Origin of the sequence: Paraburkholderia sabiae (assembly GCF_030412785.1) — a bacterium.
GTDB classification, from domain to species: domain Bacteria; phylum Pseudomonadota; class Gammaproteobacteria; order Burkholderiales; family Burkholderiaceae; genus Paraburkholderia; species Paraburkholderia sabiae.
In genome coordinates this window covers 1,610,350-2,309,677 of the sequence record NZ_CP125296.1, presented here as the reverse complement: position 1 = coordinate 2,309,677, position 699,328 = coordinate 1,610,350, and the positions used below count along the sequence as shown (strand labels likewise).

Annotated in this window: 611 protein-coding genes, 1 tRNA gene and 4 pseudogenes (1 of these 616 cut by a window edge); 360 read left to right on the top strand and 256 right to left on the bottom strand. The window is 62.4% G+C overall.

The window, feature by feature from the left end; genetic code table 11:
• The first annotated feature begins 100 nt into the window (after positions 1-100).
• Positions 101-1,006 (top strand): LysR family transcriptional regulator, encoded by a 906-nt coding sequence (locus tag QEN71_RS39745; protein WP_201649451.1) that lies wholly within the window; start codon positions 101-103, stop codon positions 1,004-1,006.
• 44 nt (positions 1,007-1,050) lie between these two features.
• On the opposite strand, the gene QEN71_RS39740 is transcribed toward QEN71_RS39745, so the two are convergent.
• The 3 genes from QEN71_RS39740 to QEN71_RS39730 all read right to left on the bottom strand — a co-directional run bounded on the left by QEN71_RS39740 (position 1,051) and on the right by QEN71_RS39730 (position 5,507).
• The gene (locus QEN71_RS39740) at positions 1,051-2,493 is read right to left on the bottom strand and encodes an MFS transporter (protein ID WP_201649452.1); all 1,443 of its coding nucleotides are present in this window, start codon (positions 2,491-2,493) and stop codon (positions 1,051-1,053) included.
• Positions 2,494-2,560: 67 nt separating this feature from the next.
• Positions 2,561-4,519 carry an aconitase family protein gene (locus QEN71_RS39735; protein ID WP_201649454.1) on the bottom strand — a complete coding sequence of 653 codons (1,959 nt, stop codon included), beginning with the start codon at positions 4,517-4,519 and terminating at the stop codon, positions 2,561-2,563.
• Positions 4,520-4,613: 94 nt separating this feature from the next.
• Positions 4,614-5,507 (bottom strand): LysR family transcriptional regulator, encoded by an 894-nt coding sequence (locus QEN71_RS39730; protein ID WP_201649456.1) that lies wholly within the window; start codon positions 5,505-5,507, stop codon positions 4,614-4,616.
• A gap of 148 nt (positions 5,508-5,655) precedes the next feature.
• On the opposite strand from QEN71_RS39730, the gene QEN71_RS39725 reads away from it, so the two are divergent.
• The 8 genes from QEN71_RS39725 (at position 5,656) to QEN71_RS39690 (ending at position 15,149) form a co-directional block, all read left to right on the top strand.
• Entirely contained in the window at positions 5,656-6,279 is a 624-nt protein-coding gene (locus tag QEN71_RS39725) for a glutathione S-transferase family protein (protein WP_201649458.1), read from the top strand.
• Between the two features lie 455 nt (positions 6,280-6,734).
• Positions 6,735-7,760 carry a porin gene (locus QEN71_RS39720; RefSeq protein ID WP_201649459.1) on the top strand — a complete coding sequence of 342 codons (1,026 nt, stop codon included), beginning with the start codon at positions 6,735-6,737 and terminating at the stop codon, positions 7,758-7,760.
• Between the two features lie 159 nt (positions 7,761-7,919).
• On the top strand, positions 7,920-8,906 hold the full coding sequence (locus tag QEN71_RS39715) for an ABC transporter substrate-binding protein (protein WP_201649461.1): 987 nt from the start codon (positions 7,920-7,922) through the stop codon (positions 8,904-8,906).
• A 140-nt stretch (positions 8,907-9,046) separates the two neighbouring features.
• The gene (locus tag QEN71_RS39710; RefSeq protein ID WP_377790555.1) at positions 9,047-10,327 is read left to right on the top strand and encodes an MFS transporter; all 1,281 of its coding nucleotides are present in this window, start codon (positions 9,047-9,049) and stop codon (positions 10,325-10,327) included.
• Positions 10,328-10,406: 79 nt separating this feature from the next.
• On the top strand, positions 10,407-11,393 hold the full coding sequence (locus QEN71_RS39705) for a DODA-type extradiol aromatic ring-opening family dioxygenase (RefSeq protein WP_201649464.1): 987 nt from the start codon (positions 10,407-10,409) through the stop codon (positions 11,391-11,393).
• 40 nt (positions 11,394-11,433) lie between these two features.
• Positions 11,434-12,291, top strand: a complete 858-nt coding sequence (locus tag QEN71_RS39700) for an HpcH/HpaI aldolase family protein (RefSeq protein ID WP_201649466.1) — start codon at positions 11,434-11,436, stop codon at positions 12,289-12,291.
• 3 nt (positions 12,292-12,294) lie between these two features.
• Positions 12,295-13,191, top strand: coding sequence for a type 2 periplasmic-binding domain-containing protein (locus tag QEN71_RS39695; RefSeq protein ID WP_201649468.1), 897 nt, complete (start codon positions 12,295-12,297; stop codon positions 13,189-13,191).
• A gap of 110 nt (positions 13,192-13,301) precedes the next feature.
• Positions 13,302-15,149 (top strand): hypothetical protein, encoded by a 1,848-nt coding sequence (locus QEN71_RS39690; RefSeq protein ID WP_233471749.1) that lies wholly within the window; start codon positions 13,302-13,304, stop codon positions 15,147-15,149.
• An 84-nt stretch (positions 15,150-15,233) separates the two neighbouring features.
• On the opposite strand, the gene QEN71_RS39685 is transcribed toward QEN71_RS39690, so the two are convergent.
• The gene (locus tag QEN71_RS39685; RefSeq protein ID WP_201649471.1) at positions 15,234-16,769 is read right to left on the bottom strand and encodes a methyl-accepting chemotaxis protein; all 1,536 of its coding nucleotides are present in this window, start codon (positions 16,767-16,769) and stop codon (positions 15,234-15,236) included.
• 289 nt (positions 16,770-17,058) lie between these two features.
• Complete coding sequence (locus QEN71_RS39680; RefSeq protein ID WP_201649473.1) at positions 17,059-18,036, bottom strand: hypothetical protein; 978 nt, start codon at positions 18,034-18,036, stop codon at positions 17,059-17,061.
• Positions 18,037-18,401: 365 nt separating this feature from the next.
• Between QEN71_RS39680 and QEN71_RS39675 the strand changes: the two genes are divergently transcribed.
• From QEN71_RS39675 to QEN71_RS39665, 3 genes are all read left to right on the top strand, one after another.
• A complete protein-coding gene (locus QEN71_RS39675; RefSeq protein WP_201649484.1) occupies positions 18,402-19,427 on the top strand; it encodes a porin in 1,026 nt (341 codons plus the stop codon).
• A gap of 260 nt (positions 19,428-19,687) precedes the next feature.
• Positions 19,688-20,605: a helix-turn-helix domain-containing protein gene (locus tag QEN71_RS39670; protein ID WP_201649486.1), complete on the top strand. Its 918-nt coding sequence runs from the start codon at positions 19,688-19,690 to the stop codon at positions 20,603-20,605.
• 122 nt (positions 20,606-20,727) lie between these two features.
• Positions 20,728-21,882, top strand: a complete 1,155-nt coding sequence (locus QEN71_RS39665; protein ID WP_201649709.1) for a lactonase family protein — start codon at positions 20,728-20,730, stop codon at positions 21,880-21,882.
• Between the two features lie 22 nt (positions 21,883-21,904).
• On the opposite strand, the gene QEN71_RS39660 is transcribed toward QEN71_RS39665, so the two are convergent.
• The 4 genes from QEN71_RS39660 to QEN71_RS39645 form a co-directional block, all read right to left on the bottom strand.
• Positions 21,905-23,095 (bottom strand): porin, encoded by a 1,191-nt coding sequence (locus QEN71_RS39660; RefSeq protein WP_201649488.1) that lies wholly within the window; start codon positions 23,093-23,095, stop codon positions 21,905-21,907.
• A 152-nt stretch (positions 23,096-23,247) separates the two neighbouring features.
• A complete protein-coding gene (locus QEN71_RS39655; protein ID WP_201649489.1) occupies positions 23,248-23,838 on the bottom strand; it encodes a dimethylsulfoniopropionate lyase in 591 nt (196 codons plus the stop codon).
• A gap of 58 nt (positions 23,839-23,896) precedes the next feature.
• Positions 23,897-25,126 (bottom strand): M24 family metallopeptidase, encoded by a 1,230-nt coding sequence (locus tag QEN71_RS39650; RefSeq protein WP_201649491.1) that lies wholly within the window; start codon positions 25,124-25,126, stop codon positions 23,897-23,899.
• 67 nt (positions 25,127-25,193) lie between these two features.
• Positions 25,194-26,324 (bottom strand): hybrid-cluster NAD(P)-dependent oxidoreductase, encoded by a 1,131-nt coding sequence (locus QEN71_RS39645; RefSeq protein ID WP_201649493.1) that lies wholly within the window; start codon positions 26,322-26,324, stop codon positions 25,194-25,196.
• 314 nt (positions 26,325-26,638) lie between these two features.
• Between QEN71_RS39645 and QEN71_RS39640 the strand changes: the two genes are divergently transcribed.
• The 12 genes from QEN71_RS39640 (at position 26,639) to QEN71_RS39585 (ending at position 41,302) form a co-directional block, all read left to right on the top strand.
• Positions 26,639-27,364 (top strand): GntR family transcriptional regulator, encoded by a 726-nt coding sequence (locus QEN71_RS39640; RefSeq protein ID WP_201649710.1) that lies wholly within the window; start codon positions 26,639-26,641, stop codon positions 27,362-27,364.
• 62 nt (positions 27,365-27,426) lie between these two features.
• Positions 27,427-28,926: an aldehyde dehydrogenase gene (locus QEN71_RS39635; RefSeq protein ID WP_201649495.1), complete on the top strand. Its 1,500-nt coding sequence runs from the start codon at positions 27,427-27,429 to the stop codon at positions 28,924-28,926.
• A 4-nt stretch (positions 28,927-28,930) separates the two neighbouring features.
• Complete coding sequence (locus tag QEN71_RS39630) at positions 28,931-29,824, top strand: dihydrodipicolinate synthase family protein (protein ID WP_201649497.1); 894 nt, start codon at positions 28,931-28,933, stop codon at positions 29,822-29,824.
• 72 nt (positions 29,825-29,896) lie between these two features.
• Positions 29,897-31,168, top strand: a complete 1,272-nt coding sequence (locus tag QEN71_RS39625) for an NAD(P)/FAD-dependent oxidoreductase (protein ID WP_223957242.1) — start codon at positions 29,897-29,899, stop codon at positions 31,166-31,168.
• 59 nt (positions 31,169-31,227) lie between these two features.
• Positions 31,228-32,115 (top strand): ABC transporter permease, encoded by an 888-nt coding sequence (locus QEN71_RS39620; protein WP_201649501.1) that lies wholly within the window; start codon positions 31,228-31,230, stop codon positions 32,113-32,115.
• Positions 32,108-33,235: a quaternary amine ABC transporter ATP-binding protein gene (locus QEN71_RS39615; RefSeq protein WP_201649503.1), complete on the top strand. Its 1,128-nt coding sequence runs from the start codon at positions 32,108-32,110 to the stop codon at positions 33,233-33,235. The genes QEN71_RS39620 and QEN71_RS39615 overlap by 8 nt, the downstream gene beginning before the upstream one ends.
• 206 nt (positions 33,236-33,441) lie before the next feature.
• Positions 33,442-34,446, top strand: a complete 1,005-nt coding sequence (locus tag QEN71_RS39610; protein ID WP_223957244.1) for a glycine betaine ABC transporter substrate-binding protein — start codon at positions 33,442-33,444, stop codon at positions 34,444-34,446.
• Positions 34,447-34,554: 108 nt separating this feature from the next.
• Entirely contained in the window at positions 34,555-35,472 is a 918-nt protein-coding gene (locus QEN71_RS39605) for a LysR substrate-binding domain-containing protein (RefSeq protein ID WP_233471750.1), read from the top strand.
• Positions 35,473-35,638: 166 nt separating this feature from the next.
• Positions 35,639-36,895 (top strand): aromatic ring-hydroxylating oxygenase subunit alpha, encoded by a 1,257-nt coding sequence (locus tag QEN71_RS39600; protein WP_201649509.1) that lies wholly within the window; start codon positions 35,639-35,641, stop codon positions 36,893-36,895.
• A gap of 136 nt (positions 36,896-37,031) precedes the next feature.
• Positions 37,032-37,940 (top strand): DMT family transporter, encoded by a 909-nt coding sequence (locus QEN71_RS39595; protein ID WP_201649511.1) that lies wholly within the window; start codon positions 37,032-37,034, stop codon positions 37,938-37,940.
• Between the two features lie 185 nt (positions 37,941-38,125).
• Entirely contained in the window at positions 38,126-40,363 is a 2,238-nt protein-coding gene (locus QEN71_RS39590) for a zinc metalloprotease (protein WP_201649513.1), read from the top strand.
• 123 nt (positions 40,364-40,486) lie between these two features.
• Positions 40,487-41,302, top strand: a complete 816-nt coding sequence (locus tag QEN71_RS39585) for a gamma-glutamylcyclotransferase family protein (RefSeq protein ID WP_201649515.1) — start codon at positions 40,487-40,489, stop codon at positions 41,300-41,302.
• A gap of 14 nt (positions 41,303-41,316) precedes the next feature.
• On the opposite strand, the gene QEN71_RS39580 is transcribed toward QEN71_RS39585, so the two are convergent.
• Complete coding sequence (locus QEN71_RS39580) at positions 41,317-42,816, bottom strand: argininosuccinate lyase (RefSeq protein WP_201649517.1); 1,500 nt, start codon at positions 42,814-42,816, stop codon at positions 41,317-41,319.
• A 226-nt stretch (positions 42,817-43,042) separates the two neighbouring features.
• On the opposite strand from QEN71_RS39580, the gene QEN71_RS39575 reads away from it, so the two are divergent.
• Positions 43,043-44,569 carry an FAD-dependent oxidoreductase gene (locus QEN71_RS39575; RefSeq protein ID WP_201649519.1) on the top strand — a complete coding sequence of 509 codons (1,527 nt, stop codon included), beginning with the start codon at positions 43,043-43,045 and terminating at the stop codon, positions 44,567-44,569.
• Between the two features lie 67 nt (positions 44,570-44,636).
• Here the strand turns inward: QEN71_RS39575 and QEN71_RS39570 are convergent, their stop codons facing one another.
• Complete coding sequence (locus QEN71_RS39570) at positions 44,637-45,650, bottom strand: catalase family peroxidase (protein ID WP_233471751.1); 1,014 nt, start codon at positions 45,648-45,650, stop codon at positions 44,637-44,639.
• Positions 45,651-45,824: 174 nt separating this feature from the next.
• Between QEN71_RS39570 and QEN71_RS39565 the strand changes: the two genes are divergently transcribed.
• From QEN71_RS39565 to QEN71_RS39545, 5 genes are all read left to right on the top strand, one after another.
• Complete coding sequence (locus tag QEN71_RS39565; protein WP_201649712.1) at positions 45,825-46,277, top strand: DUF2000 domain-containing protein; 453 nt, start codon at positions 45,825-45,827, stop codon at positions 46,275-46,277.
• On the top strand, positions 46,274-47,008 hold the full coding sequence (locus QEN71_RS39560) for an enoyl-CoA hydratase-related protein (RefSeq protein ID WP_201649521.1): 735 nt from the start codon (positions 46,274-46,276) through the stop codon (positions 47,006-47,008). Before QEN71_RS39565 ends, QEN71_RS39560 begins: the two co-directional genes overlap by 4 nt.
• Positions 47,001-47,723, top strand: a complete 723-nt coding sequence (locus tag QEN71_RS39555; protein WP_201649522.1) for an NAD(P)H-dependent oxidoreductase — start codon at positions 47,001-47,003, stop codon at positions 47,721-47,723. Before QEN71_RS39560 ends, QEN71_RS39555 begins: the two co-directional genes overlap by 8 nt.
• Positions 47,720-48,553, top strand: a complete 834-nt coding sequence (locus tag QEN71_RS39550; protein WP_201649524.1) for an AraC family transcriptional regulator — start codon at positions 47,720-47,722, stop codon at positions 48,551-48,553. The genes QEN71_RS39555 and QEN71_RS39550 overlap by 4 nt, the downstream gene beginning before the upstream one ends.
• A 153-nt stretch (positions 48,554-48,706) precedes the next feature.
• Entirely contained in the window at positions 48,707-49,000 is a 294-nt protein-coding gene (locus QEN71_RS39545; RefSeq protein WP_201649526.1) for a hypothetical protein, read from the top strand.
• A 142-nt stretch (positions 49,001-49,142) separates the two neighbouring features.
• Here QEN71_RS39545 and QEN71_RS39540 read toward each other — a convergent pair whose 3' ends face one another.
• A complete protein-coding gene (locus tag QEN71_RS39540) occupies positions 49,143-49,928 on the bottom strand; it encodes an IclR family transcriptional regulator (RefSeq protein WP_201649713.1) in 786 nt (261 codons plus the stop codon).
• Positions 49,929-50,135: 207 nt separating this feature from the next.
• Here QEN71_RS39540 and QEN71_RS39535 point away from each other — a divergent pair, with 207 nt between their 5' ends.
• The 4 genes from QEN71_RS39535 to QEN71_RS39520 all read left to right on the top strand — a co-directional run bounded on the left by QEN71_RS39535 (position 50,136) and on the right by QEN71_RS39520 (position 54,902).
• The gene (locus tag QEN71_RS39535) at positions 50,136-51,116 is read left to right on the top strand and encodes a hydroxymethylglutaryl-CoA lyase (RefSeq protein WP_201649528.1); all 981 of its coding nucleotides are present in this window, start codon (positions 50,136-50,138) and stop codon (positions 51,114-51,116) included.
• Positions 51,113-52,381 carry a CaiB/BaiF CoA transferase family protein gene (locus tag QEN71_RS39530; RefSeq protein WP_201649530.1) on the top strand — a complete coding sequence of 423 codons (1,269 nt, stop codon included), beginning with the start codon at positions 51,113-51,115 and terminating at the stop codon, positions 52,379-52,381. The genes QEN71_RS39535 and QEN71_RS39530 overlap by 4 nt, the downstream gene beginning before the upstream one ends.
• Positions 52,382-52,464: 83 nt before the next feature.
• The gene (locus tag QEN71_RS39525) at positions 52,465-53,772 is read left to right on the top strand and encodes an MFS transporter (protein ID WP_201649531.1); all 1,308 of its coding nucleotides are present in this window, start codon (positions 52,465-52,467) and stop codon (positions 53,770-53,772) included.
• On the top strand, positions 53,769-54,902 hold the full coding sequence (locus QEN71_RS39520; protein ID WP_233471753.1) for an amidohydrolase family protein: 1,134 nt from the start codon (positions 53,769-53,771) through the stop codon (positions 54,900-54,902). Before QEN71_RS39525 ends, QEN71_RS39520 begins: the two co-directional genes overlap by 4 nt.
• An 85-nt stretch (positions 54,903-54,987) precedes the next feature.
• Here QEN71_RS39520 and QEN71_RS39515 read toward each other — a convergent pair whose 3' ends face one another.
• Positions 54,988-56,340: an epoxide hydrolase family protein gene (locus tag QEN71_RS39515; protein WP_201649533.1), complete on the bottom strand. Its 1,353-nt coding sequence runs from the start codon at positions 56,338-56,340 to the stop codon at positions 54,988-54,990.
• Positions 56,341-57,145: 805 nt separating this feature from the next.
• Here QEN71_RS39515 and QEN71_RS39510 point away from each other — a divergent pair.
• On the top strand, positions 57,146-58,420 hold the full coding sequence (locus QEN71_RS39510) for a hypothetical protein (RefSeq protein ID WP_201649535.1): 1,275 nt from the start codon (positions 57,146-57,148) through the stop codon (positions 58,418-58,420).
• A 125-nt stretch (positions 58,421-58,545) separates the two neighbouring features.
• Positions 58,546-60,372, top strand: a complete 1,827-nt coding sequence (locus QEN71_RS39505; RefSeq protein WP_201649537.1) for an ABC transporter ATP-binding protein — start codon at positions 58,546-58,548, stop codon at positions 60,370-60,372.
• A gap of 40 nt (positions 60,373-60,412) precedes the next feature.
• Here the strand turns inward: QEN71_RS39505 and QEN71_RS39500 are convergent, their stop codons facing one another.
• The 6 genes from QEN71_RS39500 to QEN71_RS39475 all read right to left on the bottom strand — a co-directional run bounded on the left by QEN71_RS39500 (position 60,413) and on the right by QEN71_RS39475 (position 70,183).
• The gene (locus QEN71_RS39500) at positions 60,413-61,501 is read right to left on the bottom strand and encodes a hypothetical protein (protein WP_201649539.1); all 1,089 of its coding nucleotides are present in this window, start codon (positions 61,499-61,501) and stop codon (positions 60,413-60,415) included.
• 69 nt (positions 61,502-61,570) lie between these two features.
• A complete protein-coding gene (locus tag QEN71_RS39495; protein WP_201649541.1) occupies positions 61,571-62,533 on the bottom strand; it encodes a helix-turn-helix domain-containing protein in 963 nt (320 codons plus the stop codon).
• Between the two features lie 234 nt (positions 62,534-62,767).
• Positions 62,768-64,264 (bottom strand): hybrid sensor histidine kinase/response regulator, encoded by a 1,497-nt coding sequence (locus tag QEN71_RS39490; RefSeq protein WP_223957265.1) that lies wholly within the window; start codon positions 64,262-64,264, stop codon positions 62,768-62,770.
• Between the two features lie 121 nt (positions 64,265-64,385).
• Positions 64,386-65,900 carry an ATPase domain-containing protein gene (locus QEN71_RS39485; RefSeq protein ID WP_201649545.1) on the bottom strand — a complete coding sequence of 505 codons (1,515 nt, stop codon included), beginning with the start codon at positions 65,898-65,900 and terminating at the stop codon, positions 64,386-64,388.
• Positions 65,901-65,952: 52 nt separating this feature from the next.
• Positions 65,953-68,619 carry a hybrid sensor histidine kinase/response regulator gene (locus QEN71_RS39480; protein WP_201649554.1) on the bottom strand — a complete coding sequence of 889 codons (2,667 nt, stop codon included), beginning with the start codon at positions 68,617-68,619 and terminating at the stop codon, positions 65,953-65,955.
• A gap of 295 nt (positions 68,620-68,914) precedes the next feature.
• The gene (locus QEN71_RS39475) at positions 68,915-70,183 is read right to left on the bottom strand and encodes an MFS transporter (RefSeq protein ID WP_201649555.1); all 1,269 of its coding nucleotides are present in this window, start codon (positions 70,181-70,183) and stop codon (positions 68,915-68,917) included.
• Positions 70,184-70,277: 94 nt separating this feature from the next.
• On the opposite strand from QEN71_RS39475, the gene QEN71_RS39470 reads away from it, so the two are divergent.
• On the top strand, positions 70,278-71,195 hold the full coding sequence (locus tag QEN71_RS39470) for a LysR family transcriptional regulator (protein WP_201649556.1): 918 nt from the start codon (positions 70,278-70,280) through the stop codon (positions 71,193-71,195).
• Positions 71,196-71,256: 61 nt separating this feature from the next.
• Positions 71,257-72,489 (top strand): glycosyltransferase, encoded by a 1,233-nt coding sequence (locus tag QEN71_RS39465; RefSeq protein WP_201649557.1) that lies wholly within the window; start codon positions 71,257-71,259, stop codon positions 72,487-72,489.
• Positions 72,490-72,499: 10 nt separating this feature from the next.
• On the opposite strand, the gene QEN71_RS39460 is transcribed toward QEN71_RS39465, so the two are convergent.
• The 4 genes from QEN71_RS39460 to QEN71_RS39445 all read right to left on the bottom strand — a co-directional run bounded on the left by QEN71_RS39460 (position 72,500) and on the right by QEN71_RS39445 (position 76,396).
• Positions 72,500-73,378: a DMT family transporter gene (locus QEN71_RS39460; RefSeq protein WP_201649558.1), complete on the bottom strand. Its 879-nt coding sequence runs from the start codon at positions 73,376-73,378 to the stop codon at positions 72,500-72,502.
• Positions 73,379-73,579: 201 nt separating this feature from the next.
• Complete coding sequence (locus QEN71_RS39455; protein WP_201649715.1) at positions 73,580-74,257, bottom strand: glutathione S-transferase family protein; 678 nt, start codon at positions 74,255-74,257, stop codon at positions 73,580-73,582.
• A 54-nt stretch (positions 74,258-74,311) separates the two neighbouring features.
• Positions 74,312-75,307, bottom strand: coding sequence for an alpha/beta fold hydrolase (locus tag QEN71_RS39450; RefSeq protein ID WP_201649559.1), 996 nt, complete (start codon positions 75,305-75,307; stop codon positions 74,312-74,314).
• A 147-nt stretch (positions 75,308-75,454) separates the two neighbouring features.
• On the bottom strand, positions 75,455-76,396 hold the full coding sequence (locus tag QEN71_RS39445; RefSeq protein ID WP_201649560.1) for a LysR family transcriptional regulator: 942 nt from the start codon (positions 76,394-76,396) through the stop codon (positions 75,455-75,457).
• 308 nt (positions 76,397-76,704) lie between these two features.
• Here QEN71_RS39445 and QEN71_RS39440 point away from each other — a divergent pair, with 308 nt between their 5' ends.
• The 9 genes from QEN71_RS39440 (at position 76,705) to QEN71_RS39400 (ending at position 88,950) form a co-directional block, all read left to right on the top strand.
• Positions 76,705-78,252 carry a UbiD family decarboxylase gene (locus tag QEN71_RS39440; protein WP_377790477.1) on the top strand — a complete coding sequence of 516 codons (1,548 nt, stop codon included), beginning with the start codon at positions 76,705-76,707 and terminating at the stop codon, positions 78,250-78,252.
• Positions 78,245-78,877, top strand: a complete 633-nt coding sequence (locus QEN71_RS39435; RefSeq protein WP_201649563.1) for a UbiX family flavin prenyltransferase — start codon at positions 78,245-78,247, stop codon at positions 78,875-78,877. The genes QEN71_RS39440 and QEN71_RS39435 overlap by 8 nt, the downstream gene beginning before the upstream one ends.
• Entirely contained in the window at positions 78,874-81,945 is a 3,072-nt protein-coding gene (locus QEN71_RS39430) for a xanthine dehydrogenase family protein molybdopterin-binding subunit (protein ID WP_201649565.1), read from the top strand. Before QEN71_RS39435 ends, QEN71_RS39430 begins: the two co-directional genes overlap by 4 nt.
• Positions 81,942-82,763, top strand: coding sequence for an FAD binding domain-containing protein (locus QEN71_RS39425; RefSeq protein ID WP_201649566.1), 822 nt, complete (start codon positions 81,942-81,944; stop codon positions 82,761-82,763). Before QEN71_RS39430 ends, QEN71_RS39425 begins: the two co-directional genes overlap by 4 nt.
• Entirely contained in the window at positions 82,760-83,296 is a 537-nt protein-coding gene (locus QEN71_RS39420) for a (2Fe-2S)-binding protein (protein WP_201649567.1), read from the top strand. Before QEN71_RS39425 ends, QEN71_RS39420 begins: the two co-directional genes overlap by 4 nt.
• Entirely contained in the window at positions 83,289-84,878 is a 1,590-nt protein-coding gene (locus tag QEN71_RS39415) for an AMP-binding protein (RefSeq protein WP_201649568.1), read from the top strand. The genes QEN71_RS39420 and QEN71_RS39415 overlap by 8 nt, the downstream gene beginning before the upstream one ends.
• 5 nt (positions 84,879-84,883) lie before the next feature.
• Positions 84,884-85,690, top strand: coding sequence for an enoyl-CoA hydratase/isomerase family protein (locus QEN71_RS39410; protein WP_201649569.1), 807 nt, complete (start codon positions 84,884-84,886; stop codon positions 85,688-85,690).
• Between the two features lie 44 nt (positions 85,691-85,734).
• Entirely contained in the window at positions 85,735-87,465 is a 1,731-nt protein-coding gene (locus QEN71_RS39405; RefSeq protein ID WP_201649570.1) for a GMC family oxidoreductase, read from the top strand.
• A gap of 99 nt (positions 87,466-87,564) precedes the next feature.
• Positions 87,565-88,950 (top strand): MFS transporter, encoded by a 1,386-nt coding sequence (locus QEN71_RS39400; protein WP_201649716.1) that lies wholly within the window; start codon positions 87,565-87,567, stop codon positions 88,948-88,950.
• 12 nt (positions 88,951-88,962) lie between these two features.
• Here the strand turns inward: QEN71_RS39400 and QEN71_RS39395 are convergent, their stop codons facing one another.
• Entirely contained in the window at positions 88,963-89,877 is a 915-nt protein-coding gene (locus QEN71_RS39395) for a LysR family transcriptional regulator (protein ID WP_201649571.1), read from the bottom strand.
• A gap of 93 nt (positions 89,878-89,970) precedes the next feature.
• Complete coding sequence (locus QEN71_RS39390; protein WP_201649572.1) at positions 89,971-91,461, bottom strand: MmgE/PrpD family protein; 1,491 nt, start codon at positions 91,459-91,461, stop codon at positions 89,971-89,973.
• A gap of 308 nt (positions 91,462-91,769) precedes the next feature.
• Here QEN71_RS39390 and QEN71_RS39385 point away from each other — a divergent pair, with 308 nt between their 5' ends.
• Positions 91,770-92,504: a GntR family transcriptional regulator gene (locus QEN71_RS39385; protein ID WP_201649573.1), complete on the top strand. Its 735-nt coding sequence runs from the start codon at positions 91,770-91,772 to the stop codon at positions 92,502-92,504.
• 432 nt (positions 92,505-92,936) lie between these two features.
• Here the strand turns inward: QEN71_RS39385 and QEN71_RS39380 are convergent, their stop codons facing one another.
• From QEN71_RS39380 to QEN71_RS39360, 5 genes are all read right to left on the bottom strand, one after another.
• The gene (locus QEN71_RS39380) at positions 92,937-98,444 is read right to left on the bottom strand and encodes a trifunctional serine/threonine-protein kinase/ATP-binding protein/sensor histidine kinase (protein WP_201649574.1); all 5,508 of its coding nucleotides are present in this window, start codon (positions 98,442-98,444) and stop codon (positions 92,937-92,939) included.
• A 196-nt stretch (positions 98,445-98,640) separates the two neighbouring features.
• Complete coding sequence (locus tag QEN71_RS39375) at positions 98,641-99,945, bottom strand: HlyD family secretion protein (protein ID WP_201649575.1); 1,305 nt, start codon at positions 99,943-99,945, stop codon at positions 98,641-98,643.
• Positions 99,946-99,988: 43 nt separating this feature from the next.
• Positions 99,989-101,479, bottom strand: coding sequence for an efflux transporter outer membrane subunit (locus QEN71_RS39370; protein ID WP_201649576.1), 1,491 nt, complete (start codon positions 101,477-101,479; stop codon positions 99,989-99,991).
• A gap of 45 nt (positions 101,480-101,524) precedes the next feature.
• Positions 101,525-103,081, bottom strand: a complete 1,557-nt coding sequence (locus tag QEN71_RS39365; RefSeq protein ID WP_201649577.1) for a DHA2 family efflux MFS transporter permease subunit — start codon at positions 103,079-103,081, stop codon at positions 101,525-101,527.
• A gap of 61 nt (positions 103,082-103,142) precedes the next feature.
• A complete protein-coding gene (locus tag QEN71_RS39360) occupies positions 103,143-103,673 on the bottom strand; it encodes a lecithin retinol acyltransferase family protein (RefSeq protein ID WP_201649578.1) in 531 nt (176 codons plus the stop codon).
• A 277-nt stretch (positions 103,674-103,950) separates the two neighbouring features.
• Here QEN71_RS39360 and QEN71_RS39355 point away from each other — a divergent pair, with 277 nt between their 5' ends.
• Together QEN71_RS39355 and QEN71_RS39350 are read left to right on the top strand one after the other, a co-directional pair.
• Entirely contained in the window at positions 103,951-104,706 is a 756-nt protein-coding gene (locus QEN71_RS39355; RefSeq protein ID WP_201649579.1) for an SDR family oxidoreductase, read from the top strand.
• 257 nt (positions 104,707-104,963) lie between these two features.
• Positions 104,964-105,620, top strand: coding sequence for a response regulator transcription factor (locus QEN71_RS39350; protein ID WP_201649717.1), 657 nt, complete (start codon positions 104,964-104,966; stop codon positions 105,618-105,620).
• A gap of 42 nt (positions 105,621-105,662) precedes the next feature.
• Here the strand turns inward: QEN71_RS39350 and QEN71_RS39345 are convergent, their stop codons facing one another.
• Positions 105,663-106,010 (bottom strand): response regulator transcription factor, encoded by a 348-nt coding sequence (locus QEN71_RS39345; protein ID WP_322791188.1) that lies wholly within the window; start codon positions 106,008-106,010, stop codon positions 105,663-105,665.
• Between the two features lie 448 nt (positions 106,011-106,458).
• Here QEN71_RS39345 and QEN71_RS39340 point away from each other — a divergent pair, with 448 nt between their 5' ends.
• On the top strand, positions 106,459-107,496 hold the full coding sequence (locus QEN71_RS39340; protein ID WP_201649581.1) for a LysR family transcriptional regulator: 1,038 nt from the start codon (positions 106,459-106,461) through the stop codon (positions 107,494-107,496).
• A gap of 20 nt (positions 107,497-107,516) precedes the next feature.
• Here the strand turns inward: QEN71_RS39340 and QEN71_RS39335 are convergent, their stop codons facing one another.
• The 4 genes from QEN71_RS39335 to QEN71_RS39320 all read right to left on the bottom strand — a co-directional run bounded on the left by QEN71_RS39335 (position 107,517) and on the right by QEN71_RS39320 (position 111,010).
• A complete protein-coding gene (locus tag QEN71_RS39335; RefSeq protein WP_201649582.1) occupies positions 107,517-108,143 on the bottom strand; it encodes an EF-hand domain-containing protein in 627 nt (208 codons plus the stop codon).
• Positions 108,144-108,159: 16 nt separating this feature from the next.
• Positions 108,160-109,395: a flagellar hook protein FlgE gene (gene flgE / locus QEN71_RS39330; protein ID WP_201649583.1), complete on the bottom strand. Its 1,236-nt coding sequence runs from the start codon at positions 109,393-109,395 to the stop codon at positions 108,160-108,162.
• Positions 109,396-109,451: 56 nt separating this feature from the next.
• Positions 109,452-109,811, bottom strand: coding sequence for a hypothetical protein (locus tag QEN71_RS39325; protein WP_201649584.1), 360 nt, complete (start codon positions 109,809-109,811; stop codon positions 109,452-109,454).
• Between the two features lie 269 nt (positions 109,812-110,080).
• Complete coding sequence (locus tag QEN71_RS39320; protein ID WP_201649585.1) at positions 110,081-111,010, bottom strand: LysR family transcriptional regulator; 930 nt, start codon at positions 111,008-111,010, stop codon at positions 110,081-110,083.
• A 111-nt stretch (positions 111,011-111,121) separates the two neighbouring features.
• On the opposite strand from QEN71_RS39320, the gene QEN71_RS39315 reads away from it, so the two are divergent.
• The 5 genes from QEN71_RS39315 (at position 111,122) to QEN71_RS39295 (ending at position 116,527) form a co-directional block, all read left to right on the top strand.
• A complete protein-coding gene (locus QEN71_RS39315; RefSeq protein WP_201649586.1) occupies positions 111,122-112,294 on the top strand; it encodes an acyl-CoA dehydrogenase family protein in 1,173 nt (390 codons plus the stop codon).
• A gap of 15 nt (positions 112,295-112,309) precedes the next feature.
• The gene (locus tag QEN71_RS39310) at positions 112,310-113,164 is read left to right on the top strand and encodes an FAS1-like dehydratase domain-containing protein (RefSeq protein WP_201649587.1); all 855 of its coding nucleotides are present in this window, start codon (positions 112,310-112,312) and stop codon (positions 113,162-113,164) included.
• 45 nt (positions 113,165-113,209) lie between these two features.
• A complete protein-coding gene (locus tag QEN71_RS39305; protein WP_201649588.1) occupies positions 113,210-114,406 on the top strand; it encodes a CaiB/BaiF CoA transferase family protein in 1,197 nt (398 codons plus the stop codon).
• Between the two features lie 12 nt (positions 114,407-114,418).
• The gene (locus tag QEN71_RS39300) at positions 114,419-115,255 is read left to right on the top strand and encodes an HpcH/HpaI aldolase/citrate lyase family protein (protein WP_201649589.1); all 837 of its coding nucleotides are present in this window, start codon (positions 114,419-114,421) and stop codon (positions 115,253-115,255) included.
• Between the two features lie 72 nt (positions 115,256-115,327).
• Positions 115,328-116,527, top strand: a complete 1,200-nt coding sequence (locus tag QEN71_RS39295) for a mandelate racemase/muconate lactonizing enzyme family protein (RefSeq protein WP_201649590.1) — start codon at positions 115,328-115,330, stop codon at positions 116,525-116,527.
• A gap of 34 nt (positions 116,528-116,561) precedes the next feature.
• Here the strand turns inward: QEN71_RS39295 and QEN71_RS39290 are convergent, their stop codons facing one another.
• A complete protein-coding gene (locus QEN71_RS39290) occupies positions 116,562-117,296 on the bottom strand; it encodes an ABC transporter substrate-binding protein (protein ID WP_201649591.1) in 735 nt (244 codons plus the stop codon).
• A 261-nt stretch (positions 117,297-117,557) separates the two neighbouring features.
• Between QEN71_RS39290 and QEN71_RS39285 the strand changes: the two genes are divergently transcribed.
• Entirely contained in the window at positions 117,558-117,770 is a 213-nt protein-coding gene (locus QEN71_RS39285) for a hypothetical protein (protein WP_201649592.1), read from the top strand.
• Positions 117,771-117,952: 182 nt separating this feature from the next.
• Here QEN71_RS39285 and QEN71_RS39280 read toward each other — a convergent pair whose 3' ends face one another.
• Positions 117,953-118,180 (bottom strand): hypothetical protein, encoded by a 228-nt coding sequence (locus QEN71_RS39280; RefSeq protein WP_233471755.1) that lies wholly within the window; start codon positions 118,178-118,180, stop codon positions 117,953-117,955.
• Between the two features lie 403 nt (positions 118,181-118,583).
• Between QEN71_RS39280 and QEN71_RS39275 the strand changes: the two genes are divergently transcribed.
• Positions 118,584-120,236 carry an FAD-dependent oxidoreductase gene (locus QEN71_RS39275; protein ID WP_201649594.1) on the top strand — a complete coding sequence of 551 codons (1,653 nt, stop codon included), beginning with the start codon at positions 118,584-118,586 and terminating at the stop codon, positions 120,234-120,236.
• A 126-nt stretch (positions 120,237-120,362) separates the two neighbouring features.
• On the top strand, positions 120,363-121,490 hold the full coding sequence (locus tag QEN71_RS39270; RefSeq protein WP_201649595.1) for an aminotransferase class V-fold PLP-dependent enzyme: 1,128 nt from the start codon (positions 120,363-120,365) through the stop codon (positions 121,488-121,490).
• A gap of 50 nt (positions 121,491-121,540) precedes the next feature.
• Here QEN71_RS39270 and QEN71_RS39265 read toward each other — a convergent pair whose 3' ends face one another.
• Positions 121,541-122,413: a LysR family transcriptional regulator gene (locus tag QEN71_RS39265; protein ID WP_201649596.1), complete on the bottom strand. Its 873-nt coding sequence runs from the start codon at positions 122,411-122,413 to the stop codon at positions 121,541-121,543.
• Positions 122,414-122,546: 133 nt separating this feature from the next.
• Between QEN71_RS39265 and QEN71_RS39260 the strand changes: the two genes are divergently transcribed.
• The 11 genes and pseudogenes from QEN71_RS39260 (at position 122,547) to QEN71_RS39210 (ending at position 137,810) form a co-directional block, all read left to right on the top strand.
• Entirely contained in the window at positions 122,547-123,416 is an 870-nt protein-coding gene (locus QEN71_RS39260; RefSeq protein WP_201649597.1) for an NmrA/HSCARG family protein, read from the top strand.
• A 199-nt stretch (positions 123,417-123,615) separates the two neighbouring features.
• Positions 123,616-124,593 carry an ATP-grasp fold amidoligase family protein gene (locus QEN71_RS39255; protein WP_201649598.1) on the top strand — a complete coding sequence of 326 codons (978 nt, stop codon included), beginning with the start codon at positions 123,616-123,618 and terminating at the stop codon, positions 124,591-124,593.
• A gap of 196 nt (positions 124,594-124,789) precedes the next feature.
• Positions 124,790-125,551, top strand: coding sequence for an enoyl-CoA hydratase/isomerase family protein (locus QEN71_RS39250; RefSeq protein ID WP_201649599.1), 762 nt, complete (start codon positions 124,790-124,792; stop codon positions 125,549-125,551).
• 54 nt (positions 125,552-125,605) lie between these two features.
• The gene (locus QEN71_RS39245) at positions 125,606-126,667 is read left to right on the top strand and encodes an ABC transporter substrate-binding protein (protein WP_201649600.1); all 1,062 of its coding nucleotides are present in this window, start codon (positions 125,606-125,608) and stop codon (positions 126,665-126,667) included.
• Positions 126,668-126,677: 10 nt separating this feature from the next.
• Positions 126,678-127,739: an ABC transporter ATP-binding protein gene (locus tag QEN71_RS39240; protein ID WP_201649601.1), complete on the top strand. Its 1,062-nt coding sequence runs from the start codon at positions 126,678-126,680 to the stop codon at positions 127,737-127,739.
• A 9-nt stretch (positions 127,740-127,748) separates the two neighbouring features.
• The gene (locus QEN71_RS39235) at positions 127,749-129,530 is read left to right on the top strand and encodes an ABC transporter permease subunit (protein WP_201649602.1); all 1,782 of its coding nucleotides are present in this window, start codon (positions 127,749-127,751) and stop codon (positions 129,528-129,530) included.
• 27 nt (positions 129,531-129,557) lie between these two features.
• Positions 129,558-131,099, top strand: a complete 1,542-nt coding sequence (locus QEN71_RS39230) for an AMP-binding protein (RefSeq protein ID WP_201649603.1) — start codon at positions 129,558-129,560, stop codon at positions 131,097-131,099.
• Positions 131,100-131,166: 67 nt separating this feature from the next.
• Positions 131,167-132,009, top strand: coding sequence for an IclR family transcriptional regulator (locus QEN71_RS39225; protein ID WP_201649604.1), 843 nt, complete (start codon positions 131,167-131,169; stop codon positions 132,007-132,009).
• A gap of 194 nt (positions 132,010-132,203) precedes the next feature.
• Positions 132,204-134,684 (top strand): annotated as a pseudogene (locus QEN71_RS39220) (type VI secretion system Vgr family protein); the annotation flags it as partial.
• Positions 134,685-134,771: 87 nt separating this feature from the next.
• A complete protein-coding gene (locus QEN71_RS39215; protein WP_201649606.1) occupies positions 134,772-137,150 on the top strand; it encodes a hypothetical protein in 2,379 nt (792 codons plus the stop codon).
• A gap of 12 nt (positions 137,151-137,162) precedes the next feature.
• On the top strand, positions 137,163-137,810 hold the full coding sequence (locus QEN71_RS39210) for a hypothetical protein (protein WP_201649607.1): 648 nt from the start codon (positions 137,163-137,165) through the stop codon (positions 137,808-137,810).
• Between the two features lie 187 nt (positions 137,811-137,997).
• On the opposite strand, the gene QEN71_RS39205 is transcribed toward QEN71_RS39210, so the two are convergent.
• The 9 genes from QEN71_RS39205 to QEN71_RS39165 form a co-directional block, all read right to left on the bottom strand.
• The gene (locus QEN71_RS39205; RefSeq protein ID WP_201649608.1) at positions 137,998-138,453 is read right to left on the bottom strand and encodes a DUF3788 domain-containing protein; all 456 of its coding nucleotides are present in this window, start codon (positions 138,451-138,453) and stop codon (positions 137,998-138,000) included.
• 39 nt (positions 138,454-138,492) lie between these two features.
• The gene (locus QEN71_RS39200; protein WP_201649609.1) at positions 138,493-138,912 is read right to left on the bottom strand and encodes a cupin domain-containing protein; all 420 of its coding nucleotides are present in this window, start codon (positions 138,910-138,912) and stop codon (positions 138,493-138,495) included.
• A 61-nt stretch (positions 138,913-138,973) separates the two neighbouring features.
• Positions 138,974-139,669, bottom strand: a complete 696-nt coding sequence (locus tag QEN71_RS39195; RefSeq protein WP_201649610.1) for a glutathione S-transferase N-terminal domain-containing protein — start codon at positions 139,667-139,669, stop codon at positions 138,974-138,976.
• A gap of 123 nt (positions 139,670-139,792) precedes the next feature.
• Positions 139,793-140,338, bottom strand: a complete 546-nt coding sequence (locus QEN71_RS39190; protein WP_201649611.1) for a carboxymuconolactone decarboxylase family protein — start codon at positions 140,336-140,338, stop codon at positions 139,793-139,795.
• A 130-nt stretch (positions 140,339-140,468) separates the two neighbouring features.
• Entirely contained in the window at positions 140,469-141,104 is a 636-nt protein-coding gene (locus tag QEN71_RS39185) for a nitroreductase family protein (RefSeq protein WP_201649612.1), read from the bottom strand.
• Positions 141,105-141,290: 186 nt separating this feature from the next.
• A complete protein-coding gene (locus tag QEN71_RS39180; protein WP_201649613.1) occupies positions 141,291-142,247 on the bottom strand; it encodes an AraC family transcriptional regulator in 957 nt (318 codons plus the stop codon).
• Between the two features lie 65 nt (positions 142,248-142,312).
• Entirely contained in the window at positions 142,313-143,023 is a 711-nt protein-coding gene (locus QEN71_RS39175) for an SDR family NAD(P)-dependent oxidoreductase (RefSeq protein WP_201649614.1), read from the bottom strand.
• A gap of 13 nt (positions 143,024-143,036) precedes the next feature.
• Positions 143,037-143,321: a DUF3331 domain-containing protein gene (locus QEN71_RS39170; protein ID WP_201649615.1), complete on the bottom strand. Its 285-nt coding sequence runs from the start codon at positions 143,319-143,321 to the stop codon at positions 143,037-143,039.
• An 18-nt stretch (positions 143,322-143,339) separates the two neighbouring features.
• Positions 143,340-143,990 (bottom strand): FMN-dependent NADH-azoreductase, encoded by a 651-nt coding sequence (locus QEN71_RS39165; protein WP_201649616.1) that lies wholly within the window; start codon positions 143,988-143,990, stop codon positions 143,340-143,342.
• 178 nt (positions 143,991-144,168) lie between these two features.
• On the opposite strand from QEN71_RS39165, the gene pdxR (QEN71_RS39160) reads away from it, so the two are divergent.
• Positions 144,169-145,578, top strand: a complete 1,410-nt coding sequence (gene pdxR / locus QEN71_RS39160) for a MocR-like pyridoxine biosynthesis transcription factor PdxR (RefSeq protein WP_201649617.1) — start codon at positions 144,169-144,171, stop codon at positions 145,576-145,578.
• Between the two features lie 43 nt (positions 145,579-145,621).
• Here the strand turns inward: pdxR (QEN71_RS39160) and QEN71_RS39155 are convergent, their stop codons facing one another.
• Positions 145,622-146,464: an endo alpha-1,4 polygalactosaminidase gene (locus QEN71_RS39155; RefSeq protein ID WP_233471756.1), complete on the bottom strand. Its 843-nt coding sequence runs from the start codon at positions 146,462-146,464 to the stop codon at positions 145,622-145,624.
• A gap of 294 nt (positions 146,465-146,758) precedes the next feature.
• On the opposite strand from QEN71_RS39155, the gene QEN71_RS39150 reads away from it, so the two are divergent.
• The 4 genes from QEN71_RS39150 to rpsU all read left to right on the top strand — a co-directional run bounded on the left by QEN71_RS39150 (position 146,759) and on the right by rpsU (position 149,450).
• Positions 146,759-147,802, top strand: coding sequence for a YncE family protein (locus tag QEN71_RS39150; RefSeq protein ID WP_201649618.1), 1,044 nt, complete (start codon positions 146,759-146,761; stop codon positions 147,800-147,802).
• Between the two features lie 296 nt (positions 147,803-148,098).
• The gene (locus QEN71_RS39145) at positions 148,099-148,302 is read left to right on the top strand and encodes a cold-shock protein (RefSeq protein ID WP_027797648.1); all 204 of its coding nucleotides are present in this window, start codon (positions 148,099-148,101) and stop codon (positions 148,300-148,302) included.
• Between the two features lie 278 nt (positions 148,303-148,580).
• Positions 148,581-148,805, top strand: a complete 225-nt coding sequence (locus QEN71_RS39140) for a hypothetical protein (RefSeq protein ID WP_201649719.1) — start codon at positions 148,581-148,583, stop codon at positions 148,803-148,805.
• 432 nt (positions 148,806-149,237) lie between these two features.
• Positions 149,238-149,450: a 30S ribosomal protein S21 gene (rpsU, locus tag QEN71_RS39135; protein ID WP_201649619.1), complete on the top strand. Its 213-nt coding sequence runs from the start codon at positions 149,238-149,240 to the stop codon at positions 149,448-149,450.
• A gap of 111 nt (positions 149,451-149,561) precedes the next feature.
• Here the strand turns inward: rpsU and QEN71_RS39130 are convergent, their stop codons facing one another.
• The 5 genes from QEN71_RS39130 to QEN71_RS39110 all read right to left on the bottom strand — a co-directional run bounded on the left by QEN71_RS39130 (position 149,562) and on the right by QEN71_RS39110 (position 153,182).
• Positions 149,562-149,930, bottom strand: a complete 369-nt coding sequence (locus tag QEN71_RS39130; RefSeq protein ID WP_233471757.1) for a hypothetical protein — start codon at positions 149,928-149,930, stop codon at positions 149,562-149,564.
• Complete coding sequence (locus QEN71_RS39125) at positions 149,894-150,115, bottom strand: hypothetical protein (RefSeq protein WP_201649721.1); 222 nt, start codon at positions 150,113-150,115, stop codon at positions 149,894-149,896. Before QEN71_RS39125 ends, QEN71_RS39130 begins: the two co-directional genes overlap by 37 nt.
• A 551-nt stretch (positions 150,116-150,666) precedes the next feature.
• A complete protein-coding gene (locus QEN71_RS39120) occupies positions 150,667-150,951 on the bottom strand; it encodes a hypothetical protein (protein ID WP_201649620.1) in 285 nt (94 codons plus the stop codon).
• A 283-nt stretch (positions 150,952-151,234) separates the two neighbouring features.
• On the bottom strand, positions 151,235-152,371 hold the full coding sequence (locus QEN71_RS39115; protein ID WP_201649621.1) for an MFS transporter: 1,137 nt from the start codon (positions 152,369-152,371) through the stop codon (positions 151,235-151,237).
• 28 nt (positions 152,372-152,399) lie between these two features.
• Positions 152,400-153,182 (bottom strand): DeoR/GlpR family DNA-binding transcription regulator, encoded by a 783-nt coding sequence (locus tag QEN71_RS39110; protein WP_201649622.1) that lies wholly within the window; start codon positions 153,180-153,182, stop codon positions 152,400-152,402.
• A gap of 148 nt (positions 153,183-153,330) precedes the next feature.
• Between QEN71_RS39110 and QEN71_RS39105 the strand changes: the two genes are divergently transcribed.
• Positions 153,331-154,218: a LysR family transcriptional regulator gene (locus QEN71_RS39105; RefSeq protein ID WP_201649623.1), complete on the top strand. Its 888-nt coding sequence runs from the start codon at positions 153,331-153,333 to the stop codon at positions 154,216-154,218.
• 32 nt (positions 154,219-154,250) lie between these two features.
• On the opposite strand, the gene QEN71_RS39100 is transcribed toward QEN71_RS39105, so the two are convergent.
• Positions 154,251-155,564 carry an MFS transporter gene (locus QEN71_RS39100; protein ID WP_201649624.1) on the bottom strand — a complete coding sequence of 438 codons (1,314 nt, stop codon included), beginning with the start codon at positions 155,562-155,564 and terminating at the stop codon, positions 154,251-154,253.
• A gap of 234 nt (positions 155,565-155,798) precedes the next feature.
• On the opposite strand from QEN71_RS39100, the gene QEN71_RS39095 reads away from it, so the two are divergent.
• The gene (locus tag QEN71_RS39095) at positions 155,799-156,554 is read left to right on the top strand and encodes an aldolase (RefSeq protein ID WP_201649625.1); all 756 of its coding nucleotides are present in this window, start codon (positions 155,799-155,801) and stop codon (positions 156,552-156,554) included.
• Between the two features lie 117 nt (positions 156,555-156,671).
• Here QEN71_RS39095 and QEN71_RS39090 read toward each other — a convergent pair whose 3' ends face one another.
• Positions 156,672-157,382, bottom strand: coding sequence for an SDR family NAD(P)-dependent oxidoreductase (locus QEN71_RS39090; RefSeq protein WP_201649626.1), 711 nt, complete (start codon positions 157,380-157,382; stop codon positions 156,672-156,674).
• Positions 157,383-157,532: 150 nt separating this feature from the next.
• Between QEN71_RS39090 and QEN71_RS39085 the strand changes: the two genes are divergently transcribed.
• Positions 157,533-158,495, top strand: coding sequence for a LysR family transcriptional regulator (locus QEN71_RS39085; RefSeq protein ID WP_201649627.1), 963 nt, complete (start codon positions 157,533-157,535; stop codon positions 158,493-158,495).
• 732 nt (positions 158,496-159,227) lie between these two features.
• The gene (locus QEN71_RS39080) at positions 159,228-159,887 is read left to right on the top strand and encodes a TMEM175 family protein (protein WP_201649628.1); all 660 of its coding nucleotides are present in this window, start codon (positions 159,228-159,230) and stop codon (positions 159,885-159,887) included.
• Positions 159,888-160,009: 122 nt separating this feature from the next.
• On the opposite strand, the gene QEN71_RS39075 is transcribed toward QEN71_RS39080, so the two are convergent.
• The gene (locus tag QEN71_RS39075; protein ID WP_201649629.1) at positions 160,010-161,572 is read right to left on the bottom strand and encodes an FAD-dependent monooxygenase; all 1,563 of its coding nucleotides are present in this window, start codon (positions 161,570-161,572) and stop codon (positions 160,010-160,012) included.
• A 357-nt stretch (positions 161,573-161,929) separates the two neighbouring features.
• On the opposite strand from QEN71_RS39075, the gene QEN71_RS39070 reads away from it, so the two are divergent.
• The 3 genes from QEN71_RS39070 (at position 161,930) to QEN71_RS39060 (ending at position 166,480) form a co-directional block, all read left to right on the top strand.
• Positions 161,930-163,057: a YbdK family carboxylate-amine ligase gene (locus tag QEN71_RS39070; RefSeq protein WP_201649630.1), complete on the top strand. Its 1,128-nt coding sequence runs from the start codon at positions 161,930-161,932 to the stop codon at positions 163,055-163,057.
• A 250-nt stretch (positions 163,058-163,307) separates the two neighbouring features.
• Complete coding sequence (locus QEN71_RS39065; RefSeq protein ID WP_201649631.1) at positions 163,308-165,374, top strand: hybrid sensor histidine kinase/response regulator; 2,067 nt, start codon at positions 163,308-163,310, stop codon at positions 165,372-165,374.
• A 170-nt stretch (positions 165,375-165,544) separates the two neighbouring features.
• Positions 165,545-166,480 carry a helix-turn-helix domain-containing protein gene (locus QEN71_RS39060; protein WP_201649632.1) on the top strand — a complete coding sequence of 312 codons (936 nt, stop codon included), beginning with the start codon at positions 165,545-165,547 and terminating at the stop codon, positions 166,478-166,480.
• Positions 166,481-166,504: 24 nt separating this feature from the next.
• Here the strand turns inward: QEN71_RS39060 and benC are convergent, their stop codons facing one another.
• The 5 genes from benC to QEN71_RS39035 all read right to left on the bottom strand — a co-directional run bounded on the left by benC (position 166,505) and on the right by QEN71_RS39035 (position 172,737).
• On the bottom strand, positions 166,505-169,297 hold the full coding sequence (gene benC, locus QEN71_RS39055) for a benzoate 1,2-dioxygenase electron transfer component BenC (protein WP_201649633.1): 2,793 nt from the start codon (positions 169,295-169,297) through the stop codon (positions 166,505-166,507).
• A 509-nt stretch (positions 169,298-169,806) separates the two neighbouring features.
• Positions 169,807-169,891: transfer RNA gene (locus tag QEN71_RS39050), tRNA-Leu, on the bottom strand.
• Positions 169,892-170,004: 113 nt separating this feature from the next.
• Positions 170,005-170,277 carry a DUF2934 domain-containing protein gene (locus QEN71_RS39045; protein ID WP_201649634.1) on the bottom strand — a complete coding sequence of 91 codons (273 nt, stop codon included), beginning with the start codon at positions 170,275-170,277 and terminating at the stop codon, positions 170,005-170,007.
• Between the two features lie 81 nt (positions 170,278-170,358).
• Positions 170,359-171,351 carry a 2-hydroxyacid dehydrogenase gene (locus QEN71_RS39040; RefSeq protein ID WP_201649635.1) on the bottom strand — a complete coding sequence of 331 codons (993 nt, stop codon included), beginning with the start codon at positions 171,349-171,351 and terminating at the stop codon, positions 170,359-170,361.
• Positions 171,352-171,381: 30 nt separating this feature from the next.
• Positions 171,382-172,737 (bottom strand): MFS transporter, encoded by a 1,356-nt coding sequence (locus QEN71_RS39035; RefSeq protein ID WP_201649636.1) that lies wholly within the window; start codon positions 172,735-172,737, stop codon positions 171,382-171,384.
• A gap of 172 nt (positions 172,738-172,909) precedes the next feature.
• On the opposite strand from QEN71_RS39035, the gene QEN71_RS39030 reads away from it, so the two are divergent.
• The gene (locus tag QEN71_RS39030) at positions 172,910-174,043 is read left to right on the top strand and encodes a citrate synthase family protein (RefSeq protein ID WP_201649722.1); all 1,134 of its coding nucleotides are present in this window, start codon (positions 172,910-172,912) and stop codon (positions 174,041-174,043) included.
• Positions 174,044-174,061: 18 nt separating this feature from the next.
• Here QEN71_RS39030 and QEN71_RS39025 read toward each other — a convergent pair whose 3' ends face one another.
• Positions 174,062-176,458 carry a glucose/quinate/shikimate family membrane-bound PQQ-dependent dehydrogenase gene (locus tag QEN71_RS39025; protein ID WP_201649723.1) on the bottom strand — a complete coding sequence of 799 codons (2,397 nt, stop codon included), beginning with the start codon at positions 176,456-176,458 and terminating at the stop codon, positions 174,062-174,064.
• 378 nt (positions 176,459-176,836) lie between these two features.
• On the opposite strand from QEN71_RS39025, the gene QEN71_RS39020 reads away from it, so the two are divergent.
• The 4 genes from QEN71_RS39020 (at position 176,837) to QEN71_RS39005 (ending at position 181,369) form a co-directional block, all read left to right on the top strand.
• Complete coding sequence (locus tag QEN71_RS39020) at positions 176,837-177,682, top strand: DUF4118 domain-containing protein (protein ID WP_201649637.1); 846 nt, start codon at positions 176,837-176,839, stop codon at positions 177,680-177,682.
• 5 nt (positions 177,683-177,687) lie between these two features.
• Positions 177,688-178,578, top strand: a complete 891-nt coding sequence (locus QEN71_RS39015; RefSeq protein WP_201649638.1) for an alpha/beta hydrolase — start codon at positions 177,688-177,690, stop codon at positions 178,576-178,578.
• On the top strand, positions 178,578-179,420 hold the full coding sequence (locus tag QEN71_RS39010) for a MipA/OmpV family protein (RefSeq protein WP_201649639.1): 843 nt from the start codon (positions 178,578-178,580) through the stop codon (positions 179,418-179,420). Before QEN71_RS39015 ends, QEN71_RS39010 begins: the two co-directional genes overlap by 1 nt.
• Before the next feature lie 176 nt (positions 179,421-179,596).
• Positions 179,597-181,369: a hybrid sensor histidine kinase/response regulator gene (locus tag QEN71_RS39005; RefSeq protein WP_201649640.1), complete on the top strand. Its 1,773-nt coding sequence runs from the start codon at positions 179,597-179,599 to the stop codon at positions 181,367-181,369.
• Positions 181,370-181,375: 6 nt separating this feature from the next.
• Here QEN71_RS39005 and QEN71_RS39000 read toward each other — a convergent pair whose 3' ends face one another.
• The 4 genes from QEN71_RS39000 to QEN71_RS38985 form a co-directional block, all read right to left on the bottom strand.
• A complete protein-coding gene (locus QEN71_RS39000) occupies positions 181,376-182,281 on the bottom strand; it encodes a LysR family transcriptional regulator (RefSeq protein WP_201649641.1) in 906 nt (301 codons plus the stop codon).
• 68 nt (positions 182,282-182,349) lie between these two features.
• Positions 182,350-184,422: a 2Fe-2S iron-sulfur cluster-binding protein gene (locus QEN71_RS38995; RefSeq protein ID WP_201649642.1), complete on the bottom strand. Its 2,073-nt coding sequence runs from the start codon at positions 184,420-184,422 to the stop codon at positions 182,350-182,352.
• 70 nt (positions 184,423-184,492) lie between these two features.
• Complete coding sequence (locus QEN71_RS38990; protein ID WP_201649643.1) at positions 184,493-185,104, bottom strand: glutathione S-transferase family protein; 612 nt, start codon at positions 185,102-185,104, stop codon at positions 184,493-184,495.
• 146 nt (positions 185,105-185,250) lie between these two features.
• A complete protein-coding gene (locus QEN71_RS38985; RefSeq protein WP_201649724.1) occupies positions 185,251-187,143 on the bottom strand; it encodes a methyl-accepting chemotaxis protein in 1,893 nt (630 codons plus the stop codon).
• A gap of 1 nt (position 187,144) precedes the next feature.
• On the opposite strand from QEN71_RS38985, the gene QEN71_RS38980 reads away from it, so the two are divergent.
• Positions 187,145-187,270 (top strand): hypothetical protein, encoded by a 126-nt coding sequence (locus QEN71_RS38980; protein WP_267909481.1) that lies wholly within the window; start codon positions 187,145-187,147, stop codon positions 187,268-187,270.
• A 104-nt stretch (positions 187,271-187,374) separates the two neighbouring features.
• Here the strand turns inward: QEN71_RS38980 and QEN71_RS38975 are convergent, their stop codons facing one another.
• Positions 187,375-187,992 (bottom strand): DJ-1/PfpI family protein, encoded by a 618-nt coding sequence (locus tag QEN71_RS38975; protein WP_201649644.1) that lies wholly within the window; start codon positions 187,990-187,992, stop codon positions 187,375-187,377.
• A gap of 99 nt (positions 187,993-188,091) precedes the next feature.
• On the opposite strand from QEN71_RS38975, the gene QEN71_RS38970 reads away from it, so the two are divergent.
• Positions 188,092-189,426, top strand: a complete 1,335-nt coding sequence (locus QEN71_RS38970) for an aminotransferase-like domain-containing protein (RefSeq protein ID WP_201649645.1) — start codon at positions 188,092-188,094, stop codon at positions 189,424-189,426.
• Between the two features lie 8 nt (positions 189,427-189,434).
• On the opposite strand, the gene proP is transcribed toward QEN71_RS38970, so the two are convergent.
• Positions 189,435-190,901, bottom strand: a complete 1,467-nt coding sequence (gene proP / locus QEN71_RS38965) for a glycine betaine/L-proline transporter ProP (protein WP_201649646.1) — start codon at positions 190,899-190,901, stop codon at positions 189,435-189,437.
• Between the two features lie 407 nt (positions 190,902-191,308).
• Here proP and QEN71_RS38960 point away from each other — a divergent pair, with 407 nt between their 5' ends.
• The gene (locus QEN71_RS38960) at positions 191,309-191,983 is read left to right on the top strand and encodes a DUF4148 domain-containing protein (protein ID WP_201649647.1); all 675 of its coding nucleotides are present in this window, start codon (positions 191,309-191,311) and stop codon (positions 191,981-191,983) included.
• 18 nt (positions 191,984-192,001) lie between these two features.
• Here QEN71_RS38960 and QEN71_RS38955 read toward each other — a convergent pair whose 3' ends face one another.
• Genes QEN71_RS38955 through QEN71_RS38940 form a run of 4 tightly spaced genes read right to left on the bottom strand, consistent with a single transcriptional unit; the run spans position 192,002 to position 196,223 of the window.
• The gene (locus QEN71_RS38955) at positions 192,002-193,000 is read right to left on the bottom strand and encodes an aldo/keto reductase (RefSeq protein WP_201649648.1); all 999 of its coding nucleotides are present in this window, start codon (positions 192,998-193,000) and stop codon (positions 192,002-192,004) included.
• Positions 193,001-193,012: 12 nt separating this feature from the next.
• Positions 193,013-194,131, bottom strand: a complete 1,119-nt coding sequence (locus tag QEN71_RS38950) for an alkene reductase (RefSeq protein ID WP_201649649.1) — start codon at positions 194,129-194,131, stop codon at positions 193,013-193,015.
• A 41-nt stretch (positions 194,132-194,172) separates the two neighbouring features.
• Positions 194,173-194,979 carry a 2,5-didehydrogluconate reductase DkgB gene (dkgB, locus tag QEN71_RS38945; protein WP_201649650.1) on the bottom strand — a complete coding sequence of 269 codons (807 nt, stop codon included), beginning with the start codon at positions 194,977-194,979 and terminating at the stop codon, positions 194,173-194,175.
• A gap of 38 nt (positions 194,980-195,017) precedes the next feature.
• Entirely contained in the window at positions 195,018-196,223 is a 1,206-nt protein-coding gene (locus tag QEN71_RS38940) for an MFS transporter (protein WP_201649651.1), read from the bottom strand.
• Between the two features lie 113 nt (positions 196,224-196,336).
• Here QEN71_RS38940 and QEN71_RS38935 point away from each other — a divergent pair, with 113 nt between their 5' ends.
• The 3 genes from QEN71_RS38935 to QEN71_RS38925 all read left to right on the top strand — a co-directional run bounded on the left by QEN71_RS38935 (position 196,337) and on the right by QEN71_RS38925 (position 199,374).
• A complete protein-coding gene (locus tag QEN71_RS38935) occupies positions 196,337-197,239 on the top strand; it encodes a LysR family transcriptional regulator (protein WP_201649652.1) in 903 nt (300 codons plus the stop codon).
• A gap of 253 nt (positions 197,240-197,492) precedes the next feature.
• Complete coding sequence (locus tag QEN71_RS38930) at positions 197,493-198,698, top strand: NAD(P)/FAD-dependent oxidoreductase (protein ID WP_201649653.1); 1,206 nt, start codon at positions 197,493-197,495, stop codon at positions 198,696-198,698.
• Positions 198,699-198,801: 103 nt separating this feature from the next.
• Positions 198,802-199,374: a YbhB/YbcL family Raf kinase inhibitor-like protein gene (locus QEN71_RS38925; RefSeq protein ID WP_201649654.1), complete on the top strand. Its 573-nt coding sequence runs from the start codon at positions 198,802-198,804 to the stop codon at positions 199,372-199,374.
• A 22-nt stretch (positions 199,375-199,396) separates the two neighbouring features.
• Here QEN71_RS38925 and QEN71_RS38920 read toward each other — a convergent pair whose 3' ends face one another.
• A complete protein-coding gene (locus tag QEN71_RS38920) occupies positions 199,397-200,146 on the bottom strand; it encodes an SDR family NAD(P)-dependent oxidoreductase (protein WP_201649655.1) in 750 nt (249 codons plus the stop codon).
• A gap of 110 nt (positions 200,147-200,256) precedes the next feature.
• On the opposite strand from QEN71_RS38920, the gene QEN71_RS38915 reads away from it, so the two are divergent.
• Positions 200,257-201,141 carry a LysR family transcriptional regulator gene (locus tag QEN71_RS38915; RefSeq protein WP_201649656.1) on the top strand — a complete coding sequence of 295 codons (885 nt, stop codon included), beginning with the start codon at positions 200,257-200,259 and terminating at the stop codon, positions 201,139-201,141.
• Positions 201,142-201,345: 204 nt separating this feature from the next.
• Positions 201,346-202,089 (top strand): SDR family NAD(P)-dependent oxidoreductase, encoded by a 744-nt coding sequence (locus QEN71_RS38910; protein ID WP_201649657.1) that lies wholly within the window; start codon positions 201,346-201,348, stop codon positions 202,087-202,089.
• Positions 202,090-202,155: 66 nt separating this feature from the next.
• On the opposite strand, the gene QEN71_RS38905 is transcribed toward QEN71_RS38910, so the two are convergent.
• Entirely contained in the window at positions 202,156-202,419 is a 264-nt protein-coding gene (locus tag QEN71_RS38905; protein WP_201649658.1) for a sigma factor-like helix-turn-helix DNA-binding protein, read from the bottom strand.
• 4 nt (positions 202,420-202,423) lie between these two features.
• Complete coding sequence (gene pdxR, locus QEN71_RS38900; protein WP_233471758.1) at positions 202,424-203,887, bottom strand: MocR-like pyridoxine biosynthesis transcription factor PdxR; 1,464 nt, start codon at positions 203,885-203,887, stop codon at positions 202,424-202,426.
• A gap of 344 nt (positions 203,888-204,231) precedes the next feature.
• Here pdxR (QEN71_RS38900) and QEN71_RS38895 point away from each other — a divergent pair, with 344 nt between their 5' ends.
• The gene (locus QEN71_RS38895) at positions 204,232-204,891 is read left to right on the top strand and encodes a TetR/AcrR family transcriptional regulator (RefSeq protein WP_201649660.1); all 660 of its coding nucleotides are present in this window, start codon (positions 204,232-204,234) and stop codon (positions 204,889-204,891) included.
• Here the strand turns inward: QEN71_RS38895 and QEN71_RS38890 are convergent.
• Entirely contained in the window at positions 204,843-205,859 is a 1,017-nt protein-coding gene (locus tag QEN71_RS38890; protein ID WP_201649661.1) for a LysR family transcriptional regulator, read from the bottom strand. The two genes, QEN71_RS38895 and QEN71_RS38890, sit on opposite strands and share 49 nt — an antisense overlap.
• Positions 205,860-206,085: 226 nt before the next feature.
• On the opposite strand from QEN71_RS38890, the gene QEN71_RS38885 reads away from it, so the two are divergent.
• Together QEN71_RS38885 and QEN71_RS38880 are read left to right on the top strand one after the other, a co-directional pair.
• Entirely contained in the window at positions 206,086-206,460 is a 375-nt protein-coding gene (locus QEN71_RS38885; protein ID WP_233471760.1) for a nuclear transport factor 2 family protein, read from the top strand.
• Between the two features lie 141 nt (positions 206,461-206,601).
• The gene (locus QEN71_RS38880) at positions 206,602-209,349 is read left to right on the top strand and encodes an ATP-binding protein (protein WP_201649663.1); all 2,748 of its coding nucleotides are present in this window, start codon (positions 206,602-206,604) and stop codon (positions 209,347-209,349) included.
• A gap of 76 nt (positions 209,350-209,425) precedes the next feature.
• Here the strand turns inward: QEN71_RS38880 and QEN71_RS38875 are convergent, their stop codons facing one another.
• From QEN71_RS38875 to pdxR (QEN71_RS38860), 4 genes are all read right to left on the bottom strand, one after another.
• Positions 209,426-210,412 carry an alpha/beta fold hydrolase gene (locus QEN71_RS38875; RefSeq protein WP_201649664.1) on the bottom strand — a complete coding sequence of 329 codons (987 nt, stop codon included), beginning with the start codon at positions 210,410-210,412 and terminating at the stop codon, positions 209,426-209,428.
• A gap of 16 nt (positions 210,413-210,428) precedes the next feature.
• Entirely contained in the window at positions 210,429-210,839 is a 411-nt protein-coding gene (locus QEN71_RS38870) for a DUF3331 domain-containing protein (protein ID WP_201649665.1), read from the bottom strand.
• A gap of 31 nt (positions 210,840-210,870) precedes the next feature.
• The gene (locus QEN71_RS38865) at positions 210,871-211,386 is read right to left on the bottom strand and encodes an Ohr family peroxiredoxin (RefSeq protein ID WP_201649666.1); all 516 of its coding nucleotides are present in this window, start codon (positions 211,384-211,386) and stop codon (positions 210,871-210,873) included.
• Between the two features lie 264 nt (positions 211,387-211,650).
• Positions 211,651-213,105 carry a MocR-like pyridoxine biosynthesis transcription factor PdxR gene (gene pdxR / locus QEN71_RS38860; protein ID WP_201649667.1) on the bottom strand — a complete coding sequence of 485 codons (1,455 nt, stop codon included), beginning with the start codon at positions 213,103-213,105 and terminating at the stop codon, positions 211,651-211,653.
• 90 nt (positions 213,106-213,195) lie between these two features.
• Here pdxR (QEN71_RS38860) and QEN71_RS38855 point away from each other — a divergent pair, with 90 nt between their 5' ends.
• The 4 genes from QEN71_RS38855 (at position 213,196) to QEN71_RS38840 (ending at position 215,871) form a co-directional block, all read left to right on the top strand.
• Complete coding sequence (locus tag QEN71_RS38855; protein ID WP_201649668.1) at positions 213,196-213,633, top strand: GNAT family N-acetyltransferase; 438 nt, start codon at positions 213,196-213,198, stop codon at positions 213,631-213,633.
• Positions 213,630-214,286, top strand: a complete 657-nt coding sequence (locus QEN71_RS38850; RefSeq protein WP_201649669.1) for an FMN-dependent NADH-azoreductase — start codon at positions 213,630-213,632, stop codon at positions 214,284-214,286. Before QEN71_RS38855 ends, QEN71_RS38850 begins: the two co-directional genes overlap by 4 nt.
• Before the next feature lie 24 nt (positions 214,287-214,310).
• Complete coding sequence (locus tag QEN71_RS38845) at positions 214,311-214,769, top strand: carboxymuconolactone decarboxylase family protein (RefSeq protein ID WP_201649670.1); 459 nt, start codon at positions 214,311-214,313, stop codon at positions 214,767-214,769.
• A 358-nt stretch (positions 214,770-215,127) separates the two neighbouring features.
• Positions 215,128-215,871 carry an SDR family oxidoreductase gene (locus QEN71_RS38840; RefSeq protein WP_201649671.1) on the top strand — a complete coding sequence of 248 codons (744 nt, stop codon included), beginning with the start codon at positions 215,128-215,130 and terminating at the stop codon, positions 215,869-215,871.
• Here QEN71_RS38840 and QEN71_RS38835 read toward each other — a convergent pair.
• Entirely contained in the window at positions 215,868-216,785 is a 918-nt protein-coding gene (locus tag QEN71_RS38835) for a LysR family transcriptional regulator (protein WP_201649672.1), read from the bottom strand. The genes QEN71_RS38840 and QEN71_RS38835 overlap by 4 nt on opposite strands.
• Before the next feature lie 118 nt (positions 216,786-216,903).
• Here QEN71_RS38835 and QEN71_RS38830 point away from each other — a divergent pair, with 118 nt between their 5' ends.
• Positions 216,904-217,737 carry an amidohydrolase family protein gene (locus QEN71_RS38830; RefSeq protein WP_201649673.1) on the top strand — a complete coding sequence of 278 codons (834 nt, stop codon included), beginning with the start codon at positions 216,904-216,906 and terminating at the stop codon, positions 217,735-217,737.
• Between the two features lie 34 nt (positions 217,738-217,771).
• Positions 217,772-218,602, top strand: a complete 831-nt coding sequence (locus QEN71_RS38825) for an aldo/keto reductase (RefSeq protein WP_201649674.1) — start codon at positions 217,772-217,774, stop codon at positions 218,600-218,602.
• 23 nt (positions 218,603-218,625) lie between these two features.
• Here the strand turns inward: QEN71_RS38825 and QEN71_RS38820 are convergent, their stop codons facing one another.
• Entirely contained in the window at positions 218,626-219,408 is a 783-nt protein-coding gene (locus QEN71_RS38820; protein ID WP_201649675.1) for an IclR family transcriptional regulator, read from the bottom strand.
• 210 nt (positions 219,409-219,618) lie between these two features.
• On the opposite strand from QEN71_RS38820, the gene QEN71_RS38815 reads away from it, so the two are divergent.
• Positions 219,619-220,986: an MFS transporter gene (locus tag QEN71_RS38815; RefSeq protein ID WP_201649676.1), complete on the top strand. Its 1,368-nt coding sequence runs from the start codon at positions 219,619-219,621 to the stop codon at positions 220,984-220,986.
• Between the two features lie 16 nt (positions 220,987-221,002).
• Positions 221,003-221,449, top strand: a complete 447-nt coding sequence (locus QEN71_RS38810) for a type II 3-dehydroquinate dehydratase (RefSeq protein ID WP_201649677.1) — start codon at positions 221,003-221,005, stop codon at positions 221,447-221,449.
• On the opposite strand, the gene QEN71_RS38805 is transcribed toward QEN71_RS38810, so the two are convergent.
• Complete coding sequence (locus tag QEN71_RS38805; RefSeq protein ID WP_201649678.1) at positions 221,446-222,465, bottom strand: porin; 1,020 nt, start codon at positions 222,463-222,465, stop codon at positions 221,446-221,448. The genes QEN71_RS38810 and QEN71_RS38805 overlap by 4 nt on opposite strands.
• A gap of 97 nt (positions 222,466-222,562) precedes the next feature.
• Positions 222,563-224,983, bottom strand: coding sequence for a membrane-bound PQQ-dependent dehydrogenase, glucose/quinate/shikimate family (locus QEN71_RS38800; RefSeq protein ID WP_201649679.1), 2,421 nt, complete (start codon positions 224,981-224,983; stop codon positions 222,563-222,565).
• Between the two features lie 449 nt (positions 224,984-225,432).
• Between QEN71_RS38800 and QEN71_RS38795 the strand changes: the two genes are divergently transcribed.
• Positions 225,433-225,678, top strand: a complete 246-nt coding sequence (locus tag QEN71_RS38795) for a hypothetical protein (RefSeq protein WP_201649680.1) — start codon at positions 225,433-225,435, stop codon at positions 225,676-225,678.
• Here QEN71_RS38795 and QEN71_RS38790 read toward each other — a convergent pair.
• Complete coding sequence (locus tag QEN71_RS38790; RefSeq protein ID WP_201649681.1) at positions 225,666-226,733, bottom strand: LacI family DNA-binding transcriptional regulator; 1,068 nt, start codon at positions 226,731-226,733, stop codon at positions 225,666-225,668. The genes QEN71_RS38795 and QEN71_RS38790 overlap by 13 nt on opposite strands.
• A 178-nt stretch (positions 226,734-226,911) precedes the next feature.
• Here QEN71_RS38790 and QEN71_RS38785 point away from each other — a divergent pair, with 178 nt between their 5' ends.
• The 15 genes from QEN71_RS38785 (at position 226,912) to QEN71_RS38715 (ending at position 244,110) form a co-directional block, all read left to right on the top strand.
• The gene (locus QEN71_RS38785; protein WP_201649682.1) at positions 226,912-227,814 is read left to right on the top strand and encodes an SMP-30/gluconolactonase/LRE family protein; all 903 of its coding nucleotides are present in this window, start codon (positions 226,912-226,914) and stop codon (positions 227,812-227,814) included.
• Positions 227,815-227,837: 23 nt separating this feature from the next.
• The gene (locus tag QEN71_RS38780; RefSeq protein ID WP_201649683.1) at positions 227,838-229,304 is read left to right on the top strand and encodes an NAD-dependent succinate-semialdehyde dehydrogenase; all 1,467 of its coding nucleotides are present in this window, start codon (positions 227,838-227,840) and stop codon (positions 229,302-229,304) included.
• A gap of 137 nt (positions 229,305-229,441) precedes the next feature.
• Positions 229,442-231,190 carry a solute:sodium symporter family transporter gene (locus QEN71_RS38775; protein WP_201649684.1) on the top strand — a complete coding sequence of 583 codons (1,749 nt, stop codon included), beginning with the start codon at positions 229,442-229,444 and terminating at the stop codon, positions 231,188-231,190.
• 54 nt (positions 231,191-231,244) lie between these two features.
• Complete coding sequence (locus QEN71_RS38770; protein ID WP_201649685.1) at positions 231,245-233,275, top strand: alpha-glucosidase; 2,031 nt, start codon at positions 231,245-231,247, stop codon at positions 233,273-233,275.
• Positions 233,272-234,093, top strand: a complete 822-nt coding sequence (locus tag QEN71_RS38765; RefSeq protein WP_233471761.1) for a sulfite exporter TauE/SafE family protein — start codon at positions 233,272-233,274, stop codon at positions 234,091-234,093. The genes QEN71_RS38770 and QEN71_RS38765 overlap by 4 nt, the downstream gene beginning before the upstream one ends.
• On the top strand, positions 234,090-235,841 hold the full coding sequence (gene araD, locus QEN71_RS38760) for an L-arabinonate dehydratase (RefSeq protein WP_377790542.1): 1,752 nt from the start codon (positions 234,090-234,092) through the stop codon (positions 235,839-235,841). Before QEN71_RS38765 ends, araD begins: the two co-directional genes overlap by 4 nt.
• 17 nt (positions 235,842-235,858) lie before the next feature.
• Entirely contained in the window at positions 235,859-236,692 is an 834-nt protein-coding gene (locus QEN71_RS38755; protein WP_233471762.1) for an HpcH/HpaI aldolase family protein, read from the top strand.
• A 2-nt stretch (positions 236,693-236,694) separates the two neighbouring features.
• Complete coding sequence (locus tag QEN71_RS38750; RefSeq protein WP_201649687.1) at positions 236,695-237,573, top strand: aldose 1-epimerase; 879 nt, start codon at positions 236,695-236,697, stop codon at positions 237,571-237,573.
• Positions 237,570-238,379 (top strand): SDR family NAD(P)-dependent oxidoreductase, encoded by an 810-nt coding sequence (locus QEN71_RS38745; RefSeq protein ID WP_201649688.1) that lies wholly within the window; start codon positions 237,570-237,572, stop codon positions 238,377-238,379. Before QEN71_RS38750 ends, QEN71_RS38745 begins: the two co-directional genes overlap by 4 nt.
• A 72-nt stretch (positions 238,380-238,451) precedes the next feature.
• Positions 238,452-239,564 (top strand): porin, encoded by a 1,113-nt coding sequence (locus tag QEN71_RS38740; protein WP_201649689.1) that lies wholly within the window; start codon positions 238,452-238,454, stop codon positions 239,562-239,564.
• 60 nt (positions 239,565-239,624) lie between these two features.
• Positions 239,625-240,737 carry a Gfo/Idh/MocA family protein gene (locus QEN71_RS38735; protein ID WP_201649690.1) on the top strand — a complete coding sequence of 371 codons (1,113 nt, stop codon included), beginning with the start codon at positions 239,625-239,627 and terminating at the stop codon, positions 240,735-240,737.
• 541 nt (positions 240,738-241,278) lie between these two features.
• The gene (locus QEN71_RS38730; RefSeq protein WP_233471766.1) at positions 241,279-242,400 is read left to right on the top strand and encodes a SpoIIE family protein phosphatase; all 1,122 of its coding nucleotides are present in this window, start codon (positions 241,279-241,281) and stop codon (positions 242,398-242,400) included.
• A 5-nt stretch (positions 242,401-242,405) separates the two neighbouring features.
• Entirely contained in the window at positions 242,406-242,969 is a 564-nt protein-coding gene (locus QEN71_RS38725; RefSeq protein ID WP_201649692.1) for a SiaB family protein kinase, read from the top strand.
• Positions 242,970-242,987: 18 nt separating this feature from the next.
• Entirely contained in the window at positions 242,988-243,380 is a 393-nt protein-coding gene (locus QEN71_RS38720; RefSeq protein ID WP_201649693.1) for a DUF1987 domain-containing protein, read from the top strand.
• 4 nt (positions 243,381-243,384) lie between these two features.
• Positions 243,385-244,110: a GGDEF domain-containing protein gene (locus QEN71_RS38715; protein ID WP_201649694.1), complete on the top strand. Its 726-nt coding sequence runs from the start codon at positions 243,385-243,387 to the stop codon at positions 244,108-244,110.
• A gap of 19 nt (positions 244,111-244,129) precedes the next feature.
• On the opposite strand, the gene QEN71_RS38710 is transcribed toward QEN71_RS38715, so the two are convergent.
• Entirely contained in the window at positions 244,130-245,236 is a 1,107-nt protein-coding gene (locus QEN71_RS38710) for a nickel/cobalt transporter (protein ID WP_201649695.1), read from the bottom strand.
• Positions 245,230-245,832: a DUF1007 family protein gene (locus QEN71_RS38705; protein ID WP_201649696.1), complete on the bottom strand. Its 603-nt coding sequence runs from the start codon at positions 245,830-245,832 to the stop codon at positions 245,230-245,232. The genes QEN71_RS38710 and QEN71_RS38705 overlap by 7 nt, the downstream gene beginning before the upstream one ends.
• A gap of 218 nt (positions 245,833-246,050) precedes the next feature.
• Here QEN71_RS38705 and QEN71_RS38700 point away from each other — a divergent pair, with 218 nt between their 5' ends.
• Positions 246,051-246,629 carry an NnrU family protein gene (locus QEN71_RS38700; protein ID WP_201649697.1) on the top strand — a complete coding sequence of 193 codons (579 nt, stop codon included), beginning with the start codon at positions 246,051-246,053 and terminating at the stop codon, positions 246,627-246,629.
• A 10-nt stretch (positions 246,630-246,639) separates the two neighbouring features.
• Here the strand turns inward: QEN71_RS38700 and QEN71_RS38695 are convergent, their stop codons facing one another.
• On the bottom strand, positions 246,640-247,491 hold the full coding sequence (locus QEN71_RS38695; protein WP_201649698.1) for a LysR substrate-binding domain-containing protein: 852 nt from the start codon (positions 247,489-247,491) through the stop codon (positions 246,640-246,642).
• 116 nt (positions 247,492-247,607) lie between these two features.
• Here QEN71_RS38695 and QEN71_RS38690 point away from each other — a divergent pair, with 116 nt between their 5' ends.
• Positions 247,608-248,246: a LysE family translocator gene (locus QEN71_RS38690; RefSeq protein ID WP_201649699.1), complete on the top strand. Its 639-nt coding sequence runs from the start codon at positions 247,608-247,610 to the stop codon at positions 248,244-248,246.
• 28 nt (positions 248,247-248,274) lie between these two features.
• On the opposite strand, the gene QEN71_RS38685 is transcribed toward QEN71_RS38690, so the two are convergent.
• Positions 248,275-249,171, bottom strand: coding sequence for a LysR family transcriptional regulator (locus QEN71_RS38685; protein ID WP_201649700.1), 897 nt, complete (start codon positions 249,169-249,171; stop codon positions 248,275-248,277).
• A 199-nt stretch (positions 249,172-249,370) separates the two neighbouring features.
• Between QEN71_RS38685 and sdhC the strand changes: the two genes are divergently transcribed.
• The 8 genes from sdhC (at position 249,371) to QEN71_RS38645 (ending at position 257,960) form a co-directional block, all read left to right on the top strand.
• Positions 249,371-249,787 (top strand): succinate dehydrogenase, cytochrome b556 subunit, encoded by a 417-nt coding sequence (gene sdhC, locus QEN71_RS38680; RefSeq protein WP_290468265.1) that lies wholly within the window; start codon positions 249,371-249,373, stop codon positions 249,785-249,787.
• 3 nt (positions 249,788-249,790) lie between these two features.
• A complete protein-coding gene (sdhD, locus tag QEN71_RS38675; protein ID WP_201662969.1) occupies positions 249,791-250,159 on the top strand; it encodes a succinate dehydrogenase, hydrophobic membrane anchor protein in 369 nt (122 codons plus the stop codon).
• 4 nt (positions 250,160-250,163) lie between these two features.
• Positions 250,164-251,939 carry a succinate dehydrogenase flavoprotein subunit gene (gene sdhA, locus QEN71_RS38670; protein WP_290468211.1) on the top strand — a complete coding sequence of 592 codons (1,776 nt, stop codon included), beginning with the start codon at positions 250,164-250,166 and terminating at the stop codon, positions 251,937-251,939.
• 28 nt (positions 251,940-251,967) lie between these two features.
• Entirely contained in the window at positions 251,968-252,672 is a 705-nt protein-coding gene (locus tag QEN71_RS38665) for a succinate dehydrogenase iron-sulfur subunit (protein WP_201649727.1), read from the top strand.
• 86 nt (positions 252,673-252,758) lie between these two features.
• Positions 252,759-253,031: an FAD assembly factor SdhE gene (locus QEN71_RS38660; protein ID WP_201649995.1), complete on the top strand. Its 273-nt coding sequence runs from the start codon at positions 252,759-252,761 to the stop codon at positions 253,029-253,031.
• A 271-nt stretch (positions 253,032-253,302) separates the two neighbouring features.
• A complete protein-coding gene (locus QEN71_RS38655) occupies positions 253,303-254,862 on the top strand; it encodes a methyl-accepting chemotaxis protein (protein ID WP_201649728.1) in 1,560 nt (519 codons plus the stop codon).
• Between the two features lie 633 nt (positions 254,863-255,495).
• Positions 255,496-256,821 (top strand): epoxide hydrolase family protein, encoded by a 1,326-nt coding sequence (locus QEN71_RS38650; RefSeq protein WP_201649729.1) that lies wholly within the window; start codon positions 255,496-255,498, stop codon positions 256,819-256,821.
• Positions 256,822-256,940: 119 nt separating this feature from the next.
• The gene (locus QEN71_RS38645) at positions 256,941-257,960 is read left to right on the top strand and encodes a MerR family transcriptional regulator (RefSeq protein WP_201649996.1); all 1,020 of its coding nucleotides are present in this window, start codon (positions 256,941-256,943) and stop codon (positions 257,958-257,960) included.
• A gap of 9 nt (positions 257,961-257,969) precedes the next feature.
• On the opposite strand, the gene QEN71_RS38640 is transcribed toward QEN71_RS38645, so the two are convergent.
• On the bottom strand, positions 257,970-258,317 hold the full coding sequence (locus QEN71_RS38640) for a GFA family protein (protein WP_201649730.1): 348 nt from the start codon (positions 258,315-258,317) through the stop codon (positions 257,970-257,972).
• Between the two features lie 147 nt (positions 258,318-258,464).
• Between QEN71_RS38640 and QEN71_RS38635 the strand changes: the two genes are divergently transcribed.
• Together QEN71_RS38635 and QEN71_RS38630 are read left to right on the top strand one after the other, a co-directional pair.
• Complete coding sequence (locus QEN71_RS38635; RefSeq protein ID WP_201649731.1) at positions 258,465-260,168, top strand: methyl-accepting chemotaxis protein; 1,704 nt, start codon at positions 258,465-258,467, stop codon at positions 260,166-260,168.
• Between the two features lie 73 nt (positions 260,169-260,241).
• Positions 260,242-260,709: a nucleoside deaminase gene (locus QEN71_RS38630; protein ID WP_201649732.1), complete on the top strand. Its 468-nt coding sequence runs from the start codon at positions 260,242-260,244 to the stop codon at positions 260,707-260,709.
• 37 nt (positions 260,710-260,746) lie between these two features.
• On the opposite strand, the gene QEN71_RS38625 is transcribed toward QEN71_RS38630, so the two are convergent.
• Positions 260,747-261,385, bottom strand: a complete 639-nt coding sequence (locus tag QEN71_RS38625) for a GNAT family N-acetyltransferase (protein WP_201649733.1) — start codon at positions 261,383-261,385, stop codon at positions 260,747-260,749.
• A gap of 198 nt (positions 261,386-261,583) precedes the next feature.
• A complete protein-coding gene (locus tag QEN71_RS38620) occupies positions 261,584-261,877 on the bottom strand; it encodes a hypothetical protein (RefSeq protein WP_201649734.1) in 294 nt (97 codons plus the stop codon).
• A gap of 110 nt (positions 261,878-261,987) precedes the next feature.
• Here QEN71_RS38620 and QEN71_RS38615 point away from each other — a divergent pair, with 110 nt between their 5' ends.
• Positions 261,988-262,953 carry a GlxA family transcriptional regulator gene (locus tag QEN71_RS38615; protein WP_201649735.1) on the top strand — a complete coding sequence of 322 codons (966 nt, stop codon included), beginning with the start codon at positions 261,988-261,990 and terminating at the stop codon, positions 262,951-262,953.
• Positions 262,954-263,018: 65 nt separating this feature from the next.
• Here the strand turns inward: QEN71_RS38615 and QEN71_RS38610 are convergent, their stop codons facing one another.
• The 4 genes from QEN71_RS38610 to QEN71_RS38595 all read right to left on the bottom strand — a co-directional run bounded on the left by QEN71_RS38610 (position 263,019) and on the right by QEN71_RS38595 (position 267,437).
• Positions 263,019-263,960: an ABC transporter substrate-binding protein gene (locus QEN71_RS38610; RefSeq protein WP_201649736.1), complete on the bottom strand. Its 942-nt coding sequence runs from the start codon at positions 263,958-263,960 to the stop codon at positions 263,019-263,021.
• 97 nt (positions 263,961-264,057) lie between these two features.
• Positions 264,058-265,083, bottom strand: a complete 1,026-nt coding sequence (locus QEN71_RS38605) for an ABC transporter permease (protein ID WP_201649737.1) — start codon at positions 265,081-265,083, stop codon at positions 264,058-264,060.
• 19 nt (positions 265,084-265,102) lie between these two features.
• Positions 265,103-266,614, bottom strand: coding sequence for a sugar ABC transporter ATP-binding protein (locus QEN71_RS38600; RefSeq protein ID WP_201649738.1), 1,512 nt, complete (start codon positions 266,612-266,614; stop codon positions 265,103-265,105).
• A gap of 61 nt (positions 266,615-266,675) precedes the next feature.
• Entirely contained in the window at positions 266,676-267,437 is a 762-nt protein-coding gene (locus tag QEN71_RS38595) for a GntR family transcriptional regulator (RefSeq protein WP_201649739.1), read from the bottom strand.
• Between the two features lie 173 nt (positions 267,438-267,610).
• Here QEN71_RS38595 and QEN71_RS38590 point away from each other — a divergent pair, with 173 nt between their 5' ends.
• Both QEN71_RS38590 and QEN71_RS38585 read left to right on the top strand, forming a co-directional pair.
• Complete coding sequence (locus tag QEN71_RS38590) at positions 267,611-268,909, top strand: L-fuconate dehydratase (RefSeq protein ID WP_201649740.1); 1,299 nt, start codon at positions 267,611-267,613, stop codon at positions 268,907-268,909.
• Positions 268,910-268,936: 27 nt separating this feature from the next.
• Positions 268,937-269,659, top strand: coding sequence for a haloacid dehalogenase type II (locus QEN71_RS38585; protein ID WP_201649741.1), 723 nt, complete (start codon positions 268,937-268,939; stop codon positions 269,657-269,659).
• A gap of 54 nt (positions 269,660-269,713) precedes the next feature.
• On the opposite strand, the gene QEN71_RS38580 is transcribed toward QEN71_RS38585, so the two are convergent.
• From QEN71_RS38580 to QEN71_RS38565, 4 genes are all read right to left on the bottom strand, one after another.
• The gene (locus QEN71_RS38580; RefSeq protein WP_201649742.1) at positions 269,714-270,742 is read right to left on the bottom strand and encodes an alpha/beta hydrolase; all 1,029 of its coding nucleotides are present in this window, start codon (positions 270,740-270,742) and stop codon (positions 269,714-269,716) included.
• 49 nt (positions 270,743-270,791) lie between these two features.
• Entirely contained in the window at positions 270,792-271,217 is a 426-nt protein-coding gene (locus tag QEN71_RS38575; protein ID WP_028370174.1) for an organic hydroperoxide resistance protein, read from the bottom strand.
• Positions 271,218-271,399: 182 nt separating this feature from the next.
• Entirely contained in the window at positions 271,400-271,963 is a 564-nt protein-coding gene (locus QEN71_RS38570; RefSeq protein WP_201649743.1) for a TetR/AcrR family transcriptional regulator, read from the bottom strand.
• An 80-nt stretch (positions 271,964-272,043) separates the two neighbouring features.
• Positions 272,044-272,967, bottom strand: a complete 924-nt coding sequence (locus QEN71_RS38565; protein ID WP_201649744.1) for a LysR family transcriptional regulator — start codon at positions 272,965-272,967, stop codon at positions 272,044-272,046.
• A gap of 72 nt (positions 272,968-273,039) precedes the next feature.
• Here QEN71_RS38565 and QEN71_RS38560 point away from each other — a divergent pair, with 72 nt between their 5' ends.
• A complete protein-coding gene (locus QEN71_RS38560; RefSeq protein ID WP_201649745.1) occupies positions 273,040-273,780 on the top strand; it encodes an SDR family NAD(P)-dependent oxidoreductase in 741 nt (246 codons plus the stop codon).
• A 20-nt stretch (positions 273,781-273,800) separates the two neighbouring features.
• Here QEN71_RS38560 and QEN71_RS38555 read toward each other — a convergent pair whose 3' ends face one another.
• Positions 273,801-274,877: a LacI family DNA-binding transcriptional regulator gene (locus tag QEN71_RS38555; protein ID WP_201649746.1), complete on the bottom strand. Its 1,077-nt coding sequence runs from the start codon at positions 274,875-274,877 to the stop codon at positions 273,801-273,803.
• Positions 274,878-275,139: 262 nt separating this feature from the next.
• On the opposite strand from QEN71_RS38555, the gene QEN71_RS38550 reads away from it, so the two are divergent.
• The 13 genes from QEN71_RS38550 to QEN71_RS38490 all read left to right on the top strand — a co-directional run bounded on the left by QEN71_RS38550 (position 275,140) and on the right by QEN71_RS38490 (position 286,497).
• A complete protein-coding gene (locus tag QEN71_RS38550; protein ID WP_307791039.1) occupies positions 275,140-275,694 on the top strand; it encodes a RidA family protein in 555 nt (184 codons plus the stop codon).
• 116 nt (positions 275,695-275,810) lie between these two features.
• Entirely contained in the window at positions 275,811-277,118 is a 1,308-nt protein-coding gene (locus tag QEN71_RS38545) for an MFS transporter (protein WP_233471767.1), read from the top strand.
• A 42-nt stretch (positions 277,119-277,160) separates the two neighbouring features.
• The gene (locus QEN71_RS38540) at positions 277,161-277,811 is read left to right on the top strand and encodes a flavin reductase family protein (RefSeq protein WP_201649747.1); all 651 of its coding nucleotides are present in this window, start codon (positions 277,161-277,163) and stop codon (positions 277,809-277,811) included.
• 166 nt (positions 277,812-277,977) lie between these two features.
• Complete coding sequence (locus QEN71_RS38535) at positions 277,978-279,114, top strand: acyl-CoA dehydrogenase family protein (RefSeq protein WP_290468264.1); 1,137 nt, start codon at positions 277,978-277,980, stop codon at positions 279,112-279,114.
• Complete coding sequence (locus QEN71_RS38530) at positions 279,104-280,636, top strand: AMP-binding protein (RefSeq protein ID WP_201649749.1); 1,533 nt, start codon at positions 279,104-279,106, stop codon at positions 280,634-280,636. Before QEN71_RS38535 ends, QEN71_RS38530 begins: the two co-directional genes overlap by 11 nt.
• A gap of 15 nt (positions 280,637-280,651) precedes the next feature.
• A complete protein-coding gene (locus QEN71_RS38525) occupies positions 280,652-281,446 on the top strand; it encodes a citryl-CoA lyase (RefSeq protein WP_201649750.1) in 795 nt (264 codons plus the stop codon).
• On the top strand, positions 281,443-281,925 hold the full coding sequence (locus QEN71_RS38520; protein ID WP_201649751.1) for an acyl-CoA thioesterase: 483 nt from the start codon (positions 281,443-281,445) through the stop codon (positions 281,923-281,925). Before QEN71_RS38525 ends, QEN71_RS38520 begins: the two co-directional genes overlap by 4 nt.
• Positions 281,922-282,698, top strand: coding sequence for an enoyl-CoA hydratase/isomerase family protein (locus QEN71_RS38515; protein WP_201649752.1), 777 nt, complete (start codon positions 281,922-281,924; stop codon positions 282,696-282,698). The genes QEN71_RS38520 and QEN71_RS38515 overlap by 4 nt, the downstream gene beginning before the upstream one ends.
• Entirely contained in the window at positions 282,695-283,444 is a 750-nt protein-coding gene (locus QEN71_RS38510; protein ID WP_201649753.1) for an electron transfer flavoprotein subunit beta/FixA family protein, read from the top strand. The genes QEN71_RS38515 and QEN71_RS38510 overlap by 4 nt, the downstream gene beginning before the upstream one ends.
• Before the next feature lie 13 nt (positions 283,445-283,457).
• Complete coding sequence (locus QEN71_RS38505; RefSeq protein ID WP_201649754.1) at positions 283,458-284,402, top strand: electron transfer flavoprotein subunit alpha/FixB family protein; 945 nt, start codon at positions 283,458-283,460, stop codon at positions 284,400-284,402.
• The gene (locus tag QEN71_RS38500) at positions 284,399-284,638 is read left to right on the top strand and encodes a hypothetical protein (protein WP_201649755.1); all 240 of its coding nucleotides are present in this window, start codon (positions 284,399-284,401) and stop codon (positions 284,636-284,638) included. Before QEN71_RS38505 ends, QEN71_RS38500 begins: the two co-directional genes overlap by 4 nt.
• A 51-nt stretch (positions 284,639-284,689) precedes the next feature.
• Positions 284,690-286,060 (top strand): NAD-dependent succinate-semialdehyde dehydrogenase, encoded by a 1,371-nt coding sequence (locus QEN71_RS38495; RefSeq protein WP_201649756.1) that lies wholly within the window; start codon positions 284,690-284,692, stop codon positions 286,058-286,060.
• Between the two features lie 29 nt (positions 286,061-286,089).
• Positions 286,090-286,497: a GFA family protein gene (locus tag QEN71_RS38490; RefSeq protein WP_201649757.1), complete on the top strand. Its 408-nt coding sequence runs from the start codon at positions 286,090-286,092 to the stop codon at positions 286,495-286,497.
• 46 nt (positions 286,498-286,543) lie between these two features.
• On the opposite strand, the gene QEN71_RS38485 is transcribed toward QEN71_RS38490, so the two are convergent.
• The 3 genes from QEN71_RS38485 to QEN71_RS38475 all read right to left on the bottom strand — a co-directional run bounded on the left by QEN71_RS38485 (position 286,544) and on the right by QEN71_RS38475 (position 290,126).
• Positions 286,544-287,194, bottom strand: a complete 651-nt coding sequence (locus QEN71_RS38485) for an ureidoglycolate lyase (RefSeq protein ID WP_201649758.1) — start codon at positions 287,192-287,194, stop codon at positions 286,544-286,546.
• An 86-nt stretch (positions 287,195-287,280) separates the two neighbouring features.
• Positions 287,281-288,975 (bottom strand): Na/Pi cotransporter family protein, encoded by a 1,695-nt coding sequence (locus QEN71_RS38480; RefSeq protein ID WP_201649759.1) that lies wholly within the window; start codon positions 288,973-288,975, stop codon positions 287,281-287,283.
• Positions 288,976-289,100: 125 nt separating this feature from the next.
• Positions 289,101-290,126: an AraC family transcriptional regulator gene (locus QEN71_RS38475; protein WP_201649760.1), complete on the bottom strand. Its 1,026-nt coding sequence runs from the start codon at positions 290,124-290,126 to the stop codon at positions 289,101-289,103.
• 206 nt (positions 290,127-290,332) lie between these two features.
• Between QEN71_RS38475 and QEN71_RS38470 the strand changes: the two genes are divergently transcribed.
• From QEN71_RS38470 to QEN71_RS38445, 6 genes are all read left to right on the top strand, one after another.
• A complete protein-coding gene (locus QEN71_RS38470) occupies positions 290,333-291,271 on the top strand; it encodes a BKACE family enzyme (protein WP_201649761.1) in 939 nt (312 codons plus the stop codon).
• Positions 291,272-291,307: 36 nt separating this feature from the next.
• A complete protein-coding gene (locus QEN71_RS38465) occupies positions 291,308-292,642 on the top strand; it encodes an MFS transporter (protein ID WP_201649762.1) in 1,335 nt (444 codons plus the stop codon).
• Between the two features lie 31 nt (positions 292,643-292,673).
• Positions 292,674-293,465 carry an SDR family oxidoreductase gene (locus tag QEN71_RS38460; RefSeq protein ID WP_201649763.1) on the top strand — a complete coding sequence of 264 codons (792 nt, stop codon included), beginning with the start codon at positions 292,674-292,676 and terminating at the stop codon, positions 293,463-293,465.
• 239 nt (positions 293,466-293,704) lie between these two features.
• Positions 293,705-294,229 (top strand): VOC family protein, encoded by a 525-nt coding sequence (locus tag QEN71_RS38455; protein WP_201649764.1) that lies wholly within the window; start codon positions 293,705-293,707, stop codon positions 294,227-294,229.
• A 304-nt stretch (positions 294,230-294,533) separates the two neighbouring features.
• Positions 294,534-295,421 (top strand): hypothetical protein, encoded by an 888-nt coding sequence (locus QEN71_RS38450; RefSeq protein WP_201649765.1) that lies wholly within the window; start codon positions 294,534-294,536, stop codon positions 295,419-295,421.
• 26 nt (positions 295,422-295,447) lie between these two features.
• Positions 295,448-295,723, top strand: coding sequence for a hypothetical protein (locus QEN71_RS38445; RefSeq protein WP_201649766.1), 276 nt, complete (start codon positions 295,448-295,450; stop codon positions 295,721-295,723).
• Positions 295,724-295,738: 15 nt separating this feature from the next.
• Here QEN71_RS38445 and QEN71_RS38440 read toward each other — a convergent pair whose 3' ends face one another.
• On the bottom strand, positions 295,739-296,953 hold the full coding sequence (locus QEN71_RS38440; RefSeq protein WP_201649767.1) for a multidrug effflux MFS transporter: 1,215 nt from the start codon (positions 296,951-296,953) through the stop codon (positions 295,739-295,741).
• 1,060 nt (positions 296,954-298,013) lie between these two features.
• On the opposite strand from QEN71_RS38440, the gene QEN71_RS38435 reads away from it, so the two are divergent.
• Positions 298,014-300,290: a glycoside hydrolase family protein gene (locus tag QEN71_RS38435; RefSeq protein WP_201649768.1), complete on the top strand. Its 2,277-nt coding sequence runs from the start codon at positions 298,014-298,016 to the stop codon at positions 300,288-300,290.
• A 146-nt stretch (positions 300,291-300,436) separates the two neighbouring features.
• Here the strand turns inward: QEN71_RS38435 and QEN71_RS38430 are convergent, their stop codons facing one another.
• Positions 300,437-302,155, bottom strand: coding sequence for a hypothetical protein (locus QEN71_RS38430; protein ID WP_201649769.1), 1,719 nt, complete (start codon positions 302,153-302,155; stop codon positions 300,437-300,439).
• Between the two features lie 388 nt (positions 302,156-302,543).
• Between QEN71_RS38430 and QEN71_RS38425 the strand changes: the two genes are divergently transcribed.
• The 15 genes from QEN71_RS38425 (at position 302,544) to QEN71_RS38355 (ending at position 320,452) form a co-directional block, all read left to right on the top strand.
• On the top strand, positions 302,544-303,479 hold the full coding sequence (locus tag QEN71_RS38425; RefSeq protein WP_201649770.1) for a ketopantoate reductase family protein: 936 nt from the start codon (positions 302,544-302,546) through the stop codon (positions 303,477-303,479).
• 186 nt (positions 303,480-303,665) lie between these two features.
• Positions 303,666-304,604, top strand: coding sequence for a D-ribose ABC transporter substrate-binding protein (locus QEN71_RS38420; protein ID WP_201649771.1), 939 nt, complete (start codon positions 303,666-303,668; stop codon positions 304,602-304,604).
• A gap of 115 nt (positions 304,605-304,719) precedes the next feature.
• A complete protein-coding gene (locus QEN71_RS38415) occupies positions 304,720-305,367 on the top strand; it encodes a DUF2291 family protein (RefSeq protein WP_233471768.1) in 648 nt (215 codons plus the stop codon).
• The gene (locus QEN71_RS38410; protein ID WP_201649773.1) at positions 305,364-306,920 is read left to right on the top strand and encodes a sugar ABC transporter ATP-binding protein; all 1,557 of its coding nucleotides are present in this window, start codon (positions 305,364-305,366) and stop codon (positions 306,918-306,920) included. Before QEN71_RS38415 ends, QEN71_RS38410 begins: the two co-directional genes overlap by 4 nt.
• A gap of 46 nt (positions 306,921-306,966) precedes the next feature.
• Entirely contained in the window at positions 306,967-308,034 is a 1,068-nt protein-coding gene (locus QEN71_RS38405; RefSeq protein WP_201649774.1) for an ABC transporter permease, read from the top strand.
• A 3-nt stretch (positions 308,035-308,037) separates the two neighbouring features.
• A complete protein-coding gene (locus QEN71_RS38400) occupies positions 308,038-309,108 on the top strand; it encodes a Gfo/Idh/MocA family protein (RefSeq protein ID WP_201649775.1) in 1,071 nt (356 codons plus the stop codon).
• Entirely contained in the window at positions 309,101-311,050 is a 1,950-nt protein-coding gene (apnL, locus tag QEN71_RS38395; protein WP_201649776.1) for a D-apionate lactonase, read from the top strand. The genes QEN71_RS38400 and apnL overlap by 8 nt, the downstream gene beginning before the upstream one ends.
• Positions 311,051-311,180: 130 nt before the next feature.
• Positions 311,181-312,560: an MFS transporter gene (locus tag QEN71_RS38390; protein WP_201649777.1), complete on the top strand. Its 1,380-nt coding sequence runs from the start codon at positions 311,181-311,183 to the stop codon at positions 312,558-312,560.
• Positions 312,561-312,611: 51 nt separating this feature from the next.
• Positions 312,612-313,442, top strand: coding sequence for a phosphogluconate dehydrogenase C-terminal domain-containing protein (locus QEN71_RS38385; protein ID WP_201649778.1), 831 nt, complete (start codon positions 312,612-312,614; stop codon positions 313,440-313,442).
• Positions 313,443-313,485: 43 nt separating this feature from the next.
• Entirely contained in the window at positions 313,486-314,730 is a 1,245-nt protein-coding gene (locus QEN71_RS38380) for a ribulose-bisphosphate carboxylase large subunit family protein (RefSeq protein ID WP_201649779.1), read from the top strand.
• A 7-nt stretch (positions 314,731-314,737) separates the two neighbouring features.
• Complete coding sequence (gene oiaK, locus QEN71_RS38375; protein ID WP_201649780.1) at positions 314,738-316,120, top strand: 3-oxo-isoapionate kinase OiaK; 1,383 nt, start codon at positions 314,738-314,740, stop codon at positions 316,118-316,120.
• 103 nt (positions 316,121-316,223) lie between these two features.
• Positions 316,224-316,487: a helix-turn-helix domain-containing protein gene (locus QEN71_RS38370; protein ID WP_201649781.1), complete on the top strand. Its 264-nt coding sequence runs from the start codon at positions 316,224-316,226 to the stop codon at positions 316,485-316,487.
• A 2-nt stretch (positions 316,488-316,489) separates the two neighbouring features.
• Positions 316,490-317,839 carry a type II toxin-antitoxin system HipA family toxin gene (locus tag QEN71_RS38365; protein WP_201649782.1) on the top strand — a complete coding sequence of 450 codons (1,350 nt, stop codon included), beginning with the start codon at positions 316,490-316,492 and terminating at the stop codon, positions 317,837-317,839.
• A gap of 102 nt (positions 317,840-317,941) precedes the next feature.
• Positions 317,942-318,646, top strand: coding sequence for a transcriptional regulator NanR (locus QEN71_RS38360; RefSeq protein ID WP_201649783.1), 705 nt, complete (start codon positions 317,942-317,944; stop codon positions 318,644-318,646).
• Positions 318,647-318,994: 348 nt separating this feature from the next.
• Entirely contained in the window at positions 318,995-320,452 is a 1,458-nt protein-coding gene (locus QEN71_RS38355; protein WP_201649784.1) for a sensor histidine kinase, read from the top strand.
• On the opposite strand, the gene QEN71_RS38350 is transcribed toward QEN71_RS38355, so the two are convergent.
• The gene (locus tag QEN71_RS38350) at positions 320,449-320,946 is read right to left on the bottom strand and encodes an acyl-CoA thioesterase (RefSeq protein WP_201649999.1); all 498 of its coding nucleotides are present in this window, start codon (positions 320,944-320,946) and stop codon (positions 320,449-320,451) included. The genes QEN71_RS38355 and QEN71_RS38350 overlap by 4 nt on opposite strands.
• A 204-nt stretch (positions 320,947-321,150) precedes the next feature.
• Here QEN71_RS38350 and QEN71_RS38345 point away from each other — a divergent pair, with 204 nt between their 5' ends.
• Positions 321,151-321,606, top strand: a complete 456-nt coding sequence (locus tag QEN71_RS38345) for a CBS domain-containing protein (protein WP_201650000.1) — start codon at positions 321,151-321,153, stop codon at positions 321,604-321,606.
• Between the two features lie 18 nt (positions 321,607-321,624).
• Here QEN71_RS38345 and QEN71_RS38340 read toward each other — a convergent pair whose 3' ends face one another.
• A complete protein-coding gene (locus QEN71_RS38340; protein ID WP_233471769.1) occupies positions 321,625-322,056 on the bottom strand; it encodes a helix-turn-helix transcriptional regulator in 432 nt (143 codons plus the stop codon).
• 269 nt (positions 322,057-322,325) lie between these two features.
• On the opposite strand from QEN71_RS38340, the gene QEN71_RS38335 reads away from it, so the two are divergent.
• Positions 322,326-322,454 (top strand): hypothetical protein, encoded by a 129-nt coding sequence (locus QEN71_RS38335; RefSeq protein ID WP_267909483.1) that lies wholly within the window; start codon positions 322,326-322,328, stop codon positions 322,452-322,454.
• A gap of 294 nt (positions 322,455-322,748) precedes the next feature.
• Here QEN71_RS38335 and QEN71_RS38330 read toward each other — a convergent pair whose 3' ends face one another.
• The 3 genes from QEN71_RS38330 to QEN71_RS38320 are packed head-to-tail and all read right to left on the bottom strand — an operon-like array spanning position 322,749 to position 326,996.
• On the bottom strand, positions 322,749-323,474 hold the full coding sequence (locus tag QEN71_RS38330) for an aspartate/glutamate racemase family protein (RefSeq protein ID WP_201649786.1): 726 nt from the start codon (positions 323,472-323,474) through the stop codon (positions 322,749-322,751).
• A complete protein-coding gene (locus QEN71_RS38325) occupies positions 323,471-324,688 on the bottom strand; it encodes an S-methyl thiohydantoin desulfurase domain-containing protein (RefSeq protein ID WP_201649787.1) in 1,218 nt (405 codons plus the stop codon). Before QEN71_RS38325 ends, QEN71_RS38330 begins: the two co-directional genes overlap by 4 nt.
• Positions 324,678-326,996, bottom strand: coding sequence for a sigma 54-interacting transcriptional regulator (locus QEN71_RS38320; RefSeq protein ID WP_201649788.1), 2,319 nt, complete (start codon positions 326,994-326,996; stop codon positions 324,678-324,680). The genes QEN71_RS38325 and QEN71_RS38320 overlap by 11 nt, the downstream gene beginning before the upstream one ends.
• A gap of 381 nt (positions 326,997-327,377) precedes the next feature.
• On the opposite strand from QEN71_RS38320, the gene QEN71_RS38315 reads away from it, so the two are divergent.
• Positions 327,378-329,474, top strand: a complete 2,097-nt coding sequence (locus QEN71_RS38315) for a TonB-dependent receptor (RefSeq protein ID WP_201649789.1) — start codon at positions 327,378-327,380, stop codon at positions 329,472-329,474.
• A gap of 33 nt (positions 329,475-329,507) precedes the next feature.
• Here QEN71_RS38315 and QEN71_RS38310 read toward each other — a convergent pair whose 3' ends face one another.
• From QEN71_RS38310 to QEN71_RS38290, 5 genes are all read right to left on the bottom strand, one after another.
• Positions 329,508-330,791: a cystathionine gamma-synthase family protein gene (locus QEN71_RS38310; protein ID WP_201649790.1), complete on the bottom strand. Its 1,284-nt coding sequence runs from the start codon at positions 330,789-330,791 to the stop codon at positions 329,508-329,510.
• 139 nt (positions 330,792-330,930) lie between these two features.
• A complete protein-coding gene (locus QEN71_RS38305) occupies positions 330,931-331,191 on the bottom strand; it encodes a hypothetical protein (RefSeq protein WP_201649791.1) in 261 nt (86 codons plus the stop codon).
• A gap of 81 nt (positions 331,192-331,272) precedes the next feature.
• On the bottom strand, positions 331,273-332,814 hold the full coding sequence (locus tag QEN71_RS38300) for an efflux transporter outer membrane subunit (protein ID WP_201649792.1): 1,542 nt from the start codon (positions 332,812-332,814) through the stop codon (positions 331,273-331,275).
• Complete coding sequence (locus QEN71_RS38295; RefSeq protein ID WP_201649793.1) at positions 332,811-333,887, bottom strand: HlyD family secretion protein; 1,077 nt, start codon at positions 333,885-333,887, stop codon at positions 332,811-332,813. Before QEN71_RS38295 ends, QEN71_RS38300 begins: the two co-directional genes overlap by 4 nt.
• A gap of 12 nt (positions 333,888-333,899) precedes the next feature.
• On the bottom strand, positions 333,900-335,501 hold the full coding sequence (locus QEN71_RS38290) for an MFS transporter (protein WP_201649794.1): 1,602 nt from the start codon (positions 335,499-335,501) through the stop codon (positions 333,900-333,902).
• Positions 335,502-336,011: 510 nt separating this feature from the next.
• On the opposite strand from QEN71_RS38290, the gene QEN71_RS38285 reads away from it, so the two are divergent.
• Positions 336,012-336,212, top strand: a complete 201-nt coding sequence (locus tag QEN71_RS38285; protein WP_201649795.1) for a copper chaperone — start codon at positions 336,012-336,014, stop codon at positions 336,210-336,212.
• A 41-nt stretch (positions 336,213-336,253) separates the two neighbouring features.
• Here the strand turns inward: QEN71_RS38285 and QEN71_RS38280 are convergent, their stop codons facing one another.
• Positions 336,254-336,445 (bottom strand): DUF2964 family protein, encoded by a 192-nt coding sequence (locus QEN71_RS38280; RefSeq protein ID WP_201649796.1) that lies wholly within the window; start codon positions 336,443-336,445, stop codon positions 336,254-336,256.
• Between the two features lie 79 nt (positions 336,446-336,524).
• Positions 336,525-337,199 (bottom strand): antibiotic biosynthesis monooxygenase family protein, encoded by a 675-nt coding sequence (locus QEN71_RS38275; protein WP_201649797.1) that lies wholly within the window; start codon positions 337,197-337,199, stop codon positions 336,525-336,527.
• Between the two features lie 337 nt (positions 337,200-337,536).
• Here QEN71_RS38275 and QEN71_RS38270 point away from each other — a divergent pair, with 337 nt between their 5' ends.
• Positions 337,537-338,475 (top strand): LysR family transcriptional regulator, encoded by a 939-nt coding sequence (locus QEN71_RS38270; RefSeq protein ID WP_201649798.1) that lies wholly within the window; start codon positions 337,537-337,539, stop codon positions 338,473-338,475.
• Positions 338,476-338,479: 4 nt separating this feature from the next.
• Here the strand turns inward: QEN71_RS38270 and mug are convergent, their stop codons facing one another.
• Both mug and QEN71_RS38260 read right to left on the bottom strand, forming a co-directional pair.
• Positions 338,480-339,034 (bottom strand): G/U mismatch-specific DNA glycosylase, encoded by a 555-nt coding sequence (gene mug, locus QEN71_RS38265; protein ID WP_201649799.1) that lies wholly within the window; start codon positions 339,032-339,034, stop codon positions 338,480-338,482.
• A gap of 14 nt (positions 339,035-339,048) precedes the next feature.
• Positions 339,049-340,047, bottom strand: coding sequence for a GlxA family transcriptional regulator (locus QEN71_RS38260; protein ID WP_201649800.1), 999 nt, complete (start codon positions 340,045-340,047; stop codon positions 339,049-339,051).
• 301 nt (positions 340,048-340,348) lie between these two features.
• On the opposite strand from QEN71_RS38260, the gene ilvB reads away from it, so the two are divergent.
• The 3 genes from ilvB to QEN71_RS38245 all read left to right on the top strand — a co-directional run bounded on the left by ilvB (position 340,349) and on the right by QEN71_RS38245 (position 345,720).
• A complete protein-coding gene (gene ilvB / locus QEN71_RS38255) occupies positions 340,349-342,214 on the top strand; it encodes a biosynthetic-type acetolactate synthase large subunit (protein ID WP_201649801.1) in 1,866 nt (621 codons plus the stop codon).
• A gap of 16 nt (positions 342,215-342,230) precedes the next feature.
• Entirely contained in the window at positions 342,231-342,551 is a 321-nt protein-coding gene (locus QEN71_RS38250; protein WP_201649802.1) for an ArsR/SmtB family transcription factor, read from the top strand.
• 343 nt (positions 342,552-342,894) lie between these two features.
• On the top strand, positions 342,895-345,720 hold the full coding sequence (locus QEN71_RS38245) for a 2-oxoglutarate dehydrogenase E1 component (RefSeq protein WP_201649803.1): 2,826 nt from the start codon (positions 342,895-342,897) through the stop codon (positions 345,718-345,720).
• 52 nt (positions 345,721-345,772) lie between these two features.
• Here QEN71_RS38245 and QEN71_RS38240 read toward each other — a convergent pair whose 3' ends face one another.
• From QEN71_RS38240 to QEN71_RS38220, 5 genes are all read right to left on the bottom strand, one after another.
• The gene (locus tag QEN71_RS38240; RefSeq protein ID WP_201650001.1) at positions 345,773-346,465 is read right to left on the bottom strand and encodes a phosphatase PAP2 family protein; all 693 of its coding nucleotides are present in this window, start codon (positions 346,463-346,465) and stop codon (positions 345,773-345,775) included.
• Positions 346,466-346,699: 234 nt separating this feature from the next.
• On the bottom strand, positions 346,700-348,355 hold the full coding sequence (locus QEN71_RS38235; protein WP_201649804.1) for an alkaline phosphatase family protein: 1,656 nt from the start codon (positions 348,353-348,355) through the stop codon (positions 346,700-346,702).
• Between the two features lie 282 nt (positions 348,356-348,637).
• A complete protein-coding gene (locus QEN71_RS38230; RefSeq protein WP_201649805.1) occupies positions 348,638-349,588 on the bottom strand; it encodes a chemotaxis protein in 951 nt (316 codons plus the stop codon).
• 191 nt (positions 349,589-349,779) lie between these two features.
• Complete coding sequence (locus QEN71_RS38225) at positions 349,780-351,444, bottom strand: hypothetical protein (RefSeq protein WP_201649806.1); 1,665 nt, start codon at positions 351,442-351,444, stop codon at positions 349,780-349,782.
• A 171-nt stretch (positions 351,445-351,615) separates the two neighbouring features.
• Positions 351,616-352,473: a CPBP family intramembrane glutamic endopeptidase gene (locus QEN71_RS38220; protein WP_201649807.1), complete on the bottom strand. Its 858-nt coding sequence runs from the start codon at positions 352,471-352,473 to the stop codon at positions 351,616-351,618.
• 701 nt (positions 352,474-353,174) lie between these two features.
• On the opposite strand from QEN71_RS38220, the gene QEN71_RS38215 reads away from it, so the two are divergent.
• The 15 genes from QEN71_RS38215 to QEN71_RS38145 all read left to right on the top strand — a co-directional run bounded on the left by QEN71_RS38215 (position 353,175) and on the right by QEN71_RS38145 (position 368,860).
• Positions 353,175-353,429 carry a hypothetical protein gene (locus tag QEN71_RS38215; protein WP_201649808.1) on the top strand — a complete coding sequence of 85 codons (255 nt, stop codon included), beginning with the start codon at positions 353,175-353,177 and terminating at the stop codon, positions 353,427-353,429.
• 63 nt (positions 353,430-353,492) lie between these two features.
• The gene (flgE, locus tag QEN71_RS38210) at positions 353,493-354,731 is read left to right on the top strand and encodes a flagellar hook protein FlgE (RefSeq protein WP_201649809.1); all 1,239 of its coding nucleotides are present in this window, start codon (positions 353,493-353,495) and stop codon (positions 354,729-354,731) included.
• Between the two features lie 165 nt (positions 354,732-354,896).
• A complete protein-coding gene (locus QEN71_RS38205) occupies positions 354,897-356,669 on the top strand; it encodes a hypothetical protein (RefSeq protein WP_201649810.1) in 1,773 nt (590 codons plus the stop codon).
• Positions 356,670-356,856: 187 nt separating this feature from the next.
• Entirely contained in the window at positions 356,857-358,137 is a 1,281-nt protein-coding gene (locus QEN71_RS38200) for an MFS transporter (protein ID WP_201649811.1), read from the top strand.
• An 86-nt stretch (positions 358,138-358,223) separates the two neighbouring features.
• Complete coding sequence (locus tag QEN71_RS38195; protein ID WP_201649812.1) at positions 358,224-359,153, top strand: LysR family transcriptional regulator; 930 nt, start codon at positions 358,224-358,226, stop codon at positions 359,151-359,153.
• A 106-nt stretch (positions 359,154-359,259) separates the two neighbouring features.
• The gene (locus QEN71_RS38190) at positions 359,260-359,763 is read left to right on the top strand and encodes a cupin domain-containing protein (protein WP_201649813.1); all 504 of its coding nucleotides are present in this window, start codon (positions 359,260-359,262) and stop codon (positions 359,761-359,763) included.
• A gap of 32 nt (positions 359,764-359,795) precedes the next feature.
• Positions 359,796-360,815, top strand: coding sequence for a hydroxyquinol 1,2-dioxygenase (locus QEN71_RS38185; RefSeq protein WP_201649814.1), 1,020 nt, complete (start codon positions 359,796-359,798; stop codon positions 360,813-360,815).
• Between the two features lie 35 nt (positions 360,816-360,850).
• Positions 360,851-362,317: an aldehyde dehydrogenase family protein gene (locus QEN71_RS38180; protein ID WP_201649815.1), complete on the top strand. Its 1,467-nt coding sequence runs from the start codon at positions 360,851-360,853 to the stop codon at positions 362,315-362,317.
• Between the two features lie 14 nt (positions 362,318-362,331).
• A complete protein-coding gene (locus QEN71_RS38175; RefSeq protein ID WP_201649816.1) occupies positions 362,332-363,399 on the top strand; it encodes a maleylacetate reductase in 1,068 nt (355 codons plus the stop codon).
• A 29-nt stretch (positions 363,400-363,428) separates the two neighbouring features.
• Complete coding sequence (locus QEN71_RS38170; RefSeq protein ID WP_201649817.1) at positions 363,429-364,310, top strand: intradiol ring-cleavage dioxygenase; 882 nt, start codon at positions 363,429-363,431, stop codon at positions 364,308-364,310.
• The gene (locus QEN71_RS38165; RefSeq protein ID WP_201649818.1) at positions 364,307-364,618 is read left to right on the top strand and encodes a YciI family protein; all 312 of its coding nucleotides are present in this window, start codon (positions 364,307-364,309) and stop codon (positions 364,616-364,618) included. Before QEN71_RS38170 ends, QEN71_RS38165 begins: the two co-directional genes overlap by 4 nt.
• A complete protein-coding gene (locus tag QEN71_RS38160; RefSeq protein WP_201649819.1) occupies positions 364,615-364,950 on the top strand; it encodes a Rieske (2Fe-2S) protein in 336 nt (111 codons plus the stop codon). Before QEN71_RS38165 ends, QEN71_RS38160 begins: the two co-directional genes overlap by 4 nt.
• Positions 364,951-365,026: 76 nt before the next feature.
• Positions 365,027-365,485: a YaiI/YqxD family protein gene (locus tag QEN71_RS38155; protein ID WP_201649820.1), complete on the top strand. Its 459-nt coding sequence runs from the start codon at positions 365,027-365,029 to the stop codon at positions 365,483-365,485.
• A gap of 508 nt (positions 365,486-365,993) precedes the next feature.
• Complete coding sequence (locus QEN71_RS38150; RefSeq protein WP_201649821.1) at positions 365,994-366,185, top strand: hypothetical protein; 192 nt, start codon at positions 365,994-365,996, stop codon at positions 366,183-366,185.
• A gap of 212 nt (positions 366,186-366,397) precedes the next feature.
• Complete coding sequence (locus tag QEN71_RS38145) at positions 366,398-368,860, top strand: glycogen/starch/alpha-glucan phosphorylase (protein ID WP_201650002.1); 2,463 nt, start codon at positions 366,398-366,400, stop codon at positions 368,858-368,860.
• Positions 368,861-368,903: 43 nt separating this feature from the next.
• On the opposite strand, the gene QEN71_RS38140 is transcribed toward QEN71_RS38145, so the two are convergent.
• Both QEN71_RS38140 and QEN71_RS38135 read right to left on the bottom strand, forming a co-directional pair.
• Positions 368,904-369,710 (bottom strand): ATP-dependent Clp protease proteolytic subunit, encoded by an 807-nt coding sequence (locus QEN71_RS38140; protein ID WP_201649822.1) that lies wholly within the window; start codon positions 369,708-369,710, stop codon positions 368,904-368,906.
• A gap of 231 nt (positions 369,711-369,941) precedes the next feature.
• Complete coding sequence (locus QEN71_RS38135; RefSeq protein ID WP_201649823.1) at positions 369,942-370,838, bottom strand: helix-turn-helix transcriptional regulator; 897 nt, start codon at positions 370,836-370,838, stop codon at positions 369,942-369,944.
• A 288-nt stretch (positions 370,839-371,126) separates the two neighbouring features.
• Between QEN71_RS38135 and QEN71_RS38130 the strand changes: the two genes are divergently transcribed.
• The 14 genes and pseudogenes from QEN71_RS38130 (at position 371,127) to QEN71_RS38065 (ending at position 385,261) form a co-directional block, all read left to right on the top strand.
• Complete coding sequence (locus QEN71_RS38130; protein WP_201649824.1) at positions 371,127-371,975, top strand: helix-turn-helix transcriptional regulator; 849 nt, start codon at positions 371,127-371,129, stop codon at positions 371,973-371,975.
• 313 nt (positions 371,976-372,288) lie between these two features.
• Complete coding sequence (sctV, locus tag QEN71_RS38125; protein ID WP_201649825.1) at positions 372,289-374,484, top strand: type III secretion system export apparatus subunit SctV; 2,196 nt, start codon at positions 372,289-372,291, stop codon at positions 374,482-374,484.
• Positions 374,481-374,759 (top strand): type III secretion system export apparatus subunit SctS, encoded by a 279-nt coding sequence (sctS, locus tag QEN71_RS38120; protein ID WP_147237702.1) that lies wholly within the window; start codon positions 374,481-374,483, stop codon positions 374,757-374,759. The genes sctV (QEN71_RS38125) and sctS (QEN71_RS38120) overlap by 4 nt, the downstream gene beginning before the upstream one ends.
• Positions 374,759-376,846, top strand: a complete 2,088-nt coding sequence (sctC, locus tag QEN71_RS38115) for a type III secretion system outer membrane ring subunit SctC (protein ID WP_201649826.1) — start codon at positions 374,759-374,761, stop codon at positions 376,844-376,846. The genes sctS (QEN71_RS38120) and sctC (QEN71_RS38115) overlap by 1 nt, the downstream gene beginning before the upstream one ends.
• Positions 376,827-378,173 carry a type III secretion system inner membrane ring subunit SctD gene (sctD, locus tag QEN71_RS38110; RefSeq protein WP_201649827.1) on the top strand — a complete coding sequence of 449 codons (1,347 nt, stop codon included), beginning with the start codon at positions 376,827-376,829 and terminating at the stop codon, positions 378,171-378,173. Before sctC (QEN71_RS38115) ends, sctD begins: the two co-directional genes overlap by 20 nt.
• 179 nt (positions 378,174-378,352) lie before the next feature.
• Complete coding sequence (locus QEN71_RS38105) at positions 378,353-378,565, top strand: hypothetical protein (RefSeq protein ID WP_028366128.1); 213 nt, start codon at positions 378,353-378,355, stop codon at positions 378,563-378,565.
• A 139-nt stretch (positions 378,566-378,704) separates the two neighbouring features.
• The gene (locus QEN71_RS38100; protein ID WP_201649828.1) at positions 378,705-379,220 is read left to right on the top strand and encodes a hypothetical protein; all 516 of its coding nucleotides are present in this window, start codon (positions 378,705-378,707) and stop codon (positions 379,218-379,220) included.
• A gap of 36 nt (positions 379,221-379,256) precedes the next feature.
• Positions 379,257-380,111 (top strand): type III secretion system inner membrane ring lipoprotein SctJ, encoded by an 855-nt coding sequence (gene sctJ / locus QEN71_RS38095; RefSeq protein WP_201650003.1) that lies wholly within the window; start codon positions 379,257-379,259, stop codon positions 380,109-380,111.
• Between the two features lie 30 nt (positions 380,112-380,141).
• Positions 380,142-380,849 carry a SctK family type III secretion system sorting platform protein gene (locus tag QEN71_RS38090; protein ID WP_201649829.1) on the top strand — a complete coding sequence of 236 codons (708 nt, stop codon included), beginning with the start codon at positions 380,142-380,144 and terminating at the stop codon, positions 380,847-380,849.
• Positions 380,831-381,466 (top strand): type III secretion system stator protein SctL, encoded by a 636-nt coding sequence (sctL, locus tag QEN71_RS38085; RefSeq protein ID WP_201649830.1) that lies wholly within the window; start codon positions 380,831-380,833, stop codon positions 381,464-381,466. The genes QEN71_RS38090 and sctL (QEN71_RS38085) overlap by 19 nt, the downstream gene beginning before the upstream one ends.
• Entirely contained in the window at positions 381,463-382,833 is a 1,371-nt protein-coding gene (gene sctN, locus QEN71_RS38080; RefSeq protein ID WP_201649831.1) for a type III secretion system ATPase SctN, read from the top strand. Before sctL (QEN71_RS38085) ends, sctN (QEN71_RS38080) begins: the two co-directional genes overlap by 4 nt.
• Positions 382,826-383,380: pseudogene (locus QEN71_RS38075) on the top strand (hypothetical protein); the annotation flags it as partial. The gene sctN (QEN71_RS38080) and the pseudogene QEN71_RS38075, both read left to right, overlap by 8 nt.
• Positions 383,381-383,412: 32 nt before the next feature.
• Complete coding sequence (sctT, locus tag QEN71_RS38070) at positions 383,413-384,216, top strand: type III secretion system export apparatus subunit SctT (protein ID WP_201649832.1); 804 nt, start codon at positions 383,413-383,415, stop codon at positions 384,214-384,216.
• 13 nt (positions 384,217-384,229) lie between these two features.
• Complete coding sequence (locus QEN71_RS38065; protein ID WP_201649833.1) at positions 384,230-385,261, top strand: EscU/YscU/HrcU family type III secretion system export apparatus switch protein; 1,032 nt, start codon at positions 384,230-384,232, stop codon at positions 385,259-385,261.
• On the opposite strand, the gene QEN71_RS38060 is transcribed toward QEN71_RS38065, so the two are convergent.
• From QEN71_RS38060 to QEN71_RS38040, 5 genes are all read right to left on the bottom strand, one after another.
• Positions 385,262-397,486: an LWXIA domain-containing protein gene (locus tag QEN71_RS38060; RefSeq protein WP_201649834.1), complete on the bottom strand. Its 12,225-nt coding sequence runs from the start codon at positions 397,484-397,486 to the stop codon at positions 385,262-385,264.
• Between the two features lie 181 nt (positions 397,487-397,667).
• Positions 397,668-398,513, bottom strand: coding sequence for a lytic transglycosylase domain-containing protein (locus QEN71_RS38055; RefSeq protein ID WP_201649835.1), 846 nt, complete (start codon positions 398,511-398,513; stop codon positions 397,668-397,670).
• Positions 398,510-399,178 (bottom strand): type III secretion system export apparatus subunit SctR, encoded by a 669-nt coding sequence (gene sctR / locus QEN71_RS38050; protein ID WP_201649836.1) that lies wholly within the window; start codon positions 399,176-399,178, stop codon positions 398,510-398,512. Before sctR (QEN71_RS38050) ends, QEN71_RS38055 begins: the two co-directional genes overlap by 4 nt.
• Positions 399,171-400,388, bottom strand: a complete 1,218-nt coding sequence (gene sctQ, locus QEN71_RS38045; RefSeq protein ID WP_377790845.1) for a type III secretion system cytoplasmic ring protein SctQ — start codon at positions 400,386-400,388, stop codon at positions 399,171-399,173. The genes sctR (QEN71_RS38050) and sctQ (QEN71_RS38045) overlap by 8 nt, the downstream gene beginning before the upstream one ends.
• Positions 400,389-400,582: 194 nt before the next feature.
• Positions 400,583-401,509, bottom strand: coding sequence for a LysR family transcriptional regulator (locus QEN71_RS38040; protein WP_201649838.1), 927 nt, complete (start codon positions 401,507-401,509; stop codon positions 400,583-400,585).
• A gap of 167 nt (positions 401,510-401,676) precedes the next feature.
• On the opposite strand from QEN71_RS38040, the gene QEN71_RS38035 reads away from it, so the two are divergent.
• Both QEN71_RS38035 and QEN71_RS38030 read left to right on the top strand, forming a co-directional pair.
• On the top strand, positions 401,677-403,095 hold the full coding sequence (locus QEN71_RS38035; protein WP_201649839.1) for an MmgE/PrpD family protein: 1,419 nt from the start codon (positions 401,677-401,679) through the stop codon (positions 403,093-403,095).
• Positions 403,096-403,155: 60 nt separating this feature from the next.
• Positions 403,156-404,511 carry an MFS transporter gene (locus QEN71_RS38030; RefSeq protein WP_201649840.1) on the top strand — a complete coding sequence of 452 codons (1,356 nt, stop codon included), beginning with the start codon at positions 403,156-403,158 and terminating at the stop codon, positions 404,509-404,511.
• A gap of 29 nt (positions 404,512-404,540) precedes the next feature.
• Here QEN71_RS38030 and glcF read toward each other — a convergent pair whose 3' ends face one another.
• Genes glcF through glcD form a run of 3 tightly spaced genes read right to left on the bottom strand, consistent with a single transcriptional unit; the run spans position 404,541 to position 408,389 of the window.
• Positions 404,541-405,809: a glycolate oxidase subunit GlcF gene (gene glcF, locus QEN71_RS38025; RefSeq protein WP_201649841.1), complete on the bottom strand. Its 1,269-nt coding sequence runs from the start codon at positions 405,807-405,809 to the stop codon at positions 404,541-404,543.
• A gap of 13 nt (positions 405,810-405,822) precedes the next feature.
• The gene (glcE, locus tag QEN71_RS38020) at positions 405,823-406,890 is read right to left on the bottom strand and encodes a glycolate oxidase subunit GlcE (RefSeq protein ID WP_201649842.1); all 1,068 of its coding nucleotides are present in this window, start codon (positions 406,888-406,890) and stop codon (positions 405,823-405,825) included.
• Complete coding sequence (glcD, locus tag QEN71_RS38015; protein WP_201649843.1) at positions 406,890-408,389, bottom strand: glycolate oxidase subunit GlcD; 1,500 nt, start codon at positions 408,387-408,389, stop codon at positions 406,890-406,892. The genes glcE and glcD overlap by 1 nt, the downstream gene beginning before the upstream one ends.
• Before the next feature lie 222 nt (positions 408,390-408,611).
• Here glcD and glcC point away from each other — a divergent pair, with 222 nt between their 5' ends.
• On the top strand, positions 408,612-409,391 hold the full coding sequence (gene glcC / locus QEN71_RS38010; protein ID WP_233471772.1) for a transcriptional regulator GlcC: 780 nt from the start codon (positions 408,612-408,614) through the stop codon (positions 409,389-409,391).
• A gap of 156 nt (positions 409,392-409,547) precedes the next feature.
• The gene (locus QEN71_RS38005) at positions 409,548-410,003 is read left to right on the top strand and encodes a DUF2846 domain-containing protein (protein WP_201649845.1); all 456 of its coding nucleotides are present in this window, start codon (positions 409,548-409,550) and stop codon (positions 410,001-410,003) included.
• A gap of 1,000 nt (positions 410,004-411,003) precedes the next feature.
• On the opposite strand, the gene QEN71_RS38000 is transcribed toward QEN71_RS38005, so the two are convergent.
• From QEN71_RS38000 to QEN71_RS37990, 3 genes are all read right to left on the bottom strand, one after another.
• On the bottom strand, positions 411,004-411,279 hold the full coding sequence (locus QEN71_RS38000) for a hypothetical protein (protein WP_201649846.1): 276 nt from the start codon (positions 411,277-411,279) through the stop codon (positions 411,004-411,006).
• A 226-nt stretch (positions 411,280-411,505) separates the two neighbouring features.
• A complete protein-coding gene (locus QEN71_RS37995) occupies positions 411,506-412,927 on the bottom strand; it encodes an FAD-dependent oxidoreductase (protein ID WP_201649847.1) in 1,422 nt (473 codons plus the stop codon).
• A 68-nt stretch (positions 412,928-412,995) separates the two neighbouring features.
• On the bottom strand, positions 412,996-413,535 hold the full coding sequence (locus tag QEN71_RS37990; protein WP_201649848.1) for a carboxymuconolactone decarboxylase family protein: 540 nt from the start codon (positions 413,533-413,535) through the stop codon (positions 412,996-412,998).
• A gap of 111 nt (positions 413,536-413,646) precedes the next feature.
• Here QEN71_RS37990 and QEN71_RS37985 point away from each other — a divergent pair, with 111 nt between their 5' ends.
• Entirely contained in the window at positions 413,647-414,630 is a 984-nt protein-coding gene (locus QEN71_RS37985; protein WP_201649849.1) for an AraC family transcriptional regulator, read from the top strand.
• Between the two features lie 60 nt (positions 414,631-414,690).
• Here QEN71_RS37985 and QEN71_RS37980 read toward each other — a convergent pair whose 3' ends face one another.
• Positions 414,691-415,806, bottom strand: coding sequence for an NADH:flavin oxidoreductase (locus QEN71_RS37980; protein WP_201649850.1), 1,116 nt, complete (start codon positions 415,804-415,806; stop codon positions 414,691-414,693).
• Between the two features lie 105 nt (positions 415,807-415,911).
• Between QEN71_RS37980 and QEN71_RS37975 the strand changes: the two genes are divergently transcribed.
• Complete coding sequence (locus tag QEN71_RS37975) at positions 415,912-416,808, top strand: LysR family transcriptional regulator (protein WP_201649851.1); 897 nt, start codon at positions 415,912-415,914, stop codon at positions 416,806-416,808.
• 18 nt (positions 416,809-416,826) lie between these two features.
• On the opposite strand, the gene QEN71_RS37970 is transcribed toward QEN71_RS37975, so the two are convergent.
• Positions 416,827-418,038: a mechanosensitive ion channel family protein gene (locus tag QEN71_RS37970; protein ID WP_201649852.1), complete on the bottom strand. Its 1,212-nt coding sequence runs from the start codon at positions 418,036-418,038 to the stop codon at positions 416,827-416,829.
• Positions 418,039-418,582: 544 nt separating this feature from the next.
• On the opposite strand from QEN71_RS37970, the gene QEN71_RS44855 reads away from it, so the two are divergent.
• Positions 418,583-419,137, top strand: a complete 555-nt coding sequence (locus QEN71_RS44855) for a GFA family protein (protein ID WP_201649853.1) — start codon at positions 418,583-418,585, stop codon at positions 419,135-419,137.
• Between the two features lie 114 nt (positions 419,138-419,251).
• Here QEN71_RS44855 and QEN71_RS37965 read toward each other — a convergent pair whose 3' ends face one another.
• A complete protein-coding gene (locus QEN71_RS37965) occupies positions 419,252-420,169 on the bottom strand; it encodes a LysR substrate-binding domain-containing protein (RefSeq protein ID WP_201649854.1) in 918 nt (305 codons plus the stop codon).
• 348 nt (positions 420,170-420,517) lie between these two features.
• Here QEN71_RS37965 and QEN71_RS37960 point away from each other — a divergent pair, with 348 nt between their 5' ends.
• Both QEN71_RS37960 and QEN71_RS37955 read left to right on the top strand, forming a co-directional pair.
• Positions 420,518-421,336, top strand: a complete 819-nt coding sequence (locus QEN71_RS37960) for an alpha/beta fold hydrolase (RefSeq protein ID WP_201649855.1) — start codon at positions 420,518-420,520, stop codon at positions 421,334-421,336.
• A 420-nt stretch (positions 421,337-421,756) separates the two neighbouring features.
• Positions 421,757-424,129, top strand: coding sequence for a hypothetical protein (locus tag QEN71_RS37955; RefSeq protein WP_201649856.1), 2,373 nt, complete (start codon positions 421,757-421,759; stop codon positions 424,127-424,129).
• On the opposite strand, the gene QEN71_RS37950 is transcribed toward QEN71_RS37955, so the two are convergent.
• Both QEN71_RS37950 and QEN71_RS37945 read right to left on the bottom strand, forming a co-directional pair.
• Entirely contained in the window at positions 424,126-425,133 is a 1,008-nt protein-coding gene (locus QEN71_RS37950) for a transglutaminase family protein (RefSeq protein ID WP_201649857.1), read from the bottom strand. The genes QEN71_RS37955 and QEN71_RS37950 overlap by 4 nt on opposite strands.
• Before the next feature lie 56 nt (positions 425,134-425,189).
• On the bottom strand, positions 425,190-425,828 hold the full coding sequence (locus tag QEN71_RS37945) for a glutathione S-transferase family protein (protein WP_201649858.1): 639 nt from the start codon (positions 425,826-425,828) through the stop codon (positions 425,190-425,192).
• Positions 425,829-426,163: 335 nt separating this feature from the next.
• Between QEN71_RS37945 and QEN71_RS37940 the strand changes: the two genes are divergently transcribed.
• Entirely contained in the window at positions 426,164-427,075 is a 912-nt protein-coding gene (locus tag QEN71_RS37940) for a LysR family transcriptional regulator (protein WP_201649859.1), read from the top strand.
• Here QEN71_RS37940 and QEN71_RS37935 read toward each other — a convergent pair whose 3' ends face one another.
• From QEN71_RS37935 to QEN71_RS37910, 6 genes are all read right to left on the bottom strand, one after another.
• Complete coding sequence (locus tag QEN71_RS37935) at positions 427,076-428,581, bottom strand: efflux transporter outer membrane subunit (RefSeq protein WP_201649860.1); 1,506 nt, start codon at positions 428,579-428,581, stop codon at positions 427,076-427,078.
• 10 nt (positions 428,582-428,591) lie between these two features.
• Positions 428,592-431,828, bottom strand: coding sequence for an efflux RND transporter permease subunit (locus tag QEN71_RS37930; RefSeq protein WP_201649861.1), 3,237 nt, complete (start codon positions 431,826-431,828; stop codon positions 428,592-428,594).
• Between the two features lie 18 nt (positions 431,829-431,846).
• Complete coding sequence (locus QEN71_RS37925; protein ID WP_201649862.1) at positions 431,847-433,022, bottom strand: efflux RND transporter periplasmic adaptor subunit; 1,176 nt, start codon at positions 433,020-433,022, stop codon at positions 431,847-431,849.
• Between the two features lie 196 nt (positions 433,023-433,218).
• Positions 433,219-434,139, bottom strand: a complete 921-nt coding sequence (locus QEN71_RS37920) for a LysR family transcriptional regulator (RefSeq protein WP_201649863.1) — start codon at positions 434,137-434,139, stop codon at positions 433,219-433,221.
• A 25-nt stretch (positions 434,140-434,164) separates the two neighbouring features.
• Complete coding sequence (locus QEN71_RS37915) at positions 434,165-434,836, bottom strand: gamma-glutamylcyclotransferase (RefSeq protein WP_201649864.1); 672 nt, start codon at positions 434,834-434,836, stop codon at positions 434,165-434,167.
• 157 nt (positions 434,837-434,993) lie between these two features.
• Positions 434,994-435,653: a peroxiredoxin-like family protein gene (locus tag QEN71_RS37910; protein WP_201649865.1), complete on the bottom strand. Its 660-nt coding sequence runs from the start codon at positions 435,651-435,653 to the stop codon at positions 434,994-434,996.
• 105 nt (positions 435,654-435,758) lie between these two features.
• On the opposite strand from QEN71_RS37910, the gene QEN71_RS37905 reads away from it, so the two are divergent.
• A complete protein-coding gene (locus QEN71_RS37905; protein ID WP_201649866.1) occupies positions 435,759-436,661 on the top strand; it encodes a LysR family transcriptional regulator in 903 nt (300 codons plus the stop codon).
• A 20-nt stretch (positions 436,662-436,681) separates the two neighbouring features.
• On the opposite strand, the gene QEN71_RS37900 is transcribed toward QEN71_RS37905, so the two are convergent.
• Positions 436,682-437,029, bottom strand: a complete 348-nt coding sequence (locus QEN71_RS37900) for a BON domain-containing protein (protein WP_201649867.1) — start codon at positions 437,027-437,029, stop codon at positions 436,682-436,684.
• Between the two features lie 273 nt (positions 437,030-437,302).
• Between QEN71_RS37900 and QEN71_RS37895 the strand changes: the two genes are divergently transcribed.
• Genes QEN71_RS37895 through QEN71_RS37880 form a run of 4 tightly spaced genes read left to right on the top strand, consistent with a single transcriptional unit; the run spans position 437,303 to position 442,539 of the window.
• Positions 437,303-439,009 (top strand): ABC transporter substrate-binding protein, encoded by a 1,707-nt coding sequence (locus QEN71_RS37895; RefSeq protein WP_201649868.1) that lies wholly within the window; start codon positions 437,303-437,305, stop codon positions 439,007-439,009.
• A gap of 1 nt (position 439,010) precedes the next feature.
• Positions 439,011-439,940 (top strand): ABC transporter permease, encoded by a 930-nt coding sequence (locus QEN71_RS37890; RefSeq protein WP_201649869.1) that lies wholly within the window; start codon positions 439,011-439,013, stop codon positions 439,938-439,940.
• Complete coding sequence (locus QEN71_RS37885; protein WP_201649870.1) at positions 439,937-440,794, top strand: ABC transporter permease; 858 nt, start codon at positions 439,937-439,939, stop codon at positions 440,792-440,794. Before QEN71_RS37890 ends, QEN71_RS37885 begins: the two co-directional genes overlap by 4 nt.
• Positions 440,791-442,539, top strand: a complete 1,749-nt coding sequence (locus QEN71_RS37880; protein WP_201649871.1) for a dipeptide ABC transporter ATP-binding protein — start codon at positions 440,791-440,793, stop codon at positions 442,537-442,539. Before QEN71_RS37885 ends, QEN71_RS37880 begins: the two co-directional genes overlap by 4 nt.
• A 10-nt stretch (positions 442,540-442,549) precedes the next feature.
• Here the strand turns inward: QEN71_RS37880 and QEN71_RS37875 are convergent, their stop codons facing one another.
• On the bottom strand, positions 442,550-443,506 hold the full coding sequence (locus QEN71_RS37875; RefSeq protein ID WP_201649872.1) for a GlxA family transcriptional regulator: 957 nt from the start codon (positions 443,504-443,506) through the stop codon (positions 442,550-442,552).
• Between the two features lie 195 nt (positions 443,507-443,701).
• Here QEN71_RS37875 and QEN71_RS37870 point away from each other — a divergent pair, with 195 nt between their 5' ends.
• Positions 443,702-444,685, top strand: a complete 984-nt coding sequence (locus QEN71_RS37870; protein WP_201649873.1) for a nitrilase-related carbon-nitrogen hydrolase — start codon at positions 443,702-443,704, stop codon at positions 444,683-444,685.
• A gap of 103 nt (positions 444,686-444,788) precedes the next feature.
• A complete protein-coding gene (locus tag QEN71_RS37865; protein WP_201649874.1) occupies positions 444,789-445,331 on the top strand; it encodes a carbonic anhydrase in 543 nt (180 codons plus the stop codon).
• A 138-nt stretch (positions 445,332-445,469) separates the two neighbouring features.
• Here the strand turns inward: QEN71_RS37865 and QEN71_RS37860 are convergent, their stop codons facing one another.
• Positions 445,470-445,901 carry a hypothetical protein gene (locus tag QEN71_RS37860; RefSeq protein ID WP_201649875.1) on the bottom strand — a complete coding sequence of 144 codons (432 nt, stop codon included), beginning with the start codon at positions 445,899-445,901 and terminating at the stop codon, positions 445,470-445,472.
• A gap of 187 nt (positions 445,902-446,088) precedes the next feature.
• Here QEN71_RS37860 and QEN71_RS37855 point away from each other — a divergent pair, with 187 nt between their 5' ends.
• Complete coding sequence (locus QEN71_RS37855; protein WP_201649876.1) at positions 446,089-446,955, top strand: 3-hydroxybutyryl-CoA dehydrogenase; 867 nt, start codon at positions 446,089-446,091, stop codon at positions 446,953-446,955.
• 15 nt (positions 446,956-446,970) lie between these two features.
• Here QEN71_RS37855 and QEN71_RS37850 read toward each other — a convergent pair whose 3' ends face one another.
• Positions 446,971-447,834: a GNAT family N-acetyltransferase gene (locus tag QEN71_RS37850; protein ID WP_201649877.1), complete on the bottom strand. Its 864-nt coding sequence runs from the start codon at positions 447,832-447,834 to the stop codon at positions 446,971-446,973.
• Between the two features lie 344 nt (positions 447,835-448,178).
• Between QEN71_RS37850 and QEN71_RS37845 the strand changes: the two genes are divergently transcribed.
• Together QEN71_RS37845 and QEN71_RS37840 are read left to right on the top strand one after the other, a co-directional pair.
• Positions 448,179-448,595: a hypothetical protein gene (locus tag QEN71_RS37845; protein WP_201649878.1), complete on the top strand. Its 417-nt coding sequence runs from the start codon at positions 448,179-448,181 to the stop codon at positions 448,593-448,595.
• Between the two features lie 69 nt (positions 448,596-448,664).
• Positions 448,665-448,844, top strand: coding sequence for a CsbD family protein (locus QEN71_RS37840; protein WP_201649879.1), 180 nt, complete (start codon positions 448,665-448,667; stop codon positions 448,842-448,844).
• Between the two features lie 48 nt (positions 448,845-448,892).
• On the opposite strand, the gene QEN71_RS37835 is transcribed toward QEN71_RS37840, so the two are convergent.
• Positions 448,893-450,203, bottom strand: coding sequence for an MFS transporter (locus QEN71_RS37835; RefSeq protein WP_201649880.1), 1,311 nt, complete (start codon positions 450,201-450,203; stop codon positions 448,893-448,895).
• 111 nt (positions 450,204-450,314) lie between these two features.
• Positions 450,315-451,397, bottom strand: coding sequence for a tartrate dehydrogenase (locus QEN71_RS37830; RefSeq protein ID WP_201649881.1), 1,083 nt, complete (start codon positions 451,395-451,397; stop codon positions 450,315-450,317).
• Between the two features lie 111 nt (positions 451,398-451,508).
• Here QEN71_RS37830 and QEN71_RS37825 point away from each other — a divergent pair, with 111 nt between their 5' ends.
• The 9 genes from QEN71_RS37825 (at position 451,509) to QEN71_RS37785 (ending at position 464,569) form a co-directional block, all read left to right on the top strand.
• Positions 451,509-452,429 carry a LysR substrate-binding domain-containing protein gene (locus QEN71_RS37825; RefSeq protein ID WP_201649882.1) on the top strand — a complete coding sequence of 307 codons (921 nt, stop codon included), beginning with the start codon at positions 451,509-451,511 and terminating at the stop codon, positions 452,427-452,429.
• A 168-nt stretch (positions 452,430-452,597) separates the two neighbouring features.
• A complete protein-coding gene (locus QEN71_RS37820; RefSeq protein ID WP_201649883.1) occupies positions 452,598-453,758 on the top strand; it encodes a DUF6402 family protein in 1,161 nt (386 codons plus the stop codon).
• Between the two features lie 757 nt (positions 453,759-454,515).
• The gene (locus QEN71_RS37815; protein WP_201649884.1) at positions 454,516-455,835 is read left to right on the top strand and encodes an MFS transporter; all 1,320 of its coding nucleotides are present in this window, start codon (positions 454,516-454,518) and stop codon (positions 455,833-455,835) included.
• A gap of 34 nt (positions 455,836-455,869) precedes the next feature.
• Positions 455,870-458,434 (top strand): nitrite reductase large subunit NirB, encoded by a 2,565-nt coding sequence (gene nirB / locus QEN71_RS37810; RefSeq protein ID WP_201649885.1) that lies wholly within the window; start codon positions 455,870-455,872, stop codon positions 458,432-458,434.
• Positions 458,435-458,464: 30 nt separating this feature from the next.
• Positions 458,465-458,812 carry a nitrite reductase small subunit NirD gene (gene nirD, locus QEN71_RS37805; protein ID WP_201649886.1) on the top strand — a complete coding sequence of 116 codons (348 nt, stop codon included), beginning with the start codon at positions 458,465-458,467 and terminating at the stop codon, positions 458,810-458,812.
• A gap of 32 nt (positions 458,813-458,844) precedes the next feature.
• A complete protein-coding gene (locus QEN71_RS37800; RefSeq protein WP_201649887.1) occupies positions 458,845-463,008 on the top strand; it encodes a sulfite reductase subunit alpha in 4,164 nt (1,387 codons plus the stop codon).
• 127 nt (positions 463,009-463,135) lie between these two features.
• Entirely contained in the window at positions 463,136-463,597 is a 462-nt protein-coding gene (locus QEN71_RS37795) for a MarR family winged helix-turn-helix transcriptional regulator (protein WP_201649888.1), read from the top strand.
• A 259-nt stretch (positions 463,598-463,856) separates the two neighbouring features.
• Positions 463,857-464,126 (top strand): hypothetical protein, encoded by a 270-nt coding sequence (locus QEN71_RS37790; protein ID WP_201649889.1) that lies wholly within the window; start codon positions 463,857-463,859, stop codon positions 464,124-464,126.
• Positions 464,127-464,152: 26 nt separating this feature from the next.
• Positions 464,153-464,569, top strand: coding sequence for an organic hydroperoxide resistance protein (locus QEN71_RS37785; RefSeq protein WP_201649890.1), 417 nt, complete (start codon positions 464,153-464,155; stop codon positions 464,567-464,569).
• A 71-nt stretch (positions 464,570-464,640) separates the two neighbouring features.
• Here the strand turns inward: QEN71_RS37785 and QEN71_RS37780 are convergent, their stop codons facing one another.
• Positions 464,641-465,078, bottom strand: coding sequence for a hypothetical protein (locus QEN71_RS37780; RefSeq protein WP_201649891.1), 438 nt, complete (start codon positions 465,076-465,078; stop codon positions 464,641-464,643).
• A gap of 250 nt (positions 465,079-465,328) precedes the next feature.
• Between QEN71_RS37780 and QEN71_RS37775 the strand changes: the two genes are divergently transcribed.
• The 3 genes from QEN71_RS37775 to QEN71_RS37765 all read left to right on the top strand — a co-directional run bounded on the left by QEN71_RS37775 (position 465,329) and on the right by QEN71_RS37765 (position 470,034).
• Entirely contained in the window at positions 465,329-466,717 is a 1,389-nt protein-coding gene (locus QEN71_RS37775) for a 2-hydroxycarboxylate transporter family protein (RefSeq protein ID WP_201649892.1), read from the top strand.
• A gap of 73 nt (positions 466,718-466,790) precedes the next feature.
• Positions 466,791-468,674, top strand: coding sequence for a sensor histidine kinase (locus QEN71_RS37770; RefSeq protein WP_201650004.1), 1,884 nt, complete (start codon positions 466,791-466,793; stop codon positions 468,672-468,674).
• Positions 468,664-470,034 carry a sigma-54-dependent transcriptional regulator gene (locus QEN71_RS37765; RefSeq protein WP_201649893.1) on the top strand — a complete coding sequence of 457 codons (1,371 nt, stop codon included), beginning with the start codon at positions 468,664-468,666 and terminating at the stop codon, positions 470,032-470,034. The genes QEN71_RS37770 and QEN71_RS37765 overlap by 11 nt, the downstream gene beginning before the upstream one ends.
• Before the next feature lies 1 nt (position 470,035).
• Here the strand turns inward: QEN71_RS37765 and cynR are convergent, their stop codons facing one another.
• Positions 470,036-470,917 (bottom strand): transcriptional regulator CynR, encoded by an 882-nt coding sequence (gene cynR / locus QEN71_RS37760; protein WP_201649894.1) that lies wholly within the window; start codon positions 470,915-470,917, stop codon positions 470,036-470,038.
• A gap of 131 nt (positions 470,918-471,048) precedes the next feature.
• Between cynR and QEN71_RS37755 the strand changes: the two genes are divergently transcribed.
• The 3 genes from QEN71_RS37755 (at position 471,049) to QEN71_RS37745 (ending at position 472,762) form a co-directional block, all read left to right on the top strand.
• Positions 471,049-471,690, top strand: a complete 642-nt coding sequence (locus QEN71_RS37755) for a carbonic anhydrase (protein ID WP_201649895.1) — start codon at positions 471,049-471,051, stop codon at positions 471,688-471,690.
• A 48-nt stretch (positions 471,691-471,738) separates the two neighbouring features.
• Entirely contained in the window at positions 471,739-472,209 is a 471-nt protein-coding gene (gene cynS, locus QEN71_RS37750) for a cyanase (RefSeq protein ID WP_201649896.1), read from the top strand.
• 70 nt (positions 472,210-472,279) lie between these two features.
• The gene (locus QEN71_RS37745) at positions 472,280-472,762 is read left to right on the top strand and encodes a nuclear transport factor 2 family protein (protein ID WP_201649897.1); all 483 of its coding nucleotides are present in this window, start codon (positions 472,280-472,282) and stop codon (positions 472,760-472,762) included.
• Positions 472,763-472,792: 30 nt separating this feature from the next.
• Here QEN71_RS37745 and QEN71_RS37740 read toward each other — a convergent pair whose 3' ends face one another.
• The gene (locus QEN71_RS37740) at positions 472,793-474,331 is read right to left on the bottom strand and encodes an EAL domain-containing protein (RefSeq protein WP_201649898.1); all 1,539 of its coding nucleotides are present in this window, start codon (positions 474,329-474,331) and stop codon (positions 472,793-472,795) included.
• Positions 474,332-475,092: 761 nt separating this feature from the next.
• Between QEN71_RS37740 and QEN71_RS37735 the strand changes: the two genes are divergently transcribed.
• Positions 475,093-477,264, top strand: a complete 2,172-nt coding sequence (locus QEN71_RS37735; protein WP_201649899.1) for a M1 family metallopeptidase — start codon at positions 475,093-475,095, stop codon at positions 477,262-477,264.
• Positions 477,265-477,342: 78 nt separating this feature from the next.
• Here the strand turns inward: QEN71_RS37735 and QEN71_RS37730 are convergent, their stop codons facing one another.
• Positions 477,343-478,272 (bottom strand): LysR family transcriptional regulator, encoded by a 930-nt coding sequence (locus QEN71_RS37730; protein WP_201649900.1) that lies wholly within the window; start codon positions 478,270-478,272, stop codon positions 477,343-477,345.
• A 117-nt stretch (positions 478,273-478,389) separates the two neighbouring features.
• Here QEN71_RS37730 and QEN71_RS37725 point away from each other — a divergent pair, with 117 nt between their 5' ends.
• Complete coding sequence (locus QEN71_RS37725; protein ID WP_201649901.1) at positions 478,390-479,247, top strand: oxidoreductase; 858 nt, start codon at positions 478,390-478,392, stop codon at positions 479,245-479,247.
• A 94-nt stretch (positions 479,248-479,341) separates the two neighbouring features.
• Here QEN71_RS37725 and QEN71_RS37720 read toward each other — a convergent pair whose 3' ends face one another.
• The 3 genes from QEN71_RS37720 to QEN71_RS37710 form a co-directional block, all read right to left on the bottom strand.
• Entirely contained in the window at positions 479,342-480,286 is a 945-nt protein-coding gene (locus tag QEN71_RS37720; protein WP_201649902.1) for a hypothetical protein, read from the bottom strand.
• Positions 480,287-480,592: 306 nt separating this feature from the next.
• Positions 480,593-480,898: a hypothetical protein gene (locus tag QEN71_RS37715; protein ID WP_201649903.1), complete on the bottom strand. Its 306-nt coding sequence runs from the start codon at positions 480,896-480,898 to the stop codon at positions 480,593-480,595.
• Between the two features lie 198 nt (positions 480,899-481,096).
• Positions 481,097-481,930: an NAD-dependent epimerase/dehydratase family protein gene (locus QEN71_RS37710; protein ID WP_201649904.1), complete on the bottom strand. Its 834-nt coding sequence runs from the start codon at positions 481,928-481,930 to the stop codon at positions 481,097-481,099.
• Between the two features lie 104 nt (positions 481,931-482,034).
• Here QEN71_RS37710 and QEN71_RS37705 point away from each other — a divergent pair, with 104 nt between their 5' ends.
• Positions 482,035-483,078 (top strand): LacI family DNA-binding transcriptional regulator, encoded by a 1,044-nt coding sequence (locus QEN71_RS37705; RefSeq protein WP_201650005.1) that lies wholly within the window; start codon positions 482,035-482,037, stop codon positions 483,076-483,078.
• 67 nt (positions 483,079-483,145) lie between these two features.
• Here QEN71_RS37705 and QEN71_RS37700 read toward each other — a convergent pair whose 3' ends face one another.
• From QEN71_RS37700 to QEN71_RS37690, 3 genes are all read right to left on the bottom strand, one after another.
• Positions 483,146-484,435, bottom strand: a complete 1,290-nt coding sequence (locus tag QEN71_RS37700; RefSeq protein ID WP_201649905.1) for an MFS transporter — start codon at positions 484,433-484,435, stop codon at positions 483,146-483,148.
• Between the two features lie 399 nt (positions 484,436-484,834).
• Entirely contained in the window at positions 484,835-485,083 is a 249-nt protein-coding gene (locus QEN71_RS37695; protein WP_201649906.1) for a hypothetical protein, read from the bottom strand.
• A gap of 102 nt (positions 485,084-485,185) precedes the next feature.
• Complete coding sequence (locus QEN71_RS37690; RefSeq protein WP_201649907.1) at positions 485,186-487,723, bottom strand: PAS domain S-box protein; 2,538 nt, start codon at positions 487,721-487,723, stop codon at positions 485,186-485,188.
• Positions 487,724-488,140: 417 nt separating this feature from the next.
• Here QEN71_RS37690 and QEN71_RS37685 point away from each other — a divergent pair, with 417 nt between their 5' ends.
• Complete coding sequence (locus QEN71_RS37685) at positions 488,141-490,042, top strand: methyl-accepting chemotaxis protein (RefSeq protein ID WP_201649908.1); 1,902 nt, start codon at positions 488,141-488,143, stop codon at positions 490,040-490,042.
• Positions 490,043-490,088: 46 nt separating this feature from the next.
• On the opposite strand, the gene QEN71_RS37680 is transcribed toward QEN71_RS37685, so the two are convergent.
• Complete coding sequence (locus tag QEN71_RS37680) at positions 490,089-490,979, bottom strand: SDR family oxidoreductase (RefSeq protein ID WP_201649909.1); 891 nt, start codon at positions 490,977-490,979, stop codon at positions 490,089-490,091.
• A 99-nt stretch (positions 490,980-491,078) separates the two neighbouring features.
• Between QEN71_RS37680 and QEN71_RS37675 the strand changes: the two genes are divergently transcribed.
• From QEN71_RS37675 to QEN71_RS37665, 3 genes are all read left to right on the top strand, one after another.
• On the top strand, positions 491,079-491,918 hold the full coding sequence (locus QEN71_RS37675) for a helix-turn-helix transcriptional regulator (protein WP_201649910.1): 840 nt from the start codon (positions 491,079-491,081) through the stop codon (positions 491,916-491,918).
• A 157-nt stretch (positions 491,919-492,075) separates the two neighbouring features.
• Positions 492,076-492,873, top strand: coding sequence for a hypothetical protein (locus QEN71_RS37670; RefSeq protein WP_201649911.1), 798 nt, complete (start codon positions 492,076-492,078; stop codon positions 492,871-492,873).
• On the top strand, positions 492,870-493,142 hold the full coding sequence (locus tag QEN71_RS37665; RefSeq protein ID WP_201649912.1) for a hypothetical protein: 273 nt from the start codon (positions 492,870-492,872) through the stop codon (positions 493,140-493,142). The genes QEN71_RS37670 and QEN71_RS37665 overlap by 4 nt, the downstream gene beginning before the upstream one ends.
• 71 nt (positions 493,143-493,213) lie before the next feature.
• Here the strand turns inward: QEN71_RS37665 and QEN71_RS37660 are convergent, their stop codons facing one another.
• The gene (locus QEN71_RS37660; protein WP_201649913.1) at positions 493,214-494,155 is read right to left on the bottom strand and encodes a LysR family transcriptional regulator; all 942 of its coding nucleotides are present in this window, start codon (positions 494,153-494,155) and stop codon (positions 493,214-493,216) included.
• 107 nt (positions 494,156-494,262) lie between these two features.
• On the opposite strand from QEN71_RS37660, the gene QEN71_RS37655 reads away from it, so the two are divergent.
• Both QEN71_RS37655 and QEN71_RS37650 read left to right on the top strand, forming a co-directional pair.
• On the top strand, positions 494,263-495,774 hold the full coding sequence (locus tag QEN71_RS37655) for a CoA-acylating methylmalonate-semialdehyde dehydrogenase (protein WP_201649914.1): 1,512 nt from the start codon (positions 494,263-494,265) through the stop codon (positions 495,772-495,774).
• A 235-nt stretch (positions 495,775-496,009) separates the two neighbouring features.
• Positions 496,010-496,207: a hypothetical protein gene (locus QEN71_RS37650; RefSeq protein WP_201649915.1), complete on the top strand. Its 198-nt coding sequence runs from the start codon at positions 496,010-496,012 to the stop codon at positions 496,205-496,207.
• Positions 496,208-496,282: 75 nt separating this feature from the next.
• Here QEN71_RS37650 and QEN71_RS37645 read toward each other — a convergent pair whose 3' ends face one another.
• From QEN71_RS37645 to QEN71_RS37610, 7 genes are all read right to left on the bottom strand, one after another.
• The gene (locus QEN71_RS37645; RefSeq protein ID WP_028366248.1) at positions 496,283-496,708 is read right to left on the bottom strand and encodes an organic hydroperoxide resistance protein; all 426 of its coding nucleotides are present in this window, start codon (positions 496,706-496,708) and stop codon (positions 496,283-496,285) included.
• A 215-nt stretch (positions 496,709-496,923) separates the two neighbouring features.
• Positions 496,924-497,676, bottom strand: a complete 753-nt coding sequence (locus QEN71_RS37635; protein WP_201649916.1) for an HvfC/BufC N-terminal domain-containing protein — start codon at positions 497,674-497,676, stop codon at positions 496,924-496,926.
• Complete coding sequence (gene bufB, locus QEN71_RS37630) at positions 497,673-498,551, bottom strand: MNIO family bufferin maturase (protein ID WP_201649917.1); 879 nt, start codon at positions 498,549-498,551, stop codon at positions 497,673-497,675. The genes QEN71_RS37635 and bufB overlap by 4 nt, the downstream gene beginning before the upstream one ends.
• Before the next feature lie 74 nt (positions 498,552-498,625).
• Positions 498,626-498,895 (bottom strand): BufA2 family periplasmic bufferin-type metallophore, encoded by a 270-nt coding sequence (bufA2, locus tag QEN71_RS37625; protein WP_201649918.1) that lies wholly within the window; start codon positions 498,893-498,895, stop codon positions 498,626-498,628.
• A 56-nt stretch (positions 498,896-498,951) separates the two neighbouring features.
• Positions 498,952-499,716 (bottom strand): alpha/beta hydrolase, encoded by a 765-nt coding sequence (locus tag QEN71_RS37620; RefSeq protein ID WP_201649919.1) that lies wholly within the window; start codon positions 499,714-499,716, stop codon positions 498,952-498,954.
• Between the two features lie 75 nt (positions 499,717-499,791).
• Positions 499,792-500,289 (bottom strand): DoxX family protein, encoded by a 498-nt coding sequence (locus QEN71_RS37615; protein WP_201649920.1) that lies wholly within the window; start codon positions 500,287-500,289, stop codon positions 499,792-499,794.
• A complete protein-coding gene (locus QEN71_RS37610; protein WP_028366255.1) occupies positions 500,289-500,567 on the bottom strand; it encodes a BufA1 family periplasmic bufferin-type metallophore in 279 nt (92 codons plus the stop codon). The genes QEN71_RS37615 and QEN71_RS37610 overlap by 1 nt, the downstream gene beginning before the upstream one ends.
• 294 nt (positions 500,568-500,861) lie before the next feature.
• Between QEN71_RS37610 and QEN71_RS37605 the strand changes: the two genes are divergently transcribed.
• Positions 500,862-501,875, top strand: a complete 1,014-nt coding sequence (locus QEN71_RS37605; protein WP_201649921.1) for a D-cysteine desulfhydrase family protein — start codon at positions 500,862-500,864, stop codon at positions 501,873-501,875.
• A gap of 41 nt (positions 501,876-501,916) precedes the next feature.
• Here the strand turns inward: QEN71_RS37605 and QEN71_RS37600 are convergent, their stop codons facing one another.
• Positions 501,917-502,522, bottom strand: coding sequence for a thioredoxin family protein (locus QEN71_RS37600; RefSeq protein WP_201649922.1), 606 nt, complete (start codon positions 502,520-502,522; stop codon positions 501,917-501,919).
• A gap of 182 nt (positions 502,523-502,704) precedes the next feature.
• On the opposite strand from QEN71_RS37600, the gene QEN71_RS37595 reads away from it, so the two are divergent.
• Entirely contained in the window at positions 502,705-502,830 is a 126-nt protein-coding gene (locus QEN71_RS37595; RefSeq protein ID WP_267909484.1) for a hypothetical protein, read from the top strand.
• A gap of 203 nt (positions 502,831-503,033) precedes the next feature.
• A complete protein-coding gene (locus QEN71_RS37590; RefSeq protein WP_201649923.1) occupies positions 503,034-503,345 on the top strand; it encodes a DUF4148 domain-containing protein in 312 nt (103 codons plus the stop codon).
• Here QEN71_RS37590 and QEN71_RS37585 read toward each other — a convergent pair.
• On the bottom strand, positions 503,342-503,590 hold the full coding sequence (locus tag QEN71_RS37585) for a hypothetical protein (RefSeq protein ID WP_201650010.1): 249 nt from the start codon (positions 503,588-503,590) through the stop codon (positions 503,342-503,344). The two genes, QEN71_RS37590 and QEN71_RS37585, sit on opposite strands and share 4 nt — an antisense overlap.
• On the opposite strand from QEN71_RS37585, the gene QEN71_RS37580 reads away from it, so the two are divergent.
• Positions 503,513-504,400, top strand: a complete 888-nt coding sequence (locus tag QEN71_RS37580) for a LysR family transcriptional regulator (RefSeq protein WP_201649924.1) — start codon at positions 503,513-503,515, stop codon at positions 504,398-504,400. The two genes, QEN71_RS37585 and QEN71_RS37580, sit on opposite strands and share 78 nt — an antisense overlap.
• 8 nt (positions 504,401-504,408) lie before the next feature.
• On the opposite strand, the gene QEN71_RS37575 is transcribed toward QEN71_RS37580, so the two are convergent.
• Positions 504,409-505,356 carry a LysR family transcriptional regulator gene (locus QEN71_RS37575; RefSeq protein WP_201649925.1) on the bottom strand — a complete coding sequence of 316 codons (948 nt, stop codon included), beginning with the start codon at positions 505,354-505,356 and terminating at the stop codon, positions 504,409-504,411.
• 150 nt (positions 505,357-505,506) lie between these two features.
• Positions 505,507-505,932 (bottom strand): VOC family protein, encoded by a 426-nt coding sequence (locus QEN71_RS37570; protein WP_201649926.1) that lies wholly within the window; start codon positions 505,930-505,932, stop codon positions 505,507-505,509.
• A gap of 271 nt (positions 505,933-506,203) precedes the next feature.
• On the opposite strand from QEN71_RS37570, the gene QEN71_RS37565 reads away from it, so the two are divergent.
• Positions 506,204-507,130 carry a PilZ domain-containing protein gene (locus tag QEN71_RS37565; RefSeq protein WP_201649927.1) on the top strand — a complete coding sequence of 309 codons (927 nt, stop codon included), beginning with the start codon at positions 506,204-506,206 and terminating at the stop codon, positions 507,128-507,130.
• A gap of 187 nt (positions 507,131-507,317) precedes the next feature.
• Here QEN71_RS37565 and QEN71_RS44850 read toward each other — a convergent pair whose 3' ends face one another.
• Positions 507,318-507,572 carry an H-NS family nucleoid-associated regulatory protein gene (locus tag QEN71_RS44850; RefSeq protein WP_233471773.1) on the bottom strand — a complete coding sequence of 85 codons (255 nt, stop codon included), beginning with the start codon at positions 507,570-507,572 and terminating at the stop codon, positions 507,318-507,320.
• Positions 507,573-507,920: 348 nt separating this feature from the next.
• Between QEN71_RS44850 and QEN71_RS37555 the strand changes: the two genes are divergently transcribed.
• From QEN71_RS37555 to QEN71_RS37525, 7 genes are all read left to right on the top strand, one after another.
• Positions 507,921-508,304: a response regulator transcription factor gene (locus tag QEN71_RS37555; protein ID WP_201649928.1), complete on the top strand. Its 384-nt coding sequence runs from the start codon at positions 507,921-507,923 to the stop codon at positions 508,302-508,304.
• Between the two features lie 235 nt (positions 508,305-508,539).
• Positions 508,540-510,756, top strand: coding sequence for a PAS domain-containing sensor histidine kinase (locus QEN71_RS37550; protein ID WP_201649929.1), 2,217 nt, complete (start codon positions 508,540-508,542; stop codon positions 510,754-510,756).
• On the top strand, positions 510,743-511,417 hold the full coding sequence (locus QEN71_RS37545; protein ID WP_201649930.1) for a response regulator transcription factor: 675 nt from the start codon (positions 510,743-510,745) through the stop codon (positions 511,415-511,417). Before QEN71_RS37550 ends, QEN71_RS37545 begins: the two co-directional genes overlap by 14 nt.
• A 351-nt stretch (positions 511,418-511,768) precedes the next feature.
• Positions 511,769-512,728 (top strand): helix-turn-helix domain-containing protein, encoded by a 960-nt coding sequence (locus tag QEN71_RS37540; RefSeq protein ID WP_201649931.1) that lies wholly within the window; start codon positions 511,769-511,771, stop codon positions 512,726-512,728.
• A 67-nt stretch (positions 512,729-512,795) separates the two neighbouring features.
• Positions 512,796-513,188, top strand: a complete 393-nt coding sequence (locus tag QEN71_RS37535) for a DUF3331 domain-containing protein (RefSeq protein ID WP_201649932.1) — start codon at positions 512,796-512,798, stop codon at positions 513,186-513,188.
• Positions 513,189-513,334: 146 nt separating this feature from the next.
• Positions 513,335-514,312, top strand: a complete 978-nt coding sequence (locus QEN71_RS37530) for a LysR family transcriptional regulator (RefSeq protein ID WP_201649933.1) — start codon at positions 513,335-513,337, stop codon at positions 514,310-514,312.
• A gap of 147 nt (positions 514,313-514,459) precedes the next feature.
• The gene (locus tag QEN71_RS37525) at positions 514,460-515,332 is read left to right on the top strand and encodes an alpha/beta fold hydrolase (protein WP_201649934.1); all 873 of its coding nucleotides are present in this window, start codon (positions 514,460-514,462) and stop codon (positions 515,330-515,332) included.
• Between the two features lie 84 nt (positions 515,333-515,416).
• Here QEN71_RS37525 and QEN71_RS37520 read toward each other — a convergent pair whose 3' ends face one another.
• Genes QEN71_RS37520 through QEN71_RS37510 form a run of 3 tightly spaced genes read right to left on the bottom strand, consistent with a single transcriptional unit; the run spans position 515,417 to position 520,190 of the window.
• A complete protein-coding gene (locus QEN71_RS37520; protein ID WP_201649935.1) occupies positions 515,417-516,406 on the bottom strand; it encodes a cytochrome d ubiquinol oxidase subunit II in 990 nt (329 codons plus the stop codon).
• 30 nt (positions 516,407-516,436) lie between these two features.
• Positions 516,437-517,840 carry a cytochrome ubiquinol oxidase subunit I gene (locus tag QEN71_RS37515; RefSeq protein ID WP_201649936.1) on the bottom strand — a complete coding sequence of 468 codons (1,404 nt, stop codon included), beginning with the start codon at positions 517,838-517,840 and terminating at the stop codon, positions 516,437-516,439.
• On the bottom strand, positions 517,833-520,190 hold the full coding sequence (locus QEN71_RS37510; RefSeq protein ID WP_201649937.1) for an FdhF/YdeP family oxidoreductase: 2,358 nt from the start codon (positions 520,188-520,190) through the stop codon (positions 517,833-517,835). Before QEN71_RS37510 ends, QEN71_RS37515 begins: the two co-directional genes overlap by 8 nt.
• Positions 520,191-520,356: 166 nt before the next feature.
• Here QEN71_RS37510 and QEN71_RS37505 point away from each other — a divergent pair, with 166 nt between their 5' ends.
• Together QEN71_RS37505 and QEN71_RS37500 are read left to right on the top strand one after the other, a co-directional pair.
• On the top strand, positions 520,357-520,527 hold the full coding sequence (locus QEN71_RS37505) for a hypothetical protein (protein WP_201649938.1): 171 nt from the start codon (positions 520,357-520,359) through the stop codon (positions 520,525-520,527).
• A gap of 78 nt (positions 520,528-520,605) precedes the next feature.
• Positions 520,606-521,523, top strand: a complete 918-nt coding sequence (locus QEN71_RS37500) for a YihY/virulence factor BrkB family protein (protein ID WP_201649939.1) — start codon at positions 520,606-520,608, stop codon at positions 521,521-521,523.
• Positions 521,524-521,541: 18 nt separating this feature from the next.
• Here QEN71_RS37500 and QEN71_RS37495 read toward each other — a convergent pair whose 3' ends face one another.
• From QEN71_RS37495 to QEN71_RS37470, 6 genes are all read right to left on the bottom strand, one after another.
• Complete coding sequence (locus QEN71_RS37495; RefSeq protein WP_233471774.1) at positions 521,542-521,904, bottom strand: hypothetical protein; 363 nt, start codon at positions 521,902-521,904, stop codon at positions 521,542-521,544.
• The gene (locus QEN71_RS37490; protein WP_201649940.1) at positions 521,901-522,863 is read right to left on the bottom strand and encodes a LysR family transcriptional regulator; all 963 of its coding nucleotides are present in this window, start codon (positions 522,861-522,863) and stop codon (positions 521,901-521,903) included. The genes QEN71_RS37495 and QEN71_RS37490 overlap by 4 nt, the downstream gene beginning before the upstream one ends.
• A 214-nt stretch (positions 522,864-523,077) precedes the next feature.
• Positions 523,078-525,348: a xanthine dehydrogenase family protein molybdopterin-binding subunit gene (locus QEN71_RS37485; RefSeq protein ID WP_201649941.1), complete on the bottom strand. Its 2,271-nt coding sequence runs from the start codon at positions 525,346-525,348 to the stop codon at positions 523,078-523,080.
• Positions 525,345-525,833, bottom strand: a complete 489-nt coding sequence (locus QEN71_RS37480) for a (2Fe-2S)-binding protein (protein ID WP_201649942.1) — start codon at positions 525,831-525,833, stop codon at positions 525,345-525,347. The genes QEN71_RS37485 and QEN71_RS37480 overlap by 4 nt, the downstream gene beginning before the upstream one ends.
• A complete protein-coding gene (locus tag QEN71_RS37475; protein ID WP_201649943.1) occupies positions 525,830-527,119 on the bottom strand; it encodes a c-type cytochrome in 1,290 nt (429 codons plus the stop codon). Before QEN71_RS37475 ends, QEN71_RS37480 begins: the two co-directional genes overlap by 4 nt.
• Before the next feature lie 67 nt (positions 527,120-527,186).
• Positions 527,187-528,392, bottom strand: a complete 1,206-nt coding sequence (locus tag QEN71_RS37470) for an FAD binding domain-containing protein (RefSeq protein WP_201649944.1) — start codon at positions 528,390-528,392, stop codon at positions 527,187-527,189.
• Positions 528,393-528,863: 471 nt separating this feature from the next.
• Here QEN71_RS37470 and QEN71_RS37465 point away from each other — a divergent pair, with 471 nt between their 5' ends.
• From QEN71_RS37465 to QEN71_RS37450, 4 genes are all read left to right on the top strand, one after another.
• Positions 528,864-529,505, top strand: a complete 642-nt coding sequence (locus QEN71_RS37465) for an HD domain-containing protein (RefSeq protein WP_201649945.1) — start codon at positions 528,864-528,866, stop codon at positions 529,503-529,505.
• 42 nt (positions 529,506-529,547) lie between these two features.
• Positions 529,548-531,278, top strand: coding sequence for an FAD-dependent oxidoreductase (locus QEN71_RS37460; protein WP_201649946.1), 1,731 nt, complete (start codon positions 529,548-529,550; stop codon positions 531,276-531,278).
• A gap of 71 nt (positions 531,279-531,349) precedes the next feature.
• Entirely contained in the window at positions 531,350-532,339 is a 990-nt protein-coding gene (locus QEN71_RS37455; RefSeq protein ID WP_201649947.1) for an MBL fold metallo-hydrolase, read from the top strand.
• 250 nt (positions 532,340-532,589) lie between these two features.
• Entirely contained in the window at positions 532,590-535,520 is a 2,931-nt protein-coding gene (locus QEN71_RS37450; protein ID WP_201649948.1) for an ATP-binding protein, read from the top strand.
• A 17-nt stretch (positions 535,521-535,537) separates the two neighbouring features.
• Here the strand turns inward: QEN71_RS37450 and QEN71_RS37445 are convergent, their stop codons facing one another.
• Positions 535,538-536,458 carry a LysR family transcriptional regulator gene (locus QEN71_RS37445; RefSeq protein WP_201649949.1) on the bottom strand — a complete coding sequence of 307 codons (921 nt, stop codon included), beginning with the start codon at positions 536,456-536,458 and terminating at the stop codon, positions 535,538-535,540.
• A gap of 284 nt (positions 536,459-536,742) precedes the next feature.
• Here QEN71_RS37445 and QEN71_RS37440 point away from each other — a divergent pair, with 284 nt between their 5' ends.
• Genes QEN71_RS37440 through QEN71_RS37425 form a run of 4 tightly spaced genes read left to right on the top strand, consistent with a single transcriptional unit; the run spans position 536,743 to position 541,603 of the window.
• Positions 536,743-538,905 carry an FUSC family protein gene (locus QEN71_RS37440; RefSeq protein WP_201649950.1) on the top strand — a complete coding sequence of 721 codons (2,163 nt, stop codon included), beginning with the start codon at positions 536,743-536,745 and terminating at the stop codon, positions 538,903-538,905.
• Entirely contained in the window at positions 538,902-540,398 is a 1,497-nt protein-coding gene (locus QEN71_RS37435) for an efflux transporter outer membrane subunit (protein WP_201649951.1), read from the top strand. Before QEN71_RS37440 ends, QEN71_RS37435 begins: the two co-directional genes overlap by 4 nt.
• Positions 540,382-540,582: a DUF1656 domain-containing protein gene (locus tag QEN71_RS37430; RefSeq protein WP_201649952.1), complete on the top strand. Its 201-nt coding sequence runs from the start codon at positions 540,382-540,384 to the stop codon at positions 540,580-540,582. Before QEN71_RS37435 ends, QEN71_RS37430 begins: the two co-directional genes overlap by 17 nt.
• A gap of 55 nt (positions 540,583-540,637) precedes the next feature.
• Positions 540,638-541,603, top strand: a complete 966-nt coding sequence (locus tag QEN71_RS37425) for an HlyD family efflux transporter periplasmic adaptor subunit (RefSeq protein ID WP_201649953.1) — start codon at positions 540,638-540,640, stop codon at positions 541,601-541,603.
• A 9-nt stretch (positions 541,604-541,612) separates the two neighbouring features.
• Here QEN71_RS37425 and QEN71_RS37420 read toward each other — a convergent pair whose 3' ends face one another.
• Complete coding sequence (locus tag QEN71_RS37420; RefSeq protein ID WP_201649954.1) at positions 541,613-542,527, bottom strand: AraC family transcriptional regulator; 915 nt, start codon at positions 542,525-542,527, stop codon at positions 541,613-541,615.
• Positions 542,528-543,005: 478 nt separating this feature from the next.
• Here QEN71_RS37420 and QEN71_RS37415 point away from each other — a divergent pair, with 478 nt between their 5' ends.
• The 10 genes from QEN71_RS37415 to QEN71_RS37370 all read left to right on the top strand — a co-directional run bounded on the left by QEN71_RS37415 (position 543,006) and on the right by QEN71_RS37370 (position 556,898).
• Positions 543,006-545,927, top strand: coding sequence for an ATP-binding protein (locus tag QEN71_RS37415; RefSeq protein WP_201649955.1), 2,922 nt, complete (start codon positions 543,006-543,008; stop codon positions 545,925-545,927).
• A gap of 255 nt (positions 545,928-546,182) precedes the next feature.
• Positions 546,183-547,175 carry an alpha/beta fold hydrolase gene (locus tag QEN71_RS37410; protein WP_201649956.1) on the top strand — a complete coding sequence of 331 codons (993 nt, stop codon included), beginning with the start codon at positions 546,183-546,185 and terminating at the stop codon, positions 547,173-547,175.
• 160 nt (positions 547,176-547,335) lie between these two features.
• The gene (locus QEN71_RS37405; protein WP_201649957.1) at positions 547,336-550,104 is read left to right on the top strand and encodes a winged helix-turn-helix domain-containing protein; all 2,769 of its coding nucleotides are present in this window, start codon (positions 547,336-547,338) and stop codon (positions 550,102-550,104) included.
• Positions 550,105-550,334: 230 nt separating this feature from the next.
• Positions 550,335-550,970 (top strand): hydrolase, encoded by a 636-nt coding sequence (locus QEN71_RS37400; protein ID WP_201649958.1) that lies wholly within the window; start codon positions 550,335-550,337, stop codon positions 550,968-550,970.
• Positions 550,971-551,092: 122 nt separating this feature from the next.
• Positions 551,093-552,973: an amidohydrolase gene (locus QEN71_RS37395; RefSeq protein ID WP_201649959.1), complete on the top strand. Its 1,881-nt coding sequence runs from the start codon at positions 551,093-551,095 to the stop codon at positions 552,971-552,973.
• A gap of 14 nt (positions 552,974-552,987) precedes the next feature.
• On the top strand, positions 552,988-553,410 hold the full coding sequence (locus QEN71_RS37390; protein WP_201649960.1) for a DoxX family protein: 423 nt from the start codon (positions 552,988-552,990) through the stop codon (positions 553,408-553,410).
• A gap of 54 nt (positions 553,411-553,464) precedes the next feature.
• Positions 553,465-553,704, top strand: a complete 240-nt coding sequence (locus QEN71_RS37385; protein ID WP_201649961.1) for a DUF1427 family protein — start codon at positions 553,465-553,467, stop codon at positions 553,702-553,704.
• A complete protein-coding gene (locus tag QEN71_RS37380; protein ID WP_201649962.1) occupies positions 553,686-554,429 on the top strand; it encodes a YoaK family protein in 744 nt (247 codons plus the stop codon). The genes QEN71_RS37385 and QEN71_RS37380 overlap by 19 nt, the downstream gene beginning before the upstream one ends.
• 64 nt (positions 554,430-554,493) lie before the next feature.
• On the top strand, positions 554,494-555,429 hold the full coding sequence (locus QEN71_RS37375; protein WP_201649963.1) for a glyoxalase: 936 nt from the start codon (positions 554,494-554,496) through the stop codon (positions 555,427-555,429).
• Positions 555,426-556,898 carry an alginate export family protein gene (locus QEN71_RS37370; protein ID WP_377790787.1) on the top strand — a complete coding sequence of 491 codons (1,473 nt, stop codon included), beginning with the start codon at positions 555,426-555,428 and terminating at the stop codon, positions 556,896-556,898. The genes QEN71_RS37375 and QEN71_RS37370 overlap by 4 nt, the downstream gene beginning before the upstream one ends.
• Positions 556,899-557,483: 585 nt before the next feature.
• Here the strand turns inward: QEN71_RS37370 and QEN71_RS37365 are convergent.
• The 7 genes from QEN71_RS37365 to tssF form a co-directional block, all read right to left on the bottom strand.
• Positions 557,484-558,392 carry a hypothetical protein gene (locus tag QEN71_RS37365; RefSeq protein ID WP_201649965.1) on the bottom strand — a complete coding sequence of 303 codons (909 nt, stop codon included), beginning with the start codon at positions 558,390-558,392 and terminating at the stop codon, positions 557,484-557,486.
• 202 nt (positions 558,393-558,594) lie between these two features.
• Positions 558,595-558,852: a PAAR domain-containing protein gene (locus QEN71_RS37360; RefSeq protein ID WP_201649966.1), complete on the bottom strand. Its 258-nt coding sequence runs from the start codon at positions 558,850-558,852 to the stop codon at positions 558,595-558,597.
• A gap of 111 nt (positions 558,853-558,963) precedes the next feature.
• Positions 558,964-560,919 carry a T6SS phospholipase effector Tle1-like catalytic domain-containing protein gene (locus QEN71_RS37355; protein WP_201649967.1) on the bottom strand — a complete coding sequence of 652 codons (1,956 nt, stop codon included), beginning with the start codon at positions 560,917-560,919 and terminating at the stop codon, positions 558,964-558,966.
• Positions 560,909-561,391, bottom strand: coding sequence for a hypothetical protein (locus QEN71_RS37350; RefSeq protein WP_201649968.1), 483 nt, complete (start codon positions 561,389-561,391; stop codon positions 560,909-560,911). Before QEN71_RS37350 ends, QEN71_RS37355 begins: the two co-directional genes overlap by 11 nt.
• Positions 561,388-562,281 carry a DUF4123 domain-containing protein gene (locus QEN71_RS37345; protein ID WP_201649969.1) on the bottom strand — a complete coding sequence of 298 codons (894 nt, stop codon included), beginning with the start codon at positions 562,279-562,281 and terminating at the stop codon, positions 561,388-561,390. The genes QEN71_RS37350 and QEN71_RS37345 overlap by 4 nt, the downstream gene beginning before the upstream one ends.
• Before the next feature lie 2 nt (positions 562,282-562,283).
• On the bottom strand, positions 562,284-564,830 hold the full coding sequence (locus QEN71_RS37340; protein WP_201649970.1) for a type VI secretion system Vgr family protein: 2,547 nt from the start codon (positions 564,828-564,830) through the stop codon (positions 562,284-562,286).
• Positions 564,831-564,879: 49 nt separating this feature from the next.
• Positions 564,880-566,766, bottom strand: a complete 1,887-nt coding sequence (tssF, locus tag QEN71_RS37335; protein WP_201649971.1) for a type VI secretion system baseplate subunit TssF — start codon at positions 566,764-566,766, stop codon at positions 564,880-564,882.
• A 1,749-nt stretch (positions 566,767-568,515) separates the two neighbouring features.
• Between tssF and QEN71_RS37330 the strand changes: the two genes are divergently transcribed.
• Both QEN71_RS37330 and QEN71_RS37325 read left to right on the top strand, forming a co-directional pair.
• Complete coding sequence (locus QEN71_RS37330) at positions 568,516-568,860, top strand: hypothetical protein (RefSeq protein WP_201649972.1); 345 nt, start codon at positions 568,516-568,518, stop codon at positions 568,858-568,860.
• A gap of 220 nt (positions 568,861-569,080) precedes the next feature.
• Positions 569,081-569,206, top strand: a complete 126-nt coding sequence (locus QEN71_RS37325) for a hypothetical protein (RefSeq protein ID WP_267909486.1) — start codon at positions 569,081-569,083, stop codon at positions 569,204-569,206.
• Positions 569,207-569,251: 45 nt separating this feature from the next.
• Here QEN71_RS37325 and QEN71_RS37320 read toward each other — a convergent pair whose 3' ends face one another.
• The 8 genes from QEN71_RS37320 to kduI all read right to left on the bottom strand — a co-directional run bounded on the left by QEN71_RS37320 (position 569,252) and on the right by kduI (position 576,546).
• A complete protein-coding gene (locus tag QEN71_RS37320; protein WP_201649973.1) occupies positions 569,252-569,800 on the bottom strand; it encodes a hypothetical protein in 549 nt (182 codons plus the stop codon).
• 63 nt (positions 569,801-569,863) lie between these two features.
• Positions 569,864-570,397: a hypothetical protein gene (locus QEN71_RS37315; protein ID WP_201649974.1), complete on the bottom strand. Its 534-nt coding sequence runs from the start codon at positions 570,395-570,397 to the stop codon at positions 569,864-569,866.
• A gap of 305 nt (positions 570,398-570,702) precedes the next feature.
• On the bottom strand, positions 570,703-571,647 hold the full coding sequence (locus QEN71_RS37310; protein ID WP_201649975.1) for a S49 family peptidase: 945 nt from the start codon (positions 571,645-571,647) through the stop codon (positions 570,703-570,705).
• Positions 571,648-571,663: 16 nt separating this feature from the next.
• Complete coding sequence (locus tag QEN71_RS37305; protein WP_201649976.1) at positions 571,664-572,230, bottom strand: Arm DNA-binding domain-containing protein; 567 nt, start codon at positions 572,228-572,230, stop codon at positions 571,664-571,666.
• 652 nt (positions 572,231-572,882) lie between these two features.
• Positions 572,883-573,677: a hypothetical protein gene (locus QEN71_RS37300; RefSeq protein ID WP_233471775.1), complete on the bottom strand. Its 795-nt coding sequence runs from the start codon at positions 573,675-573,677 to the stop codon at positions 572,883-572,885.
• A gap of 274 nt (positions 573,678-573,951) precedes the next feature.
• Entirely contained in the window at positions 573,952-574,836 is an 885-nt protein-coding gene (kdgR, locus tag QEN71_RS37295) for a DNA-binding transcriptional regulator KdgR (RefSeq protein ID WP_201649977.1), read from the bottom strand.
• A gap of 86 nt (positions 574,837-574,922) precedes the next feature.
• Positions 574,923-575,684, bottom strand: coding sequence for a 2-dehydro-3-deoxy-D-gluconate 5-dehydrogenase KduD (kduD, locus tag QEN71_RS37290; protein ID WP_201649978.1), 762 nt, complete (start codon positions 575,682-575,684; stop codon positions 574,923-574,925).
• A gap of 25 nt (positions 575,685-575,709) precedes the next feature.
• Positions 575,710-576,546, bottom strand: coding sequence for a 5-dehydro-4-deoxy-D-glucuronate isomerase (kduI, locus tag QEN71_RS37285; protein ID WP_201649979.1), 837 nt, complete (start codon positions 576,544-576,546; stop codon positions 575,710-575,712).
• 280 nt (positions 576,547-576,826) lie between these two features.
• Between kduI and kdgT the strand changes: the two genes are divergently transcribed.
• Positions 576,827-577,852, top strand: coding sequence for a 2-keto-3-deoxygluconate transporter (kdgT, locus tag QEN71_RS37280; RefSeq protein ID WP_201649980.1), 1,026 nt, complete (start codon positions 576,827-576,829; stop codon positions 577,850-577,852).
• A gap of 83 nt (positions 577,853-577,935) precedes the next feature.
• On the opposite strand, the gene QEN71_RS37275 is transcribed toward kdgT, so the two are convergent.
• Positions 577,936-579,150: an MFS transporter gene (locus tag QEN71_RS37275; RefSeq protein WP_201649981.1), complete on the bottom strand. Its 1,215-nt coding sequence runs from the start codon at positions 579,148-579,150 to the stop codon at positions 577,936-577,938.
• A gap of 70 nt (positions 579,151-579,220) precedes the next feature.
• A complete protein-coding gene (locus QEN71_RS37270; RefSeq protein WP_201649982.1) occupies positions 579,221-579,862 on the bottom strand; it encodes a DsbA family oxidoreductase in 642 nt (213 codons plus the stop codon).
• A gap of 121 nt (positions 579,863-579,983) precedes the next feature.
• Between QEN71_RS37270 and QEN71_RS37265 the strand changes: the two genes are divergently transcribed.
• On the top strand, positions 579,984-580,910 hold the full coding sequence (locus tag QEN71_RS37265) for a LysR family transcriptional regulator (RefSeq protein WP_201650009.1): 927 nt from the start codon (positions 579,984-579,986) through the stop codon (positions 580,908-580,910).
• 13 nt (positions 580,911-580,923) lie between these two features.
• Here QEN71_RS37265 and QEN71_RS37260 read toward each other — a convergent pair whose 3' ends face one another.
• A complete protein-coding gene (locus QEN71_RS37260; RefSeq protein ID WP_201649983.1) occupies positions 580,924-581,880 on the bottom strand; it encodes a LysR family transcriptional regulator in 957 nt (318 codons plus the stop codon).
• Positions 581,881-581,967: 87 nt separating this feature from the next.
• On the opposite strand from QEN71_RS37260, the gene QEN71_RS37255 reads away from it, so the two are divergent.
• The 8 genes from QEN71_RS37255 (at position 581,968) to QEN71_RS37220 (ending at position 591,387) form a co-directional block, all read left to right on the top strand.
• Positions 581,968-583,029 carry a Gfo/Idh/MocA family protein gene (locus QEN71_RS37255; RefSeq protein ID WP_201649984.1) on the top strand — a complete coding sequence of 354 codons (1,062 nt, stop codon included), beginning with the start codon at positions 581,968-581,970 and terminating at the stop codon, positions 583,027-583,029.
• Positions 583,030-583,052: 23 nt separating this feature from the next.
• The gene (gene aroQ, locus QEN71_RS37250; RefSeq protein ID WP_201649985.1) at positions 583,053-583,490 is read left to right on the top strand and encodes a type II 3-dehydroquinate dehydratase; all 438 of its coding nucleotides are present in this window, start codon (positions 583,053-583,055) and stop codon (positions 583,488-583,490) included.
• 141 nt (positions 583,491-583,631) lie between these two features.
• Positions 583,632-583,793 (top strand): DUF1328 domain-containing protein, encoded by a 162-nt coding sequence (locus QEN71_RS37245; RefSeq protein WP_028366307.1) that lies wholly within the window; start codon positions 583,632-583,634, stop codon positions 583,791-583,793.
• 477 nt (positions 583,794-584,270) lie between these two features.
• Positions 584,271-586,184: an AAA family ATPase gene (locus QEN71_RS37240; RefSeq protein WP_201649986.1), complete on the top strand. Its 1,914-nt coding sequence runs from the start codon at positions 584,271-584,273 to the stop codon at positions 586,182-586,184.
• Positions 586,185-586,305: 121 nt separating this feature from the next.
• Positions 586,306-587,496 (top strand): acyltransferase family protein, encoded by a 1,191-nt coding sequence (locus tag QEN71_RS37235; protein ID WP_201649987.1) that lies wholly within the window; start codon positions 586,306-586,308, stop codon positions 587,494-587,496.
• Positions 587,497-587,620: 124 nt separating this feature from the next.
• Positions 587,621-588,301, top strand: coding sequence for a VIT1/CCC1 transporter family protein (locus QEN71_RS37230; protein WP_201649988.1), 681 nt, complete (start codon positions 587,621-587,623; stop codon positions 588,299-588,301).
• 377 nt (positions 588,302-588,678) lie between these two features.
• Positions 588,679-590,310, top strand: a complete 1,632-nt coding sequence (locus QEN71_RS37225) for an APC family permease (protein ID WP_201649989.1) — start codon at positions 588,679-588,681, stop codon at positions 590,308-590,310.
• A gap of 162 nt (positions 590,311-590,472) precedes the next feature.
• Positions 590,473-591,387, top strand: coding sequence for a glutaminase (locus QEN71_RS37220; RefSeq protein WP_201649990.1), 915 nt, complete (start codon positions 590,473-590,475; stop codon positions 591,385-591,387).
• Positions 591,388-591,394: 7 nt separating this feature from the next.
• Here the strand turns inward: QEN71_RS37220 and QEN71_RS37215 are convergent, their stop codons facing one another.
• Both QEN71_RS37215 and QEN71_RS37210 read right to left on the bottom strand, forming a co-directional pair.
• Positions 591,395-592,381, bottom strand: coding sequence for a zinc-dependent alcohol dehydrogenase family protein (locus QEN71_RS37215; protein WP_201649991.1), 987 nt, complete (start codon positions 592,379-592,381; stop codon positions 591,395-591,397).
• A gap of 36 nt (positions 592,382-592,417) precedes the next feature.
• Positions 592,418-592,726 (bottom strand): hypothetical protein, encoded by a 309-nt coding sequence (locus QEN71_RS37210; protein ID WP_201649992.1) that lies wholly within the window; start codon positions 592,724-592,726, stop codon positions 592,418-592,420.
• A gap of 526 nt (positions 592,727-593,252) precedes the next feature.
• Between QEN71_RS37210 and QEN71_RS37205 the strand changes: the two genes are divergently transcribed.
• Positions 593,253-594,824, top strand: coding sequence for a trypsin-like peptidase domain-containing protein (locus tag QEN71_RS37205; protein ID WP_201649993.1), 1,572 nt, complete (start codon positions 593,253-593,255; stop codon positions 594,822-594,824).
• A 38-nt stretch (positions 594,825-594,862) separates the two neighbouring features.
• Here the strand turns inward: QEN71_RS37205 and QEN71_RS37200 are convergent, their stop codons facing one another.
• Positions 594,863-596,191, bottom strand: a complete 1,329-nt coding sequence (locus tag QEN71_RS37200; protein WP_456093885.1) for an IS4 family transposase — start codon at positions 596,189-596,191, stop codon at positions 594,863-594,865.
• A 204-nt stretch (positions 596,192-596,395) separates the two neighbouring features.
• Here QEN71_RS37200 and chrA point away from each other — a divergent pair, with 204 nt between their 5' ends.
• Both chrA and QEN71_RS37190 read left to right on the top strand, forming a co-directional pair.
• Positions 596,396-597,634: a chromate efflux transporter gene (gene chrA, locus QEN71_RS37195; protein WP_201654817.1), complete on the top strand. Its 1,239-nt coding sequence runs from the start codon at positions 596,396-596,398 to the stop codon at positions 597,632-597,634.
• A 157-nt stretch (positions 597,635-597,791) separates the two neighbouring features.
• Positions 597,792-598,859, top strand: coding sequence for a LuxR C-terminal-related transcriptional regulator (locus QEN71_RS37190; protein WP_201654820.1), 1,068 nt, complete (start codon positions 597,792-597,794; stop codon positions 598,857-598,859).
• Between the two features lie 34 nt (positions 598,860-598,893).
• On the opposite strand, the gene QEN71_RS37185 is transcribed toward QEN71_RS37190, so the two are convergent.
• Positions 598,894-599,085 (bottom strand): hypothetical protein, encoded by a 192-nt coding sequence (locus QEN71_RS37185; protein ID WP_201654823.1) that lies wholly within the window; start codon positions 599,083-599,085, stop codon positions 598,894-598,896.
• A gap of 170 nt (positions 599,086-599,255) precedes the next feature.
• Here QEN71_RS37185 and QEN71_RS37180 point away from each other — a divergent pair, with 170 nt between their 5' ends.
• From QEN71_RS37180 to QEN71_RS37170, 3 genes are read left to right on the top strand one after another with little or no spacing between them, the layout of a single operon-like run.
• Entirely contained in the window at positions 599,256-600,977 is a 1,722-nt protein-coding gene (locus QEN71_RS37180) for an adenylate/guanylate cyclase domain-containing protein (RefSeq protein ID WP_233471991.1), read from the top strand.
• Positions 600,978-601,024: 47 nt separating this feature from the next.
• Positions 601,025-602,314, top strand: a complete 1,290-nt coding sequence (locus QEN71_RS37175) for a phosphatase PAP2 family protein (protein WP_201654829.1) — start codon at positions 601,025-601,027, stop codon at positions 602,312-602,314.
• 41 nt (positions 602,315-602,355) lie between these two features.
• On the top strand, positions 602,356-604,590 hold the full coding sequence (locus tag QEN71_RS37170; protein WP_201654832.1) for a S8 family serine peptidase: 2,235 nt from the start codon (positions 602,356-602,358) through the stop codon (positions 604,588-604,590).
• A gap of 121 nt (positions 604,591-604,711) precedes the next feature.
• Here the strand turns inward: QEN71_RS37170 and QEN71_RS37165 are convergent, their stop codons facing one another.
• Complete coding sequence (locus QEN71_RS37165; RefSeq protein ID WP_201654835.1) at positions 604,712-604,981, bottom strand: hypothetical protein; 270 nt, start codon at positions 604,979-604,981, stop codon at positions 604,712-604,714.
• 311 nt (positions 604,982-605,292) lie between these two features.
• On the opposite strand from QEN71_RS37165, the gene QEN71_RS37160 reads away from it, so the two are divergent.
• The 3 genes from QEN71_RS37160 to QEN71_RS37150 all read left to right on the top strand — a co-directional run bounded on the left by QEN71_RS37160 (position 605,293) and on the right by QEN71_RS37150 (position 607,593).
• The gene (locus QEN71_RS37160) at positions 605,293-606,666 is read left to right on the top strand and encodes a M14 family metallopeptidase (protein WP_201654838.1); all 1,374 of its coding nucleotides are present in this window, start codon (positions 605,293-605,295) and stop codon (positions 606,664-606,666) included.
• Complete coding sequence (locus QEN71_RS37155) at positions 606,663-607,073, top strand: LysR substrate-binding domain-containing protein (protein WP_233471992.1); 411 nt, start codon at positions 606,663-606,665, stop codon at positions 607,071-607,073. Before QEN71_RS37160 ends, QEN71_RS37155 begins: the two co-directional genes overlap by 4 nt.
• Positions 607,074-607,323: 250 nt before the next feature.
• Entirely contained in the window at positions 607,324-607,593 is a 270-nt protein-coding gene (locus QEN71_RS37150) for a hypothetical protein (protein WP_201654841.1), read from the top strand.
• Positions 607,594-607,608: 15 nt separating this feature from the next.
• On the opposite strand, the gene QEN71_RS37145 is transcribed toward QEN71_RS37150, so the two are convergent.
• Positions 607,609-608,268 (bottom strand): TetR/AcrR family transcriptional regulator, encoded by a 660-nt coding sequence (locus tag QEN71_RS37145; RefSeq protein ID WP_201654844.1) that lies wholly within the window; start codon positions 608,266-608,268, stop codon positions 607,609-607,611.
• A 132-nt stretch (positions 608,269-608,400) separates the two neighbouring features.
• Here QEN71_RS37145 and QEN71_RS37140 point away from each other — a divergent pair, with 132 nt between their 5' ends.
• Together QEN71_RS37140 and QEN71_RS37135 are read left to right on the top strand one after the other, a co-directional pair.
• On the top strand, positions 608,401-608,796 hold the full coding sequence (locus tag QEN71_RS37140) for a DUF3331 domain-containing protein (protein ID WP_201654847.1): 396 nt from the start codon (positions 608,401-608,403) through the stop codon (positions 608,794-608,796).
• Positions 608,797-608,980: 184 nt separating this feature from the next.
• On the top strand, positions 608,981-610,447 hold the full coding sequence (locus QEN71_RS37135; RefSeq protein WP_201655243.1) for an HDOD domain-containing protein: 1,467 nt from the start codon (positions 608,981-608,983) through the stop codon (positions 610,445-610,447).
• Between the two features lie 42 nt (positions 610,448-610,489).
• Here QEN71_RS37135 and QEN71_RS37130 read toward each other — a convergent pair whose 3' ends face one another.
• Together QEN71_RS37130 and QEN71_RS37125 are read right to left on the bottom strand one after the other, a co-directional pair.
• On the bottom strand, positions 610,490-611,173 hold the full coding sequence (locus tag QEN71_RS37130) for an HAD family hydrolase (protein WP_201654850.1): 684 nt from the start codon (positions 611,171-611,173) through the stop codon (positions 610,490-610,492).
• A 109-nt stretch (positions 611,174-611,282) separates the two neighbouring features.
• On the bottom strand, positions 611,283-612,446 hold the full coding sequence (locus tag QEN71_RS37125; RefSeq protein WP_201654853.1) for a porin: 1,164 nt from the start codon (positions 612,444-612,446) through the stop codon (positions 611,283-611,285).
• Positions 612,447-612,950: 504 nt separating this feature from the next.
• Here QEN71_RS37125 and QEN71_RS37120 point away from each other — a divergent pair.
• From QEN71_RS37120 to QEN71_RS37025, 20 genes are all read left to right on the top strand, one after another.
• Positions 612,951-614,366 carry an MFS transporter gene (locus tag QEN71_RS37120; protein ID WP_201654856.1) on the top strand — a complete coding sequence of 472 codons (1,416 nt, stop codon included), beginning with the start codon at positions 612,951-612,953 and terminating at the stop codon, positions 614,364-614,366.
• A gap of 66 nt (positions 614,367-614,432) precedes the next feature.
• Positions 614,433-615,233, top strand: a complete 801-nt coding sequence (locus QEN71_RS37115) for an N-acyl homoserine lactonase family protein (RefSeq protein WP_201654859.1) — start codon at positions 614,433-614,435, stop codon at positions 615,231-615,233.
• Between the two features lie 11 nt (positions 615,234-615,244).
• Positions 615,245-616,030: an SDR family oxidoreductase gene (locus QEN71_RS37110; protein WP_201654862.1), complete on the top strand. Its 786-nt coding sequence runs from the start codon at positions 615,245-615,247 to the stop codon at positions 616,028-616,030.
• On the top strand, positions 616,020-617,405 hold the full coding sequence (locus tag QEN71_RS37105; protein WP_201654865.1) for an MmgE/PrpD family protein: 1,386 nt from the start codon (positions 616,020-616,022) through the stop codon (positions 617,403-617,405). Before QEN71_RS37110 ends, QEN71_RS37105 begins: the two co-directional genes overlap by 11 nt.
• A gap of 28 nt (positions 617,406-617,433) precedes the next feature.
• Positions 617,434-618,405 (top strand): NAD(P)-dependent oxidoreductase, encoded by a 972-nt coding sequence (locus QEN71_RS37100; protein ID WP_201654869.1) that lies wholly within the window; start codon positions 617,434-617,436, stop codon positions 618,403-618,405.
• Between the two features lie 30 nt (positions 618,406-618,435).
• The gene (locus QEN71_RS37095) at positions 618,436-618,762 is read left to right on the top strand and encodes an NIPSNAP family protein (RefSeq protein ID WP_201654872.1); all 327 of its coding nucleotides are present in this window, start codon (positions 618,436-618,438) and stop codon (positions 618,760-618,762) included.
• Positions 618,763-618,781: 19 nt separating this feature from the next.
• On the top strand, positions 618,782-619,669 hold the full coding sequence (locus QEN71_RS37090; RefSeq protein ID WP_201654875.1) for an NAD(P)-dependent oxidoreductase: 888 nt from the start codon (positions 618,782-618,784) through the stop codon (positions 619,667-619,669).
• Positions 619,670-619,691: 22 nt separating this feature from the next.
• Entirely contained in the window at positions 619,692-620,876 is a 1,185-nt protein-coding gene (locus QEN71_RS37085; protein WP_201654878.1) for an aldehyde dehydrogenase family protein, read from the top strand.
• Positions 620,877-620,981: 105 nt separating this feature from the next.
• Complete coding sequence (locus QEN71_RS37080) at positions 620,982-621,377, top strand: carboxymuconolactone decarboxylase family protein (RefSeq protein WP_201654881.1); 396 nt, start codon at positions 620,982-620,984, stop codon at positions 621,375-621,377.
• Positions 621,378-621,452: 75 nt separating this feature from the next.
• Positions 621,453-622,802 (top strand): MFS transporter, encoded by a 1,350-nt coding sequence (locus QEN71_RS37075; RefSeq protein WP_201654884.1) that lies wholly within the window; start codon positions 621,453-621,455, stop codon positions 622,800-622,802.
• Positions 622,803-622,845: 43 nt separating this feature from the next.
• Complete coding sequence (locus QEN71_RS37070; protein ID WP_201654887.1) at positions 622,846-623,766, top strand: NAD(P)-dependent oxidoreductase; 921 nt, start codon at positions 622,846-622,848, stop codon at positions 623,764-623,766.
• A complete protein-coding gene (locus QEN71_RS37065) occupies positions 623,763-624,158 on the top strand; it encodes a cupin domain-containing protein (RefSeq protein WP_201654890.1) in 396 nt (131 codons plus the stop codon). Before QEN71_RS37070 ends, QEN71_RS37065 begins: the two co-directional genes overlap by 4 nt.
• Before the next feature lie 22 nt (positions 624,159-624,180).
• A complete protein-coding gene (locus QEN71_RS37060) occupies positions 624,181-624,966 on the top strand; it encodes a carboxymuconolactone decarboxylase family protein (protein WP_201654893.1) in 786 nt (261 codons plus the stop codon).
• Entirely contained in the window at positions 624,959-625,153 is a 195-nt protein-coding gene (locus QEN71_RS37055; protein WP_201654896.1) for a hypothetical protein, read from the top strand. The genes QEN71_RS37060 and QEN71_RS37055 overlap by 8 nt, the downstream gene beginning before the upstream one ends.
• Positions 625,154-625,273: 120 nt before the next feature.
• Complete coding sequence (locus QEN71_RS37050) at positions 625,274-625,963, top strand: GntR family transcriptional regulator (protein ID WP_201654900.1); 690 nt, start codon at positions 625,274-625,276, stop codon at positions 625,961-625,963.
• Between the two features lie 401 nt (positions 625,964-626,364).
• Positions 626,365-628,098, top strand: coding sequence for a pyrroloquinoline quinone-dependent dehydrogenase (locus QEN71_RS37045; protein ID WP_201654903.1), 1,734 nt, complete (start codon positions 626,365-626,367; stop codon positions 628,096-628,098).
• A complete protein-coding gene (locus QEN71_RS37040) occupies positions 628,098-628,730 on the top strand; it encodes a c-type cytochrome (RefSeq protein ID WP_201654906.1) in 633 nt (210 codons plus the stop codon). The genes QEN71_RS37045 and QEN71_RS37040 overlap by 1 nt, the downstream gene beginning before the upstream one ends.
• 15 nt (positions 628,731-628,745) lie before the next feature.
• On the top strand, positions 628,746-629,414 hold the full coding sequence (locus QEN71_RS37035) for an ankyrin repeat domain-containing protein (RefSeq protein WP_201654909.1): 669 nt from the start codon (positions 628,746-628,748) through the stop codon (positions 629,412-629,414).
• 494 nt (positions 629,415-629,908) lie between these two features.
• Positions 629,909-631,723 (top strand): S10 family serine carboxypeptidase-like protein, encoded by a 1,815-nt coding sequence (locus tag QEN71_RS37030; protein WP_201654912.1) that lies wholly within the window; start codon positions 629,909-629,911, stop codon positions 631,721-631,723.
• A 76-nt stretch (positions 631,724-631,799) separates the two neighbouring features.
• Positions 631,800-632,195 carry a 2-oxoglutarate dehydrogenase gene (locus QEN71_RS37025; protein ID WP_201654915.1) on the top strand — a complete coding sequence of 132 codons (396 nt, stop codon included), beginning with the start codon at positions 631,800-631,802 and terminating at the stop codon, positions 632,193-632,195.
• 71 nt (positions 632,196-632,266) lie between these two features.
• Here QEN71_RS37025 and QEN71_RS37020 read toward each other — a convergent pair whose 3' ends face one another.
• Together QEN71_RS37020 and QEN71_RS37015 are read right to left on the bottom strand one after the other, a co-directional pair.
• Positions 632,267-633,202, bottom strand: coding sequence for a histone deacetylase family protein (locus tag QEN71_RS37020; protein ID WP_201654918.1), 936 nt, complete (start codon positions 633,200-633,202; stop codon positions 632,267-632,269).
• 167 nt (positions 633,203-633,369) lie between these two features.
• On the bottom strand, positions 633,370-634,479 hold the full coding sequence (locus QEN71_RS37015) for an AraC family transcriptional regulator (protein WP_201654921.1): 1,110 nt from the start codon (positions 634,477-634,479) through the stop codon (positions 633,370-633,372).
• 308 nt (positions 634,480-634,787) lie between these two features.
• On the opposite strand from QEN71_RS37015, the gene QEN71_RS37010 reads away from it, so the two are divergent.
• From QEN71_RS37010 to QEN71_RS36995, 4 genes are all read left to right on the top strand, one after another.
• Positions 634,788-636,431: an AMP-binding protein gene (locus QEN71_RS37010; RefSeq protein WP_233472002.1), complete on the top strand. Its 1,644-nt coding sequence runs from the start codon at positions 634,788-634,790 to the stop codon at positions 636,429-636,431.
• A 90-nt stretch (positions 636,432-636,521) separates the two neighbouring features.
• A complete protein-coding gene (locus QEN71_RS37005; RefSeq protein ID WP_201654927.1) occupies positions 636,522-636,965 on the top strand; it encodes a YeeE/YedE family protein in 444 nt (147 codons plus the stop codon).
• Position 636,966: 1 nt separating this feature from the next.
• The gene (locus QEN71_RS37000) at positions 636,967-637,398 is read left to right on the top strand and encodes a DUF6691 family protein (RefSeq protein ID WP_201654931.1); all 432 of its coding nucleotides are present in this window, start codon (positions 636,967-636,969) and stop codon (positions 637,396-637,398) included.
• Between the two features lie 49 nt (positions 637,399-637,447).
• Positions 637,448-639,211, top strand: a complete 1,764-nt coding sequence (locus tag QEN71_RS36995) for a SulP family inorganic anion transporter (protein WP_201654934.1) — start codon at positions 637,448-637,450, stop codon at positions 639,209-639,211.
• 22 nt (positions 639,212-639,233) lie between these two features.
• Here QEN71_RS36995 and QEN71_RS36990 read toward each other — a convergent pair whose 3' ends face one another.
• Positions 639,234-640,334, bottom strand: coding sequence for a PAS domain-containing sensor histidine kinase (locus QEN71_RS36990; RefSeq protein ID WP_201654936.1), 1,101 nt, complete (start codon positions 640,332-640,334; stop codon positions 639,234-639,236).
• Between the two features lie 233 nt (positions 640,335-640,567).
• On the opposite strand from QEN71_RS36990, the gene QEN71_RS36985 reads away from it, so the two are divergent.
• Positions 640,568-640,885: a hypothetical protein gene (locus QEN71_RS36985; RefSeq protein WP_201655246.1), complete on the top strand. Its 318-nt coding sequence runs from the start codon at positions 640,568-640,570 to the stop codon at positions 640,883-640,885.
• Positions 640,886-640,928: 43 nt separating this feature from the next.
• Here QEN71_RS36985 and QEN71_RS36980 read toward each other — a convergent pair whose 3' ends face one another.
• From QEN71_RS36980 to QEN71_RS36945, 8 genes and pseudogenes are all read right to left on the bottom strand, one after another.
• Positions 640,929-641,309, bottom strand: coding sequence for a DUF3564 domain-containing protein (locus tag QEN71_RS36980; RefSeq protein WP_201654939.1), 381 nt, complete (start codon positions 641,307-641,309; stop codon positions 640,929-640,931).
• Between the two features lie 167 nt (positions 641,310-641,476).
• A complete protein-coding gene (locus tag QEN71_RS36975) occupies positions 641,477-642,397 on the bottom strand; it encodes an Acg family FMN-binding oxidoreductase (RefSeq protein ID WP_201654942.1) in 921 nt (306 codons plus the stop codon).
• Positions 642,398-642,436: 39 nt separating this feature from the next.
• The gene (fnr, locus tag QEN71_RS36970; RefSeq protein WP_201654945.1) at positions 642,437-643,240 is read right to left on the bottom strand and encodes a fumarate/nitrate reduction transcriptional regulator Fnr; all 804 of its coding nucleotides are present in this window, start codon (positions 643,238-643,240) and stop codon (positions 642,437-642,439) included.
• A 17-nt stretch (positions 643,241-643,257) separates the two neighbouring features.
• The gene (locus tag QEN71_RS36965) at positions 643,258-643,662 is read right to left on the bottom strand and encodes a response regulator (protein ID WP_201654948.1); all 405 of its coding nucleotides are present in this window, start codon (positions 643,660-643,662) and stop codon (positions 643,258-643,260) included.
• 98 nt (positions 643,663-643,760) lie between these two features.
• The gene (locus QEN71_RS36960; protein WP_201654951.1) at positions 643,761-644,408 is read right to left on the bottom strand and encodes a response regulator; all 648 of its coding nucleotides are present in this window, start codon (positions 644,406-644,408) and stop codon (positions 643,761-643,763) included.
• Positions 644,405-645,631, bottom strand: a pseudogene (locus QEN71_RS36955) (PAS domain-containing sensor histidine kinase); the annotation flags it as partial. The pseudogene QEN71_RS36955 and the gene QEN71_RS36960, both read right to left, overlap by 4 nt.
• 193 nt (positions 645,632-645,824) lie before the next feature.
• The gene (locus tag QEN71_RS36950) at positions 645,825-646,664 is read right to left on the bottom strand and encodes a universal stress protein (RefSeq protein WP_201654957.1); all 840 of its coding nucleotides are present in this window, start codon (positions 646,662-646,664) and stop codon (positions 645,825-645,827) included.
• A gap of 21 nt (positions 646,665-646,685) precedes the next feature.
• Positions 646,686-647,525 carry a universal stress protein gene (locus QEN71_RS36945; RefSeq protein ID WP_201654960.1) on the bottom strand — a complete coding sequence of 280 codons (840 nt, stop codon included), beginning with the start codon at positions 647,523-647,525 and terminating at the stop codon, positions 646,686-646,688.
• A gap of 232 nt (positions 647,526-647,757) precedes the next feature.
• Here QEN71_RS36945 and QEN71_RS36940 point away from each other — a divergent pair, with 232 nt between their 5' ends.
• The 3 genes from QEN71_RS36940 to QEN71_RS36930 all read left to right on the top strand — a co-directional run bounded on the left by QEN71_RS36940 (position 647,758) and on the right by QEN71_RS36930 (position 649,946).
• Complete coding sequence (locus QEN71_RS36940; protein ID WP_201654963.1) at positions 647,758-648,798, top strand: zinc-dependent alcohol dehydrogenase family protein; 1,041 nt, start codon at positions 647,758-647,760, stop codon at positions 648,796-648,798.
• An 86-nt stretch (positions 648,799-648,884) separates the two neighbouring features.
• Positions 648,885-649,412 carry a flavodoxin family protein gene (locus QEN71_RS36935; protein ID WP_201654966.1) on the top strand — a complete coding sequence of 176 codons (528 nt, stop codon included), beginning with the start codon at positions 648,885-648,887 and terminating at the stop codon, positions 649,410-649,412.
• Between the two features lie 69 nt (positions 649,413-649,481).
• Positions 649,482-649,946 (top strand): universal stress protein, encoded by a 465-nt coding sequence (locus QEN71_RS36930; protein WP_201654969.1) that lies wholly within the window; start codon positions 649,482-649,484, stop codon positions 649,944-649,946.
• 33 nt (positions 649,947-649,979) lie between these two features.
• On the opposite strand, the pseudogene QEN71_RS36925 reads toward QEN71_RS36930, so the two are convergent.
• A pseudogene (locus tag QEN71_RS36925) lies at positions 649,980-650,677 on the bottom strand (nitroreductase family protein).
• Between the two features lie 144 nt (positions 650,678-650,821).
• On the bottom strand, positions 650,822-651,778 hold the full coding sequence (locus tag QEN71_RS36920) for a universal stress protein (protein ID WP_201654972.1): 957 nt from the start codon (positions 651,776-651,778) through the stop codon (positions 650,822-650,824).
• A gap of 158 nt (positions 651,779-651,936) precedes the next feature.
• On the opposite strand from QEN71_RS36920, the gene QEN71_RS36915 reads away from it, so the two are divergent.
• Together QEN71_RS36915 and QEN71_RS36910 are read left to right on the top strand one after the other, a co-directional pair.
• Positions 651,937-652,632 (top strand): CBS domain-containing protein, encoded by a 696-nt coding sequence (locus QEN71_RS36915; RefSeq protein ID WP_201654975.1) that lies wholly within the window; start codon positions 651,937-651,939, stop codon positions 652,630-652,632.
• Between the two features lie 281 nt (positions 652,633-652,913).
• The gene (locus QEN71_RS36910; RefSeq protein WP_201654978.1) at positions 652,914-653,660 is read left to right on the top strand and encodes a glucose 1-dehydrogenase; all 747 of its coding nucleotides are present in this window, start codon (positions 652,914-652,916) and stop codon (positions 653,658-653,660) included.
• A gap of 283 nt (positions 653,661-653,943) precedes the next feature.
• On the opposite strand, the gene QEN71_RS36905 is transcribed toward QEN71_RS36910, so the two are convergent.
• Positions 653,944-655,353, bottom strand: a complete 1,410-nt coding sequence (locus tag QEN71_RS36905) for an aminotransferase-like domain-containing protein (RefSeq protein ID WP_233471994.1) — start codon at positions 655,351-655,353, stop codon at positions 653,944-653,946.
• A 308-nt stretch (positions 655,354-655,661) separates the two neighbouring features.
• Here QEN71_RS36905 and cyoA point away from each other — a divergent pair, with 308 nt between their 5' ends.
• From cyoA to cyoD, 4 genes are read left to right on the top strand one after another with little or no spacing between them, the layout of a single operon-like run.
• Positions 655,662-656,522 (top strand): ubiquinol oxidase subunit II, encoded by an 861-nt coding sequence (gene cyoA / locus QEN71_RS36900; protein ID WP_233471995.1) that lies wholly within the window; start codon positions 655,662-655,664, stop codon positions 656,520-656,522.
• Between the two features lie 5 nt (positions 656,523-656,527).
• Positions 656,528-658,528: a cytochrome o ubiquinol oxidase subunit I gene (cyoB, locus tag QEN71_RS36895; protein WP_201654981.1), complete on the top strand. Its 2,001-nt coding sequence runs from the start codon at positions 656,528-656,530 to the stop codon at positions 658,526-658,528.
• Between the two features lie 2 nt (positions 658,529-658,530).
• Complete coding sequence (gene cyoC, locus QEN71_RS36890; protein WP_201654984.1) at positions 658,531-659,145, top strand: cytochrome o ubiquinol oxidase subunit III; 615 nt, start codon at positions 658,531-658,533, stop codon at positions 659,143-659,145.
• Positions 659,142-659,525 carry a cytochrome o ubiquinol oxidase subunit IV gene (cyoD, locus tag QEN71_RS36885; protein WP_201654987.1) on the top strand — a complete coding sequence of 128 codons (384 nt, stop codon included), beginning with the start codon at positions 659,142-659,144 and terminating at the stop codon, positions 659,523-659,525. Before cyoC ends, cyoD begins: the two co-directional genes overlap by 4 nt.
• 102 nt (positions 659,526-659,627) lie before the next feature.
• Here the strand turns inward: cyoD and QEN71_RS36880 are convergent, their stop codons facing one another.
• The 14 genes from QEN71_RS36880 to sctU form a co-directional block, all read right to left on the bottom strand.
• The gene (locus QEN71_RS36880) at positions 659,628-660,029 is read right to left on the bottom strand and encodes a DUF934 domain-containing protein (RefSeq protein WP_201654990.1); all 402 of its coding nucleotides are present in this window, start codon (positions 660,027-660,029) and stop codon (positions 659,628-659,630) included.
• The gene (locus QEN71_RS36875; RefSeq protein ID WP_201655254.1) at positions 660,026-661,816 is read right to left on the bottom strand and encodes a nitrite/sulfite reductase; all 1,791 of its coding nucleotides are present in this window, start codon (positions 661,814-661,816) and stop codon (positions 660,026-660,028) included. The genes QEN71_RS36880 and QEN71_RS36875 overlap by 4 nt, the downstream gene beginning before the upstream one ends.
• 225 nt (positions 661,817-662,041) lie before the next feature.
• On the bottom strand, positions 662,042-662,500 hold the full coding sequence (locus tag QEN71_RS36870; protein ID WP_201654993.1) for an MEKHLA domain-containing protein: 459 nt from the start codon (positions 662,498-662,500) through the stop codon (positions 662,042-662,044).
• Positions 662,501-662,559: 59 nt separating this feature from the next.
• Positions 662,560-663,015: a CesT family type III secretion system chaperone gene (locus tag QEN71_RS36865; protein ID WP_201654996.1), complete on the bottom strand. Its 456-nt coding sequence runs from the start codon at positions 663,013-663,015 to the stop codon at positions 662,560-662,562.
• An 85-nt stretch (positions 663,016-663,100) separates the two neighbouring features.
• Positions 663,101-663,322, bottom strand: a complete 222-nt coding sequence (locus tag QEN71_RS36860; RefSeq protein WP_201654999.1) for a hypothetical protein — start codon at positions 663,320-663,322, stop codon at positions 663,101-663,103.
• An 82-nt stretch (positions 663,323-663,404) separates the two neighbouring features.
• On the bottom strand, positions 663,405-663,647 hold the full coding sequence (locus QEN71_RS36855) for a type III secretion protein (RefSeq protein ID WP_201655003.1): 243 nt from the start codon (positions 663,645-663,647) through the stop codon (positions 663,405-663,407).
• A gap of 2 nt (positions 663,648-663,649) precedes the next feature.
• Complete coding sequence (locus tag QEN71_RS36850; RefSeq protein ID WP_201655005.1) at positions 663,650-664,828, bottom strand: type III secretion protein; 1,179 nt, start codon at positions 664,826-664,828, stop codon at positions 663,650-663,652.
• A gap of 106 nt (positions 664,829-664,934) precedes the next feature.
• The gene (locus QEN71_RS36845; protein ID WP_201655008.1) at positions 664,935-665,870 is read right to left on the bottom strand and encodes a hypothetical protein; all 936 of its coding nucleotides are present in this window, start codon (positions 665,868-665,870) and stop codon (positions 664,935-664,937) included.
• Positions 665,867-666,130: a type III secretion system export apparatus subunit SctS gene (gene sctS, locus QEN71_RS36840; protein ID WP_028364189.1), complete on the bottom strand. Its 264-nt coding sequence runs from the start codon at positions 666,128-666,130 to the stop codon at positions 665,867-665,869. The genes QEN71_RS36845 and sctS (QEN71_RS36840) overlap by 4 nt, the downstream gene beginning before the upstream one ends.
• Positions 666,131-666,159: 29 nt before the next feature.
• Positions 666,160-666,816 carry a type III secretion system export apparatus subunit SctR gene (gene sctR, locus QEN71_RS36835; protein WP_201655011.1) on the bottom strand — a complete coding sequence of 219 codons (657 nt, stop codon included), beginning with the start codon at positions 666,814-666,816 and terminating at the stop codon, positions 666,160-666,162.
• A complete protein-coding gene (sctQ, locus tag QEN71_RS36830; RefSeq protein WP_201655014.1) occupies positions 666,794-668,002 on the bottom strand; it encodes a type III secretion system cytoplasmic ring protein SctQ in 1,209 nt (402 codons plus the stop codon). The genes sctR (QEN71_RS36835) and sctQ (QEN71_RS36830) overlap by 23 nt, the downstream gene beginning before the upstream one ends.
• A gap of 33 nt (positions 668,003-668,035) precedes the next feature.
• On the bottom strand, positions 668,036-668,599 hold the full coding sequence (gene sctP / locus QEN71_RS36825) for a type III secretion system protein SctP (RefSeq protein ID WP_201655017.1): 564 nt from the start codon (positions 668,597-668,599) through the stop codon (positions 668,036-668,038).
• Between the two features lie 8 nt (positions 668,600-668,607).
• A complete protein-coding gene (gene sctV, locus QEN71_RS36820; RefSeq protein ID WP_201655020.1) occupies positions 668,608-670,695 on the bottom strand; it encodes a type III secretion system export apparatus subunit SctV in 2,088 nt (695 codons plus the stop codon).
• Positions 670,696-670,727: 32 nt separating this feature from the next.
• Positions 670,728-671,816, bottom strand: a complete 1,089-nt coding sequence (gene sctU, locus QEN71_RS36815) for a type III secretion system export apparatus subunit SctU (protein WP_201655023.1) — start codon at positions 671,814-671,816, stop codon at positions 670,728-670,730.
• A 245-nt stretch (positions 671,817-672,061) separates the two neighbouring features.
• Here sctU and QEN71_RS36810 point away from each other — a divergent pair, with 245 nt between their 5' ends.
• The 10 genes from QEN71_RS36810 to sctC (QEN71_RS36765) all read left to right on the top strand — a co-directional run bounded on the left by QEN71_RS36810 (position 672,062) and on the right by sctC (QEN71_RS36765) (position 681,631).
• A complete protein-coding gene (locus tag QEN71_RS36810) occupies positions 672,062-672,655 on the top strand; it encodes an HrpB1 family type III secretion system apparatus protein (protein ID WP_201655026.1) in 594 nt (197 codons plus the stop codon).
• Positions 672,656-672,670: 15 nt separating this feature from the next.
• Entirely contained in the window at positions 672,671-673,063 is a 393-nt protein-coding gene (locus QEN71_RS36805; RefSeq protein ID WP_201655029.1) for a type III secretion protein, read from the top strand.
• Positions 673,063-673,863 (top strand): type III secretion system inner membrane ring lipoprotein SctJ, encoded by an 801-nt coding sequence (gene sctJ, locus QEN71_RS36800; RefSeq protein WP_377791404.1) that lies wholly within the window; start codon positions 673,063-673,065, stop codon positions 673,861-673,863. The genes QEN71_RS36805 and sctJ (QEN71_RS36800) overlap by 1 nt, the downstream gene beginning before the upstream one ends.
• Entirely contained in the window at positions 673,860-674,582 is a 723-nt protein-coding gene (locus QEN71_RS36795; protein WP_201655032.1) for a type III secretion protein HrpB4, read from the top strand. Before sctJ (QEN71_RS36800) ends, QEN71_RS36795 begins: the two co-directional genes overlap by 4 nt.
• Positions 674,567-675,322, top strand: a complete 756-nt coding sequence (gene sctL / locus QEN71_RS36790; RefSeq protein WP_201655035.1) for a type III secretion system stator protein SctL — start codon at positions 674,567-674,569, stop codon at positions 675,320-675,322. Before QEN71_RS36795 ends, sctL (QEN71_RS36790) begins: the two co-directional genes overlap by 16 nt.
• Positions 675,319-676,707, top strand: a complete 1,389-nt coding sequence (sctN, locus tag QEN71_RS36785; protein ID WP_233471996.1) for a type III secretion system ATPase SctN — start codon at positions 675,319-675,321, stop codon at positions 676,705-676,707. The genes sctL (QEN71_RS36790) and sctN (QEN71_RS36785) overlap by 4 nt, the downstream gene beginning before the upstream one ends.
• A complete protein-coding gene (locus QEN71_RS36780; RefSeq protein ID WP_201655038.1) occupies positions 676,704-677,201 on the top strand; it encodes a type III secretion protein in 498 nt (165 codons plus the stop codon). Before sctN (QEN71_RS36785) ends, QEN71_RS36780 begins: the two co-directional genes overlap by 4 nt.
• On the top strand, positions 677,198-678,058 hold the full coding sequence (gene sctT, locus QEN71_RS36775; RefSeq protein ID WP_201655041.1) for a type III secretion system export apparatus subunit SctT: 861 nt from the start codon (positions 677,198-677,200) through the stop codon (positions 678,056-678,058). The genes QEN71_RS36780 and sctT (QEN71_RS36775) overlap by 4 nt, the downstream gene beginning before the upstream one ends.
• Before the next feature lie 254 nt (positions 678,059-678,312).
• Positions 678,313-679,770, top strand: a complete 1,458-nt coding sequence (locus tag QEN71_RS36770; protein ID WP_201655044.1) for a helix-turn-helix transcriptional regulator — start codon at positions 678,313-678,315, stop codon at positions 679,768-679,770.
• 52 nt (positions 679,771-679,822) lie between these two features.
• Positions 679,823-681,631 carry a type III secretion system outer membrane ring subunit SctC gene (gene sctC, locus QEN71_RS36765; RefSeq protein WP_201655047.1) on the top strand — a complete coding sequence of 603 codons (1,809 nt, stop codon included), beginning with the start codon at positions 679,823-679,825 and terminating at the stop codon, positions 681,629-681,631.
• 12 nt (positions 681,632-681,643) lie between these two features.
• Here the strand turns inward: sctC (QEN71_RS36765) and QEN71_RS36760 are convergent, their stop codons facing one another.
• From QEN71_RS36760 to QEN71_RS36750, 3 genes are all read right to left on the bottom strand, one after another.
• Positions 681,644-682,891 (bottom strand): NAD(P)/FAD-dependent oxidoreductase, encoded by a 1,248-nt coding sequence (locus tag QEN71_RS36760; RefSeq protein ID WP_201655050.1) that lies wholly within the window; start codon positions 682,889-682,891, stop codon positions 681,644-681,646.
• 90 nt (positions 682,892-682,981) lie between these two features.
• Positions 682,982-683,608 (bottom strand): DUF3455 domain-containing protein, encoded by a 627-nt coding sequence (locus tag QEN71_RS36755; RefSeq protein ID WP_201655054.1) that lies wholly within the window; start codon positions 683,606-683,608, stop codon positions 682,982-682,984.
• Positions 683,609-683,613: 5 nt separating this feature from the next.
• Positions 683,614-684,072: an HrpB1 family type III secretion system apparatus protein gene (locus QEN71_RS36750; RefSeq protein WP_201655057.1), complete on the bottom strand. Its 459-nt coding sequence runs from the start codon at positions 684,070-684,072 to the stop codon at positions 683,614-683,616.
• 306 nt (positions 684,073-684,378) lie between these two features.
• Here QEN71_RS36750 and QEN71_RS36745 point away from each other — a divergent pair, with 306 nt between their 5' ends.
• Positions 684,379-685,086, top strand: coding sequence for a hypothetical protein (locus QEN71_RS36745; RefSeq protein ID WP_201655060.1), 708 nt, complete (start codon positions 684,379-684,381; stop codon positions 685,084-685,086).
• A gap of 88 nt (positions 685,087-685,174) precedes the next feature.
• Here the strand turns inward: QEN71_RS36745 and QEN71_RS36740 are convergent, their stop codons facing one another.
• On the bottom strand, positions 685,175-685,672 hold the full coding sequence (locus QEN71_RS36740; RefSeq protein ID WP_201655063.1) for a lytic transglycosylase domain-containing protein: 498 nt from the start codon (positions 685,670-685,672) through the stop codon (positions 685,175-685,177).
• Positions 685,669-685,968: a hypothetical protein gene (locus QEN71_RS36735; RefSeq protein WP_201655066.1), complete on the bottom strand. Its 300-nt coding sequence runs from the start codon at positions 685,966-685,968 to the stop codon at positions 685,669-685,671. Before QEN71_RS36735 ends, QEN71_RS36740 begins: the two co-directional genes overlap by 4 nt.
• 242 nt (positions 685,969-686,210) lie before the next feature.
• Here QEN71_RS36735 and QEN71_RS36730 point away from each other — a divergent pair, with 242 nt between their 5' ends.
• Positions 686,211-687,134, top strand: a complete 924-nt coding sequence (locus QEN71_RS36730; RefSeq protein ID WP_201655069.1) for a phage tail tip lysozyme — start codon at positions 686,211-686,213, stop codon at positions 687,132-687,134.
• 238 nt (positions 687,135-687,372) lie between these two features.
• Here the strand turns inward: QEN71_RS36730 and QEN71_RS36725 are convergent, their stop codons facing one another.
• From QEN71_RS36725 to QEN71_RS36705, 5 genes are all read right to left on the bottom strand, one after another.
• Positions 687,373-688,092 carry a response regulator transcription factor gene (locus QEN71_RS36725; protein WP_201655072.1) on the bottom strand — a complete coding sequence of 240 codons (720 nt, stop codon included), beginning with the start codon at positions 688,090-688,092 and terminating at the stop codon, positions 687,373-687,375.
• Positions 688,093-688,407: 315 nt separating this feature from the next.
• Positions 688,408-689,460, bottom strand: a complete 1,053-nt coding sequence (locus tag QEN71_RS36720) for a catalase family peroxidase (protein WP_201655075.1) — start codon at positions 689,458-689,460, stop codon at positions 688,408-688,410.
• A 42-nt stretch (positions 689,461-689,502) separates the two neighbouring features.
• Positions 689,503-690,423 carry an anti-sigma factor family protein gene (locus QEN71_RS36715; protein WP_201655078.1) on the bottom strand — a complete coding sequence of 307 codons (921 nt, stop codon included), beginning with the start codon at positions 690,421-690,423 and terminating at the stop codon, positions 689,503-689,505.
• A 171-nt stretch (positions 690,424-690,594) separates the two neighbouring features.
• Positions 690,595-691,527, bottom strand: a complete 933-nt coding sequence (locus tag QEN71_RS36710; RefSeq protein WP_201655081.1) for an anti-sigma factor — start codon at positions 691,525-691,527, stop codon at positions 690,595-690,597.
• Positions 691,524-692,072, bottom strand: a complete 549-nt coding sequence (locus tag QEN71_RS36705) for an RNA polymerase sigma factor (protein ID WP_201655084.1) — start codon at positions 692,070-692,072, stop codon at positions 691,524-691,526. Before QEN71_RS36705 ends, QEN71_RS36710 begins: the two co-directional genes overlap by 4 nt.
• Positions 692,073-692,352: 280 nt before the next feature.
• On the opposite strand from QEN71_RS36705, the gene QEN71_RS36700 reads away from it, so the two are divergent.
• Entirely contained in the window at positions 692,353-692,685 is a 333-nt protein-coding gene (locus QEN71_RS36700) for a DUF2322 family protein (protein ID WP_201655087.1), read from the top strand.
• Between the two features lie 5 nt (positions 692,686-692,690).
• On the opposite strand, the gene QEN71_RS36695 is transcribed toward QEN71_RS36700, so the two are convergent.
• The gene (locus QEN71_RS36695; RefSeq protein ID WP_201655090.1) at positions 692,691-694,163 is read right to left on the bottom strand and encodes an HD domain-containing phosphohydrolase; all 1,473 of its coding nucleotides are present in this window, start codon (positions 694,161-694,163) and stop codon (positions 692,691-692,693) included.
• 192 nt (positions 694,164-694,355) lie between these two features.
• Here QEN71_RS36695 and QEN71_RS36690 point away from each other — a divergent pair, with 192 nt between their 5' ends.
• Entirely contained in the window at positions 694,356-695,099 is a 744-nt protein-coding gene (locus tag QEN71_RS36690) for an alpha/beta fold hydrolase (RefSeq protein WP_377791422.1), read from the top strand.
• 64 nt (positions 695,100-695,163) lie between these two features.
• Here the strand turns inward: QEN71_RS36690 and QEN71_RS36685 are convergent, their stop codons facing one another.
• Entirely contained in the window at positions 695,164-696,054 is an 891-nt protein-coding gene (locus QEN71_RS36685) for a LysR family transcriptional regulator (RefSeq protein WP_201655096.1), read from the bottom strand.
• 261 nt (positions 696,055-696,315) lie between these two features.
• On the opposite strand from QEN71_RS36685, the gene QEN71_RS36680 reads away from it, so the two are divergent.
• The 3 genes from QEN71_RS36680 to QEN71_RS36670 form a co-directional block, all read left to right on the top strand.
• Positions 696,316-697,260, top strand: coding sequence for an aromatic alcohol reductase (locus tag QEN71_RS36680; protein WP_201655099.1), 945 nt, complete (start codon positions 696,316-696,318; stop codon positions 697,258-697,260).
• Between the two features lie 241 nt (positions 697,261-697,501).
• A complete protein-coding gene (locus tag QEN71_RS36675) occupies positions 697,502-698,500 on the top strand; it encodes a 2-keto-3-deoxygluconate permease (protein WP_201655102.1) in 999 nt (332 codons plus the stop codon).
• On the top strand, positions 698,497-699,328 hold the 5' portion of the coding sequence (locus tag QEN71_RS36670) for a four-carbon acid sugar kinase family protein (protein ID WP_201655105.1). Its footprint extends 428 nt past the window's final position; the window shows 832 of its 1,260 coding nt (coding positions 1-832); its start codon is at positions 698,497-698,499; the stop codon falls past the right edge of the window. The genes QEN71_RS36675 and QEN71_RS36670 overlap by 4 nt, the downstream gene beginning before the upstream one ends.

Genomic DNA, 699,328 nt, shown 5'->3' with positions numbered 1-699,328 from the left:
GGCGGGGCTGTCTCCGGGGAATCGTGATTTTTCGCGAGTATAGGAAGCCGAATTGCTATCGTAAAATCACAAATAGACAATTCTGGTATTCGAAAATCAGATGGCTTTCGATCTCACACTCCGGCAGTTGCGCTACTTCGCGGCGGCGGCGCAAACGGGCCAGTTTTCGATGGCAGCCGCCAACGAACACGTGTCGCAATCGGCGATCACCAATGCCGTGCTCGCGCTCGAAAACGGGCTCGGTACGCGGCTCTTCGAGCGGCTGCCGCAGGGCGTCACGCTCACGCCCGACGGCCAGGATTTCTACAATCACGCACGGCGCGTGCTCGACGCCGCGCGCGACGCCGTGCACAAGCCGCCGTTCCGTTCGCACGATATGCGCGGCACCGTGCGGATCGCCGCGTCTTATACGGTGCTTGGCTATTTCCTGCCCGAACTGCTGGCGCGTTTTCGCGCGACGTATCCGTTCATCGAATTCGATCTGCGTGATATGGAGCGCGTGGATATCGAGCGGGCTGTGCTCGACGGCGATGTCGATATCGGCGTGGTGCTGCTGTCGAATATCGAGAAGTTGAGCCGCTTCGGCAGCCAGGTGTTGATCCGTTCCAGGCGGCAGTTGTGGGTCGCGCCGACTCATCCGCTCGCGCAGGTCGACGCGCCGTCGCTGAAAGACATCGCGGCGCATCCGTACATCCTGATCACCGTCGATGAAGGCGAGCAGTCGACGCTGCGTTACTGGAAAAAGAAGGGACTCGAGCCGAACATCGCGTTTCGCACGAGTTCGATGGAAGCGCTGCGCGGGCTCGTCGCGCACGGTTTCGGCGTGACCGTGCTGTCGGATATGGTGTTTCGTCCGTGGTCGCTCGAAGGGAATCGCATCGAAGCGCGGCCTGTTCTCGACACCGTGCCGCAGATGGACGCCGGCATGATCTGGCAGAAGGGCGCGCAGCTGAACGGCCCGGCGACGGCGTTACAGCAGTTTCTGATTCACGCGTGCGGCACGTGAAAACAGCGGCCGGTCAAACCGGCCGCTGGCTCACACCGAATCGCTCAGTGCGAAATGCTTTCAAGCGATTTGCCGAGCGTTCTTGGCCCCATCAATCCGATCGCGACAATGACGAGCGCCATCGCTCCGGCGATAAAAACGAACACGCCCGTGACGCCGAATTCCTTCAGCGTGAACGCGATCACGAACGAACTGAACACCGCCGACATCCGGCTCCACGAATAAACGAAGCCCACCGCACGCGCGCGTATCGCCGTCGGATACAGCTCCTGCTGATACGCGTGATAGGTGAACGAGATGATGTTGCCCGCCAGCGTCAGCAGCACGCCGAGCGTCACGATCGCAACCGCCGATGCCGCCTGGCTGAACAGCAGCCCGCTGACGATATTGAGCGCCGCCATGCCGACGATCACGTGCTTGCGTTCGAATCGATCCGCGATCCAGTAGCCGAGGAGCGGCCCGAGCGGCGCGGCAAGCCCGATGATCGTCGTGTACAGCAGGCTCGACGTTACCGTGATGCCTTGCTTGACAAGCAGCGTCGGCACCCAGTTCGCGAAACCGTAAAAGCCGACCGTCTGGAAGATGTGGAAGGCGATCAGCATCAGCGTGCGCTTGCGATACGGCGGCTTCCACATGTCGGCGAAAGTGGCCTTGCGCGGAACGGGATCGGGCGCGCCCGGTTCGGGCAGCGGCTGTCCGTATTGCCGCTCGACCTGTTCTTCGAGACGCGCAAGCACTTCATTCGCTTCGCGGATACGCCCTTTGCTCGCGAGCCAGCGCGGACTTTCCGGAAGGTTGCGCCGGAAGTACCAGACGAACAGCGCGCTAATGCCGCCGAGCAGCACGACCCAGCGCCAGCCATCCATGCCGAACGGCATCGCGGGCACCAGCAGATACGAAAGAAACGCGACGACGGGCACGGCCGAAAAACCGATCGTCTGGCAGATCGCGAAAGCCCGCCCGCGCAGATGCTTCGGCGCGAGTTCGGACATATACGTGCCGATGGTGATCAGCTCGACGCCGATGCCCATTCCCGAGATGAAGCGCCACAGGTTCAGACCGCTCGCGGTGTCCTGAAACGCCATCACCGTGTTCGCCGCGACGTACCAGAGGAGCGACCACGTGAAGATCGCGCGTCGGCCGAAACGGTCGGCGAGAAAGCCGCACGCGATCGTGCCGATGAACAGTCCGCAGAAGAGCGCGGCGATGAAACTCGCGACGCCCGACGTGCCGAACAGGCCCGTCGTCGTCGGCGTGAGAATGCCGCTTTTGACGAGCCCCGGCGCGATGTAGCCCGTAAAGAGCAGATCGTAGAGTTCGAAGAAGAAGCCGAGACTCAGCAGCAGAATCAGCTTCCAGACCGCGCGAGTCCCGGGAAGCCGGTCGAGACGCGCCGAAATTTCGCCCGTGCCCGCCGCCTGCGATGCGTCGGCGCGTGCGAGGTGATCGGTGGCGCGTAGATGGGAGGCGCCCTCCAGAGTTGTCATGTCTGTCTCCAAATCTCGTAGTTTTGAATGTTCAACAACTTCGTGAAGCGGCCTGTCGACCGATGCTTCACGCGTACTGCGCCTGCAATTCCGCGAACGAAGCGATGCGGCCAGCCAGCGCGCTCGCGACGACAGTCGGCGGGCTCGCGAGCCACACCTGTCCTGGACCCGAGCGGCCCGGGAAATTTCGATTGATCGCGCTGATCGTCACTTCGCCAGCATCCGTCGACGATCCCGGTCCGCAGTTCGCGCATGCGCCGCACGACGGTTGCAGCAGGATCGCGCCAACCTTTTCGAACGCATCGAGGTAGCCGCGTTCTGCGCAATAGTCCCTGACGTCGGAAGTGCCGAACTGCAGATAGAGCTTTACGTCCGCCGGCACGCGCAGGTCGCGCGCCGCCGCCCACGCGAGCACTTCGTGATAGTGGTCGAAGTCCTCGCGCTTGCCCGCCGTGCACGAGCCGCCATAAGCGATATCGACGTGCGGACGCTCAGCCAAATCGCTCAGCGCGACGCCGTTGCCGGGATCGCCGGGCGCGGCGAGCATCGGCGTGATGCGCGTGCAGTCGATCTCGATGACGTCGGCGTAGGACGCGCCCGCGTCGCTGTGCATCCACGGTTCGATCACGAAGTCGATGCCCCGGCGTTCCTTGAGGAAGCGCACGGTCTCGGCATCGGGTGCGACGAGGCCCGTGAAGCCGCCGAGTTCCGCCGTCATGTTCGTGAGCGTCGTGCGTTCGTCGGTGGTCAGTTGCGACATCGCCGAGCCCGCGAACTCGAACACCTTGCCCACGCCCGCGCCTGAACGGATCGCCGGCTCGGCGAGCAGATGCAGCACGAGATCCTTTGCCGTCACGCCGGGCGGAATCGGACCGTTGAAATCGACGCGCAGCGATTGCGGCACGGTCATCCGCACGGCGCCCGTGACGAAGGCGTTCGCCATGTCCGTGGTGCCGACGCCGAACGCCACGCAGCCCAGCGCGCCGCTATGCGGCGTATGCGAATCCGTGCCGACGATCACCTGGCCAGGCAACGCGTAGCGCTCGGCCATCATCGCGTGCGAGATGCCTTCCGAGCCTTCGTCGATGCCGCTGCCCGATTCGGACAGATAGCCGTGGTTCGTTAGCGCATAGTCCTGCGCGAACTGCCGGTGTGCCGCCGACAATTCCCGCACGTCGGGCAGCAAGCCGTTCCTGATGTGCAGTTCGCTCTTGTGCGAATACGAAAGATGGTCTTCGAACGTGAGAATGCTGTCGGGCTGATGCAGCGACAGCGGCTTGCCGAACGTCGCGTGCAGCATGTGCGTCGCCATGCCCGTGTAGTACTCGTGGATGAAGCGCCAGTCGGCGCGCACGAAGACACCCGAGCCGGGCGCGAGCGATTCGCCCGTTCCTTCCGTGCGCAGCGCGTGACGTTCCAGGATTTTTTGCGCGAGCGTGCGCGGCGAATTATCGACGGCGCTTGCGGCGGGTTCGATCGTCCGCATGTACCGTGCGCCGTAGCGCAGCAACCCGCCGCTGCGCAGGATCGACGCGGACAGGTTGTCGCGCGACGCAACGAGTTCTTCGATGTCGACCGGCTCGCCGCGCCGGATGCGTTCGATCAGCCCGAAGTCCGTCGACGTGAAGAGACCGAGGTTGTCGGCGTTCTGCCGATAGATCCGCTCGAAGCTCTTCGCGATCACGAGCCGGATGCCCGCGCGATATTCCGCAAGCGGACTATGTTCGCGCGACGAACCCTTGCCGTAGCGATTGCCCGCTACCGTCACGCAGAAGCCGCCTGCACGGATCGCGTCGGCACCGATCGGATTGCGGCCGCCCGTGCGGAAGCCGAGATAAGGAAAGCGGCCGAGCCGTTCGTCGAAGCGCGTGAGTACGCTCATCGGCGTGATCTCATCCGTCGATACGTCGTCGCGCAACGTGCCCGCCGACGCTTGCGTCAGATCGACGCCGCCGAGTTGCCGCTCGACGCGTTCGGGATCGTCGCAAAGAAACAGGATCCGGCCCGTCAATTCCAGTGTCGCCATCTGATTTCTCCTTCAACGGAAATCTAGACGGCGACGACGGCGGCAATGAAGTGCTCGATTGGCAAAGGGGGCATCGCGAATCGCGATGTCCTCGTTAACCCTCGTTCGTGGCGAGCGCTTCGATCAATGCCTGCACGGCTTTCAGGCGCGACGACTTCCGCAGCGCGTGAACCCGCAGAGTGCGAGCGCGCGCCCACGGTTCATCGAGCGGCCGACGCACGAAACCATGCGATCCCGCGAACGCGGACGCCGCGCTGGTCGGCACGATGCCGATGCCGAGCCCCGCCTCGACCATCCGGCATTGCGCGTCGAAACTGTTGACCGTCACGGACAGATCGAGCGGCGTGCGGGCGGCATCGGCGCGTTCCTTCAGGATCTGATCGAGCGAACCGCCCGCCTGCAACGCGACGAGCGGAAAGCGGATCACGTCGTTGAACGACGGCGCTTCGAGCGCGGCGAGTTCGTGGCCGGGCGGCACGACGACCATCAGCGGATCGTCGGCGAAATGCCATGATTCGAGACCGCCCGGTATCTCGCCGCTCGCCGAAATGCCCACGTCTGCGCGATCGTCGACACAGGCACGGATCACCTCGTCGCTGATCTGTTCCGTCAACGCGATCTGCACGAGCGGATAGCGCGCCTGGAACGCCTTCAGTCGCTCGGGCAGGAAGCCGACGATCGCCGACGCGTTCGCATACAGACGCACGACGCCCGCGACCTGACCGCTGAGCGACTGAACCTCGCGCGCGAGAGACTGCAACTGATCGTGAACCGACACCGCGCGCGCGAACGCGTGACGGCCCGCTTCCGTCAACTCGACGCCGGACGGCGAACGGATCAGCAACGGAAGTCCCATCGCCGTTTCGAGATCGGCGAGTCGACGGCTCAATGCCGAAGGCGCGATGTGATTGCGGCTGGCCGCCCGCGCGATGGAGCCTTCCTGCACGACGGAAATGAACAGCTCCAGGCTGTACGGATCGATGCGCATGCTGCCGGAATCCTTGGGGGCTTGACGGGTCCGTCGCCGCCAGGATGCAACTGCACGCAACTGCAACGGCGCGGATTCACCGAACTGTACCTTGAACGGAAGATTCGACGAAGCCTAGACTCGCGCATCGACCTCACTTCTCTCCGTCATGCTCGAGATCCTGGGAAAAGCATCGTCCATCAACGTTCGCAAGGTGTTGTGGACGTGCGCTGAACTGAATCTGGCCTTCGAGCGGGAAGACTGGGGAAGCGGATTCCGGTCTACGCAGACGCCGGAGTTTCTTTCGTTGAACCCGAATGGTCTGGTGCCCGTCGTCAGAGACGGTGACGTCGTTCTCTGGGAGTCGAACACCATCATCCGCTACCTGGCCGCCCGCTACGATGGCGCGCACCTTTATCCGGCCGATCCGCTTTTGCGTGCGCGGGTCGATCAGTGGATCGACTGGCAGGCAGCCGATCTCAACCGGTCGTGGAGCTATGCGTTTCTCGGTCTGGTTCGTCAGTCGGCGGCGCATCAGGTGGCGAGCGAGATCGCGCTGTCGATCGATAACTGGACGCGCCACATGCGCATTCTCGACGAACAGTTGCGCGCAACCGGCGCATTCGTTGCTGGCAAGCAGTTTTCGCTCGCCGACATACCGATCGCACTGTCGGTCAACCGCTGGTTCGGCACGCCGTTCGAACACCCGCATTTTCCTGCAGTATCCGGGTACTTCGAGCGATTGCGCGAACGTCCCGGCTTCGGGGTGCATTGCGGAAACGGGCTGCCTTGATGGGCGGTGTAGCCTGGGCGGAATAGCGTTTACGCCAGCGCGTCGGCAACGAAGCCTGACGCCTTCATCTCTTCGACAAACGCGTGGAGTGCAGCCGAGGCTTCCGGCGCGAGCCAGCAGATGCAAATGTCGCTTCGCGTGTCCGGTGCAGTGTTCGCGATGCCGCGTTCAATAGTACGACGCGCGGCGGCGACGCGGTTCGACGCGCTTCATGCGCTTCGACTCACCTCACAAAAGTCCCACTGAACATCACTTTTATCTAGGGACGCGCGCGCCTTCCTCGCCTATCGTTCCTCTCGCGCTTCGCTTCCATCTTCGCTTTCTGCCGTCCGTCGCGCAGTTCTCATCGCCGCGCCAGCGCGCGTGTGTGCGTGCAATTCGCAACCCGTAGTTCGCACGCCGACTCGTCGAGCCAACCCGACGAGCATCAACCATTACATATCGATCCGGAGACAATGAAAAAACTCGCCATCTTTGCATCTGCCGTTATATCGGCATGCGCGCTCGGCACGGCTCACGCGCAATCGTCCGTCACGCTCTACGGCGTCATCGACAACGGCATCGAATATCAGGACGGCGGCGCGGGCGCAGTCGTTCGCGCATCATCCGGCGGACTCGCCGCAACGGTGTATGGGATGAAGGGCGAAGAAGACATCGGCGGCGGTCTTCACGTCAATTTCCAGCTGGAGCAAGGCTTTTCCGCGGTGAACGGCCAGGCATCGAATCCCGCCGACGCCTTCAATCGCCTCGCGTGGGTCGGATTGTCCGGCGACTTCGGCGAGTTGCGCTTCGGACGGCAGAAGAAGCCCGAGTATCTGTATCTCAATCGCGAAATGGATGCCGTCGGCGTGCAAAGCATCGCGTCGCCGCTGAACAATTTCAACGACGTCACGGTGCGCGCGAGCAACGCGATCACGTACTTCACGCCGGAAGCCTACGGCCTGACCGCGCAGTTCTCGGTTGCGATGCGCGACGACACGACCAAACCGACGAACGGCATCCAGTTCTACAACGCCGTCGCGCGCTGGGTAAGCGGGCACTTCCGTGTTGCCGCGGGTTACGAGCAGCAGGGCAACGCGTCGGGCACCGCACTGCAACGCGTGCTGCGAGCCGTCGCGTCGTACGGCACGAAGTCCGCGCGCGTCTATCTCGCGTACCAGTCGGAGCGCGAGTCCGACAACAGCGAGAAGCTCGACATCTACTCGCTATCGGGTTCGTACTCGTTCAGCCCGTTCGACCGGCTCTCGCTGATGTACGGCTACGCGCACGACCGCACCGGCCAGGGGAACAACGCGCAGCAGGTCGGCTTGACGTACGCCTACTTCCTGTCCAAGTCGACCACGCTGTACACGTCGGCGGGCTTTATCCAGAACCGCAACCAGGCGCAATTCACGCTGAACGGCACCGAGTATTCGGGTATCGACGTGACGCCGGGCGCCAACGTGAAGGGCGTGATCGTCGGCATGGTGCACCGGTTCTGACGCTGCGAGCCCGTCGACAAAAGTGCCATTGAATCTGCGTTTTGTGTAGGGACACGAGCGCGCCCGTCCAATATTCTGAACCCATCGAGACGCTACGCCAGGCGCTGATCCGCCGATCCTCGGATCGTGCCGCCGGCGACGACCTACCCCAAGGAGAGGATGTTGACCAGGAAAGTCCCGCTCAAGATTGCAATCGCCGAGCATCCGCATACGTCGGCGATCCGCAACGGTTCCATTCCCATCGAAGGCGTGGACGCCGAGTTCATCACCGTCCAGCCGCAAATCGGCGCGTTCCGCCGCATGGTGCGCGATGTCGAGTTCGACGTGTGCGAACTGGCGCCGACGACTTACATCATCGCGCGTGCCTATGGCGCGCCCTTCGTCGGATTGCCGGTTTTCGTGGTGCGGCGTTTCCATCACGGCGGATTGCTGGTGCGCCCGGACGCGGGCATTGCGACGCCGAAGGATCTCGAAGGCAAGAAGGTCGGCGTGCGCGCGTACTCGGTGACGACAGGCGTGTGGACGCGCCAGGTGTTGATCGACGAATTCGGCCTCGATTCGTCGAAGGTGACGTGGGTGGTCGATGACGAAGAACACGTGACGCAGCTCAAGCTGCCGCCGAACGTGATTCACGCACCGGCGGGCAGCTCGCTGGCGGAAATGATGGAGAAGGGCGAGTTGTCGGCGGGCTTCGCTGCGGCGGCGGGCATCGGCCGCACGGGCGCGCCGACGGGCGGCTGGAAAGAAGTCGAGGCGGACTATCCGGACCTGCTGCCCAACGCAGCCGAACTGGAAGCCGATTACTACCGGCGCACGGGCGTCTATCCGATGCACGGCACGATCGTCGTAAAGGATTCGGTGCTGGCCGAGCATCCGTGGATCGCGAAGTCGATCTACGACGCTTTCGCGCAGGCGAAGAAGGAATGGCTCGCGCGCCTCGATGCAGGCGAAGCGACCGCCGCCAGCGACAGGAAGTATCTGGAGTTGCGCAAGATCGTCGGACACGATCCGCTGCCGTACGGTCTTCAGGAAAACCTCAAGACGATCGAGACGCTCGAAGCCACCGCGTTCAGGCAAGGGCTGACGCCGCGCCGCATGTCGATCGGCGAATTGTTCGTGGACCCCAATGGCGCGCCGGCCCGCTGACCGGGGCGTACCCGGCGAGACTCTCGCGACGGCTCAGGCGGCTCTGGCATGCTTGAGCGACGAAGAGCGCGGACGGATCGTCGGCAGGACGGCGTGACGTTGCAGCACGCGGAATCAAACAAACGGAAAAGACAATGCAGATGGAGACAGACAAATCCGGGCAACCGGGCACCGTGAGCCGCTGGGCGATACTCGCGCTCCTCGCGATCGGCGTGCTGGTGTCGTTTATCGACCGCACCAGCATTTCTTCGACGCTGGCCGACACGGGCTTCGTCCGTCACTTTGCGCTGACGGATATCGATCGCGGCTGGATCAACTCGGCCTTCTTCTGGTCGTATGGTCTGTTCCAGGTGCCGATGGGCTGGGTCGCCGACCGCTACGGCGTGAAGTGGCCGTATGCCGTCAGCTTCGCGCTGTGGTGTATCGCGACGGCACTGATGGGCGCCGTGACGACGCTCGCGGGCCTCGTCGTGATGCGGCTGGTCGTCGGCATGGCGGAAGCGATCGTGATCCCGGCGAGCTATCGCTGGATCCGCAACCACTTCGATGAAAGCCAGAACGGGCTGGCCGTCGGCATCCTGGCGATGGGCAACAAGTTCGGTCCCGCGCTCGGCGCGCCCGTCGCGGCCTGGTTCATCGTCAACTATTCGTGGCAGGTGATGTTCATCGCGACGGGTCTGGTCGGGCTGCTCTGGCTCGCGCCGTGGCTGCTGCTGGTGCGCAACGATCTTCCTTCGAAGGCCGAATTCGCGCTGAAGAACCGCAGCGCGCGCTCGGTGAGTCTCGCCAGCATCCTGTCGAGCCCGGTGGTGTGGGGCGGCATGGTGACCAACTTCTGCTACGGCTACTTCACGTTCTTCTGCATGACGTGGATGCCCGCGTATCTGGTCGAGCAACGCAACCTGTCGATTTCGCGCTCCGGGCTGTTCACCTTCTTCAGCTTCGCAGGCATCGCGATCGTCGCGGCCGTGGCGGGATGGGCCGCCGACCGCGTCATCGCGCGAGGACACGATCCGATCCGCGTGCGCAAGGCGTTCACGGTGACGGGCTTCGTCGGCGGATGCACGGTGCTGCTCGGCGCGTATGCGCAATCCGTCGAGATGGCGCTGTTCTGGAACGTGCTGTCGCTGTCGCTGCTCGGTTTCGTCACGGCGAACAACCTGGTGCTGTCGCGTCTCACGCTGATTCCGAAGCAGGCCATCGGCCTCGTGACGGGCGTGCAGCAGGTGGCGACGAGTCTCGCGGGCGGCGTGGCCGCGAGTCTCTCCGGCTGGCTGCTGCACGTGAGCGGAAGTTACGACCTGCCGATGATGGTGATTCTCGGCTTTCTGCTGGTCGGCGCAACGGCCACGCTGATTCTGTACCGGCCCGAATGGGCGCCCAAAGTCACGGAAGCGCACGGTTCGCTGCGCGAGGCCTGAGCCCGCACATCGCTGGACACCACACCATGGCCGGCGCATCCGGCCTTGCGAAACACGTTAATTCACTGAGAAACACTACATGGCGAAGATCGTATTCGGGATGGCAGTGCCGCATAGCGGCATGCTCGGCCAGGCACCGGAAGACTGGCTCAAGAACGGCGAGCGCGACCGCAACAATCCGGAACTGTGGTATCGCAATCGGACGTGGACGTATCCCGAACTGGAAGCGCATCGCGAAGCAGCGTTCGAGAAATACCTGACGCTGGAAGAGCGCACCGCGCGTGCCGCGCGCTGCCGCGCCGCGCTCGACAAAATGGCGGCTGCGTATCGCGACGCGAACATCGATGTCGCAATCATTCTGGGCAAGGACCAGAAGGAAATCTTCACCGACTTCTCGCCGTCGATCGCCATTTACAGCGGGGAGGACGTGCACAACGGTCCGCCGCAGCGTCCCGTTTATGCGCCCGACCGCCATGTCACGCACAAGTGTCATCCGCAGCTCGCGACGTATCTGATCCAGCATTTTCAGAACGAAGGCTTCGATCTGACGGATCTGTTCGCGTGGCCCGACAACGTGTGGATGAAGCCGCTGCCCGAGTATCCCGTCGTGCCGCATGCGTACAGCTTCGTCTATCACCAGATCATGAGCGACGATCCGCCGCCGCATGTGCCCGTCATCATGAACTGCTTCTATCCGCCGACGCAGCCGTCGATGTCGCGCTGCATCGAGTTCGGCCGCGTGCTGCGCGATGCGATCACCGCGTGGCCCGAGGACGTGCGCGTGGGCATCTTCGCGTCGGGCGGCCTGTCGCACTTCGTCAACGACGAGGAGTTCGATCATCGCATCATGAAGATGCTGGGCGAGTACGACTACGACGGTCTCGCTGCCGTGGATGACCGCTCGTATCAGTCGGGCACGTCGGAGATCAAGCTCTACGTGAGTGTGATGAAGGCCGTGCAGGAAACGGGCGCCGAGATGACGCTGGTCGATTACGTGCCGTGCTGGCGCACGCCGGCAGGCACGGGCGAAGGCATGGGCTTCATGTACTGGCAAGCCGCCGACTGATTTTCGCCGCCGCGATTTCATTCACGAGAGAGCAACGATCATGAGCGACACGCGCCTGAACAGCATCATTCGCGCTTTCGAATCCGGCAAGCCCACGTTTGCCGCGTTCTCCAAGCTGGACAAGCAGTCGGCCATCGAGATGAGCGACGCGCCATACGACGGCATCGTCTTCGAGATGGAGCACAACCCGTACGACGTGTCGGCGCTCGGCGATGCGTTGCAGTACATGCTCAACCGCAAGGCGATCGCGGAGTCCGCTTCGGTGGCGGCGCGCGTGACGCCGATCGCCCGCATTCCCGCGAATGGCGCGGAAATGAATCAGGCGTTCGCGAAGCAGGTGCTCGATCGCGGCGTGTATGGCGTGGTGTGGCCGCATATCTCGACCGTCGAGCAGGCGTATAACGCGGTCGCATCGTGCCGCTATGCACGCCCTAAACACGCGCCGTTGTACGAGCCGAAAGGCGTGCGCGGCGATGGTCCCGCGAATGCTGCGCGCTACTGGGGCTTGAGCACCGATGAGTACTACAGGAAAGCCGACGTGTGGCCGCTCGCGCCGCACGGCGAAATTCTCGTCGGCCTGATGTGCGAGAGCACGGAAGCGATCGAGAACCTCGACGATATTCTTTCGAACGTGCCAGGCATCGGCTTCATTCTGATCGGCGAAGGCGATCTCAGCCAGCAACTCGGCTATCCGCGCGATTACGAACATCCCGTCGTGGCCGACGCGATGCGGCAGATCGTCGAGACCTGTCGCAAGCACAACGTCGTGGTCGGCAATCCGCATGTCAACGCAAAGAATCACAAGCGGTTGCTCGAAGAAGGTTATCGCTTCCTGATGTCGGCGCCCGTGAAGAGCTATGGCGTCGTCGGCGCGGCGCGCGAAATGGCGGGGTACTGAACCATGACAACGACGCTCACCGAAGTGCCGACGCTGCGCACCAACCTGGCGACGTATCCCGTGACGAAAGCGCTGAAGGAAGGGCGCGTCGCCTCGGATATCGTCGATCTCGACTTTTGCGGACCCACGCCCGCGCACAACGGCTTCAAGGCGATGGTGCGCGAGAGCAAATTCGACGCGGGCGAACTGGCGATCGTCACGTTCCTGCAGGCGAAGGCGTACGGCAAGCCCTACGTGCTGTTGCCGACACCGATCTCGGGCCGCTTCCAGCATCACTGCGCGGGCTTCAACATCGACTTCGGTCATCTCGATCCGAAAGATATCGAAGGCAAGCCGGTCGGCGTGTGCACCTACACGCAGACGACGGCGCTCTGGATTCGCGGCATTCTGCGCCACGAATACGGCGTCGATCTCGACAAGGTCACGTGGATGACGCTCGGCGACGGGCATCTCGCCGAGTATCGCGATCCGAACAACTGCGTGCGCCTGCCAGCAGGATCGTCGATTCCGCAGATGATGCTCGACGGCGAACTGAGCGCGGCGCTGCTCGGCGAAGACATGCCGAAGGACGAACGCGTGCGCACGCTCGTGCCCGATGCGAAGGCCGCCGCGAAAGACTGGTTCGCGCGCGAAGGGGTGGTGCCCATCAATCACATGTTCGTCGTGCACGAAGATCTGCCGAAGAAACATCCCGAGATCGTGCGCGAGCTGTACCGGATGATCGTCGAAAGCCGCGCGCTGACGGAAGGCGGCGTGCCTGCCGTGTTTCCGCCCATCGGACTCGAAGCGAACCGCAAGGGCATTCAGCTGGCGATCGACTGGGCGCTCGATCAGAAGATCATTCCGCACCGGCTGAGCGTCGACGAACTGTTCGACGACGTGACGGGCAGCCTGGGCTAAGGCGACCGCTCTTTAAAAACACAATCAACTGGAGACATTTCGCTGTGTATTCGACCTGGCGTTTAAAGAACAGGCGGCTGGCAGGCAGTGCTGCAATCGCAATCTGCATCGTGATTCCAGCCGCAGCGGCTGCAGCGCAGAACGGGGATCTGCTGCTCAATCGCATTGGACCCGTGACGTCCGAGTTGTATGTCGCGAATGCGGACGGTACGGGCGAGCATCGCCTGATTGCATCCGATGGCTTCGACTATCACGCGTCGTTTTCAAAGGACGGCCAGTGGGTCGTGTTCACGTCGGAACGCGACGGACTCGGCGAGTCGAACCTGTATCGCGTGAAGATCGACGGCTCGGGGCTGCAGCGGCTCACGGATCACATTGCCGTCGACGATGCCGCTGTCATTTCGCCCACCGATCCGAACGTCATTGCCTTCGTGTCGTCGCGCAAGGGCGACGCCGGCTTCGGCACGACCAACGTGTGGACGCTGAACATCGCGACGGGCGCGCTGAAGAACGTCACGGGCGCGATCCCGTTCGACGCGAGCAAACCGCATAGCTACTTCCGGCCGTCGTGGTCGCCGGATGGCAAGTGGCTCGCGCTGTCGTCCGATATCGGTTCGGACTGGCGCGGCCATAATCTGCCCGTCGGCTGGGAGCGTACGCAGGAAAGCAGCATCTATCTGATCCGGCCCGATGGTTCGGGGTGGAAGAAGATCGCGAGCAATGCTGGTTTCGACGAAGGCTCGCCGTCGTGGTCGCCGGATGGCAAGCACGTCGTCTTCTACGAAACGCCCGTCGAGTCGACGTGGGGCGTGCACCGTCCCGAAGGAATCAACTCCGTCAGCTCGCAACTGGTTTCCGTGGACGTCGCGAGCCTCGCGCGTTCGGCTCTGACGTCGACGCCCGGTTTCAAGGTGTTCCCGCAATATCTGAACGCGACGAACATCGCGTATCACGTCAAGGGCGGCGACACGGAAGGCATCTATACGACGGCAGGCACGTTCCGTTCGACGGCCAATACGGGCATACGCTCGCCGCGCTATTCGGCGGACGGCAGCAAGATGATCTACGAGAAAGTGACGTTCCGCCCGGCCCGCGCGAACGGCGCGCCGCTCTACAGTTTCGATCGCGCGTGGAATTACCGGTACATCGATGTGTTCCCGCAACTCTCGGCGGATCGCAAGAAGCTGGTGTACACGGAAAAGGCGATCAATTCGTCGATCGCGATCATCAACCCCGACTTCTCCGGCTACACGCGCATCTACGATCCGTCGACGAGCGGACTCGATCCCGACATGGTGAAGAAGGGGCTCGCGGGCGCGTTTCAGCCGACGTGGTCGCCGGACCGGCAATGGGTCGCGTTCGGCGTGGGCGACTGGTTCTTCACGCGCGGCGCTGGTCCGGGCCGTATCGCGCGGATCAAGTCGGACGGCAGCATGGACGGCCATCCGGAATTTCTCACGGATGGTTCGATCAATGCGGGTTTTCCGAGCTATTCGCCGGATGGGAAGAAGATCGTGTATCGCGTGTGGAGCCAGAAGGTGCAGGGACTGCGCATTCTCGATCTCGATACGCACACCACGACGGTCCTGACCACGGAAACGGACAATCTGCCGGGCTGGTCGCCGGATGGCACGAAGATCGTCTTCACGCGCAAGCAGATCAACCCGGGCGATCCGAACAAATTCAACTATGACGTGTTCACGATCAAGCCGGACGGCACGGGCCTGAGCCGTCTGACCGACGACGGCTCGAATCAGGGGCATGCCGTGTGGACGTGGGACGGCCGCATCGCGTATAGCTCGGGCACGTATGGTTTCCGCGACGAACTCGCGCTGTACGACAACAGCTTCCAGCCCGACGGTCAGAACTGGGTGATGAACGCCGACGGTACCGATCAGCACGCCATCACGGATACGCTGTGGGAAGAAGCGATGCCGATGTACATACCCAATCCCTGATGCCGCTTTACGCTTGAGATGGAAAGAAAAAGGGCGCTGCGTCTGGACACAGCGCCCTTTTCACGTTCAGCGGAAATCGAACGATCAGCTCAGTCTGAACTGCGAAACGGAAGCACGCAGACGCGCGGCCTGATCGTCGAGTGAACCTGCCGCAGCGGCGGCCTGTTCGACAAGCGCCGCGTTCTGCTGGGTCACTTCGTCCATCTGCGAGACGGCGCGGTTCACCTGCTCGATGCCCGTGCTTTGTTCCGTCGATGCCGCCGCGATTTCGCCCATGATGTCGCTCACGCGCGCGATCGATTGCAGGATCTCGCGCATCCGTTCGCCCGCGTCGGCGACCTGACTCGTGCCTTGATCGACGCGCGCAACCGACGTTTCGATCAGCCCCTTGATGTCCTTGGCAGCGGACGCGCTGCGTTGCGCGAGCGAGCGCACTTCGCTCGCGACGACGGCGAAGCCGCGGCCTTCTTCGCCTGCACGCGCCGCTTCCACGGCTGCGTTCAACGCGAGAATGTTCGTCTGGAATGCAATGCCTTCGATCACGCCGATGATGTCGCCGATCTTGTGCGACTGCTCGACGATGCCCTGCATCGTGCCGACGACCTGATCGACGGCGTCGCCGCCGCTCCTGCTCGCCGCCGACGCCTGCAATGCAAGCTGGCTCGCCTGACGCGCATTGTCGGCGTTGTGCTGCACGGTCGTCGTCAGTTGCTCCATGCTGGCGGCCGTTTCCTGCAGCGATGCCGCCTGTTCCTCGGTGCGTTGCGACAGGTCCGTGTTGCCTTGCGAGATTTCGCTCGAGCCGGTCGCGATGGATTCGCTGGTCTGCTGGATGTCGTGCACGAGTTCGCGGAGCTTCAGCTTCATCTCGTGCAGCGCGTACATCAGGCTATGCCGGTCCGTCGTGGCGAGCTTGATGTCGGCCGCGAGATTGCCCGACGCGATCTGCGCGGCGAAGGCCGCTGCGTCCGCCGGCTCGCCGCCGAGCGTCTTGCGAATGCTCTTCGTCATGTACCAGGCCATCAGGCACACGGCAACGAGAATCGCCGCCGAAATCGCGATCAGGCGCGTGGCGGCGCGCCAGAACGCGGCCTCGATGTTGTCGTAGAAGAAGCCCGTCCCGATCCACCAGTTCCACTCGGGAACCGCGACGATACCCTGCAATTTCGCTTCGTACGGGCCGTTCGGCGAGCGCTGGATCAGTACGTCGACGAGCGCATAGTGATTCGCCGACAAACCGCGCGCGTAGGCGTCCAGGTCTGTTTCGCCCGGCAATGCGCCTTTGCCGACCATGCGCCTGCCGACGAGTTCGGCAACGGGATGCACGAGCATCAGGCCGTTCGGGTTCATCACCCAGTAGTAGCTCTTCTTGTCGGCGTTGAGCGCGTCCAGCGTGCGTTTCGCGGCGGCCTGGGCTTCGTCGCGTGTCATCTTGCCGCTCGCTTCCAGCTCGCGGTACGACTGCACCATGTGCTCGGCCTTGGTGAGCAGATTGACGGCTTCGGCCTGACGGTTCGCGATCAGCGCATCGTTGAGTTCGTGCAGCGACAGGGCGACGACGCACGCTATCCCCAATAGCGCGGTGGTGACCAGGACAATCAGTCGGGTAGAAAGTCTCATTGTGTTCCGGGTGGGATAGTTCGGGCTCTGCAAGGTTTATCGGCGGAATGCGGGAGAAATTGAGTGGCGCATGGGATCGAAATTCGCCATATCGCGCCCAGTTCTTCTTATGACCCCGGATGGACAAAGCGCGGCGTTTGCCGCGCTTCGAATGGTCAGACGATTGATGCGGGAGCGGAGACATCCGCCCCTTGTTTCGAGGACTATTCTGCGGCGCGCCGAACGCTCAAACGACGAATGGCGACCCATCTTGCTGGCCGCCTTTCGTCGTGTCTGCAACGGTGTGAAATCAGAAATGGATTTCGGCCATGAGCATCGGCGCGGAAGTGATCGTGCCGACTGTTTCGCTGGTCGGTGAGCCATACATGTGATGCCAATACTCGTAGCCGACGCCCGCATACACGGCGCGAGGATGTCCCGCGAATGAACCGAGATCGGCGAGCAGCGAAACGCGCGTGAGGAATTCCGTTTGCGTCTCGACGCCGAAACCGTCTTTGCCCTTTGGCCCCGTCACGCTCGCGAATCCACGGAAAATGAGCGGCACCGGACCGGCACGGAACGGAAAGAGCCACGAGCTTTCGATATGCCACGCGGTGTTGAAATGCACGTCGACGCCTGTAATGCCGTTATGGTTGCTTTCCGTTCGAAGGCCCGCGGTCAGATTCAGGAATCCTCGCGGCAGTGCGAATTCGATCGTCGGACCGAATACGAGCATCCGCGCGCGCTCCGCATAGGCGTCGTTCTTCGAGCCGAACTCGAAGCCGCTCGTGAAACCCACATCGCGAACGATGCCGAAGCCGACCGGCCGCCCGAGGATCTTGCCGGCGCTCAACTCGACGCGGCCGACGCTGTACACCTCCTGTGCTCCTCCCGTCGACGGGCCGCCTGCTTCCGGGTTCGCCGCGTTGGAGACGAGGTAATCGACATTGAACGCATAACTGCCGAAGCGGAAGCCGCCTGTGGTCGTGAGGTAGCCGATGTTCTGCACGACCTTGTCATGCATGCCCGGATAGTGGAAGTCGTTGCCGTAGCGGTAGCCGATATACGTATCGTTCCACGACACGGGCGGCTCGCCGGGTTCTTCGCCTGATTTCAGACTGGGTGCGGTGAGCGGCGCGACGGCATTCGACGGTGTCGTCTGCTGTGCTGGCGATGGCGGCGAGGCCGCGGGCGCGGTGTAGACCTCCGCGTAGCCGGGTTTGCTCAGGCAACAGAAGATCGCCGCGCCAGCAAGCGAGGCGCGCAAAGCTACCGATATGTTTTTCATGTCTCCGTCCGAAATGGATTTGTTATCAACCCCGCGGTGAAGAAATCCTATTGGATGCGTCGACGTCTGCCTTTACACAAAAATCAGATTCGCTGGCACTTTTGTGCGGCGTGATGCCCGTCGTTCAAAAGCGATTCATCGATCGAAAAAAATCCCAGCGAATCTGACTTTTGTGTAGGGACGCGCAGCCGAAGCGAACCTATTCTTGCCTTCACGCGCGCAACCGCAGCTCGCCAGGCGGCTCCGCCATCGCGTGGCGCATGCGCCGAAATCAGCTCTACGAAATGAATCAACGGACGACACGCATCGGCCTTTGCGTCTGCGTGCGGACCGGATCTAAAAACCAGAAGCTGTACGGAGACAAAATGAAGAAGCTCATTGTTCTGCTATCCGGCGTCGCGTGCGTATGCGCAGTAGACGTTGCTCACGCTCAATCGTCCGTCACGCTGTATGGCGTGATCGACAATGGACTCGAATATCAGAACCCGGGCACGGCGGCGGTGACGCGCGCGGTATCGGGCGGATTGTTCGCAAGCCGGTATGGCTTCAAGGGAAGCGAAGATATCGGCGGCGGCCTGCATGTGAATTTTCAACTGGAGCAGGGCTTTTCGAGCATCACTGGCGCGGCGTCGAATTCCGCCGCTGCGTTCAACCGGCAGGCGTGGGTCGGCATGTCGGGCGGTTTCGGCGAAATGCGTTTCGGGCTTCAGAACACGCCGCAATACATCTTCATGAACCCCGAACTCGATCCGCTCGCGGTGATGAGCATCGCGTCGCCGATGAACAACTTCAACAGCCTCACGGTGCGCGTCAACAACGCGATCTCGTACTTCACGCCGACCGTCTACGGGCTGACTGCGCAGTTCATGGTCGCGATGCGCGATTCGACGACGAAGCCGAGCAACGGCCTGCAGTTCTACAACGCGGCTGTCCGCTATGTGAACGGTCCGTTTCATCTGGCCGCAGGCTACGAGCAGGCCGCGAACGCGGCGGGCACGTCGATCCTGAAGATATTCAATGCGGGCGCATCCGTGAAGGTCGGTGCGGCGCGCTTCTTTCTCGCGTATCACACGGAACGTCAGACCGACGACAGCGTGAAGCGCGACGTCTACGAAGCATCGGGTTCGTATCTGTTCGGCCCTGCGGATCAGGTCGCCGTGCTGTACGGCTATGCGCACGATCGAACGGGTCAGGGAAACAATGCGCAGCAGATCGGTCTTTCTTACGAACACTATCTTTCGAAAGTGACGACGCTGTACGCGTCGGCCGGCTTCATCCAGAACCGCAATCAGGCGCACTTCACGCTGAACGGCACCGCGTATATAGGCGTGACGGTCGCGCCGGGCGCCAATACGCGCGGCATTACGCTCGGCATCGTGCATACGTTCTGATGCGTGAAGCAGCGCGCCGCGGCAGTTCGGGTAAATCGCAGGTCGCATTCTCCTGCATCGGTGTGGGAATATGTCGCGTGTATCCGTGCACGCGATGCAGTGGCATTCGAGTGCGAAGCAGAGGTTCGCATCGCAGCGTTCGTGGACAAACCTGGAGACGGTGAATCAGCAGGGCAATGCCGTTTGTGCCGTTTGGCCCCGTCATGCTGACATGATAAAGATGGCCGATACCCGTCCGGCTCGGCCGTCAGAGAGACTTTATGACGTACAGTGCCATGACGAAGGTTCAACCCAAGTGGAACGGCAAGGAGAAGCATGCGACCGTTCCGAAGGTCCGTTTGTACGTCGAGCGCCCGGAGGAGAAGAACTGGCTGGTACACGTCGGGCATGTCACGGACCGGGGCCGCTGGCGGACGGAACCTCACGCGCATCCCGCTTATGGCCAGGTGATCTACGTTCGTAGCGGACGCGGCGTCATGAATCTGGAAGGCAGCAGCGTGCCGTTCGAAGGGCCTTGCGCGTTGCTGTTGCCGACCGAATGCGTGCATGGTCTCGATTACGAAGTCGACGCCGACCGCTGGGTCGTGACGATCGAAGTCGCCTATCTGACCCAGATCAACGCCAAACTTCACGAATTCATCGGGCTGTGGGCGGCGCCTCGCATGATCCCGCTTGCGGATTCCACCGATACAGGAGTGGCGTTTTACAGCCTGATTCAACGTCTCAAGCAGGAAGTCGAGTCCGACTCGGTCGGTCACGTAGTCGGCACGGAAGCATTGCTGACCACGCTTCTGCTCATGCTGCTGCGTGAGGCGAGCCTGGATCAGACGGGCAGCGAAAGCGCGACGCGCAACGATATCCGCCTCGTCGACCGGTTCCGCAAACTGATCGACCAGCACTACCGCGAGAATCTGCCGTTGCAGGACTATGCATCGATGATGGCGGTGTCTCTCGTGCAACTGCGGGCCGCGTGTGCGTCCGCCACGGAGCAGAGCCCGACCAAGATGATTCATGCGCGCATCATCACCGAGGCGAAGCGTGATCTCATCTTCGGCAATATGTCGGTGGAGCAGATCGCATTTGGATTGGGCTTCGCCGATGCCGCCTATTTCACGCGCTTTTTCCGCAGGGAAGTGGGTCAAGCGCCGAGTCAGTTCCGCGCGGCGGCAAGGCAATAAGCGCGCTTGGACACAACGGATCGCAGCGGATATAAAAATACAAGCGAATCCGCGTTTTGTGCAGGGACGTCCACATCCGGATCCAGTACGCTTGGCCAATTTCTTCTCGAAGCTAACCGGTGATGATTCGGTCCCTCCAGAGAGACAGGCTGACGCGTTATGGTTTCGCACTCTTCTTCGTCGTGTTGATGAGCGGGTGCAAGAGCATCGCAACGCAAGCGACAGGCGCGCAAACCGACCTCGTGTATGTCGGTACGCAAGATAGCCGGATTCATGCGCTGCGCCTCGATACATCGACGGGCAAGCTCGACACAATCGGTGTCGTCGCCAGCGGCACGCGATCGACGTGGGTGACGTCGCATCCTCAACTACCCGTTCTCTACGCCGTCGACGACGACAATTCGCGCGAAGGAAGCGTCACGGCCTACGCAGTGAATCGCGCGACGGGCGCACTGACGAAAATGAATGCGGTGCTGGCGGGCGGCACGGGCACGACGAATCTTCTGCTGGACACGCCTGCGACGACCTTGCTCGCCGCGAACTACGGCAGCGGTTCTGTGTCGAGCATCGTGGTTCAACCGGACGGCAGTCTCGGCCCGCTCGTATCGACGGTCAAGGAAACAGGTTCGGGACCGAACCGGCGGCAGGCGAGCGCGCATGCGCATAGTGCCGTGGTCGATCCTTCGGGACGATACGTGCTCGTTCCCGACTTCGGCGCGGATCGCGTGTTCGTGTATGGCTTCGATCGGACGACGCATGCGTTGTCGGCCGATGACAACGTGCACGCCTTTGCCGTGCCACCCGGCAGCGGGCCGCGTCATCTCGCGTTCGGATCGAGCGGCCAGTTCGTTTATCTGCTCACGGAGTTGTCGGCGGAGATCATGGTGCTGCGCTGGGACGCTTCAAAAGGGCGGTTAAGCCCCGTGCAGACATTGCCTGTGACCAGCGAATCATTCAAAGGCGTGAAAAGCGGCGCCGAAATCGCAGTGAGCCGCGATGGGCGTTTCGTTTATGTCGAGAATCGCGCGGAGAATGAACTGGTTGTTTATCGTGTGGACGGCGAATCGGGCATGCTCTCGCTGATTCAACGCACATCGTCGGGTGGTGAAAAACCGTGGGGTTTTGCCATCGGTCCTTCGGGAAAGTGGATGCTGGTTGCCAACCAGCAGAACGGCAAAGTCAATGTATTCGCCATCGACTCCTCATCCGGCAAGCTGTCCAATACGGGAGAGTCGGCGGACATGCCGACTCCCGTCGCTATCGACTTCGTGCAGTGACGATCGCTATCGTCGCGTGACCTTAGAACTTCACGCGCAGGCCCGAGAAAACGGCCACTTGCCGGTTTGTCGATGAAGCCGTGCCTGCGTCGGCGATCGTTGCGATCTTCTGATATCCGCTGCCGACGCGTGTCGAAGCATCGCCCGCCGCGAGTTGATAGGCCGCCGACAGATACACGTCGGTGCGCTTCGACAACGCATAGTCGACGCCGAGCGTGAACTGATGCCAGCGCGGCTTCAGATTCGCGCCATTCGTGCCGGGCAGATTCGTCGCGCGTCCGTCGGTGTAGGTGTAGACGCCGATCAGCGTGAAAGCAGGCGTGAACAGATAGCGCGCATTCAGATCGTAGTTGTTGAACTTGCGCGACGAGCCGTCGCTATAGTCGAGTTGCGTGTGGCTCCACGCGAACCCGAGCGTGGCCGCGCCGATCGTATAGTTCGTGCCCGCCGCCGCAATCTGCTGACGCACGACGCCGCCGTTCAAGCCGTAAAAGAACGCGCCGCTGTAGTCGTCGCCGGATGTCGTCGATGCACCGCCGATTGCGCCGCTCGTGTTCGATGCCGCATTCGGATGATTCAGCACGTTATATCCGCCGCCAATCGAGAACGGTCCGTTCACATAGTTCGCGGCCACGCCCCACGCGCGATTGTTACTGAAGCCCGTTCCGCTGCCGCTATTCGCCTGATTGCTGAACGCATAGAGGCCGTCGACGGTCAGCCCTGCAATCGTGTCGCTGCGGAACTTGACCGCGTTGTTCACGCGGAACGTCTGGTTCAGATTGTCGTTGTCGCCGATGTGCGTCGAAGGCGACCAGAAGCCGGGACCGGCGTACTGCGAGACGAGGTCCGTCACGGGTTCGTATTGCCGGCCGAGCGTGAGCGTGCCGATGCCCGTCTTCTGCACGCCGACGAACGCCTGACGCCCGAACAGACGGCCGCCTTGCGCCGACGTGCCGTCGTTGGGACGGAAGCCGCTTTCGAGCGTGAAGATCGCATTCAACCCGCCGCCGAGATCTTCGACGCCGCGCAGTCCCCAGCGGCTGCCGCTCAGCTTGCCGCTCGTCTGCTGGATGTTGCTCGCGCCTTTCTGATTGTTCGTATAGGTGATGCCCGCATCGACGAGGCCATACAGCGTGACGGCGCTTTGTGCATTCACGAGTGCGGGCGTCAGCGCGACCAGGCCAGCGGCGCTGGCAAGAACAACATGTTTCATCGGACTCCCTTTTTATCTATCGAATGGAAAAGGAACCCGATGCTATGAGTGCAAACGGTAAAAACGAAGGAACGATTTCTACTTTGTTATTTGCCTGAAAACTGATTTGCAACGCAGCTGCATCGGCTAATGTATTGTGTCGTTCGGCATGGTCAAGTCAGGAGACACCACATCGCAAGAAAAGGATTCGAGCCGGATCGCATTGCATGCTGGCTTCCCGGCGCGTTATGTATGCCGCCGCCGATTCCCGGATTCACCCAGTCGCCGTCTTTCTGACGAAATTCCCCGGCTGTAAAGAGCACATACGCCTCTTCCGGAGGATGGCTGTGGTCCGGGTATCGGACGTTGGGTGCCATGACGGAAAAGCCCAGTTGCACGTCATAGCGGCTTTCGGCGCCGCCGGGTCCGCAAATCATGCCGTGCACGTGGCCTTCGATGTAGTTGTCGCTACCGTGCGATCCCGTCGTGCGACGCGTCCAGCCCAACGCAGGCTCGAGCAATTTGATGGTTCGTGCCGCTGCGCCGATTTGCGTCGGCAGGTCGATGACGGGTGCCAATGCCGCATCGATAAATTCGCATGCGGGATAGCGGGTGGTGTGTCGCTTGCCGTCATCCGATGGAATGCGTAACCGTTCGAAGATGCGAGACGCAACGGCTCTTCCCGCCTCAGGCAGCTTGTCTGACTGAAAGAGGTCCTCGGCTATTCGAACGAACGTTTCGATGTGTTCCGGTCGGTTGCTCATGTTGCTCGCTGAATGAGGATGAGGTCTTCGATTGTCACGTATAACGTCATGTATGACGTCAAAGCCAGTCGGTCTCGAAGCTGCAATCCGTCAGCGAGACGCAACCGTTGTCCGTGAGCACGACCTGTTGTTCGAGCTTGACGCCCTGCGTCCCGCCTTCCGCGCCGATGTAACTCTCGACGCACACCGTCATTCCGACTTCGAACACGCCGTCGTAACCCGAGCTTTCCCAATCGACCTGGTGCGCAATCGACGGATATTCGTCGACCATGCCGATGCCGTGCGCGAGACAGCAATATCGGTTCTTGATGTACTCGTCGGGGATCTTCCATGCCTTTTCCGAGAACTCACGGAATGTCATGCCCGCTTGCAGGACGTCCATATTGAAGTGGACCTGTGTATACGCGAGATCGTACAGCTTGCGTTGCTGATCGGAAGGACGGCCGTCGCCGACGAGCCATGTGCGCGAAATATCCGAGCAGTAGCCGTTCGGACCGACCATGTCGGTATCGAACGCGAGCAGATCGCCGGCCTGCAAAACACGGCTGGAGCATTCGTGCATCCAGGGATTGGTGCGGTCGCCGGATGCGAGCAGTCGTGTTTCGATCCACTCGCCACCGTTTCGAATGTTCTCGTAGTGGAGGTTGGCCCAGATGTCGTTTTCGGTGAGTCCCGGACGAAGCTCACGACGCATACGCGCGATTCCTTTTTCGGCCGTACGCAAAGACTCGCCGATCAGAACGAGTTCGCCGGGTGACTTGATCAGGCGCGCCGTTTCCATCAAAGCTTGCCCGTCGAGCAGCGTAAGTCCGTGCTTCTCCAGACAGGCCGTGCCGAACGGGTCGAGTCGATCCACTGCCAATACACTGTCGCCCGGCGCGTTTTTTCGGAACACGTCGACTATTTCGGCGCCCCAGGTTTCAGCGCGACGCTCCGCTTCATGACCCGCATTGAAAAACGTCCAGCTCAGTGCGCCGCGTAATTCGACGTTCAGATCGAGACCATCCCATACGTGCTCACTGCTGTGAAATTCCCACGCGACGATGCGGCCGTCCGCGAAGACCATCACGTATCGCGCGGGATTGCGGCCCGCCCATACCTGCATGTTCGATGTATCGGTCGCATACCGGATGTTGACCGGATCGTAGAGCAGGATTGCGGGGCATTTGTGCTTGCGTAGCTGCTCCTGCACGCGAGCGAGCCGATAAGCCCGGACGTCGCGCAGTACGCTTTGCTTCGAATCGCTTGTTGCGGCTGTACCTGCATCCAGCAGAGGATCATCCGTCATTCTTTGTTGCTCCAGACATTGTTTTGAGTGTGGGGCTGCGCGTTCGATGCCGGGATGCTTGCGCCAATCAAAGCTCGAGTACGAGGTCCGAGGTCGGACGGCTGCAGCAAAGCAGTCGAAATCCTTTTTGCACTTCCCGCTCGCGAATGCCGCCGTTGTGATTCATGTCGACGGTGCCTTCGAGCACTTTCGTCTTGCACGTACCGCAGATGCCCTGACTGCACGACGATGGAATGGCCACACCGGCTTTCCTCGCGGCAGAGAGCACCGTATCGGCGGCGTTCACCGTGAACGTCCGCGATGAGCGCGAGAGCTTGACGCTGAAAGTAGCTTGAGGTGCATCGTTTGCCGGTGCAGCGGGCTCCGGTGCGACGCCGGCGCTGATGTCGAAGCTTTCCTGGTGGTAGCGCGCCGGGTTGTGCCCGCCTTCGCGAAGCAACCCGCGCGCGGCGTTCATGTAGCCGGCGGGACCGCACGTGAATACTTCGCGCTCGATGTAATCGGGCACCCACTCCGACAGAAGCCGGAGACTGAGTCGGCCTGTCGGTCCTGACCAGCCGCCTTCATCTCCGACGCCTTCGCATACGAAGAACGTCCGCAGGCGCGGAGAAAGCTCGGTGAGCCGCTGCAATTCCTTTCGAAAGACGATGTCGGCAGGCGTCCGCGCGCTATGCACGAACACGATGTCGCGGTCCAGACCGAGGTCGATGCTCGCGCGTGTCATCGACATCAACGGCGTGACGCCCGACCCAGCCGACAGATACAACGACTTCGCAGCAGGCGCGGCGGTCGGCGTGAAGCTGCCGGACGGACCGTATGCGCGCAACTCGCTGCCGGGCTTCATGTTGTCGTGAAGCCAGTTCGACATGGTGCCGCCCGGTACGCGCTTGACGGTGATCGACAGCAGATAGGGGCGCGTCGGAGGAGAAGAAATCGTGTAGCAGCGTTCGACCGATTGTCCCTGCACCTGAGCCGATACCGTCATGAACTGGCCAGGCTCGAACCGCACGGGCGAACCATCGCCGACGCGAAATTCGAAGCTCTTCACGTCGTGGGTCTCGTCCACGACGCGGCAACACGTCAGCGTCTTCTGTTCGCCACTGGCCCAGAGCGCGCCGCCGCTTTCCCAGGTGCTTGCGTTCGAGAGTCTGTCGTCAGCTTCGGGGGCGGGGTCGAACATTCTTTCTACCGAGTTCATCGCATCAAACCTGTTGTCTAAATCGCGGATTCAGCGTGAATGTGGACGCGTTGCCGGGCTCGTTCTTCTGATATCGCCGTCGTGCGATGCGGCCACCGTTGCTGTGACTTGAGTATTGGTGGCGGGTAAATCAGCGTCAATGCGCTTTATTTTCGTGGCGCTATTACATTAGGTTATGCGTCGCGCGAGCACTGGCGACACACGCGTATTCGACGCCGTCGAACCCGTCCGTCTAAGTGACTTCCCTGATTAGACGTATTGTCGGCTTGACGAATACAATTTGTAGACACACGATAGTTGCAACAGGAGAGCGCATGAAGACGAACATCGTCGAACTCGAGCGGGAGGATGGCCAGGCTTCGTCCCCCGATCGCAAATCAGTTCTGGGACAGGCGCTGCGCCACCGCATTCTGAGCATGGAACTGGCGCCGGGCGCGTCGCTTGACGAAGTGGCACTGGCCGAGGAGTTCGGGCTCTCGCGACCGCCCGTGCGCGAACTGATGCGGCAGATGGCTGCCGAGGGCTACATCGAACTGGAAGCGAATCGCGCGGCGCGCGTGGCGTCGATGAATTACGACTCGCTGCGTAATTATTTTCTGGCGGCGCCGCTGATATACGTCGCGACGACCAAGCTGGCGGCCGTTCACGCAACGCAAGCCGAGATCGATGGTTTGAAGCGAATCCAGGAACGGTTTCGCGCGGCAGTGGAAGGGGTCGATGTCGACGAGCGGGTTTTGCAGAATGACGGGTTTCACCTCGCGATCGGAAAGATGGCGCACAACCCGTATTTGTTGCCGAGCCTGTGCCGGCTGCTGATCGATCATGCGCGGCTAGGCAAGACGTTTTATCAGCCGCGAGACGAGCGCATGGACGCCGACCTCGCGGAAGCGGTGCAGCAGCACGAGGACATCATCGATGCGATTCAGCGACGTGATGCCGATACCGCCGGCGAAATCGTGCGTGCGCATGTGTATCTCGCGCGACGAAACATGGCGTCGTATGTCGCGCCGGATGGTGTCGACGTGCCGATCAATTTTTAGCCTTGCGAACCGGGAGTGGCTGCTCGGTTCCTCATGCAACCCTGCATCACTGAGAGACTGATATGACTGATTTGCTGTCCGGGAGCGAATATCACAACATCGCTCGTGAATTGAAGTTGCCGAGCCGGGTCATCATCGATGGCAAGGCTTGCGCCGCGGCATCCGGCGAGACGTTTGCGACGTTCAATCCGGCGACGGGCGAGCAACTCGCCGACGTGCCCGCTTGCGCCAGGGCCGACGTGGATGCGGCGGTCGTGAGCGCTCGCACGGCATTCGAGGACGGACGCTGGTCGAAGCTGCATCCCGCCGCGCGCAAACAGGCGATGCTTCGGCTCGCCGATCTCATCGAAGAGAACGCGCTGGAACTCTCGGTCATGGAGAGTCTCGATGCAGGCAAGACGATCTTCGATTGTCAGACCGTCGACGTTCCCGAAACGATCAATGTGCTGCGTTGGCACGCGGAAGCCATCGACAAGATCTACGACCAGGTTTCGCCGGCCTCGGACAGTCACATTTCGATGATCGTGCGCGAGCCGGTGGGTGTCGTCGGCCTCGTACTGCCGTGGAATTTTCCGCTGCTGATGCTTGCGTGGAAAATCGGTCCGTCACTGGCGGCAGGGTGTTCGCTCGTCGTGAAGCCAGCCGAAGAAACATCGCTTACGACGATGCGGGTCGCCGAACTCGCGCTCGAAGCGGGCATTCCCGCCGGTGTGTTCAATGTCGTGACGGGCACAGGTCCCGCAGTGGGCGAGCCGATCGGGCGTCATCGCGACATCGATATGGTGTCGTTTACGGGTTCCACCGATACGGGTCGCCGCTTCCTTTCCTATTCCGCCGAAAGCAACCTCAAAGAGATCGTGCTCGAGATGGGCGGGAAAAACCCCTGCATCGTGATGTCCGACGCGACCGACCTCGACGCAGTGGCAGGCCACATCGTCAATGGTGCGCTCTGGAACATGGGCGAGAACTGTTCGGCGATTTCGCGGCTCATCGTCCATCGCGACATCAAGGGACCACTGCTGGACCGGATCATGAAGCTCGCCGGGGAATGGCGCGTCGGCGATCCTTTGGACCCGGCCAACCGGATCGGACCGCTCGTTTCGCCGCAGCACTACGAGAAAGTGCAGTCGTATCTGTCGGGCGATATCAACGTCCTCTGCGGCGGACAGACGAGCGAAGGGCGCTACGTGCATCCGACCATCATCGACGTCGAAAGCAATGACGCAAAGCACGCTCGCGAAGAAATCTTCGGGCCGATTCTGTCGGTCATCACGGTAAGCAGCTTGCAGGAAGCCATCGACATCGCGAACGACACTGACTACGGTCTTGCAGCGTCCGTGTTCGCGGGCAATGGAAAGCGCGCATTGCGTGCGGCGCGTGCACTGCGAGCGGGCACCGTGACAGTGAACTCATTCGGTGAAGGCGATATCACGACCCCATTCGGCGGATTCAAGCAGTCGGGTTTCGGCGGACGTGACAACTCGCTCCATGCGCATGACCAGTACACGCAGTTGAAGACTATCTGGCTCGACCTGAACGACAACGAAGCGGACGACGAGTAACGACATGAAAGATTTCTCCTTTACTGGCATCAATCTGGCGATTAGTACTCCTTTTAATAACGATGGAAAACCGGATCACGCGCGACTCGAACAGCTCATCGAACGATATCTCGCGGCGGGCATACGCGGTTTCGTGCTCAGCTCGGGCACGGGCATGCACGTGTATCTGTCGCAGGAAGAATCGAAAGCGCTGGTCGCGTTCGGCGCGAAGGTGATCGACGGGCGGGCACGCATCATCGCGCAGACCTCCGCGCTGCTCGTCGATGACGTGGTGGAGCGCACGCGTCATGCAGCCGATTGCGGTGCTGGCGCGGTGATGGTGCTGCCGCCGTTCTTCGAAGGACCGACGGACGACGACGGTGTATTCGATTTCTATGCCGCCGTCGCGCGTGCCGGCCTGCCTGTCATCGGCTACAACGTGCCGCAGGCCGTTGGCGTGGAAATCACGCCGTTGCTCCTGCGCCGTCTCTGCGAGATTCCCGAATTCCTCGCGGTGAAGGACAGCAGCGGAGATTTGAGCAAACAGGCAGCGCTCGTTCGCACAGGGCTTCCGGTGATGAACGGCGCGGACCCGCTCATGCCGTACGCAATGTATGCGGGCGTGCGCGGGCTCATCTGGGGCGGCGCGAACTTTGCCCCGAAGACGTGCACGCAGTTCGTCACGGCAGCCCAGGAACATCGCTGGGACGATGCGAGAGAACTCTGGCGACTCCTGGAGCCTGCCATGTCGCTGATCTGGGAAGGCGACTACGTGCAGTCCGTCTATGCCGCCGCGGAAATGACGGGTTATGGAGCGGGAAATCCGCGTCGTCCGCTCGCACGGCTTTCCGCAAGGAAGGCCGACGCCCTGCGCAGCGCGCTCGGCGAACTGGTCGAGCGCGAAAAGCTTGCCGTTTAAGGACCTGGGCTAACTATCATGTTCGTAGCGAGCAAACTTCCGCAGCATCTCGGCCAGTCAGGGTGGGTGTCCATGCTGCCGCCCAGGATGCCGCGCCCGCCGCTCAATCGCGCAGTGAATGCCGACATCGTGGTGATTGGCGGAGGCTTTGCGGGGCTGTCGGCGGCAAGGCGTCTCTCGCAACTCGACCCGCGTCTCAAAGTCGTCATTCTGGAAGCGGGAGAAATCGCGGAGGGCGCGACAGGGCGCAATTCCGGTTTCATCATCGACCTGCCTCACGAAGTTTCGTCCGAAGACTACGGCGGGTCCGATACCAACGAGCGACGCCACGATATCAAGGTCCATCGCATCGCAATTGCTCTCGCGCAGGATCTGGCCAACGAAAAGGGCTGGGGCAAAGACGTTTTCGATCCTTGCGGCAAATACAACGTCGCGTTGGGGCTGCAAGGCGACGAGCACGTCTCGTCTTACGCGAAGCAACTGGACAAGGTGAACGAACCGTACAGGCTTCTCGATGCGAACGAGATTGCCGCTGTGACGGGAACGAAGTCGTTCACGTCGGCGATTTTCACGCCAGGGACCGTCATCATTCAGCCCGCCGCTTACATCAGGGGACTGGCCGACTCGTTCGATGACCCTGTGAAGCTTTACGAGAACACACCTGCTCTGTCGTTCGAACGACAGGGCGCGTCGTGGCTGATCAAGACGCCCAAAGGGTCTGTCAATGCCGGGAAAATCATCCTCGCGAACAACGGACAGGCGCAGAGCTTCGGACTCTTCCTTGGACAGCTTCTGCACGTCTATACCTACGCGTCGATGACGGAAGCGTTCGATCCGAAACGGCTCGGTGGTCAGCGTTCATGGGCGGCCACGCCTGCATTCCCGATGGGAACGACTGTGCGTCGCGTCGAAGGCGACAAGGGCGACCGTATTCTGATTCGCTCGCGATACACCTACAACCCTCGCATGCAGGTGAGCAAAAGCGCAATTGCACGCGCCGGCCGCGTGCACGACCGCAAGTTCGAGACGCGTTTCCCCATGCTGAAAGGCATGCCGATGGAATACCGATGGGCGGGTGCGATGGCACTGACCTGGAACGGCGTCCCGGCTTTCGGCGAGATCGAGCCCGGTGTCTTTGCCGCAATCGCTTGCAATGGAGTGGGTGCGACGAAAGCGACCGCGTCGGGAATCGCTGCCGCCGAGGCCGCGTTCGGTCAGGATTCGTGGCTCGTTCAGGTCTTCCGGGGTTTTGCAGCACCGAAGCGGCTGCCGCCGCAACCTTTCCTGACGATAGGCGCAACGGCGAATCTCAGCATGAAGGAATGGTCGGCCGGAGCGGAGTAATCACGATTCGCGTCGCGAGACAGGTGGCGCCGACTGGCGATTGAATGATGGAGGAACACATGGACTGGATAAACAAATTCCCGCATATGCAGGACGAGGCGCTTCTGCATATGAAGCGTTCGATCGATGACGGCTTCCGTGCATTCACGGCGGCATACGGTGACCCCATCGACAGCTTCTTCCATCCGCTGCAGGAGTTCCTGATGGCGGCAGAGAGGTTCATGACGCAAACGCCGTGGCCCGTAATCATGCTGCTCGTGCTGGTCATCGCCTGGGGTGCCAGCAGAAACTGGAAGGTGGTGCTCGGCTGCTTCGTCACGCTCACGCTGATCGGCTACCTCGACATGTGGCAGGACACGATGCGCACTGTGTCGATGATTTTCGTGTGCACGTTCCTGTCGATTGTCATCGGCTTGCCGATCGGCATTCTGATGGCGAAGTCGGACCGCATACGCAAACTGGTGGACCCGATCCTCGACGTGATGCAAACCATGCCGAGCTTCGTTTATCTGATTCCCGTCGTGATGCTGCTCGGTATCGGACGTGTGCCTGGCCTGATTGCCGTCGTCATCTACGCGATTCCGCCGATGATCCGGCTCACCAGTCTCGGCATCCGGCTGGTCGACCGCGACATTCTCGAAGCCGCCGACGCATTCGGTTCGTCGGGCTGGCAACGGTTGCTGAAGGTTCAGTTGCCGCTGGCGCTGCCGACCATCATGGCGGGTGTCAATCAGACCATCATGATGGCGCTGGCGATGGTCGTCGTCGCAGCGATGATCGGCGTTCAGGGACTGGGGCAGCCGGTTCTGAAAGCCATCGCGAACCAGTACTTCACACTCGGTATCTTCAACGGACTTGCTATCGTGGGTATCGCGGTGATCTTCGACCGCGTGAGTCAGGCATATGGCAAGCGGCTCCAAAAGCATCAGGAGGTGGTCCATGGCTGACATTCAATCCGGCGGCATCCGCATCCAGCATCTGTACAAGATCTTCGGACCCAAGGCCGCATCCTATGTCGAAGCCGTCAAGAACGGTTTGTCGAAAGCCGAGTTGCTGAAAGAGACCGGTCATGTCCTTGGACTGCGAGACATCAACCTGGATATTCCGGCCGGCTCCATTCAGGTGATCATGGGCCTCTCGGGGTCGGGCAAGTCGACGCTCATCCGGCACATCAATCGCCTGATCGATCCGACTGCCGGGGAAGTGCTGATTGGCGGCGTCGATGTCTGCAAGATGGGCTTTCGCGGATTGCGCGAATTCCGCCGACGCCAGACCGCGATGGTATTCCAGAAGTTCGCGCTGCTCCCGCATCGCAATGTGCTCGACAACGTGATTTACGGCCTCGAAATCTGCGGCGTGAAGCGCCATGCCGCCGTTGAGACAGCGATGCGCTGGATCGAACGCGTCGGCCTCAAGGGCTTCGAGCAGCGCTTTCCGAATCAGCTGTCGGGCGGCATGCAGCAGCGCGTCGGTCTCGCGCGGGCACTTGCGATGGATGCGCCCGTTCTGCTGATGGACGAAGCGTATTCCGCGCTCGATCCGCTGATCCGCATGGACATGCAGACCGTGCTGCTGGATCTTCAGAAGGAAATCAGGAAGACGATCGTCTTCATCACGCACGACCTCGACGAAGCGCTCCGCCTTGGCGATCAGATCGCGATCCTGCGCGACGGCTGCATCGTGCAGCAAGGCACGAAGCAGGACATCGTACTGCGGCCCGCCGACGAGTACGTCACGAACTTCGTGAAGCAGGTGAATCGTGGGCGGGTCGTCTGTGTCGAGTCGGTGATGACGCCGTTGCGCGCAGGCGTGGCATCGGCAGGAAATCATGTTGTGGCCGGCACGACGATCGAGGAAGCGATTTCGATGCTGACGCACAACCCTGCAATCGAGCAACTCACTGTCGTCGGCGCGGAAAAGCAGCCGCTCGGCAGCGTGAGCCTACGTCAGCTGGCGTGTGCGCTGATTACCTCGGACGAGCGGTGTGACGCGATTCGTGTACCGGCCGAAGCACGCATCCGCACCGAAGCGCTTCCCGGTGTATCGCTAACGCCGCTCGAAAGATAAGCACGAAGGTTGCCGCAGTGATGCGGCAACCGGGGTTGAAAGGTCGCTTCCGGGGAACGGCCGGTGGTTGTTGTCAGGCAGGTGATTCGAGAACTGGCAGTTAATTATCGCAACGCGTTAGTTAGTGATCCGATATAAATGGAAACTGACTCACGCATCGACCAACGCATGCCGGCGAAGCTCCGGAAACTTTTTGGGAAACTGCAATGAAATCGACATTTCTAGGGGCGGCGCTCGTCGCTATCGGGATTTTCTGCGGAAGCTCACAAGCCAACGCTGCCGCTTGCGGAAACGTGACGATCGCAAGCATGAACTGGCAGAGCGCGGAACTCGAAGCGGCTGTCGACAAGGTCATTCTTCAGGAAGGCTACGGCTGTTCGGTGAATAGCGTCGTCGGCGATACCGTGCCGACCATCACGTCGATGGTCGACAAAGGCAAGCCGGATATCGTGCCGGAGGGCGCAATCGATTTGCTGCCTGCCGTTGCCAAGCAGGGCATCGATTCGAAGAAGATCGTTCTGGCGGGCCACGTCATTCAGGAAGGCGCCGTCTACGGCTGGTACATCCCGAAGTACGTCGCGGACGCGCATCCCGAGATCAAGACGATTTCCGATGCGCTGAAGCATCCCGAGCTTTTCCCGGATCCGGAAAATCCCGGCAAAGGCGCGGTCTACAACGGACCTCAGGGCTGGGGCATCACTGTCAATACAGCGCAGTTGTACAAGGCGTTTGGCGCAGAACAGAAAGGCTTCCGGCTCGTCGATACGGGTTCTGCCGCCGGTCTGGATGGCTCGCTCGTAAAAGCGTATGAACGCAAACAGGGCTGGCTCGGTGTGTACTGGGCGCCGACGTCGCTGCTCGGCAAATACAAAATGGTCAGGCTGAGCGAGGGTGTGCCCATCGATCAGGCCGAGTGGAAGCGTTGCACGACGGTGGCAAGCTGTCCCGACCCGAAACCGACCGGCTGGCCGGGAAGCCGTCTGCTCACGCTGGTCTCGAAGCCGTTCGCCGACAGGGCAAGTCCTGATGTCATGAAGTATCTGGATACGCGTACTTTTACGACAGCCGATGTTCAGCAAGTCATGGCATGGATGACCGATAATCAGGCGACGGGCGAGGACGCCGCGAAGCACTTTCTGAAAGAGAAGCCGCAAATCTGGACGAAGTGGGTGACGCCGGCCGCCGCGGAAAAGATCAAGGCGTCGCTATAAAAGCGCCAGCGCCTCGCTTCAAGACGCGAGTTTCCGGGGGGACGATTGCCGTCCCCTCGGCGTCATTTGCAGAAGAACTATTTCCCTGTGCTCACGATGAAAGCAGCTATGGACGGCGCAAAAGGTTATCGGCGGCTGATACCCTCGCTCACGGCGCTAGTCGAATTCGAAGCAGTCGCGCGGTTGCGAAGCTTCACACTTGCCGCCGCCGAGCTTGGCGTGACGCAGGCCGCCGTCAGCCGGCAGGTCAGGTTGCTCGAAGAGACGCTCGGCGTCCGGCTACTCGACCGGCTGCATCGCACGACCACGCTGACGGGCGAGGGCGACGCGCTGTACAAGGTCGTCGCGGAAGCAATGGGGAAAATTGCGGGCGTGTTCGACCGCCTGTCGACGGGAATCGAGGACGAAGAACTCGTGCTCGCAACGACGGCTGCGTTCTCGCATTTCCGCCTGATGTCGAGTCTCACGCGGCTCAAGCGTGTGCAGCCTGGCCTGCGTATTCGCCTCACGACGACGATGTTCATGGCGGACCTGCGTCACAACGAAGTCGATGCGGCGGTTCGCTGGGGCAACGGCCGGTGGAGCGATGGAACATCGCATCTGCTGTTCGGCGAGCAGGTGTTTCCCGTGTGTTCGCCGGGCTGGAAAGACGAGTACGGTGCGCCTGCATCGCTGGAAGAACTCGCGAACATGACGCTGATCGCGTACGACCCGACGTCGGAAGGCTGGCTGACCTGGGAAGAATGGTTCCGCGCCGTGGGCGCGCCTCCAACCCGGCTCAAATACGGTGTGCGTACGTGTCTCTATACGGATGCCGTCCAGGCGGCCCGGCTCGGACAGGGCGTTGCGCTGGGCTTTGGCAGTCTGCTGCACGAACACGTCGCATCGGGCGAACTCGTACGTCTGACGAGCGCGTCCATCACGCTGAACGACGCCTACTATCTGGTCGTGCCGCACGGCAAACCGATGTCGCCGACAATCGAAACGCTGATCGAAGCGTTAAGGAATTCAGTCGGGCTGTCCTGATATGTGCTTTCAGGAAGGCCGATCGCGCGGATACCTCGCACCTATAAATCAAAGTAATACGTCCGCGAAAATAAAGCGCATTGACGACCTTTCTGGGCACTCCAATACTCAAGGGTAACGCGGGAACATTCGAATTCCCGATACCCCTGAACGTTGGAGATAGACGATGTCTGAGTTCGTATTGAAGCCTCTTGGTGAGCTCGTTCGAAGCCGCGAACCCGGGTGCGGATTGCCCGGAGAGGTTTTCAGCCGGCAGGATGTGTTCGATACCGACGTCGATATCTTTTTCCACAAGCACTGGATCGTGGTCGGCGTGACGGCGGATGTGCCGGAACCGGGCGACGTCTCCGTCGTCGACATCGGCCGGGCGTCGGTGATCATCGTGCGCGATGACGACGAGAACATTCGCGCGTATCGCAATGTGTGCCGCCATCGCGGCGCGCGTCTGAAGGAAGCCGGGAAGTCGACGGTCGGCATGCTCGTGTGTCCGTATCACCAGTGGACGTACGATCTCGACGGCAGCTTGCGACACACCAGGCACATGGGGAAGGATTTCGATCCGACCTGTCGCAGTCTGCGGCCGGTGCATCTGAAGGTTGTCGGCACACATGTATTGGTGTGTTTCGCGGACGAGCCGCCGGCCGACATCGCGAAGCTCGAAGAAACGATGACGCCGCGTTTCGCCCCTTACGAGTTGCAGAACACGAAGATTGCCTTCGAGTCCGAAATCGTCGAAGACGGCAACTGGAAGCTCGTGATGGAGAACAACCGCGAGTGCTACCACTGCGAAGCGGGACATCCGGAGTTGACGATGTCGTTTCTGCCGGAATCCACAGGCGCCAGCGCCGACGACATGGACGATGAAGGACGAAAAGCGCTCGACGCCTATAACAGGCTCAACGCCGACACCCAGAAGAACTGGGAAAGCGACGGATGGGTATGCACAGCCGTCGAGGAACTCAGCGGAGACGTTGCCACGCATTTCCGCACCGAGCGGCTTCTCATCGCAGGCCACGGCGAGTCGCAGACGTTGGACACCAAGGTCGCGTGTCAGAAACTGCTGGGCAATCTCACCCGCCGCGATCTTGGCGACACGCATATGTGGACGCACAACTCGTGGACGCATGTGATGAGCGACCACGCGATGATTTCCTGGATCATCCCGCTCACTCCCGAGAAGACCCTTGTTCGCACGAAGTGGCTGGTCCACGCCGACGCGGTAGAAGGCGTGGACTACGACCTCACGAAGCTGACCGAGGTGTGGGTTGCGACGAACGCTCAAGACGCGAGCCTGGTCGCAATCAATCATCGTGGCGCGCAGGATCCCGGCTATATCCCGGGACCGTACTCTCCGTCCACTGAGACCTACGTCGATCAGTTCGTCGACTGGTATTCGGGGCGTCTGAAAGCGCACGGGATCTGACGTCGCCGATACATGTCCGTTGGGTCGACACGAGTCCAACGCGCATAGGTCGCTGCTTGCGCAGGAAAGCATCTGCTTCACGAAGGAAGGACGGGCCCGGCCCGTCCTTTGTCGTCTCATTGCCACCAGACGAGCCATGAAACTATCGACGGTTGCCTTCCTTCTCCTCGGCCTGCTCGGGGGCATGAATCTCGTCTACATGAAATGGGCCACGGATCTCATCAGTCCCGTTCAGGTGGCGTTCTTGCGGGTCTTGTTTGGCTTCCTGCCGCTCGCGCTCGCGGCGTGGCAGCAGCGAGCCATTACGCGGGCGCAGATGCGGCTGCTGCCGCATTTTCTGATCATGGCGGCAGGCGCAACGGCCTTTTACTTCATCGCGATCATCAAAGGCACGGCGCTGGTTCCGCTCGGCATTGCCGGCGTGCTAGGCGGATCGATTGCACTGTTCACAGCGGTTTTTTCTCTGGTTCTGCTGCGAACGGAGAAACTCACAGTCGTGATGGCGACTGCCGTGGTGCTCGGCTTCCTGGGTATCGTTCTGATCGCGCGTCCATGGGAGGACGGCGACGGCGCGATCAGTGCGGCGGGTGTCCTGTGGTTGCTGGCGAGTGCGAGCGTACTCGGACTTTCCTATATCTACGTCCGTGTATTCTTGTCGCCGGCCAATTTGCCGCCCATCGCTCTCGCTACATGGCAAATGGGCCTGGCGCTGCTCATTCTGTCGTTTTGCACGGACTTTACGGGCATGGGGCGTCTGCTTCAGGACTGGCGCGCGACGGCAGGTGTGATCGTCGGGCTCGGCGTTCTGGGCACAGGCGTGGCCTTCCTGATCTATTACTACTTGCTTGAGCAACTCGGTGCGGTTGCGTCGTCGAGTGCAAACTACCTGGCTCCCGCTGTGACTTTGCTGATCGGTTGGGCGCTCGGCGAGCGGTTCGGGATGCTGGAACTGATCGCCATCGCTCTCGTCTTTGCGAGCATTGCGCTCGTTCAGATCGCCCGGCAGCGAGCGGTGATTGCACCTGTGTCGGGTGGCGAAGTCTGAGCGAACTCGCGTGCTCGCGTCAGCGCGTCGCGCCGTTTCCGCGATGCCCGATCCCGACGACTTCCAAAACGGCACCCGACGTTCGTCTTACAGCACGGGGCCGGATTGAATCGGCAAGCCATACCTGGCACTCCGCCTGGCCTCTCCTCTCGTCGAACCCGCAGCGCGTATCGAAGGAGCGAGCCATGCCCGATCTGACGCATCTTCCCATCGACCTCATCAGCGAATTCATCAAGGACCGCGATATCTTCAAGCTGTCGCTGGTCTACGTCGCGGGTGTCGAAGTCACGCAGGCCATTCAGTGGTTCGAGGCCAGCCGCCACCTGACCGATCCGGCCGATCGCGGGCCCGACAACGGCGTCACGCTGGTCGCCAACAAGCCTGCCTGGGTGCGCATCTACGTCGGCGGTTTTATCGAGCATCACGGTATTGCCGGAACACTTTCGTTGCAACGCCGGAATGGCCTGGGCGTATGGGAGAACACGTTCACGCCCATCGGGCAATGGCCGGCAACGGTCAACTTCGATCCGGCGGATTCATACGCTACCGTCCGAGGATCGCTGGGCAACACGCTCAACTTCGTGATTCCCGCGGATCAGATGCACGGCAGTTTCCGGCTCGTCGCATCGATTCAACCGGCATCGGGAAACGCAGCAAGCCGCACGATCAACGTCGACGCCACGCTGCTTCAAACCCTGCAGATACGCGGCATCCCGATTCGCTACTGGGGGCAGGACGCCGCGGGCAATCAGGTGCAGCTCGGCCCGACGACGGCTGCCGACTTCGCGAACACGGCCACATGGACAATGCTGACTTATCCGGTCGAAAACGTGCCCAGTATTTCGCTCGCCGGCATATTCACGTGGTCAGAGACGCTGGCGGGCGCGCCCGCCGCCGCGGGTGGCTGCTCGACGGGCTGGAACGATCTGCTGTTCTGGCTGCATATCGCCAAGGTGGTCGACGGCATGATCGCCGGGGATCACCCGGACTTCATGTACTACGGCTTGCTTCCGGTAGGAACGCCGGATGGGCCTGTGATCGGATGCGATAGCGGCGACGTCAGCGCTGGCATCGCGGGAGACGGCGTCACGATGGCCCACGAACTCGGTCACTATCAGGGCTTTCCGCACGCGCCATGCGGGAACGTGGGCACGCCCGATCCGGGATATCCTGCGTACGAACCGTACGACACGCCGGGCGCACGCACTGCGAGCATCGGTGAATTCGGCCTCGACATCAGCAATGGGGCGCTTTACGATCCCGCGACCGCAAAGGACTACATGTCGTATTGCGGACCGCGTTGGACATCGCTCTATCACTATAAGGCGCAGATCGGCAGCAGCTGGTTCAATCCGCGCTACATATCGACAGGCGACCGGCCGCCGTGGTGGGATAGCTCGAAGCTGTATCGTCGATACTGGCTGCCGAGAGACTTGCCCTACCCGAATCCCGTCGAGGAATACCTGGTCCATGAAGCAAGCCGGGCCGAACTCAAACCTGCGATTGTCGTATCCGGTCTGTTGCAGGATGGCAAGCTGGAAGTGCGCTCGGTCCTTCGGCTCGATGCATTCGTGGGCGGCGGCATTGCCGGCGAAGAACGGCTCGAGATTCTCGATTCGAATGGCGAGGTCGTCAGTGCTGGCGCGCTACGTCATCAACCGCTCTCAGCCTGCGGCAACGGCTGCGGATGCGGGCACGGCGCAAGTTCGTGCGGATGCGGCTGTCATGACCCGCACGGGGCCTGTCCTCGCATTGTCACGGCGGTCGTGCCGGATTCGGCTCACGCCGCGACCATGCGTATCGTTCGCGGCGAAGAGAAGTTGTGGAGTCGCGACGCGCCCGACCAGGCGCCGGCAATCAAGGCGCTTCGCGCCGAAGTGACGGACGCCGGCCTTTCTCTCGAATGGCAGACGCCTCGCGGCCGGGATCTCGAAACGCATCTGCGCATTTCCAGCGACGAAGGCAAAACATGGCGCCTGCTCGAGTTGCGCGTACAGTCGACGAAAACCAGCGTGCCGCTCGCGGTTATCGCGCCGGGCCGCCATTGGGTAGCGGTACTTGCGTCCGACGGTTTTCATACGGCGACTTCGGAAAGCGTCGAGATTACTGTGCCGCAGCGCGCGCCGACGGCCGCGATTCACTGGCCGCTGCAAACCGCGACAGTGGCGGGTCATTCGCGAATGAGGCTGTGGGGAAGCGGCATGTCGGCGGGAACGAAGCCGCTCCCGGACGATACGCACATCTGGTCGATCGACGGTATCGAGGTCGGGCGCGGACGCGATCTCTGGGTCGCGCCTCCCGTAGCGGAGGGCGAGCATATCGCGACGCTGACGGTTTGCGACGAACACGGCACGAGCCGCGTGTCGAGCCGTTTCTGGGTGTCGTCGACGGGACTCGCGCCGAGGCGGTTGAGCCGTGATTAGCGGGTAGGCGGCGGGGACGCAGGCACAACCGGCAACCTTCGAATGTTGACGACTCTCCGGACAACAATGGAAGATCGACGGTTGAAACCTGTGGATGACTGTCCGCTACACGGAGACCTGACAATGTCGGCGATGGCGATGATTCGAGGATTTGTCGTAGCACTGGCGCTCGTTGTCCCGGAGGCGCATGCGCAGACCAGCGGCGACTTCTGGGGAACGCGTCTTCCCGATCAACCGACGCAGTTCATCTTCGGCTACGGCTCGCTCATCAACACGCCATCGCGCGACGCGACAGCGGGCAAGCCGGTTGCGGCGATTCCGGTGCGCGTGTCGGCGGCGTTCGGCTATGTGCGCAGCTGGAGCGACCGCGCGGGATCGGGGTTCACGGCGCTCGGGCTGCGGCGTCCCGTCGAGGGCGAAGCGCCGATGACGATCAATGGCGTGATCTATCCCGCTGCCGGCAACGACATGTCCGCATTCGATGAGCGCGAGAAGGGATACGTGCGTGTCGAAGTGCCTCGCGCGCTCATCGAGGCCGTGTCGTGGCAGCCGCTGCCCGCACAGGGGACCGTCTGGGTCTACGTGCCGAAGGCCGCAGGCAAGGCGCCCGGCGAAGGACTCCCCGTGCCGGATGCGCGGTTTCCACTCGTCGAGTCGTATATCGATGTGGTGATCGAAGGCGGGCTCGAATACGGACCCGAGTTCGCGCGCGAGATCATCGAGACCACGCGGGACTGGAGTCCGTACTGGCTCAACGATCGCACGCTCGCGCGGCGTCCGTGGGTGTTCGACAAGCAGTTCGCAAAGGTCGATGCACTGCTCGCGACATCCGCGCCGTGCTTCGGGCAGCGGACGTTTTCCGAGGACTATGCATCGACCGTCGCTGCGATCGCCAAACGCAAAGGCGATGTGTGTCCCCGGACGGAGCGGAGCCGGTAGGCAGTGCCCGAAGATCACTTACCCGTCAGAAGCTTGTCGAAGTCACGATCGAGCCCGGCCAACGATGAATCGATCTTGCCGCGCTTCTCTGTCACCCATTTGTCCTGTTGCGCGAGCTTCGCCTTCGCCTCAGTCAGCATGCGCTCCATCTCAGCCGGTTGAGGGCCGCCGACGGTACGTCGATTGTTGACGATAGCGACCGGATTGAGCGTCGAGCGAAATTCTTCCTCGCTCATCGGCAATACGCCATTGCCATAGCCGCTGGTCGTTTCGGCGTAGATTCGCTTCGCCTGATCGTAGGGGAAATCGCTTGGCTTGATATCGTGTGCTCTCGCGTATTCCACGACCTCCGACGCAAAGTGATGTCCCAGCCGGAACGGCAGTTTGTACTTCCGCATCAGCACGTCGGCGACTTCCTGCGATGCTGTCCAGTCGCTGTTCAGTTCGTCCAGTGCTCGACCCTGATCGATCACCAGCGCCTTGAGGATATCGTCCCACTTGCGCAAGACGGTAATGGCGCTGTTCACCATTTCCTTGTTGTCGCGGACTTCCTTTGCGTCGGGCATGCCGGGCGGCAGATTGTGTGCACGCATGATCGGCCCCATCGCCAGCGTGATCGCCGTCGATGCATCCGCGCGTGTCGAATTCAACAGGCCCGGATTGCGCTTTTGCGGCATCGCGCTCGACACGTACGTGTTGTTGCCGCCTTCCTGAAGAAGAATCCACGGACGCGGCTGCGCATATTGCGTCATGACGTCCTCGATGAAGCTGCCCGCATGAAGCGCGATGCTCGTGACGATCGAACCCACTTCCACCGGATGATCGACCGCGGCGATCTGATGGGCATCGTAGGCGTTATCGACGATGTCGGCGAAGCCCAGATATTGCGCCATGCGAGTGCGGTCCAACGGCCAGCTCGTGCCGTTCAGAACTGTCGTTCCCATCGGGCACAGATCGATGCGCGCATATGCTTCGCGAATGCGCTGAGCGTCACGATCGAGGCCTGCAGCGTAGCCAAGGAGATAGTGGCCGTAGCTATTCGGCTGCGCGGCAACGCCATTGGTGTAATTCGGCACGATGGTGTGTTCATGCTTCTGCGCGAGCGTCACGAGTGTCGTGGACGTCTTGTTCAGCTGGTCGGCGAGGCGGAGCATGTCGTCGCGCAAGATGGCGGCGCGATACGTGGCGTGCATGTCCTGACTCGAGCGTCCCGCGTGCAGCAGTGTGACGTCCATTCCTGCGGCCTGGATCAGCAGCGGCTCGAACGTGATGACGGTGGAAGGGCGCTTGCCGCCGGGTTGATTGCCGTCGTGAAGCACTTTGGCGAGCCCGGCCGCGATGCCCGGCGTCAATGTTTTGTCCAGCAGGCCTTCTTGCGTGTTGATGACGGCCGTAGCCTTGTTGATTTCGCCCAGCCAGTAAAACTCGTCACGGTTCGTCGTCTGCTGCGCGCTCGCTGGCAATGCGTGGAGAAGAATCGTGAAAGCGAGCGGGATTACCTTCTTTCTGAGCATTGTCTCGATCGTCCTTGTCGTTCCAGTGGGAACAACCTGTTTTGAATAGTTTTGCGGCTCTGGCCGAGCGAGCATTGTAATCGCTGATTTTCGCGTCAGGACTCGTCTCCCGAAGTCGAAGCCGTGCGTTGGTCTGAACCGGAGAGCCTGTGTCGCACCCTTCTGTGCGTTCGCGCCGCTTTTCGCCTAAGGTAATTTGACGCACATGAAAACGCGCGAGGTCGACATGAGCAGCGACGCAACAAACGAAAACGGTCCCGATCTGACGCAAGGCGTTGCCATCGAATCGTTCGGCGACTCGGGTCTGCAGGCGGGTCATGTCGGCGACGACAGGGTGATGATTGCGCGCGTCGGTGACGAATTCCTCGCCGTGGATGCCGCCTGTACGCACTATCACGGGCCGCTCGACGAAGGGCTGATTGTCGGCGACACGGTACGTTGCCCGTGGCATCACGCGTGTTTCAGCCTGCGAACAGGCGCGGCGCTGCGAGCGCCGGGGCTGAGTCCTGTCGGGTGCTGGTCCACCGCGGTTCGAGACGGAAAGGTCTTCGTGCTGCAGAGGCTTGCGCCATCTTCGGGTTCGATCGAAGTACCGGGTCAAGCGCCGCAGAAGATCGTCATCGTGGGCGGTGGGGCTGCCGGTTTTGCTGCCGCCGAGCGTCTCCGGCAACTCGGCTACGCGGGCAATCTCACGATGCTCAGTGACGACGACGCCGCGCCCGTCGACCGGCCGAATCTCTCCAAAGACTATCTCGCGGGCAGTGCGCCGGAGGACTGGCTGCCGCTGCGCGATAGCGCGTTTTATGCAGATCAACGCATCGATCTGCGGCTGAAGGTCAGCGTCGTACGCATTCACACTGCGACGCAGGAAGTGGAACTGTCGGATGGCAGCAAGGTGCCCTACGATCGCTTGCTGCTGGCGACGGGCGCCGAACCGGTTCGCTTGCCGATTCCCGGCATGGACCTGCCGCATGTGCATACGCTTCGCTCGCTGGCCGACAGTCGCGCGATCATCGCCGGCGCGGCGAATGCACGGCGCGTCGTCGTGGTCGGGGCCAGCTTCATCGGCCTGGAAGTGGCTGCGTCATTGCGCACGCGCGGACTCGAAGTCCATGTCGTGGCGCCGGACCGTCGTCCGATGGAACGTGTGCTAGGTCCGGAGATGGGTGATTTCGTGCGGCAATTGCACGAGGAACATGGCGTCGTTTTTCATCTGGAGAACACGATCAGTGCGATCGATGCGAACGGCGTGTCGCTGAAAGCAGGCGGCAGGGTGGACGCGGATCTCGTGGTGGTCGGCGCGGGCGTTCGACCACGGCTGGCGTTGGCCGAGCAGGCGGGACTCGCGATCGACCGGGGCGTGACGGTCGATGCGTACCTGCAAACCAGCGTGCCCGGCATTTTCGCTGCCGGCGATATCGCTCGCTGGCCCGATCCGCATAGTGGCGCGGCGATTCGCGCGGAGCATTGGGTGGTCGCGCAGCGTCAGGGGCAAACAGCGGCGATGAACATGATTGGCGGGCGAGAGAAGTTCGACGCCGTGCCCTTTTTCTGGAGCCAGCACTACGATGTGCCGATCAACTACGTCGGGCATGCGGAGAGTTGGGACGCGATTTCGGTGGACGGCAGTATCGAAGGGCGCGACTGTGTGCTGCGCTATCTGCGCGACGGACGCGTGCTCGCGGTAGCGTCGATCTATCGCGACATCGACAGTCTGCGGGCGGAAGTCGAGATGGAGAGCGATTCAGTTTGACTCAGTTTGATATATCGATGGCGAACCGGCATGCAACCGCTACGCCGGTTCATCGCCATGTGGGTAATCAGCGAGTGCGTCGTGCAAACGCGACCCCGTAAACCGCAGTGCGGATGAGGGGCATCCTGTCATCGGATAACTCGATTCCATCAGTGAGGTTGGTCGGCAGGAAGAGGAGATCTTTCTGCACCTCCCGGCTGTCGACCAGAACCTTGTCCACGGTCAGCACGCCCAGGTCTACCACCCGATGATCGCGGGACCACGGCTCGCTTGGGTCTTTGGTCTGATCGCCGGCTTCGGCGAGTTGCGCAGTGAGATGGAATAAAACCGGCTTCTTCGCGATGCGCTGCGGCAAGTCGTCGATAAGGAAATCGAGAGATTGCTGCGCGGCTTCTTCCGCACTCAGATAGACGATTTCTTCCGGGGCCATGATGTATCGCACCGCCTGCCTGCGCCCGTCCCCGTCGACGAAGATAAAGGCATTGAGGCCATAGTACTGTTCGTGCGCAAAGCTGTCCGGCGTACCCGCCGTATCGAACGATGCGGAAACGGTCGGATGGCTGGCGGCGAATTCATCCAGTGCGGTCGGTTTGGGTGCGCCTTCGGGACTCTCGCTGATCGCCCACAGCAGATCGCGAAAACCCTCTCCCGTTGCCATCGGAAATGTCTTGACGGCCAGCATCACGATGTCGACTTCGCGTCCGCCGGGCAGATGGAACTTGACGGCCATGCCCTTGATGTTGCCGGGCGCGCCGTCCGGGATGGCCGGAAAGCCGCCGTCGTTCGAAAACCGCACGGTGAAGGGAATGGTGCTGCCATCGAAAAGCGCGGCGCGGCTCAGTGCCGCCGCTGTGGGCGCGGCGACGAAATGGCCTTGCGCGACGAGCCCTTTCGCGTGATTGACGCGAAAGCCGGGATGGTTGCCGTAGATCTTGTAGAAGATGTCGACGATCTCGCTGGCAAGCGCGGAATAGTCTTCGTCGGGTGCTGCCGAGGGTGCCGGGTTTTCCGATGGTGCGAGTCTCATGTAGACGCTCCGGATGAATTGAGTGGGCTGCCGCCGATCAAACTCAGCATTCACTCTAGGCGGTTTGGAGTCGAATTCGAATTGACGGTTCGGACAAACACTTATGAATCGCAGGAAACGGTCTTCGGGGCGATCGGATGGCCAATGACAACCGCTGCAAAATCGTCCAATACTTTCCGCCGGATCTTCCCTAGCATCGTCTCCAGGGCTTTTCTCAGGAGATTGGAATTGTTATTGCAAACGGAAGCAGGTTCTTCAACCGAAGCGGAGACTCCGCAAAAGCCCGAGCGCTGTGTCATCGTCGTGGACGAAGCATTGTCGCCGGGCAAAGCGTCGAATGCCGCAGCCGTGGTCGCGTTCACGCTGGGGCAGCGGCACAGTCATCTTGTGGGCGCGCCGCTGCGGGAGCGCGACGGTACGGCACACCCCGGACTCATTCCTGTCGGCATTTCCGTGCTCAAGGCGACGGCGAAACAGTTGGGCGAGCTTCGCCGGAAATCGTTGGCACATTGCGATGTGGTGGACTTTCCCGTGCAAGGACAGGCCACGACGGATTACGCGGCGTTTCTCGATGCCGTTCAAGCGCTCCCCGGCGATTCGCTGCTGTACCTCGCAGTCGGTCTCGTCGGACCGAGGAACAGGATCAATAAGCTGGTCGGCGGCTTTTCGCTGTTCGCATGATGACCGCCAACATTTCAGCCGAACTCGACGGGCAGGTGTGGTCGATCGGCATTGATCGCCCGGCGAAGCGCAATGCGCTCAACGGCACGATGTTCGATGCGCTGGCGAATGCGCTGCAGCTCGCGCAGAGCGACGTACGCGTCCATTGTGTGCTGCTGCATGGCACCGACGATTGCTTCTGCTCGGGCCACGACACAGCCGAATTCGGCGCGCTCTGGCCGCAGGCTGCCGACGGTGCGGTTGCGCGCTGTATCAACGCGTTTGCCGATCAACACGTGCCACTCGTCGCCGCCGTCAACGGCGCAGCGGTGGGCTTCGGCGCGACGATGCTGCTGCACGCGGACTACGTGGTTGTCGGCGAGAGCGCGACGTTCCGCTTTCCATTCGCCGACCTCGGCATCGTCCCTGAAGCGGGCGCGACGGCGTTGCTGGCACGGCGTGTCGGCGATCTCGTCGCGCGTGACTGGTTGATGAGCGGTCGCCCTGTCGAGGCTGCGGAGGCCTTGCAACGTGGCTTCATTTCGAGCGTGGTGTGTGACGGGAAGGTTCAAGAAACCGCTCGCGATTACGCGAAGCGCCTCGCCGCGAAGCCGCCGAGTGCGCTTCAAGCGACACGGCGTCTGTTGCGGGAGGGCGCCATGCGATCGGCGCACGAAGCGATCGCGAGCGAGCTTTTTCATTTGAATGCGTGCATTCCAGCCGTTTCATGGAGATCGGTTCCTCATGCGTAAAGTTCACATCGTCCATGCTCATCCCGAGCCTCGTTCCTTCTGCACGGCAATGGCTCATGAAGCGCGTCGGCTGCTTGCATTGCGCGGCGACGACGTGAGCTTTTCGGACCTGTATGCGCTCGACTTCGATCCCGTCGTCCGCGCAAGCGATTTCGTCGAGCGCGCCGATCGCGACTATCTCGTGTATGCACTTGAGCAGCGTCATGCGCTCGAGCACAACGCCGTTGCGCCCGACATTCAGCGTGAAGTCGATGCGTTGATGTCCAGCGACATCCTGATGCTGGTGTTTCCGCTCTACTGGTTCTCGGTGCCCGCGCTCATCAAAGGGTGGATAGACCGCTGCTTTCTGTCGGGCGCACTGTATGGCGGCAAGCGGATCTACGGACGCGGTGGCATGGCCGGCAAGCGGGCCGTGATCGGCGTGACGCTCGGTGGACGGGAACACATGTTCGGCGCGCACGCGATTCATGGCGAACTCGCAGGCGGCATGTTGCGTCATCTGTTGCAGGGGACGCTCGGGTATGTCGGCTATGAAGTGCTCGATCCGTTCTTCGCGTGGCATGTTCCGTACTGTTCGCCTTCAGAGCGAGCGGATACGCTTGCGCATTGGCGCGATTTCGTCGAAACGCTCGACGCGCAGCCGTCGCTGACCATGCCGGGTCTCGAGGATTATGATGATGTTTTTCGTCCGCGCACTCAGGTCGCATCAAGATGAAAGCCACATCGCCGACACCCTCCGTCAAGCTTTGGCGCGCGCCCGACGTGATGGATGCCGTCATGCTGAAAGGCCAGTTCGTCGCGCACCGGTATCCGCCGCACACGCATGACACGCATTGCCTCGCGGTCATCACGGGCGGAACACTTGCAGTCGAGGTCCGGCAAGAACGCCGCTTGTGCCGTCGAGGCGATGTGATCGTCATCGATGCAGACGTGGTGCACTCTGGCGTTGCCGCTGGCGATGGTCACTGGAAGATGCGCGTCGAACATGTGCAGCCTGCAGCACTTGCTGCGTATTGCGAGCGGCTTGGCGTTCCCCGGCGCGAACGCTTCGAAGTGGCGAGCCCGTTTATCGTCGACCCGGAACTGTCGCGCTATCTCTACGGCGTGAACTGGTGCTCCGAAGTCGACGACGATCCGTTCAAGCGCAGTGAAGCGCTCGCGTGTGCTGTCGTCGGACTGCGTGCGCGGCACGCTGCACGCGCCGGCGATTTGCCTGTGGTGCGCAGGGAGCCCGCTCTGGTGCGCGCGGTCAAAAGCCGTCTATGTGAGGATTTCCTTGAACGCGTAACGCTATCGACGCTCGCGAGTGAGTTCGGCGTGACGCCTTTTGTACTGCTGCGTGCATTCGAGCGAGAAGCAGGGATGAGCCCGCATGCTTATCAGCAGCAGGAACGCGTGCGTCACGCGATGCCCATGCTGCGAACCGGCCGACCGATTGCGGAAGTCGGTGCGAGAACTGGCTTTGCCGATCAATCGCATTTCACGCGTGTGTTCAAGCAGCAGACGGGGGTGACGCCGAAGGTTTATCAGGCTGCGTTTTCCTGATAACTGCGGGAATAGCAATTATTCCTTGCGAACAATGCACTTAATTATCAATGACAGCTTTCCTAGACTTATCGTGAACTGCAAGAGGCCGACCGCGCTTTGCGTGTAGACCGCTTGCGTCCGAAATCCAGTCAAATAATGGAGGAGCGAATCGTGGATAAAGCAAGGGGCACATTGATCGCGGCTGTCGCCGCACTCGCACTGTCGAGCGGTGCTTATGCACAGAGCAACAATACGCTTGCGACGCCGAGCACGGTATCGCCGGCCGCGCATGCAACGAGCGGCTACGGCACACCTGGCGCTACGAACTCGGATAGTGGCACGGGCGCGGGGTCGTCGAATTCAAGTACGCAGAAGAGTACGAGCAGTAGTTCGACGCCTGGTACCAGCGCCTATGGCGTCAATAACACATTGGCGACTCCGAGCACAGCGTCGCCGGTCAAGTAGCAACTGCTAGAACCTACTCCGGGCACAACGAGCGCAAAGCGCTTTGGCCCGGAGTTTCACATTTCCCTAAAACCTTAGTTTGCCTAAGAAGATTATCAAAACCACCAACGCGTTATCGCGCCAGTGATAACTCGAAGCAAGCCTATTCACCCACCCGAAACCCATCCCGATTCATCGCCTCAATACTCGCATCGAAGCGCGTCCCCTGACCGCCTAACGTCAACGTCGCGCGCTTCGCCGCTGCGAGTAGCGCGGTCAACGCCGTAGTGAACGTCGATGCCATGTCGAATCGCGCTTTCGGTCCCGACAACGCCAACGCACCGACCAGTTCCCCCGTTGCCCCGAATACCGGCACCGAAACGGACGCGGTTTCAGGATCGCGCTCCCCGTGCGAGACCGCCCACAGCTGTGCGCGCACGGTATCCCAGCGTGCGTCATCCGTATCGGTGAAGGCCAGCAGCACTTTGCCGGAAGCGCCTTTGTCGATCGGAAACGCTTCGCCCACATGAATGGAAACGCGCACGGCACGCGCAGGTTCGACGCGGAACAGGACGAGCCGCTGGTCTCCTTGCCGCACGTAAAGCGAAGCGGTTTCGCCAAGATCGCGGCTCAGTTGCTGAAGGATCGGCTCGATGACCGGTCCGACATCGAACGAACGCTGATAGAGCGCGGCGAGACGCAACGGTTGAGGCCCGATTGCGTATTGCCCGTCGTTCAGCTTGCGGATGAATCCGCCATGCTCCAACGCACCCAGCAGACGCAAGATCGTGCTCTTGTACAGATCGGTCCGGCGCGAAAGCTCCGCGAGCGACAGGCGGCTGTCGCCCGGTCCGAACGCATTGAGGATCGCGAACGCGCGATCCAGCACCGCGACGCCGCTCGACGCCTCGCTAGCGGCTGAAGACTCCGAAGCCCCCGCTTCCTGCATCTCAGAGGACACGTCCGTTTTCCTTCCTGAATTTTCCATGCGGCTCACTTTAGCGTTCTGTTCCGCAGAACACAAGTTCTAAAAATCTGCAAAAACTCGGGTATACCCACCTTAAAACGCTGCCATATCGCGCCTATAGTTCCGTCAGCCAGAACGATATTCTTTCTAACAGAACGCCGAGCAGCCAAAACCTTGGAGTCACATGAAATGTCCTCAACGCCGAAGATTCTCGTAAGCGAAGTCGGCCCGCGCGATGGGTTGCAAAGCATCAAAAGCGTCATGCCGACGTCGACAAAGCTGCGCTGGATTTCCGCGCTCGCTGCGGCAGGGCTGAAGGAAATCGAAGTCGGTTCGTTCGTGCCCGCGCGGTTGTTGCCGCAAATGGCGGATATCCACGAAGTCGTCGCGCATGCACTGACGATCCCCGGTCTGCACGTTGCGGTTCTTGCGCCGAATCTGCGCGGATCGCAGAGCGCGTTCGAGGCGGGCGTGCACAAGGTCACGCTGCCGGTGTCGGTCACCGACGAGCACTCGATGGCGAACATCCGCAAAACGACGAGCCAGATGATCCAGGAAGTGCGCGAGATCGTCGCGTTGCGCGACGCGCAGTTCCCTGGCGTGCAGATCGAAGCGGGCGTGTCGGTCGCGTTCGGTTGCACGATCGCCGGCACGGTCAGCGACGATCAGACGATGCGCATGTGTCACGCGATGGCCGAATGCGGCGTCGATGAAGTGGGCCTGTCCGACACCAGCGGCTATGCGAATCCCACGCAGGTCCGTCGACTCTTTCGACGCTTGCAGGCGGAACTCGGCGGCAAGGCGGGCGGCGCGCACTTTCACAACACGCGTGGTCAGGGCCTGGCGAACGTCGTCGCCGCGCTGGACGCGGGCGTCACGACCATCGACGCGAGTCAGGCAGGCCTCGGCGGCTGCCCGTATGCGCCGGGCGCGACCGGCAACATCGTGACGGAAGACCTGGCGTTTCTGCTCGAAGCAATGGGCTATGACACGGGCATCGACATCGACGCTCTTGTCGCGGCACGCGCGATTCTCATTGAGGCATTACCGGATGAGGCACTGTACGGACATGTGCAGGACGCCGGATTGCCGAAGGGTTTCGCCTATGCCGACGGACGCGCGCCGAGCGCGCCGCAACCGGAAGGATGTTTGCTGGGAGTGCCGCAATGAGCGAGACGAATCAAACGCTGCCGTACAGCGGCGTACGCGTCGTCGAGATGACGCACATGGTGATGGGCCCGACTTGCGGCATGGTGCTGGCGGACCTGGGCGCTGAAGTGATCAAGATCGAGCCGATCGCAGGCGATAGCACGCGCTCTCTGCGCGGATCGGGGGCGGGGTTCTTCGGCACCTTCAACCGGAACAAGAAAAGCATTGCCGTCGACGTCAAGGATCCACGCGGCATCGAGGTCGTACATAAACTGCTCGCCGGTGCAGACATCTTTAGCGAGAACTTCAAGAGCGGCTCGATGGACAAGCTCGGGCTCGGCTATGCGGCGCTCTCGAAGATGAATCCGCGGCTGATCTATGTCTCGCACAAAGGGTTCCTGCCCGGTCCCTACGATCATCGGACCGCACTGGACGAAGTCGTGCAGATGATGGGCGGACTTGCCTATATGACGGGCCCCGAAGGACGGCCGCTGCGCGCGGGCACGAGCGTGAACGACATCATGGGCGGCATGTTCGGCGCGATCGGCGCAATGGCTGCGCTCGCACAGCGTGAGCGCACAGGCAAGGGCCAGGAAGTGCAGAGCGCGCTGTTCGAGAACAACGTGTTTCTGGTTGCGCAGCACATGATGCAGTTCGCGGTGACGGGCAAGGCTGCGGCTCCGATGCCGAGCCGCATCTCAGCCTGGGCCGTGTATGACGTCTTCTCCGTGAAAAACGGCGAACAGATTTTTCTGGCGGTGGTGTCGGACACGCAATGGGCCTTGTTCTGCGATGCATTCGATCTTTCCGAGCTGAAGTCGGACGAACGGATCGCCACCAACAATCAGCGCGTGCAGGCGCGCGACTGGCTGCTGCCGCAACTTCGCGAGCACATGTCGGCGTTCACTGCTGCGGAAATCAGCACGATTTTCGAACGCATCGGCTTGCCGTACGCGCCGATCACGAAGCCGCAGGATCTGTTCGACGATCCGCATCTGCTCGCTACGGGCGGTCTCGCCGATGTGACGTTGCCAGCCGATGCGAGCGGCGCAGGTGAAGCCGTATCGACGCGAACCGCGCTGCTGCCGCTCACGCTCGACGGCGAGCGCTTGCGGCTGCGCGCCGCGCCACCCGCGCTCGGGCAGGACACTCGCGCGCTGTTGACGCAACTCGGCTACACCGACGACGAACTGCGGCAACTCGTGTATGCGGGTGTCGTTCGATGTCAGAACCCGCAAACGGGCGACCATTCGAATCCTTCCGCCAACGAGCTGGCTAGCGCCTGACCACGCAACACACCACAAGGAAGCGTTGCGCAACACCGACTGCACGACAGTCGGCGATGGCAGCGCATTGTCTGGAGACGACAATGACATCCGTTTCTTCTTCGGGTATGACGGCCGAGACGCCGACCACCCTCGAACAGCAGGCAGTCAGAAAAGCGGCATGGCGCTTTATCCCGCTGCTTGCACTCGCGTATTTCTTCAACTATCTGGACCGCACCAGCGTCGGCTTCGCGGCGCTGACGATGAACCGCGACCTCGGCTTGACGGCAACGCAGTTCGGCTGGGGCGCGGGGATCATGTTCGCGGGCTACTGCATTTGCGAAGTGCCGAGCAATCTTGCGCTTTACCGATTCGGCGCGCGTCGCTGGCTTGCGCGCATCATGATCACGTGGGGCTTGATGGCCGCGGCCACCGCGCTCGCCGTGGGGCCGACCAGCTTCTACGTGATCCGTCTGCTGCTCGGGATTGGCGAAGCGGGCTTTTTCCCCGGCGTCATCTTCTTTCTCGCGGTGTGGTTTCCTGCCAGCTACCGGACGCGCGTCCTCGCGTGGTTCACGGTCTCGACGCCGTTGTCGTCGCTGGTCGGCGGTCCGTTGTCGTCGTGGCTTCTTCACCTCGACGGCATGCTTGGACTCGCGGGCTGGAAATGGATGTTCATCGTCGAAGGTCTTCCCGCGTGTCTGCTCGGGTACCTTGTTCTGAAGCTGCTTGCAGATAAACCTGCCGATGCGAAATGGCTGTCGACCGAAGAGCGCTACGCGCTGCAAGCTGCATTCGATCGCGAAGGATCGTCGGGACAAAAGAAGAAGGACTTTCGCGCGGCGATCAAGGATGTGCGCGTCTATGTGCTCGCCATGATCTCCTTCGGCTTCACGATGGGCTCGTACGGCATCGGCATCTGGTTGCCGCAGATGCTCAAGGCGCACGGCATGAGCGTCACGCAGACGGGCTGGTTTTCCGCCGTGCCGTACTTCTTCGCGACTATCGCACTGCTGTGGTGGGCTAAACGCGTCGATCGCAAAGGCGGCCACATTGCGAACCTCGCTGCAGGGCTTTTCATCGGTGCGATTGCGCTCGGTGTCTCGACGTACTTTCATCAACTGCTGCCCGCGATGGTCGGCATCACGTTGGCCCTGATCGGCACGATCGCGGGACGCACGATTTTCTACACGCTGCCTGCGCGCTTTCTTTCCGGTCAGGCGGCCGCTGGCGGACTGGCGCTGATCAATTCGATCGGTGCATTGGGCGGGTTTGCCGGTCCGTATCTCGTCGGCTACCTGAAGGACAGCTTCGGCACGTTCACCGCCGGGATGTTCGGTCTCGCGATCGTGCTCGGCATCACGACGCTGCTGACGCTTTCCCTTTACGCATTCAACCGGGGCGAACGATGACACGACACGCTCATTCGACGATGCGTCGCCAGCTTCTTCGCGCCGCCGCAGCGACGATCGCGATGCCCGCCGTCGCCGCCACGCAAGCACTCGCCAACGACACGACACGCACCATGAAGCCGACCAGCAACTATCTGCCTGTTCGATCCGAATGGCTCGCCGCCGGCACGGAGCCGGCGCTCGAACCGGCGATGCCGATCATCGACGCGCATCATCACTTCTACGACCGTCCGGGCTGGACGTATCTGCTAGACGAATATCTTCAGGATGCGCAATCCGGGCACAACATCACGGCTTCCGTGTACATGCAGGCGCTCACGCGTTATCGACAGTCGGGACCCGAGGAACTGCGGCCTGTTGGCGAGACGGAATATGTGATCGGTGCGACCGCGCCGACGCAGTCGCGCAAGCCGCAGGTCGCGAGAGGCATGGTCGGCCATGCGGATTTGCGGCGCGGCGCAGCGGTGCGTGAAGTTCTCGAAGCGCATCTTCAGGCCGCACAGGGGCGCTTTCGAGGCGTCCGTCACCTCGTCACGTGGGACGCGGACCAGACGCTCGTGAATCCGCTATCGGCCGTACCGCGTGGATTGCTGCTTGATCGCGACTATCGTGCGGGTGTCGCGCAGCTTGCGCCGCTCGGGCTGTCTTACGATGCGTGGCTCTTTTTCCCGCAGTTGCCAGAACTGTTCGATCTGGCGAAGGCTAATCCCGACACGCCGATCATCATCAATCACTGCGGTGGTGTCGTGCGGATCGCGAGCTATGAAGATAAACGCAAAGAGGTGTTCGAAAGCTGGTCGCGCTCGATGCGTGCACTGGCGCAACTGCCCAACGTGTATGTGAAGGTGGGCGGACTCGGCATGCGCATCAATGGATTCGACTTCGAGAAAGGCGAATTGCCGCCGTCGTCGACGCAACTTGCACAAGCATGGAAGCCGTGGATGCACACATGCATCGAAGCCTTCGGCGTCGACCGTTGCATGTTCGAGAGCAATTTCCCGGTAGACAAGGGCTCTTATCCGTATAGCAACGGCTGGAATGCGTTCAAGCGATTAACCGCGGATGCGAGTGCGAATGAACGGGAAGCGCTGTTTCGGGGAACGGTGTCGAAGGTTTATCGACTGGGATGAGTCGTTGAAGTGACTGCGGCGAAGGCCCGGCCTTTACCGCAGTCGGCAAGCGCTCCGACGCATGCGCGTCGGAGCGCTTCGCACGTCAGGTACGCAAAGGCCTCAACCCGTTGCGCACTTCATTCGCGAAGATCATCGGTTCTTCCCATGCCGCAAAGTGACCACCCGTTTCCGGTTTGTTGAAGTAAATCAGGTTGTGATAGGCCTTTTCGGTCCAGCTTTTCGGCGCCTGATAGTTTTCTCCGGGAAATGCACTGATAGCGGCCGGCACGTTGACGTCGGCGGCGAGGAAGAAGTTCGAGTGCGACTCCCAGTAGAAGCGTGACGCCGAGATGCCGGTGTTGGTCAGCCAGTAAAGCGTGATGTCATCGAGGATGTCGTCTCGCGTCAGCGCGCCTGCCGAGTGACCGTTGACGGGATGACCGAGTACGGCCGCGCTCAGCGCCGCTGCGGGCTGACCGTAGCCGTCGCCGTGGTCGAGCAGCCAGGACGCGAGTGCGATGGGCGAATCGGCGAGTCCGTACAGTGTCTGCGGGCGCGTGCCCATTTCGACAGCGTAGCCGCGCTTCTTCTTGAAGTTGGCGCTCAATTGCTCGTACGCGTGTTTTTCCTCATCCGACAGTCCGGCAGGCATCGCGTCGCCCGCGACCAGCGACTTCAGAATCTCAGCCGGAACGGTGGCAGGGAAGTTCACATGAATGCCGATCAGTTCGGGCGGCGCCTGCTTCGCCATAATGTTCGTGACGATGCCACCCAGATCACCGCCCTGCGACGCAAAGCGCTCATAGCCAAGGCGTTTCATCAACGTGACCCACGCGCGCGCGGTGCGCTCCGGTCCCCAGCCCGTTGTCGTTGGTCGCGCCGAAAAGCCGTAACCTGGCAATGACGGAATCACGAGATGAAACGCATCCGAAGCCGGTGCGCCATACGCAGTCGGATTGACGAGCGGGTCGATGATCTTGAACTGTTCGATGATCGAGCCCGGCCAGCCGTGCGTGACGATCAACGGCATCGCGTTCTCGTGCTTCGAGCGGACGTGGATGAAATGAATGTCAAGTCCGTCGACCTCAGTGATGAACTGCGGATAGGAGTTGAGCCGCGCCTCGCATTTGCGCCAGTCGTAGCCCGTTGCCCAGTATTGCGCGAGTCCCTGAATGGTCGCGAGCTGAATGCCTTGCGATTCGTCGGGCACCGTCTCGCGATCCGGCCAGCGCGTGGCCTTGATGCGACGTCGCATGTCGACGAGTTGCGAGTCGGGGACGTGCACGCGGAACGGCCGGATCGCGGTCTTGTCGCCGTTCGCGGGTTCGGTGATCTTGCCGATGGCCGGGCTCGTGTCCGCGAAAGCCAGCCTGCTCAGCGAGCCCGCAGCGAGCGCGGCAGCGGCCATGCCGACGAAATGGCGGCGCGATGAGGATGGGGGTGTGTCGTTAGACATGGATTCGTCTCCTGCCTTGATCTGCGCGTTGCGTTGCGCGTCTGCGATGCAATGCTCGCGATGGGCGTATTTGAGCGGGTGAACGTATCCCACTCGTGTCGGAAGGTGGGCGGTGTGTAAGCGCGCGTATCCGTATCTGTTTTGTCGATACGTCGGGATACAAAGGGAAGGGCGGCGTATCGGCGTGCGCGCCTGCATCGAGATCGCGTTCCGGGGTCGATTCCGAAAAGATATTCTCGTCGCGATCAAAATTTCATCGCTTTCTCGTCGCCGTGCGGTCGGTAATTGTGACTTCACGTAGCGAGCCGCACAGGCACGATTCTCCGCAGCCCGCGTCTTTGATGCAAAGTATGCTCTGCGTGCAGCGCAATAAGTCCAATAAATACCGGTTCGCGAAGCAAACCGACTGTGTACGACAAAAACGCCTTTTCTCAAATCTGTCATTAAGGCGGAATTTCCTTTCCAGAAATTAACATTGGAAAGAATCTCGCTAATTAGACGATTACCCGTCCGGAAGTATGTAAATCAAATCGTTAGACGGGTACTATTTACCCCGGTCGAACGGGCGAGTGCGAACGAGTTGCAGGCCCCCTTTTTTGCATACGCAAACAGGACTTGCGTATCGCATGGAGCGTCACATCGTAGAGCGGGCGATTTTCTAGCCGCCATTTCCCCGCATCGAAGAACGCGAGTCATTACGGTTATCAATAAGTACAACTTGATAATCGTGGAATGCTCACGTCCGTAGATCCGCTCGACCATCACACTTTTTTCTTCACAACTTTCTCGAGAGAACTCACTTGCGATGATTAAGCGACGTCAATTTCTTGGCAGCATGACGGCTCTGGGTGGCGGATACCTTCTGGGCACGTATGGACAAGCTTTCGGAGCCGTAGCCAGTGGAGCGTCGCCTGACGGCACGACGATTCCCTCGGCCTCCGTCATCATCGACAAGACGGGCTCGAGCTGGACAGTCAAGAAAGGCGTCGTGTATCGCAACGGCATGACCGTGGGCAACACGTATAACGTATCGCTGTTGCTCTGGTACGGCGGAAAGATGTGGCACATCGGCACGGGCGGGCAGTTCTATGTGTGTGCCGATCTCGACACCTGGCTGCCGTGCAGCGATCCGCGTGTCGATGTCGCAGCACCGGCGGGAATGTTCTACGGGATCAACGGACACTACGACTACACGTATTCGCCGACGAAGCTCGTATCGATCCTGAAGGGGATTGGCTGCACGACCTACCGCGTCGGATGTACCGACGATCCCGACCAGATCAAAGCCGTCTCCAAACTGGCGCAAGCGTTCCAGTCGAATGGAATTTCGATGCTGGTGCTGATCAACGTGGGCCTTTACGATTCGAACGGTGCTCTGTTCCCGAGCGAGTCTTCCGCATACAACCGCGGATTGCAGGCCGCCATGTCCGTTGCAAATGCACTCAAGCAATACGGCGTCACGATGTACGAATGCGGCAACGAATTGACGCGGCAAAAAGCGACGATTCTGGACTTCACCAACGCCGGCACCAAAGTACTCGACTTCAATAACCTGAACTGGCCCGTCATGCGCGGGATGCTGCGTGGAATGATCGACGGCGTGAAGGCCGTGCAGTCATCCGCGAAATGCGGCGTCAACTTCTGCGTGGCCGATATCGGCGCAGCGGACGCGTTGTGGGACGGCATGCAGCCGGACGGCTCGGGCGGGCACCCGAAAGTGCGCTGGGACATCACGACCTGGCACAACTACGAGGTGTACGGCAACATCTTCAACATCGGAATCGACGGCTCGGGTCCGGGCTTCGATCTTCCGACGTATTGCAAGGCCCGCTACGGCGTGCCGTTCATGATCACGGAATGGAACACGGGACCGGAGAAGGCGCAGGACTATCGCGCGGACTACATTACGAAAACGCTGGGCAATTTTTATCAGGGGCGGAAAACACGCAACATTCAGTCCGTGATGTATTACATCCTCGATAGCGGGAACAACACGTTCGGCATTATGAAAGATGGTGTCGCGCTGAATCCGCCGTACAGCGCGTTCGCGTCTTTCGTTAAAGCCAACCCCGACAAGTAATACCCACACGAATCGATCGGGAACGGCGTATGCGCGGCAATCGCCGCGCATAGGTACGGCGACGTCTCTCCTTTGCGCGCGATCGGACATTCGTCCGACCAGAGCTCAGCATCGGAGCGATTCCAATGGTTACGCCAGTTCCTCAGACGGCGCCCGCTGCGCGGTCCATACGGACGCGCGGCCGGCGCGCGAATGCGCTCGCCGCTTACGCGGGCAGTCCCGTGCGTCTGTTGTTCCGTTATGTCGGCCAGCATCCCGTCGAGCACGCGATGGTGACGCTCGCCATCGTTGCCGCCGTCGGCTGCACACTCGGCTCGCAATTTGCGATCCGCAATCTGATCGACGCGCTGCCCGGCGGCCGTGCGCATCCGGCGCAAGTCGTCAATGCGTTTCTCGTCATCGTAGGTCTGCTGTTCGCAGACAATCTGTTCTGGCGCGTCGCCGGATGGGCTAGCGTGCGAACCTTCGTCGCCGTAACGGGCGATGTGCGCCGCGAACTGTTCGGCTATCTGACGGGGCACTCGTCGGGGTATTTCTCGAACGTACAGCCGGGCACGCTCGCAAGCCGCATTTCGGCGACTGCCAATGCCGTGTTCACCATCGAAAACCTCACGGCGTGGAATGCATTGCCGCCGTTGTTGTCGGTAATCGGATCGGTCGTGCTGATCGGGTGGGTCAGCGTGTGGATGGCGCTCGCGCTCGTCGGCATTTCCGTGTGCATGACGTGCTTCCTGTTCTGGCTCGCGAGAAAAGGCGGGTCGCGGCATATGAATTTCGCTTCGCGCGCCGCTTCCGTCGACGGCGAACTGGTCGATGTGATCGGCAACATGCCGACAGTGCGCGCTTTCGTTGCGACGGCGCGCGAGTGTCTGCGTTTCGGCGGCATTCTCGAACAGGAAATGACGTCGCGCACGGCGAGCTTGCGGCACCTCGAAAAGCTCCGGTTGCTGCATGCCGTCGCGACCGTGCTGCTGTCGTGCGTGCTGTTGGGCTGGGTGCTGTGGCTATGGACAGAAGGACGTGCAACGACAGGCGACGTGGTGCTGGTCGGCTCGCTCGGCTTCGCGATTCTGCACGGCACGCGCGATCTTGCCGTTGCGCTCGTGGACATGGTGCAGCATGTCGCGCGTCTTGCCGATGCGGCGCAATCGCTGCTCGTGCCGCGCGAAATGGAAGAGAAAGTCGGCGTGCCGCCCTTGCAGATTCGCGACGCGAACATCGACTTCGAGAACGTGACGTTCTCGTATGCGGGCCGCCGCCGCGTGCTCGATCACTTCAGTCTTCACATTGATGCAGGCCAGCGCGTCGGGCTGGTCGGACCTTCGGGCGCGGGCAAGAGTACGGTGCTCGCGCTGTTGCAACGAGCGTTCGATCCGCCGTCGGGTTCGGGCGCCGTTTGCATCTCCGGGCAGCGTCTGTGCGATGTCAGTCTGGGGAGCCTGCGCGATGCCGTCGCTGTCGTGCCGCAAGACATTTCGCTCTTCAATCGCTCGCTGCTCGACAACCTGCGCTATGGCCGCCCCGATGCGACGGAAGCCGAGGTGCTACAGGCTTGCGAGCACGCCAATTGTGCCGATCTGATCCGCTCGCTGCCGGACGGGCTGCAGACCGTCGTCGGCGAGCGGGGCGCGCGGCTTTCGGGTGGGCAACGCCAGCGCATCGCGATCGCGCGAGCGTTCCTCAAGAATGCGCCGATCCTTCTGCTCGACGAAGCGACCTCCGCGCTCGACACCGAGTCGGAGGTGAAGATCCAGAAAGCACTCGACCGCTTGATGAAGGGGCGCACCGTGGTGGCGATCGCGCATCGTCTGTCGACATTGCAGAACTTCGACCGCATCGTGGTTATTCAACACGGCAGACTCGTCGACGACGGCGCGCCAAACGCCCTCGCCGACAGGCCCGGCATCTACCGCGATGTGCTGCTGCGGCGCGAGCGCCGCATGCAGGCGTGAGCGCCGCATGCAGGCGTGAGCGCTTGCTACGTCAGACGACTCAGACGTTGGGCGTTCCGCTCTGAGGATCGGCGGGCGTTGCGGGATCGGGGCTCGTCGCCGTGGGCGCGTAGTTGATCACGTTCGGCAGCCGCGGATTGCTCGTATTCGTGCTGTCCCGGACACGCCCCTGGATCGTACCGTTGTCCGTGATGCCCCAGAAATTGTTCGAGAAGTCCAGCGTGTGAACGGCGGACGCATCGTACGTGCCGTGCGATTCGATGACGGTCCGGTTCGGATTCGGCGAACCCTGCTTGAAGAGAAACGAGTTGTTTCGCGCGATGCCTGTCGGCTGCCCGCTCGGGAACGCATTGATCAGCACGAGCGGATCGACCATGTTGACGAACAGATTGTTCTGCATGATCACGGAAGGATCGAACGCAAAGGCCGCGGAGTCGACGAAGGTATTGAACTTGAGCGTCGCGTTGCTGAAGCTCGGATAGCCGTTCGTGCCCGCCTGATAAGTCGTCGAACCTGCGCGAACGATGGGCGTCACGTTCATGCGATAGGCCTGGCTATAGGTCATCGAGAAAGGCGCTGCATTGCTGATCTGGATGAACGCGTCTTCCAGATGCGTGTGCTGAATGTTGACGGTTCCGCCGCCGCTTTGACTGTCGATATTGCTGACGGTCACGCCAAGCAATTGCGCCTGATTGCTGCCGCCGACATTCATGCCTCCCGCCACGTTGACGATGCCTTTCGTCGGAATCTGGCCGATGCAGTCGGATGTGCAAGGCAAAGGCTTGAGTCCCTCGACGATGGTGTTGTCCGCGACCGTGAGCGTGACGCCTTTTGCGACCCGCACGGTGCCTGCGATGAAGTACGGCGAACCGCTCGCACTCCATGTCGTGTCCGCGGAAATGACCGTGCCGTCCGGAATGATCGTGACGGGCAGTGCATAGACGTATGCCGTCACGACTTTGCCGCTCGCATCGGTACAGGCTTGTGTGGCGTCCGTCGTGAACGGCCCGCCCGTACACGTGTGCGTAGCGGGCGCGGCGGACGCCGTGCCCGTGCTGCTATTGCCGCCTCCGCCGCCGCCACACGCTGCGAGAGAAATGGCGGCCAGTATGATCAGATTCGATTTCATTTTTTTTGTCCCTGAGTGATCGATTTTTTGTGTTTATGCGCTGGAGCCGGCTTGCGATGACTCCAGCGTTTATGTCGCTGAAGCCTCTACGGCAATGGCCTGTTGAGAACCTGCGTCACGGACGCAAACGTCTTGCAGATCGGCATTTCCCGACTGCATGAGAGCGGCCGCACGATATTCGGTCGGAGACATACCGGTGACGCGACGCAGGACCTTGCCCAGGCGATCGCCACTGTTGAACCCGACGCGCCGCGCGATCTTGTCGGCGGGCAGCGTCGTCGTGACGAGCAGGCGACACGCTGCTTCGAGTCGCACCTGCTGCAGGTATTCGGCGGGAGAGGTGCCCTTGTATGTCTGGAAGTAGCGCAGCAGAGTGCGCTCGCTGACGGCCGATGCTTCGGCAATGTCGGTAACGGTCAGCTCGCGCTGGCAGTTGTCCCTGATCCACCGTGTCGCGAAGTGCACTTTGTCGGCGGGGGTTCTTGCCGTATCGAGCAACGCGGGAAGATCGAGTTCGCCTGTCGAAAGACGCACTGCCTGCAGCGCGAGTTCATCGCCGAGATTCAGCCGGACGATATCGAACACCGCGCGAAGAACGGGTACGGTGCGGTTCTTTGTCGTCGTCGTGCTGCTGCCGTCCGCGAAAGCCGACAGAAACGCAATGGTCGCGCCGCGACTCTGCATCCGCTGGAGCCACGGCGCGTGCACGACTTCGAACGGCGGGTTGCTTTGCCGTGGTGTGCTTGCGATGAGTACGTGCTCGAACCGTTGATCGAGCGCGTCTTCAAGAGAACGTGTCGAAACGGAAATGGAAAAAGCGCATCGGACATATCCACCCGCTGCAGACAGATAATGCGTTTCATATAAAACGCTCTCCGCATGCTTCGAATTCGACAGACCGCCCGCATATTCGAGCGATTCGGCGAGTGTGCTCACGCCGAGCAGATCGCAGCCTTCCGACAGTACGATTGCTACGTGCTTCGTTGAAACGGAGCGGCCATTCGCTCCCTGATTCGCGCCAACGGTATTCATCGAAAGTCCCCGGCAGTTCGACCTTCCGCGCTATCTCAGCGCGGGGTTGGGGCGATATTGCCGCAGTGGAACAGGGCGCTATGTTAGGAAACGAACGTGGCTAAATAAATGGTTAATAATTACATCGCATAGCGAATCAAATGCAGAAGTAGTTACTTGTCGTGGGCAAAACCTAAAGGCGAATCTCGTGTGAGAAGCGATCTCATTGCTATGCAAGGCGTGTAATGAGGGCATTCAGGTCACACGCGGAGTCATATCGGGGAGCGATGAGTCATGCATCGACGAGCCGGCGTTTCGCAAGCCGTCGAGCAGTGCGATGAGCGTGTCGGGCTCGACGGGTTTGACGAAGTGATAATCGAAGCCCGCTTCTTTCGAGCGCGCGACATCGTCGGCCTGACCGTATCCTGTCGTCGCAATCAGAATGGCATCCGACAAAGACGGCATCGCCTTCAGACGGCGCGCGGTTTCATAGCCGTCCATGCCGGGCAGTCCGATATCCAGCAGCACGACATCGGGCGCTTCGCTCTGGCACTCCTTTAGCGCGCCGAGTCCGTCTACCGCTGTGCGCACATGATGCCCCGTCATTTCCAATAATGCCGCGAGCGACTCGGCTGCATCGATGTTGTCGTCGACAACCAGGACATGCAGTCCGCGCTGCGCAATCGGCGGCGCGTGAACGGGTGGATCGGTGACGGCTGATGGAGCCTGCACGACAGGCAACGTGACGATCATCTGCGTCCCGAGTCCGAGACCGCCGCTTTGCGCTTCGACTGAACCGCCGTGCATATCCACCAGCGATCTCACGACGGAGAGTCCGATACCCAAGCCGCCTTGCGCACGATCCAGCGCGCGATTGGACTGTGAAAACAATTCGAATATCTCAGGCAGTTCTTCCGGCGAAATACCCGTGCCGTTATCTTTGACCGACACGACGACCTGCTCCGAGTCGGCCGTCGCATTGATTTCTATCGCGCCGCCATCGGATGTGTATTTCGCGGCGTTGTCGAGAAGATTGCCGAATACCTGCGCCATACGCGTCGGGTCGGCATTCAGATAGACGACTTCCTGCGGCAGCATCATGTTCAGAGAATGATGTCGGGCCTCGATGGAAGGCGTGGCTGCGTCGACGGCTGCCGTCAGGATCGAACCGAGTTCGATCGGCACGCATTTCAGCGTGACTTTCCCCGTCGTGATGCGCGACACGTCGAGCAGATCTTCGAGCAATCCCGCCAGATGACGGCTCTGCCGTTCGATCATTTCGCGCGCCCAGCGCACGCGTGGCGGAAGCGTCTCGTCTGCCATGCGGATGGCTTCGGCAGCATTGCGGATCGGCGCGAGTGGATTGCGCAACTCATGCGCGAGCATCGCCAGAAACTCGTCTTTCTGACGAGCGGCGCTGAGCAGCCGGGCATTGGCTGCGGCGCGTTCGGCAATCATCGCGCGTGCCTGATACTGGCGTCGCCTCGCTCTCAACGCGCCGCGCGCTGCGCTCACCAGCGCCTCACCGCTCATCGGCCGCTCGATCAGGATGACGTTGCCGAGCACTTCCATGCGGCGGCCTTCCGTCGGCAGCGTGCCTTTTCTGCCGTTGCCGCCGAGCAGGATGAACGGGAAATCGGACCACGGCGGCTGCACGCTCAACCACTCGGCGACCCATTGCAACGCGCGTGAATCGAGCGCTTCATCCGCTATCAGCGCGCACGCCGCGCCCTGATTGAGCGACTCGACCATGCGCCCGACGTCCTGACAAACGATACACGCCATGCCTTCACAGGAAAGCACGTGCTCGACAACCTGTGCGTCTCGCCCGCGGGGCGCAACGATAAGAATCCGTTCCTCCAAACACGCCCCCTTATTCGTGCGGCCGTTCGCTCAGCAGCGCCTGGCGACCGCGGTAAGTCGGCAATCCGGCGAGCACGCCTTCGAAGTCCTTCAGCGGCGATCCGAGACGCAAGCCGCCAGGGCCGACGCGGAACTCGCGTATCGTGCGTTCGTGCGTACCCGTGCGGCTCTTCAGCACCGACAGCGCCGAGAGCACTTCGCCCGCGCTTTCGAAGAATCGGAATACGAGGAGCGCATCGCTCAGATAGCTGAGGTCGATATCCGACGCGACGTTGCCGATGAGCCCGTGCTGTCCGAGCACCATCAGCGTCGTGATGCCTTGCTGGTTGAGATACGCGAGGAGTTCATGCATTTGCAGCAGCAGGTAGCGATGGCCCGGCATCGCCTGCATGTACGCGTTGAGGCTGTCGATGACAACCATCGACACGCCCGCGTTCTCGACCCCGTCCCGCACGAGCGTCGAAAACTGGCCGGGCGACATCTCCGCAGGATCGATCTGCTGAAGCATCAACTGGCCGTTCTCGATGTAGCTGTCGAGAGCCATGTCCAGTTGCCTGCATCTCGACAGCAGAATGCCAAGCGTTTCATCGAACAACAGGTACTTGACGCTCTCGCCGCGCTCCAGCGCACTCAGCGCGCAACGTATCGCGGTCGTCGTCTTGCCGGCGCCGGCTGGCCCGACCAGCAACGTGTTGGTGCCGGGCGTCAGGCCGCCGCCCAGCAGCGCGTCCAGTTCGGGCACGCCCGTCGATTGCGCGGAAGGATTGAAATCCCGGCGATGGATCGCGGCAACGAGGCGCGGATAGACAGTGACGCCGCCCGTGTCGAGCCTGAAGTCGTGATAGCCCCCGGCGAACTTGATGCCGCGCATCTTGACGATGCGCAGCCTGCGCTGTTCGACGCCATACGCCGGCACGGTCTGATCGAGATCGATCACGCCGTGCGTGATGCTGTGAAGTTGCAGATCGCCGGGCTGCGACGTTTTATCGTCGAGCAACCACAACGTGCAGCCGAGCGTCGAAAAAAACTGCTTCAGGGCCAGCACCTGACGCCGGTATTTCAGCGCATCCTGGGCGAGCAGACGCAGTTCGGACAGGCTGTCGAACACCACGCGGCGCGGATTGATGCTGAGCACCACGCGCCGGACTTCGTCGATGGTCTCCCCGAGTTCCACTTCGGAGGGATGCAGGATCGACTGCCCGGCTTCGGCGGCCAGCCCTTCCGTGCTGACGAGCTCGTGGATGGGCAAGCCATCCAGCGACCAGTGGTGAGACGCGGCGACGGCGCGCAGTTCGGCGGCCGTTTCGGACAATGTGATGTACAGCCCCGGCTCGCCGCGCCGCATCCCTTCGAGAAGGAAATGCAGACCCAGAGTAGTTTTTCCGGCACCGGGCACGCCTTCTATCAGGTACACCCGGTTGGCAACGAGACCACCGTTCAACACATCGTCGAGGCCCGGCACGCCCGTCGATATGCGGGGAGGCGCGGCATCGTCGAGGTTACGTGTGAGATCGGCTTGCGACATGTTCCAGTTCATGTAAGTGATGGCGCGGTAGATGGAGCAAGCTTTATGCCAATCAGGTCATCGCGTCTGGATCAGCCGCTTGCGGCGCGACGTCGCCGGTTCGGCTGCCCGGTTCCTGCGCGGTCAATGACGACAGCAGCTTGAGCAGCCCTTCGGCGTTGACGGGCTTGACGAAGTGATAGTCGAAGCCCGCCGACTGCGCCCTGAGCCGGTCTTCGGCCTGTCCGTATCCTGTGATCGCGATCAGAAAGGGCAGCGTCTCGTCCTTCGGGCGAAGCCGCCGCGCCAGCTCGTAACCGTCGATGTCGGGCAAGCCGATGTCGAGCAGCGCGGCGTCCGGGCGCAATTGCGCCGCCGCTTCGATCGCTTCGACGGAGGAATACGCGGTGCGCGTCGAATGGCCTTCCAGTTCGCACAACATCGCGAGCGAATCGGCGGCGTCGCGATTGTCGTCGACGATCAGTAGCCGCAACGCGGTCGACTTCGCGCTCGCGGCGGGCTCGGACAACACCTGCGCCGAATGGCGTTCGTGATGATGCAGACGCGGCAGCCGGACCGTCACCGTCGTGCCACGGCCTTCGCCTTCGCTTTGCACGGTGATCGTGCCGTCGTGCAGCTCCACCAGCTTTTTCACTAGCGAGAGACCGATGCCGAGACCGCCGCTCGAACGATCGAGCGTGCGTTCGCCTTGCGAAAACAGTTCGAACACCTTGGGCAGAAGCTCGGCGGAAATGCCGGTGCCCGTGTCAGTCGTTACGATCTCGACGGATTGCTCGTCGGCGCGCGCGCTGATCGAAATGTTGCCTTTTTCAGGGGTGTATTTGCTCGCGTTGTTGAGGATGTTCACGAGGATCTGCGAAATGCGCGTGGCGTCGCCGCGCACCCATGCCGTCGCGTCGGACACGTCCACGTGCATGTGCTGTCCGCGTGCCTCGACGGATGCCGCCATTGCTTCGACCGCGTGATACACGGCCGTGCCGACCAGAAGCGGCTCGAGTTGAAGGGCGATCCGGCCTTGTGTAATACGCGACACTTCGAGCAGATCGTCGACGATGCGCGTCATGTGCTCCGTCTGTCTGCGCATCAGTTTGATGAGACCGGCGGAACGCTGGTCGATGCCGTCCTGCTTCTCGAACAGCGCGATCGCCGTGCGGATCGGCGCGAGCGGATTGCGCAGTTCGTGCGCGAGCATCGCGAGAAATTCGTCCTTGCGGCGATCGGTTTCGCGCAGCATCAGCTCCATGCGCTTGCGATCCGTGATGTCCACCACGCTTGCGATGAGCCGCAGCGGTTTGCCGTCGGCGGCGCGCTGGAGCAACGCGCTGCCTTCCATCCATTGCTCGCCGCCCGGGCTCTGCACGCGGAACTCGAAATGCGCGCCCGGATCGCCGCCCGCCGCAAGCTCGCGCACATAACGGTCGAGCACGGGACGATCATCGGGATGCACGCGCGACAGTGCGGCCTCGTAGGCGAGCGTCTCGCGTTCCTGCGGTTCGCCCGCCACTTCGAAGGACAATGTCCACGACGCGACATCGAGCGCGACGATATGAATTTCCGCTGCCTGCATCGCCACGTTAAGACGCAGACTGCGTGCTTCTATTGCGGCTTGCGCTTCGTGTTGCGCAGTGACGTCGGTGGTGGTGCCGAACCACTCCTGCAACGTGCCATGTTCGTCGTAGAGCGGCGCGGCATGCGCCTGAACCATCCGGTAGCGGCCGTCGTAGCGACGCATGCGAAACGTGATCGAGCCAGCCGTGCCCTTCTGCAGAACGTCGAGCCATGCTTCGCGCGCGACCTCGCGATCGTCGGGATGAACGAAATCGAGCCATCCCCAGTTTTCGAGCCGCACAGGATTCGCGCCCGTGAACTTTCCCCACGGCTCATCGGCAGGACGGATTTCTCCGTCGGGATGCGCGGACCAGACGAGCGCGCCCGTCGATTCGACGAGGGCACGGTAACGCCGCTCGCTCAGGATGAGGCTGTCTTCGGCGGCGCGCTGCCGGGAAATATCGAAGGTGACGCCGTGCACGCGGGCAAGCTCGCCCTGTCCGTCGAATTCCGCGTGGCCGCGCATGCGCAGCCAGCGCGCCGGGTGTGTGTCGTTGTCGAGCACGAAATCGAATTCGAAGGGACCGCCGCACTGCAGCGCCCGTTCGACCTTCTGCTGAAACGGCTCGCGGTACTCGGGCGCAACCCGGTTCCACAGATCGGATAGCGCGACTGCCTCGGTGCCCGGCGGAAACGAATAAAGCTCGGCGAGTTGCTCGGTCATGCGCACCTCGCGGTTCTTCATGTCCCATTCCCATGCGCCCATCCGCGCGCCGTGGAACGCGGCCTTCAGCCTGCGCTCGCTCGCTTCGTACATCGCCCACGCGTGACGGCAATGATGGATGTCCGTGGCCACGCCGACGGTGTCGCCGATGCGGCCGCTTTCGTCGCGCTGCGCCTGCAGATGCAGCGTGTGCCAATGGAACACGCGATCGCCGCGCAGAAGGCGCACGTCGACGTTGCGCAACAGGCTTCCATCGCCCATCGTGCGAACGGCGTCGAGCACGGAATTGATATCGTCGGGATGCACGAAATCCCGCCACGTGCGCCCGATGATCTGCTCGGCGGGGATGCCGAGGTAGCGCGACGCCCATGGGTTGACATAGCGCACGAGCCCATCGCGATCGGCGCGCCAGACAAACGAAGGCAGGAAATGAGCAGGATCGTACATATGCGCTCCTTCTCTGGGCACGCAGGCGTGCCGCCTTGCTCTTTTCAGCGATGCAACGAGCTTTTACTCATCGAGCCAATCCGGTCCGATGCGCGCCGATCACCGGTGGACGAACCGGCGATCGTTCGCGATGCGACGTCTGGCTAGGGGCTGAGCATATGGCGGACCTGTGGCGCCTCAGCGTCGGGCTGCTGTGGGTCCACGGCTGCAGGTCCACCGCTGTAGATCAACCGCTGTGGATCAACATTACGCCGTGTAGCGCGAAGCTGCGATTGAAAGGGCGCTTTGCTATGCGTCAAACGTGGTTCATCTGCGCCGCGCGGTCGACGAAGCCGAACAGAAACACGGCAACCGTGAATCCCAGCGCGACGATGCACACGCCGCTCCATCCCGCCCACGCCCACGCTGCACCCGAAAGCGCGGCGCCGATCGCACCGCCCACGAAAAAGATGCCGACGAAGAGCGCATTCAACCGGCCGCGCGCCGAGGGATTGATGAGATTGATCGCGCGTCGGCCGAGCGTCTGATCGGTGATCACGCCTGCGTCGAGCGCTGCGGCACCCGCGACCAGCAGCGCAAGCGCGAGCACGGGATGCGCCGCTGGGGAGAATCCGCCCCAGCCCGCGCCGGCGACAGCGAGCACGAGGACGGCGGCAATCATCAGCAGATGGGAGACGATCTGCGTGACGCGACCCGCGCCACGATCACCGAGATAACCGGCGAGCGGCGTGACGATCGCGCCCGTCGCGCCGGCCAGTGCGAACGCTGCAATGCCTTGCATGCCGAGCGAAAACGGCGGCTGTGCGAGCAGCAGCGCGATAGCCGTCCAGAACGCGCTGAATGCGCCTAGCGCGAGTGCGGCCAGCGTCGCGCGGCGTTGCAGGACGGGCTCGCTGCGCAGCAGCGTCCAGAGCGAACCAAGCAGTTCCGCGTAACGCGCGCTCGCGTGCGGCACGTGGTTCGGCAATCGTAGGTACAGCACGACGGCGAGCAGCGCGTCGGCCGCCGCCTCGATGCCGTAAAACGCGCGCCACCCGAACGACCCGGCGATCACGCTCGCAAGCGGACGCGACAGCAGAATGCCGAGCATCAGCCCGCTCATCACGTTGCCGACCGCGCGGCCGCGTCGACTTTCGGGCGCCATCGCAGCCGCCATCGGCACGAGCATCTGGATCACGCTCGACGTCGCGCCCGCCATGAACACCGACGCCAGAAACAGCCAGCCCGAACGCGCGAGCGACGACAGGGCAAGGAACGCGGCGCAGCACACGAGCGTCCTGACGATCAGACGCCGGTTCTCCAGCAGATCGCACAGCGGCACGAGCAGTAGCAGGCCCGCCGCGTAGCCGAGTTGCGGCAGCATCGCGATCAGGCCGGCCAGTTCGCGCGGCAGATTCAGCGCGCGGCTGACGGGCCCCGTCAAAGGCTGCGCCGCCGACAGATTCACGACGATCACGCCGACCGCGGCAGCGAAAAAGAGCGTCAAGGCTGCCGTCAGCGTTTCGTTCGCGGGTTTGGTGAAAGGCGCAGTCGCCAGTGGAGAGGTGTCGACAGGCTGGGTCATCGTTCGATTCCGGGAGTTTCGGTCCCGACTATCCTAGGGATGCCGACGTTATGCGACAATTGAATTATCTCGATAATGTTTATGCGAGGTTGTTTTGAACACGAGAGACTTGCAGGCTTTCGTCGCGGTGGTCGAAAGCGGATCGATGGTGCGGGCTTCGGAGCGGCTGTTTCTGACGCAGCCGGGCCTCACGCGCCGTGTGCAGAACCTGGAATCGACGCTCGGCATCGAACTGCTCGACCGGCAGAGCAAGCCGCTCAAGCCGACGGCGGCGGGCAACGAGGTGTACGGGCTCGCGCGCACGGTGCTGCGCGCTGTCGACGACCTGATGGCCGTCGCCTCGCCCGAGAGCGAACCGGCGGGCGAATTCAGGATCGGCGTGCCGCCGTTTCTGTCGGAACTGGCGCTGGAAGAACCCATCGACCGTCTGCGCAGCGCCTTTCCGAAGCTGACGCTGCGCGTGACGGCGGGCTGGTCGCCGGGCCTGCTGGAAGGCGTCGAGCGGGCGAAGGCGGATGCCGCCGTCGTGCTGTTGCCCGAAAGCGTGGCGTTGCCGGAAGGCCTGACCTCAACGCTTCTCGCGTACAAGCCGACCGTGGTCGTCGCATCGCGCTCGTTCGGTCTTGCCGATGAACCGACAACGCTCGCCGGACTGGCGGATCATCCGTGGGTGCTGAACCAGGACGGCTGCGGAATGCGTTCGGCGCTGAGCCGCGCGATGTCGGCGGCGGGATTGCCGTTCAACGTCGCCGTCGAAGCGTTCGGTTCGGAATTGCAGCTTTCGCTGGTGGCGCGCGGTCTGGGCGTCGGGCTCGCCGCGCCCGAAGTGTTCGCGCGCAACGCGCATCGCGACGCGTTGCAGATCGTCGACGTGCCGGATTTCCGAAGCGGTCTGAACGTGTGGCTCGTGCATGGCGCGCTGCCGGGGCGGCTCATGCGGCCCGTCGCGTTGATGCGCGATGCGCTGATCGAAAAGCTGGAAAAAGATGCGGTGTGTGTGCCGCTGATGTGACCGGCTCTGCATCAAGACCCGAAGCGGGCATTTGTCCATTTTCGACGAGGCGCAAGCAATCATGAGATTCGCCGTCGCAACGTATGGAACGGAAGGCGACACCCGGCCGATGGCGGCACTGTGCCGCGCGTTGATGGATGCGGGGCACGAGGCGCGCCTGCTCGCCGATCACGCGACGCTCGGCACGGCAAGCGCGCTGGGCGTCCCCTCGATCCCGCTGGCGGGCGACATCAAGGGCATGTTGCAACGCGAGCACGCGATTTCCAGCGTCGTCGCTGAAAGGCGCGGATTCTCCAGCATGGCGAGCGCGCTCGCGCACATCGCCAACATGCATGCGGAAGCGTGGCTGCGTGAGATCGTGCGCGCAGGCGAAGATTGCGACGCGATCATCGTCTCGGGGCTCGCTGCGTTTGTCGGCCTGTCCGCGGCCGAGCATCTAGGTGTGAAAGCGATCGGCACGGGGCTCATTCCCATCACCCCGACAAAGGCATTTGCTTCGCCCTTTCTGCCACCGAAATGGATACCGGCGTTTCTCAACTACGCGAGCCAGAGCCTCGTCAATCAGATGCTGTGGCGCGCGTTTCGCGAGAAGACCAATGCGGCGCGCGCTGCTGTTTGCGGCTTGCCACCGCGTCGCGAGTTATGGACTCGTCATCCGATGCTGTATGGCATTTCTCCCAGCCTGATCGCACGTCCGGACGACTGGCCCGACAACGCGCGGATGTGCGGTCAGTGGTTGCCGCCGACTGCCGATTGGGTCGCGCCACAAACGCTCACGGATTTTCTCGCAGCAGGCGATCCGCCGATTTATATCGGCTTCGGCAGCATGGCGGGCTTTGACCCGCAGAGCGTACTCGGTGAAATGATCGCCGCTGTAGCAGGGCGCAGGGCGCTGTTCTATCCGGGCTGGAGCGGCGCCGATATCTCGACGTTGCCGCCGAACTTCCATGTGATCGGCGATACGCCGCACGCCTGGCTGTTTCCGCAGACGTCGCTCGTCATTCATCACGGCGGTTCCGGCACGTCGCATTCCGCGGCGCGCGCGGGCGTGCCTTCCGTCGTGGTGCCATTCGCGGGCGATCAGTCCTTCTGGGCCGACAGGCTGCGGCGTGCGGGCGTCGCCGGTGCTGCATTGAATGGACGCAAGCTGCGAGCGTCAGTGCTGGCGGAAAGCATCGAGCACGCCGGGCGCGCGGAGATGAGATCGCGTGCGCGTGACCTTGGCCTCAAGATGCAATCTGAAAACGGACTGCGCAATGCCGTTATCGCGATCGAAACAATGATGAACGGATGAAGCAACGGGGTTACGGAACCCGGGTGCGCGCATGCATGAGCATCGTGCCGATTCCGCTGGCGGCGATGACCGCCATCCCGATGACGGTCCACCAATCCGGAACCTTCCCGAACAGCGCCCAGCTGAAGAATGTCGCGAAAGCCAGTTGCGCATAACCAAACGGAGTCAGCACGGCAAGCGGCGTTCTGCGCAACGCCTGCAACATCAGCAGATGCCCCGATGTGGCAAGCGAGGCCATGACGATCACCAGAAACCAGCTGCCAACCGTCACCTCGCGAATGGCAGGCAGAAGCGCAGCCTGGTCGACCCATAGCAGCGTCGCGAGTGCAATGCTCGCGATCAGGGCCGTGAAGAAATTGGTTGTGACCGGGTCGCCGGCTGTCGATAACTTGCTCGAAACCACCTGGAAGCACGCGAAGGTCGTTGCAGCGCCGATAGGAAAGGCCACCGCCCAACTGAATTCGCCGCTGCCCGGCCTGACGACGATCAGCATCCCGATGAAGCCCAGCATGACCATGCACCACTTCGCTCTGGACACTTCTTCGTTGAGCAGAGTCGCTGCCAGCAGCGTCGAAATGAGCGGGGCCATCATCGCAAGCGACGTGCTGACGGGCAATGGCAAATAGCGCAATCCGGCAAACGTGCAGGCCGAATTGAGAAGCAGAAGAAACGCGCGAAGTATCTGGAGCTTGAGCGTGCCGAAATGACGGAATCGACGGAAGCCGTCTCTCGCCTGCCACGTTCCGAGGGCGATGGCCTGGAAGATGTAGCGTCCAAGAAGAATGGCTGTCAAAGGGACCGCTGTACCGATGACCTTGACGACGGAATCGCTTGCAGCGAATGTCGCCGTCGTGACTATCATCAAGGCGACGCCGGCTTCGGCTGTCATCGGTATGTTGTTTAAGCGGGCGACAACCATACGGTCTTCAGTGCGTTCCCTGTCGGCAAGCGTCCAACATAAACGAACGCACAGAGTTGCGCAATGCAATGATTGCAATGAGCGTATTGCGTCGGGCAATGCGGGTCTCACATGTCACATGCGCGCCGCTGCACGCCGCGCTGAAACACGCGACGTGCAGTGCAAATCCGACTACACCGACGTGTTTTGCGGGAACAGCGCGCGGCGCGTTTCTTCGTCGAAATCAGCCTTCAACGTAAGACCCGTCTTCAATGCCTGCGCGCGAACGGCGGCGGGGCGTGCGGCAATCTCGTCGACCAGACGCTTGACGTGCGGATAGTCGGTCAAGCCTTTGTCGCCGAGGATGTAGCCCGCGAAGCTCGCCCAGCCCCACAGCGCCATGTCGGCGATCGTGTACTCGTTGCCCGCGAGATAAGGCGACACGGCGAGCCGTTCGTCGAGCACACGGTAGTGACGCTCGACTTCCTTCAGATAGCGATTGCGTGCATAGGTGATCGGTTCGGGCGCGTGGTGCAGGAAATGCACGGCCTGACCCGAGAACGGCGACAGCCCGGTGCCGATGAACATCAGCCAAGACAGCATCGCACCATGATCGGCAGACGAGCGCGCGATGAAGCGCTCGTGCCTCTTTGCGAGGTACAGAAGAATGGCGTGCGAGTCGAATACGGTCACGCCGTCGTCGGTGATGGAGGGAACCTTGGCGTTCGGGTTGATCGCACGAAAACCGGCGTGATGCTGCTCGCCCTTGAACGTGTCGACGGCGATGAGTTCATAAGGCAAACCCAGTTCTTCGATCAGCAGTGCAGCCTTGAGCGGGTTCGGTGACGGGTGAAAATAAAACTTCATGATGATCCTTTCGTGTTGGAGAAAGTGTGACGGGTTCGCCAGAGAATGAACGTCGGTTCACTGACCGGATTGCGAACGAGGCAGAAACTTGAGAAGCGCGTCTGTCACGACGGCAGGCTGTTCTTCGGCGACCCAGTGACCGGAGCCCGAAACGTTGAGGGCTTCGACATTCGTCGCAACGTGCCGAAGATGGTCGCCGATAACCGGACCGAAACTTCCTTCGCCGCCGATGCCGAGCACGGGCATCGTGAGCTTCGTTTTGGCGAATTCGCGGTTGGCTTTGACATCTGCGGGAAACGCGCGGTAGTACTCGAATCCTGCGCGCAGTGCGCCAGGCATCGCGTATTCGCGAGCGTAGATTTCTTCGGTTTCGCTGCTGAATGCGCGGGTGTTCACGGCCTCGGAATTGTGGAACCACTTCAGGTACTCGAGTTCGCGTCCCGCAATCAGCATTTCGGGCACGTCCTGCACCGAGTAGAAGCGGAAGTGCCACGTGCGCGGCGTCTGGATTAACTGATCCCACGGCTCGATGCCGGGCAGCGGCACGTCGAGGATCGCGAGCGTCCGCACTTCGTCGGGATGCTGCGCGGCATACGCGTAGGCGACCATGCCGCCCATGTCGTGGCCCACCAGATTGATATGCGGATCGAGATTCAGCTTCGCGACGAGCGCGCGGATGTCGTCGGCGATGTTGGCTTTTTCATAGCCGGTCGCGGGCTTCGACGTATCGCCCAGACCGCGCAGATCGGGGGCAAGCACGGTGTAGCCGCGTGCGACGAGTTGCGGCATCACATAGCGCCACATATAGGACGTCGAGGCCCAGCCGTGCAGCAGCACGACGACCGTCGCGCCCGGTTTGCCTTGCGCCAGCAGATAGTGGTAACGCACGCCGTTCACATCGACCTTGCCGTCCTGGACCTTCGCGATTGCCGATGCAATGGCGGGCGCGTTAGCGGGCAGGTAATTATCGGCGGGCGCCGCATGCGCGTAATGCGCTGCGCCCGCCACGAAAAGCGACGCGGCGATGAACGCCGATGCGACGATGTTCTTCATGATCTTCCTTGAGTATCGGATAAGTACCGTGAGCGCCGGACGTTAGAAGCAACGTTGGCTGACGGGACTGATACTAAGGACAGGCAGGCAGATTGACGTGCGGGTGACGCGATGAAGATGTTCGATTTGATCGAACATGTGAGAGCGTCACTCCGCCGATTCTCCGGACGCTACGGGGACGCCGATATCCGAAGCAGTCGAGACCTGCCGCAATTCGTCGGCGATGATCGCGATCAGCGCTTCGGCGGCAGCGCTCAGCGGGCGGCGTGGATGGCTCACGCGCACGATATGCCGCACAATGCGCGGCGCGAGAATAGGATGCGCGCGCAATGTTCCCTCGCGCACTGCACGTCCCACGACGATACGCGGCAGGATCGTCGCAAAGCGCGTCTTCTCCACGAGCGCGACGATCGTCGACAGCACGTCGATCTCGAAGCGAGGCGCGAGCATCACATCTTCATGCTGTGCCGCCGTATCGAGTACGCCGCGCAATCCGTGGCGCTTGGTGGGCAACACCAGTTCGAGTTCGGGCAACTGCGCAAGCTCGATCGAATGAGGCAGGTCGGGTCCGTGCGTCGCGCTCGTGGCAAGCACCATCTCTTCGTCGTGCAAAGGCTGCGAATCGAGCGACAGACGCGCACGCGGCTTGTTGATCAGCGCGGCATCGAGCTGCCCGCCCGCCACCCAGTCGATGAACGTCGCGCTGTAGCCGTCGGCCACCGTCACTTCGACATGCGGATAGCGCGCATGGAAGCGCGACAGCGAATCCGCGAGCACGCTCTCCGTCACCGATGCGATCAGTCCGATGGTCACGTGCCCGGTGATCACTTCGTCGCGCTGCACGAGCTGCTGCCGCGCGTGCGCGAGGTCGCGCATGATGGGCAGAAACAACCGGTACATCAGACGGCCCGCAGCTGTCGGCGCCATGCCGTGCGCGCCGCGTTCGAACAGTTGCTGATGCAGTTCCTCTTCCAGCTTGGCGATCTGCATGCTGAGCGCGGGCTGCACGATGTTGAGCCGCTTCGCTGCGCGCGTCACCGATCCGTCTTCGAACAACGCGATGAAATACTGGATTTGCTTGAGGTCCATGATGCGGCGATTCGGGAAAGCGGGTTATCACGGCGGCTAATGGCATGCGTCCGTTTCATCACGTCACGCCGGAAAGCCGGGCCGAAAGGCTTGCCCGGCCGTCATTGCGCAGAGGGCGGAGCCAGCGTGTGTAGTGATATCGCCCTGTAAGGCAAACGTCATCGGGGCTAACACGGATATCAGCAACGATGATCCAAAGCATCAAAAATCAGTATTAGAACTTATACCGCGATCTGGCTACGCTTGGCTGCATATCCTCTCGATCCGCATAAGCGGACCTCGAAGAGACGGCATAGATGGAGACGCAGATGAATACTCGCGACGCCGCAACGCGCGACGCCTTTTCGGATTCCCCGGATTCCCCGGCTTCCTCAGGTTCCGCTACCGATCCCGTTTTCCACGCAGTCCGCAAATGGGCCGAGCCCTCGGGCGCGCTGACGCTGCGCGGCTGGCTCGCGCATCTCGCCCGCACCGGCCGTCTCGCGACGATCGACAAGCCCGTTGCACTCGAACACGAACTTGCCGCTGTCGCAAAGCGGCTCGACGGCACGCAGGCGGCATTCTTCACACGAGCCGGCCAGCACGCGATGCCTGTTGTGAGCGGCTTCATGTCGAAGCGCGCGTGGATCGCGGAGGCGATGGGCGTCGCGGAATGCGATTTGCTCGCGCGCTTTCGCGACGCCGCCGACGCGCCCGTCGCGTCCCGACTCGTTGCAGCAGGTTCAGCCGTCTGCCAGCAGATCGTGCACACGCAAGAGATCGATCTGCACGCGCTGCTGCCCATCCCGACGCATAGCGAGCACGACAACGGCCCGTACATCACGGCGGGCCTCGTGATCGCGCGCAATCCGCGCACCGGCGTGCAGAACGTATCGATCAACCGCATTCAGGTGCATGGCCGCGACCGCATGGCGATCCTGCTGCTGCCGCGCCATCTGCACGCATTCCAGAAAGCCGCCGAAGACGCGGGCGATGCGCTCGACGTCGCCATTGCCATCGGCGTCGATCCGCTGACGATGCTCGCGTCGCAGGCCATCACGCCGATCGACAACGACGAACTCGAAATCGCGGGCGCATTGCAGGGCGCGCCCTTGCCCGTCGCGCAGTGCGTGACGAACGGCGTGCATGTGCCCGCGTTCGCGGAGATCGTGATCGAAGGGCGCATTCTGCCGAACGTGCGCGAACCCGAAGGCCCGTTCGGCGAATTCCCGAAGTACTACAGCGCGCGGGAAGCGCGCGAGGTGATCGAAGTGACGGCCGTTACGCATCGGCGCGATCCCATCTTTCATACGATCGTGCCCGCCGAAATGGAGCATCTGCTGCTTGGCGCGATTCCGCGTGAGGCGACCTTGCTCGCGCATCTGCAACGCAGTCATCCGGGCGTGAAGGACGTGCATCTGTCCGTCGGCGGCGTGTGCCGCTATCACCTGTGGATCCAGTTCGACAAGAAGCGCGAAGGCGAAGCGAAGAACGTGATTCTCTGCGCGTTCGGCGCGCACTACGACATCAAGCAGGTGGTCGTCGTCGATAGGGATGTGGACGTGCACGATCCCGCCGAAATCGAATGGGCGATTGCAACGCGCTTTCAGGCAGATCGCGATCTCGTCGTGATCGAAGGCGCGCAAGGCTCGCCGCTCGATCCGTCGACGACCATTGGCCAGCCCGACGATGCGCCGCCGCATCTGCAGGGCGTCAGCGCGAAGATGGGACTCGACGCGACGCGGCCCGTCGTGTATCCGGCGCATGTGTTCACGCGCGTGCGCATTCCCGGTGAAGAGCAGGTCGATCTCGACACGCTCGTCGCAACGGACAACGCCGCGTTCGACGCGTGGCTGGGCGGTGCGCGTCATGACTGAGGATGCCGTGCGCAAGCCGCGCATCGTCGTCGGGATTTCCGGCGCGAGCGGCGCGATGATCGGTGTGCGTTTGCTCGCCGCGCTGCGCCGCCTCGGCACGCACGAGACGCATCTGATCGTGTCGCAGTCGGGCGCGTTGACGGCGTCGCAGGAACTGGGACTGACGCGCAGCGATCTCGACGGCATGGCCGACATCGTGCACAACGTGCGCGATATCGGCGCGACCGTTGCGAGCGGCTCGTTTCTTACGGCAGGCATGGTGATCGCGCCGTGCTCGATGAAAACGCTGGCGGGCATCGCCAACGGCTTCGCGGACAACCTGCTGACGCGTGCCGCCGACGTGATGTTGAAGGAGCGCCGCCGCCTCGTACTCGTCGCACGCGAGACGCCGCTCAATCTCGCGCATCTGCGCAACATGACGCTGGCCACCGAAATGGGCGCAATCGTGATGCCGCCCGTGCCCGCGTTCTACGCGCATCCGAAAACGATCGAAGATGTCGTCGATCACACGGTCGGACGCATTCTGGATCTGTTCGCCATCGAGCATCGCGAGATCGCGAAGCGTTGGAGCGGTCTCGGCGACGCGATCGCCGAACGTCGCGCCGACGAAGGAGCGCAACGATGAACCAGCGCGAAACGAATCTGGCTGAAGCCGAAGCGCCGCGCGCTGCCGAGGCGGCCGCGCTCGCAAACGAAACGTCGGAGCCGCGAGCATCGAAACACGTCGGACGCCCGATGCAGCGTCTCGAAGACCCGGCGATTTTGACTGGGCGCGGTCGCTATGGTGACGACATCGGCGTCAAGCCCGGCACGCTGCACGCGGCCGTGCTGCGTTCGCCGCATGCGCATGCGGAACTCGTGTCGATCGATGCGAGCAGCGCATCGAAGCTGCGCGGCGTGCGCGCTGTGCTCACACGCGACGATTTGCGTCCGTGGTCGCGGCCCTTCGTCGTCGGTGTGAAGTCGCCGATGGAGCAGTGGGCGCTCGCGATGGACCGCGTGCGCTACGTCGGCGAGCCGGTGGCCGTGGTGATGGCGGAATCGCGCGCGCTCGCCGAAGACGCACTCGACCTCATCAAGGTCGACTACAGGATTCTCGATCCCGTCACGACGATCGAACAGTCGATGCAAGACGATGCGCCCGTTCTGCACGAACGCGTCGGCACGAATGTGATCAGCGACCGGCATTTCCGTTATGGCGAGCCGGAAGCCGCGTTCGAAAGCGCGTCGCATCGCGTGAAAATCGTCACGCACTATCCGCGCAACTCGTGTGCGCCGATCGAATGCGGCGTGGAGATCGCCGAGTATCTGTCGGGCGATGAAGGCTACGACGTTACGTCGAATTTCATGGGTCCGTTCTCGCTGCATGCCGTGATGGCGATGGCGCTGAACGTGCCCGCGAACCGGCTGCGTCACAAGGCGCCGCGCGATTCCGGTGGCAGCTTCGGCGTGAAGCAGGCGGTGTTTCCGTACGTGGTGATGATGTGCCTCGCGTCGCGCAAGGCGGGTGCGCCTGTGAAGTGGGTCGAAGACCGGCTCGAACATCTGAGCGCGGCGACCTCAGCGACGGCGCGTCTGTCGACGATCGAAGCGGCCGTCGACGACGACGGACGCATCACGGCGCTTGCCTACGATCAGCTCGAAGACTGCGGCGGCTACGTTCGCGCGCCGGAGCCCGCGACGTTTTACCGGATGCACGGCTGTCTCACAGGCGCGTATGCGATTCCGAACCTCGTCGTGCGAAACCGCGTGGTGCTGACGAACAAGACGCCGACGGGTCTCGTACGCGGCTTTGGCGGACCGCAGGTGTACTTCGCGCTCGAACGTCTGATGCAGCGCATCGCGATCGAACTGAAGCTCGACGTGCTCGATGTCTATCGTCGCAACTTCGTGCCTGCCGATGCGTTCCCTTATCGCGCGGTAGCGGGTGCGCTGCTCGATTCGGGCAACTATCAGGAGGCGTTGCGGCGCGGGCTTGCGGAAGGCGGTTACGACGAACTCGTGAAGCGTCGCGACGCGGCGCGCAGCGAAGGCCGTATCTACGGCATCGGCTTTGCGGCCATCGTCGAACCTTCCGTGTCGAACATGGGTTACATCACGACCGTGATGCCCGCCGAAGCGCGCAAGAAGGCCGGTCCGAAGAACGGCGCGATTGCCAGCGCGACCGTGAGCGTCGATCTGCTCGGCGGCGTGGTCGTAACGGTTGCATCGACGCCTGCAGGGCAAGGGCATATGACCGTCTGCGCGCAGGTCGTCGCCGATGTGCTAGGACTGGAGCCGAAAGATATCGTCGTGAACGTCGAGTTCGATACGCACAAGGATGCGTGGTCGGTGGCGTCGGGCAACTACTCGAGCCGCTTTGCGGGCGCGGTCGCCGGCACGGTTCATCTCGCCGCGACCCGTGTGCGCGACAAGCTCGCGCGCATCGTCGCGAAGCAGTTCGGCTGTGCCGCCGAAGACGTGTGCTTCGAAGGCGGCCGCGTCTATCCGAAGGTTGCACAGGACCGCGCGCTGCCGTTCGGCCGCGCGGCGAGCAACGCGCCGCATTGGGCGCCCGCGCTGCTGCCCGAAGGCGAAGAGCCGGGCCTGCGCGAGACCGTGTTCTGGTCGCCGCCGCACATGGATGCGCCGGACGAGAACGACCGCATCAACACGTCGGCGGCGTATGGCTTTGCGTTCGACATGTGCGCGATTGAAATCGATCGCGCGACGGGCCATGTGCGCATCGACCGCTATGTGACGACGCACGATGCCGGCACGCTGCTGAACCCCGCACTCGCCGATGGGCAGATTCGCGGCGCGTTCGCGCAAGGTCTCGGCGCGGCGCTGCTCGAAGAGTTTCGCTACGGCGCGGACGGCAGTTTTCAGTCAGGCACGCTCGCCGACTATCTGATGCCGACCACGTGCGAAGTGCCCGATCCGATGATCGTCCATCTGGAAACGCCGTCGCCATTCACGCCGCTCGGCGCAAAAGGGCTCGGCGAAGGCAACAACATGAGCACGCCCGTTTGCATCGCGAATGCGGTTGCCGACGCGTTGGGCGTCGACGATATCCGCTTGCCGCTCACGCCGTCGAAGGTGATGGCGTTGATCGGTATCGACGATCCCGAACCGTCGCGGCCCGAGTATCGCGACGCCGCGACGGAGAAAAAAGCGGCGCCGGGCGGCGGCCGTGCGCTCACGGCGCAAGGCACCGTCGATCTACCCGCGACGCCGGAAGCCGTGTTCGCCGTGCTGCTCGATCCGGCTGCGCTCGCGAAAGTGATCCCCGGTTGCCATGAACTCGAAGCGACGGGACAAAACCAGTATCGCGCCGATGTGACCGTCGGCGTCGGCATGATCAAGGCGCGTTTCGAAGCGCGCATCGGGTTGTCGGATATCGACGCGCCGCATCGTCTGCGGCTCGAAGGTGCGGGCATGTCGCCACTCGGCAGCGCGCGCGGTAACGGTCTCGTCGAACTGATGCCGACGGAAAAAGGCACGCGCCTCACCTACGACTATGAAGCGCAGGTGTCGGGCAAGGTCGCGGCTGTCGGCGGACGCATGCTCGAAGGCGCGGCGAAGGTCGTGTTGCGGCAACTGTTCGAATCGCTCGGACGCGTCGCAGCGGGCGGCGAGCCCGACGCGACAGGCGGCTCTGCGCCGATGCGTTTTCTTCAGCGGCTTTTCGCCCGTTTCAGGAGGCACGCATGAAGCCCGCACCGTTCGATTACATCCGCGCGATGACGACGCAAGACGCGCTCGACACGCTCGCGGAAACGGGCGAAGACGCACGCGTGCTGGCAGGCGGTCAATCGCTGATGGCCGTGCTGAACATGCGCCTCGCCCAGCCTCGCGTGCTGGTCGACATCTCGCGCACCGACGAGTTGAACGCGGTCCATGCCGATACCCAAACGGGGCGTCTCGTCGTGAGCGCGGCGGCGACGCAAGGCGGCGTCGAATGGCGGCCCACGCTGCACGACGAAGTGCCGTTGCTCGCGATGGCGTTTCCGCACATTTCGCACTTTCAGGTCCGCAATCGCGGCACCGTGTGCGGCTCGATTGCGCATGCCGATCCGAGCGCGGAACTGCCGCTCGTAATGACGGCGCTCGGCGGCGACATCGTGCTGCGGTCGAAGAAGAAGCGGCGCACGTTGTCCGCGAACGACTTCTTTCAAGGCATGTTGATGACGGCGCGCGAACCCGATGAGATCGTCGAAGCCGTGCGCTTTCCGCTGAAGCAACGCGGCGAGCGGTTCGGCTTCACGGAATGTTCGGCACGTCATGGCGATTTCGCGATGGTCGCATGTGCGGCCGTCGTGACGGACGACGCGATACGGATTGCAGTCGGCGGCGTCGCCGACCGGCCGAAGGTCGAAACATGGCCGCGTCTGCAAGGCGACGACCTGCGCGGCGCACTGAACGATTTGAGCTGGAAACTGGGCGCGCAGGACGATGCGCATATCAGCGCGAAGTACCGCCGTCATCTGGTCCGGGAACTCGGATGGCGCGTGATCGAGGAGGCGAAGTGAGCAAGTCCACACCCTACGTGATGCGGCAAGGCGAGCAGTGCGCCGTCACGCTGACACTAAACGGCCGCGAACGCAGCGGCTATTGCGAAACCCGCGAACTGCTGTCGGATTTTCTGCGCCATGAACTCGGCGCGACGGGCACGCACGTCGGCTGCGAGCATGGCGTGTGCGGCGCGTGCACCGTGCATCTGGATGGCGTCGCAGTGCGCTCGTGTCTGACGCTCGCCGTGCAGGCGGAGGGCCGCCGCGTCGATACCGTCGAAGGGCTCGCGCCCGCGCAGACGCTCGGCGATCTGCAACAGGCGTTCTCGCGTCATCATGCGTTGCAGTGCGGATTCTGCACGGCGGGCATTCTGATGTCGTGCGCGGATTTCCTGCAACGCGTGCCGGATCCGACGGAAGAACAGGTGCGCGACATGCTGTCGGGGCACATCTGCCGCTGTACGGGCTATACGCCGATCGTGGCCGCCGTGCTCGATTGCGCGGCGCGCCGCAAGCAGCAGTGCGAGAGCGCGGAGGCCGAGCATGCTTGATCTCGGCCGCACGTTTCTGCAAAGCGTGGAGCGCAGTCCGAATGCGCTTGCGCTCGTCGACGGCGAGTTCCGCGTCACCTACGCGGAGTGGCATCGCATCATTCTGGATGCGGCGCACGGCCTGCGCGAACTCGGTCTCGGGCACGGCGACCGCTTGCTGGTGGTGCTGCAAAACCGCTGGGAAATGGCGACGCTGCACTGGGCCTGTCAGTTCGCTGGCATCGTGATGGTGCCGCTCAACTGGCGCGCGAAACCCGACGAACTCGATTACTGCGTGACGAATGCGGGCGTGAAGGCAATCGTCTACGAGCCCGTCAGTGCGGACGCCGTGATGCAAAGCCCTGCTGCGCAGCACGTTCCGCGCGTCGGACTCGACGATGCGCAAGGACGCACGACGACGATCGATTCCCTGCTGGCTCCCGCACGCAACGCGGTCGCGACGCCAGCGGCCAATGCCGACGATTGCTCGCTGATCCTGTACACGTCCGGCACCACGGGCAAGGCGAAGGGCGTGCCGCGCCGTCACCGGCACGAACGCGCCGCGGCGCTCGCGCACGTCGCGCAGAACCTCTATCGACATGGCGAACGCACGCTCGGCGTGATGCCGCTCTATCACACGATGGGCGTGCGCTCGCTGCTTTCGATGGCGCTCGTCGACGGCCTGTTCGTTTGCGTGCGGCGCTGGAATGCGCGGCTCGCGCTCGATTCGATCGCGCAGTACAAGCTCACGTGCCTCTATCTCGTGCCGACGCTGTATCACGATCTGCTCGCAGATCCGGCGTTCGATCACACGGATACGACGTCGGTGACGAAGCTCGGATTTGCAGGCGCGCCGATGAGCGACGGCTTGCTCAAGCGGCTTGCGAAGGCGTTCGAGCCCGAACTGTTCGTCAACCACTACGGTTCGTCCGAGGTCTACACCTTCAGCATCGACCAGCACGCGACGCTCAAGCCGGGCAGCGCCGGGCGCGCGGGCATCAACACGCGGCTGCGCGTCGTGAAGCTCGATGCGCGTTCGCCGGATGAAGTCGCCGCCGTGCACGAAGAAGGCCAGATCGTCGCGGACCTGCTCGGCGACGAAGCCTTCGAAGGCTACTGGAACCGCCCCGACGCAAATGCGAAATCGCTGCGCGACGGCTGGTACTTCACGGGCGACACCGGCTATTTCGACGCGGACGGCGATCTCTATGTGACGGGCCGCGTCGACGACATGATCATCAGCGGCGGCGAAAACATTTCGCCCGTCGATATCGAGTCGGTGCTGTCGTTGCATCCGTGTGTCGATGAAGTGGCCGTGGCGGGCGTGAAGGACGAGCGCTGGGGACAACGCGTGGTCGCATTCGTCAAGCGGCGCGATTACGTCGATTGCGAAACCCTCGATGCGTGGTGCCGCGCATCCGATCTCGTCAACTTCAAGCGTCCGCGCGAGTACGTATTCGTCGATGACATTCCGAAGTCGCCCGTCGGCAAGATTCTGCGCCGCAAGCTGCAGGCGGGCGAATTCCAGCGCGACGAACGCGGCGCGATTGCGCGCACCGAATCGATTCAACAGCATCAACACATCGAAATCACGAAGGAGTAACACCCATGACTGACCTGACCCATCGCGGCCAGACGCTGCTTCAGGAACTCGACGGCTTTTCGGTCGAAATCGACGCACAGCGCGAGCGCGCCGACATCATCCTGGACCGTCCGCCGTTCAACGTGATTTCGATGCACGCGCGCGACCAGTTGCGCGCGGCGTTCGAAGCACTCGACGAAGACGAGCGCGTGCGCGTGATCGTCATTCGCGCGAAGGGCGAGCACTTTTCGAGCGGCGGCGATATCAAGGGCTTTCTGGAGGCATCGCCGGAACACGTGTCGAAGCTCGCGTGGAATATCGCTGCGCCCGCGCGCTGCTCGAAGCCGGTGATCGCCGCGAATCGCGGCTTCTGCTTCGGCGTCGGTTTCGAACTGTCGCTGGCGTGCGATTTCCGCATCGCCACGGAAACGACTTTTTACGCGCTGCCCGAACAGAAACTCGGCCAGATTCCGGGCTCGGGCGGTTCGGCGCGTCTGCAGCAGATGGTGGGCATCGGCCGCACGAAAGACATCGTGATGCGCTCGCGCCGCATTCCCGGCAAGCAGGCCTACGAGTGGGGCATCGCCGTCGAATGCGTCGCGGACGGCGAACTCGAAGCCGCGACGGATGCGCTCGTCGATGAACTGCGCGCGTTCTCGCCGCTCGCGCAACGTACCGCGAAAAAGCTGCTCAACGATACGGAAGACGCGCCGCTGTCGATCGCCATCGAACTGGAAGGACATTGCTATAGCCGCCTGCGCACGTCGGAAGATTTCCGCGAAGGTGTCGAAGCCTTCCACGGCAAGCGCAAGCCCGTATTTCGCGGGAAGTAAGCAGGCAAACAGAAGGGCCCTGATTTGGCCTTGGAGACGGATTGATGGAACGCTTCGATTACGTGATCGTTGGCGGTGGATCGGCAGGGTGCGTGCTGGCGCACCGCTTGTCGGCTGTGCCGTCGCTGCGCGTCGCGCTGATCGAAGCGGGCAGGGATACGCCGCCGGGCGCTGTGCCCGGCGAGATTCTCGACAGCTATCCGATGCCTGTCTTCTGCGGCGACACCTACATCTGGCCTGAACTGAAGGCGCAGGCGACGCGCGGTTCGGCGCTGCGCGTCTACGAGCAGGGCAAGGTGATGGGCGGCGGGTCGAGCATCAATGTGCAATCGGCCAATCGCGGTTTGCCGCGCGATTACGACGAATGGGCTGCGAATGGCGCAACGGGCTGGGGCTGGCGCGATGTGCTGCCGTACTTTCGCAAGCTCGAACGCGACGTGAATTTTCCGGACGACGAATTGCACGGACGCGATGGCCCGGTGCCGATTCGACGCATCATGCCGGAAGACTGGCCGCCGTTCTGTCATGCCTTCGAAAAAGGGCTGCGCGCGCGAGGCCTTGTGATGCTGCACGATCAGAATGCCGAATTCGATGACGGCTTCTTTCCGGGCGCATTTTCGAATCTCGACGACCGACGTGTGTCGACGGCGGCTGCGTATCTGGATGAAGCGACGCGCAAGCGCAGCAATCTGCGCATTTTCGCGGAGCTGCGCGTCGAACGTATCGTCATGGAAGGCGCGGTTGCGCGTGGCGTCGTCGCCGTTGCGCGCAACGGCGAGCGCGTGCAGTTCGACGCGGACGAAGTGATTCTGTGCGCGGGCGCTTTGCAATCGCCTGCGATGCTGCTGCGTGCGGGCATCGGGCCACGCGACGAACTCGGCGCGCTCGGTATCGAATGCCGTGTCGATCTGCCCGGCGTCGGGCGCAATTTGCAGGACCATCCGTCGCTGACGTTCTGCCATTTTCTCGCGCCGCGATTCCGCATGCCGTTGTCGCGGCGGCGCGCAAGCATGATGGCCGCGCGTCTGAGTTCCGGCGTGGATGGCAGCGAAGCGTCCGACCTCTATCTGTCGAGCGCGACGCGCGCTGCGTGGCATGCGCTCGGCAACCGGCTCGGTCTGTTCTTTCTCTGGTGCAACCGGCCTTATTCGCGCGGCCAGGTGCGGCTCGTTTCTGCCGATGCGTTCACCGCGCCTCGCGTCGAATTGAATCTGCTCGATGATCCTCGCGATCTCGAACGGCTTGCCGTGGGCGTGCGAATGCTGGCGCGCATCGTGAAGGCTTCCGGACTGGGCAGCGACGAACGCGATTTCTTTCCTGCCGCATTTTCGCCGCGCGTGAAAGCACTCAGCCGCGTCGGCTCGGGCAACGCATTGCTGACGTCGATGCTCGGCGTGCTGCTCGACACGCCCGCGCCTTTGCGGCGCGCATTGATCGAACGATTCTTCACACGCGGACAGCGCATGTCGGCACTGCTGGAAGACCGGCAGGCACTCGACGACTTCATCCGCGCGAACGTCTTCGGCGTGTGGCACGCGAGCGGTACGTGCCGGATGGGCGACGCGCGCCTCGCCGACAGCGTCACGGATACGGAAGGCCGCGTGCATCGCACGCAAGGTTTGCGCGTGGTGGATGCGTCGCTGATGCCGCGCCTGCCGTCGGCGAACACGAATATTCCGACCATCATGATCGCCGAGAAAATCGCCGACGCGATGGTCATGCAGCGAAGCAACACAGGCGCGACGCAATTCGCGCCCCTTGTCTCGACGCCGTAGCCATTTCATTAACGCCAACCAGAGCACGCAAATCCAAGGTGCCATCTTCATCGGATTCAACAAGAGAAACGGTCCGGTGACCATTCAAGGAGATGAATGATGTCCGTAGCAGCGCAAAATAGCGCCGCCGTGCCGGCTATCGACCAGCGGCAGGTAATGGGTGCAGTGTTCGCCTCGTGTCTGGGCTGGGCACTCGATCTGTTCGACCTGTTCGTGCTGTTGTATGTCGCGCCTGTCGTGGGGCGACTGTTCTTTCCATCCGAGCATGCGATGCTGTCGCTTGCAGCCGTCTATGCGTCGTTCGCAGTGACGCTGCTGATGCGTCCGCTGGGCTCCGCGCTGTTCGGCTCTTACGCCGACCGTCACGGACGCAAGGGCGCGATGATCATCGCCGTGGTCGGCGTCGGCGTGTCGACGGCACTGTTCGGCGCACTGCCGACGGTGCATCAGATCGGACTCGCCGCGCCCGTCGTCTTTCTGCTGCTGCGGCTCGTACAGGGCGTGTTCGTCGGCGGCGTGGTGGCGTCGACGCATACGATCGGCACGGAGTCCGTCGCGCCGAAATATCGCGGCGCCGTGTCGGGGCTGATCGGCGGCGGCGGTGCGGGGATGGGCGCGTTGCTCGCGTCGCTGACGTTCCTGCTGATGTCGTCGCTGTTTCCGGGCCATCAGTTCGAAGTGTGGGGCTGGCGCTGCATGTTCTTCACGGGGATCATCAGTTCGGTGCTCGGCCTCTTCGTGTTCAACAGCCTCGAAGAGTCGCCGCTGTGGCGCAAGCTCGCTGCCGAAAAGGCCGCGAAAGCCGCCGCGCAGCATCGCAACGCGCCCGTCGAAATCGCGCGCTCGCCGTTGCGCACGCTGTTCTCACGCGATTACCGTTCAATCCTCTTCGTCAATCTGCTGCTGACGATCGGCGGCGGCAGCGGCTACTACCTCACGTCGGGCTATCTGCCGACCTTCCTCAAAGTGGTCAGCCACACGCCGAACGGCGCGGCTGCCGCGATCCTGATGCTGTGCAGTATCGCGGTGGTGATCGCATCGGTCGCGGCAGGGCATCTGAGCACGTTCATCGGCCGCAAGACCGCGTTCGTGTGGATCGGGCTGATTCGACTCGTGGCGCTGCCGGGCCTCTATCTGTTGCTGCCGACTGCGAACGATATCGTCACGCTCGGCGTGTATGCGGTCATTCTGAGCGCGCTCGGTAGTGCCGGTTATGCGCCGATCCTGATCTTCCTCAACGAGCGCTTCCCGACCGCGATCCGTGCGACGGGAACGGGCCTGTCATGGAACATCGGCTTTGCGATCGGCGGCATGATGCCGACTGTTGTCTCACTGGTCGCGAAGGAAACGAGCGAACTGCCGCTGATGCTCGCGATCTTCGTCGGCGCAATCAGCGTGATCTTTCTGATCGGTGCGTTCATCGTGCCGGAGACGCGCGGCAGGCTCGATCAGGCGTCCGTGCCGCAACGCGAAGTGACAGGTTGAGGTTGAGGCACGTCACGATTCGTCCGCTGCGCTCTTCGTGACGCGGCGGATTTCGTCGGCGATGATGTCGATCAGCGCTTGCGCAGCAGGTCCGATGGGCCGCTTCGGATGCGAGACCTGAACGATGTGGCGGAGAATTGGCGGCGTGCCGATTCTGTGTGCGCGCAAGGTGCCTTCATCCACTTTGCGTTGCACGACGACGCGCGGCAGTATCGTCGCGACGGCACTCTGCTCGACGAACTGCACAATGGTGCTCAGCAGATCGATTTCGAACGTCGGCTTGATGACGATATTCGCGGCCATCAGCGCGGCATCGAGCGCGCCGCGCAAGCCGTTGCGGCGCGTCGGCAGTACGAGTTCGGCGGCGGGCGGATTTGACAGGTCGATGCGCTCGGGCAACTCGACACGGCACGCCAATCCCGTCACGTACACCATCTCTTCGACGAGCAGCGGTTGCATGTCGAGCGTGAGCCTTCCGCGCGGCTTGTTGATGATCGCGGCGTCGAGCCGTCCCGCTTCGACGCCGTCGATCAGTTGTGCGCTGAAGCCGTCCGCGACGGACACCTCGACTTGAGGAAACAGCGCGTTGAACTTCGCCAGCGATTCGGCCAGCACGCTTTCCGTTTCCGACGACACCATGCCGAGCGACACGCGGCCCGTGACGATCACATCCTGGCGGCTCAACTGCACGCGCGCGTGCTCGATGTCGCGCATGATCGGCGTGTAGAGGCGATACATCAGACGCGCGGCATCCGTCGGCGTCATGCCGTGCGGACCGCGCTCGAACAGCGTCTGGCCCAGCTCCGCTTCGAGCTTCGAAATCTGCATGCTGAGCGCGGGCTGGACGATGTTCAGCCGCTTGGCCGCGCGCGTCACGGAGCCGTCCTCGAACAGGGCGATGAAGTACTGGATTTGCTTGAGGTCCATGCCGCGCGGGCTCAGTCGAAGTGACCGGAATGCCTCAAGTTTAACGCCGTGGGTTGTGAATCCACGGCGTTCCTCGCGCGGTGCTGCCGAACGCTATTGCGGCAGTGCCGCCAACGCGATTTCAGCGGCGCTCTGCAACTGTTCGACATGCCAGCACTTGTCCATCAGCGCGCGCGTTTTCTCGGGTGACAGGATGCCGTCGGCGAGATCGGAGAACTTCTTCTCCAGCTGCTGATCCGTCATCGGCACTTCGGTGCTGCCGATCGCGTGCTGAATGAACTTGTGCAGCTTGCGGCCATCCTTGAGCGTGATCGTCATATCGACCTGCTCCGGCTTGATCGCGGAATCGACGATGGGATTCACCTTCTCGCGCAACGCGACGGTGACCGGGTCGCGCACCTTGGCGTCGCTGAACTGCTTCTCGCCCGCGGCGCCGTCGATGATCGCAATCGCCACCGCGTGATAGATGCTGAACTTGCCTTCGAGGCCGATCTGCGGCGTCTTCTTGCCCGTCAGTTCGAGCACGAGCGGATGCACGCGCAGATCGATACGTTCGATCTGATCCGGCTGCAGATGATTTTGATTGCGCAGCTGGATCGCCGCGTCGATCGCGGGATGAATGACGATGCCGCACGCGAACGGCTTGTACGTATTCAGCGTCGATTCGTAATGCTGGCCAAGGCCTTCGGTGATCTCCCGATAGTCCTGCTTCGTGCTGATGGTGTTGGCCCAGCCGCGCTTCGCTTCGATCATGCCGTCCGAACTCGTGTAGTTCTGCCCCGCGAGCAGTGCAGCAAAGATGCCGTTGGCCGCCGCGCGTCCGGGGTTGAAGCTCTTGTTCATCGAGCCGAACGATTCGCGCAGCCCGACCGGTTGCGATGCCGCGAGCCCTAACGCCCACACCATCTGTTCGACGCTCAGACCCATCAGCTTGCCCGTCGCCGCAGCCGAACCGAACACGCCGCACGTGCCCGTGATGTGCCAGCCGACATCGTAGTGATTCGGATACACGGCATTGCCGATGCGCAGTTCCGTTTCGACGCCCAGCACCAGCGCGTTCAGGAAGTCCTTGCCCGACACAGGGTGGTATTGCGAGTACGCGAGGATCGCCGATACGACGGGACCGGCGGGGTGAATGATCGTCTTCAGGTGCGTATCGTCGTAATCGAAGATATGGCTGCTGACGCCGTTGATGAACGCTGCGTTCATGATGTCGAAGCGCTCGCTGCGGCCGAGCAGATTCGCCTGCGGCGGCCCCGAGAAGGGCGTGAGGGCGGCGACCGCGCGATTCACCGTCTCGTCGTGCGAGCCGCCGACGGCGACGCCGACCCAGTTCATCAGCGTGCGCACGCCTTCTTTGCGCGCGGCCGCCGGCAGATCCTGATAGCCCGTCTTCACGATGTATTCCGCGAGGATGCGCGTGACCTTCGGCGGGCGCGCGTTGATGCTGCTCGCCGCGTTCGGTGCGGACGCCGCCTTCGCGGCATCGGACGATTGCGCGTACACGGTCGAGCCGCTGGCCGCCGCGGCAAACGCGCCGGCGGCCCCCGTTTTCAGGAAGCGGCGGCGATCGATGACGGACATGAATGTCTCCTTGTGGTCTGGTTGTGTGTGAATGGAACTTGGTGCGAATCGGACGGCATGCGTCCGCCCGCCTCGATTTCTTGTGTGCGATCGCGCGTCGATGGCACGCGAAGTCGATGAAGTGTCGACAGTTTAGGTTTAGTCTAACGAAAACTATGGTGCAGACGCAAGGTTTGGTTTGCAGGTGTGCACACTTTACGGAACTGTTTTGACGAGCGGCAAGCCTTACCGGAGGCGGCGGTGAAGGCGCTGTTTGGTAGAATCGGCCGGCGCCGGCCCGTTGGGCCGGGCCTTATCAGGACACTGCGATGACCGGGAATGTCGACAGAAGCGCACTCGATGCAGACGGCGAAGCGTCGTCCGGCGAAGCATCGGCCGTTGCCGAGATCGTCGACTGGGTTGCGCGCGGAATCATCGAAGGGCGCTTGCTGCCGGGCCACGATCTGAATTCGGTCGATCTGGCGAAGCGGTTCAACGTCAGCCGGACGCCGGTACGTGAGGCGCTGTTCGTGCTGACGCGCGAAGGACTCGTCGACTGGTCGCCGCGCCGGCGTCCGCGCGTGTCGTCCGTCGAGTTGCCGGATGTGCGCGAGATTTATCAGTTGCGCGGGATCTTGTACGCGCAGGTTTCGATGGCGATCGTCGAGCGCGCGACGCAGGCCGATATCGAGTCGCTATGGAGCGCACATCGACGCCTGGCGGAAGTGGCCGCGCAAGGTGACGTCGACGGTTATTTCTGGGCGAACGTGGCCTTCCGCGACGAGGAACTGCGCGTGTGCGGCAACCGTATCTTCAAGGAAGTGCTCGATTCGATGCGTATGCGGACGAATCGGCTGCGACGGCTTAGTACTTCTTTGCCCGGAAGAATGCTGCGGTCTTGTGCGGATCATCAGCGCTTGTGTGAGGCTTATGAGGAGCGGGATGGGGTGCTGGCCGCGGCGTTGAATCGGTCGATTGTGATGAGTGCGTTGCAGGCGATTGAGCAGGCTTGGGAGAGGGGAAATAATTTCGCTTCGATTCACAACCCGGAAGAGCTGAAGTGATGCGTATAGCAGCGATTTCACGATTGCTTTGCTGTCGCTCGTGAAATATGACGTAGCGAACGGGCAGGCTCAGACGTCTCAGGATGAACAGACGCTTTGCAACGATGGGGAGGAGACTTATTTCAGTTGTCCGCTAGAGAATCAAAAGACTGTCACCGTATGTGCAAAGAACAACACGGCCCCCAATGAGGGCTATGTGCAATACCGGTACGGCACCAAGGACAATGCTTTCGCATTTCCAGGTGAGACTGTTGCACCTGCCAGCACAGTGAAGGTCACCGACGTCTCCGAAGGAGGTATTCGAGGCCTGCATTTGAAGTTCACGAAGGGACCGTACACGTATGTCGTTTCCTCGGTCTTGCCGGGTGAGATCTACGTATCCAGGAATGGAATTGGCCCCGTCAATTCGTTCGACGCCTGAGTCATCGGCGATCAGGCCGGCAATGCGGCGTGCGCGGGCACGGTAAATTGAACGGTCGCGCCTCGCGGCTCATTGGGACTCGCCCATAAGCGGCCGCCGTGCGCGTCGATGATCGAGCGGCAGATCGACAGTCCCATTCCCAGGCCCGTCGGCTTCGACGTGTAGAAGGGCGCGAAAATATGCTCGGTGTTCTGCACACTGAATCCCGGCCCCGAATCGCGCACGGTGACGAGCACGCAATTCGAATCGTCGTGTCGCGTGTCGATCTGCAGGTGCCGTGTGTCTTCGCTCACGCCGCTCATGGCTTCGAGCGCGTTGACGATCAGGTTGAGAAGCACCTGTTGCAGCTCGACGCGGTCTCCTTCGATCAACGGCAAACCGTCCGACAGCTGCGTCTCTACCGAGGCTCCGCTCTTCGCGACTTCCCCGCGCGTCAGCTCGATCACCTCGCGGATCGCTTCGTTGATATCGACGGGCTCCTTGCGCGGCGGCGCCTTTTTCACCATCTGTCGGATGCGGCCGAGCACATCGGCGGCCCGGGTCGAGTCCTTGACGATGCGGCTGAGCACCTGATCGACTTCGCCGATATTGGGCGGCTGGGCGCGCAGCCAGCGCAGCGCGGCCTGCGCGCTGGTCACGGTCGCGGCGATCGGCTGATTCACTTCGTGCGCAATCGAGGCGGTGAGCTGCCCCATCGTCGCGACCCGGTTCGCGTGTTCCAGCTCCGTTTGCACTTCGCGAAAACGGTGCTCGCTTTCTCGGACTTTTTTCTCCGCCTCCTTGCGCTCCGTGAGATCCAGCACGAACGCAACGCCTTCCTTGCGGCTTGCTTCGAAACTCGCCAGGCCGACGATAACGGGAACGAGGCGGCCGTCCTTGCTGACGTATTCCTTTTCGTATGGCTGCGCACGCCCGGTGCGGATCGCTTCCGCCAAAGCCTGCTCGCTGTCCTCGCGCGATTCCGGCGGCGTCAGATCGAGCCAGCGTACCCGGCCCGACACGAGATCTTCGCGCTCGTATCCCACCATGCGAAGAAACGCATCGTTGGCTTCCAGAATATCGCCGCGCGCATTCCAGACGATGATCCCGATGATGTTGGCTTCGACGAGGCGCCGTATCTTCACTTCGCGTTCGGTGACATCACGGTACAAGCGCGCATTCTCCAGCGAGATCGCCGCCTGCGACGCCACCAGTTTCAGCACGGCAATGCGCGCCGGGCTGAACGCGCGAGCGGTCAGGTTGTTCTCCAGATAGAGCGCGCCGATGAGCTTCGCCTGATTCATCAGCGGCATGCAGAGAATGGAGCGTGCGTGATGCTCGTGGATGTACGGATCGGCCGCAAACACAGAAGCGGCCGCGGCATCGTCGAGAAAAATGCTCTCGCGGGTTCGCAACGCATGATAGAGGATCGACTCAGGCAGCATCGCGGCACTCACGGGCGCATCGCACAGTTGCAGCTGCGTCGTGTCGCCGCCCGTCGTCACTTCGGCTGCAATGCGATGTTCGCCGCCCGCTGACAGGATCAGCAGACCGCGGTCGCCGCCCGCCTGCTCGATGGCGGTACGCATGATCATCTCGATCAGCTTTTCGAGCACGATCTCACCCGATGCGGCCTGTGAGACCTTGATGACGGTCGCCAGGTCGAGATGCTCGACGGGGGTTGCCATCGTCGTCGTCGGGCCGGGTGCGGACGCTTCCGTGTTGAGGAACGGATGCAGTTCTTCGAGATGCCGCACTTTGCCGTCTGCGCCCCAGCGCAGATAGCCGTAGCGGGCATCCTGCAGATAGACGCGGGCAATCTTGTCGAGTTCTCGGCGCGCATAGAAGCGTGCCGCGAGTTCGTTGGCGAGCGCCTCGATGTGGATGAAGCCGTTTTGCTGTGCCGACGAGATGGCCTGTTCGTAAAGCTGCTCGGCTTCGATCAGACGGCCTTCGATGCACGCGATCTCGGCGCCGAGCAACGCCGCGCGAGACGCGAAATTCTCCGGGCAGTTCGTGGCCCAGATCTGCAACTGCGCGTGGTGCGCGGCGAGCGCGTCCCGATGTTGCGTCCTTTCGTCGGCGGAAGCGGACAGGCAGATGGCGGCGATGGTCAGCGCGGCGTAAAAGTGATATTCGGCTTCCTCGATGAACGACGACGAACTCCACAGCAGCCGCTTCGCGTTCACGGCGGCTTCCGTCGCCGCCGCGTAGTCTCCCGCCAGATAACGCGCCTGCAACTTTCGGATCCAGTAGAAACACGCGGGGACGGCGAGCGCAGGATTGCTCGACAAGTGTTCCTCGACTTGCGGCTCGCTGAACTGCGCATGATCGAAACAGCCGAATCGTGCTGTCTGTCCGCGCAGCATGCGGATCAGCGCGAGTTGTGCACTGATGAAGTCGATGACGAGGCCGAAGCGCATCCTCTCGGCGTAAGCCAGGCCGTGCTCGGCCTCGTTTTGCACGTCCACCAGCGCTTCTCCGGCGAAGATCAGACCGGAATTGAGGTTCTTGGATGTATAGGCGCCATACGTGAGATCGCCGATCCGGTTCGCAGCTTTCAACGCGCGGCGCAGGACATCGGCGCTCACGCGGATATGCTTCATCCACGGCAGCACGAAGGACGCAAACACCGAATAGGCGCTGGCCTCGAAACGCCTGAAATCGCGCCGATCGACGAGTTCGTAGCCGAGCTGGCCGAACCGGAAACCGAACTGATAGTCGCCGAAACGCGGCCCGGCAATTCTGCCGACCATCGCGTAAGGCACACACGACGCATCGCAGTTACCGCGCTCCAGGCTGAGATTGACCGCCTTGCAGCTCATCAGCGAAGCCAGATTCGCATCCGTCTGCACGGCGGGCGCGAAGAGTTTGCTCAGCACTTCGGCCGTCGCGAGATGCGCCGGGTCTTGCATCAGCGGCAAATCGATCAGGGCTTCGATCGGACGATCGCCGAGCAGCAGACCGATCCGTTTGTATTCGCTGCGAACCTCGTCGTCCTGCGGATGCGGCGACCAGTCGATGCCGACATGCCGCAGATAGTCGAGGCATACGGCGACGGCGCGGCTGCTTTGATCGAGCGTCGAGCAGACATCGGTGTGCAGGCACGCGACGCTGGCTTTCTCCACGGTCGTCGTGGCGCGGTTCGACAGAGCAGTCAGGCGCTCGTCCGCCGCAGACGGCTGACCCGTCAGATATTCGCACGCGGCGCGGTTGAGTTCGAGCGCGAAGATCAGCTCATGCCGACGCTCCCAGCAATCGTCGTCCAGCAGTTCGACGCCTGCTACCAGATAGATGAGCGCCGACGCATAAGCTGTCGATACCTTCGCGCGCAGGCCCGCCAGCAGGTTGAATTCCGCGAGTTGTTCCCGTTCTTCGCGCGAACCGATCAAGGCGGTGGCACGATTGAGTTGACCCGCGATCTCGAAGATCCGCTCATTGCGTTTTTCGGGCGGCGTGTGCGCGGCGAGCAGCCGCCCTATGCGCAGATGCGCTTCGGCACGCGACGCCTGCGGGATCATCGAATAGGCGGCTTCATGGACGCGGTCGTGGACGAATTTGTACGTATCTTCCTGCCGCCCGATCAGCTCCTGCCTGATGGCTTCCCACAACACTGCGTGAAGCCGTTCGTGCGACATCGCGACGACAGTAGACAGCGTCGTGATATCGGCGACGTTGCCAAGGCAGGCGAGCTGCTGCAACGCATTCTGCGTCTCCGTCGGCAAGCGCGTCAGCTTGCCGATCATCAGATCCACGATGTTGTCGGTATAGCCCTTCGCATGAATGCGATGGGAATTCCACGACCATCGTCGGGCGTCGTGGTCGAACGCGAGCAGTTCCTCATCGGCGAGCGCGTGCAGGAACTGGATCACGAAAAAGGGATTCCCTGCCGTCTTGTCGTGCACCAGTTGCGCGAGCGGTTCGATCTGCTGCCGTTCAGTGTGTAGCGCTTCCGCGATCAGTTGCTGGATATGAGCGCTGGCGAGCGGCGTCAGCGTGATTTCCTCGATCCGCACGCCGGCGTTCCGGATGGCCTGAAGCCTGCCCGTCAGCGGATGCATCGCATCGACCTCGTTGTCGCGATACGCGCCGACCAGCATCAGATGCCGCAGATCGGAGCGCGTCAGCAGGTCTTCGAGCAGATCGAGCGTCGCCGCGTCGAGCCATTGGAGATCGTCGAAAAAGAGCGCAAGCGGATGTTCCGGCCGGGCGAATACGCCGATGAAGCGGCGGAACAGAACCATGAAGCGGCGCTGTGCGAGTTTGGGCGCGAGTTCCGCGACGGGCGGCGGGTCGCCGATGATCAGCTTCAGTTCGGGGATGAGGTCCGTCATCAGCCGGGCATTAGGCTCGAGCGCCTCCAGCAGCGCGGCGCGCCAGCTTGCCAGTTCTGTCTCGGGCTTGCCGAGCAGCGGCCGCACGAGTCCCTGGAACGCCTGCACGAGCGTCGAATAGGGAATGTCGCGCTTGTACTGATCGAACTTGCCGGACGCGAAGAGTCCGCGCGGCGGCACCAGCACCCGGTGCAGTTCGTTGACGACGGATGACTTGCCGATCCCCGAATAGCCCGATACCAGCGCCAGTTCCGGCGCACCGTTGCGGACCGTCCGGTCGAATGCCGCCACCAGCGTATTGACTTCGTGCTCCCGCCCGTAGAGCTTCTCGGGAATCATGAGGCGGTCGGGCGTATCGTGTTCGTCGAGCCGGAACTCCTGGACGCGACGTTCGCTCCGCCAGTCGGCGAGACAGTGCTTCAGGTCGTGTTCGACGCCCGCCGCTGTCTGATAGCGGTCCTCGGCGGTCTTGGCCAGCAACTTCATGACGATCAGCGAGACGGCGGCCGGGACGGACTCCTCGCGCGCGCTCGGCGGCACCGGCTTTCTGGCGATGTGGCAGTGCACCCATTCCATCGGCTCGGTTGCCGTGAACGGCAAGACGCCCGTGAGCATCTGGTAGAGCGTGACGCCGAACGCATAGAGGTCGCTGCGGGAATCGATCGAACGGTTCATCCGGCCCGTCTGTTCGGGCGCCATGTAGGCGAGCGTGCCGGCGATGGTCTCGGGCGGTTCCGGCGCCTGTCGCTCGCGCGGAAGCCGCGAGGCGAGGCCGAAGCCGGTGAGCCGTACGTTTCCGTCGGCGCAGTTCACGAGAATATGAGCGGGCTTGAGATCTTTATGAACGAGGCCTCGCTGATGCAGCTTGCCCAGCGCCGCGGCGATGCCGACCGCGAGCCGCAAAAATTCTCCCATCTCCATCGGCTTGCCGAGCAGCCCCGCGAGCGGCTCGCCGCCGGGATCGTCGAGGACCAGCAAGGGCCGCCGGCTTTCGCGCAACAGCGCGAGCGGCTGCACCGCCCATGCATCGCCGAGTTCGTCCTTCAGATCGAATTCGCGAGCGAGGCGGTCAAGGCTGGCGGGTAACGGATGTTCGGCGGCGGGCTGCACCAGCAGGACGTTGCGGCTGCTGTCCTCCGTCGGGTGCCGTCCACGGGAGAGGACGCGCTCGCCGTCGTCCCACAAGATCTGGAGTCTCTTACCCATAGGCGCCGAAACCGTCCGAAGGTCTGCATCTGCCGTGGCGGGCATAGGGCTGCTGCCCGTCGTATCGGATGCGTTGCGTTCGTCGGCATGGCAGCAGGGATCGCGTCAGCATACACCGCGGCGAGTATTTGATCGCGGATGGTCCCGGCCGGCAGGCGTGTGGCTCGCGACGAGCCGGAAGGCGGCGAGGCCGGCATCATGCGTCGCCGCCTTGTGCTGCCGCGAGCGGGCGTCGGCGAGCGGTTGCCCCATCGGTCGGCGTCCTGGATTCGGCGCTCTTCGGCGTGGGCTTCGCGGCAGTTGCGCGCGAAGCCATTTCGTTCTGCGCGACGAGCTTCGCAATCTCCCTGTCGGCCTGCGACCCATATTGTGCAAAGACATCCGTGCGATAGCTCGTGTTGCTGGCGGCCGCCAGCTGCGTCCCCGAGTCGTCGCGTGTGTCGACCTTGACCTGCATCGACAGGCCGATACGCAGTGGATGCGCGGCGAGTTCGCGCTGATCCAGCCGGATGCGCACGGGCAAACGCTGAACGATCTTGATCCAGTTGCCCGTCGCGTTTTGCGCCGGCAGCGTCGCGAATGCGCTGCCCGTTCCCGCCGAAAAGCCCTCGATCTGTCCGTGATACGTCATGCCCGAGCCGTACACGTCGGCGATCAGCACGACAGGCTGACCGATGCGCATGCGCTTCAACTGCACTTCCTTGAAATTCGCATCGACCCAGACGCCGTCGAGCGGCACGATCGCCATCAGCGGCGTGCCGGGAGACACGCGCTGCCCCACCTGAACCGAGCGTTTCGCGACATAGCCCGTGACGGGCGCGGGCAGCGTGTTGCGCGCGTAGGCAAGCCAGGCGTCCCGCACTTTCGACTCGGCGGCCTGCACATCGGGATGCTGCTCCACGGTCGTGCGGTCGGTCAGCGCGTGATTGGCTTCGTCCTGTTGACGTGCTGCATCGAGCGCGGCCTGTGCGGCATTCACGGCGTCGCGAGCGTGTGCGATATCTTCGGCAGAAACGGCGCCCGAGTCGGCGACGGCCTCGCGCCGACGCAGATCGTTCGTCACACGCGCGAGTTCCGAGCGCCGCTGCGCGACGTTCGCCGCGTAGAAGTCGTTGTTCACATAGAGGCTGCTCACGCGGCGCACGGTTTGCCCTAGCTCGGCTTCGGCTTTCGACAGCGCATTGCGCGCGTCGGCGGGATCGAGCGCGACGACCGGCTCGCCTGTCTTCACGATCTGCGTGTCGTCGGCGTTGACGGCGGTGACCGTGCCCGTGACCTGCGGCGTCAGCTCGACGAGATTGCCGCTGACATACGCGTCGTCGGTCGCCTCGTGATATCGGCCCCATTTGAAGTAATAGGTGCCGTAGGCCGCGCCGGCTGCGGCCACCGCGGCGGCGAGCAGCGCGATGAGGCGCTTGCGCCGGCTCTGGGCGGCGGCTTCCGTGCCTTTGCTGGCAGCGGAACGCGCAAGTTCATTGCCGGACGTGACGGAATCTCCCATTTCAGATCTCCCAAAGCGGTTGCGAATGACGTTGCAAGCTCAGTCAATGTGCGGCGGCGACGGCATCGGTGCTGCCCGCCGCCTCGGCCCGGTCGTCGACATAGCCGCCTCCGAGCGCCGAAGCGAGCGCGATCTGCTGATCGCGCCGGTTCATCTTCAGGTCGGCGACGGCCTGCTCGGTGTTCAGAGCCGTGACGTCGGCATTGAGCACGGTCAGCTGATTTGTGAGACCGGCCTTGTACTGCCGGATCGCAAGCTGATCGGCGCCGTCTGCTGCCTGCTGCGCCAGTTGCGCATCGACGAGTTGTGCATCGCTCGAACGAAGCGACGCAAGCTGCGTGGCAACTTCGGTGAGCGCGGTAACGAGTGCGAGGTTGTACGTCGCGACGGCATAGTCGAATTCCGCGTAGCGGCCTTTGAGCTGCGCGCGCAATGCGCCGGCGTCGAAAATCGGCAGATGGATGGCGGGACCGACGGAAGCCGTCCGGCTCGCGGCCGTCAGAAAGCGGCCGAAACCGAACGCGTCGAGGCCGATGGCCGCGCTCAGATTGATGTCGGGATAGAACTCGGCCTTCGCCTCTTTCACTTCGTGCATCAGCGCGTCGACGTGCCAGCGGGCCGCGACGATTTCAGGGCGACGGCTCACCAGATCGGCGGGCAGGTTGTCGGGCAGACGTACCTCGTCGCCGATGCCGAGCGCTGGCCGCTCGATCCGCAGACCGCGATCCGGGCCGGCGCCCATCAATGCCGCGAGCTGATAGCGCGTGGTCAGGATGTTGCCGTCGAGCGCGGTGACATTCGCGCGGCTCGTCGCGAGATTGGCCTGCGCGGTCTTGCGTTCGACCTGCGTATCGAGTCCCGTCGCAATGCGGCTCGCCGTGATGCGATCGATTTCCTCGCGCCGCGCGACTTCCGCCTGCGCGATGTCGCGCAGCGCGTAAAGGCGCGCGAGCTGGTTGTAGGTGCGTGCGATGGCGGTATCGAGCGTGAGCCGGACGGCTTCCTCGTCGGCCTTGCTCGCGGAAAGTTGCGACACGGCTGCCTTGAGTGCTTCGCGATTCTTGCCCCACAGATCGAGGTCGTACGAAGCCGTCAGGAGCCCCTTGTTCTCCGTCTGCCAGGAGCCTGCAACGGGCGGTGGAATCAGCGCGGTGCCGCTGTACTGCTGACGCGTGAGCGAGTAGTTCGCGTCGATGCGCGGCAGCGTGCCGGCCTTCGCGGTTTCGCTGTAGGCCTGCGCCGCGCTCACCCGCGAGCGGGCCTGTTCGAGCGTCGGGCTGTCTTTGCGCGCTTCTGCGATCAGCGTCATGAGCTGCGCGTCGCCGAACTGTTCGACCCAATCGGCGGCAGGCCAGTGACCGTGTTCGGCGGGCAGGCTCGCCGTCGTTTCGAACGTATTCGACGAGGCAATCTGCGCATCGCCGTGGATGCCCGCATAGTTCACGCATGCGCAGAGCGATGTCGCACAGACGGCGGACAAACCGGCCTTCAGCACGCGATCGACGATGCCCGATCCAGAAGTCAGCGAGTTCATTTCGAATAGGTTCCGTTAGAACGTGGAATGGATGCGCGGGATGCTTCAGTGCCCGCCTGCGCCTGGCGCGCTCGCGCCTCGGGTCGGTCTCGTCAACCAGATCAGCGGGACGATGACGATGAAGATCACCGCGGAGAGCCAGAAGACGTCGTTGAGCCCGAGCATGGATGCCTGTGCGTCGAGCGACGACTCGAAGAGCGCCGTCGCCTTCGCGGTGCTGAAGTTGAGCGTCGTCTGAAGATTGGCGATGGTGTTGATGAAGTTCGGATTGTTGACGCTCGTCTGATCGACGAGACGCGCGTGATGGAAGATCGTCCGGTCCGACCATTTCGTGGTCAGCAGCGACGTGCCGACAGCGCCCGCGAAAATCCGCACGAAGTTCGACAGGCCTGCTGCTGCCGGAATTTTCTCGGGCGGCAGTCCTGAGAGGATGATCGCGGTGAGGGGCGTGAAGAACAGAGCAGTCGGTATGCCTTGCAGTAACGTAGGCAACACGAGCGTGAAGGCATCGACATCCGTCGTGTAGCGGGAGCGCATGAAGAAGACACCGGCGAAGCCGACAAACGCGAGAGTGGCGAGCACACGGCTGTCGGAGCGCGGCATGATTTTCCCCAGCAGCGGCGCGAGCATCACCGAGAAGATGCCGAGCGGCGCGGTCACAAGTCCTGCATCGACCGCGCGATAGCCGAGAAAGCCCTGAATCCATTGCGGCAGGATTACCAGGTTCGCGAAGAAGAGCGCATAAGCGACGGAAATCGCCACCGTGCCACCGAGAAAATTGCGCCTGGCAAAGAGGCGCAGATCGATCACCGGCTTTTCTTCGGTGAATTCCCAGATCAGAAAGAACAGAAAGCTGATTGCGGCGACAACGGTGAGTGCCCAGATCACGGGCGAATTGAACCAGTCGAGGTCTTTGCCCTTGTCGAGCATGATCTGCAGCGTCGCGACCCACGCGACCAGCGAGATCAAACCGATGACATCGATCGGCAGCTTGCGCGCAGGCGTTTCGCGATCGCGATACACCATCCAGATCACGCCCGCGGCAAACAGACCGACAGGCACATTGATATAGAAGATCCACGACCAGTTGTAGCTGTCGGTGATCCAGCCGCCTAGCGCCGGGCCGGCGATCGGCCCGACCGTCGCGGTCATCGCCCACAACGACAGCGCGTTTGAGCTTTTATCTTCGGGAAACGATGCGAGCAGCAAGGCTTGCGAGAGCGGCACCAGCGGACCCGCGACGAGCCCTTGCACGACGCGCGCAGCGAGCAGCACCAGCAGATTCGGCGCAAGCCCGCACGCTGCCGACGACAGTACGAACAACAGGATCGCCCAGACAAACAGCTTGACCTGGCCGATGCGTTGCGTGAGCCAGCCGGTGAGCGGAATCGACACGGCGTTTGCAGCTGCGAACAGTGTAATGACCCATGTGCCTTCATCGACCGATACGCCCAGATTGCCGGAAAGCGTGGGAATCGCGACGTTGGCGATGGACGAATCGAGCACGTTCATGAAGGTGGCGAGCGCGACTGCGAATGTGCCGAGTACGAACTTGATGCCTGTCAATGGTGTTTTGGCGCTATGGTCAGATTCGTGGTTCATTTCCAATCCGTTAGACATCCAAAATAAAAAGGTTGTAGGCCGTATGAATTCATGGCTGCTTTCAGGCAGGTCTTACGCGGGGCGCTGTTGCGAGAGACAGAGCACGTGCATCGCGGCGAATCTCGCTGAAGTCACGCGAAGCAAACATCGCTCGTGCAATCGCCAGCAATGTCTTGACGCCGTTCCATGGATTCATCAGGCATCGGCGCACCTGTTCGCTGCGCGCGACGCCTCGCACGCACCATGTGCTGAAGTGCTCGCAGTTGTTCGTGAGAAGCTGATATCTGTCTTCGCCCAGACGCGATGTTGCCCTTCGCAACGCAACGATGCCGGTATAGACGGAATCCGATTCACTCGCGACCTTGACCTCTCTTCCCGCTGCAAAGTCATGCAGTGAAGCGTATTCGACCGGGCGCCGCTGCGTGGAGCGGTGAAATCCGCCATAGTGGATGACCCGTCCGTTGCCCGCGTAGATTCCGTGGTGCGCATAGCCGTCGCGCTCGCTGACAAGATGCGCGCCGATATCGAAGGCGGGCTGCGTGTCGGTCGATTTCCGCGAGGCCGCGGACCATTCGGTAAGTAGCGTTTCCATGGCGAGTCGTTGGCTGTCACACCTGCCAGTTGATCGTCGACCCGGTCGAGTCGATCGCATTCGGTTGTCAGCATGGTAGGTGGCGAGACTTCGCTCCGGTAGATATGCGGCAGAACACGCACCGTTGCCGGGTGAGCACCAATAGCCGGTGCGAGCCGTTTGCGATTGGTGTCATTAAGACAACACTGTGCGTCGCGTCACGTATCTCCCGCGACATGCGCCGACTATCTATGATGAGTTCATGCGGATCGTCCGCTATCGATATGGAGAACGCGTCATGAAGATTGTCGTCATCGGCGGTACGGGCCTGATCGGCTCGAAGACAGTCGCGATTCTGGCCCAGCACGGCCATGAAGCGATTGCTGCCTCGCCCAGAAACGGAATCAACAGCCTCACGGGCGAAGGACTGGCGGCCGTCATGACGGGCGCACAGGTGGTGGTCGATCTCTCCAATTCGCCTTCGTTCGAGGACAACGCGGTTCTCGAGTTCTTCAGGACATCGACGACCAATCTGCTCGCAGCGGAAGCGGCTGCCGGCGTTGCGCACCATGTTGCGCTTTCCATCGTGGGCATCGAACGCACACCGGAGAACGGTTATTTCCGTGCCAAGGTCGCGCAGGAGAAACTGATCGTGGCATCGGGCATCCCGTACACGATTGTCCGCGCAACGCAGTTCCTGGAGTTCCTCGGCGGTATTGCCGAGTCGTGCGCGACGGGCAACGAGATCCGTGTTTCGCCGGGTCTGTTTCAGCCGATCGCAGCCGACGACGTCGCCGCCAATGTCGCCGAAGCCGCGCTCGCGGCGCCGCGCAACGGCATCGTCGAAATTGCGGGCCCGCAGCGCGCGCCATTCAACGAGATCATTGCCCACTATCTGAAGGCGGTCGGCGATCCGCGCGAAGTCGTGCGCGATCCTGCCGCGAAGTACTTCGGCGGTCTCGTCGACGATCAGTCGCTGGTGCCGATGGGCGAGGCGCGGCTTGGCCGCGTGGGTCTCGATGAATGGCTCCGCCGGTCGAAGGAAAGCGCCTGATTCCTGTGTCTCCCGGATACGGTGTCCGCTGCTTTGCTGCACGCATGGCAAGTGTGTAGCATGCTTCAATCAGGTTCGATCGCAATGCGTGTTTCGGGATTTGCGGTTCCAGCCATTCTTATGACGAAAACGCGCGGGCGTTCGCTTCGCGCGTTCGGGCCGCGAGTAACGGAAAACAGCGCTTATTGCCTTCATTCATAGAGAAGGAATCCATCGTGGAAGCTGCCAGCAGCATGGCTCGTTGGCAAGGAACGCAAATGAGTGCGGAGTCGCATCCTCCTTCGACACAAGGCCTGCACGCGCGCACGGATCCGATCGTGTACGTGATCGACGACGACGAGGCGATGAGGCTCGCCGTCCGCGATCTGCTGCGCTCAGTGGGGCTGCGCGTCGAGATATTCGAATCGTCGCTGGATTTTCTTGCCTTTTCCAAGCCGGATACACCCAGTTGCCTTATCCTCGACATCCGGTTGCGCGGAGAAAGCGGACTGACGTTTCAGGAGCAGATTGCAAAAAGCGATCTGCGCATGCCGATCGTCTTCATGACGGGCCACGGCGACATTGCAATGACGGTCAAAGCAATGAAAGCCGGTGCGGTCGATTTTCTCGCCAAGCCTTTCCGCGACCAGGACATGCTCGATGCGGTCGCGAGTGCGCTGGCGCGCGACGGGGAGCGTCTTGCCGCGGAGCAATCCAGTGCGACGCTGCGCGCCGCGTATCACTCACTGACGCCACGCGAACGGGAAGTGATGGCTTTTGTGGTAGCCGGCATGATGAACAAGCAGATCGCGTCGGAGATGAACGTCAGCGAGATCACGGTCAAGATCCATCGCGGACAGGTGATGCGGAAAATGGCCGCACGATCTGTTGCGGCGCTCGTGAAGATGTCCGAGTCGCTGGGCGTCGGCAACTAGACTCGCTTCGAACGGTTTTACGCCGCGTGCGTTGGACGGCCGTTAGCGCGGCGAGTCCAGCACGACGCCGAGCCAGTACGCGATCGTGTCGGAATCGACGGGTTTGCTCAGCACGGCCAGCGCGCCATTTGTCTTGGCGCGCGTGATCAGGTCGTGCGTCGGGAATGACGTGAAAAAGAGCATCGGTGTGGTGTAGCCGAGTTCGAGCATCTTTTCATGCATCGCGATTCCCGACATGCCCTCCATCATGACGTCGGACAGCACGCATGCGCTGTCGGCGATGAGACCGGACGCCAGAAATTCCTCCGCAGAAGCAAACAGAAGCGTTTCCCTGCCGAACGAACGCACGAGTGTATCCATGGCGAAGCGGAGTGCCTCGTCGTCGTCCACAATCGATACGAACCGGGCGTTACACACGTGGCGACCTTCACTAAAAGTACTTGCACGCACTGCGTCATTGCATCATCGATGTTCTGGATGATGCACTTCACGACGCGATGAGCCGCGCGTGAAGAGGTGCATCAGTCCAGCATATTTCCCGCGATAACCGCCGAAAATCATACAAACGTAGCCGGCCGTCTCATACTTTCATATAGGGTGGGCGGCGGCGCGTCTTTCTGACGCCGCGATTGCGTGGCGCAACCTTTTCCCCTTTGCTTCGAGACAGGCGACGACGCCTTAAACCTTTGTATAAGCCTCCAACGCTTATGTATTGTGCCGCGTCCGCCATCCGTAGAATGGTTCGGTGAAAGTCCCGCGACTATATTTTCTTCATGGTCGATGAGATCGATCAGTCGCCAGGTGTACCGCGACTCATTGTTGTCAGCGGGAGCTATCAATGGACCAACGGGATACATCATGCCGCGCGTTTCGTGTCGGCGTGTCGAACAATGCCGACGGACTGTCTTCCTGTCTTTCGACGAGCTACGCCGGCATCATTGCATTCATGGCTGTCGCGACCGAAGGTAGTTTTGCTGCAGCGGGCGACCGCCTTGGCGTCGGACGTTCGTCCGTCTGCAGAAGCGTGCAGAAACTCGAAATGCAACTGGGCACACGTCTTTTCCAGAGAACGACGCGTTCGACGCGACTGACGCTGGAAGGCGAACGGTTCTTCCAGAACTGCAATCAAGGCGTGGCGCAAATCGTCGAGGCGATGAGCGATCTTCGGGACCTGCGCCAGGGACCGCCGCGCGGCCTGCTTCGAATCAGCTCGACGATCGGATTCGGCCGCAAGGTCGTGGCGCCTTTGCTCTCGCGCTTCTCTGAAAAGTACCCGGAAATCGCGCTGGAACTTCTCCTCGACGACAAGACGGCGGACTTCGCCGGACAGCAAATCGACGTCGCGTTCCGTGAAGGATTCATTCAGGATTCCAGCGTCATCGCCAGGCAACTCGTGCCCATGCAATTGATACTTTGCGCCTCGCGCAGCTATGCGCGCAGACACGGTCTGCCACAGACACTGGACGAGCTTGAGAATCACGATTGCATCAACCGGCGCTTATCGAATGGTCGTATTGCAGAGTGGGAATTCAAGGTCGACGGCCATTCACGAAAATTCCTGCCGACAGCGCATCTGACTTTCAACGATCCCGAACTGGTACTGAACGCTGTACTCGACGGAGATGGAATCGCGCAAATTCCCGCGTATCTGCTCAAAGCTCACAAGGCGGGCGACGAGATCATTGCGGCGTTGAGACAGCATGAACCCGACGACCAGGGCCACTACATCAGTTACCTTTGCCGGCAGCATCTGCCTTCACGGATTCGCGTGTTCGTCGATTTCATGACGGACAGCATCCGTTCGCTCGAACTGAACGACCTGACAGCATTCAATGAGAGCGAAACGGAAGTGCGAATCGAAAGGCTGGCGGCGTAGTGTTGTTCAGCGACATGTTCTTACTTTCCGCCGTAGTACAGTTCCATCGCCAGGCTGCCGAGAACCAGTCCGGTGTTCACCTGAACGGGCGTACTGTCGCCAGGTTCGACGACGATCTGTCCGTTCGGGTTCGCCTGCTTCTGAAATTGCTCGATACTGGTTTTCATCTGCTGCATGAACTCCGGAGTAGCAAAAGGATTGGGCAGGCTATCCTTGAACTCCTGTGCCGAAACGGAACCATCGCCGTTTTCATCCATCGCTGCGTACAGCAAGTTCGCCTGCGCATGGGTTCCGCCGCCGGCACGCACTTGCTGATCGAGTTCCGATAACGAGATCACGCCGTCGCTGTTCTGGTCCGTCGCGTTTTCGACCTCACTCTTGTACAACGATGCAAACGATCCCGACGTCATTGCGATGCCGAGTTTTGCGAAATGCTCGATTGCGGCTGCGTTCGCTTTCATCGCGTCGGCATCGGCTTTCGCGTCTCGCGCCGACGCGATCTGCGCGTCCTTGATGACGTTCGTGCGTGTTTCCGCAACGCTGCGTGGCTGCCCGCCGCTTTCCGCCAGATACTTCTGTTGAGCTTTCTTCGCTTCCTGATTGACGAAGTTGGTGAAAAGCGAACCCAACGGCGGAGTGACGTTCATCGCGTTGTCCTGGCAATCAGATATTGATGATGGTCTGATCGATCGATTGCTGCGTTTTGATCGTTTGCGCATTGGCCTGATAGTTGCGCTGCGCCGTGATCAGATTGACGAGTTGCGAGGTCAGATCGACATTCGAATTCTCGGTCTCGCCACCTTCCAGAACGCCGTGATTGGTCGCCCCCGGAGCGGACACTTGCGCCGTTCCCGATTCCGACGTCTGGCCATACAGGTTGTTGCCCAGATTCACGAGCCCATTCGGATTCGCAAACGTTGCAAGAACGATCTGCCCGAGAGCACGCGTGGCGCCATTCGAATACGCGCCCGTCAGCGTGCCGTCCTCGCCGACGGAGAACGATGTGAGTTGCCCTGAGCTGTTGCCATCGGGCAGCAGGCTGATGATGCCCGTCTTCCCGCCGTATTGGGTCGTGCCCGTCAAATCGAGCGACAGGGATTGCGTGGTGGCACCGTTGTCTGCGGCGTTCGGAATTGTGAAGCTCAGGTTGTTGGCGCCTGCTGACGTAAGCTGACCAGAGTTGTTGAACGTAATGGTTCCCAGATCGCCCGTTGCGTTCGGACCAACGGGCGTCGCATTCGGTCCCGACGTTCCATAGACCTCGTATTGGCCGGTGGCTTGCTTGACGAAGTAGACGGACACCATCTGGGTGCCGCCAAGCGAGTCGTAGATCGGGATAGGTTGGGAGTAACTGAAGGTTGTCGGATCGGCCGGATTGAATGGCGAGTTCGTCGGGATCGCGGTTTGAGAGTCGAGATTAAAGGAGGCGGCAATCGACTTTGTCGCGACGGGCGGCACGTCGGCCGTCGAGATGCGGATCGGACTCGGAGCACCGGTGTTCATCTGTCCGTTCGAACCGGGCAAGTAGCCCATGAGCTGTTGCCCCTGAGCGTTCGTGATGTAGCCGGTCTTGTCGAGGTGAAACACGCCGTTTCTCGAATACGCCAATGAACCGCCATTCGAGAGCTGGAAAAAGCCATTTCCGTTGATTGCGATATCGAGTGGCTGATCGGACTTCGTGAAAGTGCCGTTCGAAAAGTTCTGTTCGACCGTCGACAACTGCGTGCCGATGCCGATCTGGTGGTTCGTGGACGCGACGACCGCATTGGCGTACATGTCCGCGAATTGTGCCGTCGAGCTTTTGAACCCGACAGTATTCGCGTTCGCAATGTTGTTCCCGATCACATCGAGATCGGTAGACGCAGCGGATAGACCGCTAAGGCCAGTTTGATAGCTCATGAGTGTTTCCCTTCGCGAATGACGGTGGCAATGGACATTCACTGCCGTCTGTTGAATCAGCCTTCCTCAAGTACAAGGGTTACGCTGGTGATCGTGGGCGGCTTCGGCACGGACGGCGTTCCGCCGCCGTCGACTGCAAAGCGGATTTCTATCTGTGTCGAAATGGGGAAGCGGTGCTCTTTGAGATCGAACGTGAGCGTTCTCGGCATTCGCTTTCCGAAATATCGAAGATCGATCATTCCGAAGAACGCGCCTGAGACTGCGTCGTACAGGTACCCGCTCGTCTTGATGTTGTAGCTTGTCGGCCCGAGCGTCGTGACGGAAAGAGACAGCGTTTCGATGATGCCGTTATCGACGGATCTTTCCGCCTTGAAGCTGGGCCCCGGATAGTCGATGTTCCATTTGTGCGCGCTCACGAGGCAAGCTTCGAAACCGATCAGTCTGGTGCGGTTGTCTCCGCGTTCAAGTAGCGATGGCTGCGCGTCGGCTTCCCACGCGTGCACTGGCGCAATCTGGCAGTGATCGGCGGGAAAGAACGGTGTTCTTAACTTTTCAGAAGGTGCGTTTGAAACGGCTTCGCTCATACTCACTGACCTGTTTTCGTCCCCCCGAATACTGCAGTCAGTGTGGTCAGTTGTATTGAGCCGGTCCCCGTTTCGTTAGTTGATCCACTTGCGGATCGTGTTCAACCGAGCCAACGCGCGTCGGGCCAGCGGCCCTGATCGAACGTGGTCTTCACACAGTCCATCAGCGCACCGACCACACATCTCACAGGCGCGGTGGCCTGGCGGCTGCTCGGCGCGGCCAGCACTACGGTGCGTTGCAGTCCCGGCGATGCCAGCGGCGCGGCACACAACACGCCGCGTTCGACTTCGTCCTTTACGCACACGGCCGGGAGAATCGTCCAGCCATGACCTTGCGCGACCAGTTCTTTCTGTACGTTCACAGAATTGGTTTCGGCGAATACATTCAGCGTCACACCGGCTTCGGCCGCGGCGTGCTCGATCGCGGCGCGCAGACCATGCGGCGCGGCGGGCAGGACGAAAGGCTCGCGCGCGACGCGCGAGAACGCGAGCGGGCGCTTGTGGGACAGGCCTGCGGACGGCGTGGCGACGGCCCAGAGTCCTTCCTCCAGCAGCGCCTTTACGTGCAATGCGGGCGTTTCCTTCTGCTTGTAGAGCAGGGCGGCGTCGATGTCCCCGGCTTCGAGCCAATCTTGCAGGTGCCCCGCGTAACCGATGGTCAGCCGCAGGCGGATGTGCGGATAGCGCCGCGCGACTTCGCCCGCCAGCAGCGTGGCCAGCAGATCCGATGTGCTGGCGAGCAGACCGACGCTCACGATGCCCGCAACAGGCTCGTCCGTAGGCTGAATCTCGGCCTTGGCGCGCGCCACCTCATTGAGGATGCGGCGCGCATATTCGAGCATGGTCCTGCCCGAAGGCGTGAGCTGCATGCCGTGGCGACCGCGCTCGAACAGCTCCGTTCCCATGTCCTCTTCGAGCAGACGCAGCTGGCGCGACACGGCGGGCTGCACGAGGTTAAGCAGGCTCGCCGCGCGAGTGACGTTGCCGGTTTCGGCCACGGTGACGAAGGCGCGTAGTTGTTTGAGATCCATCGCAGGTACCTTGATGCCGAAAACTGATGCATCGATCAGAGAATTCTATTTTTCTGTCTATCCATCAAATATTAGTATGGAACAACGAAAGCAAACAGACGAGACGCCTCCATGAGCGCTGCCATCTTTTCTACGCCCGACCAGTACCAGGCGATCCGCGACGCGGTGCGTGCGCTGTGCAACCAGTTTCCGTCCGAGTATCACCGGCTGATCGACGAGAAGCGCGGCTATCCCGAGGAATTCGTCGACGCGCTCACCAGGGCTGGCTGGCTTGCTGCGCTGATCCCGCAGGAATACGGCGGTCCGGGGCTGTCGATGGCGGAGGCCTCCGTCATCATGGAAGAGATCAACCGCTCGGGCGGCAACTCGGGCGCGTGCCACGGCCAGATGTACGTGATGAACACGATCGTGTTCAGCGGCACGGAAGAACAGAAGCAGCGCTATCTGCCGCGCATCGCTGCGGGCGAACTGCGCGTGCAATCGATGGGCGTGACCGAACCCACCACGGGCAGCGACACGACGAAGCTCAAGACGACGGCGGTGAAAAAGGACGGCCGCTGGGTCATCAATGGACAGAAGGTGTGGATTTCGCGCGTCCAGCACAGCGATCTCCTGATTCTGCTCGCACGCACCACGCCGATCGATCAGGTGCAGAAGAAGAGCGACGGTCTGTCGTGTTTCATCGTCGAACTGGACAAGGCGATCGGTAATGGCCTCACGGTGCAGCCCATTCTCAACATGGTCAATCACGAGACCAACGAGCTGTTCTTCGACAACCTGGAGTTGCCCGAAGATGCGCTGCTGGGCACCGAAGGCAAAGGGCTGAAAGTGATCTTCGACGGCCTGAACGCCGAGCGCACGCTGATTGCCGCCGAGTGTATCGGCGACGGTTACTGGTTCCTCGAAAAAGCGCGCGACTATGCGAGCGAGCGCAAGGTCTTCGGACGTCCGATTGGCCAGAACCAGGGCATCCAGTTTCCGCTGGCCGAATGCTTCATCGAACTCGAGGCCGCCAACCTGATGCGCTGGCGCGCGTGCGAGAAGATCGATGCGCGCGAGAATGCGGGTGTCGAAGCGAATATGGCGAAGTACCTTGCCGCCAAGGCCAGTTGGGAAGCCGCCAACGCGTGTCTGCAGACGCATGGCGGCTTCGGATTTGCCTGCGAATACGATGTGGAGCGCAAGTTCCGCGAAACGCGTCTGTATCAGGTCGCGCCCATTTCCACCAACATGATTCTGGGGCACGTGGCCGAGCATGTATTGCAGCTTCCACGGTCCTACTGACGATCGGGGTTTTCAATGCAAAAGACTTCTGACAACGGCGAATCGTTCGATGCCTGGGTCGGCCGCAGCGTCGAAAGCACGGATCATGTCACCGAGGCGCCTGCTCGCCTCATGCAGGCGACGCTCGACGCAGCCGATGCCGGCGTGATGCCGTCAGAACTACCGCCGCTTTGGCATTGGCTGTACTTTCTGCCGGGCGAGCGCCAGTCGAACATCGGGCCGGACGGTCATCCGAAGCGCGGCGCTTTTCTGCCGCCGATCACGCTGCCGCGACGCATGTGGGCGGGCGGCAGGCTGGCGTTTCTGAAAGCGCTGACCGTGGGCGAGCCGATCCGGCGCGTCTCCACGATCAAGGGCATTCAAAGCAAGTCGGGGCGCAGCGGCCAGTTGGTGTTCGTCACCGTGCAGCACGAAATCAGCGGCGCGAGCGGCGTGGCCATTCGCGAAGAGCACGACATCGTCTATCGCGATGCACCGACGCCCGGCGCTGCCGCGCCCGAACCCGTGACCGCACCCACCGACGAGCAGTTCAGCCGCACCGTCACGCCGGACCCCGTGCTGCTGATGCGCTATTCGGCGCTGACCTTCAACGGCCACCGCATCCACTACGACCGCCCCTACGCGATGCAGGAAGAAGGCTATCCGGGCCTCGTCGTGCATGGGCCGCTAATCGCTACGCTGCTGATGGAAACGCTGCGCGCCGCGCATCCGGAAAGAGAGATCGGCAGTTTCGAATTCAAGGCTGTCAGCCCGTTGTTCGACATCGCGCCGTTTTCGGTCAACGGCAAGATCGAGGGCGACATTGCGAGACTTTGGGCGCGTGGTCCAAAAGGTCAACTGGCGATGCAAGCCAGCGCCGAGTTCAAATAGCCAAGCGCGAGTCAGCACGCGAACAACAGCGAGGCGAGACAAGCCATGCCAGAACCCAACCGCAAGGGCCCGCTAAACGGCCTCACCGTGATCACGCTGGAACACGCGATTGCCGCGCCGTTCTGCACGCGCCAGCTCGCCGATCTCGGCGCGCGCGTCATCAAGGTGGAGCGGCCCGGCGTCGGCGATTTCGCGCGCGCCTACGACCATCGCACGCGCGGACTGGCCTCGCACTTCGTCTGGACCAACCGCTCGAAGGAAAGCCTGACGCTGGATCTGAAGCAGCCCGCGGCGCAGGCGGTGCTGGGCGAACTGATCGCGCAGGCAGACGTTCTCGTGCAGAACCTTGCGCCTGGCGCGGCTGCACGCATGGGTTTGTCGTTCGAGGACTTGCATGTGAAACACGCGAAGCTCATCGTCTGCGACATCTCGGGCTATGGCGACGATGGTCCCTATCGCGACAAGAAGGCCTACGATCTGCTGATACAGAGCGAGGCCGGCTTTCTCTCTGTCACGGGCACGCCTGACGAGCCCGCGAAGGCCGGCGTCTCGATCGCCGATATCGCTGCCGGCATGTATGCGTACACGGGTATTCTGAGTGCGCTGCTGCAACGCGGAATCAGCGGAGAAGGTTCGCATGTCGAAGTGTCGATGCTCGAAGCGCTCAGCGAATGGATGGGCTTCCCGATGTACTACGCTTACGACGGCCAGCAGCCACCCGGACGAAGCGCCGCGGCGCACGCCACCATTTATCCGTATGGCCCGTTCAGGGCAGGCGATAACCGCGTCGTGATGCTCGGCCTCCAAAACGAACGCGAGTGGACACTGTTCTGCGATGTCGTGCTGCGCCGCCCCGAACTTGCCGCCGACGCGCGCTTCGATGCCAACGTGCGCCGCTCGGAAAATCGTGCAGCGTTGAAAGCGATCATCGAGGAGACGTTTGCGAGTCTCACGGCACAGGAGGTGATTGCGCGTCTCGACGAGGCGCAGATTGCGAACGCCGCCGTCAATCAGATCGGCGATTTGTGGGAGCATCCGCAACTGCATGCGCGCGAGCGATTCACCGCCGTCGGTTCGCCTGCGGGCGAGTTGCAGGCGCTGCGGCCGCCCGCCAACGTCGACAGCTTCGATGCCCGGATGGATCCCGTGCCTGCGCTGGGCGAGCACAGCGTGGCGATATTGCGCGAACTGGGCCGGTCGGAAGCTGAGATTCAGAAGCTGCAAGCCGATGGAGTGATCTGAGCGATGTCCGCAATGTGTGAGTCTCCTGTGCGGCATGCGCATAGCCTGCTGTTCGTTCCGGCCACGAGGCCCGAGCGCTTCGTCAAGGCGCTGGCGTCGGGCGCGGATTGCATCATCGTCGATCTGGAAGACGCCGTCGCCGAAGGCAGCAAGGACAGTGCGCGCGAGCAGCTTGCGCAGCACCTGCCGCAACTGACGCCCGGGCAACTGACGCGCACGGTGGTCCGCATCAACGCCGTGGGCACGCGTTGGCACGAAGCCGACCTTGCGCTGCTGCGCAACTGGACGATGCACGGCGCGACGGTGATGCTGCCGAAATGCGAGGATGCCGCGACGTTGCGTGGCGTAGCCCAAAAGCTCGGCGATGGCGCGCGCATCGTCGCATTGATCGAATCGCTGGCGGGCCTCGATGCGGCCGATGCGCTCGCGCGCGAGCCTCACGTCGTGCGCCTGGCATTCGGTCATCTGGATTTTCAGCTCGACGTGGGCATTCATGCCACAGCCGATGAGCCCGAACTGGCCTTTGCGCGCAGCGCGCTCGTCGCGGCATCGCGTCGCGCGCGGCTGCCTGCACCTGTCGACGGTGTGACCACCGACACCGGAAGCGCCGAACGTCTCGCGGTAGATGCGCGTCGTGCGCGTGCCTTCGGGTTCGGCGGCAAGCTGTGCATTCACCCGAACCAGGTGGCGGGCGTCAACGAGGCCTTCGGCCATACCGAGGCCGAGCGGGCCTGGGCGCGTCGCGTGCTCGAAGAAGCCGCACGGCACGGCGGCGAAGCGTTCAGCCTGGATGGCCGCATGATCGATCTGCCCGTCATTCGCGCGGCGGAGGCGATTCTCGGCGGCTAGCGTGAATCTTTGACCGTGACGTGGAAGGCGTGCGAGCATCGCTACAACTCCTCAACCGTCGCTCACAGTGCCATGTCGACTATCACGAAGCTACGCACGATACGTATCGCTGAAAGGCCAAACCTCATCTGGGTCGAAGTCGAAACCGACGAAGGACTGATCGGCCTCGGCGAAACGTTTCGCGGCGCGCAGGCGGTGGAAGCCGTCATTCACGAGCAGATCGCTGCACAGATCATCGGACACGACTCGCGCCGCATCGATGCGATTTCGCGGCAATTGCTCACGCCGTACGTGGGATTTCAAGGAGCGAGCGCCGAGATTCGCGCCGCGAGCGCGATCGACATCGCGTTGTGGGATATCAAGGGGAAACGTCACGGTATTCCTGTTCACGAGGCCATGGGTGGCGCGAACCGGCTCGAAATCCAGGCCTATAACACTTGTGCCGGCTACTCGTACAACAGCAACAACGCATCGCGCAGGGTGATCTCCGGGCAAGACGCGTCGCAAGGTCCGTACGACGATCAGATCGCGTTCAATCAGGACGCGGGCCGCCTGGCGATGAGCCTGCTGGAAGAGGGCTATCGCGCGATGAAGATCTGGCCATTCGATGTTTTCTCGGCGGCAACGGGCGGACAAACGCTGTCGCTTGCCGACCTCAAGAAAGGTCTCGAACCATTCAGGAAGATTCGCCAGGCAGTCGGCGACGATATCGAAGTGATGTGCGAACTGCACAGTCTGTGGGGCGCGTTGCCTGCCGAGCGCATCTGTCGCGCGCTCGAAGATTTTGGCGTTTTATGGGCGGAAGACCCGTTGAACAAGATGCACGACGTCGAGGCGCTGGCAGACCTGCGTTCACGCGTGCGCGTGCCCATTTGCGGCAGCGAAACGCTGTCCGGAACTACGCAGTTCCGGGAGTTGATGGCCGCCGATGCCGTCGACATCGTGATGGTCGATCTCGCCTGGTGCGGCGGTCTGACGGAAGCACGAAAGATCGCGGCCATTGCCGAATCGCATCGGCGCGCGCTGGCGCCTCATGACTGCACCGGCCCCGTCACGCTGATGGCGGGGCTGCATCTCGCGCTGCATGCTTCGACGGCGATTTACCAGGAGGTCGTTCGCGCGACGCTCGCGACGTGGTATCGCGAGCTGGTCAGCGAGCTTCCTGTCATCGAACGCGGCATGGTTCAGGCGCCTGTTCTTCCCGGGCTAGGGACTGCGCTTCGCCCTGAAATCAGGCTTCGTGCGGACGCGACGGTGCGTGAATCGGCTTGAGATGCGAGTAGTGCCGCAGCGATCCGCTCCGGCACTACGCCTTCGGCGCCACCGATGCTCCGGCGATACTATGCCGCGCCAGCGCATCGGCGACGAACCCGGACGCCTTCATCTCTTCGACGAACGCGTGTAGCGCAGCCGCGGCCGCTTCGCCACGGCTTTTCGCCGTACCCATCGCCTGCTGTATCACCATGAACCGCTCGTCGAGCAGCCGAAGTCCGCTGGTCTTCTGCGCGTCCGCTTCGAGCTGCTGCTTGACGCCCGCTGCGACTTCCAGGTTCTGTTCGAGAAACGTCTGCACGACAGCGGGCGAAGTCGGCGCGCGTACGATTTGGGCGGCCTTCAGTTCTCGCGTGAGAAAGAGGTCATACGCGCTGCCTTTGCCGACGGCAACGCGGTTATGCGGCTGATCGACATCGGCGTTGGTCCGCACGGGCGAGTCGTCGCGAACGAGATAGAAGCCTTCGATCAACACATACGGCGCCGTGAACGCGATCGTTTCGCCGCGCAACGGATCGACGGCGAAGAAGCCGAAGTCCGCGCGTTCCTCGCTGACGGCCTGAACCGACTTGCCTGCTGCATCGAAGACAACCAGCTCCAGTTCGACACCGAGCTTCGTGGCGAATGCGCGCGCGAGGTCGATGGATACGCCGAACGGCTCGCCCGTTTCAGCGTTTTTGTTGGCAAGAATCGGATTGCCGAGATTGATCGACGCGCGCAGTTTGCCCGTCGGTGTGAAGGCGGCGACAACGGATGGATCGATAGTCATGGATGAAGCTCTCGTTGTGACCGCGCTGTCAGATCGCGGTCCGGGTTTCAAGTGTCGATGAGAAGCAATTATGTCGGACACAGGTGCGCGAGTCATTACAGAATATTTCCCATCGAATCTTCCCGAAATGAAGAATCAGGACATCCGTAAGGATGATTAACCTTGCCGTTCATTTCCAGATCGTCTGCTGGACATTTGAGTCCCTAAGATGCGCAACAGGACGAGTGACATCCGTCTAACGCATCGATCTCCAGCCTGAAAATGAAATCCGCTTTGCTCGATCTGTGGTTGCTACTGGCGAGAAGTCGCTTTCATCGTCCGCAAGCGGGTCTCGGCGATTCACAGTGTCACGTGGTTCTCCCACTGACGGTCGACGGATGCAAAGTGCTGTACGAGGGCAAGATGATTCACGAAGCGCCGTCGTACGAAGAAGCAATCGATTTCCGCGACCGGCATATCGACGCATACATGTGACGCGCGCTGCCGCCCCGCTGCGCACCCATTCGAATCCGTCGAGATGCCGGCTCATCAGCGATTCCATCTTCTGTCGCCGTTCATCGTCGACAGACAGCAGTTCCATTAATCCGCGCCCGATTGCCGCAACGTCCGAAGGCTCGCCAGCACGGGTGTTCCGCACGCATCGCATTCCATCTGCGCTAATGGCGTTGGTGCTCCCGTTCGTCGTCGTGTGAACGCCGATCTCTTGCCTCGCCCAGTGTCCCGATGCGCGCGAGATTTTCCATCGGCAGCGTCGTGCCCGCGTCGATCACGTCGGCGTAGTCGAAGCGATAGTGGTCGTGCAGTACCTGCAGACCGCCCGCGCCGTAGCAGAAGTCGGCGAGCGCAATCGTGCGCAGACCGAGCGGATAATAAAGCCGTTCCATACAGGTGGTTGGCGCAACGAAGTCCGACGCTTCGCCGTCGACTGCATCATCGACGCTATCGTCACACGACGTCACTCCAAACCCGCATACGAAAATGGCAAAAACAACGCAGAAGATCGAAGCCCGCATGTTGAATGACTGAAGTTGTAGTGCGCTTCAGACAGACATCTCATCGCAAGGTTTTTCGTGCTGGCTTACCGTGTATTTCGTATCTTTCGCGCGGTGTGTTGCGCTGCGCAATATCGATCGCAGCGCCGCCCGCGATTGGGTAATTGGCCCTCAGCGCTGAACATTCGCAACTGAACCTCATATACTTGCTCTGTCTGCCGCGCCCCTCGATCACGCAGACGACCCGAAAGATCGCGCAACGATCTCGTGCTCACTTGCCTGCCTGGATGAAGCCATGCTGACAATCGACGACATCCGGGCAATTCCCCTCTTCTCGACACTCTCCGACAACCAGCTGGAGCAGCTCGCGCAGACCTCCGCGGACTTGCACCTTTGCGCGGGCGAATTCGCTGTCCATGAAGGCGGCGAGCGCGCGCTCTATGCCGTTCTGGCCGGCAAGATGGAAGTCATCAAGACGTTCGACGGTGTCGAGCGCACGCTGGGCTGGCGTCTGCCGGGAACGATCTTTGGCGAAGTGCCGCTCGCGCTCAGTTCGCCGTTTCCCGGCGCCTACCGGGCCGCGGAGCCGTCGCGTGTGATGCGCGTGGACGCCCAGCGCTATTACACGCTCGCTGCCGAGTCGCCGGAAGTGGCATTGAAGATGGGCGCGCTCGCGCGCGAGCGCATCGGCGGATTGCAGGGCCTTTCCGCCGAGCCGCCCAAGCCTCGCGTGATCATGGTGGGCAATCGCTGGGACGACGCCTGCACGGCGTTGCGCCAGTTCCTCGCCCGCAACCAGATCAGCTGCGACTGGATGACGCCCGATGCGCCCGAACTGGCGGCGCGCTGGCCTGGCTCCTGTCCGCCGGACGACGCGTGCCCGGCGTTGCGGCTGGTCGACGGCACGGTGCTGAGCCGGCCTGCGACACGCGAACTCGCAGGTTTGCTCGGTCTGCAAACGCAGCCGCGCCTTGCCGAATACGACACGTTGATTATCGGCGGCGGGCCCGCCGGTCTCGCTGCGGCCGTGTACGGCGCGTCGGAAGGCTTGCGCACGATGGTGGTGGAACGGGAAGCGCCGGGCGGCCAGGCCGGGACTTCTTCGCGCATCGAAAATTATCTGGGCTTTCCCAACGGCGTCTCGGGCGACGAACTCGCGAGTCGTGCACTGCAGCAAGCAAGACGGCTCGGCGCAGAGATTCTGGTCACGCGATCGGTTGCACGAATCGATGTCGATGAACGGAATGTGCATCTCGACGAAGGCGACGTGATCCGTGCGCGGACAATCATTCTGGCGACGGGCGTCGCGTGGCGCCGGCTTGCCATCGACGGGTTCGACCGGTTCATCGGCAAAGGCATTTACTACGGTGCGTCACGCAGCGAAGCGAACGCGACTCACGGGCTCGATGTTTATCTGATCGGCGGTGGAAACTCGGCTGGTCAGGCTGCGTTGTACTTTGCCAATCACGCGCGCATGGTGACGCTCGTGTTGCGAGGCGATTCGCTCGAGAAAAGCATGTCCCGCTATCTGATCGAGCAGCTTCACGGGAAGTCGAACGTGGCGGTCCAGTTGCGCTCCGAAGTGGTCGGCGCGCATGGCGATACTCATCTGACGGCGATCGACATACGCGATGGAACGAGCCTGGAGACGACGCGACACGACTGCGGTGGCCTGTTCGTGTTCATCGGCGCTGATGCGGAGACTGAGTGGTTGCCGCCGCAAATCGCACGCGATACGCGGGGATATGTTCTCACCGGAGAGGACGTGGTCAAGGCGGGACACTGGGCGCATAGCCGTGATCCGTACCTGCTCGAATCGAGCGTTCCCGGCGTGTTCGCGTGTGGAGATGTGAGACTGAGCCCGGTCAAGCGCGTCGCTTCGGCTGTCGGCGAAGGCAGCATGGCGATCGCGTTCGCCCACAAGTTTCTGCAGCACGGCGTCAGTTAGCGCAGAGCGCGATGAACATATTGAGCTTGCTCTGTACGCCTCCGCGCGTTCCGGCCGATGCCGTTATAGTGGGCTTTGGTTAGAATCTGTTTTCGATCCTTAATCCGTCAATTACCGGAGGCGAACGTGCCGGGCTTACTCCCCGATGTCGACCGCGAGGGACTCCTCGAGTATTCGGTCGTGTACACCGATCGATCGATCAATCATATGTCGCAGCTTTTTCAGGGCGTCATGCGAGATATTTCCGACGGCCTGAAAAAAGTCTACAACGCGAAGGCTGTGGTTGTCGTGCCGGGCAGCGGGACGTTCGGCATGGAAGCCGTCGCGCGGCAGTTCGCGACGAACAGGAAGTGTCTGGTCATCCGCAATGGCTGGTTCAGCTTCCGCTGGTCGCAGATCTTCGACATGGGCGGCATTCCGTCCGAATCGATCGTGTTGAAGGCGCGCCCTGTCGAAGAGGGAAGACAGGCTGCCTACGCACCGCCTCCTATCGATGAAGTGGTCGCCGCGATCAAGGAGAACAAGCCTGATCTGGTCTTTGCGCCGCATGTGGAAACCGCATCCGGGATGATGTTGCCGGACGCCTATCTGCGTGCGGTGGCGGACGCCGTTCATGCTGTCGGAGGCATGTTCGTGCTGGATTGCATCGCGTCGGGCACGGTCTGGGTGGATATGCAGGCGAGCGGTGTCGATATCCTGATCAGCGCGCCGCAAAAGGGATGGAGCGCATCGCCGTGCTGCGCGCTGGTCATGCTCAGCCCGCTCGCGCGCGAAAGAATCGACGGGACGACCAGCACGAGTTTCGCCTGCGATCTCCGCAAGTGGCTGCAGATCATGGAAGCCTACGAGAACGGCGGGTTCGCATATCACGCCACGATGCCCACGGACAGTCTCGCGACCCTGCGCGACGTGCTCAAGGAAACCGAGGCATATGGCTTCGACAAGGTGAAAGAGGAGCAGCTCGAACTCGGCAAACGCATCCGTTCGCTGCTGACTGGCGCAGGCTTCAGAAGCGTGGCGGCCGAAGGCTTTCAGGCTCCGGGCGTCGTGGTTAGCTACACGGACGACGACGGCATCCGGTCCGGCAAGAAATTCGCCGATGCCGGTTTGCAGATCGCGGCGGGTGTTCCGCTTCAATGCGACGAGCCTGACGACTTCAAGACTTTCCGCATTGGATTGTTCGGCCTCGACAAACTGCATGACGTCGAAGGCGCGGTCGCCAGATTCGCGAAGGCGCTGGACAGTATTCGCTAGGCGATGAGGTGATGACGTCAATCGCGCCTGAGCGTGGCGCGTTTGATGTCCTATCCCAGCACGAGCGACGCTTCCGGATACTGCGCGCACAAAAACTCGACGAAGGCGCGAACCTTCGGCGAAGGAAGACGACGCGACGTGTGCAACACCCACAGCGCGGCTTCGACACCCGAGACCGTGCCCCACTGCACCAGATCCCCGCGAGTCAGGTGATCCCACGCTATCGATTGTGGAAGAAGGGCGGCGCCAGCACCGGCGACGGCAGCATCGCGAATCATCAGAAACGAAGAAAGCCTGAGGCGTGGATCAGGGTCCAGAACCAGGCGCCCGTCGTCGAGGGTCCAGTTGGTGGGCTGGAAGCTCGAAAACACGATGGCAGGAACGGATCGGACCGCTCCCGAGGCTGGTTTACGGACGGAAGGCGCAGCTACGACCACGAGCCGGTCCTTCGCAAAGCATCGGCCGACGAGGCTGCTATCCGCGCTCGGATTGATCCGGATGGCGACGTCGAACTGCTCCTCGACGAGATCGACCATGCGGTCTTCTGCCATCACTTCGACCGTGACTTCCGGATAGGCCGCACAGAACCTCGCGCAAATCTTTCCCATCGCGAGTTGCGAGAACAGCGCGGGCGACGCGATACGCAAACGTCCGCGCGGCGCCGAGAGCCCTTCGCGCACGGCAGTCATCGCTTCAGTGACTTCGTGCATCGGTCCTTCGGTGCGAGCCATCAGCATCTCGCCGGCTTCGGTGAGCTTGAGCCCTCGCGCGCCGCGCTCGATGAGTCTTACGCCGAGTTGCTCTTCCAGATCGGCGATGCGTCGCGACAGCGTTGCCTTCGACTTGCCGCTTGCACGGCTGGCTTTTCCCAGTCCCCCGTTCGTTGCAACGAGTGCGAAGTCGGTCAGAGCGTTCAGATCCATGGTGTTCCATTTTTGAAACGACGTGTCTCCATTTTCGCGTCTTCGTTTTATCGGTGCAACGACTTATCTTTTCGTTACCGCAACGAATGCGTGGCTGGCTTCTTGCGCTAACACATCATTTCTGGAGATTCACATGAGCATTCTCGTAACCGGTGCTACGGGCACGATTGGTTCTCTCATCGTTCAACGCCTCGCCGACGCTGGCGCCGACGTCAGGGCGCTCGTTCGCAAGCAGGGCAAGGCAAGCTTGCCTGCGGGCGTCGCCGAGGTGGTTGGGGATATGACGGACGTGCCATCGATGCGCGCCGCGCTGTCGTCTGTGCGCACGCTGTTTCTGCTGAACGCCGTCACGCCCGACGAGGTGACGCAAGCACTCATCGCGTTGAACCTGGCACGCGAGGCAGGCGTCGAGCGCGTCGTGTATCTGTCCGTGATCCACGCTGACAAGTACACGAACGTGCCGCATTTCACCGGCAAGCACACGGTCGAACGGATGATAGAAAGCCTCGATATTCCCGCGACTATCCTGCGTCCCGCTTACTTCATGCAGAACGAGCGAATGGTGCAGCAAGTCATTCAGGAGCATGGCGTCTATCCGATGCCGATCGGCTCGGCCGGCATCGCGATGGTCGACGCGCGCGACATCGCGGATATCGCCGTTGCAGAGCTGCTGCGCCGCGACAGAGCGGACACGGCGCTGCCGCGAGTGACATTGGATCTGGTCGGCCCGGATGCGCTGACGGGCGCGTCGGTGGCGAAGATATGGGGCGCAGCGCTCGGTCGCGAGGTCGCTTACGGAGGCGACGACCTGGCAGCGTTCGAAGGACAGATGGCCACGTTCGGTCCCGGCTGGCTTGCCTACGACATGCGCCTGATGATGGGCGGCATCCAGAAGTTCGGCATGCACGGCGCAGAAGGTTCGATCGACCGCTTGCAGACGATATTGGGTCGGCCCCTGCGCACGTACGCGGACTTTGTCAGCGAAGCGACGGCCTCAGCCTGATCGCGACACGGCCATGAACGCATGCTGATTACAAATCGCATTGGCAGTCTGCGTTTGTGGCCAAAAACTCTCGACGCCGCGCCAAAAGCAGCGGCGTGCACAACGGTGGTTGGTATGCTCGGCGTGTGACGGACGCTGGGTTCAGCGGGGATAGCTGAATCTCAAAGCGCCGATGCATACACTCACCGATAACCGTTTTATGAGCGCTTCGAGAGGGTCGTTTGATAGAAAACCGGGTCTTCCTGATAAGGTCGAAAACGGGCACTTGCACACGACCGGGAATCACGTTTTGAGGCGGCAGCTCAAGGACGAACTCAAGGCGCTGCTACCGGACATTTTTTTCCTTTCGCTTCTGCATCGAAAGGAGATAGGGCGATTTCCGAATCTGTTGCGACCGCGTACCTACAACGAACACATTCTGAAACGAAACCTCAGGCCGGACCCTCGATACGCCCGCCTGAGCGACAAGCTCGCCGTGCGCGACTATGTCAGCAGCGTGCTCGGTGAAGCGTTTCTCGTGCCGTTGATCGCCGCACCGGTGGAATTCACGCCTGCCGTGTTCGATGGTCTTCCTGATTCGTTCGTCATGAAGGCGAATCACGGAAGCTCGTTCGTCAAGGTCGTTCACGACAAATCCGAAGTCAGCTTCGATGCATTGCAACATCTTGCTTCCCGTTGGCTGTCGACGAATTTCTATAGAAACGCGCGTGAGCGCCACTACAAGGATATCGAGCCGCGTCTCTTCTTCGAAACGCTGCTGCTCGACAGTCGCGGAAACATTCCTGCCGACTATAAGGTGCATTGCTTCCGCTGCAATCCGGAACGGCCGCTGATGTACATCCAGCACATCAGCGATCGATTCGGTCCGGACACGCGCGGCAATATCTATGACGTGAACTGGAATCATCTCGACCTGGCGATCGGCGAATACGTTCGCAGCGCGGTACCCGCACCGCCGCCTGCCAATCTGACCGCGCTGCTCGAGACAGCAGCGATGCTCTCCGAAGGTTTCGACTATGTCCGGGTCGATCTGTACGTTCCCGACGACGAAATTTATTTTGGAGAGTTGACGTTCACGCCGGGCGCGGGCGTCGCGCCGATGTTCCCTGACCAGATGGACTTCGAGTGGGGCGAATTCTTCGCGTCACCGGTACGTCATTCGACTACGCCTGAATAGCAGGTATCGCGCTTGCTCGCGCGTCCGCGCAAGCGTCATTCGACATCCCGATCTTCCCCGATCGTGCGACACATTCGCGTCGCGCGCGCACGCCTTTTTCCGCCGAGTTGCACTTATTCCGCGTAAACCCGCTTGCACCATATTTTTGATGGTCCTATATTGCATTTCACCATCAACTATTACGATGCGATAAATTATGGGTGACGACGTTCTGTTTTCGAATCACGGCCGCGTCGCGGTCATCACGCTGAATCGTCCCGAACGGCTGAACGCGTGGACCACGCCGATGCGCGAATCGATCATTGCGGCGCTCGAGCGCTTCAACGCCGACGACAATGTCGCCGCGATCATCATGACGGGCGCGGGCAATCGCGCGTTCTCGGCGGGGCAGGATCTGGCGGAAGCGCACGACTTCGACGGCGAACGCGCCGTCGCGTGGGTCAAGGAGTGGCAGCGCTACTACGCGACGCTGCGTGGCCTCTCCAAGCCGCTCGTGATGGCGCTCAACGGCACGGCGGCGGGCTCGGCGTTTCAGGTTGCCTTGCTCGGCGATATCCGCGTCGGTCACGCGGGCGTGCGCATGGGCCAGCCGGAGATCAATGCGGGCATCGCCAGCACGACGGGCCCGTGGATCATGAATTCGATGCTCGGCATGTCGCGCACCATCGAACTCACGCTCACCGGCCGTCTGATGGAAGCCGACGAGTGCTATCGCATCGGACTGATTCATCACATCGTCGATGAAGACAAGGTCTTCGAGAAAGCGCTGGAAATCGCTACGGAACTCGCGGCCAAGCCGCCCGTCGCGATGCGTCTCGACAAACAGCGTTTCCGCGAGATGACCGAGCCTGGTTTCGTCGACTGTATCGAAGCGGGCGAACGCATTCAGCGCGAGGCGTACGACTCGGGCGAGCCCGCTCGCATGATGGAAGAGTTCTTCAAGAAACGCGCCAAATAGAGCGGGCGGAAGCCGGGCAGTTCCTTCTCAACCCTAGTGCGAGAGACCTGAACCATGACACAAGACTTCAACCCGACGCGCCGCCGCATTCTGCACGGCGCGGGCGCGCTCGCCGTGGCCGGCATGATGCCGCTGGCCGCACGCGCGCAATCGAAGCAGATCGTCGTATCGGACCCGGGCGGCCCGTATACGACCGCCTATCGCGAAGCCTTCTATGACCCGTTCGAGAAAGCGACGGGCATCAAGGTCGTCAGCGTCGCGCGCGAATCGCAGCCGGTCGCGCAGTTCGCGGCGATGGTGCAAACGAAGAACTATGTGTGGGACGTCACGACGCTGACGCTGTCGGCGGACATTCCGTTTCTCGAAGCGAAAGGCCTGCTGGAACCGATCGGCCTGAAAGCGAGCGACTATCCGGACATCATGCCGGAGGCGATCACGCCGAACTGGCTCGGCGTCGACGTGTATTCGACCGTGCTCGCGTATCGCGCGGACAAGTTCAAGGACAACGGCCCGAAGTCGTGGGCGGACTTCTGGGACGTGAAGAAATTCCCCGGCCGCCGCTGCCTGCGTCGCAGTCCGCTCGACACGCTCGAACAGGCGCTACTCGCCGACGGCGTGCCGCTCGACAAGCTCTATCCGCTCGACGTGGACCGCGCATTCAAGAGTCTCGACAAGATCAAGCCGCACATCAACATCTGGTGGACTTCCGGCGCGCAGGCGATGCAGGCGATCCAGAGCGGCGACGTCGACATGATCTCGACATGGAACGGCCGCGCGCAGGCCGCGAAGGACAGCGGCGCGCCCGTGACGATCGTGTGGAATCAAGGCTTGTATTCGATCGAAGGCTGGGGCATTCCGAAGGGCACGCCGCACGCCGATGCCGCGAAGCAGTTCGTGCGCTTTTGCGCCGACGCGAAACGTCAGGCGATGCTCACGCGCACGCTCGCGTACGGCCCGACCAACAAGAAGTCCTTCGAGACCATCGGCAAGGAGCGCGCAACGCTTCTGCCGACCGCTCCCGACAATATCAAGGACATGAAGCTGCCGAGCCCGCAATGGTGGGAAGAGAGCCGCCAGAAGGTCACCGAGCGGTTCAATTCGTGGATCATTTCGTAAGGAGCGGACGATGAGCTCGAAACTCGAGGCAATCGGCATCGCGAAGCGTTATGGCGATTCGGTCGCGCTGGAACCGACGGACCTCGCCGTGCAAGCGGGCGAATTCCTGACGCTGCTCGGTCCCTCGGGTTCGGGCAAAACAACTTTGCTCCAGATGATCTCCGGGCTCGTCGCGCCGAGCGCGGGGCGCATCGAAATCGACGGGCGCGATGTCACGCATGTCGAACCGGGCAAGCGTGGCATCGGCATGGTGTTCCAGAGCTATGCGCTGTTTCCGCACATGAGTGTGTGGGACAACGTCGCATACGGTCTGCGCATGCGCCGCAAATCGCGCGATGAAGTGCGTGCCGCCGTGGACGACGCGCTCGCGATGGTGCGCATGACCGAGTTCGCGAAGCGCTTTCCGAAGGAGTTGTCGGGCGGGCAGCAGCAGCGCATCGCGCTCGCGCGCTGCTTCGCGTACCGGCCTTCCGTGATTCTGCTCGACGAGCCGCTCGGCGCGCTCGACAAGAAACTGCGCGAACACATGCAGACCGAAATCCGACGCCTGCACAAGGAACTCGGCGCGACCTTCGTCTACGTGACGCACGATCAGGACGAAGCGCTCACGCTTTCCGACCGTATCTGCCTGATGAACCAGGCGCGCATCGAGCAGGTGGGCACGCCAGCGGATCTTTACGATCGTCCCGCCACACGCTTTGCGGCGGGCTTCATCGGCCATTCGAATCTGCTCGAAGGCGAACTCGACGCTGAGCGCGGCGCCGCCGGCGAGCCGATCCTGCTTGCGGCGGGCGGCCGCATTCCCTTGCCGCTCGGCGCATCGGGCGCGCCTGCCACGCGTCACACGCTGCTTCTGCGTCCCGAAGCGCCGCGTCTCGTCGAACCGCAGAGCGGCTTCGTCGACGGCACGATCGCGGATGTCGTGTTCTTCGGCAGCGACACGCGCGTGTCGCTTTCGATGAGCGACGGCAGCGAGCTGACCGTACGCTGCGAGCGCGGCGTGACACCGCGCATCGGCGACAAGGTGGGGCTCACGTGGGACCCGCATCGCACGACGTTGCTGCACGCCTGAGGAACCGCCATGACCATCGCTCTTCATGCGCTACGCGAAAACGAAGCGTCGCGACGCGGCCGGTCCGTCGTGCTCGCGCGCTGCCTGCGCTTTCTGCCGATCGTGCCGACGCTGCTGTTCCTGCTGGTGTTCTTCATCGTGCCCGTCGGCGAGATACTGCAAGGCGGACTCGTCAGCGCCGATGGCCAGATCGGCTTCGCGCAATTCGAACGGATTGCGCGCACACCCGTTTATGCGAAGGTGCTGTGGATCACCTTCGCCATCTCGTTCCTGACGGCGGCGCTGTCCATTCTGCTCGGCTATCCCGTCGCGTACATGCTGAGCCGGCTGTCGGAGCGCGTGCGCGAACGCTGGCTGCTGTGGATCATGCTGCCGTTCTGGACCAGCTATCTCGTCAAGACGTACGCGTGGATGCTGCTGCTTTCGAAGACGGGCGTGCTGTCGACGATCGCGCTCTCGCTCGGCCTCGTGCACGAGACGAGCGGCACGATACCGTCGCTGACGGGCGTGCTGATCGGCATGGTGCATTCGATGCTGCCGCTCGCCGTCATGACGATGCTTCCCGTAATGCGCGGCATCGACGACCGGCTCGCGCAGGCGGCGGAAACGCTCGGCGCGGAACGCAGCACGAGCTTCTTCACGGTGTTTCTGCCGCTCTCTTCGCCGGGCGTGGCGGCGGCGGGGCTGCTCGTGTTCATCTCCAGCCTCGGCTTCTTTATCGTGCCGGCGCTGCTCGGCTCGCCGAAAGAAACGATGATCGCGCAGCTCGTGATCTCGTCCGTCCTCGAACTCTTCGACATGCGCTTCGCCGGCGCGCTATCGACAGTGCTGCTGGTCTGCTCGATCGTCATCTTCTTCGTCTATGACCGCATGGTCGGTCTCACGTCGCTGACGGGCGAAGTGACGGAGCGTTCGCGCGGCTCGCGCGCACAGGGATTCAGGCTCGCACTGCTGATGACGGCGGGCCGCGTCTTCGCGCCGTTCATGATGCGCCGCAACGCGCTCGCGGACACGGGCGCGCGCGCCGCGAGCCCGCTCGGACTCTATACGTGCGTCATCATGGCGCTGCTCGTGGTGCCGGTGCTGTCGGTGATTCCGTATGCGTTCACGTCGAGCGACTACATTGCGTTCCCGCCGAAGTTCTTCAGCATGCGCTGGTTCGGCACCTTCATGGATTCGCCCGTGTGGCGCAGCGCGATCATCCGCTCGTTCGAAGTCGGTCTGGGCACTGCATTGCTGTCGCTGCTGCTCGGCTTCGGCGCGACGCTTGCGATGACGCGCATGCCGCGCCGCGCGAGCAAGCCGATGTTCGCGCTGCTGGTCGCGCCGCTGATCGTGCCGCGCATCGTCGTCGCCGTGGGGCTGCTGTATCTGTTCGGCCGCCTGGGACTCACGGGCACGAATCTCGGCCTGATCGTCGGGCATACGGTGCTCGCGATTCCTTATGTGGTCGTCACGCTCGCGGCGGGCTTCCAGCGCTTCGACTGGCGGCTGGACGACGCAGCGCGCGTGATGGGCGCGTCGCCGTTGCGGCGGATTACGTCCGTCGTGCTGCCGCTGCTGATGGCAAGCGTCACGGCGGCGTTCCTGTTCGCGTTTCTCGTTTCCTTCGACGATCTGACGATCGCGATCTTCGTGAGCGGCGGCATCAATTCGACGCTGCCGAAGCAGATGTGGGACGACATCCAGCTCGCGATCACGCCGACGCTCGCCGCCGTGTCGACGACGCTGGTCATTCTCATCGCGCTCGTCGTGACGGTGTCTTCCTGGCTCAAGCGCCGCGCGCGCTGAATCCCGGGCTATTCAATCGGTACAGATATGCATCGCTATCCGGAATACTTCGCTCACCGACATGCAGACGACGAACTCGACTGCGTGCCACTGCTCGCGGCGGGATTGCGCCGTGCACCGTCGCGCACGGTTGCGCACTTCGACGATCAGGCGATCACCTGCCATGACATAGCGCGGCATGTCGCGCAGTTGCAGCGGTGGTTCGCGCAGGAAGGACTCGTGCCGGGCGACCGCGTCGCGGTGATGCTCGGCAACAGCGCAGACCATGTGCATCTGATCTACGCGCTCGTGCTCAGCGGGCTTGTCTGGGTGCCGGTGAACACGAAGCTGCGTGCGGCGGGCCTCGAGTACTTGCTGCAGCACGCGGAGCCGAAACTGCTCATCATCGACGACGAATTCGACGCTGTGACCGCGGCGATCGACTGCGCCGCGACGCGGCGCGTGCGCATCCCAGCGTTCGATGCGCGGGAAGCGCACGCCGCATTCACGAGCCCGGACATCGGCGTGCACGATCCGCTGTGCATCATCTATACGTCGGGCACGACGGGCGCGCCGAAGGGCGTCGTCTTCACGCACCGGATGATGCGCATCGCGGGCGAAGCCGCGCTGCGCGTCGCCGATGTACGCGAAGGCGACCGGCTGTTTCTGTGGGAGCCGCTGTGTCACATCGGCGGTGCGCAGATGTTGCTGCTGCCGTTCCTCGAAGCCGTGACCTTACATGCGGTGCCGCGCTTCTCCGCCTCGCAGTTCTGGCCGCAGATCCAGCGCGCCCGCGCGACGCAGTTGCATTATCTGGGCGGCGTGCTCGATATCCTGATGCAACTGCCGCCCGACGCGCAGCCCGACACGCACACGCTGCGCGTCGCATGGGGCGCGGGCGTGAGCGCCTCGGCGTGGATGGCGGTGCAGGCGCGGCTCAACGTGCGCCTGCGGGAATGCTATGGCATGACCGAATGTTCGAGCTTCGCGACGGCGAATGCGACGGGCAAGCCGGGGTCGATCGGTCGCGCGTTGCCGTGGATCGAGGTCGAACTGCTCGACGACGAAGGCCAGCCTGTGAACGACGGCGAAGCGGGCGAGATCGTGTTGTCGAGCAAGGTGGAGGGCACGTTTCTGCCGACGTACCTGAAGAATCCCGACGCGACGCGAGCTGCTTTGCGCAACGGCAAGTTACATACGGGCGACCGCGCGCGGCGCGATGCCGACGGCGATTTCTTTTTCATCGGCCGGCAGACGGACAGCATGCGGGTGCGCGGCGAGAACGTATCGGCGTGGGAGATCGAGCGCATTTTTGCGGAGCATCCGGCCGTACACGCCAGCGCGGCGATCGGCGTGGCATCGGCGATCGGCGAGCAGGATATCCTGCTCAACGTGCAGTTCAAGGGCGAGCCCGTGGACTGGGAAACCATGCATGCATGGGCGCGCGAGCGGCTCGCCAGTTTTCAGTTGCCGCGCTATTACCGCGCGGTGGAAAGGTTCGAACTGACGGCGAGCGAGCGCATCAAGAAGCATCTGCTGCCGCGCAGCGTGGATGACGCCTGGGACCGGATGGGCAAGGCTCGGGTGTGATATCGCTGTTCGATACCGCTTTAGGGTCATGCGATAATTCGCCAACAATCGACAAGATGAACATGTGATGACCGACGCGCCTAAAGTTCCGCGCAAGCGTAAGAGCCCAGCGACGAAGCCGCAGGCCGAGGCGGCGGATCCGACTGCCTCTTCGCTGTACGTGCAGTCCGTCGAAAAGGCGATGAAAGTGCTCACCGCGTTCGACGGCAGCAAGCGTCAGTTGTCGCTGTCCGAGATCTCGTCGCTCACGGGTTTCGACCTGAGCGCGACGCAGCGCTTCACATTCACGCTCGCGGCGCTCGGCTATCTGTTCAAGGATGCCGACAGCCGCAAGTACGAGCTGTCGCCCAGGCTGCTTGACTTCACCTATCACTATCTGACGTCCAACGAACTCGTGAGTCGTGCGACGCCTTATCTTCAGCAACTCGGCTCGGAGACGGAGGAGGCCACCAATCTCACCGTGCTCGACGACACGGACATCGTGTTCGTGCTGCGGATCGTGAGCCGCAACGTGTTCAACGCGCATGTGATTACGGGGTCGCGTCTGCCCGCGTATTGCACCGCGCCGGGGCTCGCCATCCTGGCGACACTGCCCGACGGAGAAATCGACGACATCCTGTCGCGCACGAATCTCGTGCCTTATACGCCGTCGACCGTGTATCAGCCGCGCAAGATCAAAGACCGCATCGCGCAGATCCGGAAGCAGGGGTATGCGCATACGGAAGACGAGTACTTCGTTAGCGATATTTCGACGGCGGCGGCGATCACCAATGCGCATGGCAGAGGGATTGGCGCGGTGAATATTGCTGTTGCGAGATCGCGTTGGCATGCTGACCGCGATGAGCGGCGTTTTGCGGATCTGGTTATTTCGACGGCTTCGGCTATTTCGACTCGGCGGCGGGTTGAATAGCGTTAGTCGTGTTTCGGTCGAAATTGCCGATTTAATCTGAAAAAGTAAAATTTCCTTTTATCGAAATGCCATTCGCATATTAAAGGCTTTTACATGAATTTTTCTATCGGCTTTTAAAATTCGCGGGATGGTTTATTCGTTTTATTCTTGTAGAATCGCGCGGGGTTAATTAGTAACGAACAAAAAGAGGCGTCATGGGGGCGCAGGATATTATCGCGGCCATTGCCGGTGGTCTTGCACAGTCCGACAGGCTGTTGAAGCTGGATACGCCGCTCGGCAGCGACGTACTCGTGCCGCAGCGCGTGGTGGGCAGTTCGCGCGTTGGGCGGCACTTCGAGTTCACATTGGACGTCGTATCGACGTCTTCGAATATCGAACTCAAGAAACTGATCGCGCAATCCGTTACGCTCTGGATCCAGCAATCCGATAAGTCCTGGCAGCCGCATAACGGCTTTGTCCATACAGCGCGTCGACTCGGTTCGGATAGCACGCTGACGAGTTATCAGATCGGCTTTGCATCGTGGATGCATTTTCTCAAGTTCCGGCGCGATCAGCGCATCTGGCAGGACGTGAGCGTCGAGGAAATCGTCAGTGACGTATTTAGTGCCCACCCTCAGGCTCAAGGGCGATTCCAGTTTGCACTGTCCGCGCCATTGCCGACACGTTCGTATTGCCGGCAGGATGAGTACGACTGGAGCTTCGTGCATCGGTTGCTGGAATCGGAAGGCCTTTATGGTTTCTGGCAACAGGCAGAGGACGGGAAATCGCACACGCTGGTGATCACGGACACGCTGTCGACATTCAAAACGATGTCGCCGCAAACGGTGAAGTTCTACCGTGCCGGAACGAACAGCGAGGCGGATGCGCTTACGCAATGGTCGGGCACACGCACGTTGCAAAGCGCGCTGCTGACCACGCGCACGTTCGACTACAAAAGCCCGTCCAGCACGTTCAACCCGAAGGGAACCAGCACCCCGACGATGCCCTCGCAGGGCGCGATACCCGCGCAGACTGAGGTCTATGAATACACGGGCGCTTATACGTTCGGAGAACAGGATCGCGGCGATCAGCTCTCGCGCGTCCGCATGGAGGAATGGGAGTCGCGGGCGAAGCGTTTTCACGGTGTGGGTGGCGTGCGTGGCATTGACGCCGGTCGGCGCTTCTCACTAAGCGGGCATCCCGATCACGACGGTGATGCAGCCGATCAGCGGGAGTTTGCCGTGATCGAGACTGCGTGGACGATTGAGAACAATCTGCCTGTCAGTAGCGATGCGCCCGTATTTCCTCATAGCCTTCAGGCGACGTTAGCGGCAGTGCGTGCCCGGCATGAAGGTGAGGCTTCGGCTGGCGAGGTTTCAGGCAATGGATCGGACGGGTTCTATCGCGTCGATATCGAGGCCCAGCGTACGACGGTGCCCTATCGCAGTCCGTTCGAACATGAGAAGCCGGACGTGCAACTCGAAACAGCGATTGTCGTCGGCCCACAGAATGAAGAGGTCTATACCGACGAGCTGAATCGCATCAAGGTGCGCTTCGTCTGGGATCGGCTCAATAGTGGAGACGAACGGGCTTCGTGCTGGCTGCGTGTTGCGCAGTCGGATGCGGGCGGCGGATATGGCGGCGTGCATCTTCCGCGTGTTGGCGAAGAAGTCCTTGTCGATTACGTCGATGGCGATTGTGATCGGCCGATCGTGGTTGCCCGGGTTTACAACGGCGCGACAAAGCCGCAGTGGCATTCGAACGGTTTGCTCTCGGGCTATCGGTCGAAGGAGTTCGCGGGTACTGGTTACAACCAACTGGTCATGGACGATGCGACCGGGCAGAACCGTGTGCAGCTATATAGCAGCAGCGCAAATTCGTATCTCCATCTGGGTTATCTGATTGCTCAGAATGGAAATGGAAGAGGCGGTTATCTGGGCAGCGGCTTTGATCTGAAGTCGGATGCGTTCGGTGCTGTGCGTGCGAGTCAAGGTATTTACGTCAGCACCCACGCGAAGAGCGCGGCGAGCCAGCAGCTCGACGTAAGCGAAGCTCACACGCAGCTCACCAATGCGACGAGCGTACTCGACGCGCTCTCACAGGCGAGCGAGACACATCAAGCCGAATCGCTCAGAGACGGCCAGAATGCCCTGAAAGACTTTGCGAGTGCGACGCAATCGAGTGCGCAGGGTGCGAATGCGAGCGGCGGCAACACGGCCGGCGGGGGCACGGGCAACGCGAATGCGTTTAGCGAACCCGTGATGCTGATGGCCAGCCCCTCGGGACTGGCAGTCTCGACGCAGCAATCAATCCATATTGCAGCCAACGAACAGATCAATCTCGTCAGTGGCCAAAGCACCTATGTTGCAACGGGTAAGTCGATGATCGCGAGCGTCGCGCAGAAGCTGAGTCTTTTCGTGCAGAACGCGGGTATGAAGCTGTTCGCAGGCAAGGGTAAGGTGGAGATTCAGGCGCACGACGACAATATTGAACTGACCGCGCAGAAGACCCTTAAGCTGATTGCTGCGACAGAGAACATCGAAGGCGCCGCAAAGCAGGAAATACTTCTGACTTCAGGCGGTGCCTATATTCGTATCAAGGGCGGCAACATCGAGATACACGCGCCTGGGAAAATCGACGTGAAGGGTGCGCAGCACGCGTTCAACGGTCCCACCCAGATGCCATACGCGTATCCCGACTTCCCGCGTTCGCAACTCACGGCGCACTGGCCTTTCTCCGAATAAGCCTGTCGTGCGCTCGACGTTCCACCACGATCCATCTGCATGCTGATCAGCTATCCATTCCTACCTGTCAGGCAGGCTTCCGAAAGCGATGATGCCTGGGAAACGCGTATCCTCAATCTCGAGATGCTTGACTCTGGCATCTATCCGGCCAGCTTGCAGTCCGCGTGGCACGGTGGCATTCACCTGATGGACCCTGGCGGCCGCGAGCCGGTACGGGCAATCGCGGACGGCACACTTGTCGCGTATCGGCTCGCGTCGGCGAAAGTCGCGCCCGAAGGCGTCGCTCCTGAAGCGGGTGTCGACAACAGCTTTGTGCTGCTACGCCACGAAACCGAAACGGCGGAGGCCGATTCGGGCGACGGCGGCAACAAAGTCGTGTTCTATTCGCTGTACATGCATTTGATGAACGACGCCGATGTGCAGGCCGAAGGCCGCAACGGCATTACGCGTCCCGAGCCCTTGAACAGTGCGAGCGGTAACGGCGCCAGTGCGCAGAGCATCAAGGTGGATGGCAAAACAAAGATCTATCGCAAGAGTGTGCTCGGGTTTCCGGGCATCAGTGCCGGGGGCAAGCGGATGATCCATTTCGAGATCTTCACGACGCCCGCCGATCTCGATGCTTTTTTTCCGGCCAACCAAAGCGGCAGCGCTGCATCGACAGGTACGACGGATGGCAAAGCGGGCGTTTGGGGCGACAGCTACTTTGTGATTCCCGCTGGCACGGCGGTTGTCGCGTCGGCACCGCACACCGACTCGCATCACAAGATCGCCGGGCATGTGTTTCCCACTGGTGTCGATGGGACGACTCCCGCACGCCTTTTCGTACGGATCGGCTGGCGGCGCGGCAGCAAACGCACGACAGTGTGGCGCGACAACGGTGAAGCGCTCGCGCCCACGCTGCTGACGGATGCACAGGGCGTCGTCGATGCGGACTTCGAATATGCGCTATTTCCGCTTGCGAAACAGCTGTATCGGAGTTGTCCGAGCGCCGGCTACGAGATTCTCCGCTTCGGTCGCGCAATTGGCCCGGACAAGGCCCATCTCGCTGCGACGGAGAAGCATCTACATGCGCTCATCACTTTCGATGCGGGCAGACGGGGCTACATCGATCTTGCATCCGATAGCATCAGCAAACTCTCGGATGCCGATTTCCCCTCCTGGTTAGGCTGGCAAAGAATCGAGGAGTCGGACAGCGCGTTCTCGACCGACGGTGTCTGCGATGTGCCTGCCCTGACTGCATTGCTCGGGTCCGCGGTCAAGTCCGGCGACACCGGTGATGCCGCGAAACAAGACTTTGCGACATTTATCGCGGCACCTGAAAACGCCGCGATACGTGAACGGTTGCGTCGTCTCGTGTGCCGCTTTCATACGGAATGGGATGGCGCCGACAACGAGCAGCGCTATGCGCGCCTGAAGCAGAAGGACGGACTTGGCCCCGGCATCGACGGCCCGTTCTACGGCAAGGATGACGATTACAATCGCCAGCTCGCGTTCTTCCGTCAGCTTCAGTTCTGGTCGCAGTCTGCTGACTGGTCGAATACCGGGCTCACCGATCCCAACGTGTGGCACTTCCATCCGTTCGGTTTCATTCAGCACATGCGCCGCTGCGGCTGGCGCTCGCTCGATGAAGTGGCGCAGTTGCTGCCGCGCGTCTCGTATGCGGGAATGCCTGCGCGTCACGACCGCGTGAACATCTCATGGAGCAACGCCGTGTCGCGCTGGACGCCACATGTCACGACGTTCAATCAGGCGTTTCGCAAGTACGGCGTCGTCACGCCGGTCCGGCAAACGCATTTCCTCGCACAAGTCTTCATCGAAACGGCGCGGATGGCGACGATGCAGGAACTCGGTCGTGGTCACAGAAACAGCAGGGGCAACTGGCCGACGCGGACGATGGAGTACTACCAGGCCTTTTACGGTCGCGGCGCGATGCAACTCACATGGGCGGGCAATTACGACGATTACAGGGATTTCCGCACGTCACACGCACTGCCCGACAATGTGTCGGGCACCTATGTGGACGAGCGCATCACACGCACGTCGCGGCACTATTGGGCCGATCCGGCCAATGGTGGCACTGAGAAGCAGTGGTACCCGCGCTACGACCCGGACATCGTCGCGACCAATCCGTACAATGCGGCAGACAGTGGCGGATTCTACTGGGTGTCAAAGCATCACGACCACGCGTACGACATCAACAGCGTCTGCGATCGCGGTATCTCGGAGCAATCGATCGGACGCGTATCCGTGCTCGTCAACGGCGGTGGATTCGGCTTCTTTGAGCGTCAGGGCTATGCGCACTACATCGCGCGTTTCCTCGGCGACGACGTGGACACTGCGCAAACCGCGACATTCAGTCCGCATCACGGTAACGTGACGACTGCCGTGACGGTAGACTACACACCTCAACGTCCTTAACGAAACCCGCGTATGAACTTTCGATTTGCGTTGCTTGCTGCTGCTTTTCTTGCGACAACCGTCACGGCAGCGTGGGCCGACGGGCCGCTTGTCAAACACGACAAGCTGGAAATTACGGACCTGATTGAACAGTCGATCAGCGTCCTGTACACCAATCGCGGTGGCGATCAAGCGTTCAATGTCGCCACGGGCGACATCGTTTCGTTCAGGTCCGGCACGGATACGGCATGGCTATTGCCCGTCCTCAACGGCAATGCGGACAAGCATCCGCTGCAGTCGGGCCAGTGCGATGTGCTGATTTACAAGGCTGATACCGACTACCTGACGCCGGTGCAGTTCTCTCACGTGCCGCTTGGTGAGACGCGGGACGATCAGTGTGTCGGATTCGGTCGTCCGCTCGTCATCACGCTCGACCAGGCCGCGTCCCCGCTGGTGGTCTATCCGACAATCTACGGAAGCAAGCCTAAGACCACGGCATGGCGCGTGCTCGCTTACGACGCTTCGAATAGATCGTTTTGTTTTGCACCTCAGGCGTCGCTGAGTCTGACGAAAGCGGCGAAGACGGCGCATATGGACGAAGCAAGCGCAGGCGAGGTCATCAAGCACTTGAACTTGCCCGCTGACGCGTTCAAATGCGTATCGCCGACGAAAATCGATTGAGCGAACTGCGGTTTGCCAGCGAAACGTACGTGAGATCCGGGGACTCGCCGAACAAGGACGGGGGCGATGATCCCTTCGATGGTGTATATCAACAAGAAAAGCGGCAAGAAAACTGCGTTCGGATTGAAATCAGGCGCTGTGACCGACACAGGCAGTTGCGACTGGCAATGACAGTGCGCTTCTACATTCAACCGCCTGAAAGCGCAGGGCGCTTCATGCTCATCAACTCCTTCACCTCAAGCCGATCATCCTCAGACAAGATCGGCACAGTCAGCCATTTCCCATCAGGATATGCGTGCGCTTCATCGTAGAGCTTGACCAACTGCGGACTCCAGGAATAGCGCCGCGCCTCGAACTTCTCTCGCTCGACTCGCCCCAAGACCACCAGAACCGAAAACAGCCTGTATGCCGGCAGCAGCGTGCAGAAGGCCTTGGTCTTCTTGTAGCGCAGCGACCAGCCGCGTTTCTTGCCGCCATATAGCCAATCTGGCTCGAAAACACCGGGGTAGGATGCGTCGATCCAGCTGCGCAATTCGACCCAATGTTCAAACGCCTCCGGCCCCATCCAGTCGCGGACGATGCGCTCATCAGGTTGAGAAGATTTGTCGGCGATTCTGTCGCCGATCTCGACGGACTGTGTCATGTTGCTTTCCTCTTCGTCTTAACGGCCAGCCGATTCCGGCTATTTGATCGGCGTGGTCAACGCTTTGTCATCGCTATCGACGACGAACACCGCAATCAGCTTCGCCGATTCGGTCTTGCTTGCGTTGCGGCTGATCGAATGGATAGCGCCCGGCGGTTCGGACCAACTCTCGCCTGCCCGATAGATGCGCGTCTCACCGTCATTCACCTTCGACTCGATCGCACCCTTGACCACATACGCGTAAATGAAGGCCGACTTCGCATGGGCATGGGGTGGAGAGGCCGCACCCGGCGCGTAATCGACTTCCACCGCAATCAGCGACTTGCCGGGGATATTGGGAATGACCGCATCGAAGTTCTTCGTGACAGTTTGCCCTTCGCCTTCGTGGGCTGAAGCGGAGCCGGTCGTCACGATGGCGAGTGCCACGTAACTGGCAGCGATGATGGTTCGGATCTTCATGGACTTCTCCTTCTGAGTGCCTGCTAGTCGTTGCTCATACGTGTTTGATGCCGGCCTGACTTCAGGCCGCCGTCACTGCCAATCCGCGCTGCACCGCCGGACGTGCGAGACCACGGTCGAACCAGCGCTGGACGTTCGCGAAGCGGTCGAAGCCGACGAGTTCGCGCGCTTCGTAAAAGCCGATCAGGTTGCGCACCCAGCCGAGCAGTGAGATATCGGCGATGCTGTAGTCGGCGCCCATCACCCAGTCGCGGCCCGCGAGCCGTTCGTCGAGCACACCGAGCAGCCGCGCCGATTCGCTTACGTAGCGGTCGAGCGGACGCTTGTCTTCATAAGCTTTGCCGGCGAACTTGTTGAAGAAGCCAACCTGACCGAACATCGGCCCGACACCGCCCATCTGCCACATCAGCCACTGGATCGTTTCGTATCGCGTGTTGGGTTCGGCGGAAAGCAGCCGCCCCGTCTTGTCCGCGAGATAGAGCAGGATCGCTCCCGATTCGAACAACGCAAGCGGCCGTCCGCCCGGACCGTCGGGATCGAAGATCGCTGGAATCTTGCCATTGGGGTTGAGCGCGAGAAACGCTGGGTCGTGGTTCTCGTTCGCCAGGATGTCGATACGGTGCGCCTCGTACGCCAGGCCCGTCTCCTCAAGCATGATGCCGACCTTCACGCCATTGGGCGTCGGCAAGGAAAAGAGCTGGAGCCGATCGGGATACTGCGCCGGCCAGCGCGTGAAGACTGGATGATCGAGTGTCATGGTGTTCCTGTTGAGCGGGCAGAGTCAGCCATGAACGGCGCATGGCCGACTCTTTCGCCTGGATCCGCGCCGGGGCCTTCGCGCCCAGGCAAACGGATCACATCGCTCCTGACTGAATAGCGTTCAGATCGATCCGGCCGGCGCAACAGCCGGAAAGTCCTTCTCGGGATCGAACACGTTGTTGAAGAAGTTCGTCAGGGAATACATGGCCACCAACGCGACGATCTCCATCACGTTGGCATCCGTGTAGCCCGCTTCGCGAACGGCGTTCAGATCGGCGTCACTGACCTGACCGCGTGTTTCGATGACTTTGCGCGCGAACTGGACGGCTGCGTCGCGCTTCGAATCGGTCGCGCGGCCCTTCCGGGCGAGAACGATTTCATCGGCCGGCAACTTCGCCATGTGCTCAGCCGTAAAGCTGTGAACCGTCAGGCAGTAGTTGCAACCGTTCACTTCGGAAACGACCAGGCCGATGCTGTCGCGCGTCTTCACGTCGAGAGCCTTGCTCAGCGAGCCGAGCAGGTTTGCCCATGCGTTGAACGCAATCGGGCTCTGCGCGAATGCGGCCATCATGTTCGGCGTGAATCCGATATTTTTGGTGAACGCATCGAGCGTCGGCTTCGAATCGTTCGGTACCTGGTCCTGCTTTAAGATAGTAGTCCTAGTCATTTCAGTCTCTATAAGTTACTCGTTTCACTGGTTGGGAGAGTTCATGTGTGAACCGTTCCCTCGACTTACTTCGTGCCTGGCCCCGGGTCGGAACTGGTCAGGTCTTCAAATCGGAGAGTGCGTGACGCACTTATACGAGCGCCAACACATCAGTCACGGGACGGCGCGGCTTCTGCGCCCAGTTTCCTGCTCGCTCCGCTCCGATGGACAGCAGCAGCACGGGCACTTCGTCGGCGGCCAGGCCGAACTCGCGGTGCACCGCGTCGGCATCGAAACCGATCATCGGCGTCGAACCCAGGCCGAGCGAGCGGGCTGCATAGATCATCGCGGCTGCGCCGAAGGTAGCGGTGCGGACAGCCTCGTCGCGACGGCGCTGCGGATATGCCATGTACAGATCGCGTGCGGGGTTTTCCCATTCCGCCACCATCGCGGCCGGCATGACGCCCGCTTTCACCAGCGGATCCAGGCGTTCCGGAATGACGCTCGTATCGACCAGCTGGCCGCATACGATGAAGGTAACTGCCGCATCGGTGACTGCGGGCTGGTTCCAGGCGATCGGGCTCAGCCGTGCCTTTGCTTCAGGCGTGCGAACGGCGATGAAGCGCCAGTTCTGCAAGTGGAAGGACGTGGGCGCGCTGGTGCCGATCCGCACCAGCTCGCGGATCTGATCGTCGCTCAGGGTCGCGGCGGGATCGTAATACTTGGCGGCGCTGCGGCTCAGGATACATTCGATGACTGCATTGGTCATGGTCGTTCCATTGTTCATGCTGATTCCTATGGGTGCGGAGAGAGATGGTGATGCACGGGTGCTTTCGGTGCGCGGTCTTCATCAGGTGATCGGGAGCCTCTAATTTAGGCTCACACGAAAGCAATTTCACGACTGCATTTGCTCAATAAACTATCCAAAAGGATCAAGTGAACGCAGACGATGCGACGCAGGAGTTCGCGGCTATCACTGGCCGTTGCGCGCCATACGGCGCCATTCACCGGGCGTCATGCCGATCCGGTCGAAAAACAGGCGTCGGAATGACGACACGGACTGGTAGCCGACCAATTCGGCGACCGCCTCGGTGCTCACCGTCGACTTCTTCAGCTCGTTTGCAGCGAGGCTCATGCGGATATCGGTCAGCAGGTCGATGGCCGAGCGCCCGAGCGTGTCCTGGAAGTGCCGCATGAAAGTGGCGCGCGACATGCTGCACAAGCCGGCCAGATCGGGCAGACTCCAGGACCGGGCCGGCTCGGAAAACATGGCTGAAATGGCGGGAGCGAGGCGTGGATGTCCGGCGAGCGCCAGCAAGCCAGCCGGGGCCCGTTCGGATTCGCTCGCCTCGCGCAGCACGAGGGTGAACAGCGCCGAACTGAGCGCGTTGAGGATCGCGTATCCGCCCATCCTGTCGCCCGTGGACTCGTCGCGCATCAGCCCCACAAAACTGGCGAGTCGATTCGAAGCGGACCTTATGCCGGCCTCACCATCGCCCTCCATCGTTCGTACGACCAGATTCGTGGGGAGGTAATGACGAATCAGCCGGTCATGAGGCGGCTCGATGAAAAATCGCCCGCACAACATGTCCAGATGTTCGCCCTTTCCATCGTTCTCGCTGAGCGTCAATCCAGCAGAACTCTCGCGTTCGTGAGTGGGTTTAGGGGCGCGTCCGCTGCCGTCGTGCAGAATGTGCGCCGATCCCTGTGGCATCAGCACGATGTCGCCGCCCACCAGTTCTCTCGCCGTCCCTGTCTCCGGACTCTCGACGATCGCCCGTCCCTTCAGCACGACGTGGTAGGGAATCTCGTTCGCTGCCGACTCCGCCCACGCCACACGCCATGGCGCGCCGTAGGTGCAACGGACCTCCAGCCGGCCAGTGACGGTGATCATTTGCAGCAGGTGACTCAGCCAGTCGACTTGTGACATAGCTCTCCGTTAGGCCTCGGCACAGGAAACATCGAAAATGTGATCAGGCTATTGCGCCAGCCCGCTCAGCGGCCGGCACTTTGCCCGCCGTCGACGTGCAGGATTTCTCCCGTGATGAACGGCGCGGAATCCAGAAAGAGAATCGCGTCCGCGATATCGCTCATCTCGCCGATGCGTCCCAGCGGATTAAATGCACCGAGTGCGTCATGAGTCTCCGGGGCGTGCATCGGTGATCTGATGATTCCGGGCGCAACAGCATTCACGCGAATGCCCTTTCGCGCGTACTCGATGGCGAGCGATTTTGTAGCGGCGTTCAGACCGCCCTTGGTCAACGCCGCCAGTACCGAATATACGCCGCTGTAAGCTGTGTCGGCGATGCTGGCGGTCACGCTGACCACGTGGCCGCTCGAATGCTTTTCCATTTCGGCGATGGCGAGTTGCGTGATGTAAAAGAAGCCGCTCATATTCACGTTCATCACGGCAGCGAAGTCTTCGGACGTGTGTTCGGTGAACGGCTTTCCGATGTAAATGCCCGCGTTGTTCACCAGCGTGTCGATCCGGCCGAATCGCGCGATGCCTTCGGCGATGACGCGCTGCGCAATAGCGGGATCGCCGATATCGCCCGGTACCGTCAGCACGTTCGCGTCGTCCGATGGTTCGATCAAACGTGATGTTGCGACGACGGCATAGTCGAGCTCGCGAAATGCGCGAACGATCGCTGCACCGATACCGCGCGACGCGCCCGTAACGGCGACAACCTTTCGTGACGTGCTCATACCTTAATACCTTTTAACGTGATGGTCGCGGGAGAAAGCCCGACACTGCGGAAGCGAGAATCATCCGATGACGATTGACGGGCACTTGCGATCGATAGACGCGCGGACGAAATACCGAATCCCCGCGACGTATCGGCTTGCCGGACAGCACGCAGACAGCATCCGCGCGCGCGAGACCGATGCCCCATAGCTGATTCGCGTAATGACCCAGACAGGGATCGCTCCAGCGGATGCTGATCGTCGTCGACGACAGCTTTTCCACGATCGAGATGTGCAAGGGCGAACGTTCGTTTTGCATGGTCGGGCATCGCTCGTATCAACTGGTTGGTATCGGATCCTTCTTTAAGGTAGTAGTCTTTATCATCGCCGGTTCGATCATCGCGATGAGCGAGCGACGAAGTTCGGCTGCACGAGCATCATCGATGAAGGCTGTGCCCTGCAACGGCAGATAATGGATCGTATCGAGACCGATGCAGCCGAGTGCAGCGCGAAGATAGGGCGTCAGAAAATCGGGCTGATTGGCTCGATCGCCCGTGAACACACCACCCGAAGCGATCCCGACGAACACAGGACGGTCCCGAAGCATGCCGACCTTGCCGCTCGGTGTCGACTGCATCGTGCGGCCGACACGGAGGATCTGATCGATCCATGCCTTCAGCACGGACGGGACCGTGAAGTTGTTCATCGGCGTTCCGATGACGATGACATCGGAGCGCTCGACCTCTTCTATGAGTTGCTCGGCCAGAAGCACCGCGTCGGCAGACCGCCCAGCCGCGGCGAGCGACGCGGGCGTCGACAGCGCGTCGGCATAGTCGGCTCCGGCATGAGGTATCGGTTCATATCCCAAGTCCCGGCGATGAATATGCGCGTCGGGGAGGATTGTGAGAAGCTTCGCGACGATCGCGGCCGACAGCTGTCGACTATGCGACTCGCGTCGCGGGCTGCAATCGATATGCAGGATATTCATTCCTCTTTCTCCGGCCGCATCACTTCACAGAGGCAGTGGCGGCATCGAGTTCGAACGATCATGGCCAGCCAGCTCAGCGTTGGCCTTACGTTTATATCAACGATGGTGCGATTATTCTGTACCATCGATGGTGCGAACAGAAGAACCAAGATCACCCACTTTTGTGTGTACCAAGAACATGAACTCGGACCTGCAGATTCAGCTCGACCGGACAGCGAAGCTTTCCCTGGCGGAGCAGATTCGCGAGAGCATCAGTCGGGCCATAGAGACAGGCGTGCTCGCTTCCGGCACCCGGTTGCCCTCGTGGCAGGACCTGGCCGCGCAACTCGGCGTGGCGCGCGGAACGGTTCAAGCGGCATATGAACGGTTGTCCGACGCACAGATGATCGAAACATTCGGCGCAGGGGGCACGCGTGTGGCCCCGCGGCTCCGCGTGGTGGCGACGCAACCCAAAGCGCCGCGGCTCGGAGCGTTCATGCGGGCGTATGAGGAGATGAACGCCGGGCCGGCGATCTTTCAGCTGGGCATTCCGGCGTTCGAAGGGCTACCGGAGAATCTCTTTTCACGGGCGCGCTCTTCCAATCTGCTGAAAACGGGAAGTTTATCGTCGCTGCTCTATCCCGATCCAAGGGGTGAGTTCGAATTGCGCCGAGAGATCGCGGGCAATCTCTCCATCGCCAGAAATTTCCACTGCCATCCTGAGCAGGTGTTCGTCACTGCGGGATACAGTTCCGGCTTGGGCCTGGCATTGCGAGTGTTAGGTCTGGACGGCAAGAAGGTCTGGATGGAAGAGCCCGGTTTCATGGTCACGCGGAAAGGACTGGAGCTCGCTCGTTTGAACATCGTGCCGATACCGGTGGATGCGGACGGTATCGATGTCGACTACGGTATCGAGAAGGCCCCGGACGCTGCGTTAGCTGTCCTGACGCCGGGTCAACAGGCGCCGCTGGGCTCGACTCTGTCGTTGAGGCGACGTCTTCAACTGCTCGAGTGGGCAGCTTCGAACGATGCCTGGATCATCGAAGACGATTACCTCGGCGAGCTACAACTGGAAGGCAGGCCGGCACCTGCCATGGCGTCGTTGGGTGAGGGCAAACGGGTCATCCACATTGGTTCTTTCAGCAAGACTGTTAGTCCGGCGCTGCGGCTTGGATTCGTCGTGGCGCCAACCGAACTGGCCAACGCATTCGCCGAGGTCGCCGCAACGCTTGCTCCCGCGCCATCGCCCGTCATTCAACTCGCCACGGCTCAATTCATGCGTGACGGCCATTTCATCCGGCGCGTGCGTCGGCTCAAGCGTATATATTCCGCCCAGCGTGACGCGCTCTGCGAGCAGTTGCGAATGCGCGACGCGGAGTGGGTGAACGCTGGCCTCGCTGTACTTCTCCGACTTCCCGACGCTGCACCCGACGTGCGGATCGTTCGTGAAGCGATGACCGTCGGCATAGCGCCATCGCCGTTGTCGGTGTGGTTCGCGAATCCGTCCTGGACTTTGAGTGGTCTTTTGCTCGGGGTTGCTACGGCGCCTGAACAGCACCTCGCCACATCGTGTCAGCGATTGTTCGAGATCATTGATCGGTATCGGTGATGACGCAGATTGGGCGTCAGTTGAGGATTGTCGCTGCTGCCAGTCAGTCGCAAGAGAATCGATAGCTGTCGTCGAGTCCGGCTGCGAGCACTAACGTGCGGAGGTTTGCGTTGCGCGACGCCTGACACAAAGCAGCTTGTGCCGCGGGGTCGTGATATTGACTCGCATACTCGGCATTCAGTACCGGCTTGTTATCGGACGTGAACATGAAATAGTCACCGCACTCGCTTTTCTCGTGACACTGTTCGTTGACTGCGAAATCGAATGAATGCTCAAGCGCGGCGATCTGGTCGACGTCGTTCTTGAGCGCGACGGCCAGGTTTCTGACATGCGCCTGTTGCGCGATGAATGTGTTGAAGTCGATCTGGTCTTGTGCAGTCAACGGAAAACCCGTCGAATTCACGTACCCGTCGACGTTGTCAGGTTCCACTCCGTCGCAACCCTTCGAAACAGCGAGGTCGAGTCGGTTGGACATCACCGCGCGGACATTTGAAGACCGCACGTCGAGCCACTTTTCGCCCGTCCATCCCGACAGCGCGTTACCCATATCCGCTGCACGAAACGTCGCGTAATCGGGGCGCCAGTCTTCCGAACTGCCCGCGGAAAAATAGCACACTACCTTATGTCCCGCGCGCTTCAGCGCTGCGATGGCGGACGCATCGACATCGAAAAGATCGATGTCGTAGATGGCCACAGCATACGATGTGTTGATCGTTCCACGAAGCTGCCATTGCCATGTGTCCGACGCGACCGGCTTCCATTGAGCCGCATTGGAAACCGTCGCGGGCGTGGTTGTTGCGGTCGTGCCCGTCGCCGATGCGCTTGCCTCTGTCGAGCCATCCGAACCTGAACCGCCGCAGCCCTGAATCAAAGCTGCAAAGGTCAACAACAACGCTGCCGATACAAACGACGACTGCTTCGCAGTCCAACCCGATTTCCTGATTAGCAAATGATTTCCTTTCTCACGGGCTGATTGATGTGTCGGCACATGGCGTGTCTTTTCGATGACACTGTGCGAGCTTCCGACGTCAAAGCGAGTGGCCGGGATGATCGCATTGGTTTGTTACGTTGCAAACGGATTTGCGAACGCATTGCATATAGAAGTGACATGCCGCTTCATTTCAGGCAGGAAGCTTGCTGTAGCAGAGGCGTATAGCGTGTTTTCATTCCACGACTCATCATGAACAAGCGCATCCGCATCGATCGGCGACACGTTGTGACGATGTTCGTCATGCACATGAGTCTTGCGATTGCCGCACTCGTCGTCCACCACGATACGAATGCGGCCCCCAAGTCCGCCGCCGCGGAATTGCCGTTGACGCACGTCGCCGACATTCCGTTACCCGGCCGCGCGACGCGGCTCGACTATGAAAGTTTTGATCCCGACCGGCATCTGCTGTTTATCGCGCATCTGGGCGACAGCGAAGTCATCGTGTACGACACGCAAGCGTCGCGCGTCGTTGGGCGCATCGGCAACGTCTCCGAAGTGCATGGTGTGCTCGTCGTGCCAGGACTCTCGCGTGTGTACGCGTCGGCGACAGGCACGAACGAAGTCGTCGCCATCGACGAGAACACGCTGAAAATCACCGCTCGCATGCCGGGCGGGGTGTATCCGGATGGCATGGCTTACGCACCCGAGACCAGAAAGCTCTATGTATCGGATGAGACGGGCGGGACCGTCACCGTGATCGACACGCAATCCAACCGTCGCACGGGCACGATCGAGGTGGGCGGCACGATCGGCAACACGCAGTACGACGCCGCGTCGCGGCATATCTTCGTCAACGCGCAGTCGCGAAGAAAGCTCGTCGAGATCGACCCTGCGAACGATGCGATCGTCGCGCAGATCGATTTGCCGGGCGCAAAGGGCAATCACGGTCTCTATGTCGTTCCGCAATACCACCTCGCATTCATCGCCTGCGAAGACAACGCGAAGCTTCTGGAAGTGAACCTGCTCAAGAGGCAGGTCGTTCAGTCGTTCGACGTCGGCGATGCCCCCGATGTGCTGGCATTCGATTCCGGATCGAACACGCTGTATGTCGCAGGGGAAGCAGGAATCGTCTCGATGTTCGAGATCGGCACGTCGAGCGTATCGAAGAGGGGTGAAGGCAGCGTCGGTCCCAACGCACATGTGGTTGCCGTCGACCCATCGACGCATCGTGCCTACTTTCCGCTCAAGAATGTCGATGGCCGTCCGGTGCTCCGGGTGATGGCGCCGAGGTGAGATTCGCGCCAGGCAACCATCGTGCATAGCGAGGCGTTGGATGGATGACAAGGGGCCACAGCAACGTAGGGCCGCATCGCCTTCGCATGCAGAGCGGGCGGCCTGGTGAAAAAGTTACAAGATAAGTGTTGACGCTGGTCCATCCGACGCGTACTGTTCGCTCCGAAGTTCAAGAAGTTCGATTGCTGTTCATCAATTGATCGCTCCTCCGCGGTATTCGTTGTCCACTCCCTCCTTGAAGCTTCACGCGCTCTTTCACCGAGCAAATTTTCGTATTTTTTCCTCAAGGATTCTTCATGGAAACCGGTACCGTTAAGTGGTTCAACGACAGCAAAGGCTTTGGCTTCATCACCCCGGACAAGGGCGGTGACGACCTGTTCGCTCACTTCTCCGAAATCAGGAGCGAAGGCTTCAAGACGCTGGCTGAAAACCAGAAGGTGAGCTTCGAAACGAAGCAGGGCCCGAAGGGACTGCAAGCGGCTAACATCAAGCCGCTGTAAAGTTGAAGAGCCCGGCCTCCTGCGATGGATGCCGGGTTGCAGCGACACCCTCGCGGAGCTTCGTCTCCCTCAGTTGGCGCGATCATTCCTGATTGGCATCTGTTTATTCAGCAGCGTGCCGGCGCCATACGCCTCGTTGCATCTCATTCTCCCCCTCAGGCTTCAACGCCCTTTTTCGCTTTTCGATTGCTGAAGAATTCGGCTCGAATGGCTTTGAATCAGCGCGCCCGTGCACTCTTCGCACGGCATGTGCGCGCCAAAATATCATTAAAATTAAAATGCACAACAAGCAAATTCAACATTACAACGGCTATGCCGTCCAATCCTCGGCGCATCGTTTGCCCGATGGCAGCTTTTCATCCAACCTGTTGCTCGAACTCATCGACGGTGAGCGCGCCGACGGCCGATACTGCTTCTATTCGCTCGATTACTTCAAGAGCGAAGAGCAAGCGTTGCAGCACTCGACCGAGTGGGCACGCAACTGGGTCGACACGCGCGGTTGAAGACATCGCTTCCTTCTCGTCCCGCCTATCGTGGCGGGTAGATAGCGGGCTTCGGTTACAATGCAGGAATAGTTCGCTTCGCACAGCACCGAAAAGACCCGTGTTGGTTAGTCGCGAATCTTCCTTTGATTGATAGTCCAGCGATAACAGTGTTCGCCGGACCGTTCGGTAATGCGAGCCGTCGCGTCCGACCAATTCCCTCGCGTAGCTAATCCGTCGCCCGTACCTGGCGATGTTCATGACTTCAGGGACGCGAGGGCGGCCCCGTACGCGAATCAATTCCGACATAAGGATGAGCAAAGCAGTGCCGCAACGCAGGGAGCCGCATTTCGCGGTCAATGACAGGGCGATACGCGACCACTGCGCCACGACGCTGCTTGCACATCCACATCACGATTCGCCATTGCTGGCGGATCTCAACCTGGGGAAATAGTGACTACTGTAATTCTGAAACCCGACGAGCCCGTAGAAGTTGCGTTGCGCCGTTTCCGTCGTGCGATCGAGCGCACAGGCCTGATTCCGGAACTTCGTTCCCGGACAGCCTATGAAAAACCGACCACAGAACGTAAGCGCAAAAAGGCGGCTGCAGTGGCACGCCTGCGCAAGCAGATCAAACGGTCGTTGCCGCCGAAGAAGCGCTACTGATCGGGGTCAGGGCGCCGGTTGAGTTCGCATATGTGCCGCTCGCGAACAAAAGACCGGCGTTCGCACATCATGATGCCGTGAGCGTCATGCTTGTTCTAGCCCGTTCGCCTTTTAGCGAGGAGAAAAGACGGTTGCTCCTCTGTCTTCGAAGTGGGTCGCGCTTCGAATGAATCGGTATTTATGCCCGTCAATTTCGACCCGATTCGGGCCCGACCGGGTCAAATCGAGAATATCGCCGGCGAGTGGCGACGAAATTGCACCATGGTAGTTCCAGTGTCCCTGGTCCTTTTTCGCATCCCCGATGTACACCGCGCACAGGTCATCGCATTTCTGCATCATGATGACGCTACCGCCCGTATCGAGCGAGAGTGCGAGATATCTGGCCAGCGTCACGAGCGCTTCGGTAGTTAGCATTTTGACAAGCCGCTGAAGGGCGGAAAGCGTTAGCTGGTCTTTACCGCGCAATGTCTGGTCAGCCATTCGTCTGCCCAGTCCGCGGCAAACTTCATGGCGTCCTCGCGCTCGTTGAAGCCGGCCAGATCGCCGCTCAGATGAACGTCATACTCGCGCCCATCGTCGTCGGTGCGACTGATCCTCGCGTGAGCGATATATTCCCCGTCAGCCCGACGCGGCGTGGAATCGATGTGAAATGCGCCAGCATGCATCTGCTTCTCCTTTCCCTTTCCGCGTGGGACGACGGATTTGCGTGTTGGACACGGGACTCGGCTCCGTGTCGTGGACAGCCGCGATTCGCTGCGGACGAAGCGCGTGGCTGCCTTGCGCACTATTGCCGCTTGCAGCCGCTCGCGGCGGTGCCGACACTCGCGCAACTGCGCTTCGAGGAAACTGAGCGAGTCATTTTTCGGCACGGTTTCTGTGCCCAGCGTCATCCGTTCGTCGATTAACAGTCGGCACGTGCTCAGTTCACGTTCCCGGGATGCTATCTCGGTCTCCAGATTGCGATGCTGCGAGATCAGATCTTCCAGTTCAGGCATGCAGCCTCAGGACATCAGTAGTTCGAAGGGAGCCTTTGGAAAACCGGCGTCAGGCCTTGATTTCCGGCCAGATAACGAATCGACCAAAGGTTTGCGCGAGGATGTGTCTAATCCCCGGGGCAAATACCGGTTGCAGCGCGCGGTTACGGGATACGTCCGCAGTCGCGCATGATGAAGTGCTTGTCCGGACAGCGAGGCTCGCAGCCGTTGACGACAAGCTGTTATTGAGCATCCCAGATGTTGCCGGACTCGTTGGCATCGATCAGCAGCTCCGCATAGGCCGTCGACGCACGTCTCGCCTCGCCTGTGCTCATGAACGGCCTTTCGCCGGGCAGCCGGAAGACACGGCTTCGAGCCTTGGCGCTGTCGCTATGGGGCTCCCTGATACGGACCGCCGCGTCGAAGCCCTGCCCATAGTCGTGAGCAAAACCGGGGCGCGTGGCCACGTGCGGGTACACAAGCGGATAGACTTCGAGTCCCTTGTACAGATGGAAACTGTCTGCCACAGATACCTCCGTGTCGCCGCGCGAATGCGGCAGGATGAAGGAGGCCGACGGCAACCGTATGCAGGACGCTAACGTCCCTGTGATGAACCCGGCTCGCCTCCGCAGCGCAACCAAGCCGAATGAATCGGGTGTTCCCAGGAACGCGCGAGCATCAGGCGATGGAATTCATACTACGCGCAATGTGGACTCGCGTGGCGAAAAACTTCGAGCGCTGACAATATCTCGCAGCCGCTGTTTCCACAGAATTCGGCCGCTGGCGATCCGCAGCCATGCGCACAAGCGTTCAAGCGCGCTGCGCGGTCACCAGACGCGCACAGCAGGGCACGAGACAGAGCAACAAAGCCAGCAGCCAGAACGCGCCCGGCAGGCCGACGCCCTTGGCGACAAAGCCCACGCCCGCCGGACCCACGAGATTGCCTGCATAACCCGTCGTCGTGATAGCCACGACGGCCAGCGCCGACGGCATCGCGCGTTGCGAACCTGCCTGGCGAAACAGCACGGGCACGACATTCGACGCGCCCAGCCCGATCAGCAGAAAGCCCGCCATCGCGATGACCGCGAGCGGCGCCGTCAACAGGACAACGAAACCCGCCGTCGCGACCACGCCGCCCCAGAACACCATCGCCCGATCGCCTACGCGCGCCGTCACTGCATCGCCGCCCAGGCGGCCCGCCGTCATCGCGATCGAGAAGAGCATGTAGCCGACTCCGCCCTGATTGGCCGCGACGAGTCCCGCGCCCGTGATGAGCAGCGCGCTCCAGTCGAGCAGCGCGCCTTCGACGAGAAACGTGATTGCCGTGAGCGCGGCCAGCAGGAGCACGATGCCGCGCGGCGCGACGAATAGCGGACCGTCGTTGGCTTCGGCTGTTTCGATCAGACGTGAGCGCGCGACGACGATTGCGCCGAGCATCAGCACCGCGCAAAGCAAGGTGCTTTCGAATGCGCCGAGTTGCATCGACAGCAGAAACGTCATCAACGTCGAGCCGGCGAATCCGCCGACGCTGAACAGCGCGTGAAAGCCCGACATCAACGGCTTGCCCGCCGCGCGTTCGACTTCGACGGCATGGATGTTCATCGCGACATCGAGCGAACCGAGCGACGCGCCGAACGCAAGCAACGCGGCGCCGAGCGTGATCGGCGTGCTGACCACCGACAGCAACGGCAGAATGACGGCCAGCCCGCAGCCTCCCGCGACGATGATCGGCTTGCTGCCGTATCGCGCGCTGAGCGCGCCCGTAATGACCATCGCGACGACCGACCCAAGGCCGATGCAAAGCAGCAGCATGCCGAGCACGCCGTCGTCGACGCCGAGTCGCTGCTTGGCAAAGGGCACGAGCGGCGCCCAGCCCGAAACGCCAAATCCGGCCACGAGGAAAGCAAGGCGCGTGGCAAGCCGGGCTGCCGGCTGGTCGGAAGTCATGACTGCACAGTTCGATGGAATCATGTATTTATCGTCCTGCGGGCGCCTCGGCCTTCAGAACCGACGTGCCCGCTTTCGTCAGAGCAGTGTGTTCCGCGCGCGGCAGGTCGTGCTCGACGATCACGCAATCGATCGATTTCATCGTGGCGACGCGATGCGGCGCGCGGGCGTTGAATTTGTCGGTGAGCGCGAGCACGACGCTGTGTGCGCTGGACGTCAAAACCGCGCGCTTGAACGTCGCGTCGGCGAGACCGAACGCGCTGATGCCGGTCTTCGGCGATATCGCGCAAGAACCGAGAAAACAACGGTCGATATTCAATTGCTCGACGCTCTGCACGGCGCTCGCATCGACGCTTCCGCCTACTGCGTGATCTACCGATCCGCCCATCATGATGAGTTGCAGGTCGGGCCGGCGAAGCACGGCGGCGGCGATATCGATGGAGTTGGTGGCGACCGTGAGTTCGAAGTCTTCGGGCAACAGATCGACGAGCGCGAGGTTGCTGCTGCCGCTATCGAGAAACAGGAGTTCGCCTTGCCCGACCAGCGACACGGCCGCGCGAGCCAGTGCCGACTTGCGTTCGCGCGCGACGTCCATGCGGCTCGCCATCGGCGCGGACGCGGGCGTGATGGGCAGCGCGCCGCCGTAGACCCTGCGGCAACGGCCTTCGGCAGCCAGTGCGCGGAGATCGCGGCGGATCGCATCTTCGGAAACGCTGAATTCGACAGCGAGCGTCGCCGCCACGACGGACTGACCGTCTGCGAGCCGCTGCGCGATCTCGTCGCGTCGGGCGAGGGGAATATCGTCGTTCATGTTCGACAGCATAACGTGCACAAACGAGAATGTAAACGTGCACAAACGTGCACAGTGCATCACCGGTCCGGCGTTTGAACGCTTGCCTGCCCGCAAGAGACCGCTCATCATTCGATACTTCACGCTTAGGGCCACCGGCAAAACCCGCATGAAAAGCCATCTCGATCACCAGCTGCGCCTGTTCGTCGAAATCGCGAAGTGCGGTTCGTTATCGGCAGCGGCCGAAGCGTTGTCGCTCACGCAGTCGGGTTTGAGCCGGCAACTCGCGAGTCTGGAAAGCGCGTTGGGCCAGGCGCTGTTCGTGCGCAACGGGCGCGGCGTTTCGCCGACGGAGGCCGGGCAAAAGCTGCTCGAAGCGGCGGGCTCCGCGTATCAGCTGATCGACAACACGCTCACGCAACTGCGCGACCAGCACGGCATCACGGCGGGCACGCTGAACGTCGCGACCATCCACACGCTGACGTATTACTTCATGGCCGAAGTGGTCGCGAAGTTCATGGCGCAGCGGCCTAGCGCGGGCGTCGCACTGCTTGGACGCAGTTCGGCCGGCGTCGTCGAACTGGTCGAAGCAGGGCGGGCGGAAGTCGGCTTCGTCTACGATTCAGCCGTCGCCAGCGACGAACTCGATATCACGCCGCTGTTCGAGGAAGAGATGAGCTTCGTCGTGCACGAAAGCTCGCAATTCGCGCAGCTTGCGGGGATTTCACTCGATGCGCAGACGCCGCCGCTCGTCGTGTTTCCCGCTGGTTATGCGCTACGCCGGATGCTGCATACGCGCAGCTTCAATGCGACCGTCGCGGCGGAAGTCGAGACCGTCGATGCGATGCTCAAGCTCGTGTCGCTGACCAACGGGCAGTGCATTCTGCCGAGCCTGATTCCCGAAAAGCTGCTGCGCGAATATCAGCTGACGCGCGTGCCGATCGACGCGCCGCTGATGCGGCGGCGTATCGTCGCGATCACGCGTCGCGGCCGGCCGTTATCGGCGCTGACATCGCTGATGCTCGACATCGCACGCGAGAGCACGGCGAAGGCGTGACGCGCGCCCGCATCGCGCAAGCAGCATGAAACTCAGGCTTCGTCCTTGCGCATGAACGCCGTGCTGACGAGCGCGACGATGCCGAGCGCAACCAGATACCATGAAAGATAGCCCGGTTGTCCGCCGTCGAGCTTGACGAGGTACGTCGCGATCACGGGCGCGAGGCCGCCGCCGATCGCTCCCGATGTCTGCACCGCGAGCGAAATGCCGCTGTAGCGCACGGACGGCGGGAACTGTGCGGAGAACAGATTCGCTTCGGGGCCGTACAGCAGCGCGTAGACGCCGGCCAGCGCGCCCAGCATCGCAATGTACACGGACGCCGCACCCGGCGCGCCGAGCAGTTCGAAGAAGCCGAACGCGAACGCGCAGATCGCGATGCAGCCGAGTCCGAACACGACGCGCGGCTTGAAACGGTCCGCGAGCCAGCCGGCAACCGGGATCGTCACGAGCGCGGCAGCGGCGCCCCACACGACGGCGTTCAGAATCCGCGGACCCGACATATGCAGATGCTGCGTCGCGTAAGACAGCGCGAACGTCGCGACCGTATAGAACCACGTCACTTCCGCGAGCCGTCCGCCCGCGACCGTCAGCAGTTCGCGCTTGTGCTTGCGGATCACTTCGACGACGGGCGCCTTCACCTGCGCGCCGTGCGCCTTGACGCGCTCGAAATCCGGCGACTCCGCGACGCGCAGCCGGATAAACCAGCCCACCGACAACAGCAGCACGCTCGCCCAGAACGGAATGCGCCAGCCGTACGATAGCATCGCGTCTTCGGGCAACCGCGCAACGGCCGACATCGCGAGCGACGACAGCACGAGCCCGAACGCGACGCCCGCTTGCGGCAGACTGCCGAAGAAGCCGCGTTTTCCTTTCGGCGCGTGCTCGACGGCCATCAGCACGGCGCCGCCGTATTCGCCGCCGATCGCGATGCCCTGAATCACGCGCATCACCACGAGGATCACGGCCGCCCAATAGCCGATCCTGTCGTAGGTCGGCACGAGGCCGATCAGCACGGTCGGCGTGCCCATCATCACGAGAGTGAGCAATAGCATCGACTTGCGCCCGACCTTGTCGCCGAAATGGCCGAACACGATCGCGCCGATCGGCCGAGCGAAAAAACCCACTGCGTACGTGCCGAACGCGGCGAGCGTGCCGGTGATGGGATCGAACGCCGGAAAGAAAATGCGGTTGAACACGAGCGCCGCCGCCGTGCCGTAGACGAAAAAGTCGTACCACTCGATGGTCGTGCCGATCAGGCTCGCGATTCCGACGATCGCATATTGACGCGGGGAACGGCCGGGCCGCGCGTGAGATACGCTTGCTCCGCTGCTGGTCGATGTCGACATGATCTCCTCCAACTTGAATCCGGCGCGAAGCCGGTATGAATTGACGACTGCGCCCGCTTCGTAGCATTGCCGACGCATGGACGCAGTATTCGGCGATCAATATTCACGAGCTATGCAGCGCATGTCATAGCTGCTATGTACCGGGCTGCATGGTTTGTCGCGCGCGAATCTTCAATACTGATTGCCAGACAAGCGCGTCCCGCGCGATCACGCATTCAGCACATGGAGGCAAGCATGCAATTGCGAGCAAAGGAATATTTCGACCAACGCGCAACCGAAGAGATGACGCAGAACCTGAAACCGCAGGAGCGCACGGTGCAGGAGAAACTGGCGTACGCCTGCCGGATTCTCGCGATGACGGGACAGGAAGCCGGCCTCGCGGGGCAGATCACCGCGCGTTCGGAGAAGCCGAGCTGTTACTGGACGCTGCGTTTCGGCCTCGGTTTCGACGAAGCAACGCCGGACGATTTCATCGAAGTCGATGCTGATCTGAACACGATCACAGGCACGGGCATGGCGAATCCGGCGACGCGTTTTCATCTGTGGGTCTACGAAGCGCGGCCGCAGACGAACTCGATCATTCACACGCATTCGCCGTACGTGTCGGCGCTGGTCGCCGCGCGTCAGCCGCTCGTGATCGCGCAGATGGACATGACGCCGCTGCACAACGACTGCGCATTTCTTGCCGACTGGCCCGGCGTGCCGATTGCGGATCAGGAAGGGCAGATCATCTCCGAGGCGCTCGGCGACAAGCGCTGCATCCTGCTCGCGCATCACGGTCAGCTGACGACGGGCGCTTATGTCGAAGAAGCGACGTACCTGGCGGTGTATCTGGAGCGCGCCGCGCGCATGCAGGTGCGGGCGCGCGCGTTCGGCCCGATCACGCCCGTCGCGGACGATCTTGCCGCCGAGGCGCATGACTATCTGTTGAAGCCGTCGATCGTGAAGGGTACGTTCGACTACTGGTGTCGTCAGGCCGATCGTCTTTGAGTAACTGCGTCGGCGCGTGTGACGTTGTCTGAATGTATTTGATGTGGGCACACGTTAAGAATGACGGCCTCGGCAGAGCCCTTCGCGGCAATCGCGAAGGGCTCTATTCAGCGTCGCTTAACGGCCGGCGCTCTGGCCACCATCGACGTGCATGATCTCGCCCGTGACAAACGGCGCGGATTCCAGATACAGGATCGCATTGACGATATCGCTCGTCTCGCCCATAAAGCCGAGAGGATGAAAGGCGCCGAGCGCCTCGTGAGTTTCCGGCGCATGCATCGGTGTCTTGATGATGCCTGGCGCGACGGCGTTGACGCGAATGCCTTGCTTCGCGTACTCGATAGCAAGCGACTTCGTCGCGGCATTCAACCCGCCCTTGGTCAATGCAGCGAGTACCGAATGTACGCCGCTGATTGCCTGATCGACAACACTCGCAGTCACGCTCACGACGTGACCTCCCGAGTGCTTTTCCATTTCGGCGATCGCGAGTTGCGTAACGTAATAAAAGCCTGCGAGATTCACATTCGTCACGGCGACGAAATCGTCTGCCGTGTGTTCGGTGAATGGCTTGCCGATATAGATGCCGGCGTTGTTGACCAGCGTGTCGATCCGGCCAAAACGTTTTACCCCTTCCGCGATGATGCGCTGCGCAGTCGCCGGATCACCGATATCGCCGGCAATCGTCAGAATGTTCGGATCGTCCGAAGGCTTGATGGAACGCGAGGTCGCAACCACACGATAATCGAGTTTTCTGAATGCCTGTACGACTGCAGCTCCGATGCCTTGCGATGCACCTGTAACGACAGCAACCTTTTGTGATGTGCTCATGTTTCACTCCAAAGAAATCAGCGGAGGCCATGGTAACGAGGGGAGTTGTCTGCAACAATTGCTCGACGCGGCAAATCTTTAATGCTGAATCAGCATTTTTGGGTTCGTTCGATACGCCTCGTGGGAACGGCCCGCAGCCAGAACGCAGCCATGAATCTTCAAGCTCTCCGCTATTTCCTGATGGTGTCGACGACGGGCAGTTTCCTCGCTACTGCACGGCACTTCGACGTTCCCGCGTCATCGGTTTCCCGATTCGTCGCGTCGCTGGAAAAGGAACTGGGACAGCAACTGTTTTATCGGAGCACACGCGCCGTGAGGCTCACGGAACAGGGGCAGCGCTACTATTCGCAGGTGCGTGAGGCCATTGATCTTCTCGATGGCGCAGCGGAGCAACTGGCCCATCGCGACGCGACTATTCGCGGACTCGTGAGAATCAATGCGCCCGAAGCGCTGGGAAGGCTCCATATCGCGCAGCTCATCAATCAGCTTCAGGCACGGTATCCAGAGCTATCGATCGATCTCACATTGACTGATGAGCTCATCGATCCCGTGCAGGAAGGTGCCGATATCACGATCCGTGTTGGGCCACTTGTCGATTCGGGCCTGATAGGCAAGGTGCTCAGTGTTCAGCGATACCGGCTAGTTGCGAGCCCGGAATACCTGGCGATACACGGCGCGCCGCAAACTCCGGACGATCTTCGCAAGCACAGTTGCCTGTTGTACAAGGGACATCAAGGCGCTCAGCGCTGGTATTTCCGACCGTCATCGAAAGAAAACTTTGAATCAGTCGATGTAAGTGGCCCACTGCGAAGCAACAATGCCGAGGTACTGGTTGCGGCCGCCATCGCGGGGCGCGGACTCGTGCTGCTGCCAAGCTGGATGTTCAATCCTGAGAGCTTCAGGGAGTGCAAGCTTTCGAATGTGCTGACGGACTGGGACAAGTCCGCTTCGCCTGACGATCGGCAGATCCAGATTTTGTCGCCGGAGAACAGGTTGCGGTCGCAAAAGGTACGTGAAGTGTCGGCTTTTCTGTCCGATGGGATTGGATCGCCGCCGTACTGGGATCGTTGTGACGAGAGCGGCACGTTGGAAAGTGATGGCGTCGATATTTGACTAATGGGTATCTGTTATTGCAGATACAAGGCACACCGTTTCTTGAGATCAGCATGGTCAGTGCACGTCGATGGCGATCTTCCAAACGGTGAGGTCTCGACCGTCGACTCTGGAGACTGGCTGACGCTCGAGTCGGAGCGACACTGGATCGGTTTCGCCCGTATCGCAAGCGTGAGGGCGCCGCTGTTTAATGCACCGCGTGCCGATGCACGGAGCAGTTACCGTCTCTTTTTGGGTCCTGTCGAGGCCTTGTCAACGTTCATTCGGAACTGCAGTTCCCAGCGTTTTCTTATCGGCGTATGGGTGACACGGTTGATCCGGTCGGCACTGACGTGCAGTACTTTTCCGTTGTGTCGGACCGGTATGTTCGGCTTTCAAAGCATCTGACCACTCGCTTTGTCGAGCCCGGAAACGTGTTCAAGTTCGAGGTCGAATGAGACCGTTCGACCTCGTCGCCTGGCTCATCGATCATCCGTAGAATCAGGTTTAAATTGAACAGGCAACGGAAGCAAAGCGAAATTGCTCTCAGCAGGATAGCCTTGCATATGAAGCGAGATCGTCTGCTGATTGTGCCTGGCGGTTTCCTGTCACCGACACCGAAACGCTCGTGGGATTGTTGGCACGAGCAGACCAGTTGAGGGTTTATCGCACCTCTCAACGCATCAACCGCCTTCAGGCGCATAATCTCGTCGTCGACGGTGGGTTGACACAGATCTGAGGACGTAGCGCGCCATGAACGATTCGGATGTGAACCTTGACCGTTTCAGCGCGCTCTCCGACGGCATCTTCGCCGTCATCATCACAATAATGGTTCTCGCGCTGAAAATTCCCTCACGCAACGATGGGCGCGCGTTGCTCGAACTCTGGCCAGACCTGGTCAGCTACGTTGTCAGTTACGCGTTCATCGCGGTCGTGTGGTTGAACCATCATCACGTGTTCAAGCACGCAGTCTCGCTCACCGGTTTGCTGGCCTGGTCCAACTTCGCCAATCTTTTCTGGATCTCGTTTATCCCTTTTACGACGGCGTGGCTCGCGTCGAGCCGAGTCGCGGCCGTGCCATTGACGGCATATGCAACCGTCTTCCTGCTTGTCGAGATGACGTACATGGTTCTTATGTATGAGAGCTTTCGCCAGTGTCCTTCCGATGATGCGGCGACTCTCGGCCGACGACGGATGCAATGGATCAGGGCCTGGATCATGGTGGCTGTGTTCGCTTTTGCGGCAATCGCCTTTTTCCTTCCAGCTCTTGTAAGAATGGTTCTGCTGGGCGCGTTTCTGGTGCTTCATACGCAACCAGAGCTACTCTCGAATCGAAAGGTCGCGAGTGACTTCGCTTCGAAGCATGGGGAAACGGAGAATCGCGCTCACCCCTCAAGCGAGAACCGTCACTGACCATTCGTCGAGTCTTCAGGTGCAACGTCCCGTTTCTGGCAACCCCGCCACTCATCAGATATGGCAGACCGTCACCTGAGCGACGCTTCCCGCCCACAAAACGGCCGTAACGCGGTTGGTATCTACCTCGCGGAACCACCCGCATCCTCAGGCTCCCCGAACCACCGCGATATAGCCTGTACGGCTTCCTCATCATCGGCAGCACTCTCACTTGTCCAGGCGACAACCCCGTCAGGACGCACCAGCACAGCGCGCAAGCCCAGCCGGTCCTTCGCATCGCCTGCCACATAAGTGACGCGCTTTCGCCATCCGCTCGAAAGCGCCTCAAGCGATGCGCTTCGATCGAAGTCCAGCAACAGCCCATTCCCTTCGCGCAACAGGCTGCCGACTTTCGTACCGTCGACCAGCTCGAAATCCGGAACGCTGCGGCCCACGAGCGGATGACTGCCGCCGAGATCGTAGCGGAGCGAAACGCCCCACACACGCTCGGCGAAATACGTCGCGCCATCGCGCGTCCCGATGAGATCGCGGATGACGGCTTCGAGCGCGCGGGTGCTTGGGGTGGGCCGCATGAGTGCGACTTGCGCGCGCGACCAGTCGAGAATGCCCATTCCCACCGGATGCCGCTCCGCCTGATAGCTGTCGAGTAGACCGGCCGGCGCGTCGCCACGGATCGTGGACGCCAGTTTCCAGCCCAGGTTCATGGCATCTCCTATCCCGAGATTGAGCCCTTGACCGCCCAACGGAGAATGGATGTGCGCGGCATCGCCGGCGAGCAGCACGCGCCCTTTGCGATAGGCCGTCACCTGGTAAGCGCGATCCGTCCAGGTGGTAGCGGACCGAAGGTGTGTCAGCGTGACGTCTGTGCCGGACACGCGGCGCAACACCGCTTGCACATGTTCCAGCGTGATCGGCTGGAGCCGGTGAAAAGCGCCGCCGTCGAATTCCACCATCGCGATCGTGCCGGGCCGTGCATAGGTATACATGCCGGTCGGCGTGTAGTGCCGGCCGGGACGGAGCGCGTCCGGACCGGTAATCTCGACTTCGACGGAATAGCCTGTGAACTCAGGATCGGTGCCGACGAATTCGAAGCCGCCCGCCTTGCGAATCGAGCTGCGGCCACCATCGCAACCGACAAGCCAGCGTCCACGAAATGTTTTCTCACCAGCGCGAACGCTCACGCCGTCGTCCGACGCGAGGAAATCTTCGACGCCGAAGCCACGCTGGATCTCGGCTCCCAGTGAGCAGGCTCTGCGGGCAAGGACGGTTTCAAGTGTCTCCAGCGCGACTGCCACGCTGGTGCCCGCCGGGCTCGGCAGGCGATACGGCCACTTCGTGATGTCGATGTCGTCGTGATAGAACTGGATGCCCGCGAAGTGGCCGGCTGGCCGGCGCGGCTGCTGGTTCCAGTGCGTGTGCGTTGCAGTCTTGCTTGCGGCATCCTCCGCACGCTGCGCGGCGACGAATTCCTCCAGCAACCCACGTCGATAAAAGGCCTCGAGCGTGGGCGCCGACAGGCCGCGCATTCCGAATGGAAGACGCTTCAAGGGGGAGTCGGGGTCTTCGGCTCGCTCCAGCACCAGAACCGAGAGGTTCGACAGGCGCAGCTCGCAGGCGAGAAACAGGCCGACGGGACCGGCACCCGCAATGATGACGTCGTAGATAGGGGGATGATGATCGTGCATGAACGGCTCCTTGGTCGATGTTCGACCGGAGCGTTCCTCAGGTTGAGAACCGCACGGACGAACGACTGGACGCTTCTGCAGCGTCCGATGTTCGTCGTGGGGATCTCATGCACGAGGCCAAAGACCAGAGCTTTCGTTACCGAAAGGACTTGGGCTTACCAAACCAAGTCTGCCTTTTCCGACACCGCTTTATAGCATCGTGGCGACCATGCCGCAACCAGCGGCGGTAGCGATCGGACGCAGCGTCGCTTATGCACGAAACATGTGCATACTGAGCGATGCGTTCGCTGTTTGTAATGTCTATCGGCAGATCCTATAACAACTCTAATCCGACCGACGCATCCAACAGGACAACGTATGCTCGATCCCTTCGCTTCATCAGATGCGTTCACGATTGGCGTCGAACTCGAGGTTCAGATCGTCAATACACACGACTACAACCTGACGAAGGCGGCAACGGAATTGCTGAGCGGCGTGAAAGAGCATGACTTCGTCGGCGCGATCAAGCCGGAGACGACCGAGGGCATGATCGAGTTAGCGACAGGCGTGTGCAGGGATTTTCATCAGGCGCGCGGCGAATTGCAGGTGCTTCGCGATACGCTGGTCGGGGCCGCCGATTTTCTGAACGTCGGCGTGTGCGGCGGCGGCACCAACTTTTTTCAGAACTGGTACGACCAGCGTTCAGATGGGCGCGAGCGTTCGGAATACCTGATGAAACTGTATGGCGCGATCTATCAGCAATTCACGATATTCGGCCAGCACGTTCATGTGGGTTGTCCGGACCCCGACTCGGCGCTCGTTCTGCTGCATTCGCTTTCGCGCTACGTGCCGCATTTCATCGCGCTGGCCGCTTCCTCGCCGTATGTGCAGGGGAGCGATACCCAGTTCCATTGTGCGCGCCTGAATTCGGTTGCGCCGTTTCCCTTGTCAGGGCACGCGCCTTTCGTGACGAAGTGGGTTGACCTGGAGCAGTACTTCGATCGTATGGCCAACACGGGGCTCGTCAACAGCCTGAAGGACTTCTACTGGGACATACGTCCAAGTCCGGGCTACGGCACGATCGAAGTACGCGTCATGGATACGCCGTTGCGCATCGAGTGGGCCGCTGCCATCGCGGCGTATATTCAATCGCTTTCGCGCTATCTGCTGATGGACAAACCGCTGCGCCTCAGTGAGCGCGATTACGAGGTCTATCGGACGAACCGGTTCATGGCCTGCCGGTTCGGTTTGGACGGAACCTGCGTGAATCCTGAAACGGGCCAGCGGGATACCATACGAAACCAGGTTCTGGCCACGCTCGATACGATCGCCGATCACGCGCGATCTCTGGGCGCGGACGAAGGCCTGGATATGCTCAGGCGCACAGTAACCGAAGGCTTGAGCGATGCCGCCTGGTTGCGTCGCATTTATCGGAAACATAACTCGTTGCACGAAGTCGGACGCCAGCTATGTCAGATCTGGCGTGGCGCGCAGGAGCCGAACTAGGGAATCGATGTCGTTTTGGATAACTGATTCGATATGCAAAGTAGTGTGAGTAAACGAAGTGCCAAAATGCCACCATCGGTGGTGTTCGTCCACGTCGTGCAAACGCGGCACACGAATTGCTGCATGTGAATATTGTGCCTTGCACGGTGGCCTTTTTGAAACCGCACTTTGTCAAGAGCAAAGCTGCCTTTAAGAGCTCAGTCCGACGAGTACGGTCCTTCGATGGATTGTTCTTTGTTGGCTCTACGCCATGGACAGACAAAACGACCTGCCCGATGAGCACTGGCCGCTCATCCTGGAATCGACACCCACCCCAATGCTGGTTCTGAAGCCCGATGAGGCTTTCACGATTGCAGGCGTCAGCAATGCATATCTGAAGGAGACGCTGACAGTTCGGGAAGAAATCATAGGCAAAGGACTTTTTGACGTTTTTCCGGACAACCCGGCCGTGCCCGAAGCGGACGCAACGAACAATTTGCGCGCATCGCTCTTGTACGTGGCTGCCACGAAAAAGAGCCACACCATGGCTATCCAGCGATATGACGTCCCCGACAGGCAGAAGGGCGGCTTCGCGTTTCGCTACTGGAATCCGGTGAACGCCCCGGTTATCGGGCGCGACGGCCGGCTGCTCTACATTCTTCATCGTGTCGAAAATGTGACCGACTACATGTTGAGCCAGCAGGCAAATGAGACGCTTCGAGAGCAATCGCGGCTGCTCACTGCGGAATTGAGCAAAAGCGAGGCGAAAGTCTCCCGGCGCGACGCTGCCCTGACCGAAGCGACGAGTGCGTTTCAGCAACTGACGACAGACGCGCAGGCATGGCGACTCGGCGAAGAGAAATTCCGGCGGGTAACGGACGCGCTGCCGCAGATGGTCTGGACGGCGCGAGCAGACGGACAGCTGGACTACCACAATCAGCATTTTTACGATTTCACGGGCGCGCCGCACAGGGCAGCGGAGGGTCAGGAATGGAAGAAGTTCGTCCATCCGGATGACCTCGCGACGGCGGAACGGGCGTGGGCGCACAGTGTGGCGACAACGGAACCCTATGAAACGATGTTTCGCGTCAGGCATCGCTCCGGGGAGTATCGCTGGACACTCGCGCGCGCCATTGTCATTCGCGACAATCGGGCGGAAATTCTGAAGTGGGTCGGCTCGAACACGGATATCCACGAAAAGGTTCTTGCTGAACAGGAACTGCGGGACGTCAACCGACGCAAGGACGAGTTTCTGGCGATGCTCGCGCACGAGTTGCGCAATCCGCTCGCACCGATTCGCGCGGGGGCCGAGTTGCTTCCAGAAGTGAGCGCAGACCCGGCGCAAGTCAACCGTGTCGGCACGATGATTCGTCGACAGATCGTCCACGTGATGGGTCTCATCGATGACCTGCTCGAAGTGTCGCGCGTCACGAAAGGCGTCATTTCGCTCGACAGGCACAAGGTGGACTTCAGGCAGGTCGTGGACGAGTCGGTGGAGCAGGTGCGACCCCTCATCGAGGCGCGCAAACATCGCCTGTCCGTCGACGTGCCGGAGGAAGTCGTCTGCGTCTTCGGGGACCGCATGCGGCTGGTGCAAATCCTGAGCAACCTCTTGAACAATGCCGCGAAGTACTCGCCGGATGGCGGGCGTATCGAGGTGACCGTGAAATGTTTGTCGGGACAAGCGGTCACGATCGTCCGGGACAACGGCATCGGGATGGAACCGCAGTTGTTGCGCACAGCGTTCGATCTGTTCCAGCAAGGAGAACGGACCAGCGAACGCGCCGAAGGAGGGCTGGGGCTCGGTCTCGCGCTCGTCAAAAGTCTGGTCGAGCATCATGGAGGGAGTGTGATCGCCAGCAGTGCGGGGCGCGGAAAGGGTAGTCAACTCGAGGTCAGGCTACCGCTGGCGCAAGCCGATCCTGAGACCGTGCCGGCAAAGCACATGGCTGAACAAGCGCCCGTCGAACCGAAGCGGCTTCGCGTATTGCTCGTCGACGACAACGCGGAAGTCGCCGACGCACTGGGGATGGCGTTGGAGGTGATGGGCAACGCGGTTTCGATCGAGCACGACGGGCCTGGCGCTCTCGCGCGAGCCAAGACCGAGACATTCGATGTCTGCCTGATTGACATCGGCCTTCCGGGCATGGACGGATACGAGCTCGCGCGACACCTTCGGGCGTCGCCTGGTAGTCAGGGCGCGGTCTTCGTCGCTCACACCGGATATGGTCAGGAAGACGACCGAAAAAAGTCCGAGGCGGCGGGTTTCGCTCACCACCTTGTCAAGCCGGTGGGCATTCTTGATCTACAGAATGTTCTCAATCATAGCGGTCACTAGTGCAAGCGCATTGACTGAGTTGCGCGATCTGCAAGGCCCCATTCTGTGTAGTTAAGGTTCCTAAAGTTTCCAGGCGATCAGGTTTCCTGAATCGTTTATCGCGATTGAACGCTTCAACTGCCTATGGAACAATGGACATCGATCACACATAGCAGGACATAACGTGCATCATGGCCCATGACCAACCGCGCCGCCGGACCGTTCTGCATTTCGCGCTCTATGGCGCGGAAGCCGATCAACCTTGGGTCGACATGGTGCATTACGAACGCATTCCGTTGCGTGCCGGCCGTTTCGACTTCGACATCGAGCCGCACGTCCACGATGCGCTGATCCAGGTGCTCTACGTCACGGGCGGAGGCGGCGAGACCTTCATCGACGGCAGGACCTGGGCAGTCGAAGCGCCATGCCTCATCGTCGTGCCGGCGCGCTCGGTACACGGCTTTCGCTTCCGGAGCGATATCGACGGTCACGTCATCACCGCCGCGCAGTCTGCGCTGGAATCGCTGGCGATGACGGCCGCCCCCGATCTGCTGGAATTCATCCGCACACCGACGGTGCTGTCGATCGATCCCGACATCGAACGAGGCACATCCCTCGACGCCCTGTTTCAGTCGATCCGGCACGAGGCGGAGAGCCATGAGCGCTGGCAGTTCACGGCAGGCGCAGCACTGGCGATCACCCTGTTCGTCAAGATCGGGCGCCTCAGCGAGAGCGCCAGGCTGTCAGCCGGTTCCGAGCAACGGACAATGACCGCGCGAATCGAACGTTTCCGGGCACTGCTCGACCGCCACTGTCGCGAGCGGCGCCCGGTTGCCAGCTACGCCGACGAAATGGGCGTGACAACCGGCCAGCTCTCCCGCATCTGCCGCGCGACTTTCGGGGTCTCTGCGATCGAGGCAATCGATGCACGCTCGATCCACGAAGCCAAGCGGCTGCTTGGCTATTCGACGCTCAGCGTGAAGCAGATCGCCAGTGAACTGGGCTTTCAGGACGAAGCCTATTTCGGCCGCTTCTTCCGCAAGCAGACGGGACTCCGGCCAACCGAATATCGCTCTTCGGCGCACGATCGGTCCTTGCCTCCCGGAAAGGGGAGCGCCGCGGGCTGACTCCGCCTCGCTCCCTCATCCGGTTCAGGCCACGATCTCACCGAACTTCACAAACAGGTGTTCAGGCCCGGAGTTGGTGAGATTGTTGCCCCGCACGTACTGAATCGGTCGTGTCGGATCGAGCGCAATATTGCTGACTTTGCGGGCGAGAGCCTTCGCGGCGATCAGTGTCTCCAGCTTGGCGAGCGGTGCGCCAAGACATTTGTGCATGCCGTTGCCGAAACCCAGGTGGCCACTCGAATCGCGGTCGATGTCGAACGTTTCGCCCTCGGCAAACTTGCGGTTATCGCGGTTTGCAGCCGACAGCAGCAATCGCACTACCGCGCCCTTGGGCAGATCGATACCCGCGACAGTGGTCGCCTCGGTGGTGATGCGGCTCACGCGCTGGACGGTGCCACGATAGCGCGCGACCTCCTCGACGAAACGGTCAGCGTCGTCGGGTTGCTCGCGGATGCGTCCGAGCAGATGCGGCTGTTCGGCGAACATACGGAAAGCGTTCGCGACAAGGATAGTCGTCGTGTCGTGCCCGGCGATGAAGACGAATGCGCACAGTTCCTTTGCTTCCTTTTCCGACAGCAACCCGTCCTTCCACATGCGCGCGATATGCCCGCCGATCGACTGGCTGTCGGTGCGAGCGAGCCGCTCCATCGCATCCTTCAGGTAAGCGAAGAACGCCTGCGCACTCTGCTCGTCGGTGCCCGTCCCCGGCGCATTGCGCGCGAGGCGACCGAAGTAGCTGAAGGTCTCGTCCGACCAGAACTTCATCTTTTCCTCGTCCTCGTTCGGCACCTCGATCATCGCGGAGATGGTCGAGATGCTGAGCGGGATAGCGAAATCGTTGACGACGTCACCACCGCCTTTGGCGATCATCGCGTCGAGCAGGTCTTCGGCCCGTTGCGCGATCTGCTCGATAAACGGATCGAGCGCCAGCGGCAGGAAAGACGGCTGGACGACTTTGCGCAAGCGCGAATGGCCGGGCGCATCGAACAGCGTCAGGAACGTCAGCGGCGGCGGGCTGACGACCTCGGAGGAAAACAGCTTCGGGTTGCGGATTGCCTGATAGACGTCGTCGTAGCGCGAGAGGAACCACACGTCCGACGTCGCCGACTGGCAACGCAGCACGGGCGCGTGCTCGCGCATCCAGCGGTAGTGCTCGTAAGGGTCGCCTTGCGAGCCGTCATCGACGACCTTGAATGGCTCCAGCCCTTCAGGCCAGTCCAGTTCGTGTGAATAGGGAGGCAGCGTGCTCGCCGTGAATGGGCAGATCTGTGGCGCGCGATCCGGCGCAGCGGAAGGGAGCGCGCGGGGCGCTTCAGTCTTGGGTGCCGCCGCCTTGCCGTTCGTCATACACGCCAGCGCCCGGCCCATAGTGGACCTGGAATGGATCGCATGCCGTGCAATCACGTCCCGCGCCGCGTTCAGGTCGCCCAGTTCGAAGGCGGTCACAAGGTCGCGGTGCTGCTGAACGACATCGCCGACGATCTCGATCTGCCCGGTCAGTGCGCGAGCAATGTAGTCCTGCACGGCCAGTTGCCGGTAGAGCGCGATCAACTGACTATTCCCCGAAGCCTCGATCGTAAACATGTGGAAGGCGTGATTCGCCTCGATGTAGCGTGAAACTTCGGTGAAGCGCGGGCCGGACACGAACTGCGCCGTCGCCTCGGCGAGTTGTCGAAAGGCAATCAATTGCTCACTCGACAGCCGGCCCATGGTCAACTGAGCGGCCCCCAGTTCAAGGATCATCCGCAGATCGAAGGCTTCATCGACATCAACGGGAGCGATGCGCTCCTCGCCCGTCTGAACCACGAGGCCAGTGCCGGCGAACTTCTCGTAGTAGAAGTTGCGCGGTGTCAGCCCTTCGGACGAGAGAAAGCTGCGTACGGCATCGACCATCGGCGGCGGCCCGCAGAGGTAGACATCTGCATCGCCGCCGTTGAGCTGGGAGGCTCTGATGTGGTGGGTCACGTAGCCCTTGTTGGGATGAGCACTCTCGGGGCTGGCGACGGTGCAGGCGTAGGTGAAGTTTGGCAGGCGCTGCGCGTAGCGTTCGAGCCGGTCGATGCCAACCAGATCGTCATCGCTGTTCACGCCGAGAATCATATGGATCGGATACGGGCTGCCGCCGTCCTCGACGATCTTGTCCAGCATCGAGAGGAACGGCGCGAGGCCCGTGCCTCCCGCGAGAAACAGCAACGGCCGTTCAACAGGGCGAAGGTAGAAGCTTCCCATCGGACCGCGAAACTCGATGGGATCGCCTGCTTTGGCGGTTTCGCAGAGCCAGGTCGACATCATCCCTTGGCGCACATTGCGTACGAAGAAGGACAGGTGCGGCTCGGACGGCCCCGAGCTGAACGAGTAGGACCGTGTCTGATCGGTGCCGGGCACGCGGATGTTGACATACTGCCCAGGAAGGAAGGTGAGATCGGCGCGGTTCTCGATCTCGACCGAGAAGGCGATCGTGGTGTTGGACGCTCGCTGGCAGGCGACAACCCGTCCCTTGTGAGTGGCGGGACCCGTGCCCGAGACATCGGAGTTCGTAGCGATCTGGATCGCGCAGTCGGAACGAGGGCTCATCTGACAGGTGAGAACCTTGCGGGCGCTCGCTTCCTCCGGACTAAGCGCATCTTCCACGCAGTCGCCCAGAATGTACTCGCCGGACTCACAGACTGCCTTGCAGGTACCACACACGCCATCGCGGCAATCGAGTGGAATATTGATCCTGGCACGAATGGCGGCATCGGTGATGCGCTCGCCCTCCGCGCACTCGATGAAGCGGGTCACTCCGTCCTCAAAACGCAGGGTTATCTGATGGGGCATGGCGGTGTCTCCTCTGGAACCGCCCGAACACACCGCCCGACTGGCAGCATATTCGGACGGGTGGCGCGCGAGTCGGTCCTGCTTCTCGCGAACGACCGGTGGGTTTAATGACGCCAATTTAGAGCCCGAGCCGCGTTCCCCTCAATGGACAGAGACGACGTTCACCAGGACAAAACGTGCATTGCGAGGGTTGTCGAATGCTGTTGCAGATCGACTTCATACGAGAACGCGTTGGGACACGACAGCGATGCCGTTGCGCTTATACGGAGAAAGGATGGGGGAGGTTTCATCTGCCGCATCTGTGCGATTTGCAGAAGCGCACTGGCGGGTTTGCCGGGTTTGTACCGCTAGCTTTTGTTGCGGCGGAAACGCCAATTGATATGCGTGGCCAGTCGCGCTTTGGCCCCACGCGACGCGAGTCGGTATTGATGCGTGCGGTGGACCCGGCTGGTCCTCGCGCCATTCTGCGGGATGAGTTCGAATGAAACGGATACTGCCGGAACAAGCTTTGGTGCCCAGGGCGGGACTCGAACCCGCACGCCTTTCAGCGCTACCCCCTCAAGATAGTGCGTCTACCAATTCCGCCACCTGGGCAAGGGGACGCAATTGTAGCGACTAATCGAACAGTTTCAAAGGGGGAGGCACTGCGAGTCGCAAACCTGCAGGTTCTACGGCGACAACGGCTCGAGCGTAGAACCTGCATGGCCTCATCGCGACCGCTTCGCGCGCGGCTTGCCTGCCGCTTCGCCGCGCGGGCTGCTCACTTCCTGCGGGTCTTCGCTTTCTAACTGCCGCTTGTCCGACTGCTCGATGGGAGGCTCGACGGACGCACCGTCCATGCCCTCCGCCTCGATCTGCCGGCGGGCCGTATCCCAGTACTCGTCGGCGTGCTGCTTCGGATCGTCGTCACGTTCCCAAAGTTGATACGCACGTTCGCGAATGCGATCGTCGTTGCTGCGTTCGCTGCCAGCTTCAGCCATGTCGCTCTCCTCGGGTAATAGCGCGGGTGAATAGCGCATTGCCATTGAGCATTCGCGATGCCTGAAACGGACAGCGATATCTCACGCGTCAGCCACGGCCACACTCGCCGGATCGCGTTGCGCCTCGCGGCTTCGCGGGCCCGCGATGCCGAAGTGCCGCGCGAGCGTATCGACGACGTTCTCCGCCATGCTCCGGCGCGTTTCGTCCGTTGCGGAGCCGATGTGCGGCGTCAGCACGACTCTGCGGTCGCGGATCAGCGCGTCGGGAACGACGGGTTCGTGTTCGAACACATCGAGCGCGGCGCCTGCGATTTTGTCGTCAGCCAATGCCGCGATCAGCGCGGCTTCATCCACGACAGGACCGCGCGAAATATTCACGAGGAACCCGCGCGGGCCGAGCGCATCGAGCACGGCCGCATCGACGAGATGATGCGTGGCGGGCGACAGCGGACAGGTCAGAATCAGCATGTCGCTGTCGCGCGCGAGGCGGACGATGTCGTCGTAATAGGGCAGGTCGACGGCCTTGCGCGACGGGCCGAAATACGCGAGCGTCGAACCGAATGCCTGCAGGCGGCGCGCGATGGCCGAGCCGATCGTGCCCAGTCCGACGATGCCGATCTTCATGCGCGAGATCGAACGTCCAAGCGGGTACTGTCCGCGCGCAGGCCATTCGCCAGAGCGAACGAACGCGTCGGCGTTGATGAAGTCGCGCGTGACGGCGAGCGCGAGGCCGACGGCTGCATTCGCGACATCTTCGGCAAGAATGTGCGATGTGTTTTCGATCCGGATGCCGCGTGTCGTTGCAGCCTGCACGTCCAGGTTATCGAGTCCGGCGCTGTAGCTGGAAATGATCTCCAGAGCAGGCACGGCATCAAGGAACGCTGCATCGATCTTCGTCTTGCGCAACGCAATGCCGCGCACCGTATGTCCGTGTTCGGCGAGAAACGCGCGCGCGGCGTCGGGATCTTTCGGCAGATCGAGCACGTTGAAGAGCGCGTGGAGTTCCGCGTGGGTCCACTCCGGCAATTCCGCTGCGTTGAGGATGACTGGCTTGAACGTGTCTGCGTGTTGCATAACCTGGTTTCCGTAAATATGGTTTCAGCTTCAGCTCATCTTCACGCGCTGAATGTTGCCCATGAACAGCAGATAGACGACGGCTGCGACGAGGCAATGCGCGGCCACGAAGTAGAGGCCGACCGTATAGCCGCCCGTCGCCTGAACGATGTAGCCGAACGCGATCGGCGTGACGATGCCGCCGATGTTGCCCACGCAATTGAAGATCGCGCCCGCCAGTCCCACGGCTTCGCGCGGCGCCGTGTCGCTGACGATGGCCCACGTGCCCGCGCCCGCAGCCGCGCCCTTGCCGAAGAAGGCCAGCGTCATGAGCCCGACGATCACCGCATTGCTTTCGGTGAAGGCCGACAGCACGAGGCAGCAGCCCACCAGCATGCCGACGATATACGGCGTCTTGCGCGCCCACGACACGCTCCAGCCATGACGGATCAGCATGTCGGAGATTGCGCCGCCCGCGATGCCGCCGAGAAAGCCGGCCACGGCGGGAATCATCGTCGCGAAGCCCGCCTGCATCACGTTCATGCCGCGCGCCTGCACGAGATAGATCGGGAACCACGTGATGAAGAAGTAGCTCAGCGCGATCGTGCAGTACTGGCCGATATACGAGCACCACAGCATGCGGTTGCCGAGCAGCGTGCGCGCCATCGCCCACGACGCGGCAGGACGTGCCTGCAATTCATGCTTCGAGTCGATATCGATCATCGCGCCGCCCGCGACGATGTGATCGAGTTCCGCGCCCGAAACGCGCGGATGATTGCGCGGCTCGTGCATCACGACAGCCCACACTCCAGCCGACGCAATGCCGATGAGTCCGAGCGCAATGAACGGCGCGGGCCAGCCGAACTTTGCCGTGAGCCAGCCCGCGAACGGCGAGAAGATCGCGACGGCGAAGTACGACGCCGATGCGAACAGCGATGTTGCGAGTCCGCGCTCTTCCTTCGGAAACCACATGACCGCGACGCGTCCGTTCGCGGGAAAGCTCGGCGCTTCGATCAGGCCGAGCGCGAAGCGCAGCGCGAACAGCAGCGCGAGCGCAATGGACAGATCCGACGTGACGTTGCCGATGAAGCCGACGAGCATCGTCGCGATCGACCACAGAATCAGCGTTGCGCCATACATCTTCTTGGTGCCGAAGCGGTCGAGCAGCAGCCCGCCGGGAATCTGCCCGATCACATACGCCCAGCTGAACGCCGACAGCACGTAGCCCAACTGCACGTGATTGAGGCCGAACTGCTTTGAAATGCCGGGCCCGGCGATCGACAGGATCGCGCGGTCCGCATACGCGACCGTCGCGAGCAGCAGGATCGTCGCGAGGATCGAGTAGCGCGTGCGCGTCATGCGCTCCGACTCGGTCGATATATACTGGGTCGTTCGGTGTGAAGCCATCGATATCTCCTCCTTGGTGCCCCTGAACAGGTCGCAAGAATGGGAACGCGAACGACGCGCAAGCATGCGCTTATAAGAGGTCGTCCCGTTCTTCTATGTGTTTGTGTCTGCATTAAACCGGCGGCACCCAAGACCGTCAACCTTGATTGAGTCAATCAACGTGAAGAACTGGATGACGCAGGAGGAGGCGTGCGAAGCGCTCGGCGTGCGCAAGCAGACGCTGTACGCGTATGTCAGCCGCGGGCAGATCGAAGTGCGCTGGGATCCCGATCACACGAGTCGCAAGCTCTATCGCGCGTCGGATATTTCGATGCTGACGAAAAAGCGCGACCTCGGCCGCGCACGCAAGAACATCGCTGCGAGCACGATGGCGTGGGGCGAGCCGATCATCAATACGCACATATCGACGATCGTTCGCGGACGCCTGTATTACCGTGGAAAAGACGCGATTCATCTTGCGTCGACGGCGACGCTCGAAGAGGCTGCGCAACTGCTGTGGGACTCGGCTGAAGTGCCGTGCTTTCCCGCGTTCGAATCGTTGCACATTGACGCTTCTGCGAGAGCGCGCGTGTATGCGTCGATGGGCATGGCGGCGGCTTCCTGCAGTGATTCAGGCAATACGCACGACATTGCCGGCATGCACGCCGAAGCGGCTGAACTCGTAGGCCGTCTTGCCAGCGGCTTCGTCGAACTTGCTTCGGATAAAGGCCCGCTGCATCTGCGTATCGCACGCGCATGGCGCGCCGCGAAGCATGCTGAGTTATTGCGGCAGACGCTCGTGCTGCTCGCCGATCAGGAGTTGACCAGCTCGTCGTTTGCCGCGCGTGTGGCGGCATCGACGGGTGCGTCGCTCGGTGCGTGCATGCTCGCGGGCCTCGCGGCGTTTTCCGGGCCATTGCATGGCGATGCAATCACACGCGTGTATGGGCTGCTCGACGATGCGCATCGTCTCGGCGTCGAAGAGACAGTGCGTAGCAGACTGACCGGCAACGCGTCGTTGCCCGGCTTCGGACACGAACTCTATCCGCAGGGCGATCCGCGTGCAGCGCATCTTCTGTCGATGTTGACGCCGTCGGAAACGACGGGCGAACTGATCCGTTGCGTCGATCGGCTGACGGGCAAACAGCCCGCTATCGATATCGCGCTTGCCGCGCTTGTCGAGCATTGTCAGTTGCAACGAGACGCGGCGTTTGCGCTGTTCGCTATCGCGCGAAGCGTCGGTTGGGCCGCGCACTCGATCGAACAGACGATCAGCGGAACGTTGCTGCGGCCTCGCGCGCATTATGTCGGGCCCGCCGTGGACTGAAACCACGAAGGCCGCATGTCATTTGTTCGGCAGCGCATAAGCGATCACGTAGTCGCCGAGCTTCGTGCCGAACGAACCGTGTCCGCCCGCGGCGATCACCACGAACTGCTTGCCGTTCGCTTCATAGGTCATCGGCGTGGCCTGGCCGCCGGCGGGCAACCGCGCGCGCCATAGCTCTTCGCCCGTGTCGGTGCTATATGCACGCAGATAGTTGTCGGCCGTCGCGCCGATGAAGAACACGTGTCCCGCCGTCGTCGTCGGGCCGCCGAGCATCGGCATGCCCATCTTGAACGGCAGCGGAACGGGCGCGCTGTCGCGCACGGTGCCGATGCGCTTCTTCCACACGACCTGGTTCGTCTTCAGATCGAGCGCGGCGACGTAACCCCACGCGGGCTCCTTGCAAGGCAAGCCGACGGGCGACAGAAACGGATTCAGCGTCACGCCGAACGGCACGCCGTATTGCGGCTGAACACCCGCTTCCGTACCCGTGCCGCCTTTGTCGTTCGCCGGCGGCTCGATGGGATTGTGCGGGCCGCGCGCCACGAGCCTCGATACGAACGGCAGCGCAATCGGATTCGCTATAGCTAGCTGACGATCGGTGTCGACCGCGAGACCGCCCCATTCGAACATGCCGAGATTGCCGGGGAACACCAGCGTGCCCTGCTCGGACGGCGGCGTGAACGGGCCTTCGTAGCGCAGCCGGTGAAAGATCACGCGACACGCCAGCTGGTCGAACATCGTTGCGCCCCACATGTCCGCGCCCGTCAGGTTCTTCGCGGGTCGGAAGGTGAGTTGCGAGTACGGCTGCGTCGGCGATACGTGGTCGCCTTTCGCCGCGCCTTGCGGCACGGGCTGCTCGGGCGCGGGCACGATCGGCGTACCTGTGCGGCGGTCCAGCACGAAGATGTTGCCCGTCTTCGCGGGCGCGTAGATCGCGGGCACGACGTTGCCGTTGCGGTCGGTGATATCGGCGATGGTCGGTTGCGCGGGCAGGTCCATGTCCCACAGATCGTGATGGACGGTCTGATAGAACCACGCGAGTTTGCCTGTCGACGCATGCAGCGCGAGCAGACCGCTCGCGTAGCGCTCGTACTGCGGCGTGCGATCGCCGCCCCAGATGTCGGGCGTCTTCACGCCCATCGGCAGATAGACGAGATCGAGCTTCGCGTCATAAGCGGCGGGCGCCCACGAATTCGGCGAATTCGGCGTGAACGAATGCTGGTCGTCGGGAATCGTGTTCGGCGTGTCGGAGCCGGGATCGAAGGCCCACACGAGGCGCCCCGTTTCGACATCGAAACCGCGTATCACGCCCGACGGTTCGCGGTTCGAATAATTGTCGGTCACCGATCCCGCCATCACGATGATCTTGTCGGTGACAATGGGCGGCGATGTCGGTTCGTATTCGCCGGAAGTTTTCACCGGTTGTAGCGGCTGCAGATCGAGGTCGCCGTTGTTGCCGAAGCCGGCGCAACGCTGACCCGTCGCGGCATCCAGTTCGAACAGATGGCCGTTGTTGACGGGCAGGAGCACGCGGCGCGAACACGCGGGTAGCGCGCGTTGCGCGGCTGCGTCTTTCGCGGCGGCGGCCGCCGCTGTCTCGTGATACGACACGCCGCGGCAGGTCACGTGCTGGAAGGTCGAGTCTGCCTTCAGGCCCGGATCGAACCGCCACTTCTCTTTGCCCGTTGCTGCGTCGAGTGCGAATAGCAGTTGATGCGGCGAGCACAGATACAACATGTCGCCGACCTTGAGCGGCGTCACTTCGTCGGTGATTTCGACGGGATCGTTGGGGCCTTTCTTGTCGCCCGTCTGGAACGTCCACGCGACCTGCAGATTCTTCACGTTGTCCTGGTTGATCTGCGTGAGCGGCGAATAGCGCGTGCCCGCTTGCGTGCGACCGTAGGCCGTCCAGTCGCCGGGGCGCGAGTCCGGCTGCGTCAGCGATACGGAAGCGTTCTCCGCAACCTTGCCGTTGATTTCCTGTGGATCGTTGAACGCGGCATACGCGAGCGCAACGCCCGTGAGAACGAGGCTGACCACGAGCGCACTGGCGCCGCCGCGCCGCGCGGAAGGATCGAACAGCCGGTAGACGAACGGCAGCAGCAGCCAGATGCCGAACAGCACGAAGATGTCCGTGCGCGGCGCAAGCGCCCAGAAATCGTAGCCCGCTTCGAACACGGCCCAGATCAGCGTGCCGATCAGCAGCAGCGCATAGAGCAACAGCGCAAACCCATTACCGCGATGAATCATCCAGCCGACAGCGAGAAGAACGAGACCGGCAACGATGTAATAGGGCGATCCGCCGATCGTCACGAGCCACACGCCGCCGATCAGCAGATACAGCCCGGACAGCACGGCAAACAGAACACTGAGCCATCGCGCGATGCTCGAAGGCGCTCTATGCGATCTGTGCATTGACGTGCCCGCTTTGTTATCGTCGTTCATGCTGTAAGCCTCCTGTTTCCCGCTTCACTGCGAGCGTTATCGCGCGACGCCTTGTTCAAGATGCTCAAACCATCAAGGCAGTAGCAACGTACGAGCCCGGCCGCTGTGCAATCGAAGCCCGGTCCTTTTAATGATCGTTCACGCCCCTTCAATCCCGCAAACGTTAGCGCGCATAAAATGCAGGCCGCGCGTAGCTTTCATGCCGATAAACGGAAAAGTCCAAGTATTACAGCGTGTTACATGTGCTATCGTTCGGACCTCTTGCGCCCGATACTCGCGCACCATTCGTCACCCTGGCCCTAATGGGCACAGTTGAAAACGGCCGGCCGTCCGGCAACGTAAAGTCTCATGCAAGTCCAAAATGCCCGACGCTGGGCGCCCCGAGGGCCTCGGCGATGGATCGCCGCGATTGCCGCGCTATGCATAGCGAGTTTCGTGCGAATTCTTTTGCACCCGCTGCTCGGTCCCGTGATGCCGGGTACTGCATTCGCCATTGCGGCAGTCCTGATCGAATATTACTTTGGCCTTGCACCCGCGCTGACGGTAATGCTCGCGGGCCTCTGCATCGCCGATTACCTGTTCGTGCCGCCTTACGCCGTCGTGAGCGTCATCAATCGCTCGGATGTGCTGTTCGTCATCTCGTATCCGCTCGTCGCGCTCGTCGTCATTACGCTGGTCGAACGGTTGCGGCGCGCGCAGTTTCGCGCCGAACTGATCACGTCGGTTGCGCAGTCGCGCTACGAGATGCTGCTGCGCCACGACAACGACCGGATGCTGGCGCGCCGCGCCGTCGATGAAACCCATCGGCTGCTGCGTCATCTGTCCCAACACAGCAATTCGTTCGTGCTGATTCAGGCACTGGAGCGTACGCCCGCGTGGGCCGGAAACGACGATGCCGCAGGCTCGGCGACGGGCTCTTCAAGCGCCACGCATGCCGTCGCGCTTCCGCCTGCCGAGATCGCACCCGGTCCGCGTTTCGACGACGTCGAACCCGAAGATGCACGCCGCCTTTCGAATGCATTGTGGCCGGGGCGGCATCGCGTGCGGCTTCGCAGGTCGGCCGCGAGCGCGCACACAACAGCCGCGGGCGCGAACAGTGCAACGGACGACAGCGCGACGCAGCTCGTCGACTGCGTGTGCGAGCGCTTCACGACGCACGCCGGCGATTTCCTCGTGCTGCGCATCGGCGACTGATCCAGATGAAAACCTCCGTCCAGACGATCCTCAATGAAGGCGACGGCCACGCCGTGCTGATGCTGCATGGCCTTTCCAGCTCGCCGCTGGAATTGCGCTATCTCGCACGCTTTCTGAATGACGAAGGCTTCACCACCTGTGTGCCCGTGCTCGAAGGCTATACGGCCGGCTCGCAGGAACAGGCGATGGAGCAATGGCTCGACGCGGCGACGCGCGAATTCGACGCACTGGCCGCGCGCTACGAGCGGGTGTCGATCTGCGGGCTGTCGATAGGCGCAGCGCTCGCCCTCGCGCTCGTGCATCGCCGGCCGCAGGCGCAGGCCGTCGCGCTGCTGTCGCTGACGCTCGCCTACGATGGCTGGGCGATTCCGTGGTATCGCTTCCTGCTGAACTGGGCGTACTACTCGCCGTTGCGTTCGCGCTATCGGTATCGCGAGTCGGCGCCTTATGGACTGCGCAACGACGCACTGCGCGCCAAGATCGCCCGAGCGATGGAGCGCGACGACTTCAGCGAAGTCGGTCCGTCGACGATCTCGCTGCCCGCCCTGCACGAAGCGAGCCGTCTCGCGGCATGCGTGCGTTCGCAGGTGCGCGGCATCCGCAACGATTGCCTGATCGTTCACGCGATCGACGACGAAACGTCGAGCCCGCGCAATCCGCGTTATATCGCTTCGTCGATCGGTTCGACGTTCCTGCGCACGATCTGGCTCGACGATTCCTATCACATGATCACATCCGACAACGAGCGCGAAATCGTTGCGCGCGAAACGGCGCTCTTTCTGCGCGAAAGCGAACTCACGAGCCGAACGGGCGACGCGGGCGGCAAGCCCGTCGTATCGAAGGCGCTCGCGCGGCGGCTTCGGCAGCTTGCAGCAATGGGTAAAGGACGCGCCTGATGACGATGCCGGTTACTTTCAACGCGGTAAGGCGCGTGTGCGCGGCGGCGGCGTTCTCGCTGGCCATTCATCCCGTCGGCGCACTGGCGGGCGACATGCCCGAGGCGTCGTCTTCGCCCGATCTGCCCGATAGCAGCGCACCGGTGAAACCCGCCAGCAAGTGGAAGATCGCGTTCGGACCGGGCGTCGTGATTACGCCGCTGTATCCGGGCTCGCGCGAACTGCGCGCGTTTCCTTACCCTGCGCTCGACATCTCTTACGACGACCGCGTCTTCTCGCAAGGCCCCGATGTGCTGGGCCTGAACGTGATCCGCAGCGAGAACTACCACGTCGGCGCGGCGCTCAGCTTCGACTTTCAATCGCGCCACGAGAAGGACGATCCGCATCTGCATGGGCTGGGCAATGTCGACGGTGGCCCGAAGCTCAAGCTGTTCGCCGACTACACGGTCTGGGCGTTCACCGGCTCGGTCGCGATGTACCAGGATATCGCCGGGCACGGCCAGGGCAAGACGGTCGTCAGCGATCTCTACGCGTCGCTGCCGACGGGCGGCTGGCTGTTCTCCTTCGGCCCCGGCTTCACCTGGGCAGACGCGCTGTACACGCGCACGTTCTTCGGCGTGTCGGCCCAGCAAAGCGCGGCCTCGGGCCTGCCCGCGTACAACACGGGCGCGGGCATCCGCGACGTGCATCTGAACGGCTACGTGAGCTACGACTTTTCTAAACACTGGGTCGGCTCCGTCGCGGTGACGCTCGGGCGTTTGCAGCACTATGCGGCCGCCAGCCCCATCACCGAGCGCAGGACCGAACTGAACACGCTCGCATCCGTGAACTACCGCTTCTAGGCGCATGCACCGGGGTCGCCTTTCGCGACCTTTCGATTTCGATTGTCATTCTCAGCTTCGGCGACCGGCATGCCCGGTTCGTCGATGGATGCGCGCGCACCCATTTCGATCGACCGCGCAGCCGCGCTAGAATATGTCCGCCGCCATTGCAAAGATCCAGAAAGCGACGGAACGATATGAGCAACCGTGACGCAAAGCCGTTAGTCAATCAGCCTCTCGACGCAGCCGGAGATGCTGCGAGTCCCGCCAGCCTGATTGCGCTGTTGAATGAAGATCTCGCCGACAGCCGGGCCTTGCACGATCTTTCGCTGCACATGCTGGTCGAACACGAGCCGTCGGCGCTCTACGGCCGGATCGTGAAGGCCGCCATGCAGCTCCTGCATTCCGACTTCGCCAGTTTGCAGATGATTTCCACCGACGCAGCCGGTCAGCAGAAACTCGACCTGATCGCCCATTGCGGCTTCACGCTGGCGGCGGCGGAACACTGGCGCAACGTCGACGTCGACTCGACGACGAGCTGCGGATTCGCACTGGCAACGGGCCAGCGCGTGATCGTCCCGGATGTGGATACCTGTCCGGATTTCGCCGATACCATCGATCTCGAGGTGTACCACGAGACGGGCATCCGCGCGATGCAGACCACGCCGCTGCACTCGCGCGACGGCGCGCTGATCGGCATGCTGTCCACGCATTGGGCGCACGCATACGAGCCGAACGCAAGGCAACTCCGTTTGCTCGACATCCTTGCACGCGAAGCCGCGAGCCTGATCGAGCGCACGCGGGCCGAAGCGCTGCTGCGGGAAAGCGAGGCGCGGCTGCAGCACATGGATCGCATGAAAGACCAGTTTCTCGCGACGCTCGCGCACGAGTTGCGCAACCCCCTCGCGCCCATTCGCAACGGCTTGCAGATCCTGCGTCTGAACCAGACGCCGCCGGGCGCGACGCGGGTGTTCGAAATGCTCGATCGTCAGCTCGATCACATGGTCCGGCTGGTGGACGACCTGATGGAAGTGGCGCGGATCAACAACGGCGCGATCCAGTTGCATCGGCGGCACACGGATCTGTCGGCTGTCTTGCAGGCTGCCGTCGAACTGAGCCGTTCGGCCGTCGAGAAAGCCGGCCACACGTTGACCGTCGACGTCGCGCCCGGTCCCGTCCGCATAAATGGCGACGAAGTGCGGCTCGCGCAGGTCTTCTCGAACCTGATCAACAACGCCGCGAAATATACGCCGCCGGGCGGCGACATCCACGTCTCCGTCACGCTGCAAAACGATCGCGCGACCGTGCGCGTCAAGGACAGCGGGATCGGCTTCACGGCAGAAGAACAGTCGCTGCTGTTCACGCTCTTCGGCCGCTTGCAGCCGCAGACGCAAGGCGACGGCCTCGGCATCGGACTCGCGCTGGCGAAGAAGCTGGTCGAGTTGCACGGCGGGACGATCTCCGCAGCCAGCGACGGCCGGAACAAGGGCAGCTGTTTCTCCGTTTCGCTACCCGTCGACGAAGCGAGCGATGCGTCCGAACCCGTGGCGCCCGTCCAGGAACTCGCGAAATTCGACAGCCAGCGCGTGCTCGTCGTCGACGACAACCGCGATGCCGCGGACAGCCTCGCCGAACTGCTGCGTGTCCTCGGATGCGAGAGCGTGGTGTTCTACGACGGCGCGCAGGCGCTCGAAGCGCTCGATGGTTTCGCGCCGACTATCGCATTCATCGACCTCGGCATGCCGGGCATGGATGGCTATCAGTTCGCGCAGCAGATCCGCACGCGCGGTGGCTCCACCAACCTGCGGCTGATCGCCCTGACAGGATGGAGCCAGCCGGAAGACCGCGCGCGCAGCGACAGCGCGGGTTTCGATCAGCATCTGACCAAGCCCGTCAACCTCGTTCAACTGACGGATGTGCTGGCGGACGGACGCCGCTTCGACGCGGACGCCGCAAGCGCCGACGCATAACGCCACCTACCCGCGCCAGAGCGAAGCCTTGGCCCGGAGCGTTTCGATGGCGAGATCGAGGAACGCGCGAACTTTCTGATTCGCGTGCTTGCCCTCGCGATGCACGACATGAACGGGCAGCGTCGCGAGTTCGTAATCGGCGAGCACGACGCGCAACGTGCCGTTCGCCAGTTCCTGCGCGATCTGATACGACAGCACGCGCAAGATGCCGAGTCCCGCCAGCGCCGCCGAGATCGCCGAGTCGTTCGTGGTGGTCACGAGGCGCGGCTGGATCGGCACGGTCAGCGGCTTGCCGTCCACCTGAAAGCGCCATTCCGGCGCGGGCGTGAGGCCCGTCGCCTGAATCGCGACGTGCGACGCGAGATCGTCGGGATGCTGCGGAACGCCATGCGCCTGCAGATAAGCCGGCGACGCGCACAGCACGCGTCGCACATTACCCACGGCGATCGCCTGCAACGAAGAACTCGGTAACTCGCCGATGCGGATCGCCACGTCCGCGCCTTCATCGACGAGATTCACGATGCGGTCCATGAACCAGCAATTGAGGCTGACGGCGGGATAGCGCGTCAGATAGTCCTGCGCGATGGGCGTGATGTACATCTTGCCGAACAGGACGGGCGCCGTCACCGTCAGCTGGCCGCGCGGCGTCGCGTTGGCGCCGGCGGCGGAAAGCTCGGCGGCGTCGACCTCGGCGAGGATGCGCCGGCAATCTTCGAAGAACGATGCACCTGCATCCGTCATCCGCACGACGCGCGTGGTGCGCGTCAACAGACGCACGCCAAGATGTTCTTCGAGTTCCGTCATCACGCGGCTGATGACCGACGGCGACACGTTGAGCTTGCGTGCCGCCGACGCGAAGCCTTCCGTCTCGACCACGGTCACGAAAGTGGTCATTGCCTGAAGCCTGTCCATGGCTGAAGAGATGAACGCAGATGCCAAAAGCATAGCAGCGTTTCGCAGCGTGCCAGGCGCGACGGCGCTCACAGATCGAGCAGCAGACGATCGCCGCCGCCCGATTCGGTATTCGCGGGAACCGCACAGCAGATCAGCGCTTCGTCGTCCGGCACCTGAAATTCCGGCGCGACAGCGTAAGCGACGGTGCCTTCGACGATGCGCGTGCGGCACGTGCCGCAACTGCCGCCGCGGCAACCGAATTCGGGATTCAGTCCGCGCGCTTCCGCAAGTTCCAGCAGTGAGCCGCTCTCCGGACTCCAGCGCGCTTCCTTGCCCGACTTCACGAATGCAACGGGCACGGGCTTGTCGGCCGCGACGCGCACGGGGCCTGTCGCAGCGGCGGCATCTTTCCTGCGCTGCAATCCGGACGGACCGAACGCCTCGGCATGAATGCGGTTGTCCGCGACGTTGAGATCGCGCAAGCCGTCGTACATCGACTGCATGAATGCCGATGGTCCGCAGAGATAGAAGTCGTAGTCGTCGAAGGGCAGTGTGTCGCGCAGCAGCTGGATATCGATCCGGCCCGCCACGTCGAAGTCTTTCTCTTCGCGCGCGCCGTCGATATCGCTCAACGCGCGCACGACTTTCACCGCGCCCTTCGCGGACGCGGCAAGCTGTTCGATCTCGCGGCCGAATGCGCGCTCTTTCAGCGAGCGCGCCGAATGGAAGAACCATGTCGGACGCACACGCCGCGTGCGCAGCCCTTCGTAGACGATGTGCCGGAGCATCGCGAGCATCGGCGTCACGCCGACACCGGCCGCGAGCAGCACGGCGGGACGGCGCTCGTGGGCGTCGATCGTGAACTGTCCAGCGGGCGCGCGCGCTTCGACGATGCTGCCGATCCGCAGCGTATCGTGCAGATGCGACGACACGAGTCCGTCGCGCTTTACGCTGATCCGATAGAGTCCGTCGGCGGGCGCAGTGGACAGCGTATAGGTGCGAATGACAGGCTTGTCGTGACCCGGAAGCATCACGCGAATGGGCAGATGCTGACCGGCGACATGCGCGACGAGCCCCGCGCCGTCCGCCGGTTCGAGATGGAATGAACGGATAACCGAGCTTTCGTCGACCACGTTCGTCACCTTGAACGGCCTCCACGCGTTCGCGAGTTCGGCGGCCTTCAGGCGGCTCGCCGCTTCGTCCCAGCTGCCCGTCATCAGCGAATTCGGCGACCAGCCGTTCGCCTGAAACTTCCAGCGCAGCGGCAACGCGCCCGCGCGATAGAGAATGCGTCGCGGCGTGAAATGCCACAGCCGCTCCGCGCCCTGAAACGCGGCGATTTCCGGCGAGTCGAGATCGACGGTGGCTTCGCCCGTCAGTTGCAGCAGGTCGCCCGTTTCGAAGTCGGCGAACACGAGCCCTGCGCGCGGATTCACGAGGAAGTTGCCGAGCGTCGCGAAGAACAGGTTGCCCGCGAAGTCGGGAATGGTCAGCCTGCCGTCGTCGCCGATGCGCACGAAGCCGGCCTTGCCGCCGCGATGCGACACGTCGACCTGGCGGCGCGCGTCATCGCCGACGTATGACGCGACGAAGAACGTGTCCGCCGCTTCGATCATCGCGCGGGCGCGGCCGCTCAGACTGTCGAATGTTTTGGGCGCGATGTCGGAGAACACGGCGGGATCGCGAATGAACTCGAAATCGCGGGCCTGAATGTATTGCGGGCAATTGCCGAAGCTTTGCGCGACGTCGATATCGAAACCTTGGGCCGTCCAGTTGCGCACGACGCCGTTCATGCGATTGCGGCGGCGCGTATGCAGTTCGATGCCGAGCAGACCGATGCCCGCACCTTCGTGGAGTCCCTGCGCTGCGGGGTCGTGCGGATCGGCGGCGAGATCGACGTGCAGAATCTTGTCGGTCGGCGCATGCATGAAACCTGGCTGACCCGCGACCAGCGTTGCCCACACGTCGCCGTCGTTATCCACGGCACCCGCGACGATGAACGGCAACTGTCTGAAGAACGTGCGATGCTGGTCGGGCATGTAGTTGCGCACCACGCGGCGGCCGAGTTCCTGCATCTTCCCGACCACGCCGACCTTTTCCTGCAATGCGACTTCGCCTGCATGCCAGGGCGATCCGCTGTCCGTCGATACCGTGTTCATGATCCGTCTCCCACGCTTAGGGGACAGGGAAGCCGCGCTGTCGGCCTCCCGGTGACTGACTCCGACCCGCTCAGGCGGCGAGGCCGACAGGCGTCTTCGCGAACTCGACGAAACCGGGCAGCGCTTCGATACGGCGCAGCCACGCATTGACGTTCGGGTAGAAGGACAGATCGACGTTGCCTTCCGGCGCACGCGCGATGTAGCTGTAGAGCGCGACGTCGGCGATCGTCGGATGCGGCTGCGCGATGAATTCGCGACCGGCCAGCTCTTCGTCGATCAGCTTGAGGACGCGATGCGCGCGCGCAATCAGTTCTTCGGCGTTGTATTTTGCGCCGAACACGGTGATCAGTCGCGCGGCGGCCGGGCCGAATGCGATCTCGCCCGCCGCGACGGACAGCCAGCGCTGTACGGCAGCTTCGAGTGCCGGCGTTTGCGGCAGCCAGTCGCTCTTGCCGGACTTGCGGGCGAGGTACACCAGAATCGCGTTCGAATCGGCGATATGGACGTCGCCGTCGACCAGCACGGGCACCTGGCCGAAGCGGTTCAACTTCAGGAATTCGGCAGATTTATGCTCGGCAGCGGCGAGATCGACTTCGATCAGTTCATGCTCGGTGCCGAGCAGCGACAGGAACAGGCGGGCGCGATGCGAGTGGCCGGAGAGCGGATGATAGTAGAGCTTCATGGCGTTTTCCTTCGGTCGGAGGTGACTGGGGAATCCAGATCACTTGAGAACGAAGTCTAGGGACGTGCCGCTCGCGACAGAATCCCTCGCCAGGTCAATTCATACTTCTCGAAACGCGAACGGTGGCGAACGGTGACTACCGTGGCTCACGCGCCCAGCTTGAAGAAGCCGACCGTCGCGTTCAGATCCTTGCCCTGCGTGCTGAGCGATTCGGAGGCGGCGGCAATTTCCTCCACGAGCGCGGCATTCTGCTGGGTCGACTGATCCATCAACGACACAGCCTGATTGACCTCGCCGATTGCACGGCTTTGCTCGCGGGCGGAATCGGCGATTTCGCTGGTAATGGTAGCGACGTTGGAGATCGCGTCGGTCAGTTCGGCGATTGTCTTGCCAGCGAGATTGACCTGTTCGGCGCCTGCCTGGACATTGCCGACGGACGCTTCCAGCAAGGCCTTGATCTCTTTGGCCGCGCCCGTCGAGCGCTGCGCGAGGTTGCGGACTTCGGCGGCGACAACGGCGAAGCCGCGGCCGCTTTCGCCCGCTCGCGCGGATTCGACGGCGGCGTTCAACGCGAGAATGTTGGTCTGAAACGCGATGCCTTCGATCATGGCCACAATGCCGACGATCCGGCCCGACTGCTCGACGGCGGCATTCATCGTTTTCGCCGCAGCCGAGACGGCCTCGTTGCCGCGCCGCGCCACATCCACGGCGCCTGACGCGACGGCGTTGGCGTTCTTCGCCTGATCGGCGGTGCCGCGCACCGTGCCCGCCAGTTCTTCCATGCTGGCCGCCGTTTGCTGGATCGAGGCCGCCTGTTGTTCGGTGCGCGACGACAGATCGAGATTGCCCGCCGACACCTCGCTCGCCGCCAGTTCGAGATGACGGCTGTTCGTCATGACTTTCAGCAACACGCCATGCAGCTTTTCGACGAAGGCGTTGAACTGCTTCGCGAGATGACCGACTTCGTCGTTGCCCAGCTGCGGCAGACGGCGCGTCATGTCGCCGTCGCCGGCCGCGATTTCATGCATCGAGCTGGCGAGATTGCGGATGGGATCGGTCATCCGGCGACCCAGCGCAACCATGATCAGCACGGCGACGACGAGCACCAGCAAGCCCATCGCGATCAGCGTCCAGGTGAGCCGGTTGGCAGCCGCCATCATTTCCGATTCGGGCACGAGCGCATAGTACTTCCAGCCGTTCTTCGGCGACGTATAAATGAACGACTGATATTCGACGCCGTCCATCCGGATGCGCACGAGTCCATCTGACGCATCGGACAATTGTTCGTAGCCGCCGCCCAGACTCTTCAGTTCCTTGAACTCGTGTTTCTTCTCGCGCGGGTCGATGAGCACTTTGCCGCTGCTATCCGTGACGAGCAGATAACCCGTTTTGCCGAACTGGATGCCGCTTGTGAGCCGCGCGAAGTCGTCGAGCGAGATGTCGCCTTCGAGTGCGCCGAGAATCTCGCCCTTGCTGTCTTTCACGACGCGCGCGAACGAAATAATCGCGCCGCCCGAACCCGCTGCGCTGAGATACGGCGCGGGCCGCACGACGCGATCGGGTGCCGTCATCGCCAGCTGATACCACGGCCGCACGCGCGGATCGTAGTGCTCGCCGTTGAGGCTCTCGATCGGCCATTGCACGTAACCGCCCCAGCGCGTGCCGATGTCGAGATAACGCATGTTCGGATGCGTGTCGCCGAAATCCTTGAGCAGCGCGAAGATCGTCTTTTCGATTTCGCCGTTCTTGTCCGGCGTCATCTGACCGCCGTGATTCAGATAGTCGGTAATGCTCTGATCGGCTGCTTTGAGCTGCGCCGTTTGCGTGAGATACGTGAGGTTTTGTTCGACCTCCTTGAAGTTCACATCGAGCGATTCGTCGGCCTGAACGATGCGCGCGCGACTGGACTGCTCGAATTCGTCGACGGCCTGGTGACGCACGTTGAGTGCGCCGACGGATGTGAGAAGAAGAACCGTGACTGCGAGCGCGGCACCCGATGCCGCGCTGAACTTGAATGCGATCGAACCAGTAAGCTTCACCATGACCTCTGCCAATGTCGAACTGCAACCCGATATCGTCTCGCTGCGCGCTGAAAACGAAGCGATGCGCGCTGAGGATTACGTTGGTTGTCGGCTGATATCGGGCTGCCTTGAGCAGAACGGGTGATGAACTCGATAAATATTCTTCGAGGCTTTTTTCGTGTCGTTTCAGGTAGAAAACGTGTCGTTATTCCGATGATGAAGGCGCGCTTCGTGCATTAGAAAACCGGCTTAAACGGGCGCACTCGTTTCGTGCAGGAAAGGCGTGATATTGCGCAGCGCGCGCGAAACGTAATCCTCTTTTTCACCGACAGGCGCAACGTAATGAAGTGCATCCGACACAGCATCGATACCTTCGAATCGCGCAATCACCCATGCCGCAAGATACTGTGAAGCGAGACATCCGCCTGCCGTCGCGAGATTGCCTCTTGCGAAGAACGGCTGGTTCAGAACATCGACGCCCGCTTCTTCGACCCACGGCTTCGTCGTGAGGTCGGTGCAGGCGGGCACGTCGTCGAGCAGCCCCAGCTTCGCCAGCACGAGCGTGCCGGAACACTGCGCGCCCAATAGTTGCCGCGTTGGATCGAACTGCATCTGCGACATCAGCGCAGGATCGGCGACGACGTCGCGCGTCAATTTCCCGCTGCCCACAAGCACGGCATCGGCAGCGTTCGCTTCACGCAAGGAAATATGACCTTCGACCGTCACACCGTTCATCGACGTGACGCGCTTTTGCGGCGTCGCAATCGACACGCGCCAGTCCGGCTTCTTGATGCGGTTGAGAATGCCGAGCGCAATGAACGAATCGAGTTCGTTGAAGCCTTCGAACGTCAGAATGGCGATATGCATGATGGTCCGCGCGATGAGGTGTGTGGGGTGAACACATGCTAGGCGCAGGCAGCATTACAATCAAATAATTGTCATGGATACATCTGCCTGCCTCTGCTTATGGCTCAACTCCGGTACAAGGCGCTAGTCGACAAATACGCCACCGATATCCGTTCTGGCCGCCTGCCTGCGGGTACGCGCCTGCCGACGCATCGCGAGCTTGCTGCAAAGCACGGCTTCGCGCTCGTCACGGCAACGCGTGTCTATGCCGAACTCGCGGCGATGGGGCTCGTGAGCGGCGAGACGGGACGCGGCACGTTCGTTCGCGAGATTTCCTTGCCGCCGAGGCAAGGCATCGATCAGTTCGCGCTGGCGGCGGGCATGGTCGACCTCAACTTCAACTATCCGGCGCTGCCCGGCCAGGCCGATCTGCTGCGCGCTGCATTGCGTCAGCTTGCGGCATCCGGCGATCTGGAAAGCCTGCTGCGTTATCAGCCGCACGGCGGACGCCAGCACGAGCGCGCGGCCGTGGCGCGGCATCTGGCGTGGCGTGGGCTCGACGTCGGTTGGGAACAGGTGTCGCTCGTGAATGGCGCGCAAGCCGGGCTGGCGGCGACTGTCATGGCGCTGCTGCGTCCCGGCGACGTGGTCGCCGTCGATGCGTTGACGTATCCGGGATTCAAGATCATGGCCGAGGCTTTCCGCCTCGAACTCGCGCCGATTCCCGCCGCTGCGCAAGGCCCCGATCTCGATGCACTCGAACGCCTGTGTGCGAGCCGCCGCGTAAAAGCCGTGTACGTGATGCCGACGATGCACAATCCGCTCGGCTGGGTGATGAGCGCGCACCGACGCAAGCAGCTGGTGTCGATCGCGCGGCGGCACGGGCTGCTGATCATCGAAGACGCGGCCTACGCGTTTCTCGTCGACAAGCCGCCTGCGCCACTGGCGGCGCTCGCGCCGGAGACGACCGTCTACGTGTCGGGGCTATCGAAGAACGTGGCGACGGGCCTGCGCGTCGGCTTTGTGGTTGCGCCGGAGCGATCGATGAAGGCGATCGAACAGGCCATCCGCGCGACGACCTGGAACACGCCTGGCGTGATGACCGCGATCGCTTGCGCGTGGCTCGACGACGGCACCGTGAAGCGGCTCGAAACGGAGAAACATCGTGACGCGAAGATCCGTCAGACGATGGCCGCCGAAGTGCTCGACGGCCTGCCATGCGTGCGTCATCCCGCATCGTATTTCGTCTGGCTGCCGCTGTCGGAAGACGTGCGCGCCGATCAGGTCGCAGCAGCGCTGATGCGCGAACACATCTCCGTCTCGACTGCCGAGCCTTATGCGACCTCGCATCATGTGCCGCATGCCGTGCGTCTCGCGTTGGGTTCCGTCGAACTCGACGTGCTGCGGGAATCGTTGAAGAAGGTCAGGCAGGTGATCGGCGATTACGCCTATTGAACAGCAGACTAGGCGCGTTCCCGTACCAGTGCCAGATGCTTCTTCGACGTATTAACGGGTTCGGCGCCGCGGATCAGGCTCATCGCTTCCGCGCGCGTCGCGACACACGGACCCGAACCGGGCAGCGGCTTGCGAGCCGTTTCCCGCAGCGCGAGCACCGACACGATACCGACGATCGACGCAGCCATCAGATAGTACGCGGGCATCATTGCATCGCCGGTACGATCGACGAGCCACGCGGCGACGAGCGGCGTCGTGCCGCCGAACAGCGATACCGACACGTTGAAGCCGATCGCCAGCGCGCTATAGCGTATCTTCGTCGGGAAGAGAGCAGGCAGCGACGACGGCATCACGCCCGTGAACGTCGACAGCAGCGCGCCGAGAATCAGCAGACCGCCGAAAACGGGCAGCACGGCACCCGTGCGGATCAGCAGCAGCGCGGGAATCGACAGCGCGAACAGACCCACGCAACCGAGCAGCATCACCGGCTTACGGCCAATGCGATCCGACAGATGGCCCGCGTACAGTGTCATCGGCATCATCAGGACCATCACGGCCAGCACGAGGAACAGACCGTGCGATTCGTTGAAGTGGAGCGTGGCGGAAAGATAGCTCGGCAGATACGACAGCGCCATGTAGTCGGTGACGTTGAAGATCAGCACGAGGCCGACGCACTGAAGCAGCGGCTTCCATTGTTGTGCGAGCAGTTCCATGAAGCTCTGCTTCGGGCGCGACTTCTCATCCGCTTCACGCGCTTCGGCTTCTTTCTTGAACGCGGGCGTTTCTTCGAGCTTCATCCGGATGTACAGGCCGACCAGACCCAACGGCCCCGCGATGAAGAACGGCACGCGCCAGCCCCACGACAGCAGAGCTTCCTGCGACAGCGACGCCGTCAGAACCGCAACCGTCCCGGCGCCGAGGATATAACCGACCAGCGTGCCGAATTCGAGGAAGCTGCCTGCGAAACCGCGTCGGCGGTCGGTTGCGAACTCAGCGATGAACGTGGCCGCACCGCCGTATTCACCGCCCGTCGAAAAGCCCTGCACGAGACGCGCAACGAGCAGCAATGCCGGAGCGAGAATCCCGATCGAGCCGTAGCTCGGAATCAGACCGATCGCGAACGTACCGAGAGCCATCATGATCATCGTCATCGCGAGCACGCGCTGCCGGCCGATCCGGTCGCCGAGCGGACCGAACACCATGCCGCCGATCGGGCGCACGAGGAACGCGGCCGCGAACGTGCCGAACGTCGCAATCAGCTGCGCCGAAGGGCTGCTCGAAGGAAAGAACACTTTGCCGAGGGTGACGGCGATGTAGCTGTACACGCCGAAGTCGAACCATTCCATCGCGTTGCCGAGCGCCATCGCGCCGACGGCACGTTTGAGAAGCGAGTGATCAACGATCGTGATGTCTTCGAGCTTAAGACGCGAACTCGAAGAATGGCGCTTTGCGACGCGCGCTTGCGAACGGCTCATTGACACACTCCTGACATGGCATGGCGAACCCGCGAAATACGGCAGGTATCCGGGCGGCATATGCCGGTCGAATCATCGGGCGCCAGTTGGCTTCGGAACGCCTCGACGTCGAAACAGGCGCAGCGGAACAACACGCGGGCACGCGACGTCAGGCAAGATCATTGGCTAGAGTTTGCTGACAGGCAGGGCGTGGCGTTGTCGCTCATGCGTCCGGAAACCGGCAGAAAACGACAGCGGCGGATCGAAGCGGTTCCACCTCGATGTCGCGATAGTTCAAGCCGTCTGGCATCGCTCTTGCTCGTCACTTTGCTCCGGGACGGCTCTCTCGCGCCGCACCCGCTTCGGACGTGCTTCTTCTGATCGGCATTGCACGTATGCGCCTTTTCGTCATGTAAAGGAGGGAAACGATGAACGGTCGTTTCGACAAAAGGGCGCTTGCGGGCTGCATCGTGATGGGCGGTCTCGCGCTCGCGGCAGTCGTGCTGCATATCGAGTCGAACGCACTCTCGGACCTCTGGCCGTTCCATCATGAAGACGTTTCGATGACAGACGATCCGCAGAATGCGCCACCTCCCCTCAACGATGCACCGCCCGTCGCGGCTCGCGACGACACCTCCGACGCCGACATCGCCTTCGTCCTCCAGGCCGTCACCGACAATCTGCAACGCAACGATCTGACGACCGCCAAGGTTCTGCTCGACGAAGTGCTCGCGGTTCACAGCGATCTGCCGCAAGCGCTGGCGCTCCAGCAGGAATTGCGTGTGCGCGAAGCGAGAGCGGCGCACGCGAAGCCGCCCGTCATGGTCGCCACCAGCGACAACGCCCGGCTTCCCGCTCCAATCGAAACTCGCGAAACGGAAACGCGTTCGACAGCGAGCCAGCAGGATAGAAGCGTACGAAGCAGGCAGGTCGCTTCGCACGGAACGGAGCATGGGAAATCGCACCGGGCTCTCGGCGCGGCGCAGCGCAAACACACGGCGGCCGCGAACGGACGCCCCAAGACGCGCGCCGAGGTGGTCGCGGAATTGAGGCGTGCTCGCGCCAACGGAACGATGCCGAACTTCGGCGGCCGGCAACGGTAGCTCGTTGCTTGCCTACGTTCAAACGGCGGGCGTCGGCGCGTGCTGACTGATGACACCCGCCGACTTCAGTTCGCGCCACAGTTCGGCGGGAAGCGGTTGCGCGGCGAGCGCACGGTTCTCCGCGATGCGTTCGGGACGGCTCGCACCCGGAATGACGCCGGCCACGGCGGGATGCGCGAGCGAGAACTGCAACGCGACGGCGCGAATATCCACGCCGAAGCGTTCGCAGATTGCCTTGATCTGTGCGACGCGATCGATCATGGTCTGCGGCGCCTTCTGATACTCGTAGTGCGTGCCGCCCGCCAGCAGCCCCGAGTTATACGGACCGCCGACGATAATCCCGAGTCCGCGTTCCGCCGCCGCGGGCATCAGCTTCTCGAGCGCGGCAGTGTGATCGAGCAACGTATAGCGACCCGCCAGAAGAAAGCCATCCGGGTCGGCCTGTTCGAGCGCCAGCACGCACGGTTCGACGCGGTTCACGCCGAGTCCCCAGGCCTTGATGACGCCTTCGTCGCGCAGACGCGTCAGCGCTTTCGCCGCGCCCGACATCGCGATGTCGAATACGTCGCGCCATTGTTCGCCGTGGAAATCGACGGCAGGGTCGTGAATCCACACATAGTCGAGACGATCGGTGCGCAGACGTTCGAGACTCTCTTCGATCGAGCGCAGCGTGCCCGATTCCGTGTAGTCGTAGACGATCCGGTTCGGCAGGCCGTGCTCGAAGAGACCGCCTTTTTCGCCGAGATCGCGCTGTGCCGTCGATTCGTGTTCGTCGAGGATCAGGCGTCCAACTTTGGTGCCGATCAGGTATTGGTCGCGCGGAAAAGCCTCCAATGCTTCGCCGAGCCGCAGTTCGGCCAGGCCCGCGCCATAGAGCGGCGCGGCGTCGAAGTAGCGGATGCCGCTGTCCCAGGCGGCCTGCACCGTGGCGATCGCTTCGTCGTGCGGGATGTCGCGATACATGTTGCCGAGCGGCGCGGTGCCGAAGCCGATGCGTGAGGGAAGATCGATTCGCATGATGTTCGTTGGTCAGTCAGTGGTGCCCGTGAGAGCGGGATAGTCGGTGAGGCCTTGTGCGCCGCCGCCGAACAGCGTGTCGCGATGATGCTGCGCCAGATCCGCGCCGTCGCGCAGGCGCTGCGGCAGATCGGGATTCGCGACGAACGGGCGGCCGAAGGCAATCAGATCGGCCCAACCCGCGTCGAGCGCTTCGCGGGCGCGCCCGGCCGTGTACTTGCCCGCGTAGATCAGCACGCCCGGAAACGCTTGCCGCAAGCGCAGCTTGAATTCGACGGGCATATGCGGCGCGTCGTCCCAATCGGCTTCCGCGATATGGATGTACGCGACGCCGATTTCGCCGAGCATCTTCGCGGCCGCGATGTACGTCGTCTCGGGGTCGGCGTCGACGCAACCGTTCAGCGTCGTCAGCGGCGCGAGGCGAATGCCGACGCGGCGCGCGTGACCCGTGCCGTCGATGAGCGCGCGCGTGACTTCGTTCAGGAATCGCAGCCGGTTTTCCAGCGAACCGCCATATTCGTCGGTGCGGTTGTTGGCGTTCGAATCGATGAACTGATTGACGAGATAGCCGTTGGCCGCATGCAGTTCGACGCCGTCGAAGCCTGCCAGCATCGCGTTGCGGGCTGCGTCGCGATACTGACCGACGACATCGGCGATATCCGCCTTGCTCAGCGCGCGCGGCTCGGAAGCCTGCACGAAGCCCGGCACGTTGCCGCCTTCGGCGCTCGCGATGAAGACGTTGACGCCGTTGGCCTGAAGCGCGGAAGACGACACCGGCTGTGCGCCGCCGAGCAGACTCGTGTGGCTCAGTCGGCCGACGTGCCACAGTTGCGCGAAGATGCGTCCGCCCGCCCGATGCACGGCCGTCGTCACCTTGCGCCAGCCGTCGATCTGCGCCTGCGTGTAAATGCCGGGCGTCCATGCGTAGCCCTTCGCAAGCGGCGAGATGTAAGTGCCTTCGCTGACGATCAGGCCGGCGCTGGCACGTTGCGCGTAGTAGGCGGCCATCAGATCGTTGGCTTCGTCGCCGGGCTGGCTGGCGCGCGAGCGCGTCATCGGCGGCATCACGATCCGGTTAGGCAGCGTGATCTCGCCGAGCGTGAGAGGTTCGAAAAGCGGGTCGTGCTTCATGGCAGGAATCCTTGCGTCGAGGTTGCGTGTGCTGCGTCCGGCTAGTCCCACGAAGGCGCGAGTCCTTCGGGATTCACTTCGCGTCCATTGCGCTCCAGCGCGGCGATTTGCGCCATGTCGTCGGCGGTCAGCACGAGCTGTTGCGCGAGCAGGTTGCTCGCAAGGTTCTCGCGCTTCGTCGACGACGGAATCACCGAATAGCCCAGTTGCAGCGCCCACGCGAGCGCAACCTGTGCAGGCGTGGCCTCGTGACGTTTCGCGATCTGCCCGATAACGGAATCCTTCAGCACCTTTCCGTAAGCGAGCGTCATGTACGACGTGACGTGAATGCCTTCTGCGTTGAGGAAGTCGACGAGCTTGCGGTTCTGCAGATAGGGACTCAGTTCGATCTGATTGGTCGCGATGTTCTCCTTGCCGACGACGGCGATGGCCTGCTTCGTCAGTTCGATGTTGAAGTTGGAAATGCCGATCTGCCGCGTGAGCCCTTGCGCTTTTGCTTCTGCCAGCGCGCTCATGAATTCGTCGAGCGGCACGCCGTTGTTGGGCGCAGGCCAGTGAATGAGCGTCAGGTCGACGCGATCCGTGCGCAGCTTCGTCAGACTCTCTTTCAGGCTCGGAACGAGCTTGTCGCGCGAATAGTTGTCGGTCCAGATCTTCGTCGTCAGAAACAGCTCGTCGCGTGCAACGCCCGACGCCGCAATCGCTTCGCCGACTTCGGCTTCGTTGCCGTAGATCTGCGCGGTGTCGATCGTGCGATAGCCGAGTTCGAGACCGGCGCGCACGGAGTCGATCACGACCTGACCTTGCAGGCGAAACGTGCCGAGACCGAATGCGGGAATGTGATTCATGACAGTGCTCTCCAGATTGAAAGTGTTCGAATGCGTGTTTAGTGGGTCACTGCAACGGCTTCTTCGGCGTTGCGCTCGGGCATGTCTGCCTGACGATCGAAGCGGCCGCTCAACGCAGTCAGCGCGAATGCGAACAGCGTGACGACAGCGGCGATCCACGGCGTGTGACCGAGGCCGAGATGCGCGACGATCACGCCGCCCAGCGACGAGCCGCCTGCCACACCGAGATTGAACGCGGCGATGTTGAATCCCGCTGCGACATCCGTTGCCTGCGGCGCAACCTGCTGCGCCTGCTTGACGACGTAGACCTGAAGACCGGGCACGTTGCCGAACGCGACGGCGCCCCAGGCGAGCATCGTGAGAACCGCGAGCCACGGGTTGTGCGACGTGAACGTGAACACCAGCAGTACGGCTGCGAGCAGCAGGAAGATGCGCTTGAGCGCCTTGACGGGACCGAGCGCGTCGGCGAGCTTGCCGCCCCACACGTTGCCCACGGCGACGGACACGCCATACGCGACGAGCACCATGCTGACCTGCGACGGCGTGAATCCCGTGATCTGTTCGAGAATCGGCGCCATGAACGTGAAAGCGATCAGCGAGCCGCCGTAACCGACAGCCGTCATCGCGTACACCAGCAACAGGCTAGGATGCGCAATCACACGAGCCTGCTGAAGCAGCGGCGCAGGGCGCTTGTGCGGCAGGTTGTTCGGCATGAAGAACAGCGCACCGAGCATCGCGACGACACCGAACAGCGCAACTACGAGGAACGTCGCGCGCCAGCCGAAGTGCTGGCCGATGAACGTGCCGAGCGGAATGCCCGCGACGAACGCGACCGTCATGCCGCTGAACATCGTCGCAATCGCACTCGCGGATTTTTCCTTCGGCACGAGCGTCGTCGCGATGATCGACCCGACCGAGAAAAACACGCCGTGCGCGAGCCCCGTCAGAATGCGCGCAACGACAAGCGATTCATACGACGGCGCGCGCCACGCCACCAGATTGCCGATCGTGAATAGTGCCATCAGCGCGATCAGCAAGGTCTTGCGCGGCACGCGTCCCGTGAGCGCGGTCAACAGCGGCGCGCCGACGGCGACGCTCAATGCGTACAGGCTGACTAGCAAGCCGGCAGAAGGAAGCGTGACGCCGAGGTCGGCGGCGATCGTCGGAATGAGACCGACGATGACGAATTCGGTCGTTCCGATTGCAAAGGCGCTGAGCGTCAGCGCGAAAAGGGCAAGTGGCATGGTCGTCTGTCAGAAGGCTTGAAGGAAGCTTGATCGGATGGACGCAGTGTGCCGGCTTTACTTTTGCAGAAAAACTGGTCTATAAAGGAAACACTTTTGATTTCAAATCAAGTATGAAAGTCACACTCGACGAATTGCAGACCTTCGCCACGGTGGTCGACACGGGCTCGATCACGGCTGCGGCCGAACAACTCGATCAGACCGTGTCGGGCGCGAGCCGCACGCTGGGGCGGCTCGAAGAGAAGCTGCAAACCACGCTCTTGCGCCGGACCACTCGGCGTCTCGAACTGACGGAAGAAGGCAAGGCGTTTTTGCAGAATGCGCGCGACATCATCGACGCCGTGGAGAACGCGGAAGAACAGCTTGCCGCGCGGCGCGAGCGGCCTTCGGGACGTTTGCGCGTCGATGCCGCGACGCCGTTCATGCTGCACGTGATCGTGCCGCTGGTGGCGGGTTATCGCGAGCGCTATCCGCAGGTCGAACTGGAACTGAACAGCAACGAAGGCATCATCGATCTGCTCGAACGGCGTACGGATGTCGCAATTCGTATCGGCCGACTCAAGGATTCGACGCTGCACAGCCGTCCCGTGGGCAGCAGCCGTATCCGCGTGCTGGCGACGCCGGAATATCTGAAGGCGCACGGCCAGCCGAAACGTGTCGACGATCTTGCCGGGCATTCGCTGCTCGGATTCACGCAGCCCGAGTCGCTGAATGTGTGGCCGCTTGTCGGCGCGGACAACGAGCCGTATCGGATCGAGCCGAGCATCGCGTCGTCGAGCGGTGAAACGTTGCGGCAACTGGCGCTGGAGAGCGCGGGAATCGTCTGTCTATCGGACTTCATGACGGGCCGCGACCGTCGCGAAGGGCGCCTCGTTCAACTTCTTGCGCGTCAGACGCAGGACGTGCGGCAACCCATCAATGCCGTCTACTATCGCAACACGGCGATATCGGCGCGTATCGCTTCATTCGTCGATTATCTCGCCGAGGCCGTGAAGGCCACCGAATTCGCGCGCTAGTTCATCATGCCGGCTCGAACGCCGTTTCGAGTCCGGCGCATGTTCCGTTTCCCTCCTTCTGCTTTGCCGATTGTTGCCGTGCGAACAACATGGTGAACACGCGCGCGGTGCTTCTGGCATGCGTTGCCGCTACCTACAATCCGTTGCGTCGATAGTCGCACAAGCGATGTCTCCAGCGTCGATCGTGTGCCGCTCGTCACGAGTCCGGGCAACCGTCGTCGGCTTCGCAACTCTCAAATCGAAGGCAAATATCATGTCGCAGAAGATCCTGATCGTGGGTGCCGGCTTCGCCGGCGTGTGGGGCGCACTAGGCGCGGCTCGCGTGCTCGATGGCGCGGGCGTACGGAGCAGCGACGTCGAAATCACGCTGATCTCGCCGAAACCCGAATTGCAGATCCGTCCGCGGATGTATGAAGCCGAGCCGCAAAACATGGCCGCGCCGTTGCTGCCGCTGTTCGACGCGATCGGCGTGAAGTTCGTCGCGGGCAGCGTCGATGCGATTTCCGTTCAGGACAAGACGGTCAGCGTCGTGTCCGCCGACGGGAAGACGCACTCGCTCGCGTACGACCGCCTGCTGCTGACGAGCGGCAGCAAGCTGAGCCGTCCGCCGATTCCGGGTCTCGAGCATGCGTTCTCCGTGGACCGCATCGAAGACGCAGTGGAACTCGACCGACATCTCGACGCACTGGCGAAACAGCCGGCTTCTCCGGCACGCAACACGGTCGCCGTGGTCGGCTGCGGCTTCACGGGCATCGAAGTCGCGACGGAATTGCCGAAGCGCCTGCGCGAGAAATTCGGTGCCGATGCCAACGTGCGTGTCGTCGTGATCGGCTCGCAAGACACGATCGGCCCGGATCTCGGCCCGAATCCGCGTCCCTTCATTGCCGACGCATTCGAGAAGCTGGGTGTCGAGACGGTACTCGGATCGGGCGTGGTGTCCGTCGATGCGCAAGGCGTGCGCACCGCTTCGGGCCAGCACATCGAAGCGGGCACGGTGATCTGGGCGGGCGGCATGCGCGCGAGCCCGCTGGCGGCACAGGTGTCGTCGCATATCGATCCGCTGGGACGCGCCGAAGTGGCCGCGGATCTGCGCGTGCCCGAAGCGCCCCACGTGTTCGTGGCAGGCGACGTCGCGCGCGCACTGACGGACGACGACGGCCATTACGCGCTGATGTCCTGTCAGCACGCGATGATCATGGGGCAATTCGGCGGTCACAATGTGGCCGCCGATCTGCTCGGCGTTCCGACGCTGACGTATCGGCAGCCGTTCTACGCGACGTGCGTCGATCTCGGCGAGTGGGGCGCTGTCTATTCGGAAGGCTGGGATCGGCAGATGAAGCTGACGCACGCCGAAGGCAAGGCGCGCAAGCAGATGATCAACACGATGTGGATCTATCCGCCCGCACCGAATCGCGCGGAGGCGCTGGCGGCGGGCAATCCGGAAGCGTCGTTCGGCTAGGACGTATTGCATCGAATGCGGTAGCGGCACGTTCCCTATCACGCGCTGCTGCCGTATCTGCAATGCTGGAAATCGCACGTTCCACTCCTCGAAGGAGCGCACCATGAAAGCCAACGTCCTTTTTCGCGCGACACTCTGCGCGTCGCTGTTGCTGTCGATCGTACCGGCTGTCGCCGTTGCCGAACCGTTTGCCATCAAGGTCGATGGCCTGAGTCGTGGGCAGTTCGTGAACGAACAGGTGTACGGCGGATTCGGTTGTCATGGCGACAATGTTTCGCCGCACATTTCGTGGACGCATGTTCCGCCGGGCACGAAGAGCATCGTCGTGAACATTCATGATCCCGATGCGCCGACGGGCGGTCTGGGCTGGACGCATTGGGAAGTCGTCAACATACCGGCGACGCAATCGTCGCTTGAAAAGGGCGCTTCCGGAAATCCGAACATGCTGCCCGCGGGCGCGCTCGAAACGTTGACGGATTTCGGCGACTCGAAATACGGCGGACCATGCCCGCCGCAAGGCACCGCGCATCGATACATCGTCACGGCGTCGGCGTTGTCCGTGCCGAGTATCGACGTGAAGGCGGCTTCGAGTCCGGCTCTCGTCGCTTACCAGATGCACGGCAAGGTCATTGCGCAGGCGAAGTACGTTGCGAAGTATCGCCGCGCCGCTGAGTGAACCTTGAACGCGACGCGGTCGGTCATATCAGCGACATGCCGCCGTCCACTTTCAGATTGACACCGTTCACGAAGCTGCCTTCGTCGCTGACGAGAAAAAGCGCGGCGCGCGCGAGTTCGTCCGCTTGACCGAGGCGGCCAAGCGGAATGCTGTTCGCGATCGCGGCCTCGAATGCAGGACGGTCGGTGGATTCGATACCGAGCTTGGCGAGAATCGGTGTGTCGACGGGACCGGGACTGATCACGTTGACGCGAATGCGCCGTGCCTTGAACTCGATTGCCCAGCTGCGGGCGAACGCTTCGATTGCGGCCTTCGTGCCGGCATAAACGGCGTGGCCGTCGAATACGCGCGTGCTGGCAATCGAACTCGTCAAGAGTATTGCGCCACCTTCGCGCATATGCGGTGCAATCTTCTGAACGCCGAAGAATACCGCTTTGGTATTCGTGGCGAAATGCTCGTCGTATGACTCGATGCTGACCGTGTCGGACGGCGCAATCGTGTTGGTGCCTGCATTCGCGACATAAATGTCGACGCCGCCGAACCGCTCTGCAACCAGCGATGCGACGCGCTCATGTGTCGCGGAGTCCGCCATGTCGCCCGTCAAACCGATTGCGCGATCGCCGAGTTCGGCTGCGGCTGCATTCACGGCATCGGCCCGACGTCCGACGATTACCACGTTCGCGCCCTCGGCGACGAACAGCCTGGCCGTTGCCAAGCCGATTCCACTATTGCCGCCCGTCACGACGGCCACTTTGTTTGCGAGTCGATTCAATTCATTCTCCGTAATCGTCCGCCGCAATGGCGTAGGGCTTCAATGTAGCGTTCTGCCGGAAGCCGCTCCAGTCGCGCAGCGGCGCTATCAGTTTTGCCGAATGGTCATCAATGTCATCCGAAAGATTTAGCGGTTTGCCCGCATTCGTGCGGGCCGTCGAAGCCGGTTCGTTCACCGCCGCAGCGCGCGCGCTGGGCACGACGCCGTCTGCCGTGTCGAGAAGCGTCGCGCGCCTGGAAAAGCGGCTAGGCGTCACGCTGTTTCAGCGATCGACGCGAGCTTTCGTGCTCACGCTCGAAGGGCAAAGGTACTACGAACGCGTCGCGCCGTTCATACGCGGTCTCGAAGAAGCGGACCAGGTTCTCGCAGCCCCTGCAACCGCCGCCGGAAAATTGCGTGTGAGCATGCCCGGCGATCTGGGGCGTACGTTGCTGGAGCCCATTACGCGCGATTTGATGACGCGCAATCCGGAGCTGGCGCTCGAAGTCAGCGTGAGCGATCGTCACGTCGATCTCATTCGCGAGGGCTTCGATATCGCGATCAGAGCGGGGCACGTGATGGACAGCGGCTTATACGCGCAACGGATGGTCAGTCTGCCGCTGGTGCTGGTCGCTTCGCCCGCGTATCTGCGTGCATGCGGCGCGCCGCGCACAGCCGCCGAACTGGCAGCACATCGCCATGTGCGCTACAGGCTCGATGGACGTGCAATTCCCATTGTCTTCGCCGACGGCAAGACGCTGTCGGTCGAAGGCATGTTCGACGCCGATAGCGGCGACGCCATGCGAGTGGCTGCTGTGAGTGGACTCGGTATCGCACAGATTCTGCGAACCACGGTACAGAGCGATCTGAATGAGGGCCGATTGCAGATCGTACTGCCGGAGGTGCCGCTGCAGTCGGTTCCCGTCCTGGCGCTTCATGCATTCGGGCGCAACATACCTGCCCGCGCGAGGATCTTTATCGACTTCATCGCGGAACATCTCGCGCTTTCGAAATAGCGGAGAACATTCTTTTCTTTGTCGATAAGACTACTGAAGTAGTCGAATCGCTTCAGGTCGATTCGACATCTTACGATTCAAGAACCTTGTAAATAGTGCGTTCTTTCCTTGGCCCGATTCTTGTGTAGTAAAGCAGGTCGTGACGTGCGACATCGCGCCTGAACGACGAGAGAATACAAATCGACGAATGAAAAGGAAAGAACCATGTTTGAAGGATTCGAGAATCGCTCTGCTGTCGTGACGGGTGCAAGTTCCGGCATTGGACTCGCGACTGTGCAACGCTTGCTGGAGAACGGCGCGCGCGTGCTGGCGATGAGCCGAACCATGCGCGAACTGGAGAGCTTGCAAGCAACGCATGGCGAGAGACTCAAATGGCTCAAGGGCGATGTGACTGAAAGCGCCGATCTCGCTGCGCTTGCGGAGCGCGCACGGCAATTCGGCGCTATCGATTTTCTGCTGCCGAATGCAGGCATTGCACAACTGGGCGATGGTCTTGAGTCCGCTGCGTTCGAACGTCAATGGGCGGTGAATGGAGCGGGCGCATTGAATACCTTGTCGGTGTTGCGGGATCAATTGGCAAAGCCTGCGTCGGTGGTTTTCATTGGAACATTCCTGTCGCAAGTGACGTTTCCGGGTCTTGCCGCGTATATCGCTTCGAAGACGGCACTCAAGGCGCACGCGCGAACGCTCGCAGTAGAACTCGCTACGGATGACGTCAGAATCAATATCGTCTCGCCGGGCCCGACCGCGACGGCTATCTGGTCGACCCTGGGTTTATCGCAAGATCAGTTGTCAGCCGTAGCCGGGCGCGTCAATCAGCGCCTGCTCTCCGGCCGCTTTCTCGAACCTTCGGCGATTGCGGACACGATCATGTTCCTGCTATCCCCTGCGTCGCGCGGCATCTATGGACAGGATGTGATCGTCGATAACGGATATACGCTGCAATAAGAGCATCTTTGATGATTGCCGTTGGCGGCCATCTCGCGCAGTGCGAACACAGATGCCAGCGGCAATCTATTCGGAGCTGGATCGGCGAACTGCACTCCGCAGACATTCATCATGCAGTTGCGCTTTCGCCTGATTCACGAGTTGGCGGCACACGGTTGTCGATTTGCCGATTGCGGCAGCGACTTCACTATAGTTTGCGCCGAAGAGTTCATGCAGCAGGAACGCCGCGCGCGCCTCGGGCGGCAAGCGTTCGAGCAGCATGAGGAACGCGACCGATACTTCGTCGGCGCGTTCTTTCAGTTCCTTCGGCGTCGCAGACGCATCCGTCATGTCGTTAGCCTTTGCGCAGTGCGGTGGCGAGCTGTTGTGCTGCCCGCTCGATTTCCTCTTCATTGAAGGGCGCAAAACCCAGCACGAGCGCTGGCTTTTGTGTGTGGCGATGCGTGTATCGGCTCAAAGGCGCTGCGTCGATTCGCGCTGATTTGAGTTTCTCGATAGCCGTGCGTTCATCGAACGGCAGCAGATGGCCGATCACGTCGAGTCCGGCATCGGCCGGTTGAACGTCGATCAAACCTTGCCAGTGAGCGTGTGCGGCGCGTTCAAATGCTTGCGCGCGGCTCGCATAGATCTTGCGCGTGCGGCGCACGTGTCGATCGAAATGTCCTTCGCTCAGGAAGTCCGCGAGCACGGCCTGCGTCAGACCATTTGCGCTGCGGACCGTGACCGACGCCGCGCGAACGAAGGGGTTGACGAGTTGCGGCGGCAGTACCACATACGCAAGCCGTAACGAAGGGAACATCAGCTTGTTGAATGTGCCGGCGAGCACGACGTGTGCCTCGGCGCCGGGAAGACTGCGCAACGCCGGCAACGATCTCGAACGAAAGCAATATTCGCTGTCGTAGTCGTCCTCGAAAATAATCGCGCCGCTTGCGGCAGCCCAGTTAAGCAATGAAGCTCGCCGTTCAGCCGACAGAGGCACGCCAAGCGGTGCGTGACGCGTCGGCGTGACATAGATCAGCGCAGCGGATGGCGCTTCACGTATGCCGTCGAGTACGCGCATGCCGTCGTGGTCGACGGGAATATCGGCGACACGAACTCCGCTCGCGTGCATGATCTGACGCGCGCCGATGTAGCCGGGGTCTTCCATCCACACGGTGTCGCCAGGGCCCGTTAGCAGACGCATACATAAATCGAGCGCCTGATGCACGCTGCCGACTACGACGATCTGCTCAGGTGAAGCGCGCACGCCGCGCGCGATGGCGAGATGCTCGGCAATGGCCGCTCGTAGTGCGAGCAATCCGGCAGGACTCGTGTCGTTGAGCGTCAGCAGCCGCGAAGTGCGCAATTGGCGCACATGGAGTTGACGCCACAAATCGACGGGAAAGAGGCGAATGTCGCCGCGATGCGGATAAAACGGCTGCGGCAATGCATTCGCGTCGGCAAGCGGAAAAGGCGAATCGCACTCTTTGAGACGGCTGATCCATGGCGCGCGCGATTCGCGCGTGTGCGCGGTTTCGATAGCAACCGAAGATGCGTCCGCCGCTTTGGCGGGATGCAGTTGATCGGGCAATACGGCGCTCACGCGCGTACCGCTTCCGACGCGTGTCACCAGATAGCCTTCCGCCAGCAGTTGTTCGTACGCAGCGGCAACGGTACCTCTCGCGAGGCTGTATTGCCGCGCAAGCGTGCGCGTTCCCGGCAGCGTGCTGCCGCCAGGCAACCTTCCGCTGACGATGGCCAGTCTCAGTGCTTCGTACAGCCAACGCTGCAAGCCCTTGGCCGGATCGGGCGAACCCAAAGTAAGGGGCCACGCGATAGCGGACCGGTCGCGTCCACTTACCTCCGTTGGGATTTCACATCGATCGTTCATAACGGTTGAAAAGTCAGTTATCGGCTTTTGCAGTGATTGCTGGATCGAATGTCATGTGCATTCGAATCAACCATGCACGAAAACCATCCACTCCTAACCAAGACGTTTTGATCGAGAGATTTGTGACGTTGAAAAAGTGGCTCAGTTTACGAAGTAGAAACTGGCACATTACATGCGCGCACTTTCAACGCAATATCACGACGCCCATGCGCCTTTCACTACGAGATCTGTCGTGACGGGCGAATGGTTCATTTGTTCTACAGACCGTTGCAATGATGAATTCAAGGAAGTGGGATACGCCACAGCCTCGCAAATTACCGCGCCAGACGCGCGCGTCAAACACCATCGAGGCCGTACTCGAGGCGGCAGTACAGATACTGATTGCCGAGGGGACGCGAGGACTGACGACAACCCGTGTTGCGAAGCGATCGGGCTTTGCAGTGGGAACGCTATACCAGTACTTCGCGAATAAAGATGAACTGATCGACATGCTGGTGCATCGTCATCTCAACCATGTCGTGGCGTGCGCGCAGATTGCATGCAGCGATCAGAACGGCGCGAATCTGGGAGACATGATCACTGCTGTCGCCGATGCGTTCTTTGCTGCAAACATCGAAAAAGCGCGCGATGTGCGGGCGATTCATCTGGCGTGGATGCGGATCGAAAGATCAGAACTGTTTTGCGAAGCGTTTGCGAGACTTCGTGACACGACGACTTCGATGTTCGCCAGTTCGCCGCAATTGGATTCCGTCCACATCGATACGATTGCCCATAAACTGGTCTCCATGCTGATCGGTACGATACGTGCGATATTCGAGCAGGGCATGGATGAAGCGCTGACGACGGGCACGCGCGAGCAGATCGTTAATGTTCATTGCCTGTATCACCCGACAGACGCATCGCTCGACACGGCCGTATCGACCGCACACTGAAGATTGAGCGATCGTATCTGTTCGAGCATGAAGTCGATGAAGAGCCGCATGCGTGACGGCATGTGCTGTTTGCTGAGATAGCACAGAAAGTGGCTCCGGTCGTCGGGCGCGAACTGATTCATGCAGGACACGAGGCGTCCTGTCGCAATGTGATCGCAGGCCTGATAGCCGGCCACTTGCGCGATGCCTTGTCCTTCGAGAACGGCATTGAGCACGAGATCCGCATCGTTGAAAGTCAGGTGCGCGGATGGCGCGTGTTTGACGAGCGCGCCTTTTACCTTGAATTCCCACTCGTAGATTCTGCCCGACGAGAAGCGGAAATTGATCGCACGGTGCTGCGCGAGATCATCGACGTGCGCAGGCAATCCTTTCTCTAGAACATACTCCGGCGAAGCGCAGAGAATCATATGCATCGGAATGATGCGCCGTGCAATGATCTGGCTATCGTCCACGCGTCCATTTCTGAATGCGATATCGATGCCGTCGCTCGTGAAGTTGGCGTGCGCGTCGGTCAGCATCAGATCGATCGATACCTCGGGATAAAGCACACGGAACTTCGCCAACAGCGGCGCGATGACCTTTCTGCCGAAGCCGACCGTTGAACTGACGCGCAAGAGTCCGCGCGGCGGGCCGCCACGCAGATCGCGCATGCGTTCGATCGCGTTGAGAATACCGTCGATGCCCGGCTTGCACGACTCGTAGAAGATTTCCCCTTCGGCCGTCAAACCGACGCTACGTGTCGTGCGTGAGAACAGCTTGGTTCCAAGCTGCTGCTCCAGTTTCTGGATGTTCCGGCTGACGGACGATCTTCCGATGCCGAGCCGGTCGCCTGCCTTGGCGAAGCTCTCTTCCTTTGCAACGGCGATAAAAGTCATCACGGCCGCATAGCTGGTCGTGAATCCTGCCGAGAGCGTATCTATAACCTCTTCCGCTCGCGGGCTGTGGTGATTGCGCATTGTCGAATCCATGAAACGCGGTTTCCTCACAAAAGTCTTTCGACGCTGGTTTATAGACGAAGACTCGCCGTGAAAGGTTAAACGCTATGGACATATCGCAATCGCTAGCAAGCGCTAACAACACATAGCAGACAAAAGCGGCAGGATGGGTGAACATTTGCGCTCTTGATGCCGCTAAGGAAACGGGATGCGTGATCGGGAAGACCGAATACGGACGACCGCACAAAAAGACGTAGAAGTGATCGCTTCGTTCCTGCTGGCGCTCAACCGTGCCGATGCAGGCGGTATGGGAGCACTCTTCAGAGAGGATGCACTCGTCAACGATCAACTGCGCGACTTCTGGGGGCGCCCCGCCATTGAAGCATGGATCGCGAGAGAAGTGATCGGCGACAACCTGAGAATCGAAGTGATGCAGATGTTCCAGCACTATCGCGTGACGACAGTGACGGGTGCGATAACGGGGACATTCGATTCGACCGGATTACCCGATCCGCTCATTCTCAATCTGCACTTTTCTATTTTCGATGGAAAAATTGCGAGACTCTTCATTCTGCTCGATCGTCAGATCGACGCGTTCCCCGATCTACGCAGCCGTGCATTGAAAGCGATCTAGTGCACGATGCGCTGATAGACGCGCTCGATAGAGAAGATTGTCAAAGTTTCAGTTTTGGCTGCCAAGGCCATTTAGTGGGTTCGATTTTACGTACCGCTAATATAGAATGGGTAAGAACCGTGACTTCCTGCGAGACGATACTTGTTTGCCAGCTTATTGAAATTCGGAACGACGGTATCGCATTCAAACGCAGCGAGCTATTCGTTCGGGCCGTTCTTTCTGTTTCCGGATAAGCGGCAACTGGTGTGTCACGGCAAGCAGATCAAGCTGGGCGGAAGAGCGCTCGATATTCTGGTTGCACTCGTGCGTCGCGCCGGCACTTTGATCGCCGCGCGAGAACTTCTTGCAGAAGTTTGGCCCGATACCGTCGTCGTGGAAGGCAGTCTGCGCTTTCATCTCGTCGCGTTGCGCAAAGCACTCGCCGAAAGCGATCCCGGCGTGACGTATGTGATGAACGTGCCCGGTCGCGGCTATACGTTCGTCGCCACCGTCGCGTCGAGTGACGCGCTTCAGCCTGGCATCGGGCTCAAGAATGCAGCGCCGCTCCCGCGCGACCATTTTCGTTTCCATCGTCGCGGCGCATCTATTGTCGGCCGTGAGCGCGAGATCGATCAGATCGTCAGGCAACTCGCCGAGCAGCGCTTCGTCAGTATTGTCGGCGCAGGCGGAATGGGAAAGACGACGGTCGCGAATGCTGCGATCGATCGCTTGCGTGACGACTTCGAAGGCAGGGTCGTTTCGGTCGATCTGTCCGTGGTTCAGGATTCGGACCTGGTGTGTTCGACGTTGCTCGCAGCGCTGTGCGAAGGACGCGAGAGCGCATCGTCGATGAGCGAGGTGTGCGCGTCGATTGGACACACCCGCACGCTGGTCTTTCTCGACTGTTGCGAACATCTGATAGACGGCGTGGCGAAGACCGTCGAAGTACTCTATCGAAATGCGGCGGGTATCTACATCCTCGTTACGTCGCGAGAAATCGTGAATGTCGATGGCGAGTTCGTCTTCCGCCTTCCGCCTCTCGACGTGCCGCCGCCAACAGAAGTACTCAAGGCGCGCGATGCGCTGAACTATTCGGCAATACGTCTGTTCGTCGAGCGCGTCGTGCAGGCGGGTTGTCATTTCGAATTGACCGACGATAACGCCCAGGCGGTGAGCCGGCTGTGCCGTGGACTGGACGGCATTGCGCTGGCAATCGAACTCGCCGCGCGGCAAATGCCGACTTTCGGACTGGTCGGCATACTGGAACTCGTGGACAAGAAGAGCCGGCTAATGTGGCACGGTCGCCGTACGGCTGTGCCGAGACATCAGACATTGGGTGCAACGCTCGACTGGAGCTATGGTCTGTTGACCGGGCTCGAACAGGTTTGCCTGCGGCGGCTCGCCGTGTTCGTTGGTTGCTTTACGCTGGAAGCTGCTGTGGCCGTGATCGGCGCAAACGACATCGAACGCACCGACGTGATGAAGGCGATCAATCAGCTTTCGAACAAGTCGCTTCTGGATGTCCGGCTGTACGAAGGTGCAGTCCGGTATTTTCTGCTCGACACGACCCGTTCCTATGCACGCGTGAAAATGGAAGAGGCCGGCGAAATCGACGAACTGTCCGCGCGGCACGCATCGTGGTATGCGGCGAGGTGGCTCGATGACGACGCAGCGGAAGAAGAGGAAGAAGCAACGGCCAACCGCCTGGCCGAACTCGGCAATCTGCGCGCAGTGCTCGAATGGGCGCTCATACGCGAGCAGGATCTGATCAATGGCTGCAAGCTGGTCGTGTCGTATGCGAAATTGTTGCTGAAAAAGTCGATGCTCGGCGAGGCCAGAAAATGGACCGAGATCGCGTTGGCGAAACTCGGCGATGACGAGCGCGGCACGCTGATGGAACTGGAACTCACGGCTGCTTATGGGCAGGCCTTGATGTTCACGAGCAGCGACAGCGAAGCAGTCGGCCGTGCATATGAGCGCGGGCTTTCCATTGCGATGTCGATGGGCGATGCGGTTCGGCACGACCGGCTGCTGTGCGGCTTGATCATGTATCTGTATCGCACGAGCGATTTCCACGGCGCATTCACGTTCGCAAGCGAAGCCGCGCAATGGATCGCCGCGAGCGGCAGAGACACGTCAGCCGTTCATTCGATGCTCGCCGTCGCGTTGCATATGAAGGGCGACATCGCAGCGTCGGCGCGTCTTTGGGAGCCCGTCATTCTGTCGGGTAAGGCGAGCGGCATGGCAGCCGTCGAACCGGCGGAACTGGGCGTCAACCCGTATCTGCGTGCACTGAGCGGGAAGGCACGTAACCTGTGGTTGACAGGAGACTCTGACGAAGCCGAACGCGTCGCCGATGAAGCAATCGAATGCGCGCGGTCGTTGCGTCATTCCGCAACCCGATGCGTAACGCTGCTATGGGCCGGAGAAGTTTTCGCGTGGCAGGAGAACTGGCCGAGACTGCGCGAAATCGCCGACGAATACGAAGCGGTCGTCCAGGTGAATGGATTCACGCCCTATCGTTTCGCGGTGCTCGGGCTTCGCGGGCAGATCGCTTATGCCGACGGCAGGCCGGGGGAGAGCATTTCGCTGCTGGAAGGATGTATCGACGGTTTGGTGAAATGCCACTACACGATGCCGGCTTCGATGTTTCGCAACTCGTTGGCCATCGCACTGTGCGCGAATGGCGACGCCCGCCGCGCAATTCTGGTTTGCGACGAAGCGATCAGACTAATCGAGTCGAATGAAGACAGACTGTATTTGCCGACGCTGTTGATAACGAAAGCGAGTGCGCATCGTATCGAAGGTGAACACGATGCTAGCGCCGCGTGCTTGCGCGAAGCGTTTTTCGTTGCGCGACGACAAGGCGCGAGCGTCTATGAATCGCAGATCAGGCAGCTTGCGTCATAGAAGGTTTTAAGCCGATAGCGCGAAAAAAGGGCAAACGCTAACGTGCTTGCCCTTGAAGCGAATGATCCAGCCGCGGTTAGCTCTGGATAAACGCGAGAAGATCGGCGTTGAATTTCTCTTTGTGCGTATCCGTCAGACCGTGCGGCGCGCCCGGATAAACGATCAGCTTCGAGTTGCGAATCAGCTTCGCGGATGCGCGACCAGCAGCGTCGATCGGCACGATCTGGTCGTCGTCACCGTGAATGATCAGCGTCGGCACGTCGATCTTCTTCAAATCTTCCGTGAAGTCGGTTTCCGCAAAAGCCTTGATCGAATCGTAAGTGTTCTTGTGGCCGCCTTGCATGCCCTGCATCCACCACGAATCGATCAAACCCTGCGACGGCTTCGCGCCCGGACGATTGAACCCATAGAACGGTCCCGACGGCACGTCCATGTAGAACTGCGCGCGATTGGCCAGTTGCGCGGCGCGCAATCCATCGAACACGTCGATCGGCAATCCGCCCGGATTTGCAGGCGTTTTCAGCATCAACGGCGGCACGGCGGAAACGAGCACGACCTTGGATACGCGTCGCGTGCCATGCCGGCCCAGATAGCGCGCGACTTCACCGCCGCCCGTCGAGAAGCCGACGAGAATCGCGTCCTTGATACCGAGCGTTTCGAACACGGTCGCCAGATCGTCGGCATAGGTGTCCATTTCGTTGCCGTTCCAGGGCTGACTCGAACGCCCATGTCCCCGACGATCGTGCGCAACGGCGCGAAAGCCGTGCGACGCGACGAACATCATCTGCGATTCCCAGCTATCGGAGCTGAGCGGCCAGCCATGACAGAACACGACGGGACGGCCCGTGCCCCAATCTTTGTAGTAAAGCTGCGTGCCGTCTTTCGCCGACAGGTAGCTGGCCGTTCGTTGGCCATGTGCATTCGACGCGCCTGACGAAGCCGGCTGTGCAGCCTGTGCAGCACCTGACATCAGCGATGCAGCCAGTCCGCCCGCAGCCGCGGCGCCGCCCATCAGGATGTTTCTACGCGTGGTGTTTTGCTTCTGTTTGCTGTTTGTCGTCATAGTCCTTGCCTTTGTTTTAATGCCCTGTTTCAAACGAATTCTGTGGCGCGCGTAACGTATCGGCCCGGATCATGTCGAGCGCGTTTCTGGGCAGCACGCCGCCTTTCTGCAGCGGCCGGAACACGGGATCGCCGCGCCGTACGGGCACGCCCGTGAGCCCGCAAATACCGGACGTACGGGCGAAGCCGGCGCGCCATGTCTGATCCTCGAATCGGCCGAGAGTCGAATCGCTCCATGAAACCAGAATCGTGCAGGTCGTCTGCCACTCGATGCGCCGGATCGACGACGCATTCGCCATCGCAGTCGTCATCGAACGGCAGCGTTCGCGCGGGCTGCGAGCGGCGGGCGCGGTGTTCATCTGAGCGGCGAATCGCGCACGACCGTGCAAGCCGCTGACTATCTGCATCCATGGATCGGTTCTGTTCATTTCCAGCCTCTCTACGATGTGGCGAATTGCGTCACGATTCGCTCGCCTCGCCAGGCACGACGAGCGCGACGACATTCACGATGCCCTGTCGTGCCATCTTGGTGTAAGGGCAAAACCGCTCGGTTTTGCGCACCAGTTCCTCGGCGACCGTTCGATCGACGCCGGGCAAATGGACGCGCGTATGCGCACTGAGCACGAACAGGCCGTCCATCGGATCGCGTCCGAAGTCGACGGTCACATCGACTGCCGAGCCTGAAATCGGCACCGCTGAGCGTGCGGCGAGGAGATTCAATGCGCCGTGAAAACAGGCTGCATAACCCGCTGCAAACAGTTGCTCGGGATTCGTGCCGCCGCCTGGTCCGCCCAGTGCTTTCGGCAGGCGCAGAGCGGCGGTGAACTGACCATCGTCCGAGCGCGCGACACCCGACGCGCGTCCATGCTCCGCGTTGCCGCCCGTCACCGTGACGGTGGTCGTATAGAGGATTTGCGGCTCATGTCCGGAGTACTTGTCGAATAGCGTCAGCGGCGGTGGGCGTAACGTTGTCATTCGTTTCAGTGTGGAAATTGCGTTTGTTTCGAAGCGCGGTCGCGAAGGAATCGCTTCTCACGCTATCTATGCAGGCTGAATCGTAGGGGGAAGCGCGCGCGTGCAGAAGACTCGCGAAGGGGCGCACGGTGTTGCATCGGAAACATCAATTGACGCGCGGTGCGTCCGGGCGATTTGCTATGCGACGCGAGGAGTGCGTCGCAGGAAGGGTGTCAATCTGACTGTATGGTTGGTATGACTAACGATCAGACGAATAAAAACGTCTTAGTCCGCGCGCGGATCGAACGCGCGAATTAGCGCGGCAACCTGCTGTTCGGCTTCATCGCGATTGCGGATGTTCGTAAATCCCAGCAACAGCCCGCGCCGTCCCGGCGAGCCGTTGCGCCACGCGGTGAGCGCATGCACGGCGAAGCCTGCTTTGCGTGCGCGGCTCGCCAGCACGACATCGTCGAGATCTTCGCGTACGTCGACGAGCAGATGCATGCCGCCGTCCTGCAGATGAACGACGAATCCCTCTGCGGAATAAGGCGCGAGCGCTTCGGCCAGTAGCGCGCGACGGCGGGCGTAGAGCGTGCGCATACGCTTGATATGCCGTGAAAAATGGCCTTCGCTGATGAAATCGGCCACGACTGCCTGCATCAGTTCCGGACAACCGCCATGCACGGAACGCCTGCACGCCAGTTCGAATTGCGGCACGAGGCTCTGCGCGACGACCACATACGAAAGCCGCAGCCCCGGAAACAGCACCTTGCTCAGCGTGCCGCAATAGATCACGCGGCCATATGAATCCATGCTCTTCAGCGCGGGCAGCGGATGGCCGCGATATCGGTACTCGCCGTCGTAGTCGTCTTCGACGATCCACGCGTCGTGTTGCACGGCCCAATCGAGCAGTTCGACGCGGCGCTGCAAGGGCAACGCGACCCCCGTCGGACTCTGATGCGACGGAGTCACCACGGCAAGCCGCGCATTCGGGAAATGGCTTCGTCCGAATTCGACGTCGATGCCGTGCTCGTCGACGCGCACGTCGCAGGTTTGCATGCCCATGCGTGTCAGCGTCTGTGTGGTCTGCGGATAACCGGGATGTTCGACCCACGCGCCGGCGCGTGCGAGTTCGAGCGCGTCGACGGCGAGCGACAGGCTCGCGGTGTAGGCGGGCACGATGAAGACCTGATCCGCGTGCGCGTCGATGCCGCGCGAACGATGCAGATACGCCGCGAGCGCCTCGCGCAACGGCATATGGCCGGCGGGCGCGGGCCGGTTCAGCGATCCTGCCTTGCGGACCTGGCGCGCCATCAAGCGCGCCCAGAGTTTGCGGGGGAATTCGTCGAGTGCGGGGAGTCCCATCTGAAGCGGGACGGGGCTGCCGCCTTCCAGTTCGATGACCGTGTCGGGTGCATCCGCGTCCGGCAGCACGCGCGCGGCGACGCTCGCCCGTTTTGCGCGAGCGGGTTTCGCGGGGGCCGTGTGTTCCGTCACGAATGTCCCCGCCGGACCTCGCGCGACGAGATAACCCTCGCCGAGCAGACGGTCGTAGGCGACCTGCACGGTGCCGCGCGCGACGCCGAGTTCGGTGGCCAGCGCCCGCAACGACGACACTTTCTGGCCGGGACGAAGCTGCCCCTGTTCGATCATCGAGCGAAAGCGGAGGTAGATCTGTTCGTGGATCGGCGTGGCGCCGGATTCCGCGTGAATTGGGGGCGGGTTTTGGGCCTGCTTCATGGCCTGGTCTAAAGCTCGAAAAATGTGCCTGTTGGCTGGGTCATCGAACGGCGACACTGAAGCCTACACCAACCCTCGCTGACCGGCACCATGACAGACACCGCAATCCTCCGACATGCCGAAACAGACGCCGACGTGCTGGCCTGTTTCGATGTGATGCAGCAACTGCGTCCCCATTTGCAATCGCCCGGCGACTTCCTCGCCCGTGTCTCGACGCAGCGCACGCAAGGCTACTGCCTGCTGGCCGTCTGGGAAGGCGGCAAGCCTGTCGCGCTGGCCGGCTACCGGCGTGTCGACAACCTGATTCATGGCCGTTTCATCTACGTCGACGATCTGGTCACGGATGAAGCGGGACGCGGCCGCGGCCACGGAGAACGCCTGCTCGCGGAACTCGGCACGCTCGGGCGTGCGGAAAACCGCGAGCGAATGGTGCTCGATACGGGGCTGGCAAATGCGCTGGCGCAGCGCTTCTATTTCCGTTGTGGCCTGCTCGCGCGCGGCCTTCACTTCAGCATGGATCTGTCATGAACAGTCTCAAGTTGCTTATGCTCGACTGCAGTCCTCGTCGCGACAACTCGACGAGCCGGCGCTTCACGCAGCATTTGCTGCCCGCGATGGCTGCGCGTCTGGGGCGGGAAATTCGCATCACGCGGCGCGATCTGGGCGCCGATCCGTTGCCGGCGATCAGCGAAGCGTACGCAGAGTCGCTGGTCCTGCCCGTCGATGTCGCGAAAGCGCGCTTCGGTGCGTCGCTCTCCGTGTCGGACGAGTTGATTCGCGAACTCGACGAAGCCGACATGCTCTGGATCTCGACGCCCGTACACAACTTCACGGTGCCCGCCGTGCTGAAGAACTGGATCGATCACGTGGTTCGCCGCGACGTGACGTTCACGACGACGGAGCACGGCAAGGTCGGCTTGCTGCGCGACCGGCCGACGTTCGTCGCGGTCACGGCAGGCGGCGCGATGTTCCGCGAGCCGTCGTTGCAGCCGGACTTTTTCCGTCCGTATCTGAGCGCCGTGCTCGGCGTCATCGGACTCAAGGACGTCACGTTCATGCACGCGACTGGCCTCGCATTTGCAGACGAGCCGCTTTCCGTCGTGGAGACGAAGGCCGCGCAATGGCTGCGCGAATGCGAGCCGCGAGAGACGTCCGCTCACGCCTCATCTTCGATTGCTTGATCCTTTTTCTTTAAGGAGTTCATCATGAATGCACCTCGTCTGCCGTGGACCACGCTCGCGCCCACACAGTACAAATCGCTTTATGCCGTCAGCCAGTCGCTGGCTGGGTCGTCGCTTGGCGGCCAGTTGATCGAGCTGGTTCAGACGCGTGTGTCGCAAATCAACGGCTGCGCTTACTGTCTCGACATGCATGTGCGCGAACTGCGTAAGGGCGGCGAATCGTGGCAGCGTCTGAACGTGCTCTCCGCGTGGCGCGAAACGGAATTCTTCTCGGCAAGGGAAAAAGCCGCATTCGCATGGGCCGAAACCATGACGCGTCTCGCCGATGGCCATGTCGATCGCGACGCCGAGTTCGAAGCGCTGCGCGAGCACTTTACCGACGCGGAAATCGTCGAGTTGACGTGGGCCGTGGCTGCGATCAACGCGTGGAATCGTATGGCGATTGGCATGCATCAACCGGTGGACGCGAAGCCGATCGAATGACGCATGCGCGGCATGCGCAGCGGCAGCAGGGCGACCGGAAACGAATACAAATACAACACGGTCGCCTTTCAAAACGGCATGTCATTTTGCTGAAGAAGGTCTATGGTTCAAGGGTGCGTTTTCGTTTGTACGCATCGGGCTTATCGGCCCTCCGACGCTTCTTCGGGTGCATTTGCCACCTCGAACGCCACCCGCGGTTTTTGCCGCGTTCCATTTCCCTTTCGACACCAGGCAGCGAGCCGCGCACGCGTCCTTGCGGGCGTCCGCGGCGCGCTTCGACATCAGGCGGACCATGAGCGCCCGCTCATCATCTGGCTGTACCGGGGAATCTCCAACGATCGACGATGGAGGGTCAATCATGAAGATCGTTATCATCGGCGGCACGGGGCTGATCGGCTCGAAGACCGCTGCCATTCTGCGTCAGGCTGGTCATGACGTGGCCGCCGTCTCGCCGAGAACCGGCGTCAACACCATCACGGGCGAAGGGCTCAAGGAAGGGCTGACGGGCGCGGACGTGGTGGTCGACCTGTCCAATTCGCCGTCGTTCGAAGACAAGGCCGTGCTGGAATTCTTCGAAGCCTCCACACGCAATCTGCGTGACGTGGAAGCGGAAGCGGGCGTCCGGCATCATGTCGCGCTGTCCATCGTCGGAACGGACCGCACGCCGGAGAACGGCTACTTCCGCGCGAAGGTCGCGCAGGAAAAACTGATCGTCGCTTCGGGTGTTCCGTACACGATTGTCCGCTCGACGCAGTTCCTCGAATTCCTCGGCGGCATCGCGGACTCGACCACGGACGGCAATATCGTCAGAGTGTCGCCGGGCCTGTTCCAGCCGATCGCCGCGGACGACGTCGCCGGCTTCGTCGCCGACGCTGCGCTCGCTGCGCCGCGCAACGGAATGGTCGATATCGCGGGACCGGAACGCGCGCCGTTCGATGAAATCATTGCCCGCTATCTGAAGGCGGTCGGCGATCCGCGCGAGGTCGTGCGCGATCCCGAGGCACGCTATTTCGGCGGCCTGGTCGGAGACAAATCGCTGGTGCCGCTGGGCGATGCGCTGATCGGCCGCATCGGACTGGAGGAGTGGTTGAGCCGCCGCTAGCGCGTCACGTCGGGCATGCTGCCGATCCGCGTGCCGAGTTCCTCCGCGCGGCGGCAAACGGCCTGCATCAATGCCGTTGCGCTGCGTGAGGGCGGCGAGAACTTCGAATAGACGAACGTCGAGACCATTTCGAGGTTCTCGACGAGCGGACGTACGATGCAGTCGACGCCGCGCGTCGCGAACTCGTCGACGATGGCAAGCCCGAGGCCGCCGCGCACGAGCGCGAGCGCCTGATCGGCGCGCGTCACGTCCACCACCGAAGTCAGTTCGACATCGGCCTGCTGGCAAGCGCGGACGATCATCGTGCCGAACGGGATGTCGCGACGGAACAGGATCATCGGTTCGTGTTTGAGGTCTGCGAGTGCGATGCGGTCGCGGCGCGCGAGAGGATGATCGGGCGGCAACGCGCACACCATGCGGCCGCGCATGAACGGCACGGCTTCGAGATGCTCGTGCTCGATAGGCAGCGAGGTCACGGCGACGTCGACGGTCTTGCTGAGCACTTCGAGCGGCATGTCGGCCATCAGCGACGTGTGCCAGTCGACGCTCAGTCCCGGCAACTGACGCTTCAATTCGACGATAGCGGGCGCGACGACAGCAGGCGCCAGCGACGGACTGCACGCGACGCGCAGCAGACTCGCTGGACCGAGCGCGAGCGCCCGCGCGAATTCATCGACGCGCAACGCCGATTGATACACCTGCTCGACTTCGCGAAACAGCGCCTGCGCTTCCGCCGTCGGAATCAGTCGGCCTTTGGCGCGTTCGAAGAGCCGCAGTCCGAGCGTCGTCTCCGTGTGCGCGACGAGCTTGCTGACAGCCGGTTGCGACACGTACAGCATCTTCGCCGCCGCGTTGATCGAGCCCGTCAGCATGACCGCGCGAAACACTTCCATTTGCCGCAGCTTGAAACGCATGGTTCTCTGTGTCCCTTGCCGGGTATTAACCAAAAGTTATAGGGTAGCGCAAACGGGGCATACGACAGCAAAACGTCCAACCGTTAGACTCTTCGTGCCCCCGAACACGGAACATCCGATGAGCGTATTCGACGAAGACAAGATCGACTGCCACTGCCATATCTTCGATCCCGTCCGCTTTCCCTACCGCGACGACACGATGTACCGTCCCGCGCAGCAGGAGATAGGCACGGTCGCGCAGTTCGTTCGCGTGATGGACGCGTATGGCGTACGGCATGCGCTGCTCGTCGGACCGACGAGCGGTTATCGCACGGACAACCGCTGTCTGCTCGATGCGCTCGAAACGTACGAAGGGCGCTTTCGCGGTATTGCGGTAGTCGATAACGACATCGCGCGAAGCGAGCTCGAAGCGCTGCATCGCGCGGGCGTGGCGGGCGTCGCGTTCAATCCGGCGATGGAGGGCGTCGATCTCGTGCTCGAAGCAGGCGCGCTCTTTGCGTCGCTGGCGGATCTGGGGATGATTGCGCAGGTTCAGGTTTGCGGCGATCAGATGGTTGCGCTCGAGCCGTGGCTTGCAAAGCAGGAGGCGCAACTCGTGATCGATCATGGTGGGCGGCCTGATATCGAAGCGGGCGTCGATCAACCCGGCTTTCAGGCGCTGCTTCGGCTCGCCGACAGCGGGCGTGCGAGCGTCAAGCTGTCGGGCTGGCAAAAGTACTCGCGTCAGACGCATCCGTATGAAGACGCTTGGTCCTATGCGCATGCGTTGCTGCGCGCATTCGGTCCGCAACGCTGCGTGTGGGGTTCCGACTGGCCGTTTCTGCGCGCGCCGGAGCGGCTCGACTATGGGCCCTTGCTGACGCTGTTCGAGCAGATCGTGCCCGACGCTGCAACGAGACGTGAGATTCAATGGGACACGCCGCGACGGCTGTTCGGCTTCGCTGTCGAATGAACCTGCATCCATATTCACAAGGGAGAAACAACGCTTGGAACACATCGTCAATCGACACGGCCTGAACATGCCGAAGCTCGGCCTCGGCACCTGGCCGATGGTCGGTGAAGACTGCACGCGCGCCGTTTTGCAGGCTCTCGAACTCGGTTATCGTCATATCGACACGGCCGCGGGTTATCAGAACGAAGACGCCGTCGGTGCCGCACTCGCCGCGACGTCCGTGCCGCGCGAACAGATCCACGTGACGAGCAAGGTCTGGTGGGACCAGCTTGAACCGCAGGCGCTGCGCGCATCGTTCGAACGCTCGCTGCGCGATCTGCGCAGCGAATACGTCGATCTGTTCCTGATCCACTGGCCGACGCCCGACATGAACCTGCGCCGCACGCTCGATGTGATCGCCGATCTGAAAGAACGCGGACTCGCGCGCGCGATCGGTGTAGCGAATTTTCCGCTGGCGCTGCTGCGCGAAGCCGTCGAAACGATCGGCGCGCCGCTTGCCGCCATTCAGGTCGAGTATCACGTGACGCTCGGCCAGCAGAAGCTGCTCGATTTCGTGCGGCAACACGAGATGGCGCTGACGGCCTATAGCCCGCTCGCGCGCAACCGCGTTTCGGAGATTCCGGAGATCGTCGCGATTGCCCGCAAGCACGGCGTGTTGCCGACGCAGATCGCGCTCGCGTGGCTGCTCGAACAACCGGGTGTCGCGGCCGTGCCGAAGGCGGCGGGCAAATCGAATCAGACGTCGAACCTCGAATCGCTCGATGTGCGGCTCGACGACGAAGATCGCGCGACGATTGCCGCGCTGCCGAAAAACGAGCGTCTCGTGAACCCGGCGTTCGCGCCGCAATGGGACGACGCGGCATAACGGACGCAAAGAGAGCCGCGTCGCTAGCGCACGCGTCCGAATAGCGGCGACGCGAGGCTCGCGGCCGCCAGTTCGTTGGCGGCGGCAACCAGCGTGGAGCCGAGCGATTCCATCCGTTTTTCCGTGAGCCGCACGAGCGGGCCGGCCACGCTGATCACGCCGATGGCCGCATAGCCGCGCCGCTGCACGGGCGCGGCCATCGCCGTCATGCCCGGCGCAAAGACTTCGTTGATCGTCGCGTAGCCGCGTTCGCGCGCGGCGTGAACGAACTTCAGCAGATCGTTGATCGTGGTGGGCGCCTTCGGCCCATATTGCTTCGGCGATCCGAAGCCTTGACGCGTGACGAGTTCGAGCGCGCGCTCGTCCGTCATCGTCATCATCCACGCGTGTCCCGTCGCGCTGCACGACAGGATCGTGTCCATGCCCATGTCGGGATCGTAGCGCAGGCCCTTCAGCGCGCCTTGCGACTTCGCGACCCACGTCAGCCGGTCGCCGTCGACGATGGCGAGCCGTACCAGTTCGCCCGATTTTTCCGCCAGCCGGTCCAGGATGGTCTGCGCGATATCGACGATGCCCGATGTCGCCAGATAGCTGAGGCCGAGGCCGACCAGCTTTGTCGTGAGCACGTAATCGCCGTGCTCGCGCAACTGCCGCACATACCCGCATTGCTTCAGATCGACGAGCAGCCGATGACACGCGCTGCGCGGAATCTCCAGTTGATCCGAGATCAGCGCGAGTGGCGTGCCTTCCATCTGCGTCGCCAGAAATTCGAGGACGGCCAGGGTCCGTTCGGTCACGCCGGGCATCGCGGGAGTCTCCTTGTGGGCTTCGACACCGCGCGATCATTGCACGATACGGGATGAAATTCCACCCTGGAATGACGTCCCACCCGCGCTGTTAATCTGTGCAACATCTCGCGACGCGATGCGAAACGCAGCGACGCGAAGGACTAAGAGAGCGGCGCAGCGATTTCGCATCGCGTCGTCGAGACAACAAAGGTTTGGAGAGGAGACACGATGAACGATCGACTGCATCAACCCGCGCAGCAGGCGATGCGCACCCGCGCCGTGACGGCCGCGGCCATCGGCACCGCGCTCGAATGGTTCGACTTCACGCTGTACGGCGCGCTCGCCGCGACCGTGCTGCCCAAGCTGTTCTTTCCCGCGATGGACGCGACGTCGGCCTTGCTGGCGTCGCTCGCAACATTCGGCGTCGGACTTGCGGCGCGGCCGCTCGGCGCGATCATCTGCGGACACCTGGGCGACAAGCTCGGCCGACGTAACCTGATGCTGGCGACCGTCTCCGTGATGGGCCTCTCGTCGATGCTGATGGGCCTGCTGCCGACTTACGCGAGCATCGGCGTATGGGCGCCGATGCTGCTCGTTTTGCTGCGTATTTTGCAGGGCTTCGCGCTGGGCGGCGAGTCGACGGGCGCGCAGCTCATGGCGATCGAACACGCGAGCGCCGACCGTCGCGGCAAGTACTCGGGGCTGCTCGGGCTGTGTTCGCCGCTCAGTCAGATCATGGCGAACGGCGTGTTGCTCGCGCTGTCTTCGACGATGTCGGCGGAATCGTTCGACAGCTACGGGTGGCGCATTCCGTTCGTGCTGAGCTTCATTCTCGTGATCGTCGGCGTTTATATCCGGCTGCGCGTCAGCGAAACGCCCGCATTCGAAGCGCTGCGCAAGACGGAAGTCGTCGACGTCGGCAGTCCGCTGCGCGATGCGCTGCGTCTGCACTGGCGCACGGTGCTGCGCTGGATGCTGTTTTTCTGCGGCCCGGCGGCGATCTTTTATCTGATCGTCGTGTTCTCGCTGAGCTACGTGACGAAGACGCTCGGCGTGCCGAAGCAAACCGGCTTTCTGCTGCTGATGGGCGCGAACGTCTGCGCGATCGTCGGCGCGCTGGCGGGCGGCATGCTGAGCGACCGCATCGGCCGACGCAAGGCGCTCGCGCTGGGCTCGTGCATGACGCTGCTCGCGCTGTTTTTCTACTTCCAGATTCTCGATACGAAGAGCTTCATGCCGATGCTGCTCGCGATGGGCTTCTTTCTCGGTTTCACGCAATTTCAGAGCGGCATTCAGCCGGTCGCGTTCGCCGAAGCATTCCCGACGAACGTGCGTTATTCAGGCTCCGCGCTTGCCTATACGGGCGCCAATCTCGTCGCCGGCGGTCCGATGCCCGTGCTCGCCGTGTGGCTCTTCGCCGTGTGCAACGGCTCGCCGTGGGGCGTCGTGGCGGTATGCGTGGCATTCAACGTAATCTCGCTGATCGCGATTCTGAGCGCGCCCGAAACGCTCGGCATCGACATGAACCGCGCAGATTCGAAAGCGGAAGTCATGGGCGCTTCGTCGCACGGCTCGATGCAATCCCATTCTCATTGAAATGCAGGCTAAGAAGATGAAACCACTGGTGTATGTGCTGAACGGCTCGAACCTCAACATGCTCGGCAAGCGCGAGCCTCATCTGTACGGCACGACGACGCTCGCGCAGGTCAAGGAAAGAACGGAAGCGCTCGCGGAAGAACTCGGGCTGCGCTGCGAGTTCCGCCAGACGAATCATGAAGGCGTGATGGTCGACTGGTTGCAGGAAGCGTTCGAAGCGGACGCGGCTGTGATCATCAATCCCGCGGGTTTTTCGTTCGGGTCGATTCCCGTGCTGGATGCCGTGAAGCTGATTCGTCAGCCGGTGATCGAAGTGCACATCACCAACATTCATCAGCGCGACGAGCAGTATCGTCATTCGCTGATTTCACTGGCGGCGCGCGGTGTGATTTGTGGATTGGGCGTGGATGGGTATCTGCTGGCGATGCGGGCGGTTGCGAACTGCATAACGCAACAGCACTAGAACCGGTCGATCATCCCCAACTGCACGCCTCGCACCGACGCACCCGGCCACGACGGTGCGAGGCCCGTCACGTTCACGCCTTTAAGCGTGAATTCACCTTCACCGCGATTTCGCAACCAGCCAGCGCTCGCATAGAGCAGCACACGCTTCGACAGATCGTATTCGCAAGCCGCGCTGAACTGGTCGGCGTTGTCGTCGCCGCCGGAGCGATCGCGCAGATACGCGTAACCGATGGACGCACGAAACCGCGCGTTGACTGCATAGCGCGCCGATACCGATACGCCGTCGTTGTGATAACGCGGCGTGCCGCCGTCGCCATTGAAGAACGACACGAAGCCCGTCACCGGTCCATATACATACGACACGCCGCCGAGGTTCGCCCGTAACGCGCCGTCGCCATGCGTCTGCTGATGCGCGTACGACACGCGAAACGGGCCGTTGCGCCACGCGAAGGTTTCGATGTGCCCGGCGAGGCCGTTGCCGTCGTCATCGGCGGGATCGCGCAGCATTGCCATGACGGTCGTCGAAAAGCCGTGGAATTCCGGCGAGAGATACGTGATCGCATTGCTCGCGTACGGCGTGATCTTCGACAGATTGTTGAGCCCCGAAGCGATCGTGCCTGCGCCGAACGCGTCGAGTTGTCCTTTGAACGGAATGTAGATCGGCGAGTACTGACGGCCGATGCGCACCGTGCCATACGGCGTGCCGGCACCGACCCACGCCTGACGATTGAAGATCGTATTCGCGACAGCCAGCGAGCCGTTGCCCGAACTGAAGCCGTTCTCCAGATCGAACAGAATCTTCACGCCGTTGCCGATATCTTCCGCGCCACGCACGCCGACGCGCGAGCCGCGATACGCGCCCGAATCCATGCGCGCGACGTAGCCTGCGCCGGGATTCGTGATTTCGATGCTGGTGTCGAGTGCGCCATAGAGCGTGACGGACGATTGCGCGTGCGCGCGCGTGGCGAACGCGACTGTCACTAGCGCGACGGACGCGAGTAGAGAACGTTTCATGAGGGAAGAAGAGAGAAGCTTGCCGCCGACGTAAAGCTCAAGCTGATGAAACTGAAGCGCGCACAGCCAGGCGCGCTCCAGCTTCCCGCTGCCTGCGTTATTGCGGCAGCGCGTAGGCGATCACGTAATCGCCGCGATCCGGCGACTGGCGTGCGCCGCCCGCCGAGATCACGATGTACTGCTTGCCGTTGAGCACATAGCTCATCGGCGTGCCCTGACTGCCGACGGGCAGCCGCGCCTTCCAGACTTCCTTGCCCGTCGAGCTGTCGAACGCGCGCAGGTAGTAGTCCTGGGTCGCCGCGAAGAACACGAGGCCACCGCCCGTGCTGAGCGAGCCGCCGATGGTCGGCATGCCGATCGGCGTCGGCATGTGCATCTGCACGCCCCACAGACGCGTGTCGCGCACTGTGCCGAGCGGCACTTGCCACGCGATGCTGCGCGTCTTCAGGTCGATGGCCGTCAGGCTGCCGAACGGCGGCTTCTGGCACGGAATGCCGAGCGGCGAGAAGAAGCGGTCCTTCGTCACCGAATAGGGCGTGCCGCCGAGCGGCACCGCGCCCATGCCTGCGTTCACCGCTTCATTGCCGTTCGACGTGCCGCCGCGTTTCTCTTCCTTGACGAGATGGACCCACAGACCGAGACGCATATCGTTCGCGAAGATCATCTGCGAGTTCGGGTCGTACGAGAGACCGCCCCAGTTCATGCCGCCGAGCGAGCCCGGGAAGCTCAACGACGTGTCGGTATCCGGCGCTGTGAACAGGCCGTCATAGCGCATGCCGTGGAAGACGATGCGGCACATCATCTGGTCGATGGGCGTCATGCCCCACATGTCCGCGCCCTTCAGCACTTCCGCGCCGATCTGCGGCATGCCGACCGACAGCGGCTGCGTCTTCGCATACGGCTCGCCCGGAATCGTCGCGGATTTCACGGGCTGTTCGACCACCTTCGTCAGCGGCTTGCCCGTCAGACGATCGAGCACGAACAGTTGGCCCATCTTCGTGCCGACGATCAGCGCGGGTACGTTCTTGCCGTCGACGGGGAAATCGACGAGCGTCGGTTGCATCGGCACGTCGTAGTCCCACAGATCGTGATGGACTGTCTGGAAGTGCCACTTCTCCTCGCCTGTCGTTGCGTCGAGCGCGAGAATCGACGCTCCGTACTTCTCGTCGAGTTGCGTGCGCTTTACGCCCCACAGATCGATCGCCGCGCTGCCGACGGGCATGTACACCGTGTTCGACGTCGCGTCGTACGACATCGGCGCCCACACGTTCGGCGTCGAGCGCACGAAGGTCTTGCCGGGTGCGGGCGCCTGCTTGTCCTGCGGATTGCCCGGATCGAACGCCCACTTCATCGCGCCCGTCATCACATCGAAGCCGCGAATCACGCCGCCGGGCATATCGAGCGTTACGTTGTCCGCAACGCGGCCGCCCGTCACGACGGTCGTGCCCGCGACGGTCGGCGGCGACGTCAGTTCGTACAACGGGCTCGCCGCGCTGCCGAGCCCCGCCTTCAGATCGATCACGCCCTGATCGCCGAAGTCGGTGCAGAGCTTGCCCGTGTCGGCATCGAGCGCGACGAGCTTCGCGTCGATCGTGTTCATGAAGATCCGGCGACGGCACGCGGCATGTTCGTCTGCGAGCGCGACGGGGGTGACGGGCGTCGAACCGGTGACGCTCGGCTGCTGAACCGGCTTCGTTGCATCGAAGTAGGCGAGGCCGCGGCAGCGCACCCACACCGTTGTCTTCGTCGGGAATTCGTGACGCCACTTTTCGTGGCCGTTCGCGGCGTCGAGCGCGATCACCGTGTTGTGCGGCGAGCACACGAACAGCGTATCGCCGATCTGCAGCGGCGTTTCCTGATCTTCCGATCCGCCGCCCGTCGGGCTGAGCGGCACGTCGCCCGTGTGGTAGGTCCACGCGACCTGCAGGTTCTTCACGTTGCCGCGATCGATCTGCGTCGCGCCTGCGAAGCGGTCGCCGCCCGCCGAGTGTCCGTATGCGGTCCAGTCGCCCGAACCGCTGTCATGCTGCGCGCTCGCCACAGACGATTCCGTGCCGAACGTGCCGTGCGGAATGAACATGCCGTACACGAACAGCGCATTGCACGCGAGCAGCACGAGACCCGCTGTCCACGCGGCGCCCTTCGCCGGGCGCTTGCCCTCGAAGCCGCGCAGCATCGGATAAACGGGCGCGAGCAGCATGCCGATCATCGTGAACATGAAGATGCGCGCCTGCAGCGGCCAGAAATCGAAACCGCTTTCCCAGACGGCCCACAGCATGGTCGCGACGATCACGAGCGCGAAGATCGCACATGCCGAGGCTTTGCGGCGCGCGAGCTGGATGCCCGTCGCGCAGACGGCGAGACCCATCAGCAGGTAGTACCACGTGCCGCCGCGAGCGACGAGCAGCGCGCCGCCGATCGCGAAATACAGGCCGAGCAGCAGGCCGATTGCGCCGGCGAGTGTCAGGCCGACGCGCGCGGCCGTCGATATGGGCTTGGTTTCAGGTTGCTTGGACATTGCTTGTCTTCATGGATACGCAAAAGAGGGCACAGGCGCACAGTCGACGGGGACTGCGCGCACGCGTGCACCAGATCGTGTGATTGACGCGCGATGGGGCGGCTTGAGTAGCGTTCCCGTCAGGTGGTTGCCGCGTTGAACGCCGGATCGGTGCGTTCGGGCATGCGCGCCGGGCGATGGCTGGGCGCGACGAATTCGGAGTGAGCAAATGCCCGGTAAGTTACACAGGCATTTGCAACAAACTAACCAGTTCGTACATTTTAACGCAAAACACGCCGATGCCGCAGCGTCGACTGCACACGCTCCACGCGACGCATCCTTCCAGTTTCTTCAAGAGTCTTTTGCAGCGCCCCTTCTGTGACGCTCGCATACCCCGCTGCTAGACTTCAAGCACCGAAGTGAGAAGGCGCGTTACGCCTCGTGCGACGAGGGTTTGGGCGCGAAAAGCGATGAATATTCTGAAGCCAGTTACGTTGACCTTGATGCTGCTGTGCGGCACCGCGAACGCGGGCACGCTGCAATCCAACGGCAATTCCGCCAATCATCGAATGAATGGGAGCGCGGCGCAGTGCGATTCCGTTACGTTCGCGACGGGCACGCCGCAGAATCGCGCGGCATGTCGAAGGATCTTTGCGCGCGAGGCGCGTCCGAACGTGCAGACGTCGCCGCTCACCGCATCCGATTACGCGTCCTGACGTGTATTGGCGCTGAGCGTGCTTGCCCGCACGACCAGCTCGAAGCCGACATCGACGATGCGCGGTTCCTTGTCGGCTTCAGGCAATTCGGCGCGCTCCATCAGTTCCTGCGCGATACGCAGGCCGATTTCCGTGGCGCGCGGTTGAACGGTCGTCAGCGGCGGCACGCATTCTTCGCTGAACGGCAGGTCGCCGAAACCGGCGACACGCAGCTGTTGCGGAACCGCGATGCCGCGCCGCTGTGCTTCGAACAGCACGCCTAGCGCGATGACATCGTTCGAACAGGCGATCGCGTCGATCTCCGGCATGCGTTGCAGGATGTCGGCCAATGCGTGCGCGCCTGCTTTCGGCGACGCGTCGCCGGGCGCGTCCTCGACATGCACCTCGATACCCGCTTTCAGCATCGTACGAGCGAAGCCCTCGCAGCGTTGCCGCGCCCGCACGTCGCTGTCCATCCGCGCGCCGATGAACGCGACGCGCCGCGCGCCGATCTCCAGCATGTGCCGCGCGACGGCTTCGCCCGCTGCGTGGTGCGAAAAACCGACCTGCAGATCGAACGGCTGTTCGCCGAGTTCCCACATCTCCGCGACGGGCGCGCGCGCCGAGCGCAACAGCGCGCGCGTTTCGTCGTCGTGACGGCAGCCGGTGACGACGAGCGCAGTCGGCGACCATGACAGGAACGTGCGCACGAGATCGGCTTCGCGGCCCGGCTGATATTCCGTTGCGCCGAGCAAAAGCTGATAGCCGTGGCGGTCGAACTCTTTCTGCATCGCAGCGACCGTCGCCGAAAAGAACGCATTGCCGAGCGACGGCACGACGACGCCGATGGCGCGCGTGCGTGCGGCGGCGAGACTGCCCGCCAGCAGATTGGGCACGTAGCCGAGCACGTCGATGGCCTGCTTGATGCGCGGCGCGATGCGTGGCGACACGGCCTCGGGATTGCGCAGAAACAGCGAAACAGAACTGGCGGACACGCGTGCGCGGGCGGCGACGTCATCCATCGTGACGCGGTTGGTGCTGCGCCGGGAGCGCGGTGCCTTGGCTGTCTGAGACATGGGCTGCAAGCGGTGAAAAGGGCAGGCGCCGGGTTCGGCGCGAAGCTTATATTGTAATTGCCGCAGCGCAACGAGTCATCTTCTCCGCACTAACCCTGGTATCGCTCGAAGAAATCGTAGCGCTATTATTTCGCAGCGCTGCGATTTTAGCGTTGCGACCTAAACAGCCTGGATTGACATGTCTTCTTCCGATCTCCGCTGCGTCCTCGACGCCCGTGCCCAACTCGGCGAATGTCCTCGCTGGGACGAGCGTGAGCGCGTGCTGTACTGGGTCGATATTCTCGAACCGGCGCTGCATCGCTTCGATCCCGCGACGGGCATCGACAAGGCATTTGCGCTGCCGGAGCACATCGGCTGCTTTTCGCTCGCTGAAGAAGGCGGCTTTATCGCGGGCTTGCGCTCGGGCGTCTGGTTGCTCGACGAAGCCGCGCGTCCCGTCCGGCAACTCGCCGCCAACCCGGAAGACGTTCGCACGAGCCGCTTCAACGATGGCCGATGCGATGCGTCAGGCCGTTTTTTCGCGGGCACGATCGACGAACCGAAGGCGGGCGGCAATGCGCATCTCTACCGGTTCGCGGACGGCGAACTGCAAGCGCTGAGCGCGGGCCTGCTGACGTCGAATGGCCTCGCGTTCAGTCCGGACAATCGTTGGCTCTATCACTCCGACACGCCCAACTTCACGATCTACCGCCGCGCGTACGACCTCGCGACGGGCGCATGCGGTGACGCCGAAGTATGGGCGCGAATCCAGCCGACGGCAGACGATCGCGGCCGCCCGGACGGCGCGGCCATCGACGCCGAAGGCTACTACTGGAGCGCGTTCTACGAAGGCGGGCGCGTGGTCCGCTTCGCGCCGGACGGTTCCGTCGATGCCGTGTATCCCGTGCCCGTGCGCTGCCCGACGATGTGCGCGTTCGGCGGCGACGATCTGCGCACGCTGTACATCACGTCGGCGCGCGCGGGCCGCAGCGCCGACGAACTCGAACGCGAGCCGCTGGCGGGCGGCCTGTTTGCGATGCGCACGGACGTGCCGGGGTTGCCCGAACCACGCTGGCGCGCATCTGCGTCCAAATCCGCATGAATTCACTCTCGACGGACCCTGACATGCCTGATCTGAAAGACTCTTCCCTGCTGCGCACGCAATGCCTGATCGGCGGCGAGTGGCGCGCGGCGCGCGACGGCCGCACCTTCGACGTCACCGATCCCGCGACGGGCGCGCTGATCGCCAGCGTGCCGTCGATGACAGCCGTCGAAACGCGCGAAGCCATCGCCGCAGCGGAAGCGGCGCTGCCCGCGTGGCGCGCGTTGACGGCCAAAGCGCGCGCCGCGTTGCTGCGCAAATGGCACGACCTGATGCTCGAACATCAGGACGATCTCGCGCTGCTGATGACGGCCGAACAAGGCAAGCCGCTCGCAGAAGCGAAAGCCGAGATCGCGTTTGCCGCGAGCTTCATCGAATGGTTCGCGGAGGAAGCGCGGCGTGTCGACGGCGATGTGATCGCGACGCCTGCAAACGACCGCCGGCTCGTGACGATCCGTCAGCCCGTCGGCGTGTGCGCGGCGATCACGCCGTGGAACTTCCCGGCCGCGATGATCACGCGCAAGGCAGGCCCGGCGCTCGCGGCAGGCTGCACGATGGTGCTCAAGCCTGCATCGCAGACGCCGTTCTCGGCGCTGGCGCTCGCCGTGCTGGCCGAACGCGCGGGCATCCCGGCGGGCGTGCTGAACGTCGTGACGGGCGATCCGCAGCCGATCGCCGAAGAACTCACGGGCAATCCTGTCGTGCGCAAGCTGTCGTTCACCGGCTCGACGGGCATCGGCGCGCGGCTGATGGAGCAGGGCGCTCGGCATATCCAGAAGTTGTCGCTGGAACTCGGCGGCAATGCGCCGTTCATCGTGTTCGACGATGCCGACCTCGACGCGGCCATCGAAGGCGCGCTGATCTCGAAGTACCGTAACGCCGGTCAAACCTGCGTGTGCGCAAACCGTTTCTACGTGCAGGCCGGCATCTACGAAGCGTTCGTCGACAAGCTCGCGACGCGCGTGCAGGCGCTGCGTTGCGGCGACGGACGCGAGCCGTCGACGCAGATCGGCCCGCTGATCGACGGCCGCGCGCTGGCCAAGGTGAGCGAACTCGTGACGGACGCCCGCGCGCAAGGCGCGAAAGTGCTGTGCGGCGGCGAAGCGCTCGCGCTCAACGACGACAGCACGCCGCGCCACTACGCGCCGACCGTGCTGACGAACGTCACACCGTCGATGCGCGTCGCGCGCGAAGAAATCTTCGGCCCCGTCGCGCCCGTCATGCGCTTCACCGACGAGCAGGACGTGATCGCGCTCGCCAACGACACCGAGTTCGGTCTCGCCAGCTACTTCTACACGCGCGACATGGCACGCGTCTGGCGTGTGGCGGAAGCACTGGAGTTCGGCATGGTCGGCATCAACACCGGATTGATCTCGACGGCGGAAGCGCCGTTCGGCGGCGTGAAGCAGTCGGGCGTCGGACGCGAGGGTTCAAAATACGGCATCGACGAATATCTGGAAATGAAGTACCTGTGCATGCAAGTGGCGTAAGCGCCCGGCGGATTTCGTAAGGCACCGGACGCGCTTTAACGCTCGCACAGAAATCGCAGCGCTGCGAAAATAGCGTCCGGTTGCCGGGTGATCGCCCACACGAAGCCCGAAAACAACCTCAAAGGGATGAGGAGACAATGATTTTCACCATACTGAGTTTTGCGTTTTTTACCGCGCTGGTCGGCTTCGTGTCGTACCTGTTCACGCGGCGCGCGAAGGATCACGGCGCGCGCGGCTACTTCATGGCGAGCGGCGGACTCACAGGCTGGTTCATCGCCGGCTCGATGATGCTGACCAATCTTTCGGCCGAGCAGATGGTGGGTCTGAACGGCGACGCCTACGCGCACAACCTGTCGGCGATGGCGTGGGAATGCACGGCTGCTGTGGCGACCGTCGCGCTCGCGATGTTCTTCCTGCCGCGCTATCTCCGTGGCGGCTTTTCGACCTTGCCGCAATTCCTCGAAGAGCGTTTCGATTCGACGACGCGTCGCGTGGTCAGCGCGTTCTTCGTGATCGGCTACATGCTGGTCGCGAATCCGTCGGGTCTGTATCTCGGCGCGATCACGTTCAACCAGGTGTTCGGCGTGCAGGCGCTGCTCGGCACGTCGTACGCGAGCACGATCACGATTCTCGTGTGGATGTCGGGGATCATCGGCGCGCTGTATGCGATTTTCGGCGGACTGCGCGCGGTCGCCGTGTCGGACACGATCAACGGCGTCGGCCTGCTGGTCGCCGGTCTGATGGTGCCTGTGCTCGGCCTGTTCGCGCTCGGTCACGGCGACTTCTTCGCGGGCGTGCACACCATCGCGACGCAAGCGCCCGAGAAACTCTCCGCCATCGGCGGCCCGCACGATTCGGTGCCGTTCGGCACGCTGTTCACGGGGATGATCTTCGCGAACCTGTTCTACTGGTGTACGAACCAGGCGATCGTGCAGCGCACGTTCGCAGCGAAAAGCCTCGCGGAAGGTCAGAAGGGCGTGCTGCTGTCGGGCCTGATGAAGCTGCTCGTGCCGCTCGTCATGATGCTGCCGGGCGTGGTCGCGTTTCATCTGTATGCGCAGCATCCGCTGGGCCGTCCGGACCTCGCGTATCCGCAACTCGTCACCGACGTGCTGCCGTGGTGGGCCAAAGGCTTCTTTATCGCAGTGCTGTTCGGCACGGTGATGAGCCACTTCAACGCCGTGATCAACAGCACGGCGACGCTGATCGCATTCGACTTCTATCGCGTGTGGAAACCCGAAGCGAGCGATGAAAAGCTGATCCGCGTCGGCAAGACGGCAAGCGTCGTGATCGCCGTCGTGTCGCTGCTCGTCGCGCCGCTGCTGATGTACGCGCCGGACGGCATCTACACGGTGATGCGCCGCTTCACCGGCTTCTACAACATCCCCATCATCGCCGTCGTGCTGGTGGGCTTCTTCAGCAAGAAGATCGGCGCGTTCCCCGCGAAGATGGTGTTGCTGCTGCATGTGATCGTCTACACGCTCGGCATTCTCGTGTTCCAGGTCGACAAGCTGCTCGGCATCAACTTCATCCACATCATGGGCATTCTGTTCGTGTGCGAAGTCACGCTGATGGTGGTGCTCGGCATGCGCCACCAACGCGCGAAGGTCTACGAGCCGCAGCTGCGTCAAACGGGCGATCTCACGCCGTGGCGTCATGCCAGCACGATGAGCGTGTTCCTGCTCGCGATGCTGGTGAGCATCTACCTGACGCTGTCGCCGATCGGTGTCGCGCGGCATGGCGGCGTGACGACCCAGTACGAAGTCCTGATGGTGCTGACGTGGTGTGTGGCGATCGGACTGGTCGCGCTGTTCCGTCGACGTGCATCGGCGGGCGGGCGCGCGCTGGCGTGGAACCAGTCGCCGAGCGAATCGAACGGACACTGAACGAAACGTATCAACTGATTGCATTAAACCCAACGCAATAGCAAGGTAAAGCTGATGAACTGGCAGACAGAAGCGGGCGGCAAACTCGTGTTGCGCGTGGCAGGCCGCACGCTCTTCGAACATGCGCCGGATGCGCCCGCAGTGTTCGTGGGACACGGCGTCGAGACGATCGACATGTACCGCGGCAACTTCGACATCAGCGACTACGTCGAAGAGCGCGTCGCACTGCGCGATGCGCGCTTCACGCAGCAAGCAGACGGCAGCGCGCGCATCGAACTGGCGCGCAATGCGGAAGCCGCTGGCGAACTGACGATCGTCGCCAGCGAGTCGGCACACGGCGTGCAGCTTGCGTTGTCCACGTCGGGCGACGCGATCAACCGCGTCTGGTGGCGTGTACCCGCGCAACGCGATGAACACGTGTGGGGCTGCGGCGAGCAGATGTCGTACTTCGATCTGCGCGGCCGCAACTTTCCGCTGTGGACGTCGGAGCCGGGCGTTGGCCGCGACAAGAGCACGCATCTGACGTGGCAGGCCGACACAACCTCGAAATCAGGCGGCGACTACTACAACACGAACTATCCGCAGCCGACGTTCGTGTCGTCGCAGAAGTACTGTCTGCACGCAGAAACGACGGCCTACGCGGACTTCGATTTCCGTCACGACGAGCGCCACGAACTGCAATTCTGGGCCGTTCCCGAGCGGCTCGAATTCATCCTCGCCGACGATTTCATCACGCTCGTCGAGCGCATTTCGCAACGCTTCGGTCGTCAGCCCGCGCTGCCTGCATGGGTGATGGACGGCGCGATCCTCGGCCTGAAGAACGGCCGCGATCACGCGCAGACGATCATGGAACAAAGCCGTGCAGCGGGCCTGAAAGTGAGCGGCCTGTGGTGCGAAGACTGGGTCGGCATCCGGCAGACGTCGTTCGGCAAGCGTCTCTTCTGGGACTGGCGCTGGAACGAAACGCGCTATCCCGATCACGCCGAATGGGTGAAGCAGCTGAACGCAGACGGCGTGCGTTTTCTCGGCTACGTGAACCCGTATCTGTGCAACGACGGCACGCTGTACGGCGAAGCGAAGGCAGCGGGCTACCTCGCAACGCGCGAAGACGGCAGCGATTACCTGGTCGACTTCGGCGAGTTCGATTGCGGCGTAGTGGACTTCACGAATCCCGCGGCGGCGCGCTGGTTCGAAGAGCGCGTGATCCGCGACGAGATGCTGAACAAAGGGCTCGACGGCTGGATGGCGGACTTCGGCGAATATCTGCCGACGGACGTGACGCTTGCCAACGGCATCGATGCAAAGCTGATGCACAACGCGTGGCCGACGCTGTGGGCGCAGGTCAACGCACGCGCGATCGAAGGCGCGGGCCGCACGGGCGACGCCGTGTTCTTCATGCGCGCGGGCTACACGGGCGTGCAGGCGCATTGTCCGCTGCTGTGGGCAGGCGACCAGTCCGTCGACTTCACACGTCACGATGGCTTGCAGACGGTGATCTGCGGCGCGCTGTCGTCTGGTTTGCTGGGCAATGCGTATCACCATAGCGATATCGGCGGATATACGAGCCTGTTCGGCAACACGCGCACGCCCGAACTGTTCCAGCGCTGGGCCGAAATGGCCGCCTTCACGCCGATGATGCGCACGCACGAAGGCAATCGTCCCGATTCGAATTTCCAGTTCTGGCAGGACGCCAATGTGCTCGCGCACTTCGCACGGATGACGCGCGTGTTCGTCGCGCTCAAGCCGTATGTGCAAGGTCTCGTCGATGAAGCGGCGGCGCGCGGTCTGCCGTTGCAGCGTCCACTGTTCCTGCATTACGAGCACGATCAGGCGACGTACGCGATCCAGGACCATTACCTGTACGGCCGCGATCTGCTCGTCGCGCCGGTGCATGCGGCCAACGCCACGCAATGGCGTGTGTATCTGCCGCAAGGCGATGCGTGGACGCATCTGTGGAGCGGCACGCGTTACGAAGGCGGCCAGCATGTCGACGTCGCCGCGCCGCTCGGCGAGCCGCCTGTTTTCGTTCGACATGGCGCGGCGCGCGAGGCGCAACTGCTTGAACTGGCGAAGGACGCAGCGTGAGCCTCAGTCCGTTCCTGCACCATCTGCTGTTCGCGGCGTGCGTCGCGACCGCGACGTTCACGCAAAGCCTGACGGGATTCGCGTTCGGCCTCGTGCTGCTCGGCCTCGTCGCGGTGTTTCATCTCGCGCCGCTGCCTGTCGCGGCCAACGTGGTGACGGTGATGGTGCTCGCCAACGCGGCCTTGCTCGTGCGCGGCGTGCCTGATTTGCCGCGCCGTCTGCTTGCGCCTTCATATGGCAGCAGCCTGGTCGGCGTCGCAATCGGCGCATGTCTGCTCGCATGGCTGTCCGATAACGCGATCGGCGTGGTGCGCTTCGCACTGGGACTCGCGATTCTCGCGTGCAGCCTGTTGCTCGTCGTGCAGACGAAGCCGCGCGCGCAGGTTGCGTCGCCCGGCACGTTCGCTTTCTACGGCTGTATTTCCGGCGTAATGGGCGGCGTGTTCGCGAGCGCCGGTCCGCCGATGGTGTTCCACCTCTATCGCCAGCCGCTCGATCGCGTGGTCGTGCGCGACACGCTGGTGCTGCTGTTCGCAGTGAATGCCGTGCTACGGCTCGTGATCGTGCTCGCACAAGGGCGTTTCGATGCAGCGTCGCTGGCGCTGAGCGCAGAAGCGTTGCCCGTCGTGCTGACGGTCACGTGGCTCGCGCGCCGCTATCCGCCCAACTGGTCGCCGACGGCAGTGCGGCGCGTCGTCTTCGTGCTGCTGGCGATCGCCGGCGCGAGCCTCGTGGCGCCCGCCGTCACCGGCGCGACCGCGCAGGCGCACGCGAAGGTCAGCGCGGCATCCCATCAACTTCGTAATTTCACGGCGTGACTATCGTGCAACAAAAGCTCAAACAACTCAGCGAACTGCGCAGCCAGCGATGGCTTGCACCCGACGACATGCGCTCGTTCGCGCATCGTCAGCGTCTGCAGCAAATGGGTTTGCGCCGCGAAGAATTCATGTCGCGGCCAGTGATCGGGATCATCAATACGTGGAGCGACCTGTCGCCGTGTCATGCGCATCTGCGCGAGCGCGCCGAAGCCGTGAAGCGTGGCATTCTGCAGGCGGGCGGCATGCCGTTCGAGTTGCCCGCGATGTCGCTCGGCGAAGTGATGGTCAAGCCGACCACGATGATCTACCGCAACTTCCTCGCGATGGAAACGGAAGAGCTGTTGCGCTCGCTGCCCATCGACGGCGCGGTGTTGATGGGCGGCTGCGACAAGACCACGCCGGGCCTGCTGATGGGCGCGCTGTCGGCGGATCTGCCGTGCATCTTCGTGCCTGCGGGCCCGATGCTCAACGACCGTCATCGCGGCCAGGCCGTCGGCGCGGGCACGCACACGAAGAAGTTCTGGGACGAGTATGTGGCGGGCAATATCGAACAACCCGAGTGGATCTCGCTCGAAGCGCGCATGACGCGCGCGCCCGGCACCTGCAACACGATGGGCACCGCGAGCACGATGACGTCGATCGTCGAGGCGATGGGCTTCACGCTGCCCGGCGCGACCAGCATTCCCGCGATGGACGCGTCGCATACGCGCATGTGTTCGTCGAGCGGCGAGCGCATCGTCGGCATGGTGTGGGAAGACCTCAAGCCGAGTCGCTTCTTCAATCGCAAGTCGGTGGAAAACGGCATCGTTACGTATATGGCGCTCGGCGGTTCGACCAACGCCGCGATTCACACGATTGCGATCGCAGGCCGTGGCAACGTGCCGCTGACGCTCGACGACATCGCGCGCGTCGGCAAGAACATTCCCGTGCTCGCCGATGTGTTCCCGTCCGGCAAGCGCCTGATGGAAGACTTCTATTACGCGGGCGGCCTGCCTGCATTGCTGAGCGGCGTGAAGGAATTTCTGTCGCTCGACTGCGTGACGGTGACGGGCACGACGCTCGGCGAGAACATCGCGCGCTTCGAGTCGGGCCAGCGTCCGCAGGGCGAAGACGCGATCCGTCCGTTGAACGATCCCGTCAGCGAACGCGGCGCGCTCGGCGTGCTGCGCGGCAATCTCGCACCGAATGGCGCCGTCATCAAGCCGAGTGCGGCGAGTCCGCATCTGATGAAGCATCGCGGCCGCGCACTCGTGTTCGATTCGATCGCCGAGATGAACGCGAAGATTCATTCGCCCGATCTCGACGTCGATGCCGATACCGTGCTCGTGCTGCGCGGCGGCGGGCCGATCGGCGCGCCCGGCATGCCCGAATGGGGCAATCTGCCGATTCCGAAAAAGCTGCTCGCAGCAGGCGTGCGCGACATGGTCCGCATTTCCGATGCGCGCATGAGCGGCACGCACTACGGCACCTGCGTGCTGCACGTGTCGCCCGAATCGGCGGCGGGTGGACCGCTCGCGCTGATCCGCACGGGCGACATGATCGAACTCGACGTGGAAGCGGGGCGTCTCGACGTGATGCTTTCCGACGAAGAACTCGCGCGTCGCCGCGAAGACTGGCGTGCGCCGCCGAACCCGCGCAAGCGCGGCTATATCCGCCTCTATGTCGAACAGGTTTCGCAAGCGGACAAGGGTTGCGACTTCGACTTCCTGACGGGCTTCGAAGAACCCGTCGAACCGTCGATCTTCTGAACACAGGATCAATAGACATGGCCAACAGAATCAAGCAGGACCCCACGCGCAACGCCTTTCGTGACGCGCTGAAGCACAAGGACAACAGCACGATGCGCGCGAAGCCGCTCGGCACGTGGCTCATGTCCGGCTCGGCGGCTTCGGCGGAAGCATTCGGTCACGCGGGCTTCGACTGGCTGCTGATCGACATGGAACACGCGCCGCTCGAATTCACGGATGTGCTGCGCATGTTGCAGGCTGTCGAGTGCGGCGGCGCAGCGCCTATCGTGCGACTTGCGCGCAACGACGCGACGCTCGCGAAGCGCGCGCTCGACATGGGCGCGCCCACGCTGATGTTCCCGTACGTGCAGAGCCCCGAAGAAGCGCGTGCTGCCGTTGCATCGATCAAGTTTCCGCCGCTCGGCACGCGCGGTTTCGCGGCGATGCATCGCGCGAGCCGCTACGGAACGTGGAGCGAATTCGGCAAGCGCGCGAATGAAGCTACCGCCTGCATCGTGCAGCTGGAAACGCCCGAGGCCGTTGCGCAACTCGAAGCGATTGCGGCCGTGCCGGGCGTCGATGCGCTCTTCGTCGGGCCTGGCGATCTGTCCGCGGCGATGGGCAAGATCGGCAATCTCGCGGACGCCGAAGTGCGTGCCGTGCTCGCCGATTGTGCGCGTCGCGCGAACGCTGTCGGCATGCCCATCGGCATCGTCGGACCGACGCCCGCGATGGTGCGCGAGTTCGCGGAAATGGGCTACGACTACGTCGCGATTGCATCGGACATGGGCATGATGATGCGTCAGGCGAATGCGTTCATCGCCGAAATGGATCAGGTGCAAGCCAACGCGAATGCGGGCGGGCCGTACTGATCATGTCGAACGCACCCGAACTGTTCGCGCTGGAAAACGACGCCTGGCAAGTGCGCGTTGCGCCGTCGCTGGGCGGCGCGATCGTCGATGCGCGCTGGCATGGCCGCGACGTGTTGCGGCCGACGCCCGCTGCCGAACTGGAAGCGTGCAACGTCCGCAAGACGGCGTGCTATCCGCTCGTGCCGTTTTCGAATCGCATCGCGTTCGGCACGTTCAGGTTCGGCGATGCGCGTTACACGCTCGCGAAGAATCTCGCGGGAATGGCGCACGCGATTCACGGCGTCGGCTTTCAGCAGGCGTGGTCCGTGCACGCGAGCGACGCGAACAGCATCGACCTCAGGATCGCGCATGCGCCCGACGAGCATTGGCCGTTCGCATTCGAAGCACAGCAGCGCATCGCGATTGAAGACGACACGTTGACGCTGAGCATGCGCATCACGAACACGGACTCGCGCGCGACGCCCTGCGGTGCGGGCTGGCATCCGTTCTTTCCGCTCGATACGGCGTCGGGCGAGACGCATTTGCACACCGCGTGGACGTCGATGCTGGTCAGCGACGCGAACGATCTGCCGTGCGCGAGCACGCCGCCGCCGCAATTCGGCGCACTCGACAACACGGTCGTCGACAACTGCTTTACCGGCTGGAGCGGCAGCGCACGTATCGACACGCCGCATCATCGCATCTCTATCGACGCGAACGACACATTGCGTTGCGCGGTGCTGTTCAGGCCCGCCGGCCAGACGTTTTTCGCATTCGAGCCGGTGAGCCACGCAAACAACGCGCTCAACGGCAACGAGCCGCCGATGCATGTGCTCGCGCCGCGCGAGACGCTCGAAGCACGCATGACGCTGGCAATGGAATCACTCAGGAGACAGGCATGAATTCAACCCGTCCGCTGTATCCGGCGCTCGCCGGGCAAGTGGCGTTCGTATCGGGCGGCGCATCGGGCATCGGCGAGGCGATCGTCGAGGCTTTCTGGGAGCAGGGCGCGCAGGTCGCGTTTTGCGATCTCGACGAGCAGGCGGGCAACGCGTTGTGCGAGCGGCTCGGCAGCGCGAACGAAGGCGCGTCGTCCGTCAAGCGTTTGCGTCCCTGGTTCGCGCGCTGCGACGTGCGCGATATCGACGCCTATCGCAACGTGCTCGATGAAGCCGCGCGCGCGCTCGGACCGATCCGCACGCTCGTGAACAACGCGGGCCGCGATACGCGCCACGCACTCGACGATCTCTCCGTCGATATGTGGAACGAGATGCTCGCCGTCAATCTCACGCATCACGTGTTCGCGACGCAGCGGGTGGCGCCCGGCATGCGCGCGGCAGGCGGCGGATCGATCGTGAACCTCGGCTCGATTTCGTGGCTGCGCGGACGTCCGAATCTGATCGGCTACACGGCTTCGAAGGCGGCGATCTCGGGCATCACGCGCACGCTCGCGCGCGAACTCGGCGACGGCGGCATTCGCGTGAACGCAGTGCTGCCGGGCGCGGTCGTTACGGCACGTCAGACGGCGCTGTGGCGCGACCCTGCCGCCGACCAGCAGTTTCTCGATCTGCAATGCCTGAAGTTTCGCGTCGAGCCCGCGCATATCGCGGACTCGGTGCTGTTTCTCGCGAGTCCGCAAGCAGCGGCGATCACGGGCCAGAACCTGATCGTCGATGCGGGACTTGCGCAGGTATCCGTCGTCGGATAGTCGGACCGACAGCGGCGCCGCCCTCGCATCACTAGAAGAACCACAAAACCAAAGGATTCTGGAGACTTTCTGATGCTTCACACGAAAAAGTGCCTGAAACAGGGCGCGTGGGCGCGCTCGTGCCTGCGAAACGGATTAACGGTCGCCGCATTGACGGTAGCGGGCCACACGTCTGCGTGGGCGCAATCGACGCTCACGCTATACGGCATCGTCGATTCGGCCGTGCAGTATGGCAAGTTCAACGACACCGTCGGCGCAACGGCGATGGCGGCGAGCGGCAACCTGCAGGCATCGCGCTTCGGCTTTCGCGGCAGCGAAGACCTGGGCGGCGGATATCGCGCGAACTTCCAGCTCGAAACGGGCTTCAACACGTACACGGGCGTAGGCGGAGGCGCGACGATGTTCAATCGCGGCGCGTCGGTCGGATTGTCGAGCGCGAAGTACGGCAGCGTCGATGCAGGCTTCATGTACCTGCCGATCTACTGGGTGTTCCTCGCTTCGGACGTCGCGACCTACGGCCTGTCGAATCCCGCCGCGATCATGTCGCTCGAACATACGGTGACGCTCGGCAAGTCGGGCACGGGTGGCTTCTATCCGAACGCGGTGCGCTATCGCACGCCGAACTTCAATGGCCTGACGAGCGAAATCGGCTATTCGTTTGGCGCGCAGAATGCGTCGGGTCAAACGGCGGATGGCCGCAATATCGGCGTCAACGTGATGTACCAGCGTTTCGGCGCGATGCTCGGTTACGGCTTCAACCGCTACCAGTACTACTCGAATACGAGCACGCTGACGGCATCGTCGCAACTGACGCATGTGTTCGCCGCGACGTACGGTTATAGCGGCAATTTCATCGGCGCGAACTACATCTATTCGAAGCGCACCGACGCGACCAACTGGTTTGCATCGGCGTTTCTCATCAACGCGAAGATTCCGGCGGGACCGGGCGATATCGAACTGGGCGTCGCGCGCCGTATCGAGAACGCCGAAGCGCGCGCGATGGCCTACAACGCGGGCTATGTGTACTTCCTGTCGAAGCGTACGCAGCTTTACGGCTACGCGTCGATGATCACCAACAACAGCCATTCTAGTCAGGGCTTCGCGCTGCTCAATTCCACTTACTCGACGGTCACGCCGGGCTTCGACCCGTGGGCCGTGACGGTGGGTTTGCGCACGTCGTTCTGATGTCTGCGTGTGCGGGTTCACGCAGGAACTCGCACACTCTTTTCACCTGAAGGAGATTCCATGACTGAGCCTTTGAGATACGGCGTAATCGGTGCCGGCATGATGGGACAGGAGCATCTTCGCAACATCGCGCTATTGCCGAACGCGGTCGTCACCGCGCTGGCGGATCCGCACGCCGAGTCGGTCGCGTCTGCCACGAAGACCCTGGGACGCGAAGTCGAAGTGTTCGCGGATTATCGCGATCTGCTCGAAAGCAAGGCTTGCGACGTGCTCGTCGTGGCGACGCCGAACGATACGCACCGCGCCGTTCTCGAAGACATTCTCGTCGCGCCGACTCCATTTCCGACGCTGATCGAAAAGCCGATCTGCACGACGATCGAGGATTGCCGGCATCTCGCCGAAGCCGCGCAAGGCTATCGCGCGCCGCTGTGGGTCGGCATGGAATACCGTTACATGCCGCCGCTCACGGCGATGATCGACGAGATCAATGCCGGGCAAATCGGCGACCTGAAAATGTTCTCGATCCGCGAGCATCGTCATGCGTTTCTGACGAAGGTCGGCAACTGGAACCGTTTTGCCGCGCGCACGGGCGGGACGCTCGTCGAGAAGTGCTGCCACTTCTTCGACCTGATGCGACTGGTGGTCGACGACGAAGCGGTGCGCGTGTTTGCGTCAGGCGCCGCCGACGTGAATCATCGCGACGAAGTTTATGACGGGCAGGTGCCCGACATGATCGACAACGCGTATGTCGTGGTCGAGTTCAAAAGCGGTCGTCGCGCGAGTCTCGATCTGTGCATGTTCGCGGATGGCGCGTACTGGCAGGAGGAGTTTTCGGCTGTCGGCGACAAGGGCAAGGTCGAGTGCTTCGTGCCGGGCGCGGGCAAACATTGGCCGGGGCGCGGCGAGCGTCAGGCGGAACTGGTCGTCAGTCCGCGCGATCCGAAGGGACCGGTGCGGAGCACGGTGGAAGTCGATGAAAAACTGCTGAGCCTCGGCGCGCATCATGGCTCGACGTACTTCGAGCATCTCGGCTTCCAGCAATCGGTACTGCAAGGCGCGCCCGTCAAGGTCTCGGTGGAAGATGGGCTGAAGGCGGTCGTGATCGGCCTCGCGGCGGAACAGTCGATCCGCGAAAAGCGGGTTGTGCAGATCGACGGATTGACGCTGCACTAATCTGGAACGCTCCTGACTCGAATTGAGTCAGGGGCGTAATTGATCTGTTTGCTCCAATTACGCTTGTTGTTGGTTTTCATTGGCAATCGTTTGCGCGGCAATTGGAGTAGCGCTAAGCTAACGGCTCATGTGCTCGGGTACTTCTTACCGCATGGATGTCAATCCCATCAAGACCGTCGATTCCACGCAAACACGCGTTATAAAAGGGATCGCGGCAATATTCTGCACGGCAAACGTTTGCATTCCGGCGAGATGCGAACATTATTGAAAAAGCAGAGTGCTTTTCAATTTCCACTGCGAAAATTCGAATGAAAAGTATGAGCAATTCCGTTGTTAATTGTTCATACAAAGTAGATACTGTCACGCAAAGTACACAGAGAAATATTAGCGTGCAGGGTTTCTTCATACACTGGCTCGCCTCGCCATGCATCCAGCGTTTTCGCGGTTTCGTCATTCGTCGACGCAGAGAGATCCGCGCTCTGCCGGCGACCTGTGCCAGGAAGTTCCAGCTGTCGATGCAGAGGATCCCAACTCACGCGTGATGGAAATCTTCTCGTCGCGCAGCGATATGAAGAGCCTCGCCGTGCTCGAAAGCGGTCGTCCAATCGGCCTCATCAATCGCGATATCTTTCTGTCGCAGATGAGCAAGCCGTTTCACCGCGAGCTTTACGACAAGAAGAGTTGTATCGCGTTCATGGACAAGGAGCCGCTCGTCGTCGACGCGGACATGAGCATCGAAGCGCTGACCTTCAAGACAGTCGAGGTCGGTGAAAAGGCCTTGGTGGACGGCTTCGTCGTGACGCGCGATGGCCATTTCGCGGGACTCGGAAGCGGCTTGCAGCTACTCGGCGCAGTCGCCGAAATGCAGGCGGAAAAGAATCGCCAGATCATGCAGAGCATCGAATATGCAAGCGTGATCCAGCAGGCGATGCTGCGCGCTTCGCGCGAGACGCTCGCTGCACACCTGCCCGAAGCGGCGCTCGTGTGGGAGCCGCGCGATGTGGTCGGCGGGGACTTCTATCATTTCGCTGCCTTTCCGCACGGCTGGTTCGGCGCGACGGCGGATTGCACGGGGCACGGCGTGCCGGGCGCGTTCATGACGCTGCTCGCTTCGGCGTCGCTGTCGCAGGCACTCGAACAGATCGGTCCGCGCGACCCCGCTGCGCTGCTCGCGGCCGTCAACCGCAATGTGAAGGGCCTGCTGGGCCAGGTGCATAGCGCGGCTGAAGTGCCGCAATCGAATGATGGTCTCGATGCTGCGTTCTTCTGGTTCGATGCACGGGAAAGCCAGTTGCATTTCGCGGGCGCGCGGATCGCGCTGCACATTCTCGCGCCGGACTCGGACCAGTTCGAAACGATCGCGGCGGACCGTATGGGCGTCGGCTATGTCGACAGTCTTGCGGACTACACGTGGCAGTTGCGCAAACTGTCGGTGCCGCGTGGCAGCCTCGTGTTTATCTGCACGGATGGATTGATCGATCAGATTGGCGGTCCGCGCAGTATTTCGTTCGGGCGACGTCGCGCACTGGATCTGATTGTGAAGAACCGCGCCGAATCGCCCGCGGCAATCTGCGAAAAACTGCGGCATGCGCTCGCCGAATGGCAGGGCGCACAACCGCGTCGCGATGACCTTACCCTGTTTTGTGCCCGCATTACCGACTAATAAGCATGTCTCAACTACTCGAACAAGACCGCGCCTTTTTCGAACTGGCGCAGCGGCGTAACGTGCTCTTCTATCACAAGGGCTACTTCTCCCATAACATCGTCGCGGCGATGGGCGAGGTGGTCAAATTGCAGCTGGAAATTGCAGGCGTGAGCGGACCGACGCGCCGCAAACTGTTTTCATCGTTTGTCGAACTGTCGCAGAACATCGTGCACTATTCGGCCGACTCGCTTCAGCCCGACAAGGAAGGCGGCGGCTCGATCCGCGAAGGCGCGGTGTGCATCACGACCGAAGGCGACCGGCATCTGATGATGTGCGTCAATCCCGTCGCGACGGCTGACGTCGAAGGTCTGCGCAACAAGCTGGAGCCGTTGCGCAGCATGTCGGTGGAAGAAATCAGGCAGGCCTACAAGGACTCGTTGCGCGCCGAAACGCCCGAGGAAAGCAAGGGCGCAGGGCTGGGTTTCCTGACGATGGCGCGCGATGCGAGCGCACCGCTCGAATTCGCTTTTCATCCGCGTGCCGACGAACCCGGAACCACGCTGTTTTGCCTCAAGGCCATCATCTGAGTTTAAAAGGCACGAGCTATGGACAATCTCTACATTGCCGCAACGGCGACGTCGCCGGAAGTCGATTTCAAGTTCGATCAGCACCAGTTGCTGCTGCGGGGCGAGTCGTATCCCGAGAACGCGGCCGCATTTTATTCGCCCATCATCGAACAGTTGCGTCAGTACCTGACGGAATCGACGGGCGCGGTGATTACCGTCGACGTCGTTCTCACTTACTTCAACAGCTCCAGCACGAAGATGCTGTTCAGCGTGTTCGACGCGCTGGACGAGGCGGCGCAGTCGGGCAGCCGCGTGCTGATGAACTGGTATCGCGACGAAGAGGACGAAACGATTGCCGAATTCGGCGAAGAACTGAAAGCCGATTTCCACGCAATCGAATTCACCGATCGCCCGGTCTCTCACCAAGGATAATAAGGTGCCCCCGAACTCCACGTTGTACGCGCCTGTCAGCGACGCGCCCGATCTGTTCCAGAACGAGAATGAGGCGCTAGAGAAGGCGCGCGCGATCCATGCGGCTGTCGACGCGGATGCGGGCGACTATCGTCAGTCGCTGGGCGAACTCATCGGGCACTTCGAACGTTTGATGCGCGAGACGCGCCGGCTGATCGGCCGCAGCGATCGCGCCGAACGCGAAATGCAGGCGCTTGCGCAACAGCTCGCGCATCGCGCGACGCATGATGCGCTGACGGGCGTGTTCAACCGCAGCGCCGTGATCGAGCGGACCACGAAAGCGCTGCGTCACGACAGCGCTGTGATGATCATTCTCGATATCGACGAGTTCAAGCGCGTCAATGACGATTTCGGTCATCCGGCAGGCGATGCCGTGATCATGGGGATCGTCGAATGTCTGCGGCGTATCGTCGGTGAGCGGGGTTTTATCGGCCGCGTGGGTGGAGAAGAGTTCACCGTGCTGTTGCCCGCGCACGAACCCGCTGAAGCGCTGCGGCAAGCCGAGAAAATGCGCGAAGCAATCGGACGTCAAGTGTTTGGGTCGCCCGTGGATCGCCGCATCACGGCGAGCTTCGGCGTCAGCGCCAATCCGCCGGGAACGACGTTCGATACCGCGTATGGCCTCGCCGATGCCGCGCTTTATCGCGCGAAGCGTGGCGGGCGGAATCGCGTGGAATTCGCTAACCCGTAATCGCGTCGATGCCTGAGCGTCACGTCAGCGACGGCTGCAAATAGCCCGTCAGAATCAGCGCGGTTTGCGTCGCGCCGAACAGCACGATCAGCAGCGCGCCTGCGATGGCGACGACGCGTTGCGTTGCCTTGATCTTCGAGCGAAGGCGAAAGCCGCGCGTCATGATGAAGCGGTTCGCGCCCACGGCGCCGAGCCCGAAGAGCGTCACGGTCAACGCGACACCCGCGCCGATCGCAAACGTCGCCGCGATGCCGACCCACGGCGCGTGCGCCGCCACCGATGCGATCAACACGAATATCGATCCGACGCATGGGCGGATGCCCGATGCGAAACCCGTCGCGAGAATCTGTGAGATGGTCGACGAGCCGGGTCGTGTCGCGATTGCGGATTGGCGCGTGTGAAATTGCAGACGTGTGCCGAAATATGAAGGTTCGTTCTGCGACACCTGCGAGGATTGCGCGGCGCGTTCGTCGGGTACCAGCTTCAGCGCGCGTGGATCGGCACAGCAGTCGCGCCGCGTGAGCGTCGTGTAGATCGTCCAGCCGCCTGCCACGCAGAGCAGCGTATAGCTTGCTATGTCGAGCGACGCAGCGTTCGACAGCACGCTCGACGCGCCTTCCTTCGCGAACCACACCGCGCCGAACACGAGCACGATAGCGCTCATCGCCTGCACGGCCGCGCTCCATGTCGCGAGCGAAATAGCCTGGACGATGCGCGAATCGCGTGAGCCGAGATACGTGCCAGCCACGAACTTGCCGTGTCCTGGGCCGATCGCATGCAACACGCCGTACGCGAACGAGAGCGCGATCAGTGTGAACCACGTCCATGGCGCCGACGAGCGATGCAACTGCTGTGCGGCATCGGCGATGCGCGCGTTGAGCTTGCCTTGCCAGATGATCGAGGTCGCGAGTATCGTGCGGATGAACTCGGGCAGTATGACTTGTTGAGTTGCTTCTTTAGCAGGCTGTGGGCTTGATACAGCGGATGCCGAAGACGCCTGCACGGGTCTTCCAAACACGTCCACAACGGGTGTCGCCGCATGCGCAGACGCGATCGACGTGATGCAGGCGACGGCCACGCACAGCGCTAACAGAACACGGAGCAAGTGGCGTTCGAGCATCAGCATGATAGAGCCGTCGCTTGTGGCACGACGATGCCGTTGAAGATCGGATGCGCGTGGTCCTGAAACGGCTTGGCCGTGCATGTGGATGCGGCGCGTCCATCGATCGAAATTGCGTTCGCGCCATCCGGTTCGTAGTCGACAAAGAACGACTCATCCCAGATGCCGAGCGAAACCTTGTGAGACGTTACGTCGACGGGCTTTTTGAGCGGTAGCGTAAAGGTATAAACGAGCTTGCCGTGATCGATCGACACGCGGAAACCGGTCGGATCGCCTAAAGGTTGCGCTTCGCCGTCCGCGTAAAGACGCGTGAAGTATTGCGCTCCCGCAAGCGACGAAAAGGCCTGCTCGCGGAAAATGGCAGTCTGTTTGGCATCGAGCGGTCCGTTATCGGGCAATGTATCGATGCCGACGAGCTGCACTGGAAAGCCTTCTGAAAAGCGCCACGTTTCGGCAATTGCGATTACTGCTTTGCTCTGCATTTGCACGTGCGCGGTATAGCGTATCCACACATGCGGATGCGCGGCGGCTGCACCGGATACGACCAAAGCGGCGAGCGCGGCAAAACGCACGAGCCGCCTGATGACGGAAAGATTCAACATCGCGTGTGATTGTTGGTTCTACGATGACGCGGGCATGTCGCGAACCGCAAGCGAGCTTGCCTTGATGCTTTCTTTAAAGGAGTCATGCAGTAGCGTGAAAGCGCGCGCCATTGTCGCATGCGCGTGTGTGCAGTGCGCATGGCGTCGCGATATTGGCACAGCCGGCATCATGCGGGACAATCGTGTCCATCCGGCGACATCTGTCACGAGGAGCCTTCATGTCGATACTGATACTGGGGTTGGTGCTGTTCCTGGGCGGGCATTCCGTCCGCATCGTTGCGGAAGACTGGCGTCAGGCGCGCATCGCGCGGATGGGCGAGAAGAACTGGAAAGCGGCCTATTCGATCGTGTCGCTGATCGGATTGGTGCTGATCATCGTCGGCTACGGAATCGCGCGGCGACAGCCTGTCGTGCTCTGGGCGCCGCCTGTGTGGGCGCCGCACCTTACAGGGCTCCTGACGCTGATCGCTTTCATTCTGTTTCCAGCTGCGCATGCGCCGGGCAATCACTTCAAGGCAATCGTCAAACATCCGATGACGGCAGGCGTCGGCCTGTGGGCTTTCGGGCATCTGATTGCCAATGGGACGTTGAACGCGGTCGTGCTGTTCGGCGCATTTCTCGTATGGGCAATACTGGATTACGCGGCGGCGCGGCGGCGGGATCATGCCGAAGGCATCGTTTATCCGAAAGGCACGTTGTCACGCGACGTGATGCCCGTTGTCGCGGGCTTTGTCCTCTGGATTGCGTTTGCGTTCTTCCTGCATGGCTGGCTGATCGGCGTGAAGCCGTTCGGCTAGAACGTTCGCGTCACGAGCGCAGATCCGCCAGCATCTGATCGGCGAGAAAATCGCACGGCGGTCGGGCGGAACGCGCGCTGCGCGCCAGCACGACTTCGAGCGGGGCCATCGGCGGCAAGCCTTCGGCCTCGCCGACTTGCGCGAGATGCGGCGGCACGCTGCAACGCGCGAGCGGCGCAATGGCCAGCCCCGCCTCGACCATGCAGATCAGCCCCAAAAGACTGGGGCTTTCATACGACATCCGATAGCGGATATTGGCCTGCTGCAGCGCGCCGATCGCATGCGCGCGTGCCGTGCTGCCCGGCGCGAAGACGGCGATAGGCAGCGGTCGTTCCTTCCATATCTGCTGATTGCCGCGCGCGGCCACCCATACCATCGGCTCCGAGCGGATCGGTTCGCCCGTGATGCCGCGTGTCTTCGTGATGCACGCGAGATCGAGCGTGTTGTCCTTGAGCAGCGGAACGAGCGCGCTGCTGGGCATGCCGATCACGCGAACCTGCACGCGCGGATGCGCGACCGCGAATTTACGCAGCACGGTAGGCAGCAGCGACGACGCGTAGTCGTCGGGTACGCCGATCGTGACACGGCCGCGAATCTCCGGACGCACCACCGACGACCACGCTTCCTCACGCATCGCCAGCATCTTCCGTCCATAGTCGACCAGCATCCGGCCGTCTTCCGTCAACGCGACGTTGCGCGTGGTTCGCAGGAATAGCGGTTTGCCGAGCGCTTCCTCGATGGTCTTGATCTGCATGCTGACGGCCGACGGCGTGCGATGCAGCGAAGCCGCGGCGCGCGCAAACGACCCCGTATCGGCCACGGAGATGATCATTTCCAGCACGTCGAGATCGAGCTTTTTCATCGCTATTCGATTACTCAGAAAAAATGAAGAATCCGTTCAGTTTAAATCGTTTTACTTAGCTGTCCCGCACTCCGATACTGCAATCGTGACGTATCGCAGGAATGACGAGGTAGCGCATGAGATCGATGGTCGAATTCATCACAGTGGGCGGCATGCTGGCCGTGACGCCCGGCCCCAACATGGTGTACGTGATGATGCGTTCCGTCGCGCAGGGCACGCGAGCAGGACTGATCTCGCTGGCGGGTGTGATGCTCGGCTATCTGACGTACATGTTCGGCGCCGCGTTCGGCATTACGACACTGTTTCTCGCGATACCCGGCGCGGGACGCCTGCTGGCGATATGCGGTGCAAGCTACCTGCTGTATCTCGCGTGGCAGATGCTGAGGCCGGGCGGGCGCTCGCCGCTGCAGGTCGAAGTGAAATCGATCGAAAAGCCGCGCCGTCTGTTTGCGATGGGCGCGACGACGAGCCTGTTGAATCCCAAGCTCGCGCTGATCTTTCTGTCCTTGCTGCCGCAGTTCATCGACTATCACGGCGACAGCGTATTCCGGCAGTCGCTGACGCTGGGCTTCTCGCTGATTTTCGCGTTCGCGTCCGTCAATGCGGCTGTGGCGACGTTCTCAGGCAGCCTCGCGCGTTTTCTTTCGACACGCCCACATTGGCTCGATGTTCAACGCTGCGTGATGGGTGCGATGCTTTTTGCGCTCGGCCTGAAGATGGCGCTGGATGCTTGGCATTGGAATCTGACTGCGTGATCTTGCGCCGCTCTTCAACGTTGATCGTTTACTCGATCGGAGAAGCAAACACCATTGCCTTCTCGAGAAAGTTCGCAGTCTTCGCTGGCGTCGATTCGATACGCGACGCGAGCGCGAGACGAATCGAAATGGGGTTGCCGAGCACGTCCGTATAGACGACGCCTTCAACGCGAATCTGGCACACGGAAGCGGGCACCAGCGAAACACCGAACTCCGCTGCGACCAGATTCACGACCGACGACAACTGCGGCGCCTGCTGACCCGCAATCGGCTCGAAACCTGCTTCCCTGCACGCGCCAACGATCACATCGTGCAGCGTGGGGCTTGCTTCGCGCGGCAGCATCACGAACGGATCTTCCGCGAGTTCGGACAGCGCGATCTTGCGTTTCTTCGCGAGACGATGCGTGGCGGGCAGCACGATTTTCATCGGCTCGATGGCGATGTGATGGAACTGCACGCCAGCAGGCGACTGGCTACCGAGCCGCACGAACGCAACATCCACGCGGCCGTCGTCGAGATAGGCGAGCAGTTGCGCCGTATTGCCTTCGGCCAGCGTCAGCGTGACATTCGGATAAGCCTGCCGGTACGCGCGAATCAGCTTCGACACGACAGGATTGAAAGCCGCCGAGCCCGTGAAGCCGATATTGAACTGGCCGATTTCGCCGCGCCCGGCGCTCTGCGCCTTTTCGACAGCAAGGCGCGTGTCGTGCAGGATGCGCTTGGCATCGGCGGCGAACGCTTCGCCCGCTTCCGTCAGCACGACGCCGTGCCCCGTGCGGCGGAACAGGCGCACGCCGAGTTCGTCTTCGAGCGCGTGAATCTGCTGGCTGAGCGGCGGCTGGCCGATGCCCAGTCGTTCCGCCGCGCGCGTGACATTGCGCTCGTCGGCGACGGCGAGAAAGTAGCGGATATGGCGCAGTTCCATGCGATATCTGTAAAAGCTATTTCAGAAAGACGCGATAGATATTGGACAGTATAACAGTCCCGCGACAAAATATCGCTATCGCGCGGTCCGCCGCCTGGAAGTCTCCCCGGATAACGTCCCCAAACAAGCGTCAAGAGGAGAAAGCAGGACGCGTCGCGCCTGTGATCGTTTCTTTTGAAATGCCGAAAGGGGTCTATTTGTGGCTGACACTTTGAAAAAACCGAGGCCGGAATTCCGGAACATCGGTATCGGGCAGATATTGACGGCATACCGTCTCCCGCTGGCGGGACGCGTGTCGATTCTCCACCGCGTGAGCGGCGGGCTGCTGTTCATCTTCCTTCCGTTCCTGCTTTACCTCTTCGACCAGAGCCTGACTTCCGAACTGAGCTTCGAGGTGTTCAAGGGCTTCCTGTCGAACATCATCGTCAAGCTGATCACGCTGGTGCTCGCATGGGCGTTCCTGTTCCACTTCTGCGCGGGCGTGCGCCATCTGCTGATGGACACGAACCATGACGCCGTCACGAAGGAACGCGGCAAGAGCACATCGGTGGTCGTGCTCGTTGTGTCGTCGATCCTGACGATTGCCTTCGCGCTCAAACTGTTCGGAGCTTTCTAAAACATGTCCGCTAATAACCGGGTTGGCTCGAAGCGCCTCGTCGTGGGCGCGCACTACGGTCTGCGCGACTGGCTCGCGCAACGCATCACGGCCGTCGTCATGGCTGTGTACACCGTCATCCTGCTCGCGTGGTTCTTCGGCGCGCAGGCATTCTCTTACGACGGCTGGGCAGGCATCTTCGCCACGCAGTGGATGAAGCTCGCCACCTTCGTCGCGCTGCTGTCGCTGTTCTATCACGCGTGGGTCGGCATCCGTGACATCTGGATGGACTACATCAAGCCCGTGGGCACGCGGCTTCTGCTGCAGGCGCTGACGATCGTCTGGCTGCTCGCGTGTGCGGGCTACGCTGCGCAGATTCTCTGGAGAGTGTAAAAGAATGGTTGCAATCAAGAATTCTCTGCCGCGTCGCAAGTTCGATGTGGTCATCGTCGGCGCGGGCGGCTCCGGGATGCGCGCCTCGCTGCAGCTCGCGCGCGCGGGCCTCTCCGTGTGCGTGCTCTCGAAGGTGTTCCCGACGCGTTCGCACACCGTCGCCGCACAGGGCGGCATCGGCGCCTCGCTCGGCAACATGAGCGAAGACAACTGGCACTACCACTTCTACGACACGATCAAGGGCTCCGACTGGCTCGGCGACCAGGACGCGATCGAGTTCATGTGCCGCGAAGCGCCGAACGCCGTCTACGAACTGGAACACTTCGGCATGCCGTTCGACCGTAACGCGGACGGCACGATCTACCAGCGCCCGTTCGGCGGCCACACGGCGAACTACGGCGAGAAGCCGGTCCAGCGCGCGTGCGCTGCCGCTGACCGTACGGGCCACGCACTGCTGCACACGCTGTACCAGCAGAACGTCGCGGCGAAGACCACGTTCTTCGTCGAATGGATGGCGCTGGACCTGATCCGCGACGCCGAAGGCGACGTGCTCGGCGTGACCGCGCTCGAAATGGAAACGGGCGACGTCTACATCCTCGAAGGCAAGACCACGCTGTTCGCCACGGGCGGCGCGGGCCGGATCTTCGCGGCGTCGACCAATGCGTTCATCAACACGGGCGACGGCCTCGGCATGGCTGCACGCGCAGGCATCCCGCTCGAAGACATGGAATTCTGGCAATTCCACCCGACGGGCGTCGCCGGTGCCGGCGTGCTGATCACGGAAGGCGTGCGCGGCGAGGGCGGCATTCTGCGCAACTCGAACGGCGAGCGCTTCATGGAGCGCTATGCACCGACGCTGAAGGATCTGGCGCCGCGCGACTTCGTCTCGCGCTCGATGGACCAGGAAATCAAGGAAGGCCGCGGCGTCGGTCCGAACAAGGACCACGTGCTGCTCGACCTGTCGCACATCGGCGCCGAGACGATCATGAAGCGTCTGCCGTCGATCCGCGAAATCGCGCTGAAGTTCGCGAACGTCGACTGCATCAAGGAGCCGATCCCCGTCGTGCCGACCATCCACTACCAGATGGGCGGCATTCCGACGAACATCCACGGTCAGGTCGTGGGCACCGCGAAGGGCCACGAAGACCCGATCAACGGTTTCTACGCGGTGGGCGAATGCTCGTGCGTGTCGGTGCACGGCGCGAACCGTCTGGGCACGAACTCGCTGCTCGACCTGGTGGTGTTCGGCCGCGCGGCCGGCAACCACATCGTCAAGCACGTGAAAGAGATCAAGGATCACAAGCCGCTCCCGGCCGATGCCGCTGATTTCGCGCTGTCGCGTCTGGCGAAGCTCGACAATTCCAGCTCGGGCGAATACGCGCAAGACGTCGCCAACGACATCCGTTCGACGATGCAGAAGCATGCAGGCGTGTTCCGCACGTCGGCGCTGCTGGCTGAAGGCGTCGAGCGCATTCGCGAAGTGGCCGCACGTGCAGGCCACATCCATCTGAAGGACAAGTCGAAGGTGTTCAACACGGCGCGCGTGGAAGCGCTCGAAGTGGAGAACCTGATCGAAGTGGCGCGCGCGACGATGGTGTCGGCCGAGGCGCGCAAGGAAAGCCGCGGCGCGCACGCGCAGAACGACTTCGAACATCGCGACGACGAAAACTGGCTGCGCCATACGCTGTGGTACAGCGAAGGCGACCGCCTCGACTACAAGCCGGTGCACATGAATCCGCTGACGGTCGAATCGGTGCCGCCCAAGGCACGGACCTTCTAAGGCACACGCACAAAAAGGACCCCACACAATGGCCAAGCGTACATTTGAAATCTATCGCTACGATCCGGACAAGGACGCCGCGCCGCGCATGCAGTCGTACGAGATCGAGATCGACTCGCACGAGCGCATGCTGCTCGACGCGCTGGTGAAGCTGAAGGCGCTGGACGAAACGCTGTCGTTCCGCCGTTCGTGCCGTGAAGGCGTGTGCGGCTCGGACGCGATGAACATCAACGGCAAGAACGGTCTGGCGTGTCTGACGAACCTGAACGATCTGCCGCAGAAGATCGTGCTGCGTCCGCTGCCGGGACTGCCTGTCGTGCGCGACCTGATCGTCGACATGACGCAGTTCTTCAACCAGTATCACTCGATCAAGCCGTTCCTGATCAACGACACGCCGCCGCCGGAGAAAGAGCGTCTGCAGTCGCCGGAACAGCGTGACGAACTCGACGGTCTGTACGAGTGCATTCTGTGCGCGAGCTGCTCGACGTCGTGCCCGAGCTTCTGGTGGAATCCGGACAAGTTCGTCGGCCCGGCGGGCCTGCTGCAAGCCTATCGTTTCATCGCGGACAGCCGCGACGAGGCGACGGGCGAGCGCCTGGACAACCTGGAAGATCCGTACCGTCTGTTCCGTTGCCATACGATCATGAACTGCGTCGACGTGTGCCCGAAGGGGCTCAACCCGACGAAGGCGATCGGCAAGATCAAGGAATTGATGGTGCGCCGGACGGTCTGAGGATGAACAACCCCCACGCTCTCTATCGTTCGCTGCCCCCCGAGGGGGCGGTCAGTCCGCTCGGGAGCGGCCCTTCGCGTACTGACATGGACGACGCGTCACATCAGACCGACCCCCTTCGCCGCGCGCGCCTACGCTGGCGCGCACGGCGCGGCCTGCTGGAAAACGATCTGATCTTCGAACGTTTTTTCAGCCGATATGAGCATGATCTCAGTGATGCGGACGTGGGCGCGCTCACGCGCCTGCTCGAACTGAGCGATAACGACCTGATGGACTTGCTGCTCGCACGCAAGGAACCGGAAGGCGACCTCGCCGACGCAGATGTCAGGCGGGTGCTGGAGATGCTGCGTACAGCTTGAACGCTGTATGCACATTGACGGTAAAAGCAGCGCCTCTCGTCTCTCATCTCGCGTTCGGGCGAGCCTCGAAAGCTCGGCCCGACGCGAGATATCTCTACAGTCGTTCGCCGTCGATTTGCCGGAACAGGGCAATAGCGGCGTTCGCACTGTCATATCCCCTTGACGTCCTGCGCGGATCGGCAAATATTGCCCGACAACCTAAAGCGCTCGCAAATCGTGCCGTTAAACGTTTTACTTAACTCATCGCCAGCAAGGGCTGGCATCGACTAGTATGCGCAACGTTACGGTACGGGCCAGCCTTCTTGCTTTGCTTGTGGTATTCGCGTCGATGATTCTGCTGGGCGGCGTGGTGGGCATCGGCGCGTTGAAGATCACCAACGGCAATGCGCAGAATCTGCGGGACATGGCGCGTCAGACCATTCTCGTCAACGATGCCTACAAGGACACGGCGCGCACGCGCTCGGCGCTGATGCGCGCTTACACGGCACTCAAGGAACGCAACGACACGGCGACGCGCGATTCCGCGTTGCAGAGTGCGCAACGCACGCTCGATCTGTCGGCGCGCGAAACGCAGGCCTTCGAAAAAGCGCCCGCGTTCGACGGTATCGACGCGACGCTCAAGCAGCAGGTTCTCGATTCGGCGGTACAGCTCGCCACTGCGCTCAACCGCGCTTGCGACGCGCTGCGCAATGGCGACACAGCCGCGTACGCGAAGCTCAACGATAGCGACATCACGCTGTCGGGTCAGGTCTACTCGGCCAACGTCGAGAAATTCCAGAAGCTCGCGAACCAGCTTTCCGACGATGCGCTCGCAGCCGGCAATCAGCGCTTTCAGTGGATCGTCGGTACGGTGATGCTCGGTATCGCGATCGCAGTCGGTCTGATCGTGCTGGCCTACCTGGCGCTGCAACGCACGGTCACCAGGCCGCTCTCGCAGGCCGCAGACGCGCTCGACCGCATCGCATCGAACGATCTCACGGTGCGTGTGCCCGAAGCGAGCAAGAGCGAAATCGGCCAGCTGTTTGCCGCGATGCATCGGATGCAGTCGAGCCTGACGCGCACGGTGTCGGGTGTGCGTGAAAGCTGCGAAGCGATCAACACGGCGGCGCGCGAAATCGCAGCGGGCAATCTCGATCTGTCGAGCCGCACCGAAGAGCAGTCGGCATCGCTCGAAGAAACGGCGGCGAGCATGGAGCAACTGACTTCGACGGTGCGCCAGAATGCCGAGCACGCGCGCGAAGCGAACAAGCTCGCCACCGATGCAGCCGATCTCGCGCAGCAGGGCGGTGAAGTCGTCGAGCGCGCCGTGCAGACGATGGCCGAAATCAGCGCGAGCTCGAGCAAGATCGCGGACATCATCGGCATGATCGACAGCATTGCATTTCAGACCAACATTCTCGCGTTGAACGCGGCCGTCGAATCCGCGCGTGCGGGCGAGCAGGGACGCGGCTTTGCCGTCGTCGCCGGCGAGGTGCGCACGCTCGCGCAACGCAGCGCAGGCGCGGCGCGCGAAATCAAGGCGCTGATCGGCGCATCGATCGATCACGTCGAGAACGGCAACGGCCTTGTCACGAAGGCGGGCGCGACGATGACGGAGATCGTGCGTTCGGTGCGCAATGTTGCGGGCATCATGGGCGAGATCACCACGGCGACGGCCGAGCAGAGCGACGGCATCGAGCAGGTCGGTCACGCGGTGAGCCAGATGGATCAGGTCACGCAGCAGAACGCCGCACTCGTCGAACAGGCTGCGGCAGCCGCAAGCGCACTGGAAAGTCAGGCTCAAACGATGCGCGAAGCCGTGTCGGCATTCAGGCTCGCGAAGGCGTTCTGATTCCTCTGCGCTCTCGCGTTTTGCAGCGGGCATTGTTCCGGCAATAATCCGGAAGTTCTTTTCCGCGTCAGAAAAGATGCCCGTTCTCCTCTCTCGCTCATTCGAAGCCGGGAACATTTCCAAAGCAGTGCGCGCCATGCCGCTTTGTCGTTCGAACCAATAGCATCAAGGTTCGAACGGCATCGGCGATCAGGCATCTTCTGCCACCTTCTGCACTAGCACGCCGCGTTTCGCGTGAATCGCGCTCGATGTACCTGCTCTGCGCGGCATCGACACGCTCGCTAAGATCAATCACGTTCATCGTATCGAGTTCACGAACGTGGTGTCGATTGTGTATTTCATAGCACTGCTCTGTTTCAGTGGGCGCATGCGCTCGTCGCGAAACGTCAGACGATGCGCACCAATTGCCGCGAGTTGTTCAATGCGATCACAAGTGTTGTGCCGCTGGTGGTATTTACGTCATGTGTCCGCATTCACATAATCGCCTCACCTGCTGCGAGCCACCGTTCGCAGCAAAGCGGTGACGGTAACAACGCTTGAGACGGGCATTCGTTGAAACGATATGCACGGGATATCAAATCGCTGCGGCGCTCATCGCTCCACTTACTCGTGTTATTGCTAACAGGAGCAGTCATGAAAAACGATATCCTTCCTCAAGTGCCATCGCGTCGTCGCTTTATCGGCGTGGCTGCTGCTGCCGTTGCTGCAGCCTCATTCAGCCGGCTCGCGTTTGCAGAAACGAATCAGTCCATCACGGAAGTTTCTCCGGCAGCAGGCGGTGACAAGACGGCTATTCGCAAACTTCGCGTTCACGTGCCGGAAGCACAACTGACCGATTTGCGCAGACGTATCAAGGCGACGAAGTGGCCTGAACGCGAAACCGTCACGGATGCATCGCAAGGCGTGCAGCTCGCGACGACGCAGAAGCTCGCGCAGTACTGGTCGACGAATTACGACTGGCGCAAGGTCGAAGCGCGGCTCAATGCACTGCCACAGTACGTCACGGAAATCGACGGACTGGACATACATTTTATTCACGTGCGTTCGAAGAACAAGGACGCATTGCCGATGATCGTCACACACGGCTGGCCGGGTTCGATCATCGAGCAACTGAAGATCATCGATCCGTTGACCAATCCGACGGCGCACGGCGGCAATGCATCGGATGCATTCGATATCGTGATTCCGTCGCTGCCCGGTTATGGTTTTTCGGGCAAGCCGACCACGACAGGCTGGGATCCGCAGCGCATTGCGCGTGCTTGGGTCGTGCTGATGAAGCGCCTTGGCTACACGCGTTACGTTGCGCAGGGCGGCGATTGGGGCAATGCCGTCACCGAGCAAATGGCGTTGCTTGCGCCGCCTGAGTTGCTCGCCATTCACACCAACATGCCTGCCACCGTACCCGACGATATCGCGAATGCACTCAAGTACGGCAACCCCGCGCCCGCAGGACTGTCGCCCGACGAGCAGCACGCGTTCGAGCAACTGGACTACTTCTACAAGCACGGACTTGGTTACGCGCAAGAGATGGCGAATCGTCCGCAGACGTTGTACGGAATCGAAGATTCGCCGATCGGACTTGCTGCATGGATGCTCGATCACGACGCGGCGAGTCAGGCGATGATCGCGCGCGTGTTCGACGGTCAGCAAGAAGGGCTGTCGCGCGATGACGTGCTCGACAATGTCACGTTGTACTGGGTGACGAATACGGGGATTTCGTCGGCGCGTTTGTATTGGGAAAACAAGCTGAATTTCTTTGCGCCGAAGCATCTGACGATACCCGTTGCGGTCAGCGTGTTCCCCGATGAAATCTACGCTGCGCCGAAGAGCTGGACGGAGAAAGCGTATCCGAAGCTGATCCACTACAACCGCTTGCCCAAGGGCGGACACTTCGCGGCATGGGAGCAGCCGCAAGCGTTCACCGACGAAGTTCGCACGAGCTTCCGCTCGGTGCGCTAAAGCGCAGACGATGCGGACGCCTTCGTGCAGGCGTCCGCAATGCGGTCCGCCATCTTCCGCTTGACCCTCACGTAGCGTAAGGTTTTAGCCTTCATTGTGCGCACTCAATGGAGGCTTGCATACTGTTGAAAGTAGGGGAACTGGCGAAGAAGAGCGGACTCACGGTCCGTACGCTGCATCACTACGACGCCATCGGCCTGCTCACGCCTTCGGCGCGCGCAGACAATGGCTATCGTCTGTACAACCGCAACGACATCGACCGGCTTCACCGGATTCAGGCGTTGCGCGGCTTCGGTCTCACGCTGGCCGACATCGGCGCTTATCTAGCCCAGCCCGACACGCCTCTTGCCGACATCGTCGCACGTCAGATCGCGATGCTCGACGCGCAGATCGACAAGGCCGCGCGCCTGCGCGGCAGGCTTCACGAACTGCACGCCATGCTGATGGACGGCAAGGAGCCCGAGCTGGCCGACTGGCTCAATACGCTGGAGTTGATGACGATGTTCGACCGCTACTTTTCCCAGGAAGAAGTGGACAACCTGCCGATGTATCGCAAGACGCAGACGCAGTCCGCCGAATGGGCGGAACTCGTCGAGCAGGTGCGCGCGCTGATGGACGCGGGCGTTTCACCTGCCGATGAACGTGCACGCATGCTCGCGGACGGCTGGATGACACTGCTCGCACGCGATACCAACAACGATCCGCGCATGCTCGCCAAACTCAACCGCATGCACGACAACGAGCCGTCGATGCGCGAGAGCATCGGCATCTCGCCCGAGTTGCGCGATTACGTGCTGCGCGCGTTCTCCGAGACGAAGATCGCGATCTATGAACGGTATCTGTCGCCCGATGAGTTTCGCTTTCTGCGCGCGAACTACGGCAAACGCGCGATGGAGTGGCCGCAGTTGATGGCCGACGTGCGCGTTGCGATCGACGAAGGCGCTACGCCCGATTCGCCGCGAAGCCGCGAATTGGCGCTGCGGTGGATGGACCTGTTTCGCAGCTTCGCAGGCGACGACCCGAAAACGCACGCGAAGATCCGTCACGCGTTGCAAACTGAACCCGAGTTGAGCAAGGGATCGTGGGCGAACGAAACGCTGCTCGGCTTCATGCGCGAAGCAGTCGGCCGGCTGCAGTAGTCTTCGCGTTCAATGCGATCGCCCGTCGTAGTGCGTGACGGGCAATGCATCGATGTCGATACCTTCAAGACAGCGCACATTGATGGCCGCCATCGCGTGGCCATCGGGCGCTGTGCCTTCGCCGTGCGTATGTATGCCGCATACGGGGCAAAAGCGGTGACGGATCACGTGCTTGTTGAACATGTAGGTGCTGGCGTCGTCCTCGGGTGTCGAGAGGTGCAGATGCTCGATGGGTACGAACCACATCAGCGAACCTTTGCGCTGACATATCGAACAGTTGCAAGCCATGACGCCCGTGGGTTCGCCTTCGACCTCGAAAGCGATGCGTCCGCAATGGCAGCTTCCTTTGTACGTCATGGCAATGTCCTTGTCGGTGGTTGGCGAGCAAGTTGCGTCGATGAGCGAGGCACGAACGTTTCATTTGCAGTGTGACATAAAGCCACCTTCAGTCGTGCGTCGGCGTGCCGTAAACAAGTTGTAACCAACAAGGAAGGCACGACTGCCATGAAGCTGAGCCAACTGAAGGTGTCGACGCGCCTGCTCGTCGGATTCGGTCTGTTGACGGGTTTGCTGCTCGCTGTAGCGCTGATCAGTTTCTATGGTCTCTCTGCACTGAACGACAAGCTCGATGAAATTGCGCGCGTCAACGGCACGCAGGCACGTCTCGCCAACGAATTGCGCGCGTCGATTCAGGATCGCGCGATCGCGATGCGTAACGTCGTGCTGTACACGACAGCTGCTGACAGGCGCGCCGAAGCCGACCGGGTCGCGAAGCAGGGCGAACTGTATGCGGACGCGTATCAGAAGCTCGACCGCATGTTCGCGGAAGAGGCGGGCACCGACGCGCGCGAGCGTGCGCTGATGGCGGCACTCAAGCAGGACGAAGCCGCTGCCGTCGCGCCGATGAACAAGGTCGTCGAACTCAGTCTCGCGAACGATACGATCGTCGCGACGCAACTTCTGCTCGAACGCGCGCGGCCCACGCAACGTGTGTGGCTCGCGCGTGCCGCCGAACTCGCGAACCTCGAAGACGAGGCGAATCAGATCGCGCAGCAGGACGCCATCGACACATACAAGCGTATTCGCGTGCTGATCGCGGTGATCGTCGCGGCGTCGGTTGCGCTTGCGCTGTTCACGGCGACGCTGATTACGCGCAGCATTTTGCGGCAACTGGGCGGCGAACCGGGCACGGCGCAGGAAATCGCCGCGCAGATCGCGCAAGGCAATCTCGCCGTGAAGGTCGATCTTTCGAACAGCGATGCGAACAGCCTGATGGGATCGCTGGACACGATGCGCGGACGCCTCACGTCGATCGTCGCGAACATCAAGACGGCGGCGGAGTCGATTGCGATGGCGGCGCGCGAGATCGCGCAGGGCAACACGGATCTGTCGCAACGCACGGAAGAACAGGCGGCGTCGCTCGAGGAAACAGCGGCGAGCATGGAAGAGCTGACGTCGACGGTCCGCCAGAACACCGAGAACGCGCGGCAGGGCAGCACGCTCGCGGGCAATGCGTCGCACACGGCGACCACGGGCGGCGACGTCGTGCGCAAGGTCGTCGCGACGATGGACGACATCTCGTCGAGTTCGTCGCGCGTGTCGGAGATCATTTCGGTGATCGAAGGCATTGCATTCCAGACGAATATTCTCGCGCTCAATGCCGCTGTCGAGGCAGCGCGTGCGGGCGAAGAGGGACGAGGTTTTGCCGTCGTGGCGGGCGAGGTTCGCACGCTTGCGCAACGCAGCGCGGCGGCCGCAAAAGAGATCAAGGAGCTGATCGAGACTTCCGTTTCGCATGTGACGACGGGCTCGACGCTCGTGCACGATGCAGGCGAAACGATGGATGAAGTCGTGCGCTCGGTGAAGCGCGTGACGGACATCATGAGCGAAATCGCGGCGGCGTCGACGGAACAGTCGACGGGTATCGAACAGGTCAACACAGCCGTCGCGCAGATGGATCAGGTGACGCAGCAGAATGCCGCGCTCGTCGAACAGGCGACGGCCGCGGCGCAGGCGATGGCCGATCAGGCGGATAGTCTGAAGGCGGCTGTTGCGATGTTCAGGCTCGATGGCAGCGAGCATGCGACGTTTGCAACGGCGGCACGCGCGATGCCGTCGCCGGTAAAGCAAACGCCTGCGAAGAAGGCCGTCGTGCAGCATGCGCGTCGCAACGATGCGCCGGCTGAGGTCGATTGGGAGACGTTCTAGGCGATGTGCTATTGAAGGCGACGTCACCGCCTATACTCCATGGCGATACAGTCGACACTTCAGGAGCCGTTCCATGACCCCACAGCAGCGCTATCTCGCCGAAGCCATCGAACTCGCCTACGCCAATGTCGAAAGCGGCGGGCGACCGTTCGGTGCGGTGATCGTCAGGAGTGACGAGGTCATCGCGACAGGCGTGAACGAAATCCTGCGCACGAACGATCCGACCTCGCATGCGGAATTGAACGCGATTCGCGCGGCGAGCCAGAAACTCGGCTCGCCGGATCTCGCGGGCTGCACCGTATATGCAAGCGGACATCCTTGCCCGATGTGCCTTGCTGCCATGCGAATGGCGGGCGTCGGCGAAGTCGTGTATGCGTACTCCAATGAAGACGGCGCGCCGTATGGTCTGTCGACGGCGCCCGTCTATGCCGATCTGGCGAAGCCCTTCGCCGAGCAATCGATGACGATCCGTCACGACCCCGTTCGTCTGGAATCGCGCGCGGATCTGTTCGCAAGCTGGAAAGCGCGGCAGGGCGTGTAGCGCGCTATACGTGTCTACGGAAAACAGCGAGAATGGTTCATGCGGCGAACCGAACGTAGCGGGCACCCGGTAATGCGATCTGATGCGTCCATGCCGCCAGCGTGCGCGCGACGACGGGTGCCTTGCTGAGAATCGCGCTGTCGTAGACTTTGCCTGCAAAGCGCAACGCATCGACGATGCGAAAACCTTGCCCGCGATAGAACCTGACGAGATGCGCAGCCGGGTACGGCGTATCGAGCGCCAGTTCGGCATAGCCGCGCGTTGCCGCCCAGTGCTCGGCAAAGGCCAGAAGCGATTTGCCGATACCGCGATTCTGCCAGGATGGATCGATGGCAAGCTGGCGGATCGTCGCGACGTCGTGTCGATGGTAGTGCTCGCAGGCCGACTCGCTATCGCTTGCATAAAGCGTCATGGTGCCGATGATTTTCTTTTCGCTGACCACCACGAAGCAGTCGCCGGCTTCAGCGCGCCGAATCGTGACGGCCACATCCTGATCGACACACGTGCAGTTCAGACCCATCATGCCGAGACGTGCGAACGCGCGATGCAGCATGGCCGTGAGTTGCTCGTATGAATCGCGTGACGGATCGAATCGCCGTAGCACCATGCTGCCGATTCCGCGCTTGACACACGCGAGGGGCGAGGGCTCATCGACTGTTGCGTGATGCTTCGACATGAGGTGTCTCCAGGCTTCCTGATGAGCTGAAGTCTAGAGTTCGCCACTATGCGCTACAAGAAAAAATGTCGTAAAGAATTGCGCGGCGTTGAGTTTCTTTTTGCACGTTTTCAGCCTGTATTTACGCTATTTTTACGAGCGCTGTATTTGCGCCGGCGCTGAAGATCATTCGCTTCATTGCGCCGGCTCTTTCTCGCTTTAGCGGCTCTGAATCAGCATGCCCAGCGGCGCCAGCGGCCCGACAGGAATCAACTGATACTTCGCAAAACCGCCTGCGGCGAGCGGCAGTGCATGCACGGCTGCCTGCGCTTCGTCGACCGATTCGACGTTCATCAGAAAGATCACACCCGGTGCATCCTGCCGATACCAGAACTGCTCGATCTTGCCGTCGAGATACAGCTTGAGCGTAGCGGGCACCTCGTTCGGCATGATCTGCTGGCGTTGCTCCGGTGTAAGCGGCTGGGTGATCGAGGCGATGGCGATGACTTTCATTGAAGCTCTCCTGGTGAATGGCGCGCGACGTTGCGCGACGGAGGTCAATGTAGTCTTCCAGCCGAAAAACCTGTATCGTCGTATATGACAACTTTAGGGTCATTTACGCCATGCGCATCGTCGTGCTCGCACTGGATGGACTGTTCGATACGGGGCTCGCCGTGACGCTCGATTCGCTCGGCGCCGCGAACAAGCTCGCTGCCCGGCTGCCGGGCGCTACGCCGCGCTTCGACGTAACCGTGGTGGGCGTACGCAAGCGCGTGCGCTCGGGGCACGGCTTCGCGATTCCCGTGCAGCCGATTACGCCAAACCTGAAACCGGACTGGGTCATCGTTCCCGCGCTCGGCACGACGACGCCGGACTTGCTGATTCCCGCACTCGCGCGTGCCGACGTGAGGCAGGCCATCGCGCAGTTGCAGCAGTGGCACGCGGAAGGCGCGTTGATCGCCGCATCGTGTATCGGCACGTTTCTCGTCGCCGAAGCAGGGCTGCTCGATCATCGGCAAGCGACGTCGACATGGTCGCTCGCGCCGCTCTTCAGGCAGCGCTATCCGAATGTCTCGCTCGACGAATCGCGCATGCTGGTCGCCAGCGATATCGGCGTGACGGCGGGCGCGGCGATGGGGCATCTCGATCTCGCGCTGTGGCTGATTCGCAAGGCGAGTCCGGAACTGGCTACGCTTGTCTCGCGTTATCTGCTTGCCGATATCCGCTCGCTACAGGCGCCGTACATCATTCCGAATCATCTGGCGGCAGCGGACCCGTTGATTCAGCGCTTCGAGCGTTGGGCGCGCGATCATCTGAAAGAAGGCTTCTCGCTACAGGTGGCCGCGAATGCGCTGGCGACCAGTGCACGCACGTTGCAGCGCCGTTGCCAGGAAGTGCTCGGCAAATCGCCGCTCGCGTACTTTCAGGACTTGCGCGTCGAGCGTGCGCAATCGCTGCTGCATGGCAGTGGACTCGATCTCGAAGCGATTGCGGCCGAAGTCGGATACGTCGATGGTGCGACGCTGCGAACGCTGCTGCGTCAACGTCTGGGGCGGGGCGTGAGGGAATTGCGCGCGGATCTGCGCTAATCAAAGATTCGCTAAGCGCGATAAAGAAGGAAGCCATGAGAGCCTCCTCCTTTATCGAATGATGCCTAGTCGTAAAGTACGGCAGAGATCTTCGGATCGTTCATGTTCGACTTGTCGTACCAGTAGAAGCCGGTATCGACTTTCTTGGGCAACTTCTCGCCCTTGAGCGCCTTCACGGCAGAATCGACCACGCATTTGCCGATACCGATCGGGTTCTGCGTAATCGCGCCCGCCATCAGGCCCGACGTGATGTCCTCTTTCTGCTCCTTGCCCGAGTCATAGCCGATCAGCACGAGCTTCTTGCCCGATTCCTTCACGCCGATTGCCGCGCCTTCCGCCGAGCCTTCATTGGCGCCGAAAATGCCTTTGAGGTTCGGATTGGCCTGGATCATCGCCTTGGCGATTTCCGCCGACTTCAGGTGATCGCCGCCACCGTACTGCACGGAAACGATCTTCACGTTCGGATGCTTCGACTTCATTTCGTTCAGGAAGCCGTCGCGCCGGTCGATACCCGTGCGGCTCGTCTGGTCGTGCACGATGACGCCCACTTCGCCTGAATTGCCGATCATCTCGGCCATCTTGTCGGCAGCGAGCGCGGCGGCGGCGAGGTTGTCCGTTGCACAAGTCGTCAGCGGAATATCGCTGTCGACGCCCGAGTCGAATGCGATGACGGGAATCTTGCTGGACTGCGCGCGCTTGAGCAGCGGAATGGCCGCCTTGCTGTCGAGTGCCGCGATGCCCAGCGCTTGCGGTTTCTTCGCGAGCGCCGCTGACAGCATGTCGATCTGTTTGTCGACCATCGCCTCTGTTTCAGGCCCTTCGAACGTGATGCGGACGTTGTGCTCCTTGGCGGATTGCTCCGCGCCCGATTTGACGGCTTGCCAGAACTGATGCTGGAAGCCTTTCGAAATGAGGGGTATGTAGGGTTCGTCCGCGTAAGTCAAACTGCTTGCGCCAGCGAGCGCCCCGACACCGATCGCGATACCGATTAGTCTTCTTTTCAACATGGTTTTCTCCTCCTAAGGTGGGCTATCTACCTCCAGCCGTTGAGAGAGCCTTGCAGTACTCTCCTTTCTTTGATCTTCTACTTCCGCGCAATGACGCCTAGCGCTTCTTGCGTCGCAAGATATCGGCGTACACGGCGAGAATGATGATGAGACCTGTCACCACGATCTGCCATTCCTGTGCGACCGACATGATGCGCAACCCGTTGGTCAGCACGCTCATGATGAACGCGCCGATGATGGTGCCGAGTATCGTTCCCGACCCGCCGCTCAGCGACGTGCCGCCGATCACGACAGCCGCAATCGCCTCCAGTTCATAGCCTTGACCAAGTGCCGGTTGCGCCGAATTCAGACGCGACGCGATGAGCAAACCGGCGACGCCGCAAATAGCGCCGCCGAGCCCGTAAATCGCAATCTTCCAGCGATCGACATTCACGCCCGACAACCGCACGGCTTCTTCGTTGCTGCCTAGCGCGAACGTATAGCGGCCCAGCGCCGTGCGATTGAGTGTGATCGAACTCACGATGGCCAGCACGAACAGAATCAGCACCGCATTCGGCACCGGCACGCTCGGCAGGAAATACGCGATCAGCGAGTCCTGCGAGATCATGTAGAAGTTCTCGGTGTCGGTGAAATAGATCGGTTTGTCGACCGACACGACGAGCGACAGCCCTTTGAGCAGCAGCATCATGCCCAATGTCGCGATGAAGGGCGGGATCTTCATCTTCGCCGTCAACGTGCCCGAGATCGTGCCGCACACCGCGCCCGTCGCGATCGCAGCGATCACGCCGATCCACATCGGCAGATGCCAGTAAGTGAGAAAAACACCGCAAATCACGGCGGTAAATGTCATCAACGTACCGACGGACAGATCGATGCCGCCTGTAATGATGACAAAAGTACTCGCGATGGCGAGCACGCCGTTCACAGCTGTTGCCTGCAAGATGCCGAGGATGTTGTCCATCTGCATGAAGGCGGGCGAAGCGAAGCTAAAGAAGATCAGCAGCAGAATCAGGCTCGCGAATGCGAGCAGTTTTTGCAAAGCCGTCGGCGAAAAGAGTCGGGCTTTGAAACCCGACGATCTTCTTTCGTTGGACAGCGCTGCAGTATCCGATTGCAATGTCATTGCTCTGACCTCTCGAGGCTCATGCCGCTTTCAGGGTTTCGCGCTGTGTCGCGAGATGCATGATGCGCTCTTGCGTCGCCTCGCTGGCGGAGAGTTCGCCAGTGATACGGCCTTCGCACATCACCACGATACGGTCGCTCATGCGCAGGATTTCCGGTAATTCCGACGAGATCATCACGATCGCCTTGCCCTGCGCAGCGAGTGCGCGCAGCAGCTTGTAGATCTCGCTTTTCGCGCCGACGTCGATGCCGCGCGTCGGCTCGTCGAAGAACAGTACGTCGCAATCGCGCTCCAGCCACTTCGCGATCACGATCTTCTGCTGGTTGCCGCCCGACAGCAGACGCACCGGTTGCGTCGGCGAAGGCGTGCGGATCGCGAGCAGATTGATGAAATGCGCAGCGCGTTTGCGTATCTGCATGCGGCGCAGAAAGATGTTCAGGGACAGGAACTTGCCGAGGTCGGACATCACGATGTTCGATTCGACGTCCATGCCCGTCGCGAGGCCGAAGCGTTTGCGGTCTTCAGACAGATAGCCGATGCTGTGACGGACCGCATCGCTGGGACGTTTGATCTGCGCCTTGTTGCCTTTAACAAAGATCTCGCCTGACTCCACAGGATCTGCGCCGAATACCGCCCGTGCGACTTCCGTGCGGCCCGCGCCCATCAAACCCGCAAAGCCCAATATCTCGCCTTTGCGCAGCGTAAAGCTCACGTTTCTGACGAGCGGGCCGGCGTTCAGGTTCTTCACTTCCAGCGCGACGTCGCCCGCCGTGTGCGTGTTCTGATGAGGCTCGACGTCAGCGAGCTTTCGTCCCACCATCATGCCGATGATTGCGGGCACGCTGCTTTCTGCCGTTGCGACAGTGGCCACATATTCGCCGTCGCGCAGCACGGTGACGCGGTCGGAAATCTGCTTGAGCTCATCCATCTTGTGCGAGATATAGATGATGCCGACGCCGCGTTCCTTCAGTTGACGGATGATGCGAAAGAGTTCGGCGATTTCCGCATCGTTGAGTGCGGAGGTCGGCTCGTCCATGATCAGCACGCGCGAATCGAACGACAGCGCCTTTGCGATTTCGACCATCTGCTGGCTTGCAACCGTGAGCGAATCGACCACCGTGCGCGGATCGAGATTCACATGCATCCGCGTGAGGATCTCGCGGGCCTGTGCGTTCAACCGGTCTTCGTCGAGAAACAGGCCTAGACGCCCGCGCGGCTCGCGGCCGATGAACATGTTCTGCGCGACAGTCAGATGATTCATCAGCTGTAGTTCCTGATGAATGATGCCGATGCCTAAGGCCTGCGCTTCACCGGGGCTGGTGAAATCGACGGGCTTGCCGTCGTAGAGAATCTCGCCGGAATCGCGCGTGTAGACGCCCGCCAGGATTTTCATCAGCGTGGACTTGCCCGCGCCGTTCTCGCCCATCAGCGCATGCACTTCGCCCGCCATGAGTTCGAACTGCACTTCGTGCAGCGCTCTCACGCCGGGAAAACTCTTGCTGAGCCGGTTGACGGAAATAAGCGGTGTCATGGCGTGGCAACTATGCGAGAAAAAACCGGAGACATTGCGGAAGCCCTTTGGTGCAAAGCCTTTATGGTGCAAAGATATCCGGCCTTTCTTTCGCGGACCGGTGCAGTTCGGCGACTACCTCGTCGAGATGATCGTGCATCGCTTTTGCCGCGGTATCGGCGTTTCCCTCTCGTATGGCCGCGAAGATGTGTTCGTGTTCGTCGAGCGTGTGCACGAGCCGTTCGGGACTTGCCAGCAATTGCCTTGCGCGATCGAGTGCATTGCGCGATACAGCGACGATTTCTTTCACGCGCGGCAGATTCACTGCATCGAGCATGATTTCGTGGAAAGCCAGATCGAGTACATGAAACGCCAGACGCTTGCCGTCCGCGAAAACATTGCGCTGCTCTTCGAGATTGGCGGCGAGTGCGTCGATCGTCGCGCTGTCGCGCATCAGTGCAACCGAGCGCACGGTTTCCACTTCCAGTGCGCTTCGTATGAACAGATGCTGACGTATATCGTGAAGCGCGATGGGTTTAACGCGTGTGCCGCGCTGCGGCAAAACTTCGACGAGACCAGCATGTTCGAGCCTCGCCAGTGCAGCGGAAACCGGAAAGCGCGATACGCCCATGCGCTCGCACACGGCCAGCTTGTCGATCATCATTCCGGGTTCCAGCACCAATGTCACGATCGCTTCTCTCAGCGCCTGTTCCACCGCATCCGTCAGGCTGACGCGCTCGCCGCCTTTGACTTTTTGCAGTGCGACATATGGATTACTGGCGGCATTCGCTACATCTGACGAAGAGCTCACGGCACGCTTGATTTCCAGAAGACATGCTAGCATGCTAGGAAGCAGATTGAGTGTTGTCAACGCGTGCTAACGCCTGGTCTTTACCTGGTACTCGCCTGGTACTTTTATTCGGCAGAGCTTGTCAGGGAGTACCCGTAGCGCACGCACCATGCGGTTTGTCTTCGCAAGCAGGTCAATGTCCATAGCCATCCCTGGAGGGTGCTTAGATGACCACGATCACGAGACTGTCCGTTCGCGACATTCGCTTTCCCACCTCCCGTTCTCTCGATGGCTCCGACGCAATGAATGCCGCGCCGGACTATTCCGCCACTTACGTCACGCTAGAAACCGATTCGCCGAAAGAACTGGCCGGACACGGCCTGACCTTTACGATCGGACGCGGCAATGAAATCTGCGTGACAGCAGTGAATGCATTGGCGCCGCTCATCGTCGGCAAGAAGCTCGAAGATATTGCCGCCAACATGGGCGCGTTCTGGCGCGCCTTCACATCTGACAGCCAGTTGCGCTGGATCGGTCCCGACAAGGGCGCGATCCATCTCGCTACCGCAGCCGTCGTGAATGCCGTGTGGGATCTGTGGGCGAAATCCGTCGGCAAGCCGGTGTGGAAGTTGCTCGTCGATATGAGCCCGGAAGAACTGGTGCGCTGTCTCGACTTCCGCTACGTGACGGATGCGATCACGCCTTACGAAGCGCTAGCCATGCTGCATCGCCATGCAAAAACCAAAGGCGAGCGCGAAAAGGAAATGCTCGCGCAGGGCTATCCGGCTTACACCACCTCTGCAGGCTGGCTCGGTTACGACGACGACAAGATCCGTCGCCTCGCGCGCGAAGGCGTTGCTCAGGGATGGACGCACTTCAAGCAGAAAGTAGGCGGCAATCTGGAAGAAGATGTGCGGCGTGCACGCATCTTGCGCGAAGAGATCGGCGAGAACCTCAAGCTGATGATGGACGCGAATCAGGTGTGGGACGTCGATGAAGCCGTGGCGAACATGCGGCGTCTGGCGGAATTCGATCCGTGGTGGATCGAAGAGCCCACCAGTCCCGACGATATCCTCGGTCATGCGGCGATACGCGAGCGGCTGGGATCGATCGGTGTGGCGACAGGCGAGCATTGCCATAACCGCGTGATGTTCAAGCAGCTATTGCAGGCAAAAGCGATCGACTTCTGTCAGGTCGACAGTTGCCGCCTGGGTGGTTTGAATGAGGTGATCGTCGTGCTGCTGATGGCGGCCAAGTTCGGCGTGCCCGTGTGTCCGCATGCGGGCGGCGTCGGATTGTGCGAATACGTGCAGCATATTTCGCTGTTCGACTATATCTGCGTGTCGGCCACGCTGGAAAATCGGGTGCTCGAATATGTCGATCATCTGCACGAGCATTTCGTCGATCCCGTCGTCATTCGCAATGGCCGCTATATGCCGCCGCAAAAACCGGGCTATAGCATCGAGATGAAAGCGGATTCGCTGGACATGCATGTCTTTCCTGAAGGCGAAGCATGGCAGCCTTGACGCTATCGACGTAAGGGAATGTGAGTCATGACCACTGCAAACGTTAAAGCCTTTGTATTCGATGTTTTCGGCACGGTAGTCGACTGGCGCAGCGGCGTTGCGCGCGAAGCGGCTGCTTTTCTGCAACGGCATGGACGCAGCGCGCAGGATGCCGATGCGTTCGCGGATGCATGGCGCGCACGTTATCAACCGGCGATGCAGAGGGTGCGCAGCGGCGAGCGTCCTTTCATGAAGCTCGACACGCTGCATCGCGAGAACCTGGAAGAAGTGTTGAGCGAATTCGGCATCGATCGCGCGCAGGTGCCTGCGGCCGAACTCGATGAACTCAATCTCGCGTGGCATCGGCTGGATCCGTGGCCGGATAGCGTCGAAGGACTCACGCGGCTCAAGTCGCGGCACATCATTGCTCCACTATCCAATGGCAATGTCAAACTGATGATCGATATGGCGAAGCATGGCGGACTGCCGTGGGACGCAATTCTCGGTGCAGAGGTTGCGCAAGCGTACAAGCCGACGCCCGAAGCCTATTTGCGCACTCTCGATGTGTTGATGCTGTCGCGGGCAGAAGTGTGCATGGTCGCGGCGCATAACAGCGATCTCGCGGCGGCGCAGAAGTGCGGCCTGAGAACGGCCTTTATTCCGCGCCTGCAAGAACATGGCGCGGCGCAAACAACGGATCTGAAGCCGGACGGGAACTGGGACTGGGTCGCGCGTGATCTCGTCGATCTCGCGAAACAGCATAACGTGTGAACACAGCACGGCACGATGGCGTCGCCGCCATCATGCCTGCGAACATCGCGACGCTTACTTCAGACGCGTTTTGATTTCGTTCGCGAGCTGCTTCGTTGCGGCTTGCGTCGGCGCATCGGCGGCCAGTGCGTTGAGCAGACCGAAATCGTGGATCGTGCCGTTATAGCGCGTCGTCGTGACTTCGTCGCCCGCTGCATCGAGCTTGCGGCCATACGCTTCGCCTTCGTCACGCAGCACGTCGAATTGCGCAACCTGGATCAACGCGGGCGGCAGTCCCTTCAGTTCTTCTTCCGATGCACGCAGCGGCGATGCGTAAATCTGCGCACGTTGCGCAGGGTCTTGCGTGTAGGCGTCCCAGAACCACTGCATCATCGCGCGCGTCAGGAAGTGCTTGTCCTTGTACGCGAGATACGAGCCGTCGTTGAAATTCGCATCGGTGACGGGCCACATCAAGCCCTGGAAGCGGATCTGCGGACCTTGCTTGTCCTTCGCCATCAGGCTGACGACGGCCGCCATGTTGCCGCCCACGCTGTTGCCGACCACGGCGAGCCGGCTGCCGTCCACACCGATTTCGTTGCCGTGCGCGGCGACCCATCTGGTCGCGGCGTAGGCCTGATTGATCGCGACGGGATAGCGCGCTTCGGGCGACGGCGTGTAGTTGACGAACACGGCCACTGCGCCGGACTGCACGACGAGGTCGCGCACGAGGCGTTCATGCGTCTGGAAGTCGCCGAGAATCCAGCCGCCGCCGTGGAAGAACATGAACACGGGAAGCGTGCCCGTCGCGCCTTGCGGCCGCACGATGGTGATCGGTACGCTGATGCCGTCCTGCTCGATCGTGCGGTTCGATACGTCAATGCCCGAGAGATCCACTTTCACGCTGTTCTGCGCGTCGACCAGCACCTGACGCGCCTTCGCGGGCGGCAACGTATTGAGGGCGGGGCCCGTACCGCTGTTGAGCTGTTTCAGGAATTCGCTCGTGACGCGGTCGGGCGTCGGCTGTGCGGTAGCGGGCGCGGCAGAAGCAATCACGGCGTTGGCAGCGAGCACGGCGGCGAGGACGAGGGGCTTGAGGGCTTTCATTTCTAAGGCTCCGATGTTCTTCAGTGTTCTATCGATCAGGCTATTTCGTTCAAACCAGCGTCAACGTGACGTCGATGTTGCCGCGCGTCGCATTCGAGTACGGACACACGATGTGCGCCTTGTCGATCAGCGCCTGAGCGGCATCGCGGGGCATGCCGGGCAGCGAGATCTTCAGTTCGACTTCGATGCCGAAGCCGTTCGGAATCGCGCCGATACCGACACTGCCGTCGATCGACACGTCTGCGGGAATCGGCGTCTTGTCGCGCGCCGCGACGAACTTCATCGCACCGAGAAAACATGCGCTGTAGCCGGCTGCAAACAGCTGCTCGGGGTTGGCGCCTTCGCCGCCCGCGCCGCCGAGTTCACGCGGCGTGACGAGCTTGAAATCGAGCTTGCCTTCGGGGACGACGGCGCGGCCGTCGCGGCCTCCCGTGGCGTGGGCGTGAGCGCGGTACAGAACTTTTTCGATCGACATGATGTGACTCCTGACAAGCAATGAATGAGTGAACCTGCAATATCGTTTGCTATCTACTACTAGATAGACAGCAACACGGACCTTCGTACTGCACCGACATCCTGAAACATCGGTTATTTATCTACTAGAAGATAGACAGCGCGATCTAACAAAAGGCGGTCAACAACCCGCCTCACATAACACTACTTCGAAACCTTCCACGAAGCCTCGACATCTTCAAGACGTGCCTTCGTCTTGAACAACCGGCTTGCGAGCACGCTGCCCTGATAAGCGGCGTACAACGCACGCGCCGCGTTTTCAGGCTTGCCGTTGACGTGTAACGTGCGTTCCTTGACACCTTGCGCCAGCACCTTCGCGAGCCAGCTTTCGTTGGCCTTGAAGAACGCTTGCACGGCAGTGCGCACGTTATCGGGCAGCGCCTCGATATCCGCCGCGAGCATGCCGCACAGACAGATCTGGTCGCCGTCGCCCAACGTTCTGCCGAACAGCTTCGTGTACTTGCCCAGCTTCTGGTCCGCAGAAAGAGAAGCGTCGATAGCATTCAGCGCGCCGAGAATCTCACTGCTGTACTGGCTGACGGCTTCGAGCACCAGGTCGTCTTTCGACGGGAAATAATAGTGGATGCTCGAAGTCTTCACGCCGACCAGTTCCGACAGGTCGCGATAGCTAAAGCCGTTGTAGCCGCGCAGCATCATCAATGTGATGGCGTGCTCCAGAATCTGATCGCGGACGGTTGTCGTTTCCATGTGTCGAACTTTATCTACTACTAGATAGACGGTCAAGCACTTTTTTGCGGATATTTTTGCTCCGTGCGGGAGACGCGCTGTTAGGACAATCGAGCCTGCATGAAATCGATGAACACACGCAGCTTGCGCGGCACGTGCATACGGCTCGAATAGTACAGATGGAAGCCCGGAAAACCCGGCCACCAAGGTTCGAGCAGCGGAATCAGGCGGCCGGTGCGGATATCGTCGACGATCACGGCTTCGAGCGTGCAACCGATCCCCGCGCCGCTGCGGATCGCGGAGAGTAGCAGATCGCCGTCGTTGGTGATGAGCGGTCCCGGCGTGTCGACGGTGAATTCGCGACCGTCCGTTTGATAGGCCCATCGAAAGAGGCCGTTTTGCAGCCGCACGTTGAGGCAGCGATGCGCGGCGAGATCGCTTAGTTCGCGCGGCATCGTGCGTCCGCTCAGATAGTGGGGCGCGGCGACCGTTGCGAGCCGCTGGTCGCCGCCGAGCGGCACGGCCACGACGTCCTGCGACAGGTTCTCCGACAGACGGATGCCTGCATCGAAACCGCCGCTCACGATATCGATCAGCGCGTTGTCGCAGTGCAGCTCGACGGTGATGTCGGGATACGCCTCGAGAAACGGCGTGAGGTGCGGCATCACGAGAATGTCGGCGGCGATACGCGATACGTTCAGACGCAGCAGGCCAGCGGGCTTGTCGCGCATATCGTGGACATCGGCCACGGCGCCATGCAATGCGGCGAGCGCAGGCTGCGCGCTCTGCAGAAAGCGCTGGCCCATTTCCGTGAGTCCGACTTTGCGCGTCGAACGTTCGAGCAGGCGCACGCCGAGGCGCGCTTCGAGCGTGCGCAGCGTCTGCGAAAGCGCCGACGTCGACACGCCCAGCTCGTGCGCCGCGCGCGTGAAGCTGCGGTGATGCGCAACCCGCGCGAACGCCGCTATGCCCGGAAGCAGGTCGGGGAGATTCGCGGAATTGTGAAGCGTGTCTTCAAGGTCCATCCTGTTTCGCCGCTTTTTCTCGTGGTTCGGCGAGCCTACCATACAGTTCGACTTCACAATCGGGAGCAATAGATGAATCAGTTGGCAGGCAAAGTGGCGATCGTCACAGGATCGTCGAAGGGTATCGGCGCGGGCATCGCGGAGCGGCTCGCGGCGGACGGAGCGAAGGTCGTCGTGAACTACACGCGCGACGCTACGCACGCGGACGCTGTTGTCGCGCGCATCGCGGCAGCGGGCGGCGAAGCGATCGCGGTTCGCGCGGACGTGGCGAAAGAGGGCGAGCCGCAGGCGCTCGTCGACGCGACGCTCGAAGCATTCGGCAAGCTCGATATTCTCGTGAACAACGCGGGCATCTACGACATCGATTCGCTCGATACGATGACGGCGGAGAGCATCGACCGTTATTTCAGCGTGAACGTGCGCGGTCTGCTGTTGATGACTCAGGCGGCGGCGCGTGTGCTTCCCGAAGGCGGCGTCGTCGTGAACATCAGTTCGGGTGTCGCGAAGAGTCCGAACCCGATGGCGCACGTGTACTGCGCGACCAAAGGTGCCGTCGACGTACTGACCCGCACGCTCGGCATGGAACTGGGCGCGCGGCGGATTCGCGTGGTCGGTGTCGCGCCCGGCTTCACGGAGACGGAAGGCAACAGTCACTTGCCGCGCGATCTCCTCCAGCCGTTCATCGCGAAGACGCCGCTCGGTCGCGCCGGTCTGCCGAAGGACATCGCGGCGGCTGTGTCGTTCTCAGTCTCAGACGATGCCGCGTGGGTGACGGGGACGACGATCGACGTAGCGGGCGGTCTGGTTTTCTAGTTCTGTTTTGCTGCTGACGCTCACGCCTGAACCGCGCGCGTCCGTCTGGACGCGCCTGCTTTGACGGGCGCAGAACCCGTATCCTGCACGCGATGTGGGCCGTCGGAGGAGCGAATGATCAACTCGGGCGCCCACACTTCCTGCAGATCTTGCGGCGCAGTGCCCGCGATTCGTGCGAGCAGCATTTCCGCCATGCGCTTGCCCGCGCGGTGAGTCTCGGCGGAAAAGGTGGTCAGTGCGGGCTGCACATAGCGCCCGATCGGGTGATTATCGCCGCCAATGACACCTACGTCGCGTCCCGGCACGCGCCCCGTTTCGGCGATGCCTCTCAACACGCCCAATGCGATCAGATCGTGCCCGCAAACGATGGCTGTCGGCGGATCGGGCAGTGCGAGCAGGCGGCGCGCGGCGTCCGCGCCGCCTTCTTCGGATATCGCCGCTTCGACGCAGAGGGACTTGTCGTAGCGGATTTTCGCGGCGCGCAATGCTTCCGTATATCCCTGATGTTCCAGGTGACTGAACATCAGATACTCCGGCGCATGCACGAGCGCAATGCGCCGATGGCCCAATGCGATAAAGCGCGCACAACCAGCGCGACCGACGACATGGTGATCGATGTCCACATAAGGGAAATCGTTCGATGTCTCACTTCGGCCGAACGCGACAAACGGTATATCGCGTTCTAGCAGATACTCAATACGCTCGTCCTGCCGGCGCGTGCGTCCGAAAAGCAGCGCATCGACGCGCTGACGCTCGATGAGCCGCTTGAAAACATCGAGTTCCGATTCGACGCTGCGCGCGGACGCGACGATAACCTGAAGACCGCTGTTATCCATTGCGTCGTTCACGCCCATCAGCATGTCCAGAAAGAACGGATGCGCGAACGAGGTCTGCGGCGGCGATACGACGAAAGCAACGGTGTCCGCCGATTGCCGGCGCAAGCGGCGCGCAGCAGGATCAGGTGAAAAACCGTGAAGCTCGGCCGCTTCGAGAACGCGCTTGCGCGTCTCGGGACTGACGTCTTCCCTGCCGTTCAAGGCCTTCGATACCGTGCTGACGGAAAGCTTGAGCGAGGCCGCAAATTCTTGAATGTTCATACCCGCTTCTCTCTTCAGGTTCGCGCTCGCGAAAGCGTCGAAAACGATGGTCGACATTCTACGCCGCATGCGGCGATGTCATGCACCGCAAACTCTCATCTGACAAAAAACGATTTCGATAATTCGTATGCGGGAGCATGTGACAAGGAATTGTTTCGCGTCGGTGTTTACCCCTTGTCAGATGCGTTCCCAGGCTCGCGGAATCGCGTATGACTCCGCCCCGGCGACTTGAGCGGCGGGCCCGCACGGCAAATGCCGCACATTGCGTTCCACCAAAAACGATTTCGGCGGCGGGTTTTATATCGCTTGTATTCCACCAGATCCACTGCTATCTTTTATCGAAATCGTTTTCGAAAACAGATCGAAAATTGAACCTGACAACATCGACCGGATGGTGAGCGTTTTGATCGAACATATCGTGACTCCGAAAGCCCCGTTGCCGCGCGGACATTACGCGCAGGCGACCAGGGCAAACGGCTTTGTCTTCGTCTCGGGCCAGCTGCCGCTGATAAGCGGCACCGACAACCTCGTCCTTGCAGAAGGACTCGATGCGCAGGTCCGCCAGGCGCTTTCGAACGTGCGCGAAATACTGCACGCGGCAGGCAGCGATATGCGGCAGCTCGTGAGCGTGCAGGTGTACGTTGCCGACATTGAAGCCTGGCCGCGCGTGAATGAAATCTATCGGGAGATGATCGGGGATCCGGCGCCGGCCCGCACCGTCGTGCCATGCGGACAGCTGCACTATGGCGCGCAAGTAGAAATCAGCGTGATCGCGCTATGCGGAGACTCGCACCAGACAAGCGACGGAGGTGCATAGCGCGACAGTTCGAATCGACAGGGGGAGACTGAAAGCATTGCGATGTTCCATGCATGCAGTCACAGACGGTTCCATCAACGAAGCTCGTCTGTCTGCGAAGTTCCAACGAGGAGGTCATGGTGCAGGTATTCGATTGGTATCGAGCGGCCGCCCCAGCAGAGCGGCGTACGTTCTGGGGATGCTTTTGCGGCTGGACGCTGGACAGCTTCGACAATCAGGTGTTGGCGTTTCTTCTGCCGACGCTGATGGCTGTGTGGCATTTTTCGAAGGGCGAGGCAGGGCTGATCGCAACGTCGTCGTTGCTGGCCGCGTCGATCGGCGGATGGGTGTCGGGCATTTTGAGCGATCGTCACGGACGCGTGCGTGTGCTGACAGGCTCGATCATCTGGTTCACGGCGTTCAGCGTGATCGCGGGATTCACGAGTTCGTATCACCAGTTGCTGATCGTGCGGGCATTGCAGGGACTGGGCTTCGGCGCCGAATGGGCAGTTGGCGCTGCGTTGATGGCGGAAGTCATCAACCCTGTGCATCGCGGCAAGGCGCTTGGCCTCGTTCAAAGCGGCTTTTCCGTGGGGTGGGCGATGGCCGCGGTGCTCACGGGTCTGCTGCTGGCGTACCTGCCTGCATCGATTGCGTGGAGGTCGGCGTTCTGGATCGGCGTAGTGCCCGCGCTGGTCGTGCTCATGATCCGCCGATACATCCCGGAGCCGGAGCTGTTCCGCGAAATGAAGAAGACGACGGGCGGCGCAGTCGTCGCGACGTGGCGCTCGGCGTTTCACAAGGACGTGCGGCGCGCGAGCTTCCTCGCTGCGCTGCTTGTCACGGGACTTCAGGCAAGCAGCTACGCGATCATGATCTGGTTACCCACGATGCTGGTTCAGGTTCGTCATCTGCCTGTGTCGACGGTCGCGCTGATGGCGACGATGATGAGTGTCGGTTCGTTCATCGGTCAAGTCGGCTTCGCGTATCTCAACGACTCGCTCGGCCGCCGGTCTACCGCGATCGCGTTCTGTCTGTTTTCGGCGCTGCTGACGGGCTGCTATCTGTTCATTCCGATGGATGCGTGGCTCCTTGCCGCGCTGGGATTGCCTGTCGGCATGGGCATCAATGGCGCATTTGCCGGCATGGGACCGATGCTCTCGGAACTGTTCCCCACGCAAATTCGCACGACATGTATGGGCTTTTCATACAACGTCGGCAAATCGGTTGGCGCGTTGAGTGTGGCAGCCGTCGGCGTCGTCGCGGAGCGCATGGGGATGGTGGGCGCGATTGCCGTGTTCTGCTTCTTCGGCTATTTCTGCGCGCTGCTCGCGCTGAGTTTTCTGCCCGAGACGCGCGGCCGCGATCTCACGAGCGTCGCGCTCAGCGACGATTCATACGACCGCCTCGACATGCTCGAACAGGCCAGTCCGACACGCCGTTAGACGTTCAACGCGTTGGCATACATTGCTTTACTGGAGACACGCATGAGTAGCGAATGGGGAGCCGAGACATTGGACGCCGAGTCCGCTGTCACGTTCTACGATCCCGCCGATGGGCACGGGTTGCCGCACGACCCCTTCAAGGCGATCGTCGCGCCGCGCATGATCGGCTGGATATCGAGCCGATCGTCGGGCGGGCAGTTGAATCTCGCACCGTACAGTTTCTTCGGTGCGTTCGCGAGCCTGCCGCCCATCATCGGTTTTTGCAGCGAGGGCCGTAAAGACAGTCTGCGCAATATCGAGGAAACGGGCGAGTTCGTCTGGAACCTCGCGACGCGTCCGCTTGCCGAGCGGATGAACCGTACGTCGGCGCCTGTTGCGCCCGAGGTCGACGAGTTTCGGCTCGCGGAGGTCACGCCCATCGCGGGGCGCAACGTGTCGGTGCCGCGTGTCGGCGAATCGCCGGCGGCGCTCGAATGCAAACTGCTGCAAGTTACGCGTCTGCACGATCTGCGCGGCAAGCCGACCGACAACTGGCTCGTGCTGGGCCAGGTGGTCGGCGTGCACATCCAGAAGGCGTATCTGAAAGAAGGGCTGTTCGATACGCGTGCCGCGCAGCCGGTCTTGCGCGCCGGTTATCTCGCCGATTACGCGCAGATTGGCGAGATGTTCCAGATGTTCCGTCCCACGATCTAGCTGCTGCGCACCACGCTACGGCGAGTTCGTCCCAATGTTGTCGAAAACGATTTAGATAATTTCCCTTCGTAAACTTGACTTGCTTCTACCGAGATGAAATTATTGTGTATCGAAATCGTTTTCGAAAAGTGAGAGCACCATGATCCAGATCGATAACGAAGTAGCCATGATTCGGGAAACCGCGCGTCGATTCGTGCGCAACCGGCTCGTTCCCCTCGAACAGCAGATCGAAACCGATGACGACGTCAGCACCGAACTGCTCGCGCAACTGCGCGCGGAAGTCGCGGCGTTGGGGCTGTATGGCTTCAACCTTCCCGACAGCATCGGCGGACCGGGCCTGTCAGCGGCAGCGAAAGTCGCGATACTCGAAGAAGTCACGCATACGTCCGTGCCGCTGAGCGAGGTGTTCGGCCACTTGCCGCTGCAATTGACGCAGGCCAACGAGCGTCAGCGCGCCGAACTGCTGCCCGATATCCTCGCGGGCAAGAAGATCGTCACGTATGCGCTGACGGAACCCAACGCGGGCTCGGATCTCGGCGGACTGCGCACGCGAGCCGAAAAGGTGACAGGCGGATGGCTGCTCAACGGAAGCAAGCACTTCATCTCGCACGCCGAGACGGCCGACTACATCATCGTTCTCGCCGTCACTGAGCCAACGGCCGCGTTGAAGAACAAGCTCACGACCTTCATCGTCCGCAGCGGCAATCCGGGTGTGGTCGGGATGACGCGTTACCGGAAGATGGGCTGGCGCGGTTATCACCTGAACGGTTTCACGCTCGAAAACTGCTTCGTTCCCGACGAAGATCTGCTCGGCGAACCCGACGCAGGCTTTCTCGGCATGATGCAGTCGATCAATCACGACCGGCTGCTATCGGCGAGCCGCTCGCTGGGTCTGTCCACTCGCGCCCAGACAATGGCCTGCGAGTACGCGTTGGAGCGCAAGGCCTTCGGCGCGCATCTTTCGCAGCATCAGGCCATCCAGTTCATGGTCGCCGACAACGATGTCGAAATCGAAGCGGCCCGCATGCTGATCCGTACGGCAGCGGAGATGATCGAAGCGAACGATCCGGGCGCTCATGTCGCGGCGTGTCGCGCGAAGCTTTACGCCAGCGAAATGGGTTGCCGCGTCACGGACCGCGTGTTGCAGATATTCGGCGGCATGGGCTACATGACCGAACTGCCCATCGAACGCTTCTATCGCGATGCAAGGGCTTTCCGCATCGGCGAAGGCACGTCGGAAATGCAGCGCATCCAGATCGCGCGCGCCGCGCTTGCCACGGCGGGAGGTCGTCATGGCGTTTGACCTGCTCGAATCAGGCGACGCCGCTCTCGTGGCACTGCATCACGGCGAACGGACATTGACGCGCGGAGAACTTGCACTCGCATCGCGTCGCGCGGCCACATTCCTGACTGGCCTCGACGTAAAACGCGGCGATACGGTCGCGGTGTGGTTGCCCGATGGTGCCGTGTGGATGCAACTGTTCTTTGCGGCCGCGCAACTCGGCGTGCTGATGATTCCCGTGAGTACGCGCTTCAGGCTGCAAGAGGCGCTGCACGTCGTGAAGACGTCGAAGGCGCGCGTGCTCGTCGTGCCGCAGAACTTCCTGGATTTCGACTACTTCGGCGCTGCAAGCGAAATCAAGGCGGCTTGCGATCTGTTGCGGCATGTCGTTGAAGTGCCTCAGTTCGATCTGCCCGAATGGAGTACGTGTGAGCCTTATCCGCAGTGGGAAGGGCGCGACACCGATCTGCTCTGCACGTTCATGACCTCGGGCACGACAGGCCAGCCGAAGCTCGCCGCGCACACGGCGGGCGGAATTGCGCGGCATGCGCGCAACGTCGCGCGCGTCAACGACATGCGTGCAGGCGATGTGGTGCTGTGCGCGTTGCCGCTCTACGGCGTGCTTGGATTCGTGCAAGCCATCGCGGCACTGGCGTCAGGAGCGGCGTGCGTGCTGTTGCCTGTCTTCAAGGCCGAGGCGGCCGCCGCAGCCATCGAAAGACGCGGCGTGACGCACTTCTTCGGCTCGGACGCCATGTTCGACATGGTGCTCAATGCCGGCGATTACTCGCTCTCCACGTGGCGATGCGGCGCCTTCCCCGAATATGCGGGCCTGGGCCAACGCGTGATTGCACAGGCGTGGGCCGATTGGGGCGTGCGCCTCAGAGCCCTGTACGGCATGTCCGAATGCTTTGCGATGACGGCGATGCGCGATGCCGAAGGCGAGGCCGAGCAACGCGGCATGCCGGGCGGCACGCCCATTTCCACCGACATCGCGTTCCGCATTGTCGATCCTGCTAACAGCGAGCAGTTGCCTGACAGGCAACAGGGCGAACTGCAACTGCGCGGCTACAACGTGATGGCCGGCTACCTCAACAACCCGGTCGCGACGACGGCCACCTTCACACAGGACGGCTGGTTCAGGACGGGCGATCTCGCCTACGCCGACGGCAGCGCATTCTGCTACGTCGGCCGGATCAGGGACAGCCTGCGTCTGCGAGGCTATCTGGTCGATCCCGGCGAAGTCGAGGTATTCCTCGCGCAGCATCCGGGCGTGCTTGCGGCGCAAGTGGTCGGCGTGCATGTCGAAGGAGAGGGCGACGTCGCCGTCGCATTTGTTCGCGGTTCTGCGACGCCTGCAAGCGAAGGCGAATTGCTCGCGTACTGCAAGCAGGGCATCGCCGGTTTCAAGGTTCCGCGCCGCATCGTTACCGTCGATGAGTTTCCGCAGCGCGACGGTCCCAACGGCGTGAAGATCCTGAAAAACGTGTTGCGGGACATGGCCTCGCAATGTCTCGGTCTTGTTCAAGCCTCATCGGTTTAATACGGGAAATCAAACATGAAACAAGCTGAAATTCGTTCGGACATTGCGTGGGCCACGCCGAAGAAGGTCGTCGTTCATGGGCTCGATCTGTGTGAGGAGATCGTCGGCAAAATCGACTTCGGACAGATGGCGTTTCTGCAACTGTTCGCCCGTTTGCCCGACGAGCGCGAACTGCGCATGTTCAACGCGATGATGGTCATTCTCGTCGAGCATGGGATCACGCCGTCGTCGCTGGCGACGCGCATGACGTATGCGGGCGCGCCAGAAGCCGTACAGGCGGCCGTCGCTGCGGGGTTGCTGGGCCTGGGTTCGGTGTTCGTCGGATCGCTCGACAATGCGGCGCGGCTCTTGCAAGCGTCGCTGCCCGATCCGCGAAACGTGCCGGATATCGATGCACTCGCGAGCAGCATCGTCGACGACTATCGTGCCCGCAAAGAGATCTTGCCGGGCATCGGACATCCATTTCACAAGCCGATCGATCCGCGTGCGCCTGCTCTCTTCAAGGTCGCGCAGGAGACGGGATACGACGGCCCGTACATTCGTTTGATGACGGCGATTGGCCAGGCGGCAGAAGAGAAGCTCAAGCGCGCGTTGCCCGTGAACGTGACGGGCGCGATGGCGGCCGTCGCATCGGAAATGGGTATTCCGTGGCAAATCTGCCGCGGGTTGGCTGTTGCCGCGCGCTCGGTGGGACTGGTGGGGCACATCCTCGAAGAGATGCGTCAGCCGATCGCCACTGCGCTTTATCTGCGCACCGAACACGAGGCCACCGCGCATCTGATTCCGCGCGAGCATCGGGAAGAAGCATGACTGCCTTCGACGCCGACGCGCCGCCGTTCACCCGACGCACGATTGCGCAGCGCGACGCGTTTCGCTTCTGGACGGAAGAGAAGTTGCGTAATGCCGATACGGACCAGTTCCGGCACGTCAACAACGCTGTCATCGCGACCTTTTTCGAAGCGGCGCGGATGGAGATCTTTGCGCCGCCTGCCATTCGCAAGTGGATGAACGGCGCGAACCTCGCGGTCGTCAGGTTGCTGATCGAGTTCAGTGCGGAGGTCCATTTTCCCGGAGATGTCAGTGTGGGAAGCACGGTCGTCGAAGTGGGACAAACATCGTTTCGGGTTCAGCAGGGTTTGTTCAGCGGCGCCGATGAAAGCTCTAGCGCGACAGCGGAAGCCGTGTGCGTGTTCGTTCATGGCGACACGGGCCGTCCTGTTCCCGTCGCGCCTGAACTGCATGCGTACCTTCTGGCGCATCGCGGCGACGTCACGGAGATTGTCCAATGAATAGCAGCAAAGTTCTCTACGAGCGGCACGGAACGATTGCACTCGTGACGCTCGATGATCCCGAACGTCGCAATGCGTTGTCGCGTGAAATCGTGCGCGGCATGTCGAATGCGCTGGATACGGCGTTGCGCGATGGCGCACGTTCCGTCGTGATCGCAGCGGCGGGTACGGCATTTTGTGCGGGCGCCAATATCGACGATCTGCGCAACGGCTGGATGGAATCACCCGATCCCGCCGAGGATCCCGCCGTGATGTTCAGGCGCATTGCCGAATTCGAACGGCCTGTGATCGCGGCCGTTCATGGCGCTGCCGTTGGTGGCGGCATGGAGTTGACGCTGGCGTGCGATCTCGTCGTCGCGGCTGAATCAGCGTGGTTTTCGATGCCCGAACTCGGACACGGCGTAATTCCGAATACAGGTCTTGCCTTGCTCGCGCGCGTCGTCGGCATGCGCCGGGCATTCGAAATCATATTGACGCGCCGACGCGTGTCTTCCGAAGAGGCGCTGAACATCGGCCTGGTCAATCGCGTGCTGCCGGAGAGTGAAGTTCTGGATGGCGCACTGTCGCTCGCCGCGCAGATCGTCGAGTCGGTGCCACCGGGCGCGCTCAAAGCCGCACGGCTCAATCTGCGCGCTCACGCGGCGATCGACTGGGACCGCGTGCTGCGCTCGCCGCTCGACGTTCCGAGCGAAGAGTGGCAAGAGGGACTCGATGCGTTCACGCAAAAGCGAGCGCCGGAATATGGCCGCTTCTGGGAAAGGAGAGCAATGTGAAAGTACTGGTAGCAGTGAAACGATCGGTGGATGCCAACGTGAAGGTTCGCGTGAAATCGGACTACTCGGGCGTCGACCTGTCGAACGTGAAGATGTCGATGAATCCGTTCGATGAGATCGCCGTTGAGGAAGCCGTTCGGTTGAAGGAAGCGGGGATTGTCAGCGAAGTGATCGCCGTGTCGTGCGGTGTCGCGCAGTGTCAGGAAACGCTGCGCACAGCGCTGGCGATTGGTGCGGATCGTGCGGTTCATATCGAATCGAGTGAGGAACTGCAGCCGCTTGCCGTCGCGAAGCTGCTCAAGGCGATAGTCGATAAAGAACAGCCTTCACTGGTCATTCTTGGCAAGCAGGCCATTGATGACGATTCCAATCAGACGGGGCAAATGCTGGCTGCTTTGGCTGGCTTACCGCAAGCGACGTTTGCGTCGAAGGTTGTGGTGGCTGACGGCAAGGCAACCGTATCGCGCGAAGTCGACGGCGGCACGGAAACGCTGTCGTTGAAGCTGCCCGCAGTCGTCACCACCGATCTGCGTCTGAACGAGCCGCGCTACGTGACGCTGCCGAACATCATGAAGGCGAAGAAGAAGCCGCTCGAAACCTTGCGGCCGGAAGACCTGGGCGTCGATGTCACGCCGCGTCTGAGGACGCTCAAAGTCCGCGAGCCGTCGAAGCGTTCGGCTGGCGTGAAGGTGGCCGACGTGAAGACGCTGGTCGAGAAGCTCAAGGCAGAAGCCAAAGTCTTGTGAAGCGAGGAACGAAATGACGATTCTGGTAATTGCCGAACACGACAATGCGGCGCTGAAGGCAGCGACGCTGAATACGGTGGCTGCAGCAACGAAGATCGGCGACGACGTGCATGTGCTGATCGCAGGTCACAACGCACAAAGCGCGGCTGACGCTGCTGCGAAAGTTGCAGGCGTCGCCAAGGTGCTGCTCGCCGACGGACAGCAACTCGCCGAAGGGCTTGCTGAAAACGTCGAAGCGACGGTGCTGAACATCGCGAAGAATTACTCGCACGTCCTCGCGCCCGCAACCGCTTACGGCAAGAACATCGCGCCGCGTATCGCCGCGAAGCTCGACGTTGCGCAGATCAGCGACATCACGGCTGTGATCGATGCCGCTACGTTCGAGCGCCCGATTTACGCAGGCAATGCAATAGCGACCGTTCAATCGCGAGATCCGATCAAGATCATCACGGTTCGCACGACGGCCTTCGATCCTGTTTCAGCGGAAAGCGGCGGCGCATCGGTCGAGAAGATCGAAGCTGCATCGGATGCAGGCATCTCGCAGTTCGTGAGCCGCGAAGTGACGAAACTGGATCGGCCCGAACTGACGAGCGCGAACATCATCGTGTCGGGTGGCCGCGGCCTCGGCAGCGGTGAAAACTACGCGAAGGTACTCGAACCGCTTGCAGACCAACTCGGCGCGGCAATGGGCGCTTCGCGCGCAGCCGTCGACGCAGGCTATGTCCCGAACGATTATCAGATCGGCCAGACAGGCAAGATCGTCGCGCCGCAACTGTATTTCGCCGTCGGCATTTCGGGCGCGATCCAGCATCTTGCCGGCATGAAGGACTCGAAGGTGATCGTCGCGATCAACAAGGACGAAGAAGCGCCCATTTTCAGCGTCGCGGATTATGGCCTCGTCGGCGATCTTTTCGAACACGTCCCTTCACTCGTTCACGAGTTGAACGAGCATCGATGACGCCTTTGAATCCGATCGATATCGTCCGCCTGAAAGGACTTGCCGTCGCCAACACGGAGGACGCGTCCTTGTGGCGCTGGTTCTCGCTGCTGCTGCAAGACTCGCGCATTCGATGGCGTCTCGCGCACGGCAACTGGCTGGTGTCGATCGATCATCGGCACATGGCAACCGAGGCGAGCTTCGATGAAGCGATACGCGCTGCGAAGGCCAGATTCGATAGACCCGGCTCACTGTAGCCCTCACAGTAGCCATTACCACTCGCACGTTATCAAGGAGTTTAAAAAGCAATGAGCTTCGTTACTGTCAATCCCGCTACGGGAAAAGTCGTCAAGGAATTTCCGCTGCAATCCGATGAACAGGTGTTCGCTGCGTTGAGCGCGGCGGACAAGCGCTATCACGAGGACTGGAAATTCCGGCCCGTGGCCGAGCGCGCCGCTATCGTGCGCCGTGCCGCGCAAATCCTGCGCGAGAAGCGCGACGAATACGCGACGTATCCGACGCTGGAAATGGGCAAGATCGTCCGCTTCAGCTACATGGAAATCGATCTGGTCGCGGATATCCTCGATTACTACGCAGAGCACGGCGAGAAGTTTCTCGCGCCGCAAGCGGTGCCGGGCGAACCGGGCGCGACGCTGGTGGCCGAGCCCATCGGTGTACTGCTGGCCATCGAGCCGTGGAATTTCCCGTTCTATCAACTCGTCCGTGTCGCCGCGCCGCAACTCGTCGCGGGCAACGTGGTGCTGATGAAGCATGCTGAAAACGTCCCGCAATGCGCGCTCGCGTTCGCGCGGCTGTTCGAGGAAGCGGGCGCGCCGGAAGGCGTGTACACGAATCTCTTTTGCAGCATCGATCAGATCGCAAAGCTCATCGACGACTTCCGGGTGCGCGGCGTCGCGCTGACGGGCAGCGAGCGCGCAGGCGCGTCCGTCGGTGAACGCGCCGGGCGCAACATGAAGAAGGCGATCCTCGAACTGGGCGGCAGCGATCCCGCGCTCATTCTGGAAGGCGCGTCGCTCGATCACGCCGTCGAACAGTGCGTGATGGGTCGCACGTTCAACTCGGGACAAGGCTGCGTCAACATCAAGCGCGTCATCGTGGTCGGCAAGGAGCGCGGCGAGAAGATGCTGGCTGCGTTGAGCAAACAGTTCGCGGCGATCAAGGTCGGCGATCCGACGGACGAAGCGACCACGCTCGGCCCGCTCGTCAGCGAACGCGCGCTCGAAGGCCTGCTCAGGCAGATCGACGAAGCGAAGGCCGCGGGTGCACGCATCGTGTCTGGCGGCAAGCGCGTGGACCGTCCTGGCTTCTATCTGGAGCCGACCATCGTTACGGATATCGACGAAGACAATCCGCTCTATCAGCAGGAAGCGTTCGGCCCTGTGCTGTCGTTCTATGTCGTGGAGAGCGAGGATGAAGCGATCAGGCTCGCCAATGCAACGAAGTATGGCCTCGGTGCTTTCGTCTTCGACACGGATGTCGAGCATGCGAAACAGGTGGCGTCGCGTATCGAGTCGGGCATGGTGTACATCAACTCGTGCTTTGCCGATTCGCCGGGGTTGCCGTTTGGAGGGATCAAGAACTCGGGCTTTGGACGCGAGCTGTCGGAGCTGGGTATCGGCGAGTTTCTTAATCGCAAGCTGGTGCGCGTCGCGCAGTAATCGCCAGGCGTCTCACGGGAGAATCGATCATGCAGTACAGGAAAGGCGGCTGTCTGTGCGGAGCCGTGCGTTACGTGTTGAAGGGCGAACCGCAGGCCGTGGCGGTCTGTCATTGCACGCATTGTCAAAAGCAGAGCGGAAGTCTGTTTTCGTTCAACCTGTTCGTCAGCGAAGCCGACTATGAGCAGCAGGGCACGACGCTCGTCTACGAAGACAGAGGCGATAGCGGCCATCCGTTGTATCGGCATTTCTGCGGCAGTTGCGGCTCGCCCGTCATCACGAAGGTTCCGATGATGCCGGGTCAGGTGATCGTCAAGGCGGGCACGCTCGACAGTCTGGAAGGATTGCCGGCGCCTCAGACCGAGATCTACACGGACCGCGCCGCAGAATGGCTGGAGCCGTTTGCAGGTGCGTCACGTTTTGCGCTGAGTCCCTGACAGCCTGAATGCCTGGCCGTGCACGGCCAGGCATTCATGCATCGCATCAGCGATGAACGATGGGCGCTTCGAGCAGACAGCCAAACTCACTGGCAAACTCGACGGACACGCGCGCATGCACGGCGCCCTGCTTGTCGAAGAAGCGCTGCGTTCCTTCGAGCGTGAACACGCCTTCGTGCCAGATGTTCGGATGGATGTAGAGACCGTGCCGACCGTCGAAGCGAAAGCACACGAACTTGTCCGGCGTGATGTCGTCGCCGGGCAGCGCCAGCGGCACATAGAACGGGCGGCCATCGAGCGGAAAGAACAGCTGGCCGCCGTCCGGATGATAGTTCGCGTGCCACAGCAGCATGCGTTCGGGCGCATTGGCGTTGTCTTCACGCGCTTCGTCCGGCTCCGTCGCGTAGGCGAGAACATAGTGGCCGCCGACAGCCTCGTTGCGGCCATAAAGAATGTCACCGCGCCATTCGCTTACGAACACGCCTTCTGTCGTGCCCGCCTCGTCGCCCGTGCCGGGATCGATCGGACGCGTGCCTTGCGCGGGCCACCGGACGATCTCGACCTTGCAGTCGTTCGGGTCGGCGACGAGCCTGCCGTAGCTTTCGAGCGTCGACGGCGTTGCATCGACGACAGGCATCACAACGCGTTGCAGGCCGCGCGGAAGGGCGGGGTTGAGGTAGTCGATCGGCGTGGACATCGTTGCGGTCTTTCAGAAAGTAGTGGGAATTCGCGCGCGATGATACGCGAACGATGTGTCAGGCATCTGCGCTGTGCGCGAGATCGCTACGACGCAACGACGCGCACGTCGTTCAACGACCGGCTGGCCTTCGTGATGGCGCGCGAAAGCCGGGCGACTTCGTTGAACTGTTCGATCATGTCGTTGGCGAGGCGGAAATTGACGGCATCTTCCTGGCTGCGCAATTGCAGCACGGACATGATGTGCTGCCTCGCGGCGTCGGCCTGTGCCTCGATAACGGGTTTTGCATCGACGATACGCGACACGGCATCGGCGTCCGGATGCGCGACCGTCTGCACGGCATGCTCGAGATGATCGATCACCGTCGCGGCAAACTGCGCGGTTTCATCGCTGCGCAATGAAGCCGTGTCTGTGCCTTGCGCGAGCCGTCGCTGGCTCAGCGCGAGCATGCTGGTCGTCGCGACTTCGCGGATGGCGTCGAGGCACGTGGCGATGCGCGCGAGATCGACCAGCTGTCGGCCTTCGTCGTCGGTATGGACGGCATCCGAAAGCTGGCCGACGTAGGTGAGAATCGACGTGCTGAGGTTGTCGGCGGCCTTGTCGTCGTCCGTCAACGTGGCGAGCGCCTGCGCATTGCCTTCGACGACGAGCGCAAGGCTGCGCTGCACGAGATGCTCGACCTGTTTGCCGAGCGACACGAGTTCGAGCTGGACGCGCGTGATTGCGAGCGCAGGCATGTCCATCAGCGTGTCGTCCAGGTAGCGCGGCACGCCGGGGTTCTGCCACGCCTTGCGCGACGGCGGCGCGAGCTTTTGGGCGAGCTTGCCGATCGGCTTGGTGAACCAGATCAGCACCAGCGTGCTGAACACGCTGAACACCGTATGCGCGTTGGCCGCCTGACGCGGCGTTTCGGCGGCGAGGCGCGCCGCGCCCGTCAATTCGGGCGCCGACGGCGAGATGGCGCGGACGAAATCGGCGAACTGCGGAATCAGGAACGCGAAGAACAGCACGCCGAGCATATTGAAGAGCAGATGCACGATGCCGACCTGCGCGGCTTCCGCCGACTTGCCGATCGACGCGAGCAGCGCCGTGCCGCACGTGCCCACATTGGCGCCGAGAATTAGCGCAATGCCGGATTCGAGCGGTATCAATCCCTGGCTGCCGAGCGCGATCACGATCGCGAGCGTGGCCGCCGAGCTTTGCACGATCGCCGTGAAGATCGCGCCGATCGCGATACCGACGAGCGGATTGCGCATGTCCTGCATCGCCGCGATGAACGGCTCGAAGCTGCGCAGCGGCCGCGTAGCGTTGCCCATCAGTTCGATGCCGAGGAACAGCAGGCCGAGGCCGAGCAGCACGCCGCCCAGTTCGCGCACGAGTTCGCGTTTGGCGAAACCATGCAGCAGGAAGCCGCCCGCGAGCAGGAACGGCGTGATCGCGGAGATGTTGAAGGCGATGATTTGCGCGGTCAGTGTCGAGCCGATGTTGGCGCCCATGATCATCGGCACCGATTGCTGCAGCGTCATAAGCCCGGCGGACACGAAACCGACCAGCAGTACGGTCGTGATCGTCGATGAATTCAGCAGCGCCGTGATGCCCGCGCCGGCAAGCACGCCGCGAAACCGGTTGGCCGTCAGCGTGCCTAGCAGCGATTGCAGGCGCGAACCGGCGATCGCCTTGAGTCCGCCCGTCATCAGTTCGAGGCCGAACAGAAACAGTGCGAGGCCGCCGACCAGCAGGCCGACGATTTCGATCAGATCCAGATTGGCACCAGTCTGCATGACGGGTCACCTGTCTCGAGCCAGCGATCGTGCCATTGTACGAGTTTCTTCTTCGACCGCGCCCAACAGGTGGCGCGCTCAACCAAGGCCGTGCGGGAGTCAGTTCAGCGCATACGCGTGTGTGACTACTTCCTCAATTCGCCGGGCCCTTTGCCCGTCCAACGCTTCAATGCACGGCGAAAGTTCGCGGCATCACTGAACCCCAGCAGCATCGCGACGTCTTCCGTGCTCATCTTCGTCGACTGAAGGTATTCGATTGCCAGCGAACAACGCACGTCATCGACGATCGCGACGAACGACGTTCCCTCTGCATCGAGATGTCGTCGCAACGTGCGGCTCGTCATGTTCAGACGCGTCGCGACTTCATCCATGCCGGGAAATACGCCGGGCGTGCTCATCAAGATCTGATAGACCTCGCCGGATGTACCCGCTGACGTCTTGGCCTGCCCGATCAGGCGGTCGCAGGTGTCTTGCAGCAGCGTTGCCGTGAGCTTGTGCGCAAGCTGCGGCTTCTGATTGAGAATCGCGCTGTCGTAGATCAGCTCGCATTGCGGCGCGTCGAACACACAGGGACATCCCAGATACCGCGCGTAGATTTCGGCGTGCGCCGGCGCAGGATATGAAAAGCATGCGTTCATCGGCGGACATCTGTGGCCCGCGACGTCCTGAAGATGCGTGACGTGCTGCGTGAATTGCTGCTCGATGATGAACTCGCGCAATTCACGCGATGGACTCGATACGAATGCATCGGGAAACGACCACACAGCGCGGTCGGGATATTCGTGCCATTCGATCGTCAACGTCGGCGTGGCGAGCCGATGGTATTTGACGCCGAGCCGGAAGTAGTCGCGCAACGAAAGACACGACATCAACGCATAGCCGTACATGCCATACGCGGACAGATGCAGCCGCGCGCCGACCTTGAACGGCGTCGCGGGATCGCTCGACAGCAGCACTGCGTTGCGCGCGACGATTGCATATTGACGCACCGACGTCATCACCGACGCGTCGTAAATCTGATCGACACTCACCCCGCTTCCCTTCAGGCTGTCTTCGGCCGTAATGCCTTGCTCCGCAAGCACTTCGACGAGTGCGGCGATCTTGTACGGCGCATACATGCGCTCGTTGATCAGGGGGCGGGTCGATGCCACGAAAGCTCCACAGATTGTCCCTGGAAGACATCCCCGTGTCCGGAAATGACCTTACGGGCGCCATCGTATCCCACTAAGATCGGTATCACAAGCGATGCGTCCGCCACGCGGCCAGCGCCTTTTTATAAACCTCGGAGACAGCGTGAACGGCGTCCGTTCGTCATGTACGGACGGCGCGTCGGCACGCCGCAGAACAGGGATTTCCAATGAGCGACACCAGCCGCAAAGTCATCATTTCATGCGCAATCACGGGCGCTACGCACGTCCCATCGATGTCCGAACATCTGCCCATCACGCCCGCGCAAATCCGCGATCAGGCCATCGAAGCGGCAGAAGCGGGCGCCGCGATCATTCATCTGCATGCGCGCGATCCCATCGACGGACGTCCCACGCCGAGCCCCGATATCTTCAAGGCATTCGTGCCCGCAATCGCGGAAGCGACGGACGCCGTCATCAACATCACGACGGGCGGCAGCACGCGCATGACGCTCGCGGAACGGCTCGCGTATCCGCGGCTCGCGAAGCCGGAAATGTGCTCGTTGAACATGGGCTCGATGAACTTCTCGATTCATCCTGTCGCCGCGAAGATTTCGTCGTGGCGTCACGACTGGGAGAAGGAATACGTCGAAGGAATGGAAGACATGATCTTCCGCAATACCTTCAAAGACATCCGCAACATTCTTCTGGAACTCGGCGAAAACGGCACGCGTTTCGAGTTCGAATGCTATGACGTGGGCCATCTGTATAACCTCGCGCATTTCGTCGAACAGGGTCTCGTCAAGCCGCCGTTCTTCATTCAATCGGTGTTCGGCATTCTGGGTGGCCTGGGTACGGATCCGGAGAACATGGTCGTCATGCGTTCGACGGCAGACCGTCTGTTCGGCCGCGAGAACTATCACTTCTCGGTGCTCGGTGCGGGCCGGCACCAGATGCCGCTGGTAACGATGAGCGCGATCCTCGGCGGCAATGTGCGCGTGGGCCTCGAAGACAGCGTGTATCTGTCGAAGGGCGTGAAAGCGGAGACCAATGCGCAGCAGGTGCGCAAGATCAGGCGCATTCTCGAAGAGCTCTCGTTCGAGATCGCCACGCCCGCCGACGCACGCAAGATGCTAGGACTCAAGGGCGCCGACAAGGTCACGCTATAGCCCAAAACAGCGACTCAATACATTGGAGACGACGTCATGGACACCACTTCCATCGACCATCGAATGGGACAGTTGCATCGCATCGCTACGCACAAGGCGATGCTCAGGCTGATTCCATTGATGTGCGCGATCTATTTCATGTCCTTTCTCGACCGCACCAACGTGGCGCTTGCGAAAGTTCAGCTTGCCGCCGATGTCGGCATCAGCGCTGCCGCATACGGTTTCGGGTCGGGCATTTTCTTTCTCGGCTATGCGTTGCTCGAAGTGCCGAGCAATCTGGCCGCGCATCGCGTCGGTCCACGACGCTGGATCGCGCGTATCGCGGTGACGTGGGGCATTCTGTCGACGGCGATGATGTTCGTGCAGGGTCCGTCGTCGTTCTACGCATTGCGCGTGCTGCTGGGCATCGCGGAAGCCGGGCTCTTTCCCGCGCTGATGTACATGGTGACGCTATGGTTTGCACCGCACGATCGTCCCGTCGTGGTCGGCTGGATCTATATCGCGCCGGCGCTCGCGCTGATGCTCGGCAATCCTTTGGGCGGCGCGCTGATGCAGATGGACGGCTTCGGCGGATTGCACGGCTGGCAATGGATGTTCATGCTGGAAGGCATTCCGAGTGTGATCGTCGGCATCGTGCTGTTCTTTGCGATGCCGGAGAGGCCGCGCGACGCACGCTGGTTGTCGGCTGAAGAACGTGAAGTACTGGAAAAACAGGCCGTGATCGATATGCACGGGCGTGCCGAGTACTCGTCGGCGAACTGGCTTGCCGCACTCAAGCGACCCACGACAGTGCTGATCGGCCTGATCTATTTTCTGAATCAGGTGGCGTTCGTCGGGCTGTACTTCTTTGCGCCTTCTATCGTGCATCAGATGCATGTCGACGCGCCGCTGCTCGTCGGACTGCTTGCTGCGAGTGTCGGACTCGGCTTTCTGCTTGGTGTGCTGATTCTGCCGCGCATTCATCGGCGAATGAATAACGACTGCGTGTTTCTAGGCGTTCTGACTGCGGGGCTGGTGGTCGGCGCATGCGCGTATCTTGCTGTGACGAGCCCTGCGGCGCGCATCGTCCTGCTCACGGTGACAGCGTTTTTCGGGGGCGGTGTGCTGCCGTCATACTGGGCCATTGCGATGAAGCGCTTGCAAGGCATTCAGGCTGCGGCGGGGCTCGCGTTCATCAATACGATCGGGCTGATTGGCGGCTTCGTGGGACCGTATCTGTTCGGGATGGCGGAAACATCGACGGGCCGCAGCGATGCAGGCTTCACCGTGATTCTGGTGGCCGCCGTGCTCGGACTCGCGCTGGTGCCGTTGCTGGCAAGAGCGATTCGCGGCGAGGCGCAAGTCGAGGCGGCGGCGGGACTGACGCCGTGACCCGTTGGCAAAACATGAAAGAGACAACAGCATGAACATCATCGATCTTCTGAAACCGCAGCCGGGTCTGCGCGTATTCGTGTCGGCGGGCGCAGCGGGCATCGGCGCGGCAATCGCCGAAGCATTCGTGCAGGCAGAAGCCAAGGTCTATATCTGCGACGTGAACTCGGCGGCTATCGACAGCGTGCGGTCGCGTTTGCCCGGTCTGCATGCCGGTATCGCCGATGTTTCGGACCGGACGCAGGTCGATGCCGTGATCGACGACGCAAGGCAGAAGCTCGGCGGACTCGATGTGCTGATCAATAACGCGGGCATCGCGGGACCGACGGGCGCAGTCGAAGATCTCGACCCTGTGCAGTGGGAAAGCACGGTTGCCACCAATCTGCACAGCCAGTTCTACTTCTTGCGCAAGGCCGTGCCCGTGCTCAAGGGGACGTCGGAGTGCGCGAGCATCATCGCGATGTCGTCGGTGGCGGGACGTCTCGGCTATCCGTTTCGAACGCCGTATGCGTCGACGAAATGGGCGATCGTGGGGCTCGTGAAGTCGCTGGCAGCCGAACTCGGGCCGAGCAATATCCGCGTGAATGCGATTCTGCCGGGTGTCGTGGAAGGCGAGCGGATGAATCGCGTGATCGCCGCGCGTGCCGACGCGCTCGGTATTTCATTCGATGCCATGCGCGAAGAGTACCTCAAGAAGATTTCACTACGCCGTATGGTCACCGTCGACGACATCGCCGCGATGACGCTGTTTCTCGCATCGCCTGCGGGCAGCAACATCACGGGGCAGGCGATCAGTGTCGATGGCAACGTCGAGTACCTGTAGCAGCATTGAACGCGTTGCACCACCATACGATGGTATCGCGCGATCACGCGATCGTATTCCGACGCAGATTTTCATTCGAGTGAGTGCAGCGTCCTGCGTGCGTCGCGCGCGACCTTCGCGTTCCGCGCCGATGCGTTAACACCATGGTATGAGCGACATGCCGCTACTCCGGCGGCTACATTGCATGTCGACAGTTGGCTTCGCCCCTGTCGGTCATCAACGTCTGAACGGAGCAAACCATGGGCATCGGTTTCGATATGCGGCTGGAGATTGTCGTAATACCTGTTTCGGATGTCGAGCGCGCCAAGCGCTTCTATGGCGATCTGGGCTGGCGGCTCGATCTCGACTTTCAGTCTGAGGACAGCAGCTATCGCGTGATTCAATTCACGCCGCCGGGCTCTGAATGCTCGGTGATGTTCGGCAAGAACATGACGGGCGCAACGCCCGGTTCGGTGCAGGGACTGTATCTCGTGGTATCGGACCTCGAGCTTGCGCGAAAGGAACTGATCGGCCGCGGCATCGACGTCAGCGAGCCGTTTCACGACGCGGGCGGCGTGTTCCATCATGCCGATGGCCAATGCCTGGTAAGCGGCTTCAATCCGGAACGCAAGAGCTACGCATCGTATGCGTCGTTCAGCGATCCCGACGGCAACGGCTGGCTGCTGCAGGAAGTGACGGCGCGCTTGTCGGCCGACATTGCCGCCGACGATCCCCGTTTTACGAAGCAGATTGTCGCCGTGGTGCGCGGCGAAACGACCGTGTGACCGATGCAAAAACTGCGCGAAACCTGATCGGTGCCTGAAAGGCAACACCGTGTATCGGGTTGCGTGCCTAGCGCGCCCGCGTGCGCGCGGCTACGATGAGTTCATGCTTCAATGAGCGCAGCGTACATCGAGGCCATCGCGGCTACATCATCGTGCCGCGATGGAGGGCCGGGACAGATACGCCCTGACGGTACCGTGGCGGAACTGTCGCCATGCCGCTCATATGCAAGAGCCGGTTCCGCGTTCGTCGACCCGACGATACCGGAGGCCATCCTTCACCACGCCTATCGTTCGCTGGATCATCATGCACACCATCAAGGTTCTGCTGCAAACGACCATTCCGCCCATCGCCGATGACTGGTCGATCGCCCGCTTCAGTTGCCTCGCGGAACTGCTGCGCAGTTATCGCGACCCCGAAGGGCATTTCGCGTTCGACGTCGTCGCCCGCGACCGCGACGAACGCGGCCAGCCGGACGCGATTCTTTCCCGTCTCGACGAAACCGACTTCGACGAATGCTGGCTCTTTGCCGTCGACGAAGGCGACGGCCTGACGGCCGAAGACTGCGCGGGTATTTCACGCTTCCGGCAGGCAGGCCGCGGTCTGCTCGTCACGCGAGACCACATGGACGTCGGCAGTTCGCTGTGCAGCCTGGGCGGCGTCGGCAAGGCGCATCACTTTCATACGCGCAACGTCCATCCCGACGAATCCCAATGCGTCTGCGACGATCCGTTTTCTCCGCATATTTCGTGGCCCAATTTCCATTCCGGTGCGAATGGCGATTTCCAGGAAGTGGCGGTAATCGCGCCGACGCATCCTGTCCTGCAGAACGTCGACTCGCCGACGGGCACGATTCGCTTTCTGCCTGCGCATCCGCATGAAGGAGCAGTGGGGGCGCCCGAGGGCGAATCGGCGCGCGTGATTGCGCGAGGCAAAAGCAAAACGACGGGCAAGATCTTCAATCTTGCGGTTGCCTTCGAGCGATCGAGTCATGGCGGTCCCGCCATCGCGCAGAGTACTTTTCACCATTTCGCCGACTACAACTGGGACGCAGCGCTGGGGTGCCCGAGCTTCGTCTCCGAGTTGCCGGGAAATAGCATGCAGACGCAGCAAGAGGCGTTGCAGGACGCGCATCGATATGCGATCAACGTCGCGCTTTGGCTCGCTGGGAAGGCACTGCATCATCGACAGTGATTGCGGCGTTCGCGGAGGTTCATGGCATGAACAAGGCAATCGACGATGTACTCGCCGAAATCATCCACCTCAGCGCGGATCTCAGGCGGCGTCTGTCGGAACTCGACCGCATCGAGTGCAAGATCGATGAATTCCTGACCGCGCCGTGGCTCGAAGACGCGCGAACGATCATACGCACGGAAGTGATGCTGTTGCGCAGGCGCAAGCAGGATCTGCTGACGAAGCTCGAAGCGCTGCGTCTCGACACTTCCGAACTCGTACTGATACCTGTATTGAGGCGTGAAGAACTGGACCCGCGGTAGGATCCGCTCGCGCGATCACAACCGCATCTGTTCCTGGCGGCGCAACGGTCGAAGGGGAACGACGAAAGCGAGGCCCGCAAGCATCGCCGCGCCCAACATCAGTCCGACCATCACATACACGTGATCGATGCTCGCGGCGAGCGTCGCGCCGAGTGCACTTGCGATACCTGCCGACAACATCTGGAAACAGCGCATGAGACCCGCAGCGCTGCCTGCTACGTGTCCGAGATCGGATAGCGCCGCGTGATTGCATGGACCGGCGATCGCCCCGAAGGTCAGCATGACGATGGTCGCCAGCGCTGCGATTTCGTATGCACTCGAAAGGCCTAACGACGCTATCGTGACGAGCGCGATCGTCGACAACACCATGCAGCCCAGTCCCGCCGCGACGACGGTTTCATGCTTGTGGAAGCGTCTCGACAGGCGTGCACTGAGCAAAGCGCCCGCCATCACGCCTGCAGACGTGATGCTGAAGAGCACGGAAAACCAGCGATCCGATAACGCAAACGTCGACATGAACACGGCAGGCGACGTCGAGATGTAACTGAACATGCAGGTGAAGCTGAACGTGTACACCAGCCCGTAGCGGGTAAAGCTGCCGTCGGAAAGAATGGTGCGATAGCCATCGAGTAGAACGCGAATGCCCAGCGAGCGCCGCCGTTCGCGAGGATGCGTTTCTTCGAGCCAGGTTGCCGCAATGAAAAGCTCGACCACGCCGACGAGCGCCTGCGCCAGATAGATCGAGCGCCAGCTTCCGATCGCCAGTATCGCGGCGCCGATCAGCGGCGCCACGATGGGCGCAATGCCGAGAATGGCGACGATCTGCGATAGCTTCGCTCTCGCAGACGGACCTTCGAGTACATCGCGAACCATCACGACGGGTAACGTGGCAATTGCGCCGCCCGCCGCGCCTTGCACGAATCGCGCGAGCAGCAGTGTCGTGAAGCTCGGCGCGAACGCGCTGCAGATTGCTGCGGCGGAGAAGAATGAAAGTCCCGCGATGAGCGCGATGCGTCTGCCGAAGCGGTCGGAAAGCGGACCGATGAAAAGCGGTGCCGCGCTAAAGCCGACGAGAAACAGGCTCAATGTCATCGAGCCGCGGCTGCCTGCGTCGCTGAAGGTTGCTTCGATAGCAGGAATTCCCGGCAAACCCATGTCGATCGAGAGCGGCGCAATCGCCGACAGGGCGCCGAGAAACAGCGTGAAGAAGATGCTCTCGTGTTTCTTCAATTTGGCCTCGACTGGATTTGCGACGCGGCAAACATCGACATCGTCCGCTATGCCGTGAGGGCATAGCTTCTCTTGAAGTCCGTTGCATCTCGGCGGGCGTCCCGATCTCGACACGATCCGCAGCGTGGCCGCGTAGATTTTCTTCGAACGCGTGACCGACCTTGCCGATTAATTCACGAAACGCGCGTCCATTATTGCGGCCGTCGTGCTCGCAAATTTGACCGGATTTTCATAAAATCGCCGCAATACGCCCGTAGTGGAAATCCCGGATATTCAAATTAATCATCCGCGGTATGGAAAAAATGCATAAATCGGTTATTTGTATTACGAAAAAACCAAAAAAATAACCATATCGATCATGAATTTACTTTTTCTGGGCGATCGGAGGTGAATCTTCCCTTCGTGACGTCGCTTCACGGAAGCATATCTCGATAATTTCCCGATATTACCGGCTATTTAACCTTTTCTGATTTTCGCGGGCAACGTTACACGAATGAAACGTTTATAATTCGTCTGCCTTGAAAGTTTCTGTAATTAATACTTATCGGGGTACGAGTCTCAGTAATTAGTACCTGTAGTACTTGCGCATAGCAAATCGCCGTTTCGTCTCTTTCGGGCGTGCATTTGCAGGTTCCGCGTCGATGTTGACCGCGGAGATGCAAAACGCGGGGTGCGCCCGATCCACAGATGTGCATCGATTCCATCGAACCGGAAGGGTTCGTGGCGGCATGCTGCTGTCAACAAACGCAAGAAGGTTGAGTCAGCGCTAAGGATTCCTAATCGCAGGAGTTTTTTGCGCGACTCGCGCGACACGACATCCGGTCTGATGCCAGATACATACGGAACTCTCCTCACGCGAGAGCGCAAGGTTTCCGTATGTTCCTGGCAAGCGCATGCGGCGGTGCATGAGCGAATGCTCTGCTCGTATGCGTATTCAATAGTAAGTAATCCGTAATAAATACATAACGCGGGTTGTATTCGATAACGCCACAGCGGGACGATTTGTGAACGATCTTGCTGGACCTTCGGGGAAAAAGACTCTCAGCGAGATCAACGGACTATGATGAAATATTGGAAAGTAGTGGGGGTTGCATCGGCAACCGTGCTGACGTCGTTCGGTGCGCAACAGGCGCACGCTCAGGCAACGTCGATCACTGTCGCAGGACAGCAATACACGCTGTGCGGCAAGGAAAATGGCAATTGCTCGTTCCTCGGAACGGGCGCCGTGGTGTTCGGCGCTGTGCCGCCTAACGCGCCTTCGGTGATGCTGACTGCGCCGCGCACGTTTACCAACGGCGTGGGCTGTTACGTGGGCGCGGTTTCGCAGACCGACCCCGCATACGGTTACGGAAAGTCGTGCTGGGTGCATGCGGTCGCGGCTACGCCGACGCCGTCGCCCGCTCCGGCGCCGACACCGGCTCCGACGCCTACGCCCACCCCGACACCGACGCCGACGCCGACGCCCACCCCGACGCCGACGCCGACGCCTACCCCCACGCCGACACCCACTCCGACGCCGGCTCCCGCGCCGTCACCCGCAGCCACGCCGGCACCCGCAGGCAGCTCGTCACTCTCGTGCGGCACGCCTACGCAAAAAGCGGGCGGCACGGCCAACGGCCTGATCACGGCCGATACGCCGACCACCGACGGTCTGCGCGTGTTCAAGAACAACACGCCGTTCAACGTCACCATCACGACGAACGCGCCGAATGCGGATACCGTGGTCTGGTCGATCGCCGATTCGAATGGTGCGATCAAGACGCAAGGCAGCTTCCCCGTAAGCGCCGGCGTTCAGACCAACACGATCTCGTGCGCTTCGACGTGGTCGGGCTATGGCGCGATCACGGCCACGCTGCGCGCGAACGGCGGCACGCTGCCGCATAGCGGCACGCGTCCGACGGGTATCGCGACGTTCGGCGTGCTGCCGAACCTGTCGTCGGCGCTCGGCACGGTGACGTATGCGAATCAGGACCAGCATCGCTTCGGCATGCAGGGCTTCAACGGCAACATCGCTGCGCTGCATGCACTCGGCATCACGTGGACGATCGACGACCGTCAGCAGTCGGCGATGGAGCCGAATGGCCCGAACACGTACACGCCGAACGTCAGCGACCTCGATCCGTTCTATAAGGCGAACCCGGACCAGATGCGTATCGTGCGTCTCGACGGCATTCCCGCATGGAACTCGAAGACGGGCCAGTTCACGGACAGCTACTACGCACCGAAGGATCTGAACGAATTCCAGAACTTCATGGCGAAGGTCGGCACGGACACGAGCCTGATCCGCGCGGCGAACTACCCGAACCAGAAGAACAACTACTATCAGGTGACGTGGGAACCGAGCCTCGCATGGGCCGACAGCGACGCGAACTTCGTCGCGATGTACAAGGCTGCGTATCAGGGCATCCACTCGACGGACCCGAACGCAATCGTGATGGGCACGGGCAATCCGTTCGCCGCGAACTGCGATACCTGCACGGCAGGCTATCTGAAGAAGTTCGGTGCGCTCGGTCTGTGGAACTACATCGACGCGGTGTCGACGCACGGTTACTGGAACGCAGGTACGTATCCGGCGCATCCGCCTGAGCAGTACGACTCGGATCCGAGCCCGGCGAACCAGGCGAACGCGCTCGACAACCAGATCGCGCAGCTGCGTCAGGTGATGCAGGCCGGCAAGCCGAACATGAAGCTGTTCTTCACGGAAGCGGGCACGAGCTACGATCCGGGTCTCGCTTACGGTCCGACGGTGCCGTCGCAGAACCAGCTGTTCGCCCATGCGGCAGTGGGCGTGCGCTCGCACATCATCACGCTGGGTTCCGGCGCGCAGATGACGACGCTGTTCTACGGTCCGGACTATCCGGGTGAAGTCGGCTACGGTTCGTTCTTCGACCTGAACAACGCGCAAGGCTCGTTCGGTGCATCGAACCTGTCGCCGAAGCCTGAAGCAATGGCGTTCGCCACGATGACGCGAGTGCTGGACGGCACGAACACGCTGGGCCGCATCAAGGGCTCGCCGTCGGGTGTCTTCGCCTTCGCGTTCCAGCAACTGGGCAACGGCAAGGTCGTGACGGCAGCATGGACGCACAGCAACGCGCAGTGGCCTGTCAACGGCACGTATAGCCAGACGTACTCGCAGGCTTATTCGCTGCAGGTGGACAATCCGGGCACGTCGGGCAACGTGACGAAGATCGACGGCTACGGCAATGTCAGCACGGTTGCGTACTCGAACGGTCAGGTGTCGCTGACGCTGACGGAAGTGCCGCAGTACATCGTGTCGAACAACGCGACGATTGCGAAGGGCAACTCGACCGTGCCTGTTGGCTACACGGGTCAGTAAGCGTCGATAGCCGGAAGGCTGTCACGTAGCAACGCACGAAAAAATGCGCCATCCCGATACCGGGGTGGCGCATTTTTGTTTTCAGGGCATGTGTATGTTTGCAAAACGCGCATGCAAAACGCGCATGCAACGCAACGTCTCGGCGTTCACGACCTGAGCGCAAGGCCCGACTTGATCTTGCCTTCCGCATCCTTTACAGGATCGGCCGGCTTAAGCGTCGGCTCACCGATGATGTCCGCGATCTTCGTGCGTTCTTCAGCTGGCGTCAGCGGTTTTTCATCGGCATCGGCAGTGGCTTTGGCGGGCGCGGGCGCAGCGTCGGCCTTGCGCGCGGACAGCGAATGCTCGCTCATCTTCGACATCAGCATCGCCGCTTCGCCTCGCGGGATGCCCGTATCAGTCAAAAGCGTGTGAACCGCTTTCAGATCGGCGTCGCCGTTGATGTGCTCCATCGCGCGCTTCTCGCGCTGCGACTTCGTGAGATTGAGTTCCTTGTCGACGCTGCCGAGCTGCGTCAGGCTGTTTTCGCTCGCGGCCTTTATGCCGTTCTGCGCGATGCTGCTGATGTGTTTGTTCGCGAGATCCTGCGCGTCGGATTTGACTGTCGCCGACTTGCGGTCATTGATCATGCTGCCGGGAATCCTGAAGCCGAAATTGTTCTGCTGCGCAGCGTTGCGGCGCGCGCTTTCATAGGCTACGGCATACGCGCCAGCCTTGGCGCCGATCGGTGCATCCGCGGGTAAAGGCGGCAGTTCGTCCATCCGTCGATTGACGTGACGGAGTACCTCGTCGCTCTTCTCATTGCGCATGTCTTGCCGCGCTTCGACGAAGGGCTTTTTCAGTTCGAGCGCCTCCTTGCCGCCGAGTCCCGCATGCCCGGCCACCAGCGCAGGCGTAATCGCGCCGTGCGTGCCGACGATCTGCGCCGTGGTCGCGGCCACGCCGATGCCCGAGCCCAGCGTCGCGAGCGCGGCGCCGCGTCGCTGTTTGCCCTTGTTTTCCGCGATGCTCATCGTCGCGAGGACATCGCGCGCGTGTGTCGAGTCGGGATGTGACGTGTCTTTGGCGATTCGCGTGAGTTTGGCCTTGTCGTATTGCCAGTTGCCTTTGGCGTCTTTGGTGATTAGCTGATTTTCGGGGACTGACGGATTGCGCCTGAATGCAAGTTCTTGCGCGGGCGTCAGTTCCTTGGGCTTGACGAGGCCTTGATTGAGCGACGCGCCCGGTGTGCCCGCCATGCTGCTCGCCGCTTCAAAACGTGCGACGTCGGCGGCGAGCATGTCGTTGACCTTGTTTCCATAGCGCTTGCTGATGTTGTGCGCGGCCATCGCGGTAGAACCCGACGCGGCGGCGTTGACGAGTTCGGTCGCGGGCGCGGCATCGTAGGCAAACTTGCCGTGCTCGTTGGACGACGCGGCATTCAATATGTTGTTCATCGGCTTCTTGCTGGCGAGGCCGACCGCGTGCACGCCCTTTCTGTTCGCGCCGAGCATGTTGGCGAAGCGCGCGAAGCCGCCGCCCGATTCGGCCTTCGGCGGCACGAACGAATGGACGTTGCCGGGTTTGCCGGGAATCGCAGGAAGCGGCTTCGCGGGACGTTGCCCGGAAGCGCTGGCGGCGGGCGGCTTCGGCGCGGGCTCGTTGGGAGGAACAGACGGCAGCGGCTTGTCCGTTCGCATCGGCGCGGACGATGTCGATGCCTCGTTCGGTCCCGGCCGTGGCGACGACGGCCGCTTGCTCAGCGCATCGAATTGCGGCGACGAGCGCTGGCTCAGTCTGCTTTCACCCGACTTCGGCGTCGATGTTCCCGTCGTGCTTGCGTTTGAATCGACGGAAGAACGCGACGTGATTCTGATTGGGGCCATGACTTGGGTTCCGTGATTGAAGTTTCGGAAGCGGCGCTTTGACTTCGGCATCGGCAAGCGGCGTCGGGCTGTCCCGTGCTTGCCTGCGAATTGTTGTGTGCAACACCGATGTGAACGCACGGCGGGCCGAAAGAACGCTGACTGAACCGAAGCTGGACGGATGAATTTTTGGTGAACGCAAGGGCGCAACGCGCGATGCCCGTCGATACATTTCGTTACGCCATGGAAATACGGAAGATAACTTCGGCGCTTTTAATCGACACGAACGCATGGACTGACGCGTGGAATATTCGCCCGGACTGCGTGTTGTGAAGAGGTGATGACGCGTGAAGTCCTGACACGGCGCGTCACGCGTGCTTCGAAAACAGTCCGATTTCTAGAGGTCGAAATGAAAATAGCGGTAATGGGTGCTGGCGCGATAGGCTGCTTTGCGGGAGGCTTGCTCGCCAGAGCAGGGCACGACGTCACGTTGATTGGGCGGCAGAATCATGTATCGGTAATCAGGCGTGACGGACTGCGGTTCGCATCAGCCTCTTTCGACGAGTTCATTCAAGTCGACGCGTGCACCGACGCGTCCGGCGTCGCGGACGCGGAGTTGATTCTGTTCTGCGTCAAGTCGACCGATACGGAAGAAGCCGCCGCCTCGATGAAGCCCTACGTGTCGGAGGATGCGGTGATCGTCACGCTGCAAAACGGCGTCGACAATGCCGGGCGGGTGCGCGCAATCGTCAATCGCGAAGTGCTGGCCGCTGTCGTTTATGTCGGATCGGCGATGCAAGGCGCGGGTCACGTCCGGCATCACGGAGGCGGCGATCTGATCGTCGAGCCCGGTCAATCCAGCGAGCGACTCGCGCAAATGCTCAGTGCCGCCGGCATTTCGACGACGATCTCCGCGAATGTGCGCGGCGCGCTGTGGGAAAAGCTCATGTTGAACTGCGCTTACAACGCGGTGTCTGCGCTCGTGCAAGTGCCGTTCGGCGAGCTTTGCCGACGCGGCGGAACGTCGGTGGCTTCGGCCATGCGCGACATCGTGGCGGAATGCATCGCGGTGGCGAGCGCGGACGGCGTGAACGTGTCCTGTGATGTGGACGGGACGGTCGCGCGAATCATGGCGACGATCCCGGCAGGCCAATATTCATCGACTGCCCACGACATCGCGGCGAACCGGCCCAGCGAAATCGAACATCTGAATGGTCATATCGTTCGACGCGGCGCGGCCCTGGGCATCGCGACGCCCGTCAATCATCTGTTGCTGATGATGGTGCGAGTGGTCGGCAGTCCGCTCGCCAGTGATCGCAAGCTGGCGGCGCCAGCACTCGCGTAAAGCGCCGCACCAACAAACAGCGCTAGGCGAAAACCCTGGCGCGATTCTCCTTGTCGAGTAGATGCTAGCTGGTATGATGACATCATGACGGCACATGTGATGAGTCGGTAATAGCCATACAAAACAAACGACCGTCGACTGGTTTTATGTAGTGCACAGGCGTTTAACCAGACTGGAGACAAGACGATGAAAGCATCGAAGCGGTGGCTCGCGCTCGCGTTGACCACCTTGACGGTCGTCGGCGCGAGCGGCGCCGCGCAGGCGGCGAACCTGATCGCCATCATTACGCCCTCACACGACAACCCCTTCTTCAAGGCGGAAGCCGACACCGCGAACGCGCGCGCGAAGTCGCTCGGCTACGACACGATCGTCCTCGTCCACGACGACGACGCCAACAAGCAATCGAATCTCGTCGATACGGCCATCGCGCGCGGCGCGAAGGCGATCATTCTCGACAACGCCGGCTCCGAAGCGTCGATTGCCGCCGTCAAAAAGGCGAAGGCGGCGGGCATTCCGTCGTTCCTGATCGACCGTGAAATCAACGCGACGGGCATCGCCGTATCGCAGATCGTGTCGAACAACTATCAGGGCGCGCAGCTCGGCGGCCGCGCATTCGTGAAGGCGCTGGGCGAGAAGGGCAACTATGTGGAACTCGTCGGGCGCGAGGCGGACATCAACGCGGGCATCCGTTCGAAGGGCTATCACGACGTGATCGATCAGTTCACGGGCATGAAGATGGTCGAGCGGCAATCGGCGAACTGGAGCCAGACGGAAGCGTATCGCGTGATGGAAACCATTTTGCAGAGCCATCCGGACATCAAGGGCGTGATTGCAGGCAACGACACGATGGCGATGGGCGCATCGGCTGCATTGAAGGCGGCGAAGCGTTCCGATGTGATCGTCGTCGGCTTCGACGGCAGCAACGATGTGCGCGACGCGATCATGCGCAACGACATCCGCGCGACGGTGCTGCAACCCGCCGCGCAGGCCGCGACAGAAGCCGTCGATCAGGCGGACAAGTACATGAAGACGGGTTCGACGGGCAAGCCGGAAAAGCAGCTGATCAACTGTTCGCTGATCACGAAGACGAACGCGGGCAAGCTCGACATGTTCGCGCTGCGTTAACGTACAACGTCGTGACAAGGAGATGCCGCGCGCATCTCCTTCTCATGCGTTACCGTCTGCACCACGCATCAGTTTTCTCATCCGGCGTACCGAGAGGTCATCCATGAGAGGTTGCATGTACGCGGCGATCGCGTTGATTGCCTCGAGCGGGGCGTTGCAAGGCTGCAAGCTGGTCAAACACGACGCACAGTCGTCGAAGAACCCGCGCGATGCGTATGCGTCGGCGGGCTACGATCCGAACGCGATGGTCGCGTCGATGTGGAGCACGAAGATCGTGCCCGACGTCGAAAAACGCGCGACCGACTACGCGACGTTGCGCGACGCGATCAAGGCGGACCCCGACGCGGCGGGCAAGAAATACGGCTATCGCGGCAAGGACGACGGCGCGCCGTGGAATTTCCCGACGAAGCTGCACGGCACGATCGTCGACGTCGACACGCAATCGAGCCAGGGCACGGTGGGCGTCGATATCGACGGAGACGGCAAGGCCGATGTGATCGTCGATATCGGTCCGACTGTGCTCGGCACCACGTTGCGCGATACGCTCGACTTCATTTCCTTCACGAGCTTTCGCAATCAGATCGAATACGCGCAGTTCGGCACCGCGCTGAACAGCTACGCGGCCACGCACGTGATGAAGCCGCTGCCGCGCGATGCGCTCAAAGGCAAGCCTGTCACCGTGACGGGCACGTTCTCATACGATTCGTCGGCGGATCAGCCGGAGATCGTGCCGCTTGCCGTCGCGCTCGGAGGCAAGTCATGAGCGAGACCGCAGACGTGGACGACGTGATCCTTCACGTCGAAGGCGTGACGAAGGTGTATCCGGGCACGGTCGCGTTGAAGGAAGTCAACTTCGCGGTGCGGCGCGCAGCTGTCAACGTGCTGGTCGGCGAGAACGGCGCAGGCAAGTCGACGCTGATGAAGATCATCGCTGGCGCGGAACAGCCGAGCACGGGCCGTCTGCTGCTCGACGGCAAGCCGATCGAGTTGACGAGCAGCGCGGACGCGTTGCGGCATGGTATCGGCATCGTGTTTCAGGAACTGAATCTGTTCCCGAATCTGACGATCGCCGAGAACGTGTTCATCGCGCATGAAATCACGCGTGCAGGTATCGATATCGATGCCGATGCGCAGCGGCGCAAGGTGCGCGAACTGCTCAAACGTCTCGAACTGGATGTGAGCCCGGATACGCTCGTCGAAGATTTGCGCATCGGTCAGCAGCAACTCGTCGAAATCGCGAAGGCGCTCGCGCACGATGCACGCGTGCTGATTCTCGACGAACCGACTTCGGCGCTAAGCGCGGCCGAAGTCGAAGTGCTGTTTCAGGTGATCGCGGATCTGAAGGCGCATGGCGTCGCAATCGTTTATATCTCGCACCGGCTCGAAGAACTGGTTCGAATAGGCGATTACATCACCGTGCTGCGCGACGGACGCATCACCGGCAATCAGCCGATGACGCAAGTCGACGTGCCTTGGATCGTGCGTCAGATGGTCGGCCGCGACACGAAGGATTTTTCGCGGCCGATCGGTCACGAGCGCGGCGCCGAAGTGCTGACGGTGCGCGACGTGTGCCTGCCGCGCAAGGGCAGCGGACTGCTGGTCGATCACGTGTCGCTGTCGCTGCATGCAGGCGAGATCGTCGGCATTTACGGGCTGATGGGCGCGGGGCGTTCCGAACTGTTCGAATGCATACTCGGCTGCCATTCGCTCGCGACGGGCGATATCGTGCTGGACGGCAAACCGCTCGCTGGCAAGCCGATTGCGCGGCGCGTCGCTGAAGGACTCGCACTGATTCCCGAAGATCGTAAAGCCGACGCGTTGCTGCCGATTCTCTCGATCGGCGACAACATGACGATCTCCAGTCTCGCCGACTTCGCGCGCGCGTTTCATATCAGCACGCAGCGCGAACAGCGTTCGATCACGCAATACATCCGCGATCTCGCGATCAAGGTCGCTGACTGGCGGTTGCCCGTGAGTTCGCTGTCGGGCGGTAACCAGCAGAAGGTGATCATCGCGCGCGCACTGATGACGACGCCGAAAGTGCTGCTGATGGACGAGCCGAGCCGCGGCATCGACGTCGGCGCGAAGGCCGACATCTTCAAGGTGATGCGCGATCTCGCGGTGAAGGGACTCGGCATTCTGTTCGTGACGTCCGATCTCGAAGAAGTGATGGCGCTGTCGGACCGCATTCTCGTGATGTCGAACGGACGCGTGACGGCTGAGTTCGACGCTTCCGAAGCGACCCAGGATGCGCTCGTCGCGGCCTCTGCCGTCGGCCACCGCACGGCGCTACCCGATCAACGCGCCGCAGCCTGACGCGGCGCGTTTCAAAGCTGATCCAGCAACACACTGGAGATAATTCATGACGATGGCTATCAAGGGCGAAGCACCGGGCGCGAGCCTCGGCGAAGCACCGCTTCTGCTGCTGCTCAAATTGCGCACGTTCATCGCGCTCTTTGCCGTGGCGATCTTTTTCTCGTTCGCCGCGCACAACTTTCTGAGCATCGAAAATCTGCTGATCATGTCGCGGCACGTCGCGCTGAATGCGTTCCTCGCGATCGGCATGACCTTTGTGATCGTCGCGGGCGGCATCGATCTTTCTGTCGGCTCGATCGTCGGCTTGTCCGGCATGGTGGCGGGCGGGCTGATCCTGCATGGCATTCCCATCGGCGATCAATACACGCTGTATCTGAGCGTGCCCGAAACGATCGTAGCCGCGCTGCTGACGGGCGTAGCCGTAGGTGCAATCAACGGCTTGCTGATTACTCGTCTGAACGTTGCGCCGTTCATCGCGACGCTCGGCACCTTGTATATCGCGCGCGGCGCGGCGTTGCTGTCGTCGGGTGGCGAGACGTTTCCGAACCTGACGGGCAATCCCGACTACGGCACGACGGGTTTCCCGATACTCGGCAGCGCGTCGATCCTCGGCATTCCGTTGACGATCTGGCTGCTCGTCGTAGTGGGCGCGATTGCCGCTTACATCGCGGGACGCACGCCGCTCGGGCGGCAGATCTACGCGATCGGCAGCAACGAGCGCGCGGCGCAACTCTCCGGCGTGCGCGTGAACCGCGTGAAGATGTTCGTCTATATGTTCTCGGGATTGTGCGCGGCGATTGTCGGGCTGATCATCTCGTCCGAACTGGTCGCATCGCATCCGATGAGCGGCGAAACCTTCGAACTCAACGCAATCGCGGCAGCCGTGCTCGGCGGTACGTCGATGTCGGGCGGGCGCGGCAAGATCGGCGGCACGATCATTGGTGCGTTCGTGATCGGCATTCTGTCCGATGGCCTCGTGATGATGGGCGTCAGCTCGTTCTGGCAGACGGTCATCAAGGGCGTGGTGATCGTGGCTGCTGTCGTCGTCGATCAGATTCAGCGCCGCGTGCAGCAACGCTTCGCGCTGCAGAAACAGGCCGCGACGGGAGCGTGAACGATGAGCGTATCGACGCTTCGGGATCGCGAGACTTATCACGGCGCGCTGATCGGCTGTGGATTTTTCGCGCGCAATCATCTGCATGCGTGGCGCGATATCGAACGCGCGAAGATCGTCGCGCTGTGCGATGCGGACGAAGCGCGTTTGCATGCTGCGGGCCGCGAGTTCGGTATCGAGCGTCTTTACACCGATGCTGCCGAGATGTTCCGCGAAGAACGCCTCGATTTCGTCGACATCGCGACGACGGTTGCGAGTCATCGCGCGCTCGTTGAACTCGCGGCGTCTCATGGCGTTGCAACGATTTGCCAGAAGCCGTTCGCGCGCACGCTCGACGATGCGCGCGCGATGGTTTCGGCATGCAAGGAAGCGAACGTGCCGCTGATGGTGCACGAAAACTTCCGCTGGCAAAGCGCGATTCAGGCTGTCGGCGCGGCCTTGGAGTCAGGGTTGATTGGCACGCCGTTCTGGGGCCGTGTGTCGTTTCGCTCGGCGTTCGATGTGTTCAGCGGGCAGCCTTATCTGGCAGAAGGCGAGCGCTTTATCGTCGAAGATCTCGGCATACATATTCTCGATATCGCGCGCTTTCTGTTCGGCGATGCGACGCGCGTGACGGCGAGCACGTCGCGCGTCAATGCGGCTATCAAGGGTGAAGATGTCGCGACGATCATGTTGTGTCACGAAAGCGGTGTGAACAGCATCGTCGATTGCAGCTATGCGACGCGCTTGCCGCATGAGCTGTTTCCGCAGACGCTGATTGAAGTGGACGGTTCGGCGGGTACGTTGCGATTGATGGCGGATTATCAGTTGCAGATTCATGCAGCAACGGGCACTGAGATACGCGATGCAACGCCACCCGCGTTGTCGTGGATGAGTTCGCCGTGGCAAGCGATTCAGGGCAGCGTGCTGAATATCCAGTCGCACTGGATCGACTGTTTGCGCAGCGGACGCGAACCCGCGACTAGCGGCCGCGATAATCTGCGCACGCTCGCGCTTGTCGAAGCGACATATCTGTCTGCGCGTGAAGGGCGTAGCGTGGATTTGCGCGAACTTGAAAGGCCGCGCAATGAGTGAGGATCTCGCGACGCTCTACTACGGCACGAATCAACCTGTCGACGAAGCGCAGCGTTTGCAAGCCGGACCGTGGTCCGCGCTTCTGATCGACGGCGCGTTGCATGAGATCCGTTATCGCGACGTCGAAGTGATTCGCGCCGTTGCGTTTCTCGTGCGCGACAAGGATTGGGGCACGTGCCGTCCGGTGTTGAGCGGCTTCGAGATCGATCAGACGGAAAGCGGTTTTCGCGTTGCGTATCGCGCGCATTGCACGAATCCCGATGGACACGCATTGAGCTACGTGTTGTCGATGGATTGTGCGGGCGATGGCGCGCTTTCGTTCAGCGCGACCGTCACCGCACACGATGCGTTTCTCACCGCGCGTTGTGGCTTCTGCGTGCTGCATCCGCTCGACGGCGTGGCGGGTGTGCCGGCGCGCGTCGAACACAGCGACGGCACATGTGAAAGCGTGGCGTTTCCCGCGCTGATCGATCCGTGGCAACCGTTCAAGGATATTCGCTCGATCGAACACGACATGCCGTGCGGACTCACGGTGCGCTGTTCGTTCGCGGGCGATGTGTTCGAAATGGAGGATCAGCGCAACTGGTCGGATGCATCGTTCAAGACGTATTCGCGGCCGCTGGCATTGCCGTGGCCTTTCACGCTCGACGCAGGCGCGACGATGACGCAGACCGTGACGCTTCATGTCGAAGAGCGTGTATCTGCGGAGCGTGAGCCGCTCGCAACGCATGATTGCGTGATCACATTCGAAACAGGCGATGAACCGATGCCCAGGCTCGGCATCGCAGTCGCAGCAGACGAAATCGATCCGACGCTCGGGCATCTGTCTTTGCTAAAGGAACTGAGTCCGCATCAACTGACGCTCAGCTTTGATCCGACTGCAGGCGACGGCTTGCACGAACTCGAACGCTTCACGGCTTTGCAGCGCCAAAGCGCGATTCCGTGCGTGCTCGAATACGCGTTGCCAGGCGTCGATGCGCCGCGTGCGGAACTTGAAGCGTTGTCTTCGTTGATCGCGGCGTCACGCATCGAGTTGACGGGCATCGTCGTGAGTCCGTCTGTGCATCGGCAGTCGAATCCGCCTGGCAGCATCAGCCCGCCGTGTCCCGCGCTCGACGATGTGTATCGCGAAGCGCGCCGTGCGTTTCCGCAACTGCGGATCGGCGGCGGCATGTTGAGCTATTTCACCGAACTCAATCGCAAGCGTCCGCCGCTCGAACTCGTCGACTGGACGACGCACGCGACCTGTCCGATCGTCCACGCCGCCGACGATCGCAGCGTCATGCAGACGCTCGAAGCCATTCCGCACATCACGCGCTCATGCCGCGCGCTGATCGGCGCGCAGCAGCCGTATTCGATTGGTCCTGTATCGATCGGAATGCGCCAGAACCCGTACGGTTCGCGGACGATGCCGAATCCGCACGGCGAGCGTATCGCGATGGCCGCGTGCGATCCACGCCAGCGCGCGTTGTTCGGCGGTGCGTGGCTCGCGGGGTATGCAGCGGCGCTGGCGGGCGCGCGCATCGACACGCTGACGCTCGGCGCGCTCACGGGCGCGCGCGGTCTCGCCGATGTCAGCGATGTCAGCGATGTCAGCGATGGCGTGCGGCCCTATCCGATGTTCGATGTCGCGAAGGCGCTCGCGCGCATGGCGGGCGCGACGCGACTCGTGTGCGCGGGCGTGATTCCGCGCGAGATCGCGTGCGTGGCGGCGCGTGATGCACAAGGACAGTTGCATCTGCTGATCGCGAATCTGACCGACTCACGGCAGGAAGTGCGATTCGATCTGCGCGGCATAACCGATGCGCCGCTACAGGCACTCGCAATCGACGAACAATCACTGCAAGGCAAAGGAAGCGACGAGCCGTTTCGCCTTTTGCCAGCAGAACAGCGCATCACGCTGAGCCCGTTCGCCTGCGTGATTGCGACGACGGACAAATGAACTGAAGAAAGGTGTCGGTAGTAAACCCAGTGCCTATTTTTTATTCATGATGGTCTACTCATCACACCAGCACATCACACGAGTGATCTGTTCGAAGGCACAGAGTCGCGAGACCGATCAAGGAGACGCAATGCAAACTGCCCCACACGCTGACAAGGCCAACCCGAGCGAGCTGGAGCGCTCGACTATCCGCAAGGTTTCGCTGCGCCTCGTGCCGTTCGTCGCGCTGATGTTCTTCATCAACTTCCTCGACCGCACGGCGATTTCGTTCGCGGGTCCGAACGGCATGACGAAGGATCTCGGGCTCGACGCCGCGCAGTTCGGCTTTGCGGCGGGCGTGTTCTTCATCGGCTACATCTTTCTCGAAGTGCCGAGCAACCTGGCGCTGCACAAGTTCGGCGCGCGCCGCTGGCTCGCGCGGATCATGGTGACGTGGGGCATCGTCGCGCTGCTCTTTACCTGGGTCAGCAGCGTGCCGGGGCTGTACGGGCTGCGCTTCGCGCTCGGCGTCGCCGAAGCGGGCTTCTTTCCTGGCGCGATCCTGTTTCTGAGCATGTGGGTGCCGCAGCGCCATCGCAATCACATCCTCGCGCTTTTCTATCTCGCGCAGCCGCTGACGATCGTGATCGGCGCGCCGTTCGCCGCATTGCTGATTGAAGCGCATGGGCTGTTTGGTCTTGCCGGATGGCGTGTGATGTTCCTCGGCGTCGCCGTGCCCGCGATCGTGATCGGCATCGTCGCGTGGTTCTATCTGAGCGATCGGCCTTCGCAGGCTCGTTGGCTCACATCCGCCGAGCAGCAATGGCTCACGGCCGAACTCGAAGCCGAGCAGCGTCAGCGCGGCGCGAACGGCGCGCAGCATCGGCATCGCGCGAGCGCTGCGATGACGAGCGGCCGCGTCTGGATGTTCTCGCTGATGTACTTCGGCCTGATCTACGGCCTGTACGCGCTCGCGTTCTTCCTGCCGACCATCATCGGCGGCTTTGAGACGCAGTTCGGCTCGCACTTCAACGTGTTCCAGAAAGGGATCATCACGGCGATTCCGTATCTGCCCGCCGCAATCGTGCTGTTCCTGTGGAGCCGTAACGCGACGAAGCATGGCGTGCGCGCCTGGCACATCGGTATTCCCGCGCTGGTCGGCGCGCTGAGCATTCCGCTCGCGCTCTTCATGAAGTCGCCGTCGACGAGCATCGCCGTCATCACGATCACCGCCTGCGCGATCTTCTCCGCGCTGCCGAATTTCTGGGCGCTGCCCGCGCGCTTTCTGTCGGGAGCAGCGGCAGCCGCCGGCATCGCGCTGATCAACACGGTCGGCAATCTGGCGGGCTTCGTCGCTCCGTACGTGACGGGCGCACTGAAGGACGCGACGGGCTCGTATCACGCGGCGATGTTCGTCGTCGGCATCTTCATGCTGCTGAGCGCCGTGCTCGCCTTCGCGTTCTGCAGCGAGCGCCGCACGCGCGAACAGGACGAACACGCAGCCGTCGCGCTCGATCCGCGCGCCAGCTGAACATCCATGGACATTCCTGAACATCTCGTATCCCTGCAAGGAGAGAACACGATGAAAGAGAAAATCGCACTGATCGGTGCCGGCGGAAAAATGGGCTTCCGTCTGTCGAGCAACCTGCTGAAGTCGGACTATCGCGTGGCGCACGTCGAAGTGAGCGAAGCGGGCCGCAAGCGTCTGAAGGACGAACTGAATGTGGATTGCGTCTCCGTCGATGCCGCCATCGACGGCGCGCAGGTCGTGATCCTCGCGATACCCGACACGCTGATCGGCAAGCTCAGCCACGAAATCGCGCCGAAGCTGCCGGCGGGCACGATGGTGATGACGCTCGACGCCGCTGCGCCGTTCGCGGGCCATCTGCCCGACAGGCCGGACCTGACGTACTTCGTCGCGCATCCGTGCCACCCGATCATCTTCAACAACGACGACGATCCGAAAGCGCGCCGCGATTTCTTCGGCGGCGCTTACGCGAAGCAGTCGATCACGAGCGCGCTGATGCAAGGCCCCGAGTCCGCATTCGATCTCGGCGAAGACGTCGCGAAGACGATCTACCAGCCTATCTTGCGTTCGTACCGTTTGACCGTCGAACAGATGGCGCTGCTGGAGCCTGGCCTGTCCGAGACGATCTGCGCGACGCTGCTGTACGTGATGCGCGAAGCGATGGACGAAACGGTCAAGCGCGGCGTGCCCGAACAGGCCGCGCGCGATTTTCTGCTCGGCCACATGAACATCCTGAGCGCGGTGATCTTCAACGAAATCCCCGGCGCATTCTCCGATGCGTGCAACAAGGCGATCGAGTTCGGCAAGCCGCGTCTGATGCGCGACGACTGGAAGGGCGTGTTCGAACGCGAAGAGATCGCGGAAAGCATCCGCCGCATCACGTGATGCGCGGCTTTTCCCTTGACCTTGAATTGAACAGGACTGCATCGTGAGCGAACGCATTCACGCTACTTACTGGCTCGAAACGGGCGACGATCCGCGCCGCGCCGCCGAGGTGATCGCCGGCGAACAGTCGAGCGGCACCTTCGTCGCGCTGGCCACCGAGACGCCCGAACTGAAGGCGCGTTCGGGCGCGCGCGTCGAGCGGCTCGAGATTCTCGAAACCGTCGATACGCCGAGTCTGCCGGGAGGCATGAAGTCGGACGTGTACACGCGCTGCACGCTCGAACTGTCGTGGCCGATCGAGAACATGGGGCCGTCGCTGCCGAATCTCATGTCGACGATCGCGGGCAATCTGTTCGAATTGCGCCAGGTGTCGGGCTTGCGGCTCACCGGTTTGACGCTGCCGCCTTCGTTCGCGGCGGCGTATCCCGGTCCCGCGTTCGGCATCGACGGTACGCGCAAACTGAGCGGCGTCACGCATGGTCCGCTGATCGGCACGATCATCAAGCCGAGCGTCGGATTGTCGCCGGAAGAGACGGCGCAGCAGGTGCGCGAGCTGGTAGAAGGCGGCATCGATTTCATCAAGGATGACGAACTTCAGGCCGACGGTCCGCATTGTCCGTTCGACGAACGCGTGAAGGCCGTAATGCGCGTCGTCAACGAGCACGCCGAGCGCACCGGCAAAAAGGCGATGGTCGCGTTCAATCTGACGGGCGATCTCGACCAGATGCGACGGCGTCACGATCTCGTGCTCGCGCATGGCGGCACCTGCGTGATGGCAGTGCTCAATTCCGTTGGACTCGTCGGTATGCACGAGTTGCGCAAGCATGCGCAACTGCCCATTCACGCGCATCGTGCGGGTTGGGGTTATCTGTCGCGCAGTCCCGAACTCGGCTGGGACTACGCGCCGTGGCAAATGATCTGGCGGCTTGCGGGCGCGGATCACTTGCACGTGAACGGCTTGCGCAACAAGTTCAGCGAACCGGACGACAGCGTGATCGCGGCGGCGCGTGCCGTGCTCTCGCCCGTGATGCCCGGCGCGCCGATGACGGCGATGCCCGTGTTCAGTTCGGGACAAACGGGTTTGCAGGCGGCCGATACGTACGCCGCGCTCGGCCGCGCCGATCTGATCCACACGGCGGGCGGCGGCATCTTCGGTCATCCGCAAGGTGTCGCGGCGGGCGTGGAAGCGCTGCGCGAAGCGTGGGTCGCGGCCATCGAAGGCGTGCCGCTCGACAAGCACGCCGAGCGCAATCCGGCGCTGCGCGCGGCGCTCGGTTTCTGGAAGTGAGCACGCGATGACAGATCCAGCGCAAACAGCACTGCCAGAGGGACCGCTGCTCGCGTACTACGGCGACGACTTCACGGGATCGACGGATGCGATGGAGGCGATGACGGCGGCGGGCGTGCCGACTGTGCTGTGTCTCGACACTCCGACGCCCGATCTGCTCGCGCGCTTTCCGGATGTGCGCTGCGTCGGGTTGGCGGGTTCGTCGCGGGGACGCAATCCGGCGTGGATGCGCGACGTGTTGCCGTCCGTGTTCGCGAGTCTCGCGGCGTTCGGCGCGCCGATTCTGCAATACAAGGTGTGCTCGACGTTCGACTCATCGCCGGAAACCGGTTCGATCGGCGCGGCCATCGATATTGGCGTCAACGTGATGCGCGCGCGCTGGTCGCCGATGGTGATCGGTGCGCCGCGTCTGAAACGCTATCAGATGTTCGGCAATCTGTTCGCTGCCGTGAATGGCGAGGGCTATCGCCTGGATCGTCATCCGACGATGTCGCGTCATCCCGTCACGCCGATGGACGAAGCGGATTTGCGCGTGCATCTCGGGCGGCAGACGTCGCGCCGCATCGAACTGATCGACATGGTGCAGTTGCGCGGCGGCGAAGGCGTTGCGCGTGTCGGTGCGCTCGGCGGCGATGACAGGCCCGCCGTGCTGATCGATGTGCTCGACGAAGAAACGCTCGTCGAAGCGGGGCGGCTCGTGTGGGAGCAGCGCGGCGAGGGCGTGTTCAGCGCGTCGTCGTCGGGGCTGCAGTATGCGCTGGCCGCGTACTGGCGCTCGCGCGGCTGGTTGCCCGCGACGTCTTCGCTGCCCGTCGCGAAACCCGTCGATGCGATCGCCGCCGTGAGCGGCAGTTGCTCGCCCGTCACGGCATCGCAGATTGCGTGGGCGCGCGCGCAGGGCTTTCATGTCGAGCGGCTCGATTTGCGCCGCGCGCTCGATCCGCAAACGGGCGACGCGGAGATCGAACGCGCCGTCACCGTCGCCGCCGATGCGCTGCGGCGTGGCGTCAGCGCGATCGTCCATAGCGCGGAAGGTCCGGACGATCCGACTGTCGTTCGTTTCGACGATATCGCGCGCGACGCGGGTTTGACGCGTCAGCAGGCGGCGCGCGATGTCGGCGGCGCGCTCGCGCAGCTGATGCGTCGGTTGCTCGATCGCGTCGAGTTAAAGCGCGTGATCGTGGCAGGCGGCGACAGTTCGGGCGAAGTCGCGAGCACGCTGGGTATCGATGCGCTCAGCGTCGTTGCGGGTCTCGCGCCGGGCGCACCGCTGTGTCGCGCGTGGTCGAAGTCGACGCAGCGCGACGGCCTGGAGATCGTGTTGAAGGGCGGGCAGATCGGTGGCGCTGGGTTTTTCGGTCTGGTGAAAGAGGGCCGCGAAGCAGCGTGAAAATAGCCGTATAGCGGATAAACCCAGAATATCCGTATATCGGCTAATTTGACTTTATCCGTATAGCGGCTAAAATGAAAATAGCCGAATAACGGATATTTCTATGTCTGCCGCTCCCACCAGTCGTCCGCTCGTGACCGCGTCCCAGCTCGGTCAGCTGCTCGTCGCTTCGCGCAAGCGGCGCAAGCTCACGCAGGCGGAGGTCGCGCAACGCGTCGGCTTGAGTCAGAACCGTATTTCGTACCTGGAACGGAACCCGGACGAGCTTAGCTTTAGACAATTGCTCAGCTGGTGCGCAGCCATCGGGCTCGAGTTGCGCCTCGCGGAGCGGGGTGCGGTCGAGTCGGCCGATGTCTCGGAGTGGTGAGCATGGGTCGCCGCTCGCATAGCCAGACGCTTTCCCTCTGGGCCAACGGTGATCTGGTCGGGCGTTGGACGGTCAACGCCAACGGGGCGTCCGAGCTGCAGTACGACGCCGCCTGGCGCGACTCGCCGCGCGGGCGTCCGATCTCCCTGTCGCTGCCATTCAATCTCCACAACGAACCGCTCAAAGGAGACAGTGTCTCCCACTACTTCGACGGCTTGCTGCCGGACAACGAGACGATTCGCAGGCGAGTGGCCGCACGCTTCAAGACCGGCTCGATCGAAGCGTTCGATCTGCTGGCCGTCATCGGTCGCGATTGCGTTGGGGCGCTTCAACTCTTGCCCGACGGCGCGATGCCGGAAGGGATCGACAAGGTCGAAGGTATCGTCGTCGACGAGGAAGCCATCGAGCGGCATTTGCTCGAAGTCGTCAGTCCGGAGCGTTTCGCCGCGGGAAGGGATCCCGATGACGACTTCCGCATCTCGCTAGCGGGCGCGCAGGAAAAGGACGCGTTTCTGTGGTGGGACGGCCAGTGGATGAAGCCGCGCGGCGCAACACCGACGACGCATATCTTCAAGCTGCCTATCGGCATGGTGGGCGGGCGCAAGGCCGACTTCACCACGTCCGTCGACAACGAGTGGCTGTGCATGCGGCTCCTCAAGGAGTACGGACTGCCGACAGCAGAGGCGCGCATCGAAACGTTCGGCACGCAACGCGTGCTCGTCGTCGAGCGTTTCGACCGGGTGCTCTCGCGCAGCGGCAAGCAGCTGTTCCGGCTGATTCAGGAAGACTTCTGCCAGGCAACGGGCACCTCGCCGCTGGTCAAATACGAGAACGAGGGCGGTCCGGGTCTCCAGAAGCTCTTCACGCTTTTGCAGCAGTCACAGCAGGCGGCAGAGGACATGCGCACGCTCATGGCTTCGCAGATTATTTTCTGGATGATGCGGGCGCCGGACGGTCACGCCAAAAACTTCAGCATCCAGTTGCAAGCCGGCGACGCGGGTCGCTTCAGGCTGACGCCGATGTATGACGTGATGTCGGCTTATCCCGTCATCGGTGATGGGCCGAATCAGTGGGTCGATCAGGAAATCAAACTGGCGATGGCCTTGCTCGGAAAGAACAAGCACTATCAGGTGCATAAAATCGAGCGGCGGCACTTCAACAGCACGGCCAGGAAAGTCGGCTATGGCGATAACGCCGAACCGCTTCTGCAGGAGATCATCGCCCGCACGCCTGAAGTCGTAGAGAAAGTGCGCGGCGAACTGCCCGAAGGATTCTCGGAGCAAGTGGCGGACAAGATATTGGGCGGTATGCTGGCGGCGGCGCGCGCGTTGGAGAGCATGTCCGCAAGCTGACGCGTTCGGCTGCAAAGCCTCAGAAGCACCCGACGGTTCCACGCAAGCATCAACCGGTGTATGGTATTGTCATTACACCAGAAAGCTTGTCGCATACATGTAATGGGCGAGATCATCCCGCGTCGGAAGCTGTACCAGGAAGTCGTGGACCGTTTGATGGAGCGTATCCGCTCGGGCGAAATCGCGCCCGGCGCGCAGCTGCCATCTGAACGCGAACTGATGGAAATCTACGGCGTCGGGCGGCCTGCCGTGCGCGAAGCGCTACAGACGCTCGAACGCTCGGGCATCGTCGAGATCGTACACGGCGAGCGCGCGCGCGTCGTCGTGCCGACGGCCGACCGGCTGATCGGCCAGATCGCAAGCGGCGCGATGCATCTGCTGCGCACCGATCCCGAGATGCTCGAACATCTGAAGCACGCGCGCCTCTTTCTCGAAACGGGCACGGCGCGCATGGCCGCCGAACGCGCTACCGAAGAAGACGTCGCGCGGCTGCAACTGAGCGTCGCGCAGCATCGCGCGTCGATGGTCAACCTCGAAGAGTTCATCGAGCGCGACATGGCGTTTCATCGCGAGATCGCCAAGATCAGCGGCAATCCCATCTTTCCTTCGATCGTCGAGTCGCTGTTCCGTTGGGCAGGCGAGTACTATCGTCCGCTGGTTCGCGCGCCCGGCGCGGAAGAGCTGACGCTCGCGGAGCATCAGCGCATCGTCGATGCCATTGCGAAGCGCGATGGCGACGCCGCCGCGGAAGCGATGCACGCGCATCTGTCGCGCGCCAACGATCTCTACCGCAAGCTGAGCAAGTAAGGCCGACGTCTACAGCTTCGCGGGCAAATTCATTGCCGGCTTTGCGGACGCATCGGGACGCGTGCAGTGCGTTTCGAGCGCGGAGCAGGTGGATTTGTTGCGCTAGAATCTTGGCACCGCGGGGGTATTCGCTACGGGCAGCAAGAGCCGAAACACGCCCGACAGCCTGGCACGAACACGATGCCAGTGCGACCGAAGAACAACAACGCCGCTGTGCTGATGACGAACGTGAGTCGCTTGATTTTCCCGGCGCGACAGGCTGTTTGCCCGCTGCCGGATTTCCTGCCGCTCATCCGTCAGCTTCAGCCTGCCGAGGGACAATCAGCGGCGAAACACCTATAAGGCATCATGTATTCGACCTTGCCAGCGTTCGTATCCGCGCTGTTCCTGGGCTTCGGTGTGTACGTCCTGCTGACGGAGGGCGTGACGCGTTTATCGGCGCCCTTTGCGCTCATGTGCATGACAACGTTTGCGTGGCAGGGCACGTGGGCGTTCCTGTTCCAGTCGACGAGTCCGGAAGCGGCGGGAGTGCTCGTCAAGGCGGGCTACTTCTTCATCCTGTTCCTGCCGACCACCTTCTATCACTTCGTCATCGAACTCACGGAGCGGCGCGACGAGCGGCCGCTGCTGATGGCGTCGTATGCGCTGTGCGTGATCCTTGCCGTGCTGCTGGTGACGAGCGATGAAGTCGTGGCCGGCTTCGGCAGCCATTTTTTCGGCGACTATCCGAAGGCCGGGCGACTGCATCCCGTGCATGTGCTGCAGACGGTGATGCTCGCGGGCCGCAGCGGATGGCTGCTGATCGTGTCGCGGCGTCAGGCGCGCGCGCGTCATCGACGCCGCCTGCTGGGTCTCTGTCTCGTCAGCCTGTGTCTGTATTCCGTCGCGGCAGGCGATTACGCCGTCAACTACGGTTACGTGTTCTATCCGCCCGGCGTGATCTTCATCGCGATCAGTCTGGGCATTCTCGCCGTCACCATCGTGCGGCACGGCTTGATGCGCCAGTACTTTCTCGCCGCGACGGTCGCACAGGAAGTCGCGATGCCGCTCGAAGTGATCGGCATGCATGCCGACGAACTCGGCAACGCGCTGCCGGAGTTGCTACGCGGCTATCAGCTCGCCGTGCGGCATCAACTGCTCGTCAACGGTCTGTATCCGGGGCAGTCGGAGCGCCTGCCTACTCTGACGCGCGCGATTCGCCGTCAGATCGACAGCACGAGCACGGTCGTCGAGATGTCGCTCGCGTCGTTCACGCTGGACCGGCTCGATCGACGCAGCTTCGGTCCGCAATCGATCCGCCATTGCGTCGATTCGGCGTTGGATCGCTATCCGTTTCAGCCGGGTGAGCGCGGTCGTGTCTCTGTCATTCCGATCGATCCGCAACTGCGTTTCTCTGGCACGGATTCGCTGTTCGTCTTCGTGCTGTTCAACCTGCTGAAGAACGCGCTGTACGCGATCGAGGCGAGCGGCCTGGGCAACATCACGATCAGCGCGGGACGCGACGGCGGCTTCTGCGTGATCCATTTCAACGATACGGGTCCGGGCATCGCGCCCGACATCCTGCCGCACATCTTCGATCCGTTCTATTCGACCAAACCGCCCGGCCAGGGCGGCGGCATGGGGCTCGAGTTCTGCCGGCGCGTGTGCGACGCGTTCGGCGGGACGATCTCGTGCGCGTCGACGCCGGGCGTGCTGACCACCTTCACGCTGCGGCTGCCGGAGCCTGGTTCGATGGCGGACCGCGCAGCGCACGATCCGCCCGTTAAGGCCCGACGCTCGCGCGCCGGGCAGCGTGAGATCAATTAGTTCGTGACGGGCGGCAGGATCACTTCATATTCCTTGACCCGCTCGATGATCCCTTCCGGAAAACGCCGGATCCGCTTGTCCGTTCCGGCAAACAGGATCTGCTGATAGCCGTGCGACACGGGACGCCCGTCGACGCAGAAGCGGAACAGCAGATACGCCGAACATTGCCGGACCTGGAACGTGTTCAGGTAGCAGTCGACGCGCTGGAACGGAAACGTCTCCTGCACGTATTCCTGATGCGCGCGTTTCGTGACAAAGGTGCCCCCTGCGGCCAGCAGATTGTTGTGAATGCACTCATGGAACCAGCGTTCCCGGCAGATGCCCTGCCATTCGAAATAGCGGGCGAAATAGGTGTTCATGAAGGCATTGGAGTCCTTGAGGTAAATGTCGATGACGTGGTGAAAGGTCTTCTGTGGCGATCCTTCGATCATCTCCGTCGACAGCAGCGAGGACGTACGTGACAGAACCTGAGGGATTGCTTCGCGAGTCAACATGCATTGCTCCTTGGGATGGCCGCATGCGGCGGCCACGCATTCCTTCTGCATGAAGGAACGCCCCAATTCTGGCCCCTCGGTTTGAGTTTCCATTCTGGATGCCGTTAAACGTGTTGAATCATTAGCACACGAATCACACGTTGAAACGGCGGCGGGCGGTTCCGCTCTGCGCGGGGCCTCACAGGAGAAACAGAGAGTTCAATGATGAAAGTAGAAGATCTGATGACGAAGCGCGTCGTGACGGTCGGCTTCGACGACCCACTCGAAACCGTCAAGGATATTTTCGAGCAGTCGGGGTTTCATCACCTGCTGGTCGTCGAAGACCGGACGTTGCAGGGCGTCGTGTCGGACCGCGATCTGTTGCGCGCGCTCAGCCCGTTCATCGACAGTGTGGTGGAGACGCAGCGCGATATCGGCACGTTGAGCCGGCGCGTGCATCAGATCATGAGCCGCAAGCCGGTCACGCTGCGCCCGGACGCCGACGTGACGGACGCGATCCAGTTGTTCCTGAACCATCCGATCTCGTGCATCCCGATCGTCGATGGAGCGTTTCGTCCAGTGGGGATCGTCAGCTGGCGCGATCTGCTGAAGGTCTGCGCCGACGTGCTGGGTTCGCCTAAATCGGCGGATGCCGAGGCGGAACCGGCAGCGCGCGATTAAGTGCGGGTTAAGCGCTGCTCAAGCGGGTAGCGGCGCCAGCGCGGGAATCGACATGACGTCGCTTCCCTTGCCGCCCAGCGCGCGGTATTCCTGCGGCGCCATCCCATAAGCACGCCGGAACGCGCGCGTGAACACCGACGCGCTCTTGAAGCCGAGTCCGAAAGCAATATCCAGCACCAGCGTGTGCGGATAGCGGACGAGATCGTCCGCTGCGTGACGCAGCCTGAGATGACGGATGTAAGCGCCCAGTCCGCCTTCGTGCTGAAACAGCCGGTACAGCGTCGAGCGCGGAAGCTGCAGCGCGGTCAGTACGCTTTCGGGCGACAGTTCGTCGTCGCACAGATGCGCCTGAACGTAGCGCCGCACCTGATCGACCATGACGGCGCGCGGCTCGGTGGCAGCACTGTCGTCATCCGGATAGCTGACCGGGCCGGGCGTCGTGACATACACGCTTGCGTACGCAACCGGCCAGGCCGGGCCGATTCCGTCTTGCGAACGGCAACGGATGTCAAATGTAGTAGCGCAATGGTCCATGCGAAATTTGTTCTTTGCGGGAGCCCTGCCGGACGCTTATCGAGCGATGCGGCCAGACTCTTCGCTTACCGGGCCGCCGCTGCCTGCCCTCGGAGATTCGGCGGCGGCGGCCGGGCCACGAGGCGGGTCGCCTGACACTTCGCCAGACGAGCTCCGCCGTTTCGGGTAAAGCGACGCACTTCTCTGTGGAAGCAATCGATCGCCACGTTGTTGACACCGACGTCTACGGCTACAAGCTCTACAACAGCACCACGGCCCTCTCTCAACTGGCGATCGACAGGCAACAGGAGCGTGAAGATCAGTCCAACTCTTGAGCAATCGCCGTGCCATTGAGCAAGGGCCTTGCGCAACGGGAAAACCCCGACCTGGACATTGACGAAGTGGACGATTTCGACCAGTGCACTTTGAGGCGATGGACGATTACGGCCAATTGATGCTTTTCGTGGTGATGATTCGCCCGATCCGTCCACTGCGAGAGCGAAAAAGGAAAGCGCATGGCACCGCGCGCGCTGGACGGCACGGAGAAGTGTTGGCGGGGAGAAAAAGCGAAGCCGGGCGCGGCGGAGGGCGCCGCGCCGGAGAAAAGCGCTGCCGAAGCAGCGCGTTGTCTACGATTGCAGACTGACCTTGCTGTACGTCAACCGGCTGGGCCGCACGCGCATGCGCACCAGCGAAACAAGAAAACTGAAGCCGGCCTGGTTCGGATCGATCACGGGCACGTAGCTGCCGAGCGCCTCGCCGAGCAGCGTGGAGACGCGACTCGCGACATCGACGAAACCCGTGCAGCCGAGCAGGATCGCCTGCGCGCCGTCTTCCTTGATCGCCGTCAGCGCGGCCTCGAACGTACGCACGACGACCACGTCGATGTTGTCGAGCTGCGCGACGGGGCAATCGATCGCGCGAATCGACGCGAACGTGTCCTGGATGCCGTAGGTCTGCGGATGGCCGCGTTGCATCGCGAGCGTGCTTTGCAGGATCGTGACGATCGAAAAGCGCTGGCTGAGCATCAGCGCCGCGAACGCCGACGCCGGAAAGCCGCCGATGATCGGGATGTCGATCACCTCGCGCGCCGCTTCGACGCCGCACATGTCGAAGTCGGTCAGCCAGATGCCGTCGAAACCGTCGTTAGCGATCGACTGCGCCAGTTCGACCACGGGCATGCCGTTTTGCAGCCAGTTCGTACGGTTCTCGATATCGGGATGCCCGCGCGTGATGTTGCGGATCTCGACCTGCACGTCGGGCGGCAGGACGGGCGCAATCGCCTTCATGATGCGGTCGTTGTATTGCGATGTCGCGACGGGCACGAGCACGCAGATGCGAAGCGGCGCGTTCAAGAGGCGTCTCCTTGATGAATGGATGCGAGCTTGTCGAGCGGCACGTACGGTCCGAGATAGCCGAGCGCGTTCAGCGCCCGCACGAAGCTGTCGAGATTCAGTCCCGGCTTGCTGATTTCCGCTTCGGCGCGCCACGCGATCAGCGTGACGGGGCGCTTGCCGATGGCCGGATTCAGCTTGCCGTCGTCCTGCACGAGGTCGCCGTTGGAGAAGATCGACTGGCCTTCGCCGCCGACGTAATACGCGACGCTGTCCGGCGCCAGCACGACGGGATGCGCGCGCTTGCTGTCCCAGACGAGCAGCGATTCGTTCTGGTAGATCACCGTGTACGTGTGCGAGCCGGACTGCACGCGGATCTTGCCGACATCGAAGCCGCCCGCCGTATCGACTTCCGCCGACACGAGTTCGCCCGGTTCCGAAATCGCGCGCACGGCAAGGCCGCAGCGCTCCTTCAGATAGCGCGTCATCTGTTCGACGCTGCCGATCTGGCCGGCCTGCACCGCGCGTCCGAGTTCCAGCGCGCGCGTCAGCGTGCCGCGGATCGGCGTTGCACGGCCGATGTCGGCGGGCGTCATGACCCACATCGCGAGGCCGCCGAACTGGCCGAACTCAGGATCGGCGACGACGGGCCGCATCATCTGTTCGACGATCGCAGATACGTCGCGCTGATGCGTCGATCCGCCGTTGCTGCCCTGGCGCGGCGTCACATCGAGTTCGACGCTCAGACCGCCCTGACTCACGAGAAACGCCGGGCGCGGATCGATTTCGGCGGCGGCGAACGTGAGCATCGGCAGCGAAGGCACGGCACGTCCCGCGCCGTCCGCGTCGATCACGGCGAGGCCGAGCTTCGCCGCGACGAGTGCCGCGACCGTGAAGCCCAGCGCGCCGCTTTCAGGCGGCATCACATAGGCGAGCTTCGTGGACTGCGACGCGAGCCGAGCCTGAACGTTCTGCGCGGCCGTCACCGGTCCGAGCGGATACGTGGCCGTGTTGATCGCTTCCGGCGCGCCGAGATACGCGACCATCACGGCTGCGCCTTCCGTGGCTTCATCGACGGAGACGACTTTCACCGAGTCCGTCGGGTAATAGTCGCCGGCGACGAAATGCGCAGCCAGATGCCGCGCGGATTCGATCGTGCCGCCGCCTCCGCTGCCAAAAAACGCTGCGCCGAGCAGCAGCGGTTCCAGATCTTCCCGTCGTATCTCATAGGCCATGTGCGATTCCTTCGTTGTCGTTGTCGAGCGAAACCTCTTGCCGGAGCTCCGCGAGCAACGCGACTGCGCTGGCGATCCGGGTTGTCGGGTCCGGCGGCAGCGCGCGCAGTCCGCGTTCGAGCGTGTCGATCGCTTCGGCGCGGCGGTCCGTCGATTGAAGCAAAGTAGCGAGATAGCGCGCCGCGTCCACGCGCGCCGGCACCGAGCCGAACGCGAGGGCCGTCGACAGCGCGGCGCGAAGCCCCTGTTCTGCCGAGGTCAGATCGCCGATCGCCCATTGCGCGCGCGCTCGCGTGACCAGCAGCTCGCCGAGATAGACGCGCTCCTGGCGCGCCAGCGTTTCATCGACGGCCTTGGCGAGCATCTCGTCACAGGTATGCGCGCGGCCGGCGCGCAGCAGCAGTTCGCCGTGCTGCCACGCCATGAACGAGTAGAACAGCGCACCGCCGTTGCAGACGACATGATTGTCGAAGCCGTCGAGCATGATCGTTTCGGCTTCGTCGGAATGGCCGCGCTTGCTGAGATCGCACGCGCGCAGGATCTGCCCGACGCCGCGATAGAACGCGAAGCCATTCGCGATGGACACCGATTCGAGTTCGCTCGCGAGGCGGCCGAGGCGCTCGGCGTCGTCGAAGAGACACGCGAGCCACGACGCGCCTTGCAGGTTGACCGCGTGCGCGAACGCGTGCGGTCCCGGCTCGGAGGCGCGCGCGATCAGCATTTCCATCGCGCGGCGCGCCTGCGCGAATGCGCCGATCTGATACGCGGCGAGTCCTTCGAACGTCAGCGCGAGGCTGGCGAGGTCGATGCCCTGCGAGCCCGTGCGCATGTCGTGACGCCCCACGCCGAGCAGATTGCCGCGCGCGAGACACGCCAGCGCTTCCTCGCTGTCGCCGAGCCAGAAGAGCGTGTTGGTCATCGCGACGTGGGCTTCGTCGAGCGAAACGCGATCGCCGCTGTTCTGCGCGCGTTGCAGCATGTCCTGCGCGGTGGCGCGCGCCTGCTTGAGTTGCAGCGTGGTCAGTTGCGTGGTCCAGACGCCGAACTGGATCGCGGCGATTTCGGCCGGCTCGCAGACGCCTTCGCCGACAGCCAGCGCCGCCGCGTAGCAGGCGGTCGCCTCGGCATACAGCCAGCCGTGCACGCTGCGCAGACTCATGCCGAGCATCCGGTACGCGTCGAATTGCAGACGCCGCACCGAGTCCTGTTCGTTGTTCGCCTGCAAGACGTCGAGACAGCGGCGCAACGGCGGAATGGCTTCCGCGAAACGGGATTCGGCGATCAGCGCGGTCGCATGTTCGAGGCACTTGTGCGCCTCGCGATGATGTTCTTCGCGCGACTTGAGCCGCCGCTCGATCGTCTTCCGGCCCACACCGAGCAGCGTCGCGGCGGCGCTCTTGTTGCCCGCCGTCCGTTCGAGCGCGCGGTCGATCAGCAGATCTTCGGCGGCGGCGAGTTTGTCGCGGCCGTCGAGTTGCAGCAGCATGTCGGCGAGACTCGCGCGCGAGACCGGGCCGGATGCTTCGTTGGCGAGAAACGGTTCGAGCGTATCGACATCGATCAGCGTGTTTTCGGCTAGCACGCTCAACTGGCTGATCAGATTGCGCAACTGCCGGATGTGTCCGGGCCACGTGTGCTGGCTAAGCCGCCGGATGGCGGCGGGCGAAAACTCCAGACTGCGCGGCTGCTGCGAAGCGAAATGCGTGACGAGCGCGGGGATGTCTTCGACGCGCTGTTCAAGACCGGGCACGCCGAGCACGAACACCGCGAGCCGATAAAACAGGTCTTCGCGGAAACGTCCTTCGCGCGAGAGTTCGCGCAGATCACGGTGCGTCGCGGCGACGACGCGTCCTTCGAAGCGCACATTCGTCGACGAACCGATCGGACGGAAGGTGCGCGTTTCGAGCACGCGCAACAGCTTCGGTTGCAGCGCGAGCGGAAATTCGCCGATTTCGTCGAGCAGCAGCGTGCCTTTGCCGACCTGCTGAAACAGTCCCTGGCGATTGTCGGCGGCGCCAGTGAACGCGCCTTTCACATGCCCGAACAGTTCGGCTTCGACGAGATGCTCGGGAATCGCGCCGCAGTTCACATCGACGAACGGCTGGTCGTGACGCAGGCTGCGCATGTGCACGCGACGCGCGACGAGTTCCTTGCCCGAACCCGTCGGGCCGAAGATGAGCAGGGCGTGATCGGTCGGCGCGACGCGGTCGATCAGACGGACGAGTTGACGAAACGCGGGAGCGGCGCCGACGAATGCGCCGGGATTCGTCTTGTTTTGGGCAAACGGAATGACTGGGGGCGAACTCATTGCAAAGTGGGCTCCAGATAGACCCGCATCGCGCTACGCCTGCGCCGTTGTCGTTCCAATGGCGCGGGTCGTCCGCAGAAAAAGTGGAAGTATGACGGGTTGTCGCCGACTTGATCCGTGGAAATAAAACGTCTTGCGTCGTGTCGCAGGCGACGCATCTACGGGCGATAACGGCATTTCATCGACGGCGCTTTAGTGTTTGCGGTTTACGCAGAAAATGTTACGTTATATCATTGCGCCAACATTGGGGACGGGGAGGAATCGTCGGGGCAAAGCCTTTATCGTGGTTCCCAATGCGAGCACCGGTCCGTCTATTTAATGCAACGTTATAACATTCTTAATGTAGCGGCCGGACACATCACGGACCTCTAGAACAACATCGTGAAAAGAAACCAACATCGCAAGCGCGCCCGCGCGCGCCAGCTGTCGCCGTTGTATCTCACGCTACTGACGGCCGTCGCACACGCACAGTCACAAAACCAGAACACCGCCGATAACCCGACGGCTGCGCCGGGCGGCTCGCTGGCGCCTGTGTTCGTCACTGCCAATCCGCTGGGCGATTCGAATCTGATTTCGCCTGCCACGGCTTTGTACGGCGATGCGTTGACGCTTCGGCAGACCAACTCGCTCGGCGAGACGTTGAACGGCTTGCCCGGCGTGTCGACGACAACTTACGGGCCGATGGTCGGCAGGCCGATCATCCGCGGCATGGACGGCGATCGCATCCGGTTGCTTCAGAACGGCGTGGCCGCGTGGGATGCGTCGTCGCTCTCGTATGACCACGCGGTGCCGCAAGAACCGCTGACCATCGAGCGCGTCGAGATCGTGCGAGGACCGGCCGCGCTGCTATACGGCGGCAACGCGATCGGCGGCGTGGTGAATACGATCGACAACCGCATCCCGCGCGAAGCGATCAAGGGCATCGACGGCGCCGTCGACGCCAGCTATGGCGGCGCGAACAACGCGCGCGCCGGCGCTGCGATGGTCGAAGGCGGCAACGGGCAGTTCGCGTTTCACGTCGACGCTTTCGATCGCGAGACCAGCAAGGAGCGCATTCCCGGCTTCGCGCATTCGGATCGGCAACGTGCGCTGGACGGTCCGGACGCCGACGAAGCCTACGGCAGCATCCCGAACAGCGACGGCCGCTGGCATGGCGGCGCGGTTGGCAGTTCGTACACATGGGCCGATGGCTACGCGGGTCTTTCGTACAACGGCTACGAGGCAAACTACGGCTCCGTCGCCGAGGACGACGTGCGTTTGCGCATGCATCAGGATCACGTCGCCTTCGCTTCGGAAGTGCGCAATCTCAACGGGCCGTTTTCGCAACTCAAGTTCGACTTCGGCTACACGGACTATGAGCATAAGGAGATCGACAATGGCGTGACGGGCACGACGTTTCGCAATCACGGCTATGAAGCGCGTATCGAGGCGCGGCATCGGAAGCTCGGTCCGCTCGAAGGCGCGATCGGCATCCAGCTGAGCCAGAACACGTTCTCCGCGCTCGGCGACGAGGCGCTCGTGCCCACGACGCAGACTACGAACGTGGCGCTGTTCGGCCTCGAAGAATGGAACGTCACCGACGCCTTCAAGTTGAGCGCAGGCGCGCGCTACGAACATGTGAAGCAGGAGCCGACGGCGGCCGGCAACGACAGGTTCGCGAGCGCAACCGATCGCGATTTCAACGCGATCAGTGCATCGCTCGGTGCGTTGTACAAGCTCACGCCCGTGTGGGCCGTAGCGGGCAATGTCGGCTATACGGAGCGCGCACCGGCGCTTTACGAGCTTTACGCCAACGGACCGCACGACGCGACGGGCCAATATCTGATCGGCAATCCGGATGCGCAGAAGGAAAAAGCCGTATCCGCTGATCTGTCGTTGCGTTTCGACAGCGGTCATAACAAGGGCAGCGTCGGCGTGTTCTACAGCCGCTTCCGGAACTACCTGACCGAATTCAACACGGGACGTCTCGTCAATGACGACGACGAAGTCGTACCGGCCGGCACCGACGACGCATTGAACGAAGCCGTCTATCGCGGCGTGCGCGCCGAGTTCTACGGTATCGAACTCGACAGCAAATGGCGCGTGTTCGAGAAGGGCGCGCATGAGGTCGACGTCTCGCTGATCGGCGATTACACGCACGCGCGCAACATGGACACCGGGCAGCCGCTTCCGCGCATTTCGCCATTGCGTGCGACGCTCGCCGTCGACTACGGCTACGGTCCCTTCGGCGCGCGAGCGGAAATGGAACACGCATGGGCGCAACATCGCGTGCCGGAAGACGATCTGCCGACCGCGAGCTACACGCGGCTCGGATTGATCTTCACGTACAAGTTCCACGTCGGCGCGACCAACTGGCTCGCTTATGTGCGAGGCGACAACCTGACGAATCAGGACATCCGTTACGCGAGTTCCGTCGTACGCGATATCGCGCCCGAGGGCGGGCGCAGCGTGATGGTGGGCATGCGCACGACGTTCTGACATCGACGCCTGCGCATGCGTTGGTTCATTGCGTCAGCAGTGTTCGAGCGCGTGCGACAGGTCGGCGATAAGATCGTCGGGATGCTCGAGCCCGACCGACACGCGTATCAATCCATCGGAAACGCCCGCGGCAAGCCGCGCTTCGACGGGCACGCCCGAATGCGTCGTCGACGAAGGATGGCAGATCAGCGATTCCGTGCCGCCCAGACTCACTGCCGATTTGAAAAGCGTCAATCCGTTGATAAAGCGGAACGCCTGTTCGCGGCCGCCATCGAGCACAAACGCAAACGTCGAACCGGGCCCGCTGCATTGCCGCCGATACACCGCCTGATAAGCGGGATCGTCGATCAGTTCCGGGTGCAGCACCTTCACGGGCTTGAACGGATTGCTCGCGAGCCAGCGCGCGACGGTCGTCCCGCTGCGCGCGGCGTGCTCCATGCGAAGCACGAGCGTTTCCATCGAACGCGTGATCATCCAGCATGAATGCGGATCGAGTTGCGAGCCGAACGTGCTTCGAATGGCGCGCACTTTGGTAATGAGTTCCTTGCTGCCCGTGACGCCGCCCGCGACCAGATCGCTATGTCCGCCGATGTACTTCGTGAGTGAATACACGCTCAAGTCGATGCCCTGATTCACTGGTTTCTGGAACAGCGGACCGAGCAAGGTGTTGTCGCACACGGAAAGCGGCCGGTAGCCGTGACGTGTTTCGAATGCATTGATTTCTTGCCGCAGGCCTTCCAGATCGAAAAGCGCATTGGTCGGATTGGCCGGCGTTTCGACATAACACATCCGCACTTTGCCTCGTTGCGCAGCTGCTTCAAGTGCATGGCGAATGGCTTCGATCGACAGACCATCGTCGATCACTTGCGAAGCGATGCCCCATTCGGGCAAGAACTTCGAAATCAGTGTTTCGGTTCCGCCATAGAGCGGCGCCGATTGAACCACGCAGTCGCCGGGCCGCAAAAAAGCCAGCAGAATCGCTGCGATTGCAGCCATTCCGCTTGAAGTGACGGCGGCCGCTTCCGAATCGTCGAGCAGCGCGAGCCGGTCTTCGACGATCTCCAGATTCGGATGATTGAAGCGGCTATACACGAGTCCCGCGCTTTCGCCTTCGGGCAGCTGCTTGCGGCCGGAAACCATATCGAAGAACTCGGCGCCGTCTTCGGCCGTGCGGAACGCGAACGTCGAGGTCAAAAAGACAGGCGCCTTGACCGACCCTTCCGACAGGAACGGATCGTATCCATAGGACATCATCTGCGTTTCGGGATGCAGGTTCCGGCCGGCGATCTTGCGCTTGTGGTAATTGCGGTAGGGCATTCTTCGCTCCATGCAAGGCAGTGGGAAGAAGGCCGGCTGGGATCCGATCAAAGCTCGCGATGAGCATTCAGGATCGCGCCGGCGCGCCTCTCCATGCTAACGCATCGGGCGCAAGCGCCGTGCCGCTACGTCGGCGCGATTAATTGCCGAAGAAGATGCTGCAGTAACTGACAGGGCCTGCGCAGTTGTCGCCATGCACGCTGTCATCGTGACGATGCAGAAGGCCGAAGCCCTTCTGCTGCGAGCCCGTCTGATCCTTTCCGCTCGCGGTGCCGCCGTAACTTGAGGTTTGCACGTTGCTCTGCTGTGGTTGAGCGGCAGGTGTGTTCTCCTGAGCGAACGAAACGACGGGCGCAGCGACGGCTACTACGATGACAAGATTGCGAACCAAAGACTTCATACAGATCTCCACAAACGATGCGCCGCAAAAGCCTCTCCACGGCGCTTGAAAAAAAGCACTACACGACGCGGGCCCGCCATTTCAATGAGGCGCAGCATCCGCTTTGACATACGTCGACTCCCAACCGCCGCCCAGCACCTTGCACAAGGTGATGAGGTTCGCTGCGGCATCGGCTCTGCTTTGCTCGAGATTGCTTTGCGCATCGAGCAACTGCTTTTGCACATTCAGCACGTCGAGAAAGTCGACGGCTCCCGCCTTGTAGCGCTGACGTGCAATCGACAGCGCGCGCAGGTTCAGATCGACCACGGCTTCAAGGCGATTGTGTCGTTGCTGCTCGGCGTCATACACGATCAGTGCATCGTCCACTTCGCGCCACGCCTGAAGCACGGTGCGCTTGTAGACGATGGCGGCTTCCTGCTGCTGCGCTTCGCGTAATTGCAGCGTTCCCTTGAGGCGTCCGCCTTCGAAGATCGGCAGCGTGATCGACGGCCCGACAACGAACTGCCCCGACGCCCAATCGGCGAGATTCGACAGTTGCAGACTCTGGAAGCCCGCACTGCCATTGAGCGAAATGCGCGGGTAAAAATCGGCCTTCGCCATGCCGATAGCCGCCGTGGCCGCATGCAACTGCGCTTCCGCCTTGCGGATGTCGGGCCTGCGCTGTGCCAGCTCGGACGGAAATCCAATTGGCACCTGCTCGGGAAGATGAGGAACATCGCGCGGATCGACGAGCATCTGCCGCAGTGCGCCGGGCTCCTTCGCGAGCAATACGCCGATTGCGTTGATCGTCGTTTCTCTGCGCGATTCGAGCGTCGGAATCAGACTTTCGATCGTCGCTTCCTGCGCCGATGCGTTGGCGACGTCGAGATCCGTCGTTACGCCTTCGCGCACGCGAGTTTTCGTGAGCTTCGTCGCGTCGCGAGCGATGTCGAGGTTCTGTTGCGCGATCTGCAGCAGCGCCTGCGTGTCGCGCAACTGAATGTAGTCGCGCGCGAGTTCGGCGCGCGCGGACAACAGCACCGCATTGCGCTCTTCGTACGATGCGTCCGTCAGCGCGGACGCCGCTTCGACACTGCGTCGAACGCGGCCCCAGATGTCGACTTCCCATGAAGCGTCGAAGCCGAACTGATAGAGATCGTAGGCAGGCGAGCCTTTCGAACCCGGCATCGCCGATACACCGAGCGGTGCGCTGCCCGACGCCGATTGCGGTTGCTGGCTGGTCGGCGTGACACCGAGCAAAGAGAGAATGCCGTTTTCGCTGCCGCGCTCGCGGTTATACGATGCAGCGCCCGTCAAGGTCGGATATTCCGCGGCGCCCGCGACGCGCTGTTCGGCGCGGCTTTGCCGCAGACGTGCAGACGCAGCGGCCACATCGAGATTCGCATCCGCAAGCTGCTGTTCCAGCGCATTCAGCGTAGGGTCGTTGAAGAGTTCCCACCAGTGCGCGTTGAAGCCGGACTCGACGGGCTTGCTCGGCGCCTGCGCGGTTTGCGTTCGATCGAATACGTTGGGCGACGATTGCGCCGGGCGTTCGAAATTCGGGCCGACCAGACAGCCGCTCAGCGCAAGGCTGAACAGTACAGCCAACGCGGGCGTACGAAAGGACAAGTCGCGCGCGTTCATTTCTTTTCCGCTCCGGCAATCTTCGCATCGCCACGTTTGTTCACCGCGACTTCGGCTTCGACGGAAAGCCCTACGCTCAATGCAGAAGCCGCTTCCTGACCCGGATCAATCGTGATCTTGACGGGCACGCGCTGCACGATCTTCGTGAAGTTGCCTGTGGCATTGTCGGGCGCGATGGGCGCGAAGCTCACGCCTGTTGCGGGAGCGAGGCTGTCGATGTGCCCTTGGATCACGACGCCCGGAAAGCTGTCGACGGTGATGCGCACGCTCTCGCCAGGCCGCATCTTCGTGATCTGGTTCTCCTGGAAGTTCGCGACGACATACGCATCCGAAAGCGGGACGATCGCGAGCAGCGTCGCGCCGGGCGTCACGAATGCGCCGACGCGCACCGAGCGCCGTCCCACCTTGCCGTCGACAGGCGCATGAATCTCGGTGTATGACAGATTGAGCTTCGCCTGCTCCAGTACCGCTTGTGCATGCGCCAGCGCGCCGGCTGCCTTGTCGCGCTGGGTGCGCAGCACATCGAGATTCTGTTCGGTCGCGGCCAGCGCGGCGCGGTCGTGCGCCTGTTGCGCGAGCTGCTCGGCGAGCGTGCTCGCCGCGTGCTGCTGCTCTTGCGCCGTGCCTGCGCCGGCCTCTGACAGATTGTGATAACGCGCCGCATTGGCTCGTGCGAAATCGATCGATGCTTCATCGGAACGCAGCGTGGCGCGCGCCTGATCGACGAGGCTAGGGTGCCGCACAATCTCGGCGTCATAGTTCGCGACGGATGCTTTGGCTGCCGCGACATCGGCTTGCGCGCTCAGCAAGGTCGCCTGATAGTCGCGATCGTCGATACGCACCATCAACTGACCGGCCTTCACCTGCTGGTTGTCCTCGACCAGGACTTCGGAAATCTGGCCCGCGATGCGCGGCGCGACCAGCGTGAAATCGGCCGTGACATAGGCATCGTTCGTGGACTCGGCGTCGGAATGGGAAAGCAGCTTCGTGCAGCCCCAGGCAGCGACGGCAAGCACGCCCACAACAGCGGCGATGCGAACCAGTTTGGGCGAAAGTCGGATGACGGGTGACATATGAATCGATCTTTAGCGAGTGGAAGGCGGCGTGCTCCAGGGCGGATAAATACGCACAGGCAGCACTGGAACGAGGAGAAGCACGGCAACGGCGATCACCGCCATCACGCGATAGAGATCGGCGGACGTGAGCACGACCGCCTGCTCGTGAACCCGGTGCGCGAGTTCGCCGAGACCATGAGCGGCGTCGATGCTCTGGCTCGCGATCAACGCGTTGTTGCCCAGATGATCGACCAGCATGCTCGAATGAAAATGTTCGCGAGACGTGCCGAGGCCGTCGATCAGCGCAGTCGCCGCGACGCCTGCAAATGACTTGAGCGAGTTGAACATCGCCGAAGCGAAGGGACCGTCTGTCGGCGGCAAGCCTGTCGTTACGCCCATCAGGATCGCGAGAATCCCCATCGGTTGCGCAACGATCTGCAGCGACTGAAGCCAGTAGAAGTTCTCGCGAACCCATTCCGACGTCATGAAGCTGCCGAGGAAACAGGTCGTCGCGATGAGCGACAGTCCGAACGCCATGACCCATCGCGAATCGATGCGGCGAATGTTCAGAAGCGCGGCCGTCAGAGGAAGCGCAATCAGCAACGGAAGTGCGACGAGCAAAGATAACGGCGCCGTTTGCAGCGGCCTGTACGAATGAATCTTCGCGAGGAACTGCGCCGGAATCACCGCGACACCAACCAGCAATGTCACGGCGCACGCTAGTGTCGTCAGCCCATGTGAGAAATTCCGCCGATACAGCAATTGAAGTTTGAAGAACGGCAGCGGGTGATACCACTCGTTGACGAGAAAGAGCACGAAAAGCAGCACCCCGCCCACGAGCATCACGCAGATAAACGAGGAATTGAACCAGTCGAGGCGATCGCCTTGCAGCAGACCCATCACGAGCATCGCGACAGCCGGTAAGCCCGTGAGCAAGCCGGTCCAGTCGAACGAGCGGAATCGTTCGAGCTTCATCGCATCTTGCGGAAGGCCATACGCGATCGCGGCGCAGCTGATCAGACCGAACGGCACGATCTGCCAGAACGCCATCTTCCAGCTGACGTATTCCGTCCATAACGCGGCAAGAGGCGTGCCGATCGTGGGGCCGAAAGTTGCAGTGAGCGCGTAGCCCGCGAGCCCGTACAGCTTGATTTTCGGCGGCAGGTAACGCAGCGCCACGATGATCAGCATGGGCGGCAGACAGCCTCCCGCGATGCCCTGCAGCACACGCAAGACGTAAAACGTCGACAGGTTCGGCGCAAAAGGACACAGGAAGCCGAACACCATCGACGCGATCACGGCAACGAGCGTGAACCGCTTCAAGGTAAACGTCATGCCGAACCACGGCGCGAAGATCATCGTGGAGACATTGGCGGCTTCGAATAGGACAGTGAGCCAACTGCCGTCGTCGTGCCCGATCGAGAGCGCGCCGCGCACGTCCGTCATCGCGAGAGCGGTGACCTGTTCGTTGACGATCGCCAGCAGCGACGCGAGCAACATGCCGATCAGACCCGTCGCGAGACGAAGCGACATCTCGGGTTGCGCGGGCGCGGGCGTTGCCGCGGGTGCTGCCGGCGCAGCCGGGACAACTGTCGTGGCCGCTTCAGTCGTCAGTGGGTTGGCAGTCGTCATAACGGGGCGCTCGGTCAATGGGTCTGAACAAATGCGTCGCGTCCCCGAATAAGCTGTGCAATGACCAGAAAGTCATTTACATGGTTAATTAATCGGGAATTGCGGCAGTACTTTGCCGTGCGATAACGTGAATAATTCTAGGATTCGGCCGAGGCTTATCAAAGTCGCAGAGTGCGAAGATTCAGGCCATTTCATTCAAGAATCTGGCCATATGCGCTTTATCGGTCAATTACATCATCGGGAGGAAAATGTGTTTTTCCTTCCAGTCAATTTTGAATAGCCGGTCTGAAGATCGATCGGGAGTATTTTTATGAGGAAAGATCCCGGCTTTGCAATACAAGGGTCTCCGGATCAATTCGTCATGACATGCCCGGATACCGGCGTGAATCTGAAACACACAGTTGTTATACACGCATCGACGATAAATAGGGTAGTCGATAGAATCAAAGCGTGTTGAAACAGATTTGACAGGTCGAAATTGACTTAACTGCTATTGATTGGTGAGCGAACATGAAATTCTCTGTGAAAGAAGCTATTCAGGCGGACGATATTTCCAGAATCGAACGCGCAATGAAGAGTGTCGACGTCGATGCTAAAGTCGCTGTAAACGTCGGTGCGAATACGGTGAGCGTCGATTCATGGCTGATGCCGGAAGAGTTCTTTGTCGCTTTTCACGACGAAGAATACGACGTGGCGATTGTCGAGGCATAGCGTTTGAAGTGGCCGGCGGCGATCGCAACCGGTCACATCGATCAGCCTTCGTCGTTGCAGGCTGACTTCAGCAACAGCACGCAGCTTGCCACTGCAAACACGCAGGCAGCGGCCGCGTAGCGCGTGAGCGCTTCGTCGACTGAGAACATGCCGCTGAATGCCGCCAGGGGCGCGCCTACTGCGACGAACACACTGATCTTCAACAGAATGGACCTCAGCTTTAGCTGAAACATGTTCTGCTCTCTCCGTTAGACGTCGGCCGGTTCGACTCTGTATATGAGTCCCGGCCGACGTTCATTTCTGCTGGCAACTTCACGCGTTCTGCTTGACCTCTGCGAAGTACTGCGGCGCTTCGCGGCGGTCATACATGCCGTACTCGCGCACGACGCGGATATGCCGAAGACGCACACCGTCCGGCAACTTCGCATCGCGTTCGAAGGCTGCGGCAGCTTCGAGGTCATCCCACGTCGCGACAGCGATCACATCGCCGGGCGTCAGCAGCGCATCGAACACGTCCCACGCAAGCAGGCCGGGTGCCGCGGGATCGAGTCCGAGCGCCGCTGCAACGGAGTCCGCGCCAGCCTGCTTGACCCATTCCGGCGACCGGTGCCCGTCGAGCAAGGTCACCGCCTTGCCGAGTCCTGCTTCGGTTGCATCGAGACGCTGCTCGGTCAAAGCATGGCCTTCGGGTACGTGCGTATCCGCGACGTTCTGACCGATGCGCAAGCGATAGTCGGAGAACACGCGATCGCGTGCGGCCTGCTGGATCTTGTGATGGTTGGCGGTGGTCCTCCAGCGAACCAGCGCCTTTTCGTCACGCCAGCTGGACAGAGACAGCAGCCATCCTTCGCGAGTCAGACTCCCATAGCGCGTGTTGTCGATGAAGCCATCGATCTGTTCGAGTTCAGGGCGCAACATCTTCGCCATCCCGAGATAGGCGTTGAATTGTTCGGGGATGGGATTCACTTCGAGCATTGCGGAAAACATGTCACATTCCTTCGACGGGTTGGCTAACCGAGTGGCGGCAGTGCAATAAGTCATGATCTGTTGACGTTGCCATCAGGACCGCTCAGTGGATGAACTCATTGTCGGAGATGAATCCGCTTTCTTGAAGTGCGCAGGTGCCGGATTACGGGCCAATCAGTGCTCGATTTGCGCCATGCTCAAGTCGAAGGCGATACGGTGTCGACGGATGAAATGCTGTGTTTTCCTAATGGACAATAATTGCGCTCGCGATCGCACCTACAATTGCGCACCTGACCGTTCCAGAGGCGCGATTGCCAACGAACAGGTCTGTCGTATTGAACTGAAGTCGGGAATCAGGATGGACAAGTTTCGGGAGATGGAAGTATTCGTTGCCATCGTCGATCAAGGCAGTTTCACAGGTGCGGCCGACAAGCTCGGCATGTCGGCGCCTACGGTTTCAAGGGCACTGCATTCGCTGGAAACGCGCGTGGGCGTACAGTTGATTGCGCGGACCACGCGCTCGATTCGTCCCACGGACGCGGGCATGGCTTTCCTCGATGCGAGCCGCAAGGTGCTGGATACCATCGCGGACGCCGAGGCCAGTATCGCCGCCGAGCAGATCCGCCCCGCAGGCACACTGACGATCTCCGCTCCCGTATTGTTCGGCCAACGGTTTATCGCGCCACTCGTGAATGCGTACGCCAATAGCTATCCCGACGTGAATGTGAATGTCGTCTATGTCGATCGCACGACGCGGCTGATGGAGGAAGGCGTCGACATAGCGATACGTATCGGTCATCTCGGCGACTCTTCCGTATTCGCGGTGCCGCTCGGCGCGGTGCGGCGTCGAACTTACGCGGCGCCGGCGTACCTCGAAGCGCACGGAGAACCTCTTCATCCCAAAGACGTGAGCGCGCACCATTGCGTCTCTTATACAGGGGTCACGCATCCGCTCGAGTGGGTGTTCTACGAGAACGGTCTGCGACTGCCCGTGCGCGTGCGGCCGCGCATGATCGTCGATCTCGCGCCTGCTGCCGTGATGGCGGCTGTGGACCGCGTGGGCATCACGCAACTGCTCTCTTATCAGGCTGCGCCTGAAGTACTCAGCGGGACTCTGCAACGGATTCTGACTGCATTCGAGCCGGACTCGATTCCAGTGAACTTGCTGCATGTCGAGCGAAAGGGCACGAGCATCAAGGTCCGATCCTTCGTCGAATTCGTCACTGAAACACTACGCAGAAACGTTCATCTTCAGTTCGTCGATGCGCCGAAGAATCTGCCCGCTGAAGACGATTAGCGGCTCAAGGTTCTACATGTGCTGAACCGACCGCGAGACGCAGTTCGCGATAGGCGGAAACCAATGCGTCGAGACTGAATGCACGGTTGAGACCGCTGGGATTCGGCAGCACCCAGGTGCTCGCGCCGCTGAAGGTGAGCGCTTGCAGTCCCCATTCGATTTCACGCTTGCCGGTGAGTTCGGCAATCGCCATCTTGCCGAGGAAGGCGATATAGCGTGGCGCATAGCGTGCGATCTTCAACTCGAACTCAGCGGCGGCGGCCTTGATTTCCGCTCTTGATAGCTGGTCTGCGCGCGCCGTCGGGCGAGCAACGGCTGTCGTCAGTCCGTATTCGTAGTTCAGCAGAGTGCGTCCGTCCTCGGGGCGTAACTCTTCGGGAGTGAAGCCAGCCAGATGAAGCGTTCGCCAGAAGCGATTACCGCGTCCCGCAAAATGGTGGCCTGTGGATGCGGCGCGCAGTCCCGGATTGATTCCGCAAAAGATCACCGATAAACGCGGTTCGAGAATATCCGGCAGCGCTTGAAGCGAGTCGGCGTACGTGATGGAGATCGGGTTCATTCGATTCGTGCGACTCATTCGCTAACGGTGTCGAGCGCAAGCGGCGATGGTTCGTTGACGACGCCGCGAAAGCGATCGCGATACTGTTTCGGCGTGACGTTGAGCCTTCTGGCGAAGGTCGTTCTCATATGCGTCGCGCTATGGAAGCCGCATTTAAACGCGACCGTCTTGAGCGGCGCATCGGTTTCTTCGAGCAGCTTTCTCGCAGTATCGACACGAACCTGTTCGACGAACGCCGACGGCGTCACTTTTGCATACTTGGCGAACATGCGCGAGAACGTGCGTCGGCTGACGGATACCGCGCTTGCGAGTTGCTCGATGGAGAGCACGTCCGTGATGTGATCCATCACGTAACGATGCACCTTGCCGATGATGGGGTCCTCTCCCTTGCGAAGGCCGACGTAAGGGCTGTATTGCGATTGCCCGCCTTCGCGCTGGATATACACCACCAGCCGTTTCGCGACGCGCACGGCCAGTTCGTGTCCCCAGTCTTCGGCCACCAGCGACAGACACAGGTCGATGCCCGCCGTGACGCCCGCTGAAGTGAAGAGGCGCCCGTCACGAATGAAGATCCGGTCGGGCTGGACGCGTGCCTGCGGAAACTCGTCCGCGAGACGTCCTGCTTCGGCCCAGTGCGTCGTCACTTGCCGGCTATCGAGCAGTCCCGCCCGGGCGAGCACGAACGCGCCGTTGCATACGGAGCCATAGCGGGTCGCGCCGTTTGCCTGACGCCGCAGCCAGTCGAGAAAGTCGGCGGGAGGATGGAAGTCGGGCAGCCGCGGTCCGCCCGCGATCAGCAGCAGGTCACATTGGCCGTCGTAATCGGCAAAACCGTAGGGTACGGTCAGCTGCATTCCGTTGGACGCGGTCACGACGCCGGCCTTGTAGCCGACGAAAGAGACCTGATAGCGCTGATGCTCCGGAAGAAGCGCGTTGGCTTCGGCGAACACGTCCAGAGGGCCTGCGACATCCAGGGCCTGCACACCATCGAATATGACAACGGCGACTTTCATTTCGTGACCTTCGGTGACTGTAAGCACGACAGCCGGGCACACGACCCGGCGACGCGCAGCCGTTCAGCTTATCGCAAGAACGAACGGAAAATGTATCGCGGCCGGCAAATATCGCGCGCATTTTTTCCGGAATGCCAGGCTTGTGTGGAGAATCAACCACTATCAGAAGCTGCATAGTCAGATATCTCGCGGCGGTTGGCCGGGAATTGCGTCAGTTTGGCCTGTTAACCAGCTTTTTAAACATACGCTCAGGCGCGATGGCCGTCAGAATGATGTTGCAGCCTTCGCAAATGTTCCAGCCATGACCCGAAACCCAAACGTTGCTTCACAAGTCCTCGCGCAGCGCGAGCATGCCGGCGAATCGATGTCGGGCGCAGACATCATTCTGCGCGTTCTCAGCGAGCAGGGCGTCGATACGCTGTTCGGCTACAGCGGCGGCGCGATCCTGCCGACGTACGACGCCGTCTTTCGCTTCAACGAATTGCACAAGACGAACCCCGAGCGTCAGATCAAATTCGTCGTGCCCGCGAACGAACAGGCCGCGGGCTTCATGGCGGCCGGTTATGCGCGTGCGAGCGGCAAGGTCGGCGTGTTCATGGTGACGTCCGGTCCCGGCGCGACGAATGCCGTGACGCCGATTGCCGATTGCAACGGCGACTCGATTCCCGTCGTGCTGATCTGCGGACAGGTGCCGCGCGCCGCCATCGGCAGCGATGCGTTTCAGGAAGCGCCTGTGTTCAACATCATGTCGTCGTGCGCGAAGCAGGTCTTCCTCGTGACCGATCCGGCAAAGCTCGAGCAGACGTTGCGTACCGCATTCGAAGTGGCGCGTACGGGTCGCCCGGGGCCCGTCGTCGTCGATGTGCCCAAGGACATCCAGAACTGGACGGGAACCTACGAGGGCCACGGAACATTGCAGTTTCGAGGCTACTCGGATCGACTGCGCATGGTGGCGAAGGGCGCTCGACTTGGCGACGACAAGCGCGCCGCGTTCTTCGAACTGCTCGCGCAGAGCACGCGTCCGCTGTTATACGTTGGCGGTGGCGTGATCACGTCCGGCGCGACGGCAGAACTGCATCGTTTTGCGGAGCGCTACCGTATTCCCGTTGTGACCACGCTGATGGGACTCGGCGCCATACCCGTCAAACACGAACTGTCGCTCGGCATGCTGGGGATGCACGGCAGCGCATGCGCGAATTATGCCGTCGTAGATTGCGATTTCCTGATCGCAGTGGGTGCCCGATTCGACGATCGGGTCGCGGGCGGGAAGCCGGACGCGTTTGCGCCGAACGCGCGTCACGTTGCGCACATCGACATCGACGAAGCGGAGATCAACAAGGTCAAACGGGCTCACTGGACGCACGTAGGCGATGCGGGCGACGCGCTGCGCTCGTTGATGGAGTCCGGTTCGAGTGTGCGAGCGCCTTCTGATTGGCTCGACGAGGTGCGCGAACTCAAGCGAACCTACGGCATGAATTACGACAGGAACAGTCCCGCCATCCAGCCGCAACTCGTCATCGAACGGCTTAGCGATATGACGGGCGGGCGAGCCATCATCAGCACAGGTGTGGGTCAGCATCAGATGTGGGCCGCGCAGTTCTTCGACTTTGTCGAACCGCGCAGCTTTCTGACGTCGGGCAGCATGGGAACGATGGGCTTCGGTTTGCCCGCCGCGATTGGCGCTCAATTTGCGCGGCCGGATGCACTCGTGATCGATATCGACGGTGACGGCAGCATCCGCATGAATGCCGGCGAACTCGAAACGGCCAGCACTTACGGCGTTCCGGTGAAAGTGCTGCTGCTCAACAATCTCGGCGATGGAATGATCCGGCAGTGGCAACACCTCTATTACGAAGGGCGGTTGTTCGTCAGCGACAAGACGCTTCATCGCAAGGACTTCGTGATGGCGGCACAGGCGGATGGATTTGGTTTCGCGCGTCGTGTCGAGGCCGTCGGGGAACTCGATGATGCACTCCGGGCCTTTATCGATTTCGACGGACCGGCGTTTCTCGAAGTGATGATCGATCAGAATGCCGACGTGTATCCGATGGTCGGCCCCGGACAAAGCTACGCGACGATGATCACCGGACCGTTTATCCCGTCGCGAACCGGTCAGCAGGCGAATGGCAACGACGTCAAACGTCTGCCGGCTGCGGATATGTTCTAGCAGTGTGAGCAGTGAGATGATCGACTTCGATGCAACCATCAAGGCATTGGCCCATCCGTTCCGGAGAAATGTACTGGAATGGCTGGCCGATCCCGAGCAGTACTTTAGCGGGCCTGAATATGCGGCGCTTCGATCCGTCTCCGCGGGCATGCTGCACACGCGAAGCGGACTGTCGCAATCCACAGTGTCGTGTCATCTCGCGCAGCTTGAAAAGGCCGGCCTCATTCACGCGCGAAAGGTCGGCCAGTGGACATTCTTTTCGCGCAACGAAAGCGCACTCCGCGAATTTGCCGACCGTTGTTATGTCGACGTCGCAAGACTCGACAGGCATCCCTAGATTTTTCCTTCAGACCGCATCTTCCGATGGCCCAAAACCAGCGTCGATTGTCCCCGGACCGTCGCAGTTTGAGCGGCGATAACACACCACAAAACCTAGACTGTATTCATCAGCGGTCAGGAGATCGCTGATCCTGCAGGCACAGGAACCGGGTGGCAGGAGCCGCGCGGTATTGCACAAATTGACGTGGACAGGGCGACGTAGCATGTCGCCCCTATTCGCGCTCGGATTTTGTCTTCGTGTACCTGTGAAAGCGTTGGCCTCGCCAAGGCAGCCACAGGTGCTGCCCTGGTGGTGTGTGTGGCAGTTATCGGGCGCGAGCCCGGCTGAGGACAGAATCATCATGATGATGCGTAACCGGAAAACCTCCTTCCTGTTTGGAGGCAACGCTCCTTATGTCGAGGAGCAATACGAAACCTATCTTGCGGATCCCGCGACTGTGTCGGACGACTGGCGCGGCTATTTTGACGCGTTACAGGGCACGCCGGCGGTGGATGGGTCCGAGACAGGCGACGTCCCGCACGCGCCCGTTGTATCGCGTTTTGTCGCGTTGGCGAAGCAGCCGCGAACGGGAGGGCACGACGAAAACGACGTGTTGAGTTTTGCTCGCAAGCAGGTCGCGGTGCAGGCGCTGATTTCGGCGTACCGGATGGTCGGTACGCGCAACGCCCGTCTCGATCCGCTGCGCTGGACAGCACCCTTGCCGGTGGCCGAACTGAACCCGGCATACCATGACCTGTCCGCGTCGGACATGAACACGAAGTTCAGCATGTCGGGCGCCTACTTCTCGGAGCAGGATGAAACGCTCGGCGATCTGCTAAAGGCGCTGAAAGAGACCTATTGCGGGACGCTCGGCGCGGAGTTCATGCATCTGGCCGATCCCGAGCAGCGCAACTGGTGGTCGATGCGTATCGAGTCGTCACGTGCCAGGGCGACGCTCGATAAAGGCGACAGGCTGCACATCCTCGAACGGCTGACGGCGGCCGAAGGGCTCGAAAAGTATCTGCATGCGCGTTATGTCGGACAGAAGCGCTTTTCGCTCGAAGGCGGCGAGTCGCTGATCGTGCTGCTGGACGAACTGGTCGCATATGGCGCGACGCAGGGCGTCAAGAGTTCGATTCTCGGCATGGCGCACCGCGGCCGTTTGAACGTGCTCGTGAACATCGTCGGTAAGCCGCCCGCCGCGTTGTTCGACGAGTTCGAAGGGAAGACCGCGAATCTGCTGCCGGCGGGCGACGTGAAGTATCACAAGGGCTTTACGGGCTTGCTACCGACAGCGACCGGGCCCGCCGAAGTCACGCTCGCGTTCAATCCGTCGCATCTCGAAGTCGTCAATCCCGTCGTTCAGGGCATCGCTCGCGCACGAGCCGAAGTGCTCGGGCTGGGCGCGGGCGCCGTGCTGCCGGTGGAAATTCACGGCGACGCCGCGATTTCAGGGCAGGGCATCGTGATGGAAACGATGAACCTGTCCAGCACGAAAGGCTACGGAACGGGTGGCACGATACATGTGGTCGTGAACAATCAGGTTGGCTTCACGACTTCCGATCCGAGAGACGTGCGCTCGTCGTTCTATTGCACCGACATCGCGAAGATGATCGAGGCACCCGTCCTTCACGTGAACGGCGACCACCCTGAAGCCGTCGTTGCAGCAACGCGTCTCGCAATCGATTTTCGCGCGACGTTCGGTAAGAGCGTCGTGCTCGATCTGGTTTGCTTCCGCCGACATGGTCACCAGGAACAGGACACGCCGACCATCACGCAACCGCTGATGTATCGCTCGATTGCGGCCCATCCCGGCGTGCGCACGCTGTACGCGAAGAAGCTGGTGGACGAGCAGGTTCTCACATCGGAGGACGTCGACAAGTACGTGCACGACTATCGCGAACGTCTCGACGCCGCGCAGTCCGTCGAAGCGAAGAAGTCCGACGATCAGAAGAATGAAGACGCGAACTGGCCGCAACTGCTCGATGGAAACGCCAGCCGCATCTATTACGCACCGCCGCTGCTGGATCACGTGCAACAGCTCGCACTTACGATTACGCGCGTTCCTGAACAGTACTCGCTGCATCCGCTCGTCGCGAAAGTGATGTCTGCACGCCGCGAAATGGCCGAAGGAAAACGTCCGCTGGATTGGGGCATGGCGGAACATATGGCGTTTGCGTCGCTGCTGTCGGCGGGCATCGACGTGCGCCTGAGCGGGCAGGATAGCGAGCGCGGCACCTTCAGCCATCGCCACGCGGTACTTCACGATCAGAAGCGATCGAATCGCGCAGAGGGCACGTATGTGCCGCTGCATCATGTATCGGACGAACAGGGCAGATTTTCGGTCACCAATTCGGTGTTGTCGGAGGCCGCCGTGCTGGGCTTCGAGTACGGATACTCGGTCGTTCGACAGAATTCACTCGTGCTGTGGGAAGCGCAGTTCGGCGACTTCGCGAATGGGGCGCAGGTCATCATCGACAACTTTCTTTCTGCGGGTGCCGCAAAGTGGGGGCAACGCAGCGGCGTGACGATGCTGCTGCCGCACGGTCAGGAAGGCGAGGGACCGGAGCATGCGTCGGCGCGTCTCGAGCGCTATCTGCAACTATGTGCTGAGGACAATATGCGCGTCTGTCAGCCGACCACACCCGCGCAAATGTTCCATCTGCTGCGGATGCAGGCCGTGTTGCGCGATCGCGTACCGCTCGTCGTGATGACGCCGAAGTCGCTGCTGCGGCACCCGGAAGCCGTCAACAGTCTCGAAGATCTCGCAACGGGCCGATTCAACGAAATACTCTTCGAATCGACGACAAAGGAAGCGGCGGAGAAGATCGACAAGGTCATTCTGTGTTCGGGAAAGGTCTACTACGAATTGCTCGAACGCCGACGCAAGGCCGGCAAGGACAACATCGCGTTGATTCGCGTCGAGCAGTTGTATCCGTTCCCCGCGAAGCAGATTAGTGCGCAGCTCGAGCGTTATCCGAACCTGAAGCGTGTCGTGTGGTGTCAGGAAGAGTCGAAGAATCAGGGCGCATGGCATTTCGTCATGGAGTCGCTGCTCGACATCGTGAAAGCGCCTGCAACGCTAAGCTATGTCGGACCTGAGGCGGCGGCGTCGACTGCACCAGGCTACAAGTCGATGCACGTTGCGCGTCAGGAGAAGTTCCTGCACGCGGCAATCGACGCGTGACGCGTAGCAATGGCGAGTCGGAGACGATCTCTTCGATTCGCCATTGCGCACATCAGAGCGCTTTCGAAGCAGCGCTTGCGAGTCTGCGGAGTTCATCGAACTGCGTGACAAGTTCGAAGCATAGAAGAAACGCGAATACGGAAGCAGGCCCGGGATACCGCTCCATCCATTGCAACGACGCCGCAGCATAACGCGTTCGGATTGGCGTGCGCGTCATCAGAAACGTAATAGCAATACCGATTGCCGCGCCCGCCAGCAGATCAGTGGGATGATGAAAGCCGAGGTAAGCTCGTGGAAAGCAGATGAATAGCGCCGTATAGGCAATGAGTACGATGCCTGCCACCCTCCACACGATGAATATGCCTGTTGCGACGGCCATCCATAACATCGCGTGATCGCTCGGGAATGAACTCCAGTTGGACAGCCTCGCATCGTTCAAAGAACTGTTGGCGAAGTGCAAATGCAAGTTGGGATCGTAGATAGGTCGCATCCTGAACGGCAGAAAGTCTGCTAGCAATCGCCCGACGATAAGCGCCAACAGACCGCTTACGACGGTTGCAATCACCATTTCGCGCTGCCAGTCCCGACGTTCGCCGGGTTGAAACCAGATCCACCATAAGACAGGGATAAGCACGAGTCCACGGAACGTGTACATGTCCGTGAGGGCTCTCATGATGAGGTTCGGCAAGGGGCCGAGATGCAGATGCGTTAGATATGTTTCTATTGTTGTATCGAAGTTAGGCATGTATTTCAGTACCACCGTATTCAAAAGCAATGACGTTCCGCGTAGTAGCGATTTCTGTTCCCGAACGGCGGGTCGGGAATGGTGATGAGAAGGTTTGTATTGCGCCTCATAGCTTTATTCTCTTTTTTGTAGCGGGCGTCTATCGGGTGTGACACGCACTTGCGTTCTGCAAAAACAAAAAGACGCGCGGCACCGAAGTGCCGCGCGTCGACTGGATTCGAGCCGCGAAAAGGCTCAATCGTCGGTATGAAGTCCGGGTAGTGCGCGCGTTCCTTCTGCCTTCACGGAATGCAGTTCGTCAGGATCGACGCCCAGTGTGCGCAGAATGGTCGGTGCGACCTGAGTCGTCGTCACGCGACGTTCGACGGTCTTGCCGTGATAGCGGCCATCCGGAAACGACACGACCAGACCGAGGTGGCTGTCGTCGGGTGCATTGCCGCCATGCTCTTCGTCCTTCTTCGTGCTCGACGTATAGATCACGCCGGGATTCGGCTGCACGATGATGTCCGGCGTGCGGCCGTTCGCCGGATCGCCGAATTGCGCTGCGAGCCGTGCGCCCGAGAGGATGTACGCTTGCGGACCGTCCGCGCAGATGCCGGGCGGCGTGCAGCTCAGGTTCGCCTTCAGTGTCGTCACGACTTGCGAAAGCTGCGATTGATCACGCAACCAGATCAGGCCGACATCGTCTGTTTGCACGAGGCCCGTGCCGACACGTCCGGTGCCGTCGTTCAGTGCTTTTGCATTGCCGTTCTGACCGAAGTTGCCGTTCGGATCGAGATAGTTCTTCGATTCGAGCAGAGCCGTGAGCGTATCGCCGTTCTTGACGAGCTTCGAATGATCCGTCGGCGACTGCCCATGCTTTGCCGTGACGATGACCATCGTCGAACTGGCGAGATTGCGCGTCTTCAATTCCGCGACCATCTTGCCGATCGAATCGTCTACGTATCCGATCGCTGCCGCGACCTGTTTGCCCGGCGTAAAGCTCGTATCGACGTAGCCGCCATCCTTTGCGACAGGCGCCTTTTGCGCAACGCTCAGCGTCTGGAAGTTCGTGCCGAAGAGCGTGGGCACAGGTTCATTACGCGTGCCCGTCGAATCTTTTCCATCGATCTCGTTGATGATCGACGCGACGTGCAGGTTGTCGAAGATCTCGGTATTCGTATAGAGATCCGTATAGTCGTTGCCCGTCGCCGGATTGATCGAATTGATTTCCGTGCGGGACAGGTCGTCGACGCCGCGGCCCGAAGGTCCGTTCAGCCAGTCGTAACCCCATGCGTGCTTGTCGGCCCATGCAGTGCGCGAATCGTGAATATGTTCCTTCACGACTTCGAATACCGTATTCGTCTTGATGTAGTTATGCGGATAGACGGGCACGCACTTGCCATCGCGCTTTGCACGCGGAATGGCGTCGGGGTTGAAATTGCCGCCGCCGTCGAGATGAGTCAGCGCACCGCCGCCCTGTGCATCGATGCCTGTCGTTTCATCGAACACGACGTTCCAGCCTTGCGTGCCTGTGCAACCGGTATCGGACGGCGCGTATAGCGTGCGGTCGTAGGAGACGTCATAGAAGAGCCCTGCGGACTTCGGCGATCCGCCCGTGACCAGCGCAGCGAGACCGGGGAACGAATCCGATAAGCCCGGTGTGTAGGCATTCGTATAAGTCACGCCGGACTTCGCCAGTAGCGCGATATTCGGGCAGGTATTCGCGCCGATGCAGCGCGCCACGTCCTGTTCATGCAGGCCATCGACACTGATCAGCAATACGTGGCTGATCGCCTTGTCCTTGTCGTGACCTCGTCCTTGTCCTTCATCTGCATGTGCGGCCGCCAGCGGCACGATCATCGAACCTGCCAATGCACCGGCCCCAACCCATCTGATCAGTCGACTCATTGTTCACCTCACGTGTTGTCGCATACCGATTACGAATTGTTACGGCAGCGGTAATGTGCGCGTTCAATGCGACCTCACGATGAAGCGGGGCTTTCGTTTAGCTCAAGATATGAGAATGAAAATCAGGCGAAGTTCTGGAGAATGCGCAATACGCTCTCCAGTACTTCGCCTGATAAGCAGCATCGTCGATAACGATGTGCGAACTGATTGATGGCGCGTTTCTCTACCGACTCCGAAGCGAGCCAGCGTACGAATGAAATTTCGCGAGCAACTACAACCGACTCAAGCCGCAATCGCGCGGCGGATCGCGTCAGCGAGTTCGGCCGCCTGAAACTTCGCGACGAAACCATTTGCGCCTGCATTGCGCACGTGCGCTTCGTTCGCGGAGCCCGTGAGCGACGAGTGAATCACGACGGGCATATCGCGCATCCGGTTATCGGCACGAATCCGGCGTGTCAGCGTGAAGCCGTCCACCTCGGGCATTTCCAGATCGGTGAGCACCATCGTGACGGCATCGCGCAGGCGGGTCTTGTTTCGCTGCGCTTCGTCGGCCAGCTTCACGAGAATCTGCCACGCTTCTTCGCCCGTCTTGGCCATGATCGATTCGGCGCCGATTTCGCCGAGCGCCTGCTGGATCAGCGTGCGCGCGAAGCCGGAATCGTCGGCGGCGAGAATGCGGGTGCCGGGCGGCAGTTGCAGGAGATCGGACGCTTTCTCGGAGTTGGCCGGTACCTGGTGAGTCGGAAGCACGTCGCGCAGCACCTGTTCGACGTCGACGACCTGTGCGAGCCGCGAATCGCCCGTATTGCCGTCGATCCGCGCGATGCTCGTGACGAGTCCCGAGCCCGCCGCAGCATCCGCGGGAAGCACCTGATTCCAGTCCAGACGCACGATGTCGTCCACTTCCTGCACGGCGAAGCCCTGGGTGGTACGGGCAAATTCGGTCACCAGCAGGATGTTCAGGCCGCGCGTGGGCTCGCAGCCCATCAGCCTCGGCAGATCGACGACAGGAATGACCTGTCCGCGAATGTTGACGGCGCCCATCACGCAAGGGGACGCGCCGACGATCGGCGTGATGGTCGGCATCGTCAGGATTTCGCGAACCTTGAACACGTTGATGCCGTACAGTTCGTGCGCGGTGTCGCCCGGCACGCTGCCAAGCCTGAATAGGAGCAGTTCGAACTGATTTGAACTCGTCAGGGTCGTGCGTGCATCGGTTGATTGTTGGTCCATCTTGTGGCTCTGAAAGTGACGGGCGCAGCGGCGCTTGCGCATTGCATACCCGTATATCGGCCTGGGCGCGGAAAACATGAACGCCGGTGGAAACCCCATATTCACCTCATATCGAGCCCCTATTGCGCCGGCGACGATGAACGGTCGTTCGAATCGGGCGACCCTGTTGCGATCGCCCTTTATGCAGGCGGTCAGTCCCGGTCCGGCGCGGTGAGGTCTGCAGGAAGCAAGGCTTGCGCGACGGCTTCCGAAAACTGCATACGCCGGCCATCGATCAGCAATCGCTCCGGATCCGCCGGATCGCGCTGGATGGCGGGCAACCCATGCGCGACGAGCGCACGCGCGCAGCCGATCCAGTCGCCGACGCCGTTCCCGGTGGGCTCGTTGAATGACGCCCAGGAGAGCGTCCCCAGCACGTCTGCGCCGAAACCGTGCGTCTCGCGCCAGCTCGCGCCGTGCGCAAGCAGGAATGTGGTCAGCTCCGCGTCGCCACGAAACACCGCGTGATTGAGCGCGGTCGCGTCCCAGTCTCCGCCGCGCGCGGCGATGGGCCAGCCGAGTTTGACCATGACCTTGACGGCATCGGCGGAACCCCACGCGGCCGTATCGGGCAGCAGGCGCAGCCGGTCTGCGGGCAGCGAGCCGGGAAGCGCCGGATGCCGCGCCTGGATGCGCTGCGCTTCGGCGAGATCGCCGTGCGCACAGGCCGCTACGAACGCATCCTCGATGCTGAGCGCGTCGTCGGCACCCGCCGCACGCAGCAGGTCGGCGACTTCCTGCAGGCCGGTTTGCATCGCGAGGCCGTAGGCGCTGATGCCCGCGGGCGTCCTGGCGTGCGCGTCCGCGCCGGCCGCGAGCAGTGCGGCGATGTGCCGAGGCGAGCGCCGCACGGCGATCGCGCGCAGCAGCGGCGTTCCCCACGCGGTAACCGGACCGGCTGCGATCGGCTCGTTGGGATCGCCGCCGTGAGCCAGCAGCAGTTCGAGCGCGGCCGGGTCGGGCATGTCGAGCGCCCGGTACAGCGCATTCGTCCCGCCGACGCGAGCGCCATGCTTCAGCAGCAACCGCGTGCAAGCGGGCTCCTCCAGCGAGTGATAGAGCGATTCGCCGTCGTTGGGATCGGCGCCCGCCGTCAGCAGCATCTCCGTCAGAACGGGATCGCGGTTGACGCCCGCCGCGCCATACAGCGCGGACAAGGCGGCCGACTCGTCGGGCGAGGCCAGCGACGCGGGCGGATATCGATTGCCGATCCGATCATTGGGATTTGCGCCCGCGTCGAGCAGAAAGCGCGCGCATTCGCGCAGCCGCTCGGCGAACTCGGGTAGCTTTCCGAGGTACGAGTGCGTCACGGCAACCAGCGGCGGAAGATTCAACGGCCCGCCTGGCCGGTCTATCCAGCCGGAGTCTGCGGCAACTGCGCGGGCGATCACGTCGACATGGCCCGCAGCGCACGCGACCCACACGTCGGCCGTCGGCAAGCCGGGGTGGTCGTGCAGCAATTGCGCGGCGACGCGCGGCCTTCCTGCGTCGAACGTACCCACGACGTCGCCGCTGTACGCCAGGCCGAGCCAGCGGCGGATCAACGCCGCCTGATCGCCTTGCAGCGCATGCGTTTCCGCATACAGGCGCAGGTCCGCCCACGACGCGAATCCATATTCGCGCGCGATGCAGGACTGGGCGTCGTGCAGGCGCAGCCCGAGGGCGATGACGGCATCGGGCGAACGATTAGCGGCAGCGGGAAGAAATTCGATGAAGCGCGCAATGGCCGTCGCGTCGCCGTGGCGATACAGGCGCAGGAGTTCTTTCGCCTGCTTCTTCAGATGGTCGAGATTGACCTTGGGAGGAAGAGTCTTCATTCCGGATCCTCGTGCATTTGAGGCTGTCGGTCCGCAACACCGCCTGCACAAAGGATGGTGAGGTACTGCGTCGTCAATCACAGGCGGGTTCAACCCTTTCCGCGGACCCGGAAGCGGCCTGCACCGCTGACGGAATGCTAGGGGAGGACGGGTGGCGCCGTCAACCCGGCTTCATCGATGAACGGCCGATTGCAGCATCGGATATGTGAACAGAAAGAAGTGCGCGGCATTGAGGCCGAAGTGCGCGAGGACGGATGCCCGCAATCCGCCATAGCGCCAGGCGATTCCATAGCCGATGCCGGCGATGCTCGCGAGCACGATCCATTGCCAGCCGCCCGGCGCATGTGCGAGACCAAACACCATTGCGCTCACGCACAGCGCGATCAGGTTCGCGTGCCGCCAGCGCGCCAGCAGACGCGTGAGTCCGCCTTGCAGATAGCCGCGGAACAGCGCTTCTTCGGTGATCGAGACGAGGAACAGGTTGTTGAGCAACCACAGGCCACTGCCGTCAGGACGCTTCGGCGCCCAGCCGACCACACCGAGCAGTGGCGCGACCGCGAGGCACGCAGCCGTGGTGGCGAGCATGGAAAGCAGGCTTACTTTCAAGCTCGTACGCCAATCGTGCCGGGTGTGCAGCCAGGGCACGGCGAGCAGCAGCCAGAAGCCGATCAGCGGCTTGTCCAGGTTGAGGTACATCGTGAACGGCACGGCATCGGGCGTGATGCGCTCGGGTCCGATCACGCGCTGATTATGAAAGCCCGGCAACCAATGCATGCTGAGCGCGACGGCCAGCGCGATGAATAGAACATGTCCGGCATAGCGGACGGTTCGCGCGCGGTCGGGCGAGACCGCATAGGCCGCGACGACGAGAAGCGCGAGCGCAACGAGCGACACAGGGGCAAGCTGTCCGAGCGCCAGCGCGGCACAGCACGCGAGGATCAGCAGTGCGGTGCCGGGCCAGCGGATTCTGGCGATCAAGGCGGTGGGCGCGGCAATGAATAGCGCAATCCAGGTGATGGAGAAAGTCACGTGTCGTCCGATGTGTTCTTTGGGTCTTGCAAAGGAGCGTGGGTGGCTACGATACACGACGCGTGCGAACGGATCAGCGACGAGGCGACGTGGGTGTGACGAACACGAAGACTACGCGCTAACCGTTAGCTGAATGTCACGCCTGACGCACATAACATCCAGAGAACCTTCAGGCGACCGATATATAGCGATCTTTCGGTCACAGCGCTTCTAAAAAAGATCTCACCGTTTAAAAATAAAGAAGCAACGTTATTCGATATACGACTAACCGTTAAACAAATTCTCAAGTTGAAATTGGCCATATTCCCTAAAAAACACAAAACGGGAAGTGGAGGCAAAACCTCTTGGAACTCGATCGAATGTGCGGTGTGCTCACAGAACAATAATGCAATCACCGAAAGCACAAGCGAGTTCAACGAGAGAGTTACATGGAAAACGCGAGACCGAGCTATAAGCCGCCATTCTTTCCCGCGTCGATTTACTGGGATTGCATTCATCCATCGCGGCAAGGTCGCCGTGACGCGCTACCGTCACCTGAAGCACTGGTTGAAACGCACGCTTTCGAGCACGGATGGAAATCGTTTGCCACTTGCGGCGTGAGCATCCGCGACTGGAATCACGATTATCCGGGGCCGACATTCCGGTCCGTGTCGGCGGATAGCGCAAGCCGCATCAAACGAATAACGGTAGGCGTCACGTGCATGGACAAGGCGAGAAGACCGATTCAGGCAACGGGATATCTCTTCGACTCGCAAATGAGCTTCATCGGCATGGTCGATTTCAGGTACTTCAGCGAGCGCATGCCCAAAGCAATGGATTTCGAAGTCGAAGAACTCGGGCTCCCCATGTCGACGTCGATCCAGGTGCGCTTTCAGCTTGGCGGCGGCGGTGCGCCGACTGTTCCTCATCCTCCTTTCGTTAGCAGCGTCTTTATTGAAGTTGCCGGTCAGTCTTGACGGTGAACAGCATGAAGTCTTGACGCAGCAATGTTCTCTCTACTCCACCCCAAAGGATAAACAATGAGCTATGCAACGGCCCTAAGCGGACTGGCTGGCGCATCCAAAGATCTGGATGTCATCTCCAACAACATCGCCAACGCGAGCACCGTCGGCTTCAAATCGGCACAGGCGGAATTCGCCGATATGTATGCGAGCGCAATGACGACGGCCGTGGCCAATCAGGTCGGCATCGGCGTGCGGGTCTCGACCGTCGCGCAGGATTTCACGGAAGGCTCGATTACCTCGACGAATCGCGATCTCGACGTCGCGATCAACGGCAACGGTTTCTTCGAGTTGTCGCAGAACGGCGCTACGGTGTATTCGCGCAACGGCCAGTTCTTCATGGCCCGCGACGGCTCGATCGTCAACGCGGACGGCCTGCATCTGATGGGCTATGCGGCGGACGCAAACGGCGTGATCAATCCGGGCCAGGTCGTGCCGCTTACTATTCCGACCACCGACATAGCACCGACGGTGACCAGGAATATCGGCTTGTCGTTCAATCTCAATTCGCAAGACCCGCTGCCGAAAACGACGCCGTTCTCGCCAACGGACCCGCAGAGCTACACCGGCTTGACAACCATGCCCGTCTACGACTCGCTCGGCGGAACGCAGCTGGTCAACATCTATTTCGTCAAGAATTCTGTCGGTTCGTGGACTGCGTATGGCACGTCGGGTACGCCGCCGACTCCCGTGGGCCCGAGCGCAAACGGCAGTCTCGGCACGATAACCTTCGACACCGGCGGCAATGTCACGTCGCCTAACCCGATGAGCTTCGCATTCACCATCCCCAACGGCGCCGACGGCGGCGCTACCACGCAACCGTTGACGCTCGATCTGAGCGGGACGACGCAGTACGGGCAGTCGACGGGTGTGACGAGCCCGCCGAATATCGACGGTGCGCCTGCGGGTGAGCTGGAACGCTATTCGGTCGGCCCGGACGGCGTGATCACCGGCGTGTTCACGAACCGCCAGAGTCGCGCGCTCGGTCAGGTGGTGCTCGCGAATTTCGCCAATCCGAACGGGCTCACGAATCTGGGCAACAATCTTTATGGACAGACGGTCGAGGCCGGCGTCCCTCAGGTTGCCGTTCCCGGTTCGACGAATCACGGTCAGCTGCAGGGCGGGGCCGTCGAGGAGTCCAATGTCGATCTGACGAGCGAGCTGGTCAACCTCATTACCGCCCAGCGCGATTACCAGGCTAATTCCCAATCGATCAAGACCCAGCAGACTGTTGACCAAACGCTTATCAATCTATAAGCCGAAATGCCCGATGATATGCGGTGGCGTTGAATTTCTATGAGTTGCAGACTGTGCATCTCGACGCCACTTCAGTTCAAGCGGGCGCTTTCCTGCAACAGCGATACCCGCGTACGTGCATATACATACGTGGCGAACGAGAGCGACGGCCACACAGGTAGTTCGATGACTTTAGCAATAGACGAAAACGTACAAGGTATCAACGAAGAACTCGACCGGATCGCCCGAAGCCGGCTCTTTGCGAATTCCGCGCGCCTCGTGCGCTTTTTGCGCTTTACCGTCGATGAAGTACTGAACGGTCGAGGTCATCTTCTCAAGGAATACCTGATCGGCACGAACGTGTACGACCGGACTGGCGACTACGATCCGCGCGTGGATTCCGTCGTGCGCGTCGAAGCCCGCCGTCTGCGTTCGAAACTGAACCAGTACTATGAAACGGCGGGCGCCGCCGCGAATGTGCGCATCGCGTTTCAGAGCGGCTCGTATGCGCCGACGTTCGTCGTTTTCAGCGAGACTTCCAGTACATCCGAACCAGCCGATTCGCCCGTGCAGCAGAAGACGGCCGCGCTTTACCACGACGGCGAAGGCGCGGCGCTCGCGATTCTGCCCTTCAGATGCGTGACGGAATGCGCGCATACGGCCGATTTCGTCGCCGGGCTAACGGAAGAACTGACGTACCTGATGAGCCATTCGCCAGGATATCGCGTCGCTGCGCGCCATGCCGTACCGGCGGCATTCGATGGCGCGATGGAACGCGCGGCGATTCCGAACGGCAGCGGTATTCATGTCTTTCTGCACGGAACCGTGCGGCGCGCGGGCAGCAGCTATCGCGTGACGGCGGAAATGTACGACGCGACTGGCTTCGTCGTGTGGTCGGATCGGTTCGACATGAGCGCACAGAACATCGAGGATGGACCCGAGCGGATTGCGACGACCATCGCGAGCCGTTGCAGGCTGGACTATTCGCTTGCACGCGCGATGCACGTGTCGCCCAGCATCACGGCCGTGCGATCGATCGGCCTTTCGATGCGCGCGCGTCAGGCGATCGACGGACAGACGGCGCCCGCAATGGTCGCCGCGATACGCACGATGACGGCGGCGGTCGGCAGGGCGCCGACCTGCACGCAACTCTGGTCGGCGCTTGCCGATTGTCACGTCGAGCTGTTCCGGCTTGGCGCGCTCGAACACGAAGCGGCCTGGGAAGCCGCGAAGCCGGCGGCAGAGCGCGTTCACGCGATCGATTCCAACTCGTCGGAAGGTCATTGTGCGGCTGCGGGCGTGCATGGCTGGCTGCGCTGGAACTGGGCAAAGGCGTCGACGCATCTGCGCGCGGCGCTCGCTGCGGGCGATGTAACGCGTGCGAACTACCTGCAAGGCATCCTGTTCTCATACGACGGGCGCTTTGACGAAGCGCTGCGTCAATTGCACAAGGCGGCTGCCCTCGATCCGTTCGCGCAGTCGGTCAGAACGGCCATCGCCCGCACGCTTTTTCTCGCGCGACGCTACGATGCGCTGATCGCGATGTTCGAAGATCGCGAGACACGCAAGCCGAATCTCGACGTCTTGCGATATCTCGGCCTTGCGTATGTGTTGTGCGGGGAACGCGATAAAGCCGCAGCGCTGCTCGAGGACATCTCGAACCATGCGAGCAATAACCTCGCGCACCGCATCGTTCCCGCTGAGCTTGAGGCGTGGCTGGGCCGTCCCGCCAGTGCTTCGCGCTTGTTGAAAGAAGCGCAGATCACGGTTGCCGATCGCGCATTGCTGACCGTGGCGATCGGTGATTACCCGACAAGTATTGCCGCGCTCGATTCGGCACGCAAAAGACGCGACCCGATCGTGCTCTCGCTGCGCTTCGATGCCTGCTTCGACAAGCTGCGCAGTTATGAGCGGTTCGAGTCGATTGCCAATCAGAGCCGGGTGAAACTGGCCGATTGAATTAGCCCGCGCTATACGCCCCATTATTCGCAATTCGCGAATGCCGCATTCGCCGACATCCCCATTCCAGTTCGTCCCGGCTTGGGCCACTCTCCGTCAAACCGGTGGCGCGCCCGCACGTCGAAGCATCGAGCCGACGTTGCGACGCACAACGCACGCCGGCTCGAATATGACATTGGAGACAGAGATGAAACCGAATCAGTGGGACGTGTCCTACGAATGGAAAGCCGTGACGCTGCTCGCGCTTGGCTTCGGCCTCGTAGGGCTTGACCGGTGGCTAATCGCACCGCTTTTTCCGTCGATCATGAAAGACCTGCATCTGAATGCGCAAGATGTGGGCAACTGCATCGGCATACTCGGGCTGTCGTGGGGCGTGTTCGCGGCGCTGATGGGCGGCATCTCCGACAAGATCGGCCGTCGCAAGGTGCTGATTCCCGCGATCATCGCGTTCTCGCTGCTGTCGGGTTTCTCGGGCGTGGCGGGCGGGCTGGCCGCGCTAATGGGCATTCGCGCGCTGATGGGCGTGGCCGAGGGCTCGTTCTGTCCCACCAGCTTCGCTGCGACCGCCGACGCTTCGCATCCGAAACGGCGCGGCTTCAATCTCGGCTTGCAGCAAAGCGGTTTTGCGCTGTTCGGGCTGGCGCTGTCGCCGATCATCGCGACGCAACTGCTCGGCGTAATGAGCTGGCGCTGGGTGTTCGCGCTCGTGTCGATTCCCGGGCTGATTCTCGGTCTGCTGATGTATCGCGTGATTCGCGAGCCCAAGCCTGACTCATCCGTCGAAATCACGCAGACGCCCACGCACAAGATGAATGGCAACTGGCGCGACGTGCTGAAAAGCCGCAACATTCGCGTCGCAATGGTCGCGCTGTTCTGCGCGATGACGGGCGTGTTCGTGCTCGGCGCGATGCTGCCGCTCTATCTGACCGACTATCTGTCGCTCGACACTCAACGCATGGGTGTCGTCGTATCGGCGATCGGCTTTGGTGGCTTTGTCGGGCAGTTCGGTTTGCCGGGGCTGTCCGATCTTGTCGGGCGGCGTCTTGCGAGCATCGTCGGCTTTGTCGGCACGGCGGTGATGCTGTACGTGTTCCGCGGCCTCGGCGCGCAACCGGTCGCGCTGTTCGCGGTGCTGTTCGTCGCGTCGTTCTTCACGCTGGGTCTCGTGTCGCTGCTGTCCGGGCCTATCGCGACGGAGGCGGCGCCCGTCGGCATGGTGTCGACGGCGATCGGCATCGTGGTCGGCGCGGGCGAGATTTTCGGCGGCGGCATTGCGCCTGCGCTCGCCGGTTTCGTCGCGACGCACTTCGGCATTCAGAACATCCTGTGGCTGCCCATCTGCGCGGTGATTCTCGGCGTCGGCGTGAGCCTGCTGCTCGAAGAGACAGCGCCCGCCAAAGTGCGCCGTCGCAGTGCATCGTCCGTCGACGAGTCCGCCCGTTTCCCTGCCGTCGAACAACCCGAATAACGGCAGTTTCCTTCGATGCCGCGCGCACCGATCTGCGCTCCAGCACGTATACACTGACGTGCTGGAGACGGGGACAAGGACGCAGCATGGATCGTTTTCTGAGCATCGAAGCCTTCGTGCGGGTCGCGGAGACCAGCAGCTTCGCCGAGGCCGCACGGCAACTCGGCGTGACCAGTTCGGTCGTGACGAACCGCATCCAGCAACTGGAGAAGTTCGTCGATGCGCCGCTCTTTCATCGCAGCACGCGTCACGTGCGGCTCTCCGAAGTCGGCGAAGCGTTTTATCGTGAATGCGCGGAAGTGGTCGGGCGCGTCAACGAACTGACCGATCAGATGCGCGAACTGCGCGCCACGCCGACGGGCAGGCTGCGCATCCAGATGCTGCCAGGCTTCGCGCTCGGACACTTCGGCGCGTCGCTGGCGGAGTTCAACCGGCGCTATCCCGGCATTCAGCTCGATGTGATCGTCAACGACCGCGTGGTCGATCCCATCGAAGAAGGCTTCGATGTCGCGTTTCAGATCTTCCCGCCCATCTCCGAATCGCTGATCGAACGGCGTCTTTTTCCCGTGCGGCGGCTCTTCTGCGCCGCGCCTTCCTATGTGAACGAGTATGGCGCGCCGCAGCATCCACGCGATTTGCTGCAGCACACCACGGCGCTCTATTCGGGCTATCCATCGCGAAACCGCTGGACGATGACGCGCGGCGACGAGGTCGTCGAGATGGAATTGCCCGGCATGATCCGTTCGAACTCCGTGCACCTGCTGCGCGACTATGCGCTGACGGGCGGCGGCGTGGTGTGCCTGCCGACGCTCGTCGCGAGCGCTGCGCTGCTCGACGGCACGCTCGTCCCGCTCCTTTCCGATTACGCGCTCTCGCCGCTGAACTTCGCGGCCGTGTATCCCGCGACGCAGCGCCAGGCGCTCAAGGTGAAGGCACTGGTCGAATTTCTCGCCGACTGGCTCGGGCCTGAGCCGTCGTGGGACACGCCGCTGATCGAACGCGGCTGGATTCGCTGATTATTCGCGAATCGCAAATGCCGTAATCGGTGCGGTGCCGGTTGTTGACGTGCCGCTGCGCTCCTAAAGTTCAAATCAACCACTTGTTGGAACTATGGAGACAGCAATGACCGACACGTCGTATCACACCTTCTTCGGTTCGCTCGACGGCTACCGCAAGGGCGAAATCGAAATCACGAGTGGCTCCGCGCGCCACTACGTGTTCTCCAACATCTTCGAAGTCGCATCCACATCCGCGCCCTACGAGAAAGTCGTAGCAGGCAAGAACCTCGAATACGTGATCGAAGTGCTGCGCATGGAAGGGCAGTCGCGCTGGTTCGCGAGTTCGCACGACGAGTTCGCGATCCTGATGGACGGCGAAACACGCATCGACTTCATCAAGCTCGATACGCCGCCGCAGAACGTGTCGGGTTCCATGTACGCGTCGAATGCCGGCGAGCAGCAAGCAGGCCGTGCGATGGGACATGTCGTGCTGCGCCGTGGCCATCAGGCGTTGCTGCCTGCCGGCTGCGCGTATCGCTTCAGCGCGCAGAAGCCCGGCGTGGCGCTCGTGCAAACGATGCTCGGCAAGCTCTCGGTCGAGAAGTGGGCGGACATCTGCCTGCACTGACGCCCCCCCAAATAAACATCAGGAGACACGACATGGCAACGCTCGACACGCTCGATCATTCCGCCGGTTTCGCCGCCGACACCGTCAAGGCCAGCGAACCCGATCCCGTCACCGGCTACAGGCGCTTCACGCTCGGCGCATTCGAATTTTTGCGCGACGAGTACTTCGTCAAGATCAACTGGCCCGCGAAAGGGCAGACGCGCACGCACGCCGTGCCCGCCGACGCCTTCCTGCGCGCGATGATGCGCGATGTCGCGTGGGGATTCTTCTACGGCTGGGTGAATTTCGATCACGTATTCGGCACGCGCAATCACTACGGCAAAGTCGACATTTACGCGGGCTCGTTCAACGGCATCATGAAGGAAGCGGGCGTCGACTACATGGAGACCTTCGAAACGCCGACCATCATGGCGACCTTCAAGGCGATCCTGCACGACTGGACCAACGAAGGCTTCGATCCGTTCGCTGCACCCGAAGAAACGGGCACGGCATTCGGCCGCAAGCATGGCGACAACGACGCCGCCATCGAACGCACGCGCATCGCGACGCGCCGTATGCCGGGACTCGAAGGCGATTCACCGCTGCGCGACGATGTGCCCATCAACCGCGCATTCGCCGATGTATCGCAAGACGAGCCCGAAGTGCACGTCGAGCCCGGTTTCGAAGGGCAATTGCATGCGTTCAACCTGTTCAAGTATCTGTCGCGCTCTGACGTGACGTGGAATCCGTCCGTGACGTCGGTGTGCGGTCAGAGCCTGTTCTGTCCGACCACCGAGGAGTACATCCTGCCCGTCTTCCACGGCAACGACCGCGTCGAATGGTTCTTGCAGCTGTCGGATGAAATCGTCTGGGACATCGGCGACAAGAACACGGGTGCGCCGCGCGCCCGCATCACGATGCGCGCAGGCGACATCTGCGCGATGCCGGCCGACATCCGCCATCAAGGCTATTCGACCAAGCGCTCGATGCTGCTCGTGTGGGAGAACGCGACACCGAATCTGCCGAAACGTTATGAAAGCGGCGAACTGAAACCGTATCCCGTCGACTTCTGAGTAGTGACGCGCCAGCTTTGAATCAAGGATCTCTCATGCAAAACCAACTCTTTATCGACGGCCGTTTCGTCGACGCCGCAGAAGGCGGCACGATCGACGTGCTCAATCCGCACGACGGCTCGTTGATCACGAAGATCGCCGCGGCGACTGCCGTCGATGTCGATCTCGCCGTCGCCGCCGCGACGCGGGCGTTTCCCAAATGGTCGGGTATGGCCGCTGCCGATCGCGGGCGTTTGCTGCTGCGTCTCGCCGATGCCATCGAAGCGAATGCGGAAGAACTCGCGCAACTCGAATCGCTCGATACAGGTCATCCGATTCGCGATTCGCGTTCGCTCGACGTGCCGCGCACGGCCGCATGCTTCCGCTATTTCGGCGGCATGGCGGACAAGTTGCAAGGCTCGGTGATTCCCGTCGAAACGGGTTTTCTCAACTACGTGCAGCGCGCGCCGATCGGCGTCGTCGGACAGATCGTGCCTTGGAATTTCCCGCTGATGTTCACCAGCTGGAAAATGGGCCCGGCGCTCGCGGCGGGAAATACCGTCGTGCTGAAGCCGTCGGAGATCACGCCGCTTTCTACGCTGCGCATCGTCGAACTGATGGCCGAAGTGGGCTTTCCTGACGGCGTCGTCAATATCGTGCCGGGTTATGGCAACACGGCGGGCCAGCGGCTTGCAGAACATACCGGCGTCGGCAAGATCGCGTTCACGGGTTCGACGGCGACGGGACGGCGTATTGTCGAAGCATCGCAAGGCAATCTGAAGCGCGTGCAACTCGAACTCGGAGGCAAGGGTGCAAACATCGTGTTCGAAGACGCCGATCTCGATGCCGCGATCAACGGCGCGGCATGGGCGATCTTCCACAACCAGGGGCAGGCGTGCATCGCGGGCTCGCGGCTGATTCTTCACGAGCGCATCGCCGATCAGTTCCTCGAACGCTTCGTCGCGCTAGCTGCATCGATCCGCGTCGGCAATCCGCTCGATCCTGAAACGGAAATGGGACCGCTCACGTCGCTGCAGCATCTTGAGCGTGTGAAGGCCTATGTCGACGTCGCTCGTGAGCAGGGCGGACGCGTGCTGACGGGCGGCACGTCGCCGCAGGATGCGTCGCTCGCGAACGGCTACTATGTAAGGCCCACGGTCGTCGAAGCGAAGACGCCGCAGGACCGCATCGCGCAGGAAGAAGTGTTCGGGCCGTTCGTCACGGTGCTGCGTTTCGGCAGCGATGAAGAAGCGCTGCAGATCGCGAATGGCACCGATTATGGTCTCGGCAGCGGCTTGTGGACGCGCGATCTGTCGCGCGCGCATCGCACGGCGGCACAGATTCACGCGGGCATGTGCTGGATCAACTGCTACAAGCGCGTGAATCCGGGCAGCCCGTTCGGCGGCGTCGGACAGTCGGGCTATGGACGCGAAATGGGCTACGAGGCGATGCACGATTACACGGAAGCGCGCTCGGTGTGGGTCAACGTCGACGGCAACGTGCCGCCGCATTTCAAGCGCTAGAAAGGACAATGGCGATGAAGGGCTTTGTCTATCAGGGCACGCCATCGCGCGTGGTGTTCGAGTGGGGCGCGCTTGCGCAACTGCCCGCGGAAGTCGAGCGGCTCGGCGCGCGGCGCGCGCTGATTCTCGCTACGCCCGAGCAGCACGTGTTGGCCGATGAAGTCGCGCGCGTGCTCGGTGAACGTGCGGCAGGCGTGCATGCGCAGGCCGTGATGCATGTGCCCGTCGACGTAGCACGCGCCGCGCGCGAAGCGGCCGCAACGCTCGACGCCGATTGCTGCATCGCCGTCGGCGGCGGCTCGACGATCGGTCTCGGCAAGGCAATCGCGCTGGAGTCGTCGTTGCCCATCATCGCCGTGCCGACCACCTACGCGGGCTCGGAGATGACGCCGATATACGGCCTCACGGAAGGGCGCGTCAAGCGCACAGGGCGCGATTTGCGCGTGTTGCCGCGCACGGTTGTCTACGATCCATCGCTCACGCTGACGTTGCCGCCGTCGATTTCGGCGGCCTCGGGCGTCAATGCGATTGCGCACGCGGTCGAAGCGCTCTATGCGGAAGACGCGAACCCTGTCATCAGCCTGATGGCGCAAGAGTCGATCCGCGCGCTGGGCGCCGCGTTGCCCGCGATCGTGCGCACGCCGGACGATGCCGACGCACGCAGCCGCGCGTTATATGGCGCGTGGCTCGCGGGCAGCTGTCTCGGCGCGGTCGGCATGGCGCTGCATCACAAGCTGTGTCATACGCTCGGCGGCACGTTCAACTTGCCGCATGCGCAGACGCATGCCGCGATGCTGCCGCATACGGCACACTACAACCACGAGGCCGCGTCCGATGCGTTGGCGCGCGTCGCGCAGGCGCTCGGCGGCCAGCACGCGAGCGAGGCCGGGCCACTGCTCTACGAATTGAACCGAACGCTCGGCATTCCCGTGTCGCTCGCGGAGATCGGCATGCCCGAAGCAGGTCTCGACGAAGCCGCCGAGCTTGCGTGCCGCAATCCGTATGCGAATCCGCGAGCGATAGAACGCGATGCGATCCGCGCGCTGTTGCAGCGCGCATGGCAGGGCACAGCGCCGGCCTGAACACGATAGGCAAGAACCTGGAGGAAGACATGTCGACAGACGAACGAGAGGCCGAACGAGCCTTGACAGAGCAGGTCGTAGCAAGCTTCGCGAACACGGAAGATGCGCGGCTGCGCACGTTGATGCAAAGCCTCATCCGGCACATGCACGCATTCGTGCGCGAGGTCGAGCCGACAGAGGCCGAGTGGATGTCGGCCATCCGCTTTCTGACCGCGACGGGCAAGATGTGCGACGACCTCGTGCGTCAGGAGTTCATTCTGCTGTCGGATACGCTCGGCGTGTCGATGCTCGTCGACGCGATCAATCACCGGCTGGCCACGGGCGCGACCGACACAACCGTGTTCGGACCGTTCTATATCGAAGGGATGCCGGAGCGTGCATACGGCGAGAACATGGCCTTCACGCCGGGCGCGCCCGCGCTCGTGCATGGCCGCGTATTGACGACGACGGGCGAACCCATTGCTGGTGCATTGCTCGACGTGTGGCAGACAGCCGACAACGGCATGTACTCCGGACAGGACACGGCGCAGCCGCATGGCAATCTGCGCGGGCGCTATCGAACGGACGCCGAAGGGCGCTATGCGATCACGACGATCGTGCCCGTCAGCTATCCGATTCCGACGGATGGTCCCGTGGGTCAGATGCTTGAAGCGACGGGGCGGCATCCGTGGCGTCCTGCGCATCTGCATTTCATGATCAAGGCGCCGGACTATCGCACGCTCGTCACGCATCTGTTCGACAAGGACGATCCGTATCTGCAATCGGATGCCGTGTTCGGCGTGAAGCCTTCGCTGATGGTTGCATACGACGAACGCTCCGCAGAAGACGAACTCGCGCGCCGCTTCGGTTTCAACGGTTCTTATCGCGAAGCGCGCTACGACTTCGTACTGGATGGGAGCGCCGCGTCATGAGACGTTACTTCGCAGTGTTCGCCACCGACAAGCCGCAAATGCGCGAAGTGCGTGAGCGCGTGCGGCCCAGTCATCGCGCGTATTTGCGCAGCGCGTCGTCGCACGGCGTGTTCGTGCGGCTCGGTGGCCCGACGCTCGCGCCGCATTGCGACGCGATGAACGGCACGCTGCTCGTCGTCGAAGCGGATGGTATCGGCGATGTGATGGCGTTCGTCGGCAACGATCCGTATATGCAGGCAGGCCTGTTCGAGCGGGTCGAAGTGCGGCCGTGGGACTGGAGCCTCGGCAATCCGGAGCAGCGCGTATGAATGGCGAAACACACCGGCTGTGCAGCCTCGGTGACGTGCCCGATGGCGGTGCGCACGTCGTGGACCGCGCAGGCCGGCCCGTGATCGTCGTGCGTCGCGGCGACAGCGTATGGGGCTATGTGAACCGCTGCCCGCATTTCTCTGTCCGGCTCGATTTCGAAGAAGGACAGGTGTCGTGCTATCGCGCACAGGTACTGATGTGCGCACATCACAGCGCGCTTTTTCGCTTCGAGGATGGGCGCTGCATCGAAGGACCGTGCGCTGGCGCCGCGCTCGATGCAGTCGCGGTGCAGGTCGATGCGACGCGGTCCGTTGTCGAAGTGAACATGTGACCGTCATGCCGAAGTTCGCGTCAGGCGAGAGCAGGCAGTAAGATGTCTGCTCTTTTCCTCTATGGGTGTTACTTCGATGCAAGTGCTGGTTGACGCAGACGCCTGCCCGGTCGTCGTCAAGGAGATATTGTTTCGCGCTGCGCGTCGCGTCGAAGTGTGCGTGACGCTGGTCGCGAATCAATATCTGCGAACACCGCCTTCCCGTTTTATCAAGGCGATACAAGTACCGGCGGGCTTCGACGCTGCCGATAATCGCATCGTCGAACTCGTTGAGAACGGCGATCTCGTGATTACGGCGGACATTCCGCTTGCCGCCGCTGCCCTCGACAAGGGCGCACATGTACTCGATCCGCGCGGCACGTGGTTCAGCCGCGAGAACATCCAGGAGCGTCTGACGATGCGCGATGTCATGGATCAGTTGCGCAGTTCGGGCATCGAAACGGGTGGCCCGACACCTTATTCCGCCAACGATGGGAAGGTGTTCGCAGGGCAACTGGACCGCTTCCTCGCACGCTATCGCGCCGCGCCGCGTTGAGCCGCCCGATGTACGTGTGACAGGTCGGATACGAAGCGACACCAATTTTTGTTCAGGGCAAAAATCCCGCCAGGCGCAAGCACAGTACTTTTATGTCGGAAGAATTGCTTTGGCGCGGAGAAAGACTGCGTGCTAAAGAAGTGCCCTTTGCAGAAGCGGCAGCCCTGTGTCTCCTCCTCGAGCGTTGGGCCAGTAGATGCGCTTTGCTGCGACTCACAATACGCACGAACCGCTCTGCGGGCCCGACAAGGTCTGGATGTTCGACGTTACCGGGAGGATGGCCGCCACCGCGATACGCATGACGATTGCTTGCAAACGTTCGACTCCCGTTCCGAGGAAGTTTTAGCGCGATATTGGACTTTGGTCCAATATCATATCGACGATCTGCACAATATCCTTGATCTGAGGGATATAGCAGACTCGATACTTGCCAGTGCCATTGGCGGGCATCTGTCACATACGAACGCCGGCGCGACGCCGGAAGGGACCATTGACATAGACGAGGCACATGATGGAATTCGTATTTTTACTCGCAATCTTTCTCACATCGAGTGGATTTCTTGTCGATGCTGCCGTCACGCCAAAACCGTCCACCGCCGTTGCGCCGCCCGCCGCTTCTGTCTCCGTCGAACGCGGAACGATTGCCCCGCAGCAGCTTCCGCAATTGTCGGGATTAAATGCTCAGCCGGCGGGATCCTGAGCGACACAGCAAGCGCGTCATCGTCGAAACAGGCGGAACGCTGCGTGTGGAATAGCACTTGAAATGCAGTGCCGGTAACGTATTCTGCTTTCACGGCCGCTTCATGTTGCATGGCCCGATTGAAGCTTTGAGGCGACGCAACAAGGGGAAGCCAGGTGGCCACTGCCGCGACGTCGAGCATCACGCTGAGCGCGGATTCCGCTCGCAACGGAATGGACGTCGACGCGCTGCGCCACGGCGTGCTCGACAATCTGATCTGCCTGCAGGCACGTCCGCCCGGTATTGCGACGCCGCACGACTGGTACATGGCGCTTGCCTACAGCGTGCGCGACCGCATGCTCGCGCGCTGGGCCGCGACGATCCAGACCTACGCCACGCGCGAATTGCGGGTGGCGTGCTACCTCTCCGCCGAATTCCTGATCGGGCCTCAGCTCGGCAACAATCTCGTCAACCTCGGTATCGAAGAGAACGCGCGTGCGGCGATGCGTTCGCTCGGACAGGATCTCGACACGCTGCTTGCGCTCGAAGAAGAACCGGGGCTCGGGAACGGCGGGTTGGGGCGGCTGGCGGCCTGTTACCTCGATTCGCTCGCAACGCTCGAAATTCCGTCGGTCGGTTATGGCATCCGCTATGAATTCGGTATCTTCGATCAGGAGATTCGCGACGGCTGTCAGGTCGAGGTGACGGACAAGTGGCTGGCAAAAGGCAATCCGTGGGAGATCGTGCGCCCTAATGTGGCGTATTACGTGGCCTTTGGCGGCCACACGGAAAGCGCAACCGATGAACAAGGCCGGTACAAGGTGCGCTGGGTGCCGGCACGCATGGTCAAGGGCGTCGCCTGCGATACGCCGATGCTCGGCTTTCGCGTCAATACCTGCAACACGCTTCGTTTGTGGAAGAGCGAAGCTGTCGAGTCATTCGACTTGCAGGACTTCAATGCGGGCGATTATTACCAGGCCGTGCAGGAGAAGGTGATCTCCGAAACGCTTTCGAAGGTGCTCTATCCCAACGACGAACCCGAAGCCGGCAAGCGGCTGCGCCTCGCGCAGCAGTACTTTTTCGTGTCCTGCTCATTGCAGGACATGCTGCGTCTTCTCGATCTGAAGGGCGAACCCGTAGCGCGTTTCGCCGATATGTTCACGGTGCAGCTGAACGACACGCATCCTTCTATCGCAGTGGCGGAATTGATGCGCCTGCTGGTCGACGTGCGAATGGTTGCGTGGGACGAGGCATGGGAGATCACCTGCCGCACGCTGTCTTACACCAATCACACGCTTTTACCTGAGGCGCTCGAAACATGGGGGCTGCCGCTCTTTAATCAGTTGTTGCCGCGCCTGCTCGAGATCATCTACGAAATCAACCGCCGTTTCCTCGAAACCGTGCGCCGCAGATATCCCGGCGATGAAGCGCGCATTGCGCGTATGTCGCTGATCGACGAGAGCGGCGAGAAGAAAATCCGCATGGCGCATCTGTCGATGGTCGGCAGTCATGCTGTCAACGGCGTTGCCGAACTGCACTCCAAACTGCTCAAAGAGACCGTGTTGCGAGACTTCGCGGAGTTGTGGCCCGAGCGCTTTCTCAACGTCACGAACGGCGTCACGCCGCGCCGCTTCATGCTGCTGAGTAATCCGGGACTCGCCAGCCTGCTCGACGAGACGGTTGGGGAAGGATGGGTTACCGATCTCAAACGGCTGAGAGCGCTCGACGCATACGCTGACGACCCCACGTTTCAGGCGAAATGGCGTAATGTCAAACATTCGAACAAGAGGATACTGGCCGAGCGAATCCGCGATGTCACGCATATTGCCGTCGATCCCGCCGCGCTATTCGACGTTCAGGTAAAGCGCATTCACGAGTACAAGCGGCAGCATCTGAACGCGCTTTATATCATCACGCTTTATCAGCGGCTGCGGCGCAATCAGGAGCCGGACGCCGCGCCGCGCTGCTTCATCTTTGGCGGCAAGGCGGCGCCAGGCTATGCGATGGCAAAGCTGATGATCCGGCTGATTACGGGAATCGCGGAGGTCGTCAACAACGACACGGCGATGAACGGCAAACTAAAGGTCGTGTTCTTTCCGGATTTCAATGTGAAGAACGCGCACTTCATCTATCCCGCCGCCGACGTATCCGAGCAGATTTCCACCGCCGGCAAGGAAGCATCCGGCACGGGGAACATGAAGTTCATGATGAACGGCGCGCTCACGGTCGGCACGCTGGATGGCGCAAACATCGAAATCCGCGATGAAGCAGGTCCCGAGAACTTCTTTCTTTTCGGTCTCACTGCAGCGCAGGTGGAGAACGTCAAGCGAGAGGGTTATCGGCCTGCGCTGCATGTCGAGAGCAATGCAGCACTGCGCGAGACGCTCTATCTGATTTCTGACGGGTACTTTTCTCGCGGCGACAAGCAGGTGTTTCGTCCGCTTGTCGACAACCTGCTCAACGCCGATCCGTTTCTCGTGCTCGCGGACTATGCGGATTATGTCGCGTGTCAGGAACGCGTGAGCCGTGCGTGGCAAGATCCTGCCCGTTGGACGCGCATGTCGATTCTCAACACCGCGTACTCGGGGAAGTTCTCATCGGATCGCGCGATTGCCGAGTACTGTGAGCGAATCTGGAACATCTCCCGGGTACGCGTCACGCTCGATCAGGCGCTCAGCGTGCCGGTGATGCTTTGAGGCATCGCTGGAAAAGGCTCGACGCGGGAATGTGCCGCCGTCGCTAGGAAGGCATCCGCTTCAGCTCAGCGATGCGCATCCGATAGCTGCGCAGCAGACAGTCCCTGTCAGTGCATACATCGCGCGAACTTCGGAGCCATGTCCGCTGATCGGCGCGCAATCGGTTCTTGTTGGTCGAGGTCTTCATCTTCTGCCCATAGATTTCAGCCAATGTCCTGTCGATACGGGTCAGCTCCGCGTCTCCGCAAATGAGCCGCGCCTGGAGCGAAACAAGCTTGCTGCAATCGGAAACGTGCGTCGTAGAAGCCTTCGTTTCGTATCGGGCTTCGAGCAGACCAGGCTTGCACAAGCCCTGCAGCGACTTGCAAGCGATATCGCGCCCGACCCATGCCATGTCTCCCGCGCCATAACGCTTGACGAATCGATTGATCGCGGCCTGGCTTATTCCTCGTTGCATGGCATTGGCAGCGATGATTTCATTGCAAAGCGAGTCCGCGGCGTAGCCTTTCGCGTCGCGCCGGTAGCAACTGTGAAAGCCGAGCATTCCGGTACCCAGGACACTGCGGCGTTCTCCTGAAGCGAACAGGATGGAAGCGCAAGCGGATGCGCACTTCGCGTGGTCAGGAACGGCTGTATAAACGCGGACTTTATCCATTGCATCGACGACACGAAACGCGGCCTCGACGTTACCACCCGGGCTATTCAGAAAGAGGACGACGAGCCCTTCGTCGTCACGGTCGGCCGATCTGGCCAGGGCCGCGAATTTCTCGGCGTCGCCATCCTGAATCCTCCCTTCAGCCATCACGACTTTCAGATGGACCTGCGGTGATGCATCGAGCTTGAAATTCATTGCGAGCGCCGTGCCGGGAAACACGAGCACAGTGATGCAGACGCACGAGTGCAACCAGTGAGTGAGGCTACTGGTTGTCGCGCAATTTGCCGGGAGGCGCTGAATGCGGTTCACGCATGTCTCCTCGATGCCGACACCGTCTATCGACGTGTGCTTTCAATTATCAGATCGTGCGGCAACGCCGGCAAGTTTCTGATGCATCGGGACGACGCGTGGTAAAGATTGCTCAGCTCAGATCAACTCCATCTTCGCCGTCAGATACGTCAACTCGATCCGGTTCGACACGCCGAACCGTTTGCGCAGCTTGCGCAGATGATAGTCGACGTTATGCGCGCTCGTATCGAGCCGTCGCCCGATTTCCTTGTCGGACGCGCCTTCCGCGATTCCCGTCAGCAGCTTCTGTTCGAAGGCCGTGAGACTGTTCGACGCGTGCTCGCGTGCCGCTGTGATCAGCTTCGGAGAACCGAACTTGTGAACCGACAAGCCGATCGACAGCGCCTGTTCGACGGTGGCCGCTGTGATCCAGTCGCGATTGCGGCGCGGCGCGGTGAAACTCATGAACGCATGCAGGCGCGTGCCCGGCATCGCCATCGAATACATGATGCCGCTGCACATCGCGTCGTCGCGCATCGTCTGCAGGAAATCGGCGAAGGCTTCGCGCTCGTCGGGCAACGCGAGACTTTGACGCTCGCCTTGCTGACGCAGATTGCGCAAGTCCCACACGATCGGCATGCTGCACATGCGCGCGCCGAACGTGCGCGGGTCGACATCGAAGTGATGACGATGCACATACTCGCCGCGATACGTGGAAGGCGTGAAGGCTTCGTGCAGAAAGAGTCTTTGCACACGGTCGCCCGAGAATTCGAGCGCGAAATAGGCGAAGGTCGAAAAGCCCGTCAGATGCAGCAGGCTCGACACGATGCGCGCGCGTTCGGCTTCGCTTTGCGCACTCGACAGAATCTGCGCGACGCCCAGACGGGGCGCGTCTTTCTGTTCGACGGCTGCCTGCTTCGAATCGTTGTACCAGACCACGGGAATGCGGCGCGCGGCATCGTGCGATGCGCAGGCATTTGCGCACACTGTGATATTTCCGGGTGCAGCATGGGGTATCGACACAACTTCAGACATTGGCGCAGTCCTCGATGCGGGCAGCATCGGATTTCACGCAGGACCTCGAATCAACGGCCTGGCTGCGTAGAGATCGTACTGCGCGCGTGTAACGACGAATCAATCTGAGCAGTGAATGGATGCACTCAAGCTTTTCGGGGGCATTGTACATACGAAAGAATGCTCACGTAATATGTCGTAAGCGATAGCGCTAAAAAAAGAAAAAACAATAAGTCGCGTACCTATAAAAAGACCAATGACATATCGGGGTTCGAAATGAATCGAACAGAATAAGAGAGCAAGCTCCCCATGACAGCACAAGACGGCGAACCCCTTGTCGAATGGTTCTCGCAGGCCGATGTACAGGCGCACTGGGATGGCCTGCCGGCGCGCAACGAAGAGAACGAGCGCAACATCGACAATGGCGGAATTACCGGCACACATTTAACAGTCGGAAAATCCGACCCATTCGAACTCGATTTTTGTCAAATCCATGCACGCATGAGAGCGGCGGGTTTTAGCACGTTGAGTTACGGCGCATATGAAATGATTGGCCAGCGTGTATTGCACGCTTATGTATTGCGCGATCTCGCGCCCGTCTCTTTCATGCAGGCCTATTTCGACGGCATGTGGTACGCGTCCGATCCGCGTTTTGCAGAAGTACTGCAAAGCGGCTTTCCCGTCGCGTGGCAACTCGACCGCCTCGATGAAGAGGCGCAGCGCACGGGCGATCGCCGCGCACTCGCGCTTGCCGCATCGTTGCGTGCGCATGGCATGAATAGCGGCGTGATCTTCAGCCTGTCCGCGCCGCAACTCGACTTGAGTGTCGGCGTAGGGCTCACCTCCGAGCTGCGCGATGCAGACTGGATCAACGACCGCGTGGTCGGCACGGCCCTCGCCGTGAGCCTTGCCGTGCATCGCTTCGCGCAGCCGTTCGTTGCGGCGCGGGTTCAACAGGTCCGCGCCGTCGTACTCGACCCTGAGCAGGAAGCGGTATTGGAACGGCTCGTGCAAGGCCTGCCCGATCAGGATATCGCCGACGCGCTGCATCTCTCGCTGCATAAGGTCGGCTATCACATCCAGACGCTGGAGCGGCTTTTCAAGGTGCAGAATCGCGCGCAGCTTGCGTATCTTGCGGCACGCCGCGTACGCGCATGACCGTTCGCTGAACCCGCCTTAGAGCCAACCTCAGAGCCAACCTCAGAGCCAACCTAAGAGCCATTCGCACATTTCGTAGTGGCACGCGCACTTCACCGTCAAAGCGTCGCAATGGCTACGAGGTGCGCGGACTTTTCACACGACGCCCACCGCTACACTCGTTCGCATTCGGATACCCCATCGGGCATCGGAACGCGTGCGCGCTGCGAAAACCGTGCGCCGGAGGACACGATTCAAACAAGAGCGAAACCATAAAGACGAGCCTCAACAGATAGTACAAACCGTGTTTCAAACAGGGAGCGGGTACTCGACGATGGCAGATCCAAAAGCGCTTCCGCGCGGCTGGCAGCGGATGTTTTCCGCTGGCGCGAGCGTGTCCGGCGCACGACGCGCCGCGGCGCCGCGCGCCGATCTGTTTCTCGCGGCGTTCATCGTGTCGGTCATCGCGCTGTTCATCCTGCCTCTGCCGCAGGCCGCGCTCGACGGCATGATCTCGCTGAATCTCGCCGTCAGCGTCGTGCTTCTGACGGTGTCCACGTATGTGCCTTCCGCCGTGAGCTTCTCTTCGTTTCCGGCGCTGCTGCTGTTCACGACGTTGTTCCGCCTCTCGCTGAATATCGCGTCGTGCAAGCTGATTTTGCTGCATGCAAATGCGGGCCATGTGATCGATGCGTTCGGGCGGCTCGTCGTCGGCAACAACGTCGTCGTGGGCGGCGTGGTGTTTCTCGTGATTGCCGTCGTGCAGTTCATCGTGATCGCGAAAGGCTCCGAACGTGTCGCGGAAGTGGGCGCGCGTTTCTCGCTCGATGCAATGCCCGGCAAGCAGATGAGTATCGACGCCGATCTGCGCGCGGGCATCATCAGCGCCGACGAAGCGCGCGACCGGCGCGAAAAGCTCGAACAGGAATCGCAGTTGCACGGCGCGATGGACGGCGCGATGAAGTTCGTGAAGGGCGACGCCATTGCGGGACTCGTGATCGCCTTTATCAACATCGTCGCGGGCATCGCGGTCGGCACGGTGATGCACGAAATGAGCATCGGCGACGCGCTGCAGCGTTACGCGATTCTGACCGTGGGCGACGGCATGGCGTCGCAGATTCCGTCGCTACTGGTGTCGATCGCGGCGGGCATCGTGACGACGCGCGTCGCGACCCGCGATACGCGTCAGCGCCAGCTAGGCGAGCAACTCGGCGAACAGCTGGGCGCCCATCCGCGCGCGCTGCTGATCGCGGCGCTGGTGCTTGCGGGCTTTCTGATCGTGCCGGGCTTTCCGAAGTGGTCGTTCGCGCTGATCGCGCTGGGGCTCGGCGGGGTCGCGATCATGCAGATGAAGCGCCGCACGGCTGCGCCTTCGTTCAACCTGATCAACATCGCGGGGCGTATCGACAGCGCGCAAGGCGAAGGGCAGGCCGCGCGCGTGTCGCATGTCGCGGGCGTGACGTCGCTGATCGCGGTGTCGCTCGCCGCCGATCTGCGCAGCGCGCTCAATCTCGCGCAGTTGCAGTCGGCGCTCTCGGCAGCGAAGGCGCGCGTCGATGCCGACATCGGCACCGTGTTTCCGCGCATCACGCTCAACGACGACGAAGGCGCGCCGGACAGCAGCTACCGCATCTATCTGCAAGACGTGCTCGCCGCGCACGGCGCATTGAAGCCGGGCTGGCTGCTGTGGGACGGCGTATCGCCGTTGCCCGAAAGCGCGGAGCGTCAGCCGGCGGAAGCGTTCGGCCCGTTCGCGACCGCGCTGTGGATCAAAACCGATGCGGCAGTTGCGCCCGAAGGCAAGCATCTGTCGAATGAAGCGGTGCTGGCCGCGCACGTGGAGCAGGTCGTGCGGCAACACGCGGACGAACTGCTCGGCATTCAGGAAACGCAGGCGCTCGTGCATCTGGTGCGGCGCGATCATCCCGAACTCGTCAGCGAACTGACGCGCCTCGTGCCTTTGCAGCGCATAACGGAGGTGCTGCGGCGTCTGCTCGCCGAACAGGTGCCGATCCGCAATCTGCGCGTGATCTTCGAAAGCCTCATCACGTGGGCGCCGAACGAGCCCGACGATGTGATCGCGCTGGTCGAACTCGTGCGCATCGACTTGCGACGCATGATCACCGACCGGCACGCGGGCGCCGCGCGCCAATTGCGCGTCGTGCTGTTCGAACAGAACCTGCAGGAGCGCATCGAGAGCGCGGTGATGCGCACGAAGCAGGGCAATTTTCTCGCGCTGTCGAGCGCGATCAAGCAGGACATCTGCGAACAGGTGCGCGCGATCGTCCATGCGTCGAGCGCGTCGCCGGGACAGCACGGCAATGCGCGGCTCGCCGTGATGGTCGCGCTCGGCGCACGCCGTTACACGAAGTCGATCCTGCAACCGGTGCTGCCCGATCTGCCCGTGCTGTCGTATCAGGAGATCGAAGAGGACGTGCAACTGCATACGGTCGGCTGGGTGAAGAATCCGCCCGACGACGGCACGGTTGGCGCAGGCGCCGGCGTGCGCACGACGGAGGCGTCGCCATGACCAGTTCGACGATCCTCGATCTGACGCAGCAGGCGCTCGTGCTGGTGCTGCTGCTGTCGCTGCCGATCGTGCTGACGGCAGCGGTGGTCGGTCTCGCCGTGGCGATCTTGCAGGCGGTGACGCAGGTGCAGGACTCGAACATCGGCATTGCCGTGCGGCTGATTGCCGTGATGGTCGCGCTGGTGGTGTTGTCCGGTTGGTTGGGTGGCGAGGTGCTGCGTTTCGCGCAGCAGGCGCTGACGCGTTTGTTCGTTTCTTCAACGGGTGTTCTCTGATGGGCCGACGTGCCGTTCCTCTCCGATTCGACGCAAAGCGCGACCGCAAACGCGCGCAGAACGCGCTCGCGATGCTGACCGTGATCGCGCTGCTGTCCGTCACGATGTTCACCGCGCTGTCGCAGCCCGCGCGCGCCGCTGAACTGCGCTGGCGCAACCGGCCGTTCACGATCGTCGCGAACGGTCGCAAGATCGCGGACTTCATTCGCGAGCTGGCGTCGTCGCAGGGCGTGACGGCCGTGGTCGATCCGAAAGTGGACGGCACGATCAGCGGCCGGTTTTCCGGCACGCCGCAGCAGACGCTCGATACGATCTGCGCGACCTACGGCCTCACGTGGTACTACGACGGCTCGTTCCTCTACGTCGATCCCGCCGATCAGTCGCAAAGCCAGGTCATTCCGATTCCACCGAACTCGGCGGGAGAAATCGGCCGCACGCTGCAGACGATGCAGATCACCGACAAGCGCTTCCAGCTCGTCATCAACGACCGCGCGAACAGCATCTACGTGTCGGGCCCGCGCCGCTATATCGAACTCGTGCGGCAGGCGGTGAGCACCGTTGGCAATCCGGCGTCGAACGGGCAGCTTGCCGACGTGCGCGCGTTCCGTCTCAAGTACGGCTGGGCGTCGGACTTCACGATCAACCGCTCGGGCAAGGAAGTCGTGATTCCCGGCGTCGCGACGATGCTCAAACGTTTGTACGGCAAAGGCGGCTCGCGCCAGAACCTGATGCCGACCAACGCGACGCTCGGCGCCGCCGCGCGACAGATGAAGCTCGGCTCGGGCGTGACGATCGCGGTGCCGCGCATCGAGTTTCCCGACATCGCGGGCGGCCCGGCGGGCTACGGCGGATACGGCGCGACGAACGCTTCGCCGGACGGCCAGCTGCCGTTTTCAGGCGGCGCGTCGGGCAACAGCGATACGCTGCCGCAGATCGAAGCCGATCCCGCCATCAACGCAGTGCTCGTGCGCGATCTGCCCGAAAACATGTACCGCTATCAGTCGCTGATCAACGAACTCGACGTGCGCCCGCGCATCGTCGAGATCAACGTGACGATCATCGATATCGACGAGAACTCGCTCGACAGCCTTGGCATCGACTGGCGTCTGCACACGACGCACGGGGACGTGCAGATCGGCAACGGTGCGAATCCGCTCAACGGCAACACGCAGTACAACGGCGCGGGCAATCCGCCGCTCACGTTCGGCGTCGGCACGTCGGAGACGGGGCAGACGGGCACCTTCATGCCGACGGGCATCGCGCTGACGGCGTCGATCGGCGGCTCGCTGCGCGACTATCTGCTGACGCGCGTGAACGCGCTCGCGCAGACGGGCAAGGCCGAACTGCATTCGAAGCCGAAAGTGCTCGCGCTCGACAACACGGAAGCGATCCTCGAAAACCTCACGCAGTTCTATGTGCAGGTGCAGGGCTTCCAGGACTCGTCGCTGTATAGCGTGACGACGGGCACGAGCATCAAGGTCACGCCGATGATCGTCGACGATGCCGCTGTGCAGGCGGCCGCCGCGCATGCGCCGAACGCGGAAAGCGTGATGATGTCGATCGACATCCAGGACGGCAACGTCGTGCCGGGACAATCGGTGTCGAACGTGCCCGTGATCCAGCAGCGCAACATCGTCACGAAGACGATGATCGACGAAGGCAGGAGCCTGCTGATCGCGGGTTTCAACAACGATCAGGTGCAGCTAAACAAAAGCGGCGTGCCGTGGCTGAAGGACATTCCGCTGATCGGCAATCTCTTCAAGTACACCGACAAGACGGGCGAGCACATGGAGCGCTTCTATCTGCTCACGCCGCGCGTCGTCAGCAGTGCGTCGATGTATGCGCCCGACGGTGCGCCGATCAATCCGAATCTCGGCAGCGCGCCCGATGCGAACGGCCTGACGATGTATCGGCCGCCAGACAACGACGTCGCCGTGCCGCTCACGCCGAAGCCGTTGCCGGGCACGCGCTATGGCCCGCCTCTTCCGCCGCCCGCGCCGGAAGACGCAGCGTCGCAGCCCGCCGCGACGCAAACGGGCGCGCCTCAAACCCAGGGACCGCAGGATCATGCCTACGACCACCCTTGATCCGCACGCGGCGATGTCGAACGCAGCGAACGCAACGCCTGCCGCAGCGCAGGATGCCGTCGCATCGCCGTGGAACCTGTGCTTTCTCAGCGGCCCGATGTATGGACGCACGATGTCGCTGGCGCGCGGCGCGAACTGGGTCGGCACGGCAGCCGATTGCGAAGTGATCCTGCCCGATCGCGAGATCGCGGCGAAGCAGTTGTGTCTGCAGGTCGGCGCGCTGGCCGTGACGGTGCAGAACTTCGGCGAGAGCAAGGCGGCAGTGCTGTTCAATGACGAACCGCTCGGCACGGGCCGCCGTTCGATGACACCCGCCGATGTCGTCACGGTCGGCTCGATCCGGCTCGGCATCGCACGCAATGCGCTGTCGACGGTGGCCGTGCCCGCCGAAAGCGAAAAGCCGCAGACGGGCCGCGACGCCGCATGGCTCGGCTGGCTCGCGGACGCGGGACGGCGCGTCGGCAGCCGGCGCTTCGTGATCGTGCTGGCGGCGTTGTGGCTCGGCGTGCTGCTGGGCGCGCTCGGCTATGGGCTCGTCGCGTGGTCGGGCGGCTTGCCGTGGCAGCACGAATCGGCGTTGTCGCGCGTGCATCGGCTGCAACAGGCGCTGCGTCCTTATCCGGAACTGAACGTCGCGCCGCGCGAAGACGGTGCGCTCGTCAGCGGCTATGTGAAGGATGCGGCGGAACGCGAGAAGGTCGCGCAGGTCGTCGCGAGCGTCGATAACGCCGCGCTCGGCAACATCTATGTCGTCAGCGACCTGCTCGCCACCGCCCAAACCTACTTCAGCGACACGCCGCTGAATGTGAGCTACGAAGGACGCGGACGGATCGAACTGACGGGCAGCGCGCCGCGCGCGCAGATCGCGCAGCGCATCCAGAACTACATGAAGGATGCGCGGCCCGCGCTCGAAGTCGTCGATCACGTGCGCTACGACGATCCGCGTCCGCCGATGCGCGCAGGCATGCTCGGCGGCACGGCGGGCATTCCGGAGATCGTCACGGTGTTCGCGGGCGACGGCGATCAGCGCTATATCGAGGCCGTCGACGGCAACCGCTATTTCGAAGGCGCAAGGATGAAGCAGGGGCCGACGGTGGTATCGATCGGCGCGGACGAAGTCGTGTTCGATGTGGATGGACGGCGCGTGACGATGCCGCTCGGCGGCAAGGCAGCAGGGACGCCAGTGAGCGCTTCGGCGGCGGAGGCTGCATCCGCTGTGAAGAGTGGCGCGGCGGCGGGCGTGGCGATGCCGGTATCGGGCACGACGGCTTCTGAAGCACCGCCGTCCGCACAGGCCGCGTCAGGAGTACACGCAACACAGCCATGAGCGCATCAGCAACAGTATTCGCGCGACGCGAACGAGAAACCCATCGCGTCGCGCACCAGAACGCAAGACTCCGGATCGATGCAGATTCGATATGCAGATCCGAAGACTCGCGTAAGCGGCCACGCAGGGCACCTTGCCCGCGCAGCCGGAATGTCTGTCAACACTTGAAGGAGTGAGAGATGAGCGGAAATACCACGGGTCCCGTCACCGATACGGGCGCTGTCCAGAACCAGGCCAACCAGCTGATCCAGGCCCAGGAAAAACTCACTGAAATCCAGTTCATGGTGCAAGGCTCGACGAGCACGTTCCAGACGACGGGCGCAGTGACGTCCGCAGCCGGGACGGCCGCGTCGCAGGCTGCGGAGCATATCGGTTCGGCGGGCCGCTCCTGACGCCGGGCGCTGGCCGCCCGCGTAGCGCCCATGCATGCGAGTCCGCTACGCCGATGAAGCGCATCGGCGGCGGCTGGGTACGCGCGCGCTGCGGCCGGCTTTCCGTGCGTCGACTGGATGAGTACAAGGAGGACCGATCATGACAGTCTCAGGTGTCGCGCCGCCTTCGACGGCGGCGCTCGCCAGTGCCACAGCTTCACAAAGCGTCGATGCAAACGCTGGTGCAAACGTCAATGCAGGCAAGTCGCCCGACGCAGCGCACGTGAAGCAGTTCGACGGCCTGATGCAGACGTCGAACACGGGCACAGGCGTGCAGAGCATGTCGCCGACGTCAGCGCCGCAGCAAACGCAGCAGACGCCGCCCGTCTCGACCGACGTTCGCATGACGCCCGCCGACGCGAATCATTCGTCGCTGGTCGAGCGTCTGCGCACGTTCACGAACGATCTCGACACGCGTTATTCGGGCTTGCAGAAGCATCAGGAACAGATGCTCACGTCGATGTCGCAGAACAGCAACGACCCGTTGATGTCGATGGCGCAGGCGATGGATTTCCAGTGGAGCGCGACCACGACGATTTCCGAATATCAGTTGAGTCTTGCCGTCGCGCAGGCAACCAACGGCTTGACGCATTCGATTCTGAAGAATCAGGAATGACGGATGACAGCTTCACTCAACGGCCCGGGCGCGCCGATGTCTGACGCGAGGCCGCGCCTGAAAACCATCGCGCGCGCGGCGAGCGTCGGCGCGCTGGTGCTGCTGCTCGCCGGTTGCCAGAAGGAAGTGTATTCGGGCCTCACGGAAGCGGAAGCGAACCAGATGGTCGCCGTGCTCGGCGACGCGGGCATCGCTGCGTCGAAAGACAACGATGCGCGCGATGCGTCCGACCGCCAGGCGTGGCTCGTCGAAGTCGCCGACGACGACATGCAGCCCGCGCTGACCGTGCTGCACGCAAACGGTCTGCCGAAGCCGCATTTCGCGAGCGTCGGCGAACTGTTCCAGAAGCAGGGGCTGGTGTCGACGCCCGCCGAGGAACGCATGCGCTATCTGTACGGTGTGTCGCAGGATCTGACGCATACGTTGCAGGATATCGAGGGCGTGGTGGTCGCGCGCGTGCAGGTCGTGATTCCCGAGAACGATCCGCTCGCGGACAAGATCAAGCCTTCGTCGGCGGCCGTGTATATCCGCTATAAGCCGGGCGTCGATCTGCGCGCGATGGCGCCGATGGTGAAGGATCTCGTCGCGCACAGCATCGAGGGCTTGCAGTACGACAACGTGTCGCTGTTTCTGCAACCGGCGGCAGCGAAGTCCACGCCCGTCAACGGCATCGGCAATGCACTGACCGATATCGTGCGGCTGCGCTCGCCGCTCGGCTGGCTGGTCGGTGCGCTGATTCTGCTGACGCTCGCGGTGATCGCGTTGTCGGCTGCGCGGCGCGGCATGTTCGGCAGACGGCTCGCGGGTCTGCTGGGCGGTGGTGCACGCAGCGAAGGCGCGGTGCATGCGCGCGGCGCGCGCGTGGCCGAAAGTGCGCGCGACAGTGTGTAGCGCAGCGGCAAGCGGCCTTGACGAGCGCGTATGACGCCGAACCTGCCCTGGACGCATGCGCTCGCGCCGCCCGCGCCGCCGCAGCATGTCGCGTTCTACCGGATGGTGTGCGAGTTCGTGTTGCGGCCCGACACCTATCTGCACGTGACGCGCGTGCCTGCCGACTGGCCGCCCGCGTATCAGCATTTCTCGCGCTTCGGCGAAGCGGGACGGCGGCTGATCGCGCGTCATCTGCTGGAGGCGTACGGCGTGGCGCAGACGGCTCAAGCCGATTTCGCAGCGTCGACGCCGCTCGCGCGGCTCGCGTTGCTGCCGGGCGCGGCGCTCGAACAGCTGGCGTCGTATGCGGGTCTGCTGCTGCATCGCGCGTGGCTGCGCGACGCGTTGCAGCAGCGGCGCGTGCGCGCGGAAGTGGTCGGCAAGCTGGGCGCCGATGCGCTCGAACTGGCGCTCGAACGCGCGCCCGAGTTCGGCGCGCTCGGCGAAACGCTCGAACCGTGGCGCGACGATCCCGCCGCGCTGCCCGCCGTGATCCGCGCACGCGGCGGTCGACTGCTGGCGGATTTCATTGGCGCGGCGGGCGAGGCCGTCGAGCGGCGCGCGATGCTCAAGTTCAATCTCGCGATCGACAGCGAAGCGCCGTATCTGCTCAACCACGCGCAGCGCGACCAGTTCGGCGAGCTGCTGTTTCTGTATCTGATCCCCGAGAGGTTCGCGGCATGGGACTGGCTTTTCTGATCACGAGCGACAACCTGCAATTGCTCTCGGAGCGCAAGGTGCTCAAGGAGCGCGAATACGCGGCGCTGCTCGATGCATCGGCGGTGATCGCGACGGCGCGCGAGGAAGCGCAGCGCATCGTCGAGGCGGCGCAGCGCGAGTTTGACGCGCGCCGCGAAGCGGGCTACGAAGAAGGCTTGCGACGCGCGCAGCAGGAGCACGCCGCGCAGGCGTACAGCCAGGCGCTCGCGGCGGCGAAGACGATGGAATCGATGAAGGACGCGATGGCCGAGATCGTCGTGAAAGCGGTGCGCGCGATCGTCGGTGAAACGAATACGCAGCGGCTCTATGAAGCGGCGCTCGCGCGCATCCTGCCGCTCGTGAGAGATGAGCCCTTTCTGATCGTGCATGTCGCGCCGGGGCGTCGCGACGAGATGGACGCGGCGCTCGCGGGCGCGGCGATGCAGCAGGTCCGTTCGCGCATTCGCGTCGTCGAAGATGCGCAGATCGCAGCGCAGGCCTGCACGGTCGAAACGCCGTCGGGACGTATCGATGCGAGCCTCGACTTGCAGATCGACGCGCTGCGCCAGGCGATTCGCCGCGAGCCGTTGAAGGGAGCCACAGGAGCCACGCGATGAACACGCCGTCACGCGAAACGGAAATCGACGACGACGCGTTGCCGCTCGACGGCGGCCGTCTCGTCGGCGATCTTGATGCGGGGCTCGCGTTCTTTTCGCCCGTGTCGGTGCAAGGGCGCGTGAATCACGCGGTCGGGCAGATTCTCAACGCGACGGGCATCCGCGCGCGGCTCGGCGAAATCTGCGAACTGCATACGCCCGATCAACCCGTTCGGCTCGCAGAAGTGGTCGGCTTCTCGCGGCAGACGACCTTGCTCACGCCGCTCGGCGATGTCGAAGGGCTGTCGCCGGAAACGACGGTCGTGCCGTCCGGACGCGCTCATATGTTCGCGGTCGGGTCGTCGCTGTTCGGGCGTGTGCTCGACGGCCTCGGCGCGCCGCTCGACGGCCGTGGTCCTGTGACGGGCGGCGCGTGGGTCTCGACGCAACAGCCGCCGCCGAATCCGCTGGCACGACGCATGATCGACACGCCGTTCGTGACGGGCGTGCGCGTGATCGACGGACTGATGACGCTCGGCGAAGGACAGCGCGTCGGCATCTTCGCGCCTTCGGGCGTCGGCAAGAGCACCTTGCTCGGGATGATCGCGCGCGGCGCGCAGGCCGACGTCAACGTGATCGCGCTGGTCGGCGAACGCGGCCGCGAAGTCCGCGAGTTCATCGAACATTCGCTGTCGCCGGAAGTGCGCGCGCGCTCGATTCTCGTCGTCTCGACATCCGACCGTCCCGCGATGGAGCGCGTCAAGTCCGCGCTCGTCGCGACTGCGATTGCCGAGCATTTCCGCGACGCCGGGCAGCGCGTGCTGCTGCTGGTCGATTCGCTGACGCGCTTCGCCCGCGCGCAGCGTGAAGTCGGTCTCGCGAGCGGTGAGCCGCCCACGCGCCGCAGCTTTCCGCCGTCGACGTTCGCGGTGCTGCCGCGTCTGCTCGAACGCGCGGGGCAGGGCGAGCGCGGCTCGATTACGGCGCTCTATACGGTCCTGGTCGAAGGCGATGAGGAATCGGACCCGATCGCGGAGGAAGTGCGCTCGATTCTCGACGGCCATATCGTGCTGTCGCGCAAGATCGCGCTGGCGAACCGCTATCCCGCGATCGACGTGCTCGCCAGCCTGTCGCGCGTGATGCCGCTCGTGACGGACGCCGCGCATCAGCGCGCGGCGGGACGCGCGCGCGAACTGCTGGCGAAGTATCAGGAGATCGAGTTGCTGGTGCAGATCGGCGAGTATCGCGAAGGCAGCGATCGGCTCGGCGATCTCGCGTTGCGCGCCCGCGATGCGCTCGCGGCGTTCTGCGCGCAATCGTCCACCGACAACGCGCCGTATGAACCGACGCTCGCGCGTCTTGCGCAACTGGCGGACGCCCATGTCTGACGCCGACGATGCCGCCGTGCTCGCCACGCTCGCGCGACTGAAGCGTGTGCGCGAAATGCGCTCGCAGCTTGCGCGCGTCGCGGCGGCGCGGCAGCAGGGCATCGCGGCGCAAAGCCGTCGCGTGCTCGATGACGCACAGCAGCGTCTCGATGCGCAGATCGCGGCGAAGGCGGCGATCCAGCAACGGCTTGCGAATGGAGAAGGCGGCGCGGGCTCTGAAGTGGCTGCGTCCGCGCGCGTCTATCAGGAAGCCGCCGCCGATGCGCGCACGGCCACAATGCGAATCGGCAAGGCAACGCATTCCGTGATGCAGGCAAGCGTCACGCACGACAACCACGAAGCGGAACTCGCGCAATTGCAGCGCGCGGCGCGTAGCGCGAAAGCCGCCGAAGACAAGCTGGAGAAAGCGGGCGAGCGCGCGCTGAAGTCGCGCGCCGCGCGCATCGAACGCGCCGCCGACGATCTCGCCGACAGCTTCGCGGTGCGTCGCTTCGGCATGTCAAACCCACAGGCAACGGACGCGTCCACGCCCGACAGCGACGCCGCCCACGAACCGCTTCCCTTCACCCGCGACCCGCGATGCTAGATCAGGCGCAGCAGTTCTCCGATATCGCGGGCAGCGCGAAGCCGTTGCTGTATGTGATGCCGCGTCTTCTGCCTGTGATGCTGATCGTGCCCGTGTTCAACGAGGAGATCGTCACGGGCCTCGTGCGCAACGGCATCGCCGTCGTGATCGCCGCGTTCGTCGCGCCCGTGATCGACCCCGCGCAGATCGTCGATCTGCCGTTTCTCGTCTGGTGTCTGATCGCCGCGAAGGAAGCGCTCGTCGGCGTGCTGCTCGCGGGCGCGATGAGCGCGGTGCTGTTCGCGATCCAGGGCGTCGGCTATCTGATCGACTTTCAGACGGGCAGCGGCAACGCGTCGTTCTTCGATCCGATGGGCGGACACGAAGGCGGCCCCACGTCGGGCTTTCTCAACTTCGTCGCGATTGCGCTGTTCGTCACGGCGGGCGGTTTGCAGATGCTCGTGCAGGTGTTCGCGCAGTCGTACGCGTGGTGGCCGATCGGCGCGCTGCTGCCGAATCTCTCGCAAGTGCTGTCGACTTTCATCGTGCAGCAGACGGACGCCGTGTTCGTCTGGATGGTGAAGCTCGCCGCGCCCGTCGTGATCGTGCTGGTGCTCGTCGAGGCGGGCATCGGACTCGTCGGGCGCGCGGTGCCGCAGCTCAACGTGTTCACGTTCTCGCAGCCGGTCAAGAGCGCGCTCGCGATGCTGATGATGGTGCTGTTCCTGCCCGTCGTGTACGCGTCGCTGCACGACATGCTGAATCCCGACGGCGGCATGGTGGCGCTGCTGCGCTCGCTGTTGCAGGGCACGCACTGAGCGTCGCGCGCGCATGGCGGAAAAGAGTCAGCAGCCCACCGCGAAACGCCTGCGCGAAGCGCGCGAGAAAGGCGAGGTCGCGAAGAGCGCGGAGACCATTTCGACGGCGATGTTCGTCGGCGTGTGCATCGCGCTCGCGAGCGGCCTCGCGCAGATTTACGCGCGCGTGCAAGGGCTGTTTCGTCTCGTGTTCGATGCCGTCGGTGCAGCCGATCCCGGTGCGCGTATCGCATCGCTGGTCGGCGAGGCATCGCACACATTGCTGCTGCCGACTCTCGGTTTCGTCGGCATCGGTCTCGCGGCAGGCTTGCTTGCGGGCTTCGTGCAGGTGGGCGGCATCATGGCGTGGAGCCGGCTCGCGCCGTCGCTGTCGCGCATCAATCCCGCCGAAGGGCTGAAGAACCTCTGGTCGCTGCGTAACCTCATCAATCTCGTGAAGATGCTGGTGAAGACGACCCTGCTCGTCGCAACACTCGGCTGGCTGATCCGCACGTCGCTCGATCCCGCCGTGCAGGCGGGCTTCACGCGGCCGCTGTCGATTCTCGCGCTGATCGCGCATCTGCTGCTGTTGCTGTTCGGCTGGGCCGCGCTCGTGTTCATCGTGATGGCGCTGATCGATATCGTGCATCAGCGGCACGAGTTCAATCAGAAGATGAAGATGTCGGTCGAGGAAGTGCGGCGCGAGCACAAGGAGACGGAAGGCGATCCGCATATTCAGGGGCGGCGCAAGCAGATCGCACTGGAAATGCGCATGGCGTCGCTGAACGACCGGATCGGCTATGCATCGGCTGTCGTGTATTCGCCGCGCGTGGCTGTCGCGCTGTTTTATGGCGGTCCCGGCACGCTGCCGTGGGTGCTCGCGCGTGGCGAAGGCGAAGTCGCCGAGCGTATCGTTAAGCTCGCGCAGGCGAGCTTGCGGCCGACGCTCGCCAATACGGGTCTCGCCGAATCGCTGTACGAAGCGACGCCCGAGAGCGGCACGATCGGGCAGCATCACTTCGAGGAAGTGGCGCGGCTGCTGAAGTGGGCGAAGGGCGCCGGCTGATCACCCGATCACGATTGTGTCGCCGGGATCGATCGAACCCGGATGCTTCGTGTACTGCGGATTCAGTTGCAGGATTTCGTCGAACGCAAGCTGCACGAGATGATCGTGCGACATGTGCTGACGATCGGCGTCGGGCACATGCGCGGCGTCGAGCAGCGTGCGGCTGTGATCGTCGGCGATCGACCAGAGCGAGTCGCCGTTGGCTGTCTTGACGGTCGGCGGCGGGGTCGATGGTTTTGTCGTGGGTTGTGACGAAGGTTGCGACGCTGACGGCGCAGGTGCCGGCGAAGAAGGCTGCGAAGACGGTTGTGAAGCCGGTTGTGAAGCCGGTTGTGAAGCCGGTTGTGAAGCCGATGGCGTCGCCGAAGCCGTGATCGACGGTTGCGGACTGTTCAGGTTGTTCTTGTTGGGCGTGTTGTTCGGATCGGTCTTGTCGTTCCCCGAACTGCCGCTGAAGAACAGACCTTGCGCCGTCGTCACGACGAACAGCCCGACGGGCAGCAGTGCGATGAGCGTCGGCAGCTTCTCCATGAAGGGGGACGAATTCGGGAACTGCGTATGCAGCCGTGCGCTGCCGAGCAGGAACCCCGACGCCGCCGACAGCGAGCCCGCCACAGGATCGCCCGCCAGTATCTTCGTCACGCCGCCGATCAAACTTCCCGACGACGCCAGATAGTCGCCCGATGCGCTCGCAAAACGCGCGAAGCGGCTGCGGTTTTCGGCGTTCAGATGCCGGATGCTGCCGAGGAACACGAGCGTCGTGTAAGTGCCGCCCATCGTCGCGCCCGCTGTGGACAGCGCGGTCGCGAGCGTCGGATGATCGATCATCGACGCCATGTTGAGCGTGATCGTCCCCGTATAGCCCGCGATGCCAAGCCCGCGTCCCATCAGTCCGACCCAGTGACGCGGGTTGCCATGGTGCAGCATCTTCAGCGACGATCCGCCGACTACGCCTTGCATCTGCGCGAGCATGTCGGCGGCGATGCCTTTCGTGTGCGTGACGGCGTCGTCGAATGAAATCAGGCCTGCCTCGTTGAGCGCGCGCAACTGGCCCGCCTTCGCTTTGCCTTCGCTGGCGAGCAGTTCGAGTTGTTCCGTGCGCACGTCCACGTCGAAACGGTTCGCCTTCAACTGGCTCTTCAGACCGTTCGCGAGCCGGTCGACCATCTGGTCGAACACGCGCGGATCGCCGTTCTTCAGACTCGCGACGGCGCCCTGGTGCATCGCCTGAAACACGCGGCCGACACGCACGCCCGTATAGAGCGTGTTGGTCGCGTGCAGCGTGCCTTCGGCGCTGAACTGGCGCAGCAGACGAAACGCGCTGGCGGCGGCCACGCCCGTCGTCGTACCCGCGCCGCCGACCAGCAGCGACGTTTTCACCACGCTGTTGCGGTCGACGTTGCCTTGCTGAACGCGCAGCGCGTTGAGTTCGGAAGACGCGCGCAGCTGGTTGGTCTCCTCTTCGCTGAGCGGCTGCGCGCCGTCAGGGCCATTATTCCCTTCGTGCTCGCGGCTCGCGATGGCGAGTTGCGCCGACGCCTTGCGGTTCGCACTGAGCGGCTTGGTGCCGTCGTTCTTCAGCACCGGGTCTGCCACGACCGAGCGCCAGTACGCAGCCGGTTCGGATTCGATCGCGGTGGAGCGCGTGGTCGGCCGCGTCGTGGTCAATGCGTCGCCCGTGTCGGCCATCCAGCGCTGTGCGAACGCGCGCGCGAGCCGTTCCGTCTTGCCCTTCGGCGCGTTCTCGCCTGTTTGCCATTGCGGCCGCGCGTACTCGATCGTCGCCTTGCGCGCGCTGTCGAGAAACGCGGTGGTGTTGCCTTCGTACAGCTGATGCCGCAACGCGTCGATCTCGGCGGGTTTCATGCCCTTCGATTCGCCGATCCGTTCGATCTCCGCGAACAGCAACTGATGCTGGTCCGCGAGCGTCTGCCGGTCGACGCGCTCGAACACGCGCGTCAGCGAGTCCGCGCCATGCAGCCGCGCGAGCACGTCGGGCGCGTTGCGATAGTCGACGATCATCTGCGCGAGCCGCGTCGTCAGATCCTGATTCGCGATGAAGTCGGCGCCGTGCGTGCCGTACGACAGCCCCATGTGCACCCATTCGAGCCCTTTGCGCGCGAGCACGGCTTCAAGCAGTCTCGCGTGACCGGAGCCCGGCACCGATTCCGGCACGGCGTCCCAGCCGTGGAAGCTGACCATCACGTTCGGCGCGGGCGCGTCGGGGTGCTCGTTGGCCCATGTCTCCAGCTTGCTGAAAAGCCGTACGTAGTCGTGGTAATCGTCGTTGGTGCCCGCCTGGAAGCGGTTGTCCTTGCCGACGAGCGCACGCGCGGGCGCCGTCTCCAGCCGGATCGCGAAGCCCGATTTCGATGCTTCGTCGAGCCAGCGCATCAGATGGTCGAGATCGTCGAGATGCAGCGTCTCGTCTTCCGAATCCGGTCCCGGCTCGATCGTGCCTTTCTCGCCGTCGAAGCGCACATTCTGCTGATCGCCGAGCGCGCGCACGCGTTCGAGAAACTCCGGGTCGTGCGGCTTGCCGAGCGCGGCCTTGAGCGAATGCGGATCGACGACGAGCGACACCATCGGCATCACGCCGCCATAGCGTTCGATCTGCGCCGTCATGAGTGCGGGATCGTCGCGCAGCGAGAACGAGCGCGCCATCGGCGCAATGCGATCCTGGATCGCCGGATCGTGGCGCACGAAGTAGCGGACCATGCGGCGATCCGCGACCGTCGCCGCGCCGAATCGTCGCGCAAGCGATTTGCGCGGCACGGGCAAGAAGCGCGACGACGAAGTCGAGACTTCGCGCGCTACCTTGAGATCGTTGCCGAGGTGCTTCCACATCACGGCGTCGGACATGATGGTCTGCCGCTTGCCGGTGAAGCGGATGCGCTGACTTTGCGGGCCGTTCCTGCGCTCGTTGTACGCCTCGATGCGCTCGGACTCGGGGAAGTACTGGTCGAGCTTCGCGGCGCCGCTGCGCAGATTCGATTCGATGACGGTGGTCGATGTCAGGCCAGGCTGATACGGCTCGATCTTCATCGGCGAGCGCACGTGCGCCAGATTCGCGCTGTTCTTGCGACGGCCGCGCGAGCCGCGCGTGCCCTGCATTTCGCGGAGCAGATCGTCGGCTTCGCGGCGCACGCTTTCGTAGCTCGTCTTGATCTGATCGGCGCGCTGCCTGAGGGCGGCGTGCTGCTTGCCCGTCGCCGCCGTGGTGGTCCATTGCTCCTTGAGCGTTTGCGCGCGCGACGTGAGGGCGGCGAGCCGCGTCGGTTTGGCAACGGCGAGAAATTCGCGCGGTTCCAGGCGCGTCAGCAGAAAGTGGACGTTCGCGCCGAAGCGGTCGGTGCCGATCGGCATTTCGTCGAGACTCTTGCCGTCGCGTTTGGCGTTGTTCGCTTCCCTGACGCTGTCGAACCAGCGCAACTGCTCGCCACGCCACGCGATGATGCCGCGCGGCCTGCCGATCGCTTCGGCCAGCGTGTCTTTCGTGTCGAACACATAGATCGTGTGGTTTTTGTCGAGCGAGCCTTGCTGGATTGCGCGCAACAGATGCAGCGCATTGTGACCGCTGAAATCGACGGCGTGGAGGTTCTTGTCGTCGGCGGAAGGCAGCAGATTCGGCTCGACGAGGGGATTGTCGCTGCCCGTCAGTTCGCGGCCGCGCACCTGCGCCCAGGTGCGCCGCGCAGCCTGGTCGGCGCGCGCGACCTGCAACTGCACCACGTCACCCGATTTACGGCGCGGCTTCGTTTCGGTCTGGTCCACGCCTTCGGTCGTAACCGGCTCGTCCTTTTCAGCGGGCCGGAATCCGCCCACGCGATCGAGCGCCGACGGCTCCGTCTCGCTGACGACGAACGTCACGCCGCGCCGTCCCGCACGGCCAACCGGAATGCCGTGCGCACGACGGCGGAACGCGGCGCTCAGATCCTGCGCATCGATCTTCGTATCGCCGACTTTCGCTTTCTCGTAGTACGTCCACGTGTGATCGAGGTTGCGTTCCGCGTAGCCGAGCACCTTGCCGGTTTTCTCTTCGACGGCATAGATGTGCTGCTGCGCATCGGCGGCTTGCGCTGCGTGACTCGGGCGCTTGAAACGCAATGCGTCGGACAGTTCCGTGATATCGCCGACGATAGCAGCATCGACAGGCTTGCCGGACGGCGTGACGTTCCATGACGTCTTGCCCATCATCGTCACGCTTTCGATCTTCGACGCGCCGCCGAAGCGCTCGAGATCGGCGGCATCGACGGGCGACACGTAGAAGTCGTACTTCCTGCGCGCCGTCACGCCGCCATCGCTCGCCGATGTCAGCGCTTTCGTGAGTGCGCGTGGCACGGATTTGCCCTGCATCGATTCGATCGAGCCGAGCACGCCATGTTCGTCCGTCGTCAGCGATGCGATGAATGTCGGTTGAGCATGTTCCTGATCGGCATCGGGACGCGCGGCGTGCTCGGTGATCAGCACATGCGCGTTGCGTCCCAGACGGCGCAAAAGCCCCGACAGCACGGGCACATGCTCGCCGTCGATGCGTTGCAGCGTGCGCAGATCGTGATCGTCGAGCCAGTCGGCGGCGGCGCGTTGCTGTTCGGGCGTGACGGCGGGCGTGGACGCAGACGGCGCAGGATCGGCGGCACCCGCGACGGGCCATAGCGGACCGCGCCGCATCATCGCGAGCGCGCGCATGCCGTTGCCGTTCACGGCGGCGTAGCCTTCGGGCAGGCCGTTTTCATCGATCGCGGCAAGACGGTACGACGTCGCGCCCGTCGTTTCATCGCGCGTCTGCACGATGTACATGTCGACGCCCGCCGGTTTGATCAGGATGCCTTCGGGCGTCTCGATGCGAAGCTCGGCGGCGGGGTCGTAGCCGAGCGACGACAGCTTGTGGACCTGCACGGGCGTCGTCTGCGCGACCGCGTCGAGATTGGCCTGCATGCGTGCTTCGAAGCGCTCGCGCGGCTCGGCGTCGGGCGCGATGGCCGATTCGTCGGGCAACGCATCGGCGCTGACGTACACATGTTTCGCCGATTGTTGCGACGGCTCGCGGCTGGCGAATGCCTGGTCGAGATCGGACACGCTCGCGTTCGACGCTGTCTTCTCAGCGTGCGGCACGGTGCCGCTGAAACGGAAGTAGCCGTCTTCAGGATCGAGCGCGCCGATATCGACGCCGTCGCCCAGTTCGATGCTCGCGTCGCCGAGCATCACGAATTCGGCGCGCAGATTCGTCAGGCCGGCATCGCGGAAGGCTTGCATCGTATCTTCGAGCGCTTGCAGCGGACGCGGCTCGTCGAGCAATCCGCTCGCACGCGACAGCGTGATCTCGCCGCCGGGACGCGTCACGCGCGCAACATCGCCGAGCACGCCGGGACGCGATGCGAGCGCGCTGGCGAAAGCGTGATCGAGCGCGACGGAATCGAATGTGTCGTCGGCGATGGGAGAAAAGTCGTAGGCGGCGTTCGTCAGATGCAGATCGCTGACTTGCGGCGTGAACGGCTTTTCGTCGGGCGTCGGTGCCGGCTCTTCGGCAGCAGCATGTCGCGCCGATGCAGGAGCGCCGTGCAAAGAAGCAGGTTGCGCGCGGAACGGCGTCATCAGCGTGCCCGTACGTTCGACCTGACCAGTGAAGCGCGTGACGCGCACCGACGCCGTGCCGTTCGGCTCGACGAGCAGGATATCGCCCGGCGCCCAGACGGTCGTCGGTCGGCCCGTCGCATCCGCGAGACGCTGCGCGAGCGCATCGGCGAACGCGGCGTTCACGCGCGGCCCGCGACTGGCTTGTCGCGCCCGCAGCGGATCGGCCTTGTCGGAACCCGCGTAGCACGAATACAGCGTGACGTCCTGACCATCTGCGAGGAGCGGCGCGACGCGTGCGGCGACTTCATCGACGCCGATCGGCACGCCGTCCGGGCCCAGCATTTCATCCGGCGAGATGCCGTGTCCGAAGATCACGTGATGCCCCGGCGGCGACATCAGGCCACGCTCACCGACGGCGTGCAGCGGATCGTCGGTGGGCATCAGCAGCGTATCGGCGGGGCGCAGAAACTCGGGATGATCCGTCGCGGCGATGCCCGTCACGTCGTCGAAGCCCGGTTGCAGCAGCGCGGGGCGATCGCCTGCGAGCGCCGTCACGATGCCGCTGCCGTCGGCCATCACGTCACGTCGCGTGTAGGCCTTGCTGCGCGGCGGATAGTGCGCCTGCGTCTTGCCGGACAGATAGTCGTCGTCGTTGCGCGCGGCCCATTCGTCGGCGGTGAAGATGGCGTCGGGTTCGATCGCGTCGGGCTTGACGGGTTCGAGCGCTTTCGAAGGCTCGTCATCCGCTGAACCGTCGATACCGCGCCGTCCCGAATCCTCGTTCGGATCGATCTCGCCGACGACAGGCCGCGACGCTTCCACAGGCTCGACGGGCGGCCGCATCGCACTGGCGTCGATGTTGTGCTCGCGCTGGTACTTGAATATTTCCGGCTCGAAACCTTCTTCGGGCGCTTCGGGCAAATGCAGATAGAGCCGCGTGCCGACGTCCGGATCGTTCTCCGGCACGGCGATCTCCGGCTCCAGCGGATGCAGCGTCAACACGCCCGTACCGCGCGTGCTGTTGCTCGTGATGCTGGCGATCACAGGCGCCTGCAGGTGATACGCCAGATCGCGCGCCCACGGATAGCCGCCCGAGCCGAGATAGCAGCCCGTCACGAGCACGCCGTTGCCCGGCGTGTACGCGTCGTCTTCCATCAGCGCCTGGACGAAGCGCTCCGCAGTCAAGCGCGGGCCGTCATGCATCACGGCGACGGTGTTGTCGACGGCGACGTCATCGGGCGTCGTGCCATGCGTTTCCGCGATATCGAAGCCGGACACCTTCAGATACTGCCGCGCCACCGCGTGCCCGAGCAGATTGACGACGCGCGTACCCGGCACCGGACGGAGTTCGAGCGGATTGAGCTTGATCGGCTGCGCGCCGCCCGGCGAAAACCTGCCTTGCGTATCGGGCTCGATCTCGAAGCGCGCGAGCTGCCGGTGCGGGTTGGGGTCGACGCGCCGCCAGCCGCTCGCGTCGGTCGTACCCAGACGGCCGTAGACGGGCGTCTGGATCAGATCGGAGAACGCCTGGATCAGCGCCGGGTCCGCGCCGCTCGCCGCGCCGTCGAGCGCGACGGGTGTGCCCGGTGTGTAGCCGCGCTGCGTGAGCGCTTCGAGCGCGTAGGTCAGGTCGAGCGCGCTCGCCGGCGAGCCCGTGCGCGGATTGACGATCGCGCCGCGCTTGGTGAGCACACCCCACAGATAGACGCTGAGCGGCGCACGCGCGGACGTCGTGGCCACGTCGGGATCGCCCCAGCGATTGACGACAGGACGCGCCTGTTCGCCGCTCCAGTCGATCGCGGTCGGATGCTGATCGAGGAGCGGCAACTCGGGGCTGAAGCGGAACACGCGCGGCGCGTCTTGCACGGACGTGTCGACGCGATGCATCCGGTCGTATGCACCCGGCTCGATCACGATCCCGGTCGTATAGCCCGTCGTCACGCGGCCACTCGGTCCGTGCCCGCGCCACGCAACGAAGCCGCTAGCGCCGTACACGTCGACGCCCAGCACGCTCGCCAACAGTTGCGACAGCGGACTCACACGCGTGGCCGTGCCGCACGCATAGAGGATGACGGGCGATTTGCCGTCCCATCCGGCGGCGCGGATCATCTCGGCCATTTGCGGCGCGTCGAACGGATTGCCGTGGGCATCGGAAAACGCATCCGTCCATGCGTGGCAATACACCGCGAAGTGGCCGGGCGGCACGGGCAGTTGCGGGCGTTCGCCGTTGGGCAACTGGTTCTCGTGGCGCATCAGGTCGGGTGCGTAGATCGCGAGGTCGGCTTCACGGCGCGGAAACGCCGCCCATTGCGTTTCCGTGCGTGTGGGCAGCGCATTGACGACGTCGATGCGCCGTCCGTTTTCAGCGCGGATCAGCGGCTTGCCGGGCTCGAAGCCGCGCGGATAATTGATGCGCAGATCGCCTTGAAACGCCGGGTCGAGCGACAGATTCACGTTGGTGCCCGCCATGTCCGGAACGAGGCGGCCGACGATCGCTTCCGGCGGCGCGGAGCCGTCCGGCGCGAGCGCGGTGCGGTCCACCAGCGCGATCCCGTAGCGGCCCGCCAGCGTGCCTTCGCGGCCGAGCACGAGCGCATCGTGCAGCGACGTGTAGCGCGTGAGGTTCAGCGGCTCGCCGTTGTCGGGATCGGCATCGTGGGCGGCGAGCGCCTGCGGATCGTCGACGAGCGCCGCGCGGCGTTCGTCGTTACGCGTCGTATGCAGGTCGGCGACAAAATCGCCCTTGTCCGTGGCGGGCAAACCGTCTTCATCGATAGCGCGCGCGTGGCCTTCCTCGTCCTGCAACGCGTAAATGTAGAACTCCACCTGATCGAGCCCGCTGCCGCTTGCGAATGCGGCGACGACGGTTTCTTCGAGCAGCGCGGGATTGGCCCGCACGTTGGGCGGAATCGACCATGACGCGGGTTGTGCGTTCGTCGGGTTCGCGGGCTGTTTCGCGACGGCGGGATCGGCAATCGACGTGTCGTCGACATGCGCTGTGTTCGCGTCGTCGCCTTCCGTGTCGGGCGCGAGGCGCACGAGCAGCGCGTCGCCATCGGCGTCGTCCGTGGCGAGTCCTTTGCCGTTCAGCGTGCGGCGCGCGGCGGCGGCTTTCGCGTCGAGTCCCTTGTCGGCTTCGAACGTGTCGATGCCGTCGAGATTCCGCTCGCCATCGAGATTCACCTTCGCGCTATTGCGGCCACGCGGGTCGCCGAAGTCGCCGTTCAGACGCCGCTGGTTCTCGATTGCGGCTGTGCCGAGCCGGGACGTGTTCATCACGTCGGCGTCGTCGAACGTGACGTTCGTGACGGGACGCGGCGGCTCCGGCACGTTGAAGAGCGTGCGGATCGGCCGGTCCATGATGGTCTTCGAGCCCGCGCCCATCTGCGCGATGCCGAGGCCGAACGTGAACAGCTGGTCGATGCGATCCGAGTCGGACATCGCGTCCCAGTTCTTCAGCAGCGACGTGCCCTGTTCGATCGACAGATCGGCGCCCGACAGTCCGCCCACCACATTGAGAATCGACGACGCGCGGCTCGTGACGGCAGCCGTGCCTTCGAACGCGTTGGCCGTTTCCGCGAAGCGGCCGCTGTTGCTGACGAGCGCCGCATCGCCGGAGGTGCGGCTGACGGTGCTCATCGCGCCCGCGGCTTCATCGACGGAACGCAGCAGTGCGGCCGATTCCATCAGCGACTTGCTCGCCATGCCGAGCCCGCCGCCGAACGCGCCCGCGCCGCTGCCGATCAGGCTGATCCAGTCCGAGCGCGCCTGCGCGTTGCCGAAGCCGAGCGACTGACCATGATCGTTCAGATTGACGAGATCCTGCACGGCGACGCCCGTGCCGACGGCCATGCCCGCGCCGACGGCGGTCCACGCCGCGCCCAGCAGCAGGCCGCCTTCGACGGCGCCCACGCCGCTCGCGATCAGCACCACGCCGCCCGCCGCCGCGAGGATGCCCGTGCCGATCTCCAGCACGTGCTCGAAGCGCTGCCAGCCCGACGTGATGTGCGCGGCGACGGACTCGTATTGCACGGGCCCCGACGATGCCGGTCCGAGCGACAGATTCTTCGGCACATACAGTTTGGCGTCGTCGGACAGGCCGTTGTTGTGCTGGTAATCGTCGAGATTGTCGTAGGACCAGCCGCGGTCGTCGACGTACTTGAACTCGCCCGGCTTGCCGTTCACCTGTACCTTGAAGAGCGCGCTCGGACTCGCGCCTGAATCCTTCGACACGTAGTACGTCGGCACCAGCGTCACCACGGCATGATCGCCGCCGACCTTGCGGATCTGGTCGGTGACGGTATCGATCATCTTCGTCGCGTTGGCGTTGCCTTCGAACAGCGACTTGCCCTGATTGAACGCAACGTTGCCGACGATCAGCTGTTCGAGCATGCCCATCGACGGATTGTCCTGCTGGTCGGTGGGCACGATGGCCGGATTGTCGGGCTGGATGCCGAGTCCGACGCCGACGAAATTCGTCAACTGGTTCGAGTGGGCGTCGAAGGTGTGCGGCTGGTTGTCGAAGTGCTGCTGGAAATCGTTGAAATAGGGTTGCAGGACTTTCGACGGATCGTTCTGGAAGAGCTTGTAGCTCGCGTCGGCATTCGCGCCGTTGGCCTTGCTCTGGGCTTTGTCCATGCCCTGGCTCAGCATCAGCTGGAAGTCGTTCGCGAAGCCGCTCTTGAAGCGGTCGTCGCCCTGCATCTGCTTGAGCAGCGCCTGCGAGAGCGCGGGTCCGTAGCCGCCGCTCACGGTGTCGCGCACGCTGTCGAAGCCATACGACGTGCTGTCGCCGCGCAACGTGTAGATCATCGACTTCGCGTTGCCTTTCTCGTCCATCAGCCAGCTCGCGACGTCGTTTTCGCGCGCGACGGGCACGCCCGTTTCGGTCGGTTGCAGGTCGGCGAGCGAGACGGCCTGACTCAGGCCTTTGTAGAACTCGGTGCCGCGTCCGATCGTGGGCGTGCCCGTGTTCGACTGCATCCACTTGTCGCTGAAATCGTGCTTGACGGTATCGATCACGACGCCCGCGAATTCGGGCGGCACGTCGTTCATGTCGAGCGTCGATTGCATCCATTTGCCGACCTTGTCGGCGTTCATCGTGCTGTCGTTGCGCGCGCGCACGCTGTCAGGATCGTTCGCGGTCGTGTCCGGCTTCGTCATCAGCGGATCGATCTGGCTTTCGACGTACTTCTGGTTGAAGTGCGGCAGGCCCGCTTCGTTCCACATCTGTTCGCGGTCGCCGACCGAGAACGTCGCGTTCATGTTGGTGTTGAGCACCTTGAGCGCGGCGCTCGCGTTACTACCGTTGTTGCCTGGGCTCTGCATCAGCAGATCGACCTGCTGCTTCGTGTATTGCAGACGCACGTCGGGTGCCGCCGCCATCAGCATCTGCATCTTCTGCACGTTCGCCGACTTCGGATCGGCGTGCGCGCAGGCGTACTGGAAAATGCCCAGCTGATCGAGCTGCTTCCTGTCGGCCGCCGTCATCTTCGTCGGATCGACATTGACGCCCGTCATCCGCACGAAGGCGAGCGCAAGCGGGTTTTGCTGCGCGAGTTCTTTTTCTTTCGGCGACAGGCCGGGCGCATTCGGATCGATCGTCTGACCGGTTTCCTGCAACAGCGCAAACGTCACGGGATCGTTCTGCGCGAGCTGCTTCATCTGCGGCGACAGCGTCGGGTCGTTGGGATTCACGAGCGAGATGTCGCGCTTGAGCGCGCTTTGCTGCCCCAGCATATCGACGACACTGCCGTACCACGCATCCGGATGCTGATTCTTGACGGTCGCGACGGCCTGCTTCTGCTCGTCGGCAGTGACGTAGTTGAGCGCGCTGTCGTCGCCCGCCGTCACCTTGTCGTATTGCGTTTGCGCTTGCGACAGTTCTTGCGCCGCATCGGCTTCATCTGCGCGGCGTGCGCCCGACGGTTCCTTCTGCCACGCCGCATAGTCGGCCTTCGCATCGTGCAGGCGCAGCGTCGCGGCTTCGACGCTGTATTCGTGGCGCAGCGATTTTTCGAGCGCGGCGTAGGCGTTGTTGGCGTTGGTGTCGGCGGTGCTTTGATCCTGGCGGATGCTGTATGCGTATTCCTCGCCGTCGGCCTGCTGTTGCGCGGGCGTCTCGGCGTTGTACGCGTTGACCTTGCTGGTCGCGTCCTGATCGGTCTGCGCGGCGAGCGCGAACTGGAAGGCCTTTTCGTTCGTCGTGCGCTGCACGGCGGTTTCGGGCGTGACCGTCTTCTGCGAATCGGTGACGACTTCGTCGAGGATAGGATCGTTCTTGTCGAGCGCGCGAATGTCGGCCGCCGCCGACGAGATTGCTTTCTTCGCATCGCCGCCGCCATCGGCGGAAACACGCATCTGGTTTTCGGCGGCGGCCTGCACGCCGCCCCACGCCTGACTGGCTTTCTTGATCTGCGCGTCGATGTCGGCCTTTTTCGCGCCCTGGTCGCGCAGGCGCTGCAACGCGGCCATTTCCTGCTGCGCGATTTTCAGCAGGCGCGCCGTTTCCGCCTTCGCGGCGGCGAGCGCCTGTTGCTGCGGGGTGGGCGTGTTGCTGCCGTTCGAGCCGGTGGGCTTGGGCTTATCGGGATTCGATGGAGGCGGCACGTAGGTGGCGCCGCCGCCGTCAACGGCCATCAGGGACATGTCGTATCTCCAACGCTTGCGTCCGCACGCGCGCAGGCCTTCCGCGGCCCTGAAGACGCAGCAATATGAAATTCTGCCGTCCGATGCCCGTGGATGGATTCCGGCATCCCGTAGTCGGCGTGCTAGCCTCGGTCGATTCGGATGTCCGCGCTACGACCTGCCCGGCCGACGGCGCGAGATGTCAGCGCGTATCGAGACAGCGCAGGCACAACGCATGAATCTGCGCCGCGCTGAGGCCGCGGCACATCGCGACGAGCGGATGCGCACTGCACGACGGCGCCTTGCTTCGCGTCACGCTGGCCGCATTGACGGGCTCAAGGGCGGGGCGCGCGTCTTGGGATGCCTCAGTGCCGCGCGTTCGGCCCGCTTCACTCAGCGTTTCGTCGACTTTCGCATCGAGCGCGGCTTTGTTTGGCAGCGACGGCGCGTGCGCATCCGTGACGACGGGAATCGGTTCGACGCCGCCGCGCATCGCATTGATGCGCGCGTTCATCACCACCTTGCCGACGTAGCCCGCGCGAAAGCCGGTCGTGAAGTTGCCGCTGTAGTAGCACGACAGCGCGGCGCGCAACGCGCTCTGCTGATCGGCGCGCGCGGCGCTCGAACGCGCGAAGCATTCGGTGAGAATGGCGGCCGCCGCGCGCAAGTTGCGGCACGGTTCGAAGATCGACGCGGCGGTTTCGCCGTACTTCGCGAAGTTGCGGTTGTTCACCTGCGCGAGACCGACGCTGTAGCTGAAGCCGCGCGCTTCGAGCACGCGCACGGTCGCGAGGGCTTCGGCGAGCGAGGCGGGCTGGCGATCCAGATGCCCGCCGACCACGCCGATCGCAAACGGATTGAACGCCGATTCGGTACGCACGAGTGCGGCGAGCGTCACGACATCGACATTCGCTGCGCAGCTGTGCGCAAGCTGCGTGAAGCCCTCGCGCGGAACGTTTGTCTGCGCGACGGCATCGCGTGCGATGAACGTGAACAGCAGCGCCGCCGCGCACGTCAGCATGCAGACGATGCGCGCCGCGCCGTTCATCCCGCCACCCGGTACGACAGCACGAGACCGTGCACGAGCAGCGACCAGCCATCGAGCGCGACGAACAGCAGCAGCTTGAACGGCACCGAGATGGTGGTCGGCGAAATCATCTGCATGCCGAGCGCGAGCAGGATGTTCGCCACCAGCAGATCGACGACGATAAACACGATGTAAATCACGAAGCCGATCTGAAACGCCTTCGTCAGTTCTGCAAGCGTGAAGCTCGGCACGAGCACGAGCAGGTCGTCGTCCTTGAGACCTTCGGCGCGACTTTTCGGCCACACGCTGGTTGCTGTCTTGACGAAGAACTGGCGGTCGCGCAAACGCGTGTGCGCGGTGAGAAAGTCCTTGATCGGTGGCAGCGCGGCGTCGGCGAGCGCGCCGATATCGGCCGTGGACAACTGCCCCGAAGGATTGAAATTGCGTTCCTGCAACGCGTCGCGGATATTCATGCCGACGGGCGCCATGATGAACAGCGACAGAATCAGCGCGATGCCGTTGAGCACCATGTTCGGCGGCACCTGCTGGATGCCGAGCGCCGAGCGCAGCAGGCCGAGCACGACCACGAGCTTCGTATAGCTCGTCACCATCAGCGCGGCGAACGGCGCAATGCCGAGCGCGACGATGACGGCAATCAGCGAGACGGGATTCGGCAGATTACCCATCCTGGCGCTCGCGCGGCGGCTGCGCGGCGGGCGGCGTGAGGGCAGTGACGCGCACGCCGAGCTTCTGGCCGACGGCGATCAGATGGCCCGTGCCGATCTGCGTGCCGTTCGCGACGATGCGGATCACGCTCTGATTCACGCCCTGTTCCAGTTCGATCACGCCGCCCGGTTGCAGCGTGCCCAGTTCGCCGAGCGGCATCGTGCACGACGGCAACTGGAACGTGAGTTCGACGGACAGTCCGTCGAACTGGCGCGCGGACTGCGACGGCTGCGCGGAAGCGTCCTGCGATGCCGCGCTTTGCGCGTGGGCCGTGTCCTGCGATGACGTGCGTTCCAAAGGCATCTCCCTGATTCGTTCGACGACGATGCGGTTGCCCGACGGCTTGCCGAGCACTTCCCATGCGGGCGTCGATGGCACATAGGCGGCGCACAGCAGGTTTTGTCCCTGCGTGCGCCAGTGTTCGATCGCGATGATGTCGCCCGCTTCGACGTCGGCGAGTTCGTGCGTCAGCAGCGTCGTGCGGCCGAGTTCGAACCTGAGCGGCACGGGCAGCGTGGCGAACAGGCTCGACGTGGTTTCGTGCTGCGCGGCGAGGTCCGGAGGCAGCGTCGCGAAAAATACGCCGAGTGCGTCGGGCACATCGAACAGCAGCGCGCCGTGGCAATGCCAGTCGTCGTCGATGCGGCGCAGGTCAAAATACAATGCGGCTTCGTGCGAATCGAGCGCCTGTTCTTCGGCAGGCGGCAGCAACTCCACGCGCTGACGCGTGAGCGTCTGCAATGTCTTCGTCAGCGGCGCGCACAGATCGGCCAGCAACGCAGCGCGCAGCACGGCGGGGACGCCCGGTGCGGCGGCATCGCCGAGCCATTCGGCTTCCGCCGACGGATCGATCCATACGCTGCCTTGCGCCGGTCCGACGACGAAGCGGTACGCATTGGCTTCGGCGACGGGCGCGGCGTCGGCGCGCCAGGTGATTTCATACGCTTGCCCGCCAAGACGTATCGCGAGCGGCGCGCGCGTCGCGTAGGCGTTCGTCAGCCCGCGCGCCGCCGCGGACGACAGGCGCGCCAGCAACGGCGAAGCATCGAGCGGCGTGACGTGACGCGCCGGATCGGCTGCCGGACGATGCGTGTCGTGCGGATGCGAATCGTCCGTCATGTGATGCAGTGGGTCGTTGACGTCGGCTCGCAAGAAGGGCAACGCATGCACGGCGGATCGGTCGGATCGATGACGTTCGTGAAGGGAAAAGGAGGGCGTGCCGCCCGAAGGCAGCACATCCGGTCCGTCAATTGTAGGGAGAGAGGGGTGCGCGATTTGGCGGCGCGAATCGTAGTCGATGGGCCATCAGCGCCGTGCAAACGTGGACCGACTACGAAGCCGGCTTTCGCGCAATCGATGTCGCGTCAGTCAGGCTGCATCATTGACGGATCGAGCGGGGCCATTCTGCGCAGCGCAAGACGAAAGTCGCGCGCGATCGGCGAGAGCACGGCATCGCGCCGCCGGATCAGACCGATGGTGCGCGCAACCGTCGGCTCGACAAGCGGACGGATGGCGATCCGCGATTGCGTGTCGCGCGGCGCGGCACAGCGCGGAATGATCGAGATGCCGAGTCCCGCTTCGACGAGTCCGAGCGAGGTCGTCAGATGTTCGATTTCGATCAGCCGGTCCGGGCGCCAGTCGATATCGCGCAACGCGGCATCGAGCATGCGCCGGTTGCCGCTCGTCGTGCCCGACACGATCAGCGGCCACGGACGCAGTTCGCGCCAGGCGACATGCTCGCTCTTTGCAAGCGGATGATCGGCGGGACAGGCGAGCACGTAGGGATCCACCAGCAGTTCGTCGATCGCGAGTTCCGGCGTTTCATTGACGAGAAACGCGATACCGAACTCCGCATCGCCGTCGACGACGCGCCGCGCAACCGTCGCGAGATCCGTTTCGATCAGCCGCAGCCGCACTTCGGCGTGCCGGCGGTGATAGCTGCCGACGATCTTCGGCAACAGAAACTTGGCAACAGTGGGAATGCACGCGATGGTCAACTGACCCGAACGGATGCGCGTCGCTTCCGTCACGAGCTGGAGCGACGCATCGAGTTCGCGCAGCACGCTCTGCGCGCGCGGCAACAGCAACTCGCCCGACGACGTGAGCGCCACCATGCGCGTGGTGCGCTCGAACAGCATCAGATCGAGCGCTTCTTCGAGCCGCTTGATGCGGCGCGTCAATGCCGACGCGGACAGATTCAGTTCGATGGCGGCGTCGTTGAACGACGCGTGCGATGCGACTGCAACAAAAGCACGAAGCGCGTCGAGATCGACGCCGGGAAAGCGGTTCATGGTCTCCTCTTGCTCGGACGATCCCCTGCGATTTCAGACGATTTTAGGGGCCATCAACTCTTGCGTGTGAAGCAATAATAATCACGGCGCGTGCAATTCACAAACGGCCATCGCGTGCGGATACTGGTCATCAAATTCTCATTGCGCGCGATGGCGCCCGACACTCGATGAACCAGCACAACGATATCGGCACAAACCCGTACACCGGCGGCGTCGCGTCATTCGTCGCGGAGTTGCGTTACGACGCGATTCCTCAAGACGTGATCGCGCGTATCAAGCTCTTGCTGCTCGACTCAGTAGGCTGCGCGCTGTTCGGTTCGGCGCTCGAATGGAGCCGCATTCTCGCGGACACGTTCGCGCGCGTCGACACGACGCCCGGCTGCACCGTATGGGGCACGCCGATGAAGCTGTCCGCGCCGCATGCCGCGCTTGTCAACGGCACGATGATCCAGAGCTTCGAACTCGACGACGTGCATCGCGCGGGCGTGCTGCATGTCGGCGCCGTCACGCTGCCCGCCGTGCTCGCCGTCGCCGAGACGCTGCCCGCCGATGCGCGCATGAGCGGTCGCGATTTTCTGCGCGCCTGTGTGGCGGGTTATGAAGTCGGGCCGCGCGTCGGCATGTGCATGGGTCCCGAGCATATTGCGCAGGGCTGGCATTCGGGCGCGACGGTCGGCGTGTTTTCTGCGGCGGCGGGCGCGGCGGCGGCGCTGCGTCTCGACACCGCGCAGACCGTGCATGCGCTCGGTATCGGCGGCACGCAGTCGGCGGGTCTGATGGCCGCGCAGTTCGGCGCGATGGTCAAGCGCATGCACGCGGGTCGCGCCGCGCAAAGCGGACTGTATGGCGCGCTGCTTGCGCAGAACGGCTTCACCGGCATCGTCGACGTATTCGAAAACACCTATGGCGGTTTTTGCAGCACGTTCTCGCGTTCGACGGACCGCTACGACCTCACGCAACTGATCGACGGACTCGGCGAGCGCTTCGAGACGATGAACATCGCGCTGAAGTTCTACTCGTGCGTCGGCAGCAATCACACGACGCTCGATGCGATCCGCGCAATGCAGTCGCGCCATCCGTTCGGCGCAGACGACGTCGAAAGCATCGTCGTGCACGGCTCGCGCGTGACGGTCGATCATGTGGGCTGGCCTTATGTGCCGCAAGGGCTCACGTCCGCGCAACTGAATCTGCCGTACTGCGTCGCGACGCTGCTGCTCGAAGGCGATGTGTTCGTCGACCAGTTCAGCGAAGAGAAAGTGGCGGACCCGCAGCGCATTGAATTGTCGAAACGCGTGCAGGTGCTCGAAGACCCGGCGATCACGGCGCGCGGCCGCGGCGCGCGTCACACCGTGCGCGTCGAAGCGACGTTGCGCGACGGCACGCGGCTGGAACAGACCGTCGAGTCGCAGCGCGGCAGCGAGCATGCATTCGCAAGCGAAGCGGAGATCGTCGACAAGATGACGAAGCTCGCCGCGCATCGCATCGACGGCGCGCGGATCGAACGCATCATCGACTGGATCATGCACGCCGAGAGCAAGACGGATGCGGCGGAATTCGTGCGCCTGCTGGCGATACCGAAGCAGTAGTCAGGCAGTCCCGCAGCAGGCACAAAGCGAAGCGGCGAGATAGCCGCAAGGAGACACAGGATGGCCGCAACGCCTCATGAACTGACGCTTCGGGCTTCGCCCGCCGCACGGCGCGAGCGTCTACGCTCGATCATCGGCGGCAGTGCGGGCAATGTGATCGAGTGGTACGACTTTCTCGCGTATTCGATCTTCTCGATCTATTTCAGCAAGGCGTTTTTTCCAGGCGGCAACCAGACGGCGCAACTGCTGAACGCAGCCGCCGTCGCAGCGATTGGTTATGTGGTGAGACCGCTCGGCAGCTGGGCGATCGGCGCACTCGCGGACCGGCATGGTCGACGCGTCGCGTTGAGCGTTTCGGTGGCGATGATGAGCGTCGGCTCGCTGATCATCGCGGTCACGCCGACTTACGCGACGATCGGCGTCGCGGCGCCCGCGGTGCTCATCTTCGCGCGGCTGCTGCAAGGCTTCAGCATGGGCGGCGAAGCGGGCACGAGCGCGACGTATCTGAGCGAAATGGCGCCGACCGGGCGACGCGGCTTCTTCGTCGGCTTCGTGCAGGTGACGGTGGTGATGGGACAACTCGTCGCGCTCGCGTTGATGCTGGTGTTGCAGCGGCTCGCGTTGACGCCGACGCAACTCGAAGACTGGGGCTGGCGCATCCCGTTCGCGATCGGCGGCGCGCTTGCCGTGTTCGCGCTTTATTTGAGGCGCGGCATCGCGGAGACGGATGCGTTCGAACGCGCCGATACGGTCGCGGCAACCCAGGCGTCGCGCGAATCGGAACGCGGCAGCGTGCTCGCGCTGCTGATCCGACATCGGATGCAGACGTTGTGGACGATCGGCATCAGCATCGGCGGCACGGTTGCGTTCTATACGTTCACGATCTATCTGCAGAAGTACATGGTCAACACGACGGGCTTCAGCCGCGTCACTGCGACGACGATCACGACCGTCGCGCTGGTGATCTACATGTGCTTCCAGCCGCTATATGGATTGCTCTCGGATGTGGTCGGAAGACGGCCCGTGATGCTGATCTTCGGTCTCGGCGGCACGTTCTGCACAGTGCCGCTGATGCATGCGCTCGGCAGCACGCACAGTGTGTGGGCCGCGTTCGCGTTGAACCTCGCGGCGCTCGGCATTCTGAGCGGTTTTTCGTCGATTCATTGGCTCGTGAAGTCGGAACTGTTTCCGGCAAAGCTGCGCGCGCTCGGCGTCGGCTTGCCGTTCGCGGTGGTGTCGTCGGTGATGGGCGGCACGACGGAGTACCTCGCGCTGAAGTTCAAGCATGCAGGCCACGAGTCGTGGTTCTTCTACTACGTGAGCGCGTGCGCTGCGATTTCGCTCGTCACGTATTGCCTGATGCCGGAAACGCGGCATCGCTCCGTCATTGATGAAGAAGCGCGTGCACAGAATTGACAGTTGACGCGCAGATCACGTTCGCGCACTCAAGCAGGTTCCGACAGTTTGCGCATCGAAGCATTCGACGCATCCAGCGCTTCCTCGACCAGTTCGATCCAGTGACGCACACGCGTTCTGCCCGCGCCATCCAGATGCATCTGACAACCGATGTTCGCCGTCGCGATGATGCCAGGCTGTCCGCTTTCGAGCGCTGTCAGCTTGTTGTCGCGCAGCTTGTTCGCGAGTTCCGGTTGCGTGATGGAATACGTGCCCGCCGAACCGCAGCACAGATGCGCATCGGGCACAGCGGACAGATCGAAGCCGAGCCGCGTCAGTACGCTTTCCACTGCGCCGCCGAGCTTTTGTGCGTGTTGCAACGTACAAGGACAGTGAAACGCGACACGCAACGCGGTTGAATCGTCGGCGGATTGCAGGGCGTCGAGCGGCTCGGCCGCCAGCACTTCGACGAGATCGCGCGCCAACGCGCTCACACACGCGGCTTTCGCGGCGTACAGCGGATCGTTGCGCAGCAGATGCCCGTACTCCTTCACGAACGCGCCGCAGCCGCTCGCCGTCTGCACGATCGCTTCGGCGCCTGCATCGATCGCGGGCCACCATCCATCGATGTTGCGGCGCGCGCGATCGAGGCCCGCGTCCTGTGCGTTCAGGTGATAGTCGGTCGCGCCGCAACAGCCCGCTTCGCTCACGGGCGTCACGCTGATACCGAGCCGATCGAGCACGCGCGCCGCCGCGGCATTCGTATTCGGCGACAGCGACGGCTGCACGCAACCTTCGAGCATCAGCACGCGGCGTGAGTGACGCGGCGCAGGACGCGGCTTCGCAGGCGCGGCGGCGCGCGCGGGAATCTTCGCCTGCACGCTCGCGGGCAACAGCGGACGCACGGCACGTCCCGTTTTGAGCAGCGCGTCGAATACGGCGGGACGTGGAATCACGGTGCGCAAGCCCTTGCGCGTGAGGCGTTCACCGACAGGCCGCTCGACGCGCCGTTCGAGTTCCGCGCGCCCGATATCGAGCAGCCGGTGATACGTGACGCCCGACGGACACGTCGTTTCGCAATTGCGGCACGTGAGGCAGCGGTCGAGATGCAGCTGCGTCTTGTCGGTGACGGGCTCGCCTTCGAGCAGTTGCTTGATCAGATAGATGCGGCCGCGCGGTCCGTCGAGTTCGTTGCCGAGCAACTGATACGTCGGGCACGTCGCATTGCAGAAGCCGCAATGCACGCACGAACGCAGGATGCTTTCCGCTTCCGCGGCATCGGGCAGGGACTTCGCGTGAGAGTCGAGATTCGTTTGCATGAGCGCGCTCGCTTCAGAGATCGGCGTACAGTCGGCCGGGGTTCAACACGCCATTCGGATCGAGGCGGCGTTTCAGTTGACGCTGATAACGCAGCAGCGGGGCAGCGAGCGGCTGAAACGGCTCGCGTTCGCGTGACGGCGTGAAGCAGGTCGCATGTCCGCCCGCCGCATGCGCAAGCTGGCGGATGTCGGTGGCGGAAGCGTCGCTCTTGAGCCAGCGCTGCGCGCCCGCCCAGTCGATCAGCACGTCGCCGGGCAACGGCGTCAACGGCGTTGCATTCGGCAGCGACAGACGCCACAGCGGACGTGTGTCCGCGAAAAACGGCAGCCGATGATCGCGCAATGCATCCCAGAACGCACAATCGATCTCGTCGCCGCCGATCCGGTCCACCGCGGATTTCACCGATCCGCTGCCGCCTTCGAGCCGCACATGCAGCTTGCCGCCGATATAACAGGCGCCGCTCAGAGGCAGCGCGGTCTTGCGCCACACAGACAGTTCGCGCATCGCATCGTCTGCACTCAGTGTGAGCGCGAAACTGCGGCGCTCGCGCGGCTTCGGCAACACCTTCAGCGACACTTCCGTCAACACGCCGAGCGAACCGAAACTGCCTGCCAGCAGACGCGACATGTCGTAGCCCGCGACGTTCTTCATCACCTGGCCGCCGAAGCGCAGATGATCACCGTCGCCCGTAATCACGCGACAGCCGAGCACGAAATCGCGCATCGAGCCCGCCCACGGACGGCGCGGACCTGAGAGCCCGCTTGCAACGGCACCGCCTAGCGTGCCCTTGTTATCGAACAGCGGCGGCTCGCACGGCAGCATCTGGTTCGCGTCGTCGAGCACCGTGTTCAGTTCGACGAGGGGCGTTCCTGCGCGCGCGGTGATCACGAGTTCGGTCGGGTCATACGTGACGATGCCGCGATGCGAACGCGTGTCGAGTTCGTCGCCTTGCACGTCGCGACCGAGAAAGCGCTTGCTGTCGCCGCCGCGAATGCGCAACGGCGTGTGCTGCGCGATTGCGCGCTGAACCTGCGCGATGAGGCGCGCGCTGTCGTCCATTGAATCGAATTCGCGTCGCATCAGAAGCGCTCCAGCTCGGGAAACGGCAGCTTGCCGTGATGAATGTGCATCGCGCCGAATTCGGCGCAGCGATGCAGCGTCGGAATGTTCTTGCCGGGATTGAGCAGACCGTCGGGATCGAACGCGGCTTTCAGCGAATGAAACAGCGTGAGTTCTTCGCTGCTGAACTGCACGCACATCTGATTGATCTTCTCGCGTCCCACGCCATGCTCGCCCGTGATGCTGCCGCCCACGTCGACGCACAGTTCGAGGATTTTCGCGCCGAGCGTTTCGGCGCGCTCCATTTCGCCGGGTGCATTTGCATCGAAGAGAATCAGGGGATGCATGTTGCCGTCGCCTGCATGAAAGACGTTCGCGACGCGCAGACCGTATTCGTCCGACAGCGCCGCGATACCGCGCAGCACGCGCGCCAGTTCGCGGCGCGGGATCGTGCCGTCCATGCAGTAGTAATCGGGCGACACGCGGCCCACGGCGGGAAATGCGTTCTTGCGGCCGGCCCAGAAGCGTTGACGTTCGGCTTCGTCTTTCGCGATGCGGATGTCGGTCGCGCCCGCTTCGCGCAGCAACGCGCCGACGCGATCGCAGTCATCCTGCACGTCGGATTCCGCGCCGTCGAGTTCGCAGAGCAGGATCGCTTCGGCGTCGACGGGATAGCCCGCGTGGATGAAGTCCTCGGCGGCGCGGATCGCGAGGTTATCCATCATTTCGAGGCCGCCCGGAATCACGCCCGCGCCGATGATCTGCGCGACGGCCGCGCCTGCTTTTTCTACATCGTCAAAGCTTGCCATTAGCACCTTCGCGCTTTGCGGTTTCGTCAGCAGTTTCACCGTGACTTCCGTGACGATGCCGAGCATGCCTTCGGAGCCCGTCAAGAGCGCGAGCAGATCGAAGCCGGGCGAATCGAGCGCTTCGGAGCCGAGCGTCAGACGCTCGCCGTCGATGGTGATCACTTCGAGCTTCAGAATGTTGTGCACGGTCAGGCCGTATTTCAGGCAGTGCACGCCGCCCGCGTTTTCCGCGACATTGCCGCCGATCGAACACGCGATCTGCGACGACGGATCGGGCGCGTAGTAAAGGCCGTGAATCGCAGCCGCTTGCGAGATCGCGAGATTGCGCACACCGGGCTGCACGCGCGCAATCGACGCTTCGGGATCGATATGCAGAATGCGGTTGAAGCGCGCCATCACGAGCAGGATGCCCTGTTCGAGCGGCAGCGCGCCGCCCGACAGACCCGTGCCCGCACCGCGCGCGACGACGGGCACCTTGCGCGCTGCGGCGAATTTCAGCAGCGCCTGTACCTGTTCGATCGAATCGGGGAGTGCGACCATCATCGGCGTCGTGCGATAGGCGGAGAGACCGTCGCATTCGAAGGGACGCAGATCTTCCCGATCGTGCAGCAGTTGCATGCCCGGCACGAGACGCTGAAGTTCGGCGACCAGCGCGGCTTTGTCATGCGAGGGAAGGGGGCCGTCGATCCGTTCGTCGTAGGCGTAGCTCATGGGGTGTCTCCGTGGGCGCGCGGGTGTCGTCGCAATCGCCCGCTTATCCGTGTAGCTGCCGATTGTTCCTGTTTCGTCGGGTGCTGTCGATGGACGCGGCAAGTGGTCGTACCAGTTTTTTCTGGCGCTTATCTGGTGGAGAATGTCCGGCCACGCTCGCTAACGGGGAATTGGCGTTATTATCGGTTTCATCAGAAACCAGTTGCGAAAGTGGTCATACCAGTGATTGCAGACACCGAAACCAGTGGTAAAGAGGCCGATCGCAAGATCGCCGATGTGGTCGCGGAGCGGATCGAACGGCTGATCGTCGATGGCGTGCTGAGGTCGGGACAGGCGCTGCCGTCCGAACGCCGCCTGACTGACAAGCTCGGCGTATCGAGAACGGCCTTGCGCGAAGGGCTTAAATTGCTGCGCGCGCGGGGCATCATCGAAACGGCGCACGGCAAGGGTTCGTTCGTCGCGAACCTGACTGCGCAGCCGCCGCAATCGCCATTGATGCATCTGCTCGCTTCGCAACCGCGCACGCTCTACGATCTGTTCGAAGTACGCGGGATGCTCGAAGCGGAATCGGCACGTCTTGCCGCGTTGCGCGGCACGCCCGCCGATTACATGATGATCACGCGCCGCTACGAGGAAATGCTCGCCGCGCACGAAACCGATACGGACCCTGCGACGCATGCGCGCCTCGATCATGCGTTCCATCTGGCGATTTGCGAGGCGTCGCATAACCCGGTGCTCGTGCATACGTTACGGTCGTTGACCGAGTTGCTGCTGAGTTCGGTGTTTGCGTCGGTGAACAATCTTTATCATCGGCAGCCGCATCGCAAGCGTATCGACCGCCAGCATGCGAAGCTCTATAGCGCGGTGACGGGCAAGCTACCCGAACAGGCGTACCGGACAGCCGCCGATCACATCAACAGCGTGCGAGAAAGCCTGCAAGAGATCGAGCAGGAAGAGCAGCGACTGGTGCGGGCGACGCTCAGACTCGAAGGGTGGAAGTGAGCGCAAGTCTATGCGCGGTGGGTTAAAGGTCAAGAAGATCCTGTCGTTAACTCGAGGACGGGGCGGCGTGCCGTCGCATGCTCCGTATCCGCGATCGCTCTTTGAAGTGGAGCGGTTGCCATCATCATTACAATCCGAGAGAACAGGGGAACACCTATGCAGTTCAAGCGTACTTTCATCGCACTGTCGTTTGCATCACTTCTGGCTATGGGCGGTTGCGCGTCCGTGCCGATGGGAGATCCGAAACTGGACGCCTCGCTGAAGACGTTCAATGCGCCGCAGGACAAGGCAGCTGTCTATGTGTATCGCAATGAGAGCATTGGCGGCGCTGTGAAGATGGACGTTTCGCTCGACGGCAAGCCGATCGGCAAGACGGCTGCCAAGACCTATCTTTATGAAGAGGTGACGCCGGGTCATCATCAGTTGCTCTCTGAGGCAGAGAACAACTCGACGCTGGATATCGATGTGGTTGCAGGCAAGGCTTATTACGTGTGGCAAGAGGTCAAGATGGGCATCATGTATGCGCGTAACAAGCTGCAACTGGTTGATGATCAGACGGGGCAGGCTGGGGTGAAAGAGTCGAAGTTGACTGTGCCGGTGGCGGCGCAATAAGGCGCGAGTTTTTTCTTGTTCGAATGGGGCGCGCGGGTGGTTTGTTGTTTGCGCGTCCGGTCGAACTGTTATTTGAGTTCTCGCAGTTTTGCGGGAACTTGTTTTTTGTGTTTTTGCGTGAGGCAGTGAGCGGCCAGTTTCGGCCGTTCGACATGAGCGCGCGAATCGTCGACAATTTGACCATCAACTAGGTTTTCAATCCCGATGACAACGGTGGACCGTCGAGTAGTCCATCAATAAACACTTTCAAAAATGTTGTTTAGTAAGAGACCCGAGTTTCGACGCCCGCCGAAAAATCCCTATCGCGAAGGGAGTCTGGTCAATCGTGCGACCGAGGTGTTCTCATGGCTGCATCGGGGAATTTTCGGTGCGCTGACCATCGTATTGATACTGCTCACTGTAGCGGCAGCAGGGGATCTTCCGACGACGAAGAAGGGATGGTTAGCGTGGGTTACCGTCATTGTCGTTGGAGTTGTTGTTTGCATAGTCGCAGTTCGATGGATGCACCTTACAGCTGCTCAACGCAGGTGACAACGAACAACTTCGATAGACGCGATGGCTTGGTTCGGCCCAGTTTCGGTCGTTGGACACTGGTGCCCGAATCGTTGACCACCAATGCCTTGCCGATTCAAGATTCATTCTCACCAGGCGCGGTGTCCGACTCGATTTGAACGAGGGATGTCGAGGATGTATAGAAAATCGGTAGGTGTTTTTGCCGTAGCACTGACTGTAACGCAGGGCTGTTTTGCCCTTACTGTTGACGAACTGATGCGCGGTCTGGATCAAGCGCTAGGCGATAAAGCATCCTCTATTACCCAACTCGCCACCTACGTCACTGGATACGTTCATGGAAGCGCAGAGTATGGACGGACATTGGGACTCGTCTGTGACGAATCTGGGCTACACTCAACGAACGAGGAACTGCGAACGGTCCGTGCGTACATTGACGCTAATCCCGATCAATGGCCTGATGGCGCACAGTTATTGATTAATCGCGCGCTCACGTCGCCGAAATGCAACCATTGATCGGTAGATGCCGGTGACAACCAGTTTTCGCCTCATAGCGATATACGCCGAAGCCGAAATACGATCGCGTGCTCGGAAATACGTAGCAGATTGCGCCGTAACGGCGCTCGCCCTTGAGCCAACCCAACCTTGGTTTCTGGTCAAAACAAGCACGGATGCGGAGCGCGACCGGCTTACCGGTGACGAGGGGCTCCTGAAGGAATTCAAGGCTGTGTTTCGGGCGTACGAATGCCCCGAAGAAATCGTCCAAGTGCTCACATTCACTTTCCAGTCACAGGAAACTGTGGAGCGAGACTACGCGGGCAACTGGCAATGGGCGTTGACTTAGCCAACATTCTGAATGTCCGCTATCGGACGCATTGATTGACCGCTTCGGGTCGGTTTATAGCGTTGATCGTCGACTTCAGTACGACGCCTTTTCACCCCGCGCGATGCCCATCACCGGGTGATGAGCATCGCACACAGCTGCGCCTTCCTTAAACCTGGTCAATTCCCACGCTCACTCCAGTCCGCCCGGGCACCCTTGACAGCAGCGGCCCCAGCCCTTCGGCAACGGTCAAATGAGAAATCACCGCATCGCGTAGCTTCTGATACGGCAGCTCCGCAATCATCGCTGTCTGCATCGCCGCCATCACTTCCCCAGCTTCCGATCCGATCATCGTGAAGCCCAGTATGCGATCGTCCTTCGCGCCGACGAGTACCTTCATGAAACCCTGCGTTTCGTCGGTCGCTTCCGTCCGCAGCACGTTGTTCATCGGCAGTGTTGCGACACGAACCGCGACGCCTTGACGTTGCGCATCGCTTTCGCTGAGTCCAACGCGCGCGAGCGGTGGATCGGTGAACAGCGTGTAGGGAATCAGACGATCGCCCGTGCTGCGATTGCCGCCTGCCAGGTTGTCGCGCACGATCCTGAAGTCATCGACCGATACATGCGTGAATTGCGGACTGCCCGCGACTTCGCCGATTGCCCAGACGTCGGGTGCCGAGGTCTGCAAGCGGTCGTTCACGCGAATGTATCCGCGGTCATCAAGCTGGATGCCTGCCTGCTCCAACCCAATGCCGGCTGTGTTCGGAGCACGACCAGCGGCGACAAGAATGTCGCTTCCGTCAAGAGTCCGTTCACCCGAAGGCGTGCGCAGGACAACACGCACATGCGTGCCCGAGCGCCCTTCGACGCTGACTGTTTGCGCGTCCAGCACGACATCGATTTCTTCCGCACGAAGAATGCGCAGCATCTCCGCGCCGACGTCGGTATCTTCGCGTGCCATCAGCCGCGCACCGCGCTCGACGATCGTCACGCGGCTGCCGAAGCGCCGGTAAGCCTGCGCCATCTCCACGCCGATATAGCCACCACCCAAAACGATCAGATGCGACGGCGCACGGTCGAGATCCAGCGCGCCGATGTGCGTCAGCGGCTCGGCCGCGCGCAGTCCCGGCACGTCGGGAATCGCTGCGTGCGTCCCGACATTCACCACGACCTGGCTTCCGCTGAGCGTGCGCGTGCCGCCGTCGTTCAATTGCACCTCGATGGTCTTCGGCCCGACAAACCGGCCAACGCCCATGATCAGCTCAGCACCGCTCGTCTCATACGCCTGCACGTGAAACGCGGCTTCGCGTTCGACCATGCCGCGCTTGCGTTCGCGAACCTTCGCCATGTCGATGGCGACAGGTCCTGTTGTCGCGCCGAAGTCGGCGGCATGCCGCGCGAGATGAGCCACGCGCGCACTCCAGATTTCGTTCTTGCTCGGCAGGCAGGCGACGGCCGGGCACGAGCCGCCTACCCACTGCCGTTCGACCACGGCCACGCGTTGACCTGACCGGCCCAGATGCCAGGCTAGCAGCTTGCCGCCCTGGCCACTACCGAGAATCAAAGTATCGAACTGTTCAACCTGAGACATGACTTTCTCCAATCCAGCTAAGGGTGAGTGCGCGACGATCGCGACAGGTATTCGGACCAACGCGAGCGTTACTTGACCGGCGGGAAATCGACGTCGGTATCGTTGATACGGTTGAAGGTGTTCGTGAAAATCGTCATGGCGATCGCCAGCGAGATTTCCGCGAGTTGCGTGTCGCTGTAGCCTGCGGCGCGAATGGCTGCGAGATCGCTTTCGCCGATCGTGCCGCGCGTCGTCTGCAGGGTCAGCACGAAACGGATGAGGGCATCGCGTCGGGCATCGCCAGTCGCCTGACCGGCGCGAATGTGTTTGAGCGCTTCGGGCGACAGGCCGGTCATCTTGCCCAGCATCACGTGTGCGGCGACGCAGTAGTCGCAACCCGTTTGCTCGCTCACGAGCAACTTGATGGTTTCCAGATCCTGTTTGCTCAGACTGCTCGACGCCAGCGCGCCTTCGGCGTCCAGTGCGGCATTCAATGTCGCGGGCGCGAGATGGCCGAGCGCCGCGAACAGATTCGGTACGCTGCCGCCGGCGATTTTGCGAACCCGTCCATAGACTTCGGCGGTGGCGCCCGTTGCGTTCTCGACTGCGGGGATGGCGATGCGACTCATGTTCGACCTCATTCAGTGGTGGTTAGGAGCCTCCACTTTAGGTTCGGAGAATGAGCTTGTTGAGTCCTTTGATTCGCAATATCATGCTCGAAAGTATCACATGAGGTGGTGATGTCACTTTCGCAAGACTGGCTGAGCCGTTTGCTCGGCATGATGACCGTGCGCGGTCAACTCGAATTGCGCTGCTCGTATGGAGCGCCATGGGAAGTGATCTATGGCGATTCGGACCCGGGCGAGATGCCGTATCACATCATCCTCAGCGGGTCGGCCATTCTGGAGACGCCGGGTTCTGGCAAGCCGCAGCATCTTTGTGCAGGCGACATCGTGATGCTGGCGCATGGCTCTGCTCACAAGCTCCACGACGGTAGCGGCGCGCGGCCGAAGCGGGCACACGAGCGCGCCGCCCTGAACCTGATCATCAGCGAAAACAAAGGCACCGGCTCGCGTCTCGACATGCTCTGCGGGCGAATCATTCTGGCGCCGCCACACGACCGGTTCATCCGTGCATATCTGCCCGCACGGCTTGTCACGCATACATCGCCGACAAGGAGCCACGGGAAGCACAGCACGGATGGTGCGGCCTACGAGCAGCTGAACGGTCTCGTGGCCCTCATGCGAACAGAGGCCGGAACAGACAATCTGGGCGGATACGCAATGATGAACGCGCTATCGGCGGCGCTGTTCGCGCTGACGATGCGCGTGGCCAGCGAGTCCGACGAAGCACCCGTCGGGCTGCTCGCGCTCGCAGGCAACCCGCGCCTCTCTCCCGCGCTCACGGCGATCTTCAGCGACCCCGCGCGAGCATGGACGCTGCCCGAGTTGGCGAACCTCTGCAGCATGTCGCGAGCGACGTTGATTCGTCACTTTCAGGACAAGCTGGGCCGTTCGCCGAACGACCTTCTCACCGATATCCGGATGGCGCTGGCGGCCAACGAACTGAAACGACCCGGCATTTCGACCGAGGTCGTGGCAGAGACAGTCGGTTATCAATCGGTCGCCGCATTCCGGCGCGCCTTCAGTCAACGTCTGGGCATGACGCCAGCGGACTGGCGTCGTTCGCAACAGGAGAAACAGCATGCGGAACTCGCAACCTGAAGGCTGGAGAGTTCCGCAGGACGATTGCGCTGCGAGCTGCCGCGCAACTAGACGTTACGTTCAGGCGGCTATCTGCATCGCGAGTTCTTCGGGCTTGATGCTGGCGATCGGTTGAAGGATCGAACTGTCGAATGTACGGGGTTCGCGCCTGTTTGCGAGCAGTTTCGGCAGGTCGGGATTCGCGAGCGCGCCGCGTCCGACTGTCACCAGGTCCGCGCCGGAGGCCAGCGCGTTGTCGATGCGCTCAGCCGTGTGCAAACCGCCGTTTGCGATGACAGTGACGGCGGGTGCATAACGGCGTGCCAGCGTCACGAGGCTATCGTGCGTGCCTTCAAAGGCTGGCTGCCACGCCTCGAACTCCGTGACGTGAAGGAAGTCGATGCCTGCATCGGCAAGTGTGCCAAAGATCACTTCGGCATCTGACTCGCCACCCGACCACTTCGAACCGAAATCGTTGACCTTGCCTTGTGAGATCCGGATGCCCACGGGCACGGCATCTCCTATGTTGTGCCGGACTGCTTTCACGACATCCGCGAGCAGTTGCACGCGAGCCTTCGTGTCGCCGCCCCAACGGTCAGTCCGACGATTGGTCTCCGCCGTCAGGAACTGGTCGAGGAGATACCCGTTAGCGCCGTGAATTTCCACGCCTTTGAATCCGGCGATATTCACGGCACGTCGTGCCGCATCGACGAAGCCTTGAATAGCTTCATCGATTTCGGCGTCCGTCATCTGCTTCGGCTCAGCATAGCGTCCCTCGCCGAAGTAGAACTTCATCTGTTCGCCCTTGGGGCGGACGGCCGACGGTCCCACGGTATGGCTTCGATACACGTTGCCTTGACTCAACGCGCCGGCATGCATGAGTTGCGCGAACACAGGGGTGCCATGCTCGTGCATCTCGCGATTGAACGTCGACCATGCCTCAGCCTGCACGTCGTCGGCCAGGCCTGGCTGAAACCGGTATCCTTGCGAGAACGCCTTGTCGGTGTAAATGCCTTCCGTCGTTACCAGCCCGAAGCCACCCTTCGCGAAGCGCTTGTAGTACTCGAACATGGTTTGGGTCGGATGACCGTATTCCGTGGCTGTAATACGCGTCATGGGCGCGACGGCGATGCGGTTGCGTACTGCGATGCCGTTGCGGTTATACGGAGAAAGGATCGGGGAGGTTGCGTCGTTCATTTCGCTGCTCGTCTCGTGAAGAAGGTGACTGCATGGTAGGCGTCGCGAGCGGCAGGAAACAGCGGTCGGAGCGTGAAGCCGCCCTAACACTTTTGGATATAAACGATGTTCCTCCCAGACGTTCAGACATTCCTGGCGGTTGCATCAGCGGGAAGCCTGTCAGCGGCGGCGCGGCAGCTGAACGTGGTGCCCATGCAGGTGTCACGGCGCATCGCGGCGCTCGAAGAGGACCTCGGCGTGCGCCTCTTTCATCGGACCACCCGCTCGCTGACGTTGACCGCAGAAGGCGAGGCGTTTGTGCCGTATGCGAGGGCGATGGTGGACGCAGAAGCGGGCGCGCGAGCCGAACTGAGTCCGTCGTCGGGCATGGCATCGGGCGTGTTGCGTCTGACCGCACCGAGTGGCTTTGGACAATCGGTCGTGTTGCCGATGCTGCCGGGTTTGCTCGAAGCTAACCCGGACCTTCGTATCGACCTCGATCTGTCGGATCGCCAGGTCGATATCGTGGGGCAGGGGCTGGATCTCGCGTTACGCATTGCACCGCTGGAAGATTCGGAACTGGTGGCCAGAAAGATCGTTTCGAATCCACGCCTTGTTTGTGCTTCGCCCGAGTACCTGAAGAGGCACGGACGACCTGCGACGTCGGCGGAACTGGACCAGCATCGCTGTATCAGACTTGACTCGGTGGGAGGATGGCCGCTCGTTGTCGACGGCAAGCTGATACGCAAGCGCATTGAAGCGTATGTCACGACGACCAGTGTGGAAGCGGCACGCACGTCAGCTGTGCAGGGATTGGGGCTAGCCATGTTGACGTACTGGGACGTCTTCCGGCAACTGGCCGATCACTCGCTCGTGCAGGTTCAGCTGGAGGATGCGGAGATGGAAGACCTGTCGGTGTGGGCGGTCATCCCGAGCCGGCGATATGTGCCGAATCGGGTGAACGTGTTCCTCAGTGCGCTTCAGAAGGAAATTTCGGATCTGGCAGGAGAGTGCGTGTCATAGACTCTTTGCCCGCCGGCATTACACCGGAGACGACGGCCATTGCGGCTGCCAGCAACGCAAGCCGAACTGCGGCGCGACTCCATACGCGTGGTCCAGCATGTCCGATTGCAGGTTTTCATACTGTTCCCAGTTGGTCTCTTCAACGTAGACGTAGATCTCCAGCGCGACGACAGGCTGGCTGGACTGCAGTTGCCGGATCACGAGCGGCATGTCGTGGCGCACCGCCGGGTGATCGCGGAAATAGGCGATCAGATAGAGGCGGTACAGGCCGAGGTTCGTGCGGCGCTGTGTATCGCCGGGTGTGGGGCGCGCAAGCGCCAGGTCGACATCGCCATGCAACTGGGCGAGCAGCGCCTCGTCGGGAAAGCGGATGCTCCCGACATCGAAATGAATCGCATGTCTGACGCGCCGGCTGCCCGACTCGGTCATGCCACGCCAGTTCTTCACGCTGTTGGTCAGCAGGACGTAGGTCGGCAGCATGACGATCGATTTATCGAAGTTCTGTACCTTGATCGTGTTCAACGCGATGTCAATCACAGTGCCGTCGGCGACGAAGCCGGGCACCTCGATCCAGTCGCCCACCTGCAGCATGTCATAGACGGCAAGCTGAATGCTGGCAACGAATCCGATCAACGAGTCGCGGAAGACGATGATGAGCAGTGCAGTAATGGCGCTGACACCGGTGAGAAAGTACGCCGGAGAGCGCTCCAGCAGCACCGAGATCAAGGCAATCAGCGCGATCACGTAGAGCACGATGGCGGCGATTTGCAGGAAGCTCTTGATCGGTCGCTGGCTTGCGGACGGAGAGTGACTGTAGCGCTCACCTACGCTCGCGAGGAACGCCAGACCGGCGCGCAGCAGCGTGTACACCATGTAGCAGGCTGCGAGAATGCCGAGTGGCCGTCCGAGCGCCGCGATCATGGGGAAAGTGAGTCCCGAGAGCAGGGGCGCGGCCGCGTAGATGATCGCGGCGGGCACAAGCGGTGCGAGCCGGTGGAACACCTTGTGGCGCTCGGCAGCGCGCAGCCACTTGCGCTGCTCCTGGCGTGCAAGACGCCCGACGACCACCAGCATCAGCGAGCGCGTCACGTAGTAGCAGATCGTGCTCGCCAGCAGAATCGCCAGCAGCAGGGCGGCGACGAGCAGGACCGCGACGAGCATGCTGTCGGTATGGACGTTGAAGTGATGCCAGTCCGGCCCGCCCTCGATACGCAGCGTCTTGTCGAACATAGACTCTCCCGGTGCCGGCGAATCGATTTCGCCAGACAGTTCCTGTCTTGCCGTTTGGTCGTCTGGTTGGCGCGCGCCGCGGTGTCACTTTGCGCGCGAGGTCAGACCGTGCAGCGAACCAATATCACGACGGTCATTGTAGCGGCGTCGCGAACGGACTTCGTTGCGGGGGCCCCGTTTTTTGCTTTTTTAGTCTTCGTCGGCGGAGCGCTAACGTGTGCGCTACTGCTGTAGAACATGAGTGTCATACGGTTGAAGTGCATCCGGTCGCGCCGAATCTGATCGGCGCGACACGCGAGTAAAATCACGGGCTAACCGGTCTTCTCCGAGTTCACTCTCTCCGCACTCGAGGTTCCTGAACCTCTCGCTGCGTGCAAGCAATCGGAACCAATTCGCGAAAGCACGGCTCGCAGCAATCCTAAGCTGGCGCGTCGACGTCTGTTCCTGGCTGGCTGCACCGCCTCGCTGCGACGCCGCAAACTACCGCTGGCGTACCGGGCTAACAAATTTGCTGTTTTTCAATCTCGGCATTTAGGAGACTTGTATGCCCGCACCCTACACCGGTAGCTGCCTCTGTGGTCAGATCAAGTTTGAGCTCCGGCACGAACCATTCACTTTTTATGTTTGTCATTGCACGACCTGTCAGCGAAGAACAGGCGGGGCTGCGTTGCCTGTGATGTGGGTTCGTCGAGCCGATTTGCATGTCGTAGGAGGTGAGCCGATCATGCTGACGTTTGAGTTTGGTCGTGGGCGGCAGCGGCGCAGCAAGGCGTGCGCGCGCTGTGACACGCGGCTTTGGGCCGAGCCAATTGACCAGTCCGATCTGGCGATACTGAGACCCGGCACATTGCAAAACCAAAGCGAATTTTCTCCCATCGCACACATATTCACCCGTAGCAAACAACCATGGTTTCTGATTCCAGATGGCATTCCTGGTTTTGAAGGAAGTGTCGGGCAGCAGGAAGAATTGGTTCGCTTATGCGCGAACGGAAGATCGACGGGCGTTAAGGCAGGCAGAATTTACGGCGGACCGTTGGTGGTCAGATCGCTCGTCCCAAGATCAACGAGCCGGTCATCTGTTTCAACACGATCTGGTTGACTCAGTCCGGCCCGGAAGTGTCATTCGTGTTTCGTAGGACTCTGACATTCAGACGACGGCTTGTCCGGTGAAACGGCCATTCGATCTCGAAGTGACCGAGCCGGCGTCCATGACCTAGACGGCATAGCGAATGATGCTTTGATCCTGAACATTTGCGACCAACTCGTCCGCACGAGATAACAGCCGAAGAAGTAACGGGTTTGCATTTGCATCGCTGTATCCCAAGACGAGATCAATCGTCGGAGGTACGCCGTCAAGGGCCCTTGCAACGACGTTTGGTGTCAGCATATTTTGCGCATACAGCGGGATAAGCGTAACGCCACCCGTTGACGTAACGAGCGACATCGCGGAGGGGAGGTTCTCGCCCTCGTACCCCGCCTTGAGCGTTATACCGACACTCGATGCGTAGTGCTGAATCACGGATTCCAGTACGGGAGAAGTCCTGGACGAACTGACGTAAATTTGGCTGGCGAGATCCTGCGGCCGCATTTTCTTGCGTGACGTCAGCCGATGGTCTGCCGGCAGTACGGCGATCAGTGGCTCCTTTGCCAGGACTTTGAATGACAGGCCAACGGTCTGTCTCTCGGGGCGAAGGAAAGCGACGTCCAGCTTTCCTCGCATTAGCCCAAGAGCGAGTTCAGGAGAAGACTGGCTGCACAGTGTGATCTCCGCATCCGGTGCCTCCTCGCGGAGGATGCGCAGCGCGTGCGGTAACCATACGACTTCCTGCCCCGCAAGAAAGCCCATTGCCAAGATGGGTTTTCCAGGCTGTTCCGCACGCCGTGCCCCGTCGATAGCAGCTTCGACTTGAAGCAGCGCCAGTCGCGCGTGATCAAGGAAAATTTTTCCAGCAGTGGTAAGCGCCACGCCGCGTGCCTGGCGCTCCAGTAATTTCACACCCACTTCGAATTCAAGATCGCGGATCTGCCGGCTCAGTGACGGCTGCGACGTGTGTAGCCGCCGTTGGGCAGCTGTCAACAGACTTCCTTCCTCCGCAACCGCGATGAAATATCGCAGATGTCGAAGTTCCATTGGCTCTCCTGTATGCCTTTGAGGCATAGGTCAAAGCATAGAAAGTCTTTGTCATCGAGGCAAGGGATACCTATATTGCAACGGCTGCCGTATCGACGAGCCATGCGCCCAGGTGGAGTTCTCACTGACGTGGTCAGCGCATTCCGAGTGCCAGATCACAGGCCGATTCTTGTACTCGATGCGTTCAGGCGCCAGGAGCAAGATCCATCGCAGCGTTGTCGGAGTGCGCGCTGCTCGCCCGTTTTCAGATGCACACAAAATAAGACTTCGAAAGAAGCCGCTGGCAGCATTCTCGATGTCTCGCGGAGAACCAACACTTCAATCAATTTCTTATAGGAGGTACCAGCGATGCCTACGATCACCACTCCGGACGGCGTAAAGATCTTCTACAAGGACTGGGGGGCCGGTCAGCCGATCGTCTTCAGCCATGGCTGGCCCCTGTCGGCCGACGACTGGGACGCCCAGATGATGTTTTTCCTTCACCACGGCTACCGGGTGATCGCCCATGACCGGCGCGGGCACGGTCGGTCCGAGCAAGCCGGCGCCGGCAACGACATGGACCACTGGGTCGCCGACCTCGCTGCACTGACTGAACATCTCGACATTCGCGACGCTATCCACATCGGGCACTCCACCGGCGGCGGCGAGGTGGCGCGTTACGTCGCCCGCCACCAGGAGCGGGTCGCCAAGGCAGTGCTGGTGGCCTCGTTGACGCCGAACATGGTGAAAACCGAAGCGAACCCTGCAGGTCAGCCGCGGGAGTGGTTCGACGCGGTTAAGTCAGGCGTGCTTGGCAACCGGTCGGAGTTTTACCGGGCAGTGCCGGAGGGTCCGTTCTATGGATTCAACCGTGCGGGCGCCAAGCCGTCTGAGGCGGTGATCGCGAACTGGTGGCGCCAGGGAATGGCCGGCAGCGCCCAGGCCCACTACGAGACCGTATTTTCCTGGCTGGAGGACTATACCGAAGATCTGAAGAAGATCACTGTGCCGGTACTGGTCATGCATGGCGAAGATGACCAGATCGTCCCGTTCGCCAGTTCGGTGCCTCGTGCGGTCGACCTGCTCGCAAACGGTGTGCTGAAGGCATACGCTGGCTTCCCGCACGGCATGCTGACCACCCACGCGGATGTCCTGAACCCCGACCTTCTCGAGTTCATCAAATCCTGACGGGACGACAGACCGAACCAGAACCAGGCAACTCGAGTGGCGGGCTCCATGAGTGCGCCACTCGACCCAGGCGTCCGCTCCGGGGCAATTCCACCCGACCGCAGCGCCTCAAACGACGCTACGCCGCGTGCGTCTTACAGCGTCGTTACGCCTTCCATTGCAGCAGCACCTGCAACGCCGATGTTTAACAATCCCGCAACCAACCTCACCACCATTGCGCGCGCTGAAACGGTCAACCTTATACCCATAGCAACCGCACCAACAACAACCGACCAGCATTCAACCTCCCCAAGAAACTCTCCCGACAAACCCCTGTCACCCGCTGAAACTTGAGTTCAACCGTGCATCGCCTAGTATTCCGTCTGTCGCGCGTCTGCCGAAGACAAGTGCTCATCGAAACCACCCCAGCAGGAGATACCGATGACGTCACAGACCGAATCTGCGCCGGGCTCGCCGGCGAGGGCCGTGATCCAGATTCCCATTCTCCTGTTGGGCAGTCTTGTGCGCCACGTGGTGCTCGTTCCAGGCAAGCAACGCGGCGAGTATGTAGCGCACGTCAGAGAAGCAAACGATCCCCTGATCGAAGCGATGATCGAAGAAGCGCTAAAAGAGCCGGACGATTCCCCACGCGACTACGATCTGAAGCCGCGCTTCGTTCTCGACTATGAAGACTTCCGCAACGCGCCGCATGGCGAATTGCACAGCATCCTCGACTACTTCGCCCGCGGCTCGACCAGCAAGCTCAAGAACGATCAGCGTTTGCGAGTGAGACACGAACAGGTATCAAGCAAAACAGTCGTCTCGAACAGACGAGGCAAAGCACCGCCTCGCAAGAGCGACGATCCCGTAACGTGGTTCTTCGATAAAACACATTCCGACGAGGCAAATAACGCCGATGCGAAGCAAAGGATCATGGTTCTCTACGATCACGATCCGTATTTCCGTGCGCTCGTCAAACGCGTCAGCGACGATGAAGCGAGTCGCGAGCGCTTCGCGAGGATTGCAGGCGCGTGCGAAGGCGGCGTCGTGCTCGCGATCAACGATCATGAAATCGACAGAGAGAAGTCCGATTCCGGCGAGCGCGGAGATCTCGCGCTCAAATGGTTTCGCGACTCGGTAGACCTCTGTTTTAAAGGCGTCGATCCGGACAGATCGGTGGTGATCGTCTCATCCGACGCACTGCGCAAATGCGGCCTGCGCATTTCGGAACGCGGGGCAGTCGAGTCGTGCGTGAATGACATCGTCGGAATGATTCAGTCGGGCGACTTCAATCTTCCTGACATGCAGGGCAGGTTCCGGCATCTGGTCGTGGTTTTCAGGGAGCCGGGAGCGCTCTATATCAATCTCGCCGAAAAGAAGGGTTGCGTGACATTCGGCCCGAACTGCGACCGGCATGCGCAAATGCATCCTGCGGCATACGGCCGGGTGCCGGGGAAGTTCACATCGATGGTGACGAGCGTCGTCAGAGAACTCTGCTGGACGCTGGACGGCAAGGCGCCTTTGGACATCGAAGGCGCACTGAGGATGGGCGTCGCCGCGTACAACTACCACTACGATGCAGGCTTCATGGAAAGCCGCGGCGACGATGCTTCTCCATTCGACGACTACATCGACATGCTCGGACCCGCGCGCCGCGCGAGCCTGATGAAGTCGTACGAAGACGCGAAAGAAGAATACATGCTCACGTGCGTCTCCTTCAGCTGGGGCAGCGCGGGATCGACGTGGAGCCGTCTCGACAGGATCGACGAAGACTTCGACGGCAAGCTGATCGAGATCGTGCAATACGGCCTTGAGGAAGCGTTCAAGGAGCCGCAGAGTTTCAGCCGGCACAACTTCAAGCCTCCCGCACTGATCACGGTTCCGTACTCGAAGTATGGTTCGATGAAACTGGTCGATCCCGACGAGATCGAGCGTTTCAGCAGTCTCGCCAAACTTCTCGACAAGTATCTGTGGACCGACAACTGGTCCATGCCGCTTTCAATCGCCGTTTTCGGCGCGCCTGGTTCCGGCAAGTCATTTGCGGTGAAGCAGATCATCGCGCGCATCAGTCCGGACCGTCGCTCCGAGCCGCTCGTATTCAACCTTGCGCAGTTCGCTTCGATCGATCATCTGACGGGGGCGTTTCACAAGGTTCAGGATATGGCGCTGTTCTCGCAGGAAGTGCCGCTGGTCGTATTCGACGAGTTCGATGCGGATTTCGACGGCAGGCCGCTGGGCTGGCTCAAGTACTTTCTGGCGCCCATGCAGGATGGCATCTTCCGGGGCAAGGAAGCCGATTATCGTGTGGGGCGCGCTATCTTTCTGTTTGCGGGCGGAACGAGTTCGTCTTTCGATGAATTCAATGCGTCGCCAGGGGCACAACTGCAGAATCAGGAAGAAAACGAGGAAGCGAAGCGCGTCAAGCTGCCGGATTTCGTGAGCCGGTTGCGAGGTCATCTCGACGTTGCCGGCGTCAATCCCGTCAAGAGCGCCGACGGAACGATCGCACCCATCGACCGCATGCTGCTGCTGCGTCGCGCGATCCTGCTTCGTTCCTCGCTGGAACGCAACGCAAAGGAAATCTTCCGTAAAACGCGGGCCGGTTTGCAGTTCGCCAACATTCACGAAGACCTGATACGGGCATTCCTGCATGCGAGCAACTACGTGCATGGCTCGCGTTCGATGGAGGCGATCGTGCAGATGTCGCGCTTCATCGACGGCCATTACGTGCCGACTTCTCTGCCGATGGAAGAACTGCTGCGCACTCACGTCGATGCAAAATCCTTCATGGCCGAAATCGGCGGATGGCGTTAAGAGCCGGCCGCCAGCGGGCTCTGCGAAAGTCGTTCGCTGGCAAATGCCGGCTCGGCAGGCGGCTCGATACGCCGCACGCTCACGCTAACGTCCATGCCGATGAAGTCCTGCGCCGCACCGAACCACGAACCGGACACGGGCGCCGCGTGTTCGGGCTTGCGCGTGTAGGCCACGCGAATCAGATCGGTGCCGCCGACGAGCGAATTGGTCGGATCGTAGGGCACCCAGCCGGCGCCCGGCAGGAAGACGTGCAACCATGCGTGAGTCGCGCCCGCACCGACGACGAGCGGCTCGTCGCGGCTTTCGATCTGTCGCGCGCCCTGTTGTAGCCCCGTGTTGCGTATCGCGGGCGGCAGGGCAGTGTCGAGCGTCTGGTCGTACAAATACCCTGAAACGAACCGCGCGGCCAGTCCCAGTTCGCGTACCACTTCCATCATCAGCAGCGCGAAATCGCGGCAGGTGCCGCTGCGCCGTTCCAGTGTTTCGGATGGACGCTGGGTGCCCATCGCATCGCGCGACTGGTACTCGAAATCGCTGCGGATCGCGTCGTTGATATTGCCCAGGATGTCGCGCGTGTGGGTAGTGCCGCGTTGCGGAAGAAACTGCGCCACCCAGTCGCGCAGCAGCGGTTGATCGTCCGGATATTGCGGCGGCAGGAACGGTGCCAGGTCGAGCCGATCTTCGTCGCTGTACTGGAACGGGTAGCTCTCGGCTTCGGCCGCCACCGGCAACTCCAGATTCTTCACGCCGAAATGCTCGATCACGAAGCGTGCGCGCAGATCGAGCGTGTCGGCGGGCACGCGGGGCTCGACGACCGCCACCGAATTGGAAAACACGTCCTGCATCCAGTATTGCGTGCTGTGCGGCGACGCTGTCAGCGTGGCCGACAGCACGCGAATGTCGTGCGCGGCGCGCGGCCGGAACATCACGCGGTGCGGAGAAAACTCCACAGGCTTGACGTACCGGTAGGTGGTGATGTGCTCGACTTCGAGAAAGACGGACATGTTCGACCTCCGGCCAGTGCACGCTGACACGGCAATGATGCCACGACTGCACGACCTCAGGCGGCGATCGCTTCCTTGTGCGCGGCGACGATCTCGGCTTCGTCCTGCAACGCCTTGCGCACGGAAGCGCGCGTCTCGATACGCTCGATATACGCCTTCAGATGCGTCAGGTGATCGAGATTCACGCCCGAGCGTTCGTGCCACATCGTCGCCCACACGTAGGCATCGGCGACGGTGAACTGTTCGCCCGTGAGATACGCGCGGCCATCGGCGAGACGCGCGTCGAGCTTGCCGTACGCGTTGAGCAGCTTGTTGCTGTGAAACGCGATGCCCTCCGGCGTCATCAGCTTGCGCATCAGCGGGATATGTTTTTGCGCGATCTCCGTCGCGACGAAGGTCAGCAGCTGATCCATGCGCGCGCGCTCGATGGTGCCGTGCTTCGGAATCAGTCCGGACTCGGGATGTTGATCGGCGAGATACGACGCGATCGTGATCGTCTCGGTGAGCGGCTCCGTTTCGCCGTCCAGTTGCAGCGCGGGAACGTACAGCAGATCGTTCACTGCGGCGAAGTCGGACTGATCGGACGTGGTCTTGCCGAACACATCGAAATGCACGAGTTCTGGCGTGAGTCCGAGTTCGTTGAACACGGCTTGCACGGCGAGCGAGCAGGTGGCTTGAGCGATATAGAGTTTCATGGCGTGCCTTGTATCGGTGATGGGTTGCCGGGAGCGCTGTCCCGTTGCAATGAAGTATCGCGAGATTCGGCACGGCGATAAACGGCGGCGCGGGCGGCGCACCGTCGCTCGCGTGGAGACAATCTTTCGTACGCGGCGCAGGGGCGATTGTCGCGTTTGCAGCGACACTCTGACGAAGACAGAAGGCTTTATCCGCCATCTTGCGGACTCTAGAATCGGGCGCGCGTTCTTGTCGCTGACGGCGTGGACCTTGCCGCAGCGATATCCGCCTAACTGCTACAGTTTGCTGTCTCACCATCCTCTTACGAAATCCTGCCAACAAAACGAGGCGAACCATGAGCGACCGCGTGGATGCACCGATCAACGAGATTGCCGTCTTCGTGGCCGTCGCGCAAACGGGCAGCTTCACGCGCGCCGCGGAGGAGATGGGCAACAGCAAGTCGAACGTCGGCAAGGCGGTGCAGCGGCTGGAAGCGCGGCTTGGCACGCGCCTTTTTCAGCGCACGACGCGCGCGGTGCGGCTCACGGAAGACGGCGAGACTTATTTGCAGGCCGCGCGCGATGCGCTCGATGGACTGCGCGAAGCCGAGCAGCAATTGGCCGCGCGGCGCTCGGAACCGGTCGGCAGAGTGAAGATCGATGTGCCCGCTGGCTTCGGCAGATTGCTGCTGCCGAGCTTTCTGGAACTGCGCGCGAAGCATCCCAAGGTGACGCTCGAACTCGCGTTGACCGACCGTATGTCGGACCCGATCGGCGAGGGCTGGGATGTGGTCGTGCGCATCGGCGCGTTGCCCGAGGACAGCGAGCTGACCGTGCGCAAGCTCTGCGATCTGCGCAACGGACTGTATGCGTCGCCGGATTATCTCGAACGAAAAGGCACGCCCGCCGATATCGACCAGCTAGGCGAACACGACGCCGTGATTTTTCGCGGTCCGATGGGGCGCCTGCGTCCATGGACCTTGCGCGACGGAACATCGACCAAAGAGTTTGCGCCGCAGCCGGTGATGGTGCTCGCGGACGGCCAGGCGCTGGTCGAAGCGGCCGTGGCGGGCTTCGGCATCGCGCAGATTTTCGATCGCGTGGCGCTGCCGCATGTGCGCGCGGGACGGCTCGTGCACGTGCTGCCCGACGCCGACGTCGACGGGCCGCCCGTGCACGCGATCATCTCGCTCGGCCAGAAAATGGCCGCGAAAACGCGAGCGGTCGTCAATCATCTGGCCGAGACCTTGCAGCGCACGGAAGCGTAATTACTTCTGTCCGGCCGCTGCGCTCACCACCTGTTCCGCAGCTTTCATATCGCCCCAGCCGCCGCCGAGCGCGCGAATCAGGCTGACCGTCGACGCCGCCTGCACGCCCTGAAGCTGCACGGCGGTGCGCCTTGCCTGCAGCACGGTGCGCTGCGCATCGAGCACGTCGAGGTAGTTCACCGCACCCTCGGTGTATTGCTTGCGCGACAGATCGGCGGCGCGCTGCGAGGCCTTCAGCGCTTCGTCCTGCGTCTGCGTTTGCGTTTCGAGAATGCGCAGATCGGCGAGTCCGTCTTCCACTTCGCGGAACGCGACCAGCACCTGCTGGCGATACTGGGCGACGTCCTCGTCATAGACGGCGCGCGCGTTGGCGAGATTGCCGCGGCGTCGTCCGCCGTCGAAGAGCGGCACAGTGAGCGCCGTGCCCGCGAGCGGCCCGAGCAGAAACGCGCGACTGCTCCACTTGAAGAGATCGCCGAGCGTCGCGGACTCGAAACCGCCCGTGCCCGTGAGCGTCAACGAAGGAAAGAACGCCGCCTTCGCGACGCCGACGCGCGCGTTCGCCGCGGCCATCGCGCGTTCGGCGGCGGCGATGTCGGGCCGGCGTTCGAGTAGCGACGACGGCAAGCCGGGCGGTATCCGCAGATTCACCGCCTGAATCGGATTGGGCGTGATCGCGAAGGCGGCAGGCGTTTCACCGAGCAGGACGGCGAGTCCATGTTCCGACGCAGCTCGCAGCCGCTGCACGGTCATCGCGTCCGAGCGCGCCGACGCGAGTTCGCTTTTCGCGCGCTGCACATCGAGTTCGGTGATCTCGCCTTCGTCGAATCGGCGTTGCACGAGCGCAAGCGATTGCTCGCGCAGCGCGACGGCCTGCATGAAGACGTCCGCTTCGGCATCCAGTTCGCGCAGCGCGAAATAGTTCTGCGCGACATCGGCCTGCAGCGCGAGCAGCACGGAGCGATAGAGCGCCTCGCTGCGCTGCGTGTCGGCTTTCGCTGCATCGACCGTGGACGCCACGCGTCCGAACAGATCCACTTCATACGACGCAGTGGCCTGCGCGCGCCATAACGTCTGCTGCGGTACATCGGTGCCGTCGGGTTCGAACAGCGACGCAGCGGACACACGCTGCTTCGTCGGACCAAAGCCCGCGTCGAGCGTTGGAAAGAGACCGGCGCGCGCGGCCTGATTGAGCGCGCGCGCCTCTTTCACGCGCGCGGTGGCGGCTTTCAGGTTCTGGTTCGCATCGAGCGCCTGCTGTTCGAGTTCGTTCAGCTTCGGATCGTCGAAAACCTTCCACCACTCGCCGCGCGTCACATCCTCGGACGGCTGCGCGGTCTTCCATGTGCCCTCGGCATCGGCGGTCGCGGGCGCTTCCTTGAAACTCGCGACGGAGGGCGTCGCGGGTACTTCGTAAGTCGGCGCGAGCGAGCAACCCGCGAGGACGAGCAGTGCGCCGAGCAGAAGCGATCCGCTGAAACCGCGCTTCCAGATACGTGCTTTCATGACGATCTCCTTAGTCCTGCAATGCGGGTTCTTGCACTTTCTGTTCGGCTGGTTCGCGCGTGACGGGTGATCCGTCCGGGCCATGAATATGCGGATGACGGCCATGCTTGTCGCGCAGCGGTTTCGCGCCGGAGAGCTTGCGCAGAATCACGTAGAACACAGGCGTGAGCATCAGCCCGAAAAACGTCACGCCGAGCATGCCGAAGAACACGGCGATACCCATCGCGCGGCGCATTTCCGAACCCGCGCCCGTCGAGATCACGAGCGGTACGACGCCCATGATGAAAGCGATCGACGTCATCAGGATCGGGCGCAGCCGCAGACGTGATGCTTCGATGGCCGCCTGCACGATCGAACGTCCCTGCATTTCCAGCTCGCGAGCGAATTCGACGATCAGAATCGCGTTCTTCGCCGACAGGCCCACCAGCACCATCAGTCCGATCTGCGTGAAGATGTTGTTGTCGCCACGCGTGAGCCACACGCCGGCGAGCGCGGACAGAATGCTCATCGGCACGATCAGCAGGATGGCGAGCGGCAGCGTGACGCTCTCGTACATCGCGGCGAGCACGAGGAACACGAGCAGCACGCTGATCGGGAAGACCCAGAACGCGGTATTGCCCGTCAGGATCTGCTGATACGTGAGGTCGGTCCATTCGAACCTGATGCCGCGCGGAAGCGTTTCCTTCGCGATGCGCTCGACGGCCGCCATCGCCTGCCCCGACGAATAACCGGGCGCGGGGCCGCCGTTGATGTCGGCGGCGAGAAAGCCGTTGTAGCGCACGACCATCTCCGGGCCATAGGTCGGCGTGACCTTCACCAGCGACGACAACGGCACCATCTCGCCGCGGTCGTTGCGCGTCTTCAGTTGCAGGATGCTGTCGGCATTCGCGCGGAACGGCGCGTCGGCTTGCGCGCGAACCTGATACACGCGGCCGAACTTGTTGAAGTCGTTCACGTAGAGCGAGCCGAGATAGATCTGCATCGTGTCGAATGCATCCGTGACGGAGACGCCCAGTTGCTTCGCTTTCTCGCGATCCAGTTCGACGTTCAGCTGCGGCACGTTGATCTGGTAGCTCGAAAACGACGGCCCGAGTTCGGGCGCTTTTGCAGCAGCCGCAAGAAAAGCCTGCGTTGCCTTGTTGAGCGCTTCGTAGCCGAGCGCGCCGCGATCCTCGATCTGCAACTTGAAGCCGCCGATCGTGCCGAGCCCTTGCACGGGCGGCGGCGGGAACGTCGCGATGGCGGCATCCTTGATCGCGCTGAACTGCTGGTTGAGACCCGTGACGATATCGGCGCCCGTTTCACCCTTGCCACGTTCTTTCGACGGCTTCGCGACGGAGAACACGAGACCGCTGCTCGACGAGTTCATCAGACCTGTGACGGACAGCCCTGGAAACTCGGGCGTATGAATGACGCCGGGCTGTTTGCGCGCCATTGCGCCCATTTCGTTGACGACCTTCTCGGTGCGATCGAGCGACGCGCCCGCAGGCAGCTGAAGAATGCTGACGAAATAATCCTTGTCCTGCGCGGGCACGAAGCCGCCCGGCACGATCTTGCCGAACAGCACCGTGCCGCCGAGCAGCACCGCATAGACCACCATCATCGCGGCCTTGCGGTTGATGATGCCGCCCACGCCCTTGCCATAGCCTTCCGAGCCGCGATTGAAGACCTTGTTGAAGACGTTGAAGAACGGGCCGAGCACGCGGTCCATTGCACGCGTGAGCCAGTCCTTCGGCGCGTGATGATCCTTCAGCAGCAGCGCGGACAAAGCAGGAGACAGCGTGAGCGAATTGAACGCGGAAATCACCGTCGAAATCGCGATGGTCATCGCAAATTGCTTGTAGAACTGCCCCGTCAGGCCCGACATGAACGCGAGCGGCACGAACACGGCGACGAGCGTCAATGCGATTGCGATGATCGGTCCGCTCACTTCGCGCATCGCTTCATACGAGGCTTCGAGCGGCGACAGTCCCGCGGCGATGTTGCGCTCCACGTTCTCCACGACGACGATCGCGTCGTCGACGACGATGCCGATCGCGAGCACCATTCCGAACAGCGACAGCGCGTTGATCGTGAAGCCGAACGCGAGCATCAGCGAGAACGTGCCGACGATCGAAACAGGCACGGCCAGCAGCGGAATCAGCGACGCGCGCCACGTCTGCAGGAACACGATCACGACCAGCACCACGAGAATGATCGCTTCGAACAGGGTATGCACGACGGCGTCGATGCTCTCGCGCACGAACTGCGTCGGGTCGTAGACGATCTCCGCCTTCACGCCTTCGGGCATGTCTTTCTGCAGTTCGGCCGTGAGCTTGCGGATGTCGTCGGAGATTTGCAGCGAGTTCGCGTTGGGCTGCTGGAAGATGATGATCTGCACGGCTTTCTTGCCGTCCATGCTCGCGCGCAGCGCATATTCCGACGCGCCCATTTCGACGCGCGCGACATCGCTGAGATGCGTAATGGCGCCATCGGGCGAAGTCTTCACGATGATGCGGCGGAACTCGTCCTCGGTCTTCAGACGTCCCTGTGCGTTCACGCTCAGTTGCAGCGGCACGCTGGTCGTCATCGGCGCGCCGCCGACGATGCCTGCCGCGACCTGCACGTTCTGCTCGCGGATCGCTTTCACGACATCAGTGGCGGTGAGATTCTGCCGCGCCACTTTGGTCGGATCGAGCCACACGCGCATCGAATAGTCGCCCGAACCCCACAGCACCACTTCGCCGACGCCCGGCACCTGCGCGAAGCGATCCTTGATGTTGATGAGCGCGTAGTTGCGCAGATACGTGAGGTCGTAGCGGCCGTTCGGCGACACGAGGTTCACGCCCATCGTGAGCGTGGGCGACGACTTCACCGTGTTCACGCCGAGCCGCTGCACGTCTTCGGGAAGACGCGGCAGCGCCTGCGAAACGCGGTTCTGCACGAGCTGCTGCGCCTTGTCGGGATCGGTGCCGAGCTTGAACGTCACCGTCGTCGTCATGTTGCCGTCGCTGTTGGCTTGCGACTGCATGTACAGCATGTTTTCGACGCCGTTGATCTGCTCTTCGATGGGCGAAGCGACCGTCTCAGCGATCACCTTCGGATTCGCGCCCGGATACTGCGCGCGGACCACGACGGACGGCGGCACGACTTCGGGATATTCCGCCGTCGGCAGCTTCGTGAGCGCAATCAGACCTGCGAGCAGAATGACCACCGACAGCACGGCCGCGAAGATCGGCCGGTCAATAAAGAACTTCGAGATGTTCATGATGAGCCTCTCGCCTGATCAGGCAGCGGAACGGGCCGCATCCGTCATGTCGACGGGATGCGGTTTCACGGTGTCGTTGGGGCGCGCGCGCATCAGTCCGTTGACGACGATGCGCTCGCCCGGTTTGAGTCCCGCGTCGATCACGCGCAGGTTGTCGTGCAGCGCGCCGAGTTGCACCTCGCGGTACTGAACCTTGTTGACGTCGTTGACGACCAGCACGTATTTCTTCGACTGATCGGTGCCGATGGCGGCATCGTCGATCAGCACGGCGGGATGCGCGTCGCCGCCGCCGACCTTCACGCGCGCATACAGTCCCGGCACGAGCGCGCCGTCGCGGTTGTCGATGGTCGCACGCACGCGGATCGTCGCCGACTGCGTGTCCAGCCGGTTGTCGACGGAACTGATCGTGCCTTTGCGCGAGTAGCCGTCCTCGTTCGCAAGACCGAGCGCGACGGGCACCTTCGCCTGACGGTCGCGGCCGAGATAGCGCAGATAGGTTTGTTCGTCGACATCGAACGATGCGTAGATCGGCGAGACAGACACCAGCGTGGTGAGCAGCGGCGCATTCGCACCCGCCGATACCACGTTGCCCACCGTCAGTTCGGCGCGCGATACGCGGCCGCTGACGGGCGCGGTGATCGTCGTATAGCCCAGGCTCACCTGCGCTGCTTCGAACGCCGCGTCGGCCGCTTTGACGGCGGCAGAGGCTTCGCGAGCGGCGTTCTGCTTCTCGTCGTAGTCGCGCTTCGCGATCGCGTTGTCGACGAGCAGGCGTTCTGCGCGAGCGGCGTCCGTCGACGTATAGAGCGCACGCGCCTTCGCTGCCGCCACTTGCGCGGCAGCGCGATCCACTTCCGCCTGATACGGACGCGGATCGATCGAGAAGAGCGGTTCGCCTTTCTTCACGAGCGCGCCATCGGTGAAATGAATGGCGACGATCGTGCCCGACACGAGCGGACGCACATCGACGTGATCGACGGCTTCGAGGCGGCCCGAGTAGCTTTGCCAGTCGGTGACGGTGCGCGAGAGCACGGTCGCGACATCGACTTCGACGGCGGGGGCGGGCGCATCCGCGGCGCGGGCGTCTGCGACCGCGCCCGGCCCGACGCCCCGGACGAGCCCGGCTCCCGCCGCCGCGCCGAGCACGGCCACGGCGCTCACGGCAACGGACAGACGTTTCAGCTTGACTAACATGGATTGGATTCCTGAACAAAGGTTGATGATCGATATGACGGTTTGCGCGCTTCGACAGCTGACTCGAACACGTCGTAAGAGCCGCGCAGTGTTGACGGAAGTATGGGTTTCGCCTTCGAGGCGATAAAGCTGCCTGCGGTGGTTTCTTTGTCGCGACGAAAGCGACAATGTCTGCGCGGTATGCGTGTCGAGCGTGTCAGGCCGTGGCGTGTTGCGCGTGCATCAGATCGCATTGCGCGAAACGTTCGGCAGCCCAGTCGACGAACGCCCGCACCTGCGTCGACAGACGACGGCTACGCGGATAGACGGCGTGAACCGGACAGGGCGCGGGCCGCCAACGACCGAGCACTTCGACGAGTTCACCTGCTTCGAGATGCGGCAGCGCGAGCAGGCGCGGCAGTTGAATCAACCCGAGCCCGTTGAGTCCGCATTGCAGATACGCCGCGTCATCGTTCGCCGCGAGCCGGGAGTGCATGCGCGGCGCAACCGGCTTGCCGTCGACGATGAAATCCATCTGCGCGATCTGTCCGGTTCTGCCCGACGCATGATTCACGGCCGTATGCATCGTCAGGTCCGCGAGCGTTTCAGGCACGCCTGCACGCGCGAAATAGGCGGGACTCGCGACGGTCACGAATTCCACCGTGCCGAGCCGCCGCGCGATCAGCGTGAGGTCCTGCAACTCGCCGATTCGGATCGCGCAATCGATGTTGTCCTGCACGAGATCGACGCCCGTATCGCCGACGCGCAGCAGCAGATCGATGTCGGGATAGCGCGCCTGGAATTTATCGAGCGCGGGCACGATCACGCGGTTTACGATGGAGCCCGGCATGTCCACACTCAGCTTGCCGCGCGGCGCCGCGTGTCGCGAGAAGACGCGCTCCGATTCCTCGATATCGGCGAGGATGCGCGCACAGCGCTCGTAATAGGCCGCGCCGTCGGGCGTGAGACTGATCCTGCGCGTGGTGCGATTCAGGAGCCGCACTTTCAGATGCGCTTCGAGCGCCTGAATGATGGTCGTAACGGAAGAACGTGTGATATCCAGCGAACGCGCCGCCGCGGAAAAGCTGTTGCCGTCCACGATGCGCGTGAACACCTGCATGGCCTGAAGTCTGTTCATGATGCTGTCGATGCGCTCGCATCCTTCATTCCGGCGCGACGGCGCGCGTGCGCAGACGCTCCGCTTCGCCGGCGAGCGCGTCCACATACGGATCGCGCAAGTCGCACGCGTGCAGCGCGTGTTGCAGTTTCATCAGATAGTCGATGTTGGTGCCGAACGCGCCCGCCGCGCTGGCGATGAGCGGCGCCACCTTGTCCACCGACGAATCGGCTTCGAATTGCGCACGCGATTCGTCGGCGACGAAGGCGATCGCCTGCGCGGCGCTGCCGTCGTCGAATGTCACGGACGTCCAGATCGGGCGATACGAACCAAGCACCATCTCACGCGTCCAGACAAGCTGCAGTTCGTCTTCGAGCGAATGCGCGCACAGCCTGAGCGCGACGCCTTCGGTATGACCGCCCGGCTGCAACGCGAGCATGCGTCCGGGCGTCGCCGGACTGCCGCGACCGATTTCCATGCGCAGACAGAACGCGCGATGCCAGCCGAGCAGCGTCGCGACGCGGCGCGCGTCGAAGCAGAGCGCGGGATTCCACATCAGCGAGCCGTACGCGAAGAGCCAGATGCTCGTCGTGCCGGCCGGCTTTTGTCGCAGCGTGTCGGCAAGCGACAGCATGATCTGCTCGCGCTTCCAGACGCACGGCAGCGACTCGAAGTGCTCCAGATACGCGCCGGAGTGAATGGCCTCTCGTGTCAACATCCCATCGCCTGTTCGAAACTTCGGAATGGGCGTGAGTATGGACGCGGGGCGTTCGCGGATAAACGCGTGTCCGGGAGACGCTTTGTCGAATGGCGCGCGACAATCCGCTTTCCCGGCGACGCGCGCCTCGCTGCCGCACACGGGTCTCACGCGCACGTCATGCGATGCTTGCGAGCCGTTGCAACGCGGGAATCAGTTCGCTCGGATCGGGCCGCTTCGTGTAATCAGGACTGACTTCGGCGTAGGCGATCGTGCCGTCGGTGGCGATCACGTAGCGAGCGGGCATCGGAAGCGTCCAGCTCGGCTCGCCGTTGATGGTCGGCAGATCGACGTTGAAGCCCTTGTACGCCCCGATCAATTCGTCCTGCAGGCGAAAGCGGATGCCGAATGCGTCGGCCGTCTTGCCGGCTTCGTCGACGAGGATCGGATAGCTGAGCTTGTTCTGCCGTTGCGACTTCAGGCTGTTCGCGGCCGTCTGCATCGAAATCGACACGAGTTGCGCGCCGAGCGAGCGAATCTCTTGCGCGACTTCTTCGATGGCCTGCAAATCGATGTTGCAGTAAGGGCACCAGACGCCCCGATAGAACGTGACGACGAGCGGTCCGCGTTCGAGCATCGCCGTCGACGACACACGCTCGCCTTCCGCCGTGACGAGTTCGAACGTCGGCGCGATATCGCCGACCTTCAGCGATCGCTCCGCCTGGCCGGTGGCAATCAGTTCGGCCGTGGTCTTGTGAAAGAGCGCGACGACGTCGGGCGGTGCGACCTTGGTCTCGAAGTTCGCTTTGAAGGCATCCAGCTTCTCTTGCAGTTTCATGTCCAGCTCCGTGTTTGCTCGCCGGTGGTGGCGTGAAGTCATGGTGATTCATTTGCGCGAAGGTGGGTAGAATGCCCGGATGACTTTCAGTTATTCACCTGCTAAATGAATGACAAGCTATCGGTGCTGCGGCTGTTCACGCGCGTCGCACGGACTTCGAGCTTCACGCGCGCCGGGCGCGAACTGGGCGTGAGCCAGCCGTCCGTATCGCGACAGATTTCCGAACTCGAGGCGGATGTCGGCGCGGCGCTCTTTGTCAGAAGCACGCGCGCGGTGAAGCTGACGGAGGCGGGCGTCGACTATCTGCTGCGCGTCGAAGCCATTCTCGAAGCGCTCGAAGAAGCGGATCACGTTGCGCGCGGTAGCGCGGAGCTACGCGGCCATTTGCGCGTGACGTTGTCGGCGAGCTTTGGGATTCGCGAGGTGATTCCGCGCATCGGACGATTCATGGCGCTGCATCCCTCGTTGCATATCGAGCTGGTGATGTCCGACGATCGGCAGGACCTGATCGCCGAGGGTGTCGACGTGGCGATCCGGTTCGGTGCGCTGCCGGATTCGAGCGCGCGATCGAGACTGCTCGGACGTTCGCCACGCATGCTGGTCGCCGCGCCGGATTATCTGGCGCGCGCCGGTCGCCCGGTCGAACCGTCCGAACTGAGTCAGCACACGTTCGTGCTGGGACCGTCCAGTGCGGCGTCGTTGGGATGGACGCTTCGGAAGGATGGGCGCGAAGCGTCGTTTCGCGCCGAAGGCCGCCTGATGACTTCCGTGAACGAAGGCGCGACGGCTGCGGCTGTCGCGGGTCTCGGGATACTGGCTATCGGTTTGTGGGGATGTCGAAGCGAAATCGCGGATGGACGCCTCGTACAGGTTCTCGACGACTGGCAGCTCGACCCCGTCGAGGTTCATGCCGTGTTTCCGCCAGGCAGGGCGTCACGACCCGCAGCGCGTGCGCTGATCGACTATCTCGTCGAAGAACTCAGGCCGATTTCGGCTGCGAGCGTTTGAGGGCGTTGCGCGAACGCACGTCATTGCGGCCTGACGTGCAAATCGTTGCTGACGGATTGCACGCCCGGCACGCTGCGCGTCACGGCAAGCGCCTGCTGAATCTGCGCTTCCGAATCGACGTATCCGGACAACTGCACGACGCCGCGATACGTGGCGACGCTCATCGGTAGCGACTTCAATCCGGGGGCCGCGACGAGCGCCTGCTTGACGCGGGCGGCGAGTGCGGCGTCGTCGGTGGCGGTCTGCCCCGGCGTGGTCACGGCCTGCGTCGTCGTGGTCGACTTGCAGCCGTCGATACCCATGAAGACGGGCAACGCGAGTGCTCCGACGATCAGCAAGCGGCTTGTGATGGATGGCGCGTTTCGCATGTCGTGTACGTCGTTCTGATTCGAGGGAAGCGGGCGTCGTTCGGGTTGTTGCTGCACGTGTACCTCTCCGTGAGTCCCCCCATGATAGAGCAGCATGGCGGACTTGGGGACGAAGCGGTTCTGTTGTAGCTGCGAGGCGGCTTTCGTAGCGTCAAATCCGCATCGCAGGCGCATGCTGCGGAGAGCGCGGCTGATATCGATAGCAAGATTGATTCGTTGGAGAACGGACGACGCAACACTTACGCTGCGGGATCATCTTCCAGACCGATCACGATGATTCACGACGCCTCGACCCGAACACGCACACTCCCTTCCCGATCGACTAAAACGACAGCGCTCACATGGCTCGGTACGCTCGCCGTCGGCACGGCGATCGTATTGAGCGGCTGCAGCAAGGCCGATTCGGCGCAGACCGAACAGCGCGCGCAAGCATTGAAACCCGTCGCCGGCGGCACGCTGACGTGGGGCGTGACGACCGAACCGGCCTGTTTCGATCCGCACCGCTCGTCGCAGCAGAACGCCTTCTGGGTGATCCGCAATTACATCGATTCGCTGATCAGCAAAAAGACGGATGGCACTTACGCGCCGTGGCTCGCGAAATCGTGGACCGTTTCCGACGATGGCAAGCGTTACACCTTCAATCTGCGCGACGACGTTCATTTCACCGACGGCACGCCGTTCGATGCAAACGCGGTGAAGGCCAACTTCGATTACATCCTGAAGAACGTCAGCACCACGTCGGCATCGGCTTCGTTGCTGGTGCAGTTCGATCATGTCGAAGTCGTGTCGCCTCATGTCGTGCGTCTCGTGTTGAAGCGCCCGGATTCCACGACGCTCGAATCGCTCTCCAGCGTGAAGCTGGGTTTCATCTCGCCCAAATCGCTCGCGGAAAACAAGGATCTGTGCGCGGGCGGGCCGGGCATCGTCGGTACGGGGCCGTTCGTGTTCAGCGCGTATCAGCGCGGGCAGTCGGCCACCTTCACGCGCAATGCCGACTACAAGTGGGCGCCGGACAACGCGCAGCATCAGGGCCCTGCGTGGCTCGAACAGGTGACGTACCGCTTCCTTCCCGAGGCGGCCGTGCGCACGGGCGCGCTCAGTTCGGGACAGGTCGATCTGATCGAAGGCGTGCAGCCGACGGATGCCGCCGTGTTCGACAAGGTGGACGGCTTCCAGTATCTGACGGGTCCGTCGGCGACCACGTCGTTCACGCTCAACGTCAACTACACCGTCGCGCCCGCCAACGATGTACGCGTGCGGCGCGCGCTGCGCGACGGCTTCGATCTCGACGCGATCGTCAAGAGCGTGTATCTCGGCACCGTGCAGCGCGCGTGGTCGAACATCGGCCCCGACAACGCCGACTACAACGCGGACCTGAAGCATTCGTGGGGCAATAACGTCAAGGAAGCGAATCGCCTGCTCGACGAAGCAGGATGGACGACGCGCGACAGCGAAGGCTTTCGCACGAAGGACGGCAAGCGGCTGTCGATCGAAGTGGGTTATCCGCAGCCTTATGTGCGCGACAGCCGCGACGTGCTGATCCGCGCGATCCAGTCGGCGCTGCGGCAGAACATCGGCCTCGATCTCGGGCTGCGCATCACGACGGCGGGCGATTTCGCGAACCAGAAGGCGACGGGCAACTGGACCATCTATCCGAACACGGACAATCCGTCCGATGTCGCGATGGAACTGTGGGACATGCTCGGCGATCAGGGCTTCCTCTACAACGCGATCCGCAACCCGGACGCGACCATCGTCGATTCGATCAACCGGGCGCGGCTGCTGCCCGTCGGCGACGAGCGTCGCAAGCTGCTCGCCTTCACGCAGAAGCGAGCCGTCGACGAGGCGTTCATCGTGCCGCTCTTCGCGCCCGCTTATCACCTCGCCGCGAAGTCGACGGTGCACGGCGTGGGCTTCGAGCCGCAACTGGATGGCCCCGCGAGTTCGTACGACATCTGGGTCGAGAAGCAGGGAGGCTGACGTGCTGAAGCAGATTGTCACGCGTGTGATGACAGGCGTGCTCGTGATGTGGCTCGCGGGGACCACGGCGTTTCTCGCGATCCATGCGCTACCGGGACGCATCGAAGACGTGCTGGCGGGCGACCTCGCGTATCCGGGGCTGCGCGAAGCGATCGCGGCGCAATGGGGCCTCGATCACAGCCTGCTCTGGCAATACGGCCAGTTCCTGCTGCGCCTCGCGCATGGCGATCTCGGCACGTCGTTCGTGATGCAGCAGCCAGTGCTCGCGGTGCTCGGCAGCCAGCTTTGGCCGACCATTCAGCTTGCGTGTGCGGCGGGCGCGCTCGCCATCGTGCTCGCGCTGCTCGTCGCGCTTTCGACGGCCGGTCTCGGCGCGGGGCGCGCTGCGTGGGTGAGCCGCGTGGCGTCGGCGCTGGAATTGCTGTTCACGTCGTCGCCTGTGTTCTGGCTCGGGCTGTTATTGCTGATCGTGTTCTCGTTTCACTGGCGCATTTTTCCGGTATCGGGCGCGGCGAGCTGGCGCGCGCTGGTGCTGCCCGCCGTCACGCTCGCGCTGCCGACGGCAGGCGTGCTGTCGCAGGTCATGCGCGAGGCGCTGGAGTCGGTGTTCGAACGGCCCTTCGTGACCACGGTGCGAGCGCGCGGCGTGTCGGAACTGGCGCTGCGCATACGTCACGTGTTGCGGCATGCGTTGTTGCCCGTTGTCACGCTGGGCGGCTGGCTGATCGGCGGACTGCTGGGCGGCGCCGTGATCACCGAGAAGATGTTCGGCCGTCCCGGCATCGGCAGCGTGACGCTGACGGCGGTGACGTCGCAGGACGTGCCTGTCGTGCTCGCTGTCGTGCTGCTGGCCGCATTCGTGCACGTCGCGATCTCGACGCTGCTCGATGTGCTCTATCTGTTCATCGATCCGAGGCTGCGTTCGGCATGAGCGATCTGTCTACTTCCATCACACAGGCGCGTTCGATATTGCGCGTGAGGCGTGTGCCTGCGCCCGTGCTGATCGCGGCGGCGTTTCTCGTCGCGCTGGTGTTCGCTCTGGCATTTCCGCACGTCGTCACGCCTTACGATCCCCTCGTGAGCGATATCGCGCACGCGATGCAGGCGCCGTCCGCGGAGCACTGGTTCGGCACGGACCGCATCGGCCGCGATGTGTTCGCGCGCGTTGTCTATGGGGCGCGCTACTCGCTGCTGATCGGACTCGCGAGCATGGTCGTGAGTCTGCTGATCGGTCTCGTGGTCGGCATGACGGCGGGGCTCGGACGGCGCATCGTCGATGAGAGCGCATCGCGCGTGTTCGACGTGCTGTCCGCATTTCCGCCCATTCTGCTGTCGCTGTTCGTCGTCACGTTTCTGGGGCAGGGGATCGTCAACATTGCGATTGCAGTCGGCATCGCGGGAATTCCGAAGTTCGGGCGCGTGCTGCGCGCGCAGACGCTGGTCGTGCGCCGCGCCGATTATGTGACGCATGCCGTCGTGTGGGGACTGTCGCGCCGCCAGGTGTTTCTGCGCCATATCCTGCCGAACGTGCTGGCGGCCGTGCCCGTGATCGCGACCATCGACATCGGCAGCGCGATCATCGCGGTCTCCGGCCTCAGCTTTCTCGGGCTCGGCCCGCAACCGCCTACGCCCGAATGGGGCGTCATGCTCGCCGAAGGCCGCGACGTGCTGCGCGTCGCGTGGTGGCCGAGCGTGTTTCCGGGCATGGCGATCACGCTGACCGTGGTGGCGTTTTCGGTGATCGGCAAACACCTGTCGCAAGTCTATGGAGTCAAGACGCGATGAAGACCGATTTCAACGCGGCGCGCACGCTCGTCGATGTGCGCGGACTGGAGATCCGCTTTCCCGATGCGAACGACGGCCAGCCGCTGGTGCGCGGCCTCGATCTGCGGATTCGCGCGGGCGAGTGCGTGGCGCTCGTCGGCGAATCGGGTTCGGGCAAGAGTCTGACGGCGCGCAGTCTGATCGGTCTTGCAGGCCACGGTGCGCGGATCACGGCGCAGCAGTTCGAGATCGACGGACGGCCGGCATTGCCGTTTCGCGAGCGCGACTGGCGTGCGGTACGCGGCGGCTTCGCGGGCCTCGTGATGCAGGACGCGCTGGTGTCGCTCGATCCGTTGCGCACGGTCGGCGCCGAGATCGAAGAGACGCTTGCGCTGCATACGCGTTTGCGCTCGCGCGCCGGGCGTCGCGCACGCGTGCACGACGCGATGCGCGATGTCGGGACGCCGGAGCCGGAGCGGCGCGCGCAGCAGTATGCGCATGAACTGTCGGGCGGCTTGAGACAGCGGGCGCTGATCGCATCGGCGATCGTCGCGAGTCCGTCGCTGCTGATCGCGGACGAGCCGACTACCGCGCTCGACGTCACCGTGCAGGCGCAGATTCTCGACGTGCTGGCTGCGCGTCTGCGCGAAGGTGTCGGTGTGCTGCTGGTGTCGCATGATCTCGCTGTTGTCGCCGACGTCGCGGACCGCGTGCTGGTGATGCATCGCGGCGAGGTTGTCGAGAGCGGCGCGACGCAGGATGTGCTGACGCGGCCCGCACATGCCTATACGCGACGTCTGATCGCAGCGCAGCCGTCGGCGCACTCGCGCGGACAGCGGCTGACGTCGGCGCGTGTTGACGGTGCCGCGGATGATGCGTACGCCGCGTCGCAGATCGTGCGCGATCCTTTGCCTGCGAGGCAACAACGTGTTTCCGGCGAGGTCGTGTTGCAGGTCGAAGGCATCGGCAAACGGTATGTGCAACGTGGTGCTCGCGAGTTCGTCGCGCTGGAAGAGGTATCGTTCGACGTGCGGCGCGGCGAAGTGGTCGGTATCGTCGGCGAATCGGGTTCGGGCAAGAGCACGTGCGCGAATCTGGTGCTCGGGCTCGCGGCGCCTTCGGCGGGCGACGTGCGCTTTCTCGGCACGCACTGGAACGGCGCGGACGTGCGTGAGCCGGCGCGGCGCGCGCTGCGTTCGAAGCTTCAGTACATTCCGCAAGACCCGCTCAGTTCGTTCGATCCGCGCTACAACGTGCGGCAGTTGCTGGCGCAAGCGCTGAGCGCTTCGGGTCTTGCGCCGAAGTCCGTGCCTGATCGGAGCGTCGAACTGCTCGAACAGGTCGGACTCGATGCGCGGCATCTCGAACGTCGGCCGCTGTCGCTGTCGGGTGGCCAACGGCAGCGCGTGGCCATCGCGCGCGCGATGGCGCCGCAGCCGGCGCTGATCGTCTGCGACGAGCCCGTGTCGGCGCTCGATGTGTATGTGCAGGCGCAAGTGCTCGATCTGCTCGGTACGTTGCAGGCCGAACTCGGGCTGTCGCTGCTGTTCATCTCGCACGATCTCGACGTGATCCGGCACGTCAGCGATCGCGTGCTCGTGTTCAAGGACGGACGTCTCGTCGAACAGGGCGACACCGAAACGCTGTTCGTCGCGCCTCGTCATGCGTATACGCGGCTGCTGATGTCGTCGGCGCCTTCGTTGCGAAGCGCGAAGGGTGCGGGCGTGGAAGAGTTCGTGCGTGAAGTGGAGAGTGCGGCGGTGTGATAGAGCAGCGTCAGCTACCTGCCACCGCTTCCTTCCGCGCATTCCTGCGCAAAATATCCGCGGGCACGCCATACGTCCGGATGAACGCGCGGCGCATGCGTTCCCGATCCGTAAAGCCCGTTTCCTGCGCCACCACGTTGATCGTGTGCCGGCCCTGTTCGATCATGAATCGGGCCGCTTCGAGGCGAAGCTGTTCGACCGCCTTGGCCGGCGATTGACCCGTTTCCGCCAGAAACGCGCGGCTGAACTGACGAGGGCTGAGGTTGGCCACATCCGCCAGTTCCTCGATCGTGAGGGGGTTGCGCAGGTTCCGGCGAATGTGCGTGAGGACCAGTTCGATCCGGTCGGACTTGGGCGTCATGTCGAGCAGTGCGGAGTGCTGCATCTGCCCGCCAAGTCGACGCTGATTCATCACGAGAAGCCGCGCGACCATTTTTGCGGTGTCGGGACCGAGGTCGTTGTCGAGCAATGCCAGAGCCAGATCGATACCGGCCGTCATGCCCGCCGATGTCCAGATCGGACCGTCGTTCACGAAGATCCGGTCTTCTTCCGTGATGACTTTGGGAAACCGCGCCCTGAACTCGGACGCATGTGCCCAATGCATCGTCGCGCGCCTGCCATCGAGCAGCCCGGCCTCGGCCAGTACGAATGCCCCGCTGCATATCGACGTAATCCGTCTCGATACCCTGGCCGCCTCTTTCACGAATGCCACCACGGCAGCGTCGGCAGATGGCATTTTCATTTCCGTGATCGAGCCCACGATGATCGTGTCGAACGCGGGATCGCCGAATGCCTCGGTGTCCAGTTTCATGCCGCCCGAAGATTCGACGGGACCGCCGTGTTCAGACAACACATGGACGTCGTAGCGCTGCCCGCCGCGCGGCATGTTCGCAAGCTCGAACACCGTGAGGGCCGCGAGGCTCATCATCTGAAATCTTTTCGGCACTATGAAGCCAATCCGGTGCATGTCTGATCCTGCCGTCCGCAATGTGAACGTGGTGTGAATGCGCGCCGTCCGCGCGTGATCCCGAGCGGTGCGCGTTCTGCGCCCGAACGATGGATGTCATGAATGGTGGCAACAACGACATCATCGTAATGGCCCGCGACGTTAAGGTACAAGCACTTCTCCAACCCGCTTCGCAGCGTCGAAAGGAACACCATCATGTCGAAAATCATCCGGGCCGCAGCCGTTCAGATCGCGCCTGTTCTCTATAGCCGGGAAGGCACTGTCGACAAAGTCGTCAGGAAAATTCTGGAGCTCGGCAAGCAGGGCGTCCAGTTCGCGACTTTCCCTGAAACGGTCGTGCCGTACTACCCGTACTTCTCGTTCATCGAATCGCCGTTTGCAATGGGCGCCGAGCATTACAAGCTGCTCGAACAGGCCGTGACCGTGCCGTCGGACACGACTCGCGCCATCGGCGAAGCCGCGCGTCAGGCGGGCATGGTGGTGTCGATCGGCGTCAACGAGCGCGATGGCGGCACGATCTACAACACCCAGCTTCTGTTCGACGCCGACGGCACGCTCGTGCAGCGCCGTCGCAAGCTTTCGCCGACGTACCACGAGCGAATGGTCTGGGGAATGGGCGACGGCTCAGGCTTGCGCGCAATCGATACGGCAGTGGGCAGGGTCGGACAGCTGGCGTGCTGGGAGCACTACAACCCGCTCGCGCGCTACGCGCTGATGGCGGATGGCGAGGAAATCCATTCGGCGATGTATCCGGGCTCGTTCGCGGGCGACCTGTTCTCGGAACAGATCTCCGTCAACATCCGCCAGCACGCGCTGGAAGCGGGCGCCTTCGTGGTCAACGCGACCGCCTGGCTGACGCCCGAACAGCAACAGCAGATTCTGCAGGATACCCACACGACGCAAGTCGGCCCGATTTCGAGCGGCTGTTTTACGGCCATCGTCGCGCCGGATGGCCAGTTCCTGGGCGGCGAGCCGCTGCGTGAAGGCGAGGGCGAAATCATCGCCGATCTCGACTTCTGGCAGATCGACAAGCGCAAACGCATGATGGATTCGCGCGGTCATTACAGCCGTCCCGATGTGCTCGGGCTGGTGATCGACCGCACGCCGAAGACGCACGTTATCGAGCGGTCGCTGCGCGTGCCGGGTGAGCCCGTCGGCGATCTGGAAGTGCTCGCCTGAGCCGCGGGCGATTGAATGCATCAAGTGCGCATCGCGCGAGCGCGGTGCGCCAACTACATGGAATTCAACCGGGCACATTCGGCCCGAAACAGGAGCAAGCAAAATGGACTTCAACGAGGTAATGCTGGAGCGCAACGCAGAATTCGCCAATAGTGCATTCGCACCCGAACTCAAGATGATGCCGTCGACGGGAACGGTGGTGATCGGATGCGTCGATCCGCGCGTCGATCCCGCGCACGTGCTCGGTTTGAAGCAGGGCGAGGCGGCCATCATTCGCAATGTCGGCGGCCGGATCAACAAGCCGTTGCTCGAAACGCTTGCCGTGCTGAGCGTGGTCGCAAAAGCGGCGGGACGCCCGGACGGCGCGCGCAATCTCGTCCTGCTTCAGCATACGGATTGCGGCATCATCGGCTGCCACAAGCATGCGCCTGCGTTGCTGGCGAAGCATCTCGGCGTCGAAACCGAGAAGCTCGATGAACTCGCCATCACGGAGCCTTACGAGGCCGTCGCGCTCGACGTCGCCGCACTCCGCGCAAACGAGCAGTTGCCCGACAACATGATCGTGTCGGGACTGGTCTACGACGTCAAAACCGGGCTCATCAAGACGGTCGTTCCGCCTGCGCCTTTGCGCGGATCCGCTGGCTGATTACCGCAAGCCTTTTCCGACCGCTGGACTGTTCGGTCAAAAACGCAACTACCGGTCTGCCGCCCCGAACATCTTCACACGCCTTCGGCGGCAACCTTCAGCTTCCCAAAGAAGAGGCCGAGCCTACCGTGAAATTCGCTACGAAGCCTTCTTCTTCCGCGAAGAAGAAGACTTCATGTCGATGACATCGGGCGATCGCTTGCGCTTGCCCGGCACGACGCCCATGCGCGGGTCGCGTTCCCGCGCGAGCGCGACCATCTGATGCGCAACCGTTTCGAACTCGGGATGCCGCTGCGACACATACAGCCACTTGCCGAGCACGGGATGCGGCGCGAGCACCGGATATTCGTCGAGCAAACCGGCCTGCCGGTCGTGCGACGTGCACACGACCAGCCCATTCCAGGGCTCTTCGCCGCTCGCCACCGCGAGATACAGCAGCCCGTCGAGATACGCCGCCTGGAAGTTGAAGAACCGTTCGCGCGAATACTCGGGGTCGCTTTCCAGCGGCTCGAAGATCCAGACGAGCGGATTTTCGCGCTTGCGTTTCGGGTTCAGATCGACAGGCTGCATGACGGGGCCTTGAGTGAAATTTCTCCGATGATATAACCGCGTGCGTCGCGAGGCGCCCGGCGTGCCCGGCGCGCGCGGCCATTTGCCTCTTTCGCACGAATCCTGGCGAGAAACGGGTATCGTATCGTCCATGGTGCGCTGCAGCGTACCGTCAGAACCCAATGCAAATCAGGAGAAAGAAGCAACCATGGCAAAGAAGATCGAAACCATCGGCATCGTCGGCGCGGGCACGATGGGCAACGGCATCGCGCAGGTATCGGCGGTGGCGGGGTTGAAGGTCGTGCTGATCGACGTGACGGACGCCGCGCTCGAAAAGGGCGTCGCGACGCTCACCGCGAGTCTCGCGAAGCTCGTCGAGAAGGGCAAGATCGAAGCGGCCGCGCGCGATGCCGCGCTCACGCGCATCGAAACGTCGACCGACTATCAGCGCCTGGCCGGCGTGGACATCGTGGTCGAAGCGGCCACTGAAAACGCCGAACTGAAAGTCCGCATCCTGAAGCAGATCGAAGCCGTGGTGAGCGGCGAGACGATCATCGCGTCGAACACATCGTCGATTTCGATTACGGCGCTGGCCGCGACGATCGGCAAGCCGGAGCGTTTCGTCGGCATGCACTTCTTCAACCCGGTGCCGCTGCTGCCGCTCGTCGAAGTGATCCGCGGCGTGCAGACCAGCGACGACACGGCGACCTCCGTGCGCGAACTGACGGAGCGCCTCGGCAAGACGCCAGTCAGCGTCAAGAACGCGCCGGGCTTCGTGGTCAACCGCATTCTCGTGCCGATGATCAACGAGGCGTTCTTCCTGCTCGCGGAAGGCATCGCGTCGGCGGAAGAGATCGACGCGGGCATGCGTCTCGGCGCAAATCATCCGATCGGGCCGCTCGCGCTCGCGGATCTGATCGGCCTCGACGTGTGCCTGTCCGTGATGGATGTGTTCCTCAAAGACTTCGGCGATTCGAAATATCGTGCGTGCCCGCTGCTGCGCGAACTGGTTGCGGCAGGGCGTCTGGGCCGCAAGACGGGACACGGCGTGTATCGCTACGATCCGAAGCATTGATGCATCGGCCCGGCGTCATCCGAGTTCGAACGAGGTGACGCCGTAGAGCCGCGTGAGCGAAATATCCGGCGCGTGCTTCGTGTACATGCGCGCCGTTTCGAACACGCTCGTCAGGCGATGCCGTTCGGCGAGCGCGACAGCCGCCGAGTTGAGTTCGGGCACGTCGAGCGAGACGTTCTCTCCGGGGCAGCGTGCGACGAGCGCCGTGAACAATGCTTCCGCGATTGGCGTGTCGTCGGCGAATAGCGGACCGATCTTGCGTCCTTCGCGGCATCGGCGAAGGACGCCATAGCCGCGTATCTGCCCGTCGCCGATATAGGCGAGTGCGACTGCATCGGGCTGATCGATCCATGCGCGCAGAAATGCGGTGCGCGACGCGGGAAAAAAGCGGCTGTCATACGATGCGAGTCGATCGAAGGGCATGTCGTGCACGTCGATCAATGCAGTGTCGTGTGAAACGACGGCTTCGACGATGCCCTGAAAACGTATGTTCCGATACGCAAGCTGAAAGCCCGACTTCCTGTAGTTCGGCTGCTGCGCGACCACGCCGTCGAGTCCGATATTGCGCTTGCCGAGATAGTCGATGCCATGTTGCCAGATGCGCAAGCCTAGCCCCTTGCCGCGAAACTCCGGCTTCACGATATACAGCCCGATGAAGCCGAATTGCCCGTCATACGCGACAGCCGATATCGTGCCGACCGGTTCGCCGCGCCATTCGCCGATGAAGAAGCCATTCGGGTCGGCGGTCTGAAAACAGTGTGCGTCGTGCAACCCCGGGTTCCAGCCTTCTCGCGCGGCCCATTCGATGGCGAGAGTCACTTCGTCGGCGTTCATCGTGCGGACGATGAAATCGCGTGCCATGTCCGGCGCTTCTTCCATGATGGCTCCTTGTTGTGTCCTCGTTGCATCCGAGGGTCGTAGCACATGAAGGGTTCATCTTCGAGCCATCCATGATGCAGCTAAAACCGGTTACGCGTCGGCACGTATGCGGGCGCGTGGCGTTACCACTCTGCTCGGTGAGCGAACGCGAAAGCTTGAGTTATCGACATGCTTTGTCTAGATTAAATCTTACCGATGGTCGTAAAAAAGGTAAGAACTACTAGATTATTTTTCTGCACTACGTGAAAAACAACGACTGTCCCTGTTTGCGAAACAGTTTGCGTTCCGTTGCTCGCACATCGGAATTGCAGGCTGGGACAGCGCTAAACGTGTCGAGGTGCAAGATGGCCACTACTCAACGAAGCCCGTCCCGGGTGCGCTCAACGGCAGTGAAGGTCGCGACGGCGAGAAAAAGCGCAACGCAAGCCGATGCCGACCCGCCACATCAACGTCTTAAACCGCGCGACATACTTGCCGCGATGAAGCCCGGCGTTCGATATTCGACAGCGATGCTAGCCGAACAACTTGGCGTGACCGTGCACGCAATCAATCCTTTACTGGCCCAGCTTGCAAACGAAGGTCGATGCTGGCAGATGCCCGGTCAGCGAAGCTCGGTTTTCTGGATACCCACGTCCAGGGAAGCGAGAGATTTTCTTGAAAGACAACGCCGGCGCGTCACGTGGAACAAGGGCTCGCTGCAGGGCTATGACGAACAGCATCGCACTTTTCGTGAACTGTGCATGTTGACGCGTCACTCGTGAACACGGGCGCGTAAATTGCGTGCTTCATGTCCGAATGGCGCCGATGCGCCAGTCGACAGGGAGAGCGACATGAACCGCGATCAGCTGAAAGGCGTTGCGCAGCAGGTGAAGGGCAAGGTCAACGAAGTCGTCGGCAAGGCGACGGGCAATCGCACGCAGCAACTGAAGGGCGATTTGCAGCAGGCAGCCGGAACGGCGCGCAAGGCGTTCGGCGACGGGAAGCAAAAAATCAGAAGGTTGGGCCGGTGACGTCGATACGTCGGGCCGGCCCGCCCGTCATAAGCTCGTGTGAAAAACTCAATGATCGTGCCGCATGCGGGCCGTCGCCGGTTGCTGCGCGGCCTTGCGGCTCAACAGCAGCGTGACGGCTGCCGACACGGCGAGCGTCGCGCCGACCACATACAGGCCCGCTGAATAACCGCCCGTCACGTTCTTGAGCCAGCCGATCGCGAATGGTCCGACGAAGCCGCCGAGGTTGCCGACCGAGTTGATCATCGCGATACCCGCTGCGGCGCCCGCACCGGACAGGAACATGCTCGGCATGGCCCACAGCGGCGCCTTTGCCGCGCTGATGCCGACGTTGACGATGACAAGCGCCAGGACGATCAGCAACGCCGTGCCGGCCTGTCCCGCAAAGATGAAACCGACGCATGCCAGCGCGCACGGAATCACGACGTGCCACGTGCGTTCTTCCGTCTTGTCGGAGTGCCGCGCCCACAACACCATCGCGATCACCGCGAGGACGCTCGGAATGCCTGTGAGCAGGCCCGTTTGCAGCGCGCTGAAGCCGAACTGCCTGACGATCAGCGGCGCCCACAGGCCGAGCGTGTACAAGCCTGCCGACGTGCCGAAGTAGATCAGCGCGAGCGCCAGCACACGCGGATCGCGCAACGCGCTCAACGCGCCCGCCGTGTGACCCGCATGACCTTTACGCTCGTCGGCTTCGGACTTGAGCTTCGCGATCAGCCACGTGCGCTCGTCGTCTTGCAGCCAATGCGCTTTGGACGGCGTGTCCGTGAGGAACTTCAACACGACGAAGCCGAGCACGATGGCAGGCAGCGCTTCGATGATGTAGAGCAGTTGCCAGTCGGCGAGGCCGAACATCGGCGGCATCTGCATGATCGCGCCGGAGATCGGCGAGCCGATGGCCGTCGAAATTGGCGCAGCGGCCATGAACCACGCTGCCGCCGCCGCGCGCTGTTTCGCCGGAAACCAGAGGCTCAGATACAGAATGATGCCGGGAAAGAAGCCCGCTTCCGCGACGCCCAGCACGAAACGCAGCACGTAGAAACTGGTCGGTCCCGTGACGAAGGCGGAAGCCGCCGACACGATGCCCCACGTCACCATCACGCGCGCGATCCAGATCCGCGCGCCCACACGATGCAGGATCAGATTGGACGGCACTTCGAACAGAAAGTAGCCGATGAAGAACAGCCCGCCGCCCAAACCGAATGCCGTCGGCGAAAGACCGATCGCCTTGTTCATCGTCATTGCCGCGAAGCCGACGTTGACGCGATCGAGAAAACTGACGAAGTAAAGCAGCATCACGAACGGAATGATCCGCCACATGAGCTTGCGCGAGACCCGCGCTTCGAGTTCCGCTTGCATGTGTCTCCTCCTTCGAGGTTAGCCGGACTGTGCCGGACAATCGGGCTTCGCGCGTCGTCTGCCGTTTGCGGTCAGTTGTTGTTGTGTGCGCGAAGCCTTGGGACGTGCGCGTTATGCCGCCACGGCGACCTTCTCGACGAGCGCGCACACGGCCGCCGTCACTTGCGCCGTCGTCGCCTTGCCGCCGAGATCGCCCGTATGCAGCGACGTATCGGCCGTGACGGCTTCGATCGCGCTCATCACGCGCTTCGCGGCGTCGAATTCGCCGAGATGCTCGAGCAGCATCACGACCGACCAGAACGTGCCGACCGGATTCGCGAGGCCCTTGCCCATGATGTCGAACGCCGAGCCGTGGATCGGCTCGAACATCGACGGATAGCGGCGTTCGGGATCGATGTTGCCCGTCGGCGCAATGCCGAGGCTGCCCGCCAGCGCGGCGGCGAGATCGCTGAGGATGTCGGCGTGCAGGTTGGTTGCGACGATGGTGTCGAGCGACGCGGGGCGATTGATCATGCGCGCCGTCGACGCATCGACGAGTTCCTTGTCCCATTTGACGTCGGGGAACTCCTTCGAGATTTGCAGCGCGACTTCGTCCCACATCACCATTGCGTGACGTTGCGCGTTGCTCTTCGTGATGACGGTGAGCAGCTTGCGCGGACGCGACTGCGCGAGACGGAACGCGAAGCGCATGATGCGCTCGACGCCGGCGCGCGTGAGGATCGACACGTCGGTCGCGGCTTCGATCGGATGGCCCTGATGCACGCGGCCGCCCACACCAGAATATTCGCCCTCGGAGTTTTCGCGGACGATCACCCAGTTCAGGTCTTCCGGCGTGCAGCGCTTGAGCGGCGCGTCGATGCCGGGCAGGATGCGCGTCGGGCGCACGTTCGCGTACTGGTCGAAGCCCTGACAGATCTTCAGGCGCAGGCCCCACAGCGTCACGTGATCGGGCACGTCGGGATCGCCCGCCGAACCGAACAGGATCGCGTCCTTGTCGCGAATCGCATCGAGACCGTCGGCGGGCATCATCACGCCATGCTGGCGGTAGTAGTCCGCGCCCCAGTCGAAATTCTCGAACTCGAAGCGGAAGCCGTTGCTCGTGCGCGCCAGCGCCTCCAGCACTTCCTTGCCCGCCGGCACGACTTCCTTGCCGATGCCGTCGCCGGGAATCGTCGCAATGCGATAGGTCTTCATGTCTCGCTCCTTCAAATATCGATTTGGAATGGAGCCGACTTTACCTAACTGAGAACGCAGTAACCGGTGCTAGACTCAAAGCATCTTTAACTTCAGTTCACAAATCGCACCGTGACCGACACCGTTCAACCGACCGACCTGAGCTTTTTCTCGACGCTGGCCGCATCGGGCAGCCTGAGCGCGGCGGCGCGCGAACTGGGCTTGACGCCTGCCGCCGTGAGCAAGCGGCTGACGCAGATGGAGCAGCGCGCAGGCGTGCCGCTCGTCAACCGGACGACGCGCCGAATGATGCTGACGCCCGATGGCGAGCTGTATCTGGAGCACGCGCGGCGGATTCTCGATGAGATCGAAGCATTGTCTGAACTGTTGGGCAGCGCGAAGAAAAGCCCGAAGGGTTTGCTGCGGGTGAACGCGACGCTCGGCTTTGGGCGCAGTCATGTCGCGCCGGCGATATCGCGCTTCGTCAATCGTTATCCGCAGGTCGCGGTGCAATTGCAGTTGTCGGTGACGCCGCCGCCGCTCACCGACGATGCGTTCGATGTGTGCATCCGCTTCGGCGAGCCGCCGGATAGCCGTGTGGTCGCGCGCAGGCTTGCGGCGAATCGGCGGCTATTGTGCGCGGCGCCGTCGTACATCGCCGAATACGGCGTGCCGCTCGCGCCGCATGAACTGGTGCGGCATAACTGCATCGGCATAAGGCAGGGCGACGAAGCGTATGGCGTGTGGCGGCTGACGACAGGACGCGGCGCCGCGCGCAAGACGGAAGCGGTGCGCATCAACGGCAATCTGACGACGAACGATGGCGAGATCGCAGTGAAGTGGGCGCTCGAAGGGCACGGCATTCTGATGCGCGCGGAGTGGGACATCAACGAGTATCTCGCCGATGGGCGGCTCGTTCAGGTGCTGCCTGCCTATGAGACGCCGGGTGCCGATATTTATGCGGTGTATTCGCAGAGGCACCAGATGTCGGCGCGAATACGTACGTTTGTGGATTTTATTGCGGGGGAGTTGAGGGGGGCTCGGGAGGGGTAGGGCTCCATGCCCTTGCACCTTTTGATCACTTTGCCTTGACGGATTTTTAAGAATCGAACCTTGCTTCATGCAAGATACAAAATTCGCGTGCCCACTTTGATTCGGATATCTATGCAATGAGATGCGCGATATGTCGATCGCGTATAGCTTTAGAGGAACGGGCCTTCGATGCATGAATTTTCATACTACAAGATCAACAAATTGTTGTGGCGCTGGAGCAAGAAGCAAGGCGCGTCCGCGATCCGTGACGTGAAAGTTTCGTTCGATGAATTGCCACCCGCGCTGCCCGTCCGACCAATATCGAAGGTCGCGCCAGCTTCGAAACAGCCAAGACAGTCGCCATGGGATGAAATGCTCGATGATTTCGGAAAATTTGGAACCTGGCTAAGTGAGTCGCTAACCAGACCGACGCCATCTCCTCAGCAGAAACACGCGAACGTTCCGCCATTCGATATCCAGCGTATCCCTCGCGCGATGCGCAAAGAGAGGATGCCGGTGGGGGCCAAACTGATGGAACGCTGGTTCTCAGGTCGGTTGAATTACTCGCCGACGCCTGCCGACGAGGTGGCGGAAATCAATCAGGCTGGGCAGCACTACCCGGCTGACATGTACGACACCACGTCGATCAAGCTCGATTGGGTTTTGAAGTTTGCCCGTGCGAAGGAGAAGTACGACGTGCTTATAGGCGAGGCAGTACGTTCGTCTGCAGCCCGCAAGGTGATGCATGACAAACTCACGACTTATAAGTACGAGACTCGCCTTTTCACATCAGATCTTTGCGGAAATGACACGAGGGAGTTGCATCAGCGTTTCCAGTTTCAGCGCGTTGAAGTTGATGGAAGCTTTTGCGAAAAATTAGCTGCGCAGCTGCGAGCGGACATAGAACGGTTCGGCGTTCCGGATGATCTATCTGCTGCCCTAGGCTCGTTCAACATCTACGCTGCCATTGGGAGCGTCCGATTCTCCCGGGACTATCTGGGCGGCAGCGAGGCTACGAAAGCTGACGTCACTGGTGTGTGGATTTACGTCAAAGACAATTACACATTTACTGATCAGCAAGGCGAACGTTCGCAATACCTTGGACATTGGAGTACGGCGGGTGTCATCGTCGTTCCTCTTGATGAGGTTGCGTCCTTCTCATCTTATGTCCCGTATGTAGATTCGCCGGTCACGGTTGGAAATCCAGTGATCGAAGGGGAGGTTTATTACCCCGTACATAACAGCGACTTCCGCGAGTGGTCGAGGAAGCATCAACGAGGAGGCGACTTCATCATTTACTCGGATCGCCGCTTTGTTCCGATGGTTCCACCCATCACCCTGTATCTATGACGCCAACTTCCAGTCGTATCGCGCTTATTTCACTGCTGGCTGGCGCGGTTTATTTCGGGCTGTTTAACCACACTCCCTCGGGCACGGACTGTCGAAAATCGACTTCGCCTGACGACCGATACACGGCCGAACTTTGCATGCTGAAATGGCGCGGGCGTGGCAACGCGGAATACGTTGGTCGCGTCTTCGACGCCAGGAACGGACGATTGCTGGCTCAACATACATTTGCGACGCCAGTGCCGACCATCATGTGGTCGCGCTACGAGGGCGAGTCAGTGTTGTTTTCCCTTGGCGACGGAGGCGACGATTCGACGCAAGTAGATCTGCCACCTTCCGCGTGGGACAGGATTCTGGCCGCGCGGCCAAGGTTGTTTTAGTGTGAATGCGAGGGTTCGATAACCTGATCATCTGCCTTCTGGAGAGCCGCATATCAGGTCGCGACACAACATTATCCACGCCCCTTCTAAGTGCTGCGCTGCACCAGCAAAGTGCCGCGAGGCATCACCATGAATCAGTGCAGAGTCAGCCCGCCGCGCTCGAATAACGCCCGCAAACCCTTATCCAGAAAGCCTCGCAGCCGCTAGCTACCCATATGGCACACACCTTGCCTTAGACATCTCACGCGACTCAACGACGAGCCGCACAGCAGCATCCCCAAGCACCAACGAAATACCGACGAATTTTGGACAACGGCGTCCCCTGGATCTGGTCTCGCACCCGATTCGCGGGACGCCGTAGTCGTTTCAAGGCCCGGAACATGACCGACAAAGCGGACAAAGCGCAAAAAGCCACCTCGATCGATCTGCTGAACTGGCGCACGCCCGCCATGCGCGCGTTTCACTTCGCGTGGATGGCGTTCTTCGTCTGCTTCTTCGCGTGGTTCGCGTGCGCGCCGTTGATGCCCCTCATCAAGCAGGAGTTTCATCTCACGGCCGATCAGGTCGCGAACATCAACATCGCGGCCGTCGCGATCACCATTCTCGTGCGCCTGATCGTCGGTCCGATGTGCGACCGCTTCGGTCCGCGCAAGGTCTACGTCGCGTTGATGACGCTCGGCGCGCTGCCCGTGCTCGGCGCGGCGCTCGCACACAGCTACACGGCCTTCCTGCTGTGCCGGCTCGGGATCGGTGCTGTGGGCGCGAGCTTCGTGATCACGCAATATCACACGTCGGTGATGTTCGCGGGCAACGTGGTCGGCACGGCGAACGCGACGAGCGCAGGCTGGGGCAATGCCGGTGCAGGCGCTGCGCAAATGCTCGTACCGCTGATGCTCGCGGGCATCGTCGCACTCGGCGCGAGCAACTCGGACGCGTGGCGTCTCACGCTCGTGCTGCCCGGTCTCGCGATGCCCGTGATGGCCGCGCTCTACTGGCGCTTCACGCAAGACTGCCCGCAAGGCAATTTCAGCGAACTGCGCGCGCGCGGCATCTCCGTCGATAGCGGCAAGAAGGGCGGCTGGGCGAGCCTGCTCGCGGCCTCGCGCAACTATCGAGTGTGGATGCTGTTCGTCACCTACGCCGCGTGCTTCGGCGTCGAAGTGTTCATCCACAACGTCGCGGCCATTTATTACGTCGATCACTTCCAGCTCTCGCTGCGCGACGCCGGTCTCGCGGCAGGCAGCTTTGGCCTGCTCGCGATCTTCGCGCGTCCGCTCGGCGGTTTGTTGTCGGATTGGAGCGCAAAGCGTCGTGGTCTGTCCGCACGCTCGATGCTGCTGTTCGCGCTGATCGCCGGCGAAGGCGCGGGCCTGTTGCTGTTCTCGCAGGCGAATCACGCGGCGTTCGCCGTGCTCGCGATGCTGCTGTTCGGTCTCTTCACGCACATGGCGTGCGGGGCGACTTACGCGCTCGTGCCGTTCATCGATCGCAAGGCGCTCGGCGGCGTGGCGGGCATCGTCGGCGCGGGCGGCAATGTCGGTGCCGTGGCGGCGGGCTTTCTGGCGAAAGGCATGGGCGACCTGCATCAAACGCTGTTGACGCTCGGCGGTCTGGTCACGGCATCGGCGATCTGCGCGATCGCGGTGCGCTTCTCCGCCGAACACACCGCACGCGAAGCCGCATTCGGCGCAACGAATTAAATCAATGAATCCCCTCTCTGACAGGATCGGCGACATGAAAGTCATCGTTATCGGCCACGGCATGGTCGGCCACAAACTGCTCGAATGCCTCGCGGAACAGACCGCTGCGCGCCTCGACATCACCGTGCTGTGCGAAGAGCCGCGTCCTGCCTACGATCGCGTGCATCTGTCGGAGTTTTTCTCGGGCAAGTCCGCCGACGATCTGTCGCTCGTCGCGCCCGGCTTTTTCGATCGCGACGACATGGTGCTGCGCCTGAACGCGAAAGCCGTATCGATCGATCGCGACGCGCATACGGTCACGACGTCGACGGGCGAAACGCTCGCCTACGACAAGCTCGTGATCGCGAGTGGCTCATACGCCTTCGTGCCGCCCGTGCCCGGCAAGGACCGCAAGGACTGCTTCGTCTATCGCACGATCGAAGACCTCGAAGCGATGCAGGAATGCGGTGCGCGTTCGAAGACGGGCGTCGTCATCGGCGGCGGGCTGCTTGGTCTCGAATGCGCGAAGGCGTTGCGCGACATGGGCCTCGAAACGCATGTCGTCGAATTCGCGCCGCGTCTGATGGCGGTGCAGGTAGATGACGGCGGCGGCAAGGTGCTGCGCGGCAAGATCGAAGAACTCGGCGTGACCGTGCATACGCAGAAGAACACGCTGGAGATCGTCGACGGCGAAGAAGGCACGCATCGCATGCAATTCGCGGACGGCAGCCATCTCGACACCGACATGATCGTGTTCTCGGCGGGCATTCGTCCGCGCGACGAAATCGCGCGCGCGTGCGGTCTCGAAGTCGGTGCGCGCGGCGGTATCGTGATCGACAATCAATGCCGCACGAGCGATGCCGATATCTACGCGATCGGCGAATGCGCGCTGTGGAATGGGCAGATTTTTGGGCTCGTCGCGCCTGGCTATGAAATGGCGCGCGTCACGGCGAAGCAGTTGCTCGGCGAAAAAGAAGCTGCATTTGCAGGCGCCGACATGAGCACGAAGCTCAAGCTGATGGGCGTCGATGTCGCGAGCCTCGGCGATGCGCACGCATCGACGGCAGGCAGCCGCACGTATCAGTTCAGCGACGAACGCAAGCAGGTCTACAAGAAGCTCGTGGTGTCGGATTGCGGCAAGTTTCTGCTGGGCGGCGTGATGGTCGGCGATGCGAGCGAATACGGCACGCTGCTGCAGATGATGCTGAATCGCATCCAGTTGCCGGAGTCGCCGGAATTTCTGATCCTGCCGCAAGCGGACGGCAACGCGAAGCCCGCACTCGGCGTCGATGCGTTGCCCGAGAGCGCGCAGATCTGTTCGTGCAACAACATCTCGAAGGGCGCAATCTGCGCGTCCGTCTGCGCAGGCGCGACGACCATCGGCGACGTGAAGAACGCGACGAAGGCAGGCACGGCATGCGGCGGCTGCGTGCCGCTCGTCACGCAGGTGATGAAGGCCGAGATGAAGAAGCAAGGCCTCGCCGTCAACAATCATCTGTGCGAGCACTTTCCGTTTTCGCGCCAGGAGCTGTATCACCTCGTGCGCGTCGAGCGCATCAAGACCTTTGGTGCGCTGCTCGACAAGCATGGTCACGGTCTCGGCTGCGATATCTGCAAGCCGGCCGTCGCGGGCATTCTCGCGTCGTGCTGGAACGAGTTCGTGCTGAAGAAGGAACACGCGAGCCTGCAGGATTCGAACGATTACTACCTCGCGAACATTCAGCGCGACGGCACGTATTCCGTCGTGCCGCGCATGCCGGGCGGTGAAGTGACGCCCGAAGGGCTGATCGCCGTCGGACAGGTCGCGAAGAAGTACGGCCTGTATACGAAGATCACAGGCGGACAGCGTGTCGATCTGTTCGGCGCGCGCGTCGAACAGTTGCCTTCCATCTGGGAAGAACTGATTGCAGCGGGCTTCGAATCGGGCCATGCATACGGCAAGTCGGTGCGCACGGTGAAATCGTGTGTCGGTTCGACGTGGTGCCGTTACGGTGTCGACGATTCCGTCGGTCTCGCGATCGATATCGAGAACCGCTACAAAGGTCTGCGCTCGCCGCACAAGCTCAAGTTCGCGGTGTCGGGCTGCACGCGCGAATGCGCGGAAGCGCAGAGCAAGGACGTCGGCATCATCGCGACGGAAAAGGGCTGGAATCTGTACGTGTGCGGCAACGGTGGCATGAAGCCGCGTCATGCCGAACTGATCGCATCAGACCTGGATCGCGACACGCTGATCCGCTATATCGACCGCTTCCTGATGTTCTATGTGCGCACGGCCGACCGTCTGCAACGCACGAGCGTATGGCGCGAAAACCTCGAAGGCGGCCTCGATTATCTGAAGGACGTGATCATCCACGACAAGCTCGGCCTCGCCGCCGAACTCGAAGCGGAAATGCAGCACGTAGTCGAGACGTACGAATGCGAATGGAAGAAGGCCGTCACCGACCCCGAAACGCGCAAGCGCTTCCGCCACTTCGTCAACAGCGAGAGCGCCGACGACAACATCAGCTTCGTCGCGACGCGCGGCCAGATTCGCCCCGCCACGCCTGACGAACGGCAGCAGCGGCCTGTGCGTATTCCCGTCGTCGTCGAACAGACCGCCGAGTCCGCGGAAACCGTCTAACCCTCACTCATTGATAGCACGGAGATCGACATGAACAACGACCGTCTGCCGACCACCTGGACTTCCATCTGCGCACTCGACGACATCGTGCCGAACACGGGCGTCTGCGCGCTCGTCAACGGCGAGCAGGTAGCCGTGTTTCGCATCGAAGGCGAGCGCGGCGGCATCTATGCGATCGACAACTTCGATCCTGCATCGCAAGCAGCCGTGCTGTCGCGCGGTCTGATCGGCAGCCTGGGCGAACGCGTCGTCGTCGCTTCGCCGATCTACAAGCATCACTTCGATCTGCGCACGGGCGAATGCCTCGAAGCGCCCGACAAGTCCGTCAGCGCGTTCACGGCGCGCATCGAAGACGGACATGTGTGGATTTCTGCGTAACTGCGGGCGTGATCTTCTAACGGACCTTGACCATGGCGTGCGAGAACATCAAGACGGTTTGTCCTTATTGCGGCGTCGGTTGCGGCATGGTGCTGCACGTCGAGGAAGGGCAGGTCGTCAAGATTTCCGGCGACAAGGATCATCCGACCAATTACGGCCGGCTGTGCACGAAAGGTCAATCGGCGCACGTGTCGCTGCGCAAATCGGGCCGCCTCGAAAGCGCGTTCGAACGTCGTACGCGCGATGCCGATCCGATCCCCGTTCCCGTCGATCTCGCGATTCCCGACACCGCGCGCCGTCTGCGCGCGATTCTCGACGAGCACGGTCCCGATGCACTGTCGTTCTACGTGTCGGGACAGATGTCGATCGAGGCGCAGTACCTCGTGAACAAGCTCGCGAAGGGCTTCATCGGCACGAACAACATCGAGTCGAATTCGCGGCTGTGCATGGCGAGCGCGGGCAGCGGATATAAGCTCTCGCTGGGCGCGGACGGTCCGCCCGGTTCGTATCAGGATTTCGACAGGACGAATCTGTTCTTCGTGATCGGCGCGAACATGGCCGACTGTCACCCGATCCTCTTTCTGCGCATGATGGATCGCGTGAAAGCGGGGGCGAAGCTGATCGTCGTCGATCCGCGCCGCAACACGACGGCCGAGAAAGCGAATCTGTTCATGCAGATCAAACCGGGCACCGATCTCGCGCTGCTCAACGGCTTGCTGCATCTGCTGCACAAGAATGGGCGCACCGATTCGCGCTTCATCGCCGATTTCACGGAAGGCTGGGACGCGATGCCCGCGTTTCTCGACGACTACGCGCCGGAGAAAGTCGCTGAAATCACGGGCATTTCTGAAGCCGACATCCGCCAGGCCGCGCAATGGATCGGCGATGCGCCCGAGTTCATCAGTTGCTGGACGATGGGCCTGAACCAGAGCACGCACGGCACCTGGAACACGAACGCGATCTGCAATCTGCATCTGGCGACGGGCAAGATCTGCCGTCCCGGCAGCGGTCCGTTTTCGCTGACAGGTCAGCCGAATGCGATGGGCGGGCGCGAGATGGGCTACATGGGTCCGGGCTTGCCGGGTCAGCGCTCGGTGCTGAGCGAAGAAGACCGCGCGTTTGTCGAAGAGCTGTGGCAGGTGCCGCACGGCACGCTGACGACGAAACTCGGCGGCGGCACCGTCGATATGTTTTCGCGGATGTCGGCGGGCGAGATCAAGGCGTGCTGGATCATCTGCACGAACCCGGTGGCGAGCGTCGCGAATCGCCAGAACGTGATTGCCGGCTTGCAGGCCGCCGAACTCGTGATCGCGCAGGACGCGTTCCTCGACACGGAGACCAACCGCTACGCCGACGTGCTGCTGCCGGGCGCGCTGTGGGCCGAGGCGGAAGGCGTGATGATCAACTCCGAGCGCAACATGACGCTGATGCAGAAGGCGATCGATCCGCCGGGCGCCGCGCTTGCGGACTGGCAGATCATCGCGCGCGTCGCTTGTGAAATGGGCTTTGCGGACGCGTTCACGTATGCATCGGCGGCGGAGGTGTTCGATGAAATCGTGCGCGCGTCGAATCCGAAGACGGGCTACGACCTGCGCGGCGCGAGTCATGCGCGGCTGCGAGAGACCCCGCTGCAATGGCCGTGCGCGCCTGATGCCACAGACGATCGCAATCCGCTTCGCTATATCAACGAAGGCGTCAGTCAGACGCTGAAAGTGCTGCCCGACGGTACGCGTCCCGCGCTCGTATTTCCGACCGTGAGCGGCAAGGCGATGTTCTTCGCGCGTCCGCATGTCCATCCCGCCGAAATGCCGGGCGCCGAATTCCCGATCGTGCTGAACACGGGCCGCCTGCAACATCAATGGCACACGATGACGAAGACGGGCAAGGTGCCGATGCTGAACCGGCTGAACTCTGCACCGTTCGTCGAACTGCATCCGGAAGATGCTGCGTCGCTCGGCGTGCGAGACAAGGATCGTGTCGAGATCCGCTCGCGACGTGGCCGCGCGGTGCTGCCCGCCGTCGTCACGGAACGCGTGCGCGCGGGCAACTGCTTTGCGCCGATGCACTGGAACGACGTGTATGGCGACGACCTGTGCATCAACGCGGTGACGAGCGACGCGATCGACGCGATTTCGCAGCAGCCCGAGCTGAAGTTCTGCGCGGTGGCGCTGACGCGCGTCGAAGCCGAAACGGCCGAAGCAGACGAAGTGCAGGCACACGACATTCACGCAGCGAGCGAAACGCCCGTCGCGCACGTACGACAGCAACAGGAACTGGATATGTCCCGTATCGACGCTCTCGCCGCCATGCTCGGCATCTCCGACACGCCCGCGCCGACGCTGGACGACGCATCGCGCGTCTATGTCGCGGGTTTCATCAGCGGCTTGCGTTCGTCGCAAGGCGAGACTCGCGGCGTGCCTGCGTTGCCCGCCAGCGCGCCGCTGCCTGCCAGCACTCGCCTGTGGTTCGACGGCGTGCTCGCAGGGCTTTTCAGCCGCACGGCGGCGGATGTTTCGTTGCCGTCGATCGCTCGACCCGCAGCGGACAGCGAGCCTGCCGTGCGCATCGCGCATGCTCGCCCCAAGGTCGTGTTGCTGTGGGCGTCGCAGACGGGCAACGTCGAATCGCTGACCGAGCAGTACGCGACGCAACTGATGGAGTCGGGCTTCGAAATCCGCATGTCGTGCATGGCGGACTATCCTGTTGCCGCGCTGTCGCAGGCGAAGTACGTGCTGCTGATGACGAGCACGTTCGGCGACGGCGACGCGCCCGACAACGGCCAGAGCTTCTGGACCGCGTTGCAGGCCGACACGGCGCCGCGCCTCGCGGATCAGCAGTACGCGGTACTCGGATTCGGCGATCCCAGCTACGACCAGTTCTGCGGTCACGGACGCAAGCTCGATGCGCGTTTCGCGGAACTGGGCGCGAAGCGTCTGCATGCGCGCGTCGATTGCGACACCGACATTCAGCCAGCCGCCGACAAGTGGCTCGACGCAGTGATCGCGAAGATCAAGGAAGACGACGCGTCGCTGTATGCCGTGCCCGCGCAAGGCGTGATTCCCGCCGTGCTGCCGGGTGCGTCGCCGTCGAAAACGAGTCCCGCGCAATCGCGGCTCGTCGAGAATCTGCGCCTGAACCGCAATGGTTCGAAGGACACGCGTTATTTCTCGCTCGCAATCGGCGATGCGAATCTCGAATACGAATCCGGCGACGCGCTGGGCGTGTGGCCGCGGAACTGTCCCGAACTGGTCGATGAGCTGATCGATCTGTCGGGCGTGAAGGCGGATGCGTCGGTGCATGTGACGGGCGTTGGCGATATGCGGATCGGCGAGGCGCTTGCGCGGCACTATGAAATCGCGCGGCCGAGCGTGGAAGCGTTGCAGCTGATCGCATCGCGCAGCCGCAACGACGCGCTCGCGAAGCTGCTGACGGATGAACGCAAAGGCGATCTGAAGCAATGGCTGTGGGGCCAGCAACTCGCCGACGTGCTGCACGAATTTCCTGTCGATCTGTCGGCAAGCGAACTGCTCGGCGTGCTCAAGCGCTTGCAGCCGCGGCTCTATTCGATTGCTTCGAGTCCGAAGGCGCATGCGGGCGAAGTGCATCTGACGGTGGCCGCCGTGCGCTACAACAACGGACGGCGCAATCGCAAGGGCGTGTCGTCGACGTTTCTCGCGGATCGCGCGCACGATGTCAGCGTGCCCGTCTTCGTGCAGAAGTCGGCGCATTTCCGCCCGCCGCGCAGCGGCGACACGCCGATGATCATGGTCGGCCCCGGCACGGGCGTCGCGCCGTTCCGCGGCTTCCTGCACGAACGTGACGCGCGCGGCGCGCGAGGGCGCAACTGGCTGTTCTTCGGCGAGCAGCATGCGGCGACGGATTTCTACTATCGCGACGAACTCGAAGGCATGCAGAAAAACGGCCTGCTGACGCGGCTCGATCTGGCGTTTTCGCGCGATCAGTCCGACAAGGTCTACGTGCAGGACCGCATGCGAGAACAGGGCGCGCAACTGTGGGCATGGCTCGAAGAGGGCGCGCACTTCTATGTGTGCGGCGACGCGAGCCGGATGGCGAAAGACGTCGATGCCGCGTTGAAGGACGTCGTCGCGCAGCACGGCGGCATGAGCGCGGAGCGCGCGGATGAATACGTCGGCGCGATGACGAAGGACCGGCGCTACGTGCGGGATGTCTATTAAAGGTTATCGAAGAGGCCAGCGCTTTACCCGTAACCTTGGCGCCGTGTCAAGCATTTCCGATTAAATCGTACACGATGTATAATGCGTTCCTGTAGAGACATCCGTCTCGTGCTAACGAGGACGCAAAATGAAGACCACCGCCAAGGCAGAAGACACGAATCCGAAGCTCGCCGACTTCCTGTGTTTCGCCGTTTATTCGGCGAACCTCGCATTCGGCAAGGCCTACAAGCCGATTCTGGAAGAACTCGGGCTCACGTACACGCAATACATCACCGTCATTGCGCTGTGGGAAGAGGACAACCAGACGGTCAGCAGTCTCGGTGAAAAACTGTTTCTCGAATCGAACACGCTCACGCCGATCCTGAAGAAACTCGAAGGCATGGGCTATCTGGAACGCCAGCGCGACCCGGAAGACGAACGTCAGGTACGCGTGAGCCTGACCAAGGCAGGCCGTCGTCTGCGCGAAAAGGCGTTCAGCATGGATCTGGTCGAGGCGTGCGGCCTCGCGCCCGACGAGTTCTCGAAGATGCAGAAGTCGATCGTCAATCTGCGCAACAACCTGATCAAGGCTGTGAGCGAGCAGGTGTAAGGCGCTTCGGTGCGACCTTTTTGCGGCGCGTTCGCCGCGCCGCTTCGAAGCCGGTTTCCGGCTTTTTTTCCGAAATAAGAATCGCACGCGATTTAATCGCATGCTTGACACAAAGAGTTTTCTGCGTAGAATGTGTCGTACGCGATGTAATCGTGTGCGGTTAAAGAAGTGGATGATGCCGGACGGGCGTGATCCACGAGAAATCGAAAGACATGTGCCCTCGAGCGAGGGCCGTCACCTTCAACTAGCGGAGTTAATCATGAACAAGTTCTTCAAAGTCGCAGTCTGGTTTGCCGTCGGCGTGGCAGCTTCCTCGTCCGCATTCGCGAGCGGTTTCGGCCCTGCGCCGCATTACAGCCCGCTGCAAGGCGCACCGGCTTCCCAGCAAGGTCCGGGCGCGATCGTCGCCGACGCAGGCCGCAACGCAACTGCCAACGACGACATGGGCGGGATGGCGGATCAGGTGGTTCAGTCCGGCGCACGCACCATCTCGGGCCAGTTCGGCACGTCCACCTTCAAGCATCACTAAATCACGCACACGCTACGGAGAAGATCATGGCAAGAATCGATAACGTCCTGTACACGGGCAAAACGCAAACGACGGGTGGCCGCGAAGGCTCGGCGCGCAGCTCCGATGGCCGGCTGGATATTCAGCTGTCGTCGCCGGGTTCGAACGGCAAGGGCACGAACCCCGAGCAACTGTTCGCGGCCGGCTGGTCGGCCTGCTTCATCGGCGCGATGGGACTCGCGGCACGCGAACTGAAAGTCGCGCTGCCCGCCGATACCGCCGTGAACGCCGAAGTCGATCTCGGCACGGGCGAGGGCGGCTACTTCCTGCAGGCGCGTCTGAACGTGAGCCTGCCGGGCGTGGACCGCGAGGTCGCGCAGAAGCTCGTCGATGCGGCGCACCAGACGTGTCCGTATTCGAAGGCGACGCGCGGCAATATCGATGTCGAGATCGCGCTGGTTTGAACGCGTGGCGTGGCAAACGGTCCGCACCGTCCGTCTCTCCAGAAGACAGACGCGCGGACCCGTTACCGAGACTAGCTGCCGCTCGCTCGCGGCGGCTGCGGATTGTTCGCGGGATTCGTGTCGTACCTGAACACACGCTCGATTCCCGACTCGCGGTCTTGCTCCGATAACGAAGCGAGCGCCGTTTCGAGCGAATCGGCCGCTTCCTTCGCATAGACCTGCTCGCCGTCCACATAGACGGTGAACGAGCGCAGGTACTTCGCCTTCTTCTCGGGATTTTCGATGGTCTGCCGCGTCCACTCGTAGAGCGGATAGTCCTGCGTCCCGGCCTCTTCAGCTTCCTTGACGTAACCGGCGAACGCGTCGAACTGGCAAATCAGCGTTGCGCGATGTCGGCTCAGCACGTCGTGAAGCGGTGCATATGATTTCGCCTCCGGATCGGCGCGCCATGCGCTGGCCCGTTCGTCCGAAACGGTGATCCTGATCTGGAACTGCCACCCGTCTTGCATGGTTTCTCCCAATCGAGTCCTCCGCCGATTCTAGCGAATGGCTGAAATCTCAGCCTGGCTCGTGAGCCGATTCTGAAGTCTCAGAACGCGTCGCCCGGGAATCGCCTTCTTCGCGTAAAAAATCATTAAAAATCATGGGCATATGAACGGCTGAAAAATTGGCATGGCCTTTGCGATAAAGGCGTCCACTGGCCAGACAGGCCATCGAAAAGCGACGCCGCCCGCGCGTCGCAAATCAAGGAGACATGCTTTGGCAACCACATCCCACGCATCCGGTCACGCGTCCGGCCATCCGCAACCAGTTTCGCAACCGGTTCCCGCGCAACAAGCCGACAGCAAGACCCGCTTCTGGCCGGAAGGCTGGTGGAAGCTGATGGAATACCGGATCGGCATCATTCCGCTGCCCGTCTACTTCATCCTGCTCGCCCTGATCGCGGGCTTCGCGGTCACGGGCAAGGTGCCCGGCGAAATCTCGATGGCGATCGCCGTGCTCGCGTTCTTCGGTTTCACGTGTGCCGAACTCGGCAAGCGTCTGCCGATTCTGCGCAACATCGGCGCCGCCGCGATCTGCGCGACCTTCGTGCCGTCCGCGCTCACGTACTATCACCTGCTGCCGAAGCCTATCCTGCATCTGACGACGGACTTCACCAAGTCGACGAACTTCCTGTATCTGTTCATCGCGTCGATCATCGTCGGCAGCATTCTGAGCATGGACCGGCGCGTGCTGATCCAGGGCTTCGTGAAGATTTTCGTGCCGCTGGCCGTGGGTTCGATCGCGGCTGCTATCGTCGGCACGGCGGTTGGCGCGGCGTTCGGACTCGGCGTGCGCCACACGCTGCTGTATATCGTCGTGCCCATCATGGCGGGCGGCGTCGGCGAAGGCGCGATTCCGCTGTCGATCGGCTATTCGGAGATCATGCATCTGCCGCAAGGCGAGCTGTTCGCTCAGGTGCTGCCGCCTGTGATGCTCGGCAGCCTCACGGCGATCGTGCTGTCGGGTGCGCTCGACATGCTCGGCAAGCGCCTGCCGCATCTGACGGGCAACGGGCGTCTGCAGGTCGGCGAGACGGATGAAATGGACCCGGTGAAAGAAGAAATCTCCGGCCATATCGACGTTACGCATATCGCCGCCGCCGGTATCACCGCGATCACGCTGTATCTGCTCGGCCTGATGTGCCGCAATCTGTTCGGCCTGCCCGCGCCCGTCGCGATGCTGTTCCTCGCGGTGCTCGTGAAGCTTGCGCGCGCCGTCTCGCCGCAATTGCAGGAAGGCGCGTTCGTGGTCTACAAGTTCTTCTCGACGGCCGTCACGTATCCGCTGCTGTTCGCGATCGGCGTCGCGATGACGCCGTGGGACAAGCTGATCGCGGCGTTCACGTTCGCCAACATCGTGACGATCGTCGTGACGGTCGCGACGCTGATGGGCACGGGCTTTGTGGTTGGGCGCTTCCTGAAGATGTACCCTATCGACACCGCGATCGTGAACGCCTGCCACAGCGGCCAGGGCGGCACGGGCGACGTCGCGATCCTGACGGCGGCCAACCGCATGACGCTGATGCCGTTCGCGCAGATCGCCACGCGCATCGGCGGCGCGATCGTAGTGACGATGACGCTGATCCTGCTCGCGCATTTCGGATGACGCGCCCGTGCCCGACGCGGCGCGCGCCGATGTGCAACACGGCATCCGGCGTCGGGCATCGAAGAGGATCAACGTGCGCGTAAGAATAAGAGGCATACCGTTGTGGGCATGGGCCGCTGCCGCCGCGCTGTATTTCGGCGCGGCGGCAGCGGCCGTCGAATTCGCGTGGAACCGTGCGATCGACGCGCTCGCGGAAGTCGGCACGCATCGGCTCGACCTGTACGCAGCGAGCCTGAAAAGCGAGTTGGGGCGCTTCGAGATGATGCCCGCCATCGTGGCGCGGCAGGACAGCGTGCGCGCGATGCTCGGCGCGGGCTCGCGCGCGTCGCCGGACCTCGTGCACGAAGTCGACACGTATCTCGAAGCCGTCAATAAAGACGCAGGCAGTCTCGCCGTTGACGTGATCGACCTGCAAGGCGAGGTGATCGCCGCGAGCAACTGGAACCAGTCGCTCAGCTTTGTCGGCACTAACGTGTCGTATCGGCCGTACTTCAAGGATGCGCTCGCGCATGGCACCGGGCGTTTTTTCGGCATCGGCACGAACACGGGCATGCCGGGTCTGTACTTCGCGAGCGCCGTGCGCGACGCGGGCAAACCGATCGGCGCGGCGGCCGTGAAGCTCAGCGTCGACGCGCTCGAAGCCGCATGGCGCGCGCCGGGCGAAGCGGCGATGGTGATCGACAGCAACGGCGTGATCGTCATCTCGACGGTACCCGCGTGGAAGTTCACCGCGCTCAAGCCCATCACCGCCGACCAGCAGCGCGAGATTCAGGCGTCGCGGCAATACGCGGGCCGCAATGTCGACGTGCTCGCGTATCGACGCGGCGACGACTGGAACGGCACCGCGTGGCTCGGGCGCTTTCCCGACTGGCGCAAGAAAGGGCGCACCACGCAATTTCTCGTGATGTCGCGGCCCGCGCCGCAAGCGGGCGATTCCGTGATGGTGCTGCTCGATGTCGCGGGTGCGCGTCGTCAGCAGCAACTGGCGCTCGCGTTCGTGACGGGCGCGTTTCTGATCGCCGGGCTGTATGCGTTGTATGCCGTCCAGCGGCGACGCACGATCGCCGAAAAACTCAAGGCGCAGGACGCGCTGCGGCTCGCCAACGACCGGCTCGAAATGACCGTCGCGCAACGCACGGCGGCGCTCACGGCGACCAACGAACGCATGCAGCAGGAAATCGTCGAGCGTAAGCGCACCGAGCAGCGGCTGCGCGACACGCAGCAGGAAATCGTCCACGCGGGCAAGCTCGCCGTGCTCGGACAGATGGCGGCGGGTCTCACGCACGAGCTGAACCAGCCGCTCGTCGCAATCCGCACGCTGTGCGACAACGCGCGCACTTTCTTCGAACGCAATCAGCCTGCGCAAGCCGTGGCGAATCTGGAGCGCGTGGCGAAACTCGTCGACAGCATGGCCGTGCTGACGGGCGAACTGAAAACGTTCGCGCGCAAGCCGGATGTCGAGCGGGTGGCCGTGTCGCTGAACGAGGCGGTTGCGCATGCACGGCTCATCTTCGAAGCGCGGATTCGCGACGAAGGCGTGCAACTCGATGTGACGATTCCGGCGGGGTCGATGGTCTGGGCTGAATCGAGCCAGTTGCAGCAGGTGATTGTCAATCTGCTGGGTAACGCGCTCGATGCCGTGCGCGACGAGCACAAACGCGTGATCAGCATCGCCGCCGCCGATCCCGACGACCGCGACCGCGTGCTGTTCACAGTCACCGACAGCGGTCCGGGCATCGCGCCCGAAGTGCTCGCGCATCTGTTCGAGCCGTTCGTCACGACGAAGCCTCGCGGACATGGCCTGGGGCTTGGGCTCGCGATCACGTCGCGTATCGTCGAGGGTTTCGGCGCCAGGATCTCGGCCACGAATCTCGTGGAAAGCGGCGTGCGCAGCGGCGCACAATTCACTATCGAATTCGCGGCAGCGATGTCGCAGAGGGTGGTTCATGGCAGATGAGATTCGCGTGCTCGTCGTCGAGGACGACGAGAATGTGCGCTTCGGCGTCGAGCAGGCCGTTGCGCTGGCGGGCTTTCCCGTCAGCGCGTTCGCGTCGGCGGCACAGGCGCTCGCCGAGGTCGCGCCGGGCGCGCCGCTCGTGATCGTGTCGGATGTGCGGATGCCGGGCATCGACGGATTGCAGCTGCTCGACAAGGTGATGGCGATCGATGCGCAGATTCCCGTCGTGCTGATCAGCGGACACGCCGATATTTCGACGGCCGTCGGCGCGATGCAGGTCGGCGCGTATGACTTCATCGAGAAGCCGTTTTCGTCGGACCATATTGCAGGCCGCGTCGCGCGTGCCGTCGAAAAGCGCCGCCTCACGCTCGAAGTACAGGGCTTGCGGGCCGCGCTGCACAACTGGCAGGGCATCGAGGCGCTGGTGCTCGGCAAGTCGCCCGCGATGGCCGACGTGCGCAAAAAAATCCTGCGTCTCGCCGATACATCCGTGTCGGTGCTGATCACGGGCGAAACGGGCACGGGCAAGGAACTGATCGCGCGCAGCCTGCACGACTTCGGTGGGCGGCGCGACAAGCATTTCGTCGCGCTCAATTGCGGCGGTCTGCCGGAGCAGATCTTCGAAAGCGAACTGTTCGGCCACGAAGCGGGCGCGTTCACGGGCGCGATCAAGAAGCGGATCGGCAAGATCGAATGGGCGCACGGCGGCACGCTGTTCCTCGATGAAATCGAAACGATGCCCGTCGCGCTGCAGATCAAGATGCTGCGCGTGTTGCAGGAGCGCACGCTGGAGCGGCTCGGCGCGAACGAATCGATTCCCGTCGATTGCCGCGTGGTCGCGGCGTCGAAGGCCGATCTCGCAGCGCTTTCCGCCGAAGGCGGGTTTCGCGCGGACTTGCTGTACCGGCTGAACGTCGCGCAGATCGAATTGCCGCCGCTACGCGAGCGGCGCGAAGACCTGCCGCTGCTGTTCGAGCATTTCGTGCTGGCCGCCGCACGCCGCTTCGGACAGCCGGCGCCCGTCGTGTCGGCGTCGCAGGTGTCGGAACTGATGACGCACGCGTGGCCCGGCAACGTGCGCGAGTTGCAGAACGTCGCGGACCGCTTCGTGCTCGGCCTCTCGGGCGACAGTCTGCTTGCCGAAGGCGCGAACGCATCGACGTCGGCCAAAGGCGCGTCGCTCGCCGACCAGATGGCGTACTTCGAACGCACGCTGATCGAAGACATGCTGCGGCGTCATCACGGCAACGTGGCCGACGCGAGCGAAGCGCTCGGCATGCCGAAGAAGACGCTGTATCACAAGCTGCGTCAGCTCAAGATCGCCGCGCGCGATGCGCAGGGCGAAGAAGTCGATACGTAGCTCAGCGCCGGATGCTTTCCATCAGGATCCGCACGAACGCTTTGCTTGCCGCCGTGCGATAGGCGTCCTTGCGTTGCAGCAGCGCGGCCGTACGCGCGGGCAGCGACGGATCGAGCGCGACGGGATGGAGTTCGGCATGCTCGCGCGCGATGCCGTCGGGCAGCACGGTCGCAAGCTGACCGCGCCGCACGATCTCGACGATCGCGCTGATCGAACTTACCTCAATGACGACGCGCGGACGAATACGATGTTGCGCGCAATATTCGTCGATGTAGCGGCGCGTAGCGAATGCCGTGTTCAACAGCACCAGCGGCTCCTTCGCGAAGTCCTGCGCGCCCAGCGGCTTGCGGCGCGTCGCGCGCGCATGACGGCCGCCCACCACCAGACTCAACGTTTCCTCGAATAGCGGCTGGCTTTCGATTTCCGCCGTATGCACGGGCTCGAAAGCGATGCCTGCATCGAGCCTGTCGTCGGCCAGTTGCGCTTCGATCTGATCCTGCGTGATTTCCTGTATGTCGATCGCGATGGCCGGATGCGCAGCATGGAAGCGGTCGATCACAGGCCCGACCAGATACGCCGTGAAGGTCGGCGTGACGGCGAGGCGCAGATTGCCGCGGCTCAGTTCACCGACATCGTGAATCGCGCGCACGCCCGCATCGAGATCCTGTAGCGCGAGTTTCGCGTAGCGCATCCATGCTTCGCCCGCGTCCGTCAGTTGCACCGTGCGGCCCGAACGGTCGAGCAACAGCACGCCGAGCGTGTCTTCCAGTTGCCGGATCTGCTGCGACAGCGTGGGCTGCGAGACGTGCAGTGCTTCGGCGGCACGCGTGAAGTTTCGGTGCTCGGCGACGGCCAGAAAATAACGGATATGACGTAGCAGCATGGCGGTGGTCGGTGCGCGATAACTATTGGTCCTGCCTATGGACATCATCATAAACCGGTCTTGGACACTATGATCGATCGCGTCCATTCTTTGTTCAACGCAGCGCACTGAGCGCCTGAATGGAGAGCAAGATGCAAGAGATCATCGACGGTTTTCTGAAGTTTCAGCGGGACGTATTTCCCGCGCGCAAGGAGTTGTTCCGCAAGCTCGCGACCAGCCAGACGCCGCGCACGCTGTTCATCTCGTGTTCGGACAGTCGCATGGTGCCGGAACTCGTCACGCAGCGCGAACCGGGCGATCTGTTCGTGATCCGCAACGCGGGCAATATCGTGCCTTCGTTCGGTCCGGAGCCGGGCGGCGTGTCCGCTACCGTCGAATATGCCGTCGCCGCGCTCGGCGTCACGGATGTCGTGATCTGCGGTCACTCGGACTGCGGCGCGATGACGGCCGTCGCCACCTGCAAGTGCCTCGATCACATGCCCGCCGTCGCCAACTGGCTGCGTTACGCCGATTCGGCGAAGCTCGTCAACGAATCGCGCGAACATGCGAGCGAGCGCGAGCGTGTCGACTCGATGGTGCGCGAGAACGTGATCGCGCAACTCAACAATCTGAAGACCCATCCTTCCGTTGCACTGGCGCTTGCGCAAGGCCGCCTGAAGCTGCATGGCTGGGTCTACGACATCGAATCCGGTTCCATCGACGCGCTCGACGGCGCGACACGTCAGTTCGTTTCGCTGTCGGCGCATCCGGATGTCACCGCGACGTCCGACTAATGCGTCGCAGCGCATTGATTCATCCCGTTCATTCCCAGGAGCAACATCATGACCCAGTCGCAAACCACCCAGCACGCACGCGAAGCACTGACGGAAACCATCATCGACGCGAAGACGCGCAAGAACCTCACGTTCGAAGCGATCAACGAAGGCACGGGCCTGAGCATCGCTTTCACGACGGCTGCGCTGCTCGGCCAGCACGCGCTGCCCGAGAAGGCCGCGAAGCTGGTCGCCGAACGGCTCGGGCTCGATGACGCGGCCGTGCGTCTGCTGCAGACCATTCCTCTGCGCGGCAGCATTCCTGGCGGCGTGCCGACCGATCCGACCGTCTATCGCTTCTACGAAATGATTCAGGTGTACGGCTCGACGCTGAAGGCGCTGGTTCATGAGCAGTTCGGCGACGGCATCATCAGCGCGATCAACTTCAAGCTCGACATCAAGAAAGTGAAGGATCCCGAAGGCGGCGAACGCGCCGTCATCACGCTCGACGGCAAGTATCTGCCGACCAAACCGTTCTGAAACCGTCATCGCGCGTGCGGGCTTTGCGGCCCGCTCGCGAGCCACCGCATTACAGTCAAGGAGAGTCGGCATGTCAACGCAACAACAGGAAGTTCGTCCGCCGCTGCCGCCGTTCACGCTGGAGTCGGCCAAAGAGAAAGTGCGCCTCGCCGAAGACGGCTGGAATTCACGCGATGCCGCGAAAGTCGCGCTCGCTTACTCGCTCGATACGAAGTGGCGCAACCGCGCCGAGTTCGCCAACAACCGCGCCGAGGCGCAGGCGTTTCTCGAACGCAAATGGCGCAAGGAATTCGACTATCGGCTGATCAAGGAATTGTGGGCGTTCGGCGGCAACCGGATTGCGGTGCGCTACGCGTACGAATGGCGCGACGACGCGGGCAACTGGTTCCGTTCGTATGGCAACGAGAACTGGGAGTTTGGCGAAGACGGTTTGATGCAGCGCCGTTTTGCCTGCATCAACGATATGCCGATCAAGGAATCGGAGCGCAAGTTCCACTGGCCTCTTGGTCGCCGTACCGACGATCATCCGGGCTTGAGCGATCTCGGACTGTGAGCCGTTGTTGCACGCGTCGCGCTGCGAGGCTCAGTGCGTGACGCGTGTTCTCGTCGTGAGCACGTTCGCGCCCGTATCGGCGAAAAGCTGCGAGACGGGCACGGGGCGCTGGTACAGATAACCTTGTCCGTACGGAATGCCCAGGTTGCGCAGCGCTTCATGCTGCGATTCCGTTTCGACGCCTTCGGCAATGACTTCCATGCCGTAATGCTTCGATACCGCCGCGATCGCGCGTATCAGTTCGCACCCTTGCCGGTCGACTTGCCGCACGAACTGCCCGTCGATCTTCACGTAGTCGAACGGGAAGCGGCCCAGCAGATCGAGATTGCTGTGCTGCGTGCCGAAATCGTCGATGGCGAAGCGCACGCCATGCGCCTTCAGCATGTTGAAGATCACATCGGTGCGCGGGTGTTTGTCGATCAGAAAGCGCTCGGTGACTTCGAGTACGAGCGTGATGTCGGCGGGAAGCTTTTCTTTTACGGCCAGCACGTCCGCGACGAAATCCTTGCGTTCGAGATCCATCGGCGCGACGTTGATGGCGATACGCAACGGACGAATGTCCGTCTTCTGGATGATGTCGTCCGTCGCGCGTTGCAGCGCGAAACGCGTGACGCTCGCGAGCACGCTGCTGCGCTCCACTTCCGTCATGAACGCGGCGGGACTCACGGCGCCCCAGCGCGGATGCGTCCAGCGTATCAGTGCTTCGACACCTGTAATGCGTCGCGTCGCGATTTCGACAACGGGCTGATACGCGAAGTGCAATTGCCCATGTTTCAGCGCGCGGCGCACGGCGGACAACAGCAGACGGCGCGGCGCGAACGCGATCAGATACGCGGCGGCGATCAGCAGATTGATGAGAATGGCCACTGCGCCCGCCAGCAGGCCAAATTTCCACTGCGTGTGCGCGACGAAGCTCGGCGCGGCGACCACGACGATCGAAAAGCCCCAGCGTGGCGACGATACGCGTGTGCCACGCAAGCTCGCCACGCTGTCGGCGGCAATCGTCTCGCCGCGTGCGTCGAGTGCGCGATCGTTCGTGACGACGAGCACGACGTCGCCCGCTTCGTAACGCACGCCATGAGCGAGCGTATCCGCGAGATAGCTGGCCTCGACGAGGTACAGCAAACCGGTGTCCTTGCTCGTTGGAACATACAGCGGCATGACGGGCGTTTGAGGCTGCTGCGGTGTGCCTGAGAGCAGATCTAGCGTGAAGCGCGTGGCCGCGGGCGACAGATAGGCGGTGAGGGGAACATCGATCGGGCCCAGCGCCGACGAACAGTAGATATTGTGGTTCGCCACGAGATTGACGCTGCGCACATACAGCACGTAGCTCTGCAACTCGGACAGGCGATGTTCGACGAGCGGGCAGGGGCGTCCCGGCAGTGTCGACAATTCCAGATGCGCGCGCGATACGACGCTGTCGAGAATGCGATCGATCGACGCGACCATATCGCCTGCAATCAGGCTCTCGCGTTCGCGAATGGCCGCCTGATCCGCATGCCGCGCCCACAGCGCAGCAGTGACGAGGACGCACGCGCCGCACACGACGGTCACGATGAGCGCGAGCATCGGCGTCAGGCCGCGACCCACAACGGCTGATTTACGAAAAGAGAAAAGCGTGGTCACATCGGGGTCCGATGGCGGTACCGGATCGGGGGAACGATGCTGTATTCGTCCGATAAATATAGCATGCGGTCTATTCGCAAACGGCGCTGTCCGATATCGCGCGACATGTGTCGATTCAAATGGCATTCCTCATGAATTGGATTGTGCCTGGCGTATTCAATGCGTTTTGTTAATCGCGATTTACCCGAATTATCTGGCATTTGGAATCGAGACCGGCTTTCTTTTAAAACCGGTCCAAAAGGAGATGCATCGATGATGCAAAATCGATACCTGAGTCTTTAATTCAAACCGAATCGATTTTATTCGAAAGGCATAGTATGAAAGTTCGAGAAATATTTTGTAATGGAAGTTGACACGCTAACGTTTGCCCAACTAATCTACCGCTCATCGTAAGCTGACAGTCATAACAACGGACGCATCAGATCATTATCGCGCCCGTCGTCGGCCATGCGAGTTGCGAGTCTGTACACGCCCGGCATTAGCCGCGCGCTCTGTCGTCATACCCGTAGTTTTTTCTCTAGTTCACGTTTTAAAAGGTAAATATCGGCGAATTCAGGCTGAGGCCAGTTTTCGTCTGTTTATTGTATTTCTTTCATTCGCCTTAAAGCGCGTGAGGGAGACCTTTTTTCGCGATTTTCTCGAATAAAAAAGAAAAAGCCATAACCACACTTTTCCAGAGCTGCTTTATCCGATAAGGACGAATCATGCGACCAGGTTTTCGGTTAAATGTGCAGTGCCTGATGCTGGCTGCGACGCTGGCGTTAAGTGCATGTGGTGGCGGAGACGATGGAGGCCTCGCGTCGAGCAAGTCGGCGCAGACGGGCGCGACGGTTCCCGCGTCGCAACCGGCGTTGTCTGCGCCGACGTCGCCCATCGTCGCCGACAAGTCGGTCAACAAGACGGTGCCGCCCGTCGAGTTGCCCAACACGGTGAAGCCGATCAACTACAAGCTGTGGTTCCGGCCGAACGCCGATCTGTCGACCTTCGACGGCCGCGCGGACGTCGAGATCCAGGTGAAGAAGAACGTCAACCAGATCGTGATTGCGGGGCACCGCATCAAGTTCGTGAACGGCAAGACGACGCTGCAGCCGGGCAATATCCAGCTGATCGCGACGCCGCAGGACGACGGCGACTTCTATCAGTTGCGGCCCATCAGCGGCCAGATTCATCCCGGCAATTATTCGTTGCACATGGAGTGGTCGGGCATTATCAACTTCAAGACCTACGATGACCCCGCAACGAAAACGGGCGGCAGTTGCGGCGACGATCCGTATCCCGGCTGCTCGGCGGCGGAAGGCGTGTTCCGCGTCGACCTGAAGGGCACCGACGGCAAGACGAGCGGCGCGATTCTCACGCAAGGCGAAACCAACCTGGCGCGTCAGTGGTTTCCGGGCTGGGACGAGCCCGCGTTCCGCATGACGTATGAAGTGTCGGCGGAAGTGCCGCAGAACTGGCGCGTCGTGTCGAATGCCGCGGAAGGGCCGTCCGTCAATGTCGACAGCGGCTACAAGCGCGTGACGTTCGAGAAGACGCCGCCGATGCCGCAGTATCTGCTGTTCTTCGGCGGCGGCATGTTCGACACGCTCGAAGACGACTTCGTGAGTCCGCTGAAGGACGGCAAGAATCTGCATCTGCGGATTTTCACGCCGCCCGGCATGCGCGACTGGGCCGTGCCCGCGATGCAGCAGACCAAGCAGGCGCTCGATTACTACTATCGCTACACGGGCATCCCGCTGCCGCTGACGAAGTTCGACACGATCGCCGCGAACGACGCGTTCAAGGAGCAGAAGGATCTGAACTTCGGCGGGATGGAGAACTGGGGCGCCATTCTCGAATTCGCCGACGACATCCTTCCGCCGCCCGGCACGCCGATGTCCGACTATGGCGTGACCGTGCTTACGCACGAGGCCGCGCACCAGTGGTTCGGCGATCTCGTGACGCTCGACTGGTGGGACGATGTGTGGATGAACGAATCGTTCGCGACGTACTTCGAGAACAAGACGAAGATTCAGTTCTTCCCCGATCGCTTCAGCTGGACCGACGAAGTGAAGACCAAGTACGCGGTGATGTCGCGCGACCTGAAGAACACGTCGTTCCCGGTTCAGCCGAACTTCAACGACTGGGCGTCGAACGACTTCGTGTTGAGCGCCAGTCCGTTCACGTACGACAAGGGCGGCATCGTGTTGAAGATGCTCGAGAACTATCTCGGCGATGGCGTGATGCGCAAGGGTCTGCAGTCGTATCTGGCCGACTACTCGCTCGGCAACTCGACGCCGAAGCGTCTGTGGGACGAACTGGCGAAGGTGAGCGGCGAGCCGATGGTCGCGATCGGCGACAGCTTCGTGCGGCAAACGGGCGTGCCGCTCGTGACGCTCGATACGCAGTGCGATCTGACCAGCAACCAGACGGTCGTCACGCTGAAGCAGTCGCCGTATCCGAACCAGAACCTGTACCCGGGCATTCAATGGACGGTTCCGTTGACGCTCGCGTATGGCGAAGGTCTCTCGCGTCGCAAGACGGTCGCGCTGAAGGATACGCAGATGCAGGTGCGCGTCAACGGTTGTACGGCCGTCGTCGCGGACCCGAGCGGGCTCGACTACTACGTGACGAACTACGGCAACAACGCATGGAGTCAGTTGCTTGCGCAAACCAATGCGTTGACGGACCCCGTGCTGCTGACCAACCTGCAGATGGAAGCGAAGATGCTCGTGAATTCGGGCCTCGCCGATCCGTCGCGTGCCACGACGATCGGTTCGATCACGCCGCCGGCGGGTGCGATGGCGCGTCGTCAGATGCTGGTTGCGCCGGAGGTCGAAACGGTTCGTCCGATCCTGCGTTATCAGGGCAAGCTGAAGCCGCGTAGCAAGACGGAGTGATCGGCATCGGTTGATTCGTAGCATGTCGCGCGCTTCCCGCTGTATGCGTGGAAGCGCGCGGTTGTTTTTGCTTGAGCGCTAGGTGCGCAGTTCCGCGGGTTGCAGAAAATAATCCCGGTTGTCAGCGAGCCGTTCGATCATGAAGTCGATGAACGTCCGCACACGCAGCGGCTGCTCGGTGCGGCTGCGATAGTAGATGTAGATCGACTCGCGCTGCGTCACGTGCTGCGTGAGCAGCGGCACGAGCCGTCCGCTGCGGATGTGCTCGACGGCCGAAAAGCTGCCCAGCTGTCCGATCGCCAGTCCCGCCAGAACGGCCGCTGTTTCCGCGTCGATATCGTTCGCGCACAGCGTCGCGGCCACGTCGCGATAGACGATTTCCTTGCCGATCAGAAATTCCCACGGCGCCAGCTTGCCGGTGTTCGCGCGCCGATAGCCGGTGCAGCGATGCGCGTCCAGGTCTTCGACGGACATCGGCTTGCCATGCCGCTCGATATACGCCGGCGACGCGCACACGATCAACTGAATGGGCAGCAGCCGCCGTGCGATCGCGCCACCCGAAGGCGGCGACCCGCCGCGAAAGCCGACGTCGGCGCGATCGCTGACGAGGTCGGTGAAGTGATCGTCGAAACGCACGTCCAGTTGCACGTCGGGATAAAGCGCGGCGAATTCGAGAACCACGGGCCACAGCACCGCGCGACCGAGCGCCATCGGCGCGCTCACGCGCAGCGGGCCGGCGACTTCGTCTTTCGCGCGACGGGCATCGTCGATCGCCGACGACAACGTCGCCAGCGCCGGCTCCACGCTTTGCAGCAACCGCTCGCCTTCTTCCGTCAGGCTCAGCTTGCGCGTCGTCCGATGAAACAGACGCACGCCGAGCGATTTTTCCAGTTGCATCACCGCGTGGCTGGCCGCCTGAGGCGAAATGCCCTGATCGACGGCAGCTTTGCGCAGATTGCCCAGCGTAGCGGCGCGGACAAAGATCGAAATGGCGCGGACCTCGTTCACGGCGCTCTCCGATTAGCAAATAAGGGTTGGTTATCACTCCAGCATTTGACGTCTAGTTTATGCGAATCGGACGTCCTATTCTTCGTTTCACTTTCACCACGAACGAAGGAGCAGCAAATGAACAACGTCACGAAACAGCAGTTCAAGCGCGTCTGGTTCATCACGGGTGCATCGCGCGGTCTGGGCGCGCTGATCGCCGAAGCAGCGCTCGCCGATGGCAACGCCGTCGTCGCCGCGGGCCGCAATGCCGCGGCGATCGTCGAGCGGCTGGGCGAGTCGCCCGCCTTGCTGCCCGTCGCGCTCGACGTGACGAACGAAGCGCAAGCCAAAGCCGCCGTCGAAGCGGCTGTCGAGAAGTTCGGCCGCATCGACGTGCTGATCAACAACGCTGGTTTCGGTCTGCTGGCTGCCGTCGAGGAATCGGGCGACGCCGACGTGCGCCGCATGTACGACACGAATGTGTTCGGTCTGCTGAATGTGACGCGCGCCGTGCTGCCCGTGATGCGCAAGCAGCGCTCGGGGCACGTGATCAACATGTCGTCGATCGGCGGGTATCGCTCGGGCGCGGGCTTCGGCGTGTATTGCTCGACGAAGTTCGCCGTCGAAGGCATCACGGAAGCGCTGCACGCGGAACTGAAGCCGCTCGGCATTCACGCGACCGTCGTCGAGCCGGGCTACTTCCGCACGGACTTTCTGGATGGATCGTCGCTGGTCGTCGGCAAGGAGATCATCGACGATTACGAGGAGACGTCGGGCAACGTGCGCCGCATTGCCGTCGACCTGAACCACAACCAGCCGGGCGATCCGGAGAAGCTGGCGACGGCCCTCGTGACGCTCGTCGATGCGCAAACGCCGCCCGTGCGCCTGCCGCTCGGCACCGATACGCTGAAGGCGATCGCGGAAAAGAACGCGTTCGTGACGACGGAAACGGAAACGTGGAAGGCGCTGTCGCAATCCACCGACTTTCCGGTTTGACGTCTGCGGTTGGTTATTGATCTGACGAAACCATAAAACAACAGCGCCGCTGCGTGAGCCACGGCGCTGTTTGTTTTCGTACGAGGAATGCGGCTTATTTCGGAGGCGGCAGCGAAGGATCGAGCTTGGCCGAGTCGCGCACCAGCTGGTCCGTCAGCGCGGCCGCAACAGGATTCGTGTTCGTGTTGGTGGTGGTCGGCTTCGTGCTGCGTGCCTGTTGCTCCGTCACGGCGCGCACCGCCGACATATCCGGCGGCGGCAGCGAAGGATCGATCTTGGCCGAATCGCGCACCAGCTGGTCGGTTTGCGCCGCGCCCGAATGGTACGACCCGCGATACGTGTTGTGCTGATCCATATTCGCGCTGTTAAGGGTCGACGGCGCCGGCGCAGCGGGAGGCGGCAACAGCGGATCGAGTTTCGCCGATTGCCGCACGAGTTCTTCCGTTTCCGGCGTCGCGCCTTGATATGCATTGGCACGGCGATCGAGGCTATCGCGACCGCGTTGTGCGCGCGGTGCCGGCGCGACCTTCGGCGCGGCCGCGTCAGGCACGTTCACCGACGCAACAGCCGCCGACTTCGGTTGAGGTTGCGGCTGAGGTTGCTGCTGCACGTTCTGCTGCGTGATCGCCATGCTCGTCGAAGGCGCGGGTGCGGGCGTAGCGGGAGCCGCAGCCATAGGTGCGGGTGCGGGCGCGGGAGCAGGCGCAACGGGCGCAGGCGCTGCCGCCATCGGAGCGGGCGCTGCGGGAGCGGGGGCAGGAGCAGGCGCCGGTGCGACCGGCTGCTGCGGAATCGCGGCGCTCTTCGTACCTGTCCCCGCACTCGGCGGCGGCGCCGACGAACCGATGCTGCCTTCCGTCACATGATTTTCGCTGATGCGCGAATCTGCGGCGGCAGAAGGATTGGCGGTCTCATCCATGCCTGCTGTGGCTTCCGCCGTCGCGCGGCGGTCCGCCTGAAGCACCATGAGGTACGTGGTCAATGCCGCGCCGAGCACGAGCCCGGCGAGAATCATCAAAATCTTTCGGGTGGTCATCATACGTACTGACGATCTTTCAAGTGACGTGAGCGGGCCATGATAAACCGGCTGCTCGCGTCATATATCAGACAATAAACGAGCAATTCGCAGGCCTGACAGGTGAAAAACACGCGAGCGATAGCAGAGAAACGCGCTTCCCGATGGAGGCGAGGGCGGCGAATGACCACCGTGCGTGCCATGCGGATGGAACGCGGCGTGTCGAAGCTCTCTGATTATCGGTCGCTTCGGTTTAGTTTGCGTGTCGAGAACGCGCGTCAAAAATTGCGCGCGAGTTGCACGATACGAATCGCACGATAAATTGTCCGCTCAATCCCAGGGATTGGCCGCAGACAGCCCCGTTTGACGGCGCATGCCGTGTCGCAGGAACCAGTGCCGCATCGCACTGAGCTTACGCGGTAAGCCCGGCATCGGATTGCCCTCGATGCGGGCCTTGGCGCATGACGTCGCGTACTCGATCGCCTCTTCCTCGGAAGAAAAATAGCCGAGGATCCCAAAGGCTTTACGCCGTCCGCTCGGGCCGGTGACGAACACGCTGGCTGCGTATCCGCGAGCGGCAACGGACGCTAGTGGGATGATGACGTGGCGCCTGTAATGCACTGCATGCCTGTCCATGATCATCCTCCAAGGGGTTTGCCCTGGTCACATGGTACACGCTGCGAAACGGAGCCGGCAATTCATTGCGGCTCAGAAAAATAAATCAGATCAGCCAGTTAGTGGGTTGACGCGTGATGCCGATGTGTGCGTGCATCGCGCGTCTGTATGTCTGCAGATGCCGCGTTGCACGGCAATTTAAGCTCATACCAAAGTGCTTCAGGCCTTGCGTTCCATCGGTTCGCCGAGCACGAATGCGCCGCCCTGGAAGCGCTGTGCCGGGTCGTCGTATTCGGGCGTCGGTCCTGTGACGGGGAAGCGTTCGGCGAACTGCACCGAGCTGTCGCGCGGACGGAAGCCGAGGAAGCCCGCTTTCGTGTTGTCCCACCACTTGATCGGGTTGTCCGACGCGCCGTACACGACGGCATGGCCGACACGGTTCGTGAGGAGCGAACAGCGCACGAGTTCGATGAAGTCGCGATAGCTCAGGTACGTGACGAGCATGCGCGGATTCTTCGGCTCTTCGAACGACGAGCCGATGCGCAGACACACCGTCTCGATGCCGAAGCGGTCGAAGTAATAGCGCGACAGCGATTCGCCGAAGCACTTCGTCACGCCATACAGGCTGTCGGGACGCGTCGGCGCGTCGGCGTCGAGCACTTCCGTGACGGGATGAAAACCGATCGCGTGATTCGAGCTGGCGAACACGACGCGCTTCACGCCGTGCTTGCGCGCCGCTTCGTACAGGTTGTACGTGCCGCGGATATTCGATTCGATCAGGTCGTCGAACGGCGCGTCGATCGAAATGCCGCCCAGATGCACGATCGCATCGACGCCTTCGACCATGTGCATCACGGCCTCGCGGTCCGCCAGATCGACGACGCTCGCTTCTTCGTGCGCGGCCGCCGCGCTCACGGGGACGATGTCGCTCACGCGCACAATGTCGGCCCACGCGGCCAGCGCGTCGCGCAGCTGGCGGCCCAGATTGCCGCCCGCGCCCGTCAGCAGCAGACGACGGAACGGCTTGCGCGGCACAGCAGATGTCTCGTTCATGATGATCCTTCGATAAATTCAGGAAAACGTTTTCCAACTATAAGGGCGACGCAAGGAGTGCGTCAATGATGCTGTTCCATCGGGGCATGCACCGGTTTCGCCCGATGCGTTTTCTGCGACAATCGGGTAAGGCAAACGAAAACGTTACCCTCCCGATGAAAAAAGTTTCCCCGACGATTCGCGACGTCGCCGTCGCGGCGGGCGTGTCCGTCGCCACCGTGTCCAAGTACATCAACGGCGCGCAGCGGTTTTCTCCCGCCGTCGAAGCGCGGCTCAAGGAAGCGATCGAGCAGCTCGGCTATCGCTCGAACCCGCTCGCGCGGTCGATGATCACGGGCCGCACGCGCACCATCGGCCTCGCGATTCTCGACATCAGCAATCCGCACTTCACGAACGTCGTGAAGGGCGCGAACCGCGTCGCGCTTCAGCACGACTACACGCTGCTGCTCGTCGATACCGAAGAAAACCAGGCGCGCGAGCGTTCGCTGATCGAAGCGCTCGCGCAACGTGTCGACGGGCTGATCGTCAGTTCGCGCATGCCCGACGAAGAATCGCAGTGGATGCTCGACCTCAACAAGCCGCTCGTGCTGCTGCGGCGCAGTCCGGGCCTGCCGATTCCGAGCGTCGGCATCGACAACCGGCTCGCGACGTACATGCTCGCGCGTCATCTGCTGAATCTCGGGCATCGGCATATCGCGTATCTCGGCTTCGGCCAGGCGCGCATCAACGACGAGCGGATTCGCGGCGTGCGCGAGTGTCTCGACGAAGCGGGACTCTCGCTCGATGTGCACGACGCGCACGCGCCGACCGCGCAGGCGGGCGAACAGGCCTGCTCGCGCGTGATGCTCGGACCGCAGCGGCCGCAGGCGGTGATCTGCTACAACGATCTGATCGCGCTCGGCTTCATGAAGGAAGCGGCGTCGCTCGGCTTCAAGCTGCCGCGCGACGTGTCCGTGACGGGCGTCGACAACGTGCCTTACGGCGAGTACGCTGCGCCCGCGCTCACCACCGTCGATATCCAGAGCGAGAAGATGGGCGAACTCGCGATGCAGAAGCTCATCGACGGTCTGGCAGGTCACAGCGAGGCCGAGCATTCGATGTTCGAGCCGCGTTTGATCGTGCGGGAATCGACGGCTGCTTTGGGCTGAACGGCTCGTGCAGCTCACGCGCTGTATTGCGGCACGCGCGCCGCGCGAGGCGGCGCGCCATGCGTGATTACGCATCGAGCTTCGCGGGCGACATGCGCGGCGTGAGCACGTGCATGATCGCGAGTGCGAGCAGATAGGCGAGTGCGCCGATCGCGAACAGCACCCAGTAGTGACCCGTGCGTTGCAGCACCTGGCCGATCACTTCGGAGAACAGAACACCGCCGATCGAGCCCGCCATCCCGCCGATACCGACCACAGCGCCGAGCGCACGGCGCGGGAAGAGATCCGATGCCGTCGTGAACAGATTCGCCGACCAGCCCTGGTGCGCAGCCGCTGCGAGACCGACGATGCCGACAGCCACCCACAGGTTCTCTGCCTGCGACACGAACGCGATGGGCAGCACGCAGCACGCGCAGATCAGCATGGCCGTCTTGCGCGCGGCGTTCACGGTCCAGCCTTTGCGCAGCAGGCTCGACGAAATCCAGCCGCCGCCGATGCTGCCGACCGTCGTGATCGCGTAGATGACGACGAGCGGCAAGCCGATGTGCTGCATGTCCATGCCGCGCGATTCGTTGAGCCACTTCGGCAGCCAGAACAGGTAGAACCACCAGACCGGATCGGTCAGGAACTTGCCGATCAGGAACGCCCACGTTTCGCGCTTTTTGATCAGTTCGCCCCAGCCGGGTGCGCGGGCGTTCGCGTGGCGCGCGTCGAGTGCTTCGACTTCGTCGCGCGGTTCGTCGAACGCTTCGTCTTGCGCGCTGCGGTCAGCGGGACGATAGACCGCGAGCCACACAGCCAGCCACACGATACCGATCGCGCCGATGATCACGAACGCCGCGCGCCAGCCGTACATCACGGCGATCGCGGGGATGATGGCGGGCGCAAACACCGCGCCGATGTTCGCGCCGGAGTTGAAGATGCCCGTGGCGAGCGCGCGCTCGCGGCGCGGGAACCATTCGGCCGTGGTCTTGATGGCGGCCGGGAAGTTGCCGCCTTCGCCGATGCCGAGCAGCGCGCGTACGGCCGCAAAGCCCATCACCGAGCCGACGGCCGCGTGCAGCATCGCGGCGATGCTCCAGATCAGCATCGCGCCCGCGTACGAAATGCGCGTGCCGAGCCAGTCGACGACCCGTCCGAAGCACAACAGGCCGATTGCATAAAAGGCGGAGAACGCGATCACGATGCGGCCGTACTGCACCTGCGTCCAGCCGATCTCGTGCTGAAGCAGCGGCGCGAGCAGACCGAGAATCTGCCGGTCCATGTAATTGATGACGGTGGCGAAGAAAAGTAGCGCACAGACGGTCCAGCGGAAGCGGCTGGCGGTGCGCACCACGCCGACGACGGCAGATTGCATGTATGTCTCCATTCGCGGCATCGCTCGTCGCGCCGCGGTCTTTTCATGGCCGGCGACGAGCGCCGGGGCGGAATGCGTCGCGCGGTCGGTCGGGCTGGCGCGAGCATGGGTCCGTCACGTTTTGGAAAACGTTTTTCTAAGAATAGAAGGTTTGGAGGCGCTTGGCTAGTACGTGTTTTCGCTACGTGCGCCGTAGCGCGGTGCTATGAGCCGTGAAAATCGCGTTGATGAAGTTAATCGTTTTCTTAGCGGCGTGCAGATAGTGGGATGGACGGGAGCCGAAAGTTGCGTGTCGGGAAAGACATCGACGGCGGGCGGGCGCACCGCGCCCGCCGTGGGAAAGGGGCAGTGAGAAGCGATCGAATCAGTTGCCAATGCGCGGCATCGGCTGCACCACCCTCAATTCGGCAGCCGTACAGGCAATTGCGACACCCGTCCCGTCTGCACATCAAGCCACATCTGCCGGCCGCTTGCCGAATGGCTGTACACCAGCGCGCGCATGTCGCGATACATGCCGAGAAAGCCCATCAGCGCGCGCACGTTGCGCTTGCCGTGATAGCGCAGCGAGCGCGACGTCTCGCCGTTGACGATCACGACAGGATTGATCCGCACGAGCCGCGCGATAAGTTCCGGGTTGACTGTTTCCACGTTCGATCCTCGCTTGAAAGTACTGTCCTCGGTAACGTCCGTGGAGTTCGCTTCTTGAGCATCCGGAAGGATCGGTAAGCGTGCGCCGGTGCAAGGCTGCCGCTAGTCGCGCACGTGCTTGACGGCAATCTGCAGCACGCCTTCCAGCTCGGGCAGATCGACGGGCTTGGTCAGATGCAGGTCGAAGCCGGCGGCTTCCGTCCGCGCGCGGTCTTCGCTCGTGCCGAGCCCCGTCATCGCCGCGATCACGGCGCCCGACGCGGTAAGCGCCTTGCGGATATGCGGCAAAGCCTCGAAGCCCGTCATCTTCGGCATCGACAGATCGAGCAGCACGAGATCGGGTTGCAGCGTGTGCGCGAGATCGATGGCCGCTGCGCCGTCGTACACGGCGTGCGCTTCGTGGCCGAGCACCTGCACGAGCGTCGCCATGCTGTCGGCGGAATCGATGTTGTCGTCGACGACCATCACTTTCAGATCGACGGCTTGCGCGGGCGCGGGCTCTTCGTCGCGCTTGCCTTCGTCGGCGATCACATGATTGCATTCGGGCAGCCACACGGTGAACACGCTGCCCTTGCCGCGTCCTTCGCTGTGCGCTTCGATATGGCCGCCGTGCAGATCGACGATCGCGCGCGCCAGCGTCAGCCCGATGCCGAGCCCGCTCTTGTCGGCCTGTTCTTCCGTCGGCGTTTCCTGCACGAACAGGTTGAAGATCGCATCGATCGCATCGGGATCGATGCCGCGTCCCGAATCGTAAATGCGTATCGCGAGCAGCCGCCCCGAGCGGAACACCTGCAAGCCGATCGACGCGCCCGCCGGACTGAACTTCGACGCGTTGTTCAACAGGTTCTGCACGACCTGCACCATCCGCGTGAGATCGCCTTCGATATACATCGGCGTATCAGGCATCACGACATCGAGCGTCTGGTCGCGCGCGGCCAGCAGCGGCGCGCTGCCTTCGATGCTCAGTTGCGCGATGGCCTGCATCGACACCGGCTTCGGTTCGATCTGCACGCGTCCCAGCGTGACCCGCCCCGCGTCGAGCAGATCGTCGACGAGCCGCGTCAGATGCGACAGCTGCCGGTCGATCAGTTCGTGCTCGGGTACGAAGCCGTGATGATCGGCGGATTTCAGTTGCAGCATGCTCACCGCGTTGCGCAGCGGCGCGAGCGGATTGCGCAGTTCGTGGCCGAGCAGTGCGAGGAACTGGCTCATGCGTTGGCTCGATGCTTCGAGTTCTTCGAGGCGCCGCCGCCGCGACATGTCACGCGTGATCTTCGCGAAACCCTGCAGCGCGCCGTTCGGATCGCGCAGCGCCGTCGTGATGATGTTCGCCCAGAAGATCGTGCCGTTCTTGCGCACGCGCCACTCTTCCATTTCGATGCGGCCTTCGCGCGCGGCGAGTTGAAGATCGCGCTGCGGCCTGCCTGCCGCGACATCTTCGGGCGTGTAAAAGAGCGACGCCGACTGGCCGAGCACTTCGTTCGGCGCATAGCCCATCACCTGGGTCGAGCCCGCGCTCCATGTCGTGATATTGCCTTGCGAGTCGAGCATCGTGATCGCATAGTCCTTGATCGCGTCGACCAGCACGCGAAAGCGCTTGTCGAGTTCGCGCGCGCTGAAACGCTCGGTGACGTCGCGCACGAAGTACGCGAGTTCGACGTGTCCGTCGAACTGCACGGGGCACACGGACAGTTCCGCGGGAAACTCGTTACCGTCGATGCGCCGCGCGATCAGTTCCGTGCGGCTGCGGTGCGAGGATTCCTCCGGATGCGGTTCCGGCGAGATCCTGAACACGTCGAGTTCGGCGTAGCGCGCCTTGCAGCGCGCGGGAAACAGCGTGTCGAGTATCGGGCGTCCCATGACGGCGTCGCGCGCATAGCCGAAGGTGCGCGTCGCGGCATCGTTCCATTCGATGATGATGCCGTCGGCGTCGGTACAGACGAATGCGTCGTGCGTCGTGTCGAGCACGAGACGGCGGCGGCGCAGCGACGCTTCGAGCTTGCTGTCGGCGGCTTCGCGCAGGCTGATTTCGGTGCGCAGCCGCGCGATCGTGATGGTGTTCTGCTCGATCAGCGCGCGGTTCTCAGCGAATACGCGCTGATGCGCCATGCCCGACGCGACGAGCGACGTGATCCGTTCGAGCGTCTCGATGTCTTCGTTCGAGAAGGCGCTCGCACTGCCTGCCATCAACTTGACGACACCCGCGACTTCCGACTGATACAGCAGCGGCGCGACGATCATCGACGCCGCGCCGACGCGTCGGCATGCGGCTGCATCGACGCGCGGATCGTCCGCCGTATCGACGCTGTACAGCAGATGCTTTTCCAGCGAGCACAGTCCCGACAGGCTGCCGTCGCGCTTGAGGCGCAGACCGACGTGATGCGCGATCGTGCCGCTGCACGCGCGATACACCATGTCCTCGCCATCGACCCATTCGACCACCGACGCATGCGCGGCAGGCACCAGTTCGAGCAGCGAATCGGTGACGAGCGACAGGAAGCGGTCGAGGTCCAGCTTCGCCGCGGCGATTCTGGAATGCGCGTCGATCAGCTTTCGCAGGCGGGCATTCGTCGAGCGCTCGCGATTGAGCAGGGTGGTGGTGTCGGTCGTATCGATCTGTCTGTCCTGGCTGGCATTCATCGTGAGGCAAGCTCCGTTCTACGTCGGTGGCGCGAGCGTTGGATACATCATGTTGAGATGCATGCGGCATTCCAATGCAGCATGCATAGAGGTGCGAAGTGCTCTTTCAACGTTTATACACGCTTGCGCAGCGGGCGCTCAAGCGCGCGATATAGCCCGACGCGGATCGAGTATCGCGTGTAGTTGCCAGGTTCAAGCTTTACGCGTCGTCCGGCTGTAGTCTGGTTTCGGCAACGATAGAGGTGATGGTTCGAAGGCACATGCATATCGGATAGAGTCAATTATAAAAAATGCACTCCGTTCAGACCCTGCGCGGCGCGACCGTAATAGGCGGCAGACGCAAACGGCGCGAGCCTGGACCCGGCTAAGGCCGTCCGGAATCCGCCTCACTCAACGCATTCGGACGGGGAATCACGCATGGGCATGCGCTCCATCGCAGTCAAACTGAGTCTCATCTTCGGCGTGGCGCTTGCCGCGACCATGTTGGCCATTACGCTGTACGCGACTCTCAATGTCCGCCGTCAGGCCGTCGACAACTTCAACGACGCCGGCTTCGGCCAGATCCGGCAGATCGACGGCAGCCTGCGCGAGACCTTCAAGCGGATTCACGACAACGTCGTGTTTCTGTCGGACCTGCCGCTCGTGCAATCCGCGGACCAGTCGGTCACCAACTACCTGACACACGGCGGACAGATGACGCCCGACACTAACGGCGGCGTCGAGACGGACATCTTTCATCTGCTGCAACGTTTCGGCGACAGTCATCCCGACCTGCGCTACGTGTATGCGGGCACGCAGTGGGGCGGCTACGTGCAATGGCCGAAGGGCAAGTTCACGAGCGATCACTACGATCCGCGCGAGCGTCCGTGGTACGTGCAAGGCATGCAGGCGGCGGGCGGCGTGCGGCGCACGGCCGCGTATGCGAACTCGGGCGGCGACAACAACGTGATCATCAGCTTCGTGCGGTCGATCCAGAACGCGCAAGGCAAGCCGCTCGGCGTGCTCGGCATGGACATTTCGCTCGACGGCTTCGCGAAGATGATCGGCCAGGTGCGCTTCGGCGAAACGGGCTATCTGATGGTCGTCGAGGACAGCGGCACGGTGCTCGTCGATCCGCACGATGCCGCGCACAACTTCAAGGCGCTGAAGGATCTCGGCGACGGCTATCGCGATCTCGCGGCATTGGCGAACGGCACGCTGGCCGTCGATATCGGCGGTGACCGTTACGATACCGTTGTGTACACATCGCCTGAACTCGGCTGGAAGTACATCGGCCTGATTCCGCATGCTGAGATGATGGCGTCGGCGAACCGGCTGAGCGCGATGCTGATCGGCGTGGGTGTCGTCGTGCTGCTGGTCGCGCTTTCGCTGACGACGGCGCTCGGCAGACGTTTGACAGCGCCGCTGCGTCAGCTGTCGAACAACATGCAGGACATCGCTTCCGGCGACGGCGATCTCACGCGACGTTTGCCTGTCGGCAGCAACGACGAAGTCGGTGTGCTCGCCGTGCAGTTCAATGCGTTCGTCGAGAAGCTGAATGGCGTGCTGCTGGAAATTCGCGGCAGCAGCGCGCTGCTGCGCACGGCGACGGGCGAGATTTCAGCGGGCAACGCGGATCTGTCGGCGCGCACCGAGCAGCAGGCTGCGGCGCTCGAAGAAACAGCCGCGAGCATGGAAGAACTGACGGCGGCTGTCAAACAGAACGCCGAGAGCGCACGTCAGGCGAGCACGCTTGCGAGCGATGCCTCCAATGTGGCGCGCCGCAGTCACGAAGCCGTCGAGCGCGTCGTATCGACGATGACCGACATCAGCCAGAGTTCGAACCGCATCGCCGATATCACAGGTTTAATCGAAGGCATCGCGTTCCAGACGAATATTCTCGCGCTCAATGCCGCCGTCGAATCGGCGCGTGCGGGCGAGCACGGCCGCGGCTTCGCGGTGGTCGCGAGCGAAGTGCGCAGCCTCGCGCAGCGCTCGTCGAGCGCGGCGAAGGAGATCAAGGAACTGATCGGCGCATCCGTCGACCGGATCCGCGACGGCTCGTCGCTCGCGGGCGAAGCGGGCGCGACGATGACGGAAGTCACGCGCGCCGTCGGCCAGGTCACGGCAATCATGAGCGAGATCGCGGCGGCGTCGGAAGAACAGAGCCGCGGCATCGCGCAGGTGAATCTCGCGATCACGCAGATGGATGACGTCACGCAGCAGAACGCCGCGCTGGTGGAGCAGGCGGCGGCTGCGTCGCGTTCGCTCGAAGATCAGGGGCGGCAACTGGATGAGGCGGTGTCGGCGTTCCGGTTGAAGTCGGCAGAGACGGTGTGAGGTTGACCGGCGATATGGGCCCGCGAAGAGCCCGTATCGCTTCTTCTTACTTTGCGAAATAACGCGGATGGTCGATATCGGCGAGCAACCCGGCCTGCTTCGGCTGCCAGTCCAGCAGCGCGCGCGTTTTCTCGCTCGACGCCGGCACGCCCATTCCCGCGAACACCGCGAACCAGCCGAAATGCTGCGCGACTTCATCGGCTGACAGCGAGACCACGGGCACATTCAGCCGACGTCCGATCACTTCCGCGATCTCCTTGAACGGCACGCCTTCATCGGCGACCGCGTGATAGCGCGCGGGACCGTTGCCGCGCTCCAATGCCAGCCGATAGACTCTCGCGGCATCCAGCCGATGCACGGCGGGCCAACGGTTCAGCCCTTCGCCGATATACGCCGACACGCCTTTCTCACGTGCGAGCGCGATCAGCATCGGCGCGAACGCATGGTCGCCGTCGCCATGCACGGAAGGCGGCAGCCGCACTACCGACGCCTGCACACCGCGCTCGACCAGCGACATGGCCGTTGCCTCAGACAGCCGCGGATATGCCGCCGACGCGGGCATCGCATCATCGTCCTCGGTAGCGAGCGGGCCTGATGGCTTCAGCGAAAGACCCGACGTCACGATCAGCGGACGCTCAACACCGACGACCGAGGCGAGCGCTTCGATCGCGCGCCTGTCGGTCTCGCAGTTCTCGGCGAACTTCGAGAAGTCGTGAATGAACGCGGTATGCACGACGGCATCCGCTTGCGCTGCGCCGCGTTTGAGCGCGTCGAGATCTTCGAGCGATCCGCGCTGCACTTGCGCGCCCACTGCGGCGAGCGCTTGCGCGCCGGCATCGCTGCGAGCCAAACCCAGCACCTGATGACCCGCACCGACCAGCTCGCCGACCACCGCCGAGCCGACGAATCCCGTTGCTCCCGTCACGAAGACACGCATGGTGAAATCCTCCTCTATCGATGAGGGATTACTATCTATGCATCGCGTATCGGGGTGAAGTAGTGACGTTTTACAGGTATACGGACTAACAGGATAAGCATGGACGCAAACGACAATCCGCTCGGCACGTATCTGAGAGACCGCCGCACTAAGCTCGATCCGGCGGCGCTGGGGCTGCCCGTCGCGCGCCGTCGCACGCCGGGACTGCGGCGCGAAGAGGTCGCGCAGCGCGCGAACGTGAGCGCGACGTGGTACACGTGGCTCGAACAGGGACGCGGCGGCGCGCCGTCGGCGAACGTGCTGGACCGCATTGCGCGCGCGTTGATGCTGACGGACGTCGAGCGCGAGCATCTGTTTCTGATCGGCCTAGGGCGTGCGCCCGATGTCCGTTATCAGGTTCCCGACAGCGTGTCGCCGCGCATGCAGCGCGTGCTCGACGCGATGGAATTCAGTCCCGCCGTCGTGAGAACGTCGACGTGGGATATCGTCGCGTGGAATCGCGCGGCGCAAGCGGTGCTGACCGATTACTCGGCGCTCGAGCCACGCGATCGCAACATCTTGCGGCTCATCTTTCTCGATCCTCATGTGCGTGCCGCGCAGCCCGATTGGCCGAGTGTCGCGCGGTTCGTGGTGGCCGCATTTCGCGCGGATGTGGCGCGCAGCGGCGCGGCGAAGAGCATTCAGGCTTTCGTCGATGAACTGAGTGAGCAGAGTCCCGAGTTCGACGCGCTGTGGCGCGCCAAGGACGTGAGCGCCAACGAAGAAGGCTCGAAGTCGATCGTGCATCCCGTGCTGGGATTGATCGAACTGGAGTATTCGGCGTTCGCCGTGCATGGGCGGCCGGATCTCAGTCTCGTGGTCTACACGCCCGCATCAGACGAGGCGGAACGACGTGTGAAGTCGTTGATTTCCAGCTATTCGGAGGGAGTCGGGGTTTAGCGCGGCGGGTGTTTTCCCTGCGCGAAAGTGGAGAGAAAAGACGCGCTTGCGTTGGCGGTTGGCACGTCGCGAAGCCCGGCAAATTGACGAAGTTTTGCAAACAAGATGTGCCGTTGTGCTAGGTATATCCGCTCTGTCCAGTCGCGCGGAGGAAGGGGTGGGTAAAGAAATCAGGCTGGCCGATCGCTCGCTGACATTGCGCCTTCGTCGCGATGCTTTCGTGCGATATGCCGATAAGCAGCGCGCTGCCGATGCCACGAAAGCATTTCTGGCTGACGCGTTCGTCTGGAGCCGTGATGACGCGTTGATGCGTGAACTGTGCGGTCTTCTCGGCCTCGATAGCGAGACGGCGGCGGATGCGATGTTTAAGGTCAGGCGCGCGATCGAGACGGGCGATATTGTCGCGATACCCGATCCGCCGCGTTACACGGGGGCGGGCAGTAGCGGAAGCAGCAACCCGAAGCCGCGCGTGGCGACCTTCACGCCGTCTCAGCTCTTCAAAGGCGCGTCCCGCCTCGCATGCGCTGCCTCTTACTCCGCGGGCCTCGCACGGCTGCGTATGCCACCCAATGACTGGCTTGCAAAATGGCAGGCCAATCCGGGCGATGTGCTGCCCGATGGCAGTATCGCCACCGCGCTCAACAGTTCTCGCGGCGAAGCGGCGGTCGCCGTCGACGATGGAGCGGGTGATATCTCGGCGCTTGCTGACGATGCCGGCGAGCCAACGCTGCTCAGCGATGCGCAGCCGTTCGACTATGCGCCGGACGCCATCGGCGATGCAGAACAGGATGTGGGGGTATTCCTTACTCCGGCAGAGGAGGCTGAATGCGAAATGCAATACGAAGCTGACATGGCTGAGTGCGGTGCTTACGCCGCGATGAATCGGTCTGCCTGGAGCGTGTGCAAAGAGCGCGCAATGAACCGTTACGCATATTGTTTAAGGGGAATGGGATGAGCAAACGCGGTCCGCGCTGTGTATTGATTACCTACGACGAGGACGGTCAACAGATACAAACATGCACCGTCGACCGGGACGCGGCTGCCGCGCTGAGGCAGCGAGCACTCGTGATGCCGTGGTCCCTTGAAGAACGCTCGTTTTCGCTGGACGATGAGTTCGCGAGGCAACTCGGCGGGGCAGTGCTCTTGTTGCTGGCGATCGATCAGCCGGAACTCAAGCAGTACGTCACCGTGACTCAGCAATCTGACTCGGCGCCGAGAGAATGACGCGCTGCCGTGCACAGGAACACGAAAGCCGGGTCGGCAGCGCCAGTCATCCCGGCTGCGAGTGTGATCCATCAAACAGGAAACCCATTGGCAAAACGCTCGCGCAAATAGCCGACAAACAGCCCAACCGCGCGCGGCACATGCGACGCGTAAGGCCGCACGATATACAACTGCTCGGCAAACGCCCCCGTCACGCGCCAGTCGGGCAGCACGACCACCAGCTTCCCCGCCTGCACGGCGGCCTGCGCGGTGAAATCCGGCACGAGCGCAATGCCGAGGCTTTCGAGCGCGGCGTCGCGCAGCGTCTCGCTGTTGTTCGCGCAGAACTGGCCTTTGACGGGCAACGTGATGGGCCGCGCGGCGTTCTTGCGCGCCGTCTTGCGTTCGAACGACCACATCGGTTCACCCGTCGAGCGCGGATAAAACAGGCAATCGTGCGCGGCGAGATCGTCGGGCGACTTCGGCGTGCCGCGCTTGCGCAAATACGCACGCGTCGCGACGATCACGGAATGCGTGTCGCACAGTTTCCACGCGACGTGTGTATCGGGCGGCTCCGCGCTGTGACGGACCGCGAGATCGAAGCCCTCCGTGGCAAGCGACACAATGCGATCCGACACTTCCAGTTGCACGCGAACCGCCGGATTCGCCGACAGAAATTCCGGCAGTTTCGGCACCAGTTGCTGCCGCGCAAATGCGACGGGCGCCGTGACGCGCACCTGTCCGCGCGGCACGCCCGACAGTTCGCGGACCTGCGCGAAGCTCGCCGCGATCTGCGCATACTGGCCGCGCGTGGCGTCGACGAGTTGCTGGCCGGCTTCCGTCAGACGCACGCTGCGCGTCGTGCGCTGCACGAGCGAAATACCGGCCGCGCGCTCCAGTTCGGAAATGCGCTGGCTCATCGCCGCCTTGCTCACACCGAGGCGCGCGGCGGCGGCCGTGTAGGTGCCCTGTTCGGCGAGCATCGTGAGCCAGTGCAGATGCGTCCACAGATCTTCGATATTTTGCGTTTCCATACACTGATTGTTCACGGTGGCAAACATTGATTTCAATGTTAGCCTCTTTCCAGCGTGTCCGCTGCTTTCTACACTTCAATCAACGCCAATCACGAAGGAGGAGCGACATGCAAGCTTTTACCGACAGCGCAGATGTGGGTCATTTCATTCACGGCCAGCGCGTCAACGGAACGGGAAGCCGTAGTCAGGCCGTTTTCAATCCGGCGACGGGCGCGCGAGCCCGCAAGCTGCTGCTCGGCGAAGCCGCCGATGTCGACGCGGCTGTCGCGAGTGCGAAGGCCGCGTTTCCGAAGTGGGCAGACACGCCGCCCATCAAGCGCGCGCGCGTCATGCTGCGTTTCCTTGAACTGATGAACCGTCATCGCGACGAACTCGCAGCGATCATCACGGCGGAGCACGGCAAGGTCTTCTCCGATGCGCAGGGCGAAGTGTCGCGCGGCATCGACGTGATCGAATTTGCGTGCGGCATTCCCCAACTGCTGAAGGGCGACTACACGGAACAGGTCTCGACGGGCATCGACAACTGGACGATGCGTCAGCCGCTGGGCGTCGTCGCGGGCATCACGCCGTTCAATTTTCCGTGCATGGTGCCGTGCTGGATGTTCCCGGTCGCGATCGCAACGGGCAACACGTTCATCCTGAAGCCGAGCGAGCGCGATCCGTCGGCGGCGCTGTTCATGGCTGAACTGCTGAAAGAAGCGGGCTTGCCCGATGGCGTGTTCAACGTCGTGCAGGGCGACAAGGTCGTCGTCGATGCGCTCCTCACGCATCCGGCTGTGAAGGCTGTGAGCTTCGTCGGTTCGACGCCGATTGCGAACTACATCTACGAAACGGGCGCGAAGCACGGCAAGCGTGTGCAGGCGCTGGGCGGCGCGAAGAATCATATGGTGGTGATGCCCGACGCCGATATCGACAAGGCCGTCGACGCACTCATCGGCGCCGCCTACGGTTCGGCGGGCGAGCGTTGTATGGCGATCTCCGTCGCACTGCTGGTCGGCGACGTGGCCGAGAAGATCATGCCGCGACTCGCCGAGCGTGCCCGCACGCTGATCGTGAAGAATGGCATGGAGTCCGACGCCGAAATGGGTCCCATTGTCACGCGCCAGGCGCTGGAGCGGATCGAAGGCTATATCGCCGAGGGCGTGAAGGAAGGCGCGACGCTCGTCGTCGATGGTCGCGGTCTGAAGGTGGCGGGTCATGAAGACGGCTTCTTCACGGGCGGCACGCTGTTCGACAACGTGACACCTGAGATGCGCATCTACAAGGAAGAAATCTTCGGACCGGTGCTCGCTTGCGTACGCGTCAAGGACTTCACGGAAGCCGTCGAACTGATCAACGCACATGAGTTCGGCAACGGCGTCGCGTGCTTCACGAGCGATGGCCACATCGCGCGCGAGTTCGGCCGCCGCATCGAAGTCGGCATGGTCGGCATCAATGTTCCGATTCCTGTGCCGATGGCATGGCACGGCTTCGGCGGCTGGAAGCGCAGCCTGTTCGGCGATACGCACGCATATGGCGAAGAAGGCGTGCGCTTCTATACGAAGCAGAAGTCGATCATGCAGCGCTGGTCGGAAAGCATCGAGAAGGGCGCCGAATTCGCGATGCCGACTGCGAAGTAACACGCGCATTCACTCGCAATCACCTGTAAAACGCAGCTCTTTTCGAAGGGCTGCGTTTTTGCGTCTGAAGAATCAATCCGAAGATAAAGCCGCGTCCAGGCATTATTCCCGATTTGAAAACTGTGAATTCTATGCAGGCCCGTTTGTCGATCGCGTGAGTCGGGTTAGCCTAACGTCAAAGGCCGGCGTCGTTTGTACGTTCGACGCCGTGGCAGGCTCTACTGAGGACCAGGCAATGAAGCGCGAATCTTTGAACTTCCGGAATATCGACGACCATAGCGGCGCAGGCGTGCGCGCCCGCGTTGAAACGGTGTCGAGCGAAAAAGCACAAGCGGCTGCCGTTCCGCGCAACTGGGCGTGGGCGCATTTCAGCGATTCATACGACTGGATGGACTCGCACAGTCCCGCTGTTGTGAATAGCCTGCTCGACTGAATGCGGGTTGCGGAAAAAGGTAGTACTGGCCGCAATACAGCATTGCGGCCAGTGTTCACGGGTTAATACGCGGTATCAGGCCAGCGTCAGTTTCACGTCGATGTTATTGCGTGTCGCGTTCGAATACGGGCACACGATGTGAGCCTTGTTGATCAGGTCCTGCGCGGCGTCACGGTCCATCCCAGGCAATGAGATTTTCATCGCGACTTCAATGCCGAAGCCATTCGGAATCGGCCCGATTCCGACGCTGCTGTCGATCGACGCATCGGCGGGCATCGCGATCTTGTCCCGTGCGGCAACGAATTTCATCGCGCCGATGAAGCACGCGCTGTAACCGGCCGCAAACAGCTGCTCCGGATTGGCGCCTGCGCCGCCCCCGCCGCCGAGTTCCTTCGGCGTGGTGAGCTTGAAATCGAGGCCGGCTTCCGGCACCGTCGCGCGGCCGTCGCGGCCACCCGTTGCGGTTGCGTGTGCTGTGTAAAGGGCCTTTTCGAGCGACATGGCAAACTCCTTCGATGAAGTCCTACGTGTTGTTGGAAGACAGCAGGTCAGGCTTGCTTCGATGCTTCGAGCTTTCGAAATGCCCGGACGGGCCAGGACGGGCAAACCTCACCAGCCCCAATTCTCCGTCGGCATCTCTTCGATGACAACGGAGGTCGATTCACGCGGCTTGTCGGCTTGTGCAGTACGCGTTTGCGCGCCGGCGTCCCATTCTCTCAGACGCCGTCCACACCGACGATAAGCTCGCTGCCCAGCCACCCCGCAAGCAGCGCGCCCGCTTTCGCCACGCCGTCGGCATCTCCCAGACGCTCGACGAGTAGATCGCATAGTGTTGCAAAGCTCGCGTTTTCTTGCAGATGAAGGAGCGCTTCGTACTCGACGGCATCGACGCGTTTCAGGCACGACACGAATTGCCGACGCCAGACGATCAGGCCGCCCGGCTCCGCGAGCATCTCGCTTTCGGGCGGTTCGGCATCGGCGGATAGCGCCGTCCAGATGTTATCCGCATTCGTCGTCGCGATGCGGTGCCTGAACGATGGTGCGAAACGCAGACGCGCCGCGTCCCAGTCGACGGAAGCGAGCGCGTCGAGCGGCAGCGCTTCGGCATCGCGTGCGACGAAGGCATCGGTTAGCGCATGCTCGATCCACGCGAGTTCGTGTACGTCGGGGTTATGGGGAAACAGCACGGCCAGCGTGTCGCCGAAACCGTCCGCGTAGGCATCGAGCGTCCACGCGTGCGGCGGATGATGATTGACGTGCGTAATGGCCGCGTGCAGAAAGGCCTCGTCGCCAAGCAACGTCCGTACCTGTGGAAACGAATGTTCGAGACACTCGATCAATTGCCCACGATAGTTGTTCTGATAGACCGACAGGCCGTGCATCGCATCGTTGCCGAGGCGGCGAGCCGCTTCTTTCGATGCATCCGTGAGCCACGTACGAAAGTCCTGTTGCCACGCACCGAGCGTCATGCGGCCTCCGCGATGCGGGTGTCGTGCGCATGCTCCTCATGTTCCGCCATTTGCGCATAGATGCCGAGCTTGCGCGCGATCCACAGTTCCCGAAGCAGTTCGCTCAATGGCGGCACATTGCCGTCACGTTCGATCATCGTCGCGACGGGGCCGAGCCGCGCCATCGCGTTTGAATAGAGTGCCCAGACTTCGTCGCAAACGGGGCTGTCGTGCGTGTCGATCAGCAGATCGCGCCCTTGTGAATGTCCGGCGAGATGAATCTGATGCACGCGATCGAAAGGCAATCCGTCGAGATACGCGAGCGCGTCGAAACCGTGATTCGTCGCGCTCACGAAGATATTGTTCACGTCGAGCAGCAGGCCGCAACCCGTTCGCTTAGACATCGCCGAAATGAATTCCCACTCGGTCATCGTCGCGCCGTCGAACGCGAGATAGCTCGACGGATTCTCGAACAGCATCGTGCGGCCGAGCGCGTTCTGCGCGATATCGATGTTGTCGCACACGGTATCGAGCGCTTCGTCGGTATAGGGAACGGGCAACAGGTCGTGCGAATTGAAGCGGCCGATGCGCGACCAGCTCAGATGATCGGACACGAAGAGCGGCTCGATTTCGTCGACGAGCGATTTCAGACGGCGCAGATAGTCGCGGTCGACACCGTCCGCCGAGCCGATCGACATCGACACGCCATGCAGCACGACAGGATGCCGCTCGCGCACGCGGCGCAGGATATCGCGCGGCTGGCCGCCTTCGACCATGAAGTTCTCGGAGATGACTTCGACGAAATCGACGGGAACATCCGTTTCGAGGAAGTCGCGATAGTGTTCCTTGCGCAGGCCGAGACCGTAGCCTGCAAAGCGGGGAGTGGAAGTGTTCATGGCATGCGCGCGGCGGCGATATATCGATGAATGGGCTGGCTCGTCAAACCACACGTGCCAGCCCCGCAATACACTTACTTCGGTTCGGTCAGCGTGCCGCCGAGCGAGAGGCATTCGCTCGGCGTCTTGACGACCACGCCCTTGCCCTTGCAGCTGTTGAGGCCCTTGCAGTCGTTGTGAGCCGTCGCGCATAGCGCCTGGCCCTTGCATGCGTTGACGCCGTAGCAGCGGCCGGGCTGCTCGCCCGTGGCGGCGCTCGCGGAGGTCGCGACGGTTGCGGATGCGAGCGCGAGAAGGGCTGCTGCTGCGGCGAAGCTGACGCGGGATTTGACGTTGCTGTTCATGAGGTTGCTCCTTGGGTGAGTGAGAAAAAAATGTGGCTGGGAGAAGGGCGCGGCGCTTATTTCGCGTGAACCGCCACTTCTTCGATGACCTTCGCAACCGCTTCCGGCTGCGAAATTTCGATGGCGTGGCTTGCCTTGACTTCCGTCACTTTCGAACCGGCGCGCTTGTACATCCAGCGTTGCAGGTCGGGATTGATGACGTGGTCGTCGGTGGCGACGACGCCGTAGGTCGGCTTGTCGTGCCACGCGACGTTGTACGGTGCAGACGCGAACGTGGCGACGGTCGCGGGCACCTGCGAAACGGCCATGAAGTCGGTGCGGTTCGAGACGAGGTCGCCCGCGTAATCGGTGCCGTACTTCGCGGGATCGAAGTAGTAGTGGCCGTCGATCGTCATCTTCACGCCGTCCGTGAGCTTCGGCATCGAGCTGGCGAGTTGCGTCACGCTTTCGCCGACGTCGGGCTGAAACGCGGCGACGTAGACGAGCGCCTTGACCTTCGGACGCGCGCCCGCTTCCGTGATGACAGCGCCGCCGTAGCCGTGCCCGACGAGCACGACCGGGCCCGTCTGCGCGACGACGGCATTGTTCGTGGCCGCGACGTCGCCTTCGAGCGTGGTCATCGGCGGCTGGACGATGCGGACGTTGTAGCCCTTATGGATCAGGATGTCGTGCACCGCGCGCCAGCCGGAGCCGTCGGTGAATGCACCGTGCACGATCACGATGTTCTTTACGCCCGTGGGTGCGTCCGGTGCGGCGGCGAACGTCGAGCCGGAAGCGGCGAGTGCGGCGGCGACGAGAGTCAGAGTCGAAAAAATACGCATAGTGTGTTTGTCAGGAGACCGCTGAGGCTGTTGCAGCCTCGCTGTCGATATCGGGTAGTGAAGGTTGTGTTGCTGTCAGTCAGCCGTCCGCGAACGGCCGAGCAGGTGATCGAGCGACCATGTGCCCGCGCCGTTGGCGATCAGCGGCAGAAGCAGGCCGGCCCAGGTCAGATGTATCGGCCATGCATCCGGATAGACGAAGATTTCGATCACGGCCGTCATGCCGAACAGCACGAGCGCAGCCGAACGCGTGAACAGTCCGAGCACCAGCAGGATCGGGCACAGATGCTCCGCGTATGTTGCGAGGTGCGCGGCCAGTTCGGGCGGAATCAGCGGTAGCGCGTATTCCGAACTGAACAGCGCGTACGTCGACGGCTTGATCGTCAGCAGGCCCGAGACTTTCGTACGTCCCGACAGAAAGAAGGTTGCGGCAATGCCGACGCGCGCAATGAGCAGCAACACGGCAGGCGGCAACGCGCGCGGCAAACGCTCGCTGATCTGCGCGCGAAGTGTCGACACGCTGCTGCGTTTCGCGTGCGACACGTGAGCCTTGTGAGTTTGGGCCTGCATCATTACGACTTCGCCTTCAGCGAGCCGAAGCCCTTCGGCGTCTTGATCTGCGTGCACGTACCTTTGTCGACCATCACGAACGCGTCGCCCTGATAGTCGACCTTCGACGTGCCCGCGCAACTCGTGCCCGCGCCGGCGGCGCAATCGTTCTTGCCGGCAAGCGACACACCGAAGCATTTCTCCTGCGGCTTCGGTTGTGCGTCTCCGGCATGGGCGCCCGTCGCGAGAACGGTGAGGGAAAGGGCGAAAGTAGCGGCGAGTGCTGCACGAGTGCTTTTCATATGGAACTCCTGGTGGGTGTCAGTGAGGTGTTAGGTAATTAGATCGGATGCGATGTAATCTGATGCGCCATGATACCTGGCTTTCCTCATTTGTCAATCGCTTGCGAGTAAATCGGGTGCGATATAAATATTGGATTCACCAACGCACGTACTGGCGAGAGCGGGCGTTTCATCGACTGTTTCCCGATGCTCAATATGCGCAGGCATTGATGCCCGCCGAAAGCCGCAAGCGAGGCGCGCAATGATGCGCTAACATCGGCGCGACTAACGACGTCGATTACTGGAGCCAGTTGTATGTCGAACGCACCTTCTCTCGATCTCTCCGCATTTCCCCGCTACGAACTGATGGAAGGCCCGACGCCGATCCAGCATCTCAGCCGTTTGAGCAAGCTGCTCGGCGACGTAGATATCTACGTCAAAAGGGATGACGTGATGGGTCTCGGCGGCGGTGGCAGCAAGCTAAGAAAGCTCGAATTCCTGCTGGGCGAAGCGCTTGCGCAAGGCGCGGACACGATCGTTACGGTCGGCGCGCGCCAGTCGAATCACGCGCGGCTCACGGCAGCCGCAGCGGCACGAGCGGGGCTTGCGTGTGAAATCGTGCTGACGCGCACGGTGCCGCGCGAAGACGATGCCTACGTTCACAACGGCAATGTGCTGCTCGACGAACTGCTCGGCGCACGCATCCACGATCTGCCCGGCAACGCCGACGCGATGGCTTTCGCCCAGAATCGCGCAGACGAGTTGCGCAAGTCCGGGCACAAGGTGTATCTCGCGCCGCTGGGCGGCTCGTCGGCGGTCGGCAATCTCGGCTACGTAGCGTGCGCCGCGGAGATACTCGAACAGGCGCGCAACGCGCGCGTGTCGTTCGATCGAATCGCGCTGCCCAACGGAAGCGGCGGCACGCAAGCGGGGCTCGTTGCCGGTCTGCTCGCGATGCGCGAAGACCCTGCGCGTGTGGTTGCGTACAACGTGCTGGCGACTCATGAACATACGTTGTCGAATACGCGACTGAAGGCGCAGGAAACGCTTGCGTTGCTTCAGCCAGGGTCGATGCTCCCGGACGAAAGCGTCATCGTCGCGGACGGTCAGCGTGGCGAGGGATACGGCATTCCAACCGATGCGATGCGCGAAGCCGTGCGACTTCTCGCGAGCACCGAAGGCGTGCTGCTCGATCCTGTGTATAGCGGCAAGGCGTTTGCCGGGCTGCTGCACGACATCCGAAGCAATACGTTCGCGCCGGGCGCGAAGGTGCTGTTCCTGATGACGGGCGGCTTGCCTGGTCTCTACGCGTATCGCAGCGCGTTTTGATCGGCACGGCGCGGTCCGAACGTCCCGCGCCGCGCCAACCGTTAGCTCGCTTTGCCCGCTTGAGCCGCTTGCGCCGCCTGAGTCGGCTGTCCCGCCTGAGCCGGACGCGCCAACTGTGCGCGGACAGCCGCATCGATCTCGTCGTAGTCGCCTTCACCGAAGTGGCTATAGACGACGTGCCCTTGCTTGTCGATCAGATACGCAGCGGGCCAGTACTGATTGCCGTACGCGTTCCATGTCGCGTAGCTGTTGTCCTGGGCAACGGGGTATTTCAGCCCGTATTCCGCAATGGCCGCGCGCACCTTCTTCGTTTCGCGCTCGAACGCATACTCGGGCGTATGCACGCCGACCACTACCAGGCCCTGATCCTTGTACTTCTCATACAGCTTCTCGACATGCGGCAGCGTATGAACGCAGTTGATGCAGGTGTACGTCCAGAAATCCACCAGCACGACCTTGCCGCGTAATTGCTGCAAAGTCAGTGGCTGTGAGTTCAGCCATTGATCGATTCCCGTGAATTCCGGCGCAGCGCGATTGTTCTGAACAGGTACGCCAGTCGCGGCGCCGCTGTTGGCGACCACGGCGCCCAGCGCGGCGATAGCGGCAATGGCGGCAACGGTGGTGAAGGTCTTGAGTCGGGAGAACATGTCAGCGTCCTTTTTGTAGAAGACATGGACGTATTGAAACGGGTGCGCGTATCTGCGCTGTGTCGTGATGTCTTGCATTTGAATCGTCTTGTATCAGGCGCGCGTTCCGATACATTGGGACACAAATGGAGGTCTGCTGTGCGCTATAACGAAGACGTCACTCGAAGCAGGAGGCATTCATCATGAAACGTCTATTGGCAATCTTGTTCTTTCTCGCAGGCGGACTCGCCGCAGAACTCGCGCATCCCGTTCAATGCACGCTGATTACCGCAAGCGGAGTGCAGCAAAAGCGGCGCAAGGCGCAGTGAAAATTGGCGGGTTGTGTATCTCAACGTATTCGCGACGCACGCTGATACAGAACGCTGCAAAATAGCTGCAAAACGTATGCATCGGGAAACAAGCCAGATACTTTCGCGGGTTCAAATATCTCCACGTTGGCGATCGCTGCTGACTGAAAAAAGTGTTCAGCAGCGATCCCTGTGATTCACCCCACTCTCGTGAGATAGAAACCATGAAACTCCAATCGCTTGTTATCGCTGCGCTGTTGACGCTTCCCGCCGTTTCGTTCGCGCAGTCGAGCCAGCCGTTGACGCGCGCCGAAGTCCGCGCACAACTGGTCGAATTGCAACAGGCCGGCTACAACGCCGCTGTCGATGCCGCCCAGTATCCGAAGAATCTGCTCGAAGCAGAGGCACGTATCAGTGCGCAGCAGTACGCGGCGAACTCGGCATACGGCGAAGCTGCCGGCGGTCAATCGGCTTCGGGTGCGCCTGCGAAAGCACGTGAAGTGATTGGCCTGGATTCCGTCTACGCGCGTCCTTAATCGAGGGGCGGCGAGTGTGCAAAGCGCGCGCATGATGCGCGTGTTTTGCATTGTCGAACGCCTTCAAAGCCGATCACTCCGCCGGTGAGCGCGAGATCTTTGGTGTACGATGAGCGTCGACCCGCGGGCCGCGCAAAGGCCTTCAGGATTTCATCGAGGTACTCAGCATGGATGTCGCCGACCTCAAGGTATTCGAGGCAGTGGCCCGTCACGGCAGCATGAACCGGGCGGCCGTCGAACTTCATACCGTTCAGTCCAACGTGACAGCACGAATCCGCGCTCTCGAACGGGAGATCGGCGTCGCGCTGTTTCAACGGCATGTGCGCGGCGTCAGCCTGACGCCCGCAGGCCAACGGATGCTGCCGTACGCTGCGCGCATCGCGAAGCTGCTCGCGGACGCGCGGCTCGCCGCAGTCGACGACGGTCCGCCTGCCGGCACGCTCGCGCTCGGCACGCTCGAAACAACGGCGGCGCTGCGGCTGTCGCCCATCCTCAGCAATTTCGCGGGCATCTATCCGCAAGTGCGTCTGTCGCTGACGACGGGCACGAGTTGCAGTCTCACGGAAGACGTCGCGGCATGTCGCCTCGACGGCGCATTCGTCGCGGGCCCCGTCGATCATCCCGACCTGCACGCCGAAATGATTTTCCAGGAAGAACTGGTGCTGGTGACGTCGCGCAACGTGCGTTCGATCGATGCGCTATCCGCGTCGCCCGATCTCAAGACGATCGTGTTCAGGATGGGTTGTTCGTATCGTCAGCGGCTCGATGCGCTGCTCGCGGAGAAGGGGATACTCACGGCCACGCCGCTCGAATTCGGTTCGCTCGACGCGATCATCGCGTGTGTTGCGGCCGATATCGGCGTGACGCTGTTGCCGCGCGGCGTGGTAGCCAACGCGGCCGAACAGGAGATCGTCGCGCTGCATACGCTGCCGCCGGAGAAAGCGCAGGTCGCCACGCTGTTCATCCGTCGCCACGACGCTTATGTGTCGAGCGCGATGCAGGCTTTCGTCGATGTCACCCGTTCGCAGCTCGGCCCCGCGATGGCGGCAGCCTGAGTGGCCTGTCAGGCAGCCTGCTGCTGCGCATCCAGAAAAGGCGCGCGTCGGCGTGTGTTGTTGAGACGAAAAAACTCCGTGCAAAAGTCGACGAAGGTTCTGAAGCGCGCAGGCAGCAATTCCCGGTGCGAATAGAACAGGCAGACTTCGACTTCGCTGTCCGAGATCGAACACGCGGGCAAGACGGGAACCAGCTTGCCCATCGCCACATCTTCACGCGCAATCGCTTCGGGTAACTCGGCGATGCCTGCGCCCGCGAGCGCTGCTGCGCGCAGCAGCACATCGTTGCCATCCATCGACGACATCGGAATGACCTGCACGGGTTCGCCGTTTTCGATCATCTGCACGTAGTTCGTGTTGCGCTGACGCGATTGGGTCGGCAGCAACAGGAAGTGTTCGGAGAGATCGGCGGCGCGGCGCGGCGTGCCGCGTTGCGCGAGATAGTCGGCCGACGCGACGAGCGAACGCGACGATTTGAACAGGGTCCTGCGAATCACAGCCGACTGTTCGACCTGATGCGGCGGCAGCATCGCCATGTCGAACTGGCCGTCATAGAGATTGACGGCGCCTTCGTGCACGGAGACCACCAGATTCACATTGGGCGCGACGTCGCGATAGCTCGCCAGAAACTGCGAGAACGTATCGCTGACCAGCATGGGATGAATCACGAGACGCAGCTTGCCGCTATCCACTTCGCGTTCGCGCATGATGCGGCGATTCGCTTCGTCGAGTTCTTCGAGCAGCCGGCAGCAACTCAGATAGTACGATTGCGCCTCTTCCGTCAGCGTGACGGAGCGCGTCGTGCGATGGAGCACGCGCGTCTGGATCGACGTTTCGAGCTTCGCGATCGCCTTCGAAATGGAGCCAGTCGTTACGCCCAGCGAGGTCGCTGCCTTGCTGAAACTCTGATGTTGCGCCGCCGAGACGAACGCCCTCAACATATAAAGCTGGTCCATGTTCAACCTCTGCTCCGTTGCCGCCAGACTGCACTGGCATCACTCTAGCAACAGATCACGAGGAGAACGCGCGGTTTGTTGTGATAGGGGTATCACCCGGGGTGATAGCTGACTGCCGCGCCCTTGTCTGATCGTAATGAAGCGTGCGGCTCAGCTCGCCGCCTTCAGACGCGGATCGAAATCGAACTCGAGGCGGATGCCGCCGGGTTCGTAGATCATCGTGTGACGCTTGGGTCCGGGGCCGAGATTCTCGGGCGCAAACTCGATCTTCACGCCGGGCCACGCCGACACGCGTCGGAAAATCTCATCGAGCGCTTCTTCGCTGCCGACGCGCAGCGCAAGGTGATGCAAACCGACGTTGCTCTTGCGATCGAATGCGACCAGCTTGTCCTGATTCGTGACTTGCCAGAGCGTCAGCATCACGTGCCCATCCGATACGAAAGCGGCGGGATACTCGGGTCGTTCGCCGACCTGCTTCCAGTGCAGGCATTCGACGAAGAAGTCGCGCGTCTGGTTCAGATCGCGCACGCTCAGTCCAACGTGATCGATGCCGGCGGTGAGTGCCTGGGTAGTCATGTCGAGCCTTCCTGTGAGATAGGGCTTTCGATGCCAGCCATTATAGGGACGCGCGGCCGTGAACATTCTTGAGCCGCGGGAAAGGAAGTGTTGCGATCCTGGCGTCGCGTGCGATCCGGCGCTTTTTCGTGTGGGGAAACAATCGACGCAGACAAACGTTTGCCTGGTTGGTCAAGAACCCGACGTCGTGCATACTTGCTGCTGCTTCGGATTTGCGCAAATCGCGAGGCAGTGAAAAACCAGAAAAGCCATCGAGAGGAGAGAACGAGTCATGCCGTTGGTGCCGCTGTCGCAACGGGAAGTCACGATCGGAGTTCCGCTGCCGTTTTCCGTCTACACGGCGGACGGCAAGCTGCTGATGGGCCGCGGGCACATCGTCCAGAGCGCGGAACAATGCGAGCGACTCTTTGCGTTAGGGCCGTTCAGGCAGCTGCTTCCCGGCGAACGCCGCAACGACGCGTCGTCCGCACAGGAAGAAGCCGCGCCCGCGTCCGCCGCGCGCACACGGCGCGAACACGACGAACAGGTGTTCGTCGGCGCCTTTCCCCAGGCGGGCTGCACACCCGAAGACTTCGTCATCACGCTGGCCAGCGGCCCGGCCATCTCGTCGCGCACGCGCTATGTGGGCGTGCTCGACGACGTCAGCCTGCTGCTCGCGGGCAAGGACGTCGATCCCGCTTTTGTGCCCGGCGAGGCCGTCGAGGGGCAATTCATCGCGGGCCGCTACCGGCATGCGTTCGAATCGGAAGTGATCGGCCGCCATGCGTCGCCGTTCGACGTGCTGTATCTGCGCTATCCCACGGAAGTCCGCTCGCGCGCGCTGCGCCGGCATGTGCGTGTCGGCATCGACGTGACGGCGCACCTGTCCAGAAACGATCTGTCGATGGCGGGCACGGAAGTCCGCGCCGTCGATCTGAGTGCGGCGGGCGTCGGTCTGCTCGTGAACTCGAATTCGCTTGCGCCCGGCGAGCATTTCAAGCTTTCGTTGCCGCTGTCGCGCGCGGGCCGCGTGCGCACGGCGCCGCTGAACTGCATCGCGCGCAACCGGCGTACGAAGGGCGGGGAAACCCTGGTGGGCGCCGAGTTCGGCAATACCTCGGGCGACGTGCGCGCGCTGGTCAAAGACTTCGTGATGGACGTGCTGACGGGCGCCGTGCCCGCCGAGCGTCCGCCGCTGCGCGACGGGCGGCTCGCTTGAACCCGCTTGAATCATCCGTTTAAGCACGCGCGAAAAAAAGCCGACGTCATCGTCGGCTAAATTGGTTCTCGTGGTTACGAGGGGGTGCACGGGAACCGGATAGGAGCATAGACGCCCAAAGATGAAGGGACGCTTAAGCGCCGACACATATCCATCACAATTGCTGTCGATCCCGATGCCGCCCGCGTCACGCGCACAGAAAGTGATCGATGCTTTGCCCCGCCGCGACCGCCCGGCGCAGCCATTCCGGCTGATCGCCTTCACCCGTCCACGTATTGCCCGATGCATCGCGGTAGCGGATGCTGCGTACTGCGTCGATATCCTGCTGGAGCGCATGCTGCAGCGCTTCCAGCGTGATATCGCACTCCTCCATGCGGCGTTTGAGCCAGAGAATCAGGCGCTCGCGCGCTTCGCCTTCGAGATGTTCAATGACGGCGGACACTTGGTATTTCCTTGTTTGCAGGAAGACGGCGCGGCCCGTAATGGGCGATCCGTCAACGGGATTGGGGCGCGACGGCCCGCGATGTCGACAATGTAGGTAGGTCTCGCGCCCGCAGGTTTTCTTAACGAACGGGCCGCTCGAAAAATGCACGGCGCACGGCGCGAAAACGTCCCGGGGCAGGTTGGCAGGCCTGTAACCGCAAGCCCGCAGCAAGCCGCGCGCCGTAAGGCTGGCAGGACTATACCTACATATGATTCTCCCCGCGCGCCTATTCCCATAAGATGAACTCACCTTGAACGGCATTACGCAGCAGCATGCCGTTGTCAACTAACGGCCGAGGAAAGTCGCTTGCACAACAACCCGATCGCTTCCGTCATCGACGACGACGAATCCGTCCGCACCGCGATGTCGAGCCTCGTTCGTTCGCTGGATTGGGACGTCCGGCTGTATGCATCGGCCGAGGCGTTTCTCGCATCCGGCATCGCGAGCAATGTCGCCTGCATCATCTCCGATGTGCAGATGCCCGGCATGAGCGGTCTCGACATGTATCGTCATCTGCTGGAAATGGGCGTCACGCAGCCCATCATTTTCATCTCCGCTTTCGCCTCCGACGCGGTGCGCCGCCAGGCGCTCGATCTGGGCGCGATGTGCGTGCTGACCAAACCCGTCGACGGCGGCGAAGTATCGCGCTGTCTCGCGAGGATAGAGCCCGACAGCGTCTGTGGCGAATGAGGCGGACGCGCTTCGCCGCGTCGCGACCCTACCTCAAGGGGTTTCGAGGTATTCGGCTAGAATCCAAACCGGATCTAAATGGGCCGGCTTCCTGGATGTCCGGGTGTCGAGCGGTGCATGCCGCGGCGCGAACCGGGGTAGCGCTGCCCGCAGAAAAACGCTCGCGAGGAACGCCTATGCCGAAGATGTGCCGTCCATTCCATCTGTCTGCGACACATCGCATTCACGGAGCGTCATGATGTTCCGTCAGGGCGCAGGCATGACGTCGCCGCGCGACGCGCGCGTTCTCTTTACGCTTGCCGCCGTCATCGGCGTGATCGTCTTCGTGATCGACGCGCTGACGCCGCTCGACATCGCCATTGCCGTGCTGTACGTGGTCGTGGTGCTGATGGTCGCATCGACGGGCTCGCGCCAGGCGGCGATTGCGACTGCCTGCACGTGCGTCGTGCTGACGCTCGTCGCCTTCCTGATGTCGCACGACGAGAACTACTCGGGTGGTTCGATCGCGCGCTGCGTGGTGAGTCTGCTCGCCATCGGCACGACGTCCTTTCTCGCGCTGCGCAATCAGGCGAACACGGCGCGGCTGCAGGAGCAGATCCAGTTGCTCAACCTGACGCACGATGCGATCGTCGCCTATGACATGAGCGATCGCATCACGTTCTGGAATCAGGGCGCCGAAGAGCTGTACGGCTGGACCGCGAGTCAGGCCATCGGTCAGCCGATTCACGAACTGACGCGCACCACGTCGTCGATTCCCGTCGACGAACTGCGCGACGAAGTGGTGCGCAACGGACGCTGGGAAGGCGAATTGCAGCGCGTGCGCAGCGACGGCAGTACCGTCATCGTGTCGAGCCGCTTTGCGCTGTGGCGCGACGACAAGGGCAGGCCGCGCGCGGTGCTCGCCACCAACAACGACATCACCGTGCGCAAGCGCATGGAAGCCGAGTTGCTGCGTCAGCAGGAAGAGCTGCGCGCGACCATCGACGCGATTCCCGGCATGGTCTGGAGTTCGTCGCGCGACGGTGAACTGAGCTACATCAACCGGCGCTGGAACGAACTCGGCATCACGCTCGCAGGCAATAGCGGCGACGTGTGGACGTCGATCGTGCATCCCGACGACTGGCCCGCGATGCACGCGGCGTGGCGCGGCGCGATTGCAACGGGCAAGCCGTTTGAGAACGTCTCGCGCATTCGCCAGAGCAACGGCGTTTACCGCTGGATGCATATCGGTGCGGAGCCGCTGCGCGATCAGGACGGCCGCATTCTTCGCTGGTACGGCGTGAATACCGACATCGAAGAGCGCAAGCAGGCCGAGCAGGCGCTGGAGCGCAGCGAGGCTTTCCTGTCCGACGCGCAGCGCCTGAGCCGCACGGGCAGTATCGCGACGCGTCTGCCCGCGGGCGAGATGTGGTGGTCCGACGAGGTTTATCGGATCTTCGAATATTCGCCGGACTACATGCCCGGCATGCAACTGATTCTCGCGCGTACGCATCCCGACGATCTCGCGCTGGTGCGCGAAACCTACGAAGCGGGCATGTCGGGCTCGCCGTATGTCGATGTCGAGCATCGGCTGCAGATGCCCGATGGCCGCATCAAGTACGTGCATTACGTCGCGCATCTGGCCGTGCCGCAATCGGCGAATATCGAATACGTCGGTGCGCTGATGGACGTGACGGAGCGGCAGCTTGCGCAGGACGCACTCGACCGCTCGACGGCGGAACTCGCGCACGTGACGCGCGTGACGATGCTCGGCGAACTGGCGGCGTCGATCGCGCACGAAGTCACGCAGCCGCTCGCCGCGATCGTCACGGCGGGCGATGCCGCGACGCGCTGGCTGAATCGCGCGAAGCCCGATCTTGGCGAAGTCGGCCAGTCGATCGGACAGATGGTGCGCGACGCGAAGCGCGCGAGCGACGTGATCCGGCAAATCCGCTCGATGGCGCAGAAGCGCGATCCGAGCCAGGCCGTGCTCGACCTGAACGGTATCGTGAGAGAATCGATCGAGCTTGTGCGGCGCGAACTCGACGCCGCGCGCGTCGAACTCGAAGCGACTTTTGCGGAGCCGCCGCCGCTCGTCTGCGGCGACCGCGTGCAGTTGCAGCAGGTCGTCATCAATCTCGTGATGAATGGCGTGCAGGCGATGGCAAGTGGGTCGGAGCAGATGCGGGGCCGCGCGCGGCGCATGCGGATCGCGACGAGCCGCGTCGACGGGAATTACGGACAGGTCGTCATCGAAGATTCGGGAACGGGCATCAGCGAGGAGAACGTCGGGCGGCTTTTCAACGCGTTCTTCACGACGAAGACGGATGGCATGGGCATGGGCCTGTCCATCTGCCGCTCCATCGTCGAGGCGCACGGCGGGCGTATCTGGGCCGAGTCTCAGGAAGGACAGGGCGCGACGATGCAATTCGTTTTGCCGATCGATAAAGGAACGTGCGATGAGCAGCGATGAAATGAACGACCCGGACCCGTCGATCGTCTATGTCGTCGACGACGACGATTCGATGCGCGCGGCCGTCTCGATGCTGCTGCGCTCGGTGGGCTTGCGCGTCGAGGCGTTCGCGTCCGCGCAGGAGTTTCTGTCGTTCGACAAGCCCGACATGCCCAGTTGCCTGATTCTCGACGTGCGCCTCAAAGGCCAGAGCGGTCTCGCCGTGCAGGAGCAGATTGCGTCGGGCGACGTGCGCGTGCCCATCATCTTCATGACGGCACACGGCGACATTGCGATGTCCGTGAAGGCGATGAAGGCGGGCGCGATGGACTTTCTCGCCAAACCGTTCCGCGATCAGGACATGCTCGACGCCGTCGCGAACGCGCTCGCGCGGGACGCGGAGCGCAGAAAGTCCGAACGTTCGGTTTCCGATCTGCGCCGTATGTACGAGTCGCTGACGCCGCGCGAGCGCGAAGTGATGGCCTTTGTCGCGAGCGGCCTGATGAACAAGCAGATCGCCGCCGAGATGAACCTCAGCGAAATCACCGTGAAGATCCATCGCGGCCAGGCGATGAAAAAGATGGAATCGCGCTCGCTTGCCGATTTCGTTCTGAAGGCGGAAGCGCTCGGCGTGAAGTCGCTCGATTCCGGCGCAACGACGCGCACGCAGCGCGGTTCCTGAGGCTCTCTGACGGGCTGCTGTCCACTCTCTGACCTCTCTCCCTCCCGAGTGCTAAACGAACGCAACAAGGTGTTCGTTTAGCGTCTGTTTCAGCTTCCTTTTCCCTTCGTTTCTTTTCGGTTCGCGCGCATGTGTGACGACCCGCCGCATGCGTTCGCGCTCAACGCGAAGCCGCGTCCGTGCGCGTCGTTGGTCGCGCGTATTAAACCTTCATATAGGTTGCCTCAACCATTCGACTGCGTGAGCAACCGTATGTACGGCTAGTCGCGCCAGGTCCGTGCGATTAACTTTGATTCCATCGCGGCATCACTGTTTTGAGCCGCAATCACATCACTGACGGATGGACCTGCCATGACCACCACTCTGCTCGATCTACCCGCACCGCTCGCCGAAGTCGTCGCGCGACGCCCGGCTTCTCCCATCGTCGCCGAGCAGCACTGGCGGCGTGTGAACGCCTCGGCGTTCGATACTGCGCCGCGTCGCGACAACGTCGTCGTCGCGCGCTGGACGCATGCGGGCAACGCGCCGCTCGAAGTCGCGAACGAAGGCAGCATCGCCGATCACTGCATCGGCCTGAACCTGAAGTGCGCGGCGCTCACGTTCGATCACGCCGGCCGCCGTCTCGTGCATGGACGTCTGACGGCGGGCGCGGTGCAGGTGACGGCGCCCGGTGTGCCGACCAAGGCGGTGTTCGCGTCGTCCGCCGACGTGCTGCATCTGTTCGTGTCGCAGCAGGTGCTCGGCGAGTGCTACCAGGATCTGTTCCAGCACACGCGCGACGGCGACATCGTGCTCGACGATCCCGAACTGATCCGCGACCCGGTGCTCGAGCGTCTCGGCCAGGCGCTGGCCGTGTCGCAGAGCAACGACGCCGCGCTCGGCAAGATGTTCACCGACAGCGTGAGTCTCGCGATCGTGTCGCGCGTCGTCGCCCGTCACTTTGCCGGCGCATCGCGCCGCACGCGCGAAGCCGCGCCGCTGCCGCAATGGCGCATGAATCGCGTGATCGAATTCGTCGACGCCCATCTCGCCGAACCCATCGGACTTGCGGAGATCGCGTCGAGCGCGGGCCTCACGCGCATGCATTTCGCCGCGCAATTCCGCCGCGCGACGGGGCTGCGTCCGCATGAATATCTGCTGCGCCGCCGTGTCGAGCACGCACAGCATCTGCTCGTGACGTCGAAGCACAACGTGATGGATGTCGCGCTCAGCTGCGGCTTCCGCTCGCAGGCGCACTTCACGACCGTCTTCAAGAAGTTCGTCGGCGAAACGCCGCACCGCTGGAAAGAGAAGACGACCGACGCGCGCTGAGCGCCGCCGTTTTTCCGACAGTCCAGAAGCAATGCCTGAACCGATCGCTTTCCAAAGGAGTTTCGACATGCTGGCAAACGCAAACGTGATGGATCCGTGGACGCAGACCATCGGCCTGCTGGGCACGACTTCCCGCCTGATGGCTGCCGTGGAAGGGAACGCGCAGTCGCGCCGGAAGGCGCAGTGCGCCGATGGACGCTTCGGCGCGGCGGTGACGCTCATCGACCGGCCGACGCCGTCGACGGCGACGATAGCCTGGCGCGATTCGACGCGCGGCTGTTTCGGCGATCAGGTGTGGCGCATGGCGCGCGCGCGCATGTCGGGTTTCTGCGCGATGAGCGGCCAGGCGATCCATCCCGGCGACGCCGTGTACAAGCCGAATCCGCGCCCCGCGCCCGTCAACGCAGAAGCGATGATTCTCGCGTCCGTGCTGCGCGACGCGGCAACCGCCGAAGGGTGAACGCCATGTCATGCCTGCATCGAACGATGTCCCCTGCCATGCGGCCCGCGCGACGGATATGGCATAGTCCCCGGCTGGGAGCGCGCTGCGTCCGCGAGCGGGTGTGCCGCGCGAGAAGCATTCTTCATCATGCCTTGGGTCAATGAATGGCAGATATCGTCGGCAGCATGCGGGTCTTCGTTCGAGTGGTCGAGACGGGCTCGTTCACTGCGGTTGCGAAAGAGAATGACGTGACGGCTGCTCAGATTTCGCGTGCCGTCACGGCGCTCGAAGAGCAGTTGCACGCGGCGCTGCTGCATCGGACGACGCGCCATCTGTCGCTGACGGAAGCGGGCAGCCGCTTCTACGAACGCGCGAAGGCGATCCTCGCGGATCTCGATGCCGCCACCGACGAAGCGCGTAACGCGAGCGTGTCGCCCGCGGGCAAGCTGCGGCTGCATTGCGCGCCGGGTCTTGCGCAAAGTACGGTCGCGGCGGCGCTGGTCGGCTATCAGCGTGACTATCCCGATGTCACCGTCGAACTGAAAATCGAACAGAGCATGCCGAATCTCGTCGAGGATGGCTACGACGTCTCGCTGATTTCAGCGACGCAGTTGCCCGATTCGATCTACGTCGCGCAGGCGCTCGGTTCCGCGTGGTCGGTGATGGTCGCATCGCCGGACTATGTGAAGCGAAACGGCATGCCGCTCACGTACGACGATCTCGCGACGCATACGCTGCTGAAACTCGAAACGCCTGTTTCGCCGCCCGACGAATGGCATCTGCAAAGCACGGACGATGCACACGTGCTGCCGCTCACGCATGCGCCACTGCAGGTCAACGCGCCCGACGTGATGCGCGCGATGCTGCTGAACGGCGCGGGCATCGGCACGCTCGCGACGTATTCCGCTGTCGAGGATCTCGCCGCCGGGACGCTGGTGCGCGTGCTGCCGCAGTACAGGGTCAGGCCGTTCACGGTGTTCGCCGTGTATCCGTCGCGCCGCTATCTGGAAGCGAAAGTCCGCACGCTGCTCGATCATTTGCGTGCGACGTTGACGCCCGCGCTCGAAGCCGTGGGCGAGCGCGTCGAAGCGATGACCAACACAATCGGCGAGGCGGCGGGGCAAGCGGCGAAAAGCGCGTGAATCGACGGCATTACACGCAGCGGCCTCAAGAATCTTTATCTCCGACCCTGGCTTAATCGCAGGGCGTCCGCTCAATAGACTGGTTTCCAACCGATAGACGTTCGCCGCCCACGCGGCAGCTACCGGATCACCATTGGAGAACCCGTCATGACGAACACGATCGACCTCACGCATCACACGGTCACTGCAAACGGCATTCGACAGCATTTTGTCGAAGCGGGCGAAGGCGCGCCCGTCGTGCTGCTGCACGGCTTTCCCGAAACGCACCATGCGTGGCGGCATCAGATTCCCGTGCTCGCGCAGCAATACCGCGTGATCGCGCCGGATCTGCGCGGCTATGGCGAGACCGACAAGCCCGCGAGCGGCTACGACAAACGCACGATGGCGAACGATCTTCGCGCGCTGTTGCGCGAACTGTCGATCGAACGCGTGGCGCTCGTCGGCCACGATCGCGGCGCACGTGTCGCGACGCGTTTTGCGAAGGATCATCCTGAAGCCGTGGATCGTCTCGTCGTGATGGACAACGTGCCGACGCGCATCGTCGCGCAATCGATCGATGCGAAGGTCGCGCGTGCCTACTGGTTCTTCCTGTTCCATCAGGTGCCGGACTTGCCGGAGATGCTGATCTCGGGCAAGGAGCGCGCGTGGCTGCGGCACTTCTTCTCGGACTGGTGCTACGACCCGAACGCAATCTCGGGCGAAGCATTCGAAACCTATGTGCGCGCCTACGAGGCGCCCGGCGCAGTGCGCGGCGCGATGGCGGACTATCGCGCGAACGCCGTCGATGTCGCGCAGGACAAGGAAGACGCCGACCAGTTGATCGAGGCGCCGACGCTCGCGCTGTGGGGCGAGGCGTTTTACGCGGTGGGTAAGATGTTCGACATGGCGGACGTGTGGAAGGGCATGGCGCGCGATGTCGTCACGCACGCGATTCCTCGCGCGGGCCATCTGCCGCATGAAGAGCAGCCGGAGATCGTCAACCGGGCTCTGGTTGATTTTCTCGAGGGATGGAAAGGCTGATGCTCTGCTGTTCAGGCTGACAAATCTCTCGCGCGGCGCGAGGCCGCGCGAGAGACGGGCATTTGTTCGGAAATTACACGGGCATCACTCCCCCGCATGCGCCCCGCCAACCACCTTGCCCCGAAAAATATAGTACTGGTACAGGTTATACCCAATCATCACGGGGAAAATCAGCCCGATACCTGCCAGCATGAACGCGAGCGTATGCGAGTCGGACGCCGCCTGCACGATGCCGAGCTTGCCCGGCACGAAATCCGGAAACAGGCTCACGGCAAGACCCACGAACGACACGATGAACAGCGTCACCGCGCCGCGAAACGGTCCGCGCGACGAGCCGAGGTAAAGCGACGCCATGACGAACGCAAAGGCGAGCGCCGCCGCGACACCGAGCGCGATCAGCACATGCATGACGCCCGGCTGCGACCAGCGGTCGATACCGACATCGCTGAAAAACCAGGTCGCGATGGTCAGCGGCAACGCGGCCGCCACCGTCAGCATCGCGCTCAGCACGCCGAGACGCCGCGCCCACTGTTCGATCATGCCGACGGTCTTCTTCACCAGATACGTCGAGCCGAGCAGCGCATAGCCCGCGACCACGCCGATGGCTGCGATGGCGATGAATCCCTCGCTCATCTCGCCCGGCACGAGCCCCGTGATCACCTTGCCGAGCACGACGCCCTGCGCGAGCGCCGCGACCAGACTGCCGATGCCGAACACCTTGTCCCACAGCGGACCATGCTCGACGCTATGACGGAACTCGATGGCCGCGCCGCGCATGATAAGCCCCGCGATCAGCGCCATGATGGGCAGATAGAGATCCTGCATCAGTTGCGCGTAGGCGAGCGGAAACGCGCCGAACAGCCCGCCGCCGAGCACGACGAGCCAGGTTTCGTTGGCGTCCCAAACGTGACCGATCGATTCGACCATCACGTCGCGATCTTCACGCTTCGTGCGCAAAAGACTGAGAATGCCGACGCCGAGATCGAAGCCGTCCGTTACGACGTAAAAGACCAGCATCAGGCCGAGCAGGCCGAACCAGACGTAGGCCAGCAGCGAATGAGTAGAGCTATCCATGAGGCAACCTCGTGTGCGATGTAGGCGGCATCAATAGCCGGAGATGGAGGTCGGCGTCGTCGCGCTGCGCGCGGTGACGATGGCGGGCGGCACGCTGGTCACGTCCGGCCCCTTGCGCAGCCAGCGTCGCGCGAGCACGAAGAACGTGACGAGCAGCACGACATAGAACGCGAAGAACATCGCCATGCTGAGCGAGACCGACGAAGGCGCGACCGTCGACGCCGCCTGGCTCGTGCGCAGCAGTCCATATACGACCCACGGCTGACGTCCCACTTCGCGCACGATCCAGCCCGCTTCGACGGCGACGTACGGCAGCGGAATGCACAACACCCACGCGAGCAGCAGCTTGCGACGCGCGAGCAGTGCATCGAGACTGCCGCGCGCCTTCCGCAGCGCGTAAGCGGTCCAGAACGCGAGCAGCATGAAGCAGAAGCCGATGCCCGCCATCACGCGGAACGCGTAGTAAAGCAGGGGAATCATCGGCGGCTGGTCTTCGCGCTTGAAGTCCGTGAGACCCTTCACCTGGCCGTGCAGCGAGTGCGTGCCGAGCACGCTCAGCATGCCGGGGACTTCGAGCGACCAGTCGTTGCGCTGCGCCTTCTGATCGGGCCATGCGAGCAGCGACCACGACGCGCCCGTGCCCGGCGCGTTGGTGTGCCAGTGGCCTTCGATCGCCGCGCCCTTCGCCGGTTGCGTTTCGAACACGCTGACGCCGCTCGAATCGCCGAGCCAGATCTGCAGCGGCGCGATCACGACGAGCACGGCAAGCGCGATCTTGAACGAGCGCGCGAAGAACTCGGGATGACGCTTGCGGAACAGGTTGTACGCGGAGATGCCCGCGATCACGAACATGCCCGTTTCGATCGCCGCGACCCACATGTGCGACACGCCCCACACCATGTCGGGATTGAAGATCGCGGCGAGATAGTTGGTCACCTCGATCTTGCCGTCGACGACGGCATAGCCCGCGGGCGTCTGCATCCACGAATTCGCGACCATGATCCAGAACGCGGAGATGCTCGAACCGAGCGCGACCATCGCGGTGGCGAACAGGTGCACGCCGCGCGGCACGCGTCCCCAGCCGAGCAGCATCACGCCGACGAAACCCGCTTCGAGCATGAACGCCATCGCGCCTTCGAAGCCGAGAATATTGCCGATGAACTGGCCGCTGTACTGCGAAAAGCCCGCCCAGTTGGTGCCGAACTGAAACTCCATCGGAATGCCGCTGACCACGCCGACCGCGAAGTTCAGCACGAGCAGCTTGCTCCAGAAGCGCGCCTGGCGGTAATACATCACATCGCCCGTTTTGATCCACAGCGCTTCGACCAGCACGAGAAACGCCGAGAGACTGATCGTCAGGATCGGCCACAGGATGTGGAAGATGGCCGTCATCGCGAACTGCGCCCGCGACAGGTTGACAACGTGATCAAGCATGACTGGTCTCCTCGCGCTGCGGCGCAGGTTGAACGGCGACAGCGCGCGTCGCGGAGTCGGGGCCGACGGCGGCGGCACGCACCACTTTCACGGGCACCGACTTGTACGACGGCGTGCGGCTTTGCGGATCGAATGCATAGAGCGGTACGAGCGGATTCACTTCCGGGTAATACGCGCCGCAGCAGCCGTCGGGCAGCGAATACTCAACCACCTTGAAGCTGCGGATCACGCGTTCGACACCATCCGTCGACAGCGCGACGATATCGACGCGCTCGCCCGGATGCAGTCCGCGCTTTTGCAGTTCATGCTGGTTCATGAACACGACATCGCGTTGTCCGAACACGCCGCGATAGCGGTCCGAATGCGAATAGAGCGTGGTGTTGTACTGATCGTGACTGCGCATCGTCGTGAGCGAGAGCGCATCGGGATCGTCCTGAAACGGGTCTTCGTCGAGTCCCTTGAAAACGAGGAAATTCGCGCGGCCTGTGGGCGTGTCCCACACGCGCTCGCGCGCCGGCGACACGAGATGAAAACCACCCGGCACACGAATGCGCTCGTTGTACGCCTGAAAAATCGGGAACACGATTTCGATTGCATCGCGAATGCGATCATAGTTCGCGACCATCTGCTCCCAGGGCACCCGCGATTGTTCGCCGAGCGTCGCGCGCGCAATGCCCGCGACAATCGCGGGCTCGCTCATCAGATGCGGCGAAGCAGGCTCGTTGCGTCCCGCCGACGCATGCACCATCGACATCGAATCTTCAACGGTGATCGACTGCGGGCCGTCCGCCTGGATGTCGATTTCGGTGCGGCCGAGGCAGGGCAGAATCAGCGCTTCCTTGCCATGCACGAGGTGGCTGCGATTCAGCTTCGTCGCGATGTGCACGGTCAGATCGAGCGTGCGGATCGATTCCTGCATGCGCACCCAGTCGGGAATCGCAGCCGCGAAATTGCCGCCCAGCGCGATGAACACTTTCGCGTCGCCACGCGTCATCGCTTCGAGCGTCGCGATCACGTCGTTGCCATGATTGCCCGGCGGACGAAATCCGAACGCGCGCTCGATGCCGTCGATCAACGCATTGCTCGGCTTCTCCGTAATGCCGACCGTGCGGTTGCCCTGCACGTTCGAGTGTCCGCGCACGGGGCAAATGCCCGCGCCTGGACGTCCGACGTTGCCGCGCAGCAGCGCGAGGTTCGCGATCTGCTGCACGTTCTCCGTGCCGCGATGATGCTGTGTGATGCCCATGCCGTACACGAGAATCGCGTTTTCTGCCTTCATGTAGATGTTCGCGGCGTTTTCGATGTCGGCGCGCGACAGGCCCGAATACCGTTCGATCGATTCCCACGTGGTCGCGCGCAGATCGTGGAGCAGCGCGTCGATGCCGTGCGTGTGGCCTTCGATGAACTCGATGTCGAGAATGCGCGGCGCGTCGGCGGCGAGCGCGGCGTCGTCGGCTTCGACGATCGCTTTCATCATGCCCTTGAGCACCGCGACGTCGCCGCCCACGCGCACCTGATACAGAAACGTGCTGATGGGCGTGTAGCCGAGCGTCGCCATTTCGACGGGATTCTGCGGCGAGGCGAAGCGCTCCAGCGCGCGCTCGCGAAACGGATTGAACGACACGATCTTCGCGCCGCGTCGCGACGCCGAATGCAGATCGCTCATCATGCGCGGGCTGTTCGTGCCGGGGTTCTGTCCGAAGATGAAAATCGCGTCCGCGTGTTCGAAGTCTTCGAGCAGCACGGTGCCTTTGCCGACGCCGATCGATTGCGGCAAGCCGACGCTCGTCGCTTCGTGACACATGTTTGAGCAGTCGGGGAAATTGTTGGTGCCCAACTCGCGCACGAACAGCTGATAGAGGAACGCCGCTTCATTCGATGCGCGGCCCGACGTGTAGAAGTCGGCCTGATCGGGACGATCCAGTGCGTTCAGATGACGGCCGACGAGCGCGAACGCGTCTTCCCAGCTGATGGGCTGATACCGGTCCGACTTACTGTCGTACGCCATCGGATGCGTGAGGCGGCCCACCATCTCCAGATCGTAGTCGTCCCACGCCGTGAGTTCGGACACGCTGTGCGCGGCGAAGAATTCCGGCGTGCAGCGATTCGCGGTCGCTTCCCACGCAACGGCCTTCGCGCCGTTCTCGCAGAACTCGAACGACGACGTGTGCTTCGGGTCGGGCCACGCGCAACCCGGACAGTCGAAGCCTTGCGGCTGATTCATATGCAGCAGCGTCTTCGCGCCGGAGACGGGGATGCCCTGAAGCGTCAGCGCTTCGCCCGTTGCCTTGAGCGCGCCCCAACCGCCCGCGGGGTCGCTGTAGATGCGGATCACCTTCTTTTTGCCCATTTCGGTTTCCTGTGCAGTGCAACCAATGTCATTGAGCGAATGATCGCGGCACGGAAACAAATGGGCTTGCACGTTTGCCCGCTGGTTTTCTATCTACACGGAGAGAGCAGGGAATGCGCCTTGCTGCCGATGAAACTTCCAGGGACCATCGACTGAGGAGGACGCCATGTCCAGCACGAAAAAGGAACAGAACCCGACCAGCGAGAAGCCGGAGCATCGCATCGACGAAGCAGTGGAAGAGTCGTTCCCGGCCAGCGATGCGCCCGCGCACGGCGGCACGACGCGCATCGAATCCGACGATGAGAAGCCCACGAAGGAGAAGTCGAAGCAGTCCTGAGACCGTGGCACATCGGTTGCTGCATGGCGCTTCGACAATCGCTTCGACGATCGACAGCGCCGTGATCCCCGACACGACATGGACACCAACCGCGAACAACGCATGCCGCGCCCGCAGACAACGCATCGGAAGATGTCTGCGTTAGGCGCGGCGAAGGAAACGATCAATCGCTTCTCGAATCATCGATGCGCGATGATGGGTTCGAGCATCGCGTTCTATTGCGCGTTTTCGCTCGCGCCGACATTGCTCATCGTGCTCGCGGTGCTCGGCTGGTTCTTCGGACAGGACGCCGCGCAGGGACGTCTGTTCGGGCAGGTGAAGGATATTGTCGGCAGCGAAGCGGCGAGCGCGATGCAGGCGATCGTCGAGAACGCGCACCGTTCGGGCGGCAGCGGGTTTGCGGCGTTGATGTCGGTGGTGCTGCTGGCAGTCGGCGCGTCGGCGACTTTTTCTTCGCTCAACACCGCGCTCGATGTCGTGTTCGCCGTGCGTTCGCCGAAGGGCATCGCGGGCGTCGCGCTGTTGCTGCGCGCACGGCTGGTGTCGCTCGGACTCGTGATGGGGCTCGCGTTTCTACTCGTCGTGTCGCTGGTCGCGGACGTTGCGATTCAGAGCGTCGGGCGTCGATTGTTCGGGACGGACGCGGTCAGCGTATTCGCCGACGTCGTGCAGTCGGTGTTCGGCCTTGCGTTGCTGACGGCCGGCCTCGGCGCGCTCATCAAATTGCTGCCGGATATCCATGTCGCGTGGCGTCCCGCGTTTGCAGGCGGTTTCGTCGCGGCCTTTCTGTTCACGGCCGGGCGGCATCTGTTCGTGCTGTATCTCGCGCATGCAGGCACGGCGGGCGCGTTTGGCGCGGCGGGCTCGCTCGCCGTGCTGATGATGTGGCTGTATTTCTGCGCCGTCGTCTTTCTGCTGGGCGCGGAAGTCACGGCGACACTCGGCGGCGCGCCGCACGACGAACTGGCATTCGAGCGCGAAACCGCGCACCACTAGCTACGCGCGAATTCCTCTTCACGTCCAGTACTTGTAGTCCGTCACGCTGCGTGCGTAGCCGTGCGTTTCGCGGTGCGTACGCCAGCTGCGCACGGACTCTTTGAGCTTCTGCGCGGAGCCATGATCCTTCCACGAGGTCGACGAAACAGGAGACGAAACAGCAGACGAAACAGCCGTCGACGAGCCGGGCGCGCCCATATCGGCCTGCGCGGCGAGTCGTTCGAGCGGCAGTTGCGCATTCGCGCCGACGACGAGAATGGCCTGCATCAGCCCGGGCGCCTGATAAGCACACGTCGTCGCCAGTGCGAGGCTGCATGCGGCGACCGCGTACGCGGGACGGACACGGAGACGGAAACGAGGAAAGGTAAGAGTGCGCATCATGCATTCTCCACTACGCGCGCGAGACGATCGAATGTCTGTTGGGTGTGTTCGTTTAAAAGGCGGCTGTCGAGTGTTGCTCGCAGATGCGAAGTCAGGAAGTCGATGAACGTCTTGATCTTCGCGTCGATGTGATGCCGGCTTGAATAAACGGCGAAAACGCCCGTATTTTGAAGGCGCGATTCGGGGAACAGCTGAACCAGCCGCCCGTCGCGGATATCGTCGATCACGCAATGCACGGGCAAGGCCGCAACGCCCGCGCCTGCCAGCGTCGCGATGCGGGTCGCTTCCGTATCGTTGATGACGAACTGGCCGGAGGCTTCCTGGCTCGCCGACTTCACGAGGCTCAGCTTCACGTGATGGTCGCTGGGCTCGACGCGAAACGGCACGGGCGTCAGCGCGTGTTCGTCGAGATCGCTGGCACTTTCGATCCGATGCGTCTGAAGAAAGGCGGGCGACGCAACCAGCACGCGCTCGCAATGGCCGATCAGCTTGCAGACGTTGCGCGAATCGGGCAACGTCGGCGCCGATACGATCGATACATCCACCTCGTCTTCGAGCAGGTTCGCCATGCGCGGCAGGAACTTCAGTTGCACCGACACGGCGGGGAAGCGCTTGCGGTACTCCATGATCGAGTGCGTCAGTTGCGCGAGCCCGAGATCGGTCACGCAATGAATCCGCAACGTGCCGCGAGCGCAGGTGTGCGCATCGCCGGCTTCGGCCTCGGCGTCTTCGAGATCCGCGAGGATCTTCTTGCACTTCTGGTAGTAGCGCTCGCCGGGCTCGGTCAGCGAAATCTTGCGCGTCGTCCGTTGCAGCAGTCGCGCCTGCAAGTGGTCTTCGAGCGAGGACACTGCGCGCGATACGCTGCCCGTGCTGCAATTCATGTGGTCTGCAACGGCGCTGAAGCTGCCCGACTCGACGACGCGCGAGAAGATGCGCATGCTCAAGATCTTGTCCATGGAACCGTTCACCTCGTGCTGTCTGATCCGTTTTCTCGGGTGCGGAAGATGACGCTTTGCCGCTTGAGAGAAAGATTAGATCGGGGCGAACGTTTGGACCATCGTACGTTGGGACGTCTGTTTAATCCAAGTAGTCACGTCCTCATACGTTCGTATAGGTCCACGGGTTCAACGGCTGCAATTTGTGCGTGTCGCAAGGCATGCGTAAGCGGTTTCATGCGTCGATCTGCTTGCGCAAATGCTCTCCCGCGAGCGGCATTTCGCGCGCCCGATAACCCGTCGCATCGAACAGCGCATTGGCGAGTGCGCCCGCCGTCGGTCCCATCGCCGCTTCCGCCGCACCGAGAAACGGCGTGCCGGGTCGGTCGATCAGATGCACGTTCAGGCTGCGCGGCACGGCTGAGAAACGCAGGATCGGATAGCTGCTCCAGTCGAAGCTGCGGATACGCTGTGTGTCGAACTGCAACTGCTCGTACAGCGTCCAGCTCGCCGACTGCACGATGCCGCCTTCGATCTGATTGCGGATGCCGTCGGGATTGACGATCTGTCCGGAATCCACGGCCACTTCCGCGCGTTCGAGCACGACCTGTCCCGTCTCGCGCACCACCGACACCTCGACGGCCATCGCCACATACGCCATCAGGTTCTTGTACTTGCCGAACGCAAAGCCGACGCCATGATTCGCCTTGCGCGGCGGACGCGGCCAGCCGAACTTCTGCGCGGCAAGCTGGATCACATCGCGGGCGCGCGGGTCCTGCATGTGCTTGAGCCGGAACGCGACGGGGTCGGCATGTGCTGCGAGCGCGAGTTCGTCCATGAAGCTCTCGATCGAAAACACGTTCATGTGCGCGCCGAGCGAGCGCATCGCCGACGTGTGCAGCGGCATGGTCGGCGAGAAGTTGTTCATCACGTGCACGTTCGGGAACGTGTACAGCGGAATCGCGTTGCGGTCGCCGCCGCCTTCGGGCTGCACCATCGGCACGGAAGGCGCGGGCTCGAACGGGCTTTCGAGCATCGTCGCGGGCACGAGGCGGCCCGCGTTGACGATGCGCTCGTTATGCGAACTGCTCCACAGCGCGTAATCCCAGTCGACGATTCGCCCCGTTGCATCCAGCGACGCGCGCGCCTGGGTGACCATCGCGGGCGTGAAGTGATCCCACGTGTGTTCCTGCTCGCGCATCCATTGCACTCGCACGGGATGGCCCGGCATGTCGCGCGCGATCAGCGCGGCGTGCGCGGCGACATCGTCGGCACCGTTGTGGCCGTAGCAGCCCGAGCCTTCGACGTGTACGCAGCGCACGTTTTCCTTCGGCATCGCGAGCATCTCGGCAAGCGCGTCGCGCAGCGGATAGACGCCTTGCGAATGCGTCCAGACGGTCATATGCCCGTTGTCGAACGAAGCAATCGCGCACGACGGACCAATCGAGCCGTGCAACATGTAGCGCTTCGAATAGCGCGCATTCAGCGTTTTGACGGCCGCCGGCGTGCCTTCTTGCGCGTGCTGATTGGCGATTTCGATGTGTTGCGTGCAGAGCTTTTCCAGATCGCGATGCACGGTAGCAGGATCGGGCAGCGCACGTCCCGCGGTCCATTCGCTGCCCGCCGCGAGCGCGCGCTGTGCAGCGACGGCTTGCCATTCGCCACGCGCGACCACGGCAAGCACGCTGCCGTTTTTGTAGACCTTGAGCACGCCGGGCATCGTCATGATCTGCGCGGCGTTGTTACGCATGAGCTTCGCGTCGTACACAGGCGGCATCACGATGCGCGCATGCACCATGTTCGGCAGCGACATATCCTGCACATAGCTCGCGCCGCCCGTCACCTTCGCGGGAATGTCGACGCGCGGCAGCGACTTGCCGATCACGACAAACGTCTTCGGATCCTTCAACGGCGAAACGGGTGATGCCATCCGGTGCAGATCGACGAGCTTCACGGCATCGCCATACGTGAGCGTGCGGCCGTCGGGAGCGTGAATCACGGCGTCGCGCGTGGTCAGTTTCGCGCTGTCGACGTGCAGGCCTTTCGCGGCGGCATCGACCAGCAGGCCGCGCACCTGTGCGGCAGCATTCAGCAGCGCCGTGCCGCTGTCGGCCATCGTGTGACTGCCGGCGGTGAGGCCTTCGTCGGGCGAGGCGCCCGTGTCGGCTGTGAGGAACGTGATCAGCGCGGGCGCCATATCCAGTTCTTCCGCCGCGACCTGCAGCAGCGCGGTACGCACGCCCGTACCGAGTTCGACCTTGCCGGTGTAGACCGTGACCTTGCCGGCGGGATCGATCTTGATCCATGCATCGAGAAACGGATTGGTTTTCAGGCTGCCCGCAAGCGCCTGCGTTTCCTTGCCGATATGCACGACAGCGCCTTCGTCGGCGATGACCTGCTGCGCGAGTGCCCGCGCGCCGGGAAAGAGGCTGAAGCTCACGACGAGCGCGCCCGACACCATGAAGCGTCGTCGGCCTTCGTTGAAATCGTCTTCTGCGTGGCTCATTGCGTGTCCTCGTGTACGCCCGTATTGCCGCCGTTCAGATGCGCGACCTCGCGAATCGCCGCGAGAATGCGCATATGCGTGCCGCAGCGGCACAGATTCGGCTCCATGTGCTCGCGCAGTTCGGCTTCCGTGGGGCGCGGATTGCGCTCCAGCAACGCCTGCGCGCGCATGATCATGCCCGCGATGCAGTAGCCGCACTGCGCCGCCTGATGGTCGACGAACGCCTGCTGAAGCGCGCCCGGACGTTCCGCTGTGCCGAGGCTTTCGATGGTCCGCACCGGCCGCGCGCCGATCGACGATACGGGAATCAGGCACGAAAACGTTGCCTTGCCGTCGACGATCACCGTGCACGCGCCGCATTGTCCGAGGCCGCAGCCGAACTTCGCGCCATGCAGGCCGAGTTCGTTGCGCAGCGCGTAGAGCAGCGGCGTCGACGGATCGATATCGAGTGCGTGCTGCACGCCGTTCACAGTGAGCTTGATCATCGCGCGTCATTCTCCTTTCTGACTTTGGCCACGGTCGCTTCGATATCCGGCCATGCGCCGCGCTGCGAGTAAGCGGCGCGCACGTACGACAGCAGATCGGCGATCTGCTCGTTGCTGTAGACGTCGCCGAAAGCGGGCATGTAGTTGAGCGTGTCCTCGCCGTGCCATCCAATGCCGCCCAGCACCATCTGGATAGCGTTGCGCGGCGTGGCGGCGTTGACGGCGGTGCTGAAGGCGAGCGTCGGGCGCTGGCCGATCGACTGCATCGGCGATGCGTTGCCATGGCACTGCGCGCACGATGCGGCGAACAGCGTCGCGCCGCGCTGCTGCGAGGCCGTGAGCGGAACCGCGCTCGTCTGGATGGCGCGCGGTGTGTCCGATGCTGCGACGGACTTCTGCAGCGACAGGATGTACGTGGCGATCGCCTCGACGTCTTCGGCGGGCACGGTCGCGAGATCGCGCGTGACGGGCAGCATCGGACCCGCCGCCGCGCCGTGTTCGCTCGCGCGGCCCGTGCGCAGATAGGTCACGAGTTGCGCCTTGCTCCACGGCTTCGGTGCAGCGTTCAGCGTGTTGAGCGCGGGGGCGTCCCAGCCGTCGACCACGCCGCCGTCGAACGCATGTCCGGGCTGCTCGCCGCCGATCACGTTGAGCGGCGAATGACACGATGCGCAGTGCCCGAGCCCGTTCACAAGCAGGCGTCCGCGATTCCATTCAGCATCTTTCGACGCCTCTGCCTGCTGTTCGCCGGGGCGCAGAAAGAGCGCGTTCCAGAATGCGAGCAGCGGCCTGAAATTCAGCGGGAACATCAAGGCGTTCGCGGGCGCCGTCGCCTTCACGGGTTCGCGTGTCATCAGATACGCGTAGGCGGCCGCGACATCCGTGTCCGACATATGCGTGAAGTGGATATACGGAAACGCCGGATAAAGCAGATGCCCGTCACGCGACACGCCATGGCGGATCGCGCGTGTGAAGGCTTCGAGCGACCAGTTGCCGATGCCCGTTTCGGCATCGGGCGTGATGTTCGTCGCGTAGATCGTGCCGAACGGCGTCGCGAGCGGCAGGCCGCCCGCAAACGGCTTGCCGCCTTTCGACGTATGGCACACGATGCAGTCGCCGAGCGCGACCACGCGTGCGCCCGCCAGCTTCGTCTGACTGTCGAACGACGAAGGCGGCGGCGGGCTGACCGGCGCGATGGCCGGCTTGCCGATCAGCAAGGCGGCGGCGACGATCGCGGCCACGATCGCGACGCCCGCCACCGCTAGCAAGATGGGCCTGCGTATCATTGACACACGTGTCACAGAACGTTCCTCCGGGGCTGTGGCGGGGCAGCGTTTCCCCGCATGAACAGATCTAGCGTATCGACGTCGGCATGGAATTTCCTGAAGCGGCGCTAAAACGTTGTGAAGGCGGCGCGACCACGGTCATCAGCCGCTTGCCGAGCGAAATGCCGAGATCGGTCATCTGCTTGCCGCGCTGCAACTGCTCCGTTTCCCAGCGCGCGAGACGCTCGTCGATCGACATGCCTTCGCCGTTCGCGAGATCGAGTGCAAGCGCGAGCGAATGCGCATTCGCCGCGGCTTTTGCGGTGCTGCCCGCTGTGTGAGGACGCGGCACGGCGGCGGCATCGCCGATCAGCACCGCGCGCCCGAAGACCATCTGCGGCGCGCGCAGATCGACGATCGGCTGCATGAAGGGATCGTCCGTCGATTCGACGAGCGCGCGGAACGTCGGCCCGAGTTCCGCCTGTGCATCGCGGCGCAACTGTTCGATGTCGGTCTGCTTCATCGCGCCGGGCGGCAGCGATCGCGTGCGCGCAATGCCATAACGGTCGACCAGCAACTGCTTCAGCACATCTTCGCTATAGCGCCGATACCAGACCCAGTTCCAGCGCCGTTCGCCGACGCGCGTCTCGTCCCGTTCGCCGGGAATCAGATACGCGAGCGCCGAATGGCCCGCGCCGTGCTGAAACGCGAAGCGGTCGCGCAGCATGTCGGCGGCGTGCGCGGGCAGGTCGGGTTCCGGCACGAGGCCGCGCCACGCGACATAGCCCGCATAGGCGGGCGTCACATCGGGCAACAGGCGCTGTCTGAGCGTCGAGCGGATGCCGTCGGCGCCGATCAGCAGATTGGCCCGCTCGGTGCGTCCGCTGTCGAAACGGACGATCACTTCGTCGCCGTCTTGCTCGAAATCGGTGAAGGTTTCTCCCGCATGCAACGATTGCGCGGGCAACGCGTCTTTCATTGCGCGATATAGCAGGCTCCACGCGGTTTGCGTCTGCGGTATGTAGAGCCGCTCGACGATGTTGTCGTTGCGGTCCAGATAGATGCGCTCGCCGGAACGCACGCCTGCGGGGTTCGGCAGCGCGACGCCTGCGTAGCGGGCTGCGTGCAGCACATCGGGTTGCAGCACGATGCCGCCGCCGCGCGTGTCGAGCTGGTTCGGCGAGCTTTCGAAGACGTCGACCTGCCAGCCCGCCGCGCGCAACGACGTGGCGGCGAGCAGGCCGCCAAGCGAACCGCCGATCACGACGGCTCGCGGATACGACTGATGTTTCATGTTGCTATCCTGAGCGTTGCGGGATGCAACGCGTGAGTACGGATGCCGATACGTTATCCGTTGCGCGCGGCTGGCTGAATCCGTCTGCGCCGCAATCCCGCATTGCGCTGGACGCAACCAAAGTGCCTGACGGCGCGCGTAAGCTTCATTCGCGCCGCAGCGTGTGCGCTTCAGGAAATTTAAAGGTGGATATACGCGCGACGTCGCCGCGCGCATCGCATGCAGCAACGTGTTTAGTGAAAGCGCGATCTGTTTCGCCACATGCATCGCGCGATGTCATGCGCATGTCGGGCAGGGACTCGCAACGCCCGTCTGAAAGTGGACCAGGTAAATTTCACCCTGCTTATTAAGGTTTTTTAATGGCCCGCCAAAGTATTCTCTACTCCGTATTGCTACGCTGCACGATGCGTCGGAAGAGCCGGCTGCACGGGAGCACATGGCCGGGGCATCGTCCGGCGCGGAGGAGGCAGGATGAAGAGAAGCATTGCCGGCGTCGAGATTCCCGATAGCGCGCTGGCCCGGGCCGCATTCGAGCATGTTCGCGGCATCGAATCCGAATTGCTGTTGCAGCATGCGCTGCGCACGTTTCTGTTCGCTGCGCTGACGGGTTTCAGGGAAGCGCTCGATTTCGACGCGGACCTGCTCTACGTCGGCGCGCTGTTTCACAACGTCGGACTGAATCTGCGCTTCAGCCGTTCGCCGAACCGGTTCGAGATCGACAGCGCCAACGAGGCGCGCGAGTTCCTGCGCGCTCATGGTGTCGACGAATTCGCGGCGGAGGACGTATGGAACGCGATCGCGCTGCATACGACGCCCGGCATCCCCGATCACATGTCGGCGCTCGTGACGCTCGTCAGCGCGGGCGTGCAGATGGATGTGCGCGGCGCGCGCTATTACGAGTTCACGGCGCAGCAGCGCGACGCAATCGTGCACGCGTTTCCGCGCGAACGCGGCTTCAAGACGAGGCTGATCGAAGCGTACGCGCGCGGCATGGAGCATCGTCCTGAAACCACATTCGGCACGGTCAACGCGGACGTGCTCGACCGATGGGATCCCGACTACCGGCGCCTCAACTTCTGCGGACTCGTGCTGGGTTCGGAATGGCCGAACTAGCCGCGCGTGCGCAACATCAGAACATTCAGTCAAGGTCGATCGATGAACACCCCGGCTCTTCTTCCCAACCTGCCCGATGCGGCAACGACGGATCTGGGCATGCCCTATTCGTCGCTGGAGTTTCGCCAGCATCAGATGTTTCCGCGGCTGTCCGCCCATGAAATCGCCAGCCTGCGCCGCTTCGCGCAGCCGATGTCGTTCAAGGCGGGCGAGCTGATCTTCGAAACGGGCCGCGTTGCGCTGGGCCTGTTCGTGCTGCTGCATGGACGCGTGCGGATTCATTCGCGCGACAGCTTCGGCCGCTCGACGCTCATCACCGAACACGACGACGGCCACTTCATGGCGGAGATGGCGCAACTGTCGGGCAAGCCCGCGTTGATCGACGGCGTGGCGTTGACCGATTGCGAAACGCTCGTGGTGTCGCCGGAAAAGCTGCGTGCGTTGATCGTCGCCGATGCGCAGCTCGGCGAGCACATCATGCGCGCGCTGATTCTGCGCCGGCTCGGTCTGATCGAGCAGGGGCTCGGGCCCATCATCGTCGGTAATGGCGACGATGCGCGGCTCGTCAGATTGCAGGGCTTTCTGCGCCGCAATGCGTATCCCGCGATGGTGATCGACGCGCGCCACGACACGGAAGCCGTGACGCTGCTCTCGGACATCACTACAGGCCCCGACGACTTCCCGCTGGTGTTCTGCCCGAACGGCTCCGTGCTGCGCGCGCCGGACGAAGCGCAACTCGCGTCGTGCCTCGGTCTCGTGCCGACCTTCGAGCGCTCGCATGTGTACGACGTGGCCATCGTCGGCGCGGGGCCGGCAGGGCTCGCCGCGGCCGTGTATGCGGCCACGGAAGGGCTGTCCGTCGCCGTGTTCGACCAGCGCGCGCCGGGCGGGCAGGCGGGCGCGAGTTCGCGCATCGAGAACTATCTGGGCTTTCCGACGGGCATCTCGGGCCAGGCGCTCGCGGCGCGCGCGTTTCAGCAGGCCCTGAAGTTCGGCGCGCATCTGGCGATACCCGGCAAGGTCATGAACGTCGACACGCAGGACGGCGCCTATGCGCTGACACTGATGGACGGTCAGCGCGTCTGCACGCGTACGCTCGTCGTCGCGAGCGGTGCGGCGTACCGGAAGCCCATCGTCGCGGATTTCGACCGCTACGAAGGACGCGGCACGTATTACTGGGCGTCGCCCATCGAGGCCAAGCTTGTCAAAGGCCAGGACATCGTGCTGATGGGCGGCGGCAACTCGGCGGGCCAGGCCACCGTGTTCCTCGCCAACTTCGCGCGCAGCATCCGCGTGCTGATTCGCGGCGCGGACCTGAACGCGAGCATGTCGAAGTATCTGATCGACCGGATCGGCTCGTTGCCGAACGTTTCGGTGTGCACGCGCTGCACGTTGAAGGCGCTCGAAGGCGACGAAGCGGGGCTGACGCAGGTTCACATCCGGCGCGAAGACGAGGGCGACGAAGTCATCGACACGCGCCATCTGTTTCTGTTCATCGGCGCGGATCCGAAGACCGACTGGCTCACGTCGAGCGGCGTCGAACTCGATAGCCGCGGCTTCGTCGTGACGGGCTTTGCGCGGCGCACGCAAACGCATGTCGATACGGGCATTCACTATCCGCTCGAAACGAGCTTGCCCGGCATGTTCGCGGTCGGCGACGTGCGCTCGGAATCGACCAAGCGCGTGGCGTCGGCGGTCGGCGACGGTGCGGCTGTCGTCAGCCAGATTCACGCTTATCTCGCGCAATACAACATGGCTGCACAGAACATTTAAGAACAATTAGCGGCCGCTGTGCGTGGGACTCGCTATGCTTCGGCGCATATCGAAGCGAGTGAGAGAGAACCATGACGAGTCTTCATGCATGGCGCGCGGTGTGGCTGCGCGCATGTCTGCTTGTGTTGTGCGTGTGCGGCGCGGCGTTACCCGTCGACGCATTCGCTGCCGCGCCGAAAGCGGGCACGCAGGCGCCCGGCTTCTACCGGATGACGCTCGGCGATCTGGAAGTGACGGCGCTGTCCGACGGCACGCATCCTTTTCCGATCGATACCGTCGTGCAAGGCGTATCGAAAGCCGATATCCAGCGCGATCTCGACCGCGAGTTCCTGCAGCCGCCCGTGCAAGGCTCGATCAACGCGTTCCTGATCAACACAGGCACGAAGCTCGTGCTCATCGATTCCGGCGCGGGTGTGCTGTACGGCGATTGCTGCGGCAAGCTGCTCGCGAATCTGCGCGCGTCGGGCTACAAGCCCGAAGACGTCGATGAAGTGTTGCTCACGCATCTGCACAAGGATCATGTGGGCGGCATCGTGACGAACGGCGCGATGACGTTTCCGAACGCCGTCGTTCGCACGAGCCAGGCCGAGGCCGACTACTGGCTAAACCCTGCGAACAAATCGAAAGCGCCCGCGTTGCTGAGCAGCTTCTTCGATGCCGCGAGCGCGTCCGTTGCGCCGTATGTCGCGGCGGGGCGCTTCAAGCCGTTCACCGGCAGCGACGTCGAGATCGAGCCGGGCATCCGTGCGCTCGTCGTGCCGGGACATACGCCGGGGCACAGCGCGTATGTCGTCGAAAGCGCGTCGCAACGGCTCGTCGTGTGGGGCGACATCGTGCATGTGGCCGCGATCCAGTTGCAACACCCGCAGGCCTCCGTCGAGTACGACAGCAATGCCGCCGACGCGCAGCGCGTTCGACGCGAGATGCTCGACCTCGTTGCCGGACGGCGCGATCTCGTCGCGGCAGCGCATATTGCGTTTCCAGGGCTCGGGCATATCCGCAAGGACGGCGCGACGTATCAATGGGTGCCCGTCAACTACGACGCAGCGCCGCGACGATGACGTTGTCGCGTGACGGCGATGCCCGCAGGCGGAACGGCTCACTGAATGATGGTGCAACGACTTCAAAATTTTCGAATGGATCGTTCGGATTTTTCCATCCACGCAATCGGCGTGCCGTTCTAGACTGCCAAGCACGTCCACCCGTATGCCGCATGCTTCGTATCGTGCCCTGCCCGAACAAGGTTTTCGCTCTGTTTCTTTTATATGGCAACGCGCGCCATGACGCGTTGCACGTCCACGCCATTTGCTTATGATCCGCATCGGACCGCTTGAGATCGACCTTGCGCGCCGTGAAGCACGCGTCGACGGCAAGACGGTGCGCATCAGTAATCGTGCCTTCGACATACTCGAATTGCTGATCGAGGCGCAGGGCGGGCTGGTCTCGAAGGAAGCGATTCTGGAGCGCGTGTGGCCCGAAACCGTGGTCGGCGACAACAACCTTCAGGTGCACATGTCGGCGCTGCGCAAACTGCTCGGCGAGAGCCGCGACCTGATCAAGACGGTTGCGGGGCGCGGCTACCGGCTCGTGCGTGGCGCGCCCGTCGCGCGGCAGTTGGGCGATACCGGGCGTCGTACGTCCGTACCGCACAACCTGCCTGCCTACAGTTCCGCGCTGGTCGGCCGCGACGATGCGATTACGCACGTATGCGATGCGCTCGGCAATTCGCGGCACGTCACCTTGCTCGGCTCGGGCGGCATCGGCAAGACGCGGGTGGCGATCGAAGTCGCGCGCCATCTGCTGGAGCAGGCGCCGGGCGGCGTGCATGTCGTGTCGTTGAGCGCCGCGTCGGATACGAACGGCGTGCTGGCGATGCTCGCGTCCGTGCTCGGCGTGCATCCCGAAGGCAGTGCCGCGACGCGCGAGCGCATCGTCGAAGCGATCGGCGGACGGCGCATGCTGATCGTGCTCGACAGCTGCGAGCATGTCGTCGATGCCGCTGCGCAGCTTGCGCATCATCTGCTGACGGCATGTCCGCAACTGCGTGTGCTGTCGACCAGCCGCGAGCCGTTGCGCATTCCTTCCGAGACCTTGTACTGGGTGCCCGCGCTCGATGTGTCCGAGCCGAACGACGACACGCCGCAGGTGCTCCGCTGCAGCGCCGTCAATCTGTTCCTGATGCGAGCCCGCGCAATCGATGCGCGCTTCGCCGCCGACGAGCCCAGCATCCACGTGACGGGCATGGTGTGCCGGCGTCTCGACGGCATTCCGCTCGCGATCGAACTGGCGGCTGCGCGCGCGGCGCTGCTCGGCATCGACACGCTCGCGGCGCATCTCGACGACCGCTTCGGCATGTTGACGGGCGGCACGCGCACCGCGTTGCCGCGCCATCAGACGCTCAAGGCGACGCTCGACTGGAGTCATGCTTTGCTCGACGAAGCCGAACGCAAGACCTTGCGCCGCATCGGCGTGTTCGCCGATCGCTTTCCTCTCGAAGCCGCGATTGCGGTTGCGGCAGACAGGGTCACGCGCGAACTCGACGTGGTCGCGGCGGTGGCCGCGCTGGTCGAGAAGTCGCTGGTGGTCGCGAGCACGGAGCCGGGTCATGCCGCGTTCCGTCTGCTGGAAACGACGCGCATGTACGCGCTGCAAAAGCTCGACGACAACGGCGAGCGGCGCATGGTCGCGCTGAATCACGCGCGTTATCTGTCGGCGCTGATCGATGGCGATGCGGCGGGCAAGTCCGCTGGCGAAAGCTGGCGCAGCCGGATGCCCGCATTGCTCGACGAGGTGCGCGCGGCGCTCTCGTGGGTGCTGTCCGATGACGGCGACGAAGCGTTGCGCGAAACGCTGCCTGTCAATGCCGTGTTTCTGTTGTATGAGTTGTCGCTGATCGACGAGTGCTGTGTGTGGGCGCGGCGCGCGCTCGCCGCGCTGCCGGCCGATTCCGCTCGCACGTCGCCGCGTATGCGTACGCGGCTGCGGTTGCTGGCGGCGCTCGGTGCGTCGCTCGTGCTCGTGCATGGGCCGAATGCCGAGACGCATACGATCTGGAACGACGTGCTGACATCGGCGGTCGCGTCGGGCGACGAAGCGTTCGAGGCGCGTGCGTTGTGGGGCATGTGGAATGCGTGTCAGACGTCGGGCTCCGTGCACGACGCACTCGAATACGCGCGTCGCTACACAGCCTTCGTCGCCGATGCCGCGGATGTGCGCGGCGCGATTCTGGCTTATCGGCTGATGGGCGTGGCTGCACATTACGCAGGCGATCAGCGCTGTGCGCGGCTGTCGTTCGAGCAGTTGCTCGAAGTCGGCGACAGTCTGCGTACGCGGATGCCCCTCGGACATTTCGCGGATCAGGTGCTCGTGAGCCGTGCGTCGCTGGCGCGTGTGCTGTGGCTGCAAGGTTTGCGCGATCAGGCGCTGGCGCTCGCCGAAGATGCCGTGATCGAAGCGTGCAGCAAGGATCAGGCGATGATCGTCTGCTATGCGCTGGCCGAGGCGCTGGTGCCGCTGTCCTTGCTGTCGGGCAAACGCGACTGCGCGCGGCGCGCGATCGCGGTGCTGCGCGACACGTCGTCGCGCGCGCGGCTCACACTGTGGCAGGCGGCTGCGCGCTGCTTCGACGCGTGGCTGCGTTCGCTGGACGATGTATCGGCGCAAAGTCTCGATGGTTTTCGCGCGGCGCTCGCCGAACTCGATGCGCTGAAATTCGGCGCACCGTTCGCGATGCTCGCCGCACAGTACGCTATCGCGCTGATGCGCGCGGGACGGCACGACGAAGCGAAGCACGTTGTCGATAGCGCGCTCGCACGTTGCGATCTCGCTGGCGACTTCTGGTTCATCGCCGAATTGCGGCGGCTGCGCGGCGAACTGCCGCTTGCGGGTGGTGCCGTCATCGATAGCGACAGCGATGCGGGCCGTGATGCGGAGACATGGTTCGTGGCTGCGCTCGAAGAAGCGTCGGCGCAAGGCGCGCGCTCGTTGCAACTGCGCGCAGCCACGAGTCTTGCGCGGCTTTGGCACAGACTGGGCCGCGAAACGGAAGCCGCGCAGCTGCTGCAATCGGCGTGCGCGAATGTGTGCGAAGGCCGCGACTTCGACGACTTCAAGGCCGCAGGACAACTGCTGATGCAGGTGAAAGGGCTGGTGCACAAGCCGGTCGCGACATCGGGCGAACGCCGGCACGCGGACAAGACGACGCGGCTCTTGAGCGCGCCGTCATTGCGAAAGTACGCGTGACGCGTTGAACGCAGCGGTCAGGCCATGGCGGCGAGCCGCATCGCCACTTCGTCGATCAGGTCGTGTCGGTCGAGTTGATCCACCCACCAGCGCAGCGCCTTGCCCGCTTCGTCGTCGCGCCATGCGAGATAGAAGTGCGTGACGTTGCGCATACCGGAGACTTCCTTGCGCACCAGTTGCCCGCGATTCACAGGCGCGGCGGCGATACATTCGGGCACGGTGCCGACGCCGAGGCCTTTGATCTGCGCGGCGAGCTTCGCGTCGAGTGTCGGGACGGTCAGCACTTCCTGATTCGCGGCGAGTGCGATCGTGCGCGGCGCGAGCTTGCGTGACGTATCACTGATCGCGACCGCGCGATGACGCGCGACGGTTTCCATCGTCAAAGGTTCGGCGGCCGATGCAAGCGGATGATTCGGCGCGACCACGAACGTGTGCTTCAGCGAGCCGATCGGCTTCGCGACGAGATTCGCGATGGGCGGCGGTTCGCCCGCTGCGCCGACGACGAGATCCGCGCGCCGCGTGATCAACGCATCCCATGTGCCGCCAAGCGTTTCCTTCGACAACAGCAGCCGCGTGCCGAGATTGAGCTTGTAGAAGTCGGTTACGTGAGGCCAGATCAGGTCGAACGGGATGATCTCGTCGATCGCGACGCGCAGTTCCGATTCCCAGCCGTGTTCGATGCGCTTCGCTTTCTGTTCCAGTTCGCGCGCGGCTTCGAGCAGACGCCGTCCCTCTTCGACGATGACCCTGCCCGCGTGCGTGAGCTTCGCGCGACGTCCGCTGCGTTCGAACAGCTTGACCCCAAGATCGACTTCCAGCTTCTGCACGAGATACGTCAACGACGACGGCACCTTGTGCAGTTCTTCCGCGGCGGCAGCGAAGGTACCCGTGCGATCGATGGCGTCGAGTGCCTGGAGGACTTCGAAAGAGAGGTTCATGTAGGGCGTCGTGTGCGATGCGCGGCGTGTATGCGAAGCGTTTTCAGCTTGCGTCGCGCCGATGCGTTGAATGGGTCGTCGCCAATAGCATGCAGGTGCATCGTCGTTCGCGCAATACATGAATCTCATTGTTTGCCGCCTGCAAGCATGAGCGTGCGATTCGGCAATCGACGCAGCGCCGCTTCGCGCACACTGGAAGCCTTCAACGTACGCGTCGTGCGTCGCGCGTCGTACACGGCGACGCGCATTCCGTACCGATCATCCGGCACAAACACAGGCACCTTATGAATGGCGATGCAGGCATTGCGGTACGTCCGCAATGGCGTGACGAACTCAGGCAGTACTGGCGCGAAGACTATCCGCGCTTCAGGCACACCGCGAAGGTCGCGATCGCGTCGACGCTCGCGATGGGTCTGTGCATGCTGCTCGAATTGCGTGGCCCTGCGACAGCGATGGTGTCGTGCATCGTCGTGATGATGTTCCAGCAAAGCGGCATGGTGATCGCGCGCGGATTCTATCGCGGACTCGGCATGCTGGGCGGCAGTCTCGCGGGCCTCGCACTGGTGTCGCTGTTCTCGCAGGCGCAGTGGATGTTCCTGCTCGTGCTCGCATCGTGGATCGGGGTGTGCGTGTTCGCGTCATCGTACTTCCGCAACTTCCAGTCGTATGGCTTTCTGCTGACGGGCTATGCGACGGCCATCACGTCGCTGCCCGCGTTGTCGAATCCGTATGGCGTGTTCGACAACCTCGTCTATACCGTGAGCGAAGTGGTGATCGGCGTGGCATGCGCGAGCCTCGTCAGCGCGCTGATCTTTCCGCGCCGCGTGGCGCTCGATCTGGTCGCAGCGAGCAACGGCAACATCGGTCATCTGTTCGCCGCGATTCACGCGCTGCTCGGCACTGCGCTGCCGAAGGACGGCTTCGGCACGATGCTCGATCTGCTGCGCGAACGCGCGAACGTGCAAAGCCTGCGCGGGGGCGCCGTGTTCGAAGACCCGTCGATCCGTTTGCAGAATCATGCGTTCATCAAGGTCGATACGTATTTCATCGATGCGCTGGTCTCGGCGCACATGTTGCATGAAGTGATCGCGGGGACACCGCATGCGCGGCAGGTTGCGAACGAACTGGTCGACGCATTGCTGTCGATCGTGCCGAAGGGTTTGGCTCCTGACACGCCCGTAGAACAGCAAATCGATGTGTTACAGCTTCCGCTCGCCGAGTTCGAACGCGGGCTCGCGGGCCGCATCGACGCGCTGTTGCAAACCACGCACGACGAGCCGCAGCGCATCTCGATCGAAACGACGGGCGCGGCGCTGCATGGCTTCGTCGGCAATCTGCGCGAGCTGTGCCGCAGTTTCGTCGAAGCGCGCCGCGCCGATCGCCGGTCGTGGCAGCAATCGGTGCTGCGCTCGCTCACGCATATCGACAGCACGCGCGCCACGTCCAATCGCGCGGCAGCGATCATCAACGGCATGCGCGCGGCGGCCGCCGTGCTCGCCGTCGGTGCAATCTGGATCGCGTCGGGCTGGGTCGGCGGATCGAGCGCGCTGGTGTCGGTCGCGATCGTCAGCGCGTTGTTCACGCTCGCGCCCGATCCCGTCGTAGCCAGCTGGCAGATGTTCTGCGGCTGCGTCGCCGGGACGATCGTGGGCTTCGTGATCAGCTTCTTCGTGTTCCCGCTGTTCGACAGCTTTGGGCTGCTTGCCGCGTGCCTCGCATTTCCCATCATGTTCAGCACATACCTGAATACGTTTCCGAAAACAGCGACGCTCGGTCTCGGCTTCGGCGTGTTCTTCTGCTATTCGGTCAACGTCGCGAACCCTGTGACCTATCATCCCGCGCAGTTTCTCGACACTGCCTTCGGCCTGTCGCTCGGCATCGCTGCCGCCGCCGTCGCGTTTTCGACGATCGTGCCGCTCGCGGGCGACTGGATCTCGAAGCAGTACCTCAAGCAGATGCGCTCGCTGGTCACGAAGTCTGCGCGCGATCGCGGTCTCGACGATCTCTTGCAGCGCTTCGAGTCGGGCATGCGCGGCTTCATCATGCTGATTGCGTCCGCGCCGGCGGGCGAGCGTGTGGATCAGACGCGGCTGGTCGCGTCGGCATTCGCGGCACTCGAAGTCGGCCGCGCGATGATCGTGATCCGCAAGGACACGGAGCGCGTGGCCGCGTGGTTGCCGGACGGCTGGCGAGCGGTGCAGGACGAATGGCTCGATGCGCTCGCCGATGTGTTTGCCGCTGCCACAACGGAATCGCGAGCACGCGCGACGAACGCGACCTTGCGTGCCGAACAGGCGCTTGCGCGTGTCGAGCCCTCTGTTTCAACGGCCGATTCTTTGCTCATGAAGCGCATGCGCAGGCTGATGCGTTTCAGCGCGCTGATGCTGGGCGACGATACGTTGCCGCTGTGGCAGGCCGCGAACGCGGCAAAGGGAGTGCCGGCATGAAGCAGCGCGCGTCTATTGTGAAGACGGCATATCGCGCGATGGCGACGGCCACGCTGAGCATGCTGCTCTGCTCGTGCATCAGCAGCGGCGGCATTCGTCCGCATGAGACGGCGCTGAACCCGGCATCGCTCGATGCGGGAAACGCGATCCACACCACACGTCAGGACGCCGCATGGCCTTCCGACCGATGGTGGCGCGAGTGGAACGATCCGCAACTCGACACGCTTGTCGACGACGCGACGGCAGGTAATCCCGGCCTGAAGGAAGCGCAGGCGCGCATCGATAACGCGCGATTCCAGGCGCAGATCGCCGGCGCGTCCGAACTGCCGCAGGCGAGCGTGGGCGGCAACTTCGAGCGCCAGCGTTTCGCGCGCTACAACACGCCCGCGCCGCCGGGCGGCACGACGGTCTGGAACAACAGCATCACGGGCGATCTGTCATACGACCTCGACCTGTGGGGTAAGGAGCGCGCGATCCGCGAAGGCGCGCTCGATGCCGTGCAGGCGTCCGTGGCCGACGACCGTTTCGCCGTCGTCGAACTGCAGACGGCTGTGGTGCGCGCCTATGTTCAACTCGCGCTGCAGTATGCATTGCTCGACGCGTACCAATCCGTGCAGGCCGAAGAACAGCGCACGCTCGATATCGCGCAGCGCCGCCTGGCAGCGGGCATCGGCAGCCGGCTCGAAGTATCGCAAGCGACGACGCAGGCGGCGATGAGCGTGACCAAGGTGCAGGAAGCGCAGCAGCAACTCGCGCTGAGCCGCATCGATATCGCGGCGCTCGCAGGCAAGGGTGCCGGTTACGGCGACACGCTGAAGCGTCCCGCGCTCGCGCTGAACGTGCCGATCGCGTTGCCCGCGTCGCTGCCCGTCGATCTGATCGGTCATCGGCCCGATATCGTCGCGCAACGCTGGCGCGTGCTCGCGGCGGAAAAGGGCATGGCGGCCGCGCATGCCGCGTTCTATCCGAATATCGATCTGCTCGCGACGGCATCGCTGGGATCGGCGGCGACTTTCGGCGGCTTCTTCAATCTGCTGAACAGCAACGGCGCGGGCCATAGCCTCGGTGCGGCCATTTCGCTGCCGATCTTTGATGGCGGGCGCCTGCGAGGCGAATACGGCGTGGCCGTCTCGGATCGCGACGCCGCCGTCGATGCGTACAACGCGGCCATCGTCGACGCGATGCGCGGCGTCGCGGCGCAGGTCACGTCGCTGCGCTCGCTCGATGCGCAACAGGCGTCGATCGACAGCACGCTCGATGCAGCGCGCGATGCGTATCGGCTTGCCGATTCGGGTTATCGCAACGGCATCACGGAGTTTCTGAACGTGCTCGTCGCGCAGGACGCGCAACTCGAACAGGAAGAGCGGCTCGCCGGCGTACAGGCCAAACGGCTCGACGCGTGGGCGCTGCTGATGAAAGAACTGGGCGGCGGTTTCGCCGCGACGGCAGCCGACCGCGCTGCAATGGAGCCTGATCATGCCCGCCGAAATTGAAATCGGTTCGTTTCTCGTCCCTTATCTGCTGCCTGTGCTGATCGGCTGCGTGATGGTGTTCGTGGTGCTCGATCTGCTGTTTGCGCGGCTCGGCGTGTATCGCTACGCGTGGCATCCGGGGCTGTTCCGCGTCGCGCTGTTCGCGGCGATGTTCAGCGGCGTTTCGCTGCTGGTGCGCGGGTGAGGCAGGACGTGAACGCTCTCCTCAAGACTGAATCCGCCTGCACACAACCATGACGATGAAACCGCAATCTTTCCTGCGCGCGCTCTTCACGCTGACGATCCTGCTGGTCGCCTTCGTGCTGGTGCGCCTTCTGTGGGTCGACTACACGTATTCGCCGTGGACGCGCGACGGCCGCGTGCGCGCCGATGTGATCGACGTGGCGACGGACGTGTCGGGGCTCGTCAGCGAAGTGCGCGTGAAGGACAACCAGTTCGTGCATCGCGGCGACGTGCTGTTCGTGCTCGACCCGTACCGTTTCCACTACGCACTGGCGCAAGCCGATGCCGACGTCGCTCGTGCCCAGGCGGAGATGGCGCGGGCGAAGGCGCAGACGGCGGAGGGCGCGTCGCTCGATCAGATGAAGCGCGCGCAGGCGGCGCGTCGCGCGAATCTCGCGGGCGACGTGATTTCCGACGAAAGCCGTGACGATGCGACGTCGGCGGCGAACCAGACGGACGCGGCCTATCGCGCCGATGTCGCGGCCTATGCCGCCGCCGAAGCGCAATATCAGGCGGCACTCGTCGAGCAGCAGACGGCGCAGCTGAACCTGACGCGCAGCGTCGTGAAGGCGCCCGCCGACGGCTACATCACGAACCTGAACCTGTATCCCGGCGACTACGCGACGGCGGGCAGCGCGAGGATGGCGCTGATCGACTCGGACTCGTTCTGGGTCTACGGCTATTTCGAGGAAACGAAGATTCCGCGCGTGCATGTCGGCGATCATGCCGTGGTGCGGCTGATGTCGGGCGGCGTGGACATTCAGGGACACGTAGACAGTCTGTCGAGCGGCATCGCCGATCGCGACAATCCGACCAGTACGGGCGATCTGCTGGCGAACGTGAATCCGATCTTCACGTGGGTGCGGCTCGCGCAGCGCGTGCCCGTGCGCGTGCATCTCGACAACGTGCCGCCCGGCGTTCACCTCGCGGCGGGGATGACGTGCACCGTCACGTTGCAGCCGGGCAGGAACGTACGTTCGTAATGTGCCTGTCTAACGTCCCGCCGCGCGCCGCCACGCGCCCGGCGACATGCCAACCGACTTCAGGAACACGCGGCTCAGATGGCTCTGGTCGGCGAAACCGCAGAAGCTGGCGACTTCGGTGAGCGTCATGTCGGTCGCGCCGATCAGCTGCCGCGCTTCCGTCACGCGCTGTTCGAGCAGCCACTGATGCGGCGTGCGCCCTGTGGCGCGCGTGAAGGCGCGGATGAAATAGCCGCGCGACAGATTGCATTCGCTGGCGACGTCGGCGATGGATGCGCCGTGCCGCGACCGTTCGATCAGCAATTCCTTCGCGCGCGCCTCGTGCGCGTGTGACAGCGCGCCTTTCGCGCGCGGCGACGGCGTGCGCAGGTTGCCGTAGCGCTGCGCGAGGTGCGTGCCCATGATGACGCTCATCTGCTCGACGAATAGCGAACCGATCGCGCCGTAATGCGCGAAATGGCCGTCGAGCGCACGCGCGAGGTGGCCGAGCACGGGGTCTTTCTGTTCGAGCGCGCAGGTGAGTCCGCCGATACCGCGTCCGTCCGTTTCGTCGCCGAGCCGCGAGAAGAATGCGCGCGATAATTCGACCAGCACGAAGTCGAAATTCCCATATAGATCGGCACGATAATCTTCTGAGAAATCGCGGATATAAATCGAATCCGATTCGAACCGTTTAGCGACAGTGCGCTCGCCGTTAAAAATATTCCGCCGATGCCCGCTGTTCAGCGAAATGCCGACCAGAAAACCGCGGTCGCAGGCGGGCATCGCGACGCGATCCAGATGGGCGTCGTCCATGCATTTGCGGTAGAAGCGGATGTCGCCGATATCCAGTTCGATGTCCTTGCGCAATTTGCTCGACACGCATCCAAGGGTGTCCTTTGGCTTGGGCGGCGCGGCTGCCGCGGGGTGTGCGCAGGTCAACATGGACAATTTCCTCGATTCATGCATTGCCGGCGAAACATAATCCGATCAGTTTACACGGAAGCAAACATGGCAAATTAATCAGCGCGCGTTTGCCGGCTAATATGTCCATATGCCGGGATGATTTGCGCGCTTTGAATGGTCGGTATTCTGGCGGATTTTGCAGGTTTGCGGACGTCGGTGCCGGCTCAATGCGCAAGATGTGAAGCCGGCCTCATAACCTTGAAAAACGCTCACAAAGTCTAATCAGGTCACTATTATTCAAGACATGTAGTGACGGCCTGTTTACAATCAGTTCCACTTTGTTTAGCCAGCCCATTCGCCTTGTCCCGTCATCCCAATGGTTGGGTCGTGCAGGCGCAAACCGGGCAAGCCACTGAACACCCTCGCGGCGGCAGAGACGCGCGCCCGATTCTCCACCTTCAACCAGGTGCACACCATCGGTCAATCGAACTCGCGAACTGCGTTTGCTGGAGGCGCCATGATTCAGATCGGCACATTGCTCGTCAACTTCGAACAGCGAGAGATTCGTCAGCAGGGCCGGTCAGTTCGGATCGGGGCCCGTGCATTCGACATTCTCGAAGTGCTGTATCGCGCGGACGGCGGCATCGTGTCGAAGGACGCCATCATGGACGCTGTGTGGCCGGGCTCGATCGTCGAAGAGAACCGGCTGCAGGTGCACATCGCGGCGCTGCGCAAGCTGTTCGGCGCGGACCGCGAACTCATCAAGACCGTGCCGGGGCGCGGCTATCTGCTCGTGTCGGAGAACCGTCACGCGCGCGCACCGGAGCGTCAAACCGGCACGCCCACGGGCGGCGGTTTGCCTGCCTGTTCGGCGACGCTGGTCGGCCGTCATGTCGAAGTCGCGCAGATCGTCGACCGGCTGGGGCAGGCGTCCGTCGTCACGCTGGTGGGCGCGGGCGGCATCGGCAAGACGTGTCTCGCGGTGCATGTCGCGCGGGACATGCGCGAGCGCCTGGGCGAGCCGGTGTGCTTCGTCGAACTCGCGAAGGCGTCGACGCGAGAGGCCGTGCTCAAGACGCTCGCGAGCGCATTGCGGATCGACGCGTGTGACGACTATCTGACCCAGGAACGGCTCGCCGATACGCTTGCGGCCGCGCCGTGCCTGCTCGTGCTCGACAACGCCGAGCACGTGATCGACGTGATCGCGACGCTCGTCGAGGCGCTCACCGCGCGCGCCCACACGCTGCGCGTGCTGGTGACGAGCCGCGAGCCGCTGCATATCTGGGCCGAGTCCGTGTTGCGCATCGAGCCGCTTGCGGTGCCCGCGAGCGACTCGTCGGCCCGCGCGATCCTCGCGCATTCGGCTGTCGAACTGTTCCTGAACCGCGCGAAGTCGGTCGCGCCGGAATGCGGCGCCGAAGAAAACACCATTCGTCTCGTCGGTGAAATCTGCCGGCGGCTCGAAGGCCTGCCGCTCGCCATCGAACTCGCGGCGGCGCGCGTGGCGACGCTGGGCGTCGAAGGCGTGGCGTCGCGTCTCGACGACCGCCTGAACCTGCTGACGGGCGGTCTGCGCTCGGCATTGCCGCGTCATCAGACCTTGCGCGCGACCTTCGACTGGAGCTACGCGCTGCTCGATGCGACCTCGCGGATGCTGTTCAGGCGGCTCGGCTTCTTCGCGGGCGCGTTCACGTTCGACGCCGTCTGCACGGTCGCCACCGAACCCGACATGCCCGTTGCCGCCGTCATATCTAGCCTGAGCGAACTGGCCACCAAGTCGCTGCTGACCGTCGAGTTCTGCGGCGCGATCGCGCAATACCGGCTGACGGAATCCACGCGCGCCTACGCGATGGAAAAGCTGCGCGACGAAGGCGAGCTGCAGCGCATCGCGTCGCGGCACATGGCGTATCTGCAGGAACGGATCGAGCACGGCAAGCAGCCCGTCGGCGATCTCGCGCACGGACTGCCTGCCGCCGAACCGCGCCTCGCACTCGACGACGCGCGTGCCGCGTTTGAATGGGCGTTCTCGCCGGGCGGCAATCCGGCGCTCGGCGTTGCGCTGGCGGGCTCGCTCGTGGGCACGTTGATGCAGGGCTCGCTGCTGCACGAGTGTCATGAGCGCTCGGGCCGCGCGCTGGCCGCGCTCGACGCGCTGCCGCGCGGTTCCGTCGACACGCTTTGCGAAATGCGCCTGTGTTCCGCGTATGCGTCGACGCTGCTGCATTCGGGCGGCGCAATGCAGGAAGCGGGTCCGCTGTGGAAACGCGTGCTGCTGCTCGCACGCGAATCGCGCGACGAAGCCTTCGAAGCGCGCGCGTTGTGGGGCGCGTGGAATTCGACGCTCGCGTGCTCGGACATTCATGCGTCGTTCCGCTTCGCGACGCGTTTCCAGGCATTCGCGGAGCGCTGCGGCACGCCGTGGCAACAGATTCTCGCCGCCGAGATGATCGCCGTTTCGCTGCATTGCTTCGGCGAACACGAGCAGGCGCGCGCGCGGCTGGAGCGGGCCATCGCCGCGATGACGGAACTCGGGTCGACGGCGCCCGGCCGGATGAGTCTTCCCGTCGATCCGTACAACTTCGGCAACGGCACGCTCGCGCGCATCGTGTGGATGCAAGGCCATCCCGAGCAGGCGATGCAGCTCGTCGAGAACGTCGTCAATTCGATCCGGCCCGACATGCTGGAGCCGTCGCTCAGTCACGTGCTCGCGGTGGCCGCGGTGCCTATCGCGCTGCAATGCGGCGAACTCGAAGCGGCGTCGCGCTATCTCGCCGTGCTGCAATCGCAGGTCGCGCTGAACCGCTTCGAGATCTGGCAGGCGTATGCCGAGTGTCACGCGGGTCACCTCGATATTCTGCAGGGACATCCGCACGCGGGTCTCGCGAAGCTCGAAGCGGCGCTGCAACGTTTGATGTCGTTCGGTTTCCGGCGCGTGCTGACGCCGATGATCGTGATATGCGCGGAGACGCTGGTGCGAGCGGGGCGTATCGCCGAAGCGCGGACGCGACTCGACGAGGCGCTGGAGTTCTGTCAGGCACATGGCGAGCATTTTTTCATCGCCGAGCTTCAACGTGTGCTGGGCGTGGCCGCGCTCGAACAGGCGCGCGTGTTGCAGTCGGGCGGACGCGCGTCGATGGCCGACGAGTTCGAGACGAAAGGGCGGCGTCATCTGCTCGACGCAATACAGACGTCGAGAGAGCAGCACGCGCCGATGCTCGAAGTGCGCGCGGTGCTAAACTTCGCGGACCATCTGCTCGAACGCGGCGAGAGTTCGCGTGCTGCGTCGCTGCTTGTGGACGTGAGCAAGCGCATCGACATGCAGTCGAACGCACCCGATGTGCGTCGGCTCGCACAATTGTTGCACACGACATGCGCGATGCACCGTTCACACGATCTCGATGCGGACAGCGGCCAGCCCGTCATGGCCAGCGACATGTGAAGCGCGCTGCGCCGTTGCTTCGATCCGCCTGAAAATTCCTGAATGTCACCGCGCGTCTTCATGATGCGTCCATGCCCTGCAAGCCCGCGGCGTGCATTTAAGGACGTTTAAGCCGCGCGCAAGGACTTTGCGCTTGCACGCCGCTAAGCTCCGTCACTCGTGATACAGCCGGCATACCGGCTGCGTCCAGTCATTGACAACAGACCATCGCCGCGCATGCGTGCGCGATGCGATGCAACGACGGAGAACAACACAATGAGCACGAACTACACGGCGGCACCTTCGGAATCGCGACGCAGGCTGCTGTCAGCGGGGGCGACGATGGCGGGGGCCGTGGCGGCCATGTCGAGCCTGTCGGCTAACGCAGCGGGCACGGCGGGCGGTGCAGCCGCTGGCAATCACGCGGGGCGCGTACATCATCAAGGTGGCAGTTTCGTGAAAGCGAAGGACGGCACCGAGATTTTCTTCAAGGACTGGGGCACGGGCACGCCCGTCGTCTTTTCGCATGGCTGGCCGCTGTGCGCCGATGCGTGGGATCCGCAGATGCTGTTCCTCGTGAACCAGGGCTATCGCGTGATCGCGCATGACCGCCGTGGACATGGCCGTTCGGGCCAGTCGTCGGGCGGCAACGACATGGACACCTACGCGGACGATCTGGCCGCCGTGCTCGACGCGCTCGACGTGAAGAACGCGATGCTGGTCGGCCATTCGACGGGCGGCGGCGAAGTCGCGCATTACATCGGCCGTCATGGCTCGAAGCGCGTCGCGAAGGCCGTGCTGATCGGCGCGGTGCCGCCGCTGATGCTGAAGACGGAAGCGAACCCCGGCGGTCTCGCGATGTCCGTATTCGATGGGATCCGGACAGGTGTGGCTGCCAACCGCTCGCAGTTCTATCTGGATCTCGCGACGCCGTTCTATGGCTTCAACCGCCCGAACGCCAAGGTTTCGCAAGGGCTGGTTCAGGACTTCTGGCGTCAGGGCATGGAAGGCTCGATCAAAGGCCAGTACGAGTGCATCAAGCAGTTCTCCGAAGTCGACTATACGGAAGACCTGAAGAAGATCGACGTGCCGACGCTGTTCCTGCACGGCGACGACGACCAGATCGTGCCCATCGACGCATCGGCGAAGCGCGCGTCGAAGCTGGTAAAGAACGCGACGCTGAAGGTCTATGCGGGCGCACCGCACGGCATGTGCAGCACGCATGTCGAGCAGGTCAATGCCGATCTGCTGGCGTTCCTGAAGGCGTAATCGCCCGATGTCGTGCGGCGCGCGCTTCGGCGCGCCCGCGACGCGCAGCATGTCAAGCCGCCCGAGCCGTGTGCAGGGCGGCTTTTGTTCGTTGTACACTGATCGCGCTCCGCGATGCCTGGCATCGCGAACGCTTTAGCCTTCAACCTCACCTCAACAGATGACGACGATCAGGATCGGTCAACTCGAGGTCTCACTCGATCATCGCGAAGTGCGTCTCGATGGGCGGAAGATGCCGATCGGCAGCCGCGCATTCGACATTCTCGCGTTGCTGATCGCCGCCGATGGCGACCTCGTATCGAAAGACGAGATCATGCGCAGCGTGTGGCCGACCACGGTCGTCGAAAAGAACAATCTGCAGGTTCATATCTCCGCGCTGCGCCGTGCGTTCGGCGACGAGCGCGAGCGCATCGCCACGGTGCCCGGACGCGGCTATCGGCTGATGATGCAAGCGGACGCTGTCCTGTCTGCCGATGCCGCAAGCGAAACGCCCGTTGAGAGCGCGACGTCGTTCGCCGGATGTGACGCCGCGCGGCCCGCGCGTCAGCCGCTGCCCGCACGTATGCCGGAACTGATCGGCCGTCAGGATGCGCTCGATGGCGCGAAGGGCGCGTTGCGCGCGCATCAGACCGTGACGCTCGTGGGCACAGGCGGCATCGGCAAGACGAGGCTTGCTGTCGAAGTCGCGCATGCCGTCCAGCAGGACTTTGCCGATGGCGTGGTGTTCGTGTCGCTCGCCGCCGTGTATGACGCGCAGTCCGCGCTCGACGCGCTCGCTTTCGCGATGGGCAGCCGCCTGTCGGCGAGCCGCACGGCGCTCGCACAGATCGCCGCGGAATGGCGCGAGCGCGAGGCGCTCGTGGTGCTCGACAACTGCGAACAGGTACTCGAAATCGTCGCCGCGATCGCGGAAGCGCTGACGGGTGCGGGCAGCCGCATGCGCGTACTCGCGACGAGCCGCGAGGCGCTGCGCGTGCGCGACGAGATCGTCTATCAACTGCCGCCGCTTTCCGTGCCGACCGCGAACGATCCCGGCGCCGATGTGCTTCGCACAGCCGCCGTGCGCTTCTTTCTGGCGCGCGCGCAGGCCGACGGCGCGCAGTTTTCGCTCGACGAAACCAGCATTCGTCTGACGGGCGAAGTGTGCCGCCGGCTCGACGGCATTCCGCTCGCGCTCGAACTGGCGGCGTCGCGTGCCGCCGTGCTCGGCATCGGACTGCTGGCCGAGCATCTCGACGACCGCTTCCGCATTCTGACGGGCGGACGGCGTACGGCGTTGCCGCGTCATCAGACGCTCAAGGCGACGCTCGACTGGAGCTACCGGCTGCTGAGCCAGGACGAGCAGAAGCTGTTGCGCTGGCTCGGTACGTTCGTCAACGGCTTCACGCTCGATGCCGCATGCGCGATGGCCACACATGCAGGGCTCGCGCGCATGGAATCGCTCGACGCCGTCAGCGGCCTCGTGTCGCGTTCGCTGCTGTCGACGGATTTCGAGGGCTCGTCCTATCGATATCGCCTGCTGGAAACGACGCGTGCGTACGCGCTGCAGCAACTCGACGACAACGGCGAACGCACGTCGGCAGCCGGCGCGCACGCGACGCTGTTTCTCGAACTGCTCGAAACGGCGCGCAAGCGTTGGACCGAGCGGCCCGTCGTCGAATGGCTCGGCGAGTTCACGCGCGAACTCGGCAATGTGCGCACGGCACTCGACTGGTCGCTCGGCGAACGCGGCGATCACGCGACGGGCATTGCGCTTGCCGCTGTCACTGTGCCGTATCTGTACGATCTTTCGCTCGTCGACGAGTGTTGCAGCCGCGCGCGCGCCGCGCTGCGTCTCATGTCGGACGACGCGAGCATCGGTGTGGAGACGCGTCTTGGGCTCGTATCGGCGCTTGCGTCGGCACTCGTCTATGCAGAAGGACCGCTGACGGAAACGCGCGAAGCGTGGACGCTCGTGCTGAACGACGCGGTGCGGATCGGTCACGCCGACTTTGCATCGCGCGCCCGCTGGGGCGTGTGGAACTGGCATCAATACGCCGGACGCGCGCGCGATGCGCTGATGCTCGCGCGCCGTTTCAGCGATCTCGCGCGCGGCGGCAGCCATGCCACGCTTGCCGTGCTCGCCGACCGCGTCGAAGGCATCGCGCTGCACTATACGGGCGACCAGTGCCGCGCGCGCGAACTGCTCGAACGGATGATCGCCGCCTACGAAGCGAAGCCGCTGAGCCGCTGGCACACGACGGGCTTTCGTGTCGATCACGGCATCGTCGCGCGTGCAACGCTGGCTCGCGTGCTGTGGGTTCAAGGGCAACGCAACGAAGCGTACGATCTCGCCGCGCGCTGCTTCGATTCCGCCGTGGAGTACGACCACGAAATCGTCACCTGTTATGTGCTCGTCGAAGCGCTCGTTCCGATTGCGCTGCTGAACAACGATCGCGCGGCGGCGCGTCATGGCATCGACGTGCTGCACGAACTGTCCACGCGTTTCGGCTTCACGATCTGGAGCGCGTGTTGCGCATGCTATGAAGCGTGGCTCATGACGCTGACGGAAACGGGCGGTGCGGCTGTCGAGCAACTCGCGGCGTCGATTGCCGCGCTGCGCGCAACGGGCTTTCTCGCGCAGCTGTCGCCGCTGCTGGGTCAGCTTGCCGTCGCGATGACGAACGAGTCGCGCGTCAGCGATGCGCTCGATACGATCGAACAGGCGCTGCATCACGCCGAGGACAACGGCGAGCGCTGGTATTACGCCGAGTTGTGCCGGATCAAAGGCGACGTGTTGCGCGTGCTCGGCTGTCACGACGAAGCGCAACGCTGGTTCGCGGCATCGCTCGAATGCGAACAGCGCAACGGCGCCGAACGCACCGAGGCGCGCAACGCGTCGAACACACGTACTGCCCTGCGCGTCGTCTCTGTTCAGTCCCGTGCTTAATAACGATTAAGACTGCCATCAGGACTTTAAGTCCGCCCGTCACTAATCTTCTCCCAGGTCGTAATGCCCACGCGGCATTGTGAAACTCGCGCCTGAGCTGCGCGACGAAGCCGTTCGCATCTGCATCGCCGATGCGACGTCGACTGTATCCGACTACTAACCGGACGCCAGCGCGGTTGCCTTAAAGCAACCGTGCGGGTCTCTCGCATTCTTGCGAAATGGAGCTACTCATGGCCTATGAACTGTTGACGCCCGACACGTGCGCGCTCGCGCTTATCGACCATCAGCCGCAGATGTTCTTCGGCACGCACTCGCACGAGCGTACGAACGTTCTGCACAACGTCCAGATCCTCGCGAAGAGCGCGAAGCTCTTCAAGGTGCCGACCATTCTGACGACGATCGCCGCCGATTCGTTCAGCGGCCATCTGCTGCCCGAAGTGCAGTCGGTGTTCCCGGAGATCAAGCCGATCGACCGCACGTCGATGAACTCGTGGGAAGACAAGGGCTTCCGTGAAGCGATCAAGGCCACGGGCCGCAAGAAGATCGTGATCGCGGGCCTGTGGACGGAAGTGTGCGTGACGTTCCCGACCATCCAGATGCTGAAGGAAGGCTTCGAAATCTACGTGCCGACGGACGCTTGCGGCGACATCACGGAAGAAGCGCATGAGCGCGCGGTGCAACGCATCGTGCAGGCAGGCGCGGTGCCGATGAACTCGCTGCAGTTCATGTGCGAACTGCAACGCGACTGGGCGCGCAGCGAAACGTACGAAGGCTGCATGGAAATCTTCAAGGCGCACAGCGCATACGGCATCGGCGTGCGCTACGCGAAGCAGATTCTCGGCGAGCACGCGAGCGAGGCGGGCTGATCGGCTTCATCGCATCACACGCTTTTTAGTTCGACCTCACGCGCGGCGTTCATGACGCCGTGCGCGGGGAATGTTTGACCTCAGTTCGACCCCAGCCTGACCACGTTTGACGGAGAGCGACGATGACCGCACCCATTCAGCCCGCCCGCATTGCGGACCTGGTGATCTACAACGGCAAGATAGCGACGCAGGACGACAAGCGTTCGTTCGTGACGGCGCTGGCCGTGTCCAAAGGCGAGATCGTCGCGAGCGGCAACGATCACGACATGATGCAATGGGCGAACGATGCCACGCGCCGTATCGACCTGAAGGGCCGCACGGTCATTCCCGGTCTCAACGACTCGCATCTGCACGTGATTCGCGGCGGCCTCAACTTCAATCTCGAACTGCGCTGGGACGGTGTGCCGTCGCTGCACGACGCACTCGAGATGCTGCGCGCGCAGGTCGCGCGCACGCCGGCGCCGCAATGGGTGCGCGTGGTCGGCGGATGGAACGAGTTCCAGTTTGCGGAGAAGCGCGGCCCGACGCTCGAAGAGATCAACGCAATCGCGCCCGACACGCCCGTCTTCATTCTCCATCTCTACGACAGCGCGTTGCTGAATGCAGCGGCGCTGCGTGCCGTCGGCTACGACCGCGACACGCCGAATCCGCCGGGCGGCGAAATCCAGCGCGACAAGCGCGGCAATCCGACGGGCATGCTGATCGCGCGTCCGAATGCGGGCCTTTTGTACGCGACGCTTGCGAAAGGCCCGAAGCTGCCGGTTGAAGACCAGATGAATTCATCGCGTCAGTTCATGCGCGAACTCAATCGCCTCGGCGTGACGAGCGCGATCGATGCGGGCGGCGGCTATCAGGCGTATCCCGACGACTACGCCGTCATCATGGAACTCGCGAAACGCAACGAACTGACGGTGCGTATCGCATACAACCTGTTCACGCAGAACGCGAAGAAGGAAATCGAAGACTTTGCGAAGTGGGTCAAGGTCACGAAGCCCGGCGACGGCGACGACTTCCTGAAAGTGAATGGCGCGGGCGAAATGCTCGTGTTTTCTGCCGCGGACTTCGAAGATTTTCTTGAACCGCGTCCCGATCTGCCGGACGCGATGGAAAGCGAACTCGAAGCCGTCGTGCGGCTGCTCGTGCAAAACCGCTGGCCGTTCCGTCTGCATGCGACTTACGACGAATCGATCGAACGCTTTCTCAACGTGTTCGAGCGCGTGAACATCGACACGCCGTTCAACGGACTGCGCTGGTTCTTCGACCACTGCGAAACGATCTCGCAACGCAATATCGAGCGTATTGCAGCGCTCGGCGGCGGCATTGCGATCCAGCATCGCATGGCATATCAGGGCGAGTACTTCATCTCGCGCTATGGCGCGGAAGCTGCCGCGCGCACGCCGCCCATCCGCAACATGCTCGCAGCGGGATTGCCCGTTGGTGCGGGCACGGACGCGACGCGCGTCGCGAGCTTCAATCCGTTCGTGTCGCTGTACTGGCTCGTGTCGGGACGCACGGTCGGCGGCACGCAGATGTATGCCGCGCAAGACAGACTCGACCGCATGGAAGCGCTGCGTCGCTATACGGTTGGCAGCGCATGGTTCTCGAACGACGAGACGCGCAAGGGTGCGCTGGTGCCGGGTCAACTCGCCGATTTCGCCGTACTTTCCGACGATTTCTTCACCGTCGATGAAGACGCGATCAAGCATCTCACGTCGATGCTGACGGTGGTGAACGGCCGCGTCGTCTATGCCGCCGACGAGTTCGAAACCTTTGCGCCGCCCGCGTTGCCCGTCAGCCCGACGTGGTCGCCCGTTGCGGAATTCGGCGGCTATGCGCGCTATCGTCCCGCTGCCGCGCCGCTCGCGCAGTCGTGCAACGACGCTTGCGTGAACCTGTGCGGCGTGCACAAACATGCGCATGGATGGGCGTGGCGCAGCAACGTGCCTGCGAGCGACGCGAACTCGTTCTGGGGCGCGCTCGGTTGCAGTTGCTTCGCGTTCTGAGGCATCTGCGCGCAATGAACCGTTTCTCCGCCCCTGACGCCGCGCTGCTGTTTCTGCGCGTCACCGCGAGCGTGCTCGTGCTGCTCGTGCATGGACTGCCGAAGGCGCTCCATTACACGAGCCAGCTCGGCGCGATCGAAGACCCGCTGCATTTCGGCAAGACGCTGACGCTCGCGTTCGCGATCTTCGCTGAGGTCGTCTGTCCGCTGCTGATGATCGCGGGCATCGCGACGCGGCTTGCCGCGCTGCCGATCATGCTCGTCAGCGCGATCGCGCTCGGTCTGGTGCATCGCGAATGGTCGCTGGATCAGGGGCAATTCGCGTGGATGCTGCTGATCATGTTCGGCACGATTGCGATCGGCGGTGCGGGGCGGTATCGCGTTGCGCTCGGCTCGCATAGGTCGGCGCAACGTGAAGATCGAACAGCGAAGCCTTAAAAACCGCATAAAAGCGCGCTCGGCGTTTCGACGCAGCGCGTGAGGGAGTAAGCCATGTCGTATCTGATTTCGTTGGGCGTGGGCCTCGTGATCGGCCTGCTGTATTACCTCGTGCGCGTGCAGTCGCCCGCGCCGCCGCTGATCGCGCTCGCGGGCCTGCTCGGCATCGTGATCGGCGAGCATGCGATTCCGTTCGTGCAGGCGCAGATCCGCACGCCCGATGCGCAGACGCAAAGCGCACCACCGTCCGTCACTGCTAGCACACCGGCTTCGTCATGCAACAAGGACAAGTGAACGCGGGCGCGGATGCGCATGTCGCCGCGCAACCCGATCACGTGACAGGCGAGGACGCATGGCTCGCGACGATCGCGGGTTATGTCGACACACTCGGTTTCGTCGCGCTGTTCGGGCTTTTTACGGCGCACGTGACGGGCAATTTCATTCTGATCGGCTCGGGTCTCGCGGGCGCAGGGAAGGGCTTGCTGATCAAGTGGCTCGCGTTTCCTGCGTTCGTCGCGGGGATCGTGCTGGCGCGCGTGCTTGACAACCATCTGCTCGCGCGCGGACACGGCACGCGTGCGTGCGCGCTGTACGTGACGCAGGCCGTGCTACTCGCGGGCTTCATGATCGCGGGCGTGCTGGCCGTGCCGATCACCAATGCCGACGCGCCGATCACCATCGCGTGTGGTTTGCTCGGCGCGGCCGCGATGGGCGTGCAGAACGCGCATGGGCGTTTGACGGCGCGCTCTGTCGTCGCGAACACGGTGATGACGGGCAACGTCACGCAGGCCGTGATCGACGCGTTCGATCTGCTGTTTTCATCCGGCGATGCAAAAACGCGACACGCCGCGCGCACGCGGCTGTTGCGCACGTTGCCACCTGTCGCGGGTTTCGCAATCGGCGCGGGTGCGGGTGCGGCGGGCTATCTGTTCGCATCGTTCTGGGCGCTGCTGCCGCCGCTTGCCGCGCTCTGCGTGCTCGCCGTGCTGTCGAGAAACACGGGCTCGTCCCAGACATGAATCCGATCGCGTCGTGACGCCAGGCGTCGACGCGGCGCATCCATTACCAGCAAGGAGTGTTTTCATGAGTACCGTCAAGATGTATCGATTGTTGCGTGCCGCTGTGGTATCGCTCGCGGCGCTCGGCGTGACGCTGGCGGGCACGCCCGCTTTCGCCGAAGCCGACCATCAGAACGCGGGCAAGAACTCGCCCGTCGTGTCCGTCGGACCGCAGTACGACACGACGCACGTGTATGTGTCGAACCAGGATATCGACGCGTTCGTCGACAGCTTCGTCGCGACTTTTGGTGGCAAGGCTTCGCAGCGCGCCGTGTTCACGGTGACGCCGACGCCGAGCAAGACGGCGTCGCAATACGTGCAGACGCCAGTCGGCATGCTGTCGGTGTTTGCGTTCCAGACGCCTGTTCCGTATCCGTTCGGCAATGAACGCACGGGCTATCTCGTCACCGACATCGACAAGGCCGTGCGCGCCGCGCGTGCGGCGGGCGCGGACGTGATCGTCGATACGTTCGATGATCCCATCGGCAAGGATGCCGTGATCCAGTGGCCGGGCGGCCTGTATATGCAGCTGTACTGGCATACGAAGGCGCCGTCGTATGGACCGCTCGAAACGGTGCCGGACAATCGCGTGTATGTGTCGCCGCAAGCCGCCGACAACTTCATCAAGCGCTTCGTGCGCTTCTCGCATGGCAAGGTCGTATCCGACGATCGTCACGCCGATGGCGCGGAAATCGGCCGTCCTGGCGACACGATCCGCCGCGTGCGCATCTCGTCGGGCTTCGGCAACATGCTCGTGTTCGCGACGGACGGCAAGCTGCCGTATCCGTTCGGCCGCGAGACGACGGGCTATCAGGTCGCCGATCTCGACGCGACGCTGACGAAGGCGCAAGGCGTCGGCGTGAAGGTGCTGTCGCCCGCGAACCGCACGGTCGAAGGGCGCACCGCGATGGTCGAATTTCCCGGCGGCTACGTCGCCGAGATTCACGAAGTGAAGAAGTGACGGTGCGACGTTCGACGAACAGCGCGGTGCGACGCGCGATCAGACGAGCGGGCAAGGCCGCGGCTTGCGCGGGGCTTGCGGCATGCGGCTTGACAGGGAGTGTGCAGGCGCTTGCGGCTGATGCAACTGCGGACGCAAGCACGGCATGTACGGCGACGCGGCCTTCGGGTCTGTCGTTCAATCGCTGGCAGGAAGACTGGTCGGTGCTCGCGCTGCCGTGCGTGCCGCGCAAGCCGTTCGATGCGCTCAAGTACATTCCGCTCGGCGGCGATCCGTCGACGTATCTGTCGCTCGGCGCGAATCTGCGCGAGCGCTTCGAGTTGAACAACACGCCGCTGTTCGGACTCGGCAGCGCGCGTCCCGACAGCTACGTGATCCAGCGCGCGGAGGTGCATGCCGATGCGCGTATCGGTGGACACGTGCAGGCGTTTTTCCAGCTGGAGGATGCGCGGCCGTTCGGCAAGGATTCCGTGTCGCCCGTCGACAAGAATCCGCTCGATATCGAGCAGGCTTTCGTGGCGTTCGTCTACGGCGTGGGCGGCGGCACGTTCAAGGCTCGCGTCGGGCGTCAGGAAATGGCGTTCGACTTGCAGCGCTTCGTGTCTGTGCGCGACGGTCCAAACGTGCGCCAGGCGTTCGATGCAATCTGGGCCGATTATGAAATCGACAAGTGGCGCTTTATCGGCTACATGACGCAGCCGGTGCAGTATCGCGACGTCACGGCATTCGACGATGTATCGAACCGGCATCTGACGTTCAGTGGCGTGCGTGTCGAACGAGTGAACACAGGGCCGGGCGATCTTTCCGCGTACTGGTCACGCTATAACCGCGACAATGCGCGTTTTCTCGATGCTTCGGGCACCGAGCATCGTGATGTGTTCGATCTGCGTTATGCGGGCAAAGTCGCGCCGTTCGACTGGGACGCGGAAACGATGGTGCAGACGGGGCATGTCGGCAAGGACACGATCGGTGCGTGGGCGTTCGGCATGCTGGGCGGCTATACGCTTGCTTCGATGCCGGGCACGCCGCGAATTGGCTTGCAGGTGGATGGCGCGTCGGGCGATCGACATCCCGGCGATGGACGTGTCGGGACGTTCAATCCTCTGTTCCCGAATGGGTACTACTTCACGCTGGCGGGCTATACGGGGTATAGCAACCTGATTCATGTGAAGCCTTCGATTACTTTTAAGGTGACGCCGAAGGTTTCTCTTTTGACGGCCGTCGGGTTTCAGTGGCGTGCTACTACTGCCGATGCTATCTATGGGCAGGGTTCTGCTGTGGTGCCTGGTACGGCGGGGAAGGGTTCGCGGTGGACCGGGATGTATGCGCAAGTGCGGGCTGACTGGATCGTGAGTTCGAATGTTGCACTGGCTTTGGAAGCTGTGCATTTTCAGGTTGGGGATTCAATTCGCTCGCTGGGCGCGAGGAATGCGGACTACGTTGGTGTTGAAGCCAAGTTTGGATGGTGATGGTGGTTTTTTGTCTGCGACGCTAGTCGCCATTTGTAGTTTTTCGCTGGCATCCGCGAATTCGTATCTGTACTTTTGGCGTTGCCCCTGTGCGGGGCGGCACCTACTTTTCTTTGCAGCGGCAAAGTAAAGTAGCTAAATGCAAGTCAACATCGAAATCGGCTAGAAATCCTTTATGGATAAGGGTTTGGCGGATTGCAAGCGGTGTGCAGAAAAACAACTAACCCATAAAAAACCCAAAAAATCGGAAGTTCGTGAATTTTTGCCGTTCCGGGCGGTGCTAGTCATTACAGCGTGCGGCGGTGGCGGTTGCAGACTGAGGCACGCTCACCCAGCCACTCTAGCCGCAGGGTGTCTGCGCATCGAGATACTTGCGTCGGGCTTCGTCTGTTGTGCACTGGTTCATGTACTTGCACGCCGGACACCAGCTACCCGCCAGTACACTCATTGGCGTGGTTAACCAGACATGCCCACGCGAGCACTCCCATTGCAGTTTCGTCTCGACGTTGACGTAGCTTTCGGACAGGCATTGGCCGCCGCGTTCGTGCGCAACTGCCTTCATCTTTTCGATGGTATGGCGTCTGCCTATTCGCGCGCACTGAGGGCACCACTGGCCCGCCTTGATGTTACCGGGTGCAGCATCCCATTCATGCCCATGCTCACAGCGCCAGCGCAACGGCCGCGCGCCCCCTCATAGGTATTCGACAGGCACGTCCCGCTGCGCTCGATGGCCAGTTCGCGCAACTCTTCAAGCGCGACCGACTGGCGATCATGCTTCGCACAGATCGCGCACCACTCACCATTGCGAACCCTCGCCGCAGATCGTTCCCATTCGTGGCCCTTGGCGCACCGCCAGCGCAGTTTGGTCTTCACGTGCGAATACGTCCCCGAAAGGCAATGCCCGCCGCGCTCTGCCGCCGTTGCCTGCATGTCGGCGAGCGTCAGCTTCTGGCGCGCGCGTGCGCAGACCGGGCACCACGCACCTGCCTCACGAACGCCAGCGGGCGTCGCTTCCCAGATATGCCCGTGCCTGCATTGCCACCGGAGCTTCGTGCGGCTGTTGACGTAGGTGTCAGACAAACACTTGCCGCCGCGCCGGAGGGCGAGAGCCTGCATCAGCGGCAACCATGTACGGTCATGCTCTATCCTCAGACAGACCGCGCACCAGTTACCTGCCTGAACGCTGATGGGCGACATGGTCCATTCGTGTCCGTTGCGACATTGCCAGCGCAATTTGCCATGAGAACTGACGTAGGTCTCCGAGACACAACGTCCACCACGCCTGCGTGCGAGCGCCTGCATGGCGTCAATGCCGCTGCGCCGTTGTTCGTGCGAGCACTGGGGACACCACAGCCCGTTTTTCAGTTTTGCGGAGCCAAAGCGCCAGATGTGGCCGCGCGCGCATTGCAGGTCGAGCGCCTGAAGGTCGGCGTCTGGATTTAGCCAGCGCCCACCCCATGCTTCGATGATGCTTGCCACGCAGTCGCGCACCATGCGATCTCGTTCATGGCGGTCATAGCCCGAGCGTGCGGGCCACGCTTTCAGTATCGCCAGGACTCGCCGGCGGATAGATGGTTGTGCATGGAGAATCGCGGGACTCGATTCGGGCAGCGGCGCTTTACTTTTGCTCGACATGATCAGTCAATGATGTTCGCGTGCAGACTTGCAGAGCACAAGTCTTCTACCGACATGCCTGTCATTCCGAAACAGTCATGTTGCCCGTCGCAATTACTGTGCTCCCGCATGCTGTCGCACATAAATGCAGGACGACAGGTACACCCTCGTCGAGCATCCCGCAGGCTTCAGTAATCTGATTGTCGCCATGCTCAGGGCAACTGACCCAGTCCCCTAGTCGTGCATTGCGACGACCATCAATTGACATGCCGCCGCTGACCTTGATGACCTTGCCACCGTGGCTGGTCACATCACCTTCGCAACAGATGTTACGCTTCATCGTATGCTTCCTCTTTTTGATGACTACTTCCTCCGTCCATTGACGTACCTGACAAATTAAAGTGAACGACGCATGGAGGCAAAAAAGTAGCGTTGGCAGCTATTTAATGGGTCATAGCCCAAGTGCAGCTTTAGTCGTCTGCCAACTGTCTTCAACAGCCTGCATTCCGCTATCGACAGCTTTCCCGGTTGCAGCCACGGCTGAACTGGCGCCTTGCTGTACTTGTTGTGACAGACTGGCGGCCTTCTGCCTCAGGGCGTCGACGGCAGACAATGTTTCCTTTTGCAGGACGTCGACGGAGGTGATGATGGCCTTCTGCCCTTCATCAACTTTCGAGACGACGATTTTGCTGGTGGTCTGGTAGACCTCAACCGCATACTTCTGGCCCGCCTCCACAGTATCGAGTACGAATCTTTCCCCAACCTGATATGTCGTGGTAGTGATTACCACACCAGCTTGCCAGGTTTCCACCACGATGCCTTTTGCGCTGGCGTAGACCTTGATTACGCCACCCGTAACGGCTTGCAGATTGTCGTCCAGCCACTGCTTCCCTGCCTCCAGTACGTTCCGGCTCGCTTCCGTCATTCCGCGAGGACGGAAGTAGCTGAAGGGCTCAATACCTGCCAGAAAACCTGCCTTCGAGTCATGTACGTATTTACCGACGAAGGTCAGCACATCTTCGCTCGCTGTGCTGTCCCACGCCTTTAACCGCCAAGCGTCTGGCTTCACGATCTGGCCATAGGCTGTACCCATAAATTGAAACCCAATCTTCGTAGATGCATCCTCGGCCAGCAAGGCTGCTGCGGATCGATGGCTGCGCAACGCTCTCACCTCGCGCGCCATGCTTGCATGACCGACAAGCCTGTGCCCTATGTCGGCCTGGTTATCGGGCGTTGAAATTCCCCTGCGTGACATCGTTCCATATGCCGAGTACAAGGCCCTCATATGTGCCGTGACCTGCTGTTCGATCGAGCCGTTTGCGGGAACCGCGCTTCTGTAGCGGTTATATGCACTTTCTGTTTCTGGCTCAACCTTGAAGCGCTCGGCAAACAGAGCAGCACGAGTCGTGGCGATATCGTCGTAGCTCAACAAACGCACACCCGATTTCACCGCCTCGTTCATCATGTCGCGCATCGGGATGCGAGCATAGTTATTTGATCGGCCCTGGTCGACAGGCGTATAACCGCCGCCAACATCTGAATGCACCCCAGGATAGACCACCTCGGTCCAGTTGGGCATTAACTGACCATGCTGGCGGATCAGATCAACAGGGAACGAGAAGCGCAGTTCATGTCCGGCTACAAAATGCACACATCGTTCCACGGCCCCCGGAATCTTCAGGTTTTTCTCTGTGAATGGAGAATTCATGTTCATCGACGGCCCACCAAAAGACGCCACCGTATCGAACAGTCCCATGAAATGGAGCCGAATCGGAAACCCCTGATACGTCAGTTTCCCCGCGTTATCTGCTTTGCAGTCTTTCAGGAAATCGTTACTGAAGGCGCGTGCCAGTGCCGCACCTCTCGAAAATCCGAAGACGGACAGATTGATCATCTTGATCAGGCGATGCGCTTCCAGTACCTTGCTCAGTTCGCCAAGACTCTCGGTCTTGCTCTTTTCTGCGTAAGCCTTCGTCGTTGCATTCAGTTTTTTTGCGTTATCGAGCAGCACCCGGCGTAAGGTTTCATTGACGTTGTTTTTGCCGAATTCAGTTCGCCGTGTTCCGCCCGCGCCGCCGAGTCCGCCTACAACGTCATCTTGAAATGTCACCGTTGCTTTATCTAGCCAGTCACTTGCCGTACCGTTAAACGGAGTTCCGACACCAGATACATAGATGGGGTAGATCGCATTACTCAAGTCAGCAGCGATTTGAGCGGCGACATACATGCGTGCCGGATTGGCCCACTTCTTCAACGGCTCGTCAACATCCTTGTTGTTCCCTGTACCGTCAAAGAACACAGCGATATGGACAACATCCGAACAATCCTGCTTCGGGCCAGGTTGGCCGGCGGAGACATCCCGGTTGGAGGCTTGACTTGCCTGCAGGCTGTTTTTTTCACCGACCATAGAGATGTCTCTCCTTGTAAATTAGTTCGCCCCTCGGCGACGGCTCTGAGAAGTGCGGTGAAACGATCAATTCCGCAGTGCTATCAGGATAGACATGCACGCCCAGGTAGCTCATGCCACGGGACGGAATCTGCTCAGAACTCAGGCTGAGTGCATTCGTTGCAGTAACGGTGTCGCCGTTCCCGGACGTTCCCTCTGGCCCATCTAAGCGCCACGTCAACGTTTGCGAGCCAAGAGATACCGTCATACCCGCGATCACTCCTCTTCCGCCACCATATGCGCCTGCTGCCCCGATGTCGGCACCATTAAGAAGGACATCGAAAATTGGCCTGTCAAGATAACTGAATAGAACCACGTTCAACACAACCTTCGAATTCATAAAGATTCCTCTTTTCTGATCTCCGCATGCAACCAGCGGATAAAACAGGCCCAGCGCCATCAGACGTGTCACTACCGTGCGGCGAGTTATCATGGGAATTGCTCCAACGCTTCGGTCAAGCTGATCTGGCGTGATCTGACCTTCTCAAGCAATACTTCGATCACGCTGCTCTCGTGCATCTTCTCTCCATAAATCAAGGCAGCACACACATAATCGAGAATGTCTCGCATGCCCAGCAGATGCAGTTTGCGTGCTTCCAGCAGGTGTTTCTCGACACGCGGATATCTTTCCTGTTTCGGTATGTTTGCCAGCAGTTCAGGCTTGTTGGTCAGGATATAGCCCAGAATGTGGTCCGGCACGCTTGCCTCCACCAGCATGTCAACCTGCGTCTGAGTAAGCCTGAGCGGGGGCATCACCTTCTGGGCGGCATCCCGGTTCGTGTTCGACCGAATCTGATGCAACTTTCCCGTACGATCCCAGTACCACCATGCCATCACTCCGGCAAGTAGCTGCTCGCACTGCCGAATTGTCAGAGCAGGGCCGGGGACATGGAGGGTGGTGTCATCCTGTTGGCCAACCAGCATCGCTAGAATCGCGGGGTCCCAGAACGCAAGGATCATCTCATCGCCATCGGGCAATACAACCTCAATGAGCGAGTGCAGATGCGCATACAGTGCATCGAAGCTTAGTGAAGTGGCAATGATGCTCACAGCCGCAGGCAATGCAGGACCATAGTCGGCAAGCCACTGCCAGCTTTGCGTATCGGCGCCAAACTGCGGAAATGTCAGAAGATGTGGCGCTGCCGCGTCGAGGTCCGGTCCCTGGACGTGAGTCAGCAGACATTGGCTACGCGTACCAGGAATAGCCTGCTTCAGTTGCGCAAGGAGTCTAGGGTCTTGTGCCGCATCCACTATCAGATAGAAATGCAACTGGGGATCGGCAGGGAGCCCCTGAACCTGTTTCATAAATTCGTTGATACTCATATTCAGGTTCCCTTATTGACCAGGGCAGAGCGATGAATCGCACGTTTGAGCAGGCACTCGATGCACACGTCCTTCGGCAACATCGGCATTTCAACTGGCAAACTTTTCGGGCCAGTCAGGCTTGGGCCGCCAGAATGCACCACCCAGCTACCATTGGTTCCGGTTTCAACACCCCCGGCTTGCCATCGGGTATAGCTGCCTCCTCCGTTGATCAGTACTTCTTCTTTGGCCGTGATGGTGATGCGATTTGCCGTATGAGTGATGTTCAGTTTCGCCAGAACGTTGATGCTATCTTTCAATGCCTGAAGATCGATGTCGCCGCTGGCGGCAATCATTTTCATTCCCGCTTTCTGACAAAACAGCCTGACCCCGTTCATGACACTCGCCAGAAGTCGCCCGCCTATCGACAGGCTCGTATGTTGGCCGCTGGTCAAGGCGATATGCTTACCGCTCGCAAAATGCGTGGATTGTGATGTTGTGGTCTCGATCCCGGCAGGGCTGGAGAGGACCAGATGCGGTTTCGCCAGTTCAGGAAAGTTTCCTTCGCCGCTGTTACCGGTCGAACCTTTGAGCGCATCATTTTGTTCCTTGATGGCCTTCGCCACCTCGCTCTGGTCGGCGTTCTGATCCTGCGCCTGATTTTGTTGCGCCAGGTCGGCAAGGCTTTCGTGCTGCTCGCGGGCCTGGGTCAGCCGCTGCACCGTCTCGCCCATGTCCTTCACGGGCGACAGTGCCCCGGCGCGTGTCTCGGTGGTCAGCAGCATGCCCCGGTTCGAACGGATGACGCCGTCGGCCTCTGTGGCAAGCTCGAAGCCTTCGCCGCGAGCCTTGTCCCGTCCCGCGTGTCCGTCGATACGCGTGTTGTAGCCCAGCACCAGCCGCGACTGCGCATGGTCACTCGCCACCTGAACCTGGAGTTTCCCGGGCGTGTCATCCGTCAGCACGCTGTTGGCCGACTGGCCGTTCAGGTCCTGGCTGCGCCAGCCCGACAGCGCATCGTTCTTCGGCAACTGCCACGGCGCCTGATGAAACTCCGTCGTGTGCTCCGAGATGATGTAAGGCCGGTCCGGGTCGCTGTCGTAGTAGCCCACCAGCACATGATGGCCGACACGCGGCAGCCACATCGCGCCGTGCTCGACGCCGTGCCATGCCGACGCCACGCGCAGCCAGCAGCTTGCGTCCTGGTCCTTCGGGCTGAGGCGGTCCCAGATGAAGTGCGCCTTCACGCGTCCGTACTCATCGCAGTACACAGGCTCGTCGCCGTAACCCGTGATGACGGCCGTTTCCGCATACGCACGCGGCTTCTTCGCCTTCTGCGGCGTGCGGAAAAACGTGTTGGCGGGCACGGCTGCGAACTTCGTTGTGCAGATGTACTTCCGCTCGATCCCGCCGCGCACTGTCATCGTATCGTTGTTGACGATCTCGATGTCGGTCGAGGTGACGAGATATTCGCCGTCGCCAGGCGTGAGCGGATAGCCTTCGAGGGCGAACGTGTAGCCCACCATCAGCCCGCGCAGATTCCCTTTACCCTTCGCGCGCAGACTCTTCGCGCGATGCGCCTCGACCTTCACGCGCGCCAGATGTTCGCCTTCGAACTGCTGGTCGCTACGCCACCCCGCCGTACCCATCGGACCTTCTAACGGCTGCGAGTAGTCACCCCACGCATATTCCTCGGCGTTGTCGAACGCACGCTTGCTGTAGTCCTCCTGGCTGACGGCCAGATTGGCGAGCGACTGCGTGTAGTCGTAGTCGGTCAGCGCCACCTTGCCCGTCGTGATCTGCCGCGCGACGTGAAATTCGTGAACATGTTCTTCGTCGATGCGCTGCCCGTCGCGGTCGAGATAGCGCAGTGTCTGATACGCCGGTCCATGCTTTCTGTACGCACCGGGCGAGTCGCACAGGACAAGCGTACTTCCCGAGAAAAAGTAGCTGATGCCCCATTCCTGCCAAAGCCGGGTCAGGTAAGAAAAATCTGACTCCCACCACTGGCGCTGGTATTCGCGCCTGGGATAGGGCCGTCGCTGGACGCCGGGTCCGGCAAGACGCAACTCGTATGGAAACGGATATTTCTGAAGAACGTCTTCAGTGATCTCAATAACCGAGCGGTATTGCCAAAGTTTGCTGTCGCGGTTCAGCGTCGCGAGCCAGAGCCACGGGCGAATCCTGAGCCGGTAATGCGCGCGCCGGTCGTCTGCACCAATGCACTTCGCTTCGACAATCAGGCCCGTCAGCTTGCGGATATCAGCGCCGATGTTCGCGCCGCCCGCGTTACCTGTTGCGCCCTGAATCCAGGTCCCGTTACCCTCGACGGCAATATGAACCGTCACTTCCTTGCCGATCAACGCATCGACATCGACCAGCGCCTGAGCCTCGCGCGTCGACAGTGCGGCATCATCGATGGTCGTGACTTCGACCTCATAGTCAGACAACCGACCGAGCTTTTCCCTGCCTCGCAGACGCGAGACCATGAACAGCGGTTCGCCCGCCCATTGCGGCAGAGCCTTGCCGGTAATCTCCAGCGTGCGTGGCTGTTTGAGCCACGAGTTCATCCCTGACATCCGCTTGCTCTCCCTGATTGCTTTAAATGCGTGATCCGGTTCAGGCCGTGCCGCGCGCCCCCACACGCGGTGACCAGCGCGCGATCGGTCCGCGCTGCATGGAGCGCAGCACGGTCGTCGTAAACGAGTGCGCAGACACATGCCGCGCGACGTAACGCTCCAGCACCAGGCCGAGCGTGTAGGGACTCAGGCCGTCGAATCCGCTTTCGTCAAAGGTGAAGTCACATTCGATGCCACGTCCGAATGGCATCGGCCCGTTACTGCGCAACATCCTGTTGACGGGATGAGATTTGGCGCTCACGAGGCTTTCGACCTGCCGCCCCAGCACGCCCGCGTCCGGCGTCACGAACAGGCGCAGGCGGCGACGCAACCCTTCGCCCCGCTGGTGTTCGCCGTAACCGTCGTCAAACATCCCGGCGTTGAGGTTCAACTGGGCCAGCAGTTGCCAGGCGCGATCTCCGAACGCCAGCGGCGGGCGCGGCGTCGTCGGTGCGCGCACCAGACCCACGCCATTGACAGGGATCGACTGATGCAGGAACAGGTCATTGCGGCCGTCGCACTCAAGTACGCAGGGCAGGTCACGGTTGGTCAGCCACGCCTGTAGCGACAGATAGCAGATGCCTTCGGTATTGGGCTGTTCGTCGCGGTCGACCAGCGACATGAACGTGCGTGTTTCGGTGAAGGCGCGGCGCGTACCGTAGTGACGATCGTCAATCTCCGGCCGGTTCAGTTCGCGGCGGATCGTGAAATAGCGCGAATTTCGGCGATGCGCTTCGCCGACGGCTGCGTGCAGCGGATCGAGGCGCAGCGCTTCCGATTCCTCCGAGACCTGTCCCCAGGCGGCGTCTACCGAATGCACATCGTAGTCGTAGGGTGCCGACGGCACGGGTACAAGCAGGTGCGAATGTTGTGCCGGATCAAGGTCAAGCCGCCCGGTGCGCCGGGGAAACAGGTTGATGACTGGCGTACCGAACAGCGCGAAATGCGAGGCGTCGACCGCTTCCGCCAGTCTGTCCGGTGCGCGCTCCAGCAGGATCACGATTTCGGCCTCGGTGCCAGTGATGGCGGCGAGGCCCTTTTGGAGCCCGGTCAGCGTGAAAAACCAGAAGCGCGACGGACACGCGAAATATTCCTGTAGCAGGTTGTGGCCGTGGAACTTGCCGGGTACAACGGGCAGCAGGCTCTGCTCGGGTTCGAGCGCATCATGGACGACGGCATGACGTGTGACGGCATGCAGCGAGCCGGTTGCGAACTGGCCGGGAACGCCGGTGACGGTCGCCACGGCGGCGGCGTGAAGCAGTTCGAACACGTGCGAGGCGCTCGCCTCATCGCCCGCGAGATACACGGGCAAGCGGTCCAGCCCGTTCAGGCTCGCGATAGGCGTGCCGTTCGTGGTCCGCAGCCGCAGGCGCAATGCGCCTTGCACGGCGCGACCGGCGGGAACATAGCGATCCAGCAACGGGATATCGGGTGGAATGCCCGTCAGCCGCGCCTGTGCGATCTCCAGCGGAAACAGCGTGACATCCTGGCTGCTGCGAAACTCACAGGCAGTCCGTTCGCCATCGGGAATGCTGGAAGTGAAGACGGTGCCACGCGGCACAACCGTGCCGTTGGCAGCATGCTTGCCCTGCGTGCGCGGAAAAAGTTGCGCGACGGCCATCGACGGCGTCGGACAGGTGTAGTTCGGATAGACGGTCTGCAACAGCGGCAGGATGAAGCCGGGGAAGGCCTCGTCCAGTCGCATCTGCATAAGCGCGGTTGTTAGGGCGGAAGACTGGAGCAGACGCTGGACATAAGGGTCGCCGATTTCACCTGCCTGCATGCCAAGCCGCTTTGCGATCTTCGGATGCTGTTCAGCGAACTCCAGTGTGAGTTCCTGGATATAGAGCAGCTCATGGCTGTAGTAGTCGAGCAGGCGCGGGTCCATCGCTTAAGGCTCCGTCAGCCCGTTCAAGTGCGACGCCCGACGAGGCGCTTCCCAGGCGAGATAGGCGACCTGAGGGCACACTTTTCGTTCACTGTTTGTAATCCTGATCAATCTTTTGGGTCGCTGTGGCAAACAGATAATTGAACCGTAATTCCATGCTGCGCGCTATCAGCGGGGTTCGATGCCGGGAGTAGGATTTTTCTGCCACTGTCGGCGTCGCCGCCAGAAAGAAAGAGGCATGGTTCTACAAATGTAGGTGCCACGGGAAAACCCATCTATACGAAAACTCCGAGTTCCGCCGACCAGTTGGCGGAATTTCAGTTGTTCGACGGTACGGTCCGCGCGCACGGGGCTTGCGAGTACGACTAGTAGTGCAAACTTTGCATCGTCGCCTTTGCAGTCAGGTTTGCACCTGGAGCGCGCCTGTGCGCCAGCGAGCCAGCGTCTGGAAAATGCGAACTGTTCGCGGGTCTGTTCGCACCGTTCGCGGCAGCGGGTTCGGGCCATCGGGCGGCGCGCTGATACGCCGCCCCGCCTCAGAGCGCGACGCACGGCCATGTGGACACGCCTTCAGGTGTGCAAACTCGCGGATTGATATGCCATCTGCGAACACCTGCAAACACCTTTTGAACGTTGTAGCTAGGAAGACCACGGGGTGTGCAATTACCCGTGTCTTTTGGGGGGCGTCCAAGTACCTAGGACCGTCACCGGCCTATGAGCTGACACTTGACGGGCGGGTGTAAATTGCTGACGATCCGGGCATGTCATCTGGCAGTGTTACCCATCGGGAAGCTGCCGACTTTGTAACCTTGAAGAAACGCGGACGAGGCTTGTCAGAACTTATCTGGAAGGCATGCATACTCAATGAATCGATTTAAATGGACAGCCGCGTTGTCTCTGTTGGCCTTTTCTCCAATACCCCAAGGGATTGCTCGGAGCGCCGTCGTCTTCACGTGTAACACAATTAAACATCATATCCAGATTGAACTCCCCGACACGATGGGTAACCAGTACACATATCGTGCCTGGAATTTGCCGCGAAGAACAAGCCAGAAAGCGGACTTTGAGATTACGAATGGGTTCGTTGACAATAATGCGGGATTCGCCAACTGTCCGGCAGTTCTCTTCTCCTTTTACAGATCGGGAACTGAAATCGACGTTGTGCCGCGCAGCGCCTGTGTCGGCGTCAGTTTCCCGAAGAACGTGACCGCGCAGATAAACGTCTTCACGAACACGGATGATCCAAAGCACGGCGGTAACCCCGATGCTACATACTGGTGTAGATAGCCTTATGACGTATTCGTCAGCGAGTCGCTCATTTAGAATTGAGCGGGAATAGCGAATGCCCGCCTGGACGGCGTATGACCGCTACTGAGTAACTTGACCGTCCGGTTTGGCTCGCGTCATGCCTCTGGCGCGTTCACGGAACGCACCGCCGAACTACGACGCAATGCAATGACGGTATCGCGTCGCCGCCGACGCTCAGGGAGCAAGGCGTTTCGCTTCGTCAGGCGTCGGACGGTCGTCCTTTCGTCGTGATGGTCGCGTGCAACGATTTGCGCGGCAGCATTATGCCCACCGCGTCAGTCCATTCGCGATAGCCCTGGAGACTGCCAATGAGCACCAAGCGAGCGAACATGCTGCTTATTGCCGACGTAGACATTTGTCAAAGACCGTCACCGGGCCACTATCCGTCACTCGAGCCCCTCGGGTAAATTGTCAACATTTACGACTTGGGGAGCTAAATACATGGACAGCAGGCTTATACCTCTTGACCCGCTGTCACAGGTCGTATTCATACACGACTATTTCCAACTTGTTTTTCAGGAAGAGCGACTTACCGTATATAACCGGGCGGCAGTGGCGGATGGCGAGAATCTCACTCGGCAGGGAACAACAGGCTTCCGTGACAAGCTCGTCGAATTAATCGGTCAGCGCGTTGTCGTTGTGACACGGACAGGTGCTTCCGTCCTTTGTCTTCATTTTTCTGGCGGTGCGATATTTCACATTGAGGCAAACCATGAGCCCTCATGGCCAGAAGCGTTTGATTTTATCGGTCGCAATCTGTTTTGGTACCACGAACCCAACGGCTAACCCCTCAGGCTGAACGTCTGCTCTGGAACCGGTCGAAGGTCCGCTCCGGGTCGAACTGAGCCGGACGCGTCGGACCGGATTCGGCCATCTTCTGACAGTAGCACGAACATCGACATGTACATTCCAACAGCGGCTTCGCCCAGGTTCACGGCTTTTCAAGGACACGCCTCAGTCGCCTCTCCTGGAGAGTGTAGTGCGGAGCAAGTTCCTCGAGTAGCCCATGCATCGCATCGCTCAGGTTGCAATTGAACGCGGCGAACTCTTTGACCTTGGAGAAAACGATCCACGCTTCCTCCTCACGATGAATTTCCTCCAATGTTGTGTGGCGGAAATCCAGCGGGTCTGAATTGCAGCGATCAATATTCCATACATCTCAAGTCGACGGATTTCGTCAGTCTGGAGCGTTCGCTGATGGGCAACTTCGTTTCGTACCATCCGGTAACGTTGCAACAGTTTGCCAAGCGCCTTGACGCGCTTCGGGACATCCGTACGTTCTACCTTTACGTTGCCGAGCACGACAAAGTCTTTCTTTTTGCGTCGGTGCGTTTAGAAGATGGAACACCGCGTCGACAAGCGTAAGTGTGCGGTCGTAAAGACCCTGACACCGGACAAAGTAATTTTCGAGGTGATATACCAGCAGATCATGCCGATGGATGCCTGCGCTGCGCAGTGCCTTGGTCACCCGCGCATGTTTGATGTAAGCAGGAATGTCCGCCAACTGCTCGCAGAGGGCGAAAACTTGCGCGAGCGCATGCCCGACACGAAGCAAGTAGAACTCATGTTCGTCCGGGTCACGAGAATCCGATGCTTCGACCCTGACGGGCGTGGCATCCCCGAGCTCTACGCCGACATTGAATGCATTCGTCAGCACGTCTGCGGAAAATGAAGTTGTGCTCAAGTCACGAAGGGTGAGGCTTGGCGTTTTGGGTTTTTTGGGCAACGCAGTCTCCATACCAACCGTGGGCAAACAGCCCGATTACCATTTCATCCACAAAATTGCGGGTCACGGCGCGACGTGAACAACCGTCGAGGTGGCGTTCTCATCGACATCAGGCTGGCCGTGCGTGTTACGCGCGCCAGTGTGGACTTTCATCTCTGCGATCACCTGCACGGTGGTGCCGAGTGGCAGCACGATGGTCTGCATGTCGTCCATTTCCGCGCCAGGCAGAAACTCGTAGTCGTCGCCTGCCAGCTTCAGCAGATCAATACTCGCGATCACATCGCCTTGGTCCTCGTGGAACACGGTCCCGGCCTTGGCGTCAGAAGCCAGCTTGCGCACGCGCATCTGATACGAGTCGTGCTTCGTGCTGTTGAGTTCGAAGGTCGCATTGCGGGGGTTCTTTGATTTTGCATGGATGACCAGTAGACGCAAGTCGTCATGGTATGGGAGTACCTCGGTCTCAAGCGTGATGTTGTCCTGCCAGTCTGTTGAGCCACCGAGCCAGAACACCCACACCGCCCATCCCGCCGCGCCGATGATGGCGAGACACGACAGCACCTTCAGGGCGAAATCGGCAATCTCGATGGCTCGTTTCATGATGCGGGCTCCGCGCAAGGGATAACTCGATGATATCGGATGGCACGATCCATACGTACTCATAGTCGGGCTGCCCACCCCGGGGGCCGCCATGTTTTTGCCGCGGCGGTAACAAACCTGCTTTTGTCGAGACGACTGACCGTTTGACAGCGAAAACCCCCTTGCTGCGACCGTGTTTCGATGGACGGCGTCGGGGTCGTGTCTTGCGTTGCGCCGACGCGCACGCGCGAAAGGCCGCAGTACCCGGTCGCGATGCGATGCGGCGCTGTACCGCGCCCGCGCTAAGCGTTCGACATGCCCCGTCACTAGCGCAGCGCGTTCCTGATTTCCTGCCGGTACGCGAGCGCCGCCCAGGCGTTCCCTGGAGCGCGTTTTCGTGGCGACCTGTTCGCAGTTATTCCCGGTTGCGCCAGTCCAACTGCGCTATTGTTGAGCGAGTGCAGCAGCGCGTGAACGGCGGCATCCGGCGACATGACGACATCGGCGAGTCCCGCTTCAACTCCCTGCGTACCAAGCAGCGTTGCACCTTCCAGGCGACGCACATCTGCACGGCGCAAACCGCGATTGCGCGCGACCGTCGCGACGAACAGTTCGCCCACCACATCCACATCCGCCTGGATGTGTGCATGAGCGCGGTTCGATAGCGGCTGGAACTCGTTTCCGTCTGCCTTGCGCTCGCCCGACGTGATGAGGGTAACGGCGAGGCCCGCCATGGTCAGCGCCCGCGAGCATTCCAGGTGCGCAACCACGACCCCCAGACCGCCCGTGCGCCCCGTGCGCGGTACGGTCACCACGTCGCACGCGGACGCCAGCAGGTAGGCGGTGCCACAAGCGGACTCCGACAGGATCGCCCATATCGGCTTGAGCGCTCGCGCCGCATGGACCAAGTCAGCGAGATCAAGACTTCCGGCAGTCTGCCCACCGTTCGAGTCCACGTCGAGCACGATGGCGCGCACCGCGTCATCCGCGAGCGCGAGAGCAAGTGATGCCCGGATGCCGTCATAGCCCGTCACAGTCCCAATACCCTCTACCAGAACCGGGCCTGTCGCGCCGGGCTTCTGTACCAGCAGGCCGGTGACGGCAATCACCGCGACGCCTTCGATCAGATCGCAGGAAGGACATTTCGCAGGTGCCGATGTCTGCTCGACCATCGCTGGAACCGTCAGCAGCGGCATGAGTGCACGAAGCGATGCCACCGGCATCGCCAGCATCGTGCCCAGTAGAGGGTTGTCGATCCGTGTGGCGCGCATGATGCCTACGCGCGTCCTACGTCCGGTCCGTGCGCGCTCGCCGGGCGCACGCAAAGGCCGCGTCCCAGCCGCTCGCTACGGACGCCCTGCGCGACTGCGTACGTGAGTTGCCTGTACCGTGTTCCGCATGCGCCACCGCGAACGCCTGGTCCCACGCGCGATCTGTATGCGAGCGTGCACGGCGACGCAGAATCGCGCCGCCATCCTTGCGGCCGCGACGCCCGCGCTTCTCGGCAATCGCCTCGTTAAACCAGACCTCGAAGACCTGGGCGAGCGTGGCGCCTTCGCGCTGGATGCGCTCGTGCCGCTCGGCTTCGATGATGTCGATATTTCCGCGCGCGGCGGCGGCCACCTTCGCGGCTTCCGCCAACGCCGCGTGCAGCGTCCACTGGCCGGTCTGACGCCCGTACGGTCCGATCGTCTTTTCCTGGTTTTGGCCATTGACACGAAAGCGGACGTTGAACGACTTCGCGCCGTTGGTGCCGACCCGCAGGCGCAGGTTCGAAGCGACCTTGTAGTAGCGGACCTTCGGCGCGGCGCGCAGCGCCTCGATGGCGCGGACGGTGTTCACAAGTGCTGCCATGATATGGACTCCTGATACATGACGGTGAAATGATAAACCCAAAAATCCAAACCCAAAAAACCCAAAACGGCATGAGTTTCACGCGATATCAACACATGTCATGGCGTATCACGGATCGGCTGAAACCGTTATTGGATAAGGATCAGGCGAGATTTAGGCGTATCATCATGTATCAAGGCGTATCAGGCAATATTTAAAAAGTAGGCAAAAGAAAGCCGCTTCAAACCTCCGGTGCCTACCGGGATAACGCCACGGCACACGTTCCTTGAGCTGTCGCGCAGCGACGCCAACACTCCGTAGAAAGCCCGCAGTCAGACGCGCGCGGCGCGAAACATGACATCCACCTGGAGCACATTCGGTCAGCACTTTTTTTGCATTTGCCGTCAATTGATTGCGGCGGTATGTGTTCCAGACTGTGTGGGGGCTTTGCACGCCGTGCGCGGTTGACTGCGGGCTTTCTACGGAGTGCGGACGTCGCCGCGCGACAGCTCGACTGCGGCATGCCGCGGCGCTGCCCTGGCAGGCACCGGAGGTTCAAAAGCGGCTTTCTTTTGCCTACTTTTCTTTGCCGCTGCAAAGAAAAGTAGGTGCCGCCCCGCACAGGGGCGACGCATGAACTACGAAAGCATCACGCGGATGCCAGCAAAAAAACTCAACGCCAACCACCCCTCCACCCATACCCATAAGGCCGATAAACCGGATAAGCAGAAGCGTATTGAACAGGCACAACAGGCGGCGGACTGACATAAACAGGCTGCTGATAAACAGGCATAGGCACATACTGCACAGGCGGCGGCGCCTGATAAGGCTGAAACACAACAGTTTCCATCTCTTCAGGCGACGGCCCATCATAAACAGGCGCCTGCGTATAAACGGGAGCAGCCCGATAACGAGGCCGAGGCGCTGGAGCCGGCGCATATTGCACAGGCGCCGCATCCTCATCGTCATACCCAGCCTGTGCTTGCGAAGGCAAAGCCTGCTGCGCGACGCGAGGCTGCGCAACACGCCGCACCTGCGCACCATCGTCACCCGGCATGCCAGAAGGCAAAGGCGGCGGCGCAGTCTTCGTCCGCTTCAACTGATCCCGCAACGACGCATACGTTTCCGCGTCTTCCTTCGCGCGAGCGTTATACCCACTGTGATAAGCGTCGCTCAGATCCTTCAGACGCGCCTTGTTTTCATCGTCGGCGGTCATCTGCTCTTCGCCCGGATCGAGCGAAGCCTCGCTCACGCCGCCGCTGTCATAGGCTGACCGTGGCCCGTCAGCCCACGCAATAGCAGGCGAGAAGGCTGGACTCAAGGTCACGGTCAACGCCGCAGACCCGAGCAATGTGCTGATTCTCATGATTGTTACCTCGCTGGTGGTCATACACGGCAAACACAACCCCTGTACGGATGCACCGGAGCCGAACGTCAATGCGATCGGCCACCCGCCGGAATGCTCCATACACCCATGCTGCACGCGTGCATTTACCAGGGACGACCCCAAGTACCGGACGCGTTCATCTGCGTCCGCACGATCAACATGATGTGAATTAACTTGCCAGCAATCCACCGCGCCGGATGCGATGTACCGCACACTGCGCGCGAGATAGCGTATGAGGAAAAACGAGGTGCCGGTTCGAAGCGCATGCTCGCCTGATTCGGAAAGCAAACGCGCTTCTTTTCGGTAAGGAATAAGGCAGAAAGATGACGACGGATCGTTGTGCGTTAAGAGCGCGTCAGCCCGGATGCGTGACTTCGGCGGCTTCCTGAGCAGGCTCTCGATAGCCGAGCCTCGCCGACACGGCAGCGCCCGCTTCCTTGAGCAGCGCGACGTAATGCAGCTTCGTATCCGCGCCGCAGCGCATCGTCGGGAACGACACGGAGAGACCCGCGATCACGCGGCCGAAGCGGTCGAAGACAGGCACGGCAAGACACCGCAAACCTTCTTCCTGTTCCTCGATGTCTTCGCCATAACCCTGCGCGCGCACTTGCGGCAGGATGCTCATCACGGCTTCCGCGGACGACAACGTCTTCGCCGTCGATTTACGCAGCTCGATATGTGAGAGCACTTCACGCGCTTCGGCGGGCTCCATCCACGCAAGCAGCACCTTGCCGATCGCCGTGCTATGCAGCGGATTGCGTCGGCCGATGCGCGACTGCATCCGTAGCCCGTAATCGGCGTCGATCTTGTGGATATAGATGATCGCGTCTTCGTCGAATGTGCCGAGGTGCACGGCTTCGCGCGTCACGCTGCCTATCCGGCGCATTTCGATGTCGGCCTCGCGCACGAGGTCGACGCTTTCCAGCGCCTTCGCGCCGAGTTCGAAGAGACGGATGGTGAGCCGGTAGCGCTCGGTTTCCACTTCCTGCGTCACGTAGCCGAGCGCCTTGAGCGTCTGCAGCACGCGATGCACGGTCGTCTTCGACAGCGAGAGCCGCTGCGACAGTTCGCTGATGCCGATCTGCCCGCTGTCGCCTATCGCGCCGAGAATCGCGAACACGCGCGCGACGGACGACAGCGACTCGCCTTTATCGGCGGCGTCCGCGTCGGAGACGAGCGGGGCAGCGGCGCGCTTGCGCGTTGCCGCTGCCGTGGTTTTGGACTTGTCGATAGCTGCCATATAGTTTTCGCGGTTCTCCCGCGGCCGTCTTTCCACAACGATGTTGCCAATCGACGAAATATACCGCGTGCGCCGCGCAATTCACATCATCGCGCGAGCCAGCCGCCGTCGACGGCGAGCGTATGGCCGTGCACGTAGTCCGAAGCCGACGATGCCAGAAACACCACCGGACCCGCGAGATCGTCGGGCGTGCCCCAGCGTGCCGCCGGAATGCGCGCGAGAATTTCGCTGTTGCGCTGCTCGTCTTCGCGCAGCGCCGCCGTGTTCGACGTCGCCATGTAGCCCGGCGCGATCGCGTTCACGTTGATGCCGCGCGCGGCCCATTCGTTCGCGAGCAGGCGCGTGAGCCCGAGCATGCCGCTCTTCGACGACGTGTACGACGCGACGCGGATGCCGCCCTGGAACGACAGCATCGACGCGACGTTGATGATCTTGCCGCGCTTCCCGTTCTCGACGAAATGGCGCGCGACCCCTTGCGCCAGAAAGAACGCGCTCTTCAGATTCACGTTCATCACGTCGTCCCAGTCGTCCTCGGTGAACGTGAGCGCGTCCGCGCGGCGGATGATGCCCGCGTTGTTCACCAGCACGTCGATGCGTCCGCAGGCTTCGAGCGCGGCGCGCACGATATCGTCGATGGGCGCGAGGCTCGACAGGTCCGCGCTCACGCCGACATAGCGGCGGCCGAGCGCCTTCACGCGCTGCGCGGTGTCGCTGTCGTCCGAACGGCTCACGCCGACGATGTCGCAGCCCGCGGCGGCCAGCGCGTGCGCCATGCCCGCGCCGAGGCCGGTATTGCTGCCCGTGACGAGCGCGACCTTGCCCGTGAGGTCGAAGGGTTGCGGAGTCATGCGCTGTTCCTCTCGATGGAATGCATTAGCGCAGATCGCGCACGGCGAGATGATCCATATCGCCGAACACCTGGTTCTCGCCGACCATGCCCCAGATGAACGTGTAAGCGCGCGTGCCGACGCCCGAGTGAATCGACCAGCTCGGCGAAATCACGGCCTGCTCGTTGTGCACGAGGATGTGGCGCGTCTCCTGCGGCTCGCCGAGCATGTGGAAGACGGCGGCATCGTCGGCGACGTTGAAGTAGAAATACACCTCCATGCGGCGCTCGTGCGTGTGGCACGGCATCGTATTCCAGAGGCTGCCGGGCTCGAGCTTCGTCATGCCCATCGACAGCTGGCAGGTCGGCAGCACTTCGGGAACGATGAACTTGTAGATCGTGCGGCGGTTGCTCGTCGCGGGGTCGCCGAGCGTTTGCGGCGACGCTTCCGCGAGTGTGATGGTGCGCGTCGGATACGTGGCCTGCGCGGGCGCGCAGTTCAGATAGAACTTCGCGGGCCGCGCGGGATCGTCGCTGCCGAACGTCAGCGACTGCGTGCCCTTGCCGACATAGATAGCTTCCTCGTTGCGCACGGAAAAGCGCTTGCCGTCCGCTTCGATCCACCCGTCGCCGCCGATATTGATCGCCCCGAGTTCGCGCCGCTCCAGCAGATAGCTGACACCGATCGCCTTGCCGAGCGAGCCGGGCACTTCGACGGCGCGCGTCTGCGGAAATGCGCCGCCGACGATGATCCGGTCGATATGGCTATACGTCAGCGCAAGCGCGTCCGGCTCGAACACCTTCTCGACGAGAAATTCTTTTCTGAGGCCGGCTGTGTCGAGCTTTTTCGCGTATTCGCTGTTGATGCTCTGTCTGACTTCCATGTCTCCTCCGCTGCGGGACGGCGTCTGAAGGCGGCGTCCGGGTTGGCTGTGCGCGCAGTCTAGCATGATCGGAACGGCGGTCCGAAACAAGAAAATTGTCAAATCGCCAGATAGCGGGAGGCATATTGTAAAAGCAGGGTAAACGATTAATCTCGACGCGCACAAAATCGGAACAACGTTCCTTTGTCGATGCTATAGTCCGCGAACGGGCGGACGAAGCCGGACTCATACCGGACAGTTCGCCGTTCCCATCACCGGCCTGGCGTCGTATGGAGGAGACATGAAACTGAAGAAGGCAATCGACCGCGTACCGGGCGGTCTCATGCTGGTTCCGCTGTTGCTCGGCGCTTGTGTGCATTCGTTCGCGCCTGGCGCGGGCAAGTATTTCGGATCGTTCACGAACGGCCTGATTACGGGCACCGTGCCGATTCTCGCTGTGTGGTTCTTCTGCATGGGCGCGACCATCGATCTGCGCGCCACGGGCACCGTGTTGCGCAAGTCGGGCACGCTGCTCGTCACGAAGATGCTGGTCGCGTGGCTGGCTACGATCGTCGCGTCGTCGCTGCTGCCTATCGACGGCATCAAGACAGGGCTGTTCGCCGGGCTCTCGGTGCTCGCGATCACGACGTCGATGGACATGACCAACGGCGGTCTCTATGCCGCCGTGATGCAGCAATACGGCAGCAAGGAAGAAGCGGGCGCGTTCGTGCTGATGTCGATCGAATCGGGGCCGCTCGTCAGCATGATCATTCTCGGCGCGACGGGCGTTGCGTTCTTCGAGCCGCGGCTGTTCGTCGGCGCAGTGCTGCCGTTCCTGATCGGCTTTACGCTCGGCAATCTGGATAGCGCAATGCGCGAACTGTTCGGGCGCTGCGTGGTGCCGCTGATTCCGTTCTTCGGCTTCGCGCTCGGCAACGGCATCGATCTGAATGTGATCGTCAAGAGCGGCATTCCGGGCGTGCTGCTCGGCCTCGCCGTGATCGTCATTACGGGCATTCCGTTGATTCTCGCTGACCGCTTTATCGCTGGCGGAAACGGGGCGGCCGGTCTTGCTGCTTCATCGACGGCGGGTGCTGCGGTTGCGAATCCGTCGATCATCGGCGAGATGATTCCGAGCTTCAAGCCGGTCGTCCCCGCCGCGACAGCGATGGTCGCGACGGCGTGTCTCGTCACCGCGATTCTCGTGCCGATCCTGACCGCGATGTGGTCGCGCAGAGCGAGGATGAAGGCGGGATTGAGTCCACAGAACGAGCAGGCGGACGGGGAAAACGTCGGTGAGTTGAAGCCGCTCGGCGCGCACGAATAACGCGCTTGTTGCAATGATAAACGGCGCGAAGCGATTCGCGCCGTTTTCATTTTTTGGCCGATTAAACATGGCCATCTAAATCATCACACACGGCTAGCCGCATGCGGTCGGCCAATCGCGAGGTAGTGCACGAGCGCGATCACAGGAAACGCCGTCGCGACGCTCGCCACCAGCGTCCAGCCGCCATGCTCGTACAACGGACTCGCAAGCGCCGAGCCGATCGCGCCGCCGACGAAAATGCTCGTCATATACAGCGCATTCAACCGATTGCGGCTTGCCGCATGCAGCGCATAGATTTCGCGCTGGCCGAGCACCATGTTCATCTGCACCGCGAAGTCGAGCACGACGCCCGTTACGACCAGGCCGCCGATGCCCCACGCCGGATGCACCAACGCAGGCGTATAAGCGAGCGCGCCGACCACCAGCGCGATCAGCGTCGCGCGCACCGTGTGGCCCGCATCCGCGAGACGGCCCGCGATGGGCGCCGACGTCGCGCCGATCGCACCGACCAGCGCGAACACGCCGATCGCCGTTTGCGACAACCCGTAGTGACGCGTCAGTTCGACGGGCACTGCCGTCCAGAACAGGCTGAACGACGCGAACATCAGCGCCTGATATAGCGCGCGATGACGCAGCACAGGCATCGTGCGCACCAGATGTCCGAGCGATGCGATCAGTTGCAGATACGTCGCCTGATGCGAAGGCTGACGTGACGGAATCGTCAGCGCGAGCACGGCCGTGACGATCGCCATCAGCACGGCGGCCGAGCCGAACACGACGCGCCAACCGAAGTGACCTGCGACGATGCTCGAAATCGGCCGCGACAGCAGAATGCCGAGCAACAGCCCGCCCATGATCGTGCCGACCACGCGACCGCGCGTTTCATCCGGTGCGAGATGCGCGGCGAGCGGAATCAAAATCTGCACCGCGACGGAGCTGAAGCCGATCAGCAGCGAAACGGCGAGGAACGCGCCCGGCGCATGCGTGAACGATGCGGCCGCGAGACTCGCGATCGAGACCAGCGCTGTCGTAATCATGAGCTTGCGGTTTTCGAGCAGATCGCCGAGCGGCACGAGAAAGAACAGCCCGAGTGCGTAGCCGATCTGCGTGAGCGACACGATCAGGCTCGCCATGCCGTTCGACATGTGGATGGACGGCGCGATCAGTTCGGTGATCGGTTGCGCGTAGTAGAGATTCGCGACGATTGCGCCGCAGCTGAACGCGAACAGTGCGATGAGGCCGCGCGTGAGCCCGGCGGCGGTGTCGCTGCGTGCGAGCGTCGATGGACTGCTGGACATGCTGACTCCTTTTTCTTCAATGCGTGAGCGGGTATGACGTGAATGCTTGCGATGCGCAATGTTGGTGCGCTTATGCCGCGCTGTGTTGTGTAGCGGCTGCGTGCAGCGCTTGCGCGAACACGGCGGGCGGTTGCGCGCCGCTGATGACAGCGCTGTCGATCCACACCGTCGGCACGCTACTGATGCTCCAACGGGCATCGACGACTTCGCGCTTGTCCGCATCCGACAGCAGAGACTCACGCGCCTGATGTGCATCGAAACCTTGCTCGCCTGCGATCTCGACGAGCGTATCGATCGATCCGATATCGCGCCCTTGCGAGAAATACGCGGCGAAGATTGCATCGAAAAGCCGCGCGACGTTGTCGGAATCGCCGTGCAGCATAGCGAATTGCATCAAACAGTGCGCGCGGCGTGTATTCGGCGTGCGTGCAACCTTCGCGTAGTCGAATGACAACCCGGCGGCGAGACCGGCTGCCGTCGCCTGCGCATCGAGCGTTTGCGAACGCGCCCAGCTGCCGAACTTCTGCGTGCGATACGCGCGCCGGTCCATGCCCTCGACGGGCATCGACGGATTCAGCTCGAACGGCAGATAGCGCACGTCGACAGGCGCATCGAGCGCGGCGGCCTCGATGCCCGCGACGAGGTTCCTGTGTCCGATCCAGCACCACGGGCAGATGAAGTCATAGGCGAGAACGATTGGTACGGCTTGCATCGGCTGCTCCTCGAAAACGAATGAGCCAAGATTAGCCGTTGCGTCGCGCGCTTTGAATCCATGCCGGATGCAAACGTCCGTTGCGCTGAGCGCAATCGACATCGCGGGCATAATCGCCGCCATGGACAAACTGCTCGCGTTGAACACACTGCTCGAAGTCGCCGATGCGGGCGGTTTCGCAAAGGCCGCCCAGCGCCTGGGCGTCGCGACGTCGTCGGTGACGCGGCTGATGGATGCGCTCGAAGCGTCGCTCGGCACCGCCTTGCTCACGCGCACGCCGCGCAAGGTCAGTCTCACGGATGCGGGCACGGCCTACGTCGAGCAGATTTCGAAAGTACTCGACGATCTCACCGAAGCCGATGAAAGTATTCTGGACAGCGGCGCCGCGCCCGTCGGCGCGTTGCGCATCACTGTGCCGTCCGCGTACAACCGCACGCAGCTCGGGCCGCATCTCGCCGCGTTTCTCGCCGAATATCCGCGCGTCGCGCTCGATGTCGTCGTCGCCGATCATTTCGCGGACCTCGCGCTCGATCGCATCGATGTTGCCGTGCGGATCGGTTTGATGACGCGCGACCCGAATCTAGTCGTGAAGAAGCTCGCGGACAATCCACGCTATGTGGTCGTGAGTCACGACTATCTTCAACGCGCGGGCAGCCCGTCTACGCCCGCGGCGCTTGCAGAGCACGAATGTCTGCGCATCGCGTATGGCGGCAGTTATCGCGCGCGTCAGGTGTGGACGTTCGGGCGCGGCGCGGAACAGGAACGCGTCGATGTGCGCGGACGGCTCATTTCGAACAGCCTCGAAATGCTTTTAGAAGCCGTGCTTGCCGGGCAAGGTGTCGCGCTATTGCCGGACTGGCTCGTCAATCACGAGATCGGCGCGGGGCGCCTGATGCGTCTGTTCCCGGACTTTGAGGTGACGCCGCAAAACGGCGCGGCCGTCGTGTATGCCGCGTATCTGCCGAACCGGCGTCATTCGAGCAAGGTCAGGGCGCTGCTGCGTTTTCTCGAAGCGCGCGTCGGCGGTTCGACGGAAAGCACGGCGTAGCGCGTTCACAGCATCACAAGCCGCCGACGCCATGCGTTCTCAGCGCATACGGTCCGCGCGTCAAATGCTCCTTCAGGAATTCCACGCACACGCGCAGCTTCGCGGACGATGACGCGCGCGCTGCCGTCATAACCCAGACATCGGCGGGCTGGTAGTGCTGCGGCAGCACGCGCACGAGCTTGCCCGACTCGAGGCTCGATGCGACGTCCCACACCGACGCCATGATCACGCCATCGCCTGCGAGCGCCCATTGTTGAACGATGTCGCTGTGATTCGACGCAATGGGACCCGTCACCTTGACCGACTTCTCGCCGTCCGGTCCTGTCAGCCGCCACGCGCCGAAGCGCTGGTCGCGATCGCGGAACAGCAGGCAATCGTGCTGCGCGAGATCGGCGAGCGTGCGCGGCGTGCCCTTGCGTTTCAGATACGCGGGCGACGCGCACAGGATGCGCACGCTGTCGACGATCTTGTGCGCGATCAGATGCGGCTCCTGAATGTTGCCGACGCGTATGTCGATATCGAAGCTCTCGCCGACGAGATCGACGCGACGGTCGAGCAGTTCGAGCCAGATTTCGAGCGCCGTGTAGCGCTTTCGCAGCAGCGACAGAATCGGCGATACATGGTCGCGGCCCAGACGCAGACTCGTGCTGATGCGCAGGATGCCGCGCGGATCGCTCTTCAAGCCGGCGAACGCGTCGGACATGCCCTGCACGTCGTCGAGGATTTTCTGCGCCCACTGGAAGGCCGCTTCGCCGTCGCTCGTCACGCTGACGCGGCGCGTCGTGCGCATGAAGAGCTTCACGCCGAGGCTCTTCTCGAGCAGCGCGATGCGCTTGCTGACATGCGAGGGCGAGATGCCCATTTCCGCCGATGCGGTGACGAAGCTCGCGCGCCGCGCCACGGTGCAGAACAGCTGCAGGTCGCGCAGGAAGCCGTCATTCATGGCTAAAAGCGCATTATGATTTTCCATCTGGCTTGATTATGTTGGTGATCGGCACGAGTAATCTATTCCGAATTCACCAAGCCGTCCAATCCCTGGCGGCATACACACGAAATCATGAGACAAATTCAGCTTGCCGTTGCGGGCGCCGGGCTTATCGGCCGGCGTCATATCGAACTGATCCGGCAGAATCCGCGCTGTCGACTGAGCGCGATCGTCGATCCCGGTCCCGCTGCGAAAGAAGTGGCGGACAGTGCGGACGTGCCGCTGTTTCGCACGCTAGGCGAGCTGATCGAGAAGGGACGTCCCGACGGCATCGTGCTCGCCACGCCGAACCAGTTGCACGTCGAACAGGCTCTTGAATGTATCGATGCGCGTCTTCCTGCGCTGATCGAAAAGCCCGTCGCCCATACGCTCGAAGCGGGCGAGCGCCTGCGCGCTGCCGCCGATCAGGCGGGCGTGCCGCTGCTGGTCGGCCATCATCGCGCGCACAGCCCGATTCTCGCGACGGCGCGCGAGATCATCCGGCAAGGGACAATCGGCAAGATCGTCGGCGTGATGGGCAGCGCGATGTTCTACAAGCCCGACGACTACTTCGACGCCGCGCCGTGGCGGCGGGAAGCGGGCGGCGGTCCGATCCTGCTCAACCTGATTCACGAGATCGGCAATCTGCGGTCGCTGTGCGGCGAGATCGTCGCGGTGCAGGCGTTCGCGTCGAATGCGGCGCGCCAGTTTGCCGTCGAGGATACCGTCGCGATCAATCTGCGCTTCGAGAACGGCGCGCTCGGCACGTTCCTGCTGTCGGACACGGCGGCCTCGCCGCGCAGCTGGGAGCAGACTTCGCAGGAGAACAAGAGCTATGCGTCTTATGATGACGAAGACTGCTATGTGATCGCGGGCGATTTGGGTTCGCTGTCGGTGCCGACGATGCGGCTCAAGACCTATGCGCGCAAAGAGGACCGTTCGTGGTGGAAGCCGTTCGAGACATCGGTGGCGCAACTCGAACGCGCGGATCCGCTCGAACGCCAACTGGAACACTTCTGCGATGTGATAGCGGGCGACGCCACGCCGCTCGTCAGCGTGCGCGACGGGCTGCAGAACCTGCGCGTGACGGAAGCGATCGCGGAAGCGGCGCGCACGGGCGCGATCGTCGAGACGCGTCTGGGCGCAACGATCTGAATTCGACACTACGAGGAGGAAACATGAAAAAAGTACTGATGCTGCACGGGATCAATCACAACATGTTCGGCAAGCGCGACCCCGTGCAATACGGCACGGTGACGCTCGAAGAAATCGACAGCGAATTGCAGGCGCTCGGGCGCGAACTGAATGTCGAAGTCGAGAGCTATCAGACCAATCATGAAGGCGACATGTGTATGCGGATCCATCAGGCATTCACCGAGGGGATGGATGCGGTGCTGATCAACGCGGGCGCATGGACGCACTACAGCTACGGCATTCGCGATGCGCTGGCCATTCTGACCGTGCCTGTCGTCGAGATCCATATGTCGAACATTCACGCGCGCGAGCCGTTTCGCCACGTTTCGGTTTTCGCGGAGATTGTGAAGGGACAGATTTGCGGATTCGGCGTGAACAGCTATCTGCTCGGTTTGCGCGCGGCTGTCGCGGCGATTGCATGATGCAGGTGGTGCACGCATAAGCGGAAATCGTCAGACGTGCGGACCTTCGTTGCGTATCGATAGGTACGGTGTTTGCTCTCCTTGTTGAACGTCGCCGCGCTAGCCTGGCGGGACCCTCACTCAAGCAACGGAGGTCAGATCATGCTTTATTACGCTTTGGTTTTCTTTGTCATCGCGATCATAGCTGCTGTATTTGGCTTCGGCGGGATTGCAGCAGGCGCGGCGGGTATCGCCAAGATCCTGTTCTTCCTGTTCCTCGTCATCTTTATCGTGACGTTGCTAATGGGTGTCGTGCGGCGCTGATGCGGCGCATAGGCGAGGCGGAAGAGGAGTCCGCCTCGCCGTTTGCCTGACTGGCCTTGGCGCGGATGCAACGTCCGCGCAAGAAAACCTTCGCGCCTACGCGAAGATAAAAAGTGTTTTCCCATCAGGACACGAATGCGGTACTTCGACCGCAAAGCCTCTTCTATTAAGGCAGATCCCGTCGATTGCGCGAATCGCGCCTGAAATAAGCCCTTTTCTACTGTTTTGGAAATGGGATAAGCCTGGGCATAATGCGTTAGGTACTCGACGGTTGAAAGAGGGACGCATGCGCGTGTCTTTTTTACCGACGTCATTGCACTAAAGAGCTGGTCCCTTCCTCTCTCGCGGCTACGCCTCGAGTAGTCCGGCCACCCATCCATTCAGTCTCGTTACGCGCATCGCGCGCGATGCACGCTGTTTTTATTTTTCGCGCGAATACGCGAAGGCCGTCATGCGGCCCGTTTTAGGAATCAACTGATGAAACCGGCAAAGAATACGTTCTGGTCCCGTTATGGCCGCTATGTGACGCTTGGCGTGACCGCAACGGCGTTCGTGGCGCTCGTGACTTTCCTGCATATGCGCCACGATCAGCGTAACGTGCAAGCGCCGCCGGTTTTGACAGGCGTCGCGAGCGACATGCGCAAGGACACGTCGGCGTGGACGCATCAGGAGCGCGATGCATCGGAGATGCTGCGCGATATTCGCGAGCACAACGTGACGGCTATCGGCGTGAGTCCGAATGCGATTCTCGTCTCGACGGACGACGGCGCAAAGTACTACGTCACCGATCACAACTCCGCTTTCTCGAATGCGCTGCTGCTGGGCGAGATGAAAGCGGACGCGCGTTCTCCTTATCAACTGGTCTTCCTGCCGGATGCCGATATTCATACGGGCTCCGCGCGCTGGATGGATGCATTCGACAAGACACGCGATGCGATCAGCGTGTTGCTGCCGCTGCTGCTGATCGGCGGGCTCGTGTGGTTCATGCGCCGCGAAATGACGGGCGGTGCGCGTCTGCTCGAAAAGACGCCGGCGCTTTCGTTCGAAGACGTAATCGGTGCAGGCGAAGCGAAGGCCGCACTGTCCGACATCCAGGCCTATCTGACCAATCCGAAGCAGTTCACGGGCATGGGCGTGCGCGCACCGTGCGGCATCCTGATGACGGGCGGCCCCGGCGTCGGCAAGACGCGTCTCGCACAGGCGCTCGCGGGCGAATGCGGCGCGAACTTCATTTCGATCACGGGCAGCTATTTCAGCGCGAAGTACTACGGCGTCGGCATCCAGAAGGTCAAGCATCTGTTCGAACTCGCGCGCAAGAATGCGCCGACCGTGATCTTCATCGACGAAGCCGATGGCCTCGCGAAGCGCACGGATACGGGCGGCGGTCCCGTCGAAGCCGAGAGCAACCGCGTCATCAACCAGCTGCTCGCGGAAATGGACGGCTTTGCATCGAACGAGGGCGTGATCATCGTCGCGGCGACCAATCACCCGGATAATCTCGACGAAGCATTGCGCCGACCGGGCCGTTTCGATCGCACGGTGCAGGTGCGTTTGCCGGATCTCGAAGATCGCGCCGACATCATCCGCTTCTATGCGGAGAAGCTGACTTCGAAAGCCGACGACATCGACTTCAATCAGCTCGCGCGATTGACCACGGGCTTGTCGCCGGCGACGCTGTCGATGGTCGTCAATCAGGCGGGGCTCGTCGCGCGCAAGGCTGGCGACAGGATCGTCGCGGCAAGGCATTTCGTCGAAGCGATCAAGATCGCGCGCATCGGCGACGTGAACGGCGCGGAACGCGCGCTCACGGAAGACGAGCGCACGCGCATCGCCGTTCACGAAGCGGGGCACGGACTCGTGGCCGCTTTGCTCGGCACGGGCATCCTCGAAGAAGTGACGATCCTGCCGCGCGGCGGCGCATTGGGTGTCGCGCTGATCACGAAGACGCAGGACAAGCACCTGTACCGCGAAACCGAAATGCGCAATGAGATTCAGGTGCTGCTCGGCGGACGCAATGCAGAACTGCTGATGTTCTCGGAAGCATCGAGTGGCGCTGCGCAGGACCTGCAGGAAGCCTCGCGCATCAGTCTCGACATGGTGTCGAAGTTCGGCTTCAACGCGGACGGCGATCTCTTCAGTCTCGCGGCGCTGCCGCCGCAGTATGCGGGTCTGCAGATGAAGGGTGCAATCGAACACGCGAACATCCTGCTCAAGGATCTGAACGACGCGTGCTACACGCTGCTGCACGACAACGCGCCTGTGCTGCGCGCCATCGCGGACCAGTTGCTCGAATCGGAGACAGTGCCGGGCGAAACGGTCTATCGACTGATCGACGAACACAAGGCGAGCCGCGAAGCGCTGCATCTCGCGGAGCAGCCGGCAGCGGCATAAAGCGGCTGATTTCCTGCATAACGCGACACAGGCAAAAAAAGCAGGAACTTCCGCAAAACCCCATTTGTCCACGCACCTCGCGGCCTGAAAAGGCGCAGTCACCACGCGAGGAGGACAGTCGATGGATAAAGGACGCGTTGCCGCGCTCGACGCAGGTCGGGCGCTCGCGATCGTCGGGGTAGTCGCAGTACACCTGTCGTTTCAGTTTCCCAATCTGCCGCATGCTGTCACGCTGATGGCCCGCATGGGTCAATACGGCGTGCAGCTGTTCTTCGTGATCAGCGCGATCACGATCTTCATGACGCTCGAAATCGATCACGAGCGTTGTACCGATGCGCGGCACGTCACATTGCGTTTCTATATCAAACGCTTCTTTCGCATCGCTCCACTGTATTACTCCGCGATCGCCGTCTATGGCGCGATCAGTTTCGGCGCCATGCATTCCGGCTACGAACGCGCGTGGGTGCTCGGCGCGCATGGTCCCGTCGATATCCTGCTCAACGTGCTGTTCCTGCATGCGCTGTCGCCGACGGCGATCAACAACGTCGTGCCGGGCGGATGGTCGATCGGCGTGGAGATGCTGTTCTATCTGATCGCGCCGCTGCTGTTCTTTGCCGCGATGAATCGCGTGCGGCTCATGCTCGCGACGCTGTTGCTGCTGGCGCTATCCGTCGCCACGCTGTCGATCGGCGATTGCAACGGCACGCTCGACTGTCAGGTCAGCAACAACTCGTTCAGCTATTTCTGGCCGCCCGTGCAGGGACCGTGCTTCATCGTCGGCATGTGGGCGTGGTATGGATTCCGTTCGCATCTGCTGGGCACGTCGAACGTCACGAAGCGAGGCGCGTGGCTGTATTTCGCGCTGGCCGTCACGTTCGCGATCGCAACGGCTGCGCTCGGCGTGTGGCTTGCGAAGTCGCATGCGTTTGCGCCTGTATTTGCGGCATGCGCGGCCGTTGCGTTCCTGCTGTTCGTCTGTTCGCAAAGCGATGCCATGCGCCGCTTGATGCAGTCGCGTATGACGCTCTTCGTTCGACACTGCGCGTCTGCCTTGGGGCGCGAGAGTTATGGCATCTATCTGTGGCACTTCATCTGCGTGTACGCGACGTTCCATTTCTTCGAAGGGACGTTCCGGCGAACGGATCGCGACGCGTCGCTCGCACTTTATGTCGTCACTGTGCTGACCGCGTTGCTCGCGTCGTATGGTTTTTCGCGTCTGTCCGACCGCCTGATTCAGGGACGCGCGACGCGTCTGTCGCGCAAGCTGCTCTCGCACGTCGACGGGCGCTTTCACCCATCGCGGCGCGCGTGATGCAGCGCCGCATGACGTGCCGCGCGAACGCAGGAGCATGCGCCTTTGGTCCAATATCGCAGACCTGTCGACCCGGCTAACATTCAAAAGATAAGGGGAGGCCAGCGATACCGAAGGAGGCCCAATGGACGCGACGACGCAAGCGACAGGGGACGAGCAGGAGACGCGTGAGCCGGTGCTGGATACCGTCGATCGCGTCTCCGAGCTGTGCTTCGGTCTGTTCATGGCGTTGACGTTCGTCGGCGCCGTGTCGGCGGTCACGGCGGGCGAAGACGCGGGGCGCAAGATGCTGGCCTCAGCCTTGGGCTGCAATCTCGCGTGGGGACTCGCGGATGCCGTGATGTATCTCGTGCGCACGTTGACGAATCGTGCCCGACGCTTGACGCTCGCGTTGACCATACAGCAAGAGCGGAACGCAGCCGTCGCGGTTGCCGCATTACGCGATGCCTTGCCTAAAGCACTGAAAACACTCATCGCCGATTCCGAACTCGAAATGATCCGCGCGCGGCTCGCGGCGACTCCGTTATTGCCGGCTCGCGTGCATTTCGTGCGCGACGACTTCATCGGCGCGTTGGCCATTTTTCTCATCGTCGTGATCTCGACGTTTCCTGTCGCGTTGCCGTTCGTCGTGTTCGACGAAGTCGCGACGGCGCTCATCGTTTCGCGCGCGCTGACGCTCGTGATGCTGTTCGGCGCAGGTTTCGCGCTTGGCCGCTTCTCGGGCGCGGGCGGCATGCGGGCAGGGCTGTCGATGATGACGGTTGGCGTCGTGCTGACCATGGCGATCATCGCGTTGGGCGGCTGAGTCGCACCGAAAGCCCTTTGATAGTGCCTGCATGCGTATCGTCAGCCTGCGTCATGCAGTGCGCATTCTTCAGTTATGCCTGAGTGCCGACAGGCGTCATTTCATATAGGCACTTAAGCCCCGTCACATCAGCGTTCTTCAGTCGTTATGTTTTTTGTGCATGACCCTCATGCGCAATTGGCATTGGACGCAGCCAGGCCGTTTCGCGACTATCCCGCACTCGCTCGATGGCACCAGAACCGTCGACGATACCTCTCGCGGCGCAGCGTACGACAGCCGTCGCGCTTCGCTATCGAATAACAAGGAAAGCCGGAATTCGCCGACGCCAACGCCAGGTGGCAAAGCGCTTCCGTGCACCTGAGATATGAGGAAGACAATTGAATAGTTCCATTCAACGGCACATCGGCCCGTTTGCGCTGATGCTGACGGGACTCGGCTCGATCATCGGGTCGGGCTGGCTGTTCGGCGCCTGGAAGGCGGCCAAGATCGCGGGCCCTGCGGCGCTGTGCGCATGGGTGATCGGCGCGGTGGTGATTCTCGCAATCGCGCTGACCTATGCGGAACTCGGCGCGATGTTCCCCGAATCCGGCGGCATGGTGCGCTACGCGCGCTACTCGCATGGCGCGCTCGTCGGCTTTATCAGCGCGTGGGCGAACTGGATCGCGATCGTGTCGGTGATTCCAATCGAAGCCGAAGCATCGATTCAGTACATGAGCACATGGCCTTATGAATGGGCGCATAACCTGTTCATCAACAGCGAACTGACGACACCCGGATTGCTGCTCTCCGCCGTGCTCGTGGTTATCTATTTCATGCTGAATTACTGGGGCGTCAAAGTATTCGCGCGCGCCAATTCGGCGATCACGATCTTCAAGTTCATCATTCCCGGCCTGACGATTCTTGGTCTGATGATGAGCGGCTTCCACAAGGAAAACCTCGGCGAAACCAGCACGTTCGCGCCGTACGGCTGGTCGGCTGTGCTGACGGCTGTGGCGACGAGCGGCATCGTGTTCGCGTTCAACGGCTTCCAGAGCCCGATCAACCTCGCGGGCGAAGCGCGCAATCCCGCGAAGAGCGTGCCGTTCGCGGTGATCGGCTCGATCCTGCTGGCGCTGGTGATCTACGTGCTGCTACAGATCGCGTATATCGGCGCGGTGAACCCGGCCGACGTGATGAAGGGCTGGAACCAGTTCAACTTCAAATCGCCGTTCGCGGAACTGGCGATTGCACTGAACCTGAACTGGCTCGCGATACTGCTGTATGTCGATGCATTCGTAAGCCCGAGCGGCACGGGGACGACCTACATGGCGACGACCACGCGCATGATCTACGCAATGGAGCGCAACAACACGATGCCGAAGATCTTCGGCAGCGTGCATCCGCTGTACGGCGTGCCGCGTCCGGCGATGTGGTTCAACCTGCTGGTGTCGTTTATCTTCCTGTTCTTCTTCCGTGGCTGGAGTTCGCTGGCGGCGGTGATTTCGGTGGCGACGGTGATCTCGTATCTGACGGGTCCGATCAGTCTGATGGCGCTGCGTCGCGCAGCGAAGGATCTCGAACGGCCGCTACACATCCCCGGCATGAGTCTGATCGCACCGTTCGCATTCGTGTGCGCGTCCTTGATTCTCTACTGGGCGAAGTGGCCGCTGACGGGCGAGATCATCCTGCTGATGATCGTCGCGCTGCCGGTGTACTTTTACTTCCAGGCGAAGTCGGGCTTCTCGGGCTTCAATCAGGATCTGAAGGCCGCGTGGTGGCTGGTGGCTTACCTGCCCGTGATGGCGATCCTGTCGCTGATCGGCAGCAAGGAGTTTGGCGGGATGGGCGTGCTGCCGTACGGCTGGGACATGCTCGTTGTGATCGTGTGTTCGCTGATCTTCTATTACTGGGGCGTGCATACGGGCTATCGCTCGGCCTATCTCGACGAGCGCGATGCGGCACGCGCCAGCGAAGCGTCCGAATACGCGACGAGCGGTGTGCAGGGCGAGGAGTGGATGTCGGCGCGCTAAGGCGCACGGCTGAAATATTTTCAGTGCAGAATAGGGCGCGCTTCGCATCGCCGCTCTGTACACAAGATCGTGAAAGCGGATCACGCGTGTCGTGATCCGCTTTGCGTTTGTCGAGCCGTCGATGCGTACGACATCGTATGGATTCACTCACCGACAGCCTCGATGGACTATTCCCGCATCCTCGAACAGATTCACGCCGACTTGCAACCCTGGCTCGACAAGGGGCGTGTCGCCGATTACATCCCTGAACTCGCGAACGTGCCCGCGAACAGCTTCGGCATGGCGGTCGTCACGACGTCGGGCGAGGTCTATCGCGTGGGACAGGCCGATACGCGTTTTTCGATTCAGAGCATCTCCAAGCTGTTCGCCTGCACGATGGCGTTCAGGCTGCTCGGCGATGACCTGTGGCAGCGCGTTGGACGCGAGCCGTCGGGCACGGCGTTCAATTCGCTGGTGCAGCTCGAATCGGAGCGAGGCAAGCCGCGCAATCCGTTCATCAATGCTGGCGCGCTCGTCGTCACCGATGTGTTGAGCCGCCGCTTCGTGAAGGCGGAGACGGCGCTCGTCGAGTTCATGCGACGCGTGACGGGCGAAGCGTCGATCGACTATGACATGCGCGTCGCGCAATCCGAGTTGCAGCACGCGCATCGCAATCGCGCGATGGCGCATTTCATGGCGAGCTTCGGCAACATGGAGATGCCGCCCGAAGTTGTCGTCGATGCGTATTGCCGTCAGTGCGCAATTTCGATGAGTTGCGTCGAGCTTGCGAAAGCAGCGCTCTATCTGAGCAACGGCGGCGTCGTGCCGTCGACGGGTGAACGCATTCTCGATGCAAGTTCGGCCAAGCGTTTATCGGCGCTGATGCTGACATGCGGCACCTACGATGCAGCGGGCGACTTCGTCTATCGCGTCGGCTTGCCTGCGAAGAGCGGCGTAGGCGGTGGGATCGTCGCGTTGTTGCCGGGCGAAATGGCCGTGTGCGTGTGGTCGCCGGGTCTGGACAGCAACGGCAATTCGCTGGCGGGTGTGATGGCGCTGGAGTGGCTCACCACGCACACGGGGCGCTCGATTTTCTGAAGCTGCATTAACGCACGATCAACACAGCCGCCCCCGACACCTTACCGCCGCGCAAATCATCGAGCGCGCGATTCGCATCCACAAGCGGATAGCGTGTCGCTTCGATATCGAGCTTCACATCTCCGGCGATCTTCATGAACGCTACGCCATCGGCACGCGTGAGATTCGCGACCGACACCACGCGTCGCTCGCCCCACAGAAACGCGTACGGAAACGCGGGAATGTCGCTCATGTGGATGCCGCCGCAGACGACGATACCGCCCTTGACGACGGCCTGCAACGCGGCGGGCACGAGTGCGCCGACGGGCGCGAAGATCAGCGCGGCATCGAGCGGTTCGGGCGGCGCTTCGTCGCTGCCGCCTGCCCACGCTGCGCCGAGCCTGCGCGCGAGTTGTTGCGCGGTATCGTCGCCGGGACGCGTGAACGCGTACACCGAGCGGCCCTGATGACGCGCGACCTGCGCGACGATATGCGCCGCCGCGCCGAAGCCGTAGATGCCCACGCGCTTCGCGTCGCCCGCCATGCTAAGCGTGCGATAGCCGATCAGACCCGCGCACAGCAGCGGCGCGGCCTGCGCGTCGTCGTAACGTTCGGGCAGATGCAGGCAATAGCGATGATCGGCGATCACCTGTTCCGCGTAGCCGCCGTCGATCGTGTAGCCCGTAAAGCCGGGCGCATCGCACAGATTCTCGCGACCGCTCGCGCAGTACGGACACACACCGCACGTTTTACCGAGCCACGGCACGCCGACGCGATCGCCGGTATCGAACGACGTCACGTCCGCTGCACGCGCCGCAACGCGCCCGACGATCTCGTGGCCCGGTATCACCGGACGCTTTGGTTCGCTGAGTTCGCCATCCACGACATGCAGATCGGTCCGGCATACACCGCACGCCAGCACGTCGATCAGCACTTCGCCCGGCGCGAGCGCTCGTAGCGTCAGCTCGCGCTCGGCGAGCACAGGGTTCGTTCCGTCGAAAACCATCGCACGCATGTTCGATCCTCCTCGTCGGAATCCGCGATTGCGGCGTCAGTCGCGTGACGCCCGATCGCTGTCTTCCGTCAGCCGCTTGTCCTGTTCCTGAGAAGCGGGAACGGACGCGATGACGGACGGAAGCCACGGCTGCCATGCGCGCATCCACATCGACCACATCGAGAACATCGACAGCGGCGACGCCAGCGAAAACAGATCCGGTTGCACGAACCATCGTGCGGCGGCTTCGAGAGAGGGTACGGCCGTGATATGAATCGTGACGGTTTCCGCGTCCCGTTCAGGCAGTTTGCGGCGTGTGATTTCCACGTCGACGGTGGGCAGGTGGGCGGTGAGTTTCGTCTCCATGCTCGACCTCGCAATGACGGTTGGCGCAGCAGGCGCGGCGCATCGATCTATTGTGCCGCGTTCGGCAGTTTCTATTGTGAAGCAGCCGGAACAGCGGCGCAGCGCATATTGCATCGCCACAACGCGGAACGCCAGATGCAAACGCGTACTGCCTGGACGCAAAACTGTCACAAAAGAAACGGCCATGCCAGGATTTGTACTCGCTGCAATTTCTCTGCAGCCTCTCTATAAATGAAGCAAGGGAGAGCGCTGCGTCGATCGCGTCGGCCATGCCGTCGCGCGGCCTGCGTGCGAGCAAACATGCTACCGAAATACACGCCGGCTTCGATCCAATCCGACAAACATAAAGGATCGATCGCATCCGTCCGCGCACGCGGCGGGCCCGCACGGCTGCGCGTTTCGAACGCGCTGTCCGGGTTCCCTCTCTTTTCTGATTCTTCGGTGTGCTACGTCACAGTCGGCGGTGGCGGCACGCGAAATAATTTCCTCACAGTGCCAGGCATCACGAACGCCATGGAGGTGCGCTGTGTTTCACTCGACCTCGTCCCGCATCTGGTTTTGCACTGCCGTGACAACGGCATGTCTTGCCGGTTATCCCATCGCTTACGCCAACGCGATCGCGCCGAATGCTGCCGCAGCATCCGCGCCCGCGCCGGCATCCTCGCCAGCGAAAGAGAAGCGCGCGGCGCCCGCGAACGCGAGTGCGCCGATGGACTTCCCGGCCATCGTCGAGCGTTACGGACCGGCCGTGGTGAACATCCGCGCGATCTTGCCGGAGAAGCCGCTCGCCGCACCGGCAACGCCTGCGACGCCTGCAACGCCTGCAACACCCGCGTCCTCCGTTTCGGGCACGAGTTCCGAAACCATCGACGGTGACGATCCGCTGTTCGCCTTCTTCCGGCAGGCCATGCCGCAAGCGCAAGACGGCCAGCCCAGCGCGCCGCGCGCGATATCGGGTGTGGGCTCGGGTTTCATCGTCAGCGCGAACGGGCTGATTCTGACGACGGCGCATGTCGTCGATGGATCGGACGATGTGACCGTGCGCCTGACCGACCGCCGCGAGTTCAAGGCGAAAGTCGTCGCCGTCGATGCGCAAAGCGACGTCGCCGTGATCCAGATCGACGCGACGAAGCTGCCCGTCGTGAAGCTCGGCGACTCGACGCGCGTGCGCGTCGGCGAGCAGGTGCTGACTATCGGTTCGCCTGACAGCTACCAGAACACGGTGACGGCGGGCATCGTCAGCGCGACGTCGCGCACGCTCTCCGATGGCACGACGTTTCCGTTCTTCCAGACCAACGGCGCCTTGAATCCGGACAACTCGGGCGGCCCGGTGTTCAATCGCGCGGGCGAAGTGGTCGGCATCCACGTGCAGGTCTACGCCGACGGCGATCGCTTCCAGAGCCTGACGTTCGCGATTCCGATCAACATGGCCAACAAGGTGCGCGCGCAGTTGCAGGCGCAAGACAAGGACGGCAAGGACGCGCACGGTACGTTCGGCATGCAGGTGCAGGACGTCGATCCCGGCCTCGCGGGCGCATTCGGTCTACCGCGCGCGGCGGGCGCGCTGGTGATTTCCGTCGAACCCGGCAGTCCCGCCGCGGCGGGCAAGCTGAAACCGGGCGACGTGATCGTGCAGGTCGCCGACAAACCGGTCGAACACGGAACCGATCTCGCCGATTTCGCGGATCAGGATGCGGCGCTGCAGTCGGGCTCGAAGCTTCCCGTGAAGGTGATTCGCAATCGCAAGCAGATGACGGTGATGCTCAGCGTCACAGCATCCGCGCAACCGGCGACGGCAGGCGCGACGGCAGGCGCGACGGATGACGGCGCGCTCGATCATCTCGGCCTCAGCATGCATCCGCTGACGGACGACGAACGCCGCAGCACCGGACTGCCGCAAGGCCTGATGGTCGACGACGTGGCGGGTACGGGCGGCACTGCGGGCATCAAGCCGGGCGATGTGGTGCTGTCGCTGAACGGCACGCTGGTCGCGTCGCAGGACGAACTTGCGTCGCTTGCTGCGAAGGCGGGCAAGAAGGCGGCGTTGCTGATCCAGCGCAATCATGCGCGCAGCTTCGTGAGCGTCGATCTCAAGTAGGCGTGTCGCGATGAGGCGGGCAGCAGCCCTAATGCCGTTCAGTTAAGGTCTCTTTTGAGGAACCGAACGGTATAGCGAAACGGTCTGGATTTGACGGCCCGAGCGCAACTGCGCCCGGGCCGTTTGTCGTTGGGAAGTTGCTTGAGCCGCTCGCGCAGGCGCCTGAGCAGCGCTGGCAGTTTGCCGTACGAGCGCGTCACGGCCGCCCACGTCATTTCGTACTGAATGGTGTGAAACGCGCGGATGAAGCTCAGCTCGTCGGGTGCGTGCCGGGCGTCGAGTGCCGCCCTGGCCATCTCCAGGCGACTCAGGTTATAGGCGATCAGAGCCCCCCAGAACTCCTGATAGACACCTTGTACGGTCTGGCTGCGAAGGGTCAGTTCCATGCCCAGCATCGACTGCTTCAGTTCATGGTAGCTGGTGTCGATCTGCCAGCGACGCTCGTAGCACGACACAATGTCAGCCGCCTTGAAACGCCTTCGATCAGTCAGGGACGTGAGCAATGTCCGTTGCCGGCCACGTGCATCGACGGCCAGCACGGCGCGCGCCTGCCAGAATTCGGGCAGCTCGGGGCATTTCGTGCGGGCCTGCGGCGACACACGCATGCGCACGATCTGGTCACCGTCGCACCCGCTCACGACCTCCCAGCGCAGGTTCGATCTGGCCGGGATGATGAAATGCCGGTTCTCGCCGCCTGAAGCCAGATTGCACAGGATCTGGGCCGACAGGAACCCCTTATCAAAAACGGTAATGGAGTTGTCTGGCACACGAGGGATGAGCTCACGCGCCCAGATCATCTCATTGATATCGTAAGGGCCGAACCCGGCATCACACACCAGATGCGTCGCCAGGGCGGTGAGCGTGACCGCGCGCAGTTGGGGATAGCTGCCCACCCGACCGTGAGCGGCAGCCGAGGCGCCGAAATGCCTGCGGTTGGCGACACTGTCGGTGGTTCGCAGCGTCGTGCCATCCATCGCGAATAGCGAGAATCCCTTGAACAGGTACTTCGCCTGATCCTGCGCGATCCAGTTCCGGGCCGATTCATGAAACAGCCACGCCAGGGGGGCGGCGCCGATACGCTGCCGCGCCTGGGCGATGGCGCTCTTGCTGACAAATGACGCATCGGGTGCGGGTAGCGCAAGGTCCAGTTCATCGACGACCTCGCTGATCGACTGGTGCCGATACAACGCCAGCGCAATCACTAGCCACACGACCTGCTGTGCGGGTAGCCGACGCCGACGCACGCTGGCACTGCCACTGGCCTGCACCGCATACTCGATCCATTTGTACGGCAGATGCTGGCCTAGCCGGTCCCAATCGAGCGGCGGCTGTGATTCAACAAGGAGGCGCAAATCATCGACCAGCATGGCGATGAAAGTTAACATCGCCACGCCGCGTTTACAACCAATTCGAGCTACCAATAAAAATGCCGTTCAGTCGCTTAACTGAACGGCATTAGGGCAGCAGCCCGCCTTTTTTCGCGTGTCGGTCCATCGCGACGCAAGCCGTTTGCGATAGAGTGATGCGCTCTATCCGAACGGCATCCCACTTCACGCCCGTCGATCACCTTTATGGAAAGTGAAAGCACGTCGCGTCGCGAGACGCGCGCAGGCAGCGCATTCGAAGTACTGCGTGTGTTTCTGCTGCTCGGCTGCACTTGCTTCGGCGGGCCGATTGCGCACATCGGCTACTTTCGACGCGAGTTCGTCGAGCGCAGGCGCTGGCTCGACGACACGACCTTCACCGATCTGTTCGCGCTCTGCCAGTTTCTACCGGGACCGGCGAGCAGCCAGGTGGGTTTTTCGATCGGCCTGCTGAGAGCGGGATGGTGGGGCGGCGCGGCGGCATGGCTCGGCTTCACGCTGCCTTCCGCGATTCTGATGGCGGGCTTTGCGCGCCTCGCCGGTCTGCTCGACAACGCGTTCGGCCAGGGCCTCGTGCATGGGCTGAAGCTGGTGGCCGTCGCCGTCGTCGCGCAGGCCATCTGGGACATGGCGCGGCGTCTGTGTGCCGAGCGCGTGCGCGCAGCCATTGCGCTCGCCGCGCTCGCGGTGTTGAGCACGCTCGATACCGTGTACGCGCAGATCATCGTGATCGGCGGCGGCGCGCTGCTTGGTTTGATGTTCTGCCGAACCTCGTCAGCTGCCGATGCACGCGGCATGTCGCACGATGCACACGCCTTCGCTTTGCCGCGCGCCGCGAGCGTTGTCGCGCTCGTGCTGTTCTGCGCGCTGCTTGCCGGCTTGCCCGCGCTGGAAGCGCTTCTTCCTTCGGCGTGGACGCTCAAGATCGCGGACGTGTTCTATCGATCCGGCGCGCTCGTGTTCGGCGGCGGCCATGTCGTGCTGCCGCTGCTTCAGCAGGCGACGGTCGCGAGCGGCTGGATTCCGGCGAACGCGTTTCTCGCGGGCTATGGCGCGGCGCAGGCCGTTCCTGGTCCGCTCTTCACGTTCGCGTCGTATCTCGGCTGGATCATGAGTCCGGCATCGCATCATGCGCTCGGTGCGCTGTGCGCGACGATCGCCATCTTTCTTCCTGGCCTGCTGCTCGTGATCGGCGTGCTGCCGCACTGGCAGGCGCTGCGCGTGCGTCCTCGCGTCGCGGCGTTGCTGGCGGGCGCGAATGCGGCTGTGGTCGGCTTGCTCGCGAGCGCCTTCTATTCTCCCGTGTGGACGAGCGCCGTGCTCTCTGCCGCCGACTTCGCCGTCGCTGTGATCGCGCTGATTCTGCTCACGCGCTGGAATGTGCGGCCTCTGCTCGTCGTGCTGCTGTGCGCGGCGGCGGGGATCGTCGAGGCGTTCGCGCATTGAAGCACTTTTGATCAACCGCACGATGCCTGTCGAGTGCAACATGCATCGCGCGAGTGGGCTATAACGGTTAGCAGCGCGCCTGCTTGTTTTATTCATATCAATAGCAGGTGACGCGCAGCGCTCTGACCGTCGATCAACCGCAAAGGAGCAGACGCGCATGCTGATTCTGTTCGTCGCTCCGACAGGTCTGTTCCGCGATGGCGTCGCGCGTCTGCTCGCCGATCTCGGCGAGCGCGTCGACGTGCGCTGCGCCGACTATGCGTCGAACGTGTTCGAGCAGGGCAAGTCCGCCGATCTCGTCGTGCTCGACGGCGACTATCTGCCCGATGCGCTCAGCGTGGCGACGGCATCGCGCCGGCTCTCGGCGGGATTGCCTGTGCTCGTGCTGCTGACGGCCGTCGATCCGCAGACCGTCGAGCAATTCGTGGCGGCGGGCGTTGCGGGGCATCTCGACAAATCGGAGTCGGGCCGGGCGCTGCTGGATGCGCTTCGTCTCGTGCTCGCGGGCAGCCGCTATCCCGCGTCGGCGCCGCTCGTGCTGGAAGCGCTCCCGCCCGCGCTGTCCGCAAATGATGCGCACGCACCCGATGTATCCGCGCTGGGTTCCGAAGAAGCATCCGCAGAAGCATCGTCCGACGCGAAGCCTCACGTCCTCACGCCGCGGCAAATCCAGGTGCTCGCGCTGGCCGCGCGCGGCGAAACCAACAAGTCGATTGCGAAGCAGCTGAACATCACGGAAGGCACCGTGAAGGTGCACCTGTACACCGTGTACAAGGCCTTGAAGGTCGGCAGCCGCGGACAGGCGAGCGTGGCCGCCGCGCGCTTGCAGCAGATCGGCGATGCGCAGTTGCATCACGCGCTGGACGGCCAGCTTTCGGTCGGCAGGCTGCTCGCATTTACGATGCCGACGCGCTTCAAATCGGGCGAAGTGCTGTTCCGCAAGAACGATCCGAGCGATGCGCTGTATTACGTCGTGCGGGGCACGGTCGGTTTGCTGGAGATCGATATCGAAGTCGGGCAAGGCACGGTGCTCGGCGAGATCGGGCTGTTTTCCCCCGATCACCGGCGCACGTGCACGGCGCGCTGCGTCAGCGACTGCGAACTGCTGATGGTATCGGCGACGGATGCCATGCGTCTTTATTATCAGGATCCGGAATTCGCCACTTATCTCATACACCTGATCACGCGCCGGCTCGAAGCGGACAAGCTGCGTGTGAAAAACTAGTTTCGTGTGCAGCGGTTTATTTACATGCGCGATATCAATCGCCGGGCTGTTTGTCGCGCTTTGTGTGACGCCGCGCCGATTCGATAAAAAAGGCCGTTTTAAACGGCAGTTTTTGACCTATAACACATACCAATCGCACGTCGAAATGACCGTCGGGCGCGCGTTTGGCCGCGACCTCCGCGACATGCGAACCATCCGCACTTCGATCCGCCGGACGCAGCGTCATCTCTGCATGCGTGGCCGCTGCATTGCGATGTGTTCTCAACCATCGCGCGAATGCAGTTAAGCGGATCGCGAGCCGATTCCACGTACGCTTCAAAGGTCTGGAATAACGTGACTGCAGATTCCTCCTGCTCACCCGATGGGCTCGCGCGTGTCGTCCGTACGGTCCTCTTCATGGATCTCGTGGAGTCGTGCCGGCTGATCCAGGACAACGAAGTCGAAGCCGCGGGACGGTGGCGCAAATACAAGGCGCGCATCGAGCACGACATCGTGCCGACGCATCGCGGCCGTCTGATCCGCACGGAAGGCGACGGGCTGATGGTCACGTTCGTCGAACTGCGCGATGCGCTCGCGGCGACCTTCGCGATCCAGCGGGCATCGGACGAGACCAACGCAGGTCTTCCGCCCGCGACGCACATGCTGCTGCGCATGGGCCTGCACGTCACCGAACTCTACGAAGACGAACGCGACGTGTATGGCCGCGGCGTTAACCTGGCTGCGCGGCTCTATACGCTTGCCGGGCCCGGCGAGATCGTCGTGTCGGCGCAGGTGCGCGATCAGCTGACGCCCGAACTCGACGCCGATATCGAAGATCTCGGCGAATGTCATCTCAAGCATTTCGACCAGCCTGTGCGCGCGTACCGGATCGGGCCGCCGGGACCGCGTCCCGTGATCGAGCCGGGCGCTGCCTTTCTGCCTGAATTGCGGCCGACCATCGCGGTGATTCCATTCGCGTCGCGCGGCGGCGAAGCGGAGCAGCAGGTGCTCGGCGAAGTGATGGCCGACGAGATCATCTCGTCGCTGTCACGCACGGCTGAACTGCAGGTGATCTCGCGCCTGTCGACCACCACGTTTCGCGAGCGCGACGCGACGCTCGACGAAATCAGCGCGTTTCTCGGCGCGCGCTATGTGCTGTCGGGCGCGTATCGTTCGTGGGGCGATCAGATCGTGCTGGTGGTGGAGCTGGCGGAAGCGAAGTCGCGTCACATTCTGTGGACGCAGAGCATCAAGGGACGCGCGACGCACATCATGCTCGGCGAAGACGAACTGATCGACCGCATCGTCGCCGAAACGAGCAGCGCCATCATCGACCGCGAATTGCAGCGCGCACGCTCGCAGGCGCTGCCGTCGCTCGCCAGTTCGACGCTGCTGATGAGCGCGATCGTGCTGATGCATCGCGGCGTCTCGCACGACTTCCATCGCGCGCGCGACATGCTCGAAGCGCTGATCGAACGCGCGCGGCGTCAGGCGTTGCCGCATGCGTGGCTCGGCAAATGGCATGTGCTGCGCTTCAATCGCGGCTGGACCGACGACCGCGTGGGCCAGGCGCAGGCCGCGCTCGACTGCACGCGCCGCGCACTCGATGCCGATCCCGATTGCTCGCTCGCGCTGACGATCGACGGTTTCGTGCACACCAATCTGCTCAAACAGCTCGACGTGGGACAGCGGCGCTACGAAAGCGCGCTCGACGTGAATCCGAACGACTCGCTCGCGTGGCTGCTCAAGGGCACGCTGCTCGCCTTCGAAGGCGAGGGCGAACAGGCCGTCGATGCCACCGAGCGCGCGTTGCGCCTCTCGCCGCTCGATCCGCTGCGTTACTTCTACGAGTCGCTTGGCGCGACGGCGGCGCTGTCGGCGGGACGTTACGAACGCGCGGTCGAACTCGCGCAACGTTCGCTGCGCGTGAACCGCACCAACACGTCGACGTTACGTGCGCTGGCGATTGCGCAGGCGCTGCTCGGCGATCTCGAAGCCGCGCGGCAAACGGTGCAGGAAGTGCTGGTGCTCGACCCGACGCTGACCGTGAAGAGCTATCTGGACCGCTCGCCGAGCGGCGCGTACGCGACCGGGAAGATCTGGTCGGAAGCTTTGCGTCAGGCAGGCTTGCCGGCCTAGAAGAAGGCGTCGATGCGGTGCGGGATCACTGACAGAGGAGGCCTGTCATGAGCGGACTGGGCGGTGCGGGAGGCGCAGGCGGAGCAGGTGGTGCAGGCGGGGCGGGCGGAGCAGGTGGCGCGGGTGGCGCCGGCGGCGCCGGCGGCGTCTACGATCAGGGCGGAGGCGGCATACCGTGCGACGGGCCGCTGTTCGCCGAAGCGCAGATCGGTCATCGCGACGGTATCGTCGGAAGCTGGCGCACGCCTCAGGACGTGACGCTGAACTTCGACCTTCAGAATTTCCAGCCACTCGACGACTATCGGCAGCTATGGCGCTGGGAGCCCTGGGTCCGCGCAACGGCGATCGACTTCGAGCTGCTGTCCAACTTGCGTTTCTCGATCGAGACTGATGCCGCGACGAATGTTCAGCGTGCGCAGCTCTGGCACCGGCCATCGGCGGCGGGCGCGAACGATGTGAAGATCGTCAGCCTGAGCCGTCCGGACAAGACCGTCTTCGAAGCACAGGCGGAATGGCTCGACTTCTATTCGGATCTGCGTGAAGACCGCATGGCCGAAATACTTTGCCAGCTCGGACCGCAGCATGCGTTCTGGAGCATGCTGATCTATCTGCATCCGAGCCGCACGCCGAGAACCATCGAACTGCTCGATACCGCCGTGCGTCTTGCGATCTTCGCGGAGATCCGCTTCAAGCACGCGATCGCCGCGCCGCGAGCAATCGAATATTCGTCGCAGATTCAACCGATGATCCAGACGCCCGGACATGGCTCGATGCCGAGCGGGCATTCGACGCAGGCGTTCATCATTGCCGTCGTGCTGTGCGCGCTGTTCAATCAGCAATTCGGCACGGTCTTCTATCAGCAGGCGATGCGGCAGGCGTATCGCGTGGCTGTCAACCGCACGGTCGCGGGCGTGCATTTCCCCGTCGACAGCATCGCGGGCCACGTGCTCGGCACGGCGCTCGGCGAATATTTCGTCGCGCGCTGCACGGCCATGCTCCCCGCGGCTCCGTCAGCGCCTCCGCCGCCGCCCGTGGTCCAGCACAACCCGAATATGTACACGCGGCTCAACGGCAAGATCACGCCGCGCTCGTTCAAGGGCGACGTCCTGAAGGCGACCGACAATCCGGATTTCGATTATCACGAACCGTTGAGTCCGAACGACGCGACAAACTATGCGCAGTTGCACAACATCAACGTGAACACCGTACCCGGCCTGTTTCCGTTTCTTCAATGGGACCCGCCCGCCGTCGTCGACGGTTCGAAGATCCTGTCATGGCTGTGGAATCAGGCCGAGGGCGAGTGGAACGGCAACAGTCTCGCGAATACGAAGTTCTGAAGTCACCATAAGCTCTCAACCTTGTTCGAGCGAGGTGGACGATGACCTGGCAATCGTTGACGGGCACGGCCGGTGCGTGGAGCGGTATCGACTGGACGGCGCGCGCCGCCGATACGGCAAGCGCGGATCCATATCTCGCGTGGGCCGATGCGACGCAATTCGCCGACCTTGGCGGAATGCCCGCAGGCCGGGTGCGCATCATCATTGAACTCGAAGCCTATGCGCCGAACGGTACGGCGCAGAGCGCGAAATCTTTCGCGGAAGATCTGGAAGGCGCGCATGCGGCGTGGAAGGCGTGGATACAGGTGTCCTCGCTGTATCGCTATCCGCCCGCTGACCTCGAACCGACACACTTTCTGACGGCTGTCGTGACGAAGCAGTTCTTCAGCGAACTCGATACGACGCTCAAAGGCATTGTGAAGCGCTTCGAACTCGGCATGCCTGTCGTGCCCGATGATCTCTCTGCCTCTGCGCAATTGCCGAATGCGCGCACGCTGGCGGTCGATACAGGCCCCGCGTTCGGTCCCGCGTCTACCGTCGCGGGCACGAATACGGGTGCCACGCAGACAGTGTTCCTCGGCGTGATGGACGATGGCCTCGCCTTCGCACACGAACGGTTTCGCTCGACGGGCACGCCGTCGACCACGCGCATCGAACGTTTCTGGAATCAGGACGACGCAGCGGGCATGCCGCCGTCTCTGCACTACGGCAGTGAACTCACGAAGGCCGATATCGATGCGCTGCTCGCGCGCTGCACGCTCGCAGGCCAGGTCGAAGAAGACGCGGTGTACGCGCAAGCCGGTTATATCAACGTGCGCAAGCGTTGGGCGCATGGCACCGAGGTGATGGATCTCGCGGGCGGCTTGCGGCCCAATCCGCTGCATGCCGCGTCGCTGTCGCAGGCTGAGCAGGCGATGCGGGACGCGCTGAAGAAGGTGCGCGTGCTCGGCGTGCAGTTCAGGACTGCGGGCCGCACCGTGCGCGATACGTCGGGGCGCTGGTTCGCCGTGCATGCGCTCGATGCGATGCGCTACATCCTGCGTTGCGCCGACGATCTTGCCAGCGGCGCGGCGTATTGCGTCGTGCTGAATCTGAGCTACGGCTATATGGCGGGACCGCACGACGGCAGTTCGATCATCGAAAGCGCGATCGACGAACTGATCGATCGGCATCACGATCTGAGCGTCATCGTGCCTGCGGGCAATAGCAACGTGTTGCGCTGTCACGCGAGCTTCACGCTCGCGACTGGCGCGTCGAACGACATCACGTGGCGCGCGTTGCCCGACTGCGCGACGCCGGGCTTCATGGAGCTCTGGTTGCCCGCGGGTGCCGATGCATCGAAGGTGACAGTCCAGGTCCGCACGCCTTCGGGCGATATGAGCCCTGTGATCGAGGTGAACAACATCGTCGCGTGGCAGAACGGCCGTGACGTGGCGTGCAATGTCGTCTATCTGGACCGCGTTGCAACGGGTCAACGCAACATGATCATGATCGCGCTTGCACCAACTATCACGCGTCAATCGTCGCGTATCGCGGCGTCTCCGGGCAACTGGACCGTGACGCTGACGAACGACACGAGCAATTCACTCGACATCCACGCATGGATCCAGCGCAACGAAACAGCCTATGGTTTCCCCATTCGCGGACGTCAGTCGCGTTTCGAAGATCCGAAGTACAAGCGCTTCGTCGGCGGCATGCACGTGCGCGATTTCGACGACAACAACATCGACTCATGGATCAGTCGTCGGAGCACATTGAACTCGATCGCGACGGGCAGCGATACGGTGGTAGTCGGCGGATATCGGCGCACGGATGGCACAGCGGCGGCGTATTCGTCGACGGGGCCGTCGCTGCGCGCAGGCGTGAGAAGTGGCCCCGATGCGACTGCGATCAGCGAGGACTCGCCCGTGTGCGCAGGCGTGCTCGGCGCGAGCACGCGCAGCGGATCGCTCGTCGCGATGTCGGGGACGAGCGCTGCCGCGCCGCAGGTTGCGCGTGTGCTCGTGTGCGCGAAAGTGCTTGGAAATGCAGCCGCGATCGCGCCGCATGCGATGCCGCCGTTCACGACGCGCGACTGGATCCGGCAACAGGCAAATAAAGAAGATCCGGCGCCAGGCCCGGGCGTGCCGCATCAGTTGGGCAAGTGTCCCGGCACTGCAAAGCCGCCTGTCCTGCCGCTGCCGGCGCATTCGTGGGTGGCCCTGCTACCCGAAGTGCGTGAAGGCAAGGGGCGGTTTCCATCGCCGCGATGGAAGAAGCGCGGCGTCAAGCTGTAATGCGAATGCATCGGGAACGTAAAGGACGTCGGCTGCATGTAAAAGGCGCGCATAAACGATGAGCGCAAAAAAGCCCGCCGTTGCCGGCGGGCCCTCGCACTGCACGAAGTGCACGAAGCAATCAGTTGCCGCCTTTGAACAGATCGTTCAGCCGTTGCGCTTCGCCGCTCTGTTGCGAGCGAACGAGATCCTGATAGACATCGGCGCGCGTCTTGCCGCGCGTCATCGCAGAACCGCCCGACATCGAATTCGTCGACATGCCGGGGCCTTCCGAATTGATCGTGGTGTCGGGTGTCGCGTTCGACACGCTGGTCGTGGTGGCTTCTTGTGCATAGGCTTGCATGGCCGTCAGGCAGAGCACGCCGCCACAGAGGATGAGCACCGTCTTCATGTGAGTCTCCTTACGAACTTAGCGGCGCATTACCCGGTTGCGCCGGACCGAGACGAAGCGTGTAAGGCGTTCGATGGGAACGCAATGCACGCCGACCATAGACGTGAGCAACCATCAGGATCTGTTGGGTACAGGATTGACTCTGTTGACACGTGAATCGTGACGCTCGCGAGCGCCGTATGAACCCAGTATGGATGCCAGGCTCGCATGCGCCCATATGACTTTGGTGATACACGCAGGGAATGCACATGCTTCAAATGACCGGGCTGTTCACCGTTCTTGAATAACGCCTTACGTCACAGGAGAAGATGATGTCCCGCTATCACGCACGCATCACGGGTAAAGATCAGGCGGCATTGGCCGATCTCGTGACGAAGCACAAGATTCTCGTTGCGCGTCATACGATCGAAAAGGTTCACGACGGCTATCGCGTCGACGCACATGCGACGGATGCGCAGATCAAGTCGCTCGAAACAGCAGGCTACAAGGTCGAGCGTCTCGAAGACGCGGAAGCGCAAGGCAAGGCGCGTCAGTCGGAGACGCGTGCGCGAATGGCGGGGCCGCAAGCGCTCGAGTCGTTATCGGTGGCAGCGGGCACGGGTTATCTCGACGTCGATCAGGTCGAGGCCGCGCTTGCGGCTGCAACGTCCGCGCCTAACGATGCTTTCACGAAGCTGATCAAGCTGCCGCACACGACGTGGGAAAAGCGTACGTGCCATGCATTGAAAATCGGCAAGGGCAGTGGCGCGAAACGTCCCGGCATCTATTTTCTGGGCGGCGTGCATGCGCGCGAATGGGGCAGCCCGGATATCCTGATTCACTTCGTACAGTTGTTGTCGAATGCGTACACGACGCATACGCCCATCAAGATCGGCAGCAAGACGTTCAGCGCCGCGGACCTCAAGCATGTCATCGAAACGAAAGACCTGTTCGTGTTTCCGCAAGCCAATCCCGATGGCCGGCATTACAGCATGACGTCGGAGTCGATGTGGCGCAAGAACCGCCGGCCTGCGCCTGCGGGCCATACGAAGCCGCAATGCTGTGGCGTGGATATCAATCGCAACTACAACTTCCTGTGGAATTTCCCGCAGTACTTCGATCCCGAAAGCCCCATTACCAATTCCACCGATCCCTGCGATTACGAGGTGTACATCGGTCCTTCCGCCGAATCCGAACCTGAAACGAAGAACGCCGTGTGGATGTTCAACACGTATCCGAACATTCGCTATTTCGTCGATCTGCACAGCTATTCGGAAGACATTCTGTACAACTGGGGCGACGACGAGGATCAGAGCACGCATCCCGACATGAACTTCCAGAACCCGGCTTACGACGGCAAACGCGGCATCGCGAACGACAAGGCGTATCGCGAGTACATCGAGAGCGCCGACAAGAAGATCGCCGTGCATCTCGCGAACCAGATGCGCGATGCGATCAAGGCGTCGCGTGGCCGCGTGTACAAGACGGAACAGTCGATGAGCCTGTATCCGACGGCAGGCACCTCCGACGACTACGCGTTCAGCCGTCACATCATCGACGCGAAGAAGGCGAAGGTGTTCTCCTATACGATCGAATGGGGCAGCCCCGATAATCCGACGCCGTTCCATCCCGCTTACGCGGAGATGAAGCAGATCATCGACGAAGTGACGTCAGGGTTGTTGGCGTTTTGTATCGAAGCGAATTGAGTGCTGCGTGTCATGCGGCTGCTTCAAAGTCGCTTCAAAGTCCTTCGATTAGCACGACGCGATGGCGCGATTTCGAGCACGACGGCATTCCCGTCTCGATCAAGGTGCGGGCGCGCGTGTTCGTCGGTGCGGCAGAGGGCGTGATTGCCTGCGCGCGCGAGGGTCTCGGCATCGCGATGGCAAAGGAGTGGTTGTGCGAACCCGAACTGCGATCGGGCCAGCTCGTCACCGTGCTGGACGACTACCGCCTGCCGCCCGCGCCGATTCATGCCGTGTTTCCCGAAGGCGCGCAGCCGTCGCAGAAGGTGCGGCTTTTCACCGATCACCTGATCGACGTGTTTTCCGCGCTGCATGGCGATACGCGCCTGGCGCCATACCGGAAGTTTGCCGTCGAGCGCGCTTCGTGACGCGCAATCGTTTGCGCGACGCTTTTCTTATTCTCTCGATCCGATGTGCCGATGCATGCCGCATAGGTCCGCGCCTGCCCGCCGCGCCGAATTGTTGCGACGCCTTCGCGAACTGAGACGCATGGTAAAGCCCGGTCGGAAAGCCGCGCTATTGTTGCCTGAAAAGAGCAGGACAGGCCGCGCGCCGGTGCGTCGACTTGTCCGGCAGCGATAGCTAAAAGATCGGGGGCCACACATGCCAGCAGTAAAAATGGAAACGCCGGCGGACGTCGGGACGCTGCGTTCAGCGAGCCTTGCGGACGTGGAACTGGAGCATCTGGAGAGGATGGTTCAGTACGTGGTGCGTCGGACGGAATCGGACGATGTGTCCAAGCTCGACTACGACTACTGGGGCAAGCGCCTGCGCAAGCTCGCGCAAACCTACGATCTGGTGACGACGCAGCGGCAGCGCGTCATCGCGCTGCTGGATCTGCTGGAACGGGAAACGTTGTATCAGGCAAGGCGCACGGCCATCGCCTGAAGCGCCGCGCTGGCTCTAGGCCAGCATGCCGAGCGCCGTCTCCAGCACCGTGCGCTTGAACTTCTTCTCATGGTCGGGCAGCGACGAGAACGCCCGCATCACATGGCTGTACGCGACCGTCTTGCTGATCGCGTTCAGCAGCATGAAAACCATCACGCTGGCATCCTTGACCTTCAACTCGCCTTGCTTCGCGGCATCGGCGAAAAGCGGCACGAGCACGTCGTGATACGGGCGCACCATCCGCTCGATCAGCACGTTCAGCCGCTCGCCTTCTTCCGTCGCCGCCGTCGAAAAGAAAATGCCGACGTCGGGGTCGTCGAACACTTCGTCGATGAAGCGCACGACGGCGCTTTCCACTCGCGCCCGCGCGCCGAGCGGCGAGGTCCGCAAGGCTGCCGTCGCATCGATCATCGGCGCCATCTGGTCCGCGATCTGCTCGACGACGGCAAGCCACAGCGTCTCCTTCGACCCGAAATGATGCGCGACGAGCGCCGCATCCACGCCTGAGTCGCGCGCGATCTCGCGCACGCTGGTCGCCTCGAATCCCCGCTTGCCGAAGGTCTTGCGCGCATTGCGCAGGATCGCGTCCGGCCCGACCGACGCGCTCGACGCCGGGCGCCCGCGCGCGCGTTTCGTTTCCTTGTGGGTTTCCGCTGCTGCCATCACGTCTTTCATCCGATTGAGCCTGCCGACCGTCCGATCAGGCGTGAGTGTAACCGAGCGCTTCAACCGGGGCCGCAACGCCCGGTTTGACACATCTCCATTGCGCCGCTACGATCTCGATATTCATCACGTGTTGAATTAATCATGTCTGAGCCCGTACGGATGGAACCCACTGCCGATGTCTGGCCCCGAACCGTTGCGGCCATCCGCAACTTCGACGTCCGGCCGGAACCCGTCGAAGCGCCGCGGCCCGCCGGGCGCCGGCCGCGCGCGGCGGCTCGCTGGGACGGACGAAGCCAGCCGACGGTGCGCGTGCTGGACAAGCCGACGCCGCAGACGCTGACGGTCTCGTGGTGCGACGCGCGCACGGGCCACTACGGCTATCAGACGTGGCGCGTGAACATCGCGCGCAGGGCGGGCGTGTGCGTGCTGACGGGCCGCGCGATCGAAGCGGGCGAGACGGTCTACTGTCCGCGCGCGAACGGCACGCCGCCCGGCAATGCGGGCGCGATGATCGTCGCGTCCTGTATCGCGTCGTGAAAGAAGGGCATATGTCGCGGATTGGCGACACGGAAAGACTTTGAAATAATGTGCAACGGCACATCGGATCGACAGTTTGCGGTGGGTCTACGACTCATGGGCACGATGATGGGCGGCGGGTTGTGTTTTAATCACGGATACCGTTGTCGTGTCTTTCAACATATCCGTTTTCGATCACCACCCGATGTCCCTCGTCGTCAAGTCCGAATTGCTGGAAAAACTGTGGGCGCGCATGAGCGAGCGCGGGGATTTCCCGATGCTCTCGCAGGCGCTGCGCTCCACCGTGTCGGCGATGAATAACGACGATCTCGACTTCACGTCGCTCGTGCAGGTCGTGCTTTCGGATGTCGGCCTCACGCAGAAAGTGCTGCGGCTCGCCAATTCGGCCATGTATGTCGCATTCGGCGGCAATATCACCACCGTGACCCGCGCGCTGATGGTGCTGGGCATGGATACCGTCGGCCATCTCGTCGTCGGGATGAAGATCGTCGATCACTTCCATCAAAGCGCGCCGCACCGCATCGACGCGAAGCTCGAACTGAACCGCGCGCTGCTCTGCGGCACGGTCGCGCGGCGCATCACGGAAGGCATCGATCTGCGCGTCGCGGAAGAAGCCGTGGTCTGCGCGCTGATGCGGCAGATCGGCCGGCTGCTGGTGGCGTTCTATCTGGAAGGCGAGTGGGACCGGTTGCGTCGCACGGCGGCATCGGATGAAATCGACGACAGCGAAGCCTGTGCGCTGCTGGTGGGCGTGAGTTTCGAGGAAATCGGCGGCGAGGCCGCGCGGCGCTGGCGTCTGCCGGAGACGATCTCGGCGGGCATGCAGGCGATCGGCGCGCCGTCGGACGAGCCGCTCTCCGAGCACGTACGCTGGCTGCGGGCCGTCAACAGCTATTCGACGGAAGTGGGCAATGCGCTCGTCACCCATGCGCCGGGCGACGACCTGGAAGCGCGGCTCACCGAACTCGCGGATCTCTATAGCGACGCGCTGCGGATGGACGCGGCGCGGCTCGACCATCTGAGCGCCGCGTTGATCGACGAAGAGAGCAACGAAGGCCTGATGCAGGAGATTTCCGAGTTGCGCGCGCATGCCGATGCCATCGTGCGCACCGGCAAGTCGGCGCAGGCGCGTCTGTCAGCGGGGCTCGAAGACCTGCGCGCGCTGCCGTCGAGCAAGGCGCTCTCGCCCGTGCTCACGCTCGCTTCCGAAACGATTCTGGCGGGCCTGTCGCTGTCGCGCACGCTGGTGTTCGTGCGCCAGGCCGACGCGCGGTATCACGCGCGCATCGGTTTCGGTCCCGACATGGAGCGCATCCAGCCGACGCTCAACTTCGGCGCAGGCTTCCAGCCCGACGTCTTCCATCTCGCCATCGCGAATCCCGTGGGCATTTTCATCGAGAATGCCCACGAGCCGCGCATGGAAGCGCGTCTGCCGGACTGGTTCAAGGCGCATCTCGGCGACGCGCAGGCGTTCGTGCTGCTGCCCGTCAAGGCCAAGGACACGACCGTCGCGCTGGTCTATGGCGACTGGACCGATCCGCTGGCCGTGCACAAGATCACGCAGCCGGAAATGGCCGTCCTCAACGACCTGACGCGCGAATTGAGCCGTTTCTTTAACGGCGCGAATCTCGAAGAAGCCGAAATGCTTTGATCGCGCGTGTCGCGGCGCGAGCGCGCCGCGACATCCGCACGCTCAATGTTGCCAGCCTGCCAGCAGAGCGGGCAGATGCGCCATCTCTTCGAACACCTCGGCGACGCCGACGGTCCGCAATGCCGCCTTCGAGCTGTGGCCTTTTTCGCTGGGACTGTAGCCGAACACCGTCGCGCCCGCTGCGCGGCCGGCTGTGGCGCCCGTCACCGTGTCTTCGACCACCGCACAGCGTGCGGGATCGACGCCGAGGCCTGCGGCCGCGGCAAGATAGACATCGGGATGAGGCTTGTTGCGGGCCGTTTCATGGCCGCTGAAGATGTGCCCGTCGAAGTATTCGAGCACGCCGATTTTCGCGAGCATCAGGCGGATCTTGAGGCGATCCGCGCCGGATGCGACCGCGATCTTGCCACTTAGCCGCGCGTGCAGATCGGCGACCGTCGCGGCGATGCCTTCGATCGCCATGACCTCGCGGTCGAGCGCGGCATTGCGGCGCTCGCGAAACGATTCGAGCCACGCGGGCGTGATCTTCACGCCCGTTTTCGCTTCGATCAGCGGCGCCTCGTCCATCACGGTCTTGCCGACGAAAATCGACATCGCTTCGTCGATGCTCAACTGCCAGCCCAGATCGCCGAGCATTGCCGTCAGCACGGTATTGGTGATCGTTTCCGAATCGACGAGTACGCCGTCGCAGTCGAACAAAACGGCGTCGAAGGGAAAAGCAGACATCGCGGTCCTTTGTGAGTCGGTCAAAACCCGTTAGGTTAGCGCGACTCGGCGACGTCTGCTGTGAAAGTGGCCGCGCGCAGCAAATACGCGGCGGCCACATTGCACACGCTTAGAAGCGGTGACGCAGACCGACGCGCGTCGCGAACTGCGAGTTCGCTCCCGCATTGCCGATGAACGACGACGACGAACCGATCTCAGCCTGCACGGGAACGTTGCGGCCTGCCACGACGTTGCTGCCCGATGCCTTCTGGTAGATCGCGAGCACGTAGACGTCCGTGCGCTTCGACAGCGCGTAGTCGACCGCGCTGTTGATCTGGTGCCAGCGGCCGTCGAAGCGGTCGTCGAGGTCCGAGAACGTGTAGCCGAGACCTGCCGTCAGCGCCGGCGTGAAGGCGTAGCGGCCGCCGATTTCATAGTTGTTCAGCTTCGACGAACCGCCCGTCAGCGGCTCGAACTTCGTATGCGTCCAGTTCGCCCACACGAGGCCCGCGCCGATCGTGTAGCGCGCGCCGATACCGAACGTTTCGAGGTCGCGCAGACCCAGCGTGTTGACGTTCGCGATGCTCACGCTGAACGCGGGCGTCGCGCCGTTCGGGAAGCGGATGTTCGTGTACGCGGCGCCGATGCCGAACGGACCTTGCGCGTAGTTCGCGCCGAAGCTGTACGTGCTCGACGAGCCTTGCGCGCCACCCGTGCCCGTCGTGGTCGGCGTGCCCGCGAACTGCGTCGAGTTCGAGAAGCCGTACATCGCGCCGAACGTGAGGCCGGCGAAGTTCGCGCTGCTGAACTTGACCGCGTTGTTGATGCGGCTCGAGGTCAGCTGGTCGAGGTCGTTGATGTGGTACGCGTAGTTGCCGGCGGGCGTCTGGCTGCCCATCGTGTAGTTGCCGCCGATGTAGTCGGTCGAGAACGAGTATTGACGGCCGAACGTCAGCGAGCCGATGCCATCCTTCGCGACGCCGACGAATGCCTGGCGGCCGAACAGCGCGCCGCCCTGGCCCGACGTGCCGTCACCCGTGCTGAAGCCGCTTTCGAGCACGAACAGCGCCTTCAGTCCGCCGCCCAGATCTTCCGTGCCGCGCAGGCCCCAACGGCTGCCCGACGCGACGCCGTCGCCGTATTTGACGAGGCTGTCATGACCCGTCGACGTAGCGACCTTGTTTGCGTACGTGATACCGGCATCGAGCAGGCCGTACAGCGTCACGCTGCTTTGTGCATGCGCTGCCACGCTGAGCGTCCCGAGGGCCGCTGCGGCCAGGATGGTCTTTTTCATTCTCTTCCTTCTTGTAGTAGATGCTCGCGCGATCGCTGCGGGCGCTCGCGCGGCATGGTGATGAAACTGTGCCGCTATCGACAGGCGCAAAACGTCGGGCCGAGCAGGGGCCTCGTGCATGAGCGCACGATTTTTCGTTTCGATGCCTGGTAGTTGTTCCCCGCGATGCAGGTCAGAAGCGGTCTTCCGGCTTTCGTGGAGCGGATGGACTGCGTGAAGCTCGACGGTCAAACGGTCGTTGGGCCGGGCGCGTCGATGTAACCCGGCGAATATATCGACATGTTAGCGGGCAGTAAACATTTGCAAGGCGACTTGTAGCCTTTTGTCCACACACGTGTCATGAAGCGTCGCCCGATTCGGTTTGAATTCGTCTGCTTGACGGATTGTATGACAGGAATATAATCCGTACGTGAGACGACGCCTCGCGAACTTCGCGATCTCGTACGCGCATCTCGTACGCACGACGGCGCCGCACAAGAACGCCAACATGACGGAGACAGCACCATGCAGATGGATGTCGGGATCGGAGCGCGTCTGGACAGGCTGCCCCTGTCGGGCTTCCATTGGCGTCTGCTGGGCCTGATCGCGGCGGGGATGTACTTCGACTCGTTTGACATTTACATCGCCGGCACGGTGCTCGCCGCGATGATCCATAGCGGCGAATCCACCCTCAGCCTCAATGCGGCGTTCGTGTCCGTGACGTTCATCGGCATGATGACGGGCGCGTGGCTCTCCGGTCTGCTCGGGGACCGCTTCGGACGCCGCTTCTGCTATCAGTTCAATCTCGGCATTTATGGCTTTGCGTCGATTGCGGCGGCGCTCGCGCCTTCCATCTACTGGCTGATCTTCTTCCGTCTCGTGATGGGCGTCGGCATGGGCGCGGAAATCGTCGTCGGTTACGGCACGCTGAGCGAGTTCATTCCCGCTGTCTGGCGCGGACGCTTCGGCACGATCCTCAATCTGATCATCAACACGTCGCTGTTTCTGTCGACGTTCCTCGGCTGGCTGATCGTGCCGCAATACGGCTGGCGATGGATGTTCGCGATCGCCGGCTGCGGTGCGCTCGTCGTGTGGTTCCTGCGCAAGTCGATGCCGGAATCGCCGCGCTGGCTCGCATCGCGTGGACGCGGCGACGAAGCGCGGGAGATCGTCGAGCGCATCGAAACCGCTTGCGGCGGTGCGGCGAGTCATACCCCGAGTCATACCCCTATTGCGCACGAAACTTCGACACGCGAGTTCTATTCGAACGATCAGGGTCGTCTCAGCGATCTGTTCTCGCGCCGTCTGCTCACGCGCACGATCACGGCGATCACCGTGCTCGTCGCGCTTTTCACGGTCAACTATGCGTTCGTCAGCTGGATTCCGACGTTTCTCGTCAAGCAGGGCCACAGCGTGTCGAACTCGCTCGGGCTCACGGCGCTGATGTTCGCGGGCGGTCCAGTCGGTTCGCTGATTGCTTTTGCACTCGCCGAGCATCTCGGCCGGAAGTGGGGCATCGTGATGTTTTCGCTGGTGTGCGTGGCGTTCGGCATCGCGTATCCGTTCGCGCAGTCGGCTGTCGCGATCACTGCGCTCGGCTTTGCGATCACGTGCTGCATTTACGTGCTGTCGTCGTTCAGCGTCGCGACGTATGTGCCGGAGCTGTTTCCGACCGAATTGCGACTGCGCGGCTCGGGCCTCGCGAATACCGTGGGCCGCGCAGTCAGCATCGCCGTGCCGTATGCGGTGGCGGGTTCGTTCACGCGCTTCGGCATTGGCGGCGTATTGACGCTGATCGTCGGCACGCTGCTGGTTCAGGCGCTGATCGTCGGCGTGATCGGCGCGGAAACGAAGCAGCGTTCGCTCGAATCGATTGCCGCCGATGCGGCCGTCACGAGCGAAGAAGCCGTCGAAGGAGGCGCGACAGCGGCGATGAAATAAACGGCCGCACATGAAGTATCGGCGTGAAGGCGTTACACGAACTACCCACACAAGGACACTCGAGACATGTCATCGCCAGCAGAGCAGTACAAGATCTATGCAGTGAAGTACGCGCATTTCGAGCGCCGTTCAGGCGACAACTTCATCGGCGGCGATTCGCATGATGTGCCGATGCCGCTCGATTACTTCGTGTGGGCCGTAGTGGGCGAATCGCGCACCTACATCGTCGATACAGGCTTCGATCAGCCGATGGCCGAGAAGCGCGGTCGCACGATCACGAACACGGTCGAGCGCGGACTGAAGCAGATCGGTATTCGCGCGAACGATGTCGAAGACGTGATCATCACGCACATGCACTACGACCATGCGGGTAATCATTCGCTGTTTCCGCGCGCGCGTTATCACCTGCAGGATCGCGAAATGGCGTATTGCACGGGACGTTGCATGTGTCATCACGCGCTGAGCCATCCGTTCGAGCCGGAAGATGTGAAGTCGATGGTGGGCCGTCTGTTCGAAGGACGCGTGCAGTTTCATGACGGCGCTTCGGAGATCGCGCCGGGCCTGAGCGTGCATTGGGTCGGCGGACATACGAACGGTTTGCAGGTCGTGCGCGTGAATACGCAGCGCGGCTCGGTCGTACTCGCGTCGGATGCGTCGCATTTCTACGCGAACATGCAGGAGCATCGGCCGTTTCCCGTCGTCTATAACGTCGGCGACATGCTCGAAGGTTACGAAGCGGCGCATCGGTTGGCAAGCTCGCGGGAGCATGTGATTCCCGGTCACGATCCCGCCGTGCTGACGCGCTATCCGTCGCATGATCGCGAGACGGAAGGCTGGATCGTGCGGCTCGACGCCGAAGCGCGTTAAGAGGCGTTCCTATGATGCTGAAAGGCAAAGGCGCGCTGGTGACGGGATCGTCGAATGGCCTGGGTCTCGCGATGGCCCGCGCACTCGCGGGCGCGGGTTGCGACATCGTGCTGCATGGTCTCGAAGCGCCTGCTGAAATGGCGCATACGACGGATGAACTTGCGTCATCGTTCGATGTAAATGTTGCGTATGTGCAGGCCGATCTAGCGACGCCCGCCGGTGTCGATGCGCTGATCGAAAGCGCGCGAGCAAAGATAAACACGCTCGACGTGCTGATCAATAACGCCGTAGTCCGGCATTTCGCGGGCATCGAATCGTTTCCGTTGGAGCAGTGGAACAACGCGCTTGCAGTGAATCTGACGGCTGCGTTCCGCGCGATTCAACTGACGTTGCCCGGCATGCGCGAGCGCGGCTGGGGACGCATCTTCAACATGACATCGGTGTACGGCGCGCGTGGCGTTGCGAATCGCGTCGACTATGTGACGACGAAGACGGCGCTGCTCGGCCTCACGCGCGCGGTAGCGATGGAGACGCTGAATCAGGGCATCACGTGTAATGCGATCTGTCCGGGCTCGGTGCTGACGCCGAACATCGATGGCCGCATTCATGCGTTGATGGACGAGCGCGGCCTCGAACGCGACGATGCAGTACGCGAGTTTCTCAAGGGCAAGCAACCGACGGGCGAACTGGTCGATGCCGCGCATGTCGGCGATATGGTCGTGTTTCTGTGCGGAGCGTCGGCGAGCCAGATCACGGGCGCGATGATGCCGATCGAAGGAGGCTGGCTTGCAGGCTGATCCTTTCGACGCCAACGCATTGCGTAACGGCGTGCTGACACGAAAGCTCGCGCGCTTCGTCGCGGATACGCAGTGGCGTGATCTGCCCGCTGCCGTGCGCAACGAAGCGAAGCGTTCGCTCGTCAATTACTTCGCGGTTGCGCTGGCAGGCGCGCACGATCCGACGCTCGACAAGGCCGTGGCCGTGTATGAACGCTTTCGTGCCGATGAAAACGCGACCTTGATCGGCCGCAATGAACGCACCGACATGCTCAACGCAGCCGCGCTCAACGCGATGAGCGCGAACGTCTACGACTTCGACGACACGCACATACCAACCATTATTCATCCGACAGCGCCCGTCGCTGCCGCGCTGTTCGCGCTCGCCGAATCGCATGCAATGAGCGGCGAAGAATTGCTACTCGCGTTCGTGCTCGGCGTCGAAGTGGAATGCCGCGTCGGAAATGCCGTTTCGCCGGAGCACTATCAGCGCGGCTGGCACATCACGTCGACATGCGGCGTGTTCGGCGCGGCGGCGGCCGTTGCGAAGGCACGCGGACTCGATGAAGACGCGATCGTGTGGGCACTCGGCAATGCATCGGTGCAAACGGGCGGACTCGTCGAAACGCTCGGCACCATGTCGAAGAGCATCAGCGTCGGCAACGCGGCGCGCAATGGGCTGCTTTCTGCACTGCTGGCCGAAGAGGGTTTCTCCGGACCTCAAGCTCCACTCGAAGGCGAGCGCGGCTTTCTGCGTGTCGCTACTTCGAAACCCGATTGGCACGCGTTGACGCAAGACCTTGGGCACGAGTGGGAACTGCTCAAGAACACGTACAAGCCCTATCCGTGCGGCGTCGTGCTGAATCCGGTGATTGATGCCTGTCTCGATCTGCGCCGCGACGCGCGCTGGTCGCTCGACGATATCGAACAGGTCGAACTGACAGGGCATCCATTGCTGCGCGAACGCACCGATCGTCCCGGCGTGCGTACGGGCCGCGAATCGCAGGTGAGCGCGCAGCATGCGGTAGCCGTGGTGTTGTCGCGCGGTAAGGCAGGTCTCGAAGAATTCAGCGATGCCGCTGTCGCCGATCCGTCGCTGCGGGCGTTCGCGAGCCGCCTGCGTTTCATCGACGACGCATCGTGGCCCGTCGAGTCGGCGCAAGTGACGATCGTGCTGCGTTCGGGCGAACGGATTCCGCATCGCGTGCATGCCGCGCGCGGCAGTCTCGCCGCGCCGCTTGCCAACGTCGAGCTTGCGGAGAAACTAAAGCAACTGGCCGCATACGGACGCTCGGGCGTCGATGCGCAAGCGTTGATCGACAGATTATGGAAGTTCGACACGGAGCACGACGCGGCGGCTGTGATGCGCATCGCGAGTGCGCGCGGCTCGGACTAGAACAGACTTTTCATTCACGAGGATTGTCATGTCGAGTAGTGAGGCATCAACTCAGGCATCAACTCAGGCATCAACTCAGGCATCAACTCAGGCATCAACTCAGGCATCAACACAACAGCTCGGTTTCGTCGGCGTCGGCACGATGGGCCGACCGATGGCACGGCGATTGATCGAAGCGGGTCATACGGTGATCGTGTTCGATCGCGATGACGCAGCCGTCGCGGAACTGAAAGCGATCGGCGCGCAGGCAGCGGCATCGGTGAAAGAAGTGGCCGACACGGCGCGCATCGTCTTCACGAGTCTGCCGACGCCCGCGATCTTCAAACAGGTCGCGCTTGGCGATGGCGGTTTGATCGAAGGCAGCGCGATCAAGGTGCTGGTCGATCTGTCGACGGTCGGTTCGCGCACCGAAAAGGAAGTGGCGGAAGGCCTGCTCGCCAAAGGCATCGAAACCGTCGACGCACCCGTGAGCGGCGGCGCGGCGGGCGCGAAGAAGGGCACGCTCGCGATCATGGCGGCAGGCAATCACGTTGCGCTCGAAGAAGTGTGCGGCCTGTTCGACGTGCTCGGCAAGGTGTTCGTGGTCGGCGACAAGGCGGGACAAGGGCAACTGCTGAAGCTGCTGAACAACATGCTGTCGTCGACGGCGTTCGCGATCACGTCCGAGGCGTTCGTCGCGGGCGTGCGCGGCGGGCTGGACCCGGAAGTGATGATGTCGGTGATCAACGCGGGCAGCGGCAAGAACGGCGCGACGCTCGACAAGTTTCCGAAGCACGTGCTGCCGCGCACGTTCGATTTCGGCTTCCCTGTCGGCAGCGTGTGCAAGGACATCGGCCTTGCCGTCGACGAATGCCAGGCGCTCGGCGTGCCGATGTGGGTCGGCAGCGTCGCGCGGCAAATGTGGAATTACGCCGCGATGCAGGACGGTGCGGCACGCGATATGACGGAGCTCGTCAAATACGTCGAACGCTGGTCGTCGGTCGACGGCCTTGCGGACTGAAACACGTACAACATAACTACGGAGATTCACATGATCGTTGAAATGCGCATCTATCACTGCGCGCCGACCCGTCTGCCGGCCTTGCTCGACCGCTTCACGAGCACCACGCTCGGCTTCTTCGAGAAGTACGGCATCCGGCAGATCGGCTTCTGGACCACGCTGATCGGCGCGAGCAATCACTCGCTGACGTACATGATCGAATGGAAGGACCTCGCCGAGCGCGAGGAGAAGTGGAACGCGTTTCAGGCCGACGCCGAATGGATCACGAAGCGCGCGGCGTCGGAAGCGGAGCGGCCGATTATCGAGCGTATCGAGAGTCACATTCTCACGCCGACCTCGTTTTCGAAGCTGCGCTAGACGGTAAAGGACGAACGCCATGACACAACGTAAGCGCATCGGTTTCATCGGGCTCGGCATGATGGGCGCGCCGATGGTGCAGTGCCTCGTCAACGCAGGCTTCGAGCTTTTCATCGACGATGCAGACGCCGCGCGCGCCGACGCGCTCGCTGCGCAAACGGGCGCGCAACGCCTGAACCGCGATAACGCGAAATCGCTCGACGCATTGATCACGATGCTGCCGAATTCGTCGATCGTCGAAAGCGTATTGCTCGGCAGCGGCGCGGACGGCTGGGCTAGTTCGCTCGCGAAGGGCGCGGTCGTCATCGACATGAGTTCGTCGGAGCCGGAGCGCTCGCGCAAGCTCGGCGCAATGCTCGACGAGCGCGGCCTCGCGTATCTCGATGCGCCCGTTTCGGGCGGCGTGAAGAAAGCGAAGGAAGGCACGCTCGCGATTCTGGTCGGCGGTCACGCGGACGTGCTCGCGCAATGCAAGCCCGCTCTCGAAGCGATGGGCAAGAGCATTCTGCACATCGGCGGCGCGGGCTCGGGCCATGCGGCGAAGGCGCTGAACAACTACGTGTCGGCGGCGGGACTTGCGGCGACCGTCGAGGCACTGCTCGTCGCGCAACGCTTCGGCATCGAGCCGGACGTGATGACGGATGTGCTGAACGCGTCGTCGGGCCGCAGCAATACGTCGGAAAACAAGGTGAAGCAGTTCATGTTGAGCGGCACGTTCGCGTCCGGCTTCGCACTGCAACTGATGAACAAGGATCTGAAGATCGCGCGTGCATTGGCGCAGTCGGTTGGTTATCCGCTGGCGCTCGGCGAGACCTGCACGTCGATGTGGGACGAAGCGGCGCAGCGTTCGACGCCCGCAACGGACCACACCGAAATGTATCGCCTGCTCGATCGCGATGCGCGCTGATCTTTCTGCACAGGAGGCTGCCATGTCACATGCAGCGCAGTTCTATATCGACGGACGTTGGGTAGAGCCCGCGTCCGCGCGATGGTTCGATCTCGTCGATCCATCGACGGAAGTGCCTTTCGAGCGGCTCGCGCTCGGCAATGCGGAAGACGTCGATCGCGCCGTTGCTGCTGCGCGCCGAGCGTTTCCCGCGTGGTCGTCGACGAGCGTTGCGGAGCGTGTCGCGATGCTGCGGCGCGTGCTGCAAATTTACGAGCGCCGTTACGACGAATTTGCCGAAGCAATGCGCCGCGAAATGGGCGCGCCCATCACGTTCGCGCGCAACGGCCAGGCGGCGCGCGGACCCGCGCATCTGAACGCACTGATCGACGTACTCGAACGCTTCGAGTTCGAGGAACAGCGCGGCAGCACGCGCGTCGTGCTCGAAGCGATCGGCGTGTGCGGCCTGATTACGCCGTGGAACTGGCCCGTCAATCAGATCGTCGTGAAGATCGCGCCCGCGCTCGCGGCCGGTTGCACGATGGTGCTCAAACCGAGCGAGTATTCGCCGCTGAGCGCGCTGCTGTTCGCCGACGTGCTCCACGAAGCAGAGTTGCCCGTAGGCGTGTTCAATCTCGTGAACGGCGATGGACCGGGCGTCGGCGAAGCGATTGCGAGTCATCCGGATATCGACATGGTGTCGTTCACAGGCTCGACGCGCGCGGGCGTGCTGGTTGCGCAGGCGGCTGCGCCGAGCGTCACGCGCGTCGCGCAGGAACTGGGCGGCAAGTCGGCGAACATTCTGCTCGACGACGTCGATCTCGAAGAGGCCGTGAAGCGCGGTGTCGCTGCGTGCTTTACGAACTCGGGCCAGTCGTGTTCGATCCCGACGCGCATGCTGGTGCCGCGTCATCTGATGAACGATGCCGCACAGATCGCGAAACGCGCGGCCGAAACGTACCGCGTCGGACCCACCGACGAACCTTCGACGCAACTCGGGCCGCTCGTCTATGGTCTCGCCGCGTACGTGCAATCGGCCGATATCGAACGCGCCCGCAAAGTAGGGCGTGCGTTGCGCGCGGGCGGCGTGCATCTGAACTATCCGCCTGCGGATTTTCAGGCCCCGTTCGGCGGCTACAAGCGTTCGGGCAATGGCCGCGAGTGGGGCGAAGCGGGCTTGCGCGAGTATCTGGAAACGAAGGCGATGGTGGGCTACGGCGCGCTGTGACGGCCAAAAAATTTTGCGCGCTTCGATTGTCTGACAATCATCGCGTCAGGCAGTCGTAGCGCGCAGGGCAACTGAAACGGGCAGAGCAACAGAGAGGACCTCGAGATGGATAGCAACGAACGTTTTGAAAAAGGCTTTGAGAACCGCAAGGAAGTGCTGGGCGCGGGGCATGTCGAGAAATCGTGGGCCAATGCCGACGACTTCAACCGGCCGATGCAGAAGTACGTGACGGAATGCTGCTGGGGCGACATCTGGGGCGACAAGACGCTGTCGTTCAAGACGCGCAGCATGCTGAACCTCGGCATGTTGACGGCGATGAGCCAGCATCACGAACTCGCCGTGCACGTGAAGGGCGCGCTGCGCAACGGCGTGACGAAGGACGAGATCCGCGCGGTGCTGATGCAGGCGGCGATCTATTGCGGTGTGCCGCTCGCGCTCGCGGCGTTCCGCGTCGCGACGGAAGCGATCAAGGCGTACGAAGCGGAGACTTCGGCGGTCTGATGGCGTGCTGACACACGACACCACACAAGGCGGCGCGACACAGCACGCACCGCCCGACAACGAATGGAGACAACGATGAAAACCCTCACTGCGACCGACGTCGTACAGTCCGAAGGCGAGCAGTCGATCGAAACGAAAAGACGCAATGCGATCAAAGGCGCGTTCTTTTCCGAATACATCGACATGTTCGATATCTATCTGCCCGTCGTCGTGCTGTCGCCGGTGCTCGCGTTCTTCCAGCCGCCGCATCTGTCGAGCGGGATGGAGACGATTCTGGCTTCGCTGGTGTTCATCACGACGCTGCTCGGGCGGCCTATCGGCGCGCTGCTGTTCGGCATGATCGCGGACCGCATCGGGCGTCGCAAGGCGTCGATCTGGTCGGTGTCGGGCTTCGGCGTCGTCACGCTGCTGATCGCGCTGCTGCCGGGCTACGAGAGCATCGGCATCGCGTCGTACTGGGCGCTCGTGCTGCTGCGGTTCGTCGACGGCATCTTTCTCGGCGGCGGTTACACGGGCGCGATGCCGCTTGCTATCGAGTATTCGAAGAAAGAGCAGCGCGGCTTCGTGGGCGGTTTCATCATCGCGGGCTTTCCGGCTGCGTACGTGTCGATCAATCTCGTCGCGATGCTGATGTTCGCGCTCTTTCCGCTGAACGGCATGAACTCGCCGTACGCGCAGTGGGGCTGGCGCATTCCGTTCGTGCTCGGCGCGGTGCTCGCGGGCATTCTGGCGCTGTACTACGTGCATAAGGTCGCGGAATCGGAGATCTGGAAAAGCGAAACGGCCGAGAAGGGTAACCAGCCCGAAAAGCTGCCGCTCACCGATCTGCTGCGCGGCAAGAGCGGACGTAATCTGCTGCAGGTGCTGCTGATGATGACGGGCTTCTGGCTCACGCAGAACATCATCACGATCTTCCTGCCGACAGGCCTGCTCGTGAAGACGCTGCATCTGACGGGCTTCCAGATGACGTCCACGCTGATGATCACGTATTTCGTGCTGTTTTTCAGCTACATCGGCTCGGGGATGCTCGCGCAGGTGATCGGGCGGCGGCGCTTCTTCGTGATCGTCGGTCCGCTGATCGCGACGGTCGGCGCGGGGCTGCTGTATGTGATCGCGAACGTCGACGGCCTCTCGCTGCCCGCGATCATCGCGCTCGTCTGCGTGCTTGCCGTGCTGGTCACGTCGCCGTGGGGCGTGATCGTCACGTACATCAACGAGCGCTTCGTCACCGACGTGCGCGCAACCGGCTTCGGCGTCGGCTTCAGTCTGTCCGTGATCATCCCGTCGTTCTACGCGTTCTATATGGACTGGCTGAGCGCGTTCATGCCGCTGCGGATGACCTCGGTGGTGCTGCTGTGCATCGGCGGATTGATCGGCGCAATCGGCGCGCTGATGGGACCGGAAACCAAGGACGTCGATTTCTGACGACTCATTTGACTGATCGGATGACTGCAAGGGAATAGCGGAAATGAACAAGGAAAGGATCGGATTCATCGGTCTCGGCAATATGGGCGGCCGCATGACGCGGCGCCTCGTCGATGCGGGCATCGCCGTGCTCGGCTACGACACCGTGCCGGATCGCGTGAAGGATGCCGGCGCGCAGGCGGCGGCGTCGATAGCGGAAGTGATGAAGTTCGCCGACGTCGTGATGATGTCGCTGCCCGACAGCAAAGTCGTCGAGGCCGTGGTCGAAGGCGAGGGCGGCGTGCTGGCGAACTGTCGCGCCGGACAGATCGTCGTCGATCTGAGCACGGCAGCGGCGAGTTCGACGATACGGCTCGCAAGGCGATTTACGCAAAGCGGCGTCCAGTACGTCGACGCGGGCATTTCGGGCGGCGCGGCGGCGGCGGAGAAGGGCACGCTGACGTTGATGGTCGGCGGCGATGCGAGCGCCGTGGAAGCGCTCAAATGGGCGTTTGCGCCGATTGCGTCGAAGGTCGCCCACATGGGCGAGAGCGGCGCGGGTCACACCACGAAGCTGCTGAACAACTTCCTCAACGCCGTGAGTCTCGCGGCGAGCGCGGAAGTGATGGTCGCGGGCAAGAAGGCAGGGCTCGATCTGCATCTGCTGCTCGACGTGCTCAACAGCAGCAGCGGCGTGAACTTCGCGACGCTGAACCGCTTTCCGAAGATCGTCGACGGCGATTATCTGGAAGGCGGGCTGACAGGCAAGCTGATGACGAAGGACGTCGTGCTGTACGTGGATCGCGCGCGCGAACTCGGCGTGGTGTCGCTGAATGCGTCGGGGCCGCTCGCGAGCTTCGGGCTCGGCACGGCGCTGGGTTATGGGGATGTGATCAGCAATCGCGTGGTCGATGCGATCGGCGATGTATCGGGCGGCGTGCGGCTGTTCGACGGAAAGGTTCGCAAACAGGAGAAGCAGGCATGAAGGTTTTTCACGGCAGGGCGGAAGGCAAGATGTCGGAGCAGCGCGGCGAGACGTTCACGGGCACGGTGTGGGCCGACCCCGTGATGCCGCAGACGGACGGCGTGACCATCAACACAGTGTTCTTTGCGCCACGCGGCCGCACGTACTGGCACACGCACGAGCAGGGGCAGGTGCTGCAGGTGACGGCGGGTAAGGGCTGGATCTGCAAGGAAGGCGAAGCGCCGCAGGAAATCCGCCAGGGCGACATCGTCTTCATCGGACCGAACGAGCGGCACTGGCACGGCGCGAGCGACGGCAGCTACATGGTGCATATCGCGACGTCGATCGGCAAGGCGACGTGGCAGGAAGAAGTCGCCGAAGCGGATTATCCGCATGGGCTGGTCGCGGGCTGAGTTCGATTTCGGGAGTGAGCCAATGAAGCAGGAACCGGCGCGTGGGCAACGCGATCCGCAGCAGATCAAGGAAGAATTCAAGCGCGTGCATGGCGTGTGGAATGTCGCATGGGACAGCATGCTGCGTCTCGATGCGGGTTTCGTCGATGCGTACGTGCAGTTCTCTGCCGTGCCGCAGCGCAGGAATCATCTCGACGACAAGACGCGCGCGTTCATCGCGCTCGCCGCCGATGCGTGCGCGACGCAGTTGTATGCGCCCGGCGTCGCGCATCATCTGGAGCGTGCGATCGGATTCGGCGCGACGCGTGAAGAGTTGATGGAAGTGCTCGAACTGATCAGCACGATCGGCATTCATACGAGCAACGTCGGCGTGCCCGTGCTGCTCGAAGTGCTCGAAGAAGAGGGCTTGCGCGCCGGGCCCGCGCCGCTCGACGAACGGCGTCGCGTGCTGAAGGAAGCGTTCGAAAAGAATCGCGGCTACTGGCATCCGACGTGGGAAGGCTTGCTCGAACTCGATCCCGATCTGTTCGAAGCGTATGTCGAGTTTTCGTCGGTGCCGTGGCGCACGGGCGTGTTGAGTCCGAAGGTGAAGGAGTTCATGTACTGCGCGTTCGATGCCTCGTCGACGCATCTGTACGTGCCCGGCCTCAAGCTGCACATGCGCAACGCGCTGCGCTACGGCGCGACGGCGGATGAACTGATGGAACTGCTGGAAATCGTTAGCACGACGGGCATTCATGGCGCCGAACTCGGTGCGCCGTTGCTGGAGGCGGCGTTGAAGAAGCAGCAGGCCACCGTCGATGCGTAACGCCGCGATGCTCGATGACGATGCGTACGGTGCACGGCGCGCCCGGCCCACGGAACAGCGGGCTACGCGCAGCCGCGATCCCCGTTCGATGTATCGCGCGCTGCAGACGCTGCCGCTCGCGCGGCTCGCCACGAACGGCAACGAGCATGCGCATGTACGGGCCGTCGCGATTCTCGGCTACAACTGAGGGCAAGGGGCGCTCAATCACAGGCAACAATAGCGCGCGATTTATGCGTATCGGAGGACGGAAAACGGCTGGCGGTGAAGTATCATAGCGACTGCAACTTTGTCGGACGGGAAGACAATAATGTCGACTGATATCGGGTTGGTCCGGCCTGAGACGCTGCGTCATCAGGTCGAAAACGTGTTGCGCCAGGCGATCATGAGCGGGCGCTTTGCGCCGGGCTCGCGGCTGATCGAGCGCGAGCTGTGCGAGACGCTCGGCGTGAGCCGCACGTCGGTGCGCGAGGCGCTGCGCAAGCTCGAAGCGGAAAAGCTGGTGCGCAGCGTGCCGCACAAAGGGCCCATCGTCGCGGTGATGTCGCAGCAGGAAGCGAGCGAGCTGTACGCGCTGCGCGGGCTGCTCGAAGGCTTCGCCGCGCATGAGTTCGCGAGGCTCGCCAGCGACGCCGCTATCGCCCAGTTCGGCGAGGCCGCGAAGGAATTACGTGTGCAGGCAACGGCCCAGGATCAGGCGGGCGTCCTCAAGGCGAAGACGGCGCTTTACGATGTGCTGCTCGACAACTGCGGCAACGCGCTGGTTAAGGAAGTCCTGAATAGCCTGTATTCGCGGGTGAATCTGCTGCGCGCCACGTCGCTGATGCATCCCGACCGCTTGCCCAGCAGCCTGCGCGAAATCGACAAGCTCTACAAGGCGCTCAAGGGGCGCGATGCCGACGAGGCGCAGGAACTGGCGCGTCTGCACGTCGCCAACGCTGAGAAAGCCGCGATGCGCATGCTCAGCGAAGGCGAAGGCGAGGACGCTCAGCAGGCTTGAGCGTTCCTCATCCGTTGCGTTCGCATTCGATGCGGCGCACCATGCGCATCCCCTCCGGCGCCGCCCGACAAAGCGGCGCCACCACCCTCAATCCTCATACTTGAGTCAAGCTTCATTTGCGCGGTTAGGCCGTGCGAATGCGATGCAGTGCGCCTGGTAAATCAGAAGCGCTTCGACTACGCTTCTAAATTGAGCCGGCCTTCAGGGCGAGAGCGTCGCGGCTCTCCCCAATTTGCGCAGCCGACCCGTCCCGACGAAGCCATCAACGGTTCTTAAAACTCAAGCTTTTGTTGTTTGAGAGGGGTTGCGCGATTGTGCCCGTCCACGCCATGTGCCGGTGTGGGGACATGCCGCACGCCAGTGCTTGCAATCTCAAGCAATAAATGGCGGAGGAGACGCTCATGAATCCATCCCCGCGGTACCTCGCCGTCTTCGTTCCCCTGCTGGTCGCAGCGCTTGCGGCACCCACCTCGCGCGCCGCCGACGAAGTGCAGAACGCGTCCACGACCACGTCGGCGCCGATGCCTTCGACGTTCAAACCCGTCAGTCAGGCGCAACTCGATGGCGCCGCCAGCAATTCTTCCGACTGGCTCCATTCGAACGGCTCGTATGCGCAGACGCGCTTCTATCCGGGCACGCAGATCAACCGGACGAACGTGTCGAAGCTCAGGCCGGTTTTCATCTTCCAGACAGCTGTCAACGAATCGATGGAAACGGCGCCGATCGTCACGAACGGCATCATGTACATCACGACGTCGTTCAATCACGTGTACGCCGTCGATGCCGTAACGGGCAAGGAATTCTGGCACTACAAGCACAAAATGGGCCCCGTCACGACGTTCTGTTGCGGGCCCAACAACCGCGGCGTAGCGATCTCGGGCGATCGTCTGTTCATGGGTACGCTCGACGCCAAACTGGTCGCGCTCGACGCAAAGACGGGCAGCGTCGTATGGGAAACGAAGATCGCCGATCCCGACGAGGGCTACTCGGAAACGATGGCGCCGACGGTGGTGGACGGGAAAGTGCTGATCGGCACGAATGGCGGCGAGTACGGCATACGCGGCTTCGTGAAGGCGTTCGACGCGAATTCCGGGCAATTGCTGTGGACGTTCTACACGATTCCCGACACGGGCCAGGAAGGCGTGTGGGCGACGAAGGACGCAACGGGCCGCGACGAGAAACGCGACATCGCCGCCGAGAAAAAGCAGCTGGCGGACAAGGGCGGCGACTTCTACAAGACGCTCGGCGGCGGCGTGTGGATGACGCCGGCCATCGACCGGAAGACGCATACCGTGTTCTTCGTGGTCGGCAATCCGTCGCCCGATCTGTACGGCGCGATCCGTCCGGGCGACAACCTCTACACGGATTCGCTCGTCGCGATCGATCTGGATACGGGCAAGTACAAATGGCACTACCAGTACGTGCCGCATGACGTGTGGGATCTCGACGCCGTCAGCCCGCCCATTCTGATCGACGTGCGCGACACGAACGGCAAGATGATTCCCGGCGTCATTCATGGCGGCAAGACGGGGCACATCTACGTGCACGATCGCGAGACAGGCCGTTTGATCCGCTTCTCGCAGGCGATGATTCCGCAGGAAAACATGTGGACGTTGCCGACGGCCGAAGGCGCGCGGATGCTGCCGGGCGCGAACGGCGGCGTCGAATGGTCGCCGATGGCCTTCGATCCGCAGACGCGTCTCGCGTACGCGGCCAACCTGCATCAGCCGATGACGTATCAGGTCACGGATGCGCCTTATCCCGGCGGCAGCAAGCTGTGGCTCGGCGGCGCGTTCAAGGTGATTCCGTCCGAAGAGCAGTGGGGCAAGCTGTCGGCCGTCAACGTCGATACGGGCAAGGTCGCGTGGGACTTCAAGACGGCGCAACCGTTGATCGGCGGCGTGCTCGTGACGGGCGGCGGGCTCGTCTTCAATGGCGAGGGCAATGGCCTGTTCCGCGCGTTCGATGCGTCGACGGGCAAGAAGCTGTGGGAGTTCCAGTGCGGCGCGGGCGTAAATGCGCCCGCCGTGTCGTATAACGTGCACGGCAAGCAGTACGTGGCCGTTGCAGCGGGCGGCAATACGCAGCTGGACTTCAAGCGCGGCAACACGGTTCTGGTTTTCGCGCTTCCGTGATGACGCGTGCCCTGACGTTATCGCTCACCGCGCAGCGCACGTCGCGAAGCATCGCGCGTGCATGCGCGGTTTTCTTGTGTGCGGGCGGCTTGATGTGGCCGTCCGTCGATGCACGCGCCGACGCGGAAGCGGGCAAGGCGAAGGCGCAGGTTTGCGTCGCGTGTCATGGTCCGATGGGCAATTCGACGGACCCGCAATATCCCGTGCTCGCGGGGCAGACGGCGCGTTACATGTATCTGCAATTGAAGGACTTCGAGGAAGGCCGGCGCAAGGATCCGCGCATGTCGCCGATGGCGGCGAATCTGTCGAAAGACGACATGCAGAATCTCGCCGATTACTTCGCCGCGCAAAAACCCACGCCGATCGACTACAAGGCGGACAGCGTGGCCGTCGAAGCGGGGCGCAAGAAGTCGCAGGCGGAGTTGTGCACGATGTGCCACCTGGGCAACTTCTCCGGGCAGAACGAGATTCCGCACGTGGCGGGGCAGCACTATCAGTACATCGTCAAGCAGTTGCAGGATTTCCGTTCCCGCACCCGCACCAACGATGCGGGCAACATGGGCAGCGTCGCGCGCAATCTCACGGACGACGACATCCGCAATCTCGCCGCTTACGTCGCGAATCTGCAGTAGTGCATGGGAGGCGATATGAAAGATCCCGTTCGATATGTCGCGACTGCGTTGCTGACGGCCTGTGCGCTCGGCGCAGCACTTCCCGCAATGGCTCAGGACGCAGGCGAAATCAACCGCACGTTGCTCGCGGCCGCGAAAGACGACGACCGCGCGAGCGTCATTGCCGCGCTCGATCATGGCGCGGCTATCGATGCGATGACCCGAATCGGCGATACGCCGTTGCTCACAGCATGCAAAAAGGGCGACGCGGAGATGGCGCGCACGCTGATCGAGCGCGGCGCGAACGTGAAGCACGCGAACGCATCGGGCGTGACGCCTGTGATGGCCGCGGCGTATGGCGGCTACGACGCGATCGTGACGCTGTTGCTCGCGCGCGGCGCGGATCCGCTCGCGACCGATCGCGTAGGCAAGACCGCGATGGAATACGCTGCGGGGCAAGGGCAAACGCAAGTGGTGAAGCAGTTGCTCGATACGGGTATCGACGTGAACCGGCGCTACAAGAACGATCTCACAGCGTTGATGTGGGCGGCTGGATACGATCGCGCCGATACGGTGAAGCTGCTGCTCGCGCGCGGCGCCGACGAGTCGCTCAAGGACAATCGCGGGATGACGGCACAAGATATCGCCGCACAGACCCAGTCGAATCAGGTGGCGAGCCTGTTGTCCGCGCATCAGCCGCAGTGACGTGCGTTGCGCGATAGCGAATAGCGTCGTTTAAATGAACGGCAAACGGCATTGCCATTAGTCTTGTCAATTTTAAAACGCTCGATAAAAGGCTGAGAGCGATTTAATTAGAAATTACCCAGCGCGCGATAAATCGATTAAAACACGCGTTAAGAAGAATCGCACACTTTGACCCTATCCATTCCGCATGACGCGTAAAAACGTGGCTTGACAAACGCCCGTTACACCTCCTATTTTTCCTCTGCCACTCTTCATTACCAAATCTTTCCCGAATGCCGTTAAGCACAAATTACCGGCCGGAATCCAATTAATGTAATTAGCAATACTAACGATTAGAACATTCTGATAACTGTATTAAGGCTGTTAGAAACGCGAAAGTTTAATGTCAGCCGCTGTGTGTGCCGACGAGTTCTGCACTCGCTGTCTTTTTCCTGGTGCCTCACCGGCTAAGGCGGCCTTTGTGTAGCAACAACTTACCTATCACAGGGACAGAAATGAAACCAGTCCGTAGCACGAGCGGCAGTCGCACGCGTCTGGGGCGGCTCGCCGCGCCCGGCGCGATGATGATCGCGTTGCTGGTTCTCGTCGGCTGTGGCGGCGGCGATGGCAATCCTTCGTCGTCGGCGAGCGCGTTGAGTCAGGCGTCGCCACAAGCGCTCGCGCAGCAGCAGGCGCAACCGCAGGCAGCCAACGCACCCTATACCGACCCGGTGGCGTATTCGCCGCATGCGAACGATGGCCTTGCCGCATCGCAGGTCGCGGAGAAAGCGGCTGTGATGCACTACAAGTGGAAGTCGGGCAAGACGAGCGTCAATTACACGACGACGACAGGCCATCTGACAGCCGCGGACGCCAACGGCAAGCCGGAAGCGACGATGTCCTATGTGGCGTACACGGCGCCCAGCACCAACGGCAAGCCGCGACCGCTGACCTTCGTCTATAACGGCGGTCCCGGTTCATCGTCGATCTGGCTGCGGCTCGGTTCGTTCGCGCCGACGCGTGTCGCGACGCCCGATCCGCTGCTGACCAACTGGCCGAACTATCCGCTCGTCGACAACGCGGAGAGCCTGATCGATACCACCGACATGGTGTTCATCGATCCCCCCGGCACGGGTCTTTCGGAAGCGGTGCTGCCGCATATGAACAAGGACTTCTGGGGCTGCGATACCGACGTCGACATCATGCGCGATTTCATCATCCGCTATCTGGCCGCGAACAATCGCAGCAATTCGCCGCTCTATCTGTACGGCGAATCGTATGGCACGCCGCGCACCGACATGCTTGCGCTCGCGCTCGAAACGGCGGGCGTGCCGTTGACGGGCATCGTGCTGCAATCGTCGATTCTCAACTACTTCGCGGATTCGATCGAAGCGACGGCGATCTTCGGCACCAAGGATGGTCTGGTGCTCGACACCGATACGCTCGCGGGCTACTACCCTGGCTTTGCGGAAGTCGCGGCGTATTTCCATCAGGTATCGCCGCCGATACTCGATCAGGGGCTGTTCGCGCTGCAATCGGAAATCTTCGCGACGGGCCAGTACAACCACTTCCAGCAATACGCGGAGACGTGGACGCTGAGCCAGTTCGGATTGCCGGGTTACTTCGATCCGCCCGTGTATCCGTCGACGCGCACGCTGCAATCGTGGGAGTGGCCGTCGAGTCTGACGCTGCATGCGCTGCAGGCGTATTTCGATCCGAACTCGTTCGGCCTCGCGCTGGTTCCGGGCTCGACCATCGGCCGCTATGACGGACGCGTGGTGCTGCCCAATTCGGACCCGCGTCTGCAGACGGACGGCGATCCGTCGGACATCCTGATCTCGCAACCGTTCACGACGGCGCTCGCAACGCAGATGCCGGACTATCTCGGCTACACGGCGCCGAACGCGACCTATCAGCCGTTGAACGACGAGATCATCAACGTGTGGGACTTCTCGCACAATGGCGAAGCGCTGCCCGACACGTTGCCTGATCTGCTTGGCGCGATCCAGCTCAATCCGAAGCTCAAGGTGCTCGCGGAGAACGGCTATCACGATCTCGCTACGCCGTTCTTCACGACGGAAAAGCAATTGGCGCGTCTGCAAACGGTGCCGCGTCTGCATCCGGACCTGCAGGTCAACTTCTTCCAGGGCGGACACATGATCTATCTGGATGACGTGGCGCGTCCGAAGATGAAGAGCGATCTCGTCGACTACTATCGCGGCCAGCCGATTCCGCTCGCGCTGTCGCTGTGGACGCTGCCTGCGCCATGGCGCGACGAGGCTCCCGCCGGCACGCCGACGGCGACCGCGCAGGCTGGCGCCACGCAATGAGATTCAATGGAACGGATCCCCGCTCACGACGATTCGATGTGGGGATCTCAGACTCATCTATTCAGGGCGAGTGATCATGTCTCCAATCTCCAGGTTATTGCGCATCGTTTCCGTCGTCGTGATTCTCGGTGCCGTGATTGGCAGCGCACAGGCCGCGACCCAGGCTGTCGCGCCCGTGACGTTGCCGAAGGGCAATCATGGCGTCGATGGTCCGTTTTTTCCCAGCAAGCGCGTGGCTGCCGTCGTGCCGTCGACGGGCACGCAATTGCAGCAGCAGGCGCAGCAGCGTATCGATGCGCGCATGGGCGGCAATTCGGTGTTGAGCAACGGCGCGTCGATTACGAAGTCGCAGGCGCAGAGCAGCGGGCTTGGCTTTATCGCGCAGCACTTCGATCAGATCGATACCGCGCGTTCGGGCAGAGTGTCGCTGAATGACGTGAAGCAGTATTTGCAGAAGCAACAGGCGCAGTAACGAAAAGCCCGCGCATCGATTGGTGTCGATGCGCGGGCCGAAACCATCGTGCTGCGTTCTGTTTTTCTGCTTCACATCCCCATCAATGCACGCACATGCGCGCGCGTGCCGCCCGACAAACCCTCCATGCTGTACCCGCCTTCGAGTATCGACACCACGCGGCCTTCGCATGTCTCGTCGGCGATGCTCACCAGCTCGCGCGTGATCCAGTGAAAGTCGTCATCGTCGAGTCGCAGCGCGGCGAGCGGATCGAGCCGATGCGCATCGAAGCCCGCTGAAATGATGATCAGCTCGGGATTGAATTCGCGTATGGCGGGCAGCATGTCGAGCCCGATACGCGAGCGGAACAATTGCGAATCGCAACCCGGCGGCAGCGGCACGTTGAGAATGTTGTGGCTCACGCCCGTTTCGGCGGCTTTGCCCGTGCCGGGATACAGCGGCGATTGATGGCTCGACGCATAGAAGAGTTCGGGCCGGTCGTAGAACGCGGCCTGCGTGCCGTTGCCGTGATGCACGTCGAAATCGACGACGGCCACGCGTTCGAGTTTCTGCACTTCATATGCATACGCCGCCGCAATGGCGGCCTGATTGAAGATGCAGAAGCCCATCGCCTTCGACGGCTCGGCATGATGCCCGCAGGGACGCGTCGCGCAGAACACATTGCGCGCTTCGCGGTTGAGTACGGCATCGACCCCAGCGCATGCCGCGCCGACGCAACGCATCACGGCTTCCCACGAACCCGGCGACATCACGGTATCGCCGCCGTCGAGCGGCATGTAGCCGTGCGACGGCGCGATCTCGGCGACGTCGTCGATATAGCCTTCGCTGTGAATCAGCTGCACCTGTTCGATCGTGCCCATCGGCGCATCGCGCCATTCGAGCGAGGCGAATTCGGGCACGCGCAACGCTTTGAGCACGGTATGAAGCCGCTCCGGCGACTCGGGATGATGCGGTCCCGGCTGATGATTCAGGCAGGCGGCGTGCGTGTAGACGAGTGTGGGCGGCATGGGCTGCTGATGCCCGAAAGCACGGGCATCGTCTCCTTGGCGTGGATGTTTTCGAATGTGAGGAACGCGCGTCGCAATGCGAGCGGCGGCCGCTCATCCTTCAAGTGTAAGGTCGCGGCTTTCGCACGGAACAATCAAAGAAACTTTGGCACGCTATAGACGTTCGTTTATGGAAGCGCCATGCCGCCATCGCGCCGCACCTCGTTCGGCGTCTTGCCTGTCCAGCGTTTGAACGCGTGACGGAAACTCACGGCGTCGCTGAAACCCAGCGTCAGCGCGATATCGTCGATGCTAAGCGCGGTCGTGCCCAGATAGTCGACGGCGAGCGCCTTGCGCACGCCCGTGAGCAGCTCGCTATACGACGCGCCTTCCGCTTCGAGCTTGCGGCGCAGCGTGCGCGACGTCATGCACAGGCTCTCGGCGATCTGTTCGATATCGGGGAATTTGCCCGGCACGCGCGTGAGTTCCTGATAAACGCGCCGCGTGACGCCCGCCTGCCAGCGAAACTGTTCGAGCAGCCGCGCACATTGCGTCGACACCTGCGCAGCCGTGATCGGATTCGCGAGTTGCGGCGCGCGCGACAGCCACACGGCGGGGTAGCTCAACAGGTTCTGCGGCTGCTCGAAGACGAGCGGACATTCCAGCACGTCCGACAGCAGCGCCGCATGCGGCGGCTGCGCCCGCGTGAACAGCGCGCGCGCCGGCACGCACCACGCGCCCATCACGTCCTTGATGACGGTCACGTGCACAGCAAACTGCAAGTCGATCAGGAATTCGTACAGCGGCTCGTCGACGTCAGGCACGCGCACTTCGTCGCGGTTCGGGAAAAACCACGACGCCGCGTCGTCGTGTTGGGCCCAGCGGATGTCGAGCATCCCGTTGGCAAGTTGATGATATTTGACGGCGGTATCGAATGTCTGCGTCATCGTCTCCGAGCACAGCAACGCGTAGCCATACATGCCGTAACTCGACGCATGCAGGCTTCGTCCGACGCGCGCGCCAAGGTCGGGCTTGCCGTACATCCGCACGGCATTGCGGGCGGCCGTCAGAAATTGCAGCGACGACGTGAGCGTGAACGGATTCGCGACGGCTTCGGCATCGAGTTCCGTGTCTGCAAGCACGGCGTTTGCATCGAGACCCGCTTGCGAGGTCACGTCGAGCAGTGCGGCGAGCTTCGACGGCGCAAAGCGCTTCTCGCGCCATGCGATGGCCGACGACGCTTGCGTCAGGCGCTCTGCTTGATGATGTGTCGCCGTCGCGAGCGCGCGCTGCTGCATGCTGGTGTCCTGTGTCCGAATCGATACCGTGGTTTGCCCGAATTCCGTGCGCGAATTTTGCGCCTGAACCGATCGGCTCGCCATAGGGTTCACCCTGATTTGTGCTGCTGCTAAAGCCATAACAGCGACGCAGCGCGCATACTGCCGTCAGCAGCGGGTTGTCCGTTGCGATCATCAAACAGGCCGCGTCGATCATTTGCAGCCGACCGTTCGCGGGCGATAGTTCCACGTGTACAAAAGTCAGATCAGGAGACGCCGTGGACGACAGCCACCTCAACACCAGCCTTTCCAGGAATCCGTCCGTGGACGTGCAGCGCCCGACAGGCGAGCGCCACTGGATCGCTTCCTACGGCTCGATCCCCACGGAGATCGACGCCGACCGCTATCCGTCCATCACCGCGATGCTCGAAGACTCGATGCGCCGGTTCGCCACGAGGCCCGCTTTTCGTGCGTTCGGCCAGACGCTGACGTACGGTGACATCGACCGTTTGTCGTCGGCATTCGCTGCGTATCTGCAGAAGGTCGCGGGCGTCAGCAAGGGCGATCGTGTCGCCGTGATGCTGCCTAACCTGCTTGCCTTTCCGATTGCGTTCATTGCGATTGCGAAGATTGGCGGCGTGCAGGTCAACGTCAATCCGCTCTATACGGCGCGCGAACTGGAGCATCAACTCAACGACGCGGGCGTCGAAACGATCGTCGTCTTCGACGGCTCGACCCGCACGCTGGCCGACGTGATCGGCAGCACGAAGATCAGGACGGTCATCACGGCAGGCGCGGGCGACGGCAGCGGCGCCGTCATTCCCGGCCCATCGCCGGACGCTTCGCTGCGCAATGCGATCACGTTGCCTCAAGCGCTCGCGCAGGGCGAAGGGCTCGAAGCGGATCGCGTCGATGTCGACGCCAGCGATCTGCTGTTTCTGCAATACACAGGCGGCACGACGGGCTTGTCGAAGGGCGCCGTGCTGTCGCATCGCAATCTCGTCGCGAACATCGCGCAGTTCCAGGCCTTCATGCCCGATTCGCTGCGTCCCGGCGAAGAAGTCGTCGTCACGGCGATTCCGCTGTATCACATCTTCGCGCTGACGGTGAATTTCCTCACGTACTTCTCAGTCGGCGCGGAGAACTGGCTCGTCGCGAATCCGCGCGACCTGGATCCGTTCATCGACGTGCTCAAGGCGGCACGTCCGACCGTCTTCGTCGGCGTCAACACGCTGTATGCGTGTCTGTCGGCGCATCCGCGTCTCGCGGAAGTGGACTGGTCGCGGCTCAGACTGTCGGCGGGCGGCGGGGCGGCTGTGATCGATGTCGTGTCGCAGCGCTGGAAGGCCGTGACGGGCAGCTTCATCCGCGAAGGCTACGGGCTGTCGGAGACCTCGCCCGTCGTGTCGTTCAACCCGCAGTTCATCGACGGTTTCACGGGCACGATCGGCCTTCCCGTGCCGTCCACCGACGTCAAACTGCTCGACGACGACCGCGAAGCCGCCATCGGCGAGCCAGGAGAAATCTGCGTCAAGGGTCCGCAGGTGATGCGCGGCTACTGGCAGCAGCCCGAGGCGAACGCGCGCGCGTTCACGGCGGACGGCTACTTCCGTACGGGCGACGTGGGCGTATTCGACGCAAAGGGCTTCCTGAAGATCGTCGATCGCAAGAAGGACATGGTGATCGTCTCCGGCTTCAATGTTTACCCGAACGAAGTGGAAGCGGTGGCGACGGCGTTTCCGGGCGTCGCCGAATGTGCGTGCGTCGGCGTGCCGGACGACAGGACGGGCGAGGCGCTGAAGCTGTTCGTCGTGACCGCGGCGGGCGCCGACGTCGCGAGCGAGGCGCTGATCGCCCATTGCCGCGCCAGCATGGCCGCGTACAAGGTGCCGAAGCTCATCCGTTTCGTCGATGCGTTGCCCAAGTCGACGGTCGGCAAGATTCTTCGGCGGGAACTGCGCGGCGTCGATTGATCTTCCATTCGCGCGGCGGCCAGGAAACAATTGCGCTGACAGGCGGATGCCGTGCATCCGCTTTCTTGCGCAGGCAAATCCGGAGGCGTCGTGTCGATCGATATGGGGAACTTCACCCCACTGTTTTCTCTTGTGGGCGGCGTGGTCATCGGCGTGGCCGCTGCCGTTCTGATTCTCTTCAACGGACGCATTGCCGGGATCAGCGGCATCCTGGGCGGCATCCTTGGTGCGTCGCGCGATGAAGCCGGCTGGCGAGCGGCCTTCATCGTGGGACTGATCGCCGCACCCGTTCTCGCGAGCATGCTCGGCAAACCCGTTATGCCCGACATCCAGGCAGGTTGGGGCGAACTCATCGTCGCGGGCTTTCTGGTCGGCATCGGCACGCGCTACGCGAGCGGCTGCACGAGCGGTCACGGCGTGTGCGGCATTTCGCGCGGGTCGGTTCGCTCGCTGGTCGCGACGGCGACCTTCATGGCGGCGGGCTTCGTGACCGTGTTCGTGCTTAGGCACATAACGGGCGGCTGGGGAGGCTGAGATGGTCATCCTGGTTGCGTTGCTGTCCGGGCTGCTGTTCGGCGTCGGCCTGATGGTGTCGGGCATGGCGAATCCGGCGAAAGTGCTCGGTTTTCTCGATCTCGCCGGCCGCTGGGATCCGTCGCTCGCGTTCGTGATGGTGGGAGCCATTGCCATCGGCTCAATCGCGTTTCTGCTCGCGCGCCGCCGCGCGAAGTCGCTGCTCGGCCTGCCGATGCAGCTACCCGCCAGCACCGCCGTGACCGCGCGGCTCGTGCTGGGCAGCGCCGCGTTCGGCGTCGGCTGGGGCATCGCGGGTTTTTGTCCGGGCCCGGCGCTCGTCGCACTCGGCGCGGGGTCGCTGAAGGCGTGGGTTTTCGTCGCGGCGATGCTCGGCGGCATGGCGGCATTCGAGTTGCTCGAACGATTGCAACAAACGCGGCAGCGGGCATAAGCTCGGTTTTCCCAGGCATCGAAAACAATCCGACTCGAGAGGTTCGACGATGAGTCGCGTGACCCGCAATTCGAACCCTGCCGACACTGGCCGCCCCGGTCCGCTGATGCGCCGCGTGCCGGGCGTCGCGACGCTGCGTTCTTATCAGCGCGCCTGGCTGTCGCACGATCTGATCGCGGGCATCGTCCTCACGACGGTGCTCGTGCCCGCCGGTCTCGGCTATGCGGAGGCCGCGCGTCTGCCCGCTATCACCGGCCTCTACGCGACGATCGCGGCGATCGTCGCGTATGCGGCGTTCGGGCCGAGCCGCATCCTCGTGCTCGGTCCCGATTCGGCGCTGGCGGCGCTGATCGCGTCGATCGTGTTGCCGATGGCGGGCGGACACCCGGAGCGCGTGCTGCCGCTGGCGGGGATGCTGGCCGTGCTGTCGGGCGTCTTCTGTATCGGCGTCGGCGTGTGCCGGCTCGGCTTTCTCACCGATCTGCTGTCCAGGCCGATTCGCCAGGGCTATCTGAACGGCGTCGCGCTGACGGTCATCGTGAGCCAGGCGCCCAAGCTGCTCGGCTTCAAGGTCGAGGGCAGCAATCTGCAGCAGGAAGTCTCCGGTCTGCTGCGCGGCATCGCCGACGGCAAACTGAACGAGGTGACGTGCGTGATCGGCGGCGCGTGCCTGCTGCTGATTTTCGTATTCAGGCGCTGGTTGCCCGCCGTGCCGGGCATCCTCGTCGCCGTGGTCGGCGCGACGCTGGCCGTCGCGCTGCTCGATCTCGACAAGCGGGCGGGCGTGGCCGTGGTCGGCAACGTGCCGCAAGGTCTGCCGATGCCGTCCTTCCCCGCGATTCCGTTCGATCAGATCGTCGCGCTGGTGCCCGGCGCAATCGCGATCGGCCTGATTTCGCTTGCGGATATCAGCGTGCTGTCGCGCGTGTTCGCGGAGCGCAGCGGCACGCGCGTCGACCGCGATCAGGAACTGGTGGCGCTCGGCGCGTGCAACATCGTCGCGGGCCTGTTTCAGGGCTTTCCCGTTACGAGCAGTTCGTCGCGCACGCCCGTGGCGGAATCCGCGGGCGCGAAAACGCAGTTGACGGGCGTGGTCGCGGCGCTGTGCGTGGCGTCGTTGCTGATCTTCGCGCCGACGCTGCTACGCACGCTGCCGCAAGCCGCGCTCGGCGCCGTGGTCGTCGCGGCGGGACTCGTGCTGTTCGAAATACGCGACGTGTTCCGGCTGCTGCGCCTGCGTCGCAGCGAATTCCTGCAGTCGATGGCGTGCTTTGCGGGCGTCGCGCTGATCGGGCCGATTCAGGGCATTTTCATCGCCGTCGGACTCGCGCTGATGGCCTTCGTGTGGCGCGCGTGGCGGCCGTATGACGCCGTGCTCGGCCGCGTGTCGGGACGCAAGGGCTATCACGACATCACGCGGCATCCGGAGGCGCGGACGATTCCCGGCCTGGTGCTGTATCGCTGGGACGCGCCGCTCTTCTTCGCCAACGCGGACATTTTCCGCGACCACGTTCAGCATGCGATCGAAACAGCCGCCACGCCCGCCCGGTGGGTCGTCGTCGCAGCCGAACCGATCACGGACGTCGACGTCACGGCGAGCGACATTCTGCGCGACTTTCATGCGAGCCTGCGCGAGCGGCAGATCGAACTGTGTTTCGCCGAGATGAAGGGACCAGTGAAGGACATCCTGCGGCGCTATGGCCTGTTCGACGTCATGGGCGAAGAGCGTTTCTTCCCGACGATCGGCGTCGCCGTCGACGCGTATCTGGAGCAGCACGACGTCGAGTGGCGCGACTGGGAAGACGAAGGTTAGCTGCCGCTAAAAGGCCGCCGGGTCATTGCACGGCCGCAAAGGGCACGCGAATCGAAATACGAAAGCCCGCACCCGGCGAACTGATATACGACACGGTGCCGTGCAACTGCCTGACGCGCTCGCGGATGCCGAGCAGCCCGAACGACGTGCTGCCCGACGACGAACCGGACTTCGCGCCCACGCCGTTGTCCTCGATTTCCAGCGACAGCCGGTCGCCTTCGTGCGCCAGTTCGATGCGCACGCGGCTCGCTGCCGCGTGGCGCGCGACGTTGGTCAGCGCTTCCTGAACGATGCGAAACAGCGTGGTCGAGGCGAACTCGTTGAACTGCGGCTCGTCCGCGTCGACGTGGACCGTCGCGGCGACGCCGTAGCGCTTCGTGAAGTCTTCGGCGAGCCATTCGAGCGCGGCCGTCAAGCCGAGATCGTCGAGCAGCGGCGGACGCAGGTCGGCGGCGATACGGCGCAGCGACATCGCCATCGCGTCGATTTCCGTTTGCAGCGCGTGGGTCTGCTCGACGAGAGGCGCGGTTTCGTCCTTCGCCGCGAGGGTCGCTTCGATCAGCGCGACGCTCATTTTCAGCGCGGTGAGTTGCTGTCCGAGGTCGTCGTGCAATTCGCGCGCGATGCGCTTCTGTTCGTTTTCGCGCGTGATCTGCACTTGCGCCGACACTTCCGTGGCGCGTTCGAGTTCCGTGAGACGCATGCGATCGGTCATGTCGCGCGTCACCTTGGCGAAGCCGAGCAACGCGCCGTTCGCATCGCGCACGGCCGAAATCGTGACGTTGGCCCAGAAACGCGAACCGTCGCGCCGCACGCGCCAGCCTTCGTCTTCGACGCGTCCGGCGGCGGTGGCGATCTCCAGTTCGCGCGCTGGCTTGCCGGCGGCGATGTCTTCTTCCGTATAGAACGTCGAGAAGTGGCGGCCGATGATCTCGTCGTGCGTATAGCCCTTGATCCGCTCCGCGCCCGGATTCCAGCTCGAAACCTTGCCGTCGGCGTCGAGCATGAAGATCGCGTAATCCTGCACGGCGTCGATCAGCAGCACATAGCGGTCTTCGAGCGGGACATCCGACACGGATGCCGCTCTGGCGATGCAGGACGGCTCGTTCTTCGGCGCGGCCATTGCGGCTCCCGGCAGTGTTGATACAGACGACGCTTCGCGTATTCGAAGCTGAGTTATATCAGTTCGCCAACGCTTGATCCAGTTCGCGAACCGGGCCGAAGTGCGTTGACCTGTATCAATCGGGGCGGCGCGTGCGCCGCTACGCTGGTGATAAGTACCTGCGAGCACTGCGCTGACCTGCGCAATGAAAAGGTTCGCGCATCGAATGAAGAATGGATCGACGGGAGGCGATGATGGGCATCGGCATGCAGATTGTGTATCTCGGCTGCAGCGCGACGGCGCCGCTCGAAGCCGAAGCGGCGATGCAGCTCGTGCGTCTGCAACGGTTCGGCGCGCGGCTGTCGAACTGTCGACTGGCGATCGAAGCACTGTGTCTGCGTTCGGGCAAGCCGCTTTACGACGTGCGTCTCGATCGCGTCACGGCGACGCACGAGTTCGAGCCGATCGGCCGCTATGCGGCGGAAAATGCGGAAGAGGCCGTGCGCTGCGCATTCGACGCCGCTGAGCACACGCTGCAACAGGCGATGTTTGCATCGACGCGGCGGCGTTGATCGAAACGGATCGCCGCGTCTGCCTGAAGCAATGCAGCAGGCGTCACACTTCGTCGTCCGCAAAGACGCCGTGTTCCGGCTCCGTGTCGGTTTCGTCGATCCATTGCACATGCCATTGCCCCGCGACGGGCGCGCGGTCCGCATGCCGATACCACAGCACATCGCCCGATTCGCCTTCGAACGGTCCTTGCCGCGACAGCAGATCGAGACCCGCCAGTTCGCAGTAGACGTGTTCGTCTTCAGCGTCTGAAGCGCCGAGGATGCGCGTGCATTGCTTCGTGAGGGCCAGCTTGCCCCATTCGGGCAGATCGATGGCCGCATGTCCTTCGCGCGACCATTTGCGCGCGTCGCGATCGAGCCAGAGGATCGCATAGACAGCGGGATCGGCGCATTCGAACGTATCGAGGTGAAGAGTGATTCTCATCGACGGCTCCTTGTCGGGTACACGGGCAACGGCATGATGCGCACGAGGCGGCGCGATGCATGCCGGCGTAGATCGCACTTTCAATCTATCGCGTGTCCGTCGCCGGAAATTGAGGCACGTCAATGACGGCCGACGTCCCCCTGCGTCAAAGCGCAGCAGCCGTGGACTCAGGAGAGCACATCGGAAAGCGGACGCCGCGGCGCATGGTCGGCCTGCGGCCCGCGTCCGACGCGCAACAGCAGTTGCGGCGTCGCGTCGAGATGCAGCAGGCCGCAGATCTGCACGCGCAACGTGCTGATCTCGATCGGCTGATTGAGGTAAGAGGCCGTCAAACCTTCGCCCGCGGCGACCAGCAGCATGCGTTCGAGCGCCTGACCGGCGGCGAGCCATGCTTCACGGTCGTTGCGCGCGGTCGCAATGCCGACGATCAGCGGCGATCCGTCGACCAGATGCCGGTGCGTCGCAGGGATACCCGCGCCCGCATCGAACACGCGGACCACGGCTGACACGAGCGGCACCGCGAAATCGAGCAGACCGTCGACGGCTGCGCCATACATCGGCATGCCGTCGTCGCGGCGGCGCGGATGAATCCATGCCGCGAGTTCGCGTCTGAAGCGCGGGTCGGCGAACTGGATATGGTCCGCTTCCGCGACCAGATGCGCGACGGCCTGTCGATCAGCGCGCTCATGCAGGCAGCTGACCAGCGCGCCTTCCGCCTCGCACGCGTCGATCATTGCACGCTGTACGGCAGCGGAAATGGGCTCGTCGGCAAACGGCGCGCGCGTCGTCACGCGCTTCGTGATCGCGCCGAACAGCGGTGCGAGGGCCATGTCGCGATGACCGTGACGCGACACCATCAGCAGCGCGACGACGTCGGGATCCGCTTCCGATGGAAACAGCGTGATCGAGTAGGAGAGCCCGAAATAGCTGAGCGCGTCGACGAGAAAGCGCCATGGCTGCGCATTGTGATTGGACGGCGCGAGCACCGCGTATTGAAGCGCGAAGCGCAGTTGCTCGGACAGCGGGGCGGCATGATCGAAATGCGCTTCGTCGATCTGCCAGGCCGAATGCGGAGTAGCGTGCACCATCGGGGCGTCCTCCGGGCGAAGCATGTGTTAGAAGCGCTCTTAGACGCGCGCGAGTCCTTCGGCGTCGACGATACGGATCGTTTTGCCGTTCGCGTCCACGAGCCGCTCGCGCTGGAACTTCGAGAACATGCGGCTGACGGTTTCGAGCTTCATCCCGAGATAGCAGCCGATTTCCTCGCGGGTCATGCGCAGATGAAATTCGGCGGCCGAGAAACCGCGCGCCTTGAAACGCCGCGACAGGTTCAGCAGAAAGGTCGCCACGCGCTGTTCCGCCGACATCGTGCCGAGCAGCATCATCTGGCTCGATTCGCGGACGATCTCGCTGCTCATCATCTGATAGATGTGATGCTGCATCGGCTTCATCTCGCGGCAGATCACTTCGAGTTGCGCAAATGGAATGATGCAGACGGCGCTGTCTTCGAGCGCGATCGCATCGCAGCTATGCTGGCCCGCGCCGACGCCGTCGAGCCCGAGCGCCTCGCCGGCAATCTGGAAGCCCGTCACGTGCTCGCGTCCATCGCGATGCATCACGACCGTCTTGAACGAGCCCGCGCGCACCGCGTAAATGCTGTGGAACGCATCGCCCGCGCGATACAGCGTGTCGCCGCGTTTGACCGACCGCGTCGCGCAGATGATCGCATCGAGCCGCGCCAGTTCGGCGGCGCTCAGTTCGGCGGGCATGCACAGCGCGCGCATCGCGCATGTCGAGCAGCGCGACGCGCGCTGCGGCGTCTTGTCGGCGCGTGCTACGGGATGGATCGGGATGACGGTTGCCGCGCGCACGGTCGGACTCGTGGCGGCGACGTCGGTGTCGAGATCGCGGTCGAGGTCGGTGGCAAGCATGAGTGGCTCCTGTTCATTCACGGGCGCGCGGCGCGCGCGCGTGCGATGCCTGCGACCGTGTGGCAGGCCGCATCGAATTCAGATGTCTTGTCGAAGAAGAAATCGGCGCCCGCTGCCTCGCAGGCAGCACGGAACGCGCGCGCCGTGTGGTTCGTCAGCACGATCTTGATGATGGCGGGATGGCTGCGCGACAGCGCCTGGATCAGTTCGAGGCTGGTCCCATCGGCGAGGCGCAGGTCGAGCACGACGATGTCCGCGTCGCTGGCAAGAATGCCTTCCAGCGCGGCGTCGCCGTCTTCGGCCTCGCCGGCGATTTCGACGCCCGCGATCGCGCCGAGCAGACGCGCGAGGCGGCGTCTGACTTCGACGGCGGCATCGACGAGATAGACCTTCGAAGCAATGGCTGACACGGCGGTATCCATGTCTACCAGTATCGACGGCCTTATCTCAAAAAAGTATCGGAGATGCTTGAAGCGGGCCCAGGAACTTAGGCAGTAGCTATAGGAATATTCCTACCCCGTCAGAGATCGGCTTCGTCGTCGATCAGCTTGTGGCGGATCGCATAGCGCACGAGCCCGTTTTCGTTCGGCATCTGCATTTTTTCGAGGATGCGGGTCTTGTGCGTGCTGACGGTTTTGACGCTCAGGGAGAGTTCGTGGGCAATTTCGGTGATCGTCTGACCGCCGACGATCCGCCGGAACACGTCGAATTCGCGGTCCGACAGACGTTGATGCGGCAAGGCTTCGGCGGGTTCGTTCAGGTTCTGCGCGAAGCGCTCGGCCATCGCGAGACTGACATAGACGCCGCCCGCCGCCACCTTTGTCACGGCGCCGACCAGTTCGGCGCTCGCGCTTTCCTTTGTCATGTAGCCGGACGCGCCGGCCTTGAAAGCGCGCACCGCGTATTGCTGCTCGGCATGCATGGTCAGCACGAGAATGCGCAGCGCGGGCTTTTCGTCCTTGATCTGCCGGATCAGGTCGATGCCGTTGCGGCCGGGCATCGACAGGTCGAGCACCAGCACGTGCGCGTCGGTGGCGCGGACCAGCGCAACGGTGGTCGCGCTGTCGCAGGCCTCGCCCGCCACCTCGAATCCGCTCGCGGATTGCAGGATGTGGCGCAGCCCGTCGCGTACGAGCGTGTGGTCGTCGGCAAGCAAAACCTTGATCATGGATGCGTGTGTTCCTGTTGCACGGCCTGCAAGGGAAAAGTGACCGTCAGTGCAAAGCCTTCGTTCGCGGCCGTATCGATCTGCACGGCGCCGCCCAGCATATGGGCCCGTTCGCGCACGCCGATCAGCCCGAACGACTTGTCTTCGGCCGGGCCCGCGCCCGCGTGCGGATCGGCGGCACCACGGCCATTATCCGCGATGCGCAGCACGTAGTGCTGGCTCGCAACATGCAACGTCAGGTCGACCACGGTGGCGTCCGCGTGACGCGCGACATTCGTCAGCGCTTCCTGCACGATGCGGAACAGCGCGGTCGCGGCATCCTTCGTGAAGGCCGCGTCGTTCGCCTCGATACGCCGTTCGACCTCGATGCCGTAGCGATTCGTGAAGTCGTTCGCGAGCCAGTCGATGGCGGGCAAGAGGCCGAGATCGTCGAGCATCACGGGCCGCAGATCGGCGGCGATACGGCGCAGCGACGCCACCGTCGAGTCGATCGTGCGCAGCATGCCGCGCAGGCGCACAGCGGCGTCGTGCTCGGGCGGAGCGAGGCTGTGATTCAGCGCGTGATCGAGCGCAGACAGATCCATTTTCAGCGCGGTCAGTTGCTGCCCCAGATCGTCGTGCAATTCGCGCGCGATGCGCGTCTTTTCTTCTTCACGCACATTCTGAAGATTCGCCGACAGCCGGCGCAGTTCTTCGCGCGACTGTCTCAGCGCGTCTTCCGCTTTCACACGCTCGGTCACGTCGCGCAGCATCACCGTATAGAGCTTGCCGGCGTCTTCGCGGATCTGCGAAATGGAGGCTTCGAGCGGAAATTCCTCGCCGTTCGCGCGCAGGCCGTAGAGCACGGGCTGATGCCCCATCTGCCGCTCGGAGACGCCTGTCGCACCGAACAGCGCGACGTGCTGTGCGTGCATGTCGCGAAACCGCTGCGGGATGAAACGTGCGAGCGGCGTGCCGATTGTTTGCGCGGCAGGCACGCCGAAAATGCGCTCGGCGGTGGGATTGAAGATCACGATGTTCTGCGCTTCGTCGATGGTGATGATCGCTTCCATCGACGAGCGGATGATGCCCATCATGCGTGCTTCGTCGCGGCGGGCTTCGGGCGAAGCAAGCGCCAGGGCCGACGCCCGCGCAGCGCCGAGCGCACCGACGACAGCCCCCGCCAGCGCCAGCACGCACAGCGCCGCGACCAGCGCGAACGTCGCCGGCCGCGTATGAGCGGTGCCGTCCGACGCCACGACAGCCAGCATGACGACAACGGCGAGCACAGACGCGACGACGCTCAACGCAACGGGCGCGGCGAGCCGCGCGTTCGGCCGGATCGGGAACGCTCGAGGCTTGCGAGGAACGTCGACGTCGAATTTCATCCGGGCCTTCATCGCGAGAGACGCGCATGGCGTCTCGCCCTTGATGCCATCAATGCGACATCAGCACGGGCACCGTCATCGATTCGAGCATGGTGCGCGTGACGCCGCCGAACACGCGTTCTCGCGCGCGAGCATGGCCGTACGCGCCCATCACCAGCAGATCCGCGTGCAGGTCCGATGCGCGATTGAGCAGCGTCGCGCCCGCGCCGACGCCGACGGTATGCGGCGTCGTCGAGAACGCGGCGCGCACGCCATGCGCGTCGAGCCACGCGGCGACGTCGATGCCTTCGGGCGCTTCGTCGGGATGCTGTCCATGCACATACCCGCGCACGATTTCGATGCCGACATGGCGCGCCCGTTGCAACAAGGGCAGCGCGTCGGCGGCGGCGCGCGCCGCTTCACGGCTGCCGTCCCACGCGACCAGCACGTTTTCACCGAGCGTGCGCACCTCGCCCGCATACGGCAGGACGAGCGCGGGGCGGCCCGCGCCCAGCACCAGATCGCCGACGAAATGCGGCGCGACGAACGAGGTGGGATCGTTCGGATCTTCCTGGCCTAGCACGAGCAGATCGGCGTGCCGCGCATGCAGCATCGCGACGTCGAGCGCGGGTCCGGGCGGCGCGCGCCACTCGGCGCTGCGTCCCGCGCGCTCGGCGGCGGCAAGGAACGCGTTCTCCGCCTTCTCGCGGCGATCCGCTTCCTGCGCTTCGATCTGCGCGAACGATAGCGTTTTGTCCTGCCGGAAGATGGGCCGGAACAGATCCTGGCAAACGACGTACAGGCCAATCAGATGCGCATCCCAGCGCTGCGCGAGTTCGAGCGCGAGTGCGACGCGCGTGTCGCTTCGGCGGCTATCGTCGATATGGACGAGCAGGGTCTTGTAGCTCATGTCAGTTCCTTTTTCGTGTGCTCAATGCGACAGCAGCACGGGCACGGTCATCGACTGGAGAACGGTGCGCGTCGCGCCGCCGAGCACGAGTTCGTGCAAACGCGAATGCGCGTACGCGCCCATCACGATCATGTCGCAGCCCGTTTCGGCCGCCTGCGACAGCAGCACGTCGCCGATCGCGGTGTCGTCGTCGGCGGAAAGTTCGCGCACGTTCACCTTCACGCCGTGACGCGCGATTGTCAGCGCGATGTCGGAGCCCGGAATGCGCCACGCGGGCGGCTCGTCGCGCGTCGCGTTGACGGTGAGCAGCGTGACGTCGGCGGCATGCGAGAGGAACGGCATCGCGTCGTGGATCGCGCGCGTCGCTTCGCGGCTGCCGTCCCACGCGACGAGCACGCGTTGCCCGAGCGTCGCGTGCGCGCCGCACGCGGGCACCAGCAGGACCGGACGGCCCGCCGACATCAGCAGATGCTCGGCGAACTGATCGGCGATGAACGACTCCGGGTCTTGCGGATCGGCCTGTCCCGCGATCACGAGATCGGCGAGGCGCGCATACGGCGGCACGACGTCGTTCGCATAGCCGGGCGCGGAGATCCAGCGGGCCTCGACCTTCGCGCGCGCCGCTTCCGCATGAAAGAGGCGCTCCAGCGCTGCGCTGCGCTCGTTGCGCTGACGCTCGTGCTCCGCGTAATAGGACGCGGTGCCCGCCATCACGAAGAACGCGTGCGGATCGGGAATGTACGTGGTGAAAAGACCCGTCAGCTGCGCATGAAACTGATGCGCGAGACGCAGCGCGATTTCGAGGCGCGGATGCGCATGCGCGCCCGTATCGAGTTGCACGAGGATGTTCTTGTAACTCATCACCGTTGCTCCAGAACAGAGAGACGTGGGGCGGGCCGCGGCCCGCGATGAAATCGAGTCTACGGTCCGGCGCGCAGCCTCGATTGATGCAGATCAAGCGGTGTCGCATCGTGCATCGTTTGCCTATCATCAGGTAAGGGTAGGCATCGTTTGATCGACGTCAAGCACGTCTTCCGGCGTAAGCCTAGATTGCTCCGTGTGAACTGCTTCATACCTTCAATGGAGGACTTTTATGAAAGCACTCGTTTATCACGGTCCCGGCGAGAAGTCGCTCGACGAACGTCCGATGCCCGAACTCGCCGCGCCGACGGATGCCATCGTCCGCATGACGCGGACGACCATTTGCGGCACCGACCTGCACATCCTCAAGGGCGACGTGCCGACCTGCGAACCGGGGCGCGTCCTCGGTCATGAGGGCGTGGGCGTCGTGCACCGTCTTGGCAGCGCGGTCAGCGGCCTTGCCGTCGGCGATCACGTGCTGGTGTCGTGCATCTCGTCGTGCGGGCAGTGCGACTATTGCCGGCGCGGCATGTACTCGCATTGCACGACGGGCGGATGGATTCTCGGCAATCGGATCGACGGCACGCAGGCCGAATACGTGCGCACTCCGCATGCGCAGACGAGTCTTTACCGCATTCCCGCCGGCCTCGACGAAGAGGCGCTCGTGATGCTCTCCGACATCCTGCCGACAGGCTTCGAATGCGGCGTGCTCAACGGCAAGGTTCAGCCGGGCAGCACGGTGGCCATCGTCGGCGCGGGGCCGATCGGGCTCGCGTCGCTGCTGACGGCGCAGTTCTATTCGCCCGCGCAGATCATCATGATCGATCCCGACCCGAACCGGCTCGAAGTCGCGCAGCGTTTCGGCGCGACGGCCTGCATCGACAATCGTCACGAAGACGCCGTCGCGCAAGTCATGGCGCTGACGGAGTCGACGGGCGTGGACTGCGCGATCGAAGCCGTAGGCGTGCCCGCGACGTTCGAACTGTGCGAAGCGTTGATCGCGCCGGGCGGCACGATCGCGAATGTCGGCGTGCACGGCGTGAAGTGCGATCTGCACATCGAAAAGCTGTGGGACCGCAACATCTCGATCACAACACGTCTTGTCGATACCGTCAGCACGCCGATGCTGCTGAAAACCGTGCGCGCCGGGCGGCTCGATCCGAAGCAGCTGATCACGCATCGCTTCGCGCTCGACGACATGCTCGCGGCGTACGAAACGTTTTCCCATGCGGCAAGCACGCATGCGCTGAAGGTGCTGATCGAGGTTTCCTGATAAGCGTGTTTGATCTGCATCAGCGGTGCATCGCGGCTGCCCTTTAAGCTGGCATCACCGGCACTGCGAGAAAGGGAGTATCCGTCATGTCCGCGCCACGCAGGATCCTCGTCGTCTACTACTCGCGCAGCGGCACGACGCAGCGCATCGCGGAACTGCTCGCGTCGGAACTGGGCGCCGACATCGAAGCGATCCGCGAACAAGGCGCACACACCGCGCGTTCGGGGGCGCGCGGCTACGTGCGCTCGCTGCTCGATGCGCTGCGTCGTCGCGAAGTCCGCGTACTGGCGCCCATCCACGATCTGTCCGCCTACGACGCCATCGTGGTCGGCACGCCTGTGTGGGCCAGCCGCGCGTCCGCGCCGGCCGTCGCTTGGCTGAAGGCACAGCGCGCGCGTATCCGGCATGTCGCGCTGTTCTGCACGCTCGGCGGACGCGGCAGCAAGCCGGCGCTCGATCAGATGGCGAAGGCTGCGGGCAAGGCGCCGCTGGCCGTCTGCGCGATCACGGCGTACGACTTGCGCCGGCGTATCGACGGCACCAAGCGGCAAGGGTTCGGCCAGAAGATCCGGCATCGGCTGGCGAAGCTGGGTCAGACCGACTGGGTCGTGTGACGAATCCCTCTGTTTTTCTGGAGCGCGGCGTTGCGCTCCCACATTTGGCGCATTTCATGGAGTCTCATCATGTACAAGAAAATCCTCGTGGCCGTGGACGGCAGTCACACGTCGAAGCAGGCGGTTCAGGAAGCCGTGAAAATGGCCTCGCTGACGAGCGGGACGGTGCATGCCGTCTTTATCGTCGATACGTCGCCGCTCTTCAGCTATGCCGGATACTTCGACCCCGTCGTGTTGACGGACGCATTGCGTGCCGACGGACGTATCGCACTGGAAGATGTGCAGGTTGTTTGCAAACAGTCGGGTGTCGCGTGCGAGACCGAACTCGTCGAAACGGAGCAACTGAACGACGATGTCGCGCAGGCGCTGCAACGCTGCGCCGAAAAGACAGGCGCGGAACTCGTCGTGCTCGGCACGCATGGACGGCGCGGCGTCAAGCGGCTCGTGCTCGGCAGCGTCGCGGAGCGCTTCGTGCGGATGTCGCAATGTCCCGTGCTGCTGGTGCGCGGCAGCGAGCCGCAGGAAGAGGCCTGATTCAACGGATCGAATGTCGAACGGCGTGCGTGCTCAGCACGCCGTTGTTGCAAAGTCTTCATCTGCCGAACGAGGTCCGCGTCCGGCAGCGAAATGCCCGACCGTCTGCGCGAGCAGCGCCACCGAACCGACAGGCAGTTTCAGATTGGTGGCGAGCCCGTGCGATTCATCCAGCCGCGCGCGGCGGCTGCCAGTCCCGTCGATGCGCAATACAGGTACACGTTCTGCAGGATCGCGCCCGCGCTCGCCGACGCGAACGCTTCGCGCTGTGCGTGCGGCACGTCGTGCATGCGCGTCAGGTCCGCGACGTAGACGAGATTGACGGGCGCGTGGCCGAGGAACTCCTGATAGCCCGTCATCGCGCGCAGATCGGCGCAGGCGACGAGCGTGAGTGCGTGCGCGGCGACGTCGTATCGGTACGCGCCGCTTGCCAGCAGCACATAGATATCGATTTCATAGCCACCGAGCGCCGATGGCGCAGTGCGGCCGCCTTCACGCTCGCGGTTGACGCCGTCGGCGGCCCACAGCAGATCGCCGAGCGTGCCGTGATCGAGCGGCGTTTCCGCGAATTCGCGCGACGTCTGCCTCGCGGCGAGCGCGTCGAACAAGGGCATGCCGCCCGTGCGATGTGCGGGCGCGAAGCCGATGTAGGGAACGGGTGTGCCTTCGACAGGCCGTGGCGCGGGCGTATTGAGCAGCGCGGCGCCGATGCGGAAAAGCGGTTTGGTCATGGCGTGCCGTCCGCGCATGGAAGGCATCTTCCGCATGCGGACCTCCGAAAGAACGTAGGTCCATCGTCCCATGCTTCGCACCGGGCGGATTGATGCAGATCAAGCGCGCGGAAAGCGCTCTTCGCGACGTGCGGCGCGCTCCGCTCAGGTCGGCTGCGTCAACTCGGGCACGCGCGCCAGCAGAACGGGCGTATCGGCGAGCCTTAGCGTACGCGTCGCTACGCTGCCGAGAAACCAGCGCGCGACACCGCGCCGTCCATGCGTGCCGACGACGACCAGGTCGGCGTTCCATTGCTCCGCGTCGCGGACGATCGCATGCGGCACGTCGTCGCCTGTTCTGTGCGTTTCGATGAGCGCGGTTTCCGCCGTGCGGCCCTCGCTGGCGAAGATGCGCCCGGCGAGATCGAGCGCCACGCGTCCTTCTTCGTGGAACGCGCTTTCGAGCATGTCGACGGGCGCGATATCGAACAGATGCACCGCGCGATCGACGACGTAGATCGCACGCAACTGCGTGTCCGCCGATGCAAGCTGAAGGCCCATGCGCAGCGCGCCGAGCGAATTCGCGCTGCCGTCGAGCGCGAACAGGATGCGCTGCGGCGGCGCGTCGGTGCGGGCGCGGCAGCTTTCCGGCACGAGCAGCAGCGAACTGTTCGCGCGCCGCGTGACGGGCTCGGAGACGGCACCCTCGACCCAGCGCAGCAACCCGCGATGATGCCGTGCGCCCATCACGATCAGGTCCGCCTGCCAGTGAGCAGCAGTGTCGAGCAGCGCCTGCACCGTGTCGCCGTCGCGCTTCGACAGATCGATCACGTCCGTTTCGAGCGCACCGGAAAACAGCGCGCCGATTCGTTGCAACGCGGCGCGAGCGTCGCTGAGCAGTTCGTCGCGTGCGGCGGAGAGAAACGCCTGGGTCGCCGCGCCGAGCGGAAACAGCGTGCGCGGATTTTGCGCAACCGATATCGCGGCGATCGACGCTCGGCCGCTGAACAGCGCGTTCGTGTATTGCGCCGCGCGCAGACTCGCTTCGCCGCCGTCGACGGCCAGCAGCACGCGCTGGAATGCGCGGTCCGTGGTGCGTTCCAAATCGACTGGATTGGTCATGATGTCCTCCGCGATATATGCACATGAATCGTGCACTCACTATAGACGCTCGCACGCGGCGTTTGTGCCCGTCATCGCATGCTTCGGATCCGGTTGACTTCAATCAAACCGTCACGCTCACGTCGGCACACACTATGTCGTGTACCAAGGAGAACAACATGTTAGCTATCGATGTGATGACGCCGTCCGTGATCTGTGCGCAACCGGACATGACCGTGCAGGAAGCCGCGCAACGCCTCGTCGACAGCAGGATCAGCGGCATGCCTGTCGTGGATGCGGACGGTGCGCTGGTGGGTATCGTCAGCGAAGGCGATTTGCTGCACCGGGTCGAGACGGGAACCGAAACGAAGCGCTCGCGCTGGCTCGAACTGTTTTCGACGACGCGCGATCTTGCGAGCACGTTCATCAAGGAACATGGGCGCAAGGTCGAGGACGTGATGAGCACGACCGTGTTTTCCGTCGACGAGCAGACGCCTGTCGCGGACATCGCCGAATTGATGGAGACGCGCCGGATCAAACGCGTGCCTGTGATGCGAAGCGGCGAACTGGTCGGCATCGTCACGCGCGGCAACCTGATTCGCGCGCTGGCGAGTGCGCCCGCGCCGAAGCAAACGCAGGACGGTCCATCAGGCAGCGACCGCGAAATCGCCGACGCTATCGTCGCTGCATTACGCGGCAAACGCTGGGCGTTGCCGAAAGAAAACGTCATCGTCAAGGACGGCGTCGCGCATCTGTGGGGCGTGATCCAGTCCGAAGAAGAAGAGCAGGCGCTCTGCATTGCCGCGCTCGAAGTGAAGGGCGTGAAGGAAGCACGCGCGCATCTGAGCTATCCGACCGTCATGCCTTTGATGTGACGATTGCAGCATCGTCACGCACGTTGAACATTGCGCGCGACATTCCGCAGGACAATTCGCGTACCTTCGTCGCGCACTTTCATCGTCCGCCGCTAGAATCCACGCGAGCGGCTCGCTGTACGCGTTCATCGTCGATTGTTCGTCAGATCCTTCAAGTCAATTCGCCCTGAGCCGCTTTATTGCGGCGAATCGTCTGTCTACATTCTCTCCATCGCAGGCCGTGTGCTTCGAGAAGCACATGTCCCCGTTCAACGGTATCGAATCGATTGAGGAAACAGATCATGAGCAAGCTTGCAGGGAAAGTTGCTGTCGTCACGGGCGCATCGAAGGGCATCGGCGCGGGAATCGCGAAAGCGCTCGCCGCGCAAGGCGCTTCCGTGGTGGTCAACTACTCGAGCAGCAAAGCCGCTGCGGATGCAGTCGTCGCCGAGATTACAGCAGCGCAAGGCAAGGCGATCGCGGTTGGCGGCGATGTGTCGAAGGCGGCGGACGCAGAGGGCATCATCAATGCCGCCGTCGAAACGTATGGAAAGCTCGACATCCTCGTGAACAATTCCGGCGTCTACGAACTCGCGCCGATTGAAGAGTTCACTGAAGACCAGTTCCACCGCCAGTTCAATATCAACGTGCTCGGCCTGCTGCTCACGACGCAAGCGGCGCTCAAGCATCTGAAGGAAGGCGCGAGCATCATCAACATCAGCTCGGTCGTCACCACGATCACGCCGCCGACGAGCGCCGTCTATAGCGGCACGAAGGGCGCTGTCGACGCGATCACGGGCGTGCTGTCGCGCGAACTCGGGCCGAAACAGATTCGCGTCAACGCGATCAATCCGGGCATCGTGATCACGGAAGGCACGCACGAAGCAGGCATCGTCGGCTCCGATTTCGAAACGATGGCCGTGAGCCAGACGCCGCTGGGCCGCGTGGGTCAGCCGCGCGATATCGCGTCGATCGCGGTGTTCCTCGCTTCTGACGATTCGGGCTGGCTGACGGGCGAACGCATCGTCGCGAGCGGCGGCATGCGCTGACAGATCGACCCGTTTTCTCACTGCAATAAAAAAACCTCGGCATCTTATGGATGCCGAGGTTTAGTGCTTGCCACGCGCCATACAACATGGCTGCTGCAAAGCTCTGCGGGTTGGTGGCCTAAGCCGCGGGCACTCGCGCAGTGATCCCGACGCGCTCCGGTTAAAAGGAGGAAGGAAATGCCCGAAGCGACGTTGACGGCATTATTGTTTCGCGCGCGCCTTTCGTATAGAAGCAGTTGGCGGAGAATTCAGCGCAGCAGATGCGATACATGACGAACGCGCGCTAGATCAGCAAGCGGTCTTCATCCGACGGCTTGCGTTCGACCAGTGCCGCGAGTTTGCGCAACGCCGACGTCAATTCCGTGCGCCGTGCGCAGCCGCCGAGCGAGATGCGGATCGCGTTCGGCACGTTACCGTCCAGGCAAAACGCGGAAGAGGGCGCAACGACGAGACCTTCCGTGCGCGCCGCTGCCGCGAGGCTTTGCGCGGCCCAATGCGCGGGCAACGGCTGCCACACGTGAATCGCGCCGCTCGCCGCCGCCATGCTGACCGTCGACAGTATCTGATTCGCTGCCAGCAGACGTTCCCGCGATTCCTTCAGAATGCCCGCCAGCACTTCCGTCGCGGTGCCGTCGAGTATCCATTGCGTGACCAGTGAGGTGGTCAGTGGCGGCGACATCAGCGAGAGCGAGCGCAGCGCCTTCAAGAACGTTTCTTGCGCGCCGGCAGCAGGCAGCACGAGAAACGCCGCGCGCAAGCCGGGCGAGATGCACTTGGACAACGTCGACAGGTAATACACCTGCTGCGGCGCGAGCGTCGCAAGCGGCGCGGGTGCGTCGTCGGCGAAAAGCCAGTACGGATCGTCCTCGACCACGGGAATGTCATGGCGCGCCGCGACGGCGAGCAGATCCTTGCGACGCTCTGCGGGCATCGTTTGCGCGGTCGGGTTGCGAATGGTCGGGTTCAGATAGATGAGCCCGCCGTTCGCACGCGTGCAGGCCGCGTCGAGCGCGTCAGGCCGCATGCCGTGTTCGTCGCAGTCGATCACGTCCAGCGTGCGCCCCAGTTGCCGCGCGATCAGCGGCAGACCCGGATAAATGAGTTGCTCGGTGAAGATGGGCGCGTTCGGCTTCGTGAGCGCAAGAATCAGCGCGGCGAGTGCCGAGTGCGCACCCGGCGTCACGATCACGCGCGACGGGTCCACGCGCCCGAGAATGGGCTTTAGCCATGCCGCGCCCGCCTGACGGTCCGTGTCGCTGCCGCCGCCCAGCTGATACGTCATCAGCAGATCGATGTCGCTGCGCACGAGCACCTGCGACAGCCCGCGCCTGAGCAACACGGCAAGATCGAGATCGGCGGGGGAAGGCGGAATGTTCATGCTCAGGTCGATCTGCTGCATGAACGTCGCCTTGGGCGGCGCGATGAACGTACCGAGCGGTCCGCGCGATTCGATCAGGTTGCGTCGATGTGCTTCGGCAAAACCGCGCGTGACCGTAGTCAGATCGACGCCGATCATCTCCGCGAGCTTGCGCTGGGGCGGCAGACGGTCGCCGGGGTTCAGCCTGCCGTCCGCGACGGCGCGTTCGATCAGATCGACGATCTGCAGATAGCGCGCCTTGCCGTTCTCGGTGAAGCCGGTGATCCAGTCGGGCCGTCGCGCGGCACGCTTGCGTGAAGGTGATGAAACAGGCATGTGTGGCATCTTGTCGCGCATGTATGGCATATGTCTTACTCTAGCATGCGCCGCCATAGCCTATGTATGTATCCGCCGGAAGGCCATCGCCGTGGCGGGACAGTCGCGTCTGAATGACGGTTGGGGGATAGATGCATGGGGCTATGTAACCCGGCAACCAACCTGAAAGCATGCGCAACCCACCTACACCCGGGGGTTCTCCCCATACAGCGGGACGCTGGCCCCGCTCTCATCCAATCCGAAGACATCTCGTTCGCGCCGGTCGCGTCGTTGCGGCGGGCGCGTTGAGCCTGCTCGGCGGCTGCAGCATGGTTCTGTTCGATCCGAAAGGCGACATCGGCGTTCAGGAGAAGAACCTGATCCTGATCGCGCTCGGGCTGATGCTGCTCGTCGTGATTCCCGTGATCGCGCTGACGCTGTACTTTGCGTGGCGCTACCGCGAGTCCAACACGAAGGCGAAGTACGCGCCGACGTGGGCCCATTCGACCGCGATCGAAGTCGTCGTGTGGACGATTCCCTGCATCATCGTCGCGACCCTTGCTGTGCTGATATGGAAGACAACGCACAGCCTCGATCCATACAAGCCGCTCGAATCCGACGTGAAGCCCGTTCGCGTGGAAGTGGTCGCGCTGAACTGGAAGTGGCTGTTCATTTACCCGGACTACGGCGTGGCGTCCGTCAACCAGCTCGCGCTGCCTGTCGATACGCCTGTTGATTTCCGCTTGACGGCGGAATCGCTGATGAACTCGTTCTTCATTCCGCAACTGGGCAGCCAGGTCTACGCGATGTCCGGCATGCAGACGCAGTTGCATCTGATCGCAAACAGCGAGGGCACGTATGCGGGCCGTTCGTCGGCATTCAGCGGACCGGGCTTCTCCGATATGGACTTCAACACGGTCGTCACGAGCCGCGGCGAGTTCGATGCGTGGGTCGCACACGCAAAGGCATCGCCGAAAGCGCTCGATGTCGCCGCCTACGACGTATTGCAGCAGCCGAGCAGAAAGAACGCCGTAACGCTATATAGCAACGTGGCGCCGGGACTGTTCGACGGCATCGTCTATCAGTACATGCGCGATGCAAGCGGCCGCCCCATCTGCACGACGGCCAACGCGGACATGTACGTCAAGCCGGCACGCCTGCCTTCACACGCAGCTTTGGTATCGGAGTAGTGGAAATGTTTGGAAAACTTACGCTCGATGCGATTCCGTATCACGAGCCCATCATCATGGGCACGCTCGGCGTCGTCATTCTGGGCGGTCTCGCGTTGCTCGGCGCGATCACGTATGCGGGCAAATGGTCGTATCTGTGGAAGGAGTGGATCACGTCAGTCGATCACAAGCGGATCGGCGTGATGTACATCATTCTCGCGCTTATCATGCTGCTGCGCGGTTTCGCCGACGCGATCATGATGCGCGCACAGCAGGCCATTGCTTTTGGCGAATCAGCAGGCTATCTGCCGCCGCATCACTACGATCAGATCTTCACCGCGCACGGCGTGATCATGATCTTCTTCGTCGCCACGCCGCTGATTCTCGGCCTGATGAACGTCGTCGTGCCGCTGCAACTCGGCGCGCGTGACGTCGCGTATCCGTTCGTCAACTCGCTCGGCTTCTGGCTGTCGGTGGTCGGCGCGGTGCTGGTGATGATCTCGATGTTCGTCGGCGATTTCGCGGCGACGGGCTGGGTCGCGTATCCGCCGTTGTCGGAGCTTGGCTACAGTCCGACAACGGGCGTCGACTACTACATATGGTCGCTACAGGTCTCGGGTTTAGGCACGACGCTGAGCGGCATCAACTTCATCGTGACGATCCTGCGCATGCGCGCGCCGGGTCTGAACCTGATGAAGATGCCCGTGTTCTGCTGGACTGCATTGATCACGAACATCCTGATCGTCGCCGTGTTTCCCGTGTTGACGGGCACCCTCGCGCTGCTCACGATGGACCGCTATCTCGACATGCACTTCTTCACGAACGAGCTGGGTGGCAACGCGATGATGTACATCAACCTGATCTGGGTCTGGGGACACCCGGAGGTGTACATCCTGATCCTGCCCGCGTTCGGCGCATTCTCGGAGATCATCGCGACGTTCTCGGGCAAGCCGCTGTTCGGCTACAAGTCGATGGTGTACGCGACGTCGTCGATCGGCATTCTGTCGTTCTTCGTCTGGCTGCATCACTTCTTCACGATGGGATCGGGTGCGAACGTCAACGCGTTCTTCGGCATCATGACGTCGATCATTTCGGTGCCGACGGGCGTGAAGCTGTTCAACTGGCTGTTCACGATGTATCGCGGCCGTATCCGCTATCACTCGTCGACGCTGTGGACGATCGGCTTTATGGTGACGTTCGCCGTCGGCGGGATGACGGGCGTGCTGCTTGCGGTACCGGGCGCGGACTTCGTGCTGCACAACAGCCTGTTTCTCGTGGCGCACTTCCATAACGTGATCATCGGCGGTGTGGTGTTTGGTTGTCTCGCGGGCATCAGCTACTGGTTCCCGAAAGTGTTCGGCTTCACGCTCGACGAGTTCTGGGGCAAGGTCGCGTTCTGGTGCTGGCTGGTCGGTTACTGGCTCGCGTTCACGCCGCTGTACATCCTCGGCTTCGAAGGCATGACGCGCCGCATGAATCACTACTCGGTGCCCGAGTGGCATGTGTGGCTCGTCGTCGCGCTGGTGGGCGCCGTCGTGGTCGGCATGGGCATTCTCGCGCTGCTGATCCAGTTCGCGGTGAGCATCCGCAATCGCGAGCAGAACCGCGACGTCACGGGTGATCCGTGGAATGCGCGCAGCCTCGAATGGTCGACGGCATCGCCCGCGCCGTTCTACAACTTCGCGCACGTTCCCGTCATCACGTCGCTGGAACAGCACTGGGACGACAAGCAGTCGGGACGTGCCTACGTACAGCCGAAGCAGTACGAAGACATCCACATGCCGCGCAACACGTCGGCGGGTTTCATCATCGCGGCATTCAGCCTGCTGTTCGGCTTTGCGATGGTGTGGCACATGTGGCTGTTCGCAGCCGTCGGTCTGATCGGCATGATCGCAACGTTCATCGCGCGTTCGTACGACCAGGACGTCGATTACTACGTGCCCGCCGCGGAAGTCGAGCGGATCGAGAACGCGCGCTTCGCGCTGCTGGAAAGCGACGATCGCGAGCAAATTGCGGAGATGGCCTGACCATGACAAGCGTATCGACTTACGAGGCCGGCGATCATCACGACGCGCACGGCCATCACGACGACGGAACCCGTACCACGCTCGGGTTCTGGATTTACCTGATGAGCGACTGCCTGATCTTCGCGACGCTGTTCGCGACGTTCGGCGTGCTCGCCAATGCAACGGCAGGCGGGCCCACGGGCAAGCAGCTGTTCGAACTGCCTTATGTGCTCGGCGAAACGCTGCTGCTGCTCGCCAGCAGCTTCACGTTCGGCATGGGCATGATGAACGTCTACGCGAACCGGCGTGGCAAGGTGATCGGCTGGCTCGCTGCGACCTTCGTGCTGGGTGCCGGGTTTATCGGCATGGAAGTGTACGAGTTCGCGCACCTGGTGAGCGATGGCGCGGCGCCTTCGACGAGTGCGTTTCTGTCGAGCTACTTCACGCTCGTCGGCACGCACGGTTTGCACGTGACGACAGGTTTGCTGTGGATCGTCGTGATGATGCATCAGATCGGCAAGTTCGGTCTCACGCCCGTCACACGCCGGCGTATCGCGTGCCTGAGCCTTTTCTGGCACTTCCTCGATCTCGTGTGGATCTGTGTGTTCAGCCTTGTCTATCTGCGTGAATTTCTATGAGCAAAACATCTGAAAAGAATGCGGCGCACACGCACGATCATGATGCTTCGCACGGCAACGTGAAGAGCTATGTGGTCGGCATGCTGCTGTCGCTGGTGCTGACATTCGCATCGTTCGGCGTGGTCATGGGGCATCTTGTACCGCGTTCGATGGGACTGACGACAGTGGTCGTACTGTGCGTTGCGCAGTTGCTGGTGCAGTTGCGGTACTTCCTGCATCTGGGTTCGTCTTCGGATCAGCGCTCGAATACGGGGATTTTCGTGTGCACGGCGTTGCTGATCGCGATCATCGTGGCGGGTTCGCTGTGGGTGATCCACAACGCAAACGTGAACATGATGCCGACGCAGATTTCGGTCGAGCGCGCATTGGCGCACGATTGACAGACGTTAAAAAAGGGCGGATTTTCCGCCCTTTGTCTGCTGCGTTTTTATACCGGAGTCCGCTTCACTCGATAACGTGAAGCGGACCTCTGTTTTTGAAGCTTACTTCTCGCTCTGCCTGAACGGCGCAGCGCGAACCACATCGCCCTGATAGAACGCTGCGAAACGATCCAGTTGGCGCTGTGCATCGGCGGGATCGACGTCTGCGTTCAAAACTGCACTGGAAAAACCGGTGCGTTCCATCTGGATCAACTGATCCGCGAGCACTTCACCCGTTGCACGCAAGTCGCCTGTGAAGCCGAGCCGACGTCTGATCAGATACGCCTGACTGAACGCACGGCCATCGGTGAAGTTCGGGAAATGAAGCTCCACGCGATCCGCTTGTGCTATCGAGTCGCTATACGCGAACGGATCGGCGTCGTTGTCGAGCGCGACGATGTGCTCGACGGCATCGCCGGAATGATCGACGGCAGCGAGAATGCGGATACGTATCTGGACGTTCATGCCGAGACCTCCAGTGGCGTGCGCGCGGCGTTTGCTGCTGCCTTAAATGGATCGGCGCCGATACGCCGCACCGTTTCGATGAATCGCTCGTGACGGGGCCCCGACTGCGTTCTATGCTCGACATACGTGCGCAACACGGCATCGATTACATCGGGCACTTCATGCGCGGAGAACGATGGTCCGATCACCTTGCCCGGCTGCGCAACGCCGCTTGCATGCGATCCATCCGAGCCGCCGAGCGTCACCTGATACCACTCGGTCCCATCCTTGTCGACGCCGAGAATACCGATATGGCCACTATGGTGATGGCCGCACGAATTGATGCAGCCGCTGATGTGCAGATCCACTTCGCCGATATCTTCGAGTTCGTCCATGTCCTGATAGCGCTCGGTGATCGCTTCCGCGATGGGCAGCGAGCGCGCATTCGCAAGCGCGCAGAAATCGCCGCCCGGGCACGCAATCATGTCCGTCAGCAAACTAACATTGGCGCTGGCCAGTCCGACTTCGCGCGCGACTTCCCACAATGCGAGCAGATCGTTTTCGTGTACCCACGGCAGCACGATGTTCTGTGTATGCGTGACACGTGCCTCGCCAGCGGAAAAGCGGTCGACGAGATCGGCGACCTGATCGAGCTGATCGGCGGAAGCATCGCCGGGTGCTTGCAATAGACGCTTGAACGACAATGTGACGATGCGCCGCTGCGCGTTCTTGTGTTGCGCGACATTGCGTTCGAGCCAGCGCGCGAACGGCGGATTACGCAGCGAGGCATCGTCAATCTTCGCACGCGCGGTCGGATCAGAAGGCTTGCTGACAGACTCCGTAGCGGGTTGCACGAAATACGCGCTGACACGCTCCAGTTCAGCGTGCGGAATCGTATGCGGGCCGCCGTCATGCTCGACGATCTGACGAAATTCTTCTTCCACTTCGTCGATGTATTTCTGGCCTTCCGCCTTCACGAGTATCTTGATGCGCGCCTTGTACTTGTTGTCGCGCCGACCGTACTGGTTGTACACACGAACCACGGCTTCGATGTAGTTCATGATGTGCTGCCACGGCAAAAACTCGCGCAGCACCGTACCGATCACAGGCGTGCGTCCCATGCCGCCGCCCACCATCACACGAAAACCGAGTTCGCCGTTTTCTCCATAACGCAGCCGCAGACCGACGTCATGCCAATCGGTCGCGGCGCGGTCGTCGTCGGCACCCGTGATCGCGATCTTGAACTTGCGCGGCAGAAACGCGAACTCGGGATGCAGCGTCGTCCACTGACGCATGATTTCGGCGAAAGGGCGCGGGTCCGCGATTTCATCTGGTGCGACACCCGCGCGCTCATCGCACGAAATGTTGCGGATGCAGTTGCCGCTCGTCTGGATGCCGTGCATGTTGACGGTCGCGAGCAGGTCCATCACGTCGGCGGCCTTCGCCAGTGGAATCCAGTTGAACTGCACGTTGGTGCGCGTCGTGAAGTGCGCGTGATGCGTCGGCAGGCGAACCGTGCCGAGCTTGCGCTGCGCGTCCAGCGCCTGTCGATAGACATCCGCTTCGGGCGCGTCGTACTCGCGCGCCACGCGTGCGAGCACGCGCAGTTGCGCGCTCGACAGCTCGCCGTACGGCACGGCGACGCGCAGCATCGGCGCGTGCCGCTGCACGTACCAGCCGTTTTGGAGCCGCAAGGGACGGAAGGCGTCTTCGCTCAACCGGCCGTCCTGCCATCGTTCGATCTGATCGCGGAACTGCGCGGCCCGATTGAGCAGAAATGCTTTGTCAAACTCGTTGTACTGATACATGGCTAACCTGGAGGACGGCGCGGGCATGCATGCGATGCTTGCGCCTGGGGGATGCGGAACGGCGGCCGAAACCATCGGGCTATCGTTCCGCCGGGGACATGTATCGTCGAATCTAACGTTGAGTGCATCCGCCGACAAGACGCAGATGACGCGAAAATGACAGCAGCAGATGAGAAAACCGGGGCAGTGTGGCCCCGGTGCAAAGGAAGGTAAGCGAACGGACGGCTAGGGCAATGCAGTAGTGTGCGGGATCATCGCGGCTTGCCCATGCAGCTTGCCGTGTTCGTCGATGAGTTGCCATACGGTCGCGCGCTCGATCCAGAAGCGCTCGCCTGTCTTCGCGATGCGCACGCCGCGATAGCCCGATACATATCCGTCGCGCGTCACCTGATCGAGAAATGCCTGACGTTCGCTGCGTTCCGGCGCTTCCGCCGAAAGACGTGACGGCAGCGCCGTCAGTTCGCTCCAGTCATAGCCGAACAGGCTTTGCGCGCGGCGGTTGCCGTAGACGAACACGGGATCGTCGGCGGTATTGTGTGCGAGCACGCCGAAGGGCGCGTCGTGATACAGCCACGCAATGGCGTCGTCGGCGCGCTCGTGTTTCGGAACGAGTTCGGTGCCGAGCAGCCGCGCATAGCTGCCGGTGAGCAGGTTGAAGAAGTTCGGATCGGTTCGCAAGTCCATCGGTTTGAGTCTCCAGGCGGTCGCGACATTCTAGCGTGACGATGTTTTGCGCACAGATGTCATGCGCGGATCCACGAGAAGTTGCCCGTCACGATCGCTTCGAACCGTTCGTCGCTTGCTTCGAGAATGCTTTGTTTCCAGTACGCGCCGTGTTCCGAATAATGCGCGAGCAGATCGGCGAGCGAGTCGCCTGTGGGCGCATCGGCGAACGGCACGCGTACGAGCAGCACGGCGTTGCCATAGTCGGAATCGAGGCCGAGTTGCGCCTGATCCTGCGCATAGACGAGCAGATTCGCTTCGAGCATCAGCCGATAAACGGTCGACACGCGTCCTGCCGTCACCGCGCCGAAATCGAAGCTCAGATAGATCGCGTGAGGATCTTCATCGAAGCAGTCGAGGCGCACATCGAGTCCGCCGACTTCGATCGAATGCGTCTCCAGCACATGCTCGACATCGGGCAAGCCGACCGCCTCGCACAGCGACGCGACGAGTTCTACGTAGCGGTCTTCACTCACGGTGCGAATACCCGTTAAAACAAGAGAGATTCATGCAGATGGTGCAAGCGGCTGGCCGCCGTTACAGACGGCCAGCCAGCACGCATTACGATGCCTGCGCGGCCTTCTGGATGCTCGATGCACCCGACTTCATCGCTTCGCCGAGCGCTTGCAGCAGGCTCGCATTCGATTGCGCCTGTGCGATTTCGAGCTGCTGCTGTGCGTTGTTGTTGATCGTGGCTTCCGCTGCTGCCGTTGCGCCACCCGAATTGATGCCGCCGGTGATGCCGCTCAGTGCGGCCTGTCCTGCTGTTGCGATACCGGGCATGGTTGCTCTCCTGGAAAGATCCGGCCAACAGGATGTCGGACCGGTGGGTTAAAAAGCGTTTGATGCGCAGAGCGATAAAGGCTCAACCGCGCAACGCGTCCTCGCGCAACTGGCCGACGATGCGGCTCGCAGCGACGAGGCCGCGATAGATGCGGGCGCGTGCGTCGCGGTCAGCGGCCGTGCCGTCGGCGGCGTGATTCAACTGCTCGGCGCTGTCTTCGAGCGCTTTGCGCAGTTCCGTGACGCGCGTATCGGCATCGGCGGCCGTCACGATTGTCTGCAACTCCATGAAGTGCTGCGCGTGGCGTTCAATGGCTTCGTACATGGTTATCTCCGTAACGTGTCGGCCGTCTGCGCGACGGACGTGTGAGGTGAGTCGAGAGCGTGCCGCGTCGCGGCGGGCGTGACATCGCTTGCGGCTTGCGGCGCGGCGGTATCGCTGGCTGCGGTTGCATCGCTTGCCGGCGTCGGGTTGTCGAGAATGAAGATGTGCTTCACGCCATCGGGCGTTTGCGCATAACGCACCGTGTCCGACGACACGATCGCGATGTAGCTCGCGCCCGCGGGTGCATCCGCCTGCTCGGCACCCGTCGCATCGATACGGATGTCCTTCACATTCGCGGGCAGATCGGGCCGGATGCGCTTGACACCCTGTTGCAGTGCATCCATATCGACATCCTTGCCTGCAATCGAAAACACGCCGCTGCCGTCGTAATGCACGCTGATCCCCGCAACGGGCAGGCTTTCGCCGATGCTGCGCCGGATCACTTCCGCGATGCCGTACTGCGCCTGCACGCGCGGCGACGTGATCGTGGCAAGCAGACGCCGCGCGGCGAGATTCTCCGATTCATTCGCCACGAGGCCGCGCACCAGCACGCCGCCGTGTCCATCGAGCGATGCGCGCAGTTCGTTAAGATGCGCGCTCGCGAACTCGCGGTTCACGTTCTCCATTGCCGCGACGTCGTTCGGCAACATCGACGCCTTGGCGCGCGTGGTCAGCGACAGTGCGCCGGCACACGCGACGATCGCCAGCGCCACACACGCCGCGCCGATTGCGACGAAGGTGCGGCGACGCGAGCGAACGGCATTGCTCGTGGCGTCGTCGGACTGGCCCGGCTTCAGCAGCGTCGACAGCAACGCGAGATCGCTCGGCCATTCGACGTCGTCGGGACCGATGCAGATCACGCTCTGGTCGAACTGCATCGGCAGAAAGTCGAGCATGAAGACGGGCGCGGTATCTTCGACCGTTTCGTTCGAAGACGCGTGCGCTTCGGGCTCGTTTGCGTCGACGGACTGCGCTTCTTCTTCAACGTTGACAGGCACATCCGCCGCGAGCCGCCGCACGGTCACGACATCGTTCTCGCCCACTTCGACAATCGCGGACGGACCGGTCCAGTCGGTGATGCGGATGTCGGCGTCGTCGTCCGCGTCGATCCGGTGCAGACCGGGAGCGAGCGGGGCGGTCGCGCCAGCATGAATACCCGTCAGGATGCGCAGTTGTTTCATGAGTTCGGTCGATCAGGCCGGTTCCTTCGATGAGTCGCAGATTAATCGACGCATGGACCGCGATTCGTCTGCTTTGCGAAGGCACTCGCGCGAACGCGAAGCGACCTTAGCTGGCGGGTTTCGAAGGGGCTCCAGCGGGACGCGCACGGGCGATGCCTTCGAGTGCAGCGTTCGCGCTTGCTGCGCGGCCTTCGCGGCCCGCGAGAATCGGACCGCCTGCGACGAGCGCGAGCAACGGCGCGAGCAGGTTGCGTGTTTCTTTGGCCGTTTGCAGGCGTGGCGTGGTGTTCGGTGCAGACGATGCTTCGTTTTGACGAAGCGATGCCGCACGCGCCGTCGCATCCATCAGCGATTGCCGGACCTGTGCAAGCGTCGCGAGCGGCAACGCACCTTCGTGCCGTCGCAGCGTGCGCAACTGCTTCATCGCGTCGTGCAACGAGCGATCTGGCTTGAGCAACGCGTCGCACCACGCGCGGGCCAATGCGTCGCGTCGCGATGCGCCTTGCAGTGTCAACGCAGTCGATCCGGCGAACATCGGCAAAGCGGCCACTGCACGACTTGCACTATCCGCGCTCGGGAGTGCGAGATCGTCGTCGCGCGTATCGTGCGTGCGTTGCCGTTGCTCCTGTTGCTGGCCGCCTTGCTGCTGCGGACCGCCTTTCGAACCACCATTGCCGCCGTCGCGCGTCACGCGCAGCGGCGCGTTGCGCTGGCGATCGGTAGTTCGCGCGTTCTGCGCGGTGCGTGCCGTACTGTTCGTGCGAGTCGTCGTCGGTCGACGTGTCGCGGCGAAGCGTGCCGTCGCTGCTTTGCCCTGACGCTTTTTCGCCAGCGCTTTCGCAAGACGCCGCGCATTGGCCGAACGCGCCTGACCCTGCAGATGCGCGTGATGTGCATGCGCGAAGCGCACGTTGTTGCGCAGCGTCGTGGCGAAGCGCGCGCGGGTCTGCTGCTTTGCGGGTTCGACCTGGCCGCGTTGCGTCTGCGCAGTCTCTTGCGTAGCCGACGTGTTTGCGGTTGAGCGCGAGTGGATCGAGTTCATCGCGTGACAGCCGTCAGGAGCAACTGGTTCGCGAAGCGCAGAATCGCCGATGCACCGAGCGGCGCGACAACAACGAGCGCCACCACGACGGCAATCAGCTTGATGCCGAACGAAAGTGTCTGATCCTGCAACGACGTGATCGCCTGCAGGAACGACACGAGCAGCCCAACGCCGGCCGCAACGACGACGATCGGCAGCGACACGTACAGGCACAGCAGCAGCCCTTGCGTCGCGAGTCCGACGAGCGTATCGATAGTCATGACAAGTCCATCCTGATTCGGCGCGGCGCTTACCGGTAGCCGAGAATGAGGCCGTGCATCAGCGCGGACCAGCCGTCCATCGCGACGAACAGCAGCAGCTTGAACGGAATCGCGACGTTGGTCGGCTGCACCTGATTCAGGCCCATCGCCATCAGCACGTTGGCGATCACCAGGTCGACGACGATGAAGCCGATGTACAGCAGAAAGCCGATCTTGAAGGCGTCCGTCAGTTCCGTCAGCGTGAACGCGGGCGCGAGCACGATCAGATCCGTGTCCTTGAGCGCCTTCGCTTCCTGCGCGGGCCACAGGGCGGTCGCGGAGCGCAGGAAGAACTGGCGCTCGCGCGATTGCGCATGCGCTGCGAGGAACGTGCGGAACGGTTCGCGCGCGGCGGCGATGCCTGCCGTAACGTTCTGCGTGACGTTGCCGGGCGCCTGGTTCGCCTGCATGCCCTGCATCGCGGAGAATGCAACGGGCGCCATGATGTACACGGACACGATGATCGCGATGCCGTTGAGCACCATGTTCGGCGGCACCTGCTGGACGCCGAGCGCATTGCGAAGCAGCCCGAGCACGACGACGATCTTCATGTACGAGGTCACCACCATCGCGATGAACGGGATCACGCTGATCGCCAGCACGACGATCAGCAGCCCGGTGATGTCACCTGTCTGAATCGCCGGCATAAGCCATCCTCGTGATACGTACGCCCAGATGTTCTCCTACGCAGACGATCTCGCCGTAGCCGACCGTCTGCCCATGCGTGACGAGCCGCACAGGTGTGTCGAGCACGGGCGCAGCGAGTTCGATCACATAGCCGGGCCGCAGCGCCGCGAGTTGCGCGAGCGGCAGTGCAACGCTGTCGATTTCGAACTGCACGGGCAGATCGAGCAGGCCGATATCGAGCGGGGCGTCGAACGATTCCGCTTCGATATCGGCTTGCTGGTGGCCGTGTTCGTCGTCGCTTTCGGTAGTCGTGCGCGATTCGACATCGTGCGTTGCGGCTTCGTTGTCGTGCAGCGCATCGCCGTCGCCGGGTAGCATGTCCGGCGATTCGGCCTGCAAGGGTTCGTCGTTCATTATGGGTTTCTCTTCTACAGTGACCTGCGTGCCGTCGATCACGACACGCGCATGGATTCGCTTCATGCCTGCTGCTTGCGCGCCCCACGCAGCGCGTGCCGTAAACGCTGTGCCGCGCTGCATTGCCTGCGCGACGGCGGGCGCGAAGGTGCGCAACAACACATCGCCGGGACGCAGCGATTGCAATGCGGCAAGCGGTACACGCCGTGCGCCGAGCGCAATCGACCCCGACACGCGCAGCGAAGACGCCGCAGCGAATGCTTCCGTTGCATGCATCGAAGGCAGAGCAGCGAGTCTGTTATGCAGCACGTCGAGCGTTGCGCCGGAAGCGCCGATCGACAGCCGATGCACCACGCCGTCATGCAGCAGCGCAACGTCGAAGCGTTCGTCACGCGTCACAGCGGCTGAGCGTTCCACTGACGTCACGCGCCAGCGCCCAAGTCCCGCCGCCTGAAAGCGCTGCACGAGCGGCGCAAGCAGCGCGTTGGCGAGCGTGCTGCGCAGCGCGTGACGTGTGCTGTCGCCCGCGCTGGCCGCGACGATCTGCAACGCGGGATAGCGCGCGAGATCGAGATCGATGTCGAGCGTGCCTTCCAGATGCGCGAGAACGATGCGGCCGGGTTCGTCGAATGCGTTGCCTGCGGACGCAGCGGGCGAGATTTCGAGCGCATCGATTGCGCCGACTTGGCGCAATGCATCGAGATGCCGGGCATCGCAGAGAAAGCGGGCCGCGCGCGCCGCATCGGGCGTGACGTGGCGCAACTGTTCTGCATAGGTGCGTTCGGTGGACATACAGGCTGCGTGATGGTTGTGTCGTGAATCCCGCTAGTGAACCGTGAGTTCGAGCGTGCGTGCTTCGCCTTGCGACGCGAGCAACTGACGCAGTTCGCGTTCGAGCAGGCCGGCATGTTGCAAGAGTAGTTGGCGCGTGTCCGAGGTCTCGACGTCGAAGCGAAGCAAGAGAACCGCGGGCGAAAGCGTCAGATGCAACTGCGTGCCGGGCAGCCGCTGCGGATCGATGCGCAGCGTCACTTCCCAATGACCCGCCTGGCGGATCGCAGGGTTCGATGCAAACTCGGCGACGTGCCGTGCGAGCACATGCGCGAGTTCCAGCATCTGTTGCTCGCGACGCAGCACGGCCGAAACGACGCGCTGGCTCGCGCTGCCGATGCGTTGCGCAAGCGATTGCTCGGCGTGATGGTCGGGCTCACGTTCATCGTCGGGCGTGGCGGCGAGAAGATCGTCGTCGGGCAAGGCCTTGCCGTCGCGACGCAACAGCGCGGCGAAGTCCGCATGTCGCGCACGACGAACGCGCGCGCCTGCCGAAGCGTTCGACGTCTGCACAGGTGCTGCAATCACGCGCACGGGGCGCGATGTGATTCTCGACATGCGCATCCTTATGCGGTGACGTGGCCGATCGGCTGCAGTTCGAGATGTCCGCCGAGTTCCTGATACGAGTACACGGAAAGCCAGCTCAGCCTGCCTTCGATCATGCGTCGCACGTAACGCCGGATATCCATCGACGTGACGAGCGCAATGCCGGGACGCGGCGCGAGACCCGCGAACGACTCGATGCTGTCGACAAGAAAGCTGATCTGATCGGGCGGCAGCGCGAGATAGTTGCCCGTCGGCGTCTGCTTGATCGCCTGGCGGATATGCTGCTCAACAGGACCATCTAGGAGAATCGCGGGCAGGATGCGCGCGCCGAGCGCGGCCCGATGCGCGAGAAAGCGCGCGAGATCGCCGCGCACATACTCGGTCAGCATCAGCACGTCCTTCTCTTTCGGTCCCCACGCGATGAGGCTTTCCATGATGTTGCGGATATTGCGGATGGGGATCTGTTCTTCGAGCAGACGCCGCAGCACATCGGCGATACGCTGCGGCGGCAGCACTTTCTGCACTTCCGCGAGAAGGCCTGGATATTCGATGCCGAGCTGTTCCTGTATCCACTGCACTTCATTGACACCGAGAAACAGCGAGGCATTGCGTCTGAGCAGTTGCACGCTGACATGCGCGATCACCTGCTCGGCACGCCAGCCTGAAGTCTTGTTAGCGAGCGTCGCTTCGTCGTGCCAGTAGCTAAGCTGCCCGCTGCCGTCGATCGAATCGCGCTGTTCGCAGCGTTCGGCGAGTGTCTTCGCTTCGGTGTCGTCGGGTTGGGCTGCTGCGAGCCGTTGCGGCAAGTCGGCAAGCAGCACCTTGCCTTGCGGCAGTTCGAGCGTGAACGCGGGGACGTCGTGCATCAGGAATTCGCAGGTGGAAGGCGGGAGCTTGTCGCTGATCCACATATGGATGCCGGGAAACGGCAAGCCTAGTTCTTCCTGCAGCGATGCGCGCTCGGATTCGAATGCCTGATTGAGCCTGTCGACAGCGAGCCGCCCACGCAGATCGGACGAGAGCCGAACGCCGAGCGCGCATGAAAACGCTGGCGGAACGCTGGAAATTGCAGGCGTTTCGCTCTTCGCGCCTGCACGCTGCATCGAACGCACGGCTTCGAGGTCTTCGAATGCGCGCGACGGTCCGCGCTTTTTGAGCTTCCACGCGGTGAAGCCGAGAATGCCGCTCAACACGAGAAAGAGCGGCCAAGGAAAGCCCGGCACGGCGGCGAACGCGACCAGTAGCAACGCTGCAAAACCGAGCGCGGGCGCGCTGCCCATCAACTGCTTGCCGATTTCCGCGCCGAGTGAACGCGGCTTCTCGTCGCGGTCGTCGGCGACGCGCGTGATCATCACGCCCGCCGCGACGGACAGCAGCAGCGCGGGCAACTGCGCGACCATCGCATCGCCGACGGAGAGAATCGAAAAGCGGTTCGCCGCTTCGCCCGCCGTCATCCCGTGATACAGCACGCCGACGGCAAGACCCGCGACGATGTTGATCATCGTGATGATGAGGCCCGCGACGGCATCGCCTTTCACGAACTTCATCGCGCCGTCCATGCCGCCGTGCAGCGCGCTTTCGAGTGCGAGCGTCGCGCGCTTGTGGCGAGCTTCGTCGGCCGTCAGCAGATTCGCGCGCAAGTCGGCGTCGATGCTCATCTGCTTGCCGGGCATCGCGTCGAGCGTGAAGCGCGCGCCGACTTCCGCGACGCGCTCCGAGCCTTTCGCGATCACGATGAACTGCACCAGCGTGATGATGATGAACACCACCATGCCGACGACAAGATTGCCGCCCACCACGAGCTTGCCGAAACTGTCGATGATGTCGCCTGCTTCCGCATGCAGCAGAATCGATTTCGTCGACGCGATGCTGAGCGACAGACGATAGAGCGTCGTGAACAGCAGGATCGACGGAAACGCGGACAGCGACACGACGCTCGGCACATAGAGCGTGATCATCAGCAGCGTGACGGCTGTTGCGATGTTCAGGCCGACAAGTATGTCGATCATGAAGAACGGCAGCGGCAGGATCATCAGCGAGACGATCGCGATGATCATCACGAGGATGCCGATTTCGCCGCCTGCGGGCAGTTTGAGTGTCTTGAGCATGAGCGTGGTGGTGATGAGCGCGGTGTGTACGTTCAGCTGGAAAGTGGCTGCGCGATAGACTGCGTCGAATCTGCGGAATCGCGCGACAGCGCAAGCGAATCGACCCAGCGCAGAATCGCCGCGACGGCTTCGAACAGTTCGTCGGGAATCGGTTCGTCGAGATCGACCTTGTAAAGCGCGCGTGCAACGGGCGGATGCCCGACGATAGGCACGCCCGCAAACTGCGCGTCGCGGCGCATCTGCAACGCTGCTTCGTCCATGCCCTTTGCGATTACGACGGGCAGCGGATATTCGTCCGGCGCGTAGCGCACGGCGACCGCGTAATGCGTCGGATTGACGACCACCATGCTGGCCGTCGCGATCTTGCGCGGCGCGGTTGTCGCGAGTTCTTGCGCGAGACGCCTGCGTTCGCCCTTGATGATGGGATCGCCTTCGTCCTGTTTGAATTCGCGCTTGATCTCGTCCTTGCTCATCTTCTTGCCGCGAATGAAAAGGAATTTCTGCAGCTTGAAGTCGACGCCGCCGAATACGACATAGAGCGCAGCCGCTACGGCAAGCAGACGGATCACGACGAAGCTCGCGAGCTTCGACAGTTCCGGCAGCGACTGGAACATCGAGCCCGTCACTAGCGGCAGCAAGCCCGTAATCGTCTTCCACATCACGAGCGCGAGCACGATGCCCTTGATCGTCATCTTCGCGAGTTCGAGCAGCGACTTGAGCGAGAAAATGCGCTTGATGCCCGCCATCGGGCTCACGTTTTCGAATTTGAGGCCGACCGCCTTCATCGAAATGACGATGCCCGTCTGTCCCGCGAGCGCGGCAACCGAGGCGAGAATTGCCGCACCGATCACAGGCAGAAGCGCGCCCGTCATGCGCGAACCGATCTGGCTGACGGCGAGCATCAGCGTCGTCATGTCGTGCGGACCCGCGACGAATTTCAGCGCGATCGATATGCACGCACGCAACGCATCGACGATCTTGTCGCCCGTCGCCATCAGCATGCCGACGCCCACGGCGAGCAGCGCGCCGTCGACGAGATCCGTGCTCTTCGCGACTTCGCCGTCCTCGCGCGCCTTGCGCAGGCGTTTCTCGGTTGGCTGTTCGGTTTTGTCGTCGCTCATCGGGCGCTCCTCTTGCGTGCTGCCGGAGTGTAGGGGGCGCGTTACGGCGAGCTTTCCATAGAGGCGAAGCCCCGCGCACGGTTGCGAAGCGCGCCGCCGCAGCGCGCGCAGTGCATTGCATTCGCGCCCCGAGGTTCGCTTTCGCGCCACTCGCTTCGGCTGCGAACCGCGAAGCGCGTTGCGGGCTTGCTACCTTGCTGACCGATGACGCCCCGCGTCCCGTTTTCATCAAGAGGGTCTACGCCATGCTCGCGAAACCGTCACAACCTGCTTCCGCCCAGACCGCGCCGAACTATCTGCAATGCGGCGACGCCACCTTGAATGCGCTGATCGAGATCGCATCGGCGGGTCTCTTCCGGCACTTCCCGAAAGCCTCCGCCGATACGACCGACATCGAACTGGTGCTCGACGCACTGCGCGCATTCCGTCCGAAGGTCGCCGAGATCGATACGCTCGCGGGCGTCCTGCATATCGTCAACGGCCGTTGGGAAGAGGCGTCGCGCACGCTGCGCGACGTGATCGATGCGGCGCCGTCGTTTGCGTATGCGAAGGCGATGTATGCGTACTGTCTCGCGTCGCAGAAGGACGCGGGCTGGCGTCAGTGGGCCGACCAGGCGCTCGAAGGAGAGGCAGGACCCGAGACGCGCGCGCTGGTCCGTGCGCTCGGCGTGCGCGCCGATCTCGAGGCCGCGCGCGCGAATCATCGCGGCGGCGACTTCGTGTTGCCCGAGTCGTATCGCGATCTGGCGGAAGAGCAGGAGAATGCGCAGTCGAAAAGTACGCGTCCCGCTTCCGGCGATGCACCCGCATTTGCATCGCATGCATTTCTGCGCGCCTGATTCGAGGAGCCTGTCATGACTATTTCATCGATTGCCGAAACGGCGGTGCACGTCGCCGCCGAAGCCGCGAAACCCGAGCAGTTGCCGCAGATGCCGCCGCCCGAATCCGTCAGCCGTTTCGAGGACTTGATGCAACAGCCGCTCGTCGCACCGGGTGGCGATGCGGGTCAGCACGTGGGCAATCATCTCGTCGAAGCGATCCGCAAGCAGGACGGCCAGATGGAAGCGGCGCTCGAACAGGTCGAGTCGCTGAGTGCGCACTCGGCTTCGCTGTCGCCGACGCAGCAGATTGCGGCGGCTGCGCAGGTATCGCTGAATCTGTCGCTCGCGCAGTTCGACTTCCAGACCAAGATGGCCGTGGTGTCGGCGTCGAAGTCGTCGGCTGAAACGCTGATGAAGAACCAGTGATGAACTCGACAATTCAGCTTTCTGCCGCAAGACGCGTGTTGATGGGCGGCCTGTTCGTCGCGTGCGCGCTGCTGGCTGGATGCAAGAAAGAGCTTTATACAGGGCTCGCCGAAGAGGACGTCAACGAAATGACGGTCGCGTTGCTCGAACGCGGTGTGTCCGCGGAAAAGAGCACGCCGGATGGCGGCAAGACCTACACGTTACAGGTCGACGACGGCGACATGGTGCGCGCGATGCAGGTGCTGCGCGAAAAAGGCCTGCCGCACAGCAAGTTCGACGATCTCGGCAGTCTGTTCAAGAAGGACGGTCTCGTGTCGACGCCGACGGAAGAGCGCGTGCGCTTCATCTACGGGCTGTCGCAGGAACTGTCGGGGACGCTGTCGCATATCGACGGCGTGCTGGTCGCGCGCGTGCAGATCGTGATCCCGAACAACGATCCGCTTGCGCAGACCATCAAGCCTTCGTCGGCGGCCGTGTTCATCAAATACCGGCCCGGCCTCGAACTCGATGCGCTCGTGCCGCAGATCAAGAATCTCGTCGTGCATAGCGTAGAAGGGCTTTCGTACGATCAGGTCAGCGTGACGGGCGTGGCGGCCGATCAGGTCGATCTCGACAGTCGCGTGCCGTCGCATGCGCCTGTGTGGCCGTTCGTGTTGAGCGGGCTGTTCGCGCTGATGATTGCGGCAGGCGCAGCGGGTTATGTGTTTCGCACGCGCCTCGGTGGGCTGATCGCGCCGTTGAAGGCGAGCTTCGGTGCGCTTGCGCAACGTCTGCCGGGACGCAGGCAGAAGTCCGCATGACTGCGGTCCTTGCGAAGCCGGTCAACGGTGTGTCCGCGCCGCTCGCATCCGCCGATGCCGCGCAGATTCTGCTCGGCTGGCAACGCAATGCGCGCAGCGCGTTGCAGTGGTTGCATCGTGACTGGCTCGCGCTTGCATTCGGCATCGACGCGACGCTGCTCGCACAAACGCGGATTGAAGAGGCGTTAGCGGAGTTGCGCATGCGTTGCGACGAAACATGCTCGCTCGCCGTGTTGCGCGTGCTGTTGCCCTCACCGCCGACGCTCGATCTTTTCAGCACCGCACCCGCGTCGCGGCTCGATGCGCTGCCGATCGAAACCGGCTTGCAGACATTGCGAATGCTGGCGTTAATTGCGCGCCGTGCAGAAGTGCGGCGACTTGTCGATCGCACGACACGCAAGCGGCTCGCGGAATGGATCGGCTGTCCGCTCGACGATCTGCTCGGCAAGGCCGCGCCCGAAGCGCCGTCGCTTGCGGATGCGAAGCGCGAGCGCGCCGACATGCGTGCGCTCGGTTCAATCGATGCAGACGAACTCGCGCTCGAAGGGCTTGCGTTGCTGCCGCGTGTCGGTGCACAGGGGATGTTGATTCGCTTCGCGTTACCGCAAACGGACGCAAGCAAAGCATCGCCGTCGGAAGACGAATGCGAAGACGCGTTCGCGTTGCTGCGCGAGCGCCTCGGACATCTTTTGCCGGAGTACGCATGGTTATCTGGCTGAGCCGGCCGCGCGACGCGCACGCGACACGCCACGCAAAAAAAGGCAAGGACGAACCGCGTGTCGGCCTCGTCGGCGATATTGTGCCGCGCGAGACCTTCGGCATGCTCGCGACCATCGACGACGTCTATGGGCGCGTCGAGGCCGAGCGGCAAGCGATTCTCGCCGCCGCGCAAATCGAACGCGAACAGATCCTGCAAGCGGCTCGCGATGAAGCGGCGGCCCTCGTCGCATCGGCGGCACGCGAGCGGGAAGAGGCTGCGCAGCACGGTTATGCAGAGGGCGTCGCGCGGGGCGAGGCGCAATGGATCGAACGCATCGCCGCATTGAGCGCCGATGCGCAGCGCCTGCAAAAGGGCATGCGCAACCGCATGGCCGAACTCGTGATGCTCGCCGTCGAGCAACTGGTGCGTGCCGAAAGCGCGCAAGCCTTGTTCGCGCGCGCGACGGATACGATCGACCGCATCGTCGAAGGCTCGGCGAATCTGCGTGTGAGCGTGCATCCCGCCGATTTCGACGCGGCGCGCGTGGCGTTCACTGAATTCGAGGCGCGGTTGCGGATGCTGGGACGACCCGTGCCGCTCGCCGTCGTCGAAGATCCGCGTCTTGAGCGTGGCGCATGCGTGTGCGAATCGGATCTCGGCATCGTCGATGCGAGTCTGTCGACGCAACTCGATTCGATGCGTGCGGCCATTGTTCGTGCGTTGAATACGTCGTTGAAAGCGCAGGCTGAGGTCGCATGAACACATTAAATCCACTGAACGACAAGCCAATCACCGATGTATTCGGCTTGCACGAACACGGCTTGCGCGAACTCGGCGGCGCTATCGAACGCGAGATACGCGCGCTGCTGCCCGTGCGTCAGACGGGCAAGATCGCCGAGGTAGTCGGCACGCTGATCAAGGTCGCGGGCATCGACCTGAAGCTCGGCGAACTGTGCGAACTGCGCACGCCGCAAGGCAAGCTGTTGCAGCACGGCGAAGTAATCGGCTTCACGCGCGAACATGCTGTCGTGTCGCCGTTCGCACAGTTGTCGGAAGTGTCGCGGGCCACGCATGTGATCGGCTTGCAGCGTCCGTTGTCGGTGCCTGTCGGCGATGGATTGCTGGGCCGCGTGATCGATGCGCTCGGCCAGCCGATGGATGGCCGTGGCCCCATCGAATCCGACGAAAGCAGGCCGATTTTCGCGGACCCGCCGAACCCGATGACGCGCCGCATGATCGAGCATCCGATGGTCACGGGCGTGCGCGTGATCGATGCGATGACGACGCTCGCGGAAGGCCAGCGTATGGGCATTTTCGCGCCGGCGGGCGTCGGTAAAAGTACCTTGCTCGGCATGCTCGCGCGCGGTGCGCAATGCGATATCAACGTGATTGCGCTGATCGGCGAGCGTGGCCGCGAAGTGCGCGAATTCGTCGAGCTGATACTCGGCGAGAAGGGCATGGCGCGGTCTGTTGTTGTGTGCGCGACGTCGGACCGTTCATCGAGCGAACGCGCGAAGGCGGCGTACGTGGCGACGGCCATCGCAGAGTATTTCCGCGACGAAGGAAAGCGCGTGCTGCTGATGATGGATTCGCTGACACGCTTCGCGCGAGCGGGCCGCGAGATCGGCCTTGCGGCGGGCGAGCCACCCGCAAGACGCGGTTTTCCGCCGTCCGTGTTCGCCGAGTTGCCGCGCCTGCTGGAGCGTGCGGGCATGGGCGAGCGCGGCTCGATTACGGCGCTCTACACGGTGCTCGCCGAAGACGAGTCGGGCAGCGACCCGATTGCGGAAGAAGTGCGCGGCGTGCTCGACGGCCATTTGATCTTGTCCCGCGAAATTGCCGCGCAGAACCGCTATCCGGCGATTGACGTACTCGGCAGTCTGTCGCGCGTGATGTCGCAAGTGATGCCGCGCGAGTTCATGGCGTCGTCGGGGCGGCTGCGGAAGTTGCTCGCGAAGCATCGCGAGGTGGACATGCTGCTGCAGATCGGCGAATACCAGCCGGGCACGAACGCGCTCGCCGACGAAGCGATTGCGAAGATCGACGCGCTGAAAGCGTTCCTCTCGCAGCCGACGGATTCATACGCGGACCCCGTCGAAACAGAAGCCGCGCTGCACGAACTCGCGCAAGGCGACGCGCAATGAGCGCACCGAAACGACAGATAGCCGCGTTGTCGCGCGCCGTGTCGCGCCGTCAGCGTCTCGAACAGGACCTGCGCACACGGCTTGCGCAGCTTCTCACGGCACGTGTGCCGCTCGTCGAACGCGAAGGACAGGCGCGCGATCACGCAGCGGCGCTCGAAGCGCAGTCGCGTTCTTACCGCCAGCGGGTCAGCGCAATGATGTCGGGCGCTGAGCCGTTTTCGATCGACACGCTGACGGCGATCCGCCTCTACGCCGACGAAGTAGATCGCGCGCACTCTGCCGCGCTCGATGCATTGACAGCGGCGCAACAGGTCGTTGCTGCGCACGACGCCACGATAGCCAACATACGCAGCGAGATCGCAAAAAATCGCGGACGCATCGGCTTGTGCGAAGCGCGCATCGGCAAATTACAGCGTGTGCTCGACGGCATCGCCGCCGACGCGGAAGACGAAGACATCGAAGAAACGGCGCTCGCGCGCCTGGCACGCGCATGACCGATCTGTTGCAACTCTACGGCCCGTGGCTGCTCAAGCATCTCGCCGTGCTCGGCGTCTGCTCGCTGCGGCTCTACGCGATCATGACGCTCTTTCCGCCGACAGCCGAAGGCGTGCTGCAAGGCCGCTTGCGCAACGGCGTCGCGCTGAGCTTCACGCTGTTCGTCGCGCTCGCACAGCCGCCGTCGTTTGCCGATTCGCTGACGGGCTTCACGCTGATGATGACGGCACTGCGCGAAACGCTGATCGGCGTCGTGATGGGCTTCGCGGCGGCGACCGTGTTCTGGGTCGCGGAAGGCGCGGGCATCTACCTGGACAATCTGACGGGCTACAACAACGCGCAGATGAGCAACCCGATGCTCTCGCAGCAGTCCACGCCTTCCGCCACCTTGCTCGGCCAGATCGCGACCGTCGCGTTCTGGTCGTTGGGTGGCATGCAGTTTCTGCTGGAGGCGCTGTACGAGTCGTATCGATGGTGGCCTGTTGCGTCGACGAAGCCGATGTCGACGGATTTTCTCGGCGTGTTCGCGATGCACCAGACCGACACGCTGATGCAGACCATCGCCAAACTCGCCGCGCCGATGCTGCTCGTGCTGCTGATGATCGATCTCGGTGCGAATCTGGCGTCGAAGGCCGCCCAAAAACTCGATCTGAGCGCCTTGAGCCAACCGATCAAGGGGGCAGTGACGGTGCTGATGCTCGCCGTCTTCACGGGCCTTTTCGTGCATCAGGTGCAAGATCAGCTCGACTTGCGGCTCTTCAAGGAGCAGGTGCGCGCGATTGCGCGGATGAGCGATCGCGACACCGATCTGAAGCCAGGCGCCAAGCCTTCCGCATCCCACGATGTGACGCCTTGATGTCGCCGGCAATCACGCGCCAAAGAAGTGAGATTTGTTGAGCGTTCTGGTCCGTGACGAACGCGAAATCTCAACTTTGCTCAAGCCTCAACTCTTTCCTCTGATAATTGAGAATTTCATAATTCCGTTTGGCTACAGTGCATTCCGTCGCCGCGACGTATCGATGAAATATCGATGAACAACGTCGCGATCGTTTCAACGCGCTCAGGCAGCATCGCCCCTATCGCTGCGCGAGCTTTACGACGGAATCAGCCATGCTCGTTACCTACTACTTCCCGTACGTGTCGATGCTCAACGCGGCGTCGGCGCCTTCCAGCGTCGTCGACCTGATCCGCAACGGCAATGTGCACGCGGCTGCCGCGCAGGTGCAGCGCCTCGTCGATCACCACGACGACGCAACGCCCGCCGCGCTGCTGCAATTGCAGGGCGATCTGCAACTGTCGCTCGGCATGGAAGTCGATGCCGACGACTCGTTCCGCGAAGCGCAAAAGCGCATGCGCGACGACAAGGACGGCATGCGCTTCGCGTCGTGCCGCAACGCGGGCTGGCAGGCGCTGTTCCGCTATCGCTACGGCACGGCGATGTCGTGTTTCATGCAGATCGCCGATCATCCGCAGGCAAGCGCGGCGCTGCGGCTCGACGCGCTGTTCGGTGCGTTCGGCGTGCTGTTCTGCGTCGGCCGTCTGCGCGATGCCGATGCCGTGCTCGATACGCTCGAAGACCTGCTCGACGAGGCCACGTCGAGCGATCACGCTTTGCCCAATGCCGATGGCTGGCAGCGTCTCTTGAGCACCGTGCGTTTCGATGTCGAAGCACAAAGCACGCTGCGTTCGCGTGCCGCGTTGTCGGATCACATCTACTGGCAAGTGGGTTTGACGGGCGATGCCGCGCCGCGCGTCGCGCCGCAGCGGCCCGCCGCGCTGCGCATGCTGACGGCTGCGATTGCCGATCCGCTGCTGCGCGGGCGTGTCGAGTTTCTCGATCATCTGGCGCAGTTCGCGGGCGGCGAGCGCGATGCGCAACAGCCGATGCTCGCGCACGCCGAATGGGCGGGCAAGCAGGGCATCCAGAACTATCAGAGCGCGGTGCGCATCGAGATCGTGCTCGCGAGTCTCGCGGGCGGTGTGTCGTCGCTGGCCGAGACGATTCTCGCGCTGCTGACGGCCGAAGTGCGTATGCCGCAGAGTCATCGGCAGCTGGAGTATCTGTACTGCCTCGCAAAGCTGCGTCACGTGCAGGGGCGCAGCAGCGAATCGCTGGAGGTGTACACGCGTTATGCGCTCGCCGCTGTCAACTGCATCCGCGACGAAGCGGGCGCGCTCGCGCGCTACGGTCAGCGTATCGCACGCGCGCCGGAACAACTCGACGATATCGGCACGCGGCTGCCGGCGCGTTACCGGCGCGCATATCGCTATCTGCTCGACAACCTCGATCGCAAGGATCTGTCGATCCGCGAAATCGCCGCGCAGATCGGCGTGACGGATCGCGCGCTGCAAAGCGCGTTCAAGGCGAGCCTCGGTTCGACGCCGACGGAAATCATCCGGCGTCTGCGCATGGAGCGCATTCGCGCGGACCTCGAAGCCGACGACAGCGCGCACGAGCAGGGCATTCTCGCGACGGCCGTCAAATGGGGCGTCAGCAATCGCTCGACGCTCGTCAACAGCTATCGCCGCGAGTTCAACGAATCGCCTTCCGACACGCTGAACCGCTGACTTTTCTCTTCAGCCGATTTCGCCAGAACAACACCTATTCCGAGCGTCGAACATGAAACTCACCTTCCGTCGCCGCGCGATCGCGGCCGCCCTGCTGATGATGGGCCTGACCGCCGCCCACGCCGCACCGATCTCGTGGCGGCCCGGCGAAGTGCATATTTCGGTGGAAAGCCGCGATCTGAAGGACGTGCTGCGCGACTTCGCGGCGAGCCAGGGCATCATCGCGACGATCGCACCGAACGTGCAGGGCACCGTGTCGGGCCGCTTCGATCTGCCGCCGCGCCGGTTCATCGACACGATGGCGGCGACGTTCGGCTTCGTCTGGTTCTACGACGGCAGCGTGCTCTCCATCAGCACCGCCGACGACGTGACCACCAAGGTCATCAAGCTCGACTTCGCGGGCACGCAGAGCCTTCGCGCGACGCTCAAGCAGATCGGGCTCGATACGGATCGCTTTCCGATCGTCTATGACCCGGAGCAGGGCGTCGCGCTGATCACCGGGCCGCACCGCTTGATTCAACTGGTCGACGAAGTGGCCGCGCGGCTCGATCAGAACGCGAATCGTCGGACGGGCAGCGAAGTCCGCGCGTTTCCGCTGCGCTACGGCTGGGCCGCCGATCACACCATCACCGTGAACGGCAAGACGCAGGTCGTGCCGGGCGTCGCGCACGTGCTGGCGAGTCTGTATCACCCGGAACGGGATAGCGACCAGCAGGGCACGTCGCGCGGCTCGGCGGACGGCACGGCGAATCTTCAGCAGGTCAACCCTTACGCGGACGTGCAAGGCGGCACGAACGGCGGCTCGCCATACAACAGCAACGGCGTGAATCCGCCGCTGCCCGATGTGTTCGCGGGCGTTGCGGCGGCGGGCGGCGGGCCGGTCGGCGCCATGCCGGGCGGCGGTTATGGCGGCACGGCGGGCGGCGCATCGGGCGGCGGTCAAGGTAGCGGACAGGGTGGAGGCCGTGCGGCGACGGCGGCCGTGCCCGAAGGCGCAGGCTCGCTGCCGGTTATTCAGGCCGACGCGCGGACCAATTCCGTGCTGATCCGCGATCTGCCCGATCGCGTCGGTCAGTATCAGCAACTGATCGACCGGCTGGACGTGAAGCGCCGGATGGTCGAGATCGAAGCGCACATCATCGAGATCGACGATGGCGCGCTGAAGCAGCTGGGCGTCGACTGGCACGCGCATTCGAGTCACTTCGATTTCCAGACGGGCAGCGGCAGCGCCAACTCGAACAACTTCAACGGCACGGTGAGCCCGACGTTTTCATCGCTCGATACGGCGGGCAATCTGGTCGCGACGGCGACGCCGACGGGCGGTTCGCTGACGGCCGTGGTCGGCGATGCGGGCCGCTATCTGCTGACGCGCATCGATGCGCTGGAACAGACCAACCTTGCGCGGATCGATGCGAGTCCGAAGGTCGCGACGCTCGACAACGTCGAAGCCGTGATGAACAACAAGACGCAGTTCTTCATTCCCGTGTCGGGCTTCACGTCGAGTAATCTGTTCAGCGTGCAGGTCGGCAATACGCTGCGCGTGCTCCCCATGGTCGTCGATGCGAACGGCGCGCAGCAGATCAAGCTGCAAGTGCACGTGGAAGACGGTCAGCCGACGGGCAACAGCGTGAAGGACATCCCCGAAATCCGCACGAGCGAGATCAACACCGAGGCTGTCGTGTCGGAAGGGCAGAGTCTGCTGATCGCCGGCTATCGCGTCGACAACGACTCGAATCTGAATACGGGCGTGCCTGTGCTGTCGAAGATTCCTGTGCTCGGCGCGCTGTTCCGCTCGCGCACGCATCAGAGCAGTCATATGGAGCGGCTCGTGCTGCTGACGCCGCGCGTGATCGAGTTCTGAACGCGGCGTCGTTCAGTCCTTGTCGCGGACCGTATAGGGCGGCGCCTGCACGACGGGCGCCGCGGCGGCGAAGATGTCTTCGCGCTTGCCGTTGCGCGGCGGATAGATGCGCTCGCAGTTGATCGTGCGTTTGGTCTGTTTGGCGGCGGCGCCCTGCGACGCGAGGCGCCGTTCCCAGCCTTCCGTGTAGACGGCGCCCCACGGCCCGAGATCGAGAATGGTCGTGTACCAGTCGATGCCAAGCGGCAGCATGTCGACGCCGAGCAGATCGCAGACGGCATTGTGGCCCGCATAGCGTCCCATCGGGCGTCCGTGCTGACAGGACATCACGGATGGCCGTTCGCCGTCGATCAGGATGCGCGCGCAATCGCCCGCTGCGAACACATTCGGCACGTTCTCGACGCGCAGGAAAGCATCGACGGGAACGCGTCCGAACGGGTCGTGCGTGACGGGGAATTGCGCCGTCAACGGATTCGCGCGCATCCCGCCGCACCAGACGACCGTCGCTGTGTCGATATGCTCGCCGTCCGTGAATTGCACGCCGTCGCGCGTGACGGCTTCAAGTGACACGCCCGGCAGCAATTCGACACCTTGCGCGGTGAGCGCTTCTTCGATCACCGGCTGCGCGCCGCCCATCGCCTGACCGATTTTCGGCGAGCGGTCGGCGAGTATCACGCGTATCGCGTTGCCCTGACGCTCGCCTGCGATGCTGCGCATGCGCGCGGGCAATTCGGAGGCAAGCTCGATTCCCGTCAGGCCCGCGCCGACCACGACGACCGTTAAACGTCCTTCCGAATCCGGCTGGCCCGGCAACGAGAGCAAGTGGGCCTGGAGACGCGCCGCGCCCTGAAATGTGTCGACATCGAAGGTGTATTCGCGCAAGCCGGGGATAGCCGGGCGAACCAGCTCGCTTCCCGCTGCGAGAATCAGACGGTCGTAGCCGAGCCATTGCTCGGGCGTATCGTCGTCCGGCTCGAAACCCACGCGCCTGTTTTGCAGATCGATCGAGGTGGCCTTGCCGAGAATATGGCGCACGCCTGCGGGATCGAGCACGTCGGCGAGCGGGACGAGCGTGTCGTCGAGCGGCTGCTCGTAGTTGCGCACGCGGATGCTGTGATACGGCGTGCCGTTGATCACGACGACTTCGACCTGATCGCCCGGCACGCGCATTTCATCGAGCTTGCGCGCGGCGCCGAGCGCGCTCCACAAGCCGGCAAAACCGGCGCCGATCACGACGATCCGCTTCAGGTCCGTATCCATGACGGGCGTGCTCCGTGGTTGGGGATGCGGATTTGAGTGTAGTTCGGCGAGACGATCGGTGCTGGATTTTCTTGTATGTCTGCGTGAACGCTATGGCGCCGTGATGCTGACGGGCGTCGTGCGAGGCGCTGCGGCGCTGGCATCCGCATGCCGATAGATCAGATACGTGGCGAAATACGGCACCGCGAGGCTCGCGCCTTCCTGATCGCAAGCGCCGCCAGGTGCGAGACCGCCGATCGTATGCGTGCGCACGATCGCCGCCGTGTGCGTAAAGCGACCATCTCCACTCGACGATGCCGCCGTGAAGCGGATCGTTTCGCGCGTCCACGGTAGCGTCTGCGGATCGGGCTGCACAGTGTCCGTCACGCGCGCGACGACGTAGCTGCCGTCATACGCGGAGTAATAGCCTTCGGGTGTAACGAGCGCGACGGCTTGCCCCTTGTCGTCGAGAAGACGCGCGAGCGTGCCGACAGGTTTCCACAGATACGCGCCGAAATCGGCGGACGGCGTGCTTGCCTGCATGCGCGCACACACGTAATGCATGTCGCCTTGCGCGTGCAACGTGTCGCCCGACACTTCGCCCGATGCGGGTTCGAACGCGGGCGGTAAATCAGCTTGAGGCGCGGCTTGCGGCGCGCTCGCGCAACCTGTGCCAGCAAGTGTCAGCGCTATCGCAATGCCAATCGCGGCTGCGCGTGAAAACGAAACGACGTTCATCGCGATCAGCTGTGTTCGAGCGCGCGGCTCGTTTCGATGGCGGCCAACACACGCGTCGACAGATCCGAATCGTGGACGCTCGCGGAATCGTCTGAGGGCAGGTTCAGAAAGCGCGCGACGATTGCGATGGCCGTGTCGTTGTTCGTATCGACGGCTTCCGTTGCGGCGCGCCGCCATTCGTCGTCGTGCTGCATGTAGAGACACAGCGCGTATAGCGCCGACACGACGGGCAGATTCGCATGACGGCTCGTCACGTGGCGCAGCAGGTTCGCCGCTTCGCGCCATTCGGTCTGATTGATCAGCAGACGCGCTTCGCACACATCGGCGAGCGGGCTGTCCGGCTGCCACGCGCGCAGCGCGCCGAGCACGTCATGCAGTTCCGGCGTGGCGCCGATGCGCATGCCGCCTGAGAACACGGACATCATCGCGTTGAGCACGGATGGACTGCATTGAAGATTCGACATGACGGCCTCGCATGAACAGTTGACGAACGATAGCGGGCACATGCCCGACACTGCATTCTGCGTATCGCGATGCTTCGAAGATCGCCGCTGCGCGAAGCGTCGTGCCGCATGCCGAAGCGTGTCGTGCGGCTGGATTGAAGGAGAGAACGCGCGATGCTTCGTTGCGTTCCACGCGGTCATTCGCGACGCGTCACGCGGCTTCGCGCCACGCCGTCGATGCGCGCTTACCTCCCTCTATCGTCGAGGTTGAATCGGGATCGGGCAAAGATCGCCGGTTCGTCTTCTTTTTTAACCAGAGAGAATTCGATGAACTCCATTACCCAATCCTTTCTCAACCCCGTGAGCTATACACCCGTCGGCGGCATGACGGGCGGTTCGACGCAAGGCGTGCCGGGTCAGGGCGGCGACGTCGGCAAACTGCTGTCGGATCTGTCGCAACTGATCGACGGTCAGCAGAACAATGCGGGCGGCTCGAACAACGTCAGCCAGTTCCTCAAGGATCTGGCCGGCGTGCTGGGCGGACAGCAAGGCGCGCAGGGCGCACAAGGTGCACAGGGTGCGCAGAATCCGGCGACGTCGCTGGGCGGTCAGCCGGGCGGCATGCCGGCGACGGGCGCTCCCACGGGCTCGCCGACCGGCTCGCCCACGGGTGCAACGACCGCCGACAACGGTCTCGGCGCAGCGGGCCAGGGCATGCACAACATCAAGATCAACAGCAAGGCGGGCGGGGACGCGCTGCATCTGCAGGAAGACTCGCAGGGCAATCTGTATAACGCGAGCGGCAACAACGTCGGCCATATGGGCGCGGACGGCTCGGTCACGCTGAACTCCGGCGCGACGAAGGAAGCGGCGATCCTCGAAACGGGTCACGCCGACGGCAAGATGAACATCGCGCAAATGTTCGGCAAGGGCGGCTTCACGAAGCCGGATACGGCCGATGGCGGCAATCAGGTATTCGATTCGTCGCAGGTGTCGGTGTCGTCGGGCGATCTGAATCAGAAGAACGACGTCTGATCGAAATCGGTTGATGCGGCGCGCGGGATTCGTCGCGCGCGCCGCGTTTTACGAGGTATTTGTGGTTCTGCCGGGTCGTCAGGCTAACTCAGCGCGCGGCCAGCGATGCCGCTGTCACCGGCACGCCACGCGCAGGATCGCGCCGCCAGCCGTCGATGATCGCGGCGATGCGGCGCGCGTAGTCGTCGCGCAGAGCGGGCGTCGCCGAATGATAGGCACCCACGGCCGTCCACGTGTTGCCGTAGCGGACCACCTGCTTGCGCAGATGCCATGCGGCGATATAGACGTTCTTGCACGGCACCATCAGCGCATCGCGTCGGATGCCGTAGCGCGCGAGTTCGGGCAGATGGATCGAATTGATCTGCATCACGCCGTAGTCGACAGAGCCGTTTGCGTTCGCATGCGTCGCGTCGGCGTTGTTGTGCGATTCCTGCCACGCGATCGCACGTAAAACTAGCGGGTTCAGATGCTGCCACGCGGCTGCGTCGTCGAAACAGTCGGCATGCGCTGAAACGCTCGCGAGCAAGGTCGGCGCGATCAGCAGCGAGCGTGCGACGAGCGACAAGCGGACGAGACGCATGCTCATGGCGTCGTTGCTTCAATCGTGCGCGTTTCGTGCCAGCGTTGCAGCCACGCGTTGTAAGCGGCGATGCGTGCTTCGCGATGTTCTTCTTCGCGATGCGCCTCCTCACGATGCGCTTCTTCTCGATGTTCTTCTGCGCGACGTTCTTCTTCACGATGCTCTTCCAGACGTCGCGCTTCGATACGATCGTCGTAGGCGTTCACGTGCAGCATGTTTTCATCGACCCGGCTTTGCGCGTGAACGCCGACAGCGCCAAACGTGACGGATAGCGCGATGACAGTGCGCAGAAAGAGGCGCATGAATGGGTTCCTTGTCGAGCGGAATGCGATGCATACGAGGATAGTTGTCGTCGTGCATTCGACACGCTCGCGAAGCGAAGCACCGCTACACACATGCGAAGCGGCTGGAAGCACACTGCACGTTCGCGTTTGCGCATCTGGCTTCGTGCCGGGCGAGATGCATCGTCGGCGCGGCCCGTATCGTGACGCTAACTGGGCGGCGCAATCGATGTCATCGCCGGCCATCTCTTCAGAGGACTCGGATGAACTCTCTTTCTCTTTTCAACGGCGTGGGTGGTGTATCGGGACTGTCGCCTGTTTCGGGCTTGCAGGGCAACGGCTCGTCGCAGGATGCGTCGATTGCGAATCTGCTGAATGACATTGCGAAGCTGATCGACGGCAGCGGCTCGGGGCAGGGCGCAGGGACATCGGGCGCGGCAGCGGGCAATGGCAACGCGATGTCGCAATTCCTCTCCGATCTCGCCGCGATGCTGAGCGATCCCGAAGGCACGGGCGCGCAGAACAGTGCAGGTAGTCAAGGTTCGGGCGCACCGCTCGGCGGCAACAACAATTTCACGACGATGCCCGGCAACGCAGCACCCGCGAGCGGAGCAGGCAACGGCACGAGCATGCCGGTATCGACATCGACGCCTTCGTCGGCGAACAGCGCATCCTCATCAGGCGCAGCGCCGCAAGGACTCAGCACCGCGCCGCAAACACAGGCACTCTCGCCCGCCCAAAGCAAGCAGGCCGCCGATGCCTATGTCAGCAATCTGCAAAAGGACTTCGGTCTCACGAAGGATCAGGCGGCGGGCATCGTCGCGAACCTGTGGCACGAGAGCGGCGGCATGAACTCGGGCATCAATCAGGGCGGCAAGATCGGTGCGCCGGGTTCGAACATGGCAGACGACAACGCGAACGGCTACGACATCGCGCAATGGGGCGGCACGCGCAAGCAGGGGCTGATCGACTATGCACGTCAGCACAATCTCGATCCGTCTAGCGAGGCTGCGAACTACGGCTATCTGAAGCAGGAATTGCAGACGTCCCAAGCGGGCGCGATCGCTGCCGTCAAAGGCACGAACAGCGCACAGGCCGCGACGCAGGCGTTCTGCAATGCGTTTGAACAGCCGTCCGATCCGCAGATGGCGTCGCGTCTCGGCTATCTGAATCAGATTCTTGCGTGATCGCGGGCGGCGTCATCACGCCGCTAGCGCACGTTGAATTAGCACGCCGCTGATGCATGCGCGAATGGCTCGATGGGCGATCCACATGCATAAGCGGGCGCAAATATGGGCGCAAGCACGGATACAGCGTGAGCATGGCGAACGGGCAAGCGTTGCGGGCGGGTTGCCGCAGCGTCGGGCGCGTGCATCGTGTGCTGCGCGGGCCGCATTCGTCCACTCTGTGTCATGTTTCAGCGCTTCATGCAGCGACGGGCTCGCGGCATTGGGCGGCTTCTTCCGAACGCGGGACGAACACATAGCCGAGCGAGTACACCGTTTTCAGCTGCGAGCCATCGCGATTGTCGAGCGCGAGTTTCGAACGCAGTTTGTAGATGTGCTGTTCGAGCGAGCGGCCAGCCAGATCCGCATCCTTGCCCCACACGGCATGCGCCAGTTGCTCACGGCTCATCAGCGTGCCCGCGTTCATGAACAGCAGCCACGCGAGGCTCAGCTCGCGCGCCGTCAGCGACACGCGCCGTTCGCCGAAGCTCACCGTGCGCGCGGTCCGATCGATCGTATAACCCGCGACCGTCAGGCGGTCTACGACTCGCGAGCCGCGGCAACGAGCAATCACGCGGCGTGCACGCGCCATGATTTCGTCGACATTCGTGGTGCCGATCACGACTTCGTCGACGCCCGCATCGAGCGCTTCGATCACGGCCTCGCTGTCCCACGAACGGCCGATCATCATCACGGGCAGATCGGTGCGGAAATGGCAGCTGCGCCACTTGAGCGTCGCGAGCGCGGGAATCTGGCTTTGCGTCGCATCGAAGATCACGAGCGCGGCCGAGTCGCGTTGCAGAAAGCGGATCAGCGACAGCTCGTCGGTGAAACGCGTGCACGACGTGCCGTTCTGTTCGAATGCTTCGTTGATCTGGTTGAACAGTACGTCGCTGAAAGTGAATAAGGCAATTCGCATGTGTACTCCATAACCATCGCAGCGCGGTCGATGCGCGCCGATATCCCCCGTCGTTCTGGTCGTGGGCGCCATCTCTTTTGTAGCGCTCTTGAATACACAACACCTGATAGCAATGGACTATTCCATCCGTTTCTCAATCAGGCGAAGGGGATGGATGAGCATGCGAAAAACGCTTGAGGGACAAGGGTTTGCGGCGACGCGTGCAAGACTTCGCACAGCGGTCTCGCGATGAAGCGCGAAAATATTTTTTGTCGTGTCGCGCGGCGAAGCAGCGTTCGATAAAACGAGTTCACCCACTATCTGGGCGAGGCGCGTCTATCTGTGCGCCGCGTAGCGCTGCTCTTCGCTCACGCGCCGTTCATGCGATTCCGCGTACGCAGCGGAACGCGCCTTGAGCAAAGGATCGTCGGACGCTGCGATGCCGTCCGGCAGGGTCAGCGGGTCGAAGCTGATGTCGCGGCATGGACCGTCGATCTGCGCCTCCTCACGCTGCACGACGAGCGTTCCCACGTCGATCTGCGTGCGGTTCGCGGGCCATAGCCGCGTCGAGTCGTTGCTGACGTCGCCCGGTTGCGCGAGCGTGATCACCATGTGCCAGCGAAGCGGGCCTTGTTGCAGACGTTCCGCGAGTCCGCGCTCCAGAAAATCGGTGTCATGTTTTTGCGCGTCGGCGAGCGGCACATAGGCGTCATCGGGTTCGACACGCCAGCGCACGTTCTGCGCGTGACCGTCGCGATCGATCAACCGGAACGCCGCCACGCTGTAATACGCCGCATTGCCGAATGCCGACGACGGCGGATGGTCATGCAGCCATTGCTCGAAGCGCGCGGTTTCGGGATGCGCCTTCATGAACGCATCCATGCCTTCGTTGCTGCCGTATGTGGTCGTGTCGCGCGCCTGCTTCGAGGCGGCGAGCAGTTCGAACAACGCTTCGGGCGTGCGCACGGGAAAGATCGGCGCGGAGTTCATCGCGGTGCGCCATTCGGCGCCGCCCGGCGTCACGATGCGCAGCGCGAGGCTGCGAACGTTCGACGCGCCATCGGCCTGAGCAGGATTGCCGCCGCCGATCGACAGGCGTCCCACTACCTGAGACCGGCCCGCCGCGAACACCTTGGCGCGCGAGAGCGGCGCAGCATTGCCGTTGCTCTCGAAATAGCCGGTGACGCACACGCCTTTCGCGTGATTGCGCCGAAAGCCCGGATGCTTGCCCGACACGGCTTCGAACCGGTCGACGATCTGTGCCGCCGAAGGCTGCGTGCCGAGCAGGCCCGCAAAACCGTGCGTAATGGCGTAAGCGCCTGCGACGGAGCCAAGTGCGACCACAGCGAGCGCACCGCCCGCGACTATGCGAAAGGGAAATCTGGACATGAATCGACAACTCATGCAGCGCGCGCGACGGCGCAGACTGCATCAAACGGAACCGAAAAGCGGATCGAAATGGCGTTCGGCGATCTCTTTGCCAAGCGGTGCAAGATCGCCATTGCTGGTTGCGCCGATCAGCGCGTAGCCGAGTTTGGACTCGCGCCACGTGACGACGTTCATCGTATCGACGCGCTGCGAGGCGACCGACTGATTCGCCTTGTCTTCCTTGATCACGCACAGCGCAACAGGGTCGCCTTTTTCCGGCAGATAGACGATCTGCACGAGCGGACGGCCATGAAACTTCAGGCGCTGCACGCGGATGAACCGCAGCCCCGCCTTGCTCAGATCGGGCACGCGCAGCGCGATACCGTCTTCCGTGCGGATTTCGTCGACGGTGCTTTGCGCGTCGGATACGTCGGGCCACAAGTGCGAGACGGTGTCGCGCGAATACAGTTGCTGATAGCTCGCCGCGACCTGCACCCATGGCAGCGAAGTCATGGACGATGAGGCGAGCGTGGCCGTGTTGCCCGCGTTGTTGCCCGGAGTAAAGCCGACGCCGGGCGCGAGCCGCAGCACGACGCCGCAGCAGAACGCGCCGCCGACGAACGCGACAGCCAGCCATGCGGGCGCGATGCGCAGACGCGAGCGCACGGGCGCGGACGGCGGCAATTGCGCGTTGTGTTCGATGGCGGGATCGTTCGCACCTTGCGCGACGGGCGGCGTGCCGCGCTTCGCGGCTTCCGTATGCGCGCGCAGCAGTTCGTCGACGCGTTTGACGAGGCTGGCCGGCACGGGCGGCAGCTTCTGTTCGGCGAACGCCTCGCGATACGGCAGGCGCGACGCCTTGAAGAGGGCGACCTTGTCCGCGAGCTCCGCGTGTGCACGGAGTTCGTCTTCGATCTGCTGACGTTCCTGCGGCGACAGTTCGTCGTCGACATACGCCATCAGCACCGTATCGTCGACATTCATACGCTCGGGCCCTGGTCGGAAGTGCCGCGACAGTTGCAATGGCTCATGTCACGGCGATGTCACAGCTAGCTGGCTATCAAGTATAGCGTTCTATGCAAACAATGGGGTCAATGTACCGATTTGACGTGCATCGGCGCGAAGATCTGACAGTTCGCGCGCACCGATGCGACGTCAACTCGACACGGCATGCTCCGGCACGGGCGCGCGGCTGAACATTGCATCGACATCGCGATTCGCGATCATCTTGCCGAGCCGGTCGAGATCGACCTGACCCGCCGAGCCGATCAGCGCATAGCTCAGTTCCGACTGCCGCCACGTGACGACGTTCATGTCGTCGATCTTCTGCTGCGCGATCGACTGGTCCGGCTTCGCATCCTTCACGACGCACAGCGCAACGGGGCCGCCCGATTTCGGCAGATAGACGATCTGCACGAGCGGCTTGTCGTGAAAGTGCAAACGCTGGATGCGCTTGAACGTCAGCCCTTGCGCGCTCAGATCGGGTACGCGAACGGGCAATCCGTCGATCTCGTGAATATCGGCGACCGTCTTTGCCGACACGGCCGGGTCCGTCGTCACAGCCACTGTGTCGCGCGAATAGAGCGCCTGATAGCCGGCCGCCGCCATCACCCACGGCGATGCGGGCTGCGCGGATGCCACCGTCGACGTCGCGCCGCCCGACAGCACGCCGGGCGTCAGACGCAACGCAATACCGCAGCAGAACACGCCTGCCACGAACGCGACGGCGAGCCACGGCGCGGAAAAGCGCATGCGCGAGCGGATCGGCGCGGACGGCGGCACGCCTGCCTTGGACGGTGCGACGGCATCGTTCGCGGCGGGATCGGCGGCAGGGCCGGGCGGTACGGTCGACGTCGCGCTCGCATGCGTGCGCGTCAGTTCGGCGATCTTGCGCGTCAGCGAATCGGGCACGGGCGGCAGCTTCTGCTGCGCGAAGGCGTCGTGAAACGGCAGGCTCGACGCGCGGAACAGTTCGATCCGCTCGGCGAGTTCCGGCGATTCATCCAGTTCGCGTTCGATCTCGCGACGCTCCTCGATATCGAGTTCGCCGTCGACATAGGCCATCAGCATGATGTCGTCGACTTTCATGATGCCGAGTCCTTGCCGAACGCAGCCATTTTCAGCGGCTGCGCTGCCTTGCCCGCGAACAGCGCGCCGATCGCCTGACGCCCGCGCGACAGCCGGCTCATCACCGTGCCGATGGGCACGCTCAGCGCTTCCGCCGTCTCGCTGTAGCTGAGGCCTTCGACGGCGACGAGCAGCATCACGACACGCTGCGCTTCGGGCAGACGCTGCACGGCCTCGATGATCTGCGCATTCATCGTGATCTGTTCCGGCGTGCGCGCAGACGGGTCTTCAACCGTTTCGAGAAAGTCGTCGTCCCACTCCATGCTCGAACGGCTGCGCACGGAACGCGCGCGCAACTCGTTGATCCACGTGGAATGAACGATCGAAAACATCCAGCTAAGCGGGGCCGTGTCCGCCTGCAACTGATGCGCGCGTTCCAACCCGCGCACGCACGCGCGCTGCACGAGATCTTCGGCGTCGTGCTGATCGCCGGAAATACGCAATGCGAAAGCCCATAACCTCGGAAGCATGTCGGGCAGCATGCTGGACAAGTCTGCGCCTGTCATGGAAGTCGTTCCTTGCTACTGACTACTGACTCGGTGGTCTGCCCTCGATGAAGGCAATGAGGCGGTGCGCGGCAACCGACGAGGCGCACTCGATAAACGGACGGAATTCAAGCCAATGATTTTAACTTCGATCTGGCAATATTGCTGACAAGCGGATTGGGCTTCGGATTTGCAGTGCACGCTTCGGCATAGGGGTGGAATCGAGTGGCGGGAACCTTGCACGCGATGATCGGATAAGATACGGCCCGCCAGTCAATTTCCGAACGATGGAGTGTTTTCAGTGATTCAACCGGGCAACGTATTCAAGGACAACCTCGCACAACTGCCGGGCATCGACGGTATCGAGCGTATCGATCTCGTCGACAGCAAGGGCGCCGTGGTCGCGAGCATCGAGAACAAGCCGGGCAAGCAGGGCTCGCTCGCCGTGTACCACTATTTGCGCGAAGCCTTCGGCACGCTCGATGCGAAAGCCGCTGAACATGGCCTTGCCGTGTTTGCCGAACACACGGCCGACGCGCGCAACCGTCCGGGCGCGCATCCGAATGTCGATCGCCTGCTCGAGGTTGCTGCCGGCGGCGAGGCGTTGAACATCGACGTCGTGCGCAACGCCTGAGCGCATCACAGCAGTCCAAGCGCGAGCGCCTTGAGCGTCGCGGCGGCGCGTGTCGAGCAGTCGAGCTTGCGAAACACGCTTTCGACATGCGTGCGCACGGTGCTCGGACTCAGCGACAGATCGCGGGCGACTTCCTTGTTGCTCGCGCCGCGCGAAATGCCGCGCAGCACGTCGATTTCGCGCGTGGACAGACGCGCCGTCTGCGCGCGCGGATTCACCACACGCCGTTGCGAAGAACCCGCGTCGATCAGTGCATTGACGACATCGGCATCGTAGCGGCCTTGCGCAGCTTCCTCTTGCAGCAGCTTCGCGGCGTCGCGATCCGCTAACGCAGCACGCCACGGACGCGCCGCGCGCAACGCAACCCACGTCGCGCTTGCGGCGAGAATGCGTGCTTCGATCGACAGCGCCGCGTTCGACGCACCGCGAAAATATCCCGAGCCGTCGAGACGTTCATACGCATACGAACCGAGTTCGGCGGCTTCTGCGAGCGAGCCTGTTTGCCTGCCCGCGCGCGAAGTCCAGTACGGCACGAGCCGCGCTTTTTCCCACGCAGCCTGCGACAGCCGCGACGGCGTATTCCAGACCGGGTTCGGTACGGCCGCGCGTCCCATGCTGTGAATCAGGCCCGCGCAATAAAGGCGGTTCTGCGCGTTGGCATCGAGCGCGAATTGCGCTGCGCACGATGCAGCCGTCGCCGCGACGCTGCGCGAATAGCCCGTCATCCAGGGCAATTTCAGATCGATGATGTCGGCGATCAGTTCGACGGGCGAGACGTCGTTCATCTGCGGCGTCAGCAGCGCGGCATCGATCGACGCGGCGTCCGCCTGTTCGAGTTCGTCGAGCCATGCAGGCGCGAGCCGGACCGCGAGACGCGCGAGCTTGTCGGGATAGCGCGCATCGGCGCGCTGGCCAATCAGCGCACAGGCCCGTTCGACACCATACGTGCGCGCAAAAATCTCCAGCTCGCCCGCAAGCGCGACGATGAACACGGTGGTCGGCACCGCGCTGCCCGCCAGGTGATCGGGCGTGCCGCTGCCGTCCCACGATTCGAACACGTGCCGCAGCGTGGTCTGCGTGCCTTGACCGAGACCGAGCATGCGCGCCGCTTCGCCCGACACTTCGCAATGGATACGCGCGAGTGGCGTCAGGACCGCGCCGAGGTCGCCGTGCAAGCCGATCGGCCCGGCCCAGTCCGGCTTGAGCGCAAGCATTGCCTCGCGGCTCGCGACGTCGTCGCCGAGCGCTTCCGCGAAGCCCGATGCATTCGCCGTGCAGCCCGACCAGCGCAGCAGCGACGCCTCGCATACGGCGACGACGGCAGTGTCGTCGAGTTCCGCCGCGCGCGCGAGGCGCACGGCGAGCCATGCGGTGCGGATCGAATGATCGGTCGGCTGCCCCATGCTCAGATCGCCGATGAAGGCGAGCGCCTTCACGGCATCGAACACGCGAACGGCGGGGCCTGGCGAAGTTTGCATGAGTGCGTGAGGCGGTCGATTGTCGAGCCTCACTATACCCCGCGAGGCTTTGCGCGAGATCGGTCATTTGACCGATACCCGCTGCGGGAGGCGTCTGCGATGCTTCGCTCCGTTCCTCTTCCTGAATCTCCTCGCTACCTGAAGGACATATCGCTCATGAATTCGCTTGTCAGAAAGTGCATCGCTTCCGTCATGCTCGCCGGCTCGGTGCTGTCGTTGAACGCGGCGCAGGCCGCCCAGCCGCAGGATCTGAAAGGCAAGAGCGTCGTGCTGGTGCACGGCGCGTTCGCCGATGGTTCGAGCTGGGAGAAGGTGATTCCGCTACTCGAAGCGCGCGGGCTGCATGTGGTTGCCGTGCAGAATCCGCTGAGTTCGCTGGCGGACGATGCCGCCGCCGCGAAGCGCGCGATCGATGCGCAGAACGGGCCCGTTGTGCTCGTCGGCCATTCGTGGGGCGGTGCGGTGATTACCCAGGCAGGCAACGACGACAAGGTGAAGGCGCTGGTCTACGTGGCGGCTTTCGCGCCGGATAGCGGACAGTCGCTCAACGACGTGCTCAAGGGCAAGCCGGCGCCTGCATGGGTGAGCGAGTTGCAGAAGGACTCAGGCAACTTCCTGACGCTGTCGACGAAAGCGATCGACAACGACTTCGCACAAGACCTGAGCCCGGCGCAGAAGCGGATCGTCGCGGCGACGCAAGGCCCGTGGTTCGCCGGTGCGACCGACGACAAGGTCACGGATGCCGCATGGCACTCGAAGCCCACGTACTATGTCGTCGCGAATCATGACCGCATGATCGATCCGCGTTTGCAGGACGCGATGGCGGCGCAGATGAAGGCGAAGGTGACGCACCTCGACAGCAGCCATGTGCCGATGCTGAGCAAGCCCGAAGCAGTGGCGAATGCGATCATCGAGGCGGCTGCGAAGGCGCAGTGATCGAAGGTTTGAGGTTGTTTGAAAAAATCGCGACGCGTGTAAGGACGCGTCGCGGTTTTGCTTGTCATCGCGGAAAAATCTCTGCGATCCATTCGACGAACGCCTTCACGGCCGCGCTCGAATGCGTGCGGTTCGGATAAACGATCGAAACGGGCACAGGCGCGCTTCTCGATTCCCTCAGCACCTCCTTGAGCCGCCCAGACTCCAGATAAGGCTTCGCAACGAACTCCGATAACTGGATAATGCCGAGCCCTTCGATTCCGCATTGCAAATAGGCTTCGGTTTCATTGATCGCGTAGCGGCCTTGCATCGTCATCGTGACGGGTTCGCCGTTCACGTTGAAGCGCCAGTCGAGCGGACGGCCCGTCGCGTTCGATAAGTAGTTGACGGCTTCATGCATCGAAAGATCGTCGACGGATGCGGGCTCGCCGCGCTCGCGCAGATAAACGGGCGACGCGCACGTGAGCCAGGTCAGCGTGCCGATCTGCCGCGCGATCATCGTCGAGTCGGCGAGATCGCCCGTGCGGATCGCGCAGTCGATGCCGTCGAAAATCAGATCCGCAGGCCGGTCGCTGAGTCCGAGCACGAGTTCGATGTCGGGATAGCGCCTGGCGAACGCACGCAGATTCGGCAAGACGACCGCACGGCCGATCACGCCGGGCATGTCGGCTCGCACTTTGCCACGCGGCGCAATCGTGTCTTCGCGCAGCCCACTTTCCGCACGATCGATTTCAGCAAGAATGGTTCGGCACGATGCGTAATAGCGCTCGCCGGCTTCCGTCAGGCTCAGTGTGCGCGTGCTTCGCCGTAGCAGCACCGTGCCCAGATGCTGCTCCAGATTCTTGATCGTCGTGGTGACCGACGAACGCGGCAGCGAAAGCGTTTCGGCCGCCTTGCTGAAACTGCGCGCATCGACGACGCGCACGAAGGTGTTGATCGCGTGAAGTTTGTCCATGTAAATGGCGGCCATGCCTGACGTTTGCACGCGAGCATACATGGGATGAAGCGCCGTAGCTCGCAACGGGACGCGCGTTCGGCGCACCCGCGTTGTGAATTCACGCGCGACGAACAATGCGTCGCGCGTGCCGCCCTAGACTTCGGTCAACGCCATTGCGACGGGGCGAGATGCCCGACAGTCGCGATGCCATCGATTCCTTCCGGCAACGGAAGGCCATTCATCGCATCGTTTTCGATGCAGCGAAAAGGGTAACGCGTCATGACGCAACAACGCATTCTCGTTCTGGGCGCAGGCGAACTCGGCATGTCCGTGCTGCGCAATCTTGCACGGCGCGCGGCGTCGTCGGCATTGAGCATCAGCGTGCTGCTTCGTCCGTCCACCGTCCATTCCGCCGATCCGGGCAAACAACGCGAAATCGCCGAGCTGCGCGTGCTCGGCATCGCGCCCATACCCGGCGATCTCGCCGCAGACTCCGCCCAAACGCTCGCCACATGTTTCGCGCAGTTCGATATCGTCGTGTCGTGTACGGGGTTCGTTGGCGGCAAGGGCGTGCAGTTGAAGATCGCGCGCGCGGCGCTGGACGCGCGCGTGCCGCGCTTCTTTCCGTGGCAGTTCGGCGTCGACTACGACGTGATCGGCAGGGGCAGCGCGCAGGATCTGTTCGACGAGCAACTCGACGTGCGCGATGTGTTGCGCGCGCAGTCGGATACGGATTGGGCGATCGTGTCGACGGGCATGTTCACGAGCTTTCTGTTCGAGCCGTCGTTCGGCGTGGTGGACGTCGAGCGCGGCATCGTGCGGGCGCTCGGCGGATGGGACAACGCGGTCACGGTCACGACGGCGGAAGACATCGGCGCGCTGACGACGGAGATTCTGCTGGCCGAGCCGCGCATCAAAGGCGTCGTGCATGTCGCGGGCGAGACGATCGCGTATGGACAGCTTGCCGATGCGCTCGATGCATTCACTGGCCGCGTATTCGAGCGCGTGGAATGGACGGTGCCGCACCTGAAGGCGGAACTCGCGCGCGATCCGCACGATTCGCTAAAGAAATATCGCGTCGTGTTTGCTGAAGGAAAGGGCGTCGCGTGGGACAAGGCGCGGACGTTCAATGCGCAGCGCACCATCGACGTCGAAGACGTGGCGCACTGGATGCGCAGGAATCTGGGTGACAGGCGGGTGCGCGATCCTGCCGTGTCGGCGTAAGGCACCGGGAGCACCGGGAGCGCTCCGGTCATACGGGCAGTCGAAAATCGACTGCCCGCAATCGCATTGGCATCACGCGACAATGCGCACGTCCAAAAATGATCGTTTTGCGCAAAAGCTCAACCAATTTGCGCGATCCGATCAAAGCGACTACACTGCGAACTGATCGATTTGATCGAATCGGTGATTGTTTCAATCAAAAACGCGGACAGACGCGGTGTGACAAAGCCAGGAGACTCCCATGGTTCAAATCCCCATCAAGCGCTCGATCGAGCGCGTTCCCGGCGGCATGATGATCGTGCCGCTGCTCATCGGCTCGCTGGTGGCGACGTTCCTGCCCGGCATGCCGAAGTTCTTCGGTTCGTTCACCAATGCGCTGTTCACGGGCGCGCTGCCGATTCTCGCCGTGTTCTACGTCTGCATGGGCGCGAGCATCGACGTGAAGGCCACGCCGTATCTGATGAAAAAGGGCGGCGCGCTGCTCGTCACGAAAGTGGGCGCGGCCGTGATCGTCGGTGTGATTCTCGGGCATCTGCTGGGTGAGCAACCGGTGTCGTCGGGACTTTTCGCGGGCATCTCGACGCTCGCCGTCGTCGCCGCGATGAACGACACGAACGGCGGCCTCTATATGGCGCTGATGGGCCAGTACGGCCGCTCGGAAGACGTCGGCGCATACACGCTGATGTCGCTCGAATCCGGCCCGTTCCTGACGATGGTGACGCTCGGTGTAGCCGGTCTGTCGGCGTTCCCGTGGCAGACGCTGGTCGGCAGCATTCTGCCGCTCGCGCTCGGCATGCTGCTCGGCAATCTCGACCGCGACATGCGCGATTTTCTCGCGAAGGCCGTGCCCGTGATGATTCCGTTCTTCGCGCTGGCGCTCGGCGCGGGTCTGGATCTGCACAAGGTGTGGCAAGCTGGCTTGCTCGGCATCGGACTGGGCATCGCTGTCGTGATCGTGACGGGCATTCCGCTCTATTTCGCCGATCGTCTGACGGGCGGCACGGGCGTCGCAGGTGTCGCGGCAGCGAACACGGCGGGTAATGCAGCGGCTGTGCCCGCGCTCGTCGCGGCAGCGAACCCGGTCTATACGGAAGCGGCGCACAGCGCGACGCTGCTGGTTGCAGCCTGTGTGGTCGTGACGGCGATCATGTCGCCGATCCTCACGTCGGCGGTCGCGAAACGCTATCAGCAGCGCAACGAACGCGCGCGCCAGGAGAATCGCCAAGGGCTGGCACGATGAAGATTCTGATCATTGCGGACGACCTGTCGGGTGCCGCGGACTGCGCGATCGGGTTCGCGAGCGCCGGGCATCGCACGGTCGTCACGCTGGAGGCGACGCGCACGCTCGCGCACGACGGCGCGGATACGATCGCCGTCGATACCGACACGCGCCGTCTCACGCCGCACGATGCTGCTACACGCACGGCGGCGGCATTTGCAGAAATGAGCGCGCGCGACCAGCGGCTCTACAAGAAGATCGATTCGACCTTGCGCGGCAACTGGGCCGCCGAAGTCGCGGGCCTTCAGACGCTCGCAGGCATGGCGATCGTCGCGCCCGCGTTTCCCGCCACAGGCCGCACGGTGCGCGACGGCCGCGTGTTCGTGCACGGCGAGCCGCTCGAACAGACGGCGACATGGAAGCTGGAACACTCGGGCCTGCCCGCCGGCATCGCGGCACAACTCGAAGCAGCAGGACTGACGACGGACCGGCTCGATGCCGAAGCGCTCGCCGACGAACCGGAAACGCTCGCGGTATGTATCGGCGCGATGGCCGCGAACGGCGTGCAGGCGCTGGTCGTCGATACACAAAGCGAGCGTGCGTTGCGCGCGCTCGCCCGCGCAACGCTGCACAGCGATGCGGCGTTTTTCTGGGTCGGCTCGGGCGGCCTGGCGCGCGAAATCGCAGCGCTCGATTCGCGCAACGATGCAGCCGAAAGCAAGCGCGGCAACGAAACATTTCCCGGCGGCCCGATCCTGATTCTGGTCGGCAGCCTGTCGGCTGTCAGCGAACGGCAATGCGCGATGCTGCGCGAACGCGGCGGCGTCGAAGAACTGATCGTGCCGCCCA

What these genes read in the sequence shown, in the direction of transcription:
- QEN71_RS38280 (WP_201649796.1), bottom strand. Translation starts at nt 336,445, where the DNA reads ATGTTTCAGCTAAAGCTGAGGTCCATTCTGTTGAAGATCAGTGTGTTC.
- sctR (WP_201649836.1), bottom strand. Translation starts at nt 399,178, where the DNA reads ATGGGTAATCTGCCGAATCCCGTCTCGCTGATTGCCGTCATCGTCGCG.
- QEN71_RS37475 (WP_201649943.1), bottom strand. Translation starts at nt 527,119, where the DNA reads ATGATACGCAGGCCCATCTTGCTAGCGGTGGCGGGCGTCGCGATCGTG.
- QEN71_RS39140 (WP_201649719.1), top strand. Translation starts at nt 148,581, where the DNA reads ATGCACAACAAGCAAATTCAACATTACAACGGCTATGCCGTCCAATCC.
- cyoA (WP_233471995.1), top strand. Translation starts at nt 655,662, where the DNA reads ATGGTTCTGTTCGATCCGAAAGGCGACATCGGCGTTCAGGAGAAGAAC.
- QEN71_RS36975 (WP_201654942.1), bottom strand. Translation starts at nt 642,397, where the DNA reads ATGGTGCACGCTACTCCGCATTCGGCCTGGCAGATCGACGAAGCGCAT.
- QEN71_RS39600 (WP_201649509.1), top strand. Translation starts at nt 35,639, where the DNA reads ATGTCTGAGTTCGTATTGAAGCCTCTTGGTGAGCTCGTTCGAAGCCGC.
- QEN71_RS38930 (WP_201649653.1), top strand. Translation starts at nt 197,493, where the DNA reads ATGTCGCAGAAGATCCTGATCGTGGGTGCCGGCTTCGCCGGCGTGTGG.
- QEN71_RS39190 (WP_201649611.1), bottom strand. Translation starts at nt 140,338, where the DNA reads ATGACTAGGACTACTATCTTAAAGCAGGACCAGGTACCGAACGATTCG.
- QEN71_RS37650 (WP_201649915.1), top strand. Translation starts at nt 496,010, where the DNA reads ATGAAGCGCGAATCTTTGAACTTCCGGAATATCGACGACCATAGCGGC.
- sctC (WP_201649826.1), top strand. Translation starts at nt 374,759, where the DNA reads ATGGGCCGACGTGCCGTTCCTCTCCGATTCGACGCAAAGCGCGACCGC.
- QEN71_RS37480 (WP_201649942.1), bottom strand. Translation starts at nt 525,833, where the DNA reads ATGATCAAGCTCACTGTGAACGGCGTGCAGCACGCACTCGATATCGAT.
- QEN71_RS36870 (WP_201654993.1), bottom strand. Translation starts at nt 662,500, where the DNA reads ATGGACTTGCGAACCGATCCGAACTTCTTCAACCTGCTCACCGGCAGC.
- QEN71_RS38460 (WP_201649763.1), top strand. Translation starts at nt 292,674, where the DNA reads ATGAACATCATCGATCTTCTGAAACCGCAGCCGGGTCTGCGCGTATTC.
- QEN71_RS38480 (WP_201649759.1), bottom strand. Translation starts at nt 288,975, where the DNA reads ATGCAGACTGGTGCCAATCTGGATCTGATCGAAATCGTCGGCCTGCTG.
- QEN71_RS37460 (WP_201649946.1), top strand. Translation starts at nt 529,548, where the DNA reads ATGAACACCCCGGCTCTTCTTCCCAACCTGCCCGATGCGGCAACGACG.
- QEN71_RS37905 (WP_201649866.1), top strand. Translation starts at nt 435,759, where the DNA reads ATGAATGACAAGCTATCGGTGCTGCGGCTGTTCACGCGCGTCGCACGG.
- sctS (WP_028364189.1), bottom strand. Translation starts at nt 666,130, where the DNA reads ATGACTATCGATACGCTCGTCGGACTCGCGACGCAAGGGCTGCTGCTG.
- QEN71_RS37500 (WP_201649939.1), top strand. Translation starts at nt 520,606, where the DNA reads ATGGACACCAACCGCGAACAACGCATGCCGCGCCCGCAGACAACGCAT.
- QEN71_RS37330 (WP_201649972.1), top strand. Translation starts at nt 568,516, where the DNA reads ATGGACAGCAGGCTTATACCTCTTGACCCGCTGTCACAGGTCGTATTC.
- QEN71_RS36720 (WP_201655075.1), bottom strand. Translation starts at nt 689,460, where the DNA reads ATGTCCAGATTTCCCTTTCGCATAGTCGCGGGCGGTGCGCTCGCTGTG.
- QEN71_RS37980 (WP_201649850.1), bottom strand. Translation starts at nt 415,806, where the DNA reads ATGAACGACGCAACCTCCCCGATCCTTTCTCCGTATAACCGCAACGGC.
- QEN71_RS37605 (WP_201649921.1), top strand. Translation starts at nt 500,862, where the DNA reads ATGTCGAACGCACCTTCTCTCGATCTCTCCGCATTTCCCCGCTACGAA.
- QEN71_RS37325 (WP_267909486.1), top strand. Translation starts at nt 569,081, where the DNA reads ATGCATCGCATCGCTCAGGTTGCAATTGAACGCGGCGAACTCTTTGAC.
- QEN71_RS37420 (WP_201649954.1), bottom strand. Translation starts at nt 542,527, where the DNA reads ATGTTGACCTGCGCACACCCCGCGGCAGCCGCGCCGCCCAAGCCAAAG.
- QEN71_RS39305 (WP_201649588.1), top strand. Translation starts at nt 113,210, where the DNA reads ATGCCAGAACCCAACCGCAAGGGCCCGCTAAACGGCCTCACCGTGATC.
- QEN71_RS38240 (WP_201650001.1), bottom strand. Translation starts at nt 346,465, where the DNA reads ATGCCTAACTTCGATACAACAATAGAAACATATCTAACGCATCTGCAT.
- QEN71_RS39015 (WP_201649638.1), top strand. Translation starts at nt 177,688, where the DNA reads ATGAAAACCTCCGTCCAGACGATCCTCAATGAAGGCGACGGCCACGCC.
- QEN71_RS37405 (WP_201649957.1), top strand. Translation starts at nt 547,336, where the DNA reads ATGACGACGATCAGGATCGGTCAACTCGAGGTCTCACTCGATCATCGC.
- QEN71_RS37145 (WP_201654844.1), bottom strand. Translation starts at nt 608,268, where the DNA reads ATGAAAGACGTGATGGCAGCAGCGGAAACCCACAAGGAAACGAAACGC.
- QEN71_RS36780 (WP_201655038.1), top strand. Translation starts at nt 676,704, where the DNA reads ATGAGCGCACCGAAACGACAGATAGCCGCGTTGTCGCGCGCCGTGTCG.
- QEN71_RS38385 (WP_201649778.1), top strand. Translation starts at nt 312,612, where the DNA reads ATGAAAGAGAAAATCGCACTGATCGGTGCCGGCGGAAAAATGGGCTTC.
- QEN71_RS39340 (WP_201649581.1), top strand. Translation starts at nt 106,459, where the DNA reads ATGGACCAACGGGATACATCATGCCGCGCGTTTCGTGTCGGCGTGTCG.
- sctJ (WP_201650003.1), top strand. Translation starts at nt 379,257, where the DNA reads ATGTCTGACGCGAGGCCGCGCCTGAAAACCATCGCGCGCGCGGCGAGC.
- QEN71_RS37765 (WP_201649893.1), top strand. Translation starts at nt 468,664, where the DNA reads ATGGCAGATGAGATTCGCGTGCTCGTCGTCGAGGACGACGAGAATGTG.
- sctL (WP_201649830.1), top strand. Translation starts at nt 380,831, where the DNA reads ATGGGACTGGCTTTTCTGATCACGAGCGACAACCTGCAATTGCTCTCG.
- QEN71_RS37015 (WP_201654921.1), bottom strand. Translation starts at nt 634,479, where the DNA reads ATGCAGCAGCGCGCGCTCGCGACGGCGACACATCATCAAGCAGAGCGC.
- QEN71_RS38910 (WP_201649657.1), top strand. Translation starts at nt 201,346, where the DNA reads ATGTTTGAAGGATTCGAGAATCGCTCTGCTGTCGTGACGGGTGCAAGT.
- QEN71_RS36950 (WP_201654957.1), bottom strand. Translation starts at nt 646,664, where the DNA reads ATGAGCTACAAGACCCTGCTCGTCCATATCGACGATAGCCGCCGAAGC.
- QEN71_RS37135 (WP_201655243.1), top strand. Translation starts at nt 608,981, where the DNA reads ATGTCCCTCGTCGTCAAGTCCGAATTGCTGGAAAAACTGTGGGCGCGC.
- QEN71_RS38490 (WP_201649757.1), top strand. Translation starts at nt 286,090, where the DNA reads ATGCAGTACAGGAAAGGCGGCTGTCTGTGCGGAGCCGTGCGTTACGTG.
- QEN71_RS37065 (WP_201654890.1), top strand. Translation starts at nt 623,763, where the DNA reads ATGAAGGTTTTTCACGGCAGGGCGGAAGGCAAGATGTCGGAGCAGCGC.
- QEN71_RS37385 (WP_201649961.1), top strand. Translation starts at nt 553,465, where the DNA reads ATGTCGTATCTGATTTCGTTGGGCGTGGGCCTCGTGATCGGCCTGCTG.
- QEN71_RS38185 (WP_201649814.1), top strand. Translation starts at nt 359,796, where the DNA reads ATGGCAACGCTCGACACGCTCGATCATTCCGCCGGTTTCGCCGCCGAC.
- QEN71_RS38625 (WP_201649733.1), bottom strand. Translation starts at nt 261,385, where the DNA reads ATGTCGAAGCATCACGCAACAGTCGATGAGCCCTCGCCCCTCGCGTGT.
- QEN71_RS39510 (WP_201649535.1), top strand. Translation starts at nt 57,146, where the DNA reads ATGATTAAGCGACGTCAATTTCTTGGCAGCATGACGGCTCTGGGTGGC.
- QEN71_RS39005 (WP_201649640.1), top strand. Translation starts at nt 179,597, where the DNA reads ATGAGCAACCGTGACGCAAAGCCGTTAGTCAATCAGCCTCTCGACGCA.
- QEN71_RS37445 (WP_201649949.1), bottom strand. Translation starts at nt 536,458, where the DNA reads ATGAACCTCTCTTTCGAAGTCCTCCAGGCACTCGACGCCATCGATCGC.
- QEN71_RS39240 (WP_201649601.1), top strand. Translation starts at nt 126,678, where the DNA reads ATGAGCTCGAAACTCGAGGCAATCGGCATCGCGAAGCGTTATGGCGAT.
- QEN71_RS37680 (WP_201649909.1), bottom strand. Translation starts at nt 490,979, where the DNA reads ATGCGTGTCTTCGTGACGGGAGCAACGGGATTCGTCGGCTCGGCGGTG.
- QEN71_RS37925 (WP_201649862.1), bottom strand. Translation starts at nt 433,022, where the DNA reads ATGTTAGTCAAGCTGAAACGTCTGTCCGTTGCCGTGAGCGCCGTGGCC.
- QEN71_RS37830 (WP_201649881.1), bottom strand. Translation starts at nt 451,397, where the DNA reads ATGAAGACCTATCGCATTGCGACGATTCCCGGCGACGGCATCGGCAAG.
- QEN71_RS37700 (WP_201649905.1), bottom strand. Translation starts at nt 484,435, where the DNA reads ATGCAATCTGCCGTCGTCGGCGTGGTGCGCACCGCCAGCCGCTTCCGC.
- flgE (WP_201649809.1), top strand. Translation starts at nt 353,493, where the DNA reads ATGAGCTATGCAACGGCCCTAAGCGGACTGGCTGGCGCATCCAAAGAT.
- QEN71_RS38665 (WP_201649727.1), top strand. Translation starts at nt 251,968, where the DNA reads ATGGCCAAGCGTACATTTGAAATCTATCGCTACGATCCGGACAAGGAC.
- sctC (WP_201655047.1), top strand. Translation starts at nt 679,823, where the DNA reads ATGAAACTCACCTTCCGTCGCCGCGCGATCGCGGCCGCCCTGCTGATG.
- QEN71_RS37260 (WP_201649983.1), bottom strand. Translation starts at nt 581,880, where the DNA reads ATGGAAAATCATAATGCGCTTTTAGCCATGAATGACGGCTTCCTGCGC.
- QEN71_RS39235 (WP_201649602.1), top strand. Translation starts at nt 127,749, where the DNA reads ATGACCATCGCTCTTCATGCGCTACGCGAAAACGAAGCGTCGCGACGC.
- QEN71_RS38305 (WP_201649791.1), bottom strand. Translation starts at nt 331,191, where the DNA reads ATGAAGTCTTTGGTTCGCAATCTTGTCATCGTAGTAGCCGTCGCTGCG.
- QEN71_RS38055 (WP_201649835.1), bottom strand. Translation starts at nt 398,513, where the DNA reads ATGAACGGCGCGGCGCGCATCGTCTGCATGCTGACGTGCGCGGCGGCG.
- sctP (WP_201655017.1), bottom strand. Translation starts at nt 668,599, where the DNA reads ATGTCGAGAATCACATCGCGCCCCGTGCGCGTGATTGCAGCACCTGTG.
- QEN71_RS38495 (WP_201649756.1), top strand. Translation starts at nt 284,690, where the DNA reads ATGAGCTTCGTTACTGTCAATCCCGCTACGGGAAAAGTCGTCAAGGAA.
- QEN71_RS37275 (WP_201649981.1), bottom strand. Translation starts at nt 579,150, where the DNA reads ATGTCCAGCAGTCCATCGACGCTCGCACGCAGCGACACCGCCGCCGGG.
- QEN71_RS37975 (WP_201649851.1), top strand. Translation starts at nt 415,912, where the DNA reads ATGTTCCTCCCAGACGTTCAGACATTCCTGGCGGTTGCATCAGCGGGA.
- QEN71_RS37115 (WP_201654859.1), top strand. Translation starts at nt 614,433, where the DNA reads ATGTCATCGCCAGCAGAGCAGTACAAGATCTATGCAGTGAAGTACGCG.
- QEN71_RS38810 (WP_201649677.1), top strand. Translation starts at nt 221,003, where the DNA reads ATGAAACCACTGGTGTATGTGCTGAACGGCTCGAACCTCAACATGCTC.
- QEN71_RS39635 (WP_201649495.1), top strand. Translation starts at nt 27,427, where the DNA reads ATGACTGATTTGCTGTCCGGGAGCGAATATCACAACATCGCTCGTGAA.
- QEN71_RS39730 (WP_201649456.1), bottom strand. Translation starts at nt 5,507, where the DNA reads ATGCGCATCGATCCGTACAGCCTGGAGCTGTTCATTTCCGTCGTGCAG.
- QEN71_RS39000 (WP_201649641.1), bottom strand. Translation starts at nt 182,281, where the DNA reads ATGGACAGGCTTCAGGCAATGACCACTTTCGTGACCGTGGTCGAGACG.
- QEN71_RS39745 (WP_201649451.1), top strand. Translation starts at nt 101, where the DNA reads ATGGCTTTCGATCTCACACTCCGGCAGTTGCGCTACTTCGCGGCGGCG.
- QEN71_RS37945 (WP_201649858.1), bottom strand. Translation starts at nt 425,828, where the DNA reads ATGAAACTCTATATCGCTCAAGCCACCTGCTCGCTCGCCGTGCAAGCC.
- QEN71_RS38580 (WP_201649742.1), bottom strand. Translation starts at nt 270,742, where the DNA reads ATGAAAGCCCTCAAGCCCCTCGTCCTCGCCGCCGTGCTCGCTGCCAAC.
- QEN71_RS37485 (WP_201649941.1), bottom strand. Translation starts at nt 525,348, where the DNA reads ATGAGCCACGCAGAAGACGATTTCAACGAAGGCCGACGACGCTTCATG.
- QEN71_RS37060 (WP_201654893.1), top strand. Translation starts at nt 624,181, where the DNA reads ATGAAGCAGGAACCGGCGCGTGGGCAACGCGATCCGCAGCAGATCAAG.
- cynS (WP_201649896.1), top strand. Translation starts at nt 471,739, where the DNA reads ATGACCCAGTCGCAAACCACCCAGCACGCACGCGAAGCACTGACGGAA.
- QEN71_RS39075 (WP_201649629.1), bottom strand. Translation starts at nt 161,572, where the DNA reads ATGCACGATCATCATCCCCCTATCTACGACGTCATCATTGCGGGTGCC.
- QEN71_RS37720 (WP_201649902.1), bottom strand. Translation starts at nt 480,286, where the DNA reads ATGATGACCACCCGAAAGATTTTGATGATTCTCGCCGGGCTCGTGCTC.
- QEN71_RS37180 (WP_233471991.1), top strand. Translation starts at nt 599,256, where the DNA reads ATGGATCTCGTGGAGTCGTGCCGGCTGATCCAGGACAACGAAGTCGAA.
- QEN71_RS37070 (WP_201654887.1), top strand. Translation starts at nt 622,846, where the DNA reads ATGAACAAGGAAAGGATCGGATTCATCGGTCTCGGCAATATGGGCGGC.
- QEN71_RS38065 (WP_201649833.1), top strand. Translation starts at nt 384,230, where the DNA reads ATGGCGGAAAAGAGTCAGCAGCCCACCGCGAAACGCCTGCGCGAAGCG.
- QEN71_RS38400 (WP_201649775.1), top strand. Translation starts at nt 308,038, where the DNA reads ATGAGCGTATCGACGCTTCGGGATCGCGAGACTTATCACGGCGCGCTG.
- bufA2 (WP_201649918.1), bottom strand. Translation starts at nt 498,895, where the DNA reads ATGAACAGCAACGTCAAATCCCGCGTCAGCTTCGCCGCAGCAGCAGCC.
- QEN71_RS38690 (WP_201649699.1), top strand. Translation starts at nt 247,608, where the DNA reads ATGAGATCGATGGTCGAATTCATCACAGTGGGCGGCATGCTGGCCGTG.
- QEN71_RS39025 (WP_201649723.1), bottom strand. Translation starts at nt 176,458, where the DNA reads ATGCACAGATCGCATAGAGCGCCTTCGAGCATCGCGCGATGGCTCAGT.
- QEN71_RS38465 (WP_201649762.1), top strand. Translation starts at nt 291,308, where the DNA reads ATGGACACCACTTCCATCGACCATCGAATGGGACAGTTGCATCGCATC.
- QEN71_RS37610 (WP_028366255.1), bottom strand. Translation starts at nt 500,567, where the DNA reads ATGAAAAGCACTCGTGCAGCACTCGCCGCTACTTTCGCCCTTTCCCTC.
- QEN71_RS38145 (WP_201650002.1), top strand. Translation starts at nt 366,398, where the DNA reads ATGGACGTCGACGCGCTGCGCCACGGCGTGCTCGACAATCTGATCTGC.
- QEN71_RS38835 (WP_201649672.1), bottom strand. Translation starts at nt 216,785, where the DNA reads ATGCGTTTCAAGCTGCGGCAAATGGAAGTGTTTCGCGCGGTCATGCTG.
- QEN71_RS37345 (WP_201649969.1), bottom strand. Translation starts at nt 562,281, where the DNA reads ATGAGTATCAACGAATTTATGAAACAGGTTCAGGGGCTCCCTGCCGAT.
- QEN71_RS36705 (WP_201655084.1), bottom strand. Translation starts at nt 692,072, where the DNA reads ATGACAGGCGCAGACTTGTCCAGCATGCTGCCCGACATGCTTCCGAGG.
- QEN71_RS38430 (WP_201649769.1), bottom strand. Translation starts at nt 302,155, where the DNA reads ATGGCCCCAATCAGAATCACGTCGCGTTCTTCCGTCGATTCAAACGCA.
- QEN71_RS38820 (WP_201649675.1), bottom strand. Translation starts at nt 219,408, where the DNA reads ATGCCCGGCGTGACCGAACGGACCCTGGCCGTCCTCGAATTTCTGGCG.
- QEN71_RS38525 (WP_201649750.1), top strand. Translation starts at nt 280,652, where the DNA reads ATGAAACAAGCTGAAATTCGTTCGGACATTGCGTGGGCCACGCCGAAG.
- QEN71_RS39130 (WP_233471757.1), bottom strand. Translation starts at nt 149,930, where the DNA reads ATGGCTGACCAGACATTGCGCGGTAAAGACCAGCTAACGCTTTCCGCC.
- QEN71_RS37080 (WP_201654881.1), top strand. Translation starts at nt 620,982, where the DNA reads ATGGATAGCAACGAACGTTTTGAAAAAGGCTTTGAGAACCGCAAGGAA.
- QEN71_RS37655 (WP_201649914.1), top strand. Translation starts at nt 494,263, where the DNA reads ATGCAAGCTTTTACCGACAGCGCAGATGTGGGTCATTTCATTCACGGC.
- QEN71_RS37800 (WP_201649887.1), top strand. Translation starts at nt 458,845, where the DNA reads ATGGCGTGCGAGAACATCAAGACGGTTTGTCCTTATTGCGGCGTCGGT.
- QEN71_RS39225 (WP_201649604.1), top strand. Translation starts at nt 131,167, where the DNA reads ATGACCGACGCGCCTAAAGTTCCGCGCAAGCGTAAGAGCCCAGCGACG.
- QEN71_RS36745 (WP_201655060.1), top strand. Translation starts at nt 684,379, where the DNA reads ATGAACTCCATTACCCAATCCTTTCTCAACCCCGTGAGCTATACACCC.
- QEN71_RS38500 (WP_201649755.1), top strand. Translation starts at nt 284,399, where the DNA reads ATGACGCCTTTGAATCCGATCGATATCGTCCGCCTGAAAGGACTTGCC.
- QEN71_RS37590 (WP_201649923.1), top strand. Translation starts at nt 503,034, where the DNA reads ATGAAACTCCAATCGCTTGTTATCGCTGCGCTGTTGACGCTTCCCGCC.
- QEN71_RS38855 (WP_201649668.1), top strand. Translation starts at nt 213,196, where the DNA reads ATGACAGACACCGCAATCCTCCGACATGCCGAAACAGACGCCGACGTG.
- QEN71_RS39555 (WP_201649522.1), top strand. Translation starts at nt 47,001, where the DNA reads ATGCGTAAAGTTCACATCGTCCATGCTCATCCCGAGCCTCGTTCCTTC.
- QEN71_RS39450 (WP_201649559.1), bottom strand. Translation starts at nt 75,307, where the DNA reads ATGAAGAACATCGTCGCATCGGCGTTCATCGCCGCGTCGCTTTTCGTG.
- QEN71_RS38455 (WP_201649764.1), top strand. Translation starts at nt 293,705, where the DNA reads ATGGGCATCGGTTTCGATATGCGGCTGGAGATTGTCGTAATACCTGTT.
- QEN71_RS36730 (WP_201655069.1), top strand. Translation starts at nt 686,211, where the DNA reads ATGAACTCTCTTTCTCTTTTCAACGGCGTGGGTGGTGTATCGGGACTG.
- sdhA (WP_290468211.1), top strand. Translation starts at nt 250,164, where the DNA reads ATGGTTGCAATCAAGAATTCTCTGCCGCGTCGCAAGTTCGATGTGGTC.
- QEN71_RS37615 (WP_201649920.1), bottom strand. Translation starts at nt 500,289, where the DNA reads ATGATGCAGGCCCAAACTCACAAGGCTCACGTGTCGCACGCGAAACGC.
- QEN71_RS37170 (WP_201654832.1), top strand. Translation starts at nt 602,356, where the DNA reads ATGACCTGGCAATCGTTGACGGGCACGGCCGGTGCGTGGAGCGGTATC.
- QEN71_RS38650 (WP_201649729.1), top strand. Translation starts at nt 255,496, where the DNA reads ATGAAAAACGATATCCTTCCTCAAGTGCCATCGCGTCGTCGCTTTATC.
- QEN71_RS38770 (WP_201649685.1), top strand. Translation starts at nt 231,245, where the DNA reads ATGAACTGGCAGACAGAAGCGGGCGGCAAACTCGTGTTGCGCGTGGCA.
- QEN71_RS38425 (WP_201649770.1), top strand. Translation starts at nt 302,544, where the DNA reads ATGAAAATAGCGGTAATGGGTGCTGGCGCGATAGGCTGCTTTGCGGGA.
- QEN71_RS39660 (WP_201649488.1), bottom strand. Translation starts at nt 23,095, where the DNA reads ATGAAACATGTTGTTCTTGCCAGCGCCGCTGGCCTGGTCGCGCTGACG.
- QEN71_RS37525 (WP_201649934.1), top strand. Translation starts at nt 514,460, where the DNA reads ATGACGAACACGATCGACCTCACGCATCACACGGTCACTGCAAACGGC.
- QEN71_RS39365 (WP_201649577.1), bottom strand. Translation starts at nt 103,081, where the DNA reads ATGAACCACGAATCTGACCATAGCGCCAAAACACCATTGACAGGCATC.
- QEN71_RS37395 (WP_201649959.1), top strand. Translation starts at nt 551,093, where the DNA reads ATGACCGCACCCATTCAGCCCGCCCGCATTGCGGACCTGGTGATCTAC.
- QEN71_RS37265 (WP_201650009.1), top strand. Translation starts at nt 579,984, where the DNA reads ATGGACAAACTGCTCGCGTTGAACACACTGCTCGAAGTCGCCGATGCG.
- glcE (WP_201649842.1), bottom strand. Translation starts at nt 406,890, where the DNA reads ATGCGACGCGAATTCGATTCAATGGACGACAGCGCGCGCCTCATCGCG.
- glcD (WP_201649843.1), bottom strand. Translation starts at nt 408,389, where the DNA reads ATGAGCTACGCCTACGACGAACGGATCGACGGCCCCCTTCCCTCGCAT.
- QEN71_RS39670 (WP_201649486.1), top strand. Translation starts at nt 19,688, where the DNA reads ATGACGTACAGTGCCATGACGAAGGTTCAACCCAAGTGGAACGGCAAG.
- QEN71_RS38795 (WP_201649680.1), top strand. Translation starts at nt 225,433, where the DNA reads ATGAATATTCTGAAGCCAGTTACGTTGACCTTGATGCTGCTGTGCGGC.
- QEN71_RS37675 (WP_201649910.1), top strand. Translation starts at nt 491,079, where the DNA reads ATGGACGCAAACGACAATCCGCTCGGCACGTATCTGAGAGACCGCCGC.
- cynR (WP_201649894.1), bottom strand. Translation starts at nt 470,917, where the DNA reads ATGCTGCTACGTCATATCCGTTATTTTCTGGCCGTCGCCGAGCACCGA.
- QEN71_RS37200 (WP_456093885.1), bottom strand. Translation starts at nt 596,191, where the DNA reads ATGCTGGTCGATGATTTGCGCCTCCTTGTTGAATCACAGCCGCCGCTC.
- QEN71_RS38590 (WP_201649740.1), top strand. Translation starts at nt 267,611, where the DNA reads ATGACCACGATCACGAGACTGTCCGTTCGCGACATTCGCTTTCCCACC.
- QEN71_RS38470 (WP_201649761.1), top strand. Translation starts at nt 290,333, where the DNA reads ATGAGCGACACCAGCCGCAAAGTCATCATTTCATGCGCAATCACGGGC.
- QEN71_RS37710 (WP_201649904.1), bottom strand. Translation starts at nt 481,930, where the DNA reads ATGAACGAGACATCTGCTGTGCCGCGCAAGCCGTTCCGTCGTCTGCTG.
- QEN71_RS37995 (WP_201649847.1), bottom strand. Translation starts at nt 412,927, where the DNA reads ATGTCTCAGGTTGAACAGTTCGATACTTTGATTCTCGGTAGTGGCCAG.
- chrA (WP_201654817.1), top strand. Translation starts at nt 596,396, where the DNA reads ATGGAAAGTGAAAGCACGTCGCGTCGCGAGACGCGCGCAGGCAGCGCA.
- sctQ (WP_201655014.1), bottom strand. Translation starts at nt 668,002, where the DNA reads ATGTCCACCGAACGCACCTATGCAGAACAGTTGCGCCACGTCACGCCC.
- QEN71_RS39490 (WP_223957265.1), bottom strand. Translation starts at nt 64,264, where the DNA reads ATGGTCGAGTCGCTCAATCAGGGCGCGGCGTGCGCGCTGATAGCGGAT.
- QEN71_RS37490 (WP_201649940.1), bottom strand. Translation starts at nt 522,863, where the DNA reads ATGGACAAGATCTTGAGCATGCGCATCTTCTCGCGCGTCGTCGAGTCG.
- QEN71_RS36715 (WP_201655078.1), bottom strand. Translation starts at nt 690,423, where the DNA reads ATGAATGTCGACGATACGGTGCTGATGGCGTATGTCGACGACGAACTG.
- QEN71_RS37620 (WP_201649919.1), bottom strand. Translation starts at nt 499,716, where the DNA reads ATGCGTATTTTTTCGACTCTGACTCTCGTCGCCGCCGCACTCGCCGCT.
- QEN71_RS37300 (WP_233471775.1), bottom strand. Translation starts at nt 573,677, where the DNA reads ATGGAGCATTCCGGCGGGTGGCCGATCGCATTGACGTTCGGCTCCGGT.
- proP (WP_201649646.1), bottom strand. Translation starts at nt 190,901, where the DNA reads ATGAGCCGTTCGCAAGCGCGCGTCGCAAAGCGCCATTCTTCGAGTTCG.
- QEN71_RS39100 (WP_201649624.1), bottom strand. Translation starts at nt 155,564, where the DNA reads ATGTCGACATCGACCAGCAGCGGAGCAAGCGTATCTCACGCGCGGCCC.
- QEN71_RS39200 (WP_201649609.1), bottom strand. Translation starts at nt 138,912, where the DNA reads ATGAAGATCCGAACCATCATCGCTGCCAGTTACGTGGCACTCGCCATC.
- QEN71_RS38755 (WP_233471762.1), top strand. Translation starts at nt 235,859, where the DNA reads ATGGCCAACAGAATCAAGCAGGACCCCACGCGCAACGCCTTTCGTGAC.
- QEN71_RS37430 (WP_201649952.1), top strand. Translation starts at nt 540,382, where the DNA reads ATGCCCGCCGAAATTGAAATCGGTTCGTTTCTCGTCCCTTATCTGCTG.
- QEN71_RS37660 (WP_201649913.1), bottom strand. Translation starts at nt 494,155, where the DNA reads ATGGAAACGCAAAATATCGAAGATCTGTGGACGCATCTGCACTGGCTC.
- QEN71_RS39630 (WP_201649497.1), top strand. Translation starts at nt 28,931, where the DNA reads ATGAAAGATTTCTCCTTTACTGGCATCAATCTGGCGATTAGTACTCCT.
- QEN71_RS39515 (WP_201649533.1), bottom strand. Translation starts at nt 56,340, where the DNA reads ATGTCTAACGACACACCCCCATCCTCATCGCGCCGCCATTTCGTCGGC.
- QEN71_RS37410 (WP_201649956.1), top strand. Translation starts at nt 546,183, where the DNA reads ATGAGCACGAACTACACGGCGGCACCTTCGGAATCGCGACGCAGGCTG.
- QEN71_RS36735 (WP_201655066.1), bottom strand. Translation starts at nt 685,968, where the DNA reads ATGCGCCTCTTTCTGCGCACTGTCATCGCGCTATCCGTCACGTTTGGC.
- sctV (WP_201655020.1), bottom strand. Translation starts at nt 670,695, where the DNA reads ATGCTCAAGACACTCAAACTGCCCGCAGGCGGCGAAATCGGCATCCTC.
- QEN71_RS37880 (WP_201649871.1), top strand. Translation starts at nt 440,791, where the DNA reads ATGAAGACCGATTTCAACGCGGCGCGCACGCTCGTCGATGTGCGCGGA.
- QEN71_RS39255 (WP_201649598.1), top strand. Translation starts at nt 123,616, where the DNA reads ATGAGCGCTTCGAGAGGGTCGTTTGATAGAAAACCGGGTCTTCCTGAT.
- QEN71_RS38790 (WP_201649681.1), bottom strand. Translation starts at nt 226,733, where the DNA reads ATGTCTCAGACAGCCAAGGCACCGCGCTCCCGGCGCAGCACCAACCGC.
- QEN71_RS37755 (WP_201649895.1), top strand. Translation starts at nt 471,049, where the DNA reads ATGCAAGAGATCATCGACGGTTTTCTGAAGTTTCAGCGGGACGTATTT.
- QEN71_RS36980 (WP_201654939.1), bottom strand. Translation starts at nt 641,309, where the DNA reads ATGAGAATCACTCTTCACCTCGATACGTTCGAATGCGCCGATCCCGCT.
- QEN71_RS37020 (WP_201654918.1), bottom strand. Translation starts at nt 633,202, where the DNA reads ATGCCGCCCACACTCGTCTACACGCACGCCGCCTGCCTGAATCATCAG.
- QEN71_RS37355 (WP_201649967.1), bottom strand. Translation starts at nt 560,919, where the DNA reads ATGGTCGGTGAAAAAAACAGCCTGCAGGCAAGTCAAGCCTCCAACCGG.
- QEN71_RS37235 (WP_201649987.1), top strand. Translation starts at nt 586,306, where the DNA reads ATGGATAAAGGACGCGTTGCCGCGCTCGACGCAGGTCGGGCGCTCGCG.
- sctT (WP_201649832.1), top strand. Translation starts at nt 383,413, where the DNA reads ATGCTAGATCAGGCGCAGCAGTTCTCCGATATCGCGGGCAGCGCGAAG.
- QEN71_RS37310 (WP_201649975.1), bottom strand. Translation starts at nt 571,647, where the DNA reads ATGCGCGCCACACGGATCGACAACCCTCTACTGGGCACGATGCTGGCG.
- QEN71_RS37865 (WP_201649874.1), top strand. Translation starts at nt 444,789, where the DNA reads ATGGACTTCAACGAGGTAATGCTGGAGCGCAACGCAGAATTCGCCAAT.
- QEN71_RS37045 (WP_201654903.1), top strand. Translation starts at nt 626,365, where the DNA reads ATGAATCCATCCCCGCGGTACCTCGCCGTCTTCGTTCCCCTGCTGGTC.
- QEN71_RS39300 (WP_201649589.1), top strand. Translation starts at nt 114,419, where the DNA reads ATGTGTGAGTCTCCTGTGCGGCATGCGCATAGCCTGCTGTTCGTTCCG.
- QEN71_RS37850 (WP_201649877.1), bottom strand. Translation starts at nt 447,834, where the DNA reads ATGGAAGAAGCGCCGGACATGGCACGCGATTTCATCGTCCGCACGATG.
- QEN71_RS39475 (WP_201649555.1), bottom strand. Translation starts at nt 70,183, where the DNA reads ATGACCCAGCCTGTCGACACCTCTCCACTGGCGACTGCGCCTTTCACC.
- QEN71_RS38850 (WP_201649669.1), top strand. Translation starts at nt 213,630, where the DNA reads ATGAACAGTCTCAAGTTGCTTATGCTCGACTGCAGTCCTCGTCGCGAC.
- QEN71_RS37085 (WP_201654878.1), top strand. Translation starts at nt 619,692, where the DNA reads ATGTCACATGCAGCGCAGTTCTATATCGACGGACGTTGGGTAGAGCCC.
- QEN71_RS39355 (WP_201649579.1), top strand. Translation starts at nt 103,951, where the DNA reads ATGAAGATTGTCGTCATCGGCGGTACGGGCCTGATCGGCTCGAAGACA.
- QEN71_RS39275 (WP_201649594.1), top strand. Translation starts at nt 118,584, where the DNA reads ATGCTGACAATCGACGACATCCGGGCAATTCCCCTCTTCTCGACACTC.
- QEN71_RS36710 (WP_201655081.1), bottom strand. Translation starts at nt 691,527, where the DNA reads ATGAAAGTCGACGACATCATGCTGATGGCCTATGTCGACGGCGAACTC.
- QEN71_RS37025 (WP_201654915.1), top strand. Translation starts at nt 631,800, where the DNA reads ATGTCTCCAATCTCCAGGTTATTGCGCATCGTTTCCGTCGTCGTGATT.
- QEN71_RS38725 (WP_201649692.1), top strand. Translation starts at nt 242,406, where the DNA reads ATGTCTCAACTACTCGAACAAGACCGCGCCTTTTTCGAACTGGCGCAG.
- QEN71_RS39585 (WP_201649515.1), top strand. Translation starts at nt 40,487, where the DNA reads ATGTCGGCGATGGCGATGATTCGAGGATTTGTCGTAGCACTGGCGCTC.
- QEN71_RS39445 (WP_201649560.1), bottom strand. Translation starts at nt 76,396, where the DNA reads ATGGACCTCAAGCAAATCCAGTATTTCATCGCGTTGTTCGAAGACGGA.
- QEN71_RS37855 (WP_201649876.1), top strand. Translation starts at nt 446,089, where the DNA reads ATGGCAAAGAAGATCGAAACCATCGGCATCGTCGGCGCGGGCACGATG.
- QEN71_RS38040 (WP_201649838.1), bottom strand. Translation starts at nt 401,509, where the DNA reads ATGAACCGCTTTCCCGGCGTCGATCTCGACGCGCTTCGTGCTTTTGTT.
- QEN71_RS37375 (WP_201649963.1), top strand. Translation starts at nt 554,494, where the DNA reads ATGAGTACCGTCAAGATGTATCGATTGTTGCGTGCCGCTGTGGTATCG.
- QEN71_RS36860 (WP_201654999.1), bottom strand. Translation starts at nt 663,322, where the DNA reads ATGCCCGGTATCGCAACAGCAGGACAGGCCGCACTGAGCGGCATCACC.
- QEN71_RS37150 (WP_201654841.1), top strand. Translation starts at nt 607,324, where the DNA reads ATGGAAACGCCGGCGGACGTCGGGACGCTGCGTTCAGCGAGCCTTGCG.
- QEN71_RS38230 (WP_201649805.1), bottom strand. Translation starts at nt 349,588, where the DNA reads ATGGACCAACAATCAACCGATGCACGCACGACCCTGACGAGTTCAAAT.
- QEN71_RS38785 (WP_201649682.1), top strand. Translation starts at nt 226,912, where the DNA reads ATGTCTTCTTCCGATCTCCGCTGCGTCCTCGACGCCCGTGCCCAACTC.
- QEN71_RS38815 (WP_201649676.1), top strand. Translation starts at nt 219,619, where the DNA reads ATGAACGATCGACTGCATCAACCCGCGCAGCAGGCGATGCGCACCCGC.
- QEN71_RS38705 (WP_201649696.1), bottom strand. Translation starts at nt 245,832, where the DNA reads ATGTTGAATCTTTCCGTCATCAGGCGGCTCGTGCGTTTTGCCGCGCTC.
- QEN71_RS39065 (WP_201649631.1), top strand. Translation starts at nt 163,308, where the DNA reads ATGGACAGACAAAACGACCTGCCCGATGAGCACTGGCCGCTCATCCTG.
- QEN71_RS37140 (WP_201654847.1), top strand. Translation starts at nt 608,401, where the DNA reads ATGTCTGAGCCCGTACGGATGGAACCCACTGCCGATGTCTGGCCCCGA.
- QEN71_RS38410 (WP_201649773.1), top strand. Translation starts at nt 305,364, where the DNA reads ATGAGCGAGACCGCAGACGTGGACGACGTGATCCTTCACGTCGAAGGC.
- QEN71_RS36740 (WP_201655063.1), bottom strand. Translation starts at nt 685,672, where the DNA reads ATGAGCATGCGTCTCGTCCGCTTGTCGCTCGTCGCACGCTCGCTGCTG.
- QEN71_RS36795 (WP_201655032.1), top strand. Translation starts at nt 673,860, where the DNA reads ATGACTGCGGTCCTTGCGAAGCCGGTCAACGGTGTGTCCGCGCCGCTC.
- QEN71_RS37780 (WP_201649891.1), bottom strand. Translation starts at nt 465,078, where the DNA reads ATGCAAGACGGGTGGCAGTTCCAGATCAGGATCACCGTTTCGGACGAA.
- QEN71_RS39125 (WP_201649721.1), bottom strand. Translation starts at nt 150,115, where the DNA reads ATGCATGCTGGCGCATTTCACATCGATTCCACGCCGCGTCGGGCTGAC.
- QEN71_RS36685 (WP_201655096.1), bottom strand. Translation starts at nt 696,054, where the DNA reads ATGGACAAACTTCACGCGATCAACACCTTCGTGCGCGTCGTCGATGCG.
- QEN71_RS38635 (WP_201649731.1), top strand. Translation starts at nt 258,465, where the DNA reads ATGAAGCTGAGCCAACTGAAGGTGTCGACGCGCCTGCTCGTCGGATTC.
- sdhD (WP_201662969.1), top strand. Translation starts at nt 249,791, where the DNA reads ATGTCCGCTAATAACCGGGTTGGCTCGAAGCGCCTCGTCGTGGGCGCG.
- QEN71_RS37110 (WP_201654862.1), top strand. Translation starts at nt 615,245, where the DNA reads ATGATGCTGAAAGGCAAAGGCGCGCTGGTGACGGGATCGTCGAATGGC.
- ilvB (WP_201649801.1), top strand. Translation starts at nt 340,349, where the DNA reads ATGACCCGAAACCCAAACGTTGCTTCACAAGTCCTCGCGCAGCGCGAG.
- QEN71_RS38235 (WP_201649804.1), bottom strand. Translation starts at nt 348,355, where the DNA reads ATGAGTCGACTGATCAGATGGGTTGGGGCCGGTGCATTGGCAGGTTCG.
- cyoD (WP_201654987.1), top strand. Translation starts at nt 659,142, where the DNA reads ATGAGCAAAACATCTGAAAAGAATGCGGCGCACACGCACGATCATGAT.
- QEN71_RS37540 (WP_201649931.1), top strand. Translation starts at nt 511,769, where the DNA reads ATGACCACCACTCTGCTCGATCTACCCGCACCGCTCGCCGAAGTCGTC.
- QEN71_RS38710 (WP_201649695.1), bottom strand. Translation starts at nt 245,236, where the DNA reads ATGCTGATGCTCGAACGCCACTTGCTCCGTGTTCTGTTAGCGCTGTGC.
- QEN71_RS37545 (WP_201649930.1), top strand. Translation starts at nt 510,743, where the DNA reads ATGAGCAGCGATGAAATGAACGACCCGGACCCGTCGATCGTCTATGTC.
- QEN71_RS38355 (WP_201649784.1), top strand. Translation starts at nt 318,995, where the DNA reads ATGTATTCGACCTTGCCAGCGTTCGTATCCGCGCTGTTCCTGGGCTTC.
- QEN71_RS39040 (WP_201649635.1), bottom strand. Translation starts at nt 171,351, where the DNA reads ATGCAACACGCAGACACGTTCAAGCCAGTCATCCTCAACGCAGCGGAA.
- QEN71_RS39465 (WP_201649557.1), top strand. Translation starts at nt 71,257, where the DNA reads ATGAGATTCGCCGTCGCAACGTATGGAACGGAAGGCGACACCCGGCCG.
- QEN71_RS38215 (WP_201649808.1), top strand. Translation starts at nt 353,175, where the DNA reads ATGGACAAGGCGAGAAGACCGATTCAGGCAACGGGATATCTCTTCGAC.
- QEN71_RS39010 (WP_201649639.1), top strand. Translation starts at nt 178,578, where the DNA reads ATGACGATGCCGGTTACTTTCAACGCGGTAAGGCGCGTGTGCGCGGCG.
- QEN71_RS36850 (WP_201655005.1), bottom strand. Translation starts at nt 664,828, where the DNA reads ATGAAACAACTGCGCATCCTGACGGGTATTCATGCTGGCGCGACCGCC.
- glcF (WP_201649841.1), bottom strand. Translation starts at nt 405,809, where the DNA reads ATGCAAACGAATCTCGACTCTCACGCGAAGTCCCTGCCCGATGCCGCG.
- kdgR (WP_201649977.1), bottom strand. Translation starts at nt 574,836, where the DNA reads ATGGCAGCTATCGACAAGTCCAAAACCACGGCAGCGGCAACGCGCAAG.
- QEN71_RS36750 (WP_201655057.1), bottom strand. Translation starts at nt 684,072, where the DNA reads ATGTCGAATCTTCAATGCAGTCCATCCGTGCTCAACGCGATGATGTCC.
- QEN71_RS38390 (WP_201649777.1), top strand. Translation starts at nt 311,181, where the DNA reads ATGCAAACTGCCCCACACGCTGACAAGGCCAACCCGAGCGAGCTGGAG.
- QEN71_RS44855 (WP_201649853.1), top strand. Translation starts at nt 418,583, where the DNA reads ATGCCCGCACCCTACACCGGTAGCTGCCTCTGTGGTCAGATCAAGTTT.
- QEN71_RS38325 (WP_201649787.1), bottom strand. Translation starts at nt 324,688, where the DNA reads ATGGCCTATGAGATACGACGGGAAGATCTGGAACCGCTGCTGCTCGGC.
- QEN71_RS38890 (WP_201649661.1), bottom strand. Translation starts at nt 205,859, where the DNA reads ATGGATTCGACAATGCGCAATCACCACAGCCCGCGAGCGGAAGAGGTT.
- QEN71_RS36905 (WP_233471994.1), bottom strand. Translation starts at nt 655,353, where the DNA reads ATGCCTGTTTCATCACCTTCACGCAAGCGTGCCGCGCGACGGCCCGAC.
- QEN71_RS38135 (WP_201649823.1), bottom strand. Translation starts at nt 370,838, where the DNA reads ATGTCTGAAGTTGTGTCGATACCCCATGCTGCACCCGGAAATATCACA.
- sctU (WP_201655023.1), bottom strand. Translation starts at nt 671,816, where the DNA reads ATGAGCGACGACAAAACCGAACAGCCAACCGAGAAACGCCTGCGCAAG.
- QEN71_RS39230 (WP_201649603.1), top strand. Translation starts at nt 129,558, where the DNA reads ATGCATCGCTATCCGGAATACTTCGCTCACCGACATGCAGACGACGAA.
- QEN71_RS39335 (WP_201649582.1), bottom strand. Translation starts at nt 108,143, where the DNA reads ATGAACGTCACTCCGCCGTTGGGTTCGCTTTTCACCAACTTCGTCAAT.
- QEN71_RS38060 (WP_201649834.1), bottom strand. Translation starts at nt 397,486, where the DNA reads ATGTCCCTGATGGCCGTTGACGGCGGCGGCGCCACCTACGTGCCGCCT.
- QEN71_RS39080 (WP_201649628.1), top strand. Translation starts at nt 159,228, where the DNA reads ATGAACGATTCGGATGTGAACCTTGACCGTTTCAGCGCGCTCTCCGAC.
- QEN71_RS38845 (WP_201649670.1), top strand. Translation starts at nt 214,311, where the DNA reads ATGAATGCACCTCGTCTGCCGTGGACCACGCTCGCGCCCACACAGTAC.
- QEN71_RS39495 (WP_201649541.1), bottom strand. Translation starts at nt 62,533, where the DNA reads ATGAATACCGTTGGCGCGAATCAGGGAGCGAATGGCCGCTCCGTTTCA.
- QEN71_RS39680 (WP_201649473.1), bottom strand. Translation starts at nt 18,036, where the DNA reads ATGAAAAACATATCGGTAGCTTTGCGCGCCTCGCTTGCTGGCGCGGCG.
- QEN71_RS37495 (WP_233471774.1), bottom strand. Translation starts at nt 521,904, where the DNA reads ATGATGCGCACTCTTACCTTTCCTCGTTTCCGTCTCCGTGTCCGTCCC.
- QEN71_RS38090 (WP_201649829.1), top strand. Translation starts at nt 380,142, where the DNA reads ATGACGCCGAACCTGCCCTGGACGCATGCGCTCGCGCCGCCCGCGCCG.
- pdxR (WP_201649667.1), bottom strand. Translation starts at nt 213,105, where the DNA reads ATGAAGCAGGCCCAAAACCCGCCCCCAATTCACGCGGAATCCGGCGCC.
- QEN71_RS39170 (WP_201649615.1), bottom strand. Translation starts at nt 143,321, where the DNA reads ATGCAAAACGAACGTTCGCCCTTGCACATCTCGATCGTGGAAAAGCTG.
- QEN71_RS37535 (WP_201649932.1), top strand. Translation starts at nt 512,796, where the DNA reads ATGCTGGCAAACGCAAACGTGATGGATCCGTGGACGCAGACCATCGGC.
- QEN71_RS39590 (WP_201649513.1), top strand. Translation starts at nt 38,126, where the DNA reads ATGCCCGATCTGACGCATCTTCCCATCGACCTCATCAGCGAATTCATC.
- QEN71_RS37390 (WP_201649960.1), top strand. Translation starts at nt 552,988, where the DNA reads ATGAACCGTTTCTCCGCCCCTGACGCCGCGCTGCTGTTTCTGCGCGTC.
- QEN71_RS39380 (WP_201649574.1), bottom strand. Translation starts at nt 98,444, where the DNA reads ATGGGTAAGAGACTCCAGATCTTGTGGGACGACGGCGAGCGCGTCCTC.
- QEN71_RS38175 (WP_201649816.1), top strand. Translation starts at nt 362,332, where the DNA reads ATGAAGGGCTTTGTCTATCAGGGCACGCCATCGCGCGTGGTGTTCGAG.
- QEN71_RS39195 (WP_201649610.1), bottom strand. Translation starts at nt 139,669, where the DNA reads ATGACACTCGATCATCCAGTCTTCACGCGCTGGCCGGCGCAGTATCCC.
- QEN71_RS38310 (WP_201649790.1), bottom strand. Translation starts at nt 330,791, where the DNA reads ATGCCCTACCGCAATTACCACAAGCGCAAGATCGCCGGCCGGAACCTG.
- sctV (WP_201649825.1), top strand. Translation starts at nt 372,289, where the DNA reads ATGGCAGATCCAAAAGCGCTTCCGCGCGGCTGGCAGCGGATGTTTTCC.
- QEN71_RS38565 (WP_201649744.1), bottom strand. Translation starts at nt 272,967, where the DNA reads ATGGACCTTGAAGACACGCTTCACAATTCCGCGAATCTCCCCGACCTG.
- QEN71_RS38295 (WP_201649793.1), bottom strand. Translation starts at nt 333,887, where the DNA reads ATGTCACCCGTCATCCGACTTTCGCCCAAACTGGTTCGCATCGCCGCT.
- QEN71_RS37175 (WP_201654829.1), top strand. Translation starts at nt 601,025, where the DNA reads ATGAGCGGACTGGGCGGTGCGGGAGGCGCAGGCGGAGCAGGTGGTGCA.
- QEN71_RS37245 (WP_028366307.1), top strand. Translation starts at nt 583,632, where the DNA reads ATGCTTTATTACGCTTTGGTTTTCTTTGTCATCGCGATCATAGCTGCT.
- QEN71_RS39370 (WP_201649576.1), bottom strand. Translation starts at nt 101,479, where the DNA reads ATGAACTCGCTGACTTCTGGATCGGGCATCGTCGATCGCGTGCTGAAG.
- QEN71_RS38190 (WP_201649813.1), top strand. Translation starts at nt 359,260, where the DNA reads ATGACCGACACGTCGTATCACACCTTCTTCGGTTCGCTCGACGGCTAC.
- bufB (WP_201649917.1), bottom strand. Translation starts at nt 498,551, where the DNA reads ATGAACACTTCCACTCCCCGCTTTGCAGGCTACGGTCTCGGCCTGCGC.
- QEN71_RS38960 (WP_201649647.1), top strand. Translation starts at nt 191,309, where the DNA reads ATGAACGGTCGTTTCGACAAAAGGGCGCTTGCGGGCTGCATCGTGATG.
- QEN71_RS39620 (WP_201649501.1), top strand. Translation starts at nt 31,228, where the DNA reads ATGGACTGGATAAACAAATTCCCGCATATGCAGGACGAGGCGCTTCTG.
- QEN71_RS39250 (WP_201649599.1), top strand. Translation starts at nt 124,790, where the DNA reads ATGGGTGACGACGTTCTGTTTTCGAATCACGGCCGCGTCGCGGTCATC.
- QEN71_RS38595 (WP_201649739.1), bottom strand. Translation starts at nt 267,437, where the DNA reads ATGCTAGCATGTCTTCTGGAAATCAAGCGTGCCGTGAGCTCTTCGTCA.
- QEN71_RS39060 (WP_201649632.1), top strand. Translation starts at nt 165,545, where the DNA reads ATGGCCCATGACCAACCGCGCCGCCGGACCGTTCTGCATTTCGCGCTC.
- QEN71_RS38870 (WP_201649665.1), bottom strand. Translation starts at nt 210,839, where the DNA reads ATGAACAGAACCGATCCATGGATGCAGATAGTCAGCGGCTTGCACGGT.
- QEN71_RS37255 (WP_201649984.1), top strand. Translation starts at nt 581,968, where the DNA reads ATGAGACAAATTCAGCTTGCCGTTGCGGGCGCCGGGCTTATCGGCCGG.
- QEN71_RS39280 (WP_233471755.1), bottom strand. Translation starts at nt 118,180, where the DNA reads ATGGAACGGCTTTATTATCCGCTCGGTCTGCGCACGATTGCGCTCGCC.
- QEN71_RS38955 (WP_201649648.1), bottom strand. Translation starts at nt 193,000, where the DNA reads ATGCGAATCGATCTTCCCTCACGCATCGGCTTCGGCACCGCGCCGCTC.
- QEN71_RS38450 (WP_201649765.1), top strand. Translation starts at nt 294,534, where the DNA reads ATGCACACCATCAAGGTTCTGCTGCAAACGACCATTCCGCCCATCGCC.
- QEN71_RS37840 (WP_201649879.1), top strand. Translation starts at nt 448,665, where the DNA reads ATGAACCGCGATCAGCTGAAAGGCGTTGCGCAGCAGGTGAAGGGCAAG.
- QEN71_RS38780 (WP_201649683.1), top strand. Translation starts at nt 227,838, where the DNA reads ATGCCTGATCTGAAAGACTCTTCCCTGCTGCGCACGCAATGCCTGATC.
- sctL (WP_201655035.1), top strand. Translation starts at nt 674,567, where the DNA reads ATGGTTATCTGGCTGAGCCGGCCGCGCGACGCGCACGCGACACGCCAC.
- QEN71_RS37215 (WP_201649991.1), bottom strand. Translation starts at nt 592,381, where the DNA reads ATGCGTGCGATGGTTTTCGACGGAACGAACCCTGTGCTCGCCGAGCGC.
- QEN71_RS36805 (WP_201655029.1), top strand. Translation starts at nt 672,671, where the DNA reads ATGACTATTTCATCGATTGCCGAAACGGCGGTGCACGTCGCCGCCGAA.
- QEN71_RS39030 (WP_201649722.1), top strand. Translation starts at nt 172,910, where the DNA reads ATGACGCAGGAGGAGGCGTGCGAAGCGCTCGGCGTGCGCAAGCAGACG.
- QEN71_RS37520 (WP_201649935.1), bottom strand. Translation starts at nt 516,406, where the DNA reads ATGGATAGCTCTACTCATTCGCTGCTGGCCTACGTCTGGTTCGGCCTG.
- QEN71_RS36935 (WP_201654966.1), top strand. Translation starts at nt 648,885, where the DNA reads ATGTCCGCGCCACGCAGGATCCTCGTCGTCTACTACTCGCGCAGCGGC.
- QEN71_RS39715 (WP_201649461.1), top strand. Translation starts at nt 7,920, where the DNA reads ATGTTGACCAGGAAAGTCCCGCTCAAGATTGCAATCGCCGAGCATCCG.
- QEN71_RS39110 (WP_201649622.1), bottom strand. Translation starts at nt 153,182, where the DNA reads ATGAACGACGATATTCCCCTCGCCCGACGCGACGAGATCGCGCAGCGG.
- nirD (WP_201649886.1), top strand. Translation starts at nt 458,465, where the DNA reads ATGAACAACGACCGTCTGCCGACCACCTGGACTTCCATCTGCGCACTC.
- QEN71_RS38505 (WP_201649754.1), top strand. Translation starts at nt 283,458, where the DNA reads ATGACGATTCTGGTAATTGCCGAACACGACAATGCGGCGCTGAAGGCA.
- QEN71_RS38570 (WP_201649743.1), bottom strand. Translation starts at nt 271,963, where the DNA reads ATGGAAACGACAACCGTCCGCGATCAGATTCTGGAGCACGCCATCACA.
- QEN71_RS39610 (WP_223957244.1), top strand. Translation starts at nt 33,442, where the DNA reads ATGAAATCGACATTTCTAGGGGCGGCGCTCGTCGCTATCGGGATTTTC.
- QEN71_RS39360 (WP_201649578.1), bottom strand. Translation starts at nt 103,673, where the DNA reads ATGGAAACGCTACTTACCGAATGGTCCGCGGCCTCGCGGAAATCGACC.
- QEN71_RS38275 (WP_201649797.1), bottom strand. Translation starts at nt 337,199, where the DNA reads ATGTTTTCCGCAATGCTCGAAGTGAATCCCATCCCCGAACAATTCAAC.
- QEN71_RS39650 (WP_201649491.1), bottom strand. Translation starts at nt 25,126, where the DNA reads ATGACGGATGATCCTCTGCTGGATGCAGGTACAGCCGCAACAAGCGAT.
- cyoB (WP_201654981.1), top strand. Translation starts at nt 656,528, where the DNA reads ATGTTTGGAAAACTTACGCTCGATGCGATTCCGTATCACGAGCCCATC.
- QEN71_RS39295 (WP_201649590.1), top strand. Translation starts at nt 115,328, where the DNA reads ATGTCGACTATCACGAAGCTACGCACGATACGTATCGCTGAAAGGCCA.
- QEN71_RS36910 (WP_201654978.1), top strand. Translation starts at nt 652,914, where the DNA reads ATGAGCAAGCTTGCAGGGAAAGTTGCTGTCGTCACGGGCGCATCGAAG.
- QEN71_RS39205 (WP_201649608.1), bottom strand. Translation starts at nt 138,453, where the DNA reads ATGACACAGTCCGTCGAGATCGGCGACAGAATCGCCGACAAATCTTCT.
- QEN71_RS39385 (WP_201649573.1), top strand. Translation starts at nt 91,770, where the DNA reads ATGACCGGGAATGTCGACAGAAGCGCACTCGATGCAGACGGCGAAGCG.
- QEN71_RS37505 (WP_201649938.1), top strand. Translation starts at nt 520,357, where the DNA reads ATGTCCAGCACGAAAAAGGAACAGAACCCGACCAGCGAGAAGCCGGAG.
- QEN71_RS39595 (WP_201649511.1), top strand. Translation starts at nt 37,032, where the DNA reads ATGAAACTATCGACGGTTGCCTTCCTTCTCCTCGGCCTGCTCGGGGGC.
- QEN71_RS37160 (WP_201654838.1), top strand. Translation starts at nt 605,293, where the DNA reads ATGTCCCGCTATCACGCACGCATCACGGGTAAAGATCAGGCGGCATTG.
- QEN71_RS39415 (WP_201649568.1), top strand. Translation starts at nt 83,289, where the DNA reads ATGCTTGATCTCGGCCGCACGTTTCTGCAAAGCGTGGAGCGCAGTCCG.
- QEN71_RS37125 (WP_201654853.1), bottom strand. Translation starts at nt 612,446, where the DNA reads ATGAAAAAGACCATCCTGGCCGCAGCGGCCCTCGGGACGCTCAGCGTG.
- QEN71_RS36760 (WP_201655050.1), bottom strand. Translation starts at nt 682,891, where the DNA reads ATGGATACGGACCTGAAGCGGATCGTCGTGATCGGCGCCGGTTTTGCC.
- QEN71_RS38150 (WP_201649821.1), top strand. Translation starts at nt 365,994, where the DNA reads ATGATGGAATTCGTATTTTTACTCGCAATCTTTCTCACATCGAGTGGA.
- QEN71_RS36810 (WP_201655026.1), top strand. Translation starts at nt 672,062, where the DNA reads ATGCTCGCGAAACCGTCACAACCTGCTTCCGCCCAGACCGCGCCGAAC.
- QEN71_RS39150 (WP_201649618.1), top strand. Translation starts at nt 146,759, where the DNA reads ATGAACAAGCGCATCCGCATCGATCGGCGACACGTTGTGACGATGTTC.
- QEN71_RS37595 (WP_267909484.1), top strand. Translation starts at nt 502,705, where the DNA reads ATGAAACGTCTATTGGCAATCTTGTTCTTTCTCGCAGGCGGACTCGCC.
- QEN71_RS38105 (WP_028366128.1), top strand. Translation starts at nt 378,353, where the DNA reads ATGAGCGGAAATACCACGGGTCCCGTCACCGATACGGGCGCTGTCCAG.
- QEN71_RS39625 (WP_223957242.1), top strand. Translation starts at nt 29,897, where the DNA reads ATGCTGCCGCCCAGGATGCCGCGCCCGCCGCTCAATCGCGCAGTGAAT.
- QEN71_RS37305 (WP_201649976.1), bottom strand. Translation starts at nt 572,230, where the DNA reads ATGGCAGCACTTGTGAACACCGTCCGCGCCATCGAGGCGCTGCGCGCC.
- QEN71_RS38740 (WP_201649689.1), top strand. Translation starts at nt 238,452, where the DNA reads ATGCTTCACACGAAAAAGTGCCTGAAACAGGGCGCGTGGGCGCGCTCG.
- QEN71_RS38750 (WP_201649687.1), top strand. Translation starts at nt 236,695, where the DNA reads ATGTCGAACGCACCCGAACTGTTCGCGCTGGAAAACGACGCCTGGCAA.
- QEN71_RS38415 (WP_233471768.1), top strand. Translation starts at nt 304,720, where the DNA reads ATGTACGCGGCGATCGCGTTGATTGCCTCGAGCGGGGCGTTGCAAGGC.
- QEN71_RS38250 (WP_201649802.1), top strand. Translation starts at nt 342,231, where the DNA reads ATGATCGACTTCGATGCAACCATCAAGGCATTGGCCCATCCGTTCCGG.
- QEN71_RS39440 (WP_377790477.1), top strand. Translation starts at nt 76,705, where the DNA reads ATGAATACTCGCGACGCCGCAACGCGCGACGCCTTTTCGGATTCCCCG.
- sctN (WP_201649831.1), top strand. Translation starts at nt 381,463, where the DNA reads ATGAACACGCCGTCACGCGAAACGGAAATCGACGACGACGCGTTGCCG.
- QEN71_RS37165 (WP_201654835.1), bottom strand. Translation starts at nt 604,981, where the DNA reads ATGAAGACGGTGCTCATCCTCTGTGGCGGCGTGCTCTGCCTGACGGCC.
- QEN71_RS37030 (WP_201654912.1), top strand. Translation starts at nt 629,909, where the DNA reads ATGAAACCAGTCCGTAGCACGAGCGGCAGTCGCACGCGTCTGGGGCGG.
- QEN71_RS38745 (WP_201649688.1), top strand. Translation starts at nt 237,570, where the DNA reads ATGAATTCAACCCGTCCGCTGTATCCGGCGCTCGCCGGGCAAGTGGCG.
- QEN71_RS36695 (WP_201655090.1), bottom strand. Translation starts at nt 694,163, where the DNA reads ATGCAAACTTCGCCAGGCCCCGCCGTTCGCGTGTTCGATGCCGTGAAG.
- QEN71_RS37685 (WP_201649908.1), top strand. Translation starts at nt 488,141, where the DNA reads ATGGGCATGCGCTCCATCGCAGTCAAACTGAGTCTCATCTTCGGCGTG.
- QEN71_RS37575 (WP_201649925.1), bottom strand. Translation starts at nt 505,356, where the DNA reads ATGGACCAGCTTTATATGTTGAGGGCGTTCGTCTCGGCGGCGCAACAT.
- QEN71_RS38685 (WP_201649700.1), bottom strand. Translation starts at nt 249,171, where the DNA reads ATGGAACTGCGCCATATCCGCTACTTTCTCGCCGTCGCCGACGAGCGC.
- QEN71_RS39315 (WP_201649586.1), top strand. Translation starts at nt 111,122, where the DNA reads ATGAGCGCTGCCATCTTTTCTACGCCCGACCAGTACCAGGCGATCCGC.
- QEN71_RS37795 (WP_201649888.1), top strand. Translation starts at nt 463,136, where the DNA reads ATGAAGACCACCGCCAAGGCAGAAGACACGAATCCGAAGCTCGCCGAC.
- QEN71_RS36995 (WP_201654934.1), top strand. Translation starts at nt 637,448, where the DNA reads ATGAGTCGCGTGACCCGCAATTCGAACCCTGCCGACACTGGCCGCCCC.
- QEN71_RS39580 (WP_201649517.1), bottom strand. Translation starts at nt 42,816, where the DNA reads ATGCTCAGAAAGAAGGTAATCCCGCTCGCTTTCACGATTCTTCTCCAC.
- QEN71_RS39070 (WP_201649630.1), top strand. Translation starts at nt 161,930, where the DNA reads ATGCTCGATCCCTTCGCTTCATCAGATGCGTTCACGATTGGCGTCGAA.
- QEN71_RS36930 (WP_201654969.1), top strand. Translation starts at nt 649,482, where the DNA reads ATGTACAAGAAAATCCTCGTGGCCGTGGACGGCAGTCACACGTCGAAG.
- QEN71_RS37415 (WP_201649955.1), top strand. Translation starts at nt 543,006, where the DNA reads ATGATTCAGATCGGCACATTGCTCGTCAACTTCGAACAGCGAGAGATT.
- QEN71_RS37895 (WP_201649868.1), top strand. Translation starts at nt 437,303, where the DNA reads ATGATTCACGACGCCTCGACCCGAACACGCACACTCCCTTCCCGATCG.
- QEN71_RS37050 (WP_201654900.1), top strand. Translation starts at nt 625,274, where the DNA reads ATGTCGACTGATATCGGGTTGGTCCGGCCTGAGACGCTGCGTCATCAG.
- QEN71_RS36945 (WP_201654960.1), bottom strand. Translation starts at nt 647,525, where the DNA reads ATGAGTTACAAGAACATCCTCGTGCAACTCGATACGGGCGCGCATGCG.
- QEN71_RS36845 (WP_201655008.1), bottom strand. Translation starts at nt 665,870, where the DNA reads ATGAACTCGATCCACTCGCGCTCAACCGCAAACACGTCGGCTACGCAA.
- QEN71_RS39695 (WP_201649468.1), top strand. Translation starts at nt 12,295, where the DNA reads ATGACAACGACGCTCACCGAAGTGCCGACGCTGCGCACCAACCTGGCG.
- QEN71_RS38405 (WP_201649774.1), top strand. Translation starts at nt 306,967, where the DNA reads ATGACGATGGCTATCAAGGGCGAAGCACCGGGCGCGAGCCTCGGCGAA.
- QEN71_RS38420 (WP_201649771.1), top strand. Translation starts at nt 303,666, where the DNA reads ATGAAAGCATCGAAGCGGTGGCTCGCGCTCGCGTTGACCACCTTGACG.
- sctS (WP_147237702.1), top strand. Translation starts at nt 374,481, where the DNA reads ATGACCAGTTCGACGATCCTCGATCTGACGCAGCAGGCGCTCGTGCTG.
- QEN71_RS39645 (WP_201649493.1), bottom strand. Translation starts at nt 26,324, where the DNA reads ATGAACTCGGTAGAAAGAATGTTCGACCCCGCCCCCGAAGCTGACGAC.
- QEN71_RS39090 (WP_201649626.1), bottom strand. Translation starts at nt 157,382, where the DNA reads ATGAGCACATCACAAAAGGTTGCTGTCGTTACAGGTGCATCGCAAGGC.
- QEN71_RS39605 (WP_233471750.1), top strand. Translation starts at nt 34,555, where the DNA reads ATGGACGGCGCAAAAGGTTATCGGCGGCTGATACCCTCGCTCACGGCG.
- kdgT (WP_201649980.1), top strand. Translation starts at nt 576,827, where the DNA reads ATGAAACTGAAGAAGGCAATCGACCGCGTACCGGGCGGTCTCATGCTG.
- QEN71_RS37095 (WP_201654872.1), top strand. Translation starts at nt 618,436, where the DNA reads ATGATCGTTGAAATGCGCATCTATCACTGCGCGCCGACCCGTCTGCCG.
- QEN71_RS36915 (WP_201654975.1), top strand. Translation starts at nt 651,937, where the DNA reads ATGTTAGCTATCGATGTGATGACGCCGTCCGTGATCTGTGCGCAACCG.
- apnL (WP_201649776.1), top strand. Translation starts at nt 309,101, where the DNA reads ATGAGTGAGGATCTCGCGACGCTCTACTACGGCACGAATCAACCTGTC.
- QEN71_RS37885 (WP_201649870.1), top strand. Translation starts at nt 439,937, where the DNA reads ATGAGCGATCTGTCTACTTCCATCACACAGGCGCGTTCGATATTGCGC.
- QEN71_RS37435 (WP_201649951.1), top strand. Translation starts at nt 538,902, where the DNA reads ATGAAGCAGCGCGCGTCTATTGTGAAGACGGCATATCGCGCGATGGCG.
- QEN71_RS39575 (WP_201649519.1), top strand. Translation starts at nt 43,043, where the DNA reads ATGAGCAGCGACGCAACAAACGAAAACGGTCCCGATCTGACGCAAGGC.
- QEN71_RS39185 (WP_201649612.1), bottom strand. Translation starts at nt 141,104, where the DNA reads ATGAACAATGGAACGACCATGACCAATGCAGTCATCGAATGTATCCTG.
- QEN71_RS37425 (WP_201649953.1), top strand. Translation starts at nt 540,638, where the DNA reads ATGAAACCGCAATCTTTCCTGCGCGCGCTCTTCACGCTGACGATCCTG.
- QEN71_RS39435 (WP_201649563.1), top strand. Translation starts at nt 78,245, where the DNA reads ATGACTGAGGATGCCGTGCGCAAGCCGCGCATCGTCGTCGGGATTTCC.
- QEN71_RS38245 (WP_201649803.1), top strand. Translation starts at nt 342,895, where the DNA reads ATGATGATGCGTAACCGGAAAACCTCCTTCCTGTTTGGAGGCAACGCT.
- QEN71_RS39405 (WP_201649570.1), top strand. Translation starts at nt 85,735, where the DNA reads ATGGAACGCTTCGATTACGTGATCGTTGGCGGTGGATCGGCAGGGTGC.
- QEN71_RS37940 (WP_201649859.1), top strand. Translation starts at nt 426,164, where the DNA reads ATGAGCGACCGCGTGGATGCACCGATCAACGAGATTGCCGTCTTCGTG.
- QEN71_RS37745 (WP_201649897.1), top strand. Translation starts at nt 472,280, where the DNA reads ATGTCAACGCAACAACAGGAAGTTCGTCCGCCGCTGCCGCCGTTCACG.
- QEN71_RS39615 (WP_201649503.1), top strand. Translation starts at nt 32,108, where the DNA reads ATGGCTGACATTCAATCCGGCGGCATCCGCATCCAGCATCTGTACAAG.
- QEN71_RS38005 (WP_201649845.1), top strand. Translation starts at nt 409,548, where the DNA reads ATGCAGTTCAAGCGTACTTTCATCGCACTGTCGTTTGCATCACTTCTG.
- QEN71_RS37315 (WP_201649974.1), bottom strand. Translation starts at nt 570,397, where the DNA reads ATGAAACGAGCCATCGAGATTGCCGATTTCGCCCTGAAGGTGCTGTCG.
- QEN71_RS39550 (WP_201649524.1), top strand. Translation starts at nt 47,720, where the DNA reads ATGAAAGCCACATCGCCGACACCCTCCGTCAAGCTTTGGCGCGCGCCC.
- QEN71_RS39485 (WP_201649545.1), bottom strand. Translation starts at nt 65,900, where the DNA reads ATGTCGCAAGCCGATCTCACACGTAACCTCGACGATGCCGCGCCTCCC.
- fnr (WP_201654945.1), bottom strand. Translation starts at nt 643,240, where the DNA reads ATGCTTGCCACCGACCTCGACCGCGATCTCGACACCGACGTCGCCGCC.
- QEN71_RS37400 (WP_201649958.1), top strand. Translation starts at nt 550,335, where the DNA reads ATGGCCTATGAACTGTTGACGCCCGACACGTGCGCGCTCGCGCTTATC.
- QEN71_RS37550 (WP_201649929.1), top strand. Translation starts at nt 508,540, where the DNA reads ATGATGTTCCGTCAGGGCGCAGGCATGACGTCGCCGCGCGACGCGCGC.
- QEN71_RS37380 (WP_201649962.1), top strand. Translation starts at nt 553,686, where the DNA reads ATGCAACAAGGACAAGTGAACGCGGGCGCGGATGCGCATGTCGCCGCG.
- QEN71_RS37715 (WP_201649903.1), bottom strand. Translation starts at nt 480,898, where the DNA reads ATGGACAGGCATGCAGTGCATTACAGGCGCCACGTCATCATCCCACTA.
- cyoC (WP_201654984.1), top strand. Translation starts at nt 658,531, where the DNA reads ATGACAAGCGTATCGACTTACGAGGCCGGCGATCATCACGACGCGCAC.
- QEN71_RS37340 (WP_201649970.1), bottom strand. Translation starts at nt 564,830, where the DNA reads ATGAACTCGTGGCTCAAACAGCCACGCACGCTGGAGATTACCGGCAAG.
- QEN71_RS39560 (WP_201649521.1), top strand. Translation starts at nt 46,274, where the DNA reads ATGATGACCGCCAACATTTCAGCCGAACTCGACGGGCAGGTGTGGTCG.
- QEN71_RS37735 (WP_201649899.1), top strand. Translation starts at nt 475,093, where the DNA reads ATGCGACCAGGTTTTCGGTTAAATGTGCAGTGCCTGATGCTGGCTGCG.
- QEN71_RS39665 (WP_201649709.1), top strand. Translation starts at nt 20,728, where the DNA reads ATGATTCGGTCCCTCCAGAGAGACAGGCTGACGCGTTATGGTTTCGCA.
- nirB (WP_201649885.1), top strand. Translation starts at nt 455,870, where the DNA reads ATGAAAGTCATCGTTATCGGCCACGGCATGGTCGGCCACAAACTGCTC.
- QEN71_RS38360 (WP_201649783.1), top strand. Translation starts at nt 317,942, where the DNA reads ATGGGCGAGATCATCCCGCGTCGGAAGCTGTACCAGGAAGTCGTGGAC.
- sctT (WP_201655041.1), top strand. Translation starts at nt 677,198, where the DNA reads ATGACCGATCTGTTGCAACTCTACGGCCCGTGGCTGCTCAAGCATCTC.
- QEN71_RS37240 (WP_201649986.1), top strand. Translation starts at nt 584,271, where the DNA reads ATGAAACCGGCAAAGAATACGTTCTGGTCCCGTTATGGCCGCTATGTG.
- QEN71_RS39525 (WP_201649531.1), top strand. Translation starts at nt 52,465, where the DNA reads ATGACATCCGTTTCTTCTTCGGGTATGACGGCCGAGACGCCGACCACC.
- QEN71_RS37130 (WP_201654850.1), bottom strand. Translation starts at nt 611,173, where the DNA reads ATGTCTGCTTTTCCCTTCGACGCCGTTTTGTTCGACTGCGACGGCGTA.
- QEN71_RS38600 (WP_201649738.1), bottom strand. Translation starts at nt 266,614, where the DNA reads ATGACACCGCTTATTTCCGTCAACCGGCTCAGCAAGAGTTTTCCCGGC.
- QEN71_RS39105 (WP_201649623.1), top strand. Translation starts at nt 153,331, where the DNA reads ATGAAAAGCCATCTCGATCACCAGCTGCGCCTGTTCGTCGAAATCGCG.
- QEN71_RS38290 (WP_201649794.1), bottom strand. Translation starts at nt 335,501, where the DNA reads ATGACGACTGCCAACCCACTGACGACTGAAGCGGCCACGACAGTTGTC.
- QEN71_RS39395 (WP_201649571.1), bottom strand. Translation starts at nt 89,877, where the DNA reads ATGGACCTCAAGCAAATCCAGTACTTCATCGCCCTGTTCGAGGACGGC.
- QEN71_RS38935 (WP_201649652.1), top strand. Translation starts at nt 196,337, where the DNA reads ATGAAAGTCACACTCGACGAATTGCAGACCTTCGCCACGGTGGTCGAC.
- QEN71_RS37270 (WP_201649982.1), bottom strand. Translation starts at nt 579,862, where the DNA reads ATGCAAGCCGTACCAATCGTTCTCGCCTATGACTTCATCTGCCCGTGG.
- QEN71_RS39145 (WP_027797648.1), top strand. Translation starts at nt 148,099, where the DNA reads ATGGAAACCGGTACCGTTAAGTGGTTCAACGACAGCAAAGGCTTTGGC.
- QEN71_RS38350 (WP_201649999.1), bottom strand. Translation starts at nt 320,946, where the DNA reads ATGTTGACTCGCGAAGCAATCCCTCAGGTTCTGTCACGTACGTCCTCG.
- QEN71_RS39705 (WP_201649464.1), top strand. Translation starts at nt 10,407, where the DNA reads ATGGCGAAGATCGTATTCGGGATGGCAGTGCCGCATAGCGGCATGCTC.
- QEN71_RS37455 (WP_201649947.1), top strand. Translation starts at nt 531,350, where the DNA reads ATGACGAGTCTTCATGCATGGCGCGCGGTGTGGCTGCGCGCATGTCTG.
- QEN71_RS39700 (WP_201649466.1), top strand. Translation starts at nt 11,434, where the DNA reads ATGAGCGACACGCGCCTGAACAGCATCATTCGCGCTTTCGAATCCGGC.
- QEN71_RS38555 (WP_201649746.1), bottom strand. Translation starts at nt 274,877, where the DNA reads ATGAACATTCAAGAATTTGCGGCCTCGCTCAAGCTTTCCGTCAGCACG.
- sctN (WP_233471996.1), top strand. Translation starts at nt 675,319, where the DNA reads ATGAACACATTAAATCCACTGAACGACAAGCCAATCACCGATGTATTC.
- QEN71_RS38195 (WP_201649812.1), top strand. Translation starts at nt 358,224, where the DNA reads ATGGATCGTTTTCTGAGCATCGAAGCCTTCGTGCGGGTCGCGGAGACC.
- QEN71_RS36920 (WP_201654972.1), bottom strand. Translation starts at nt 651,778, where the DNA reads ATGACCAATCCAGTCGATTTGGAACGCACCACGGACCGCGCATTCCAG.
- QEN71_RS39710 (WP_377790555.1), top strand. Translation starts at nt 9,047, where the DNA reads ATGGAGACAGACAAATCCGGGCAACCGGGCACCGTGAGCCGCTGGGCG.
- QEN71_RS36690 (WP_377791422.1), top strand. Translation starts at nt 694,356, where the DNA reads ATGCTCGCCGGCTCGGTGCTGTCGTTGAACGCGGCGCAGGCCGCCCAG.
- QEN71_RS39165 (WP_201649616.1), bottom strand. Translation starts at nt 143,990, where the DNA reads ATGAATATCCTGCATATCGATTGCAGCCCGCGACGCGAGTCGCATAGT.
- QEN71_RS39035 (WP_201649636.1), bottom strand. Translation starts at nt 172,737, where the DNA reads ATGGCTTCACACCGAACGACCCAGTATATATCGACCGAGTCGGAGCGC.
- sctD (WP_201649827.1), top strand. Translation starts at nt 376,827, where the DNA reads ATGCCTACGACCACCCTTGATCCGCACGCGGCGATGTCGAACGCAGCG.
- QEN71_RS38030 (WP_201649840.1), top strand. Translation starts at nt 403,156, where the DNA reads ATGGCCGCAACGCCTCATGAACTGACGCTTCGGGCTTCGCCCGCCGCA.
- QEN71_RS38160 (WP_201649819.1), top strand. Translation starts at nt 364,615, where the DNA reads ATGAATGGCGAAACACACCGGCTGTGCAGCCTCGGTGACGTGCCCGAT.
- QEN71_RS38200 (WP_201649811.1), top strand. Translation starts at nt 356,857, where the DNA reads ATGAAACCGAATCAGTGGGACGTGTCCTACGAATGGAAAGCCGTGACG.
- QEN71_RS38170 (WP_201649817.1), top strand. Translation starts at nt 363,429, where the DNA reads ATGTCGACAGACGAACGAGAGGCCGAACGAGCCTTGACAGAGCAGGTC.
- QEN71_RS39375 (WP_201649575.1), bottom strand. Translation starts at nt 99,945, where the DNA reads ATGGGAGATTCCGTCACGTCCGGCAATGAACTTGCGCGTTCCGCTGCC.
- QEN71_RS38720 (WP_201649693.1), top strand. Translation starts at nt 242,988, where the DNA reads ATGGACAATCTCTACATTGCCGCAACGGCGACGTCGCCGGAAGTCGAT.
- QEN71_RS37075 (WP_201654884.1), top strand. Translation starts at nt 621,453, where the DNA reads ATGAAAACCCTCACTGCGACCGACGTCGTACAGTCCGAAGGCGAGCAG.
- QEN71_RS37635 (WP_201649916.1), bottom strand. Translation starts at nt 497,676, where the DNA reads ATGACGCTCGGTGCGTGGCAACAGGACTTTCGTACGTGGCTCACGGAT.
- QEN71_RS37565 (WP_201649927.1), top strand. Translation starts at nt 506,204, where the DNA reads ATGCCGTTGGTGCCGCTGTCGCAACGGGAAGTCACGATCGGAGTTCCG.
- QEN71_RS39720 (WP_201649459.1), top strand. Translation starts at nt 6,735, where the DNA reads ATGAAAAAACTCGCCATCTTTGCATCTGCCGTTATATCGGCATGCGCG.
- QEN71_RS38730 (WP_233471766.1), top strand. Translation starts at nt 241,279, where the DNA reads ATGGAAATCTTCTCGTCGCGCAGCGATATGAAGAGCCTCGCCGTGCTC.
- QEN71_RS37950 (WP_201649857.1), bottom strand. Translation starts at nt 425,133, where the DNA reads ATGTCCGTCTTTCTCGAAGTCGAGCACATCACCACCTACCGGTACGTC.
- QEN71_RS39480 (WP_201649554.1), bottom strand. Translation starts at nt 68,619, where the DNA reads ATGTACGATCCTGCTCATTTCCTGCCTTCGTTTGTCTGGCGCGCCGAT.
- QEN71_RS38995 (WP_201649642.1), bottom strand. Translation starts at nt 184,422, where the DNA reads ATGAACACGGTATCGACGGACAGCGGATCGCCCTGGCATGCAGGCGAA.
- QEN71_RS37450 (WP_201649948.1), top strand. Translation starts at nt 532,590, where the DNA reads ATGATCCGCATCGGACCGCTTGAGATCGACCTTGCGCGCCGTGAAGCA.
- QEN71_RS36960 (WP_201654951.1), bottom strand. Translation starts at nt 644,408, where the DNA reads ATGATCAAGGTTTTGCTTGCCGACGACCACACGCTCGTACGCGACGGG.
- QEN71_RS37860 (WP_201649875.1), bottom strand. Translation starts at nt 445,901, where the DNA reads ATGCAGCCTGTCGATCTGAACCCGAAACGCAAGCGCGAAAATCCGCTC.
- QEN71_RS38990 (WP_201649643.1), bottom strand. Translation starts at nt 185,104, where the DNA reads ATGAAGCTCTACTATCATCCGCTCTCCGGCCACTCGCATCGCGCCCGC.
- QEN71_RS38370 (WP_201649781.1), top strand. Translation starts at nt 316,224, where the DNA reads ATGTCTGCCGCTCCCACCAGTCGTCCGCTCGTGACCGCGTCCCAGCTC.
- QEN71_RS38700 (WP_201649697.1), top strand. Translation starts at nt 246,051, where the DNA reads ATGTCGATACTGATACTGGGGTTGGTGCTGTTCCTGGGCGGGCATTCC.
- flgE (WP_201649583.1), bottom strand. Translation starts at nt 109,395, where the DNA reads ATGAGCTATCAAACTGGCCTTAGCGGTCTATCCGCTGCGTCTACCGAT.
- QEN71_RS38620 (WP_201649734.1), bottom strand. Translation starts at nt 261,877, where the DNA reads ATGAAAGTCATCGCCATCGCCTCGATCACCCAGCCGCTTACACCGGAG.
- QEN71_RS36675 (WP_201655102.1), top strand. Translation starts at nt 697,502, where the DNA reads ATGGTTCAAATCCCCATCAAGCGCTCGATCGAGCGCGTTCCCGGCGGC.
- QEN71_RS37910 (WP_201649865.1), bottom strand. Translation starts at nt 435,653, where the DNA reads ATGAAACTGCAAGAGAAGCTGGATGCCTTCAAAGCGAACTTCGAGACC.
- QEN71_RS37870 (WP_201649873.1), top strand. Translation starts at nt 443,702, where the DNA reads ATGTCGAAAATCATCCGGGCCGCAGCCGTTCAGATCGCGCCTGTTCTC.
- QEN71_RS38435 (WP_201649768.1), top strand. Translation starts at nt 298,014, where the DNA reads ATGATGAAATATTGGAAAGTAGTGGGGGTTGCATCGGCAACCGTGCTG.
- QEN71_RS37440 (WP_201649950.1), top strand. Translation starts at nt 536,743, where the DNA reads ATGAATGGCGATGCAGGCATTGCGGTACGTCCGCAATGGCGTGACGAA.
- QEN71_RS37835 (WP_201649880.1), bottom strand. Translation starts at nt 450,203, where the DNA reads ATGCAAGCGGAACTCGAAGCGCGGGTCTCGCGCAAGCTCATGTGGCGG.
- QEN71_RS39285 (WP_201649592.1), top strand. Translation starts at nt 117,558, where the DNA reads ATGAAATCCGCTTTGCTCGATCTGTGGTTGCTACTGGCGAGAAGTCGC.
- QEN71_RS37935 (WP_201649860.1), bottom strand. Translation starts at nt 428,581, where the DNA reads ATGAAAGCACGTATCTGGAAGCGCGGTTTCAGCGGATCGCTTCTGCTC.
- QEN71_RS37875 (WP_201649872.1), bottom strand. Translation starts at nt 443,506, where the DNA reads ATGCACCGGATTGGCTTCATAGTGCCGAAAAGATTTCAGATGATGAGC.
- QEN71_RS38895 (WP_201649660.1), top strand. Translation starts at nt 204,232, where the DNA reads ATGATGAATTCAAGGAAGTGGGATACGCCACAGCCTCGCAAATTACCG.
- QEN71_RS38485 (WP_201649758.1), bottom strand. Translation starts at nt 287,194, where the DNA reads ATGTCCACGCCGATCGACTACCTCAACCCCGCCCTTCCGCGCGGCCTG.
- QEN71_RS37965 (WP_201649854.1), bottom strand. Translation starts at nt 420,169, where the DNA reads ATGGAACTTCGACATCTGCGATATTTCATCGCGGTTGCGGAGGAAGGA.
- pdxR (WP_201649617.1), top strand. Translation starts at nt 144,169, where the DNA reads ATGAACTCGGACCTGCAGATTCAGCTCGACCGGACAGCGAAGCTTTCC.
- QEN71_RS38180 (WP_201649815.1), top strand. Translation starts at nt 360,851, where the DNA reads ATGCAAAACCAACTCTTTATCGACGGCCGTTTCGTCGACGCCGCAGAA.
- QEN71_RS36880 (WP_201654990.1), bottom strand. Translation starts at nt 660,029, where the DNA reads ATGAACGTCCAGATACGTATCCGCATTCTCGCTGCCGTCGATCATTCC.
- QEN71_RS37920 (WP_201649863.1), bottom strand. Translation starts at nt 434,139, where the DNA reads ATGAACAGACTTCAGGCCATGCAGGTGTTCACGCGCATCGTGGACGGC.
- dkgB (WP_201649650.1), bottom strand. Translation starts at nt 194,979, where the DNA reads ATGAATCACATTCCCGCATTCGGTCTCGGCACGTTTCGCCTGCAAGGT.
- QEN71_RS36985 (WP_201655246.1), top strand. Translation starts at nt 640,568, where the DNA reads ATGGGCATCGGCATGCAGATTGTGTATCTCGGCTGCAGCGCGACGGCG.
- QEN71_RS37970 (WP_201649852.1), bottom strand. Translation starts at nt 418,038, where the DNA reads ATGTTCGACAAGACGCTGCGTATCGAGGGCGGGCCGGACTGGCATCAC.
- QEN71_RS37645 (WP_028366248.1), bottom strand. Translation starts at nt 496,708, where the DNA reads ATGTCGCTCGAAAAGGCCCTTTACACAGCACACGCAACCGCAACGGGT.
- QEN71_RS37820 (WP_201649883.1), top strand. Translation starts at nt 452,598, where the DNA reads ATGCATGAATTTTCATACTACAAGATCAACAAATTGTTGTGGCGCTGG.
- QEN71_RS39675 (WP_201649484.1), top strand. Translation starts at nt 18,402, where the DNA reads ATGAAGAAGCTCATTGTTCTGCTATCCGGCGTCGCGTGCGTATGCGCA.
- QEN71_RS39410 (WP_201649569.1), top strand. Translation starts at nt 84,884, where the DNA reads ATGACTGACCTGACCCATCGCGGCCAGACGCTGCTTCAGGAACTCGAC.
- QEN71_RS37470 (WP_201649944.1), bottom strand. Translation starts at nt 528,392, where the DNA reads ATGAAACATCAGTCGTATCCGCGAGCCGTCGTGATCGGCGGTTCGCTT.
- QEN71_RS36965 (WP_201654948.1), bottom strand. Translation starts at nt 643,662, where the DNA reads ATGGATACCGCCGTGTCAGCCATTGCTTCGAAGGTCTATCTCGTCGAT.
- QEN71_RS37955 (WP_201649856.1), top strand. Translation starts at nt 421,757, where the DNA reads ATGACGTCACAGACCGAATCTGCGCCGGGCTCGCCGGCGAGGGCCGTG.
- QEN71_RS38610 (WP_201649736.1), bottom strand. Translation starts at nt 263,960, where the DNA reads ATGTTGAAAAGAAGACTAATCGGTATCGCGATCGGTGTCGGGGCGCTC.
- QEN71_RS37990 (WP_201649848.1), bottom strand. Translation starts at nt 413,535, where the DNA reads ATGAGTCGCATCGCCATCCCCGCAGTCGAGAACGCAACGGGCGCCACC.
- QEN71_RS37090 (WP_201654875.1), top strand. Translation starts at nt 618,782, where the DNA reads ATGACACAACGTAAGCGCATCGGTTTCATCGGGCTCGGCATGATGGGC.
- QEN71_RS38980 (WP_267909481.1), top strand. Translation starts at nt 187,145, where the DNA reads ATGACCTCTGCCAATGTCGAACTGCAACCCGATATCGTCTCGCTGCGC.
- QEN71_RS38320 (WP_201649788.1), bottom strand. Translation starts at nt 326,996, where the DNA reads ATGAGTTCGCCCCCAGTCATTCCGTTTGCCCAAAACAAGACGAATCCC.
- QEN71_RS37350 (WP_201649968.1), bottom strand. Translation starts at nt 561,391, where the DNA reads ATGATAACTCGCCGCACGGTAGTGACACGTCTGATGGCGCTGGGCCTG.
- QEN71_RS38535 (WP_290468264.1), top strand. Translation starts at nt 277,978, where the DNA reads ATGATTCGGGAAACCGCGCGTCGATTCGTGCGCAACCGGCTCGTTCCC.
- QEN71_RS37220 (WP_201649990.1), top strand. Translation starts at nt 590,473, where the DNA reads ATGGACTATTCCCGCATCCTCGAACAGATTCACGCCGACTTGCAACCC.
- QEN71_RS39290 (WP_201649591.1), bottom strand. Translation starts at nt 117,296, where the DNA reads ATGACTATCGATCCATCCGTTGTCGCCGCCTTCACACCGACGGGCAAA.
- QEN71_RS37725 (WP_201649901.1), top strand. Translation starts at nt 478,390, where the DNA reads ATGAACAACGTCACGAAACAGCAGTTCAAGCGCGTCTGGTTCATCACG.
- QEN71_RS37580 (WP_201649924.1), top strand. Translation starts at nt 503,513, where the DNA reads ATGGATGTCGCCGACCTCAAGGTATTCGAGGCAGTGGCCCGTCACGGC.
- QEN71_RS36940 (WP_201654963.1), top strand. Translation starts at nt 647,758, where the DNA reads ATGAAAGCACTCGTTTATCACGGTCCCGGCGAGAAGTCGCTCGACGAA.
- QEN71_RS37915 (WP_201649864.1), bottom strand. Translation starts at nt 434,836, where the DNA reads ATGTTGACACGAGAGGCCATTCACTCCGGCGCGTATCTGGAGCACTTC.
- oiaK (WP_201649780.1), top strand. Translation starts at nt 314,738, where the DNA reads ATGACAGATCCAGCGCAAACAGCACTGCCAGAGGGACCGCTGCTCGCG.
- QEN71_RS38950 (WP_201649649.1), bottom strand. Translation starts at nt 194,131, where the DNA reads ATGAAGCACGACCCGCTTTTCGAACCTCTCACGCTCGGCGAGATCACG.
- QEN71_RS38155 (WP_201649820.1), top strand. Translation starts at nt 365,027, where the DNA reads ATGCAAGTGCTGGTTGACGCAGACGCCTGCCCGGTCGTCGTCAAGGAG.
- QEN71_RS38035 (WP_201649839.1), top strand. Translation starts at nt 401,677, where the DNA reads ATGAACCAGCACAACGATATCGGCACAAACCCGTACACCGGCGGCGTC.
- QEN71_RS38270 (WP_201649798.1), top strand. Translation starts at nt 337,537, where the DNA reads ATGGACAAGTTTCGGGAGATGGAAGTATTCGTTGCCATCGTCGATCAA.
- QEN71_RS37000 (WP_201654931.1), top strand. Translation starts at nt 636,967, where the DNA reads ATGGTCATCCTGGTTGCGTTGCTGTCCGGGCTGCTGTTCGGCGTCGGC.
- QEN71_RS36680 (WP_201655099.1), top strand. Translation starts at nt 696,316, where the DNA reads ATGACGCAACAACGCATTCTCGTTCTGGGCGCAGGCGAACTCGGCATG.
- QEN71_RS38840 (WP_201649671.1), top strand. Translation starts at nt 215,128, where the DNA reads ATGAAGATCGTTATCATCGGCGGCACGGGGCTGATCGGCTCGAAGACC.
- QEN71_RS38925 (WP_201649654.1), top strand. Translation starts at nt 198,802, where the DNA reads ATGAAAGCCAACGTCCTTTTTCGCGCGACACTCTGCGCGTCGCTGTTG.
- QEN71_RS37510 (WP_201649937.1), bottom strand. Translation starts at nt 520,190, where the DNA reads ATGGGCAAAAAGAAGGTGATCCGCATCTACAGCGACCCCGCGGGCGGT.
- QEN71_RS38345 (WP_201650000.1), top strand. Translation starts at nt 321,151, where the DNA reads ATGAAAGTAGAAGATCTGATGACGAAGCGCGTCGTGACGGTCGGCTTC.
- QEN71_RS36725 (WP_201655072.1), bottom strand. Translation starts at nt 688,092, where the DNA reads ATGCGAATTGCCTTATTCACTTTCAGCGACGTACTGTTCAACCAGATC.
- QEN71_RS39400 (WP_201649716.1), top strand. Translation starts at nt 87,565, where the DNA reads ATGTCCGTAGCAGCGCAAAATAGCGCCGCCGTGCCGGCTATCGACCAG.
- QEN71_RS38540 (WP_201649747.1), top strand. Translation starts at nt 277,161, where the DNA reads ATGAGTAGCGAATGGGGAGCCGAGACATTGGACGCCGAGTCCGCTGTC.
- tssF (WP_201649971.1), bottom strand. Translation starts at nt 566,766, where the DNA reads ATGGACCCGCGCCTGCTCGACTACTACAGCCATGAGCTGCTCTATATC.
- QEN71_RS38970 (WP_201649645.1), top strand. Translation starts at nt 188,092, where the DNA reads ATGGCTCAACTCCGGTACAAGGCGCTAGTCGACAAATACGCCACCGAT.
- QEN71_RS39735 (WP_201649454.1), bottom strand. Translation starts at nt 4,519, where the DNA reads ATGGCGACACTGGAATTGACGGGCCGGATCCTGTTTCTTTGCGACGAT.
- QEN71_RS39115 (WP_201649621.1), bottom strand. Translation starts at nt 152,371, where the DNA reads ATGACTTCCGACCAGCCGGCAGCCCGGCTTGCCACGCGCCTTGCTTTC.
- QEN71_RS38300 (WP_201649792.1), bottom strand. Translation starts at nt 332,814, where the DNA reads ATGAACGCGCGCGACTTGTCCTTTCGTACGCCCGCGTTGGCTGTACTG.
- QEN71_RS37210 (WP_201649992.1), bottom strand. Translation starts at nt 592,726, where the DNA reads ATGGAGACGAAACTCACCGCCCACCTGCCCACCGTCGACGTGGAAATC.
- sctJ (WP_377791404.1), top strand. Translation starts at nt 673,063, where the DNA reads ATGAACTCGACAATTCAGCTTTCTGCCGCAAGACGCGTGTTGATGGGC.
- QEN71_RS38800 (WP_201649679.1), bottom strand. Translation starts at nt 224,983, where the DNA reads ATGTCCAAGCAACCTGAAACCAAGCCCATATCGACGGCCGCGCGCGTC.
- mug (WP_201649799.1), bottom strand. Translation starts at nt 339,034, where the DNA reads ATGAACCCGATCTCCATCACGTACGCCGACTCGCTTCAAGCGCTGCCG.
- QEN71_RS38530 (WP_201649749.1), top strand. Translation starts at nt 279,104, where the DNA reads ATGGCGTTTGACCTGCTCGAATCAGGCGACGCCGCTCTCGTGGCACTG.
- QEN71_RS39500 (WP_201649539.1), bottom strand. Translation starts at nt 61,501, where the DNA reads ATGAAATCGAATCTGATCATACTGGCCGCCATTTCTCTCGCAGCGTGT.
- QEN71_RS39210 (WP_201649607.1), top strand. Translation starts at nt 137,163, where the DNA reads ATGAACTTTCGATTTGCGTTGCTTGCTGCTGCTTTTCTTGCGACAACC.
- QEN71_RS38225 (WP_201649806.1), bottom strand. Translation starts at nt 351,444, where the DNA reads ATGAAGACTCTTCCTCCCAAGGTCAATCTCGACCATCTGAAGAAGCAG.
- QEN71_RS37570 (WP_201649926.1), bottom strand. Translation starts at nt 505,932, where the DNA reads ATGACTACCCAGGCACTCACCGCCGGCATCGATCACGTTGGACTGAGC.
- QEN71_RS37600 (WP_201649922.1), bottom strand. Translation starts at nt 502,522, where the DNA reads ATGTTCTCCCGACTCAAGACCTTCACCACCGTTGCCGCCATTGCCGCT.
- QEN71_RS37900 (WP_201649867.1), bottom strand. Translation starts at nt 437,029, where the DNA reads ATGCGAAACGCGCCATCCATCACAAGCCGCTTGCTGATCGTCGGAGCA.
- QEN71_RS38545 (WP_233471767.1), top strand. Translation starts at nt 275,811, where the DNA reads ATGGTGCAGGTATTCGATTGGTATCGAGCGGCCGCCCCAGCAGAGCGG.
- QEN71_RS37740 (WP_201649898.1), bottom strand. Translation starts at nt 474,331, where the DNA reads ATGCTCGCGCTCATCGTGACCGTCGTGTGCGGCGCGTGCGTCCTCGTC.
- QEN71_RS37190 (WP_201654820.1), top strand. Translation starts at nt 597,792, where the DNA reads ATGCTGATTCTGTTCGTCGCTCCGACAGGTCTGTTCCGCGATGGCGTC.
- QEN71_RS39530 (WP_201649530.1), top strand. Translation starts at nt 51,113, where the DNA reads ATGAGCGAGACGAATCAAACGCTGCCGTACAGCGGCGTACGCGTCGTC.
- aroQ (WP_201649985.1), top strand. Translation starts at nt 583,053, where the DNA reads ATGAAAAAAGTACTGATGCTGCACGGGATCAATCACAACATGTTCGGC.
- QEN71_RS36855 (WP_201655003.1), bottom strand. Translation starts at nt 663,647, where the DNA reads ATGTACGAAGCCATTGAACGCCACGCGCAGCACTTCATGGAGTTGCAG.
- QEN71_RS38520 (WP_201649751.1), top strand. Translation starts at nt 281,443, where the DNA reads ATGACTGCCTTCGACGCCGACGCGCCGCCGTTCACCCGACGCACGATT.
- QEN71_RS37815 (WP_201649884.1), top strand. Translation starts at nt 454,516, where the DNA reads ATGACCGACAAAGCGGACAAAGCGCAAAAAGCCACCTCGATCGATCTG.
- QEN71_RS38865 (WP_201649666.1), bottom strand. Translation starts at nt 211,386, where the DNA reads ATGACAACGTTACGCCCACCGCCGCTGACGCTATTCGACAAGTACTCC.
- QEN71_RS36990 (WP_201654936.1), bottom strand. Translation starts at nt 640,334, where the DNA reads ATGGCCGCGCCGAAGAACGAGCCGTCCTGCATCGCCAGAGCGGCATCC.
- QEN71_RS37705 (WP_201650005.1), top strand. Translation starts at nt 482,035, where the DNA reads ATGCGTTTTCTGCGACAATCGGGTAAGGCAAACGAAAACGTTACCCTC.
- QEN71_RS39390 (WP_201649572.1), bottom strand. Translation starts at nt 91,461, where the DNA reads ATGTCCGTCATCGATCGCCGCCGCTTCCTGAAAACGGGGGCCGCCGGC.
- QEN71_RS37985 (WP_201649849.1), top strand. Translation starts at nt 413,647, where the DNA reads ATGTCACTTTCGCAAGACTGGCTGAGCCGTTTGCTCGGCATGATGACC.
- QEN71_RS39215 (WP_201649606.1), top strand. Translation starts at nt 134,772, where the DNA reads ATGCTGATCAGCTATCCATTCCTACCTGTCAGGCAGGCTTCCGAAAGC.
- QEN71_RS36755 (WP_201655054.1), bottom strand. Translation starts at nt 683,608, where the DNA reads ATGAACGTCGTTTCGTTTTCACGCGCAGCCGCGATTGGCATTGCGATA.
- QEN71_RS38285 (WP_201649795.1), top strand. Translation starts at nt 336,012, where the DNA reads ATGAAATTCTCTGTGAAAGAAGCTATTCAGGCGGACGATATTTCCAGA.
- QEN71_RS38205 (WP_201649810.1), top strand. Translation starts at nt 354,897, where the DNA reads ATGACTTTAGCAATAGACGAAAACGTACAAGGTATCAACGAAGAACTC.
- QEN71_RS37930 (WP_201649861.1), bottom strand. Translation starts at nt 431,828, where the DNA reads ATGAACATCTCGAAGTTCTTTATTGACCGGCCGATCTTCGCGGCCGTG.
- QEN71_RS38630 (WP_201649732.1), top strand. Translation starts at nt 260,242, where the DNA reads ATGACCCCACAGCAGCGCTATCTCGCCGAAGCCATCGAACTCGCCTAC.
- QEN71_RS38655 (WP_201649728.1), top strand. Translation starts at nt 253,303, where the DNA reads ATGCGCAACGTTACGGTACGGGCCAGCCTTCTTGCTTTGCTTGTGGTA.
- QEN71_RS38605 (WP_201649737.1), bottom strand. Translation starts at nt 265,083, where the DNA reads ATGACATTGCAATCGGATACTGCAGCGCTGTCCAACGAAAGAAGATCG.
- QEN71_RS39180 (WP_201649613.1), bottom strand. Translation starts at nt 142,247, where the DNA reads ATGTCACAAGTCGACTGGCTGAGTCACCTGCTGCAAATGATCACCGTC.
- QEN71_RS39540 (WP_201649713.1), bottom strand. Translation starts at nt 49,928, where the DNA reads ATGCAGGAAGCGGGGGCTTCGGAGTCTTCAGCCGCTAGCGAGGCGTCG.
- QEN71_RS39425 (WP_201649566.1), top strand. Translation starts at nt 81,942, where the DNA reads ATGAAGCCCGCACCGTTCGATTACATCCGCGCGATGACGACGCAAGAC.
- QEN71_RS38640 (WP_201649730.1), bottom strand. Translation starts at nt 258,317, where the DNA reads ATGACGTACAAAGGAAGCTGCCATTGCGGACGCATCGCTTTCGAGGTC.
- QEN71_RS39655 (WP_201649489.1), bottom strand. Translation starts at nt 23,838, where the DNA reads ATGAGCAACCGACCGGAACACATCGAAACGTTCGTTCGAATAGCCGAG.
- kduD (WP_201649978.1), bottom strand. Translation starts at nt 575,684, where the DNA reads ATGACTCCGCAACCCTTCGACCTCACGGGCAAGGTCGCGCTCGTCACG.
- QEN71_RS37515 (WP_201649936.1), bottom strand. Translation starts at nt 517,840, where the DNA reads ATGCTTGATCACGTTGTCAACCTGTCGCGGGCGCAGTTCGCGATGACG.
- QEN71_RS39535 (WP_201649528.1), top strand. Translation starts at nt 50,136, where the DNA reads ATGTCCTCAACGCCGAAGATTCTCGTAAGCGAAGTCGGCCCGCGCGAT.
- QEN71_RS36770 (WP_201655044.1), top strand. Translation starts at nt 678,313, where the DNA reads ATGCTCGTTACCTACTACTTCCCGTACGTGTCGATGCTCAACGCGGCG.
- QEN71_RS38905 (WP_201649658.1), bottom strand. Translation starts at nt 202,419, where the DNA reads ATGACGGATGCGTCTGCGACGCCGAAGGAACTGAAAGAACGCGCCGAC.
- QEN71_RS38735 (WP_201649690.1), top strand. Translation starts at nt 239,625, where the DNA reads ATGACTGAGCCTTTGAGATACGGCGTAATCGGTGCCGGCATGATGGGA.
- QEN71_RS37465 (WP_201649945.1), top strand. Translation starts at nt 528,864, where the DNA reads ATGAAGAGAAGCATTGCCGGCGTCGAGATTCCCGATAGCGCGCTGGCC.
- QEN71_RS37960 (WP_201649855.1), top strand. Translation starts at nt 420,518, where the DNA reads ATGCCTACGATCACCACTCCGGACGGCGTAAAGATCTTCTACAAGGAC.
- kduI (WP_201649979.1), bottom strand. Translation starts at nt 576,546, where the DNA reads ATGGAAGTCAGACAGAGCATCAACAGCGAATACGCGAAAAAGCTCGAC.
- QEN71_RS38660 (WP_201649995.1), top strand. Translation starts at nt 252,759, where the DNA reads ATGGACGACGCGTCACATCAGACCGACCCCCTTCGCCGCGCGCGCCTA.
- QEN71_RS38940 (WP_201649651.1), bottom strand. Translation starts at nt 196,223, where the DNA reads ATGCCACTTGCCCTTTTCGCGCTGACGCTCAGCGCCTTTGCAATCGGA.
- QEN71_RS37230 (WP_201649988.1), top strand. Translation starts at nt 587,621, where the DNA reads ATGGACGCGACGACGCAAGCGACAGGGGACGAGCAGGAGACGCGTGAG.
- QEN71_RS38365 (WP_201649782.1), top strand. Translation starts at nt 316,490, where the DNA reads ATGGGTCGCCGCTCGCATAGCCAGACGCTTTCCCTCTGGGCCAACGGT.
- QEN71_RS39265 (WP_201649596.1), bottom strand. Translation starts at nt 122,413, where the DNA reads ATGGATCTGAACGCTCTGACCGACTTCGCACTCGTTGCAACGAACGGG.
- QEN71_RS38585 (WP_201649741.1), top strand. Translation starts at nt 268,937, where the DNA reads ATGACCACTGCAAACGTTAAAGCCTTTGTATTCGATGTTTTCGGCACG.
- QEN71_RS36875 (WP_201655254.1), bottom strand. Translation starts at nt 661,816, where the DNA reads ATGTATCAGTACAACGAGTTTGACAAAGCATTTCTGCTCAATCGGGCC.
- QEN71_RS38575 (WP_028370174.1), bottom strand. Translation starts at nt 271,217, where the DNA reads ATGTCGATCGAAAAAGTTCTGTACCGCGCTCACGCCCACGCCACGGGA.
- QEN71_RS37055 (WP_201654896.1), top strand. Translation starts at nt 624,959, where the DNA reads ATGCGTAACGCCGCGATGCTCGATGACGATGCGTACGGTGCACGGCGC.
- QEN71_RS39350 (WP_201649717.1), top strand. Translation starts at nt 104,964, where the DNA reads ATGAGTGCGGAGTCGCATCCTCCTTCGACACAAGGCCTGCACGCGCGC.
- QEN71_RS39460 (WP_201649558.1), bottom strand. Translation starts at nt 73,378, where the DNA reads ATGACAGCCGAAGCCGGCGTCGCCTTGATGATAGTCACGACGGCGACA.
- QEN71_RS38100 (WP_201649828.1), top strand. Translation starts at nt 378,705, where the DNA reads ATGACAGTCTCAGGTGTCGCGCCGCCTTCGACGGCGGCGCTCGCCAGT.
- QEN71_RS38515 (WP_201649752.1), top strand. Translation starts at nt 281,922, where the DNA reads ATGAATAGCAGCAAAGTTCTCTACGAGCGGCACGGAACGATTGCACTC.
- QEN71_RS39045 (WP_201649634.1), bottom strand. Translation starts at nt 170,277, where the DNA reads ATGGCTGAAGCTGGCAGCGAACGCAGCAACGACGATCGCATTCGCGAA.
- QEN71_RS39685 (WP_201649471.1), bottom strand. Translation starts at nt 16,769, where the DNA reads ATGAGACTTTCTACCCGACTGATTGTCCTGGTCACCACCGCGCTATTG.
- QEN71_RS39020 (WP_201649637.1), top strand. Translation starts at nt 176,837, where the DNA reads ATGCAAGTCCAAAATGCCCGACGCTGGGCGCCCCGAGGGCCTCGGCGA.
- QEN71_RS39175 (WP_201649614.1), bottom strand. Translation starts at nt 143,023, where the DNA reads ATGAGCACGTCACGAAAGGTTGTCGCCGTTACGGGCGCGTCGCGCGGT.
- QEN71_RS37365 (WP_201649965.1), bottom strand. Translation starts at nt 558,392, where the DNA reads ATGGTGCGCGACTGCGTGGCAAGCATCATCGAAGCATGGGGTGGGCGC.
- QEN71_RS37790 (WP_201649889.1), top strand. Translation starts at nt 463,857, where the DNA reads ATGAACAAGTTCTTCAAAGTCGCAGTCTGGTTTGCCGTCGGCGTGGCA.
- QEN71_RS39085 (WP_201649627.1), top strand. Translation starts at nt 157,533, where the DNA reads ATGAATCTTCAAGCTCTCCGCTATTTCCTGATGGTGTCGACGACGGGC.
- QEN71_RS38130 (WP_201649824.1), top strand. Translation starts at nt 371,127, where the DNA reads ATGACAGCACAAGACGGCGAACCCCTTGTCGAATGGTTCTCGCAGGCC.
- QEN71_RS39725 (WP_201649458.1), top strand. Translation starts at nt 5,656, where the DNA reads ATGCTCGAGATCCTGGGAAAAGCATCGTCCATCAACGTTCGCAAGGTG.
- QEN71_RS39260 (WP_201649597.1), top strand. Translation starts at nt 122,547, where the DNA reads ATGAGCATTCTCGTAACCGGTGCTACGGGCACGATTGGTTCTCTCATC.
- QEN71_RS37845 (WP_201649878.1), top strand. Translation starts at nt 448,179, where the DNA reads ATGGCCACTACTCAACGAAGCCCGTCCCGGGTGCGCTCAACGGCAGTG.
- QEN71_RS39320 (WP_201649585.1), bottom strand. Translation starts at nt 111,010, where the DNA reads ATGGATCTCAAACAACTACGCGCCTTCGTCACCGTGGCCGAAACCGGC.
- QEN71_RS38805 (WP_201649678.1), bottom strand. Translation starts at nt 222,465, where the DNA reads ATGAAACGTTCTCTACTCGCGTCCGTCGCGCTAGTGACAGTCGCGTTC.
- benC (WP_201649633.1), bottom strand. Translation starts at nt 169,297, where the DNA reads ATGCCCCATCAGATAACCCTGCGTTTTGAGGACGGAGTGACCCGCTTC.
- QEN71_RS38560 (WP_201649745.1), top strand. Translation starts at nt 273,040, where the DNA reads ATGAATCAGTTGGCAGGCAAAGTGGCGATCGTCACAGGATCGTCGAAG.
- QEN71_RS39520 (WP_233471753.1), top strand. Translation starts at nt 53,769, where the DNA reads ATGACACGACACGCTCATTCGACGATGCGTCGCCAGCTTCTTCGCGCC.
- QEN71_RS38775 (WP_201649684.1), top strand. Translation starts at nt 229,442, where the DNA reads ATGATTTTCACCATACTGAGTTTTGCGTTTTTTACCGCGCTGGTCGGC.
- QEN71_RS39245 (WP_201649600.1), top strand. Translation starts at nt 125,606, where the DNA reads ATGACACAAGACTTCAACCCGACGCGCCGCCGCATTCTGCACGGCGCG.
- QEN71_RS37530 (WP_201649933.1), top strand. Translation starts at nt 513,335, where the DNA reads ATGGCAGATATCGTCGGCAGCATGCGGGTCTTCGTTCGAGTGGTCGAG.
- QEN71_RS37585 (WP_201650010.1), bottom strand. Translation starts at nt 503,590, where the DNA reads ATGAAGTTCGACGGCCGCCCGGTTCATGCTGCCGTGACGGGCCACTGC.
- QEN71_RS38615 (WP_201649735.1), top strand. Translation starts at nt 261,988, where the DNA reads ATGCGCATCGTCGTGCTCGCACTGGATGGACTGTTCGATACGGGGCTC.
- QEN71_RS38875 (WP_201649664.1), bottom strand. Translation starts at nt 210,412, where the DNA reads ATGACGACAAACAGCAAACAGAAGCAAAACACCACGCGTAGAAACATC.
- QEN71_RS37690 (WP_201649907.1), bottom strand. Translation starts at nt 487,723, where the DNA reads ATGAATGCCAGCCAGGACAGACAGATCGATACGACCGACACCACCACC.
- QEN71_RS39640 (WP_201649710.1), top strand. Translation starts at nt 26,639, where the DNA reads ATGAAGACGAACATCGTCGAACTCGAGCGGGAGGATGGCCAGGCTTCG.
- QEN71_RS37100 (WP_201654869.1), top strand. Translation starts at nt 617,434, where the DNA reads ATGTCGAGTAGTGAGGCATCAACTCAGGCATCAACTCAGGCATCAACT.
- sctR (WP_201655011.1), bottom strand. Translation starts at nt 666,816, where the DNA reads ATGCCGGCGATTCAGACAGGTGACATCACCGGGCTGCTGATCGTCGTG.
- QEN71_RS37185 (WP_201654823.1), bottom strand. Translation starts at nt 599,085, where the DNA reads ATGACGCTGCGTCCGGCGGATCGAAGTGCGGATGGTTCGCATGTCGCG.
- QEN71_RS38140 (WP_201649822.1), bottom strand. Translation starts at nt 369,710, where the DNA reads ATGAATTTCAAGCTCGATGCATCACCGCAGGTCCATCTGAAAGTCGTG.
- QEN71_RS37785 (WP_201649890.1), top strand. Translation starts at nt 464,153, where the DNA reads ATGGCAAGAATCGATAACGTCCTGTACACGGGCAAAACGCAAACGACG.
- QEN71_RS38975 (WP_201649644.1), bottom strand. Translation starts at nt 187,992, where the DNA reads ATGCATATCGCCATTCTGACGTTCGAAGGCTTCAACGAACTCGATTCG.
- QEN71_RS39430 (WP_201649565.1), top strand. Translation starts at nt 78,874, where the DNA reads ATGAACCAGCGCGAAACGAATCTGGCTGAAGCCGAAGCGCCGCGCGCT.
- QEN71_RS37360 (WP_201649966.1), bottom strand. Translation starts at nt 558,852, where the DNA reads ATGAAGCGTAACATCTGTTGCGAAGGTGATGTGACCAGCCACGGTGGC.
- QEN71_RS37665 (WP_201649912.1), top strand. Translation starts at nt 492,870, where the DNA reads ATGAGCAAACGCGGTCCGCGCTGTGTATTGATTACCTACGACGAGGAC.
- QEN71_RS38260 (WP_201649800.1), bottom strand. Translation starts at nt 340,047, where the DNA reads ATGAAAGTCGCCGTTGTCATATTCGATGGTGTGCAGGCCCTGGATGTC.
- QEN71_RS37120 (WP_201654856.1), top strand. Translation starts at nt 612,951, where the DNA reads ATGCAGATGGATGTCGGGATCGGAGCGCGTCTGGACAGGCTGCCCCTG.
- QEN71_RS39505 (WP_201649537.1), top strand. Translation starts at nt 58,546, where the DNA reads ATGGTTACGCCAGTTCCTCAGACGGCGCCCGCTGCGCGGTCCATACGG.
- QEN71_RS37040 (WP_201654906.1), top strand. Translation starts at nt 628,098, where the DNA reads ATGACGCGTGCCCTGACGTTATCGCTCACCGCGCAGCGCACGTCGCGA.
- QEN71_RS38695 (WP_201649698.1), bottom strand. Translation starts at nt 247,491, where the DNA reads ATGAAAAAGCTCGATCTCGACGTGCTGGAAATGATCATCTCCGTGGCC.
- QEN71_RS37035 (WP_201654909.1), top strand. Translation starts at nt 628,746, where the DNA reads ATGAAAGATCCCGTTCGATATGTCGCGACTGCGTTGCTGACGGCCTGT.
- QEN71_RS39310 (WP_201649587.1), top strand. Translation starts at nt 112,310, where the DNA reads ATGCAAAAGACTTCTGACAACGGCGAATCGTTCGATGCCTGGGTCGGC.
- QEN71_RS38165 (WP_201649818.1), top strand. Translation starts at nt 364,307, where the DNA reads ATGAGACGTTACTTCGCAGTGTTCGCCACCGACAAGCCGCAAATGCGC.
- QEN71_RS38915 (WP_201649656.1), top strand. Translation starts at nt 200,257, where the DNA reads ATGTCATCCGAAAGATTTAGCGGTTTGCCCGCATTCGTGCGGGCCGTC.
- QEN71_RS39095 (WP_201649625.1), top strand. Translation starts at nt 155,799, where the DNA reads ATGCAATTGCGAGCAAAGGAATATTTCGACCAACGCGCAACCGAAGAG.
- QEN71_RS39740 (WP_201649452.1), bottom strand. Translation starts at nt 2,493, where the DNA reads ATGACAACTCTGGAGGGCGCCTCCCATCTACGCGCCACCGATCACCTC.
- QEN71_RS38830 (WP_201649673.1), top strand. Translation starts at nt 216,904, where the DNA reads ATGAGCGTATTCGACGAAGACAAGATCGACTGCCACTGCCATATCTTC.
- QEN71_RS38445 (WP_201649766.1), top strand. Translation starts at nt 295,448, where the DNA reads ATGAACAAGGCAATCGACGATGTACTCGCCGAAATCATCCACCTCAGC.